Below are 915,323 nucleotides of genomic sequence, written 5' to 3'. Positions count from 1 at the left end.
TTGGGGAGAGGGCGGTGGGGGAGGGCCGCGGGAGCGGAGGTGGGGAAACCCTGTGCGTTCCCTACGAAGGGCAGAGCGGGGAAACCCTACATGCTGTAAGGGAAAGGAGAGTTGTGGTCGCGGTGAGGATTGCCGCCGAGGGTCTTAACGAACGGTGGTCGACGGCGTTGCGGGGAAAGACTGCCTGGTCCGGGCGGTGCCGTGCGGTAAGGGGCTGGTAAGAATCGCAGCGCGGAGAGAAGGTCCCGGGCGGGGGTGTGGTCACGCCGCCGGGCCGTCGCGGTGCGCCCCGTGAATGGCCGCGGACGCCGCGTTCATTTCCCTTCCGTCCTCGCATAGCCACAGGTCAGAGGTGTGAAGTCGGCCCTGTGCGGCTGTCGCGTCGGCTGATCGGCCGATCCGCCCTCGATGCGGCCGACGCGGTCCGGGGCCGCGGATCACGTCCACTGTGTCGCGATTTGTGTGCTCTCTTGACGCTTAGTTAGGCATGCCTACACTAAGCCCCGCCCTTGGCCGCCCGGCCTGGTATTCGCTGTATCGGAGAGAGGCCCGAGGTGTGGGACGACGCGTTTCCCAGCTTTCTGATCGGTCTGCGTGAGGGGTTGGAAGCGGGACTGATCGTCTCGGTTCTGGTCGCCACACTCGTACGGTCCGACCAGCGTGCCCGACTGCCCCATGTGTGGACGGGAGTTGCCGCCGCCATCGGGTTGTCGACGAGCTTCGGCGCGGTCCTGACGTTCACCGCGGCGAACCTGTCCGGGAAGTCGCAGGAGGCGTTCGGCGGCACGCTCAGTCTGGTCGCGGTCGTGTTCGTCACCGCCATGGTGTTCTGGATGCGGCGCTCGGCCCGTACGTTCTCCGGAGAGATCAGGCAGAAGGTCACCGCCGCGCTGGGCATGGGCACGGGGGTACTGATCGCCACGTCGTTCCTCGCCGTCGGCCGTGAGGGCCTGGAGACCGCGCTGTTCCTGTGGACCACCGCGCAGGCCGCCGGGAGTTCCTCGGGTCCGCTGGCCGGAGCGGCGGCCGGGCTGCTGATCGCCGCGGCGCTGTGTTGGGGCCTGTACCGGCGTGTACTGCACATCAACCTCACGCGCTTCTTCACCATCACCGGCGCCGTGCTCATCGTCATCGCCGCGGGCGTTCTCGGCTACGGCATGCGCGACCTCCAGGAAGCCACGGTGATCCCGGGCGGCACGTCGTACGCCTTCGATCTTTCGGCGCATCTCGACCCGGCCTCCTGGTACGTCACCGTCGTCCAGGGCACGCTCAACCTCACCCCGCAGATGACCTGGCTTCAGGTCGGCGTCTACGGCGCGTACCTGGCGATCGTGATGACGCTGTTCGTGCGCGGCGTCCCCGGGTCCGCCGTTGTGCGGGCCCGGTCGTCGGACGGCTCCGTGCCCGCGGGGGTCGCTGGCGCGGTGGCCGACGAGCCTGCCGAGGGCGCGAACGCCGCGGTGCTCGCCGCGACGGACGTCGCGAGAGCGACCAAGCTCATGTCCGCGCCGCCGCTCGACTCCGCAGAGGCGGAGAAGACCGCGGAACCCGCCGCCACGCAGGGCGCTGCGGTCGCCGCCCCCGGCGCCGGAAGTGGCTCCGCGTCGACTGTCGTCGAGGCCGAGCGGTCCACCGCGCCCGCTCCGGTCGGGGACGAGGCCGGATCTGTTTCCTCGGGCGCCGACAAGTCCGCCGCGCCGACCGCGTCGTCCGTGACCGAGGCTGAGCACTCCGCCACGCTCGCCACCGAGGGCGAGAAGCCCGCCGAGCCCGCTTCCTCCGGCCCCGATAAGGCGTCCGCTCCCACCGAGCCCCCCGCGGCCAAGCCGTCCACCCCTCGTCGCTTCCCCCGCTGGACGGTCCCCGCCGCTCTCGTCGCCGCGCCCGCGCTCATCGCGGGGATCACCATCGCCGCCAGCGGCGGAAAGCCCGCGTCCGGGACACCTGTCGTCGAGGTGTCCGCGACCGACTGTGGCAGGGGCTTCACCGCGCCCAAGCCGGGCCGGCAGACCTTCCAGGTGCGCAACACCGGCTCCCGTACCTCCGAGATCTATCTGATCGACCCGGTCAGCAACGCCGTCTACGGCGAGGTCGAGGGCATAGCCCCCGGCACCACCCGCGCCCTGATCGCCACCGTCGGGACGGGCTCGTACGCCTGGCGCTGTGTACCCAACGGCGGGAAGGCCGTCACCTCGGCGGCCGTGCGCGTCAGCGCGGGCGGCGGCTCCGTCCAGGCCGTGCTGCCGGTCTCCGAGAAGGACCTCGCCGCACCGCTGGCCGCCTACCGGGCCTATGTCGACCAGGGCCTGGCCGACCTGCAGACCAAGACGCGCACCCTGCGGAGCGACATCGACGCCGGCAAGCTCGACCGGGCCCGCGAGGACTGGCTGGCCGCGCACACGCGGTACGCCTCGCTCGGCGCCGCCTACGGCACCTTCGCCGACTTCGACGCGAAGATCAACGGCCGTACGGCCGGACTCGCGGGCGGGGTCGAGGACCCGGCCTTCACCGGCTTCCACCGCATCGAGTACGGCCTGTGGCACGGCCGGTCCGCCGCCACGCTCGCGCCGTACACCAAGCGGCTCGCCGCCGACGTGGACGCCCTGCGCAAGGACTTCCCGAAGCAGGACTTCGACCCGGCCGACCTCCCGCTGCGCACCCACGAGATCCTCGAGAACACCCTGCACCGCGAACTGAGCGGCACCGCCGACTACGGCAGCGGTACCGAGCTCGCCACCACCGAGGCCAACCTCGACGGCACCCGCGAACTGCTCACCCTGCTCCGCCCGCTGATCGACAAGCGCAACGCCGAGGTGCTCCCCGCCGTCGACACGTGGATGCGGCGCACCGAGCAACTGGTGCTCGCCCAGCGGGCCGAGGACGGCACCTGGACGCCGCTGGACAAGCTGTCCGACACCGACCGGCAGCGCCTCGACGGCACGGTCAGCCAGCTACTGGAAGACCTCGCCCCGATCCCGGACCTCCTGGAGATCCGCAAGGCCGCGTGAGCCGCCAAGGGCCGCTTGAGCAGCCCAGCGGCGCCGACCCCAACGCGTCGGCCCACCCGTGCCGTACCACCGCCCCCGCTGTACCGGGACCATGTGCCCACAGGAGAGGACCTCCCCGATGACGACTCCGAGCCAGGACGACCAGGCCGCGCCGGGCGGCTGCCCCTTCGGCCGCCGTACGTTCACCAAGACCGCTGTCGGTGTCGGCGTGGCCGGAGCCGCCCTGGCGGGCGCCGGGCTCGTCGGGGTCCAGGCGGCCGCGGGCAGCACCCCCGCCGCGGCGGTCGACTCGGGCGGCGGCGAAGTGTCTTTCCACGGCGCCCACCAGGCCGGCATCACCACTCCCGCGCCCAGAGCCGCCGTCTTCGTCTCCTTCGACGTCATCGCCAAGGACAGGGGCGAACTGGCCGCCCTGCTGCGCACGATCACCGAACGGGCCCGCTTCCTGACCATCGGCGGCACCCCGGTCGACCTCGGCGTGGGCGCACCGCCCTCCGACAGCGGCCTGCTGGGGCCGGACCTGCCCGCGGACGACCTCACCGTCACCGTGGGCGTCGGCGCCTCGCTCTTCGACGGCCGCTACGGACTCGCCGACCGCATACCGCGCCACCTGGGGCCGATGCGCACCTTCCCCAACGACAACCTCGACGCCGCCGAGTGCCACGGCGACCTGTCCTTGCAGTTGTGCGCCGCCAACTCCGACACGGTGCTGCACGCCCTGCGCGACATCACCCGGCACACGCGCGGCGCGATGCAGGTCAAGTGGCGCATCGACGGCTTCCAGAACCCGTCGCGTCCGACTGGCGCGCAGCGCAACTTCCTCGGGTTCAAGGACGGCATCGCCAACCCGGACACGACCTCGTCCCGCGAGATGGACGAATTGGTCTGGGTCACCGCGGCCGACGGCGAACCGTCCTGGGCGGTCGGTGGCAGCTACCAGGTCATCCGGATCATCCGCATGCTGGTCGAGTTCTGGGACCGGGTCTCGCTCACCGAGCAGGAGAAGATGATCGGCCGCCGCCGTGACACCGGCGCTCCGCTGGACGGCGCCCAGGAGACCGACCTCCCGCGCTACACCAAGGACCCCAAGGGCGAGGCGATCCCGCTGGACGCCCACATCCGGCTCGCCAACCCCCGTACGGCGAAGACCGACACGACCCGGATCCTGCGCCGCGGCTACAACTACGACCGGGGTGTCGACAAGGCGGGCAACCTCGACATGGGCCTGGCCTTCTGCTCCTACCAGCAGGACGTGGTACGTCAGTTCGAGGCGACGCAGACACGTCTGATCGACGAGCCGCTCGTCGACTACATCAGCCCCACCGGGGGTGGCTACTTCTTCGCGCTGCCCGGTGCGAAGGACAAGTCCGACTGGCTGGGCCGCTCCCTCGTCGAGGGCTGAAGCGAAGGTTGAAGAGCGGGCTGGAGCGGGGACTGGAGCGGGGGCTGGACCGAGACCGTCCCCTCCAGCCGGCCGAGCAGAAACGGCATCACTCCCCGCTCCAGCAGGGTCAGTTGCCACTCCTCATGGGCGTGTCTGAGCTCGGGATCGCGGTCCTCCGGGGTGGGGCGGCCGCGCGTCGCCAGCGACCAGAGAAGGTCGCCCAGCGCCGCGCCCGCCGTCACGGCGGCCAGGATCACCACCACCATGATCAGTCCGTCGTTCAGATGTGGGCGTACATCGAGGGCGTGCAGATCGAACCCGCTCAGGACGTACACGCCCGCGGCGACGACACCGAGACTCGACGCGAGCAGCGCCGAGACGGACACGGACCCATCTTCCGTATCGGCAGCATCCTTTGAGGGGCCGTCATCTCGCCCGGACGTGCGTAGCCGGAGGTACTGGTCGTACTCGACCGCAGCGGCCCGGGAGAGCGCGGGGCGCGCCTGAAGGGCTTCGGCGCGCAGGCGCTCGCGCGTGTCCGCCACGCCCACGTGCTCCATGGCTGCCATGATCTCGGGGGAATCGAGAGCGCGGTCCAGGATCCGCTCGAAGACGCCGTCCCTCGGCGCCGCCGGACCGTCGTCACGTTCCTTCATTGGGGTCCCCCGAGACGTAAGAGGCTCACGATGTGCCAAACCCTACAGTATGTAGGGTTTCCGTTCGTCGACCGGTTCACTGTCGGGTCTTCGTCGCGTCGCGGATCTGTGTCATCCCGGTCACGTCATGGCGCAAGAACTGCTCAGGCGTTTCGCCTCTCCGCGTCAGCAACTGCTTGGAGCACGCCGGTCGGGCCGTTCGACATCCAAAGGGGCATCAAGCGGGCCCGTGTCTTCCACGCCACCGTCACCGTCGCCGTGATCCGGCTCTGGCCTCGTCCCTGATCCGCCGGACAGAACCTGGCGGTGAGGAGCTCGAAAACCAGTGGAGCGGCGCCGCTGCGCGCCATTACCGTGCTGCCGAACCAAGTCGTCTGGTCAAGGACGTGCCGTTGTACACCCTGTGAGACCTCCCGAGCGCTGAATCGTCGCGCGTCGCGCATGTGCGCCGCGCTCCTTTTTGCTGCGGACTTCTCACTGAAACCGGTGTACTTCTGTGCTCGAAAACTGGGTGGTCATGCCCACCTGCCTGCCGCTCGTTCTCCGCCGTTGCCACACGTGCGCGTCCGAGCGCTTCCGGGCAAGCGGAAAATTTCGCGTCAACGCAAACCACAAGCTCATCGACGCCTGGCTCCTCGCGCTCTGTACCGCTTGCGGGGAAACCGCGAAGCTCACGGTCCTGGAGCGGATGAATGTGCGCTCCGTACGACCTGAGCTGCTGGACCGGCTGCATGACAACGACCTTGGCCTGACAGCTGAGCTGCTCCAGGATCCGGTCGTGCGGCGCCGTAATCGCATCGCCCTCGACTGGGACAACGCCTGGCGCCTCGACACCGGCGGATCGGATCACCTGGACCGCGAGGTGAGCGATGTGATCGACGTATCGGTCCGCTTTGCGGCGCGGATCCCTGTCCGGCCGGTGCGACTGATCGCTGAAGGTTGCGGTCTTTCGCGGGCCGAGGTCGAGAGACTGATCACGGAGGGGAAAGTCGTTTCGGCAGTCCGGCTGAGCGGCAAGCTCTCCGGCGACTTCACCTTCACGCTCAAACGCTGAGCCCTCCTCGGGCCCAGGGGGCTGTCCGGCAAGACCCGCCGGACAGGCCCCTGGCCTGTCGGCATTCGCTGACGCGCGGGGAACAGTCGAGATGAACGCCTTACGCAAACCCGACCTGGACAGCCTGTTCCCCGGGCTCCTCGACAGCGTCCTCGCCGCGATCGAACGGCCGACCGACTGAGCGCCCGGCGGGGCTCAGGCTGAGGCGGCCTCCGGTTCGGTGGCGACATCGGCCGAACCCGGCTTCCCCGGCAGGTGGTTGAAGAGCAGGTTCAAGACGACCGCCGTCAGGCATCCGGCGCTGATCCCGCTGTTCATCACCGTCTGGAACCAGTCCGGGAACTTCGCGTACACCGTCGGTACCCCGACCGGCAGCATGCCCACGGCGACCGAGACGGCCACCACCGTCAGGTTGTTGTTGCCCTTGAAGTCCACCTCGGCCAGCGTCCGCAGCCCGCTGGCGGCGACCGTCCCGAACATCACCAGACCCGCGCCGCCCAGCACCGGCGCCGGCACCGCCGCGACCACCGCGCCCAGCTTGGGCAGCAGACCGAGCAGGACGAGGATGCCGCCCGCGGTCGCGACCACCCAGCGGCTGCGCACCCGGGTCATGCCGACCAGACCCACGTTCTGCGCGAACGCGGTGTAGGGGAAGGTGTTGAACACACCGCCGAGCACCGTGGAGAGACCGTCGGCGCGCAGACCGTCGGCCAGCGTGCGCGGCTCGACCCTCCGGTCGGTCATCTCGCCGACCGCGATGAGGTCACCGGTCGTCTCCGTCATCGTCACCAGCGCCACGACCAGCATCGACACGATCGCGGAGGCGTGGAACGTCGGCGCGCCGAAGTGGAACGGCGTGCTGATCCCGACCCAGTCGGCGTCCCCGACCCCACCGAAGTCCGTGAATCCGAACGGCACCGCCACGGCGAGGCCCACCGCGATGCCGACCAACACCGCGATCCGGCTCAGGAAGGCCGGCGCGAACCGCTGTACACCCACCACCACGGCCAGGACGAAGCCCGCGAGCGCCAGGTTCTTCGGCTCCCCGAAATCCTTCGCGCCCACGCCGCCGGCCGCCCAGTTGCCCGCCACCGGCAGCAGCGAGACCCCGATGATCAGGATGACGGTGCCCGTGACCAGAGGCGGGAAGAAGTGCAGCAGCCTGCCGAAGACCGGCGCCAGCAACATGATCGCGAGCCCCGCGACGATCACCGATCCGTAGATCGCGGGCAGTCCGCCTCCGGTCGTCCCGATCAGGACCATCGGTGAGACTGCCGCGAAGGTGCAGCCCTGCATGATCGGCAGTCGTACACCGAACCGCCAGAAGCCCACGCACTGGATGAGGGTCGCGATACCGCAGACCAGCAGGTCCGCGGTGATCAGATACGCGAGATCGGCGGGCGAGAGCTTCATCGCACCGCCCACGATCAGTGGCACGGCCACCGCTCCCGCGTACATCGCGAGTACGTGCTGCAGCCCGAAGGCGGCCAGGTGGCGTACGGGTGGGACCTCGTCGACGGGATGCACGGGTGCGGTGGTCGCCATGGGCACTCCAGGAGCGGCGGGTGGGGACGGGAACAGCCGGACGGCGCGAGGTACGTCCGGACAGCACGAGACCGTAAGCGGCTTGAACAGTTTGTTGATTTCCGGCCTGTTGCCGCTATGTGTCATGCCCACGGAGTCGCACTCGACTCCGCTAGGACCCGCCCGCCGGACAGGACCTAGGTGTTCTGTCCACGGAGGTTGGTGACAGTGATCACGGTTGGGTGATCTTGAACGAGTGAGGGCCTTCCGGGTTCGGTGTGGATTGCGACGTCTACACACGAACGACAAGAAGGCCCTCATGCCCCACCGTAATGCACCCCTGACCGAGACCGGCCGCCTGCGTCTGGCCCGCTGCGTCGTCGAGGACCGATGGCCGCTCCGCCGGGCCGCGGAACGGTTTCAGGTATCGGTCACCACCGCTGCCCGCTGGGCGGGGCGTTACCGCCTGCTCGGCGAGGCGGGCATGGCCGACCGTTCCTCCCGCCCGCACCACAGCCCGCGCCGGACCCCGACACGCACCGAGCGCAGGGTCATCAAGGTCCGCGTCCTGCGCCGCTGGGGGCCGGCTCGTATCGCCTACCTCCTCGGGCTGAACCCGGCCACCGTCCACCGCATCCTGACCCGCTACCGCCTGTCCCGCCTCTCCCACCTCGACCGCGCCACAGGCCGGGTCATCCGCCGCTACGAACACCCGGCACCCGGCGACCTGGTCCACGTCGACATCAAGAAACTCGGCAACATCCCTGACGGCGGCGGCCACAAGGTCCTCGGCCGTCAGGCAGGCCGCAGGAACCGCGCCAACGCCGGCGTGAGCTACCTGCACAACGCTGTCGACGACCATTCCCGCCTGGCCTACAGCGAGATACTCACCGACGAGAAGAAGGAGACCGCCACCGCGTTCTGGCAGCGGGCCCACGCCTACTTCGCCTCCTGCGGGATCACCGTGCGGCGCGTCCTGACCGACAACGGCTCCTGCTACAAGTCGTTCCTCTGGCGCGACGCGCTCGCCGCAGCCGGGATCACCCACAAGCGAACCCGGCCCTACCGGCCCCAGACGAACGGCAAGGTGGAGCGCTTCAACCGCACCCTGCTCGACGAATGGGCCTACGCGACGCCCTACCGAACCGAGAGCGAACGACGCGACGCCTACCCGCACTGGCTGCACACCTACAATCACCACCGCGGACACACCGCGCTCAAGGGCCAGCCACCCGCCAGCCGCGTCCCCAACCTCACGGGTCAATACACCTAGGGCGTGTTTCGAAAGTAGCGTCGTCCGCCCGAAGGGCGGGGTCCGCGGCGTCTGGTGCGGTGCATCGCAAGGCGGAGGGTCGTCCGCGTACTGGGCGTACGCGGACGATCCCGACAACGCGGCGAGGCGCCGTGCCAGGCGTCGCGGACCAGACGGGACTTTCGAAACACGCCCTAGGACGAAGTCGCCGTCCGCGCCGCCGCCAGCAGTGACGTCCAGTCGGGCAGCTTGACCACACGCCGACCGAGCGAGGCCCCGAGTTCCGCCTCCGCCCGCTCGATCGCCTCCCACCCGGCCCATGGGACCGGCGCCGCCCCGGCCGCCCGCAGCGCCGCGAGAGGCTCCTGCGCCACGTCCCGTCGTACGAGCTCGGGGGCGTCCTCGAGCAGCGAGGTCACGGTCTCCTTGGCGCACGGCCGGTTGGTGCCGATGACGCCGGTCGGGCCCCGCTTGATCCAGCCCGCCACATACTCGCCCGGGGTGACCATGCCGTCCCGCAGCACCCGACCCGCGAGGTGCGGCACCGTGCCGTGGTCCGTGTCGAAGGGCAGCCCTTCGAGCGGGACGCCCCGATAGCCGACCGAGCGCAGCACCAACTGCGCCTCGATGTCCTCGTACCGTCCCGTCCCGACGACCCCGCCGCGTCCGTCGGGCGCCGTACGTTCGAAGCGCACCGCGCCTACCCGGGTGCGGTCGCCCTCGTCGGGAAGCAGCTCGACCGGGCGCAGGAAGAAGCGCAGCCGGATCCGGCGGGGCCGGTCCTGGGGCGGCGCGGCGGCCCACCCCCGCAGCACCTCCACATTGCGGCGCTGCGCGGCGGGCAGGGCCGACGGGTCGACGTACTGCGGATCGAGTGCCAACTCCTCGGAGTCCACCACGACTTCGGTGTCCGGCAGCGCGCCCAGCTCGCGCAGCTCCTTGGTGGTGAACCGGGCCTGCGAGGGTCCGCGCCGCCCGATCATGCTGATCTCCGTCACGTTGCTCTCGGCCAGCGCGCTCAGCGCCGCCTGCGGCATGTCGGTGGGGCTCAGCTCGGTGGCGCCGCGGGCCAGCATCCGGGTCACGTCGACGGCGACGTTCCCGACGCCGACGACCACGGCCGAGTGCGCGCCGAGCGCGAAGCCGCCGGTGACGGAATCGGGGTGCGCGCTGTACCAGGACACGAAGTCGGTCGCCGACCAGCTGCCCGACAGCTCCTCGCCCGGCACTCCGAGGTGGCGGTCGGTGGCGGCGCCCACGCAGTAGACCACCGCGTGGTACAGCTCCCGCAGCCGGGCCACCGGCACCCCGCCCGGGCCGACCTGGACACCGCCCAGGAACCGGACCCGCTCGTCCTCCAGGACCGCCCGCAGATTGTTCTGCAGCGACTTGATCTTCTCGTGGTCGGGTGCCACGCCGTAGCGCACCAGGCCGTACGGGCACGGCAGCCGGTCCAGAACGTCCACCCGGACCTCGGACAGCCCGCTCTGGACGAGGCACTGGGCGGTGTAGACCCCACTGGGCCCCGATCCGACAACGGCGACATGCAGCACGGCGGAACTCCCAATCCGAAACCCAACAGCTCGAGGAGATCGCTGATGGCTCCAGCATCGCACCACCGACGCCCCGCTGACAGGGTTCGGCGCGCGGCACACGTGTGCGTGTTCATCCGTACGGAAAATCACGACGCGAACGCGTGGGGTGATCGGCCGAGTGGCCCCCGGGCGCTTCGCCGGGCGTGGCTACATCTCGCGCATCCTGCTGATCTCGCTCGTCTGCTGGGCGATCACGTCGTCGGCCATCTCCTCGATCTGGATGTTGTTGCCCTGGGCCTTCACGTCCGTGGCCATCGAGATCGCCCCGTCGTGATGTGTGATCATCAGCTTCAGGAAGAGTGTGTCGAAGGCCTTGCCCCGCGCTGCGCGCAACTGCTTCAGCTGCGCCTCGGTCGCCATGCCGGGCATCGCCTCGTGCCGGTGCTCCGTGGCCCGCTTGTCGCCGCCGTGGGCCGTGAGCCAGGCCTTCATCGTGGTGATCTCCGGCCCCTGTGCGGCGGCGATCCGCGCGGCGAGCCGCTTCACCTGGCCCGACGCGGCCTGCTTCGCGGCGAGACCGGTCATCTCCAGGGCCTGGGTGTGGTGCTCGATCATCATCCGCGCGTACGCGAAGTCCGCCGTGTTGGGGGAGTCGTCCTCGCCGCGCCGCTTCGCGGCGTCCGCGGCGGAGAGCGTCTCGGCCGCCTCGCCCGGCTTGCCGGGGGCGATCACCGAAGGCCCGCTAGTCCCGGCGGACTTGGGTGTGGAAGCCGATCCGGAATCGCAGGCCCCGAGCGCGAGCACGGCAGCCGTCAGTGACGCCACGGCCAGGAGCGCACGGCGAGTGCGGGGCGTACGGGACGCGCGGGACGTACGACGGGGCAGCACATCGACCTCCTGGGGGCACATGAATCGCCGGACACCTCACGGGTGTTCATGACCGTCCTAGCACGTCGGCGAACGTTACTGATCAAAAACTTTCATTACGAGTGCGTTGCCATCTGTTGATCAGCGCATGGGGCAGACGATACTTCTGGGGTCCGTGAACCGTTCAACTGCGAACGGCTACAAGGGAGGACGCAGTGACCCTGTTGATCGACCCCCGAACGCGGCGCAGACGCCTGGGAGTTGCCGCGGCCGCGGCCGGACTCCTGGCCACGCTGCTCACGGCCGGCCCGGCGGCCGCCACCCCCGACCCCGGGGACGGCCCCGCCGTGCAGGAGAAGGTGTCCAGGAGTGACTCCGCCGAGGCGAAGGCGGCGATCGCGAGCGGTGAGATACCCGGAGTGGACGAGATCGTCCACTCCGACAACATCGAGCACCTCGCCAATGTCCCCAAGGAGGCCTTCACCGGTCTCAATTCGGACCTCGCCTTCCAGGGCAAGTACGCCTTCGCCGGCAACTACGACGGCTTCCGCATCTTCGACATCAGCAACCCGAAGGCGCCCAGGACGGTGTCGCAGGTGCTCTGCCCGGGCTCGCAGAACGACGTGTCCGTCTCCGGCAACCTGCTCTTCCTGTCCACCGACTCCTCGCGCAGCGACAACTCCTGCAACAGCACCACGCAGCCCGCGACCGAGAAGTCCTCGTGGGAGGGCATGAAGGTCTTCGACATCACCGACAAGGCGAACCCGAAGTACGTCGCCGCCGTCGAGACCGCCTGCGGCTCACACACCCACACGCTGGTGCCCGAGCGCAAGAACGTCTACATCTACGTCGCCTCGTACTCGCCGACCGCCACCTTCCCCGACTGCCAGCCCCCGCACGACGGCATCTCGGTCATCAAGGTGCCGCGGGGCGCCCCTGAGAAGGCGGCCGTGGTGAACTTCCCGGTGCTGTTCCCGGGTGAGGGACCGGACGGCGGCGGCAACCCGGGCGCGCCCACCAACCCGGGCGTCTCCAAGACCACCGGCTGCCACGACATCACGGTCCTGCCCTCCAAGGACCTGGCCGCCGGCGCCTGCATGGGCGACGGCATCCTGTTCTCCATCAAGGACCCGGAGCACCCGAAGGTCATCGACCAGGTCGAGGACAACGTCAACTTCGCGTTCTGGCACTCGGCGACCTTCAACCAGAAGGCCGACAAGGTCGTGTTCACCGACGAGTTGGGCGGCGGTGGCGCGGCCACCTGCAACGCGGCCATCGGTCCGAACCGGGGCGCCGACGGCATCTACGACATCGTCGGCAAGGGCGACAGGCGCAAGCTCGTCTTCAAGAGCTACTACAAGATCCCCCGCCACCAGGCCGACACCGAGAACTGCGTGGCCCACAACGGCTCGCTGATCCCCGTCAAGGGCAAGGACCTCATGGTCCAGGCCTGGTACCAGGGCGGCGTCTCCGTCTGGGACTTCACCGACTCCTCGAACCCGAAGGAGATCGCCTACTTCGAGCGCGGACCACTGACCACCGACAAGCTCACGGTCGGCGGCTCCTGGTCGGCGTACTACTACAACGGCTACATCTACTCGAACGACATCGCCAAGGGCTTCGACGTCCTCAAGCTCAGCGACCGGCGCACCGACCCGGCCAAGCGGGTCCATCTGCGCGAACTCAACGTCCAGACGCAGCCGGACTACTTCGACTGATCCTCCGGCCGCCGGTCGTCCGGCCCCTGTTCATCCGGTCGCCGACCGGTCGCGAAGAACCGTGACAGATCGCTCTCACACGTCCCGCCGGGCACCTCGGTGTCCGGCGGGACACCCATCTCCCAGTCGAGGTGGTAGCGCTCGAACAGCTCGGCCCGCAGCCTCGGGACCGGCATCGGCGCACCCGGCACCAGAGCCGCGTACACCGCGCCCATGAGTACCGCCCGCAGCATCGGGTAGTCGGTGTCGGCGTCCTGGGAGCCGTACCGGGCGACGGTCTCCCGCAGGAGCTGCGCGAGACGCTGCTGCTCCGGGCACTGCACGAATCCCTCGCCCTGCAGTATCCCGGCCATGTGCTGACGCATCAGCACGGGCCGGTCCCGGGCCAGGCCCAGAATCGCGTCGATGGCCCGCGCCATCCGCTCCCGGCCGTCCTCGGTGAGCGGCTCGCGCTCCAGTCCCTCCTCCAGGGTGCGGTGCATCATGCGATGCACGGCGGACTGCAGGAGCTGGCGTTTGCCGGGGAAGTAGTACGACACGAGTCCGCGTGCGGATCCCGCGCGATCCGCGATGTCCCCGAGCGTCGTCGCCTCGTAGCCGCGCTCGTTCACCAGCTCCACCGCGGCCTGCAGCAGCCGCTCCCGGGAACGCCGCCGCAACTCTTCATTGACCGACGGGCTGCGCGGGGACATGCTGAAACTCCTGTGTTGACTGGCTGCCAGCCAACTATACTCAGAGCGTCCGGGCCATGACCCTTCGCGGGGGAGGCCCCGGGCTGCCGTCCGCCTGGGGCGACGCGGGGGATCGTCTCAGGCGGACGGGCGAGATTCCTGGGCGATCAATTCGCCTCCAGGTGCACAGTCGGCTCAGTAGTGGCGTCACTTCGGTCGCGACCACGCTTCGGGCCCGCCGCCGTGCCACTCGATCAGCTCCGAGTTGGCCACGTCGACCTCGTCGTATCCCTCCAGCCCGGCGTAGCGGAGGAAGGCGGCCAGGTCGCGCAGTGAGTGTGCGGTGCCGAGGAGCTCCCCGTTGACGCGCACCTGCCGGCTGCCGTCGGTCAGGGATGGCGGGAGCACGATCACGTGCAGCTCTCCAGGCATGGTTTCAGACTCGCCCGGCTTGCCCGGATACGCATCCTGAGTGGTGCGGCACCGTGGGGGACGGGCACGAGTCGAGCGGGATTCCCCGAGCGAGTCGCACAGCCGCCGTGGCCTCCTTAGAGTGGGCTGGAGTGGCGAGGGAGGCGGGCGGACATGGATCAAGAGCAGATCCTGGCCAGGATCGCGGCGATGGTGGACGACGAACGACGGCTGCGCGACGCCGTCGCATCGGGGCGGATCGACAGTGCCACGGAGCACGAACGGCTCGGGGAGCTGGAGCGGGCGCTCGACCAGTGCTGGGACCTGCTGCGTCAGCGGCGCGCGAAGTCGGAGTTCGGGGAGAACCCGGACGAGGCGCGCGTACGACCGTCTTCGCAGGTCGAGGACTATCAAGGCTGACGTCGAGCGGTGTCCGGGCCGGCATCGACGGCTGTCGGGACCGCGGGCGTTGCGGGGGCCGGGCGGGTCAGCCGACCAGGTCCAGCACCGGCCGCAGCCCGTCCGGGCGCTGCGCCGTGGGCAGGTGGTCCACGAAGTGCACCGCGCAGCCCAGCGCCGCCGCACCCCCGTCCGCGCGGCGGTCGTCCCCGACCATCAGCGTGTCCTCGGGGGCGACGCCCAGCGCGTCACAGGCGGTCGCGAACAGTCGCGTGTCCGGCTTCTGGATGCCGTGCTCGTACGACAGCACGTACGCGCCCACGTACGGGTCGAGGCCGTGCTCACGGAAGACGGGCCGCAGATCCCAGCCGATGTTGCTGACCACCCCGACCGCGACCCCCCGCTCACGCAGCGTACCGAGCACCTCGGTCGCGTCGGGGTAGGGCCCCCAGGCGGCCGGGAGCATGTGCCGGTCGTACAGCGCGTCGTGCAGCCGGGGATCGGGCAGCCGCACCTGGCGGGAGATCGCGGTGAACATGGCCCGGTGCCGCTCGGCGCTCTCGTCCCGCCTGCGCCACAACTCCTCCGAGCCCTCCGGGAGTCGGGGCGCGACGCCACTGCCGGGCAGGGCGCCCACCGTCTCCAGGGAGCCCGCCGCCTCCGTCAACTCCCGCTCCGGCAGGGTGAGATCGGCATCCTTGAGCACCGCGCGCAGCCAGGACTCGGTCGGTTCGGCACGGAACAGGGTCCCGGAGAAGTCGAAGAGCACGGCTTTGATCGTCATGAGGGAGATCCTCCGGGGCGCGGAACGGCCGGTCAAGCACGCTCCGGGCCGAACCGGCGCTCGTAGGCCGCCACGGGGAGCGCATACGGAGGTCCTAGCCGAGCGCCCGCAGGCCCGGTACGAACGTCACCAGCAGGGGGATCACCGGCACCAGCGTGGCCGCCGCCGTCAGTCGCAGCCGATGCGACGGCGTCAGCCGGTCCGGGGGAGTGAGCAGGCGGTTCACACGGTGGGGGACGTGGGCCTGCGGCGTGGCGCCGGGGCCGAACACACCCCGGTCCTCGTTCAGTTCCACCAGGGCGAGGGCGATCGTCAGGCGGCCGAAGCGGCGGGAGGCCATGTCGTCGGCGGCCAGTTCGACCAGGCGGTGCATCTCGTCGCGGAACGCGGCGAACACGGGCACCTGCGGGAAACCCACGGCGAGCGCGGCCGAGCAGTGCAGCAGCCAGTCGTGCCGAGCCCGCGCGTGTCCCTGCTCATGGGCGAGTACGGCATCCAGCTGACGCCCCTTGAGACGGCGCAACGCGGCCGTGGTGACGACCAGTTGGGGAGCGGTTCCGGGCAGCCACCAGGCGTTTGGACGCTCGCCCTCCAGTACCACCAGCCGGCCGCTGTCGGGCTCCTCGCCGGGCAACAGCGGTGCCCGTACGAGGAGTTCGTCACGGCTGTGCCGACGGTGGGCCCGGGCCCGCAGCACCTCGCGGACCAGCATCGCCGCGGTCCAGGCACCGCCGCACGCGAGCGCCACGGCGGTCGTCGCGGCCCAGGGACTTCCGTCGCTCAGCGCGTAGGCGTCCACCACGGAGTGCGGGGCGGGACCGAAGACATGGCCGCGTACCGCCACCCACGCGGCGGCCGCGCTGAGCGTCATCGACAGCACGCAGCACAGCAGAACGGCCGCCACCACGCACTGCCACACCCACAGGGCGACCACGGGTTCACGGTCCGGCCAGTCCGCCCGGGCGAGCAGCCGTGGGGCAACCACGGCGGCCAGGGCGCCGAGCAGCAACAGTGCCGCGGGGACCATCATGGGGTGAAGCCTATGAGCGGAGCGTCGCCGGGGGATACGGCCCGCGACGGCAAAGTGACGTACGCCACGGTTTCGCGCGGGTGGTGCCGGAGTGGTTCTCAGAGCGTGACGAGCATGGCCACCATGGCGATCCCCATGGACAAACGGCATGCCTGCGACAACTCGGGGCGGTCGCCCCAGCCGAGGGCACGGGGAGTGCCGCCGAGCGTTCCCGAGCCCCCGGCCGTGGCCGCGGCCGGCAACAGCCGGGCCCCGGAGCGCAGCACGTACCCGGCGAAGTAGAGCAGGAGCGCCCCGGTCATCAGGGGAATCCCGGAACCGCCGGCGTGCCCGTGGTGCCCGGGGGAGGCGGCCATCGCGACGGCCATGTAGACCATGGCGCAGGCCCCGACCAGATGGTGCAGATGGTGCGGGCTCGTGCGGGCCGACCACAGCGCGCGCACGGCGGCCGCGCCGAACACCGCGGCGTACGCGAACCAGGTCCAGCGCGGCGGAGTGGCCGCCGCCGCGGGCACGGCCATCGCGGCCATGCCGAATCCCATGAGCGCCTCGGCGCCCGCGGTGCGGCGCTGCTCCTCGACGGGACTGCGCATCCGCAACAGGCAGTAGGCCCCTGTCGCCGCGCACAGCGCGACGAGCAGCCAGCCTGGTGACGCCGGTCCGTGCACCGCGTACCTCCCGCTCGACGGAGTCGGACAGTCGTTGATGTCGGACAGTCACTGAAGGAATGCCCGGGCCGGGCGGTGCGCAAGCGAGCGCAAAGGTGTACGCGGGGGAGCGTGCGGGAGTGCACCGCAGGTGGGCGCCGGTGGACGGTGACCGGGAAGGTATATTTCACGAGTAAAACACCTGCTAATCTTGTAGCTATGAGTAGTGCGACACCCCGGATTCCCCGTGCACACCGCCGCCCTCGTGGACGTCGCCTGCCGCTGGTCGGCGTGCTGCGGCTCGGCCGACCCGCCGACATCTGGTTCAAGCCCGCGCTGAGCGTGGTCGCCTCGGTCGCCCCGCCGAATCTGACGCTCCTCGCGCTCGGCCGCCTGGATCTGGCGATGTACACCATGGCCGGGTCGCTCTGCGCGCTCTACGCCCACAACCGTCCCTACGCCGCCCGCGCCCGCGCGCTCGCCTGGGTCGTCCTCGGCATGCTCGGCGGCCTCGCCGTCGCGCTGACCGCGGCCGCCCTCACGACGAACGCGGTCGTGCTGGTCACCGTCGGCGCACTGCTGGCCGCCACGCAGAAGGCGCTGTGCGACGCCACGCGCATCGGGCCGCCCGCCCACGTGGTCCTCGCCTTCATCAGCTCCGCGTCCCTGTTCGTGCCGCAGACACTCGGCCAGGTTCCCGGCCATCTCGCGCTGGGCGCCGCCGCGGGCGCCTGGGCGTGGATCGTCGGCATGGCCCCCGGGCTCGTCCGACCGCACGGGCCCGAGCGCCGCGCGACGGCGCACGCGCTGAACGCCGCCGCCGCGTACGCCGAGACGGAAGGCGGCGGCGACGGGGCCGCCCGGGCCCGCGCCGCCGCGGCCGCCGCCGTCCACGGGGCCTGGCAGTCGCTGCTCTCCACCGGCGCCCGCACCGTGCCCCGGCGCGCCCTGGAACGACTCGTCGTACGCGCCGAGGTCGCGATCGCCGCGCCCGCCGACACGGAGCCCGAGCGGCTGCGGGCGTGGGCGCGCGAGGTACGGGGCACGGGGCCCGTACCCCGTCCGGGCGACCTCGGGGAAGCCGCCGACGAACTCCTCGGCGTGGAAGTCGAACTCGCCTGCACGCCAAGCCCGTTGTTCCGACGCCTGCGTCCACTCGCCCCCGTCGCCCTGCGCACCGCGCTGGGCTGCGCCCTCGCCGGATACGCCTCGCTCGCGCTCGGTGTGGGCCGCCCCTACTGGGCGCTGGTCACCGCCGCCTCGATCTACCAGGCCAACGTCACCCTGACCTGGAGCCGGGGAGTACAGCGCGTCGTCGGCAACCTGATCGGCGTCCTCGTCTTCGCCGCGCTCGCCCCGCTGGCCCATGTCGACCAGGCGGTCCTCGTTATGCTCTGCCTCGCCCTCAACTTCGGCGCCGAGGCCCTGATGAGCAGCAACTACTGGCTCGGCAGCATCTGCGTGACCCCCATGGCGCTGCTGGTCACCGAGTTCGCCCGTGTCCAGCAGTCCGGCGAACTGATGACCGACCGGGTCGCCGACACCCTGGTGGGCGCACTGGTCGGTTTCGCCGCGGCGGTCGCGGTCACCAACCGGCGGGCCGGCGACCGTATCGAGGACGCCCTCGACGCCGTCGAGCGGGCCCGCGAACGCGCCGCGGGCCTGCTGGACGCCGAGTGCCCCGAGCCCGGCGCCCTGGAGTCCGCGCGCCGCGGGCTGTCCGCCGCCGTCGTCGAACTGCGCGCCACCGCCGACGCCGCCGCCGGCGAATGGTGGCAACGCGCCCTGCCGGAGGAGCGGGTGATGCGGGCCGAGCAGTCCGGACACCGTACGCTCGCGGCGACGGTACGACGGCAGGGACTGCACTCCTTGGAGGGCGCACAGGCATGACGGCAGCGGATGGGCGCGCGACGGACGCGGCACTCGGCGAAAGCGGTACTCCGACGCCGGCGACCCCTCGGCGCGGTGCGCCGCGAGGGCAGACGATCCCGGCGGGCACCTCCGCGGTGGGTCCGGCCGCGTCGACGGAGTCGGGTTCCGCGTCCGCACGCGCGGGGGACGCCGGTGTCCGGGTTGGGGCAGTGGCGGATGCGGACGGATCGCCGCGGGGGTCTGCCCCGGCGCAGGGTCACGCGGGCATGTCCGCCGAGTCCGGCACCGGTGTCCCGGCCGGCGGAGACGGAGGCGGGAATCCCCCGGCTCGACGGCCTGCTGCCGCACCCACGGGCACCCTGGCACCCACGGGCACCCCGGCCCTTGCGGGCACCCCAGCCCCCCACGGCGCCCCGGCCTTCCAAGGCACCCCCACCGCGGCGCCCGCCGGCACCCCGCCCCCGGTCGACACCATGGCCGCCGTGGTGCGGCAGTGGCAGGCCGTACACCCCGGGATCGACACCGGGCCGATGGAGATCATCGGCCGCATCAACCGCTCGGCCGCGCTGCTCCAGCAGGCCGAGGACGCCCCGTTGCGCCGGGCCGGGCTCACCCGTCCGGAGTTCGACGTCCTCGGGACCCTGCGCCGCACCGGTCACGAGCTGACCCCCAGCGAGATCGCCCGGGAGACGTTCGCCTCCGGCGCCGCCGTCACCAAGCGCCTCAAGCAACTGACGGAGCGCGGCCTGGTCGAGCGCCGCGGTGACACCCGCGACCGCCGGGTCGCGCACGTCCGGCTCACCGACGCGGGGCGCGACCTCGTCGACGCCGTCCTGCCCCAGCAGCTCGCCTACGAGACGACGGCCCTGTCCGGGATCGACCTCGCCCGCCAACGTGAACTCGCCCACCTGCTGGGTGAGTTGCTCGGCCAGCTCGAAGGCCGTCTGGGGATGCCACACGTCTGAGCCGAGCCCGGGGCCCCGCGTACTTCGCGGTCGTTCGCCGTTGACACGACCCGCGCGCCGCTCCTACGTTCAGCTCGCCTGGTTCGTGGTTCCGGCTGACGCACGGAATATCGAACAATGAGAGCGACCGCGGAGGCGCAGTGGCAGCAGACACCGAGACGCTCACCATCGACCTCGGCACCGACACCGGCGCCTTCCACGGCGGGGCGAGCGGCACGCTCTACGGCCTGTACGGCGACGGAGTCCCCAGCCGCAACGTGGTCGAGGGCATGTACGTCCGTACGGTGTCGACCAAGGCCCAGGACGGCACCCAGCACCCCGGCGCCGACGCCCTCGAAATCCTGCCCTCCTTCGTGGAAGGCGGTGGCAGGGACGTCTACCTCTACATGACCGACATCTACCGCGGCTTCCCCTACCAGTGGCCCGGCGCCACCGGCGAGGAACGCCTCGCCGACTACCGGGCCAGGGTGGAGAAGCAGGTCAGGCAGGTCCTGACGATGGGCGCCCTCAAGTCCCACATCGTCTACGTCCCCTTCAACGAACCCGAAGGGAACATGTTCGGCACGGGGGAGTGGAGCTACGACCAGACCTCCTGGCACACCGACCCGCGGCACTACTTCGCCGCCTGGAAGGACCTCCACCACCTCATCAAGGGCCTCGACCCACACGCGCGCATCGCGGGTCCCAACACCTGCGTCCTCTACGACGAGGTACGGGGCTTCCTGGAGTTCGCCAAGTCCCACGACGTCCTCCCGGACGTGGTGACCTGGCACGAACTGTCCACGCCCGCCGCGATCCGTACGAACGTCGCCAAGTACCGCGCCATGGAGCGGGACCTGGGAATCGGTCCCCTCCCCGTCAACATCAACGAGTACGCGCACAACTACCACCTCTCCGTGCCCGGGCAGATGATCCAGTGGATCTCCGCCATCGAGGAGTCGAAGATCGACGCCGACATGGCGTACTGGAACATCGACGGCAACCTCAACGACTCCGCGGTCGAGGCGAACAAGGGCAACGGCCAGTGGTGGCTGTTCCACACCTACGGCCGGATGTCCGGCCGCACGGTCCAGGTGCGGGCGCCGCACCCCAACGTCCAGTACACCCTGCAGGGCGTCGCCACCCTCGACCGCGACAAGCGTCAGGCCCGCGCCCTGTTCGGCGGCGGCGCCGGCGCCGCGGACATCGTCTTCGAGAACATCGCCGCCGAGATCTTCGGCAGCACGGTGCACGCCAGACTCCACGAGATCCCGTGGACCGGCCAGGTCGGCGCCTCGGCACAGCCGTTGCGCGTCAAGGACCTCGAACTGCCGGTCGACGTAGGCAGGGTGGTTCTCCCCCTCGCCGACCTCGACGAGATGTCCGCCTACGAGCTCATCCTCTCGCCCGGCGGCGACAGGGTCCTCGCGCCGCCCTCGATTGGCTGGCGCCGGTCGTACCACGCGCAGGACGCGAGCCACACGGGCGAGGGTCACTCGAGGAACGGGCCCGAGGGATCCCCCTCCGACGTCGACAGGTTCGCCACCTCGGGCACCCACCACGTCGGCGGCCTGCGCACAGGTTCCGAACTCGTCCTCGCCTTCTCCGTCGAGGTCCCGCAGGACGGGACGTACGACCTCGGCGTCTTCGCCAACTCCCACAACCTCCACGAACTGGTGAAGGAGCAGGGCCCCACCAACGTGTTCCTGCGTGTCGACGGCGCGGACCCCCAGGAGCTGCGCCTGCCCCTCGGCTACAAGCCGGTCGTCTGGGGGCACACCGACACCCGGGTGGAGCTGACGGCGGGCGCGCACACCCTCACCCTGTCCGCACGGGACCCGGCGCTCGGCGCCACCAAGGGCGACGCGATCATCGACCGGATCGACCTCGTCCTCCGGGACACCCACGTGACCGCGCCGGCGCTGTACGAGGCCGCGTACGCGAGCCTCGGCGCCGGCGCCCATGTGACGTACGAGCATCGCGGCGCCTGCGGACCGGGGGCCGCGCTGCTGCCGCGCGGAGGTACCGCCACGTTCTGGGCGCACGCCACCACCGACGGCGAGGCACTTGTGACGGTCGATCAGCTCGACGCGGGAGACGGGGTGTTGACGGTCAACGGGGAAGAGATGGGGGGCCTCGACCGGGGCGGGCTCCCACTGTTCCTCTCCGGCGGCATCAACAAGCTGACGGTGACAGGCGCTTCGGAGCGCCTCGTCCTCGACCGGCTGCGCGTGGGGCCGGGCACCGGGCACCTCAGGACCACCGTGTACCCCGCCGAAGAAGGGACGGTGACGGGCGAGGCCAGGGTCACGGGCGCCCACACCTTCGCCACCGGCGGCAAGGCGGTCGAGGGAATCGGCAGGGGGCCGGACAACGCCCTCACCCTGACCGTCGCGGCGGCGCACACCGGACGCCATGCCCTGACCGTCCGCTACTCCAACGGCGAGCAGCCCCCGGCCACCCACTACAACCCTGATCCGGTCTGCCGTCACGCGGACCTGTCCGTCAACGGAGCGCCGGCGCGGCGGATCCTCTTCCCCACCACCTTCCACTTCAACAACTTCTGGGACCTCACCGTCCCCGTCACCCTGAACGAGGGCACCAACACCCTCACCTTCACCGCCGACGAACGGCCCGACTTCGACGGCGACACCACCAACGCCCACCAACAGCGCTCCGCGTACGCGCCCGTCATCGACCAGGTGGCGGTGACACCCCTGGCATGAGTTCCGCTCGAGGGTCCGGCTAGCCCTCCTCGCCCGCCACGTGAACCCCGAAGAACGCCCCTTGCGGGTCCCGCAGTACGGCGATCCGGGGGCCGTCCGGCACGGACGTGGGCTCCATGAGAATGCTGCCGCCCGCCCCGACGGCGGCGTTCGCGGTGGCGTCCACGTCCTCGACGGCGAAGTAGGGCAGCCAGTGCGGCGGCACCGCGTGCGGGAAGTTGTCGTCCATCGTCACCATGCCGCCGAAGTCGGCCCCGTCGATGCCCCACTGCGTGTAGTGCTCGGAGGGGTTCACGGTCCAGCCGAACACCGTGGTGTAGAACTCGACGGCCCGGTCCGGGGCGCGCGTCAGCAACTCCACCCAGCCGAGCGCGCCGGGCGCGTTGAACAGTCCCGCGCCCGGGAATGCCCGCGCCTGCCACAGCTGGAAGGCCGCGCCGGTCGGGTCGAACGCCACCGCGAAACGACCCACGTCGAACACGTCCATCGGGCCCAGGACGACCGTGCCGCCCGCGGCCTGCACCGCGTCCACGGCAGCATCCGCGTCGGCCACCGCGAACGACACGTTCCAGGCCACCGGCTGCGACTCCTGGTACAGCGGGGAGATCGCCGCGACCGGCGCGTCGCCGAGGTGCGCGACCGTGTACCCGCCCGCCTCCTGGCGTGGATCGGTCTCCGGGCGCCAGCCGAACAGATCGGCGTAGAAGCGCTTGGCGGCCTCCAGATCACTGGTCCCGAGCTCGGTCCAGCACGGCCCGCCGGTCACCGGCTTGTCGAGCTTCATGACGTTCCTCCGCCCTTCCGCCAGGCCAGGCCCCCTCCAGCACGCTATGCCCGTGCCCCGGCCGTGGCTATTCGGCGGAGGGCTCCGCGCTCTCAGATTCCGGGGCGGTAGCGCAGCGGATGATCCGCCGGGATCTCCACGAGCACGATCTCGGTACCGTCCGGATCCGCGATCCACATCTCGATCAGCCCCCACGGCTCCTTCAGCGGCGGACGGAGGATGTCGACCCCGGCCGCCACCAGCTCCTCGTACGCCGCGTCGGCGTCGGCCACCTGGAGCCACAGCTTGAGCGCGGGCGAGGGCGGGGTCTCGGAGCGGCCCGAGACCTCCAGGAAACCGCCGCCCAGGAAGTAGACCGTGCCGCGCTCGGGGCCGGTCCCGAACTCCCGGTGGACGGCGAGGCCCAGCCGCTCGCCGTAGAAGGACCGGGAGCGCTCCGGGTCGGTGGGCCGCAGAAGGATCCGGCTGCTCAGTACATGCACCATGCCCCGGAGCCTAGGGGGTCGACAACAGGGGCGTTACGCTCAGCGGTGCCCGTGCCGCGCCTGAGATTTCGGAGAACCGTTCCATGGACACCGCCGCCTCCACCGGACTGACCTTCCGCGCCGCCACCGACGCCGATGTGGACGCCCTCGTCGTGCTGATCGAGTCGGCCTACCGCGGGGACTCCAGCCGGACCGGCTGGACCACGGAGGCGGACATCCTGGAAGGGCAGCGGACCGACCCGGAGGGCGTGCTCGCCGTCATCAAGTCGCCGGACAGCCGCCTGCTGACCGTGGAGCGCGACGGCGTCGTCGCCGCCTGCTGCCAGCTCGAACACCGCGGCGACCACGCCTACTTCGGCATGTTCGCGGTCAGCCCCGCTCTCCAGGGCGGCGGCCTCGGCAAGGTCATCATCGCCGAGGCGGAGCGGCACGCCCGCGAGACGTGGGGGGTCGCGGAGATGCACATGACCGTGATCTCCGTACGCGACGACCTCATCGCCTGGTACGAGCGCCGCGGCTACCGCCGTACGGGACAGATGACGCCCTTCCCGTACGGCGACGAGCGCTTCGGCATTCCGCAGCGCGCCGACCTGCAGTTCGAGCTGCTGGTCAAGCCCCTGGCGTAACCGCCGGAGTGATCCTCAGGCCGTGAAGCGGCCGGTGCGTTTGATCTGGGGGTAGTCGGTGGTCGCGCCGTCCAGTTCCAGGGCGCGTACCAGCCGCAGGTGGTCCTGGGTGTTCACCACCCAGCCGATGATCCTGAGATCGGCCTTACGGGCGTGCTCGACGACCTCCAGGGTCAGCCGGCGGATGTTGAGGCAGACGGTGGCGGCCCCGGCCTCCACGGCGCGGTCCACGACATCGGTGCCATAGCGGCTCGCGATGAGCGCCGTGCGGACGCCCGGTACGAGCCGGGTGATCTCGGTGATCGCCTCGTCGTGGAACGACGACACCTCGACACGCCCCACCAGATCGCGCCGGTGCATCACCTCGGCGAGCGCCCGCGCCGCCGCCGTGTCCTTGATCTCGGCCTGCAGCGGCGCGCTGACGGCGTCCAGGACCTCTTCGAAGACGGGCACGCGCTCACCGTGCCCGGTGTCCAGGGTGCGCAGCTCGGCGAGGGTCAACTCGGCGATCGGCCCCGAACCGTCGGTCGTACGGTCCACGTCCGCGTCGTGCATGACGACCAGCGCGCCGTCCTTGCTCAGATGCAGATCGAGTTCGATCAGGTCGAGGCCCGCGTGCTGGGCGGCGATGAAGGAACGGAGGGTGTTCTCGGGTTCGACACCCATCACTCCGCGATGACCGATGGTGAGGAAGTTCAAGATTCGACTCGCTTCCGTCGACGGCGGCTCGGCTCGCGCGTGGTTTCGGCGGCACCCACGCGGCAAGGCCGCAGCCTAATCGTCCCGCCACTGGATGTACCCGCTCGTACGCCGGGCAGGGCGTGTCTGCCGCAAGGGGAGAGCGGGCCGGTGCCGCCGCGGTGTGTCACCCGGGCGTGGGCGAGTCTCCCGGCGGTTGACCTCGAGCGTCCCCGAGTCGTTGCTCCTGCCACTTCCCGGTGCTTGCACGGATGCCCGTTTACCCGGCGGCGCACAGCGGAAGTAATCGACTCTACGGTGTCAGACAGGAAAAAGAGCGGTGAAGGTAGGGGTGGTGCAGGATAATCTATCGAGTCTCCCCTTGCGGGAAGGAACCTCGTATACATACGGTGTGCATACGCGAGGTTCTCCCGTGGAGGGTGAGAGATGACGGAAATTCTTGTGCCAGTGGGTGTGGAGGAGCAGGTTCCTCCCGTGGGCAGGGTGGTGGAGCACCCGGCTTGGCCCGTGCTCAAGGATGCCGTGGAGGAGATCCGGCCCTGGCAGTCCAAGGACGGGTCGATCGACTTCGAGGCCGAGGGTGCCCCGGACACGGCCGATGTCGATCTGGCCGTACGCCGTGCCATAGACGCCGTCGAGCGGCTCGCCCCGCTGCTGCCGCATGACGCCGAGTACCACGAGGCGCTCGTGAAGGACCTGCGCCGCTGGGCCGACGGCGGGTTCCAGGTGCCCGACTTCCTGGACTCCCTGCTGGCCTTCCAGCCCGCGGCGCACCGCGAGGACGGCCTCCAGCACCTGGTCGTCTTCCCGATGTACACGCAGAACGGCAACCTGGACCGCAACTTCGAGGCGGTCGTGCTGCGCATGGTCTGGCCGGAGTGGCTGGCGGAGCTGGAGCGCACCCGCTACGACAACCCGCTGTTCTGCGGTATCACCTTCGAGGACTTCACGGCGGGCTACGACACCAACTCGGCCGTCCTCTTCCCGGAGACGATCGCCGTGCGCGAGGCGCCGGAACGATTCTCCTGGGGTGGCATCTTCTGCGACCGGGAGGCCGCCCGCTTCCGCGCCGTCACCGACGCGGCCGTGGACGTCCTGGGCCTTCAGCTGCCCGAGGACATCGCCGCGATGGTCCATGACCAGGAGCGCTGCGAGCAGGCCTTCGTGCTGTGGGACATGGTCCACGACCGCACCCACAGCCACGGCGACCTGCCGTTCGACCCGTTCATGATCAAGCAGCGCCAGCCGTTCTGGATGTACGGCCTCGAGGAGCTGCGCTGCGACCTCACCGCCTTCAAGGAGGCCGTGAAGCTGGAGGCCGAGGGACACCAGCACGGCCGTGACGTGCAGTACGCGGTGCTCTTCGACCGGATGTTCCGCTTCCCCGTCACCGGCGACCGCGTCCGCAACTACGACGGTCTCGGCGGCCAGCTCCTCTTCGCTTATCTGCACCAGCACGACGTCGTCCGCTGGACCGACAACAAGCTGCACATCGACTGGCAGCGCGCCCCGCAGATCACCAACCAGCTGTGCGCCGAGATCGAGGACCTCTACCGGGCGGGCATCGACCGTCCCAAGCTCGTCCACTGGTTCAAGGCGTACGAGCTCGTCTCCACCTATCTCGCCCCGCACCCCGGCTCGCGCTGGGCCAAGGGCCCCGATGCCCTCGACCTGACCCAGCCGCCCCGTAAGCTCGTCGACGACGTGCTTCCGGACGAGTTTCCGCTGAGCATGTTCTATGAGGCGCTCTCCAAGAAGCTGAAGAACGTGATCGCCTCCACCAAGGGCATCACCGCGACGAGCGCCCAGCGGGCCGCCGCGTGAGCGCTCGTACCGGGGATGTTCAGGAGGCGAAGGCGATGTCACACGGAAACGGCAACGGACCTCTCAGCGGCGCGGTGATCGCGGTCGCCGGAGCGGGTGGACCCGCCGGGCGCGCGACGCTGGCCCGGCTCGCCGACGCGGGCGCGACCGTCATCGGCTCGGACAACGACCCCGAGCGGCTCGCGGAGGCCGTGGACGCGGCTCGCTACGGGCACGGCGGCGCCACCGTCGTCGGCGACACGGTCGACCTGCTCGACCTGCAGTCGACCCGCGACTGGGCCATCCGCGTCGAGAAGGACTTCGGCCACGTCGACGGCCTGGTCCACCTGGTCGGCGGCTGGCGGGGCAGCGAGACCTTCACCAGGACGAGCCTCGACGACTGGGACTTCCTCGAGCTGCTGCTCATCCGCACGGTGCAGAACACCTCCCTCGCCTTCCACGAGGCGCTGCAGCGCAGCGACCGCGGCCGGTACCTCCTGATCAGCGCCGCCGGCGCGAGCAAGCCCACCGCGGGCAACGCCGCCTACTCCGCCGCCAAGGCCGCGGCCGAGGCGTGGACGCTGGCCATGGCCGACTACTTCCGCAAGGCCGGGGGCGAGCAGGGCCCGACTTCCGCGGCTGCCATCCTGGTGGTCAAGGCACTGGTGCACGACGCGATGCGCGCCGAGCGCCCGAACGCGAAGTTCGCGGGCTTCACGGACGTCGAGGATCTGGCCGAGGCCATCGCCGGCGTCTGGTCGCGGCCCGCCAGTGAAGTGAACGGAAACCGTCTGTGGCTGACCGAGAAGCCGTGAACCCTGCGAAGACCGACGCCCGGCGTCACCATGACCCGACCGTCCGCGGCTTCGCCAGCGACAACTACGCGGGGGCCCACCCCGAGGTGCTCGCCGCCGTGGCCCTGGCCAACGGCGGGCACCAGGTCGCGTACGGCGAGGACGACTACACGGCGAACCTCCAACGGATCATCCGCAGCCACTTCGGCGCCACCGCCGAGGCCTTCCCGGTCTTCAACGGCACCGGCGCGAACGTGGTCGCGCTCCAGGCGGTGACCGACCGCTGGGGCGCGGTGATCTGTGCGGAGAGCGCGCACATCAACGTCGACGAGGGTGGCGCCCCCGAGCGCATGGGCGGCCTCAAGCTGCTCAGCGTGCCCACGCCCGACGGCAAGCTCACCCCCGAACTGATCGACCGTCAGGCCTACGGCTGGGACGACGAGCACCGTGCGATGCCACAGGTCGTCTCGATCACCCAGAGCACCGAACTGGGCACCCTCTACACGCCCGACGAGATCCGCGCGATCTGCGACCACGCCCACGCGCACGGCATGAAGGTGCACCTGGACGGGTCCCGGATAGCCAACGCGGCCGCCTCCCTGGACGTCCCCATGCGGACGTTCACCAACGCGGTGGGCGTCGACCTCCTGAGTCTCGGCGGGACGAAGAACGGCGCGCTGTACGGCGAGGCCGTCGTGGTCCTCAACCAGGACGCGGTCAGTCATATGAAGCACCTGCGCAAGCTGTCCATGCAGCTGGCCTCCAAGATGCGCTTCGTCTCCGTGCAGTTGGAGGCGCTGCTCGCCAAGGACCTGTGGCTGCGCAACGCCCGCCACTCCAACCAGATGGCCCAGCGGCTGGCCGAGGGCGTGCGCGCGGTGCACGGCGTGGAGATCCTCCACCCGGTCCAGGCCAACGCGGTCTTCGCACGCCTCCCGCACGACGTGAGCGAGCGGCTCCAGAAGCGCTATCGCTTCTACTTCTGGGACGAGGCGGCGGGCGACGTCCGCTGGATGTGCTCCTTCGACACCACCGAGGACGACGTCGACGGGTTCGTGGCGGCGCTCAAGGAGGAGATGGCTCACGCGTAGCCCGAACATCAGTGAGTGCATAGATATGCGATCACCTGAAAAGTCATTGACTCTCGGGTGATCGCATTCCTATGCTCTACGGGCATGGAGCTGATCCAGAACACCGCTGACCTGTCCGCCTATTTGGCCGCCGACGAGGTCGTCGACCATCACCATCCGCTGGTGCGGGAGACGGCCGCGCGGCTCGCCAAGGACGCCGCCGACTCGTATGCCTATGCGCGAGCGGCCTTCGAATTCGTGCGTGACGGCATCCCGCACTCGCACGACTTTGGCGATCTGCGGGTCACCTGGCGCGCCTCCGACGTGCTGGAGCGGCGCACCGGCATCTGCTATGCCAAGGCCCACGCCCTTGCCGCGCTGCTGCGGGCCGAGGGCATCCCGACGGCGTTCTGCTATCAGAAGTTCGACGAGGTGCACGGGCTCGTCGCCGTACGGTTCAACGGCGCCTGGCACCGGCAGGACCCCCGCGGCAACAAGCCGGGGGTGGACGCGCAGTTCTCCCTGGACGGTGAGCGGCTGGCCTTCACGCCCGATCCCGAGTTCAATGAGTTGGACTATCCAGTCCTGTACACTGAACCTCATCCGGCCGTGCTGAGCGTCCTCAAGGCCGCCCCCGACCGGCCGCACCTGTGGGAGACGCTCCCCACCACGCTCTGAGACAAGGCAGGCCAGGCACACCATGACGCTCACACTCACCGTGTCCGACGAGGTGCGCGCTCTCGCGCCTGGTTTCACCCACGTCGCCATCGAGGCGTACGGGCTGGTCAACGGGCCCAGCACCGAAGGCACTTCGGTGCTGCTCGACGACGCGGCCCGCCGGCTCGCCGTACGGCTGGACGGGCGCGCCCCGCACGAGGACCCGCATATGGCGGCCTGGCGGGAGGTCTACACGTCGTTCGGGTCGAAGCCCTCGCGCACCCGCAACTCGGCGGAGGCGCTGGCCAGGCGGGCGCTCTCGGACGCCGGACTGCCCCGGATCAACGTGCTGGTCGACGTCTACAACGCGATCAGCGTCGCCCATCTGATCCCGGTCGGCGGCGAGGACGTCGACCAGGTCCGGGGCGGGATGCGGCTCGTGCGCGCCACGGGCGAGGAGGACTTCGTGACCGTCGCGGGCGGTGAGGAGAGCGTCGAACACCCCGACGCGGGCGAGGTGGTGTGGCGCGACGAGGCGGGCGTGACCTGCCGTCGCTGGAACTGGCGCCAGGGTCCGCGCACCCGGCTCACGGAGGAGTCCACCTCCGCGATCTTCCTGCTGGAGGGGCTGGCGCCGATGCCGGTGGCCGACATCGAGCGCGCGGGAGCCGAACTCGCCGAACTCCTGGAGAAGTTCAGTCCCGGGGCGCGGATCACCGTCCACGCCCCGGTGTGACGGTTCAGCGGGCCTCGGCCGCCTTCACCTCTTCGGGGGTCGGCGCCGTGCCGCCGAGGTGTGCGGGCATCCACCAAGTGTCGTCCGGGTCCTTGGGGCGGACCGGATAGGCGCGCTGCGCGGCCTCCAGGAGCTCCTGGACGCGCTCACGCAGCCGCCGGGTGATGGCGCCCGCGTACTGGTCCTGCGGAGCCTCCACCGGCTCGCCGACCCGGATGGTGATCGGGGTGTGGCTGCGCTTGAAGTTGCGCGGGTGGCCCTTGGTCCACAGCCGCTGGGTGCCCCACAGTGCCATCGGGATCAGCGGGACGCCGGCCTCCTGGGCCATGCGCGCGGCACCGGACTTGAAGCTCTTCAGGGTGAAGGACTGGGAGATGGTCGCTTCGGGAAAGACGCCGACGATCTCGCCGGACCGCAACGAATCCAGCGCGTGCTGATACGCCGTCTCGCCCTGCGTGCGGTCCACCGGGATGTGCCTCATGCCCCGCATCAGCGGACCGGAGATCCTGTGCCGGAAGACCGACTCCTTCGCCATGAAACGCACCAGGCGCTTCTGTGGCAGGGCGGCCAGACCGTCGAAGATGAAGTCGAGATAGCTGATGTGGTTGCTGACCAGCACGGCCCCGCCCGAGCGCGGAATGTTCTCCGTTCCCTTGCAGTCGATCTTGAGGTCCCAGGCCTTGAACAACACTTGGGCGAGACCGACGACGGGACGGTAGACAAGCTCTGCCATGGACGGGGTGGACCCTTTCTCTCTGGTCGGGAAGGGGTCTCCCGGCGGGAAAGTTACGCAGCCGTAGGTTTACGGCATTGCGCAGATGGTGCCCCAAGAACGGACGAGGGGCCAGTCCTGGTGCCGCGATGCGGCGAGATCCTCGTCACGTGTCCCCTGATCGACCTCGGACTTCTCACTCACCGTCACCGGGCGCGTACCGTCACCCGACGTACGAGCACGTACATCTCGCAGCCCAGGCAGTACCCGAACGCCGCGTTGAGGAACGCGGCCGCCAGTGCGCAGCCGGTCGCCGCGAGCCCCAGCCAGTCGGGCCCCGCCGTGAAGCCGATGAGACCCACCACGGCGAACACGAGCCCGACGGCCTGCGCGAACTGCGGCGGCTGTGGCGACTCGAACTGTGCTGGCGGTCCGAGCCGGGGGCGTACGACCTTCCGGAACAGCCAGCCGTACGGAGAGCGCGCCACGCCGCCCGAGGCGCCCAGCGCGAACGCCAGCACCTGCCAGGCCAACAGCCAGGTGCCGCCGGTGATGAGAACGGCCGCCAGTACGACGGTCGTCACGGCCGCACCGAACCGCGGCCCTCTTGCGTCAATGTCCATGAATCAAGCATTCCGTATGAAGGGCGGTTCACGAACCCGGGAATCTTTGCGGTCTCGTGAATGCTTGTGCTGGAGATGACCGGACTTGCGGTGTGCGTGGTGGTGCTCGTGGCGGCGAGCGCGTTCGGAGTGCTGCAACGGCGGCGGAACGGGAGGGTGAGAGTGCGCGGGCGTGACGGTGGAAAGCGGCTCGGCGCGGCGGAGTTGGGGGAAGGTCTCGGTGAACGGGCCACGCTCGTCCAGTTCTCCAGCGCCTTCTGCGCCCCCTGCCGGGCCACCCGGCGGGTACTCACCGAGGTGGCCGGCATGGTCCCGGGGGTGCGCCACGTGGAGATCGACGCCGAGGACCGGCTCGAGCTCGTCCGTGAACTCGAGATCCTCAAGACCCCGACCGTGCTCGTCCTCGACGCCGACGGACGGATCGTGCGGCGCGCGACCGGGCAGCCGCGCAAGGCGGATGTGATCGCGGCGCTGGGAGAGGCCGTCTGACCCGTGGCGATCATGGTGAGGCATCTCGCAGATGACCGGACGTACTTGACTGCACGCACCACCTATCGTCAACCTGACCGTATGCCCCCGGAACTCCTTCTCTTCGAGCGTGTCCACGTGGACCTGGCCCGCACCGCGAGTGCGCGCTGTCCGGTCTGTTGAGCACTGACGGACCTGCTCGCTACCACTCGCAGAAGGACGACTCCATGACGGCCACGCCCGACCTGGACACTTTTCGACTCGCCTCTCCCGATGCGCAACTCGCCTCACCCGACCTGCTGCGCTCCGTCTTCCGGCAGCACGCGGCCGGTGTCGCCGTGATCACGGCCCAGGGCGACGGGGGCCCCGTCGGCTTCACCGCCACCTCGCTCACCTCGGTCTCCGCCGAGCCCCCGATCGTCTCCTTCGGGGTCGGCGTCGGCGCCTCCAGCTGGCCCGCGATCTCCGAGTCCGACCACGTCGGCATCCACATACTCGGCGAGCACCAGCAGGAACTCGCCGCCACCTTCGCCCGCAGCGGCGCCGACCGCTTCGGCGCGCCCACCCGTTGGCGTAAGGGCCCGGAAAGTGTTCCCGTCCTCGACGACGTGCTGGCCTGGCTCGTCTGCCGGGTCGTGGCGCGGGTGCCGGCCGGGGACCATCGCATCGTGCTGGCCGAGGTCGTCCTCGGTGCCCCGTCGGGGGCGGGCCGTCCACTGCTGTACCACCAGGGACGCTTCAACGGCCTGCGCGACTGAAGCTACTCGCCGGTCCTACCGGTGAGTCCTACTCGCCGGTTACGCAGCGTTGCCAAGGTCACAGTTCAAAGCGCTTGCTTAGTGGGCAGGAACTGGGTGTACTGGCGAGTAATATTTCGTTCGGAGCGCGGGCCGCCCCGACCGGGATCGGCCGCTTCAGGCGCCTATGCTGCCTGAAAGAAGGCAGCCCAGAAATGACGATGCAGTAGGAGAGCCGGCGTGAGCTTGAGGATCGTTGTCACTGTGAAGTACGTGCCCGACGCCACTGGCGACCGGCACTTCGCCGATGACCTGACCGTGGACCGTGACGACGTGGACGGTCTGCTCTCGGAGCTCGACGAATACGCGGTGGAGCAGGCGCTGCAGATCGCCGACGAAGCGGACGACGCCGAGATCACCGTGCTGACCGTCGGCCCCGAGGATGCCAAGGACGCGCTGCGCAAGGCGCTTTCCATGGGTGCGGACAAGGCCATCCACGTCGAGGACGACGACCTGCACGGCACCGACGCGATCGGTACGTCGCTGGTGCTCGCGAAGGCGATCGAGAAGGCCGGCTACGACCTGGTCATCTCCGGTATGGCCTCGACGGACGGCACCGCCGGTATCGTCCCCGCCCTGCTGGCCGAGCGCCTGGGCGTCCCGCAGGTCACCCTGCTCTCCGAGGTCTCCGTCGAGGACGGGGTCGTCAAGGGCCGCCGTGACGGCGACAGCGCCTCCGAGCAGTTGGAGGCCTCCCTCCCGGCGGTCGTGTCGGTGACCGACCAGTCGGGTGAGGCGCGCTACCCGTCCTTCAAGGGCATCATGGCCGCCAAGAAGAAGCCGGTTCAGTCCTGGGACCTGGAGGACCTCGAGATCGAGGCGGACGAGGTCGGTCTCGAGGGCGCCTGGACCAAGGTCGACTCCGCGACCGAGCGCCCGGCGCGCACCGCCGGCACGATCGTCAAGGACGAGGGCGAGGGCGGCAAGCAGCTCGCCGAGTTCCTCGCGGGCCAGAAGTTCATCTAAAGGCCCGTTCGAGGCTCGTCGAACCTCCACTCGCTGACCGCCCCTCATCTTTCGTAAGCAGGAGAGAAGAAGTCTCATGGCTGAAGTTCTCGTCTACGTCGACCACGTGGACGGCGCCGTCCGCAAGCCCACCCTGGAGCTGCTGACGCTGGCCCGCCGCATCGGTGAGCCCGTCGCCGTCGCCCTCGGCTCCGGTGCCGAGGCCACCGCCGCCGCGCTCGCCGAGCACGGTGCGGTCAAGGTCCTCACGCACGACGCCGCCGAGTACGCCGACTACCTGGTCGTCCCGAAGGTGGACGCCCTGCAGGCCGCGTGCGAGGCCGTCTCCCCGGCCGCCGTGCTCGTCCCGTCCTCCGCCGAGGGCAAGGAGATCGCGGCCCGCCTCGCGGTCCGCATCGGCTCCGGCATCATCACCGACGCCGTCGACATCGAGGCCGGCGACGAGGGCCCGGTGGCCACGCAGTCCGCGTTCGCCGCCTCCTTCACCACCAAGTCCCGTGTCGCCAAGGGCACCCCGGTCATCACGGTCAAGCCGAACTCGGCCGCCGTGGAGGCCGCCCCGGCCACGGGCGCCGTCGAGGCCCTCGCGGTCTCCTTCTCCGAGAAGGCCACCGGCACCAAGGTCACCGCGCGTACCCCGCGCGAGTCGACCGGCCGTCCCGAGCTGACCGAGGCCGCGATCGTGGTCTCCGGCGGCCGTGGCGTCAACGGCGCCGAGAACTTCTCGATCATCGAGGCGCTCGCCGACTCCCTCGGCGCGGCCGTGGGCGCCTCGCGTGCCGCGGTGGACGCCGGCTGGTACCCGCACACCAACCAGGTCGGCCAGACCGGCAAGTCCGTCTCGCCGCAGCTGTACATCGCCTCCGGCATCTCCGGCGCGATCCAGCACCGCGCCGGTATGCAGACGTCGAAGACGATCGTGGCGATCAACAAGGACGCCGAGGCGCCCATCTTCGACCTGGTCGACTACGGCGTGGTCGGTGACCTCTTCGAGGTCGTCCCGCAGCTCACCGAGGAGATCAAGACCCGCAAGGGCTGATCGAGTCCGGCTCCGGCCGTACGAGGCCCCCGTGACCGCCCGCGCGGTCACGGGGGCCTCGCTCATGTCAGGCTCAGTGAGGCCTGTACGGGCAGATGGTCGCTGGGGAACTGGCCGTCCACCGAGAAGGTGTTGACGGCCGCCCGGTGCACGGGCACTCCGGGTCCGACCAGGATCCAGTCGATGCGGTCGCCGTCCGGCGTCAACGGCTGGTAGCCGTGGAAGGTCCCGTAGAGCGTGCCGCGCTCGGCCGCCGTGTCCCAGGTGTCGACGAGCCCGGCGCCCAGCATCGCCCCGTACACCGGGTTCTGGTGGGCGACGGCATTGAAGTCGCCGGTCACGACGAGCGGCAGAGCGCGGTCGAAGCGTGCGATGCGTTCGGAAATCAGACTCGCGGCACGCATGCGCGCGTACTGACTCGCGTGGTCCAGATGGGTGTTGAGGGCGTAGAACTCCCGTGCGTCCCGCAGGTCGCGGAAGCGGACCCAGGTGACGATGCGGGGGAAGGCGGCGCCCCAGGTGTTCGAGCCGATCAGCTCGGGGGTGTCGGAGAGCCAGAAGCTGTCGTGCTCGACCGGGGCCAGCCGGCGGGTGTCGAAGAAGATCGCCACCGACTCGTCATGGCTGCCGCCCTTGCGGCCCGTGCCGATCCAGTCGTAGTGCGGTCCGAGGTCGGATCCGATGTCACGCAGTTGCTGGTAGACGCCCTCCTGGGTGCCGATGACGTGGGGCGACTCCTGGCGTAACAACTCGCGCATCACCGGGCGGCGCACGGCCCAGCTGTTGGGCTCGGCGGTGCTCGCGAAGCGCAGGTTGAACGTCATGACCTCCAGACGGTGGCCACCGCGTCGGCTGGCGGAGGCGGACGCCGTGGTGAGCAGGGGTATGGCGACCGCGGCGGCCACCACCGTCCGCAGGCCCATGCGCCGGGTCACTCTGTGGGTGTTCGACATGTGTGATCCCCTCCCCTCGGGGCCAGCATGAGGGGTGTGCCCCGTGACGCGAAAGAAGGCGTGGGGCAGGAGTACCCCCGACGGACCACGCCGCGGACAGGTGTTGACCACCGGGAAGCACCATGGATAACTTCACTCTGCGGATTGTTGATTCCGTGGAGCGGAAAGCTGGAGGGTGTGGGATGGGTCAGGGCCAGCAGGAGCACGTGGCGACGACCCTCGCGGGCGCCGTCAGCGAGGAGATCAGCGCCTCTCTCGCCCCGGTCGACGCCGAGCTGGCGCGGCGTTACCCAGGAGACCCCGGCACCCGCCAGCCCGTCCACACCGTGTACGTCCCCGGCGACGTGTTCGCCGCCGACACCATCCGCTCCTGGGGCGACCGGGCCCTCGCGGCCCTCGACGAACACGCCCCCGACGCCGCGTCCTTCGCCGCCGTCCTCGGCCTCACCGACGACCTCGCCGAGCCCGTGTACGACCGCGTACGGGCCAAGCTGGAGCGCGAACCCGTCGAGGACCTGCGGGTCGACTTCGAGGACGGCTACGGCCCGCGCCCGGACGCCGAGGAGGACGAGGCGGCGGCCCGCGCGGCCCGACTGATCACCGAGGCGTACGAGAACGGCACGGCTGCCCCGTACATGGGCATCCGCATGAAGTGCATGGAGGCGCCGGTACGAGACCGGGGGATCCGTACGCTCGACATCTTCCTGACGGGACTGATGGAGGCGGGAGGCCTGCCCGGGGGGCTCGTGCTGACCCTGCCGAAGGTGACGTACGCCGAGCAGGTCACGGCGATGGTGCGGCTCCTGGAGGAGTTCGAGAAGGCACGCGGCCTGGAGCCCGGCCGCATCGGCTTCGAGATCCAGATCGAGACCAGCCAGTCCATCCTCGCGACCGACGGCACCGCGACCGTCGCCCGGATGATCCAGGCCGCCGAGGGCCGCGCCACCGGTCTGCACTACGGCACCTTCGACTACAGTGCCTGCCTCGGCGTCAGCGCCGCCTACCAGGCCAGCGACCACCCGGCCGCCGACCACGCCAAGGCGATCATGCAGGTCGCCGCCGCGGGCACCGGCGTACGCGTCTCGGACGGCTCCACCAACGTCCTGCCGATCGGCCCCACCGAGAAGGTCCACGACGCCTGGCGCCTCCACTACGGACTCACCCGCCGAGCCCTGGCCCGCGCCTACTACCAGGGCTGGGACATGCACCCCGGCCACATCCTGACCCGCTACGCCGCCGTCTTCGCCTTCTACCGCGAGGGCTTCGAACAGGCCGCCGCCCGCCTCGCGCGCTACGCCAGCCACACCGACGGCGACGTCATGGACGAGCCCGCCACCGCCAAGGCCCTCAGCAGCTACCTCCTGCGCGGCCTGGACTGCGGTGCCCTGGACATCGCGGAGGTGGCGAGGGCGACGGGTCTGACGAGGGCGGACCTGGAGGGTTTCGCCGTGCCGAGGCGCGGCGATCTGACCATCTCGGCGAAGTAGAGCGCCCCGAAAGGGGCACGGGACTGTGACACTGTGCGGCTCCGCCGCGAGCCCGCGTGCAGAACTCCTCCCGCGTCTCCCCGAACAACTCGCGCAGCCGCGCCGACCCGGCGAGGAGCGAGGCGAGCAGCGGGCGCTCGCCGGGGTGCGGGCGAGGTGTACCGGAGCCGTTGTGGAGCACTCCGCGGCGGTTGACGTACAGGTAGGCGCCCGGCACGTGGAAGGGCGACGCGGACACATATCCCATGAGACTCACATGGAGTGCACGGGTCCGGCTCGGCCACGGCTCAGTCCGCGGGCGGCAGTTCGCCCGAGCCGCGGGTGATCAGACGGGTCGGGAGTTCGATGCGTTCCGGGGTGATGAGGGTGCCCTCCAGCTGGCGGAAGAGGCGCTCGGCGGCGGTGCGGCCGAGGGCGGCGGCGTCCTGGGCGACCACGGTGACGCCGGGCTCGAGGAGGTCGGCGAGCTCGATGTCGTCGAAGCCGACGAGGGCGACCGGCCGGCCGCGCTCGGCGATGACACGGACGACCGTGACGGTGACGCGGTTGTTGCCGGCGAAGACCGCGGTGACGGGAGAGGGGCCGGACAGCATGTCCTCGGCCGCCTTGCGCACCCGCTGCGGGTCGGTGACGCCCAGGGACATCCAGTCGTCCTCGACGGGTATGCCCGCCTCCTCCATGGCCGCCCGGTAGCCGCGCAGCCGCTCGGCGGCGGTGTGGATACGCGGCATGTCGCCGATGAAGCCGATCCGGCGGTGGCCGTGGGCGATCAGATGGGCGACGCCGTCGCGGGCCCCGCCGAAGCTGTCGGACAGCACCACGTCGGCGTCGATCTGTCCCGCCGGACGGTCCACGAACACCGTGGCGACGCCCGCCTTGATCTCGGGCTCCAGATAGCGGTGGTCATCACCGGCCGGGATGATCACCAGCCCGTCCACGCGGCGTGCGCACAGGGCGAGGGCCAGCTCCTGTTCGCGGTCCGGGTCCTCGGCGCTGGAGCCGTTGATGAGCAGCGCGCCGTGGGCGCGGGCCACCTCCTCGACCGCGCGGCTGAGGGGGCCGTAGAAGGGGTCGGCGAGGTCCTCCAGGACGAGGCCGATGCTCGCGGTGCGGCCCTTGCGCAGGACCCGGGCGCTGTCGTTGCGGCGGAAGCCCAGCGCGTCGATGGCCTCCTGGACGCGGCGTTCGGTGTCCGGAGTGACGCCGGGCTCACCGTTGACGACTCGCGAGACCGTCTTGAGGCCCACCCCGGCTCGTGCCGCCACATCCTTCATGGTCGGACGGTTGCCGTAGCGGTTCTCGGGTCGGCGGGCGGTCTCTGCCACGATGCGCTGTCCTGTCCTGTCGTCCACGGTTCCCGTCGTCCACGGGTCCTGTTGTTTACGGGGGCGCGGCGGTCCATGGAGGTGTATGAGGATGTGGCGTCGAGCATAGAGCCTGGACAACGTTGTCAGATGCGGGAGACACTGTCCACCGCATTCTCCGGCCTGCGCCCCCCACCGCGAGACCGGTCTGCCCCTTTCACCAGGTTCACCGGGAGAACTGACACTGATGCACACCGACCTCGTGGCCGCGCTCGACATCGGCGGCACCAAGATCGCCGGAGCGCTGGTGGACGACCACGGCCGCATCCTTCTGCGCGCGCAGCGCGCGACGCCCGCGCGGGAGGACGGCGACACCGTGATGGGGGCCGTCGAGGAGGTGCTCGGCGAGCTGACCGGGTCACCGCTGTGGGGCCGTGCGGGGACCGTCGGCATCGGCAGCGCGGGCCCGGTGGACGCCTCCGCGGGCACCGTGAGCCCGGTGAACGTGCCGGGCTGGCGCGACTACCCGCTCGTCGAGCGGGTCCGTGCGGCGACCGGGGGCCTGCCGGTCGAGCTGATCGGCGACGGGGTGGCCATCACCGCCGCCGAGCACTGGCAGGGTGCCGCGCGCGGCCACGACAACGCGCTGTGCATGGTGGTCTCGACGGGTGTCGGTGGCGGACTGGTCCTGAACGGTCAGCTGCACCCCGGCCCCACGGGCAACGCGGGCCACATCGGGCACATCAGCGTGGACCTCGACGGTGACTCCTGCCCGTGCGGTTCGCGCGGTTGCGTGGAGCGCATCGCGAGCGGTCCGAACATCGCGCGGCGGGCGCTGGAGGGCGGCTGGCAGCCGGGGCCCGACGGCGACACCTCGGCGGCCGCGGTGGCCGCCGCGGCGCGCGAGGGCGACCCGGTGGCGGTGGCCTCGTTCGAACGCGCGGCGAAGGCGCTGGCGGCGGGCATCGCGGCGACCGCGACCCTCGTCGAGATCGACATCGCCGTCATCGGCGGGGGAGTGGGCAAGGCAGGGGACGTGCTCTTCGCCCCGCTCCGCAAGGCGCTGGCCGACTACGCCACCCTGTCCTTCGTGCAACGGCTGACCGTGGCGCCCGCGCTGATGGGCACGGACGCGGGTCTGGTCGGCGCGGCGGCCGCCGCACTCAGCAGGCAGCCGAGCGCGACCGCGGAGCGGGTCGCGGGCTGAGAGCCACCCCGGGCCGCCGTTGATCGGTCGGGGCCGGGTCGCCGCCCGCTGCCGAGCCGGAGGAGACCCCGGCTCGGCGCACCGATCAGCAGGTCAGCTGGGCGTTCGCCCAGTCCGCGTGGTCCGAGTCGACACCGTCGCCGCCGTCGGTGACCACGAGGCGGACCACCTCGGCGCCGGTCACGTCGGCCGAGACCGGCTGGGCCGGCATCGCGTTGGTGAGGACCCCGGTCGAGGCGACCAACGTGCCGTCCGCCCAGATCTCGAACGCGACCGTACCGTTGGCGCCCTTCTCGTCGTCGACGCCGACGTCCGCGGTGACGGTCCGGCACCGTTTGCCGGTGTAGTACTCGACGGCGCTCGGGGCGTGCGCACCGAGCCCCTTGGCGTAGACGACACCGCCGAGAGTGATCGGATGACCGTCACCTGCGGCGCTCTCGCCGTTACTGGTGTTGCGCTCGACCGGCCCGAATCCATTGGTCGTCGACAACCAGGGCAGGTCGCCGAGGTAGGAGACGCCCGACGGGGGAGCCGCCGCCACCGACACCGTCAGCGGGAGCACGCTCGTGGCGTGCGTCCCGGTCGGTGAGCGGTACGTGGCCTTGAGCGTCAGGTCGTACGATCCCGGGGCCGTGCCCTCGGGTGCGGTGACCCGCCACTTCGTACGCAGGGAACGGCCCGTGCGTACCGTGCCCGCCGTGGTCGGTGAGGTGGCCGCGACCGTCCATCCCGTCGGCCCGCTCAGCGCCACCGAGATGCGCCTCGCGGACGTACGGCCGAGGTCGGTGACGTACGACGTCAGGGAGACCGGCTTGCCCGCCTCGACCAGCTGGCTGCCGTCCAGGCCGAGTTCGACGGCGGGCGGGTTCTTGGCCCAGTGGCGGTCGGCCGAGACACGGACGAGGACGGTGCCGTGTGCGGGGACGGTGGCGGAGATGGCGCCCGCGGTGTTGTAGCTCCGGCGCTGCCACAGGTCGCGCAGGGTGTAGGCGGGGGCGGCCGGCAGTCCCACGGCCCGCGCGGTCGTGGCGATGTGCTGGGCGCTGCCGGTCTCGTTGAACAGTGCCACCGCTTGGCTGCCGTCCTTCATCTCCTTGGCGACGACCCAGCGCCCGCCCTCGGAGGAGAGCACGGTCCCCTGCTTGCCCAGCGGGTCCTGGTCGACCGCGATGACTTCCTTGTTGTCGAGGATGTCGAAGGTGGCCGGGGACGCCTTGCGCAGGTCCGAGCCGATGAGGAGCGGAGCCGCCATGACCGACCACATCGAGAAGTGCGAGCGGTACTCGGTGTCGGTCATGCCGCCGTTGCCGACCTCCAGCATGTCCGGGTCGTTCCAGTGACCGGGACCGGCGTACGGGGCGAGGGGCAGGTTCTGCTTGAGGATCGACAGCATCGAGCCCCAGCTGTCGTTGATGTCACCGGTCGTGCGCCACAGATGTCCGACGTCCGAGGCCCACTCCCAGGGCTTGTTCTCGCCCCATTCGCAGAGGCTGTAGACGATGGGCCGCCCGGTCGCCTTCAGCGCGTCCCGCATGGTCGTGTAGCGCAGCTTGGCGTCCACGCCCTGGTTGTTGCAGTTGTCGTACTTGAGGTAGTCGACGCCCCAGTCCGCGAACTGCCGGGCGTCGCTGTACTCGTGGCCGAGGGCCCCTGGGAAGCCGACGCTGTCGCACGTCTTCGTGCCCGCGCTGGTGTAGATGCCGAGCTTGAGCCCCTTGGCGTGCACATAGTCGGCGACCGCCTTGATCCCGTTCGGGAAGCGCGCCGGGTCGGGCACCAGCTTGCCGTCGGCGTTCCGGTTCGGCAGGGCCCAGCAGTCGTCCAGATTGACGTACTGGTACCCGGCGTCCTTGAGACCCTTCTCCACGAAGAGGTCCGCGATTCCCTTGACCATGCTCTCGTTGAACTCGGCACGGCAGTGCGTGGAGTTCCAGTTGTTGAATCCCATTGGAGGGGTGAGCGCGAGGCCGCCGGTCAGGGCCGGGGTCGCGGGGGCGGCGGGGGTGGGGGCGGCCAGGGCCTCCGGGGCGGCCAGGGCGGTCGTACACAACAGGGCCGTCGTGAGTGCTCCGACCACTCTTCGGCGGGTTGTGCGGGTGTGAAGGTGACGCATCGTCACGTTCCTCCGAACTCGCGAAAGATAGGATGACATCATGTCCGCGACAAGGGTGCGCGCTTACGGTAGGACCTGTCCAACTCTGTTGGAAGAGAAGTGGTAACGGTTGTTCGATATCCCGTCAGAACCCTTGACGACACTCCGACATGGGAGTGAGATCCAAGCCTCGCGTTCGGTTGTGTTAGGTGACACCCCGAGGAGGGGGACATGGCACAGTCATCGTTGAAGGGGACCGTCATGCCCGAAGGCACATCAGGTCATCGGATGTCCCGGCGAAATCTCTTGCGCGGTGCGGCCGTCGGGGCCGGCGCGCTCACGCTCCCCGCCCTGCTGTCCGCGTGCGGCGACGGACCCGGCGGAAACAAGAACGAAGTCACCGTGGGGTCCAACGCCTCGGACCCGGTCCCCAAGAAGGCGTACGCGGCGGCCTTCTCGGCGTACGAGAAGAAGTCCGGCAAGAAGGTCAAGGTCAACACCAAGGACCACAACGACTTCCAGGAGAACATCAACCGCTATCTCCAGGGCACGCCCGACGACGTCTTCATGTGGTTCGCGGGGTATCGCATGCAGTACTTCGCGGAGAAGGGGCTCCTGCACGAGATCAGCGACGTGTGGAGCGGCTTCACCGGCTTCTCCGACGCCCTGAAGGAGCAGTCCACCCACTCCGGCAAGCAGTACTTCGTGCCGTACTACTACTATCCGTGGGCCGTTTTCCACCGCAAGAGCCTCTTCCAGTCCAAGGGCTACCAACAGCCCAGGACCTGGGACGACTTCATCGCGCTGGCCAAGCGGATGTCGAAGGACGGGACGCCCGTCGCCTTCTGCGACAAGGACGGCTGGCCCGCGATGGGCACCTTCGACTACATCAACATGCGCCTGAACGGATACGACTTCCACAAGTCCCTGATGGCCGGCACGGAGTCCTGGACCGACACCAAGGTCAAGAACGTCTTCGACACCTGGCGCGAGGTCATGCCGTACTACCAGAAGGGCGCCCTCGGCCGCACCTGGGAGGAGGCAGGGCAGAGCCTGCAACAGCGCAAGACGGGGATGGCGGTCTTCGGAATGCCGCACCCGGGCACCCAGTTCCCCGAGAACGAACGCGACGACATCGACTTCTTCGCCTTCCCCGAGATCGACCCCCAGTACGCGCAGGACGCCGTGGAAGCGCCCATCGACGGATTCCTGGTCGCCAAGAAGTCGAAGAACCTCACCGGCGCCAAGGCCCTGCTGACCTGGCTGGGCACCCCCACCGCCGAGAACACCTATCTCGCCCTCGACCCCAACAACGTGGCCGTCAACGACGGCGCCGACACCGCCAAGTACAGCGCCCTGCAGAAAAAGTCGGCTCAGCTCGTCTCCGGCGCCAAGCAGATCTCGCAGTTCATGGACCGCGACACCCGTCCGGACTTCGCCTCGACCGTGATGATCAAGGCGATCCAGGACTTCATCGGCAACCCGAAGGACGTCGACGGTCTCTGCAACAGCATCGAACGACAGAAGAAGACCATCTTCTCGTCGCCCGTCGGCTGAACATCTGGGGGAAGACGTTCCGTGGCGCTCAACATCCCACGGCGCGCCGGGCGACGACGGCTGCGGCGGTTCTCCCGCCGCGACGCCGTCGTCCTCGGCGTGCTCCTCGGTATACCCGTCCTGCTCGACATCGTCATCGTCTGGGGCCCGACCCTCGCCTCCATCGGGCTCTCCTTCACCTCCTGGGACGGCGTCGGCGACGTCCACTGGGCCGGCGGCGACAACTACAAGAACCTCTTCGAGAACTACCCGGCGTTCTGGCCCGCCGTCCGCCACAACGTCCTGTGGCTGCTCTTCCTCGGCCTGATCGCCACCCCGTTCGGACTGTTCCTCGCCGTGCTCATCGACCGCGGAGTGCGCTTCAGCCGCTTCTACCAGTCCGTGATCTACCTGCCGGTCGTGCTCTCGCTCGCCATCGTCGGCTTCATCGCCCAGCTGATCCTCGGCACCGACCAGGGCGTGGTCAACACGATCCTCAACAACCACGAGAACCCGGTCGACTGGCTCGGCGACGCGCACCTCAACATCTGGATGATGATGATCGCGGCGAGCTGGCGGCACACGGGATACGTCATGATCCTCTACCTCGCCGGACTCAAGTCCGTCGACCCGCAGCTGAAGGAAGCCGCCGCGATCGACGGCGCCAACGCCCGCCAGACCTTCTTCCGCGTCGTCTTCCCGACCCTGCGCCCGGTCAACGTCATCGTCGGTGTCATCACCGTCATCGAGGCGCTGCGCGCGTTCGACATCGTCTACGCGGTCAACAAGGGCCGCAACGGCCTGGAACTGCTCTCCGTCCTGATCACCGACAACATCATCGGGGAAGCCAGCCGGATCGGATTCGGCTCCGCCATCGCGGTCGTCCTGCTCACCGTCTCCCTGGGGTTCATCGTGACGTTCCTGGTCCAAGAGCTGCGAGGTGCGCGCGAACGATGACCGCCGACATCCGCACCGGTGCCCCCGTGCGCCCCGCTCCCGTTCCGGACGAGACGCCCGCTCCCCGCCGCCGGCCGCGTCCCGGACGCTTCGGCGTCCACATCTTCCTGATGGGCGTCTCGCTCGCCTTCCTCGCGCCGCTCCTGCTCGCTGTCTACGCCTCGCTGCGGCCCTACGAGGAGACGGCGCAGAACGGCTACTTCTCCTTCCCGAAGCACCTGTCCTTCGAGTACTACCGCCGCGCCTACAGCGAATCCGGTATGGGCAAGTACTTCACCAACACCCTGCTCATCGCTGTGCCCGCCGTCCTGGTGACCCTCTTCCTCGCCTCGTTCGTGGCCTTCGCCGTGTCCCGGCTGAAGCTGCGCGGGGGCCTGGTCCTGCTGATGTTCTTCACCGCGGGCAACCTGCTGCCCCAACAGGTCATCGTCACCCCGCTGTACGTCCTGTTCAACAAGGTCCCGCTGCCGTGGTGGATGTCCGACTCGCTGACGATGTACGACTCCTACTGGGCCGTCATCATCGTCAACATCGGCTTCCAGATGGGCTTCTGCGTCTTCGTGCTGGCCAATTTCATGAGGACGCTGCCGCAGGAGATCCTCGAGGCCGCGATCGTCGACGGCGCGGGCGTGTGGACCCAGTTCTGGCGCATCACGCTCCCGCTGTGCCGCCCGGCCCTCGCGGCCCTCGGCACCCTCGAGTTCACCTGGATCTACAACGACTTCCTCTGGGCCCTGATCTTCATCTCCAACCCCGACAAGCTCCCGGTCACGTCATCCCTCAACAACCTCCGCGGCCAGTTCTTCACGGACTACAACCTGCTGGCGGCGGGCTCTGTCCTGGTCGCCCTCCCCACGATCCTGGTCTTCCTGCTCCTGCAACGGCACTTCGTCGCGGGCCTGACACTGGGGTCCACCAAGGGCTGATCCGGACGGGGAGTGGGAGTTGCGTTACCCACCCGTGACTCCTCGCCGCATTCGGAGTTGAACCGGGCATGAAGAAGCGCAGCATGCTCGCCATCGCCTCCCTCGCCACCGGGTTCGTCGTCGCGGCGATCACCCCGTCCCACGCCGTCGACGGCGACTCCCTGGGCGACCTGCCCGTCAAGGACACGCTCAGCAGCCTCGACCACACGCTCAGCAGCGACAACCTGGGCGTGGACGACACCGCGCTCGGCCAGAACGGCTGAGGCGCGGGGCGGACACGCGGCGCCGGTGACCCCCTTTTTTTTGGGACGGGGCACCGGCGCCACGCCGTCGGCTCTTTCATCAGCGGCTGGTTTCCGTGGCAGGGTGAAGCGGGCAAGCCACAGGGGGCCAACAGAAGAGGGGGAACCGTGATCGTCTGGATCAAGAGCGTCTCTCGGGTTGAGGCTGGTCAGGGCGGTATGCACTGATATGGCTCGGTGAATGTTAGCCAGAGTTAGGCTCGGTTAGCCTGAGTTAGCTTTGGCGAGCAAGATCTATCTCCCATCTGTCTCCCACGGGAACAACGAAGAGCCCCCGGCGCACCCTTGGGTTCTAGTGGTCGTCGCAACACCCCAGCTGAAGGGGTGCGATGGACTTCGAGATCCGTAAGGACCGGAAGCCGCAGGGACGGAAGAAGCTGACTCTGGAGCGGGCGGCATACTTCCAGCTCATGCAGCAGGGCTACAGCAGCAGGGAGGCCTGTCGGATCGTCGGTATCGACGTCCGGACCGGCAAGAAGTGGCGCAACGGCCGCCACGCCCACAAAGGCCGCGAGAAGGCGGCGCCTCCGATCTATCAGGAGGCGCCGCCTTCGTCGGGTCTGTCCCGCTACCTGGGCGAGGCCGACCGCATCCACATAGCCGACCGGCTGCGGGAGAAGGCCACGGTGCGCGCTATCGCCGCCGAGCTGGGCCGCAGCCCGTCCACCATCAGCCGCGAGATCCGCCGCAACCGGCACCCGGTCAACGGCCAGTACCGGCCGCACGCCGCCCACGCCCGACTCAGGCCCGCCGGCCCCGCCCCAAGCCCGGGAAGATCGGCCAGAACCCCGAACTCCGGGGCTTCATCCACCCTGGGCACCTTCCTGCGCTCCTTCACCCACGGTCACGCCCTCCAACTGCACGCGGTACACCGCAGGTTCCTGCGCGAACTGGCCGCGCACACCCCGTTGCTGCCCGGCTGTGGCGAGAAGGCGTTCATCGACGTCGACTCCACCCACAAACGCGTCTACGGCCGCACCAAACAGGGCGCCGAATACGGCCGGTTCAAGGGCATCCGCACCCTGCACCCCCTGCTCGCCACCATCTGCACCCCCACCTCCCGGCCGGTGATCGCCGCCGTGCGGATGCGCCGCGGCAAAGCGGCCGACTCCCGCGGTGCCCCGAAACTCGTCCGGCTTCCCGGATGCACTGCACGATGTACTCGGTGTGGTCGGCGGGCCTCATGCGGCGTTCCCTTCGGGCTGCTCGGTGGTGTCGGCCGTGGAGCGGACCTGCAGGCAGTCGAGAGCGAGAGAATTCACTCTCGGCACGGTCACGCCACGGCGTGCGGGCGAGGACGTGCCCGTCCTCGTCGGCTACAGCTCCCAGCTCGCGGTGCTGGATCGCTGGTAGTCCTCCGTCGGAGCCTGCCCGGCCTGTGGAGGACGGTCAGAAGCCTGGCAAGGAGGGGCCGGAGCGGTCGGGTGGGTCGGGGTGGTGCGGCCGGTCGTAGCGCGGGTGGGCGTCTCGACTGGGGTGGGTGATGTCTCGTTCGGCGCGGTCGAAGAGTTGGTCGGGGACTATTACTGCAACCGCATCTGGAGAATGTGGCCTCGGCGTTTATAGTGGGAGCGGCGGGCTCGGGCTTGGCTGCGTCGTCGGAAGCGTGACCAGTGCAGATGGTGCTCGTTGCTGTGACAGTGGCGCGTGACGACGACGTGGCCCATCAACCGGCGGATCTCCGGGACGCTGAGGGGTATGAGGTCTTGCTCGTCGTCGAGAGTGCCCCTTTTGTGGCTTCTGCGGCGCGGACGGCGGTCAGGTAGGCAAGGGCGGCCATGGCCAGGGTGATGTGGCGGTACCAGGCCCGGTAGAGCCGCACCTGGTAGTGGTCCAGACCGCACTCTCCCTTCGCGGTCTGGAAGCACTCCTCGACCGCCCACCTCGCGGCAGCTACTTTGACCAGGTCTTTCAGTCGGGAGGCGACCGGGCCGTAGCAGACGTAGTAGGCGATCTCGCTCGGGTCGCTGACGCTGCGTCGGGCCAGCACCCAGTGCCCGAAGCCGTTTTCCCAGGACGGGCGGATCGCGACACGCGCCCAGTCGTAGATCCGCTCACCGTGCGCGCCGGCCCCGCCGGAGATTCGTTTCCACCGCTGGCGGGGCAGCGCGGCGACCAACTGGTCCACCCGCGTGTCCGCCCCGTGCGTGGTGATCACAGTGTCGTTGACCTTCGTAGCCAGCACGTGCGCGACCCGACGTTCCTCCAGCCACACTCGCAGGTGCTTGACCTGCCCGTATGCCTCGTCAGCGGTGACCCACGCGAACGGGACACCCGCGTCGATGGCGCGTTGCAGCATCCACTTGAAGTGCTCGTTCTTGGTCGCGAAGGGGACCTCGTCGTCGATCCCGGCCGCGCGGCAGCGGTCACGGTCATCCGTCCAGGAGACGGGGATGTAGAGCTCGCGGTCGATCAACGCCCGCCCCCTGGCGGAGGCGTAGGCCAGGAATGTTCCGATCTGGCTGTTCTCCGTGCGGCCGGCTGTGCCGGTGTACTGCCGCTGGACGCCGGCGGACTTGGTGCCCTTCTTCAGGAAGCCGGTGTCGTCGCCGATCAGCACCGCGTCCTTGGCGCCGATGGTCTCCACGACGAAGTCCCGGACATCGTCGCGGACCGCGTTCTCGTCCCAGTCGGAGTGGTTGAGCAGGCGCTGGACGCCGTCGGGGCGCAACTGCCCGACCTGCTCCGACAGCGTCCACCCGTTCTTCTTCTCAAGCGGCGCGAGCAACCCGTTCAGGTAGTCCGACGCCCGCTCGCGGGGCTCCGACCTGCCGAAACGGTGGGCGAACCGGGCATGGAACCCGGCTATCCCCTCGGACCACGACTCGACCTGCTCAACCGTCAACGATTCATCGCACAGTCGGAACAACGAGCCAACCCAGCACCTGTCACGGCAGATGCGGTTGCAGTACTATTCGTGTCGGACGTGAGGTTGTCCGGCGACGGCTTCGGGAGGCAGGGCTGTTGGGTGTGACGTCGGGATCGCGTGTGAGGCGGGGGTCGGGGACGGATGGCGTCGTGGTCGGTTCAGCGGAGGCAGGTTCGTCGCGTGTCTGACGCTTCGCGGTTTGCTCGGCTCGGTCGGCTTGCTGTATTGCCTGACGGTTGGCGGCGCGTTTGAGGCGATCCTTTTCGTGGTTCAGGAGGGCCTCTACGCGGTTACGGCGCATTGAAGAGGTGACTTCGCGGGTGTAAGTCGCCTGGTTGTCGCGGCCGTAGGAGACTCCGTCTGCTCCTTCGACGCACGTGCGTCGGAAATCGTGGACCACACGCCCGAAGCGTGCCGGATCGGGAATGCCGTTAAGAGCGTTGTCGATCTCCCCCCACACCGTGGGCGGGGTGGAGGCGGGGCTGTACTCGGTGATCATGTCGACGATGGCTTCGGCGAGTTCGGGCCGGGCGGCCACGAGCTCCCGCTCATTGATCCGGGATCCATGGCAGGGGTAGAGGAATTCATTGTGCTGCACGCATCGGTCGCCCGCCTGGACGCCTTCACAGTCGCGGACGAGTACGTAGTCGCCAGGGGGCTGAGCCGCGCTGCGCGGTCGGCCGGCGGGGGTGCGCTCGACTCGTCCGAGGTCGATGGGCGTCTTGCGCAGGAGGTAGGCGCGCTCTGCACAGAGCTCGTGCATCACATCGGCTCGAAGGATTTCGCTGTCGGGTTTCAGCATCAGTTTGATGAGGGCGTCCTTGACCGGGCGGCTGCGCAGCAGCGTCGCGAAGTCCACGACACGGGTGCTCAACCGGTATTCGTACCGGTTGTACTGCTTGTTGCGGTCGCCTAGTTGGACTCCCCGGCATCCGACGATGAGGACCTTCTCGCGGGCCTCGCCCAGGCCGGTTTCGCCTTCCCTCGCTGCCGGTTGCTGACGGGATGCAGGGGGCAGCGCGGGAGGAACCCACGACCAGACGGGTCCGCGGTCGCCGGGGGATACGGGACGTCCGCGGGGCACAGGATCCGGTACCCGTCGCGGAAGCTGACCGAACACAGCTTGGTCGCGCGCGGCGCCCGGCAGGCGGCACGCGGTGCCGAGCAGACCCGTGACCTCGCCCGGGTCTCGCTCGACCGCGCGCGGGAGGCCGTCGCCGCGGCCGAAACCGCCGAAACGGCTGCCGAGACGGCCCTCGGGCCCGCCCGCGAACAGGCCCGTACGGCGCTCGGTCAGTGGACGCGGGCACACGGCGCGCTCCTGGCCGAAGCGGAGCGAGAGGGGGTCCCCGGTCGAAGGCTGGGGGAGGGGGCGGGCCGACTCGCCGAAGCGCTCGAACTCACCGGCGAGGCCGATGCGGTCACGCTCGCCGACGCCTTCACGGAGACCACCGCTCCCACCATGCAGGAACTGCGCGACACCCTCGCCTCCCTGCGCGCGCAGCGCACCGACGTCGAGCGCCGCGGCGCCGAGGCGGAAGCCGAACGCGACCGGATCGCCGCCGAACACGACGACGTCCCGCCCCCGGCCCGCGGACGCGCCGCCGAGCGACACGAGATGGGGTCCCCCTGAGGACGGCCGGGGGAGGGCGCCCGGCGACGGCGTTCCGCTGTGGCAACTCGTCGACTTCGACGGCAGGCTGACGGATCGTCAGCGTGCGGGTCTGGAGGCGTCGGGCCTCCTCGACGCCTGCGTCACCGCCGAGGACACCCTCGTGACGGTCAGGCACAGCGAGGGCTATCTCCGTGCCGGTGCCCAGGTGAGCGGTCCGAGCCTTGCCGATCTCATGAGGCCCGAGAACCACGAGAACCCCGAGACCCCCGACAACCTCGGGGACCCCAAGGACAACGCCGCGATCCCGGCCGCGCGGGTTACCGCCGTACTGCGCTCCGTCGCTGTCGCTGTCGCCGGCGACCTCGACACCGGGACCCCGCGGCTCAGCCCGGACGGCCGGTACGCCGCCGGTGTCCTGGTCGGTGCCCACACCAAGGAGCACGCCCAGTATGTCGGTGCCACCGTCCGCGTATATCGGCCGCCACCGCCCGCGCGCGCCGGATCGCCGCCCGCGAGGCGCTGCTGGCCGAACTCGCCAGCCGAATCAACGAGTTGGCGCACACGCAGGCCCGTACGGAAGCCGCCCTGGAGGCGTACGCCGCCGTCCGCGCCGCCCTGCCCCGCATCACCGGCATCACGCAGGCCCCGCGCGAACTCGACAGGGCCGCGGCGAGGCTGCGTGCCACCCGCGACGCTGCCGACGGCTCGTACGACGAGTCCGTGGCCGCCTGCTCGGTCGCCGAGTGCGCCCTGCGTCGTATCGCGGCCGGGCACGCCATCGAGCCCCAGCGCGTCGACGTCGCCGAGACCGCCACCCGCGCGAAGGCCGGGCGGGCGCTTCGACCGGTTCATGCCGCGAGGGAGGCGGCAAGCCTTGGCGCGGGCGTCGGTTTCGTGGCGGAAGACGGCGGCGATGAGGTCCGAGCGCCGTCGGAAGTGCCGGTGGAGCGTACCGCCCCGGCTCCCGTCCTGGCGGTCTGCCGCGTACCTCAGCCCGGCCAGGGGCCTTCCGCCCCCTCGGCCTCCCGGCGACGCCGCTGGCCCGCGCCGAAGGCTCGACGCCAGGCGTCGTCGACGGCCTCGGCGACACCGCCGATGACGGTGGCGTCCTCTCCGACGGTGGACACCGCGAGTTCGGGCAGCGGCAGCGGAACCAGCTCGGCGAGTCGGCGCCCGAGGGGTTCCAGCAGGAACTCCGCGTGGCGGCCGACCCCGCCGCCTAGGACGACGAGCTGTGGGTCGATCAACGCCACCACGGCGACCAGGGCCCTGGCGAGCAGGTCGACCTCACGGTCCACGATCGCCGACGCGACGCTGTGGTGGGCCCGGGCCGCCGTGAAGACGTCCTCGACCGTGCAGTTCTCCCCCATCCCTGCGTACCGAGCGGCAGCGACGATCGCATCGGCGGCCGCGGCGCTCTCGAAGGCGCCGCGCGACCTGACCTCCTCCGGGGGTTCTCCCCCGCTGTCGCCGACCAGGAGGAAGGCGATCTCGCCGGCCGCGCCGCGGGCACCCCGGTGCAGTCGGCCGCCGGTGATCGTCCCCATCCCGACGCCGCTGCCCACGGAGAGGTAGACGAAGTCGGGGATGCCGCAGCCGAGTCCTGCCGCCTGTTCCCCCAGGGCCGCCAGGTCGATGTCGTTCTCGAACCTGATGCTGTCGCCGAACTCGTCGGTGAGCAGGCCGACGATGGTCGGGCGGTCCCAGCCGGGCAGGTTGGAGGCATGGCGCAGCCGTTGGGACGCGGGGTCGTAGATGCCGGGGCTGCCGACGACGGTGCTGAGCAGCCGCTCCCGGGTGACCTCGTTGCTCTCCAGCAGTTCGGCCACCAGCCGTGAGATCTGGTGGACCAGATCGGTCGCGCTCAGGGCGCGGGACGGCTCCCGGCGCCGGTCGAGCACCCTCCCGCCCAGGTCGGCGAGGGCCAGCCGGACCCACTGCGCGCCGACGTCGACACTGATCACCCGGCCGGTGTCGACATGGGGCTCCCACAGCCGGGCGGACCGACCGGCGTTCCCGGTACGCCGCCCAGTCTGCCGGACGAGTCTGTCCTCCTCCAACCGGGCGAGGGCCAGGTTCACGGTGGGCCGGGAGAGTCCGGTCACGGAGGACAGTTCGGGGGCCGAGGCCGGGGCGTGCGACCGCAGCCTCTCCAGGACGACCCACTCGTTGGCCCGGCGCATGCTGCCAGGCCCGCGCAGCGCCGCGCTATGTGAGGGACCGCCCAACATCGTCGTCATGGCCGCCATCCTCCCACCGCCGCGGAAGCCGTGGTCCGGCACCCCTTGTATTCATAAAGAAAGACTCGTTACATTTACCCAACTCCCGCCCCCTCCCCGAAGGCGCAACCGTGTCCACTTCCCCCGGCGGCGGCCTGGCCCGCCGTATAGGCCTGCTTCAGGCCACCGCTTTGAACATGAGCCAGATGGTCGGTGTCGGCCCGTTCATCACCATCCCTTTGATGGTCGCCGCGTTCGGCGGCCCCCAGGCCATCATCGGCTGGATCGCCGGCGCCCTGCTCGCCCTGGTCGACGGCCTGGTGTGGGCGGAGCTCGGCGCCGCCATGCCGGGCGCTGGCGGCACCTACGTCTACCTCCGCGAGGCGTTCCAGTACCGCACCGGCAAGCTGATGCCCTTCCTCTTCGTGTGGACGGCCATCCTCTTCGTCCCCCTGATCATGTCCACCGGCATCGTCGGCCTGGTGCAGTACCTGGGCTACCTGTGGCCGTCGATGGGCTCGAACTCGGGAGACCTCGTCGGACTCGCCCTGATCGTCCTCATCGTGGGACTGCTGTGGCGCAGGGTCGACTCCATCGCCCGGCTGACCACGGCCATGTGGGTCGTCATGCTGCTCGCGGTGGCGCTCGTCCTGGTCGCCGCGTACTCGCACTTCCACGCCGACAACGCGTTCAGCTACCCGGCCGGCGCCTTCGACCTGCTCGGCGGCAAGTTCTGGACCGGTTTCGGGGCCGGCCTCGCGGTGGGCGTGTACGACTACCTCGGCTACAACACTGCCGCCTACCTCGGCAGCGAGCTGAAGAACCCCGGCCGCACCCTGCCGCGCTCCACGGTCACCGCCATCTTCGGTGTCATGGTCATCTATCTGCTGCTGCAAGTCGGCGTGCTGGGCGCGGTCGACTGGCACCGGATGCTCGATCCCAACTCCGCCGTCTACCAGTCGATGGCCTCGGTGGTCCTGGAGCAGGCCTGGGGCCGCGGCCCGGCGGAGGCCGTCACCACCCTCATCCTGGTCACCGCCTTCGCCTCCGTCCTGGCGGGCCTGCTGGCCGGCTCCCGAGTGCCGTACGACGCGGCGCGCGACGGCGTCTTCTTCCGCTCCTTCGCACGGCTGCACCCCAGGCACGGCTTCCCGACCGTGGGCCTGGTCACCATGGGCGTCATCACCGCCGTCGGCTTCATGATCGGCCGTCACACCGACATGGGCACCCTCATCCAGCTGCTCACCACCGTGATGGTGCTGGTCCAAACGCTGTCCCAGATCGTCGCGCTCACCGTGCTGCGCAGACGGCAGCCGCAGTTGCACCGCCCGTACAGGATGTGGCTGTACCCGCTGCCCAGCGTCCTGGCCTTCGCCGGGTGGGTCTACATCTATGTGTGCGCCGATCACAACGCCCCCGGTCGCCGCCCCATCGAGTGGTCGCTGGCCTGGGTCGCCCTGGGCGGGCTGGTCTTCCTGGCGTGGGCCCGCAAGGAGCGCATCTGGCCGTTCGGCGACAAGCAGATCCGCGAGCAGTACGCCGACGCGGCCGACGACGCCGACAAGGAGCCCGCCACCGTATGACCACCACCGTCAGCGCCGCCCCCGCACCCGGGGGCGGCCCGGCTCCGTACCACGTCCTGGCCGTGGACCTGGGTGGCACCAAGACCGCCCTGGCCACCGCCGCCCCGGACGGCACCATCCTGCGCCGCGACGCCATACCCACCCTCGCCAGCCAAGGCGTCGACCAAGTCATGCGACGGGTCGTCGAGCGCGGCCGCGATATGACCGCGCGCACCGTCGCCGACGGCCACGGCGCGCTGCGGGCAGTCGCCGCCGCATCGCCCGGCATCGTCCTGGAAGACCGCATCCTGCTGGCGCCCAACAACCCCGGCTGGGAGCGGCTCGCCCTGGCCGCGACCCTGCGGGAGAGCTTCGGGACCGACACGGTCGCCGTCGAGACCGACGTCAAGGCCGCGGCCCTGGCCGAGGCCCGCTGGGGCGCACTGGCCGGGTCCGCCTGCGGGATCTTCCTCAACCTCGGCACCGGGCTGTCCGCCGCGACCGTGGTCGACGGACGGGTGCTGCGCGGTGCCCACCAGGCCGCCGGCGAGATCGGCTCCCAGCTGCTGGGGACCGCCGACACCCGCAGTGCGGCCGACGGCCGCGCCCCGCTCGAGGAGTACGTGTCCGGGCGGGCCATCGGCGACCGGGGCTCGGCACTCCTCGGCCGCCCGGTGACCACCACCGAGGTCTTCGCCCTCGCCGAGCGGGACGCCGAGGTGGCCCGCTTCCTCGACGACGCCCTGGACACCCTCGGCGTGCACCTCGCCAATCTGGCGATCGCCCTGGACCCGGACACCATCGCGGCCGGAGGCGGTCTGACCCGCGCCGCGGACCGGATCCTGCCCCGCCTCAGGCGGATCGTCGAGCGGTCCGTGCCCTTCCCGCCCAGGCTGGTCCCCGCGCACTTCACCGAGAGCGCACCGCTCACCGGAGCCGTCATCCTGGCACTGGACGCGGTCGCCGCACAGGCCACCGATGTCTGAGAACCACCGACAGGAGTCCCCCCTCATGCCCACCGAGAACCGGCCAGAGCAGCACCGACCGGGCCGGACGATGTCCGCCGAGATGGCGCAGCAACCCGCGGTGCTGCGGCGCATCCTGGCCGACGGCGCACCGCAGATCCACCGCACCGCCGATCTGATCGCAGCCCGCAAACCCCGCTTCGTCCTGCTCACCGCGCGCGGTACCTCCGACAATGCGGCGCTGTACGCGAAGTACCTGATCGAGGTACTGCTGGGGATGCCGGCCGGCCTCACCTCGATGTCCACCACCACGGCCTACGGCGCACAGCAGGACCTGACCGATGTCCTGGTCGTCACGGTCAGCCAGTCCGGCGGCTCGCCCGATCTGGTGGCGTCGACCAGGGCAGCCCGGGAGGCGGGGGCGATCACCCTGGCGGTGACCAACAACCCCGGCTCCCCCCTCGCCGAGGTCTCCGAGTTCCACATCGACGTCCTGGCCGGTCCGGAGAAGGCGCTCCCGGCCACCAAGACGTACACCGCCGAGCTGCTGTCGCTGTACCTGCTCGTCGACCGTCTTCGCGACGGGGCGAAGTCCCGGGGCACCGCCGTCGCCGCGCAGCTGCCGGACCTCGCCGAGCGGATCCTCGCCCGGCAGGCCGACGTGGCCCGGCTGGCCGCGCGGTACCGCTTCGCCGAGCGGCTGATCCTCACCTCCCGGGGCTACGGCTACCCAACGGCCAAGGAGGCGGCACTGAAGCTGATGGAGACCAGCTACATCCCCGCGCTCTCCTTCTCCGGCGCGGACCTGCTGCACGGCCCGCTCGCCATGGTCGACAACGTCTCGCCGATCATCGCCGTGGTACCCGAGGGCAGCGGCGGCCAGATCCTGCAGCCAGTACTCGACCGGCTGCGCGACCGCGGCGCCGACCTGGTCGTGGTCGGGAACAGGTCCGCGGTCGACGCCGCCTCCGCAGGCTTCGTACTGCCGACCTCGGGGGTACCCGAGGAGATCCAGCCGATCCTGCAGATCCTGCCGCTGCAGCTGTTGGCCTACGAGATCACCACGGCGCGCGGCCAGGACCCAGACGCCCCACGTGCCCTGGCGAAGGTCACCGAGACCCACTGAGCCCGAATCCACCAGCTGTTCTCTCGGGGGCCGACCAGCCGCCGAGGTCTGTCGGCGGTGCGGGGCAGGAGTGTGAGGGTGGGTGGCACCCGCCGCACGCGGGTGCCACTCTCGAACACGACGCTCACGCCACAGCCGCAGCCGAGCTGGTTCCGCTCAGCAGCTTCGAACTCCTTCAGTGGTGTTCCACGGTTTCATCTGGGGTGCCCCGCCATCACCCCAATGGCCAGACTCTGTTGGTGATCTTCTGGCGTCATGCGGTGGTGGTGCAGAGGGCGTGGAAACGTGTTGATCTGCGGCGGGTGGTCGGTGGCTCGGCAATTGTGCGACATCCCGGGAGTTCCCCTGAGGCTTGGTGGGTGTCCGCTGATTGGGTCAGGGGCCTTCGCGGCGGACGGGTCCGCGAAGGTGGTGCGGTCTTTGCGACGCAGCCGCAGACCGGCCAGGCCGGTCTGACGCATGATGCGGGCGATCTTCTTGTGGTTGACCCGCTCACCGTCGGCGCATAGTTCGGCGGTAATCCGGGGGACGCCGTAGGTGCCGTCCGAGTCCTGGTGAACCTTGCGTATCCGGGCGGCGGGCCTGGCGTCGGCGGCCCGGCGCTTAGCTGGCGCTTGCTCAGCCCCTGCTGCTCCGCGCCGCCACCCTATTTTAGTTGACGATTCAACCTGTGGCCCGTACCGTCGGGGTGACGCATCAACGCGATGGGTCGGACGGAAGGACCCCATCGTGGACGTGCTACACGGCGCTGTGGAACGGAGCGTCGCCCGAGTCCAGGACAAGATGCAGTCCGGGCCGGATGCGCAGGTCGACGACCGGTACGTGATCATCGCGCCAACGCGGCCGGAGCTCACCGACCCGTTCCTGCTGTTGAGCGAGGACTGGTTCTCCTCGCCCGGCTTCGAGTGGCACCCCCACCGGGGCGTCGAGACCGTGACGTTTGTTGTCGACGGCGTCCTGGAACACGGCGACAACGCCGGCCATGTCGGCGCACTGGGCGCAGGCGACGTGCAGTGGATGACCGCGGGGCGCGGAATCATCCACCGCGAGCTCGCATTTCGCAACGAACGGGCGCACACCCTGCAGCTGTGGGTGAACCTGCCGGGCCAGATGAAGATGGTCGACACTCGCTACCAGGACGTGCTTGCCGCTCGGCGGCCCGTCATTGAGGGGGAGGGCACCCGCATCGACCTCATCTCGGGCGAGGCCGGCGGTGTCCGAGGACATGCACTGAACAACTGGCCGATCTCCGGAGCGGTGATCACCCTGGAGCCGAACCGGCGTCTGACCCATCTGCTTCCCGGCCGTGACCGTGCGTTCCTCCATGTCCTGTCAGGTACGGTGACCGTCGCCGGACGATCCGTTCGCGCGGGGCAAACCGCCTGGTCCGATCCCCTTCCTCACGCGCCTGCCTCGACCATCGAGCTGGAAACGGGCGACGGAGGCGAGCACAGCGTGGTCATGGTCTACAGCGGTGAGCCGATCGGCCAGTCCGTCGTGATGGGTGGGCCCTTCGTCATGAACAGCAAGGCCGAGATCGAGCAGGCCTTCCGCGACTTTCACTGCGGCGACTTCGGCCGAATTCCCCACCAGGCCCGCCTGCAGTACCGCTGACCCCGGGACGCGGCCCTGTCCCGGGGCGATCGCTGCCAAGCCGCGAACGAGGTGGCTGCCGTGGTCCGACATGAGGTCGGGCGGCAGCCCCGGCAATTCGGGCGAGAGCGCTGGGCGGACGCTTCCCGCATTCCTTGCGAATGTCGGCCGCCCGGGCGCGCCCGCGTACGAAAGGACACACCCATGCCCGACTACGGACACGACCTGCGCTTCGGAGCCTTCCTCACCCCCACCGCCGAAGACCACAACGAGGTCATACGCCTGGCGCGCCTCACCGACGGCATCGGCCTGGACCTCATCGGCATCCAGGACCACCCCTACCAGCCGGCGTTCCTCGACACCTGGACCTTGCTGACACACCTTGCGGCCCACACCGACCGCGTCACCCTCTTCCCGCACGTCGCCAACCTGCCGCTGCGCCCGCCCGCCGTCCTCGCCCGGTCCGCCGCCACCCTGGACATCCTCAGCGGCGGCCGGACCGAACTCGGCATCGGAGCTGGTGCCTTCTGGGACGCGATCACCGCGCTCGGTGGACCGCGCCGCACACCGGCCGAGGCCGTCGACGCCCTGGAGGAGGCCATCGCGGTGATCCGCGCGATGTGGACCCCCGGTCCTGCCGCCGACATCCCGGGCCGTCACTACCGCCTCGACGGAGCCCACCCCGGTCCCTTCCCCGCCCACCCCCTCGGCATTTGGATCGGCTCGTACAAGAAGCGCATGCTGGAACTCACCGGCCGCCTCGGCGACGGCTGGCTCCCCTCCTCGGCCTACGCACCCCCGGGCGACCTCGCGGCGATGAGCCAGACCCTCGACGACGCCGCCCGCGCCGCAGGCCGCGATCCCGCCCAGATCCAGCGGATCTACACCGTCAGCGGACGCTTCTCCCACCTCACCTCGGACCGCTTCCTTGACGGGCCCCCCGAGCAGTGGGCTCGCGGGCTGACCGAACTCGCCCTCGCTCATGGCATCAGCGGCTTCGTCCTCGCTCCCTCGGGAGCCGACCCCGAGCGCGAACTGCGCACCTTCACCGAAGAGGTGGCACCACAGGTGCGGGAGGCGATCGCCGCCGCACGCGGCGTGCAGCCCGTCACGGACACGCGATCCGCCGTCCCGCCCTTCGCCCCTGCACGAACACCGGAGAGCGTCGGCCTCTGGTCGGCCGACCCCCTGGATGAAGCGACCCGCCCCCGGGCCCCCAAGCAGCAGCCGGGCCCGGCCCTGGGGAACACCGGTGCCCGGCTCACCCGCATCCACGACAACCTGCGCGACGAGATGCGGCAGATCACCGACGCCGTCGCCCAGGTCGCCGTCGGACAGCGGGACGCCGCCTCCGCCCGCTCGATGATCAACAGCCTCACGCTGCGCCAGAACTACTGGACCCTCGGCACCTTCTGCACCGCCTACAGTCGCACCCTCACCACGCACCACACCATCGAGGACCAGTACATGTTCCCCGAACTGCGCGAGAAACAGGTATCCCTGGGCCCGGTGGTGGAGCGGCTGGAACACGAACACGAGATCATCGCCGAGGCTCTGGCCCGGCTCGATGCCGCCCTGGTCACCCTCGTGCAGGACGACGGCCACATCGGCGAGGTTCAGGACCTGACCGATGTCCTGGAGCGAATTCTCCTCTCCCACCTCGGCTACGAGGAGGAAGAGCTGGTGGAGCCGCTGGACCGGCTCGGCATCAACGTCTGACCCGGCCGGCAGCGGAGAACCGCGACAGCGGCTCCCTGCCCGGGCATGCATGCGGAAGGGTCCCGGCGACGCCGGGGCCCGCAGGAAGTCGACAGCTCGGCCCTAACTCCTCTTTTTTGTTTGCATTCTCAACCAGGAGTTAGGGTGCGTGGTATGTCAACGGAACCGAGGTGGCTCGCCCCCCGTGAGGACCGTGCCTGGCGGACGTTCGTGCACGCTCACCACCAGCTCGGTGTCCGTCTGCAGCGGCATCTTCTCCAGGACTCCGGGCTGACTGAGGCCGACTACGAGATCCTCGCGGTGCTGTCGGAGTACCCCACGGGACGCATACCGGCGCAAGAACTATGCGGTCTGCTGGTCTGGGAGAAGAGCCGGCTCTCCCATCAGGTACGGCGTATGCAGGAGCGAGGGCTGATCACTCGTGAACCCAACCCCGCCGACGCCCGCAGCACCCTGATCTGCCTCCTGCCCGCCGGACGCCACGCCATCGTAGAGGCCGCACCCCAGCACGTGCACAACGTCCGCAACCACTTCATCGACCTCCTCACCCCCGATGAACTCGACACCCTCATCGCCGTCAACGAGCGCATCCTCCGCCGCCTCGATGAGGAACCCGCTCGCGACGACGGCACTCTGGCGGACTGAACGGCCCAGCCGGACAGCTGCGGCCGAGTCGACAAGAGCGAAGTGCCGACAGCCGGGTTTCCCTGTCCGGCCGCGCAGGACGTCCCAGCGCATCGGAGCACCGTTTTGGTTGCACTCCGAAGAGCTCGCTGTCCAGAATTACCTGCGGTCTACGGGTACCGGCACTGCACATGACCAGCCGAGTGGCCACCTGCACCGAGACCCTCGGGTGTCCGAGGGGGTGCGTTTCCGCTTGAGTGACGTGTCTTCAAGATCCGTTGCTTGATGCGGTGACGGCTCGTTGCGGTTGCTGGTGATCAACTGGCGTGGAGAGGCCGTTCGATGAGTTGCGATGTTGTACTGCAGCAGCTGGATGAGCGGTCGGCGGCGTACCGGGCCGAGACGGAACGGCTGCGTGCGGAAGCGGAGCGGATCGCGGGACTGCTGGCGGTGTGCGAGGCGGAGTTGGAGCGGCTGGTCACGGCCCGGCAGGTGGTCGGTGAACTTCCGGCGGTGCACGCGGCGGAGGCCGTTCCCGACCGGCCGCCGCCGCGCACCGGATCGGCCGGGGTGCGCGACACGGGCAGGATGCGGCCGCCTCGTTCGCCGAGCAGATGCTCAGGGTGCTGGCCGGTCATGCGGGCCCGGTGCGGTGCCGGCGGGTCGCCGAGGAGCTGGGCCTGGAGATCACGGCACGCAGCGTGGAGCGGGTACGCCAGCGCTTGAAGAAGGCCGCCGCCGCAGGGGTGGTGGTGAAGACGCCCGGGGGCCTGTTCACCCTGGCGCGTGTGCCGGCCGCGGCAGGCGGGTGAACTGCCGTGCGTGGACGGGTCCTTCTTGTGTTGCCCGGGTGAATGAAAGCCGCTCAGCACAAGAAGGAACCCGGTGGCAACCTACCCCCAGCCAGCCCCCGCTCATGACGACTACGCGGCCTCACGCGCCCAACTCGAGACGATGATCGCCCGTTTGAGTGACACGGACATGGCCGCATGCACCCAGGAGCGGCTCGAGGACTACCTCACCCGGTCCGGACGCGAGCTCCAGCGCATCGCGATGCAGGACTACCTGGACGCCGCCGCCCGCCGGGAGGAACGCCTCGCCGTGGTGACCGGCGCCGACCAGGTGGCCCGCAGGAGGGCCGAGCCCGGACACACCCGCCAACTCCTCACCACGGTGGGCCCGGTGGAAGTCTCCCGCATCGCCTACCGCGCCCCGAAGGCCGCGAACCTGCACCCCGCCGACGCCGTGCTGGCCCTGCCCGCCCGCCTGCACTCCGCCCCGCTGCAGCGGGCAGTGGTGCACGAAGTCGCCGACGGACCCCTGCGCTCCGCCCGCGAAGCACTCGCCCGTACCACCGGTCAACACCTGGGCACCCGCCAACTGCAGGAGATCGCCATCGAGGCCGCCCGCGATGTCCGCGACTTCTACGATCAGCGCACCGGGAGTGCCGCCGAACCCACGGCCGTGGTCGGGCCCCAGGGACGCCACCTGCTGGTGCTGAGCATCGACGCCACCGGCGTCAACATGATCCCCTCCGGTCTGCGCACCCCGGCCCCGCCACGTCCGACCGGCCCGCAGCCGCCCTCGGCCCAGCTCTCCAGCAAGGAACGCACCGGACGCACCCGCATGGCCTGCGTCACCGCCTGCTACGACGCCGCCCCCGCACCCCGCACCGCCGCCGACATCCTGCCCCGCGACGCACCCGAACGCGCCGAGCGGAAGAAGGGACCGGCCGCGAAGAACCGGCACATGGACGCCTCACTCGAGCACTCCACCGCCACCATGGTTACCACCCTGTTCGACGAGGCCGAACGCCGTGACCCCGAACACCTGCGCCGCTGGGTCGTGCTCGTGGACGGCGCCAACCACCAACTCGACTGCCTGACCCAGGAAGCGGCACGGCGCGGCGTGAGCATCGACATCATCGTCGATTTCGTTCACGTGCTCGAATATTTGTGGAAGGCCGCCGACGACCTCCACCCCACCCAGCCCACCCGCGCCGCCTTCGTCCAGCAAGCCGCCCGCGATCTGCTCGAAGGCCACGCCCCCCGCGTGATCGCCGACCTGCACGCCCACCAACGCGCCCACGCCGGCCAGAACCGGCCGGCCCCCGGCCTGGACCGCGCCGCCGCCTACCTGGAAGCCAAACAGCCCTACCTGAACTACCACATCGCCCTCACTCTGGGCTGGCCGATCGCCACCGGCGTCATCGAGGGCAGCTGCCGCTACCTCGTGAAAGAACGTCTCGATGTGACCGGGGCACGATGGAGCCTGCCCGGCGGCGAAGCCGTCCTGCTCTTGCGCGCCGTCATCGCCAACGGCGACTTCACCGAGTACTGGCAGCACCACATGCGCTGCGACTACCAGCGCACCCACGCGGCCCTCTACCAGGAACAACTCGACATCGCCGCATGACCGTTCGAAGCCTACTCACTCAAGCAGAAACGCACCCCCCTGCAAAGACGCCGACGTCCAGCTCAGCACCGGCGTCCACGGCAGACCCCTACGTCATCCAAGCTACTGCGGTCATCCAACCGGGCCAGTCCATCGAGTACGGCAAGGCCACTTTGACCATGACCTCCTCCGGCGACCTTGTCGTCACCGATGAGCGACACGTGACACGCTGGGCGACGCATACCTCCGGCTCCGACCTCCAAGCGGTGTTCCAGAACGACGGCCTCCTCGCGATCTATGACGCGCAGCACAAAGTCCATTGGTCGTCGTACACCAGCGGGAATCCGGGAGCGGTCCTAGCGATCACCTACGACGGCAACGTGCAGATCCGGCTCGGAAACACCGTGCTCTGGCAGACGGGCACCGGGCATTGAGCCAGCGCTCGGGGGCGGAGCGCATCGCGTTTGCGGCTCCACCGAAGCATGCCTACGGAACACGAGAAGCGACCGACGCATCGGTGACAGCACCGCCGCCAAGCGCCCGGAAATCGCCGAGGACGCCCCGCATGGTGGCCCGGCGCGCCGGTGAGGCCTGGCTCGTTCATCCTGTCGGTGCGCTCGATCACCGGTCTTGGATGTACGCCGCCGGCCTGGCTCGGGACGCCGAGTTCACCGTGGTGGTGATCGACATTCCTGAGGAAGGTTCCCAGGACGTCTTGGACGCCGTCGCACGCGCTCTGCCGCCCGGGCGGACCGGGCTGCGGCTGCTGTTCGGCCGGACGCCTGTCGGTGGCAGCGCGCGGGCCGCGCAGTGGCTGGCCGTCCGGACGGGACGGGACGTGGTGATCGCGGACGGTCGTCCGTGGCCTACCGCTGAGGGTGCCCTGTTCGTCAGTCCGGACAGAGGCTCGGGATGGACCCGCTACGCTCCGACCGGTGACACCGAATGGATGGGATGGCGTTTTCCTCACCCCGTCTGGGAAAGCGGTCTCGGCGACTTGCCTGCCCACATATCGGAGTGGACGCACGCCGAACCCCTCGCAGCCGGCCTTTGGCTGCGTCCGAGCGCGGCATCGGACTCCCTCCGCACGCACCGCTCGTTTCTGATGACGCGTCTGCGAAGCAGACCGGAGGCCCTCACCGTGGTCGTCGGCGCTCCCGGCTCGCTAGCCGTTCCCCTTGCGGACATCGCCCGGTTCTGGACAGGGCTGCCAGAACACCTGCGGCCCCATACCTGGTTCACCTGTTTCGGCCCGGTCGTTCTGCCGGCCGGAACCGCCTTTGGGGAGGCGTTGGCCGCCGCGGTGGGAGCGACAGTGCGGTCGTACACCGGGCTGCCCGTCAGTTCCACGGCACACATCCCCACCGAGGAACCCGTCGTCGTAGTGCGCCCCGACGGCACGTTGGGCCGGACACTGATGACCCGGGAGGTTGCCCATTTCCCGCCGTCGCAGGATGGCGGACCCACTTCCCCGGTAGTGACGAATCACCGGTGGCCGGTCGACGCCCTGACCCTGATCCGTCCCGGCGTCTACCAGCACGGGCCCGACGCTGTGGTGGAGGTGCTGCGCTGTGGTCTGTGGGTACGCAACGCCGTCGAGCCCGTGGACGCCGAGCCGCATTCCCTGCCGGTAGACGAGGCGAACGAGATGGTCCTGTACGACAGCGGGGACCCCCAGACCGCTCCGTCGTTGCGGGAACTTGCCCAGGACATCGCGCGCCAAGTGGCCGCCGACAACACGGTCCCTCTCCAGGTGACCGGTATCCACTCGGCGGCACGCCGAAACGAGCCCGAACCGTTCGGTGACATCCGACCCACCGTCCGGGGCGCGGCTGACCGAACGGGTATCGCCACGGCACGGGCGGGCTCCGAGCGGCACGAGCCGTCCCGGGCGGAAACCGCGCGAGCCGCTCCCCTCACCGTCTCCGAACACTTCAGGGCCGTATGGGGCGAACAATACGACTCCTGCGTCGCCTTCGCCGTGGAGCTATTGCGCCGGCACCCGGCCCTGCGTGGCGATCAGTCATCCGGGGACCCGGTCGTGGAACTGGCAGTGCTGCGTCTGTACCTTCTGCGGGACGGGGACCTTCCCATCCTTCTTTCCGAGGCCGGCGCCGGCCGCACCGCGGCTCAGGAACTCGGCCGACTGCTGGCGTCGGGGCTGCACAGACTTCCCGCCTACGCCGGGCCTGTGACCCTGCGTACCGAGCTCGACCAAAGCGACCTGGCCCGGTACAGGACAGGCGGCACGGTCACGGCGTCAAACTGGTTCGCCTGCACCATGACCGGATGGTCGGGACGGTCGGGCAACACGGATCTCGTCATCCTCTCGTCCGGCGGGCGCCGCACGGCGCTCCTGGAGGCCGGTGACCCAGATGTGGTGATGTTCACTCCCGGGGTTCGCTTCGCGCCGCTGGCCGTGGAAGCCGGGGCGCGCAACGCCGTCCTTCTCCGGGAACTCGGCCCGAGCGAGGTTGCCACGGCCGACCCGGACGCCTGTCGCCGAGCTGTGCGGCAACTGAGTCGCGCCCTCACCGACTGGCGACGGGACGAGGGCTTCGAGGTCGTACGCACGGGCATGCTGAGCGCGTTCTTTCAGCCTCCCTTTCCGGGCACAACAGTGCGACCTACGGCGGACGGAGCAGGGGCGTCGAGGGATCTGAACTCAGCGGCGCCGACGAATGGTTGAGCCCTCCCCGCGATCCTGATCTTCTCCGAGCACAGGCGCGTGCCCATCGGTGCGAGGACCGCTGCACTGCCCCGCAGAGCACTCCGCAGTACTCGCGGATTCCAGGCGCGTAGTGGTGGGAGTGGAGGGAGTCGAACCCTTATACCCGCAAGGACACCGGGAACCACTGGGCACTGGGTGGTTCCGTTCATCATGGCCTTCATGACCCGGCGCCCAGAGCGCGGGGGTTCCGGGGCGGCGTCGGGCTCCGCTGCGGGAGACAGTCGGGCGCGCAGGACAGGGGCGGCGCATTAGCCGTAGCCGGGAGCCGGCTGTTTCGATGCGGCGTCCGCGCTCGGCGGCTATGGACTTCGGCCCCAACTTCGCCCGCAACGGGCTGAGCAGCTCATCGAAACGGCTCATACCGCATCAACGAACGCAAGTCCTGGAAGTAGCCCGTAAATTCGTGATGCCCCTGCCTGACCGCGGGCCTGTTGGGGTACTTCCCCGGGGGCGGAAAGGCACGCTGCGCCCGGGATGGTGGGGTGGCGGTGGTTCGGGTGGTTAGGTGGCGGGAGCGTGCTCTGTCGAGGGGTGGTTGGTGATGAGTGAGACGGTCAGGAATGACGCTGAGGGGATGGCCCGGGTGGGGGCGGCTCTGGGTGAGCTGGGTGAGCAGTGGGGGGAGCTCGCGGGCCGGCTCCGGGCGCGGACGCGGGAGCTGGGCGATGGGGATGTGTTTGGTGATGGTGAGGAGGGGCGGCAGTTGAGGGAGAGTTTTCTGCCGGCTCAGCAGGGGCTGGTGGAGGCAATACAGGGTCTGGGTCCGCTGGGTGTGGGTTCGGCGGACGCGGCGCATGGCACGGCGGGTGTGTTCCAGCAGGTGGATGAGACGACTGGGGCGATCGCCGACAAGCTTCGGGGTGCCTGACCATCGATACCATCGAGTTGCCGGGGGCGTTGGCCTGGCTGGCGCCGTTTGTGATCGGTGACCGGTGGCCGAAGGTCAAGGAGGGGCTCCTGTGGGAGCTGGGGCAGCTGGATCAGGAGGCGGCCCGGCTGCTGGGTGAGATTCTTGAGGCGTTGCGGCGTGTGATTCCTGGTGCGGCTGCCAGTGCGACCGGTCCGGCTGGTGAGGCGATGACGGATCTGCTGGACCGGTTGTCGTCCGTGATACCGGATCTGGTGGAGACGGCGACCGCGTTGGGGGATTCGGCGAAGTCGACCGCGGCGGAGATCCAGTACGGCAAGTTGATGATCATCGCGGTGATGATCTGGCTGGCGGCGGAGCTGGCGGCGTTGCTGCCGTGGTCGTGGGTGCCGGGTGTTTCGGCGTTGATCGAGGCGGTGGAGGCCGCGGCGGCGGTGGTGGCCAGGACGCTGCTGGGCCGGATTTTGCGTTCGGTGGCCGCGCGTGCGTCGTTCTCGCGTGCGTTGCAGGCGGCGGGTGCGGCTTCGGCGAGCCGGATCGCGCAGTTGCTGGAGCGGCTGGGTGTGGAGAAGGGTGTGGCGCGTTCGGCGGGTGAGCTGGGCGGCAGGATGGTCAACGGCGCGCTGGCGGGCACGGCTTTCAACGTGGGTCTGGACGTGGGGATCCAGGCCGGTCAGATGGCGGCGGGGACGCGGCAGTCGTGGAACACGCAGAGCACGGCGTTCGGCGCGTTGACGGGTGTGGCCGGTGGCATGCTGGGCGCGGGTCTGATCCATGGGGTGCAGTCCGCGGTGGGCAGGCTGGGGGAGAAGTTCGGGGCGCGCAGGGCTGACGCGGAGGGCCTCAAGGGCGAGGAGCGGGTCATCCGTGTGGCCGAGGTCCAGGCGGAGATGACGAGCTGGGTGACGCCGCCGGCGGTGACGCGGCCGGCGTGGAAGGCGGAGAACTTCACGGAGTGGAAGAGTGCCGCGGGGCTGAGGTCGTTGCCGGCCAGGGCCGCGGTGGGCGGGGCGGCGGGGCTGGGTGCCACGGTCCTGGGCAATGTCGTGTCGGGGTATGACAGCAGTCTGCCGTTCGGGTTCATCTCCGGTGCCATCGGTGTCATGGCGGAACGGCCCCACATCCACGTTCCTCACATCGACCTCCCCCATGGTGAGGGCGGTGGCGGGTTTACGGACCAGGACTTCAAGACCGGCGACACGAAGGAGAAGCCGGAGGCGGCGGGGACCGGGCTGACGGTCCCGGATACGGGAACGACGGGGTCGGCGGGAGCGGGGTCGGCGGGAACGGGCCTGGCTGGAGCGGGGTCGGCGGGAGCGGGGTCGGCTGGAACGGGCCCGGCCGCTGGAACGGGAACGGCGGGGTCGGCCGGCGCGGGGTCGGCGGGAACGGGAGCGGCGGGGTCGGCTGGCACGTCGCGGTTCGCGTCGCCCGGTGTATCCGTGAATGCCGATGCCTCCTCCGGCCTGGCCGGGCCTCCGCAGGCGCAGTCGCAGGCGGGGCCGGTGGCGGCGGGCGGGACGAGTCCGGTCGCCGCTGCGGGAGCCGGGGCTGGGGCCGGGGATGTCACGGCGTCCGGGCAGGTTCGGGCTGAATCGGGACTGCCGCGAGCCGGGACGTCCGCGACCGGGCCGGTCGCGGCGGGTGGCGCGGCCGTGCCCGGTGGACTGCCCGGTTTCCACACGGTGCTGCGCAGCGATCATCCCGGGACGGAGGCGGCCGCTCCCGCTCTTGCCCCCACTGTCGATCCCGGTACCGCGCCTGGTGCCGGTACCCCTGCCGGTACCCCTGCCGGTACCCCTGCCGGTACCTCTGCCGGTGTCTCTGCCGGTGCCGGTACCCCTGCCGGTACCCCTGCCGGTACCTCTGCCGGTGTCTCGGGCGCCGGTGCTGCTGGTGTTGTTCCGGCTGCGGTGCGGACCGCGGCGGGTGTGGGGTCCTCTGGTGCGGTTGCTGGGACCGAGGGTGCGGGTGCGGGCGGGGCGGCGGCGTCCGGGAGCGCGGGCGGGGCGGTGGTGTCCGGCGGAGTCCGTGCCGCGGGGGCCGGCGTCGCGGGCGTTTCCGGCGCTGATCCGAAGAGTGCCGGCGGGGTGTCCACCGTGGCGGCCGGGGCCGGCGGGACCGCGGCGGGCCGGCCACAGCCGTCGGCTGCCGGTGCCCCTGTTTCCTCCGGTGCCTCCGGTGCTTCTGGTGTCCTCGCTGCCGGGCGTGGCTCGGACGGGCCGTCGGTGACGGGTGGTGTTCCCGGGCGGGAAGGTGCTGCCGCGGCTGTGCTGGCCGGCGGGTCGGACCGGGCCGGCGGGGTGGCCGCTGCGGGCGGGCCGGACCGGGCCTCCGAGGTGAGCGCGACCGGCGGGGTGTTCTCGTCCGGTGGCACGGTTCACAGCAGTCCGGGTGAGGGTGCCGGTGTGGGCGGGCAGGCCGTCGTGGGGCCGGAGCGGGCGGCGGACGCGGGTCCTGGCCCGGCCGCCGGCAGTCCCGGGGAGTCCGTCAGGCGGACCCCGGCCGGTGACGGCTCCGGTGGTGGTGCCGGACGGCCCGCTGACGGGCCCGTAGACGGTGCGGGGCGGTCTGGGGAAGGGTCCGGTGGTGGTGCCGTCCCGGAGGATCGTCGGTCGCGGGGTGCGACTGAGTCCGCTACCGTTCCCGACGGTGTCCGTGGTCCGTCCGTGGATGAGCTGGTGGATCGTCTGGTCCGGGCACGGGAGGGGGGAACGCCTGATGGTGTGCCGTTGGTGCGGCTGACGGCGGACCAGCGGCAGGAGTGGATCGGCCGGCGGGTGCTGGATGCCGCCACCGGCGAGCACGCTGCCGCAGCCGGCGAGCACGCTGCAGGCGCCGGTGAGCATGCTGCAGGCGGCGGTGAAGCGGCCGGGGACCGGGCGCGGGCTGAGGCCACGGAGTTCCTGCGGAAGCTGCACCAGGATCTTGACCCCCTTTTCGCGGTGCCGCGGGGGGCGGAGGCGTTCTTCTCACCGGTCCACGAGGGGGCGCCGGACGCTGCGGGGAACGCCGGGCCGTGGCAGTCCGCGCAGGCGCGCATGGCGGGCGAGCGCGGGGCCGAGATGGTCGAGGCGGAGCGGGGCGCGGGGCGTCTGCGGCGTTTCGAGGAGCGCTTCGGGCAGTGGGCCAATGAGCGTTTCGCCACCGAGCGGGAGCCGTTGTCGTGGCCGGCGGCCGGTAGTGGTGGGCTGGAGCACCGGATCGGCGGGGGCCCGGCGCCGTCCCTGTCGGCGGCGGGCATGTCCCACGAGACCCTCGGCCGGGTTTACGAGATGGCGACGCGTCAGGTGGGGCGGGACCTGGACGACGGCAGCGGCCTGGACCGGCTCGACACCGAGGGGGGTCTGCACCGTTACCTCGATGGGCTGTGGGTGAGTGCCCACACCGTCACCGAGGCCGGCCGGGTCCTGCGTGAGGAGTTCGCGCGGTGGCGGGACTCCGCCGGCCCCGACGAGCGGGCCTGGCTGGACGGCGGCCCCGGGCCGGGTCCCACTCCCGGTCCCGCTTTCTTCGGTGTCGGTGTCGGTGTCGGTTCCACTCCCGGTGCCGGTGCCACTCCCGGTGCCGGTGCCGGTGCCGGTGCCGGTGCCGGTGTGGGCCGGGAGAGGCTGGAGGGCGGTGGCGGGGGTGCGTGGTCCGGTGGGGAGAAACCGCCGGCCGACCGGGTTTTCGAGGCGGCTGAGCGTGCGTTCGAGCGGATGGTGCGCCGTGAGGTGGAGCCGTTGCTCACGTCCGCGGCGATGAGTGCCGGGCCGCGGCTGCTGGCCGGGGAGATCACCCGGGCGGTGGACCGCCTGCTCGGAGGCGGCGGGCGTGCGGTGGGGGAGAGTCCCGCGGCCGTGCCGGGGGTGCGCCGGGCGGTGGAGCGGGCGGTGCGCGGGCTGGGTTCCCGGCTGCCGCGGGTGCGGGAGGTCTTCGAGCGGGCCGCTGCGGATGAGCGGGCCCGGCAGGCGGCGGCGGATCACTTCGAGGTGGTCGCGGACCGCCTCACGTACGGGCCGCGGGGCTGGGCTCGGCTGCCGGACCCGGCGTCATCGTCGGGCGGGCCGGGCTGGGAGCTGTCCGCCGGAGGCCGGGAGCGGCTGCGGCGGGAGTGGCTGGACGAGGCCGACACCGACCGGCAGAAGATCTTCGGTGACCCCGGTGACCCCGGTGACCCCGGTGACCCCGGTGACCCCGGTGGCCCCGGTGGCCTTGGTGGCCCCGGTGGCCTTGGTGGCCTTGGTGGCCTTGGTGTTGTGGGCTCGGACGGCGGGCGGGGCCGAGCCGGCGCGGAGCGGCGCTGGCAGGAGGTGCGGGCGGTCCGGGAGCGGGAACTGCCGGGCCGGCTGGAGCTGCAGAGCCGTAAGGAGGACGCCGCTCACCAGGTGGTCGACGCGGTCAGGGAAGCGGCGGAGTCCGGAGGCTGGCGGAGGGCGCTGAACGGTCTGGGCCGGGAGTTCCGTGACCTGTTCCCGCTGGGGGACCACGCGGCCGGTGTGGAGGTGCGGCGGGATGCCGCCCGGAGCCTGGGGGAGACACTGCACCAGGCTCTGGACCGGTGGGCGGCGGACGGCCCGGCCGGGCGTGAGTCCGGCGCGGCGGACCGGATCATCGCCCGTCATCTGCGGCCCGAGGACGTCGGGCGGCGCGTCGCGCTGAACGCGGTCCGCCGTTCGCAGACGGACAAGGCCCGGGCGGAGGCCGTCGCCGCGGCGGCCGTCGCTGCGGCGGCCGGTGACCCGCGGGCGGTGGGTGACGCGGTGGACCGGTTCGTCGACACGCACGCCGACCGTGTCGGCGAACTGTTCGACCGGCACTTCGCCGCCGGCCAGGCGTCCGGCCGTATCGACGCGGTGGCCGTGGCCGGCTGGCGGGCCGGCCGGAAGCGTCTGACCGAAGGCCTCGGACACCACCTGGCCTTCGAGTTCGACGCCACCCACGGCATCGGCCGGTGGGCGCAGGGCACGCGGGAGGCGGCGGACGGCCGCCACATCGACGACGACAACTACGGCCGGATCGCGGCCGCCACCCGCAAGGACTGGTTCGAGACCTACAACCGGCTCTTCGCCGGCCACCTCGGACCAAACGGCCTGAACACCGGGAAATGGCTCCTTCACGAAGAGACCAACGCGAACCGTTTCCGCCGCGGCCCCGACGCACCCGAGCCTCCCCACAACGCTGCCCCGCTGGCCGCCGTCCCGCACCGGGACACCGGCCGAACCGCGTGGGAACAAGGCCCTGTCCGACCGCGCGATGCGGCAGCGGTCAGGGAACCGGATGAGGGCCCGGACACCCGTGCCCAGGTCAGGGAACCGGATCCGGGCACGGACACCGGGGCCCGGCGTCCGGTCGTAACCCCCCAGCATGCCGCGGCCGTGGAAAACTTCCGCCGCGGCCATCCGGTCCTCGACGCCGGCACCGCCCTGACCCCTCAGGCGCTGAACCGGGTGGCTGACGATGTCATCGGCTGGGTGGCCTCGGGGAATGCCGGTGGTGGCCGCGCGGTGGGCCGGGATGAGGATGCCGGGCTGTGTGTCACGCTGCTGGAGGGTTTCGTGCGGGCGGTGGCGCCCGGTGTGCGGCTGCGGCCGGAACGGGACGACCTGGCTCTGGACGGTGCGGATGCCGCACGGCACCTGAGCGACCGGCTGCGGCCGGTGGACAGCTGGCAGGCCCTGGCCGACTCGGTCCGCCAGGCCGCTGCCGCCCACCCGGCCGGCGAGGGCGTCCCGCGCACGGCGTACGCGATGGTGTACGGGCAGCGGCGCACCGGGATCGGGCACGCCTTCGCGGCAGCCAGCGACGGGACGACCGTATGGTTCGTGGACCTGCGCGCGGCACCCGGCAATCGCGTCTCCCGGACCCAGCCGTCATGGTCACCCCTGTACGCCCGGGCCGCGGTCTTCACCCCGGCCGGCGAACACGCCCCCACGGCACAAACGCAAACCCCGCAGCACCCCGCCGAGTCCCACTCCACCGCCCGCGCACTCCTGGACCCACCAGCAGACCACCGCTTCGGAGGGATCGGGGCCGAGGTAGAACTCCGGTACCCACTCGAGTTTCGCGAGCCTGACGGCACACCCATCGCTTCCCCCCTTGCTGCCACCGTTTTGGCCGAGCATTACCCCACGGGGTTCAAGATCGTGGTGGACTGGCACGCTTTCTGGGCGGCGCGGGACGGGACACTGTACTCGACTTTCCGGCCAGGGCTCAGCTCGCGCAAGTCGCCGATTCTCGAGGTAGTCACTCCTCCATTCGCGGTGCTGCCGGGAGACACCGGACGGCTGTCAGCTTCCACGGGTCTCGACTTTCTCAGCGAAATCCGGCGCTTGCTCGGGCAAGTGCATGAGCAGGGTCAGCCTCTGCCGCTTTCCCGGATTCTTCCGAAGTTGAAGATGGTAAAGACAGACGGGCAGCGTCAGCGGAAAGGATGGATCATTACCGAGGACGGCGACAAGGCCACGGTCTTGGTGTCGGCGGGCGATGCCAACCATCCGGCATACACCCAGATCACGGTCGGCATTCCTGCCGCCAGAATGCTCGATATCTTGGAGTACGCGGCATCGAGGCTACCCGATGTTTTTGGGAAAAATATGCCGCTTTTTGCTGCGGCTCGTTCATTCGGTATGGACATAGCGGCCAAGTATGCGAGCGTGCTTGCCCGTCGGCCGGTCAATGCCGCGGATGTCGATCTCCTGCTGGGGATCGAGGGCGTTACGGAGGTCTGGGGGTATGCCTGGCTGCTTTTCACTCATGTTGCCGCTGCACCATGGGCTCGCAGGCTAGACCTACCGGGATTGACAAAGAATATGCTGCCAGTGGCTTCGCGGGCGTCCTTCTCGAAGATCCATGCACAGCTCAGCTCCGACGTTCGCGGCTATCTCGACCGGGATCACGACTGGATTCGGGACCGCTTCGTCTCCGTTTCTCAGTCGGAGCTCAGCAGGCTCGGAGGAAAGGAAGACGGAAATGGCATCCTGGACGAGGAAATCGAAAAGGGGAACGACAAATCGGGTAATTCCGGTGGCTTCCTGACGACTGCGCTGCGTGGCCGCAACCCGCGAGGGATCGAGTTCGGACCGTCCGAGACCGTCGGCATGGGCGACAACGGTCTGCTTGCGAACGGCGGTGTGGATTCCAACGGTGGTGATCTGGTGCGGCCGTTGGTACTGCTGGAGCTGCGGCACCTGGTGACTTCCTCGGGGATGATGAGCCATGAGGAGCTGCGGCAGGTGTCCCGTGAGGTTATGGATGTGGCGCGTCAGGCGGATGAGCGTGCCGCGCGCCCGCAGGCCATGCCCGATGGCATCTCCAGCGCCGCGGCGATCAATGCGATCCTCGACCACCGGCGGAAGGCCGCCTTCTCCGCCGTCCAGCAGCTGGCCAATCCTTCGCACGTGAGGTGGCACGGGCTGAGCCGGCGGTTCCCGGTAAACCTCGAGGAGACCGGTCGAGCGCAGGACGCGTTTTTCTCGTTCTTGCGGGGAGACGGGCCAGGCCGGCGGTTCCCGCTCGGGAAGCGTGAGGAGATCAACCGGGCGCTCGCCCTCTTCGCCCTGGACGGCCGTCCCCTGGCGGAGGACGTCTACGACAGCATCGAGGGCCTCGTCTCCGCGGCGAGCATCGAGGGCCTCGTCTCCTCGATGAGGGGACTCCTCTCGGCTCCGGCGGCACCGTCTTCGGACACGTTCGCCGCCGTGGCGCCCGGCCAGGTGGCGGAAGCCGCACGCCTCCTGCCGTTCCTGCGCGGACAGTCCGATGACGCGCGGGAAACGCATGCGTCGGAGACCGCCGACGCCGCCGACTGGAGTCGTCTGAGTGAGCGGGCGCTCACGTTCACGAGGGATCAAGCGGCGGCGGAGTGGGCCAAGAAGCACTTCGGCGCCCTTGAAGAACTGAGCCCGACGGTCAGGAAATCCGTGTGGGCCTATGCAACCGAGGACGACGATTCTGAGACTGACCTCGTGTTGCCGTTCGATGCCGGTTTCGTGCCCGTCAACGGCCAGCTCAACGAGACTTTCCAAGAGACCATGGAGCGGGTGCACGACGTCCGCATCGGGCCGCACACCGAGCATGACGTCGAGCTGGGCGAGGGTTCCGAAGAGCCTGTGACCGTCCGCATGCGTGGCGACGTGTATCTGGAGAAGGCGAAGGGCTACGTCCTGCAGCGCATCGCCGATCTCGACTCTGCGGTCCGGCGCCGGCGGACACCTGAGCATGTGGTGGTGCAGAGCCTGGTTCCCAGGGACCAATTCCCCGATGTGCCGCCGGAGCAGCTGGCTGGGCGGGATATCAATGAGCGCGGATTCCTGCGCGTGTCCCTCGGCGCTGTGTACGAGCCTGACCCCGACAGCGAGTACTTCCTGCATCTGTTCGTGCCCGAGGGGACCAACGCCGCCTATGCGGGCAGTGGCAGGGGTCACGAGGACCTCGGCACGACACTGCTTCTTGCACGTGGGCAAAGATGGAAGGTACTTCACGTCGTACAGGCAGAGGACGACGCGTGGCACCTCTACGGCCGGCTGCTGTCGTCCCCGTCGGAGGTCACGCCGCGTCAGGCGGCGGATGCGCGGCCCTCCGTTGCCTCTGTCTCGGTGCCGAACCGAGGCGCGGCTGCGACGCGGCACGGTCCGGAATTTCCGCGGGACCCGAATCGGCACGCGCCGGCGGCTGCGGGGCCGCCCGTACCACACAGTTTGGATACCCGGAGGCACTCCGGTGAGCCGCAGGGAGTGTCACGGGCGGCTGCCGGCCCCGGTGGCCGGCACCTCGCCACACCGTCGCCTACGGGGAGTTTGGCCTTCCCCGGCGGGTACCAGTCTCTTGGCGCGGCGGGTCGAGCAATGGTCGATCCCGCCCTACGTTCCCGCGTGGAGGACAGCGGATACCGGGTCCCCGGAGGGCAGCGGTCCGCCAGTCCGGCAGTCCCGGACCGGGGTGTGGGGACATCCGCCGGACCGTCGGGCGGGCGGGGTGCGGGCGGGGCACTCCCGTACAGTGCCCGTCAGCCTTCGCCTGCCCCGGCTCTGAGGTGGCCGGTTGGGAGTGACACCAGCGGTGGAAGCGGGCCGGTACCCGCGGCTTCCCGGTTCCCGGTGGCGGCGCGGCCGACCGGGCGGGGTGGGGCGGCTGAACGGATTCCGTCGGCGGCGCGACGGCCCGGGACGGGAACGGTCGCGGGTATACGCCGCATGTCCGTCGACGGCAGGAGCCTGCCACCTGTGCCGGCGGCCCCGTCCACCCCCTCGGCCCCGCCACGGGAAAGGCGGCTCAGCACCGGACGGGGGGAACCTTGGCGGCCGGCCGGCGGCGGGTTCGGCGCCGCGGGCGCGTCCGTGGCCGGCGGCAGTGGTGCCTTCTTCTCCACCCGCCCCCGCTCAACCAGCCACAGCAGCGGCTTTTCCCCGCCGTCCGTACCGGCTCCCCCGGCTCCCGCTGCCCGTCCTGGCGCGACGCCTTCGGCCTTTTCCTCGGCCTTCCCGCAGGCCCCCACACCCCGCGATGGGGGCGCTTCCGCGACCGGCGCCGGCTCTTCCCTCTTCGCCCGCACTCGCCGCGACAGCTACAGCAGCGGTTCCCTGCCGCCGCGCGCTTCGGGCACCCCGGCTCCCACGACCCGTCCCGTCCAGGGCGGTGGCGGCAAGAGGCTCTCCACAGGGCTGCGGGCCTGGTTCGGCAAGAGCGCCGCCCCAGTACCAACGGGATCACCACGACCGCCTCAGCCGCTGCGCCGGCCGCTGCTGGGCCCTTTCTCCGGTGAGGCACCCCCCGAGTCGCAGTTCGTTCTCGGTGGTGGCCCTGGGCCGCTCGTGGAGGTACCCCGAGAATTGCAGGGGCCGAGCCAGGGCCATCTACCAGGCGCGTCGCGTAGCCGCGGCGGGGCCGTACGCGCGCCCTCAGCTGGCTTTGCGTCATCCTCCTCTGCGGGCGAGGACAAATCACCGCTGCGCCTGAAGGGTGGCAGCAGCGGCGGGAGCGGTGACGGTCCGTCGCTGCGTGGTGTCGTGGACCGGCTCCAGGCGCGTATCTCCGGTCCGGGCCGTCCGGCGGCAGGTTCTTCCGGTGGGCGGGATGCCGGCGCACCGGTGCCGGGGCGGAGTTCCGCCTTTCCTGAGGGCTATCGGGGTGTTGGTGATGCCGGTCGTGGTGTGGCCGGCGGGGGCGTGGGCTCTTTGGCGGGGGGAAGTGGCCACCCCGTCTCCGGGGGGCGGCGGTCGACCAGTCCGGCCCCGGGCCGGGGCGGTGCGGCGCCGGTGGCAGCGTCGGGAGAGCGGCCTGGCGCGGGCGGGACACCCACTCGGTACCTTCGCACGCCCCCTCCTACCCTGACGACGCGCGGACTGGTTTCTTCGGACGACAGCCGGAGGGGGGCGGTACCCCCGCCTTCGGGCCTGCCCGGTTCCGCTGTGCGCGGCACTTCACGCGACGGCAGGCGCGTGACGCCTTCGCCGTTCCCCTCGCCCCTCCCGCCGACTCCCACGGCCCGCAATGCGGGCGCTTCCACAACCGGCGCCAGCCCTTCCTCCCTCTCCCGTACTCGCGGGGACAGTTACAGCAGCGGTCTCCCGCAGCCGCCCGCTTCGGACACCCCGGCTCCCATGATCCGTCCCGTTTCGGGCGCCCCGACTCCCGCGGTCCGCCCCGCTTCAGCCCTGCGCCCATCCCGTCCCGGGCAACCGGCCCGCACCGCCGGCCTAGAGCCGCCGACCTCCGGCCACCCGCTGCGTCCCCGTGCAGATTCCCTGTCCCGTCCCGGCCGCGGCCGGACACCAGGACCGACGCCACCGGCAGTGATCGCTCCCAGCAATACAGGTAATCGGTCCAGCCTCCTGACGGCCTTGCACGACAGCGTCCGTATCGGGAACGTGAACGAGCAGCCGGATGCCGGCCCGCTGGGTCCGGACCTGTTCGGGCTGCTGAAGCCCTATCCCACGCCAGCGTTCCTGGTGGACCCCAGGACCCGGCGGCCCTACGACCACACCACACTGACCGCTGAGCAACAGGTCCATTACCTGCGGCTGTTGGACCTGACCAAACCCCGTCCTGACGCGGCGGCCATGAACCCTGCCCGGTGGCAAGTGCCCGAAGGCCACAGCGTCAGCAACACACTCGACTCCACCCGTTGGGCTCCCACGACCAGGGACCACGAGCGGTTGGCCTCACGCACGGTCAGCGTGCCCCTTCTGGTCCACGCGATCTGGGTGGGCAGCCCGCTGCGCGACCATGGGCCCTCGGCCGGGTTCTGGGAGAACTACAAAGAGGCCGCCGCACACTTCGGCGAAGAAGCGACGTTCGTGCTGTGGACCGATGTGCCGCGCGACGACTTCACCGACGTGCGACACCTGACCGATGAGCCGGCCGAGCCGCACCGCCGGGATGTGTGGCGTATGGCCCACTGGGCCGATGAGGCGGGCATCGTCCTGGTCAACCCCTTCGAGGTCTTCCACCGGGGCCGACCCATGCTGCTGCACCGCGAAATGCTCACCGAACTCGCCAAGCAGAACCCGCGTGGCTGGGTCGCCTTCAGGGACGGCCTACGCCTTGAAATCCTGCACGCCATAGGTGGTCTGTACAGCGACGGCGACAATACAATCGAAAATTTGAACAGTTTCGACCAAGTGATCGAGAATCCTAACTTCGTTGCTCACGTAAACCGCGAGATTCTGAACAACTCTGCGTTCGTCGCGCCCGCTGGCCACCCCTTTATCAAGCATCTCCTGAATCGGCTTGCGCAGAACTATCGGAAATCACAGACCGAACTGTATGGACCTCTAGAGATTTCATTGGGTCCGGAGGTTTACCTCACACCATTCGCCCATGCACGCCGCAATTCGGTAATCCTCAGAACTGGTCCGGAAAACTTGCGTCCCGTCGCCACGCACTTCGGCTACAGCAGCGTGCGGGCACTCCCCTCGATCGACGGCATCTACATGGGCGGTGACCTCAGCTGGCTCCAATCGCCAGTGCGTCGGCCTGAGCCGACATGGACATCCGCCGCGACACTCGCGTTCGCCCAGCGCGTCGTCCATACCATGGTCCGCAGCCTGTACAACCGCAACGGCGACCTGCACCTGACCGAGATCGACTCGGCAGTCCGCCGACACCCACGGTCGGCAGAAATCTGGGAGGCCGCGCTCGGCTTCATCGCCGACCGTGACGATCTGCGCTCTCGGGTACGCAGTATCACCACCGAGCGAATGACAGCGCGCGGACAATCCACAACCATCCAACTGCCCGACAGGGTTGCCGAATTCTTCCAGCCGCGCCGACCCCAACTCGGTGACGCCGACGGTTGGTGGCTGGGCGATCGAGCCAGGCCAGTGGACATGATCACCCCGGACGGCCGGACGCCCGCAGGCAGGGACGGCCGACCTCACGACGACTTCCCACGCCGCGGTACCGGTACGGCCCCGGGCACGGCTGGGCCGCTCCCCCGCCCAGGCACGCGCGCGGGCGTAGCGCCGGGTGTGGGGGTGCGGGCGGTAGGCGAGACCGGACTGCGGCGCTCTGCGACACCGGACACCTCAAGACGCCCGGTCTTCCCCGGTGGGTATGGCGCCGGCAGCGGGCGGGACGGCTTTGTTCCTGGTCCCTCGGTGTCGGATGGCACCAGCGGCCGTTCGTCGGTGGGGTGGCGAGCTCCGAGTCCCGTTTCGGCGGTGGGCCGAGCGACAGCGCCGGATACGCGCGCGCCCTCGGCCGGGCCATCCCGCCCACCGGCTCCCGCAACCCGAGAGGTCGCCCGGCCCATCGGCGATTGGCCAAGGGGCGGGACGACCGGTCGTCAGGCTCCTGATCCGAGGCGCGGCACCTTCGACCAGGACTACCGGGATGTGGCCGAGTCTGGCGATTTCTTCCTCCTTATCGGCGCATCACACTCAAGGTGGAATGTGTGGGGCATCGGGCTGGATGAGAAGCCCGAGGACAGCGTATTTGCCGCGGAGATCCCAAGCCTCGGTCTGCGGGGCTGGTACGCGACGGGAGGTACTCCCGACGGCGTAAGGTTCGCGGATTCGAGCGGAAGGCTGCACAACAGGGGGCCGCACTGGGTCTGGTACCGGCCGAGCGGAGGCCCGGTCTCCGTGTCAGAGTTCCGGGTCGAATCGCTGCGTGATGGGGTTCCGGGCAGATCCACCCGGCCCTTCCCGGAGTTCCCCGCAGCGGCGAGGAGCATCGCAAATGTCCCCGACGAACTTCTGAATTCGATTGTGTGGCGCACGGACGAGGATCGACTGTACCGGTTCACCTACCTGCCTGTTGAAGAGATTTTCCGTGACGGCCTGCTGCCACGTGGCGGCAATCCTGTTTCCCTGCTGAACTATGTTTACGACTCCCCGCTGGACTCGGCGTGGGTGAGTACCACGAGAAATCCGAACTACGTTCGTGACTCCGCGATGAATAACCCGACGCAGGCCCCCGCTCTATATGCGCGTTACGAGCGACGCGTGGATGTTCAGCTTCCAGGTGGCGCCTTGGTGAACGAGACCCTTGGCATCGCCTCCCCTTTCCCGGATCAACAGGAGGTCGCTTTTCTCGGTGGCATTCGACCGGAATACATCGTCGGGGTCCAGGAGTACGCATCCGGGATGCCCTTGCGCCGGTACACGACCAATCCCGGGTTCAATCCGAGCAGATAGGCAGCAACAGGACGGAAAGCCCCCTACGGGAATATTATAAGAATCCGCTTTCCGCTGGATCCGTGACGTAGTTTATCGATGAATTCCCGCGGCCGGCGGCCTCTGTGCACGTTGAGGTTGCCAGACGAGCACGATCGGCGCGCGGAGTTGTCGGTGGGCGTTCCCGCACACCCCCGTGTGATCGAGTCGGGGCAGCGGCGTACGAAGGAACCGCCGATGACGTTCCGGCCAGACCGCTCCGATCTGCTGCGGGCCTGGCTTGACGAGGAGCCCGGCAACGACGTCCGCCCGCTCGGGGTCGTGAAGAGCGGGTATCAACCTACGAACCGTCGCGTTCAAGGGGGCACCGACGAACTGTCGTCCGTCGGCGGCGCGTTGGCGGTCGGGGCGCCCAGGTGGGCGGCCCGCACCGCCCACCCCGGCGGGAGACGATCTCCGTGCTGTGCGCCGTCCTCGTCGTCCTGCTCGTCCCCGGGCGTTCGTCGCTCGACCGGCCTCGCCGGCCGGTGAGCGCACAAGAACTTCTGCGCTCACTGCGGCCGCCGTCGGACAAAGACTTCTGGCTGGCCTTCGCCGGACGCTTCTTGTTCATATTTTCCTAATTCGTGAGTAGCCAGTTCCAGGTCAGCCCCGGGGAGGGCTGCTGGACGGACTGATGTGGATGCGGTTCGCGGTGGCCGCGTGGGCGTCGGATGGACTCCTGATGTCTCCCGGCCCTTCGAGGTCTTATGAAAGAGCGGTTGCCTCCGGCGTCTTCGGGCCACCGCGAAACCCATCCCGGCCACTCGCACGTTGATCGTCGTGGTGCGAGCCCGCCGCAGGGTGACCTCCCGTTTCCTCCCGAGCCTTCGAGCTCTGCCCGAGACTGAGGCCCCTGCGGTGCGCTGGTGTCACGAACGGCTGGTGAGATGGCGGACCCGAGAGTCCTGGAATTAGGTCGCCGCGTGGCCCACACAGGCTTGTCACCTGCACGAACGGACAGGACTAGGAGTACGGATTGAACGTGTACTGCGGGATCGACTGGGCCGAACGCCACCATGACGTCGCTCTGGTCGACGACACCGGCACCCAACTCGCCAAGAAGAGGATCACCGACGACGCGGCCGGCTACCGGGAGTTGTTGGACCTGCTCGCCGAGCACGGCGACACCCCCGAAGACCTGATACCGATAGCCATCGAGACCAGCCATGGCCTGCTGGTCGCAGCCCTGCGCACGGGGAACAGGCAGATCTACGCGGTCAACCCGCTGTCCGCCGCCCGCTACCGCGACCGGCACGGCGTCAGCCGCAAGAAGTCCGACCCAGGCGATGCCCTGGTCCTGGCGAACATCCTGCGCACCGACATGCACGCCCACCGGCCGCTTCCCGCCGACAGCGACCTGGCCCGCGCCATCACCGTGCTCGCCCGCGCCCAGCAGGACGCCGTCTGGCACCGCCAGCAGCTGGTCAACCAGGTCCGCTCGCTGCTGAAGACGTTCTACCCGGCCGCCCTGGACGCCTTCCAGGGCAAGCAGCACGGCCTCGCCCGACCTGAAGCCCGCACCGTCTTGGCCACGGCACCGACCCCGGCCCGCGCCGCGAAGCTCTCGCTCCCGCAACTCCAGGCCGCGCTGCGGCGTGCCGGCCGCGTCCGCGGCATCGAAGCCGAGGCCCGGCGCCTCAAGGAGGTCTTCCGCGCCGACTGCGCTCGCCAACCGCAGGCCGTCGAGGATGCCATGGGGCAGCAACTGGGCGCCCTCATCGTCCAGTTGGACGCCGCCTGTCGGGCGGCCGACGAGCTCGCCAAGGCGGTGGAGGAGTCTTTTCGCAAGCACCCGGACGCTGACGTGCTGCTCAGCTTCCCCGGCCTCGGTGTCCAGCTCGGCGCCCGGGTGCTCGCCGAGATCGGAGACGACCACGGCCGCTTCGCCGACGCCCGCGCACTGAAGGCATACGCCGGCTCGGCCCCCATCACCAGAGCTTCGGGCAGGAAGAAGTTCGTCGGCCGCCGCTTCATCAAGAACGACCGGCTGATCACCGCCGGATTCCTCTGGGCCTTCGCAGCCCTGACCAGCTCGCCCGGAGCCGATGCGCACTACCGTCGTCGGCGAGATGCCGGGGACTGGCATGCCCAGGCCCAGCGGCACCTGTTCAACCGACTGCTCGGCCAGCTCTACCACTGCCTGCAGACCGGACAGCTCTTCGACGAACAACGCGCGTTCACCCCCTTCCCGACCGAACTGGCCGTCGCGGCTTGACTTCTTAAGCACGTGAGATGTCTTTCAGGTGGTCTTGGCGTACAACCTCTATCTCGTCACCGACTACCTGGGCCTGACCACCAAGGCGGCAGGCGGACTCATGTCAGCGGCGATCCTGGTGTTCGTGATCGCCGCCGCAGTCGCCGCGGCGACCACCGGACGGTGGTCGGACCGGTGGGCGCGGCGCAAGCCGTTCGTGGCCGGCGCATCGCTCCTGATGCTGCTCGCCGTGCTGGCCCCGGCGGCTGCCCCCGAGACCTGGGCCTACCTGCTGTTCTTCCTCGCCGCCGGCGTGGCGTTCGGCACCTACACCGCGGTGGACCAGGCGCTCATGGTGGAGGTGCTTCCCGGAGGCAGCGAGGGCGCGAAGGACCTCGCGTTCCTCAACGCCGCCAACGCCCTGCCTCAGATCCTCGCTCCCGGCGCCGCCGGACTGCTCGTCACCCTCCTCGGGTACCCCGGCATGTTCCTGTGCGGGGGGCTGGCCGCCGCCGTGGGAGCCGTCCTGATCCTGCTGATCAAGCGGGTCCGGTAGCGCACTTCGGGCTACCGGACACAGCAATCGCCATCACGAACGAAGGAGATCTCCCTTGACCCGCTTCCCCCAAGGCTTCCTGTGGGGAGCCTCGACCTCGGCCCACCAGACCGAGGCGGCAACGTCGCCAGCGACTGGTGGTATCTGGAGCACAAGCCCGACACCTTCTGCCAGGAGCCCAGCGGGGACGCCGTCGACAGCTACCACCGCTGGGACGAGGACATGGACCTCATGGCCCAGGCCGGACTGACCGACTACCGCTTCAGCATCGAGTGGGCTCGGATCGAGCCCACCGAGGGAACGTTCTCCCCGGCCGCACTGCACCACTACCGGCAGATGATCGAGGGAGCTCTGCAGCGCGGCCTGCGCCCCATGATCACACTGCACCATTTCAGCAACCCGCTCTGGTTCAGCGCTCGCGGGAGCTGGAACGCCGCCGGCGCCGTGGACCGCTTCACACGCTACGTCCGCAACGTCCTCGGCATTCTGCATGGCGTGGGACATGTGTGCACCATCAATGAGCCGAACATGGTGGCCGCGTTCCGTGCGATCGCCGAGCGGGGACCGGAAACGCTGAACGACGGGATACCGGAACCGGAACCGGACCCGGGCTGCGCCGAGGCCCTCATCGAGGCCCACCACCAAGCGCGGAGGATCCTCAAGGAGGCGTATCCCGATCTGCAGGTCGGCTGGTCCGTGGCCGTCCAGGACTTCCAGATCGCAGCCGGCGCGGAGCAGGAAGCAGCCGAATACGTCCGGCGCCGCCAGACGGTGTTCGTCGAAGCGGCCCGCGACGACGACTGGATCGGAGTGCAGACCTATACCCGTGCCCGCCTGGACACCGAAGCCGGTCAGGTCGTGCGGCGAAGCCCGGACCCGTCGGCGGAACGCACCCTGACCGGCTGGGAGTACTACCCCGCCGCCCTGGGCGGTGCCGTCCGCCAGACCGCGTCGGCCGTCGGCACGGTCCCCGTCATCGTCACCGAGAACGGGGTAGCCACCAGCGACGACACACTCCGCGTCCGCTACACGCACGCCGCCCTGAGCGCCCTGCTCGAGGCGATGGACGACGGCGTCGACGTGCGCGGCTATTTCCACTGGAGCCTGCTGGACAACTACGAGTGGGGCAGTTGGGAACCGACCTTCGGCCTTGTCGCGGTCGACCGCACCACCTTCGCGCGCAGCCCGAAGCCATCGCTGGCCTGGCTGGGGTCCCTGGCCCGGTCAGGGCACCTTCCCCAGGCGGTCGACGTCCGTGCCGGTGAGGGGAGCTGACCGCCGAGGTCAGCGGTCCGCCCCTATGAGCTACGGTGCCCGACCGGGCGGTCAAGCGCGAGGGCCGTAAATGGTTCGTCGTGCTGACCGCCGAGCAGGACACACATAAGGCACACGGATCGCACCTGGAGCAGGAACCGTGTGAGTTCGGCCACCACTTCCGGGGAGGAGCGGCACTACTTCGGCAGTCGCGACGAGCTGCTGGTCGCGGTCCTGGCGGCCAGAGACGCAGCCGGGGCGCTCGCCGGGAGTGCTCCGGAGGATTTCCTGGAGACGGCGAGCCAGGTCATCACCCACAACACCAGGACACCATGGGACGGTCGAGTTGCCTCTGCACGTCGCCTGGTCTGCGCGTCTCCCTTACGGCCTGAACCAACCGCACTCGCTCGTGAGCTTGTACCGCACGGTACTGGCGGAGGGCTGGCGTGGTGACCTGATTGCTTTCCTCAACCAGGATCTTCTCGTCGCGCGGTGGCCGATCCCGCGGACGCTGATCGGTCGGCAGCTGCCCGCTCCCGCGGCCTGACCGACAGCACCCTCATCGGATCTGTGCCCTTAGGGGATCGAGCTGATCCGACCGGGCCCGAGCGGCAGTTCAAGGGTGAATACGGCGCCGCGGCCCCGGCGGGCGGTTGTCGTGAGCGTGCCACCGTGCTGCCGGGCCAGGTCCCGGGCGATGGCCAGGCCGAGGCCGGTTCCCCCGTCGTCGCGGCTGCGGGCGCCATCGAGCCGTACGAACCGCTCGAAGATCCGCTCGCGCTGGTCCTCGGGCACTCCGTCGCCGTCGTCGGCGACCTCCAGCACCGCCCTGCCGTCACCGGTGGCCCGTACGGACACGACCACCTCGGTCGCGGCGTGCCGCTGGGCATTGTCGATCAGGTTCGCCAGTATGCGGGCCAGTTGCCGCCCAGAACCGGTGACTTCGGCATCGGCCAGCGGGCCGGTACGCACCGGCACCCGGCCACCGTCGCCCGTCGGACGGGCCAGGGCCACCTGCTCACCGGCCAGTTCCCCCAAATCCACCCGGGCCTGGGCGGGCGGACGCTCACCGGCGTCCAGGCGGGCCAGCAGCAGCAGGTCGGTGGCCAGCTGCTGAAGCCGTGCCACGTCCTTGACCGCGCCGGAAAGGTCCAGCAACACAGGGTGCGCGGCGCCGACTTCGAGCTGGGTGCGTCCCGAATCGGCCCAGGGGTCTACCAGCAGCACATTCCCACGCTAGGACACCAGAGCTCGCGTTGCGACCCAAGCGATGTTATACGAGCCGCCCAGCACAACGGCCAAGGGGTGTCCAAATTGCCGCAGCACATGTACAGTTTGGCATTTCAAGATCGAATTCGGTAGGCACCGGCCCTGTAATTGATCAAAGCGCGTCAGGCGTGGCCTGCGGCGATGCCGGGACCGGACTTCAGCGTCATGGCGCTCCCACGGTGGGTTGCGCAGCGAACCATCTCCCGAACGGATGATGAGGCGCTGGTGTGCAGCCCAATGGCGGCCAGGCTCATCAACGCATCTGCGCCCGCGATCCTCGGGATCGCGGGCGCAGATGGGCGGGTCTGATCAGGCGAGCAGGTTGGAGCGAAGGGCGTCCAGATCGGTCGCCGTGACCCCGTAAGGTGCCAGGTAGGCGGGGATGGAGCCGAACCCGGTCAGGATCGTGTCCATTGCCGAAGCCAGCAGCGCCTCGCTGACCGGGTGCGAGCACCGGGTAACCCCTGCCTCGTCCAGGAAGGACGTCGGCCCGGCCGCTCGGGTGTACGGCATCGGGTCCAGCACCGACTCGGCCCGCTACCGGCTCACCCTCGCCATTCACCACCGAGTCCCGGCCGCCGCCGTACGCGGCTGGGTGATCGGCGAGCACGGCGACGGCGCGGTCATCTGCGCCTCGACCACCACGGTCAACGGCCGTGCTGCCGACGTGCCGTTGGAGTACGTCCGGGCCCAACTGGCGGCACGGCCGCGCCAGATCAACGCCGGGATCGGCCGCACCCGCTGCGGCCCGGCCGGCGCGATCCTCGGCGCGCTGCGCAAGACGCTCGGCATCAGCGACGGCACCGAGGTGCTCTCCGTCAACCACGACGGCGTGTGGCTCGGAATCTCGTTGCAGTTCTCCGCGGGCCGCCCGACCGTGGCCCTGCCCGACCTCGATCCTGATGAACAGCGGCAGTTCACCGCCGCCCGTACCAAGCTCGACTCCGCCTACCAGCAGACCCTCCAAGGAGAGACCGCGTGCTGAGCGCCACCCGCATCCACGCCGACGAGGCGACCGTCACAGTCGTCAGCGACACCAAGGACATCACCGACTGGGCCCTGCGCTACTTCGGCGGCTGGTGGAACGCCACCGCCGAGGCTGCCCCCGTCGCGCCCGGCGGCAGCATCGCCGAAGGCGGCGCCCTGCTCCTGGCCGACGTCGACATGGACCGCCTGGCGGACATCGAGACCCTGGTCGGCGACTACGAGCACGACGAAGTCGACTACGCGAACGCCCGCACCCTGGTCGCCCGGCACGAGGGCGGCGCGATCTACGCCATCCAGCCCGCCGAACGCCTCGCCTACCACTACGACCCGGCCACCAGCCGGCTCGTCATCGTCGGCGCCCACACGGAGCCGGTCGCCGTTGCCGCCTCCCGCCTCGCCCGCGAACTCATCCGCGGCCAGCTGCTGCGCGCCGGGTTCCACATCCTGCACGCCTCCTGCGTCGTCCGCGACGGCCGCGCCCTCCTCACCTTCGGGCACAAGGGCGCCGGCAAGACCACCACGGCCCTCCTGCTCGCCCGCGAAGGGTACGAACTCCTCGCCAACGACCGGCTGTTCGTCCGTCCCGAGGACGAGGGCCTGCGGATCCTGCCCTGGCCGTCGGCCGCCGCGATCGGCTTCGGCCTACTGGAGTCCACCGGCCTGTACGAGCCGCTGCGTGCCCGCGTCCTGGACGGCGAGCAGATGCACCCCACCCAAGACCAGCGCGTCACCGACGCCCTGCATGCCGGCAGCACCAAGCCGATCTGGAACGCCAAGGGCAGGGAACTGAAGCCGCAGTTCTTCCCCGACCAGCTCTCCTCGATCCTCGGCATGACGCTCGCTCCACAGGCCCGCGCCACCGCGCTGCTCTTCCCCCGCGTCGCGAAGGACGCCGAGCCCCAACTCGTCCCGGCGCCGCGCGCGCTGGAGGAAGAGGACTTCTTCACCAGCAAGACCGAGGACCGCTACCCGGACATCTTCCGCCTCGCGCCGGACAAGGAGGCCCCGGCCACCGACCTCGCCGACCAGCTCGCCCTGCTGCCGCGCCGCGCCCTGGTCCTGACCCACGACAGCCGTGCCTCCACCGAGCTACTCGCCAAGACCGCCGAGGCCTGCTGTCCGAGTAAAAGCGCCCCCGAATTGGCCGGTCTCCTTCCTTCGAAGGGGCGGCCGGTCCACCGTGGAACACGACCGAAGGGAACGGCCCGTGACGATCGCACCCGAAGCACCGACGACAACGCCCCTTATCCCCACCTTCCTGGAGCTGGAGGTTACCGACCGCTGTCAGCTCACGTGCCCGACGCTCTGCTTCGTCAAGGCGGGTCCGACCCAGGGACACGGCACTATGGCGGTCGAGGACTGGAAGCGGGTCATCAGCGAGGCCGCCGCCCTCGGCGTCAAGAAGATCCAGCTGATCGGCGGGGAAGCCACGCTCCACCCGGGCTTCGTCGAGATCGTGGAACACGCCCTGGGCGAAGGGCACAAGGTAGAGGTGTTCTCCAACCTGTACCGCGTCCGCCGCGACCACTGGACGCGAGCGGCCCGGTGTCTCCCTAGCGACGTCCTACTACGCCGACACGGACGAGGGGCACGACGCAGTCACGGGGCGCGAGGGCTCCCACGCCGCGACCCGCGCGAACATCATCGAAGCGCACCGCCGCCGGATCCGCGTGCGGGTCGGCATCGTGGACGTGCTGGACGGACAGCGTGTCGCAGAAGCCCGCGCGGAGCTGGAAGGGCTCGGTATCACGGAAGTCCACGTCGACCGAGTCCGAGCCATCGGCAACGCGGTCAAGGGCGAGGGGCTGCCGTCCACGTCAGAGCTGTGCGGCCGGTGCGCGAGAGGGACCGCCGCGATCCTGTCGGACGGTACCGTGACCCCCTGCGTGATCGGCCGCTTCCTTTCGGCCGGGCACGTCCAAGGCACGCCGCTGGAGCGGGTGTTCGCCTCGCCGCAGTGGCAGCAGGTCGCCGCGAGCATCCCGGCCGGCCGCCTCGACCCGTGCGGCCCCGACTGCGGTCCCAACGACGACAGCCAGGGCGGTGGCGGAACCTGTGGCCCCGCCGACGACAGCGTCATCCCGAACTCTGCGGGCTGAAAGGCAGGACCCTTTGAAGGACTGGGAAGCAGCAGCACAGCGGTTGGCCGCCGGTACCGTGATCCGGCCCGAGTCACGCTGGTATCAGCCGCTGGCCACGACCCCGCGGCACCTGTTCGTGCCGCGGTGGTGGACCAAGGCCACGAGCAGCGACGGCGAGGCCGTGTGGAAGCTGCGCGATGGCGCGAGCGACCCCGAGGCGTGGCTGCGGGATACCTACGCCGACACCACGCTCGTCACCCGCGTCGGAAACCTCCACGCCGACCACGCCGAGGCGGGCCAGACGCCTGCCCGGGGACGAGCGGGCCGCTCCACCTCGTCCTCCACGCTGCCCGCGCTGGTCCTGACGATGTACCGGGCGGCGTGGATCACCGACACCTCCCGCGTGCTGGTGACCTGTGGCAGCGGCTACGGCACCGCCCTGGCCTGCGCTCGGCTCGGTGAGGAGCAAGTCACGAGCGTGGACGTCGATCCGTATCTCGTACAGGTAGCACGGAAACGGCTGGCCGAGGCCGGCCACCATCCGCGTGTCGAAGTCTGCGACCTGACTGGCGACCTGCCCAAGGGCACCTACGACCGGATCATCTCCACCGTCGCCGTGCCAGCCGTGCCCACGTCGTGGCTCGAGGCGCTCGCCCCCGACGGACGCCTCGTGACCACCATCACCGACACCGGGCTGGTCATCATCGCGGACAAGACCTCCGACGGCGGCGCCGTCGGCCGCGTCGCACCGGAGGCGGCCGGGTTCATGTCCGCGCGCCACGGCGAGGACTACGACAACACCTTCCCGGAGAACCCGCCACTGTGGCAGACCGCCCAGCACGCCGACGGCGAGAGCATCACCACCAGCCGCTACCCGCTGATGTACGTGCCGGACACCTGGGACGTGCGCTCCACCCTCGAACTCCTCGCGCCCGGCATCGACCACCGCCAGCACACGGCGGACGACGGCACCCGCACCGTCTACATGCTTCACACGGACGGCTCGTGGGCACGCGCCACGGCCGCCGGGCGCAAGGACTCCCCGACCGTGCACCAGGGCGGGCCCCGGCGGCTGTGGGACGAGCTGGACCGCATCCGCACCTGGCTCGTCGTGGACGGCGACCTTCCCATCCGCGGCGCCAAGGTGACCATCACCCCCGACGGAACGGCCACGTTCTCCCGGAAGGGCTGGTCGTCCACCATCATCGGCGCGGCCAGCATGTCCGCCCCGTAGAGCCCTTTCGGAAGATCCAGTGTCGCGTACGCCGAGGTCCGTCAAGGCACCCCAAGACCGTCACGGCCATGAACGCTGAGCTCGCGCTACAACACGGCCGCCGCGCGGCACCTCACCGGCGAACCAACTGGTCTGTGGAGCGACGGTGTCCACCTGACCGAGCTCGGCGACACCATCTTGCTCCAGCAGACGGAACGGCTCCTCGCCGATCACCGCATCGTCGAACAGCTCCTGGCTACCTGCTCCCGTAGCCTCTCCATCTTGCAGACCTGGGACGGGGACACGCACTGGGCATTTCGGCGCTGGCGGCTGGTGCTCGCATAGGACACCGGCTCCATTGCGGGATGGCGCCGGCCGGACTGGTCTCAAGCGAGGGCTGCGGCGCGACTTCTGAGTTCTTGTGCTTTGGGATTGTTCGGGAGGCGGCGTAGTCGAACGGACATGTCCTGAACGGCCGAGCGAACTTTGATGGAGCGGATGCCCTCAGCGCAGTCGAGGAACTCGGACCACGTCGTGAGAGCGCCGTCCGTGTTTCCTCGGCGCAGGCGGACCCCCGCGAGGTCGGCTGTGACGATGGCGCGGGTACGTCGGCGGTCGACCCCGTGGAAGTTGAGGGCGAGGAGAAGGTGTTCCTCGGCGGCGGTGAGGTCGCCGAGGCGGTTGAGGATCATGCCGGTTTCGTGGGCCCAGCGGCCTGGGGAGTAGTGGGCGGCCCAGGAGTCGGTGGGGCCGGTCTGGGGGCGGCCGATGGCGGTTTCGGCAAGGGCGAGGTGCTGGGAGGCAAGGCGACGGTCGTTGTCCTGAGCGGCGGCGTTGGCCAGTGTGGCGTTGTAGTAGGCCACGGCGCGCGGATTGTCGAGGTCGCGTCCGTAGGTGACGCAGGCTTCGCTGAGCTGGACGGCTTCGGCGTGGTAGCCCAGGTCGATGCAGTGGACCGCGAGCCCTCGCAAGGCGGTGGCTGCGAGTTCGCGGTCGCCGGCTTCGGCGGCGAGCCCGTAGGCGTGGGCGTAGTAGCCCTGGGCGAGGCCTTGAAGCTCGGGGGAGTCGCCTTCGTCCTGCGCCATCCAGCCGGCGAGGTGGGCGAGCTGGGAAGCGGCAGCGAACAGCTCTCTGCCAGTGGCCTCCGTGTACTTTCCGTTCAGCCACGGTGCGACGTCTTCAGTGAGGTAGCGCACGGCGAGGTGGCGCGCGTGTCCGCCGCCGAGCTCGGACGCGGAGTCGCCGAGGCTCTTCACCATGATCTTGACGGCGGCCACTTCGCCGCGCCCGACGCGGACGGCTCCAGCGGGTGCCCTGTGGACACGACGGGTGATGCTGTCGGGGTCGGGCAGGCCGAGGGCGGCGAGGGCGTAGCCGCTGGACGCGGTGAGGAACTTCCGGCGGTCCACCTCGAGGTCGCTCCTTCCCAGCTGGATGACTGAGGCCACGGTATCGGCGGGGGCCGGTGTGAGGGGCGGTTGCGGGACGCCTCTGGCGTCGGGGTCGAGTTCGAGGACGCGGGCGACGTAGGGCCACCAGTAGTCGGGCGTACGTTCGCCGGTCATCCACTTGCGCGCGTACTGACGTTGTAATCGGTCGGGTCCGCTGCCCTCGGCCCGGCCCACAGCGCGTGCCAGCTGGGTCGGTCCCCAGCCACGTTTCCGGCAGGCTGAGCTGATCAGGTACGCGAGGTGCTGTGCGTGCGGTGCAGGGGTCATCCCGTCACCCCGTCCCTGGACTACGCGGGACTACGGAGGACTACATCTTCCCCTCTTCCGGGGGCGCGCACGCGGAGCTTGACTGAACTTTCCCTCCGCCCGAACAGCGTTCCTGAACAAGGATGTTGACACGCTCATGACCCGGCTTCCGGCCGAGGACGTTCGCGTGAGCCAGGTGGAGCGGGCCGCCCGCGTCGGTGCGGACGGCCCGGCCCGATCAGCTGGTACTGGAGAGGAGTCTCGGTGACCGCCCCTGTGGTGATCTTGGACTGCTACACCGTCGAGCCCAGCGGCCTGGGCGTCCCCCCTTACTTGTCCGCATACGTGCGGCAGGCGTATGCGGCCCTGCGCCGGGCCAGGCCCGACGCCGAGGTGAAGTACGTGACGATCGACGATGTCCGCTGGTGCCTGGCCGGCGGCCGTCCCGCGGTGGAGCCGCCGCTGAGCGACCGGCTGACGTACTCGGCGACCGTCAACCGCGACAAGGCGGTGGAGCTGCTGCGCGACGCCGACATGGTGGTCGTGGTGGCGGGCGACAAGGTCCCGTCGGTGCACCTGCACGCCGTCAACGCCGGACAGGACGACATCGCCCGCGCGATGGCCTGCGTGCGGGGCCGCCGTTACCTGCTTGGTCCGATGGCCACGTGGGCCCTGTCGGAGCCGGCTTCCTGGGCCGGGCTGTTCGACGCGGTCCACACCCACACCGTCACCGCGTCCACCCTGGCCCTGGGGAGCCGCGAGCCCGCCCCGTACGGGCAGCTGGCGACGGACCGCGACTCGTTCGCCGAGTTGATCGGACAGATGCCCTGGGCGCCCGTTGCCGAGCTGGAGCTGTACCGCGGCTGCACCCGCAAGGCGTTCTGCCGGTTTTGCAACGAGCCGGCCAAGGCGCCGACGGTCGCGCACCGGGCGGTCGAAGACGTCCTGGCCGAGGCCGGGCAACTGTACGACGCGGGGGTGCGGCACTTCCGGCTCGGCCAGCAGACGTGCTTCTTCTCCTACCAGGGCCGCAGCGAGGAGGCGATCCGGGCCCTGCTGGGCGGAATCCGGGAGCTCGGCCCGGACCTTCAGATGCTGCACATCGACAACGCCGACCCGTTGGCCGTGGCAGCGCCGGTAGGCAAGCGGATCGCGGTCACGGTCGCCGAGTTCTGCACTGAGGGCAACTGCGCCCCGATGGGGATCGAGTCGTTCGACCCGGCCGTGATCGAACGCAACACCCTGACGTGCACCGAGGACATCCTGCTGCGCGCCGTCGAGCACGTGAACGAGGCCGGCGCCGAGCGCGGGCCGGACGGGCTGCCCAAGCTGTTGCCCGGTCTCAACCTGATCTACGGCCTGCCGGGCGAGACCCACGCCACGCACCTGGCCAACCTCACCGCCCTGCGGCGGATCTACGACGCGGGGCTGATGTGCCACCGCACCAACGTCCGCCTGGCCCGCGCGTTCCCAGGCACTCCGCTCGCGGAGGAAGAGGCGAGCCTGGAGGGACTGCCGTCCGCGGAGCACTTCGCCACCTGGAAGGCTGACATCGACCAGCTGTGGGACCGGCCGATGAAGGAACGCGTCTACCCGGCCGACCTGGAGATTCCCGGCGTGCACGCCTATTTCGTCGACGAGCGCGGCACCTGGTTCCGCCGCCTGGGCTCCTACGCGATCCAGATCGTCGATCCCGGCGCCGTCGTCCCGGTGGGCACGCCGGCCGACATCACCGTCACCGGGCACGCCCCGCGCGTCATCTACGGCACCCACCGTGCCCGCTGATCCCGCAGTCACCGGCAGGGCGGTGCGGCGTCATGTGGGCGTGTTGCTGCCGTGGGCCAACGTGGCGGTGGAGGAGGAGTTGCCGCAACTCGGCGAGCCGGGCGTGGTCTTCCACTACGCTCGGCTCGTGCCGGCCTCCCGCACGACCGCCGTCGACGACTCCTTCTGGCACGGGCTGCGGGCCGCCGCCACCGGTGCCGTCGACTCCATGCGCCACCTGCCGTTGGACGCCACCGTGCTGGCGTGCACCTCCGCCGGTTTCACCGGCGGGCCGGAGCTGCCGCCGGGCGTGATCACCGCCTTCGACGCCCTCACCACCACCCTGCACCAGCGCCACGTGGCCAGCGTCGCACTGGCCACCCCCTACCCCGAGCAAGTCGCCCAGACCGAAGCCGAAGCCCTCGCAGCCCACGGCATCGAGGTAACCGGCAACGCCAGCCTCGGCCTCGACGACGGCTACCCCCACATCACCACCGCGCAGATCCTCACGCTGTGCGACGGCCTTCCGCCGGCCGCGCTGGCCGAGGCCGACGCACTCGTGCTGTCGTGCACCGGTTGGCGGACTCTGACCGCTGCGGCCGCCCTACAGGCACGGCTGCGCATCCCCGTGATCTCCTCCAACCTCGCCCTCGCCCTCGCCCTTGCCACCCACACCCACTCGCCCGCTCCAGGAGCAGCGCCGTGACCGTCACCAGACCCACCAAACGCAGCGACGACCGCGTCCTGGCGTTCGTCACCCGCGCAGCCGCCCTCGACGACGTCCGCGCCGAGGTGGAGGCCAACCACGACCACAACCGCTGGTGGCCGCCCACCATCACCGACCCGCGCATGCGGATGCTCGCGGCCGGCTGGTCCACCCGGATCAACTACCGCATGGTCGACACCTACGCGGCCGTCCTCGCACACGCCGACACCATCGGCTTCGACGCCCTCACCGACCTCGATGACGACCAGGCCCGCGACCTGGTCGCCCCGCTCGGCCTGACCGAAGCCCGCCTGACCTACCTCTACTCCCTGGCCGACACCCTGGCTCGCTGGGACAAGGACGGCACCGACCCGGCCGCCTGGGACGCCAAGGTCTTCATCGCTGCCTTCGCCCGCGAGGTGCGCGGAGCCTCCTACAAGGTCGCCCAGTGCGCCGCCCTGTACGCCCGCGGCTACCACTGCGGCATCATCCCCGTCGACTCCGGCATGGTCACCACGCTCGCCCCCGCCCTCGGCTTCACCCTCCCCTCCGGCCCCGCCGCCCACGAACACCTGCGCACCCTGCTGGAGCACGCCGTCGCCCGCCACACCGACGCCCTGCGGACCCTGGCCGCGGGCCAGGATGTCACCATCCCGGTCGAGGCGGCGCCGGCCTGGTGGACCCACCTCGTGTTGATCTACTTCAAACGCCTCTACCTCAACCGGCCACCCGCCCGCCTGTGCACGCGCCGTCCTACTTGCGCCGCTCTGACCGACTGCACGCACACCCGGACCTGACCGAGGAGAGAGCCGCGATGCAGCGCACCATCGTGATCGGCAACATCTCCCTCGACCACATCCACCGTCCCGGCCACCGGCCGGTACACCAACTCGGCGGCGCCGCCCTCCACTTGGCCGCCGCGGCCGCCCGCGCCGGACTGACGGCCGCGCCCGCCGCCGCCGTCGGAGACGACCTTTCCACTCTGGCCGACGACACGCGTCTTCCCAGCCTGGACTGGAGCCTCCTCTACCACGCCTCCGAGCCGTCGGCCGCGTTCACCATCCACTACGACGAAACGGAAACCGTCACGGACGTCGACACCGACTACGGGGCCGCCGGGCACCTCACCGCCCACGCCATCCACGTGATCGACCGCCATCCCCGGGCCGTCTTCCACGTCAGCTGCCGCCACCCCCTTGACGTCCCCACGGTCCTCGAAGCACTGACCGCACAGGGCTGCGCCTTCAGCCTGGACTTCCACCTCCCCAGTGCCCCCCAGCTCATCCCCGCCGCCATCCCCTGGCTTCACCACGCGACCACGATCTTCGTCAACGCTCAGGAACACGCGCTCCTCAGCCACCACACCGGCCGCCCAAGCCCGTGCCTGGAGACCGTCATCACCGACGGCCCCCGCCCCGCCCGCGTGCTCGCGCACCGCCACGCTCCACGACCTGTCGCTCCCGCCACCGTTCCCACCGTCCGGCAGATCACCGGTGCCGGGGACACCCTGGCCGGCGCCTACCTCGCGCACCGCGCGCGACACCTTCCACCAGCAGCCGCCCTCGACCTCGCAGTCCAGGCCGCCACCCGCCACACGGCCCGGTTCCCTCTTACCGTCCCCGCACCACGCCGCGCCACGTCCTGACCCGTAGCAGGAGGCCGCCCGATGCACTACGTCGCACACCGTCTCTTCGCCGCCCACGACCGCGCCCTCGCCGCCGACCTGGCCGACCGCCTCGCCGTCAAGCTCGGCGAAGACCAGGTCTTCCTCCCCTTCTGCGACACCGACGAAGAGGACCTCATCGCCGACATCAAGGGCAAGCGCCTGTTCGAACTCGACCGCGACCGCCTCCGCCGCATCCGCGCCCTCATCGCCATCGTCCACGGCCCCAGCCCGGACGACGGCGTCTGCATGGAGATCGGCTACGCCGCAGCCCTCGGCGCACCCGTGATCGTGATGACCACCGACTTCCAGGACCACTCCGCCACCCTCCACGGCCCACGCTCCGTGTTCCCCGATCCTCTCTTGGACGCCCTCGCCACCCGCATTGTCCGCGTCCCCCGTCTCGGCACCCCCGGCGAGCCGACGGGCGGCAGCCGCTTCGCAGACTTCGCCGCCCGCAACCACACCCAGATCCAGGAGGCCACCGAGGCCTGCGTCGACGCCGTCGTCCAACTCCCCTCCCCGGCCGCGGCAACATCCCGCCCATCCCGAGACGCCCACACGGTGTTCGTCGAACCCAGCCCGTACACCCCAGCACGCGCCGGACTTCCCGCCACCACGGGGACCACGGTCCTCCATCCGACCCGCTTCGACGCCGGCGACCCCTTCACGGCCGCGCGCCACGACTGGGCCACCGCTCTCCGCTCCACCCGCATCGTCGTCGACACCTCCGGCCCCGAGACCCCGCCCGGAGCCGCCCTTCTCATAGGGGCCGCCTGCGCCACGGGCCAGCCGGTCGCCGCGTATCTGCCACACAGCACTTACACCCACGCGGCAGGCCGCGAGCCCAACTTCCGCAACCTGATGATCCAGTACGGCGTCGACGCCGTGCTCCGCACACCGGACGAGGTGACCGCGTGGCTCGGCGGATGACTCTGCAGGAGATCGCCGGCCACCGCACGGTCGTACTCGAAGGCGGCGACGGCGTCGGCAAGAGCACGCTGGCCGACCTCCTCGTCACCCAGCACGACTTCACCGCAGCTCACTCACCCCGCACGCCCGACCATCAGGACCTGACCAGCCGCTACCGTGATCTCCTCGCCCAGCCCGGCCGGCTCGTCCTGGACCGCAGCTTCGTCAGCGAGCTCGTCTACGGCCCTCTTTACCGCGACCGCTCCCGCCTCACCTGGGACCAGGCACTCGAACTCGCCGGCCTCGTCACCACCCGCGACGGAGTCTTCCTCCACCTCACCGCCCCCGCGGCCATCGTGCACAGCCGTCTCAAGGCCCGCGACGGTCAGGCACCCGATCTGGAGGCGATCGCCGAACTATCCCGCGCCTACCAGCGCGTCTTCCGGCTCCTGGACAGTCATGCGACGGTTTTCACCTACAAGACGGCGCCAGAAGCTGGCTGCCGCCCCACCGGCTGACTCCTGTCCCGTTCTTGCCTCTCCGGCGCCTGAGCCTCGCTACTGTTCCCCGAGAACGCCGCACTGCACCGTCAAGGGGATCTGCCGTGGACATCGCCGAGGCACAGAAGCTCGCCTGGGAGAACAAACTCGCCAAAGGCTTCAACACCACCGACATCGCTATGGAGTTCGGTTTGCTCACGGCCGAGGTCGGCGAGGCATTCACGGCGTGGCGCAAAGGCCTGCCCGACCACGGCGAAGAACTCGCCGACGTCTTCCTCTACCTGACGGCGATCGCGGAGATGCAGGGTGTCGACCTCGCCGACGCCGTCAGGCAAAAGATCGCGAAGAACACACGTCGCGAGTACGCCCCCGGCTCCAATGGCGCACTGATGCGTACCAGTCAAGATTGAACCTGAGCGCGGAGAACTCCAGCCGCTGCGCGGGGAGCGGCAGGTCGACGATGACCAGCGATCCGGCGCAGGAGACCAGTGAGCCGCCGTACATGCTGCGCATGCCCGGGGGGTCATGCCGCCAGATGCGGCCCTTGCTGGGGCGTCCCGCGACCATACCGGCGGCGACCTGCCGCTGACAGGACCCGCACTCAACTCGGGGCAACTTCCTACAAACCAGTGTGACCGGGCCAGGCCCGACATGCAGCAGGTTTCGGAGGTCTATCGCCGGAGGCGCTGGGGTCTCACCAGCGCAGGGCGACTCCCCTGCCATTGCTGCGGCGCCCGAGGGCGCGGAGTTTCTCCATCTTGTCGATCTGGTAGGAGACTGATCCCGTACTCGCCAGTCCTACGTCCTGGGCGATCTGCCGCAGCGTGGGCGCCTCACCGTGCTCGGCCACCCAGTGCCTGATGCTCGTGAGGATTCGCCGTTGCTGATCCGTGAGGCGTTCCTCAGCCTCCTGCAGTTCCCGGACCCGTCGGCGCAGGTCGACTCGCGCCGAGGGGCTCCGGCCGGCCTCCGTCTCCCAGAAGGGATGGGCGGCCAGCCTGACCGACAAGGTCTGAAGTCGTCGACGCAGCGCGGTCGTCTTGACCGGTCTGCGCTCCAGGGCGGAGTAGGTCCGGTTCCAGTCGTACTGAGCCTGGAGTAGGTCGATCGGAAACGTCGTGCGAGCCATACGTTGAATTAGAGCACGCGTTCGAATTCTATCGCTAGGGCAGGGACTCGGCAGGTCTCGGCGGGCGAGGTCGAGCCCCGCTGGATTTGACTCAGCAGACTTGGAGGACCTCGTTGCGTAGGGCACGCAGCAGGGTCAGGGCGTCCTTAGAACTCCTAACAAAGTGAGAGGTTCCTCAGTCGTCGCCAGCAGATGATGCTGCAGGCCAGGCGGAGGAAGGCTTCGTGGATGTCGTCGCGTATCTCCCAGCGGATACGTAACCGGCGGAACCAGTGCAGCAGCGCGAAGCTCTGCTCGACCACCCATCGGTGGATGCCCAGTCCTGAGCCGTGTTCGGTGCCGCGGCGGGCGATGACCGGGGTGATCCCGACCGCCCGGACCTGCCGACGGTACTTGTCATGGTCGTATCCCCGGTCGGCGTAGAGCCTGACGGGGCGCCGGCGGGGCCGTCCGCGTCGCCCGCGCACTGGCGGAATGGCCTCAATCAGCGGCATGAGCTGGGTGACGTCGTTGCGGTTACCGCCGGTCAGCGACGCGGCCAGCGGGATACCGTGCGCTTCGGTGATCAGATGATGCTTGGAGCCTGTTCGGGCACGGTCGACCGGGCTCGGTCCGGTTTTGGGCCCCCCTTCATGGCCCGCACGTGGGAGCCGTCGATCACCGCCGTCGACCAGTCCAGGGCGCCTGCGGCATTCAGCTCGGCCAGCAGCGATTCGTGTAGACGCTGCCAGACACCCGCGTCGTTCCAGTCACGCAGACGCCGCCAGCAGGTCATGCCGGAGCCGAATCCCAGTTCCTGGGGCAGGAACTCCCACGGAATGCCGGTGTAGAGCACGAACAGGATGCCCGACAGCACCTTGCGGTCGTCCAGACGCTTGCGCCCCGGGTGATCGGTGCGGCGCGGCACAACCGGCAGCAACGGCTCGATCCGCGCCCACAGTTCATCGGACACGATCCACGGCAGCTGCTCACCACTTCTCACATGAAGGCAAACACTCCGTCAGATACATACATTCCGAGGGCAGAAGCGTCTTTTTGTTAGGAGTTCTTAGTGTCGGCGTCGGTGAACGCATGGATCGCCAGAAGGACGGATTGGCCAACTGATTGTGCAGGGCATCGGTCAGGACGTAAGTGATGCGGGCCGCCGGGTCCCCATTCATCTCCGCGACCAGCCGGCACGTCTCGGCGTGGTCCATGGTGGCGTCGATACCGAAGACAGAGAGCAGGATGTGGTGGAGTGTGTGCTTCCCGTAGGCAGCCAGCAGCGCGGGCAGCGGCCGTTCACCGGCGCCGCCCGCCAGGGCCGTCAGGGCTCCGTCGTCGTTTCCGACAACGGCCTCCAGGGCGGCCAGTGTTCGCCCACGCCCCCAGCCACCGCCGAGGAACTGGAACAGTCCCTCGCCCACGTCTGGATCGTCGCCGTCGAGATCAAGGTCGAGGAGCGCGTCGCCAAGCGCACCGATTTCCGCGGCAGCTTCACCACCGTCGCGGGCACGCGCGTCGACGCCTCCGGGGTCTACTGCCGCGCGTGCCGACGCCCGTACGAAGACGTGGCCGCTGCCGACTGCGAGGCGCTGATCGACAACCGGCACCTCATCGGCGGCGACCAGAGCGTGCGCGCGAAGAGAGAGGTGCCCACCCCGCCGCCGAACGCGTACCACGGCAAGCACAGAGCCCTGAACCGCTACACCCGGGGTACCCGCAAGCCGCCAACCCGATCACCGGGAAGAGCGTCGGGAAGGCTAGACGCGCCCGCAGCTGGGCAGCATCATGACCAAGGACCCGACGATGGCGGTCGTCCTCTCCCTCGACGCCTTCGACATCGGCACGAGCCAGTCGAAGATGGCGTCCGTCTTCAGCAAGCGGCAGCCGTCCACCGCACCATCGCGGGTCGCGCGGACTCGCCCGAAGACGCCATGGCCCTCGTCATGGAGGAGCATGGCCGGCTCGACGACCGGCGCGGCGCATCAGCCCTGAAGAGGAAGCGGCGATCTTCGCTCGGGTCGACGAGCTCAACGCCCGCATCGCCGAGATCATCGAGCAGTACGGTCTAGGCTCGTCGGCATGGGTATCGACTGGGAGAACATGCTCGGCACAAGCGGCAACAGCCTCAACGGCGCATACGACAGCGCGGTCTGTGGAACGTCGCGTAATTCCCCAGCCGGAACTTCACGGAATGGGCCGGGTCCATCGCGGTGCCGATGCCTTCGTCCTCATGCGGACGCCGGAGCTGCTCCTCGTTCCCCACGGTCGCCAGGGTTTCCGGGCCGCCTGATAGCCGCCGATCATCAGGGCTGGTCAGGGCGGTCAAGGGTGGGCGAATGCCCAGCGCGAAGCGCCGCCGCAGGCGCCCTTGAGGGCACTGTCCAGCCCCACACTCAGCAGTCGGGCGGCCCGTCACCGGCCGCAACCAACTGGGGAATTACGTGGGGTCGACGGTGCCTCTGATGGGGAATTGCATGAACGCTCACACGGTCTCTGCGGTCATCTACAGCGAGGACCCCGGGGACGGCGGTCGGCCACTCCCAGTCGGCGAAGAGCACGACGACGCAGACGGCCTGCGCTGACCTGAACGCACACACGGAGACACCCCGGTGAGACAGAGCCCTGAGGATGTCGATCTCCTCGAAAACGAGGAGAAGTCCGCCCCTCCGGTCCCTGACGATCGCCTCGTCCGCTTGCTCTGCTCGGTGATCACGGACATGGTTTACAGCAGAGCCGCAACAATGCCGTCGAGTCGGCCCAGGCAGCTGCGGACCGCATCTACGACCCGGGGTACCGGGGGGACATGAGGACGCACGCTGCGTCGATCTGCCCCTGCGAGTCCGGGTCGGTCTGCTGCCAGTGACACAGCTCCTCTCTCAGGTCGCGGTGGTGGTGAGTGGGCTGGTCCTCCGTCGAAGGCTTCCGGAGAATGGTGCCGTGGAACGGCGGATCGACTTCTCGCGCGAGCGGCAGATGCTCTGTGGGCGCTGCGATCATCGGTGGCGCGTCGATCTGGACTGGATCGGTCGGTGGGAGCAGGCGGAGGAGACCTGCCCCGCCTGTGGCATGACCTGCGAGCACGAGGACTCGCCTCGGGTGACGCTCGACTCCGGCGACCCGGCGCTCGACGACGACAGGGTCGCGCAGTTCTCCTGGTACCACACGAGCACGCAGCCGGACTGGCCGACGCGGCACTTCGACCCGGCAGCCGTCCTGACCCCCGAGACCCGCAGGATGATGGGCGGCGAGCAGCAGGTTTCCGCGTGGGCCGTGCGCCGACGGGCGTTGGCCCTCCATGTCGGCACGTACGAGGCCGCTGTCCACAACATGCTGCGTCGGATCCGCGACCAGGCCGACCAGAGCAGCCAGTTCTATCTGTATCGGGTCCGTCTGAAGCCATCCGTCGTGGTGCGGCAGGGGTGGCTCGTCGACCCCGGCAACTTCGTCGGCGACGTCGTGCTCGACGAGGTCTGCCCGCCAGGCGTCGACGTCGCCCGCTACCTGAACTACCACGAGGATCCGGGAGGGCTCTCGCTCGCGCTGGGGAGGGATACGATCGCCAGCGTTCAGCGGATCGCTGTTCCGCTCCCCGACACCGGGGATGGCGGCTGGGTGCGCGATGCTGTTGCGGCTCTCGAGGGCGTGAGCGGCTCCGCCGTTCCGGCGACCGGCGAGCTGGCCCGTTTCATGCGGCCGTCTTCGTCGCGAGCCGTCCTGGGCCGAGAGCTCGGTGTGTCCCTGGCTGGCAGACTGCCGGTCAACCTCCAGGACCAGTTCGCGTCGGCCGCGGCGTTCGCGGAGGGAGAGGATCCTGAGCAGTGGGCGCGACGGACCAGCGGCCTGTTCGATCTGATCGACGATCCGACTCGCGTGCTGGCTGCGCTCGACCGGCAAGATTCCCGGGAGGTCTGAGAACGGCCTGTCCGTTCCTGAGGGGCAGGAAGCTCGGAGGTTGCTGTCGGACTTCCAGGTTGGCGGCGCCCTGAGTCGGGAGAGCGGGAGCAGGGGCTTTGGGGTTGGCTGCCGTGGCCGAGACACTGTCGCTGTCCGGCCTCGTACCCGTCAAGGGCGCTGCTCGGTTCGGTAAGGCGGGTGAGGCCGGGGGTGTAAGCGCCCGTCGAGTGGCTGCAGTTGGGATGCTGCAACCCTGCCTGTCGTGCCTCGTCGAGGGGTCCGGCGACGTCCACGCGGACCATGCGGCCGTCCTCGATGGCGCGCTCAACCTCGACCGTGCGGGCGCCGGCCGAATCGGACAGGGACAACACCTTGCCTTCCCGCCTGCGACACTGTGGGCGCTCGCGCGAGGCATCGGAGACGATGACCAGACCGATCCCAGCGTCGGTGAGGGTCCGGGCGTGCGCTTCGGTCGCTCTCCGTCCGACGGACGTCCGGGCGGCCATCTCTGCGTACGACGTGATTTTCCAACGGCGGCAGGCGCGGTCCGCGAACGACGTGATGCCGCGGTCGGCCCTTGCGCGCATGGCGTCCTGCGTGGCGTGTCGGCGGGTACCGGTACCGAGCAGGGGCGGTGCGGTGACCTCGGCTACCACGGAGCGGTAGCCGTCCTCGACGGTCCGCAGAATCGACGGGTGCCGGTCGGTCAACAGGGTGACGGTCTGCTCGACGAGGCGGTCGACGGCCTGCGCGTTCGGGGTGACGTCGTTGACCAGACGGCGCGCGTCGTCGCACAGGGCGCCCAACTCGGCTACGGCGGCCGGTGACCGTTGTTGTACGCCTCGGTCACGGCATCGAGCACGTCGGGGGTGACGGCCTTGCCCGCCTCGTCGACAACGGCCTGTGAGGCGGTGCGTAGGGCCTGCACGGCAGGCGGCTTGCGCTCGGCCCAACCGGGTGCGTCGAGGCCGGCGGCGAATTGCCGGGCGATGATGCCGAGTAGGCGTTCCTCGGTCTGGGCGTACAAGTCGCGGGTGCCTGCGACGAGGTCTTCGACCATGACCGGGTGAATCGGCACTGTTCACGCCCAAACGGAGACTCCAGGTTGCGTGAGCTGGCATGCTCGACGCGTCGAGAGGGGTTCCGGTGGGGGACGAAGTACAGAGCGACCAAGAGCAACACGAAGTTGTGCTCAACGATGTCAAGGTGGGTGGGCAGCTCTCCCACGCGCACAACGTCGCGACCATGATGATGGAGGCCGGTGGTGTAATCGCGGCAACGTCGTTCTTGCAGTCGCTCGCACAGCACTTCGGCACGCGGCTCGCTGGCACTCTTGACGGCGGCACGCGTGCCGCCCTGCGCCGCTTCCTGCGCGGCCAACAGGAAGAGGTCGGAAGTCCCGGACTTGCGGGGTTCGACCTGCGGACGGAACAGGGTTGGCGGGTCTCGATGACGCCCGATCTTCCTGCGGAAGCGCTCGTGCAGTTGCGTGACCTTTGCGAGGCTGCGCCCCCCACCCCGGAGACTTCTACGCTCCTGATCAACTATGGAAGACGCGGATGGGAAGCTTGGGGCGCCGCCGATGGTGAGTTCGCCCGCTACATCTGGGAGCCAGCAGAAAGGCGCTGGGCTACTAGGCAGCCGGGCTGATCGGGAAATTGCCGACCGGATCCGGAGCGCCCGTCCCGGTCTCGGTGAGGATGAGCGCCCCTCGGCCTTAACAGCTGTGCCGTCCCACTCCGGGTGCAGAACCTTGACTTTCGTCGCTGCGCGGGTCGTCCCGACCGACTGCATCGCCTCGGCAACGCCCGATCCGAACTCGACCGTGGGGCGCTGGGGCATGACTCTGCTGCCGAACAACAGCCGGTCGAGGCTGAATTGTACGTGCAGTTGCTCGGCGAGGGCGTGCCGCCAGTGTCCGGCCTTCTCCGTCCGCGTGCGCGTGCTGCGCTGCGTGCGGGCGTCCACCTCGGTGGCCGCCGCTGGCTGTCTGTCTCGTCGATGGGCTGCGGCCACCGGATTTGCGGGCGGACCTGACGCACGGCCAGGTGATCGAGGTACTGGTGGCGAACCGGCTGACCGTTCCCGCGCCGCTGTTCCGCGTCGGGGACTGGGCGTACTCGTGTGAGGCCGTCACGGGTCTTGGTGGAGGCCGATGCGTGTCCCGGCTGGTGCATTGACAGATCTCATCGGTGTCTTGCTGGGGGCTTCGGCGATCAGCGGCGTTGTCGCGTCCGGCCGGTGGCAGCAAAACGTCTCCTCAGGGACACCACCGGAACTCGAAGATGTCCATGGCGAGACGCCGACGTGTCAATCGGGTAGGAGGGCCGCTGCGTGCCGTCCACGGGCTCGGGCAGCACAGCGTCCTGGTCCAGCAACACCCGCAGACAGCCGTGACTGCTCGGCTCGAACAGCACCTCGCCGGCCACCCGTTCGGCGTCCTCGGGCAGGCGCGCGGCGGCCGCGAGGCCCTGGTCGGCCAGCGCGGCAGCGTTGGTGGTCGCAGAGTGGGCCCCGGACTCCAGCACTGCGCGCAGGCGCGGGGGAGTCCACGCCCTCCACGCAGAACTGGCCGACGGCGAGTTGCTGGACACGCTGCGGGTCCACGTCGTAGCCGACGAGACGGTGACCCACCTTGGCGGCGCATACGGCCAGGGGAAGCCCCACGTAGCCCTGGCCAGCGACGATTATCTGTATGTCAGCTCCTACCCGATAGCGGTGCTTGAATGGACGGACTGTCGTTCTTGAACCGGCTAGGAGAAGCGTCGTGGCCCTGGTGTCCGTCGTGATGCCCGTGTACAACTCGGCAGCGACGTTGAGCGCCGCGGTCCGGTCGATGCTCACACAGACCCACAGCGACCTGGAGCTGTTGGTCACCGACGACCAGTCCTGCGATGGCTCCATGGACCTGCATCAGGGTGCAGGGACGAAACTGCGGAACCTGCGGCGGCTGTCCCCGTCGGCCGTGCATCGTAGGAACCGCAATCACTGAGGAGGTCGGCGGAAGAAGCACCCGCCGACGCTCCCGCACCATCACTTCGATCATCTGGGGGATGACGAATGCCCTATGTGGAAACCCGCGGGAACTCGATCCGCGTCAAATGGTGGAGCGGCGAATACCGCCTCGACGACAATGGCAAGCCGACGAAGAAGAAGTGGTACGAGTCGGCCAGCGGGCCGGAGGCGGGCGTGCCGTTCGCCGACGAGAACGAGGCCTACAACTACGGGCTCGACCGCGAGTCCGACGTCCGCAACAAGCGGGCCGGGCGCAAGTCTGCCGACCGTACGAGCATGGCGGACTACATCGACCGCTGGTTCGAAGAGAACAAGCTGCGCGCCAATTCCAACCGGACCAACGGCTCACGCCTGAATGCGGTGATCAAGCCCTATTGGGTGCAGTGGGCTGTCGATGAGATCACGCCCATCGACTACGACGCCTTCCGTCGGTACGTCACCAAGAAGTACTCGCACAACTACAGCAAAAACATCCTCGGCCTGTTCAAGATGCTGATGGATGACGCGGTGGTGAAGTACAAACTCCGCGAGGAGAGCCCGATCGTGGAACAGCGGCGCCGCGGTGTGTACAAGAAGAAGCAGACCCGCCGCGTGAAGCGGAAACTTTCCATTCAGTCCGTTCACCAACTGGCCGTCAACGCCCATACCGTGTGGGGCTTCACCGGCTGGGCGTACATCTGGACCATCGCTTTCACCGGTGCCCGGCCTCCCGGCGAGACGTTCGGTCTCCAGCGCGGCTACTCGTCGCCGTACTGGCCGGCGTCCGAGCCTGACGCCGAACTCCGCGAAGAGGCCGGCCTGCGGTACGAGACCATGCATGCGATGCGGGTGCGATACCAGACGTATATTGCCGACAAGCAGCCGGTGCTGGCAGCCCCGAAGTACGACAGCTGGAGGACGCTGGTGATGCCGCCCTTCCTCCACGAGATACACAGTGCGTTGCTGGCGTCGCACGATCAGCCGTGGACGTTCCTGTCCGTCATGGGCAAGCCGCTGCTGAGTACGAACTTCGACGACAACTACTGGTACCCGATCCGGGACGGCGCCGAGGAGCGGGACTCGGGGCCGCGGTACAGGCGGTGGGCACGGCCTGCGATGCCGGCCGTGGAGGAGATGGCCGGCGAGGACATCTACCGCCTGCGGCACTGGCACAAGGCGAAGCTGGATGAGGCAGGGGATATCCCGCGTGTGGCGGTTGAGGACCGAATGGGGCACGAGCTTCCTGGGGTGGAGGGGGTCTACAGCGAGGTAACGGTCGCGATGGAGGAGCGGATCGTGGCTTATCTACAGGGAGTCTGGGAGAAGGAAGTAGTGGGTGCGGGTCTATGGACACCGTCTTTTCCCACGCCGCTCCCAGATGACCTTGTGAAAGCGGCTCCGCCGCTGTTCAGCGGCCTTCCTGTTCTGGAGTATGAATGATCGTCTGGATCAACGGTGCGTTCGGTGCGGGGAAGACCACCACCGCACGGGAACTGATCGACCTGATCCCGAACAGCACGCTCTTCGACCCCGAGGTGATCGGCGGCGAACTCACGCACCTGCTGCCCGCCAAACGCCTCGCCGAGGTCGGCGACTTCCAGGACCTGCCGATCTGGCGGCGCCTGGTGGTCGACACCGCGGCCGCCCTGCTCGCGGAGCTCGGCGGCGTTCTCGTGGTTCCCATGACCGTACTGCGCCAGGAGTACCGTGACGAGATCTTCGGCGGCCTCGCCTCGCGCCGGATCGAAGTACGCCATGTCCTCCTCGCCCCGGCGGAAACGATCCTGCGGGCGCGTATAGCCGACCGGGAGATACCCGAGGGCCTCCCCGACGGGGAGATACGGGTGCGCCAGTGGTCCTACGACCACATCGAGCCCTACCGTGCGGCGCTCGCCTCCTGGCTCACCGCCGACGCCCACCCCGTCGACACCAGCGACCTCACCCCGTACGACAGCGCACTGCGCATCGCCGAAGCCGTACGCACCGGTGACGCGTCCGCGTGCGACATCGTGCAGACCCCCGAACCGACGTCCGAGACCGTCGCCGCCGGAGTCCTCCTTTTCGACGAGGAGGACCGGGTGCTGCTCGTCGATCCCACCTACAAGGCGGGCTGGGAGTTTCCCGGCGGCGTCGTCGAGCCGGGGGAGGCTCCCGCGCGCGCGGGCATGCGCGAGGTCGCCGAGGAGACCGGCATACGGCTGGAAGACGTTCCCGGCCTGCTGGTGGTGGACTGGGAGCCGCCCGCACCCCCCGGCTACGGCGGTCTGCGCCTCCTCTTCGACGGAGGCCGCCTCGACTCCGCCGAGGCCCGCCGACTGCTGCTTCCCGGCCCCGAACTGCGCGCCTGGCGCTTCGCGACCGAACAGGAGGCGGCGGACCTGCTGCCGCCGGTGCGCTACGAACGGCTGCGCTGGGCCCTGCGGGCGCGGGAGCGTGGCGCCGCGCTCTATCTGGAGGCCGGGACACCTCTCGGGTGATGTCGATGGTGGACGGCCGGAGGCCCAAGTACGGGCGGCGGGAACCTGGTCGCCCGCCACTACGCGAAGACGGTCGAACTGCTCTGACCGAAGCGGCGCAGCTCGTCGCCCGGGAACGGAGTCCGCCGGCTCTCCCCCCGGAGCCTGCGGTTGAAATCCCCCATCGCGGCGGCGAGGGGCGCGTGGCGGGTGAGCAGGGCGGCGGCGGCCGGGGGAACGCCCTGGGGCCGCTCACCCTCGGCGCAGGCACGCACGAACGCCTGCCGCTCGTCCCTGCCGTATCCGTAGAGGGCGGCAGCCAGCCAGTTCACCAGATACGTCACCGTGTAGACCCGGTCGTAGGACGCGTGCCGGTCGAAGAACTCGCGCTCCTCGCCAGACAGACGGAAACGGGAGGAGAGCGCGAGGCCGTAGTCGGCGAAGTAGAGCCGGTGGCCGTCGGTGAGGATGTTCTCGAAGTGCGCGTCGAAGTGCAGGAGCCCGCGCGCGTTCATGAAGGAGACTGCCGCGTCCAGCTCCCGTGTCACCAGGGAGAGGGCCTGCTCGTCGTCCCGTACCCGGGCGCCCAGCCAGTCGTGGACGTTGTGCGGGAAGTACTCCAGGAACAGCGCGACGCTCGCCGTGGCGTCGCGCAGGGCCTCGATCCGGTCGCGTACCTGCGAAGAGCCGTCCCAGTAGGCCACGACTCCGTCCACCTCGGCCAGTTCCTCGGGCAGCGGCTGTACCTCGTCGGGCAGCACCCGCCAGTGGTACATCAGCGGAAAGCCTTCGAACCGGTCGGACAGCACCCAGTTCGTCGTCATCGTGTGCACGGCCAACTCGCGCCACGCACCGAATCCCGGCCCGCCGATGGGGTACTGGCAGAACATCGGCAGACCGAAGAGATTCGCCGTGGACCGGACGTTCTGCGGCAGCGACTCCCGCTCGGTGAGCGGCACCCGCTTCACGAAGACGGGCGTCCCGTCGACGTCCAGCAGCGCCGATCTCCCCCCGATGCCCCGGCCGAGCGGCGTCGCGCCGGCGACGAGCTCCGCCAGCTCGTGATCGCCGTACAGGGCGAGTGCGGTGGAGACGTCGCCGTACGTCCCGGCACGTAACGCGCTTGTCGCTTCAGGGCTGTCCACCGGGCCAAGCTACCGCCCCGGCACGCGGAGAGGGCCCACGCCGTGTGGCGAGGACCCTCTCGGCCCGTGCTCCCGGCCGGGTGGTCAGCTCGCCGCGTACTTCTGGAGGAACAGCGCCTCCGTGACCGAGAGGCGCTCCAGTTCGTCCGGGGAGACGCTCTCGTTCACGGCGTGGATCTGCGCCTGCGGCTCACTCAGCCCGATGAGGAGGATCTCCGCCTGCGGGTAGAGCGAGGCGAGGGTGTTGCACAGCGGGATGGAGCCGCCCTGGCCCGCCGACTGCATCTCCTCGCCCGGGTAGGCGACCGCCATCGCCTCGGCCATCGCCGTGTACGCCGGGCTGGAGGTGTCGGCGCGGAACGGCTGGCCCTGGCCGATCTGTTCGGTGCTCACCCGCGCGCCCCACGGCGTGTGCGCCTCCAGATGGGCCTGCAGCAGCTTGGTCGCCTCGACCGCGTCCACGCCCGGCGGCACCCGCAGGCTCACCAGCGCCCGCGCGCCCGCCTGCACCGACGGGGTGGCACCGACGACCGGCGGGCAGTCGATGCCGAGCACGGTGACGGCCGGACGCGCCCAGATGCGGTCGGCGACCGTGCCGGAGCCGATCAGCTCGACCCCGTCCAACACCTTGGCGTCCTTGCGGAACGCCTCCTCCTCGTACTGAAGCCCGTCCCAGCGCGCGTCCCCGGTCAGCCCGTCGACGGTCGTCGAACCGTCCTCCGCGCGCAGCGAGTCCAGTACGCGGATCAGCGCGCCCAGCGCGTCGGGCGCCGCCCCGCCGAACTGGCCCGAGTGCAGGTTGCCCTCCAGGGTGTCGATCCGCACCCGTACGAGCGTCATCCCGCGCAGGGTCGCGGTGACCGTCGGCAGACCCAGCCGGAAGTTGCCGACGTCGCCGATGACGATGGTGTCGGCGGTCAGCAGCTCCGGGTGCTCCTCGGCGTACCGCTCCAGACCGCCCGTACCCTGCTCCTCCGAACCCTCGACGATCACCTTGACGCCCACCGGAACGCCACCGTTCGCCTTCAGCGCCCGCAGCGCGAGCAGGTGCATGATGAACCCGCCCTTGCAGTCGGCGGTACCGCGCCCGTACCAGCGGCCGTCGCGCTCCGTCAGCTCGAACGGCGGGGTCGTCCAGGCCGCCTCGTCCAGCGGCGGCTGCACGTCGTAGTGCGCGTACAGCAGCACCGTCTTGGCGCCCTCGGGCCCGGGCAGGAAGCCGTACACCGACTGCGTGCCGTCCGGGGTGTCCAGCAGCGCCACGTCCAGGAAGCCCTCGGCGCGCAGCGCGTCGGCGACCCAGTTCGCGGCGCCCTCGCTCTCGCTCCTGGGGAACTGGTCGAAGTCCGCCACCGACTTGAAGGCCACCAGCTCGGTGAGCTCCGCCTGCGCCCTGGGCATGAGCGAGGCGACGGTCTCGGCGACCGGATTCGACGACATGGGCACGCTCCTTGTAGGTGCGACGTTGTGCTTCTGTGTACAAGTGATCGGGTGGTGCGTACGCGCGTCTTGGTGTGCAGGGCGCATACGCCCCCGATCCTCCCACAGTGGCCTGCGGCGATGCCCGCCGTAGGATGCTCGGGACAGGTGCGGCAGACGGCTGGACTGGGAGCAGTAGACCATCGTGAGCAGCGAGAACTCTTCGGCGGACGACGAACAGCGGGTGTGGGACGTCGTCGTGGTCGGCGCGGGGCCGGCGGGCGCCTCGGCCGCCTATGCGGCAGCGGTCGCGGGACGCAGCGTCCTGCTGCTGGAGAAGGCGGAGCTGCCCCGCTACAAGACGTGTGGCGGCGGCATCATCGGCCCCTCGCGCGACGCTCTGCCGCCGGGCTTCGAGCTACCGTTCCGGGACCGGGTGCACGCGGTCACGTTCTCGCTCGACGGCAAGTTCACCCGCACCCGGCGCTCCAAGCAGATGCTGTTCGGGCTCATCAACCGGCCCGAGTTCGACCAGCAACTCGTCGAACACGCCCAGAAGGCGGGCGCCGAGCTGCGCACGGGCGTCACGGTCTCGCGGGTCGAGCAGCACGGGTCCGCCGTGCCCGACCGGCGCACCGTCGCCGTCGTCCTGCAGGGCGGCGAGACCGTGCTGGCCCGGGCGGTCGTCGGCGCGGACGGCAGTGCCAGCCGGATAGGGGCGCACGTCGGGGTGAAGCTCGACCAGGTCGACCTCGGTCTGGAGGCGGAGATCCCGGTGCCCGAGACGGTCGCGGAGGACTGGCAGGGACGGGTCCTGATCGACTGGGGCCCCATGCCGGGCAGTTACGGCTGGGTGTTCCCCAAGGGGGACACACTCACCGTCGGCGTGATCTCCGCGCGCGGCGAAGGCGCCGCCACCAAGCGGTACTTGGAGGACTTCATCGCCCGGCTCGGGCTCGCCGGCTTCGAGCCGAGCATCTCGTCTGGACACCTGACGCGCTGCCGCGCCGACGACTCCCCGCTGTCACGGGGGCGCGTGCTGGTCTGCGGCGACGCGGCGGGGTTGCTCGAACCCTGGACCCGCGAGGGCATCTCCTTCGCGCTGCGCTCCGGGCGGCTCGCGGGGGAGTGGGCGGTTCGGATCGCCGAGGCGCACGACGCGGTGGACACCCGGCGCCAGGCACTCAACTACGCCTTCGCCATCAAGGCGGGGCTCGGCGTGGAGATGGCCGTCGGCAAGAGCATGCTCGCGGCCTTCGAGCGCCGCCCGGGCATGCTCCACGCGGCGATCACCAGCTTCCGGCCCGCCTGGAAGGCGTTCGCCAGGATCACCCGCGGTTCGACCACGCTGGGCGAGCTGGTGCGGTCCCACCCGATGGCCGGGCGCGCCCTGTCCGCGCTCGACAGCCGATCGGCTGCCGTCCCCGCGCCGACCGCCGACGAGAGCGCTCCGGCCACGGAGTGACGGTGACCCGTGGCCGTGGGGCCGTGGCCGAGGTGTGTCCGGTGGCCGCGGACGCGTGGTGGGGGAGTGCACCGGTGGCCGACGGGGGTGACCGTCGGCTCCTGGCCGGTCAGCTCTCGACCGTGATCCGGAAGACCGGGTGGTCGGGGGCGATGCGCCGCAGCTCCTCGGGGGACGAGTCGGGGCCGACGCCACCGAAGAAGACACCTACCTCCGCCTTCCAGCGCTTGAGGTAGGCGCGCAGCAGCGGAACCTTGTCGTCGTCGCCGACCTCGGTCGCGGTGAACGTGTCCACCTTCTTGCCGAGGCGCAGCTCGCCGCCGCCCGCGGCCCGCATGTTGTGCGTCCACTGGACGTGGCCGCGGGGGGCGAGCAGGTACTGCTGCCCGTCCACAGTGAGCAGGTTGACCGGGGTGGTGCGCCACTCGCCGCTCTTGCGGCCGCGGACGGCCAGGACCCGGGAGCCCCAGATGCTGAGGCCGCGGCGGGTCATGAAGGCCACGGAGCGGTTGAAGACGTTGACGGTGAACCAGCCCGGCTTCTGGACGTGCGTGGACATGATGACCCCCATCGGTTACGAGAGCGCCGCTCTCTGGGCGTGAGCGCTGCTCGCTTTTGTGAGCACTGCTCTCGCTTGAGAGCAGTCTGCATGAGGTCGGTGATCCAATGCAAGAGCGGTGCTCACGTTTGTGTGCACCGATCTTTTTAGCATGCACCGCTCTCGTTAATGTGCAGTGCTCTCGTTTGTGTGCACTGCTCTGAAAACGTGGCACACTTCCCCGCATGAGTACCGCACGAGGAGCACGCGCCCGAGCCAGGATCGAGGTCAGCGCGGCCATCAAGGACGAGGCACGCAGACAACTCGCCGCGGAGGGCGCCGCCAAGCTCTCGCTCAGAGCCGTCGCCCGCGAACTCGGCATGGTCTCCTCGGCGCTCTACCGCTACTTCCCCAGTCGCGACGACCTGCTGACCGCCCTCATCATTGACGCCTACGACTCCCTCGGCGAGAGCGCGGAGGGGGCGCACGAACAGGTCGCGGGCACCGGGCCGCGTGAGCGCTGGATCGCCGTGTGCGTGGCGGCGCGCCGCTGGGCCTTGGCGCATCCGCACGAGTACGCGCTCATCTACGGTTCACCCGTGCCCGGCTACACCGCGCCGGACACGACCGTCCCGGCCGCCTCCCGCGTGGGGCTGCTGCTGTTGGGCATCGTGCGTGACGCGTATCGGGGCAAAGGGATGGCCCGCACCCCGCTGCCAGCCGAGCTGAAAGCCGAGGCGCGGCGGATGGCCGCCGACCTCGCTCCCGACCTGCCGCCCGAGGCGGTCGCGGCGCTCGTGGCCGCCTGGGCCCAGCTCTACGGGCTGATCGGTTTCGAGCTCTTCGGCCAGTTCAACCGGGTCGTCGAGGACCGCGAACCGTTCTTCCGGCACGCGGTGGACCAACTCGCCCACGGCGTGGGACTGGTGTACCCCGAGCCGGCCGGGACCCGGGGCAAGGGGAACGGCACGGCGGGTTCCTGACGACGATCGGGCGGTACTCCGTGGGGAGTACGCGTGATCACCTCGCCCGGCTGACGCCCCGGGCGGCCCGTGCCGTCTAGCGTGACCGTCATGGAAGAGCAGCGAACCCCCAGGTCCCCGGTGTGGTCCGGGGTACCGCCGTGGTGGCGGCACGGGCCGGCGGGGTGGCACCGATGGAGCGGCGAGCACCGCGGCGAGCACCTCGGTGAGCACGTCGGGCGCGGTGACCGGTGGCCGTGGCGTTCCACCCTGCTGCTGACCGTCTTCGTGCTGGGCGGCTCCCAGTTCGCGGCGCACGCCCAGGGCGGCGGGCGCGCCCACCTGGACCTCTTCGCGAGGGCGCTGCTGATCCTCGGCACGGGCCTGCTGCTGTGGCGGCAGCGGCACCCGGTGTTCGTCGCCTTCGGTACGGCCGTGACGGCGCTGGTCTATCTGGGCGCCGGATATCCGTACGGGCCCGTCTTCGTCACCGTGGCCGTCGGCTGTTTCGGCGCGATCGTCGCCGGGCATCGCTGGGCCGCCTGGACGGCAGTCGGCGTGCTGTGGGCCGGCCATCTGTTGGTGGGGCACTGGCTCTACCGCCGGCTGCCGCCCACGGGCGACCAAGCCGTCTCCTGGAGCCAGGAAATCGGCATCATCACCTGGGGCGTGGTGATCATGGTGGTGTCGGAACTGGCCCGGGTACGCCGTGAACAGTGGGCCCGCGAGCGTGCCGAACGCGCGCGGGCCGCCGCCCGGCGCGCCGACGAGGAGCGGCTGCGGATCGCCCGTGAACTGCACGACGTCCTCGCCCACAGCATCTCCGTGATCAACGTTCAGGCGGGTGTCGGCCTCGCGCTCCTCGACTCCGACCCGGAGCAGGCGCGTACGGCGCTCACCACCATCAAGGAGGCCAGCAAGGAGGCGCTCGGCGAGGTCCGCCAGGTGCTCGACACGCTGCGTACGCCGGGGGAGGCGCCGCGCGCACCGGCGCCCGGTCTCGACCGGCTCCCCGAACTGGTCGAGCAGGCGGCGAGCGCGGGTCTGACGGTCGCGATCGAGAACGCCGGAGGCTTGCCGAGGCTTCCGCCGGGTACCGACCTGGCCGCGTTCCGGATCGTCCAGGAGGCGCTCACCAATGTCGTACGGCACTCGGGGTCGCGGCACGCGCGTGTGCGGCTCGAATCCGCGCGGGGCGCACTGCGGCTGCGGATCGACGACGACGGGCCCGCGACCGGCGCCGAGGCGGGCGGCAGCGGCAACGGTCTGGCCGGGATGCGGGAGCGGGCCGTCGCCCTCGGTGGCACGATCGAGGCGGGCGCGCGCGACGACGGAGGCTTCCGGGTGCTGGCCGTGCTCCCGTTGAAGGTCGAGGAGGACCGGTGAACGGTGCGGGAGAGCCGGTGGACGGCGAAGGGGGACCGGTGATCCGCGTCCTGCTCGCCGACGACCAGTCACTGGTCAGGGCGGGCTTCAAGGCGCTGCTCGACGCGCAGCCGGACCTGGAGGTGGCCGGTGAGGCGGCCGACGGCGAGGAGGCGGTGCGCAAGGTACGGGAACTGCGTCCCGACGTCGTTCTGATGGACATCCGCATGCCGATGCTCGACGGCCTCGCCGCGACCCGTCGGCTCACCGACGACCCGGACCTGAAGGACGTGAAGGTGGTCATGCTCACCACCTTCGAGCTCGACGAGTACGTCTTCGAGGCGATCCGCTCCGGTGCCTCCGGCTTCCTCGTCAAGGACACCGAGCCTGACGAACTCCTGCGCGCGGTACGGGCGGTGGTCGGCGGTGACGCGCTGCTGTCACCAGGGGTGACGCGCCGTCTGATCGCGGAGTTCGCGGCCCGCTCCAAAGAGCCCGCGGCCGCGGAGTCACTCGCTCGGCTCACCGAGCGGGAGCGGGAGGTGATGGCCCTGGTCGGTATCGGACTGTCCAACGACGAGATCGCGCGGCGCCTGGTCGTCAGCCCGCTCACGGCCAAGACCCACGTCAGCCGGACCATGGTGAAGCTCGGCGCCCGGGACCGGGCCCAACTGGTCGTGCTGGCCTATGAGTCGGGGTTGGTGCGGCCGGGGTGGCTCGGGTGAGTGCCGGCCGCGCGGCCGAAGCGGACGAGCACCGTGACCACACGTACCGCGAAGAGCGCGGTGGCCAGCAGGACCCCCGAGGTGATCAGGCCCTTTTCGACGGGGAGCGGGAGATCGAAGAGCAGCGCGGGGCCGGACACGGCACCCAGCGCCAAGCCCGCCGCGAAGGTGGCGCTGACGAGCGCGTACCCGATCTCGATCGTCATCGCGTCCCGCTGCTCCTGCGTGCGTCTCCCCATGGAGCGAGTCTGTCACGACGGCGTGCCCGGCAGGCAAGGGGCTGCCTGCCGGGCGCGTCGGGGCGAAGCGCCGGGACGACGCCGGGAGTTGAGGTCGCCGGCGAACCGGATCAGTCGCCGATCACCACCCGCTCCTCCGCGTCCTGCCGTACGGAGTCCTCCCGTGCGGACCGTGCGACCACGACGGTGTCCTGCGGGCGTCGGGTCCGCAGCCCGGGCAGCGTGATCAGCAGCCCCGCCACGGCGATGCCCGTCACCACGATCAGACCGGGCCGGTAGCTGTCGAGGACGGCCTGGGGCGAGGCGTCCGCCGAGGAGTTCGCGGTCACGACGGCCGTCACCACGGCGAGGAAGAGGGCGCCGCCCACCTGGACCGAGGTGTTGAGCAGACCCGAGACCATGCCCTGCTCGTGGTCGTCGACGCCGTTGGTGGCCTGGATGTTGAGCGAGGGGAAGATCAGCGCGCAGGCCGCGCCGATCAGCAGCATGGTCGGCAGGATCACGGCCGCGTACCCCGGGTCGAGGCTGATGCGCAGGAAGAACGCGTAGCCGACGACCATCAGTACGAAGCCCACCGCGATGAGCCGTGGGGTCCCGAAGCGGTCGACGACGGCACCGACCTTCGTGGAGGAGAGCGCGACCAGCGCTCCGGCGGGCAGGAAGGCGAGCGCGGTGTGCAGGGCGGACCAGCCGAGCAGCGACTGCATGTAGAGCGTCACCAGGAACTGGAATCCGACGTAAGAGCCGAAGAACGCCATCGCGCCGAGCTGGGCGCGGATCTGACTGCCGGAGCGGAGCACGCCGAGCCGGATCAGCGGCCCCGCCGAGCGCCGCTCGACGCGGACGAAGACGGTGAGCAGGACGGCCACGGCGAGGAAGGACAGGAGCGTACGGGTCGAGGCCCAGCCGGCCTCGGGGGCCTGGACGACGGTGAACACCAGCAGCAGCATCGACGCCGTGCCGAGGACGGCGCCGGGGATGTCGTAGCCGTTGTGGTCCTTCTCGCGTTCGCTGCGCGGCAGGAGCTTGAGGCCGACGAGCAGGGCGAGCAGCGCGATGGGCGCGGGCAGCAGCATGGTCAGGCGCCAACTGGCCTCGGTGAGCAGGCCGGACAGCACGAGGCCCATCGAGAAACCGGTGGCCGCGCAGGTGGTGTAGATCGACAGGGCGCGGTTGCGCAGGGGGCCCTCGGCGAAGGTCGTGGTGATGATCGACAGGCCCGCCGGGGCGGTGAACGCCGCGCTCAGGCCCTTGATGAAGCGGCTGGCGATCAGCAGCGGGCCCGAGTCGACGAGCCCGCCGAGCAGCGAGGCGAGCGCGAAGACACCCAGGGCCACCAGGAAGACCTGGCGGCGGCCCAGCAGGTCGGCGGTGCGGCCGCCGAGGAGGAGCAGTCCGCCGTATCCCAGGATGTAGCCGCTGACGATCCATTGCAGCGTCGAGGTGGAGAGGTCGAGTTCGGAGCCGATGGACGGCAGCGCGACGCCGACCATCGACACGTCCAGCGCGTCCAGGAACATCGCGGCGCAGAGCACCAGCAGGGTGCCCCACAGCCGTGGTGTCCAGCGTCCTTCGGTGGTGGGAGTGGTGAGCGGAGAGGTCATGCGGAAGACAGTACATGCACGTGCATCGAATGCAAATGCATTTAATTCCGATGCAACAAACTCGATTCTTTGCTACGGTGCGCCCATGGCGGCGAAGAAGGCCGAGCAGGTGCTCGTGGACCAATGGCGTGACATCCTCGCGGTGCATGCGCGCACCCTGTGCGAGCTCGACCGTGAGCTGCACCGACACGGGCTGGGCGCAAGCGACTTCGAGGTGCTGGACGTGCTGGCCGGGGGTGCCGCGTCCGGCGGTGACCGCTCCTACCGCGTTCAGGAGATCTCCGACCGCGTCCATCTGAGCCAGAGCGCCCTGTCCCGGCTGATCGCCCGCCTGGAGAAGAACGGTCTCGTGACCCGCGGCATGTGCCCGGAGGACCGGCGAGGGGTGTCCGTCTGCCTCACCCCGAAGGGGCGAGCGCTCCATGCCGAGGTGCTGCCGGTGCAGCGGGCGGTGCTGACGCGGATGCTGGCGGGCGGTACGGCGGCCCGCGACTGACACCGCGGGCCGCAGGCCGCGGAATGCCGAAAAGCCGAAAAGTCGAAAAGCGGTGTTCCGGCTCGGCGGGCAATGAGAAGCCCCGACTGGACGGGGGAGACCAGCCGGGGCCGTATGTCGTGGCCGACGGAGGGCGGTCGCCTCGCGGCGAAGTGCTCCATGGGGCATCAGCCGGACGATCGTCCCCATGGGCTTTGTGTGAGACCCGGGGACACTGTCCCCTCCGCAGCCACGTACGAGTCAACCGCCGAAAGATGTGGGTTGTTCCCGCCCCTCCACCTCGCCCGCTGTGAGGTGGAGCACGCTGTCAGTGCCCTCTGCCATGATCCCGCGCATGCTCTACGACACCCTCGTGGCCGAATCCCGTAAGAACGACTCGCTCGACGACGTGAGGTCGGCCGCGCTGGGCCGGGTCCGCTGGCTCGTCGACCTTCTGGAACGCCATCGGGCGGAGTCCCGGTGGGACGCCGTCCCGTTGGCGGGGGAGGACGCGTACGAGCGGTACCAGGCGGCACGCGCGGCGACCCAGGCCGAGCTCGACGGGCGGCTCGCGGCCTGCGGGGAGGAGGAGAGCCGGGCCGCGGTCCTGTGCTTCCTCCTGGCCGCCCGCTTCGACCGCACCGGCTTCTGGCAGTACGACACCGAGACGGAGGCACTGATCTCACGGGTGCGCGGCTGGACTTCGGACGAGGTCGCCGTGATGTTGTCTCGCGTCACCGAGTACGACATGCGCCACTGGTTCGGCGAATCGCTCAAGACAGCGCTGAACGCGGCCGAACGTCTCGACGCCGACGGCCGCCGCGCGGTCGCGCCCTGGCTGCGGCGCGCCCACGCGGAGCTCAGGAACACCGATGTCGGGGCGCGCCTGCGCGGGCCGCTCGCCAAGCGTCTGCGCGCGCTGCTCGAAAGCGTGGACGAGGCTCACATCCCCGAGGGGCTGATCCCCCCCCGTACGCCCCGTGGGCCGCCCCGCTGCGCGAGCGCGCGAAGACATCGCCGACGCCGGAGCTGGCCGCCCTCGTCCGGCATCTGGCGAGCCTGTCGGGGCCGCGTCCCGCGCAGCGGTGGCGGCGGACGTGCCGCGCGCTCGCGGACGCGGCGGCGGTGGGCGACCTCGCGGTAGAGGTCCTGCGAGGACTGGCCGAGGGGGATCCGCTGTGCAGCAGCGGACATGGTCCGCACATCCGCTGGGCGGGCGAGTTCCACTACCACTACGTCGTTCACCAGAGAGACGGTGACCTGGCCCGCGGCGTCGTCTGGGCGGCCGCGCTCACCGGCGGCCCGGCCGCGGTGCCCCACCTCGGCGCGCTCGCCCTGCGGGCCGGCGGCCCCGGATCCGAGGTGATCGAGGACCTCAAGCTCGCGGGCGCGGCGATCAACGCGCTGGCCGAGACCGACGATCCGGCGGCCCTGGAATCTCTGTGGCGGCTGCGGTCCCGGATCAAGCACCGGGCTCTGCGCAAGCAGCTCGACACCGCTCTGGTGACGGCCGCCGGTCGACAGGGCATCACGGCGGAGCAGCTCGTCGAGCGCAGCGTGCCGAACCACGGCCTGGCGCGGGACGGCTCGCTGGAACAGGAGTGGGGCGGATACCGGGTACGGGTGGCGATCGAGGACGCGGTGACGGTGCGGCTCACCTTCACCGGCCCCGGCGGGCGCCCGTCGCGTACCGCCCCGGCGGCGGTGAAGGACGGGTTTCCGGACGAGCTCAAGCAGCTGAAGGCCCTGGCCAAAGAGGTGCGGGGCACGCTGTCGGGCGAGCGGGCCCGCGTCGAGGCGCTGATGTCGGCCGGGCGTGAGTGGCCGTACGACGAGTGGCGCCGCCACTACCGCGATCATCCGGTCACCGGGGTCCTCGTCCGCGGCCTCATCTGGGAGTTCCAGGACGCGGACGGCCAGTGGCGTGCGGCGGCGCCGATGACCGAACCGCACGGCGAGCCCGGGCGTGTGCGCCTGTGGCATCCGATCAGGGCGTCGACGCAGGAGATCGGGGCGTGGCGGGAGCGGATCGTCGCCGAGCGGCTGCGGCAGCCGTTCAAACAGGCGTTCAGGGAGATCTACCTGCTCACCCCGGCAGAGGAGGAGACCGGCGTCTACTCCAACCGGTTCGCCGCTCACATCGTTCACTACCGCCGGCTCTACGCGCTGTTCAAGGAACGCGGATGGCAGGCCAACTTCCTCGGCCGGTACGACGGCGGCTACGAGGGGAAGGCGTGGGCAGATTTCGGCGACGGTGAGTGGCGGGCGTACTTCTTCCACGAACCTGCCACGGAGGACTATGGAGACTACGCGCCCGACCATGCCGCGACGGACCAGGTCCGGTTCGAGCGGCGTGAGGGCCGACGCCTGCGGGAGGTTCCGCTGGCCGAGGTGGAGCCACTGGTGTTCAGCGAAGCGATGCGGGACGTCGATCTGTTCGTGGGTGTGACCTCGATCGCGGCCGATCCCGAGTGGGCCGACCGGGGAGAGGACCGCTATGGCGCGTACTGGCGGGCGGCCACGTTCGCTGAGCTGACGGCGAGCTCGGAGGTCCGGCGCGAGGCGCTGGAACGGATTCTGCCGCGCTTGAAGATCGCCGACCGCTGTTCGCTGAACGGCCGATATCTGGTGGTCCGGGGTGACCGGCGCACCTACAAGATCCATCTGAGCTCGGCCAACATCCTCATGGAGCCGGACGACGCCTACCTGTGCATCGTCCCGTCGGGCCGCAGGGGTGACGGCAAGGTGTTCCTGCCGTTCGAGGACGACCGGCTCTCGCTGATCCTCAGCAAGGCGTTCCTGCTCGCCGCCGACACCGAGATCACCGACCGGACCATCCTCAGGCAGATCGAGCGAGGTGTCTGATGGCCACCGTGACGTTCCGGGACGAGACGGCGACGGGCAAGCCCGTCACGGAGTTCGAGGTCGCCGGGCTGCCGGAACACCTGACCGTACGGGAACTGATCAGGCTCCGGGTCCGCGAGGAGGTCGCCCGGCACAACGACCGCCCCGGCGACCGTTCAACGGTCTCGTCCGCCCCGACGACGCGGAGGCGGTCCTGAACGGCTACCGCCTCCGTGAGTCCCGCCGTATCGACTGGGAGCGCCAGGCCGAGATCGCCGAGCGCGCCTTCCTGTCCAACGGGTTCTTCGTGCTGGCCGGGGGGGGCGCCAGGTCGAGGACCTCGACGAAGTCGTGGATCTCACCGCCGATCCGGGCCTGGTCTTCATCAAGCTCGTCGCCCTCGTCGGCGGTTGAGAGACCGGGCGCCGAGACCGGGCGATCCAATCCCCACCCTTCCGTTACGACAGACACCCTTGACAGCTTGCGTACTGATTCGCGACGTTTGAGCCTCGCGGAACAGTTGGAGACGCGTCATGGGGGAATGGGGGCGGTCGGCCGTGCGATCGATGAACAACGATCATCACGCCTTAGGGGTCCGGGCTGCGAACGGTACGTCCCTCGCGGAGCCCGCGGAAGGGCGGTTGATCTGAGGTGGAGATCACGATCCACAGACCGGAGGAGCTGAACAGCTCGCTCCTCCTGGCCTGGCACCGGGTGATGGACGAGTCGCCCGACTACGCCAATCCGTTCCTGTCCCCGGAGTTCGCGACGGGGATCGACAGGTACCGAGGCGGGACGCATGTGGCGGTCCTCCACGAGAGAGGGGAGCCTGTCGGCTTCTTCCCGTACGAGCGGAACTCCTTGGGCGTCGGCCGGGCCATCGGTCTCGGCCTCTCCGACTGCCAGGCGCTGGTCCACAGACCCGGGATCACCTGGGACACGCAGGAACTGCTGCGGGCCTGCGGGCTGTCCGTCTTCGAGTTCGATCACCTGGTCGAGGAGCAGAAACCCTTCGGCAGACATGTCACCGGAACGTTCGCCTCACCGGTGATAGACCTGAAGGTCGGCGACGGGACCTACGCCGAGTGGCTGCGCGGCGCGTACCCGGGACTGGCCAAGACGACGCTGAAGAAGGAACGCCGGCTGGGGCGCGACCTGGGCGAGATGCGGTTCGTCTACGACGAGCGCGACCCGAGGGTGCTGCGCACCCTCATGCGCTGGAAGTCCGCCCAGTACCGCAGGACGGGACGGATGGACCGGTTCGCGCGGCCCTGGATAGTGGACCTGGTGGATCATCTCTTCCGGGTCCGCGAGGAGCACTTCACCGGCGTGATGTCCGTGCTGTACGCCGGCGACCGGCCGGTGGCCGCACACTTCGGACCGACCTCGCGCACGCTCTTCGCGGCCTGGTTCACCGCTTACGACCCCGAACTCCGTTACTACTCACCCGGGTTGATCATGCACCTCCGGATGGCCGAGGCCGCCGGACGCGAGGGCGTACGGCTCATGGATCTGGGCCGCGGCGACAAGGAGTGGAAGGACTGGCTCAAGACCCGGGAGCTGCGCGTGGGCGAGGGGTTCGCGACCCGTCCCCACCCGGTGGCGACGGCGCACCGGCTCTGGCGCAGGCCGGTGCGGGGCCTGCGCAACACGGTCCTGGCCCATCCCAGGTTGCGCGATCCGGCCGACCGGCTACTGAAGACGGTCGGCACGCTGCGCACATCGGGCCGACCGGACTCCGGCGCTCCGGGCCCCCGCGCCCGCTGAGCCGGCTCTCCCACGCGTCCACCCGGAGGGTTTCCGGGTGGTGTCGCGTGGCTTGGAGGGGCATGGCCGACGTGGTGACCACCGAACTGCCGCCGCAGGGGCGGGGGATCCCGGAGTTCAGTGGTGGAGCGCGTCGAGCGCCTCGTTCAGCGTCGTCGCGGCCATGATGAGGGAGAGATGGGTGAAGGCCTGCGGGAAGTTGCCGAGTTGCTCCCCGCTGGGGCCGATCTCCTCGGCGAACAGGCCGACATGGTTCGCGTACGTCTGCATCTTCTCGAAGGCATAGCGGGCCTGCGGGAGGCGCCCCGCGCGGGCGAGGGCGTCGACGTACAGGAAGGTGCACAGACTGAAGGTCCCTTCGGAGCCGCGCAGTCCGTCGGGCGAGGCCGCGGGGTCGTAGCGGTAGACCAGGCTGTCGGAGACGAGGACGCGGTCCATGGCGTCGAGGGTGTTGAGCCAGCCGGGGCTCCGGGGGGCCAGGAAACCGACCCTGGGGACGAGGAGCAGAGAGGCGTCCAGGACGTCGCCGCCGTAGTACTGGACGAGGGCCTGCTCCTTGTCGTTCCAGCCGCGCTCCATGACCTGTTCGAGGATCGCGTCCCGGGCCCGGGTCCAGCGCACGGTGTCGGCCGGTCTGCTGAACTCGCGTGCCAGCTTCAGGCCACGGTCGAACGCGGCCCAGCACATCACCCGGCTGTAGGTGAAGTCCTTGCGCCCGCCCCGGGTCTCCCAGATGCCCTCGTCGGGCCGGTCCCAGGAGTCGGCCAGCCAGTCGAGGGTGGCGGCGAGGCCCTTCCAGCCGTGGTAGCCCGTCTGTTCGCCGACCTCGCGGCCCTCGGCCAGGGCGTAGAGGGCCTCGCCGTAGATGTCGAGCTGCAGTTGATCGGAGGCGGCGTTGCCGGCCCGGACCGGGTGAGAGCCGCGGTAGCCCTCGAAGTGCTCCAGGATCTCCTCCGTCAGATGGGGGTCGCCGTCGACCCGGTACATGATCTGGAGGGGTTCGTCGTCGGGGCCCTCACGGTCGCCCAGCCGGTCGCCCAGCCAGCGGGTGAAGCGGGTGGCCTCCTCCACGAAGCCGAGGTCGAGCAGGGCCCGCACCGACAGGGAGCCGTCCCGTACCCAGGTGTACCGGTAGTCCCAGTTGCGCTCGCCGCCGACCTGCTCGGGAAGACCCATGGTGGCGGCGGCGACCGGCGCGCCCGTGGGGGCGTACGTGAGGAGCTTGAGGGTGATCGCGGAGCGGTGCACCATGTCCGTCCAGCGGCCGTGGTAGCGCGAGGTGCGCACCCACTTCTGCCAGAAGTCGATGTTCTCCCAGAGATCCTCGGTGATCCCTTCGGTGGTGGGGGGCGGTGGCGCCTCCCCGTCCGGTGCGCAGACGGTGAACACCACGACCGCCGCCTCCCCTGTGTTGAGGGTGATGGCGCCTCGGACGTCCTGCCCGTCCCGTTCGAGCGGGATGCCGCCCTGGAGGTAGGCGGTCATCCCGGGAGCCCGGAACGTCGCCGTCTCCTGCATCGGCCTGTCGTGCGTCAGGTCGAGTTCGTGGGTGGCCCGCGCGTAGTCGAACCGCGGCCGGCATTCGAGGGTGAAACGCACGGTGCCGCGCACCGAGCGGACGACGCGCACCAGGCTGTGCCGGTCGGTCGCCGTCGGGCCCGGCTGGACCGGCATGTGGTCGACGATCTCGCCGACTCCGTCGGGTGACATGAAGCGGGTCACCACGACGGCGGTGTCCGGGTAGTAGAGCTGCCTCCAGGTGCCCTCGGGGTGTTCGGGCGCGAGGAGGAAATGGCCGCCGGCGTCGTGGTCGAGCAGCGCGGCGAAGATGCTCGGTGAGTCGAAGCGCGGTGCCGCGAACCAGTCGATGACTCCCTGGGACGAGACCAGAGCCGCGGTCTGAAGGTCCCCGACGAGCCCATGGTCGGCGATGGGCGGATAGCGATCCATGCTGCTCTCCTTGTCAGGCCTGTCAGGCGGCTTCAGCCTTGACCCGCCCGGAACGGACGGCGTCGACGAGTGCCCGGTGGTGCTGCTCGTTCTGGTCGGCACAGCGCTCGGCGATGCCCTTCCAGTCCCGCGACTGCCGTACGTGGAAGCCGCGTCGACGCCGTCGGTCCGGTCCCGGGAGTGTCGCCGTCGGTCGGGTGGTTCGTGGTCATGGCAGTCGGTCCGCGATGCGATCACCGACACGCAGGGCGTTGGCCATGGCCGTCAGGGAGGGATTGACCGCTCCGATGCTCGGGAAGAAGCTCGTGTCGACGGCGTACAGGTTGTCGAGGTCGTGGGCCTTGCAGTCGACGTCGAGGGCGAAGTCGGCGGGGTCGTGGCCGAAGCGGACGGTGCCCGCCTGATGCGCCGTGGCGCCGATGGGCATGCCCTTGTGCAGGTAGATGCTGTGCGACAGGAGATGGTGTTCGTGCATGCCCAGGTGGCTGAGCATGCCCCGCAGTTTGTGCCGCAGGCGGTTCAGCCCGGCGATGTTGTTCTTCTCGTCGAGGGCCAGGTGGATGCCGCCGTCCTGGTCCAGGGTGACGCGGTTGTCGGGCGCGGGCAGGTCCTCGCCGCACAGCCAGAAGTCGACCGCGTGGTGGGCCAGTACCTCGAAGGGCATGTCGGGACAGACGGCTCCGGCCCAGCGGGGCGCCTCGCCGTGGATCTGTTCGGAGTCGGACTTGCCGAGCATCTGGATGCCGCCGAGGGGGTACTCCCAGTCGTCGGATCCCAGGTACCAGTCGTGCACGGCCAGGGTTTTCTGGAACCTGGTGTCGTTCGGTTCCTTGGACACGGCCATCAGGGCGAGGTTGTTGTGCCGCATGTAGTGCCGGCCCACGACGTCCGAGCTGTTGGCCAGGCCCCGCGGATGCCGTTCGTTCGCCGAACGCAGCAGCAGGACGGCGGAGTTGACGGCGCCGCAGGCGACGACCACGATGTCCGCGCTGAACTGCACGGTCGAGCCCTCGCCGCCCCCGTTCCCGACCGTCGCGACGACCGAGGTGACGCTGCGGCCGGTCGGGTCCGTCTTCAGGCGCCGCACGTCCGCGTGGGTGACCATCTCGACGTTGTCGTGTTCCAGGGCGGGGTCGACACAGATGACCTGCGTGTCGGACTTCGCGCCGACCAAGCAGGGGAAGCCGTCGACACGGTCGCAGCGGATGCAGGCGCTGGCGTGGGTGGCCCGGCCCCGGTCGTCCTGGGTGAGGTTCACCCCGATCGGCAGGTGGAAGGGGTGCAGTCCCTGCTTCTCCAGGTCGTGGCTCAGTTGCTGGATGCGCGGCTCGTGCTGGACCGGCGGATACGCGTACTGGGCGCTGGTGGGACCCTCGGTCGGATCCTCGCCGTGCCGGCCGTGGACGAGGTAGAGGTGCTCGGCCTGGGTGTAGTACGGCTCGAGTTCCTCGTAGCTCAGCGGCCAGGCGGGGGAGAGGCCGTCGTGGTGGCGGAGCTCGCCGAAGTCCTCGGGACGCATACGGAAGAGCGCGGCGCCGTAGAACTTGGTGTTGCCGCCCACGTAGTAATTGACCTCGGGCGGGAACTGGTTTCCGTGTTTGTCGTACCAGAATTCCGGTGCGCGGTATTTCCCTTTGACGAAGACGGCGGTGGAATCCCAGTTGTCGCGTTCACGAGGAAGATAGTCCCCGCGTTCGAGAAGGAGAATTCGTTTCCCCGTGGGCGCCAGTCGGTGGGCGATCGTGCCACCACCCGCACCGGTGCCGACAACGATGACGTCGTAATGCTGCGCCTCGGTCATGCAGGCCACCGTCCCCACTGCCCAGCGTGGGCATCTGCCCCGACGTCCAAGATATCTCTGGGGGATAACCCCGGCGAGTTGGTCTATTCGGGTGAGCCGAGGCGTCGGGACACGGCGCGTTCCCGCGCGATGACCGCGCCGGCGGTGATACCGGCGGCGATGACGACACAGAGCCCGATCAGCCATGACAGCACCGTGAAGACCGCACCCAGTGACCCGTAGCGGTCCAGGCTGCGGTTGAGCGCGGTGGGCACGTACAGCTTGGCGACCACCGAGAGCGCGGTCATGGCCACCCCGGTCAGGAGCGCGCCGGGCAGCAGGGGCAGCCAGGGGACGCGCGCGGCCAGCAGCAGGTGCTGGGTCCACCACCAGACGCCCACCTGAGCGACCAGCTGGAGCGGCACGCCCAGCCACGCCCCCGCGCCGAATCCGGTGCGCAGCGGTCCCTGCAGGGCGAGGATGACCAGCCAGGCCGCGATCCACACGAGCCATCTCCAGGCGGCGATCCGCGCGCTCGCACTCGGCAGCCGCCAGGCGCGTTGGCACAGGCGCTGCATCGCCCGGCTGCACGCGGTGGCGGAGAGCAGCACCATCAGCGAACTGACCACTCCGGCGCTCTGCTGCAGCTCCTCGGGATCGGCGGCGAAGACCTTCTTCAGCTCCTGTTCGGAGGAGCCGTTGATACCGAAGACGTCGTGCAGGGAGGAGAGGAACTCCTCGCGCACCGCCCGGGGGGCGAAGGAGGCGACCACGAAGATCAGTGGAACCGCGGTCAGGAAGACCTGGGCCGCGAGCCGGGTCGCCGAATCCAGCAGGTTCACCGCGATCAGGTGCGAGGTGAGGCGAGTGATCACCGGGAACCGCTCCTCGACGGTGGCGCGCAGCCGCCGCAGTCGCGCCCCCAGCTCCGCCGCCCGCCCGCGCAGGCGGTCCGCCCTGCCATCGGTGGGCGAGCCGGATCCTCTGCCTGCGCGCATTCCGCTCCCCGGGTCGGGACTGGTCTCCACGCCCCGAGGCGTGACCACGCCACCAGGGTGCCGTCCCGTGGGGCCGCCCGCCTGCGGCGCGAGCGCCGTTGCACCGTACGGGGGGAGAGGCCGCCCGAGGAGTTCCGGACGCCACCGCTGAATTGTGGGGGCGGGCGGGAGCGGTGACGATGGGGCCATGCGCGCATCCGGCGCCGCCCCGAGCCCGGCCCGGCCGTGCGGGGGCAGCGATGGTCCTTGACTTGGTCCTCATCGGTCTGGCGATCGCCGTGAACCCGTTCTCGGTCACCGCGTTCGTGCTGGTGCTGTCCGCGCGGGGAGGTATCTGGAACGGACTGGCCTTCGTCCTCACCTGGCTGGCCAGTTTCGTCGCGATCATCGCCGTCGTGCTGCTGATGACCGGCGGGAAACCGCCGCCGCCCAAGTCATCGCCCTCCACGGCCGCCCTGGCCGCCAAACTGGCCATCGGCGTCGGCCTCGTCTGGTACGGGGAGCGCACCCGCCGCAGGAGGGGCAGGCGGCACAAGTCCCCCGGGATGATGTCCCGGCTCGACCGGATCTCCCCATGGACGGCGGCCGGACTGGCGCTGTTCCTCCAGCCCTGGGGGCTGGTGGCCGCCGGTGCCGCCACCGCGGTGGAGGCGGACCTCTCCCACGTCGCCTCGTACGCGGCGTTGATGGGCTACTGCCTGCTGGCCAGCTCCAGCCTGCTGGCCATGGAGATCTACGCGACCTTCGCCCCCGACTCGGCCCGCGTACGGCTCGGGCGGCTGCGGACGTGGCTGGAGGGCCATCAGGACCAGGCGATCGTGACGGTGTGCCTGCTGCTGGGGTTGTGGCTGGTGGGCAAGAGCATCTACCAGCTGACCACCTGACCCTGACCGGACGTCACAGGATCGCCAGGGGATTGACGGGGGAGCCGGTGGCCGCGGGCAGCCGGAGCGGGGCGATCACGCACAGGAACGACCAGCGGCCTTCCCGCGCGCAGATCGGCGCGAGGTCCTCGAACCGCAGATAGTCGAGCAGATGCAGTCCCATGGCGTGGACGGCGAGCACATGCACCGGGAACGCGATGCCTCGCACCGCGCTCGGGGCCGTGTCGTTGTTGCCGTCACTGCCGAGCACCGCCACCTCCCGGTCGGCCACAAACTCCATCGCGGTCGGATGGAGTCCGGCACGGGCGGCGGCCACGTCCCAGGGGCCCAGCTCCTCGCGGCGCCGGCGGTGTCCGACCCGTACGAGCAGGATGTCGCCCCGGCGGACCCGCAGCCCCTGCCGGGTCTCGGCGGCGGCCAGGTCCTCGGCGGTCACATTCCGACCGGGTTCGAGCCAGGAGACGCCGTGCACCCGGGGTATGTCGAGGAGGACCCCGCGTCCGACGATGCCGTCATGGGCCAGCTCGACGGACAGGACGCTCGCGCCCTCCGGCGACAGCGCGTCCGCCGCCGGTATGCCGCCGTGCAGCGTGCCGTCGTAGATGACATGGCACAGCGCGTCGAGGTGACTGTCCACATCGCCGTGAACGTTCATGGCGAAGCGGTCCCGCGCGAAGTCCAGGCCCTTGGGGTCCGGTTCGCCGCCGGCCGGAGCGGTGAGCCCGTGCTCGGCCGGTTCGGCGTCGTCGGGCTCGGTACGGGTCTCCACGGGGGCGGCGAGCGACACCGTACGACCCGACCGCACCTCGCGGATGGCCGCCAGCACCTGTTCCGCCGTGATCATGTCCAGGGCGCCCCGGCGCGTGCCGCCCCCGGGGGCCGTGCCGCGCAGTTGGCGGTAGAGCGACCGGAACTCGGCCTCGCTCAGCTCGTCGGGCATCGGCATGTCCCCAGCCTCCGACAGAAGCCGCATTCCGGCACGCCGAGTTGCCTGGGGCAGGTGCCGCCGCGTTAATGAAGGAGCGACCCGTCCACGTCACGCGCCGGCGCACCGCACCGAAACGCGGAGGTCCGGATGGACATGATCCATGTCCGCGCGGTGTGCCCGCCGGACCTCACGGAACGCACCATGGCCCTGCTGGGCGGCGAGCCGTGCGCCTTGAACGTGGTCCTTCAGACGGGCAGTGTGCGCAACCCCGACGGTGACGCCGTCGAGTGCGACGTCCTGACCGGAGCCGCGAACGAGGTGTTGCGCGGCCTGCGGGACCTGGGGCTTGAACGCCGCGGCTCCATCGTCCTCGAGCCGGTGGACACGGTGTTCTCGGAACACGCCGCGAGGACCGGGGCCGAGCAGTTGGGGGCCCTGCCGCGCGCACCGGTGTGGGCGCAGGTGGAGGCGCGGATCCGGGCCGAGGGCAGATACCCCCCGAGCTTCTATCTCTTCCTGGTCATCGCCGGGCTCATCGGCGCGGTGGGCATCATCACCAACTCCCAGATCCTCATCGTCGCGGCCATGGTCGTCGGACCCGAGTACGGCGCCATCACCAGCGTCGCCCTCGCGATCGACCACGGCTCCCGGCCGCGCATCCGGCAGGGCCTCATGGCCCTGCTCGTGGGCTTCGCGCTGGCCGTCGCAGCGACCTTCCTCTTCTCGCTGCTCGTCCGGGGCTTCGAACTGCAGCCGAGGGCCTTCGAACTGGGTGTCAGGCCCGTCTCGAACCTGATCAACACCCCCAACTTCTTCTCGGCCGTGGTGGCGGTGCTGGCCGGCGTCGTCGGCATCGTCTCGCTGGCCGAGGCCCGGACCAGCGCGCTGCTCGGCGTCTTCATCTCGGTGACGACCATTCCGGCCGGGGCCGACATCGGGGTCTCGTGCGCGTTCACCAGCTGGGACGAGGCCTGGGGTTCGCTGCTCCAACTGCTGCTCAACATCGTCGTACTGATCGTGGTCGGGACCGGCACGCTCAAGATCCAGCGGACGATGTGGCGGCGGGTGAGCGAACGCCGGAACCGGCGCGAGGTCAGGCGGACGGTGTAGGGGCGGACGGCGCGGGAGGGGACGGAGGTGAAGCGGCCGCCGTCCCAGCGGGGCCGGTGTCCAGGAACTCGCGGATCGCGAAGGCGACCAGCACGATCACCACGGTCCACACCACGACCCACGTGGTCGGGTAGCTCCAGGTGAACAGCACGACCGCGGCGACCGCCAGGATCGCGGCGCCGATCCACCGCTTGAAGCGGTGCACGAACCGGCCGACCGCGCCCAGCGGGAGCCCCGCCGACACGGTGACGTCGCGCAGGGCGCCGATGCCCCGGCGGCAGCCCGTGCGGATGAGGACGGCGATCCGGGACGGCCCGACGAGGAAGGCACCGACGGCCGTCACGAGCGCGAGCGCGCTGACCGCGCGTACACCCGCGCGCAGAAACCTGACCAGCGAGTCGAACACCACGGCGGCGGCGTCCTCGGAGGCCCCGACGGGCAGGTGGTCGAGGTAGATCGCCCGGGCTAGGGCGAGGGCGATGCCGAGTACGAGCATCGCGGCGAACACCCCGAGCGCGGCCCCGATCAGGGCCCGGCGGCGGTTGACGGCCAGGTACACGCCCACGGCGGCGATCAGCACGGCGATGACGGGGAGCCAGCCGCCGATGATGTCCAGCACTCTCAGATACGTCTTGACCTTGCCGATGTCCTTGGACTCGAACACCACGAAGTCCGTGTGGACGGCCGGGATCCGAGCGGCCGGCTTGAATCCGGCGCTGACCAGTCGGTCCTTGACCTGGGCCACGATCGGTGCCACGTCGATGGTGACCTGACCGTTCTTGGCGGACACCGCACCGGTGGCGTTGCCCGTGAGGGCCTTGTCCAGCGCGCTGTGGGCCCGGCGGTTCGCGTCCACCCAGACGGTGTCGAAGGCCTTGCTGGAGACCACCCGCTGCACGGTGTCACCGACCAGGCTCTTCAGGCCGCTGGTGATCGGGCCGTCCAGGTCGCCGAGCAGCTTGGCGACCCTCGGCGGAGCACCCTTCTCCGAGGCCGCCCGCTCCAGGTCCTTGACCAGCGCGTCCACGTCGATCCGCGCCAGAACCGCGGTGGTGACCCGGTTGGTGACCGCCTTCTGCACCGCCGGATCGCTCGCCAACGGCCCCACGGTGGCGACATAGCGGTCCGTGTTCCGGACGATGCTGTTCGCCCAGACCGCGACGACGGCAGGCAAGGACAGCAGCGCGGCGAGGAGGATCAGCAGGACCGAACCCGTCGAGCGGAGCCAGTGGTGCCGCGCGGCCCCCGGCGGCCCGCCGCTCTCCAGGGCGCTCACCCGGTGCCGCAGCTCGTCCAGTTCGTTGCGCTCCCGTGCCGAGTGCCGCTGCCCGCCGGACGGTTCGGGGGGCTTCTCGTCCGGGTCCGGTGGAGGCGGGCTGCTCATCATGGTTACAGGAGAGGCGTACGCGTCCGATCCCGCGACCCGGACCGGCCCGGCGGGTGAATGCCGCCGCGGGGTGCGGCGCTTTCCGTCCGATGCTGCAATGGAATTCGGGTCAGTGGATGCGAGCGCATTCGGCGGCAGGTCATTTCGGGACAGGTCATTCGGGGGGCAGGGGGAATTCCATGAACACCCAGAGGTGAAGCCGTGAGCGATTCAGCCGTGCGCGATGAATTCGTCGAAATGGGCCCGATCGGGTGGCAGCGGTCCGGCGGAGTTATATGGTCTACGAGAACCTGTGGGCGGCCCCCTTCGCCACCGTCCTGCGCCGCGGCGGTGCGCAGCTGGTCGCCTCCCGGCGGATCCCGGTGCCGGCCGTGCTCGCCGCGCTGGACGCGACGGAGTAGGGACTTGGGGGTCCCACGCCACGGACCGGAGACGTCGCCGTGCTCCTGAGCGCCCGATCCCTCATTGGCCCGGGTGTTTGGCGCAGCGCTCGGCGGCTGCCCGTACCCGGGCGATATTCGCCGGAAGGGCGGCCGTGGCGTCCAGGGTCATGCCCGGCTCGTCCGGCTCCAACGGCTCCAGCGTTTCGAACTGGGAGTCGACCAGCCCGGCTGGCATGAAGTGGCCGATGCGCCGCGACACGCGCTCCCGGGCCGTCTCCCGGTCCAGAGCGAGGTACAGGTAGCGGAGCGCCGGGCCCCCGGCCTCCCGGAGCTCGTCGCGGTAGGCGCGCTTGAGGGCGGAACAGGCGAGGACGAGTCCCTCACCGGCCCCGACGGCGCGACGGACGCGGCCGGCGAGGGCACGCAGCCAGGGCGCGCGGTCGGCGTCGTCCAGGGCATGGCCCGCGGTCATCTTCGCGATGTTCGCGGCGGGATGGAAGTCGTCGCCTTCGACGAAGGACAGGCGCAGTTGCTCGGCGAGGGCCTTGCCGAAGGTGGTCTTCCCGGACCCCGACACGCCCAGGACCACCATGACCGGTGGCCTCTTCCCGTACCCGCCCCAGGCCTGGAGCCTGGCCTTGTCCCTGTCCGGGCTACCGATCCTGTCCCGGCCCCCGGTCCTGTCCCCGGTCCTGTCCCTGTCCCCGGTCATGGATTCTCGGGTTCTCGTCCGGGTGCCGACTGCCGCAGGTCCGCCTCGGTGAGGGGCTGGAGGGCCCCGCGGGTGTCCAGCCGGTAGAGCAGGACGAGCGGCGGTCCGACGAGCACCACCGCGATGACCGTGACCAGCATCAGCCAGCGCAGTGTCGTCGACGCGCCGGCCGCCTGGGACACGGTCAGTGAGGTGGGGATGAGATAGGGCCGCTGGGCCAGCCCCCAGGCCACGACGACGAGGGCCACGCTGCCGACCGCGGTGACCCTCGCCCATCCCGTAGTGCCGCGGTACAGCAGCCAGGCGGTGGTCAACGCGCTGACGACGGCGATGAGCACGAGGACCAGACCGATTCCACCGGTCAGTCCGTCGTGGACGTAGGGCGCGTCGTCGTGGGTCACGGCGAGGCCGACGATCGCCAGCACGGCGAGGACGACGAGACCGCACCAGGCCCGCAGCCGGAAGTAACGCACGAGGTCGGGGGCGTCGAAGCGGCGGGCGTCCGCGGCCAGGAACACCGCCCCGAGGAACGCGGTCGCGGCGACGGTGAGCAGCCCGGCGATGACGGAGGTCCCGTTGGACCATGCGTCGGCGGACGCCTGTGTGCCGGGAGCCACCCGGCCCGTGGCGATCCCCCCGACCGCCGCGCCGAGGAAGAAGGGGGTCAGCAACGAGGAGATGGCGAAGACGGCGCCGTAGACCCTGCGTCGGGCCAGGCGCCGCATGGGTTTGCGCAGGGCGAAGCCCGCGCCGCGCAGGACGAGTCCCACGGCCGCGAGTGCCAGCGGGAGCCACATGGCGGAGAAGACCGTCTGGAACAGGACCGGGAACCCGGTCCACATGATGACCAGGACGAAGATGAGCCAGACGTTGTTGGTCTCCCACACCGGTTCCATGGCGTGGTCGATGAGCCACCGGGGGCGTTTGCCGCGTTCGGCGCCGCCCGCGGCGAGGTCCCAGAATCCGGCGCCGTAGTCCGTGCCACCGGCGCACGCGTAGGCGGCCACCGCGGCCAGCAGCACCCAGGCGACGACATCCTCGATCATTCGTCTCCCCTGTCCCCGCCCGCGGAGGTCGACAACGGGCGGGGCCCGTAGGGGGCGCTGCCCTCCAGGTCCTCGGCGGTGGTGTCCGCGGGCGCGACGCCCTCGTCGGCCAGCCGCCACCGGCGGCTCATCTTCACAAGGACGGTCAGGAAGGAGCCGAGGACGAGGACGTAGACCACCACGACGATGCCGAACATCGTCCACAGGGACGCGGCTCGGGTGCCCGTCACCGCCTCGGAGACCCGCATGTTCTGGTAGACGATCCAGGGCTGCCGGCCCACCTCGGTCGTGATCCAGCCACACTCCACGGTCAGCAGACAGGCGGCGCCGGCGAGGGCGGCACACCGGAAGAACCAGGCCGACCGGGGCAGTTCACGGCGCCGCAGCCGGCACCAGCCGTACCAGAGTGCGAGCAGGACGAGCAGGCTTCCGATGGTGACCATGATGTCGAACGCCCAGTGGGCGATGGTGGCCTGAGTCGCCGTCGGCCGGTCGCTCGCGGGGACCGAGGTCAGTCCCGCCACCTTGGTGGCCGGACTGAATCCGGCGAGGATCGAGTCCAGCTGGGGGATCTTGATCCCGCCGGAGATCGAACCATCGGCGTGCAGCCGCCCGAACATGTACTCCGGTACGTGGGTGTCCGTCTTCCAGACGATCTCGGTGGCCGCGAACTTCACCGGCTGTTTGTGGAAGACCGAGCGCGCGATCGAGTCCCCGAGCACGAACTGCACGGGGGTGAGGATCGCGGCGACGGTGAACGGCACGGTGAAGCCGAGCCGGTGGTAGCGGTCCCGGCGGCCGCGCAGCAGGCCGACCGCGTACACCCCGGCGACGACGTATCCGGCGGTCAGGACCACACCGACGACGAAGTGCCAGTACTCCGGGCCGAACGTCGGTGTGAAGACCGCCTGGCGCACATGGACGTTCACCGGCTTGCCGGACGCGTCGAGGGTGAAGCCGCGCGGGGTGTTCATCCAGGCGTTCGCGGCCACGATGCCGAACGCCCCCATCAGGGCGGTCAGCGGCAGGGGCAGGCCGAGCCAGAAGTGCGTCCACGGCTTGAGCCGGCGCCAACCGTACAGGTAGATGGCGATGAGGATCGCCTCCAGGAAGAACGCCCAGGCCTCGATCCCGAAGCCGAGGCCGAAGACATCGCCCCACCGGCCCATCATTCCCGGCCACAGCAGACCGAACTCGAAGGACAGCACGGTGCCCGTCACGATGCCGATGGCGAACTGGACGGCCATGACCGCCGACCAGCGCCGTGCGAGCAGCAGGGCGACGGCGTCGCCCTTGCGCAGTCCGCGGTAGTGCATCAGGAGCGTGATGGCGGGCAGGGCCACGCCGAACGGTACGAGCAGGATGTGGGAGGCCAGGGTGAAGGCCATCAGCTCCCGGGCGGGGAGGAGTTGTGGTGGGCCGTCCGCGAGAAAGTGGCCGATTGCGCTGTTCACATGACCTCGGGGGCTCGTACGGGGATGGCTCAGGGGCCCTGAGGCTCAGCCGCCGGTGGCGAAACCGGGGAACAGCGTCATTCCGCCGTCCACGTAGATCGTGGTGCCCACGACGTAGTCGAAGAGGTCGGACGCGAGTGCGGCCACCGCGTTCGCGATGTCTTCCGGGTCGCCCACGCGGCGGTAGGGGATGAGCCGGAGGAGGTCGGCCTCGGCCTCGGGGGTGTCCCAGGCGGCACGGTTGATGGGCGTGCGGATCGCGCCCGGAGCGACGGCGTTCACCCGGATCCCCTGCGGCGCGAGCTCCTGCGCGAGGGTCGCCATGAGCATCTGCACCCCGCCCTTGGACGCCGCGTAGTTCACATGGCCCGCCCAGGGGATGATCTGGTGGACCGAACTCATGCAGATGATCTTCCCGGCCGAGCGGGAGACCTCGGGGACGACGCCCCGCCGCAGGAACTCCTTGGTCGCCTCACGGGCGCACAGGAACTGTCCGGTCAGATTGACGTCCAGCACCTTCTGCCACTGGGCCATGGTCATCTCGGTGACGGGGGCGTCGCGCTGGAGCCCGGCGTTCGCCACCATGACGTCGATGGTCCCGAACTCCTCGACCATGCGGGACACCATGTCGACGACCTGGTCCTCCTGCGACACGTCCGCCTCGTGCGCGTAGGCGCGAACTCCGAACCCCTCGATCTCCCGTACGACCTCTTCCGCGGCGTCCCGTCCGGCCACGTAGTTCACCACCACGTCGGCGCCCACCCGCCCCAGGCCGATGGCCGTGGCCTTGCCGATGCCGGAGTTCGCGCCCGTCACCAGCGCCTTCTGCCCCTTGAGGAGCGGGAAGGCAAGGGGTTGGCGACCGTCACTGCCGCTGGTTTCCACTCGTGTCTCCCGGGGGTGCCGACGCGGACTTCGGAAGGATCCGCTTTTCGGAGGAATCCGCCCCACAACGAAAACACCGGTGAGTGGGGACGGCTCGTCGGCACGTCCGCCGTCAGCCGGTCGGGGTGCCGGTCCGGGCTGAACGGCCCAACGCCGACCCGTCGGGTCGTCCGGGACGGCGCGCTCGGCTACTCGGTGCGGGGCTGTCGGCTGATTCCGACGCACAGCGCCCAGATGACGAAGGCGTCCACGGCGATCAGCACGATGGCCCAGACGGGGTAGTACGGCAGCCACATGAAGTTGGCGATCATCGACAGGCCTGCCAGGGTGATTCCGACCACGCGTGCCCACATCGCTCCAGTGAACAGGGCGGCGCCCGCGAGGACGACCAGGACGCCGAGGGAGAGGTGGATCCAGCCCCAACTCGTCAGATTGAAGTTGTAGGCGTAGTTGCGGGTGACGACGAATACGTCGTCCTCGGCGATGGCGGAGATTCCCTCGAATATCGCCATCACTCCGCCGAAGATCATCATGACCGCGGCGAAGGCGGTCCAGCTGGACGCCCACGCTCCGCCGCCCCTCCCGGTCTCGGGGTGGTGGTGCATTCCAGTCGTGGTCATATCGAGCTCCTCCCACGTAGACCTCACCACTGACCTGTGACAGGTCCGTGGTCCACATTTCAGCTTGCCACGAGAATCGCCGACCGGCAGAACGGCGGAATTCACGCAGGATGGCGCCGATGCCGATGTGCGAGGGAATCCGGGCGGTGCTCCAATAGAGGTATTTCCTGATCCACCAGCTTCCCGCGAGAAGGGGAACCGTCGTGCCAGGTCTCCTTCGCGGGGTCGCCCGCACGGCCGTGGTGGCCGGTACCGCGACCGCCGTGTCGAACCGTGTGTCACGCCGTCAGCAGGGGCGATGGGCCCAGCAGGAGTACCAGGAGGCCCCGCCGCCGCACGCCGCGACGCCTCCGCCTTCGCCCGCGACCGCGCCCGCCCCGTCGGCCGACGACATGAGCGGCAGGATCGATCAGCTGAGGCAGCTCGGGGAACTCAAGGCCCAGGGTGTCCTGACCGAGGCCGAATTCGAGGAGCGGAAGCGCCGGATTCTCGGGCCATGAGGATCCACGAACTCCGCGCCTTCTCCGGCGTAACCTCGTGAGGGACGCGAAGGGAGAGCCGGCCATGAGCGCATTCCCCACCGCACGGGCCGTCAGGACAACCCTGGAAGGCCTTCTGTGGGAGCCCAGTGAGCGCTGGGTGCGCGGGTGCAAGGGCGAAGTCACCGTCGTCGACAGTCGGCACCCCGTCCTCGTCTGGGAGCCCGAAGTACCCGTTCCGCTGTACGCGTTCCCGCGCGAGGAGGTCCGTGAGGACCTGCTCCGCCCGGCGAAGAACCCGCTGACCGGCACGCACAGCGGATCGCGGATCTTCTACGACCTCGAAGTCGACGGCGAGCTGCTGGAGAACGCGGCCTGGACGTTCCCCGCCGACGACCTGGCCGGCCACATCGCCTTCGAGTGGCTTTGCCGCAGCGGCCGGGGACTCGACCACTGGTACGAGGAGGACGAGGAGATCTTCATCCACCCCCGCGATCCGCACAAGCGGGTGGACGCCCTCCCGAGCAGCCGCCATGTCCGCGTCGAGATCGACGGCACGGTCGTCGCGGACACCCGCCGTCCGGTGCTGCTCTTCGAGACCGGCCTGCCGACGCGGTACTACATTCCGCGCGAGGACGTCCGCCTCGATCTGTTCGTCCCCAGCGACCTCAGCACGGGGTGCCCCTACAAGGGCACCGCCGAGTACTGGTCGTGGCGGGGCGGCGACGACCCAGCGAACCTCGTGTGGAGCTACCCGGAGCCACTGCCCGCGGTGGGCGCCGTCAAAGGCCTCCTGGCCTTCTACAACGAAGCGGTCGACATCACCGTGGACGGGGAACGCCTGGAGCGCCCCGTCACCCCGTTCACCTCGACACTCTCGGCGCGACCGGCGACGTGACGGCGGCGCGGGCCGCTACTCGGCCTTGTTGACGAAGTCGTTGGTGTACGTCTTGGACAGATCGACGCTGTGACCCTTGACCGTCGGGTCGAAGGTGGCGAGGACCTTGTAGACGGTCCTGGGACCGTCGGCGGGCATCAGACCGTCGGGGGAGTACATGCCCTTCTCGTTCTGGAGCGCCTTGGCGTAAACGGCCTTGCCGACGCCCGCGTAGTAGTCGGCCGGCATCCTGTCGGCGATCTCGGCGGCGGAGTGGGCCTGGATCCACTTGAGCGTCTCGACGTAGACGTTGACCAGCTTCTGTACCACCTCCGGGTTCTTCCGGACGTACCCGGTGGTGAGGTAGAGACAGGAGGCGGGGTAGGTGCCGCCGAGCGTGGCCTTCGCGCCCGCGGCCGTGCGCAGGTCGATCAGCGGCTCGGCCAGCTTCTTCCGCTCCAGCAGCGAGACGGTCGGCTCGGTGGTCATACCGGCATCGATCTGTTTGTTCTGCATCGCCGCCACGAAGGTGGAGCCGGCGCCGACGGCGACCGACGTGGCGCTGCTCGCTTTGACGCCGTTCTTCTCCTCCAGGTACTGGGTGAGGAAGTTGGTGGAGGAGCCGAGGCCGGTCACGCCCAGGTGCTTGCCGCCGAAGTCCGCCGGGCTCTTGACGCTGCCCGTCTCGTCGGTGCGGACCATCTCGACCTCGCCGGGGGCACGGAGCAGTTGCACGACGGACTCGGTGGACTTGCCCTTGGACCGCAGGTCGACGGTGTGGTCGTAGAACCCGACCACCGCGTCCACCTGGCCGGAGATCACGGCGGTCTCGGCCTCGACCCCGTCCGGCTCGTCGTAGAACCGGACATCCAGGCCCTGCGCCTTGTAGTAGCCGAGCTCCCGGGCGAGCATCACCGGCAGATAGATCTGCTTGTCGAGGCCGCCGGTCATGATCCGCACCGCGGGCGTACCGTCGGCGTTCCCGGACGCGACCGCGGCGCTGGAGCTGCCCCCTCCGCTGCAGGCGGGCACGGCCAGTGCGAGGGTGACGCAGACGGCCCTGGCGAGCAAGGACGTGGTGACCGGCTTCATCACTGGTCTCCTTCGCGAGCGGGTGGGCGGGGACATGCGGGCGTGGCGCAGAAGGTACCCGCCCGAGTGCTCGTGCTCACGGCCCGGGGCCGCCCAGGTGGCAGGCACCTGGGCGGCCCCGTGACAGGCGAGGCTCAGCCGTTCGGCCCTGCCGGGGTCGTGGTGGTCTTGAAGCCCTCGGTCTTGTTGGCCTGGAGGGCGAAGTCATTGGTGAACGTCTTGCTGAGGTCCACCGACCCCTTCACATTGCCGACCAACTGCTCTGTCGCCAGAGAGGTCTTCGGACCGCCGGCCGGCATGAGACCGTCCGGGAGGAACTGACCCTTGTCCTCGGTCAGGGCCGAGATGTAGTCGGCCTTGGTAACCAACTGGTTCGACACGAACGACGCGGGCAGCTTGTTCGCGATGTCGGCCGCGCTGTGCGTGTTGATCCAGTGCATGGTGGCGACGAGCGCGTCGACGACCTTCTGCGTCGCGTCCTTGTGCGAGTTCACCCAGTCGGTGCGGGCGATCACACTGGCCGCGGGATAGGCACCGCCCATCGCCTGCGTGGCGCCGGCCGTGGTGGCCAGGTCGATCGCGGAGGCACCGACACCCTTCTTCTGGATCGCGGCGACCGTCGGCTGCGTCGTCATGACACAGTCGACCTTGCCGTTCTGCAGCGCGGCGATGGCCGTGGACCCCGCGCCGACCCCGATCCGGTGGTACTGGCTGGTCTTGACGCCCTTCTTGGCGGCCAGGAACTGGGTGAGGGTGTCGGTGCCCGAACCCAGGTCGGTGACGCCGAGGGTCTTGCCCTTCAAGTCGGCGCCCGAGGTGACGCCCGACTTCTTGGTGCACATCTCACGCTCGCCCGGCGCGCCGGAGAGCTGGACGACGTCCTCGACCGCCTTCCCCTTCGCCTGGAACTCGATCGTGTGGTTGTACCAGGCACCCGCCATGTCCACCTGCCCCGAGGCCATGGCTTCCTCGGCGCCGACACCGCCGTCCTGCTCGGTGCTCAGCTGGACGTTGACGCCGTACTTCTTGTAGAAGCCGAGCTGCTGGGCGAGTTGGTACGGCAGGTAGATCTGCTTGTCGAGGCCGCCGGCCATGAGCCTGACCGTCGGCGTGGAGCCCGAACCGCCGCTCGCGGCGGACGAGTTGCCGGAACAGGCGCTGACCGCGCCGAGGGCGAGAACGGTGAGCAGAGACGCGGCGACGGCGACGGGTCGTCTGGACATGGCTGACCACATTCCTTTGCTGAGGGTTCTGAGATGAAGCTGAGGGTTCTGAGATGAAGCTGAGGGTTCTGAGATGAAGCTGAGGGTTCTGAGATGAAGGAGGGGGGAAGTGCCGGGGAGTCAGAGGGAGTTCGCCTCGGTCGGCGCCGGCGGGCGCCACGACAGCAGCCGGTGCTCCAGCTTGCTGATCAGCCACTCGGCGCCGAGCACGATGACCGAGATGACGAGCATCGTCGCGAACACGCCGTTGGGGTCGAACTGGTTCTGCGCGGTCTTGATGACCAGGCCGAGCCCGCTCTGCGCGCCGAGCACCTCGCCGACCAGCGCGCCGACGATGGCGAAGCCGAAGGCGCTGTGCAGGCTGGCGATGATCCAGGTGAGAGCGGAGGGCACGGTGACGTGCCGGATGATCTGCGCCTGCGAGGCGCCGAGCACCTTGGCGTTGGCGAGGATGTTGCGGTCGACCTCACGGACGCCCTGGAAGGCGTTGAAGAAGACGATGAAGAACACCAGCACCGCGGCGAGCAGGATCTTCGGCAGCACACCGATGCCGAACGCGACGATGAAGATCGAGCCGAGGACGATACGCGGGATCGCGTTGACCACCTTGATGTAGGGGCCGAGCACATCGGCGAGGAACCGGCTCTGGCCGAGTGCGACGCCGAAGATCACGCCGGCCACAGCCCCGAGGGCGAAGCCGGCGAGCGCCTCCTGGATCGTTGTCCAGATGTTCGAGTAGAAGGATCCGAACTCGGTGCCGTGCCGGAAGAGGTCGACCAGCCGCTTGGCGATGCCCGACGGCTGCCCGAAGAAGAACGGGTCGACGATCCCCCAGGTGGTGAACGCCTGCCAGCCGCCGATGACGAAGGCCGCGAGGCCGATACGGCCCGCCCACACCAGCGCGGTGCGCCGCCGGGCGGCCCGCTTCGCGGTGGCCGCGGCCGAGGACGGTGCGCCGTCCTTGACCAGCGGGGCGGAAACTGCGGACGTCGTGCTCATGCCGTACCTCCTGCGGTGCGTGCGTAGGCGCGCTCCACCTCCTCGCGCAGCGTTTCCCAGATCTGGTGCTGGAGTTCGATGAAGCGGGGCTGGAAGCGGATCTCCTGGACCGCGCCGCGGGGGCGGGGCAGGTCGATGTCGAAGACCGCCTTGACCGATCCGGGGCTGGACGTCATGACGACGACCCGGTCGGCGAGCGCCACGGCCTCGTCGAGGTCGTGGGTGATGAAGATGACCGACGGACGGATCTGCTCCCACAGGCCCAGCAGCTCGGTCGACATGATCGCCTTGGTCTGCACGTCCAGGGCGCCGAACGGCTCGTCCATGATCAGGATCTTCGGTTCGTTGATCAGCGCCGCGGCCATCGCCACGCGCTTGCGCATACCGCCGGAGAGCTGGTGCGGGTAGCGGTCCTCGAACCCGGACAGGCCCACCCGGCGCAGCCAGTCGCGCGCCGAGACCTGGGCCTTCTGCTTGGGGACGCCGCGGAAGACCGGGCCCATCAGCACATTCCCGAGGACCGTCTTCCAGGGCAGCAGCGCGTCGGTCTGGAACATGAAGCTGACGCCGTCGGTGACGCCGTCCACCTCACGGCCGCCGACCTTGACCGAGCCCTCGCTGGGCCGGTCGAGCCCGGAGACCATGCTCAGGGTCGTCGACTTGCCGCAGCCCGTCGGGCCCACCACCGCGCAGAACTGGCCAGGCTCCACGGTGAACGAAACGTCCTGCAGCGCCGTGAACACCTCACCCGCGGGAGTCAGAAATCGTTTGGTGAGCCCTGAAATCTCGACTCGCGCGCTGTCCTGGCCGCTTTTGTCGGCGACCGTGCTCAACGCGGCATCGTTTCGCGAAGCCATCTGAGGCCGTCTCCTTCCCTAACCTCGGGGTCGAGGAAGGCAGACGCTAGAGGCCGCCCCGTATTACGTCGCTGTTTCAGACGTATCTCGCGTTAGTTGTGTTAACCGGAGTTCTGCACGTTCTGCTCAGTGGGCCAGGGGTGGGCATGGTGTCCCTGGTGGGGCACAATCACGCCACCACGGGTTACGGCGAAGGGGCCGGGCCCGGCAGCAAGACAAGGGCGAAGGCACCTGTGATGCCCATCCGAATCCGGATCGGCCGCGCCGGGAAGGGGAGGCTCTCCGCGCGGATTCTGGCCAACCAGTTGGCCATCCTGGCCCTCTCCGGAGCCATCGGTTTCGTACTGTTCGCGTTCGCTCAGCGGGCCGAGATCGACCGCTCCTACGAGCAGCGGGCGCTGGCCATCGCGCAGACCACGGCCGCCGAGCCGCAGATCCAGCAGGCCATGGAGTACGGCGGTGGCGGCGACATCGTGCAGACCGTGGCCGAACGGATCCGGAACGCGTCGGGGGCGTCGTACGTGGTCGTGATCGACCTGCACGGCATCCGCCACTCGCACCCCACCCCGGCACTGATCGGCGAGCCGGTGGGCGATCCGATCGCGGTGCTCGACGGCCTTCCCCACGTCGGCTCCGACCACGGCGCGACCGGGTGGTCCGCCAATGGCAAGGCTCCGCTGAAGGGGCCCACGGGCACGCTGGTCGGCGAGGTGTCGGTCGGTATCCCGGAACGCGACGTACTCGGCGAGCTGTGGCGGGAGCTGCCCACCTTCGGTCTGTATGCCACGATCGCCACCGCGCTCGGCTCGGTGGCCGCGTTCCTGCTGGCCAGACGCCTGAAGCGGACGACGTTCGGGCTGGAGCTGGAGGAGATCGCCGGGCTGCTGCAGGACCGGGAGGCGATGCTGCACGGCATCCGGGAGGGCGTGGTCGCCTTCGACCCGGAGGGCAGGGTCACCGTCATCAACGACGAGGCCCGCCACCTGCTCGGTCTGGGCACGGCACTGGGCAGCCGGCTGGACGAACTCCTGCCCGAGGGGCGGCTGCGCCGGGCACTGGGCGGCAGCCTCACCGGGACCGACATCACGGTCCTCACCGACGACCACTGCCTGGCCGTCAACCGGATGCCGGTGACGCTGCACGGCCGCGCGCTGGGAGCGGTGGTCACCGTGCGGGATCGCACCGAGCTGGTCGGACTGCTCAGGGAGCTGGACTCGGTGCGCGGGCTGACGGACGCGCTGCGGGCCCAGCAGCACGAGTTCACCAACCGGATGCACACCCTGGCCGGGCTGCTGGACGTGGGCGAGTACGAGTCCGCTTACGAGTACGCCGTCGAGTTGGCCGGAGCCGATCAGGAGCTGACCGAGTCGGTGCGCGAGCACATCGGCAACGCCCTGATGGTGGGTCTGGTCGTGGCCAAGACGACGGTCGCCGCAGAGCGGGGCGTACGGATCGTGCTGGGCGAGGACTCCGCGCTCGGCGAGCAGCCGCCGCATCTGCACCGGCTGCTGACCATCGTCGGCAACCTGCTGGAGAACGCCCTCGACGCCGCGGTCGGCGGACCGGCCCCGGCGGGCGGCCGGGAGGTACGGCTCACGGTCGTCGAGGCCACCACGGAGGTACTGGTGCGGGTGGCCGACACCGGACCCGGCATCCCGCCGGGTGCGGCCGAGTCCATCTTCGAGGACGGCTGGTCGACCCGGCCGGACCGTGGCACCGCCCGGCGCGGCCTCGGACTGGCCCTGGTCCACCGGCTGGTCCAGCGGCACGGCGGCATCATCACGGTCAGCGAGGGGCCCGGGGCGGTCTTCACCGTAACGCTGCCCCTGCCGGACGTCGCGCCCGCGCCGCAGGGCGCACTGTTCACGACGGCCCCGCTGGTACCGGCGGGCGCCCTGGCCGCGGCCGATGGAGGGAAGCGCTGGTGATACGGACCCTGGTGGTGGACGACGACTTCCGGGTGAACGGACTCCACTGCACATACGTGGCCCGCGTCGAGGGCTTCGAGGTCGTCGGCCAGGTGGCGAACGTGGCCGAGGCGCTGGACGCCGTCCACACGCTCCACCCGGAACTGCTGCTCCTCGACATCTTCCTGCCCGACGGCAGCGGCCTCGACGTGCTGCGACAGCTGACCGGCGACGCGGGTGGCGCCCGCCCCGACGCCATCGTGATCACGGCCGACCGGGACATCACCTCCGTACGGACCGCGATGAAGCTCGGAGCCGTCGGATACCTCGTCAAGCCCTTCGGCGCCGACGCCCTGGCCGAGCGGCTCGCCGCCTACCGCGCGCTCCAGCACCGGGTGGACGTCCTGGGCCCGGAGGCGGAGACCGACCAGGCCGACGTGGACGCCCTGTTCAGCGTCGTCCGCCCCACCGCCCTGCCCGCCGTACCGGCCAAGGGCCACTCCGCGCCGACCCTCGCCCTGCTCCACGAGGCGGTCCGCACCGCCCGCCGGGACGTGTCGGCGGCCGAGGCGGCGGAACTCACCGGCGTCTCCCGCGCCACGGCCCAGCGCTACCTGTCCTACCTCGTCCGGGAGGGCATGGTCCGACTGGAGCTCCGCTACGGCGCGACCGGCCGCCCCGAACACCGCTACCGCACCGTGTCCTGACATCGCGACCGGTGCCTGCGGAGCACACTGAAGGCATGCTCACGGCGGGCCGCTCCCGCCCCGCCTCCACCCACAGGAGTCACGCATGCCCCTGCTGCGTACAGGCGACCTGGACCTCTACCACCAGGTCGTCGGAGAGGGCGACCCGCTCGTCCTCGTCCACGGTTCGTGGAGCGACCACACCTCGTGGCAGCCCGCGATCGAGGCCGACCTCCGTGCGTCGTTCCGGGTGGTCACCTATGACCGCCGTGGTCACGGGAAGAGCGAAGCGGGGCCGGGCCCGGGCACCCGCCGACAGGACGAGGACGGCCTCGAGGCCCTGATCGAGCGGCTCGGACCCGCGCCCGCGCACGTGGCGGGCAGTTCCTTCGGCGGGTCGATCGCAATGGGGCTTGCGGCGCGCCGGCCGGAGTTGTTCCGCAGCATCATGGTCCACGAGCCCCCGCTCGTCGCGATCGTGGTCGACGACCCGGACGAGCTGGGACAACTGCGCCCGACGCAAGCCTCGATGGACGCCGTGCTCGCCCATCTCCGCAAGGGCGAGCACCGGCAGGGCGCACGGCAGTTCGTGGAGGAGGTCGCCATGGGACCCGGCACCTGGGACCGGCTGCCCGCCGCCGTGCGCGAGACGTTCGTGCACAACGCGCCCACCTGGCTGGACGAACAGTCCGACCCCGACTGGGCGCAGATCGATACCGACGCCCTCGCCCGGTGCGCCGCACCGGTACTGCTCAGCGGAGGCACCCAGAGCCCGGTGTGGTTGGCGACGATCCTCGACCGGCTGGCCGCGGCCCTGCCACGGGCGCGACGGCAGACCGTCGAAGGGGCGGGACACATTCCCCACGTCACCCATCCGCGGCGGTACGTCGCCGCCCTCACCCGCTTCGTCCGGGCGTCCTGAGGCGCGGGCCCCGCCGCTCGTCGGTACTGTCGGAAGTGATCGCCGCTCGCTCTCCGCTCCTGGTTCCCCGACCGGGCGGCGGAGTGAAGGAGGCAGGGTGTCGTGACCGTGATCTCCCTGAAGTCCGCCGAGGTGCGGGAAGGACTCACGCTGCCCTACGCCGAGGCCGGCTACCCCAGTGGCACACCGGTCGTCTTCGTGCACGGGCTCGGTGACTCCTGGTGGGCCTTCGAGCCCCTCCTCAGGCGCCTTCCGGCCGCCCTGCGCGGTTACGCGCCCACCCAGCGCGGCCATGGCGACGCCGACCGCCCTCCCGAGGGCTACACGCCCGAGGACTACGCCGCCGACCTCGTCGCCTTCCTGGACGCCGTCGCCATCGACCGCGCCGTGCTCGTCGCGTCCTCGAGCGGCGGCGTGGCCGCCCGGATGGTCGCGGGCAGCCACCCCGACCGGATCTCGGGGCTGGTGCTGATCGGCGTACCCGGCACGCTCGAGGACAAGCCGGCGGTGACCGGGATGCGGGAGGCCGTCGAGGGGCTCTCCGACCCCGTACCCCGGGAGTTCGTAGAGGAGTTCGTCTCCGGCGCGGTGGACCGGCCCGTCGCCAGGGGCCTCGTCGAGACGATGATCGAAGAAAACCTCAAGGTCCCCGCGTACGTCTGGCAGGAGACCCTGCGCGGACTGCTCGACACCGATCTGCGCGCGACCCTCGCGGGCATCCTGGTGCCCACCCTCGTCATCTGGGGTGACCAGGACGACCTGCTGCCCGGCGACGACCAGCAGACCATCCTGGACGCCATCCACGGTTCACGCCTGATCGCCTACGAGGGCGCCGGGCACGACATCCACTGGGAGCAGCCCGACCGCGTGGTCGCCGACCTCGCCGCCTTCGTCGCGCACCTCGAACACCCCGCGACTCCCGGCCCGTCATGAAGGCGTGCAGGACGGCCGATTGGCCAGTTACTTATTGAATACCCGCGGTTACATCCATCTGGCCGACAAGACTTGCTATCGTGTTACTCGTTGGTAGCAAGCCGAACGAGGGTCACGAGGGGCCGGCGTATGCATCGCCGCTGCTCCTCGGGCGGGTTGGTCGAGACGGACTGTCCGGCAAGGGGGCCGGGCGGCCACGGCGCCTGCGCATACGCACCCCGCGGCCTTTGAACTCCAGTTTTCTCGCTCACTCATTCGAACAGGTGAGACTCCTCATATGGCTCGTTCCCTGGTCGACTTACTGACCACGCATGCCTCGCAACAGCCGGAGCGGACGGCATACCGCTACCTCGTCACGGGCGACTGCGACGGAGAGATCCAGGACATCTCGTACGGGCGTCTGGCCCGTCGGTCCCGAGCCGTCGCCGCCTGGCTGCAGGAACGCGGTCTGGCCGGATCCCGCGCACTGCTGCTGTACCCGCCCGGCCTGGAGTTCATCTCCGGCTACCTGGGCTGTCTTTCGGCCGGGGTCGTCGCCGTGCCGGGCGTTCCCCCGCAGGGGCGGTCGCAGAACCACCGTGCTCTGACCCGCATGAAGCGCCTGATCGCCGACGCGGACGCCAAGGTGATCCTGGGCGGCCGTGAGGTGCTCGCCACCCTGGCCGCCCAGGGGGAGCACCTGCCCGAACTGGACGCGATCGCCTGCGTCGCCACCGAGGACATACCCGACGAGGCGGCCGACTCCTGGCGTGAACCCGACCTCACCGACGACTCGGTCGCCTTCCTCCAGTACACCTCCGGCTCCACCTCCGCCCCGCGCGGCGTGATGGTGACGCACGGGAACCTGCTGGACAACCAGCGGGCGATCACCGAGCGGATGGGCCACACCCCGGACACGCTCGCGGAGTACGACCACGAACTGTTCGTCAGCTGGCTGCCCGTGTACCACGACATGGGCCTCATCGGCCCGGTCCTGAACACCGTCCACCTCGGCGCCACCGCCACGCTCTTCTCACCCCTGCACTTCCTCCAGCGGCCCGCGCGCTGGCTGACCGCCCTCAGCCGCTACCGCCCGCACACCAGCGGCGGCCCCAACTTCGCCTACGAGCTGTGCCTCAAGCACGCCACCCCCGAACTCCTCGACGGACTCGACCTCGCCCGGTGGAAGGTCGCCTTCAACGGCGCCGAACCGGTACGGGCCGCCACCCTGCGGCGCTTCACCGAGACCTTCGGCCCGGCCGGCTTCCGGCATGAAGCCCTGTATCCGTGCTACGGCCTCGCCGAAGCCACGCTCATCGTCACCGGCGGCTCGGCCGACACCCCGCCCACCCTCGCCGCGGCCCCCGGGTCAAGTCCGCACGCGGGCGCGGCCGCCGTCGGCTCCGGGCGGCCGATCCCCGGTACGACCGTGGTGATCGCCGACGCCGAGCGGCGGGAGGAGCTGCCCGAAGGAGAGGTCGGCGAGATCTGGGTGAGCGGCGCGAGCGTCGCCAAGGGCTACTGGCGCAACACCCTCGCCACCCGCGAGACCTTCCGGGCCACGCTGAAAGACCGTACGGACCGTTTCCTGCGAACCGGAGACCTCGGATTCCTGCGCGAGGGCGAACTGTTCGTCACCGGCCGCCTCAAGGACCTGATGGTCATCGACGGACGCAACCACTACCCGCAGGACCTGGAGCTGTCCGCCGAGATGTCCCACGGCGCGCTCCGGCCGGGCTGCACCGCCGCGTTCTCCGTGGACGGCGGTGCCGAGGGCGAACAGCCCGTCATCGTCGCCGAGACGGCCCCGGACGCGGCGGCCGACTCCGAGCGGATCACCGAGGTGATCCGCAGCGCGATCGGCGAGGCCCACGACCTCGCGGTGCGTGACGTCGTGCTAGTCCACCCCGGCACCATCCCGAAGACGTCCAGCGGGAAGATCCAGCGCCACGCCTCCCGGGCGGCGTACCTCGCCGACGCCCTCGCGGTGGTCGGCGCGCCCGCCGCGAGATGAGGTAGACGAGGTCACCCCGCCGTCGGCGCGGCACCCGCGCCGACGGGCACCCCGGTCGTACCGGCCGTACACCAGGGGTTCCTCAGTCGCGCGCCGGTGCCTCCGCCGCCCACCGGTCGCCGTACCCGTCGTACGGAATCCGTCTGAATCCGAGTTCACGAGGACACCTTTCCCCGATGCATGCGAGCGAGTCCCCGAAGCAGTTCCCCGAGATGTCCGTCACGACCTCCGAGGACGTGCGGGCCTGGCTGGCGTCGGCCGTCGCCGAGGCGGCCGGGCTCGCCCCGTCGGCTGTCGATCCCGAGCGGCCGATCGCCGAATTCGGCCTGGGATCACGCCAGTTGGTGACCCTGGCCGCGGAGCTCTCCGGCCGGATCGGCCGCCCCGTGGAGCCGTCCCTCGTCTTCGACCACCCCACCATCGCGGCGCTCGCCGCGGTGGTCCTCGGCGAAGGGCCCGTCGGCGCGGCGGCGCCGGTGCCGGCGGCCGCGCCGATACGCGGCGACGAGGACATCGCCGTCATCTCCATGGGCTGCCGCTACCCCGGCGGCGCCGACGACCCCGAGGCGCTGTGGCGGCTGCTCGCCGCGGGCGAGGACGCCATCACCGAGGTTCCCGCGGGCCGTTGGGACACTCAGGACCTCTACGACCCCGATCCGGAGGCCCCCGGCAAGGCGTACACCCTGCGCGGCGGCTTCCTGTCCGACATCGACCGCTTCGACGCGCCGTTCTTCGGGATCTCGCCGCGCGAGGCCGCGGCCATGGACCCCCAGCAGCGGCTGCTGCTGAGGACCGCCTGGGAGACGATCGAGCGCGCCGGGATCGTCCCGGACACGCTGAACGGCAGCTCCACGGGCGTCTACATCGGGCTGTACGACAGCGGCTATCTGGCCTCGGCCGCACTCGGCCGACTCGACGGGCACGTGGGCACCGGCTCGGCGTCCAGCGTGGCCTCCGGACGCATCGCCTACACCCTCGGCCTCCAGGGCCCGGCGGTCACCGTCGACACCGCCTGCTCCTCCTCGCTCGTCGCCCTGCACCTGGCCGCGCGGGCGCTGGCCGGCGGCGAGTGCGACCTCGCGCTGGCGGGCGGCGCGACGCTCCTTGTCACCCCGCGCGGACACGTCGAGTTCAGCCGGCTGCGCGGGCTCTCGCCGACCGGGCGGTGCAGCCCGTTCTCCGCCGACGCCGACGGCGTGGTGTGGGCCGAGGGCTGTGGTCTCGTCCTGCTCAAGCGGCTCGCGGACGCGCGCCGTGACGGCGACCGGGTCCTCGCCGTCGTCAAGGGGTCGGCCATCAACCAGGACGGCCGCAGCCAGGGCCTGAGCGCCCCGAGCGGCCCGGCGCAGGAACGGGTGGTGCGCGCCGCCCTCGACGCGGCCGGACTCCGCCCGTACGACCTGGACCACGTCGAGGCGCACGGCACGGGCACCCGGCTCGGCGACCCCATCGAGGGCCGGGCGCTCGCCGCCGTCTTCGGGCCGGGGCGCCCGGCCGACCGGCCGCTCGGCGTCGGCTCCCTCAAGTCCCACATCGGTCACACCCAGGCCGCGGCCGGCATCGGCGGCGTCATCAAGACGGTTCTGGCCCTCGGCCACGAACTGCTCCCGGCCTCGCTGCACGCCGGCACCCCGACCGAGCACGTCGACTGGGCGGGCGGCGGCCTGCGGGTGCACAGCGGAGCCCGGGCATGGCCGCGGGGCGGCGACCGGGTGCGGCGGGCCGGGGTGAGCGCGTTCGGGATCAGCGGTACGAACGCGCACGTGGTGCTGGAGGAGGCGCCGCGGGACCTGGTACGGCCGGCCACCGGGACGCCCCCGGCGGAGTTCCCCGGCGCGGCCCTCTTCCCGCTGTCCGCCCGTACCCTCCCCGCCCTCCGGGGCCAGGCCGCCCGCCTTCTCGAAGCGCTCGACGAACAGCCGCGGCCGCCGCTGCCCGGTGTGGCCGCGACGCTGGCCCACCACCGCACGCACTTCGAGCACCGGGCCGTCGTGCGGGCGGCCGACCGCGACGACCTGCTGACCGCCCTGCGCGCACTCGCGGAGGGCCGAACCGACAGCGGCACCGACGGCGGTACCGCTATCGGTACCGACAGCGGCAGCGATACGGTCGTCGGACCCCAACAGGTCATTCCCACAGGCAAGTTGGCCTTCGTCTTCCCCGGTCAGGGCTCCCAGTGGACCGGCATGGCCCGCGATCTGCTCGACCGCGACCCGGTGTTCGCGGACGAACTCGACCGCTGCGACGCCGTCCTGCGCCCTTTCACCACCTGGTCGGTGGCCGCCGTGCTGCGCGGTACCGCGGGCGCCCCGCCCCTGGACCGCGTGGACGTCGTGCAGCCGGTCCTGTTCGCCGTGATGGTGTCCCTGGCCGCGGTGTGGCGGGCCCGGGGCGTACGGCCGGACGCCGTGATCGGGCACAGCCAGGGCGAGGTCGCCGCGGCCTGCGTCGCGGGCGCGCTCAGCCTGAGCGACGCCGCCGCGGTGGTCGCCCTGCGCAGTCAGGCCCTGACCGGGCTGTCGGGCACCGGCACCATGGCCGTCGTCGCCCTCCCGCACACCGAGGTCGAGGACCGCCTCACCGACCTCGACGGACGGGTCTCGGTCGCCGCCGTGAACAGCGGCCGCTCGACGGTGATCACCGGGGACGTCGAGCCGCTGGAGGCCCTGCTCGCCGACCTCGACCGCGAACAGGTCTTCGCCCGCCGCCTCGACGTCGACTACGCCTCCCACAGCCCCCGGGTCGAGCCGGTCCGCGCGACGGTCCTCGACGAACTCGACGGCGTCACCACCTGCCCGACCTCCGTCGCCTGGTACTCCACCGTCACCGGCGAGCCGGTCACCGAGGAGCTGGAAGCCGACTACTGGTACACCAATCTGCGCGAACCCGTCCGCTTCGCAGCCACCGTGGAGCGCATGGCGGCCGACGGCTACCGCTGGTTCGTCGAACTCGGCCCCCACCCCTCCCTCGTCACCGCCCTGCGCACCGTCGCCGAGGACTCCGGCCACGAGAACCTGGTCGCCGTCGGCTCGCTGCGCCGGGACGAGGACGGGCCCGCCTGCCTGGCACGGGCCGCCGCCGAACTCCACGTCCACGGGCGGCGGATCGACTGGCGTCGGCTGGTCCCCGACACCGCCCCCGCCGACCTGCCGACCTACGCCTGGGATCCGCGGCGCCACTGGATCGAGCCCGAGTCCACCACCGACGCCCCCGGCCTCTTCGAACGCGCCGCGCACCCCCTGCTCGGCATCCAGCTCCAGTCGCCGGACGAGACCCGCTGGACCTTCCGGGGCGAGTGGTCCCGGGCCACCGCCGACTGGCTGCCCGACCACGCCGTGTTCGGCCGGACCGTCGTCTCCGGCACCACCCTGATGGAACTGTGCCGCGCCGCCCTCGCCGTGGCCCGCCCGGACGACCCGGCCGACCTCACCGACCTGCTCCTCCTCAGCCCTCTCACCCTCCCCGGCTCCGGAACGGTCGAGGTGTCCGTCGAGGTGGTCACCGCCGGTCCCGTACCGGAGATCACCGTGCACAGCCGCCCGCGCGCCCAAGAGGCCACGGGCTGGACCCTGCACGCCACCGCGTCAGCGTCCGCGCCTGTCGCGCCCACGGCGGATCGGCCCCCGGCGTGGCCGGAGGCGGCCGAACCGGCCTGGACCCCGGGGACGTACGAGCGGCTCGCCGAGCTGGGCCTCGGCTACGGGCCGGCCTTCCAGGGCGTACGGTCGGCGGTCGCGACCGGCGACGGTGAACTGCTGGCCCGGCTCTCGCTGCCGTCCACGGCCCGCGACGCGGCCGACCCGTACCCCCTCCACCCGGCCCTGCTGGACGCCGTACTGCACGTGGCCGCCGTGTTCGACACGTCCGACGGCCGGGTGCTGCTCCCGGTCGCGGTGGGCCGCTGCGTCCTGCCGCCCGGTGGCGCGAGGGACCTCACCGCGGCCGTACGACGCACGGGCGGCTCCGACACGGACCTCACCCTGGACATCACGCTGTGGGACGCCGACGGCCTCCCGGCCGGTCGTCTGGAGGGCGTACGACTGCGGGCCGCGGACCCGGCGGACCTGAACGGCGCCTCGGAGAACGCCCGGCACCTGTACGAGGTGGTCTGGACGGCCGTACCCGAACAGCCCGCCGAGGCGCCGGGCACCGAGTGGGCCGTCGTCGGGGACCCCTCGGACCCGGAGGTCGCCGGGGCCCTGCGCGGCCTCGCGGCGGCGGGGATCCACGTCCGGAGCGGGACGGGCGACGCGGACGTGAGCGGGACGGGCGGTGCCGACGTGCTCGTACGGTTCTGGCCGCGCACGGCGACGGACGCCGAACCGGCCGCCGCGGCACAAGAATTGGCGGCCACGGCCCTGGCCGAACTGCGCGCCCTGATCGCCCTTCCGCGGGACGAGGCACCCGCCCGGACCGTGTGGGTGACGCGCGGAGCGGTCGGGGCCGTCGACGAGGACACCGTGCCCGGCCTCGCCCAGTCGGTGCTGTGGGGGCTCGCCCGCAGCGCCCGCGCCGAACACCCGGACCTCGGCCTGACCCTGCTCGACCTCGACGACTCCGACCCGGCGGATGCGCTCCTGGCCGCCACCGCATACGCCGAGGAGCCCGAACTCGCCTTCCGCACGGGCGCTCTGCTCGCGCCACGGCTCGTACGGGCCCGTGACCGGGACGCGCTGCGGATACCGGCGGGGGACCGGTACGAGCTGACCGGCCTTCCGGCGAACCCGACCCTGCGCGTGGTGGAGCCCCAGGAGGTGCCGGCCTCCGGGCAGGTGCGGATCCGGGTGCACGCGGCCGCCCTGCCCGGCGCCCCCGGCGACGCGACGCCGCGCGCCGGAGTGCTCACCGAAGCAGGCGCCGACGTCGAGGGTCTTGTCCCCGGCCTGCGAGTCGCCGTCCTCTCCGACACCCCCATCGGCTCCGAGCTGATCGCCGACGCGGGCGGGGTCGAAGTGCTCGCGGACGACCAGCCGTTCACGACCGCGGCCGCCGGACCGGACCGCCCCCACCACCAGGTCCTGCCCGTCACCGCCGCGCACGAGGCGACACGGCGGCGGCACGCGTCCGGCGTCCCCGTCGTCCTCGACCTGGCCGGCGGCCGTCCCGCCCTCGTACCCATCGACGGCACGGTGCTGATCACCGGCGGTCTCGGTGCCGTCGGGCGGCACATCGCCCGGCTCCTCGCCGAACACGGCGTTCCCCGCCTCCTGCTGACGTCTCGTCGCGGATCCGACGACCCGCGCGCCGCCGAGGTCACCGCCGAACTGACCGCGCTCGGCGCCGAGGTCGAGGTCGCGTCCTGTGACATCGCGGACGCGACGGCCGTGGCCGACCTGCTCGGCCGTATCGGCGAGGAGTCGCCGCTGCGCGGTGTCGTGCACTGCGCCGGCGTCCTGGCCGACGGGGTGGTCGCCGAGCTGACACCCGAACGCCTCGCACAGGTACTGCGCCCCAAGGTCGACGGCGCCGCCCACCTGCACCGGCTCACCGCCGACGCCCGACTCGACCTCTTCCTGCTGGTCTCCTCCGCCGCCGGAGTCGTCGGCAACGCGGGGCAGGCCAACTACGCGGCGGCCAACGTCTACCTCGACCAACTCGCCCACCACCGGCGGGCCCTGGGCCTGCCTGGCACCTCCCTCTCCTTCGGCGCCTGGGCGGGCGAGGGTCTCGCCGCCGCACACGCCGACCTGGAGCGCATGGCCCGCCTCGGTCACCGCGCCCTCACCCCCGAACAGGGCCGCGAACTCGTCGAACTCGCCCTGCGCCGGGGCGCCCCGCACCTGGTCGCCTGGGCCCTGGACCTGCCGCGCCTGCGCGACAGCGCGGCCGCCACGGGCGACGCCACGGCGGCGGTGTGGCGCTCGCTGCTGCCCGCGCCCCGCACCGGCCGAGGCGACGGCGAGGCTCTCGCCGACCGCCTGGCCCGACTGCCCGAGGCCGAACGCGCCGAACGCGTCCTGGCCCTGGTCCGCGAGGAGGTCGCCCGCGCCCTCGGCCTGCGCTGCGCGGAGTCCGTCCGCCCCGACCAGCCGCTGCGCGAACTCGGCATGGACTCGGTGACGGCGGTCGAACTCCGCAACCGCATCGGCGCCCGGATCGGGGCCGGACTCCCGGCCACCCTGCTGTTCGACCACCCCACCGCGGCCCGGCTCACCGCGTACCTGCTGTCCACCGCCCTCGCGGCGGGCGGCCGCACCATGCCCGCCGCGCGGCCCACACGCGCCACGACGACGGCCTCCGACGAACCGGTGGCCCTCGTCGCCATGGCCTGCCGGCTGCCGGGCGGAGTGAGCGATCCGGAAGGCCTGTGGAACCTGGTCGCGGAGGGGCGCGACGTGGTGGGCCCCTTCCCGGCGGGACGCTGGGACGTGGCGGCGCTGTACGACCCCGACCCGGACGCCATCGGCAAGTCGTACGCCCGTGAGGGCGGCTTCCTGAACGACCACGACCTCGAGTCCTTCGACGCGGGCTTCTTCGGGATCACCCCGAAGGAGGCGGCCGCGATGGACCCGCAGCAACGGCTGCTGATGGAGACGGCGTGGGAGGCGCTGGAACGCGCCGGAATCGTGCCCGCCGAACTCGCGGGCAGCACCACCGGTGTGTACGTCGGCATGTTCGGCAGCGACTATCTGGCGGGCTCCCGCCTCGACCAGTTGGACGGGTATGTCGGTACGGGCTCGGCGCTGAGCGTGGCCTCGGGGCGGCTCGCCTACGCGCTCGGGCTCAATGGTCCCGCGCTGACAGTGGACACGGCGTGCTCCTCGTCGCTGGTCGCGCTGCACCTGGCGGCGCAGGCGCTGCGGTCCGGGGAGTGCGACCTCGCGCTCGCCGGCGGTGTGACGGTGATGGTGACCCCGGGGACGTTCGTGGAGTTCAGCCGGCTGCGGGGCCTGTCCCCGACCGGCCGCTGCCGCTCCTTCTCCGACGACGCCGACGGCGCCATCTGGGCCGAGGGCGCCGGCATGGTCGTACTGAAGCGACTGAGCGACGCCCGGCGCGACGGTGACGAGGTGCTGGCCGTGCTGCGTGGCACGGCCGTCAACCAGGACGGCCGCAGTCAGGGGCTGTCCGCGCCGAACGGTCCGGCGCAGGAGCAGGTGATCCGGCGGGCGCTGGAGCTGTCCGGGCTGGAACCCGCCGACCTCGACTACGTGGAGGCGCACGGCACGGGCACCACCCTGGGCGACCCGATCGAGGCGAACGCCCTGGCGGAGGTCTTCGGCGACTCACGCCCACAGGGCCGCCCCCTGTACCTGGGCTCGCTCAAGTCCAACATCGGTCACACGCAGGCCGCTTCGGGTGTGATCGGGCTCGTCAAGGTGGTGCAGTCACTGCGCCACCGGACTCTGCCGCGCACCCTGCACGCCGACACCCCCAGCAGGCACGTCGACTGGGAGCACAGCGGGCTGCGGCTGGTGCGGGACACGGCGGCCTGGCCGTCGTCACCCGGGCGGACACGGCGGGCAGGAGTGAGCGCCTTCGGGATCAGCGGAACCAACGCGCATGTGATCGTGGAGGAGGCCCCGCCGGTCGAGCGGGCGGATCCGACGGGGGAAGTCGCCCCGGAGGACAGGCTGTTCGTGCTGTCGGGGCGCAGCGAGGCCGCCGTGCGGGGGCAGGCCGCGCGACTGGCGCACTACGTGACCGGGGAGAGCGCCGCGGACATAGCTCTCCCCGATGTCGCCCACACCCTGGCCCGGCACCGTAGCCACTTCGAACGGCGTGCCGCGGTCGTCGCGGGTGACCGGGACGGACTGCTGGCCCGGCTCGGCGCGCTGGCGAGCGGGCGGGCGCCCCTCACCGCGCCCCGTGAGGACCGGACGGGCAAGGTTGCCTTCGTCTTCGCCGGGCACGGCGGTCAATGGCCCGGCATGGGCCTGGAGCTGATGGCCGGGTCGGAGGCGTTCCGCGAGGAACTGGTCCGCGTCGACGATGCCGTTCGCCGACGCGTCGGCTGGTCGGTGCTCAACGTGCTGCGGGCGCCGGAGGAGTTCGCCCCGTTCGGCCGCACCGAGTTCCTGCAGCCGGTGCTGTTCGCGGTCAACGCGTCGCTGGCCGCGGCCTGGCGCGCGCTCGGCATCGCCCCGGACGCCGTCGTCGGGCACAGCCTGGGCGAGATCGCCGCCGCGTACAGCGCGGGCGCCCTCACCCTCGACGAGGCCGTGACCGTGGTGACCGGACGCGGGCAGGCGGTCGTACCGCTGGTGGGTGAGGGCGGCATGCTGTCCTTGGAACTGCCGCCCGCACACGTCGAGGAGCTGCTGACGCCCTTCCCCGGTCGGTTGTTCGTCGCGGCCGTCAACAGCGCGCGCTCCACGGCCGTCTCCGGTGAGAGCGACGCCCTGGCCGAGCTGCGTCAGCGCCTCGACGAGCAGGGGATCGCCGCACGCCCGCTGTCGACACCGTTCGCCTCGCACACGCCCCTGATGGACCCGCTTCGCGCGCAACTGCTCGACCGCTTCTCCGGAGTCCGGGGCGTTCGGGCGCCGACCCCGCTGTATTCGGCGGTGCTCGCCGAACCCGTCTCCGGCGACCGGCTCGACGCGGACCACTGGTACGCCAACCTCAGGGAGCCCGTCCGGTTCGCGGACACGATCCGACGGATGCTGGACGACGGCTACCGCTACTTCGTCGAGCTGAGCCCGCACCCCTCCCTGACCTCGTCGATCGAGGCGGTGGCGGCGGAGGCCGGGATCGACGCGGTCGCCGTCGGCTCGCTGCGCCGGCAGCGCGACGGACGCGACGTACTGCTGCGCGGGCTGGGGGAGTTGTACACGGCCGGGCACACGCCCGACTGGCCGGCGCTGTTCCCGCGGGGCCGCCGGGTCGACCTGCCGACGTACGCCTTCGCCCGCGAACGCCACTGGCTCGCGCCCGCCCGGGCCGGCGCCTCGGCCGGCGGTTCGCCGCTCCTCGACACTCATCTCGAGGCCAGCGACGAGTCCGACCGGCACCTCTTCCAGGCCGACATCGACCTCGACGACAGCCGCTTCGCCTATCTGACCGACCACCGGGTGACCGGAGAGGTCTGGCTGCCCGGCGCCGCCTTCCTCGACATGGCCCTGGAGGCCGCTTCCGAACTGGGGGACGGGGGCGAAGTACGGCTGGCCGACGTCAGGTTCGTACAGCCGCTGTCCCTGGACGCGAACAGACCCGTACGCCTGCAACTGGTCCTGCGGCCCGCCGAGGGCGGTTTTCGGGACTTCACCATCGCCTCGACGCCCGCCGGCGGACCCGGCGCGTCGTGGGAGCGGCACGTCAGCGGACGCGTCGCGGTCACCACCGAACCCGCGGCCGATGACGACGAGCGGCTCGCCACCGTGCGCGAACGCTGCGACGAACAGGTCGATCTGCCGGCCGTCTACACCGGGCTCGCCGCCCTGGGTATCGAGTACGGCCCCGCCTTCCGGGGACTGGAGGAGGGCCACCGCGCGGACGCGGCGGCCCTCGGTCGCCTGACGCGGACGCCCGCCGCCGGTCATCTGCTGCATCCCGCCGTCCTCGACGCGGCCTTCCACGCGGCCGCTCTGCCGGGCGGCGCGCCCGAGGACCGGGCGTTCGTGCCCGCGGCCGTCGGGCGGCTGAGGTTCACCGGACGGCGCACGGCGCCCGTGTGGGTGACCTGCCGACTGCGTTCAGTGGACGGCGACACCGCGAGCGTGGACCTGCGGCTGTGGGACGAGGACGAACAACTGGTCCTGGAAGCATCGGAGTTCGAGCTGGCCGCACTCTCGCCACTGGACGGCGCGCTCTTCGAGACCCGCTGGCAGCCGCGCCCGGCCGCGCAGCAGCCGCCCGCCGACGGCAGCTGGCTGATCCTGGCGGACGACACCGGCGTCGCGGCCGAACTGAGGGAGCGGCTCGGCTCGGCCGAGCCGAGCGTGATCGCCCGCAGGGGTGAGTCGTTCGCCACGGAGGGACCCGGTCGTTACGTACTCGACCCCGCCGATCCGCGGCACCTGGCCCGCCTCCTGGACGAGGCCTTCCCCGACGGGCCGCCCGAGCGAGTGGTCCAGCTGTCCGCGCTCGACGCCCCGGCGATCACGGATGCCGACGCTGCCGAGGAGGCGGCGCGGCTGTGCTGCCTGAGCACGCTGCATCTGGTACGGGCGCTGGCGGACCGGCCGCGGGGCAGGGCTCCCCGCCTGTTCGTCGTCGCACGGGGCAGCCAGGCCGCCGGTGACAGCGCGCGGGTGACGCACCCTCAGCAGGCCCTCGCCTGGGGCTTCGGCCTCGCGGTGGCGCAGGAGTACCCGGAGCTGTCGACCACCCTGATCGACCTGCCGCCCGCCGACGGTGTCGACGCCCTGTGGACACAGTTGCGGCACGCGGACGACGAACGGCTCGTCGCGCTCGGGGAGTCGGGCCGACTGGTGCCGCGCCTGGCTCGCACCCGCCCCGACGACGGAGGCAACGGCGAGGTCACCCCCGACGGCATGTACCTGATCACCGGCGGTCTGGGCGGCCTCGGCCGGGTCGTCGCCGAACGACTGGTCCGCCGCGGCGCCCGCCGACTGGCCCTGATCAGCCGGGGCGAGCCCGACGCGCACACCACGAGCTGGATCAAGGGCCTCGAAGAACTCGGCGTCACCGTGTGCCTCGCCCGCGCCGACGTCGCCGACCGCGAGGCTCTGACGGCCGCCCTGGACGCCGTACGACGGGCAGCGGGGCCGATCGCCGGAGTCGTCCACGCGGCCGGTGTCCTCGACGACGCGACGGTGGCGAACCTGACCGACGAGCGCGTCCTGCGCGTGCTCGCCCCCAAGGTCCTGGGCACCACCCTGCTCACCGAACTGATCCCGGAGGCCGGGACCCTCGTCCTGTTCGCGTCGGCGGCCGGTCTCCTCGGCTCCGCGGGGCAGAGCCCGTACGCGGCGGCGAACGCCTTCCTCGACGCCTGGGCGCACCACCTCGCCCACGCCGACCGCCGGGCGCTGAGCCTGGACTGGGGCGCGTGGGCCGGCGTGGGCATGGTCGCCGAGTCCAGCACACGGGCCGCCGGGACCAGCAGGTCCGGGCTCATCGCGCTCTCCCCACAGGACGGCGGCGAACTGTTCGAACGCGTGCTGACCACCTCCCGCCGCCAACTCGCCCCCATTGCCCTGGACTGGGAGACCCTCGCGCTCGACCCGGACGCGGCACGCACCCGCCCGATCCTCGGCGACCTGATCACCGTCCCGACCGGCGGCGAGGACGCGGACGACCTCGTCGCGCGGGTGTTCGCGGCGACGACGGACCAGGACCGCGCGGAGCGCCTCGAAGCGTATGTACGGGCCAGGGTCGGCCAGGTCTCCGAAGGCACGACGGACCTCTCCGCGACCACGGCCCTGAAGGAACTCGGCCTGGACTCCCTCATGCTCGTCCGGCTGCGCAACACCTTCGCCCGCGAACTGGGCGCCGAACTCCCGGCCGCCACCGTGTTCGCCGCCTCCGACATCCGCGGCCTGGCACGGGCCCTCGGCGAGGTGCTGCCCGAACGAGACACGGTCGCGCAAGCTGTCGAGCGGCGGCCGGAGGCCACCGTCGAGGTGCCCGAGAGCGAACCGCGACCCGTGACCCGCGATGTCGTACGGCTGTTGCGCAGCGCCCAGCCGGGCATGCCGGACGGGGCCCACGCCGTCGGCCTGGCCGTCCGGCTCACCACACCGACCACCCGCGAGGCGCTCACCGACATCCTCACCCGCCTCGCCGGACGGCACGCCGCGCTGCGTACCGCGATCGTGTCCGGCGCCGGCGGCGGATCCGGGCGGCAGTTGCGGGTGGACCGGGAGCCGGCACGACCGTTGCTGCGGTGGACGGACGTGGCCGCCGAAGGCGAACCCGACGCGGCCGACCGGCTGCGCCGGCTGCTGGAACCGCGGTTCGACCTGGAGAACCCTCCGCTGTGGCGGTTCGAGCTGCTCGATGCCGGTGCCCGGGGCCAGGTCCTGGCGTTCGGCGCGCACCACGCGGTGAGCGATCTGCAGTCGCTGCTGCTCGTGGCGGGGGAGCTCGACGCCGAACTGTCCGGCACCCCGCTCGGCGACGCCGTCACCAACCGGGACATCGACCTCCTGATCGAGGCGCAACAGACGGACGACACCCCCGACGAGGACGCGGCCGCATGGCGCGAGGCCTTCCGGGGCAGTGCCCGGCTCGATCTGACGCTCGCCCGGCCCCGCCCGGCGACGCACTCGTACCGAGCCGGCACCGTGAGCGTGACGATCCCCGACGGGCTCATGCAACGGGTCTCGGCCGCGGCGAGCGGGCTCGCGATCACACCCGCCGCCTTCTGCCTCGGCACCCTGACCGTGCTGCTGGCCAGGATGCGGCAGAAGGAGCGTTTCGTCCTCGCCGTGCCCGTGGACACCCGCATCCACGTCGACGCGTACGACGCCGTGGGCTTCTTCGGAGTGCCGGTGCCGTTCCCGGCCGAAGTCGGGGCGGGCGAACGGATCGAGCAGATACTGCGCCGCACCGACGGCCGCCTCCACCGCGTCCTGGCGAAGGGCACCATGTTCTCGGACGTGCTGGCGACCCTCGCCAAAGAGGGCCTGCACAGGGCGAACGCGCCGCTCGTGGAGGTGTACTTCAACTACGTACGCTCCTCGGCGGGCCGCCTCGCCCACCTGGAGGTGCTGCCCGCCGGGACGGGCTACTCCGACCTCGACCTGATGGTCACCATGACGCCCGACGCGGGCCGGATCCGGCTCGACCACAACCTCGACATCCTCGACGCGACGACCTCTCTCGAACTGGGGGAGGAGTTCCTGCGACTGCTCGCGGAGGCGGCGGAGGATCCGACGGTGGCGGTCGAGGTGACCCCGGCGTCGACCGAGGACACCCGCCCCTCTTCGCGCGGTTCGCTCGCCCTCGCCGCCACCTTCGCCCTCGGCGATCTGGCCCTGCTGTGCGAGGCGGCGGTCGAGGAGGGCGCGCGGGACGGCGGTCTGACGGTCGCGGAAGCTCCGTACCACCAGGTGCTGGCCGGCCTGCGCGACCCCTCCGGCGTCTTCGCCGACCCCACCGCGGCGGTGGGCGTGGTGCTGCTGCGGGCGGCGGATCTGGAACGGTTCGGCCCGGTGGACGACGCGCTGCTCGCCGAGTTGCGCACCGCGTACCCGGCCGCGCTGCGGGCCCTGTCCGAACGGACCCGCAAACCGCTGATCGTCGGCTTCCCGCCGTCCGCGCACGCGCAGGACCGCTTCGCGCGGTGGGAGCGGGAGATCGCCGACGAAGTGGCCGAGGTGCCCGGCATCGCGGTGCTCCGCCCCGACGACTGGACCCGGTGCCACGCCGTCGAGGAACGCTTCGACGAGCGGACCGAGCGGATCGCGCACCTCCCCTTCACCCCGCGCTTCCAGGCGGCGGTGGCGCTGTGCCTCGCCGATGTCGTACGTGCGGTACGGCGTCCCGTGCCCAAGGTGATCGCGGTGGACGGCGACGAGACACTGTGGGGTGGAGTGGCCGGGGAGATCGGCCCGGAGGCAGTGGACCTGACCGGCCCGCGTGCCCTGCTCGCGCGCCGGCTCCTTCAGTGGCGTGCGGCGGGCGTGCTGCTGGCGCTGGTCAGCAACAACGACGAGGACACGGTACGGGCCGTCCTGGACCGCCCGGACAGCCTGCTCAAGGCGGAACACTTCAGCGTGCTCTCCGCGACCTGGGGCCCGAAGTCCGGCCGGCTCGCCGAGGCGGCCCGGGAACTCGGCCTCGGCCCGGACAGCTTCCTGTTCCTCGACGACAACCCCGTCGAGATCGCCGGAGTGCGGTCCGCGCTGCCGGAGGTGCTGTCGGTGACCTGCCCGCCGTCGTCCGTACTGCGGGACTTCCTGGGCCGGTTGTGGCCGCTCGTGCCGGCCGCGGCGACGGCCGAGGACGCGCTGCGGGCGCGGTTCTACGAACAGGAGCGGGACCGGGACGCCGTGCGCGCGCAGGCCGGATTCGAGGAGTTCCTCGCGCGATTGGAACTCGAGGTCGACATCCGGGCCCTGTCCGAGGCCGACGTCGAGCGGGCCGAGCAACTCGTCCGCCGCACCAACCAGTTCACCCTGCGCGCCCGGTCCGCCGACGGCGCCGATCTCGCACGGTGGCGGGAGCGCGGCGAGGTGTGGACGGCCGCGGCCCGGGACCGGTTCGGTGACTACGGCCAGATCGGACTGCTCGCACTGCGTGCGGACGGTGACCAACTCGACGTACCGGCCTGGCTGATGAGCTGCCGGGCGCTCGGCCGGGGAGTCGAGGAACGCCTGTTGCGGTGGCTGGCCAACCGCGCCGAGGAACTGGGCTGCGCCAAGGTCCGGTTGACCGCGGAGCGCACCCCGCGCAACGTACCGGCCCGCCGCCTGCTCGCCGCCCTCGGTGGCGGTGACCAGGACGACGAGCGCCTGGAGACCGTGGTCACGCCGGAGCACCTGCGGGCCTTCCGGTCCTGGCGGCGGGGGTGAACCGGCGGCGCCGACGGGTGAAGGCGGTGGCAGTGGTGGCAGTGAGCGAAGGGACAAGTCACGGGGTGAAGGGTTCTCATGCGTGAAGTGAACGAGGGCGCGCCGACATACGCCGGACAGCGGGCGACGGCTGAGACGATCGAGCGGGGTGACGGCGGCGGGCTGAGCGTGGACGCCCTGCTGGCGAAGGTGAGGACGGCCACGGCGTCGACGCCGCACGGTACCGACGTGGCCACTCCGGCGGCGGTGGTCCCGGACGTGGTCCTGGACGTGGTCCCGCACGTGGGCCTGAACGTGGGTCCGCACGTGGAGGGTCTGGCCGCCGCTATCGCCGCCGCGGCGGGCCGCCACCTTCCCGAGGGGCACCTGGCGCCCGACGCCGACTTCTTCGACGCCGGGGGCACCTCGGTGGGCGCCGTGGAGCTCGTCGCGACGCTGGAGGACGAGCTGGGCATCGAGATCGCCCTCGACGACGTCTTCGCCGACGCCCGGCCCACCAGCCTCGCCCACCGCTGGCTGTCGATCGCGGGCACCCGGCCGGCGCCCGCACCCGGCGTTCTTCCCGCCCCGGTCTCCCGCACCCCCGTCACCCCCGCCCCGTACTCCACGGCCCGGCCCGAGGACCTCGACCAGATCCTGGCCGACCTGGCGCTCGCCGACCGGCTGCCCTGGACCGACGACCCCGAGCCGGTGCCGCCCCGCCGGATCCTGCTGACCGGCGCCACCGGCTTCCTCGGCAGCCATATGCTCCTCGACCTGCTGCGGCACAGCGACGCCCACGTCTACTGCCTGGTCCGTGCCGCCGACGAGGAGGCGGCCGTCGCGCGGCTCGGCGAGGCGCTCAAGAGCTATGAGCTGCCCTGGTCGTCCGAGGTCCGCCGCCGGGTGACCGTGCTTCCCGGCGACATCCGGCGCCCGCACCTGGGCCTGTCCGACGAACTCTGGACCACGCTCACCCACGAGCTGGACAGCGTCGTCGGCGTGGCGGCCGCCGTGGACTTCCTGCGCGGCTACCAGTCGTTGCGGCAGAGCAACGTCATCGGCTCCCTCACCCTCGCCGAGCTCGCGGCGACCGGCCGGCCGAAGCCGCTGCACCACATCTCCTCCATCGCGGTCTTCAACGAGGTCGGCATCACCGCGATGGGTGAGGACGACCCGCTCGCCCACGTCGACCGCCTTGTCGCGGGCTACGACCAGACCAAGTGGGCGGCCGAGGTCGCCCTGCGACGGGCCCGCGACCACGGCCTGATCGTCACGGCCCTGCGCCCCGGCGGCATCGGCGGCCACACCAGGACCGGCGCCTACAACCCGCAGGACCTCAGCAGTGGCCTCATCTCGGCCTTCGGCCGCTTCCGCACGGTCCCCGCGTTCAACCACCTCAACGCGGCCCCGGTGGACTGGGTGAGCCGGGTCGCGGTCGCCGTCATCTGCGAACCCGACGCGTGGGGCTACGACTACAACCTGACCGGCGTTCCCCACACCCTCGACGACGTCGTGCGGGACATGGCCCTCGGCGGGATGCACGTACGCGTACAGGACTGGGACGAGTGGCGGACGCATGCCCTGGCCCGGCTGGATGCCGAACCGGTGCCCGAACTTGCCTTTCTCGCACGGGTGTTGCAGAGCCCGACCGCGCTCAAACTCTGCGAGGCGACCCTGAAGGGTCCGGCGGCCGCCGCCGAGCGCACCGCCGCGCTCGTCGAGGCGCTCGGGCTGCGGCCCGCCGCCCGCTACGACGCCCAGGCCCAGCTGAGGACGTTCGAGCGGCTCGCCGAGGACGGCCTGGCCCGGTTGCCGCACCGGGACGACCAGCCCTACCTGTGGTTCTCCGAGACGACCGAAGGCGGTGTCGGCCCCGTCGGAGCCCCCGCCGACACCCCCTGCTCGATGGCGCTCACCCTCTCCCTCGCGAGCATGTACCAGCTGGTGAAGGAGCGCCGGGTCGATGTCACCGGCGAGTTGGCGTGCGCGGCGGTGCATCCCGAACCGCTGGTCGTCGAGCGCGGCGACGTCTGGATCCGGCCCGAGGAGGGCATCCCGCAGCGGCACGGTATGCGCCACCGGCTCCTCAGCTACCGCCTGACGTTGCGTGACGCGGATGGTGGTCGCTGGTGGCTGGAGGGCCACAAGTACGCCCGGGCCCGCCGAGACGTGTGGCGCCAGACCCGGGCACTCACCGTCGAGATCGGCCACGAGGGCGCACCGGCGGCCCTGGCGGGCGAGCTCGTCGTGCCCGCCGACAGCTACCTGCGCGACCAGATCGACGGCATCAAGGTCGACCCGCGCCTGACCAGCCAGGAGAAGCGGGCCGCCAAGCTGACCTGGCTCGCCTGGTTCGGCCTGGAGATGGGCCGCGGTCTGCTCGGCCCGTTCGCCCGGGCCGCCGCCGACCTCCTCGACCTGCGCCGCACCCCGACCCCCTCGGAGCAGCACCGATGATCCTCCGGACCACCGACTCCCGTACCAGGCCGACGCTCCGCAGGGTCAGGAGCACCACGGCCCTGCGCCCCCTCCACCACCGCCTCGACCCGGCGCGGGTCGAGGAGATCCCCTTCCGTGCCGACGACGGCGTACGCCTCGGTCTGACCCGCGTCGACAGCGGCGACACGGACCGCCCCGCCGTGCTGCTCCTGCACGGGCACACCGCGTCCGCCGACATGTTCCTGCTGCCCGAGACCCGCAACCTGGTCGACGTCCTGCTCGACGACGGCTACGAGCCCTGGCTGCTCGACTGGCGGGGCAGCTGCCGGCTGCCGTACAACGAGACCGGCCAGAAGTACACGTACGACGACGTCGCCCTGTACGACATCCCCGCGGCCGTCGCCCACGTCCGCGGCCGCATCGGCGACCGGTCGCTGTTCGTGGTCGCCCACTGCGTCGGCTCCCTCACACTGTCGCTCAGCATGACGGCGGGGCTGGTCCCGGGCCTCGCGGGCGTGGTGTCCCAGGGCGTGTTCCTGACGCCGAAGCTCGCGGGCCGCACCTCGCTGCGGATGTCGCTGGCGGGGGAGCTGCTCAGGTCCCGTCTCGATCACATACCGGTCGACATCCGCAAGGCCGGCCTGTGGTCGAAGTACACCCCGCTGTTCGCCCTCGCCTCCCGCGGGGCGAGCTGCCCGGATCCGACCTGTCAGATCCTGCACAACTCGGCGTGGGGGACGGGCGCCTCGCTGTTCGTGCACGAGCACCTGTCCGAGGCCACCCACCACCGGCTCGCCGAACTGCTCGGCCCCGCCCCGCTGTGGATCCTGCCGCATCTGCGCCGCATCGAGCTGGCCCGCACCGTGGTGCGCTGGCACGACGGCGACCATCGCTACCGGGCGCTGCCGCAGAACGCGCTCGACGCGGCGGCCCGTATCGACACCCCCGTCCTGCTGCTCGCCGGCAGCGAGAACGGCCTGTGGCTCGACTCCCAGAAGCTCTGCCACGACGTACTCGCCCGCAGACAGCCGCAGTTGGACGTCACCTACACCGAGATTCCCGGCTACGGCCATCTGGACACGTTCCTCGGCCGGGGCGCCGCCCTCGACGTGTTCGGGCACATCCTCGAATTCCTCGGCGAACGACGGTGACGGCGGCCGGGGCGGCCGGTTACCGTACCCGTCAGTAACCGGACCGCACCGCAGGAGGCCACCCATGCCGCAGCTCGAAGTCGACGGCGCCACACTGACGTACGACGACGAGGGCCCCCACGACGGTGCGGGCGCGCCCCTGGTGTTCATCCACGGCTGGACCGCCAACCGGCACCGCTGGGACCACCAGCTGGCGCACTTCTCCGCCACACGGCGGGTCATACGTGTCGATCTGCGCGGACACGGCGAGAGCGGCGGGTCGGGACGGCGGAGCATCGGGGAGCTGGCCGGGGACGTCCTCGCCGTCCTCGACCACCTGAAGGTCGACCGGTTCGTCCCCGTCGGCCACTCGATGGGCGGGATGATCGCGCAGACCCTGGCGCTGGGCCACCCGGACCGGATCGAGCGCATGGTCCTGGTGAACTCGATCAGCCGGATGACGTACAGCCGGGGGAGGGGCCTGCTGATGGCGGTGTCCACGCGGGTGCCGTTCAAGCTGTTCGTCGCCACCAACATCCAGCGGGCGTTCGCCCCCGGCTACCCGCGCGAGGAGATCAAGGAGTACATCCGGACCTCCGCGTCCACACCGCGGGAGGTGGTCATGACCTGCTACGGCGCGATGCGGTCCTTCGACGTCCTCGACCGGGTCGGGGAGATCCGTGTCCCCACCCTCATGATCCACGGCTACTACGACATCCAGCTGCCCGTCTCCCAGATGCTGCGGATGGCGAAGGCGTACCCGGACGCGGAGGTGCGCATCCTGGACGCCGGCCACGAACTCCCGGTGGAGAAGCCCGAGGAACTCACCTCGACCATCGACCGGTTCCTGACCGAACGCCCCTGAGACGCTCGCGACCCTACGAGGGCGTCGCGATCGGCAGCGGGCGACGGGCGACCTCGTGGGCGTCCTCGGGGGACAGCCCCAGCATGCGCAGGATGAGTTCGGCCATCTCCTCGTCGGCGCCGGGGCCCGACTGCTCGGACCTGGCGGACGACTTCAGCTGGAGGAGTCCGAGGAGGGAGCCGCCGACGGCGCTGAGGGCGACGAGGGGGCTGTCCACCTGGAAGCGGCCGGAGGCGTTGCCCTCCTCGATGTCCCGCAGGGCGCGGGGGCCCAGGCCGAAGTCGGCGTGGATGTAGGGGAGGCCGCCGTAGCGCAGGACGCGGGTGAGTTCCGGGTGCGTGTCGGCGAGCCGGAAGGTCAGCCGGACGCTCACCGCGAACACCTCGGCCGGGTCGTCGAGGTCGCCGGTGATCGAGTCGATCAGATTGCCGTACTCCTCCAGCGCGTCGACGACCGCCGCCTCGAAGAGCTCCGCCTTCGTCTGGAAGTGGTTGTAGAAGGAGCCGAACCCGACGTCGGCGCACTCGGCGATCTGCTGGATGCTGACCTCGCTCGTGCCCTGCTCGGCCAGGATCCGCTGGGCGGCGGCGATCAGGGCGCGGCGGGTCTGGGCGCGCCTGCGTTCGAAGCGGTTGGCGGGCTGGGCGGCGGCTTGATCGGGCATGGGGTCATCCTATCCGCGGCCCCTTCAGAACTGATGAGGAGATCAGCCGGCGGGGGCCGCGGGTCAAGAGGCGAGGGTCAGGTGCTCATCGCCTTCCGCAGCGCCGCGAGACGCGCGGGGTCGAGTTCGTTCTCCTCGCGCGGGGCCGCGACGACCTGCCGCAGCAGGGCCGGGGAGGGGGCGGCGCCGAGGAAGTCGCGGGTGGCCGGCGGGCCCCACTGCGCGAGCCCGGAGGCGGACATCGCGGCCCCGCCCGGTTCGACGGTGCGGTGGAAGAGGTCTCCGTCGGTGAAGGCCGGGGTGGGGAGCGGGCGGCGTGCGGGACGCGGGCGAGCCTGGGCGGTCGCGGCGCGGTGGTGTTCTCGCGGCGACGGGCCGGGACGCGCGCAGGGCGCCGCCCGGCCTTCAGGGATGCGCAAAGGCCGGAGCGGACGCCCGCTCCGGCCTTTGCGCATCCGTCAGAGCTACAGTCCGGCGGTCGACAGCCAGGTCTTGGCCACGTCCAGCGGGTCCTTGTTGTCGTTCTGCACCTGGGCGTTGAGCTTGACCAGGGTGTCCGTGTCGAGCTTCGCCGATACGGCGTTGAGCGCGGAAACTCCGGCGGAGGAGAGACCGCTCTTGTAGGCCAACGGCGTCACATTCTCAAAGCCGAAGAGATTCTTCGGGTCTTGAAGGACCACGAACTTGTTCTTGGTGATTCCGGGGTCGGTCGTGAAAAGATCCGCGGCCTGAATGTTGTTGCCCTTCAGGGCCGCCACGGTGAGCGGACCGCCCGCGTCCAGCGCCTTGAACGACTTGAATTCAAGGCCGTATTCGGACTTGAGGCCCAGCAGCCCCTGCTTGCGCGTCTGGAACTCCGGCGATCCACCGATGGTCACGTCCTTGGCCAGGTCGGCGAGGTCGGCGATGGTCGACGAGGTCGTGAGCTTGTACTTCTTGGCGGTCGCCTCGTTGACCGCGATCGCGTCCTTGTCCTCCGCCTTGGAGGGCTCGAGCAGGGTCAGCTTGGAATCGAGCGCGGCCGTGATGGCCTTGCTGGTGTCCTCGACCGTGGTCGGGGCCGCCTTGGCGTTCAGGTAGGCCAGCAGTGCGCCGTTGTACTCGGGCAGGACCGTGATCGTGCCGTTCTTGATCAGCCCGTAGGTGGTCTCGCGGCTACCGATGTTCAACTTGTAACTGACCTTGACGCCCTTGGCCTTCAGGGCCTCGCCGTAGATGTCGGCGAGCAGGATGCTCTCGGGGAAGTTGTTGGAGCCGACCACGACCGTGCCGCCCTTGGCGGAGTCGCCCTTCAGCGGGTCCTTGCTGCCGGAGTCGTCGGAGGAGCCGCAGCCCGTGAGGGCGGCCGCGGCCACGACCAGCAGGGATGCAGCGTACGTTGCGGTCGTTTTGGTGCTTCTGGCGTGGGTCACGTTGGTCATCCAGACTTCTGCATGGGCGGTCGACGGCCGGAAGGCATGGCGTGATGACGATCCAATCGAGCCCAGTAACGCACCGTCAAGACACGAATAGATCACCGATGGAGACCGCACGGCTTCGACGCGTGGGCGCAACCTGACCGAAACGGCAGCGAATCCGACGTATCACCACGTCACTTTTTGGTTGATCATGGCCGTACTCTTGCGGCAGCCGCTAATGTTGGCCGAGTCGGGGGACCTGGTTCCACTTGCTCGGCCCGAGCGTGCTGACGTGACCCGAGTCAACGCAGCCCGGGCTGCGGGCTTCCAATTGGGAATGAAGTCAAGGAGGTTTGGTGCCCGCGCACAGGAAAGCCGCCCGGGGGCCGCAGACCACGGCTCCCCGAATAGGCCGGACGCCCTCCCTCCTCGACCGTTGGCCTTTCCGTCGGAAACTCAACGTCCTGGTGATTGTTCCGCTCGCCGTCGTTTCGGCGATGATGGCCTACATCACCTACTCCGAGATCGACTTGGCCCGTTCCGCCGCCGAGACCACCCGGCTCGTCCAGGACAGCGCGCAGGTCACCAAGCTCATCGACGGTGTCCAGACCGAACACCGGCAGGCGCTCCTCGTCTCCCTGCGCTACGAGGCGGCCCGCTCCGGCGAAAAGGCGCCCGACACCTCCGCCTTCCTTCAGGCGCAGCAGAAGGTCACCGCCCAGGCGGAGGCCGTACGGTCCACCTACGGAGACCGACTGCCCGACGCCGAGGCCCAGGCGCTCAAGGAGTTGGAGGGCCTCGACAGCCTCCGCAAGACCATCGAAGAGGGCCCGATCCCCGCCGACAACATCGACCCGGCCTACGGATCGGTCATCGAGGGCCTCATCAACGGCCTCGGCCTCGGTCAGTCGGGCGGCGAGTCGTCGGAGTCCGCGGGCAATCTGCTCGACGCGCTGCTGCGCGCCGACACCGCCCACGCGTCCTTCGAGACCAGCGTGTTCGCGGCCCGGACCCGTGACCCCAACGCGCTCATCGAGTACACCGGAGCCGTCGGCGACTACGAGCAGTACACCTACCAGGCCGAGCGGTTCACCCGGTTCGCCAGCCAGGAGCAGGGCGCCGAGCTCGCCTCGATCGAGCACAGCCCGTACCAGAGCGTCGTCGCCCAGCACTACGCCGCGCTGCAGGTCGACCCCAGCGGTCTGGTCGCCGAGAGCGACTCGCAGTTGCGTGCCGCGCTCGACGACGCCCTGGCCGCCGACCCGACGTACCAGCGGCAGGCACAGAACCGGCTGAAGATCACCGAGTCGCTCATCCACCAGATCGCCGCCGACACCCAGAAAGCGTCCAGCGACGCCTGGTGGCAGGTGCTGTGGCTGGTGGGCGCCAACCTCGCCGCCTTCGCGGCCTGGATCCTGTTCTCCGTGCTGATGCGGCGTTCCGTGGTGCGGACCGTGAAGACCCTCACCGAGGCGGCGCAGCACGTGGCCGCCGCGGCCGAGAGCGAACTCGCCCGGGTCGCCGACGACGACGCCGACGACGCGAGCCCGCCGCGCCTCGAAGCCGTACCCGTGCCGGTCCGCGACGAGATCGGTGAACTCGCCGAAGCCTTCAACCAGGTGCAGGTCACGGCCACCGCCCTGCTGGAGCGCCAGGTCATCAGCCGCCGCAACATCGCCGAGATGTTCGGCAACGTCGGCCACCGTGTCAGCAACCTGACCGCTCGTCAGCTCGTGCTGATCGACTCGGTGGAGCGCGGCGAGACCGACCCGGAGGTACTGGACCGGCTCTACCGCATCGACCACATCGCGGTACGCCTCCAGCGCAACGCCGACAGCCTGATGCTGCTCGCCGGCATCCGCGAGACGGGCCTCAGCACCGGGCCCATGCGGCTCAGCAACATCGTCCGTGCCGCGCTCGGCCAGATCGAGGGATACCAGCGGGTCACCCCGCACGCCGAGGGCGATGTCACCGTCGCCCCCGACATCGTCGGTGACCTCACACTGATGCTCGCCGAACTGCTGGAGAACGCGGTGACGTTCTCCCCGGCGTCCAGCAGTGTCGAAGTGGTCCTGCGGCCCCGGCACGGCTCCGGCGGCCACGCCCTGATCGAGATCATCGACCACGGGCTCGGGATGAGCGCGGAGCGGCTGGAGGAGGAGAACGCCCGCCTGATCCGCCGTGAGCGGCTCGACCTGGCCCCGACCGAGGTCCTCGGCCTCTTCGTGGTCGGCGGTCTGTCCCGGCGCTGGGGCATCGAGGTCGTCCTGACCCGCACCCCGGGCGGCGGCGTCACCGCCACCGTCGCGGTGCCCGGCTCGCATCTGCTGCTCGCCGACCCCACCGGAGCCGCGACGCGAGCCCCGCACATCCTGCCGCCGCCGCGCCGCTCCGGCGGGCTCGAACCACGCCCCGCGGAGGTCGACCCGGAGCCCGGCCCGTCGTCCCTGCCCCGCAGGATCCCGGCACGCAACCGGGGAGCCGACGGCCACACGGGCCGTCAGGACCCGACCGGCGACGGCGCCATGGGCGGCTACGGCGGCCTCGCCGCATCCCGGCCCAGGCCGGGTGGCACACCCGCCACCACGACCCCGGCGGCCGCGCGGCGCACGGGCGCCGCGGAGCGCGAGACAGCGGGACGCGGCGCGCCTCAGGGCGCGGCCGGCGGCCCGGACCACCAGCGTGGCACCGGCCCCGGCAGCGGGCTCGGACAGCCGCCCCGTGGCGCGGGCACCCCTCGCGGCTCCGGTACGGCCCCCTCGGCGCCCGGCAGCGCCCCGGCGCGACCGGGCGAGGGCGGCCCCAGTCCGCTCAGGCGGCGTGTGCGCGGCGCGACCCTGCAGGCCACCACCGCCTCGACCCGGCTTCCCAAACAGACCATCACCAACCCACGGCCGCCCGCCTGGCAGACCGCCGACGCGGAAGCGGCACGATCCGAGATCGACGAGTTGGAGGAAGCCGTCCTGCGGGCCGAGCGCGAGAGCGCGGCACAGGCCCGTCGTACCGGCTTCGGGTCGGCCCGTTCAGGGGGCCGTCCCGACACCTCCGGCGAGTCCAGCACAGAGAACAGACCCTCATTCCCGGAAGGCACGAGCAAGTGACCATGTGGACAGGTGAACCGGAGTCCGCGGCCGTGGAACCGGCGACGGACGTGAAGACAGCCGCTGCCGACTTCAATTGGCTGCTCAATCGTTTCGCCACCGAGACCGCCGGCGTCGTCGACGTGATCGGGGTGTCCTCCGACGGTCTGCTGATCGCGGTGTCCCAACTGCGCGGCAAGGCGGACTCGGAGCGGCTCGCGGCCATCGTCTCCGGGATCACCAGCCTCGCCATGGGCGCGTCCGGCAACTACGGCCTCGGCGGGCTCAACAAGGTCATCATCGACCTGGAGGAAGGGCACGTCCTGGTGTCCGCGCTCGGCGCGGGCGCGGTGCTCGGCGTGGTCGCCTCCAAGGAGGCGAAGCTCGGGAACATCGCGTACGAGATGACCCTGTTCGCCAACCGCGCCGGTGCCGCTCTGAGCCCGCAACTGGTCATGGAGCTCAAGAACACCGTGGGGATCGCGCCGACCGGTTGACGGTCGGCGGGGGCGTCACGAAGGCCGGGACGACCCGCGAGGTGAAGGGTGAGGACGAGATGACGGCCGGCGAGCCATCAGCCGCCGACGACGACGCATGGGGAGCGGAGCACCCCCCGTCGATCGTTCGGCCATTCCTGCTGACCGCGGGGCGGATCGCCGGCGGTGACAGCCTGGTACCGACGATTCCGATCGAGACGCAGGTCGTCGCGACCGATCTCGGTCTGGCGACGCTGGACGCCTTCGTCTTCGACCAGCACCGCGACATCATCACGGTCTGCCGTCAGCCGCTGTCGCTGGCGGAGATCGCGGCGAAGCTGCGGATGCATTTGAATGTGATCAGGGTGCTCGCCGACGATCTGCGCGCCGACGGTCAACTGGCCTTGTACGCACCGCAGGCCGAATCCGCCCGCGACGCCACCGTATTGCGAAGGGTTATCGATGGTCTCCGAGCTATCCCCGACTCCCGGGGCGCGATCCGTGAGCGCTGACACCGAGGGTCCCCGGCCGCCGATGCCGGTCAAGATGGTGATCGCGGGCGGCTTCGGCGTGGGCAAGACCACCACCGTGGGTGCCATCTCCGAAATCGAGCCGCTCACCACCGAGGCGTCCATCACCTCGGTCGCCGCGGGCATCGACGACCTCTCCCACACCCCGGAGAAGATGACGACCACCGTCGCCATGGACTTCGGCTGTGTCACGCTCGACCCGACCCTGAAGCTCTATCTGTTCGGCACCCCCGGCCAGGAGCGCTTCGGGTTCATGTGGGACGACCTGGTCGAGGGCGCCCTCGGCGGGCTCGTCATCGTCGACACCCGTCGGCTCGACGACTGCTACGCGGCCGTCGACTACTTCGAGCACCGCGAGATCCCCTTCGCGGTGGCCGTCAACGCCTTCGACGGCAAGGTCGAACACGATCTGAACGACGTGCGGTGGGCCCTCGACGTGGGCGACCACGTGCCGCTCACCGTGTTCGACGCCCGCGAGCGCGGGTCCGTACGGGACGCGCTCCTCGTCGTCCTCGAACACGCCCTGGCGACCGCGGAACAGTGAACAAGAGAAGAAGGGGGGACGGGCCCGCCGCCCGTCCCCCCTTCTTCTTGGCTCTCCTCGAGGCCGTGAGACCTCCTCAGGCCGTACGGCGCCTGCGCACCCCGGGGGACACCGCCACTCGGGTCACGGCCCAGAACAGGACGAGGACGAGCAGCGCCAGGATCGCGGTGAGAGCCGCGCCGCCCACGACCTTCTCGTAGTCGCGCTGGTAGAGGCCGTCCAGGATGTAACGGCCGACCCCGCCCAGGCTCACATAGGCCGCGATCGTCGCCGTGGACACGATCTGGATCGCCGCCGAACGCAGACCGCTGAGGATCAGCGGCAGCGCCGCCGGCACTTCGACCTGGAACAGGACCTTCCCCTCCGGCATGCCCATTCCACGGGCGGCGTCGACGGGGGAGGGATCCAGGGTGCGGATCGCCTCGTACGTGGTGATGAGGATGGGCGGGATCGCCAGCACCACGAGTGGGATCATCACCGGCACGATGCCGAGGCCGAGCCAGACGAACATCAGCACCAGCAGGCCGAAGGTGGGCAGCGCCCGGGCACCCGCCGACACGAAGGCCAGCGCGTTGCCGCCGCGGCCCGTGTGTCCGGTGACCAGGCCGATAGGCAGCCCGACAGCCGCGGCGATCGCGAGCGCCCCGGCGGTGTACTGGAGGTGTTCCCACACGCGCTGCGGGATCCCGTCGTACCCGTGCCAGTGAGACCCGTCGGTGAAGAAGGACTGAATGAAGTCGAGTACGTTCACGAGACGCTCTCCGGTGTGCGGGCGGCGCCCGCGATCGTGGACGTACGGCGTGCGGCCTTGCGGCCGGAGGCCGGCTGCCAGGGGGTGAGCACGCGGCGCAGCAGGACGAGCACGGCGTCGACCAGTACCGCGAGAACGGCGGTGGTGACCACCGAGTTCACGGCGAGGAGAGGGCGGTGGTAGAGCATTGCCGTGGTGAGCAGGTTGCCCAGCGCTCCCTGGTTGCCGATCAGCGAGCCGACGCTTACCAGACTGATGCTGGACGCGGTCGCCACGCGCAGCCCGGCCATGATCGCGGGTACGGCGATGGGCAGTTGGACCTGGAGGTAGCGCCGCAGCGAACCGATGCCCATGGCCGCGGCGGCGGCGTTCGTCTCCTCGGGGACCGAGCGGACGCCGTCGACGACCGCCGGGACGAGGACCACCAGACTGTAGAGGGTCAGCGGGATCATCACGGTGGTCTTGCTCAGCCCGGTGTAGTCGATGAGCACCACGAAGAAGGCGATCGACGGGATCGCGTAGAGCACCGTGGTGGTCCAGAGGACCGGCGGATAGACCCAGTTGACGCGGACGCACAGCAGGCCGATCGGCAGCGCCAGCAGAAGGCCGATGAGAACAGGGACCAGTGCCTCCTGCATGTGTGTGGAGATCAGGCCGAGATAGCTGCTCTGGAGGTCGCTCGGGATGTCGAAGAAGCCGTTCATCGCGTGGCCTTCACCGTGGAGACGCCCTCGGAGTCCGCGGCACGGCGCTGCCTGGCCGCGCGGATCGCCGTGGCGACCGACTCCTGCCCGGCGAGCCCCAGTACGCGTCCCGCCCCGTCCACGGCGACCGCGTGACCGGTGGGCGAGAGCACCGCCCGGTCCAGCGCGACCCGCAGCGAGTCCTTGCCGACCTCGAAGGCCTGCCCGTACGGCTCCAGTGCGCGCATTTCACCGGCCCACACCGTCAGGTCGGCCCAGCCCAGCGGCTTTCCGTCCGCGTCGGTGACCAGGACCGGTTCCGTGCCGCCCGGCTTCCCGGCGAGCTGCTTCCAGTCGGTGCCGACCGGGAAGACCCGGGAGCGGTCGAGCTCGAGGTCGCGGGTGGACAGGAAGGACAGCCCGCGGATGCCCCGGTCGCCGCCGAGGAACTCCTCCACGAACGCGTCGGCGGGCGCCGACAACAGCTCGTCGGGGGCGGCGAACTGGGCGAGCTTGCCACCGGTGCGCAGTACGGCGACGCGGTCACCGATCGTGATGGCCTCGTCCATGTCGTGGGTGACGAACACGATGGCCTTGCCCAGCTCGCCCTGGATGCGCAGCAACTCCTCCTGCAGACCGCGGCGGACGACCGGGTCGACGGCGGAGAAGGGCTCGTCCATCAACAGGATCGGCGGGTCGGCGGCGAGTGCGCGGGCGACACCGACGCGCTGCTGCTGGCCGCCGGAGAGCTGGTAGGGGTAGCGGCGGGCCATGGCCGGGTCCAGGCCCACCCGTTCCATCAGTTCCGCCGCGCGGGCGCGGGCACGCTGCTTGGACCAGCCGAGCAGCCGCGGCACCGTGGCGATGTTGTCGAGGATGGTGCGGTGCTGGAAGAGCCCCGCGTTCTGGATGACGTAACCCATCGACTGGCGCAGGGCGTTGACCGGCTTGCGGAGGATGTCCTCGCCGTCGACGCGGATCGTGCCGCTGCTGGGCTCGATCATGCGGTTGATCATCCGCAGTGTGGTGGTCTTGCCGCACCCCGAAGGCCCGACGAGCACGGTGATCGAGTGGTTCGGTATCTGCAGGGAGAGGCGATCGACGGCCACCGTGCCGTCGGCATATCGCTTGCTGACATCTTCGATGGCTATCAAGCGTCGAAACCCTTCGGGAACGGCTGTGATCGGACGTGACCGGATCACATGCACGAGGGTGCGTAGTCTAGCCAGTTGGCGCATGCGTTCGGGTATTGCGGGGTGGCCGGTTGTGGTGGGTGCGCAGGTGGAGCCCGTCGCGTCGTACGTGGCGGCCGGGTGAAACCGGGCGCCCCGCCGTGCGGGTGATTTCCGGGCGTGGCGGCCCGGAGGCGATGACGTCCGCGGTGAGACTGTCGCCCTCGTACCCTGTCGCCCCTCCCGCCACAGCCCGGAGAGACCCACTTGCGATTCCCCTTCCGCCGGGCCGCGCTGGCCGGCGCCGCCGCGCTCGTCGTGTCGTCCGCGCCGGCCGCACCCGCCGCCGCGGACTACACGGTGGCCGACCCGGCCCAGTACGTGAACCCCTTCGTCGGTACCGCGCCCGGAGGGGCCGATTTCGGCCATGGCGGTGGTGCCGGAAACACCTTCCCCGGCGCGACCGCGCCGCTCGGCGGGGTGCAGTGGAGCCCTGACACGGTGACCTACCAGCACGGCGGGTACGCGTACGGGGACAACCGGATCAGAGGGTTCAGCCTCACTCACCTCTCCGGGGCCGGCTGCAAGGGCTACGGCAATGTGCCCTTCATGCCCACGCTCGCCGGCGACACCACCGGGCAGGCGACCTTCTCGCACGCCAACGAGCGGGCGACACCCGGAAACTACCGGGTCACCTTCGACAACGGCATCGGCAGCGAACTCACCGCCACCCAGCGCTCCGGCATCGCCCGTTTCACCTACCCGGCCACCGACGACCGTCCCGCCGCGCTGAGCGTCGACGCGGGCAGGGCGTTCAACAAGGCCACCGGAACGGTCGACATCGGAACCGACACCCTGTCCGGCTTCACCGACAGCGGCGGCTTCTGCAAATCCGCCAACCGCTACCGGCTCTACTTCCACGCGGTGTTCGACCACCCCTTCGCCCACGCCGCCCATCCGGACGGCAGACCGGGCGCCGCGCAGGTCTCCTTCGGTCCCGACGTACGCACGGTGACCGTACGCGTCGGCGTCTCCTTCGTCAGCGTCGACGGCGCCCGCCGCAACATCGCCGCTGAGCAGCACACGAACTCCTACGACCAGATCCGGCGGGCCGCCCGCGCCCGGTGGAACGACTGGCTCGGCCGTATCAGTGTCGGCGGCGGCACCGACACCCAGCGCCGGGTCTTCTACACCGCCCTGTACCACTCGCTCCTGCACCCCAGCGCCTTCAGCGACGCCGACGGCCGCTACCCCGGCATGGACGGCCACATCCACACCACTGCCTCCGGACACGTCCAGTACGCGAACTTCTCCGGCTGGGACGTCTACCGCTCCCAGGTCCAACTGCTCGCACTGCTGGCCCCCCACGAAGCCTCCGACATCGCGCGGTCCGTCCTCAACCAGGGCATCCAGGCGGGCTACTTCGACCGCTGGACCCTCGCCAACGGCGGCACCGGCGTCATGGTCGGCGACCCGCTGCCCGTCATCGCCTCAGCCGTCCACGCCTTCGGCGCCACCGACTTCGACGCCCGCGGCCTGCTGCGCGCCGCCATGGCGGGCCGCAAGGACAAGCGCCAGCGGCCCGGACACGCGCAGTACGACTCCCTCGGCTACATCCCCGCCGGCACCAAGGGAGTGTGGGGCTCGGCGGCCACCACCCTCGAATACGCCGTCTGTGACTACGCGTTGGCCCAGCTCGCCCACCGTCTCGGCGACACGGCGGCCTACGCCACCCTGCTGAAGGCCTCCGGGAACTGGCGCAACCTCTTCAACCCCGCCACCGGCTACCTCCAGCCGCGCGCGGCCGACGGCACCTGGCCGGCCTTCACCCCCGCGCAGACCAAGGAGTACGTCGAGGGCAACGCCGCCCAGTACACCTGGATGGTCCCGCACGACCTGCCCGGCCTCTTCACCCTGATGGGCGGGCACGCCGCCGTCACCGCCCGCCTCGACACCTTCTTCACCCGGCTCAACGCGGGCGGCACCCAGCCCTACGCCTACCTCGGCAACGAGCCCTCCTTCGACACCCCTTGGGCGTACGACTTCGCGGGCCGCCCCGACCGCGCCCGCGACACCGTCCGCCGCGCCCTGGCCACCCTGTTCAGCGACCGCCCCGACGGCCTCGTCGGCAACGACGACCTCGGCGCGATGTCCTCCTGGGCCGTGTGGGCGAGCCTCGGCATGTACCCGCAAGCCGCCGGCACGGGGCAACTCGCCCTGGCCGAACCGGCCTTCCCCAGCACCGTCGTGCACCGCCCCGGCGGCCCCAGGGTGGTGCTCGCCGCGCCCGACGCCTCCGCCACCAGCCGCGACATCCGCACGCTCACCGTCACCGCGCCGCAGCGGACGGGTTCGTGAAACCGGCGTCGCGGCAGCGGGGTCGGGGTCGTCAGACGGCGACGACCCCGACCCCCGCCTCCGTGAACCGCCGCACCGTCTCCTCGTCCACCGCCGAGTCGGTGACCAGCGTGTCCACCGACTCGGTCGCGCAGATCCGGGCGAAGGCGCGCCGTCCCAGCTTGCTGGAGTCGGCGGCGACGATCACACGCTCGGCGCGCTCGCACAGCAGCCGGTTGATCGCCGCCTCGGCCTCGTCGTGGGCGGCCGCCCCGTGCGTCACATCGAAGGCGACCACGCCCAGGACGGCGACGTCCATGGTGATCTGGCTGAGCACACCGTCCGCGAGGGGCCCGACCAGCTCGTACGACTGCGGGCGGGCCACCCCGCCGGTCAGCACGATCTTGAACTGAGGCCGCACGGCGAGTTCATTGGCGATGTTGAGCGCGTTCGTCACGATGGTCAGCGCGGGCGACCCCGAGGTGAGATCGGAGCGTACCGCCAGTGCGCGGGCCACCTCGGTGGTGGTCGTGCCGCCGGTGAGGCCCACCGCCTCGCCGGGCGCGACGAGATCGGCCACCGCCTTCGCGATGCGCTGCTTCTCCGAGGCGTGCCGGGCGGTCTTGTAGCGCAGCGGCAGTTCGTACGACACCCCGTGCACGACCGCGCCGCCCCGGGTGCGTACGAGCATCTGCTGCTCGGCGAGCTGGTCGAAGTCGCGCCGGATGGTCGCGGCCGACACTTCCAGCTCGGCCGCGGCCTGCTCGACCTCCAGCCGGCCCCGCTCCACGAGCAGTTCCAGCAGCGCCTTCCAGCGGGCGTCGCGCGACATCCGCACCCTCCGTTCCTCGATCCTTCGCGACCCTAGCGCACCCCCGGCGTACGGCATTCCCCGGCATTTCCGACGTCGACATGCTTGATTATGCTCGAAAGTCAGCCCTAACTTGCACTATCTTGCATGAAGGACGTCAGTGGGAGGGGTACCGCATGACCTATGTCGAGCACGAGCTGAACAGCCAGCCCGAGTGCTGGATCCGCGCCGCCGAGCAGGCCGAGGCACACGACGACGCACTGCCGGAAGCGGGGGAGCGGGTCGCGATCGTGGGCTGCGGAACCTCCTTCTTCATGGCGCAGGCCGTCGCCGCGCTGCGCGAAGGGTCCGGGCAGGGCGAGACGGACGCCTTCGCCGCGTCGGAGTTCCCGGAGAGCCGCCCCTACGACCGCGTGATCGCTCTCACCCGCTCCGGCACCACCACCGAGGTGCTCGAAATCCTCGGGCGGCTGCGCGGACGTACCCGGACGACCGCGATCACCGCCGACCCCGAAACCCCCGTGATGGACCGCGCGGACGACCTCGTCGTCCTCGAATTCGCGGACGAACGCTCCGTGGTGCAGACCCGCTTCGCGACCACCGCGCTCACCCTGCTCCGCGCCCACCTCGGACTGCACACCGACGCCGTCGTCGCCGACGCGCGCACCGCGCTCGCGACCCCGCTGCCCGAAGGGCTCGTCGAATGCGAGCAGTTCACCTTCCTCGGCCGCGGGTGGACCGTCGGGCTCGCCAACGAGGCCGGGCTCAAGATGCGCGAAGCCTCCCTGGCCTGGACCGAGGCGTACCCGGCGATGGAGTACCGGCACGGGCCCATCAGCATCACCACCGCCGGCACCGCCACCTGGATGCTCGGCGAGGCTCCCGAAGGGCTGGCCGAGCAGGTACGGGCCACGGGGGGACGGTGGGTGGCGGGTGAGCTCGACCCGCTCGCCGAGCTCGTCCGCGCCCAGCGGCTCGCGGTCGCCGTCGCCGCGGCCCGCGGACTCGACCCCGACCGGCCGCGCCATCTGACCCGCTCGGTCGTCCTCGCCCCGTCGGCCCGCTGAGCCGGCGGGCCGCGCAGCCAGAAGGAGGAGTTGTGCCACTCGCAGCCACCGGTGACCTGGTCACCGCCGCGGCCGAGGCGCGGACCGCCGTCGCCGCGTTCAACATCATCACCCTGGAGCACGTCGAGGCCGTCATCGCGGGCGCCGAGTCCGTGGCCGCCCCCGTGGTCCTCCAAGTCAGCGAGAACGCCGTGAAGTTCCGCTACGGACGGCTGCTGCCACTGGCCCGCGCCGCCGCAGCGGCCGCCGAAAGCGCCTCGGTGCCCGTCGCGCTCCATCTCGACCACGTCCAGAGTGACGACCTGCTCCGCCAGGCGTCCGGCGCCGGATTCAGCTCGGTGATGTACGACGCGGCCCGGCTGCCGTACGAGGAGAACCTCGCCGCCACCCGGGCCGCCGCCGACTGGGCACACGCCCAAGGCCTGTGGATCGAGGCCGAGTTGGGGGCGGTGGGAGGCAAGAACGGTGAGCCGCCGCTCGACGCGCACGCGCCCGGAGCCCGCACCGACCCCGCCGAAGCATGCGCCTTCGTGGCCGACTCCGGCGTGGACGCCCTGGCCGTCGCGATCGGCAGCTCGCACGCGATGACCACCCGCACCGCCGCCCTCGACCACGACCGGCTCAAACGGCTGACCGCGGCGCTCGGCGTGCCGCTCGTCCTGCACGGCTCCTCCGGCGTGCCGGACGACGAACTGGTGGCGGCCGTCGCCGGCGGCATCGCCAAGGTCAACGTCGGCACCGCCCTGAACATCGCGATGACCGGCGCCGTCCGGGAGTTCCTCGCCGCCCACCCCGAAGCCGTCGACTCCCGCAAGTACCTCAGTGTCGGACGGGAGGCGATGGCGCGGACGGTGGCACGCCTGATCCGCGTACTGAGCGCCTGACGTCAAGGGGCCTCGGCAAAGGCTCCGACGTCGACCAGCTTCTCGAAGAAGAACTCGTGCTTGAGGAACGACACGTCGTACTCGCCCCCGGGATACGGCGGGATCAGCTGCGCCGCCTGGAACAGCCGCCAGCCGTCCTTCAAGGCGTCCACGCCCGACGCGTACGGCGGCTCGTCGCTGTCCCCGGTCGTGGGGGACGTACGGCCGGTCCCGTCGTAGACCGACCAGCCCACCACCTCCGCGTCCAGGGCGGAGGTGGCCAGGTAGAGGACCAGAACCTGCTGACGGACACTCATACGGCCTCCTCCTGAGGACGGTTGGAGACCCGGGTCACCCAGTGGTCCAGGTCGAAGGAGTCGTCCCCGGTGAGCGCGCGCCACAGCAGGACCCGCTGATAGATCTCCAGGCGGCCGGTGGCGGGCTCGTACCAGGGAAACGTCGTGGACAGTTCCTCGGCGACCCGCGGGTCACCGAGGTCCGAGGTGTCCCACAGCCGGCGCTGCCGCACGGTCGGGTTGAAGCGGATCTTGAACATGAAGCGGACCACGTCGCTGTCGTTGCGCCGCCCACCGTGCCACAGGCCATGGTGCAGAAACACCACGGTGCCCGCCGGGCAGACCAGCCGGCTCTGCCCGCGCAGATTCTGGTAGCGCCCGGTGTCCGTCTCGTTGGTGCGGCGCAGATGGCTGCCCGGCACACTGAGCGTGCCGCCCATGTCGAGAGTGACGTCCTGCGGGTAGTACATCAGCTGGACGTCGAAGGCGTCGGTGCGCACGTCGATGATCGCGTCACCGTGCAGCGGCTGCGCCCGGCCCTCGCGCGGCTCGCGGATGTGGACGAAGTGGTGGTCGACGGCGGGGCCGGGCCCGACGAGGCTGCGCAGGGCCCCGGCCACGGCGGGGAGTTCCAGCAGCCGACGGACGAAGGAACCCGCCGGGTAGGCGGCCTGCACCGGGCTGCCGTACGGCACCTCGGGTACGCCCGCCCGCAGTACCTCCATGCCCTCGGCGTTCATCTCCGGCGGCACCACGGCGTCCAGCCGCAGCGAGCCGTGGGCCACGAAGTGCGCCATCCGGACCGAACTCAGGAGTGGGGCGCCCGTGGTGCGCTCCGACGTGTTGGTCATGCGACTCAACGTAGGGTCCGCGCCGCCGTCGGCGCGTTGGCGCGGCTCACCACTGCTGGTAGCTTTTCACCATGCGGGAGACGGAACTGCACCTCGGCGAGCCGCCCGCCGTCGTCAACATCGGCGTCGGCGTGCACGGCGTGGCGAGCCGCACGGACGTCTTCCGGCTGCCGGAGCTGTGGCAACTGCACCTGTACCAGTACGACGCCGAGCTGACCGTCGACGGCACCGCGCACACCATCCGCCCCGGCCGCGTGAGCCTCGTACCGCCCGGCGCCACGGTCCGCTACCGCTACCAGGGCCGCTCCGAACACCTCTACGCCCATCTGCGCATCGCCCCCGTCGGCCCGCCCCGCACGGTCCCCGTGGCGCAGGACGCGGGTCCCGAATTCCCCATGCTCTCCAGCCTGCTGCTGAACGCGATCGCGGCGGCCCCCGGAGCACCCGAGCACACCCGGGCCGAGATCTGGACCGCCCTGTGGCGCGTGGCCCGGCTCACCCCGCCCACCGCCACGAGCCGCGGCCCGCACCCGGCAGTCGGCACGGCCATCGCCCACATCGAGGCGCGCCTGGCCGCGCCGCTCACCATTCCGGAGATCGCCCGCGCCGCCGGGATCTCCCACAACCACCTCACCCGGCTCTTCCGCGCCGAGACCGGTACCACGGTCGTGGCCTACATCCGCCGCCGCAGACTTCAGCGCGCCCACCATCTGCTGCGCGCCTCGACACTCTCCATCCCGGCGGTCGCCGCGTCCGTCGGCATCCCCGACCTGCAGGCCTTCAACAAGGCGTGCCGCCGGGAACTCGGCGCCTCGCCCCGCGTGCTGCGCGGGGCTACTTCTTGACGGCCCTCAGGACGACGAACTTCGCGTCACTCGCCACGAGTTCACTGTTGCCGAAGAGACGGCGCAGCTTCAGGTGGTAGCCGAGATGACGGTTCCCGATGACCCACAGCTCGCCACCCGGCCGCAGCGCGCGCCGCGCCCCCGAGAACATCCGCCAGGCGGTGGTGTCGGTCGTCGCCTGGTGCGAGTGGAACGGCGGATTGTTCAGGACGAGGTCCACGCTCCCGGCGGGGACGTCCGCGAGTCCGTCGCCCACGCGGAACTCCGCGGCGCCGCCCTCGGCATTCGCCCCGTACGTCTCCTCGGCCGAGGCGACCGCCTGGTACGACTCGTCCACGAACAGCACCTCCGCCTCGGGGTTGGCCAGCGCCATCGCCGTACCGACGACTCCGTTGCCGCAGCCCAGGTCCACGATCCGCTCGGGGCCGCGGCTGCGCGGCAGGTGCTGGAGGAGGAAGCGGGTGCCGATGTCGAGACGGTCGGCGCAGAACACGCCGGCGTGGTTGACGACGGTACGGCCGGAAACCGGTCCGATGTCGTCGGGGAGCCGGTAGCTGAGCGGCCAGGGGTTGGTGGCGCGGGCGATCCCAGGGTACGGAGTGCAGAAGATCAGCCGGGCCTTCTTCTCGGCCAGCGAGGTCCGGGTCGGGCCGAGGATCCGCTCGAAGAGGTGCAGCGTCGAGGTGTGGATCTCCTTGACCATGCCGGTGCCCACGATCACGGTCCCCTCGTGCACACCGGGCGCCAGCCGGTGCAGCTGGTCCTCCAGCAGGGCGAGGCTCTTCGGCACCCGGACGAGCAGCACGTCGATGCGGTCGGGCGGCGTGTCCCGCGTGGTCAGCAGCCGCACCGCGGCCGCCTCGACCCCGTTGCGGGCCAGGTTCGCGCGGGTCGCCTCCTGCGCGAGGTAGGAGTCGGTGATCTGCGTCGGCCGGTGCTCCGACAGCGCGGTGGCGAGCGCTCCCCAGCGGTCGCCGACCACCACGACCGACCCGGACAGCGGGGTTCCGCTCTCCGCGAGGTGCCGCAGCAGATAGGTGTCGGCGGCGTCCCAGGCACGGAGCTGGTCGCGGGGGTCCTCGGGGAAGCGGGCCAGCGCGTACTCGGCCCAGGGCGCGGTCATCCGGTCGTTCATCGTGGGTCAAGGCTAGCCGAGCCGCAGCTCAGCCGGGTGCGGGCCGGGTCTTGATCAGGTGCGCGGACGGGATGGGCGGGGTGCGCGAGGATGGTGGCATGTCCATGGATGAGGAGCTGTTCCCCCGGAGCCGGGCGGAGGTCGCGCCGGGCGCGGTGCATCTGCCGGACTGGCTGGACCCGGACGCCCAGCGGGAACTCCTCGAGGCCTGCCGCGCGTGGGCCCTCCCACCGGCCGGAATGCGTACCGTGCGCACGCCCGGCGGCGGCACGATGACCTCCCGGCAGGTGTGCCTGGGTTGGCACTGGTACCCGTACCGGTACGCGCGCACGGTCGTCGACGGCGACGGCACCCCGGTGAAGCCCTTCCCGGCCTGGCTGGACGAGCTCGGCCGCCGCGCGGTCGCGGACACCCTCGGCCCCGAGGCCGCCACGGCCCCGTACGACATCGCACTCATCAACTTCTACGACGCCGACGCGCGCATGGGCATGCACCGCGACAGCGACGAGAAGTCGGATGCGCCGGTGGTGTCGCTGAGCCTCGGCGACACCTGCGTCTTCCGCTTCGGGAACACCGGGTCGCGCTCGCGCCCGTACACGGATGTCGAGCTGCGCAGCGGGGACCTGTTCGTGTTCGGCGGGCCCTCCCGGCTCGCCTACCACGGCGTTCCGCGCGTGCGGGCCGGCACGGCGCCGCACGAACTGGGCCTGACCGGCCGTCTGAACGTGACACTACGGGTGAGTGGCTTCCAGGCGCCTTCGGACGGGGCACCGCACGAGCGGATCATGGGAGACTCGCCCTCATGAACGGCAAGGCGGGCCCCCGGACGGCGGGGGAAGGGAACACGCGGACGCGGCTGGACCGGGGGCGCGGGGCGCTCGGACCCGCGCTGGAACTCGTGCACACCGGGCGTGCGCCGACGCGTGCCGTACTCACCGCGGAGCTGGGCGTCACCCGGGCCACCGCGGGCGCGGTGGCCGCGGAGTTGGAGGCGCTGGGACTGATCCGGGTCGACGCCCGGCCCGGCGCGGCGGCCGGTTCGCAGGGACGGCCCTCGCACCGCCTGGAGGTCGCCGAGGACGGTCCTGTCGCGCTGGCCGCGCAGGTGCACGCCGACGGATTCCGCGCCGCGCTGGTCGGGCTCGGCGGCCGGATCGTCGCCACCGCGCCCAGCTGCGAGACCGTCGACGCCGACCCGTCGAAGGTGCTGGGCGCCGTCGTCGAGACCGGCGCGGAGCTGCTCCGCGAGACCGGGCGGCGCTGCGTGGGCGCCGGACTCGCCGTGCCGTCCGCCGTCGCCGAACCGGACGGGCTCGCCCTCAACCCCCTCCACCTGGCTTGGCCCGCAGGCGCCCCCGTACGCCGGATCTTCGCCGAACGGGTGCGCGCGGCGGGCATAGAGGGCCCGGCTTTCGCCGCGAACGACGTCAACCTGGCCGCCCTCGCCGAGCACCGCCACGGCGCCGGGCGCGGCTCCCGCGACCTGCTGTGCGTGGCCACCGGGCACCGGGGCGTCGGCGGCGCGCTCGTGCTCGACGGGAGACTGCACACGGGCAGCTCGGGCCTCGCCCTCGAAGTCGGCCACCTCACCGTCAACCCCGAGGGCCGCCCCTGCTACTGCGGCAGCCGCGGCTGCCTCGACGTCGAGGCGGACCCCCTGGCCTTCCTCATGGCGGCGGGCCGCGACCCCGGCCCCGAGGTGTCCCTCCTCCAGCAGGCCAACGACCTGATCCGCACCCGATACGACCAGGACCCCTCCGTCCGCACGGCCACCGAGGCGCTGATCGACCGCCTCGGCCTGGGACTCGCCGGACTCGTCAACATCCTCAACCCCGACCGGATCATTCTCGGCGGCCTGCACCGCAGCCTCCTCGACGCCGACCCCGGCCGCCTGCGCGCCGTCGTCGCCGACCGCAGCCTGTGGGGCCAGAGCGGTGGCGTACCGATCCTCGCCTGCACCCTGGACCACAACACTCTGGTGGGCGCGGCGGAGTTGGCCTGGCAGCCGGTCCTGGACGACCCACCGGCGGCCCTCGCCCAGGTCTGAGTCGAGGCCGTCGACGCGGTGGGGGAGCACGAAGGGGGGCTCGCCCGCCGGGGTGTTCATCGCCACCTCGACGGCCCAGATCGACGAGTTCGCCGAGCGCGGCCGGCCCTAGGGCCGGTCCGGCAGTCGCGGCGGACGGGGTGGCGCATCGTGCCACTGCACGGCGAGCGCCCGGGCGGGGTTCTCCGTGAAGACGCGCTCCACGAGTTCCGCACCCAGAGCCAGTGCGAGCCGTGGGCGCACCCGGCGCAGCAGATACGGCATCCCGGGGCCGCCGTTGACCGAGCGCGCCGCAGCGGTCGTCGTGTCGGCGCCGAGGAGCAGACGGTGGCCGAAACCCGCGTCGGCCAGGGCGCGTACGGCGTCGGGCATGCGCCAGTCGGTGGCGTGGTTCGCGCGGGAGGGGCCGTCGAAGGCGAGGTAGGCGCCCGCCTCGGCGGCCTGGCGCTGCACCACGAGGTCCGGGGAGCGGTTGAGGTGGCCCAGGATCACCCGGTGCGGCGGCACCTCCAACGCGCCGCACAGCAGGTCGAGTACGTCGAGCGCGGCCGTCCCCAGCTCCAGGTGCACGGCGATCGGCGCGCCCGTGGCGTGGTGGGCCTCGGCCGCCGCGGTCATCGTCCAGCGGGCGTGCGCGTCGAGCGCGTGGAAGCCGCCCGCGACCTTGACGAGTCCGGCCCGGACCCCGGACGTGCCGATGCCCGACGTGAGTTCGGAGACGAAGACGTCCGCCAGCCTGCCGCGCAGTTCGGTGAGCGACTCCGGTGTGTAGTGGACCGCTTGGTGCAGACCCGTCGCGGCGACCACATGGACGCCGGTGTCACGGGAGAGGAGCGGCAGGTCCGCGGCGCGCCGGCCCAGTCCGTACGGCGTCCACTGCACCACACTCCCGCCGCCCTGCTCGCGGAACGCGGCCAGTTCGGCCCGCGCGGCGGACGCGTCACGCAGTTCCTGGCCGGGGAGCGCGGGGCTGCCGAAGAAGAGGTGGTCATGGGCGTCGCACACCCCGAGGTGCTCGGGCGGGACGTCCCCGAGGACCGTACGGACTCTCGCGGGGACCGTGCTTCCGAGGCTCGTGGGGTCAGGGCTCACCACTGTCGGCCCCGGGGGAGCCGGTCGCGCCCGGGCGCCGACACATGCAGCACCTGGAAGACCTCGCCGGGAGCCTTGGGCGTGTCGTGGTCCCAGAGGGAGAAGTGCACCAGCTCCCAGTGGCGCGGGTCGACGGCGGCGGCCGCGCAGACCGCTCCGTCGAGTGAGGCCAGCCGCTCCGCCTCCGCCACGGCCCGCGCCGTCACCTCGGCCAGGTCGGCGCCCTCCGGCACGGACTGCCGTCGCCGCACCGCGACGTGGGCCGGAGCACCGGCGGCGGAGCCCTCCTCGTACGCGAGGCCCGTCCAGTTCTGCACCACCGGCCGCCCGAAGTCATTGACGAGTCCCTGGAAGGCACCGCCCCAGAGGGAGGAGTTCATGCCCTCGACGGTGTTCCAGAGGTAGAAGGGCGCGTACTGGTTGACCGGCGAGCCGTGCACCCCACGCTCACGCATCAGGAATGTCTTGAAGCGGAGCCCCTCCCAGTCGTCGAGGAGGTGCCCGATACGGGACACCCGGGCGCGAATGATCCCCATGTCGTAGTCGGCGGGGAACGTCAGTTCGTACTGCATCGCGTGCATCGCAGACCTCCTTGAGGGGCCTTCAGACCTTCAGACCTCCAGGCTTTCAGTCGAGGCCCCGACGGGTGGGGGAGAGCAGGGCGAGCAGCCCGCGGACGGCCGTGTCGAAGGCGGCCGGGGAGCCGGAGGCCCGCGCGAGCACATAGCCCCCCTGCACGGTCGCGAGGATCGTCGCTGCGATCTCCTCGGAGTCGAGCGACGGCGCGAACTGCCCCTGCTCCTTGCCCTCTTCGACGATCCCGGCCAGTCGCTCGCGCAGCCAGTCGATCGTCTCGTCGACGGGGGCACGGAGCTCCGCACTGGCGATCACGTCCGGGTCCATCGTCAGCCGACCGACCGGACAGCCACGCAGAACGTCACGCTCCCGTCGCAGATACGCCTCGACGCGTTCGTACGGTGAGCCGGGCGCGTCGAGTACGTCCTCGGCAGTGGCCCGCAACTCCTCGGCGGTGCGTCGGATCGCGGCCAGGGCGAGATCGGGCTTGCCCTTGAAGTGGTGGTACATGCTGCCCTGCCCGGCGCCCGCGTGCTGCTGGATCGCCCTGGGGCTGGTGCCCACGTAACCGCGCTCCCACAACAGCTCGCGCGTGGACTCGATCAGCCGCTCCGGAGTGCTCATGATCTCACTATACATACTAGTAGGTACAGAGTCGAGCGTCTTGATGGCGGGCTGGGGAAGCAGGCGGCGGAGCCCCGTGTACTCCCGCGGAGGTACGGGAACGGCCGCTGGCCGTACGACGACTCACACCCCTTCCGAAGCGAGTCTCGATGTATCGCAACAGCTCCCACCCACCTAGGAGATGACCCGAGATGCAGACGCTGGCGAACTGGGACGGCGGCCCCGGCCCGTGGATCCTGTTCTTCCCGCTGATCTGGGCGGCCGTCGTGATCGGCGTCGTGACGGTCCTGCGCCGCACCGTGGGGCGCGGGCGCCGCGGACCGTGGCGCGCCATGGGCGACTTCGGTCCGCCCCGCGACTCCCGTGCGGCGGGAGACTCGCCGATCGCGCTGCTCGGCCGCCGCTTCGCCACCGGTGAGATCGACGAGGACGAGTACTGGCGCCGGCTCTCCGTCCTGGACGAGCAGTTCGGCCGCCCGGGCAAGGGAGGAGCGGCATGACGACCGCGACCACGACGCGTCGTGCAGCGGGCGTCGCCGACGCCGTGAAGGTGTACGCGGCAGCGGCGACACCGCCGTCAGGGCCCTGGACGGGGTGAGCGTCGGCTTCCCGGCACCCTGATGCGCCGCCGTCCCGCCGAACTCTCCGGCAGACAGCGGCAACGCGTCGCCGTCGTCCGGGCAAGGCCTCCGACGGCGCGTCGGACAGCGCCTTCGCCTTCGCGGTCCCGCCCGGGCGGCTCGTGGTGGTGGTGGCGCTCGTGGGCCTCGCGGGACTGTGCCCGGCCCGGCGGGCGGCACGCCTGGACGTGCTGCGCGCCATCGCCAAGAGAAGGGGGGCACCGCCCGGTCAGCCGGCAACGGCGGACCGGGCGGGAGCGTGTTCGGGCCGGCGTTCGTCGAGCGGGGCGACGGTGTGTCGGCGCGTGGTCTCGCGAGGGGGTTCGTAAGGCGGAAGCACGGGCTGCGCCACCGCGGGCGAGGTCGCCGGCAGGGTGAACCACACGACCTTGCCCGACTCGCCGTCCGGACGCACGCCCCAGCTCTCGCTCACCGCGGCGATCATCGCGAGACCGCGTCCGCAGGTGGCCGTGGGGTCCACGTCCTGTACCTCGGGCAGACGGGGGTCGTGGTCGTGCACCGAGACCGTGAGCCGGTCGAGCAGCAGCTCGATCTCCACGGTGCACAGCTTGTCCGGCTGGGCGTGCTGGTGGACGTTGGTCAGCAGCTCGGTCACTCCGAGCGCGGCCTGGTCTATCAAGGGGTCCTGGTGCCAGTAGCGCAATTGCGCAGAAAGGATTCTGCGGACCTGGCCGATCCGCGACGGCAGGGCTTGGAGCTCCACCGTGCAATGCCTGCTTGGCTGGCTGATCACGGCTGCGACTCCCCGAATTGAGGTCCGGAAGAAGACGGAGATCGGATCCAGCAGAGTGGCTGAGTGGAACGGCCGCCTGCTGCGGTGACCGGCGGGATGGTTCGTAGCGTTATCGCCGGTAAACTCAGAGTGATGATGTGAGAACAGCGTGACTCAGGGGGTGTGGTCCCGCAACTCGCGGTGCGGTCCGCTCCGGCCCCAGCCATCGCGGAGTGCGGGGCGGAGGCCTTGCCTGAGCGGCGGCGTTCGCCGGGCGAGGGTTCATCGTGCACCGTCGCGGGGTGCGGGCGGATTGCTCGTGTGCCTTGCTCGTGTGCCCACCGGCGCCGATCGCGCGCGGGGGCTCCTGCGCCGACGGCGCCGGTCCAGGGTCGGGCTCCCCTCGGCCGTAGCCGCCCGAGGGCCTCGACACCGGACCCCGCCGGACGCGCCCCGGATGCCCCCGGCCGGAGCACGGCCGCCCACGAGCCCCGCCCTTCGTGGCCGGCCGTCGCCGGTCGAGAACTCGGGGCTTCGTCGCCGACGGTCGGCGGCCGAGGGCCCAGGGCTGTTCCGTCGATGGTCGGCGGTTGTGGGCGCGTGGTTGCCGTTTCGGGGTTCGCCGTACGTGAGTTGGAGGTTGCCGGTCAGGGTGCCGCCTGCTGTGAGCCCAACGCTCCGTTGTGGGTCGCCGCCGGCTGCGTGGCGGTGGCTGTCGCACCTGGTCCCCCACGCCGCTTCGCCGGCCGCGGGTTCGAGGCCCGGCTTCGGCCCTCGTCGACCAGGGGCCCCGGCATCGGGACGCGCCGGCCGCGAGCGCGGTGCTCCCGGTCCGGCCGTCGCCGACTGCGAGCCCGGGGCTTGTCTGTCGGCTGTTGCCGGCCGTGGTGAACGCGCCCGTGTCGACCGTCGCCGGTGCGCAGCCCGAGGCCTGTCCGTCCGCCGTCGCCGGTTGCCGGTCGAGGTCCCCCGTGCCGGCCACCTGGGGGTGCGGGCCTGGGCCCCCGTACCGATCGCCGCCACGTGCGAGCACCGCTGGTCGCGCGCCCGGGGCTGACCCGTCGGCGGTCGTCGGCCGGGGGCCGACGGCTCGCGCGCGGGGCGTCTGTGGTCGCGCGTGGACGACTCCCGCGCGGGGCGTCGTCGGTCGCGTGTCGTGGGTGCCTGTGTCGGCCCTTGCCGGTGGCGAACCGAAGGCTCCCGTGTCGGTTGCCGCGCGGCCGACTCAGCCGTTGCGCCCCGCCGCCCTGCGAACCGCCTCTATGAACCGGCGTGCCGAGGGTGGCCCCGGCTTGCCGGGCGCCGGATCGTGCTCGCCGAGCGTGAGCGAATAGCGGGTGCCGTTGACGTCCGCCAACGCCCGGTCCTCGGGCGCGAACCACGGCTTCGACGCCCGCACCGCCTGCACCGGCGCACTGTCGATCTCGCTGCCGTAACTCGTCAGCAACTCCAGCCTGCCGTCACTGATCCGGACCTGCCCGGCCCGGGTGAGCGACCGCAGCCTCTTTCCGATCCGCACGCCCGTGGCCGTGAACTCCGGCTCCGCCATGATGCTCCGCCCCCTTGTGCGCGTCGGCTGTGCTCCGTCCCGCCTCCCGGCCCCGGATCCCGCGCGGGTCGTGATCCGGTGTGCGTGACCACTCCGGGAGTGCCACCCCGTGCTGCGCGGCCGGACGCGGGCGGCGTCCCATGCGGTGCAGTCTGCCCGCAGGCAGCGGCGAGCACCAGTGCACATGGCGAGGTGACGGCGGGGACGGGAGCACTCGCCCGGGTGCGCCCCCGTCGCTTCGGACACCCATGGTCCAGGGGTGCCTTTGAGGTGCTCAAAGGTGTGTTTATGCAGGTGAGAAGCGTGCGCAAGGTGTTTATGATCGAGGCGTCCGACCATCTGAACCGGCGTCGGCGCGATGCGTAAGGAGCCCTGCCGTGAGCACCCCTCAGCAGATCCGGACCGGCGAAACCCTCGACGTCGACCACAGTGACGCGCGCTACCGGAGCTGGCTCAAAGAGGCCGTCCGCAAGGTCCAGGCCGACGCCCGCCGCTCGGCGGACACCCATCTGCTGTGCTTCCCGCTGCCCGAGGCATGGGGTATCGACCTCTACCTGAAGGACGAGTCGACCCACCCCACCGGCAGCCTCAAGCACCGCCTCGCCCGGTCGCTCTTCCTGTACGGGCTCTGCAATGGTTGGATCCGGCCGGGCCGCCCGGTGATCGAGGCGTCCAGCGGCTCGACGGCGGTCTCCGAGGCGTACTTCGCGAAGCTGATCGGCGTGCCCTTCATCGCGGTCATGCCGCGCACCACGAGCGCCGAGAAGTGCCGGCTGATCGAGTTCCACGGCGGGCAGTGCCACTTCGTGGACGACTCCCGCAGGATGTACGAGGAGTCCGCCGCTCTCGCGGTCGAGACGGGCGGCCACTACATGGACCAGTTCACCTACGCGGAACGGGCCACGGACTGGCGCGGCAACAACAACATCGCCGAATCCATCTTCCGCCAGCTGGAGTTGGAGCGTTTCCCGGAGCCCGCGTGGATCGTCGCCACGGCCGGCACCGGCGGCACCTCGGCGACCCTCGCGCGCTACGTCCACTACATGCAGGCCGACACCCGCATCTGCGTCGCCGACCCGGAGAACTCGTGCTTCTTCGAGGGCTGGACCACCGGCGATCCGGACGTCACCTGCGACTGCGGCTCGCGTATCGAGGGCATCGGCAGGCCCCGCATGGAGCCGAGCTTCGTGCCGGGCGCGATCGACCGGATGATGAAGGTGCCGGACGCCGCGAGCGTCGCGGCCGTACGGGCACTGGAACAGGCCATCGGCCGCAAGGCGGGCGGCTCTACCGGCACCGGTCTGTGGAGCGCGCTGAAGATCGTCGCCGAGATGGTGACGGAGGGGCACAAGGGGAGCGTGGTGACACTGCTCTGCGACCCCGGAGACCGCTATCTCGACAAGTACTACTCGGACGCGTGGCTGGCCGAACAGGGGCTGGACATCGCGCCCTACACGGCGGCGATCGCGTCCCTGCTGCAGACGGGCGTCTGGCCGGAGTGACGGCCGGACGGCAGGGCACGAGGCGCGTCAGCGCGCGGACTCGCCGTCACGCGTGTGTCGACGCCAGCCGTCGGTCCAGCGCCGTCACCGCCTGACGGAAGGCGCGGCCCAGACCCGACCGGCCCAGTTTCAGAGCCAGTCGGAACGGGGTCGCGCCGTCGGCGGCGAAGGTCCACTGGACCCGGGTGCCCTTCCCGGCCGGGGTCAGCCGCCACTCCTCGACCAGCGCACGGGGGCCGGGCGTGTTCGTGACGTCCACCCGGTACGCGTACACCTCGGGGGCCTCGGCCACGAGGACCGTCTCCTGGAAGCGTGTACCGCCCCGGAGCCGGACCTCCCGCCCGGCGCCGTCCCCGGTCGGCCGGGCGAGCGTCACCGCCGAGAACCACTCGCTCCAGCCGGGTACGTCCTCGGCCAGCGCCCGGAAGACAGCCTCCGGAGGGGCAGCCACCTCACGGGCGAACACCAGACGTAGGGGAGCGGTCTCGGCGAAGTCGGGTCCCACCGGGCGCAGACGGCGTGCCATGGACGAAACCCCCACCTGGGATCGGAGCCGCGGGCAGCGTCACCATAGCTGGCGGACCGTCAGATGTCTGTACCGTCCTCGGACTCTCCGGCCACCATCAGGCGCCGCAGGTGTTCGGAGACCTCCGCCCGCGCCTCGGCCGGCAGCCCGGCGTCGGTGACCAGCGTGTCGACCTGGGCCAGCGCGGCGAACGAACTCAGACCCACCGTGCCCCACTTGGTGTGGTCGGCGACCACGACGACCCGCCGCGCGGACTGCACCAGTCGCCGGTTGGTCTCGGCCTCCGCCAGGTTCGGCGTCGACAGGCCCGCCTCGACCGATATCCCGTGCACCCCGAGGAACAGCACGTCGAAGTGGAGCGCCGCGATGGCCTGGTCGGCCACCGGGCCGACCAGGGAGTCCGACGGGGTGCGCACCCCGCCCGTCAGCACGACCGTGGCCGCGCCCTGCCGCTGTCCGGAGAGGCGCTGCGCCGCGTGGAAGACGTCGGCCACCCGCACCGAGTTGGTGACCACGGTCAGGTCCGGCACGTCAAGGAGCTGATGGGCCAGCGCGTATGTCGTCGTACCGCCCGAGAGCGCGATCGCCGTGCCCGGCGCGACCAGTTCGGCGGCGGCCCGCGCGATGTCCTCCTTGGCGGTCAGTTCCAGACCCGACTTGGCCTCGAAGCCCGGCTCGTGCGTACTCGCCTCGACCACCGGCACCGCGCCGCCGTGCACCTTCTCCACCACGCCCTGGCGGGCGAGGGCGTCGAGGTCACGACGGACCGTCATGTCCGAGACGCCGAGCTTGCGGGTCAGCTCGTTCACCCGGACGCCGCCCCGACGCCGTACCTCGTCGAGAATCAGGGCGCGACGCTGCTCCGCGAGAAGGTTCTGATTCTCACTCACGTCCGCTCCGGTCCTTTCGCCACAAGCTGCCCGACACTCCGTCCGAACCCACTCCCACGTGGACATTCTCCTTGTCCTAGGCCTGGAGGACGACCCATCCTCGCACGGGCCACCGACACGTGTGCCACTCACCGCGAGGACACCGCTTTCCTTCCGCCGCGTCACTGTCACACGTATCGGGGAGATTTCGTGACCACCGGTGTGCGGGCACCCCTGAGAGGAGATCCTTGTACCTGCACATGACACATGCCAGACGCGCGGCACGGGGGAAGTGCAGAACAGTGGAACGTGCACGGGAACACGCCTCGGCGGGAGAGCTCAGCGGCCCCGCACAGCGGCCCGAAGCGGCCGACACCGCCCTCGAACTCCTGGTCCATGGAGTCGGCGGCACCACACCCGAGAAGATGCTGGACGATCCGCGGACGGTCCGGATCAGCGGCGACGACACGGCGGCCGTCCACCGGCGCGTCGACGACGCCGACGCGGAGCGGCGCCCCGACGACTACCGGGGCAAACCGGTCCCCGAGGCCTATGTGTGGTGCAACCTCACCTCCGGCAACGGCACCAGGGCCCTGTGGCTGTTGCTGCTGCCCTTCATGGTTGTCAACCTCGCGCACTGGATGCGTCCCGCCACCCGCGGCCGCACCCGGACGGTCCGCCTGTACGGCCTGCTGGTGCGGCTGGCCGGGCTCACCCTCACCGTGCTGCTGGTCGCCGCGGCCTGCGAGGTCGCCCTCGACCTGACCGCCTGGCAGTGCGCGGGCACACGCGCGTGCGCCGAGGCGCACTCCTGGCTGGGCTTCCTCTCCCCGGACCTGTCCGACAACGGCTGGTGGAGCCGGCCCGGCCGGCGTCTCGCCCTGGCCGCCCTGGTGCCCGCGGGGCTCACCTGCCTGCTCTGGTACCTCTCGCACCGCACCTGGAGCGCGTACGAGTCCCAGCAGCCCGTCTCGCGCGGGCCCGAGCCCGCCGAGGAGACCGGCCGCACCGGGCTCGGCAGACCCGGCTTCTGGTACGGGCGCCGCCTGGTGGCCCGGCTGCGCGCCGCGCACACCGCGGCGGGATTCCTCACCGTCACCGCCGCCGTCGGCGGCCCCGCGGCCCGCTTCGACCGGGGGAGCGAAGGCCCCGTCGCACTGGAGACCCTGGGCCTGCTGCTGTACGCGTCCCTCGCCGTGGGCGCGGTCGTGGTGCTGTGGGTGGTCTGTCGACGCGGGCGCAGCGAACACCGGCTGGACCGGGAACTGGACGCCACCCTGGTGCGCCTGCTGCCTCTGGGCTCGATCAGCCTGTTCGCCCTGACCCTGCTGTACGCCGGATGGCCACGGCCCGGCTGGCACTCGGCGGGGCGACTGCCGGGCGACGGGATCTTCGGCGGCCTCGCGCTCGCGCAGGGACTGCTCGTCATCGCGCTCGGCGTGGTGGCCCGTGTCCTGTACCGCACACGGCCCGATCCGCGCACCGCCCTGCGCGGTCTGGCCGGGCCCGCCGTCGCGATGCTGGCCTGCGCTCTGGGCGGCGTGATGTCCGGCGGAGTCGCCCAGCGCGTCGCCGACTGGCTGGACGGCACCCGGGGTTCGCTGCCCGGCCCGCCCGTTCTGCTGACCTGGCAGGCGTCCGTGATCCCGCCGACGCTTCTTGTGCTCCTCGGCCTGTGCGGCAGGCTGGCCCGGCGCACCTGGCGGCTGCGCCGCCTCGAGATGCGCGCGGTAGAACTCGACTACCGGGGCGAGGCCAAGGACACCACCCGCACCCGCCGTATCGCGAGCACCCGTGCGATGGCCGCCCTCACCGACCGGGCACCCCTCATGGTCGGCGTCATCTCGTTCGTCACCCTGCTGCTCGGCGCCGGAGCCCTGGTGGGCGCCCTGACGACCGGTGACACCCCGACCGAGGCCGCGCGAGGGTCGTACGCCTTCGTCCGGGGCGCCGCCGAAGCCGCGCAGGCGCTCGGGTCCTGGCTGATCGGCCTCGGCTTCATCCTTCTCGTCACCTCGGGTCGGCGCGCCTACAAGGACCCGGCGGCCCGCCGCACCATCGGCATCCTCTGGGACGTCGGCACCTTCTGGCCGCGGGCCGCCCACCCCTTCGCGCCGCCCTGCTACGCCGAGCGTGCCGTGCCCGACCTGACCTGGCGCATGGTCACCTGGACCCGCGCCACCGGCGGGCGCCTGGTGCTCTCCGGGCACTCCCAGGGCAGTGTGCTGGCCGCCGCCGCGGCCTGGCAGTTGAAGCCCTCCGTACGCAAGCGGGTCGCCCTGCTCACCTACGGCTCTCCCCTGGAACGGCTCTACGGGCGCTGGTTCCCGGCCCACTTCGGCCCGGCCGCCCTCACCTCCCTGCACCGAGAGGTGGACTGCTGGCGCAACCTGTACCGTCTCACCGACCCCATCGGCGGCCCCGTACGGCTGCCCGGTGACTGCGGCCCCCAGGTCGACCGAGCGGCCCTGCACGACCCGCTCGCCTACGGGCGCACCCAGGAGCATCCGCTGCCCGCGCCGATCCTCGGACACGGGGACTACCAGGCGGACCCGGCCTTCGCCGAGGAACGCGAACGACTGCTGGCGCGGCTACGGCGGGAGGCGGTACCGAGCCCCCGCCCCGAAGGCGACGCCACGACCTGAGGGCGCACGATCCGAGGGCGACCACCCGTCCCACAGGGCGATGGTCAGGGCAGCTCCGGCAGGTCCTCCGGGTAGAGCAGCGTGAGGTCGTCCGTGCTCGGCTCGTCGAGCTGGGCGACCCGCCCCGCGTGCCGCTCGACCATCGCCTCGAAGGTCTGCCGCGCGGTGCGGCCGTTGCCGAACGCCGGGCCCTTGGGGATCGCCGTGAAGTACTTCAGCAGCGCCTCGGGCGCGCCGGGCGCCAGGCTGTACTCGTGCTCCTCGGCCTGCTGCTCCACGATCCGCAGCAACTCCTCGGGGATGTAGTCGCTGAAGGTGATGGTCCGTGAGAAGCGGGACGCCACACCGGGGTTGACGGTGAGGAACCGCTCCATCTCGGCCGTGTAGCCCGCGACGATCACGACGACCGCGTCCCGGTGGTCCTCCATCAGCTTCACGAGTGTGTCGATGGCCTCGCGGCCGAAGTCACGGCCCGAGTCCTCCGGCGACAGCGCGTACGCCTCGTCGATGAACAGGACGCCGCCGCGGGCCCGGTCGAACGCCTCCTGGGTGCGGATCGCCGTGGATCCGATGTGCTCGCCGACCAGGTCGACGCGGGACACCTCCACGAGATGTCCCTTCTCCAGGACACCGAGCGAGGCCAGGATCTCGCCGTACAGCCGGGCGACCGTCGTCTTGCCGGTGCCGGGGGAGCCGGTGAAGACCAGATGGCGGCGGGCGGAGGCCGCCTTGAGGCCCGCCTGCTGTCTGCGGCGGCCCACCTCGATCATGTCGGTGAGGGCGCGCACCTCGCGCTTGACGCTGTCCAGGCCCACCAGCCCGTCGAGTTCGCCGAGGACGACCTTCGACGTGCGGGCCGGCTGCGCGGGCTCGGGCTCGGTGGTGGTGACGAGCGGTTCCTGCTCGGTGCTGCGCTGGCCCGGGATCGCGCCGAGCAGGCCCGAGGACGGGTTGGACGTCTGGACGGCCGTCTCGTGTGCCGGGGGGCGCACTCCGGCGCTCTCGTCGCTCGTGCAGTCCTCGACGACCGGGCCGCCGCCCGGTGCGTTGCCGCCGTCGGCGAACTCGTAACCCCCGCGCGCGCAGCGCTCCGTACGGCACTTCTTCAGCGTCGCCCGGCAGCCGTCGATGACGTGGAAGCCGTAGCCCCCGCTGCCCGTCACGCGGCAGTTGTGGAAACTCCCGCGGCCGCCCGCAGACACGTAGAAACCGGCCTCCGCGGGCGAGTCGACCGTGCAGCGCTCGAAGGTGGGGTCGGCGCCCTTGGTGACGATCACGCCGGTCTGGGTGCCGTCCACGGTGCAGCCGGACAGGGTGCCGCCGCTTCCGTGGTCACGGAACCAGGCGCCGGTCGCGGCGTCGCGGATCCGGCAGTCGTCGAGCTGCGCGGTGGCGCCGTCGCTCACCGAGACGGCGGTGTTGCGCACTTGGGAGAGGTCACTGTCGACGACGTCCACGCGTGAACCGCGGTCGAGGACGAACAGGGCGTCGGGCACGTCGTGCACCCGGCAGGACTCGAGCACCGCGGTCGCGCCGTCGCTGACCCACACCGCGGGGTAGTCGCCCGTGCTGTCGAAGATCTCGCACTGGTTGGCGTCCACGCGTGTGCCCGGGTCCCAGACCGACAGGCCGTTGCGCCCGAACTGCCGCACGGTGGTGCGGGTCAGGGTGAGGACCGAGCGGGAACGCAGGTCCACCGCGTTCTCCGGGATGTCGTGGATGCGGCAGTCGGCGAGCGTGAGTACGGCGTCCGTGTCCAGCGTGACACCGTCCGACGTCGTGCGGTGCACATCGCAGTCGGTGAGATGGGCCGCGGCGCGTGCGGTGATCTGCACGCCGGAGCCCTTGACCTCGTACACCTCGCAACCGACCGCCTCGAGCGAGGAGTTCTCGCCGGTCACCGACAGGCCCGCACCGGAGGCGTGGCGCACCCGGCAGCGCTCCAGACGGGGATGGGCGCCCCCGCGCACCGCGATGCCGGACTGCCCGGAGGCGACGACCTCGCACTCCTCGAACACCCCACCGCCGCCGTCCAGTACGGCGATGCCGACACCGGCCGGATTGTCGACCGTGCAGCGCCGCACGGTCGGACGGGCGCCGCCGCGCACCTCGATGCCGGCCGCGGAGCGCGTGACGATCCGCAGGTCGAGGAGCTCCGGGGTGCCCTCCTCGACGAGCAGCGCGGGGGCGGCCGAGTCCTGGCCCTCCACGTGCAGATCCTGGACCACGGCCGAGGCACGCACCGTCAGCGGCACCCCGTCCACCGGCGCGATGCGCACGGAGCCGGGGGAGCCTTCCGGTCCGCGCAGCGTCACCGCGCGCTGGACCACGAGATTCTCCCGGTAGGTGCCGGGGGCGACGGTGAGCACGTCCCCGTCGGCCGCGGCCTCCAGGGCGGCGGCCAGCGATGCGTACTCTCCTGTGCGGCGCCGCCACCGCGAGGTGCCGGTGTGCGTCACCTGGACCGTGCCCTGTGCCATGGCGCTGTTGTGCCCCCACCTCGTCGTACGCGGGTCCTGCGAGGCCGTGCTGAAACCCCGTCGCGATCAAGAACAGTTTCTCACGACGGTGCCGAACGGTTCGGTCGGTCCACCGTAGCGTGCGCGGGGACGGTGGGTTGACCGGAGCCGGAAGGCGGTCAGCTGCCGGTGCCCGTCCTGCCCCAGTCCGGGCCCGCCCTGTCCCATGCCTGATCCCAACGGGCGTACCGGCGCAGGACCATGCGCCACACGATCAGACGTCTGCCGCTGTCGAGGAGCCCGGCGGTCAGCAGGGCCGCGCCGAGGCCCGCCAGCACGGCATGCGTCGTCGCGGTGGCCGAATCCAGCGGGCGGCCGACTATGTCACCGTGCTCGTCGGTCCAGAGGGAGAAGTGGTCGCCCTTGTGCGGTGATTCGAGAGCGGCTATCACCTTGGCGTGATGGGCCGTGCCGTCCGGGGCGGTCCAGTCGGCGAGCACGCGGCTGTGCACATCGTGCGCCGACGAGGCCTCGGGGTCGGGGTCCAGCGGGGCCCGGTCCGCCTTGCCGACGACGGTGGCCGTCACTTCGTGGCGGGCCAGGCGCTGGTCCCGAACGGCCTGTTGGAGGGCGTTCTGCGCCGTCGCTCCGGTGAGGACGCCGATCAGGGGCGCGAGGGTGAGGATCAGCAGGACGGCCAGCAGGGCCAGCCACGCCTCGACCAGATCGGTCGTGCGGCGCAGCGGATTGTGTCGCCAGCGCCAGAGTCCGCCGATAGCTCGCACCGTCCCGCACCCCCTTTCGCCTCCGTGATAACCCCCGGCGGAGCCGTTCATATGCGAGCCTCGGAAAAGAGAGAGCGAAATCACCCTTTCCCATGGCCTCTCATGAACTTCTCACGCGGTCTCAACGACCGTGCCCGGGGCCCGGGTTCCCCGTGGGCACGTCATTCGAGGACTGTGACCGGATCGCCGATCCGCACCGTGCCGCTGGACTCCGGAACCAGGTTCTGTCCGAAGACGAGCTGGGAGCCGAAGCGGCGGTGGCGTCCGAGCGTGCGCAGCGGCTCCTTGCCGCGCTGGGCGGTGTCCTGGTCGGTGGTGGTCACGACGCAGCGGCCGCACATCTTGGGCACTCGGAAGGTGACCTCGCCGATGGCGATCCGCCGCCAGTCGTCCTCGGCCCATGCCGCCGTGCCCGCCACCACCACGTTCGGCCGGAAGCGGTTCATCGGGAGGGGGCCCTCATCGGCGCGGTCGCCCCGCGCGATCCAGGTGTTGAGCGCGTCCAGCGAGGCGAGTGTGGTGACCAGCAGGGGATAGCCGTCGGCGAAGCTGACGGTCTCGCCCGGACGTGCGTACTCCGGGTCCACGGGCCTGCGCGTGGCGGGATCGTCCATGTGGAGGAGACGCACCTCGGTCCCCAGGTAGTCACTGCACCAGGCGTGCGCGGCCGTGTCCGCGAGGACGGCCTCCACCTTGTCGCCGAAGAGGTCCAGCGGTGTCGTGCCGGCCGGCTGGGGCACGGGGACGGTCAGCGGCTCACGGCCGGGCGCGGACAGACGTATGCCGCCGCCGGGCAGCAGCTCGGCGGCGGCCAGTGCCAGCCGCGGTTGCTGGCGCTGGGTGACGACCTTTCCCCCGTCGTCGATCAGTACCCAGCGTCGGTCTCCGGCCAGTCCCCAGGGCTCCACGACGGCCTCCCGGGGCGAGAGAGCCCGGAAGGCTTTGACCGGATGGACATGGATCGAGTAAAGCTCCGCATTCCCCATGACTCCATCGTGCCAGCAGGCACCGACATTCCGTTCCGAATGGGGCGGTGCCTGCCTGCCTCAGCCCCTCAGTACCCGCGGTACTGCTGGTTGTTGTACGGCTCCTGGTACGGAGCCGGTGCGGGGCGGGGAGCCGCGGGGCGCATCGCCTCGTAGCCGGTGCCGGCCGCCATCGGGCGCTGCGGCTGTTGCTGGGGTCCCGGGTAGCCACGCGGAGCGCCGGCCTGCTGCGGGATGTACGGCGCCGGGGCCTGCTGCAGCGGCGCGGGCTGCTGGGCCTGCGGGTAGCCGCCGTACATGGGGGCCTGCTGTGAGGGTCCGGCCGGCAGGGCGGGAAGTGCCGACGGAAGCGCGGGAAGGTAGCTGTTGCCCGTGTCGTAGGCGGCGGGGACCCTGATCGGGGCGATCTGGGGAGTGCCCCGCTCGGCGACCAAGGAGTCGTAGATCGGGGTGTCCGGGAAGGACGGCGCGGAGTAGTAACCGCCGCCATAGGTGGAGCGGGGGGAGGTCATGGCACATAAGTTAAGCCCACGATGTGCTGGTTGGGGAGACCGATAAGAGGGTTGTTTTTCGTGTCGGCAGTGACGCGGGATCCCCAATGCGAGCGAACTCGGCAAAAAAGGGCGTCAAGCGGGGTTCAGATCGCGTAAAGGCCGAGTTCCGAGGGGGTTACCGGCGGTTGACCGGCAGTCTTCGGGGCTCTTCCTGGGGCCTTCCGAGGTACCTCACAGGAGTTCGGAGTCCTGGGGGAATAGGTTGGTCGGGGAAAGGGTCCGAGGGGCGGCCCGAGGCGTGGCCTGGCGCGGTGACACGTGATGGGGGCGGACATGACAATGCCTAAAGGTTCGAATGTTCCTGTGCCGACGCGTGCGTTGCGCGTCGAAATGGGGTGGCGTTCGGGGCCCGGGGTGCCCGACGCGGACGCATCCGCGCTGTTGCTGGTGTCCGGAAAGGTCCGCTCCGACGGCGACTTCGTGTTCTACAACCGGCCGGCACACGCCTCCGGCGCCGTGCGGCACGAGGGCAAGCGGGGCGACGGCGGCCAGGTGACCGACACGCTGTTCGTCGACCTCGCGCGCGTGGAGGGCGCAATCGAGACCGTGGTGCTGGCCGCCTCCGCGGACGGCGGCACCTTCGGGCAGGTGCCCGGTCTGTACATCCGTGTGCTCGACGCGGGGCAGGGCACGGAGATCGCGCGCTTCGACAGCAAGGACGCGACCGTCGAGACCGCCTTCGTGCTCGGCGAGTTCTACCGGCGCCAGGGTGCCTGGAAGTTCCGCGCGGTCGGACAGGGCTACGGCAGCGGACTGGAAGGGCTGGCGAAGGACTACGGCATCACGGTGGACGAGCCGCAGCACGCGGCACCGCCCGCGCCGACCGTCGCCACGCCGATCACCCCCGCACCGCCTGCTCCCGCACCGCCCGGCCGCACGCCCCACGCCGTCATGCCGCCCGCGCCCGGCACACGTGTGGCCGGTCCGCCGGTGAACCTGCCCCCGCCCCTCGCCGCGCCCGTCACCGTGCCGCCCCCCACCACGGCTCCGTCGCCCGCCCCGTCGGGGGCCCCGGTCCGCCTCTCCAAGGTCACGCTCACCAAGGAGGCGCCGTCGGTCTCGCTGACCAAGCAGGGCGGCACGTCCGGCGCCATGCGCGTCAACCTCAACTGGCAGGTGCGCAAGCAGTTCTCGGGATGGGGCAGCAAGCGGGGCCGGGCCGTCGCGACGCACAGGGACCTCGACCTCGACCTCTGCGCCCTCTACGAGCTGTCCGACGGCCGCAAGGGAGTCGTCCAGGCGCTCGGCAACGCCTTCGGGGCGCTGCATCAGCCTCCGTACATCCACCTCGACGGCGACGACCGCACCGGCGCCGTGGCGAGCGGCGAGAACCTCACCGTCAACCTCGACCACAAGCGGAGTTTCCGGCGCATCCTCATCTTCGTCACCATCTACGAAGGGGAGCGTTCGTTCGCGGACCTGCACGCCACGGTCACCCTGCAACCACTGAACGGCGCCCCGGTCGACTTCTCGCTCGACGAGTGCACGGTGCCCTCGACGGTCTGCGCCCTCGCCCTCATCACCAACGACGGCGGCGACCTGATCGTCCAGCGCGAAGCCCGCTACCTGGTCCCCGAGCGCGGCGTGAGCCCGCAGCGCACCGTGGACCGCGTCTACGGGTGGGGCATGAACTGGACTCCCGGCAGGAAATGACCTGGCGGAAGCGGCCCGAACGACCCGCGGGAAGTGACCGGTCAGCGCTCGTCGAGCGCGGTGTCCGGGCGCGCGTAGGTGCGGCCCTTCCAGGCCGCGCCGCGCCCCCTGTAGTGCTGCACCGCGGAATCGACCGTCATGAGGAGGTACAGGAACGCGGTCACCGGCAGCGACGCCGCGAGCCACAAGGGCTGCCGGTAGTAGCGCAGCATCGGCAGATACGTCGCCGTCATCAGCAGCCACGCGAGCCCTCCGGCCGCCGCGATCCCCGTATGCCCCGCGACGAGACCTGTGAAGAGGGCGACCGGCGGCACCAGGTACACCACGGCGAGGCCGAGGACCGTACCGAGGAGCAGCAGCGGGTTGTGCCGCAGCTGGGCGTACGCGCTGCGCGAGACCATGCGCCACAGGTCGTGCAGCCGGGGATAAGGACGCACGCTGTCGACCCGCTCGGCCAGCCCCAGCCAGATGTGCCCCCCGCTCCCCTTGACAGCCCTCGCGAGCGCCACGTCGTCGATCACGGCGTGCCGGATGGCGTCCGGAATCCGCGCCCGTTGTGCGGCGTCCGCGCGCAGCAGCACGCAGCCGCCCGCAGCGGCCGCCGTCCGTGAGCCCTTCACCGCGATCCATCGGAAGGGATAGAGCTGTGCGAAGAAGTAGACGAAGGCGGGGACGACGAGCCTCTCCCACACGCTCTCCACCCGCAGCCGGGCCATCTGCGAGACCAGGTCGAAGCCGCCGGTGCGCGCCGCGGCGACCAGCGTCCGCAGGCTGTCTGGAGCGTGCGCGATGTCCGCGTCCGTCAGGAGCAGGTATTCGGGGCCACGCGCGCGTGCGAGGCCGATGCCGTGGCGTACGGCCCAGAGCTTGCCGGTCCAGCCCGCGGGCGGCTCTCCGGGCGAGCCGACGGTGAGCGGCAGCCCGCCGTGCGTGCGGGCCAGCTCACGGGCCAGCTCCCCGGTGCCGTCCGAGCTGCCGTCGTCGACGAGGAAGACCTCGGCCCGCCCCGGATAGTCCTGGGCGAGCAGCGACGGCAGGCTCTCGGGCAACACGGCGGCCTCGTCCCGCGCCGGTACGACGACACAGACGGACGGCCAGTCGTCGGGTTCCCGACGCGGCGGCAGCCGCAGATCCGTACGCCAGAAGAAGCCCTGGCCGAGCAGCAGCCACAGCCAGGCGGCCAGTGATCCCACGGCGGTCCACGCGACGGCACCCACCCGCCGCAGTCTGCCCCACCCCGGGGGCCTGCCGGGGCGGATCGTCTATGGTGACCGGGTGAAGATCGCGCTCATGGACTCCGGAATCGGACTGCTCGCTGCTGCCGCCGTGGTACGTCGACTGCGGCCGGACGCCGATCTCGTGCTCTCCTCGGACCCCGGCAGCATGCCCTGGGGACCGCGTACGCCCGAGGACGTGACCGCCCGCGCCCTCGCCGTCGCCGAGGCCGCCGCGCAGTACCGTCCCGACGCCCTGATCGTCGCCTGCAACACCGCCTCCGTACGAGCCCTGACGGCCCTGCGCGCCCGTCTGGAGCCGGAGGTGCCCGTCATCGGCACGGTCCCGGCGATCAAGCCGGCCGCGGCCGGTGGGGGACCCGTCGCGATCTGGGCCACGCCCGCCACCACCGGCAGCCCCTATCAGCGTGGACTCATCGGTGAGTTCGCCGACGGGGTGTCCGTGACCGAAGTGGCCTGCCCCGGGCTCGCCGACGCCGTGGAACACGGGGACCAGGAGGGCATCGACGCCGCGATCGCGGCGGCGGCCGAGCGCACCCCCGACGACGTAAGGGCCGTCGTCCTGGGCTGCACCCATTACGAGCTGGTCGCCGAACGCATCCGTGCCGCGGTGCAGCAGCCCGGCCTCCCGCCGCTCGCGTTGCACGGCTCCGCCGGGGCGGTCGCCGCGCAGGCACTGCGCAGGATCGGCGAGCTCCCGGACCCCGAGGCCCCTGCCGAGGGCTCCCTCACCGTGCTCCTCAGCGGCAGCGAGGGCAGCCTGTCGGCGACCGCGCTGGCGTACGAGGAAGGCCGCCTTCTGCAGGCGGTCAGCCCCGCCCACTGATCCCGACGCCGGGCGGGGGCCTTCGTACGGCCGAACCGCGCCGCCGGGCGGGGGCCACCGTACGGCGACCGCCCGTCACCGGCCGAACGCCCTGCGTGGGCCGAGCGCCCACTCGGAGCAGTGACCGCCCGCGACCCGGTGCCCGCGGTGCGGAACCTGAGTAGTCTCGTAAACATGAGGGACCACCCCCGCGGCGAAAGCTCCTCGCACCCTGAAGTCTGGACCGGGCGTGCGACCAATCGCATCCAGTGGCTGCCCGCCATAGGCGGGGCCGCCTGCATCGCGCTGGGCGTCGAACTGGCCGTCGACTCGACGTGGACGTCGGGCGTCGCGGCGCTGGCCATGTCCGTCGTCGGGTGCATCGCGGCGGGACTGCTCATCATGTTCGGCACGCTCGCGTTCGTGCATGTCGCCGTGAGGGTCGACAAGGACTGCCTCGAAGTGCGCTGCGGACACATCGGTCTGCCCCGCCGCCGTATCCCGCTCTCGAGCGTCGTCGGCGCCGACTTCGCGCCCCGGGTCACCCCACGGCAGTGGGGCGGCTGGGGCTACCGCTGGCGTCCCGGCAAGGGCACCGCGGTCATCGTCCGGCGCGGCGAGGGCGTGGTGCTCCAGCTCGGCGACGGCCACACGTTCACCATCACGGTGGACAACGCGGAGTCCATGGTCCGGATCATCCGCGACCGGCTGCGGCCGGCCACGCCCGGCGCGGTCATCTGACCGCCACGGATTCACGGCTCCAGCTGGTTCCCCAGGGGTTCGTTTCCCGCGTTCAGGACGCTCTCCAGGTCCTCGTCGACCAAGGGGTGTGCCGTCGCGAGCCCCGCGAGCAGCCCCGCACCCGCCGTCACCGTGGTGAAACTCAGCGCGTTGCCCAGCGAGGCGATCACGGCCAGCGCGGTGAGGGCCGCGCCCGTCGTCAGCGCGATCGTCGTGGCCCGCGGTGAACGCCAGAGCGAGTAGAGGATCCAGCAGAACACCGCGGCGAGCAGGGCGACGCCGAGCAGACCCTGCTCGGCCGCCTGCTGCCACGGGGCCGAGTGGGGCTTGCCGTCGGGCAGCAGCGACTGCGTGACCGTAGGGCTGAGCTCCCCGTACCGCCCGGGCCCCACCCCCAGGGCGGGATGGTGGCCGGCCATGCGGAGCGCGTCGCGCCAGAGCAGGACCCGGTGCTCGGTGAGCTGCCCCTCCAGGGAGGCGGTCAGACCGTCCGGAAGCACGTTCTCCGCGATCGCCCAGGTGGCCCCCGCCACCAGCGCCGCGGCGAACGCGAGGCCTCCGAGTCCCAGAGCGCGTCGGCGCATACGGTCGGCGGCGAGCGAGCACAGCAGCACTCCGGCACCCGCGGCGCATCCCGTGGTCGAGCCGAGCGCCGCCGCGGTCACCACGATCCCTACGGCGAGCAGACGCAGCGCGAGCCGCTGCGCCGGCCGGCGCGCCGCCCAGGCCGCGCAGCACGCCGCTCCGCTGGACAGGGCGAGCAGCGCGGCCGTGGCACCGCCGTGCCCGAGCGGCGCCGTGAGCTGCGGGCCCGGGGTGGTGTGGGCGGCGGTGAGCGCGAGGCCCAGTCCGGCGAGGGCCCCGGCGGACGGTGCCGCGACCGGCAGGAGAGCGCCGAGGATCCGGCCCGAGGCATAACCGGCGGCCACGGCCAGCACCGCCAGGAGCACGCCCTCGGGCCGCCCGTCGTGTGCGGTCGCCGTGATCAGGGACCACACCGCGCAGGCCCCGAGCACGATCACACCCGCGGCATCCGAAACGTTTCGTCTCTCGCCTTCGGCCGCCGAACCGGCCGCGGTCCTCGTCCCCGTGGATCCCACCCGTCGCCCCCCGACCTGTGCCGGGCCTCGACCGTCACGGCCGCATACGGCCGCACGTCAGAGGCTCGGGCACACCGTAACGGCTGATGCGCCGGTTTGTGGATGAGTTGCGCAGGAACGGTGCGTCAGGCGGGCATACGGCGGTCTGCCGGGCGCACGAACCACCCCGGGGCGCCGGGAGGTTCATGGTGCGGACCGTGCTGTCGGCGCCCAGGTCACGCGCCGTACACTCCCCGGGTGACCGCCACCGCAACCTCCGTAGACGAGCCGGATCAGCTCGAACCCCAGGCCGCGCCCGCATCGCGCGGGGCCAGACTGGCGCGACGGTACGCCCCGGCCGCCGCCGCGGCGCTCTCCGGAGTGCTGCTCTACCTCAGTTTCCCGCCGCGCACCGTCTCGTGGCTGGCCCTCCCGGCCTTCGCGGTCCTCGGGTGGCTCCTGCGCGGTCGCTCCTGGAAGGCGGGCCTCGGCCTCGGCTATCTGTTCGGCCTCGGCTTCCTGCTGCCACTGCTCGTGTGGACCGGTGTCGAGGTCGGCCCCGGCCCGTGGCTGGCGCTCGCCGCAGTCGAAGCGGTGTACGTGGCGCTCGTCGGCGCGGGCATCACCCTCGTGTCCCGGCTGCCCGGCTGGCCGCTGTGGGCGGCGGCGATCTGGATCGCGGGCGAGGCGGCACGCGCGCGTGCGCCGTTCGGCGGCTTCCCCTGGGGCAAGATCGCCTTCGGCCAGGCGGATGGCGTCTTCCTTCCGCTGGCCGCGGTGGGCGGCACTCCGGTGCTCGGCTTCGCGGTCGTGCTCTGCGGCTTCGGGCTGTACGAGGTCGTACGCCAGGTCGTCGAGGGCCGGCGCACCGGTGTCGTACGTCGTGGGGCCGCCGCTGCGGCGCTGCTCAGCGCGGCCGTCCCCGTCGTGGGGGCGCTCGCCGCGCGGTCGCTGGTGAGCGACAAGGCCGAGAACGGCACGGCGACCGTCGCCGTCATCCAGGGCAATGTGCCGCGCGCGGGGCTCGACTTCAACTCCCAGCGGCGCGCCGTGCTCGACTACCACGCACGGGAGACCGAGCGGCTGGCCGCCGAGGTCAAGGCGGGCAAGGTCGCTCGGCCCGACTTCGTGCTGTGGCCGGAGAACTCCTCCGATGTCGACCCCTTCACCAACGCCGACGCCCGCCTCGTGATCGACAACGCCGCGAAGGCCATCGGCGCGCCCATCTCGGTCGGCGGTGTCGTCGAGCGCGACGGCAAGCTCTACAACGAGCAGATCCTGTGGGACCCGGTCAAGGGCCCCCTCGACACGTACGACAAGCGACAGGTACAGCCCTTCGGCGAGTACCTTCCGCTGCGCTCGCTGCTCGGCGCGATCAACAAGAACTGGACGTCGATGGTCCGCCAGGACTTCAGCCGGGGCCACGAGCCGGGCGTGTTCACCATGGACGGCTCCAAGGTCGGACTCGTCACCTGCTACGAGGCGGCCTTCGACTGGGCCGTGCGCAGCACCGTCACCGACGGCGCGCAGCTGATCTCGGTGCCGAGCAACAACGCGACCTTCGACCGCAGCGAGATGACCTACCAGCAGCTGGCCATGTCACGCGTCCGCGCCGTCGAGCACAGTCGTACCGTCACGGTGCCGGTGACCAGTGGCGTCAGCGCCGTGATCATGCCGGACGGGAGGATCACCCAGCGGACCGGGATGTTCGTGGCGGACTCGCTGGTCCAGAAGGTGCCGCTGCGCTCCTCCCGGACCCCCGCCACGCGGCTCGGCATCCTGCCGGAGGTGCTGCTGGTCCTGGTAGCGGCGGGCGGCCTCGGCTGGGCGGGCACGAGGGTGGTCCGCGGGCGCCGGGACGGCGTCGTTCGGGGCGATCTTGCCTGACCGCTGCCGGGTCGCGGAATCCGCCCGTTAGGGTCGGTCCATGGCTACCCCTGACTTCATCCGCACTATCCGGGCCTCCGCGGGTCACCAGCTGCTCTGGCTCCCCGGAGTCAGCGCCGTCGTCTTCGACGACGAGGGCAGAGTGCTGCTGGGCCGGCGCAGCGACACCCGGAAGTGGTCGATCATCGGCGGCATTCCGGACCCGGGTGAGCAGCCCGCGGAGTGCGCCGTGCGGGAGGTCTTCGAGGAGACGAACGTGCGCTGTGTCGTCGAGCGCGTGGTGCTGGTCCAGGCCCTGGAGCCGGTTACCTACGAGAACGGCGACACCTGCCAGTTCATGGACACCACGTTCCGGTGCCGGGCCGTCGGCGGCGAGGCGCGGGTCAACGACGACGAGTCGCTGGACGTCGGCTGGTTCGCGGTCGACGCCCTGCCCGCACTGCACGAGTTCGGGGTGCTCCGGATCAAGCAGGCCCTGTCGGACGCGCCCACGTGGTTCGCCCCCACGACCTGAGGACGGAGACCGTCGCCGCCGGTCTTCTTGCCCGGCGCAATGCTCGGAAGGATGATGGAAGAAGGGTCGCAGAGCCCCCAACAGGCCCGTACTCACCAAAGAACGAGGTGGGGACATGAACTGTTACGACTGCCTCGGGACTCCTGGTCCCGCGGTCGCCGTATGCATCCGCTGCGGCGCGGCGCTCTGCCGCACGCATGTGCACGAAAGCCACCCACCGACCCAGGACATCAGCGGAACCGGCCGGGCCATCCACGAGAAACCGGCCCGCCACATCACCTGCGGATCCTGCCGCGCGGCGGAGACCAGCTGAGTCGGCGGGCGTCCTTCGTCAGTCGCGCCCGGTGCCCCGGTAGAGGTCCAGTTCGCCCTCCAGCTCGACGGCGAGCACGGTGGCGTACTCGTCGAGGTCGGCCGCGGAGGGTGCGTCGATCCAGGTCACGCCCGGGACGGCGTCGAGGCCGCCGGTGACGTGGTGGCCCAGTTCGGTGCCGGTGCCCAGGACCGTGACGCGCTTGACCTCGTTGCGCAGCCCGCGCAGCGAGACGTTGTCACGGGGGGCGTCGAAGCAGATCAGGTACAGCGTGCGCCGGTCGGCGGACAGGGTGCTGGGACCGTAGTGGTGACCGGCGGGCAGTCCGGCGACCGTCCCGTACACCGCGTCCGTGTGCCGCCCGATCCACGCGCCGAGCCCTTCCAGGCGTTCGATCTGCTCCTCGGGGATGGTCCCGTCCTCGCGGGGCCCGGCGCCGAGCAGCAGATTGCCGCCCATGCCGATCGTCTCCGTGAAGTAGCGCACCAGCTGGCGCACCGACTTGAAGTCGCGGTCCTGCGGCCGGTAGCTCCACGAGTCGTTGATCGTCAGGCAGAGCTCCCACGGGCCGTCCGGGGCCTGGAGCGGGGTGCCCTGCTCAGGAGTGGCGTAGTCGCCGTGGCTGAGCATCCGCGCGTTGAGGACGGCGTCGGGGTTGCCCGCGAGGATCAGCTCGGCGAGCTCGCCCATCCGCCACTGCTCATCGGTGCGCTCCCACTCGCCGTCGAACCAGAGCAGGTCGGGGCGGAAGCGGTCCATCAGCTCGCCGACCTGGCCGTCGCGGTAGGCGAGGTAGCGCTCCCAGGCCGCCGGGTCCTCCTTGCCGGGCTCGGCGTGCGAGTAGGGGCTCGGCGTCTCGCCCGGTCTGACGTGCCGGATGCTCGGGTAGTCGGGGTGGTTCCAGTCGGAGTGCGAGTAGTAGAGCCCGACCTTCAGGCCCCGCTCGCGCAGCGCGTCGACGAAACCGGTGACCAGGTCGTGGCCGGCCGGGGTGTCCCGGACGACGTCGAGATTGCGGTGGTCGGCGTCCCAGAGGGCGACGCCGTCGTGGTGCTTGGTGGTGAGGACCGCGTACCGGGCGCCGATGCGGGCGAACAGCTCGGCCCAGGCGTCCGGATCGTACTTCGACGCGGTGAAGCCTTCGAGCTGTTTCATGTACTGCTCGTGGGTCATCTCGCCCGTGTAGAACGACCAGGACTCGGCCGCTCCGCCCACGGCGTAGACACCGTAGTGGATGAAGACGCCCAGCTTGGCGTCGGGAAACCAGGGTTGCATCGGCATGCGCCCACGGTAGGCGGCGGGGCCCGCGGGGCGCGTGGGCGCCGGTCACCATTACTGGTTCGTTTTCACCCTGGCCATCGTCTTGAGACACCGGCCGACGGGTGGGAAAGGCGCTCCCTTCGCGCCCCCGGGCGGGCAGGCAAAGGCTTCAACCGGTGGGCGGATCTGCGTACTTGGCGTTATCCGGTGGTACATCGTGGCGGATCTGAGTGTTCAATCACTGGTATTGCCACACGTACGGACAGTCCCACCCGTCAGGAGGCCCCGTGATCGCCGCTCCCGAACCGGAACTCACCGAACGCGAACTGATCGAGCGGGCCGTGGCGATGCGGCCCGCGCTGCTCGAACGGCAGCCGGAGACAGAGCGACTGACGATCTACCCCAAGGACACCCACGAGGAGTTCCTGCGGGCCGGTTTCTACCGGATGCTGCAACCGCGCAGGTACGGCGGTTACGCCTTCGGCCTGCCGACCTTCTACCGTGTCGTGACCGAGGTGGCGCGCGGCTGCCCCTCCACCGGCTGGGCCCTGTCGCTCACCGCCGCTCATGTCCTCCAGGTCGCCTCGGTCTTCGAGGAGAAGACGCAGGACGAACTCTTCGGCGACGAGGGCGACTTCCGGGCCGCCTCCACCGCGATCCCCGTCGGCGTGGCCCGGCCCGACGGCGACGCTCACGTGGTGCTCGACGGCACCTGGTCCTATTCCTCCGGCTCCCCGTACTCCACCCACTACGTCGGTCAGACCCTGCGCGCCCCCGAGAAGCCGGAGGACCCGCCGGGACCGCTCGTGCTGTTCGTGGCGCCGCGCTCCGCCTGGACCCTGCTCGACGACTGGCAGGGCGTCCTCGGCCTGCGCGGCAGCGGCTCCCACAGCATCCGCTTCGACCAGGCGCGCATCCCCGCGCACTTCACCCGGGAGGCGAGCCTGCTCGATCTGCCCGTGGAGGGCGGCTCCCTCGGCTCGAAGCTGCACGGCCACCCCATGTACGCGGGTCGCGCGGCGAGCTTCTTCCATGGTGAGCTGGCCGCCCTCATGATCGGCACCGCGTACGCGGCCGCCGACGAGTACGCCCGGATCATCGCCGAACGGCCGCTCGTCCTGGACCCCGGCCGCACCCGCGCCGACCTCCACGACTACCAGCGTCATCTGGGGGAGGCGCTGGCGGCGATCCGTACGGCGGACGCGGCGCTGCGGGCCACCGCCGACGACTGGATGGAGGCCTGCTGCGACAACGTCTCGGGCCGTGCTCCCTTCACCACCGCCGTCGACAACCGGCTCGCGCTCGTCTTCGTCACCGCCGGGCGCCTGGCCTGGGACGCGCTGCAGAGCGTTCTCTTCCGCACGGCTGGCTCCCGGCACGCCCGCGACGGCGCGCGGATGCAGCGCTACTTCCGGGACGCCGCCACGATCTGGTCGCACCTCGGCCCCACGATGGCCGAACCGCTGGCCCGCCGTGTCGGCCGCGACCGCCTCGGCCTGCCGTCGGACGACATCCCGCTGATCTCCTGAGCGCCGGCCGACGTGTGGAATGCCCCGGCCACGAGTGGGTACGCGCGACAGGAGCCGCGCCCGGGGCGAGTCCCGGCCCGGGCGGACTGTCCGCCACTACCTGGGATCTGCCATGAACACACCCTTGAACAACCACCACTACCTGCCGACGGCCACGACACCGGCCCAGGAGGCACTGAACGCGCTCGCCACGAACACCGAGGACGCGGCGGCGCTGGACACCCTGGCCGGCAGCGAGGTGCTGGTCCCCGTGCCGGACGACGCGAGCGACGAGGACGCGCGCGATCCCGGCGCCGTGGCGCTGCCCGTGCTGGAGCAGCCGGGCGGGGAGCAGGTGGTGCCGGTGTTCACCTCGGAGCCGGCGATGGCCGAACTGCTGCCGTTCGTCTCCCGCTACCGGTTGGTTCCGCTGGGCGCGCTCGCCTCCCAGTGGCCGACCGGTGACCTGTCGCTCACCATCGACCCGAGTTCGCCGAACGGCCTGACGCTCACCTCGGAGGGCGTTCGCAGCCTGTTGGTCCGCCCGCGGGCCTGACCGTCGTCGGGTCCTACAGGCACTTGCCCGGATTGAGGATGCCCCGCGGGTCGAACGCCTCCTTGAGCCGGCGCTGCAACGCGTGTGCCGCGGGACCCAGTTCGTCCGCCACCCACTGCCGCTTGAGCACGCCCACACCGTGCTCACCGGTCAGTGTGCCACCCAGCCGCAGGGCCAGCGCGAAGATCTCACCCGCCGCCTCCCAGGCCGCGTCGGGCAGGCCGGGCAGCGCCGGGTCCACGACGATGATCGGGTGGAGGTTCCCGTCCGCCGCGTGCGCGAGGGTGAAGACGGGTACGTCATGGCGTACGGAGACGGCGCGGATCTCCCGCACCGCCTCCGCCAGCCGGGAGCGGGGCACCGCGATGTCCTCGATCAGCGGACGGCCGAGGCGCTCCAGCGCGGGCAGCGCGAGACGGCGGGCGGCGAGCAGCGCTTCCGCCTCCGCCGGATCCGCCGTCGTCTCGACCGTCGTGGCCAGCGGTGCGAGCAGCCGGGAGACGGCCTCCGCCTCGATCGCCGCGTCCGTGCGCGATCCGCCGCCGGGCCATCGCCACCCTCGCCGCGCACGGCGTCGCGGCCACCGTCGTCGGCGACGCCGGCTATCTGGCGGGCGTCCTCGACATCGCCCGCACCGGCCAGGGCGTGGCCCTGCTCGCCGCCGTCGGACCCGCCCCCGACGGCCTCACCCCCTACGACCGGCTGCCCCCCGTCACCCCCATCCCCATGAGCGCGCTGGCCCGCCCCGGCGCCGACCCGGCGACCGTCACGGCCGCCTTCGAGGCCGTACGGGACCTGCTGCGCTGAAGACGTCGGCGCCGGGCGTGAGAATGACCGCATGAAATGGATCTCGGGCGTGGCCGGAGGCCTGCTCCTGCTGCTGGTGTTCGCCAGCATCCTGCGCACCCTCGTCGTGCCCCGTGGGCTGTACTCCGCGATGGTGATCCGCTGGTGGCGCTCCCTGCGCCTCCTGCTGCGTCTCGCCGCCCCCGACGGCAGCTACCGCGCCATCGACCGCGCACAGACCTGGCTCGCCCCGCTCATACTGATAGGCACGCTCGTGAGCTGGCTCGGCGGCGCCCTGGTCGGATTCGGACTGCTGCTGCACGCCATCTCCTCACTGACCTGGACCCAGTCGGTCCGGGAGGCGGGTTCCAGCCTGTTCACGCTCGGCTTCGCCAGCGGCGACCGCCTGCACCTGTCCGCGGTGGACTTCATCGCCGCCGTCACCGGACCGGTCGTGATCGCCCTGCAGATCGCCTACCTGCCCACCCTGTACGCCGCCTACAACCGCCGCGAGCTGGAGGTGACCCTGCTCCAGTCGCGCGCGGGCGAACCCGCCTGGGGACCGGAGATCCTCGCCCGGCAGTGGCTGGTCGACACCGAGACCGCGCTGCCCGAGCTGTACCGCTCCTGGGAACGGCTCGCCTCCGACATCGGCGAGAGCCACTCCACGTACCCCGTCCTGCTCGCGTTCCGCTCGCCGCGGCCCCACCGCAGCTGGATCGTCGGCCTCGTCGCCGTCATGGACGCGGCCGCCATGCAACTCGCCCTCACCCCGAGCAGCGCCCCGCCCGAGGCCCGCCTGATGCTGCGCGCCGGATTCAGCGCACTGCGCGACATCGCCCACTCCCTGCGTTTCCCGTACGACCCCGACCCCGCTCCCGAGACCCCGATCCAGCTCACCTACCTGGAGTTCGACGCCGCCGTCGCGATGGTGGAGGCGGCCGGCTTCCCCGCGGAGCGGACAGCCGAACAGGCATGGCCGCACTTCCACGGCTGGCGGGTCAACTACGAGACGATCGCCTACGAGTTGTGCCGCCGCGGCGACGCGGTCCCCGCGCTGTGGACCGGGCCGCGGGACTTCCTCTCGACACCGATCCCGCCCGCGCGCCCCGCGGACCGGCGCCCCGGCGAAGACCGTCCGGAACTGCCCCCGGCCGCCGGGTAGTTCGGGCCGCCGCATGGGGAAGATCCCCCGGGTACGGTTCGTGCGGAGGGATGGGGGTCCCCGTGAAAGTAGTCCTGCTGGGTACGGCCGCCGGTGGCGGTTTCCCGCAGTGGAACTGCGCCTGCGCGCTCTGCGGGGCCGCCCGCGACGGAAAGATCCCCGCGCGGACCCAGGAGTCCGTCGCCCTCAGCGGCAACTCCCGCGACTGGTGGCTGCTCAACGCCTCACCCGACATCCGTACGCAGCTGATCACCACCCCCGCGCTCGCACCCGGACCGGGGCCACGGGACACACCGGTGCGGGGCGTGCTCCTGACCGACGCCGAGGCCGACCACGTCGCCGGGCTGACCGTGCTGCGCGGCGGCACCGGGCTCAAGGTCTACGCCGCACCGCCCGTCCTCGCCACGCTGGCCCCGCTGCGCGGCCTGCTGGACCGCTACGCCCCCTGGGAGTGGGCGGACAGCCTGACCGAGGGCGGGTTCGTGCTCTCCGGCGGGCTGGTCGTCACCGCGCACCCCGTCGGTCCCAAGGCGCCGAAGTACGTCGCCGGACCCGACCCGGACGAGCGCTGGGTGACCGCGTACCGGATCGAGGACCTGGCGGGCGGTGGAGTGCTCCTGTACGCGCCCTGTCTGGGAGCCTGGACCCCGGTGCTGGACGACCTGCTCGCCTCGGCGGACTGCGCACTGCTCGACGGCACGTTCTACGCGGCCGACGAGATGGGCACGGTCGTGCGCTCGCGGGGCGGGCGGCAGGCCGCGATGGGGCATCTTCCGGTGGCGGGCGCGCGCGGCAGTCTCGCGGCGCTCACCCATCATCCCGGTCCCCGACGGATCTACACCCACCTCAACAACACGAACCCACTGCTCGACCCGGACTCGGACGCCCGTGCGCGGGTGAGCGCGGCGGGGGTCGAAGTGCTGCCGGACGGGGCGGAGTTCGTGGTGTAGTGGAGAGGCTAGGCGTTCAGCATGCGGGTCAGCACGGCGCGTTGCAGCGGGCGCACCTCGGTGTGCAGGTCGCGTCCCTTGCGGGTGAGCGCGACCCACACGCCGCGCCGGTCCTCCAGGCAGCCGGTGCGTTCCACCAGGCCGTCCTTCTCCAGCCGCCCGATCAGGCGGGACAGGGCGCTCTGGCTCAGATGGACACGATCGGCGATGTTCTGCACCCGGCAGTGCTCGCCCTCGTGCGCGAGCTCGCTCGAGACGAGGACGTCCAGCACCTCGAAGTCGCTGGCCCCGAGACCGTGCGGGTGCAGCGCGCGGTCGATCTCGCACATCGTGCGCGCGTGCACCGACAGGATCTCCCGCCACCGGTCCTCGAGCGCGGCCTCGCTCGCCGTGTTCACTGCCATATGTGCACGGTAACAGAGGTCCGGGATTTTATTGAGTGTGCAACTAGTGCGGTTGCAACAGACCGGCGGGGCTACTCGCCGGAGGTGTCCTGGAGGAGCCCGACGAGGTTTCCGTCCGCGTCCTTGACCGAGGCGATCAGCCTGCCGCCGCCCACGTCCTGGACGTCCTGGAGCGGCTCGGCGCCGGCCTCCAGCAGGCCCGCCAGGGTGGCCCGGATGTCGTCGACATGCCAGTACGGAACCGGTCCGGTCATCCCCTTGGCGTGACCGTTGGGGTCGAGGCCGACGTCCTGCCCGGCGTCCTTGAATCCGACGTAGTACGCGGCGTCCGCGTACGGCTCCGTTCCGAGCAACGCGCTGAACAGGGCCTTTGCCCGTGCGAGGTCCTTGACGGGGTAGATGATGGTCTGCAGCCCTGCGGTCATGGTGACTCCTCCGTGGTGTGTTGCGGTGCTTTCACGGTAGGGCGGGGGAGGGCCGGGAGGCTTCTCGAATCCTGACCGGTCCCACCCCCTCGGAGTCGAGGGCGTGGCTCAGGTCGAGTCGCGTCGTACCAGTTCCGTCGGCAGGATCACCGCCGCCGGCTCCTCGCCCCCTATCTGCGCCAGCAGGACGCGGACCATCTCGGTGCTGATGCGGTCGTACGGCTGCCGGATGGTGGTGAGGGCGGGGGTCGCCGAGATCGCGGCGGTGGAGTCGTCGAAGCCGCCGACCGAGACGTCCTCCGGGACCCGGCGGCCCGCCTTGTGCAGAGCGGTCAGTGCGCCTTGTGCCATCAGGTCGGAGGCGACGAAGACGGCGTCCATGTCCGGGGCACGTTCAAGGAGCTGTTCGGCGCCCGCCTCACCACTGGCCCGGCTGTAGTCGCCGGAGGCGATCAGCCGGTCGTCGGCCTCGATGCCCGCCTCGGCGAGCACCTCCCGATAGCCCGCGAGCCGCTCGACACCGCCCGGGGTGTCGAGCGGACCCGTGACCATGCCGATGCGGCGACGGCCCAGGGAGACCAGGTGCTTGACCATGTCCCGGGCGCCGTCGCGGTCGTCCGCGGCGACGTAGCTCACCTTGGAGCCCATGCCGATGGGCTTGCCGCAGGCGACCAGCGGGACGCCCGCCTCGCGCAGCTGCTCGGCGACCGGATCGCCGGAGTGGCTGGAGACCAGCAGTACTCCGTCGACATGGCCCGCGGTGATGTACCGCGTGATGCGCCGCCGCTCGTCCTCGGTGCCGGCGAGCATGAGCAGGAGGGGGATGTCGTGCGCGGCGAGCGCTTGTGTGCAGCCGCGCAGCAGGACGTTGAAGTTCGGGTCCTCGAAGAACCGCTCCTGCGGTTCGGTGAGCAGGAAGCCGATGGAGTCGGAGCGGCCGGTGATCAGCGACCGGGCGTGCCGGTTCACGACGTAGCCCGTTCTGCGGATGGCGGCGTTGACCGCCTCCTGTGCCGCGGGGCTCACGTAGTGCCCGCCGTTGAGTACCCGGGACACCGTGCCCCGGGACACGCCCGCCTCCCGCGCGACGTCATGGATCGTCGGCGGTCTGCGCCGGCCCCCCGCGTTGGTCATAGTCACGACTTTACGGCTCCCGAGAGCAGATCGAGGCTCCAGAAGCGCTGGATGACCAGGAAGAGGGCGATGAGCGGAACGATCGCGAGCAGCGCGCCGGTGATCACCAGCGTGTACAGCGCCGGGGTGTTGGAGCCCTGTTCGAGGAGGGTGAACAGACCCAGCGTGATCGGGAACTTCTCGTCGTCGCTGAGCATGATGTAGGGCAACAGGAAGTTGTTCCACACGGCGACGAACTGGAAGAGGAACACCGTCACCAGTCCGGGCACCATCATCGGCAGCGCGATCCGGGTGAAGATCCGCCACTCGCCGGCCCCGTCCATCCGCCCGGCCTCGACCACGTCCTCGGGCACGGCCGCGGAGGCGTAGATCCGGGCGAGGTAGACGCCGTACGGGGAGAGGACGAGGGGCAGGAGGACGGACGCGTAGGAGTCCGTGAGGTCGGCCTTCGCCAACAGGAGGTACTGCGGGATCGCCAGGATCACCGGCGGCATGAGCACGCCCGCCATCAGGACGCTGAAGACGGTCTCGCGGCCCCGGAAGCGGTAGATCGCGAGGGCGTAGCCGCTGAGCGCCGAGACGGCCGTCGACAGGAGGGCGCCGAGGCCCGCGTAGAGGGCGGAGTTGCCCATCCACTTCCAGTAGATGCCGTCGCGGTAGGCGTTGAGGTCCTTGACGTTCTGCGTGAAGCCGGAGCCCGGCAGGAACGTGAAGGTCGAGAACAGCTCACGGCCCGACTTGGTGGCCGCGATCACCACCCAGGCGACGGGCAGCAGACAGTAGAGCGCGCCGAGCAGCAGCGTGAGGGTGGGGACCAGGGCGATCCGGCGGCGCAGGGGCGGCCCCTGGGCGGTGCCTGGGGTGGTACCCGCGGCCGGCGCTGCCTTGCGTACGGCAAGAGAACTCATCGTGCTTCCTCCTGCTTGTTACGGGAGTTCGCGGCCCGCAGGAAGCCGAAGGACAGGACGAGGGTGACGACGGCGATGAGCGCCGCCTCCGCGGCGGCCGAGTAGATGTCGCCCTTGCCGAAGGCGTCCTGGTACACCTTCATCAGCGGACTCCAGGTCGTGGAGACGGAGTTGGTGAGGGGTTTGAGGGTGGTCGGCTCGCTGAACACCTGGAGTGTCGCGATGATCGAGAAGAAGAAGGTGAGCACCAGCGAGGGCGCCACCATCGGGATCTTGATCTTCAGCGCGATCTGCAGGGGCGTGGCGCCGTCCAGCTTCGCCGCCTCGTACACCTCGGCCGGGATGGCCCGCAGCGAGGTGTAGATGACGATCATGTTGAAGCCGGTGCCGCCCCAGACCGCGATGTTGGACAGGGCGAGGTACAGCGGGCCGCCGTCCAGCAGGTTCGGCTGCGGCATCCCCAGCTTGCCGAGGACGAAGTAGAACGGGCTGACGTCGGGGAGGTACAGGAAGCCCCACAGCAGCGCGGCGACGACGCCGGGAATGGCGTACGGCAGGAAGATCGCGAGCCGGGTGAAGGGGGTCAGGCGCACCTTGTCCGTGTCCAGCATCAGCGCGAACAGCAGCGCGAGGCCGAGCATCACCGGGATCACGATGGCGCCGTAGCCCACCACGCGCACCGCGCCGCTCAGCAGCTCGGAGTCGGAGAGGGCGTCCTTGTAGTTCTCCAGCCCCGCCCAGACTTCCTTGCGGGCGCCGGAGCCCAGGCCCAGGCCCTTGACCTGCGCCTTGTGCAGGCTCAGCCAGAGGGCGTAGCCGATGGGCAGCGCGAAGAAGAGGGCGAAGAGGATCGTCGCGGGGAGGAGGAAAGCGTACGGGGCCCCCTTGACCCCGTACGACTTTCGACGTGCGGTGGTCACTGAGCGACCCCGAAGCCCTGCTTCTTGAGGTCGGCGACCGTGTCGTCCTGCATCTTCTTCAGGGCGGCGGCGAAGTCCGACTTGTCCTTGGCGGCGGCCCCGAACGCGTCCTTGAAGGTCGTGTAGGCGACGTTCCCGTTCGGGCCCCAGGCGGAGGGCGCGGTGGTCTTGGCGATCTCCGCGGCCTTCGTGTAGAAGTCCGGCTGGTTGGAGAAGAACGCCGGCGGCTGGGAGAAGGCGTCACTGGTCTGCGCGGTGGTGGCGGCCGGGTAGATGCCACCCTCCTTCGCCAGCGCGGCCACCGCCTGCGGGTCCGTGTTCAGCCAGGTGGCGAACTTCGCGGCGGCCGCCTTGTGCTGCGAGTCCGTGGTGACGGCCGTCGAGGAGCCACCCCAGCTGCCGGTGACGTCCGTGCTGTTGTCCCACTGCGGCAGCGGGGCCATCGCCCACTTGCCCTTGGTGTCGGGGGCCGCGGTGGTGAGGGTGCCGGGCGCCCAGACCGCGCTGACCCAGGCGATCTGCTTGCCGGTGTCCAGCGCCTTGTTCCAGGACGGCGTGTACATCGGCTGGTTGTCGATCGCGCCCTCCTTGACGAGACCGCCCCAGAAGTCGGCGACCTTCTCCGAGGCCGCGTCGTCGATGCCGACCTTCCACTTCTCGCCCGAGGCGGTCCACCACTTGGCGCCCGCCTGCTGGGCGAGACCGGCGAAGAGGCCGGAGTCGTTGGCGGAGAAGGTGGTCAGGTCCTTGTCCGGGGCTTTCTTCTTCAGCGCGCGGGCGGTCTCGGCGAACTGCTCCCAGGTCGTGGGAACCGTCAGGCCGTACTTCTTGAAGAGGTCCTGGCGGTAGTAGAACATCATCGGGCCGATGTCCTGCGGGATCGCGTACACGGCGTCCGAGCCCAGGGTCGTCTGCTGCCAGACACCGTCGGCGAACTTGCTCTTCGCGTCCTGCGACTCGCTCGCTATGTCCGCGAGCGCGTCATTGCTGACCAGGGTCGGCAGCGCCTGGTACTCGGCCTGGACCAGGTCCGGGGCCTTCTTCGTTTTGTGCGCGGTGAGGATCTTGGTGACCAGCGTGTCGCCCGACGCCTGCTTCTTCACCGTGACCGTGATCTTCTGCTGCTTGCCCGGCCCCTTGTTCCAGAGGTCGACCACCTTGTCCATGCCCGGAGTCCAGGACCAGTACGTCAGGGACGCCGGACCCGACTCGGACGAGCTCTTGTCGTCCGACGAGCCGCAGGCGGCGAGTGCGGTGCCGCCGAGCGTGACGGCGATGGAGGTGGCCACGAGGCGACGCAGCTTCGTGTTTGGCATGGATCTTTCTCCCCTGACCTGGGCCCCCGCCTGCTGCGGCGACCGTGCCATGCTTCTGTGAGCGTTCACAGTAGAGAAACATCCTGGACACTTGTCAATGGTTGTTGCTGTGCGGTTATGTTGGGCTCGCGCCGCTGATCGAGTGTGTGCACGTTCCCAAATGATCGATTAAACGGGAGAAGATCCATGCCGGAGACCACACCCAAGGGCCTCACCGGGCTCGCCTTCGGTGGGGACTACAACCCCGAGCAGTGGCCGGAAAGCGTCTGGCACGAGGACGTCCGGCTGATGCGCGAGGCGGGGGTCACGATGGTGAGCGTCGGGATCTTCTCCTGGGCGCTGCTCGAACCCGCCCGGGGGACTCACGACTTCGGCTGGCTGGACCGACTGCTGGACCTGCTGCACGAGAACGGCATCCGCGTCGACCTCGGCACCCCGACCGTCGCGCCCCCCGCCTGGTTCTACCGCGAGCATCCCGAGGCGCTGCCCGTGGCCGCCGACGGCACCCGCTACGAGTTCGGCTCGCGCGGCGCCATCTGCCACAGCAACAGTGACTACCGCGCCGCCGCGGCGAGCGTCACCACCGCCCTCGCCACCCGGTACGCCGACCACCCCGCGCTCGCACTGTGGCACGTCCACAACGAGTACGGCGTCCCCGTCTCGGCCTGCTACTGCGCGTCCTGCGCCGCCCACTTCCGCCGCTGGCTGGCCCGCGCGTACGGGACCGTCGACGCGGTCAACGAGGCATGGGGCACCGCCTTCTGGGGCCAGCACTACGCGGACTTCGAGCAGATCAACCCGCCGCGCGTCACCCCCACAGTCGGCAACCCGGCCCAGGCCCTCGACTACAAGCGCTTCGCCGACGAGACCATGCGCGAGAACTTCGTCGCCGAGCGGGACATCCTGCACCGCCTCGCCCCCGGCGTCCCGGTCACCACGAACTTCATGACCGCCCTCAGCCAGTGCGACTCCGTCGACTACTGGGCCTGGGGCCGCGAGGTCGACCTCGTGACCAACGACCACTACCTGATCACCGACGGCCGCCGCACCCACGTCAACCTCGCGATGGCCGCCGACCTCACCCGCTCCGTCTCGGGCGGCGCCCCCTGGCTGCTGCTCGAACACTCCACCTCGGGCGTCAACTGGCAGCCCCGCAACCCCGCGAAGGCCCCGGGTCAGATGGCCCGCAACTCCCTGGCGCACGTGGCGCGCGGCTCCGAGGGCGCCATGTTCTTCCAGTGGCGGCAGTCCCGGCGCGGCGCCGAGAAGTTCCACTCGGCGATGCTGCCGCACGCCGGCACCGACTCCCGGGTCTGGCGCGAGGTCGTAGAACTCGGCGCGTCCATCGACTCGCTGACCTCGGTCAAGGACAGCCGCACCGTCGCCGACGCGGCCGTGCTGTGGGACTGGCACTCCTGGTGGGCGCAGACCCTCGACTGGCGCCCCAGCGAGGACCACGACCCGCGCGAGCGCGCCGACGCGTTCTACGAGGCGCTCTACGACCGCCACCTCACGGTCGACTTCGCCCACCCGGAAGCCGACTTGTCGGCCTATCCCCTTGTCGTCGTCCCCGCGCTCTATCTGATGACCGAGGCCGCAGGGAACAACCTCCGGGAGTACGTCGGACACGGCGGCACCCTCGTCGTCTCGTACTTCTCCGGCATCGTCGACGAGCACGACGCCGTGCACGAGGGCGCCTACCCCGGCGCGCTGCGGGACGTGCTCGGCCTCACCGTCGAGGAGTTCTCACCGCTCCTGAAGGACGACCAGGTCCGGATCACTGGCCCCGACGGCTCCGAGCTGACCGGCGACGTGTGGACCGAGTTCGTGGTGCCGCGCGGCGCCGAGACCGTGTGGACGTACGCCGACGGGCTCACCGCGGGCCACCCGGCCGTCACCCGCCACCGCCTCGGCGAGGGCTCCGCCTGGTACGTCTCCACCCGTCTCGGCGTCCAGGGTCTGGACGCCCTGATCGGCTGGGCGTCCGACGACGCGCGGGTCCCGCCGCGCGCCGACCTGCCCCGCGATGTCGAAGTGGTGCGCCGCAGCGGTGAGTCGGGCACCTTCCTGTTCGCGATCAACCACACCTCGTCGGACGCCAAGGTGCCGCTGGACGCGGCCGGCACCGAGCTGCTGACGGGCGAACGCGCCGCGGGCCGCCTCGCGGTACCCGCCGGAGCCGTCCGGGTCGTACGACTCGACGGCTGAGCCGACGGGCGTCCGGGGTCCAGGATCCGGCGGCCGAGCCGAACTCCCCTCCGCCCGTGAGTGCCACGAGAGCCGCGGGCGGAGGGGCCGCCCCCCCCAGAGCCACTGCGGGGGCGCCCCCATCCCCATCACGTCGAAGGGACGACGGACGAAGATGTTCCATCCCAGACGCACACTCAGGGCCCTGCTGCTGCCGCTTGCGGCCGGGCTCGCCCTCACCGCCCTGCCCGTGCAGACGGCACAGGCGGCGAGCACCCTGACCAACGCCGGATTCGAGGCCGACGGCGCCGGAACGGCCACGCCCAGCGGCTGGTCGGAGTACGGCGACACCGGCGCCTCCTATGTGGAGGCCGGGGGCCACGGCGGAAGCTACCGCCTCACGCAGTACTCCTCCGCCGCCTACAAGGTGGAGACGTACCAGTACCTCTCCGGGCTGACCAACGGCAACTACCGGCTCACCGCCTGGGTGCGTTCGGGAGGCGGCCAGAACTCCGCCTACCTTGCGCTGAAGAACTGCGGCGGCACCGAGCAGCGCACCGACCTGCCGGTCTCCAGCAGCGGATGGATACACCTCGTCGTCCCCGTCGCGGTGTCCAACAGCCAGTGCACGATCAGCGTCAACTCCGATGCCAACGCGGGCAACTGGATCAATGTCGACGACCTGACGTTCACCTCGGGCAGCGCCACCGGGCTGTCCGTCAAGGGCTCCGACATCTCCTCCCTCGCCAAGAGCGAGGCCCTCGGCGGCGTGTACAGGACCAGCACCGGCACCACCGGTGACGCGCTCGCCATCCTCAAGTCCTCCGGCATGAACTACGCGCGCCTGAAGGTCTGGGTGAACCCGGCCGACGGCTACAACAACAAGACGCGCGTCCTGGCGATGGCCAAGCGCATCAAGGCGCAGGGCATGAAGCTCCTGGTCGACTTCCACTACTCGGACACCTGGGCCGACCCCGGCGCCCAGACCAAGCCGGCCGCCTGGGCGGGCCACTCCTACAGCCAGCTGAAGACGGACGTCTACAACCACACCTACGACGTCCGCAACGCGCTGAAGGCGCAGGGCACCACCGCCGACATGGTCCAGGTCGGCAACGAGATCAACGGCGGCATGCTGTGGTCCGAGGGCTCCACCGACAACTGGTCGCAGCTCGCCGGGCTCCTCAACTCCGGCTACGACGCGGTCAAGGCCGTCAGTTCGTCGACGACCGTCGCGCTGCACCTCGCCAAGGGCGGCGACCTGTCCGGCACCCGCTGGTGGTTCGACAACGCGGTCTCGGGCGGCGTGAAGTTCGACGCCATCGGCCTGTCCTACTACGGCTACTGGCACGGCCCGCTCTCCGACTTCCAGACGACCCTGGACGACGCGGCCGCGCGCTACGGCAAGCCGGTGTTCCTGGCCGAGACGGCCTACCCCTTCCGTCTCGACAGCGACGACTCGCTCGTCAACCAGATCGACACGACCGGTGAGCTGGTCTCCGGCTACCCGGCCACCACCGCCGGACAGTCCGCGTGGCTACGGGACGTGATGAACGTCGTGGAGGCCGTCCCGAACGGCCGCGGCCTCGGTGTCTTCTACTGGGAGGCCACCTGGACCGCCGTCACGGGCAACGGCTGGGACCCGACCGACGCCACGTCCGGCAACGGCTGGGAGAACCAGGCGCTGTTCGGCTTCGACGACAAGGCGCTGCCCGCCATGTCGCAGTTCAGCCACCGCTGATCAGTCGGCATCGATGGCATGAGGGCCCGGCCGGCGAGGCGGCCGGGCCCTTGTGGTGCTCCGGGGACCTCGGGCCGCGCGAAGGCTCGGAAGTTCCGTGCGGGGCGCCCCGGGCCGCGGGACAGTGGTCACAGAGCGGCACCATCACGAAGGGCAGGGGGACGAGATGCTGAGGGTTCCCGTCGGCGGGCGACGCCTGGACATCCTGGAGTGGCTGCGGGACCCCGCCGCGCACTTTCCGACCGAGCGCGGCGGGTTTCTCGCCGAGTACGGCGTCGACGTGGCCGCCCTCGCCGCCAAGCTCGGTGTGAGCCACGCCGTCGCCCGCACCCACCTCGACGTCCTCGTCGGGGTCGGGCTGCTGCGCGCGAGGAAGGTCGGGCGGCGGACGTTCTACAGCCGCGACGAGTACCGCATCGCAGAGGTGCGGTCCCTGTTCGAGAAGGGCTGGTAGGGCGGGGAGGAAGGGGGACGGGCGACGGTCTGTGCGCCCGAGCCGGTGTGGGGTGACGGTGCGTGTGATCGAGGGCACAGGGGCGACTCTTTCGCCCCCGCCGCCCCTACCCGTCCCATCCCTCCGGGGCTCCGCCCCGGCCCCCCACCAGGGGCTCCGCCCCTGGACCCCGCCAAGGGGCTCTGTCTCCGGGGCGCGGCCATGGGCTCTGCCGTTGGGACCCGGCCAGGGGCTCCGCCGGCTGGACCCCCGCCAAGGGGCTTTGCCTCCGGGCCCGGGCCATGGGGTCCGCCTTTCCAGGCCCCAGCCATGGGCTCCGCCCTCTGAATCCTCGCCAGGTGAGGGTCCGCCCCCCGGGCCCCAGTCAGGGGCTTTGCTTCTTTGGGTTTCGTCTAGGGGTGCGCTCTGGGCCTCAGTGGCGCGAGGACGTGGATGTGAATCCGCCGGGCGTGTGGTGGGCGTGGCCGGGGGCCTTGCTGCGCGGTCAAGTGTGCGAGGGCGGTGGGATCGGCGTTACCCTGTTCAGCGGCCGCGATCATGTCGTGGCGCGGCGGTGGGGCCCGCCGTACCCGAACCGCGGCGCAGGCGCCGCCAACGGTCCCTACTTGCGATGAGGTGTGCCCGGGGGCCCGGGCCCGGCGAGTAGGAGAAGTACGTCATGACAGTCCCGCATCCCGAGCGCGTCGACAGGCCGGATGCCGCCGCACGGCCGACACCTCGCCCCACGTCCCCCTGGCACGGCCAGGCCCCGGTCGTGGCGATGGTCTCGCTCGGCGGAGCGATCGGCGCCACCGCCCGGTACGGGGCCGCGCGGCTGTGGCCCGTGGAGACGGGCGGGTTCCCCTGGACCACGTTCTGGGTCAACGTCATCGGGTGCGCGGTGATCGGCGTCTTCATGGTCGTCATCACGGACGTGTGGGCGGCCCACCGCCTCGTGCGGCCCTTCTTCGGCACCGGTGTGCTGGGAGGGTTCACCACCTTCTCGACGTACGCCGTCGACATCCAGAAACTGGTCGACTCGGGTCACCCCGGAACCGGCCTCGCCTATCTCGTCGCGACCCTGTGCGCTGCACTCGCGGCGGTATGGCTCGCGGTGACCGCGACCCGCCGTGTCCTGGTACGGAGGCAGCGATGACACGGCTGACGGGCAGTGCCCTACGGGTGACGATCTTCATCGGTGAGAACGACATCTGGCATCACAAGCCGGTGTACTCGGAGATCGTGCACCGCGCCCACGCGGCGGGCCTGGCCGGCGCGAGCGTCTTCCGCGGTGTCGAGGGCTTCGGCGGCTCCTCGCTGATCCACACCTCACGGTTGTTGTCGCTCAGCGAGGACCTGCCGGTGGCGATCGTCATCGTGGACACCGAGGACCGCGTCCGTGCCTTTCTGCCCCAGCTCGACGAACTCGTCGGCGAGGGGCTGGTGATCCTCGACGAATGCGAGGTGATCCGATATGTGGGACGCGACCCCGGATCCGGCAATACGGGCAAGAAAGGTAAGAGGTAGTTGTGAACTGGCTGCTGGTGATCGTCGGCGGAATGGTCGGCGCACCCCTGCGCTATCTGACCGACCGTGCGGTGCAGACCAGGCACGACACCGTCTTCCCCTGGGGCACCTTCGCGGTCAACGTCGTCGGCTGTCTGATCCTCGGCCTGCTGACCGGCGCGGTCGCCGCGGGGGCCGCGGGTTCTCACCTCCAGCTGTTCCTCGGGACCGGCCTGTGCGGGGCGCTGACCACGTACTCGACGTACTCGTACGAGACACTACGGCTGACCGAGACCGGCGCGGGGTTCTACGCTGCGGCCAACGTGCTCGTGAGCGTGACGGCCGGGCTCGGCGCGGCGTTCGCGGGGGTTTCGTTCGCCCAGGCCGTATGGGCCTAGACACCGGACGTCACTCGCGCATAGTAAGACTGTCTACAGCACTGTCGACCAACATGTCAGAATCAACTCCTCAGACCTAGAACTGGATCCCATGAGCGTCATCAACGTCGGTCAGGCCGTCGTCCTCGGAGTCGTCGAGGGAGTGACCGAGTTCCTCCCCGTCTCCTCCACCGGCCACCTCAAGATCACCGAGGGGCTGATGAACATCCCGGTCGACGACAAGGCCGTCGTCGGGTTCTCGGCGGTCATCCAGGTCGGCGCGATCGCCGCCGTACTGGTGTACTTCTTCAAGGACATCGTGCGGATCGTCTCGGCGTGGGGCCGGGGGTTGCGCAACCGCGAGGAGCGGCAGCACCACGACTACAAGTTCGCGTGGTGGGTCATCTACGCCACCATTCCGATCGTGATCGTGGGCCTCGCGGCCAAGCCCCTCATCGACGGACCACTCGCCTCCCTGTGGGTGGTCGCGGGCTCGCTGATCGTCGGCAGCGGCGTGATGTGGGCGGCGGACCAGATGGGACGTCACAAGCGCGGTGAGGACGACACGTCGTTCAAGGACGCGATGCTGGTGGGCTGCTCGCAGATCCTCGCGCTGCTCTTCCCGGGCTTCTCGCGCTCCGGCGCCACGATGTCGACCGCGCTGATCCTCGACCTGGACCGGGTGGCGGCCACCCGCCTCTCCTTCTTCCTCGGCATCCCCGCCCTCACCGGCGCCGGTCTGTACGAGCTGAAGGACGCCCTGGGTACGGGGGTGGGCGCCGCGCCGCTCGCCGTCGGCACGATCGTCTCCTTCGTCGTCGCCTACGGGTCGATCGCCTGGCTGCTGAAGTTCGTTGCCAAGCACTCCTTCAACGCCTTCGTGATCTACCGGATCGTGATCGGCCTGGCGCTGTTCGGGCTGCTCGCGAGCGGGTCGCTCGCCAGCTGATCACGGAAACAGCAGCTCACAGGGGGTGCGAAGCCGGTTTACAGGCTTCGCACCCCCTGAATGTTTCTTTTCACTCCCCTTGACAGCCCCCTCTTGTCACCCGCAGGATCACTCCCGTGAACCTGTCAGACAGCCAGACAGGTGGATCGGTACCGCGGCGCGTCAGCGCCATGGAAGCGGTGCTCACCCACCTTCGCAGCGCCATCGAGCGCGGCGAATACGCCATCGGCGACAAACTTCCCTCCGAGGCAGAGCTGTGCCGCCGCCTGGAGGTCAGCCGGCCGGTGCTCCGCGAGGCGCTACGGGCCCTGCAGGTGATGGGCCTGACCGTGTCCCGTACGGGCAAGGGCACCTTCGTGGTCGCCAACACGGTCGAGGACCCCACCTTCGGCGACTACGCGGCGAGCGACCTGCTCGAGGTGCGCCGTCATGTCGAGATCCCGGTCGCGGGTTACGCGGCGGCGCGCCGCACCCCGGAGAACCTCGACCACCTGGCCCATCTGCTGGACCGGATGGAGCGGGAGACCGACACCACGGCGTGGGTCGCGATGGACACGATCTTCCACATCGCGGTCGCCGAGGCCTCGCAGAACCCGGTCTTCCGCAGGGTCATCGAAGAGATCCGGGACGCGCTGGCCCGCCAGTCCGCCTTCCTCAACGAGCTCGGCGACCGGCGTGAGCAGTCCAACCGCGAGCACCGGGCGATCGTCGAAGCGCTGGTCGACGGCAGTGAACACGACGCGGTGGAGGCGATGTCCCATCACCTCGACCGCGTGGAGACCACCCTCACCGACATCGTGCGCCCCACGCGTACGGACACCCCCACGGAAGGCGGACCCGAGGCGTGAGCGAGCAGTCCCTCAAAGACGAGGCCATATCGGCCGGCAAACCGGCCGCGCACGTCGACGCCGGAGACCACGGCTACAGCAAGTCGCTGAAGCACCGGCACGTCAACATGATCGCCATCGGCGGCGCCATCGGCACCGGCCTCTTCCTCGGCGCCGGCGGCCGCCTCGCCGACGCCGGCCCCTCCCTCTTCGTCGCGTACGCGGTGTGCGGCGTCTTCGCCTTCCTCGTCGTGCGCGCGCTCGGCGAACTCGTCCTGTACCGGCCGTCCTCCGGCGCCTTCGTGTCGTACGCCCGGGAGTTCCTGGGGGAGAAGGGCGCGTACGTCGCGGGCTGGATGTACTTCCTGAACTGGGCCACCACCGGTATCGCCGACATCACCGCCGTGGCCGTCTACACCCACTACTGGGGCATGTTCTCCGACATCCCGCAGTGGGTGATCGCGCTCATCGCGCTCGCCGTCGTCCTCACGGTGAACCTGATTTCCGTACGCATGTTCGGCGAACTGGAGTTCTGGTTCGCGATCATCAAGGTGAGCGCGCTCGTCGTCTTCATGCTCATCGGCATCTTCCTGCTGGTCACCCAGCACCCCGTCGACGGCCGCACCCCCGGCCCGACGCTGATCACCGACAACGGCGGAATCTTCCCCAACGGCCTGCTGCCGATGCTGCTGATCATCCAGGGTGTCGTCTTCGCCTACGCCTCCGTCGAACTGGTCGGCGTCGCGGCGGGCGAGACGGAGAACCCCGAGAAGATCATGCCGAAGGCGATCAACTCGATCATGTGGCGTGTCGGCCTGTTCTACGTCGGCTCGGTCGTCCTGCTGTCGATGCTGCTGCCCTGGAACAAGTACAGCGCGGGCCAGAGCCCCTTCGTGACCGTCCTGTCGAACATAGGCATCCCGGCGGCGGGCGGCGTGATGAACCTGGTCGTGCTCACCGCGGCCATGTCGTCCCTCAACTCCGGCCTGTACTCCACCGGCCGCATCCTGCGCTCGATGGCGATGTCGGGCTCCGCGCCGAAGTTCACCGGGGTGATGAGCCGCAGCCAGGTCCCGTACGGCGGCATCCTGCTCACCAGCGGCATCTGCGTCCTCGGCGTCGGCCTCAACTTCGTGGTCCCCGCCGACGCCTTCGAGATCGTCCTGAACTTCGCCGCCATCGGCATTCTCGCCACCTGGGGCATGATCATGCTCTGTCACGTGCTGTTCTGGCGGAAGACCCGCAACGGCGAGCTGACCAGGCCGAGTTACCGGCTGCCCGGCTCCCCGTGGACCGAGATCGTGACGATCGGCTTCCTCGTCTCCGTCCTCGTCCTGATGTACGCCGACGGGGGCGCGGGGCGCACCACCGTGCTGTGTCTGCCGCTGATCGCCGTGGCGCTCGTCGCCGGGTGGTACGGGGTGCGCCGCCGGGTCTCCGGCATCCGTGACGGAGCGGACGCGTGAGCACGAGCATGACGTACGCCGCTCCGATCGCCACCGCCCCGGTGATCCGCGAACCCCTGCACGCCCCCGTCGCCCAGCTCGTCCGCGGCGGAGTCGTCGAAGGCATCCACTACGGCTCGGTGGTCGTGCTGGCCGCCGACGGCGGTGTCGACCTCCAGATCGGGGACGTCGAGGCCGCGTTCTACCCGCGCTCGGCGCTCAAGCCCGTCCAGGCGGTGGCGATGCTGCGGGCGGGACTGCCGCTGGAGGGCGAGCTGCTCTCGCTCGCCGCGGCCAGTCACTCCGGCGAGGAACGGCACCTCGCCGGAACCCGGCGGATCCTGGAACTGGCCGGCGTCACCGAGGACGACCTGCGCAATGTGCCCGACCTGCCGTACGACCCGGTCGTGCGGGACGCCTGGATCCGTGAGGGGCGACTGCCGTCCCGGCTCGCGCAGAACTGCTCCGGCAAACACGCCGCCATGCTGATGACCGCCCGCCTCAACGGCTGGTCCCTCGACGACTACCTCGACCCGGCCCACCCTCTCCAACAGGCCATCGCGGAGATCGTCGAGGACCTCACCGGGCAGGCGATCGCCCAGGTCACCGTCGACGGGTGCGGGGCGCCCCTCTTCTCCGTCTCGCTGCACGGGCTCGCCCGCGCCGCCGCCCGGATCACCACCGCACCGGCCGGCACCCCCGAGGCGCGCGTCGCCGACGCGATGCGTGAGCACGCCGAGATGGCGTCCGGCTCCGGCCGCGATGTCGCGGCGCTGATGAGGGCCGTGCCGGGGCTGCTCACGAAGGACGGCTTCGAAGGCGTCCAGATGGCGGCGCTGCCGGACGGCCGGGCCGTCGCCGTGAAGATCGCCGACGGTGCGGACCGGGCGCGCGGGCCGGTGGCCGTGGCGGCGCTCGTGCGCGCGGGGGTCGCCCCGGCGTTGCTCGCGGAGTTCGGCTCCGTGCCGTTGCTCGGAGGCGATGCCGTTGTGGGCGGGCTTCGCCCGGCCCGGGTGCTTGATCCGCTCTCAGGCTGAGCGCGCCACCACGGTCGTGGGGGTGCGGTGGCCGGTGCGGGTCCGTTGTGGCTGGTCGCGCCCACGCGGCGGAGCCGCATGTTGTGACAGCCTCGCGCCCCTTAGGTTCGTGCGCCTCAGGGCTGGATCAGCGACTCGCCCCTGACCGGCCCGCTCGTACCCCTGACTCAATCCACCCTCACCTCTCCGAAAGAGGACCGCTCAGTCATGACCGTCGCCGTAGCACACCGCAGTGAACACGATCTGCTCGGGGACCGTGACGTCCCGGCCGAGGCGTACTGGGGCATCCACTCCCTGCGCGCCACCGAGAACTTCCCCATCACGGGAACGTCGATCTCCGCCTACCCGCATCTGATAGAGGCCCTGGCCGCCGTCAAGGAGGCCGCCGCCCGTGCCAACGAGGAACTCGGCCTGCTCGAGCCGGAGAAGGCCATGGCCATCGTCGCGGCCTGCCGGGAGATCCGCGCCGGCAAGCTGCACGACCAGTTCGTGGTCGACGTCATCCAGGGCGGCGCCGGTACCTCGACGAACATGAACGCCAACGAGGTCGTGGCCAACCGGGCGTTGGAGCTTCTCGGCCGGGCCAAGGGCGAGTACCGGTACCTGCACCCCAACGAGGACGTCAACCTCGGCCAGTCGACCAACGACGTCTACCCCACCGCCGTCAAGGTCGCCACCGTCTTCGCGGTGCGCGAGCTGCTCAAGGCGATGGCCGTGCTCCAGGACGCGTTCGCGGCCAAGGCCTTCGAGTTCCGTGACGTACTGAAGATGGGGCGTACGCAGCTCCAGGACGCGGTGCCGATGACGCTCGGGCAGGAGTTCTCGGCGTACGCGGTGATGCTCGACGAGGACCGCACCCGGCTCGCCGAGGCCGTCGAGCTGATCCACGAGATCAACCTCGGCGCCACGGCCATCGGCACCGGTCTCAACGCCCCCGCCGGATACGCGGAATCCGCCCGCCGCCACCTCGCCGCGATCACCGGACTGCCCCTGGTCACCGCCGCCAACCTGGTCGAGGCCACCCAGGACTGCGGCGCCTTCGTCCAGATGTCCGGCGTGCTCAAGCGGATCGCCGTGAAGCTGTCGAAGAGCTGCAACGACCTGCGGCTGCTGTCCTCCGGGCCGCGCGCGGGCCTGGGCGAGATCAACCTGCCGCCCGTACAGGCCGGTTCGAGCATCATGCCCGGCAAGGTCAACCCGGTGATTCCCGAGGTCGTCAACCAGGTCGCCTTCGAGGTGATCGGCAACGACGTCACCATCACCATGGCCGCGGAAGCGGGGCAGCTCCAGCTCAACGCCTTCGAGCCGATCATCCTGCACTCCCTGTCCGAGAGCATCACCCACCTGCGCGCCGCCTGCCTGACCCTCGCCGAGCGCTGTGTCACCGGGATCACCGCCAACACGGAGGTGCTGCGCGCCGCGGTCGAGAACTCCATCGGCCTGGTGACCGCCCTGAACCCGTACATCGGATACACGGCCGCCACCGACATCGCCAAGGAGGCCCTCGCCACCGGGCGCGGTGTCGCCGAACTCGTCCTGGAGAAGGGCCTGTTGCCCCCCGAGCGGCTGGCGGCGCTGCTGCGGCCCGAGGTGGTCGCGGGCAGCGGCACCCCGCAGGCGGTGTGACCCGATGCGCACCTGGACCGGCCCGGCGGCACAATGGTGATCATGGCTGTGTCTTCGTCGTATCCGCCGTATCCGTCGTCCCCGACCTTCCAGCCGGTCCTGGAGCGCATCGCCACCGAGATCGGGCAGACACCCGGCCGCGGGCGGCCCGCCGACTACATCCCGGCGCTGGCCGCCTGCGACCCCCGGCGTTTCGGCATGGCCGTGGCCGAGCTCGACGGCACGGTGTACGGCGTGGGGGACTGGCGGCAGCCGTTCTCCACGCAGTCCATCACCAAGGTCTTCACGCTCGCGCTCGACCTGGCCCGGGAGGGCGACGAGTTGTGGGAACACGTCGGCCGTGAGCCCTCCGGCAACCCCTTCAACTCGCTGGTGCAGCTGGAGTACGAGAACGGCATCCCGCGGAATCCCTTCATCAACGCGGGCGCCCTGGTCGTCACCGACCGGCTCCAGACCCGTACCGGCGACGCGGCCGGCACCCTGCTGGCCTTCCTCCGAACGGAGAGCGGCAACGCCGGCCTCACCTTCGACAAGGAGGTGGCCGCCTCCGAGGCCACCCACGGCGACCGCAACGCGGCCCTCGCCCACTTCATGGCCTCGTACGGCAACATCGACAACCCGGTGCCGACCCTCCTCGAGCAGTACTTCCGCCAGTGCTCGATCGAGGCGTCCTGCGCCGACCTCGCCCTCGCCACCAGCTTTCTCGCCCGGCACGGCCTGCGCGCCGACGGCTCCCGACTGCTCACCCAGAGCCAGGCCAAGCAGGTCAACGCGGTCATGCTGACCTGTGGCACGTACGACGCGGCGGGCGAATTCGCCTACCGCGTCGGCCTCCCCGGCAAGAGCGGCGTGGGCGGCGGCATCATCGCGGTGGTCCCCGGCCGCTGCACCCTGTGCGTCTGGAGCCCCGGCCTGGACGAGCGGGGCAACTCGGTGGCGGGAGTGGCGGCCCTGGACCGCTTCACGACACTGACGGGCGTCTCGGTCTTCTGAGCCACCACCCGGAGGTAACGCCGCATCCCCCGCCCGGAGGGCACCCCGTCGCTTTCCGGCCACCCACCCTTGACACGCTTGCCAAGTGTTGGCCAAGGCTCCCCTCGATCTCCACCGCTGTCAGGCCCTGGGCCTGACCGGTACCGCCTTCCTCGCGCTCGGCGGTGAGACGGCCGGCGCCCTGCCCACGCGGGACTTCCTTGCCCCCGGCTCGGCGCGTGCCGTACTAGGCGTGGTCGGGGTCTACTTCGGCGTCGTCCTGCTGATCGCCGCGTGGGCGCTGCTCGGCAAGGTCGTACGCGGCCCGCAGCCGCCGACCCCGCGCGCACTGCTACTGGTGCTCGCCGCGTGGGCGGCGCCGCTGCTTCTCGCACCACCGCTGTTCAGCCGGGACGTGTACAGCTATCTCGCGCAGGGCGCCATGGTCGACGCGCACATCGACGTCTACGCCAACGGGCCCGCGCAGCTCGGCGGCCCGCTCGCCGACGAGGTGGCGCCGGTGTGGCAGCAGACCGCGACGCCGTACGGCCCCGTCTTCCTCGCCGTCGTCTCCGCACTGTCCGGCCTCACCCGCGGGGAGATACCGGCCGGGCTGCTCGGCATGCGCCTGGTCGCGCTGCTCGGCGTCGGGCTGATGGCGGCGGCGCTGCCCCGCCTCGCCCGGCACAGTGGTGCCGATCCGGCGGCCGCGCTGTGGCTCGGCGCGCTCAACCCGCTCGTCCTGCTGCACCTGGTGGCAGGTGCGCACAACGACGCCATCATGCTCGGACTGCTCGGCGTCGGCCTGGTCGCCGCGCGCGGCCGATGGCACCTCCTGGGCGTCGTCCTGGTCACCCTCGCCGCGCTGGTCAAGGCGCCGGCCGTGCTCGGCCTGCTGGCGGTGGTGGCGATGCGCGGGCGCCGTGGAGTACTGCGTACGGTCTTGACCACGACCGGGGTCGCGCTCGCCACCACGGCCGTGGTGACCGCCGTGACGGGCACGGGGTACGGCTGGATAGCGGCCCTGAAGACCCCCGTCTCCCCGCAGAACTGGTCGCCCACCAGCGTGCTCGGCCGCGCCACCGGCGCCCTGCTCAAGGATCTCGGCAGCGGCCTCGCCCCGCTGGCGATGCCCGTCTGGCACGCGACCGGGCTGGTGGTGACCGTCCTGGTCGTCCTGTTCATCTGGCTGCGCCTGCGGCCTGGCCCCATCTACGCGCTGGGCCTGAGCCTGGGCGCGGTCGCCGTGTTCGGTCCCGCGATCCGGCCCTGGTACGCCCTGTGGGGCCTGTTCCTCATCGCCGCCGCGGCGCCCAACGGTTCGGTGCGCCACCGGGTCGCGGCCGTCAGCGGTGTCCTCGCGCTCGCTGTACTGCCCAGCGGCGGCCCGCCGGACGTCGATCAGGTGGTGCTGGCCGTCTCCGGCGGCGCGCTCGCCCTGGTCGTGCTCTGGCAGGCACGTCAGGCCGCCCGGGCCGAGGCGTCGGCGCCGCCGCCGGTGCTGGGACGGACGGCATGAGACCTCTGGACACCGACGGCCGGCGCCTGCTCGGACTGCTCTCACTCGCCGTCGCGGTGGGCGTGTTCACCGCGACCGTGCCGCTGCTGCGCGACTGGTTCGACCTGCGTGTCTACTACGGCACCGTAGACGCCTGGGTCCACCACGGCGGCCGCGTCTACGACTACTGGGTGCCGGGAACCACGTACGGATTCACCTATCCGCCGTTCGCGGCCCTCACCATGCTGCCGATGGCGCTGGTCGGGCTGCGCACGGCGATCGCCGTCTCCGTGGTGCTCAATCTCGCGGCACTGGCCGTCGTGGTGTGGATCCTGGTCGGGCCCGCGCTGCGCCGCTACGGCTGGTACGGCTGTGCCCTCGCGGCCTGTCTGCTGGCCCTGCTCGAACCGGTCCGCGACACCTTCAGCTTCGGGCAGGTCAACCTCCTGCTGCTGGCCCTCGTCCTGAGCGACGCCTGGCTGCTGTCCACCGGTCGGGGCCGCCGGGCGGGCGTCGGCATCGGGCTGGCCGCCGCGATCAAGCTCACCCCCGCGCTCTTCATCGGCCTGCTGCTGCTCGGCCGCCGCTGGCGCGCCGCCGGGGTCGCGACCGCCGTCGCCGCGGCGGCCACCGGTCTCGCGGCCTGGGCGGCGCCCGACGCCTCGCGTTTCTACTGGTCCGAGGCGCTGTGGGACACCAACCGCATCGGACGTCTCGCCTATGTCTCCAACCAGTCGTTGCAGGGCGTCCTGGCCCGGCTCGCCGCACCGGACGAACCGAGTCGGCCCGTGTGGGCGGCGGCCGCCCTGCTGGTCCTGTGCGTGTGGGCACGGCGGACCTCGCGGGCGCTGGCCGACGAGGACTGGACGGCCGCGTTCGCCCTCACCGGTCTCGCCGCCTGCCTCCTCAGTCCGATCACATGGGTGCACCACCTCGTCTGGCTGCTCCCGTCCTTCGCCGTACTGCTGCACCGGCACCGTGCGTGGGTCGCGGCGGCCCTCTACGTGGTGTTGTGCAGCAGTGTGGTGTGGCTGTGGTTCGACGACTCCTCCGGCCTCGACGGATTCCTCGGCAGCAACACGTACACATGGATCACGCTGGGGCTGCTGCTGTGGCTGCCGGCCGGTCAGTCGCGTGTGATCCGCACGCCCTTGAGACGCAGGGCGAGGGCGACTCCGCCCGCGCCGAGCCCCGCCGCGCCCAGGACCCCGGCCGCCTCCGGCCATCCGGAGCCGTCGCCGTTCGCGGACCCGGCCCTGGCCTGTACGGGCGAGGCGCCCGCCGCGGGGTCGGGCCGGGTGTCGACGAGCGATCCGACGGGTTCGACGTGCCCGGCTGCCGCGAAGCCCCAGTCGAGCAGCGAGCGGGCCTCCTCGTACACCGTGGTGCCGCCGCCCGTCTGAGGATTCATCACCGTGACGAGGAGGGTGCGTCCGCCCCGGTGCGCGGCGGCGACGAGTGTGTTGCCCGCGTTGGTGGTGTAGCCGTTCTTGACGCCGATCAGGCCCGGATAGCGCTCCACCCCGTCGGCGCCGGTCAGCAGCCGGTTGGTGTTCTGGATCTCGTACGGGTAGCCGTCGCCGGGGAAGGAGGCCTGGGCGGTGGAACAGTAGCGCGCGAAATCCGCGTTGCGCAGGCCGGCCCGTCCGAAGACCGCGAGGTCGTACGCCGACGAGACCTGGCCGGGGGAGTCATAGCCGTCGGGTGACTTGACGTGGGTGTCGAGGGCGCCCAGCGAGCGGGCCTTGGCCTGCATCCGGTCGGCCGTCCGCTGCCATCCGCCGTTCATCGCGGCCAGTACGTGCACGGCGTCGTTGCCGGAGTTGAGGAAGACGCCGCGCCACAGGTCGGACACGCGGTAGGTGTGCCCCGGGGCCACGCCCACCAGGCTGCTGCCGTCGCCGATGCCCTCGAGTTCCTCCTCCTTGACGGTGTGCTGGATGCCGCCGGGCAGTGCCGGGAGCACGGTGAGCGCGAACAGGGTCTTGAGGGTGCTGGCGGGCGGCAGCTTGCGGTGCGCATCGTGCGCGGCGAGCACCTCGCCGGTGCGTGCGTCGGCCACCAGCCAGGACAGTGCGGAGATGTCCGGCAGCTCGGGGGCGTCGGACCGTGTTCGTACCTGTGTCCCGGCCCGCTGGAGGTAGGGCGGCTGGGAGGCCGCCGCCCTCGGCAGGCCGGTACCAGGGCCGGCGAGGGCCGGACTCGGCGCGAGGGCCAGTACTCCGGCCACACAGAGGGCGGAGCAGGAGAAGGCGGTCAAGGAGACGACCGTTCGGGATGGGCATCCGATTGTCATACCGAAAACGTAGGAACGGAGTCGCCGTGCGCCGGGGTGCCAGGCCCGAGCGAGGGGATGCAGTACCCGGATGCCGCACGCGCGGAGGTCCGGGGCGGTTGGTCCGAGGCCGAGGTCCCGTGCGGTGGAGGCGGCCGGGGCCCGGTGCGGTGGAGGTGGGCCGAGGGCCGGCGGCGCGGTGGATCCGGAGTGGGGGTCAGGCGGTGGGCAGGGTCGGCTGGACCTGACGCAGGAAGGCCGCGTTGTCCGGGGTGGCGCGCAGCCGCTCCAGGAGGGTCTCCAGGGCGGCCTGGCCGTCCCGGGTCTGCAGGGCGCGTCGCAGGCCGCGTACGGTCGTCAACTCGGCCCCGGGCAGGAGCAGTTCCTCTCGGCGGGTGCCGGACGGGATGATGTCCACGGCCGGGAACAGGCGCCGTGAGGCGAGGGTCCGGTCGAGGCGGAGCTCCATGTTGCCGGTGCTCTTGAGCTCCTCGAAGAAGTAGTCGTCGGCGCGGGAGCCGGTCTCCACCAGGGCGGTGGCGAGGATGGTGAGCGAGCCGCCCTCCTCGGCGAGGCGCGCGGCTCCGAAGAACCGCTTGGGGCCGTGCACCGCGGCGGCGTCGACACCGCCGCTGAGGGTGCGGCCACCGGAGGCGGCCGCGTTGTTGTGGGCCCGGCACAGCCGGGTGAGCGAGTCCATCAGGATGACGACGTCCTCGCCCTGTTCGACGAGCCGCTTGGCACGCTCGACGACGAGCTCGGCGAGGGCGATGTGCTGCTTCGGCGTCTTGTCGAAGGTCGAGGCATAGACCTCGCCGCGGACGGAGCGCCGCATGTCGGTGACCTCTTCGGGCCGCTCGTCGAGCAGCAGCACGATCAGACGGCACTCGGGGTGGTTGCCCGCGACGGCGGCGGCCAGCTGCTGGAGCAGCACCGTCTTGCCGGTCTTGGGCGGGGCGACGATCAGGCCGCGCTGGCCCTTGCCGACGGGCGAGACCAGGTCGACGACGCGTCCGGCCATGCCGCTCGCCGGGTGCTCCAGGCGGAGCCGGTCGCGGGGGTGCAGCGGGGTGAGATCGCGGAAGTGCGGGCGGCGGCGCAGCTCTTCGGGGGTGCGGCCGTTGATCCGCTCGACCTCGGCAAGAGCGCGGGGTCCGCCGCATACGCCTTCGACGGTGTCGCCCTTGCGCAGGCCGTGACGGCGGATCAGCGCGGCGGAGACCTGGACGTCGGTCGGCGTGGGCAGGCAGCTCTCGGCGGCGCGCAGGTACCCCTGCCCGTTGTGCGCGATGTCCAGGACACCGGTGGCGTGGGCCGGGAGCTGCTTCTGTACAGGAGGGTGTTCCAGTGTGGTGGTCATGAGAGGGGGTCCTTTCGAGGACGGATTCATGAGGTCATGAGGAAGGGAGGGGATGTGCCGGGGGAGGCGGCGTGCTCACGCGTCCGTGCGGCGGGGAAGATCACCTGAAGGAGCTACGGGTGACCGTGCTCAGGAGGTGATGCGAAGAAGCTGGTCGCCCGGTCAGAACATGACGGACGCGTCAGCGAAAGAAGGAGAATCAGCACCGGCGCCCGAGACGGGGCGTACGCAAGTGCCGACCAAAGCATACCACGGCTTGAGCCGAATCGGCTGTGATCTGTCTCTCAGCGGCTCGCCAGGAGGCCGTACAGCAGCGGAATGCGTGGCTCGCCCTCCGGTAGACGCCACCAGCCGGACGGCGCTCGGACCATTTGCGGCCAGCGCGGCCAGGGAAGTTCGGCGCTCTCCCGAAGCCGGCGGATACCGAGCCCTGCCTGCGTCAACGCGTTGACGACCTCGTCCATTCCGTGCATCCACTCGTAACTGTCGGTCGCGCCCTCGACGGCCGGGCCGTCGGTGTACGTGTAGGTCGCGTTCCGGTGCACGGCGTCCCGGCCGCCCAGGTAGTCGTGGCGCAGCAGCAGTTCGGTGCCCTCTCCCTCGCCGGGCTTGGGACCCAGCGCGTTGAGCAGCGGATGGAACTCGGCGATGTACAACCGCCCGCCCGGCCGCAGCAGTCGAGCGATGACGGCGGCCCAGCGGTCCAGGTCGGGCAGATAGCACAGGGAGCCCTTGCCGGTGTAGACCACGTCGAACCGCCGCCCGTCCAGGGCCTCGACGGCGTCGTACACATTGGCCCATACGTAGGTCACGTCGGCGCCCGCCCGTGCCGCGATGTCGGCCGCGGCCACCACGGACGCCCCGGAGATGTCCAGTCCGACGGCCCGCGCGCCGCGCTGGGCGAAGGCGATCGTCTCGGTGCCGAGGTGACACTGGAGGTGGAGCACATCACGGTCGGCCAGCTCGCCGAGGTCCTCCCACTCGAAGGCCGCGAACCAGCGGGCCGGGTCGAGCTTCTCGCTCAGCCCGTAGAACCGGCTGGCGAGATGGACGGGGGTCCGCGCGTCCCAGTTGGCCTGGTTGGCCCGCATCATCCGCTCGTGCTCGTCGGTCATGGAACCATCCAACCGTGCACGGAGACGGATCGGGGAGAAGAACCGCGGATCGGCGTGTACGTCATCGCTGTCGGACACCGCGGTCGAGCGGGCAGAATCCTTCGTCGTAACGGCTCGCAGCGCGTACGCCCGACTCCCCGCCCCCGAAGGAGACCTCCGGTGGACACCTCTCCCGTCGCACCGCACCGCATGGACCCGGCCGGCGGCTGTCCGCACGCCGACAACGCGCGGCTGCTGGAGCGGAACGCCGTCGCGGCGGTGGTACTGCCCGGTGAGGTGGAGGGGATGGCGGTGCTCGGGCACGAGGCGTTGAAGGAGTTCCTCGGGCATCCCGAAGTCGCCAAGGGCGCCGAGCACTTCACCGAGTTGCGGGAGGGGCGGATAGCGCCCGGGTGGCCGCTCGCGACCTTCGCGACCGTACGCGGGATGACGACCGCGGACGGCGAGGACCACCGGCGGCTGCGGTCGCTGGTGAGCAAGGCGTTCACCGCGCGGCGGGCCGAGGAACTGCGGCCCCGGATCGAGGAGTTGACGGCGGAACTGCTCGAAGACCTCCAGGCGCGATCGCCGCGCTCCCCATCACCACGACCTCCCTCGCCGCCTTCATCGGCCCGGTGCTGCTGCTGGGCATCGGCTTCATCTGCGTCGTCTCCTCACTGACCTCGGCCGCCGTGAACGCCGTACCGATCCACATGACCGGCATGGCCAGCGGCGCCACCAGCCTCGTCCGCGAGTTCGGCCAGGGCCTGGGCCCCGCCGTCATCAGCACCATCGCGATGAGCGCCGCCTCCTCCGCCCTGCTGGGCAAGCTCAACGGCGCGGACGCCGGCATGGAGGCCGCCGCGGGCCCTCTCGCCGTCGTGGACGCGGGCAGCGACAGCGCCAGGGCCGCGGCGCAGACCGCGCTCGGCCACGGCATGGCCCTCGGCGTGGTGATCTGCGGCTGCGCCTCCCTGCTCGGCGCACTGGCCCCCCGGCTGCTGGTGCGCAAGAACACCGCCCGAGCGGAGGTCGGCGCCACGGGTGAGCCGTCGGTGCGGACGGCGACCGCGTAGCGCGGATCCTCACGAAGAGGCCGGGCCCGGGCCCCGACCTCTTCGTGCGTCCAGGGTGTCGATTCGGCGCGGCCCCGTTCGTCGGTGGGGTGTAGGAAGTTCATGAGCACCGGGAGGAACCATGAAATACATGCTGCTGGTCTGCGGCGACGACACCGCCGACGCGTCGGACATGGCGCCCGTGGAACCGTGGGTCGAAGAGCTCGGCGCCGAACGGGGCGTGCGGCTGCACGGCCACCGCCTCAGCGATCCCGCCGACGCCGTCACCGTGCGGGTCCGCGGCGGCGAGGTGCTGCGCACCGACGGGCCGTTCGCGGAGACGAAGGAGTACGTCGCCGGATACGACATCCTCGAGTGCGACAGTATGGAAGAGGCCGTCGAGGCGGCCGCCAAGCACCCCGTGGCATCCGTGGGGGCCATGGAGGTGCGCGCGTTCTGGGAGGACGAGGACGCCGACGGGGAGATCCGCCGACTCGACGACGAGCTGACGGCGGCCTTCCGTGAGCGGGACATCGACCGGAGGCTGGCCTGCCACACGCCGGACACGGAGGTCTTCCACCCCATGAGCGGCCTGGAGGAAGGCGGAATCGACGCCCTCCGCAAGGCCCAGGAGTGGTTCTACTCCACCGTGACCGGGCCCGTACGCCGCGAGGTGCTCGCCTTCCGTCTCCGCGTCGACGAGAGCGTCGCCTTCAGCCACGGACTCGTCCGGATCCGGGGCACGTTCACCACGGGCGAGCCGCTGGACAGCACGGCGCGCGTGACGACCGGCTACCGTGCGGTGGGAGACCGTTGGCTGATCGCCCACGAGCACGCGTCGGTCGCGTTCGACGCGGGCATCGAGGAGGGCCGGTCATGAAGTACGTCCTGTTCATCTGCACCCCCGTCGGCGGCGAGGAGCTGAGCCCCGAGGAGATCGCCGACGACCCCCGCTTCACCTCGTACATCGACGAGGTCCGAAGCCGCGACATCGTCAAGGGCGGCGCGCGCCTGCGGCCGTCCACCGACGCCACCACCGTCCGCGTCCAGGGCGACGAAGTCCTGCTCAGCGACGGGCCGTTCGTGGAGTCCAAGGAGTACGTGGCCGGCATCGACATCATCGAGGTCGCCGACCTCGACGAGGCCATCTCGCTCGCGTCCCGGCATCCGGCGGCGCTGGCCGGCGGCTCGGTCGAGGTGCGGCCGGTCTGGGAGTGAACGGCATCGGCGACGTGGAGGCGGCGGTCGCCGCCGCCTTCCACGAGGAATGGGGCCAGGTCGTCGCCACCCTGATCCGGGTGACCGGCGACTGGGACCTCGCCGAGGAGTGCGCGCAGGACGCCTTCGCCCAGGCCCTGGACCGGTGGCGGCGCGACGGAGTGCCGAGCCGCCCCGGCGCCTGGCTGACCACGACCGCGCGCCACCGGGCCCTGGACGTACTGCGCCGGGAGGCGGTGGGCGCTCAGAAGCTGCGGGAGGTGGCGGTGTTGGCGCGGGACGAGGGGCCCTACGACCCCGAGTACGACGGCGACGACAGCGGCGTCCGGGACGACCGGCTGCGCCTGATCTTCACCTGCTGCCACCCGGCGCTCCCCATCGAGGCCCGGGTGGCGCTGACCCTGCGCACCCTCGCCGGGCTCACCACCCCCGAGATCGCCCGCGCCTTCCTGGTGCCCGAAGCGACGATGGCGCAGCGCCTGGTGCGCGCCAAGCGGAAGATCCGCAACGCGGGCATCCCCTACCGCGTACCGCCCGCGCATCTGCTGCCCGAACGCACCACCGGCGTCCTCGGCGTGGTCTACCTGCTCTTCAACGAGGGGTACGCCGCCACGTCAGGCGTCGACCTGATGCGCACGAACCTCTGCGCGGAGGCCATCCGGCTCGCGCGTGTCCTGGCCCGCCTGATGCCCGACGAACCCGAGGTGCTCGGTCTGCTGGCCCTCCTGCTGCTGCACGACGCCCGGCGCGCCACCCGGGTGGACCCGGCCGGCGAGCTGGTGACCCTGGAGGAGCAGGACCGGACGGCCTGGGACAGGGCCGCCGTCGACGAGGGCGCCGCCCTCCTGGAGACCGCCCTGCGCCGCGGCCGCCCGGGGCCCTACCAGATCCAGGCCGCCATCGCCGCCTGCCACACCACCGCCGCGAGGGCCCAGGACACGGACTGGGCCGACATCGCCGCGCTGTACGGGGAACTGGCGCGTTTCGTGCCCTCCGCCGTGGTGCGGCTCAACCGTGCGGTGGCGGTGGGCATGTCCGAGGGCCCGGAAGCGGGGCTGGCGCTCGTCGCGGAGCTGGAGCGGGAGGGCGAGCTGGACGGCTACCACCTGCTGCCCGCCACCCGCGCGGATCTGCTGCGCCGCATGGGACGCCCGGCGGAGGCGGCCGAGGCGTACGGTCGGGCGCTGGAGCTCGTGGAGAACGCGGCCGAGCGGCGCTTTCTGGAAAAGCGGCTCGCGGAGTGCCGATCGGAGCAGGACCCGTCCGTCGACCGGGCGGTCACACGGGGTCGAGGGCGTTCGTGATCGCCTTCACCCCGCCGTGCGCCGAGTAGCCGCCGTCCACGGTGATCTCCGCGCCGTTCACGTACGACGACTCGTCGGAGAGTAGATAGACCACCAGAGGCGCCACCTCCTCGCAGCTGCCCGGGCGGCCCTGTGGAGTCATCGAGAGGTGTGCCTGGGTGAAGACCGGGTTCGCCGTCGCCATCAGGGGAGTCTCGATGTAGCCGGGGTGGACGAGGTTCGTACGGATGCCGCGCGGCGCCAGTTCCGGCGCGGCCACCTTGGACAGGCCTCGCAGCGCCCACTTGCTCGCCGTGTACGCGATCGCGTGATGGGCGGTGAGAGCGGCCACCGATCCGACGTTCACGATCGAGGCCCCGGCGGGCATCAGCGGGGCGAGGGTCTGGATGCCGAGCATCGGGCCGGTGGTGTTCACCGCGAACGCCCGGTTCCAGTCGGCGAGTTCGACCGCGCCGAGGCGGGCGCGCATGGGGATCCCGGCGTTGTTGACCAGCCCGTGCACGGCCTCCAGGGAGCTCGCCAGGTCCGCCCAGTCCGCCGGGGACGACACGTCCAGGTGGTGGTAGCGCACGTCGAGGCCGTCGGCGCGCAGGGCGGCGGCGAGTTTCTCGCCGGGCTCGTCGAGGACGTCCGTCGCGACGACCGAGGCCCCCTCGTGGGCCGCCGCCGCCACCTCCTGTGCGGCTCCGGTGATGACGACGGTACGACCGGCCAGGCGCGTGCGGCTCACGGCTTCCTCCAAGGGGGTGGGGGTTCGCTCCCCACGCTGGGAAGCCGGGGCCAGCTCCGGAAACGCGCGTTCGCCATGGCTGGCATCCACGTCCGCGATCTGCGTGGGCGCGGGATCGTCCAGCGACGCGCCCACCTTGCGGACGGTCTCCCGCAGCCACCGGTGCGCGGGATCCGCGTGCCGGTTGTGGTGCCAGTACATGGCCTCCACGAGCGGCACGTCCGGGAACGGTGTCGGTACGACGGCACAGCGGGCGAAGCCCTCGTAGCGCCGGGCGAGCCGCTCGGGCACGTTGAAACCGGGCGTGCTGACCTGCACCCTGGGCGACGCCTCCTTCGACCCGACCTCGGTCCACACGGCCGACGGGGCCGCCACCTTCACCTCCATCGCGCTGGCGGGCGACTTCTACAACGGCATGCGCGCGGGCAAGAACATGGTCCTCACCTTCGAGGGCTCGACCGTGGAGGGCGTCATCTCGGCCACGAAGGCCGAGCACCGCGTCAGCACGATCGACTCCTCGAACTTCTACGAGCTGGGCCAGGTCACCAACACCGTCCGGCCCGCTGTCAACAATGGCGTGATCGTGCAGCTGAACCGCGGCTCGACCTGGACCGTGACCGGCACCTCGCACCTGACCAGGCTGACCGTCGCCACCGACGCGGCGCTGCGGGCGGCGAACGGCAAGGCTGTGACCATGACGGTCGACGGCACGCAGAGGGCCATCGAGGCAGGCGGCGACTATTCCGGCGCGATCGTCCTCACGGTCGGCTGAGCAGCCGGGGGCGTCCGAGGCCGAAGCCCGGCGGGCGATGACCGACGCATATCCTCTCCCGCATGGTTGATCGTCTTACGGTGGATGTGGGAGGGGTCCGGCTCGTCTGCCAGGTGTGGGGTCAGGAGTCCGCTCCGCCGCTCGTCCTGTTGCACGCGCTCGGCGAGGACAGCACCGACTGGGCCGAGGTGATGCCCGCCCTCGTCCGCGGACGACGGGTGTACGCCCTCGATCTGCGCGGCCACGGACGGAGCGACTGGCCGGGGGAGTACTCGCTCGAACTCATGCGTGCCGACGTGCTCCGGTTCCTCGACGTGCTGGGACTCGGCACGGTGGACCTGATCGGTCACTCCATGGGCGGGGTCGTGGCCTATCTGCTCGCGCAGGAGCGACCGGAGCGGGTGGGCCGGCTCGTCCTGGAGGACGTACCGGTTCCACGGCCCCGCGAGAAGACCACCCCGACCAGGCCGGACGGCGAGCTCACCTTCGACTGGGACATGGTGTCGGCCATCAGAAGGCAGATCGACACGCCCGACCCGGCGTGGCTCGAGGGGCTGAGCAGGATCACCGCCGACACACTCGTGCTGGCCGGCGGCCCCGGCAGCCATGTGCCCCAGGACGGCATCGCCGAACTCGCCCGCCGTGTCCCCGGCGGGCGAGTCGTCACGATCCCCGTCGGACACCTCATCCACAGCGCGGCGCCTCAGGCGTTCACGGAGGCGGTGTGCGCGTTCCTGGACGAGTCCAGGTCCTAGGGCCGGACAGGTGCTGGCGGTCGGTGCCGAGGTCGAGGATCCCGTACCCGAATCCCTCGGCGGTGATCGTGGAGCCGCTCACCATGACCCCGTCGGCCTCCAGGGGCGCCCCTGCGCGGGCACCGTCGTAGGTGCAACTCGCCTTCTGCTCCTTCGGGTTGATGACCACGAGGTACCTTCCGCCGCGCAGGTACACGAACGGATGGCCGGCGTGCAGCACCTCCACCGAGCCCCGGGAGCCGAGTTCCGGGATGTGGGTGCGGAGGGTGATGAGGCGGCGTACGAGGTGGAGGAGCGAGGCCTCGTCGGCGTGTTGGGCGGCGACGGTCGGGCGGGTGGGGGACGGGTCGACGGGGAGGTAGAGACGGTCCGGTGCGGCGGTGGAGAAACCGGCGTTTGGGCCCTCGTCCCACTGCATCGGCGTGCGGGAGCCCGCGCGGTTGTAGCGGGGGCCGAGGACGCTGCCCTCCTTGTCGGGCAGGCCCGGAAGGTAGCGCATGCCGATCTCGTCGCCGTAGTAGATCGCCGGGAGCGTCGGCCAGGTGAGCTGGAACGCGAAGGCGGCGGGCAGTTGCTCGGGCGTGCGCGGGCCGCAGTTGAGGCGGGAGAAGTCGTGGTTGGCCGTGGGGAGGGAGATGAAACCGCTCGCGCCGAGCGCGCTGGACGCCTTCTCCCAGGCTTTGAGGAAGGGGCGCGGCGAACCCCGGCCGCTTCGGTCGAAGAAGCAGTCGAGCGGGTCCCAGCTCTCGTTGACCGTCCCCTCGTCGTTGCTCCACAGCGAGCGCAGGGCGAGGCCGTCGGTGGGGCCGCCGAACTGCAGGAAGAAGTCCGCGTGGAAGCCCGCAGGGACGGACACCTCCGGTTCGCCCCACTCCGAGAGCAGCACCGCGTCCGGATGCGTGGCGTCCAGCCAGTGGCGCAACTCGCTCCAGACCTCGGCGGTTTCCGTCTTGTCCGCGTCGTCCTTGACGAGCGACGCGGCCATGTCGACACGGAAGCCGGACAGGCCGAGACCCAGCCAGTGGTCCATGATCGTGCGCAGCGCCGCCCGGTTGGCGCGCGGTCCGTCCGCGTCGACCGGCCGGCGCCAGGGCTCGGCCGGATCCGACCGCGCGTAGCCGAAGTTGAGGGCGGGCTGGAAGGCGAAGAAGTTCGGAAGGTACGCGCCGGGGCGGGTGCCGGGGGAGGGGACGAAGCCGTCGGGCCGGCCCTCGGACGCCCAGATGTACCGGTCGTCGGCCGGATCGTTCGCGGCGGCCTTGAACCATGGGTGCTCGTCGGAGGTGTGACCGGCCACGAGATCCAGCAGGACCCGGATGCCGCGCCGGCCCGCCTCGTCGACCAGCTTGGCCAGGTCGTCCAGGGAGCCGTAGCGGGGTGCGACGGCCAGGTAGTCGCAGACGTCGTACCCGGCGTCGCGGAACGGTGAGGCGAAGCACGGGTTCAGCCACACGGTGTTCACGCCCAGCCACGCGAGGTGGTCGAGACGCTCGGCGATCCCGTTGAAGTCGCCGATGCCGTCGCCGTTGGAGTCGGCGAAGGACTGCGGATAGATCTGGTAGAAGACGGCGTCGGCCAGCCAGGCGGGGGCGGGACGGAACGAAGTCATGAACGGGACCCTAGACCGACGCCCGGGGCGCGCGCTGCCCCTAAGCTGAGGGTGATGTTCACCCCGCAAGGTCCCACTCTCCGCGAACTGGTCGCGCAGGCACTGTCCTCCGTCGAGCACGGCTATGACCTGCTCGCACCCAAGTTCGACCACACGCCGTTCCGGACCCCGGACTCGGTCCTCGACGCCGTGGCCCGTGCACTGGGCCCCATCGGCCCGTTCGACCACGGTCTCGACCTGTGCTGCGGCACCGGCGCGGGCATGGAGGTGCTGAGCGGACTGTGCCGGGGGAGTGTCACCGGGATCGACATCAGCGCGGGGATGCTGGCCGTGGGGCGGGAGCGGGCGGGTACGGGGGGATCGAAGCGTACGGATGCGGACGCGCCGGGGGGTGCGCGCCCCGGCGGCCGAACGCGCCCGTGGCCCGGCGCGTGGGCGGAGGCGGGCCCGGGATCGTACGAGGGCGTGGACCAGGGGACGCCGCCACACCTCGCATGGGTACGGGGTGACGCGCGGGCCCTGCCCTTCGGTCCCGTCTTCGACCTCGTCGTCAGCTTCGGCGCGTTCGGGCACTTCCTGCCGCGCGAGCTGCCGGGCCTGTTCGCCCAGGTCCACTCCGTCCTGCGACCGGGCGGGCGCTTCGCGTTCCCCATCACGGCCCCGCCCCGCCCGAGCTCGCCCTGGTACTGGGCCCTGCTGGGCTTCGACGCGGGGATGCGGGTGCGCAACGCCGTCTGGCGGCCACCGTTCGTCATGTACTACCGGGCCTTCCGGCTCGGCGACGTACAGCGGGAGCTGACGCGGGCGGGGTTCGAGGTGGAGCTCCAGACGCTGCCCGAGTTCGGGTGGCGGCGTGACGGCAGCCCGCGCTGCCGGATGGTCGTGGCCGCCCGAAGCGGCGGCGCCCCCTCCGCCGCTTCCGGTTCCGACTGACCCGCGCTGTTGCCGTCCGCGCCGACAGCCGCCAGTCCCAGGACCGGAGTCACCCGGCCGCCGGCAGTGTGAACTCGTAGACCAGGGCGTCCTGTTGGGCCTCCACCACCAGTTCGGTGATCTCCAGGGGGCGGTCGTACTGGTCGTGCACGCGCCGGGTGACCCGCACGGACTGCGGGAGCCTGGTGATCGCGTCCCGGTGGTGCAGGGTCAGCCCGGCCTTGCGCATCCAGTCGTACGCCCGCCGCAGCTGCGCCGACGCGGAGCCGTCCGCGCGGTCGCGATAGCGGGCGAGCTCCTCGACCTCGGTCACGGCGACGGCGGAGAACGAGGTGAAGGCCGTACGCAGTCCGCTGCCGTCCGCCGCGGCCGACTCGTAGCGATGGACGAGGGTCGGCCGGGTCGGCGCGAGCCCCAGCGCCTCGGCGTGCTCCGGCGGGGGAGCCTCCCAGGTGACGCTGGCGCGGTGGACGGCGCAGGGCTCGGCGGTGTGCGCGCCTACGGGGAAGTCGAGTGAGGGGATGTGCTCGGCCGTGGTGCCGGGCAGGGTGGCGTGGCTGCCACGCCGGTCGGTGGAGACGAGGCCGTCGCGCCGCAGCCGCTGCAACGCCTGGCGTACCGTCTCGCGGCTGACGCCGAAGCGCGTGGCCAACTCCCTTTCTCCCGGAAGTCGTTCACCGGGCTGAACGGTCCCGTCGCGCAGATCGCCGAGCAATTGTGCGGCGATCCGCGCGTAACGGGGCTCCTGGTCGGACGGGTGGGTACTGGTTGGACCGGTGGTGCGGGCCATGTCCGCGCCTCCTGCGAGGTGACCGTGATGAGCGGGTGATCGTGGTGACAAAACGTAGCCATGCGGGCTCTGTGCGCCACTAGATCTAGCATTGGTCTAAACCACGAGGGAAGAGCGGTCGGACGGTTCGGCCGGTTTCAGCCCGCACCCACCGGGCGTCGAAAGCGCGCTCAGAGCGCGCTGTACAGGGCGTCCACAAGCGCCATCTTCCTTGGATCGTCGGCGATGTGAGGGCCCATCCGGTTCATGACGTAACCCAGGGAGAGGCCCGACTCCGGGTCGGCGAGACCACAGGACCCGCCGAAGCCGTCGTGTCCGAAAGCCCTCGGGTTGGGGCCGTACGAGCCATTGGGTCCACTCAGCCACAGCCCGAGACCGGTCTCCGTCTCGTGCGCGAACCCGGCGCCCAGCACCAGGTCCCGGCAGCTGCCCTGCCCCTCGCGCACCCGCTCGGCGGCCTCCGGGGAGAGCACCTGACGGGAACCGTACGACCCGCGCCCGGCGAAGATCCCGTACAGCGCCGCGACCGCCCGGGCCGTGCCGTGGCCGTTCGCCGCCGGTATCTCGGCGGCCCGCCACCGGGCCGTGTTGGCCTCGGCGGCGCCGACCGGCGGGTTGGCGAGGGCGGCCACCGCCGCCGGCGCCAACTGGGCGAAGATCGCGGCCTGTTCACTGCTCGACGTGACCGGCGGATGCACCAGCTCGGCCGCCCGGCCGGCCTCCTTCTCCGGCAGTCCGATGGTGAAGTCGATCCCGAGCGGCCCGGTCACCTCCCGCTCCAGGAACGCGCCCGGCCGGAGTCCAGAGACCCGCCGCACCACCTCTCCCACCAGATGGCCGAAGGTGAGCGCGTGGTACCCGGACCGGGTCCCCGGCTCCCACCAGGGCTCCTGCGCCGCCAGCCGCTCGACGGTCAGCTCCCAGTCGCACAGCTGGTCCAGGTCGTGCGGCTCGCGCAGCCCGGCCAGCCCCGCGCGGTGCGACAGCAGATGCCGTACGAGCACGGACTCCTTGCCCGCCGCCGCGAACTCCGGCCAGTACGCGGCCACCGGGGCGTCGAGGTCGAGCAGCCCGCGATCGGCCAGGATGTGCGCGCACAGCGAGGTCGGGCCCTTGGACGTCGACCAGACGTTGACCAGCGTCTCGCGCTCCCAGGGCCGGGTGCGCGCCGCGTCGGCCCAACCGCCCCACAGGTCGACCACCGTCTCACCGCCGAGCGTGACGGCCACGGCCGCGCCGAGCTCGTCGCGGCCCTGGAAGTTCTCCTCGAACGCGGTGCGCACCGCCGCGAAGCGGGCGTCGCAGTGGCCGTGAACAAGTGGCGCGGGCCGGGTCATGGGACCTCCGTCATCCGTAGGGATTCCGGCCCCGAACATACCGACTGGTCGGACTGGGTGGAAGTGATGTGACGGCATCCGTCTTCGCGTGTGTCGCGGCCGCTCGTCGTTCCTTTACCGCCCCATCTTCCGGATGTCACCCAACACCCCTACGCTGCACGTCGGTTGACCACCGAGACGCAGGAGGCAGGGGAGCATGCACAGACATGTGAGGGTGTTGACGCGTACCGGGATCGCGGTGGCGATGGCGGGAGCCCTCGCCCTGACCACGGCCCCCGGCGCCACCGCCGCGGACCTCTCGTACTCCGCCAGCACCTGGGTCGGCGTCCACAACTCCTACGACAAGGCGAAGTACACCTACTTCGCCGACGCGTTGGACTCCGGCGCCGGCATGCTCGAACTCGACGTGTGGACCAATGTGTTCGGCGCCTCCTGGCGTGTCTCGCACAGCAACCCGATCGGCAACGACAACAACTGCGAGAACGCGGCGAACGCCTCGGAGCTGCGCACCAAGTCCACCAACCGCGACCTGGCGGGCTGCCTCTCCGACATCAAGGCCTGGCACGACGCGCACCCGGGCCACCGGCCGATCCAGCTGAAGATCGAGATGAAGGACGGCTTCGCGGCCAACGCTGGCCGCGGCCCCGCCCAACTGGATGCCCTGCTCACCGCGAAGCTCGGCGACGCCCTGCTGCGCCCCTCCGACGTCGTCGGCTCCCACACCGACCTCGACTCGGCCGTACGCGCCGACGGCTGGCCCGCCCGCTCGGCCCTCGCCGGCAAGTTCATGGTCGAGCTGATCCCCGGCACCGTCGAGGAGGGCAACCCTTTCGACTCGCTCTGGACCGACCGCGAGTACGCCACCTACCTCCGCGACCTCGCCGCGGCCGGGCGCCTGCGCGAGGCGGCCGCCTTCCCCGCCGTGCACAACGCGGCGACGGGCGACCCGCGCACCCGCTACACGGACCCGACCATCCGCCCCTGGTTCGTGATCTTCGACGGCGACGCCGCCACCTACGCGAACGGCACCATCGACACCGCCTGGTACGACGACCGCCACTACCTCGTCGTCATGACCGACGGCCAGAACGTGCCCCCGGCCATCGACGGCACCAATCCCACCCAGGCCGAGGCCCTCGACCGCGTCACCCTCCTCGCCCGACAGCACGCCAGCGTGGTCTCGGCGGACTGGTACCCCCTGCCCGCCGTCCTGTCGACGGTCGTACCGCGCGGGACGGCGGGCTGAGCACCGGCCGTCACGCCAGGAACAGCGGACCGGTCGGCTCCTGGTGACCCGCGAAGACGTTCGAGTGGTCGCGGGTCACCACGGCCGGTCCGACGTTCCGGCCGCGTCAGAGATACGCGGGCAGCCAGTCCAGCTTGGCCGCCTCCTGGTAGGTGCCGCCGCCCTCGTGGTCGTTGAAGTCGTAGACCTCGATCTTCTTGTCCTCGTGGTCCCACGCGTTGAAGGCCGCGAAGATCGTGGAGGGCGGGCAGGTCTGGTCCTCCAGCGCGACCGAGAAGAGGGCCGGCGCGCGGCCGCGCGCCGCGAAGTGCACTCCGTCGAAGTAGGACAGCGTGCGCAGCACGTCCTCGGTGCGGCCGCGGTAGGTCTTGAGGTAGTTGCCGATCTCCCGGTACGGGTGCCGGTCGGTGAGCGTCGTCGCGCGCGGGAAGTCGCACAGGAACGGCACGTCGGGCGCGATCGCGGCCAGGTCGGGGACCAGACCGCCCACCGCGATGGTGATCCCGCCGCCCTGACTGCCGCCGACGGCCGCCACGCGCTCCGCGTCGACCAGCGGATGCGAGCGGGCCGCCTCCACCGCCCGCACGCCGTCCGTGAACACGCGGCGGTAGTAGTAGTTCTCGGGCGCGTCGATGCCCCGGGTCATGTAACCGGGGTACGAGGGCGCGCTGCCCACCGGGTCCGGGGTCTCGCCGCCGCCCCAGCCGCTGCCCTGTCCACGGGTGTCCATCACGAAGTGCGCGAAGCCGGCCGAGGCCCACAGCAGATGCGTGTGCGAGAGGCCGCGCCCGCCGCCGTATCCGACGAACTCGACGACCGTGGGCAGGGGAGAGTTCGCCCAGGCGGGCAGCGTGAGCCAGCCCTTGATCGGGTGCCCGCCGAACCCGGCGAACGTCACGTCGTACACCTTGACGGTCTTCAGGGGCGTCTGAACGGGTTCGAAGCGCGCGTCGAGATCATGCTCCCGCGCCTCTTGCAGGGTCTTGGCCCAGAAGGTGTCGAAGCCCTCGGGCTCGGCGGACGCGCTGCGGTATTCGCGAAGTTCGTCGAGGGGGAGGTCGAACTGGGCCATGAAGGACCACCTTTTGACGTCACGAGTGCGGATGATCACACCGTACGTGTGACGCCGGAGGGCCGCCAGACCTCCCCTCGGTCAGTCACCGGGGCCTTGGGCCCGGGCCACGGGCCATCCGGTGTCACGGGGCCGGACCCGGTCGTCCTCGCTCTTGCGCGACCAGCGGTTGATGTTCACGGCGACCTCCTTCGCGCCGGCCCGGACGTGGCGTCGGGCGGGCGAGCGCCACGCTAGGAAGCGCCGTCCGGGCGTGCCATGTCACGCGTGCACAGTCGGCCCGCCGGACGCACCGCCGGGGCGGACCGGAGCCGTTCCGGTGCACAAGAGGGCGGGCGCGACCCTTACCGGTGCACAGTCCGGCACCGGTGAGAGGGCGGGCTCAGGCGTGCGGCGGGGAAGGGGCGGGCTCAGGCGTGCGGCAGGGAGGGACGGCCGGTGCTGGCGTGCAGCGCGAACGCCACCGGGCGTACACCGCTGAGCGCCTGTTCGTGCTCGTTCCCGTCGAGCACCTCCGTCTCGTCCGGGCTCACCGGCAGGTCGCGTTGGATCAGCGGCGCGGCGGCCCGCAGATGACTGCGGACCGTCACCGGCGCAAGGTCCAGCGCCGCGGCCGTCCGCCCGGTGTGGGTGTCGTTCTCCAGCCAGACCCTGAGCGTGCGCAGCAGGTCGCGGCGGTCGGCCCGCAGCGGCTCGAGGAACGAGTCGGCCCAGGCGCGGACCTCCGGAGCGGACACCATCGCCGTGAAGTCGGCCGCCGGGTCGGCCGAGTGCGCGTCATGGCCGTACTTCACGACGACCTGGAGCGCCGTCGAGACCACCACCCGGTTCAGCACCTGGCCGCGGTCGAGGCCGAGCAGATCGAAGCCCTTGCTGATGCGGTGCGTCACCGTGTTGCGGTGGATGCCGAGCAGACGGCCGACGGCCGTGTGTGGATACTCGAGCCCCAACTCCAGCGTCCGTACGAGCTGTTCGCGCTGCCCGGCCGGAAGGGTGAGCACCGGGCGCAGCAGGGTGCCCGCCCACCGTCGGGCCGTGGCCGGCGGCAGGACGTCCATGAGGTCGGCACGCTGTTCGGCGCGTGCCACCCGGCCGGGTGTCCGGCGCGCCGTCACCAGGGTGCCGGCCGCCTGCGTGTAGGCGTCCGCCACACTGCTCAGCGCGTACACCTCGCTGCCGCCCATGCAGTGCCCGGGCAGGGTGGCGACCACCTCTCCGAGCGCGTGCCACACGCTGCGTGGAGCGTCCTCGTCCGTCCGCAGCGGATCGACCACGATCAGGTGGTTGAACACCGGGCACCGTGCCAGCAGCGCGCGTCCGGCGAGTGCGTCCTCCGCCCGCCGGAGCGCCACCTCTCGGTCCTCCCGCGCGCAGTCGATCACATGGACACGTACCGACTCGGTCGCCAGCAGTCCCGGCGCGAGGCCGGCCAGCACGCGCTGGGCGGCCACCTCCTCACCTACCATCAGCAGTTGCAGGACGCTCAGCTGCACCTCGCGCCGGGTCTCGGTCAGTTGGTCGCGCATCCGGGCCCGGTCGACGAGGCCCAGCGCCTTGGCCGCGTGCTCCAGCAGCTCGGTGCGTACGTCGTCGAGCGGACGGCGGGCGGTCACCGACAGCACCGCGCCGGATCCGGCGGCGCTCAGGGGGAACGACCGTGTCTGTGGGGAGGTGGTGCGAGGGGACCGCCGGGTGAGGGCATCGGGTGCCGCGGCCAGTGCGCCGCGCAGGGGATCACCGACCACCACATCCGCGTCCACGGCGGCCGCCAGCCAGTCCACGATCCGCTGCATCGCGTCCGCGTCCGTGTCCAGGCCGGCGAACCGGTCCGGAAGCCGGTTCAGCAGCGCGGTGAGCTGATCGGCGTGCCATTCGGCCTGCCGGTAGCGGTACTCGCGCAGCCGCGGTATCAGTTCCTGCCAGTCGCGCAGCGCCTTCGTCGTGGTGAGCAGCGGCACGCCGAGGCGGACGGCCGAGCTGCGGATCACCACCGGAACGGCCTGCGCGCCGTGCTCCTGCACCACCACGGCGAGACCGGCGGCCCGCCGACGGGACAGCTCACGCAGCAACGGCCCGACCTCCTCGTGCACGGACGTCCGCCCGGAATCCCAGAAGTCACCGATTACCACCAGCGTGTCCCGGACGTCACCCAGTGAGCCGCCCGCGGTCGCGGCCAAGGACAGGGCCCGTATGGAATCGACCGCGCGGTCGGTCGTCGGACCCCCGTCGACGAATCGGAGACAGAAGTCGGGCTCCTCGCACAGGTTGTACAGCGTGGGCATGGCGTCCTTTCCGTGTCGATGGCGCACCGGCCGCTGTCGACACCGTAGGCGCGTCCGCCGACGGACGGCAGTACGGGGTGCGCGAAAAGGAGCGAAGGACGGGCGGTCCTCACATCAAGCCGTGTGCCGTCGCCACTCCGGCCCCGTATGCGCCCAGTCCCGCTCCCACTCGGCCAGACGGCGACGCGCGGTGATCCGCCGTACGGTCAGGTACCAGGCGACTACGACGGCCACGACCCCCGCCGCGGTCGACGCGCACGTCGTCAGCGCGTGTTGCCAGATCGCGCCGGCGCTCACCGGCGGCCCGACGTTCCGGCCGTGCGCGTCCAGCCAGACGTCGACGCGGTCGCCGCGCTGCCCGCCCGCGGGGACCAGCGCCTCACCGGTCCGAGACCCCTTGCCCGGCTCGGTCCAGCGCACCTTCACCCGGAACGTGGGCGGCCTGGCACCCTGCGGCGAGGGCACCGCGGCGGGCGCGGTCTCGACAAGCAGCGCGCTCACCCGATGCCGCTCGGCCCGCTGTGCCGCCGCCCGTGCCTGGGCGTTGTCGTACCTCCACCACCCCACAGCGGCTCCGGCCAGCGGAGCACCGACGAACAACAGCACCGCGACGGCCAGTACCGTCCACGCCTCGACGACGTCCGAGCGGCGGCGCAGCGGATTGCGGCGTCAGCGCCAACCGCGCACCCGGGTACGCATCTTCACCTCCTCGCCTCTGCGGCCTTGCCCGCAGAGGGCCGAACGGACCCCCGTGCCGGGACGATTCGGCTCACCCGGCCTGACTGATCCGCGCCTCCTGTGGAACCCGCGAACCACTCCGCGCAGCGAACAGGAGCCACCATGACCTGTGCCCATCCAGCAGCACTCGACGCGCACTGGCGCGTAACCGACCCCGGCACAAGGGGCAGTTGCCCGCGGTCGCACCCTCAGGAAAGGCAGGAGCCATGAACACCGACATGCGCACGATCACCGTGGGCATCGACGGCTCGCGGCCCAGCCTGGACGCGGCCGACTGGGCCGCGCGCGAGGCGCAGCGCCGCCGGCTTCCCTTGCGGCTGCTGCACGCGGGAACCGAAGGGGCCGTTCGCGGCCGCGTCCCCGACGCCGACGTTCCCGCCGGGCGCACCCGTACCGAACTCGACCGGGCCGCCATCCGACTCTCCTACGCCCACCCGGCGTTGGACATCATCGCCCGCCGCACCGCGACACCGGCGGTCCCGGCGCTGCTCGCGGCGGCCATCGAGGCGCAGACGCTGGTCCTCGGCTCACGCGGCCGTACGGGGAGCGCGGGGTTCCCGGTCGGCTCGGTCGCCCTCGGTGTGTCGGCCCGCGCCGAGCGCCCGGTCGTGCTGGTGCGCGCGGGCGAACTGCCCGAGGACGAACGGATGCCCGTCGTCGACGGCTCACCGCCGAGTACGGCCCCGTATCTGCCGGTGGTCCTCGGACTCGATCCGGACGCCGCGGCGGACGACCTGATCGGCTACGCCTTCGACACGGCCGCCGTCCGCTCGGCGCCGCTGCACGTGGTGCACTCGGCGACCGTGCCGGTCGGCACATTGCAGTCGTGGCGGCACACGTTCCCCGCGACCAGGGTCCGTGAGCACCGCGTCGACGGTGAGATCGGTCCCCGTCTCCTGGAGGCGTCCGCGCGGGCCGGTCTGCTGGTCGTCGGGCGCCGGACGGGCCGGGGCCCGGGCCGCGCCGCACGGTCGCTGATCCGGCACGCCGGCTGTCCGGTGGCGGTCGTTCCGCTCGACTGACCGCAGGTCTGACGGTACGACTGACGGCACCGCACGAGAGCCCCCCGAAGAGGAGCGAAGCGCTCGCAGCGGTTCGACTCGAGAGGCCGTCTCAGCCGAAGCGTTCGATACGAATGCGGTCCACCGGCTGCCCGGCCTCCACCAGCAGCCGCGAGGCGTGCTCCGCGAACCCGTTGGAGCCGCACACATAGGCCTCCCACCCACCGGGCGGCCGCTCGGCCAGCAGCGGCGCCAGATGCGCGGCCGTCAGCCGTCCCACGGCCACCCCCTCGGGGGCGGTGCGGGTGAAGACGGGCGTGGTCTCGGCGCCGTACTCCCGCGCGTAGATGAGCTCTTCCGGGCTGCGCGCGGAGACGAGCAGCCGCAGCGGCACGTCCAGCGCGCGGGCGCGGTGGTGGCGCAGCATCGACATCAGCGGTACGACACCGGAGCCGGCGCCGACGAGCAGCGCGGGCCGGTCGCCGGGCCAGGCGAAGAACCCGCTGAGCGGGCCGCGCACCTCGACCGAGTCGCCCGGCTTCGCCACCGTGTGGAACCAGCCGGAGACCTCGCCGTCCTCGACGTGGTCGAGGGTCAACTCGATGTGTCCGGTGTCGTCGGGCGGCGACGCGAGGGAGTAGTGGCGCTGCGCCACATACCCGTCCTCGGCGGTCAGCCGCAGCATCAGGTGCTGCCCGGGCAGATGCCCCACCCACCGCGGCACCGCGAACCGGAACGTGGCGGCGCCCGGTGTCTCCCGGCGGATCTCGGTGAGCGTGGCGGTCTGCCAGGTGGCGGCGGCCCGGTTGCTCACCGCGATCCGCCCGGGCACGGCGAACCGGGTGGGCGGTACGAACGTGTCGGTCATCGTCTCAGTCACCGGAGTAGCGCTGCTCTTCCCAGGGGTTGCCACGTGCGTGGTAGCCGTTCTGCTCCCAGAAGCCGGGCTCGTCGTGGTCGAGGAGCCTGAGGCCCGCGATCCACTTGGCGCTCTTCCAGAAGTACAGGTGCGGCACGATCAGCCGAGCCGGACCACCGTGCTCGGCGGGCAGCGGCTTCCCCCCGTACTCCCAGGCGATCCAGGCACGGCCGCCGGTGACGTCGGCGAGCGGGAGGTTCGTGGTGTATCCGGTGTGCGAGTAGGCGACCACGTGGGTGGCGCTCGAGTCGGGGCGCACGAAGTCCAGGAACGCGTCCAGGGAGACACCCCCGAAGCGCACCCCGAACTTCGACCAGCTCGTCACACAGTGGATGTCGCCCTCGTACGCCGAGGCGGGCAGCGCGTGCGCCTGCTCCCAGGTCCAGGTACGCGGCTGGGCCACCAGCCCGTCGACCCGGAAGGTCCAGTCGGCCGGCGCCAGGTCGGGGGTGACCTCGGCGGACAGGACGGGCCAGTCGTCGCCCGCGTCGTACTGGCCTGGTGGCAGTCCGGCGTTGTCGACGCGGGGGCGGCCGGTGAAGGCTCGGGTGACGTTCATGGCGGTGGTGCCTCCAGGCCGTCGGGTGCGGCGGCCCGCGGGTCGAGCGTGATCGGTGCGTACGCGTTCAACCGTACGTGGAGGTTCAACCGTACGTGGCCGCGGGCCGTGCTCCGCGCCCGGGCGGGATTCCGATCATTGCGGCCGTATGAACTCTCCCGAGGCCCGGGAATAGCCGCGCCGTGATCTTCCTTGCCGATAGTGCCGCCCGTGGTGGTGACGGCGGAGGAGAGTGAGGAAGCAGATGCCCAAGGCGTACGTCTTCACCCGGTACGGCGGACCGGAGACCGAGGCCCTGGTGGAGCAGGACCGGCCGAGCCCCGGTCCCGGCCAGGTACTCGTGGCGGTCCGTGCGGCGGGTGTGAACCCCGTCGACTGGAAGCAGCGGACGGGATACGCCCGCCCCGGCGTCGGGGCACGCGAGCTGCCCGCCGTCCTCGGCAACGAGGTCGCGGGAGTCGTCGAGGAGCTCGGTCCCGACGTGACCGGGTTCACCGTGGGGGACGAGGTCTTCGGCAACCCGGTGGCCGGTGGGTACGCCGAGTACGCCCTGCTTCCGACCGCGATCACCGCCCACAAGCCCGCCGAGCTCTCCTTCACGGACGCGGCGGCCCTGCCCGTCGCCGCGGCGACCGCGTACGACGGGATCCACCAGCTCGCCCTGCCCTCCGGCGCGACCGTGCTGATCACCGGTGCGGGCGGTGGCGTCGGCGTCGCGGCCACACAGATCGCGCGCGCCCTCGGGCTCACCGTGATCGGTGTCGCGAGCGAGGGCAAGAAGGACTTCGTCGAGGAGCTCGGGGCCGTGCACGTCCCGTCGGGGCCGGATCTGGCCGAGCGGGTGCGGGCCGCCGCGCCGGACGGGGTGGACGCCGTGTTCGACCTGGTCGGGGGCGAGGTGCTGGAAGCCGCGGCGACGCTGTTGGACGACCCCGCGAAGCTGATCACCGGTGCCGACCGGGAGACGGTCGCCCGGCTCGGGGGAGGGCCCGTCGAACGCGCCCGCACCGCCGCCGTCCTCGACGAGGTGGCGCGCCTGGTGGTCGACGGCGAGCTCAGGCCCTTCGTGACGCGGACCTTCCCCCTCGACCGGGCCGCCGAGGCGCTGCGCACGGTCGAGGACGGCCACGTCCGCGGCAAGATCGTGATCGAGGTCGCCCGATGAGCGACCGTCGCCTCACGAGCCCCCGTCCGCCGGCCGGCGCCAGGCACCCGCTGGACAATCCGGCCCTCGCCTCGCTGACCGGCCCGCACGCCCACTTCGCCGAACGCCGGGGCAGCGTCCTGCGCTATCCAGTGGACGTGTCGCCGTGGCTGGCCCTGCCCGACCACCCGACCGACGACGACTGGGCGGACCTCGCCGTTCTCGTCGGCCCCGGCGGTGATGCTCCGCTGGCCGGCTTCAACGGGCCGACCCCGGAAGGCTGGGAGGTGACCTTCAGCCTGGACGGCGTCCAGCTCGTCGACGACGGACTCGCCGCGGCGCCGGACGCGGAAGCCGTGCGGCTCGGCCCCGCCGACGTCCCGGAGATGCTGGACCTGGTCGAACGCACCAGGCCCGGCCCCTTCCTGCCGCGCACCGTCGAGCTCGGCACCTATCTCGGCATCCGGCGCGGCGGCGCGCTGATCGCCATGGCGGGGGAGCGGCTGCACCCGCCGGGCTGGACCGAGATCAGCGCGGTCTGCACCGACCCGGACTTCCGCGGTGAGGGGCTCGCCTCCCGCCTGATCCTGGCCGTGGCGCACGGCATCCGCGAACGCGGCGAGACCCCCTTCCTGCACACCGCGGCGAGCAACACCAACGCCATCCGGCTCTACGAGTCCCTGGGCTTCAGGCTGCGCCGCAGCACCCGCTTCATGGCGGCACGGGTTCCGGAGCACCTGGCGGACGGGCAGGCCGTGGGGGTCCGTTGACGGCAAGCCCCCGCCGGTGAGGCCTCAGCCGCCGGGGGACTGTCCGGCGGGCGGTGCCCCGGCCGCCGCCGCGTTGTAACGCACCAGATAGGCGGCGAACCGCTCCAGGTCCGCCGCCGGCCAGTCCGAGAGCCGCTCACGGAACGCGATCCGGCGGCTCTCGGTGACCTGGGCGAGGATCCGGGTGCCCGCCTCCGTCAGCTCCAGCACCTGCACCCGGTGGTCCTCCGGGTCGACTCGGCGTTCGATGAGCCCGGCCCGCTCCAGCGCCGCCACCTGCCGGCTCACCGTGGACTTGTCCAACGCGTAGTGCGCCGCGAGATCGGTGGCACGACAGCCGCCGCTCTCCTCCAGATGACTCAGCAGGGTGTACGAGACCAGGGAAAGCTCCGGATGCATACGCCCCGCCGAGGCCCGGGCGCGGCGGGCGAAGGCCGTCATCTCGCGCTGGATGGTCTCGACGGACACGTCGGCTGCTTCCACGGGAGCTCCTTCCAGTTCTAGTTGCATAGTACAACTCCGTGCCACGCGGCCGGCGGAGGGGAGGCACGCGGCCGGCGGAGGGGAGGGAGGGCTCCATCGCCGTCCGGCCCTTCCTGTAAGGTGACCGTCCTGGCTGCGGACCATCCCGGCCCGGGAGTTGCGGAGGAGGTGAGACCCATTACCGCTGTGTCAGGTCGGGTGCTCTCACCTCAGGACCACGCGGATCGCCGCCTGTAGGTGACCGCGAGAGCGCCCTTCGGTCCACCGAAAGGCTTCTCGGCTCTCATGCCCCCTCTCACCGATTCCGTTGTCGCCGCGCTCCGCTCCGCAGGCTGTGTCTTCGCCGAGGACGAGGCGGAGTTGATCCTCTCCACCGCCGGCACCCCGGACGAGGTCGCCGCCATGGTGGACCGGCGCGTCTCGGGACTTCCCCTCGAACACGTCCTCGGCTGGGCCGGGTTCCACGGCCTGCGCATCGTCGTCGAGCCGGGCGTCTTCGTACCCCGCCGCCGCACCGAGTTCTTGGTCGACCAGGCCGTGGCCCTCGCCCGCGGCGCCTCCCTCGTCGTGGACCTGTGCTGCGGCTCCGGCGCGGTGGGCGCCGCGCTGGCCGCCGACCTCGGCGGGCCCGAACTGCACGCCGCGGACATCGATCCGGCCGCCGTGCGCTGCGCGCGCCGCAACGTCGCACCCTTCGGCGGCCACGTCCATCAGGGCGACCTGTTCGGGGCCCTGCCCGACACCCTGCGAGGCCGCGTCGACGTCCTCACCGCGAACGTGCCGTACGTGCCCACCCATGAGGTCGGCCTGCTGCCCCCGGAAGCCCGCGACCATGAACCGCTCGTCGCCCTCGACGGCGGCGCGGACGGGCTCGACATCCTGCGCCGCGTGACCGCCGAGGCGGCCCGCTGGCTGGCCCCGGGCGGCTGTCTCCTGGTCGAGACCAGCGAGCACCAGGCCTCCGCGGCCGTCGAGGCCTTCGCCCGCGGCGGTCTGACCGCCACGCTGGCCGTCTCCGACGAGCTGTACGCGAACGTGGTGATCGGCACCAGGCCCCGGGCGGCCTGACCCACGAGGCGGGTCCGGCCAGTACCCGGGCACGCCCGTCGGTGAGTGACCTCCGTCATTGTGCAACTAGTTGCATAAGGCGTTGTCCGTCGTCTACAACAGACACACGACACCGCGTACGGAGGGCCCGATGAGCCGTTACCCGCACCTGATGAACCCGCTCGACCTGGGCTTCACCACGCTGCCCAACCGCGTGCTCATGGGCTCCATGCACGTGGGCCTGGAGGAGGCCGAGCGCGGCTTCGAGCGCATGGCGGAGTTCTACGCGACCCGGGCCCGCGGCGGCGTCGGTCTCATCGTCACCGGCGGCATCGCGCCCAACGACGCTGGACGGCCGTACGAGGGCGGCGCGAAGCTGACCACCGAGGCGGAGGCCGAGCAGCACACGGAGATCACCGCCGCGGTGCACCGCGAGGGCGGGAAGATCGCGATGCAGATCCTGCACTTCGGGCGCTACGCCTACCACCAGGACCTGGTCGCCCCGAGCGCCCTGCAGGCCCCGATCAGCCCCTTCCCGCCGCACGCGCTCACCGACGCAGAGGTCGAGCGGACCATCGACGACTACGCCCGTGCCGCCGAGCTCGCGCAGCGGGCCGGATACGACGGTGTCGAGATCATGGGCTCCGAGGGCTATCTGATCAACGAGTTCATCGCCGCCCAGACCAACCGGCGCGAGGACCGCTGGGGCGGCTCGTACGAGAACCGCATGCGCTTCCCCGTCGAGATCGTGCGACGCGTGCGCGAGGCCGTCGGCGAGAACTTCATCATCATCTACCGGCTCTCCATGCTGGACCTGGTGCCGGGCGGCTCCTCCCTGGACGAGGTGATCACGCTCGCCCAGGCCGTCGAGGCGGCCGGAGCGACGATCATCAACACCGGCATCGGCTGGCACGAGGCCCGCATCCCCACCATCGCGACCTCCGTGCCGCGCGGCGCCTACACCTGGGTGACCAAGAAGGTCATGGGCGCGGTCTCGATCCCCCTGGTGACCACCAACCGCATCAACACCCCGGAACTCGCTGAGCAGTTGCTCGCCGACGGCCACGCGGACATGGTGTCGCTGGCCCGCCCGATGCTCGCGGACCCCGACTTCGTCGCCAAGGCGGCGGCCGGGCGGCCGGAGGCCATCAACACCTGCATCGGCTGCAACCAGGCCTGCCTCGACCACACCTTCAGCGGGAAGATCACCTCCTGCCTGGTCAACCCGCGCGCCTGCCACGAGACGGAGCTCGTCCTCGCACCGACCCGGCTGCGCAAGCGCGTCGCCGTGGTCGGCGCCGGCCCCGCCGGCCTGGCCTGCGCGGTCTCCGCGGCCGAGCGCGGCCACGACGTCACCCTCTTCGACGCCGCGAACGAGATCGGCGGCCAGCTCAACGTGGCCCGCAAGGTCCCCGGCAAGCAGGAGTTCGACGAGACGATCCGCTACTTCCGCACCCAGCTCGAACTGCACCGCGTGGACGTCCGGTTGAAGACACGCGTCGCCGCCGAGGACGTCAGCGCCTACGACGAGGTCGTGGTCGCCACCGGCGTCAGCCCGCGCACCCCCGAGATCCCCGGCGTGGACCACCCCAGCGTCGTCGGCTACCTCGACGTCCTGCGCGACGGCGCCCCCGTCGGCGACCGGGTCGCGATCCTCGGTGCCGGCGGCATCGGCTTCGACGTCGCCGAGTACCTGACCGACGGCGGCGACAAGGCGAGTGAGGACCCGGCGACGTACTTCCGCCACTGGGGCGTCGACATGGACTACCAGGCACCCGGCGGCCTCGCCGCACCCGAGCGCCCCGCCCCGCCCCGCACGGTCCACCTCCTCCAGCGCAAGGCCTCCAAGGTCGGCGCCGGGCTGGGCAAGACCACCGGCTGGATCCACCGCACCGAACTCAAGCACCGGGGCGTCACCATGGTCCCGGGCGTCCACTACGACCGGATCGACGACGCCGGACTGCACGTCACCGTCGAGGGCCACAGCCAGGTCCTCGAGGTCGACACCGTCGTGCTGTGCACCGGCCAGGAGCCGCGCCGCGACCTGTACGAGGAGCTGTCCGCGGCGGGTCGCAGCGTGCACCTCATCGGCGGTGCCGACGTGGCCGCCGAGCTGGACGCCAAGCGCGCCATCAAGCAGGGCACGGAGCTTGCGGCGGCGCTGTGACCGGGGGAGTCGCGGCCGGAGCGATTGTGCCCGGGGCCTCGGCCCGGCGTCCCTAGGATGACCCCATGTCACTCCCGCACGCGATCCTCACCGCCCTGCTCGAGAAGCCCTCGTCGGGCCTCGAACTGACCCGGAGGTTCGACAGGTCGATCGGCTACTTCTGGTCGGCCACGCATCAGCAGATCTATCGCGAGCTGGGAAGACTGGAGTCCGAGGGGTACATCCGCGCCCTGCCGTCCGAGCAGCCGGCCCGGGGACAGAAGAAGAGCTACGAGGTGCTGCCGGCGGGCCGCGACGAACTGGCCCGCTGGACCTCCGTGTCCCAGGAGCCGAAGCCCTTGCGCGATGTGATGCTGCTGCGGCTGCGCGCTTCCGCCGTCGTCGGTACCGCGGGCATCGAGACGGACCTGCGCCGCCATCTCGACCTGCACCAACGGCAGTTGAGCGAATACGAGGAGATCCAGAAGCGCGACTTCCCGCCCGGCAAGGACACTCCCCAGGACCGGCTGCGACACCTGGTGCTGCGGGCCGGGATCGACCTGGAGACCTTCTGGACCCAGTGGCTGTCGCATGCGCTGTACGAGTTCGAGCACCTCGACGAGCAGCCGCCCGCACCCGGAGCCGTGCCTGGAGCCGGGCCTGAAGACGTGCCTGGAGCCGGGCCTGAAGACGTCCGCGAATAGGGGCCGTCCCCTCGACTCGACCGGAGTCGGCCGTCCCCTCGACGGGAGCCGGACGGCCGCCGGTGTGACGGGCCCCGGGATCAGAGCCGGTGGGGTTTGGCTCGGCGGCGCAGGAACCAGGCCGTCGCCACGACGCCGGAAGTCACCAGCACACCGCCGCCCACCAGCGTGGCGGTCCGGTAGTTCTTGGTGGCCCCGCCGAAACCGCCCAGCACGCCGCGCGACGGCGAGGAGGCCGTGGCGGTCGAGGAGATCCTGGGGGTCGTGGAGACCTTCGGGACCGCGCTGCTCGAGACGATGATGGACTGCGTGCCGGCCGTCGTCCCGTCCTGGCAGACCACGATGACGGTATAGGTGCCGGGGCTGACGTTGGACCAGACCGACGACTGACTGGCGCTGGTCCCGGACAACGGCATCTGGCGTCCTTGGGAGAAGTTCACCTGCCCACTGGGGAGCAGCGAGGAGTTGCCGAAACTGCTGCCGTTGCTCGGGCAGGAATTGGTGGTGACCGAGACGCTGGACCCGCTCGTGCTCACCGAGATCCCCGAACCGAAGGCGGCGGCCGACGGAGCGGTCAGGGTGAGCGGAAGCGCAGCGACGGCGGCCACGGTCAGGCCGGAGCGGATGGATATCTGAGAAGTACGCATAGGACTGCCCTCCAGCGGCACGGTTGGCGGTACATCCCATGCGCCGCCGAGGATTGGAAAGGCCCGTGCTGCCTCAGGGAGAGCCAATGCGCCTTGGGCTCGGGGCGCACGCGGGCGGGGACCGGGCAGGTGAAGAATTCGTTCGTCCGGCGGAGGATCCCCTCGCTCAGCGGGCGATCTTCTCCGTGTGGTCGCACCGGTCCCTCACCATGTGCGGCCCGCCTGGAGCAGCCGCTCCCGGACCACCGCCACGTGCGGGTTGTCCGACGCGCCCGGCCGCTGGGTGAGGTACCCGGTGTTGATGGGGGGTTCCTCGGGGGACAGCAGAGGCACCAGGGCGCCGGAGGCCAGTGCGTCCAGGCACAGATAGCGGGGGAGCACGCTGATCCCCGCGCCCGCGACCACCGCGGCCAGCACGCCCCGCAGGTCGGGCACCGTGATCGAGGCCTGGCCGGTCAGCCGTACGCCGAACACATGCCGCCAGTAGCGCCGGGCGGCCGCCGCGCAGTCCGTCCAGCAGGTCGTCGGTGAGGCCGGGAGTGACCCGCAGACGTACGCCTTGTGCGGTCAGTGGTGCCAGCGCGGGCAGGACGCGTGTGCACAGCAGCTCGGCCGGGCCCGCCAGCTGCACCGGGTCCGGTGGCTGGTCGGCGCCCGCCCCGCGGCGGTCCGCGACCGCCGCGAGCGCGTCCAGGGGCGCCGCGACCTCGGCGGCGAGTCCGTCCGCCACCGACGTGGGCAGGACACCCCGGGGCTGTCGTTCGAACAGCTCCCGCCCCAGCTGTTCCTCCAGTGAGCGCATCTGTGTCGTCACCGTCGGCTGGGACAGGCCGAGCAGCCGCGCGGCCGCCGTGAACGACCCCGCGCGGTGCACGGCGAGGAAGGTGCGCAGCAGGGAGATGTCCAGGGAAGCCGTCGAGGCATCGGGTTCGCCATGGGTCACAGAGGTGAGCCTACGGTTCACCTATTTCCGGGTGCCCGCATCCCCACCCTCGGCGGATCCCGTCGTCACCGTCCGCTCCGCCGAGAACCCGCCCCAGGTGCCGTCCGGCAGCTTCGCCCTGATCCGCACCCGGTAGGCGACCCCGGTGTCCCGTCCCACGTAGAAGCTGTACGTGGCCCTGCCGCTGGGCGGTGTGCCGCCCCAGACGAGCGAGGTCGCCTGTCGGCCGTCCAGGTCGATCCGGTACTCGGTGATCACTCCGTCCGTCCGCGGCGGAAGCCAGGACAGATCGAGGTAGTACGCCCCGTCCGTGCGGTGGGAGCTCGCGCGGAACTCGGTCGGCGCGGTGCCGTGGCCGTCGTCCGCGCCCGGCGCGGTGGTGAGCCGGACGGCGGCGCTCGCGGGGGAGAGGTTGTCCGCCGCGTCGTGGGCCCGCACGGTGAAGGTGTACGCGGTGCCCGGCCGCAGCCCGGTGACGACGGTCGCCGTCTGTCCGCCGCCCACGCTGTGGATCTTCGAGCCGCCCTGGTAGATGTCGTACGAGACCACGCCCCGGGCATCCGTCGACGCCGACCAGTCCAGTTGGGCCGCCCGGCTTGCGACGGCCCTGCCGTGCGGCCGTCCGGGGCGGGTCGGAGGCGTACGGTCGGCGGCGACCTCGACCGGTGTGGTGGCGCGCACCGGCTCGCTGGGTGGTCCGGGGTTCCCGTCGGCGTCCAGGGCCCGGACCGTGAAGACGTAGGCCGTGGAAGGGGTCAGTCTGGTGACGTCCAGCATGTGCTCGTCGCCGGGCACCCGCTCGACCCTGGTGGCGCCGCGGTATACCTCGTACCCGGTGACCTTCACGTCCCCGGAGACGGCATTCCACATGACGTGCACGGTGGTCGCGCTGCCCGCCGCCGCGGTGACCCCCATCGGGGCCGGTGGCAGCCCCTCGTCCCCGGTGTTGTTTCCCGCGCCTCCACCGCACGCGGTGAGGACGAGCAGCGAGCCGCAGATCAACGCAAGGAAAACGCGTCGCACAGGCCTGCCTTCCCTCGACGGGATTGGTCTGTACCTATAAGACACGGCGGACGCGGCCACATCAAGGGGGCGGTGGCCGTTCGTCGGACCGTTCGCGGGCTACGTATGCTGATGCCTGACGCGGTGTGAACTTGCCCTCTTCCCAGGGGAGTTCGTGCCCGCGGCGCGGACCGCTGTCGTCGCTGATGCCGCGCCGGCGAGGGCGGTCGAGAGGCCCGGGTCGATGACGGCTCGGGCCCTCGGCCGCAGTGCACCCGTCGAGACCGCCGTGCACCGTCCGGCCCCTTCCCGGTGGACGCACCGTCAGAAACACGCCAAATTTTGCTAAATGACCGTCAATGTCCCCCAGGAGAGGGTCTCTTATCGTGCGTGCTCAGTCGCTGACCCTGGCCGTGGCCGGCGTGGCCCTGCTCGCTCCCGCCCCGTCTCCCGCCGCCCGTCCGAGCCTGCCCGCGGCGGCGCGGGAGGGGAAGGTGCGCGCCTCCGACCTGCTCGCCAAGGTCCGTGACTGCGTGGCCGTCTCGAAGGGGCGCTACCGCACCGACAACAGCGCCCGCGCCGAGATTCCCGTCTGCGGGACGCGAGGCGCGGTGTTCTGGAAGGCCGACATGGACATCGACTGCGACGGCCGCCCCGGCCTCCTGTGCAACGAGCGGACCGACCCGTTCTTCTCCGGGACCACCGCGTATCGGCAGTCCGACGGGCGGTACCTGAGCGCCGAGACCCTCCCGTATGTCGTCGTGCCCGCGCCCAGTGACATCTGGGACCACCGCGCCCACGGCATCCGAGGCGGCTCGGTGGTCGCGGTGATCTACCAGGACCGGGTCACGTACGCCGTGGTCGGCGACACCGGGCCGCACGCAATCATCGGCGAGGCCTCGTACGCCACCGCCAAGGCGCTCGGCATCCGCCCCGATTCCGCGCGGCGGCGGGACACCTTCCGGGGTCACCTACATCGCCTTCAAGGACTCCCGGGTGTCCCCCATCGAGGATCACGCGGCAGCCGTGACCGAGGGGGAGCGACTGGCCCGGCAGTTCGTGCGCGGCCGCTGAGCGGCCGCGGGGCCGGTTCCCCCAGGGGCTGGAGGTTCTCAGACCGCCGTCCCACCCGCCGGGGGAGAGGGCGCAGGGGCACCGGGACTCGCCTGCCGGGCCAGCCCCGGTGCCCCTGCTTGTTCCCTCACACCTTCCGGTAGGCGTACGCCTCCGTGGCCGCCGCCTCGACCGCCGCGAGGTCGGCTCCCGTCGAGGCCGTGACCACCGCGGCCACCGCGCCCTCCACGAAGGGCGCGTCCACCAGGCGGCTGTTGTCGGGGAGCTCGTCCCCCTCCGCCAGCAGGGCCTTCACGGTGAGAACCGCGCTGCCCAGGTCGGTGAGCACGGCGATCCCGGCACCGCGGTCCACCGAGGCGGCGGCCGCGGAGATCAGTTCGGCGCTGGTGCCGAGACCGCCGTCCATCGTGCCGCCGGCCGGGGCGACGGGAGCGGTCGTCCCGCCGCCCGCGAGCCCCGTCGCCAGCTCGGCGACCGAGGCGGCGACGGCGGCGCTGTGGGAGACCAGCACGACGCCGACGAGCTTGTCCGTGCTGCCCGTGGATTCACTCATCGGAGGCCTCCAAGAGGGCGCTGATCAGCAAGGACGAGGAGGTGGCGCCCGGATCCTGGTGCCCGATGCTGCGCTCGCCCAGATAGCTGGCCCTGCCCTTGCGGGCCTGCAGCGGTGTCGTCGCGACGGCGCCCTCCTCGGCGGCCGTCTTCGCCGCGGCGAAGGACTCGGGGAGCGCGTCCACCGCGGGCACCAGCGCGTCGATCATGGTCTTGTCGCCGGGCGCGGCTCCGCCCAGCGCCATCACGGCGTCCACGCCCGCGCGCAACGCGTCCGTGAACTGTTCCTCGGTGACCTCGGCTGCGTCCCCGAGGGCCTTGCCCGTACGGCGGAGCAAGGTGCCGTACAAGGGGCCCGACGCGCCGCCGACCGTGGAGATCAGCTGGCGTCCGGCGAGGGTGAGAACGGCGCCGGGGGTGTCCGGTGCCTCCTTCTCCAGCGTGGCCACCACGGCGGTGAACCCGCGCTGCAGATTGCTGCCGTGGTCGGCGTCGCCGATCGGCGAGTCCAGAGCGGTGAGCCGCTCCGCCTCGTGGTCGACGGACGCGGCGGTCGCCGTCATCCAACGGCGGAAGAAATCGGCGTCGAGCACAGAATCTCCTTGCGTGGTACGAACGTTGGCCGGGCGGGACCGCGACGTCATGCCGATGCCGCGGGGTTCACACGCCCCAGCGCAACGCGGGCGTCTTCACCGGCGCGTCCCACAGCCGCAGCAGCTCCTCGTCCACCTGGCACAGCGTCACCGAGGCGCCCGCCATGTCCAGTGAGGTGACGTAGTTCCCGACCAGCGTGCGTGCCACGGGCACCCCGCGCTCGGTGAGGACCCGGTTCACCTCCGCGTTGAACCCGTACAGCTCCAGGAGCGGCGTCGCTCCCATGCCGTTGACCAGCAGCAGGACGGGATTGCGCGGGTTGAGGTCCTCCAGGATCGCGTGCACCGAGAAGTCGGCGATCTCGTGCGAGGTCATCATCGCGCGCCGCTCCCGGCCCGGCTCGCCGTGGATGCCGACCCCGAGTTCCAGCTCACCGGGCGGAAGGTCGAAGGTGGGGCTGCCTTTGGCCGGCGTGGTGCAGGCGCTCAGTGCGACACCGAAACTGCGGGAGTTCTCGTTGACCTGCCGGGCCAGTGACTGAACCACCTCCAGCGGAGCGCCCTCCTCGGCCGCGGCGCCCGCGATCTTCTCCACGAACAGGGTCGCGCCGGTGCCACGCCGTCCCGCGGTGTACAGACTGTCGGTGACGGCGACGTCGTCATTGACGAGGACCTTCGCCACCCGGATGCCCTCGTCCTCGGCGAGCTCGGCCGCCATGTCGAAGTTGAGCACGTCACCCGTGTAGTTCTTCACGATGAACAGCACGCCCGCGCCGCTGTTCACGGCCGCCGCCGCCCGCAGCATCTGGTCCGGCACCGGAGACGTGAAGACCTCGCCCGGACAGGCCGCCGACAGCATCCCGGGCCCCACGAAACCGCCGTGCAGCGGTTCGTGCCCCGATCCGCCACCGGAGACGAGGCCCACCCGGCCGGCCACCGGGACGTCCCGCCGTACGATCACCCGGTTGTCCACATCCACCGTCAGCTCGGGATGCGCGATCGCCATACCCCGCAGCGCGTCCGCGACCACCGTCTCCGCCACGTTGATGAGCATCTTCATGGATACCTCCTGATGAGACTAGCGGATGAGCCTCTGGCCTCTGTCTTTGCAGGTCAGAGCAGGTTGGGGCAGTAAGTGATCTTGGCGGTTCGGGTCGGTCGGAAGCGGGTCCCGGCGGTGCTGACGCTGACCTGCCGCTGACTCCGATGGCAGGGCGCCAGATGTGTCTGGCATGTACACGGATCGGCCCGAGAAGCCCGCTACGGGGACTGCCGGCGCTGTGGATGAGGCGCTCATCTGCGCGGATGCGAACGGGAGGGTCTGTGGCTGTCCGGCTGCCGGGCGAAATCCGGCCTCGGGGTGGATCGCGGAGACGCTGTCCGACGGGGTGTTCATCGCAGACGCGGGGGGCTCCGGCGCGAGTGTAGTAAGCACTTCGTGTCTCGATCCCAGACTCGGGCGTGTTCCGCATTCCATGCGGGCCTGGTGGTGGAGAAGTCTGTTGTGGCCCGCTCAACCGAGCATCCCCGAAATTCTGGCTGGGTGCCAGATGTCGTGAAGGAGATCGGAGGGTAGAGCGGCTGCAGCCCTGGCGGGGTCGCATTCGATGGTGGGACTGCCGTGCGGTGGAACTTCAGCGGGCGTTCCCAACAGGACATCGAGGAGGGCCGGCAGGACGGGATGGAGGGGACCTGCTCGGCGAGGTGCACGGCTACGACGGCGCTCCTTGTCCGCTCCCGAACTCCCGTCGCCGAAACCATCCGGGCAGATCGCAGACCATCGGACCCTCGACGCTTGCGCGTAGATCGCTCACCGAGACACGGCTCAGATGTGTCAGCTGCCCCCGAGGTATCAAAGAGCACGTCGTTGATCATCATTCCGTCCTGTGCCGACGAAGATTTGGCACTTCCGATCAGAACCGGCGAGCGTGTGGGAGTGACGTTTGGCGCGGTGCCATCGACGTTGACCCGAATCCGCGACCCTTGTCGGCGGAACTACGGAGCGCATTCTGCGAGCTCTTCCGAGCGCACGCGGTGACCGTAAGCGGTACTTTTCGGAGCCGCCAGCAGATTCTTCGTCTGCTGGTGGTAAAGGCGTCACGCGTCGCTGACCTGCGTAAAACGTGGCCACGTATGGCTCGTTGGAGCCGTCGGCCCGGGAATGGTCCGGCTTGTCCTCAGCGACGGGTCCTGACCGCCGGGACGAAACCGCCGTTCGCCTCGACCACTCCGTGGATTGACCCGGGCACCTTGCCCAGCGCACGCCCGATCTCGCTCAGCGACTGCCCGTCACGCCATCGCCGCCACACTTCACGCTTCTGCTCGCGACCTCCATGCCGATGGCCGCGTTCAGCAGCGGGACGGTGCCGCCCGACGACAGGGTGTTGAAAGTGCCATAAGGAAGGAAGTTGGCGAGGACGGCGGTGCCGGCGACGGCGCCGGCGAGGCCCAGCACGAGGTAGGTGGAGGCCGCGAGGGCGTCGCCGGCCTCGTAGGAGCCGACCGGGCGGATGCGCTCCAGCGCGCGGTAGTCGGCGCCCAGGTAGAGCAGGTGAAGGGCGGTCGCCACCACGACACCACCCTGGAAGCCGCCGCCCGGGCTGAGCTGGCCGTGCGCGATCACGTACAGGCCGGTGAGGACGGCGACGGGCAAAACGACGAGCGCGTACCGGCGTACGGGGAGCGCGACCTCCTCGGGTCCGGGCTCGGCGCGGTGTTCGTCGCGGGTCTGGCGCAGCAGGACGACGGTGCCGAGGACGGACGCGAAGAGGATGCTCATTTCGCCGAGGGTGTCGAAGGCGCGCTGATCGAAGTTGACGGAAGCGATCGTGTTCGCGGTGTGCCGGGCGAGGGAGGCCCGCACCACCCGGTCCCCGTACGGGTGCCGGGTCCCCGCCGAAGCCCGGCAGACAGAAGCAGGCGGCGACCAGCAGGGCCGCGAGGCCCGCACCACCGACGGCCAGGACGATCAGCCGTACCCCCCGGGTCACCGTTCCTTCTCCTTCCGCCGCTGCGGCCGCCGGACCTTGCGCACGGACAGCATCAGCAGCAGGGGAGTCAGGGCGGAGCCCACAGCAAGCTGGGAGAGCGCCACGTCGGGGGCCTGGAGCACGGTGAACAGAACGGCCAGAACCGTCCCGAGCACCGCCAGCACGAGTGCCTGCCGCGAGGGATCACGGGTGGCCACGGCGGCGGTCGCGGACGCGGCGACCAGCAGCAGCGCCACGACGATCAGCGGGTCATCCACGCCGGCTCCCCGTGAAGCCGCCGGACAGGGCACGGGACGCGGTGAGGTTCCCGCCGATCAACAGGGCACCGACGACCAGGAGTTTCACCAGCGCACGGCCCGGACCCGTGGCTACACACACGGTGACCACGACGCCGGCACCGAACGCCGCGACCGCGTACGTGAGCCCCCACGCCCGCGGCGGATCTTTCGCCAGATCCTCCGCGAGCAGCCGAGCGAAGACGAGGGTGCCGACCGGCCCCAACAGGGCCAGGAGCAGGGCGAGATCGACGTACGACGGCCGGTCGTAGCCCTGGGCCAGGAGCAGCAGAGCAGGGCAGGCCAGCGAGGTGGACAGGTTCTGTGCCACGACCCGGCGCCGCAGCGGTCCCGTGGCGACGCCCCAGACTGTGGCCCCGACTCCCACGGTGAGCGCGGCCGTCGCGGTGAGGGTCCAGCCGTTCACCACCTGTTCACCGCCCGCCGCGCACCCCACGCCGCGACCGCCGCGACCAGCGCGGCGGGACGTGCCTACGACGAGTTCCAGGGGGGTCACCGCACTGATGAAGACCAGCCACAGTAGGGCGAGAAGGGCCCACCATGCCAGGATCTCGCCCGTGCCGAGAAGCGTCGTACGCCGGTTCACATGGCACCCCCACCGGCGAGACCAATTCGCCCCATTTGGTTGATTTCTTCTGTCGTGCCATCCAAGCATCGCTGTTCCTCCGCCAGGTGGCGACGCGCGATTACCTGGCATCCGAAGTGCCCGGGGAGGGAGAAGGGAAACCGGTCACAAGGAGGTGGGGGGTCTCAGGCCGCACCGCGCATGACTTGATCACGCAGTCGGTTGCAGCAGAGGCTGATCAGACGGGGGACGTGCATCTGCGAGATGCCGAGCTGCTCGGCGATGCCGGCCTGCGTCATGCCCCTCTAGGGCCTCCAGCCCAACCATCGAGCCGGAGTATGACCTTGGTGCGCATGTCATCGAACGGGTGGAACTTGATCACGCCAGCCCGGCGGACCTCGCCTGGCGCAGCGGTCCGGGCGACGCCTGGATGAGCGTAGAAGTGTCCGTTGTGTTGTGTGAGGGCCGTTTCGCCGGGCACTCGGAGCAGTGACTCATTGGTCGGGTGTGCCCTAGCAGGCTCGCCCGTGAGGCGCCCCTCGAATTGAGCCACCCGACGGGTGCGTGCGGTGACACGGTTGGGGCGTGGGCTGCGAGGTGTACGTGTGCTCGGCATGATGGCGTGGAACGACAGCGAGAGCGGCTCGGTGCTGGCCCCGTGGAGGGTGTACACCCCACAGCACGACACCCAGTTGTTGACCCAGGCCCTGGACCGGGAGCATGTGCCCGCGGGAGCCGCCGTTCTGGACCTGGGAACCGGTGCCGGGACACTCGCCCTGGCCGCGGCCCGGCGGGGCGCCCGCGTCACCGCCGTCGACAGGACCTACCGAGCCGTCTTCGCCACGCGGCTCAACGCCCGGCTCGCCCGCCTGCATGTCGAAGTGCTCCGGGGTGACCTCTTCGCGCCGGTCGTCGGCCGCCGGTTCGACCTCGTCGTGAGCAATCCGCCCTACGTTCCGACACCTGGGGGAGTCCCCCGCCGCCACCGCGCCGCAGTGGCGTGGGACGCGGGTGCCGATGGACGCCTCCTGCTGGACCGGATATGCCGTAGCGCCCATACGTTGCTGAGTCCCGGCGGTGTGCTGCTGCTCGTGCACTCTGCCCTGTGCGGCATCACACCGACCCTGGCCGGGCTGGAGCGGTCGGGGCTCGAAGCCCGAGTGACCGATCGGCGTCTTGTGCCGTTCGGTCCCGTGCTCCGCTCGCGCGGCGCGTGGCTGCGGGAGCGGGGACTCGTCGACGCCGACGAGGAGAAGGAAGAGCTGGTGATCATCCGTGCCGAACGGACCCGTTGAACAACCCCGCCGCGTCACGCTGACGAGCGACGGACCGATTCTCGTCGAAGGACCGGTCGAGGTCGTACTCGACGACGGGAGCACCGTGCGCTCGGACCGTTTCACCGTCGCGCTCTGCGTCTGCCGGCGCAGCCGGATCTACCCCTGGTGCGACACCAGCCACCGTGACCGAGCCAAGAGGCGGACCATATGAGCACCACCGCACCGGCCGCCCGTGACCACACCACCGGCCCCGCGCTGCCTCGAAGCAGGGGCGAACTCTCACGTACGGTCCGCCGGGCCCTGACCCGTCCCGCCGGGACGCCGCTGCCGCAGCGGGTGACGGCGGCGCACGCGGACCCGTACGGGGACGATCTGCAACTGGCACTGTACCTCTGCTACGAACTGCACTACCGAGGCTTCGTCGGCGTCGACCCCGGGTGGGAGTGGGAGCCCGGCCTGCTGCGGCTGCGCGCGGAGATGGAGCACAGTTTCCTGTCCGCGCTCCGGGCCGACACCGGACCGCCGAGAAAGGCCGCAGAAGCCCTCGCGGACATCCTCGTGGAACCCGTCGACGGCGACGGACCCTCCCACTTCCTCAAGGAACGAGGGGAGTTGTGGCAGTTCCGCGAGTACGCGGCCCAACGCTCCCTCTATCACCTCAAGGAAGCCGATCCGCACGCCTGGGTGATCCCGCGGCTGACGGGCCGCGCGAAGGCCGCGATGGTCGCCGTTGAGTACGACGAGTTCGGCGCCGGACGGCCCGAGCGCATCCACGCCCGGCTGTTCGCCGACCTGATGGCGGACCTCGGCCTCGACACCGCGTACGGACGTTACGTCGACATGGCCGGCGCGGAAATGCTGACGAGCGTCAACCTCATGTCCCTGTTCGGACTCCATCGTGCGCTGCGCGGAGCGTTGGTGGGCCACTTCGCAGCCGTGGAGACCACCTCATCGCCCGGCTCACGACGCCTCGCCCACGGACTGCGACGGGTCGGCGCGGGCCCTGCCGCCGTCCACTTCTACGCTGAGCACGTCGAGGCCGATGCGGTCCACGAGCAGATCGCCCGCCGGGACGTCGTCGGCAGCCTCCTCGAAACCGAACCGTTCCTCGACGAGGACGTAGCCTTCGGTGTCGACGCCACCGAATGGACCGAAACCCGGCTCGGTAACCACCTCCTCACCGCCTGGCGAGATGGCCGTACCTCACTGCGTACACCGCTGTGGCCGACAGACAGCACTCGGGAGGTGTGAAAGCGTCCTGCCTTGCGTGTGATCCCACGCGAACGATGTGAGCGAGCCCCGGCCCGCGGCTTCGCAAGTCCGAGTGCGGCGTGGACGCTGGATCCGTTCGGCGGTGGTGGTCCGGGGTGATGTTGATCTGGAGGTTGTGCCCCAGATGCGTATGGTTGCCTTCCGTGCCGTCGGTGGCAGGCGCGCTCGCGCGTCCCTTCGTGTACATCCATGGCCGTGGCCTCACCCGTCAACGTGGCGGTGGGACAGGCGAACCCTGGCCACGGCGGGCAGTTCGACTGGTCTGGCGTCGGTCGCTGCGCCGGCCGTCGCGTGGACGTCGTATTTCGCGGTGGCGAGTGCGGACGGGACGGTGTCCCGTAGCCAGGAGCGTCCACTACGAGGACAACGTGGTCGTACTGCGCAGCCGGGGCGACGTCGTGGCCCGTATCCACTCCGGCGCCATCGGGGCGGCGCCCGACCCGACGATCCGGCCGCACCCGCAGATCCATTTCACCGTCGACGACGTGGAGGCCGCCGCCCGCGCCGCGCGCGCCCATGGTGGCACGGCCCACCAGCAGGGCGTCGGCTCGACCGAGGCCATCCTGACCGACCCCGACGGAGCCGGCTTCTTTGTGACCGCGCGAGCGGCGGGCTGAGTGCCGCGCAGCCGTCGAGGCAGTGGTGCAGACGCCGACCGGCGTGCCGCGTGACTCGCCCCTGTGGCCAGTACACCGGCGTCCCCGGGAAGCTGAGCGCCCAGTCGCGCAAGGGCAGCGGGGCTGCCGAGACGTTCGCGCGGGCACCACCCTCGGCCCCTCCTCGAACGCGATCGGCTGAGATACCGCCGACCATCGAAGGCAGCGCCGATCCAGCGCAGGCCGCCCCCCCCGTGCGCCGGTGCCTCCATCCGGCCGATGCTGAGTGCGTCGCGCGGGACGATACCGTCAAACAGCCCGCTACGAAGTCTTGCCCCTTCCAGCGACCGCGCGACCAAGCTGTACCGGCCGAATCAAATGCAAGCCCATCGGGAGCTGGGCGGGGCAGAGTGGCCTCGCTGGTGAGCCGTATCCATAAGGTCGATCATCGCGAGTCATGACTTCACTCGGTGACGGCCGACCTGAACGGATCTCGTGGCCGTCATGCTGTGGTCGTCAGCAGGCTCCTCCGTTCCATCGCTGCCTTGATGCCTTGCCGCCTGCCGGGGCCGGGTTTCGTGGGAGTTCTCGTGCTGGTCGAGGGCGGCCAGCAGGCCCGCCACGGTGAGGCCGGCGTCGGCCGGATGCCGGAGGATGGTCCCCTCTTCGATGCGGTAGCGATTCGAGCGGCCCTGCCGGGTGTGGGTGAGATAGCCGTTCTGCTCAAGATCGGAAATGATCTTCTGGACAGCGCGCTCGGTGAGCCGGCATCGCGCGGCGATGTCACGGATACGGGTGCCCTGATCATCGGCGATCGAGGCCAGCACTCGGGCGTGGTTGGTCAGGAAGGTCCAACCACTGTGTCCCTCCGGTACTCCGCCCATGCCTCTCAGGGTAGTGCCCGGCGTTCACGTATTCAAAAGGGTGAAAATGGGTTCATGTATCTCTTGACGTGCGAGGTGGGGGAGGTCGAGCCTGGAGGAGGCAAAGACCAGTGGATGCCCCGGGAGCGACTCCCATGCAAGAACATCTGCTTTGTTCCCAGACGAGGGGCGCGGACGAAGCCGTCCACGAAACGCGAGCGGATGGCGCGGTTGGAGCCCCCACCTCGCCGTTCTTGAAGGTCGCGGCATACTCCGCCGGCGAGCGGACGGTTGTGGCGGTCGCGGGTGAACTCGACATCGACACGGAGCAGGCGCTGCGGCACGCTCTGCGTGAAGCACTGGCCCGGTCGGTCCATGGCCTCGACCTCGACTTCGCCGGGGTCGACTTCTGTGACTGCTCCGGCCTCAACGTCCTGCTGCACATCCGCCGCCTGGCCCTGGCAGAGGCCAAGACGGTCCGCATCCAGACGGCGGGGATCGCGGTCGAGCGCCTGCTGGCACTTACCCGCACTTGGCCGCTCTTCGCGCACCCGGATGACGCCGGTCCGGGCGTGGCCGCCAACGGCCGGGGCATGCGCACCGGTACCACCCCCAGTCCCGTGGAGGCGGACGGGTTGCCCGAGGATGCCGAGGAGGACCTGCGCATCGAAATCGGTCAGCTCAAACGGGCCATGCAAACCAGGCCGGTCATCGATCTGGCCCGTGGGGTCCTGATGGCCTCCTTCGGTCTGAACGCCGAGGACGCCTGGAGCGTCCTGGTCGAGGCCTCGCAGCGCACCAATACCAAACTCCACCACCTGGCCCATGAGTTGGTGGGCGCGGTCAACGGCGCTCCGCTGTGCGACCGGTTGCAGCAGGGGATCTCCGCGGCGGTCACCGAAACCCTCAACCCCCTCTCCCCGAACCACCGACGCCATGACTGGACCTCTCCCACCGGCAGACCCGCGCCACCGGACAGCGACAGCCCCGCGCCGTGACCCTTCCTCAAGGCGCACGAGACAGGCAACCTGCCGCACTCGCGACCGAGGGGCAGTCGACGAGGCGGCTATGGATGGCCCAGGGCCTTGTGCGCCCGAGGCATCCCGTCGGCCTCCGGGCCAAAACTCTCGGCGCTGGTCGGCCACACAGTAGTAGGGGAGCGAAGTGAGAGAGGCCGCCGCTGGACCGCGTCCAGGTGGCTTCGTCTCCCGTCCGACGATGTTCGACTTCGCGGCTGCCGCCACGGAGAGCGGGCGGTCAGGGGGCCATCGGTATCGACAGGTGCACCGAGTCGTCGGGACGCTTCGGTGGGGTACCCGACGGCTGCACAGGTAGGGCAGGCGGCCCGGACGCAGTACGTGCGTTTGCGGCTTCGCCCCTGCGGCGCACAGGGTGAGCAAGGCGCCCCGACAGCCATTCAGGGAGTGATCATGCCTCGTGGGTCGAGCCCCAAGCGGGAACGGCAGTACGAACACATCAAGGAAAGTGCCGAGCAGCGCGGCGAGAGCACGAAGCGGGCCAAGGAGATCGCCTCCCGCACGGTCAACAAGGAACGGGCCCGTACCGTCGAGTCGAAGACAGCGAGCAGGACGTCCACACAGGACAAGCCGTCGTCCCAGCGGGGCGGTCAGCGTTCGCACGGCGGCTCTCAAGGCCTTACTTACGACCAGCTGTACAAGGAGGCCAAGCGTCGCAACATCGAAGGGCGCTCGTCCATGAACAAGGCCCAGCTCAAGGAGAAACTCGGCAAGTAGAGCGGGGACCTGCCGTCTTCGTGTGTCGGTGTCGTCCGGGGCCTTGCTGAACTGCCGGGATTAGGGGTCCCCGACCGGGGAACGCGCACTTTGACCCGAAATATCCGGACTGTTCGAATGCGAGGAGGATGCCGTGAGTACCGTGAAGGAATCCATTGACGTCGACGTCCCGCTGCACCGTGTGTACAACCAGTGGACGCAGTTCGAGGAGTTCCCGCGCTTCATGGACGGTGTCGAGGAGGTCCGTCAGATCGATGCCGAGCACTGCCACTGGACGACGAAGGTCGCTGGTGCCCGGCGCGAGTTCGACACCGAGATCGTCGACCAGTTGCCCGATGAGCGGATCTCCTGGCGCACTGTGGGCGGCGAGGCCGAGCAGAGGGGCGTCGTCACGTTCCAGAGGCTCGACGACGCGCACACCCGCATCAGTCTGGCCATGGAGTTCGAACCCCATGGCATGGCGGAGAAGGTGGGTGACACTCTCGGTGTGCTCGACCGGCAGGTGAAAGGTGACCTGAGGCGGTTCAAAGGCTTCATCGAAGAGCACGGGCAGGAGACCGGCGGCTGGCGCGGCCGGGTCAGGCCTGCCGACGCCGACACCGGGCCGTCCGCCGGGGACACACCGATCAGGGAGACGCCGCAGTCCCGGATGACCGGTGAAGGGGCGCCGGTCGAGCCTGAGGACACGCACCAGGACGCCTCGCAGGGTTTCTCGGGATCGCTTCCGGCAGACCCGGACGACATACGGCACGGCTGACCAGCACCCGGCCTCAGGACCGTCACCGCCCCGAAAGGGATGTGGCGGCCGTGCCGACGACCAGGGAACGGAGCGCCGCGCGCGATCTCGGCGGTCCTCACCGAGACCGCGCCGGGCAGCACCTCGCCTCAGGTCGTGGACGACGGTCGCGTCTGGCCGGTGTGCGCCGGACGGCTCGGCGCACACCGGCCAGACGAAGGTGGAGACCGACACGAGGGCGGGCAGGTGGCTGGCGGTGTGGATCGACCGCCGGGGACGGCTGGTGTCGATGCCGCTCACCCCAGGAAAGGCAGCGTTCCAGGCTACCTGGGCAGGTGCTCTGGTCGGGGTGGGCACGGCCGGTGCGGTGATCGGCGCGCCCAGGTCGCGCGTGCCCGCCTTGAGCGGGCGACGGCTGCAGCAGTGGGTCGAAGAGTGGGCGCGCATCGACACCCGCTGAGGCCGGAAGACCGGTTGAAACTTTGCGAGGAACTCTTGCCCCATGGGTTAGGCCAGGGCTAGGCGAAGCCTCAGGCAATAACGAAGAGCGACGCCGGTGCCGCGGGGGCGTCGCCATACCGCTGGAACGGTGCGGAGATGCTTCTTTGGGATGCTGTGTGACGGTGCCGGTTTGCAGCCCGAACGTGTCGAGGAATGCCTGGTGGTGCCTCGTCCGCAGTCCGGCCGGGCGGCTCGGCAGCGAGGCGTTTTGCGGTTGACACATGCAGCCGGCGTTGCGGAGCGACGGAGTGCAACTGAGCCCGCCCTGTGTGGCAGCCGCCCTGGGGCGCAGGAGGCGGGACATGATGGAGGTACAGGTGCGTTCTGCGAGGAGGAGTACGGCATGGCCGGGTCGGGCTCTGGCGGTGCCGAGGACGTGGCGGGCGGCAAGTCGCGGTTCGACGACATCTACGACCGGCCCGACCCTCGCGCGTACTTCAGGCGGCTGGCCCCGCTGGAGTACGAGATCCCGCACCACGCCCAGCCGGTCTTCCGGCAGGCCGCCGTCGAACGGGCCGCACTCGATGCCGGCCGACCCCACGGGCCGGCGCTACTGGACGTGTGCTGCTCATACGGGATCAACGCCGCGCTGCTCAACCACGACGTCACGCTGGCGGAGATGTACGAGCGGTACACCTCCCCTGCCCACCAGACGATGTCCACGGCGGAACTCGCGGCACGCGACAAGGAGTTCTATGCCAAGCGGCGCCGACCGGACGCGGTGCCCGTGTTCGGCCTGGACGTCTCGGCCCCCGCCGTGCACTACGCGCTTGAGGTGGGGCTCCTCGACGCCGCCTTCACCGACGACCTGGAACATGGCTCACCCAGCCCCAGGCTGAGCCGCGCGCTCGCCGAGGTCGGCCTCATCACGCTGACAGGCGGCGGCAGCTATGTCACCGCCCGAACGTTCACGGCACTGCTGGACGACGCCCGGAGACCGGTATGGGCCAGCGCGTTCGTGCTGCGGACGGTGTCCTACTATCCGATCGTCCAGACATTCGCCGCGCACGGTCTGCGCACCACCCTCGATGTCTCCCGCACCTATCCGCAGCGCCTTTGCACCGACGAGCGGGAACGGCAGTACGCGATCGCGGCGGTCCGGGCGCTGGGCGGCGACCCTACGGGGCGCGAGGAGAGCGGCCGTTTCCACAGCCTGCACTACGAGTCCCGACCCGATACACCATGACAACCGGGGTGAGAGGGGTCATGGCTCAAGGCCGTGCCAGTGGTCCTCTTCGGCCAAGGCAGTCGTGAGAAGGAGCACGCCGGGCAGGCGTACGAGCTCAGGGGCCCGCGGCCGGCTGGTGGCCACCCACACCCTCTCGTCATCGCCACCCCGATTGCTGCTGGGGTGCCGGAGAATCGTGCGGGTGACGTGGTCGTGGACGTCTCATCCGTGATCGACGCCAAGCCCGGCTTTGGTGATAGCACCCGATCCCGGTCGATGCGCCTCCATCGAGCCGAGCCGCGGGCACGAGGTGGGGGTCTGCTCCTGCTCGCAGACTCCGGCCTCGGGTAGCCCCTGGCATGGCACCGGGTCGAGAGACATCAGAACTGTGGGTGACTCTGCCTCGAGCGACTTCGGTGAGCCGTAGCTTCAGAGGGAATCCTCGATGACTTGCTCGGACCAGATCGTCTTGCCGTTCTGGCCATGGCGGCAGCCCCATCGTCCGCCGAGTTGAGAGACGAGGAACAGGCCGCGTCCTCCCTCGTCGGTTATGCGGGCACGCCGCAGGCGGGGTTGGGTGCTGCTCGAGTCGGTGACCTCGCACACCAGGACGTGGTGGCGAATCAGACGGAGCTCCATCGGCGGACGGCCGTAGCGGATGGCGTTGGTCACCAGTTCGCTGACGATGAGTTGGGTGGTGAAGAGGAGGCCGTCCAGGCCCCACCTGGTGAGTTGGCGGGTTATCCACTCCCGAGCCTTGGAGACGGCGGCCGGATCGGCTGGGATCTCCCAGTGAGCGGTGTCCGCCGCTGGGACGGCGCGGGTGCGGGCCAGCAGCAGGGCCGCGTCGTCGCGCGGGGCCTGGTCCGCCAGGTCGGCGAGGAGAGCACGGCCGGTTTCGTCCAGGGCACGATCCGGACGGCAGTGCGCGGCGAGGGCTTCCGTCAGGCGCGGCAGGCCTTGGCCGATGTCGCGATCGCCTCGTTCGACCAGGCCGTCGGTGTAGAGAGCGAGGACGCTGCCCGGCTCGACGTCGATCACGGTGGTCTCGTACGGCATGCCGCTGAGGGCGAGTGGTGGCCCCGGGGAGATCCCTACTGCTTCGGCGGTCCCGTTGGGCCGGACGAGGACGGGTGGCGGGTGCCCGGCACTGGCCATGGCGCAGCGCCTTGTGACCGGATCGTAGACCGCGTACAAGCATGTGCCGCCGACGGTGTCGCGGTCGCCGGACGGGGCTTCGGCCGCGAGGCGCTGGACCAGGTCCGCGATCCGGGTGAGCAGCTCGTCCGGTTCGAGTTCCAGGTCCGCGAGCGTCTGGATGGCGGCGCGCAGGCGGCCCATGGTGGCGCTTGCGTGCATGCCGTGGCCGACCACGTCTCCGGCGACAAGGGCCACCCGGAGAGAGGGCAGAGCAATGGCGTCGTACCAGTCGCCGCTGATGTCCGCTCCCCCGCCTGCAGGCAGGTAGGCGCCGGCGGTCTCGGCTGCCGGAGTGTCGGTCGTGGCCGGGGGAAGGAGGCGCTGCTGCAGCGCTACGGCCGCCCGGTGCTCACGCGTGTAACGGCGGGCATTGTCGATGGCGAGCGCACCCCGTGAGGCGATCTGCTTCATGAGATCCGCCTCGTCCTCGGTGAAGGGGTCGGATCGGCCGCAGCGCCAGGCCGTTATGGCACCGAGCGTGTGCCCGCGGGCATGCAACGGTGCCACCAGCACAGAATGGGAGTCCCTCGGGACGAGATACTCGATCAGCTGCGGGTCTTCGACCATGGTGATGAAGTCGTCAAGGCCGAAGACGACTGGCTCGCCGTGTCGGAAGCTGCGCAGCAGGGGGTGGTCGGGAAGGGGCGGGATGGACTCGCCACGCTTGATTCCGGCCGGCCACACTGCGGTGGCCGGCGCAAGGGCCGCGTTGCGCATGTCTCCACCATCCAGCCGCTTCGAGGGTTCGTCCCCGTCGAAAACGGAGTGCGCAAGGTCGACTGCGGCGAAATCCCCGAAGGCAGGTGCGAGAACGTCCGCAAGGTCCTGCGCAGCGCGCACGACATCCAGGGATTTTCCTACTCGCTCTGCCACCTCGCGGGCGAGATCCAGATGACGGCGGGCGCGCATCTGGTCGGCGTTGTCGAAGTACAGGGCTGCGACCCCGGTGGGGCGTCCTCGCGAGTCCTCCAGACGGAAGGCGGACAGCGACAAAGCGTGCTGCCGCGCCGGATCGTGCCGACAGCTCACGTGCTGGTTTCTACGGACCACTGGGTCACCCGTCTCGAGTAGCCGGCGCAGTAGTGCCTCGATGCGCTCGGCGTCCTTGGCGCACAGCACGTCGCTCAGCCGAGCGCCGGGCTGTACTGGACGGCCGTCGAGAGTGCCCAGCGCGGCGTTCGTCTGCACAGTGGTGAGATCCGTGTCGTACACAGCGATGGTGATCCGGTTCTGTGCGGAGAGTGCACGCAGGAGCGCCGCGCCCTGTTCGTGGCCGGCGACGTGGTGTGTAGGGGCCGCCAGGACGAGGACCTCCGCCGAGCCGGAGCCCCCCACCTTGGTGGTCCGGAAGGTGACATCGATGGTGTCGCCGCACTGGTGCCATAGCCGAACCCGGCCGGACGCCGGTATTTTCGCGTCGCGCAGGTCATCCGGGAGGTCGGCCACTAGTTCCCGCGCGGGGCGGCCACAGACCTCCTCGGCGCGGAACCCCGTCAGCTCCTCTGCTGCCCCGGTCCACCGCACCACCGCGCCTCGATGGTCGAGCACGGCGGCTGCCGGACCGTCAAAGGCGTGCAACCCGCCGGTGGGACCGGAACCAGAGACACCCCTCGATCCTTGGGAGGCACCTGCCGAGTAGGCGTTCTTGACATTCTCTATGTCCATCTGTGGCTTCCTTCTGCGTCCTTTGCGAGAGCATGCGGCTCGAGAGATCGGCATGCTGTGGCGGCCGTCGTCCGCCCGGTCGGCAGCGCGTTACACCGCGACGGCTTTGGAGGGCAGGTCTTGTTCAGCCCAGACGACCTTGCCGTCCGTTGCGGAGCGAGAGCCCCACCTGCGGGACAACTGAGCGACGAGGAAAAGACCGCGGCCCTGCTCGTCGATGATGTGGGGCTGACGTGGGCGTGGGTGGCTGGTGTTGCTGTCGGAGACTTCGCAGGTCAAGACCTGGTGCTGGATGAGGCGTAGGCAGATCGGCCCGCCGCCGTGGCGGATGGCGTTGGTGACCAGTTCACTGACGATCAGCTGCACGGTGGCCACCAGATGCTCAAGTCCCCATTCGCTGAGCTGACGGACGGCTGCCTGCCGGGCGATGCGGACAGCGGCCGGCTCGTTCGGCAGTTCCCAGGAGGCGACCTGGGCCGCTTCGAGTCCGCGAGTCCGCGCAAGGAGCAAGGTGACATCGTCGGCCGGGGCCTGAGTCGGCAAGGTCTCGATCACGTGAGAGCACAGGTCTTCCAGGGACGAACCGGACTCTGCCAGAGCGGCGCCCAGGCGATCCAGGCCCACGTCGATGTCGTCGTCGCGGGACTCGACCAGACCGTCGGTGTAGAGCGCGAGCAGAGTTCCCTCGGGCAGTTCCAGTTCCACGGACTCGAAGGGGAGCAGACCGAGGCCGAGGCCGAGCGGGGCCCCGGCGGGCATGTCGGGGTAAGTGATATGGCCCTGCGGGTCGATGATCGCGGGCGGGGGATGCCCGGCCCGCGCCATCGTGCACCGCCGGGTGACCGGGTCGTACACGGCAAACAGACAGGTGGCGCCCACCGCCGCGGGGTTCTGGTCCGGAGCGTCGGCATCTTCCTCGCTCAGCCGCCGGACCGTGTCATCGAGGTGCGTCAGCAGTTCGTGGGGAGGTAGTTCCATGTCCGCGAGCGTTCGGACGGCGGTGCGCAGTCGGCCCATCGTCGCCGCGGCGTTGATGCCATGGCCGACCACATCTCCGACGACGAGGGCCACCCGGGCGCCAGACAGCTTGATCACGTCGAACCAGTCACCCCCCACGCCGTGGTCCAGGTCGGCCGGCACATAGCGCGAGGCCACATCGAGGGCGGCGCCGCCGCCCACATGGTGAGGGAGCAGGTCGCGTTGGAGCGTCAGGGCCGCGGTGCGTTGACGGGCGTACTGGAGAGCGTTGTCCAGGCTGAGCGCGGCCCGGGTGACAAGCTCCTCGGCAAGGAGGAGGTCGTCCTCCTGGAACGGCGTCGATTCCTCGGAGCGGCCGAACACCGCCAGACCCAGCACACAGCGCCGCGCACGGATGGGTACGACCATCAAAGAGTGGACGCCACTGTCACGGACCCTCTGCGCCAGCGTCAGGTCGGGAATGACCCAGGGGCCTGGATGGGTGTCCAGCACCGATTCCAGGTAAGACCTGCCCGTGCGCAGGGCGGTGGCAAACAGTGACGTCGGGAAGGGGCGGATCACCTCTTCGCGCACCCACGGCAGCTTGAGGACACCCAGATCGATGGAGGCCACACCGGCACGGCGCAGCACGGGTGGGCGGTCGTTCGCCTTGCCGGTCCCCGCCGAGGGATCCACGCCGAACGGAACTGACTCCATCAGGTCGACGAGTGCGTGGTCGGCCAGCAGGGGTACGGCAAGGTCTGCCAGTTCTTGCCCGGTGCGCATGACCTCGAGGGTGCTGCCGACGCGTGTGCCGGCTTCGCTGAGGATGGCAAGGCGCTCGCGCGCCCGCTGGTTGCCGGTGACGTCCACGCTCATGGCGCACACTGCCAGTGCCGTGCCGTCCGCGTCCTGGAGGCAGAAGAACGAGGCCGAGTAAGCGTGCTCCCGGCGCCGGACCGTCGACGACCACGCCCGGTACTCGTGGACCATGGTGGTGCCACTCTGCAGCACCTGCCGCATCACCACCTCGAGCGCTTGGGCCTCGACAGCGGGCAGTGAGTCCCGCAGACGGCGTCCGAACCGTCGCTCAGGAGGAGTGCCGTCGTGGCGCTCCATGACGTCGTTGACCCAGGTACAGCGCAGCTGCGGGTCATAGACGGCGATGCCGACCGGTGCGTGGGCCAGAAGCGACTCCCGCACAGCTCCGTTGGACGCCCCCGAGGACAGGGTGCTGATGTCGGTCACGGACACCAGCCAGCGGGTGCCGGCGTCCTGCCCCCACAGCCGTGAGATCCGCAGCGTCATTTTGATGGCGTGGCCGTCGCGGTGGCGGACCGTCACGGTGCCGGACCAGCCATCCTGGGCACGGCACTGCTCGGCGAACGCCGTAGCACTCGGGGCGCTCTTGGCGGGCGGCAGCACGTGTGCGGCGGACCGGCCCACCACTTCCCCGGCTGGGTACCCGACAAGCTGCTCGGCGGCGTGCGTCCACCCCACGACGGTCCCCTCCGCATCGAGCATCGCTATTGCCGCGTCGGGTATCTCTCGGGGGACCGGTTCGGTGAGTGACGTGTGGTCGGTGTTCGTCATCCGGTTCTTCCTATCGGTGCGGAGGTGTGAGTCAGCGTCGGCATGTGCGGCGTCGGGCCGATCTGCAGCCGTGGCGGAACGTTGGTGGCCGGGGTCTGAGGAGCGCCCCGGCGGGACCGGCCGCGCCGGGCGTGCGATGGGGCGCGCGACCGCGCCGAGGGTTGAGTGGTCCACCGGCACGACGCCTGTCAGTCTTGGGATGGTTTGTCCATTTCTGATGAAATAGTCAGATACGAGCGCTTCATCGTCAAGCCCCTCGGAATTGATCAAATCTTCAGATGTGACCGTGGAGTCGGGATCGGTGAGTCAGGGTGGACGCCCGAGGTGGGCAATGTCATGATGAATCCATCAGAACTGCTGCTCTTATTCATGGAGCATGCCGATGCCAGCCCTACGCAGGAACCGATTCGAACGCCGTCGTGCCGAGACCCGCCAGGCACTCGTCCGCGCCGCGCGGCAGACCCTGGCCGAGTCCGGTGGCGCCGGCGCCAGTGTCCATGCCATCGCGGAGCGGGCGGACGTGGGCCTCGGCTCCTTCTACAACCACTTCACGGGCAAGCCGGACCTGTTCGACGTTGCCGTGGCCGATGCACTGGAGGAGTACGGCCAAGCCGTCGACGAACGCCTGCACGGCGTCGATGATCCCGCCGAGCGCCTCGCCGGGGGCGTGCGGCTCAGCGTGCGCATGGCCGAGTCATACCCGGAGATCATGCAGATGCTGTGCCACAGCCAGCTCGGTCGGATATGCGGCGGCGGCGGACTGGCTGCGCGGGCGAAGCGCGACGTGGAGGAGGGTATGGCCGCAGGCCGGTTCACCGTGGTCGACCCGGTGATCGCCCTGACCGTGCTGAACGGCAGCCTGCTGGCGCTCCTGGAGCTGTGGTGCAACCAGCCAGGGGCCGACAGCGACCAGGCTGCGGGCATAATGGCCGAGATGATCCTGCACATGCTCGGCCTCTCCCCGGATGAGGCGCGTGACGTCGCCCGGCGGGCCCTTCCCGCCACAGTGTGAAGAGGATCCTGTCGCGCACCGGCCGACTGGCGTCGACTGTGCACCGGCTCCCGCGGCCTGCGTAATGGACCGGGGTGGCTGGTCTCTCTCGCCACCCCGCAGCCTCAGAGTTGGATGGGTGGGTGGCGGAATCCTCCGCGGACCTGAGCCCAGCCGGCGACGCGCCGACGATACGGCCGTTCTTGAGGTCACCAGGCACCGGCGCTCACCTCCTCACCGAGGAGGATCGCCTGCACCGGGCACGCCGCCGCAGCCTGGCGCACGCGCTCGACCTGGTCGTCGGGGACGGCCGTGGCGTACGGCAACCCCCTCCCCGTGCAGCTGGGAAGCCTCCGGCGCGAGGAACACGCACTGCCCATAATCCTGGCAGCGCGTGAGATCTACAACGGTCTGCGTCCCCACCACTCCCTCCGTTGTCTCACCCCCTCGTTTCCAGCATGGGCCGGACCCGGGCGCCCGCATGCCGCGACTCCGGTGACGGAAATCCCGGGCCGGGCAGCTCGTCCGCCCAGGGCGACGAATCAGCCCAGGGCGTATCGAGTCCGGAGGAGCGCCGATGAGGGAAAGGTGAGTGAACGCCGTGGATATGACGCACAGTTGGTCGCTGGAGTCCATGATCTCATCGGCGCACAGCCCGAGATGGTCGATGCAGCTGAGCATCTACGCGAAGGCCAGGCGGACTTCTTCCCGGCGGCCGACGCGGTCTGGGCGAGGGCGTCGAGCTGTTCGTGCCGCTGCCGACCGTGTGGGTCATTCTCGCCGCCTCGACAGTTCCATACATCGTATGGTAATCCTGGGAGAGTACTTCCATACGCCGTATGGAAGAGGTCGCTCGGACCACGCCAGGCGCCGCACATCGCCTGCACGCAACCGATTGGTGTAGGTCGCACCGATCGGGAAGGGAAGACCATGAAGAAGCTCACGAGGCGCGTTGCTGTCACCGCTTTCTCCGCGGCGGTCGTAGGTGTCGCCGTTCTCGGTGCCGGGGGCACCGCTTCCGCCTCGACTTCCGCATCCGCGCACGTCCAGCGCCCAGCCTTGAGCGTCAACGCAGGCGACTACCGCTGGGACCACGGTGTCGGCTACCTGCTCGAACTGGGTTACTCCTGGGACGAGATCCATGGCTGGCACCGCGACGGCCGGGATGAGATCAGCAGTCACTGACCGCCGCCCAGTCAGGAGTGAAAGTCGATGGAGTCTTTGAAGACCGTCGTGCAGGGGGTGGCCGTGCAGCTTGTCATCTCGCGCACCTACTCGCTGTCCATGTGCATGAGCCTGCGGTACGAGCCCACTGATCCCTATGTCGTCCGTGCCGCCTTCTTCACCGACGCGGACGAGCCGTCCGAATGGGTCCTGGGGCGTGATCTTCTGGCCGATGGCCTCACGGGTTCCGCAGGCTGTGGGGACGTCCGGGTCTGGTCGGCTGTCGGCCATGGTGACCAAGCGATGTACATCCTTCTCGGGTCTCCCGCAGGCACCGCCTTGCTCGAGGTTCCCGTGGAGGACGTCAAGGCCTTCCTGGAAAACACGGAGGCGCTTGTGCCACGGGGTGCCGAGTCCGGACACATCGCCTGGGACCTCGAACTGGCGAACCTGTTTGCAAAAGGCTGAGAGAAACCTCCCAACCGCCGTGCGGATGGGGATCTTTGTCCCGGCCACAGAAGAGAAGGAAAGAGAGTTCATGTCCCAGTACCAGCTTCGTGTCTACACACTGCGCAGCCCTGAGGCGCTCGTCGCCTACGAGGACATCTGGGCCAAGCACATTCCCGGTATGGCCAAGCACAGGATCACCACACACGGCGTCTGGACGGTGCCTGCGGCTCCCGGGAATGAGGCTCCCCAGCTGTACGCCCTCGTTTCCTACCGGGACGCCGACGACGTTCAGGAGCGGCTGGAGGCGTACCTCTCCAGCCCCGAATTCCGCGCGGACATGGAGGGCTTCGACATCAGTCAGATCGTCGGCGTCGCCGAGTCCGTGCTGACGCCCACCGCCGACTCACCCTTGCGGTGACAGGTACCGATCCGCTGGAAGTCTGCGGCGACCTTCTCGTTCGTGTCGGAACGCCGCGCAACTCCGCCAAGGGGCTTGCTGGACGGCGAGCGGCATGGACGAGATTGGCGAGGTCGAGGGGACGGTTGCAGTTGCCGTAGACCCGGTCGAGCGCCTATCGGTACGGGCGGCTGACGCCCGGTGACATGGAGGCCCGCCGGCCGGGGATGAACGCGTACCGGCGGCACCGTGCGCCAGGCTGCTGCCGCGTCCGGAGCTTGGCCGGCCCAGTCATGCGCAGGGTCGTCGTCCGGGGTGTGAGCGAGCCGCACGGCGGCATCCAGGGCCCTGGCCGCCGGCGGACGCTGCGGTTTCCTGGGACGGTGCGAGACCGCGGGCGACGCACACCATCCAGGCGGGCGCACAGCGGCAACACTGACCGCGAGGTTGCGTAGGGCAGGGTGTGCCCGTGGGGCGCGCACGACGGTGTAAGCATCAGGTCGGCCACAGATCGGCCGACCGGCCCAGCCGCAGCACGCCGCGCATCTGCCACGGCCGCATGGAGAGGGCCTTCCGGATGTGATGGGTGCCTCCTCATGCGGGCCGCGGCCTGAGCCCGCCCGACCAGGGGCCGGCGTCAGGCCGCAACACTTCAGGTCTGCAAAATCAATGGTCGGCGCCCGGGCCGTCACCATCGGCGGCGAGTCGGCTCTCCAGGCCCATGATGATCGTGTCCAGCGTCAGGCGGAAGACGCGGTTCTCGTCGAGGCCTGGAGGGGTGAGCCCGTCTTCGCCGGCAGTGGGGGGGGTGAGGCTCGACCACCGGTGGAGCGCGCCGTTGAGTTCGGCGGTTAGGACACCGGTGATGACGGCGCCCACGAGAGCGGTGATCAGCGGGAGCTCCGAGTGCGGCACCTCTGCGGCGTCCAGGATCGCGGTGAGCGCAACCCAGAACGGGTCTTCGGGCTGGATGAAGTCCGCCTGGTGGCTGAATGAGTAGGCCATGAGCTTGGGGTGACGGTGCGCCAGCGTCCGGAAATCCGTGGCGAGCAGGCGGATGCGCTCCTGCCAGGGAGCGTCCTCCAGCGTCACGGTGCGGAACTGGGTGCCGACCATTCTCGCCACGCCGCGCAACACGGCGTCCTTGTTCGGCACGTGGTGGTACAGCGACATCGGGTTCGCATCAAGCGCGGTCGCGAGTTTGCGCATGGTGAGCGCCTCGACCCCGTCCGCGTCGATGAGCCGCAGGGCGGCGGCATAGATCCCGGCCTCGGTCAGAGGCACCTCTCTCTTCCTGGTTCCCCGCGGGGGACGCTTCGCCTTTTCCATACGCGGACGGTACCAGTTTCATACAGCGTATGGAAATGACCTCGGCCACCCGGCGGCATGACGGTCGCCCGCATGGCCCCGGGTTGCGGTCGACTTTCCATACGTCGTATGGTACCAATTCCATACGGCGTATGTTTCCGTGGTGCGGCCGGGTTTCGGCCAGCACCATTGCCATCCCCTCCCTGCACAAAGGAGCAAGCCATGTCCACACAGTCCGAGGCCGGCCTGCGACCCATCCGGTCTCCGCGCGGCGTCCCGCTCTTCGGCCACACGCCGCAGATCCCCAGCACCAACCCGGTGGAGTACTTCGGCAAGCTGTCCAAGCAGTTCCCCGAGGGGCTCTACGGCATGGAGATCGCCGGTATCGAGCAGGTCTTCGTCTGGGACCCGGACCTGGTGGCCGAGGTCTGTGACGAGACGCGGTTCTACAAGCAGATCGAGAAGACGCCGCTGAACCACGTCCGGGACTTCACGGGTGCGGGCCTGTTCACGGCCCATCAGCACGAGGAGGAATGGGGCATGGCGCACCGGATCCTCCTGCCGGCGTTCAGCCAGCGGGCCATGAAGTCCTACTACGGGCAGATGCTGGAGATCGCTCAGAACCTGGTGGGCAAGTGGGAGAGCAAGGAGGGTCGGCCAGTCAAGATCACCGACGACTACACCCGGCTGACCCTGGACACGATCGCCCTGTCGGGGTTCGGCTACCGGTTCGACTCGTTCGCCAAGGAGGATCTGCACCCCTTCCTCAACGCGCTGCTGGAGGCGCTGGTGGAGTCGCTGCGGCGCTCGCAGGAGCTGCCGATGATGACCAAGCTCCGCAAGGCCGATGACAAGAAGTACCGCGAGAACATCCAGCTGATGCGGGACCTGGTCGAGAAGGTGATCAAGGAGCGCCGTGAGGGGATCGACACGGGTGAGGATGATCTGCTGGGTCTGATGCTGCAGGCCACGGACCCCGACACCGGCAAGGGGCTGGACGACGACAACGTCCGCGACCAGGTGGTGACCTTCCTGATCGCCGGCCACGAGACCACCAGCGGTCTGCTGTCGTTCGCCACGTACTCGCTGATGCGCAACCCGCACGTCCTGGCCCAGGCCTACGCCGAGGTGGACCGGCTGCTGCCGGGCGACACGGTCCCGGACTACGACACGGTCATGCAGATGGACGTGATCCCGCGGATCCTGGAGGAGACCCTGCGCCTGTGGGCTCCCATCCCGCTGATCGGCAAGTCCCCGCTGGAGGACACCGTCATCGGCGGCTGCTACGGGCTGAAGAAGGGAACAAGGGTCAACATCCTCGAAGGCCCGCTGCACACCCATCCCAAGGCGTGGGAGCGGCCGGAGGAGTTCGACATCAACCGGTGGCTGCCGGAGAACCGGGTCAACCACCACCCGCACGCCTACAAGCCGTTCGGGAACGGTGTGCGTGCCTGCATCGGCCGGCAGTTCGCGCTTACTGAGGCCCGCCTGGCCCTCGCGCTGGTGCTTCAGAAGTTCAAGTTCTCCGACACGACCGACTACAAGATGGACGTGCGGGAGGCGCTGACGCGCAAGCCCGGCGACTTCGAGCTGGTCGTTCGGTCCCGTCAGGAGCACGAGCGCACCGTCTTCGGCGTCGCGGACCTGCAGACCGACGACACGCAGCACCAGGCCGCGGTCAGCGGTGTCGGGGTGAACCTGACCGTCGCCTACGGCTCCAGCCTTGGCTCGTGCGAGGACCTGGCGCGCACCATCGCCGACCGCGGCGAGCGCTCGGGGTTCGGCACCACCTTGGTCGGCCTGGACGAGCTGGGTGACGACCTGCCCACCGAGGGCCTGCTCGTCGTCGTGGCTTCCAGCTACAACGGCAAGGCTCCGGACAACGCGCAGCGCTTCGACGAACTGCTCACCGCCGGGCTCCCGGAGGGCTCGCTGTCCAACGTGCGGTTCGCACTGCTGGGTGCCGGCAACACCCAGTGGGTGGCCACCTACCAGGGCTTCCCGAAGCGGATCGAGGCAGGCCTGCTGGCCGCCGGCGCCACCCGCGTCATCGAGCGCGGCATCGCGGATGCCGCCGGTGACTTCGACGGCATGGCCACCCGCTGGATGGACACCCTGTGGACCACCCTGGCCGAGGAGTACGCCGCCGACACCTCCGAAACCACAGGGCCGCGTTTCCAGGTCCAACTGCTCACCGAGGCCGAGGTACGCCCCGCGATCGTCTCCGAGCAGGCCTACCCCCTCACGGTCGTGGCCAACGAGGAACTCGTCAACGACCCGACCGGCCTGTGGGACTTCAACATCGAGCCGCCGCGCCCGGCCGCGAAGTCCATCACCATCGAGCTCCCCGACGGTGTCACCTACGACACTGGCAACCACCTGGCCGTCTTCGCCAAGAACGAGCCGCAGCTGGTGAACCGCGCCCTCGCGCGGCTCGGAGTCGACCGCGACCAGGTCCTGCGTCTGGACCAGCCCGCCGGCGGCCGCACGCACCTGCCGGTGGGCACTCCCGTCACCGCGGGTCTGCTGTTCACCGAGTTCCTGGAGCTGCAGGACGTGGCCACCCGCTCCCAGATACAGACGCTGGCCGGGCACACCGAGTGCCCTTGGACCCGGCCGCAACTGCAGGCCTATACGGCCGACACCGTCGAAGCCGAGGAGCGCTACCAGACCGAGGTCCTGGGCAAGCGCGTCTCCGTGCTCAACCTGCTGGAGCGCTTCCCCGCGGTCGAACTGCCGCTGGCGGTGTTCCTGGAGATGATGGGCCCCATCCGCCCGCGGTTCTACTCCATCTCCTCCGCTCCGCTGGCTGACCCGCGCCACGTGCGCCTGACCGTGGGCCTGCTGGAAGGACCGGCCCTGTCCGGTGACGGCCGGTACCGCGGCACCTGCTCCTCCTACATCGCGGGCCTCAATCCCGGCGACGTCGTCTACGGCTATGTGCGCGTGCCCTCCCCGACCTTCGCCCCGCCGGCCGACCCCGCCACGCCGCTGGTCCTCATCGGCCCGGGCACCGGTATCGCGCCGCTGCACGGCTTCCTGGAGGAGCGAGCCCACCAGCACGCGAACGGCACCCAGGTGGGCCTGTCCCAGGTCTTCGTCGGCTGCCGCCACCCGGAGCACGACTACTTCTACGGCCAGGAGATGCAGGCCTGGGAGCAGTCCGGGATCGCCCAGGTGCACACCGCCTTCTCCGCGGTGACCGGCCACCCGGCCCGGTTCGTCCAGGACGCCATCGCCATTGCGGCCGACACCGTGTGGCAGGCCATCCAGGACGGCGCGTACATCTACGTCTGCGGTGACGGCCGCCGCATGGCACCCGCCGTACGTGAGGCGCTCGCCGCCATCTACCGCAGGCACACCGGAAGCGACGACGAGGCCGCCCAGCAGTGGCTCGCCCAGCTCGAGGCCGACGAGCGCTACCAGCAGGACGTCTTCGCCTGACCCCCAGACGCCGGGAGGCGTGCGGCGGTCCTGACACCCCGCACCTTCCCGGCCACCACTCACCCACGAGGCACCACACGGCACCCGTCGGCCGAACCGCCGGAGTGCCGCTCACAGAAAGCAGAACACCATGGACACCATGCTCGCCGGGCGCTTCCACCTGGACAGCAAGAAGTTCGCCGTCGAGGAGGTCTCCGTCCCCGTGCCCGGCCCGGGCGAGGTCCTCATCGAGGTCAAGGCTGCCGGCGTCTGTCTCTCGGACGTCCACCTGCTCGACGGCTCCCTCGTGCCGCTGTTCGCCACCTCCGACACGGTCACCGTCGGCCACGAGATCTCCGGTGTTATTCACACTCTCGGCCCCGACCTCAAGCGCGGCCTGACCGTCGGCACCCGCGTCACCCTGGAGGCCGGCAAGACCTGCGGCCGGTGCGCCGGCTGCGTGCGCCGCCGCCCCTGCACCCAGATGCTCACCGCCGGCATCGACTACGACGGCGGCTGGGCCCAGTACACCCTCGCCCGCGAGGACACCCTCATCCCCATCCCCGACAACCTCCCCTTCGACCAGGCCGCGATCATCCCCGACGCGGTCTCCACCCCCTACGCCGCCGTCGTCGCCACCGCAGGGGTGCGCCCCGCACAGTCCGTCGGCATCTGGGGCGTGGGCGGTGTCGGTGCCCACAACGTCCGCGTCGCCCGTCTGGCCGGCGCCGCGCCGATCATCGCTGTCGACCCGCTGCCCGGCGCCCGGGAGCGTGCCCTGGCCTTCGGTGCGGATTTCGCCCTGGACCCGGCCGCCGACGACTTCGCCGACCAGGTCCGCGCGGCCACCGGCGGACGGGGTCTGGACTTCGCCTTCGACTGCGCCGGCGTGCCGGCGGTCCGTGAGCAGGCCGCTGCCGTGCTCGGCCTGAACGGAGTCCTCATCCTGGTCGGGATCAGCCCCAGGCCGATCACCATCAGCGAGGGCCTGACCTTCAACTACCTGGGCAAGCAGGTGCGCGGCCACTACGGCGGCACCCCCGAGTCCGTCACCGAGCTGGTCCGGCTGGCCGAGGTCGGCCGTCTCGACCTGGCCCCCTCCATCACCGACCACATCCCGCTCGCCGAGGCCGCCGACGCGGTCAACCGGCTGGAGAACAAAATCGGCGACCCGATCCGCCTCATCCTCGTCCCCTGACAACTGAACAGAAAGTTCACCAAGACCACCTCGGGCAGGGGTGAGTGGGCGCCGGTGCTTGAGGGAGCACCGGCGCCCACAGTCTTTCGCTCCTGCCCCCTGAACCACAGGTGGTTCAGAGCCACCCGCGGCGTACCGCCTGCGCACCCGCCTGGAATCGGCTCGTCGCCCCGAGGCGGGGAGTCAGGTCGGTGATCCGGCGGCGCAAGGTGCGTTCGCTCAGTCCGGGTTGGCGGGCTACGGACTTGTCCTTCAGCCCGGCGTGGAGCAGGTCGAGCAGAGCACGGTCGGTCTCGCTGAGGTCGGGCTGTTCTTCCGTCTCCTGGGCCTCGCTGCCGAACAGGGGGGTGGCCTGCCGCCAGCTGGCCTCGAACAGCTCGACGAGGGCCTCGCACAGCGGTGACCGGTGGACCAGGGCGGCGGTCTCGCCCATAGCGGGCGCCGATGAGGCCCTGAAGTAACCGCCCAGCGCGAGCGCGCAGGGCCGCCCGGCATCCCTTCTGGACGCCGGGCCCCTGAGCTGTCAATCGAGGCCGGGCAGCGGGCGCCGGGTGACCTCACGGGCGTCGTCCGGAGGGACGCCGAGCATGCGCAGGACCATCTCTGCCAGGTCGGAGGCGGCCTCGTCCCCGTCGAGGTCGGGGCGGGCCAGCCGCAGCGCCACGAGGGACATCAGGGTGCCGCCCAAGGCGGACAGAGCGGTGGTCGCGTTGCGGCAGGTGAAGCGGCCTGAGGCGATGCCGATCTCCAGGTCGTGCAGGGCTCGCGGGGCGAGGCCCCGGTCGGAGTGGATGTAGGCCAGACCGCGGTCACGGAGGATCCGCATGAGTTCAGGGTGGGAGTCGGCCATCCGGGCGGTGAGCCGGAAGCCCGCGGCGACGAGCTCGGCCGGGTCGTCGATTCCTTGTACGCGCTCGTCTATGACCTGCCCGAACTCGTCCAGGGCGTCTGTCACCGCAGCGTCGAACAGCTCCGTCTTGGACTCGAAGTGGTTGTAGAAGGAGCCGAAACCGACGTCCGCGCGCTCGGCGATGGCCTGGATGCTGGCGCTGGTGTCCCCGGTCTCCGCGAGGATCTGCCGGGCCGCACGGACGAGCGCCTGACGGGTCTCGGCGCGGCGTCGCTCGAAGCGGTTCTTGGGCGGGGCTGACGTCGGCATACGGCGAGTGTAACAACCGTCGCGATGAGTCTGCCATTAGTGATGAGATCATCAATTATTTGGGTCCACCCTATTGACGATGGGTAACGGCAAAGTTGATGATTTCCTCATTACAGCAGTGTTGCTTGGAGGACACCATGTCCCACACCCCCGTTAACAGGGCCGCTCCCCAGACGCCCCACCAAGACCTCCACAGTGAGGAGGGCGCCCTGCGCGGTGAGCATCCGGGACGGTCCCGGAATCCCCTGATCAAGGTGGCCGACCTGGCCTGGCTGGAGTTCGAGAAGCCTGACCTGGACCAGGCCGAGGTCTTCGCCCGTGACTTCGGCTTCGCGATCGCCGCCCGCACCGAGGGCGAGCTGTGGCTGCGCGGCACCTTCGCCGGCTCGCCCTGCATGGTGATCCGGCGTGGGCGTGCGTCCCGGTTCATCGGGCCGGCGTTCCGCGCGGCAGAGCGGGCCGACCTGGACCGGCTGGCCCGCGCCACCGGCAGTACCGTCCGGGACATCGGCGTACCGGGCGGTGGGCAGTCGATCGCCCTGCTCGATCCCTCGGGCCTGCCCGTCCGGGTCGTGCACTGCGCCGAGCAGCTGCCCGCGTTGCCCGAGCAGGAGCCGCTGATCCTCAACTTCGGTACCGATCACCGGCGTACGAACGCCACCCAGCGTCCGCCCCGTGAGCCGTCCCGTATCCAGCGGCTGGGCCATGTGGTGCTGGAGACCCGGGTGTTCGCCCGCACTCTGGACTGGTACCTGGACACCCTCGGGATGATCGTGTCCGACTTCCTGTTCCTGGACGGGCAGCGCGGGCGCGGGCCGACGATGGCGTTCGTCCGGTGCGACCAGGGGAGTGTGGCTGTCGATCACCACACGCTGGCCCTGCACCTGGGACCCGGAACCGGCTATGTCCACTCGGCCTACCAGGTCACCGACCTCGACGCGATCGCCGCCGGCGGGGAGTACCTGGCCGAGCGCGGCTACCAGCGCAGCTGGGGCATCGGCCGGCACATCCAGGGCAGCCAGCTGTTCGACTACTGGCGCGACCCCGACCACTTCATGCTGGAGCACTTCGCCGACGGCGACCTCTTCTCCTGCGACCTGGAGCCCGGCTGGGCACCGATGTCGGCGAGCGGCCTGGCCCAGTGGGGTCCGCCGGTCACCCGCGACTTCCTGGGCGCCAGTCCTTCCCCCGCCAAGCTGCGCGAGGTCATGACGGCCCTGCGTGGCGACAACGAACTCGACCCCGCACGCCTGCTGGGCCTGATGAAAGCGATGAGCTCATGAGCACCAACGTTCTGCGTACCACCGACGGCTGGTGGGTCGTCCGGGACGAACGCGCCGTCCGCGTCGAGACCAAGGCCGTCACCACCGCCGAACTGCTCGCCGACCGCGACGCGGTCCGCGAGGCCGCCGCCTCCGCCGAGAGCGGGACGCCCGTCGCCGACCTGGTGGCGCTGCCTCCGGTCACCACCCCGTGCCGGGTGGTCGCCCAGATGGTCAACTACCGCAGTCACGCCAAGGATTCGGGCTTCACCGGCGACATCCCGCCCACCTTCTTCCGTAAGGCGTCCGGCTCGGTCAGCGGCCCCCACGACACGATCATCCGTCCCGCGCACGTGAAGTTCCTCGACTACGAGGTGGAACTCGGCCTCGTCATGGGCGCGACCCTGCCCGTGGGCACCGTCGTCGAGGAGCAGGACCTGCCGCGCTACGTCGCCGGCCTTGTCCTGACCAACGACGTCAGCGCCCGCGACGTCCAGCTGACCAAGACCCAGTTCTACGAGAGCAAGTCCTATCCGACCTTCACACCGACGGGTCCGTACCTGGCTCTGCTGGAACCCGAGGACTTCACCCATCTGCTGAACCTGAGGCTGCGGCTGTCGGTCAACGGGGTGTCACGCCAGGACCGCACGCTGGCCGACATGATCGTGCGGCCCGCACAGGCGCTCACCCTGCTCGCACGCTTCCAGACCCTCGACCCGGGCGACCTGCTGCTGACCGGCACTCCCGGCGGCACGGCCCTGAAGGCCCCGCCCAAGGCCGCCGAGAAGATCGCTGCGCTGTTGCCGCCCGCACTGAAGTGGAAGGCGTTCTTCAAGGGACAGGCCAAGAATCCCAAGTACCTGCGCAACGGTGACCTCATCACCGCAACGATCGCCACCGCGGACGGACGGATCGACCTCGGCGAGCAGCGGACCCCCGTCAGGGACGCACCATGAAGGCTGCATCCCGGAAACCGGTGGTGATCATCGGTGCGGGACCCGTCGGGGTCACGGCCGCCCTGCTGCTCGCCCGGCACGGAGTGCCCAGCGTCGTACTGGAACGGCACCGGGACATCTACCCGTTGCCGCGCGCCGTCGTCGTGGACGACGAGATCCGCCGGATCCTGCAGAGCGCCGGTGTACACGAGGAGTTCGCCGCCCTCGCGCGACCGGCGCCCGGACTGCGGCTGCTGGACGCCGGGCGCCGGGTGATCGCCGAATTCCCGCGGTCCACCCACGGACATCACGGCTTCCCCCAGACCAGCATGTTCGACCAGCCCGAGCTGGAACGCCTGCTGCGTGACGCCTTGGCGCGTCGTCCTGAGTGCGAGCTGTGGAGTGGGGTGGAGGTCGTGTCCCTCACCCAGTCCGTCGCACGTGACACCGATGGACCGAACGATCCGACGGGTTCCGTCCGGGTCACTTTCCGTCGCGACGGCAGCGACGAGGAGGAGCACCTGTGGGCCGATGCCGTACTCGGCTGCGACGGTGCGGGCAGTCTCACCCGTGACACCATCGGCGCCGTGTGGGAGGACCTGCACTTCGAGGAGAGCTGGCGGGTCATCGACGTGCGCACCAGCCGCCCTGTGCGCACCTGGGAAGGCGCCGAGCAGATCTGCTCGCCCACCCGGCCGGCCACCTTCATGCGCGTCGGCGAGGACCGTTACCGCTGGGAGTTCCGGCTGGCCGACGACCAGAACCTGGACGGCCCGGACGGATGGGAGCGCCTGCGCGAGCTGGTCGCCCCCTGGGTGGACCTGCCGCCCGACGCCTCGCAGGGCGACGACTTCGAGGTGATACGGCAGGCGCAGTACACCTTCCGGGCCCGTCTCGCCGATCGGTGGCGCAAGGGGCGCGTCTTCCTGCTGGGCGACGCCGCCCATCTCACCCCGCCCTTCGTGGGGCAGGGTCTGTGCGCGGGCCTGCGCGACGCCCAGAACCTCACCTGGAAGCTCGCCCGGGTGCTCCAACGGGGTGCAAACGAGGGGCTGCTGGACACCTACGAACGTGAACGCAAGCCGCACGCCCGCCATGTGATCCGCGTGGCGGTCGCCGTCGGCTGGGCCATGACCGGCGGACAGGACCGCGGTGCGGCGTTCCGCCGGGCGGTCGTGGGTGCGGCCTGTCGCATCCCCGGTGTGACCGCGGCGGTGAGCCGTGACCTCAGTCCCGGCCTGACCGCGGGTCCACTCGTACGGCGCCGGCCCAGACTGACCGGCCGCGTGCTGGCCGGCACCTTCTGCCCGCAGCCCTGGGTGCGGCACGACGGCAGGCGAGTGCGTCTCGATGACGTCCTCGGAGACTCCTTCGCCGTCCTGACCGCTGTGCCACCCACAGCGCAGATGACGGTCGTGGCCACGGTGCTGGGCGCCCCGACGATCCGCGTCGACGACCTGGGCGACGACGGCACCCTGGCCGGCTGGCTGGCCCGCGGCCGTGCCGACGCCGTCCTGCTGCGCCCCGACCGCGTCGTGATGGACACCGTCCTGGCCGGCACCGGTGACTTCATGGACACCGTCGCCTGGGCCCCCCTGTTGCACACGGCCCGCCGTACCGCCGATGCCCGGCCAGCCTGACGAGGAGCACCACACCATGACCACCCCGCACTCTGAGCCGTATACGGAACCCTTCTTCACTCCCGACCCGAAGTCGGCCGCCCGCAGCCGCATCGCGGACTTCGCCCGATGGGCGGCCCGGCACCGGGGCGCCGAAGGAATCCAGGACCCCACGGACTACCGAGCCCTGCACCAGTGGTCCGTCACCGACCTCGAAGGGTTCTGGGCCGCGGTGTGGGAGTACTTCGACATCGACGCGACGACTGAGTACGAGCGGGTGCTGGCCGAGGAGACCATGCCCGGCGCCCGCTGGTTCCCCGGCGTCACCCTCAACTACGCCCATCACGCGCTGCGCAACCTGCAGCCGGACGCTCCCGCGATCACCGCCCTGGACGAGACCGGGGCCGGGTACGAGATCACGGGCCGGGAGCTGCGCGCCCGGGTCGCCTCTGTGGCTGCTGGCCTGCGCGACCTGGGCGTCGGACAGGGCGACCGGGTGGTGGGCTATCTGCCCAACACCCCCCACGCCGTCATTGCCTTCCTGGCCACCGCAAGCCTGGGCGCGGTGTGGTCGGTGTGCGGCCAGGACTACGCGCCCAGGGCCGCCGCCGACCGCTTCGCCCAGCTCGAACCCACGGTGCTCATCACCGCTGACGGCTACCTCTTCAACGGCACGACCCACGACCGCCGCGCCGCCTCGCTCGAACTCGCTGCCGCCCTGCCGACGTTGAAGGCCACGGTACTCGTGGACCACGTGGGCCTTGAGTGGCCCGAGGGCGGGAACTCGGGGCTGAGAGTTGCCTGGGAGGACGCGGCCACCCGTGTCGAGCACCTCAACATCGTCCCGGTGCCGTTCGACCACCCCCTGTGGGTCGTCTTCTCCTCCGGCACCACCGGACTGCCCAAGGGCATCGTCCACGGGCACGGCGGCGTCCTGCTCGAACACCTCAAGACCCTCGGCCTGCACACCGATCTGGGCACCGGGGACCGCCTGCTGTGGTACACCACCACCCACTGGATGATGTGGAACCTGGTCGTCTCCACCCTGCTGACCGGTGCCACCACCTGCACATACGACGGCAGCCCGGCACCGCAGGCACGTCCGGACGTCCTGTGGGAGCTGGCGGCCCGTCACAAAGTCACCGTCTTCGGCACCAGTCCTCAGTACCTGCTGACCATGGCCAAGCTGGGCATCGAACCCTCCGTGCACGACCTGTCGGCCATCCGCGTCGTCGGCTGCACCGGCTCCGCTCTGCCCGCCTCCGCCTACCCCTGGGTCCGCGACCACGTGGGCGCCGGCGTCCAGCTGGCCTCCACCAGCGGCGGCACGGACATCGTCTCCGGCTTCGCCGGCAGCGCCTCCACGACCCCCGTCTGGGCGGGGGAGCTGTCCGCCCCCAGCCTCGGCGTGGCCCTGGCCGCCTACGACGCGACGGGCACCCCTGTCCTCGACCAGGTCGGCGAACTGGTCGTCACCCGGCCCATGCCGTCCATGCCGCAGTATTTCTGGAACGACCCCGACGGCAGCCGCTACCGCGACGCCTACTTCGGCGCCTACCCCGGTGTGTGGCGGCACGGCGACTGGATCACACTCACCTCGCACGGATCGGTGATCGTCCACGGCCGCTCCGACGCCACCCTCAACCGCAACGGCGTGCGCCTGGGCAGTGCCGACATCCACGACGTCGTCGAACGCCTCCCCGAGATCACCGAGGCCCTCGTCATCGGCGCGGAGGAACCCGACGGCCGCTACTGGATGCCGCTCTTCGTGGTCCTCGCCGACGGGGTCGCCCTGGACGACTCCCTGCGCGTCCGGATCCGCGACGCGATCCGCACCGGCGCCTCACCCCGCCACGTCCCCGACGAGATCCTCGCCGTACGGGCCCTCCCGCACACGAAGACCGGCAAGAAACTCGAGGTTCCCGTCAAGCGCCTGCTCCAGGGTGCGCCTGCCGAGCAAGTCCTGAACCCCGAGGCGGTCGACAATCCCGACCTGATCGCCTACTTCGCCCGCCTGGGCGCGGAGCGGAACAAGCGGTCAGCGCACGACACATGACGTCGGCCAGGGGACCACAGGCCCACGTGACAGCACCGGGTCCTTGTGCCCTGCCCGGCTCCGTAAACCCCGTCCCCAGGGGGTGGTGCCGGGGCGGTCAATCCGCCCCGGCACCACACACAACCGAAGTAAGAGAGAAATGATGAGCATGACCGACCGCGAACCGCAGGCCCTCGATGTCCTCGACGACGCCGGACGAAAGGTGCTGTTCACCGAGGCCCGCACCGCGAACACCTTCGCCGAGGTGGCCGTTGCCGACGACGAACTGACCATGATCTGGGAACTCGCCCGCTGGTCGCCGAGCGCCGCCAACGGCCAGCCTCTGCGCGTGCTCTTCGTGCGGACCCGCGAGGGCAAGGAGCGACTCGTCCGGCATCTCGACGAGGGCAACAGGGCCAAGACGCTCAGTGCGCCGGCTGTGGCGGTCCTGGCGTACGACCTCGACTTCCATGAGCAGATGCCGACCGTCTTCCCGGCCCGCGGAGACTTGCTGCGAGCGGCGTTCGCCGACCAGATCGACGCGCGCGAGAGCATCGCGGCCTACAACTCGGCACTGCAGACCGGGGTCTTCCTGCTCGCGGTCCGTGCGGCGGGGTTCGCGGCCGGTCCCATGGCGGGCTTCGACAAGGCCGGCATGGACGAGGAGTTCTTCGCCGGTACCGGCTGGCGCTCGCATCTGGTGGTCAACATCGGTCACCCCGGTGCCGACCCGTGGTTCCCGCGGCTGCCCCGCGTGCCCGTCGAGCACGCCCTCGCCTGGGCCTGACGGCACGGCAGCCGCCTGGTCGGGCCGGATCCGAAGTCCGATCAGCCCGAGCGTGGTCGGCGTAGAAGTGAAAGGTGCCATGCCGTGGGTGCCGGTGCTCTCCTTAGTACCGGCGCCGATTTTTCTCCCCTGCCCGGGTGGCTGTGATGGACTTTCTGGAAGCGACCATCCTCATAGCGGCCATCAACGAGTGGCTGCAGCCCGGGTGATCATGCGGTGCCGCGTGTCATGCGGAGAGTGAGCGCCTTGAGCGGCAGTTCGATGAGTGGTCGTCACGGCGATCTCCACCAGTGGGGTCCCAAAGACGGCACGCACGCCTCGACTGCTGCAGAGATGCCTCGAGGTCGCGGGCCTTCGAGCGAGTCGAGGCCGCCTCTTACCTGGGGCCCCGATCAACACCCCTAGGGCGACGGAACTTCGCACTCGCATTTCCATACGTCGCATGGTTCATTCGAAAGGTACTTCCCTACGTCGTATGGAACCTTATTGCCTTGCTGCGAGAGCGACTTCTCTCGCGCTCGGTGACGCAGCGCAGAGCCGACCGAACCCGCACGGAGCGGCCAACAGCGCCCCACGAACTGCACCAGCGACAGGAGCACCCGTTGCGCTGACGGATTGCTCTGGCCTGAAGGAGAAAAACCGTGAGTAACCTGACGAAGGGCATGTGTATCGCTGTCACCTCCGTGGTGGTGGGCGGAGCCCTAGTTGTATTGACCCGCAGGGTTGTTGACGCGGCTGATCGGGGGCTGGCCTCCGAGTGCGGTGTGGCAGCGATGGTAGTTGTAGGTGTGAAGGAAGGTGTCGAGGGCTGCTGTTCGCTCGTCGTTTGAGGTGTAGGGCCGTAGGTAGGCCCACTCTTCGAGGAGGGTGCGGTTGAAGCGTTCGACTTTGCCATTGGTCTGGGGCCGGTAGGCGCGGGTGAGCTTGCCGGTCGCGCCGAGTTGAGAGTCGCGCTTGCGGCGGTAGTCGGACAGCGCAACCTTCGCTCATCACTCGCTCCTTCACGGGACATATGGGCCAAGGGCCGGTCCTGGTGGGACATGCGGGCCAATGGCCGGGCAGGGGACCCGAGCGCCCTGTGCCGGCGGCGGCGCTTCGTCGCTTTGTCAGTGCTGGGGGTGCGGTCCGGCCACCGTGTCCGGCCCGGCGACCAGGGTCCGCTGGGCGCGCGGGCTGTGATGCCGGTGTGCCGTCCCGCGCATCGCCATGGCCAGACCCAGGCAGAAGATCAGCGCCAGTGCGAGGCCGGAGCAGAAGATGGCCAGGGTGTTCATGGTGACGATGTCGTGGTCGAGCACTGACACGGTGTACTCGGGTCCGCCGGACAGGTTGTCGGCGATGGCCAGGCCGGTGAACGCGCCGGTGGCCGAGAGGAGGAGCAGTCCGATGAACAGCATCCGAGTCATCTCCTCAGGGAGCGTGTGAGGCCTCAGGGGGCATGTCGCCGCTACGTGTACCCGTGACCCGGCGGGGCACACGGCAGGATGCCGCGGCGTAGGGCTGCCCGCCTGCGCGCGCTGTTCACCAGGCAGGCCACCAGTTCCTGGGCAATCACGGTCACGCGGACACTCGGCAACCTCCATCCCCACCTGCTGGTGAAGGGGCGGTACGTTCAGGGGGCGGGAGTGGGTGGTGTCCAGGCTGTTTCGGCCGCTTGTGCGGTGGGGTGGGTGGGGAAGACCTGGTCCAGCCCGACGATGTGGAAGATTCGGCTGACGCGGTCGGGGACCGCTGCCAGTGCGATGTCTGCCTGGGCGGCGAGAGCGTGATTGCGGGCAGCGATGAGGACGGTGATGCCGCTGGAGTCGCAGAAGGTGATGCCGGTCAGGTCGATGACGAGTTGCTGGCCTGCCCGGAGTGCCAGGCGGGGCAGGAGCGCGCGTACGTCGGGCGCGCTGTCGTTGTCGAGTTCTCCGGTCAGTTCGATGACGGGTCCGGCGGGGGTGGCGCGGGTGTGGACGGTCAGCTGGGTCACGACTGCTCTTCACTGGTGGGTCGGGGCACGCTGATGGCGAGCACGGCGGTGTCGTCGTCCACTCCGGTGCCGAATGTGTCGAGCAGTTCACGGACCGCGGCGATGGCGTCGGAGGCGGTCGTCGGTGCCAGGACCTGGGCGAAGTCGAGAAGAGCGTCGTCACCGTAGCGGTCGCTGTCAGTGATCTGGGTGGTGTGTGCTTCGGTGAGGCCGTCTGTGTGGAGCAGCAGGGTGTCGCCGGGGTCCAGGCGGACGGTGGTCGTGGCGATGTAGGCGTCGGGCAGGACGCCGATGAGCTGCCCGCCGGGGGTGGGCAGGTAGTCGGCACTGCCGTCGGCGCGCATCAGCAGGGCCGGGGGATGGCCGCCGCTGGCCAGGGTGACACGGAAGCCACCTCGGTCGGCGTCGGGGGTGAGCAGTCCGAAGATGACCGTGCAGAACCGCGGGTCGTCGCCGTTGTATTCGTGGTTGAGAACCGTGTTGAGGTTGCTCAGGACGGCGGCCGGGTCGGGGTTGTAGACGGCGGCGGCGCGCAGGGTGTAGCGGGCCAGGGAGGTGACGGCCGCTGCGGCTGCGCCCTTGCCGCACACGTCACCCAGGAACAGTCCCCACGTCCCGGCGGCGAGAGGGAACAGGTCGTAGAAGTCGCCGCCGACCTTGTCGGTGGAGGCGATGTGGTAATGCGCGGCTACATCCAAGCCGGGCACATTCACCAGGGCCGGGGGCAGGAGGGTCTGTTGCAGGGTGGCGTTCAGGCGCTTGAGTTCTTCGCGTTCGCGTTCTGCTTCCTGCCGGGCACGCAGCAGCTCGGTTTCGTAGGCGCGGCGGTCGCGGGCGTCGAAGACGGTGGTACGGATCAGCAGTGGCTGCCCGTCGCTGCCGGTCCTGACCGTGGAGGTCACCAGTACCGGCAGACGGCTGCCGTCGGCCGCCTTGAGTTCCAGAGCGATTCCGCTGACCTCTCCCTGCATGCGCAGCAGCGGAGCGAAGTGCGTCTCGTGGTAGAGCCGGCCTCCCACGGTGAGCAGATCGGAGAACGTCTGGTGGCCCACCAGGTCGCCACGTCGGTAGCCCAGCCAGTCGAGCAGCGTAGTGTTGATCTTCGCGATCGTGCCGTCCAGCAGGGTGGAGAGATAGCCGCACGGCGCATGTTCGTACAGGTCTTCCGCGCTGTCTTCCAGCAGGGCGGAGAACGCCGCGAGGTCGTCACGGCTCTGGCTGCTCTCGCCGTCACTGGTCTTGCACATCATCGGCTCGCTCTCGCGAAGGCGGTGATCGCGGCAGCCGTCTCCTCCGGGGCGGCGAGCTGGGGGCAGTGCCCGGTCGCGTTCAGCGTGACCAGGTGGCTGCCGGGGATCTGCGCCTGCACGAAGGGTCCGACCTCCGGGGGCGCGATCGCGTCGCTGGAACACTGCACGACCAAAGTGGGCACGGTGACCTTGGCGAGGTCGTCGCGGTTGTCGGACAGGAATGTCACCCGGGCGAAGGCCCGGGCGATGTCGGGATCGGTCCGGCAGAAGCTGTTGGTGAGCTCCTCGCCCAGTTCCGGACGCTCGGGATTCCCCATGATCACCGGCGCCATGGCACCCGACCAGCCCAGATAGTTCGCATCCAGCGATTCCAGCAGCTCATCGATGTCCTCGGCACTGAACCCGCCCCGATATCCGGCGGCCGGATCGTCGATGAAACACGGCGACGGGGCGAGCAGCACCAGACCGGCGAAGGCCTCCGGCTCCCGCGCCGCAGCCAGAACACCCATCATCGCGCTCACCGAGTGACCCACAAAGGTCACCGGCCCGAGCGACAACTCATGGCAGATCTCCAGTACATCATCGGCATATCCCTCCAGCGAGGAATAACGCTCCATGCTCCACGCCGTGAGATCGGAACACCCCGCTCCCACGTGGTCGAAGAGCACCACGGTGAAGTCGCGCTCCAGAAGCGGTGCCACCAGCCGCCACATGTTCTGGTCGCACCCGAACCCGTGTGCCAGCATCAGCACGGGGCGACCGGACCGGCCGGTCACCGTCACATGATTCCTGCTCCGCACACTCATACGGCCATCCTCGCAGACGGTTCCACAGCCCCCAGGGGAACCGAGTGGCTTCAGTCGTGACGGGGCACCGAGGTAGTGCACCCAGCTGTCGTTCGCGTATTCCGTCCGGGTCTCCGCGGTGAACCGGTGGGCCTTGCTGCGCTGCGCCTCGCGGCGCTCATCCGGCCCCGGAGGGGGACCCGTGACCCGGTGGGGGTACGCCGGGTCACGGGCGGTGTCAGTGACCGTATCCGGGGGTGGCGGCCGGGCGGAGACCTGCGTCGCGCTGGGCATCTGGCGATTGCTCGTCAACCGGGCCGCCGCCGGGGCAGGACGCTGATGCTCCCGGTGGCAACAGGCCGACGCTCCCGGTCAGCCTTCGCGGCTCGGGAGAATTTCCTTGACCTTGGCGATCGCGAAGCCCCATCCCTGTGCCACGGTCGGCTTGCCCGGCACGGCCACCTCCTCGGGGTTGGTCAGCACGTCCAGCAGGACCGGCCCAGGGGTGTCGAGGGCCCGGCGCACGCTGTCGTGGAGATCGGCCGGGTCGGTGACGCGGATGCCGGTGAGGCCGAGCGCGCTGGCGACCGCCGCGAAGTCGGGGTTGTCGAATTCCGTACCGAATTCGGGCAGGCCGGCCTGCTCCTGTTCGAGCTTGACCATTCCCAGTCGGCGGTTGTCGAAGACCACGAGCTTCACCGGCAGTTGGTACGTCTTGATTGTCATGAGGTCGCCGAGCAGCATGCTCAGTCCGTCGTCGCCGCAGAAGGCCACGGTCTGGCGATCGGGCGTCCAGAGCTGGGCCCCGAGGGCCTGGGGCATGGCATTAGCCATCGAGCCGAGGTTGTACGAGCCGATCAGGCGTCGACTGCCACGCATGGTGACGAAGCGGGAGAGCCAGACGGTGGCCATGCCGGTGTCGGAGGTGAAGACGGCGTCCTCCGCGGCGTACGCGTCCACCGCGGCGGCCAGCGCCTCGGGGCGGATCTCGTGGTCACGGTTGTTCAGAGCGGCCCGCAGCTTCCCGGTCCAGCGGCGCTCGTGACCGGGGTCGGCCGGGCGCTGCTGTCCTTCCTGCCAGCGGGTGAACCGTTCCCGCGCGTCGTCCAGGTGGCCGCGGTCCGGGGCCGCCTTCAGCAGCGGGAGCAGAGCCCGTAGCGTCGCACCGACGTCACCCGCCAGACCCACGTCCACGGTGACCCGGCGGCCCAAATGCTCCTCACGGGTGTCGATCTGGACGACCTTGCACCCCTTCGGGTACCAGTCCCGGTAGGGGAAGTCGGTACCCAGCATCAGGAGCGCGTCGCCGCTGTCGAGCGCGCGGGAAGCGGCGGGGTTGCCTATCAGACCGGTCTGTCCCACCTGGAAGTCGTTGTCGCCCTCGAACCCCTCCTTCGCCTTGAGGGTGAGTACCATCGGCGCGGCGAGCACGTCGGCGGTCCGGAGGACCTCGGCGCGGGCGGCGCGCGCTCCGCGGCCGACGAGCAGGGTGACGCGGTCCGCGGTGTTCAGGAGTTCGGCGGCCGCCGCGAGCGCCGGGTCGTCCGGGCGGGTGACGGGGCGGTCGAGGGCGAAGCGGGCGGGCCGGTCGTCGCTCAGCTCCCGGTCACCCAGGTCCCCGGGCACGGTGAGCACCGCCACTCCGCCTTGGCTGACGGCTGTACGCACGGCGGACTCGAGCATCCGTGGCATCTGGTCGGGGGAGGAGACGGTGGCGCGGTACACGGCGACGTCACGGAAGAGCAGGTCGTTGTCGACTTCCTGGAAGTAGTCGGTGCCGACCTCGGCGAGGGGAACCTGACCGCAGATCGCGAGAATGGGCGTACGGCTCTTGGCCGCGTCGTAGAGCCCGTTGAGAAGGTGTACGGAGCCGGGTCCCACCGTTCCCATGCACACCCCCAGGGTTCCCGAGAGCTGGGACTGCGCTCCGGCGGGCGGTCAGCGACCGCCTCCTGACCCTGGCGGAGGCCGCGACCGCGGCGCTGGCTGGTGGCCGCAGCCGGCTGGCCGCCCTGGTTGGTGGCCTCGCGCTGCTCGCGGGTTCGGTCTGTACCCGCTTCGGGGTCTTCGCGGCGGCCATCGCCTCCGCAGAGGACCCGAAGTACACCGTCGTACCTCAGCAAGCGCGTACACACCGAGCCGACCCCTCTGGAGGGTTCCTCACCGCCACGTCGCAGGGCGGCTACGTCGCCGTGGATCAGCTGTGTGAAGCCCTGAGAGTCACGTGCGCCGTACACAAGCGGGGCACGGCGTCGGGAGACCAGGAGAAGGAGGTCGACGTGCAGCTCCGGAGGAAGCGATAGCAACACGGAGACCGCGTCTCGCGGCTCCATGCGCGCTTGAGTGGCCCCCGACCACGAAGAGAAGAGCGACATGGTGCAGATCGGGTACACGATGGTCACCAAGCAGGCGGGCCCGCCGGAGCTCGTCGGCCATGTGGTCGGAGCCGAGCGTGCCGGCTTCGACTTCTTTGTCGCATCCGGTCACTACTTCCCCTGGCTGGAGTCCCAGGGACACGCCCCTTGGCTGGAGCGTGCTCGGTGCCGCCCGCAGGCGCCGAGCGCATTTCCCTGATTACGTGCGCGACGTGCGCGACGACCTCTTACCACCCGGCGGTGGTCGCCCAGAAGGCCGACAGCCTTCACTGGCCCAGGCTGGAGGGGGGCAGAGTCCCCCTCCAGAACATGGTGTTCGTGCGGCCGGTCGGTAGCGGACCATGGCTGTCGAAGGTCAACGGATTCCCCGCCGGATCAGTCTTCCTGCAGACGGCAGAGCAAGCCCGGCACTGCCGTCGACCCCCCAGAGGTACGAGGTCAGCCGGCAGTGAGTAAGGAGTCGTCCTGAGGGCGGGCGCCGGGCAGTTGGTGCCGGGCGGCGACGAGGGCGACATGGACGTCCCGGGTGCCGGTCGACACGCACAGCGTGTAGGAGATGTCTGCCATCCGCTGCCGTACGGCGGGGCTGCCGTTCTCGGCATGCAGCGCGTGCAGCGTCTCGTACTGCTCGACGAGGTCCTTCAACACCGCGGGGTGGGCCATCAGCACCAGGAGTCTCCATTCACGCGAAGCTGGCATTCGCGATGCGGATACCCCCGGTCAACTCGCGTATGCGGCTGTAGTCACAGCAGGTCGCGTGGTTTGTGTTCGTTACAAGTACGGGATTCATCCATGTCCTCGACTCCAGAAGCGAGTTCCGAGGAGTGGGCGAGCGTGGGCTTCAGCTGCATGGGGAACCGCACGTCCTCGGCGGACTCGGGTCTTCGGCCTCCAGGTCGACCGCCCGAACCGCGGATGTCTGTCGCGTCGGCCGGATCTTCGACCACCGGGCACACACGCCGTGGTGACCGCCGGCTCCGTTCTGGGCGTCCCGAGCATCATCATCGCGGACACCACACCGAACGTGGGCGTCTTCGCCGTCGGCTGGCAGCTCGTCAGCTCGTCGATGGCGGCCGCCTCCCACCAGCCCGTCTTCGCCGCACTCACCGGGTGGTGGAAACCCGACCACATTCGCGCCGCCGCCGTCGTCACCTCAGCCAGTGGGTCTCGCCTCCGCCGTCTTCGCGACCCGTCATCGCGGTGCTCGCGGACCACCTGTTCTGGGGCGTGACGCACGTCGTCGCACTGGTGCTCGCCGGCGTGACATCCCCATGCACCTCTTCGTGCTGAGCGCGCCGTGGCTCTAGGCGTTTCTTACGCCGCTCGCGTTACTGGTGGTTCGGGCACGGTGGCCCGTCGAGGCCGACCGTTCCGGCTGCCGGCCGCCGCCACGCCCCTCCGTGTTCCGTATCCACGCAGTTGTCGTAAGGCGGGTGTTGGTAGTGGCTCACCGGGTCGGGGAGCGCTTTCTGCCGAGGCCTGGATCTCCGAGCTCTGTGCCGTCGGGGCCCGCTCAAACCGACGGATAGGGACGGTGGCCTCGGGTGTCTTGTCGAGATCCTGGTAGTCGGTGCCCTGCATGGCTTCGCCGACCCAGTAGGTGACGGCGTTCGGGGCGTGGGCGGCCATGGTCTGCTCGGCCAGCAGGTGGGAGCTGGACGCGGCGGGGGAGGGCGAGAGAGTGCGGACGAGGGCGACGGCGCGGAGCGGAGTGGTTCCTGTGGTGTCCATGGACTGCGGCTACCAGGACGAAGCAGTCGCCGACAAGCAAGGGCACCATGTCCCGCAACGGCTGCCGCAGTGGATCCATCTGCGGGAGGCCACCGGGCTCGCCGGAACCAGTGGGCCCGTGATCATGCCCCTGTGGCGTGGCCGGCTCACGGACGTATCCGGCTGGTTCCTGGGCAGACCCGAGTAGCAGCCGAAGACGGGCGCCAATCTGGCAACGTGCTGTATCGACTCTCTCGTCGGCGTGGGTTCATAGACTGGTGGGGCTCTGGGGTGTCGTGGAGGTCTGTGATGCCCCGACGACTGTCGAGCGGCGCCATTTTTTGGCCTGGTGAGCATTCCGGTGACGCTCATGAGTGGCACCGAGGACCGCGCGTGGTGTGCCGAACCGCACCTCCCGCCACTCACTGGGCCTGATCCATCCCAGGGCCCGCATGTGGTCGAACTCAACGTTGAGGAGCGAGCCGTCCGGGTTGCCGCTGAGCCCCCCTTGACACGACGCACCGAGTACAGCGAGAGCCAGGCGGCAGTACGCCGAACTGGACGGCCTGTTGCCCGACATCACAGGCGGGATGTCGGACGAGATCGATACGGGTGTCGCCTTCCAGGCGGAGCTCGGGCAGTTCGGCGCCGTCGGGCGGGTGGTGTACGACCCGCGCCCCGGCGATCAGAGCTGCTGGGACTGGTCCGGCGACAGCCCCTGATCACCCGCACTCGGTCGGGTGAAGACACCGCAGTTGCCGAACCCCCGGGAACCCAGGCGTCATGCCGTACATGGACCCGATCAACGCTCCGGACATGGGGTGGTGCACTACACCCTTAGAGAGCACGCGAGTTCTGCTCATCCGGGTCCTTCCTCCGCCCCTCTCCTGCCGAACTCCCCTTCGCAACAACCTGGTTCAGAAATCTCTCGGTCTCGGCCGTCAGTCGCGTACGGACCTGTGCCAATGTTCCCGGCCGGAGGAGCCCGGTTCGGGACGGGCACTGGTGAGCTCGGGCTCCAGTCCCTCGCTCAACCCGGCATGTCCGCGGCCTGCGTCGGTGCGCCAGGCCTCGAAGGCCCAGGCGGTGAGGGCGACGACGGCGAGGCCCAGGAGCCAGCCGCCCACGACATCGCTGAACCAGTGCACGCCGAGCGCGATTCGGGTGAAGCCGACGCCGAGCACGGACATGACCGCGGTGCACCGAACACGCCGTCCAGGCTCAGCGGGGTCGGAGGGGAGTCACCGGTTGGCGAGGTACGGGCGGTCGCGGCGGGCGTCCTGCAGGACCGCGGCCCACCAGAGCAGCTGGTCGAGCATGGCCTTGGCGGCGGCTTCCGCGCCCTGCGGGTCGTGGAGTGTGCCGTCGGGGGCGAAGAGCTCGTAGTAGCGGGGGAAGGACACGTAGTCGCGGACAGTGTGGGCGTGCAGCTCGTTGAAGACCTGTCGCAGGTGCTCGATTGCCAGCAGCCCGCCGCTGGCGCCGCTGTAGCCGACGAAGCCGATCGGCTTGGCCTGCCACTCGGTGTAGTGCCAGTCGATGGCTGCCTTGAGTGAGGCGGGGAAGCTCCGGTTGTAATCGGGTGTCACCACGACGACCGCGTCGGCCGCCCTGAGGCGTCGGGTCAGGTCGGCCATCCCGGCCGGGCGGGGCAGGTCGGGCTGCAGTGCCGGCGGCACGGCTGGCAGTTCGAGCGGAATGCCGGTGTCGGCCAGATCGATCAGCTCGACCGCGAACTCTCCGTGCTGGTCGGCCTGACGGCGGAACCAGTTCGCCACCACCGGACCGAAGCGCCCCTCCCGGACACTGCCGACGATCACTGCGAGGCTCAGCGGTTCACTGGACATGGATGTGCTCCTCTTGCGGGGTGCTGGGGTGCTGGGGTGCTGGGGTGCTGGGGGTGCGGGCCCTCGGCCGGGCCGCGCATCGGATGCTTCCGGGTGGGGCGAGGCGGAGGAAGGCCGGGCGGAGAGTAGTAGTGGCAGGGCCATGCTCCGCACCGGCAGCGGATGTTACGTTCGGGGCGTGAACGACAATGAGCTGGGCCTGTTTCTGCGCCTGAGCCGTGAGGCCGTCACACCGGCCGACGTGGGGCTGCCCGCAGGGTCGCGCCGCCGCACGCCAGGACTGCGCCGCGCGGAGCTGGCGACCATGGCCGGGGTCAGCGTCGAGTACGTCACCAGGCTGGAACAGGGGCGGGATCGCAGGCCGTCGGCCCAGGTGCTGGCGGCGCTGGCCGACGCACTGCGGCTCACCCCCGGCGAGCGCGTCCACCTGCACCGGCTGGCCAAGGGTGCCGACGCGGGCTTCAGCTGCTTGGGCGGAGCCGGGCCGAACAGGGCGGTGCGCCCCACCGTGCGGGCGCTGCTCGACCAGTTGGAGCCGGCACCCGCTGTACTGATGAACCGGCTGTGCGAAATTCTTTCCTGCACGGACGCGTACCAGCGGCTGGCCGGGCCGATCGGACTGCTGGAGGGCAGCCGGCCCAACCTCGCTCGCTTCGTCTTCACCGATCCGCGAGCGCGCACCGCCTACCTGGACTGGAACCGCGTGGCCGACGAACAGGTCGCCTGTCTCAAACGGGGGCCGGGGCGGTCCGACGCTCATGTCGGCGTGCTGATAGACGAGTTGACCGTCTCCTGCGGAGCGGAGTTCGCCGGGCGGCTGGAAGCGTTGCCCGGCCTGCCGAAGGCGAGTGACGTGACGCGGATGGCCCATCCGGAGGTGGGGGAACTGCGGCTGGCGTACGAAACACTCGAACTGCCCGCCGACGACGATCAGCGTATCGTCGTGTACCTCCCGGCCGACAGCGCGACCACGGCCGCCCTCGACCGCCTCACCGGCCGCCGGCCCGGCTCCCTGCGGGCCGTCTGACTGCGGGGTACAGCCTCAAGTTCATGCGGCATGTTGGTATTCGTGGAGGATGCCGCCGAATCATTGGCGTCGTCGTATGCCGAGGTGGGTGACCTGCTCCAGATCCCTGCTCCAGATTGGTGATCGGCATCGGCAAAGGGTGTAGCGGGCGGGCGTTGGCGATGCCTTGACGGAGCCGGTGGGAGTTGGAGAAGATTTCGAACTCGCTTAGCGCGTGGAGCGGGTGCCGCCGGGTCCAGATCAGGGTGCGGTCCAGTGGCTCGCGTCGGCAGGTCCGCACCCACCGTTCCATGAGCGAGTCCAGCGCGGCATCCGTACTGCGCTGAGCACTACCTGGCTGCCCGCATCGTTGAGGACGGTGTCGAGCAGGGCGGGAAGCAGAGCGCCGGCCTGGCAGCGCAGGAAGGCCGCCCACGTGCTCGTAGCGCGCTCGGGTGCCGGGTCGATCCCGGCTTCCTGAAGGATCTCCCAGACGGTGGAGGCGTCCACCCTGACGCCCAGGACGAGGAGTTCGCCGTGGATGCGGCGATATTCCCAGCTGGAGTTCTCGCGGGCGAGCCGCGGCGCCAGCAGCCGGAGGGAGCGCACGGTTCGCGGCCTTCCCGGGCGCTTGGACCGGGAGCGAGCAGCGTGGCGGCGCGCGACCAGATCGCGGTGCCGGCACAGCACCGTGTCCGGACGTACCATCAGCCGCATTCTGCACAGCACTTGCGAGGGCTCCTCGATCGACGAGATTGTCCGCGAGGGCGCCCGCCGGATGCTCGCCGCCGCGCTGGAGGCCGAAGTCGACCAGTACACAGCCGAGCTGGAGGCCGAGCAGGGCGAGTGGGGCCGTCGCATGGTGGTCCGCAACGGCCACCACCGCGAACGCACTGTCAAGTCGCTGGAAGGCACCGGGGGGTGCGTTCCAGGGACTGTTCCTGTGCCGCCGTCATGGCTGGCCGAACCGCTGCGGGAACGGCTGTGGTGTTGGCGGCATGCCGGCGGTGGCCGCGGGCGTCGACCCGTCGTCGCTGGGAGCGGCTGCCCCAAGGGCAGCGGCCAGGTAACGCTGAACGATGTCCAGTTCGCCTGGGGTGAAGCCCTCGGCCGCTTCGACCAGGTTGGCGATGAGCGGGCCGAAAAAGGACCAGCCCAGCTCCACAGCTTTCTGCTCCACCGTCAGCACGACGCGTCGTCGGTCGCTCTCATCTCGTCTGCGACGGACGAGTCCCCGGCGCTCCAGTCGGTCGAGCAGGGCAGTGGTGCCCGCCGAATTGATCCGTAGCGCCGTACCGAGCCGTCCCGGGGTGACGTCGGTACCGGCCCGTCCGGCATCAAGCAGGCAGACGAGAGCCCGCAGATCGGTCGGGTGCAGACCGTTTTGCGCGGCGAATTCGGCACCGCGGAGGTCGAGTTCCACGGTCACTGCACGCAGGAGATGGACCAGCCGCATCGCGGGGTCGATGGCATCACTCACTGGGCTACTATCTCGCCGAGCGAGATAGTTGGTCAACGAGACGACGCCTCGAAGGGTTCACCGTGTCCTCATCCCAAGCGTTCTTCGCCGCCTACGACGCGCTGCTCGCGCGCTGGCCCACCGGTGTCACCGAGATCGACGTTCCCACCCCGTACGGCACCACCCGTGTCCACGCCTACGGCCCCGACGAAGCCACCCCGGTCCTGCTCCTGCACGGCGGCGGCTCCACCGGCGCGGTCTGGTTCGCCAATGCCCCCGCACTCGGCACGCATCACCGGGTGCTGGCCGTCGACATCCTCGGCGATGCCGGACACAGCATCCCCGGCGGGCGCCCGCTGCGCACCGCCACCGACCTGATGGCCTGGCTGGATGCGCTGCTCGACGGCCTTGCCGTGCCCCGCGCGCACCTCGTGGGCCACTCCTACGGCGCCTGGATCGGCCTGACCTACGCCCTGCACGCCGCACCGCGGGTCGACCGGCTGGTACTGCTTGACCCGACCCAGTGCTTCGCCGGCTTCCGCCCGGGTTTCTTGCTGCGCTCGCTGCCGATACTGCTGCGCCCGACGGAAGCCCGCGCCCGCGCCTACGTGGACCGCGAGACGGCCGGGACGTACACCGACCCGGGCTGGAAGCGGCTCTACGCCCTGGCGGTCTCGGGCTTCGCGCATCGGAAACTGGTCGTCGGCCGCCGCCCGGATCCCACGGGGCTCAGTGTCCCGCTGCTGGTCCTTCTCGCCGGCCGTAGCGGCGCCCACGACACCGCGAGAGTCGCAGCCCGCGCCCGCAAGGCCGTACCGGACGCCCGAATCGAGATCCTGGCCGAGCTCACCCACTTCGCCATGCCCACTGCCACACCCGCACAGACGAACCGTCGGATCACCGACTTCCTGACAGGCAACCAGGAGAAGCAAGCCGCCCTGGGCACGGTGTGAGGGAGATCGAGCGGAGCGGCTTGCGCCGAGGCTGTTCAGCCAGGCTACGAACTGTGATGATCGTGTCCGCGAGGTCGAAGAAGGCGTCGACGACAGCGGCGCGACGGGCGAGCCGGTGAAGGGGCGTCCTGCCAGACGCGGTGGCGTTCGACGTGCGTACCGCGGGCTCGCCTGGATCCGTGCCTTCACGCCCTGGTGCGCGACGTGGCCATGTTGTTGAAGCGCCATGAACATTTCCAGCCCCGCTCTCGTCGTCACTTGGCTGCGTGCTCAATCACGGGTCGGGTTCGCTTGACAGCCGGCCGACTTCGGGAGCGGCGCGGACGGTCAGAGTGGCCGCAGGCCAACGCGAGACGACGCTCGATGAGGGCCCTTTGACCGGCCGCGGATCGGGGCAGGTGCCGTCAGCCCAGGTCCGGCGGTGTCCAGTCGGCATGTCGCAGGATGGCGTGGACGGTCGCGCGGGAGGGGGGCCGGCCGGAGAGCGGTGTTGCGCAGGGTGACGGCCGGGGGGTGGGTGAGTTGTTGGCCCATCCGGGCGGCCTGGCGGGCGGCGCGCGCGACGGACTGGCTGCGTGGGCGGCGCTCGGTGTCGTAACGGGTCAGCGCCGCTTCGACGGTGGGCTCGGGGAGCGCCGAGAAAAACGGCCTGCCCGTCGCCCAGGTGCAGAAGCTGGTCGACGAGCACACCGACGGCCGCACCCTCGGCTTCATCGGCGAGCCCCGCGTCAACGTCCTCCAACTCAACATCGCGCTCAAGGAACTCGTGGCGAAGAGCTGATGGGCTTACACGCATCGAGCGGGAGTTGGCGGACAGGGAGAGACCCGGGTCCGCCAACTACCGCCTTAAAAGGTCCGGTTCCACGGGTTCCGGCCCGCCGCACAACAGGAAAGGCGCACGGATGCCCCGGGTACTGGTGGTGGAGGACGACCCTCAGCTCGTCCGGGCCCTCGTGATCAACCTGCAGGCCCGCAAGTACGGAGTCGACCCGGCCCCCGACGGCACCACCGCCCTGCGCATCGCCGCCGCCCGGCAGCCCGACGTGGTCCTGCTCGACCTGGGCCTGCCCGACATGGACGGCACGGACGTCATCAAGGCCCTGCGCGGCTGGACCCGTGTACCGATCCTCGTGCTGTCCGCCCGCCGGGCATCCGACGAGAAGGTCGGGGCCCTCGACGCGGGCGCCGACGACTACATCACCAAGCCGTTCAGCATGGACGAACTCCTCGCCCGGCTGCGCGCCGCCGTCCGCCGCACCGACGACGTTCCGCCGGCCTCCGAGACGACGCTCGTCACGACGGACGGCTTCACCATCGACCTGCTCGCCAAGAAGGCCACCCGCGCCGGGCACGACGTTCGCCTCACACCGACCGAGTGGCATCTGCTGGAGATCCTGGTCACCAACCCCGGTCGGCTCATCACACAGAAGCACCTGCTCCAGGAGGTGTGGGGCAGCTCCCAGACCAACAAGACCAACTACCTGCGGGTCTACATGGCCCAACTCCGCCGCAAACTGGAAGCGGACCCCGCCCACCCCCGCTACCTCATCACCGAGCCCGGCATGGGATACCGCTTCGAGAGCTGAAGCGGTCGTACGGTCCGTCCGTGCGGCCCGGGCACTGACCGGTGCCGAGGCGCAGCGCTTCGACACCGGCGGCCCGCCTCCGTGCTCGCCTGACCGGCCTCCCGCATGCCGTCGTGGACCCTGGGCAGAACTGGGGGCATGGAAACCCGAGGACCATGGCGAAGACACCGCGAGGAGCGGATGTACGCGACACCCCGCCTGGTGGCGTACCGGGACGAGATCACCCTGCCCGACGGGCGGCCCGGCCACTACGACTGGGTGCGTGTACCGGATCTCGTACGGGTCGTGGCGCTGGTCGACGGGCGGCTCCTGATGATCGAGCAGTACCACTACCTCACCGGACCCATGTGGCAGCTGCCCGGCGGCAACGTCGACCCGGACGATCAGGACAGTGGTGCGGCCGCCCGGCGTGAACTGGCCGAGGAGACCGGCTACCGGGGCGGCCGCTGGACCCCGAGGGGCGCCGTCCACCCCATGCAGGGACTGACCCCGGCACGCGTCCACTTGTGGAGTGCGGAGGGACTCACCCCGGGCGAGTCGGCGCTGGAGTCCGGGGAAGCGGATCTCCAGGTGCGTCACGTGTCCCTGGACGAGGCCGTACGGGCCGTGCACGACGGCCGCATCGGCTGCGCGTCCAGCGCGGCGCTCGTCCTGACCGTCGCCACCACCGCAACCGGTTAGTGCCGACGGCTGGGCCGGATCGGTGCCGTCGTCGGTGGACTGTGGTGCCGTCAGGTCGGCGATGGCAGCCCCGCTGCACTGCTGAGAACGCAGTACGCCGCGGAGCGCGAGTAGCGCCGATGCGGACGCACGACAGCGCACATCCCGGCGCTCAGTCGCTGCCACGCCACTGGAGCAGATCGAGGGCGACCGCGACCTTGACGGTGTTGTCCTCGAGGGGCCTCGGGAGCAGTCGGCCGGCGCGGTCGAGCTGCCGGAGCAGGGTGTTGCGGTGGGTGTAGAGACGGTCGGCGGCGCGGGTCGTGTTGCACTGGGCCTGGATGTACGTGAGGACCGCGTGCCTCAGTTCCGGGCTCGCCGTGGCGAGGTCGCCGAGGGTCGTCTTGATGAAGTCGTCGGCCTGTTCCACGTCCTGGCTGATCAGGCTGCTGAGTTGGACGTCATCGAAGCCGGCGACGCGACGCGGCGAACGGAGCCTGGCGAGCATGCGCTGAGTGGTCAGCGCGTCGAGATGGCTGCGCCGGAAGCCTTCCACGCTCCGGGCGGACGGCCCTACGGCGATCCGGACGCCCGGCAGCGGGTCGAGGAGCTGACTCAGCAGGCCGGTGTCCGGCGCGGCGGGTCCGGGCAGCCACACCCACAGGGTGGCCGCACCGACGATCACGGTGAGCGGTTGCTGCACCCCGGCCGTCTGCGCCAGAGCCTCGGTGGCACGCTCGAGGTGGCCCGGTTCGGGGTCCGGTTCCTCGCTCCACACGACGGCGGCGGTGTGCGTCCGGTCGAGCGCGTAACCGAGGCGCGCTTCCGCCCGTTGCCGGCTGATGGGCGCGCCTTCGACGAGCAGGGTGACGATCTCGCGACGTTCTGCGTGCGTGCCATGGGTCAGCTCCTCGCGCTCGGTGGCCATGCGTGCGGCGATGTGGGCGATCGTGGCGTCGAGGAAGGCCGACACGGACCGCGCCGACACATCGAGCAGCTCGCGCAGTTCGTCGGGATCGGAGGTCAGTGTGAAGGCGGTCTGCATCCAGCGCCGCCAGGCGGCGTTCTGGCCGACGCGGTAGGAGTCCAGGGCCGATTCGTCGAGCCCGCGGCGCACCAGGTCGCGGGCGTGGCTGAGACTGTCCGGGCCGACGTACGCAGGTACGGGCGCGCCGGGGTCGCGCACGGTTTCCGACGCCCAATACGCCAGATGGGCGCGGTTGATCCGCCGCGTGGCGGCACGCAGGGCGGGGTCCTGCGCGATGGCTCGCATGCTCACCGCCGCCAAGGTGGCCTCGTCGATCTCGTCGAGCCACTCCTGCAGACTGTTGAGCGCGATCGCCGCCCCCTGCCGAAGTAAATCGCATATTCGTTCGGACGAGCGTTGCCGGCTCATGTCCGTACGCTAGCCGCAGTGGTGCACAACGCACTGGACTTTTCCGGTGAAGGTGCGAACTGCCACACCGTACTGGCTGGTATGTGAGGTCATCATCGAGGCATCACCCAGCGACGCCTCATCAACGGAGTCCCCGCACATGATCCGTCAGAGCGAGCACATCGACGTGCTGATCATCGGCGCCGGCATCTCCGGCATCGGCGCTGCCCACTACCTGCAGACCGAGCGGCCCGGCAGCAGCTATGCGGTCCTGGAGGCCCGCGGTGTCTCCGGCGGCACCTGGGCGCTCTTCCGCTACCCGGGCATCCGGTCGGACTCCGACCTGCACACCTTCGGCTACGCGTTCCGGCCCTGGCGCAACGACAAGTCGATCGCCACCGCCGATCTGATCCTCGACTACCTGCGGGAGACCGCGGGGGAGAGCGGCATCGAACAGCACATCCGCTACCACCACAAGGTGCGCGGCGCGTCCTGGTCCACCGCCGAGGCCCGCTGGACGGTGGAGATCGAGCGCGCCGACACCGGCGAGAGACTGTCGATGACCGCGAACTGGCTGTTCTGCGCTGGTGGCTACTACCGCTACGACGAAGGGTTCACCCCCCGCTTCGAGGGTCGGGAGCGGTTCGCCGGACAGATCGTGCACCCTCAGCACTGGCCTGAGGACCTGGACCACGCGGGCAAGAAGGTCGTGGTGATCGGCAGCGGTGCGACCGCCGTCACGCTGATCCCGGCGCTGGCCGACACGGCCGGCCACGTCACCATGCTCCAGCGTTCGCCCACGTACATCCTTCCGGTGGCGTCGCGGGACGTGATCGCGAACACGCTGCGCAAGGTGTTGCCGGCCGACCTCGCCCACCGGCTCACCCGGCGTAAGAACATCGCCCTGCAGCGCCTCGTCTGGCGGACCTCGCAACGCCACCCACGGGTCGTACGGCGTCTCATCCGGGCCGTGAACGTCAGGCAACTGCCGACCGGTTATCCAGTGGACGAGCACTTCAACCCGCCCTACGACCCCTGGGACCAGCGGCTGTGCACGGTCCCCGACGCGGACCTGTTCAAGGCACTCAGGAAGGGAACGGCCTCGGTCGTCACCGACCGGATCACGACGTTCACCGAGACCGGCATCCGGCTCGAGTCCGGTCGTGAGCTCGACGCCGACATCATCGTCACCGCCACCGGCCTGAACCTGCAGCTGTTCGGCGGGATGACGCTCTCGGTGGACGGCGAGCCCGTCGACGCCGCCGACAAGGTGGCGTTCAAGGGCATGATGCTGAGCGGCGTGCCGAACTTCGCCTTCGCGATCGGCTACACCAACTCCTCGTGGACGCTCAAGATCGGCCTGCTGTGCGAGCACTTCACCCGTCTGCTCGGACACATGGACGCCACCGGCACGGACATCTGCTGCCCCCAGCTCCCCGACCCGGCCATGCCCACCCGTCCGTTGCTCGACTTCGGCGCCGGATACGTCAAACGGTCACTCCATGAGCTGCCGCGTCAAGGACTGGCCCATCCCTGGCTCATGTCGATGAACTACCACTCCGACGTGAAGCTGCTGCGCGGCGGCCCCGTCGAGGACGAAAACCTGCGCTTCACCTCGAGCGCGCGCCCCGCGAGGGCCGAGGCGTCGGCATGAACGACGACCGCTTCGCCCCCCGTCGAACGCGGCATCGTCCCGTCGCCCGGTCTGGCACGCACTCCTCCCAGCCCTTCGAGCGGCGTTACCGGCCGTCGGCCATCGACTGCTGAAGCCCGGCGCAGGCCTGTCCGTCGTCGGCGCCGGGGCCGCGCGCGGGTACAGGGAGCGGGATCCCGTTCCACCGTCTTGTCGAGGCCGTTCTCGTGGGTGTCGGACACGGCCGGTCGTGCGCTGCGGCGCGCGCCGGACGGTCGGCCCGCGCCGAGGCCCGAGCCCGCACCGGTCACGACGGTGGCTTCGGCGCGGCCGGGGTCTCGATCCCGCACGCGCGCCCCCACCCCACCGGTCTATCGAGCGGTCGGATCCGGGGCCTTCGCCGACGGGCCCGGGCGGGTGCGTGCCTGCGGCGGGACGAGCGCGCCGTGTCCCGCGGAGCAGACGACCACGGTCTCGACCGGCGCGCCGCAGTCGGCGTGCATGACCTCCAGGGGCGGGCCCTCGGGATCCGCCGCATGGCGGTCCCCCCACTGCTTGAGGGCGATCATCGCCGGCCACAGCTCCCAGCCCTTACGGGTGAGCCGGTACTCGTGGCGGGTGCGGCTGCCGGGCTCGCTGTAGGGGACGGTGTCCAGGATCCCGGCCGTGACGAGCTTGCGCAGCCGGTCCGCGAGCACGCTCTCGGACAGTCCGACATGCCGGCGGAAGTCGTCGAAGCGTCGTACGCCGTTCATGGCGTCCCGCAGGACCAGCAGCGACCACTTCTCGCCCACCAGGTCGAGAGTCCGCTGGATCGTGCAGTTCTCAGTGCTTGTCTCGAGCCACGTCATGTACGCCATCGTAAGCTGGCTTCGACATTGACATCCAGATCTCGTACTAGCTAGCTTCGAATTCGACATCCAGATCATCGAGGGAGCGACATGGGCAGGTCACGCACATACGACTGGGAGGACCCCACCGTCTCCGCCGCCGCCGTCGGGCAGTACAGCGGTCTCGACTTCCTCCGCGAGGTGCAGGCCGGACGGCTCCCCGCCGCGCCGATCGCGGCGACCCTCGGGATGACGCTCGAAGAGGTCGAGCACGGCCGGGTCGTCTTCGCCCTCGTCCCGGGCGAGGAGCACTACAACCCGATCGGAAGCGTCCACGGCGGTGTGTACGCCACCCTGCTCGATTCGGCGGCGGGCTGCGCGGTGCAGTCGGTCCTGCCGCAGGGCATGGGGTACACCTCTCTCGATCTGAACGTGAAGTTCCTGCGTCCGGTCACCGTGGACACCGGCGAGGTCCGTGCCGTGGGCACCGTCCTCAACAGCGGACGCCGTACCGCCCTCGCGCAGGCCGAGCTCTTCGACTCGAGGGACCGGCTGCTGGCGCACACCACCAGCAGCTGTCTGCTGTTCCCCGTCTGACCGGCCGCCCGCGCAGGAGCACGACCCGCTGAAAGCAGGCGGTGATGACGGTGTACGACTACGACGATGGAACTCGGATTCCATGTGTCGCTGGTGACCGGCGCCACCGCGGCGTTCTCACGCGAATTCATGCGGGCCGCCCATGAGTTGAACGATCCGACCTACGCACATGTCATCACGGACACGAAAAGCGTCGTGGCGGCACTGCGCGCCTGATCCGCGTGGGCCGCAGGTCAGGGGTTGTCGGCTGTCGGTCGCAGGAACTCACGACATAAGGTCACAGGGTCAGATGGTGCAGAGGATGTCGGACCGGCGCTGAGCCGGGCTTCACCGGAAGGATCCACCCATGGACGAGCGCTTCGACGTAGTCGTACTCGGAGCAGGACCGGGCGGCTACGTCGCCGCCATCCGCGCCGCCCAACTCGGCAAGCGGGTCGCGGTCGTGGAGGAGAGGTACTGGGGTGGTGTCTGTCTGAACGTCGGCTGCATCCCCACGAAGGCGCTGCTGCGGAATGCCGAGCTGGCACACATCTTCACGCGGGAGGCGAAGACCTTCGGCATCAAGGTCGACGGCGAGGTCTCCTTCGACTACGGCGAGGCGTTCCGGCGCAGCCGGCGGGTCGCGGACGGCCGCGTCAAGGGCGTCCACTTCCTGATGAAGAAGAACGCGATCACCGAGATCGACGGTCGAGGTACCTTCCTCGACGCGCACACACTCCAGGTCGCCCTCGCCGACGGCACCACGAAGACGGTCGGCTTCGACGACTGCGTCATCGCCACCGGTGCCACCCCCAAGTTGCTGCCCGGCACCCGGCGCAGCGACCGCGTCGTCACCTACGAGGAGCAGATCCTCGCCGAGGACCTGCCGCGGTCGATCGTGATCGCGGGCGCCGGAGCCATCGGCATCGAGTTCGCGTACGTCCTGCACAACTACGGTGTGAAGGTCACGGTCGTCGAGTTCCTGGACCGGGTCGCCCCGCTGGAGGACGCGGACGTCTCCGCCGAACTCGCCAAGCAGTACCGGAAGTTGGGCATCGACGTGCTCACCTCGACCCGTGTCGAGTCGATCGACGAGTCGGGCCCGCAGGTGCGCGTGACAGTCACGGGCAAGGACGGTGCGCAGAAGGTCCTGGAGGCCGACAAGGTCCTCCAGGCGATCGGCTTCGCGCCGAACGTCACCGGGTACGGTCTGGAGGCCACGGGCGTACGGGTCACCGAGCGCGGCGCGATCGATGTCGACGGCCGCTGCCGTACGTCCGTACCCCACATCTACGCGATCGGGGATGTGACCGCGAAGCTGATGCTCGCGCACAACGCCGAGGCCATGGGGATCATCGCGGCCGAGACGATCGCGGACGCGGAGACCATGGAGCTGGACTATGTGATGATCCCGCGCGCCACGTACTGCCAGCCGCAGATCGCCAGCTTCGGCTACACCGAGGCACAGGCGAAGGAGCGGGGCTACGACGTCAAGGTCGCCAAGTTCCCCTTCACGGCCAACGGCAAGTCGCACGGCCTGGGTGACACGGTCGGCTTCGTGAAGCTGATCAGCGACGCCAAGTACGGCGAGCTCCTCGGCGGCCATCTGATCGGTCCGGACGTGACGGAGCTGCTGCCGGAGCTGACGCTGGCACAGCAGTGGGACCTGACCGTGCACGAGGTCGCCCGCAACGTCCACGCCCACCCGACCCTGGGTGAAGCGGTGAAGGAAGCCGTGCACGGCCTCGCCGGACACATGATCAACTTCTGATCGTTTTCGCGGTCCGGCGGTGCCGTCGTGGCGCCGCCCGCGATGAGGGCGACGACGTGCTTGTCGGTGTCGTCGCCCTCGTCCCGGGGCGGGTGTCTCAGGGACGCAGCACCAGGCGGATCGGATCGCCCTTCTTGTGCTCCAGCCGTTCGACGGCTTCGGCCGCCCGCTCCAGCGGCAGTACGTCCGAGATGGAGCGGGAGAAGTCCAGCCGTCCGTTCTCGGTGAGGCGGATGAGTTGCGACACCGCGTTCTCGCCGGAGCCGTAGTGGCCCAGGAGCCGCAGCTCGCGGGCGCTGAAGGTGGTGCTGTCCGCGATGGTGATCGGTTTTCCGCTCAGCCCTACGAGGACCAGCTTGCCGCCGTTGCCCAGCACCGACAGGGCCTGCTCGCGCACCGGGGTGACGCCGGCGAAGTCGAAGGCTGCCTCGATGCCCGCCCCGTGGGTGGCGGCGGCGACCTTCTCGGCCAGAGCGGGGTCGGCCGGGTCGAGGGCGAGGTCGGCGCCGAAGGCCAGGGCGCGGTCGCGGGCGGCGGGGGAGGGGTCGACGGCGATGATCGGGCAGGCGCCCACCATGCGCAGCAGCTGAACCCCGTGCGCGCCCAGACCGCCGATACCCCACACCCCGACCGCCTGGCCGGGGCGGACGCGGGCGGTGTCGGTGATGGCGCCCCACGGGGTGGAGACCGCGTCCGGGATGACCGCTCCCTGCTCGAAGGGGATCGAGTCCGGGAGCGCGACCAGCGTGTCGGCCCGGGCGAGCGCGAACTCGGCCCAGCCTCCGTCGTAGTCGACGCCGCGGGTCCAGCCCCTGCCGTCGCGGTACTCGCCGGCCTGGAGGACGACCCGGTTGCCGACCGCCCAGCCGCCCGCGTCCGGACCCGGCTCGGCGACGGTGCCGGCCACCTCGTGGCCCAGGGTCACCGTGTCGCCCCGCAACAGCGCGGGTGTGCCGCCGAGTTTTCCGGAGATCAGGTGGACGTCGGACAGGCACACCCCGGCCGCTTCCACCTTGACCAGGACCTCTCCCGCACCGGGGGTGGGCCTGTCGACCTCCTCGATCCGCAGCTCGTGGGTCGGGAAGTGCAGACGCACCGCGCTCATGACAGCCATGACGGCATCCTCTCTGTACATGATCCGTACAGTGATCTCTACCGTGAAGTGTCACCGTTGGTGCCGCGGTCGAGGTCCGCTCTACGATCCGGGGGCATGACGACTCCCCCCTGCTACGCATGCGGGCAGGAAGCACGGTTCGGCGAACTTCCGCCCCGCGAACGCGTCGTGTCCGATGAGTACTGGCGGGTGGCCCACAGCTTCAACACCGCGGTGCCCGGCTGGCTGGTGCTGCTGCCGCGACGGCATGTCACGGCCGTCCATGACCTCACCGACGCCGAGGCCGGGGCCCTGGGGGTGTGGCAGGTCAGGCTCTCCAGGGCCCTGCGCGGGGTGACCGGCTGCGTCAAGACCTACGTCGTCCAGTTCGCCGAGTCCGAGGGCTTCGCGCATGTGCACTTCCACATCGTGCCGCGCATGGCGGACCTGGCCGCCGCACACCGCGGGCCGGGCGTCTTCGGGCTCCTGGACCGCCCGGAGCCGGAGCGGGTGACAGCGGAAGGCGCGGACCACATGGCCCGCGCCCTACGCGCCCGGCTTCACGGGCTCCCGCACCTCTAGTGCCGCGGCACTAGTTCTGCACCCTGAGAGTGCCACGGTCGCTCTCCCGCAGCGCGCGGCCGATGATCAGGCGCTGGATCTGGTTGGTGCCCTCGAAGATCTGCATGACCTTGGCCTCCCGCATATAGCGCTCGACCGGGAAGTCGCGGGTGTAGCCGGCGCCGCCCAGGACCTGGACGGCGTCCGTGGTGACCTTCATGGCGTTGTCCGTGGCGATCAGCTTGGCGATCGACGCTTCGCAGGCGAACGGGAGCCCCTGGTCCTTGAGCCGGGCGGCGGCGAGCGTGGTGGCGCGGGAGGCCTGGACCGCCGCGGCCATGTCCGCGAGGACGAAAGCCAGCCCCTGGTGTTCGATGATGGGGCGGCCGAAGGTCTCCCGCTCGCGCGAGTAGCGCAGCGCGTGGTCCAGCGCTCCCTGGGCCAGGCCCGTGGCCACGGCCGCGATGCCCAGGCGTCCGCAGTCCAGCCCGGCGAAGGCGATCTTGAGTCCGTGGCCCTCCTCGCCGATGCGGCGGTGCGCCGGGACGCGCACGTCCTCCAGACGGATGGTCGCCGTGGCCGACCCGGTCAGACCCATCTTGTGCTCGGGCGGATCGGCTATCAGGCCGGGGGTGTCGGCCGGGACGAGGAAGCAGGAGATCGCGCCCGAGCCGGCGTCGGACGTGCGCGCCATGATCGTATAGAAGTCCGCGTACCCGCCGTGCGTGGTCCACGCCTTGGCGCCGTTCAGGACGTAGTCGTCGCCGTCCCTGACGGCCCGGGTGCGCATCGCGGCGGGGTCGGAACCGGCGTGGGCCTCGGACAGGCAGTAGGCGCCGAGCAACTCGCCGCTGAGCATGTCGGGCAGCCATTCCTTCCGCTGCTCCTCGGTGCCGAAGGCGGCGAGGGCGAAGCAGGACAGCGCGTGCACCGAGACGCCTACGCCGACGCTGGCCCACACGGCGGCGATCTCTTCGAGCACCTGCAGGTAGACCTCGTAGGGCTGGTCCCCGCCGCCGTACTCCTCGGGGTAGGGCAGGCTCAGCAGGCCCGCCCGGCCGAGCGTGCGGAAGACCTCGCGAGGGAACTTCTCCTCGGCTTCCGCCTCGGCGACGCGAGGCGCGAGCTCCTTCTCGGCGAGCTCACGGGTCAGGCCGATCAGGTCGACGGCTTCCGGGGTGGGAAGCGTGCGGGTAGCTGGCATGGGATTCCTCGGTCGCTCTGGAAATTATTGATACGGCGAGCGATACAACAGTATCGTTTTTGGTACCGTGATGCCATGCAGTCCAGCGATGGATCCGCCGGCCCCCTCGTCGGTCTACGCGTCCTCGAGCTCGCGGGACTCGGGCCGACTCCGCACGCGGGCATGGTGCTGGCCGATCTCGGCGCCGACGTGGTGCGCGTCGAGCGGCCCTCCGGCCGGGCGCTGCGGCTCGGCCCGGACGACGCGACCGACATCGTGCGGCGCGGCCGCCGGTCGGTCTTCGCCGACCTCAAGCGGTCCGAGGGGCGTGCGCTGGTACGGGCGCTGGCCGCCCGGGCCGATGTGCTGATCGAGGGCCTCAGGCCAGGCGTCGCCGAGCGCCTCGGCGTCGGCCCCGAAGACTGCGGCAGGGAGAATCCGGGGCTCGTCTACGCACGCGTCACCGGTTGGGGTCAGGAGGGCCCGCTCGCCCAGGATCCCGGGCACGACCTGAACTACATAGGTCTCACCGGGCTGCTCCACGCGATGGGCCGCGCCGGTGATCCGCCGCCCCCGCCGCTCAACCTGGTGGGAGATTTCGGGGGCGGTTCCATGCTCCTGGTCATCGGTGTCCTGGCCGCGCTCTGGGAACGCGCACGCTCCGGGGCCGGGCAGGTCGTGGACTCCGCCATGGTCGACGGGACCGCCCTGCTGGGCCAGATGACGTACGCGCTGCGCGGCATGGGTGAGTGGTCGGACGAGCGGAGCACGAACCTCCTCGACGGGGCCGCCCCCTTCTACGACACCTACGAGTGCGGCGACGGCAAATACGTGGCCGTCGCCGCACTGGAACCGCAGTTCTTCGCGGCGCTGCTTGAGGGGCTGGGCATCACCGGGGCCCAGCTGCCCGCCCAGGGCGACCGCGGCGGCTGGCCCGCGCTGCGGGCCCGGTTCGCCCAGCGGTTCGCCTCCCGTACGCGCGACGAGTGGGCCGCGCACTTCGCCGGCACAGACGCGTGCGTCACGCCCGTACTGACGTTCGTGGAGGCGGGAGCGCACCCGCACGTGGTGGCCCGGAGCACCCTCGTCGAGGTCGACGGCATCCTTCAGGCCGCACCGGCCCCGCGCTTCTCGCGCACGCCCAACCGGCGGCCCTCGGCCCCGGGCGCGCCGGGCGCGGACACTGAGTCGGTGTTGCGGGACTGGGGCGTCGGTCCCCCGGCCGGCACCCCCGCGGCCGGCACCCCCGCGGTCAGGTCGACACCGCGTGCACGATGAGCGAGGCCAACTCGGCGTACGCCTCCGCGTCGGTCAGCCCCGTGCGCGCGGACACCTCGCCGCGCTGGATCTCCTGCATGGTGGCGGCGACGACCTCGCCCACGAACGCGGCGTGGACGTCACGGAACGCGCCGGCGGCGACGCCGTCCGCGATCAGCTGTCTGATCCGGCCCGCGGCCAGGCGGGTGTTGGCCTCGTACACCTCGCGGGCCGGTTCGAATCCGGCCATGTCATCGAGGAATCGCCGGGACAGCGGCCTCAACTGCTCGGCGACGGCATTCAGGTAGACCACCACACGCTCCGCGGGCGCGGAGGTGTCCGTCACCTGCTTCTCGATGGCCTCGGCCGCACTCCGGAAGTAGTGCTTCACCGCTTCGCGGACCAACTCCTGCTTGCTGCCGGCCAGTTGGTACAACGTCGTCTTCGAGCAGCGCAGCCGCTCGGTCAGCTCGTCGAGCGTGAACGAGGCGAAACCCTCCGCCACCAGCAGGGCGACCAGCCTTTCCAGCAGGTCGGTCTGGCGCGCTGTGCGACGTGTGGACGGCATGACCTCAGCGTAGCCGTTGCCCTTGACGCGGCAGGAGGTGCTGTCAGCGGGCGGTCCAGCCGCCGTCGACGACCACCGTCTGCCCGGTGACATAGCTTCCGGCGTCGCCGACGAGCCACAGGACCGCTCCGACGATGTCGTCGGCGGTCCCCTCCTTGGGCAGCGGGGTGTTGCGGCGCAGCTACTCGGCGGCGCGCTCACCCTCGTAGAGCGGGCTGGTGATCTCGCTGCGGAAGAAGCCGGGGGCCACCGTGTTCACCCGGATCGAACGCCGCGCCCACTGCACGGCGAGCTCGGCGGTCAGGCCGGACAGGCCTGCCTTGCTCGCCGCGTACGAGGCCTGCGGAATGCCGGGAATGCCCACCCGGCCGCTGATGGACGAGACAGACGGACGGTCCGCGGTGCAGCCCGGTGAAGACCGTACCGGCCGACACCTTCAGGTCGCGCTTGTCGATCTCGGCGGTGAGCCGGGCCGGGTCGGTCGACAGATAGCCGTAGGGGCCGAGTTCGATCCAGGAGTAGCCCGCCTCGGACACCTCGTCCAGGAAGCGTTCCCAGGGCACCTGCTGGGGGTCGTCGGGGAACCAGACGCCCCAGGAGTCCGGCGCGGAACCGACCCGGATGCGGTCCAGGGGAGCGGTCATGTCAGGAGGTCCCTTCGGGGGAGGCCGTCACGGGTGCTTTGAGGTCCTCCGCTTCGGGGAGTTCGTCGACGTCGACGCCGCGGACCTGGGCTAGTTCGTGCTTGAGCGCGGCGAGTTCGGCGCCGCCGGCCATGTGGTTGGTGAGTTCTTCCAGGCTGACCTCGCTGCGGGCGGCGCTGAGTTCGAGGGTGCCCAGGCGCAGCACGCTGAAGTGGTCGCCGACCATGTAGGCGTGGTGGGGGTTGTGGGTGATGAAGATGACGCCGAGGCCGCGGTCGCGGGCGGCGGCGATGTACTTGAGGACGACGCCGGACTGCTTGACGCCGAGGGCGGCGGTGGGTTCGTCGAGGATGAGGACGCGAGCGCCGAAGTAGACGGCGCGGGCGATGGCCACGGACTGGCGCTGGCCGCCGGAGAGGGTGCCGATGGGCTGGTCGAGGTCGTCGAGGACGATGCCCATGTTGCGCAGTTCTTCGTCGGCGGTCTTCTTCATGCGGTCGATGTCGAGACGCTGGATGGGCCAGGGGCCCTTGGTCATCTCGGAGCCGAGGAAGAAGTTGCGCCACACCGGCATGAGCGGGACGGTGGCGAGGTCCTGGTAGACGGTGGCGATGCCCTTGTCGAGGGCTTCGCGGGGGGTGGAGAAGCGTACCGGGGTGCCGTCGACGAGGAACTCGCCCTCGGTGTGCTGGTGCAGGCCGGAGATGATTTTGATGAGGGTGGACTTGCCGGCGCCGTTGTCGCCGAGGACGCAGGTCACCTGGCCGGGGCGGACGGCGAGGGAGACTCCGTGCAGGGCGCGGATGTTGCCGTAGGCCTTGCCCGCGGCGCGCAGTTCGACGATCGGGGCGGTGCCGTCCTGGGGCGGGGTGTCCGGGAGGATGGCGCCGGCGGGTCCGGATCCGTTGGTTGTCATGGGTCGCTTCACCTCCGGGTCGCCGCGCGGCGGACCCACAGATTGATGAGCGTGGCGCCGAGCAGCATCACGCCGAGGAAGGCCTTGAACCAGTCGGGGTTCCAGCCCGCGTAGACGATGCCCTGGTTGACCATGCCGAACATGAAGGCGCCGAAGACCGGGCCGATCGCGGAGCCGTAGCCGCCGGTGAGCAGACAGCCGCCGATCACGGCCGCGGCGATGTAGATCAGCTCCTGGCCGACGCCCTCGCCGGACTGCACGGTGTTGAAGGAGAACAGCTGGTGCATGCCGATGAACCAGGCGCCGAAGCCGACGAGCATGAACAGCGTGATCTTGGTGAAGGTGACCGGTACGCCGACCGCGCGGGCGCTGTCCGGGTTGCCGCCGACGGCGAAGATCCAGTTGCCGTACTTGGTGCGCAGCAGGACCCAGGTGGCGATGGCGGCGAATACCAGCCACCACACGATGGTGATCTTCACCTCGACGCCGCCGACGTCGAACGAGGACGCGAAGATCTTCTTCGCCTGGTCGAAGCCGTCCATGGTGCTGATGTCGTCGGTCGCGACGTTGCCGGTGACCAGCTTGGTCACGGCGAGGTTGACGCCTTGCAGGATCAGGAAGGTGCCGAGCGTGACCAGGAAGCTCGGTAGCCCGGTCTTGACCATCATCCAGCCGTTGAACGCGCCCACCGCCAGCGAGACGATGAGCGCGACGATCACGCCCACCCAGACGTTCATGGTCAGTTGGTAACTGATCATGCTCGCGGTGAGCGCCGAGGTGATCACCGCGACGCCGGCCGAGAGGTCGAACTCGCCGCCGATCATCAGCAGGGCCACGGGCAGCGCCATGATCCCGATGGTCGACGACTGGTAGAGCACGGTCGCCATCGAGCTGCCGGAGCGCACCGAGGGCGCCGCGATCAGGAAGAAGACGAACACGGCCACGGCGCCGAGGAAGACGCCCACCTCGGGCCGGGCGAGCAGCCGCAGCGTCACAGAGCGCTGCGCGGTCCGGCCGTCGGTCTCCTTGGGGCCGGGGGCCGGCGGTGTGGTCACCGCCGGCTCAGCCTGCTGGGCCATGCTCATCACCGGGTGCCCTTCGCGGCGAACTGCGCGACCGCGTCGACGTTGGACTTGTCGACGAAGGCCGGACCCGTCAGGATCGGCTGCTCGCCACCGCCGCTGTAGTTGCCGTTCGTCTTGTAGAGCCACAGCGAGTCGATGGCCAAGTAGCCCTGCAGGTAGGGCTGCTGGTCGACCGCGAACTGGATCGTGCCCTTGCTGATGGCGCTGGTGAGTTCCTTGTTGAGGTCGAACGTGGCGACCTTCGCCTTGCTGCCGGCTTCGTCCACCGACTGCACCGCGGTGAGGGCGTACGGGGCGCCGAGGGCGACGACGTAGTCGATCGCGCTGTCCTGCTTGAGCTTGGCGATGATCGTCGACTTCACGGACGGCATGTCGGTGCCGTTGACGTACAGGGTCTCCGTCTTGCCGCTGAAGGTCTTCTTCACGCCGTCGCAGCGCTGGGTGAGTCCGATGTTGCCCTGCTCCTGGATCACACAGACGGCCTTCTTCGCGCCTTCCGAGTTCAGCCTCTTGCCGAGCGCCTCACCCGCCACCGTCTCGTCCTGCCCGAAGAACTCCATCAGGCCCAGCTTCTTCCAGTCGCTGACACCCGAGTTGAGGCCGACCACGGGGATCTTGGCCGCGGTCGCCTTGCTCACGACGTCCTTCATGGCGTCCGGCTTGGCGAGGGTGATCGCGATGCCGTCGACCTTCTGGTCGACGGCGTTCTGGACCAGGTTGGCCTGGTTGCCCGCGACCGGGTCGGCGGAGTAGACCAGCTTGACGTTGTCCTTGGCGGCCGCGGCCTCGGCGCCCTTGCGGACGATGTCCCAGAACGTGTCGCCGGGTGCCTGGTGGGTGACCAGCGCGACGGTCATGCGGGGAGTGCTGGCCTTGCCGGCCGACACCGCCGCCCCGCTCTCCTCCGCCTTCTTTCCGCCAGAGCCGCTGGAACAGCCGGCTATCAGCAGCATGGATACTGCCGCGGTCGCGACGAGGGGGGCGATTCTGCGGGTACGGGGGTGAAACGTGCGGTCCATCTTTCCAGCACCTTACTGTGCGACAGGGGAAAGGGAACGGGACGGCGCCGGGGCGCTGGGCCCGTACGGGACCCGGACGTGTCGTCCGGGTCATGTGCGGTGACGCGGCTGCTTCGTTGGGACGGGATACAAGTCCCTGGCGCACCCCCCTGTCAAGACTTTGTTAAGACATCATTTCCTGAGCAGGTCCGAATGTCAGTACAAAGTCTTGACAGGGGGTGGTCGTGCGTCCTACACCTAAGAGGCACCGGGCGCCCCGTCGCCCGCATCCCACGCATCAGGAGCGACACGCATGCCTGAGTCCGCTGAACCCTTCGACGCCGCGTCCCTCGACGTCATCACCATGGGACGCATCGGCGTCGATCTGTATCCCCTGCAGACGGGTGTGCCGCTCGCGCAGGTCGAGTCCTTCGGAAAGTTCCTCGGCGGCTCGGCGGCCAACGTCGCGGTGGCCGCCGCACGCCTGGGCCGGTCCACCGCGGTGATCACCCGCACCGGACAGGACCCCTTCGGCGCCTATCTCCACCAGGCGCTCAAGGAGTTCGGCGTCGACGACCGCTGGGTCACCCCCGTCGACGCCTACCCCACGCCGATCACGTTCTGCGAGATCTTCCCGCCGGACGACTTCCCGCTCTACTTCTACCGGCGGCCCAAGGCGCCCGACCTGGAGATCCGGACCGACGAGCTGGACTTCTTCGCGATCCGCGCGGCCCGCATCTTCTGGATCACCGGCACCGGCCTGAGCGAGGAGCCCAGCCGCTCGGCCACGCTCGCCGCGCTGAAGACGCGCGCCAAGTCCGGCACCACCGTCTTCGACCTCGACTGGCGGCCCATGTTCTGGTCCGACCCGGACGAGGCACGCCCGTACTACGCCGAGGCGCTGCGGCACGCCACCGTCGCCGTCGGCAACCTCGACGAGTGCGAGATCGCCACCGGCGTACGCGAACCCCGAGCCTGCGCCGAAGCCCTGCTGGCGGCCGGTGTGGAACTCGCCGTCGTCAAACAGGGCCCCAAGGGAGTCCTGGCCGTCCACCGCGACGGCACCGTCGCTGAGGTCCCGCCGGTCCCGGTGGAGGTCGTCAACGGCCTCGGCGCCGGAGACGCCTTCGGCGGCTCGCTCTGCCACGGGCTGCTGTCCGGCTGGGAGCTGGAGAAGACCATCCGGTACGCCAACGCGGCCGGCGCGCTCGTCGCCTCCCGTCTCGCCTGCTCCTCCGCGATGCCCACCGAGTCCGAGGTCGAGGACCTCCTCGCGCGCGGCTGACCGACGCCACCCCCTGAACAGGAGCCTGTCTTGAGCATCAGCATCCCCGACCTCGCCACGGTGCGCGCCCGGCACCCGGAGGCCATCGCCGAAGCGGCCGCCCGCCGGGTCCGCCGCCCGCTGATCGGCGACAGCGGCCGTCTGATGGTCGTAGCCGCGGACCACCCGGCGCGCGGCGCCCTCGGCGTCGGCGAGCACCGCCTGGCCATGGCCAACCGCGCCGACCTCCTCGAACGCCTCTGCGTCGCGCTGTCCCGGCCCGGGGTGGACGGGGTGCTCGCCACCGCCGACATCCTGGAGGACCTGCTGCTCCTGGGCGTTCTGGAGAACAAGGTCGTGATGGGCTCCATGAACCGCGGCGGGCTGTCCGGCGCCTCCTTCGAGATGGACGACCGCTTCACCGGCCATCGCGCCGAGGACATCGAGCGGCTCCGCTTCGACGCCGGAAAGCTGCTGGTCCGCATCGACTACGAAGACCCGGGCTCCCTCGAGACCCTGGAAACCACCGCGCGCGCCATCGACGACATGGCCGCCCGCCGACTGCCGTTGTTCGTCGAGCCGTTCATATCCCACCGGGTGGACGGCAAGGTCCGCAACGACCTGAGCGCCGAGGCCGTCACCCGGTCCATCGCCATCGCCTCCGGCCTCGGCGGCACCTCGGCCTACACCTGGCTCAAGCTTCCGGTCACCGACGACCCCGACGACATGGCCGAGGTGCTGGAGGCCTCCACCCTGCCCGCCGTACTGCTCGGCGGCGAGGTCGGTAGCGACCAGGAGGGCGCGTACGAGAAATGGCGCAAAGCCCTGCGGCTGCCCACCGTCCAGGGCATGGTCGTCGGCCGCTCGCTGCTCTACCCCGCCGAGGGCAGCGTGGAGACCGCGGTGGACACCGCGGTCGGCCTGCTCTGACTCGCACCCGCCCGCGCCGACTCGCCGCCTCCCGAAGGCCCGCTCTGATTCCCGTAGAGGAGCCACTTCCGATGACCACCACGCACCATCTGCCCGCGGGCAAGGCCGCCGCCGACGCCTACGCCGTGGACGTCACCCCCGAGTCGGCCGGCTGGGGCCACTCCAGCCTGCGGGTGCTCGAACTGCCCGCCGGTGGCTGGCACGCCTTCGACACCGGCGACAGCGAGTGGATCGTGGTCCCGCTCTCGGGCGGTTGCACCGTCGCCGTCGGCGGTGACACGTTCCGGCTCGCCGGGCGCGAGAGCGTCTTCAGCGGGGTGAGCGACTTCGCGTACGTGCCCCGCGACGCCCAGGTCTCGATCGCCTCGCGCGACGGCGGCCGGTTCGCGCTCACCGGCGCCCGCTGCACCCGCCGACTGCCCGCCCGATACGGGCCGGCCTCCTCCGTGCCGGTCGAACTGCGCGGCACCGGCAACTGCTCCCGCCAGGTCAACAACTTCGGCGCGGCAGGGGTCTTCGAGTGCGACAAGCTGATCGCCGTCGAGGTGATCACCCCCGGTGGCAACTGGTCCTCCTTCCCGCCGCACAAGCACGACGAACACCGGCCCGGCGAGGAGTCCGAACTCGAGGAGATCTACTACTTCGAGTTCGCCCCGCACGAGGGCACGCCCGGCCTCGGCTACCAGCGCGTCTCGCCCTCGGGCCACGGCGCCAACACCGATGTGCTGGCCGAGGTGCGCGACGGCGACGTCGTCCTCATCCCCGACGGCTGGCACGGGCCGTCCATGGCCGTGCCCGGCCACGACATGTACTACCTCAACGTCATGGCGGGCCCCGGCACCGACCGCGCCTGGCTGATCTGCGACCACCCCGACCACGCCTGGATCCGCGACACCTGGCCGGAGCGGCCGGTCGACCCCCGCCTGCCCCTCTACACCGCCCCAGAGAGGTCCTGATGAGCACCACCACCCGTCGCCTGACGACAGCCCAGGCGCTGGTGCGCTTCCTGTCCGCGCAGTACAGCGAGCGCGACGGCGTACGCCACCGGCTGATCGCCGGCACCTGGGGCATCTTCGGCCACGGCAATGTGGCGGGCATCGGCCAGGCCCTCCTGGAGGCCGGCGAGGACACCATGCCCTTCCACCAGGGCCGCAACGAACAGTCCATGGTGCACGCGGCGGTCGGCTACGCCCGGCAGCTCAACCGCCTCTCCGCCCAGGCCGTGACCACGTCCATCGGCCCCGGCGCCACCAACCTCGTCACCGGCGCCGCCCTCGCGACGATCAACCGTCTGCCCGTACTGCTGCTGCCCGGCGACTACTTCGCGACGCGCTCCGCCGACCCCCTGCTCCAGCAGCTGGAACATCCCGTCGAGGCGGATGTCTCCGTCAACGACACACTGCGCCCGGTCTCCCGCTACTTCGACCGGATCACCCGCCCGGAGATGCTGATCCCGGCCGCGCTGAACGCGATGAGGGTGCTGGCCGACCCGGCCGACACCGGCGCCGTCACCCTCGCCCTGCCGCAGGACGTGCAGGCGGAGGCCTACGACTGGCCGGAGGAGTTCTTCGCCGAGCGCGTCTGGCACGTACGCCGTCCCGCCGCCGATCCGTTCGAACTCGCCGAAGCCGTACGGGCGATCCGCGCCGCCGAGCGCCCCCTGATCGTCGCTGGCGGGGGAGTGCACCACAGCGAGGCCGAGACGGCGCTCAAGGCCCTCGTCGACGCCACCGGCATCCCGGTCGCCTCCACCCAGGCGGGCAAGGGATCGCTGCGCCACGATCACCCCGCCGACCTCGGCGGCATCGGCCACACCGGCACCGCCGTCAGCGACGAGATCGCCCGCACCGCCGACCTGATCATCGGGGTCGGTACCCGCTACACGGACTTCACCACCGCCTCGAACACGCTGTTCCAGCAGCCGGGCGTGCGCTTCGTCAACCTCAACATCACCGCCTTCGACGCCCACAAGCTCGCCGCCCGGCCGCTGGTCGCGGACGCGCGGACCGGGCTCGAGGCGCTGGCGGAGGGACTGTCGGGCCACCGGGTCGACGCGGGGTACGAGGCGGAGTACCGCGCGGGCAGGGCGCGTTGGGAGGAGGTCGTCGAGGCCGCCTACCGGGCGGAGGACTCCGCGGTGCCCACCCAGACGCAGGTCCTCGGCGCCCTGGACGTCGTCGTCGGCGACGACGACGTGGTCATCAACGCGGCCGGCTCGCTCCCCGGTGACCTGCACAAGCTGTGGCGGGCGCGCGGTCCGCGCCAGTACCACCTGGAGTACGGCTACTCCTGCATGGGCTACGAGATCCCCGCCGGTATCGGAGTCCAGCAGGCCGCCCCTGGCACGCCCGTCTGGTCGCTGGTCGGCGACGGCACCTATCTGATGATGCCCACCGAGATCGTCACCGCCGTCCAGGAGGGCCTGCCCGTCAACCTGGTCCTGATCCAGAACCACGGTTACGCCTCCATCGGCGGCCTCTCCGAGGAGGTCGGAGCCGAGCGCTTCGGCACCGCCTACCGCTACCGCGCAGCCGACGGCACGTTCTCCGGAGCCCCGCTCCCGGTGGACCTCGCCGCCAACGCCGCCAGCCTCGGCATGGACGTCATCCGCGCCAAGACCGTACGGGAACTGCGCGACGGCCTGGCCGCCGCGCGCGCCTCGGACCGGCCGACCTGCGTCTACGTCGAGACCGACCCGACGCCCACCGCACCGCCCGCCGAGGCCTGGTGGGACGTGCCCGTCGCGGAAGTCGCCTCTCGCGACGCCGCGTCGGCCGCCCGTGAGCGGTACGACGGCCACGCCGTCGAGCGCCGTCGCCACCTCTGACCCCGACTTCTTCCCCCCGCCACCGAAAGGCCCCCGCACCATGAAGACCATCACGCACTGGATCGGCGGCAAGCCCGTCGAGTCCGCGTCCGGACGCTTCGGTTCCGTCTACAACCCGGCCACCGGCGCCCAGGAGAAGCAGGTCGGCTTCGCCTCGGTCGACGAGGTGGACGCCGCCGTCGCCGATGCCAAGTCGGCGTACGAGAGCTGGGGCAGCGTCTCGCTCGCCAAGCGCACGGCGATCCTCTTCAAGTACCGCGAACTGCTCGACGCGCACCGTGACGAGATCGCCGAACTGATCACCGCCGAGCACGGCAAGGTGCACTCGGACGCGCTCGGCGAGGTCGCGCGCGGCATGGAGATCGTCGAACTGGCCTGCGGCATCGCCGACAAGCTCAAGGGCGAGCTGTCCACGCAGGTCTCGACCCGGGTCGACGTGGCCTCGATCCGGCAGCCGCTGGGCGTCGTCGCCGGCATCACGCCGTTCAACTTCCCGGCCATGGTGCCGATGTGGATGTTCCCGCTGGCCATCGCCTGCGGCAACACCTTCGTGCTCAAGCCGAGCGAGAAGGACCCGTCGGCCTCCTTCCGGCTGGCCGAGCTGGCCTCCGAAGCCGGGCTGCCGGACGGTGTGCTGAACATCGTGCAGGGCGACAAGGTCGCGGTCGACCGCCTCCTGGAGCACCCGGACGTCGTCGCGGTCTCCTTCGTCGGCTCCACGCCCATCGCCAAGTACATCCAGCTCAAGGGCGTCGAGCACGACAAGCGCGTACAGGCCCTCGGCGGTGCCAAGAACCACATGCTCGTCCTGCCCGACGCCGACCTGGACTTCGCCGCCGACCAGGCGATCAACGCCGCCTACGGCTCGGCCGGCGAGCGCTGCATGGCAGTCTCGGTCGTGGTCGCGGTCGGCGACACCGGCGACGAGCTGGTCGGCAAGATCGCCGAGCGGGCGAAGGCCCTGCGCATCGGCCCCGGCAACGACCCCGCCTCCGAGATGGGCCCGCTGATCACGCGCGAGCACCGCGACAAGGTGGCGTCGTACGTCGCCGGTGCGGCGGCCCAGGGCGCCGAGGTCGTCGTCGACGGCACCGGCTACTCCGTCGAAGGCCACGAGGACGGCTTCTTCATCGGTGTCTCGCTGCTCGACAAGGTCCCGGTGACGGCGGACGCGTACAAGGACGAGATCTTCGGCCCGGTGCTGTGCGTCGTGCGCGCCGACACCTACGAGGAGGCCATCAAGCTGATCAACAGCTCCCGCTGGGGCAACGGCACCGCGATCTTCACCCGGGACGGCGGCGCGGCCCGCCGCTTCCAGCTGGAGGTCCAGGCGGGCATGGTCGGCATCAACGTGCCGATCCCGGTGCCCGTCGGCTACCACTCCTTCGGCGGCTGGAAGGACTCCCTCTTCGGCGACCTGCACATCTACGGCAACGACGGCATCGCCTTCTACACCCAGGGCAAGGTGATCACCACGCGTTGGCCCGACCCGTCCGACGCGGGCATCAACCTCGGCTTCCCCAGCCACTCCTGACTCGCAGTGGCGGCCGGTGCGGCGACAGATCTCTTCCGTCCCCGCACCGGCCGTCCTCAGGACCGACCGTCAGGACGATGCGATGGCAAGGGTTCCCGTCCGCCGGACCGCCCGATTCCCACGAGCAGCGGCCGCCGCTGTACCCGTGGGCCTCGACTTCACGCTGGACCGCAACAGCCCCGTCCCGCTCTACTACCAGCTCGCGCAACAGCTGGAGAGCGCCATCCAGCGCGGTGTACTGAGCCCGGGCAGCCTGCTGGGCAACGAGGTCGAGCTCGCGGGACGCCTCGGTCTGTCCCGCCCCACCGTCCGTCAGGGCATCCAGACCCTGGTCGACAAGGGGTTCCTGGTCCGCCGCCGGGGCGTGGGCACCCAGGTGGTGCACAGCCAGGTCAAACGCCCACTGGAGCTCAGCAGCCTCTACGACGACCTGGAGAACGCCGGACAGCGCCCCACGACCCAGGTGCTGCACAACGCCCTCGAACCGGCGTCCGCCGACGTCGCGGCCGCCCTGGGCATCGCCGAGGGCGGCGCGGTACACCGTGTGGAGCGGCTGCGCCTCACCCACGGCCGACCCGTGGCGGCCCTGTGCAACTACATCCCGGAAGGGCTGCTGGACGTCGACACCGCCCGCCTGGAGTCGACCGGCCTGTACCGCATGATGCGTGCCGGCGGCATCAGCCTGCACAGCGCCCGCCAGACCGTGGGCGCCCGCGCCGCCTCGCCGGAGGAGGCCGCGCGGCTGGACGAACCGGCGGGCGCCGCCCTGCTCACCATGCAGCGCACGGCCTACGCCGACACCGGCCGCGCGGTCGAGTACGGCACCCACATCTACCGCTCCTCGCGATACGCCTTCGAGTTCCAGCTGCTGCTTCGCACATGAACGCCGCGACCGACGTGCGGGCGCTCACCCGCCCGTCACTCCCCGGCGTCGCGGCGTGCCCGGTCGCGGCGGCGCAGCAGGAGGAAACCGCCCGCGAGGGCGGCGACGCCAGTGGCGGCGGTCCAGGCCGGCAGGCCGGAGGAACCGGTGGCGGCCAGGTCACCGGCGCTCCCACCCAAAGGGCTCGCCGCGGAGGAGGGCGTGGCGGAAGGACCGACGGACCTGCTGCCTGAGGGCGACACACCGGACGCCACGGCGGTCGGCTTCGCCGACGCCAGGGCGGCGGTGGCCCGAGGCCGGGTGAACGCCAGTGTGCCGAAGCCAAGTTGGTCGTAACCGCCGCTGTTGGGGCCGTAGTCCCCGCCGCCGCCCTCGGGCGCGAACCGGGCCGCGATCTTCGTGAGGTAGGGCGCGTCCAGCCCCCGGCGCTCGGTGTAGTGATTGCTGATCATGGCCCAGATCGGCCGGGCCATGGCCGGATCGACGGCCGCCGCCGCGGACGCGGTCTCCGAGCCCGACCAGATGCCGGGTGCGCCCTTCTTACGGGTGTACGAGGTGTAGGGCACGTCCGCGCCCAGGCTCCACTTGGCGACGTACTGGGCGCCCTTGAGGAATCGGCTGTCGTCATAGCCGTACAGGTCGATGCCCTGGTTCCAGGCCATCTCGCAGATGGTGCCCATCAAGCCGACGCCCAGCAGGGCATGACCCTGGTCACGGCCGGCCTCGACCCATTCGGCGAGGCCGTCGGCGTACACGACCGGGATGGCGTTCTTGACGGAGCCCATTCCCGCGCCGTGCTTGAAGTACTCGACGGCGCGGTCGACCTTCGCGCGGTCGTCGCACAGGATGCCGATGGCGAGGACCGAGGCGATGTTCGTCAGGTCCCAGTTGGCCCAGTAGTTGGTGATGTAGGAGCCGTTGTGGTTCGCGAGGAAGTCCTCGCTCAGCGGGTGGAAGACGTCGAGCATCATCTTCTGGAATCGGGCCAGTTCGAAGCCGTCGTGGCCGCGGACGAGCTCGGCGGCATTGGCGAACTGGTAGCCGTAGAGGCCCGAGGCGAGGAACCGGTCGGCGCTGCCGTCGAGCCTGGTCAGCTTGGCCGACCAGGCGTTGAGGATGTCGCGGGCGGTGTCGGCGTGCGCGGTGATGCCGGTGATGTGCCAGCGCAGGGCGTTCTGGTAGGCCGCGTGGATGTCGTGGTAGAGCGTGGCGTAGTTCTCGGGCGTGCCCGAGCCGCGGTAGACGGTCGCCTGGGGGTTGGCCGTCCAGGTGTTCTGGGCATGCCGGTTGGCCGTCAGCCTGGCGAAGCCGGCCGCGTAGGGCTCCGCGCCGGCCTTCACCTCGGCCGCCATACGGTGCAGATCGGCCCGGGTGTGCAGCATCCCGGGGTGCGCGAAGACACCGCCCGCCGCCGCTGCCGGGGCCGCCGCGACGGCGGTGCCGGCAGCGGCGGCGCCCGCGGCCGCACCGGCGATCTTCAGCATGTTCCGGCGACTGATCTGTACTGTCACTGACTTGGTTCCTTAGCGCTCGGTGCCTGGGGATGCCTACGCACAGGAGACGCCGTGGAACGCGGCCGATAACAGAAAGTCGCGGCAGCCGTCCTTCATGGACGCGACGACGGATCCGGCCACCGCGGCCGTCACGTCATGCCAGGGACACCCACGAGCCCCGCTCGGCGGAACGGGACATCGCGTCCAGCGCGGCCGCGCTGTGCACCGCGTCGACCAGCGTCGCGCCGTACGAGGTGTTCTCGGCGATCGAGCGCAGGAAGTTGTGCGCCTCGATGACCTTGAGGTCGTCGTAGCCCATGCTGTTCGCGGAGCCCGGCTGGAAGGCCGCGTACTCGCCGTGCCCGGGGCCGACGTACACCGTGCTGACGGGCTGGTCCTGGTACGACGTACCCCTGCTGACGCCCAGTTCGCCCATGCGCCGGAAGTCCCAGAAGACCGCGCCCTTGGTGCCGTGCACCTCGAAGCCGTAGTTGTTCTGCTCGCCCACCGAGACCCGGCAGGCCTCCAGCACGCCCCGCGCACCGGAGGCGAAGCGCAGCAGGCAGTTGACATAGTCCTCGTTCTCCACCGGGCCCAGATCGCCGCCCGCCGCGCGGGTGTGACCGGCGGTGGCGCCGGTCGGGCGGGCCCGCCGGGGCAGGAAGATCGCGGTGTCGGCGGTCAGCGCCTCGATCTCGCCGAGCAGGAAGCGCGCCAGGTCGACGCCGTGCGAGGCCAGGTCGCCGAGGACTCCGCTGCCGCCGCGCTCCCGCTCGTAGCGCCAGGTCAGGGCGCCCTCCGGATGGGCCGCGTAGTCGCTGAACAGCCGGATGCGGACATGCGTGACGGTGCCGATCTCGCCGGAGGCGATCAGTTCGCGGGCGGCGGCGACGGCGGGCGCATTGCGGTAGTTGAAGCCGACCGTGCCCTGGACCCCGGCCTTGGTGACCGCGTCCGACACGGCGCGGGCGTCCTCGGCGGTCAGGCCCACCGGCTTCTCGATCCAGATGTGCTTGCCCGCCTCGGCCATGGCGAGGCCGATCTCGCGGTGCAGGAAGTTCGGCGCGGCGATGCTCACCGCCTGGACCCGGGGATCGGCGGCCACCTCGCGCCAGTCGCGGTGGGCGGCCGTGAACCCGTACCGGGCCGCGGCCTCCTCCGCCCTGCCGGGCACCTCGTCCGCGACGGCGACCAGTTCGGGTCGCAGGGACAGCTCCGGGAAATGGTGGGACACGCGGGCGTACGCCTGGGTGTGCACCCGTCCCATCCAGCCGAACCCCACGACGGCAACCCCGAGCGAACGCACCATGACTGCCCCTCTTTGGACCGGTCCAACAAGTTCCCGGCTCACAGTGAAGGCTGCTGCGGTGCGTGTCAACCCCTTTGACAAGCTCACCCGCTGTATGGAACGGTCCAGAAATGGAGCCACGCAGACCATGAGAGCACCGACGATTCGTGACGTCGCCGAACGGGCCGGAGTGTCGAAGTCTCTGGTCTCCCTCGTGCTGCGCGGCTCCGACCAGGTCCGTGACGAGAAGCGGCAGGCCGTGCTGGCCGCCGTCGAGGAGCTCGGCTACCGGCCCAACGCGGCGGCGCGCAGCCTCAGCGAGCGGCGCACCCGCACGGTCGGGGTGCTCCTCAACGACATGCGCAACCCCTGGTTCGTGGAGCTCCTGGACGGTCTGAACTCCCGGCTGCACGACTCCGGTCTGCACATGCTGCTCGCCGACGGCCATCTCAACCGGCGTCTCGGCGAGGACCTCACCCGTACCTTCGTGGACCTGCGGGTCGACGGTCTGATCGCCGTCGGCACCCTGCCGGCCGCCGAAGCGCTGCGGGCGGCGGCCGGGCAGATCCCCACCGTGGTCGCGGGCGCCCGGGAGCCCGAGCTGCCCGGTGTCGACGTCGTCGCCAACGACGACGAGCGCGGCGCCCGCCTGGCCACCGAGCATCTCATCGGCCTCGGCCACCGCCGTATCGCGCACATCGCGGGGCAGGGGATGGTCGGCGAACTGCGCCGCCGCAGCTTCCAGGCGGTCATGCGTGAACACGGACTGGCCGCGGAGGCGGTCGTGGAGCAGGGCGACCTGACCGAGGAGGGCGGCTACCGTGCCACGGTCCGGCTGCTCAGCGCCCCCGAACGACCCACCGCCGTCTTCGCGTTCAACGACATCGCCTGTGTCGGCGCCCTGTCGGCCGCCGAGGAACTCGGCCTCCAGGTGCCGCGCGACCTCTCCCTCGTCGGCTACGACAACACCTACCTCGCACGGCTGCGGCACCTGTGGCTCACCACCGTGGACAGCGCCGGGCACGACGTCGGCCGCCGTGCCGCGCAGTGTCTGCTCGACCGGATCGCCGACCCCGCCCGCCCGGGCGAGCTCGTTCTCACCACCCCGGCGCTCGAGGTCCGCGGCACGACGGCACCCGTGCGGGGTTAGGGCCTGTTCGACTTCCTGCTCCGCGAGGAGGTCATCTCCGCTCCCGACCCGGACACGGCCACCGTCGTCATGGAGCTCCCGCGACGTCCGCGCGCCGGGCGCACCCGCCGGACTCGGGCCGCGCCGTCCCGCACGGTCCCATGGGGGAGCCTGTTCGGACCCGGCCGCCGAGCAGGCCGGTCAGGAGGGCGTCGGTGGCCGGGGCCAGCAGCTGCCGGCCGTCGGGGGACGACTCCAGGCCGACGACCAGGGCCAGACAGATGTCGGCGGCCTCGGCGGGATCGACACCGGTCGGGGTGGCCACCTCGGCGAAAAGGCTGATCAGCAGGCACCGCAACTCCCCGACGAACGTGTGGCAGATGTCCCCGAACAACCGGGCCTTCTCGTCGAGGAGTTCGGCCGTGTGCGGGGAGTCGCCTGCCAGCTGGAGCACCAGGCCGAGCTTGGCGGCCAGAACGCCCCGGACGCGCTCGGCGTGCGGGGCGCCGCACTCGGCCGCCGCCTCCCGGGCCCGGCCGAGCGCCCGCTCGTGCAGACGCCCGGCGAGCAGACGGAAGGCATCGTCCTTGCCGCGGACGTACTGGTAGACCGCCGACCGGGACACGCCCATGGCGGAGGCGATGTCGTCCATCGTCGTGCGCCGTACGCCGTACCTGGTCAGGCAGTCGTAGGCGGCGTCGAGGACCTCATCGAGCCGGTCGGTGGCCATGAGGGTCAGGCCAGCTTCTTCAGCAGCTCGACGGCGAGCGGAGCGGAGGACGCCGGGTTCTGGCCGGTGACCAGGTTGCGGTCGACGACCACCTTGGGGGCCCACGGCTCGCCCTCCTGGAAGTCGACGCCCGCCTCGACGAGGCGGTCCTGGAGCAGCCACTTGGCCCGGCCGGCGAGACCGGCCTGCGTCTCCTCGGCGTTGGTGAACCCGGAGACCCGGTAACCCGCGAAGACGTTGCCGCCGTCCTCCTTCGTCGCGGCGAGCAGCGCGGCCGGGCCGTGGCACACCACACCGAGCGGCTTGCCCGACTCCAGCGCGAGGGTGAGCAGCCGCCCGGAGTCCGCGTCGACCGCCAGATCCTCCATCGGTCCGTGGCCGCCGGGGTAGAAGACGGCCGCGTAGTCGTCCAGTTCGACCTCGTCCAGCTTGATCGGCCGCTGAAGCTCGGTCATCGACGTGAGGACGTGCGCGATCCGGTCGGCGCCCTCCTGGCCACCGTTGAGCTCGGGGGTCAGGCTCCCCTTGTCCACGGTCGGTACGACGCCGCCGGGAGTGGCGACGACGACCTCGTGGCCCGCGGCCTTGAAGGCCTCGTACGGGGCGACGGCCTCCTCGGCCCAGAAGCCGCTCGGGTGGCGGGTGCCGTCGGCGAGCGTCCAGTGGTCGACGCCGGTGATCACAAAGAGAATCTTCGACATGGTGCGTTTCTCCGGGGGTGCGGGGGGTTGTTGCCCGTTGTTCCTGTCGTACGCCCTGACGTTCTGGACCCAGAGCGTCAGGGCGGTGATGTCCTCGACGGTATGCGGCTCTGACATAGGTGACCAATAGGGACTGCGGTCGGAGCCATAGGAATGTCAATGTCTGGACGTCGAGTACCACCCCAACTACTCTGTTCGTAACCTAATCAATTAGTTGAGTGAAAGGCGGGGCTCGGATGCACCCCTTCCGGAAGGCCGTAGAGGCGGGCGACCTCACCGCGGTCGAGGAGATGCTGGCCGACGACGTGGTGTTCACCAGCCCCGTCGCCTTCAAGCCGTACCCGGGGAAGGCCATCACCGCGGCCATCCTGCGCGGCGTCTCCCGTGTCTTCACCGACTTCCGCTACGTACGCGAGATCGCCGGTGCCGACGGCCGTGACCACGCGCTCGTCTTCACGGCGAAGGTGGGCGACAAGGAGCTCAACGGCTGCGACTTCCTGCACTTCGACGAGGACGGCAGGATCGACGACCTGATGGTGATGGTCCGCCCGCTCTCGGCGGCCCACGCGCTCTCCGAGGCGATGGGCGCCCAGTTCGAGCGGATCTCACGCGAGGCGGCCGAGGCGATGGACGGCTAGGTGTATTGACCCGTGAGGTTGGGGACGCGGCTAGGACCTGTCAGGCGGATCCATGGCGCTCATGCGTCCCCGGGTACCCGGAGCCGTCCGCGCAAACCGGGTGGGCGCTCGTCCGAGGAGTGGCCGCGGGGCCCTGAGGTGCGGGGTTTGACGGGCCTTCCCGCGGCTACCCGCCCGCGGTGACGACAATGACATCCCAGCAAGAACGCATCCGATTCCTCGAGGACCGCTTCGACTGTGCGCAGGCCTGCGCCGAGGCCGCCCGCGCCTGCGCGCTGCGGGCGAGCGCGGTGGATCCGGACGGGCCGATGGAGCAGGAACTCGTACGGCGCAAAGGCCTTCTCTGCGTGGAGGTGTGCGACGCGACCTGTCGTGTGCTGGCGGAGGAGGCCCGCCGGGACACGGCCGGCATCCGGGTCCAGGTCGAGTGGTGCCGTACCGTCTGCCGCGAGAGCGCGGACGTGTTCGACGAGCACCCCGGTGGGCAGGACAGCGCGAAGGCCTGCCGGGAGTGCGCCCAGGCCTGCACGGACTTCCTCGCCACCCTGAGCCGCGCCTGAAACACCGCCCCGCAGGCGAGTGCGGCCGTCGTTGACGGACCGGCGCCGAGGTACTGGAACCCCGGGTGAGTGTCCCCCGGGAAGGTCTTGGTCGGGGCGCCGGTGTCATCGGCATTCACAATTTCTGAAACACGTTCTACGGTGTGCGCCGTCAGGTCCGGCCTTGGGGAGCCAGGAGGCGCCGTGCATCTCGAATACACGCCAGAGCAGCAGCGGCTGCGGACCGAACTGCGTGGCTACTTCGCCGAGTTGGTGCCCGATCACGCCTACGCCCGGTACGGCGACCCGGCCGCCCAGAAGCGGTTCTACCGCGAGACGATCCGGCGGCTCGGTACGGACGGCTGGCTCGGGGTGGGCTGGCCCGAGGAGTACGGCGGGCGCGGGCTGACCCCCATGGAGCAGTTCATCTTCTTCGACGAGGCCGCCCAGGCGGGCGTACCGCTGCCCCTGATGGCGCTGAACACCGTCGGCCCGACGATCATGCGGTTCGGTACCGCGGAGCAGAAGGAGTACTTCCTTCCAAGGATCCTCTCCGGCGAGATCGACTTCGCGATCGGCTACAGCGAGCCCGACGCGGGCACGGACCTGGCCGCGCTCAAGACCAAGGCCGTGCGGGACGGCGACACCTACGTCGTCAACGGGCAGAAGATCTGGACCACGAACGGCGACACGGCCGACTGGGTCTGGCTCGCCGTCCGCACCGACCCGGACGCCCCACCGCACAAGGGCATCACCATGCTCCTCGTGCCGACCTCCGACCCCGGCTACTCCTGCACCCTCATCAACACCCTCGCCTCGCACGACACCACCGCCAGCTACTACGAGAACATCCGTGTCCCCCTCTCGCGCCGGGTCGGCGAGGAGAACAAGGGCTGGCGGCTGATCACCAACCAGCTCAACCACGAACGCGTCACCCTCGCCGCACACGGCACCATGGCGATCCGCGCCCTGCACGACGTCCAGCGCTGGGCCATGGACACCAAGCTCGCCGACGGCCGCCGCGTCGTCGACCTCCCCTGGGTACGCCGCCGGCTCGCCCAGACCCACACCAGACTCGACGCGATGAAGCTCCTGAACTGGCAGATGGTGAACGCCGTCCAGGAGGGCACCCTCACCCCGCAGGACGCCTCCGCGGTCAAGGTGTACGGCTCCGAGGCCCGCCGGGACGCGTACGCCTGGCTCATGGAGATCGTCGCGGCACCCGGAGTCCTCAAGGAGGGCTCGACGGGCGCCGTCCTGCACGGCGAGCTGGAACGCGGCTACCGCTCGGCGGTGATCTTCACCTTCGGCGGCGGGAACAACGAGATCCAGCGCGAAATCATCTCCTGGATCGGACTGGGGATGCCGCGGGTCCGGCGTTAGCCTGACGGGGTGGACGCGCTTCGCACGGGTGAGCAGGGGCTGTTCGGTCCCTCGTCGGTGACCTGGCAGATGCACGGCGACCCGATGATGTGGGTCGCCGGGGTCCGCGCGCTCTACCTCCAGGCCCTGCACCCCCGCGCGGTCCGGGGCGTCATGCAGAACTCCGACTTCCGGCGCGACGCCTGGGGCCGCCTGATGCGCACCGCGAACTTCGTCGGCACGACGACGTACGGCACGACGGAGGCCGCCGAGAAGGCCGGCGCCCGGGTCCGGAAGATCCACACCCTGCTCCAGGCCACCGACCCGGACACGGGGGAGCGGTACCGGATCGACGAGCCCGAGCTGCTGCTGTGGGTGCACTGCGCCGAGATCGACTCCTATCTGCACGTCCTGCGCCGTTCGGGCTTCCCGCTGACCGACGCGCACGCCGACCGGTACATCGACGAACACCGGGTCAGCGCACGCCTGGTGGGCCTCGACCCCGCCGACGTACCGGCGAATCTGGCGGAGTTGGCCGCCTACTTCGGGAAGATGCTGCCGGAACTCGCCGCCGGACCCGAGGCGCGGGACGTGGACGACTTCCTGTCGCGCCCGCCGATCCACCCGCTGATCGTTCCGGCGCGCGCCCTGCTGTGGCGGCGCGTGGCGCGTCTGGCGTACGCCGCTCTGCCGCCGTACGCCCACGAGCTGTACGGCAGAACCGCGCCAGCCCCCTCCACGGTGACCCGGCGCCTGCGCGTCACGGGCACCTTGCTGCGCTGTGTTCCCGCACGTCTTCGCTGGCAACTCCCGCCCAAACACATTCTGCGGGCCATGGCGCGGCTCGGTCCCGGCTCCCGCCCGGCGCCGTACAAAGTCGGCAGATAACTCGCCATACTGGACGAGCCAGGGGAGGGCGCGGCGAGCAGCGACGGGGGCGATCGCACGAGATGGCGGAGACCAGGCTGATCCAGAGCCGGTACCGGCTGCTCGATCTGATCGGGCGGGGAGGCATGGGTGAGGTGTGGCGCGCCCGTGACGAGTCGCTGGGGCGGCAGGTGGCCGTGAAGTGCCTCAAGCCGCTCGGCCCGCACCACGATCAGTCGTTCACCGGTGTGCTGCGGGAGAGATTCCGGCGCGAGGCCCGGGTGGCCGCCGCGCTGCAGCACCGCGGGGTGACCGTGGTGCACGACTTCGGTGAGTCGGAGGGCGTGCTGTACCTGGTCATGGAGCTGCTGGAGGGCCGCAACCTCAGCCAGCTCCTGGAGGACAACAAGCAGCATCCGCTTCCCGTCGCCGATGTCGTCGACATCGCCGACCAGGTGTCAGGGGCCCTCGCCTACACCCATCAACAGGGCATCGTGCACCGCGACCTGAAGCCTGCCAACATCATGCGGCTCGCCGACGGCACGGTGAAGATCTGCGACTTCGGCATCGCGCGCCTCGGCCACGACATCGGCTTCACGGCCCGGCTGACCGGCACCGGCATCGCGATGGGCACCCCGCACTACATGTCGCCGGAGCAGATCAGCGGCGCCCAGGTCGACCAGCGCAGTGACCTGTACTCCTTCGGATGTGTGCTCTACGAAATCGCCACCGGGGCGCCGCCGTTCGACCTCGACGACGCGTGGGCGATCCTCATCGGACACCGTGACACGCCTCCCGAGCCGCCGCGTCACCATCGCGCCGAGCTCCCCGAGTACTTAGAGCGGATCATCCTGGATCTGCTGGCCAAGGAGCCGGAGCGGCGCCCGCAGGACGCGCGCGAGCTCGGCCGGCGGATCGGCACGGGGCGTACGACTCCGGTGTACGTGCCGACGGTCGTGCCCCCCGCGGTGGGCCGACCCGCCCATGAGCGGCGGATGCTGGAACCGTCGACGCCGGCTCCCTCGTCCCCTTCCTCCCGAGAACCCCGGCTGCCCTCCTGGACCCGGGGTATGACCACCGGCCACAAGGCGACCGGTGCCGGCCTGGGCGGCGTGCCGCCGGACGCGGCGGCGGGCCTGACCGGCGACTGGATCGCACGCCCGGCCGCGTCCGTCCCCCAGGCGCGAGAGCGCGTCGAACGCCCCACTCCCTCACCGGAGTTGCTCACCACTTTGGTGGGCCGGCACAACGCCGGGCTGAGCCTCGGGCGGCTCGGCCGGTGGACCGAGGCGGGCGAGGTGCACCGCGCGGTCGCCGCCGAGCGCGAGCACGTCCTCGGCCCCGACCACCCCGACACCCTCGCCAGCCGCTACGAGGTCGGCTTCACCCTCAGCCGCACCGGACGCGCCGCCGAAGCCCTGCGCGAGTATGTGCGGGTCGCGCAGGGCAGGGAGCGGGCGCTCGGCCCCGACCATCCCGACACCCTGGCCGCTCGCCAGGAAATGGCGTACGTACTGGGCCAGTTGGGCCGCCACTTCGAGGCGCACCAGGCGTACACCGCGGTGCTCGCCGCCCGGGAGCGGGCCATGGGCCCCGACCATCCCGACACCCTGCGCTGCCGCCACAACCTCGCCTTCAATCTGAGCAGGCTGGGCCGCCTGGAGGACTCGTACCGGATGGCGAGCGAGGTCGCTGCCGCGCGGACCCGGGTGCTCGGTGCGAACCACCCCGACACGCTGGTGACGCGCTACGAAGTCGCCTACGCACTCGGTCAGTTGGGCCACTGGCCCGAGGCGTTGGAGACCTACCGGGAAGTGGCCGAGGCGCGGGCGCAGGCTCTCGGCCCCGACCACCCGGACACCCTCTCCGCGCGCTACGAGGTGGGCATCAGTCTCGGCCGGCTCGGCCGCAGCGCGCAGGCCCTAGAGCTGTACCGGGACCTGATCGACGATCGCACCCGGGTGCACGGCCCCGCCCACCCCGAGACCCTGCGCGCCCGGCACGGCCTCGGCGTCAATCTCGGCCGGATGGGGCGCTGGGAGGAGGCGCTCGCCGAGTCCCGTGACGTGTGGGCGATCCGTGAGCGCGTCCTCGGCCCCGACCACCCGGACACCCTCGTCAGCCGCCGCGAGGTCGCGGTCGGCCTCGGCTGGCTGGGCCGCTGGTCCGACGCCCTCACCGAGTACCGCGGTGTCGCCACCGCCCGCGAACGTGTCCTCGGCCCCGACCACCTCGACGCCCTGGCCAGCCGCAACGACGAGGCGCACTGCCTGGAGCAGCTGGGCCGGGGCCAGGAGGCGGTGGAGCTGTACCGGAGGGTGGCGGCGTTACGCCGGCAGCGGGCAGCACGGGGAGGCTGAGGGGCTCGCGTACAGGGGTTGTGCCCGCCGTGTCCGACGGACGGCACCGCCCATACGGCGGACGGCTCCCGGGCGGCCCCGCCCGCGCCGCAGCGGAGGCCCGCGCCGCAGCGGACGCCCGGCCCGCGCCCCGTCCGGATGCCCGCCGGGTGCCGCGTACCTCTGGCCGTTCTAGATCATCGCGTGCTACCAAGAACCATGCCTGCACACGAGGGATACGACGTCGTGATCGTCGGCGGGGGCCACAACGGTCTCGTCGCAGCCGCCTACCTGGCCAGGGCCGGCCGGTCCGTCCTGGTGCTCGAGCGTCTGGGGAGCACCGGCGGCGCCGCCGTGTCCACCCGGCCGTTCGCCGGGGTCGACGCGCGGCTGTCGCGCTACTCCTACCTGGTCAGCCTGCTGCCCCGGAAGATCGTGCGGGATCTGAGCCTCGACTTCCGCGTGCGCGGCCGCACCGTGTCCTCGTACACGCCCGTCGAACGCGACGGACGGCCCACCGGCCTCCTCGTCGGCGGTGGCGAGCGCCGCACCCGCGAGGCCTTCGCCCGCCTGACCGGCTCGGACCGTGAGTACGAGGCCTGGCAGCGCTTCTACGGAATGACCGGCCGCGTCGCCCAGCAGGTCTTCCCGACGCTCACCGAACCGCTCCCCACCCGCGAGGAACTCCGCGCCCGCATCGACGACGAGGAGGCCTGGCGGGTCCTCTTCGAGGAGCCGGTCGGCGTCGCCGTGGAGGAGAACTTCGCCGACGACCTCGTACGCGGTGTCGTCCTCACCGACGCGCTCATCGGGACCTTCGCGGACGCCCACGATCCCTCCCTGCGGCAGAACCGCTGCTTCCTGTACCACGTGATCGGCGGCGGCACCGGCGCCTGGGACGTGCCGGTCGGCGGCATGGGCGCCCTCACCGACGCGATCTCCGCGGCGGCGCGCGGCGCGGGCGCCGTGATCGCCACCGGCCACGAGGTGCTGCGCATCGAGACCGACGGGCGGGCCGCCGAGGTCACCTACCGGACCGCGGACGGCGAGGGCGTGGTGGGGGCCCGGCACGTCCTGGTGAACGCCTCGCCGCAGGAGCTCGCGCACCTCACCGGCGACGAACCGCCCACCCCCGCCGAGGGTGCCCAGCTGAAGGTCAACATGCTGCTCAAGCGGCTGCCGAGGCTGCGCGACACCTCGGTCGACCCGCGCGAGGCGTTCTCCGGCACCTTCCACATCGCCGAGGGCTACGAGCAGTTGGCGACCGCCCACGCGCAGGCCGCGTCCGGAGAGTTGCCCACCGCGCCGCCCTCCGAGATCTACTGCCACTCCCTCACCGACCCGAGCATCCTCGGCCAGGACCTGGTCGAACAGGGCTACCAGACCCTCACCCTCTTCGGCCTGCACACGCCCGCCCGGCTCTTCGAGCGGGACAACGACGCCGTACGGGCGGAGCTGCTGAAGTCGACGCTCGCGCAGCTGGAGGCGCACCTCGCCGAACCGCTCGCCGACTGCCTGGCCACGGACGCGGACGGCCGTCCCTGTATCGAGGCGAAGACCCCGCTCGACCTGGAGCGCGACCTGCGGCTGCCCGGCGGCAACATCTTCCACCGCGACCTCGCCTTCCCGTACGCCCAGGAGGGCACGGGCCGCTGGGGCGTCGAGACCCGGCACGCGAACGTCCTGCTGTGCGGGGCGGGCGCGGTGCGCGGAGGGGGCGTGAGCGGAGTACCCGGGCACAACGCGGCCATGGCCGTGCTGGAGGGCGCGGTCGACTAGTCCTGTCGGCGGATCGTGCCGCGGACACGGGGTGTGGCCCCGGAACTCCGTCGAAGGACCGGCCAGAAATCTGACGGAGCATCAGAAAAGGCCTTCCCTCGTCCGGAGGACTGCGGCATTCTGCGGCCATGCAGACGGAGCTGAGCAAGAGACTGGGAGTCGAGCACGCCATTTTCGGCTTCACGCCGTTTCCCGCCGTCGCCGCGGCCATCAGTCGCGCGGGCGGTTTCGGTGTGCTCGGCGCGGTCCGCTACACCGCCCCCGACGACCTCAAACGCGACCTCGACTGGATCGAGGCGAACGTCGACGGCAAACCGTACGGCCTGGACGTCGTGATGCCCGCGAAGAAGGTCGAGGGGGTGACGGAGGCCGACGTCGAGGCGATGATCCCCGAGGGGCACCGGCAGTACGTCAAGGACACCCTCGCCAAGTACGGCGTGCCCCAACTCGCCGACGGCGAGGCGTCCGGCTGGCGCATCACCGGCTGGATGGAACAGGTCGCCCGCACCCAGCTCGACGTCGCCTTCGACTATCCGATCAAACTGCTTGCCAACGCGCTGGGCTCACCGCCCGCCGATGTCGTCGAGCGCGCCCACGAGCGCGGGGTGCTCGTCGCGGCCCTCGCGGGCAGCGCCCGGCACGCGCGCAAGCACGCCGAGGCGGGCATCGACGTCGTCGTCGCACAGGGCTACGAGGCGGGCGGCCACACCGGCGAGATCGCCTCGATGGTGCTCACCCCCGAAGTCGTCGACGCCGTCGACCCGTTGCCCGTACTCGCGGCGGGCGGCATCGGCAGCGGACAGCAGGTGGCCGCCGCCCTCAGCCTGGGCGCCCAGGGCGTGTGGCTCGGCTCCCTGTGGCTGACCGTCACGGAAGCGGACATGCACTCGCCCGCCGTCACCCGCAAGCTGCTCGCCGCCGGGTCCGGCGACACCGTCCGTTCGCGCGCGCTGACCGGCAAACCCGCGCGCCAGCTGCGCACCGAGTGGACCGACGCCTGGGACGACCCGAACGGTCCCGGCACCCTCCCCATGCCGCTCCAGGGGCTGCTGGTGGCCGAGGCGGTCTCCCGGATCCAGAAGTACGAGGTGGAACCGCTGCTCGGAACCCCGGTAGGGCAGATCGTCGGCCGGATGAACAGCGAGCGCAGTGTCCAGGCCGTCTTCGACGACCTGACGAGCGGCTTCGAGCGAGCCGTCGACCGTGTCAACCGGATCGCGGGAAGGGGCGAACAATCATGAGGACCTCACCCAACGGCTTCTGGGCCCAGGCCACCGCAGACCCCGGGCGGACGGTCCTCGTCACCCCGGACGGGGACGAGTGGACCGCGGGCCGGCTGCACGCCGCGGCCAATCAACTCGTCCACGGTCTGCGCGCCGCGGGACTCGAACGCGGCGACGCCTTCGCCGTCGTGCTGCCCAACGGCGTCGAGTTCTTCGTCGCCTACCTCGCCGCCTCTCAGGCGGGCCTCTATCTCGTGCCGGTCAACCACCACCTCGTCGGCCCCGAGATCGCCTGGATCGTCTCCGACTCGGGTACCAAGGTGCTCATCGCACACGAACGGTTCGCGGACGCCGCCCGCCACGCCGCCGACGAGGCGAAGCTTCCGGCGGCGCGGCGGTACGCGGTGGGGACAGTGACCGGCTTCCGGCCGTACGCCGAACTCCTCGACGGACAGCCCGAGTCGGCGCCCGAGGAGCGCACCCTCGGCTGGGTCATGAACTACACCTCGGGCACCACGGGCCGCCCCCGCGGCATCAGGCGCCCGCTGCCCGGCAAACTCCCCGAGGAGACGTACCTCGGCGGCTTCCTCGGCATCTTCGGCATCAGGCCGTACGACGACAATGTGCACCTGGTCTGCTCGCCGCTGTACCACACCGCCGTGCTCCAGTTCGCGGGCGCCTCCCTGCACATCGGCCACCGCCTGGTGCTGATGGACAAGTGGACGCCGCAGGAGATGCTCCGCGTCATCGACGCCCACGCCTGCACCCACACCCATATGGTCCCGACCCAGTTCCACCGGCTGCTGGCACTCCCCGACGAGGTGAGGGCGCGCTACGACGTCTCCTCCATGCGGCACGCCATCCACGGCGCCGCCCCGTGCCCCGACCATGTGAAACGGGCGATGATCGAGTGGTGGGGCCACAGCGTCGAGGAGTACTACGCGGCCAGCGAGGGCGGCGGCGCCTTCGCGACCGCCGAGGACTGGCTGAAGAAGCCCGGCACGGTCGGCAAGGCCTGGCCCATCAGCGAACTCGCGATCTTCGACGACGACGGCAACCGGCTGCCGCCCGGTGAACTCGGCACCGTCTACATGAAGATGAGCACCGGCGGATTCTCGTACCACAAGGACGAGAGCAAGACGAAGAAGAACCGCATCGGCGACTTCTTCACCGTCGGCGACCTGGGCTGTCTCGACGAGGACGGCTATCTCTTCCTCCGCGACCGCAAGATCGACATGATCATCTCGGGCGGGGTCAACATCTACCCGGCCGAGATCGAGGCGGCGCTGCTCGCCCACCCCGCCGTCGCCGACGCGGCCGCCTTCGGCATTCCGCACGACGACTGGGGCGAGGAGGTCAAGGCCGTCGTCGAGCCCGCCCCCGGCCACGAGCCGGGCCCGGCCCTCGCCGCCGACATCCTCGGCCACTGCGAGCACCTGCTCGCCGGGTACAAGCGCCCCAAGAGCGTCGACTTCATCGAGTCGATGCCGCGCGACCCGAACGGGAAGCTGTACAAGCGGCGGCTGCGGGACCCCTACTGGGAGGGCCGTACGCGAGCGGTGTGACATCGGAGCGGGGTGGAGAACAGCCGTGTCTGGTCGCTGAAGTGCGGCGAGTTCGGGTTCGACGACCGGGAGTGGGCCGGCACGACACCATTGAGGGAAGGGGCGGTTGAGCGTAACAACAGCGACAGACGTTTGACCTGATGTCAGTACGTTCCACAGCGGGGCTGATCGTCTTCGCGCCAAGGGCGCGGGACGCTTGACCCCGCTCGCGGGCCGGAACGAGGATCACGGCACAGCAGCCGGACGAAGGAGCAGGTCATGACGGCGGGTCGGAACCCCACGGTGGCGGCGGGACGGAGCGTCACGGTCGACGGGGTGCTGCGGCGCAGCGCCCGGCGGACCCCTGAACGCGTCGCGGTCCACTACCGCGACCGGTCCTGGACCTACGCCGAACTCGACGAGGCCGTCTCCCGCGCGGCCCAGGTGCTGCGCTCCTCGGGACTGGCGCCGGGCGACCGCGTCGGTGCCTACGGACACAACTCGGACGCGTACCTGATCGGCTTCCTCGCGTGTGCGCGCGGCGGGCTGGTGCATGTGCCGGTCAACCAGAACCTGACCGGCGGCGACCTCGCGTACATCATCGAGCAGGCCGGCTGCGGACTGGTCCTGGCCGACCCGGACCTGGCGGGGAACCTCCCCGCAGGAGCCCGCGTTCTCGCCCTGCGCGACACCGACGACTCGCTGCTCGCGCGACTTGACGCGACCACGCCGTACGACGGTCCGGAGCCCCGCGGCGAGGACCTGACGCAACTCCTCTACACCTCGGGCACCACCGCGCTGCCCAAGGGCGCGATGCTGACCCACCGTGCGCTGGTGCACGAGTACCTGAGCGCGATCACCGCCCTCGATCTGCAGGCTGGCGATCTGCCCGTGCACTCGCTGCCGCTCTACCACTCGGCGCAGATGCATGTGTTCCTGCTGCCCTATCTCGCGGTCGGCGCCGTGAACATCATCCTCGACACACCCGACGCCGAGCAGATCTTCGACCTGGTCGAGGCGGGCCACGCGGACAGCCTGTTCGCGCCGCCCACCGTCTGGATCGGACTGTCCAACCGCCCCGACTTCGCCACCCGTGACCTGAGCGGACTACGCAAGGCCTACTACGGGGCGTCGATCATGCCGGTGCCGGTTCTGGAACGGCTGCGGGAGCGGCTGCCGAAGCTGGCGTTCTACAACTGCTTCGGGCAGAGCGAGATCGGGCCGCTGGCCATGGTCCTCGGCCCGCACGAGCACAAGGGGCGGATGGATTCCTGCGGGCGGCCGGTGCTGTTCGTCGAGGCGCGGGTCGTCGACGAGACCGGCAAGGACGTGCCCGACGGTGAGCGGGGTGAGATCGTCTACCGCTCACCGCAGTTGTGCGAGGGCTACTGGGGCAAGCCGGAGGAGACCGCCGAGGCCTTCCGCGACGGCTGGTTCCACTCCGGGGACCTCGCCGTGTGCGACGAGGACGGCTACTTCACCGTCGTCGACCGGGTGAAGGACGTCATCAACTCCGGTGGCGTACTGGTCGCCTCACGCCAGGTCGAGGACGCGCTCTACACACACGATGCCGTCGCCGAGGTCGCCGTGATCGGGCTGCCCGACGAGCGGTGGATCGAGGCGGTCACGGCGGTCGTCGTCGCCCGCGCCGAGGTCACCGAAGCCGAACTCCTCACCCACGCACGGGAGAACCTCGCCCACTTCAAGGCGCCCAAGCAGGTGCTCTTCGTGGCCGAACTGCCGCGCAACGCCAGCGGAAAGATCCTCAAACGCGAACTGAGGAACCGCTTCGCGGATGTCCGGGCCGACACCGTCTAGTTCGGCTCAGTGAGCCGCCTCCGTCGCCACCGACCGTGCCCATCGGTAGTCCGCCTTGCCGCTGGGTGAGCGCTGGATGGTGTCGGTGATGACGAGCTGGCGGGGGATCTTGTAGCCGGCGAGATGGCTTCGGCAGTGGGTCTGGATGTCCTCCAGTGAGGGCCGGCCCGCGCCCTCGCGGAGCTGGACGACCGCCGCCACGTGGTTGCCCCACTTCTCGTCCGGCACCCCGGCGACCAGCGCGTCGTACACGTCCGGATGGGACTTGAGCGCCTGCTCGACCTCCTCCGGATAGACCTTCTCGCCACCGGTGTTGATGCACTGGGAGCCGCGCCCGAGGACGGTGACGATGCCCTCGTCGTCGACCGTCGCCATGTCACCGAGCAGCACCCACCGCTCGCCGTCCTTCTGAAAGAAGGTCTCGTCGGTCTTCCTCGGGTCGTTGTAGTAGCCGAGGGGCACATGGCCGCGCTGCGCGACCCGGCCGGGCTCGCCGACGACGACCGGCTCGTATGTGGCCGGATCCACCACCTGCGTACGGGAGTTGACCCGCAGCCGGAAGCCCTTGCCGGCCCCCGAGTCGGCGGTCGCGGTGCCGTTGAAGCCGGACTCCGTGGAGCCGAAGTTGTTGAGCAGCATCACGTTCGGGACAAGCGACAGGAACTGCTCACGCACCGTCTCCGACATGATCGCGCCGGACGAGGACACGCTGAACATCGAGGAGCAGTCCGTGCCCCGCATCGACCCCTTCAACGCGTCGATCAACGGGCGCAGCATCGCGTCGCCGACCAGCGACATGCTGGTGACCTTCTCCTTCTCGACCGTCCGCAGGACCTCCTCGGGCACGAACTTGCGGTGGATCACCACCCGTTGGCCAAAGTTGAACCCGATGAACGCCGTCAGCGTCGAGGTGCCGTGCATCAGCGGGGGAGTGGGGAAGAAGGTGATGCCCTCGCCGCCGGCCGCCACCCGCTCGGCGAGCTCCTCCGGCTTCTTGACCGGCTCGCCCGTCGGAGCCCCGCCGCCCAGCCCGGCGAAGAACAGATCCTCCTGACGCCACATCACCCCCTTGGGCATGCCGGTGGTGCCGCCGGTGTAGATGATGAACTGGTCGTCCGCCGAGCGCGGTGGGAAGCCCCGCTCGGGAGACCCGGCGGCCTCGGCCTCGACGAAGTCCGCGGCGGGCAGGGAGGTCCCGTCGGTCGCCGCGCTCCCCACCCGCAGGAGATGCCGCAGCGCCGGGGTCCGCGGCAGCGCCGCCGCCACCCGGTCGGTGAACTCGGCGTCGAAGACCAGCGCCACCAGGTCCGCGTCCCGGTAGAGGTAGACCAACTCCTCTTCCATGTACCGGTAGTTGACGTTGACCGGCACGATCCGCGCTTTGAGGCAGCCCAGTACGGTCTGCAGGTACTCGACGCCGTTGTACAGGTGTAGTCCGAGGTGCTCGCCGGGGCGGATGCCGCTGTCGATCAGATGATGGGCCACGCGGTTCGCCGCCGCGTCGAGTTGCGCGTACGTCAGACGGCGTTCCGCACCCGTGCCTGGATGGTCGATGTACACGAGCGCCTCGCGGCCCGGAACCACGTCGACGACCGACTCGAACAGGTCGGCAAGGTTGTACTCCACCGCTCCTCCTGACGTCGCACGTCCGGGTCCACCCCTCGGCTCGACGGCCATCAGAGCAAAGCCCGCCACAACTGGGAAGGGTCAGCGCAGAAGAAATCTGACTGTCTGTCAGAAAACTCTTGTACTGGTTCCGCGCCTACTGCAACCTGTTCTCGTTCCAGAGAGCCTGTCTGACGGGAGGACGGCAATGGGTGGTACGGAACACCTCACCGTGCAGCGCGAAGGCGCCACACTGGTGCTCACGCTCAACAGGCCCGAGGCCAAGAACGCGCTCTCGCTGCCGATGCTCGTCGGTCTCCACGACGGCTGGATCGAGGCCGACGAGGACGACGCGATCCGCTCGATCGTGCTCACCGGTGCGGGGGACGCCTTCTGTGCCGGCATGGACCTCAAGGCGCTGGCGGGGCGGGGCATGGAGGGCCAGCAGTACCGGGACCGGCTGAAGGCCGACCCCGATCTGCACTGGAAGGCGATGCTGCGCCACCACCGCCCCCGCAAACCGGTGATCGCCGCCGTCGAGGGCCACTGTGTCGCGGGCGGTACCGAGATCCTCCAGGGCACCGACATCCGGGTCGCGGGTGAGTCGGCGACCTTCGGGCTCTTCGAGGTCAGGCGCGGGCTGTTCCCGATCGGCGGCTCGACGGTCCGTCTGCAACGCCAGATCCCGCGCACGCACGCCCTCGAGATGCTTCTCACGGGGCGCCCGTACTCGGCGCGGGAGGCCGCCGGGATCGGCCTGGTCGGACACGTCGTGCCCGACGGCACGGCGCGGCAGAAGGCCCTCGAGATCGCCGAACGGATCAACGCCTGTGGGCCGCTGGCGGTCGAGGCGGTCAAGGCGTCCGTGTACGAGACCGCCGAGATGACGGAGACGGAGGGCCTTGCCGCCGAGCTCACCCGCGGCTGGCCGATCTTCGACACCGCCGACGCCAAGGAGGGCTCCCGGGCCTTCGCCGAGAAACGCCCACCTGTCTATCGGCGCGCGTGACGTCCGATCCCCCTCCCCTAAGGAGACATCCGGGATGCCCGAAGTCCTCAAAGCCCCCCTCGTCGTCGAGTTCCCCTTCACCCGCTCGCTCGGCCCCGTCCAGAGCGCGTTTCTCACCGGGCTGCGTGAGCGCGTCGTCCTCGGTGTGAAGACCGCCGACGGCCGGACGCTCGTCCCGCCCGTCGAGTACGACCCCGTTACCGCGGAGGACCTGAGCGAGCTCGTCGAGGTCGCCCCCACCGGCACCGTCACCACCTGGGCCTGGAACCACGAACCCCGTCGGGGCCAACCCCTCGACACCCCCTTCGCCTGGGTCCTGGTCCAGCTCGACGGCGCCGACACCGCCCTCCTGCACGCCCTCGACACGCCGGGCCCCGACGCCGTACGCACTGGTATGCGCGTGCGCGTCCGCTGGGCGGCGGAACGCACCGGCGCCATCACCGACATCGCCTGCTTCGAGCCGTACGACGGAGACCGGCCGGAGACGGCCGGCCACGACGGCCGGTTCGAGGACATGGTGACCGGCATCGTCGCCCCCGCCCGCCTCGACTACGTCTACTCGCCCGGCCGCGCCCAGTCCGCCTACATCAACAGCCTCTCCTCGCGGCGCACCGTCGGCGAGCGCTGCCCGTCCTGCCGCAAGGTGTACGTCCCGCCCAGGGGCGCGTGCCCCACCTGCGGTGTCGCCACCTCGGAGCAGGTGGAGGTGGGCCCGAGCGGCACGGTCACCACGTACTGCATCGTCAACATCAAGGCCAGGAACCTCGACATCGAAGTGCCCTACGTCTACGGACACATCGCCCTCGACGGTGCCGACCTCGCGCTGCACGGCCGGATCGGCGGCATCCCCTACGACCAGGTGCGCATGGGGCTGCGGGTGGAGCCGGTGTGGACGGAGGGCGGCCGCTATCCCGACCACTACCGGCCCACCGGCGAACCGGACGCCGAGTACGACTCGTACAAGGAGCTGTTGTAGATGCCGTCCAGCAGGGACATCGCCGTCGTCGCCTTCGCGCAGAGCGACCATCTGCGCACCACGGACGAGCTCTCCGAGGTGGAGATGCTCATCCCGGTCCTGCACGCCGTCCTCGACCAGAGCGGGCTGAAGACCAGCGACATCGGTTTCACCTGCTCCGGCTCGTCCGACTACCTCGCGGGCCGCGCCTTCTCCTTCACCATGGCCCTCGACGGGGTGGGTGCCTGGCCGCCGATCTCCGAGTCGCACGTGGAGATGGACGGGGCCTGGGCGCTGTACGAGGCCTGGACGAAACTGCTCACCGGGGACGCCGACACCGCGCTGGTGTACGGGTACGGGAAGTCGTCACCCGGATCCGTACGGGACGTCCTGACCCGGCAGCTCGACCCGTACTACCTCGCGCCCCTGTGGCCCGACTCCGTCGCCCTCGCGGCCCTCCAGGCACAGGCGCTCATCGACGCGGGCGAGACCGACGAGCCCGCGCTGGCGGGTGTGGCGTCCCGCAGCCGTGCCTCGGCCGCCGCCAACTCCCATGCGCAACTGCGGGGTTCGGTGGACCAGGGGGAATACCTCGTACAGCCTTTGCGCGTCGGTGACTGCCCGCCCGTCGGCGACGGTGCCGCCGCCGTGATCCTCGCGGCCGGAGAGCGGGCCCGCGAGCTGTGCGAACGGCCCGCCTGGATCCGGGGCATCGACCACCGCATCGAGGCGCACAGCCTCGGCGTGCGCGACCTGACGGACTCGCCGTCGACCCGCCTGGCCGCCGAGCGGGCCGGAGCCTTCGAACACCCCGTCGACACCGCCGAGTTGCACGCGCCGTTCACCTCCCAGGAGGTGGTCCTGCGCAAGGCGCTGCGGCTCGGCGAGGAGGTGCGCGTCAACCCGTCCGGCGGCGCCCTCGCCGCCAACCCGATCATGGCCGCCGGGCTCATCCGCATCGGTGAGGCCGCCGCCCGCATCCACCGGGGGGAGTCCGACCGGGCGCTCGCCCACGCCACCTCCGGGCCCTGCCTCCAACAGAACCTGGTGGCCGTACTCGAAGGGGATCCCCGATGAACAAGGAGCCCGTGGCCGTCGTAGGCATCGGCCAGACCAAACACGTGGCGGCCCGACGGGACGTGTCCATCGCGGGACTCGTCCGCGAGGCCGCCCGGCGCGCCCTCGACGACGCCGAGCTGACCTGGGCCGACATCGACGCCGTCGTCATCGGCAAGGCGCCCGACTTCTTCGAGGGCGTCATGATGCCGGAGCTGTACCTCGCCGACGCGCTCGGCGCGGTCGGCAAGCCGATGCTGCGCGTGCACACGGCGGGCTCCGTCGGCGGATCCACGGCCCTCGTCGCCACCAACCTCGTCGCGGGCCGCGTCCACGGCACGGTCCTGACCCTGGCCTATGAGAAGCAGTCCGAGTCGAACGCCATGTGGGGCCTGTCCCTGCCGATCCCCTTCCAGCAGCCGCTGCTGGCCGGGGCGGGCGGCTTCTTCGCGCCGCACGTACGGGCGTACATGCGGCGTACCGGCGCGCCCGACACCGTCGGCTCGCTGGTCGCGTACAAGGACCGGCGCAACGCGCTGAAGAACCCGTACGCGCATCTCCACGAGCACGACATCACGCTGGAGAAGGTCCAGGCCTCGCCCATGCTGTGGGACCCGATCCGCTACTCGGAGACCTGCCCGTCCTCGGACGGCGCCTGCGCGATGATCCTCACCGACCGGGCGGGGGCGGCCCGCTCGCCGCGGCCGCCCGCGTGGCTGCACGGCGGCGCCATGCGCAGCGAGCCGACCCTGTTCGCGGGCAAGGACTGTGTGTCGCCGCAGGCGGGCAAGGACTGCGCGGCCGATGTGTACCGGCAGGCGGGCATCGCGGACCCGCGCCGTGACATCGACGCCGTGGAGATGTACGTGCCCTTCTCCTGGTACGAGCCCATGTGGCTGGAGAACCTCGGTTTCGCCGAGGAGGGCGAAGGCTGGAAGCTCACCGAATCCGGTGTGACCGAGCTTGACGGGGACCTGCCCGTCAACATGTCGGGCGGTGTCCTCTCCACCAATCCGATCGGCGCGTCCGGCATGATCCGCTTCGCCGAAGCGGCACTTCAGGTGCGCGGTCAGGCCGGAGAACACCAGGTGGAAGGGGCTCGCAGGGTGCTGGGACACGCCTATGGAGGAGGATCCCAGTTCTTCTCGATGTGGCTGGTCGGGGCCGCGCCGCCCACCTCCTGAAACCGTCCCCCTCACGTGGCCTGTCCGCCGCCGGAACCGATCGCTAGGCTGGCGGCGGACGACGAACCGGGAGGAGCACGGACGTGGCCGAGAGCACCATCGAGCAGCACCCGCTGGCGGGGTGGGACAAGCCTGAGCTGGACCTCAGCAACGCTGAATGGCAGTCCAGCAGCCGAGGGCGGGGAGACGTCGAGATCGCTTTTGTCGAGGGCTTCATCGCGATGCGCAACAGTGGCCGCCCCGAGAGCCCTTCCTTGATCTTCACACCGGCCGAGTGGGGCGCGTTCGTGTCGGGCGCCCGCGAGGGAGAGTTCGACCTGACCTGAGCCGACCTGACGCTGTTGGCGAATCCGTTGAGTGACGTCGGTCCGACCCCATGTCTGCCGGGAACCGTGAACACTTACACGTTTAAGTGTTCACGGTTTCGAGGAGGGGGTGTACCCGGCGGCGGATTCACCAACAGCGTCCCGAACAGCCTCTGGTGGTGTGAGCCGGTAGCGGCGGAAGGGCTCCCCGCAAGGCGCTACGAGCGTACGCTGAGGTCCCTGGAGGTCACGGTACGCATCCGCTCCCCGCGCGGACCACACCGCCGTGACCAGGGGGTGGACCATGGGACAGCGCGGTGTACGCAACAGAAGGACACTTTTCGAACGGGAGGGTGAACTCGCCGCCGCCGACGAGGCGTTGAACGAACTCACGGGTCTGCGCGAGGACGGCACCGAAGGACCCGAACGGCCTCGCGGCGCACTCCTCGCCTTCGCCGGGCGGGCCGGAATCGGCAAGACCACCCTCCTCGCCGAGGTGCGCCGTCGCGCCGCCGCCCGGGGCTGCACGGTCCTGTCCGCGCGTGGCGGCGACCAGGAACAGGGTGTCGCCTTCCACGTCGCCCGCCAGCTCCTGCAACCGCAGTTCGCCGGGTCCCCGGAGGCGGAAATCCGCGCCCAGCTGGGGAGTTGGTACGCGATCGTCGGCCCCGCGCTCGGCCTGTGCGCCCCGTCCGAGGGCGCCGCGCCCGACCCGCAGGGCCTGCGCGACGGCCTCGACTGGGTGCTCACCCACCTCGCGGTGCAGCGCGCCCCGATGGTGCTCGTCCTCGACGACGCGCACTGGGCCGACCCCGAGTCACTGAGCTGGCTCGCCGCCTTCGCGCCGCGCGCGGAGGAACTGCCGCTGCTGCTGACCGTCGCCTACCGGCCCGACGAACTCCCCGACCACGCCGAGGCGTTCAGGGGCCTGCCCGGACGGGCGGGCCAGCGCCCCCTCGACCTCGAACCGCTCAGCGCCGCCGCCGTCGCCGGACTCGTCCGCGAGGACCTCGGCACCGGAGCGGACGACGTGTTCTGCCGCGAGTGCTGGGCGGTCACCGCGGGCAACCCCTTCGAGGCCGTGGAGCTGACCGCGAAGGTCCGCGACCGCGGACTGGTCCCGACCGAGGAAGGGGCGCACCTGCTGCGCGACCTCGCGGCCGCCGTCAAGGGCAGCGGCCTGATCGCCCGCCTCGAACGCCTGGGCGCTTCCACCGTCCGCTTCGCCTGGGCCTGCGCCGTCCTCGGCACCGAGATCCCGCCGACCCTGGCGGCCGCCGTCGCCGGACTCGGCTCCGAGGAGGCCGCCGACGCCGCGGACGCCCTGCGCGGCGCCCGTATCCTCGCCGGCGCCGACACCCTGGAGTTCGTCCACCCGCTCATCGCCACCGCCGTCTACCGCGCCATCCCCGGCGCTGTCCGCGTGGCCCTGCACGGGCAGGCCGCCTGGTGCGTCATCGACGAAGGGCTCGGCCCCTCCGCCGCCGCCCGCCACCTCATGGAGACCCACCCCGAGGGCGACAACTGGGTCGTCCAGCAACTGCGCGCCGCCGCCCGCGAGACCCAGCGCGCCGGAGCCCCCGACGCCGCCCGCCGCTACCTCGCCCGGGCCCTGCGCGAACCGCCGCCCCTCAAGGAGCGGGCCGCGGTCCTCCACGAACTGGGCTGCGCGTCCCTGCTCACCGAACCGGCGACCACCGTCAACCACCTCCGGGCCGCCCTCGAAGAACCCATCAGCGACCCGGAGCTGCGCCACAACATCGTCTACCGGCTCTCCCAGGTCCTCGCCCACAGCGACCGGCTCGTCGAGGCCTCCGAGACACTCGCCCGTGAGATCCGGGTGACCGGCAACGCCCGGGTGCGGCTGCGCATGCAGTCCGAACAGTTCATGTGGGACGCCTTCCGCGCCGACGAACCCGACTCCCCGGCCCGCTCCCGCCGCCTGTCCCGCCTCGCCGACCGGCTCACCGGACGCGACCTCACCGAGCGCTATGTCATCGGCCTGCGGGCCTGGGACGCCACCCTGCGCGGCGAGCCCGCCCACATCGCGCTCCACCACGCCGAACGAGCCCTCGCCGGAGAGTTCCGCTGGGCCGAGGCCGACCGCGGCTTCGAGGTGCCCGCCCTGGTCGCCCTCACCTTCATGTACGCCGACCGCCCGGGCCGCACCGAGGAACTGTTCGCCGCCGGGATCGCCGACTTCGAGTCCCAGGGCTGGCACGGCGCCCACCTCTCCTTCGGCTACACCCTCCTCGCATACGTCCGCTACCGCCGCGGCCGACTCGCCGAGGCCGAGGACTTCGCCCGCGCGGGCCTCAGGCTCGCCGAACGTGTCGGCGCCGGCACCCCCGTCCACTGGTACGCCGTCGGTGTCATCATCGAGATCCTGCTCGCCCGCGGCCGTGTCACCGAGGCCACCCAGATCGGCGAGGACCACGCGTTCGGCGCGCCGTTCCCGGCCGCCGTCACCTTCCCCGACGTCCAGACCGTGCACGGCGAACTGCTGCTCGCCCGCGGCCTCACCAAGGACGCCGCCGCCGAGCTCGAGGCGGCCGGGCGCCGCCTGGACCCGCGCGGCATCCGCAACCCCTCCTGGTGTCCCTGGCAGTTCCACCTCGCCCGCGCCGAAAGCCACGACGCGCCGGAACGCGCCGTCGCCACGGCACTCGAAGCGGTACACCGCGCCCGCCAGTTCGGCGCCCCCTCGGCCGTCGGGCAGGCCCTGCGGGCCGCGGCCGACGTCTCCTCCGGCCCGGCCCGCGTCAAGCTCCTCGAAGAGTCCGTCAGCCACCTGGAGCGCTCCCCGGCCGCCTACGAACTGGCCTGCGCGCTGGTCGCCCTGGGCACTGAACTGCGCCGCTCGGGCTCTCCAAGGGAAGCCGCCGAACACCTCTACCGAGGACTGGACGCGGCCATGCAGTGCGGCGCCGACGGGCTCGGCGACGAGGCCCGCGCCGAGCTGGCCGCCGCCGGACTGCGCCCGCGCCGCCTGCACAGCACCGAGACGGACACGCTCACCGCCCGCGAACGCGCGGCCGCCGCGCTCACCGCCCGGGGCCGCACCACGACCGAGGTCGCCGAGGAGCTGGGGACCGACGAGCCGACCGTCGTCCGTCTGCTCTCGGCGGTCTACCGGAAGGTGGGCACGGACCGTACGGGACTGGCGGCGGCACTCGGCCAACAACCGGCCCGGTAGCCCCGTACGACCGAACGGCAGCCCCCCGTACAACCTGCCCGGTGGCCCCGTATGACGGGCCCGGTGGCCACGTACGGGGGACGCCCCCAGGGCCCGGTTCACGTCCGGGCACGTACCATTGCGGCATGTCCTTCCTCCGCCGCCGCAGCGCCACGCCCGCCGGGCCCGACTTCGACGTTCTGGCCATGGACCCGGGTGACTGGCCGGGCAATCTCGGCGCGGGTCTGCTGCCCGCCCCCGACGGCAGCTGCCAGGGTGTCTTCCTGCGCTATGACCTGTTCGGCGGCCGCGGCCCCGCGATGATCATCGGCAATCTGCCCGAGGGGTCCCCGGCCCGCGAGGTCGCCGAGGACGAGATCCCCTTCGAGGTGGCCCAGCTGCTGCTGGCGCTGGAGAACGACGAGGAGGTCACCGTCACCGGGACCGAGGACATCCCGGTGATGCAGGGTGACGGTCTCCTCATCGTGCGCCGTCTCAAGCTCTCCGAGACCCGCATCTCCTGCGTGCAGTTCGACCGCGACGACAACGTCCTGGTGACCATCGCCGCCTGGGACCGCCCCATCACCGACGACCTGTACGCCCTGCTCAAGCCCCTGCCCCCAGAGCTGTTCCAGCAGGGCTGAGGCCCCGGCGCCGCGTTCAGACGGCCGGCTGCCACCCGAGCGCCGGGCCGAGCCCGGTGGCGATGTCGGTGAGGATCTGCACGTAGTCCTCGTGCCCGAAGGTGAACGGCAGCGCGAACGCGACCTCGTCGACCTCCTGGAACGCGGCGTGCGCGTACAGCCGTTCGGCGATCTCGTCGGAGGTGCCGACGAGGTCGGGCGCGAACATCATCCGGGCCGGGCCCTGCGGAGTCGCGGTACGAGGAGTGCGCTTGAGGGCGTACTCCTCGTACTTCTTGCGCTGTTCGGGTGAGGCGCTGTCGGTGGGGATGACGACGAGTCCCTGCGACACACGGGCGCGGTCGCCGTCGGGGTGGTGGGCGCGGAAGGTCCGGATGTGCGACCGTTGGATCTCGGCGAAGTCCTCGGACTCCTCCGCCTTGACGACACTGCTGGTCAGCAGGTTCATCCCGTGTTCGCCCGCCCATTGCGCGGAGCGCAGGCTGCCGCCGCCGTACCACATGCGTCGCCCCAGACCCGCGGCGTGCGGCTGGACACGGTCGGAGAACACCTCGAAGCCCTCGACGCCGCTGAAGTCGGTCGCCGGCTTGCCGCGCACGAAATCCAGCAGCCGTTCGACCCGCGCGTGGCTGAAGTCCTCGACGCCGCCGGTGTCGGGGTACAGAGCCTCCTTGACCTGGTCGTAGTGCATCGGCGGGCCGACGCTGACGCCCGGGTTGAGGCGGCCCCCGGACAGGATGTCGACCGTCGCCAGGTCCTCGGCCAGCCGCAGCGGGTTCTCCCAGCCCACCGGGATGACCGCCGTCCCCAGCTCGATCCGGCTGGTGCGCTGCGAGGCGGCGGCCAGGACCGCGACGGGGGAGGAGATCCCGTACTGCAGATGGCGGTGTCGCACCCACGCGCTGTCGAATCCCAGCCGCTCACCGAGCTCGATGATCTCCAGCGTCGACTCGTGGCCACGCCGCGGGTCGGCCTCGTCGAACAACCCGATGGTCAGGAAGCCCAGCTTCCGCAAGGGGTGTGAGGGCAGTGGCACGGGGCTCCTCCAACGTTCGCGATGATCTCTGTTGAACAGTCGAACGTCAGCGCCACGCCGACTATGCCCATGGTGGCAGGCGGTTTCCGCGCTCCCGCCCCGTGTTCGCGGAGTCCGCGGGGTGGCGCGGTTGCGACATGTCCCATCCGCGCCATCGGGAAGCGGTGACATCACGTCCGGCGGCGGCGGATTCTGTGCAGCACCCGCATGAAGATCTCCTCGCGCGCACAACCATGCATGGAAAGGTGCTGACCTGATGAGACGGATCCGCCTCGCGGCGGTGATATCGGCCGGCCTGGCGCTGACCGCCGGCGGCATGCCGACGGCGGCCGGTGCCGCTGGTGTGCCCAGTACGGCCGGGACGACCACGACGGCAACAGCGGCCACGGCTGCCTCGGCGGGAACCTCGCCCGGCGCCGGCGCCACCGTACGGCTGATCACGGGCGACCGTGTCACCGTCACGACGGACAGCGACGGCAAGCGGATCGCCGCCGTCGAGCCCGGCAGCGGCAGAAGCGGCATCCTGTTCCGGACCGTGGAACAGGACGGCGACCTCACGGTCATGCCCTCCGACGCCCAGGACCTGGTCTCCGCCGGGCGCCTGGACCGGCAGCTGTTCAACGTCAGCGCGCTCATCAAGCAGAAGTACGACGCGGCGCACACCGACACCCTCCCCCTGATCATCGGCCGACCGGACGGCGTCTCGGCCTCCGCGGTACGCAGGCTCACCACACTGACCGAGGACGACGCGCCCGCCCGGGGCCTGGACAGCATCGACGCACAGGCGGTCCGGATCTCCGACGACGACCTGGGCCGGTTCTGGAACCAACTCGCCCCCACCCCGAACACGGTGAGCGCCACGCGTGTGGCCGCCACGCCCAGGATCTGGCTGGACGGCCGGGTGGACGCCGCCCTCGACCGCAGCACCGCACAGATCAACGCCCCGGCGGTCTGGAAGGCCGGGTACGACGGCAGGTCCGTCAAGGTGGCGGTCCTCGACACCGGTGTCGACCAGACCCACCCGGACCTGGCCGGACGCATCAGCGAGGCGAAGGACTTCTCCGGCAGCTCCGGCACCGGTGACGTCTTCGGCCACGGCACCCACGTCGCCTCCACGGTGGGCGGGACCGGCGCCGCGTCCGGTGGCCTCCGCAAGGGGGTGGCCCCGGGCGCCGACCTGCTGATCGGCAAGGTCCTGGGTGACGACGGCTACGGAACCGAGTCGCAGGTCATCGACGGCATGGAGTGGGCCGCCTCCGAGGGCGCCAAGGTCGTCAACATGAGCCTGGGCTCGGACGAGGTGAGCGACGGCACCGACCCCATGAGCCTCGCCGTCGACGAACTCAGCAGCTCCAGCGGCGCCCTGTTCGTGGTGGCGGCCGGCAACAGCGGAGAGCAGGGCCAGGAAACCATCGGATCGCCCGGCGCCGCGGACGCCGCACTGACCGTGGGCGCGGTGGACCGGGACGACTCACTCGCCGCGTTCTCCAGCCGCGGTCCGCGCCACGGCGACCGCGCGGTCAAGCCCGACGTCACCGCGCCGGGCGTGGGCATCGTGGCGGCACGCGCCGCGGGCACCACCATGGGTGACCCGGTGGACCAGTACTACGTGGCGGCCTCCGGTACGTCGATGGCCACCCCGCATGTGACGGGCGCCGCCGCGCTGCTCGCCCAGGCGCATCCCACCTGGAGCGGACAGCAGCTCAAGGACGCGCTCATCAGCACGGCGCACACCGTCGAGGGACAGCAGGTGACCGAGGAGGGCGGCGGCCGCGTCGACGTGGCCGCAGCGGCTCTCGGACCGGTCACCGCCACCGGGAGTGTGGCCCTCGGGCCCTACGGGACCGGCGGCGACGACAGCGACCCGCGCACGGCCACCGTCCGCTACAGCAACACCTCGGACAAGGAAGTCACCCTCGCCCTCGCCGCGCACCTGGCGACCAGCGGCGGCCGGGACCTCGCGGCCGGTGCGCTGCGACTCGGCTCCGACACGGTGCGGATCACCGCCGGCGCCACGGTGGACGTGCCGCTGACGGTGGACCCCTCCCTGGCCGGCCGGGGCGACTACTACGGCTATGTCACCGCCGCGACGAGCGATGGCGCGGTCAAGGTCCACACCACGGTCAGCATCGTGGTGCACGGCCCCGTCCACAAGCTCACCGTCACCACCTACGACCACACCGGCAAGCGCGTCCAGGCGCTGCCCACCATCTGGGGCCCGGACGGATTCGTCGGCTACGTCAGCACCGAGCCGGCCGTCGCCGAAGTCGAGGAAGGGACCTACCAACTCGACTACTCCAGCCTGGACACGGCCGACGACGGACAGGAACTGCGCCAGGTCGTCCTGCCGGAGGTGAAGGTCACCAAGGACATGGCGGTCACCCTGGACGCCCGCAAGACCACCCGGGTCGACATCCGCACACCCCGGCCCGCCGAACAGCGCGGCATCCTCAACTACCAGACCTACCGACAGATCGACGGACACAGCCTCCTCCAGGGCACGATGTACTTCGACCTCGCCAAGCGGCTTTACGTCAGCCCCACCGCGGCCGTCACCGACGGCACCTTCGAGTTCGCCTCGCGCTGGCAGCTGGTCGCCCCGCTGATCGAGGCGAAAGTCTCGGGCGGTGGCCTCGCCCTCAACCCGTACTACATGCCGAGTTCACCACTGTTCGACGCCGGCGGCGCCACCTTGACCGCCGTGGACGCGGGCACGTTCGACAAGCCCGACTTCAGCAGGGCCCGCGGCAAACTCGCGATCGTCCGCAACGAACAGGGCACGAACGAAAGGGAGTTGGCCCGACAGGCGGCCGCCGCGGGCGCACGCGGACTGGTGATGACCCACTTCGCCGACATCGCCTGGACGCGCTGGAGCCCGGACGGCGAACGCAACGCCGTGCCGACCGTCCGCATCGGCAAGGCGGCGGGCGCCGCCCTGCTCGACCGGCTGAAGAAGCACCCGGCCACCACCGTCCGATTCACCGGAACGGCGAAGAGCCCGTACCTCTACGACGTCATGCAGACGTCCTCCCAGCAGATACCTCGGCACGTGGTGTACACGGTGTCCGAGCGCAACAGCGCGGTGCTGCGGACCACCTACGCCGACAACGGAGGAGCCCCCTGGGCCAGTGAGCAGCGGTTCGCCTGGCGCCCCTACCAGGACACCGCCTGGCTGCAGTACACCCGCTACGTGCCGACGGGCTTCGCCCGCACCGAGTACGTCAGCGCGAACGACACGACCTGGCAGCACCTGGTGCATCACACCACCACGTTCGACGTCGACATGCCGCTGGCCGTGGGCATGAAAGACAGGCCCCGCACCTACCGGGCAGGCCAGCAGCCGGCAGAGCGCTGGCAGGGGGCCGTGGTGCGCCCCTCGATCCCCAAGGGCACCGCGACGCCCTCCGTACGGACCGGAGACGTACTGGCCCTGCGCATCCCGGAGTTCACCGACTCCACGGCGGGCCACTGGTCACGGCTGCTCGCCGGTGGCGGCGGCGGGGTGGGCGGATTCGCCACGGCCGCCGACGCGCCGGGCGGTGACACGGCCGCCGCGGCGCTCTACCGCGACGGGGTGAAGGTCGCCGACGCCGACAGCGCCTGGACCGATTTCGAGGTGACCCCGGGCGCGGCCGACTACCGGCTGGACCTGACGACCTCGCGCGTGGACGACGAGTGGGCGTTCGGGACGCGTACCGACACCTCCTGGGGCTTCCGGTCCGCGACCACGGCCACGGCGACACCGCTGTCCCTGCTGCAACTCGACTACGACGTACCGGTCGACGCGCACAACGCGGTGGGAGCCGGGCGCACACACACCATCGGCCTGGCCGTCCGCGCCCAGGACGGGCAGTCCGCCCCGCGCGGAGTGTCGCTGCGGGTGGAGGTGTCCTACGACGGCGGCAGGCATTGGAGCGGTGCGGCCGTGAAGGACCGCGGGCACAACGCGTTCCGTGCCACCGTCACCCGGCCCTCCGGCCACGGCGACGCGTATGTGACCCTGCGTGTCACGGCGCGCGACCGGCTCGGCGACAGCGTCCGACAGACAGTGGAACGCGCCTACCTGCAACGGGGGTAGTCGCGACGGCGAACAGCGCACACGGCGGGTGCACGGCAGAGCGACGAGGCCGTGCACCCGCCGCCCGTCCACATACATGCAGTACGGTGTTCAACCAATGGACGGGGTGGAACCGAGGAGAACACCGTGACACTGGAAGCCGCCGGGGTCACCGATGCCGAGGAGTCCGCCTACCGGATTCTGGTGACGATGAGCAACGCCTCGGCGGGCGACTTCGCGATTCGATCGGACGTCACCACCGTGGAGGCTGAACAGACCCTCGAGGCGCTCACGGCCAAGGGACTGGCCAGCCACACCGACGGATCACCACGGCTCTACCGGGCCACACCACCCGACGTGGCCCTCATGCCCCGGCTCAAACGCAACGCCGACGCCCTCGACCAGGCTCGCGCCACGGCCACCTCCCTGCTGGACACCTACCGGGACACGATGCGCCGGCGCGACGCCGGTGAGCTCATCGAGGTGATCACCGGGGCGGACGCGCTGCGCCAGCACCTCCGCCGCATCCAGGCGGACACCCGCGACGAGATGCTGTGGTTCTGCAAGGCCCAGTACGTGGCCATGCCGTCGGGCAGCAACCAAGCGGAGTTCGAAGCCCTGGCCCGTGGCGTGCGTTATCGAGCCATCTACGAGAAGGCGTTCTTCGACGACGAGGGAGCCGTGGACAACGTTATCGAGGGCGTACGGGCCGGCGAAGTCGCCCGCGCGGTACCCCATCTGCCCCTGCGGCTCGCCGTGTCCGACCGCGCCATCGCCATCTGCCCCCTCGTGCCCGGTGGTCCTTACGGCAGCCCCGAGGAACCCACCACGGCCCTCGTGCGCGACAGCAGTCTCCTCGCCGCGCTCATCGCACTCTTCGAACGCTACTGGGACGACGCCGTCCCCTTGCGTGTCGACGACTTTGGAACGGTCAGCGGCACCGACGGGACGTCCGGCGCCGACTCTCTCTCCGGCACGGACCGACGGCTGCTCTCCCTGCTCGTCGCGGGCGTCACGGACAAGGCGATCGCCTCGCAAATGGGCCTGAGCAGGCGTACGGTCCAACGTCACATCCAGCAACTGATGACGTTCGCCGGGGCGGCCACCCGTATGCAACTGGCCTGGCAGGCCGCTCGCCGGGACTGGGTGTAGCGCGGACGGGCCCGGCGCCCGTCTCCCGGCCGTACGTGCCCGCCACCGATAGGAGTCCCCATGACCGACGGTTCACTCATCGTGGAAAGTCTGAAGGTCGGTACCCACCTGAAGGATCTGAGGATAGAGACCCGGGAGATCTATCGGTTCCGTCCGCAGAACGTCGGGGCCGGGCAGCCGGACGTCTGGACGGTCATCGAGTTCAGTGTGGCGGCGGCGCGCGCGGCGGAGGTCGCCGAGGCGATCTCGGAGGCATTGGACCAGCCCGGCTGGTACGCCGATCTGCGGTCCGCCGACGAGACGTTCGTGGTGTTCCCGGGGCAGGTCATGCGGTACGCGCGGGGTGACCGCGCGGCACGGGCCGAGGCCCGGGCGGTGGGCTGGACCTTCGGGGTCCCGGAACACCAGCTCGACTGGTCGGAGTAGCGACGGTACGGGAGCTGGGGGGCCGGGGCGGTGTCCGCGGCCCGGCCCCCCAGCCCCCGGCACCTATGCGCGCGAGCGCGTCACGTTCACGTCCGCCGCCCGGACGAACGCCACCCGGTGGCCGAACTGGATCTCGTAGTACATGTCCTTGCCGATCACCACCTTGTGCGGTGCCGTGTCGAAGGTCGGCGCGTAGAAGTACTCGCCCGGCACCTTGTCGCCGGCGGCGTACTTCTGGCCTGCCGGGATCTTGTACGGGAGCGGCGAGACGGCCTGGACGGGGACGCCCGCCGGGTATGCCGCAGACTCCGGATAGGCGCGCCCGTACACGGGGATCTCCGTGAGGCCCGCCTTGGGGGTCATGACCTGGCCCGAGGCGTTCACCGCCGTCGGCCGGCTCTGCGGGTTCTTGAACCAGGCCTTCTGGCCCAGGTACCAGATCGCCGTCCAGTCGCCGTCACGGTCCGCGACCGCGTACTGCTGTCCGGTGGAGACCCGGGAACCCACGTCGTTCACGTCGATCGTCGAGTCGTTGCCCTTGGGACGCAGCCCGATGTCCTTGATCAGGGGCGAGGTCTCGTCCGGCCGGGAGTAGAGCCGTACCTCGCTGGAGCCGTGCGCCGCGCACGCCTCGCCGCCGGTGACACAGCCCGTGTAGCGGGGCTGGTTCGTCGCGAAGTTCGGCAGCACGGTGACCAGGCCGCCACTCTTCTTCGTCGCAGGCTTGAAGGGGTGGCCGAGCAGGGTGAAGTAGTGCTGCCAGTCCCAGTACGGGCCCGGGTCCGTGTGCATGCCGGGGATGGCCGACGTGGTCGGACCGGGCACGTTGTCGTGGCCCAGGATGTGCTGGCGGTCCAGCGGAACGCGGTATTTGTCGGCGAGGTAGTTCACCAGCCGCGCCGAGGCGCGGTACATCTCCTCCGTGTACCAGGCGTCCGGCGAGGCGAGGAATCCCTCGTGTTCCAGGCCGATCGACTTGGCGTTGATGTACCAGTTGCCCGCGTGCCAGGCCACGTCCTTCGCCTTCACATGCTGGGCGATGTGGCCGTCGGTCGAGCGCAGGGTGTAGTTCCACGACACGTAGGCCGGGTCCTGGACCATCTTCAGGACGCCGTCCCAGGTGCCCTCCGTGTCATGGATGACGATGTACTTGATGCTCTGCGACGCGGGCCGGTCCCCGAGGTCGTGGTTCCCGTAGTCACTGCCGCCGAACTCGGTGTACGGGGCCGGGATCCACTCGCAGGACACGGACGTGGGGCACTCGGTGTTCGCGGCGGAGACGGTACGCAGCCCGGCCCGCCGCAGCGGCGCTGTGTCGGGGCTCAGTCCGGGCCGGGCGGTGAGCGCGACCTGCTGACCGGCGTCCGTGGTGCGCTCCTCGCCCCGGCGGATCACCTCGTAGACGTCATTGGCGTACGTCGCCGCGGTCGCGGTGTCGTCCGCGCCGGAGAAGCGCGCCACCGCGCCGTACCAGTCGGCCGCGTCGTCACTCAGCGGTTCGCCGAGGTCCTTCTGCGCGGCGGCGAGGAGCGCGGCCCCGCCCGCCACGTTCGCGGCGGCGTCGGTACGCAGCCGCTCTTCGGGCAGGCCTGTGAGCCGGGCCGCCTTCGGCAACGTCTTCAGTCGGTCGGGGAGTTGGGAGTTCCGCGGTACCTGGGTGGTGGGCAGCAGGGGCGGGCGAGAGCTGTCGCCACGGGCGTCCTCCGTACCGTTGCTGTGGTGCGGGGTCTTCGCGATGGCCGTCCGCGCGTCGGTGAGGTGCATGGGGCCGTAGCCGCCGCTGACGCTCGGCGCGCCCGCGTGCGCGTCCCAGCGGGACTGGAGGTAGGAGACGCCGAGCAGGACGCTCAGCGGCACGTGGTACTCGGCGGCAGCGCCGGCGAAGGCCTGCTGGAGCTCCGCGGAGGACGCCTGCGCGGTGCTGCTCGAGGGGGCCGCGCCGAGCAGCGGCAACAACAGCGCCGCCGAGGCGACGGCGCCCGCGGTGCGGCGCGCGCGTCTGTGCCCGGCAGTGGCCTCGGGGTCGATGAGAGATCCTCGCAATGCAGCCTCCTGGGACGGTCGAGCGCGTTGGGGCGTGCGGGGCCGATCGTGGGTCAGTGGTATCGGCTCTCCGACGATCCGTCAATCTTGCCCAGGAGCAGGCGATTTCCCTTGTGAAGACGGGACGAACGCGATTTCGTGGCGGCAGCGGGACGGCCTGCAAGGCGTCAGTGGAGTGGACCCCTGGCGCGAACGGGTGAAGATGCCCGGGGGAGTGATGCCCGCAGGGGACGAGCCGCTCGCCGTACATCGGTGCCGCACGGCAGGCCTCGCACGACGAAGGCCCGCGGCGCGCCGCCGTTCAGGCGCACCGCGGGCCTTCCTCCCCGTCAACGAGTGCCGACCGCCGCTCGAACGGCCCGACGGGCCATCTGGCAGTCGTCGTGCAGCCGCCGCAGCAGCAGCCGCTGTTCCTCGCCGGACGGCGCAGCACCCGGGTGGGCCGGTCCCGGTGCCGCCGGGGTCGAGTCGTGCATCGAACGCTGCACGGCGGTCTCGTACGTACGGATCTCCCGGGTCAGTACGAGCATCAGGTTCACCAGGAAGGCGTCACGCGCCGCGGGACCGGCGGACTGCGCGAGCTGACTGATCTGACGGCGCGCCACGGGAGCGTCACCGAGGACCGCCCACAGCGTCGCCAGGTCGTAGCCCGGCAGGTACCAGCCCGCGTGCTCCCAGTCCACCAGTACGGGACCGGCCGGTGAGAGCAGGATGTTCGACAGCAACGCGTCCCCGTGACAGAACTGGCCCATGCCCTGTCGGCCCGCCGAGTGCGCGATGCCGTGCACCAGCTTCTGCAGGTCGCCCATGTCCCGGTCCGTGAGCAGACCCAGCTCATGGAAACGGGAGATCCGCTCCGCGTAGTCCAGCGGGGCGTCGAACGTCCCCGCCGGCGGCCGCCACGCGTTCAGCCGACAGATCGCACCCAGTGCCGCACGGATGTCCGCGCGGGGCGGCGCCTCCGCCGGGTGTCGCTGCAGCGCGGCCACCCGCCCCGGCATCCGCTCGATCACGAGGGTGCAGTTGTCCGGGTCCGCCGCGATCAGCCGGGGCACCCGGACCGGCGGCCGATGTCGCACGAACGACCGGTATGCCGCTATTTCGTGCCTGATCCGCTCCGACCAGATCGGGGAGTGGTCCAGTAAACACTTGGCGACTGCCGTGCTGCGCCCCGTCGTGCCGACGAGGAGCACGGAGCGCCCGCTGCGGCGCAGTACCTGGACCGGAGTGAACTCCGGACAGATCCGGTGCACCGACGCGATGGCCGTGCGCAGCTGCGCGCCCTGGGGGCCGGACAAGTCGAGTCTCCCGCTGAGCGGTTGGGTGCCGAGCCCCGGAACGCGCCGCGTCCTGCCGGCGCCGAGCACGGGGGCCGCCGGTCGAGCGGGGTCGAGGTAGGGGCCACTGCCCGCCGCCGCCGGGCGGGGGTGAAGCGACCGGGGTGGAGCGGACACGGAGGACGATGCTGTGTACATGGGCGAAACAGATCCCTTCGTGTGCCTGCAAGTTGCTGCGCTACCCGCCCCGGCGGCCCTGGTGCACCCTGGGGAATGTTCCTCGGCTACCGGGTCGGGGTGGCGCATTCCTACCTGACACCGGATGCCCAGTGGCAGACCATCTGGCGCACCCTGGCGAACCCTGGCGAATAGTCGCTCAGCAACTGACAGAGGGTTACTGTCAACTCAGCCGAGAACCTGGGGGCTTGACGTGAACGGACAACCCAACACTCGTCTGTCGGATCTGTTCGGCCTGGCCGGCTGGTCCAAGGGCGAACTCGCGAGGCTGGTCAACAAGCAGGCGGCGGCCATGGGTCACCCTCAGCTGGCGACCGACACCTCACGGGTGCGGCGTTGGATCGACATGGGAGAGATCCCGCGCGATCCGGTTCCGCGAGTGCTGGCGGTTCTTTTCACCGAGCGTCTCGGCCGTGTCGTGACCATGGAGGACCTCGGTCTGGTGCGGCACGGGCGTGTGGGGAAACGGCCGGGCGGCGGGAATGTGGAACATCCCGACGGAGTGCCGTGGGCGCCCGAGCGAACCGCTGCGGTCCTCACCGAATTCACGGGAATGGACCTCATGCTCAACCGACGCGGCTTGGTGGGCGCGGGCGCCGCGCTCGCCGCGGGATCCGCACTCAACAGTGCCATGCACGACTGGCTCCACACCGATCCGGCCCTCGCGGCCGACGCCCCTGTAGTCGACAATCCCCTGCACGCCGACCCCGCTGGGTTCGACCGTTACGAGGCCGCCCCCATCGGGTCGCAGGAGATCGAGGAACTGGAGCGCTCGGTCGAGGTGTTCCGGGCCTGGGACGCGGCCCGCGGCGGCGGGTTGCAACGCAAGGCCGTGGTGGGCCAGCTCAACGAAGTGGGAGGCATGCTCTCCTACCGACACCCCGACCATCTGCAGCGGCGCCTGTGGGGCGTCGCCGCCAATCTCGCCGTCCTCGCGGGCTGGATGTCGCACGACGTCGGCCTGGAGCCCACGGCCCAGAAGTACTTCGTCATCGCCGCGCACGCGGCCAGAGAAGGCGGCGACCGGCCGCGCGCCGGGGAGGCGCTCTCCCGCGCCGCCCGTCAGATGGTGCACCTGGGCCGGCCCGACGACGCCCTGGACCTGATGAAGCTCGCCAAGTCGGGCTCGGGCTCCGAGACGCTGCCGCGCACCCGGGCCATGCTCTACACCATCGAGGCCTGGGCTCAGGCGTCGATGGGCAAGGGCCAGGCCATGCGGCGCACCCTGGGGGAGGCGGAGGACCTCTTCGTCTCCGACAAGGGTGATGTGCCACCGCCGAGCTGGATGCAGATGTTCGACGAGGCGGACATGCACGGCATGCAGGCCCTGGCCTACCGGACGCTCGCGGAGCACGACCCGGCCGCCGCGACCATGGCACAGCGCCACGCCAAGGAGGCGCTGCACCTGCGGGAGAACGGACGGCAGCGGTCACAGATCTTCGACTGGCTGTCGCTGGCCTCGGCGTGCTTCATCGCGGACGATCCCGAGCAGGCGGACCGCTATGCCCGGCTGGCCCTGGTGTCGATGGGGGCGAACTCCTCCCACCGCACCTGGGACCGACTGCGCGAGATGTACCGGCTCACCGCCGAGTACTCCGGCTACCCGAAGATCCACGAACTGCGTGAGGAGATCCAACTCGCCCTCCCCAAGAGCTCGCTCAGGCCGAAGCGCGGGGGCACGACCACACAGGCATGAGTACTCCTGCCTGTGTGCGCAGAACTTCTGCCCGTGTGCACAGAAGGGGTTCCAGGTCGGGTTCTACGAGCCGATCCTGGCGATGAGCACGCAGGCGTCGTCCTCGCGCTCACTCTCGCCGAATTCCTCCACAACCGTCCGTACGCAGTCCTGGGCCGTGCGGGCTCCGCGCAAGCGCGGGGCCAGGTCGATCAGCCGCTGGACGGCTTGTGCTCCGTACTGCCCGGTGACCAGTCCATCGGTGTACAGGAGCAGCAGGTCGCCGTCTTCGAGGGTCTCTTCGGCCTGCCCGTAGACGGCCCCTGAGGTCGCCCCGAGCAGCACGCCGTTGGGGGCTGCCAGCACGCGCCCCGTCCCGCCGCGGAACAGCAGCGGGGCGGGGTGTCCTGCCTGCGCCCAGGTGAGGGTGCGGGTCTCGGGCCGGTAGCGGCAGCAGACGGCGCTGCCGAGGGCCGGCTGCACCGAGGCGTCGAGCAACTGGTTGAGCCAGGACATGAGCTGCCCGGGCTGGGCGCCCGTGACGGCCATGCCGCGCAGGGCGCCGAGCAGCATCGCCATGCCCGAGGCGACGGTGACACCCTGCCCGGTGAGGTCACCGACGCTCAACAGCGTTGCTCCGTCGGACAGTTCCAGCGCGTCGTACCAGTCGCCGCCGATCAGCGCGCTGGTCGAGCAGGGCAGATAGCGGGCGGCGAGGTCCAGGGCCTCGGGACCCCGTTGCGGGAAGCGCAGGGAGCCGTGCCAGGGCGGCAGCACGGCCTCCTGCAACTGGACCGCGAGCCGGTGCTCGCTCTGGGCGTGGTGCCGGTGCAACTGCAGCGACTCACGGGTCTCACTCACCGTCCGCTGGCTGCGGCGCAGTTCGCTGACGTCGCGCAGGACGGCCCACATCGCGGCGGTGCTGCCGTCGGCGTGGAGTATCGGCTCGCCCATCATGTGCACGGTCCGCACCCCGCCGTCGGGGCGCACGATGCGGAACTCGCCGTCGATGGGCTTCGCGTCGACGAGGCAGTCCGTGACCATGGCCGTCAGCATCAGCCGGTCCTCGTCGAGCACCAGCGACGGCAGTTCGTCAAGGGTGAGCGGGGGAGCGGCGGGGTCGCGGCCCAGGATGTCGTACAGCTCTCCGGACCAACTGGCCTCGTCCGTAAGCAGGTTCCACTCGGCGCTGCCCACCCGGCTGAGCAGCGAGCCGCGCGGGGTCACCGCCGGTGCGGCCGGTGCGGCGGGCGTGGTGACCGGCTCCGGGGGCGCGGGCGGGGGTCCGTCCCGCAACTGTGCCAAGTGCTCGTCGAGGTCGTTGAGTTGGTGCATCGCCAGATCGCACAGTGCACGCTGCCAGCGTCCCTGGGGGTCCGCGCCGTCGAGGGGAGCGTCCCGCCGTACGGCGTCCATCTCGCCGCGCAGCCGTCGCGTCTGCGAAATGAGCGCGTCGACCGTGCCGCGCTGGGGCGGCTGGGCGGCTGGGCGGTCCGCAGAGAGATGGGACGGCATGACGCACTCCGATGGGGGGACGGTACGACCAAGGCTGGGCGGAAGGACCGTTACGACTGTTGCACAGCCCGCGACGCCCTGTAAGGGATTTGGCAACACACGATCCGGTGGTGCTTGTGGCATATGCCGCAGTCCAGACGGACGGGCTGACCGGCATGGATTCGGTACGCGGGTCGCGCGCCCAAGTCGTAGAAAACGTAAGTGACTTGAGGGAGGTCGGGGGTAGCCAGGACCCCTCTTCATTCTTGTGTTCGACGATCAAATGTGCGGGGCGTGCTCGCGCTCGGGAACAGGCTCCCCCCGGTTCACAGCGAGCGGGCGAAGTCTCGCACTTCCTCCTCGTAGAGGGGCGTGGGATCGACGCCCATCGAGGCGAAGTTCTGCTCGATCTCCAGGCTCACCAGACCGTGCAGATGGGCCCAGAGCATCGTGGTCCGCGCGGCGACCGCCGTCGGGACGCCTTCGACTTCGCGGAGCTTCAGCCACTCCCCGAACTGGCCCTCCGAGCCCTCCGGAGCCGCCGTGCCCGGGGCCGCCAGAGCGCTCGTCACGTTCAGTACGACGTTCATGGCCGGCTGGGAGGCCTCGACCAGCCGCGTGGACTGGGCGTCGTATCCCGGCAGGGGTGCCCGGAACAGCAGTCGGTAACGGTGTGGTTCGCTCCGCGCCCAGTCGCGGTAGGCCCGTACGAGCGCGGCCAGGCGTGCGGTCGCGTCGCTCGCGGCGGCGCCGGCCGCGCGGGCCAGCGTGACCGCCAGGTCGGCGTAGGCGTCGATGACCAGCTCGGTCAGCAGACTGTCCCGGTTGGCGAAGTAGCGGTAGAGGGCGGGCCCGGTCATGCCCAACTGCTTGGCGATGGCGTTGAGGGACAGTGCCTCCGGACCGCCGTCGGCCAGCTGCCGCAGTGCCGCGGCCTTGACCTCCTCCCGCACCTGCGCGCGGAACCGGTCGCGCGGTCCGGGTCCCGTCCGGCTCTCCGTGGCCATGTGATCGCCCTCTTCGTCTGTCCGTGGGGACTGCTCCTTGACGTATGCAGCATAGAGAAGCATGCTTTTGTTACAGTCTATAACGTAATCATGAACCGCTAACGAAATCCGCACGAGATCCGCACGCGCCCCGCGCCGGAACCCGCCGCCGGGGTGCTCCGGTGACGAGGGGGCGGGCGAATGACACCGATCAGGCGAAGAGGTCTCGTCGGGCTCGGCACATCCGTGGCGGCGAGCGCCACGCCGGGCGTCGGCTCGCGTCCGGCAGCGGCCGCCGGCGTGAGGACCGGCACCATCTCGGACGTACGGCACGTCGTCGTCCTCATGCAGGAGAACCGCAGCTTCGACCACTACTTCGGCCGTCTCAAGGGCGTCCGCGGCTTCGACGACCGCAGCGGCATCACCCTGTCCGGCGGGTACTCCGTCTTCGACCAGGCGAACGGCGGCGGACGGCAGTACCCGTGGAAGCTCAGCTCCACGCCCGCCGCGGGCGGCAAGGACGGCGAGACCCTCGCGCAGTGCAACGGCGAACTCCCGCACTCCTGGACCTCGCAGCACTCCGCCTGGAACAAGGGCCGCCTCGACAACTGGGTCGCGGGCGTCGGCAACGTCCGCTCGCTCGGCTACCTCGACCGCTCCGACATCCCCTTCCACTACGCGCTCGCCGACCACTACACGATCTGCGACGCCTACTTCTGCTCCACCCTCAGCGCGACCGGCCCCAACCGCTCCTACCTGTGGAGCGGCAAGGTCGACGGCTCCAGCTACGACGGCGGCGACGAGTCCGGACTGACCTGGCAGAACTACGCCGAGGCGCTCCAGACGGCAGGAGTGACCTGGAAGGTCTACCAGAACGCGCGGGACAACTACGGCGACAACGGCTGCGCCTATTTCAAGAAGTTCGCCTCCGCCAAGGCGGGCGACCCGCTGCACGACCGCGGCATGGCCTCCGTGCCGAAGGTCACCGGCTCCACCCCCGACGACATCGCCGCCGCCATCAGGGCCGACGTCCTCGCCGGCACCCTGCCCCAGGTCTCCTGGGTGGTCGCCAACCAGGCGTTCTCCGAGCACCCCTACGCCCCGCCCGGCGACGGCGCCCACTTCGTCGACCTGGTGTACAGGGCGCTCGCCGCCGACCCGGACGTCTTCGACTCCACCGTCCTGTTCCTCGACTACGACGAGAACGACGGTTTCTTCGACCACGTGCCGCCCCCGGCCCCGCCCGCGAACACGGCGGGCGAGTTCCTCGACGGCGCCCCGTACGGTCTCGGCTTCCGTGTCCCGATGCTCGTCATCTCGCCCTGGACGCGCGGTGGTTGGGTCTCCTCGGAGGTCTTCGACCACACCTCGGTCCTGCGCTTCCTCGAGACGTGGACGACGGCGCTCGGCAGGCCCGCCGCCTGCCCCAACATCAGCGCCTGGCGCCGCAAGGTCACCGGCGACCTCACCGGAGTCTTCGACTTCACCGCCCCGGTCCACGGGACGGTCCCGCTGCCCGCCACGAGCGTCATCGGCATGGCCACCTGCGGTCCCCTGCCCAACCCGGTGCCCACCACCAACGCCCTGCCCGCCCAGGAGCCCGGCACCCGGCCCGCCCGCGCCCTGCCCTACCAGCCGAACGGCTACCTGGACCACCTGGAGTTCAGGACCGGCGGCAAGATCCTCGCCTGGTTCACGATGGCCAACCAGGGCGCCCCGCCCGGCAGCGCCGCGCACTTCTCGATCCACCCGAACGCTTACCGCGACACCACCCCCTGGCAGTACACCGTCGACGCGGGTGGCACGGCCTGCGACCACTTCGACATCGGCTCGGGGTACGGCGACGGCAAGTACGACTTCACCATGGCCGGCCCCAACCGCTTCCTGCGCCGCTTCGAGGGCGACGCGACCCAGGCGGGCAAGTCGGCCGAGGTGAGCGCCCGTTACGCCACCGACTCCGGCACCGGCGAGACCGCCCTCTACCTCAGGATGACCAACTCCGCGGCCGGCCCGGTGAATTTCACGATCACCTCGAACCAGTACCGCGGCGACGGGCCGTGGACGTACACCGTCGCCGCGGACGGTGCGACCGAGGACTGCTTCAACGCCGTCGCGTACCAGAACGGCTGGTACGACTTCACGATCACCGTGGACTCCGACGCGAACTGGTCGCGCCGGTTCACCGGGCACATCGAGACGGGCAGGGCGAGCGTCAGCGGCTGATCACGCGTAGAGGTCCGGGCGCGGGGCGAGTTCGACGTTCACCCGCTCGCCGCTCTCCAGGGCCCGGACCCCGGCCTCGGCGACGGCCGAGGCCGCGTACCCGTCCCAGGCGCTCGGTCCGGTCACCCGTCCCGCGCGGGTGGCGTCCACCCAGGCCTGCACCTCGCGGTCGTAGGCGTCGGCGAACCGTAGGAGGTAGTCCTGGGCCACCTCCTCGCGGGCCCCGCCCGCCGTCGTCACCACCATGGTGTGCTCGTCCCCGATCCGTACGCTCCCGGACTCGCAGACCGCCTCGCACCGCACCTGATAGCCGAAGCCGGAGTTCACGAAGACCTCGACGTCGACCAGAGCGCCGTCGGACGTCTCGAACAGCACGAACTGGGGATCGAGAAGACCTTCGGGGGCGCCCGAGGACGGCCGAGGGCGCACCACGGTCACGGCGGACAGTTCCTGGCCGAGCAGCCAGCGCGCCACGTCGATCTCGTGCGAGACCGAGCTGTTGACGAGCATCGCCGAGGTGAAGCCGGGCGGCGAGGACACGTTGCGGTGCGTGCAGTGCAGCATCAGCGGACGGCCCAGCCGCCGGCTGTCCAGCAGGGACTTCAGACGCTGGTACTCGGCGTCGTACCGGCGCATGAACCCGACCTGCACCAGTCTCCGGCCGAGCCGCGCCTCCGCCTCCACCACCCGCAGCGCCCCGGCAGAATCAGGCACCATCGGCTTCTCGCACAGCACCGGCAGACCGCGCTCGAAGGCCGCGAGCAGCGCCTCCTCGTGCGCGGGCCCGGGGGAGGCGATCAACACCGCCTGTACGCCGGGCGCGTCGAGGGCCGCCGCGACCTCGGTGTGCACCGAGACGCCGTCGATCCCGGCCACGGCGTCCTTGGCGCGTCCGGTGTCGGGATCGGCCACCGCCGTGATGCGGGCGCCGTTCACCACCCGGTCGATCCGCCGCACATGGTCGGCCCCCATGTGGCCCGTACCCAGGACCGCGACACCCAACAGCTCACTCACGCGCTCACCTCTCCGGCAGACAGCTCTCGAGGCGATTGTCTGCCGGAAAGATCAGTAGCGCAGCACCCCGGCGATGCCTTTCGCGTCACCGAGACTGCCGTCGGGGACGAAACGGACCTCCGCTCCGGTCTCCAGGCACTGTTCGACGATCTCGTCGACGATGTCCTCGCGGGCGTCCAGGTCACCGCTCTCGGCCGGGATCAGATGGTCGCCGCCGTCGTCGCGTACCGTCACGCGGTAGTTCTCCTCGACGGCCAGCAGCCGGATCCGGGCCTGGGAGGCGTTCTGCCACACCTCGTCGACTCCCGCCGCGAACTCCTTGCGGCCACGGGCCGATTCGAGCTCTCGGGCCACCGCGTCGGTGTCCCTGCGCTCCTCCGCGCTGATCAGGGGCCGGATTGCCTGCCACACGGCTTCGGGGGTCCCGTGCGCGAGTCCGCCGTGCGGGATGTGCGTGGCGTCCTTGGTGACCGTGCCTGCCTCGTCGAGGAGGGAGAGCGCGGCGGTCTCGCCCGTGATGTAGAGCGGACGCGGATCCTCGCGCAGGACGGCGCTCATCGCGGTGTCGGCATCCCGCAGGAAGTGCTTGGTCCGCTCGTCACGGAAGGTGCTGGGCAGGTCTCCGATGCGCTCCTTGCGTTCGGCGTTCGGGTCCTCGAGGCTGCGGGTGCGCGGGAAGCCGCCGATGCGCTCCTCGATGACCCGGTCGGCGCCGCCGTCCCACAGTGTCACGCGGTCGGCCGACACCGCGAGCACCCAGAACGGCCGCTCCGAGACCTGCGCGGCCACGAGGTTGCGGGTCAGGAAGGTGTCCGAGAGCACCACACGCTCGGGCACCGTGCGGGCCAGCGACCACACCTGGTGTTCGCCGGGTGCCGCGAAGATCGCGAGACCCTCCTCGGCGTGCGCCAGGTCGACCTCCGCGAGGGCCTGGTCGAGCTGCTGGACGAGGTCGGTGCGCCGTTCGCGGGTGACCGCCGGATCGGACTCGATCTGTTTCTTGGCCTCGGCCACGACATTGCGCAGCCGGACCGGATCCTGGGCGTTGTCGGGTTCGCGGCGGTGCGTGGGCGTCAGCACCGACACCGCGGGATAGGGCCGCGGCCTGCGCAGCTTGGTGAGGGTCGCTGGGCTGAGTGCGTGCTCCATAACAGCACGATAGAGCCGATTCGCTTATCAGGCATTTGGAGCAATTGGTTGTCGGCGCCGCTCGGGCCGCCGGCTGACCTGCCCCGTCATCAAGGACCCGGTGGACTTCCGCTCCCTCAGAACGCGTCCGGATCCGCCGCCTTCCAGTCCGCCTCCCAGGACGCGGGCGGCTCCGTGAGCAGTACCCCGGGCTCCAGCCACTCATGGAGCCGCGCGTACGACCGTACGGTCGTCGGGTCCGTACGGCGCAGCAGTTGATGGGGTCCGAGGTCGGCCGGCTCGCGCACCCCCATGGCGGCCATGATCCGGGTCGCGCTACGGACCGTGGCCCGCTGATAGCGGTACACGCGCGCGGACTTGTCGGCCACGTCCAGGGCGCGTACCCGGCGCGGGTCCTGGGTCGTGACCCCGACCGGGCAGGTGTTGGTGTGGCAGCGCAGGGACTGGAGGCAGCCGAGCGCGAACATCATCGCGCGGGCCGCGTTCGTGTAGTCCGCGCCCTGCGCCAGCCGTTTGACGATGTCCGCGCCGGTGGCGACCTTGCCGCTCGCGCCGATCCGCACACGGTCGCGCAAGCCGGTGCCGACCAGCGCGTTGTGCACCGTGATCAGCCCTTCGGTCAGGGGCGTACCCAGGGTGGCGGCGAACTCCGCGGGCGCGGCCCCCGTACCGCCCTCCGCGCCGTCGACCACGATGAAGTCGGGCGTGACACCCTCGGCGAGCATCGCCTTGCAGACGGCGAGGAACTGGCGACGCGAGCCGACGCAGAGCTTGAAGCCGGTCGGCTTGCCGCCCGCCAGCTCCCGCATCCGGGCGAGGAAGCACACCATCTCGCGCGGGGTCGAGAACACCCGGTGGTACGGCGGTGAGACCACCGTCTCGCCCTCCGGGACGCCGCGGGCCCGAGCGATCTCGGCGTTCACCTTGGCGCCGGGCAGCACCCCGCCGCTACCCGGCTGCGCCCCCTGAGAGAGCTTCAGCGACACGCACTTGACCTCGGGCAGCGCGGCCTTGTCCGCGAACACCCGTTCCTCGAAGCCCCCTTCGGAGGTGCGGCAGCCGAAGTATCCGGTACCGATCTCCCAGATCAGATCGCCGCCGCCCCGCAGGTGGTACTCCGACAGACCGCCTTCGCCGGTGTCGTGCGCGAAACCGCCGAGTGCCGCGCCCCTGTTGAGCGCCAGGATCGCGTGCGGGGACAGTGCCCCGAAGCTCATCGCGGAGACGTTCAGCAGGGCCATGTCGTACGGCTGGGTGCAGTCCGGGCCGCCGACGCGCACCACGGGCGGCTCGTCCGGCACGTCGACCGGGCGCATCGAAGGCTCCAGGTACTCGTACCCGTCGCCGTACACGTCCAGCCCGGTGCCGAAGGGCTCCTCGGCCTCGACGCCCTCGGCGCGCTCGTACACGATGCCGCGCACATCACGGCCGTCCGGCCGCGGGAGGAAACGGAGGCGGCCGAGCAGGGGATGGTTCCGCAGGACCGCGCGGCGGCGCTGGGTCAGGTCCCGGACGCCGAGCGAGGTCAGGGCGAGCAGCGCGGCGGCCGCGCACCACCACCATGGCGAGACGGCCCACGCCAGGACGAGGGCCCCGGCCGCACCCAGGGCGACGAACAGCGGCAAGAGCATCCGGCGCACACCACGAGTCAAACCCATGGACGGGAAAGGGGCGAAAGCGGGCAGGCCGCTCGGGTCACCGAGGATGCCCTACCAGGCGGCCCGGCGGATGTTGAGGAAGACTTTGCCCGTGGCCGATTCCCGTTCGCAACCTCCCGGCGGCGGGCCGACCCGTCGGTCCGCGGGGCGTAAAGCGCGGCCGAAACCGTGGGGGTGACCGGGCCGGTCAGGTTACGTACGTGTTGACGGCACCCACGCGCTTGACACAGCCTCGTCATATAGCTGCTGAATACAACGGGTTTTGCGGAAGCACTCGCACGCCGATGAAACAGCAGGTCGGCACGGTGTTCCTGGCGAACCGGACGCGGGAGGTAACACATGTGCGGCATCACCGGCTGGGTCTCCTTCGACCGCGATCTGCGCGCCGAGGCGGAGACGTTGGATGCGATGACGGAGACGATGTCCTGCCGGGGCCCCGACGACCGCGGCACCTGGACCGAGGGGCCCGCGGCCCTCGGGCACCGCCGGCTCGCGATCATCGACCTGCCCGGCGGGCGCCAGCCCATGACCGCCGAGACCCCCGACGGCACGGTCGCGCTCGTCTATTCGGGGGAGGCTTACAACTTCACCGAGCTGCGCCGTGAGCTGACCGACCGCGGTCACCGCTTCTCGACCGACTCCGACACCGAGGTGGTCCTGCGCGGCTACCTCGAATGGGGTGAGGACCTCGCCGAGCGGCTCAACGGCATGTACGCCTTCGCCGTCTGGGACGGTCGCCACGACAGGCTCGTGATGATCCGCGACCGCATGGGTATCAAGCCCTTCTACTACTACCCGACCCCCGACGGCGTCCTCTTCGGCTCCGAGCCCAAGGCGATCCTCGTCAACCCGCTGGCCCCGGCCCGGGTCCGCCTCGACGGACTGCGCGAGCTGTTCACCTTCGTCAAGACGCCCGGACACGCGATCTGGGACGGCATGCGTGAGGTGGAGCCTGGCACCGTCGTCACCGTCGACCGCTCCGGTCTGCGTCGCCACGTCTACTGGCAGCTGGAGACCCGGCCGCACGCCGACGACCGCGACACCACCATCTCCACCGTCCGCTCGCTCCTCGATGACATCGTGCGCCGCCAGCTCGTCGCCGACGTGCCGCGCTGCACTCTGCTCTCCGGCGGCCTCGACTCCTCCGCCATGACCGCGCTGGCCGCCCGGCAGCTCGGCGAGCACGGCGAGAAGGTCCGCAGCTTCGCCGTCGACTTCGTCGGCCAGACCGACCACTTCGTCGCCGACGAACTGCGAGGCACCCCCGACACCCCCTTCGTGCACGACGTGGCCCGCGCCTCGGCCACCGACCACCAGGACATCGTCCTCGACGCGCTCGCCCTTGCCGACCTCGATGTCCGCGCGAAGGTGATCAGGGCCCGTGACTTCCCCATGGGCTTCGGGGACATGGACTCCTCCCTCTACCTGCTCTTCCAGGCCATCCGCGAGCACTCCACGGTCGCGCTCTCCGGGGAGTCGGCGGACGAGGTCTTCGGCGGCTACCAGCAGTTCTTCGACGAGGAGGCCCGCAGCGCCGAGACCTTCCCCTGGCTCGTCAGGTTCCGCCGGGACTTCGGCGACGACGCCGACGTGCTGCGCCCGGACCTCACCGAGGCACTGGACCTGGAGTCGTACGTCGCCGACGGCTACCGTACGGCCGTCGCCTGCATCCGGCGGCTCGACGGCGAGAGCGACTTCGAGTACCGGATGCGGCGCATCTGCCACCTCCACCTGACCCGCTTCGTCCGCGTCCTGCTCGACCGCAAGGACCGTACGAGCATGGCCGTCGGTCTGGAGGTGCGGGTGCCGTTCTGCGACCACCGGCTCGTCGAGTATGTCTACAACGCGCCCTGGTCCCTCAAGTCCTTCGACGGTCGGGAGAAGAGCCTGCTGCGGGAGGCGACCGTCGACCTGATCCCGAAGTCCGTGTACGACAGGGTCAAGAGCCCCTATCCGTCCACCCAGGACCCCAAGTACGCGATCGCCCTCCAGGAACACGCCAAGGACCTGCTGGCCCGGCCCGCGCACCCGGTCTTCGACCTCGTCGACCGGGAGCGGGTCCACCGGGCCGCCCACCGCGACACCCCGCAGATCACGCAGGCGTCGCGGCGGGGTCTGGAACGCACCCTGGACCTGGCGCTGTGGCTGGACCTGTACGCCCCGGAGGTGCTCCTTACCTGAGCGCCCGGTCGGCGGCCGCCTGCGAGGACTTCCACCACGAGGTCACCGGCTCCCACACCAGGACGACGCGGCCGACGCCCAGCTCGCGCGCGGTGAACGTACGGCCGAAGCGCGAGGGGTCCGCCGATACGCCGATCGACTCCACCCGGCGGGCCTCCGGGTCCGCCGGGTCGGCGATCGTCCGCAGGGCCGCGTACGCGGTCCGGCCCGCCTCGAGCCGGTACAGCCCGCTCTGCCCGGCGGGAACCGGCAGGGCGGCGCCGTCGAGGTCCCCGAAGACGACGGTCGGGATGCGATCGACGGTGCACGCCCGGCTGGAGTGGTTGGTGACGCCGAGGTGCAGCAGGGTGGGGTCGGCGGAGCGGTGGGCGTGGATGGTGACGGCCTTCTCGGTGCACCCGGCGGGCCGCGCGGCGGCCGAGCCGCTCTGCGGCACGGCGAGCAGGAGTGCCACGGCGACGGCCGGGAGGGCGAGGGCGGGTCGGATGTGCATCGGCGGGTTCCCCCAGTTTCGGTCACGAACGGTGCTCACGCGTGGTGGTCACCCACGGTGGTCACGAGCGGTGCGGCGCCCTCGGAGCGACGCCTGCTCAGTGTGACGGCCCAGGTGCGCTTCGGGTTGTATCCGACTTGTCGGAGGAGCCCGCCCGCGTCCGTTCTGTGACACGCGGTCGCGAGGGTTGGCTCACGGGGCCGTCGAGTCCTCCGGGCCGCAGGAGCTGCCGTTGTCCGGCAGTGAGCCGTACAGCAGGAAGTCGGTGACCTTCTCGCGTACGCACTTGGAGGAGGCGTACCCGGTGTGGCCCTCGCCCCTGTTGTCGAGCACGACGGCCGAGGGGCCGAGCCGCTCGGCGGTCTCCTTGGTCCAGCGGTACGGGGTCGCGGGGTCCCCGCGGGTGCCGACGAGGAGCATCTTCGGCGTGTGGACATCGCGTACCTTCTCGCGGATGTAGTCGGTGCCCTTGGGGCGGCCGTAGCACATGAGCAGCTGGTTGAGACGGAGCGGGCCGAAGATCGGCGACGCCTCCTGGTAGGCCGCCTTCAGTTCGTCGATCTCCTTGGTGAGCTGTTCGGCGCTGGGCCGGTCGGGGTCGTCCGCGCAGTTGATCGCCACCAGTGCGGTCTCTAGGTTGTCCGGGGGTACGTTCGCGGGGTCGACCAGCCCGCTGTACGTGGAGTGGGGCAGGGCGACGCCCCCGGCCGCCTGCAACAGCCCGCTCGGGTCGCCGTCCTGGACGAGTGAGGTGAGGGACCGTTCGAGCGTCGGCCACCGCTGGAGGTCGAAGAGCTCCAGCCCCATGGTCGCCACCAGGTCCTGGCCGGAGAACGTCTGTCCGAAGTTCGTCGGCACCGGGTTCTTGTCCAGCGAAGCGACGAGCCGGGCGACCTGCTGCCGGGCATCGCGCGGATCACGCCCGAACGGGCACCCCTCGTCCTTGGTGCACCAGGTGAGGAAGTCCTCCAGAGCGGTCTGCTGCCCCTCGGCGCTCACTATGCCCGCCTCGGACAGCGGCTCGGTAAGGGTGTCCACGCCGTCGAGCACGATGCGGCCCGTCTTGTCGGGGAACTGGCTCGCGTACACCGCGCCCAGGCGCGTTCCGTACGAGAATCCCAGGTAGTTGAGCTTCTTGTCGCCGAGCGCCTGACGCATCACGTCCAGGTCCCGAGAGGCGTTGACCGTGCCGATGTGAGCCAGTACGGGGCTGGAGTGCTTGGCGCACTCGTCGGCGTCCTTGCGCACCTGCTTGAGGAGTGCCTCCGGACTGCTGTCGCCGGTGGCGGGGCCCGTCGTGCCGGAAGCCTGGGCCGCACCGCTGCCGCAGCTGACCGGCGAGGACCGGCCGACACCGCGCGGGTCGAAGGTCACCACGTCGTAGCCGTTGGTGAGCGGCATGAAGTCCTTGCCGCTCGTGGAGGCGAGTTGCGGGACCCCCGGGACGCCGGGGCCGCCGAAGTTCAGCAGCACGGATCCCCTCGACGCGCCGGTGGCGCGATAGCGGGCCAGCGCGAGGTCGAGCGTCCCGGCCTCCGGGTGCGCGTAGTCCAGCGGGACGGTCACCTGCCCGCACTGCAGATCCGCGGGCATTCCCTCGCCCTTGCAGGCACCCCACTTGACCTGCTGGTGGTAGAACCGGGACAGGTCGGGGCCCTCGGCGGCCGTTGCCACCGCCGAGGGCAGGCTCGCCGCCAGCATGGCCAGTGTCACGACGCCGGCTCCGGCGTACGCCCAGCGTTGGTGCGCGGACAGCATGGGTGCCTCCAGGGACGCCCGGCGTCGTACCGGGCGCCAGGGGATAGCTCCTCGATCACGATAAGCGGGTGCCCGGGAGCGCGCCTGTGGACGAGCGATCCAGGGCGACACCCCTTACGCTGCGCGCCGCGCGAGGAGCTCTCGGTAGTTCGACGGCCGGTCCGTCCGGTATGCGGTGGGACCATCCGGCAGTTCGATAAACGTGACCCTCGATGGGGTGAAAGCCCGATCAGCCATAACGTCTGATGGTTCTCCCGCGTTCTACGCGGTGCGGGTGAGTGCCCGCGTCCATGTCTGGAAGGCAGGGAACCTATGAAACGGGTTACCCGAAATGGTTTGATCGCCGCGGCCGCCGCCTCGGGCGCGCTGGCCGTGACGATGCCGGCGCACGCCGACGCCACGGCGGACGGCGGCACGGCGGGTTCGCCCGGGCTGATCTCGGGCAACACCCTCCAGCTCCCGGTGCATGTCCCTGTGAACGTGTGCGGGAACACCGTGAACGTGGCCGGGCTCCTGAACCCCGCCGCGGGCAACGGCTGCGCCAACGTGAGCGAGGACGGGCGCCCCGGCGCCGGCGGGAGCGTCCGCGGCAGGGGCGGCGAAGGTGCCGGTGGGGCGGCTCACGGGGGTGCCGTCACGCACGGCGGAGCTGTCGCGGTCGGGAGCGGAAAGGATTCTCCGGGCATGCTCTCGGGCAACGGCCTGCAGCTCCCGGTGCACCTCCCGGTGAACGTCAGCGGCAACTCCGTGACCGGGGTCGGCCTCGGCAACGCGTCCGTGGGGAACACGTCCACGAACACCTCCGGCGAGTACCCCGGGCCGGTGCGGCCCGCCCCGAGGCCCCTCACCCCGCCGAAGGCGCACACGCCGCAGGGGACGCCGTACCACGCCCCGCCGCGGGCCGTGGCCTCCCTCGCCCACACGGGCGCCGACCAGACGATGCCGGCGATCGCCGCGAGCGCCGCCCTGCTTCTGGGCGGGGCCGTGCTGTACCGGCGGTTCCGGCCCACGGCGGTCCGCTGACGCGGAAGGCCCCACCGGGCTCACGGCCGGTGGGGCACCGTTCGAGTGGCTTCTCCGAGCGGCTTCCGGGCGGGCGCGTCAGCGCATGTCGGGGAGATCGTCGCGCAGAATGCTGTAGCGCACGCCGTCGCGCCAGCGGCCGTCCCGGAACCCCACACTGCGCAGCACGCCCTCGCGGGTGAACCCGGCCTTCTCCAGGGCGCGTTGCTCGGCGACGTTCTCCGCCTCGGTGTCCGCCTCGATCCGCACCACGGTCGTGTGCGCGAACAGGTACCGGACCAGCTCCCGGTGCGCCTGCGTGCCCCAGCCCTTCCCGCGCGCCTGCGGCAGCAGGCCGATGCCCATGTTCCAGTAGTACGTGCTCGGGGTGGGCCGGATCTTCCGCCACCCGACGAAGCCGAGCCGCTCCTCACCGCGCACGACCATCAGATAGCCCGCGTCGTCGCCGAGCATGCGGTTCTCGGCCCACGCGCGTTGCCAGCGGTCCGGGTCCCGCCAGCCGAACCACTGGAAGGGTGTGGCCGTCTCGGGTTCCGTCAGGAACCGCTCCAAGACGGGCAGGTCGTCCTCGGCCACCGGGCGCAGGGTCACGTGATCGACACTCATGGACGACGAGCCTATGCCGGGTGCAGCCAACTGCGGTGTGAGGAAGGCCGGTTGACGTCCGCCTGAAGCGGCTCGCTTTGGCCGCCCCGGCGCCCCGGACGAGTGACGGACGCTGAAATCCCCGTGGAGATCGGGAAGGATGCTGCGGGCGCGGGCGACCGCCGCGCACCCCGCCGCAAGCGAATGGAGCGCACACATGACTTCTCCAGGTCCCGCGGACCTCGTCGTCGCCCGGGCCTCGCTCGACGACTGGTCGGTGGTCAGCGGCTGGGCGGGGGACGAGGGATGGAATCCGGGGCTGTCCGACGCCCCGAGCTTCTTCGCCCAGGATCCCGAGGGCTTCTTCATCGGCAGGATCGACGGGCAGCCGGTCTCGGCCGTCTCGGTCGTGACGTACGGCGCCGACTACGCCTTCCTCGGTTTCTATCTCGTACGACCGGATCTGCGCGGCCACGGCCACGGCCTCGCCACCTGGAGGACGGCCCTCGCCCACGCCGGCGGCCGGACCGTCGGACTGGACGGCGTGGTCGCGCAGCAGGACAACTACCGCAGGTCCGGCTTCGAACTCGCCCACCGCACCATCCGGTTCACCGGAACCGTGCCGACGGAGCGGACGCCACCGGGAGTGCGGCCCGCCGAAGCGGCCGACTTCGCGTCCATCGCGGCGTACGACAGTGCCTGCTGCGCGGCCGACCGCCCCCGCTTCCTGGAGAGGTGGCTGACCGGTCCAGGACACGGCACCTTCGTCCGCGTCGTCGACGGCCACCTCACCGGCTACGCGGTGATCCGACCTGCCCTCGACCGCCCTCGCGTCGGCCCGCTGTTCGCCGACACCGTCGAGGACGCCCGCGCCCTCCTGCTCGCACTGGCCGCCGACACTCCGAGGGGCGAGGTCGCCATCGACATCCCCGAGACGAACGCGCCGGGCATCGCCCTCGCCGAGGAGTTCGGCCTCACCCCCTCCTTCGAAACGGCCCGGATGTACACCGGCCCGGTGAGGCCGTTCAGCGGCGAGCGCGTCTACGGGGTCACCACGCTCGAACTCGGCTAGGTCCTGTCGTCGAATTTCCGTCGTCCGCCCGAAGGGCGGGCCCTGCGGCGTCAGGTGCGTGCTCTCCGCGTGCCGGGCACAGGCCCTCGTACTGGATGTACTCGGGTCTGCGCCCGGGTGCGGCGAGTGGGGGCACCTCATTGCCGCAGATGGGCGTGCCAAGCCCCGAAGTTCTCGCTGTCGGGCCCGGCAGCGCGCTCGGCTCCGAACGTCGCGGACACCGAAGCGGGCGAGGCCGCCTTCGGACGACCGGGCAGCGGCCCTGCCCGGGATGGGCCGGTGGCTTCGGCCCGGGGCGGCGTAGGGCCGGTCAGCGGATGAACGTGAGTACGTAGTCGCGCAGTTCGGCCATCGCGGCCTCGTCCGCAGCCTCCACGTTGAGTCGTAGCAGTGGCTCCGTGTTGGACGGGCGGAGGTTGAACCAGCGGCCGTCGCCCAGCTCCACGGTCAGGCCGTCGAGACGGTCGATGGTGACCCCGTCGACGCTACGGCACGCGGTCTCGATTTCGTTCAGAACGGCTGCCGCGTTCGTGACCTGGGAGTTGATCTCACCGGAAGCCGTGTATCGCGAGTATTCGGCGAGCAGTTCCGACAGCGGTCGGTGCTGCTCGCCGAGGGCGCCAGGACGTGCAGAGCGGTGAGCATTCCGGTGTCCGCCCGCCAGAAGTCCCGGAAGTAGTAGTGGCCGGAGTGCTCACCGCCGAAGACCGCGTCGTACTCGGCCATCCGCGCCTTCATGAAAGAGTGGCCGACCCGTGAGCGGCGATGCGTCCGCCGCACTCCTGCGGGGCGAGATCGACCGCATCCAGAGCCGCCTCGACTGTCTGGCCCGCAACCGGGACGCGCTGCGGACCTGTCTGGACACCGTTCAGCCGGGGCCCCTCCGGCCGGCCGACAGCTGACTGCCGTGCGCCGGCCGGCTCCCACCGTCGTCAGCCGGCGAGCGCCTGGGCGCGCTGGGCCGCCTCGCTCACGGATCCGCGGTGCACCGGGCCGTGCCCCGGCAGGAGGACGTCCGCCGAGAGCGTCTCGATGAGCTTCAGCGACGCGATGGCGTTCGCGCGCTCGGCGTGGAACATGTCGGGCAGCAGCTGCGGTCCCCGTATCCGCGAGGTGGGGTGACCGCTGACCAGGGCGTCGCCGGAGATCACGATGCCGGCGTCCGGCAAGTGGTAGACGCAGTGCCCGTCGGTGTGCCCGGGGGTGTGCACCGGCACCGGACCACCGGGAAGATCGAGCGCTCCCTTGCCGGGGAACGGCTCGGGCCGGATCATCCGGACGTCCGCCGTGCCGCCGGACCGGATCGCGTGCACCGCCCAGGGCAGGACGCCGGGACGCCACACCTGACGCATCACCTCGCCCACGCTCACCTGCTGGAGGAACTCGCGGCGCGCGTGCGGCACCTCCTCCTCGTGCAGATGGACCGGGACGCCGTAGGTGCTGCTGAGGTACTCGGCCGACCCGAGATGGTCGTTGTGCGCGTGGGTGATGAGTACGGCACTGATGGCCTCGGGGGAGTGGCCGAGCGCGTCGAGGGAGGCGAGGACGTCCGGGCGGTCGCCCGGATATCCGGTGTCGATCAGGGTGACGGCGTCCCCCTCGGCCAGGATCACCCAGTTGGTGTTGCTGCCGTGCACCAGATGAATTCCGGCCGCTACCTCGACGATCGCGTCCTCGCGCATGTCCATCCCGATGCTTGAGATCTTTCCCGGCGGGGTCGAGCCGGGTCACACCGAAGGTATCGCGTGCGTGCGGCGATGCGACCGGCGGCCTCTCGGGTACGGGACGCGTTCACCGACGGCGTGGCAGAACGTGAACGGATCCTGCTGCCGGGGTACTTGACGTGTCCGCGAAAGGGCGGCTCCCATATGGCGAGTCTCGTTGACTTTTGTTCGAGTCTGCGAACAAACCGCTCAAGGGAGAGCCGTATGTCCCCCCATTCGCACACCGCGCGCCTCAGGGGCCTCCTGAAGCGCGCAGCCGTTCATGGCGCCGTCCTGGGCCTGGCCGTCGCCGGATTAGCCGGAGTCGGACGCTCCGCCGCTCCGTTCGCCGCCGAGCCGGCCGCCGTCAGCACCAACCAGATCGGGGTCGCCCCGGCCCCGATGGGCTGGGCGTCCTGGAACACCTTCGCCAGCGTCATCGACTACGACACCATCAAGGCCCAGGCCGACGCCCTTGTCTCGTCCGGCATGGCCGCCGCGGGCTACAAGTACGTCAACATCGACGAGGGTTGGTGGCTGGGCACCCGCGACAGCAGCGGCAACATCACCGTCGACACCGCCAAGTGGCCCGGCGGGATGAAGGCCATCGTCGACTACATCCACAGCAAGGGCCTCAAGGCCGGTATCTACACGGACGCGGGCAAGAACGGCTGCGGCTACTACTACCCGACCCCCTCGGGTACACCCGCCGCCCCCAACACCGGCATGGAAGGGCACAACCAGCAGGACCTGGAGACCTTCCAGAACTGGGGCTTCGACTTCCTGAAGATCGACTGGTGCGGTGGTGACGCCGAGGGACTAGACCAGGAGACGACGTACAAGGCGATCCGCGACGCCAACACCGTCGCGACCGCTGTCACCGGCCGCCCGCTCGTCCTGTCGCTGTGCGAGTGGGGCACGGGCAACCCCTGGAACTGGGCCGCCGGCACGGGCGCGATGTGGCGCACCAGCACCGACATCGTCTACTACCCGGACAACCCGACGATGTCCAACATCCTGGCCAACTTCGACAAGTCGCTGCACCCCGCCGCCCAGCACACCGGCTACTACAACGACCCGGACATGATGACGGTCGGCATGAACGGTCTGAGCGCCGCCCAGAACCGCACCCACATGGGCCTGTGGGCGATCTCCGGCGCCCCCCTGCTCGCGGGCAACAACCTGGCCACCATGAGCTCGACGACCGCCCCGATCCTCACCAACTCCGAGGTCATCGCGATCGACCAGGATCCCCGCGGCCTTCAGGGCGTCAAGGTCGCCGAGGACAGCACCGGCCTGCAGGTCTACAGCAAGGTCCTCGCCGGTACCGGGAAGCGCGCGGTCCTGCTGCTGAACCGTACGTCCGCCGCGGCGAACATCACCGCCCGCTGGCAGGATATGGGTCTGACCACTGCCTCCGCCGCCGTGCGCAACGTCTGGTCGGCGTCCAACGCCGGTTCGTTCGCGACGAGTTACACCACCAGCGTCCCCGCGGGCGAGGGCGTGCTGCTCACCGTCTCCGGCACCGAGGCGTCCGGGACGACGTACGAGGACACCACCTCCGCGACGACCCCGACCTTCACCGCGGTCACGGCGTCCGCCGCGGGCACCAAGCTGATCGACATCACGTATGCCAACGGCGGTACCGCGGACCGCAAGGCGACCCTCCAGGTGGGTGGCCAGTACGCGCAGACGCTGGCCTTCCCGCCCACCGGCTCGGCGACCACCTACCGGACCGTGTCCGTCCTCGCGTCCCTGGCGAAGGGCTCCAACACGCTGACCTTCGGAGCCTCGGGCACCGCGCCCGACATCGACGCCGTGGCCGTACGCGCCGTCCCGGGCACCGACGGGACGGCGGTCGTCGGCACCGGATCCGGGCGGTGCCTGGACTTCTTCAAGAACACCATCACCAACAACACCCAGGCCGAACTGTGGGACTGCGGCGGTGGCCAGAACCAGACGTTCACCTACACCTCGCGCAGCGAACTCGTCGTCTACGGCAACAAGTGCCTCGACGCCTACAACAGCGGTACCGCCAACGGCACCAAGGTCGTTCTGTGGGACTGCAACGGCGGCACCAACCAGAAGTGGACCTTCAACTCCAACGGAACCGTCACCAACAACGTCTCGGGCCTGTGCCTGGACGCGCTGGGCGCCGCGACGGCGGGCGGAACCCTGATCGACCTCTGGTCGTGCAACGGCGGATCCAACCAGCAGTGGACCCGCAACTGAACCGCATCTGACCTGGGACGACGCACCAGGGCGGGGTGGCCTGACCGACTCTGCCCCGGTGCGATGTTGTTGCCCTATGCGCGTCGGGGTGCTGGAGTGACCCCATGGATCACGTTGCGGTACTGGCCCTGTTCGACCGGGACATGCGGGAGGACGCGCGCCCGGACAGCCCAGGAGCCCGGGTCGAGCGCGTCGGCAAGGTGGTACGCCAGGTCGGCACCGAACACGGCTGGAACGGGGTGATCTGGTCGGACCTGGACGAATCGACAGCCGACGCCGCGATCGCCGAGCAGATGCGCTACTTCGGCGAACTCGGCCGCGAGTTCGAGTGGAAGCTGTACGGGCACGACAAGCCCGAGGGACTGGGAAAGCGGCTGCGCGCCGCCGGGTTCGTCGCCCAGCCCGAGGAGACCCTGATGATCGCCGAACTGGGCGACCTCGCGCTCGACGCCCAGCCGCCCGAGGGCGTACGGCTGCTGCCCGTCACCGACCGCGCGGGCGTCGACCTTGTCGCGGACGTCCACGAACAGGCCTTCGGCACGGACAGCACCCGGATGCGCCACCAACTCCTCGCCCAGCTCACCGGCGACGAGGACAACGTGGTCGCGGTGGTGGCCCTCGCCGGTGACGTCCCGGTCAGCGCCGCCCGCATGGAGATGGTGCCCGGCACCCGCTTCGCCGGCCTCTGGGGCGGCGGCACCATCGACTCCTGGCGCCGCCGGGGCATCTATCGCGCGCTGGTCGCCCACCGCGCCCGTGTCGCCGCCGAGCGCGGCTACCGCTACGTCCAGGTCGACGCGACCAGCCAGAGCCGCCCGGTCCTCGCCCGCCTCGGCTTCGAACCCCTGACCACGACAACGCCGTACGTGTACGGGTGACACCGCACGCCGTCGGGGCGGAGGTGGTGTCAGGGACCGGCGGTCGGCCCCGTCAGCGGCGCACCTTCGCCCGGTCGAGCGCCGCGACGCCCACCGCCGCGAGTCCGATCTGAATGATCCACTCGATCCAGTCGACGCCCTTCGTGTCGGCCACGCCGAACGCGGCGGCGATCCCCGAGCCGATGAACGCGGCCGCGATGCCGACGAGGATCGTCCACAGGATGCCGATGCGCTGGCGTCCCGGGATCACGAGCCGACCCAGTACGCCGATGATGATGCCGATGAGAATGGCACTGATGATGCCTGAGATCTCCATCTCCGCCCCTTTTTGTCTGAACCCCCGCAGTTAGGTGTGTTCCCCCTGTGGGCCAAGACAGTCCGCTTTGCTTTCCGGCCGTCCTCCGTCCGATCCGGCGGGCTCCTGTTCAGTCGGGTTCCTGCCATGTACGGTTCAAGGATCTGTCACGCGGTGGACGGCCAACCACCGTTCTACGCGCGCAGACTTGGCGCCCGCACCGCCTCTCCCCACCCCTCATGGAGGTTCGTCGGATGCTCGGATTCGGAAGATCCCGCCACAGATTCACCACGGCCACGGCCGTGTTCGGGCTGCTCGTCGCGGGGGTGGCGGTCCAGGCGTCCGCGGCCGCGCCGGCCGCCGCGGCGACCCCGCACCGCATCCTGTTCGACAACGCCCACGCGGAGACCGCGGGCAACGCCGACTGGATCATCTCCACCAGTCAGCCCGACCCGCTGGGCCAGGACTCCTCCCCGTCGGCGGAGACCGACTGGACGGGCGCCCTGTCCTCCTGGGGTGTGGCCCTGCAGAAGACGGGCGACTACAGCCTCAAGACGCTGCCTTCGGGTTCCAGCCTGGCCTACGGCGGCACCTCGGCCACCGACCTGTCGAACTTCGACACGCTGGTGCTGCCCGAGCCCAACACGCTCTTCACGACCGCGGAGAAGACCGCGATCATGACGTTCGTGAAGAACGGCGGCGGGCTGTTCATGGTCTCGGACCACACCGGCGCCGACCGCAACAGCGACGGTGAGGACGCCGTCGAGATCCTCAACGACCTGATGACCAACAACAGCGTCGACTCCACCGACCCGTTCGGCTTCTCCATCGACACGCTCGACGTCAGCTCCGGCTACCCGGCGGCCATCAGCGACAGCACCAACGCGGTCCTGCACGGCTCGTTCGGCACCGTCACCAAGAGCCTGATCGCCGACGGCACGACGGCCACCCTCAAGCCGGCCGACAATTCCGCCGTCAAGGGCCTGGTCTACCGCTCCGGTTACTCGGGCAACACCGGCGCCTTCTTCGCCACCAGCACCTTCGGCAGCGGCCGGGTGGCGTTCTGGGGTGACAGCTCCCCGATCGACGACGGCACCGGCCAGTCCGGCAACACGCTGTACGACGGCTGGAACGACACCGGCGCGACGAACGCCGCCCTCGCCCTGAACGCCACCGAGTGGCTCGCGGGCGGCAGCAGCAGCGGCGGTGGCGGTGGAGGCGGCGGCACCTGCACGGCCGCCCAGCTGCTCCCCAACCCGGGCTTCGAGTCCAGCAATACGTCCTGGACCGCGACCAGCGGTGTCATCACCAACAGCTCCAGCGAGGCGGCCCGTACCGGCTCCTACAAGGCCTGGCTGAACGGCTACGGTTCGGCCAATACGGACACGCTCTCCCAGGCGGTCACCATCCCGTCCGGCTGCGCGGCCACCCTGAACTTCTACCTTCACGTGGACACGGCCGAGACGACCACCAGCACGGCGTACGACACCCTCAAGGCCCAGGTGCTGAACAGCAGCGGCACGGTGTTGTCGACGCTCGCCACGTACTCGAACCTGAACGCCGCGTCGGGCTACACGCTGCGCAGCTTCGACCTGTCCGGCTACGCCGGACAGACGGTCACCGTCAAGTTCACCGGTACCGAGGGCTCCACCCTGCAGACGTCGTTCGTCCTGGACGACACGGCGCTCAACGTGAGCTGAGCCCGAACACGCGAGAGGGCGGGCCCGGAAGCGGGCCCGCCCGTCGTGCGGCGGAGTAGATGGTCGGCACCGCGCCGCCGTCGTTGAGCGAGGCCTTCACCTGCGCGAGGGAGCGGTGGGCGACAGGGCCGTTGCAGGAGCCGGGGTGCGCGCTCAGGTTCGGATTGATCTCGAACCTGACGTTCGGCATGTTCTTCGTGCCGCCGCAGTTGATGTTCGCGCTGGTCTGGAAGACGTGGGCAGGTAGTCGAAGGGTCGGACGTGCGCCGGTGTTCGGCCGACGCGACGCCCGTCACGCTATTCGACTCTCCGTGACGGAAACGCCAGCAATATACCCTTTTTGTGTGACTATTCGGGCCATAGGGCATTAAGTACGTGGGTCGCTGTCACCCTCCGTGTCGGGTGGATCGGGTGCCGGCCGCGGGGACGGTCGTCTCCGGTGTGTTCCATCCGGAGACGCGCACCCTGGGCGCGGAACCGTGCAGGTCGGCCGTCCGGTAGGTGGCGGTGAGCGTCGTGGACTCGCCGGGCCACAGGCTGACCTGGTTGTCGGACCACTGAACGGGCAGGACAGGCTTGCCGGCCGAGTCCACGAGGTGCACGTCGGTGAGCAGTGACGGAGTCTTCCCGGTCCCGGTGTTCCGTACCGTGACCGTCGTCGTGGACGCGCCGTGCACGCCGACCGAGGTCGAAGCCGTCGCCGAAACCGGCACCTGTGCCATGGAGTTGAGCCCCTTGAGGTCCGCGTAACTCGTCGTCGGCGTGTAGTACCAGTCGGTCTTGGCCCAGTCGAGGGTGTCGGGCTCGGTGGACAGCCAGTAGACGTTGCGGCTGACCTCCTTTCCCTCGGCGTCGGTGAGGACGAGGCGTGCCAGGTATGTCGTCGACAGGCCGGTCACGGAGGACGGCACGGTGAGGGGAGTGCTGTGGGCGCCGTCCCCGTCCACGCCCACCCCGGTCGCCGACCTGTCGTACTTCTGCGTGCCGTCGGTGTTGAAGAGCGTGACCCGGGCCGTGAGTCCGGACGCGGAGGCGTGCCGGTTGTTCACGACGACGACCGAGCGGGTGTCGTAGGAGTACTGGATGTGCAGCGGCTCGTGCGCCTTCCTGGCGCCGAAGTAGGCACCACCCTGATCGAGGTAACGGTCCATCAACTGCCAGTGCAGCGACGTCCATCCGCTGTTGAACATCCAGTAGACGACCCCGGTCGCGGGCTTGGCGGAGTCGGTGGCGTTGCGCCCGTACGCCTCGTACTGCGCGCGCACGTTCTCGTACTGGGCGAGCTGTGCCTTGCGCACGTAGTCGGTGAGGCCGCTCGGCGCTCCGTAGCGTCCCGCGAGCGCTTTGTCGTACAGCTTGAGCGTGCCGAAGGTCGACGACGGTGAGCGGTGGTACTGCTTGGTGGTCGGGCTCTTCCACAGGGTGTCCAGCTCGGTGGGGGACATCATGCGGCGCAGGGTGTCGAGGGTGGGGATGTCGGGGCCCGCGCTGGTCTCGGAGTTGAAGCCGGTGGCGCCGCCCTCGCGCTTGGCGTACCAGTAGTTCGGCGGGATCCAGTCGTAGGGACCGGTCATTTTCATGCCCGAACGGCCGCTGACCGGCGAGGACTTGTCGGAGGCGGCGGCGACCACGGGGTTGGGCCAGTCGGCGGCCCGCAGCGCGTCGAGGTAGTTCTTCTCGATCGTCGCGTCCGGCGCGAAGTCGCTGCCGATGAGGAAGGAGATGACGCTGGGGTGGTCGCGCAGCCGGGCCGCCTCGGCGGCCATCGACGCCTTGGCGACGGGATAGTCGGCCGCGGTCCACTTCTCCCCGGCCTCGCTGCCGTTGACGTTCCCCTCCCACTTGTCGCAGCACTCCCAGCCGGGCAGCGTGAGGATGCCGTACCGGTCGGCGAGGTCGAAGAACTCGTCCGGCTCGATGTGCCCTTCGAGGCGGATGGTGTTGAGGCCGAGGTCCAGTGCGTACTTCAGCCGGTCCTCGACATACGTCCGGTCCCAGCGTAGGAACTCGTCGGGGGACCAGCCGCCGCCCTTGATGAGCAGCTTGCGGCCGTTGACGCTGTACTGCCGGGCGCCGTCGGAGTTGAGGGGCGCCTTCACCTCGCGGATGCCGAAGTGCTCGTGCGCGGTGTCCGAGGCGGCGCCGGCGACGGAGGCGGTCAGGTCGAGGCCGTAGAGCGGCTGCCCGCCCATGCCCGCGGGCCACCACACCTTCGGCGCGCTCAGATGGAGGCCAGGGGTGTCGGTGGGGGAGAAGGTGACGGTCTTCGTCTCGTGCGCGGCGAGGGAAACGGTCTTGCTGAAGGAGGCGTCCGGGCCGATGCTGCCCGACACCGTCGCCGTGACGGGAGCGTTCGTCTCGTTGCGGGCCCGTGCCTTGACCGTCAGGTCCGCGGAGGCGAGCGAGGGAACGGCGAGCTCGGTGACGACGTGCGCGTCGCGCAGTGCGACCGGACCGCCCCGGCGGACGAGAACGTCACGCACGATGCCCATGTTCTGGTCGGGCGGAGGCTGGAGCCAGTCCAACCAGCCCATGGTCAGGTTCTTGGTGGGCACGTTGGGCCGGATGCGGAAGGCCACCGTGTTCGTGCCCGACCGCACCAGCGAGGTGATGTCGAGTTCGTGCCGTGTGTAGGCGCCCGTGACATCGGCGACGGTGGCGACCCGCTTGCCGTTGACGTAGACGTCGGCGGCCGAGATCACCCCGCTGAAGTCCAGGTAGCTGCGCTCGGCGGTGTCCGTGACCGTGAAGTCCGAGCGGTACCACCAGGGGACCTGGAAGTCGGCCTTCGGGATCTTCTGCTGGTTGGTCGAGTAGAACGGGTCGGCGTACTTGCCGTCCGCGAGCAGCGCCGCGAGGACGGTGGAGCGGGAGCCCGCCGAGTACCAGCCGCTCGCCGGATAGCCCGGACTCGACACGTCGGCCGCCGCGTCCGTGACCTTGTCCGTCGACTGGATCGCGTACCCGGACAGCGCGGTGGCGCTGCCCGCGGTGGAGGGCACCGGAGTGACCGGCGTGTGTGCGGCCGTGTCTGATCCGGCGCCCCGAGACCCGGCCCACGCGCTGGTGGAGAGGGTGCACAGGAGGCACAGGGCGACGGCGGCCGTGGCGGAACGCCGTCTTGGGGCAGGACGGTGGAACACGGTGGTCTCCTTGGGGGTGGGGAACATCCGCGCTACGGGATCGCGTGCCGGCACTGCCAGGCGGGAGCAAGGCGAGTAGGAGCACGAAGCTACAAGTTAGGAAACTTTACTAACTGGCGCACAAGCTAGGTGCCCGAGCAATCCGTGTCAATCACCGAAGGCGAGCGCCCCGCTCAGGACGCCGAACGTCGCTCGAACACCACGTCCCTGGCGGTCCCGAGGGCCGTCGCCACGGCGCCCAGCAGTACCGCGTCCTCACCCAGCCGGCTGGGCACGATCCTCGGACGCAGCGGAGTGAGCGTACGCAGGGTCTCGCGTACGGGCCGCAGCAGCAGGTCGATGCTGTGGCCCACGCCGCCACCGAGCACCACCAGATCGGGATCGAGCACCGCGGCGGCCGCGGCCACCGTGTAGGCGATCCGCTCACCCTCCAGCCGTACCGCCCGCACCGCGGCGGAGTCCCCCTCGCGCGCCGCGTCGAACACGGCCTTGGCCGTGAGCTGGCCGGTCATGCCGAACTGCCGCGCGGCCTCGACGACGGCCACGCCCGACACCGCGTCCTCCAGCGTCTCCGGCTTCTGCCGCCCCGGCCACGGCAGGAACCCGATCTCCCCGGCCCCGCCGCGCGCCCCCGTGAACAGCCGTCCCTCGCTGACCACGCCCATGCCGAGACCGGTGCCGATCAGGATGTACGTGAACAGCCGGCTGCCCGCGCCGACGCCGTACGTGTACTCCCCGAGCGCCGCGAGGTTGGCGTCGTTGTGGACCTCCAGCGGGATGCCCAGCTCCTCACGCATCCGGTCGAACAGCCCCGCGCGGCCCCACCCGGGCAGATGCATCGCGTACCGCACCCGGCGCCGCTCCTCGTCGTACACACCCGGTGTGCCCACCACCGCATGCGCCACCTCGTGTGCTCCCAGGCCGGAGTTGGCGACGACCTGACGGGCCGTCGAAACGACGAGGTCGGCCATGGCGCCGGAGCTGCGCGCCCGATTGCGCACATCGGCGCGCGCGACCACGCCACCGTCCAGATCGGCGACCGCCACCCGCAGCCAGCCGCGTCCGATGTCGATCCCGAGCGCGTACCCCGCCGCGGGGTCCGGGGCGTAGAGCACGGCCACCCGGCCGCGCTCGGGCGCGTGGGTGCCCGCCTCACGCACCAGTCCCGCCTGCTCCAGCGCCGCGAGCGCGCTGGAGACCGTCGGCTTCGACAGCCCCGTCTCCCGCGCGAGCTGAGCCCGTGAGGCAGCACCGCCCGTGCGCAGCCGGTCGAGCAGCAGCCGCTCGTTGGTGCTGCGCAGCCGCTGCCGGTTCCAGGGCTGTTCAGGCTGCGCTATGGCGTCGCTGGCGGGCATCGCACCATTCTCACGCATGCGTGACACCCTCTTGACGCACCTAGTAAGTCTCCTTAACTTTATCGCCCAGTCAGCCTCGCCGGGCGAGTCGAGGGGAGCCCACCTCCCCGCGTCCCGAGATCAGGAGACCCCATGTCCGGAAGTCCGCCACCCACCGGCGGTTTCGTCCGTCGCGTCGGCCTGTTCCAGGCCACCGCCATCAACATGAGCCAGATGTGCGGCATCGGCCCGTTCGTGACGATCCCGCTGATGGTCGCCGCCTTCGGCGGCCCGCAGGCGATCACCGGCTTCGTCGCGGGCGCGCTCCTGGCCCTCGCGGACGGCCTGATCTGGGCCGAACTGGGTGCGTCGATGCCCGGCTCCGGCGGCAGTTACGTGTACCTCCGCCAGGCCTTCCAGTACCGCAGCGGACGCCTCATGCCGTTCCTGTTCGTCTGGACGGCCATGCTCTTCATCCCCCTGATCATGTCCACCGGCGTGGTCGGCTTCGTCCAGTACCTCGGCTACCTGGCTCCCGACATGGGCAAGACGACGGGCGACCTCATCGGCCTGGCCGTCGTCGCCCTCGTAGTGCTGCTCCTGTGGCGCGGAATCGAACACATCGCCCGCATCACGGCGGTCATGTGGGCGGTCATGATCACCTCGGTCCTTCTGGTGATCATCGCCGCGGCCACCGACTTCAGCTCCCACCTGGCCTTCACCTACCCGGCACACGCCTTCGAGCTGAGCAGCAGCCACTTCTGGGTCGGTTTCGCCGCGGGCCTGACCATCGGCATCTACGACTACCTGGGCTACAACACCACCGCGTACATGGGCGCCGAGATCAAGGATCCGGGCCGCACCCTGCCCCGCTCCATCATCTTCTCCATCCTCGGCATCATGGCGATCTACCTCCTCCTCCAGATCGGCACCCTCGGCGTCATCGACTGGCACCGCATGACCGACCCGACCGACATCGCCTCGACCTCCGTGGCCTCGGCCGTCCTCGAAAAAACCTGGGGCAAGGGCGCGGCCGACACCGTCACGGTCCTCATCCTCATCACCGCGTTCGCCTCGGTCTTCACCGGACTCCTCGGAGGCTCACGCGTTCCCTACGACGCCGCCCGCGACCGCGTCTTCTTCCGCCCGTACGCCAAGCTGCACCCCAAGCACCGCTTCCCGATGCTGGGCCTGGCGACCATGGGCGTCATCACGGCGATCGGCTTCCTCATCGGCCGCCACACCGACCTGGCCACCCTGATCCAACTCCTCACCACCGTCATGGTGATCGTCCAGGCGCTCGCGCAGATCGTCGCCCTCTCCGTCCTGCGCAAGCGCCAGCCGACCCTCAACCGCCCCTACAAGATGTGGCTCTACCCGATTCCCAGCCTCCTCGCCCTCATCGGCTGGCTCACCATCTACGGCTACGCCGACAAGAACTCCCCGGGCCGCCACCCCATCGAATGGTCCCTGGCCTGGGTGGCCCTGGGCTGCGTCGCCTTCGTCGTCTGGGCGAAACTGGAAAGGGTATGGCCCTTCGGCCCGAAGGAGATCAAGGAGGAATACCTGACCCCCGCGACCTCGGACCCGGAGCCCGCCGGAAGGTGAACGCCCCACTTGTCGCACCGCCACGGCCCCGCCCCACCCACGACCGCGTCGGCGCCCGTCACCCCCCGATCCCCGCGCAACGCAACGCCGCCCGCACCTCGTCCGCCGGATCCCCCCGGTGGTAGACCCGCTCCGACGGCTCGATCCCGTCCAGGAACTCCTGATACCGGACGGCATAAGTGAGATGGGCCAGTGGCCCGGCGACATCGAGCGCCCGAGCCGGGTCACTGCCGGGCACCCGCGACTTCCAGGCCTCCACCCAGTCCAGGGCGGCCGCCGCACGGCTCGACTCGGGAAGGAAGCCCTGGACACGCAGCCCGTCGAGCACCGGATTGCCCCAATGGGCGTCGGCGAAGTCCACCACGACAGGCGCCCCACCGTCGCTGCGCCAGTTCCCGGGGTGGAAGTCACCGTGCACCAGCGTGTCGGGCAGCCCGCACTCCGAGAGAAGCTCCCACCGCCCGGCCAACTCCCGAACTCCCCGCACCTCCCGCTCGGTCAACTCCCCGGCCAGGGGCCCGTCAAGCAGATCACGAACCGCCGCCTCAAGAACCGACGCGCGCCAATCCCGTACCCCCGCCACCGCACCGTCCCCGAACCCGCCCGAACCCCCGGAAGCCACCACGGCCTGCGCGCCGACGAACCGCTCCACCGCCGCACCGACCGTCTCCGGCGAAGCCCCCCAGCAGTCTTCACCGGGTATGTGCTCCATCAGGACGCGCCGCTCACCCACGCCGAGGAGCGTGGGAACGAGCCCCGGGTCGATCTCCGCGAACGCGGTGATGACGGCGGCCTCGTCCGCCGCGAAGCGCGGTGTCGCCTTGAGCCAGACCGGGCCGCGCGCGGTGGGCAGACGAAAGAGCCCGGCCAGATTCCAGGTACGCCGCTGCTCGACCGGACCGCTCACCGGCCGCCCCGCCGACACCAGCTCCCCGTTCGCCCAGTCGAGCAGCTCGCGCAAACCGTCCGCCCAGGCCCAAGGCGACCTGAGCGGCTCGACACCGTCCAACACCCGTGATTCGACGGGACGTTGATCCAACAAACCGCTCGCCGGCCGCTCCAACGCCTCGACGTGATACGTCACATGGCCGTCCCGCCCGCCCGCACCTCCTTCCACGTCCAGCAGGCGCAGCACCAGCACGGGCACCCCGAGCAGCTCCTCCAACCACCCCACGACCGGCCCCATTTCGGACCACCAGGGAACGTCCACGGCGTACGGCCCCGTGCTCCCGAGGAACTCATCACCCGAGGTCACCCACGCACTCACAGTTCTCGTCACGGCGAGAGTCTGAACGACCCAGAACGCCCCGGCCAGCGATTTTCGGCGGCCGGAACGCACGCATCGGAGGGGGAGCGGAGCCGATGGCGTCGGCTCCGCTCCCCTTCCCCCGGGTCCCCCAACCCGGTCCCCCCTCGGGCCCTGTGGCCTTCCGGGCCGGAGCGCCCCCCGCGCGCCCCGGACCGAAATCCTACTGTCCGACCCCGACCCGAGGGCCGGACAGCACATCGAACCAAAGCCCGGTGTCAGCCCTCGGCCTCGGTGTAGACGAAGGTCTCCAGCAGCCGGCGGTCCGCCGCGCGGTATCCCGGACACACCACGAAGGCGACGGGTCGCCCGGCCGCGCACGAAGGCCAGAGAGCGTGCTCCTTCGGATCCGCCGGGGTGCCGGGCTCCACCGCGAAGTCGAAGTGGCTGACATAGCCGCTGCCGGTCATGGCCCGGAACAGATGGGCGGCCTCCGTGCCGACCCGCTCCAGCAGCCGCTGGTGGCGCGCGTCGAGGCCCACCACTCCGGCGTCGGTTGCGATGCGGGCCAGTTCGGCGAGGTCGGGTTCCCCGAGCCCGCCCTCTTCGTCGGGGCCGAACAGCACCAGACACAGCCCGCTGATCAGCTGCGCCTGGCGCCGTAGGATGTCACGGGGCCGCTCCGCCGTCAGCCGCGGCTGGATCAGGTCGGGTATCCGCTGGGTGTACAACGCCCGTAACCGCTGGGCGAGTTCGTAGTGGACGAGAAAGTCCTCACGGGTGAGATCGGCCCGTTCCGCCACCTGAGCGACCCGCACCAGGTCCAGTACCTCGCTCTGCTCGTCGAGCACACGGCGGGTGTCCGCGACGGCCGTCTCCAGCATCTGAGCCCGTTCCTCCGCACGTTCTTGGCGCATCCTCAACTCGACCAGCCGGTCACTGAGCGGGCCGAGCGAGGCGAGCGCGGTCCGCTGGTCGTCCGCGACGGCCTCCAGCTTCCGGATCCGCGACTCCAGGGTGTCCAAGCCGTCCAGCCTGATGCTCACTTCGTGCGGCCGCTTGCCCTTGTCGCGGTTGAACAACACGTCTCCTCCTTCGGGGCGGGCCATGGCTATACGCGGTCGAAGTCGACGGAGACCCGGCTGGTCTCCTCGGTCGCGGGATCGAACACCTCGACCCGCAGTTCGGCGGCGCCGAAGTAGAACAGCAGCATGATCGGACGCTCCCGCAGTGGCCTGCCGACGGTGCCGGACAGGTCAACGGTCAGCCGGCCGATCTCCTCGCACCCGTCCTCGTCGACATACCGGGGATCGGCCTTCGCGGAGCGGTACAGGCGGACGTCGAGCTCGTCCTGGTCCTCGCGGACCGGCACGATCCGGAAAGGGTGGGCGTCGTTCACCCGCACGCTGTCCATGCGCCGGACCGCGACACCGAAACGGCCGACGCACAGAAGGTCACCCTCGTCGTCGCGGTACATGCGCATCGTGGAGTCCACCCCCTCCTCGAACGGCTTGGCCGTCTCGTAGCCGTACGTGTACTTGGCCTGCCGGGAGACGAACACGTCCGGGCGGTAGGCGAAGTGGACGGCGCCTTCCAGGACCGCGAGGGCCGGGTCCGGCGGGGCGAGGATGCGGTGCCGCTCGCCGAAGCGGGCCCGCATCCGCTCGCGCAGCCACGGGGAGCGGGCGAATCCCCCGACCAGCACCAGGGTCTCCGGATCCGCGTCCGTGCCGCAGGTCCGGCCGATGGTCGCGAGCTGCTCCGCGACCTTGTCCAGGATGCCGTCCACCCTCTCGTCGAACAGCCCCTTCACCTCGTCGGGAGACAGGACGATCTGCCGCGGCAGGCTGGCGTCCCGTGTCAGCCGCGCCCGCACCGGCTCGTCGAGGAGATCCCACAGGGAGTCCGGAACCTCGATCCGCACCGGGTCCAGCACATGGGTGACCGAATCCGCGTCCCGGTCCAGTTCCACCGTCGCCTTGGCCTGCTCCCACTGCCCGGACAGCTTGAGCAGCTCGGCGGGGTGATCCCGCGCGATGCGCTTCAGGACCCCCGGGCCGAAGCGGTCGGCGAGCGTCTTGTCGAGGAACGCCCGGTTGACGTATTCCGATCCCAGCCACCCACCGGTGGCGAGGCCGATCTCACGCAGCGCGATCGACGGACCGGCGTCGCCGTGCGACTCGTACGCCGTGATGTCGACCGTGCCGCCGCCGCAGTCGACCACCACGGAACGGAAGCCGTCGAGGTGCAGGGGCAGCCGGGCCCGCTCAAGCGGACCAGAGGCGGCGTCGGGCATCCGCAGATGGCAGTACAGGGCCGCCGCCTCCGGCTCGATGGCCAGCAGCAGCCGCTCCGGATCGGCGGGGAACCCCGCGTCCACGGCCAGCCGCCGCAGCACCGCCTTGTCCTCGTCGTCCCAGATCGCGGGAACGGTGATGCACCAACGGACCTCTCGTTCCGTGTACGTCATCCTCTTGATCTCCGCCGTCGCCAGGTCGCGGATCTCCTTGAGGTAGGCGGTGACCAGTCGCCGGATCAGACCTCGGTCGGCGCGGTCGACGAAGCCGCCCGTGACGGGCAGGTCCGCCATCGAACCGCCGCTCTTCAGCGCCGCCTTGAAGGCATAGGCGTAGCCGAGCCCCTCGGACTCCCCCTTCGCCAGGGCCTCGGCCCACCGAGCGCGCGCCTCGTGGCCCCAGGCGACCGTGTCCCCGCCGTCCGTCACCAGGATCGCCGTGAGGTTCTTCGGACGCTCCAGCTGCCGGCCGGGGAACCGCGTGAAGAACTGGACCCGTCTGGTCCGCGGATCGTCGTTGAGCGGGGTCCTCACCGTCCAGGCGAAGCCGGTGCCGTGCGTGCCGAAGTCGACGGCCGCCACCACCTTGGCCTCGTCCGAACCCATGACCAGTGCTCCTGTCTGCCGGTGCCCGCGCCCTTGCTCGCTGTAAGCTCGCTCACAGACAGAGTGGTGGGTTTCCGCGGGAACGTGGAGCGGTCGGCTGTTGCCAACGCTTTCTGGCAACAAGGGGCGGGAGCGGACCGTTGGGAGGATGGCGATCGAAGACAACGCGTTCGGCGCAGAGTTGCGCCGACGTCGGACGGCGGCCGGGAAGTCACTGAGCGAGCTGGCCGAAGAGGTGCACTGCAGCCGCAGCTTTCTGAGCAGGATCGAGACCGGCCAGCGCCGTGTCACGCACGAGCTCGCGCAGCTGTGTGACGAACGGCTTGAAGCGAAGGGCGCGCTGCTCGCCCTGGTTCCCGATCCGTCCACCGAGCGGATCTCGAAGACGATCGGCCCGGGCCCGGGGGAGCGGGCGGCCAAACTGGTGAAGTCCGGTGCGGGCAGGGGAGGTTCGGCCACCGCCCGGCAGCGGGACGAGTTCGACCGGCTGCTGCGGCGCGGCGACCTCAACCACACCACCGGGGACATGCGCGAGGCGGACCGGCTCTACCGGGCGGCGCACGCGAGCGCCGAGGGGGATCCCACGGCCCAGGCGGAGGCCGTCGTCAGGATGGCCCGCCGCTGGTCGGACCCCGGGCAGGTCGACCACGAACTGCTCCAGCTGATCAGGGAGAGCCTGGCCGCGCTGGGCGACGACGAGAGCGCCGATGCCGCCGGACTGCGCCTCAGGCTCAACGCGCACCTGGCGAAGAAGCTGTCCATGGCGGTCAGCCAGGACACCGCCGCCGGCCAGGCGGGCCCGGAGCAGGGTGCACGGCTGGCCCGCAGCACACTGCGCAGGCTGGCCGCGGACGGCAAGGACGACGAGGTGGCCTGCGAGGTGCTCACCGAATGCCGGTGGGGACTGTACGACTTCATGTCCACGGCCGAGTCCCTGACGCTCTCCGAACGCCTGCGGGACGCCGCGGTCCGGCACGGCTCGGCCTACTTCCGCGGCGAGGCGCTCATGGCCGTCGCCATCGACCAGCTGCGGACCGGCAAGGTGTACAGCGCGCTGGCCACGGCGAACCAGTACCGCAAGCACGCCGCGGACACCCGCGGCGTGCTGACCACCTGGCAGCAGCACACCCTGGACGCCCTGCTCGATCTGTGGCACGGCCGGTTCGACAAGGCCGCGGGCTGGATCTTCGGCGACGCGCTGACGTTCGTCGAGCGATTACCCGCCGATCTGGCCGTCCCCGCCGACAACCTGCACCAGACCCGCCTCGGCCAGGCCTACTGGCTGCTGCGCGAACAGGGCCGGATGGCGGACCTGTTCGCCTCCGGGCTGGCCGACACCGTCGAACAGCACGGCTACTTCCCCGTCTGGCGGGCCGGGCTCGCGCTCGCGCTGTGCGAGACGGGCCAGTACGCCGAAGGGGCGGACCGGCTCGTCGGGTTCGCGCACGACACCGCCGACTTCAGCCGGTTCCCGCCGTCCGGATGGGCGGTGCCCACACTGGTTCTGCTCGCCGAGGTGAGTGCCGCGCTCGACGCCCGAGGCGGATTCGAGTCCGAGCTGCGCCAAGTACTGCCGGTACTGCGTGAGCGGCTGGAAGCCCATGACGGGGAGCAGATCGCCCTCGCGGGCTGGCCCACCGTGCTGATCGGACCGACCGCCCGGGCCCGCGGACTGCTGGCCCTGGCCGCGGGAGAGCCGGACACCGCCCTTGCCCACTTCCGGACCGCGACCGAACCGGTCCGCTCCTCCCAACCGCAGCTGGCCCGCCTCCGGCTCGCCCAGGCCCGCGCGCTGCGCAGGTCCGGCCGCCCCGGCGCCGCCGCCCACGCCTCCGGGCTGCTGCGGGAGGCGCTGCGTGTGGCCCGGACGTACGGCATGGTGGGCCTCGCGGTCGAGTGCGCGGCCCTGCTGGACTCCACGGCGGACGACAGGGCCTAGCGTTCGGTCGGCGAGAACGTCCGTCCGCTAGGCCCCGTCCCGCCGAGACACCCGTGCCGCCGGGCCCCTTTCGAGCGGGGCCGGCGGCACGGATGGTGTGGAGCGGACGGGCTACGGCTTGCGGGCCACCGCCCCGTACATCGCGATGTCCGCGTCGCGGATCCCCGTCTCCGTGCCGTCCGGGTGCCACTTGTGGACCTGGACGATGCCGGGCTCGACGAGTTCGAGGCCCTCGAAGAACTCCTCGGCCTCCGTGTGGGTGCGCAGCCGCATGGGCATGTTGCGGGCCGCGTACTCACGGGCGACGCGGGCCACCTCCTGAGGAGCGAACTCGGCGGTGCCGATGGACATCGCCAGGTAGCTGCCCGAGGGAAGGGGTTCCAGCAGGCGCCGGACGATGCCGACCGCGTCGGCCTCGTCCAGGACGAAGTGGACGATCGCGATCACCGTGAGGGCGACCGGCTGGGTGAGGTCGAGGGTGTCGCGCAGTTCCGGCGCGCCCAGGATCGTCGCCGGGTCGAGCATGTCCGCCTCGACGTACGCGGTCTTGCCCTCAGGGGTGCTTGACAGTAAGCCCTGCGAGAGGGTGAGCACGATGGGATCGTTGTCCACGTAGACGACCCGGGAGTCGGGGGCCACCGACTGGGCGATCTCGTGGAGGTTGGGGGAGGTGGGGATGCCGGTGCCGATGTCCAGGAACTGGCGTACCCCCGCCTCCTTGGCCAGATAGGCCACCGCGCGGTTCATCCAGTCGCGGTTGGCCTTCATGTGGATCGGGAGGGCGGGCCACTCCCGCGCCATCGCGTCGCCCGCCTCCTTGTCGGCGGGGTAGTAGTCCTTACCGCCCAGGATGTAGTCGTAGATACGCGCGGAGTGCGCGCTCTCGGTGTCGATACGGTCGGCAGGCCATCCGTTGTCGGGCAACGCCGCCCCTCCCATCAAGTCGTCGGTACACAGCTGGTGTTCGTCAGGGCACAAGAACAGGCATAGGACTCGGACAAGGTTGTCAGAGGAGGAAGTCGGCCTCCCCCGCCTTGACGCCCGCAAGAAAGCTCGTCATTTCACGGGGCGTGAAAACCAGGGCGGGCCCTTCGGGATCGGTGGACTGACGCAGCGCGATCCGTCCGTCGCTCAGTTTCTTCGCCTCGACACAGGCGCCGCCCGCGTCGTCGCTCCACGGCTTGGACCAGCCCTGCGTGCCCAGCTCCCGGGACGGCATGCCGTTACGTATGTGGTGGTGCACTCACAGCTCCTTGCGAATCGCGCCGAGAAGATCCTCGGTCTTCCTGGCGGGCGCTGACTGTGCGCCCAGCCGGTCCAGGGCCTCGCGGTACACCACGACGTCGTCGTCCTTGTCGAGGTAGACGGCTCCCACCAGACCGTTCAGATAGACGATGTCCGGCAACTCGGGTGCCCTGAACCGGAAGAGATGGAACGCACCGGCCCGCATGGCCGGATGCGGGCCGTTCCTGAACGGCATGATCTGCAGGGTCACATGGGGGAGCGAGTTGACCTCGATCAGATGGTCGATCTGCGCGCGCATCACCTCGGGCCCGCCGACCGGCCACCTCAGCACGGTCTCGTCCATCACCACCCAGACGCGCGGCGGAGCGGGCCGGGACAGCAGCTCCTGACGGCGCATGCGCAGCGCGACCCGGCGCTCGGTCGCCTCGGCCGAGGCGTGCGGATTGCCCGCGCCGAGCAGGGCGCGCGCGTACGCCTCCGTCTGCAGCAGCCCGTGCACGAACTCCGCCTCGTACGCGCGGATCTGCAGCGCCGCCTGCTCCAGGCTCAGATACGCGGCGAACCAGTCCGGGAGGACATCGCGGTATGTGTGCCACCAGCCGCGCTTGTTGGCCTCACGGACCGACTTCAGGAAGGTGTCGATCTCCTGCCGGTCCGCCACGCCGTAGGTCTGCAGGAGCTTCTCGGCGTCGGCGAGCCGCAGCCGGGCCACCTTGGCGGCCTCCATCCGGCGGATGGTGGAGTGGCTGACGCCGATCGCCTCACCCGCCTGCTCGTACGTCAGCCCGGCCTGGGTGCGCAGCTCCTCGAGCTGCTTGCCGAGAATCATCCGCAGGACGGAAGGCGCGCCGCCCCAGTCGGTCTCCGTGGACACGCCTTACCCCCTCACAGCGGGCTACGAGGTCGCAGTCTGTCACGATCATCCGTTGACGGGGGAAGCATGCACCTGGCACATTGCAATTTTCAACTTGTCGGTTGCGAGGTGTTGTTGGCAGCTGCCAGAGTGGTCCTATCGTCCCTGGCCCGGTGAAGGGAGGGATCGTGCGGCCCAGTTGGGGGAGACGGGGCCGCGACGTGACGCCATGTGCGGCGAGTTGTACACATCTCGCGACGGTGCAGGGTCGCGGGGGACGGCATTGGCACCGCGTGTGGTGCGAAGGCAGACGAAAGGCGAACGGCGATGACCCCGCCCTCCCTCCCCCACCCTTTGGGCCGACCAGCAGGAGATGTGCATCCCCGTCGGGCACGTGTGTTCGCCCTGCCCGCGGCGCCCGCCTCGGTGGGTGTGGCACGAAGACGCGTCCGTGAGTCGCTCACCGAGTGGGGCGTCGCCCCCGAGGCCTGCGACAACGCGATCCTGGTGACCTCCGAGCTCGTCACCAACGCGCTGACGCACCCCTGAGCAGCGACTGGGGCGTCAGTCAAAGACACCGCCGACGGCTCCGGACACATCGTCCGAGCCGTACTGCCGTCGAAGGGAGGAGACATCGTGTCGACCGGCTCGCCGGCGACCATGACTATCGCCCGGCCCATCCCCCACTCGGCCGAAGGACCTTCATCTGATGGAACGACAGTACATTCCTGACCTGCGCGACCACCACGCCGCGGACGACCCGAACGACCACCTTGCCGCCTTCGACGGCCGAGAACACCTCTCCGCCCTCGGCGGCGACGACGACCTCTCCACCCTCGGCGGCCGCGACCACACCGCCGCCGTCGATCCGCGCCCGTACCCCGCCGCCTTCGGCCTGCGCATGTACATTCCCACCGCGCCGCCGCACGAGTCCCCGGCACGACTGGCGATACCCCCCGAGTTCTCCGCAGGCCTGGGGTACGACGCCGTGGGCACATCCCCGGAACACGGGGAACGGATCATGGACTGTCTGCCCCGCGTCGGCTGTGTCTTCGCCGACGAGGAGCGGTGGTGGTGGATCGTCCCCTCCGGATCCCACATAGGCGTCACCTGGCCGACCTCCACCAGCTACGCGGTGGGCGCCCGGCTGGCCGACCCGTCCTGGACGCGGGCCCTGCTGCGCTCACGGTCGGCCCGCCCCCGTCTGATCCACCGGCCCGAGGATGACTCGCCGTACACGCCGCCGATCCCGCTGTACTTCCTCACGTGCCGCCTCGCCGGCAGCACCCCGCGCTGGTCGCTCGGCGCGGGTATCTGAACCACCTCGGTGGGCGTCGTGAGGCCGGTCCGCGTGGGCGGGCCGGCCTGTGGGGGTGTTCGCTTCCTTTCGTGTGGCCTGGGCTCAGCGCGGGCATCGACGTGCGGTGCTGAGCCCGGGTGTGGGCCTCCGGTGCTGTTCCGGGAGTGTCCGCCGGGAACAGCACCGAAGGATGTCCGCCGGGCCTACGCCCGAGGAGTGCCTCTCGTCGTCGTGACCGCGCACAGCGCCCCCAGCACCACGGCCAGCGCGCCGATGATGATGTTGTTGAGCACGACGCCGGTGTCGGGGCTGGTTCCGACCACCCAGGGTGAGATGATCAGCCACGCGCCCATCGCGCAGATGGCCCAGCTCAGGCCGTACATTCTCTCGGGGGCCCTGGTGAATCCGAGGGCCAGCAGGCCTATGGCGATGCCCATGATGAGGTTGTGCGTCGCCAGGGCGGGCTGGCTCGTCATGTAGTGGAGTATCCACGGGGACACGGCGCAGTACAGACCGAGCAGGAACACCGGTCCGTCGACGAGCGCCACATCGCGGCCACCGAGCATGCGGTCGTACCGCTCCCGCATTTCGGATGCGTCGGGGTGGGTCGTGATGTCACCTCTGGGGTGCGAGACGTTGGCCATGAGTCGTCTCCTTCGTTCTCTGCAGGCCTGACCGCTTCTGGTGTGTGGTGTGCGGTGTGCGGTTGGCGCCGCTTGTTTTCATTGTGCTCTTATTTCTTCTTTATGTGTAGAGGTGGCCTTTCTCCGTATCGGGACCGGACGTTCACCCGACGGCCTCCGCGCGCAGGCCGCGGCGCAACTGGTGCAGGCCCCGCCGGGAGTGGCTCTTGACGGTGCCCAGCGGCCAGCCGGTGCGCTGGGCGATCTGGGTCTGGGTCAGGTCCTCGTAGAAGGCGAGGTGCAGCACCCGGCGCTGGGACGCGGGGAGTCTGGCGAGCTCGCCGCGCAGGAGGACACGGTCGAGCACGGTCTCGGGGCGGCCGTAGGTGTCGTCGAGCGGGCCGAGGAGGGCTCCGGCGGCGGCGAGCAGATCGGTGCGGCGGGTCCGGGCGGAGAGCGCGTCGGCGATCTTGCGGCGGGTGATGCCGACGAGCCAGCCGACGAACGCGCCGCGCTCGGGTCGATAACCCTGTCGGCCCTGCCAGGCGGCCAGGAACACCTGCTGGGTGACGTCCTCGGCCTCCCGGGGGTCGCCCAGCGAACGTCCGGCGAGTGTGTGCACCAGCGTTCCCCAGCGGCGGTAGGCGGCGGTCAGACACTCCTCGTCGCCGTCCACGAGGCCCTGGGCGAGATCCGCGTCGGAAAGCGTCTTCAGCCGCCCGTCGACGCACTGCTCGGTGAGGGAATCCAGGATCATGGCCACGGCTCCTCGGTTCGGGCGGGCTCCCGGTCGCCGGGCGCCTCCCGTGACGCGCCCGGTGATCCCCATCGTGTGAACCGAGGCGCAGGGCGACAACTCGCATCGTTTGTGCGTCGTATGGTCGCCGTATGGGCGAGAACCAACCGGCACAGCGGCGGGAGACGGCCGCGCGGTCCGACGAGGCGGGCGTCACGACGGGTTCGCTGGCCCGCCGCCTCGGGGTGTCGCCCACGACCCTGCGTTCCTGGGACCGGAGGTACGGCTTGGGCCCCGCGGTCCGTTCCGCCGGTCGGCACCGCCGCTGGACGCCGCGGGACGTGGTGATGCTCGAGGAGATGTGCCGCCTGACCTCGGCCGGGGTGCCGCCCGCCGAGGCGGCCCGGACCGTCCGGGAGGGTGAAGGGCGGATTCAGCCCGGGCCCGAGCGGGCCGGGGGAGGCGATCAGCCCGGTGGGCACCGTTCGCAGGCGGCCGGTGCGCTGCCGCTCGGTGACGTCCGTCAGGAGTGCAGGGGCCTCGCGCGCGCCGCGGTGCGCCTCGACGCCCCCGCCGTGGGCGACCAGCTGGCCTCGCTCGTGGCGCGCCACGGCGTGGTCCTCGCCTGGGATGAGGTGATGGTGCCGACTCTGCACGCGGTCGGACGCAAGTGGGAATCCTCGGGCGACCGTTACGTGGAGGTGGAACACCTGCTGTCCTGGCACATCTCACGCGCCCTGCACCGTGCCACCGAGCCGGTCGGCCCCGCGGGAGCCCCGGCCGCCGGAGCGGGACCGGTGGTGCTGGCATGCGTCCCGGGGGAACAGCACAGCCTGGCGCTGGAGGCGCTGCACGCGGGTCTCGTCGAACTCGGCGTGCCCACCCGGATGTTCGGCGCCGCGGTCCCCACCGAGGCGCTGACCGCGGCCGTACGACGGCTCGGCCCGTCGGCCGTCCTGCTGTGGGCCCAGACGCGTTCGACGGCGGACCTGCCCCTGGCCCGGCATGTCGCGGGCACCCAGTGGGGCGTCAAGGGGGCCCGCGGTCATCCCGCCGTGCTGCTCGGCGGACCGGGCTGGGCGGGCCGCCCGGTGCGAGGGATGCTCCGCCCGCCCGGGCTGCGGGACGCCCTCGGAACCCTCTCGAGCCTGTACGGCCCACCCGTCCCGGTCGCCCGGAGCTGACCGCCCGGGCGCCGGTGAGCCGGGGTGCGGCTCAGCCGACCGTCCCGGTGGGCGAGGGGGAGCTGCCGGCGGGCGGGGTGAGCACAGCGGTCGGCTCACCCGGCGCGGGCGCGGGCGGCGTGAGATCGGAGGCGGGCAGCTTCGGTGGTGTGGTCTGCTGGAACAGCGTCTGGTCGAAGTTGACCAGTCCGGTCTTCTCCATCACCGTGATGTGGTCAAGCACCGTGACGTTGGCCTGGTCGGCCAGCTGGCGGACCAGCGAGTTCTTGGTGGTTGACCGGATCTTGGCGACGGTGTTGAAGATCGAACCGTGGGTCATCCGCAGGATGTTGGCGAAGTCGGTGTCGAACTGCTTGCCGGTTTCTCCGCTCAGCGTCGACACGAAGCCCTGCTGCTGAGGAGACGGCTTGTTGGGGATGGTGATGCCGAGTGCGGCGGCGACCTTGCGGTCGGTGTCGTCCAGCGCGGCATGGCCCTTGACCAGGTGGTCACCGGCGGTCCTGACCGCCGGGGTGGTGCCCTTCTGCAGACCCAGCATCCCCACGGGGTACTCCCACAGGCCGGCCGCCCGCACCTTGACGACGAAGTCGCGGTCGGCCTCGGTCACCGGGCCCGTCGAGGTATTTTCGATGACGCGGCTCTGATCAGCGGCCGTGGTCTGCAGTCCGAGCATGCTGGGGTACGCGAGCGCGGCGAGAGTCATGACCAACGCACCTGCCACGAAGACGGTTCCTGCGGTTCGTGCGATACGCATTGAGCCTCCTGGCGGGGCGGCGTCCCGGAGTCTGGGGTTCCGGCGGGCCGCTCGGTGGATCCGGTGCGTGGATCCGGTACGGGTGTTTCGGACGACCACGTATACGGCTGCGCGGGCCGGAGGAATCTCTAGGGACAGTAAAGCCTGTGCCGCGCCCCGCGCAGTCGTGAACGGCTGAGCCGCCGTCTCGTCAGCTGTGATGCCGCTGAGCCGTGAAACCTATCAGCCGTGAGACCTCTCAGCGGTGAAGCTGCTCAGCGGTGATGCCGCGAGGTCGTCATGTCGTTCAGCCGCGATCGCGAGCGGCCCTGAACCGGGCGAGCCCATCGGAGAGTTCGACGATGGGGTCCGGGTAGTCGTATGCGGCGCGCTCCAGGCCCTGGAGTTTCCAGGGTTCGTGCACGGCGCCGCCCGCGAGCCCCGCCAGCTCCGGCACCCAGCGACGGACGTACTCCCCGTCCGGGTCGTACCGTTTGGCCTGCTTCACCGGGTTGAGGACGCGGCCCGGCCGCGAGTCCGTGCCCGTTCCGGCCATCCACTGCCAGTTGAGCTGGTTGTTCGCGACATCGCCGTCCACCAGCAGGTCCAGGAAGTGCCGGGCCCCCACCCGCCAGTCCACGTACAGCGTCTTGGTGAGAAAGCTCGCGGCCAGCAGCCGAGCCCGGTTGTGCATCCAGCCCTCGTACCGCAGCTGGCGCATCGCCGCGTCGACGACCGGATAGCCGGTGCGCCCCTTCTTCCACGCCTTGACGTCCTCGTGCGCCGCCCTTCCCGAGCGCCAACGGTCGCGCTTGGTGCGGTAGTCGGCGACGGCCACGTCCGGCCGCGCGGCGAGCACCTGGTGGTGGAAGTCACGCCAGGCCAGTTGCCGTACGAACGCCTCGGCGCCCGGGCCGCCCGCCGCGCGCGCCCGGTGGACGAGTTCGACCGGGGAGAGGGTGCCGAAGTGCAAATGGGGTGAGAGCCGGGAGGTGGCGTCGCCCGACAGGTCGTCGTGACCGTCCTCGTACGAGGCGATGTCCGAGCGCAGCCAGGCCGTGAGCCGCTTCCTGCCTTCCGACTCGCCGCCGCGCGCCAGCCCTTCCGACAGCCCGGACAGGCCCGTGCGGGAGGGGGTTCCCTCCGAGCCGACGCCGTCCGGCACCCGGATCGCCCGGGGGGCGGCGACCGGGTCCCGCAGCGGCTCCCGCGACCAGTGCCGGAAGTATGGTGTGAACACGGCGAAGTGGTCCGAGGTGGACGGAGTGACGGCGCCGGGCGCGAGCGCGGTGATCACGGTGTCGTGAACGTGCAGCCGGCACCCCTCGCTCTCCAGGGCCGCGCGCAGCCGCTCCTCGCGGCGGCGGGCGTAGCCACTGACCCCCGCGGCCATGTGCACCTCGTCGGCTTCCGCCTCGGCGACCACCTTGCACACCCGTGCGACGACATCGCCGGAGCGCACCACGAGACGGCCACCGCGCGCCCGTAGTCCGGCGTCCAGGTCCGCCAGACAGTCCGCGAGGAACGCCATCCGGTTGGGTGCCGTGAAGCCCGCGACGGCGACGGCGTCGTCGCGTACGAACAGGGGGACGAGCGCGGCCGAGCCGTCCAGCGCCGCGCGCAGCGCTGGATGGTCGTGCAGGCGCAGGTCCGAGGTGAACAGGACGACCGAGACGTTCATGGTGTGACTCCGGGACAGGGGGACGCGGTGCTGTGACAGGGCGGCGACGAGTGCGGCCATGACTGCTTCGGGCCGGGGGTCCCCGGCGGATGCGGGCATCGGCGAGGGGTCGCGGGACTCAGCGGGACGGCACGGCGGGCTGCCGTGCTCTCGCCGGTACGTCGGCCTTGGCCGCCGCCTTGGCGATGTTGCGGGCCATGCCGCCGAACACGAGGGCGTGGAAGGGCGAGATGCTCCACCAGTAGGCCTGTCCCAGCAGGCCGTGCGGATGGAACAGGGCCCGTTGCCGGTAGCGGGACCGGCCCCCGGCGCCGGCCTCGGCGTACATCTCCAGCCAGGCGAGGCCCGGCAGCCGCATTTCGGCGCGCAGCCGCAGCAGATGACCTGGCTCGATGTCCTCGACGCGCCAGAAGTCGAGCGAGTCGCCCACGCGCAGCCGGGCGGCGTCGCGCCGTCCGCGCCGCAGTCCGACACCGCCCACCAGCCGGTCCAGCCGGCCGCGGAGGGCCCAGGCCGACGGGAAGGAGTACCAGCCGTTCTCACCGCCGATGCCCTCGATCACCCGCCACAGCGCCCCGGGCGGCGCGTCCACGGCCACTTCGCGTCGATCGGTGTAGAGGCTGCCGCCCGCCCAGTCGGGGTCGGTGGGGAGGGGATCACTGGGCGCGCCGGGCACGGAGGCCGACGACCACCGGGTGGTGACCTGGGCGTCCCGTACCCGTTGCAGAGCCAGCGACACCGCCTCGTCGAATCCGAACGGACGTCCCGGGGGATCGGGGACGTACCGGACGATGTCGTGTTCGTGGCAGACGACCTCGTGGCGCAGCGATTCGGTGAGCGGGCGGGCGATGGACGCGGGCACCGGGGTGACCAGTCCGACCCAGTGGCTGGAGAGCCCGGGGGTCAGCACAGGCACGGGCAGGATCAGCCTGCGCGGCAGCTCGGCCACGGCGGCGTACCGCTGCATCATCTCCAGGTACGTCAGGACCTCGGGACCGCCGATGTCGAAGGTGCGGTTGACCTCGGCGGGCATCCGCGCGCTGCCGACCAGAGTGCGCAGCACGTCCCGTACGCCGATCGGCTGGATCCGGGTGCGCACCCAGCGGGGCGTGATCATGACCGGGAGGCGTTCGGTGAGGTAGCGGAGCATCTCGAAGGAGGCCGAGCCGGAGCCGATGATCACGGCTGCGCGCAGGACCGTGGTCGGCACGCCCGACTTCAGCAGGATGTCGCCGACCTCGGCGCGCGACCTGAGGTGCGGCGAGAGGCGTTCCCGGGGGACACCCGCCGGGGTCAGGCCGCCCAGGTAGACGATCCTGCGGACCCCGGCCGCGCGGGCCTGTTCGCCGAAGATCCCGGCCGCCTTCCGGTCGGTCTCCTCGAAGGCATGGCCCGTGCCCAGGGCGTGCACGAGGTAGTACGCGACATCGACACCGCGCAGGGCCTCGGCTACCGAACCGGCGTCCGTGACGTCGCCGCGCACCACCTCCGCGTCGTCCACCCATGGGTAATCGCGCAGCTTGGCGGGGGAGCGGGCGAGACACCGCACCCGGTGCCCCGCGTCCAGCAACTCGGGGACCAGTCGGCCGCCGATGTAGCCGGTGGCACCGGTGACCAGACAGTGCAGGCCGGGGCGGGGGTCGTCGTCGCTCATGGGTTCCTCCGTCGTTCGCCGGGCCACCCCCTTACCGAGTTCCCTCCCTCATCTCTTCCACGCGAATACGGCGGTCGGATGCGCCTGGCGGAGTCCTTGCGGACATGTCCGGGTGAATCGCGGGCAGGCGGGACAACAGGAGAGTCCGAGGTCAGCTGGAGGTGTCTGCCGTGATGGGCACGAAGGTGTTGGAGCGGTTTCCCGCGGGAGGCCCGCGCGGATCCTGGACGGCGGAGGAGTACGCGGCACGGCGCCGCACCGAGGGTCAGCCCGCGACGGTGGTGATGGACCTGAAGTCGGACGCCTTCCTCGTGGTGGTGCCGGTCGGCGACGAGGACTGAACGATCCCGGTCAGGGCCGATCCGACAGGCGGCCGCCGAGCTCCGCCGCCCTGCGCACGAACGCCTCGTGCAGGTCGTGAGCGGCACGAGGCACCGAGTCCGCCCGGCGGCGCCGCAGCATCAGCAGGACCCGTGTCGTGTCGTCCGTGAGCGGCCGGTGGGTGATCGCGCCGCACCGCTCGAGGGGATCCCCGATGACACTGAAATCGGGCAGGACCGTCGCCCCCAGCCCCTCGGCGACCATGAGCTTGCCCATCTCGGCGCCGTCGGTCGTGTACGAGAGGGCCGGGCGGCGGCCCTCCAGGAGCCGGTGGAGATAGCGGTGCATGACGTACCCGGACCGCATGGCGATCAGCGGCTCGCGTCCGTCCAGTAGGTCGGTCGCCGACACCGCGTCCAGTGAGGCCAGCGGGCTGTCCGGACGCAGGCACAACACGGGGCGGCCACGCAGCAGTTCGGTGGTCTCGAAGTCGGCGGGTAGGTCGTCACCGTCGAGGTGGTTCACCAGGCCCAGGTCGAGGCTGCCTTCCGACAGGGCCCGGTGGATCTCCGTCTGCTGGGCGCCGACCACCTCCACCTGCGTCAGCGGATGCGCCGCGCGGAACTCCCGGACCGTCGGGATGAGCAGCGGCACCGTCGCCGCGTTCACCGTGCCGACGCGGACCATTCGGCTGATGCGGTGCTGCTCCCCGGCCGCGCCGCGCAGCCGGTCCACCGCGTCCAGCACATTGATGATGTGGGGCAGCAGCTCCCGCCCCTCGGCGCTCATCCGTGCGCCGGACCGCTTGCGCTCCAGCAGATCGACGCCGAGTTCGCGCTCCAGGTTCCGTACGGTCTCGCTCAACGCCGGTTGGGAGAGGTGGAGTTCCTCGGCGGCCCGGCGCAGCGAGCCGAGCCGGGTGACCGCCGCGATGTATTCCAGTTGCTCTGTCCGCACGGCAGCAGAATGGGGCCTATTCCACGGCCCGTTCAAGGGTTTCCCTGTCACACGTTCGTGAAATTCGGTGGTCCGCGATACGAGACCGGTCGGGTTTTCCTTGACTGCCCGCACGGCCGGCTGCCACGATCGACGGCATGATGATGCGACTGGACCTCACGCGGCGACGCCACGTCGATCTCGCGCGCGTCTCCAGTGCCTCCTGTTGCACCGCGGCCTGAGTCCCCGGATCCGCCGCACCCCCTTGGCCCCAGCGCTGTCGTCGCACAGCCGTGTGCGGCGTTCTCACAGCACCGCCTGAATTCCGCGATCCCGCGCGCCGCCCTGAACGCACCACGTGAATTCGGCGTACCCGAAATTCGCAACAGGAGTTCCGCATGTCCGCAGCGCCCGTTAAACCCGCGGATCCCGTGAAACCCGTGAAACCCGTGAAACCCGTGGATCCCATGGATCCCATGGATCCCATGGATCCCGTGGAACACGTGAAATTCGCCCACTGGGTTCCCTATGTCAGTGGTGGCCAGGTCACCAGCAAGATCGAGCGGCGTACCGACGGGGGGCCGCGTGAACGGGAAGCACGAGCGCCGGACACCGGGGCCGAGCCCGAGCCCGAGTCCGTGCACGGCTGAATCCCCCCGACCTCCGCTCTCGCTCCCGCTCCCGAAAGAGGACCCCATGGCCACCGTCCTTTCCGTCTCCGGCAGTCCGTCCGTCTCCTCCCGCACCGCGAAGCTCCTGCGTCATCTGGACACCCGGCTGGCCGCGCAGGGACACGAGGTGATCCCGCTCGACGTCCGCACGATCCCCGCCGAGGCCCTGCTCGGCGCCGACTTCGAGCACCCCGCCATCGTCGAGGCGACCGAACTCTTCGCCCGCGCCGAGGGCGTGGTCATCGGCACCCCCGTCTACAAGGCCGCCTACTCCGGCGTCCTCAAGGCCCTGCTCGACCTGCTCCCGCAGTACGCCCTCACCGGGAAGACCGTGCTGCCACTCGTCACCGGCGGCAGCACCGCGCATGTCCTCGCCCTCGACTACGCCCTGCGCCCGGTTCTCAACTCCATGGGCGCCGCGCACATCGTCCAGGGCTGGTTCACCCTCGACAAGGACATCACCACGGGCGAGGATGGCGGCATCACCGTCGCCCCGGCCACGGCCGAGGCTCTTACACAGGTGGTCGACCAGTTCTCGGCGGCCCTCGGCCGTACGCCCCTGCTGGCCGCGGCGGGCTGACACCGTGACCGCCAAAGTGATCGCCGACGACGTCGAGGCCCTGGCCGTCGCCGCCGCGCTCGCCGAGGAGTTCCGCGTCGGTGCCTCGGCACGGGACTCCGAACGGCGCCTTCCTCGTGCGGAGTTGGATCGGCTCTCCGCCTCCGGGCTGCTCGCCGTCACCGTGCCGGCCGAGCACGGCGGGGCGGACGTACGGCAGGAAACCCTCGCGGAGATCTTCCGGCTGCTGGCCTCGGCCGACGCCAGCATCGCCCAGATCCCGCAGAACCACTTCGTGTACGTGAACGTGCTGCGCCGCCAGGGCACCCCGGAGCAGCAGGCCTTCTTCTTCGGCGAGGTACTGGCCGGGCGCCGCTTCGGCAACGCCCAGTCGGAGGCGGGCACCCGACACATCCAGGACATCCGTACCCGCCTCGACCCCGGGCCCGACGGCTCGTGCGTCCTCACCGGCGTCAAGCACTACTCCACCGGCGCCCTCTTCGCCGACTGGATCCCCGTCCTCGCCCGCGCCGTCGACGACAACCCGCACGTCGCCTACGTCCCCCGCGACGCCCCCGGGGTCACGGTCGTCGACGACTGGGACGGCATGGGCCAGCGTACGACGGCCAGCGGCACCGTCCGACTCGACGCCGTACGCGTGCCCGCCGACCGTGTCGTCCCGCACCACCTCACCTTCCAGGGCCCTCAACTCCATGGGGCGATGGCCAAGTTGCTGCACGCCGCCATCGACGCCGGGATCGCCGCGGGCGCACTGGCCGAGGCCGCCGAGTTCGTTCGCACCAAGAGCAGGCCCTGGTTCGAGAGCGGCTTCGACACGGCGGCCGAGGACCCGCTCCTCATCCAGCGCTTCGGCGAACTCGCCGTCCAGGTCCGGGCGTCCGAGGCGCCGCTCGGCGTCGCGGCACGCACGGTCGACGCGGCCCGCGACGAGCTGACCGAGGACTCGGCGGCCGAGGCGTCCATCGCGGTGGCCGCAGCGAAGGTGCACACCTCCGCCACCGCCGTGGAGGTGGCGGGCGCCCTCTTCGAGCTGTCCGGCACCCGTTCGGCCCTGAACTCCCTCAATCTGCACCGGCATTGGTGCGACGCCCGCACCCACACCCTGCACGACCCGGCCCGCTGGAAGATCCAGCACATCGGCCGATACGTACTGGGCGGTATCAAGCCACCTCGCCACGGCCTGCTGTAACTCCCACTCGCTCATCCGCCCCCACGATCGGAGAACGCCGCCGTGTCCCTCACCTTCCACTGGTTCCTGCCCACCAACGGCGACAGCCGCCACGTCGTCGGCGGCGGTCACGGCACCCCCGCCACCGCCTCCGGCCGGGACCGGCCGCCGACGGTCGCCTATCTGAGCCAGATCGCCCGCGCCGCCGAGGACCTGGGCTTCGTCGGCGCGCTCACGCCCACCGGCGCCTGGTGCGAGGACGCCTGGCTGACCACCGCGATGGTCAGTCAGCACACCGAACGGCTGAAGTTCCTGGTCGCCTTCCGTCCCGGCTTCGTCTCACCCACGCTCGCCGCGCAGATGGCGTCCACCTTCCAGCGGCAGACCGGCGGCCGGCTGCTCCTCAACGTGGTCACGGGGGGCGAGAGCCACGAGCAGCGTGCCTACGGCGACTTCCTCGACAAGGACGCGCGCTACCGTCGTACGGGTGAATTCCTCCAGATCGTGCGGGACTTGTGGGAGGGCAAGACCGTCGACCTGTCCGGTGAGCACCTCCAGGTCGAGGACGCCAGGCTGGCCCGGGTCCCTGACCCGGTCCCCGAGGTCTATTTCGGCGGCTCCTCGCCCATCGCGGGCGAGATCGCCGCCCGCCACGTCGACGTCTATCTCACCTGGGGCGAACCGCCCGCCCAGGTCGCCGAGAAGATCGCCTGGGTACGCGGGCTGGCGGCGAAGGAAGGACGCTCCGTCCGCTTCGGCATCCGGCTGCACGTCATCACGCGCGACACCGCCGAGCAGGCCTGGGCCGAGGCCCACAAGCTCCTGGACGGCTTCGACCCGGACACCGTGAAGTCCGTCCAGGCGGGCCTCGCCCGCAGCGAGTCGGAGGGCCAGCAGCGCATGCTCGCCCTCCACGGCGGCAACCGCGAGGACCTGGAGATCCACCCCAACCTGTGGGCCGGCATCGGCCTCGTCCGCGGCGGCGCGGGCACCGCCCTGGTCGGCAGCCATGACGAGGTCGCCGAGCGGATCAAGGAGTACCACGCCCTCGGCATCGACGAGTTCGTCCTCTCCGGCTACCCGCACCTGGAGGAGGCGTACTGGTTCGGCGAGGGTGTCCTGCCGCGCCTGGCCGCGCAGGGACTGTGGCGGCACCCCTTCGCACCGACGCCCGCCCCCGCCGCGCAGGTGCCGTTCACGAGCTGAGCGATCCGAGCGCACCGAGGTGCGCGGCGCGCACCTGGGCGGTCTGCCCCTGCACCAGCAGGAACATCCCCTCGCGTGCCAGCCGCTGCGCCGGGCTGCCCAGGTCCATCGCGCGCCCGCCACCGGCCACGACCGCCGCGGTCGTCGCGGCGCGCATGAGGTCGTACGCCCGCGTCTTGACCGTCAGCCGCTCCTCGATCCGCTCGGTGGGCACCGGGTGGTCGGCGAGCTCGTACGCCTGTCGCCTGACCTCGTCGAGGCGGGCGCGGAGCACCTGCCCGGTCACCTTCCCCGCGGGATCGCCCTCCAGCAGGTCGAGCGCCGACGCGGTGACCCCGAAGACAGCCGGTGAGGCGTTGGTGTTCTTGGGGCGGTCGGTGACCGCCCAGGACTCGTACGGCGTGCGCAGGGCCACGGCCTCGTCCGGGAGCCACAGCCCGTCCAGCTCCAGGGACACCGTGCGCGAGGCGGTGAGCGCCGCCAGCCGCATCGGCGGCGAAGGGCGCAGTCCGGGCTGCTCACGCGCCTCGGTGAACGCGAACAGCGCCTCGTCCGCGTCCGTCACCCCGGCCAGCAGCATCACGTCGTTCAGCCCCCAGCCCGTGTACCAAGGGACCGTCCCGTCGAAGCGCCAGCCGCCACGCGCGCGGGTGACCCGGACGGGGATCCGCGGGTAGGCCCGCAGCTGCGCGTACGCGACCCCGGACAGCAGCTCCCCCCGCGCGAGTGGGCCCAACAACCGCTCCCGCACCGCGGGTTCGCCCTTCGCCAGAGTCATCACCGGAGTGTGGTGCTGGGTCTGCACGAACCAGGTCGAACAGCACGCCCCGGCCAGGATCTCGGCGGTCTCCCGGACCACCGCGGCGGGCGCGGCCGACCCGCCGTAGGACACCGGCGCGCTCACCCCGAGCAGCCCCGACCGCTTGACCGCCTCGATGCTGGCGGCCGGCACGCCCTCCTGGTCCACGCGCTCCGCCCGCGGGGCCAGCACCTCGGCCGCCAGCCGTCTGGCCGCAGTGACGAGCGGATGCGGTGCGGTGGTCATCGAAGAAATCTCCCGCCGTCGTCGTGTCGTGTGTCGATCCGGCCGTCTCCCGTTCGTGTAGTCAGTGCAGGACCACCCGAGAACGAGCCGAGAACGACACGGCCGAGGAGCACACATCATGAAGTACTACCTGCTGAGCGTCATGCAGCCGTCCGGCGAGCCGCCCGCGCCCGAGATCCTGAAGGAGATCATGCACAATCTCGACGTCTTCCACGCGGAGCTGCGCGAGGCCGGGGCGTGGGTGTTCGCCGGGGGACTGCACGGACCGGAGACGGCCACCGTGGTACGCGCCAAGGACGGCGACGTGCTCGTCACCGACGGCCCGTACACCGAGAGCAAGGAGTACCTGGGCGGGATCTGCCTGATCAAGGCTCCCGACCTCGACGCGGCGCTGGAATGGGGCCGCAAGGCGACGGTGGCGACCACGCTCCCCATCGAGGTGCGGCCCTTCATGGGCGAAGCCGAGGACGGATGACCGCGAAGGCCGACATCGAGGCCGTGTTCCGCGCCGAATACGGCCGCGCGGTCGCCGTCCTCGTCCGCTTCCTCGGCGACATCGACCTCGCCGAGGAAGTGGTCCAGGACGCCTTCACCACCGCTCTGCTGAAGTGGCCGGAGTCGGGCATACCGCCCAGCCCGGCCGGGTGGATCATCACCACCGCACGCAACCGCGCCGTCGACCGGTTGCGCCGCGAGTCCACGCGCGAGGCCCGGCACGCCGAGGCCGACCGGCTCTACGCGCGGGACGAACCGGCCGAGGAGGGCCCCGTGCGCGACGACCGGCTCCGCCTGATCTTCACCTGCTGTCATCCCGCGCTCGCCACGCAGGCCCAGGTCGCGCTCACCCTGCGCCTGCTCGGCGGCCTCACCACCCCGCAGATTGCCCGCGCCTTCCTCGTCCCCGAGCCCACGATGGCGCAGCGCCTGGTCAGGGCCAAGGCCAAGATCCGCGACGCCCGCATCCCATACCGCATCCCGCGCGACGCCGACCTCCCGGACCGCGTCAAGGGAGTGCTCGCGGTCGTCTACCTCATCTTCAACGAGGGGTACGGCGGCCGGGCGGACCTGTGCGCGGAGGCCGTCCGGCTCGGGCGACTCCTCGTCGAGCTGATGCCGGACGAGCCGGAGGCGCTCGGCCTGCTCGCGCTGATGCTCCTTGTCGAGTCGCGCCGGCCGGCCCGCACCACACCGGACGGCGACCTGGTCCTCCTCCCCGACCAGGACCGCTCCCGGTGGGACCGCGATCTCATCACCGAGGGACAGACCCTCGTGCGCCGCTGTCTGTGCCGCGAGCGGCCGGGCCCCTACCAGATCCAGGCCGCGATCAACGCCGTGCACAGCGACGCCCCGACCGCGGCCGCCACGGACTGGGGCCAGATCCTCCAGCTCTACGACCAGCTGGCCGCGCTCGCCCCGAGCCCGGTGGTCGCCCTCAACCGGGCCGTCGCCGTCGCCGAGGTCGACGGCCCGGAGCAGGCGCTCGCCCTCGTCGACGCGCTCGACCTGGACGGCTACCACGCCTTCCACGCCGTACGAGCGGATCTGCTGCGCCGCCTCGGCCGGACCGTCGAGGCCGTACGGGCGTACGAGGCGGCCATCGCGCTGACCGACAGCGCACCGGAGCGCGCCTACCTCGACCGGGCCCGCGCGGCACTCCTGTGAAGCCGAGCACCGCGCGGGCCCGGCTGAGCCGCACGCCCGTACGAGCCGGGAGACGCCGCGCTCACACGCTGAGCGCCTCCCGTACCGACCGCTCGGCCTCCTGCCCGCCCTCGCCGGAGGAGGTGACCCGGCCCGCCTCCAGGACGTAGTACCGCTGCGCCGCCCGCATCGCGAAGCCGACGTGCTGCTCGACCAGCAGGACCGACAGCCCGCCACGGGCGGCCAGGGCGAGGATCGTCTCCTCGATCTCGGCGACGACGGACGGCTGGATGCCCTCCGTGGGTTCGTCGAGGAGAAGGATCCGGGGCTCTGTCACCAGGGCGCGGGCGATGGAGAGTTGCTGCCGCTGGCCGCCCGAGAGCAGCCCGGCCCGACGGTTCGACAGGGTCCGCAGCGCCGGGAACAGGTCCAGTGCCTCGGCGATCGCCGCCTTGCCGCGCCTGCGCCCGTCCGCGACCAGCTGGAGGTTCTCGGCGGTCGTGAGGTGCGGGAAGGCCTGCTGGCCCTGGGGGACGTACGCCATGCCGCGCGCCACCCGCTCGTGCGGCTTGCGGCGGGTGATGTCCTCGCCGTCGAGACGGACGTGGCCGCTCTGCGGGGTGAGCAGTCCGACGGCGGCGCGCAGCAGGGTGCTCTTGCCCGCGCCGTTGTGTCCGAGCACGGCCGCCACGCCGTCGCGCGGGACCTCGACGCGGACGCCGTGCAGGACGGTACCGCGGTGGTAGCCGACACGTACGTCGTCGATCTCCAGCATCACGTCAGGCCTCCTGTACGGCGGTCGGTTCGGGCATCCTCGTCGTGGCGTCCCCGGTGGCCGCGTGCCCGAGGTAGACCTCCTGCACCTTGGGATCCGCCTGTACCTCGGCCACCGTCCCCTCGCTGAGCACCCTGCCCGCGTGCAGCACGCTGACGCTGCGCGCGAAGGAGCGCATGAAGTCCATGTCGTGCTCGATGACGACCACCGTCCGCTCCTGGCTGATGCGCCGCAACAGCTCGCCAGTGGCCTGCCGTTCGTCGTGACTCATGCCGGCCACGGGCTCGTCGAGCAACAGCAGCCGGACGTCCTGGACGAGCAGCATGCCGATCTCCAGCCACTGTTTCCGGCCGTGCGCGAGGGTCCCGGCGAGGCTGTCGGTGACGTCCGTCAGGCCCACCGTCTCCAGGGCGCGCGCCACGGCCTGCGGCACACCCTTGCGGCGCCGCAGCATGGTGAGCATGCCGCGGCCCGCGCCCGCCGCGATGTCCAGGTTCTGCAGGACCGTCAACTCCTCGAAGACGGTGGCCGTCTGGAAGGTGCGGCCGATTCCCGAGCGGGCGATCCGGTGCACACTGCGGCCGAGGAGGTCCTCGCCCGCGAAGCGCACCGACCCCTCCGCCTTCACGAGGCCGGTGACGGCGTCGACGAGGGTCGTCTTGCCCGCGCCGTTCGGTCCGATGAGGAAGCGCAGATCGCCGGGGCGGACGTCGAGGTCCACTCCGTCGACGGCCGTGAAACCGTCGAAGGACACGCGCAGTCCCCGTATCTCCAGGCCGGAGAGCCTGGTCCCCGGCCCGGGCTCGGTGGTCGACGGATCCGTCATGCCGCTTCTCCCTCCGACGCCCTGCTCGCCCTGCGCCGCCGGACGATCCCCACCAGTGAGGCGAGGCCGCCCGGCAGGAAGGCCAGGGCTACGATGAACAGCAGTCCCTGGAAGTAGGTCCAGGCCGCGGGGAACTCCTCGGACAGCGCGGTCTTGGCCCAGGCGACCGCGATCGCGCCGAGCACCGCGCCCACCAGGCTCGCCCGGCCGCCGACCGCGGCGCCGATGACGAGTTCGATGGACGGCACGATCCCGATCAGCGCGGGGGAGATGATGCCCACCGCGGGCACGAACAGCGCGCCCGCGAGTCCGGCCGTGCCCGCCGCGACGACGTACGCCACGAGCTTCACGTTCGCCGGGTCGTACCCGAGGAAGCGCACCCGCTCCTCCGAGTCCCTTACGGCGACCAGGAGTTCGCCGTACCGGCTGTGGATGAGCTGGCGGGCCAGGGCGATCAGGAGCAGCAGGACGGCCGCGATGACGAAGTACACCATCCGCTGGTTGACCGGGTCGTCGAGGTCGTAGCCGAAGAAGCCCTGGATGTCGGTGAGTCCGTTGGTGCCACCGGTGGTGGCCTGCTGGCCGACCAGCCAGATCGCGAAGGCCGCGGCGAGGGCCTGGCTGAGGATCGCGAAGTACGCGCCCTTGACCCGGCGGCGGAAGATGAACGAGCCGAGGATCGCCGCGACGGCCATCGGCAGCAGAACGGTAGCGGCGAGCGCGAAGACCGGGTTGGCGAACGGCCGCCACCACCACGGGAGTTCGGTCGCGGTACCGTACAGCTGCATGAAGTCGGGGACCTGACCGGGGCCGGCGTCCGCGATCTTCAGATGCATCGCCATGGCGTAGCCGCCGAGCCCGAAGAACACGCCCTGCCCGAGCGTCAGCAGTCCGCCGCGCCCCCAGGCCAGGCAGATGCCGACCGCGACGATCGCGGTGCACAGGTACTTGGCGAGCAACCCGAGGCGGAAGTCGGAGAGCGCGAGCGGAGCCACGGCGAACAGCACGACGACGGCCGCGGCGAAACCGGCCGCGGGGCGTAGGGCGGTCAACCGGCCGTTCTTGGCCGGTAGTTGCTGCACCGGCGGAGCCGCAGGAGTGGTGGTCGTCATACGAGACTCCTCGTCCGCACGGTGTACAGGCCCTGGGGCCGCCACTGCAGGAACGCGACGATGGCCACGAGGACCAGCACCTTCGCGACGCTGACCGTGGTCGAGTACTCCAGCACGGACTGCAGCACTCCCAGCACGAAGGCGACGATGACGCTGCCCTTGAGCTGTCCGATGCCGCCGACCACGATCACGAGGAAGGCGTCGATGATGACGTTGGTGCCCATCGTGGGCCCGATCGGACCGACGAGTGTCAGCGCGACCCCGGCGATCCCGGCCAGGCCGGAACCGATGAAGAACGCGGTGCGGTCGACGCGGCCGGTGGAGATGCCGGACACCTCGGCGAGGTCCCGGTTCTGCACGACGGCGCGGATGCGCCGCCCCAGCGGGGTCAGCCGCAGCGTGAGCGACAGTGCGACCACCGCCGCGATCGCCAGTCCCAGGATGAACAGACGGCTGCTCGCGAAGGTGAGCGGATCATCACCGCCGATGACGGTGATGTTCCCCGTGAGGACGTCCGGCGCGCGGGTCTGCACATTGGGCGCGCCGAAGATGTCCCGGGCGAGCTGCTGGAGCATCAGCGAGACACCCCAGGTGACCAGCAGGGTGTCCAGGGGACGCAGATAGAGCCGGCGGATGAGCAGCCATTCGAGCAGTGCGCCCAGGGCGCCCGAGACGAGGAAGGCGACGGGCAGCGCGACGATCAGTGAGAGGCCCGCGCCGGTGATGGACTTCTGGAGGACGTACGTGGTGTAGGCGCCGGCCATGATGAACTCGCCGTGGGCCATGTTGATGACGTTCATCTGGCCGAAGGTGAGCGACAGGCCGAGCGCGATGAGCAGCAGGACGGCACCGATGCTGACACCGGTGAACATCTGCCCGAGGATCACGGTCATGGGGCGGCTCCGGGGAGACGGGACACGGGGGCCTCTCGTCATGGACGAGGTCCGTGGTGGCCGAGGCCCCCGTATGACGGGCGGTCAGGAGAGGCCGGAGGCCCAGGAGTAGCCCTTGAGGAACGGGTCCGGCTTGATCGGCTTGCCCGAGTTCCACACTTCCTGGATCAGCCCGTCGGTGCCGACCTTGCCGATGCGGGCGGTCTTGTAGATGTGCTGGCTGGCGCCGTCGACCGTGACCTTGCCCTCGGGCGCTTCGAAGGTGATGCCGTCGGAGGCCGCCTTGACCTTCTCCGGGTCGAAGGACTTCGCCTTCTCGACCATCGCCTTCCACAGGTAGACCGAGGTGTACGCGGCCTCCATCGGGTCACTGGTCGGCTTGTCCTGGCCGTACTCGGCCTTGTACGCCTTCACGAACTTGCCGTTCGCCGCGCCGGGGGTCGTCTGGTAGTAGTTCCAGGCCGTCAACTGACCCGCCAGGTACTGTGATCCGATCGACTTGACCTCCTCCTCGGCGATCGACACCGAGACCACCGGCATGCTGGTGGCGGTCAGGCCCGCGGACTTGTACTCCTTGAAGAAGGCCACGTTCGAGTCGCCGTTGAGGGTGTTGAAGACCGCGTCCGCCTTCGACGCCTTCACCTTGTTGACGATCGTGCTGAACTCCGTTGAGCCCAGCGGCGCGTAGTCCTCGCCGAGCACGGTCATGCCGTTGGCCTTCGCGTACGCCTTGATCTCCTTGTTGGCGGTGCGCGGGAAGACGTAGTCGCTGCCGACGAGGTAGATCTTCTTCTTGCCCTGTGACTTGAGGTAGTCGAGCGCGGGGACGATCTGCTGGTTGGTGGTCGCGCCGGTGTAGAAGATGTAGGGGGACTCCTCCAGGCCCTCGTACTGCACGGGGTAGAACAGCAGCGACTTGTTCTTCTCGAAGACCGGCTTGACGGCCTTGCGGCTCGCCGATGTCCAGCAGCCGAACGTGGCCGCGACCCGGTCCTCCTTGATGAGCTTGCTCGCCTTCTCGGCGAAGGTCGGCCAGTCGGAGGCGCCGTCCTCGCTGATCGGCTTGATCTTCTTGCCGAGCACTCCGCCGGAGGCGTTGATCTCGTCGATCGCCAGCTTCAGCGAATCGCGTACGGTCACCTCGCTGATCGCCATGGTGCCGGAGAGCGAGTTGAGGAGTCCGACCTTGACCGTGTCACCGCTGGTGTCGGCCTGCGCCGCCTTGTCGGACGCACCGCCGGAGTCGGTCTTCGCGCCGCACGCGGAGAGCGCGACGACCGCGGCGAGCGCCGCGGTGCCGGCCACGAACCGACGCCTGGAGGTGCTGGAAACCCGGGAAGCGCTGGAAACCGGGGAAACCCTGGGAAGCCTGGAAACGCTGGACAAAAGAACCCCCTAAGTCCCATGAGGGGACAGCCGAAAAGAAAGAGACAGCCCTTCAGGGGCGGTGATGGCGTGCGAGTCTCCAGCTTTCCGCTGATGGTGTGCCGACTGGTTCCTGAAGTGCGGTCACAGCCTCAAGTCGCCCTGTTTCCAGGGCGTTTCCCCAGACTTTCCCGGCTGTATCTTCCCGCTCTCTCCGGGCAACAAAAAATGCCCGGGGCTGAATTCGATGTATGAATTCACAGATCGCCCGAGCATTCTCATTACTTCCTGTAGGAAGTATCTTGGTGCGGGTGCGGACATGTCAAGGGCGGGATCCGTGAAGATCGAGTTCGGCCACCACGTCGAAGTCGACGCCCTCGGCCCGCGCCAGATAGATCCGCTGTCGTACATGGCTGCCGCGTAGGTGGAGCAGTCCGCGCGGCCCCTCGTACGACACGGTGTCGGCCGCCGCTCCGATCGCCGACACGTCGAGCGAACCGGCCCGGGCGATGAGTGCGGCGAGCAACAGGACACCCTCGTAACAGGATTCGCCGAGGCTTCCGAGCGCCGGTGCCTCGACGCCGTACCTCCCGGCGTACCGGCCATGGAAGTCGAGGGTGTCCTGATTCGCGAGCGAGGCGAAGAAGCCCGCCGTGCTGAAGAGGTCCGAGGTGGTGCTCGGACCGCTGGCCATCAGCATGTTCTCGTCCATCAGCGTGCTCAGCCGCAGACACCGCTCATCCAGTCCGGCCGCGGCGAACGCCCGGTTGAAGCGCACCGCGTCACTGCCCACCAACAGCATCAGGACGGCGTCCGCCTCCGACCGCTCGATGCGCCGCAGCACGCCGTCGAAGTCGTGGGTGCCGAGCGGCAGATAGGACTGCCCGCAGACCGCGGCCCCGGACTCGCGGGCGTACCCGAGCGCCGCACGGGCCGTACGGCGCGGCCATATGTAGTCGTTGCCGACGACGAACCAGCGCCGCACCCCGCGCTCGTGCGCCAGCAGTCCCATCGCGGGCCGGAGTTGATCGCGCGGTGTCTCGCTGGTGAGGAACACCCCCGCGGTGTGCTCGCCGCCCTCGTACAGGGCGGTGTAGACGTACGGCACCCGGTGCGCGATCCTCGGCGCCAGCGCCTGCCGCACCGAGGAGATGTGCCAGCCCGTGACGCCCTGCACGACTCCCAGGTCCACCAGGGCCTCGACGTGGTCGGCGACGACACCCGGCGGGGCGCCGCCGTCCACGGGCAGCAGCCGCAGTTCCTTGCCCAGGACGCCGCCCGCGCGATTGACCTCCTCCGTGGCCAGCCGCGCGCACAGCTCGCAGGTGGGCCCGAAGATGCCAGCCGACCCCTGGAGCGGGAAGACGAGCGCCACACCGAGCACGGTGTCGTCGGCCGTGAACCAGTCGAGCGGAGGGGGAGCGCTCCCGAACATGGCGTCATGATTTCGGGTCCCCGCGGTGAACTCCAGTCCGTCTCATACGATGTACGCACGCCGTGACCAAGGAGCAGGATGGCCAGCCGATCCGCGCGTCAGCCCCAGGACCTGATGCGGCTCTTGACGCGGGCCGAACGGCTGGCCGCGCGCCGCCTCGAGGCCGTCCTGGACGAGGACGGCTGCTCGCTCGACGCCTGGCGGGTGCTCGTCCTGCTCTCCGACGGTGAGGGCCATCACATGACCGCGGTCGCCGAAGCCGCCTTCCTGCCGCCCGCGACGCTCACCAAGCTCGTGGACCAGCTCGTCGACCAGAACCTCGTCCACCGCCGCGTCGACCCCCTGGACCGGCGGCGCATCCTCGCCCATCTCACCCCCCGCGGCCAGACGTACTGGCGCCGTCTCGACCGCGAGGTCCGCGCGCGGTGCCCGGTCCTGAGCGACGGCGAGGACGAGCTACTGCGGGGCCTGCTGGAGCGCCTGGTGGACACGCTCGACGCAGCTCCCGCGGAGCCCGCCCTCTGACGCCTTCGCGTGACGCGACGATCACGGTACGTTTTCTCCGTGTATCGGGAATTTATTTGGCTGCATGAAAGGTTGGTGTTTACACCGAGCCTGCCGGCTCAAGACGACCACCCGCGGGCCGCCAGGTCCGCACCGATCAGCGAGGCACCGTGAACGACCGCACCCCTGAGCAGCCCGCCGACCTCGTGGCCCGGCTGCGCGCCACCTTCCGCTCCGGCCGCACCAAGCCCCTCGCGTGGCGCACCAGCCAACTGCGCCGACTGCGCGAGCTGCTCACCACGCACGGCGCCGAGCTCGCGGAAGCCCTCCACGCGGACCTCGGCAAGAGCTCCACCGAGGCCTTCCGCACCGAGATCGACTTCACCGTGCGCGAGATCGACCACACCCTCGACCACCTCGAGGAGTGGCTGCGTCCCGAGTCCGCCCCGGTCCCCGCGCACCTCGGCGCCGACGCCACGGCCTGGACGCGATTCGACCCGCTGGGCGTCGTCCTGGTCATCGCCCCCTGGAACTATCCGGTGCAGCTCCTGCTGACGCCGATGCTTGGCGCGCTGGCCGCGGGCAACACGGTGGTCGTCAAGCCCAGCGAGCTCGCCCCCGCCACCTCCGCGGCCGTCGCCCGGCTGCTGCCGCGCTACCTCGACACCGACGCGGTCGCCGTCGTCGAGGGCGCCGTTCCGGAGACCACCTCGCTGCTCGCGGAGCGTTTCGACCACATCTTCTACACCGGCAACGGCGCGGTCGGCCGGATCGTGATGCGGGCCGCCGCCGAGCACCTCACCCCCGTCGCTCTCGAACTGGGCGGCAAGTCCCCGGCGTTCGTCGACCGTGACGCCGACCTGTCCGTCGTCGCGGACCGGCTCGCCCGCGGCAAGTTCCTCAACGCCGGGCAGACCTGCGTCGCACCGGACTACGTCCTCACCGACCCGGAGACCGCCCGCGCGCTGGAGCCCGAGCTCGCCCGCGCCGTCGAGGCCCTGTTCGGTGCCGATCCGCAGCGGTCGGGCGAGTACGGGCGGATCGTCAACGAGCGGCACTTCGACCGGCTCAGCTCGCTGCTCGACTCCGGCCGCACCGTTGTCGGCGGCACCGGCGACCGGGCCACCAAGTACCTCGCGCCCACCGTCCTCGCCGACGTCGACCCCAAGGCGCCCGTGATGCAGGAGGAGATCTTCGGGCCGATCCTGCCGATCGTCACGGTGGCGGGGCTGGACGAGGCCGTCGACTTCATCAACGACCGCGACAAGCCCCTGGCGCTGTACGTCTTCACCGAGTCGGACACCACCCGGGAGCGGTTTGCCGGGGAGACGTCCTCCGGAGGCCTCGGCTTCGGCCTGCCGCTCGCCCATCTGACCGTCTCCGACCTGCCGTTCGGCGGGGTCGGCGAGAGCGGCATGGGCAGCTACCACGGCCGCTACTCCATCGAGACGTTCAGCCACCGCAAGGCGGTGCTGGAGAAGCCGCTGGGCTGACGCGGCCCCGACGGTGTCCCGTCAGATCGTCGAGGATCTGCCGGGACACCGTCGTGCGACCCTCTCTGCCAACCTTGTCAGATCTGACTGGTCTACACCCTTGACTGGTACATACCAAAGCGGTTGAGTGTGGCTCCACACCCCCCACCACGGCCGCCCCCGACGCCGTGGCCGGCTCCGCCGGCACGTGCGCACAAGGCTCCGCCCCGCGCTGCCCTTGTCCGGGAGCGGCCGTGTCCCGCAAAGGAGTTGACCTGTGTCGAGGCGCCGTATCTCCGCAGTCCTCACCGCCCTCGCCCTCGCGTCCGCCACCCCGGTGCTGCTACCGGCCTCGGGGGCCTCCGCCGCCGCCTGTTCGAGCTATCCGAACTGGGCGGCCGGGAGGTCGTACGTCACCGGTGACGTCGTCCGCTACACCGACGGGAAGACCTACATCGCCGAGCACGACAACCCGGGCTACGACCCCACCATCAGCACCTGGTACTGGGACCCCTACGCCTGCGACGGAGGTTCCACGCCTCCCTCCGACGGCTTCGTGGTGAGCGAGGCGCAGTTCAACCAGATGTTCCCGAACCGGAGTTCCTTCTACACCTACAGCGGTCTGCGGGCGGCGATGAGCGCCTATCCGGCCTTCGCCAACACGGGCAGCGACACCGTGAAGAAGCAGGAGGCCGCGGCCTTCCTGGCCAACGTCAGCCACGAGACCGGCGGCCTGGTCTACGTGGTGGAGCAGAACACCGCCAACTACCCCCACTACTGCGACTGGAGCCAGCCCTACGGCTGCCCGGCCGGACAGTCGGCCTACTACGGCCGAGGCCCGATCCAGCTCAGCTGGAACTTCAACTACAAGGCCGCGGGTGACGCGCTCGGCATCGACCTCCTCAACAACCCCTACCTGGTGCAGAACGACGCCGCCGTGGCCTGGAAGACCGGCCTCTGGTACTGGAACACCCAGACGGGGCCCGGCAGCATGACGGGCCACAACGCCATGGTCAACAGCGCGGGATTCGGCCAGACCATCCGCAGCATCAACGGCTCCCTGGAATGCGACGGCAAGAACCCGGCGCAGGTGCAGAGCAGGGTGGACGCCTACCAGCGGTTCGTGCAGATCCTCGGGACCTCGGCCGGCGGCAACCTCTACTGCTGATCGGCTGCCGACAGCAGGCGCCCGGGCCCGGAAAAGGTGTGCGAAACTGCCGCGATGACCTCGGAAACGATCACCGCGGCAGCGGCGGGCACCTGGACACTCGGAGATCTCCCCGTCCGCCGCATCGGCTTCGGCGCGATGCGGCTGACGGGCAGCGCGGCCTTCCACCTCGGCACTCCGAGCGGCCGGGACCGGTCGATCGCCGTGCTGCGCCGCGCGATCGAACTGGGTGTCAACCACATCGACACCGCCGCGTTCTACTTCTCGTCGCTGCGCTCCGCGAACGAGCTGATCAGCAGCGCGCTGGCCCCGTACGCGGACGACCTGGTCATCGCATCCAAGGTCGGGCCGTTCCGGGACTACGAGGGGGAGTGGGGCACCCCGGCCCGGCCGGACCAGCTCCGCGCCCATGTCGAGGAGAACCTGCGGCAGTTGGGCCGCGACCACCTCGACCTCGTGTACCTGCGGCGGACGGGGCAGGACTCGATCGCCGAGCACTTCGGCGCACTGGCCGAGCTGCGCGAGGCGGGGCTGGTGCGGCACCTCGGCGTCTCCAGCGTCACACCCCGGCACCTCGCGGAGGCGCAGGCCATCGCACCGGTGGTGAGCGTGCAGAACCAGTACGGGCTCGACTCCCCGAGCGCGGAGACCGACGAACTGCTGCGTAGGTGCGGGGAAACGGGCGTCGCGTTCGTGCCGTTCTTCGCGATCGCGGGCAAGGGCGGCGCGCAGGGGCCGAGCGGCACCGACGGCGACGAGGTGCTCGCCGTGGCGCGTGCGCACGGCGTGACGCCCGCGCAGGTACGGCTCGCGTGGACCCTGCGGCAGGGCCCGCACGTGCTGGCCATCCCCGGCACCGGCAGTCCGGACCATCTCGTCGAGAACGTCGCCGCGGGCGCGCTGCGGCTCACCGACGACGAGATGGCCCGCCTCGACGCGCTCCATCAGCCGGGCGAGTGACCGTGGGGTCCGTCACCCGGGGCGGTCCTCGTCGGGCCGCCCCGGGTGACGTGCTCAGCCGAGACGCTCGTGCAGGAAGCCCACGGTGCTCTCCCATGCCCGCGCGGCCGACTTGGGGTGGTGCGTCTCCGGTCGGCCGTCGTTGAAGAAGGCGTGGCCGGCAGGGTAGAGACGGAAGTCCGCGACGATGCCGGCCTGCTGCTGGATCGCCTTGCTCAGCTGCTCCAGGTTCTCCTTCGGGATGCTCGTGTCGAGTTCGCCGTAGTGACCCTGGATCTGCGCCTTCAGGTGGGAGAAGTCAGGCATTTTGCCCTGGATCACGCCGTAGAACGGCACCGCCGCGCTGACCCGGGGGTCGGCCGCGGCCAGGTAGAGGACGAAGCCGCCGCCCATGCAGAAGCCGACCGCGCCCACCGTGTCCGAGGTGACCTCGGGCAGCCCGAGCAGATGGTCGACCGCACCGGAGAGCAGCTCGACGCCGCGCGACACAGGCAGCTCCTTCATCATCCGGAAGGCCTCGCCGCTGTCATGGGCGACATTGCCGCCGTACAGGTCGGGCGCGAGGGCCACGAAGCCCTCGGCGGCCAGTCGGTCCGCCACCTGCGCGATGTGGTCGGTCAGACCCCACCACTCCTGGATGACGATCACCCCGGGCCCCTGGCCGGACGGAGGCAGCGTCAGATAGCCGTGGGCCGTGGTCCCGGCGCTGGGGAAGGTCACGTTCTGATGGGCGGGGGCTCCGGTCGGCTTCGACAGCTCGGACATCGCACTCAACTCCTGTGGGGCAGCGCTCGCCAGGGGGCAGCGCTTGGTAGGGGGGCGGCGGGGGCCGACCCGAGTCGATCTTCACGATGTCATGGGTGGGCGCCCCGCTTCAGCACGGTCCGCACGACGCGCCCTGCGGCCACCTTCTGCGGCAGGCTGTAGGGAGGAGAACGTCCGCGGGGCGATGCGGGCGAGGGTGTAGACGCCGAGGCTCAGCCAGCACAGGGCGAACAGCCAGCCGCCGAGCACGTCGGAGAACCAGTGAACGCCCAGGTAGACCCTGGTGAGTCCGACCAGGACGGCCCAGCACGCGAGGAGCGCCGCGAGAGCCCGGCCGCCGCGTGGCGCCCGCGCGAGCACCGCGAGGACGAGCAGTCCGCCGGCGATGGCGGACGTGGTGGTGTGGCCCGACGGGAAGGACCAGCCGGAAGCCCGCGTGGCCCACTCCAGCGTCGCGGGGCGGGGGCGGGCGACCAGGGACATCACGCCGTACCGTACGGCCTGGGCGGCGGCGAGACAGCCGACGCAGCCCAGGGCGAAGAGCGTCCGCTGCCGCGCGGTGCGACCGAGGACGACGCCCGCCAGCGCGACCATCGCATACGGCAGGACGCCCGTGCCCGTGTAGGTCAGCCCGCGGGCCAGGGCGAGCGCGACGGGCGGGCGGTGGTGCGCCGACCAGGCGTGGAGGTCCTGGTCACCGAAGAGCGGGGCGCCGTCCTGACCGGTCACGATCAGCGTCAGCAGCACGAAGGCCACCAGGCTGCCGACCGCGGTCGATCCCGCGAGGTCGCTCACGTCCGCGCGCTTCACGACAGGGCCCGGGGAACATCGGCCACGTACGTCAGCGCGGTGCGCAGGGCTGCGGACATCGACGAAGGCCCCTTTCCTCATGGCGTGCGGGCGCGACGGAAGACGGCATCCGCAGTGACTACATTTCTGTAGACGGTCTACAGAAATGTAGACGATTGCCGGGCGGAGATCGTTCCCGCTGCGGACGTGAAAGATGAACGTCGACCGGGTGCGATCCGGTCCCGGCGCGGACCCGGCCCGTGCGGTCCTGGCCGGCGTGCCCAGCGTCCCGCACCTCGCCGCGCCCTGCGACCCGGCGCCCGGGTGGCAGGACGGAAGCATCCGATGGGATGCCGTACCCTAACGTGTTACGTATAACTACCTAAGGGGTCCCGATGCGACGCATCGCGCTGGTCACCCTCGTCGTCGACGACTACGACGAGGCGATCCGCTTCTACACCGAAGCCCTCGGGTTCCGGCTCGTCGAGGACCAGCCGCGGCCCGACGGATCGCGCTGGGTCGTCGTCGAGCCGGGCACGGAGGGCGGCGGCAGCGGACTGCTGTTGGCCCGGGCCAAGGACGAGGCACAGCGCGGGCGGGTGGGCGACCAGACCGGCGGGCGCGTGGCCTTCTTCCTGCACACCGACGACTTCGCCCGCGACCACGCCCGCATGCGCGAGGCGGGCGTGACCTTCCTGGAGGAGCCGCGCCACGAACCGTACGGCTCGGTCGTCGTCTTCCAGGACCTGTACGGAAACCGCTGGGACCTGCTCCAGCCCGCCACCGCCTGACTCATCCACCAAGCCGCTCAGAACCTGCCGAGGAACGACACGCATGACCGCGCCCCGCATCGACACCATCCGCCGCCTCCCCAAGGCCGTGCTGCACGACCACCTCGACGGCGGCCTGCGCCCCGCCACCCTGGTGGAGCTCGCCGAGACGGTCGGCCACACGCTGCCCACCACCGACCCGGACGCGCTGGCCGCCTGGTACTACGAGGCCGCCAACTCCGGTGACCTGGTGCGCTACATAGCCACCTTCGAGCACACCCTCGCCGTGATGCAGAGCCGCGAGGGCCTGCTGCGCACGGCCGAGGAGTACGTGCTCGACCTGGCCGAGGACGGCGTCGTCTACGGCGAGGTCCGGTACGCGCCCGAGCTGATGGTGAACGGCGGGCTGACCCTGCCCGAGGTCGTCGAGACCGTGCAGGAGGGTCTGGCGGCCGGTATGGCCAAGGCGGCGGCCGCGGGCACCCCGGTCCGTGTCGGCACCCTGCTGTGCGGGATGCGCATGTTCGACCGCACCCGGGAGATCGCCGACCTCGCGGTGGCGTTCCGGGACGCCGGTGTCGTCGGCTTCGACATCGCGGGGGCCGAGGACGGCTTCCCGCCCGCCGACCACCTCGCCGCCTTCGAGCACCTGCGCGGCGAGAGCGTCCCGTTCACCATCCACGCCGGTGAGGCCCACGGCCTGCCCAGCATCCACCAGGCCCTCCAGGTCTGCGGCGCCCAGCGCATCGGCCACGGCGTCCGTATCACCGAGGACATCGTCGACGGCAAGCTCGGCCGCCTCGCGAGCTGGGTGCGCGACCGCCGTATCGCTCTGGAGATGTGCCCGACCTCCAACCTCCAGACGGGCGCCGCGACCTCCATCGCCGAGCACCCCATCACCGCCCTGCGCGACCTCGGCTTCCGCGTCACCCTCAACACCGACAACCGTCTGGTGTCGGGCACGACGATGACGCGCGAGATGGCGCTGCTGGTCGAGGAGGCGGGCTGGACGGTGGAGGACCTGCGCACGGTCACGGTGAACGCCTTGAAGAGCGCGTTCATCCCGTTCGACGAGCGCAAGGCCCTCATCGAGGACGTCGTCCTGCCCGGCTACGCCCTCTGAACCAGCCCCCGTACATAGGCGGCCTGTCCGACGTGCTGCAGATCGTCGGACAGGACGCTGACCAGCCGTACGCCGAGGGTGACCGGGGGATCCCAGCGCTCGTCCACGATCCGCTCGAGGTCCTTGGCGGTCAGCCCGCGCACGAACTCCAGCGTCTGTTCGTGCACGGCGTCGTAGTACCCGGTCAGCAGGTCGGCGGAGTCGACCCGTACCTTGGCGACCTTCGCCGAGCTGTGCCCGTACCCCGTGTCCTGGCGCGGCAGATCGAGCCCGAAGCGCTTCTCCCAGTCCTGCGAGAGCCAGACCTGCTCGAGCCCGGCGGCGTCCGCGACATGGTCGTCCTGGACGCGGGTGAGGTGCCAGACCAGCCATGAGACGGAGTTGGCGTCGTCCGAGGGGCGGGCGTTGAGAACGTCCGGCGGCAGGCCCTCGACGGCGGCATGGACCTCTTCCTGGATGCGGCTGTACGCGTCGATGAGGATGTCCTTTGCATGCATGCGTCCACCATCGCGTATCGCGGTCCCTCACGCGTCCGGAATCCAACTCCCGTGGAAGCCGAGCGGCACCCGCCCCGGGAGATGGACCCGGGCGACCGGCTCGCGCGTGAAGGCCTGGGCCGCCAGGATCACCAAATCGGCGGCCCCGCGGTCGGGGTTGTGCACATAGGCGACCGCATAGCCGTCGTCCTCGGCCCGTGCGCCCTCGGAGGGGACGAAGACGGCCTCCCCCGCGGCGGCGTCCCGCGGCAGCCGATGGACCTGTGTGATGCCGCGGAGCAGGTCGTGCTTGATCAGCGCGTTGGCGAAGGCCCGGTCGGGCGGGTTCCCGTCGGGCGTCAGGCCTTGTACCCGATCACATGGGTGTTGCACGGGAAGTCGTCCGGCGGGACGGGCCCGGGGTACGGCTCGCCGAGTTTCCCGGCCACGGAGGCCGAGCGGACCCAGCGGTTGCGGTACCACTCGGCGCGCCCGTCCCGCAGCCGCACTCCGTGCACCATGCCTTCGCCGAGCATCCAGTGGTGGGCGCGCGGGTCCTCCAGGCCCAGGACGTTGGGGCCGTTGCGCAGGAAGCGGCCGTTCAGCTCGCGCGGGATGCGTCCGGTGACCGGGAGGTCGAACGCCGTCAGCTCCTCGGTGACGGGCTTGAACGCCCCCTCCAGGAACGGGAACCGATGCCCGCCCTGTGCCGCTGTGCCCGACACCGGTTCCGCTGCCGCCGCCGCGCGGCCCCCCATCGAGCCGACGAGCCCTCCCGCCGCCGCGATCGCCGCCCCGCGCAGGACCGTCCGCCGTGTGTGATCCGCCATCTCCGTACTCCAGCCTCGCAGTCGCCGTCGTGGACGTCCACGAGTCTGCGGCCGGGGAGCGGGCCGGGTCAGGAGTGCTGGAACCCGTCCGGGGGTGGTGTCAGGCCCCCTCTTGCGGGGTGTCGAGAAGCACCATCAGCGCCCGCGCCGCCGGACTGGTGGCGTCCGGTGGCGGCAGCATGGCGACGGTCTCGTACGAGGCTTCACAGGCGCCCTTGAAGGGGAGGGCGGTGAGACCGCCGGCCTCGCGCTTGTGGCCGAAATGGCGGGGGACGACGGCGATGCCGAGGCCCTCGTGGACCAGCTCCAGCAGGCTGTGCACGTCGCTGACCTCCAGGGCCACGGTGCGCCGTACGTCGGCCGCCGCGAAGGCCGCGTCCGTGGTGCGGCGCGGCCCCCAGTCGGGATGGAAGTCGACGAACGCCTCGCCGCCCAGCTCCTCGGGCGTGACCACGGCGGCGGTCGCGAGGTGGTGCGTCGGATGGCAGAGCACGGTCATCGGCTCGCTGGTCAGCGGGACCGACCGCAGCTGGTCGCCGTCCGCCCGCGTCCTGACGGCGAAGGCCAGGTCGAGACGGCCCGCGGCGACCTCCTCGGCCAGCGCCTCGGAACCCGCCTGCCGCAGCCGGATCTCGACGTCGGGATGGCGCCGCCGGAACGCGGCGAGGAGCTTGGCCACGTCCACGCCCGCGATGCACTGCTCGGTACCCAGGGAGAGCGTGCCGCGCAGCACGCCCTGTACGGCGGCCACGGCGTCCTGCGCCGAGCGCACCTGGGCGAGGATCCGCTCCGCCTCGCCGAGCAGGGCGCGACCGGCCTCCGTGAGCGTGACCCGACGGGTGGTGCGCACGAACAGTGGGGCCTGAAGCTCCCGCTCCAGGGCGCGAATGGAGGACGACAGTCCCGACTGCGACACCATGAGCCGTTCCGCCGCCCGGGTGAAATGCTGGTCCTCGGCGACCGCGACGAAGTGCTGAAGGTGGCGCAGTTCCATGGAGCACAACAGTAGCCGCCGATTGAGAAGCGCCGTCGCTCAGTCCCATCCGATTCTCCCGTTGGACCTCTGCACGTGCCCGCGCGAGAGTGGAGACCTGTTTTCCCGGCCTTTCAGGAGCAAGCGTTGTACACCGCACACCCCGACCGTTACGCGGACATGCCCTACCGGCGCACCGGACGCAGCGGACTGAAGCTGCCCGCGCTGTCGCTCGGCCTGTGGCACAACTTCGGCCCCGACCGGCCGGTGGAGACCCAGCGCGCGATCCTGCGCCGCGCCTTCGACCTCGGTGTCACCCACTTCGACCTGGCCAACAACTACGGTCCGCCGCCCGGTGCCGCCGAGTCGGCCCTCGGTGACGCCCTGAAAGCGGACTTCGCGTCCTACCGCGACGAGCTGGTCATCTCCACCAAGGCCGGCTATCTGATGTGGCCGGGCCCGTACGGCGAATGGGGCTCCCGGAAGTATCTGCTGTCCTCGCTCGACCAGAGCCTGGCCCGGATGGGCCTGGACTACGTGGACATCTTCTACTCGCACCGCCCCGACCCGGAGACTCCCCTGGAGGAGACGATGGGCGCCCTGCACTCGGCGGTCCAGCAGGGCAAGGCGCTCTACGTCGGTGTCTCCAACTACTCCGCGGAGCAGACCCGCGAAGCCGCCCGCATCCTGGCCGAGCTGGGCACCCCGCTGCTGATCCACCAGCCGCGCTACTCGATGCTCGACCGCCGCCCCGAGGACGAGGGGCTCCTGGACACGCTGGACGAGCTGCAGGTCGGCTCCATCGCCTACTCCCCGCTGGAGCAGGGCCTGCTCACCAGCCGCTACCTCGACGGCATCCCGGAGGGCTCGCGCGCCGCGAGCGACAGCCCCTTCCTGAGCGCCGACACGGTCACCGAGGACCTGGTACGGCAGCTGCGCGCCCTCGACGAGATCGCCAAGTCCCGCGGCCAGTCCCTGGCGCAGCTGGCGCTCGCCTGGGTGCTGCGCGGCGGCCGGGTGACCTCCGCGCTCATCGGCGCGAGCAGCCCCCAGCAGCTGGAGGACAGCGTCGCGGCCACCCGCACCCTGGACTTCACCACGGAGGAGCTGGCGCGGATCGACGCGATCATCAAGGCCTGAGCCCCGCCGATCAGGCCGTAGGAGAAGCCGACCGGGCCGTGCGGCCCGGTCGGTCAGGCGTTGAGCCGCTCGCTGAGCTCCCAGAGGCGGTCGACCGCCTGAGTCCGGCCCGGCGCGTCCAAGGGGCCGGACCAGGAGTCGGCGAAGGCCCGCACCGAGGCCGACTCGCCCCGCGCCCCCGCCCTTGACGGCTACGGCTGGAGCATCATTGGCCCGGCACGCGGTCCAGGAATCCGTGGACGCTGCGGATCCGGTCCTCGCCGTCCAGGGTGATCACGTCGAATCCGGCGACGGGCGCCGTGCCGTCGGCCTCGTTGACCAGTTCCCAGCCGAAGCGGGCGATGTCGTGATGCCCGTCGACCGGCCCGGCGAGCCGGAAGGAGAACCCCGGGAACTGCTCGTGCGCCGCCGCGATCACCGCGGTGATCCCGTCGTGCCCGCGGACCTCGGCCAGCGGGTCGGTGTAGCTGCCGTCCTCGCTCCAGGCGGCGGCGACCGCCTTGTCGAGCGCATTCCGGGCAGTGGCGTTCCAGGCCTCGAAGTAGCGGGCGACGGCGTTCTCGTAACGGCTGCCGACTGCGGACATGGTGGATCAACCTCCGTGGAAAGTAGGGTAGTCGCTGGTCAGAGAGCGGATTCCCGGCCGTGGTGCCCCGCTGGGATCCGATACCGCAACCATGCCCGCCGACGCCCGAGGGCGTCGATTACCTCCGGGGTAAGGGCAGTGAGTCGCGTTTCGGCCAAACCCGGCCGTGAATATGCCAGGAGACTGGCTGGAATGGCATGGTGACAGAGTGTCAGGAGTGGCGATACTCGAGTGACAGGGCGATTCAGCCAAGCCCGCGCGCAGCACGACCACGCATGACGCGCGCAGCACCACCATGCACCACGAACGAGCCGCACGCAGTGAACGAGCCGCAGGGAAAGTGAGGCCGGGCCGGCGGAGAGCGTTGCAATGGGGGAGCGATCGTGCACGACGAATTCCTGTGCCATGTGACCGCATACGGAATATGCGGAGGCAGACGCGTCGGTGTCCCACTGGGGACCTATCGCGCGCCCACCCTGGCGCTGGCTCTGTGGTGGATGCGGGACCGTGCCTCCTGGATGGCCTCGCGGCTCGATCCGCAGCCCGACGATCCGACCTTCCCGCCGAACTCGATCGCGCCGGTGGCGGACACCGTCCCCGACGTGCCGAGCGTCCTGCGCGCCTGGTGCGGTGACGCCCTCCAGCAGGAATTGGTCGCCGAGGAGCTGGCCGCGGGAAAGCTCGTCCGGATCGCCACCAGTGACGACACCACCGAGTACGAACTCCTCGCCGAATCCGTGGACGCGCTGCGGATGCAGCGGACCGCCGCCGCGCTCGGCAGTTCCGCGGCCTGAGCCCCGCCCGACAGGTCCAGGGGCCCCCGGTCAGCGGGGCCAGGTCGGTCAGCCGGCGGGAGCGGCCCACTCGTTGTCGCGGCGGCCGACGTGAGCCGCTGACCAGGCGCATATGTCGGCGAATAGCTAGAATTCTGGGCATGGGAGAGCGGTCGGTCGCGCCGACGGCGCCCGAACTCGTCCTCGAAACCGAGACGGGCTCCACGGTGCTGAGTCCGAGCCGCGACTATCACGTCGGGCGTGACCCGTCGAGCGAGATCGTCATCGACGACGTGCGGGTCTCGTGGCACCACGCGGTGCTGCGGCCCGAGGCGGACCACTGGACCATCCAGGACGAGAACAGCACGAACGGCACGTACGCCGATGGCAGGCGGGTCCGCGAATGGGGCGTCGGACCGGGCAGCGTCATCCACTTCGGCAGCCCCTCCGACGGTCCCCGGGCGGTCTTCGCCGACAAGACCCCGCAGCGGTCGCCGGGCGCCTTTCGGCCATCGGTCAGCGGCACCTTCCAACGGCCGACCACAGTACGGCCACTGCCTGCCCGCACCGTCCGCATCGGCCGCGGCGGGGACAACGACCTGGTCATCGACGACCTGGTCGTCTCCCGGCGGCACGCCGAACTGCTGGCACAGCCGGACGGGACGTACGAGATCCTCGACCTCGGCAGCCACAACGGCACGTTCCTCAACGGGCAGCCCGTCACCCGCGCCCCGCTCACCCCGGGTGACGTCGTCGGTATCGGCCACTCCGCGTTCCGCCTCGTCGGCGACGAGTTGCAGGAGTACGTCGACACCGGCGAGGTCTCCCTCGACGTCCAGGAACTGACCGTCGCCGTCGACCGCGGCCGCAAGATCCTCCTCGACCAGGTGTCATTTCCCGTCGGCGAAAAGTGCCTGCTGGCCGTCGTGGGCCCCAGCGGCGCCGGAAAGTCCACGCTCCTCAACGCCCTCACCGGGCAGCGGCCCGCCGACCGCGGAGCCGTCCTGTACGACGGCCGCGACCTCTACCGCGACTACGCCGAGCTGCGCCAGCGCATCGGCCTCGTGCCGCAGGACGACATCCTGCACGCCCAGTTGACGGTGCGGCGGGCCCTCGCGTACGCCGCCGAGCTGCGCTTCCCGCAGGACACCGCCAAGGCGGAGCGCCAGGCGCGGGTCGACGAGGTCATCCAGGAGCTGGGCCTGGAGCAGCGCGCCGGCCAGTCCATCCACAGTCTGTCCGGCGGTCAGCGCAAGCGGGTCAGCGTCGCCCTGGAACTGCTGACCAAGCCGTCGCTGCTGTTCCTGGACGAACCCACCTCCGGTCTCGACCCCGGCATGGACCGCTCGGTGATGCACATGCTGCGCGGCCTCGCGGACGACGGGCGTACGGTCATCGTGGTCACCCACAGCGTGCTCAGCCTCGACATCTGCGACCGGCTCCTGGTGCTCGCGCCCGGCGGCAAGGTCGCCTACTTCGGACCTCCCGACGGCGCCCTCGCCTTCTTCGGCTACCAGCAGTGGCCCGAGGCCTTCGAAGCCTTCGAGCGGGACCAGGACCGGGACTGGGCGGGGGAGTACCGCGGCTCGCCGCTCCAGGGCCGGTACATCGACAGCGCGGGCTCCGTCGCGCGGCCGCAGCTGCCACGGGCCGGTCCGGCCGCCGCCGTCGGCTCGCCGCCCAAGGCCCAGAGCTGGGCCGCGCAACTCGGCACCCTGGTGCGCCGGTACGCGGCCGTGCTCAGCGCCGACCGGACCTTCCTCGTCGTCATGGTCGGGCTGCCGTGTGTGATGGGCGTGATGGCCCGTGCGGTGGCCGGCGGCGAACTGACGGCGGAGACGGCGATGAACGTACTGCTCATCCTGTGCATCGGCGGAGTTCTGACGGGCGCGGCCAACGCCGTGCGCGAACTGGTGAAGGAACGAGTCATCCACCAGCGGGAGCGCGCGGTGGGCCTGTCCCGATCGGCGTACCTGATGTCGAAGATCGTGGTCCTCGGCGCCATCACCGTGCTCCAGGCCGTCGTGCTCTGCCTCGTCGCCCTGTTGGGCGTCGACCTCAACGCGCCCCGCGGCGAAGGGGTCCTCATGCCGCCACTGCTGGAGATCACGCTCGTGGTGGCCCTGCTCGCCTTCTCCGCGATGATGCTCGGCCTCGTCGTCTCCGCGGCGGTGGCCAAGGAGGAGGTCACCATGCCGCTTCTGGTGCTGCTCGCCATCGTCCAGGTCGTGTTCAGCGGTGCGCTGTTGAAGCTGCACAGGGTGCCCGGCATGGAGCAACTGGCCTGGCTCGTCCCCGCCCGCTGGGCCCTGGGCGCGATGTCGGGGACCATCGCCTTGGGCCGGATCGAACCGGGGAGGCTCACCTCCGACCCGCTGTTCCGGCACGAGGCCGGCGTGTGGCTGGTCAACGTGGGCATGCTGGTCGTGCTGTCGATCGTGTTCGGGTGCGTGGTGGCCCGGCTGCTGCGGCGGCACGAACCCGAGGTCATGCGGAAGTAGGTGCGATGACGACTCCCGACCCGGCGACGATCGACGACTTCCGTCCGACGCACGTCGTTCCGCCGGACGGCCTGCCCGCCTGGGAGACACCGGACCCCTCCCGGCCCACCGTGCCGCTCGACGCGCTGCTCCCGGTGCAACTCGTCGAGCGGCTCGGTGACTGGGGCCGGGTCGTCTGCGCCAACGGCTGGGCGGCCTGGGTGGACGGCCGGCTGCTGGTCGCCGTACCGCAGCCGCCGCCCGCGGAGGGCGGCTCCGTCACCCGAACCGCCGACCCGCGCCCGCTCCTCGCCCTCGTGGAGCAGGCGCTCACCCGCTATCGGAGCGCGGTCGAGGACCTCGCGGCCGGGCGGCTGGACGGAGCGTCCTTCCGCGGCATCACGCGCGGGCAGCGGATGGGGGTGATCGTCGACGGCGAGTCCCTGTGGCTGTACGACGCCGAACACGAGCGCTGGGTGTACACCGACGGGAGGCGGCTGAGCACGTACGCGGTCGCGGACGAACCGGTGGTGGCCCCGGAACGGAACGGGAGTGTTCCGGGCCGGGCCCGCACTGGTGTCGTACGGGCACCCGACGACCATGAACCGACGCGTCTCGTCCCGGGGGTGATGGACGAGCCGGGTGACCGCTGACGCGCGGGACAGGTCCTAGCCGACGGAGTCCTGCACGACCTCGCCCTTTCGGTGGACTCTCTTCGCCAGCAGGGCGCCGAGGAACCCGGTCACCAGGCCCCACAGGACGGCGAGCCCGAGCGCGCTCCAGAGCTTCGGCTTGAGGAAGAGCTCGCCCGCGAGGCCGCCGCCGGCGTCACCGATGCCGATGAGCGACAGGCCGTAGTGCGCCGAGATCCTGCCGACGAGACAGATCATGAGCACCGTCAGCGCCAGCGCGAGCGCCATCCGCACGGCGTGCCGCCAGGCCCGCATCCGGGCCGGTGAGCGGGCGGCCATCAGGAACGCGGCGCCCAGGAGCAGCAGCGCGTCGACGACCGGCAGCCACCACACCCTGCCGTCGTAGTGGCCGAGGGAGCGTAGATTGAGCGTGGAGACGTCCGGGGCGCGCAGCACCTGGTCGAGGACGTGCGGCATGGGCAGCCCGAAGGGTCCGTCCACCCGCCCCGTCCAGGTGGCGCCCAGCCCGATCGTGAAGGCGAGCCAGGCGAGGTTGGGCAGCCCGAGGAAGATCACCGCGAAGGTCTCGGGGACATGCCCACGTGTCGCGGCCGTCACCGGCGCGATGACCACCCCGGCGGCGACACACGCGAGCAGCAGCGCCACCATGGCGTACGCGGCCGGACGCACCGACTCCTGAAAGCGCAGCAACCGGGCCGGTAGCGGGGCCGCGCGCGACACGAGCAGGGCGAGGACGAGGACACCCACGAGCCACAGCACCCCGTAGAGCAGCGTCACGGGAACATCGGTCTTGAAGCCCACCTTGGGCGAGACCCCGATGAGGTCGCCGATGTCGCTGATCGTCCCGGTACCCAGGGAGATCTTGAACTTCTGGCGGGAGCAGAGCGCGAGTCCGAGGAGGGCCAGTAGCCACAGCACCGCGATCCTGACGGCCCAGCCGGCCAGCTCGGGTGCGCCGACGACGGCCCGGTGCCGCAGCGGCCGCAGGAAGCCGGCGGCGATCACCAGGGCCCCGGCGAGCGTGACCGACAGGGGGATCACCGTCAGCCCCGCCCGAGTGTCGGCGATCACGCCCACGTCACCCGCGAGCTCGATGGTGCCGCCGACCGCGGTCACGACGGAGGCCGTGACGACCCGTGGGTAGGCGTGGTCGGGCAGGCCCGTGGCACCGGCCCCCCACAGCCCGAGGGCGGCGGCCGCCAGCATGGTGAGCACCCCGGCCACCACCGCCAGCAGGGCCTGGCCCCATCCGTGGCGGGCGGCCGTCCGCTCGCCCGGAGTGGCGACGACCTGGCCGGACGGTGTCTGCGGGATCACGCTGCCACGCTAAGCAGCGCCGGGGTCCACCGCGCGTCGGGAGGGCCGACCGCGTCATCGACCGCGTCAGCTTGCGGGGGGCACCCGACCGGAGCACACAATGGGCGCGTTGTGGAATTAAACGGCATGGAGCGCGTGAAATGCCGCGAGATCCCTACGCCCGGAAGAAGAGCTCGTGAGCGTCGACCCGCCGTCCTCCGACCGGCCCACCGGCCCCCCCTCGGGCCCGCTGTCGGGCTCCCCCCGGCCGGGTGCCTCCGACCACGCTCCGACCCAGGGGATCGGCCGCCCGCTCGCGCCACCGCCTGGCGTTCCGCCGAGCGGCGACGGCCCGGGAGGCGGCGGTTCCGGCGGCCCGCCCGGTCACGGCAGCGGTCCGGACCACCCCTGGTGGAAGTCGGCGCCGAGGATCGCGCTGATCACGGGGGTCGTGGTGGCGGGGGTGGTGATCGGTGTCGTCCTCAGCCGCTCGGGCGGCACGTCCGGCACGGGATCGGGCGGCGAGGTGTTCCTGCAGGCCGCGAACAAGTCGGGTCCCGACCCGTTCACGGAGTCGACGGCGAAGTCCGATTCCACCGCGCCGGTGACACCCGCGGCGGACATGCCGGAGTCCGCCAATGTCACGCGCGGTGTGTCGGGTTCCGCGCCCGGCCTCTACGGCGGCACCCGCAACACCGCGAGCTGCGATGTGGAGAAGCAGATCAAGGCGCTCCGGGCGGAGCCGGCGAAGAACAAGGCGTTCGCCTCCGTGGCGGACGTCGAGCCCACCGAGGTCCCGGCCTACCTGCGCTCGCTCACCCCCGTACAGCTGCGGATGGACACCCGCGTCACCAACCACGGCTACCGCGGCGGCGCGGCCACCGGCTACCAGGCGGTGCTCCAGACGGGCACGGCGGTCCTCGTCGACGGCCACGGGGTACCGCGCGTGCGCTGTGCCTGCGGGAACCCGTTGACACCGGCGGTCGCGCAGCGGACCGTGCCCAGGCGGACGGGTGACACCTGGCCCTCGTACCGGTCGCAGAACGTGGTGGTCGTCGTGCCCGCCAAGACCACCGTCGACGTCTTCGTCATCTACGACCCCCACCGCGACGAATGGGTCGGCCGCCACCGGGGCGACACCGACGGCCGCCGGGACGAGAAGACGTACCTTCCGGCGAAGCCGTCCCCCGCCGTGAGCATGTCGTCGTCACCGAAGTCGTCGTCGCGGAGGCCCCAGTCCTCGTCGTCGCCGCCGTCGTCGTCCTCTTCTTCTGACTCGTCGTCGTCCTCGTCGTCATCCGATGTGCCGTATCCGTCCGCCTCCTTGTCCTCGGATCCGGATTCCCCCTCCTCCGAACCGCCCACGAGGGCGTCGGAGCCGGGGCCGTACGACGGCCTCGCGTCGTCCGACACGACGACCGATGCCACGACGAGTGCGGATGCCACGACGTCGGACACCACCTCGTCCGGCGGCACCTCGGAGGCGGCCTCGACGGCTCCTGGGTACTGAGCCGACCTCAGCCGATCCGCACGACCAGGGCGTAGTCCCCGAGCTCACCAGCCCCGACGCGACATCGATCGTGAGTGACTTCACGACACCGAGCTCGGTCGCCTCGCCGAGCGTGACGACCGGCACTCCGCGGACCTGGGAGAACAGTGTCACGGTGTGGGTTCCGTCCGGTCCGCGGTGTCCCGGAGGCGGAACGCCTCGACCTGTGCCGCGAAACCGGCGAGGTCGTCGGCGACGAAGCGGGTCGCGTTCGCGGGGATGACGAGAGCCTGTCCCGACACGGCGAGCGTCTCGCCCCGGGGCACGTACACCTTGCGGCGGCGGCGCTTCGAACCGGACTCCAGCGTCTGACGGGCGGCGATCCGGAACCCCACCACGCGCCCGCTGATACCGGCCTCGACGACGAGGTCCAAGACGGTGCCGACCTCCGTGCCCATGTCCGTCAGGACCCTGGCGCCCAGTACCCGGCCGTGCGCCGCCTCGTCCCGAGCGACCACCGCGACCGGTTCGGCGAGGACCTCCCGGCCGAGGATCATGACGGCGTCGCGGCCGAGCGAGTGCACCGCGCTCCACGGCAGGCTCTGCTTCAGCGGGCCCGCGAGCAGCCCCCGGCCGTTGAGGGTGAAGCCGGTGACCCGTCCCGCGGGCCCGTCGAAGACGGTGTCCTTGACCCGCGCCACCGCCTCACCGCCCAGGGTGACCACCGGTCGTCCACCGAGATCGCGTGCGGACATCAACTCGCTCATCACACCTCCCGTTTCCCGAACCGGTCCTCGCGCCGCACGGCGATGACGGTCCCCGACCGTCTGCTCGTCTGCACCCAGACCGCCGCCACGCTCAGCAGCACCAGGGCCGCGACCACGACGACCAGCCACATCCACCAGTCCACCGTCCACCTCCGGGCCTTCGGGCCCCGGCCGCCGTCGACCGGATTCCGCCCGGTCCGGGTGCCCCGAGCGGGCCGGAGGATGCACCGTGTCCGCCATCGCGGCGGCTGGGCTCGGGCGCGGGATCAGTCGGACGACGTGCCGGCCGGTCTGCCGGACCAGTCCAGACAGACGATCAGCGCGTCGTCCAGCGGCTCGGTGACGCGGTGGCGGGCCAGTTCGTCGAGGACGGCGCGCGGTACGTCGGCCGCGGGCAGCAGGGCGGTGGCCGACACGGCACGGGCCAGTGCCCGCTCCCCGAAGACCTCTCCGAGCGGGGAGAGCGCGTCGTACACACCGTCGCTCACCACCAGCAGCCGGTCGCCGGGCAGGACGCCGAACTCCTGCGGCACGTAGTCGGACTCCTCGAACATGCCGAGCGGCAGCTGCGCCTCCAGCTCGATCCGCTCCACGGCCGTACCCCGTCGGCGCCACATCCGGGGCGAGCCCGCGTCCACCGCGAGCGCGCGGCCGGTGGCGAGGTCGAAGGAGAGCAGCAGCGCCGACACGTGCTGGTCGCCGTGGTGCTGGGCGTAGAGGGCCTGGTCGGCGAGTCTGGCCTGGTCGGCGACCGGGAGCCCGGCGCGGCGGGCGTTGCGCAGGGCGCCGACGGCGAGGTGGGTCAGCAAGGACGCGTGGATGCCGTCCCCCATCCCGTTGATGATCGACAGGGTGAGCCGGTGCGCGTCCGAGGACCAGTCGAAGTTGTCCCCGCGCACCGCGTAAGCGGGCTCCAGCTGGGCGCCGACGGCGAACTCCGCGCGGGCGCAGGCCCGGCTCGGGAGCAGTTCCCACTGCATTTCGGCGGCCAGCGTCAGCCGGCCGATCCGCCGGGCCTGCCGGTAGACGTCGGTGTCCCGTTCGGCCACGACGATCGCGTGGCCCAGCAGGTCGGCGACCTGCACCAGTTCGTCGGTCACCACGGGGTCCACGGGCTCCGGGGGCAGCAGGACCGTGAGGATGCCCAGGCGCTCGCCCCGGGCGGTGACCGGCAGATGGAGACGGGTCCGCCCGGCGTTTCGGGGGTGTTCCTCGTGCGGCTCCTGACTGCCGAAGGCCCGGCCCTCGGGGCTGTTGTGCAGGGAGACGGCACGCGCGGGGTCGCCGGGCTCCTCGACCGACTGGAGCACGGTCAGCCCGTAGTCCGCCAGCAGCAGGTCGGCGTCGATCGCCCCCCAGACATCCGTCAGGAGGGGGCGCAGGGTGTCGAGCAGCGCATGCGGCGGGGCCGCGCGCAGGGCTCTGTCGACGTCGTTCACAGAGGTCACGGTCGTGATGGCTTTCTCGTGCGGTTCTCGTGCGAGTGGGTCCGCGTGGTCGCGGTGGTCTGTTCTCGGGGCTCCGGTGGACCGGCGCGGCTGGCCATGGCCTTCAGGAGATGACAAGGTGGATCGGTGCCTCGCTCGATCCGTCCACCCGTCTCCCGAGATGAAGCCGCGCAAACGCTCGACGCCGTCTCGGAGCTCCTCGAACTCCTGTGGGGTCGAGGGCAGGAGTCCGCGCCGTCCGGACCGGTGCCGCCCTCTCAGCTACGGGCCCTGATCGTGATCGAGCAGGGCGGGTCCATGAATCTTCGCTCGCTCGGCGACGCCCTGGCCTCGCGTCCCTCCTCGGTCAGCCGTCTGTGTGACCGGATGGAGGCAGTCGGCCTGATCCGCAGAGTGCCGAGCTCGACGAGCCGGCGCGAGGTCGAGGTCGGCCTCAGCCCGCTCGGGGAGCAGGTGCTGGGCGAACTCCGGGACCACCGCGCGCGCGAGGTGCGGGCCGTGCTGGAGCAGATGTCCTCGGCGGACGTCGCCCGGCTCACCGAAGGCCTCGAAGCGTTCCGGGCGACCGCGCTGGACCAGCTCGAGGAGCGCTCCGGCCGGTCCGGCCGGGCGCCCGGGCGTGCGACCGGTACCGATTAGCTCCATCTGCGTCCCTTCGATGCGACCCATCACTGCGACAACCGGCCCACGGGTCGCCGAACTTGGGATCGCAGGGGTACCAGATTGTTGCCTGACGGCAATTGTTGTCAAATGACAACGGTCGGCTACGGTAGGGCCTGACACCGCTCCATCGCGGCGTTGTGGCGCACCGTCCCCATGCGGTTACCCCACTCTCCGCGGATTCGACGACATTTCGAGGGATCGCTGTGCATTCAGGCCGGAGTTCAGGTCAGGCGGCCATGTCACTGTCCACGAGCGAGACAGGTCGGTCGACCGTGATCGCGGTCCGCGGCGAGGTGGATCTCGACAGCGCGGCCGAGCTCGACGAGGCCCTCGCCGCGGCGGGCCGGGCCTGCCAGGGCTCGGTCGTCCTCGATCTGGCCGGGGTGACCTTCCTCGACTCGACCACGATCAACGTCGTCCTGCGGGCTCATGGGGTGCTCGGCCCGCGGCTCCGGCTGGCCGCTCTCTCCCCGTTCGTGGAGCGGGTGCTGGGCATCACCGGCGTCTCTGGCGTGCTGCCGGTCTTCCGTGGTGTGGAGGAGGCGCTGGAGGCGGATGCGGTCTGAGGGCGCGTCAGGTGAACCGTGCGGGCGGCCAAGGCGTCTCCGGCGAGTGCTCAGGATGCCCGTGGGCCAGCGACGGGCCGAGCGACCGCAGCGCGGCCAGCAGTCCGCTCAGATCGGACTCCGGCATGCGCAGCAAGGCGTCCCTGATCCACGCGGTGCGCTGTGCCCGCACCCGGTCGAGGGCACAGCGGCCGCGGCCGGTCAGACTCAGGCCGACGCCCCTGCGGTCCTCGGTGCGCGGCGAGCGGGCCAGCAGCCCGGCTTCTTCGAGCGTGTCGCACACCCGGCTCGCCCGGGAGCGGCTGACCTGCGCCCGCTCGGCGAGTGCCGCGAGCGTCAGACCGGGATCCGTGCCCACCAGGGTCAGGGCGCGCAGCAGCGGCGGCGAGAGTCTGCTGTCGACCGCGACCGCCGTACGGGCCGACACGGCGACCAGGATCTCGGCCGCGGCCGTGAGCTGATCGGCCGCCTGAAGCAGGGCGTTGTCCCGTCCCCGGGGCGGTATGTCGTCCCGTACTTCGGGGTCCTGTCCATCCATCCGTCCGCGCCCCTTGCTCGCACCGGGAATTCGGTGACCGGTCATGCCTCGCGTGGTGGCCCTGCCCGGCCGCGTCGGAACGACACCGGTCGTGTGTGGGAATCATGTGCGGAAGCCACCGGGACGAGGGAACATCGGGGTGACTGTGGAGCACTTCACGGGGTACGAGCACTTGTGCAGCAGCGTCCGGACGCGGAAGGTCCCGACGTACCGGCATCCGAGAGAGAACCACATGATCGAGCGCTTGGACGGAGCGGTGATACCGACTGGCTTCGACGTGCCCGTGGAACCGCTTCGGCGGGCGGCGCACTACACCGGCGAGCCGGGGTGCATCGCCGAAGCACGCCACTTCGCCGAGCTGTTCCTCGAACAGCTCCGTTCGGAGTGGTGTGCCGAGATCGGCGAACGGGCCACCGGCGACCTCCTGCTGGTCGTGAGCGAGCTGGTCACCAACGCGGACCGGCACAGCCACGGACCGTACATCCTGGAACTGGAGGGAACCGACACCTCCGTCACCGTCATCGTGTACGACAGCAGCGCCACCCTGCCCCGGCGCTACCCGCGGGATCCCGAACGCGTGGGGCGGCACGGCCTGGAGATCGTGCACGCGCTCGCCACGCAGGTGACCGTCGGGCGGGTACCGGTCGGAAAGTGCGTCAAGGCCCAGCTCGCCCTGCGCCGTTGACCCGGAGTCACGTACCAGTAGGTTCACAGCGGACCACGGTCGGCGTGGGTCACCCAAGGGGGGCGAGCGTGGCGGATCGCCTGCCGCGGACAGGTGAACTCGGCGCGGTGCCCCGGCAGGGGACCTCGGATCCCCGCTGGGGCCTGGACGCCACCGCGGCACTGCTGCTGGTCGAGGACGACGCCGGAGACGCACTGCTGGTGCGGGAGGTGCTGGCCGACACCGGACTGCCGATGGAGGTCACCTGGTGCAAGTCCCTCGCCGAGGCACGGGTGTTCCTCGATGCCGCGCGCTACGCCGTGTGCGTTCTGCTGGACCTGCATCTGCCCGACACCCGCGGACTGAGCGCGGTCCGGCTGGTGCGTGACGCCGCGCCCGACGCGGCTGTCGTGGTGCTCACCGGAGTCGCCGAGAACGAGGCCGGGCTCGCCGCGGTGGCTGAAGGAGCACAGGACTTCCTCGCCAAGGACGGCCTGGACGCCGAGGCGCTGAGCCGCGCGGTCCGGTACGCCCTGCAGCGCAAGCAGGTGGAGCGGTCGAGCGCCGAACTCCAGGCGAGCCGGCTGCTGGCCCGGGAGAACGCGCGCCTGGAGCGTGGACTGCTGCCCACGCCCCTGCTGCGGGACGCCGGTTGCCAGGTGGCCTCGCGCTACAGCCCGGGCCGGGACCACGCCCTGCTCGGCGGCGACTTCTTCGACGTCGTCGAGAGCGAGGACGGCACCGTGCACGCGGTGATCGGGGACGTCTCCGGCCATGGCGCGGCGGAGGCCGCGCTCGGCGTCTGCCTGCGGGTGGCGTGGCGCGCCGCCGTGCTCTCCGGTTGCGTGGGCACGCGGCAACTCGAGCTTCTGGAGGAGATCATCGGGGCCGAGCGCGCCGCGGACTACATCTTCGCCACCCTCACCGTCCTGCGGATCGCCAAGGACCGCAGCCGCATGAGCGTGATCCGCGCCGGACACCCGGGACTGCTCATCGGTACCCCGCGCGGTATCGAGCTGTTCGAGCCGGCCCCGGGCCCCGCGCTCGGACTGCTCCCGGGCCGGGCCCACTGGCCGGAGACCGAGCTGCCCGCGCACGACATCAGCGCCGTGACGCTGTTCACCGACGGGCTCTTCGAGGGCGTCGTGGCCCCGGACCGGCGGCTGGGAGAGGAAGGACTGCTCGCGGTGGCGAGGAAACACCAGGCCCTGCGCGGGCGGCCGTTCGTCGACGCGGTCGTCGAGGACGTCGCGGCGCTCACCGCCTCCCACGGCGGACTCGCCGACGACGTGGCCGTCCTGCACCTGGCGACGGACGGCATGTCATGACTCGCACGCCGAACGCCCCGGGGCCGGACGCCACGGCGAACACCCCCGAGGACGGCAAGCCCAAGCGCGTCGCCCGGCTCACCGCGCAGGGCTGGATCCACGTGGTGCTGGCCGCCAACGCGCTGCTGGTGATCGTCTTCGCCGTGTCCGGCGGGGTCCTCCAGGCCCGCGCCGACGACCGCACCGATCTGCTCACCGACCGCATCCAGCCGGCCCGTTCCACCGCCTACCAGCTGGAGACCTCGCTGGTGGACCAGGAGACGGGCGTACGCGGCTACGTGCTGAGCAAGGACTCCGGTTTCCTCGATCCGTACGCGTCGGGAGCACGGGACGAGAAGACCTTCGAGGCCCGCCTGGCTGCGGAACTGGCCGACCACCCCAGGATCGCCGCGGACCTGAAGACGGTCGGGCGCCTCAGTGACGTCTGGCGCCACGAGTACGCCGAGCCGCTGATCGAGGCGGCCCGCGCGCCCGGCGGCGACAAAGCCCCCTCTCTGGAGGCGAGCAAGGCCAGGTTCGACGACATCCGCGGTCAACTCGCCACCCTGGAGAAGGACATCGAGCAGCTGCGCGACCGGACCCGCGCCTCCGCCGAGGACAGCCGCCGGTCCCGCAACCTCCTCTTTGTCGGTATGCTCGCCGCCTTTCTGGCGAGCGGCCTCGCGCTGACCCTGCTGCTGCACCGGATCGTGGGGCGTCCCCTGCGGGCCCTGGAAGCGGCCTCGGTGGACGTCAGCGGCGGCGCGTTCGAGCGCAGGATCCGGCTCGACGGGCCGCGCGACCTGGAGAGGGTCGCCCGGGCCGTGGAGGAGATGCGCCGCCGCATCGTGGAGGAACTCTCCGCCTCCAAGGCCCGTGAAGTCCTCCTGGAACGGCAGGCCGAGGAACTCGACGCCCAGACCCTGGAACTGAAGCGCTCGAACGCGGAGCTGGAGCAGTTCGCCTACGTCGCCTCGCACGATCTGCAGGAACCCCTGCGCAAGGTCGCGTCCTTCTGCCAGCTCCTGGAGAAACGGTACGGCGACCAACTGGACGCCCGGGCGAAGCAGTACATCGACTTCGCCGTCGACGGCGCCAAGCGCATGCAGATCCTCATCAACGACCTGCTGACCTTCTCCCGCGTCGGCCGCGTCGGCGAGGAACCGGTCCCCGTCGCGCTCGACGACGTACTGGACCGGGCACTCGGCAACCTCAGCGTGGTCCTGGAGGAGACGGGCGCGCGTGTCGTACGGGAGGGGCCGCTGCCCACCGTGACCGGGGACGCCACCACTCTGACCATGCTCTGGCAGAACTTGATCGGCAACGCCGTGAAGTTCCGCCACCCCGACCGGGCGCCCGAGATCGCCGTCCGCTGCGAGGCGGAGCCGGAGGACGGACAGTGGCGGCTGGTCGTGCAGGACAACGGCATAGGCATCGAACCCGAGTTCAGGGAGAAGGTCTTCGTCATCTTCCAGCGGCTGCACGGTCGCGACGAGTACGAGGGCACGGGGATCGGCCTTGCCGTGTGCCGCAAGATCGTCGAACATCACGGGGGCGCCATCACCCTGGACGGCACCACCGGTGCGGGCACGCGCGTGTCCTTCACCCTGCCCACGGCGCGAACGGAACCCGACCTCGGAGCCGAGGAGGCAACGCGCCCACCCGAAGGAGCACACACGTGAGCACCCCCGTCGAACCCATCCAGGTCCTGCTCGTCGAGGACGACCCCGGCGACGAGCTGATGACCCGCGAGGCGTTCGAGGACAATAAAATCCGTAACACCCTGCACGTCGTACGGGACGGCGAGGAGGCCCTCGACTTCCTCTACCGCACCAACCAGCACACCGGGGCTCCGCGCCCCGACCTGATCCTGCTCGACCTCAACCTGCCCAAGTACGACGGGCGCCAGGTACTGGAGCGGATCAAGTCCGACGAGGAACTGGCGCACATCCCCGTCGTCGTCCTCACCACCTCCTCCGCCGAGGAGGACATCCTGCGCAGCTACAAACTGCACGCGAACGCCTATGTCACCAAGCCCGTCGATCTCGACCAGTTCATCGCGGCGGTCCGCCAGATCGACGACTTCTTCGTGACCGTGGTGAAGCTGCCCAAGACCACCTGACCCCTGTCCCGGCCGGACGTCCATGAATGCGCGAAGTCGGGGAACAGGGACAGGGGCGGCACAACCTTGCCGACCAGGAGCTCTGTTGTCGAGACGCGAGGGTGGGCCTCTGATGAGAAGGCGCGGGACGGGGCGACGAACAAGCGGCGGCACGCCGTGGCGGCCGGGCGGGGCGGCCACGGGACCGGCCGGGCCCTCCGGATGGCGACGGACCGTGGCGGGCGGACTCCTGTGGGCCGGCGCGGCCGCGGCCCTCGGCGCGTCCGGGAACCGGACCGCGCGCCGGGCGGCGCTGCGCGGCATCGGCACCGTCGGTATCGCCTCGGCCGTGACCCGCGTGCTGGCACGCCCGGCGGCACGCAAGGCGCAGCCGCTCGACGCGGCCGGCCGTGTCGCGTCGGCCGCCGCGTTCGCCGCGGGAGTCCTGCTCGAAGCGCCCCGGTACGGCCTGTTCGCGGTTCCCGGCGCCGCGGCCCTGACCGTGGCCCGCACGCGCTCGGGGGCCCGCCGGCCGGGTGACGTGGCCGTGGGCGTCGCGATCGGCGTCGGCGCCGCCGCGCTGACCGCCCGCTGGTGGCCGGTCAAACCGGAGGCGGCGGCCGCGGCGGCACCCCCGCGGCGGCCCGCTCCCGCCCTGCCCGGGGGCGCCGGACTGCACATCGTGGTCAACCCGTCCTCGGGTCTCTCGTGGAGCGCCGACACCCCCGACGCGAGCGCCTATCTGCGTGCCGCGCTGCCCAAGGCCGAGATCACGGTGCCACAGGAGGGCCAGGACCTGGTGGAACTCCTGGAACAGGCCGCCCGGCGGGCCAAGGTCGAGGGCGGCGCCCTCGGCGCCTGCGGCGGCGACGGCACGATCAACGCCGCGACGGAGTTCGCCGCCCGACTCGGTCTGCCGCTCGCGGTCTTCCCGGGCGGCACCTTCAACCACTTCGCCGCGGACCTCGGCAACCAGACCCTCGAGGACGTCGCACGAGCCGTGCAGGCGGGCGACGCGGTCGTCGCAGACCTCGGGCGGGCCCGGGCCCCCGGCGGAGCGGAGCAGGTGTTCCTCAACACCTTCAGCCTCGGCGTCTACTCGGACCTGGTCGGGGCCCGGGAAAAACTGGAACAACGGATCGGGAAATGGCCCGCGCTGGTGGTCGGACTGGTCAGGGTCCTCGCCAAGGGCAGCCCCGTGCACATCTCGGTCAACGGCCGCCCCAAGCACCTGTGGCTCCTCTTCGCGGGCAACGGCATCTACCACCCCGCCGGGTTCGCGCCCACCTACCGCACCCAACTCGACGACGGACTGCTCGACGTCCGTGCCGTCGACGCCGGCACTCCACTGGCCAGGACCCGGCTGCTGCTCGCCGTCCTGACCGGCACCCTGCACAACAGCCGGGTCCTCACCACGGCGCAGGTGCGTGGCCTGCGGCTCGAAGTGCTGTGCGGGGACCCGCGGTTCTCGTACGACGGTGAAGTGACCCGGGTCGCGGCACCGAGGCTCGTGCTCGACAAGCTGACGCGGGCCGTGACGCTGTACCGGCCCGCGGAGAAGGACCAGTGGCTGCGCTGAAGGGTTCGTCGGGCGCTCGCTGAAAGGCTGGTGGGGCCGCCCCGTACACCGGGGTGCTGTTGGCGAATCCGCCGCCGGGGACACCCTGCTTGCGGCGGAAAACCGGTGGCGGATCCCGAGCGGGGCGTCGATGCTCGGAGGCATGACCGACACCACGCTTCCCCAGTCCGGTGACAGCCCGTCCGAGCGGACTTTCGGGTGGTGGGACATGTTCGTGCACCCGGACGACGATCCGCGCTCCGACGGGGGGTTCGTGGGGGAGAGGGACACGCTTGTCGGGTATCTGCGCGACCAGCGGCTGACGTTGGAGATGAAGTGCGCGGGTCTGGATGCCGAGGCGATGGCCCGGCGTTCCGTCGAGCCGTCGAACATGTCGCTGCTCGGGCTGGTGCGCCACCTGGCGGGGGTCGAACAGGCCTGGTTCCGCCAGGTGCTTGACGGACAGGAGGTGTCCCGGCACTACCGCTGCGACGGCGACCCGAACGGCGACTTCAACGGTGCGGTGCCCGACCCGGAGGTGGTGGCGGACGCCTGGGACACCTGGCGCTCCGAGGTGGCCTTCGCCGAGCGGTTCGTGGACGAGGCCCGCGACCTCGACATCACCGGCACCCACGACGACGAGCCCATCGCGCTGCGAGAGGTGCTGGTCCACATGATCGAGGAGTACGCCCGGCACAACGGCCACGCGGACTTCCTGCGGGAGCGGATCGACGGGCGGGTCGGGCAGTAACGGGCGGCCGGGGCAGTGGGGCACCGGCCGACGTGGTGCGGACCCGCCTTCGTCGGCACGGCTCGATTCCCCCCAGAGCGGAATGCCGAGCCGATCCCTTCCCTCGCAGCTCAGCGCTTCTAGGCTGAAGGGGTGAGCAACCAAGCGCCGAACGCAGCCCGCGTCATTCCCCTCCGCCCGGCGACCGCACCGGCGACCCGTCCCGCCGCCCCCGCGGCCGACGCGCCCCCGCGGCCCCGCCCGGCCCTCGCGCCCCGGCAGGTGCCACCGGAGCCCGGGAGCAGGGAGCCGCTGTGGCGCGACCTGATGGGTGACGTCCTGCGGCGCGAGCGGCTCGCGCAGGAACGGACACTCAAGGACGTGGCCGACGCGGCACGGATCTCGATGCCGTATCTCTCGGAGCTTGAGCGCGGCCGCAAGGAGGCCTCGTCCGAAGTCCTCGCGGCCGCCGCGCGCGCCCTGGGCCTCGGGCTCATCGATCTGCTCTCACTGGCCCAGGACGAACTGACCCGCCTCGCCCAGATGCGGCCCGCCCACCGCCGCACCCCGTCGGCCTCGCACCACGACGGCATGTGCCTCGCCGCCTGACCGCGACGACCTGCTCGCGGTGGTCCGGTCTCAGACCGTCGCGAGCCGCCGGCTCAGGACCTCGTCCGCGAGCCCGTACGCCACGGCCTCCTGCGCCGTGAACACCTTGTCGCGGTCCATGTCCGCGCGCAGGGTCGCCGCGTCGTGGTGCGTGTGCCGGGAGAGGACGTCCTCGACCTGGGCGCGGATACGGAGCATCTCCTTGGCCTGGAGGGCCAGGTCGGAGACCGTCCCTTGTCGGCCGCCGCTCGCGGGCTGGCCGAGCAGTACACGCGCGTGCTCCAGCACGAACCGGCGCCCGGGATCACCGCCGGCCAGCAGCACCGCCGCCGTGGAGGCCGCCTGGCCGACGCAGAACGTCGAGATCGGTGCCTGCACGAAGGTCATCGTGTCGTAGATCGCCATGAGTGAAGTGAACGACCCACCGGGCGAGTTGATGTAGATCGCGATCTCGCTCTCCGGGTTCGACGACTCCAGATGGAGGAGTTGCGCGATGACGACGTTGGCGACCCCGTCGTCGATCTCGGTGCCGAGAAAGATGATCCGCTCGGACAGCAGCCGGCTGAAGACGTCGTACGACCGCTCGCCCTGCGGGGTCCGCTCGACGACGTTCGGAATCGTGTACGTACCCATGTCAGAGCCCCATCCGTCGCCGTGACGCGGCCGGGCGGACGTCGTCGAGCGACTCCACGACCCGGTCCACCATGCCGTACTCCTTGGCCTGTTCGGCCGTGAACCAGCGGTCGCGGTCACCGTCCCGGGAGATCGTCTCCTCGCTCTGGCCGGTGTGCTCCGCGGTGATCCGCTCGATGGCCTTCTTCGTGAACTCCAGGTTCTGCGCCTGGATCTCGATATCGGCGGTGGTGCCGCCGATGCCCGCGGACGGCTGGTGCATCATGATCCGCGCGTTGGGCAGCGCGTAACGCTTGCCGTGCGCGCCGACGCTGAGCAGGAACTGCCCCATGCTCGCGGCGAATCCCATGGCGAGCGTCGAGACGTCGTTCGGGATCAGCCGCATCGTGTCGTAGATCGCGAGGCCAGCCGTCACCGATCCGCCGGGACTGTTGATGTACAGGCTGATGTCGGTGCGCGGGTCCTCCGCCGACAGTACGAGCAATTGGGCGCAGACCCGGTTCGCGGACACCTCGTCGACCTGGGTGCCGAGGAGGACGATCCGCTGTGCGAGCAGTTGTGCGGCCAGATGGTCGTCGAAGCGGGTCGCGGGCGTGTCACCCTCCTCGGCGCGCGGTGCGTGGGCCGGGTACCGGCCGGTGATGAGTGAAGTCATCGGTCCTCCTCGTCGTGGCGCGGCTGTCGTCGCCGCGATACCCACTCTCGGACCGAAGGCCCTCCCGGATCAGCTTTCTCGGCCCGCGGCAGATTCGCTACGGGCAGAGGGGATACAGGGTTGTGCTCACGCGTCGGCGCGCAGGTCCCGGAAGAAGGACCGCACATCCTCGACCAGCAGTTCAGGTTCCTCCGCCGCGGCGAAGTGTCCGCCCCGGTCGAATTCCGTCCACCGCACGATGTTGTTCGTACGGTCCGCGATGTGCCGCAGTGGGACGAGGGGTTCGTGCGGGAAGACGGCCAGCGCGGTCGGCGCGGTCGACGGCTCGGGTGGAGCGCCCCGGTAGTCCGCGTGCGCCCGTTCGTAGTAGATGCGGGCCGAGGACCCCGCCGTACCGGTCAGCCAGTACAGCATGACGTTGGTCAGCATCAGGTCCCGGTCGACGGCTTCCTCGGGGCGGTCCTTCGCATCCGTCCACGCCTGGAACTTCTCGGCGATCCAGGCGAGTTGTCCGACGGGCGAGTCCGTCAGCGCGTAGGCGAGGGTCTGCGGCCGGGTGCCCTGGAGCTCGGCGTACCCGCCCTCCTCACGGCGCCATTCCAGACCCCGCCGCCACGACAGCAGCGTGCGCTCGCGCTCTTCGGGGCTCAGCGCGGCCAGTTCCTCCGGAGTCGGCTCGGTGACCACGGACGACCCGGGGAGCAGGTTCAGATGGACACCGATGAGCCGTTCGGGGTACGCCCGTCCGAGCTCCCGGGAGATGGCCCCGCCCCAGTCCCCGCCCTGTGCGCCGAACCGCTCGTACCCGAGTCGCGTCATGAGCTCGGCGAAGGCGGCGGCCACCCGCTGGAACTCCCAGCCGGTGTCCCGGGTGGGCCCGGAGAGCCCGAACCCGGGAATGCTCGGCACGACGAGGTGGAACGCGTCGGCCGGGTCGCCACCATGTGCGCGCGGATCGGTCAACGGGCCTACGACGTCGGTGAATTCGACGATCGAGCCGGGCCAGCCGTGCGTGATGACCAGCGGGGTCGCGTCCGGCTCCGGGGAACGGATGTGCGCGAAGTGGATCCGTGCGCCGTCGATCTCCGTCTTGAACTGCGGCCATGCGTTCAGCCGCGCCTGCGCCGCCTGCCAGTCATAGTCGTGCCGCCAGTACCGCAGCAGTTCTCGCAGGTACTCCCGCGGGACGCCGTAGGCCCAGCCGACCCCCGGCAGTTCGTCGGGCCAGCGGGTGCGATCGAGCCGTTGGCGCAGGTCGTCGAGGTCGCTCTGTGGGAAGTCGATACGGAACGGCTCGACGCGGGCGGCGTCTGAGGCGGAGGAAGTCATGTACGCGCATGCTATAGCGCCGTCCGGAGGATGCGGGGAACGACGCGATCAGCCCGTACCACCACGCGGCGGAGGGATTCGGCGCGCGAGCGATGAGTTTCCGGACGACGATCGGTCGACAGAGGTGACGGAACTTTCCCACTGCAGGAGGTACGTATGCCCGCCGACGGATTCACCACGTGTCTGTGGTTCGACGGTCAGGCCGAGGAGGCCGCGCACTACTACGTCTCGTTCTTCAAGAACTCCCGGCTGGGCAGGATCGGCCGCTACATCGAATCCGGCCCCGGCACCGCCGGTTCCGTGCTGGCCGCCGAGTTCGTGGCCAACGGACAGAAGTTCGTCGCGCTGAACGGCGGCCCGCAGTTCACGTTCGACGAGGCCATCTCGTTCCAGATCCACTGCGACGACCAGGAGGAGGTGGACCACTACTGGAACAAGTTCATCGCGGACGGCGGCGAGGCGGGCGCCTGCGGCTGGGTCAAGGACAAGTACGGTCTGTCCTGGCAGGTCGTCCCGGGCAGGCTCATCGACCTGATCAGCGACCCGGACCCCGAGAAGGCGGCCCGGACGACCCGGGCGATGCTCCAGATGACCAAGTTGGACATCGGCGCCCTGGAGAAGGCCTACTCGGGCGAGTAGCGGACCAGCGGCACGACGGCCGGCCCGCACTCCTCGCCCCGGGCGGGGGACCAGGCGAGCCGGTCCGTTGTCCTCCGGAGAGCCGGTCCCCGGCGCTCGCCCACCACGTCCCCGGCGTTCCTCACCCTCCCCGTAACGAGTGGGTTTCCAAGGTCAATTTTCGCGACCCAATCGTTCCTCCGAACGAATAGCGAGCAGGACGGTCGGTCCATGTCCGACATCCACCACCCAGGACGGCGGCCGGTCCTCGCCACGGGAGCCACGAGCGCCGCGGCACTCTCCGTGTCGCCCGGTCACCCGGCCGCCCGCCTCCGAGGCCGAGACGCTCGATCCGGCCGGCGCCCTCTCCGCGTACGAATACCTCGGCGCCCTCTACGTGGAGCTTGGAGCCGGGTTCGCCCCGGTCGACCGGATCAGGTCCGACGAGCTCACCCTCCTTTCGCCCGTACCGAGGGGGAGTCGACCAGGGCGGCGGACCAGGCGATCGCGCCGGCGGCTCCCAGCCGGTCGAGGACCTCGGCGTGCGGCATCAGCGGCGCGACTGTCTCCCACAACCCGTCAGGGACCGGCTCCTGCTCCAGATCCACAGCCACAACGAACGATCAATGAATCTTGAAGGCTCGTCGCAACGTCCGTTCCGCCGTGGTGGGCGGAAACGGCGCTGAGCCGCTCCTCACACGCCCTGCCCGCCGCTCGTTCCGGCAAGTCGACATGCCGGGCCCTTTGCGGCCTGGAAGGTTTCCTCGACCGTCCGTCTGCGCCCGGCGATACGCACCAGCCTGGCCAGGGGCACCGGCCTGGCTGAGTGGCAGTGGTAGAAGGCGAGTTCACCGCTGCTGCGGTTGCGACGGTCGAGCGGTGGCGGTGGCCGGGCCGGTCGTCGGCGATGTCGGCCAGGGCCCAGTCGTAGACGCGGTGCCCCTTGGCGCCGGCTCCTGCGGAGAGCTTCTGCCAGGCTCGTTTCGGGAGCTTCTTGACCAGGGCATCGGCCCGCACCTGCTCCGTCAAGACGGTTTCTGCCGCCAATGGCATCGAGTACGCGTATCGCGAGGTCGGCGAGGGCGGGGTGCCGCTGGTTCTGTTCATGCACTTCCGGGGCAACCTCGACTAGTGGGATCCGGCGCTGATCGACGCCCTGGCCGAGGGCCGGCGCGTCATCGCCTTCGACAACACCGGCGTCGGCGGATTCAGCGGCAGCACGCCCGGCACGGTCGCGCAGATGGCTCTCGACGCCATCGCCTTCCTCGACGCCCTGGACCTGGCGCAGGCCGACATCCTCGGCTTCTCCCTCGGCTCCTTCGTGGCCCAGGAGATCGCGCTGATCCGGCCCGCGCTGGTACGGCGTCTCGTGCTCGCCTCGGCAGCACCCCAGGGCGCGCCCGGCATGCATGGATGGGCGAAGTGGGTCATCGACTCGGCGGGTGAACCGGAAGTCGTTCCGGCGAAGGTGCTCGACGTCTTCTACACCCAGTCGCCCGAGAGCCGGTCGGCCGGCGAGAAGGCCTTCGGACGGATGTTCTCCCGCGCCGAGTTCGACGCACCCACCACCTGGCAGACGCGCCAGGCCCAGTACGACGCGGTCTCCACCTTGGGGCATCCCCAACTTCTCGCTCCTGGAGCGGGTGACCGCGATCCAGGCCCCGGGTGTTCATCGCCAACGGTGACAGCGACCCGATGATCCTCCCCCGCTACTCCCACCTGCTGGCCGGCCTCATCCCCGACGCGGAGATCAAGATCTACCCGGACGCGGCGCACGGCTTCCTCTTCCAGCACCACGTAGAGTTCGCCGGCGACGTCAAGAGGTTCCTCGACCGCGCGTGAACAGCCCGCCGACAACCCCACCTCCAGCGGCGTGGGCGGCTCGGCGGCTGCCTCCGCCCGGAGTCCCCGGGGCCCTGGCCGATGCCTGTCGGCCCCGGGGAACCTCCTTGTCCGGGACCGGCGGCGCGCGGTGTCCGGGCGTCGGCTCGGTGTGCGCTCCTGCGGCCTGCCCGACATCTCCGCTTCATGCGCACCACGCCCGGCGACTACGTGCTGATCACCGGTCAGCGGGACGTTCCTGGCATGGCCATCACTTCTCCGGCTCGTCGCTCGCTCACCGCACCCGCGGTCGGCCTCGTCGCGTCACTCACCGTCTCCCTCGCCGTCCTCGCCCCCGTGACGCCGGCGTTCGCCGACGCCAACGCCGTACCGACGTACGAGGTGAAGATCAATCTCACGAGTGCGGCGCTCGACGCATCGCACACACCAACCTCGGCCGTGAAAGCGGCCTTCGGGATCACGGGCTCCGCCAAGGCACGCTCCTACGAGTACTACGACACCAACGCGCTGGACCTCAACGCCCAGGGCTGGGACGTCCGGCTCCGTCACAAGTCAGGCTCGGACTTCGAGGAGACCTACAAAAAGCGCTTCCCCGCGTTCGACGGCGACATCGACGCCGCCCTGGACGAGGCGAACGCGGAGGGTTTCGACAGCAGCGACACCAACTACGACGCTGAGGTGGACTGGGGTTATGCCAAGCAGACCTTGAGCTTCAGCAATGAAAAGAGCCACAGCGCCAGTGGCTACTCCGGCACCTCGATGCCGTCCAGCAGCACCGGCCGTACCTGGCTGGTCAACGAGATCCCCGGCAAGCTCGACGACTGGCTCTCCAGTAACTGGGGTTCGGACACCCTGAAGGTCTCCCGTGCCCACGGCCCGGTGACCTCGCAGGTCTGGTCGGGGGCGTGGGAGTCGTCCGACGACGCCAGCGTGGAGGTGCTGCCCGTGAAGGACTCCACCGGGACCGGCACCGAGTACGTCGTCGAGTTGTCGTTCAAGACCGACAACTATGCCGACGCCGCGCAACTCCACGCCGACGCTGTCGCCGTCGCCGACGGGCACGGCTGGCTGTACCACGGCGACATCCTCAAGACCCAGCTGATTCTCGACCGCTACTGAGCGATCCCGCCCGTGGCTCGCTTGCGAGTGGCCGGGCCGGGGTTCGACCACCTCCACCACTCGAACCCCGGCCCTTCGGCTCCCGCGCCGTGCCTGACACATACCGGTGCAACGCCAGGTCGTGCGGAGATTTGGGCTGCGCGATGTTGAGTCCGCCCAGCCCCCGGAGCCGGTGCGTCACGGGCTGGCTGCCGGGGCACCGGGGCCGGAGGGCTTCGAGGAACCCGAGCAGGCACCCGCGCTGAGCGCCGAGGAATCCCGCCGCCACTTCAACCGGCTGGTCGAAACGGAACTCCGAGGGCAGGCCGGGCCCCGCACAATGGTGCCCGGCATCGAACAGGAGGACCCTCGCATGTCCCGCAACCCCGAACGGAAATACCGCGTCGTCACCTCGTTCCAGCGGCGGATCGGCAATCCGCTCCTGAAGCGGCTGCCGATCCAGACCGTGCTGGAGACCACGGGACGCACATCGGGGCTGCCGCGTCGCACCCCCGTCGGCGGACGTCTCGTAGGGCGGGTGTTCTGGTTCGTCAGCGAGTACGGCGAGCGCTCGCAGTACGTGCGCAACATCCAGGCGGACCCGCGGGTCCGGGTCCGCGTCCGGGGCCGCTGGTACACCGGGACCGCCCATGTGATGCCCGAGGACGACGCCCGCGCGCGGCTGAAGAACCTGCCGCGGTTCAACAGCGCCGCGGTGCGGGCGATGGGCGCCGGTCTGACGACGGTGCGGGTCGACCTCACGGACTGACACGGCAGCTGTAGTTCGTGAGGCGTGAGGCATCGCCGCTGGCCAGCGTGGTGGGTGGGGTGCCTGCGGCAGGGGTACGGCCACCGGCATCGTGATCTTGTGTGACGAAGAATCAAGAAGCGGTGGCCGCGCAGGCCACGGTAGTACACGCCGGGTGGGACGGGTTGTTCGAGGGGTTGATGGGCCGGTTCGCGAGCTGCTTCCCGCGCCGGGAGACCCGGCTGACCTGCCGGAACATGGTCTCTGGGCTGCTGATGGTCAAGGAATCGGCGAACTGCTGGTCGTTGGCCGAGGCGATCGGCCACAGCGGTCCGCATGTCCTGCAGCACTTCTTGTCGAGGGCCCGCTTCGACACCGAGGCAGTCCGCCGGTCGGTCGCGGCCTGGACGGTGGAGCAACTCGGCGAGAGGGAGGTGATGTTGGTGGTGGACGAGACGGGCGATGAGAAGTCGTCCCTCGACGCGGTCGGCGCGGCCCGGCAGTACTCCGGGGCGCTGGGCGGGATCGGGCTGTGCCAGGTCGCGGTACACCTCTCCTACGTGAGTGCCGAGGGGCACGCGCTGGTCGACCGTCGGCTGTACCTGGGCGAGGCATGGGCGGCGGACGACGAGCGCCGTGAGCTGGTCGGGGTGCCCGACGAGAGGGTGTTCGCCACCAAGCCGCAACTGGCCGGCGACATGCTGGAGGACGCCCACGCCTCGGGGGTGCACACCGCGTGGGTGGCCGCCGACGAGGTCTACGGTGGACGGGAGTTGCGTGCGCGGATCCGTGCGCTGGGCTACGGCTACGCGATCGCGGTACCCACCAGCCACCGGGTCACCACCCCGGGCGCCGGGAAGAAGAAGGTCACCGCGCTGCTGGAGCGGGTGCCGAAGCGGGCCTGGATGCGGCTGAGGACCGGCCATGGCACCAAGGCCGAGCGGCTCTACGACTGGGCGATGATCGACGTGAACCCCGACGATGCGCCGCCCGGACAGGCCGCCGGGCACAGCCAGGTCCTGGTCCGACGCCACCGCCGCACCGGCACCCTTTCCTTCTACCGGACCTGGCACCCCGACCCGCAGCCGATATCGGTGCTGGTCAGCGCGGTCTGCCGCAGGTGGCGGGTCGAGGAGGACTTCCAGGGAGCCAAGGGCCTGGCCCACCTCGACACCGGCCAGGTCACCTGCTGGACGTCCTGGCACCGCTGGAGCCTCATGTCAATGATCGCCTACGCACTTCTGGCCGTCGGCGCCCTCCACGAGCGGCAACGCGCCCACCCCGCCAACTCCGACGACGAGTTGGCCATGGTGCCCGTCAGCCCGCGCGAACTCCTCGCGCTATTGCGGGTCTTCGCCCTGCCAAGGCCCCGCCAGGACACCGATCCGGCACACGCCCTGCGCTGGTCGAACTGGCGTCGCCGACACCAGCATCGCGCGACGGCCTGCCACCGCCGCTGGAACAACGTCACAGCAGTGGCCATCGCATGACAGGAACCTCACGAGTCACGAACTACAGCTGCCGTGACTCACCCCCGGCGCACGGTGAATCGTGCGCCCGACATCGAATTCCCATTTGCGTATTCCAGAAAAGTGTGGGCACGGACTTTGTGCGCCTTTCCGTGCCCACACTTCGGGGCTGTTCGTCAAGTGCGAGATCGACAACATTCAAAGGGATTGAATGCGCCCGGAATGGTGCCGAAAGAATGCTAGGTTGAGCCTCGTCCCGAGTCCGGATCGCGTGCCGTTTCGGCACCCTGGCCTCGGATTGCACAGCGAGTGTTCCGTTTCATCAGACTCCGTTCACTCTTTCTTTTCCCCGATTGCGACACCGGTATTTCATGCCTGTTCCGTGGTCGGGGGCAATGTTTCCTGCCCACTCCCTGGAGTACTTGATTCATGTCTGCTGAGAGCGTGACCGCTGTTGCCCCCGCGGGGCCGGATACGTCCGGCTCCTCGCCCGGAGGCCGGCATCTGGGCCTGGCTCTTTTCGTGATCGCCGCGGCCCAGCTGATGGTCGTCCTGGACGCCACGATCACCAATATCGCCCTGCCCGCCATCCAGACCGACCTGGGCATGTCCGACGCGAACCTCGCGTGGGTCGTCAACTCCTACGCGCTGGCCTTCGGCGGCCTGCTCCTGCTCGGCGGGAAGGCGGGTGACCTGTTCGGGCGGCGGAAGATGTTCCAGGTGGGCATCGCCGTCTTCACGCTCGCGTCCCTGCTGGGCGGACTGGCCCCGAACGAGGGGCTGTTGATCGGCGCGCGCATCCTGCAGGGCGTCGGCGCCGCGCTCGCCGCGCCCAGCGCCCTGGCGCTGATCACCACGACGTTCCCGGCCGGCAGGTCGCGCAACACCGCGATGGGCGTGTACGCGGCGATGGGCGGCGTCGGCGCCACGGTCGGCCTGCTGCTCGGCGGCGCGCTCACCGACGTCCTGGACTGGCGCTGGGTGTTCTTCGTGAACATCCCTATCGGCCTGGCCGTCCTGGCGGGCACCCGCACCCTGGTCGAGGCGGAGCGCCACCCCGGCCGCCTGGACGTCCCCGGCGCGATCACCGGCACCGGCGGTCTGATCGCCCTGGTCTACGGCATCACCCGGGGCGGTGAACACGGCTGGACGGACGGCCTCACCCTCGCCTCCTTCGCCGCCGCGGCCGTACTGCTGGTCGCCTTCCTGTTCCTGCAGGGCCGCACCGCAGACCCGATGATGCCGCTGCGCCTCTTCAAGGACCGCACCCGGTCGGGCAGTTACGCCACCATGCTGTTCATCGGCGCGGGCATGTTCGCCACGTTCTACTTCCTGACCCTCTACATGCAGCTGATCCTCGGCTACAGCCCCATCAGGACCGGCTTCGCCTACCTGCCGTTCAGCTTCGGCATGGCGACGGCCGCGGGCATCAGCTCCAAGCTGGTCGCGCGTCTCGCGCCGCGCCTGATCGCCGGACCGGGCCTGCTGGTCGCGGCTGTGGGCATGTTCTGGTTCGCCACCCTGGAGCCGGACTCCTCCTATGCCGCGCATCTGATGCCGGCGATGTTCGTGACCGCCCTGGGCCTGGGCATGAGCTTCGTCCCGATGACGCTCGGGGCGGTCAGCGGTGTCTCCCACCAGGACACCGGTGTCGCCTCCGCACTGCTCAACACCGCCCAGCAGATCGGTGGCGCGCTGGGCCTCGCCGTCCTGTCGACGATCTCGACCTCCGCGGCCGACGACAAGCTGCCCGAGGCGGCCGGTTCCCTTTACCGGGGCCTGGCCACCAAGGACTTCGCCCTGGTGGCGAAGGCGGGGGACGCGCTGACCCACGGCTACACGATGGCCTTCGTCGCCGCGGCGGCCATGTTCCTGGCCGGTCTGCTCGTCACCGCGTTCGCCATCGACGCGGGCAAGCAGCAGCACTCCGAGGGCGCCAGCCCGGTTCACATGGGCTGAGCGTCCGCTCGAACGGGCTCCCAGGGCCCGGAACTCTCCCCGGCCATTCCCGCCCCGAGGCCCGTCAGCCGACGCGGTCCGCTATCACCCGTGTGATCTCTCGGGTGATGCGCACGATGCCGGGGGAGCGGACCGGGCAGGGCTTCGGTGTGGACGTGGTCGGCGCCAGGCAGAAGTGCAGATAGTCGTCGTTGCGGTGGAGGGCGGTGCGGTCGCGGTCCGGCTCGGTGCAGTACGACGGATGCTCGCGCTCGTACGCGGTGCACGGCAGATACTGCGCCCACGTGTAGCGGGCCGTCGCCGGACTCACCGTCCTCCCGGCATCGGCGAGCAGGTCGTGGGAGGCCGCGGCCCGTGCCTCGTAGAGCGCGTTCACGGTCCGGACCCGGTCGGGGGTGATCGGGTCCGGACCCTGCGTCACCCAGACGATCCGGGGCCGTTGCGCGCCGCCCGCGTCCGCGATCTGCTCGGTCAGCCGCTTCATGTCCGCCTCGTACCGCTTGAAGTACGTGGCCGGTTGCTTGTCGTACGTGACGCCGTCCATGCAGGGCGTGTAGCCCCAGGAGTTGCCCCAGAACTGGAGCACCACGAAGTCCGGCCGCAGCGAGCGCACCAGCGCCGCCGCCTTGTCCGCGGGCGGTACGAGGGATCGCTTCCCGGTCCCCTCCAGGTAGTCGCAGAGGGTGGTGCCGGAGTAGGGGGCGCTCGTGTAGCGGGCGTTCACCTTCTCGCGCAGCGACTGCCCGAGCACCTTCTGGCTCTCCATGGCGAGCGAGTCCCCGAGGTAGACGACGGTGGGCGCCGCCTTCGCCAGTGCGTTCGCCGGCGTGGAAGCCGTGGGTGAGGTGGCGGGGCGCTGGCGGGTGGTCGTGGTCGGTGACCGAGCGGCCGTGGGCAACGCGGGATCCGGCGGCGACTGCTCCGGGCCCGACGCGGGATCCCCGCACGCGCCGAGCAGCAGCCCGGCCAACAGCACCCCCACGATCCACGGCCTCCGCATGAAGCACCTCCCGCCCCGCCCGCCGAAAGGGCTCCCCAGGCAAGCACAGCGGGGCAGAAGGGGGAAGACGTACGTCGGCCACGGCGGCGTCGGGCTTCAGCCCGGGTGGCGGCGGCGGATGCGGGCGGCCAGCAGCGCCACGTCGTCCTCCGCGTGCCGGGCGTCGAGCCATACGAGGACCGCGTCCAGCGCCTCGTCGACACCCGTCCCGGGCGGCAGTCGCAGCCCGGCCAGCCGGGCGAGCGAGACATCGATGTCCTCGCCGCGCCGCTCCACCAGACCGTCGGTGAACATCACCAGGGTGTCCTCCGGAGCGAGTGCGCGGGTCGCCGCCTCGTAGCCGCCCACGCCGGTGCCCAGCGGCGGACCGACCGGCACCTGCAGCAGCTCCCCGCTGCCGTCCCCGGCGAACACCACCGGCGGCAGATGCCCGGCGCTGGCCAGCGTGGCCGTGCCGCGGGTCGGGTCGACCTGGACGAGCAGACAGGTCGCCGGACGCCGGACGCCGTCCTCGGCGACGGCCGAGTCCAGGCGGCGCAGCACCCGGTGCGGCGGCAGATCCGTCGAGGCGACATAGCGCAGCATCGAGCGGTAGGCGTTCATGTCCACGGCCGCGTCCAGCCCGTGCCCCATGACGTCGCCCACCGCCAGCAGGGTGCGCCCGAAGTGCAGCCGCACGGTCTCGAACCAGTCCCCGCCCACCAGGACGCTGCCGCCGGAGGGCAGATAGCGGGTGGCGAGGTCGAGGTTGGGATGCGGGCGGCCCGGTTCGGCCAGCAGTGCCCGCTGCAGGGAGAGCACCGTACCGCGTACGGCGTCGTGCTGCCGCGAGTGACCGAGGTGGACGGCCGCGAGCCGGGCCGCGTAGTGCGTGACGGCGGTGCTCCGGTCGCTGAGGGCCGGTCCGTGGCGGATGGCCAGCAGCACCCCGTAGAGGCGGCCGTGCGCCAGCAGTGGCACGGTCATGAGCTGCCGGGGGACCGTGCCGGACAGGTCGAGCGACGCCGTGACGGGCTGCCCCTCGTCGAGGGCCTGGACGGACAGCGGGCGGGCGCCGTGCGCGGCCCAGGGTGTGAGCAGCTCGTCGCGGCCACCGGTGGCGACGCGGGTCAGGTCGGGCTCCTGGGTGTACCGGGCGTCGGGCTCGTGCGTGTACTGAGCGGCCGGCACGTCGGTGGGCAGCAGGTCCACCGCGGCGGCGTCGCAGACCTCCCTGCACACGAACTCCGCGAGCTCCTCGCAGGTGGTCCGCTCGTCCAGGGTGGTGCCGATCGCCTCGACGGCGTCCTCCATCGCGGCGAACGACGCCCCCACCCCCGTAGCGTCCTCACCGCCTCGGCCCGTCATGGCACCTCCTCCACCGCACACACCTCTGGGGTCCATCCACGCACGCGCGCCATGGGCCCGCATGCTCAGGTGCGCGGCGGAAGGTCGTTCACCAGCACGGCCGCCCCGTCGAAGCGGCCGGCCTTGAGATCCCGCAGCGCCCGCTGTGCCTCGGACAGCGGGTAGGTGTGCGTCGTGGCGCGTACGCCGTGGCGGGCCGCCAGCGCCAGGAAGTCCCGCCCGTTCCGGCGGGTGTTGGAGGTGACGCTGCGCAGCTCCTTCTCGTAGAACAGTTCGCTCTCGTAGTGCAGCGGCGGGGTGTCGCTCAGATGAATCCCGGCGACCGACAGGATCCCGCCCCGGTCGAGGGCCCGCAGCGCCACCGGGACCAGGTCGCCGACCGGCGCGAACAGGATCGCGCTGTCCAGCGGCTCGGGAGGCTCGTCGTACGCGTCGCGGGCGGAGGCGGCCCCGAGTTCCAGCGCGAGCCGGCGCGCGGCCGGCTCACGCGTCAGTACGTGCACGGTGGCGCCCTGTGCGACGGCCAGCTGCGCGCAGAGATGGGCGCTGCCGCCGAACCCGTACAGTCCCAGCCGTCCGCCCGCCGGCAGCGCGGCCCGCAGCAGCGCGCGGTAGCCGATGATGCCCGCGCACAGCAGCGGCGCCAGCGCGACGTCGTCCACCTCGTGGGGCAGCCGGTAGGCGAAGGCGGCCGGAACGGTCGTGTACTCCGCGTAGCCGCCGTCGGCGTCCCAGCCGGTGTACTCCGAGGCCGGACAGAGGTTCTCGGACCCGCGCGCGCAGTACCCGCACGTGCCGTCCGTGCGCCGCAGCCAGGCGACGCCCACCCGGTCGCCGACCGCGTGGTCGAGCACGTCCCCGCCCGTCGCCGTGACCACGCCGACCACCTCGTGGCCGGGTGTCACCCGCGGCCGCCGCACCGGCAGGTCGCCCTCGCTGACGTGCAGGTCGGTGCGGCACACCCCGCAGGCCCGCACATGGACCAGGAGCTCGTCGGCCCCCGGTACCGGCACGGGCCGCTCGACGAAACGCAGCGGCTCCCCCTCGATCGGCCCGGGCCGGGCCACTTCCCACGCGTGCATCATCCCGTGTCCCCGTCCCGTCGACGACCACCCGAGCCCACCCTCCAGTGTCGTCCAGGGCGCCCCGCTCGGCGCGCGGCCCGGACGGAGGCTGGCTAGCGTGACACGGGTATGAGACGACAGCCGCCGAGCCAGGAAGAGTGGAACGCCATGGCCGTACAGCCCGAGGGGACGCCCTGCTGGGCGGACGCGATGTTCAGCGATGTCGAGGGAGCGAAGAGTTTCTACGGTGACGTGCTCGGCTGGACGTTCGGCGAGGCGTCCTCGGAGTACGGCAACTACACCCAGGCTTACGCGAACGGCAAGGCGGTCGCCGCCGTCGTCCCGCCGATGCCCGGCCAGGAGGGCCAGTCCGCCTGGTGCCTGTACCTCGCGTCGCCCGACGCCGACGCGACAGCCCAGAAGATCCGGGCCGATGACGGCGAGGTACTGATGGAGCCGATGCAGGTCGGCGACTTCGGCACGATGGCGATCGCCCGAGACCCGAGCGGGGTCGTCTTCGGCGTATGGCAGGCCGGCAGGCACGAGGGCTTCGAGGCCCGGGGCGTGCCCGGTGCGTACTGCTGGGCCGAGGTCTTCACCCGCGACCCCGACAAGTCGGACGCCTTCTTCTCGGCCGTCTTCGGGTACCGCATGAAGCAGCTGGACGACGCCGCGATCGACTTCAGGCTGTACGACCTCGGCGGGGAACCGGTCCTCGGCCGGATGCGGATGACGGACGACTTCCCGCCCGAGGTCCCGGCGTACCTCAACGTGTACTTCACCGTCGAGGACTGCGACGCCGCGGTCGCGAAGGCCACCGAGCGGGGCGCGATTCTTCGCTTCGGGCCGATGAGCAGCCCCTTCGGCCGGTTCGCCGCGCTCAGCGACCCGCAGGGCGCGGCGTTCTCCGTGATCGACGTCAAGACGACCGAGGGCGCGATGCCCCGGACGACCGACGTGTCCTGAAGGGACGGCGGAACCCCGGAGAATGGCGGAATTCCTCCGAGGCGGACCGGGGCCCTTTCCTCCGGGGCAACCATGCGCATGCGGTGCTCGTCCTTTCTTGTGGTTGCGGCACGTTCGAACGGCCGAACCCCCCACAAGGATTGCGAGCGAAAGAGATCCCATGCTCCGCATTCACTTCACTTCGGACGACCTGCAGAACATTCGAGTGGCCCGGCAGCCTGATCCCCTGTGGGAACTGATGTGCAGTGTCTGCCGTCTGGAAACCGGCCAGGGACCGCTGGAATTCGGACATTGGCGTCGCTCGGCACGGCAACGATTCTCCGGTGACTCGAACCTGGGCCGCGCACTGCGCCCGCTGCGCGCACTGATTCCGGCCACCGGCTACATTCCGGACTTCCTCACCCCGCCGGTCACCGGCGGCGGTCTGTCCGCCGGACTCGACCAGCTGCTGCGCACACCACGCGTGCAGCTGGTCCGCGAACTGACGCGGCTGGCCGAGTCGCGCCCCGTCCCGAACTGGGCCGCCTCGCTGGGCAGACCGGGCAGCGACGCGCTCAAGGTGCTGGCGAACTCCCTGGGGATCTACTTCCGCGGTCTGCTGGAGCCGCACTGGCCGCACATCCGCACGGCGGTGGGCAACGATGTCGGGGTGCGCGCCAGGGTGCTCCTCGACGGCGGCACCCAGGCGCTGCTGGCGAGCCTGCGCCCGGTCGCACGCTGGAACGCCCCGGTGCTCGAAGTGGACTATCCCGTTCAGCGCGACCTGTATCTGGAGGGCCGCGGGCTCCTCCTGGTGCCGTCCTATTTCTGTTGGCGCAGGCCGACCGCGCTGGCGGACCCGGGCCTCGACCCTGTGCTCGTCTACCCGGTGGCGAAGGCTCCGCTCACCGTCGCGGACGGTACGGACGACGGGGTCGAGCGTCTGCTCGGCCGTACCCGGGCCGCCGTACTGACCGAGGTCGCCGGACAGAGTGCCCGCACCACCTCAGAGGTGGCCGGGGCCGTCGGGATCGCCCTGCCCAGCGCCAGCTACCAGATCGGTGTGCTGCGCGACGGGGGACTGGTCGCCAGCCATCGCGACGGCAAGTACGTCCTGCACACGGCGACGCCGCTGGGCCTGCGGTTGCTGGGCAACGGTCCCCGGATCCGGGAGAGCGGGCCCCGGCCCGTGCGGGGAGCCGCCGCAGGACCGTGGCATGATCGGGGGCATGCTTGAACGTGTGGTGGCCGCCTGTGACGGGGCTTCGAAGGGAAACCCGGGACCGGCCGGATGGGCGTGGGTCGTGGCCGACGGCGCGGAGACGCCGACCCGCTGGGAAGCGGGACCGCTGGGCACGGCGACGAACAACGTCGCCGAACTCACCGCGCTGGAGCGCCTGTTGACGGCGATCGCGCCGGATGTCCCGTTGGAGATCCGGATGGACTCCCAGTACGCGATGAAGGCCGTCACGACCTGGCTGCCCGGCTGGAAGCGCAAGGGCTGGAAGACCGCCGCCGGGAAGCCCGTCGCCAACCAGGAACTGGTCGCCCGCATCGACGAACTCCTCGACGGCCGCACCGTTGAGTTCCGTTACGTCCCCGCCCACCAGGTCGACGGCGACCGTCTGAACGACTTCGCCGACCGCGCGGCGAGCCAGGCCGCCATCGTCCAGCAGCCCGCGGGCAGCGAACTCGGCTCCCCGGAGCCCCCGCCGTCCCCCGACACCCCGGCCCCCTCGGGCGCCGGCCGCCGCCGCTCCACGGCCACCGCCTCCGCCAAGGCACCCCGACAGGGTGCGTCGGCCCGTACGATCAAGGCCAAGTTCCCGGGCCGCTGCGTCTGCGGCCGCTCCTACGCGGCGGGTGAGTCCATCGCCAAGAACGGCCAGGGCTGGGGACACCCCGAGTGCCGTACGGCAGAGCCGAGCAACGCCTAGTACTTTCCCTGTACCCGCCCTCCTTCGGGGGCTGTCCGCCCGCGGGCGACTTCCGGCGGCGGGCGACGTACGGCCGGGCCCGGTCGCCCCGCCCCGAGGAGGGGTAGCCGGGACCGGACCTGAGAACGCGCGGTCAGACGGTGTCGAAGGTGTAGAACGCCGTGTGGTCCAGCAGGTCCGCCGGTCTCACGTCGTTCCACGGCTTCATGGTCTCGTCGAGGTCCACGACGTCGGGGGTGCCGGCGAGCGGCACGTAGCCGGAAGCGGGGTGGCGGCGCTGCCAGTCGGCCCAGAGCTTGTCTATGTAGGCGTGGTGCAGCCAGAACACGGGGTCGTTGGGGGAGACACCGGTGGCCATCTGGCCGCCGACCCACACGTGCACCCGGTTGTGGAGGTTGACGCCGCGCCAGCCCTCGAGGTGATTGCGGAAGCCGTCCGAGGAACTGTTCCAGGGCGCCATGTCGTACGTCGCCATGGCGAGCACGGAGTCCACCTCCGCGCGGGTCGGCAGCTCACGGGCGCCGCCGCCGAGTGAACGCCGTAGGTACGTACGGCCGTCGACGCGTACGATGATCGGCCAGTCGCCCGCGGAGGCCGCGAAGGGGCCGTCCATCACCCGGCCGTCCAGGCTGCGCCCGGTGCCGCCGAGGAAGTCGGGCGCCCAGAGGGTGGAACGGGGCGAGCGGTCGGTGCTCCAGTCCCAGTAGGGGAGGGTGACGGAGGCGTCCACGGACTGCAGCGCCCGCTCGAACTCCAGCAGGAATCTGCGGTGCCAGGGCAGGAAGGAGGGCGAACGGTGGCCCGTCCGTTCGCCGTTGTCCGTGTCGCCGAGGATGAAGGCGTTGTGCGTCGTGACGAGGGCGTCGTACCGGCCACTGCGCTTGAGCTGGAGGAGCGCGTCGACGAAGCGCCGCTTCTCGTCGGCGGTCAGGTTCGCCTGGTTCTTGCGTACGGTCATGTGCGGGACTCCACGGTGTGCTGAGGGGGCTGGGTCACTGCTGGGGCATGCCGAGGGGGACGAGGGGCGCCCCCTGCAGTTCCACCACCGCGGCGCGGGCGGCGGCGCGCGGGGTGGGTACCGGGTCGTAGTGGCCGACGACGCTGATCCAGCTGCCGTCGGCGTTTCGCATCACGTGCAGCTCCATTCCGTCGATGAACACGGCGTACCCGGCGCCGTGTTCGTGGTGGTGACCGCCGTCGGTGGCGGCACGGCCCGTGATGCGACGGCCCCGGTAGACCTCGTCGAAGGCCTCCGGTCCGCCGTGGTGTCCGGTGTCCGCGGCCCTGGCCACGGCGACGGTCTGGGTGCCGGCCGCGGCGGCGAGGGCGGCCGCGGCCCCGAGGGCACGGCGACGGGTGAGTTCCGGCATGTGAAGACCTCCTGCGATCAAGCCCGTGTCGATGACCCGGTATGCCTATCGGGTCGCCGGAGAGCGGGAGAAATCGCCGGATGTCGGTTGGCCGCGATCAGGACAATTAAGTAAATGTCGTGCAAGGTTGAACGAAGATGATCTTGTTGCGTGGACTGTCCGCGCTCGACCGGAAGGCGGAATTCCTCCGGCGGGCGGATGTTCTGCCGATGATCTTCCCGGGGTGGCCGGTGGAGGGTGGCGCGGCTCACGCCCGCAAGGTGACGCGAACCGCGGGGGTCGCGCCCGAGACCTGGACCGGTCTCGGGCGCGACCGTGCGGCCGGGCAATTGGAGGTGCTGCGCCGGTAGCGGCCCCCGGAGGCAGGGTGCCGATTGAGTGAATAGCAATTCACCAGCTATGGTGAATTGCTATTCACCCCCTTCTCCGCGCCGGCTTCTGGAGAGTTCATGGTGGCACTGCGTGACCGACTGACGGTCCCGGTTCTCGCGCTCGGCGGGAGCCTCATGGCCGTCATGCAGGTGGTGGTGGTGCCGCTGCTGCCCGAACTGCCGCGGCTGACGGGCGCGTCGGCGGGCGCCGTGTCCTGGATGGTGACGGCGACGCTGCTGACCGGAGCGGTGCTCAACCCCGTGCTGGGCCGCGCCGGCGACATGTACGGCAAGAAGAAGGTGCTGCTGATCGCCCTCGGGATGATGACGGTCGGCTCGCTCATGTGCGCCCTCACGTCCGACATCCGCATCCTCATCGCGGCCCGCGCCCTACAGGGGGCCGCGGCCGCCGTCGTACCGTTGTCGATCAGCCTCCTGCGGGACGAACTGCCGCCCGAGCGCACGGGTTCCGCGGTGGCGCTGATGAGTTCCACCGTCGGCATCGGCGCCGCCCTCGGCCTCCCCATCGCCGCGATAGTGGTCGAGTACGCCAGCTGGCACGTCATGTTCTGGGGAACGACCGTGATCGGCGCCCTCGGCACGATGCTGGCCTGGTGGGCGGTGCGTGAGTCGCCCGTCCGTGAGCCGGGCCGTTTCGACATGACCGGCGCGCTGGGCCTGGCCCTGGGGCTCTCCTGTCTGCTGCTGGGGGTGTCACAGGGGGGTCAGTGGGGCTGGACCAGCCCCCGGATCCTCGGCCTTTTCGTCGGGAGTGTCTGCGTCCTCGGCCTGTGGTGGGCGCAGCAACTGCGCGCCGAACGGCCCCTGGTCGACCTGAAGCTGGCCACCAGCCCACGGGTCGCTCTGCCCCATGTGGCCGCGCTCCTGACGGGCTTCGCCTTCTACGCCAACTCCCTGGTGACGGCGCAGCTGGTGCAGGCGCCCAAGGCGACCGGGTACGGCCTGGGGCTGTCCATCGTGGCGACGGGCCTGGTCCTGTTGCCCGGCGGGGTGACCATGCTGTTGCTCTCGTCGGTATCGGCGCGTCTCTCGGCGGCCCGCGGCGCCCGCGTGACACTGGCCATCGGCACCCTGGTCATCGCCGTCGGCTACGGCATACGCATCATCGACAGCCACAGTCTGGTGGTGATCATGCTGGGCTCCACGGTCTGCGCGACAGGCACGACGTTCGCCTACTCGGCACTGCCCACCCTCATCCTGCGCGCCGTGCCCGCCGGGCAGACCGCGTCCGCGAACGGTGTCAACGTGCTGATGCGTACCGTCGGACAGGCCGTGAGCAGTGCCGCCGTCGCCGCCATCCTGATCCACCACACCAGCCTGCTCGGCGGTCTCCCGATACCCACGCTGCACGGCTATCTGCTGGCCTTCGCCCTGGCGGGTACGGTCGCAGTGGTGGCCTGTGCCGCCGCCCTCGTCATACCCGCCGACCCCACTGTACGAGACACCCGACGGGCCTCCAGCAGTTCGGAGGAACCCCGGGACGAGGCGTTCGAAGGAGCCTGAGCACCGTGTCCACTCCGCCCCCCGGCCTCAGCGCGACCCCGATCGCCCCACCGCGTCGCGACGCCGAGGCCACGAAGGCGGCCATCCTCCGCGCGGCCCGGCATCTCATGGCCCGGCACGCCCACGCGGACATCACGCTCAAGGCGATCGCCGACCGGGCGGGGGTGAGCGCACCGCTGATCCTCAAGTACTTCGGGAACAAGGACGCGCTCTTCGGCCGTGTGATGTCCTTCGAGACGGATGCAGCCGCCCTCCTCGACGCACCCCTGGACGACCTCGGCCCCCACATGGTCCGCCAGGTGCTGGTGGGCCAGACCGAGCGCGGAGCCGACCCCATCCTGCGGATCATCTTCGCCCCGCGCCAGGGCGATCAGGGCGACGTCATGCGCGCCAACTTCCGCACCCAGGTCAGCGACCGCCTCGCCCTCCGTCTGACCGGCCCCGACGCGGACCTGCGCGCCGAACTCGCCGTCGCCACCCTGCTCGGTCTCGGCGCCATGTACGGCATCGCGCGCGGCACCCGGCTGCGTGCGACCGCGATCGAGGACATCGTCGGCCGGTACGGCCCCACCGTCCAGGCACTGCTGACGCCGTGAGGCGAGGGGCGCAGCCGGACAGGAACGCCCGCCCCCGTCTCGGTGGCGCCCGTCTCAGTTCACGCCGTCCGGGCGGAACTGGACGCTGATCCGCGGTCCCGCCGCCCGTGCCGTCTTGGGAATGGCGTGCTCCCAGGTGCGCTGGCAGGAGCCGCCCATCACGATCAGGTCGCCGTGTCCGAGTGGGCGCCGTACGGTCTGGCCACCGCGTCGCGGGCGCAGCAGCAGGTCGCGCGGGGCGCCCACGGAGAGGATCGCGACCATGGTGTCCTCCCGTGCGCCCCGGCCGATCCGATCCCCGTGCCAGGCCACGCTGTCACGGCCGTCCCGGTAGTAGCACAGGCCCGCGGTGGTGAACGGCTCGCCCAGCTCACGGGCGTAGTACGTGGACAGCGCCCCCCGTGCCTCGTCGAGGATCGGGTGCGGCAGTGTGTCGCCCGCCCGGTAGTAGGCGAGCAGCCTCGGTACGTCCACCATGTGCTCGTACATCTGCCGCCGCTCCGCCCGCCACGGCACCTCGTCGACGAGCCGTGCGAACAGTGCGTCGGCGCCGCTGAGCCACCCAGGCAACAGGTCGATCCAGGCCCCGTCGCCCAGGACGGTCCTGCGCATCGCGTTCAACTGACTGAGGTGGAGCTCGTCGGTCTGGTCGAACAGCGAGCCCTGGAGGTGCGTGGACATGCGTCCAGCGTACTCCGTATTCGAATATACGTTCCATTGCGGCCTCAGATTCCGGCGGCGGCCGTGTCGGCTTCCGTGAGGACCGCGTGGATGACGTGCTCGGCGTTGGCGGCGATCACCGGATTGGTGACGCGGTAGAACGGGAGCTGGATGAGCGCCATGGACAGAGCCCAGCCGCGCCCCCGCGCCCAGCCGGCGTCGTCGGCGCCCGCCGCCTGCCGGAAGGTGTCCCGGGCCTCGGCGGGGAGGAGGTTCCAGGCCGGGATGAGGTCGCAGGCCGGGTCGCCGATGCCGACGGTGCCGAAGTCCAGCACGGCGTCGAGTCGGCCCCCGCGGGTGAGCAGATTGCCGGGCATCAGGTCGGAGTGGACCCACATAGGCGGTCCGGTCCACGCGGGCGCGGCGAGCGCCGTCTCCCAGGCGGCCGTGGCGGCCGCCGTGTCGATCGTGCCGCGCAACTCGTCGAGCGCGGCTCGTGTCATGGCGTCGACGGTCGACAGGGGCACGCCCCGGTAGGCGGTCGGCCCGTCGGGCAGCCGGACCCGGCGCAGTGCGGCGACGAAGGCGCCGAGGTCGGCGGCCAGGGAGAGCGGGTCGGTGAGACGGCCGGCGCACGGGGGTTCACCGTCGAGCCAGCGCTGCACCATCCAGGGCCATGGGTAGCCCTCGCCGGGTGTGCCGGTGGCGAGGATCTCGGGAACGGCGGCCGGGAGCAGCGGAGCGAGCCGCGGCACCCAGTGCGCCTCCTTGCCCACGTCCTCGGCGCCCCCTTCGATCCGGGGGAGGCGTACGGCCAGGTCGTCGCCGAGCCGGTAGAGGGCATTGACGGTACCCGCCGACGGGAAGCGCTTCAGGGGCAGTTCGGCCCATCGGGGGAACTGCGCGGCCAGCAGTCGTCGCACGAGCGAGTCGTCGATAGGGAACTCGCCGGGACGCATCGGGCCTTCGGGGATCGTTCGCGCTTCTGGTTCTCTGTCTGACACGGGGCCCAACTATGCCTGTGACGAAGGCGGTTCGCGCTTCTTTTTCGCGGCAGGCAACCTGGTGCGTGCCGTCGCCGTCTTGATCAGCAACGGGTGGGCGGCGTGACGACCGCAGTGGGCATGGATTCCCGAGTGGAAATCCAGCGCACTATACGCTCCGTGTATAGATGTTGTGTATACGTGAGGCGTACAGCCGAGTCGCCGGACATCGCCGATCCGTGACAGCCAGCCGATCGAAAGGGATCCATGTACGGCAAGGCCTTCGCCCCGGAGTACCAGGGCGCTTTGACCACCCTGTCCGTGAACTCCTCGCTGACCGATGTCCTGGCGGCGGGTACCGAGCAGCTGCGCGCGGCCGAACGCGTGGGCGCCCGCGCCGAGGCGGCCCGCTCGGGACTGGCGGTCGCCGAGGCGCACCGCAGGCTCGGGCAGGTGGCCGACGCCGACCGGGCGTGGAAGGCGAGCTACCGCACCGCCCGCGAGGCCGGGGACACCGGCGCCATGGCGTGGGCGCTGTGGAGCGGCGGCACCCTGGCCCGCCAGCGCGGGGCGTTCCCGCTGGCCTGGCGGCTGCTGCGACTGGCCGCCGAACTCGGCAAGCAGGCCGGGGACGTCGTCGTACGCGGCTACTCCCTGGCGGGCCTGGCGGAGACCGGCCGCATCCAGGGCGACTACGCCGCCGTGACCGCCCTGCACGAACAACTGCTGGCCGAGGCCCGCAAGCGGGGCGAGGCCCGCCACACCGTGTGGGCCCTGGAGGGCATCGCACAGATACACCGCAACACCGGCGCCTACGACACCGCGTACGCCATGTTCGAGGAAGCGGCCGAGATCGCCGCGCGCGCCGAGGACCGGCGCGGCCACGCCTGGGCCCTGCGCGGCCTTGCGGACATCGTCTCCGTACGCGACGGGGACCCGGACCGCGCGCTGGCACTGCTGAGCGAGGCGGAGGTGTCCTGTCGTGCGATGAACCTGTCCGGGGCGCTCGCCTACAACCACAAGATGCGCGGCAACGTCCTCTACCGAGCCGGGCGTTACGCGGGGGCCCGGGACGTCTACGCGCAGGCACTGGCCGAGTTCGAGGCGATGAGCGAGCCGCGCGGCCGGGCACTGTCCCGGCTCGGGCTGGTCAAGTCCCTGGCTCGGCTCGGCCGCGACGGCGCCGAGACCGCCGCCGAACTCGCCGAACTGGCACGGGCTTTGGAGGGAATCGGACTGCGGCACGCCCGGGAGATGGTCGAACGGGCCCGGACCGAACTCGGCCTCACCCCGGCGAACGACACGGACGCGGAGGCCTCCCGATGACCTTTCCCCGTACGGTCCTGCAGGCACCGCCCGCCGCCCCGGAGATCCTGGCGCGCTGCCGCGAACTGGTCGCCCCGGCCCTCGCGGGGGCGATCGACGGGCTGCACCCCTGGGTGGCGGAGATGGCCGGTTACGCGCTGGGCCGCTGCGAGGTCGGCGGCGCCCCCGCGACCCACCGCCAGGGCAAGGGCGTACGACAGGCACTCGCCCTACTGGGGGCCGAGGCGGCCGGAGGCTCCGCCGAGGCGGGCGTGCCGGGCGCGGTGGCGGTGGAGCTGCTCCACACCTTCTCCCTCCTGCACGACGACATCATGGACGGCGACGCACTGCGCCGCGGCCGCCCCGCCGTGTGGAAGGCGTACGGCACCGGCCCGGCCGTTCTCGCCGGTGACGCGCTCTTCGCCCTGGCGGTCGAGACCCTCACGGTGGAGCCCGCGAGTCCCCACGCCGCGGCGGCTGTCGGGCGGTTGACGAGAGCCTCGCGCGACCTGGTCCGTGGTCAGGCCGACGACCTGCTGTTCGCCCACCGCCCGTGGACCGGCCCGGACGCGGTGAGTGCGGGGGAGTACGAGGCGATGGCGGAGCACAAGACCGGTGCCCTGCTCGGCTGCGCGCTGGCCCTCGGGGCCGAACTGGCGGACGCGCCGAGGGAGACGACCGCCGCCCTGGACCGCGCCGGACGGCATCTCGGGGTGGCCTTCCAGATCGCCGACGACCTGCTGGGCATCTGGGGCGATCCGGCTGCCACCGGGAAACCGGTGCAGGGTGATCTGCGGCAGGGGAAGAAGACCCTCCCGGTGCTCGCCGCCCTCGCCGCGCCGGGCCGCTCCGCACTCGCCGAACTCCTCACCTCCACCGCGGTCCTGGAAGGCAGCGCCGTAGGCCGGGCGGCGACCCTCGTCGAGCGGGCCGGTGGCCGCTCGACGGCCCTGCGTGCGGCGGGTCGGCATCTCACCGCGGCGGACACCCTGCTGGCGGGCGCTTCCCTGGCTCCACGTCCCGCCGCGGACCTGCGCACTCTCCTCTCCTCCCTCGCGCACCGCACGATCTGACAGCCGCTCGCCTCCGGCTCCGCCCGCTCCGGGCCGGAGGCGCTGCGACCTCGGTCACATGTGCGGGTCGGTGGACCTCGTCAGGCAACCACCGCGCCTCTCGTCGCATCTGTCGGGAGGGCCCGAGGGCCCCCACGGCGTCCAACAGCGCTGTGCCTCAGGGCGGTCGGCGACCACGGCCGCCCCCGTTCCAAGGAACTCAGTGCGCAGACCCCACATACGCCGCGTGGCGATCGCCGTCGCGGTGACGACGGCGGCCACGCTTCCGATGGGCCCCGCCTTCGCCTCGCCCGACTCGCCCGCCCGCGCCGCGACTTCGGCCTCCTCGCCGGTGGAGGCCGCCCGGGCCGCCGCGTTCGCCCACGCCTCGGCCACCGGTGTCGGCCCGGGTGACACCCTGCGGGCCACGGACGTCATGACGGACCCGGACGGCAAGCAGCACGTCCGCTTCGTCCGCAGCCACCAGGGGCTCCCGGTGCTCGGCGGCGACCTGGTCGTCCACCTCGGCAAGCGGTCCGCCTACCTGGGGGTGACCCGGGCCGCCGACCACGTCGTCAAACCGGCCACGACCGAGGCGAAGCTGACGCCCGAACAGGCTGAGCAGAAGGCCGCCACGGTCGCCCAGGGCGATGCGGGCAGCGCCGAACTCGTCGTCGACGCCCGTGACGGAGCCGCCGCTCTCGCCTACCAGGTGCAGGTGACGGACAGCGACACCACCGAGGCCGGCGGCTCCCGCACGGTCGTCGTGGACGCGCGGAGCGGCCGGATCCGCAGCAACACCCCCGACAGCGACGAGTTCATCTCGCCGCACCTGGAGAAGACGCTGCGCGAGAAGGGCGAGACGGCGAGCCCGGTGACGGGCGTGGCCACCCAGTCGTCCAGCCTGTTCGGTGCGACGACGGCCGCCCGCTACCCGGTCAAGGCCACCGGCAGCGGCACCTCTCTCTTCGCCGGCAAGGTGACGCTCACCACCACCCGGACCGCGCGCACCAGCTTCCTCCTCAAGGACCCCACCCGGTGGAACACCGAGACCCGGGACGCCAAGGGCAGGGAACTGGAAGCCTTCTCGGGCGGCACGAAGTTCACCAGCACCACCAACAAGTGGGGCACCGGCACCACCGCCAACCGGACCACCGCCGCGGTCGACGCCCAGTACGGCATCACCCAGACGCTGGACTTCTACAAGAAGACCTTGGGCCGCAAGGGCATCAAGAACAACAGCACCGGCGCCCGCGCGATGGTGCACTTCGGCCGCAAGGTCGGCAACGCCTTCTGGGACTCGACGTGCGGCTGCATGCTCTACGGTGACGGTGACGGCGACATGTTCAAGAAGCCGCTGGTCGTCCTCGACGTCACCGGCCACGAGCTGACCCACGGCGTCGTCGACGCGACTGCCGCGCTCGAACCCACCCGGGTGGACGCGGACGGCAACCAGTACGGCGAGCCGGGCGCCCTCAACGAGTCCCTCGCCGACATCTTCGGGTCCAACGTCGAGTTCTCCGCCAACAACCCGAAGAACCCGCCCAACTACCTCATGGGCGAGAAGCTGGGCCTCGCCCAGAAGTTCCTGCGCCGCCTCGACCACCCCTCCCTGGACAAGCTGGAGGGCACCATCGACTACTGGTCGCCCGCGGCCTACGACACCGAGGTGCACGCCGGCTCCGGGGTCTCCTCGCACGCGTACTACCTGCTTGCCGAGGGCAGTGGCCGCAAGACGATCGGCGGCGTGAAGTACGACTCGCCGACGTACGACGGATCGCAGGTGACCGGCGTCGGACGCGCCAAGGCGACCGCGATCTTCTACCGCGCGCTGACCCGCTACATGGTCTCGACGACCGACTTCCACGACGCGCGGACCGCGACCCTCAAGGCCGCCGCCGACATGTACGGGGCGACCAGCATCGAGTACCGGACGGTGGACACGGCGTGGGCCGCCGTCAATGTCACCGCCGCCAACACCCCGGCCGCCGGGCGCTGACGGACAGCACGAGAAGAAGGGGCCCCGCCGCCGGGGCGCTGTTGGCGAGTCCATTCGGTGATGTCGGTCCGACCTTGTGGGTGCCAGATACCGTGAACACTTAACCGCTTAAGTGTTCACGGTTCCCGAGGCGGGTGTCCCCGGCGGACTCGCCAACAGCATCCGCCGGGCGGGGCCCTTTCGCCGTTCCCCCGGCGTCAGTGCTGCTGTGCCTTCTGCGGAGTCGCCTCACTCGGCCGTACGACGACCACGCCGTCGCCCTCCAGCTTCAGCTGCACGGCCTCGCCCGAGCCGCCGCGGATCATCGAGCCGATCGACTGGGAGCGGTGCAGTGAGGTGTGGAGCTGCGCGGTCCAGCCGACGACCGCGTCCGTGTCGACGTACACCGGCTGCTGCGGCGAGACGGGGATGACCAGCGGGTTGCCCTCACAGATCAGCCCGAGTCTGCCGTGGCCCGTGAAGACGCTGTTGAACAGGCCGCCGCCGGTGATGCCCGCGCCCTTCACGGTCTTTATCTCGTACGCCAGCGTGGAGTCGAAGCACAGGACGTTGCGCCCGTTGACGGTGAACACGTCACCCGGCTCGATGTCGATGAGGAAACAGTTCTGCGCCTCGTGCGCGAACCAGGCCTCGCCCTGCCCGCGCACCGTCATCAAGGGCAGTCCCTCGCCGGTGACCGCCCGCTTGAGCATGCCACCCACGCCCTGGCCCTTGCGCTCGAACTGCAGATTGCCCCGGTAGGCGATCATCGCCCCCTGGCGCGCGAGCATGTCGCCGTTGACGGCGTACTTGATCGACTTGGCGTTCTGGATGGTCATGCCCGGCGCTACGGCGGGCTGCACCATGTGGTCACTGGAAAAGAGATCACCCTTCATGCGGGCATCTTGGCCCGGAGGGCTTGGTTCCGCCAAGATCGCTGACATGACGGGGACAGTTGTGGGGCGGTGGCGGGCACCGGGAACGCGCGAGGGCCGGTCCGGGTGAACCGGACCGGCCCTGGGAGGAAGGTGTCAGGAGGCGCTGGGCGTGGCGACCTGGCTGTGCAGGCGGGCGACGACCTCGGTGAGCTGGGCGGCGACCTCGGCGTCGTCGACCGGGTGGGTCTCGGCGAAGCGGGTCACGGAGCCGGGAACGGAGAGCTTGACGTCCTCGAGGACGGTGGCACCCGCGATGCCCAGGGCCTTGCGGGCCTCGTCCTGCGCCCAGACGCCACCGAACTGACCGAACGCGGTGCCGACCACGGCGGCGGACTTGCCGGTGAAGGCGCTGGCGCCGTAGGGGCGCGACAGCCAGTCGATGGCGTTCTTCAGGACAGCCGTGATCGTGCCGTTGTACTCCGGCGAGAAGAGCAGGAAGGCGTCGGCACGGCCCGCGGCCTCGCGGAGGGCGGTGGCGGCGGCCGGTACCTTGCCCTCGACGTCCAGGTCCTCGTTGTAGAAGGGGACCTCGGCGAGTCCCTCGAACAGCTCGATCTCCGCGCCCTCGGGGGCGAGCTTGACGGCCGCCTCCGCGAGCTGACGGTTGTGGGAGCCGGCGCGAAGGCTGCCGACGAGCGCGAGGATACGTACGGACATGGGGAACTCCCGGGGATGAAACATAGCGGCAATGAAGCGGACCGAGGTCCGCTTCATGGTCTGTTTAATGTTGTAGCAGCTAAGCGGACCAGGGTCCAGTTGCCCCCGCGTGCCGTTACGCTGTGTTCATGTCCACCGCACTTCCGCCCTTCCCGAGAGGGCAGGACCCCTCGGGAGTACCCGTCCCGCTGGAGCTGACCGCCGGGCCCGGCGGGCCGCAGCTCCGCGCCGACGCCGCACGCAACCGCGCCCGGCTGCTGGAGGCCGCCACCCGCCTGGTGGAGGAGCACGGCGTCGCCAATGTGACGATGGAGGCCGTCGCCGCCGCGGCCTCGGTGGGCAAGGGGACCGTCTTCCGACGCTTCGGCGACCGCACCGGCCTGCTGATGGCCCTGCTCGACCACACCGAGCGGCAGTTCCAGGCCGCCTTCTTGAGCGGTCCGCCGCCCCTCGGTCCGGGCGCGTCACCGGTGGACCGTCTGCACGCCTTCGGCTGCCGGGTCCTGCACGAGACCCGCGACCGGCTCGACCTGTACATGGCCGCCGAGCCGGACGCCTCCCGCCGCTTCAGCTACGCCCCGTACCGCGTCCGCTTCACCCACGTCGCCATGCTCCTGCGCGAGGTCGTGCCCGGCGCGGACAGCGTTCTGCTCGCCCAGACCCTCATGGGCTACCTGGAACCCGCCCTGATCCACCACCTGACGCGGCAGTGCGGGATGCCACTCGAACGCCTGGAGTGCGGCTGGCACGACCTCGTGAAGCGGACCACCAGCCCGGTGCCCGACGAGGGCCCGTCGACATTCGTCAGCTGAACGGGTCCAGCGTGACGTACGCCTGCTGGGGGTTGCCGTCGTGGACGAGGGACTCGTAGTTGCCGACGTCGTCGAAGGCGAACGCGTAGGCCTTGCCGTCGGCCATCTGCGCGTGGATCTTGCGGGCGTAGTGGTTGGTCACCGTGTCCTGGTAGAAGTTCGCCGAGCTGGTGTCCGGCTGGTTGGGGTTGGTGAGCAGCGTCGAGCGGTTGAAGCCCGCGCACAGGGTCCGTGAAATGGGTCCGCGTACCAGGTCGTTGGGGGCGTCCAGCCGCTTGTAGCAGCCGAAGATGCTGTCCGAGTCGGGCTTCTGGAAGCTGGTGACGACCGCTCCGGCGCTGTTGGTGAAGTTCATGACGTCACCGGAGACGCGCCCGTAGTACTTCGTGTTCGGCTGGTCGGTGAACGGCGTCACCGTCAGCGTCGACGAACCGTACTTCTGCCACACGCGGTTGACGTAGTCGTCCATGACGGTGCTCGGCAGCGCACCCGCCTCGATACCGTGGCCGGGAGCCAGCGCCCGCAGGACGGTGCCGTCGGACCGGGTCTGGATCAGATTGGCCCAGCCGCCCGGCTGACCGCGCAGGGCGTTGAAGAACCCGGTGTAGCCGCCCGACTTGAGATGCCCGGTGTTCTTCGTGGTCCCGTCGGCGAGTTGGACCCCGACGGCGTACGGCGCCGAGAACATGTCGACCTGGGTGCTGTTGATCCACAGTCCGGAGTCGTTGAGCGTGTACTCGGACCAGTTGAAGAGGATGTTGCGGTTGGGGTCGCTCGGATTCTGCACGGCCGGCTGCACCAGGCCGCCGGTGGTCAGTCGGAAGTCGAGCTTCTGGCCGTAGGAGAAGTAGAGCCGGCCGGAGAACTTGGGCATCCGGATCGTCAGCGACTGGCCGTTGGCCGGTCCCGTGATCGACGCGTCGGGCGCGGGCGTCGGCGGATTGCCGCCGGCGGGCCAGGCGTGGAACGTGCCGTTCGCGTCGGCCCAGCCCTGCTGGCCCGTCGAGAGGAGCGTTCCGAGGTCGTAGATGTAAACGGGTTCGCTGCGGCCGGAGTTGTTCGTGAACTTCAGTGGGATCGTCGTCGGGACGGCCGCGTTCGCGTCGGAGGGGGCCCCGAACGTGAGAAGCGCCGTGGTGACGGTGGCCGCAGCCACCGCCAGGGCACGCCATTTGAGCCTTCTGGGCACTCGCTCTCTCCTTGGGTGGGGGGATTCCAACGAGGCGGATTCCGGCGGAGTGAAGCCGTCCGGTTCTCGTTGAGAGCGCTCTCAGAATTGCGGCGGGTGCCGTACGTGTCAACGATCCGGACAGGATTGGTCTGGTCCAACTGGGGCCTGGGTCGTCACATGGTGACGTTCGCGGCGGATCCGACGGGCAGCCGGCGAAAGCGGTCATGGGTGCCGGTGGGAGCGCGCTGACCTGCTGTTCGATGGCTGAGCAGCCCTCGTCGTGAACTGCGGCGGGGGCTCCCGGCAGGACATCGGAGACGGCTGGAACGGCTGGATGGAGGGGACTTGCTTCGGGGAAGTGCACGGGGGCTGTGACGGCGCTCCGCTGCCCGCTCCGAACTCCCGCCGATGAGGGTGAAGTCGCGGGGTCGGGTGAGTTGCCCCGCGGTTGCGTTCCTGGAGCGGCTACCCGCGAGACGTGGTGGGCGTCCCTGGGCAGGAACGGCCCAGGGGAGGGGTGCTCCTCGTGGTGATCGGCTCGGACCGGAGCATGACGTGCACGTGCCGGCGTCGGTGACCAGCTCTGATCAGACACTTGCTGACCTTTTGCTGACTCTACTGACGAGTAGTCAGAAGCTCCGCCAGTGTCCGCGTGCACGCTGAACCTGACCTGGTCCAGCTGTCCTGCGCCGATCCTCAGGCGGGCCCGGTCTCGTGAGGTACACGGAACTGTGTCAGTTATTTGGGGATAGCTGATTCTCGGTGCCATCCCGGAGGGGCGACAGCTTCGGCGGCCCGCAGTTCGGGTCGAGAAATGGCAATCGTCGTTGGGTGAGTGACGGCAGGGTAGCCGCCTGTCCCGCGCCTGGAGTGCGCGCCTGCGTATCCGGGAGCGGACTGTTACTGCAAAATCTGGGGGATATCGCTGTTGTCGTGCTGCGGTTTTGATTCGCTGCCCTGGCGCTCGCCCTGAAGAGGTGTCGGTGCGCGGCACTGGCCGGGCTGCTATTCGGCACGTGATGGTGCCCAGTGGGCTCACCGAAGGCTTTCGGGGTTCGGTGGACGCATGCTGACGGGCAGGCTCGGGCGACGAAGAGATCTTCTTGAAGTTGTCTACCGGGTGGCGTTGACCTGCGATGATGTCGCTGAAACCGTCGCTGACCTGGTCTGATCCATCTCCTCTGGATCTTTCAGATTGCTGTGCGGCTACGCAGTCGATTATCCCCACGCTCTCCCCAGCGCCGCCCGCACTCCCCAGATTCTCCCCAGGAGACCTCCCCACCAGTGGTCGATGAGGCATGGCGGGGAGGCTCCTTCGATGACTTTCCACGGTCACGAAGAGTGGTCAGGGCAACAGGTGCATGGCTAGGACCGAGCCATCCTGGTGTATCGACACGGGGCCGTTCCACTCCTCGTCCCAGGTGTCCGCAGGCCACTTGGTGCGCAGAGCGTGGACATCGCTGCGGTATTGCTGCAGGTGGCCGCGGCTCAGGTGGGTGAAGAGGTCGGCGTGGACTCCGGAGAATGCCTCCACGCGTGTTCCGTTGAGTCGGAAGACATGGTCGGTGCCAACGAACGGGATGCCGAGCGGTGTGTACGCGGCGTCCTGGACGCTGTCGGTGGCTGCATGGGTGATGCTGGCGGAGAAGCGTCGGCTTCCCTGGCGCGTGGTGAGGTACGGGGCGGTGGAGTTTCCGTCGCCGGCGAAGGCGGTGAGCCCTGCGGCGGAGGTGCGCGCGAGGACTTGCTGGAACCATCCGGAGAGTTCAGGGGTGACGTGAACACCGGGTTCCACGGGCGTCGCCTTGCCGTCGTCGGCTGGTGGGTGGATGCCTGGGGGCCATGCCTCGTCGCGGAGCCGTTCGTCCAGGTTCCCGAGAGGGAAGGTGTCCGTGCCGGACAGCCATCCGTCTGTGCCGTCGGCATTCAGTGCGTGCACAGTGAGCGACTCATCGAGGGGCAGTAGTGTGCTGAAGATCAGGCCGGGTGTCTCGTCGGGGATGCCGATGTGGACACCGTCTATGTAGATCGAAGCGTCCGCGAGCTGGCTGTGGGAGTCGCTCGCCTTGCCGTGGTTGCCGCGGGAGACGACAGGGAAGATGCGCGACGGTTCTCCGGGTTTTCAGACCTCGGCGAAGTACTGCGGACGGTACCGGTAGCCCACCGTGGTGCCCTTGTCTCTGCTGTTCAGGGCCCAACCAGCGCGGAGGACCGTGTCCGCCGGGACGATCCGCCGGTTCTGCTCGACAGCCAACGCGGCGAGCGTGATCAGATTCGCGCCACCCTCGGCAGGAACCCGAGCTCGCGACGTAGACGCGATGCGCGGCCCGTCGGCCGGGTCCTCAGCCTTCTGGTGTGGTCAGCCACGCGCCGATGCGGGCCATCGCGGGAGGGCCGGAGGCGGAGACGACGTCCTGAACGAGATCGGTGATCGAGACGGCGCGCAGCGCTTCTCGCCAGGCCGCGTCCGCCCCGGCCATCGCGCGGGCGATCGGGCAAGGTGCGGTGCACGACTCGGCCGGAGTGGCCAGCGGGCCCCGCTGGCGGATCTCCGTGCAGGTGAACGCCTGGCCGGGGCCGTCGACCGCTTCGACCACATCGAGCACCGTGATCGAGGCAGGTTCCCTGGTGAGTACGTAGCCGCCCGCCTTGCCCTGGACCGAGCGTACGAGCCCGGCCCGGGAGAGCGCCTGCAGCTGTTTGGCCAGATAGCTCGCCGAGACATCGTGCAGTTCCGCCAGCTTGGTCGCGGGGACGGGCTCCTCGATCGACGTCAGCACGACACAGCAATGTAGAGCCCACTCGACTCCGCCGGACATCTTCACTCGACCACTTTAGTCAGCCCGCTTAACTCGGACAACTTGTATCCATGTATATTCTCGGACAGAATGTGTCCGAGTTTGGCGCACACCCCGCCCATGTGGGGCCCATGTGTCGCATTTCGGACATAGTCCCGACGAAAGGCATGTCATGAAGTTCGCAGTCATCGGCGGTACCGGACTGATCGGGTCGCAGGTCGTCAAGGATCTGAACGCCGCCGGGCACGAGGCGGTACCGCACTCGCAGTCCACCGGAGTCGACATCATCAGCGGCCAGGGACTGGACAAGGCGGTGGCGGGAGCCGACGTCGTCGTCAACCTGACGAACTCCCCGACCTTCGACGAAGCCTCCCCGGCCTTCTTCCAGACCTCGATGGACAACCTTCTGGCCGCGGCCCACAAGGGCGGCGCCGGCCACTTCGTCATCCTCTCGATCGTCGGCACGGACCAGGTGCCGGAGCTGGACTACTACCGGGCCAAGGCGCTCCAGGAGAACATCCTCGCGGCCGGGCCGATCCCCTACTCGATCGTCCGGGCGACGCAGTTCATGGAGTTCATCGACGCCGTCCTGTCCTGGACCGCCGACGGCGACACCGTCCGGCTGCCCGCCACGCCGATCCAGCCGATCGCCTCCAAGGACGTGGCCAGCGCGGTGGCGGAGGTCGCCGTGGGCGCCCCGCTGAACGGCATCCGCAACATCGCCGGCCCCGAGATCTTCCCCCTGGACGAGCTGGGCCGGATCACCCTGTCCCACAAGGGCGACAGCCGCACCGTCGTCACCGACCCCACCGCCGGCATGTTCGCCGTCGTCAAGGGCGACGTCCTCACCGACAAGAACGCCCACCTCGCCCCCACCCACTACGCCGACTGGCTCTCCTGACTCGTTCGCGCCCTCTCAGGCGCGCAGACCGCAGAGAGCCAAGCCCTGGCCGTCGTGGGTGATGGCAGGAACTCGCTACGGCGGCCAGGGGTGGTCTACGCCGCCTAGGGCGTGCAGATCATCAACATGATTTCTTGATCTTGCTTCAGGGGGGCTTGGAAGCGAGGAACGTCGAGATATCTGGTGGTGTGCGGAAGCGGGTGGTGGAGGTGTTGATGTGGTGGCCGTGTGCTTCGAGGAGCGAGCGGACTTCCTGGTTCGCGCGGCTGATGGTCATGGCGGTGACGCCGAAGATTTGGCCGAGGGGGTCCATGGCGGCGAGCTTGCGCAGATGGAGCACGGTGACCAGGATCCGGTCGGCTGGGGCGAGTTTGGACTTGACTCCTGTACTGGGGGTTAACAGGCGCTCGTGACCGCGACGCATGCGGAGCACGTGCTCACGTTGCACCTCCAGCGCGGGAGTCAGCGTGTCGATGAGGGCGCAGAGCTGTTGGCGAGTCATGCCCGTCAGTTCCGGGTCCTGCAGCGAACGTGACGCGAGCTGATGTGCCGCGTTGGCGTGCTGGTGATCGGTGTCGCCTCCAGCGGAAAGCTGGGGTGGAGAGTGCAGTTCCAGTCGCCGTGGATGCGGTGACGTGCAGTTGGAACGGCCGTGGCTTCCAGCGTTTTTCATGACGTCAGCGACTATCACCCATGCGGTTTTTGCAGATCCGAACATGCCAAGGGCGCTTCACACCCGGCAGCACATCGGCTTTCAGGACCCCGTTCCCGGGGCCGCTGGTCGCGCTGTCCACAACCGCGCGGTAGCCGCGTCGGCACGCCACTGGTGCCGCGCCCGGAGGAACGGAGACGACAGGATTATGGATCCCGAGCCGTGCCCCACGATAGGCAGCCTTGAAGAGGCTGTTGCTGTATTTGTGCAGCAACGGACACGTCTCTTCGGAATCGCCTACCGCGTGCTGGGCAGTGTGGCCGAGGCTGAAGACGTGGTCCAGGAAGTGTGGTTGCGCTGGCAGAAGACCGACCGCTCCGTGGTGGTCAGCCCGGTGGCCTTCCTCTCGAGTACGGCGACCCGTTTGGCCATCAACGTTGCGCGGTCCGCGCGTGTGCGTCGGGAAACCTACGTCGGACCGTGGCTGCCCGAGCCCATCGACACGAGCTCGGACCCGGAGGTGGGCGCGCAACGTGCGGAGGCTCTGGAGCTGGCTCTGCTGCTGGTCCTGGAGAAGTTGAGTCCCACTGAGCGTGCCGCATACGTACTGCGCGAAGCGTTCGACTACGGCTATCCCGAGATCGCTGAAATCCTTCAACTCAGCCTCGTCAACGTGCGGAAGATCGTAAGCCGTGCTCGCAAGCACCTGTCGGCCGAGCAGCGGGAGAGCGTGGACACGGCAGAGCACCGACGCCTTCTGACTGCCTTCGTCTCCGCAGCCCGAACAGGGGATGTGGCCTCACTTACTGGAAGCCCTCCTCACCCCCGATGCCGTCAGTCTGTCCGACGGCAACGGTATTCGGGGCGTCGCTCGTATACCCGTCCTGGGCCGTGCACGCGTGGCCAACCTGGCGACCGCCACTCCGGGGTTCTGGTGGGGAGCGGATGCGAGGTTGGTCGACGCCAACGGCTGTACGGGCATGGTGATCTACCGCGACAGCGAGCCCACCACGTTCATGACGATAGCCGCCTCCAAGGAAGGTATCCACCAGCTGATGTGGGTGTTCAACCCGAGCAAGATCGCCGCGTTCCTTGATTCGCGCTCCCGCTTCCCAGTAACTCTCTCCGGCAGATGTTCTGTGACTGCGGTAGTGTGATGAGGCGGTCATTGCGGAACAACTACTGGGAAACCTCGGCCTCTTGCCTCTTTCCCCAGGGGGACACAGGGCCCTTAGTAGGGTCGGGGACTGGCGCGGTGGCTTCCGGTCCGTTTCCAGCCTCCGCCGCTTCAAACCGTGCATGCAGTTCTCCTGCACACGGCTATCCGACATCGTTCACCGACTGGCATGCGCCGTCGCCCTGCGTACGGTTCCGGTCAGGTTGTAGACTCCCAGCCGGGTGATCCACCCGTAGGTGAAACGGGTGGCCCAATTCCGGCCTCGTAGTCCGTGTTTCCGGCTGGCGAGGATCGCCAACCGCTCGTGGACATAGCCGTCGACCGCGTTGAACTTCCGCCCGGAGTTCCCGTTGCGGAAGTACGCACTCCAGCCTCGCAGCACGGGGTTGAGGTCAGGGACCACGGCGGATACTGGCCTCTCGGCTTTCGAGATGGCAGTGGCTGCACGGACTTTGTCCCGCAACACCCGCATCGCACTGGCCGAGGGCCAGCGTTGCAAGTAGAACTTGCCCCGCCATTTCTACGACTCCACTTTCCGGTGGTGGAAGCCGAGGTAGTCGAAGCCTCGCCCGCCCCGACCGAGGCAGGTGATCCCGGACTTCTCGGGACGCAGTCGCATGCCGAGCCCGTCCAGCACCCTCGCCGCCAGCTCCCGGGCCTGTTCGGCTCGTTGGCTGGTCGGTGACAAGACCACGAAGTCATAGCAGTACCTCACCAGCACTCCCCGCCGGCGGCCTTCTCCCTGCCACGTCTCGTCAAGGACATGCAGGGCGAGGTTCGCCAGCAGAGGTGAAATCGGTGATCCCTGTATGGTTCCCGCTCCGGTCGGAGAGGTCACCCCGCCCTGCAGCACCCCCATCCTCAGCCGGGCCCGGACCAGCTTCAGCATCGGCCGGTCCACCACACGCCGGGCCACCTCGGCCATCAGCGCGGCGTGGTCGATGGTGCCGAAGCAGTCCCGGATATCGACCTCTACTGCTGGATTCCTCAAAGGAAGTACACATAGCGGCGGCGTAAACGCCTGGTGGGTGGTGCGGGTCTGCCCCAGATCCAGGGTCGGGCGCGGGCGTTGAGCTGGGCCGTGGTCACTTCGGTGGCGTGGGTGATGTGGTCGCGGTCGCCGAAGGAGCGTCCGGCCAGGGCGGTCTTGCGGAAGATGCGCCACCAGCCTTCTTGGAGGTTGAACCAGCAGGCGCCGACTGGGATGAATACATGCTGGATGCGGGGATGATCCTCGAGCCAGGTTCGGGTGGACACACTGTTGTGGGAGGACAGATTGTCGGTGATCACGTAGATGTCCCCGACGGGGTTGGCGTCCTCGACCAGCTGGAGAAACTGCTGGTAGAAGGCACTGTTACGGGAGGTGGCCGTCATCGTGACCTCGTGGCCGTCCCGGACGCGTAAGGCGCCGTAAACCCAGGATTTCTCCGATCCGCGGGAGTAGTCGAGCTCGATTTTGATGCGGTGTCCGTCCGGCGACCAGCCCGGTGCCGGCGGGAAGGTGCGTGGGATCACCGGGCCGAGTTCGTCGGCGCAGACCACCGTCGCGCCGTCGGGCGGGCTGGTGTAGAGCCCGACGATCCGCGTCCTCTTCCCTCGAAGTCCGGATCCTTCGAGCGCGTCCACGAGCGCGTGCGCCGCCAGCGCACCCCCTCGGCCAGCAGGATCCGACGTACCTGGGAGCGGCTGACCTCGATGCCCAGGTCCCGGGCCGTGGCGGCCAGTGCGTCCAAAGTCCACTCCGAGGGCCCTGACTCGTCCGCGGCCCACATCTCGTTCGACGGCTGCACCTCCAGCCGACCCGGCGGCGTCAGCTTGACCAGGCCGACGATCCTCGAGCGCTCGGCCTCGGTGATCCTTCGCTTGCGTCCCTGCCCGCCCAGATCCTGCAGTCCCTCCAGCCCGCAGCGGTTGAAGCGGTGCAGCCAGCGGCGCACCGTCTTGGGACCGCACCGCAGCTCGTCGGCTATCTGCGGGACCAGCCAGCCGTTCCAGCTCAGCTCCACCATCCGGCAGCGCTCCACCACAACCTTCGGCGCCTTTCTGGCCGGCGCCAGGCGGTGGACCACCGCCTGCTCGCCCTCGTCACGGCCCGGCCGTGCCCTCAGCACCACTACCCAGCACCCGCCCCCGAGCACCCGCCGTGCGACAGCCAGTCGACCGGAGCCTCGTCGTCCTCGAGTACGACGCTCGCCATCGCCATCTACGGCACGCCCAACTCCTTCGATCCCACCCAACTGCTGGAGGGGCAGCAGACCTACATCTGGGACTCCGTCTACGACACGCTGCTGATCCAGGACAACAAGGGCGAGCTGCGGCCCGGCGCGGCGCAGAGCTGGCACTACTCCAGTGATGCGCGGACCCTGACGCTGAAGCTCCGCACGGGCATGAAGTTCAGCTCGGGCACCCCCGTCGACGCGACCGCCGTGAAGGCGACGCTGGAGCGGATCGGAGCGACGCCCGGGCCGAACCAGGGGGTACTCGCTTCCGTCGCCTCGGTCGAGGCACCCGACGCCACCACGGTCGTGATCAAGCTGAAGCGGCCGGACGGTTCGCTGCTGACCTCGCTCTCGACGGCCGCCGGCGTCATCGGCGACCCGAAGACGATGACCTCCAAGAGCGCCGCGCTGAATCCGGTCGGCTCGGGCCCCTACACCCTCGACAAGGGCGCCACCGTGAACGGGTCGGTGTACGTGCTCAAGCGGCGGGACGACTACTGGAACAAGAAGGCCTACCCCTTCCCGACCGTCAAGATCCGGGTGATCTCCGACCAGACCGCGATGACCAACGCGCTGAAGGCCGGCGAGACCAACACCGGCACCGTCGACGTCTCTCAGGTCGACAGCTTCAAGTCGGCGGGTTTCGAGACTCAGCACGTCCAGGCGACCGCGGTGGCGACCCTGGTCCTGGCCGACCGTGCGGGGGACGTACTCAAGCCGCTCGGTGACGTGCGGGTCCGCAAGGCGATCAACATGGCCTTCGACCGCGCCAAGATGGTCAAGCAGCTGCTCCGGGGCTCGGGTGGGCCGACCGAGCAGATCTTCAACCCCAAGGGGCCGGGGCACGACCCCGCCCTGGACCAGACGTACTCCTACGACGCCTCAGCTGCCAAGAAGTCGCTGGCCGACGCCGGTTACCCGAACGGCTTCTCGGTGACCATGCCGAGCCTCGTCTTCACCAAGCCGTTCGAGCCGACGTTCACGCAGGCGCTCGCCGACATCGGGATCAAGGTGAAGTGGCAGCCGGTGCCGCCGCAGCAGAGCGTCTCGGCCCTCGCTTCCAAGAAGTACCCGATGTTTCTGATCGTCGACGGGCTGAACACCACCCCGATCGAGGCGCGCAACTTCTACAGCCCCACCGGCTACCGCAACGTCTTCAACTCCTCGGCCCCCGAGCTCACCAAGCTGCTGGACCAGGCGAACCGGGAGCTCGACCCCGCCAAGGCGGCGGACGTCTACAAGGAGATCAACAAGTTCGGAGTCGAGAACGCGTGGTACGGCCCCGTGTTCTACATCGGGAGCGACTGGGCGACCAAGAAGGGCATCACGTACCTCGGTGACGGCTCCTCGACGCTCGCCACCATCCGGCAGTTCGGCACCGCCGACTAGTTCCCGGGAAAGAGCCGCATCATGATCGTCTATGTGCTGCGTCGCCTCGGCGCGGGCCTGGTGCTCGCCGTCCTGGTGACCATGATCACGTTCCTGCTGCTGAGCACCTCCTTCAACGACGTCGCCAGCAGCATCGTCGGAAGCGGCGCGACACCCGCCCGCGTCCAGGCCCAGAAGGCCCAGATGGGGCTCGACCGCCCGCTGTTCACCCAGTACCTGGACTGGCTGTCCCAGGCGGTACGCGGCGACCTCGGCTTCTCCTACTTCACCAGCGAACCCGTCCGCTCGGCCATAGCGGGCCGCCTCGGCGTCACGCTGTCCATCGTGCTCGCCGCCCTGCTCGCCACCACGGTGATCAGCGTGACGCTCGGCCTCCTGGCCGCCTCACGCGGCGGCGCCGTCGACCGGATCGCACAGGGCGTGTCGATGGTCGGATACCTGGTGCCGAACCTGCTGATCGCGATTGCTCTCGTCTACGTCCTGGCCATCAAGCTGCATTGGTTCCCCGCCACCGGCTACACGCCGCTGTCGGAGAACCCGGCCGGTTGGGCCTCCGCCATCGCCATTCCCGTCGTCGCCCTGATGATGAGCGGCGTCGCAGGCCTCACCTCCCAGGTCCGCGGCGCCATGATCGGCGAGCTGCGTAAGGACTACGTTCGCACCCTGCGGACCCGGGGGATACCGACCCGGTCGATCGTGCTGCGCCACGCCCTGCGGGGCGCAGCCGGCCCGGCTCTCACCGTCCTGTCGCTGGAGTTCATCCAGATGCTCGGCGGCGCTCTCATCATCGAGCAGGTTTTCGCACTGCCGGGCTTCGGCCAGTACGCCTTCAACGCGTCCCTCCAGGGCGACATCCCGATCATCATGGGCATCAGCCTGTTCGGTGTGCTGCTCGTGGTGTGCGTCAACCTCGTCGTCGATCTAGTCAACGGCTGGCTCAACCCGAAGGCGAGGATCCTGAGTTGACCACCGAACGCCGCACCGCTGTGCTCGGCCGCAGGTCGCCCTTGCGCAAGCTTATGACGGACCCGCAGGCCGCTATCAGCGCGGGCCTCCTCCTGGTCGTCGTCCTGCTCGGCCTGGTTTCACCGCTCCTCAGCGATCACGGGCCGAACGACGCCTCGCTCGACGCGGTCAACGCCGGCATCGGAACCCACGACTATCTGCTGGGGGGCGACAAGAGCGGGCGCGACATCCTGGCGCGTCTGCTGGCCTCCATCAACACCAGCGTGGTCTCGGCCCTCATCGGCACGAGCATCGCCCTGGCCATCGGCGTCACCTTCGGGCTCATCGGCGGCTACTTCGGCCGCCGTGTCCGGGGTGTCACCGAGTGGGTCTTCAGCTTCGTCATGACCTTCCCGGGCCTGATCCTGCTCATCGTGCTGTTCCCGGTGACGGACGGCGACTACCGCGCGACGATGCTGATCTTCGGCGTACTGCTCTCGCCCGGGATCTACCGCCTCGTACGCAACCTCGTCCTCGGAGTGAAGAACGAACTGTACGTGGACGCCGCACGCGTCTCGGGCCTGCCCGACCGGCGCATCCTGCGACGGCACGTGCTCACCGTAGTCCGGGGACCGGTCGTCATCGCCACCGCGTTCCTCGCCGGATCCTCCATCTCCGTCCAGTCGGGCCTAGCCTTCCTCGGCGTCGGGTCCAGCTCGGTCCCCAGCTTCGGAGCGATGATCTCCGAGGGCTTCACCAACCTCTACGAGGAACCACTGCAGTTCCTCTGGCCGAGCCTGATGCTCGGCATCATCACCGCGTCGTTGGTGCTGCTCGGCAACTCGCTGAGGGACGCCCTGGAGGGCGATCGGCCCAAGCCGTCCCGTATCGCCGCACCCGAGCGCCGACCGGCGACCGCGCCGACCGGCACCGGCGCGGACGCCCCATCGTCCGATGCGCGGGAAGCCGACGCCTCGGCGACGGCCCCGGGGCTGCTCACCGTCGAGGACCTTGTCATTGCCTACCCGACCCCGTCGGGCGAGCTGAAGGAGGTTGTCAGCGGCCTTACCTTGAGCCTGGAGGCGGGGCAGACCCTCGGTCTCGTCGGTGAGTCGGGATCCGGCAAGACCCAGACCGCATTCGCCGTCCTCGGTGTGCTGCCCGCCGAGGCGGTCGTCACCCGAGGATCGATCCGGCTCGACGGACGCGAACTCATTGGCCTCAGCGAGGGCGAACTGCGTGGTGTGCGCGGGAGGTCCATCGCGTACGTGCAGGAGCCGATGTCCAACCTCGACCCCAACTTCACCGTGGGAACACAGCTCGTCGAGGGCCTGCGCGCCTCCTCGACGATGCCGCGACGTGCGGCGCGCGAACACGTTCTCGCTCTGCTGGACCGGGTCGGCATCCCGGACCCGAAGCGCACCTTCTTCTCCTATCCGCACCAGATCTCCGGCGGCATGGCCCAGCGCGTGCTCATCGCGGGCGCGGTCGCGAGCCGTCCGCTGCTGCTCATCGCCGACGAACCCACGACCGCGCTCGACGTGACCGTGCAGGCGGAGATCCTCGACCTGCTGCGCGAGCTGCAGAAGGAGCTGAACATGGCGGTGCTCCTTGTGACCCACAACTTTGGTGTGGTCGCGGACATCTGCAACCGCGTCGCGGTCATGCAGAAGGGCCGGATCGTCGAGACCGGCGACGCGCTCGACCTGTTCACCGCCCCGCGGCACGCCTACACCCGGATGCTGCTGGATTCCATCCTCGACAAGCGGACCTTGCGCACCGACCGGCCGACGACGGACGCCCGAGAGACGGACGCCCGAGAGGCGGACACGCTCGAGACGGAGGCGCGATGAAGACGGCCCTGCTCGACGTGAACGACCTGCGCGTGGCCTACCCGGGACGCGGCTTCCGCACCCGCCCGCAGCAGGTACTGCACGGGGTGTCCCTGGCGGTGGACGAGGGCGAGACGCTCGGCATCGTCGGCGAGTCCGGCTCCGGCAAGACGACCATCGGCCGGGCGGTGCTCGGGCTGGTGAAGCCCAGCAGCGGACGCATCGGCTTTCTCGGCCAGGACATCACCCACTGCACGGCGAAGGAGCGCCGGGCCCTCGCACGCTACATCCAGGTCGTCTTCCAGGACCCCTACACCTCGCTCAACCCGTCGCTCACCGTCGGCGACATCCTCAGCGAGCCTCTCGTGGTGCAGGGGGCGAGCCCACGCAACGCCCGAGTGCGTGTGCGTGAACTTCTCGACGAGGTAGGACTGCCGGCAGACGCCTTCGTACGGCTGCCGCGGGAGTTCAGCGGCGGCCAGCGCCAGCGCGTCGCGATCGCCCGAGCCCTGGCTCCGGGACCGAAACTGATCGTCTGCGACGAGCCGGTCTCCGCCCTCGACCTGTCGACGCAGGCCCGCGTGCTCGACCTCTTCGTCGACATCCAGCGGCGTACCGGGGTCGCCTATCTCTTCGTCTCGCACGACCTCGCGGTCATCCGGCACGTGAGTCACAGGGTGAGCGTGGTCCACCGCGGCGGCATCGTCGAGACCGGCCCGGCAGGCCTCGTCACCTCCGCTCCCGAACACCCCTACACCCAGCGTCTGTTGCTCGCCGCCCCGGTCGCGGACCCGGTCGGGCAGAGGAAACGGCGCGAGGAGCGACAGCGTCTGGCCGCGGCACGGAACGCGCTGTGAACCCGCCACCCGGCCCACCGTGCTCAGCCGTCCAGCCCCGGGATGACGGACAGCAGGAACATGCGGATCGCGCGCTCCACGTGCACCGATTCGCGGTCGAAAAGCCACTGCTGCTGCAGGCCGTTGATGAGGGAGATGGTGATCGTCGCCAACGACTCCGGGGCGATGTCCGAGCGCAGCTCGTCGCGCTCGGCGAGAGCGGTGAACACGTCCGCGTAGAACTGGCGGAGCGTGCGGTAGCGCTGGGCGTAGAACTCGTGCGCAGGGTGGCCGGGGGAGGTCGCCTCGGCCGACAGAATGCAGTGCAACTCTATGAGCCCCGGCCTCAGTTCGTTCTCGACGAGCACGCCGAGCATGCCCCGCAAAGCCTCGACGGGCCGCTCCTTCGGATGCAGCGCCTCGGCCGACTCCAGAAACTGGGCACTACGCCGGTCGCGCAGTTCGAGCATGGCGAGGAGCAGGTCCTCCTTGCGCGGGAAGTGGTGCAGCAGGCCGGTCAGGCTGATGCCGGCCCGCTGGGCGATGTCCTTCATGGTGGCGCCGCGGAATCCCGCCTCACCGAACGCCCCCATGCAGGCCTCGATGATCCGCCGCCGCACCTCCGCGGTCTTCGCGTACGGCCCCCGGCTCGTGCTTGCGGTCATGCGCTCTCCTGCCGTCCTTGTCATCGACGCAAAAATAGTATCGAGATTCGAAATTCGATGTTAGCGTCGAAGCGTCCACCCTCGGACCGGCGTCGACCGGGCCGGTGGACCTCGCATCGTCCTCTGTGACTCAACCTCGTTCCCTTCTCTCTGCAGTGTTCTGCTCCCTCGGACAAGGAAGTTGACGATGACTGAACTCGTTCCCGGATTCCTCTGGGGCGCATCTACAGCGCCGCACCAGGTGGAGGGCAACAACCTCAACAGCGACTTCTGGGCCCGCGAGCACCTCGCGCCCGGCCTTGAGCTCAGCGGCGACGCCTGCGACAGCTTCGGCTTGGCCATCGTCGCCGCCATTGCCGAGGTTCACCACGCGCTGATCGGACTCGACAGCACGCCGGGCGAGGGCACGCGCGTCGACGTGGTCTTCCCGGCCCTTCGGGAGTAGGCGCCCCGCTGCCGCCGGACGGTGAGTCGATGGGGTGGGCGGCGGCGGTCGGGTCGTCTTGCGGTCAGTCGTTGAGCGGGCCGGGGTGTACCGGCCGGTTGGGCGGTCTGTGGCGCGCTGACGAGTTCGCGGTTGCGGTGGTCAGCGGGCGGGCTGGCCAGCTGCCGCGCGGGCCCGTACGGCCGCGGTGTAGGGGACGGTGAAGGCCACGGGGAGGAGGAACCCGGCGACCTGTACCAGCACGAGGGCCAGCGGTCCAGCGTTGTTCATGTCCAAAACGGCCAGTACGAGGGCTGACAGGGTGAAGGCGGCGGCCCAGGCAGCCGTGATGACCACGTTCACGCAATAGAAGGCCGGGGTGCGCCAGACAGCTTCGAGGGCCTGACCGCGCGCGATGGCCAGGGTGAACGGCTGCTTGAGGGCCAGGCCGCTCCAGGCCGTCAGTGCCAGGACGGCCGCCGAGGAGGCGTTGACGTAGTGGTGGAACGGCGAGTTGGGGCTGGCGAAGGCGACAGTGACGACAACCGCGAAAAAGGGCCGCCGAGACCAAGCCTAGAAGCATGGTGTCCAGCGGCTGCCCGGCCCGGTGGCCTTCGGCGACCAGGGCGATGGAGATGAGCAGGGCGTCCAGGGCTCCCCACTGCCAGGCCGGGATGACGGCGAAGGCGATCCATGGAGCGAAATTGCTAGCCCGCGGAGCGCCCGCACGGTCCGCTCCGGTCCAGCCCCGGCGGGCAGGCCCTCATCTGCCCGCGAGTAGCAGTCGTTCAAGTACGTCACGCCGTGGAGCCGACGCCTACTACAGGGTCACTTCGCAGTGCGCGGCGACCGCCGGACACCCTCCACTCCGGGCTCTGGCTCTGACCTACGCCAGCTATGGCGCTTCGTCGCCGAAGGCGAAGTTGGAGTTCCTTTCCCAAGCGGCCAACGACGTGCGAGGCTACGGCAACGCTACGGCTGCCGCCTGGGTCCTCGGCAGGCACGCGGAGGAAGCCGCGGCGGTCGGGGGACGGCCCCGCTGGAGCGGCGAGCCGGCGCGCGGCGGCGGCGTGTGGCGCTCGACGTCACCTGGGCCTCTCCCCCTGGCCGGTCCACTTCGCACCCGGCGAACGTACCGGTGTCTACCCCGCTGACCTCGACCGACCCCTCGTGGCGCGGACGGCCAGGCCCGCATCACCGCCGACGGCTACGCCGTCGCTCTCGTAGACGGGGTCCAGCGAGTGCTGCAGTAGCTCCGCCCGCTCGTCGTGCGGCGGATCTGATGGCCCAGGGCCCCGCGCCGCCGCACCGGGCAGGTGCGGCGGCGCGGGCGGGGCCGCCTTATCGGGCGGTGTTGATCCGGGCGGCCAGGAGGTTGGGGTCGTCGTTGGTGAAGTAGGCGCCGCTGGCGATGTAGGCCGTGTTGCCCCGTACGGCGAGCGAGGTCGGGTTCTCCAGCCCGTCGGCGCCGGTCAGCACGACGGTGTGGCTGCCGCCCGGCCTGACCAGGGCCACCTCGTTGTCCGCGTTGATCGCGGCCAGGAGGGTGTTGCCGCGGCCGGTGAAGGCGAAGTCGTCGATGTCGACCAGGCCGGTGGCCCGGGTCTCGACGTGGCCGGCGGTGCCGTACCGGGTGACCGGGATGCGTAGCACGGTGCCCTTGTCCAGGTTTGACACCCAGACCGCCCCGTCGTGGATCTTGATGCCGTTGGCTCCGAGGAATCCGGCGGCGGCCAGTTCGGGCGCGGTGGCCCACCGGGTGGGCGCGCCCCCGGTGACGGGCACCCGCCAGACCGTGCCGAGGACCGAGTCGGCCACGTACAACCGGCCTTCGTGCCGGTCAAGGGCCAGGCCGTTGGGCAAGCCGTCGGCGGGGAGCGCGGCGATGCGCTGCGGTGTGCCGCCGGGGCGCAGACGCCACAGGCCGGTGAGATCGCTGCTGCCGGTGGCATAGAGGAAGTACAGGGTCCCGTCGTGGGCGCGGACGATCCCGCCGAGGAACGGTGAGGAGAGGGCAGGGGTGCTGGCGCCGACCGGAGGTTGGGGCAGGGTGGCTAGGACGTGCACCCGGCCGTCGGGGTGGATGCGGGCGACCTGGCGGCTGTAGGCGAAGGTGACGACGGCACTCCCGCCGGGCTCCAGGGTGATGTTCTCCGGTCGCTGTCCTTCGGCGATGTCCAGGTGTGCCATGAAGCGCACGTCCGGCTTCGGGGCGGCGGTCGCCGGGCCGGCCGCGGTCATGGCGAGGGCCGCTGCGACGGCCGAGGCCAGGAGGCCGGTGCGCGTCCCCGTCAGGAATCTGGGCATGTGGGCTCTCTTCATCTTTCTCTTTGATCGCAAGTGGTGCGGCTCGGTCGGGTCTCGCCGCTGGGGCCACCGGTGTGCGTCGGGCTCTTGAGACCTCGGCTGCCGGGCGTCGCGGGACGCCTGGGCTATCAGCCCACGAACCGTTGTCGCAGTTCGCCGATGCCCTGGACGGAGCTGACGAGTTCGTCGCCGCCAGCCAGGCGTGCGGCGCTTCGCCAGGTCAGGCCCGCCATGAGGAGCGAGGATGGGGCCACGGCCGCAAGGCCACGGTCGCGGCCCCATGTCCTCGTGCGGGATGTCGCCAGTGTGGGCGAGAAGGTGGCCGGTCAGTGGCCTGTGGGGACGGAACGGGCCGCCCGCAGGATCAGGTCGGTGACCGGACCCGGGTCGCTCACGGCCGCCGCGTGCGGGGCTCGGACGGTGACGGTGTGGGCGCGGGCTCGCTCGGCCATCCAGCGCTCGGCGGCCGGCGGGATGTTGCGGTCCTCGGTGGCCACGAGGGCCCAGCTGGGGATCTCCTTCCACGCGGCCGCGGTGGCGGGCTCCTGGAGCGCCGCCAGGGTGATCGGACGCTGTCCCGCAGCCATGACCTGGGCGGTCTTCGTGGGGACACCGGCCGCGAACTGCTTGCGGAACAGGTCCTTCTTGATGACCAGCTCCTCCCCCTGACTGCCGTCGGGCAGCGGGTAGTACTGGGTGGCGGTGGCCTGTCCCAGAGTGCTGCCGGGGAACTTGTCGGTGAGCTTGAGTGCGCTCTCCCCGATGTCGGGGATGAAGGCGGCTATGTAGACCAGCGCTTTGACCTGCGGGGCCCCGGCGGCGGCCTGGCTGATGACCGCTCCGCCGTAGGAGTGCCCCACCAGCACGATCGGACCGGTGACGCTGTTGAGGACGCTGCGGATGTAGGCGGAGTCGCTTGCCAGTCCGCGCAGCGGCAGGGCCGGCGCCAGTACTCGGTGGCCCTGCCGCTGCAGGCGCTCCACGACCGAGCTCCAACTGGAGGCGTCGGCGAATGCGCCGTGGATCAGGACGACGGTGGGTGTGTCCGGGCGCTCGTGCGGATTGCCCGGTCTGTCGGCCGCCGCTGCCGGCGCGGAGTATGCGGCGCCTGCGGTGCCCAGGGCGGCTGCGCCGGCCAGGAGGGACACGGTCACGGTACGGCGTGAGATCGGTGGGTTCATCGTTCGCTCTCTGTAAAAGGGGCGGAGGCGGCCGTGGTGCGACGGCCGCTCGGACGGGCGCGAGCGGGAGCGCGTGGGGTCAGTCGGAGGTGGCCCGTACGGCTTCCTCGATCAGGTCGACGACGCGCTCGGGGTGGGCGAGCATCACCAGGTGGGAGGAGTCGACCTCGACGGTGGTCATGCCGGCCCGCTGGTAGCCGTAGCGCTCCACGTCGGGGTTGATGGTGTGGTCGGACGAGGCGACCAGGCCCCAGGAGGGCTTCGTCTTCCAGGCCGCGGCCGGGGCCGGGTCGGCAAAGGCTTGCGCGGCCAGCGGTCGCTGGGAAACGGCGAGGACGGCGGCGAGCCGCGAGTCGACGTCGGCGGCGAAGATGGCCGGGAATTTCTCGGCCTCCACAGACACGTCGGTGCCGGGGGTGGTAGAACCCTCGACCGGGAAGGGGGTGTAGACCAGTGCGGCGGCGAGGTCGCTGTCCGGGAAGCGGCCCTGCAGTTCGCCGAGGCTCTCGTCCTTCTCCAAGGCGTAACCGGCCAGGTACACCAGAGCCTTGACGTTGTCCTCAGTGCCGGCGACCGTGATGACGGCGCCACCGTAGGAGTGGCCCACCAGGACGACCGGACCGGGTATCTGCCGGACGACAGAGGCGACGTAGGCGGCGTCCCCGATCAGACTGCGGTTGGGAACGGCCGGGGCGAGCACGTCCAGACCGCGGGCGATGAGCCGGGGGATGACCTGGGCGTAACTGGAGGCGTCGGCGAAGGCGCCGTGGACGAGGACGACGGTCGGCTTGTCGGAACTGGACATGGGGAAACTCCTTCATCGATTGGCAATGGGTGGTCGGCTGTCGCGCGGCCTGTCGGCCGGGTCGGGGCTGCCTTGGTGTGCCCGTTTGCCGTGGGATGTCGCGGGCCGGCCTCGCATCGGTTGGTGTGCGGTGTGCACTGACCGGGTGGCCGTCGAACGTAGTTGACTCTAGGGACTGCCGGGCGGCGTGTTTGCCTGTCCGCGCCCTGGCTGTGGCCTGTACGTGCCCACGTTTGTCCGGCGAGTTCCGGCTGGGCGGCGTTGCCCTGGCACGGAATTGGGCCGGAGCCGCAATCGGCCCCGGCCCACGATTCACCGGGAGGTGTCTGCCGCGGCGACGCTGATGACCGCTCCGCCGTAGGAGTGGCCTACGAGCACGATCAGGCCCGGAATCCAGTCCAGGAAGCCGCGGATGTACGCGGGTCGCTGGTCAGCCCGCGCAGTGGCAGGGCCGGTGCCAGGGCTTGGTGGCCCTGCCGCTGGAGCCGACGACGGCGTCCCAACTGGAGGAGTCGGCGAACGCCGTGGATCAGGACGATGGCGGGGAGTTCATGCCGGTGATGGTGCGCCGGCTGTTTCGCTGCCGGTGACGGAGCAGCGAACGCAGCGCCTGTAGTTCCGAGGGCGGCGGCGCCGGCCAGGAGTGAAACGGCGACGGTGCGGCGTGAGATCGGTGAGTTCGCCGTCCGCTTCCTACGGTGGTGTCCAGCAGGGCCGTCCCGGTGGGGACGGGTGAGCAGGTGAGCGGCGCGCCGGTCAGGGGCCATGGCAGCCGGCATCGGTTCGGTCCCGGACGGTGCGGCGCCCGGCAGCCGAGGCGGGTCACCGGGCGGTGGCCCGGACCGCCTCGTGGATCAGGTCGGCGACACGCTGGACTTCTACAACCTCGACGAGAACCTCGGGACCAGGATCAGCGAGGAGGCGGTCCGCAACAGCTGGAACGTCGCCGCGGGCGGTGGGTTCTTCGCGGCCGCGGCCGCGCCGTCGACCTGGTACACCGACTTCTGGGCCTACATCCCGGCCATCGATGTGCCGGCCCTGATCCTGCACGGCACGGGCGACCGGATCCTGCCCGTCGAGGGGACCGCGCGGCCGTTCCACAAGGCCCTCCCGTCCGCCGACTACGTGGAGATTGAGGGCACCCCGCACGGCCCGCTGTGGACCCATGCGGAGGAGGTCAACGCGGCGCTCCTCACCTTCCTGAGGAAGTGACCCGCCGCGGGATCGCCGTCCCGCACCACGCAGGGCCCACCAACGCCGACTGCCCGTCCGGAAATCCGGTCGGGCAGTTCGCGTATCGGCTGGGCTGTGACTCCGACCGTGGTCTACCCCCGTACGTGCTCGGCCGTCCGCTTGCCGTTGTGCTGCCGTTCGGCGCTCCGGCCGAGCCGTACGACGGTGGTCGGTGTGTCATCCAGCAGGTCGAGGTCCTGCTCCTGCAGGGCGATCACCAATGCGGTCTCGGGCAGCGCCTCGGGCAGTGCGGCCAGGAGCGCCTCGGCGGTGTGGCGGTCCAGTCCGGCCACCGGCTCGTCGAGCAGCAGGATCGGTGGATGTCTCAGTACGGCGCGGGCCGTGGCGAGGCGCCTCCGCTGCCCTTGGGACAGCAGGCGCCCGCCGGGGCCCACCGCTGTGGCGAGCGGCAAGGCCGACAAGCCGACGAGTTCCAGTGCGTCCCGTAGCGCGGTGGTGTCGGCCGACGGTGCCGCCTGACGCAGATTGGCCGCGACCGTGTCGTCGGCCAGCCAGTCGTCGGCCTCGACGAGGGTGACTGTCTCGGCGACGGCCGAGGCAGGCAGTTCGTGCACGGGCGTGCCGTCGAGGAGCACCGTGCCGGCAGGCGCTGGTACGCGCCCGGCCAGTTGGCCGAGCAGCGTCGACTTGCCGCTGCCGTTCGGGCCGGTGACAAGGACCAGTCCCGGGCCTTCCACGGTCATCGTGAGTTCCGCGGGCGAACCGATGAGCGGGAGGCCATCCGTCTTGACGGAGCGGACGGCCTCCCGCCGTTGGCCCGCCGGGTGCGCCGCGGCGGCAAGGGGGGCCAGGCGCCCGGCCGCGTCCCTGGCCTGGGCCAGGTGCTGCATCAGCCCGGGGAGCCTCTCCAGTAGCTCCCACCCGGCGGCAACGAGCAGCACCTCGCCCACCACGACGGCGATCGGCTGGGCCGGGGCGGCGCGCAGGGCGATGACCAGTACCGCCGCTTGCCCCAGTGCGGCAAGGAGACGCAGGGCCAGCCGGCCGTGCCGCTCGGCCCGGGCAGCGGCCCATTCGGCGGACTCGACGGCGGCCATGGCGCTCGTCGCCGTCCGCTGAGCCTGCGGCAGGGCGTCCAGGCACCGCAGTTCGTTGAAGGCGGCCCGGCTGCCGAGCAGCACGGTACGGAGCGCGGCCCTGGCGTCGGCGGCGTCGGCGAGGTGGGTCCGCGCGCGGTGGTGGGCGTGCCGGGCGCAGGCGAGGCCGACTGCCCAGACGATGAGTTCGGCGATTCCCAGGACCGGCATGGCCCACAGCAGCAGGGCATCGACCAGGCACGCCGTCATGACGGCTGCCACCAGTGGTGCGACGGCGTTCGCGGGCAGGCTCGCGACGGTCTCCACATCGGCGGTGAGCAGGGTGAGCAGCGTCCCGTCGCGTTGTCCGCGCAGTTGACGGGGCGTGAGGCCGGCAGCGCCGCGGGCCAGCCGAGCTCGCAAGGCCACCTGGGTGGCGAGCAGGGTCCGGTGGTTGGCCAGGCGTTCGAGGTAGCGCAGGCCGGTGCGGGTCAGGGCCAGTGCCCGGACGGCGCCCGAGGGGTACATCCAGGACCAGGTGGTGTTGGCCTGGAGGGTGACCACGGCGCAGGTCGTCAGGAACCAGCCAGACACTCCGAGCAGTGCGGCGCCGCTGAGTTCTGCCGCCGGGGCGAACAGCATGCCGGTCAGTAGGGCGCGGCGCGGAGCCGCTGTACGCAGCAGCCGCCAGGCGCTGATCCGGTTCACAGGGCTCTCCCGTGGTCCAGCGTGATGACGTGGTCCGCCAGCGGCAGCAGTGCGGGACTGTGGGTGGCGAGCAGGACCGTACGGTCGCGGGTCAGCGTGCGCAGCGCGGACAGGACGTGTTGCTCCGCTTCGGGGTCGAGGTGTGCGGTGGGTTCGTCCAGGCACAGCAGGGGTGCGTCCCGCAGCAACGCCCGGATGAGGGCGAGCTGTTGGGACTGGCCGGAGGACAGGCCGGTGCCGCGTTCGCCGAGTGGTGTGTCCAGTCCCTGCGGCAGTGCGGCGAGGAGGTCTTCGAAGCCGAGGGAGGCGACGGCGTCCAGCAGGTCGTGGTCGTTCGCGGCGGGCCGGGCCAGCAGGAGGTTCTCGCGCAGGGTGCCGGGCAGCAGATGCGCGGGCTGGCCCACCCAGGCGACCCGGCTGGGGTCCGCGGGGACGGGCCGGCCGTCCAGCAAGTGGAGTGGGCGTCCACCGTGCGGGGTGTACAGCCCGGCCGCGACGGCGAGCAGCGTGGACTTGCCGGCCCCGCTGGCGCCGGTGACGGCGAGGCACCGCCCCGGTGCGAGGTGCACGCTGACACGTTCCAGCGCTGGTGCCTCCCGTCCAGGGTGATGGACTGTGACGGCTTCCAGGCGCACCCCGGGTGGCGCCGCGGCCGGTCGGGCATGTGGTACCACGGCCTCGCGATACGCGTCCAGGACCTGGGCCAGCAGACCGGCGGCGGCGGTCGCCCGGGCGCGGGCGTGGTAGCCGGCGGCCAGGTCCCGGGCCGGCGCGAAGTAGGCGGGCACCAGGACGAGGACGAACAGCGCGGCGGACAGGCTCATGTGGTCCGGTACGACGGGCAGGTCCAGGTAGTCGAGCAGGACCAGTCCGCAGTAGGTCGCCACTACGGCGAGGGTGCCGGTGATGAGCAGTTCGACCCACGCGGTCGACAGGAAGGCGATCCGCAGCACCTTCTCGGTGCGACCGGCGACCTCCCGGTCGTGCCGGGACAGCGAACCGGCCGCCTGGTCGTGCGCCCCGAGCCCGACCAGGGTGGGCAGGCCGCGCAGATGGTCCAGCAGTCGGGCCTGGTGGGTGCGGATCGCCGTCAGTTGGGCCCGTACAGCGGTCTGCGTGCCCAGGCCGATGACCTTCAGGTTGGCCGGCAGCAGCGGGGTGGCGGCCAGCACGAGCAGGGCGACGAACCAGCTGCGGGAGGCGATCGCGGCCAGGGTGAGGCCGCTGCCGAGCAGCATGGTGGTCCGCGCGGGCAGGTAGTCGGTGAGCCAGTCGGTCAGCTGACCGACCTCGCCGTCGACGGCCTGGACCAGTGCCACGTCGTCCAGGTCGGTGCGGGCCGGGCCACGTGCGGGCAGCGCCGTCTCGATGAGCCGGCCGCGCAGGCTCTCGCGTACGGTGCGGGCGCCGCGCGCGGCTGCCGCGTCGCCCGCGGCCAGCAGCACAGCGCGCAGGGCCACGCCGGCCGCTATGAGCAGGGCGGGCGGCAGTACGGCGGACACGGGGGTGCCGTGGAGTGCGGACAGGCCGCGCTCGGCGCCCCAGGAGAGCCCTCCCGCCCAGATGACCGTGCCCAGCTGGGCGGCGCCGCGCAGCAGGCCCGCGCGGCGCAGCTCCCGCCGTCCGACGGCCGCCCATTCCTTCAACCGGGCGGCGGGCACCCCTTCTTCGGCCCTGTCCGCGGCCAGTTCGTCCAGGAGCACGACGGTGCTCACGAGGTGGTCTCCGCCTCGATGCCCGCGACGTCGGCGATACCCGTGGTATCCGTGAGTTCCGCGTGGAAGTACCCGGCGCGCCGGTCCCGGCGGTCGCCCACGATCCAGGCGGCCAGCGCCGCACAGCCCAGGACGGTGACGCCGACCGGGCCGATCCAGTCGGCCACACCGCCGAACACGTCCTGGGACAGGGCAGTCGCCAGAATGCCGAGCACCACCAGCAGGCTCCGTCGCGTGATCGTCCGCAAGGTGCCGGAGGGCGCTGGGGAGACCGCCAAGGGGTAGGTGCGGGCATGCAGCGGCGGGATCGGACTCTCCACCGGATCGGTGTACTTGCCGCGGAAGCTCCGCCAGGCGTAGGTGTTGTAGGCCAGTACGAACGGCATGCACAACCCGACGCCCAGGACCAGGAAGAGCTGGGAGGAGTGCGGGCTCGCAGCCTGATGGACGGTCAGTCCGGGCGGCACGACGACCGGTACGGAGACCACCGCCAGGGCCAACAGCCCACAGACCGTCATCGTGGCCACGGCGGCGAACGGCCGCCAGTCGGGGCGACGGCCGAATCCGTGCCAGGCGACCGCACCGGCCACGACAGCGGCGACGACCGCGAGCCAGAACAGCACAGCGCGCATGGGCTGGCCCAGCTGCGACTGCTGCGGGTCGGCGCTCGGCAGCAGCAGGCCGAGTACGACCGCCATGACTGCGGTGACCACCAGCAGCGACCGTCCCGTGCGGCGGACGCCCGACCGCGACCAGCCCTCGGTCTTGTCCTGCAGCCAGGCGGCCCCGGCCAGCAGGTAGACGGCGACCAGGCCGAGCGAGCACAGCACGCTGTACAGGCTGAGCCAGTCGAAGGCCCCGCCCTGGAAGGTACCGTCGCGCTGGTTCGGGCCGGTGAGCACTGCGCCGAGGACGAGACCTTGGCACACGGTCGCCGCGAGCGACGCCCCGCCGAACAGCAGCGCCCAACCTCGCCGGTAGCCGGCGGCCGCACTCTGCATCTCCAGGCCGAGCCCGCGCAGGATGATGGCGATCAGCATGCCGATCAAAGGCAGATAGACACTGGGCAGAATCACGGCGTAGGCGCCCGGCAGGCCGGCCCAGAGGACGACGCCGGCCAGGATGATCCAGCTCTCATTGGCGTCCCAGGCGGTGGCGACGATCTCGCCGTACTCCCGTCGGCGCTCCGGCCGGGCCGCCAGGCTGAGTATGCCCACCCCGAGGTCGTAACCGTCGAGGACGACGTACATGGCGAGTGAGATGAGGACCAGGGTGTAACTGGCGTACTCAAGCAACGAGGGCCTCCGATGCGTCAGGCGAGGCGGGCCCGGTGGGCAGTGCTTCGGGGCCGGCCTTGACGGTGCGGACGATGTAGCGGGCCCAGATGGCCAGCAGGGTGACGTAGAGCAGGACGAAACCCGCCAGGCTGGCGGCGACTTCGAATGTGGTGAGGTGGGAGACCGCGTCGGCGGTGCGCAGCTGGCCGTAGACGACCCAGGGCTGGCGGCCCGTCTCGGCGACGATCCAGCCGCCGGTGATGGCGATGATCCCGGCGGGGGTCATCCACACCATCCACCGCAGGAAGCGCGGGGAGTCGAACAGCCGGCGCCGCGTGCGCAGGACGACGCCCGTGAAGGCCGTGCCGAACATGAGCAGCGCGGTGAAGTACATCGCGCGGAAACCGTAGAAGGTGGTCCACATGTTGGGGCGCTCGGCGGGCGGGGTCTGCAGGAGTCCGGGCGTCGTCGTCCTGCCGCTGAGGTCCTGGGCGATGACCGAGCCGAGATAGGGAATCTTCACGTGCAGCCTGTTCTCGCCCTTGTCCGTGTCGGGGACGACGAGCAGGTTGTAGCCGTTGTTGTCGCTCTTCCAGTTGCCCTCGAAGGCCTCCAGCTTGGGGAGCTGGTGCCGGCCCATGAAGACCGCCGTGCCGTCTCCCACGTACAGCTGCACCGGCATCAGCACGCCCAGCACACCGAGCGCGATGGACAGGCAGCGGCGGGCCATGGGCTGGGCGTGGACCCGGTTCTTCACCAGGTACCAGGCGGAGATTCCGCCGACGAACCAGGCGGCGCTGATCAGCACGGCCAGCAGCATGTGCGGGAAGCGGTGGGCGAAGGCGGGGTTGAGCAGGATGCTGATCCAATCCCTGGCGTGGAACTGGCCGTCGACCTTCTGGTAGCCGACGGGGTCCTGCATCCAGCTGTTGGCCGACAGGATCCAGGTGGTGGACAGCAGCGTTCCGAAGGCGACCATCCAGCTGGCCAGGGCCATGGTGCGCGGCCGGATCCGGCCGTCCCCGTAGAGCATCAGGCCGATGAAGCCCGCCTCCAGGAAGAAGGCGGTGATCACTTCCATGGCGATGGTGACCCCGATGACCGACCCCACCGCGTGGGCGTACACGCCCCAGTTGAGGCCGAACTCGAACGTCATCACCGTGCCCGCGACGACGCCCAGGCCGAAGCCGACGGCGAAGATCTTCTTCCAGAACCGGAAGATCTGCAGGTACAGGGGGTTCCCCGTGCGTACGTAGACCGTGTACACGACGGCGAGGAGAACGGAGAGGCCGACGGTGAGCGCGGGGAAGGTCATATGGAAGATCGCGGTGATCGCGAACTGCCATCGGGACAGTTCGACGACGGTTGACGAAGCCATGGGCACTCCCGGGTAGGCATCGGTTCTTGGCGGGGCTCGCGCGTGTTCACGGCCCGCGCGGGGCGAGGCATCAGGCACGGGCTGCCCGAGTGGGTCGTTCGGTGGGGGCCGCTGTCGCGTGCCGGGTCCACCGTCACTGCGGCCGAGCCGGCCAGGGGGAGGGGATGCGATCGCCGCCCTGCGGCACCGACACGCTAGACGGCTGACCGGGTACGACGCTTGCCTACGAGCGCCCCGGCACTTGCCCGATGCTGCACACTTGCGGTCGCACAGGCAGCGGCCCACCACGCGGGCCGGGAGAGGGCGCTGACGGGCAAGTTCCCCTGCGCGCACAGGCATGACGACCGTCCGGCCGGTGCCTACATTTCCGGCACTCACACAGTCACCGGAACGAAGAGGCACCCATGCAGTTCGGAATTTTCTCGGTGGGGGATGTGACCCCCGACCCGACCAATGGCCGTACCCCGTCGGAGCAAGAACGCATCAAGGCGATGGTCGCCATCGCGCTGAAGGCGGAGGAGGTCGGCCTGGACGTCTTCGCGACCGGTGAGCACCACAATCCGCCGTTCGTGCCGTCGTCGCCGACCACGATGCTGGGCTATATCGCCGCCCGTACCGAGAAGTTGATCCTTTCCACCGCCACGACGCTGATCACCACCAACGACCCGCTGAAGATCGCCGAGGACTACGCGATGCTCCAGCACCTGGCCGACGGCAGGGTCGACCTGATGATGGGGCGCGGCAACACCGGCCCGGTCTATCCGTGGTTCGGCCAGGACATCCGCCAGGGCCTCAACCTCGCCAAGGAGAACTACGCGCTGCTGCGTCGGCTGTGGCGCGAGGACGTCGTGAACTGGGAGGGCAAGTTCCGTACGCCGCTGCAGGGGTTCACGGCCACGCCCCGGCCGCTGGACGGCGTACCGCCGTTCGTGTGGCACGGCTCGATCCGCTCGCCCGAGATCGCCGAGCAGGCGGCCTTCTACGGCGACGGCTTCTTCCACAACAACATCTTCTGGCCCGCCGACCACACCAGGCAGATGGTCCAGCTCTACCGGCGCCGGTACGCCCACCACGGTCACGGGCGGCCTGAGGAAGCCATCGTCGGCCTCGGCGGGCAGGTGTTCATGCGGAAGAACTCCCAGGACGCCGTCCGGGAGTTCCGCCCCTACTTCGACAACGCGCCCGTCTACGGGCACGGGCCCTCGCTGGAGGAGTTCACCGAGCAGACTCCGCTGACGGTGGGCTCTCCCCAGCAGGTCATCGAGCGGACGCTGTCCTTCCGTGCCACCGTCGGCGACTACCAGCGGCAGCTGTTCCTGATGGACCACGCGGGTCTGCCCCTGAAGACCGTTCTGGAACAGATCGACATCCTCGGCGAAGAGGTGGTGCCCGTCCTGCGGAAGGAGTTCGCGATCGGCCGCTCCGCCAAAGTGCCGGACGCGCCCACCCACCAGTCCCTGCGGGCCGTTCAGGAGGTGTCCGCCGCATGAAGCTCGTCGCCGTGTCCGCGGGGCTGAGCACCCCGTCCTCCACACGCCTGCTCGCCGACCGTCTCGCCGAGTCGGCCCGCGGCGAACTCGCCGCTCAGGGCCACGACGTGGACACCGAGGTCATCGAGCTGCGCGAACTGGCCGGCGCCGTCGCCAACAACCTCGTGACCGGCTTCCCGTCCCCCCCACTGGCCGCCGTGATCGACACGGTGACGGGCGCCCACGGGCTGATCACCGTGACCCCCGTGTTCAGCGGCTCCTACAGCGGGCTGTTCAAGTCCTTCTTCGACCTGATCGACCCGGACGCCCTCACCGGCAAGCCGGTCCTCGTCGCGGCGACGGGCGGCACGGCCCGCCACTCCCTGGTCCTGGAACACGCCCTGCGCCCGCTCTTCGCCTACCTGCGCGCCGTCGTCGTCCCCACCGCGGTGTACGCGGCGTCCGAGGACTGGGGATCCGGCGGTGACGAGTACACCGAGGGCCTGCCCGCGCGCATACGGCGGGCGGGCGGCGAGCTGGCCACCCTCATGGCCGCCCGTCCGGCCGAGGAGACGCCCGAGGACGACATCACCGCGCTCGAACGGCAGCTGTCCGACCTGCGCTTCGACTGAGGCGACCCCCGGCGGGTCCCGAAGCGAGCACGTCGTCAAGCAGCATCTGTCCAGTGATCCGGTTGCGTTCCGGTCCGGGCTCGCCGCGGCAGGTTCTGCCCCGGCCGGCCTCTCGGGCCGGGCTGCCGGTTCTCACCAAGAAGGTACCCATGTCCGAGTCACCCGATCTCCAGGTCCCACGCCTGCCCGCCACAGGAAAGACCTCGCACGGCGTGCCGGGATGGCTGATAGCGCTTCTTGCCATTGCCTCCGGCATGACCGTCGCCAACCTGTACTACGCCCAGCCGCTGCTCTCCTCACTGCGTGACGCCTTCCACGTCAGCACGACGGGTGCAGGTTGGCTGATCACTCTCACCCAGGTCGGCTACGTGGTCGGCATGCTCTTCCTGGTCCCGCTCGGCGACCGGTTGGAGAAGCGCCGCCTGATCACCGTGCTGCTGGCGGTCACCACGCTCGCCCTCGTCACGGCCGGACTAGCCACGAACTTCCCTCTGCTGCTTACCGCGTCCTTGATCAGCGGCGCCACATCGGTCGTCGCGCAGATCCTCGTGCCCTTTGCCGCGAGCCTCGCCCCCGACCACGCCCGCGGCCGCATCGTCGGCCGGGTGATGAGTGGCCTGCTCACCGGCATCCTGCTGTCCCGGACCCTCAGTAGCCTGGTCTCCGACCTCGCGGGCTGGCGCGTCGTCTACCTCGGCTCCGCCGCCCTCATGGCCGTCCTGGCCGTGGCCCTGCACGCCGCTCTGCCGCAGCACGCGCCCACCACGAACATCCCCTATGCCCACGTGCTGCGTTCCACCGTCCAGCTGGTGCGCACCCACCCAGAGCTGCTGCGGCGCGGGCTGTACCAGGCGGCGATGTTCGGTTCGTTCAGCGCTTTCTGGACGACCATCTCGTACGTCCTCACCGGGCCCCGGTTCCACTACTCCGAGGTGGGGGTCGGCATCTTCGCCCTCGTCGGTGCGGCCGGTGCGGCAGTGGCCCCGTTTGCCGGGCACTGGGCCGACCGCAAGTTGACACGGCCCATGACCGGTGCCGCCTTCGCCGTCGCTGCTGTGGCGTTCGCGCTCGCCGGCTTCGGACAGCGCAGCATCGTCCTGATCGGTCTGGCCGCGATCTTGATCGACATGGCCGTGCAGACGACTCTCATTCTCGGCCAGCACACCATCTACCAGCTCGACCCCGATGCGCGTGCCCGCCTCAACAGCGCCTTCATCGCCACCTTCTTCCTGGGCGGTGCTGTCGGCTCCCAGCTGGGCTCGCTCACCTACTACGCCGGCGGCTGGACGGCGGTGACGCTTCTCGGTGGGGCTCTGCCGCTCCTGGCACTCCTGTACTGGGCCTCAGAACGCCGAGTGGGCGGCCCCACCGCACGGTGACGGCAAGACGGACATGGCTGATCATGCGCAGCCGCTCCCGCTCGGTGCGGCCCGGCAGAGCCGTTCCGCCTGGTGGGCGCCGGCAGACGGCGCCGAGGGTCCGCGAAGCAGCCGCCCCTCCTCACCGGCTCGGCCAAGGACATGCCCTGCGCCCGCTCTTCGTCTAGCTGCGCGCCGTCGTCGTCCCCACTGCGGTGTACGTGGCGTCCGAGGACTGGGGATCCGGCGGTGACGAGTACACCGAGGGCCTGCCCGCGCGCATGCGGCGGGCGGCCGACGAGCTGGCCGCCCTGGTGGGAGCCCGGGCGAGGAGACGCCCGCGGACGACGTCACCGCGCTCGAACGGCAGCTCTTCGATCTGCGCTTGCTGCGCTTGGACTGAGGTGACCCCGTGGGTCACAGAACGGGCACGCGGATTCACCGACCGAGCCGGGGCCTGCCGTGCTCGGGCTGGAGGAGGCCAAAGGTGGAAGAGGTGAAAGCAGGGCGCGGTCCGCGGCCGTCGGAATCCGGTCACCATCCGCCCAGCTGGAGCTTCTCCCGCAACTGGCCACGGGAGGAGATCCCCAGCTTCGGATAGATCTTGTACAGGTGTGCTCCGATGGTGCGGTGGGAGAGGTAGAGCTGCTGGCCAATCTCCCGGTTGGAGAGCCCTGTCGAGGCCAGCTGCGCGATCTGCAGTTCCCTGCTCACGACGGCTACCGTGCCTGCCCACCAACGACGGGCCTACTGGCGCGAGGCCCTGTCCCGGACCTTCGGCGCGGTGGACATGTCCGTCCCCGAAGAGGTGAACTCCGGTACGAACCGCACGGCACCGCTGGGCGGGCTCCAGGTCACCACGGTGGACGGCGATCCCCTCGAGGCCCGGCGCACGCGGCGGCTCATCGCACAGGGCGACGAGGACCAGTACGTGGTCGTGAAGCTTCTGAGCAAAGGCGTTGCCAGACTTGAGCAGGATGCCCGCGACGTGGGCGTACGGCCCGGGGAAGTCTTCATCTACGACATGGCACGGCCGGTTCGGCTGGTCCTTCCCGAGTGCTTCCAGACGAAAGCTCTTGTTCTGCCACGGCAGGTCCTGGGCCTGAGCGAGTCGGACCTGCGGCAGATCACCGCATCTCCCCTTCCCTCCGACACGGGACTCGGCGGACTGCTGTCGATCCTGCTGTCCCGGCTCGCGGACACCGCGGGAGCGTATCGACCGCACACAGGTGAGTTGCTCGCCCGCAATGTCGTGGATCTGCTTACTGTTCTGGCTGATGAACAACTTGGCAGGATCTCCGAGGGGACACCGAGCGGCGATGCGGCGATGCTGCTGCGGATCCGGAACTTCATCGGCCGCCACCTTGACGATCCCGACCTGACCCCGGAGGTCATCGCCCGCGCCCACCACATCTCCGTGCGCTACCTGCACAAGATCTTCCAGGGGCGACGACACCACGGTCAGTCGCTGGATCCAGAGCCGCCGCCTGGAAGCATGTCGGCGGGATCTGGCTCACCGCGAGGCCGCGAGTCTCTCCATCGTCGCGGTGGCACAGGGGTGGGGTTTCACCAGTGCCGCCCACTTCAGCCGGGTGTTCCGGGCCGCCTATGGAATGTCCCCCAGCGAGTGGCGTGACACCCACAGGCCGTAGTCGCGCCGCCTCTGGGGCTCATTAATCCGTGGAAGTCCGCGCTCGGGGCTCTGACGGGCAACGCTTCGTACGTTCTTAGACAAGTTACTTCTATCGACGACATTAGGGTCATTTGCGTAGACGCTGCCCCCCAAGATGAGCTGCCGATCGAGGTACGAAATGACTCAGCCGTTTTCCGGTGCCGCCGATGGCACCTCGGTCACCCACGAGGTCGTGGCGCATGTCGTCGTCGCGTACGAACCGCCGGTATCGCTGCCCGCCGAGCTGCGCTACGACAGGACAGACCCCTACGCCGTGTGCCTCTCCCTGGGAGGGACGCCGACCGGCACGGTCGACTGGGTGTTCGCCCGCAGCCTCCTGTCGGAGGGATTGAGCCGACCGGTGGGTGTCGGAGATGTCCTGGTGATACCCCGGCATCGCTGCCATCGGCACTCGGTGCGCATAGTCGTCAGGTCCACTGCGGGGGCCGCCGTGCTGGACATCGCAGCTTCGGCGGTCACCGCGTTCCTGGAGCAGACCGACATGGTCGTACCACCGGGCGCGGAGGGCTTCCACATCGACCTGGATCGCGTCGTGGCCGAACTCATGGCGGGAAGCGAGTGACGGGTCGGCTCGGAAAGCATGCCGTCTGGGCCCGTGTCGGCGGTGAGGCGCTCCACACAGTTGTCGACCTAGTTCTGGTGCCGTGGCAGGCAACGTTTGCCCGTGAAGGCTGCGCCGTGACGAAGGCACTCAGGGCGTCGCAGCCGAGCGCGGAGGCGCCGAACAGTTCCAGGAACAGTTCGTCACGGAACCCGCCCGCGTGTATCCACGCACTGGGTCGCCCAGTTCCGCAGCTCGGGACCAGCGCGTTTGCGCGCTGGAGTTGCTGGAGGCGGCCGGCCTGGTGGTACACGCCGACGCGCCGCCGTCGGATCTCTCCGGCAGCGGACAGCAACCGGTGGCGATCTCCCGGGAGTTGACCAACAGGCCGGGGCTGCTGCTGGCAGACGAGCGGACCGGAAACCTGGAAAGCGCGACCGGACGAGATCCTCGATCTTGCGGTGACCATCGGGAGGCGAGAAGCTGAGAACGCGCACCGGCCGGGATCAAGCGGCATCCCTGGTCAAAACGCTCTTTTGGTGGAACGGGACCTGTGCTTTTGTGATCGGAGATTCCAGGGCCGACCACGTGCATGCCTGCCATTCACTGGGGGACATGCCGTAGGCGTCGCGGAACACCCGGCTGAAATGCGACGGGCTGATGAAACCCAACCGACGTGCCACAGCCGCCACGGTCAGTCTTCGGTTCGACGTCCGACCCAGCTCTTGCCGACTGGCGCTGAGCCGTCGCTGCCGCACCCATTGGCTCACCGTGGTGCCGTCGTTCTGGAAGAGCTTGTGCAGGTAACGGACGGAAATATGGTGCGCGAGCGCAATCGATTTGGGTGACAGGTCGGGATCCATCAGGTGTACTTCGATGAATTCCCTGATCCGTGTCAGCATCTCGTTGCCGGCGCTCGAGGCGTCCGGTCTGCTCGCCTCCGCGAGGAGTTCCATGACCAGTACGGTGACGAGGTCCACGGCGCTGCGGATGAGCCGGTCGCCGATCCTCGACGTGCGGAACTCCGCCCCGGCGGCGAGTGCGGACAGGAAGATCGACGCCATCGCGCCCACGCCTTCACCGCGTCGTACGCTCACACCGGCGATACGGCGCAGGTCCGACTCAGAAACTCCCAGATGGTGCCGGGATATGCGGAAGACCGTCACCTGGCAGTCATTGCCGAGGTGCGTGAAATGAGGTCGGTCCCGGTCGCAGAAGACCAGGTCGCCCGGCTCCAGGACAACCTCCGTTCCATGATGGGAGACAGCAGAGGATCCGCGTACTTGCATTCCCAGATGAAGGAATTCTGAATCTCTCTTTTCCGACAACCGGGGGAGGGCGCGGATGTGTTCGGAATCATGGAGTGGAGAGAGAGTCAGTATGTGTTCCACGCTGGTCTGTGCAATGTGGGACGTCGCGGACTTGGCCATGAGAGCTCCAACCGTGCCGTGGCTCGATGTGTGAGGTGAACCGTTGCGTGCGCTTTGGGGCACGGACTCGTCAGGCGTGCAGCGCTGCGTAGAGGAATTCGCCGCCCTGCCGGGTCGCCGCCCGGGCGGCGCACGTGTTCCGCAGCGCGTTGAGCATGACGAAGTCGTGGATGATGCCCTGGTAGAGCACAGCCGTGGTCGGCACGCCGGCGGCGCGCAGTTTGCCGGCGTATGCCTCGCCCTCGTCGCGCAGGACGTCCGCCTCGGCGACGATGACCAACGCCTGCGGCAGCCCGGCCAGTTCCTCCAGGGTCGCCCGCAGCGGCGACGCGGTGATCTTCGCGCGCTCGGCCGGATCGCTGGTGTACTGGTCCCAGAACCACTTCATCCCATCGCGGCTGAGGAAGTAGCCGCTTGCGAACTGCTCGTAGGAAGGGGTGTCGAAGTTCGCGTCGGTCACGGGGTAGAACAGCAACTGCGCCGCGAGCTCAGGTCCCTTGCGCTGCTTGGCCAGGAGAGTGGTGGCCGCGGCCATGTTGCCGCCGACCGAGTCGCCGGCCACCGCGACGCGGGCCGGGTCGAGCCCGTGCGCGGCACCCTCCCGCGAGATCCACAGCAGCGTGGCGTAGATCTCCTCGACCGCCGTGGGGTACTTCGCTTCGGGGGAGAGGCTGTAGTTGACGAAGACCGTCGCGGCCTGGGCGCGCACGGTGAGCTCACGGACGAGCCGATCATGGGTATGGGCGTTGCCGAACACCCAGCCGGCGCCGTGGATGTACAGGACCACGGGCAGGAGCCCCTGGGCACCGGCCGGCCGTACGACGCGGATCGACACCTGGCCCGACGGGCCTCCCGAGACGACAAGGTCCTCCACATCGGCATCCGGCGCGGCGACGTCGCCCTCCTGAACCCGGTCCACGGCCCTTCGCCCCTCGACCGGGCCGAGGTCGTAGAGGAACGGAGGGTTCGACGTCGCGGTGGCGAAAGCCTGCGCGGCCGCTTCGAGAACCGGCTTGGCGGTGGACATGCTGCCTCTTCCGTGTGCATGACGTGCTGCCGTGCGGCCTCACGCTTCTCACCCTGCAAGCAGCCTGTTCTCCAGGCATCAGTATGTTGACGGTCAATCTCTGACAGCAGCGCGGACAAGCGCGTGTCCCACCGCCCGCGTCGCTCCGTCGAGGCGACCGTCAGCGCCGGTCGGCCAAGGAGTCCCTGAGGAAGCCGCCCCCCTGCCTGATCGCAGCCACCGTGGGCGGGCTGTCCCGCAAGGGGCTCAGGGAGGCGAAGTCGTGCACCGTCCCCAGGTAGCGGACGGCGGTCACAGGCACGCCCTCCTGTCGCAGCAGGCGGGCATACTGCTCCCCTTCATCCCGTACGACGTCTGCCTCCGCCGTCACGACCAGGGCGGGAGGAAGTCCCGCGAGGTCCGGCGTGGTCGCCCGCAGTGGTGAGGCCGTCGGCTCGGCGAGTTCACGCTCGTCGTCGGTGTACTGCCGCCAGTACCACTCCAGAGCCGCGCGCGTCAGGAGGTGGCCGGACGCGAACTGTTCTCGCGAGGGGGTGTCGCAGTGCGGGTCGGTCATCGGGTAGTAGAGCAACTGGGCGCGGATGCGGGGACCGGCGCGCTGCTTGGCCATCATGGTGAGCGCCGTGGCCATGGTCGCGCCGGCGCAGTCGCCGGCCACCGCGAGCCTCCTGTCGTCCAGGGCCAGTTCGGTGGCGTGCTCGACCACCCATGTCAGTAGCGCGTACGACTCCTCCAGCGCGACCGGATAGCGGGCCTCCGGAGTGCGGGTGTACTCGGGCACCACGAAGGCGGCGGCACTGGCGGCCGCCAGCTCGCTGATCATCCCCGCATGAGTCCGGGCGTCGCCCAGCATCCACCGACCACCGTGCATGTACACGACCACAGGAAGGGGGCCGGTCGGCCGTGTAGGCCGGAACATCCAGAAGCCGACGAGCCCGGAAGGGCCCACCGGTGCCACCCTGAACTCGGCGTCCACGCCGAAGTCGTCGAGCGTGTGGCCCTGGATCTCCAACAGTGCCTGCCGTCCGTCGACCGGACCCAGCTGGTGCAGGTAAGGCGGTGCGGCGGAGGCGTCGACGAGCCGTTGCACGAGGGGATCGAGGACGACGGCGGGGCGGTCCGGCCCGTCTGGGACCATGCCGGGCTCGAAACTCAAACTGCTCACGTTCCTTCCATCGAAACGATCAACCGCATGTCCGACACCACCACCTGCTGGCCCTCGGCCCGGACGGCGAGTGAACCCGGCACGCGGGGGTCACAGATCGTCGAAGAGATCGCGGAGCTGGTTACGGCTACTGACACCCAGCTTCGGATACACGTTGTAGAGGTGGGAGCTGACCGTGCGAGGGGACAGCATCAACTGCTGGGCGATCTCCCGGTTGCGCAGGCCCCGTGCCGCCAGCCGTACGATTTCGCGCTGCTGGGCGGTCAACTCCGCCAGCGGGTCGGCCTGGGCGGGTGTGGTGGCCACGCCGCTGGCCCGCAGCTCCCCCCGCGCCTCCTCGGCCAGGCCCGACGCACCGAGCCGGGTGAACGACTCCAGAGCCGTGGCCAGGAGGGGGCGGGCGTCCACGGGCCGCCGCCGCCTGCGCAGCCACTGTGCGTAGTGGAGCCTTGCCTGCGCTCGGGCCAACGGCCACTGATCACCGGCCGGGTTCACCGTGGCGAGCCGGAAGTGGTGCTCGGCGTCCTTGGGGTCACCGGTCAGCGCGGCGGCATGGTGCAACAGCAGGGTCATCCGGGTCGTCGGCCGTGGCCCGATCGCGGAGTGCACCGCAGCGACGATGCGCACCGCCTCCTTCTGCCGGTCCGTCCGATGGGCGGTCGCGGCGAGATCGGCGACCGAGCGGGCTGACAGGTAATAGTGCAGAGGCGTGCCGTCCTCACCGAACAGCAGCCGAAAGTGCCGGAACGCGTTGTCGAAGTCGCCAGCCGCCGCGGCGGCGGTACCGGCCGCCCGCAGGAGACGTGCGTGGGTGGCACGGTTCTCCTCCAGATTGACTGCCGTCCAGGCCGGGTCCGCCGGCATAACGGCGGACTCGCCGCGCAGGGCCCGCAGGGTCACTCGCAGCGCCTCGACGTCGATCGGGTGATGCCTCCACTTGTGAACCGCGGCCAGTGCCGCGGTCTCCTCCAGATGCTCGTCGGCCTCCGTCCAGCGACCGGTGTCGATCAGCGCCGAGCCCATTGCCGCGAGCGTGCTCGCGCTCGTGCCCATGGCGCCGTACGACCTGAGCATGGCGTATGCCTGCCGAAGGGATTCCACGCACAGGTCGGACTCATCGGATTGCCAGGCCAGCCCGCCGATCGCGTGCACCCGGGTCATCTTCGCGATGAGGGTCTGCGGCTCAGGCATACTCGACTGGGAGCGGATCCGCCGCAGCAAGTCGGGGGCCCTGGTCGGGTCGGCCCCGCCCAGGGCCACGGCCCGTACTGCGGCGAAGGCTCCGGTCGTCGTCACCTCGCCGAAGGGCGTGTCGTAGTTCCCGGCCTCAACTCCGTTGAGAAGGGCGGCCATCGGGCGCCTGATCTCGGGCAGGCCCGACTGGGAGGCGACCACGTTGAGCACGGCGCCCAGGACGAGCACGGTCATGTCGTCCTTGGGCGGATCCGGCTGCAGCGCGCTCATGACCACCTGAAAAGCCTGCCGCTGGTGGCCGGACAGTGACAAGGCAAGACCGACGCCGCAGGCTGCGACTCCCAGCAGCTCCCGGTCCTCGGTCAGCGCGGTGACCTTGTCATACAGCTCACGCACCCACGAGGGGTCGCCGGCGTTCTGGGCGGCCCTCACCGCCTTGGCGTACCGGCGCGCCCGGTCCTCGGCCGTGGGGCTGCACTCGGCGGACCGTTCCAATGCTTGGGCCGCCGCGAAGAAGCCGCCGCGCCGTTCGACGAGTTCGGCGGTGTCCTCCAGGGCCGCCGCCACGGACTCGTCGTAGCCGACGCACGCCGCGGCCAGGTGCCAGGCCCGGCGGGCCGGATCGGCCGTGAGGGCAGCCGCCAGGTCCCGGTGGGCCTGCTGCCGGAGATAGGCCGGGGCTCCCTGATAGGAACCCGCGCGCGCCAGCGGATGCCGGAAGACCAATCGCCCGTCCGCGACGGTCACCAGACCGGCCTCCTCTGCCGGGCCCCATGCCTCGAGATCCCGCCCGGCGCCGGCGGCGGCCGTGATCGTGGCGAGGTCTTCGTATTCCGACGCCGCGGCGTACAGGATCAGCCGCCGGGTCATCTCCGGCAGGCCGCGCAGTCGGGCCGCGTACAGCGCCTGGATACGCTCCGTCTGCGGTAGCCCGTGGCGGGGCAGTGCTCCCGCGCCGCCCGTTGTGACCGCGCGGCACAGTTCGATGATGGCCAGCGGATTTCCGCCGGCCTGCCGCAGCAGATCGATCCGGGTGCGTCCGGCGGGCGCGTGCGGCTGGGCGTCCACGAGTTCGGCCGCAGCCTGTTCGGTCAGCGGCGCCAGGAGCAGGGTGGGCAGGTCCGCGGCGACACCGTTGGGGGGCGTCTGCCCGCGGGCCGCCAGCAGGACCGGCACTGCTTCCGCGGTGATACGACGCATCACGAAGCCCAGCACATCGAGGGAGTCGCGATCGAAGTGCTGGACGTCGTCGGCGGCCAGCAGGATGCCCTGTCGGCGGGAGACCTCGGTCAGCAGGGTCAGCACCGCCACACGTAGCAGCATCGGGTCGGGCGGTCCCTCGGCGGGAGCGATGCCGAACGCGGTCTCGAGTGCCCCCCGCAGATGGTCGGGCAATGTGCCGACGTCGGGCAGGAGGGGGAGCAGCAGCTGATGCAGGGACGCGAAGGACTGCCGCGACTCCGCCTCGCTGCCCTGAGACGCCAACACGAGCGTTCCGTTGTCCCGCGCGTGGTTGACGGCGACCGCCAGCAAACCAGTCTTGCCCGTGCCGGCCTCGCCGAGCAGGAGCAGCATCCGCGGTTCGCCGTGCTCCTCCTCCACGATGTCCAGGATCTGAGCGATCTCGGCCTGCCGGCCCACCAACTCCATGACGGGTTGGGAGCGGTGCGTGGTACTGCGCTTAGTCCCCATGGCGAGTCTCGGTCACGGCGGAGGGCATCCGGGAGGCGTCATCGAGCAGTCCGGCCACGTTGTTCCCCCTTGCCGCATATGCATCATTGCGCCCGCCTGAGGGCTTGCAGGAGGTGATATGTATCTCCCATATGCTGCATCCGGCCTGGCCTGGAGGGCGATCACACGGGTCCGGCCATGGTGTCCGGGGTCTTGGTGGAACGCAAGCAAAGCGTTTTACGGAAGCGGTCGCGTTCTTAGGGGCAAACACCGCTGAACTGTACGGTATCGAGCTCGCCCGCACGCGAAACGATTCTTTTGGCCCCGGGAAGCGATGTGCGGGAAGCCGCCCTCTGTGGTCGACACCGCACGCATGCCTCGGGAGTGGGGTCCGCCGCGCTGTGATGCCGTGCAGCGCCGCCGCCGCAGCACGGCCTGCCGACCGCACACCATGAGCACGCGCATCTGCGGCATGTCTCAGTCCCGCATCCCTGATCTAGCGGATTCACGCGATGTGCCGACCTACGCCCGTTGGCACGGTGTGCGGAGAGCACACCGACTGAAGGGCGGAGATCATGTCGCCGGATTCATCGATAGCGGAAGCGGGGAGGCAGCTCTCGGGCGCCCTGTACACCACGGATTCGGTGCCCGCCCACCAAAGGCAGACGTACTGGCGCGAGGCCCTGTCCCAGACGTTCGCCGCGGTCGACATTGCCGTCTCGGACGAGGTCTGCTCGGGAACCATCCGAACGTCCCGGCTGGGCCATCTCCGGGTCGCCGCGGTAGAGGGTGAGCCCCTGCGGGTGCGGCGGACTCCGCGGCTGATCGCACGGGGTGAAGACGAGTATCTGGTCGTCAAGCTTCTGGTCAAGGGCGTCGCCGTGGTCGAGCAGGACGCCTGTGAGGTCCGCCTGCATCCCGGGGAGATCGCCTTCTGCGACTTGACCCGCCCGATGCGGGTGGAATTTCCCCATCCATTCCAGACGAAATCGCTTGTCCTGCCGCGGCGGCTCCTGGACCTGGGAGAGCCCGACCTACAACGATTCGCGGCGACACCCATCCGCACCGACACAGCGTTGGGCTCACTACTGTCACCCTTTCTGACCCAGGTCGTGGACACGGCGGAAACGTACTCGTCGGCTACCGGTGAGGTACTGGCCCGCCATATCGTTGACCTCCTCGCCGTCCTGGCCGGGGAGCGAATTCACCAGGAGGCGGGTGACACGCCGAGCGCGGCCCGGGTGCTGCTGCCGCGGATCCAGGTGTTCATCGACCGGCACCTCGCTGATCCGGACGTGACGCCGGAGGCCATAGCCCGCGCCCACCAGATCTCCGTACGCTACCTGCACAGGCTTTTCGAGACCGAGGGCGTCACTGTCAGTCGGTGGATCCAGCGTCGCCGGCTGCAGGAGTGCCGACGTGACCTGGGCCGCCGGGAGGCGGCAGGCCGGACCATCGCCGCTGTGGCTCGCCAGTGGGGTTTCACCAGCGCCGCCCACTTCAGCCGGGTGTTCCGGGCCGCCTATGGGATGTCCCCCGCCGAGTGGCGGGACTCCGCGGTGCGAGCGCCTCGTACGCCTCCGTCGCCGAGTGGAGTGTCGAGGGTGTCGGAGGCCGCGACGGCGTTGCGGCCTCGGCGTTCCCATCTGCCCCCAGCCCGGAGTGACGTTCACCTCACCGGTCAGGCCGCGGAGACAGCGGCCTGAGGCAATGAAGTTTCCCGGCCCAGATCATGATCTTGCCGGGCGCACAGCCAGTACGGACACGCCCTTCGACGAGCTCAGCCTCGATCCCTACAAAACGTCCAGTCCGGCTTCGGTCAGCAGGCTAGCGACGTCATTCTGCCCGGCCGTGCTAGGGCTTCCGCCAGCGGCATGGCCGTCTCATCCTGTGTACCGAGTTGTGCACTGAGCTGCTGCTCTTGCCATAGTGGACACCCGGCGCGCCCTCTGCGCCTGCCGGGGCCGCCTTCCGGCACCGGCAGCCGACGCCCAGGGGCGGAGTCGCCGGTCGGTATGGGCTGAGCCCGGCTTCGGCCGGCGAGTGCGGACAGGAGGGGCGTGAGTGGCGGGGTCGGGCGGGTCGCTGTCCCGAAGCGGTCTGCGCGGCCGGGAGGCCGAACTCGAAGAGCTGCAGACACTGGTCGCCTCGGTGGCCCGCACCGGAAGCGGTGCGCTGACCCTGATCCGGGGGGAACCGGGAATCGGCAAAAGCACGCTGCTTGCCGAGGCCGTCGCCAGGGCCGGAGCAGCGGGATTCTCAGTCGGCCTCGGCAAGGCCGATGAACTGCATCACATCGTGCCGCTCTCATCGTTGGCAGCCTGCATCCTGCACGGCGATCAGCCGCTGCTGTCCGGCGATGCCTTCGCCGATCTCGCGCGCCATCACGATCAGCGGATCTGGCTGGTGGAACGCCTGGCGGAGGCGATCGAAGCCAGAGCCGGCAGCGTGCCGGTGCTGATCGCCCTGGACGACGTGCAGTGGGCCGACCCGCTGAGCCGGTTCGCCCTGAAGCAGCTTCCGACACGCTTGCGGACCTCGCCGGTTCTCTGGATGCTGACCGGGCGACAGGAGCCGGCTGGGCCGGCGGAGGAGGTCGTCGCAGCTGCGACGGGCGAACTCCCGGCGGTTACCGTGCCATTGGGGCCACTGTCCGGCGCGGCCATCGGCCAGCTGGCCGACGACACACTGGGTGCAGCCGTTGACGAGCGGGTACGGGACCTGCTCGACGGAGCCGGCGGGAACCCGTTTCTGGCGGTCGAGATGCTCGCGGGACTGCGGACCGCCGGTGCCTCGGGTGAGCCTGTGCACCCAGGGCTCGTCGTGGGTGTGCGCGGCAGACTCGGATCCCTGCAACCCAGCACACTGCGCTTCCTTCAGATGGGAGCGGTGTTGGGACGCAGGTTCGGCTTTCCCGAGGCCGCCGCGCTCTGCGGCCAACCGCCCACCACGTTGATCGCGGCGCTCGAGGAGGCGGTGCGCGCCGGACTCCTGGACGACGACGGGGATCATCTGGTCTTCCGGCATGATCTGCTGCGCCAGGCGGTCTACGTCGACATCCCGCCGTCGGCCCGGAAGGCTCTGCACCGAGAGGCTGCCAAACACCTTGTCTCCGCGGGCCACCAGCCGATCGACACGGTGCCCCACATCCTCAAGGGCGCCCTGCCTGGAGACGAGGAGGCCGTGACGCTGCTGCGGCGAGCCGCTGATGACGTACTGCCCGTCACGCCGGGCCTCGCGGCCGACCTGATGACGCGCGCCCTGGAATTGGTGCCGCCCGCGAGGCCGTTGAGCTTCGTAGTGGGTGAGCAGGCGATCGTCTGCCTGACACGGGCCGGCCGGAATCGAGAGGCGCTGTCGACCGGCGACCGGCTGCTGGCCTTCCGGCCGCCCCTGGAGGCGTTCAGTCGGTTGCAGGCCGCCCTCGGCGGGACGCTGTGGAACATGGATCTCGCCGACGAATTGCGCCGCCGGGCCGAAACGGCCCTCGCGGTCGGGGGCGCCGCCCCGGAGGTCGGGGCGAGGCTGGCCGCCCTGCGTGCGCTGGCCCTGTCCCGAGGACATGATCTTGTCGCGGCACGCGAGGCCGGCGAGAACACGCTGCGCGACGCCATCGCGATCGGTGACCGGGAGGCGCACGTCCTGGCTCTGTTCGGGCTCGGCGAGATCGCGCTCAACGCGGGAGAGAACGCCATCGCACTGGAGCGCTTCACCGCGCTCAGCGCCGTCGATTCCGCCTTCCTTCCCGAAGAGATCGTCGCGTACCAGCACCTGGATGACTTCGAGTCCAGCGAACGGCTGCTGCAGGCGGCGGACAATGCCGGGTCGCCCCGTCAGGCAATGCTGCTGTGGGCACAGGCCCAGCAACATCTGGGTCTTGGCAGGCTCGACGACGCCGAGGCCGACTTCGTGACGATGGAGCGCCTGGAAGAAGACGTACAGGTACCCGTCCAGCAGCTGAACTCTCGCGTGATCCGCTCCCGGATCGCCCTCCTGCGCGGCGACCGCGCAGCGGCGCGGCAGCACCTGGCCGCAGCGCGGGGAAAACTGGCGATCAAACCGAACCCGGGCAACACGGCCGCCGTGCGCTTCCTGGAAGCGGTCCTCGCCGAGGACGACGGGGACGTACGGCTTGCCATCGACAAGATACGGCAGGTTCAGGAGGAAGGTCCCTTCATGCGCTGGCGGTTGTTGCGCACCTGGGTCGACTCCGCGATACGCGTGGCCCTGCGAGGCGCGGACCACGGGCTCGCCGAGGACCTGGCCGCACAGGCCCAGGCCCACGCCGAACGCAACCCGGCCGTGCCCACCGCCACCGGCATCGCGGCGCAGGCCCTCGGGCTTGTGAACAAGGATCTCGCCATGCTGGAACGTTCCGTGGCACTGCTCGAGGCGAGCCCTCGCCCGCTGGTCCGGGCCGCCGCCTCCGCCGACCTCGGACAGGCACTACTGGCGGCGGGCCGGAAAGGTGAAGCAGCGGCCACCCTGGCTCACGCCCATGCCACGTTCGCCGAGTCGGGCGCCCATGCGGCAGCGGCACGCGTGCAGCGTGACATGGGTGGTGCGGAGGCCATCAGCCGCAGGTCAGCGACCAGGCAGCGCCCCGTCCAGGGATGGGATGCCCTCACGGCCTCGGAGAAGAAGATCGCCCGCCTCATTGCCGAGGGCCACACCAACCGGTCGGCCGCCGACCTGCTCGTCGTCTCCCCGCACACGGTCAACACCCACCTGACCTCCGCCTTCCGCAAGCTGTCGGTCAACTCCCGGGTCCAACTCGCCAACCTCGTCATGGCCTTGCGCGACGACTGACCGGACACGTTGGTACGTTCACGTGATGCCTGCCCCACCTGAACGCGCTTGGCTGGGACCGAACTCGTTCGGAGGCCACCGGAGTGCACGGACCCACCCCTTTACTGCCGACCATCGTGCTTGTGCATGGAGCGTTCACCGACGCCTCATCGTGGGCGAGGGTCATCAGACTTCTTCACGCCGCCGGACTGACGGTGCGCGCCCCGGCGAACCCGCTGCGCGGCCTGGCGCAGGACGCCGCCTACGTCAGGAGTGTGGTGTGCCACCTCGACGTCCCGGTCGTGCTGGTCGGCCACGGCTACGGTGGCGCGGTCATCACGCATGCCGCTACCGACGCCGACAACATCGTGGCGCTGTGCTACGTAGCGGCGTTCGGCCTCGACGCCGGAGAGTGCGTTGTGGACATCACGAACCGTTTCGCCCCGATGCCGGTGACCGACGCGACCGTCACCGTCGCCCTCCCCGGCCGGTTTCCCACCGAGCCGGACAGCGAGCTGTACATCCGTAAGGAACGGTTCCCGCAGGTGTACGCCGCCGACCTGCCGCCCAGCGTCACGGACGTCCTGGCCGTGGCGCAACGCCCGATCGCCTGGAGCGCGCTGACCGGAAGATCGGGCCCGCCGGCCTGGGCCTCCAAGCCGTCCTGGTACGCCATCGCGACCGCCGACCGGATACTCAACCCCACCGCTCAGCGCTTCATGGCGCAGCGCATGGCGGCCACCGAACACCTGCTGGAGGGTTCGCACGCCGTCGTGCTGTCGCAGCCCGGCGCCGTGGCAGCGATGATCCGCGAAGCCGCCGAACAGGGCACTGGTCGCGGAGGCGGCGACGGGCTGCGACGAACCTAGTGAGCGGATGAAGGAGGCGACGGCAGAGTCTCGCCGGTGTAGCCCTGTCCTCGCACCTGACCTGGGCGAACGCTGGGCTCGATGATCACCGGAAAGACGCTGCTATGGACCGTTTTGTTACCGACCCGGGCATCTTGGCCTCGTCACGTGCGCTTACGCTGACCGAGTCGTCACGGGACCCTCGCGCCTCCTTCACCTCCCGAGACCGACATTCCGGCCACAGATGTCACTCGGGAACAGGCACCATCATGTTTTCACCGGTCGTGTGTCACGAACGCTGAAGGAGGCGTCGATGTAGGAGCTTCTGGAAGCGGTGCTGTGCAGGAGATGGAGGTAGGTCCTCCGGGGTCGCCCTGCAGGGGGAGGCTTCAAACCACCGCAGGCTGCGTCGGTTAAGTGCCGTTCGTGGTGAGCGCTGCGGGAAAAGGCGCGACCTGATCGCGTCAGGTGTGGGTCAGGAAGGCGAGCGGGAGCGAACCGCTGATGACGTGTCGTAACAAATTCCAGTGGCGTCGAAACCAGGGCGAGACCAGGGCTCTGGGACAAGTCCGGGGGGAGCCTGCTGACTGCCCGGATGGCGTCCGGCATGTAGGCGGCGCGAGCCTGACCTGGGCTCTTGCATGGAACGTGAGAACCTGTCGCCCCGATACTGCTGCTGGTCCGTGGGGCCGGCGCCGAGAGGAGATCCCCAAGCGGCCAACACCGCAAGGGGCGGAGTACTGACGCGGGGCACGGGGGCAGACCGTCTCGTAGTAGTGAGGAAGCCCGGTAATGCGGGTGGAGCGAAGGGGACGGATCATCCAGGTCTGCTTGGCGGTCAACCGGAGTTCCCGGGAGGAGCCGGATGAGTGGGCTGAAGTCGTTCGAGATTTCGAAGCATGTGGTCTGGGAGGCGTATCTCAGGGTCAAGGCGAACGGGGGAGCGGCCGGGGTTGATGGCGAGTCGATCGAGCGGTTTGAGGCTGACCTGCGGGGCAACCTCTACAAACTGTGGAATCGCCTGTCGTCGGGCAGCTACTTCCCGCCGCCGGTGCGGATGGTGGAGATCCCCAAGTCTGGGGGATCGGGCAAGGTCAGGGTTCTCGGGGTGCCGACGGTCGCGGACAGAATCGCGCAGACTGCGGCGGCCATGGTCCTGGAGCCGGAGGTGGAACCGATGTTCCACCCCGATTCTTATGGATACCGGCCGCGCAGAAGCGCGCTGGACGCGGTCGCGGCCTGTCGGGAGCGGTGCTGGAGGACGAACTGGACGGTCGATATCGACATCCAGGGGTTCTTCGACAACCTCGACCACGACCTGGTCCTCAAGGCGGTGGCCCACCACACCGACCAGCGGTGGATTCTGCTGTATGTGGAGCGCTGGCTGAAGGCTCCGCTGCGGCACAAGAGTGGCGAACTGGTCGCGCGGGATCGTGGGAGTCCCCAGGGCTCGGCGATCTCGCCCCTGTTGGCGAACCTGTTCATGCACTACGCGTTCGACACCTGGATGGATCGGGTCTTCCCGGGTGTCCGGTTCGAGCGCTACTGCGACGACATGGTGGTTCACTGCCGCACCGAGGCCGAGGCGCACCAGGTGCGTCAGGCGATCGGCCAGCGGCTGGCCGAGTGCGGGGGCTTGCGGCTGCATCCCGACAAGACCCGCATCGTGTACTGCAAGGATGGCAAGAGGCGTGGTTCGTACGAGCACGTCTCGTTCACCTTCCTCGGGTACACGTTCCGCTCGCGGAAAGTCCGGTCGAGGACGGGGAGTTACTTCTTCGGCTTCAACCCGGCGATCAGCGACGAGGCGGCCAAGCGCATCCGGGCGCAGATCCGCCGATGGCGGCTGCACTTGCGCAGTGGGTCGTCCCTGGCAGACCTTGCACGGGAGATCAATCCCGTCGTGCGGGGATGGATCAGCTACTACGGGCGGTTCTATCCGTCCGCGTTGGTCCCGAGCCTGAAGGGCATCGATCAGTATCTGATGCGATGGGCCGTGCAGAAGTACAAGCGGCTCCGGCGTCGCCGGAGCCGGGCATGGCAGGGCTTGGAGAAGACCGCCAAGCTCTACCCGGGGCTCTTCGCCCACTGGAAACTCCTCCGGCCTCGAACGACCGGGTGATGGGAGCCGTGTGAATCGAGAGGTTCACGCACGGTTCTGAGAGAGCCGGGAGGTGAGATCCCTCCCGGCTACTCGCTAGACCGCCGGCGCGGCGGATTGCCGCCCTCTTCGCATCCGTCGCCCTGGTACTGGCTGCCACCGGCTGCGGTGGCGGAACCGGCGGCGGATCCGCCACGGGCAAGGTCACCTCCATCACCGCGCTCGACTATTACACCGACGCAACCGAACACAGCCAGTGGGGCAAGCTGCTCACCGCCTGCGGCAAGAGCGTCGGCGTAAAGGTCGAGCACACCAGCGTTCCAGGCGCGTCGCTCGTCCCGAAGGTCCTGCAGCGGGCGTCGTCACGGACCCTTCCCGACCTGTTGATGCTGGACAACCCCGACCTGCAGCAGATCGCAGGGACCGGCGCGCTGACCCCGCTGGACGAGTACGGCATCGACTCCAGCGGCTTCGCCGAGGGCATCCTGTCGACCGGCACCTATCAGCGAAAGGTGTACGGGCTGGCACCCACCGTCAGCACGGTCGCGCTCGTCTACAACAAGGACATGCTGGCCGAGGCCGGCGTCGCCGTGCCGAGGACCTGGGACGAGCTGAAGGCGGCGGCGGCCAAGCTGACCCGCCCGGGACGCTACGGCATGGCGGTCGACGCGAACGCCACTTTCGAGGGCACCTGGCAGTTCCTGCCCTTCCTGTGGTCCAACGGCGGAGACGAGAAGAAGCTGGACACACCGCAGGCCGCGCAGGCACTCCAGCTGTGGGTCGACCTGGTGAAGAGCGGATCCATGTCGAAGTCGGTGCTGAACTGGACCCAGGCCGACGTCCACGACCAGTTCGTCGCCGGCAAGGCAGCCATGATGGTCAACGGCCCCTGGCGGATCCCCGCCCTGAACCAGGCCAAGGACCTGCACTGGGCGGTGGCACCCGTCCCCGTCCCCCGGGCGGGGCAGGCACCCGTCACACCGCTCGGCGGTGAGGTGTGGACGGTCCCGCAGACCGGTTCCAAGGCCCGGCAGGAGAAGGCCGCCCGGGTACTGGCCTGCCTGAACGACTCCAAGAACATGCTCACCCTGGCCGAGCAGTACTTCACCGTGCCCTCCCGCACCGCGGTGGCCTCCCAGTACGCCGAACAGGTCCCGTCGATGGCTGCCTTCGTAAAAAGCGCTGAAGGGGCCCGGGGTCGTACCCGCGAGCTCGGCGTCAAGTGGCCGAAGGCGGCGACCGGGATATACACCGCGATCCAATCCGCGCTGACCGGCGAGCAGACACCGGAGGAAGCGCTCAAGGATGCGCAGCGGATCGCGACGGGTTCCTGACCTGTCCAGGGACCCCCGGACCGGCACCGGGCAGGAAGCCGACACCGTCGGCGCCGGGACACCCGGCACTGGTGTGACGGAGGACGAGGACGCGCGCGGCAGGGAGCGAGCCATGGTCCGGGCACGCAGGTGGGAGTCCCTCGCCCAGGGGATGTTCATCGTGCCCGCCGCGGCGTACCTGCTGCTCTTCTTCGGCTACCCGATCGTCAAGAACATCGTGATGAGCTTCCAGCAGTACACGCCCGCGACGTTCTACACCGGTGCCGCGCCGTTCGTGGGGCTGGAGAACTACTCAAGGAACCTGTCGTCGGACCTGTTCCCCAAGGTCTTGCTGACCACGGTCCTGTTCACCGCCGGGTCGCTGTTCGTGCAGTTTGTGCTCGGCCTGGCGTTCGCCCTGTTCTTCCAGCGGCGCTTCCCGCTCGGCGGTGTTCTGCGGTCCCTCCTGTTGCTGCCGTGGCTGCTGCCACTGGTCGTCTCCGGAACGACGTGGAGGTGGATGCTCGACACCGACTCGGGAGTCGTCAACAGCACACTCCGTCACCTCCACCTGCTGTCGTCCGGCATCCCCTGGCTCACCGGCACCTCGCAGGCGCTCGTGTCGGTGATCCTGATCAACATCTGGGTCGGAATCCCCTTCAACGCCACGATCCTCTACGGCGGCCTACAGGACATCCCTGCACATCTGTACGAGGCAGCGAAGCTGGACGGCGCTGGTCCGGTGAAGTCGTTTCGCCATGTCACCTGGCCACTGCTGGGGCCCGTGGTCAGCGTCGTACTGGTGCTGGGCGTCGTCTACACGGTCAAGGTGCTGGACATCATCCTCGTGGTGACGGGCGGAGGACCGGCGAACGCCACGGAGACCCTCGCCGCCCAGTCCTACGAACTGTCCTTTCAGCAGTTCGAGTTCGGACGCGGCGCCGCGATGAGCAACTTGCTCATCGTCATCTCGCTCGTCTTTGCCCTCGTCTACCTGCGCGCCAACCGGCGCGCCCAGAACGCCTGAGAGGAGATCCCGTGAAGCGCGCGCCGAAGCGGGGCTGGCCGTCCACGATCGTCGGGATCTTCCTGCTCGCGCTGATGCTGTTTCCCGTCTACTGGACGGTGAATGCCTCCCTGCAGCCGGCGGGCAACGCACTGCACGGAGCCTGGTTTCCCTTCCACCCGGACTTCAGCGGTTACGCCACGGCACTGCGCGATCAGGGACGCAACCTCGTCACCAGCCTCGTCGTGGCCTTCGGCAGTGTTGCGCTCAGCCTGGCGCTCGCCGCCCCGGCGGCCTACGCGCTGGCCCAGTTCCGCCTCCGAGGAACCAACCTCGTGCTCTTCGGCGTTCTGATCACACAGATGGTTCCGAACATCGTCGTGGCCAACGTGCTCTACAGCGCCTACACCGACCTGGGCCTCCTGAACTCCTACCTCGGACTGATCCTCGCCGACTCGACCGCCGGGGTCCCCTTTGCGATCATCATCCTGCGCTCGTTCATGCAGGGCATTCCCAGGGAGATCATCGACGCCGCGCGAGTGGACGGCGCGGGGAGGCTGCGCGTCCTACGCTCCGTGGTGCTTCCGGTGAGTGTGAACGCGTTGATCACTACCGCCCTGTTCACCTTCCTCTTCACGTGGAGCGACTTCCTCTTCGCCCTCACGCTGACCACCACGGAGACCGTACGGCCGATCACTCTAGGCATCTACCAGTACATCGGCACTCACACGGACCAGTGGAACGCCATCATGGCCACCGCCGTTCTGGCTTCCGTCCCGGCGGCCGTGCTGCTCGTCGTCGCTCAGCGCTACGTCGCCGCCGGCGTCACCAGCGGAGCCATCAAATGAGAGGCGGTCCCCTCTCCATGCCATACGTCGGTGACCTGCCGATGGTCACCGCAGGTCCCAGCTGCGAGGCGGGAGGACGCCGCCGCGTGGCCTCTCCCGACCGACTCGGCCGTCAGCCCAACTCCGTGTCCAGCCACTGCAGGACCTCCGGGGTCACCGGGTCGGTGATGTCGTTGAACTCCTCATGCCGGTTCAGGTACTTGGCCACATAGGGACAGACCGGCACGATGCGCTTGCCCGACCCGCGCACATCGGTGAGTGCCTCATGGACCAGCTGCGCGGCCAGCCCCTGTCCGGCGAAGGCGTCGTCGACTTCCGTGTGGAAGAAGACCCGCTGCTCACCTCGGTCGCGGTACGCGGTCAGGCCGACGCGCTGTCCGGCGACGAGGATTTCGTATCGGTGTTGGTTGTCCACCCGCTCGACGGTCGGAGTGGCGGAAGGCTGGTTCATCGGGATCCTTTCGGTTGGTGCTGGTCAGCGGCGCGGTGGATTTCCACGCGGTGCGATCACGGCGTTCGGCAGGACCGGCGCGGGAAGGCGGTCGCCGTCGTATCCCTCGACCGCGCCGAAGCGTTGGGAGGCGTTCTGCCAGTCCTCCCGAGCTCGGACGATCTCTTCATGGTTGCGGCCGATGAAGTTCCACCACATGACGATCTGTTCGTCGAACGGCGTTCCACCGAGCAGGACGGTCCGGGCCCTGTCGTCCGACTCGTTCGTCAATGTCAACGTGTCGTTTCCGGTGTCGGTGTATCCCAACTCCGCAGGACGCAGAAGCGTGTCGGCCATGCGGACTGGTCCGTGGTCGACGAGAAGGCCGTGCTCGAAGCCGGGGTCGACGGCGAACGTGACGGCCGCGCGGGGCTCCAGGACGATCTCGGCACCGAGCTGGGGCGTGAAGGTCGCTACGGGGGAGACGTCCCCGGCGAAGGAGCCCAGGAACACCCTGACCTCGGCTCCGGCGATCCGTACGGGGCCGGGTACGTAGTGCTGGAAGTCGCGTTCCGCATACGTGTGCTGTTCGGGCAGCGCCACCCACAGCTGGACGCCGTGCAGGACCGTGGTGTGCGCGGTCGAGACCTCCGAGTGGTTGATGCCGTACCCGCTCGTCATGAGGTTCAGCTCGCCCGGTCGTACCAGCGCGTGGCTTCCGAGACTGTCCCGGTGCTCGATCTCCCCGCTGAACAGCCAGCTCACCGTCTGCAGCCCGGTGTGCGGATGCGGGGCGACGTCCATGCCACCCGTGACGGCGACGTCGTCGGGGCCGTAGTGATCGGCGAAGCACCAGGCGCCGATCAGGGTCCGGCCGCGCTGCGGCAGTGTGCGCCGTACCTTCATCGCCCGTGGGCCGCCGAGGGGAACGTCCCGTGGGGCGAGTACGTCGACGTGCTGAACTCTCATGCTCCGTTCGCCGTCGGCCGGTGTTCCGCAGTACGACTCGGTTTGCTCTGTTTCCCACGGCCGGTCCGAGGGCGCGGGCCAGATTCATGTTCACGCCGCCGAGCACGGCAGCTTGCCCTAGCTGGCGGCGTTCCACGAGCTCCGGCTGGATCGCCTGCCAGGCCGGGCCCATCAACGCGGTGCCGCATCCCAGCAGGAAGGTGAGCACTAGCAGCAGCACCGGGGTGAGCGCGTCCGCGAACGCCAGCGCGGTGAGCGCGCCGGAGACCGCGAGCATGGCCAACTGCGCGGCCAGGAGCACCCTGCGACGGTCGTAGCGGTCGGCAACCACGCCCGAGGGCAGAGCCAGGAGCACGACGGGCAGGCTGGAGGCCGTCTGGACGAGCGTCACCAGTGCCGCGTCGTGCCCGATCAGCAACCACTGGGCGCCCACCATCTGCATCCAGCTGCCGATGTTGGAGACCAACTGGGCGATCCACAGCGCCCGGAAGACGCGCGCCGCGAGCGGCGCCCATGGCGAATCCGGTTTTGGGGACTGTGTCGGTGTGGAGGGTGGTGGGGGGCTCATTGTGGTCCATGCGGGGTGGGTGCGGACGCGTTGACTCGGGCAGATGTCGCTTATGCCAGGCGGCTGTTGTCGTGTGGATAGGACCGGCCCACCGGTCGTTGTTGACCGTCAGCGCACAGGGTGTGTTCCCTCGGCGCAGTGCCACCGGTGGGCCGGTGTGTTGTTCAGGGCCGTGGCCGGATCCAGGTGGCGTCGGCGGTCGAGAGAAGGTGGGTGCTCACGGAGGTGACCGCGAGCAGCACCAGCGTCAGGCCCAGGGTGAGGACGAGATGGCCGTGCAGGACGAGCTGCGCTCCGACGAGGGCGCCGAGGAACATGGCGAGCACGGAGAGGATCCGGCGGCCGGGGCGTGGCGCCTCGCCGCCGGCCGGGGTGGAGTCCGCTGCCAGGCCCGTCAGGGTCAGGGTCAGGACGGTCGTGGTGAGGTCCGGAACGCCCAGGCGCCGGGCGACCGCGTTCTGCAGGCCCATGGCGAGCCCCAGGCACACGATGAGGGGGTACCGGACATCGGTGGTGACCTTGCCGTCCGATACGGCGGCGACCACCACGGCGACCGCGACCAGCACCGTCTGCACGGCCGTCGCCGTGCGCAGCAGGTGCCCGCGGTGCATGGCGAACCGCGTGCCGAGCCTGCCTCCTGCGAGCGCGCCGAGGAGGAATGCGGTCAGCGAGACGATCGATGCGACCGCGGACAGGCTCTTGGCGCCGGCCAGGGCGAACCCGAGGAAGACCACGTTGCCGGTCATGTTGGCGACGAAGACGTGCCCGAGCGCCAGGTAGCTCACGGCGTCGACCAGGCCGGTGGCCACCGTCAGGATCAGCATCAGGGGAGGCAGCGGCCCGTGCCGTTCCTCTCCGCGCGGTACCAGGGTGCGGACCGCGTCACTCAGCAGCCTGCGCATAACGCGTTCCTTCCGTTGCGGTGGCCGGCCGGTGCAGCACCACGCGGGTGAGCAGTGCGCTCGCCGGCCCGATCACGATCACGACGACGGCGACCCACACCGGCCAGGAGGTGACCCCCAGCGCGTGGTCCACGGACCACCGCCCGGCGCCGGTGAGGGCCAGTGCGGCGGAGACGACGACAAGGACGAGGGGGTATTCGTAACCGTCGTTCTGGACCCACAGTCCCTTGGGCCGCTTCACGGTGCCCGCGACCGTCATCACGCCCATGGCGACCATCGCCGCCAGGGGCGTGAGCAGGCCGGCCGCCAGGAACAGGCCGGAACCGATCTGACTGGCTCCCGCGACGAGGGCGGTCAGCCGGCCGCCGCGGAAGCCGTCACGGCGGAACTCCTCGGTCCCGCCCGCCAATCCGTTGCCTCCGAGCCGGAAGCTCACCTTCTGCACCCCGTGCCCGGCGATGAGCAACCCCACCACCAGCCGGAGGACCAACAGTCCAGCGTCCATCGTGTTCCTGCCTGTTCCTGGCGTTCTTGTTCCAGCGTGGGGATCAGCCGGCGGCGTGGGCGCCGATGACGGCCTGCGCGTAGACCATCCCGAGGCCGTAGGCGCCGCCGTGCTCCTTGACCACGTCGCCCACGGCGGCATACGTCTCGGTACGGGCCCAGTCACGCTGGAGCTCCAGGAGCACCTGCACCCAGGTCACCGGGACCGCGCCGCCCTGCACCATGCGTTGAATCGCGTGCTCGTGGGCCTGCGGGCTGACACCGCCGGACGCGTCGGTGACCACGTAGACCTCGTAGCCCTGGGCGATGGCGGAGAGCGCGGGCAGGACGACGCAGACCTCGGTCCACAGGCCGGCGATGACGAGCTTCTTGCGGCCGGCGGCCTTGACCGCCTCGACGAAGGCGAGGTCCTCCCAGGCGTTCATCGTGCTGCGGTCGATGATCTTCTGCTCGGGGAAGACCGCCGCCAGCTGCGGCATGATCGGGCCGGAGAACGACTCGGCGGCCACGGTGCTCAGCACGACCGGCACGTCGAACGCCTTGGCGGACTTCGCCAGGCCCACGGTGGAGTTGATGATGGCGGTGCGGTCGCCGCTGCCGGTGCCGAAGAACATCTGCGGTTGGTGGTCGACGAACAGCACCGCACAGTTGTCCGGGGTGAGCAGGTCGGGGCTGGGGGCGGCGGTGACCTCGGAGATGTTGACCATGAGTGTGCCTTTCTCGGTAAGTGGTGGCGCGGACCGCTGTCCGTGCCGTGGGAAGAACCGTCCGGTTGGACGGAGCTGGTGGGTGTCCTGGAAGGGGCGGTTCAAGAGCCAGGCGTCTTATGGGAGTTCAGAGAACGAAGCAGGGATCGAAGGGGGTGCTCGCGGCCTCGGGAGTGAGACCCCGCGCGATGCGCCACTGGCGGTGCTGCTCCGACTCGGCGATGGCCTGGCCGAGCAGCTCCGCCTGGCGCGCGCCGGGAGGGGCCGCCCGGCGGGACGCCTGGTAGCCGCCGAAGTGGGCTACTGGGCTCCAGGCAGGGCTGACGGGGGGAAGTTCCTCGTCGAGGCCCTCGTACTCGGCGGCGGCGTAGACGATCCGGCCGCCGGTCACGGTCAGCAGCGACTCGATGTGTGCGATGTCCGGTTCGGGCACGGCGAAGTAGTCCTCGGGCAGCACCGCCAGGTCCGCGTAACACCCCGGCCGCAGCACGCCCTTGACCTCGTCCTCACCGGTCAGTGCGGCTCCGGCGCGCGTGAACATCGCCAGCGCCGTCTGCCGGTCGACGCGGTTCGTCGGCGGGCGCAGCGCCAGATCGCCGACCGAGCGGCCGCTGACGAGCCAGTGCAGGGCGACCCAGGGGTTGTAGGTGGAGACCCGGGTGGCATCGGTGCCGGCGCCCACGGTCAGCCCGCGGTCCAGCATGGCTCGGATCGGCGGGGCGTCCGCGGCGGCTCCGGGGCCGTAGCGCCGTACGAACGCCTCGCCCTGGAAGGACAGGCGGTTCTGCACGGACATCGCGCCGCCGAGCGCAGCGATGCGGTCGAGGCTGTCCGGGGAGACGGTTTCCGCGTGGTCGAACAGCCACCGGTTCCCGCCCGGGAAGAGCCCTTCCGAAGCGAGCTTATCGAACACCGCCAGGTCACGGCGGATGGTTTCGTCATAGGTGGCGTGCAGCCGGAATCCCCAGCCGTTCTCCATGAGAAGGCGCACGGCCTTCTCGAATTCCACCTCGTAGTCGGGGGAGTGCTCGGGGCGCGGCTGGGCGAAGTTCTCGAAGTCTGCCGCCGCCCAAGTGAGATTCTCGCCGGCTCCGTTGAGACGCAGCCATTCGTCCCCGTCCTCTGGACGGACCATGCCGATCCAGCGGGTGAGGTCGTCAATCTCCTGGCCTGCGGTCTGCGGGAAGAGGTGATAGGCGATGCGCAGGGAGAGCTGTCCTTCCCTGGCCAGTTCCGTAACCGTCTCGTAGTTGTCGGGGAAGTTCTGGAATCCGCCCGCCGCGTCGATCGCCGAGGTGAGGCCGAACCTGTTCAGCTCCCGCAGGAAATGGCGGGTGGACGTCTTCCTGTGCTCCTCGTCCAGCACCGGCGCCTTGGCGAGGGTCGAGTAGAGGATCAGGGCGCTGGGCGATGCCAGCAGCATGCCGGTCGGTTCCCCGTCCCGGCTTCGTACGATCTGGCCGCCCTTGGGGTCGGGTGTGTCCCTGGTGAAGCCGGCGGCCTTGAGCGCCGCCCGGTTCAGCACGGCCGACTGGTACAGGTGCAGGACGAACACCGGAGTGTCCGGTGCGGCGGCGTTCAGCTCGGCGACGGTGGGCAGCCGCCGCTCGGCGAACTGCTCGGCCGACCAGCCGCCGACCACCCGCACCCACTGTCCCTTGGGTGTGCGGGCCGCCTGCTCGCGCAGCATGGCCAGCCCTTGGCGCAGGGTGCGGACGCCATCCCAGCGCAGCTCCAGCACGTAGTTGAGGCCCCCGCGGATCACGTGCAGATGAGCGTCGTTGAGGCCGGGGATCACCCGTCGCCCGAGCGCGTCGACCACCTTCGTGCCCGCGCCGACATGGGGAGCGACGTCCTTGTCGTCACCGACGACCGTGATGACGCCGTCGTGGATGGCGAGCGCCTCCGCATGCGGGCGGCCCGGGTCCCCGGTGTGGATCTTCGCGTTGCGGACGATGAGGTCCGCGGCGTTCTCGATGGCATGTGGAACCAGCCCGCCGACAGGCATTGTTGACATCTCTTGAAACTCCCTCTGGGAAATCGACTTCGATTCGAGCCATGGTCGGAAGCGGCGGGCTTTGGCTATTCCGTCCCGCTCGCGCGCCCGTTTGCTCGAATCGCACCGAGCGAATTCCACCGACACTCGTCGTGCCCTGAGAACGAGGACAGGCCCTGTGTGTGAGAGGCCGCGGCTGCTTCGCCATCACGATAGGCAAGGCAGATGCGCCCCTATGTTCTGCCGGTGCACAGGACTTGTCCCCTCAGTGCACTGACTCATCCATGCTCTGAATGTGATGGGAGAGGCTCGAAGGCAGCCGTGCACTGTGAGGACAGCAGCGGTGCGCCCGTGGGCAATTGCCGCGTGCTCGGTGGTTTTAGCGTGGCGGCCGTATTGCCGGAAGGGCCGGCGTCCCCATGACGGGTCTTCGAATTTAGTGGGGGTGCGGCGGTGACGGCCTGACGTTCAGTCACCGAGCGTGATGGGCCTGGGGTGTGGGTGGCCTGGACGCAAGGAGCCCGCGGGTCTTCGTGATCATGGTTGTTGTCTAGGCAACCGATCATGAAGAACCCACGGGCTTGAGCATCGACGATACCGGGACCAACGAGGCTGCGACGCGACTGCTTGGGCTGGAGGGGGTGAGTGTGACGCAGGTCAAGGACGACAAGGCAGGCGGATCGACGGTATACGTCGTGACGAACGAGGAGTCCGCGAGGGCCTGCCCCTCGTGCGGGGTTTTCTCCACCCGGCTGAAGGACTACCGCACCACCGCCCCCAGACACCTGTCCTGCGGCGGGCGCCCGGTGAGTATCCGGTGGCGCAAGGCACGCTGGCACTGCACCGAACTCGACTGCGACCGCCGCTCGTTCACCGAGTCCATAGGCCAGGTACCCGCGCGGATGCGTACGACCGGGGCGCTTCGGCGGGCGGCCGGGGCCGCGGTGTGTGACGGCGGGCGATCGGTGGTGCAGGCCGGCCGGGATCTGGGCCTGTCCTGGCCGATCGTGCAGCACTGCTTCGAGGACTACGCCGCGAAGGTCCTGCCCGAGGAGCCGCCGGTGACCGAGGCGATCGGGATCGACGAGACCCGGCGGGGTAAGCCGGTGTGGGAGCAGAACCCGGACACGGAGAAGTGGGAGCTGGTCGCGGACGCCTGGCACATCGGCTTCGTCGACGCGATCGGCGGGCGCGGCCTGTTCGGCCAGGTCGAGGGCCGCAACTCCGCCTCCGTCGCCGACTGGCTGACGGCCCGGCCCGCCGCCTGGCGCGAGCAGGTCCGCTACGTCGCCATCGACCTGTGCTCCACCTTCCGCGCCGCCGTCCACCGTGCCCTGCCGCACGCGGCGGTGGTCGTGGACTGCTTCCACATCGTGCAACTCGCCCAGCGCCACCTCGCCGACCTGCGCCGACGCCTCACCTGGAAACAGCACGGCCGCCGGGCCCGCAAGGGCGACAGCATCTACAGCGTCCGCAAGCTCCTGCGCCGCAACAAGGAAGACCTCACCGACGAACAACGCGAGCTCCTCAAGACCGAGTTGGAGTACATGGGGACCTACGGCCGACAGATCTATGCGGCCTGGCAGGGCAAGGAACTCCTGCGCGACCTCCTGGGCCTGACCGTCACCCGCAGGCACGTCACCCCCGACCACTCCGCGATCTCCACCGCCCGCCACCGCTTCTTCGCCCACGTCGCCGACCACGCTCACCTGCCCGAACTCGTCACCCTCGCCGAGACCATCGAGCAGTGGTGGGACGGCATCGAGACCTACCTGACCACCGGGATCACCAACGCCGCCTCGGAGGGCAACAACCGCCTCATCAAGCTCGAAGCGCGTAACGCCTTCGGCTTCCGCAACCGAGCGAACCAACGCCTCCGCTCACGCTGCGCAACCACCCGGCGAAGCCGACGGGAGGCACACCCCCACTAAATTCGAAGACCCCCCATGACCATTCCAGGAGACTCACATGTCCGATGCCGTCGAGCCGGTTCAGCCAGTGCTGGAACCCGCGGCAGCCGCCTTCGCTAAGGCGACCGCCAATCCGCCCTACCTGTTCGACCTGCCTCCGGCGGAAGGACGCAAGGCCGTCGACGAGGTGCAGTCCGGCGAGATCGAGATGCCGGCCGTCGACGAGGAGTGGATCACCGTCTCGGGCGGGCCGACGGGCAGCGTCCGCGCGCGCATCGTCAAGCCCGCCGGCGCCGAGGCCACCCTCCCGGTGATCATCTACATCCACGGCGCGGGCTGGGTGTTCGGCAACGCCCACACCCACGACCGCCTGGTGCGGGAACTCGCCGTCGGCGCGAACGCCGCCGTGGTCTTCCCTGAGTACGACCTGTCGCCCGAGGCCCGCTACCCGGTCGCCATCGAGCAGAACTACACGGTCGCCCAGTGGGTCGTGCAGCAGGGTGCGACGAAGGGGCTGGACGCCGCCCGCATCGCGGTCGCCGGTGACTCGGTGGGCGGCAACATGGCCGCCGCGCTGACGCTGATGGCCAAGGAGCGCGCCGGCATTCCGCTGGTGCAGCAGGTGCTGTTCTACCCGGTCACCGACGCGAGCTTCGACACCGGCTCCTACCACCAGTTCGCTACCGGTTACTTCCTGCGCCGCGACGGCATGCAGTGGTTCTGGGATCAGTACACCACCGACGAGGCCGAACGGGCGCAGATCACCGCCTCGCCGCTGCGCGCCACCCCCGAGCAGCTCGCGGGTCTGCCCCCGGCCCTGGTCATCACCGGGGAGGCGGACGTGCTGCGGGACGAGGGCGAGGCGTACGCCAACAAGCTGCGCGAGGCGGGCGTTGCGGTCACCGCGGTCCGCTTCCAGGGCATCATCCACGACTTCGTGATGCTCAACGCCCTGCGCGAGACCCACGCCGCCGAGGCCGCCATCACGCTGGCCACCGGCACCCTGCGCGCCGCCCTGCACACCGCCTGAACCCGAGGAGACACCCCGACATGACCACGACCACGCCCACCGTCCTGCTCGTCCATGGCGCCTTCGCCGACGCGGCCAGCTGGTCCGGCGTCATCGCCGAACTCCAGGGCTACGGCATCCCCGTGATCGCCCCGCCCAACCCTCTGCGCGGCCTCGCCGCCGACGCCGCCTACGTCGCCTCCGTGGCCGCCCAGATCGACGGCCCCGTCGTGCTGGTCGGCCACTCCTACGGAGGCGCCCTCATCACCGTGGCTGGCGTCACGGAGAACGTCGTCGGGCTCGTCTACGTCGCCGCCTACGCCCTGGAGGAAGGCGAGAGTCTCGGCGAACTGCAGGGCCGCTTCCCGCTCTCCCCGCTGGCCAGCAACCTGAAGCAGTGGACGTACCCCGTTGAGGATGGTGACCCCGCGGTCGAGGTCACCATCGCCGCCGACGCCTTCCCGTCGGTCTTCGCCGCTGACGTGCCCGCCGACGTCACCAAGGTCCTGGCCGTGGTCCAGCGGCCACTGGCCGCCGCGGCGTTCGAGGAGACGGCCGCCGCGGCCGCGTGGAAGACAAAGCCGTCCTGGGCCCTGGTGGCCGGAGCGGACGAGGCGATCAACCCCGAGGTCGAACGGTTCGGCGCCAAGCGCGCCGGGGCGACCGTCGTCGAGATCGAGGGCGCGTCGCACGCGGTCGCCGTCTCCCAGCCCAAGGAGGTAGCCGACCTGATCCGCGACGCCGTACGGGCGACGAGCTGAGACGAGGGGCACACCAGCTGCGCGGACGAACTCGTTTCGTCCGCGCAGCCGTGTTTTCACCTCAGTGCGGCACTCGCTCGGTCCGGTCGGCCACCGTGACCACGACGACCAGGGCCGCCGCCAGCAGACCGGCGATTACGGCCGGCGCCGGGGAGCGACCGGCCACCAGCACAGCGACCGCGACAGCGGGAAACGCAAGCTGTTCGGCCCCGCTCCGCTGGTGCGGCCGGACGTGTATGGCCCACACGGTGATCAGGAAGATCGCCGCCGGCATGGTGATCGCGACACCTGCTGCTGGCGATGGGACATCGGTGCGCCGCGTGATCAGCTTGGCGTACGCCGCCAGGCCGGCCCCCTCGGCGGCCGCCGAAGCGAAGATCAGGTAGTGGCCGTACGCCCAGGTGAACCTCTTGCGGTGGGCCTGGTGCGTCGTGGCGAGCAGCGCGTGCGCCGGTCTGGCGAAGTACAGCCACCACATGGCGAAGACCATGAGCAGGCCACCTGCTGCCAGCAGGTACAGCGCACCGGCGTTGTGGTGCCGGTCGAAGGCGCCGCGGACCGCCGTCGTGGCGGCTGCGACGGACTCACCGAGCACGATGAGAGTGAACAGTTCGTACCGCTCGGCGATGTGGTGCGGGTGCCACGGGGTCATCCCGGCGGACTGCGCCCACACCGGGACGGAAAGCTCGGCGACGATCAACCCGATGATGGCGGGCAGTTGTGCCGAGGCCGGGAGGAAGAGCACTCCGACCCAGCCGATCTGGCAGCCCGTCACTCCGACGGCGAAGCGAAGCGCCGTCCGCCGCCGGCCGGGGTCCGATCGCGCGGCACGCAACCATAGGACGGCCAGGGCCGTAGGCAGTAGGGCGTATCCCAGCGTGATGACACGCAGGTCGCCTTCCTCGAACGCCCGTGGGACGCCGGCGGCGAGAATGAGGGACCCCGTGATCTGGACCAGCACCGTCAACCGGTACGGGACGTCATCCGGGTCGTAGGCGGAAGCGAACCACGTGAAGTTCATCCACGCCCACCAGATGGTGAAGAACACCAGCGCGAAGCGCAGGGAGCCCGTGATGTAGTGCCCGCCGGTCACCGCTGTGCTCAGGCTCGCTGACGCCTGCGCCACCGCTATGACGAAGCACAGGTCGAAGAGGAGTTCCAGTGATGTGGCGGTCCTGTGCGGTTCACCGGGGTCCCGGCCCATGGTGCCGCCGGATCGCCCGTGCCATCGTCCGGCTCGCCGCGTACGTCGAGGGGAGAGGCGGCTCAGCGAAGGGCTCCCATAGCGGCTTCCACAGTTCGGTGGAAGGTGGGATAGGTGTAGATCATGTGCCTGAGGCGCTCGACAGGCACCTCCGCGTGGACGGCGACGTTCAGCCCGTACAACACCTCACCTCCCGCCGGTCCCGCCGACGTCGCCCCGATCAGCACGCCTCGGTCGGCATCCTCGACCAGTTTGATGAACCCCTCGTTGCCCCGCCCGTGGATCCAGCCGCGTGTGGAGGAGGCGATCGGCACCACGCTGGTGCGCACTCGCAGCCGCTGGTCGCGCGCCTGCCGCTCGGTGAGTCCCACGGCCGCGATCTCGGGGTCGGTGAAGGTGACGCGGGGCAGCGCCCGGTAGTCGGCGTCGGGGCCGGGACGCCCGAGGATGTCCCGTACGGCGATCTCCGCCTGGTACATCGACACATGCGTGAAATTGCCGTGGCCGGTGACGTCCCCGATCGCCCAGAGCCCTTCCTCGGCCCGCATCTGCCCGTCCGTGCGCACGGTTCGTGCCGAAGGGTCGAGACCCGCTGCGTCGACACCCAACTCGGCGAAGTCGGCGCGGCGCCCGGTGGCGACGAGAAGCCGTTCGGCACGCAAGGGCTCCTCCTCGCCCTCGAAGTGGACGATGAAGCCGGTGCCGTCATGGCCGACCTGTCGGGCCCGGACCGAGGTGAGAACGGCGACGCCGTCCGCCCGCAGGACCTCCTCGGCCAGCTCCCCGGCTTCCGGTTCCTCCTGCGACAGCAGCCGCTCCTGCCCCTCCACCACCGTGACCGCGCACCGGAAGCGGGCGAAGACCTGGGCGAGTTCCACGCCGATGGCGCCTCCGCCGAGCACGATCATCGAGGCCGGCAGCTCCTTGGCCGCTATGGCGTCCCGGTTGGTCCAGTACGGCGTCGAGGTCAGGCCCGGGACCGGAGGAATCCGGGGCCGGGTGCCGGTGGCAAGAACCACACCCCGCCGGGCCTCGAACGTGCGATCGCCGACCGTCACCTGCCGTGGTCCGGTGAGCCGTCCCGTTCCGCGCACGAGCCGACCGCCCTTCGCCACGAGGCGGTCGGCGGCTACCCGGTCGTTCCAGTCGTCGGTGGCCTCGCCTCGAATACGTCCGGCAACCGGGTCCCAATCGGGAGTCACCTCCGCCGCACCGGCGAGGAAGGGCACGCGGCCTGCCTCCGCGAGCAGGTTCCCGGCTCGGATCATCATCTTGCTGGGCACGCATCCCCAGTACGGGCACTCGCCCCCGACGAGCTCGGCCTCGATCCCCACCACATCCAGTCCGGCCTCTGCCAGCGTGCCCGCGACGTACTCGCCCCCGGGCCCCAGACCCAGGACGACCACATCGGCCTGTTCGCTCACCCTCATGTCTCTCCTCGCTGCTCGTCGGCTCACGCCGTCCGCGAGAGGTTAGAAGGGTCGAGGCACCGGGCCCTGTCCGTCGGCGCACGGGGACTTGCCCGAGAACGCACACCGGGCACGGACCCCTCGCCCAGTGCGCTGTCGAGCACCACCGCATGCGCTCCTGGGCAATGAGTCCGCCGTGCGTGCACCTAGCGTCACCCCTGCACACAGAGCCCAGACCGCAGGAGGCGGATCATGACCACCAGTGCCCAGCACGTGAGCAGCCAGCCGTGGCTGCATCAGAAGGGCGAGATCATCCAGGAGTTCGGGACGGTCAAGCAGTTCCCTCTCGGCCTGTCCTACGAAACCCGCATGTACTCCTGTCAGCGGCTCAACGGAGTCCTGGCGGACACTCAGATCCTTTACGGCCTCTACAAGAAGCACCACTGGCTGATGCGCGGGGCGACCTTTTACCAGCTGCACCTGGTGCTGGACAAGCATGCTGGGGAGCAGCTCGAACTCGTCGACGCCCTCGCCGAACGGGTCCAGACCCTGGGCGGTGTTGCGGTGGGGGACCCCCGGCACGTCGCCGAGATCACCTCGATCCCACGCCCCCCGGACGGCGTGGAGGAGGTGCCGGCCATGCTGTCCCGGTTGCTGGCGGCGCACGAGACCATCCTGACCGAGGCCCACGACGCGGCTGCCCGTAGCGCGGAGTTGGGCGACGACGGCACCAACGACCTGCTGGTCTCACAGGTGATCCGGACAGGCGAACTCCAGGCGTGGTTCCTGGCCGAGCATTTGGTCGACACACCCCTGGTCCGTGCCTGAACGGGCCTAAAGCGCTGATGTTCGCGGCGTGGCTCGGCGCGAGCAACGCCGCGGCGTGCCGTTACACGGCGTGGGTCCGCGGTCAGCGGGGCGCGGGCTCTATGGCGGGAACCGGTCACCGGCCGCTCTGTGCCGCGCCCGCGCCGGGTCCTCATCGCCTCGCGGCGTAGACTGACGGACCTTAACGCCCGGCTCGTCGACATCCGGACTCTGACCCCGCAGTCCGCTGCCGAGCTCATTACGAGTGCCCCACACACCGGCGATGAAGCTGATGACCACCCTGCCCGCGAACCCGACGCGCTGCTCGAACTCGCCGCCTTGTGCGGGTACCTGCCGCACGCACTGGAGATCGTGGTCAGTCTTCTGCGTAGACGCCGGTACTGCGCCAACTGCTCGGCGCCGTACGCCTCTAATCGCTCCAGCTCGGAGAACCCGAGCTTCGCCGCGAGGCGCATCGAGCGGACCTGGCTTGGTGTGTGGTCTTCAGTCACGCCGCCTGCTTGAGCTCGTGCTCGACAGGGCGGATCCAAGGCGCCATCGAGCGGTCGTCGGCCTCGGCGCGGCCACATCCGTGTACGCAAGAGCCGTGCGAGGCGACAGGCGCAACGACCGCTGTGGCGGAAGGTGAGTGGCGGCCCGACAATGGCATGGTGGACCGGTCGGAAGGGTTAGGTGAGCGGCTGCTGGGGGTGCTGCTGGACCGAGCTCACGAGATGCCGCCGCAGCTGATCGCCCCGTTGATCGCGGAAGAGGTGGCCAGGGTCGGTGGCCGCGACGTCTCGATCCTGCTGCAGGACTACGGCCAGCTGGTGCTGGTGCCGCTACCGGGTCGGCGGCTGATGGTCGGTGAGCCTGAGCCGATCGATGACTCTGCCGCCGGCACGGCCTTCCTGTACGCGACCATTGCCGAGGTGCCGCAGGCCGACGGCGTCCGGATGTATCTGCCGTTGCTGGACGGCAGCGACCAGGTGGGCGTGATGGCCCTCACCATGGATGTTGTCGATGACGACGACCGGCGGCTGCTGCGCAGGCTCGCCGGCCTGGTCGCTGACATGTTGGTCACCAAGCACTGCTACACCGACCAGTTCTTCCTCGCCCGGCGCCGCGAACCGATGAGCGTGGCCGCGGAGATCCAGTGGTCGCTGCTGCCGCCGCTGGCGATGTCCATCCCGCAGGTCGCGGTGGCCGGAATCCTGGAGCCCGCCTACAACGTCGCAGGCGACAGCTTCGACTACGCCCTCAACGAAGACATCCTGCATGTGGCCATGGTCGATGCGATGGGCCACGGCCTGGACGCCGCCACGATGGCGACCGTCGCCGTCGGGGCTTACCGGCACGCCCGACGTGCCGACATCGGCCTGTCCGAGATCTACGCGTTCATGGACCGGGCGATCGCCGAGCAGTTCGGACCCGACCACTTCGTCACCGCGCAGATGATGCGTCTGAACATCGCAACGGGCCACCTGCAGTGGGTCAACGCCGGCCACCCCGCTCCGCTGCTGATCCGCGACCACCGGGTCGTCCGGCAGCTGGCAGGTCCGACCACCTTGCCGGTCGGCTTCGGCGGTGAAGATCCCCAGATCAGTGAGCAGATGCTCCAACGCGGCGACCGAGTGCTGTGCTTCACCGACGGCCTGATCGAGGAGCACGAAGCCGGTGAAGAACCGTTCGGCGAGGAACAGCTCATCCACTGGGTCAACCGCATCGAACATGGGGAGAAGGGAGTACGAGCGGTGGTGCGCTCGCTCTCCCACGCCCTGAAGCGGCAAAGAGGCGGCCGCACCAGCGACGACGCGACCCTCTTCCTGATCGAATGGCGCGGGGGCGCGGCCGACCACCTCGCCGTCCTGGACTGAGCCGACAGCCGCGCCACCATGAACAGAGGCGACGGCATGAGCACCCTGCCGGTAGAGCCAGCTCCGCGATCCCCCCGGGGAATGACGCGACCGTCCACTGCCGTGCCTCGGCAGGCGAGCGCGAACAACGGCGTGGCAACGCCCAGGGCGGTGCGACCCGTTAGGTGGATCTCGATGTGGGAGGTCTCGCCGCAGGTGGTTCCGCTCCGCCATGGTCATCATGACCGGCCCGACAGATCGGGCCGGCATCTCACGCCATGAGGAGACGAGATGGCGTTGGTACGTGACCGGCTGGCGGCCACGGTCCTGGTAGCCCTACCCCTGTTGCTGGGGGCAGTCGCCTCGCCGACCACGGCGAGCGCGAACCCGAGCAACGGCCGCCGGCCACACGGCAGTGGGGACGGACACCACTGACGCCCACGGTAACTTCCACTTCAGCCGTTACGAGCCGTACGAACCCCGCGAGACGGGACACCTGCACCTGTGCATGGTGGACGCGGCAACCGGACACCGAAACGGCGTCGCCATCCGGCGGCCCTGAATCCAAAGGGCCTTCCGTACCTGTCTCTTGGCGTAGGAGACCTCGACGTAGCCCGGCCCGGGGACCCCTCTGCCGAGGGGGACGAAGACCAGCCGTCGGCGGCTGAGCGGCCTGGTTCGGACGGCGGCCATGGCGAACTCGTCGGCGGCGGTGTCGACGTGGATCGCTGCGAGCACACCGGGCCGCCCCCTCCGGGGCGCTGCTGAGAGTGCACCGGCCCCCGGGGCGCGTCAGCCGCGTTCCTCTTCCTCGGCCTCCATGAGCCGGATCCCCCGATGCGTCAGCATCACCATCGCGGGTGTGTTGCCCTGCGCCCAGTCGACGGTGATGAGCTCTTCGCCCTCCAGATATGCGCAGGCCGCGGCGAGATCCTGCTCGGGGACCTGGAGGTCGTCACGCAGCCTCGCTCCGGTGATGCCAAGGAGGCGATTGCCTTCCGTGGCCTCGTACAGCGTTTTCATGATCGCTTCGCGGTAGCTCTTCCGCTCGTGCAGTGTTGCCATGATTGCCGCCACTCGTGCCGGGCATCGACGAGGAGTCCGTGGGGCCGACGATCACGGGCATGGCGCGATCCCGTCTTATGGCGGGTCGTCACCGTCCGTTGCCATGGTTCGGCAGAACGGCACCAACGTGAAGCCGGTGTGCGAAGGATTCCCTGTCTCCTCACCCTACTCCGTGCCTTGTCCGGAGATCCTGGGTGTTACCTACGCGGGCAATCCGCGATAAGCCGGTGGGGTGGGGCAACGTGGCCGTCCGTGTGCGGGAGCCTCTGGGAGTGGGGAAGTGGCTCCGGCGGCCTCCGGCCTCGGGGCGGCCGACGATTCGGGTTCAGCGACAGGACCCGGCGGCGAATGTTCCGGCGCCGGGGGATCAGTCGGCCTCGGCCGACTTCCCGGGTGTCGTGACGGGGGCGGACCGTGGAGGGCTGGGTGGCGAGTCGGGAAGGTGGTTGTCCAACGGCTTGTCCAGGATGTTTCTCCCGGTCGGTGGGGTGCCGTAGGAGTGGAGACTGATGCTTTCCGCGTGCTGTGCGCTGAGCCGGGTGATCAGACGGGTGGCCGCAACGGTCAGGATCAGTAGGGCGCTGAAGGCCACGGTGGTGACCATGACGCTCACTTCGCCGTGATCAGGCGGCACGGCCGGGCGGCAGCTGCCCGGTAGGAGGAGGTGTGATCGCCGTCCGCCCAGGTTTCCTCGGAATCCTGGTCCAGGTCGGTCATGGAACTGCCGTGGAGGGCGTGTTCCGCTGCCATGAGCGCGCTCGCGGTCGTCGGCGGGTCGGAGCTGTCGCTCGCGGCGGCCAGCAGGCGAGCGGCTGCCGGGGCGCTGGTCTCCGGTGGTATCACCAGCAGGTTCCAGCTGCCTGTGGTGTGGGACAGCAGCAGGATCTTGTGGGGGTCCAGCTCTGTCGTGAACCAACCGACCTTCACCATGTGACCGTTGACGGGCACTCTGCTCGGGACGGCAGGCCAGTACGTCGGGTTGACGGCGATCCGGGTGATCCGTCCGGACAGGGGGTCCAGTACGTCGGCCAGAGCGGAGAGTTCGTGTGTCAGGTCCCGGGAGCGGGGCCACCATGCGCCGTCGAGAGGCCCTCGGGACGTGCTCACGGGTTTTAGCGCGAGGCGAGCGGTCGGGGCCCTGAAGGGCGCGATCCGCAGCGGGGGTCGGTCGGTGGTCGCGGACATCGCGCGCACCCGTCTCCCGGCCGCTGCTTGGGGCGGCCCGGTGTCGTCACTCGCCGAGAACGACACCGGCATGGCGGCCGGTGTGCGAAATACTCTCGATGTCTCCACGCTACTCCCGCGGCACGTCGAACGGGCCCCGGCGAGGCACCGGTTCCGAACGCTGCCCATCACGCACCGCGCCATCACGCACCGCGCACAGCGACATCACACACCGCGCCGGTCCGCCCGTCATGCCTGTCACTTGCCTGCCGCCGGAATCGGCGCGCGGCCGATGGCGGTCCCCACGGGGCCGTGTGAGGAGGTGTGGCGAGCGTCGTGTCCGCCTTCGGAGTCCCAGACCGTTTCCCGGGCCGCGTCCCATGCGGCGGCCTCGGCCTCGGCGGCGATGCGGAAGCGCTCGGCCTCCTGGATCAGGCCGCTTGCGGTGAGGCTGCGCGCGGGATCCGTGGCGGTGGTCATCAGCCGGGCGGCCGTGACGGCGTCGGTCTCGGGTGGGATCACCAGCAGGTCCCAGCGGCCGGAGGTGTAGGAGAGCAGCAGCAGTTTGTGCGGGTCCTGCTCGGCCTTGAACCAGCCGACCTTCACCACATGGCCCTGGACGGGAACCTTGCGGGGGATGACCGGCCAGAACGTGGGGTTCACGGTGACGTGGGTGATCCGCCCCCACCGCGGGTCCAAAGCCGCGGTAAGCAGGGGCAGTTCGGCCGTCAGGTCGCGGGAGCATGGCCACCATGCGCCGTCGATCAGGGCGGGGGCAGTGCCGGGCGGCGCCAGCTGCAGCCGGAGAGGTGGCGGTGAAGAAGAGGAGGTCCGGTCTTCGACCGCGGGCTTGTCGAACGTGGTTGCGGTCATCACGCGAACCCTGCCCCGGGCCGGCCAGGACCGGCCCGGTGTCATGAATCGCCGGGGACGGCACGGGCATCGAAGCCGGTGTACGAAGAACCCTCGGTATCTCAAGGATACTCCTGACCGGGGTCCGATGGACGGTTACCGGTGGTGCGAGTTCCACGGCGTGCCGGACTCGCGGTCGCCCGTTGCCCGCCGTCAGCGGATGGGGCGATGGCCGGCGCGCCGGGACCATCGGACGTAGGCGATGGCCACATCGGCCGCGAGAAGAACGATGCCGATGATCAGCAGATATTCCAGGCTCTCGGCTGCCACGCCGATGATTCCCAGGACAACGGCCACGAGGACGAGGAGAAGGAAGAGCACCATCGCATGAACGCCTTCCTTGGGCAGGACCGGACTGGGCTGGACCGAACTGGGTGGGACGGGGCGCGGTCGCTCAGCGGCGCGCGAGTTGTCGTTCGCCCTTCAAGCCTGGCTGGTAGGTCATGCCGTAGTGCTGGAAGATCCCCTTCTCCTGCTCGGCGGGCAGGATGTCGTCCGTGCCGATCGAAGGAGCCTTTTTCACCAGGCTCTTGGCATAGGAGACCTTGAGGTAGCCCGGCCCGAGGATTGCCTCGTCGAGGGGGACGAAAACCAGGCGCTGGCGGGTGGGCAGCCCGGTCCGCACGGTGGCCACGGCCGGTTCGTCGGTGGTGGTGTCCACATAGATCGCTTCGAGCGCGCCGATCTTGCGCCCCTTCGCGTCCACGACATCGTGGTCGCGCCACTCACGGATATCGGCTGCCTGGATCATGCCCTCTCCCTTCCGGGCGCGGCGCCCTAACGAGGCAAGAGCCAACGGCTCCGGCGCAAACACGCCGGAGCCGCCCTTCCGGGCGGTTGCACGTGAGAGTGAACCAACCCACAACCAACGATACTGCGGTCCGTGCAGTTCGGACGTGCTCCCGGGCGGCCCCTTGACCGGTTTGGATCGCGACGATGGGGGCCACGGCGATCGCCGCTGCCGTTCTCGCGATGACACCGAACGGCGGGCCCCTCGCGGCGATGGGGAAGAACTGCTCTGACCTGGGGCGGAGCGGCGAGCACCCCCAGCGGAGGACACCCCGCCGTTCCGCTGGGTGCGTGTCTGGTCGTACATCATCGTGTGCCACTTCCCTGTGCGTGGTGTCGACCGGACGCGCATCGGTGATCGTCGCGGAGGGAGCCGTACGGCTTCAGTGATCGCCGGGTCCCGGACCGGCCACGTCGGTGTCGTCGTCATGGGTGAGGGCAGGGTCGTACGGGGGTCCGAAGCGGTGGTTCGGCCCGCCGCTGCCCCGACCACCGCCCCGCCCGTCGTTGCGGACCGGTCCGCGTCCCACGAGTACGGCTGTCGTCGCGAGGACGATCAGGGCGCTGATCACGACGATGAACACCGCTGACATTCTCCAAATTCTCCTAGGCTAGAGGATTCCGCGTTGATGCCTGCCGGGTGCTGCCCGTACGACGGGAGCTCCACCCGGGGCTTTCGAGGGCACCGCCTGAAGGCGTGCCTCGCCTTCTCGCCCGCCTGCCTCAGATTGCCGGAGATCCGTTCGACCTTGCCCTGCCGTTCCAGTTTCCTGTTGCGGGTGGCCCGGCCGAACACTTCAGTGATCCAGCCCTTGATTTCCTGCTTCTTTTTCTTGACGGTTCGTCCAACGCTCATGGTCGGCCTCGTCGTTGAAGGTGGATTACCTGTGGCCGCCGTCGGAACGGATCAGCGGAAGGAGAGGAATCCGTGACATCGCCGGACCTCCGGATCGCGGGAATCTCCTGGTTCCGCGGGGGCCGGGCGGAGTGGCAAGGGGGGAATGCCTCGCCCGAACGATCCGGGGTGGCATGGCCCTACGCCGTGCTGTCAGTCAACGCTCGGCGCCCTCACATGTCAACGTGATGCCGGCATGGGGGAGTTCTTGGGGCTGAGCTGGGGCTGCTGGGGTGCAGGGGGCCTCGGTGAGGGCATCCGTCGGCTCGGTCGAGCGGATCGTTGCCCGCATGGAGCGCATCGGGCCGCGCCGGCATCACTTCCTGGCGGGGAAGCGCGTATTGCCTGGACAGGCGTCAAGTAGACATTGACGTCCGGCAGTAGACGCATGTGTCGCGCACTATCGGCAGTCTTCGGGCAGGACTACGCTGTGGGGTGAGGCCCCAGTCCCCGGTACCGATGCTGTGTTCCGCTCCCGGGGAGGCCCGCTGTGTTCGTTCTGCTTCTCGTCCTGATCGTGGTCTTGTTCGGCTTCGGCTTCCTCAACCCCATCTGGTGGGTCGCCGCGGCTGTGTTGGTCTTCGGAGCCACGCGTTACGGCCGCGGTGGCGGGGGCCGGGGCCGCGGCGGCGGGTCCGACTTCGGTGAGTACCAGGACTATCGGGACCACCGGGAGCGTCAGGACCGCTGGGATCGCCGCTACAACCGACAGCACCGAGCCCGCTGGAACCGCGAGGACCGGCGGGACCGCGAGCGCCGCGGGTGACCGATGAAGTGTCCGCCGGCGCCGCCTGCGAACGGTGGCCGGCCGCTGCTGCCAGGTCCGTTCCGAAGCGGCATCGAGGCCAGAACGCGTACGTCATGCCTGTTCCGCTCGTCGTGCATGTGCTCTACGGTCAGAGCAAGGCAGGCGGGACTTCGTCCGTGTCAGGAATCGATGGAACCGGCAAGTCCCCCACCCAGGCTCCCAGCCCCCGAGTCGCAATCGAGGCCGGCCGGAGCCGCATCGCCGGAGAACGCGGCTCCAGCTTCCGTCCTCCTGGCGTTCCACTTGGGGTGCTCCCGCCACCCCGCCGCCGCGGAGGGCAGTGCGCGAGGACACGATGGCCGGGGGGCCTCGCGTCCTCGCGACCCCGGCCGCCGCCGAACACCATCGGCGGCGGCCGTCCGGACCGGGAAGCAGAGTCTGTGAATCGCAGCCCTTGGACCACAGTCCGTGAACCACAGTCCGTGAACCGCAGCCGGGGAGCTGCTGCTGACCGGCCGTGACATCGGTCAGGACCTCAGGCCGGGGAGGGCTTCGGAGTCGTCGATGAACGCGCGGGCCAGGTCGGACAGGCGCCGGTTGTGAGTACGGGCGTAACCGCGCAGTGTGGTGAAGGCTTGTTCCATGTCGATGCCCCGGCGTTCGGCGAGTTTTCCCTTGGCCTGTTCGATCAGGACGCGGCTGTTCAGCGCGCTCTGCAATTGCTCGTTGAGGACGGTGCTGCGGTGCGCGGTGCGCTGTTGCAGCAGGCTGATGGTGGCGACGTCGGCCAGGGCCTGGGCGAGCGGCGTGGCGTCCGGCTCGAAGGGGCCCGGGGCGGCGTGGAAGAGGTTCAGGGCCCCGACGACCTCGTCCCGTAGACGCATCGGCAGGGCCTGGACCGACCCGAACCCGCTGCGGTGGGCCGCCGCGACAAAGCGTGGCCAGCGGTCGGCCTCCCCGCTCAGGTTGGCGACGATCACCGGTGCGCCGGTGCGGAAGCAGTCCAGGCAGGGCCCTTCGTCGTTCTGCAGCTGGAAGAGCTCCAGCAGGCGCACCTGTTCGTCGGAGGCGGCCATGACGCGGAGTTCGCCGTCGCGGTCCGCGAGCAGCACGCCTGCGGCACTCGCGCCGAGCATGCCCACACAGCGGTCGGTCAGCAGGCGCAGGAAATCGATCAGGTCGAAGTCGGCGACCAGGTTGTCCGCCAGCTCGACGAAGGTTTTGGCCAGGAGTCGCTGATTCATCGTGCACACCCTCCATCGAGACTGATCCCGGCCCGGATGAAGGGACCGGAAGAGCAACTCACTTCTTGTCCGGTTTCTTGGTGTGGTTCTTGGGCGCGATTCTCGGGTTCGGTTTGCGGGTCTGGACGGTTGGTTCGGCTTCTCGGCGCGGCAAAGGTGTCAGGCTTCATCGTCGGTAGGATCCGTGTCCGCGCCCGGGGGGAACGTGAGCCGGTGGGCGACCACGTCGGCGGCCACCGCGGCGAGGCGGCGCCCTCTGGCGTAGGCGTGGGCGCGCAGGCGGACGAAGGCTTCTTCGGCACTGACTCCGAGCTGGGCCGTGAGCATGCCCGTGGCTTGGTCGATCTCCGCCCGGTACGCGCCCAGGTCCTCGTAGCGGCCGTCCGTCGACCATCCGCCGGGCAGGTTTTCCTCCCCGTCGATCCGGGAGTCGAGCAGGACCAGAGTGGCGGTGTCGGCGAAAGCCAACGCGTCGGCCAGCTCCTCCGCGTTCAACCTGCCCGGGACTTGGGAGTACAGGTCCAGGACTCCGGGACTGATCGCCCCCATTTGCAGAGGGAGGGCGAAGACGGCGCGTGCCCCGGCTTCCAGGGCCGCGTCGGCGAACACGGCCCAGTGGTCCTGCACCTCAGCGGCGAGCAGATCGGGCGTCAGTATGGCCGAGCCCTGTGTGAAGGCATCCACGCAAGGACCCTCGCCCAAGGTGAGCTGGAGCTCCTCCAACTGCTCGCTGACATCGTCGGTGCTGCACAAGGGATGGCTTCCCGCGAATCTCGACATCGCGGAAAGTCCGGCCCCGCCGACCGGCAGTGCGGCCACGGCGGCGGTGCACACGTCCACCACGCCGATCCTGGCACCCCGCCGGGCCGCCTGCTCGGCGATCAGTACCTGGATCCGAGCCGACCGGTTGTCGGACCTCATCCGGGCCACCGTATCCAGGCTTCGTGCGCAAGGCCCTCCAGCCTTGCCGTGGTCCGTTCCCCGACGGGGAGCACCAGCGCACGGAACGTGGTGGGCCTCGTCGGCTTCCGTATCTCTCCGACGTCCAGCCATCCCGAGGAGCGGAGCGAGTCGAGAGTCGGGTGGTCGGCCTGATCCACCAACGTGGCGCCGAGGGTCGCCTGGTGGTCGGTCAGCAGCCTCTCCTGCAGACGGTGGGCCAGCTTCTGATCTTGTGGGTACGGGCGGACAAGGGTGTCACTGATCGCGAAGACACTGCTGGACTTGGTGATCCGCTCAATGGTGCGTGGTAGCGCACCGTCGAAACCGAGCCACCAGCGACCGTCGCTGAGTACGGGGAACCCGAAGGCGCACCCCATCAGACTGTCCGTCTCCGCGATCACCATGGCGAACCCCGGTCGGCGGATGTCGCCCGCCAGATGGTTCAGGAAGTCCTGACGGCCGGGACTGCGGTACGCCTTACCGGATCCCGTTGCGCAGGACTCCTCGTACAGGTCCCCGAGATCCTCGCGGATGTCCTCCACGAGCCATCGGTTCACCTGGCGCAACCGCACCGCGTCCGCGCCGGAGTTCACGCCAGGTTTCTCGTCTCTACGGGGCTGCCGTGGCCGTCCCTGATGCGGCCGGGCCATCACACCGCACCGCCCGCGAGGGCAGGCACAGGTGGAACAGGCCGATGCGGCGAGACGGGAGAGGTCGTGGCCAGGGCGTTTCCGGGAGGAGGCGGAAGACGTCCGAACGGGATGCCCAGGAGCAGGAATTCGCAGCCGGCGATGTCGAGCATGAGGACCAGTGTCCGCGGCGGATGGTGCAGTCGCAGCGTCCCCCCGGCCGCGGTGATGCGCTGTGAGGCGTGGAGGAAGGCGTTGAGGCCGCTGCAGTCGCAGAAGGTGACGGGGGTGAGGTCGACGTCGATGGTGCGGATGCCGTCGCCCAGACACCGTTCCAGTGATGCGCGCACCAGGGGCACCGTCTCCAGGTCGATCTCACCGGACAGCGTGATCAGTGCCCGTTTTCTTCGGTCGTGACGGTAGATGGTGAGCGGCGGAATGGGCATGACGCCTCGGTTCGGAAGACCGTACGGCAGCGGACGCGGTGGCGCCGGAATCCCGGCGCCCTCGGCCCACTTCCGGCAGCGGAGTACATTCGGCGGAGGTCGGGCAACGGCCGACTGGCCGGCCTGCGTGGCAGGACTGCGGGCTCACCCGGTTCCCTCCAGGGATGCGCCGGGCGACGGGCGAGGGCCCGCTCCTCGCGGCGATCTGTGCTCGGCAACGACATGCCGCCGGGGTCTGGGACGTCTGTAGAGCAGCCTAGTCCTCGCCCGGCGCGACGGACGGCCGGAGTGGCCCATTCCCAGCATGTGGACGGTATCGAGGCGTGGTGGCGTGCGCATGTCCTCTGCACTGCACGGTACTTGGGAGTTCAACCTCGCAGAGCTCCGAGCCCGGTGAGTGCCGCACCGTGCGTGCACGTGCGGTGGTCACGGTCCTCATGGCGGCCTCGCGACCGGGCGGTCGCTTTCGATGAGGCCCTGATTGCGCTGGGCGATCGGCGCTGAAAACCGCGGCGGCCCTGATGCGGGGACAGCGCGCCCGGCGACGGAGCCGAACACGGCACGGCAGGGAACCTCTCAGGCCAGCTGCTGAGGCAGCCGCGTCTCTACGCCGAGCCGACTGCATCTTTTGGGGCGGGTGCACAGAGGCGGCGAGCGGCTTCGACGATGACGGCCCGGTGCTCGGCCAGCCGTTCCGGCCGGTAGGGGTCGGTGCCATCGACAGCCGTGAGGAGATCCCGCGGCGCGAGAACCCAACTCTGCGTGTGCCCGGTGATGAGGACGAGCAGGTCTGTCGACAGCAGCTGCCCGGCGGCCGAGTCCGCGGTCATACGGGCCATCTTCTCGCTGTAGACGTCCGCCGCGCCGGGGCCCAGCTCAGGCCGTTCCATCTGGCGCCACAGATGCATGCGCAGCGCGGCAGGGCGTTGAGTCAAGTAGTCGAACATGCGGCTCGCATATCCCGGCAAGTCGTCCTCGGTGAGCGGCACCGCATCGTTCAGTTCGCTGATGACCTTGTGCAGGGCGGCGGCGAACAAGAGCTCTTTGTTGGTGTAGTACGCGTAAATGGACCGCTTGTTGGCGCCCGCGGCCTCGGCAATGCGCTCGATGCGAGCACCGGCGAAGCCGTAGGTGCTGAACTCCTCGATTGCCGCCACGAGGATCTTTGCGCGGGTTGCTGCGGAGTCGTAGGGCACCCGAATCCCGGCCGACCAGCAACAACAACCCACCCCTACGATCAAAACCCGCACGCCGGAGCCGTGGAACCCGGCGCCCACCCGACGCGACAGCCGGCCCACCAGCCTGCCCGCACCCCACCCAACAAGCCGAAACGGCCCACCAGATGAACCAGCAAGCCGTCACGAAATATCGAGGTTAACAACGGTTCAGAGCCAGGCGACCACGGCGAATCAATGTCATGACATTGTCAGTGCTTGAAGGAGTCCTTGGTCCTTTCTTTCGCGCTCCGCATCATGCCCCGCGCTTCGAGAGCGGCGCCCTTTGCTGCGAGGACATCCTTGTGCGCCGCGTGGGCCGCCTTTCGCACGGTCTTTCCGACAACCTGTTCGGCCTTTGCCCTGACTTTCTCTCCAGCACTCATCTCAGTACCTCCGCGTTCACTGACCGAGTGCCCTTGAGACAGGGGTAAAACCCTGAGCAGGCGATCCGTAGCTCCTGGCCAGTCGCGAGAACTTCGTCCGTGCGCGCCGTGGGGCTCAACCTCGATTCTTCCGAGGGCTGGCGGCGGCAGTGTGAGCGGCTGACTGCCTGATATGTCCCGTGCCGTGTCGGGACTGGCCGTCGCGTGACGCTGCGGGGCGTCGGGTTCCACGGGCCCGAGGGTGGTGCGGTCCTCTCGTTGTTGTCGGGTGGTGGCCGGCCGTCAGGTGAGGGCCGGAAGCTGGTGAGCGCGCTGCCAGGCGGTGGCGAACGCTGCCCCCCAGGGCCAGGTGCGGTCGAGGTGCAGGGTGCGCCGGCGGGCGTGGGAGGTGAGCCGGGCGGGCAGGTGGTACAGCTTCCTGCGGATCGTCTCCGGTTCGGCGGCGGCGAGTGCGGGCTCGTCGTGCAGGAGGAGGAGCCGGGTCCAGGCGTCGAGGTCGGCGGCGAGCGTGGCGGCCAGCACCCAGGCCATGTTGAGCTGCCAGGACTTCGAGGGCAGCAGCCCGAGGCCGACCCGCTTGATCGCTTTGACACGGTCCTCGACCTCGGCGTGATCACGGTAGAGGGCGTCGACGAACCACACCTGCCCGGAGCCCGGGGCCCCGGAGAGCCCTTGGCGGGCGGGGATGTTCGTGGCGACGATCTGGTAGCGCCAGCCGGTGCGCTTCTCGAACGCGGTCAGCTTCTTCGTATCCCGCCGCGAGGGCTTGACCCGGCGCACGATCAGCCGCATCCCGGCCGGCCAGCCGGTCAGGTCACGGACCCCGGTCAGCTCGGCGACCTGGTAGGACACCCATTCCCCATCGGGTCCCTTGATCTCGTGGAGTTGGCCGTCCTGCCGCAGTGCGGCCGTCCACACGTTCTCGGGCAGCAGCGCGATGGCCCGCTCGTCCGTGGCGTTGATGGCCCAGCCGGTCACCCAGCGCACCCGGCGCCGGCTGGTGGTCAGACTCTGGAGATGGTCCAGGACCTCGTGGCTGAAGGCCGCGCCGTCGATCCGCACCAGCAGCTTCGACCACAGCGGGAGCGGGAGCTGCCGAAACGCCGAGGCCAGGACGCTCTTGTGGTCGGCGACATCGTTCGGTGGCGCGTTGCCGGGCCGCAGCAGCATGGCGACGCACTCACGGGTGTTGGCCACCCACGCCCCCAGCGGCATGTGACCGAAGGTCCCCTTGAAGGTGCCCGCCGCGCCTTCCTTGCGGCTGGTGCAGGTCACGATGGTCGCATCCAGGTCCAGGACGTACCAGCCGGTCAGCTCCCGGCCGCACACCGAGATCCAGGGGAAACCGCCGGGCCGCAGGGCGAGCAGCGTCCACACCACGCGGCGTATCGCGGCACGGGCGCGTTCCACCCTGGCCGCGACCGGGGCGTCGATCGCGGCCAGGGCGCGGCGCAGGGTGCTGTCCGAAACCGGGCGCGGGAACACCGCACGCCAGTGGTACTGGAGTTGCTCGGCCTCCAGGACGTTCGTCGCGCCGAGCACGATCGCACAGGCCAGCTGGACCAGCGCCATGCCCCGGTCCCGCCAGCCCGGCCCGGTGCCCTTCGGCAACGCCGCACTCAGCGCGGCGGCCAGGCCGACGCGGTCGGCGACCTTCCGCAGCAGCACCACGCCCGCGTGGCCGATCAGGTTCTTGCCGTCGGCCCGCACGGCAAGCCGGTGATCCCATTCGGTAACCTGCACCTGTTGGGTGCCTCTTCTCCGCGACGTTCTTGATCTCAGCAGTCAGATCATCGCAGGTGGGAGGCACCCTTCTTCTGCCGGGACGTCAGATCACTTTCATAGCTGAATACATGAGGTCAAGCCGTACAGCAACCAAGCGCAGCAGCCACAGCAACTGCGCCCGCCCATCAACGTCCCTCAGAGTCCTCGACGTGAACGCTATGACCGCTACGCGCGCCATCCTTATACTCCGTTACTCCGTGCACTGCCATCGAGGCGGCCCGCGGACGAGAGGTGTGACACGTCTGGAATCGCCCTGTCGTCAGGAGGCGGCCCTGTACATCTCAAGTACTCAGCAATCGCCGTCGAAATTGGGCCCCGGCTCGGCGGCAATGGCGGTTCTTTCGACCGGAAATCCATGCGTACGGAGTACGCGTGATCCAGAACGTCTCGCATGGCCGCTCTTCTTCGCGGCTGAGCCGAGGGCACTCGATCTCGGTGCTGCCGCGTTGCCGGGGATTCAGTCAGAGGGTGGCAGCAGTGTGCCCAGCGGCCCGAGGTCGAGGTTGAGGTCATCCATGGTCAGTCCGTACTGGGCGCACAGGTCGCTCATGCGGTCGTGGAGGAGCATGAGGGTCGCTCCCAGGCGTTCTTCCTGTTCGTCGGTGAGGTCTCCGTGGTCGACGCGGTGCAGGGCCTGTCGTTCCATGAGCTGGCGCAGCAGTTCCACGAGAGTGAGGACGAGCCTCATGAGGTCCCGTTCGACGGTGTCGCGGTCGGAGCTGATCCGCCGGGCCGGGGAACGCGAGCCCTTGCCGACCGGCGGGTCCAGGTCGCGCGGGGCGGCGGGCAGCAGCCGGAACGCGCGTGCGGCGGCCTCCGCGACCTCGTCGGCGCGGCGCGGCAGCCGGCTCTCTCCCTCAGTTGCCATGGTCGCCGCCTCGCAGCGGATTCGTCCTCGTCCATGGCGAGGGATTCTGCTCGCTGATGGAAACGATCAGGGCGCGCAGTGAGATACGTACTAGATCGATGTCCGCGATGGACAGCACAATGTCACCGGTGAGGACGACCCCGCCGCTCAGAAGTCGGTCCAACAGATCGATGAGAGCGACCTGCCGCTGAGGCAGGCGCTCGGCCTCCGGCGGAGGGCCAGGCGTGATCACGGAGGTGCTCCCTCTGCGGCTGCGGCACCGCCGGATTCATCGAGTGGCATGGCGAAGGAGTACGGAGCCCAGGGGCCGGTGGCCTCGACCCGCACCCCGTCCAGCCCGTCAGCGGCATGCGCCACGTCGGCCAGGAAATCGTCGCAACGCTTCAGGGGCACAAGGTATGCGTCATTCACGACGTTCTCGCCGACGGCGCCGGCTGCGTCGGCGAGAAGACCCTGCTGTACGCGATGCCGGACACGGTCAGAGGCATGCCTGCGGCCTGCGGCCTCCACCCGTTCGGCGGCCTTCTGCGCCGCCTGGTACACGGTGTCGCGAACACTTTGTTGTTGCCGGCGGTTACGCAGGTAGGCGCGCCCGGGGGTGAGATCTGCCGCGGGAACAGTCGGCGCCGCGACAGCCGCAGACGATTCGACATAGATCTTGACCCCCCATTCGACATGTTCGGAGAGCTGGGCCAGGCGCTCCGCGAACATGGTTCGCCCGGCTTCCAGCACCTCCCGAGCTCGGTTGTCGTCGAGATAGACGGTCGCCAGGCGCAGCGGAAGCACGGTGGTGCGCACGCCCAAAACTTCGATGACGCTGTGGTGCGCGCGGGCCACCGCCTCCAGCCACTCCAGGTCCTCGAGATGCTGCTTGAGAGCGTCCTCCTGGAAGTCCTGTCCGGGCACATGGCTCACCACGAGCGCCGGCTGGGCGTCGCCGGCGTCGGTGACGAGGCTGACCGGGGTGTCGGCGACGCCCCGGAGCGGCGCGGTTGCCTCCCGCAGTCCCTCGGCATTGCGTACCACTGCATACGCGTATGTCAGCAGGTCACTCATCGCGAGCACTTCCCCGGCGACGGCTGTGCGAGTCTCGGGGCGCTTCCTCCGTTGGGGGGAGGGCGTTGTCCTGGCGGATGGCATCGATCTCGGCCCGCAACCGGCGGTTCTCTTCGGCCAGTGACTGTTCACCCCTGCTCCGGGAGGACAGCGAGGGGTCGTGCTCCCACCAGTCGATGCCCATTTCCTTCGCTTTGTCGACGGAGGCGACCAGGAGGCGCAGTTTTATGGTCAACAGCTCGATGTCGAGAAGGTTGATCTGTATGTCGCCTGCGATGACGATGCCCTTGTCGAGTACCCGTTCAAGGATGTCGGCGAGATTCGCGGACGAGCCCTGCCCGTAGGGGGGTGCTGCTCGGGACGGATAAGAACCGAGCCTGTTGGCCAGGGGTTCGGTCACGGTTGCGGCCTCGTATTCCCTCGTGCCGGATCAGGAGTGTCAGCCCTGCCGAAAGGCACGGATCTCCTCCAGCCGGTCGAGCAGTTCGTCCTCGCGCTGGTCGAACGTCTCCTCGTCGATGTCGCCTGCGACGAGGAGACGTTCGAGCTCGGCGAGTTCGCGGTGCACCGGCGCGGGGTCGTAGTACTGGTTCTCGGCTTCCTCCCGGACGCGCTCCACTACCCATACGACGCCGCGCACGGGTGCCAGGGGAAGGGTGACGAGCTGTGTGAGCAGGCCCATGAGAACTCCTTCAGACGAAGCTGTAGGGGGGCAGGGGGCCGTTGAGCCGGAAGTCGAAGTCGTCGCCCATCTGGTGGGCGACGCTCAACTCCGAGGTGACGAATGCCTCTTCCTGCTCCTCGGTCACCAGGAACGACACGTTGATAAAGTCCGAACCCGTCGGCTGGGATGTTTCAAGAGTCCGGGCGAAGGGGCGCAGCGCTTCGACCACACCCGCTGCCAGCGCCTCTTGCCGTGCCATCACTTCTTGGGCGACCAGCTCACCGAGTCGTAGCGATGCGTCGGGGTCGGCGGTGCCGCTGCGGATCTCGTCATTGAGTTCTCGTGCCACGTCCGACTCCCGCAGGATCTGCCGCAGCAGCGCGTCTTCGTCCTGCGACGCCTTGAGGTGGTACTCGGTGCACCCCTCCAGTACTTGAAGTCTGTCCGTATAGTCCGCGGCATTCTGCTCCAGAGCCAGCAGGACGGCCTCGTCGTTCTCGGCGATGAGGCCAAACCGCATGGGGAGCACAGTGCCGTCAGCCATGAGGCGCTTCTGCACTTCCTGGTGGGCGATGACGTCGCGGCGCTTGGGGCGTAGATCCTCTGGTGCGTCGCTTACCACAGCGCACAGCGGTCCCGCTGTCACTGCCCGCAGGCCCGCCGGTGACTCACCGACTCCGCTGAGACCGTCGAGGCGGAGCGGGTGCTGCTTGCCGGTGATGGAGTAGATGTATACGGCCATGGCTCATTCCTTCTCGCCGGGCGAGCCTTATTCGCGCTCACGTCGGGAGGTGCGCCGAGCCGGCCGCCGTCGCCTCTCCACGGGTTCCTTTTCCTTGCCTTCGTCTTCTTCCTCGGCCTCCTCCTCTTCACCGGCGTCACGGCCGGTGATCCCCTTGAGGGAATCGGTGACCGCTTCCGCCGCGCCGGAGAGGGCCCCCTTAGATTTGCCCTTGGCTCCGCTCTCCACCGTGTCTCCGACGATGTCGGTCAACTGGGCGGGTGCCTTTCTCCCGGTCTCGAGGTCGAGACGGTTGCATGCCTCGGCGAAACGCAAATAGGTGTCGACGCTGGCCACGACGATACGAGCGTCGATCTTGAGGATTTCGATCCCCACCAGTGACACACGGACGAAGACGTCTATGACAAGCCCGCGATCCAGAATGAGTTCCAAGACGTCGTAGAGGCTGGTGCCACCGCCACCACCGCGCGCGACAGCGCCTCCACTCTGCGGCACCACCGTCATGGTGCCTCCCTTCATGACCCTTGCGGCCTCAGCCCAGCCGGTCGATCTGGCCGCGGCTGTAGCGACGCGTCCTTCGGTACTCCACCAGGTCGCCTTCCTCGTCGAGCGTCACTCGATAGGTAGCCATCACGCTCGTGGTTTCGGGGACGCGTTCCAGTTCGAGTACCTCGACGTCGGCCTCCCAACCGGCCTCGGTGGATTTCAGTGCCGAGACGGACTCGGGGGCCCGCCCGAGCAACTGCTGAAGTTGTTCGACTGCGGAACGAATGGCCCAGGCTGCGTTGCCCTTGCCGGAGCGTCGCCGGGGGCCACCTGTGGTCCCCCGGTCCGTGCTGCGGCCACTGCTGCTGGATCGCCGCCGGGGTTCTGCTGCGGCCATGGTCTCTCCGGTGGTCGGAGCGCGCGCCATACTCCACGCGCGAACACTATAATTCCATCATATAGGGGTACATATCGTCGGGCATGGATGGCTTTGAGTGAACCTGCCCGGTGGGGTCACGACCTGCCCCGGTGGGGTCGCATGGTGTGTCCGGGGTGCTCTCGGCGGGCCGAGAGACGCGTCGCGTGCGATCCGCTTCTGTCTCAATCACTGGTTGAGCAGGGGATGTTGGCCCGTATTCGAGTGTGTTCACCTCCCCTTTCCGAAGGGAACCGGCTCATGAACGACACGACCAAGATCGGCCTCGCCGCCGCGGTCGCAGCTGGCTATGTGCTCGGACGTACGAAGAAAGCCCGTTTCGCCTTCGGGCTGGCAACTTATCTCGCAGGTCGCCGATTTGGGCTCGATCCGCAGCAGCTGTTGACGACCGGCCTGCAGAAACTCGGTGACGTTCCTGGAGTCGCCGAGCTGAATGAGCAGGTGCGCGGCGAGCTGCTGGACGCCGGACGCAAAGCCCTGGCCGCCACCGCCGACCGGCGCCTCGCCGGCCTCGCCGAGTCTCTCCACGAGCGCACGCTGCGCATCGGTGAGGAGAAGGGCGAGGAGGAAGAGGGTGAGGAAGAGCCTGAGGAGGGCGAGGAGCGCTACGACGACGAGGGGGAGGCGGAGGGCGAGGAGGAACCGGAGGAGGAAGAGGACGAGGAAGAGCCTGAGGGGGAATTCGAAGAAGAAGAGGAGGAGGAAGAGGAGGCAGAAGAACCGGAGGCAGAAGCGGAGGAGGAAGAAGAACCGGAGGCAGAAGCGGAGGAGGAAGAAGAGGAAGAAGAACCGGAGGAGGAAGAGCCAGAGGAAGAGGCTGAGGAGGAGCCGCCACGGCGTCGTCGCCGCCCCGTAGCGGGAAGGAAGCGCGCGGCCAAACCCTCTCCCCGTCGGGTGGCCGCCAAGGAAGCCGCTCCCGCCAGGAAGAGGACTCCTGCGAGGAGAACTCCCGAGAAGAAGGCCCCCGCGAAGAAGACCGCGGCGCAGAGGCCCCCGGCCAAGAAGTCGGCGGCGCAGAGGCCCGCGGCTAAGAAGGCTGCCGCCAAGAAGTCGGCGCCGGCGAAGAAGACCGCGAAGAAGTCTCCGCCCCCTGCCAAGAAGGCGGCGGCGAAGAGGGCACCGACGAAGAGGGCACCGACGAAGAGCGCGTCCGCGAAGAAGGCCCCGTCCAAGAAGGCGGCCTCCGCGAAGAAGGCGACTGCCAAGAAGACTCCCGCGCGGCGGAGGTAGGTCATGGCCGACAAAGAGCGAGACTCCGGCCGGGGAGAGGGCTCCGGCCTCGACATGTTGCGTGACGAACTGACCGACTTCCTCGGTGCTCAGGTCGAGCATCTCGTCGACAAGGCCGGGGAAAAGTTGGGGGATGTCACCGACCAACTCCTTGACACGGCCGAGAACGGCGGATCTCTTCTCGGCATCGGCGGACGCATTCTCAAAGGTGATTCCCCCTTGAAGGCGTTCGTCGGCGAGAAGGCCAAGGGGCTCAAAGACAAGGTGATGGACAAGGTCAAGAACGTTTTCGGCGGGGGACGCGGAGGAAAGTCCGGCAGCACCAAGGTGATGAACATCATTGAAGTGCTGGACGTCGGTGTGCCGATCCGAGTGGCGTACAACTACTGGACCCAGTACGAGGAGTTCAGCGACTTCACCAAGGGCGTACGGAGTGTGTCCCGGAACGACGAGACCGCCAGTGACTGGAAGGTGAAGGTCGGTCCCTCGACTCGGGGTTGGAAGGCGACGGTTCAGGAACAGGTGCCGGACGATCGAATCGTGTGGAACTCTGAGGGTGCGAAAGGCACTACTCACGGCTGTGTCAGTTTCCACGAACTCACGCCCGACTTGACGCGGATCGTGCTGGTCGTCGAGTACTACCCATCGGGTTTCTTCGAGAAGACGGGCAACCTGTGGCGGGCCCAAGGACGCCGTTTGCGGCTGGACTTCAAGAACTTCCAGCGCTATGTCACGTTCGCCGACGAGGACGTCGAGGGCTGGCGCGGAGAGATCCGCGACGGCGAGGTAGTTCGCAGCCATGAGGAAGCACTGGAAGAGGAGGAAGCGGCAGGGGAGAACGAGGAGCAGGAGGAGTACGACGAAGAGGCGCCCGACGAAGAGGCGCCCGAGGAAGAAGACGAGTACGACGAAGAGGGGCCAGAGGACGAGTACGCCGAGGAGGACGACGAGGACGAGGGCTGACGCGGCCCGAGCCGTGCGATTCCCCTCGGCGTGACCTGCCCCGAGAGTTGGTCGGCTGGTGTTCCCGGACTCTCAGACCTCGTCTTTTGGCCGGAGTGAGCGACCGGTTGGAGAAGTCGTCGGACGGGCGCGGGCGCGGCGCTTGAACCACTGCGCGATCACCCGCGTCCGGCGCGATATCGACGTTGACGACACGACCCCCGAAGATGCGGACCAGCCGTACGTCCTCGATCAGTGCCCGTTCCGCTTACGGAGGTGGCCCGCCGCCCTTTCCGTCATCTCATGTGCCTTGGCACGCAGCTGTTCCCCACGTCCAGCCTGCTGCATCGATGAGTCCCCCAGGGCCTTGCCGAGAGTCTCCTTCATCTTGCCCCTGATCTGATGCACCTTCGCATTGCCCTTGCCCTTGGCCTTGGCCATCGGAATCGCCGTCCTCTCGAAGACGCTGGGAAACGCGGCCCGTTCAGGACCGACACATCTTTCTTCACCGTGCGCCTGCCCGCGGGGCTCGGCAACTGGGAGCCCCTCGTGCGTGCAAGCGGGATCTGTTGCCGAGGCAGGCCGTCGGTCTCCTGCCTTACTCTGCGCGGTGCGGTTTGTCGTGGGCGACCTGTAGGCGGACATCGGTGTGCATGTGGGGGGTGTCGGGGAAGCCGGTGGACCGACGAGCGGTACGGAGCGGGCCTTCGTACAAGGCGTCGAGGGCGGCGCCGGGTGCACCCTGAGGGGTGAGAGAAAGTGTGATGTGGGTGCGGGGGTGGTCAGGCCGGCCGGTGATGTGCACGGTTGCATGCTCAACTCCCGGCAGGGCACCGGCTTCGGCGGCGATCGCGTCGCTGAGCGCGTGGTCGCGCAGTTCGACGCCTTCCTGCGGGGGTGTGCCGCCAACGGGCAGCGCTCCGGGGTGGCGTCGGTGCAGTTGGGCGAGCAGCCACCACAGGGCGAGCAGGGCGACGACGGTGAGGGTGGCGATGACCGCGGGCCACCACCACCAGCCCTGACCGCTCCAGCGGGCCCGGTCGGCAGAGCCGAGCAGGACGTCGTGCGGGGTGGTCAGGGGCCAGCCGACGGGCGGGACCAGATCGTGTCGCCGGTAGACGTCGAGTCCGGCGAAGAGAATCAGCAGACCGCCGCCGAGCAGTACCAGTCCGGCGAGGGTCAGCAGACTGCGGTTGAGTACGGTTCGCGGCGTCATGGTGTGGGCTCCGGTATGGAAGGTTTCGCTCAGTCGGTGTGTCGCCGCACTCGTACGACGATGCGGGGAGGGCGGGCGAGGGCGAGCTGATCGCGCTCCTCGTCGAGGACGGCGGTGAGGTCGTCCTTCACCTGCTGGGGGTCGCGGAAGCGGACGTCCGCGCGGGCCTTGACGCGATGGCGGCGCACTCGGACGCGAGCCGTGCTGACTCCCGGGACCCGCATGGCGGCGTCGCGCAGCAGGTCGGCGGCGCCGTCGCGGTCCAGGGAGGCCCGCAGCCCGGGCGCGGGGGAGCGCAGGGGCAGCCAGTGGCGTAGGCCGGGGGTGAGGGCCACGACGATCAACCAGATGCCGAGCGCGGCGGCCACGGCGGCCCCCGTGAGCACCCACACGTCGTCCAAGGGGCGGGTGGCCAATTCGTCGGCCAGGTGCCGTCGCCAGGCTGCCGCAGGGCGTCCCGCCCGTACGGCGACGACGTCGAACAGCGCCGCGACCGCCGCCACGAGAATCACCGAGGCGACCAGCGCGGCAGGAATGCGGCGCGCGGACCACGGGCGGTGGGTGCGGTGCCCTCTGTCGTGCTCGCCCGCCGCCAAGTCCGGCGGAAGGGGCGCGTCGTGTTCGGGTGGACCGGGCTCTGTCGGCTCCCCCGGCTGCTCAAGCTCCTTCGTCATCGGCACGCTGGCATGGCGCGCGGATGGCGTGGAGCTGCGTGCGGGAGGGTCCGGGTCGGGTGTCATTCCGGTCCTCCTTTCTGCGCGGCGTGCCCGGCGGCCCGGGCCGCGTGGCGCCTCATCGGACCCGTCCCCGGCTCGCGTTGGCGGCGGTCAGCAGCTGCCGGACGGTGAGGGTGACCTCTCCCACCTCCAAGCCGGTCAGCTGAGTCACCCGTTCGGCGACGTCGTGCTGGATCCGCTCGCAGACGTGGGGGATATCGGTGGGGTAGGGCAGGTCCATGGCCAGGTGCAGGCGCACCGATCCGGTACGGACGGCTGCCGAGGCGCTGGGTGCCGCCGGCCCGCTCCGGTCGGGCGGTATGGCGGCGCGCCGGGACTGGGCTGTGCGTGCGGCCCTGGCGGCGATACGGGCGACCACCCTTTCCGGGATGACGGTGGCGCCCCGTTCGGCCGGAGGCGGCAGGTCGGCGGATCGCCCCGGCGGGCCGGCCCCTTCGCCAGGGGGTTGGGAACCGGGCCGGGTACTCACCGCTGCCTCCGCGCACGGAGGTCGAGGTCGCCCTGCACGACGAGGCCGACGATCAGCCCCACCGCACCCAGAACCAGAACCAGCAGGAATGCCCAGAAGCCGCCGAAGTATCCGGCGAAGCCCAGAGCCATGCCGGCCGCGAGGCCCGTCGTCGCTGCGTTCATCATCCACTCACCCGTCTCGCGAACGTGAGCGTCCGTGTGATCACCCGCTCATGCCCAGGGCATGGCCGTGGTCACGGCGGTCGGTCACCGCACGCGGCCCTCGTTCCGTTCGGCCTCTTCCTCCTCGTCGGGGAGGTGGACGTCGTCGACGGCGATGTTCACCTCGACGACCTCCAGTCCCGTCATTCGTTCCAGGGCGCTGATCACGTTGGTGCGTACGGCGCCGGCGACGTCGACGATGGAGACGCCGTACTCGACGACGACGTCCAAGTCCACCGCGGCCTGGCGCTCGCCGACCTCGACCTTCACCCCGCGTGTGGCGCCTCCGCCTGCGCCGGGGACGCGTTCCCGCATGGCGCCGAAGGCGCGGGCCATGCCCGCTCCCATGCTGTGGATGCCCGGTACCTCGCGTGTGGCCATGCCCGCGATCTTGGCGACCACGCCGTCCGCGATGGTGGTCTTCCCCCGTGTCTCGGCCGGTGCTCCGGCCCCGGTACGGCCCTTCAGCGCGCTCACGCCTGTGTCGGGCCGGCTGCCCCCGCCGACGCTGGTGATGTTGTCTGTCATGGCGGTCGCCTCGAGTGGCTCGGTGTGACACCCGCGTGGTGTCTCTCAAGAGGTTGGACACCCGGGGCGGCGCACCTCTCACAGACGTGGCGTGTGATGTGCATCACACATGTGTGGCGGGGGTACCCGTTTTTCCGAGCCTCCTGCGAGAGCGTCATGATTCAACGTACTGCTTCCCCACAGCTGGGATGCGACCTGTCGGACGGAGTGCTTGCCGTGCGAGCGGCCGAGGGAGACGAAGACTCCTTCGCCGTTCTCGTCCAGCGGCACAACCGGTCCCTCCTGGCCCTGGCCCGTGGCATGCTCGGCAACCCCCAGGACGCCGAAGAGGCCGTTCAGGACGCCTTCGTCAGCGCCTGGCGGCGTCTGCCGGAGTACCGTCACAGTGCGGAATTCAGTACCTGGATGTACCGCATCACCATTAACCGCTGCTTGACCATGCGACGGCGGCGCCGACCGCCGCCCCTCCCCCTGGACACCGTCGCCGAACCCGCGACGGGCGACGCGAGGAGCCAGCCCGCAAGGTCCGCCGAGCAGGACGCGGCCACCGAGGCCCTGTCCCGCGCGCTGGCCGAGTTGGACGCCGGCCAGCGGATCTGCTGGATCCTGCGTGAACTGCAGGGCCTGCCCTACAACGAGATCGCCCACGTGACACGGACCAGTGAGCAGACGGTGCGCGGCAGACTGTTCAGAGCACGCCGATCCCTGCAGGAGGCGATGGGCCCATGGCGCTAGACGACCCGCAGGCCCGGCCTTCCGAACCGCCCCATGTCGACGGGCCCCGCACCAGCCCCATTGACGCCGGCATGTCCATTGACGCCGACGTGCCCCCGTTCGCGGGTGATGAGGTACTGCCCTGCGGCCGCCTGCTCAGCCGGGTCTGGGAACAGACGCGGGACCGTGCGCCGGTCGCGGACCCGCACACGGCGTCCTGTCCTCACTGCCGCGAGGCGGTCGAGGGACTGGCCACGGTGAACACGGCCGCCCAGGCGCTGCGTGCGGAAGACCCTCCCGGCCTGCAGGCGCTCGCCGACCGAGTCATGAACGTCGTCAGGGCAGAGATCCGGCTCGGACGGCTGCTGCCCCTGGCCGACCCCGACCGGGAGCTACGGATCGCCGAGAGCGCTGCCGCGAAGGTACTTCGGCAGACCGCGGACATGGTCCCCGGTGTGAGGGCCGCGACCTGCCGGCTCGTACCCCCGGGCGAGGGCGCCGACGTGCGGGTGACCATGGCCCTGGCCGCTGCCCTCGACCGCCCGCTGCCCGACCGGGTTGATCAGGTACGCCAATCGGTCCTCGACTCGGCCGGATGGGACCTGGGTCTGGCCGTGACGGCGGTCGACATCACCGTGGTCGACGTTCTGGAGTCGTGGCCACCCCTGAGCCCCGGCGACCCTACGGGCAGGGGCACGTGATGACCGCCATCGGCACGACCACGCTCCTCGGCGTCGCGGCCGAGGCAGCCCTCGCCGTTCCCGGCGTGGCCGGTCTGCAACCCCGCCTGGTCCACTGCCTCGCGGCAGCCGCCACGCCTACCCGGACGGACACAGCACCGCACCGCATGCCGCCCGAGGCGGGCATCCGCGCCGACCGGGCGCCGGACGGTTCGGGGTGGCGCATCCAGGTGCGCTGCGTCCTGGCCGAGGGCCACCGAGCCCTGGACACCGCCAGGAACGTCCACGACCGGGTACGGACCGCCGCCACCTCCCACCTCGCCACCCATGGGGTCGTGGAGCCGGTCACCGTCTCGGTCACGGTGACCCGTATCGCCGCCCGACCCGCCTTGGTATGAGCGCTGCGAGCACCAACTCCGCGAACCGTCACCGCCTTGAAGGCCTTCGCGATGACGGGCGTGCCGCGGAGTGACTGACGGACGACCGCCGCAGGGCCATATCGAAGCGAGAGACAGAGCGAAAGTACGAAGCCCCGTCGCCTCATGACACCTCGTGGCTGCCGGACCTCACCAGCGTGGACGACATCGCATCGGTCGTGGGAAAGGGCCTCGACTTCAATGATGTGACCCCGCAGGTGTAGGCGTTCTTCACCAAGAACCCGGAGGGCGTGCAGATCGGTGCCTACGCCTTCGACGGGAAGCACTCGAAGAATCTGCTGCGCACCCCGCAGAGCAATCCGTCCAGCTTCTTCGGTCTGTCGCGGACCCAGCGCGCCCAGGGGCCCGAAATGGCCATCATCGACGCGTCGGTAACCGGCTGGAAGTCATGCAGCGGGACGCTGACGACCTGCCTGAGCCAGGCGGCAGCTCTCCCCGCCGCGAAGATCACCAATCGAAATCCGGTCCAGACCATCTGCTCACGGTCGGCTGACCACACCGGACGAGGGTGGCCGTGCCCGCCCACGCGCGGCCACCCCCCCGGGTGGCTTGCTGTGCCCGCCGCACGATCACCTTGGCGACCGAGGGGCGGCAACCGGTGACGAAGGGACCTCCTCGCGGACGTATACGCGGGGCTTTTGCACCCTGTGCTTCCCCTGGGACGCAGCCGGCTTCGTCTCATGACTGTGACGAGTTCGTCGTCGACGACGTAGCGGTCGCGGCGGCGTTCGTCGTGTTCTCGGCGGGCGAGGCTCTGGCTCGCCAGGATGGCGATCGCTTTGGAGATGGACGCCGCTGACCTGGAGGCGCTGGGCGAGTTGGGACGCGGTGGGGCTGCCCGCGTCGGTGGTGAACAGACAAGTCGGCACCCGGGCCGACATCTTGGTCAGGCCCGAAGCCATGGGGACGGTGGTGAACGTCTCCTCGTACTCGGCCACGGCCTCGGCGTCACGTCCGTGAGGTCGGACGGTCGAGGCGTCGGGCGATCTCGGCGTAGGGGAGGCCCTCACCATAGCGTTCACTTCTCGCTCATTGCAATGACCAGGGCCAACTGTCGTGCATGTCGTTGCATTAACCTCAAGGTCGTTGCAACAGTTTGCTAGCAATCACCTGCCGCGATGCTAATTTCGCGCAACAAGTATGTTGTATGAATCTGGAAAGCAACGTAGCGTTTCCGGGATCAGAAACAATGAGCGAGTACGGGAGAGCATGATGCAGAGCGGCCCGGCCATGGCGGAGGCGCCGGCGAACCACAGGATGGCGATGGTCGACACGTGGTAGACCGTGCCGAAGGCGCCGCCGAGGTACTCGTGGGACCACTGGCATCGTCGCTCGGCACGGCCGACCCGGCCAGGCCGTCACCGTGCTCTGCTCCGAGGAGGTACGGCAGGCTGTCGCCGATGCCTTGTCCGCCACACCTCCACGCTTGCACAGCGGCCGGCAGCCCGAGAGCGGCATCGGTAAGCAGCCAGAATTGCCGACGGAAGTGATTCTTCCGTGCCTGCTCTTCACACTCGGCCCGAAGATCAGCGACACGCTTTCCCACGACATCGTCTGCCATGCCGCGAGCCTGTCACCACAGCACCGTCCGGACAGGCCAACCAAGAGGTCGTGACCACGCTTCCGTAGCGCGCCAGCCCGGATGTCGTAGTGGGTGAGGGGCATCTGGCGTAGCCGTCACGCAACCGTCACGCAACCACGGGCAGAACCAGTCTGGCGCAATCTGGCGTGGCGCCTCCGCTGACCAGACAGCGTGAAAGTTTCATACGCGGCTATGCGGCTGGCACACATAAGAAGCGTGTGCAATGTGCTCCCTGGAAGGCTCCCTGGCGTACGGCAGGCCACTGTGACCGTCCGCGGAGGCTGGCCGGAGGGCGTGCCGGAGTGGAGAATGGTGCTGTTGCCCTGCTCGTCGGTTGGGCGGTGGTCGGATGGACAGGCTCGGCCGGGTGGCTCCGCGCGCTGGAACCGACCGACGCACTGTGCGTGGATTCGTCGCGGCGGGGCGACGTCGTAGCCTTCGCCCGCCAGTGCGCCCGCTGGGCCGAACCGCGCGAGTTCTGCGTGTGCGTGCGGCTGGCCGATGGCTGAGAGACGGGCATCAACTCTCGGAGTGCCCCGGACAGGACGTCTCGTGAAGGTCCGTCTCTCGGCTCAGGCTTTCGGCCGTGAGGACTCGTGTGCGAGTGTCAGCAGGTCCGGGGCCCGGCCTCCGGCGGTCTGCCGTTGCGGGAAGGCGGTGGCGCTCCATGTCGTACGTCGCAGTGAGTGCGCTGAGCCACCCCGGGCTGCTCCGCGAGCGGAACGAGGACAGCCTCGTCGTCGGACCGTGGACACTGTGCGCCAGCGTGACCGAGAATCCGCAGACCCTGGTCTTCCCGCTGGGGACGCCCCTCGTCGTCGCCGTCGCCGACGGGCTCGGCGGACATCCCGGCGGCGACGTGGCCAGCGCCCTGGCCGCCCACCGGATCGCGTCGATCGGTCCCACTCTGGACAGCGAGGACGCCGTCCGTGACGCCTTGAACGCCTGCAACCGCGCCCTGTACCAGGCCGCCGGCGGCACCGGAAGTGAGCTGGCCACCATGGGGACGACCGTCGCCGGAGTCGTCGTACAGCCCGGCTCACTGCTGACGTTCAACGTGGGTGACAGCCGCGTGTTCGCGGTCTCCCGCGCCGGGCTGCGCCAGGTGAGCGTCGACGACAGCCCGCCGCTCGAACCCGGGCAGCGCACCACGTCCCTCGTCACCCAGTGCCTGGGCGGTACGCCCAGCTGCCGCTCCATCAGTCCTCACGTGACGGCCGCGTCGATGTCGCCCGGCGACCGCTACCTCATCTGCACAGACGGCCTGACCGACCCGGTGACACCGGACGAGATCGACGCGGTGACGCGGGAGCACGACGACGGCCGGGCGGCCTTCGAACTGTGGAAAGCCGCCATCGCCGCGGGCGGACCCGACAACATCACGCTGGCGGTCGTACGCATCGGAGACGAGTAGGGGAGGCCCCTGTCGCTCTTTCGGTAAGCGGTCGGACAGGGAAGACCCCTAACGCGCCAGGACGGCGATACGCGGTGGGGTGGAAATCCGGGGTTACGGTGGCTACGCCGTGTTGCCCCAGTCGTACGGTCCGCCGCCACGCCACTCGATCAGCTCCGGGTCGTCGATGACCCGGTCCTCGGCGGGCAGGCCGGCACGGTGCAGGAAGTCCAGCACGTCGAACAGGCTGTACGCGGTGCCCGTGAACTTGCCCTGGATCATCACGCGCCGACCCCCGTCCGACTCCGGCGAAAGCACGACCGCTGCAGGGCGTACGTCCATGTCACCAGCATGCGCCGGGACCGGTCGGCGCGCAGCTTCCAGCCGTCGTCGCTGAGGCTCACCGAGACGTTGTTGCCAAGGTTGTGCTCCATGCCCTGTCGGGGTGTCGGCGCTCATCGAGGTGAAGCCGCCGTGCATGATCCTGTCGGCTTCGGGGCGTCCTGCCGGCCGAACATCCCATAGGTACCTGCCCATGGGGACAGCATCGGACAGCGTGGTCGTAGCGATGCGTGTTGCGGACCGCGTTCACCGGAACCATAGGCGCCACCACCTGGCACCCCCGCCGGGCGCACACTGGACACAGAAAGCCCATGCGTCATGAGTCGAACATGGAGGTGGGCCATGAGCACCCTGGAAGAACACGTCGACGTTGGAGTGCCGATCGACAAGGCTTGGGAAGACCTCCACCGCGTGGAGAACTATCCGCGGTTCGTGGAAGGAGTGCGCGAGGTCCGTACGGAGGCGGGTGGTCGAGCGCGTCTGGACGTCGAGGCCGGCGGCCGGGCCCGAGTGTTCGAGGCCGAGATCTCCGATCGCAGGGGGGAACGCGTCATGGAGTGGCACACCACCAGCGACCCCGAACTGGTGGGTTCCTTCTCGCTTCAGCCGATCAACCAGAACCGCACCCGGGTCCGGGCACGGCTCGAGTACGACCCCGACACGGTCAGGGAGACCTTCGGCGGGCTGAGGGGATTCGCCCAGGCGAACGCGATCGAACGGCTCGTCCGCAGCGATCTGGAGCATTTCAAGGAGTGCGTGGAACAAGGAGGTTGAGCGGTAGAGAAAGCAGGCGCTGGGGAATGTCGAGGACGGCAGCCTCCGCTCGAAGCGGCCGCCGGCGGACCGGCGCCACCGTTCTAACCTTGCGAAGTGAGGCCACCACCCTGCGCCGCTTCCCGAGCGCACCGAGCTGGGTACAGACCTCACGGGCCCTTCACCACACCGCCGATCGACCAGCGCGGACCACCCCTGTGAGTGAACGCCTCTGCTGAGCTGGGGCGATAGGGTCATGATGGAAGGTCTGGGCAGTCTCGAGGGCCGGGTCTGGCGCAGTTGTCCTTGTCATCCCAGGGGCGCGTCTGCGCCCGGCACACGTCAGGGGGGCCTCTTTGCCGCCAGAGACACAACGATGCGCTCTGACGCTCCCGGGCTCCGATCGCCGAGCGACCCCCGGTGCGGCCACCAGCACCGACACGGCCAGGCTGACCTTCCTGTGCGACGCCGTGCGCGGTATCGGCACAACCCTGGATCTCAAGCGCCAGGCCGGCCAACTGGCCGGCCTGGCGGTGCCGGGGTTCGCCGACTTCGCTTCGGTTCATCTGTGCGATCAGGTCGTCGCGTCGGAAGATGACGTCGCGCCCCAGGGCCTGGAGGGTGCGGTGGTGATGCACCGCGTGGCGGCAGTCCACCACGAGGGCCTGGACTGCCGGGAGGAACTCCGCCCGGGGAAGACCTTCGTCTACACGACCGGCACGGCCATGGCCCGATTCCTTGCGGAGATCGAACCAGTCCTCATTCCCCATGTAGGAGATGAGATCCTCCAGCAACTTCCGGCGGAGCTCGACAGCCCGGCCGCCCGGTTGGTGCTGAAGGGCTCCTCCGTCCTGCTGGTGCATCTGGTGGCGCACGGCGGGGCTCTCGGCTTCCTGGTGTTCGGGCGCAAACCCGACCGCCCCGCTTTCGTCGCCGCGGACCTGGCGGCCTGTGAGGAGGTGGCCGAGCGGGCGGCCGTGGCCCTGCACAACGCCCGGATCCACAGCGACGAAGCGACGGCATCCGCGGTGCTGCAGCGCAGCCTGCTTCCCACGCCGCCCCCTCGCCTGCCAGGGGTGGAGATCGCCTACCGGTATCACCCCAGCAGTCGCACCACGCAGGTCGGAGGCGACTGGTTTGACGTGATCCCCCTGCCGGGCCACCGAGTCGGACTCGCCATCGGCGACGTGGCAGGTCACGGCCTGCACGCGGCGGTCGTCATGGGGCAGCTGCGCACGGCGGTCAGAACCCTCGCCACTTTGGACCTGCCCCCGGGGCGGATACTGGCCCGTCTCGACGCCTTCGCAGAGCACCTGGGCCACACCCAGCTGGCCACCTGCCTGTACTGCGTCTACGACCCGACGACCGGCCGCTCCACCCTCGCGAGCGCCGGCCACCTGCCGCCAGTCCTCGTGGGGCCCGACGGCAGCAATGAACTGCTGAAGGTCCCGGTCGGCGCACCGATCGGAGTGGGTGGCGTCACCTTCGACACCTCGGAACTGCTCACGGACCCCGGCAGCCTCCTCCTGCTGTGCACCGACGGCCTGGTGGAGACCCGCGGGCAGGACATCGAGGAGGCACTCCGCGCGCTCGGCCGCAGACTCACCACCCAGCACTCGTCGCTGGAGGACACCTGCGAGGCACTGATGCGGCACCAGCATCCCGAGGGCCACCACGACGACATCACCGTCCTCATGGCCCGCCTGAACGGGATTCCATGAGGATTCTCTGCGGAAGCAGCCGGACCAACCGTATTGCCCGGCTGACGAACTGGGGCGCGGAAGGGAACCCCGGGTGCACCTGGGTGCAGCGTGAGGCAACGCCGGGATCACGCGCCTGATCAGCACCAAAGACGCACGGGATGCACTACTCGGAGCGAAAGGCCGACCGGCCGCCACCATGGCCGGCCTGCCTCATCTGCCGGGCGAGCGAGGAACGGGCCGCCGGGGAGGCACCCGCTTCGGGTACGCGTGCGCCCCGGTCTCCGAGTCCTCGCCGCGAGAAGCCCGCACTTCACCCACTGGATGCTAAAAAATTTACCTAAAGGCTATTGACTCGTAGCATATATCGTGCAAAGTGATTAATAGGCCACAACACCGAAAGAGCCACAAAGTCGGCGAGGACGTCTAGTCGGCGGAGCGACTTGGACAGGATGTGGTTTAGGCCCCCGGCAAGCCGGCGCGATACCGAGGCGACAGTGACGACCGAAGCTTCAGGACACGCGCAGCACTACCGGGGACTGTTTTGCCCTCGGAGCCTTCGCGCAGGCCTGACCGTAGCGCGAAGGCTCCGCCACGCCTGCGCTCCGCGGAACCGAAGAGCACCGAGCCTGTTCCCTGCGGCCGGATCGGTCAGTCTGCATCGGTGTCGGGCCGGATCTCCACGGTGAAGGCCGCGTCCTCGGGGCCGTCGCCTTCCTCGTCCTCCCAGACGATCACGCGTACGTGCCTCTGCCCGGTGCCGCGCACCTTTCACTCGGTCACCAGGTCGGTGACGACGAGGGCGGCGACGTATTCGGCGGCCTCTTTGGGATCGTCGGTGATGACGGTTCCCCGCCACCGCTCGGGATGGCCGCCGTAGAGGCGCCAGCCCTGCGAGCCGTGCGGCTCGTCGACCCGGTACACCCAGCTCTTCTCGGTGCCCATGGCGCCGATCCTTCCACTCAAAGAGCACCACGCGCCGCATCGGATCGACGCCTGTCGAGCGCCGGTCGACCGGCTACAACGACCGCCCCGGCGGCATCGAGCAGGAGGACGCGGGGGTGACACGGGGGACTTTCTCGTGACCCGGGCAGCTCGCTGATGGCGGCCGCGCCCTCTCCTTGCCGAGTTGGGCGCCGTCGTTCCCGGTCGCGGCTTCTATCTGCAGATGAATCAGATGGACGAACTCGACACCGCGGCAGCGGTCGAGTACTCCTCGAATGTCAACGGGTCGTTTATAGCGATCGCCATAGGAGGCGGCCGTGACAGTCGTCACCGTGAACAGCTCGAAGGGGTGTCTGGATCAGGAGCAGCGCCGCAAGCTGGCCGAGACGCTGACGGACGCGGTGCTCGTGCCCGACGTCGGTCAATTCGCGCCGTTGTGAACGGGCGTGTTGTGGCAGCGCGTGAGCTTCTTCGAAGCCAAACGTTCTCCTGTCAGCCAAGACCGTCGCGGCTCCGACGGCATGGGCGACAGGATCGTCACATGCAGCCCATCTTCGTTCTCGTGCACAGTCCGTCCGTCGGTCCCTCGACCTGGCACCCTGTGGCCGAACACCTGACGGCGGCAGGGGTGTCGGTCCGCTCACGCTGTTCCGCGGGGCCGTCACCAGCTGCCGACACGTCTCACGGGAGCCCGCTGCCGATTCGTACGCCTTCTACATCGTCTATCTCCCGCTAGTCGTGACGGTGCAGAACTACCTTGCCGGGCGCGGCCTGTCCGCGGCAGCCGCGTGGGCAACGGTGTCCATCGCCGTCGTACCGCTCGCCTTCCTGCTCGCTGCCGGGCTGCGGCGGTCGCCGGGTTTCCGGCGAGTGATGTGACGAGGGATCAGCCTTTGTCGTCCTTGCTGTGTCCGTTCTTCCCCTTCTGGGTTTGCTGTTGCCTGTCCGGGCTGTCGTCTCCGCTGTTGCCGGGCCCCTCACCACCAGTCGGGGGAGTGCTCAGGGTCGCGGACGTGGCCGGGGTGGGGCTCCTAGTGTGAGGCGGATCCGTCGGTGGTGTCTCCGCCGAGCTGTGGTCGGGAGAGAACCACGTCAGGCCGACCAGCAGCGCCGCGAGGAAGACCACCAGCGCGGCGACGGTGCTCACCGCCTTCGACCGGTGTACGACGAAGGCGCGCAGTCCCGATCGCTGCCGACGCGGCGTCCGGTGGGCCCCGGCGGTGCTGCCAACGGCGGACGGGAAGGCGTACATGGTCGCGGAGCCGGGGGCCGCGCCGGCAGTGTTCGTTGCGGGCCTTGTGACCGCCCCCAAGGCGGTCGCGCGCGGTACCTTCGGCTTGGTGAGCGGCGCGGCTGCCGGGAGGGGCTCGGGGCGCCCCCTCCAGGCACCTGCGGCGAACCATTCGGCCGTCTGATGTGCCGTGGGGCGGTCCTCGGGCCGCTTGGCGAGGAGACCGAGCAGGTAGTTCTCGAAGGCGGGCGGCAGACCGACGCCGAGCTCCCGCGGTGGTACGGGGGCCGTGTCGAGGTGGTGGTGGAGGATCGCGACGGCGCTGTCGGCGTGGAACGGCGGTCGTCCGGTGAGGAGTTGGTAGAGCAGGCAGCCGAGCGAGTAGACGTCGGACGCCGGTCCGGCGGGCTTGCCGAGGGCGCGCTCGGGGGCGAGGTACAGGCTGGTCCCGACGATCTGACCAGTCGCGGTGAGCGCGGCACCCGGGTCGTCCACGAAGCGCGCTATGCCAAAGTCGCCGATCTTCACGGACCCGTCGGCGTCGAGGAGAAGGTTGCCGGGCTTGATGTCCCGATGCACGATGCCCTGATCGTGCGCGACGGCGAGCCCTGCGGCCGCCTGAGCGGCGATGCGGGCCACTTCCTCGGCCGGCAGCGATCCTGCCTGGGAGAGCACGCGGGCGAGACTGTCGCCCGTGACCAACTCCATCACCAGGAACAGACGGCCCTCCTGCTCGCCGAAGTCGAGGACGCCGACCACATGAGGGTGGCTGAGCCGGCCCGCGGTCTGGGCCTCCAGACGGAAGCGGGAGGCGCCGGTGGGGTCGGTGTTCTGGGCGAGCAGGAGCTTGACAGCCACTGGTCTGCCGAGCACCTCGTCGTACGCCTGCCAGACCTCTCCCATCGCACCTCGTCCGATGGTGGCGTGCAGCCGGTACCGGCCCGCTATCAGCACCTGTTACTTCATCCTCACGCAGTGAGACGACTCGACCGCTGCCGGCCATGTCCCTGCGAGGGGACGGGTGATGCTGGGGGTGCCGCAGCGACCCCAGCCTACCGGCAGGCTGAGGGCGACATGATCTTCTTCTGAGTGTTCGTCTTTGCCACGTACTTCCGATCCGTCGTGCACTGTGCAGTACCGCCCAATCGAGACACCTTTGACCGGGGAGAACGTCAACCGAACCTGCTGGGTCCCGACCACGGGTTCCGTTCCAGCCAGGCAGGTCGCTGTCCTTTTCCGGTCCCGCGGCAGCAGCAGCCGGCCAGGTACTCGCGAAACCCACGCCGCTGGGCCGGCGTCCCGAAGAGATCATCGAATCGGACGGCGTACGCTTCCAACGGACCAGGCGCGGGCGGACACGGCAGCCGCTTCGTCATCTCAGACTCCCCAGGCCGTAGTTGACGACTTCACCTCATGGCCCGCTCCCGCACGGGCCCGCCGCCAACAAACCACCGTTTGGGCGGAGCTCAGCTGGAGGGATCGAGCGGGGGCAGGGACTCAATTTTCCGGGAGCGACGGCCCGACGTCGGGCCGCCCGAACTCGTCGTGCGGAGTGCGGCGGCGCTGGTACACCGTGACCCGGCGGCCGTGCTTGTCGGTTTCGGAACAGCGGACGAAGTACGCCTGCAGGACACGCTGTTTGGCCCGGTCGCGAATTGTGGGGGCGGATGGCGCGCTCTCGTCGCTGACAACGACGATGCGGTGTACGGCCAGCATGGCGTCCGCTATCTGCTTTGGAGTGCCCTCCACGCCGTTCAAGGTGCCGGATTCCAGCGGGCCGCGGACCAGCGCCAGGTCTTGGATCCCGGTGAATTCGGCGGGCGAGACCAGGGCGGTGTCCCGACGGGCCGCGGGGATGTACAGCACCCCGTCGCCCGCCTCATGGACCGCAGCGACCATCTTGGCCGTGGACAGTACGTCATCGACTCGGCTGGCCGCACTGTGCAGTGACAGTTCGACGGGAAGCAGCCCGAGCAAGGCAAGAGCCATGACCGCGACGATCAGTCGGCGGGGCGGCATGCGCAGGCGATCCGCGAGTGCGCGGAGCGCCGCGCCGATGAGCAGGGCGAGCCCGAGATAGCTGAAGAGGACGTAGCGGGAGAGGTAGACGGGATGGGCCAGGGAGACGGCGAGCAGCAGGAGTGGAGGAAGGACAAGCAGCGGCAGGGCAAGCGCGGTGAGCGGGAGTCGGGTGCCGCTGGGCGTGCGGTGGTCTCGCCTCGGACGTGCGAGCCATGCGCAGAGTGCGCCCGCAAGCAGTGTCAGTAAGAGGCCGAGCAGGGTGCTCTGGTTGATCGGGGGGATCCAGGCGACCTGCCCCGACTGCGCCTTGCTGGCCATGACGAGGGGCAGCGTGCCGATCACGGCGGCGGATGAGCCGACTGCCCAGCGCAGGACGGTCCTTCTGGATGGGCGGGCGAGGGCAATCGTCACTGCGTGTGCGAACAGCACAAGGAGCGAGAACCAGTTGAGTAGTGCGCCTGCCAGAACAGCCATGCTGTACGCAACCCAGTGGCCGGCGCCCGGGCTGTCGACCGACTCGACCAGCAGCCGGCAGGCCAGTGCGACGCAGGCCGCGACCAGAGCATAGGGGCGTCCTTCCTGCGCGTATTGCTGGACGGCGGGGATCAGGGCGAAAGCCAGGCCCGCGGCCAGCCCCGTGTACTCGTCGGCCAGTCGGGAGCCCAGGAGAGTGATCAGGGTGGCAGCGCCGGCCATGGCCAGAACGGAGGGCAGCCGCAGAGCAAGGAGGCTCTCTCCGAAGACGGCGAAAACGCCGTGCATGAACAGGTAGTAGAGGCCGTGGACGACATCGATCCGATCCAGCATGTGCCAGATTTCGGGAACGGTCCTGTGGGCTACCTGCCATGTTGCCGCCTCGTCGCGCCACATGCTGTTCTCGCGCCTGATCCCCCACAGGCCAAGGAGAAGGGTGAGGGCTGCCGGACCGGCAGGCGCGATTGAGGTTTTGGGCATGACAAATTCCTGGATCGGCGTGAAGGAGGAGTCGAGCAGAACGTCAGGCGGTCGCCGGACGATCCTGATCACCTGCAGGACGTTAGGCGGCGGAGCTGATCGGGGTCGTCACCTGCGATGACGACCAAGAGGGTCCGCCGTAGGAACTACGACAGACCCATATACGGCTGTTGGACGTAGTCCTCAAGTGCCGGGCCAACCGGGAACTGCAGGGGCATATCAACAGCGAGCGTCATCGAGGCAGCGCCGCTGTTGCTGGGGCTCCGAAATTGGCTCCGCCCGGAGTTCCGTTGGCGGTGACTTGGTGGAGCGGTTCGATCGACCAGGCCGTCAACAGTGGCGGAACCGGCGCGGGCCCTCTCTACCCGCGCATAGATCCGCTGGACTTCGGCGGGCGCGGCGTCGTTCCGATGGGCTATGCCTCCTTCGCTCTTCCTCGGCGTCATCCTTGGTGTGCTCATCCGTCGCACCGTGCCGGCGATGGCCGCCACTCTCGCGGCGTACGCCGTCGTGCAGACCGCCGTGCCGCCGTGGGTTCGTCCTCAGATCGCCGCGTCCGTCGATGCCACCTTGTCGTTCGCCAGGGCCAAGCTGGTGAACATCGGCATCGACGCCGCGCGCGATCCGAACAGACCGTCAACGCCTCCGGCCAATCTGCTGCCCTGCCCGCGGCGTTCGCCGACTGCCCATCCATGTCGGACTGTGCTGCCGCCCTCACCAAGGTCGGCTACCGGCAACAGGTCTCTTGCCGGCCCGAAGGCAACTTCTGGACGCTTCAATGGGTGGGTCTGATTCGATCATTCGTACGATCGGAGGGCCCGGGGGCTTCGGGTATGGCAGTAGAGGTTGAGCCGTCGGCGCGCGCCGGCATGCGGGGTGGGCGTGCTACGGCGGCTGATGCGGGAGACTTCCTGGGCCGTATGACGCAGTAACGTCAGGGACACCCAAGCCGCCTCTTGCTCGCGGCTCAGGTCGGGTGTCCAGGGCATGGACCTCACCAGGCCGCTCAGCCTCGTGTTAGCGGGTAGGCGAGGACGCCTGCCCGGCCCTGGCGGAACGGGGCGACGCGGGGCTTCAGCCGGAAGTCGACGTCGGAGCGCGCGAGGGCCGCGGCGAGTTCTTCCCGGAGCGGAGCGCTTGTAGGTTCCATTCGACCGCTCCGACCTGACGTACACGCGGCGCTACTCATCTGAACCCCGCACACATCAGCACGGCGAACCCGATCGACTCGTGACGGTCGCGGATTAGGTTGGAGACCTGGGTCTGGCTGGGCAGATACACCACGAGGGCGAGCTGCCTGCCGATCATCAAGGTGTTGCTTTCAGGGCGGGGGCTCGTTGACGCCGTATGCACATTCCGGACGAAACGCGTGAACAACTTGCCGTGAAGTTCGGGGTGTTGTTCCCGCATCTGAACGAGCGGCAGCGGCGATTGCTGATGGCCGCGGAGGCCCGGGCCTGGGGGCTGGGGCATGGCGGTGTCCGGGCCGTGGCCCGGGTGGCGGGCGTAAACGCGACGCGGACCTGCGCTTTCGAGAATCCGGGCCGCTCCTGGCGGCCGGCGGGGGAACCAGTGTCGGTGCACGTCCACGACTTCGCCGACCCGCGGCTGGGCAAGGCCATCCCTTACGGCACTTATGACCTGGCGGCGTATACCGGCATGGGTGAGCGCGCTTCATCGCCGGAACCGGCCTGGTCCTCGACGACTCGACGTCACCATGAGGAGCCAAAGTCAGGTGAACGGGGACCTCACCAATGGAGCAGCGGCTGCCCGGCCGGACCAGTTGGAGTGGACAGGACCCGGGCACCCGGGGCCAACTGGGACAAGAGGTCCGCTGGGGTCGTTTCCCGCGGCTGCCTGGATGCGCCGTCCGACACCATGGAGCGCTCATGAAAGGAAGGGCCGCGGCGACAGTGCCGGCGGTTTCCGCCATGCCGCTTGCTGCTGCAAGCAGTTGTCCGGGACGGACGATCTCGTCCGCCTGCGCCACGACCACATCCGGAGCGCTGTCTGCGGGCATCCCCGTACACATCGGCTCGGCCGCACCGGGCAGCGCGGCCGCCGCCACTGTCACGGCCACGGTGCACTTCAGCAAGCTCGGCCCCATCCTGGGTGACGCCAAGGGGCGGACGCTCTACTTCCCCGAGGCCACCAAGTCGACTACGCCGACCGGCGGTGGAGCATGCGCGTTTTGGCACCCGCTGCACTGCTTCGCGGGTGACACGACGGCTGGTGACACCAACGGCGAGGAATCCAGCGCGTCAGGCGCCACCGTGGTACGTCGTAAACGCATCCGGCAACAAGGTCGAACCCGATTGATTGGGGACTGATGACCGGGCAAACGGGCGCGCGGATGCGGCGTCCCGCACGAACGGTGACGGGCTTCTTGGCTGCTTTGCTGCCGGTCGCGGTCGCGGTGGGTGTGTATGCGTTCGGCCGCACGCACACACCCGACTACACCAGCGGCCTGTTCGGGCAGCACGGCGTCGGCGTCTACGATCTCAAGGCGCGCCTGGGTAGCGCCCTGATGGCACTCGCGGTCGTCCAACTGCTGCTCGGGCTGTGGATGTACCGGCGCCTACCGGGAGCGGGGGCCGCGCCGCATCGGGTGCACCCCACACACCGGCTCATCGGCCTCCTTGCCTTTCTGCTCTCGCTGCCCATCTCCTACCACTGCATCACCGCCTACGGAGTTGATCTCGCGAGCAGCCGAGCAGCGGTGCACTCCATCACGGGATGTGTCCTGTACGGCGCGTTCGTCGCCAAGGTGCTGGTGGTACGCAGCCGCCGACTGCCCGGTTGGGCCCTTCCGGCCGCCGGCGGCGCCCTGGTCACCGCCATCGCACTGATGTGGTACACAGCCGCCTTGTGGTTCTTCACCGGCTCCGTCCCCGGCTTCTGATGGACCGGCAGCTCACGGTGTGCAGCGAGCACGAGGTCCTGTACGAATGAAGCGGGACTGCCCTCAGGTGCGCAAGGTGGCACGCAGCCGCAAGCCGACCGCTGTGAGACCTTCCAAGGTGGTGACCTGGTAGCTGGGTTCCGGTCCGGGCGGCTCGCTCAAGTGGTAGCGACGGGCGGTCTGCGCAGTCAGGAGTGTCAGCATCGCCATGGCCAGAGCGGCTCCCTCGCATCCATGCGGCCCGGTACCGAAGGAGAGGAAGACCCCGGGTTTCGCCGGCGAGCCCGAATCATCGAGCCAGCGCTCGGGCTGGAACTGGTCCGGCTCGGCGTGTTCCCGTGCGTCGCGGTGGGCGGTGTAGGGGCAGACGAGAACGGTGGACCCGGCGTCGATGGTGTAACCGGCGAGCTGAGTCTGTCGCGTGGCGCGCCGGGTCAGTAGCCAGCTCGGGGGATGCAGTCGGAGTACCTCGCGTACCAGTGCCTGGGTGTATTGCAGGCGGTCGAGGTGGGTGCTGGTCGTCGCGGCCGGGTCCGCGGGCAGCAAGGCGGCCTCGGCCGCGACGCGGCCCGCTGCCTCGGGATACCGGGCCAGGTGGAGCAGGATCCATCCGGCTGCCCGGGAAGGTGTCTCGAAGGTGGCGACGGTGATTCCGGGGAGAGTGTCGAGGATGGCCTCTTCCGGCAGTAGGCCGTAGCGGGAGGAGGGCCGGAGCATCTGTCCCAGCACGTCGTCACCGAGCCGGCCCGATGAACGACGCCGGCGGACGATGGGCCGCAAAGCGTTGATGAAGGCGACTTGCTGCCGTGTGCGGAACCGCCGTGCCGGTGTGGGCATCCAGCGCGGCCATACCCAGCGCGAGGGGCGTACGAGCACCTCCCTGGCCAGGAAGAGCCGTGAGGCGAAGGGCAGCAGGGTGGGAGTGTCTTCGGAGAAGAGGTAGCGCACGCCGATCTCCGCCAGGGCGTGCCGTACCAGGGGCAGAACCTCGACGTCCTGGCCCGTGGGCCACTGGTCGGCGAATCGAGCGGCACTGGGCGCAATCTCACCGATCCGGGCTGCAACCGCCTGCGGGCGCAGTCCGCGCATGCGGGCGGCGTGAGCGCGCACACGATCCTCAGGCGTCGGTGCTCCGCTCGACCGCTTCAACGGCGGGAAGAGAGGCGAGGGTGCCTTGGGAAAGTCCTGCGCGCGGTGCAGGACTGCTTCACACGGCCCGGCCGTAGCGGCTACGTAGACACCCGACTCCAGTTGCCAGACGTCCCCGCACTCGTCAGCGCCACGGCGCGCCACTCCCAGCCGGTCGCGGCTCCAGGCAGCGAAACTGACTTCGGGCAACCGCGGCGGCTCATTCATTCGGCCCATGAGATCGTCCCTGACTCTGGTACCTGTCCAGGCCGATGTCCTCGGCAGCGTGGCGAGGAGCCGGCGGGCGCCCGGGGGCGCCCGCCGGTAGTGCGGTCAGGCCCGGTCGTCGCCGGCGTACCCGTCCCATTCGTGTTCCCCGTACGCACCGTAGTGGCGGGTGAAGGACAGTTTGCCGAGAAGCTTGGCGATCATGAAGCACTCCTCTCGCCTGTCTGAGACCTCCCAGCCGAGGGTTCAGCAAAGAGGTTCTCGGCAGCACCAAATGGCGCTCATACCATACTGGCACACATGCCATATATGTCATATTCAGTCATCGATCGGATGCGGTTCCTGCTCATGATGGCTTCCGGTCGGAGTGTCTTCGTCGACGGGTGCCATGCCCGGCGGCGACGTACACGACCTGCGGGTGACCGGTGACGTCCCCGGCTGCCCGGATCTGCGGGTTCGTGCTGCGCGGGTACGGCATCTGGCCTGCGGCAACGGCCACGGAGGCTCCGCCCCGAGTCTCGGGTCGCTGCCCCTGCGCTGGAAGGGAAATCCGCTGCGGGCGAGTCCGAGACCCTCTCCCGAGCCGACGGGATCGGCCTTGACGATGCTCCAGCGAAAACGTCCTGGATGAGCATTGATCGGCAAGGACCGCCAAGATCCTCAAAGGACTCGTGATCCGTCGGCCGCGGGTTCGAGTACTACTCGCCCCGCCCCGCCCCGCCTCGCCGCGTCAGGCCTCTGAGCTGCGGAAACATCTCTCCTGAGGCGGCTACCGGGGCCGTCTCGCAGGACCTGAACGGCGCCATGATCGTGCTCGGCGTGATCATGGCACCGATGGTCTTCCGCCTGATCCGTGCCTCGGCGCTCGCGGTCAGCGAGGAGCTCTACGTCGACGCCGCCCGCGTCTCCGGACTCGGCGACGCGCGCATCACGCGCCGGCACATCCTCCCCGTCGTCATCGCGCCGTCCGTCATCCAGGCGACCCAGGCGTTCGCCGTGGCGATCGGCATCCCGGCGGGCCTCGCCTTCCTGGGCCTGGGCAAGGCGGCCCGGGCCAGTTGGGGCGCGATGCTCAACGATGCCTTCACCAACGTCCACACCGCCCGCGCTGCTGGTGTGGCCGGGCCTCGCGATGGGCCTGACCATCCTGGCGGCCAGCATGCTGGGCACCGTTGTACGGGACGCGCTTGGCGTCGTCGAACCCCCAACCGCCAAGCGGCACAGGCGTCCTGCCCGGAAGGCTCATGCCCCGACCACCGAGGTGCCCGCCGACCGCCTGCTGACCGTCTCGGGGCTGCGTGTCGTGTACGGGGAGAAGACGGTCGTCGACGGGGTGGACCTGACCGTGGCACGCGGCGAAGTCCTGGGCCTGGTGGGGGAGTCCGGCTCCGGAACGGGCCAGACGGCGTTCTCCGTGCTCGGACTGCTGCCCGGCGAGGCCGAGGTGACGCGTACGAAGGGTCTGTGGCAGGCCGATGTTCTCGGTGACTCTGCTTCTTGTCACCAGTGGTGGCCTTTCCGGTGGCCAGCCAGTGGCCGGACCCCTTTGGACGCAAAACGTGACTGGACAGCCAGCCGAGTCATGCAGTTCGGCGCCAACTCCAGGTCATGCTTTCCGCAGCGCGGGGACAGAGAGTTCGCCCGAGCCTCGGACGATCAGGTGGGTGGGGATGGTGATGGTTCGGGCTCGGGAGCGGTCCCCGTCCAGGCGGGCCAGCGCGGTGGTCGCTGCCGTTCTGCCGAGTTCTTCCGCGTCCTGGGCGACGACGGTCAGGGCCGGCTCGAGCGCCTCGGCGAGTGCCACGTCGTCGAAGGCGACCACGGCGACGTCCTTGCGCTTGCTGCGGGCCAGTTCGGCGATGATGCCCAGCGCCATGATGTTGTTGCCGGCGAACAGGGCCGTGGGGGGATCGGCCAGGCCCAGGAGTTGGGCGGTCGCGGTCTCGGCTCCTTGCTGGTCGTGGGCGTTGGTGACGAGCGAGCGGTCGTAGGGGATGTCGGCTTCCTGCAGCGCCGAGCGGTAGCCGGCCAGACGTTCACGGCGGGTGTACAGCTTCGGGGGCAGGTCGCCGACGAAGCCGATGCGCCGGTGTCCGTGGGCGATGAGGTGGGTGACGCCGTCGTGGGCTCCGGCACGGTTGGAGCTGACGATGCTGTCCGTGGCGAGGCCGACTCCGGGTCGGTCGAGGAAGATCACGGGTAGTCCCGCCGTGCGGTGGGACTTGAGGTGGGAGTGGTCGGCACCGACGGACGGAACGACGATCAGGATGCTGACGCGGCGGGCGAGGAACTTGTCCGTCAGGGCACGTTCGCGCTCGGGGTCGTCCGCGGAGGAGCCCATGAGCAGGGTCAGTCCGCGTTCGCGGACGGTGTCCTCGATGGCGCGGGCCACGGCTCCGAAGAAGGGGTTGGCGAGGTCGGGAATGACCAGGCCGATCGTGGTGTCCGGGCCGCCGACGCGGATGTTGCGGGCCATGAGGTTCGGCTGGAAGCCGAGCTTGGCCACTGCGGCGAGTACCTGTTCCCTGGTCTGCGCGGAGGCGGGTCCGTCCTCGTTGAGGACTCGAGAGACCGTCTTGGCGCTGACGCCGACTTCTCGGGCGACATCGGCCAGGGTCGGGCGTCGGTTCGCTGCCATGGAGGAAACCGTCTCCTGAGGGCTCTCGGTTCCGGCCGCGGCCTCGGCCGGAAGCTGCGAGAGCTGAGTTGTGCTGTCAGGTGGCCTGGACTCCGGCGGCCTTGGCGGCCTCCGAATCCGCTACGACAGTATCTCCGTCCTCGTCGATGCTGAGCGCGCCGGTCATGATGGCGACGACCTCGGCCATGGAGTAGTCGGAGGGCTTGATCAGGGCGGCACGCCGGCCCAGCCGGTGGACGTGGATGCGGTCGGCGATCTCGAAGACGTGGGGCATGTTGTGGCTGATCAGAACGACCGGCATGCCCTTGTCGCGGACTCGGCGGATGAGGTCCAGGACCTGGCCGGACTCCTTGACGCCGAGGGCGGCGGTCGGCTCGTCCATGACGACGACGCTGCGGGCCCAGGCGACGGAACGGGCGACCGCGACGGCCTGCCGCTGTCCGCCGGAGAGCGTCTCGACCGACTGCGTCAGCGAGCGCAGGCCGATCTTCAGATCAGCCATGTGCTCGGCGGCCTCCTGGCGCATGCGCTTCTTGTCCAGCATGCGGAAGACACTGCCGAGAACGCCGGGGCGGCGCAGCTCGCGCCCGAGGAACATGTTCGAAGCGATGTCCATGGAGGCGGCCACGGCGAGGTCCTGATACACCGTCTCGATGCCGTGGGCGCGGGCGCTTTGCGGACCGGGGAAGGTGATGGGCTTGCCGTCCAGACGTATCTCGCCCGCGTCGGGAACCACCGCGCCGGTGAGCGCCTTGATCAGGCTGGTCTTGCCGGCGCCGTTGTCGCCGATGACGGCGAGGACCTCGCCGGGCAGCAGGTCGAAGTCGGCGCCGTCGATGGCGGTGACCTGGCCGTACCGCTTGACCAGGCCGCGGGCCTGCAGCACGGGCGTGGGGGAGGAGGTGGCGGTCATCGGGCCTTCTTCCGGGAGAGCTGGTCGACGGTCACCGCGAGGATCACCAGGACTCCGGTGATCAGGGTCTGGTAGATGGAGGCGACGCCCATCAGCTGGAGGCCGTTGCGGAACACGCCGACGATGAGGACGCCGATGAAGGTGCCCAGGACCGATCCGCGTCCGCCGAAGAGGCTGGTGCCGCCGAGGACCACGGCGGTGATGCTGTCGAGGTTGTCGGTCTGTCCGGCCTGCGGGTCGCCGACTCCGGTGCGGGAGATGAGCAGCAGGGCCGCGACGCCGTACAGCAGGCCCGCCACGGTGTAGATGCCGATGGTCAGGCGGGAGGTGCGGATGCCGTTGAGCCGGGCGGCCTCGGCGCTGTTGCCCAGGGCGTAGACGTGCCGGCCCCAGCCGGTGCTGCTCAGCGCGTAGGCGAGGAGGAGGAACAGGGCGATGGTGACCAGGGAGCCGTAGGTGATGTCGGTGTGACCGAGCGGGAAGGTCTGCCCGAGGGCCGTCAGCGCACTGGGCAGGGTGGTGACCGTCTGCTCCTCGGAGTAGATGTGGGTCAGTGCGAACGCCACGTTGAGCATGCCGAGGGTGACGATGAACGGCGGCAGCGGGATCTTCTGCACCAGCAGTCCGTTGAGCAGGCCGAAGCCGCCGCAGACGACCAGGCCCAGAGCGATCGCGACAAGCGGTGGGACGGAGCCCTCGGCGGCCATCTTGGCGATCACGATGCTGCCGAAGGCCATCACCGCCCCGCACGACAGGTCGATGCCCGCGGTGAGGATGATCAGGGTCTGTCCGATGGCGAGGGTGCCGACGACCATGACCTGCTGCACGATCAGCGAGAAGTTTCCGCCGGTGAGGAACTGGTCGGTCGAGAGGGAGAAGAAGGCGCAGGCCAGGAGGAGGGCGACCAGGGGGCCGGTGGTCGGCGCCGTGAGCAGTCTGCGGGCCGTCGTCGGTGCTTTGAGCTCGGCGTACGGCGTGGTCGTGGCTGTCATGCGAAGTCCTTGTCGGAAGACAGATGTCCTTGTCGGAGGACGAGGGCACAGGCCCCGTCGCCGGGACAATGGGGGCGGTCGTCCCTGGTCGGAGAGGTGGGCCGACCGCCCCGCTGAGGGGAGTGACGGTGTCGTACGGGACTAGGGGGCGGCTCAGCCCCAGCAGTTCTCCAGGCCGTAGCCGGTGTCCTTCGACGTGACGCCGGCCTGCGCCTTGTCGGTGATCAGGGTGACGCCGGTGTCGGTGTAACCGGAGGCCTTCTTGCCGTCCTTGGCGTACGTCACGACGGCCTTGACGCCCTCGGCGGCCATCTTCAGCGGGTACTGCTGCGAAGTCGCGGCGATCTTGCCGTCCTTGACGGCCTGGGTGCCGGTGCAGCCGCCGTCGACGGAGACGATCAGCACGTCCTTCTCCCGGCCCTTGGCCTTCAGCGCGGTGTACGCGCCCAGGGCGGCCGGTTCGTTGATGGTGTAGACGACGTTGATGCCGGGCGCCTTCTGCAGGCAGTTCTCCATCGCGGTCTGGCCCTTGGCCTGGTCGCCGCCGGTGTCCTGGGCGCACACGACGTCCTTTTCGGTGGCGCCGAAGCCCTTCAGGAAACCGTTGTGGCGCTGGACGCCGACAGAGACGCCCGGCGCCAGGTCGAGGGCGGCTATCTTCGCCGTCTTGCCCTTCATGGCGGCCTTGGCGTACTCGCCGATCAGCTGGCCGGCCTTGAGGTTGTCGGTGGCGAAGAGGGCGTCGACCGCGCTTTCCGGCTCGGTCGGGGTGTCCAGGGCGATGACCAGGACACCCTTGGCACGGGCCTTCTGAATGGCGGGCACGATCGCCTTGGAGTCGCTCGGGGTGATCAGGATGCCCTTCACCCCGGCGGCGACCATGTTCTCCATGGCGGTGACCTGCCCGGCGTTGTCCCCGTCGAACTTGCCTGCCGCGGTGGACAGTTGGGCACCGTTCTCCTTGGCGGCCTTCTCCGCGCCCTCCTTCATCTTCACGAAGAACGGGTTGGTGTCGGTCTTCGTGATCAGACCGACCTTGACGCTGCCCGAGCCGGAGCCCGTGGAGCTCGAACCGGAGCCGGAACCGCAGGCCGTCAGAGTGAGGGCCGCGACGCCCGTGACCGCGGCGGCTCTGAGGAGGGAGGAGGACAGACGAGTGGTGCGAGACATGATCGACTCCTGTGGGATAGCGGGCGGCACGGGGTTGGGATCAGAGCGTGCTGCTCGGGGTGTCATCGTTGACTTATGTCATCGTTGACACCGCCTGGCGAGGATGATGGACTCCCCATCCCGGCAACGTCAATGCCTTCCACTCGTCACAAATCGGCAACGTCCGTAGCCGTCGTCTCCGGGCAGCAGGTCAGTGGCTGCGTCGCCGCGAGCCTCATGCCCGACCTTTCCGAGCCTTTCCGAGCCTTTCCGAGCCGTTCCGAGCCGTTCCGAGCCGTTCCGAGCCGTTCCGAGACGTTCCTAGCCGTTTCGAGCCTTCCCGAGAGAGAGCAGCCCATGAGCCCGCGTCAGATCACTGTTCTGGGAGAGTGCGTCGCGGACGCCTTCACCGAACCGGCCAACGCCTCGAACGAACTTGCTCTGCGGGTGCTGCCTGGTGGCGGACCGGCGAACACGGCGGTGGCGCTGGCCAGGCTGGGCGCGCCGGCCCGTTTCCTGGCGCGGCTGTCCGGCGATGTGTTCGGCCGCCTGTTCCGGGCCCACCTGGAGGCGTCCGGCGTCGATCTGTCGCAGGCCGTCGCCGCCGCCGAGTCCAGCACACTGGCCGTGGCGGAGCTGGATGCCACCGGGCAGGCCGCGTTCTCGTTCCACGCGCAGAACACGGCCGACTGGCAGTGGACTCCAGAGGAACTGGCAGGAGTGGATCTGTCAGAAACGGCCTGTGTGCACACCGGGTCGCTGGCGTTGGTCCGTGAGCCCGGCGGAGCGGTGGTGGAGGAGTTCCTGGCAGCGGCGGCTCCGCGGGCCACGATCAGCATCGATCCCAACGTCCGGCCGCTGTTGGTGCGCCCCGAGGCCTACCGCGCCCGGCTGGCACACTGGTGCGGCCTCGCCGACATCCTGCGCCTGAGCGAGGACGACCTGGAACTCCTCCTGCCGGGCACCCCGCCCGAGCGGGCGTGCGACATCTGGCACGCCGCAGGGGTGCGGCTCGTCGTGATCACGCGCGGCGCCGACGGCGCCCTGGCCTCGCTCGACGGCGAACGGCTGCGGGTGCCCGCGGTGGCCACGCGTGTGGTCGACACGGTCGGCGCGGGGGACTCTTTCACCGCCGGCCTGCTGCATCGCCTCGGCGCCCGCGGACTCCTCGGTGGCCGGCTGGCCGATCTCGGTCTCGACGATGTCGCGGAAGCCTGCCGGTTCGGTGCCCGGGTCGCGGCCCTGACCTGCTCGGTCGCCGGTCCCAATCCGCCGTGGCGGAACCAGTTGGCGCAGCTCACGACCGCCGGTGACGCGTGACGGGCGGCCGGGACGCGCCGGGCACTCCCCCTGAACCGTTGACGCGTTGTCGGATCTCACTCATCATCGGGCGACTCGGTGTCATCGATGACACAGATCGACGATGGCATCTCTCTCAAGCTGCGTGGACGACGACGCCGACCAGGTCGTCACGAGCTCGAGACGCACCCGGCGTCCGGCGCCTCGACTCCGCCCACAAGTGACGCCCACAACTGACGCCCACAACTGACAAGGACACAAGACCGTGAAGAAGACCCTGCTCGCCGAATTCACCGCCCGCGAGGGAGCGCAGGACGAGGTCGGTCGCCTGGTCGGCGACTACGCTCTGAAAGTGCGCGAGGAAGAAGGCAACATCGCCTTCGACGTCTACACCAAGGCTGCCGACCCGCGCGCGTACTGGATCTTCGAGGTGTACCAGGACGAGGACGCCTTCCAGGCGCACCTGAACGCCCCGTACGGCGGCCCTTTCAACGCCGCCCTCATCCCGCTGATCGAAGAGGACGCTTCGGTGCTGACCTTCCTCGATCCGCTGGCGTGACGATGCCGGGGCCCGCATGTCCGGTCCCCGGCACAACACATCAACGCCGGGGTGCTCGGGCAGCGTTGCCGACGACGTATCGCGAAGTCGGCAACGCGCGCGACCTGTGGGCCGGGGACCGCCGGGCACCCGCCGACCGACTCCGGTCCCCTCCGAATGACGTCAGCCGATGCTCACGTCGTCGATGTAGCCCCGGTAGCCACCGGTGGCGCCGGCCCGGTCGTAGCCGAGCAGGATCTTGCTGATCGCATGCCCCGCTGTGGCCGTGCCGAGGTTCACTGTGACGTGGTTCCACGTGTCCAACTCGAGGTGGCCGCACTGGTCGGCCGGATGGATGCCGGTCCCGGACTGGTCGGTGGCGCCGGAGTCCCGTAGGTTGCTGCCGTCCGTGAAGATCATGTCGATGGTGGCGCAGGTACTGTCGTCGGAGCCGGCGGCCACCCACGGAGTGGCTGCGTCGGACTGCGGGAAGATCCAGTAGCTCAGCCTCGTGTCACCGCGGACGGTGAGTGGTGAGCCGTTGAAGCCGTAGACCCGCATGTACGCGTTGTCGTTGGGCCCGCCGTTGGCGTAGCCCGAGTACATCAGCGAGGCGTTGCCGGTGTGGGCCTGTTCCGCCGGTGCGTACGGCTGCCTGGGGGCCTGAGAGACCGCAGCGCAGCCCGGCGACGCCGTAGCTGCCTCCGCCGTTGGCGTCGACGGTGTCGGTCCAGGTCGGCTGGGTCTGTCCGGCTTCGAAGCCCGTGGAGAACGATCGGGTGGTAGGACGTGGCCGGCCGGGCCAGTTCGGAGCGGATGGTGGCCAGACTGGTTCCGGCCGGGGCGAGGTCGATGGTCTCGCCGACCGTGGTGTGCAGCTTGATCGTGGTGCCCGAGAGGGTTCCCTTGTGGATGCCGTCCGCGTAGTACTCCATGGTCTTGCCGGGCCAGGGGTTGGTGAAGGTGAGGTTATCGAAACCACGCAGCGCGTCGAACTTGCCGACCCCTTCGTACTGTCCGATGCCGCGTTCGGAGTCGAAGGGGCCGGGCAGTGCGACAGCCCACCGGTTCGGGCTCCGCACGGGCAGGTGAGCAGCGCAGCGCACGAGGGCCGACAGTATGTCCGCGGCGCTGCCGTTGCCGTCCAACGCCTCACGGAACGCCCCGCCGAACCGGAGGCCACGGGACTCGATGTCCACGCTCGCCGCGCTCACGTGCGTGCCGCCGACCTCCATCACCGATACGACGGGCCTGTCGCCGGAATTCATCGCACCAGCGCTTTGACGTAGCGGACCGGGCCCCGGCCGAGGGCCCGCACGCGATACGCACCGACTGACGCGGGTACGGTCAGTGTTTCGGCGTAGGCCAGTTCACAGCGGTGTCCGCCGCTGGTCTCCAGCAGGATCCCGTCGCCCTCCACGACGTTGACGACGTGAAACCGGTCGTCCGTTTCGTCGTTCACTTCGGCGCCCACCGCCAGTTCGAGTCGACGGACCTCGAAGAACATCTCCGGGAGGCGGCCGATGACGTCCTCGCGCCAGCCGTCACCCGAGCGCAGCGTCCGCGGCTTTTGGACCAGGTCCCTCGCCACGGAGTCCCCTGACCGGGCGGGGTCGAGGTTCTCGAACGCGTGGCCGACGTGGACGGGCCGCTGTCTTCCACAGCGAGCGGTAGGACGGGCCCTTGTCCAGGTCCGCACTTCACGAACATGCGGTGTTTGATCATACTGTTCAGGGGCTGTGTTCTCGCGGTCAGCGGCGTGGTGCGTCGCGGGTCCTTCCGCGCCGTACACCGGGGCTGGAGGTGAAGGACGCCGCCCCGGCAGGCCATGGATCGGACGGGGGCGTCGCCACTCCTCGGCCGTGTGCAAAGGACTAAGGAGTACGGCCCTCATGCCACAACAGAACACGGCGTCGTCGGACGCGGGTGCCGAACGGCTGGTCGCCGGTCGCTACCGCTTGCTGTCCGTTCTCGGCGAGGGCGGTATGGGCACCGTGTGGCGCGCCCACGACGAGGTACTGCACCGCGAGGTCGCCGTCAAGGAGGTACGCGCTCCCGTCGGACTGGCCGCAGCGCAGGTCCAGCGGATGTACACCCGCTTGGAGCGGGAGGCCTGGGCAGCGGCGCGTATCAGTGCTCGCGGTGTGGTGACCGTCCACGATGTCGCCACCGACGACGGCCGACCCTGGATCGTCATGGAGTTCGTCCGGGGCCGGTCGCTGGCCGACGCGATCGGCTCCCAGGGTGCCCTCACGCCGCGGGAGGCCGCGCGCATCGGAGCCGAGGTGCTGGCCGCGCTGCGTGCGGCGCATGGCGCCGGAGTGCTGCACCGCGACGTGAAACCCGCCAACGTCCTGCTGGCGGACGACGGCAGGGTGGTGCTCACCGACTTCGGCATCGCCACCGTGGAGGGGGATTCCGCGCTGACGATGACCGGCGAGGTCGTCGGCTCCCCCGAGTATCTGGCGCCCGAGCGGGCACTGGGCCAGAACCCCGGCCCCGCGTCGGATCTGTGGTCCCTCGGAGCGTTGCTCTACACGGCCGTCCAGGGCCGTTCGCCCTTCCGCCGGACCACCCCGCTGAGCACTCTGCGCGCCGTCGTCGACGACGAGTTGCCCCCGCCGCACCGGGCCGGACCCCTCGTGTCCGTCATCGAAGGCCTGATGCGCAAGGACCCTGACGATCGGATGTCGGCCGAACAGGCCGAGCAGGAGCTGCGCCTGGCTGGTGCTGACGGCACCTCCGGCGCCGACACGGCCACGCCGCCCGCCCCGCTGCCCGTGGTGGCCACCGAAGAGCTGCCCACCGCCGAGTCCCCGCTCGGGGAGACCGCACCTACCGCCACGACCGCCAGGTACACGGCGGCGACAGTCGACGCCCCCACGGTGAAGGAACCCGCGGCTTCCGGGGCGCCGCCGAACACCGCCTCCGCTCCCGCCGCACCGGAAGCGGGTACGACGGCCCCGGCCGACGTACCCACGGCCGACGTACCCACGGCCGACACACCCACCGCCACGGCCGGCATACCCACGGCCGCGGCACACCCCGACGCCCCCACCGCCCAGGCACAGCCCCCGCTTCCCGATGCCGTACCCGCGGTCACTGTCGAGACGGCCGCCCCGGCGCCCCGCTCGTCCGTCGACGCCGCCTCCCTGCCCACCGTGGACAGCCCCATCGCCCCCGGCGTCCCCGCTTCTCCCGCCCGGCCACGTCCCGCGCCGGAGGCCGCCTCGGCTTCGGGCATCGCGGAGTCGCCCACCGCATTGGCAGGCCCGGTATCAGGGCCCGTACCCACGGCCGTTCCTGCGGTGCTCGCCTCGCCGGCGACGCTCGAGCTCGATGGCGCCGAGGCGTCCGGTCACGGCCCCATGGGGCGGCGACGGCGCATCGGGTACCTGACAGCGGCGGGAGTGGCCGTGCTCGCGCTGCTCGTCGGCGGCCTGGGCTATGTGCTCGGCGGCGGTGACGGTGAGAGCCACAAGGGCACCAGCTCGCCCACGGGGCAGGCGCAGGCCGCCGCCTCCGGTACAGCGAGCAGCGGGTCGGACCACAGCGCCGGGCAGCCAGTCTCGGTCACCGTGACCGGGGGCGCGACCACGTACGTCGGAGACTGCCCCCCGGCGGACTCGCAGGCTCCCTGGTTCACCGCGACCTTCACGGTGTCCCAGTTGCCCTTCCAGTTCTCGTACCGGTGGGTCTCGACGAACGGGTCCGTGATCGACCCGCAGTGGCGGACGCTGGCGTTCCCGGAAGGCGGCCCCCGCACCCACCAGGAGACGGTGCGGCTGTCGACGTATGCGCAGACCGGAACACTCCGCAGCCGGATGGCCGTGGAGATCCGCTCACCGTTCGAGGCGGTGTCCAACGCGGTGCCGTTCTCGGTGACATGCGCCTCGACGACCGGCAGCTAGTCAACCGGGCGTCAAGGCCGGCTCCGCGCAGCAGAGTCATCCCCGCGCATCGGCCATACTTCAACCAGTACGAGTTGGCCCGATCCCGGGCCGACTCGGACATCACCGGTCAAGTGAGCCCTACTGGACCGGAGTTCTGTGTGAGTGACGTACGGCTCTCACCCTCGTAGCGGATCAACCGCAGGGTGCGGCTCCTTTGCCCGCACCCGAGACTTTCGCAAGGAGTTTCTTGTGTCGTCGGTCATCGTGGGACGTACGGGTCCCTTCGCCGGTCAGAGCGTGGTTCTGGGCAGCGCTCCGCTGCGATTCGGACGTAAGAGCGACAATGACGTGATCATCGTCAGCGTCAGCGCCTCCCGCCTGCACACCGAGATCGTGGTGGAGGACGGCGCGTTCGTCCTCTACGACCGGAGCAAGAACGGCACTTTCGTCAACGACCAGCGCGTCGCCCGGCACGTGCTCGCGCCCGGTGACTCCATACGCATCGGCGACGAGACCTTCCTGTTCGAGACGCAGGAGGCCCTGGAGACGATCATGGACCTCTCCCAGCTCGACCTGCCCCGCGCCAATGCCTCGGCGAACCCGGGCGAGCTGCGAGTCACGGTGAGCGGGGGAGGCCCGGTCGGCCTCGCCTTCGCCCTGCTGCTGGAGAACGCCCTGCCGGGGAAGGCGTCCATCACCGTCTACGACGGCCGGTGGATCAAAGACGGCCCCACCGTGGTCTGGAAGGACGAGACCCAGGGCAACGTCCGCCGCCAGCAGGTCGTCACCGTCCAGAGCCGTCAGTACCTCGCGCTCACCGAGGAGATGCAGTCGGCGCTCTTCGACGCCGGCGGATTCTCCGAGATGTGGCCCCTGGGACCGGACTCCGTGGACGGTCGCCCGCCCCGCAACATCCGGATCGCCTACATCGAGGACAAGCTGCTGGAACTGGCCAACGCCAAGTCCGCGATCCGCCTGGTGCCGAAGCGATTCGATCCGTCGGAGCAGCAGCATCGGCTCTCCCAGGAACACGTCCTGGTGATCAGCGAGGGCGGCCGGTCGCGCACCCGGGAGCACTTCGGGGACCGTTTCGGCTCGGCCGACTCGACGATCTACTCCCTCGACGGGGAGCACCTTCAGGACCTGGTGCTGGGACTGCGGGTCAAGTCCCAGCTCTCGGACCCCATGAGCGTCCTGCTGACCGTGGCGCAGAACCGGTTCCTGCTCAACTCGCTGCGTGGCGAGGGGTTCCTCAACATGAGGTTGACCCGCGAGGAGGCCGGCAACGTGATCGGCATCGACCCGGTCCGGCAGGTCTTCGAGGAGTGCGTGGCGGCTCGGCCCTGCCTGATGAGCCGCCACGAGGACAACGAGTTCGTCTGCCCGACCCATGGGACCCTGTTCCTGCCCGCCCTGCTGCGCAGCTCGCCGCTGTGGAAGCAGATCCAGGAGGGCCTGAGGCTGTTCGGCGTCCCCGAGGACGATCTCAGCGCCATCACCTCGTTCCGGCTGGACATGGTGCAGCGCCCCCGGTTCACGGCCCAGCTCAGCCGCCCGACCGCCACGAGCCCGGGAACCTACGGCTTCCTGCTGGGCGACGCGGCCAACGCCATCCACTTCTGGCCCGGTCGCGGCCTCAACAGCGGCCTCGCCTCGGCTGTTTCCCTCTCCCGCTCCCTCAGCCGGGTCTGGCAGGGCCGTCCGCTGCGCGACGCCGACTTCATCCGGCACGAGGCGGCGATGTCCATGCTCCAGTACCGGCACAAGAGCCGGGCCTGGAACGCCATGGTCACCACCGACGAACGAGGCGTGACCCGCGCCATCAAGGACATCATCGCCGACAGCATGGAAGGGGACCGGGTCGTCGCCGAACCCGACGCCGAGCGGTCCGACCTGGACCTCCTGCTGGACCGGATGCGCGCGATCCGCGAGCGCCTCGCCCCCCGCCTCCCCGGAATGCCCAGCGACGAAGAACTGCGCAGCCACCTGTCCGCCCTCGCTCCGTCGACCCTGCGCGCCCTGCAGGAGAGCGGCGCCTGGGACACGCTGATCGTCGGCGGCGAGGAGGCCGACATCGACATCTTCCACCAGTCGGACGCCCCGGTCTTCGTCGGCCGCCCCGTCGATCCACGCATCATCGGCCAGGCGGCAGGACCGAGGCAGCCGGGGGCGCTCGACCCGGCGTGATGCGGGCACTCCGCCCCTGAGGCCGTAGGTTCACATTCTGTCCCGCTTTCAGAAGAAGGGGGCCCGGCACAGCCGGGCCCCCTTTCGCGGTCCGGCCGGTGGCCGAGACGGTGGCTGTCCGTCTGTTGGGGCCAGGGAGGGGGGAGCGGCCTGATTGGCCGTTCGGGCACGCATACGATCAAGGCATGAACGCGTGGAAAGAGAGCCTGGACGCAGCGGGGATCCGGGAACCGGCGTTGCGAAGGGACTACGACGCTCAGCGCCGGCTGGTGTCGCGCTTCCGCCGTACCTCATACCTGGCAGTTCAGCTGCTGCTCCCGCGGCCGATGCTGCCCCATGTGGTCGCGGCGACAGCCGTGATGCACCACGGGGACAACCTTCTGGACACCGGTCCGAAGACGCAGCGAGCCGCAAGGTGGGCGTCTTGGGAACAGCAGGTGCGTCAGGTGCTGGACACAGGAGTGAGCGCTGATCCGCTGCTCCGCACGCTGGCTCACACCATCGCGGCCCACCCGCGGCTTCGAAGGCCCGTGGAGGAGTATCTGTCCACCGCGACAGCTGAGCTGGAGTTCACCGGATTCCTCGACGAGGCGGACTACCAGGCCTATGTGGATGCCTATTCACTGCCCGCGTTCATGCTGGTCGGCGCCCTGCTGGGGCCGGAGGCCGACGACGGGCCGTATCGGACGGCGTGCCGGACGTTCATCGACGGCAGCCAGCGGACGGATTTCGTCAACGACATCGCCGAGGACCTGCGGGAGGGACAGCTGGGCATCCCGGCGAAGACTCTGGAACGCTTCTCCGTCACGCTGGAAGATCTGGCGGCAGGGCGCGAAGTCCCGGGTGTGCGGGAGCTGGTGGGCCATGAAGTCAGGCAGGCGCGTACGGCGTTGGAGGCGGCCAGGGAGCTGCCCGCCCTGGCTCCGGTTGCCTACCGCCCGCTGATGAGCGCGCTGGTCGAGGTCGAGTTGCTGACCGCTGATGCTGTGCTGGCGCGTGGTGCCAAGTTGCTGCGCGGCTCGGCGAGGCCGCCGCTGGTGGCGGCGCTACGGGTGCTGCTGAGCGCTCGCCGAAGGGTTCGCAAAGGGGACTGACGGCCCGTCCCCTGCCGAAAGGAACGGCTGAGCCGCCACGAGGCGTAAGGCCGGGGCGGCCGGGACGCGGCCGGCTCCGCGCTCGTAGCGCCGGTGCAGACGCCCGCTCGGAAGCAACCCGCGCGGGCAACGGGCAGGTCTTCGGACTCGCGGGCACGTCCCCCGTACGGAGGACACCTAGGGCCTGTCCGGCGGATCATGCCGCAGACGCGGGGCTTGGCACGCCCATCTGCGCTCATGAGAGACCGTCGCTTCCCTCCGACTTGATCCGCCGGACAGGCCCTAGTAGCCGTCGTTTCCCAGGTCCTGTTCACCGGACTCAGTGCGTATGACGGCGGTCGTTCCCGCTCACCGCTGCGGTCCGGGCCCCTCAGCCCGGTCGCGACAGGACGTAGCCGAGTTTCATCTCCGTGTCGACGTCGGTGGCGAGAGGACCCTGCTGGATCTGTTTCGACCTGGCATTTCCTGGTGCTGCCGCATTCCGCGGTCACGGCGGCGCGACCGCCTTGTGGACCGGTTGCGGAGCCGTCATACCCAGCGCATGGTTTTAAGCACCAATTCGAGCCTCATTTGGAGGGCAACGGGTCATGAGCAAGGCGAAGGCAAAGGCCAAGCAGGTCAAAGGAAAGATGAAAGAGACCACTGGCAACGCCATGGAAGACGAGGCCATGCAGGCCGAGGGCCGTGGAGAGCGGATCGCCGGTAAGGCACAGGAGACCGCGGAAAAGGCGACGGACCGTGTGAAGAAGACCGGCCGGTAGGACTGCTCGCTCCGGCGGCACATCCGACGGGACGCACCGAGCCGAGCGAACGCCGAGTCCGACCATCTCGTCGGTCGGCACCCGCTGAGGCTCGCCCGCGTGAGCCGATTCGAGGCGGTCGGGACAGCTGCCCGACCGCCTCGGTCTGTCGAACGCCAGGGGACAGCGGTTGCGGCGCGTTCGAAGGGGCACCCGGCTCTCGGGCGACCACCGCGTCCGGGGTCCATCCACGACCCATGACGACCGCGGTGTCAGGCAGGTCAGGCGGTACGACGATGAAGAGCGACGCAGCACTGCACGGTGAGGTCACCACCAGTCACTCGGTGTTCGGAGCCCCCTGCTGGGCGAGTCTGACCACGCGCGATCTGCGGGCGGCGGAGGATTTCTACCACGCCGTACTGGGCTGGGAGTGGCGCACCGGCAGCAGTGCGGTGGGCTACCAGTACCGGGTCGCGACCGTGCACGGTGTTCCGGTCGCAGGGATCTCGGAGATGAACTTCGGGGCGCGCACGAGCGTCGCGTGGACCCCGTATTTCGCGGTGGCGAGTGCGGACGAGACGGTGTCCCGCAGTCAGGAGCGCGGGGGTACGACGGCGGTGGGGCCGATCTCGTTCCCGCCGGGGCGGGCGGCGCTGCTGGCCGACCGGGACGGAGCGGTGTTCGGCATCTGGGAGGGCGAGCTGGTGGCCGGCTGGGAGGAGTGGCGCCGCGCGGCACCGGTCTTCGTACGGCTGCACACCCGCGACGCCTTCGACGCCGCCATCTTCTACGCGGAGGTCCTGGAGTGGGCCTCCTCCGCCCCCGGGTCCTGCGAGGTCCACTACGAGGACAACGAGGTCGTACTGCGCAGCCGGGGCGACGTCGTGGCCCGTATCCACTCCGGCGCCATCGGAGCGGCGCCGGGCCCGACGATCCGGCCGCACTGGCAGATCCACTTCACCGTCGACGACGTGGAGGCCGCCGCCCGCGCCGCGCGCGCCCACGGCGGCACGGCCCACCAGCAGGGCGTCGGCTCGACCGAGGCCATCCTGACCGACCCCGACGGGGCCCGCTTCTTTGTGACCGCGCGAACGGCGGGCTGAGTGCCGCGCAGCCGTCGAGGCGTGACCGGTCGGCAGCTGGTGGTCGGCGGTCCCGGCGGGGTGCACGGTCAGTCGAGGGCCGGTGCTGCGACGCGCGTCGCGGTCCCAGGCGACGACGAGGTCGGACATGATCTGGGCCAGCTCGTCGGCGTGCGGCCCGTGTGCGCGGACGCCGAACTCCCGGAGATTCTCGCCGGAGGCGTTGGCGGGGAGTTCCCGGGTCAGGAGGCGGGCGAGGGAGTCGTCGCGGACGAGGGCGGCGGCGTCCCAGCCGCCGGGGCGCTCCAGGATGCCGGTCTCGAGGCTGGAGTCGAAGGCGATGCGGGCGAACCCGTCGAGGTGGGTCGCCAGCCAGAGCAGGAGCAGGTCGAAGGGCACGTTGTCGGCGATGGTGACCCCGGTCCACCGTTCGGCGCGGGGCATGTCGAGGGCGGCGTCGAGCCGGCTGGTGTCGCTGGGCGTGCCGTCGGCGAAGCGTACGGTGATCTCGCCGCCGCGCACCAGGTCCGTGTCCACCTGGGCGACGGCAATACCGCCCCGGCCCACCTCACCGCCCCCGGACATGTGGACGCCATCATCGTCAGGGTCGAGGCACGCGACATCCCGCCCGCCTGGGCCAACTCGCCGAAGGCGATAGCCGGTGTCGGTGAGGAAGCGGTGGGCGCGGTCGGTGACGAAGGGGTCGATGTCGACGCTGAACACGGTGCCGTGCGGGCCGACGACCTCCTGGACGAGGGCGGCGTTGTAGCCGCCGGAGCCGATCTCGATCACGATGTCGCCGGGGTGCGGAACGGCGGCGCGGAGCATGTCGGCCTGCAACCAGGGGGCGGAGACGCTGCTGGTGGCCGTCCCGCCCGGGGTGCGCTTGGCGACCGGAGACCGGTCCGCGTCGTACGCCTCTGCCAGCGCGACGCCGGGCAGGAAGCGGTGGCCCGGGACGCGCCGGAAGGCCGCCTCGAGCGCGCCGCTGGTGTCCATCCGGCCGTCGGCCAGCAGCCGGTCGGCCATCGCGTGGCGCAAGGGGGCCGCTTGTTCGGCCTGTTCTCGGGGCTCGGGCACGGCGGTGGAGGCGAGGGGGTATCGCTCGATCGGTGGCAGGCCGGGCCAGACGGTGTCGATGACGTGCGCGCTCGGCGTGAACAGCGGCTGGGCGAGAACGGGCAGGTCGGTGACCTCGTGCCATTCCCAGCGGCGGATCAAGTGAGGTTCGGTGACCGTCACTTCGCCGGTGTGGGCGGTGACGCGGACGGCGGCCGTCAGCCGGGGGATGCCGTCGACGGAGTCCATCAGGAGGGCCGGCAGCCGCGCATCCGCCGGGGTGGCCTCCGGGCCGGTCTCCTCTTTCAGCTCCCGTACGGCGGCCTCGAGGAACTCCTCGTCGGCGGTGTTCTTGCCGCCGGGCAGCTCGCAGAGGCCACTCGTCGACCATCCCAGCAGGATCCGCCCCGCCTCGTCGGTGACGACCACCTCGGCTCCGGTGAGGGCGTGGGGGGAGGGCCTGCCCATGCCCGCGCATGCGAGAGGGGCGGGGACGGGGTCGCGCAGGACGATGAAGGCGAGCCCGTCCGCGTCGTGCCGGTCGGCGACGGCCCAGCCCGCGCACAGCAGATCGATCTCGTCCTCGTCGAGGGCGACGGAGCGTTTGTCCTTCCCTACGTCCTCCGAGTGCCGCCGGGGCGCAGGCGTTCACGCAGGCGGTGCACCACCCGGCTGCGGTCGTGGATGAACGCGAAGCTGAGACGGAAGGTGATCAAGTCGTAGGCGGGCTGGGGCAGGTCGTCGAAGCCGTCCCGCTCGATGTCGTGCAGTTGGTAGGTGACCGTCCGCGGCGCCGGTGTCGGCGCGGGCGGGGGCGGTGGGGCATAGTCGATGGCGTTGACCTCGTAGCCGCTGTCGGCGAGATGGCGGGCGAGTTCGCCCAGTCCGCAGCCGATGTCCAGGGCGAGACCGCCGGCGGGGGACGGGGCGTGTTCGGCGAGCAGTCGGCGCTCTGCGTCGCCGAGGTGCTGGAACGTCTGACCGGACGCGTAGTGTGCGTCCCACGCGTCGGGCTTGATGTATCCCACCGTGCGTGCTCCTTTTGTCGAGAAGGTCGAGCACCCCCCGACACTGCACACCGCCCGCCCCTGCCCGGCCTCGACCGACGGGCCCGCCTCCGCCGGGGCGCGCGGCGGGGCGGGCCTCGCCCGTAGCGCTCGTCACCGATACCAAGGGTGGCATCTTCCTGCTGGCGGTCGTGGTCGCGGTCTGGCGCCTGCGCTACACCGGCGTCCCGCCCCGCTTCCGCGCCAACCCCTGGCTGACCGCCGCCCTCGTCCTGAGCAGCGCGGCGATCCTGTTCCTCGGGGTGTACGCGGTGCTCGACCGCCGATGCCGCCGATCTGCACCATCAGGACCGGGGACTGGAACCGCCGCACCGTAGAGGACTCCGTAGATGCCGCCGACCACCTCCCAGGCACGACGCGACCGCATCGTCCACCTCGCCACCACCACCGGCCTCGCCAGCGTCGAGGAACTCTCGCAGCTCTTCGACGTCACCCCCTCGACCATCCGCCGCGACCTCGCCCGTCTCACCACGGAGGGCCGCCTCGCGCGCACCTACGGCGGCGCGATGGCGCTGTCCGCGCACCCCGAGGCGTCGCTGCGGCAGCGCACGGGCGAGGCGTACGAGGAGAAGCGGGCCATCGCGCAGTGGGCGGCGCGGCAGGTCGAGCCGGGCGAGACGCTGCTCCTCGACGCCGGTACGACGGTCGGTGCGCTGGCCCATGAGCTGCGCGGCGCGAAGGAGTTGACGATCGTGACGACGGGCCTGACCGCGCTGCACGCCCTGGCGGACGCGGAGGGCGTGCACGTCGAGTGCCTCGGTGGCACGCTTCGCCCGCTCAGCCAGGGCTTCGTCGGCCCCCTCACGGAGGCCGCGCTCGAGCGTATGTCCTTCGACCGGGTCTTCCTCGGCGCCGACGGCGTCACGGTCGACCGGGGCATCTGCGAGGCGGACCTGCGCCAGACCCGCCTCAAGGAGCTGATGTCACGCCGCGCCGACCGGGTCTACGTGCTGGCCCACGGCGCCAAGCTGGGGCGCGCGCCGTTCCACGCGTGGGCGACGCTCAGGGAGGAGTGGACCCTGGTCACGGACACGTCGGCGCCCGGTGCGCAGATCCGTGCCCTCGAGGCCCGCGGAGTGCGTGTCGAGATCGCCCCGCCCGCGGGGACCTGACGCAACCGGCACGAGCCCGCCCGGGCCGACACGATCCCCCCGGGCCGTGAGCGGGAGTGAGGAGCCTACGACCCGGCGGGGCCGGAGACGGCCAGGGCCTGTCCGGCGGATCAAGCCGGAGAGAAGCGGCGGTCACTCATAAAGACCGGTGAGCGGGGCTTGGTGCGTGCCGCGAAGACCACGCCGACCACCTTCGGCGTGCAGTCGCTGGGCCACGGCGTGTCGTCGACACAAGCGAGCACCCGCCGCCGCGAGCTCCGGGACCGGGATTTCCCATGGCCCGCGCAACCCCAACGGGTCAGCACCGATCGCGGACGCGGAGCCCGGCACGGAGCATGAGAGGGGCCCGCAGACCGGGTCTTCGGACCGGCAGGAAGAGGACGAGCTCCATGAGCAGACGCACCCACGGCGGCCCGGCACGGGCCGGCCGCAGCCGCGCGACGGCTGCCCTCCTGGCCACCCTGGCCTGCGCCGGCGCGCTCGTCTCCTGCAGCACGAACAGCGGCGCCGCCTCCGTCACCCCACGCGCCACCCCGCCGGACACCTCGTCGTTCAGTGGCACACCGCCGTCCGCCCTGGCCTCGGCCGCCTCCTCGATCATCGGCTCCGCCCGGGCCTCGGCCTCGGCGGCGGCCTCCTCGCTGTCCGCCGCGGCCTCGGAGTTCGAGGCGTCCGTCTCGGCCGACACGGCTCGCGCGAGCGCGCAGGCACAGGCGGAGCTGAAGAAGGTACAGGGCTCCGGGAACGCGCGGTCCGACGTCGCCATGACCGGCATGCCCAGGGCGAAGACGGGTGGCCTGCTCGCCGTGCTCGTCAACATCACGAACAACACGGACCGCACGGCCTCGTACGCCGTCCAGATCGACTTCAAGAACGCCGACGGCAAGGTCGTGGAGACCAGGTACGTGGGGGCGGAGAACCTCAAGCCGGGGCAGCGCGCCCAGCCCGTCGCCATCAGCAGACAGCCCACCCAACCCCAGCTGACCCCGGTTCTGGCGAAGGCCCAGCGGTACTGACCGGGGCGCCCGACGAGCGAGAACGACGTCGGGCGCCCACTGTCCATTTGACGGAGTGTCAGTCCTCCCGGACGAGGTGCACCGCCGTGCTGGACCAGTCACCCGCCGGCAGATCGAGGTCGAGGCCGTACTCGCCGAGCACCGTGGAGTGGTGCACGGCGCCGGTGCGGGCGTCGCGGTAGCGGCCCCCGGGGGTCAGACCGCGCGGCCGGACCGGCAGCCTCGGTGCGCCGTGCCGGGAGACGCGCCGGTAGGCGAGCAGCAGGGCCTCCGAGGCGTCCGGGGCCGTGTACTGCACCACGCAGACCGAGTCCTCGGCAGGCGGCGACAGCCGGTCCAGTCTGCCGTGCTGGACGAGATGGCGGACCTTCTTGTACGCGGTGACCAGGTCGGCGCCCTCCCGCAGTTCCTCCTCGGACCAGCGGGCGAGATCACCCCCGATGCCGAGTGCCCCGGCCATCGCGACGTGGAAGCGGAAGCGCAGCGGGACCGTACGGCCGGTGAGCTGGTTGGGTACGTCGGTCACCCAGGCGCCCATCGTGCGGGCGGGGTAGATCTGGCCGTAGCCCTGCTGGATCCCCATCCGGTCGGCGGCGTCGGTGTTGTCCGACGCCCACGCCTGGTCCGTACGGGAGAGAATGCCCAGGTCGACCCGGCCGCCGCCACCGCTGCACGTCTCGATCCGCAGCTCCGGATGGTCCGCGCGCAGACGGTCGAGGACGTCGTAGAGATTGCGTACGTACTCGGGGCCGAGGCGGTCGGCGCCGTCCTCCCGGTCGGGCCAGCCGGCCTCGCTGAACGCGCGGTTCATGTCCCATTTGAGGAAGTCGATGCGGTGCTCGCCGACCAGCCGGGTCAGCCAGCCGTAGGCCCAGTCCGCGACCTCACGGCGGGCGAAGTTGAGGACCAGCTGGTTGCGCAGCTCGGAGCGGGGGCGGCCGGGGAAGTGCAGCACCCAGTCGGGGTGCTCGCGGTACAGGTCGCTGTCGGGGTTCACCATCTCGGGCTCCACCCAGAGTCCGAAGCGCATCCCGAGCCCGTGCACCGCGCGGACCAGCGGGGCGAGCCCTTCGGGGAAGCGGTCGGGCGCCGGGGTCCAGTCGCCGAGGCCCGCCCGGTCGCTGCGGCGCGCCCCGAACCAGCCGTCGTCGACGACGTAGAGCTCCACCCCGAGCGCCGCCGCGCGCTCGGCGAGCGCCTTCTGCCCGACCTCGTCGACATCGAACCCGGTCGCCTCCCAGGAGTTGTAGAGCACCGGGGCGAACTCGTCGGGATGGGGCAGGACATGGGCCAGGACGTACGCGTGCCAGGCGCGACTGGCCGCGCCGAAGCCGCCGTCGGTGCACAGGCCCACGAACGGGGGAGTGGCGAACTCCTCGCCCGGCGCGAGCGGCACGGTCGTACCGTCCTGTCCGGGGCCGCCGGTGAATCCGGCCCGTCCGTCGGGGGTGCGCTGCACGGTGACACGCCAGCTCCCGCTCCACGCGAGGGCCGCGCTCCACACCCGGCCGTGGTCCTCCGTCGCCTCACCCGCGTCGAGCATCAGCCACGGGTTCGCGTGGTGGCTGGTGATCCCGCGCCGGCTTGTCAGCACGGTTTCGCCGTACGGCAACGGGTCGCGACGCAGCTGGCTCTCGGCGGACCACTGGCCCGTGACATGGCTGAGCCGGTAGTCCCGCAGCGCCGGCAGGGTCCAGGCGGCCGAGTCGGCGCGCAGCAAGGTGACCGGTTCCTCGCCCGCGTTGCGGACGACGGTCCAGCGCTCGATGACGTCCGTGTCCTCGTGCACCCGGTAGTGGAGCGCCACCTCCAAGGGGTAGCGGCGGTCGCGGAAGGACAGCGTCAGCTCGCCCGCCTCGACGTGGTGGCCGGTCGGCTGCCACTCGAAGGCGCGGGAGCCGTCGGCGAACCGGACCTGCAGGGACGCCGGCCCGTAGCGCGTACCGCCGTCGACGGGGAGCTCCTCCCCGACGGGCGGCCTGCCCTCGAAGCTGCTGGCCTCGGGCGCGGGCGGGACGGCGAGTTCCCCGGCCTCCGCGGACGTCAGTCGTGGGCCCCACGCGACATGGCAGGGCACTCCGGTCTCGTCGATCCGCAGCGCGTACGAGGTGCGCGGTGTGGACAGCAGCCAGACCCCGGTGTCCGGGGCGAAGGAGATCGGAGACATGAATCCTCGCGTTCGGGTGGTGCTCACGTACGAGACAAGGAAAAGCCAACCCTGACCTTGGATCACGTGTCAATGCCTGCCCGCATACTGGATTTCCTAGGTCACAGGTACCTCCTGGGACATCCTCAAGAGAATCCTGTTTCTTTCATTGACAGCAGAAAATAAGGGCCTTAGGTTCCGGCCATGCGTTCGACCTCCCTCACCGAGGCGTTCCCGGCCCACACGCCGGCCGCTTCCCAGATCTTCACCACCGTGCTGTCCCACGGCCCGCTCACGCGGTCGGAGATAGCGGGGCGGACCCAGCTGTCGGCGGCGGCGGTCACCAAGGCGGTCCGGCCGCTGATCGAGGCCGGCTACCTCGTGGAGGACATCGCCGACGACGCACGGCAGCCCGTCCTCGGGCGGCCCGCCAACCCGGTGCGGGTCGACGGCGGGCGGGCCCTGTTCCTGGGGATCAAGGTGACGGGCGACGAGCTCATCGCCGTACTCACCGACCTGTGCTGCCGCATCCGGGTCGCCCGGCGCGTTCCGCTCACCTCCCACGAGCCCAAGGCGGTACTGACCTCCACCGCGGAGGTCGTACAGGAACTGCTGACCGAGGCGGACGGCTTCGGGGTGCAGGTCCGGGGGCTCGGCATCGCCGTCTCCGGTGATGTGGACCGGGCGGCCGGGGTGGTGCGCTACTCGCCGTTCCTGGAGTGGCGCGACGTTCCCTTCGCGGAACTGGCCGCCACCACCACCGGTCTGCCGGTCACCCTCGACAACGACGTACGGGCGCTGACGGTGGCCGAGCAGTGGTTCGGGGCCGGCGTGGGGCTGTCCGACTTCGCGGTGGTGACCGTCGGCGCGGGCATCGGCTGCGGCCTGGTGGTGCACGGACAGGTGGTCGCGGGAGCGCACGGCGTGGCCGGTGAGATCGGGCACGTGGCGATCGACCCGGCCGGTCCCCGCTGCCACTGCGGCAACCGCGGCTGCGTCGAGGCGATCGCCTCGGACCCCGCGATCGTCGCCCGGGTCCGGGAGGTCACCGGCGCGAGCGTCGCCGACGCCACCGCGGCCCTGGCCCTCGCGCATGACGGCGACCCCGGCGCCCGGGAGGTGTACGCGCGGGCGGGAGCGGCGATCGGTCGGGGCATCGCGACCGTGGCCAACCTCCTCGGCCCCGAGCGCGTGATCATCTCCGGCGAGGGCCTGGCCGCCTACGACCTGTTCGCCGAGCAGATCCGTGACGCGTTCGCCGCGGCCGCCTTCGGCTCGGCCGCGCACTGCGACCTACAGACCCGCCCGCTGCCCTTCGAGGAGTGGGCGCGCGGGGCGGCGGCCACCGCGATCCAGTCTTTCACCACCTCGGACGCGCGCTGAAGATCGGACCCGCACCACCCGTCGGACCCGCACCGCCCATCAGAGCCACACCGCCCATCAGAGCCACACGGCTCATTAGAACCGCACCCCATCAGAGGCACCACACCGCTCATCAGAACCGCACCGCCCATCAGGACCGCACTGCCGATCAGACCTGCACCACCCATCAGACCCGCACTGCCGATCAGACACGTACTGACATGCATGAGGAGCAACGATGACGCAGCAGAGCCGCAATCCCCTGGCTGCGCGTGACCCGGGCCGCCGCAAAGTCGTCGGCGGACTGTTCGGACTCGGCGCCGCCGCACTGGCCGCGCCCGTCCTGACCGCTTGCGGCGGGGGAGCGGGGGCCGACCCGAAGACGGTCACCCTCGGATCCAACGGCGGCGACGCCACGCCCAAGAAGGCCTACGCCGCCGTCACGGCGGCGTTCGTCAAGGACAGCGGGCTGAAGGTGAAGACGAACACCGTCGACCACGACACCTTCCAGAAGAGCATCTCCACCTACCTGCAGGGCACCCCCGACGACGTCTTCACCTGGTTCGCCGGCTACCGCATGGACTACTTCGCCAAGAAGAAGCTCTGCAGCCCCCTCGACGACGTGTGGGACAAGATAGGCGCCGACTTCAGCGACGCCACCAAGCAGCTCGCCCGCGGCGAGGACGGCAAGTACTACTTCGTGCCGCTGTACAACTACCCGTGGGCCGTCTTCTACCGCAAGAGCCTCTTCAAGGAGCGCGGCTACCAAGTCCCGCAGAAGTGGAGCGAGTTCATCGCGCTCACGAAGCAGATGAAGAAGGACGGGCTCTCGCCGATCGCCTCCGGCTACGGCGGCGGCGACGCCTGGAGCATCCTCGGCGCCTTCGACTACCTCAACCTGCGGACCAACGGCTACGACTTCCACATGTCGCTGATGCGCGGCAAGGTCTCCTGGACCGACAAGCGTGCCCTCGCCATCCTCGACCACTGGCGCGAACTCGCCCCCTACTACCAGCAGGGCGCCGCCGGCCGTTCCTGGCAGGACGCCGCCCAGTCGCTGCTCGACAAGAAGTCCGGGATGGCCGTCATCGGCCTCTTCCTCGGACAGCAGATCACCGACGAGAAGATACGCGCCGACATCGACTTCTTCCCCTTCCCCGAGATCGACGCCACTCAGGGTCAGGACGCCGTCGAGGCACCCACCGACGGCTTCATGCTCAGCCGCCGGCCCAAGAACGAGTCGGGTGCCAAGAAGTTCCTGGAGTTCCTCGGTGGCGCCCACGCCGAGGAGCTGTACATGGGGGTCGACCCGAGCAACCTCGCCGTCAACGAGAAGGCGAGTACCGGCTCGTACAACGCGCTCCAGAAGAAGTCCGCCGACCTCATCGCCTCCGCCAAGCACATCAGCCAGTTCGCGGACCGCGACAGCGACCCCGGCTTCATCTCCACCGTCGTACTTCCCGGCCTGACCGAGTGGCTCAGCCACCCCGACGACGGCTCGGGAACGCTGAAGAAGATCGAGTCCCAGCGTTCGCGCTTCTTCACGGCCTGACCAGGACCGGAAAGGTCTCACGCACCGTGTCCTCCGCGCCCACCACGCCCCCCGCCTCGCGACGCGCCCGCCCCCGCCGGCTCGGCACCGGCGACCGGATCTTCCTCACCGTCATCATCGGCATCCCGCTGGCGGCCCTGCTCTTCTTCGTCTGGCTGCCCGCACTGGCTTCCCTGGGGCTGTCCTTCACCACCTGGGACGGCGTCGACCTGGCCGACATCCACTGGATCGGCCTGGACAACTACAAGGAGATCTTCACCAACTACCCGCCGTTCTGGCCCGCGGTGCGGCACAACGTGATCTGGCTGCTGTTCACGGCCCTGCTGCCGACCCCGTTCGGCATCTTCCTCGCCTACCAGCTCGACCGGAAGATCCGCTTCACGAGGATCTACCAGACCGCCATCTTCCTGCCGATGGTGCTCTCCCTCGCCGTCGTCGGCTTCATCTGGGAGATCATCTACAACCCCGACACGGGGCTCCTCAACGGCATCCTGAGCGCCGCCGGATCCAGCCACCACATCGACTGGCTCGGCAACTCCGACCTCAACCTGTGGGCCGTCCTGGTCGCCTCGAGCTGGCGGCACACGGGATACATCATGATCCTCTACCTGGCCGGCCTGAAGGGCTTCGACCCTGCGCTCAAGGAGGCCGCCGCGCTCGACGGGGCCAACGGACGCCAGACCTTCATGCGGGTGGTCTTCCCGGCCCTGAAACCGGTCAACGTCATCATCCTGGTCATCACGGTCATGGAGTCCCTGCGCTCCTTCGACGTCGTCTACGTCCTCGGCGGCGGCGTCGGAAGCAAACCGGGCATGGAACTCCTGTCCCTCCTCATCACCGACAACATCATCGGCGAGTCCAGTCACATCGGTTACGGGTCCGCCCTCGCGGTCGTCCTGCTCGTGGTCTCCCTTGCCGCCATCGGGACCTTCCTCGTCCAGAACTTCCGCAAGGAGGACCAGTGACCACGACCGTGCCGCGCCCGGCCTCCCGACCGCGGACCCGGCGCGCGCAGCAGACGCCGAAGACCCCCTCCGGGCCGCGGCGCCAGACCGGCCGTCATCTGATGCTGGGCGGCATCGCCCTGCTGTGGCTCGTCCCGCTGCTGTGGGCCATGTACACCTCGCTGCGGCCGTATTCGGACACCGCGAAGCACGGATATCTCTCCTGGCCCCACAGCCTCAGCCTCGGCAACTTCAGCGACGCCTGGAGCCAGTCCGGGATGCCGCACTTCTTCTGGAACTCCGTCCTCATCACCGTCCCGTCCGTCCTGTGCACCCTGCTGTTCTCGGCGGCGGTCGCCTTCTTCGTCTCCCGCTTCGACTTCCGCTGGAACATCGTCCTGCTGATGCTGTTCACCGCGGGCAACCTGCTCCCGGCGCAGGTCCTCATCACCCCCCTGTACCGCCTCTACCTCCTCATCCCGCTGCCGGAGTGGATGAGCGACTCGCTCCTCCTCTACAACTCGGCCTGGGGCATCATCGCGATCCACATCGCCTACCAGTCCGGCTTCTGCACCTTCGTCCTCAGCAACTACATGAAGACGATCCCGAAGGAGATCTCCGAGGCGGCGCTCGTGGACGGAGCCCCCGTCTGGCGTCAGTTCTTCCAGATCATCCTGCCGCTGTGCCGCCCCGCCTTCGCGGCCCTCGCCACCCTCGAATCGATCTGGATCTACAACGACTTCTTCTGGCCGCTCGCGCTCATCGAGTCCGGCGACAAGCGCCCGGTCACCTCCGCCCTGGCCAACCTCCAAGGCGCGTACTTCACCAATCCCAACCTCATCGCGGCCGGTGCATTGATGACCGCGATCCCCACCCTCCTGGTGTACTTCGCGCTTCAGCGCCAGTTCATCAGCGGACTCACCATCGGCTCGGGCAAGGGCTGAGCCGCCCCAACCCTGAACCCACTGGAGGCACGACCCATGCGGTCATCCTCGTACCCCGTCCTGCCCCTACGCACCCTGAGAGCCGTGGTGGTGTTCGCCCTCACGGCAGGCCTCGCGACCGCCGTCCCGGCGGCACAGGCCAAGACCCCCGCGCCGCGCGAGACGACTGCGACGCCCGTCGCCGCCAAGCCGTACATGGGCTGGTCGAGTTGGAGCATGCAGTCGTCGAAGTACCCGGGCCTCAACCCGGACGGCGACTACAGCTACCTCACCGAGGCGAACGTCCTGAAGCAGACGGACGCCCTCGCCGCCAAGCTGAAGAACTACGGCTACGACCATGTCAACATCGACGCCGGCTGGTGGATGGACAAGACCTGGAAGACGGGCTTCGACCAGTACGGTCGCCAGACGCCCGACCCCGTCCGATTCCCCCACGGCATGAAGTCGGTCGCCGACCACATCCACTCCAAGGGCCTCAAGGCCGGCATCTACCTGCCCGTCGGCCTGGAGAAGGGGGCGTACGGCGACGGCAAGACGCCGATCTGGAACGCCCCCGGGTGCACCACCGCCGACGCCGTCTACTCGGACCTGCGCACCACCAACGGCTGGGACAACGCCTACAAGCTGAACTTCGACAACCCCTGCGCGCAGAAGTACATCGACTCGCAGGCGCAGCAGTTCGCCGACTGGGGCTACGACTTCTTCAAGCTGGACGGCGTGGGCCCGGGCTCCTTCAAGTCCGGTGACAACTACAACAACGTCCCCGACGTCGCCGCCTGGCAGAAGGCCATCTCCGACACCGGGCGCCCGATCCACCTCGAGATCTCCTGGTCGCTCGACATCGGCCACGCCGCCGACTGGAAGAAGTACTCCAACGGCTGGCGCATCGACACCGACGTCGAGTGCTACTGCAACACCCTCGTCACCTGGGAGAACTCGGTCAACGACCGGTGGGACGACGCCCCCGCGTGGAGCCGCAAGGCGGGCCCGGGCGGCTGGAACGACCTGGACAGCCTCGACGTCGGCAACGGCGAGATGGACGGCCTCACCAAGGCCGAGCGGCAGAGCTACATGACCCTGTGGGCCATCAACAAGTCGCCGCTGTTCACCGGTGACGACCTCACCAAGCTGGACAGCTACGGCGTCTCCCTGCTGACCAACAAGGAAGTCATCGCCGTCGACCAGAACGACTCGCCCGTGGCGCGTCCGGTCACTCCGGTCGGCAACCAGCAGGTCTGGGGCACCAAGAACGCCGACGGCAGCTACACCGTCGCCCTGTTCAACCTCGGTGACTCTCCGGCCTCCGTCACCGCCCAGTGGGCCTCCCTCGGATTCACCGGCAACGCCTCCGTGCGCGACCTGTGGAACAAGGCGAACCTCGGGACCTACAAGAACAAGATCACCGAGGCGCTGCCCGCACATGGCTCGCGGCTGTTCACCGTCAAGCCCGGCGGCAGCTCGCTGACCACCACGAGCTACGAGGCCGAGGACGCCGCCAACACCCTGTCGGGCAACGCCTCCGTCGCCGGGTGCGACGCCTGCTCCGGCGGCAAGAAGGTCGGCAATCTGTACACCGGTGGCAAGCTGCGGTTCAACGACGTCACGGTGAAGAAGGACGGCATCTACACCGTCAAGGTCGCCTACGTCAGCGGCGACTCCCGCTCGGTGACGGTCTTCTCCAACAGCGGCAACGGCACCAGCGAGAAGTTCCCCTCCACGGGCGACTGGAGCACGGCCGAGACGGTCAGCGTCCAGCTGGCGCTGAAGGCCGGTTCCAACACGATCACCTTCGACAGCGGCAGCGGATACGCGCCCGACATCGACAAGATCGTCGTTCCGCAGTCGGTCTGACGTCCGTAGTCAGTCCGAGTTCAGCAGCTGGACTGAGTTCCGCAGTCCGCCACCCCGCTTCCCACGGGGCCCGGTGACACGACCCGGGCCCCGTGGGGACCTGGCCACGCCGACGGTCCGCAACCGTCGTTCCCGCACGAGCCGCTCCCGGATATGGAGTGCACAACCGTGGACATCCAGCACACCGCATCACACGACAACACCCCCAGCCGCAGGGGCTTCCTCGCCCTCGCCGCCGCAGCCGGCGCGGCCACCGCACTGGGCGGCCTGCCCGCCTTCACCGCTTCGGCGGCCCCCATGCGCCCCACCGCATCGCCCATGCTGTCCGCGGCCGACGCCGCGAAGAACCAGCTGTGGTGGCAGGCTCCCGCCTCCACCAACTCGATGATCGAGCAGGGGCTGCCGGTGGGAAACGGGCGCCTCGGGGCGCTCGCGAGCAACGACCCCTCCAGCGAACTCCTGATGATCACCGACGCCACCCTGTGGACCGGTGGCCCCAACGACAAGCTGGACAGCGACGGCCAGTTCCCCTACGGCCGCGACGACTTCGGCTCCCTGACCCTGCTGGCCAAGCTCACCGTCGCGATCCCCGACCACGACCTGGGCAACGTCAACAACTACCGGCGCTCCCTCGACCTGGCCCAGGGCCTGATCAGCACCTCGTACGACATCTCCGGCGTCACCTACCGGCGGCAGATCTTCGCCAGCGCCCCCGACGACGCCATCGTCCTGTACTTCTCCCAGCAGGGCGGCGGTTCCTACACCGGCACCGTCTCCCTCGCCGGCACCCACGGAGAGTCCACCACCGCCAACAGCGCAGGACGGTACGCGTCGTTCGGCGCGTCCTTCGCCAACGGCCTCAAGTACGGTGCCGCCGTCACCGCCTACAGCGGCACCGGCAGGGTCCGCGTCGACGGTACGTCGATCGCGTTCAGCGGCTGCAAGGACCTCACCGTCGTCGTCAGCGGTGGCACCAACTACGCGCCCGACGCGGCAGCCAAGTTCCGCGATCCGTCCCTGGCCCCGGAGCGCCTCGCCAGGAACAAGGTCCTGAACGCGGCCGGTCACTCGGCGAGCACCCTGCTGCACACACATGTCGCCGACTTCCGGGCCGTGTTCGGACAGCTGGACATCAACCTCGGTACGTCCTCCGCCGCGCAGCGCGAACTGGACACCTGGGAGCGGCTGCAGGCCCGTCACCGGGACGACATACCCGACCCGGAACTCGAGGCCGCCTACCTGCAGTTCGGCCGCTACCTCATGATCTCCGGGTCGCGCGGCAGCCTGCCGATGGGCCTGCAGGGCCCCTGGCTGGACGGCAACGACCCGGACTGGATGGGCGACTACCACACCGACATCAACGTCCAGATGAACTACTGGATGGCCGACCGGGCGGGCCTGTCCGACAGCTTCGACGCCTTCGCGGACTACTGCCTCGCGCAGCTGTCCTCCTGGACGGACGTCACCCGGCGACTGTTCAACACCCCCACCAACAGGTACCGCAACTCCAGTGGGAAGGTCGCCGGCTGGGCCGTGGCCTTCTCCACCAACCCCTACGGCGGCAGCGGTTGGTGGTGGCACCCGGCGGCCAACGCCTGGCTCTGCCAGAGCCTGTTCGAGCACTACGAGTTCACCCAGGACCGCGCCTACCTCAAGAAGATCTATCCCCTCATCAAGGGCGCCGTGGAGTTCTGGGAAGCCCGCCTCATCACCACGACCGTCACCGACGCCTCCGGGACCTCACGCGAGGTCCTCGTCGACGACAACGACTGGTCCCCCGAGCAGGGTCCGCAGGACGCCAAGGGCATCACCTACGCCCAGGAAGTGGTGTGGAACCTCTTCGGCAACTACCACACCGCAACCCGGGTACTCGGCAAGGACACCTCCTACAGCGCGACCATCGACAGCCTGCGCAAACGCCTGTACCTGCCCGTGGTCAGCCCCAAGACCGGCTGGCTGGAGGAGTGGATGTCGCCCGACAACCTCGGCGAGACCACGCACCGCCATCTCTCCCCGCTCTTCGGCCTCTTCCCCGGCGACCGGATCCGCCCGGACGACTCCACTCCGAAGGACATCCTCGCGGGCGCGACGGCCCTCCTGACCGCCCGTGGCATGAACAGCTACGGCTGGTCCAACGCCTGGCGCAGCCTGTGCTGGGCCCGGCTGAAGAACGCGGAGAACGCCTACCAGCTCGTCGTCAACAACCTGAAGCCGTCGGCGAACGGGAGCAACGGCACGGCGCCGAACCTCTTCGACATCATGGACATGGGGGAAGGCCGCGGCATCTTCCAGATCGACGCGAACTTCGGCACCCCCTCCGCGATCATCGAGATGCTGGTCTACTCGCGACCCGGACACGTCGAGCTGCTGCCCGCGCTGCCCGCCGCCTGGGCCGGATCCGGTTCGGTGTCCGGCGTGGGCGTCCGCGGCGGCTTCGTCGCCGACCTCAGCTGGAAGAACGGGAAGGTGACGCAGGCCAGGCTGAAGAGCGTCGGCGGCCGCGAGACGACCGTCGTCGCGGGCGGCGCCTCGCGCAGGATCAGCCTCAAGCCCGGTGAGTCCGTCACGCTGCGGGGCCTTGGATGAGCGTCCCCCGGTTCCGCCGCCGCGGCGTGGGCGTCGTATCCGCACTGCTCCTCGCGGTCTGCGGACCCCTGACCGCCTCGGCGGCGGCGCAGCCGCAGGTTGCGTCGGGTACCTCAGGTGAATCAGGTGGATCGGGTACGTCGGTGAGGCCGGCCGCCACGTCGCCGGGCAAGCACTCCGTGATCACATGGGGCGCCAGTGCCGACCGGCAGGGCGAAGGCCCCGCCGACCGCAGCTACCGGCTGATCGTGCGCACCAGCGTCGGCGGCACGAACATGCGTATCCGGTTGTCCAACGCCTTCGGCGAGCACCCGGTGACCTTCGCGAGCGCGTACGCCGGACTGCAGAAGCAGGGTGCGGAGCTGGTCCACGGCTCCAACCGCCAGCTGTCCTTCGGCGGGGCCGCGTCCGTCACCGTCCCGGCCGGCGAGACCGTACTCAGCGATCCGCTGCCCGGGAAACTGGCCGACCAGAGCAACCTGGTCATCAGCCTGTACGTGACCGGCGCCCAGGGACCGACGACCGGCCACGGCATGGCCATGCAGACCAACTACGCGACCGCGGGCGATCACGCCGCCGAGGAGGGCGCGGCCAATTGGACCGATCCGATGGGCTCCTGGTACTGGCTGGACGCCGTCGACGTGGAGACGTCCGCGGCGGTCGGCTCGGTGGTGACCCTCGGCGACTCCATCACCGACGGATGGGCCTCGACCACGGACCAGAACCGCCGTTGGCCGGACTATCTGTCCCGGCGGCTCCAGGCCGCGTCCGGACTCACCGTCAAGGGAGTGGCGAACGAGGGGATCTCGGGAAACAAGGTGCTCGCCGACGGCGCCGGGCAGGCCGCCCTGAACAGGCTCCAGCGTGACGTCCTTTCCCAGCCCGGGGTCCGCACGGTCTTCCTCTTCGAAGGCATCAACGACATCAAGGCCCATACGGGTGTCACGGTGGAGGACATGATCGCCGGCTACCGGCAGATCATCGACCGGGCCCACGCGGCGGGCAAGTGTGTCGTCGGCGCGACCGTCATGCCGTTCAAGGGCTGGTCCGAGTACGACGCCGCCTCCGAGGCCGTGCGCCAGGGTGTCAACGACTGGATCAGGAACAGCGGCGCGCTCGACGCCGTGACGGACTTCGACAGGATCACGCGTAATCCGTACGACCCGCAGCTGATCCTTCCGTTCTTCGACGGCGGCGATCACCTGCACCCCAACGACAAGGGGATGCAGGCGATGGCCGACGCGGTGGACCTCGGGAGCCTGACGTCCTGCTGACGTGCGGCTCCGCGCGGGGCGGTCAGGGGTACGAGACCACGGTCGACGGCACCGTCGAGGTGCCCGACGTGGGTGCGCCGGTCTCATTGACGACGTGCTCGTACTGACCCTGGCCGCCCAGCGAGACGACCAGCAGGTCGTGGAACTTCACGCCCGGCGTGTTCGGCGCGGCGAATCCGTTGTGCTGGACGATCGTCGGGTCGACGATGTAATAGCAGTAGCTGCCCAGGCCCCACCCCTCGTGCGTGGTCACGGAGTCGGCGACCTTGTAGGCCGCGTACCCCTTGACGCCGCCGTTCTGGATGGCGGCCTGGTTCGGCGCGTCGTACGCCTTCTCGTTCTGGAAGAAGATGGTGCGCCCGCGCTGGCCGTACCACTGGACGTCGTACTTGTTGAAGTGCTCGACGAACAGACCGGTGGCCAGGACGTCGTCGCCGTTGACGCGGATGCCGTAGTCGGCCCGGTTGGTCTCCCAGCCGACGCCGGTGCCGTGGTCGGCGCGCCAGATCCAGGTGTGGTCGATGATCGTGTTGCGGCTGTTGATCACCATGCTGGTGGTGGCCTTGCCGGCGCCGGCGCCGCCGATCCGGACGAAGACGTCCTGGACGGTGGTCGGGTTGGCCGAGTGGTTCGCGGAGGCCCCCGTGGGGCCCACCTCCAGCAGCGTCGCCGAGTTCACCGGTCCGGCGTCGATGAGGAATCCCGCGAGCCGCACCCCGTCGACGTCAGCCGTCCTGAGCGCGGTGACGCCGTTGTCCGGGATCAGGGTGGCGTAACCGAGCCCGAGGACCACGGTGCCCGCGCGGTTGACCTGGATCGGTTGGTCGAGGTGGTAGATCCCCGGAGTCAGCAGCAGATGCAGCCCCTGCGTGAGCGCGGCGTTCAGGGTGGCGGCGGTGACGCCGGGCTTGGCCACGTAGAACTGGGTGAGCGGCAGCGATGTGCCGCGCGGGGTTCCGTTGCCCCAGGTGGTGCCGCGCGCGTTGGTGCGCTGCTCCGGCAGGAAGACGCGGTACTCGCTGCCGTTGAGGTACAGGAACGGCTTCTCCCTCGACACCGGCGTGGTGTCGAGCGTGGTGTAGGGCGGGTTCGGGAAGGACTGCGCGGGTGCCCCCTGGACACCGGAGAAGACCATGTTCCAGACAGCGTTGCCCCAGCCGCCCACCGAACTGTCGCGGGTGTACCACTGCTGCTGCGAGTACGGTCCGACCGAGCCGTCGATGCGGCTGTCGGCGATGTAGCCACCGCTGGCCCAGCCGTAGCCGGTGGGGGCGAGGTTGAGACCGCCCTTGACGTGCATCCGCCGGAAGGGCGCGGCCTGGGCGACCGCCCACCGGTTGGTGCCGCTGACCGGGGTGAGGGCGAGATTCTCCGCCGAACGCCAGAAGTTCTGGGTGGCGTTGCCGTTGAACCAGCCCGCGTCGACGGTGACATCACCGTTGATCGTCGTGTCGTCGGGGGACAGGCCGAGGCTCGCGATCGAGGTGTAGAAGCCGAGTTGGGCGTTGAGCCGGTTGTACGTGCCCGGCTTGAACAGCAGCGCGTAGCGGCCTGTGCCGAACTGGGCCGACTCCTGCTGCCGGAACACCTCGTCCAGTTTGGCCTGGATGCCGGAGGTCGAGGGTCCGAACACGATGACGTTCGGACCGAGATCGCCGCCGCCCGGCAGGGCCTGCGACTGCTCGGCGGGCGCGGCGGCAGCCGGCGAGGACAGACCGAGCAGCGCGGGCGCGGCCGCGGTGGCGGCCAGCGCTCCGAGGACGGACCGTCTGCCTGGCAGGGACCGGCCGGAGTCCGAGGAATCCATGGGGATGTGAGGCATGGGGGGCGACTCTCTTTGTTCAGAAAATGAACGATGGGAGGTGCTGGGAGCGCTCTCTTGCCGATGCATGCTTCATCCGCGTGAACACAGCGTCAAGAGTTGTCACGCGAGTCCTGCGGATTGTTGCTCGAGGAGACGCCGATGGGTAAAGGGTTTGCGGTAGTTCGGTGAGGTCTGGGGTCTGCTGACGGCATCGGGCCGTAGGTGATTGTCTTCAAGAGGTGCGCACTCAAGCACGGTCCCGTCCCCGCTCCCGTTCCTCGGCGTACCCGGGGGCGGTGTCATGGCCTTCGACGTGACCGTGACCGTGTGCTGACGGGGTGCCATGCTGCGAGAGAGCGGTCTGTTCCTCGTGATGCCGGGCCGACAGGGCGCGGACATGAGCAGACGGGCCCCGACGCTGGAAGACGTCGCGCGGGAGACCGGCGTGTCGCGGGCCAGCGTGTCCGGGGCGGGGTGCCGACGGATCGTCACCGTCATGGGGCACTGGGCGGGTATGCCGACTCGTGGTGCGCGAGTCGGCGTAGGCGGCGCCGCGGACCTTGCGCGACTCGGCGGTGACCGTGACGGACACTGGACCGGTCAGCAGGGTTGAGGGGTCGGCAGAGCGGGCGAGCCGGCGACGAGAGGCGGCCGCATGACCGACCGGATCACCGTGGGTGTGGACGGATCCCCCGAGAGCCGGGCCGCGCTGGCCTGGGCGGGCAGGGAAGCCGTCCGCCGCGGGCTGCCCCTGCGTGTCGTGTACGCCTGGCAGTGGTCCCACCACGAACTGCTCGGCGGCGGAGACCGGGACGAGCAGGCGCGCGGGGCACGGGAGATGGTCGAGGACGCGACCCGCACCGTCACCGACCGGCACACGGACCTGCCGGTGACGGCGGAGGCCCTGGACGGCGGGGCCGTCGACTCCCTGCTGGCCGAGGCCGCGGCGACCGGGATGCTGGTCCTCGGATCCCGCGGGCACGGCACGATCGTCGGCTTCCTGCTCGGTTCCGTCGGCCAACAGGTGATCGCCGAGGCGCCGTGTCCGGTCGTCCTGGTGCGGGCCGACGACCGCGCGGCGTCCGAAGTGGGCGGCCGGGAGATCGTCGTGGGCCAGCAGGGCGGTCCGGACGACAGCGCGGCCGTCCTTCGGTTCGCGTTCGAGACCGCGGCGGCACGGGGCGCCACGGTGCGCGCCGTACGGGCGTGGAGCCTGCCGCCGGTGTTCGCCTACAGCCCCGGCTCGCTGAAGCTGCTGGACGAGGCCGGGGGGTTGGAGCCGTACGAGAAGAAGGCGCTCACCGAGGCACTCCAGCCGTGGCGGGAGCGGTTCCCCGACGTGCACGTCACACAGCACGTCGAGATGGGCAGCGCCGGGCAGGTGCTGCTGTCGCTGGCCGAGCGGGCCCAGCTGATGGTCGTCGGTCGCCGCGTCCGGCACTCGGCGGTGGGGGGACGGATCGGTTCGGTGGCCCATGCGGTGATGCACCACGCGCCCTGTCCGGTGGCGGTGGTTCCGCACTCCTGAGGTGGAGGTACGGGCTGATCCTGAGCCGGCACGGGCTGGGCCTTCGGATATGTTCAAGCTCCGAAGGCCCGGACCGGCCTCTAGGTGTTGTCGGCCCTCGACATGCGCAGGGCGAGGTCCTGGAGCAGGTCGGCCGTCTTGACGTCGGTGCGTCCGGAGTCGTGGAGGTCGGCGAGTTCGGAGAAGAGGAACGCGAAGGCGCCCACGAGAGAGATGGTGGCGGGGAGGTAGGCGTCCGCGACAGCCTGCCCGGCCTCCGCGGGACCGGCGTCCCCAGGCACCTCGACCCTGGGGAACACCTCCGTGACGAGCGCACCCAGCTGGGTCTCGGGCGACTCGGCCTCGGCGTTCTCGTCCTGGGCGATCCTGCGCACCATCGCGTTGGTCTCGGTGAGCACGCCGATGGCGCGCAGGATGATCTCCGTCTGTTCCATGCCGTGAGCCTAGACGGGCGAAGCCCCGCTGTGGCCTGGATGTTCGGGCGGGATGGTAGACAGTGGTCATGAACCACTTCTCCCGCCCCCACCCGGCCCGCACCCGATGACCGCAGGCATCGACACCCCGGACCGCCGGGGCCGTACCGGACTCGACCGCGTCGGCCGCGATCTGACCGGCAACCCCCGGGTCAAGGTCCGCGAGGTGACACTCCTGTCCAGCCACTGGTACGTGGAGCGCACCACCACCTTCGACTTCCAGCACGCCGACGGCACCTGGAGCACCCAGGAACGTGAGACGCACGACCGCGGCAACGGAGCGACTCTCCTGCTGTACGACGCCGAGCGCGAAACCGTGCTGCTGACCAGGCAGTTCCGCTACCCCGTGTACACCAACGGCCACCCCGACGGCATGCTGGTCGAAACCCCGGGCGGCCTGCTGGGCGAGGACGACGAACACCCCGAAGTCGCCGTACGGCGCGAGGTCATCGAGGAGACCGGGCACACCGTCGGCGAGGTCCAGCACGTCTTCGACGTCTACATGAGCCCGGGCTCGGTCACCGAGCGGGTCAGTTTCTACGCCGCCTCCTACGGCCCGTCCACCCGCACCCACGAAGGGGGCGGCCTCGACGAGGAGGGCGAGGACATCGAGATCGTCGAACTTCCCTTTCACAGCGCACTGGCCATGATCCGCTCCGGAGAGATCGCCGACGCCAAGACGATCATGCTGTTGCAGTGGGCGGCTCTGGAAGGACCGTTCAAGCCCTTGCGTTGAAGTGCTCTTCAAGTTCCAGACTCCTGTGCGGGCCCCCGGACGGTCGGGCCCGAACAGGAGGGACCACCATGAAGTACCGGACCATCGGTACCGATCCGAAGACCCGCCGTGAGGTGAGTGTGCTCGCGCTCGGCGCGATGCTGTTCGGCTCGGTGACGGACGAGAAGACCTCCTTCGCCGTACTGGACCGCTATGTCGAGGCGGGCGGGAACTTCGTCGACACGTCCGACAACTACGCCTTCTGGACCGACGGCAGTCAGGGCGGGCAGAGCGAGGAACTGCTCGGACGGTGGCGGCGCAGCCGGGGAACCGGCGACGAGATCGTCTTCGCGACCAAGCTCGGCGCCCGCCCGCTGGCCCCCGGCACCGGGTACACCGACAACCCGGAAGGACTGTCGGCGAAGGTCATACGCGAGGCGGCCGAGCGCAGCCGCGAACGCCTCGGCCTGGACCGGATCGACCTGCTGTACGCCCACATCGAGGACCGCACCGTCGACCCACGGGAAACCGTGGAGGGCTTCGGGGAACTCGTGGCGGAGGGGACCGTCGGGCTGCTCGGGGCGAGCAACCACGCCATCTGGCGGGTGGAGCGGGCCCGCGCCCTCGCCGCGGCGGCCGGACTGCCCGGCTACGAGGTCCTGCAGTACCAGCACAGTCTGCTGCGGCCCCGCACCGACATACCCGACGCGCTCTTCCCCGACGGCAGCCTCGGCGGCACGACCGCCGAACTGCGCGGCTATCTGCGCGCCGAGCCCGCCCTGACCCTGGTCGCCTACTCCCCGCTGCTGCGCGGCGCCTACGTACGGCAGGACAAGCCGCTGCCCGCGGACTACGACCACCCGGGCACCCCGCCCCGGCTCGACGCGCTGCGGGCGGTGGCGCGGGAGACGGGAGCGAGCCCGAACCAGGTGGTGCTCGCCTGGCAACTGGGCGGCGGGCTGCCCGTGATCCCCCTGGTCGGCATGTCGTCCCTGGCGCAGTTGGAGGAGAACCTGGCGGCCGTGGACCTGGAGCTGACGCCGGAGCAGCGGGAACGTCTGGACGCGGCCCACTGAGAGCTCCGAGGGAGTTCGCGGCGAGGGCCGTCGCCTCAGTGGCGGCCCTCGCGCGTGGAGCTGCGGGTGGTGAGCAGGAGCGCGATGTCGTCGGGGCGCTCGGTGGCCCGCCGTGCATCCTCGGTCAGCAGGTCTGCCGCACCGGACAGGGAGGAGGCGCCGGGCCGGGCGTGCGGGGTGCCCGTGCGGGACAGGGTCGCGCGCAGTCTCTCGATCCCGTCGTCGATGTCGGCCCCGGGGCACTCGACCAGACCGTCCGTGTAGAGGGCCAGGACGGCACCGGGCTCCAGCGTCAGCTCGGTCACCGGGTAGCGGGCCCGCGGGGCCACGCCGAGCACCACGCCACCGGGCAGGTCGAGGAGCTCGGTGCGGCCGTCCGGGTGGCGCAGCAGGGGCTGCGGGTGACCGGCGCGGACCGCCCGGGCGACACCCGTGACGGGGTCCAGCCTGACATAGCAGCAACTGGCGAACTGGCCCGGATCGAGGTCGATGAGCAGCCGGTTGGTATGGCTCATCACCTCGTTCGGAGGGTGGTCGCTGAGCGCGAACGCCCGTACCGCGCTGCGCAGTTGCCCCATGGTGGCCGCAGCCTGGACGCCATGGCCCTGGACGTCGCCGATGACCAGGGCCAGCCCGTCACCGGCCTCCACGACGTCGTACCAGTCGCCGCCCACGTCCATGCCCTTGGTGCCGGGCAGATAGCGCCCGGCCGTCTCCACCTGCGGGTGCGCCGACAGTCGGTGCGGCAGCAGTGCCTCCTGGAGACCGCGGGCGAGGGCGGCCTCGGAGTCGTAGCGCCGCGCCCTCTCCAGGGACTGCGCGATGAGTCCGGTGAGCGCGGTCAGCACGGAACGCTCCTCCGTGCTGAAGCCCCGCGAACGGTCGAAGCCGAGGATGCAGGAACCGACCGGCCGCCCCGAGGCGATCAGCGGCAGGAAGGCCCGGGCGCCCTCCTTCGAGTCCAGCGGGATGCCGGGGTAGGCGGCGGCCAGTTGGGGCATCGACTCGAAGAACAGCGGGCGGCCGGTGGTGAGCGTCTCCACCCCCGGCAGCTTGGCGTCCAGTCCCACCCCGTCGAAGGGCGCGAGGAACCCCTGCGGGAAGCCGGTCTCCCAGGCCAGGTACAGGCGCCGGTCCTGCAAGAGATAGATGGCGAGCCGGCGTCCGCCGAACGCGGGCAGCAGCTCCCGCATCACGGTCTCGGACACCTGGCGGGCCGTCACGGCCTCCGCCAGCGCCATGGCGAGGACGACGGGGTGGTACAGCGCCGTCGTGGTGATGCCGGTCGCGAGCTCGGCGGTGCCGGACGCGGACGGCCCGTTCGCCGCGGGCCGACCGTGGAGCGGCGCCGCCTCGGGGGCCTCCGTGGTGTCCGCGACCCGCCCCATCGGGATCAGCTTGCAGGTCAGGCTGCCGGGGCCGGGATACACGGACATCGTCAGCCATGTGTCGGCGTGGTCCGCCGCCGGTGTCCGGTGGCCCCCACGAGGGCGGGCGACCTGGAAGTGCACCGGCTCCGGCGTCAGCAGCGCGCCGCGCAGATGATCCTCGTAGGACGGCTGGGCCAGCCACGGCACGGCCTGCCACAGCGGTCGCCCCAGCAGCTCCGCCCGGGGCCGGCCGAGGAGCTCCGCGGCGCGCGGATTGACGTAGGTGATCAGCCCGAGCCGGTCCAGCGCGAACACGCCCTCCGGGAGCAGGTCCGCGGCACCGTCCGCCGCCCGGCCCGGGCCCGGATCGACGACCGCGCCGCTGACCGAGTACGGCGGCACGAGCGCGTTGCCCGTGGTCCACAACTCCAGCAGCCGCAGCCCGCCGTTCACCGTGTGCACCGGGAGCGGGTGGGCCGGGGGACGTCCCGCCGCGGTCTCGTGCAGCGCGGCCAGCAGCACATGCGGATCGTCGAGGGCCAGCGCGTGGGTGAGCGCCTGCGGTGTCCCGGGGAAAGCCTTGGCGCCGGTGCCGAGCAGGGCCCACAACGCGTCGTCCCCGGTGACCTCGCCCGCGGCCGGGTCCCAGGTGAACCGCCCGACATAGCGGGGCGGCAGACCCTCCGCGGGCGGCCGTACACACAACGGTTCCCCGTCCCAGACGACCTCGGCACCGTCCTTCTCCAGGACCGACAGAGCCGTCCCCAGGTTCTCCGCCACCGCCGTCATCCGGTCACGGTCCGGCAGTACGTCGGTGGCGTCCGAGGCCGCGGGACGCAGCACCGTCAGGACCCCGAAGGACGACGAGGCGCTCACGACAGGAACGTAGAGCGAACCGAACTGGAACGGCAGCCCCGCCGCGAGTTGCGGATAGCGGCGCATCGTCTCCGTGGCGTCGGCGAGCAGCACCTCCATGCCCGTCCGGTGGGACTCGGCGGCCGGGAACGGCCGGGCCAGGGGCATGCGCCACCAGGGACGGAACAACTGTCCCGGCAATCCGGCCAGCACGGCCAGCCGCAGCAGTTCGGGGTTGCTGGAGCGCAGATACACGCCCCCCGCGAAGCCACGGGCCGCCCGGATCGCGTCCGCCACGGACCCGCTGAGCAGGGCGGCCAGGCTATTCAGCGCCTGGACCTCACGCTCGGCGCTCCCAGTCATCGGTCTGCCCTCGTCCGCCCGCCGTCAGGGGGATTCCACAGCAAGAATGCGCCTCACGGGTACCCACCCGCACCTCGACGCCTCAGCCGCGATGGTCGCTCGGAGTTGCACTCGGCGTCACCCGGCCGTGTGCGGGCGTACTCAGTTTTGCCCAGCGCGAAGATACCGCGCCCGCGCCCCTTTCAGGAGCCCCGCGCAGATGTTGCTCCACGGCGCCTTCGGGCCGCGGTGTCCCCGGGCCGTCGCGGTGCTCAGCGTCGCAAGGTCTCCGCGGCGACGGCCGCCACGGCCTCGGCCACCGCCGCGAGGGCGGGGAAGTCGAGTTTCCACTGCTGCCAGTACAGCGGCACGTCGAGGATCCGGTCCTGAGCGAGGTGGACCAGCCTCCCGGCCCGCAGCAGCGGTTCGGCCTGCACCTCCGGCACCATGCCCCAGCCGAGTCCGGCGAGGACGGCGTCCACGAACCCCTCCGAGGTAGGCATGAAGTGCCGCAGCGCGCTCGCGCCGGGACCGCCTCGCAGGCCCCGGACGAACTCGTCCTGAAGGTCGTCGTTCCGGTCGAAGGCCATCGCGGGAGCGTCGGCGATCAGCTCGCTCAGCGACGCGTCCGTCCCCGCGCCGAGCCACCGCCCGGCGAAGTCCGGGGCGGCCGCCGCCAGATACCGCATCCGGCCCAGGGCGCGCACGGAGCAGCCCGCCACCGGGTCCGGCCACGAGGTCACCGCCGCCATCACCACCCCCTCGCGCAACAGGGCGGCCGTGTGGGCCTCGTCCTCGCGGCGCAGTTCGAAACAGAGCCGCAGCTCGCGCGGTACGCGGGTGAGCGCCGGCAGGAACCAGGTCGCCAGCGAGTCGGCGTTCACCGCGATCGACAACCGAGTCGGCTCCCCGGCCTCGCTCATGCCGAGCTCGGTGCGGGCGTCGCGCTCCAGCCGGGCCAGTCGGCGTGCGAACCGCACGACGACCTCGCCGGACTCGGTCGCACGCACCGGCTTCGTCCGCATCAGCAGGACGCGGCCGGTGCGCTGTTCGAGCGACTTGACACGCTGGCTGACCGCCGAGGGCGTCACATGCAGGGCGGCGGCCGCCGCGTCGAAGGTGCCCTCGTCGACCACCGCGAGCAAGGTGCGCACCTGGTCGAGAGGGAGATCCGTCATCACGACCGCTAATGATACGTAAGAATCCTTAGCTGTACTCTTGGCGGCTGTGTTCCCAGCGTCGCTGCCATGAACAACGCCCTGACCGCCGCGGCCGCCGGGTTCGGCACCGGCCTCACCCTCATCGTCGCCATCGGCGCCCAGAACGCCTTCGTGCTGCGCCAGGGGATCCGCCGCGAGGCGGTCCTGGTGGTCGTGAGCATCTGCGCGGTGTCCGACGCGCTGCTCATCGCGCTGGGGGTCGGCGGGGTCGGCGCGGTGGTCGTGGCCCGGCCCGAGGCGCTCAGGGCGGTCGGGCTGATCGGCGGCGGATTCCTCCTCTGCTACGGAATCCTGGCCGCCCGGCGGGTGCTGCGGCCCTCCGCGCTGGAGGCGGCGACCGGATCGGCGGGCTCCCGACGGCAGATCGTCCTGGCCTGTCTGGCGATGACCTGGCTCAACCCGCACGTCTATCTCGACACCGTGTTCCTGCTCGGCTCCCTCGCGGCCGACCGCGGCCCGCTGCGCTGGACGTTCGGATTCGGGGCAGCCCTGGCCAGCCTGTGCTGGTTCGCCGCGCTGGGCTTCGGCGCCCGGCTGCTCGGCCGCTTCCTCGCGCGGCCGTCGTCGTGGCGGGTCCTGGACGGCGTGGTCGCCGCGACGATGATCACCATGGGCACTCTGCTGCTCGCCGACGCCTGAGACGGCGTACGCGATAGTGAACCCTGACAGCTGAAAGATGTATCGAGCAGCCAGGACGGCCGTGGACACGAGCAAGAGCAGTACGGACGGGGCGGACAGCGGGACGGACAGCACGTCGGCCGGCGGGGCCGGCAGTGGTTCGGCGGCCGGGCCGGCCGAACCCGACGAGACAGCGGGCGCGGCGCGGGCGGAGCGTACCGGCTGGCGCCGCTGGGCGATGGACACCCGCCCGCTGCGACGCCCCGCGTACCGCAGGCTCTGGTCCTCCACCATCGTCACGGCGGTGGGCAGCCAGCTCACCGCCGTCGCCGTGCCCAAGCAGATCTACGACATCACCGGCTCCTCGGCCTGGGTCGGCTACGCGAGCCTCGCCGGACTGGTGCCGCTCGTGGTCTTCGCGCTGTGGGGCGGGGCGGTCGCCGACAGCATGGACCGGCGCAAACTGCTGCTGATCACCAACAGCGGGATAGCCGTCACCTCACTGCTCTTCTGGATACAGGCCGTCACCGGACTCGAATCCGTACTCGTCCTGATGATCCTGCTCGCCCTCCAGCAGGCCTTCTTCGGCCTGAACTCCCCGGCCCGCAACGCCTCCATCGCCCGGCTCGTCCCCGAGCACGAACTGCCCGCGGCGAACGCGCTCGGTTCGACCGTCATGCAGACGGGCCTGGTGGCGGGACCGCTGCTCGCGGGTGCCCTGATCCCCGTCATCGGCCTGGGCGAGCTCTATCTGATCGACTCCCTGGCGCTGTGCGTCACCGTGTGGGCGGTGATGCGGCTGCCCGCACTGCCGCCCCTGACCGGCTCGGCGGCCAGACGGGCGGGCTGGCGCGAGGTCGCCGCGGGCTTCCGCTACATCGCGCTGCACAAGGTGCTGCTGCTGTCCTTCCTCGCCGACATCATCGCCATGGTTCTCGGCATGCCCCGGGCGCTGTTCCCGCAGCTCGCCGCCGAGACCTACGCGCCCTACGGGGAGGGCCTCGCACTCGGTCTGCTGTTCGCGGCGATCCCGATCGGGGCGGTGATCGGCGGACTGATGTCGGGCACGTTCTCCCGGGCGCGCCGGCACGGGCTCATGGTGATCGTCGCGGTGATGGCCTGGGGGGCGGCCATCACCGGGTTCGGCCTGAGCGGCAGCCTCTGGGTGGCCGTGGCGTTCCTCGCCGCCGCGGGGGTCGCCGACATGGTCTCCATGGTCTTCCGCGGCGCGATCCTGCTGTCGGCCGCCACGGACGAGATGCGCGGCCGGATGCAGGGCGTGTTCACCGTGGTGGTCGCGGGCGGCCCGCGCCTGGCCGACGTCCTGCACGGAACGGCCGGCTCCGTCCTGGGCGCCCGCGCCGCCGTCGCGGGGGGCGGACTGCTGGTGGTCGTCGCCATGGCGATCCTGGCCGTCGCGGCGCCCGCGCTGCGGCGCTATGAGTGACGGGATTCGGGGCCTGCCGTTTGGATCAGGCGCCCTTGTCGACCTCCGCGGACTCCGGGCGTCAGCCCTCCGAGGCCTGCGCCATCAGCGTCTGGAGGTGAAGTCCCCGATGGACGTCGAGCTCGCCGGACACCCCGGTGCGTACGGCCGTGGCGAAGTCCCGGCGCAGCACCGGCCAGGTCTCCTCGTGGTCGAGTTCGGAGGCGTCGTACACCAGTGGGGCCTGCGGACCGAAGAGTTCGATGCGCGTGTTGCCGCGCTCGACGTGGACCGATCCGGACAGTGACGCCTGACTGACGACACCGTTGGCGTGCTCGCAGGTCAGCTCGATCCAGCGGCGGGGGTCGCCGGTGCCGCGGACCCGGACGATCGGTCCGACCGCGGCGTCCAGGAGATCCAGAAGATGGGGACCCAGGTCGAGCAGGGCGCCGTGCTCGAGCCGCCAGGTGGTGGCGAACTCACCGCCCAGGAACGCCCCGTGCAGGAGACACGAACGGGCCCCGGTGATCTCCAGCTCCCGCGCTCTGCCCAGGAACTCCCGGGTGGCCGGGTGGTAGCGGTTGGTCAGGACGAGCTGGGAGACGACCCCGGCCTCGTCGACGGCGTCGGCGAGGCGCCGCGCCGACGCCAGATCCACGCCGAGCGGTTTCTCCAGGAGCAGTGCCTTGCCCGCCTTCGCGGCCAGCGGCGCGAGTTGCGCCTGCACCGCGGGCGGGACGGCGAACGCGACCGCCTCGCAGCCGTCGAGCAACTCCTCGAAACGCGTGACCGCGGCGGCCCCGTGGGGCTCGGCCGTCTCCCGGGCCGCCTCGGCGCGCCGCGCCCACACCGCGGTCAGCTGTGTCTCGGGCCCAGCGGCGAGCACACGCGCGTGTACGGCCCGCGCCCAGGGCCCGGCACCGACCAGCCCGACCTTCACCGGGGGATGGGGCCACGGCAGCGAGGCATTGGTCTCGATCGAGGTCACGGGGTCTCCTTCTACTGGCGCCCGGGGTGGGGTGGGGAAACTCCATCACGGGGGCCGGTCTCTCTGCCAGGGGGTGCGGTGATCGGCTGCGGCCGGCTCTTGACCGTCCCTTTCCCTCATTACCTCTGATGCAGAGCTATTGTCGGAACGTGGAGTCGGAGAGCTTTCCCGAGGCGCTGGCGGACACCTTGGCCGGAGTGCAGCGACTGATCCGCCGGCGGCTGCGCAGCGGCATGACCGCCCCGCGGCTGCGCGGCGCGGAGGTCGAGCTGCTGCGGCTGGTCGTGGCCCGCCCGGGCATCCGTGTGTCGGAGGCGGCCAAGGAGCTCTACCTGGCGGGCAATTCGGTCTCGACGCTGGTCAACCAACTGGCGCGGGACGGCTATCTGAACCGCGAGACGGACCCGGCCGACCGGCGGGCGGCGCGCCTGCTGCCCACACCGGCGGCGGACGCACGGCTGCGCGACTGGCGCGAGCGGCGCGCGGCCCTCGTACGCCGTCAGGTGGCCCGTCTCGACGAGGCCGACCGCGCGGCCCTGGAGGCGGCCCTTCCGGCCCTCCGCAAACTGGCGGTGACCCTGCACGAGGAGGCCGAGGAGACATGACCCGGAACGTGACCGGCGGGGGAGGCACCACCGAGGAGCCGGTGGCGGAGGCGGATGCCGGGACGGACGCCGTCAGCTGTGCCGGGCTCGTCTACGCCTTCGGCGAGACCACCGCGGTCGACGGGCTCGAACTCTCCGTCCATGACGGCGAGGTGTTCGGACTGCTCGGGCCCAACGGCGCGGGCAAGACCACCGCGATCCGCTGCATCACCACACTCCTGCCGGTCCCCACCGGCATGGTCCGCGTCTTCGGCCACGACGCCACCCGCGAACGCATGGCGGTACGGCGCCTGCTCGGCTACGTACCGCAGCAGCTGTCCGCCGACGCCGGGCTCACCGGCCGGGAGAACGTGGCCCTGTTCGCCCGCGTCTTCGACGTCCCCCGCAAGGAGCGCGCGGCACGCGTCGAGCAGGCACTCGTGGCGGTCGACCTCACCGACGCTGCCGACCGGCTCACCAAGACCTACTCCGGCGGCATGGTCCGCCGCCTCGAACTCGCCCAGGCGCTCGTGAGCGCACCCCGGCTGCTGATCCTCGACGAGCCGACCATCGGCCTCGACCCGATCGCCCGCACGAGCGTGTGGGAGCACATCAACGCCGTACGCGACGCCACCGGAATGACCGTCCTCGTGACGACCCACTACATGGACGAGGCGGACCAGTACTGCGACCGGGTCGCACTGATGCACCGCGGCCGCGTCCGTGCCCTCGGCACCCCCGACGAGCTGCGCACGGGCCTCGGTGAGCGGCGCGGCCTTGGGAAGAACGGTGAACTGCCCACGCTGGAGGACGTCTTCCGCGGCATCGCCGGCAGCGGCCTCGACGAACAGTCTGGAGACTTCAGCGATGTCCGAAGCACCCGTCGCACCGCGTCCCGTGTCGGCTGAGCGCATCCATCCGGGCGGCCTCGACCTGCTCGTCGTCCCACCGCGGGCCCGTACCGGCTGGCGGGTGCTGCCCGCCCGGGTCGGCGCGATGTGCGCGGTCGAGCTGCAGAAGCTGCGCCACGACCGCACCGAGCTGTACACCAGGGCTGTCCAGCCGGCGCTCTGGCTGCTGATCTTCGGCGAGACCTTCACCCGGATCAAGGCGATACCCACCGGCGGCATCCCCTATCTCGACTATCTGGCGCCCGGCATCATCGCCCAGTCCGCGATGTTCATCGCCATCTTCTACGGCATCATGATCATCTGGGAGCGGGATGCCGGGATCCTCACCAAACTGCTCGTCACCCCGACCCCGCGCTCGGCGCTCATCACCGGCAAGGCCTTCGCCGCCGGGGTCAAGGCGCTGATCCAGGCGGTGGTGGTCGTCGTCATCGCGGCGCTGCTCGGGGTGGCGATGACCTGGAACCCGCTCCGTCTGCTGGGCGTGGCTGTGGCCGTCGTCCTGGGCTCCGCCTTTTTCTCCTGTCTCTCGATGACCATCGCGGGCATCGTGCTCACCCGGGACCGGCTGATGGGCATCGGACAGGCCATCACGATGCCGCTGTTCTTCGGCTCCAACGCCCTCTACCCGGTCGCCGTCATGCCCGGCTGGCTCCAGGCCGTCAGCAAGGTCAACCCACTGAGCTATCAGGTGGACGCGCTGCGCGGCCTGCTGCTCGGCACACACGCCCACCTGGCCCTCGACTACGGGGTCCTCGTCCTGGCCGCGGCCCTCGGCATCCTGTCCGCCTCGTCCCTGCTGGGCCGCCTGGCCCGCTGATCCGGGCGTGGCCTCGAACTTCCTGCCGGGTCCCTCCTGTACGACGGTGCGTATGCGCCACCCCCCGCCGTGACTTGACCAGATGATGAGGGTCAGCGGCCCGCGGGGCTCATAGGCTGTGCGTCATTGATCACTTGATTGCCGTCGCACCGGAGGAGTCAACGTGACGCCACGTCCGCATCAGGCCACCAGACGCACAACCATCCTTCGACGAGAGGCAGTTGTCGCCGCGGTTCCCGTCGCGGTCGCCGCCCTGCTCGTCGCGGCGGGCCCGGCGGCGGCCGGTACGGTGGGCGCGTCCGGAGCCGGGGACACCTATTTCCCGCTCTCGGGCAACGGCGGCTACGACGTCCGGCACTACGACCTGACCCTCGGCTACGACCCCCAGAGCCGCCACCTCGACGGCAAGGCGGTCATCACCGCCCGGGCCACCGAGCGACTGACCCGCTTCGACCTCGACTTCAAAGGGCTGAAGGTCACCGGCGTCACCGTCGACCGCGCCAAGGCGTCCTACCACCGCGACGGCCAGGAACTCGTGGTCACCCCCCGCCACTCCCTCCAGCGGAATCAGGAATTCCGAGTCACTGTCACCTACTCGGGCACGCCCAAACCGGCCACCGACCCGGACGGCTCCCTGGACGGGTGGATCCCCACCGACGACGGCGCGTTCGTGGCCGGCGAACCGCAGGGCGCCATGACCTGGTTCCCCGCCAACAGCCATCCCAAGGACAAGGCCTCCTACGACTTCACGATTACCGTCCCCAAGGGACACACTGCCGTGGCCAACGGAGTCCTCCGCGGACAGTCGACCAGCCACGGCCGTACGACGTTCCGCTGGCGGCAGTCCGAGCCGATGGCGGCTTACCTCGCCACGGCGACAGTCGGCAAGTTCAAGGTCGAGCAGTACACCACCCCCGACGGGCTCAAGGTGTACAACGCGGTCGATCCCCGTGAGGCGACCGCCGCAGCGCCCGTACTGAAGAAGCTGCCGTCCGTGCTGGCGTGGGAGAGCGGCGTCTTCGGCCCCTACCCCTTCCGGGCCGCCGGGTCCATCGTCGACCGGGCCCCGCAGGTCGGATACGCGCTGGAGACCCAGACCCGCCCGGTGTACGACTCCGCGCCCGACCTGAGCACGCTCGTCCACGAAAGCGCGCACCAGTGGTTCGGAGACTCCGTCAGCCTCACCGCCTGGAAGGACATCTGGCTCAACGAGGGCTTCGCGACGTACGCCGAGTGGTTGTACGCCGAGCAGCACGGTGGGAAGACCGCGCAGCAGACGTTCGACTCCCTCTACGCCAGGCCGGCCGACAGTGGTCTGTGGGCCTTTCCGCCCGCGGATCCCGGGAGCGGGGCGCACATCTTCGACACGCCCGTGTACGCGCGTGGTGCGATGGCTCTGCAGAAGCTGCGTACGGCTGTAGGGGACGGGGTGTTCTTCCGCATCCTGCGGACCTGGGCGACGGAGCACCGTGGCGGACACGGCACCACCGCCCAGTTCATTCACCTCTCCGAGCGGTCGTCCGGGAAGGATCTCGACGCGTTGTTCCACACGTGGATCGGCACGGCGGGCAAGCCGACCGCTCCCTGACCGCCCTCAAGACGCGGGGCGAAGCCCCGCCCCAGGGGCGCGGGGAACTATGCGCCCAGCCCCCACCCACCCGCAGCACCCACCCGGGGGGCCTGGGGGCGGAGCCCCCTGGGAGGGGACGGGTAGGGGCGGCGGGGGCGAGAACACATCAGGCGGGGCGGAGCCAGATCGTGGCCAGTGGGGGAAGCGTCAGACGCAGGCTTCCGTCATGGGTCTGGAGATGGGGGTTGTGGACGTCGCTGCCGCCGTAGCGGGCGGCGTCGGTGTTGAGGACTTCGTGCCAGGCGGGTACGGACTCGGGGATGCCGAGGCGGTAGTCGTGGCGGACGACGGGGGAGAAGTGGGAGACGGCGAGCAGGGGGGTGCCGTCGGCGTCGTGGCGGAGGAAGGCGAGGACGTTGTCGTCGGCGGCGTCGCCGGCGATCCAGGTGAAGCCGGCGGGGTCGGTGTCGCGTTGCCAGAGGGCGGGTTCGTGGCGGTAGACGGTGTTGAGGTCGCGGACGAGGTCGCGGACGCCGCGGTGGTCGGGTTCGGCGGGGTAGGCGGGGTCCAGGAGCCACCAGTCGGGGCCGTGGGCTTCGGACCATTCGGCGCCCTGGGCGAATTCCTGGCCCATGAAGAGGAGTTGTTTGCCGGGGTGGGCCCACATGAAGCCGAGGTAGGCGCGGGTGGTGGCGCGTTGTTGCCACCAGTCGCCGGGCATCTTCGACACCAGTGACCGTTTGCCGTGGACGACCTCGTCGTGGGAGATGGGCAGGACGTAGTTCTCGCTGTAGGCGTACACCATCGAGAACGTCATCTCGTTGTGGTGGTACTTGCGATGCACGGGGTCATGGGCGATGTACTCGAGCGAGTCGTGCATCCACCCCATGTTCCACTTCAGCCCGAATCCCAATCCACCGTGCGAGGTCGACCAGGTGACGCCGTCCCAGGCCGTGGACTCCTCGGCGATCGTCATGACACCGGGTGCGCGGCGGTAGACGGTGGCGTTCATCTCCTGGAGGAAGGCGACGGCGTCGGGGTTGTCCCGGCCGCCGTGTTCGTTCGGGGTCCATTGCCCCGGCTCCCGCGAGTAGTCGAGGTAGAGCATCGAGGCGACCGCGTCGACGCGCAGTCCGTCGATGTGGAACTCCTCGCACCAGTACACGGCGTTGGCGACGAGGAAGTTGCGTACTTCGCGGCGCCCGTAGTCGAATTCGAGGGTGCCCCAGTCGGGGTGGGCGGCCCGCTGGGGGTCCGCGTGTTCGTACAGGGGGCGTCCGTCGAACTCGGCCAGCGCCCATTCGTCGCGCGGGAAGTGGGCCGGTACCCAGTCCATGAGGACGCCGATCCCGGCCCGGTGCAGGGCGTCGACGAGGTGTTTGAAGTCGTCGGGGGTGCCCAGCCGTGCGGTCGGGGCGTAGAAGCCGGTGACCTGGTAGCCCCAGGAGCCGCCGAAGGGGTGTTCGGCGACGGGCATCAGCTCGACATGGGTGAAGCCCAGGTCGCAGACGTAGGCGGGCAGTTGCTCGGCCAGTTGGCGGTAGGTCAGGCCGGGGCGCCACGAGGGCAGGTGGACCTCGTACACCGACAGCGGTGCCTCGTGCACCGGACGGGCCCCGCGCCCCGCCATCCATTCCTCGTCCCGCCACACATGGGACGACTCCGTCACGATCGAGGCGGTCGCCGGCGGGACCTCGGTGCGGCGGGCCATCGGGTCGGCCCGCATCGTGTGCGTACCGTCGGGCCGGGTGATGTCGAACTTGTAGGGCGTTCCCTCGCCGATGCCGGGCAGGAACAGCTCCCAGACGCCCGTGGAGCCGAGCGACCGCATGGGGTAGGCGGTGCCGTCCCAGTGGCAGAAGTCCCCGCAGACCCTGACCCCCTGGGCATTGGGTGCCCAGACCGTGAAGCGGGTGCCGGCCACGCCCTGGTGGGTCAGGGGATGAGCTCCGAGCGCCCGCCACAGCTCCTCGTGGCGGCCCTCGCCGATCAGATGCAGATCGACGTCGCCCAGCGCGGGCAGGAAGCGGTACGGGTCCTGCACCTCGAACTCGTGGCCCGCGTACGTCACCGACAGCACGTACTCGGGGATCGTGTCGAGCGGAAGGACGCCCGAGAAGAAGCCGTCACCGGCCCCCCGTAGCTCCGTGCGCCGGCCGTCCACCACCACCGCGACGGCCTGGGCGTACGGTCGCAGCACGCGGAACACGATGCCGCCCGGCACGGGGTGCGCGCCGAGCAGCGCGTGCGGATCGTGATGGGCGCCTGACAGCAGGCGTGCGCGGTCCGTCGTGTCCAGGGCGGCTACCGGCCTCGTGCCAACGGCGGTGGTGGGAACTGCCACGGCTTCAGCCTCCTCGGGAAAGGGATGGGGCGGTCGGATTTCGGGCTCAGGGGCGGCGTCAAAGACGTTCAGGAGGACGTTCGACGCGATGTCCGGCCGGTCGGTCCTCATGACCGTCGGCGGGGCGTTCGGTACGACGTTCCCCCGCGCCTGCGGCGAGCCGCCCGACCGCCGCCATCGGGACCGGCAGCCAGTCGGGTCGGTGTCTTGCCTCGTACAGCACCTCGTATACGGCCCTGTCGGTCTCGTACGCGCGCAGCAGTTCGGGCTCCTCGCGCGGGTTCCACGAGGCCGCGGCGGCGTAGCCCGCGCAGAAGGCGCCTCGGCAGCGCTGCGCCCACTCGGGGCGCCACGGGTGGCGGGAGCGCGCGGCGTAGTCGAAGGAGCGCAGCATGCCCGCGACATCGCGTACGGGGGACTGGAGACGTCGGCGCTCGGTGAGCGGACGGGCCGGCTCGCCCTCGAAGTCGATGACGGACCACTCCCGCCCGGCCCGCAGCACCTGACCCAGGTGAAGGTCACCGTGAATCCGCTGCGCCGGCCGAATCGCCGCGTCGAGCGCCGCGAGCGCGTCGAAGACCGACCGCAGCCCGGCCACGTACGGCCGGAGTTCTGGCACGGACCGGGCCGTGGTGTCGAGCCGTTCACTCATCGCGGCCGCGAGTCGCCGGTGCTGTAAGGGACTTGGTGCCCGTACGGGGAACGCTGCCGCCAGCGCCAAATGTATCTCGGCGGTGGCCCGGCCCAGTTCGTACGCCTCCTCGGTGAACTCCCCGCCCGAGGTGAGCGATTGGAGTGCCAGGGTCCAGCCGTCGGTGGCGTCGCGCAGGAACGGCTGGAGCACCCCGAGTGTCGCCTCGCGCGGCTGCGCGGTGCCGAACCACGCCGCGGGGGCGGGGACGCGGGTGCAGCCCTGCCGGGCCAGCGCCCAGGGGACCTCCAGGTCGGGGTTGATGCCCGGCTGGACGCGGCGGAAGACCTTCAGGATGAAGGAGTTCCCGTACACGAGGGAGGAGTTCGACTGCTCGGTGTCGAGGAGGCGGGGGGTGAGACCGCAGGGGACCGTCACCCGGGGGTCCCGCTCGAAGAGCAGCGGGCCCGCCGCTCCGGGGGTGCGCAGCCGCTCCAGGAGCAGACCCGCCGCGTTGGGGTCGTGGAATGCGTCGTACACGCTGAGGTCGGCCAGGGGGCCCGCGCTCGGGCGGCCTATGAAGGCGGCGGCGAGCCGGGGAGGCAGGACCTCGCGTGCGCCGAGCAAGAGTTGGTAGCAATCGTCGGGCGGGGGAGTGCCCGGGCCCTCGTGGCCGGAGCCGCCGAGGTGTTCGGTACGTATCAGGAGATGCAGGCAGCCGGGGTACAGCTCGGTCGACGACACCACGCTGAGACCGGTGACGGGGTGGCCCTTGCCCGCGAACCAGCGCTGCCGCGGCAGCCATTGCCGCAGCAGTTCGGCGAGAGAGGTGAGCAGCTCGGCGGGGGCATGACTGCCCGGACGGTGCAACGCGGTCTTCGGCATGGCGACACGTCCTTTCAGAGGCAAGCGATCTTCGGGCACACGATCAAGCGCGATCAGGTGCGGTCAGAGTCGCTTGGCGGTGCCGGGGGCGATCGCGCGTCGCAGCCGGAACCAGTAGAAGCCGTGGCCTGCGAGGGTGAGCAGGTAGGGGAGTTGGCCGATGGCCGGGAAGCGGACTCCGCCGATGAGTTCGACCGGGTGGCGGCCGCTGAAGGCCCGCAGGTCCAGTTCGGTGGGCTGGGCGAAGCGGGAGAAGTTGTGCACGCAGAGGACGAGGTCGTCCCCTTCGTCCTCGGTCGAGGGGGCCTCGCGCAGGAACGCGATGACCGCCGGGTTCGAGGACTGCAGCTCGGTGTAGGAGCCGAGGCCGAAGGCCTTGTTCTGTTTGCGGATCTCGATCATGCGGCGGGTCCAGTGCAGCAGTGACGAGGGCGAGGACATCGAGGCCTCGACGTTGGTCACCTGGTAGCCGTAGACCGGGTCCATGATGGTGGGCAGGAAGAGCCGGCCGGGGTCGGAGGAGGAGAAGCCCGCGTTGCGGTCGGGTGTCCACTGCATCGGGGTGCGCACCGCGTCGCGGTCGCCGAGCCAGATGTTGTCGCCCATCCCGATCTCGTCGCCGTAGTAGAGGATCGGCGAGCCGGGCAGTGACAGCAGCAGGGCGGTGAACAACTCGATCTGGTTGCGGTCGTTGTCGAGGAGCGGCGCGAGCCGCCGCCTGATCCCGATGTTGGCGCGCATGCGCGGGTCCTTGGCGTACTCCGCGTACATGTAGTCGCGTTCCTCGTCGGTGACCATTTCGAGGGTGAGCTCGTCGTGGTTGCGCAGGAAGATGCCCCACTGGCAGTTGGAGGGGATCGCCGGGGTCTTCGCCAGGATTTCCGACACTGGGTACCGGGATTCCCTGCGCACCGCCATGAAGATCCTCGGCATGACGGGGAAGTGGAACGCCATGTGGCACTCGTCGCCGCCCGAGGGGAAGTCGCCGAAGTAGTCGACGACGTCCTCGGGCCACTGGTTCGCCTCCGCCAGCAGCACCGTGTCCGGATACAGGGAGTCGATCTCCTTGCGCACTTTCCTCAGGAACGCGTGTGTGGCGGGGAGGTTTTCGCAGTCGGTGCCCTCGACCTGGTAGAGGTACGGCACCGCGTCGAGCCGGAACCCGTCGATTCCGAGGTCCAGCCAGAAGCGGAGGGCCGCGAGGATCTCCTCCTGGACGGCCGGGTTCTCGTAGTTGAGGTCGGGCTGGTGGGAGAAGAAGCGGTGCCAGAAGTACTGCTTGCGGACCGGGTCGAAGGTCCAGTTGGAGGCCTCGGTGTCGACGAAGATGATCCGGGCGTCCTCGTACTGTTTGTCGTCGTCGGCCCAGACGTAGTAGTCGCCGTAGGGCCCGTCGGGGTTGGTCCTCGACTCCTGGAACCACGGGTGCTGGTCGCTGGTGTGGTTCATGACGAAGTCGATGATGACGCGCATGCCGCGCTGGTGGGCGGCGTCGACGAATTCGACGAAGTCGGCGAGGTCACCGAACTCGGGCAGGACGGCGGTGTAGTCGGAGACGTCGTAGCCGCCGTCCCGCAGGGGGGATTTGAAGAACGGGGGCAGCCACAGACAGTCGATGCCCAGCCATTGCAGGTAGTCGAGTTTCGCGGTGAGGCCCTTGAGGTCGCCGACTCCGTCGCCGTTGCTGTCCTGGAAGGAGCGGACCAGGACTTCGTAGAAGACGGCGCGTTTGAACCATTCGGGGTCGCGGTCCTTGGCCGGAGTGTCCTCGAAGGTGTCCGGGACGGGCTCGTTGACGATCATGTGGTGGGTGACCCTCCGGTCCGCTGTGAGGTGTCGACGGCGAGCACATGCGCACCGCCCGGCCCCAGTCGCACGAAGTCGGCCCTGCCCCAGCGGTAGGTCTCGCCGGTGAGTTCGTCGTGCACGGGCACGGACTCGTGCCAGTCCAGGCCGAGTTGAGGCATGTCCAACGAGACCGTCGTCTCCTGGGTGTGGTGGGGATCGAGGTTGACCACCACCACGACCGTGTCGTCGCCCGAGCGCTTGCTGTAGGCGATCAGGGCCTCGTTGTCGGTCTGGTGGAAGTGCAGGTTACGCAGTGCGTGCAGGGCCTTGTGGGACCGTCTGATCCGGTTCAGCTCCGTGATCAGCGGCGCGATCGTGCTGCCCTCGCGCGCGGCCGACTCCCAGTCACGTGGGCGCAGTTGGTACTTCTCGGAGTTCCGGTACTCCTCGCTGGCGGGTCCGATCGGATCGTTCTCGCACAGCTCGTAGCCGGCGTAGAGCCCCCACGACGGCGAGAGGGTGGCGGCGAGCACGGCTCGCACTTCGAAGGCGGGCCGACCGCCCCGCTGGAGATAGCCCGGCAGGATGTCCGGGGTGTTCACGAAGAAGTTGGGCCGCATGAAGGCGGCCGTCCCGCACGACAGTTCGGTCAGGTAGTCGGTCAGTTCCTGCTTGGTGTTGCGCCAGGTGAAGTACGTGTACGACTGCTGGAAGCCGACGGCCGCGAGCCTGTGCATGATCGCGGGCCGGGTGAACGCCTCGGCCAGGAAGATCACGTCCGGGTCGGTGCGGTTGATGTCCGCGATGACCCGCTCCCAGAAGACGACCGGTTTGGTGTGCGGGTTGTCGACGCGGAAGATCCGTACGCCGTGGTCCATCCAGTACCGCAACACCCGCAGCGTCTCCTGGACCAGCCCCGGCATGTCCTGGTCGAAGGCGATCGGATAGATGTCCTGGTACTTCTTCGGCGGATTCTCCGCGTACGCGATCGACCCGTCCGCCCGGTGGTGGAACCACTCGGGGTGCTTCTCCACCCACGGGTGGTCCGGGGAACACTGGAGCGCGAAGTCGAGAGCGACTTCGAGCCGCAGTTGCGCCGCCCGGCGTACGAACGCGTCGAAGTCGTCGATCGTGCCGAGATCCGGATGGATCGCGTCGTGCCCGCCCTCGGCGGAACCGATCGCCCAGGGCACGCCGACATCCCGACGGCTCGCCGACAGGCTGTTGTTGGGGCCCTTGCGGAAGGTGGTGCCGATGGGGTGGATCGGCGGGAGGTACACGACGTCGAAGCCCATCTCGGCGACGGCGGGCAGCCGTTCGGCGGCGCTGCGGAACGTGCCGTGCACCGACGGGTCCAGCTGTCCGCTCTCCGAGCGTGGGAAGAACTCGTACCAGGCGCCGTACAACGCCCGTTCCCGTTCCACGAGCAGGGGCATCGGCAGCGAGCGGGAGACCCGTTCGCGCAGCGGGTGTTCGGCGAGAGTGGCGGTCACTTCCGGGGCCAGCGCGGCGGTGAGACGGGCCGTGGGCCGCCGGGAGCCGTCACGCAGGGCGTTCGCCGCGGCGCGTACGACCGCCCGGCCGGCCGGGTCGGGCACCGCGGCCGCGGCCCGCTCGTACAGCGCGGCGCCCTCCTCCAGGACCAGTTCGGCGTCGATCCCGGCCGGGACCTTGATGCCGGCGGCGTGACGCCAGGCGGCCAGGGGATCGCTCCAGGCCTCCACCAGATACGTCCACCGGCCCACGGCATCCGGTGTGACCTCGGCGCCCCAGCGGTCGGTGCCCGGGTCGAGTTCACGCATCGGGGCCCGCGGACCGGGCCGGCCGCTCGGATCGCACAGGACGACCTCGGCGCCGAGCACATCGCGGCCCTCGCCGAAGACGGTGGCGGTGACCTCGAAGGTCTCCCCGACGACCGCCTTCGCGGGGCGCCGGCCGCACTCGACGACCGGCAGGACGTCCACGATCGGGATACGGCCGATCGGGTCACGGCCGCCCGTCGTATGTGCCTCCATGTTTCGCCTCCGCCGTCCTCGCGCCCTGCCACCTCGGTTCAGAGCTGTGCCGAAAATTTCCGACCCACGGTCCGTCTCAGGGACACCTGCCGACGGCTCGCCCCACTCCCTGCGCCTGAGTGCCCTGGGAGAGTTGAGAGCCCCGCGCGCCGTGCGCGACCGCCACCGGTGACAGCGCGGAAACCGGTGCCTCGCCCCGCAGATAGTGCTCGGCGGCTTCCACCGCCTCCCGCGCGCAGCGCTTACCCATCAGCACGCACAGGGTGTACCCCGTGTTCTCGAAGTTGCCCCGCACCGCGTGGTCGGTGGGGGCCACGAGCAGCAGGCGTTCCCAGGCCCGGTATCGCTCCAGATGCCTGGCGACCTCGGCTTTGGCAGGCAGCAGCATGCGCCGGTCACCTTCCCACTCTGTCGACTGCGCACGGGGCCCCCGGCTGCTGCCGGACGGCCGTGCGCGGAAGGGCACCGACCCACTACGGAGGGCGGCGCCCTCACTCATGGTGCCTGCGCGGGCACCCAGCGTCTTGTTGGCTCTTCAACCATATTGGGACCCTTCTCGTGTTGCACGAACGGAGTAGCACTCGCACTCTGGGACTGACTCAGAAGCGACCAGCGCTCACGCTTCGTGTTCGGGGCTCGGTCCGCGAAGGGCGAGGAGAGGCGAGAGCTTCGCCGTGAGGAGCCAACGAAGATGAAACCTGCAGTGCCCTGTTACTACCACCTCGACGTGGAGGTCAGCCCGGAGCGGGTCGGCCAGGTCAAGCGCATTTTGGGGGCCCATCTCCGGTACTGGAACCTGGAGACGCTCGTCGATTCCGTCTGTCACTGCGCGGAAGCGCTGCTGCATACGATCGACCGGCACGCGACGGACAAGAACACCACCATCGAGATGTGGTGGAACGGTTCGCACCTCATCACCGCCGTCTCCGACAACGACCAGGATCTGCGCCCGCACAACGCTCCCCAGGGTTGCCTGGCGCAGATCGCCGCCCTCAGCGACGGCTGGGGCTGCTGTGCCACCGGCGCCGGCGGCAAGATCATCTGGTTCTCCTGGCGGGCCCGCGCCGCCGAGCGCGCTCCGCTGGTCCCGACCGGGCCCGTGCCCAGCCTGCGGGAGGCGCGCCGGACGCCGCGTCAGGTGGTGCTGCCGGAACCGGCGTTCGCGGGGTCCCCGCACGACACGGAGGCCGTGATCGCCGTGACGTGATCGCGCGCGTACCCGGACCGGGCGCCCCTGCCCCCCCCCGGGTGCGGCATGCGACGGCGAAGGCGCCGACTTCGCCCTACGGCTACCGGGTCCACGATCCTTGGGACCCGGCGGCCGGCACCGGTGCGATCCGGCGAAGCGAGCGCACGCTCGGCGAGTTCGACCGGTACGGCGCCGTCGGGACCGGAGCAGAACAGGCGCATCGGATCCATCGGAGGGAGACTGGATCCAAAGGCCCCGGGCACGGGTGCCCTGAAACCGGCCCCCAGACAGGGGGAGGGGCATGTCCATCACACCGGCACAGGCAGCGCGACAGGAACTGACGGGATTCAAGGGACAGTTGATCGGACCCGGTGACTCCGGGTACGACGAGGCCCGTACCGTCTACAACGCGATGATCGACCGGCGGCCCGCCCTGGTGGCGAGGTGCACCAGCGCCGAGGACGTGTCCTACGTCGTCGGCTTCGCCCGCGACCACGGGCTCGCGCTCGCCGTGCGGGGCGGGGGCCATCACGGCGCGGGTCTGGGGGTCTGCGACGACGGTGTGGTCCTCGACCTCTCACCCCTCAAGGACATCGAGGTCGACCCGGAGGCCCGCACGGTACGGGTCGGGGGCGGCTGCGTGTGGAGCGAGGTCGACCGTGCCACCCACGAGCACGGCCTGGCCACTCCCGCCGGCATCATCTCCACGACGGGAGTCGGCGGCCTCACCCTGGGCGGCGGCATCGGGCATCTCACCCGTAAGTACGGGCTGACCGTCGACAATCTCCTGGCGGCCGACCTCGTCCTGGCGAGCGGGGAGCACGTGCGCGCGAGCGACGCGGAGAACCCCGACCTGTACTGGGCGATCCGCGGGGGCGGCGGCAACTTCGGAGTCGTCACTTCGTTCCTGTTCCGGCTGCACCAGGTCAGCACCGTCGTCGCGGGCCCGACCTTCTGGCCCGTCGAACTCGGTGCCGAAGTCCTCACCGTCTACCGCGACTTCCTCCCGAACGCCCCCCGAGAGCTGAACGGCTTCTTCATGTTCGGCTCCGTCCCGCCCGGCCCGCCGTTCCCCGAGGAGATCCATCTGCGCAAGGTCTGCGGGGTCGTCTGGTGCCGCGTCGGGGACGACACCGAGGCGGCGGCCGCGGAGATGGCACCCCTCCTCGACGCCGTGCCCGAGCCGCTGCTGCACGGGGCGGCGCCAATGCCGTTCCCCGCGCTCCAGTCCGCGTTCGACGGGCTCTACCCGCCCGGCGACCAGTGGTACTGGCGCGCGGACTTCGTCGACGAGATCCCCGACGAGGCGGTCGAGGCGCACGTCAGGTACGGCGGCGGACCGCCGACCTGGAAATCGACGATGCACCTGTACCCGATCGACGGCGCCGTCCACGACATCGCACCGACGGACACCGCCTGGAGCTACCGGAACGCACGCTGGGCAACCGTGTACGCGGGCGTGGACTCCGACCCGACGGGCGCCGCGCTCGTCAAGCGCTGGAGCGTGGACTACTCCGACGCGCTGCACCCGTACTCCGCGGGCGGGGCGTACGTGAACATGATGATGGACGAGGGCCAGGAGCGCGTACGGGCCAGCTACCGCGACAACTACGCCCGCCTGGCCCGTGTCAAGGCCGACCGTGACCCGGACAACCTGTTCCGCCTCAACCAGAACATCGAACCGGCGCCGCGCACCTGATCAAGGCTTGAACGCCACCCCGCCGTGCACGTCGGTGGGCTCCGGTGTCGTGCCGGGCGTGGGGCGCCACAGGGGGCAGGAGACGATGCCGGGTTCGATCAGCTCCAGGCCCTCGTAGTACGCGGTGATCTGTTCCGGGCTGCGCAGAACGTACGGGACGGCGCCGGTGTCGTCGTAGCCCTGCTGCGCCTGCTTGAGCGCGGCGTCGGTGTCGGTGCTGTCGTAGTGCACGAAGTAGCTGCCGGAGGGCAGGGCGCCCTGGAGGGTGCGGACGATCGACTTGGCCTCCTCATAGTCCTGGATATGACCGAGGATGCCCATGAGCATCAGGGCGACGGGCTGGTCGAAGTCCAGGATCCGGCTCGCGGCCTCGACGATCTTCTCGGGCTCGTGCAGATCCGCGTCGATGTAGTTGGTGACACCCTCGGCGGTGCTGGTCAGCAGCGCCTGCGCGTGGCGCAGCACCAGGGGGTCGTTGTCCACGTAGACGATGCGCGACTCGGGCGCCACCCGCTGGGCGACCTGGTGGGTGTTGTCGTACGAGGGCAGGCCGGTGCCGATGTCCAGGAACTGGCGGATACCGAACTCACCGGCCACGAAGGTCACGGTCCGGATCAGGTACTCGCGGGAGGCCCGGGCCATCGTCTCGATGTTCGGCGCGACCTCACGGTAGGCGTCGCCCGCGATCCGGTCGACCTCGTAGTTGTCCTTCCCGCCCATCCAGTAGTTCCAGATGCGGGCCGAGTGCGGCACCGTGGTGTCGATCTTGGACAACGTCTCTTGGTCGGGGTTGGGCCGGCCGTCTGCCATGAGATGTCTCCTGCCTCCGTCACGCGGTCTGTCAGTAACCTACCGTCAACTGTTTTTGATATTCGCTGAGTTGAGGATCGGTGCGGGCCGGGGGGTCACGAATGGAGTGCCCGAGGGTCTCGGCGTCCACGGTCACCACGGGGACGTGTTGGGCAAGGGTGCGCAGCGCTCGCTCGTACGCGTCGACCGCCTCGGTGTCGTCCGCCTCGCCGGTTACGTGGACGAGGGCCCCGTCGCGTTCCGCCACCGCTTCGGCGAAGTCCAGGGCCTGGATCCAGGTCACCCGGGAGCGTCCGCGGCGCAGCGGTCCGTAGACCAATTCGTGCACGAGACTGCCGTCGACGGCCAACCGGCCCGGCGCGGCGAGGAGTTCGCGGTACGGCCGGGTGGGGTCCACATGGTGGAGGGGCCCGCGGCAGAGCCGGACCAGGAATCCGTGCCGGGCCAGCTCGGCGATCAGAACGCCTCTGCCGATTCCGTCGGGACCGTCGACGACCAGGGTCCGGCACTGGCTGAGGGCCCGGTCGAGGATCACCCTCGCACCTCGCGGCAGGGTCCGGTGCGCATACCGCTCCCTCCGGGACGACCGACGCCCTCAGTGTGAACGGACAACCCGCGCGGCGGGAGTGGGCGTGCGGGTTGTCCGGTTGTGCGGGCGTAGTGGTGCGGCTAGGCCCTGTCGTCAAATTCCCGTCGTCCGCCCGAAGGGCGGGCCCGGCGGCGTCAGGTGCGTGCTCTCGGCGTGCCGGGCGGAAGGCCTCGTACTGGATGTACTTGGGCTTTCGCCCGGTGCGGCGAGAGTGCGTGTATGGCGTCGCCGGGCAGACGGGAATTTGACGACAGGGCCTAGTAGGGCTTTGTTAGGTCCTGTGGTGGGGTTCGGGTGTGGGGGCGGGGTGGCCGCATATCGAGCAGGCGCCGGTCCAGGTGGCCAGGATCTTCTGTAACGCGCGCAGAACCGCGTAGAGGGTCAGGCCGGCGCAGGGACTTTTGGGTCGAGGCGGAGCATGGTGCAGAAGGCCTGGGCGAGGGCGGCCAGGGTCACGTGCCGGTGCCAGCCGAGGTAGCTGCGGCCTTCGAAGTGGTCCAGGCCGAGGCCGTCCTTGAGCTCACGGTAGTCGTGCTCGACCCGCCAGCGGATCTTGGCGATACGGACGAGTTCGCGTAGCGGGGTGCCGGCGGGCAGGGTGGAGAGCCAGTAGTCGGTGGGCTCGGCGGCGCCGGGTGGCCATTCGGCCAGCAGCCAGCACTCGGGCAGACTGCCGTCCAGGTCACGGGGGATGTCGCGGTTGGCCGGGCGCACGCGCATGGCCACGAAGCGCGAGCGCATGTCGGCCCGTGGGTTGCGCGGACCGCTCTTGGTGCCCTGGCGCCAGGTGACGGTGCGGGCGGCGCCCCGCCCGGCGGCCAGGACGAGGTCACGCAGGGTGCTGTGCGGCATCGGGTAGGCGGGCCGGGGCGGGCGGCCGCGGCCGCTGTAGGGCGGACGCTCGGGCAACGCCTCACCGGGGTAGGCGGTGGTGGTTCCTTTGACGGCGACCGCGTAGGCGAGACCGCGTTCGGTCAGGCCCAGGCGGAAGCCGGTGGCATCGCCGTAACCGGCATCGGCGACCACCGGCAGACCGGGCAGTTCCCACTGGCCGCGGACCTCGTCGAGCATCTCCAGCGCCTGGCGCCACTTCTCCTTGTGGCGGACCTGGTCGGGGATGCCCGCCCGCTGGCGGCGTCGGCGGATCGCCTCGGCCAGCAGCGGGTCGTCCCCGGATGCGGCGTCGTCCCAGCTGTCGGGGATGAACAGCCGCCAGTTGACGGCCGCTGAGGCGTGGTCGCTGACCAAGTTGACACTGACCGCTATCTGGCAGTTTCCGCGCTTGCCCAAGGCGCCGCAGTACATCCGGGCCACCCCAGGGGAGTCGTACCCGTCCTTTGGGAAGCCCGTGTCGTCGATCGCATACGCCTCCGGGGTGATGTGCGCCGCTGCCCACCGCGAGACCCGGCGCCGCACCTCGACGTAGTCCCAGGTGGAGGAGGAGATGAACTGCTGCAGCTGCTGGTGGTCCACGCCCAGACGCTCGGCCATCGGCTGCATCGACTTGCGCTTGCCGTCCAGCATCAGCCCACGCACGTACAGCTCGCCCTTGGCCCGCTGGTCCCGGCGTTTCACCGTGCCGAGCATCTCGGCTGCGAACGCCTCCAAGCGGGGGCGGATCTCGTCCATCTCCTCAGGTGTCACACCTGACAGGACATCACGAGACTACCTCGGAACGATCAACCAGGGTACGTAACAAAGCCCTACTAGGGCGGTGCTGCCGCGCCTCAGGCGACGAGGAAGTCGGCCTGGCCCGACTTGGCGCCTTCGAGGAACGAGATCATCTCGTCCCGGGTGTAGACCAGCGCGGGCCCGTCCGGGTCCTTGGACTGGCGGAAGGCCACACTGCCGTCGGGCAGCCGCTTGGCCTCGACGCAACTCCCGCCGTTCGTACCGCTCCAGGGCTTCTCCCAGCCCTCGGTGCCCAGGTCGACGGCCGGCATGCCGCTGTAGATGGGGCCCTTGGATCCCATGGATTACAACTCCTTACGCAGTTCACCCAGGATGGCCCTGGTCCGAGCGACCGGTTCCGCCTGCACGGACATCCGGTCCAGCACTTCGAGATAGGTGACGACGTCGGCGGGCCGGTCGACATAGACCGCGCCGGCGAGGCTTTCGGTGTAGATGACATCGGGCAGTTCGGAGAAGCCGAAGCGGAAGTGGTGGAACGGGCCGAAGGCGCCGGGATGTGCCCCCACCCCGAAGCGCATGACCTGGATCCTGACCTTCGGCATGTCCAGGACCTCGTGCAGCCGGTCGATCTGGGCCCGCATCACCTCGGCCCCGCCCACCGGGCGGCGCAGCACCGTCTCCTCGAGGATGGCCCAGATGGCGGGCGCGTCCGGCTTGGCGAGCAGGTCCTGCCGCCTGGTCCGCAGGGCGACGCGGCGGGCGACGTCCTCCTGCGACGCGTTGGGGAAGCCCACGCGCATGAGCGCGTTGGCGTAGTCGTTCGTCTGCAACAGGCCCGGAACGTAGTGGGGTTCGTAGAGACGGATGACGCTGGCTTCGCTCTCCAGGCTCACGTAGGCGCTGAACCACTCGGGCAGCACATCGCGGTACTTGTACCACCAGCCCGGCTGATTGGCCTCCCGGGCCAGCGCGAGGAAGTCGTCGATCTCCGTCGCCGGTACCCCGTAGGTGTGCAGCAACTCCTTCACGTAGGGGATCCGGAGGCCGACCTCGGCCTTCTCGATCCGGCGGACCGTCAACGGAGTGACCTCGATCGCCCGTGCCGCCTCCTCGAACGATACTCCCGCCCGTTCCCTCAGCTGCTTCAGCCGCTTGCCGAGGACCATCCGCAGGACCGTGGGTGCGCTGCCGCTCGAGCGGTTGTCACTCACGTCCTACCTCCCGGTACGGCTGTATCACAGCGTGCAGTGTGCCACGCGGTCGTTGACAGAGACAGGGCGATGCGGATCGTTCTGAAATTATCAGAACGCTGGTTGCGTGTTGAGCCTGTCGGCGACCATAGTGATCGGGCGACCTGTCACACAGTCAGTGGCGACAAACGTCCAACCGTGCCGTGCCGTCGCAGAATTGATGTACCGGCAGGTACGGCGAAGCCCGTACGGACCGTGATGCGAGACCTGGGTGGCCACCGTGACCGACGGACAATCAAGGAGCGCCGGCAAGGGCCCCGGCGGGGCCAACTCGACGCTGGCGGCCGCCCTCAAGGCAGCCGGCTGCTCCTATGCCTCCCTCGCCCACAGGGTCAACGAACTTGGCCGCCGTCAGGGCGTGGACTCCAACTACGACAAGGCGTCGGTCACCCGCTGGCTCCAGGGCCAGCAACCACGGGGCACCACACCGGAGTTGATCGCCGCCGTACTGTCCGAGCGGCTCGGCCGCGCCGTGTCGCCCGCGGACCTCGGCTTCCACTCCGACCAACAGCGCCCGGTCGCGGGCCGGGCCCTCGTCTATGGCGAAGACGTGGCGGAAACCCTTCACACCCTGGCCGAGCTGGGCTCCACCGACATCTCCCGCCGCAGCCTCCTCGGCGCGGTGCCCTTCGTCGCCACCGCGCTGACCAACCCCCAACGAGAGTGGCTGCTGTGGCTGTTGGAGCAGCAGGACGGCTTCCATCCGACGGTGGTGGCGAGCGGCGGGCCCGTCGAACAGGTGCACGCGATGATCGCCATGTTCGACCAGATGGACAACCACTACGGCGGCGGCGGTGTGCGCACCAGCATCGTGCACTACCTCTCCACCGAGGTCGTCCCCATGCTGCAGCGCCGCGGCACCCCGCTGCAGCTGCAACGGCAGTTGTACGCGGCTGCCGCGCGCCTCGCCGCGATGGCCGGCTGGAGCTCGTACGACGCGGGGGAGTACGGGCTCGCGCAGCGGTACATGACCCAGGGGCTGCGCCTGTGCGCCGAGGGGCGCGATCGGGTGCTGGGAGGTCAGATCCTGGCCGGACTCTCCCATCTGGCCACCAACCTCGGCCGTCCCGACGAGGGGGTGGCCCTGGCCCGGGCCGGCGTCGCCACCGCGAAAGGGGCGGGCAGCCCGCTCGGACTGATGCGCCTGCACGCCATGGCGGCACGCGGGCATGCCGCCCAGGGGCACTCCTGCGAGGCCGCGGAGGCGCTGCGCCTGGCGGAAGGGCAACTGGACGTGAGCCGGGGCGCCGACCAGGAATCCGTCTGGGTGCGCTACCTCGACCACCACTATCTGCAGGCGGAGGCCGCCCTGTGCTTCCGTGACCTGGGGCTCGCCGCCCAGGCGGAACGTACGGCGAGCGAGTCGCTGAGTGCGAACGCCGACCGGCGCAGGCGCCAGGCCATCAGCCGCTCGGTCCTCGCGACCGCGCATCTCCAGCAGGACCGGCTCGACGAGGCCGTCGGCGCGGCCACCGAAGCGCTGGAGACCCTCAGTACCGTGCACAGCGAACGGTCGATCCAGGCCCTGCGGGACTTCCGCACCCGGCTGCAGCCCCGCCGTCACGAACCGATGGTGCAGGAGTTCGAGCGCAGGTCCCGTGTGGTGCTGGGGGTGGCGGCATGACGGGGAGCGCGCCGGCCGGTCCGGTGGATGACTCAGCGGGAGCGGTCCCTGAGGCAGGAGGCGTCCCTGAGGCAGGGACGGGCCGTGAGACAGGGACAGGTCCTGAGACAGGAATGGTCCGCTCAATAACCGTCCGGCGAGGGCGCGTTCTGGGCGCGGTCGACGGGGAGGTGGGCTCCCGAGATACCGCTCGACCAGTCGGACAGCAGAAACGCCACCACCCGGGCGACCTCCTGCGGAGCGACCGGCGCTCCGCTCGGAAGCTCCGTCGCCACGAATCCCGCGTACGCCTCGGGGTCGTCCCGGCGCATCCGGTCCCAGCGCCTGCCCGGGATGAGCATCGACCCGGGGGAGACGGCGTTCACCCGGATTCCGTCCGGCCCCAGTTCACGGGCGAGCGAGGCGGCCAACTGGATCTGGGCGGACTTGGCCACCCCGTACTGGACGGGCGGCCCGGGCTTCCAGCCGGAGATCGACGAGATCACCACGACCGATCCGCCACCGGCCGCCCGAAGATGCGGCACCGCGGCCCGGACCAGGCGCGCGGCATGGCCGACGTTCACCTCCCACGTCGCCGCCCAGTCCTCGGCGTCCGCCTCCTCGAAGCGGCCACCGCGAGAACCGCCCGCACAGGCCACCACCCCGTCAAGGCCGCCGAAACGATTCGCCATGGCTGCGACAAACTCCTCCAGGCGCTCCGGCTCCGTGACGTCGAGCGCCTGCGTGAACAGCGGGGAGTCCAGCGACGCCGCCAGCGCCGTCAGGTCACGCGCGCCGCGCGCACAGGTCGCCACCCGGGCCCCTTCGGCGACGAGCAGCCGCACGATCTGCTCGCCGAGCCCCCGCGTTCCACCGGTGACCAGGACGCGCTTGTCGCGCACTCCCGACCACCCGGTGGGATCGCCGGGGCGCACCGGCGTCGGGCTCCCGCTCACGTTCCTCACCCGATCGAACATACATCCCACACCACTACGTGCCTGCAACCGGACAACCCCGATACCCCCTGGTCGACGCGGGGCCGTGACCTGTTGGCTGCACGGGCAGCCATCGAGCACATCCCCCACCCGCGCTGCAATGATGGAGGATCGATGACGGCGTCCAGGGCTCATCGCCGCGGGCCGTCGCCCTCACCGCAGCACGTCGCCAGCGCGCTGCCCATGACGTACCCCGGCCTGGCGCGGACCACGGTCCCCGCCCATCCCTCACGCGCGGCCGACGTGCGGGGCATGGTCGCCGAACACCTCACCCGTCTACGCCTGCCCTCCGAGCGCCTCGACGATGCCGTTCTCGCGACCGACGAACTGTTCGCCAACGCGGTCAGACACGGAAGTCCCGACCCGCGCGACACCATCACCGTCACCCTCGAGCACATCGGGCACGAGCTGCGCGTGACGGTCGCCGACCGTTCGTCCGCCCTGCCACGACCGCGCGACACGGGCGGCGCCGAGGAGTCGGGACGCGGACTGGCCATCGTGGCCGCAGTGTCCGAGGACTGGGGCATCGCGCCGCCCGACCCCGGCACCATGGGCAAGAGGGTCTGGTTCACTCTGGCGCTGCGGGGCATGCCATGAAGCGATTCCCGGGGCACCTTGCGGCCGGCACCCCGACGGAACCGGACGGCGCGCGGTCGGAGCCGGACGGATCACCCGTGGGAGCGGACGGATCAATGGTGGGACCGGACGGATCACCGGTGGGGCCGGATCCCGCGTCCGCACGGACTCTCCCGGCACTCGCCGTCGCGCTCGCCCGGGAACTCTCGCGCCGGGCCGACGAGGAGCGGCACCTGATGCGGCAGGCGCGGACGAACCCCACTCCACAGGTCCGGCGCGGTCTCGTCGAATGCCGCAGGACCAATGCCGACGCCCTCGCGACGATCGTCCGCCGACACGGCTGGCCGACCGCGGACCTGGTCGGCGCGCCCGCCTCGACGGCGGCCCTGATGATCCTGCTGCACGCCTCGGACCTCGACTTCCAGCTCCGCTGCCGCGATCTGATCGCCCAGGCGACCGCGGACGGACGCTGCCCCGGACCGCATCACGCCTACATCGCCGACCACTGCGCGGTCGAACTCGGCCAGCCCCAGTTCTACGGCACCCGGGTCGATCCCGCGACCTTCCGCCCGTATCCGATCCGGCGGCCCGAGACCCTCGAGGAGCGGCGCCGCGACGTCGGCCTCGGCCCCCTCGACGAGCAGATGCGGGCGCTGCGCCGCGGCGCCTGAGAACGTGATGTGCAGCACGCACGGAAATGTCCCCCGGGTGGCGGGGACGCGGGTTCTGCCTGGGCACGGCTTGATCGCCGATCAAGGAGGGCAAAAACGCTGGCCACGGTGCGTTCCGCCCATTTGACACCCAGTTGAGGGCACAGATAGGAAACAGCTCTCTGAGGTGGAGAGGTGGACCGTGCACGAACCGAACGTGGTCGGGGACTGGCAGGAGTACGACGAGCACGCCGGCCTGCGCGTCCGCGTCCACGGGGTGGAGCGGGCCGAGCCCCCGCGCGGACGCGACGACGCCGCCGAAGGGCTCACCTACTTCCGGTGCCGGGTGACCGTCGAGAACCGCGGTGGCGAGCACTTCGGCATCCACCTCGAGGACGGCCAGATCGACATCCGTGTCGGCCCCGACGGTGAGAGCGCCTTCCTGGACTGGCGCAACTCCCAGTTCATCGAGGGCTATGACGTCTACCCCCTGCGCCGGGCCACCGCGGTCCTCTTCGCCGCCGGCCCGGACGCCTCCCTGTCCCGGGCGGACATCCAGATCCAGCTGAAGGTCGACGACGAGTGGACCGACCGGTACCTGTGGGTCGGCGGCATCGACCTGTACGAGGGTTCGGTCGACGTCGGTGCCCGCTCCGGCTCGGCGAGGGACAGCCTCGCCTGGCAGGTGAGCGACTTCCTGCGGGGGGAAGCGGGTTCATGACCCGCTCCCCTGGCCGCTGATCAGGCCGTACGGCGTTCCGTCGTCCAGTGGAGCAGCGCCAGCACCGGCAGGGCGGCGCCCAGGACGGTGACCGCGGTCCACCCCGGCGTGGTAGGCGATCGAGCCGAGCTGGGAGCCGAGCGCGCCGCCGACGAAGAAGATCGCGATGAACGCGCTGTTCAGGCGGGCGCGGGCGTTCGGGTCGAGCTGGTAGATGCTGTGCTGACCGAGGATCATGGTGGTCTGCATGGCGGTGTCGATGAGGATCGCGGCCAGGGCGATCAGGGTGATGTGGGACTGACCGAAGCCCGCGAGCGCGAAGGCCAGGACCGCGACGGCGAAGGCTATTCCGGTCAGGGGACGGACGAGCCCACGGTCGGCCCAGCGACCGGCGAAGGGCGCGACGGCCGCACCGGCCGCCCCGACGAGGGCGAAGAGGCCGACACCGATGGGGGAGTAGTGGAAGTGAGGGCCCGTCAGGACGTACGACACGGTGGTCCAGAACGCGCTGAACGCACCGAACATCGCCGCCTGGTAGAGGCCCCGGCGCAGCAACGTGGGGTGACGGCGCACCAGTTGGAGCGTGGAGCGCAGGACATGGGCGTACGGCAGGGTCGTCGTCGGCGCGTGCTGCGGCAGGGCCGCGCGCAGGGCCAGGGCGAGCAGGGCCATCAGGACGGCGGAGCCGAGGTACACCACCCGCCAGCCGGCCACGTCGGAGACCAGGCTGCTGAGAGTACGGGAGAGCAGGATTCCGGTGAGCAGGCCGCTCATCACCCGTCCGACGATCCGGCCACGGGCGTGGTCGGGGGCGAGGCTCGCCGCGAAGGGGACCAGGATCTGGGCGACGACCGAGGTGCCTCCGCTGATCAGGGAGGCGATCAGCAGCATGGGGAAGCTGGTGGCGAGACCCGCGGCGACCAGGGCGAGCGTGGTGACCGTCAGGAGCACGCTGATCAGTCCGCGCTTCTCCAGCCGGTCGCCGAGCGGGACCAGGAAGAGCATGCCCAGGACATAGCCGACCTGGGTGAGGGTGATGAGCCCGCCGGCGGTCGCCGTGCCGACGTGGAACACGTCGCGCAGCGAGGACAGCAGGGGCTGGGCGTAGTACAGGTTGGCGACCGTCAAGCCGGAGGCGACGGCGAAGAGGCCGACCAGCCAGCCCGGCACGCCGTGCGCCGCCTGCGCGGTGGCGGCCTGGCCCGGTGACTTGAGGACGGGGGACTTGGACACGGGCACCTTCTCGGGAAGGGAACCGGTGGAGCGGTTCGCGAAGCACTGAGTGGTGGTCGAGCGGCCTCGTAGTCGCTCGCACGGTTTCCTCAGCACAGGAAGAGCCTCCGTGCTTCCCCTGCCATGGCGATGATCTGAAATGTCAGTCATCTCTGAACGAGATGAACCACTTCGGCCCTCCACCGCCTCCCGCGCCGCGGTCCGTCAGGTCATGTGCCGCAGCAGAGCCGCGACCGCCGGGGGCGCCTCGCCGCGCGGCTGGACCACCATGACCTTCCAGTGCGGCGCGTGCCGGTCGAACCGGTGCGTGTCCAGGTCGGGGAAGCGGTCGGCGATCGAGGTGGGCATGACGCAGACACCCAGGTCGGCGCGGACGAGTTCGGACGCCGCCACGATGTCGTTCACCTCGAAGGTGGACTCGCGCTCGACGGCGGCCGCACGGAACGCCCGGTCGACGGCGAGGCGGATTGCCCAGCCGGGCGTGAAGTCCACCATCGGCAGCCGGGCCGCTTCGGCGAGCGTGACCCTCCCGTCGGGCCCGGCCCCGGAGGGTGTCCGCCCCGGCGCGGACACCAGCACCATCTCCTCCCGGGCGAGCAGCCGGGTCGCCAGCCCGCGCTGTTGCTGACGGTCGAGCGCGACCACGGCCAGGTCCACCGTGCCCTCGCGCAGCGCCTGGCGGATGTCGGTCACGGCCGCCTGCCGCAGCCGCACCACCACACCCGGATGCTCCGCCCGCAGCGCGGCCAGCGGGCGGTGCAGGTCGGCCCACACCCCCTGCATCGTGCCGACCGTCACCCGCCCCCGCAGCTGCCCCCGCGCCGCGTCGACCACCGACCGCGCCTGTTCGGCGGACCGCAACGTAGCCCGAGCGGCCGGTACGAAGGCCTCGCCCGCCGGGGTCAGCGACACCCGGTGCGTGGTGCGGTCGAACAGCGGGGTCCCGAGCTCCCGCTCCAGTGCGCGCACGGTGCTCGAGACGGCGGACTGCACCACGTGCAGCCGCTGCGCCGCGGCGGTGAACCCGCCCTCCTCGGCCACCGCGACGACGACCTCCATCTGTCGCAGATCCATGTCCTCTCCCGATGCCCGGTCCACCTCACTCAGTGATGGTGATCCTCCTGGGTTATCACAGAACAGGGCGGGGCGGTCTCCCGGAGTGTGGGGACTGGGGGTCAGGGGGCGGGTGGTGTCAAGGTCGGGGTCGGCGCAGATGGTGGCGGTGAGGCCGTCGGTGTGGGGCATGCGGATGTCCATGAGGACGATGTCGGGTTGGTGGATGCGGGTGAGGTCGACGGCTTCTTCGCCGTTGGCCGACGAGGTGTTGGTGGCGATCGGTTCGCTGCCGAACGCCGAGTGACTGGAGGGCAACGGGCTGAAGGTCCGCCCGCAATCTCCTCCACCCGGACGCGCGCCCGGTAGTGAGGCCTGGTGTCCGTCCGTACGGTCATGGGAACCGTTCCTAGGGACTGAGCGGGAGTGAGTCCTGGGGCCAGGACCCATGCTCAGCCGTGTGCTCCGAACGGTGTTGGGCACACTGGTCGCCCGCTTTCGCTCCGCATCCGGGCAGCACGGATCGTGTCCGTGGTCCGGGAATGCGGGGGCGGGGTCCCTCACGCCACCGGGTATCCGGACCGGCCTGGGCGGTCCGATGCCCCACACGATCGCTCCGGTCGTGTGGGGGCGGTGCCGTCCGTCGCCGGATCGGATACCCGAGGGCGCGCCGTCCGATCGCCACGGCGGCGGCGTCGTGGCGAGTGGTCTTGCGGGTGGGCGTGGTGAGGGGTTTTTGCCAGTACTGGGCGCCCCAGCGGCTGGTATAGGCCGGGTCGACCGCGACGATGGCGAGGTCGTGTTCGGCGGCCATCGCCACCAGCCGGGCCTTGAGCCTCGCGGTAGGGAAGCGGGAGATCAGGCGGCGGAAGCGTTTGTTACGCCCGTACTTCTCCCGGGACTTGCCGTCGGCGAAGTCGAGGTCCTCGAGGGCGATCGCCGCGGCCTCGCAGCGGCGGGTGTAGTGCAGCAGTCCTGTGAGGGCGTGCCGGATCTGGGCGTCCCGGTGTGGTGCGCTGCCGGACAGGTCGTAGCAGAAGCGCCGGGGCTCGCCGACCGGGTTACCGTGGATATCCAGGCGTCAGGCGGCCAGGTGGTCATCGTTCATGTCCACTGCCACCACGCCCCGGGCCAGCGCCGCCTGTGGCGGCAGTACCGGGACGGCCGCGCGCTGCCAGGCAGCGGTCACATACCAACGGCCCCGCACCACGTCGTGGTGGATGCGGTAGGCAACCGCCTGGTTGTTCGTGATCCGGTCCAGCCACTCCTCACCCCGGTGCTTGAACACCACGGCGGCGTCCAGCTCGTACCGCCCGTGGGGGGCGTTGGCCAGATGCGACAGGGCTGCCGGGAGCCTGAGTGAGACCTGCCCGGTCTCGGTGACGCGGATGGTCTCGTTGCCCAGGCGTTTGCCGGACTCCCCGTCAGCGGCCAGGAACATCCGCGCCGCCCGCCACCGCTCCCGCCATCCCCGCTCCTCCAGTCCGGCCTCCTCCAGGTGGTGACGCAGGCGGGCCAGCCGTTTGCCGCCGCGCACCACGTGCACCCGGCCCGCCGCCCAGTCCGCCTCCACGCGCGTCAGCCGGTCCTTGAGCGTGTGCAGGCGGCGGGACTTGGCATGCCACTCCGCCCGGGAGCCGTAGCCGCGTACCAGCCCCTCGCGCTTGTTGGCCTTGACGCCGAGGGGGCGGGCCAGCCGAGCCTCGGTCCGGGTGATCTCCCCGCGCAGCCACGCCATCTCGGCCGTCTGACCGCGCCGGGCCAGCGCCCACTGGTCATGCGTGGCCTTGGTGAGACTGCCCGCCAAGCGCGCAGATGAGGCCCCGGTCAGCTCCCGCTTCCGCGCCGCCCACGTCGCCGCGTCGTGGGCCAGGCCCTGCCGGGACCGCACCGCAAGATCACCAGCGGCCAGGGAGCCCAGGAACGCTCCGACCTCGGCCAGTACCGCCGCATCCGCGTCCGTCGCCCGGAGCCGGGCCCGGATCGCCACCCCAGAGGGGCCGGGCACCGCGAACGGCGCCGCCACCTCCCGCAGCGCGCTCACCCGTTACCCCCGTCGGCGTCGAAGTTCCCGTCACCGCACCCAACGACCACCACCCGAAAAGGTCACGCATTCGACACGCGAACAGTTGCCCCTTTCGGAAGCTCGCACAAGGGCGGGACACCGATGCTCACTCGTGCGCGTCAGAACTCACTCGAACTCAGCCAAACCGCAGAAGATCCCAACCCCCTGATTCTCCGGCACAGTGATGAGAACCATGCTCTCCGATGTGGAGAATGGGACTGCCTGTGCGGGTGGATCAGGGGGTCGAGACCGTGTTACGCGGAGGCGGACCTGCCGGCCGTGGCCGGAACGCCGGAGATGCCACCCAGGCAGAACTGCCAGACCTCTTCGGAGGTCACCGGGTGGGCGTGGCTGTCGGCGGGGACGCCGTGGGCCTGCGAGGCGAACATGACGGTCTGCATGACGAGGGCGGCCTGGCGGCGGGGCTTCCCGTCGGCGATGAGACCGGCCTCGGCGGCCTGCTCGATGATCTCGGTGAAGACGGTGAGCAGCGGGATGTGGGCGGTCGCCACCTGCTCGGGGTGTTTGACCAGCAGTTGCAGCGCGAAGTCGTTGAACAGCGGGCGCTGGACGCCGGGGCTGGGGTGTGACTGCTCATAGAGCGTCTCGACGGCGATCCGCAGGCGCTGCAGCGGATCGCTCTCGGTCGCGGCTGCCTCGCGGACCTTGGCGGCGCCCATCGAGAGCGCGTCCTCGAACAGCGCGAGGAGCAACTCGTGCTTGCCGTCGAAGTGCTGATAGAAGCTGCGCAGGGACTGCTTCGAGCGGTCGACGACCTCCTGGACGGTGAAGCCGGTCGTGCCCTTCTCGGCGATCAACTCCTGTGCCGAGTCCAGGAAGCGCTGGACGCGTTGCTCGGCGCGAAGCTTCGCGGCGCGGGTCGATCGCTCTACGGCGCGCTGGCGCCACGCTGGTTCCTCGGGGACTGCGGTCACATTGCAGAACGATACTCCACTTCAACGGGAATAAGTTGCGGCGCCCTACCGAATCACGCAGCGCAGGTTACGAGACTCTTACTTGCATTCACCGAGAATGGTATTCTCGCCGCATGCATCTGGGATGGCAGGCGAAGCGGCGCCCCGACGCGATCGCGGTCATCGAGAGCGGCGGTAGGACCGTCACGTACGCCGAGCTCGACGCACGGTCCCGGCACCTGGTGGCGGCGCTGGACCTCAAGCCGGAGGACGCCATCGCGATCCGTATGCCCAGCGGCGCGGCCTTCCTCGAAGTCGCCTGGGCCGCCCAGAGCTTTGGTCTCCGCCGTATGCCGGTCAACACCCACATCACCCACCTACTCCCCTCCGAGATCGACGAGATGACCGAGGGCGACCAGCTCACCGCGGGCCCGATGGGCGACCCTGCGGCCGAGGACTTCCTCAGTCTGCCCAGGGATCCCAGCGGAAAGTTGCGCAAGGGCCTGCTCCGGGAGACGTACTGGCGGAACCACGAATCGAGGATCGTCTGACATGGCATGGGACTTTTCCACCGAGCCGGAGTTCGAGGAGAAACTGGAGTGGATCAGGTGGTTTCGCGCCGAGCGTGTGGACCCGCTGGACCTGGTCTACCCGGACCGGGCCTTCCATCCCCTCGACGAGGAGACCGGCCCGGTCGTCCGGGCCCTCAAGCAGCAGGTGCGCGACCAGGGCCTGTGGGCGCCCCACCTCGGTCCGGAGCTCGGCGGACGCGGCTTCGGCCAGCTCAAGCTGGCCCTCATCAACGAGATCCTGGGCGAGTCCAGTTGGGCCCCCGTCATCTTCGGCACGGCCGCGCCGGACACCGGCAACGCCGAGATCATCGCCCGCTACGGCACCGAGGAGCAGAAGGAGCGCTATCTCAAGCCGCTGCTCGAAGGCGAGTGCTTCTCCTGTTTCTCCATGACCGAGCCGCAGGCCGGCGCCGACCCGAAGATGTTCACCACGCGTGCCGTGCGAGATGGCGACGACTGGGTCATCACGGGCCGCAAGTTCTTCTCCTCCAACGCACGCACCTCCAGGTTCGTCATCGTGATGGCCGTGACCGACCCGGACGTCGGCGCGTACCGGGGCATGTCGATGTTCCTGGTGCCCAGTGACACCCCGGGCATCCGCATGGAGCGCCACCTCGGTCTGATGAGCGAGGCCCCGGACGACGGCATGCACGCGCTCATCGAGTACGACGGCGTGCGCGTCCCCGGTGACGCGCTGCTCGGCGGCGAGGGCCAGGCCTTCGCCATCGCGCAGACCCGGCTCGGCGGCGGGCGGGTCCACCACGCGATGCGGGTCGTCGGACAGTGCCAGAAGGCACTGGACATGATGGCCGAGCGCGCCCTCTCCCGGGAGACCCAGGGCAGCAGGCTGGCCGACAAGCAGCTCGTCCAGGCCGACCTCGCCGACTCGTACGCGCAGCTTCAGCAGTTCCGCCTGTTCGTGCTGCACACGGCCTGGCAGATCGACCGGTACCAGGACTACAAGCGGGTCCGGAAGGACATCTCCGCCATCAAGTTCCTGACGTCGAAGGTGCTGCACGACATCGTGTACCGCTCCATGCACCTGCACGGTGCCCTGGGTGTGTCCAACGAGATGCCCTTCGCCGACATGTGGACCGGCGCGGCCGTCATGGCGGTCGTCGACGGGCCCTCGGAGATCCACAAGGTCACGGTGGCCAAGGACCTGCTGCGCGGCTACGAGGCCGCGTCCGGGCCCTGGCCCTCACAGCATCTGCCCGCTCGCCGCGAGTGGGCCCGCAAGCAGCTGGAGAACATGTGAACATCGAGTCGCTCGCCCGTTGGCTGGACGGTCGGGACATCGCTCCGGGTGAACCGGTCGAGGTGTCCCTCATCTCCGGGGGCACCTCCAACGACATCTTCGACATCCGACGCGGCGAGCGGCGGATGGTGCTGCGCAAGCCCCCGGAGAAGGTCCCGCCGGGCCGCAACGAGACCATGCTGCGGGAGTTCCGGGTGCTGAACGCACTGAACGGGACGGAGGTGCCGCACCCGGAGGCCATCGCGGTCTGCGACGACACCGACGTGATCGGCTCGTGCTTCTACCTCATGGGCCATGTGAACGGCTGGTCGCCGATGAACACCGACGGCTGGCCCGAGCCCTTCAAGAGCGACCTGTCCCTGCGCCCCGGTCTCGCCTACGAGCTGGTGGAGGGCATCGCCAAGCTGGGCAACGTCGACTGGCGGGCCCAGGGACTCGAAGGGTTCGGCCGCCCGGACGGCTTCCACGACCGCCAGGTGGACCGCTGGCAGGCGCATCTGGCGAAGTTCAGGTTCCGCGAGATACCGGGACTGGACGCGGCGGCCGCCTGGCTGCGCACCCACCGGCCCCGGCACTGGGAGCCGGGCATCATCCATGGCGACTACCAGTTCGCCAACGTGATGTTCGAGCACGGGGCGCCCGCCGAGCTCGCCGCCCTGGTCGACTTCGAGATGGCCACCGTCGGCGACCCGCTGCTCGACCTCGGCTGGGTCGTCATGGGCTGGCCGAACGCCGACGAGGACCGGGACGCCGCGGGCAGGTACGCCGACTACACGGGCATGCCGGACCGGGCCGACATCATCGAGCACTACGCCAAGGTCAGCGGCCGGGACGTCAGCGACATCGACTACTACGTGATCCTCGCCCGGTTCAAGATGGCGATCGTGCTGGAGGGCGGCTACGCCCGCCATGTGAAGGGCGACGGCGGCAACCCGAAGATGGCCTACTACGGGGACGCGGTCCTGCAGATGGCGGCCCAGGCGGCCGAACTGGCCGCGACGACGCGGCTATGAGGGCGGCCCGGTGCCACGCCGTCGGCGGCCCGGTGGTCGTCGAGGAGGTTCCCGACCCGGACGGTGAGGTGCCCGTCGACGTGCACTATGCGGCGGTGAACTTCGCCGACGGCCTGGTGATCCGAGGCACCTATCAGGTGAAGGCGGACCTGCCGTTCACTCCGGGCAGCGAGTTCGCCGGGGTGGTCGCCGAGTCGGGGCACGGGTTCGAGAAAGGGCGAGCGGGTCTTCGGGTCCGTCTTCGTCGGCGCCTTCGCCGAGCGGGTCGCCGTCCGGGCGGCCAGCCTGTACCGGATCCCCGACACGATCCCGACCCGGCGCGCGGCGGCCTTCGGGGTCTCGCACGCCACCGAGTACAACGCGCTGACGCTGATCGGCCGCCTCCAGGAAGGGGAGCGGGTGGCGGTGCTCGGCGCGGCCGGCGGGGTCGGACTCGCGGCCGTCGAACTCGCCGCGCTGCTCGGCGCGGAGGTGGTCGCCGTGGCCTCCACCGAGGAGAAACGGGCGGCCTGCCTCGAACAGGGCGCGCGCGTTGCGCTCCCGTACCGGCCTTGGGGACCAACGGAACAGCCAGTATCGGTGAGAACGATCATGGTCGCGCTGCCGTGATCCAATAGCACAAGCGATCTGTCGCGTACGGATGTTCGCTGGAAGATCCACGGTCACTCGTGGGCAGGTGGTTACGTCCGGCGCATGCCAGTGGAGTTCTTAACTGATGAGCAGGCCGAGGCGTACGGGAAGTTCGCCGAGGAGCCGACACAGCCCGAGCTGGAGCGGTTCTTCTTCCTGGACGACGTGGACCGAGATCTGATCGCGCTGCGGCGTACGCAGCATCACCAGCTCGGGTTTGCGCTCCAGATGTGCACGGTGCGGTACGTGGGCCTGTTCCTGGGCGAGGACCCGCTGGATGTGCCGTGGCCAGTGGTGGAGCACCTGGCCGGGCAGCTGGGCATCGAGGACGCCTCGTGCGTGAAGCGGTACACAGACCGGCGGCAGACGGTGTACGACCACGCGTGGGAGATACGCGAGGCATACGGCTACCACCTGTACGAAGATCACGCCCAGGGCCGGAAGTTCCGGGCGTTCCTGCACGGGCGGGCATGGACGCATGCTGAGGGCCCGAAGGCGTTGTTCGATCACTCGGTGGGTTGGCTGCGCCGTAACCGGGTGCTGCTGCCGGGGGTGAGTGTGCTGGCCCGGCAGGTCGCCGAGGTCCGCGGGATCGCGGAGCAGCGGCTGCACACCACGGTCGCCAAGGCGGCCCGGCGGGCGGATGCGGCGCTGCCCGAGAACCTGGTGGCCACTCTGAAGACGCCGGAGGGCAAGCGGTATTCGGAGCTGGAGCGGATGCGCCGGCCGCCGACGCGGACCACGGGTACCGCGATGAAGGCAGCGTTGCAGCGGGTCGACGACATCGCCGGGTTCCAGCTGGGGCGCCTGAAACTGTCGCAGGTCCCGCCGAACAGGCTCTCCGCGCTGGCCCGCTACGGGCTGGGCACCAAGGCGCCGAAGCTGGAGCGGACCAGTGAGCCCAAGCGCACCGCGATGCTCAGCGCGGTGATGCGGCACCTGGAGGCGAAGGCGATCGACGACGCGCTCGACCTGTTCGAGATCCTGATGGCGACGAGACTGATCAGCACCGCGAAGCGGTCCACGGAGAAGCAGCGCCTGTCGACCTTGCCACAGCTGGAGAAGGCGTCGCGGCTCGTGGCCAGGGCGGCGACGGTTTTCATCGAGGAGCTGGAGCTCATCGAGCAGACCGGCTGCGATGTGGACGCGGCCACGCTGTGGCGGGCGTTGGAGGAGGTCGCGCCCCGGGCGGCACTGTCCAGTGCGGCGGTCACGGTGGTGAGCCTGGTGCCGGAGGACGACGGCACGGCGGAGACTGCGCTGCGGGGTGCGCTGGCGCTGCGCTACAACACCGTCAAGCCGTTCCTGTCCCTGTTGGGCGAGTCGAAGGCGCTGGATGCGGCGACCGGCGGGATGCGCATCCTGACCGGGGTGAAGCGGCTCCCGGCCCTGTCGCGACGGAAGGTGTCGGAGAAGCCGCTGCTGCCGCGGGAGATCGACGACAAGCTGGTGCCGGCGCACTGGCGCAAGGCGGTGTACGCGAATGCGGACCTGCCGCAGGGGGCGATAGACCGCGACGCGTACGTGGTGTGTGTCCTGGAGCAGCTCTTCCGTGCGCTCAAGCGCCGCGACATCTACGCCTCCCCCTCGCACCGTTGGTCCGACCCGCGCGCCCGCCTGCTCCAGGGCAAGGGCTGGGAGGCGGTACGCGAGGACGTCCTGGTGGGATTGAGCCTGGACGAGAACGCCGAGGAGCACCTCAAGGAATTGATCGAGGTCCTGGATGCGACGTGGAAGCAGATGGCCGAGCGCCTCGAAGAGGCCGGCCCGGACGCGAAGATCAGCATCGAGATGCAGCCGAACGGGCGGGCGAAGCTGAACGTGGAGAAGCTCCACGCGCTGGGCGAGCCGAAGTCGCTTGCCTGGCTGCGCAAGCGGGTCGAGAAGATGCTTCCGAAGATCGACCTGCCGGACCTTTTGTTCGAGGTGCACGGCTGGACCGGGTTCCTGGACGCCTTCGTGCACCTGGGCGACGGCAAGACCCGCATGAAGGACCTGACGACCTCGGTCGTCGCGCTGCTGGTCTCCGAGGCGTGCAACATCGGGATGACCCCGGTCATCAACCCGAACGTCGAGGCGCTCACCCGCTCCCGCCTGGTCCACGTCGACCAGTACTACCTGCGCGCCGACACCCTCGCCGCAGCGAACGCCGCCCTGATCGCAGCCCAGGCCCAGGTGCCGATCGTGCAGTACTGGGCAAGGGTCTGCTCGCCTCTGTCGACGGTCTGCGCTTCGTTGTGCCGGTCCGCTCCATCAACGCCGCTCCGAGCCCCAAGTACTTCGCGAAGAAGAAGGGCATTACCTGGCTGAACGCGATCAATGACCAGGTGATCGGGATCGGGCAGATGGTGGTGCCCGGCACGCCGCGCGACTCCCTGTTCATCCTGGATGCGCTGCTGAACCTGGACGGCGGGGTGAAGCCGGAGATGGTCGCCACTGACAACGCCTCCTACTCCGACATGGTCTTCGGCATCTTCAAGATGCTCGGCTACCGGTTCTCCCCGCGCTTCAAGGACCTGGAGGACCAAAGGTTCTGGAAGGCCCAGATGCCCGGCGCCGAGGCGGCGGGCGGGTATGGGCCGCTGGAGGCCATCGCCCGCAACAAGGTCAACGTGAAGAAGGTGATCACCGCGTGGCCGGACATGCTGCGGGTGGCCGGCTCCCTGGTCACCAACCAGGTCCGCGCCTATGACCTGCTGCGGATGTTCGGCCGCGAGGGGCACCCCAACCCGCTAGGACAGGCGTTCGCCGAGTACGGGCGGATCGCCAAAACCTTGCACCTGCTCGCCGTCGTCGACCCGGTCGACGACACCTACCGCCGCCAGATGCACAAGCAGCTCACCGTCCAGGAGTCCCGCCACAAGCTGGCCCGCGACATCTGCCACGGCAAGAAGGGCACCATCCACCAGGCATACCGGGACGGGATGGAAGATCAGTTGGGCTCGCTGGGTCTCGTCTTGAACGCGGTCGTTCTCTGGACGACTCGCTACATCGACGCCGCGGTCGCCCAGCTCCGGGCGGAGGGCCACGAGATCCGCGACGAGGACGTCGCCCGGCTCTCACCGCTCAAGCACAAGAATCTGAACGTCCTGGGCCGGTACAACTTCACCGCCTCCCAGCCGGTCAGCGGGCTGCGGCCCCTGCGTGACCCGGACGCCGTCGACCTCGACGATGACGACGACGGCCAGGAGGAGTGAGCCGGGCCTGGACGGCGCTCGGCCCCGGTGCCCGGCGTATTCCAGGGATCGTCGCAACACGCTGTGTGTTGCGAGGATCGTAGGCCGTGAGTCGTGAGCCTGGTCCCAAACTGGCTATGCCGACGAGTCTCCTGAAGAATTTGCCACCAGCAAGAGACTTAAGCCCTGCGTCCTAGTTCCGCTGACGGATGTGGCGTAAGGGATCAAGCCATAGCCTCGTTCCATGACGTCAGTTGATTCTCGCCTCAGCGGTCCCCGCAGCCCAGAGCAACGCAAGCGCGAGGCGCTGGAACGGCTCGCCCGGGACAACGATGTGTGGGTCGCCACCGCCGACGACACCGGCGAGCCGTGCCTTGTTCCACTTGCCTTCTGGTGGGATGGCGAGGCCGTATGGCTCTCTACCCGCGATACCAACCCGACTGGGCACAACCTGGCTGCCTCGGGGAGGGTCCGCCTCTCCTTCGGCCACACTAGGGACGTGGTCCTGGTCCACGGCATTGCACGCATGCTGACCCGAGAGGAACTTCCGGCTGAGGTGGGCGACGCCTTTGCGGCGAAAGACGGATGGGATCCGCGGGAGGACCACCCCTCATATGTCTGGTTTCGGGTCATTCCGGAGTTCCTGCAGGCATGGGGGACGGTCCCCGAAATGACCGGGCGAACACTTATGCGCGCAGGGAAGTGGCTGGTCTAAGCCCCGCGGAGCGGGGGTCAGGTCGCGAGAAGTCTGGACAGGCGCTCGGCTGGGGTCTCCCAGTCGAGCGTTTTGCGTGGGCGGCTGTTGAGTTCAGCGGCCACCGTCGCCAGCTGTTCGGGCGCGTGGACGGACAGGTCGGTTCCCTTGGGGAAGTACTGCCGCAGCAGGCCGTTGGCGTTCTCGTTAGAGCCGCGTTGCCAGGGGCTGGCCCTGTCGCAGAAGTAGACCGGGATGTCGGTGGCGACGTTGAACGCCCGGTGAGCGGCCATCTCCGAGCCCTGGTCCCAGGTCAGGGAACGGCCCGGTCCGCGGCTTCGGCCGGCCGCTCGCTGATCACGACCATGTTCTTGGGGCACCGGGGCCGACGCCGGTGGTCAGCCGGTGAAGGGCATGGGACCGAAACGGCCCCATGCGACGAAAGCAGCCAGGGCGAGGTAGATCAGGTCGCTGGCGATCGTGGCCTTCTCGCCACGGCGCAGACGCATGGTGAGCGCGCAGGTAAACAGCAGAACAAGTCCGGTGGCGGCCAGCGGCACCTGCACCGGCGCGATGTCGAGCACCGCGGGCAGAATCAGGCCGACCGCAGCCAGCAGTTCGACGGCGCCGATGGCCTTGAGAGCGCCGGGGCTGAACTCCAGGACCCACTGCGCAGAGGAGCCCATCGCGGCCAGCTTCTCCTGCGGCACGAACATCTTGGAGCTGCCCACCAGGCAGACAGCGGCGAGCACTCCGGCGATGATCCACAGCGCGACGTTCATCATCAACTCCCTGATCGAGGACTTCCGCACCCGAGACGAGGCAGCGGCTCGGCCTGTGACATGCCCGAACCCAGACAGCGGGGAGACGTGGGTCACACCGCGCCGTGTCACAGGAGTGAGGGCTGCCTCGTCTCGAGGAGTGAAGGCATCGACGAACATGGAGGAGCACACGATGGACGCGCGATTGAACTACTTCGCCAACCCGACCGCCGGCAAGGCCCTCAAGTACTTCATGTCGGCTGGTCGGGAGCTGAAGGAGTTGCCACTGTCGGCCACGACGCAGGAGTTGGTGGCGCTGCGCGTGAGCCAGATCAACGGCTGCGCGGTCTGCATCGACATGCACACCAAGGAAGCCGTCGCGGCCGGCGAGAGCCCGGTGCGGCTGAACTTGATCGCGGCCTGGCGGGAAGCAACGGTCTTCACCGAGGCTGAACGCGCCGCGCTCGCGTTGGCGGAGCAGGGGACGCGGGTCGCGGACGCGGCCACCGGGGTCAGCGACGAGGTGTGGGCGCGTGCCGCCCAGCACTATGACGAGGAGCAGCTCACGGCCCTCGTGCTGCTGGTCTCGTTCATGAACACGGTGAACCGGCTGAACATCATCACCCAGCAGCCGGCCGGCGATTACCAGGTCGGCCAGTTCCACTGAACCGCCACCGCACCCTGGCCCGGGTCAGGGTGCGGTGGCCGGGACGCCATGATCAAGGCCGTCAGGTCGGTCGCGGTGCGAGCGTTGTCCGCTCCGCTCACCCATCGGATGATCTTCGAAAGATGCCTCGTCGGCGCGGGTCCGGCCGGGCACTCAGACCGCAAGGGGGAGTCGGCGTGGGCAAGGTCGAGGAGTTCGAGGAGCTGCGGCCGCTGCTGTTCTCGATCGCGTACCGGATCCTGGGCAGCGTGGGCGAGGCGGAGGACGCGGTGCAGGAGACCTGGCTCCGCTACGACGCCTCGACCACCCGGCCGGTGTCGGCCAAGGCGTTCCTGTCGGCCACGGTGACCCGGATTGCCATCGACGTCCTGCGATCCGCTCGGGTGCGGCGGGAGGAGTACGTCGGACCGTGGCTGCCCGAGCCGCTGCTGGACGATCCGTACGAGGACCCGGCCCGCGCGGCGGAGCTGGCCGACTCGGTGTCGATGGCAGCGCTGCTGCTCCTGGAGCGGCTCAGCCCGCTGGAGCGGTCGGTGTTCGTGCTGCGGGAGGTCTTCGCCTTCGGCTTCGACGAGATCGCCGCGGCGGTGGGACGCTCGGAGGCGGCGTGCCGACAGCTGCTCGTACGGGCACGCCGCCACATGAACGAGGGACGGCCTCGGTTCGAAGCGGACCGCCAGGAGCGGCAGGAACTGGCGAGGCGGTTCTTCGAGGCACTGGCACAGGGAGACGTGGATGGACTGCAGAGTCTGCTGTCCGCCGATGTCCAGCTCGTCGGGGACGGCGGTGGCAAGGCCCCGCAGCTGGCCAGAGCCGTCGCGGGCGCCGAGAACGTGGCCAGGCTGCTCGCCACCGTCTACCCGCTGATGGCACGGGTCGACATCACGTTCGAACCGCACGAGGTTAACGGCCAGCCGGGCGCGCTCTTCCGCGACCGCGACGGCAAGGTCCTCCATATCCTCGCCCTCGACGTGCTCGACGGGCAGATCCAGACCATCCGTTCGGTCATCAACCCCGACAAGCTCGGCCACCTCGGCCCGGTCGCCGACGCCTGGGCCGTTGATCAGGAAGTGAAGCAGACCCGCAAGCAGACGCAGTGACCTCCCGACCAGCCTTATAGGGCAGGACCGGATGTTCAGAGCAGTTGCAGGCCAATACGGGGTTGGAATAGGAACGGACCAGGAAGCCGGTGTTGCTGTCAGAAGTTTTGACAGGCGGTGATCCTGAACGTGTGGCGTTGGGGCACCATCAGCCGGTTCTCGCAAACGTTCCTTTTCCCGAGCAAGATCAAGTAGGAGCGCCCAGAGACCGCGAAGAAGCCGATCGGGTCGCAGAAGTCGTTCTCACTCAAAAGTGGCAGGAGTGGGGTTCTGCGACTTGCGTTGTGCGAAAATCCGGGGTCATGACGGACCCTCAAAAGCCTTCCCCGCCCGCCGGGTCGGAAGCCGATCTCGTCGAACGCCATCCGTGCCCGAAGTGCAAGGCGGCTCCCGGCTCGCCGTGCCGCTCGCGTAGCGGGGCGGTCGCGAGCGCGTACCACACCGGCCGCTTCACCAAGGTACCGAAGCTTGCCAAGGAGCTGCGGGTGCAGACGCCGACCGACCGCGGGCCGGGGCAGCCGTGGCGGCCCGGGACCCCGGTGCCCGCAGCCGTCGACCCGGACCTGCCGAGCGCGGACATCCGTATCGGCTACGCGCGCTGCTCCACTCTCGGGCAGGAACTCGATTCGCAGCTGGACGCGCTCACCAAGCACGGCATCGAGCGAGAAAAGATCTTCAGCGAGAAGATCAGCACTCGCATCAAGGTCCGCCCCGCCTTCGAGGAGGCGCTGAAGACCGCGCGGGAGATCAAGGCGCACGCCCCGCACTGCCGGGTCCTGTTCACGGTGTACGAGATGAAAAGGCTCGGGCGCGATGCCGCAGAGCTCACAGCCCTCGCCGACCACCTGACCGAGCACGGCCTGGTCCTGGAAATGCTCGCCGGACCGCTGCCCGGCATCTACGACCCCACCGGGCCGGGCAAGCTCCTGTTCGGCTTCTTCGCCGCGATGGCCGAGACCGAGCGGGAGACCATCCGCGAATCCACTCTGGAAGGGCTCGACACCGCGGCCCGCAAGGGCAAGCGCGGCGGCCGGCCCCCGGTCATCACCGACGACATGCTGCACACCGTCCTGCGCCGCAAGGCACTCGGCGAGTCCGTCGAACAGATCCAGCCCGACCTGATCATCCCCACCGGCAAGCGCAAGGGACATAGCCCCAGCGTTGCCAGCATCTACCGGGCGCTCGCCGAGCACGAGAAGGCCCGCGCGTACCCCGAAGCCATAGAGGCGGCCCACGCCGACTTCGCCACTCTCACGGCCACCGGCGACATCCCCCGGCCGCGTGCACTGAGCACCGGAGAGACCGTGTAAACCCAGAGGGCCCTGGCGATTACCTCTTCGCTGGGGCCCTCTCATCGTTCAAGATCAATCTCACCGATACTGACTGTTCCGTTGGTCCCCAAGGCCTGCGTAGCGTTCGTGTTCGCTGCCGAGGACCCAGTCGCTGTAGGGCTCGAGTTCGGCGAAGTCACTCGGCAGCATCGGCGTGCTCCTTCACGTAGTCCCTCACGACCTTGTGGAGGTGGCGCAGGAGGATCTCCTGGTCGTTGAGGGGGAAGTCGGTGACGTAGCGGCCCTTGAGTGATCCGCTCGGCGACGGCGTGGATCGTGCCGGGTATCCGGCCCTCCTCCTCGGAGCGCGCGGCGACCGCGACCGTGGCCCCGGCCTGTGCGAGCCCCCGCGCGATGTTGCGGCCGATGCCCCGGCTCGCCCCGGCGACGAACGCCACCTTCCCCTTCAGCTCGCCGCTCATGTTCACTCGGCCGTTCACTCGGCCGTTCACTTCGGCGGGAAGCGGAGGGCGCCGTCGAGGCGGATGACCTCGCCGTTGAGATAGTCGTTCGCGCAGATGTGCTCCACGAGCGCCGCGTACTCGGGGGAGCGGCCCATACGCTTGGGGTGCGGGACCTTGGGCCCCCAGTAGGCCTCCAGTTGGTCGCCCGCCGCGCCGTAGGCGGGGGTGAGGAAGGTGCCCGGGGCGATCGTGACGACCCGGATGCCGAGCGGCGAGAGGTCGCGCGCGGCGACGAGGGTCATGCCGACCACCCCGCCCTTGGCGGCGGCGTACGGGATCTGGCCGATCTGCCCCTCGTACGCGGCGATCGACGCGGTGTTGACGATGATGCCCCGGTCGCCGTCGACCGCTTCCTGGTGTGCGATGGCGGCGGCCGCCAGGCGCATGACGTTGAAGACGGCCGTGAGGTAGAAGTCGATGGTCTTCCGGAAGCCCGCGAGGTCCAGGGGTTCGCCGTCCTTGCCGACGAGCCGCCCGCCACTGGCCGGGCCGCCGTGCGCGTCCACCGAGATCCTGAGCGGTCCGGCCGCCTCGGCCTCGGCCATCGCCGCCTTGACGTCGTTCTCGTCGGTGGCGTCCGTCCGTACGTAACGCACCCCCAACTCCGCCTCGAGAGCCTTGCCCTTCTCGTCGGCGAGGTCGGCCACGACCACCTTCGCTCCTGCCGCGTGGAGGCGACGGACGGTGGCCTCGCCCAGGCCCCCCGCCCCACCTACCACGACCGCGGAACTCCCACTGATCTGCATCAAGGTTATCCTCTCTTGCAAGCAGAGCTCTGTTTATATGAGAATAGCATTCTCATGAATATCGCCATGATCCTTGAGATGGCGGCCTCGGCCGGCGATCGGGCGGTGATAACGGCGGACGGCCGTTCGCTGACCGCCGCCGAACTGCTGCACCGCGCCCATGCCGCCGCCCACCGCTTCCGGGACCGTCAGGCCGTCGTCTATCTCGGCGCCAACCAACTCGCCTATCCCGTCGCCCTGTTCGGGGCCGCTCTGGCGGGCGTCCCCTTCGTCCCGGTCAACTACCGGCTGGGCGAGCAGCAGTTGAACGCACTGCTGGACCGTCATCCCGGCGCCGTGGTCCTGCGCCCCGCCGACCTCGACGCCCTCCTCGACGCGCGGCCGGACGTGGAGTTCCTGGACCCGCCGCAGGACCAGGACTCCGTCGCCGTGCTGCTCTACACCAGCGGCACGACCGCCGAGCCCAAGGCGGCCGTGCTCCGGCACCGCCATCTGCTCGCCTATGTGCTGAACACCCAGGAGTTCGCGTCGGCCGAGGAGGGCGACGCGTCACTGGTGGCGGTACCGCCGTACCACGTCGCGGGACTGATGAACCTGCTGACGAACCTCTACTCCGGCCGCCGGATCGTGTATCTACAGGCGTTCGAACCGCGGCAGTGGCTGGAGACCGTACGCGGGGAGCGGATCACCCACGCCCTCGTGGTCCCCACCATGCTCGCTCGGGTCGTCGCCGAAGTGCCCGGTGACGACGCCGGGACCCCCCTGCTGCGCAGCCTCGCCTACGGCGGCGCGCGCACCCCGGGGCCCATCGTGGAGCGGGCGTTGCGCGTCTTCCCGCAGACCGGCTTCGTCAACGCCTACGGCTTGACCGAGACCGCCTCCTCCATCGCCGTCCTCGGCCCCGACGACCACTGGCAGGCGTCCGTGTCGGACGACCCCGCGGTACGCGACCGCCTCGGCTCGGTGGGCCGGGCCCTGCCCGGGATCGAGATCCAGATCCGCACGGACGACGACAAGCCGGCCCTGCCGGGGGAGACCGGACTGGTCTTCGTACGCGGCGAGCAGATCTCCGGCGAGTACGGCGGCCGCAGCGCCCTGGACGCGGAGGGCTGGTTCGCCACCGGGGACCGGGGACGGCTCGACGCCGACGGTTACCTCTTCATCGAGGGGCGTGCCGACGACACCATCATCCGCGGCGGCGAGAACATCGCCCCGGCCGAGATCGAGGACGTACTCCTCGCCCATCCCGGCATCGTCGAGGCGGCCGTCGTGGGGCTGCCCGACCCCGAGTGGGGACAGCGGATCGTGGCCATCGTCGTCGGCGTGGGCGACCCGGCCGAGATCCGGCAGTGGGTCAAGGACCGGCTCCGCTCGTCCAAGACGCCGGACGCCGTCGTGTTCCGAGCCGAACTCCCCAAGACCGAGACCGGAAAACTGCTGCGCCGCACCCTCCTGGCCGAGTTGGAGACCACCCATGCCTGAAGCAGTCATCGTGTCCGCGCTGCGCACCCCCATCGGTACCGCCGTCAAGGGCACCCTGCGCGACACGACCGCGTTCGACCTGGCCCACCACATCGTCACCGCCGCGGCCGAAGGCCTCGAGCCGACCCTCATCGACGACGTGATCCTCGGCGAGGGACTCTACGGAGGCGGCGTCCTGGCCCGGCACGCCGCGGTCACCGCGGGGCTCACCTCGGTCGCGGGGCTGGCCAACAACCGGCACTGCGCCGCGGGCATGGCCGCCGTCCAGAGCGCCGCCGCGTGCGTGATGGCGGGCATGGACGAACTGGTCATCGCCGGCGGCGTGAACTCGGCCTCCACCTCCCCGAAGGCGCTCTTCCGGGTCGACGGGGAGTGGGAACCCTGGATGTCGCCCACCCACCCCGACCGTCCCGACGCCCCCAACAAGGACATGTCGATCACGGTGGGCTGGAACACCGCCGTCGCGGCGGGCCTCACCCGCGCCGAACTGGACGCCTGGGCACTGCGCTCCCACCGCAACGCCGTGGCGGCCATCGACGAGGGACGCTTCAAGGAGGAGATCGTCCCGATCGACACCCCTCACGGTCTGTTCTCCGTCGACGAGCACCCGCGCCGGGACACCAGCGCCGAGAAGCTGGCCAAGCTGAAGCCGCTGCACCCGGAGATCGACGGGTTCAGCATCACGGCCGGCAACGCGGGGGGCGCCAACGACGCCGCGGTCGCCCTGGTCGTCGCCGGCGACACGACGGCGGCCCGCGAGGGGCTGACGGTCCTGGGCACCTTACGGTCCTGGGCGTCCGTCGGCGTCGACCCCGCCGAGATCGGCCTGGCCCCGGTGAAGGCGATCCCCAAGGCCCTGGCCCGCGCCGGCCTGTCGATCGCCGACGTCGACCTGTTCGAGATCAACGAGGCGTTCGCTTCGGTGCCCGTCGCCGCCGTCCGGCTGCTCGAACTCGACCCGGACACGGTCAACTTCAGCGGCAGCGGCTGCTCCCTGGGCCACCCGGTCGCCGCCACCGGGGCGCGCATGCTGGTCACGCTCGTCCACGAACTGCGCAGGCGTGGCGGCGGCATCGGTGTGGCCGCGCTGTGCGCGGGCGGCGGCATGGGTTCGGCGACGGTCATCGAGGTCCCGGCATCCTGATCCGGAAGCTGCCGGTGGGTCAGTGCGTCAGTGCCGGAAGCGGAGCAGCGCCTCCTGGACGTACGAGGCGACGAGAGAGCCGTCCTCGGTCAGGACGTCCCCCCGGCCGAAGCAGCGGCCGTGGGCGAGGATCGGGCTGTGCTGGTGCAGCAGCAGCCAGTCCTCGGTGCGCGGCGGCCGGTGGAACCAGAGGCTGTGCGAGGTGACGGCGGAGGTGAACGCGGTGCGCGAGTCCCGCTGGGAGATCCCTTCGAGGCGGCGCACGGCGGTGCCGATGAGCGTCAGGTCGGTGGCGTACGCGATGAGCGCCGGGGCGAGTTCGGGGGCGACCTCCGGTGTGCGCATCCACAGGTCGTACTCGGGCGGCTCCGCCTTCGGGGTCTCCAGGTCGGTGATCGACCGCGTCGTCCAGGGGATGAGGCCGAGGTCCACGTCGTGCTCCGTGCCGGGCACGGACGGGACCTCGAAGTCGCTCTGCTGGTCGAGTCCGTCCTCCTCGGCGTGCAGGGACACCGAGGCGGTGGCGATGACACCTGGCGTCTGCCGGGCGACGATCGTCAGCGTCGCGAAGGTGCCGCCCTCACGATGCCGCGTCACTTCGTAGCGCACGCGTTCGTCGGTCAGGCCCTCGCGCGGGAACTGGGCGTGCAGGGACTTGACGGCCTTGTCCGGGCAGGTGAGAGCGGCGGCCCGGACGAACTGGGCGAGCAGCTGCCCGCCGAACAGCCGGTGATAGCCAAGGTGTTGGTTGGATCCCTCGAAGCCCCTGACGGGCTCGGGTGCCGACGGATCGGGGCGCAGCTCCAGGCAGGCGCGCAGGTCGTTCCAGAGGTCGGTCACAGGCACTCCCGGTGCGGTTCGGTGGGATGCGGCGGGGTGAACGAGGGACGGGTCGGCCGACATGGGCCTTCACCCGGGAGCCGGGACCGTCCGGCAATCCACGGACCGTACCGTCGATTTGTATGTGCCGATAGTAAGGTATGCACATTATGAGAACGAGATTCTTGTCTCGTGAATTTGCCGCACGAGGAGTTGCTCCCCTTCACCCGTAAGCTGGCCGCCGACATCGTGACGTCACGGCAGGAGGGCACGGACGGCATGACGGCGTACGTCGTGGACACGACCGGCGGCAAGGTGCGGGGCGCCGAGATCGACGAGGGCGTCCTCGCCTGGCGCGGCATCCCCTACGCGGCCCCGCCCGTGGGCCCGCTGCGCCTGCGGCTGCCGCAGCCGGCCGAGCCGTGGAGCGGCGTACGCGACGCCCTCGCGTACGGGGCGCCCGCCCTGCAGCCGCCGGCACTGATCCCCGCCGGTACGACGAGCTTCGCCGACGCCCCCGTTCTGCCGGAGCCGTCGGAGGACTGCCTGTACGTCAATGTGACGGCCCCAGCCGACGCCGAGGGCCTTCCCGTGGTGCTGTGGATCCACGGCGGCGGCTACCAGGTCGGCGCCGGCAGCGACATCGCCGGGGGCGGCCGTACCTTCGCACGCCGCCACGGCGTGGTCGTCGTGACGTTCAACTACCGGCTGGGCGCCCTTGGGTTCCTTGCCGTGGACGGGGAGGAACACACCGGCGCCTTCGGCCTGCACGACCAGATCGCCGCACTGCGCTGGGTCCACGAGAACATCGCCGGATTCGGCGGCGATCCGGACCGCATCACGGTGTACGGCCTGTCCGCCGGCGCCAAGTCCGTCGCCAACCTGCTGGCTTCACCCCTCACCGGAGGGATGATCCACCGTGCCGCCTCGTCGAGCGGCGGGGCGGACCACGTCGCCGACCGGGCCCAGGACGCCGCGGTCGCCCGGCGGTTCCTGCGCGCGCTGGGAGCCGGAGCGGAACACCTCTGGAAGGTGAGTGCCGAGGAGATCCTCGATGCGCAGACGGCGCTCGGTGAGGGCGTACGGACCGCCTGGCTGTGGCGCCCCTCCATCGACGGACTCGCCCTGACGGGCAAGCCCCTGGACGCCATCGCGGCGGGCGCCGCCGCGGGTGTCTCGCTGCTGGCCCAGACATGTGTCAACGAATGCGCCCTCTACCAATTGCTGGACCCCGACGCGGCCGATCAGGCCGACCGGGTCCTCGAGGAGTACTTCGGCGCCGCCGCACGTGACCGGATCCTCGCCGCCTACGTGGCGGCCCGGCCCGAACTCGCCCAGGATCCGGTTCAGTTGCGCGTCGACGTCATGACCGGCGAGCGGTACGGCATCCCCACGGCCCGCCTCGCGGACGCCCAGTCCGCGCACGCTCCCGTGTGGCGCTCCCGCTACGACGTGCCCCTGACCGGCCTCCCGCGGTCGGTCGCTCCTTCCGGCACGCTGCCGGCGTTCCACGGCACGGACGACGACGCCGTCTGGCTCGGCGGCCCGGGGGTCAACCAGCGGCTCCATGACGCCTGGGGAGCCTTCGTCACGACCGGCGTCCCCACTGCCGAGGGTCTACCGGACTGGCCCGCGTACTCCACCGCCAGGCGCGCCACCATGGTCTTCGACGCGGCCGGGGCCCGCACCGTCGACGACCCCCGCGGCGCCCGACGCGCCGTCTGGGACGGCCGTGTGTGGCAGTCGGGCACCTGGTGGCCCCTCGACGGCTCCGGTGCCCAGCGTCACAGCTGAACAAGTCGCGGAGCCGAGCGGCCCTCCCGTACGAGTGCCCCGGCCTCCCGCGTCAACTCCCGTGCGCTGCCCAGCAGTCCGTCCAGCACGAGGGCCCGCCGGACGTGCCGGTGCAGGTCGTGCTCGGCGGTGAAGCCGATCCCGCCGAGGATCTGCTGACAGTGCCGGGCGGCCGTCAGCGCCGCCTGTCCGGCCGCCGCCTTGGCGAGCAGGCAGCCGAGGTCGTCCTCGGCGGCCAGGAGGGTCGCCTCGGCGCCGTCGAGCGCTACGAGGGTCTCGGCGAGCCGGTGCCGTACGGCCTGGAAAGAGGCGAGGGGACGGCCGAACTGGGTCCGGTCGAGCACGTGCGAGCGGGCGAGCCCGAGCATCGCGCGGCCGGTGCCCAGGAGCCACCAGCCGAGCGCCCGGCGTCCCGCGGCGAGCGGGACGGGATCCCCGGCCGCGACGGTCCGCAGTGGCAGTTCGCCGTCCAGCGCGCCGCCCGCCTCGTCCGTGCGCTCCCACACGGCCCACGCGCCGCCCGTGTACGGCAGGGGCAGCGTGCCCCCGACGGCACGTCCCGCCGCGTGCAGCAGGACGTCGTTGAGCAGCGGCGCGTGCGCGCCGGTCTCGCCGAGCAGTCCGAACGTGAGAGGGACCGCCACGTCCGGTGCTTGCGTCAGCAGGTCGGACCAGCCGAGGTCGGCCAGGGCCGTGTCGAGGGCGCTGCCCGACCCCGCCGTCATCGTCTTGCGGAGCGTCTGCGCGAACAGGTCCCGCTCGGCGGCATCCATCGTGTGTCAGTCCCTTCCCAGGTCCAGCAGCCGACGGGCGATGATGTTGCGCTGGATCTCGGCGGTGCCGCCGTAGATGGTCGCCGCCCGCGAGTACAGGTACTCCTCCCGCCACGGCGCGTCCGTCAGTTCCAGTACGCCGGGGAGCATGTCCCGGGCGGTGTCGAAGAGTTGCTGCTCGGCGGTGGCCAGCAGCACCTTGTCGACCGAGGTCTCCGGGCCGAGCCGGGCGCCCGCCGCGAGTCGCCGCTGGGTGCCGTGGGAGCGGCAGCGCATGGTGTGCAGAGCCAGATAGGCGGCGCCCAGGGCCAGGTCCTCCCCGGGGTCATCCGGTTCGGCCAGCTCCGTGAGCAGCCGGTCGAGCCGGGTGTAGAGATGGGCGACGCGGTGCCAGAAGCAGGTGGAGCGCTCGTGCGGGAGCAGGTCCATCGCGAGTCGCCAGCCGTCGCCGGGACGGCCGAGCATCCGGTGGGCGGGGACGACCACGTCGTCGAAGAACACCTCGGCGAACTCGTCCACGCCGTGCATCGTGCGCAGTGGCCGCACGGTGATGCCAGGGGCGTCCATGTCGACGAAGAACGCGGTGATCCCGTCGTGGCCCGGCGCGGTGCGGGTGAGCAGGACACACCGGGCCGCGTACTGCGCGAGGCTCGTCCACACCTTCTGGCCCGTCACCACCCAGTCCCCGTCCCGGGGGACGGCCCGGGTGGTGAGGGAGGCGAGGTCGCTGCCCGAGCCGGGTTCCGAGAAGCCCTGGCACCACTGCTCCCGGCCGCCGAGCAGCAGCGGGACCATTTCCGCCGCCAGCTCCGGACGGGCGTACGAGATCATCGTCGGGGCGAGCACCTCGACCATCGAGTAGATGCCGGGCTCGGCCAGGCCCCGGGAGGCGACCTCCTCGCCGAGCACGGCCCGCAGTACGGCCGGCCCGCCGAGGCCTCCCACCTCGGCGGGCCAGCCGTACCGCATCCAGTCCGCCTCGTAGAGCGCGCGCCGGACCCGGGCCAACTGCGCGACCTGGCCGTCGAGGGAGTGATCGGGCCCGGGGGAGAGGTCGTTCCCGTCGAGCCAGCCGCGCAGACCCGACCGGAACTCCGTGACGATCATGCGCCCGGGCGTTCGAACGCGTGCGGGCGGCCCGAGTCGTGCGCTCCGCCGCGGCGGATGAACGTCATCGCCCGCGTACGCAGCCGCCAGCCGTCGGCGGTCCGCAGATAGGTGTCGTTGTAGTAGCCGATCCGCATGGCGTGGGTGGCGTGGTCGATGAAGCACAGCGGCTGGGTGCCGGTCGCGGTGTTCCCGTCCCCGTCCCCGTCCCCCTCTCCGTCCGCGGGCGGCTCGATCACGGCCGTACCCACCAGGAACAGACCCTTGGGCGCGGCGGCGACCAGGGCGGGGAACTCGTCGAGTCCGTAGGTGTCGCCGAAGGCGCTGTAGGTGCCGTCGGGGGTGAAGACCGCGAGCACCCCGTCGATGTCGCCCCGGGTCATGTGCACCGCGTAGCGGCCCAGCAGCTGCTGAATCTCCATCAGGTCGTCAATGGACAAGGACCCTTCCACCCTTCGGTGAGAATAGCATTCTCATTCATGAGTGGCAGGTTTCCATGCGTGGGTCATGACGTCAACGGTCGCGGCGGAGCTTCGCGAAGTCCCAGCTCACGACCTTCTCCACGGTGAGCCGGAGCCAGCCGTGCCTCCCGTCGTACCGGAAGGTGCCGCCGCCCATGTACTTGTCCGCGAAGAGCTGTTCGGGGCCGACGAGCTCGTCCAGGGGGTCCCCCTTGCGGGGCGCCTCGCCGACGACCTCGGCGCTGCCCCGTAGTTCGACGCCGCGCAGTGTCAAGAAGTCCGTGCCCCCGTCGTCGACGATCACGCTGAGCCGCCGATCCCGGTCCAGATCGGTCCAGCGCTGGCTGCGCATCAGCGAGTTGAGCCACAGCGTGGACCCGTCCCACACGAACCACAGGGCGCTGACATGGGGATCTCCGTTCCGTCCGACGGTCGCGACCCGGCACAGCGGCTGGGTTCGCAGGAAGGTGTCCCGCTCGGTGTCGGTCATGGCGATCGCGGTTCCCCTGCGCTGGACGCTCATCGTCTCTCCCGCCTTTGCTTGAATGGTTGATTCTCCCTCAGTGAGAAGCTAGTTTCCACCAGTAGAGAGGAGGCGGCCCCTTGAATCAGCCCACACCCTTCGCCGCCCTGGGGGCGGTCGCCGAGTACGCCTCGCGGCAGATGGCACCACCGCCTCTCGGCCGACCGGCCGTGGAGACCGTCCGCCCTCGCCGGTCCCGGCGAGAGTGTGAGTGAAGGCCCGTCATGGAGCAGTTCCTCACCTTCGGGGTCGTCGGCCTGAGCACCGCCGCGATCTACGCGGTCATCGGCAGCGGTCTGGTGCTCACCTACACGACGACCGGCGTCTTCAACTTCGCGCACGGCGCGGCGGGCATGCTGTCGGCCTTCACCTACTGGCAGCTCACCGGCGGCTGGGGCTGGCCGGTCCCGGTGGCGCTGGCCGTGGTCCTGCTCGTCCTCGCCCCGGCCTTCGGCCTGTTCGTCGAGAAAGCCGTCCTCAGACCCGTCCAGGCACTGGGCGAGGCGGAACGACTGGTCATGACGGTGGCCCTGCTCAGCGCACTCATCGCCGTCGCCCGGTGGATCTGGGACCCCAACGTGCCGCGGACCCTGCCGACGTTCTTCGCCGACCGGAAGCCCTTCCACATCGGCTCGGCCGTGGTCACCTGGCATCAGGCCCTCACCATGGCCGTCGCGGTGCTGGTCGCGATCGGCCTGCGGATCCTGCTCTACCGCACCCGCCCCGGCGCCGAGATGCGGGCGACCGTCGACGACCGCGCCCTGGTCGGGCTGACGGGAGCCCATCCCGTACGGGCCAACAAGACCGCCTGGATCCTCGGCACCCAACTCGCCGCGATCGGCGGCATCCTCATCGCCCCGACCGTCACCCTCGACGCCGCCCAGCTCTCGCTGCTGATCGTCAGCGCCTACACCGCGGCCATCTTCGGCCGGCTGCGCAGCGTGCCCCTCACCTTCGTCGGCGCGATCGTGATCGGCTGCGTGGAGAGCTATCTGACCGGCTATCTCCCGCAGAACGCCTACCTCCCCGGCCTCAGGCTGGCGGCCCCCGCGCTGCTGCTGTTCGTGGCCCTGCTGGCATTCCCGCACCGGCGGCTGCGCGGCCGCGACCGCAAGCTGCGCCCGGTGCCGGTTCCGACGGCCCGCGGCACGGCCGTGTTCGCCGTCTGTGTCGTCGCGTTCGGCGCGGTGCTGGCCTCGGTCCTCGGCGAGACCGACCTCATCACCTACGACGCCATCTTCTCGCTCGGCGTGGTGGCCCTGTCGTACGTACCCCTGGCCGGGTACGCCGGGCAGATCTCCCTCTGCCAGCTGAGCATGGCCGGGATCGGGGCCGTCGTATGGGCCCACCTGGGCGCGCACGGGGAGTTCTGGGCCCTTGCCGCCGCGATCCTGGTCTCCGCGGTGGCCGGCGCCGTCGTCGCGCTCCCCGCGCTGCGGCTGTCCGGGGTGTACCTGGCGCTCGGGACCGCCGCCTTCGCGGTCGTCCTCGACCGGTGGATCTTCACCCTGCCGGCCTTCCACCTGTTCGGGATGCGGATCGCCCTGTTCGACCAGGGCTCGGTGGACGTCGCCGGACCCCGGCTCCTCGGCCTCGAAGTGGACACCCCGGCGAAGCAACTGGTGTTCGCGGCCGTCTGCCTCGCACTCGCCTCGCTGGTCGTGGCGGCGGTGCGCCGGGGCCGGTTCGGGCGGCGGCTGATCGCGCTGCGCGACAGCGAGGCCGCCTACGCGACCCTCGGCGGCAGCCTGCTGCGGGCCAAGGTCCTGGTATTCGCGCTCTCCTCGGGCATCGCCGGGCTCGGCGGGGCGCTGTACGGAATGCAGCAGCGGTCCATCACCGCCGACCAGTTCAACCTGGTGGCGGGACTGCCGATCTTCCTCGTCGCGGTGGTCGGCGGCCTCGGCACGGTGGGCAACGGACTGTTCGCCGGGACCGCCTACATCGGCCCGACGAACGCGCTGGTCGCCGTCGCGCCCTGGGCACAGAACCTCGTCGCCCTGCTGCCCGGCCTCGCCGGCATCGGGCTGGGCCACAACCCCGACGGCATCGTGGTCCGCTTCCGTCGCGAGTGGGAGCCGCTCGGCCGGGACCGGATCGCCCTGCCCGGCCTGCTGTGCGTGCTCGCCCTGCTGTGGGTCCTGCGCCTCGGCGACCTGATCAACGGCTGGACGTTCCTGGGCTGTTCGGTGGCCACGGGGGTGGCGCTGCGGATCTGGGCGACGGCCCGGCAGACCGCCGCCCCGACCGAACCTGAGGTTCCCGTCGAGTGGTGGGGACTGCGGCGCGCCCGGGGCCCCGAGGACAGGGAGGTGCTCGCCCGTGGCCTCGCTGCGGATTAGCGGAGTGACCGTCGCCTTCGGCGGCAACCGGGCTCTGGACGGAGTCGCCCTGACCGCCGAACCGGGCCGCGTGACCGGACTCATCGGCCCCAACGGAGCCGGCAAGAGCACCCTGTTCGACGTCGCCTCCGGACTGCGCAGGCCCTCCTCCGGACAGGTCTTCCTCGACGGACACGACGTCACCCGCACCAGCCCCGCGGGCCGCGCCCGGCGCGGACTGGCCCGCACCTTCCAGCGGCTGGAGCTCTTCGGCCGCCTCACCGTCCGCGACAACCTCCTCGTCGCGGCCGAACTCGGCCCCGACAGGCGCCGAGCCCACCACGCCGTCACCGAGACCCTCACCAGGCTCGGCCTGACGCATCTCGCCGACAGCCCGCCCGACGCACTGCCCACCGGAGTCGGCCGCCTGGTCGAGGTCGGCCGCGCGATGGTCATCCGGCCCATAGTGCTCCTCCTGGACGAACCCGCCGCCGGACAGGACAGCGAGGAGACCGAACGGTTCGCCACGCTGCTGCGCTCGCTGACCGACGACGGCACGGCCGTGGTCCTCGTCGAACACGACATGAGCCTCGTCATGGGTGTGTGCGACGAGGTGTACGTACTCGATCTGGGCAAGGTCATCGCGTCCGGGCCGCCCGAGGTGATCCGGAACGACGAGACCGTCCTGGCGGCCTACCTGGGGGACGCGTGAGCGCCATTCTCGAACTGAGCGGCGTCCGTGCCGCCTACGACCGGATCACGGTCCTGCACGGCGTCGACCTCCAGGTCGCCCCCGGGCAGGTGGTGGCCCTCCTGGGCCCGAACGGCGCGGGCAAGACCACCACCCTGCGCGTCGCCTCCGGAGTCCACCCCCTCGAATCCGGCCGTCTCCTGCTGGGCGGCCGGGACATGACCGGCGCCGACCCCCGCGACCTGGCCCGCGCCGGGGTCTGTCTGATCCCCGAGGGACGCGGCGTGTTCCCCAACCTGTCCGTCCGCGACAACCTCCTGATGATGACCTTCACCGGCCGCGGCCGAGCCGAGATCGAGGACATCGCCTTCCAACGCTTCCCGATCCTCCACCGCCGCGCCTCGCAGGCAGCGGGCACCCTCTCCGGCGGCGAGCAGCAGATGCTCGCCCTCGCCCGGGGCCTCGCCACCGACCCCGCCGTCCTCCTGCTCGACGAACTCTCCATGGGACTCGCCCCGCTGATCGTCGGCCGTCTCTACGAGCAGGTCGCCGAGATCGCCCGGCAGGGCGTGGCCGTCCTGGTGGTCGAGCAGTTCGCGGCCGCCGTCCTCGACATCGCCGACCACGCGGCCGTCCTCGTACGAGGACGGGTCCAACGGCAGGGCCACCCCGATGGCGGGCTGCGCGCCGAACTGTCCGCCCTCTACCTGGGGAGTTCCGCATGACCACCACCGAGCCGCGCGCGGACCGCTTCGTCCGAGAACTGGCGGTACTGAAGATCCCCGACCCGGCCGCCGCCCGGGCCACCCTCTGGCTGCGCCTCGGCGTCCTGTTGATGGTCGGCGGCCTGGTGCTCGGCGTGTCGGGCTACCTGGTGTCCCACAACACCGTCGACCCGCTCGTCCAGGGCGACGGACTCGCGCTCGGACTGGGAGGCATCTCCGCGGCCGTGGTGGGCTCCGCGCTCTTCCTGCGGTACTCGCTGACCGGCTTCCTGCGGTTCTGGATGGCCCGCCAGTCCTACGACATCAACCTGCTCGCCGATCGCCTGCTCGAAAGGGACATCCACCATGACCCCACCGGTAACGACGCTGCGCCCCGGTGACCAGCTCGCCAGCGCCGTCTGCGGCACGCGGGTGGTCGTCGTCCGCGCCCCCGCCGGCGGCTCGGCCCAGCTCGCCTGCGGGGGCAGCCCGATGGTCCCCGCGACCGGCGCGAAGCCGGCGCCGGGCGGCGTGGCCGAGGCCGTCACCCTCATCGGCAAGCGGTACGTGGATGCCGACGGGGCCCTCGAAGTGCTCTGCACCTCCTCCGGCACCGGCGAACTGAGCTGCGACGGCGTCCCGATGACCATCAAGACGGCCAAGCCGCTGCCCGCCTCCGACTAGCCGTACGCCCCCAAGCCCCCACCCGAGCCGCCTGCCTCCCCCTTTCTGAAGGGAACCCGTCATGGATCGAGACGATCTCATCCTCATCAGCGTCGACGACCACATCATCGAACCCCCCGACATGTTCGTGAACCACCTTTCCGAGCGGTACAAGGACGACGCGCCCCAGCTGGTCCACCAGGACGACGGCACCGACACCTGGACGTTCCGGGAGACGGTGATCCGCACCGCCGCGCTCAACGCGGTGGCCGGCCGGCCCAAGGAGGAGTACGGCCTCGAACCGCAGGCCCTCGACGAGATCCGTCCCGGTTGCTACGACGTGAACGAGCGCGTCGCCGACATGAACGCGGGCGGCATCCTCGCCCAGATGAACTTCCCGTCCTTCCCGGGGTTCGCGGCCAGGCTCTTCGCCACGGAGGACGCCGACTTTTCGCTCGCCCTCGTGCGGGCCTACAACGACTGGCACATCGACGAATGGTGCGGGGCGCATCCCGGCCGGTTCATCCCGATGGCGATCCCCGTCATCTGGGACGCCGAACTGTGCGCGGCGGAGGTGCGCCGGGTGGCGGCCAAGGGCTGTCACTCGCTGACGTTCACTGAGAACCCCGCGGTGCTCGGGTACCCGAGCTTCCACGACCCGTACTGGAACCCGCTCTGGCGTGCGCTGTCCGACACCGCCACCGTGCTGTCGGTGCACATCGGCTCCTCGGGCAAGCTGGCGATACCGGCGGTCGACTCGCCGCCCGACGTCATGATCACCCTGCAGCCGATGAACATCGTCTCGGCCGCCGCCGACCTGCTGTGGTCCCAGCCGGTCAAGGACTTCCCCGATCTGAAGATCGCCCTGTCGGAGGGCGGCACCGGCTGGATCCCCTACTTCCTGGAGCGCGTGGACCGCACCTTCGAGATGCACGCGGCCTGGACCCTCCAGGACTTCGGCGGGAAGCTGCCGTCGGAGGTCTTCAGGGAGCACTTCCTCACCTGCTTCATCAGTGACCCGATGGGGGTGAAACTCCGTCACGAGATCGGCATCGACAACATCGCCTGGGAGTGCGACTACCCGCACAGCGACTCGATGTGGCCGGAGGCGCCCGAGGAACTCATGGGCGTGATGGAGCGCTTCGACGTGTCCGACTCCGACATCGACAAGATGACCCACGAGAACGCCATGCGCTGGTACTCCTTCGATCCCTTCGCCCATGTCCCGCGCGAGCAGGCCACGGTGGGAGCGCTGCGCAAGCGGGCCGAAGGCCACGACGTGTCCATCCAGTCGCGCAGCCACCGCCTGATCGAGCCCGCCGAGAAGCTGGAAGCGTACCGTTCCCGGGCGCGCGCGGCGACGGGTGACGCCCGATGAGCGACCTGGTCCTGACCGAAGGGATCGGCAACGTCCTCGTCGCGACCCTGAACCGGCCCGAGGCCCGTAACGCGTTGAATCCGGAGCTGATCGACGACCTGTCGGACATCCTGAGGGAGGCGGACGCCGACCCGGCGGTCCGGGTGATCGTCCTGACCGGCGCCGACACGGTGTTCTGCGCGGGCATGGACCTCAAGGCGTTCGCGAAGGGCGGCGGCAAGTTCGACGGCCTGGTGTGGTTCTTCCGTGACGGCATCGGCACCCCCGTGATCGCGGCGCTGAACGGCTCCGCGCTCGGCGGCGGCTTCGAAATGGTGCTGGCCTGCGACCTCGTCGTCGCGGCCGAGGACGCCACGCTCGGGATCGCCGAGGTCAAGCGGGGCCTGTTCGCGGCCGCGGGCGGCACGACGCTCGCCGACCGGGTGCCGCTGGCGGTCGCCCTGGAAATGGGCCTGACCGGCGATCCGGTCACGGCCACGCAGGCCGAGCGGGCCGGCCTGGTGAACCGCGCCGTCCCCGCCGACCGGGTGCGGGAGGAGGCGCTCGCCCTGGCCGGGCGGATCGCCGCCAACGGTCCGCTGGGCGTCGCCATGACCAAGAAGCTGATACGGGAACGTCGCTGGGCCGAATCGGACGAGGTCATGTCGGTGTTCCGCAGCAAGGACGCGGCGGAGGGCGCCCGCGCCTTCGCGGAACGCAGGAAGCCGGAGTGGACCGACAGCTGACGCGCGGCCAGGGGGCGTTCGCCGCGGTGATCTCGCCGACCATCCTCCGCGGAAGTCGTGAGCACTTAACCAGTTAAGTGTTCACGACTTCCGGCACACATGCCGGGGGAGCAGCCGACATTCCGTCGACCAGGCCCCAGCCGAGCGCCTCCTCCGCGCTCAACGTGCCGTCCGACAGGGCGAGATACGCGGTGCGCTCCCTGCCGATGCGGACCGGGAGGCTCGCCGTGCCGCCCGCGCCCGGGATGAGCCCCATCCCGATCTCCGGCAACCGGATCGCCGTGTCCGGCGCGGCCAGCACCCGCCCCGCGAACGCCGCCAGCTCGATGCCGGCGCCGACACAGGCGCCGTGCAGATGCGCGGTCACCCGGGGCCCGCACTGCTGGAGAAGCGCGGCCGGACTGCGCCGCACCCGCAGCAGGTGGGCCAGCGCCGGATCGCGGGACGTCCCGAACTCCGCCAGGTCTCCTCCGCTGCAGAACGCGACACCGTTCCCGTACAGGTCGACACGCGCGATCGACGGATCCGCCACGGCGACGTGCAGCGCCTCGCACAGGGCGTCCCGGGTCCCGGCGTCGAACGCGTTCCGCACCCACGGCCGGTCGAAGGTGATGGCCAGCCGGTCGCCGTCACGGGACAGGCATACGGGCTCGGCGGCCGGACGTGGAGTGCGCGGGTGCGCCGAGGCCAGCCAGGCGCGGAAGCCCGCACCGCTCTGCAGCATCGAGTAGGCGAGGGACTCGAGTACCAGCCGCTCGGAGGGAGGGAGCCGACTGCCCATGCGGAGCACCTGCGTCAGCGCGACGGAGGCCGCCGGCTGCGCCGCGACGATCGCCGCGAGGCGCTGGGCGACGGCGTACGGGTCCGCGCATCCCACCCACGGGCGAGGGGGATCGGCGACACCCGTGAGCAGGATGTCGAACTCCGCGGCCGCGTCGACCGGTTGTGCCGCCACACCGACGAGAACCCGATCCTTCGCGTCGGCCCACACGGGCGCTTCCCGGTCGAGGTCGACCAGGTGGAAGGGGGAGTCCAAGGTCATGTCGTTCCCCTCCCCAACCGGCGGCGACTGGAGTGTAATGGGAGATCGCCACGGTCGAGAAGGGGGTTCATGGAATGGAGAATGAGACTCTGCGAGGCTGGATGGAACCCGTCGAGCCGTTCCTCGGCCCCCTCCACGACGTGGCGAAGGCCTTCACCGGCCTCACCGGCGTGCCCGTGGACATACCGACCGCACTTTTCCTCCGTGCCGACCTCACAGGCCTCCCCCTCCCCGGCAGGGTCTCGGCCGGCGGCTCCTGCCACCTCCTCGAAACCGCCGACGGCTGGGCCGCCGTGAACCTGGCCCGCCCCGACGACCTGTCCGCCGTGCCTGCTCTCGTCGCGCTGCTCGGGGGAGCGGGGACGGAGGAACCGCGCGAGGCGGCACGGCGAGTCGGGGCGGCCGAGGTGGCGGCACACGCGCAACTGCTCGGTATCGCGGCCGCCGCCCTCGGTTCGGCCCGCGGCACCCGTGCTCCCGTACGCGCCGAGCGAGGCGAGGCGGCGAGCCCACGTGAGCCGGCCGGGCTGCGGATCGTCGACTTCTCGGCCCTGTGGGCGGGCCCCCTGTGCGCCCGGCTGTTGGGGGAGGCCGGGGCCGGGGTGGTGAAGGTGGAGAGCACGACCAGAGCGGACGGCGCCCGCCACGGATCGCCCGCCTTCTACCGCTGGCCGCACGACGGACACGAGAGCCTGGTGCTCGACTTCGCCTCCGGGGCACCTGCCGAGGTCGTCGCCGGGGCGGACGTCGTCATCGAGGCGTCACGACCGAGGGCACTGCGCCGACTCGGCATCCGCGCGGAGGAGTTCCTCGCGGCCCGCCCCGGCCGTGTCTGGCTGAGCATCACCGGCTACGGCCGCGACGAGGACCGCATCGCCTTCGGCGACGACGCGGCGGTCGCGGGCGGCCTCACCGGCCTCGACCGCGCCGGCGACCCGGTCTTCCTGGGCGACGCGCTCGCCGACCCCGTCACCGGCGTCTTCGCCGCCCACGCCGTCGCCCGCTCGCTGGCCGACGGCGGAGGAGAACTTCTCTGCCTCTCCATGGCCGCCTGTGCCGCCGCCCTCGCCGGCAGTCGTTGACGTGCTCATCAGCGACGTGGACGTCGAGGGCTTCGGCCGGGTGGACGTGCGGCTCGGGGGAGGACGGGTCGTCGGGATCGGCCGACGGCTTGCGGGGCGCGGCGATGTCGACGGCCGGGGCGGCGCGTTGCTGGTCGGCCTGCACGACCACCACGTCCACCCGGCGGCGCTGGCGGCCGAGGCCGCGTCCATCCGGGTCGGCCCGGCGGACGCGGGTGACAGGGAGGGACTGGTGGCCGCCCTGCGGCGGGGGGCGCCGGGGGAGTGGGTACGGGCCGTCGGCTACCACGAGAGCGTCGCGGGGGAGCTCGACCGACGGGTGCTCGACGGGTTCGCGCCGGATCGGCCGGTACGGGTCCAGCATCGCAGCGGGGCCCTGTGGGTGTGGAACAGCGCCGCGTTGCGGGCCGCCGGTCTGGACGGCGAGGGCGACGGGCGGTTCTGGAGGCAGGACGAGCGGTTGCGCGGGTTCGCTCCGCCCGTACGGCTGGATCTGCGCGGCGTGGGGGCCCGGGCGGCGGCGTACGGGATCACCGGGTTCACCAACGCGGATCCGCTTCCGGGGGAGGGTCTGCTGGAGCTGCTGTCGGTGCTGCCGCAGCGGCTCGTCGTGATGGGGGTCGGCGACGCGCCTGTGAAGTTCCTGCTAGACGACGCGACCCTGCCGACGCCGGACGAACTCGCGGCGTCCATGGCGGCGGTACGGCCCCGCCCGGTGGCTGTGCACTGTGTGACCCGGGTGCAGTTGCTCGTGACGCTGCTCGCCCTGGACGAGGCCGGGCCGGTCGCGGGTGACCGGATCGAGCACGGGTCGGTGATCCCGGCCGAGACGATGCCCTGGCTCGCGCGGCTCGGCGTGACGGTCGTGACGCAGCCGCACTTTCCCGTGGAGCGGGGACGGGAGTACGCGACCGATGTGGAGCCTGACGACCAGGCTCACCTGTACCGCTGCCGGTCCCTGGCCGAGGCGGGGATTCCGCTCGCCGCCGGGACCGACGCACCGTTCGGGACCGCCGACCCCTGGGCGGCCATGCGGGCGGCCGTCGAGCGGGCCGGCGGGGAGGCGATGGACCGGCGGGCGGCCTTGGACCTCTTCGCGGGCGAGCCCCGACACCCGTCACGGGCACGGCGGTTGCCGGTCGGCGCGGTCGCCGACCTGTGCCTCCTGCACGTACCGCTGAAGGAAGCCCTCGACCTCATGTCCGCCGACGTCGTACGCGCGACGTTCATCGGCGGACGGCGGATCACGCCGCCGGAGTGAACACGTGGGGCGCTATACGCTGTATCCGCCGTCCACCCCCAGCGCCTGCCCGGTGATGAAGCCGGCGCGGTCCGAGGCCAGGAACGCCACCGCCTCCGCGATGTCCTTCGCCTCGCCGAAGCGGCGCAGCGGGATGTTGCGCCGGGTGATCTCCAGGGCCGCCGTGTCGAGTTCCCCGGAGCTGATCAGACGGGCGGCGATGCCGTCGGTCAGCATGCCGGGGCCGACACAGTTCACACGGACGCCGTAGCGGCCCTCCTCGGCGGCCAGCGCTCGCGCCACCGCCTCGACCGCTCCCTTCGTGCCCGACGACAGCCCGTCGCGCACGGGGAACCGGCGGGTGGCCACGGTAGTGACGGCGACGATCGCGCCCCGCGTCTCCCGCAGCCGGGGCAGCGCGGGATGGACGAGGTTGAAGAACGCCATCGCGTCCGCGTCGAGTTGGGCCCGGTACTGACTCGGCGTCACCTTGCTGAGGTGCATCATCGGCACGTGCGGGCCCGCCGCGTACACGAGCGTGTGCAGGCCCCCGAAGGCGTCGGACGCCTCGGCGACCGCGTCCGCCGTGTCCTGCTCGTCGCCCAGGTCGAGGCGGAGCGCGAGGACTTGGCGCCCGTACGCCTTCACCTCGGCGGCGAGGGCGTCGGCCCCGGCCCGGCTGGTGCGGTACGTGAACGCCACGTCGCTGCCGCGCTCGGCCAGCACGCGCACGACGGCCGCGCCGATGCCGCCGGTGCCGCCCGCGACGAACGCGACGCCGGTCCTGCTGGAGAAGTCCGCCATGATGCTCACAGTCCCAGGGATTTGGCGATGATGACCTTCATGACCTCGCTCGTGCCGGCGTAGATGCGGGTGATGCGCGCATCCGCGTACAGCCGGGCGATGGGGTACTCCAGGATGTACCCGTACCCCCCGAAGAGTTGCAGACAACGGTCGACCGCCCGCGCCTGCATCTCCGTGCAGAACAGTTTCACCTTGGCCGCGTCCGCTCCGGAGAGTTCGCCGTCGACGAGCTCGCGCACCGCCCGGTCGAGCATCATCTGAGCGGCCTCGATCTCGGCGGCCACCGCGGCGAGTTCGAACTTCGTGTTCTGGAAGGAGGCGACCGGGGTCCCGAACACCTGCCGCTCCTTGACGTACTCGAGCGTGGTGTCGAGCGCCGCCTTCGCCTGCGCGACCGAGCCGACCGCCACCGTCATCCGCTCCTGGGGGAGGTTGTGGCCGAGATAGCCGAAGGCCGCGCCCTCCTCGCCGAGCCGGTTGGCGACCGGGACCCGCACATCGTCGAAGGACAGCTCCACGGTGTCCTGCACCTTGATGCCCATCTTGTCGAGCACCCGGCCGCGGGCGAACCCGGGCATCCCGTCCTCCACGACCAGCAGGGTCAGGCCCGCCCGCCGGTTGTCGGGATCGGTCGACGTACGCGCCACAACGATCACCAGGTCGGCGAGGAGACCGCCGGTGATGAACGTCTTGGCCCCGTTGAGGACGTAAGCGTCCCCCTCGCGTACGGCGGTGGTGCGGATGCCCGCGAGATCGGAGCCCGTGCCCGGTTCGGTCATGGCGACGGCGGTCAGCAGCCGGCCCGCCGCGAGCCCGGGGAACCAGCGCTCGCGCTGGCCCTCGTCCGCGTAGGCGAGGAAGTACGGCAGGACGACGTCGAGTTGGGTGCGTACGGTGCCGAGCGTGACCAGGGCGCGGGCCGCTTCCTCCTGGAGCACGACGTTGTAGCGGTAGTCGTGCAGACCCGCTCCGCCGTACGCCTCCGGTAGGGAGATGCCCAGCACCCCGAGCGAGCCGAGCTGCTCGAAGAGCTCGCGCGGCAGCCGGCCCGTGTGCTCCCACTCCGTGTAGTGGGGGACCACCTCCTTCGCCACGAAGTCCCGGACGAGCTGGCGGAACGCCTCGTGGTCGGGGGTGAAGAGTTCTCGGCGCACGACGTCCTCCGTGAGGGTGCTCAGGGTGCGGGGGATACGAGCTCTACGAGGGTCGCGTTGGCGGTGCCGCCGCCCTCGCACATGGTCTGCAGGCCGAAGCGGATTCCGTGGTCGCGCATGTGGTGCACCATGCGGGTCATCAGCACCGCCCCCGACGCGCCGAGCGGATGGCCGAGCGCGATCGCGCCGCCCAGCGGATTGAGCAGCGCGGGGTCGGCGCCGGTCTCGGCGAGCCAGGCCAGGGGTACGGGTGCGAAGGCCTCGTTCACCTCGAAGACGCCGATCTCCCGCAGGCCCACGCCCGCCTTGCGCAGCACCTTCTCGGTCGCGCGGATCGGGCCCGTGAGCATGAGCACCGGGTCGGAGCCGGTGACCACGCCCGCGCGGTAGCGCACGAGCGGCGTCAGCCCCAGTTCACGTGCCTTCTCCGGTGTCGTCACCAGCAGCGCCGCCGCCCCGTCGGAGATCTGGGAGGCGTTGCCCGCGTGGATCACACCGTCCTCGATGAACGCCGGCCTGAGCTTGGCGAGGGTCTCGACGCTCGTACCACGCCGGATCCCCTCGTCGAGGGCCACCGTCGTCGCCCCCTCGGTCGACACGGCGGTGATCTGGGCCTCGAAGGCACCGGCGTCCCGCGCCGCCGCGGCCCGCTCGTGCGACAGCGCCGAGAACGCGTCGAGCCGCTCCCGCGAGAAGCCCCACTTCCGCGCGATCTTCTCGGCCGATATGCCCTGGTTGAAGGAGAAGTCCTGGTAGCGGGTGAGGACCTGGGGTCCGTACGGCATGCCGGTGGAGCGCGCGGCCCCGAGCGGGACCCGGCTCATCACCTCGACTCCGCCCGCCACGACGACGTCCTGCTGGCCGGACATGACCGCCTGCGCGGCGAAGTCCAGCGCCTGCTGGCTCGACCCGCAGGCCCGGTTGACCGTGGTGCCCGGGATGCTCTCGGGCCAGCCCGCGGCCAGCACCGCATAGCGCCCGATATTGCTCGACTGGTCCCCGACCTGGGAGACACAGCCCCAGATCACGTCGTCCACGACCTGCGGATCGATCCCCGTCCGCTCGACGAGCGCGCCCAGCACGACCGCGGAGAGGTCGGCGGCGTGCATGTCGGACAGCCTGCCGTTCCGCTTGCCCACGGCGGTGCGGACCGCCTCCACGACCACTGCTTCCCGCATGTCGACCCTTCCGGTCGTTGCCCCTGAGATGTCCGCGCCGGAACAGAACGCGTCACCGGCTCCTCGCTCACCGCAGCTCTCCCTCGGTGTTGATCCCCAGCTCGGCGAGGACGCCCGCGGTGTGTTCACCGAGGGCCGGGATCGGCCCCATCGGCTGCTCGTAGCCGGAGATGACCGGGGGCGGCAGCAGCGCCGGTACGGGACCGACCGGCGTGTCGATCTGGCGCCAGCGGTCGCGGGCCATCAGGTGCGGGTGCGTGACGACGTCGCCGGGGGTGTTGTAGCGGGAGTTCCCGATCCCCGCGGCATCCGCACGGTCCTGGACGTACGCCAGATCGTGGCGCGCGCACCACGCGCCGATCTCCGCGTCGAGGACCTCACTGTGCGCGACCCGGCCGGAGTTGCTCCGGAAACGCTCGTCGTCCGCCAGATCGGGGCGGCCGAGCAGCTCGCGCGCGAGCCGCTGCCACTCACCGTCGTTGGTGGTGCCGAGGACGACGGTGTGACCGTCGGCCGTCGGATAGGCGCCGTACGGCGCCACCGCGGGCGAGCCCACGCCCTTCGGCTCCTGGTCCACGCCCGTGTGCCGGGTGTAGGTCAGCGAGTAGCCCATCAACTCCGTCATGGTGTCGAACAGGCTGACCGCGGCGGAGGTGGGCCCCCGAACCTGGCCGCGCTCCTTCCCACAGAGCAGTGCGATGATCGACAGGGCGGCGTACAGACCGGTGCTCACATCGGCCATCGGCGGCCCCGCCTTGGCCGGCGCGCCCGGTCGGCCGGTGGTCGCGCACGCCCCCGACTCGGCCTGGACCAGCAAGTCGTAGGCGCGCTTGTGGGAGAGCGGCCCGCCGGGCCCGTACCCGTCGATCTCCACCGCGATGAGCTCGGGATGGCTCACGGCCAGGTCGGCGGGGGCGATGCCGAGTTTCGCGGTCGCCCCGGGCGCGAGGTTGGAGACCAGGACGTCGGCGCGGTCGAGCAGCCGGCGCAGCACCGCCATCCCGGCCGGGGACTTGAGGTCCAGGGCGACCGACTCCTTGCCCCGGTTGAGCCAGACGAAGTGGGCCGCGAGGCCGCCCACCACGTCGTCGTAGTGCCGGGCGAAGTCGCCGCCCCGAGGGTTCTCCACCTTGATCACCCGCGCCCCGAAGTCTCCGAGCGTGCGGGTGCACATGGGAGCCGACACCGCCTGCTCCAGAGCCACCACGGTGATGCCCGCGAGCGGACCGGCCGAGCCGTGTCCTGACGCGTCCACACGATCAGTGGTCACTCGGCTCGCTCCCATCGCGCCGCAGCCCGTCCTTGAGCACCTTCTGGCTGGCGTTACGGGGCAGCGCGTCGACGAACCGGACATGCCGCGGAACCTTGAAGTTGGCCATGTTCTCGCGCCCACGCGACGACGTCGGCCTCGGTGAGCCGATGGCCCGGCCGCACGACGAGGAAGGCGCAGCCGACCTCACCGAGACGCTCGTCCGGCACTCCGATGACGGCGGCCTGCTCGATGGCCTCGTTCCCGAGCAGCAACTTCTCGATCTCGGCCGGATAGGCGTTGAAACCGCCGACGATGTACAGGTCCTTCTTGCGGTCGACGATGGAGAGGTTCCCCCTCTCGTCGAGGCGCCCGACATCACCGGTGTGCAGCCAGCCCTCGGCGTCGATGGCCGAGGCGGTGGCCTCCGGGTCGTCCCAGTACCCGCGCGTGACGTTGTAGCCGCGCACCAGGACCTCCCCGTCCTGTCCGGTGGGAACAGCCAGGCCCCGGTCGTCGACGATGCTCACCTCGACGTCCGGGACGGCCCGTCCCGTGGTCCGCGCGACCGTCGCCTCCGAGTCCCCGATCCGGGTGGTCGTCACCAACGCCGTCGACTCCGTCAGCCCGTACGCGCTCATCACGATGTCGAAGGACAGTTCCGACTTCATGGCGCGGATCAGCGATTCCGGAATGACGGTGCCGCCCGTCATGGACACCCGCAGCGAGGAAAGGTCGAACGCGGCACGGTCCGGATGATTGACCAGGTCCTGGAATATGGTCGGAGGCCCCAGGAGAATGCTGACCCGTTCCCGGCCGATGATCTCGAGCGCGTGCCGTGCGTCGAAGGTACGCATGGGGATGACCGTCACGCCATGGATCAGGGAAGCGAGCCAGCCCGCTTTGTAACCGAAGCAGTGGAAGAACGGCGGGATGATGAGAAAGCTGTCCGAATGCGAGAACGTGTATTCCTCGGACATCCAGCCATAGGCGCGCAGGGACTGTCCATGGGTCAGGACGACACCCTTGGGATGACCGGTGGTGCCGGAGGTGAACATCACGTCGGACACGTCGTCCGGAGTCAGCCGGTCGATCAAGTCGTGGGCCGTGGACGGGGATTCGGCCTCTCCCGAGCGAAGGAAGTCCTCCCACGCGAGGTCCGCCGCCCCCTGGGGACCGAGAATCGACACCGTCCTGCGCAACGCGGGCAGATCCGGATCGGCGTTCCTCAGCCCGGCTATGTAGTCATTGCCGAGGAAGGACGAGGCGAAGACGGCCTTCGCCCCGGACTTGCGCAGAATGTAGGAGATCTCCGGTGCCTTGAACCTCGTGTTGAGCGGCACCACGATGCCCCCGGCACCCTGGATGCCGAGCGCGGCCACGATCCACTCGGCGGAGTTCGGAGCGCACAGACCGACACGGTCCCCCGGCTCGACCCCCAGCGCGACAGCGGCCTTCACGGCCCGGACCATCTGCCGCTCCAGCTCACGGAAACTCCACCGGCGGCTCTCGTCGACGAGAGCCGGCGCATCGGCGAATTGCTTGGCGGCAACTCTGATCACATGGGGAATACTCCGGTATTCGACGTCGTATCGCACGGGTGAGCTCCCATCGGACATGAAATCCCGCTGATCCAGGCCCTAGGGCCTGTCCGGCGGATCATGCCGCAGACGCGGGGCTTGGCACGCCCATCTGCGGCGTTGTCGTCACTCGCCGACGCTCCGCGTCGACTCCCTCCTCCGCCTTGCAGCTGCACGCACCAAGCCCCGCTCACCAGCGTCGATGAGGCGCCGCCTGTTTCCTGCGACTTGATCCGCCGGACAGGCCCTAGTTACCGGACGGCAGACCCAGGATCCGTTTCGCGATGATGTTGCGCTGGATCTGAGATGTTCCGCCGTACACGGACGCCGCTCTGGAATAGAGGTAGTCCCCGAAGAGCTCGTCCGCCCCTCCTCGCTCATCGTCTTTTACTTCTCCGCCGCGGAGTTGTACCTCGGGGAAGACCTTGAGCGCCGTCTCGTGGAGTCGTTGCTCGGTCCTGGTCATCAGCAGCTTGTCGATGGACGACTCCGGTCCGGCGACCTGCCCGCCCAGCCGCTCTGCGGTGCGGCGCCGAGCGTGCGCCACCAGGACCTCGTAGTCCACGAAGCACCGGCCGATCTCGGACAGCAGCCCGTCCGGGAGGTCTCCCCGGCGTTGCCGGGCGGTACGCCGCAGCCGCTCGACGAGCAGCCCGTACTTCGAGAGGTGACCGGTGTCCAGGGCGTTGCGCTCGTACGACACCGTCGTCATGGCCAGCGGCCATCCGTCGCCCTCGGCGCCGATGCGCTCGGACCGGGCGATGCGTACGTCGTCGAGGAACAGCTCGCAGAACTCGTCGTCGCCGTTCGCCGCCCTGAGCGGCCGTACCGTCACTCCCGGCCGGTCCAGCGGCAGGGCGAACGCCGAGATCGACCGGTGCGCGGGTGCCGCTCGGTCGGTCCTGGCGAGCAGCAGGCACAGACCGGAGTACTGCGCATAGCTGGTCCAGAGCTTCTGCCCCCGTACGGTGTAGTGGTCCTCGTGCGGGGTCGCGACCGTGCTCATCCCCGCGAGGTCCGATCCGGCTCCCGGCTCGCTGAAGCCCTGACACCACACGTCGTCGCCGGCGAGCATGCGCGGCAGCCAGTGCCGGCGCTGCTCCTCGGAGCCGAACTCCAGGAGCGCGTGGGCGAGATAGCCGATCCGGGGGACTCCGGGGGCGTGACAGGCCCCGAGTTCATCGCTGATCGCGACCTGGTGCAGCGCGCTCAGGCCCCGGCCGCCGTACTGGACGGGGACGTCGAGGCCCACCCAGCCGCCCGAGTACAGCAGGCGGTGCCACCGGTGGAGGAAGACCGGGACCGGCTCGTCCGGGAGACGTTCGGGCAGCGGGTGGTCGGCCAGCCAGGCACGGAACCGGCGGCGCAGCCGGTCGAGGTCGGCGGGGTCGCCGAAGTCCAGGGGGGTGTCGGTCATCGGGTCAGCTCCGGCTGGGCCAGCGTCGTCAGGAGATCGGCCGTCGTCGCCAGCGTCATGGCCCATGCGGACCTTGCGCAGGTACAGGTGCGCGATGTGCTCCCAGGTCTGGGCGATCCCGCCGAAGACCTGCATGCCGGTGTATACCGCGTCGAGGGCGGAGGCGTTCACCTCGGCCTTGGCGACGCGCGCGGCTGTCAGGGCCCTCGCGGGCGACTCGTTGTCCAGGCACCACGCGGCATACCGGGTGGCACTCGTACCGGCCTCGACGAGGACCGTCGCGTCGGCGAGCAGATGCTGGACCGCCTGGAACGAGCCGATCGGCCTCCCGTACTGACGGCGCTCCCGGGCGTACTCGACGCTCAGCCGGACGAACGCCCCGGCCGCGCCGACGAGTTCACTGCTCACCATGACGAGCGCGTAGGCCTGCCAGTGCCGGTACCGCTCTGCTTCGAGCCGGCCGACGAACCGTGCCGTCGGCTCGGACGGCACCGAACGGATGCCGCGCAGGAGGTCGATGCCCGGTGTGGTCGCGCGGAGTCCGAGGGCGGTCACGGTCCCGTCGGGTGTGACGCACAGGGCGCTGTCCGCTCCTTCGCAGTCCCAGGCGAGGAGTCCGGACGGCGAGGAGCCCGGAGCGGAGTCCGGGAAGCGCAGATCGTGGGCGAGGGCGATCGTCGGTGCCGTGCCGTGGGGCGGGGGTTCGGCACGGTCGAGGAGCCGCAGCAACTCGGGGGCGAGGAGCACGGTGCCGAGCAGGGAGGTGGTGAGGGGCTGCCGGCCGTGTTCCTCGGCGAGCAGGGCGCACTCCTGGACGGTGGCGGCCGGAGGTGAGGAGCGGCGCAGTTCGGCGAGGCCCAGTTCGCCCAGCGCCTCCTGCGCGGCGGTGCGCGCGGTCGGCTTCACCTCGTCGGCCGAACCGATCCGGAAACGCGCGGCCAGCGTGCGGAACATGTCCCGTACGAGCAGGAACTCCTCGGCCTCCACCGTCAGTCCTCCTCGGCCTCGGCCTCGGCGCCGGTCGATCGTCGCCGGGCGCGGGACGCCAGCTCCTCGACGATCCGGATGTGGTCGGGGCTGGTCATCGTCGCCCGCTCGGCCATCAGCGCCGCCTCCATGCCGCCGCGCGACACCTGCTCGACCACCACGGCGAGGGCCATCTTGGTGGCGCGCAGTGCCTCGGCCGGCTGGGCCGCCAGCCGACGGGCCAGCGCGAGGGCCTCCTTCTGCAGGTCCTCGGGGGGAACGGTGCGGTTGGCCAGGCCCAGTTCGACCGCCGTGGCGGCGGGAATGCGGTCGCCGGTGAAGAGGTACTCCTTCGCGCGGAGCAGGCTGGTGAGCAGGGGCCAGAGGGTCACTCCGCCGTCGCCCGCCACCAGGCCGACCGAGACATGGGGGTCCGCGAGGTAGGCGTCCTCCGCCATCAGGACCAGGTCGCAGCCCAGCGCCAGGCTGCAACCCAGCCCGACCGCGGGGCCGTTGACCGCCGCGACGACGGGCAGCGAGAAGCGGATCATCGCCGTCTGGATGGTGCGGTCGAGCCGGATCGACCGCTCGCGCAGCTCCGGATCGGTGTGGTGGCGCCGCAGGTGGTCGAAGTCGCCGCCCGCGCTGAACGCGCGGCCCGCGCCGGTGAGGACGACGGCCCGCGCGTCGGGATCGTCCGCCAACTCCCGCCAGACGTCGGCCAGCCGGCGGTGGAGCTCCTCGGTCACACCGTTCAGCCGCTCGGGCCTGTTGAGCGTGACGATCCGGATGTCGCCGTCCGCTTCGACGGTGATGACGGAGCTGACCTCGTCCATGGGGATCCCATCTCCAGTGCCTCAGTCGCCCCAACCTCAGATGATATTAAAGGTCAGACCGAATGGCCGTCAATGATCCGAAAGGGCCTGCCTTGAGCAATGATCCGGAAGGGCCCGCCTTGAGCTCGCGGGAGTCAGTCCTCCGTCGGCCCGGACGGTTCCACCTGGCCCCGTCGGTCCACCCGCGCGGCCGCGTCGGCGAACCCGCACACATGGCGCGACATGCGCCGCATCGCCGCCGGGCCGTCCTGGTCGCGGATGGCCTCGGTGATCTTGGCGTGGGCGCGGGCGGTGATCGCGCGGATCTCGGCGTCCATGAACTGTTCGAGGTTCGTGGCGGCGTAGATCGACTGCGAGAGAGCGCTCATGAACCCGATCAGGAGTTCGTTGTCGCTGGCCCTCGCCACCGCGCTGTGCCAGTCGATGTTCGCCCGCAGGAAGCGCGGGATGTCGTCCCCCGCCTCGACGAGATCCCGCTGGGCGGCGTCGAGTTCGGCGAGATCGCGGTCGGTGCGGCGCACCGCCGCCAGCGCGGCGCACGTGGGCTCGATGGCCTCCCGCGTCTCGTGCAGCGCCTCCAGCCGGATCCGCTGCCCCCGGATGACCAACTGCACCGTACTGGCCAGCGATTCACGGCCCGGCCGGTGCACGAAGGCACCGCCGCCGCGGCCCGGCCTGATCTGGAGCAGCTTCTCGACCTCGAGAATCCGCAGCGCCTCCCGTACGGTGGCGCGGCTCAGCCCCGTCTGCTCGACCAGTTGACGCTCCGGCGGCAGCGCCATGCCCTCGGTGAACTCGCCGGAGAGAATGCGCTCACGTACCTCCGACGCCAGAACGTCCGATGCCTTCGGAACCGTCAGGGCGTCGAAGCGCGGGTGAGACCTACCGGGCATGTACGTACTCCTGGGACCGATGCCACTGCTTTGGTTGAACCATTCAGCATAGTACGGATGCCCATGGCCACCCCGAGCCGCGGCCGCGGGTCACATGACCATGCCGCCGTCGACGGGCAGCACCTGGCCGGTGACGAAGGAGGCGGCGTCCGAGGCGAGGAAGACGAAGCTTCCGGCGATCTCCTCGGGCGCGGCCCAGCGCCCCAGGGGGATCCGGGCGAGCATCGCCTCCGCGAACTTCCTGTTGGTGCGGATCGTCTCCGTCATCGCCGTCGCGGCCAGCGGCGCCAGCGCGTTGACCTTGATCTGCTTGCGTGCCAGCTCACGCGCCAGGGACTTCGTCAGGCCGATGATGCCCGCCTTGGCCGCGGAGTAGTTCACCTGGCCGAGAGTGCCGACGATGCCGGCCGACGAGGTGACGTTGATGATCCGCCCCGTACCGTCGGTGGGCAGGAACGGCAGCGCGGCCTGCGCGCAGTGGAAGGCGCCCATCAGGTGGATGTCGACGATCCGGCGAAACGCCTCCTCCTGGAGGTTCTCGAACATGTCCGGTGCGATGACTCCGGCGTTGTTGACGAGGATGTGCAGCTTCCCGCCGGTCAGCGCGGCCGCCCGGGCCGCCGCCGCGTCGGCGGACGCCCGGTCCCGTACGTCCAGCACGGCACTGTCCGCCCGCTCGCCGGCCGCGGAGATCTTCTCGGCGACCGCCGCGGCCGCCGCCCCGTCGACGTCGGTGACGAGCACAGCGGCCCCGGCGCGTGCCAGCGCCTCGGCGACCGCGGAACCGATGCCGCCCGCGGCTCCGGTGACCAGGGCTGATCGTCCACTGAGATCGAACAGACCGGTGTTGTCGGCCATCAATAGCTCCTCGGCATTCCCAGAGTGTGCGATCCCAGATAGTTCAGGATCATTTCCTGACTGATCGGCGCGATCTTCATCAGACGGGCCTCGCGGAAATAGCGGGCCACGTTGTACTCCTCGGAGTAACCCATACCGCCGTGGGTCTGCAGGGCCCGGTCGGCGGCGGTGAACCCGGCGTCCGCGCAGAGGTACTTGGCGGTGTTCGCCTCGCGCCCACACGGCCGGCCCTTGTCGTAGAGCCAGGTCGCCTTGCGCAGGATCAGCTCGGCCGCGTCCAGCCGGGCGAGGGAGTCCGCGAGCGGGAACTGGATGGCCTGGTTCATGCCGATCGGCCTGCCGAACACCACGCGCTCGTTGCCGTAGCTCACGGCCTTCTCCAGCGCCACCCTGCCGATCCCGAGTGCCTCGGCGGCGATCAGCATGCGCTCCGGATTGAGTCCGTCGAGGAGATAGCGGAACTCCTGGCCCTCCTCGCCCACCCGGTCCTCGACCGGGACGCGCAACTCGTCGATGAACAACTCGTTCGAGGTCACGGCGTTGCGGCCCATCTTCGGGATGGGGCGGACGTCGATCCTGTCGCGGTCCAGGTCGGTGAGGAACAGCGTCATCCCGTCGGTCCGCCTGGCGACCTCGTCGACCTTCGTGGTGCGGGTCAGCAGCAGGATCTTCTCGGACTCCACGGCTTTGGAGATCCACACCTTGCGGCCGTTGACGACATAGTGGTCGCCGTCCCGCCGGGCGAAGGTCGTGATGCTCGTCGTGTCCAGGCCGGCCTCCGGCTCCGTCACTCCGAAACAGACGTGGAGATCGCCCGTGGCGACACGGGGAAGCGTGCGCCGCTTGAGTTCCTCGGAGCCGTGCACCACCACGGGCTGCATTCCGAAGATCGACATGTGGATCGAGCTCGAGGCGTTCATCCCGCCGCCGGATCGCGCCACTTCCTCGAGCAGCAGCGTGGCCTCGGTGATGCCGAGACCGTGACGGCCGTACTCCTCCGGAATGGTGAGTCCCAGCCATCCGCCGTTCGCGACGGCGGCGTAGAACTCCTCGGGAAACCGGTGGTCCCGGTCCTTCTCCATCCAGTACCGGTCGTCGAAGTCACGCAGGAGCCCGACGACTGCCTTGCGGATGGTTTCCTGATCTTCGGTCGGCTCAAAGTCCACGATGTGGGACCCCTCCGCAGCTTTGATCTGCGAAACATAACAAAGGTCAGACCGTAAGTATAGTGAGCGTGACGACCCCTGGGGGAGTTCGGTGACCAGGTCCTAGCGGTCGGCGGCCGGGTTGCCCTCGACCCACTGGATGAGGAGCTGGCGTACGTACGGGTTGCCCTCCTGGGCGGAGTGCGCCAGCCGCTCCGCGCTCGCGCGGGCCGCTCGCCAGGCCACCGGGGTGTCCTCGGTGTGCGCGGTGTCGGCGGCGGCCAGCGCGTCGGCCGCGAGGCCCCGGAGATCCTCGGCGAGGTCGTCGTCCGCCGCGGCCCGGTACGCCTCCAGACGCAGCGCCGCCAGTTCCTCGGCGGTGGGGACGGGCCGCGCCGGGGGCTGGGCGTAGCCGCTGACTGCTATGACCACGCAGAACGTCGCCACGTCCCGGCGGCTTTCCCGCTGTCCCCGCGCGATGGCGGGCCCGAGCCAGGCGGCCGCCTTCCAGTGGGCCACGGCGGTGGCCGTCAGGAGGGAGACGGTGAGTGCCGCGAGAGGAATCCAGCCACCGAGGAAGTAGCCGATCGGGCCGAGCACGAGGAGGCAGGCCCCGCTGAGCATCCAGATGCGACGGCGGCCGATTCTGAGGTGTCGGGGCTCCATGCCCTTCAGTGTCGCAGGGGCGCGCGGGGAGAGGTGAGGCGGCGCGGGATTAGCCGAGCGCGCCACCGAGTGTCGGGGCGCGACGGCCCACGGCCGGGTTGCCGACGCGGGCCGAACCTCCGGCGCTAACGTGACGGACATGCGCCGTGGGAACTGGCTCGGAAGTGTCGTGACGGCAGCCGTGGTGGCGCTTGCCGCGGGCTGCGGGGGAGCCGCAGGGGCGCCGGCCGTGTCCGCGGCGCCGACACCGGGGGTCTCGAGGGCGATCACGGTGACGAGCCCGGCCTTCGCGGCCGGCGGCACCGTCCCACGCCGTTTCACCTGCGACGGCGCGAACGTGTCCCCGCCGCTGCGTCTGTCCGGTGTGCCCGGTGACGCGGCCGAGTTGGTCGTGCTGGCAGAGGATCCGGACGCGGCGTCCGGCACCTTCGTGCACTGGCTCATGTGGGGCGTCGACCCGCACCGGACGACACTGGCGGAGGGCGCCGTCCCGAAAGGGGCTGTGCAGGGCCGCAACGGCTTCGGACAGCGCCGCTACGGCGGTCCGTGCCCGCCCGCCGGCCAATCCCACCACTACGTCTTCTCGGTTCTCGCCGCCGACACCAGGCTGCACCTTCCCGCAGGCGCCACGGTCGACGCCGTACGCCGCGCGCTGGCCGGTCACACCGTGGGCTCCGGCACCCTCGACGGGCGCTACGGACGTACGGGCTGAATGGCCGGAGATCGCCCTGCCCAACGGTGACGGGCGTACATACGATGCGGTCGACCCCGGCCTTCACAGCTCCTTCACAGGCAGGGGTCGCACGGATATGAGCTTGTCATGTACATGCTTCAACGATCCACGCTTGATCCAACGCACTGGTCTGCGACGGCGCCGCACGTCCGCGTGAGGCGCCGCACCCCCCAATTCACGGCGGCACACGATCCGTACCGCCGTAGACACCAACGCAACGGATTGGAGCACCATGGCTGGTGGGATGCTTCTGGGTGGCGCGATAGCCGCCCTGTTCGCCACCGCACTACCAGGGTCGGACCCGTCCTCCGGGATCGTCGACCCGCCCCCGGACAGGATCGTCATCAAGGTCGCCACCGTGAACGGCTCCGGCTGCCCGCAGGGCACCGCCGCCGTCGCGGTCTCCCCCGACAACACGGCCTTCACAGTCACCTACAGCGACTACCTCGCCCAGGTCGGGGGCTCCTCCGACCCCACCGCCTTCCGCAAGAACTGCCAGCTCAACCTGATCGTCCACGTGCCGCAGGGCTTCACGTACGCCATCGCCAGCGCGGACTACCGCGGGTTCGCCGCACTCCAGTCCGGTGCCAACAGCACCGAGAAGGCCTCGTACTACTTCCAGGGCTCGTCGAGCACGGCGGCCATCACCCACCCCTTCCGCGGCCCCTACAACGACAACTGGCAGGCCACTGACGTCACCGACTGGGCCCAGCTGGTGTGGGCGCCCTGCGGCGTCCAGCGGAACTTCAACATCAACACCGAGCTGCGCGTCAACGCGGGCACGTCCACTCCCGGCAGCACCAGCTTCATGACCATGGACTCCACGGACGGTGACATCAGCACCGTCTACCACCTGGCCTGGAAGGAGTGTCCCGCCTCCTGACCGACCCCGCTGTCCGCACGTCCTTGACCGGCTCCGCCGCATCGGAGCCGGTCAAGCGGAACCGGCGGGCTGGGTGCCTGTCCGGCGGATCAAGTCGGAGCTCTAGGGAAGCAGTCTCTCGATGGCTGTGGGTCCGTCCTCCCTCAGCCTGCGCTCGGCCCAGGCGAGGTTCTTCGGACTGAGGTCGCGACCCGCGGCGAGCACCATGTCCTCGGCGGTCACGGGGCCTTCGGAGCCGGTGTGCAGCAGCGTGTCGGGGGTCGCCTTGTCGTCGGACGGCACGGGCGAATCGGGCTGGCTTATTGGCATGATCTCTCCCTCTTCCACCTGACCTGTTCTCACGCTACGGGCATTCCGCGCACCCCGCGCGACACACCCCGTCCGGACGCGGCTCGGGGAGGGTCCGGGGCGCCCGCGCCCCATTCGGACGTACAACAATGTCGGTCGTCGGCGGCGGAGGTGATGGTGGAAGCACTCGCACCCCTGCGAATGATCGGAGCATGTAATGCGTATTCGTCTGATGGCTGCCGCCGGGCTGGCGGGCGTGGCCCTGCTGGCCACCGCCGGGACCGCTGCCGCCGCCGACCCCAACCCGGTCGGTGTCGCGTCGAACAGTCCTGGTGTCCTGTCCGGCAACGTCATCCAGATCCCCGTCGACCTCGGCCTCAACCTCTGCGGCAACTCCATCGACCTGCTGAGCCTGCTGAACCCGGCCGTGGGGAACACCTGCACGAACACCTGAGGGGCTGACCGTCGAGCCGCGCCGGGCAGGTCTTCCCCTGCCCGGCGGGCCGCCGACGGGCTACTCGTCCGCCCCGTCGAGCGGGGTGTTCGACGGGGGGATGATCCGGGCCGTGAGGTCCGGGTCGGGCATCTCCGGGTCGAACGGGAACACGGGGCGGCGGATACGGCGGTGGCCCAGCCGGAGCAGGTCCTGGTCGACGCCGCCCGGGGTGAGCGCCATCTTCCAGCCGACGGACATGTCGAACAGTTCCGGTTCCAGATATCCGATCTTGACCACGACGATGAGGATCACGTACACGCTCCCGACCCGCAGGACAACCCCGGTCCCGGCGTCCCGGTCCCCGTGTCGGACCGCGTGGACCATCTCGGTCATGGTGAGCGGTCCCGTCGCGCGGGAGGTATCGGTCGTACATACGTTCCCGCTGGTAGCGGGCAGCGCTCGTTCGTACGACCACCGCATGCAGCTTCGGTACGCCTTCAGGCTGTACCCGGAGCTGGGCCAACGCCTCGCGCCGGCCAGGGCGGCGGGTGCGCGCGTCGTGTTCAACGACGCGGTGCGCGCCCGTGAGGAAGCCCGGAAGGTGGGCGCAGCCTTCCCGGCGGCCGGCGAGCTGTCCAGGAAGCTGGTCACCGAGGCGAAGCGGACGGTGGAGCGGTCCCGGCTGGCCGAGGTCTGCGCTGTGGTGCTCCAGCAGTCGCTGCGCGCCGCGGAATCCGCGTACCGGAACTTCTTCGCCTCCCTCAAGGGCGAGCGGAAGGGCGCGAAGAGCGGTGCACCCTGCTTCAAGTCCCGCAAGGACAGCCGTCAGTCGATCCGCTTTACGGCCAATGCCCGCTGGTCGATCACCGCGCGCTCCCTGACCGCCCGGGGCGTCGCCGAGGCGGCGGGCGAGGGCGACCGCGACGCGCTGGCGGTGCACGAGGCCGCGGGGGCGGGGGTCGCCCGCGCGATCCTGATCACCGCGGGCCTGATGGACCTGACGACCTGCGTGATCGGCGGCGGGGTCAGCAGGGCCTGGAACCTCCTCGAACCGTCGATCAGCGCCACGCTCGCCGCGGAGCCGCCGGTCGGCGGGCAGCCGATCCGGGTCGTACGGGCCCGGTCGGGCAGCCGCGCGGTGGCGATCGGCGCGGGGTCCCGAGTCCGTACGGAACTCGGCGCGGTGACAAGGGTGTAGAGGACGAGGCGGGTAACTGCCGTCGTCCGGTGGGTGAGTTGACGGTCAACGCTCCTATATTGGTCTGTACATGACCGCAGTTGACGGGCCAGGCTGTGCGCCGAAACCGCACCCCCCACCGAGGAGCACCTCATGCGCATGCCCGCCCGGCAACGTTGTCACACGGTCCTGGCCGGTCTCGTCACCCTCGCTACGGCAGCCGTGCTGTCCGTCTCCGCCACCACGCCCGCCGCGGCCGCCGACACCTGGACCGAGGTGGGCTCCGACCGTGCCGACCCGCTGACCGAGAGCCAGGGCCTGACCTCGGTCGAGGTTCCGGCCGGCAGCCCCAACCACTACACCGGGATCGGCACCATCCCGATCGGCGTCAGTAGCCGTGGCTGGAACCACGTCGGCGACCCGGACGCCTCCTACAACGGCTACTACGTCGAGCCGTACCAGAGCGACTCCGGCAGCTCCAAGATGTTCCGGGTGCAGGCGCCCGGCGGTGCCTGGTCGGAGTACGTCCATGCGCTGAGCCCCGGCGAGGCGTTGAACAACTCCTTCGACGCCATCTCCCCGGACGGCCAGTGGATGGTGTCGGGGGAGTGGGGCACGATGAACCGGCTGCTGGTGTTCCCGACCCCCGGCGTGAACGCGAGCACCTCCCCCTCGGCCAACCTCCCGCAGGCCTCCACCATCAACCTCGACCACGCCGTCCGTGACGTGCAGGGCTGCGACTTCGTCACCGCGACCCAGCTGCTGTGCTCTTCCGACGACCCGGAGGGCAGCCTCTTCGGCATCACCAAGCCGCTGCTGCAGATCGACCTGTCCGCCGCACCGAGTGGCAGCGGCGATGTGACGGGCCATGTCACCGCCCTGCGTCAGCTCCCGCTGCGCAGCTCCTGCTCGGGCACCTTCGAGGCCGAGGGCATCGACTACGACCGGCGCACCGGCACACTGCGCGTGATCGTCGTGTCGCCCGGCTTCTGCGTCCTGACCGACAGCAAGACCTACCGGTTCACCAAGAGCTGAGCGTCCGCACGCGGGGCGTGACACCGGCGGCGACGGGAGCGTAGGCGTCCGAGGTGGGGGAGGTCTAAGGTCGGAAGCAGAACCAGAGCAATGGGGAGGCGGCCGACAGTGGTGCAGGACGAGGCCGTGATCGGCTGTACCGGGGAGCTGCTCATCGGCACACGGGGAACCGCCGGTCCCGGCGAGATACTCGTGCGGGTCAGAGGTGGATCCGAGACCTTCCTCGCCTGGTCGCAGGAGCCCCTGCCGATAGGGGCGACCGTGCTCGTGGTCGAATCCAGAGGATGCCGTGAGGTCGACGTCATCCGCTGGGTCGATCCGCTGGACGCGTTGGACGGCGATTCCGTCGACGCCGGTTAAGGAGAAACAGGATGTTCGGTTACCGCGTTCCCGCTCCCGACGAGGCGATGCTGATCTCGGGAGGCAGGCGGGGACTGGGGGGCGCGCCGTTCCGGGTGGTGACGGGGCATGGGAAGTTCGTGCTCCCCGTCTTTCGCAAGACCCGCTTCCTCACGTTGTCGATGTGCGAGGCCGAGGTCACCGAGACCTGTGTGACCCGGCAGGGCATCGCGTTGCACGTCCGCGCCGTGATCGCGTTCAAGGTCGGCAATGACCACGAGAGCATCATCAACGCCGGCCAGCGGTTCCTCTCCGACCAGGACCAGATGTCGGTGCTGACCGGCCGGATCTTCGCCGGTCATCTGCGCGCCATCATCGGCTCGATGACCGTCGAGGAGATCGTCACGGAGCGGCAGAAGCTCGCCGCGGAGGTCCTGGACACCTCGAAGGTCGAGATGGCGAAGATCGGCCTGATCGTGGACTCGCTGCAGATCCAGTCGATCGACGACGGCGACGTCGGTTACATCGAGGCCATGTCCGCACCGCACAAGGCGGCCATCCAGCGGCAGGCCCAGATCGCGCAGGCCCAGGCCACCCAGGCGTCCGTCGAAGCGGAGCAGGTGGCCGCGCGCAACCAGGCCGAGTACGCCAGGCAGACCGCGGTCGTGAAGGCGGAGTACTCGGCCGAGGTGGACCGCGCGCAGGCGCAGGCCGCCCAGGCCGGACCGCTGGCGCAGGCCCACGCCCAGCAGGAGGTGCTCGCCGCGCAGACCGAACTGGCCCAGCGGGCGGCTCAGTTGCGCCAGCAGCAGCTCGTCGCCGAGATCGTCAAGCCCGCCGAGGCCGAGGCGGAGCGGATCAAGGTGCTCGCCATCGCCGACGCGGAACGCATGAAGATCCAGGCCGAGGCCGCCGCCTCACACGACCGCGTGGCGCTCGACCGGATGCTGATCGACCAGCTCCCGCTGATCGTGAAGGAGGCCGCGGGCGGTCTCGCCGGCGCCAACGTCAACGTCCTGAACGGCGCGGACGGCCTGGGCGAGATCGCCGCGGGGCTGGTCGCGCAGGGCCTGACCATCCTGGACTCGGTCCGCCAGAACCTGAACGGCCAGAACGCGGGCGACCAGAAGTCCGGGGGGCGTTCGGAGAAGACGGAAGGGCTGCTGGAGCTCCAGAGCTACCGGCGGACCCCGGAACAGGGCAGCGACGGGAACGAGCCCGAGGGCGGCCCGTCCTCGACGACCTGATCGGAATTCCCCGCACCGCGACGGCGCGGGCGCCCGGTTCGGTGCGGCGACGGACGAGTGACGGAGTGAAGCGGCCGCCGTTCCCTGGGGACGGCGGCACGCTCCCACCCGAGCCATACACCGGAATTGATGTGCCGTCAGGAAAGCCATCCGGTGGAGCTGTTCCCGGGAGGAAGGGACGGGGGCAGAGCGCGAGGGCTGGGGCCCGAAGTGCCGGGTGGCCTCGGGAGGAGACCGCCCGACGAGGGATCCCTGTTGAGGATCCATTCGAGTTCGCGCTGGATCCTGCGGGCCTCGTTGCGGACCTGCAGGGGTATGTCCCCTCGTTCGGAGATCAGTTGGGCGTAGATCGGTGCGTCGTGCACAGGTGGTGCTTCTCCTCGGGTCAGGTGCCTTCCCTCTACGGTAAGGCCGCGGCGGGACCGCGGGACTCATCCTCCCAGTTCGGCCAGAACCGGAAGCACCTGACCATGGAATGGCACCTTCCCCACTGGCCCTCGGTGTCCCTACGAGTCGTTGGCGCTCGACGGACCGAACAACTCGATCTCGGCTATGGAGACCTGCTTGTCCCCGGCGGCGCCGTAGGCCGAGCGGATGATGAAACGGACCGCTGTGACATCACCCACGCGGAACTTACGCTGCTGACCGCCCGCAACCTGGTCGAGGGTGAGGAAGCGGGTGGTCGTCTTGCCGTTCGCCGTGGTGATCCGGGCCTCGATACGGTGCGGCAGCGCCGACTTCGTGAGCTGGTCCGCGTGGTTGGAGGTGCCCGAGGTGATGATCACGTCCAGCAGCCGGGTGGGCTGTTCGAACCGGGCCTCGAGCCACTCGCCGTCCCCGGACTGCGCGACGCCCGGTCCCCACCAGGTGTTGTTGAGCTTGTCGAAGGCGAGCCCCGCGCCGTGGCCGGGGAAGGAACGGGACGCCTTCACGTGGTCGGGGCCGACCGGGACCCGCTTGGCGAAGTGGTCCTTCACCGCCTGCACGGCCGTGCCGGTGTTCATCGCGGCGAACACCAGCAGGCCGAGCACCACCGCGCCGACCACCCAGTTCATGACGCGTCCGAAGCCCCGCCGCAGTCGGGGCCGGTCCCCGGCCCACGGCACCTCCCCGTTGCGGGAGTTGAGCACCCGACGCCACCAGGGCAGCCGTCCCGGCGTCTGCCGTTCCCCGGCCATGGACAGCGCGCAACGCCCGCAGAAGTGCCGGTCCGGCCGGTTGGGCGTGGCACACCAGGGGCAGAGCACACCCCCGTCCGCACCGGGCTCCGCGACCGGGGTGCGCACCTGCGGGCGGTTGGCCACGGGGCGGCCCGGCAGCACGGGCGCCACCGACGGCGCGATCCGCGGCTCCGGGTCCGCCACCGGCACCAGCAGGGACCTGGCCCGTTCGGCCGCCGCGTCCCGGTCGGGGGCGGCGGACGGCAGCGGCTCGGTGGCCGCGGTCTCGTCCGCCCGCGCGGGAGCGGCGGGAACGGAGCCGTGGGAGGCGACGGGGGCCGGGTGGGGACGCGCGGTGTCGTCGCTCATCGGGCTCGGATCCGCCGCTTCACTGGATACGGGCGTACTGGATACGGGCGTACCGGATACCGGAGTACCGGGGGCCGACGCGTCCGGTCCACTGCCGACGGCATCGTCCTCGTGCGGGTCGCGTGCGGGTCGCACGCTGGCCGCCCTGTCGGCGCCCACGGTGTCGGCCTCCGCGATGGAGCCCGCCGTGTCGTGCGCCGTACGAGCCGTCCCCGTACCGGCGCCCGGTCGTGCGAACGCGTCCCAGCCCGGCTCGCCGTCGGCCGGCCCGGCGGATCCCGCCGCCCGGGAGCCCTGGTCGCCCGCCGTCGGCGCCGCCTCGTCGGCGGCCGCGGGACGACGAGTCCGGGCGGCGACCCCCGCCGGAGCCGGGTCCCCGGCCCAGTCGAGCACCGCGCCGCAGGCGTCGCAGAAGGACTGTCCGGGCTCCGCCCGGGTGCCGCATTCGGCGCAGGCCGGGGCACGCCCGGGGCCGGTGCCTGGGGTCTGGGTGGTCATTTCTCGGGGATCCTTTCGGCGGCGGTCACCTGGACCGTGTAGGGCATGTGGGCGGGACGGGCGGCCGCCACGAGGTTCTCCAGCCGGTACTCGTCCGCCGGGGTCGGGTCGGGCAGCCGCAGCGTGACGTGCAACCGGGGGCGGCGGTCGCCGGGGACCGGGCCGAGCGGACGCGGGTCCCAGGCGGCGGCGCCGCTCTCGCTGATCTCCGGCTCGACACCGAAGGCGAGACGTATCGCTTCGGACAGGCCGCGGCGGGTGCCTCGTACGCGATGCAGATACGCGGCGGCGGCGACGGCCGCGCGCAGCCGCGCGTCCGGTTCCGTGCCGTCGACCTCGGCGCCGACCCAGGTGCCCAGCCAGCGGGCGAAGTCGGCGGGAGCGAGCGCCGGGTCGAAGTAGCTGTGCAGACAGTCGAGGGCCAGCAGGATCGGCGCGACCACCTCGTCAAGCCCCGCGACGAAGCGCAGCGCCAGGTCGTCGTCGGCGAAGACCGCGGGGAGCATCGCGCCGATCGGCGCCGAGGACTCCAGGCCGTCGATGGAGCCCCTCATGAGCCGTCTCCGATGACGCGGACCCGATGGTCGAAGGAGAACACCAGGGAAGGGGCTTCCAGGTCGATCCGGTCGGTCGGGTCGCCCCGCTTGCCGGTCAGCGGGTCAGCGGGGTGGAGCTGCACGGCGTCGACGAGTTCGACGCCGGGCACGCGTTGCAGCACCGCGAAGACCTCGCCGGCCTGTACGGGGCGGCCGAACGGCCAGCCGGTGCCGTCCGCTCCGCCGGTGAGCGGGTCCAGATGACGGTAGAGCGCGTCGTGGGCCTGGCGGCGCACCCGGTCGGTGTCGACCCCGCGGAAGGCGTGCACGGTCGCGACGACGGTGACGCCCTGGTAGAAGGGCGGGCCGACCGCGAGCCGGGTACCGATCAGCCGGCGCTCGTCCAGGTGCCGGGTGATGCGCTGCAACAGGGCGTCGCCGGGGACGAGTTGCTCGAAGCGCAGCCGTCCGCCGGGGTCGGGCACGGCCTGCGGGACGACCAGGACACGGACCGCGTAGGCGCCGTGCTCGCCCTCCTCGCCCTCCAGGCAGGTGATTCGGGCGGTCTCGGGGGCGGCGCGCCGGGCGAGTTCCTCGTAGTCGCGCAGGGTCACTGCCCGCTCCTGGGCCCGCAGTGTGATCGGTGCCCGGGTCTTCGCCTCCTCGACCGTCTCGCCCTCGACGCCGCCCCGGGCGGCCTCCCGGTTGACGACGTCGGCCACGTACGGCACCGAACTGCGCAGCACCTGGACGGCACCCCGGGCGACGTTCCCGGCCCGGCCGCCGCCGGTGCGGTAGCGGCGGGCGCGGATCACGGCCCCCTTGGGTGCCACCGTCCCGTACTGGCGCATCGTGCCGTCGGGTTCGCGGACGGCGGGCCCGAAGGCGATCTCGCCGGTCGCCGCGTCCAGGGTGATGTGCCGGTCGGTGGGACCGGACGCGGCGAAGTGTGGGACGACGTCCCAGTCCACCCAGCCGTCGCGCTCGGCGGTCTGCAGCAGCACCGGCGGGGTGTCGCCGACGACGGGGAAGTGGGCGAGCCGCAGCCGCTGCCCGGGCAGACCCGTGGACTCGCCGAGCGCCTCGTCGTGGACGGTCTCGGCGTGGATGGCCGAGGTGGTCCCACCGAGGGTGAACGCGTCGGCGGACCGGATGGTCGGAGACGTGGTGTAGAAGGGCTGGTCGGACAGCGGTTCGGTGACCCGGCAGCGCACCCAGCCCGCCTCCTGGCCGCCGGTGCGCGAGAGCGTGTGGCCGCCCGGGACGTGCAGGACCACCTCACCGGGCCGGTTCAGACCACCGGTGCCGTCCCGGTCGACCTCGCAGGCCGCCCAGCCGTCCTCGGTCCACGCCTCCCAGACCAGCGGCGGCTGGCGCGGATCGACACCGACACCGTCGACCCGGCTGTCCAGCTCCAGGCCCAGCGCGCAGTGCGGAACGGCGGAGGTGAGGCCGAGGAGCATGCAGTCACCGGGGCTCGGCGACTCCGCGAAACACAGCACGTCCTTGCCCTCGGCGAGATCGGCGGTCCGGTCGGTGACCGCGCCACCGCTCTGCTGCACGACGAGACGACGCAACGAGCAGGGAACCACGGTCAGTTCACGCTCGGTCGCGAAGACAACGGCCTCCTCGTTCTCGGTGCGCACGGTAGCGGCCTCGGTTCCGACCGGCAGCACGATGGGCTCCTCGTGCGGCGCGGAGAGCCAGAACGTGAGGTCCGTACGGGCCGCCGAGGGCGGGAACAGGGTGATGCCGACGAGGTCGAGGAAGGCCAGGTGGTTCTTCTCGGGGACGCGGTTGAGCCGGTAGACGATCTGGTCGGCCATGTGGGCGACCGTTTCCACGAGGGTGACACCGGGGTCCGACACGTTGTGGTCGGTCCATTCGGGGGCGCGCTGCTGGATGTAGCGCTTGGCGTCGTCGACGAACTGCTGGAAACGGCGGTCGTCGAGGTTCGGGGAGGGCAGTGCCATCAGCGGTCGCTTTCAAGGGAGTTGCCCGCGCCGGGGGCGTCGGGCTCCTCGTGGGAGGGGATGACGTAGAACGGAAAGACCAGGCTGCGCGGGTTGTTGGTGCCACGGATCGAATAGCGCACGTCGATGAAGAGCACGCCCTGGTCCGGACCCGCCGTCACCTCGACGTCGTTGACCTCGATCCGTGGCTCCCAGCGGTCCAGGGTGGTGTACACCTCGTGCTGGATCCGGCCGGCCGTCGCCTCGTTGACCGGCGCGAACACCAGGTCGTGGATGGCGCAGCCGAACTCGGGCCGCATCGGCCGCTCGCCCGGCGCGGTGGCCAGCACCAGCCGGATGGCCTCCTCGATCTCGCGCTCCCCGCTGACCAGGGCGATGCCACCGGTGGGACTGATGCGCATGGGGAACGCCCAGCCGGATCCAACGAACTGCTCGGCCATCAGAGGGCCACCCGCCTACTCCTGAAGAACGTCCTGGCCATCACGGCAGCGGATACGGCTTGTTGTTGACCAGCACCACACCCTGCAAGGCGAGAGTGATGGCCCGAATGCCCACATTCGCGATGGAGTTGACCTGCACGCTGCCGCCGGCGGTGAGCGTCGCGGCGCCCACCGCCTTGAGGCTGAGCGCCCCCATCGCGTCGACGGTGACCGCACCGCCGAGGGACTTGAGGTTGACCAGCCCGCGGCCCTCGATGTCGAGCGGGCCGCCGCTCTTGATGGTCAGCCGCCGGCGCGCGCTCAGGGTGAGATCGGTGCCGGCCTCGACCGACACCGACCGGCTGCCCTTGATGGTGACGGACCCCTTGCTGTCCACGGTGATCTCGGTCTTCGTGCGATCGAGATTGATGATCAGCTTGTCGTTGCCGGAGGCGATCCGCACCCCCTGCTTGCGGCCACCGGTCTGCTGGCTGAGCAGGTCCACCCGGTTGCCCTTCCGGTCGGACAGGGTGTGCCGGATCGCCTGCTTCTTCAGCCCGTCGTGCAGCGGTACGTCACTGACCACGGTCGGTTTGTCCTTGCCGTTGTAGAGGCCGCCGATGACGAACGGGTGGTCCAGGGCGCCGCGGTCGAAGGCCACCAGCACCTCGTCGTCGACGTCGAACGGGAACACCCCGCCGCCGCCCTTCCCACCGAGCTGCACGGTCCGCGTCCAGTCGCTCTCGTAGGCGTCGTCCAGCCAGGGGAACTGGAGCTTGACCCGGCCCTGCTTCAGTGGGTCCTGCACATTCGTCACCAGGGCGTTGGCCACGCTCGGCAGCTTCGGCGCGGTGGCTGTGCCCCCGCCGGACGTGAGGCCGTACAGGGAGCGCCACTGGCGGCCGCTGACGGTGATCCAGGTCTGGTAGTGCTCGTCATAGCCGAAGACATGCCGCACGGACGTCACCGTGTACTTGCCCTCGAACGGCTTGCCCACGTCGGTCAGCGTGACCGGAACACCGGGCCGCAGCTTGGGGTTGCCGAACACCATGACCTCCAGTTCGGCGAAGGAGGAGGTCACGTCATCGGCGAGGGCCTTGGCGGCGACCTTCACCTCGGCCAGGCGGTCGAAGGGTGTGTCGGTCTCGACCAGTTTGGCGGTCTTGAACTTCTTCGCCGTCTTCTGCGGGGTGGTGCCGATGGCGAAGCCGTCGTTGGACGTGGCGGGCGACGTGGCGGTGAGCTTCTTCTTCGTCGTGACGTTCCAGCCGCGTGCCTCGGTCTTGGCGACCTGGTCGGCGGAGGTGACCGCGGCCCGGCAGCGCAGTACGTCGACGCCGCCCTGCAGGACGAAGGGGCTCTTGTCGCCGGGCATGCTGGTCGGCGGCGCGGTGGAGGCCGGGTCGGCCTTGGCGAACTGGAACCTCCCCTCGGAGTCCAGCGACATGACCACGTCGTTCTCGTCGGCGAGGCGGGCGAGGAAGTCCCAGTCGGTCACATTGGCCTGACTGATGAACTCGTAGACCGTCGTGGTGGGCTTGATGCCGCCCTTCCCCCTGCCGATCGGAATGCCGTTCATCGTGGCCAGCTTCTTCGCGATGTCCGCGGCCGTCTGATTGCGGTACGCGGCCACCCTGCGCTGGCGCATCAGACGGTGGCCCATGTCGTAGCCGCGGATGACGGTGAAGGTGCCGGTGCCGTCGTAGTCGGTCTCCATGCCGGTCACCTCGCCGGTCAGCAGCGGGGAGCCCGCGCCCTGGCCGTCGGCGACCGGCGCGAGTGTCACCGGGGTGCCGCACTGGATGCCGAGTTCACCGAGTACCAGCCGGTCCGGGTCGCGGAAGGTCAGCCGGAACGCGGCCGGCACCCCCGCCCCGAGGTCGACCCAGCAGCCGACGAGGTCGGAGGCGATCTTCTCCGGAACCGGACTGCCGTCCACTGTCACGTGGACGACGTTGGAGTACGAGGGCTGCACCATCAGAAACCCACCTCTTCGGCGGCGGGCAGCACGAGCTCGACGCCGTTCGACAGCCGGTTGGGGTCGTCGATGCCGTTCGCCTCGGCGATCGCCCGCCAGGCCGCCGCGTTCCCGTACTCCCGCCACGCCAGCGACTGCAGCGAGTCGCCCGCGACGACCCGGTGCACACGCTGTGCGGTCAGCGCGCCCGACGTCGGGTTCTGCCCCTTGGTCTTGCTGGGGATCTCGTGCAGATGCACCTGACAGGTGGCGCGGATCGGCACGCCCGTCGTGCCGAACAGGGAGTAACTGGCGTCCACCGAGCTGACGTACGCGGTGAACCGCGCGGTCGAGAACGACCCCCACTGGAACACCACCCACGGAGTGGACGGCTGCTTCGCCGCGATGCTCTTCGTCGTCACCTCGCAGCAGGAGAACAGCGCCTCGACCTTCTTCAGCACCGAATTGCTGGTCGGGTCGTCGGACGAATCGAGGAAGATCTCGACGGTCATCTCGCGGGGCTCGGGCCCCATGAACTCCGGGAGGGAACCGTCCCGTACGGCCGCGGTCGGGGTGGTCTTCCAGCGGGCGCGACGGCTCAGCGAGAGCGTCGAGGGGTTGAAGTCGAAGTTGAACGTCTTGATCAACCCGCCCGGAGTGGTGCTGCGACCGATGGGCGGCTCGTGAATGGCCAGCGTGGCCCTCACCAGACTCTTGCCCGCGCCGCCCTTTCCTGACTTGCCTGCCATGTTCTTCGCCGTTCCCTAGTCCGTGAACCCGTGGTGGGTGATTTCCAGCACCTCCGTGGCCACGGCCGGGCTGGCCGGGTCCAGGGAGGGCCCCTGCCAACTGACCGGGAGCACGTCGAGCAGACCCCAGCGGGCCACCTCCGAGCCGTCCGCGCGCAACGCCGCGATCTGCGCGGTCGGCCGCTTGACCCCCGTGGTCACCGAGGACACCCAGGCCGCGACCTTCGCCGTGTCCGGCGTCAGCGGGCGGGTCAGCCGGATGTTGGAGAAGGTCACACGGGACGGAAGCTGCCACACGAACCCGTTGTTGCCGCCCTCCTGGCGCTGCTCGATCTCCACCTGCGACGAGAGTCCTTCGCACCCGTTGAAGTAACCGAGGCTCTCGCCGTCGATGGTCAGGGTGAAGAAGATGGTGGAGCCCGGGTCTCGATCGGTGGCCATCGGGGATCGGCCTTTCTCGGGGTGTCGTACGGGGAGAGGTGTCGGACGGGGTGGTGGAGGTCAGCGACGGGGATCGCGCAACTTGCCGATCCGCTCCCGTTCGAGACGGAGTTCGGTCCGCAGCAAGCGGGTGATCGGCCCTGCCAACTTGTGTGTCAACTCGTCGATCTGACCCTGGGTCAGGGAGCGGGGATCGAAGTTGACGGCGGTGTACGTGGGAGGGGCCTCCTCCTCGCGCGAGGCATGCGAGGGCAGGGGCCGGCGCGGCGGCTCGGTCGCGGAGTACGGGGGCGGGGGGCCGCTCGGAGGAGGGGGTGGCGGTGGCGGATACGAGGCGGGGGAGTGCGCGGGAGGGGATGTCGGGTTGACGTCCCGTTGGACTGAGGGGAGGGCAGGGGGCACGACGGGGGTGACAGGTGCGGTGGCAGTGGGTGTAGGAGAGGTGGTGGAGGAGCGCTGCACCGGCAGGGCTGAGGGTGGGGTGGCGGGGGTTGCGTTGAGGGGGACGGCCGTTCGGGGGGTGGGGCTCGCGGATGTCGTCGGGGGCGTTGGGGCCGTCGGGGCTGTCGGGTTCGTGGGCTGAATCGGGGGCGTCGGGGGCGTCGGTTGTGCCGGAAGCGTGAGTCCACCCGACGGTCGAGACGTGGGTGTGCCCGGGGCGGATGAACGCTGAACGGCGGGCGTGTCGGATGCCTGCCGCAGTGGGGCGGGCTCGGAGGTGACTCGCTGGACGACTGGGGCACCGAGGCCGAGACGGCGTGGGGTCGTGGCGTCGGGGCGAGGCGCGCGGTGCTGCTTCGCGGTCACCTGTGGTTGTGGCGCGGGTGTCGGGGTCTCGGACTGCCGAACTGCCGAGCGCTGTACGACGGAGAGGGTGGGCACAGTGGGGACAGTGGGGGCGGACACGGCGACGTTCGTACGGGCGATGCCGGGATGCTCGGGTGCGGGTGCGGGTGCGGGTGCGGGTGCGGGTGCGGGTGCGGGTGCGGGAACAGGAGCGGAGGCGTGGGGGGCGAGGGGGCCCGTGGCATCGGCGGGTGTTGCCGACGACGTACTCGCACCGGGCTGCGGTGTCGGGGGAGTCGGGGAGGCAACGCGCTGGATTGCAGAGGCGGTTGCCGTCGGCGAGCTCGGGGTCGACGGCTTCGCGGGACCCGTGGAGGTCGGGCTCCGTCGCGCCGATGGGCCGCTCGCCCCGGTGCCGGGCCGCGCGAGGGGGACGGCGGCAAGGCGCCGGAGGACCGGAGCACCGGAGCCGGGTGCCTCGGGGCCGCGCGCCGCCGTACGGCCGTGGGCAACGGCGACGGGTCCGCCGACGGACGGTTGCGACACCGCCCGCTGCACCACGGCACCGGCGCCACCGGGCAACCCGTGAGCCCTGGGCGACGAGGGTGCCGTCCCCGGTGCCTCAGGTGATCGGGGTATCGGACGGGGTACCAGGCCGCCGCCGGACACGGGAGGGGCCCCGGCTGCCGAGGAACGCTGTATGGCCGGGGCCGGGGCCGGGGCCGGAGCCGAAGCCGAAGCCGAAGCCGAAGCCGAAGCCGAAGCCGGAGCCGGTCCGGCTACGGCCACACCGGGGGCGACGGACGTGCCCCTTGCCGGGACGGCTGCTCCTGCCGGCCCGGGTCCGCCGGCACGCTGCGCCGACGGGCCGTTCGAAGACCCGCCGCCGGAGCCGTTGGAACGTGACCCGCTCCGGCCGCTCTCGGCTGAGGCGACGCGCCGCAGCGGTACGGCGGCGGGAGCGGTCCGGCGCTGGACCGTGTCGGCAGGGGGCGTGGCGGGCGGCAGCGAGGTCAGCGCGCGTGCGGGAGCGAGCGCGCGCACCTGTGGACGCGGCGACGGGGAGGCGGGAGCGACTGGTTCCCCGCCGGCGTCCTGCCGGGGGACGACGGCCCCCCTGCCCGCCGAGCTTTCCGCCGTGGCCCGTGCGACGGGCAGGGGCGGGGGACTTGTTGTTGTCTCCGCTGCACTCGTACGTTCCTGAGCGCGAGACGCCGCTACGACGGCCCGCTGTACGACAGGGCTGCCCACCGTGGCCGTACCTGGCGCGGTGGAACCCGCCGGGACGGGAGCCGAGGCCGGGGCGGGAGCCGGGGTCGGGGAAGACACAGCACGCTGAACAGGCAGGTCCCTGGACGGGGCTCCATGCCTGGGAGACGTCGTCCCGGAGGGAGTCGTCGTACCGCCGGGCACTCCCGGTCGTCCCGTTGGGGTTCCGGTCGCACGCTGCACCGCGTGCTGCACCGGGCGTTGTACCGGCGCCGCGTTCGAAGGCGGAGCGGACAACGGCGCGCCCAGCCCCGAGCGTCGACGCGGTGCCCCCGCAGCCGGGCTGACACCCGGAGCCATCGGAGCCATCGGAGCCATCGGAGTCACCGGAGCCATCGGAGTCACCGGAGTCACCGGAGCGGTCGGCGCCGCCGGAAGGGGGGACACCGGTACGGATGTCCCGGCCGACGGCCCGTCCCCAGCGGACGGCGCCCCCAGCCCCGTACGCACGGAACCGCCCGACGTACTCCGCTGGACCGGAAGATCGGACCTGGCGGCAGAACCGTCGCGCGATCGCGACCCGGAGACGGGAGCCGGGACCGGGCCGGTGGAGGCAGTCGGCGCCCCGGAACCCGGGAGTGCGGCGGATTCGGCCCCGGCGGGGGCGGCCGAAGCCCGGGGAGCAGTCTCCGATGTCCGGGAAGCGCTCGCGGAAGCGGCAGAACCGGACGTCGTTCCGCTACTGCTACTGCTACTGCCACCGTCACGGCCACTGCCCCTGCCACCGTCACGGCCACCGGTGGTCGGGACGGTGACCGCGGGCGCCGACGGCGGCTGCGGTGCGGACGCATGCGATACGGGCGGCGGCGATACGGACGGCTGTGGCGCGGAGGGTCGCGGCGCGGGCGGCTTGACCGTCGGCAGAGCCCGCCGCTGTACGGCGGGCCTGGCCGGCGCCTTGGTCAGCGAGGTCGGCCGCGTCGCCCGGGGCGCGGCGGGCGTCACTCGTGGGCCCGTCGGACCGAGGGCCGAGACCGGGGAACTCATGCGCTGCACGGACACCGCATCGGTCCCCTCGCCCGATGCGTCGGCCGAGGCCACCGGCAGGGAGAGCCAGGGGAGTTCGAGCCCGGAGGCAGGTCCCACCGGGGCCGCGAGCACGCCCTTGACCAGTCCGCCGGGCGCGCCGTCGAGGACGGCGTGCGACAGCGTGCCGGTGAAGGAGGGGTTCTGCCAGGTCGTCAGTCGGCCGCCGAACCCGGCGTCGGCGACGGAGCCCGGCCGGTCCGTGGCCCGCTGGATCGGTGGCAGCGCGGGCCAGGCGGCGGGCCGGACCACATGTGCACCGGCTGCCCGCCCCGAACCGCCCGCCGTGGACGTATCGCCCGTCTCCGTCTCCGTACCACCTGCCGGAGCCGCGGCACCGGCAGGTCCGGAAGCGGACGCGGCGGCGGAACCGCTGCCGGACCCCCGCTCGGATCCGCCGCCCCGCAGCCGATCAAAAAGCCCCACGCCGTGTCACCCTTCTCCGGCGCCGCGGTTGACGAGTGCCGCGATCTGTTCCGTGTAGCCGCGCCGGTCGCGGTGTTCGAGATCCAGGATGGTCTCCAGGCTCCAGTGGAAGTGATAGGCGATGTACGCGATCTCCTCCTGGATGCGGTCGGTCGCGTACGTCACGATTCCCCCAGGCGGCTCCCGCCGAGTTCGACCTCGAACGGCTCCTCGCAGTGCGGGCAGGTCACGGCGGCACGGGTGTGGCCCTCCGCGTTGACCTGGCGGTAGAAGTCCTGCAGGAAGGCGAGGTCCGAGGCGAACATGTTCTCCACCACCCCGTCGTGCACCAGCGGAAGTGTGCCGAGCCGGGTGATGACCCGGCCGAGCAGCACGACCGACAGGTACGCCGGGTTCTCCTGCACCCGCATGTCCCGCAAGGGGACCAGCTCATCGCGGGCGGTGGCGAGCCGCATGACGCCGTGCCGGTGCACGGTGCCGGAGTCGTCCACGTACCCGCGCGGCAGCTCGAACTCGAACTCGGTGCGCAGTGGTTGCACGGGTGCAGCCGCGGCCGGGGCGGGAGCCGGAGCAGCGGTCTGCTCCGGCTCCGGTTCGGCGACGGCCGCGGCCGTCGCCCTGGGAGCCGTACGGCGCATTACTCGATGACCAGTTCTTCGAAGGTGATCGTCACGGTCTCGGTGAGCGCGGAGGCCTCGCCCGCCTTCACGGTGCTGGTGTCGATCTTGCTGCACCAGGCGTTGCGCATGTTGTACCGCTTGACCGGGTTGTTCATGTAGTCCATCACCATGATGGTGGCGTTCTTGCGGGCGGTGCTCATCTGACCGGCGACCGACTCGGTGATCCACTGGTTGAAGGCCGCCGACTGCGTCATACCGCGGACCACCGTGCACGTGCCGGCCTTCTTCACGCCCGGCAGCTTCTTCGTGACGGGGATGCCCTGAGAGGAGACCTGCTGGTACTCGATGACGTCCTGCTCGATGCTGAGGCCGCTGACCTCCGCGAGGTACTCGACCATCACGCCGTCGATCTGGAGGCCGAAATTGTGCGAAGTAAGGGCGTCACCCGGCTGGAGACTCATCTGTTCTCTGTCCTTCTAGGTTTCTTGGGCGTACGGGGCGGAGCTGGCGGCCGATGGCCGAGAGGGCGGTCCTACTCCTCCAACTCGCCGCTGCCGCTGGAGAACTGGGCCAGCCGGAAGATCACGAACTCGGCGGGCTTGACCGGCGCGATGCCGATCTCACAGATGACGCGGCCGAGGTCGACCGACTCCGGCGGGTTGGTCTCCTCGTCACACTTGACGTAGTACGCCTCCTCCGGCCGCGAGCCGAAGAGGGCGCCGTTGCGCCACTCGTTGACCAGGAAGGCGGAGACATTGCGCCGGATCCGGGCCCACAGGGCGTGGTCGTTCGGCTCGAACACCACCCACTGGGTGCCGATCAGGATCGACTCCTCCAGGTAGTTGAAGTACCGGCGGATGTTGAGGTAGCGCCAGGCCGGGTCGGAGGACATGGTGCGGGCACCCCAGACGCGGATGCCGCGGCCCGGGAAGGCGCGGATGCAGTTGACGCCGATGGGGTTGAGCAGGTCCTGCTCGCCGCGGGTGATCTGGAGCTCCAGGTCCACCGCTCCTCGTACGACCTCGTTGGCGGGTGCCTTGTGCACTCCGCGCTCGGAGTCGTTACGGGCCCAGATGCCGGCGACGTGGCCGCTCGGCGGGATCAGCCGGGACTGGCCGCTGGCCGGGTCGAAGGCCTTGATCCAGGGGTAGTAGAGGGCGGCGTACTTGGAGTCGTAGCCGGCCGTCTCCTGACGCCACACCCGGATCTGACGGGCGTTGAGGCCCGGCGGCGGGTCGATGACCGCGACCCGGTCGCCCATCAGCTCGCAGTGCGCGATCAGGCCGAGCTGGACGGCCTTGACGGCCTCCAGGTCGATGGCGCCGCGCTGGTAGGCGGCCATCAGGTCGGGGACGGCCACCATCGAGACCTCGTCCACGGCCTCCAGGCCGCCGAAGCCGGTGCGGTCGGCGGAGTCGCCGAGGTACTGGGCGGGGCCGGGGTGGCCGTCGTCCTTAGTGGCCGGGACGGCGGGGGAGGAGGCGGACGGGGCGGCGAGCGCCACCGTCTGGTTGTCGGGGCGGGCCAGCTGGGCGGCGGGCGCGGCCTCCTGTACGGCGATGAGCTTGGAGCGCTCCTTCACCTGGGTGACCACGTAGTTGCGGCCGCCCTTCTTGGCGGTCACGTCGAAGGTCTCGGCGACCTTGTCGCCGTCCTTGACGATCAGCTTGAAGCGCTCGGCCGGGCCCTCGCCCTCGGGGTCGGCGACCTCGACGCTCAACGAGCCGCCGGCGACGGCGCTCACCGAGAACGTGCCGAGCTGCTTGGGCTCGCCCGGGGGCAGCGCGGCCTGCGCGCCGGAGCCGGTCACCGCGGCGGGGGCCGCGGAGTCGCCCGAGGCGCCGCCGGGCGTTCCGCCGACCCGGACGACGTAGGCGGCGCTGCCGCCGTTGTTGAAGAAGCCGTAGACGGAGTGCGCGAGGTAGTACCCGTCGGTGAACTCACCGAAGGCCGCCACGTACTGTGTCCAGTTGGTCACCAGTGTCGGCTCGTTCAGGGGGCCGATCGGGGCGAGCCCGACGAAGGCCGCCACCGAGGTGCCCACGCCCTCGATCGGACGCGAGCCGCTGGCCACCTCCTCGACGTAGACGCCCGGCGACAGGTAGGACGGCATGCTCTGCTCTCCTCGGGGTACGAGATGGGACGTCACTCACCCTCACGCGCGAAGCGCGTCCCCCGAAACGTCCTGCGGTGCCTGGTCGGGGGCAGCTGCGTTGCCCCCAGGGGCAATCCAGGAGAGGGATTGTTGGGGCGGAGGGGCGCTGGCACCGCGAGGACCGGCACGCACACCTCTGTCGTGCTGGTTGCGCTCCGCCGTACTAGTTGCTGATGCTCCACGCCCACGCGGCGCCCTTCGCGATTCTCGCGGCGAGCGTCAGGAAGTCCTGCTTGACCGCCTCAGGGGTTTTCTCCGGAGGGAAGAGCGGCTTGATCGGCGAGTCTTCGGGGAAGTCGGCCGACAGCAGGGCACGGTAGCGGTTGTAGACCTGCGCGATGTCGTTGCGGACCGCCTCCGATCCGCTCTTCGCGGGCGCTCCGAGGAGCCGGTTGTCGTTCGTCGCCGCGATGGAGGCGACATCCATCAGGAAGCAGTCCAGAAGGTCGGTCACGTCCTGTTGCTTCGCGCCCTCCACCTTGCCCTTCACGTCCTGCAGGAGACGTTCCGCCATTTCCTTGGTGACCGCCTTGTAGACCCCGTAGCGGGGGCCCTGCGGGATCGCGCCGAGCACGTGGTCGGCCTGCTTCGCCTCATCCGAGTTCATGAACTTGGGCTGCTCCTCGAGACCCGGCACGGGGAAGGGCATCCCCTTCAGATGCTTTTCCTCGTCGAGGAGTTGAGGTTTTGCCTCCGCGAGAGGATGTATGCCGAACTCGTGGGAGAGCATTCCGACGATGTAGCCGATGTCGTAGTTCTCGAAGTAGTACGCGGCGAGAATGACCTTCACGCCCTCGTCCCCGTTGTCCTTGACCTCGGCCGGAGTGTCCGCGATCCGCTTCTCCAGGACGATGTCGCACGGGCGGCCGCGGAGGTAGTCCTGGATGAGCTTGTGCTCCGACAGCAACTGAAGAACGCGCTGGGCCTTGCCGAAGTACTCCGGGTATTTGTTGGCCACGTTGGTGAACGCGATCTTCCCGCTGAACATGCGGGCCCGCTGGATCGGCAGTGCGGCGCGCTGCACCGGAGCCGCCTCGACCGCACCGGCGGACACCGGCGGGTTCTCCAGGGGGACCGGCCCGGACATGACGCGTTTCGCATTGGCCTCGGCCGCCTGCTCGAAGCTGTCCCCGGGGTCGGACATGTGCAGCCCGTTGCCGTTGTCGGTGCCCGCCACGGGGCCCTGCCGCTGCTGGACCACATGCGTCAGTTCATGAGCGAGCGTGTGCTTGTCGGCGCCGCCGGGGCCGAGGACCACATGGCTGCCGGAGGTGTACGCATGGGCGCCGATCTCCGCCGCGGAACGCTGCGCCACGGCGTCCGTGTGGAGGCGTACGTCGGAGAAGTCGGCGCCGAGCCGGGCCTCCATCTCTGTCCGGACCCCGGTCTCGAGCGGGCTTCCCGTGCTGCGCAGGACGTCATGGACTGCCGATCGCTGCACCGGTGCGGAGTGCCCGCACGTCGGGCCGTGTTCGTGAGCCTCCCGGGCCAGCAGTCCGGCGACCGCCGCGTTGCCCGCGGTGCGCTGGAGCGCGGTCAGGGCTGACGGGGAGAATCCGCCGCCGGGCAGCAGGGCTGCTCCAGGTACCGGGCCCACGCCCGCGGCCCCGTCCGTCCGCCGTGCAGCCGCCCGGTCGGCAGGCCCACCTTTTCGGGCCTGCTGCTGGTCTGTCTGGCGTTCCTGCACCGTCTGCCTCCTCGGCCGTCCGCGTGTGGTCCGCCGAGCGCACGGTCACACAACTCACCAGAAGAATGATGCGAGCGCGCTCCGCCCGGCCCACAAGGTCACAGGGGACCTGTTCGGGAGCAGACCCTTTGCCCGAATGGGCCATGGAGTGGGTCCACATGACGTCTGGCGCTTCGCCCGGGTGCCGTGTCAGGAGACCTTCGGGCAGCGTTTCTGCCCTCTGGTCTCCTGACCGGAGCCCGTCGTCCCCATAGCGTCGACGGGGTGAGCCTTTGGACTTCGTTGGAGCCTGCCTCCAGCACTGTGGATCCCGGTGGCAGTACCAAGGTGCGGCTGCGGTTGCGTAATACCGGTGATGTGGTGGATGAGTACCGGTTCGAGCCGGTGGGTGATGTGGCGCCCTGGACGGTGGTGGAGCCGCAGACGTTGCGGTTGTATCCGGGGACGACGGGGACGGTGGAGTTGACGTTTTCGCCGCCTCGTTCTCCGGATGCGGTGGCGGGGCCGAATCCGTTCGCGGTGCGGATCACGCCGACGGAGCATCCGGAGGCGACGACGGTTCCTGAGGGGAATCTGACGATCACGCCGTTCACTGAGGTGCGGGCGGAGTTGGTGCCTCCGACGGTGAAGGGGCGTTTTCGTGGGCGGCCGAAGCTGGCGGTGGACAATCTCGGTAATACGAGGCTGACGGCGTCGGTCAGTGGCAGTGACAACGGTGATCATCTGTCGTACGACATCCACCCCAGTAATGTGCAGGTGGAGCCGGGTCGTGCGGTGTTCGTGAGGGCGACGTTGAAGCCGCGGCAGATCATCTGGTTCGGGTCGAAGGAGCAGCGGCCGTACTCGTTGGCGATTCAGCGGTCGGGTACGGGGCCGCAGCCGGTGGAGGGTACGTATGTGCAGCGCGGGTTTCTGCCGCGTTGGCTTGCCACGTTCCTGGGTGTGTTCATGGCGCTCGCGATCACCTTTGTGATGCTGTGGATCGCGTACAAGCCCCAGGTACGCACGGCCGCCACGGAGAAACTCCAGGAAGCCGGCATCAGCACGCTGCCGCCCAGCCCCTCGGCCTCCGTCGCACCGCCCACGCCTCCCTCGCCCAGTGCCGAGGTCCCGGTCGCGCCCGCGGCGACCGAGACACAGTCCGCGAGCGGCGGCGGAGGGGGCGGCGGCGGAGCCTCGGCGGAGGCCGAGCCGAAGGAGTCGGCCAAGCCGCAGGAGGACACGGCGGCGACGGCCGTCACGCAGTTGGCCGCGCAGGACCCCGGACGGCACATCTGCTATAGGGCCTATCTGACGGACAAGGGCTGGACCAAACCGGTGTGCGACGGCGCCGTGGCCGGCACGGTGGGACAGAACCGCCCGATCAAGTCCCTCAACCTCGCCACGTCCGACACCGATGGCACCGCTGCCAGCGCCTTCGTCCACTACCCCCAGTCGACCGACGGCAAGGGGCACTACGACGGGCCGTGGAAGGGCGTGGTCGACGGCGCCGACCTCTACATCGGCAGCACCAAGAAGGACGATCCGTACATGCTGGGCTTCGCCATGAACGTCGGCCAGAGCAAGAGCGTCGTCTGCCAGACCGCGCACGTCCACAACGAGGGCTGGAAGGGCCTGGGCTGCGACGAGCCCGGCGGCGACAACTACATCTTCGGCGGGACCCTGAGCAACCTGCTCTGGCTCGAGGCCGTCAAGTTCACCGTGTGAAGCGACCCTGCCCGGCCGACGACTGTCGGCCGGGCAGGGTCGCCCGCGCGACCACTCAGGTGAGGAGCTACCAGGTGCCTTCGCCCGGCACCAGCCGGCCTGCCTTGCGGTACTCGCGGCGCGCGCCCTCCAGAAGGTCGGCCGTGTCGACCGGCGCGCCGCGGCCGGCGGCGCCGTAGGCGGCCGTGACGACGGCGCTGCGGATCGAACCACCGGCCAGCTCGAAGTCACGGGCGACGGCGCGCGGATCGGTGTCCTCGGCGCACGGCACATGGGTCAGGGCGTGCTGCCACAGGGCCAGCCGCTGCCCGGCGTCCGGGAACGGGAAGTCGATCACGAGGTCGAGACGGCGGGTGAACGCCTCGTCGATATTGGCGCGCAGATTGGTCGTGAGCAGCGCGATGCCGTCGAAGGACTCCAGCCGTTGCAGCAGATACGAGCTCTCCATGTTGGCGTACCGGTCGTGCGAGTCCTTGACTTCGGACCGTTTGCCGAACACGGAGTCCGCCTCGTCGAAGAGGAGCACGGCGTCGGTGCGGTCCGCCTCCGTGAAGATGCGCTCCAGGTTCTTCTCCGTCTCGCCCACGTACTTGTCGACGATCGAGGAGAGCTGCACGACGTAGAGGTCGAGGCCGAGTTCGGCGGCGACGACCTCCGCGGACAGGGTCTTGCCGGTGCCGGAATCGCCCGCGAAGAGACCGAGGACGCCCCGCCCGCGGCCGCCGCCCGCGCTCAGCCGCCAGTCGCCCAGCACCTGGTCACGGTGGCGGGCGCGCAACGCCAACTCGTGCAGTTGCACCAGAGGTTTGTCGGGCAGGACGAGATCCTCCCAGCCGACGTCCGGACGGATCCGGCGCGCGTGTCGCTCCAGTCCGGAGGCGGACTGCTGCCGGGCGGCCAGCCGCAGATGAGTGGCGGTCAGCGCGGTACCGTCGAACGCGGCGAGGCGCCGCGCGGCACGGGCGGCGCGCAGGATCCGATCGCCACCGAGCCGGTACGGTGCCACGACCGGGGCGAGGTCGAAGCCGAGGGCGGCTTCCGGTTCGGGTGCGGCATCGGCGGAGGATTCGCCATCGCCATCGGTGCCGAGCGCCACCGTCCACGCGTCCACCGCTCCTGAGCGCAGCCGGGGTGCGTCGAGGACGAGCGGATCCCGGTGGTCGCACCAGTGCGGATCGTACGGGCGGGCGTCGGTGAACAGCACGGACACGTCCGCCACCGTCAGCGCCCGCATCAGCGGGGCGGGGTCCTCCGGCAGCGGCGACACGACGATCGCGCAGTCACGCAGCCGGGCCTCGCGCAGCAGTTCGGCGATCGGCTCCTGCGTGGTGGTGTCGCCCGGAGCGAAGTGGAGCGCCTCCTGACCCGATGCGGCGCGCAGCGCGCCCGAGGCGCAGGCGAGGCCGTCTCCCGCCCGGTGTTCGCGCAGATAGACGGTGAGCGGGGCGGCCGCCAGCCGGTCGGCGAGCCTGCGCACGAAGACCTCGTCGTACGGCTCGCCCCGGACCGGCGCCCGGAGGCGGTGGACATGGCCGGTCAGCGCGGCGTCCAGGGTCTCGTCGCCCAGAAGGTGGGCGATCAGCCGGTCGGGTATGCGCAACGACCGGCTCAGAAAGGGACGTTCGGGTTCCTCGACCACGATCAGGCCCAGTGCGGGCAGCGGCGCCGAGGGATGGAACCGGGCCCGTGCCTCGGCGCGGTGCGCCGGAAGTCCGCACAGGTCGAGGGCGAGCCCGGTGGTGGCCCGGCGGCGGCTGACGTCGTCGTTGAGGTAGCCGTACAGCGGCTCGAAGGTGCGGTCGAGGTCCGGGGCCAGCGCGATGAGCAGGATCCGGACGTCCAGCTCGGTCAGTCCGAGGCGCCCCGCCAGCAGGTCCAGCCGGTCGCCCCGCTCCGGGGCCCAGTTCTCGGGGGCGGGGTCCTGTCCGGCCGGCTCCAGGAGATGCCGAACCGCGTCCTCGGACAGGTAGAGGCCGCGCAGCGGATCGGCCGCGGTGGGATCGGTCGCACTGCGGTACTCGACCAGGAGCGCGACACGCTCGCGCAGCCGGGAGAGCCGGATCAGGAGCGCGTCGGCCGATTCCTCGGAGACGGTGGCGAGTGAGGCGTTGTCCATGGTCGACGAAGTGTCGCGGGCGGGTGAGGTGTGGCCGGTGGCCGACGAGGTGCCGTTCGCGGCCGACGTCGGGACGTGCGGGGTCACTTCGCTCGCTTCTCTCCGTCTCGATCCTCCGCGACCGGGTGGTCCCCGGCCGGGAGATCCGTGCCCGCGGCTGTGTCGGCCGCGGTCGTGGACGCCAAGTGCCGTGGCCGATGCCGTCGTTCGGACGAACCCTCCAGGGTTCCGTCCATCCCGCGTACGCGTACGCCGGCGCCCTCCGTGACCGGCGGCCCGGCGTCGTACTCCGGGAACGACGGGAACGGCGCGGTCACCACCAGGTCCAGCGACGGCTTCAGCTCGCCGCCGAGCGCGGACCAGATCTCCGCGAGGGACCGGGACTCGGTGTGCAGATTCGCCACCGAGAGCGGCACGGACAGCCCCAGCGCGGCCAGCGCGCCGGGCAGTGCGTGCGGGGGCAGGATCTCGTGGGGGAGCAGCGTCGCCAACACCGCGGACAGCAACCGGTGTTCGTCCTGTGGCTGCTTGGTCCAGGCCGTCACGAGATACGACAGCCGGAACCAGCGGGGCGGTTGGCGGCGGCGCAGCACGACGCCGCGTTCGTCCCGCACGGCCATGGCGCCGCGCTCACGGCGCCGCACATCCTCCCGGATGTCGTACAAGTAGGCGTTGATGGCGGGCGCGTTGCGGCGGGCGGCCCACTCCCGGCTCGGCGCGTCGAAGGCGACCTCGATACCGGAACCGTCCAGCGCCCCGCTCCTGAGCAGCCCTTTGAGGACCTCGTCCACCTCGTGAATCACCGTCGTGCTCCCGCCGTGCCGTCACGTACCGCCGCGCACCAGCCGTGGGCCGGCCGCGTACCCGCTGTGTACCCGTCTGCTGTGAACCGTCCGGTACCTCGCCCGACAGGCCCCGTGCGATCGACCGTCCGCCTCAGATGTAGCCTTCCCTGAGCGCATAGGCCACAGCGTGCGCGCGATTGCGCAGATGAAGCCGGGTGGTGAGCCCGTGCATCACGTTCTTGACGGTACGTTCGGAGTAGGAGAGCTTGCTCGCTATCTCCCCGGTGTCCAACCCCTCGGCGACGAGCCTCAGCACATCGATCTCGCGTGGCACGAGGCCCGAGAGCGGCACCCCGGGCTGGCCGGACGCGGTGCGCTGGAGCGATCCCACCTGAGTGATGAGGCGTCCCAGCAGATCCGCGGGCAGGTCCCCGTCGCCCCGTGCGGCCGCGAGCACGGCCTGCACCAACCGGTGCGCGCTGGCCTCGTGGCGCCAGACGATGGCCCCGACACCGCACTCGATGACATCGAGGAGCTCGGCCTCACGGATCGCGTTCACCACGAGCACGGCACGCGCCCCGTCGCTGCGCACGAGTCGGCGCAGCCGGGACAGGGTGGTCTCGTCCGGCCCCTCGTTGACCAGGACGGCCACCATGCCGGGCCCGGCCTCCGCGCTGTCGAGGAGTTCGATCACCGCGTGCTGCCCCAACTGGCTGCGCACCCCCGCCCGGGAGATCGGGTCGGGCGCCTGGACCACCACCGGTATGCGATTTCCGGAATCCACCGCGCCGGTGTCGGCGGGCCGCTGTGACACGCCTGCGTCAGTGGTCCGTAATGAACTGCGCAACCGCTTCTCCCAAATCCACGTGCTGGTCGCCCCTGTGTCGCCAGTGGCCGAAGGGCTTGTCCCAGACTTCTGTGCCTGGCGTGCCTCGCGCAATCGTGGAGGACCACGAGACGTACCACGAGATCGATCATGAAACGTCCACGACAGGAGACATCGATGGGCGAGGCCGAATCGCTGCGGGAACGCCGCGAGGCCCTGGAGCTGGTGGCCGCCGAGGCGGACCGCGCCTGTGCCGGGGCCGGCCGTCTGGTGCTGCTCAGAGGGGCCACCGGCACGGGGCGCACCACTCTCCTGGAGGCCACGGCGGCGCAGGCGGCGGCCCGTGGCATGCGGGTGCTGCGGGCCCGCTGCTCGCCCGACGGCGAGGCCGGGGAGTTCGCGGCGGTCCTCCAACTTCTCTCATCGGCCGATCAGTTAGACGCCGGGAGTGAGCTGTTTCCGGACGTTTTCGACGACAACCCGCACCACTGGTCCTACGCCGAACACCTGTGGAGGCGGCTGCGCTCCCATGCCGCCCGGGCCCCGCTGCTGCTGGCGGTGGACGACGTCCACTGCGCCGACGAACCCTCGCGCCGCTGGTTCGTCGACGCCGCCCGGCGGATCGACGCACTGCCCGTCCTCCTGGTGGCGACCGAGCGCAGCCAGTACGACATCGACCCGCCGTCCGCCGGTCTGGCCCACGCGCTCTCGCCCACCCTGGTGCGCACCCACACCCTCGCCCCGCTGAGTGCGAACGCGGCCGCACAGCTGGTCCGTTCGGATGTCGGCGCCGCCACACCGGCCTGGGTGGACGACTGCGTCCAGGCCGGCGCGGGCAGCCCGCTGCTGCTGCGCGCCCTGCTCGACGACCTCCGCGCACAAGAGCCGGGCGGCGCGCCCCCGAGGAGCGTGCCGGACACCTGTGCCGCCCTCTACCCGGGCGCGTATCCGGCCGCCGTCTCCTGGTGGCTGGACAGCGCCGGAGAAACGACGGCGGGGGTGGCCCGCGCCCTCGCGGCTCTGGACGCGGACGTGTGGGAGGAGGGCCACGCGGAAGAGTTCGCCGAACTGCTCGCCCGGATGGCGGGCGCGGACGCCGCCCGGGTGCCCGGCTGGTTGACCGCCATGACCCGCCTCGGCCTGCTGCGCGCCGATCCCGACGGGCGCCCGCGCTTCGCCCACCCGCTGCTGCGGGACGCGGTGCTCAGCGGCTGGCCCACCGCCCGGCGGCAGGCTGCGCACCGTACGGCGGCCGAAGTGATGCTGGGCCGGGGCGACCGCGCCGAAGCGGTCGCCGGACAGCTGTTGCGGACCACGGCGGTCGGCGCGGCCTGGGCCACCGTGGCGCTGCTGGACGCCGGGTCCGTCGCGGTGCGGGACGACCGGCCCGACGAGGCCGTGTCGTATCTGCGTCGTGCCCTGGACGAGCCGTTGACGCCCGTCCGCCGGACCATGGTGCTCACCGAGCTGGGTTCCCTGGAGTTCGCCGCCGCCCGCTCCTCGGCCGGGATACCGCGGCTGACCGAGGCGACCCGGCTGCCGGGCATGCCGCAGGACCGGGTACGGGCGGCCGTGGCCCTGGGCACCGTACTGGCCCGGCGCGGCAAGGCGCGCGCCGCGATGGACGTCCTGCGGGGCCTGGACGAGCAACTGACCGACCATCCGGACCTGATACGGCTGCTGCAGACCGCCTCGGCGCTGCTGTCGGACCACGACCAGGGCACCCGCCAGGAGGCGTACCGCTGGCTGCACGGCACCGCCGAGCGCTCCCCGGACCTGGTCGGAACGGCAGGTCAGGCCCTCCTGGTCCGCTATGACGCGACGGCCGGGCTGATCCCCGCCGCCACGGCCATGAAACGGATCCACGCCCTGCTGGACGAACCGACCGACGCGCTCGCCGAACCCTTCCTGCTGGGTACGGCCGCCGCCGTCGCGCAGTGGGCCGACGAACTGGTGGAGGCCGAAGGACTGGTACGCCGAGGACTGGACCGGCAGAGCCCGTCCCTGTTGCACCCCATGCACCTGGCACTGCTCAACGTACGGGCGGACATCGCCGCGACGCGCGGACAGTACGCCGATCTGCTCGCCGAACCGGCGGACTGGCAGGCAACCGCGGCCACCCGCCGCCGGACCGATCCCGCCAACGCGCACGGCCACGCCGTGATCGCCCTGGTCGAGACGGGCCGCACGGAGGAGGCGGCTCGGCTCGCCGACAGCTTCGCCCTGGGGGACGCGCACGACTCCTGGGAACTCAATCGATTCCTCTACGCGCGGGGCGTGTTGCGGTCCGCGCAAGGGGATCACGCGGGCGCGCTCGACGACTTCCTGGAATGTGGTCGCCGGCAGACGGCACGCGACGTGGTGAGCCCCGTGGTCACCCCCTGGCGGACCGCGGCGGCCGAGTGCCGCAGCGCCCTGGGCCGTCCGCAGGAAGCCCTGGCCCTGGCCCGCGAAGAACTACGGCTCGCCCAGGTGTGGGACACCCCCCGGCTGGTGGGCCGGGCGCTGCGCGGGCTCGCCACCGCGACCGGGGGCCGCCGAGGTCTGGAACTCGCCGACCGTGCCGTACGCATCCTGCGGGACGCCTCCGCACGGACCGAGCTGATCCCCGCGCTGATCGCACAGGGGCGTCAGCTCGTCGCGGCGGGGGACCGGAGCCGGGCCCGCGACGCGCTGCGTGAGGCGGCCGAGCACGCCGAACGGTTGGGCGCGGTACGGATGCGGGCGCTGGCCGAGGAGGCCCTGCCCGAAGGCCGTTCCCGCGGCTCGGCGACCGCCCTCACCGGATGGGAGGCGCTGACCGGCAGTGAGCGACGGATCGCCGCCCTCGCGGCCGACGGGCGCACGAACGTCGAGATAGCGGAACTCCTGCACCTGGCCCGGCGCACCGTCGAGACCCATCTGACCAGCGCCTACCGCAAGCTGGGCATCCGCCGCAGGGCGGAGCTCACCGCGGTGATCGGCGAGCGATCGACGGATCCGGCGGAGCCGGTGGAGGAGCCGGGCGGCTGACACGCTCCCGCATCAGGACCCGAGGCGGCCGTCCGGGTCGTGGAGCTTGGCGTGGTTGGACGGGTCCTGGAGCATACGGCGGGCCACGGGCGCCGGGATCCGTAGGACGACCGGAGTGGGAACGGTGAAGTCCCGCACGGCGACGGACGGGGCGCCGGAGCGGCCCCGGTCGGTCACCCGGGCCACCACCCGCACGTCCAGGGTGAACTGCACCAGCGTCGCCTCGAACTTGGGCTTGTGCAGGGGCATCGAGCCGGACCCGTGGGCCGAGGTGTCGGTGGCGCCGCCGACCTGGTCGGCGTTGCCGAGGAGCTGGTTCATCCGGAACTCGTCCGCGTTGAGCACACCGGCGCCGCCCAGCCCCCGTACCGACTTGTTGTGCTCCACCGCCTGCTGGTGGTCCGTGCCCGTGGGCCGGGGCGCGTCCAGGGCGCTCTGCGCCACCGTCTCGAAGGTCATCTTGTCGCCGACACCCAGCACGCGGCCGGCGCGTAGCCGTGCATGCAGTGAGGTCCGCAGATCCTGCCCCTGCGCCCCGGAGGCGTGCACGACGGGAAGGTCGACCCCCGCCGCGGTGAGCAGTGGCAGGGCGGAGATCAGCCACTCGGTGGACACCGCCTCGCGCTGCGCGTACGCCGCCGCGTCGCCCGTCCTGCGGTAGCGCTCGCCGCCGTGCGCCGCCCGTACCGCGTCGTCGATCACCCGGCGGATCTCGGGGGCGCCGCGGAACCCGTTGACCTGCGCCTCCATCGGCAGGGTGACCCCGCGGCCGTGCCAGGGACCCAGCCGGCTCGCTTCGGCGTCGTCCGGCCGCAGGAACGTCTGTCCCCCCTCCGCGCGCGGCACCGGCCGCAGCCGCGACAGCGCCTCGAGGTCCTTGACCAGAACGCGGTGGACCAGGGACTGTCCGCCGAGGGTGGCGAGGCTCACCCGCCCACGGGACGAGTGCAGTTCGAGGGTCGCCTCGATCGGCACCCGCATCCTGACCGAACGGGCGGAGGCCTCGGCGACGGTCTTCATGCCGAGCTGCCCCCTCCCCACGGTGGCCGATTTCGTGACATCGCTGACGCCGACGCCGAGTCCGCCGGAGCCGCCGACGCTCTTGAGCGGACCACCGCCGCCCTCCGGCTTGCCCGCACCGGCCACGACGCCCTCGACGGCACGCGTGTCGCTCGTCTCGCGGGTGTCCGCCCGCTGTGCGGCGGCCGAGGTGATGTATTCCATGTCGCGGCCGTCCTTCGCCTCGCCCTCGGCCGTGCCCTGCCGGGTGCGGCGTACCCGGAACACCGCCCAGTACGGCGTGTCGCGGCCGCGGAACAGCTCGACGGGCACCCCGCCGTCCATGGCCCCGGAGAGCAGTCCGGCCGACCCGTCACGGTCCAGGACGCGCAGCAGCCGCTGCGTGTTGTCGTGCGGATCGGCCAGTTGCCGCTTCGGCAGCAGTTCCTCGGCGAGGGACCGGTCACGCCGCCCGACGGCGGCACGCAGCCGCTCCAGCAGCGGGACGAAGTCGGGCAGTTCCTCGATCATGCCGAAGCCGAGCGGCAGTTCCCGGGCGAGGGTGGGCGCAGCCGGGGCGGTCGTGCGCGACGACGACTCCCCGCTCCGGGACGCCTCGGTCCGCTCCTGGCCGGCCTTCTCCCTGCCCTTGGACTCCGCGCCCTTGGACTCCGCGCCCTTGGACTCTGCGCCCCGGCGTGCGGATTCCCCGTGCGAGGACGTCTGCCCGGCGGCCCCGGGAACGCGCAGGCCCACGGCCGCCAACTGCTCCTGGGTCAGCCAGACGGCGGCCGCGGCGGGCAGTGTCCGCTCGCCCTTCGCGACGTACGGGCCGCCCCCCGTGACCTTGACCTCGCTGACCATCCGGACCACCAGGTCGCAGTGGACCAGATAGAGGGGCCGGGTGCGCGGGGTGTGGGCGTTGCGTTCGACGGTGCCGCTCAGCGTCGTCGCCGTCGCGGCGCTCCGGCCCACGCTCCGGCCGACCGAAAGGCCCTCGCCCAGCCGCCAGTCGGCGCCGTTCTCCGAGCCGAGGGCGCCACCCTGCACGGTCGTGGAGGTCGCACTGCCTTCCTGCCCAGTCATCTGGTGACCGCCGAGCAGGAACGTCTCGGTACCCGCCCCGGTGCCCTCGGCGACCACCTCCGGGTTGGTGAGGGCGAACCGTGTACCGACCGCGCCGTCGAGAGCGCGGAGCCGGCGCGGGTACCGCAGGTTCTTCACCACCCACCCGGAGGACACCGCCTGCCGCAGCGCCGAGGTGATGGCCTGCGGACTGAAGCGTTCCTCGATCGCCAGCCGCGGCGCGAGGCCCTCCGTCTGCAGCGCGAGGTCCTCCCGAAGCTCCCGGTTTCGGCCCGCGGCCTTCGACAGGAGCTCGAAGGCGAGGTCCCGGATCGGTCCGCCGCCTCCGACGGTCTCCACCAGCGTCCAGTCCCGGACCGCCCGGCCCGCGAGCGAGCGTGGCGCCATGGTCGACAGATCGCCGATGCCCGACGCGGTGAACTGCCGCTGCGGCGGCGCGAGTCCGGCGGTACGCCTGCGGGTCCTGGCCGTCAGCCGGTCCTTGCCGGCGGTGTCCAGGGTGAACGCGGTCGGGGTGAGCAGCCGTACGTCCTGTTCGGCCAGGTCGAGTGCCTCGGTGTCCGCGGTCGAGGCGATGTGCACGGCCTCGGGTGTGTCCCGCCCCGGCGTGCCCGGGGTGAGGGCACGTCTGGCGGTCCGCTCCCGTGTGGTCATGGTGACATCCACGTCGAGGCGCAGGGCGCCGCCGAACACGCTGGTGTTCTCACCGCCGTTGGTGAGCACGTCGGACCGTGTCGCCGGACCCCCCTGGTTGCGCCGGGAGCTCTGCCGGGTCCGTTCGCCGCGCACCGTGGCGGACAGCGCACCGGGGATCAGCCGGAACTGGCCGAGCGCCAGTCCGCCGATCGACCGTGAACTGGACCTGCCGCTCTGCGAGTTGCTGGTGACGCCGCTGTGGCTGCGCACCAGCCAGTCCTTCGTCTCCCCCCGGTAGCCCGTCTCGCGCAGGGCGCCGACGACCTTGATCTGCACGTCGTGCGCGTGCCATCGGCCCTTGCGCCGCATCCGGACCCGGATCCCGGAGGAGAGCAACTGGTCCTTGTTGACCCGCAGGTTGGTCTCCGAGAGCACGGTGAGCAGCTCGCGGTAGTTGCGCCGCTGCACCTCGCCCTCCTCGCGGCTCACCCCGGTCCCCGATCCCGCGCCGAACGAGGGCAGACAGCCCGCGAGACGCTCGTCGGTGGCGAAGAGCCGCTCGATGCCGGAGAGCAGGGGAGCGGTGTCCAGCTGGCTGATCGCCACGCTCGATCCCATGGCGCCGAACGGTAGATGGCGCTCGGTGTCCGGACCGGCCGACGACCCGGCTTCGGCCTCGTCCCGCGATTCTCCCTCCTTCCTCGGGTCGAGCTTCTTCCCGTCGGTGTCCGCGGTTCCCGGCTCCTTGACCATGGGGCCCGCCGTGACGCCCTCGGGCAGTTCGAGGCCCAGCGACCGGGCCTCGTCGGCGCGCAGGCTGACCCACACATCCATCGAGTGCTCGGCCGTGCGGGTCCCGGAGCGCACCTTCATGGCGGGGGAGAGCGGCCCGGTCCCCTCGACGCTGAACCGCACCTTGCCGAGGTAGAGCACCTTGTCGCCCCTGACCTCGGCGCCCTGACGGCTCGACACCGTCTGCTCGGCCACCGAGAACCGTGCCTTGCGCGCCCCGGCCGTGGGCATGACTGTCGCGCGCACCGCGGCGGCGCTGCCCAGCACGCCGAACCCCGCCGCCGGGCCCGCGCCGAAGGTCCCCCCACGGCCCTTGGCCGCCGTGTGGGACACCGAGTGCTGCGCCTGCTGGTGCGTACGCAGTTGGGTCTTGCCGGTCGTCCAGGCGGGCGCCAGGGCGGTGAGATCGGCACGCATCCGGTAGGTGCCCGTGGCGCTGCCGTCCTTGGAGGCGAGATCCTCCCCGATCACCCAGCCGCTCAGCAGCCGGGGCAGGTCCTCCAGGACGGTCGTGGTCGAGGTGGCGTCGTGGAGCCGGGCCCGCCCCGGCGCACCACGGGAGGTCAGGGAGGGGTGCAGTACGGAGCGGACCGTGTCGAACAGCCCGCCGCCGCCCGGATGAGAGGCCGCCGCGTCGTCCAGCGCGACCGGGGCCAGCGAGTCCGCGAGCCGTACGCGCCGCGCGGTCCGTGTGTCGAGGGGGCGCTGCCGGGCGGGTGCCTCGGCGGTGACGGGCACCAGGTGTTCGGTGGGTACCCGCATCATCAGGGATCCGGCGCCGCTGAACGTCCGCGCCCGCTCGCGCTGCCCCTCGTCCTGGGGCTGTACCCGTACGCCGTAGCGCACCTGGCGCCGCATGTCGCCGGACCCCTTGTCGCTGCGCAGCACCCGCGGTTCGGACATGGTCTTCTGCACACGGGAGTCGGTGGAGGACTGGAACGGCTGCGCGTTGGCCATGACCGCCCCGCCGAGCCAGACGCCCGGGACGACCGGCGCCAGCCCGAACGCCATGAAGTTGACGCCCTTGCTGGACGAACCGCCCGAGGAATGGCTCACCACACCCGAGGTGTTGTGCTGGGTGTCCACCTTGATGGTGGCGCCCTCGGCCGTCCGCGCGCCCTGGGCGGCCTGCCGGGGGTCGACCTCGGTGCCGGTGCCGGTGCCGGTGCCGGTGCCGTTGCCGTCCCCACCGTCGTGATCGTCGGGTTTTTTCTTGCCCTTGCCCTTGCCCATGGCACCCTCCGGGGAGACGAAGGTCTCGGGGAGGTCGGTGCCGTCCCGGGAGATGGTGACGGTGACGTCGTACCACCCCTTCCCCTCCGGGCCCTCGACGGCGAAGGAGCGGCCCTGGCCGTAGAACGTCTCCGGCCGCCCGGCCAGCTCCTCGCGGATCTCGGCCACCGTGCCGTCGGACCGTCCGACGACCGTCGCGAGGGCGGTGGACACGAACTCGTGACCGGTCAGCCCGTACGCCGTGGAGAGCCCCGCCGCCCGTAACTCCCGTAGATACGGCGGCAGTCCGAGCGGCGGATGGGAGGAGCCGGTCCGGGTACCGGTCGGCCGGGGGACCGACCGGCGCGTGACCGCCCGACGGGGGCGCTTGGTGGCGGCGCGCGGCCGGCCGTTCTCGGTGCCCTCCTCGGACTCCTGCGCTGTCTCTTCGACCGCGGGAAGCACCGCGGGCAGCCGGGTGGCGGCACCGTTCTCGGGCAGTTCTTCGAGGGTGGGCAGGACGGCGGGCGCGGGTCTGGGTGCCGGGGTGGCGCCCGGCACGCCGTCGGCACGCAGTGCGCGCACCGTCGCCGCGTTGCCCGCGGCCTGTTGCAGGGCCAGCAGTGCCTGTGGAGTCATCCCCGGGCCGGTCGTCGGGGACGCCAGGTGCGGCGCCACGACCTCGGCGCCGTTCCTGGCGGCCGAGGGCGTGTCCCGGCCGCCGGGTCCCCGGCCGTGGTCCCCGGCCCTGCCGTTTCCGGCCGATCCATGCCGCTGCCTACGCACAGTGAGCCATTCCCGTCATGAGGGCCGCCGTCCCGCCCCCATCGGATTCGTCCGCTCGGGAGCGTAACCACCGCATCGGCCCCACAGGGAGCAAGATCATGGACTCGGACAGATGGCCGCCCACCGAAAACCACAGGGTCGACCGCAGTACACCCGCGCTCCATCTTCGGCCGCGGTGCGCTCACTTCGAACACGGTGGAATGGCATTGCCGCCGCACTCCCTCGGCGCCCAGTGTTGCGGGGAAAGCGAAACACCGCACACAGGGGGAATCTCTCATGCGCCGTATTCCGGCCGTCATCACCACGTGCGCCGCGACGCTCACCTTCCTCGCCCCGGCCGACCTGGCCGCCGCCACACCCGCCGCGCCCGCCGAGCAGTCGTACACCGTCGTGCCCTACGAGAACGTCAACGTCCGCCAGTTGCCGACGAAGGACAGCGCCTACCTGGCCACCCTGACCGCCGGTCAGTCCTACACGGCGTACTGCTGGACCCACGGGCAGACCATCACGGACCACGGCTACACGAACGACATCTGGATCGGATTCGCCGACGGATTCAGCAGCGCCGTCTATTTCAAGGGCGACCAGTACGCGAATCTGCCGGCCTCCGCCCAGTGCTGAAGGCGGCGGAATTCACCGGAATTCACTGTGATCATCCCTCCGTGCCAGGGAGTTCAGCCATGAGTATCCGACGCAAGGCCGCCGCCGTCCTCGCCGGAGCCGTGCTCGCCTGCGGCCTGCTGACCGCGGGAACCGCCTCGGCCGCGGCGCCGACCGGGCGCACGGCGCAGTCCGGCTACGCGACGTACCCCGTCGTCCCCATCGTCGACGCGCCCACCCGTTCCGGTCCCGGCAACGGCTACCCCGCGATCGGCACACTCCGCCCCGGGTACAGCTACCCCGCCCTCTGCTGGCTCTCCGGCGAGACGGAGGTCGACCACGGTTCCACGAGCCACATCTGGATCTACGTCTCGGGCGGTGCCGGCATCGGCAACGGCTGGGTCAGTGCCCTGTACCTCCGCGGTGACGAGCGGGCCGACCTTCCGGCTTCGGCACAGTGCTGACCCGAGGAGCCGTCAGCCGATACGGGGGAACCGAAGTTCAGTCCTGATGGGCCCGCAGCGCGGCGAGGGCCCGGTCCGCGTGGGCGCTCATCCGCAGCTCGCTGCGCACCACTTCCAGGATCGTGCGGTCCTGCGCGATGACGAACGTGACCCGCTTCGTGGGCGCCAGGGAGAAGCCCCGCTTCACTCCGAACCGCTCGCGGACCGTGCCGTCCACGTCGGACAGCAGCGGGAACCCGAGTGTGTGACGCCCGGCGAACTCCTGCTGCTTGTCGACCGCGTCACCGCTGATGCCGACCGGCCGCGCACCAGCCGCGGTGAACTCGGCGGCCAGATCACGGAAGTGGCAGGCCTCGGCGGTGCAGCCGGGGGAGAGGGCGGCGGGGTAGAAGAACAGCACGACCGGTCCCTCGCCGAGCAGCTCGGTCAGCTTTCGCTGCGTGCCCGTCTCGTCCGGCAGGGCGAAGTCCTCGACCTTGTCGCCCACATCCACACCACGCGTCATGACTGACCCTTCTCGCCTTTGGCAACGCTGCGTGCCCACAGCACAAGGGGCACCTGCAAGGGGAGTCGCGCGATGGCCGCGGCCTTCTGCGGTGCGGGACGCCGGCGCCAGTCCACGGCCATCTGGACGTTGGCGGGGAACACCCCGACGAAGAAGGCCGCGGTGGCCAGCGCGGCCTTCCGCCGTGTACGGGGCGCCGCCACCCCGGCGGCGAGCGCCAGTTCGGCGACACCGCTCGCGTACGTCCAGGCCCGGGGTGGCCCCGGCAGCGCCTGCGGAATGGTCGCGTCGAACTGTCGTGGCGACACGAAGTGACCGACACCCGCGGTGGCCAGCAGGCCGGCGAGCAACAGGGCTGAGCGTTCCGACCGTGGCACGGTTCCTCCTCCAGGGGCCTGCCGCGAGATGTTACTGGAGGGTAGGAGCGGAGTTGACGACGGGCGGTGGACGACGGGGCGCGCGAAGGGTCCCTCGTGCCTCGGAGTGATGTCAGCGCGCGGCGCGGACGCCGTCGAGCGCGACCGTGAGAACGCGGTCGCGCTGGGTGTCGTCGAGGAAGTTCGTCGAGGTGATTCCGGCGACCATGCGCAGCAGATCGTCGAAGGTCATGTCCACGCGCGCCTCGCCGGCCTTCTGTGCCCGCTCGAACAGCGGGCCGCCCGCCTGGTACATCGAGTCGCGGCAGGTCAGGAAGATCTCCGACTCGTTGTCGAGCGCCTCGCGGATGGCCCGCTTGGTCACGGTGTAGTCCACGAAGCGCCGCAGCCACGAGGCCAGCGCCTCCCAGGGCTCCCGCTCGGCGACTTCCAGGGCCATCCGGCACAGGGTGTCCACCTCGTCCGCGTATACGCTCTCGAAGAGGTGGCGGCGGGTGGGGAAGTTCCGGTAGAGGGTTCCGATGCCGACGCCCGCGCGTCGGGCGATGTCCTCCAGGGACGCCTCCGCGCCGTGTTCCGCGAAGGCATCTCGCGCGGCGACCAGCAGGGCGTCGTAGTTGCGTGCGGCGTCTTTGCGGTGCGGGCGCCGGGACGCCGCGATCCCGCTGACGGGGAACGGCTGAGCCGTCACTTGGTGCCTCCCGGCCGAGAAGAAGGTTGAAGCGGAGGCGTGCCTCCGCTACAGTGGAGGCACACCTCCACTTTAGCAGTCGGGGGGTCCGTTCCCCATGGTTGCGTGCGGCCGCACGCGCCGTCGGCGCGCTCGCACCCCCTGTGACCTCGAACGGGTCGTGCGCAGCCCGCCCCCGCTCCCTGAGTGGCCGTTCCGCTTGCTCTGTTCGTTCCGTTCTTTTCCGCTCTGTTCGGAGAGGCTTTTTCATGCCCCGGAAGTCCACCCGCCTCACCTTCGCGGTCCTCGCGACCGGTGCGGGCGTGTTCTCCATGCTCCAGTCGCTGATCGCGCCGGCCCTGCCGACCGTCCAGCACGCCCTGAACACCTCGCAGTCCACCGTGACCTGGGTGATGACGGCATACCTGCTGTCCGCCTCGGTCTTCACCCCGATCCTCGGCCGCGTCGGTGACCTGGTCGGCAAGAAGCGCACCCTCGTCGCCGTCCTCGTGACCGTGACGCTCGGCTGTCTGCTCGCCGCGTTCGCGCCGAACATCGGCGTGCTGATCGTCGCCCGGGTCGTCCAGGGCATAGGCGGAGCGCTGTTCCCGCTCTCCTTCGGCATCATCCGGGACGAGTTCACCGCGGCCGAGGTCGGCCCCAGCATCAGCAATCTGTCCGCCGTGATCGCCGCCGGCGGCGGCGTCGGCCTGGTGGCGGCCGGTCCCATCGTGTCCGCACTCGACTACCGCTGGCTGTTCTGGCTGCCCGTCGGTGTCGTCGCGGTCACCACGCTGATCGCCCTGCGCTACGTCCCCGAGTCCCCGAGCCGGGCCGAGGGACGCGTCAGCTGGCTCGGTGCCGTGCTGCTGTCGGGCTGGCTGGTCGCGTTGCTCCTCCCGCTCAGCCAGGCGGGCCAGTGGGGCTGGGGATCGGCCCGGGTGATCGGGCTGTTCGCCGCCGCCGTCCTGCTCTTCGCGCTGTGGCTGCTGGCCGAGGCGCGCTCCCGCACCCCGCTGATCGACCTGCGCGTCATGCGGCTGCCCGCGGTGTGGACCACCAACACTGCCGCGCTCCTGTTCGGCGCGGGCATGTACGCGATCTGGTCCTTCCTCCCCGGCTTCGTACAGACCCCGAGCTCCGCGGGGTACGGCTTCGGCGCCAGCGTCACCGCGGCCGGACTGCTCATGCTGCCGATGCTGCTCGCCATGTTCTGCTCGGGCGTGCTCAGCGGTCGGCTGGAGCCCGTCCTCGGCGCCAAGAAGCTGCTCACGACCGGTGCCGCGCTCGGTGCGGTCGCCTGCGGCTTCCTCGCCGTGTGGCACGACCAGCAGTGGCAAGTGGCCTTCGCCGCGGGCATCTTCGGCCTGGGCATCGGACTCGCCTTCGCCTCGATGGCCAACCTGATCGTCGGCAGCGTGCCGCCCGAGCAGACCGGCGCCGCGACCGGGATGAACGCCAACATCCGTACCATCGGCGGGTCCATCGGCGCGGCCGTGACCAGTGTCCTGGTGACGGGCCGGCTCCAGCCCTCGGGCCTTCCCTACGGCTCCGGCTATACCCACGGGTTCACCCTGCTCGCCCTGCTCTGCCTGGCCGCGGCGCTGGCCGCCCTGCTCGTGCCGGTCCAGCGCGCGGGCCGGCTCTCCGCCTCGGCCCGAGCGGACGCCGACTCCTCGCGTACGGCACCGGAGGCGGCCGTCGCTCCCGGCGTGCGGAGCTGACCCCGACCGGGCTCGGTGTGACGACGCTCGGTGTGACCGCGTTGATGCGTGAAGATGCTTGTCGGACAGGGGTACGGCTCCGAATGGGCGGCGCGTTCACCCGACTCGGTGAGCGGTATCACGGGCGCGTACCACCGGCGCACGCACCGCCGTTGCTCCGACATGGACAGCACTCACACGGCCCGGCGCTACGCCGAGCTGACGGACGGGCGTCTGGGCCGGCCGCCGGACTACGCCCAACTGGTCGCGGAGTGGCGGGCCAAGGGCCGGGTGGTTCCGGAGCACCGCGAGGGGGTGGCGGTGCTGTGGGCCTCCTTCGCCGCCTCCAGTCCCTTCGAGGGCGCGGTGTCGCCGGTCGACTCCTGGGCGGAGAGGCGGGACGAGGAGGCCGCCGGACCCGTAGCGGCCGAATCCGAAACCGTATCCACCGGCTTCGTACCCGCCATCCCCGTATCTACCGGCTCCGTACCCGCCATCCCTGTGTCCACCGGCTCGGTACCCGCCGTTCCCGTACCTCGCGGCCTGCTGGGCTGCTGGTGAACCCCTCCGCGCGCTGCCGCGGAGCGAGGGTCACCCTCCGGGCGGTGGTGCCAGGACGGCGAGCGTCCCGTTGGCCCGCTGCAACGCGAGTTCCAGGGGGACGGCGGCATGCAGGGCCCCGGTCCCGTCGGGCGGAATGAGCCACTCCAGGGACCGCGCGGAGCGGTACGGCGGTGGTACGGCGACCCACGAGCCCTTTCCCGAGTGGCGGAGTCCGGATCCGACCCAGCGGCTGGCCGGGTCCGGCGGCAGGAAGAAGCCCACTCTCCGGGCCGTGGTGTCCACCAAGGTGGGTCCAGGGGCGCACAGCGGGTCGTCCCACAGGATGTCCAGGGCAAGCAGACCGAGTTGCTCGGGAACGCTGAGCAGGTCCCAGAACCGACCGGCCTCCATGAGCACGGTCCCCGCCCCCTGATCCCACTCCCGCTTGCAGGCCCGGGGGTCCGAGGCGGCTGCCGCGAGCCACTCGACACCTTGCATCCACATCACATCCGGCATGGACAACTCCAGAGCATTCGCAGGCCGTCTGACCAGGCGTGGAGCGGCGCACTCGGATATGGATCCCGCACCCGGGCGCCCCCCCGGCGTGTTCATGCTGGTAGCTATTTCTATGCGGCGGAAGGGGTGGCGTGGTCTGGCGTTTTCGCCGAAACGTTCTTCTGGAGAGGGTCGTGGCTCAGAGGTCCGTCAGGTCCGTGACGTGTCCGTCAACTTTGTCCACCTCGTGAAGCGAGGATGCTGAGCGCGTTGGCCGCGACGACGGCGCTGATGGCCGCCCACTCCGTCCAGTCCAGGCCCTGGCCGAGGGTGACCCACCCGACCAGACCGGCGAGGACGGGATTGACGCTCATGAAGAGGCCGAAAGCCGGGGCCGGGACACGGCGCAGGGTGAACAGGTCCGCGAGGTAGGGCACCGCTGAGGACAGCACACCGGCGGCCACGGCACAGCCGACCGCCGTCGGCGTCGGAGGATGCCGGACGGCGACGGCGACGCCGGCCGGCAGGAACAGCACGGCGGAGAGCCCGGCGGCGGCAGCGGACCCCGCCGCGCAGGGGATGCGGCGGCCGACGGTGCGGTTGAGCAGGATGTACGACGCCCAGCAGGCGGCGGCCAGCAGTCCCAGGCCCATTCCGAGGAGGTCCGCGGAGGGGCGCGGACGCATCAGCGTGACGACCCCCGCCGTGGCGATCACCGCACAGCACGCGTCCACCCGGCGGCGGGACGCGGCCAGCCCGATGCAGAGCGGGCCGAGGAACTCAAGGGTCACCGCCAGCCCCAGTCCGATGCGGTCGATCGCGGTGTAAAGGGACAGGTTCATGGCCCCGAACACCAGCGCGAGCAGCACGACCGGCCACCACTGTCTCCGGGTGAACGTCCGCAGCCGGGGGCGGCCCACGGCCAACAGGACGACCGCGGCGACGTACTGGCGTACGGCGACCACGCCGACGGGGCCGAGGACGGGGAAGGCCAGGGAGCCGATCGCGGCACCGGTCTGGTTGGACAGGCCGCTGGCGACCATGGTGACCACGCCGGCCGGGCGCGTGCCGCCGGGCTTCGCGGTCGTGGGCGGCGAGGGAGCGCGACGCGCGGTTTCTACCGGGCGGGCGGAGGCTGCGTACATGTCTCGATGCTGGGCGGCCGGGGCACTTGCGCAAAATGCATCAACCGATCGATCTATACGCTTGAGTGATGGATGTGGAGCTGCGGCAGTTGCGCTGTCTGGTCGCGATCGTCGACGAGGGCACGTTCACCGACGCCGCCATGGCGCTCGGTGTCTCCCAGGCCGCCGTGTCCCGCACGCTGGCCTCGCTCGAACGCGCCCTCGGGGTGCGGCTGCTGCGGCGCACCTCCCGCGAGGTCACTCCGACGGCGACGGGGCTGCGTGTGCTTGCGCATGCCCGGCGGGTACTCGGCGAGGTGGCCGACCTGGTCCAGGAAGCCACGTCGGGGCGCGTCTCGCTGCGGATCGGGTACGCCTGGTCCGCGCTCGGCCGTCACACCCTGGCGTTTCAGCGCGACTGGGCGCGAGCGCACCCCGAGACGGAGCTGCGGCTTGTCCGGGTCAACTCCGCCACCGCCGGCCTGGCCGAGGGGGCCTGCGACGCGGCCGTGGTGCGCAGACCGCTGGACGACCGGCGGTTCGACTCCGCGATCGTGGGGCTGGAACGGCGGTTGTGCGCCATGGCCGCCGACGATCCGCTGGCCGGGCGCCGCTCGGTGCGACTCACCGACTTCGGCGGACGTGTCCTGTTGATCGACCGCAGGACCGGCACCACCACGACGGAGCTGTTTCCGCCCGACTCGCGACCGGCGACCAGGGACACGCACGATGTCGACGAATGGCTCACCGAGATCTCCACGGGCCGCTGTGTGGGCATGACGGCCGAGTCCACCGCACACCAGTACCCGCGTCCCGGCGTCGTCTACCGGCCGGTGCGCGACGCCGAGCCCGTCGCGGTGCGACTCGCCTGGTGGCGGGACGATCCGCACCCCGCCGCCTCGGCCGCCATCGAACTGCTGACGGAGCTTTATCGCCGAGCCGTGTAGTCGGCCCCGGTGCGCGTCGGGTGCGCCGTGCACCGGACATCATCACGCCCCCGATCGGTTCTGTCGCGACGGTACCGGGACCGTGGACGACCGCCGGCGCAGGTCGTGCAGACGCACGCCAGCGGTCCCGTGTCGCTGGTGCGACACGGGACCGCTGCAGAAGACCAGCCGGTTGTGGCGAGATGACGGGTCGTCAATCTTCAGGTGTCAGGCGTGACCACTGGGGTCAGTGCCCACCGCCACCGCCGCCGCCGTGACCGCCGCCACCGCCGCCGCCGTGGCCGCCGCCACCGCCGCCGTGACCGCCGCCGCCGTGGCCGCCGCCACCGCCGCCGTGACCGCCGCCACCGTAGCCGCCACCGCCGTGGCCGCCGCCGCCGTAGCCGCCACCGCCGTGGCCGCCGCCGCCGTAGCCGCCACCGCCGTGGCCGCCGCCGCCGTAGCCGCCACCGCCGTGGTCGCCGCCGCCGCCGTAGCCGCCACCGCCGTGGTCGCCGCCGCCGCCGTGGTCGTTGTCCCAGTTGCTGTAGGAGTAATCGGACGAGTGATCCGAGTGGGAGCTGGTTGCGCTGGCGATGCCGGCTGTGCCGAATGCCAGGGCCAGAGCGGCGAACAGGCTGCCGAACAGCCGGAACGTCCTTGAGGTGATGATCCGCATGGTGCTTTCCCTTCCCGGGAGCGTAGACAGGTGCTAGCGCTGCACGGCCGCGGTGACGTCGGCACCAGTAGTAAGGCGCTAAAACGTTCGCGAAAGGGTCCGGTACATCGGCCTTGAAGGTGACGGGATTCGCCATCGCCGAATCACGCGCTGAACGCGCGGCATCGGACCCACCTGGGCTGCTGAGTGCAGCGAACCCCGTGGTGGGGTGCCCGTCCGTCTGTTAACCGACGACCGGTTTGTCGTCGGTCGGGATGTAGTCGGTCGGGATGTTGAGATTGTTCGTCTTCTCACCAGCCAAAACGTCTGTTTTCTGTTCAACCCGTACCCAACCTACGCATGTGGGTACATTGAAGTCAAGCGGAGCGGGTGGGCCCCAGGGGCACGCGAAGTGGGCGGTGGCGCCATGGGTAACTGCCTTTACTTCCTTTTGGCGTTGAGCGACTGACGCCCGCCCAGGTCGAGGCTGGTCACAGCGGTCCCGGCCGTCGTCTTCGGCCCGCACGGCGCACGACGCGCGGCCGGCTCGACCCACCCAAGGAAGCGGATCCGACGTCGAGTTGGCATGCCCCGGGGTGGATCCTCGACGATCCTCTCCTCAGGCCACCGACGCCTTCGGTATCCGCTGAGTGAACCTCGCGCCCTTACCCGGCCCAGGAGATGATGCGCTGACGTCTCCGCCCTGAGCGCGGGCGATGCGGATCCCGTCGTCCGTGATGGGGGGGGCGACGGCATGTGGCCAGGGGCCGGTGTCGCCGTATGCGGAGATCGGCTGATACGGCGTGGCGGTGCCCCACACGCACCGCGTGACACTCCCCGGTCACCGAGAGTGGCCCCGATGAGCTCCCAGCGTCTTCTGCTCGCACCGACACCGCTTTCCGAGGGCCCGGTTGCCTGGCCATTTCAAACGGGTCATCCTCGACGCGCACGCACAGCACTGTCGTTTTCCGTATGCCAAGGCCGGGTCGTGCACCCCGAGGAGAAAGCCGTGAACGCTTTGCCACCCATTCAGGGGCAACAGGACTCCGCAGCGGCGACCGGTGAGCGCGCCAGGCCGATGGTGATCCTGTGCCCCGCACCGCAGAAGACCGAGCGCATCTTCACCCCGGAGACGCTGCGTCGGCTCCGCGCCGACTTCCACGTCGTCGACCTCGACGGCGAGCCGGACAGCGCCCTCGACGCCTGCCTTCCCGACGCGTTCGCCGTCGTCGGCCAGCCCGACCTGCCCCGGGAACGACTTCGGCGAGCCGGCAAGCTGCGCGCGCTGCTCAACGTGGAGGGCAACTTCTTCCCCAACGTCGACTACGAGACGTGCCACGAACAGGGCGTACACGTCCTGGGAGCCGGTCCTGCCTACGCCCAGGCGGTCGCCGAACACGCCCTCGGACTCGCGCTCGACCTCGCCCGCGGCATCAGCCGCGAAGACCGCGCCTTCCGCGCCGGCCGCGAGACCTATGTCTCCACCGGCACGGAAGACTCCATCCTGCTGCGCCACGCCAGCGTGGGACTGATCGGCTTCGGCAACCTGGGACGGGCACTGCACCGGCTGCTCGTCCCGTTCGCCCCCACCCTCCGGGTCTACGACCCCTGGCTGCCCGACTCCGTGCTGCGCGAGCACGACGTCCTGCCGGCCTCCCTCGCCGAGACCCTGGCCGCCAGTCAGTTCCTGTTCGTCCTCGCCACCGTCACCGGCGAGAGCGAACGCCTGCTCGGCCCGGCCGAACTGGACACCGTCCCGCCCGGCGCACGCCTCATCCTGGTCAGCCGGGCGGCGGTCGTGGACTACGACGCCCTGCTCGACCGCGTACGCGGTGGCCGCTTCCTCGCCGGTGTCGACGTCTGGCCCGAGGAACCCGTCCCCGCCGACCATCCCGCCCGGAGCCTTGAAGGCCTAGTCCTCTCCGCGCACCGGGCCGGTGGCATCCCTCAGGCGTTCACCGAGATCGGCCGCATGGTCCTCGACGATCTCGCCCTCATCGCCCGGGGCCTGCCACCGGTGCGGATGCAGGTCGCCGCCCGCGAGCTCGTCGGCCGCTACCGCAACCGGCCCGTCTCATGACCGTCATCGTCACCCGCGGGCTGCTCTTCGACTCCGACGGCGTGCTGGTCGACTCCGACGCCAGTGTGGTGTCAGCCTGGAGCCGCTGGGCGGAGAGGTACGGCCTCGACCCCGCGGAGGTCACCGCCATGGTCCACGGCCGCCGCTCCGCCGACACGGTCGCCGCCCTCCTGCCCAGCCACCAGGTCCCCGCCGCGCTCGCCCTCATCGACCGCTACGAGGTCGAGGAGGCCGCCGACGTCACCGCGCTGCCCGGAGCAGCGGGGATGCTCTCCTCGTTGCCACCCGGCACCTGGGCCGTGGTCACCTCGGGTGTCACCGCCCTCGCCACGGCCCGCCTGGCCGCCGCCGGCCTCGCGATCCCGCCGGTCCTCGTCACCGCCGACATCGTCACCCACGGCAAGCCCGCACCCGAGGGGTATCTCACCGGCGCCGCCCGGCTCGGCCTGGCCCCCTGCGAGTGCACCGTCTTCGAGGACGCGCCCAGCGGAATCAGGGCCGCCAGAGCAGCCGCCGTCGGCGCGGTGATCGGCGTCGGCCCGCGCAGCCACGGCCTCGACGTCGACACCACCATCGACGACCTCAGCCACGCCCGCTTCAACGACGGAAGCCTCTACCTGGAGTGAGGGTCAGGACGACGTCGTCAGGCGCGGCTCCGGTTCTCCGCCTCGGCGTCGGCGACCGCGATCGTGATGCCGAGTGCTTTGGCGATGTTCCCGGCTGCCGTCATGACACGGGCGGTGCCCACGATGGGGGCGATGGCGACCAGGACGTCCTGCAGTTGGTCGGCGGTGAGGCCGGCCTGGAGGGCGGGGTCGATGTGGGCGACGTAGGAGATCGGCGGAGCGTCCGAGGCGGCGAGGGCCGCGATGCGGGTGAGCATGAACGTGTCCTGGGTCAGCCCGCACCGCTCGATCGAGTCGACCGTCATCGCGGCGAGGGTGTCCAGTACCGGAGTTTCAGATGCTGTGGCCATGGCGGTTCGTCTCCTGTTGGTGTCCTGAGGGGGATCGGCGGACGGAGGAAGGGGATCCGTGTCTCGGTTGAACGTCCCCTGCTCGACCGTAGATGCGTTTCTCGCGGATCGCCTGTCGACCGGAGCGCCGGCGAAGTATGTCGGCAACATGGGAAACAAAATTGTTGACAATCTTGCTGGGCTGGATTTAGGTTCGACAGGCACTCACTCAGGGAGGGCGCGATGCCGAAGGAAGCCGGCCCAGGCACCGGCGAGCAGGCCAAGCAGCACGCACTGGTGCAACTGCGGCAGGCGATCCTGCACGGCGAGATGGCACCGGCTCAACGGCTGGTGGAGAACGAACTCGCCGAGCGGTTCGGCGTCACGCGGGCCAGCGTCCGGGCGGCGCTGATCGAGCTGGAGTCGGAGGGACTGGTCGAGCGGATCCGCAACCGCGGCTCGCGGGTGCGGGTGGTGACGGTCGAGGAAGCGGTGGCCATCACCGAATGCCGCATGGTGCTGGAGGGCCTCTGCGCCGCCAAGGCGGCCGTCGGGGCGAGCGAGGGCCAGCTGGACCAGCTGACCGACCTGGGCACGGCGATGTCGAAGGCGGTCGCCAATGGCGAGCCGGTGGTCTACTCCCAGCTCAACCACGAACTGCACGACCGGATCAGGGAGTTCTCCGGCCAGCAGGTCGCCGTGGAGCTGCTGGAGCGGCTCAACGGGCAGCTGGTGCGCCACCGTTTCCAGCTCGCTCTGAGACCGGGGCGTCCCCAGCGGTCCCTGAGTGAGCACCTGGCCATGATCGAGACGATCAGGGCCCGGGACCCGCAGGCGGCCGAAGCGGCCGTCCGTACCCACCTCGCGGGAGTCATCGACGCACTGCGCCAATGACGTCGCCGGGGTGGGTCAACCGGCCTGTCCACCAAGGAGATTTGAGCAATGACGCACGGCAAGGCGCCCACCACCCCACGATCGACACGCGTCATCACCGCGCACGCCGGGGACTTCGTCTGGCGGGCCGGGGGCGCCATCGCCCTGGCCGCCTCCCGTGGAGAGAAGGTGACCATCGCGTGTCTCACCTTCGGGGAGCGCGGTGAGTCCGCCAAAGCCTGGCGCGAGGGCAAGTCGCTGGAGGAGATCAAGGAGATACGCCGCGCCGAGGCCGAGGCGGCGGCCTCGACCCTGGGCGCAGAGGTGCGATTCCTCGACGCCGGCGACTACCCCCTGCTCGCGACCCAGGAGCTGACCGACCAGCTCGTACGGATCTATCGCGACACCCAGCCCGACGTGGTCCTGACCCACCCCCTCGACGACCCCTACAACGGTGACCACCCGGCCGCCGCCCGCCTGGCCCTGGACGCCCGCGTCCTCGCGCAGGCCATCGGCTACCCCGCCGAGGGCGAAGTCATCGGAGCCCCGCCGGTGTTCTTCTTCGAGCCGCACCAGCCGGAGATGTGCGGCTTCAAGCCGGAGGTCCTCCTCGACATCACCCCGGTCTGGGAGACCAAGCGCAAGGCCATGGAATGCCTGGCCGCCCAGCGGCACCTCTGGGAGTACTACACCGACCTCGGCAAGCGGCGCGGCGTACAGCTCAAGCGCAACGCGGGCCCCAATCTCGGCCTGCCCCACGCCACCTACGGCGAGGCCTACATGCGTCCCTACCCGCAGGTCACGGAGGAGCTGGCATGAGCGGCCTGATCGTCACCAACCCGCCACGCGCCCGCGCCGAGGACGTCGAGGCGCTGGGCGACTACGGCGTGGCCACGATCCACGAGGGCATGGGCCGCACCGGCAGCCTCGGCCCCGAGTTCCGGCCCGTCCAGCAGGATGTGCGCATCGCGGGCACCGCGGTCACCGCCCTGTGCTGGCCCGGCGACAACCTCATGATCCACGCGGCCGTCGAGCAGTGCCGCGAGGGCGACGTCCTCGTCGTCACCACCACCTCGCCCTCCACCGACGGCATGTTCGGCGACCTCTTCGCCACCGCGCTCCAGTACCGCGGGGTGCGCGGTCTGATCATCGACGCCGGGGTGCGCGACACCGCGGACCTGCGCGCCATGGGTTTCCCCGTCTGGGCGACGGCCGTCTGCGCCCAGGGCACGGTCAAGGCCACGGCCGGCTCGGTGAACGTACCCGTCGTGCTCGGCGGCCAGGTCGTCCGTCCCGGTGACGTCATCGTCGCCGACGACGACGGCGTGGTGTGCGTACCCCGTGAGCAGGCCGGTACGGCCCTCAAGGCGGCCGAGGCGCGCACCGCCAAGGAGAACGCCTCCCGGGCCGCCTTCGCCGAAGGGCAGCTGGGCCTGGACCGCTACGGCCTGCGCGAGACCCTCGCTCGGCTGGGGGTGAGCTACCAGGACTACGAGGAGCACGCGCGCAACGGATCCCTGTCATGAGCACCGGCGAGGAGCTGCGCTGCATGCTGATGCGCGGCGGGACCTCGAAGGGCGCCTACTTCCTGGCCGAGGATCTGCCGGCCGACGCCGGGGAGCGCGACGACCTGCTGCTGCGGGTCATGGGCAGCCCCGACCCCCGGCAGATCGACGGCCTCGGCGGAGCGCACCCGCTCACCAGCAAGGTCGCGGTGGTCTCCCGCTCCCAGAGCCCCGGCGCGGACGTCGACTACCTCTTCCTCCAGGTGGGGGTGGACCGGGCCGAGGTCTCCGACCGGCAGAACTGCGGCAACCTCCTGGCGGGAGTCGGCCCGTTCGCCGTCGAACGCGGGCTGGTCGCCGCCCGGGACGGGCACACCGCGGTACGGATCCGGATGGTCAACAGCGGTGACCACGCCACGGCCACCTTCCCCACACAGGACCGGCGGGTCTCCTACGCGGGGTCGGCCGAGATCTCGGGTGTGCCGGGCGCCGCCGCACCCGTGGTGATCGAGTTCGAGCAGGGCAGCGGCCCGCTGCTGCCCACCGGGCGAGCCCGGGACATCGTCGCGGACACGCCGGTGACCTGCGTGGACAACGGCATGCCGACCGTGCTGATCGCCGCCTCGTCCGTGGGGGTCACCGGCTACGAAAGGCCGCGTGACCTGGAGGAGGACCTGACCCTGCACGACCGGCTCCAGCGGATCCGTCTGGAGGCGGGCCTGCTGATGGGCCTGGGCGACGTCAGCGGGACGACCGTGCCCAAGCTCAGCCTGCTGGCGCCGCCCACGAACGGCGGCGCGGTCATGACCCGCACCTTCATTCCGGTCCGCTGCCACACCGCCATCGGCGTCCTGGGAGCCGCCAGTGTCGCCGCCGGGCTGCGCATCCACGGCGGCGTCGGCCAGGACGTCGCCCGTCTGCCCGAGAACGGCGGACGGCTGCGCATCGAGCATCCCACCGGATTCCTCGACATCGAGAGCGAGATCGACGACGGCTTCTCGGGGGCCGCCCCCGTGGCCCGCCGTACCGCCGTCGTCCGCACCGCACGCAAGATCTTCGACGGTACGGTCTTCCCCCGGCCGGCCGGAGCCGCACATCACTCTTAAGGAGGCCTGTATGGCCCCGCCCCTTGGCGACATCGCCCACCTCGGGCACGTCGAACTGCTCACCCCGGACCTCGACGGAAGTCTGCGGTTCTTCACCGACTACCTCGGCCTGACGGTCAACGGCCGCAGCGGTGACTCGGTCTATCTGCGGACCTGGGACGACTACGAGCACCACAGCCTCGTCCTGACCGCGCACGAGACCTCCGGTCTGCGCCGCACGGCCCTGCGCGCCTCCAGTGAGGAGGCCCTGCAGCGGAGGGTCAAGGAACTGGAGGCCGCCGGTCACCAGGGCCACTGGACCGAGGACGAGCCGGGCCTCGGCCCGCTGTACGTCACCGCCGACCCCGACGGCCACGAACTGGCCCTGTACTGGGAGTCCGAGTGGTATCAGGCCCCGGACGAGCTGAAGCCGGGGCTGAAGAACCAGCCCCAGGCCAAGCCCGGTCACGGTGTGGGCGTACGTCGCCTGGACCACGTGAACTACCTGGCCGCCGACGTCGCCGCCAACGCCGACTTCCACCAGCACCTCCTCGGTGCCCGGCCGACCGAGCAGATCCAGCTCGACGGCGGCAGGATCGCCGCGAAGTGGCTGACGTTCACGAACAAGTCGTACGACGTCGTCTACACCGAGGACTGGACGGGCTCGCGCGGGCGGCTGCACCACATCGCGTTCGCGACCGACACCCGCGAGGACATCCTGCGCGCCGCCGACCTCGCCCTCGACACCGGCGTGTTCATCGAGACAGGCCCGCACAAGCACGCCATCCAGCAGACGTTCTTCCTCTATGTCTACGAGCCGGGGGGCAACCGCATCGAACTGTGCAACCCGCTCACCCGGCTCGTGCTGGCCCCCGACTGGCCGCTGATCACCTGGACCCAGGCCGAGCGGGCCAAGGGACAGGCGTGGGGGCTGAAGACCATCGAGTCCTTCCACACCCACGGCACACCGCCGATCGAGCAGACCGACCGCGGCACGGACAACTGAGAGCAGGCCGGCGAAACGGACGGGGCGGCACACGACTGTGTGCCGCCCCGTCCGTTTCACCTGCTGTTTTTCTCCCGGTGCGGCGGCCAGGAACGGTCGGCTGGATTGTTCCTGAGATTGTTGGCAAAAGTGTTGACACTCAGGGAACGGGAACCTTAGCGTCGTGCGCACCATCGGGTCAGCCGCTCGAACCGCACCGGCCCGCCGCACTCATCCCCTCCAGGGACACCGCTCCCGGACGAGAGGAAACAATGATGTCTCCCTCCCCAGACCTGCGCGCCCGTGGGACCGGACTGGCCACGCTGGTCGTCGGCCTGTGCTGGCTGGTCGTGCTCAGCGTGAGCTCGGCCAGATCGCCGCCAAGCACCCCGGGCTGAAGATCATCATCGACCACATGGGCATCATGGCCCGCTGCGTGGACGACGCGATCGGCTACTGGGTCCAGGAGACCGCGGACCTCGCCGAGCACCCCAACATCTACGTCAAGGTCTCGGCCCTGCCGGGCTACTCGACGCAGCCCTTCCCGAACAAGAACATCGAGAAGTACGTGCGCGAGATGGTCGACAAGATGGGCCCGCAGCGCTGCTTCTACGGCACCGACATCACCCGGTTGCTCGGCCACGGAATCACCTACACCGACACCATCGAACAGTTCACCAAGCACTGGGACTTCACCCCCGAAGAGCTCGAGTGGATCACGGGCCGAGGTATCTCCGAAGTCCTGAACTGGCCGATCGAGGGCTGAGGAAGCACACGAGATGACGGACACCCGGAACCCCCCAGGCACCGACGGGGGCGATGCCTTCGTGGCCGCCTTCAACGCCGTCGGCGCCGACTACCCCTTCTGCTCCTCGGTGTCCGAATGGGCCCCGGTGTGGGAGTCCCTCGCCCGCCGCCACCGTGACGGGCTTCCGTGCCCGCGCTACCTCGACCTGACCCACGAGACCGTCGCCGTCGGCATGGCCACCGGCTACGGACTTCTCACGCGCCGGCCGCAGGGCGTACTGCTGCACGCGGCTCCCGGCCTGCTGCAGGGCTCCATGGCCGTCCACGGCGCGCTCCTCGCCGGCGTCCCGATGGTGGTCGCCTCCTCGGAGTCGACGACGTACGGCGATGGACCCGGTCAGGATCCGGGCGGCCAGTGGTACCGCAACCTGTCCGTCGTGGGCGGCCCGCACGGCGCTGCCCAGCCCTTCACCAAGTGGTCCAACGAGGCGGCGAGCGTCCACGTCCTGCCCACGATGATCACGCGGGCGGCGGAGCTGTCATCTGGAGCTGCTCGCCAAGGGGGTGGCCAACGCCAAGCCCGAGATGACGGTCGAGTCCAGTACGCCGGCGGTCGCCGTCCTCGACGCCGACCGCGCGCCCGGCCCGGTGGCCCTCACCGCGGCCGCCGAGGAGGCGGTGACCCGGGCCAGGGCGGCGGGCATCGCCGCCGTGGGGGTACGCCGCACCGTCCACACCGGCGCCATCGGTTACTACGTGTCGAAGATCGCCGAACAGGGCCTGGTCGGCATCGCCTTCGTCGCCGGGATGCCCAACATGGGCTACACCGGGGTCAAGGGCGCGGCCGTGGCTACCAGCCCGCTCGTCATCGCCGTACCCGCCGAGAGCCACGCGCCGCTCCTCCTGGACATGGCCACCGCCACGATCGCCCTGGGGAAGATCCGCCAGGCCAGGGCGAGCGGCACCCCGCTGCCCGAAGGGGCCGCCGCCGCCGGGGACGGCACCCCCACCACCGATCCGGAGAAGGCGGTCATGCCGCTGCCGTTGGGCGGCGCCAAGGGATCCGGCATGTCGCTGGCCTTCGAACTGCTCACCAGCGTGCTCGTCGGAGCACCGATCTTCGCCGCCTTCCACTCGGACGATCCCCAGGGCCGCAGGCACCGCCAGAACGCCCTGCTCATCGCCGTCGACCCGGCGGCCTTCGGGGACGCGGACGGCTTCACAGCGGCCGTCGACGCCACTCTCCGCACGCTCAAGGGCCTGGCCGCGGCGGACGGCGCCGAGGAGGTTTTCTACCCCGGGGAGCGCAGTGCCGCCGTGGGTGTGCGGCGTGCCGAGAAGGGGGTACCCGTGGCGCCGAAGGTGTGGCGTGAACTGACGGAGAGTGCGGGCAAGTTGGGCATCACGCCACCCGAGGCCCGCTCGCTGGGCTGACAGTCGCCTCCATGGAGAGGGGGATGGAGGAGCGGGTGGCCGGGGCGTCCGATGCGCGGTGGGCGCCCCGTCCGCCTCGGGGCGGACGCCCGCTCAGTCCGCCTTGCCGGTCCCGGTGTCGACGGCCCGCCGTACATGACGGGCGATCAGGGCGTAGATCTCCCGGGCCTTCTCGTCGTCCTTGCCGTCGTACCCGTGATCGACCTGGGGCACGTCGTGGTGCTCGACGAGGGCGCCCGCCCGCTGAAGGCGCTCGGCGTAGCGCACGCCTTCCGCCTTCAGGAGGTCGTACTCCGCGGTGACGACCAGCGCCGGGGCGATGCCCTTGAGGTCGGTGGTGTCCGAGGGGTGGGCGGGCGACACCAATCGGTCGGCGCGCTCGCGCGGGTCGGGCACGTAGCAGGTGTCGAAGACGTCCGCCATCCATGGCCGCAGCACCGGTTTGGCGATGGCGGCGTGCTTGTCCTTGGCGCTCGTCGCGAGATCGAGCGGTGCGTAGTGCAGGACCTGGAGCGCGATCGAGGGCCCGCCCTCCTCGAGTGCCTGACGAGCTACGGCCGCGGCGAGACCGCCTCCGGCGCTCTGGCCGCCCACGGAGAGCCGGCTGCCGTCCCAGCCGTGCTCGGCGCCGTGCTCGGCGATCCACCGGACGACCTCGAAGGCCTGCCGGGGCGGAGCCGGGAAGGGGTGCTGCGGAGCGACGACGTAGTCCACGTTGAGCACGGTCACCTCCGCTTCGGCGGCGAGGAAACGGCAGAGCGGATCGTCGATCTCCGTCACGGGCATGACGTAGCCGCCGCCGTGGAAGTTGACGTGAACCGGCGGTGGTGGGCCCTCGCTCGCGGGCGGGTACACCGTGACCCGGGCCGGGGCGACCGAGGTCGGGATGGTCAACTCGCGTACGGTGCGCGGGAGCTCGGGGAGGCGGGCGTGACAGGCGGCGGCGGAACCGCGGCCGCTCGGGCGCCGGTCGGCCGCCAGGGCGAGGCGCTGCATCGACTTGGCGGCGAAGGAGGCCATGGCGTGCCTGGCGAGGAGGGACATACGGTTCCGATCGTCGAGCCGTGTCGTCGAGCCGGGTGGCCAATCGACAGGATTCCTGGCAATTGGTGGGCCGATGCTAGCACGGGCGATCGAATCTCCCCAGGCGCTCTCAGGTGCTTGCCAGACTTGCCAGACCAGATAGCGGCCCCGCGCTGGGTGCGCAGGAATATCACCGCCTTCGGCGGCGACCCGAACCTGGTGACGGTCACCGGGCGGTGCTTCCGTGGTCAGTTGACCCCGCGCGGTACGACCAGTCCGCAGTCGTACGCCAGGATCACGGCCTGGACACGGTCGCGCAGCTGGTACTTCTCCAGGATGTGGGCGACGTGTGTCTTGACCGTGGTCTCGCCCACGCCGAGTTCGAGCGCGATCTCCGCGTTGGACAGGCCGCGGGTCAGGGCGCGCAGCACGTCGAGTTCGCGGCCGGTCAGGGCGTCGAGCTTCGAGGGCACGATCGGCGTCGTGGGCGCGGCGAGGTGGGCGAAGCGGCCCAGCAGCCGGTGGGTGACGCGTGGGGAGAGCACGGCCTCACCGTCGGCCACCGTACGGATCGCGCCCACCAGGGAGTCGGCGGGACCGTCCTTGACCAGGAAACCGCTGGCCCCGGCGCGCAGGGCGTCCACGACGTGCGCGTCCAGGTCGAACGTGGTGAGGATGACGATCCGGCTGGGCGAACCCGACTGCACGATCCGGCGGGTGGCCTCGACGCCGTCCATGTGCGGCATCCGGATGTCCATCAGGACGACGTCGGGGCTGAGTGCCTCGGCGCTCTCGACGGCGGCGGTGCCGTCCGACGCCTCGCCGACGACGACGATGTCCGGTTCGGCCTCGAGGATGAGCCGGAATCCCGTCCGGATCATGGGCTGGTCATCGACCAGCAGGACGCGGATGGATCGCATGCGGGGCGTGCCCTTCGTGCTGGGGGTCGGGTTCGGGGGAGGGGAGCGGGACGACCGCGTGGACGCAGTATCCGCCGCCCGGGCGGTTGCCGGTGTGCAGGGAGCCTCCCACGGCGCCGATCCGTTCCCGCATGCCGACCAGACCGTGACCGGAGCCCCTCGCCAGGGTGGGCGGTCGGGAGGTCTCGTCGTCCTGCGGCGGCCCGTCGTCGCAGAGCCGCACGGTGAGCCGGTGCCGCTCCTGCTCCCAGGCGACGGTGAGCGCGGTATGGGTGTGACCGGCGTGCTTGAGGGTGTTGGTGAGGGCTTCTTGTACGACGCGGTAGACGGCGAGTTGTGAACCGGCCGGCAGCTCGGCGGGAGTTCCCCTGGTGTCGAACTCGACCTGGAGTCCGGCGGCGCGCACCGAGTCGACGAGGGCGGGAAGGGCGTCGATGGTGGGCTGCGGCGGTTCCTTGTTCGGATCGCTCTCGGCCTCCTCGTCCGTCCGCAGCACGTCCAGGAGCCCGCGCAGCTCGGTGACGGTGGCCCGTCCCGTCTTCTCGATGGTGCCGTGCAGTGCGTGGGCCTTGGCGCTGTCACGGTCCTGAACCCGGTCGGCGGCGATGGTCTGCACGACCATGAGGCTGACGTTGTGGGCGACGATGTCGTGCAACTCGCGGGCGATCCGGGCCCGTTCCTCCATCACGGCGGCCCGCGCGTTGGCGACCTGTTCGCGTTCGATCGCCGCGGCCCGTTCCAGCGCCTGGTTCTGGATGGCGGTGCGTGCCCTGGACAGCCGGCCCAGCGCCCATGCGGCGACCAGCAGCACCGTCTCGGTCAGCAGGGTGGTGACACGGTGCCCGGCCGGGGCGAGCAGCGACTCGGTGACGGCCGCGGCCGGGATGAGCACCGCCACCACGAGGGTCGCCGTACGGGGAGCGGACCGTACGGCGGTGAGGAGCACGCCCGTGGCCACGCCCACGTAGGTAGGCCCGATGGAGGTGCCGTCGGGCCCGGAGAGCTGCGGGATGTAGTGGAGGCCCTGGAGCGCGGCGGCCGCCGCCGACATCACCAGCAGCGCGGGCAGCGGAAACCGGCGGTGGACGGCGAGCGGCAGCGCGGACACCAGCACGAGCACCAGGAACCACACGTCCGGCGAACGCAGTTCGGGTCCGCCGGGAGGCATCGCCAGCGGCACGGCCGCGCATCCGGCGATGAGCAGCAGGGCCAGACCCGCGTCCGTGACGGCCGGGGGCACACGGCGCCCGGCGAACGAGTCCATCAGGTCCATGCGCCCCACGTTAGACGGCCCAACGCGTGCGCTGATCTGCCCTGGGGGTGAAAGCGCGCGGCCGGTCTCCTCCGTGGCGGCATCGTCCGCAAGGAGGAGGCGCCCCGCGTGACCGGCGGCGCGAGGAGACCGTGTCCTCCTGCGTACGGCGGAGGACACCGGCGATCTCGCCCGACCGGGGGAGACCACGGCTCGACGGTGCGGCCGAGGCCACGCCCCGCCGTCCCCGATGGACTTGGAGCACCACTCACGGAACGCCGTGCGAGAAGTGGGAACTTGAGAAGTCGAGGAGTCACAGTGCGGTCTTGGGGCCAACAACCGGACGGGCCGGCCACCGGTCGGTACGCGGTACAGCTGACGGACGTGACCAAGCGGTACGGGGACGGCCCCTCGGCCGTCCTGGCGCTCGACAAGGTCGACGCGGCCATCGCACCCGGCACGTTCACGGCGGTGATGGGCCCCTCGGGATCCGGCAAGAGCACCTTCCTGCACTGCGCGGCGGGCCTCGACCGGCCCACCTCGGGCGTGGTCCGCCTGGGCGCACAGGACCTGTCGACGCTCAAGGAGCGACGGCTCACGGAGCTGCGCCGCACGCGCATCGGCTTCGTGTTCCAGGCGTTCAACCTGCTGCCCTCGCTGACCGTCGAGCAGAACATCACGCTGCCCCTGCGGCTGGCCGGACGACAGGCCGACGCGGGCTGGTTCGACCACATCGTGAAAGCCGTCGACCTCGGCGACCGGCTCGCACGCTTCCCCGCCCAGCTCTCCGGCGGCCAGCAGCAGCGAGTGGCGATCGCGCGCGCCCTGGTCACCCGTCCCGAGGTGATCTTCGCCGACGAGCCGACCGGGGCGCTCGACCCGGAGACCGCCCGGGACATCCTGGGGCTGCTGCGGCAGGCGGTCACCGATCTGCACCAGACGGTGGTCATGGTCACCCACGACCCGGTGGCCGCCGCACACACCGACCACGCCCTCTTCCTGAGCTCCGGACACATCGTCGACGCGTTGGCCGAGCCCAGCGCCGACCGCGTCGCGGAGGTCATGGCCGGCCTGCGGAGGACCGCCTGATGCTGAGCCTCGCCCTGCTGACGCTCAAGGCCCGCAAGGGCGGATTCGTCGGCACCTTCGTCGCCCTGCTGCTCGGCGCCGCCGTCCTGAGCGCCTGCGGGATCCTGCTGGAGTCGGGAATACGCGCCGGATCCTCCCCCGAGCGGTACGCGGCGGCCGACGTCGTCGTAGCGGGCCGCCAGGAAGTCGAACAGAGCTTCAAGGACGTCGACGGATCGACCGTCAGGCAATCCGAGCCGCTGCCCGAACGCGTACCACTGCGCGCCTCGTTGGCCGACCGGATCACCGGCGTCGACGGAGTCAAGTCCGTGATCGCGGACACGGGCGCCCCGGTGCGGCTGGTGACCGATGCCGGACAGCCGGTGCCGGGACGCCATGGCGCGGGGGTGGCGGCCCACAACTGGTCGGGCCTCGGCCTCGGCGACTTCCGGCTGACCGCCGGTCACGCGCCACACGCCGCCGGGGACATCGTCCTGGACACCGGACTCGCCGCACAGGCCGGCGTCCGTCCCGGCGACGACATCCGCCTGATGACCTCCTCCGTGCCGCACATCTTCCAGGTCGCCGGACTGGTCGCCCTGAAGGACGGTGACGCACCCCGCCGGTCGGTGGCGTTCCTGGCCGACGCGACCCTGCGCCGGTCGGTCCCCGAAGCCTCCGTCCAGGCCTTCGGCGTCCTCGCCGCGCCCGGCACATCACCGCACCGACTTGCCGACGCCATCAAGTCCACGCTCCACGACCACACCCTCGCCGTGCACACCGGGGAGGGGCGCGGCCGGGCCGAGTTCCTCGACGTCACCGTCAGCGGCTCCAACCTCGTCGTCCTGGCCGCCGCGATCGGCGGCAACGTCCTGCTCGTCGCCGTCTTCGTCCTGTACGCCACCACGTCCCTGTCGATCCGCCACCGCCGCCGGGAGATCGCCCTGCTGCGCGCGATCGGCACCACCCCCGGCCAGATCCGGCGCATGGTCGCCGCCGAAGCCGCCGCCACCGGCCTGCTCGCCGGTGTGCTGGGCTGCCCGGCGGGTCTGCTGCTCGTGTACTGGCTGCGCGACCGGTTCGCCGGACACGGCATCGTCCCGGCCGACTTCTGGCTCGCCCTGAGCCCCCTGCCCTTCCTCGCGGCGGTGCTCGTCACCGTCCTGACCGCGCTGGTCGCGGTGGTGTCCGCCGCGCACCGCGCGACCCGGATCCGGCCCACCGAAGCCCTCGGCGAAGCCGCCGTGGAGACCCCCGGGCTCGGCCGCGGACGGCGGATCACCGGCGGTGTGCTGCTCGTGCTGTCCGCGGGGATCTTCGTCACCGGACTCGTCCAGAACGCCGACTTCTTCACCCTCGTCGGGCTCGCCAACTCCCTCGTACTCGTTCTCGCCACCGCCGTCGCGGTCCTCGGCCCGCTGGTCTGCCGTACCGCCGTACGCCTGCTCGCCCCACTGCTGAACCGGACCGGTGTCACGGGCTACCTCGCGGCGGCCAACACCCGGGCCAACGTGGCCAGGCTGGCCGGCGCGATCACCCCGCTCGTGCTCGCCGTCTCCTTCTCCTCGACCGTCGTCTTCGCGCAGACCACCGGGCTCAGGGAGTCGGCCGACCAGCTGCGGGCCGGGCTCGTCGCCGACCACGTCCTCACCGCGCCGTCCGGAGTGTCACCCGAACTCGCCGAGAAGGTGAAAGACATGAAGCAGGTGGCGTCGGCCACCGGACTGGTCAGGTCCAAGGTCGTCGCCATCGCCAAGATGTTCGGCATCCAGGATTCCGTCTCGCTCAGCGCGCAGGGCGTGGATCCCCGGGCACTCGGCAGCGCCCTCGATCTGCGGCCGAGGGAAGGGAACTTGAAGGCCCTGTCACGGAACACCGTGGCGATCAGCACCACCACGGCCTCCTGGCTCGGGCTCGGAGTCGGGGACACCGCCAGGCTCCACCTGGGCGACGGCACCCCGCTGCGGGCCAAGGTCGTCGCCGTCTACGAACGCGGCTTCGGATTCACCGACGTGACCATGGACCACGACCTGCTGCTCGCCCACACCACCGGCAAGGTCGACGAGTCCGTCCTCGTACGTTCCGCCCCCTCGGCACCCGACCTGACCCAGGCCCTGTCGCACGTGGCCGCGGCCTACCCCGGCACGGTGCTCCGGGACGGCCTCGCCGTGGACGACCAACTGGCGCAGCAGCGGGCGAACGCCTGGGTCAACTACCTGGTGGTCGGCGTGATCATCGCGTACACCGCGATCACCGTCGTCAACACGCTGGCGATGAACACGGCCGCGCGCCGCCGGGAGTTCGCTCTGCTGCGGCTGTCGGGCACGGCCCGCGGGCAGGTCGTGGGCATGATGCGGCGGGAGAGCGTCATCGTCATCGCGGCCGGGGTGGGCATCGGGACCCTGCTCTCCGTGTTCCCTCTCGTCCTCGTGTCGATGGCGGTGAGCGGTACCCCGATCCCGGCCGTGCCAGGCCTCGGCTACCTGGCGATCGCCGGCGTGACGGCGGCCCTCGCGGCCGCGGGCACGATGCTGCCGACGCGGATGCTGTTGAGCATCCGACCGGTCGAGGCGATCGGTGCGAAGGAGTGACATCGGCGTGAGGGCGAGGCCCGGGCGCCCTACCAGGCAACCCGGGCCTCACCCGTGCCAGTTCTGCCCGTGCCGGGTCCCACCTGTGCCGGGGCCTGGCGGTGGTCAGTCCCTGAGGCGGTCTATCTGACGGATCTTGTTGGTGGCGTCCAGGGCGGCGACCTTGTAGGACTCGGCCAGTGTCGGGTAGTTGAACACCGCGTCGACGAGGTAGTCGACCGTGCCGCCGCAGCCCATCACCGACTGCCCGATGTGGATCAGCTCGGTGGCCCCGGTACCGAAGCAGTGCACGCCGAGCAGCTTGCGGTCGTCCGGGGAGACCAGGAGCTTGAGCATGCCGTGCGAGTCGCCGATGATCTGGCCCCGGGCCAGTTCGCGGTAACGGGAGATACCGACCTCGAAGGGCACACACTCCTCGGTGAGCTGGTCCTCGGTGCGGCCGATGAAGCTGATCTCGGGGATCGTGTAGATGCCGATCGGCTGCAGGTCGTGCATCGGGTGCACCGGCTCACCGAAGGCGTGGTACGCCGCCGTACGGCCCTGCTCCATCGAGGTCGCCGCCAGGGCCGGGAAGCCGATCACGTCGCCCACCGCGTAGATGTGCGGCACCTCGGTGCGGTAGTTCTCGTCGACCTTGATGCGACCGCGCGGGTCGGCCGACAACCCGGCCTTGTCCAGGTCGAGTTCGTCGGTGAGGCCCTGTCGGCCTGCAGAGTACATCACGGTGTCCGCGGGGATCTTCTTGCCGCTCTCCAGGATCGTGAGAGTGCCCCGTGGATGACGTTCGACCGCCGCGACCGTCTCCCCGAAGCGGAAGGTGACCGCGAGGTCCCGCAGGTGGTACTTCAGCGACTCGATCACCTCGACATCGCAGAAGTCGAGCATCCCGGCCCGCTTCTCGACCACCGTGATCTTGCTGCCGAGGGCCGCGAACATGGAGGCGTACTCCATGCCGATCACCCCGGCCCCGACGATGACCATGGAGCGCGGCACCCGCTCCAGGTTGAGAACGTTGTCCGAGTCCATGATCGTCTGCCCGTCGAACGCCACGCTCGCGGGCCGCGCCGGCCGGGTGCCGGTAGCGATCACGATGTGCTCGGCCGTCAACAGCTTCTCGTTGCCGTTCGCCTCGACCAGGGCGACCGTGTGGTCGTCCACGAAGCGGCCGGTGCCGGCGAACAGGGAGATGTGGTTGCGGGACAGCTGGCTGCGGATGACGTCGACCTCGCGGCTGACCACGTGCTGGGTGCGCGCGGTCAGGTCGGCGACGGTGATGTCCTCCTTGAGGCGGTAGCTCTGGCCGTACATATCGCGCTGGGTGAGGCCGGTGAGATAGAGGACCGCCTCACGCAGGGTCTTGGAGGGGATGGTCCCGGTGTGGATGGAGACCCCACCGACCATGTCGGGTCGGTCGAGGACGGCGACCCGGCGGCCGAGCTTGGCCGCGGCGATGGCGGCCTTCTGACCACCCGGGCCGGATCCGATGACAAGCATGTCGAAGTCGCGCACCCTCCGGAGTCTGTCAGGCGCGGGTCCTCACCCGGAAGGGTGAATGGGCAACAGTCCGTCTCACATGAGGGATTGAGGGAGGCTCAGCGCACAAGACACGGACGCTTGCTGTCGAACTCCCAGCCGGGGACCAGGTAACGCATCCCGACGGCGTCGTCCCGCGCCCCCAACGCCTTCTCCCGGTAGAGCTCGTGGGCCGCGAGGAGCCGCTCCATGTCGAGCCGGACACCGAGACCGGGCGCGTCCGGCACGGCGATCTCCCCGTCGACGATGCGCGGCGGCGCGACGGTGAGGCGCTCCAGGCCCTCCTGCCAGATCCAGTGCGTGTCCAGGGCGTTGTACGCGCCGGGAGCCGCGGCCCCGCAATGCGTCACCATCGCCAGCGAGATGTCGAAGTGGTTGTTCGAGTGGCAACCCCAGGTCAGCCCCATCGCGTTGCACAGCTGCGCCACACGCACCGAGCCCTGCATGGTCCAGAAGTGCGGGTCGGCCAGCGGGATGGACACCGACTGCAGGGCCAGGGCGTGGGTCAGCTGCCGCCAGTCGGTGGCGATCATGTTGGTCGCGGTCGGCAGGCCCGTGGCGCGGCGGAACTCGGCGAGGATCTCCCGCCCGGAATAGCCGCCCTCGGCTCCGCAGGGGTCCTCGGCGTAGGCGAGCGTCCCCACCAGGGGCGCACACAGCTCGATCGCCTCGCGCAGCGACCACGCGCCGTTCGGGTCGAGGGTGATCCGCGCCTCGGGGAAGCGGTCCTTGAGCGCCCGTATGGCCTTGACCTCCTCCGTGCCCGCCAGGACACCGCCCTTGAGCTTGAAGTCCCGGAAGCCGTAGAGGTCGTGGGTTGCCTCGGCCTGCCGGACGATCGCCTCCGGTGACAGTGCCTCCTCGTGCCGGATCCGATACCAGTCCTCGGCCGCGTCGGGTGCGCGGACGTACTCCAGATCCGTGCGGTCGGGGTCACCGACGTAGAACAGATAGCCGAGAACCCGTACGGAATCGCGCTGCTGCCCGTCCCCCAGGAGCGCCGCGACGGGTACGTCGAGGTGCTGCCCCAGCAGGTCGAGCAGCGCCGACTCGACGGCGGTGACGGCGTGGACGGTGGTGCGCAGGTCGAAGGTCTGGGCGCCGCGTCCACCGGCGTCGCGGTCGGCGAAGCGGTCCCCGATCTCGCGCAGGACGCGCTTGTAGTCACCGACCTTCGCCCCGACGACGAGGGACTCGGCGTCGCGCAGTGTCCGCGTGATCTTCTCCCCGCCGGGGACCTCACCGAGACCGGTACGCCCCTCGGAGTCCGTCAGGACGACGACGTTACGGGTGAAGTAGGGGCCGTGCGCGCCGGAGAGGTTCAGCTCCATGGAGTCCCGGCCGGCGACCGGGTAGACGGCGAAGGCGGTGACGGTTGGCTGGCTCTTGCTCATGCGTCTCAAAGTCCTTGGGTACGGGGGTGATCGGGGGGTGGGGTCAGAGACTGAGGACGTCGAGGGCTTGCTCGACCGCCAGGACACCGCCCAGACCGAGGACGGCCAGCACGGTCGTGTACGTGGTGCGGACCTTGATCGCCTCGACGACCGAGAGGTTGAAGTACTCCTTGAACAGCCAGAAGCCGGGGTCGTTGACGTGGGAGAAGGCGATCGAACCGCAGCAGACGGCGAGCACCATCATCTCGGGATGCGCCCCGCTGCCCGCCAGGAGCGGCAGGACCACGCCGGAGGCCGTGACGACGGCGACCGTCGCCGAGCCCAGTGCCACCCGGAGGATGACCGCGATGAGCCACGCGAGGACGATCGGCGAGATGGACCAGCCTTGCGTCTGGTCCTTGATGTAGTCGGATATCCCGCCCTCGACGAGGACGTTCTTGAAGGCGCCGCCGGCACCGATCACCAGCAGGATCATGGCCATCGCCTGGGCGGCGGAGTTGCAGGAGGCGCTGACCTCCGCGAGGCTTCGGCCCATGCGCGGACCGAACGCCCAGATCGCCGACAGCAGGGTCAGCAACAGCGCGATCGGCGCGGATCCGATGAAGGCGACGAAGTGCAGGAACGGGCCCGAACCGGAAGTGGCCATGTCGGTCACGGCGGCACCGGCGATCAGCACCACGGGGAACAGGGCCACGCCCAGCGACCAGCCCAGCCCGGGCATCTCCTCGTCCTCGAACACCTGCTCACTGACCAGGCCCTGGGGGATCGTGGGATCCATCGCCCTGATGAACGGCAGCCGCGGCCACACCAGGGCGATCAGCGCGCCGACCGGGACGGCGATGAACAGGCCGTAGAACAGCGTCAGACCGACGGACGCGTGGAAGGTCGCGGCCACCGCGGTGGGGCCGGGGTGGGGCGGCAGGAAGCTGTGCATGGTCGACAGGGCGATCGACATCGGCAGCCCGACCCACAGCAGCTTTGCGCCGGTCACCCGCACCAGGGTGAACGCGATGGGCACGATGATGATGAAGGCGACCTCATAGAACATCGTCACGCCGATGAGCATCGACGTCACCACCATGGCCACCTGGACGCCACGCGGGCCGAAGGCGTCGAGGAGCTTGCCGGCGATGCGCTGGGCGGCGCCCGAATCCCCCATGACACGGCCGACCATGGCGCCCAGCCCGATGGTGAGCATCGTGTCACCGACCTGGCCGCCGATGCCTTCGGAGAGGACGTCCGGGATCTTCTCCAGCGGAATCCCACGGACCAGACCGACGCCGACCGCCACCAGCAGCAGGGCGGCGAAGCCGTTCAGTTTGAGCTTGGTCATGAGCAGCAGCAGGACCAGAACGCTGATCCCGACTACGAGGAGCGGCACGTTTCAGTTCCCCTTTGAACTGTTGGACCGGGTGACGGGTGACGGGTGACGGGTGACAAATGGCGGATGACAGATGACAGATGTCAGATGACGTCGTCTGTCAGGCGGACAGCCCTACGGCTCCCACCACGTTCAGACCGTCGTCGAGCACCTTCGCCAGCACGGCGAGGTCCTCCGGGCCCGGGTCCGTGAGCGGAGCGCGGACCCGGCCGACCGGCAGACCGCGCAGCCGGGCGGCGGCCTTGACCAGCGACACCGCATAGCCGGGCACCCGGTCGCGCAGCTCGACGAGCGGGACGTAGAAGTCGCGCAGGAGCTTGGTCACCCCCGCGTCGTCGTCGTCCCGCAGGGCGGCGAAGAAGGCGTTCGCGATCTCGGGTGCGAATGCGTGCACCGCCGAGGAGTAGGCGGGGACGCCCACGGTGGCGTAGGCGCGGGCCTGGATCTCGGCGGTGGAGGCGCCGTTGAAGAAGAGGAAGCCGTCGGGCGCCGCGAGCGTGAGGCGCTGGAGCCGGTCGAGGTCGCTGTGCCCGTCCTTGAGGCCGATGACCGTGGGGATGCCGGCGATCCGGCGCAGACTGTCGGCGGTGAAGGCGACCTGGCCGCGCTGGTAGGCGATCAGCGGCAGAGAGGTGCCGGAGGCGATCCGCCGCAGCTGTTCCACGAGGCCGTCCTGCGGGGCCGCGACCAGGTAGTGGGGGAGCACCAGCGCGGCGTCGGCGCCCGCCTCTTCCGCGATCCGTGCGAAACGCAGCGCCTGCGCCCAGCCGTAGCCGATGCCCGCGACCACCGGCAGCCGTCCATCGGCGACCTCGACGGTGGCCCCGACGACCGCGCGGTACTCGTCCTCGTCCAGCGAGAAGAACTCCCCGGTCCCACAGGCGGGGAACACCGCGCCCGGCGCGTTGTCCAACTGGGCGGTCAGGTAAGCGCGGTACGCCTCGAGATCCAGGCCGCCGTCCTCCCGGAAGCTGGTGAGCGGGAAGGACAGCACTCCGCCCGCCATGCCGTCCCGCAGTCGCTTGACTACGCCCTCGGTGGCCGCACTGAACTGTGTCATGAACTCTGTCCCCATATGCAGATGGCATCTATGTATGCAGATGGAGGCTAGGTTCGTGAACGCGCGGGGTCAATAGGTGCGGCACGGCGGATTTACGATGGGCCCATGCCGGAGAGCAGTGGTGTGCGAGAAGTGAAGTCGGCGGCCCGCACGGTCGCGCTGCTGGAACTGCTCGCCGGGCGGGGCGACCGGCCGGCCCGGCTGGACGAACTCGCCGCTCGGCTGGAGGTGCCGCGCAGCAGCATGTACCAGCTGCTGCAGACCCTCGTCGACCGCGGCTGGGTGCGTACCGACACCACCGGCTCGCTGTACGGCATCGGGATCCGGGCCCTGCTCACGGGCACCAGCTATCTCGACAGCGACCGGCACGTCCGGGTGGTCCGCCCCTACCTCGACGAAGCCTCGGACGCGCTGGGGGAGACCATCCACCTGGCGCGCCTCGACGGTGCGGACGTCGTCTATCTCGCGACCCGTGAGTCCCACGAGTACGCGCGCACCCTGAGCCGGGTCGGCCGACGGGTCCCGGCGCACGCCGGAGCCCTCGGCAAGGCTCTGCTCGCCGAGCGTCCGGACGATGAACTCCCGCTTCCCGCTGGGCCGTTGACCGCCCTCACGGAGAACACGCACACCGAGCCGGCCACCCTGCTCGCGGACCTCGCGGAGGTACGGGAGCGCGGCTACTCCATCGACCGCGAGGAGACGGTGCCCGGCGTCGCGGGCTTCGGCTTCGCCCTGCGTTACGACATGCCGGCCGTCGACGCCATCAGCTGCTCGGTCCCGGTGGCCCGGCTCACCGAGGAGCACGAGGCCCGAATCGTCGCCGTCATGCGGGAGATGCGGATGAAGCTCGAGTCCCTGCTGTCGCCCGCCTCGGGTGCTCCCGACTGGCGTTGACCGGTTCGGTGGCGACGGTTTCGGCGGCGACGTTTTCGGTAGAACGTCCGGTCCGGCACCGGGCGCGGTTGCTACCGTCAATCATGGACACGACGTTGTACGGCCCCGGCGCCTGGGAGGGGCCGGGGCGCCGCCATGGTCCCGTTCGACGGGTCGCGGTCGTTTCCGACGTTCACGCGAACGTTCCGGCGCTGACCGCGGTCCTTGCGGAGATCGAGGAGGCCGCCGTCGATCTGGTGGTCTCGTGCGGAGACCTGACCTGGGGCGCCGAACCCGACCGTACGGTGGAGCTGATGACCGCGCTGCCACGGGCCCTGTTCGTCCGGGGCAACGGGGAGCGGGCCGTCGTGGACATTCACCGCGGGGTCCGTCGGCCGAGCACCGAGCGCGAGGCGTGGGTGCCGCGGCAGCACTCGGGCGCGAGTGTCGCGTTCCTCGCCAAGATCCCCTTCAGTGTCGTCGTGGACGTCGTCGGGCTGGGACCCGTGCGGTTCTGCCACGGATCGCCGCGCGGCGACACCGAGCTGATCACACCCGCCACGCCTGCCGGGCGTTTCGCGGAACTGGCCGCTGACGTCGAGGAGGCGGTGATCGTGACCGGGCACACGCACCTCCAGTTCGACCGCACCGTCGCCGGACGGCGCAGCGTCAACCCGGGCAGCGTCGGGCTCCCCTTTCACGAGGGCCCGCCGGGCACCGCCTTCTGGGCCCTGCTCGGCCCGGACGTCGAGCTGCGGCAGACCTCGTACGACATCGACGCGGCCCGTGCCACCGGGCCCCGCACGGGCGACCCCGCCGCCGAACGCATCACCGCCCTGCTGAACACCCCGCCCACTCCGGCCGAGATCACCGCGGACGCGGAGGCGCGGGTCTTCTCCGACTAGGACCTGTCCGGTAGGACCTCTCCGGCCGATCCCCCCGGCGTGCTGCCCGGCGAGCAGTCGCAGCCGACGCGCCCTCAGGCCAGGCGGAGCCTGAGGTGCGTCCAGCTACGGGCGGCGGGGATCAGTGGCGGGCGGCCAGGGTCTCCTCCACCCACTGCCTCAGCGCCGGCGCGGGCGCCGCTCCCGTCTTGCGTGCGATCACCTCTCCCTTGTCGAGCAGCAGCAGCGTCGGCACGGCCTGCACCTGGAACCGCTGGGCGAGCCGCGGACTCCGGTCGATGTCGACCTTGACCAGCTTGACCCGCCCGGCGAGTTCGTGGGCGACCTGCTCGAGCGCGGGGCTGACCATCCGGCAGGGCCCGCACCAGGTGGCCCACAGGTCGACGACGACGCACGGCTTCGCCTGCTCGGCGACCTCCCCGAAGTCCGCGTCGCCGGCGTCGGTGATCCACGCGAGCGGGGACTTGCAGTTCCCGCAGCGCGGCGTGCCCTGGGCCGCCGTGGGCACCCGGTTCTTGCGGCCGCAGTGGTCGCAGACGACCGTCGTGCTCGTGCTCGTACTCGTGGTCACCGCACTCACGCGGCTCTCCGCACGTCCGGTGCGGCCCGTTCGCCGTAGGTGACGACCAGTTCGCCGTTCTGGGCGTCGACGCGGATCGTCGAGCCGTCCTGCACATCACCGCGGATCAGCGCCCGGCCGACCATCGTCTCGACCTCGTGCGAGACGTACCGGCGCAGTGGCCGGGCTCCGTACACGGGATCGAAGCCCTGCTTGGCGATGAGTTCGCGGGCGGAGTCGGTGAGCTCGACGGCGATCTGCCGTTCGGCCAGCCGCCGGCGCAGGTCGTTGAACTGCAGCTCCACGATCCGCTCGATCTGGGTCATGCCCAGCGGCTTGAACAGCACGATGTCATCGACGCGGTTGAGGAACTCGGGCCGGAAGTGGCGCTGCAGGTCGCCCATCACCAGCGCCCGCGCGTCGGACTTGATCTCGCCGTCGGCGCTCACCCCGTCCAGCAGGTGGGCGGAGCCGATGTTGGACGTCATGATGATCACGGTGTTGCGGAAGTCGACGGTGCGGCCCTGGGAGTCGGTGACGCGGCCGTCGTCGAGGACCTGCAGCAGGATGTTGAAGACGTCGGGGTGGGCCTTCTCGATCTCGTCGAACAGGACCACGGAGTACGGCTTGCGGCGCACCGCCTCGGTGAGCTGGCCGCCCTCCTCGTAGCCGACGTATCCGGGAGGCGCTCCCACCAGCCTGCTGACGGTGTGCCGTTCCTGGTACTCGCTCATGTCCAGGCGGACGATGCTCTCCTCGGAGTCGAACAGCGCCGCGGCGAGCGCCTTGGCCAGCTCGGTCTTTCCGACCCCGGTGGGGCCGAGGAAGATGAACGAGCCGATCGGCCGGCGCGGGTCCCGGATCCCGGAGCGGGCCCGGATGATCGCGTCGGTGACCAGCTTGACCGCCTCGTCCTGGCCGATCACCCGCTCGGTGAGGATCTCGTCGAGGCGCAGCAGCTTCTCGCGCTCGCCCTCCTGGAGGCGGGTGACCGGGATGCCGGTCCAGGCCGCGACGATCTCCGCGATCTCGTCCTCGGTGACGACCTCGCGCAGCAGCCGGTTCTCGCCCTGCTTGGCGGCCAGCGCCTCCTCCTCGGCCGTGAGACGGCGTTCGAGTTCGGTGAGCCTGCCGTAGCGCAGTTCGGCGGCCCGGTTGAGGTCGTAGTTGCGCTCGGCCTCCTCGGCGTCCTGCCGGACCTGCTCCAGCTCCTGGCGCAGCTCCTGCACACGGCGGATGGCCTGGCGTTCGGCCTCCCACTGGGCGTGCATCGCGTCGGACTCGGCGCGCAGGTCGGCCAGTTCGCGGCGCAGCTCATCGAGTCGCTTCTTGCTGGCGGCGTCGGTCTCCTTGGCGAGCGCCGCGTCCTCGATCTCCAGACGGGTCACCCGGCGGGTGATCTCGTCCAGTTCGGCGGGCATGGAGTCGATCTCGGTACGCAGCCGCGCGCACGCCTCGTCGACCAGGTCGATGGCCTTGTCCGGCAGGAACCGGTCGGAGATGTAGCGGTGGCTGAGGGTCGCCGCCGCGACCAGCGCGGTGTCCTGGATCTTCACACCGTGGAAGACCTCCAGGCGCTCGCGCAGTCCGCGCAGGATGGAGATGGTGTCCTCCACGCTCGGCTCGTCCACCAGGACCTGCTGGAAGCGGCGTTCGAGGGCCGCGTCGGACTCGACGTACTTGCGGTACTCGTCGAGGGTGGTGGCGCCGATCATGTGCAGCTCGCCGCGCGCGAGCATCGGCTTGAGCATGTTCCCGGCGTCCATTGCGCCCTCGGCACCGCCGCCCGCGCCGACGACCGTGTGCAGTTCGTCGATGAAGAGCAGGATGCGCCCCTCGCCCGCCTTGACCTCGCTCAGTACGGCCTGCAGCCGTTCCTCGAACTCGCCGCGGTACTTGGCGCCCGCCACCAGCGAACTCATGTCGAGCGAGAAGATCGTTCGGTCGCGCAGCCCGTCGGGGACGTCACCCCGCACGATGCGCTGGGCGAGTCCCTCCACGATGGCGGTCTTGCCGACGCCCGGGTCACCGATGAGGACGGGGTTGTTCTTCGTCTTGCGGCTCAGGATCTGGATGACCCGACGGATCTCCGCGTCCCGGCCGATCACCGGGTCCATCCGGCCGCCGCGTGCCTCGGCGACCAGATCACGGCCGTACTTCTCCAGCGCCTCGTACGCCGCTTCGGGCGTCGCCGAGGTGACGCGCTGGTTGCCGCGGATGCGGGTCAGCGCGGACAGGAACCCGTCCTTGGTGATGCCGTACTCCTTGAGCAGCCGGCCGGAGGCCGTGCGGGACCCCTCGTCGGCGAGTGCCAGCACCAGGTGCTCGACGGACACGTACTCGTCCTTGAGCCGCTTGGCCTCCTGTTCGGCCAAGTCCAGTACCTTCGCGAGCCGTTGAGTGACGTACACCTGCCCGGGGGTGGCACCGGGGCCCGTCACCTTCGGCCTGCGGGCCAACTCCTCGTTCAGTGCGGTGCGCAGGCCTCGGGTGTCGGCGCCCGCCTGGTCGATCAGCCGCGGTATCAGGCCGTCCGGCTGGTCGAGCAGGGCGAGGAGCAGATGCTCGCCGTCGACCTCGGTCTGGTGCAGCCGGCCGGCGATGGTCTGCGCTTCCTGCAGCGCCTCCTGGGACTTCTGGGTGAGCCGGTTCATATCCACGATTCATCACTCCTGGAGCCGGCGTTGCTGCGCCTCAGAGCGTCCTCCAGCTCACTGATCCGGTCGAGCAGATCCAGCACCAGACCCAGGGAGGCGTAGTTGAGGGGGAGCGCGGCGCGTAGTCGTTGGATGCGGGCGAGGATGGCGGGAGCGGACGGCTCGAACCACAGCCGCCCGGTGGCGTCCCGGGTGGCGTCGACGAGACCGAGGGCGACGAACCGGCGTACGAGATCCGGATGGAGACCGGAACGGGTGGCGACGGCGTCGAGACCAAGCCGATGGGGCGGCCCGAGCGGCGCGGCGCGGACCACGATGTTCAGGGTCGGCCGGGGTACTGGGGTGGCGGTACGGCGGTGCGCACCACCGGGACGGGGGGCGGTGGTCATCGGGGCCTCCTCGGGTCGAAGGCGGACACGGCGGCCAGCTCCTCGAAGAGCTCACGCTCGCGGGCGGCCGGCTCGGGCGGCACCATGACGCGGACCTCCGCGTACAGGTCGCCGTCCTTGCCGCGCGGGTTGGGCATGCCCTCGCCGCGCAGCCGCAGCCGCCGGCCGCTGGAGGAGCCAGCGGGGACGGTGACCTTTGCCGTGCCGCCGGGGGTGGGCACCGGCACGGTCGCGCCGAGTGCCGCCTCCCACGGCGTCACCGGGAGGATGACGTGGATGTCGCGGCCCTCCAGCCGGAACCGCCCGTCGGGCTTGATCCGCACCCGCAGATACAGGTCGCCCGCCGGGGCGTCGGCGCTGCCCCTGCCGCCTTCTCCGGCCAGCCGGATGCGCTGCCCGTCCACCACACCGCGCGGGATGTTGACGTCGTAGGTGCGCTGCCCGTCGGGGCCGCCCAGGGTGATGCCGCGCTTGCCGCCCCGGTACGCCTCCTCGACGGAGAGCTGGATCTCGGCCTCCTGGTCGGCGCCCGGCACCGGCCCCCAACCGCCTCCACCACGGCCCGCGCCGCGTCCGAAGACCCCGCCGAACAGGTCCTCGAAGTCGATGCCGGAGCCGTCGAAGTCGGCGCCGTCGGCCGTACGGTGGCGCACCCGGGTTCGGGCGCCTCCAGCCCCACCGACGCCTGCACTCCAGCCGCCCCGGGCACCCGCCGCCGCGGCCACCCGCTGGTCGTAGTCCTGCGGGATCTGCCGGAAGTTCTCACCGAAGCGGTCGTAGCGCGGCCGGGTCTCGGGGTCGGACAGCACGCTGTACGCGTCGTTGATCTCCTTGAAGCGCTCCTCGGCCCCCGGGTCCTTGTTGATGTCGGGGTGGTGTTTGCGTGCCAGCTTGCGGAAGGCCTGCTGGATCTCCTCCGCGCTCGCGGTGCGCGGCACCCCGAGCACGTCGTAGTAGTCGCGTGCCATGGGGCGTCACTCCTGCCGCTTGCTGACCATGACGAAGGCGGGGCGCAACTGCTTCCCGTCCGCCCCGTAGCCCGGGCTCACCACCTGGGCCACGGTGTTCGGCTCGGCGTCGGGGGTGTCGACGACCCCGACGACCTCGTGCAGGGTCGGGTCGAAGGGCACCCCGACCTCCTCGTAGCGGGGATAGCCGAGACCGCGCAGCACCTCGACCGCCTGGTCGCGTACGGCTTCGATGCCCTTCAGCACGGCGGAGGGGTCGGAGTCGGAGTGGGCCAGCGCCCGTTCCAGGTTGTCGAGGACGGGCAGCCAGGCCCCGGCGGTGCGGGCGCGCTCCTCGGCCCGCACGCGTTCCAGTTCCTTCGCGTGACGCTTGCGGAGGTTGTCCAGGTCGGCGAGCGCGCGGCGCCAGCGGTCGCGCATCTCGTCGAGGGCGGCCGCCTGCTCGTCCGCCTCCGGCATGTGCGCGGACGAGGGGTCCGTGCCCGCCCGCTGCTGCGAGGAGGGCGGGTTCGCGCCCGGCCGCTCCGTCGGCGAACGGGTCTCGCCCGGCTGCTCCGGGGGCGTCATCGGCTGCTGCTCGGTGGCCATGACCGCTCCTCAGCTCTTGTCGAATTCCGCGTCGATCACGTCGTCGTCGGATGCCGCCGAGGCGCCCGCTGTTTCCTCCGTCCCGGTTCCGGCGCCGGCCCGGGCCTGTGCGGCCGCGCCCGCCTGGTACTGGGCGAGCGACGCCAGCACCTGCTGCAGCTCGGAGGTCAGCGGCCTGGCCTTGTCCGGCGAGGCCTCCTGCTGGACCGCCTCACGGGCATCGGCGACGAGCATGTCCGCCCGGGCCCGCTCGTGCGAGGGCACCGCTTCACCCAGCTCGTTCAGCCGGCGGTCCACCTGGTAGGCCACGGCGTCCAGTTCGTTGCGGGCGTCCACGGCGTCGCGCAGCGCCTGGTCCTCGCCGCGGTGCTGCTCGGCCTCCTGGACCATCCGCTCCACCTCGCGCTGGTCGAGGTTGGAGCCCTCGCTGATGGTGATGGTCTGTTCCTTGCCGGTGTCCTTGTCCCGTGCGGTGACGTTCAGGATCCCGTTGGCGTCGATGTCGAAGACGACCTCGACCTGCGGCTCGCCGCGCGGTGCCGGGCGGATGTCCTTGAGCTGGAAGCGGCCGAGGACCCGGTTGTCGGCGGCCATCTCGCGCTCCCCCTGCAGCACGACGACGTCCACGGCCTCCTGGTTGTCCTCCGCGGTGGAGAAGGTCTCCGAGCGGCGGACCGGGATCGTGGTGTTCCGGTCGATGACCTTCGTCATCACACCGCCGCGGGTCTCCACGCCCAGCGACAGCGGGGTCACGTCGAGCAGCAGGACGTCCTTGACCTCGCCCTTGAGCACGCCCGCCTGGATCGCGGCGCCCAGCGCCACGACCTCGTCGGGGTTGACGCTCATGTTCGGGTCCTTGCCACCGGTGAGCCGGCGGACCACGCTCTGCACGGCCGGGATGCGCGTCGAGCCACCCACGAGGATGACCTCGTCGATGTCGTTCGCGCTGACCTTGGCGTCGGCCATCGCCTGCTTGACCGGTTCCATGGTCCGCTCGACCAGGTCGGCGGTGATCTTCTCGAACGTGGACCGCATGATCGTCTCGGTCAGGTGCTTGGGGCCGGCGGCGTCCGCGGTGATGAACGGCAGGCTGACCTGCGTCTGCGTGACCGAGCTCAGCTCCGTCTTGGCCTTCTCCGCGGCTTCGAACAGCCGTTGCAGCGCCTGCGGGTCCTTGCGCAGGTCGATCCCGTTCTCCTTCTGGAAGCCGTCCGCGAGCAGGTCGACGAGGCGACGGTCGAAGTCGTCGCCGCCGAGGTGGCTGTCGCCCGCGGTCGAGCGCACTTCCACGACCCCGTCACCGACGTCAAGGATGCTCACGTCGAAGGTGCCGCCGCCGAGGTCGAAGACGAGCACCGTCTCGTGCTGCTTCTTGTCCATGCCGTACGCCAGCGCCGCCGCCGTCGGCTCGTTGATGATCCGCAGTACTTCGAGCCCCGCGATGCGCCCGGCGTCCTTGGTCGCCTGGCGCTGGGCGTCGTTGAAGTACGCGGGCACGGTGATGACGGCCTCGGTGACCTTCTCGCCCAGCTGCTTGCCGGCGTCGTCGGCGAGCTTGCGCAGCACCAGCGCGCTGATCTCCTCCGGCGCGTACAGCTTGTCGCGCACCTTGAAGCGCGCGACTCCGCCCTCGCCCTCGACGACGTCGTACGCCACCGCCTTGGCCTCGTCGGATATCTCGTCGAAGTGGCGGCCGATGAACCGCTTGGCCGAGTAGATGGTGCCCTTGGGATTGAGGATCGCCTGACGCCTGGCGAGCTGGCCCACCAGCCGTTCGCCGCTGTCGGTGAAGGCGACGATGGAGGGCGTGGTACGTGAGCCCTCGGCATTGGGTATGACGGTCGCTTCACCACCCTCCCATACGGCGATCACCGAGTTGGTGGTGCCCAGGTCGATTCCGACTGCCTTGCCCATGAGGAACTCCTTCGCCTGCCACCCCCGGCGTCCGCCCGTCTCCGGTGGCGGCGGTTGTCTTCAGGTGAGGTCGCGTGTCCGCGGGCGTCGGCGGGCGGACATGGGTCGTGGGTTCCGTCCTAGCCAGGGTGTGACGGGACGAAGGACGACGCCTGCTCCCGGCAGGGCGAAATCCGGCCCCTCTTCTCCACCTGGGAGTGCAGGAGACCGCCGCGGGACGGGCGCGCCCCTACAGGCCCGGCGGGGGTCGTGCCTTCCGCTCGCCCGGCGCGGGCCTCGCCTTCCGTTCGCCCGGCACGGGGAGCCGACCCGGCTCCCGGGCGGCGTTCCGCCGCACGCGTGACCCGTGCGATAAGCGATGAAAAGCCGCGAAAGCTAATATTGCGGCATGCCTGGCATGGCCGACGACGCGACCGGTGCGGCGCACCAGAGCGGCGCACCACGCGGCCTCGGCAGCCGGGCGCCGACCACTGCCCTGGCCGGCTGGGGACGCAAGCAGTCGGCGAGCCTGTACGACGTGTTCGTGCTGGCCGTGGCCATGCTCGACGGCCGTCCGGTGGACGAGATCCTCCAGCTGGCCATGGACGAGGTGCCCCGCCTCCTCGACTGCCGGCCCGAGGGCTGCTACATGCTCAGGAACGGCCGCTTCGAGCTCGAGGCCACGCCGAGCACACGGACCCTGGGCGGCCGGGCACCGCGCGATCTGCCCGACCCGGTCGAACAGCTGACCTCGCTGGGCGGGGAGGACGGCGCCGTCCGCTTCCGGGAGGGCGGCTGGGGCTGGGCGGTGGGCCTGCGCAGCTCAGGCGGCCTGCTCGGCTACCTGCTGGTCAGCGCGGGGAAACCGCCTCCCGACGAGGACCGCTTCCTCGTCTACGCCCTTGCCCAGCCGACCGGCGCCGCGCTCTACAACGCCGAGGCCCGCAGCCGTGACCGCGAGTACGCCCGGCAGCTGTTCCGGGCGATCGAGGAGCGGGACGCGGTCAACGAACGGCTCACCGCGCTGGTGGCCGAACTGGAGGGGCAGCGCACCGTGCACGACGTCCTCGCCCGGACCTCCGTCACCGACGAGGGGGAGCACGGCATCGCAGCCGCCGTGTACGAGCTGACCGGCCTCGCCACCCGTGTCGAGGACCGCTTCGGAAACCTCCTGGCCCAGGCGGGGCCGGTGCCGCCCGAGTCCGACACCAAGCCCGATCCGCTCCGGCGCGAGCAGCTCATGCATGACGCGATGCGCGAGCTGGGCCCGATCCGCCACGAGGGACGCCTCATCGGACTGGCCCGCCATCACGGTGAGGTACTCGGCATCATCGCGCTCATCGACCCCGACGGCACGGCGGGCGGGGCCGACATGTTCGCCCTCGAACACGCGTGCACGGCACTGTCTTTGGAACTGGCCCACCGCCGCAGTCTGGCGGAGGCCGAACTGCGGCTGCGCCGGGAACTCGTGGACGACCTGCTCACCGGTGCCGACGACGGCGGCGCGTACGCCAGGGCCGAGGCCGTCGGCCATGACCTGCACGGACCGCACCACGTCACGGTCGCACAGTGGTGGGCAACGGCCGCCGACGACCGCTTCCTTGGAGCGGTGGGACGTGCCGCGCAGGCGCTGGGCCTGCGGTCGCTGCTGGCCCGGCGAGGGGACATGGCGGTGCTCGTGGTCCGGGGCGAGCCGCGCGACTCGGGTCTGTACGAGGCGCTCTCCGACGAAGTGGGCTCCACGCGTGGCGCGGTGGGCATCGGCAGCCTGTGCGAGGCGGTGGCCGACATCCCGCGCTCCTTCGACCAGGCCGTCCGCGCACTCGCCGTACGCCGCCAGTCCCACCCCCCGGATGGCACCACGACCTGCGAGGAACTCGGCCTCTACCGCATCCTGGCCCGGGACAAGGACGCGGGGGACGTCACCGACTTCGTCCGCGAATGGCTGGGCGCGCTCCTCGACTACGACGACGCCCACGGCACCGACCTGGTGCACACCCTCACCCGGTACTTCGACCACGGCGGCAACTACGACGAGACGGCACAGGCCCTCGCCGTGCACCGCAGCACACTCCGCTACCGGTTGCAGCGCATCAGAGAGGTCAGTGGCCGTCGGCTCGACGAGGTGGACAGCCGCTTCAACCTCCAGGTCGCCACCCGGATCTGGAAAGTCAGCGGTCCCGCATGGTGACCGGCTGGCTCGCCCGCCACGATCTTCGAGGCCATCGGCGCCCGCGCCACCGCGGGTTCATCCCGCTCACTCGAACCGGGAGGGATCGCCCGCCCCTCGCCGTACGATCTCGGGCTCGCCCTGCGAGAAGTCGATGACGGTCGTCGGCTCGACACCGCAGTCGCCGGAGTCGAGGACCGCGTCCACCACGTGGTCGAGTTCCTCCTTGATCTCCCAGCCCTGGGTCAGCGGCTTCTCCTGATCGGGCAGGAGCAGGGTGCTCGACAGCAGCGGCTCACCGAGTTCGGCGAGGAGCGCCCGGGCGACGACATGGTCGGGAATCCGGACGCCGACCGTCTTCTTCTTCGGGTGCAGCAGCCTGCGTGGTGCCTCCTTCGTCGCCGGGAGGATGAAGGTGTAACTACCCGGAGTCGACGCCTTGATCGCGCGGAACACCGCGTTGTCCAGGCGTACGAAGTGGGCCAGCTGCGCGAAGTCCTGGCACATCAGGGTGAAGTGGTGCCGGTCGTCGAGTCGGCGGATCGAGCGGATCCGGTCGAGTCCGTCCCGGTTGCCCAGCTGAGCCCCGAGGGCGAAGCAGGAGTCGGTCGGATAGGCGACGAGCCCCCCGCCACGGATGATCTCCGCCACCTGGCTGAGAGTGCGCTGCTGGGGGTTCTCGGGGTGCACGTCGAAATACTTGGCCATGCGCCGAGCTTAGAGCGGCGGCGCCCGGGACCTGTCCATCCGACCCGTGGTCATTCGTTCGGCCGGCTCGCGGGCCGGCCCCGACACGCGGCGTCGGGATCAGTGGGACTCGCTCTCGGCGACCTCGTTCAGATGCGCGTTGCACGGTGTCAGATCGGAGGCGGTGTTGGCGATCGCGATGTGCGGGCGGCCGTCGAAGGCGTGCGCGGGCAGTCCTCTGCGCATCCAGGCGCGGTGAATGTAGGCGTTCCGGTCGGTGCCCGCGTACCACTGCGCGCTGCGCGGCTCGCGCATCGTCCACCTCTTCCAGCCATCGGAATTCTGATCCGGACCGTGGAATTTCGTCACCGTAACCGAGATCCTGTGGGCCGAGAACTCGAACACGGCAGCTGTAGTTCGTGAGGCGTGAGGCATCGCCGCTGGCCAGCGTGGTGGGTGGGGTGCCTGCGGCAGGGGTACGGCCACCGGCATCGTGATCTTGTGTGACGAAGAATCAAGAAGCGGTGGCCGCGCAGGCCACGGTAGTACACGCCGGGTGGGACGGGTTGTTCGAGGGGTTGATGGGCCGGTTCGCGAGCTGCTTCCCGCGCCGGGAGACCCGGCTGACCTGCCGGAACATGGTCTCTGGGCTGCTGATGGTCAAGGAATCGGCGAACTGCTGGTCGTTGGCCGAGGCGATCGGCCACAGCGGTCCGCATGTCCTGCAGCACTTCTTGTCGAGGGCCCGCTTCGACACCGAGGCAGTCCGCCGGTCGGTCGCGGCCTGGACGGTGGAGCAACTCGGCGAGAGGGAGGTGATGTTGGTGGTGGACGAGACGGGCGATGAGAAGTCGTCCCTCGACGCGGTCGGCGCGGCCCGGCAGTACTCCGGGGCGCTGGGCGGGATCGGGCTGTGCCAGGTCGCGGTACACCTCTCCTACGTGAGTGCCGAGGGGCACGCGCTGGTCGACCGTCGGCTGTACCTGGGCGAGGCATGGGCGGCGGACGACGAGCGCCGTGAGCTGGTCGGGGTGCCCGACGAGAGGGTGTTCGCCACCAAGCCGCAACTGGCCGGCGACATGCTGGAGGACGCCCACGCCTCGGGGGTGCACACCGCGTGGGTGGCCGCCGACGAGGTCTACGGTGGACGGGAGTTGCGTGCGCGGATCCGTGCGCTGGGCTACGGCTACGCGATCGCGGTACCCACCAGCCACCGGGTCACCACCCCGGGCGCCGGGAAGAAGAAGGTCACCGCGCTGCTGGAGCGGGTGCCGAAGCGGGCCTGGATGCGGCTGAGGACCGGCCATGGCACCAAGGCCGAGCGGCTCTACGACTGGGCGATGATCGACGTGAACCCCGACGATGCGCCGCCCGGACAGGCCGCCGGGCACAGCCAGGTCCTGGTCCGACGCCACCGCCGCACCGGCACCCTTTCCTTCTACCGGACCTGGCACCCCGACCCGCAGCCGATATCGGTGCTGGTCAGCGCGGTCTGCCGCAGGTGGCGGGTCGAGGAGGACTTCCAGGGAGCCAAGGGCCTGGCCCACCTCGACACCGGCCAGGTCACCTGCTGGACGTCCTGGCACCGCTGGAGCCTCATGTCAATGATCGCCTACGCACTTCTGGCCGTCGGCGCCCTCCACGAGCGGCAACGCGCCCACCCCGCCAACTCCGACGACGAGTTGGCCATGGTGCCCGTCAGCCCGCGCGAACTCCTCGCGCTATTGCGGGTCTTCGCCCTGCCAAGGCCCCGCCAGGACACCGATCCGGCACACGCCCTGCGCTGGTCGAACTGGCGTCGCCGACACCAGCATCGCGCGACGGCCTGCCACCGCCGCTGGAACAACGTCACAGCAGTGGCCATCGCATGACAGGAACCTCACGAGTCACGAACTACAGCTGCCGTGTCGAAGGGACACCCGAACCGCATGCGAGCCTTCGTTGTCACCGGCCCGGGCCGGACCTCCGTCGAGGACGTCGAAGCCCCGGCTCCCGCGGCGGGCCAGGTGATCGTCGACGTCGAACGCGCGGGAGTGTGCGGCACCGACATGGAGTTCTTCAGCGGTGACATGGCCTATCTGCGCCAGGGGCACGCGCGCTACCCGATCCGCATCGGTCACGAGTGGTGCGGCACGGTGTCCGCGCTCGGCCCGGGCGTCGACTCCCGCTGGCTCGGGCGGCGCGTGACCGGCGACACGATGCTCGGCTGTGGACGCTGTCGGCGCTGCTCGGCGGGCCGCCACCACGTGTGCGAGGACCGCTTCGAGGTGGGGATCAGGGGCGGCTGGCACGGCGCGCTGGCGGAGCGACTCGCCGTCCCCGCGAGCGCCCTGCACGCCCTCCCGGACGGTGTGGACGCGATGGCCGGGGCGATGGCCGAACCCGGTGGCAACGCCCTGCGGGCCGTCGAGAGCGCCGAACTGGCCCCGGGGGCAAGGTTGTTGATCCTCGGGCCCGGCACGATCGGCCTGCTCGCGGCCCGGTTCGCCCTGGCTCGCGGCGCCGAGGTCCACGTGATGGGCGTGACCAGGTCCTCCTTGGCCTTCGCCCGCACACTCGGTGTCCACGGAGCGTGGACGGCCGAGGAGTTGCCGCACCTGCCCTGGGACGGAGTGATCGACGCGACGAACGCGCCGGACCTGCCGGCGCGGGCGGTCGAACTGGTCGAACCGGGCGGCCGCGTGGTCTACATCGGTCTGGCCGCCGTTCCCAGCACCGTCGACACCCGCGCCCTCGTCCTCAAGGACGTCACGGCCGTCGGCATCCTCAGTGCCTCCGCGGGACTCGCCCGGGCCATCGAGGAGTACGCGACGGGCACGGTGGACCCCAGGCCGCTGGTGGCGGCCACCGTCACCCTGGGCGCACTCGGCGCCGTCCTGGCCGGGGCCCGCCCCGACGGCGCGGGCCTCGGACCCAAGATTCACGTCGACCCGCGGTACTGACGCGTGCGATGCGGTTGCGGGCGCCTCCCGCAGTGTCCCCGCGGCCGTTCCTGAAGCCTCGCGCCCCTGGTACCAACCAGGTACCATCGGTGTATGCCATCACTGAACGTGACCTTCACCGAAGAGGAGCTGGAGGGCGTGCGCGCGGCCGCCGCGGCCGACGGCAAGAGCCTCAAGCAGTATCTGCACGACCTCGGTGTCCGGGAGATGCAGCGCAGGCAGTTCGTCGCCGGCGCCACCGCCTGGGCCGACCGCCTGCGCGGCGAGTTCGACGACGCGTTCCCCGACGAGGTGCCGCCCGCCGAGCGCCGGGACGCGTCCGCGGCCGCCTGATGCACCTGACCATCGATGTCGCCTGGCTGCTCGACGTCCAGGAGGCCGCCCTCGCCCGCGAGGACATGTCCGTGTCGGACTACTCCGCGCTCGTGGCGGCCGTCGCCCGGCACAAGACCAAGCTCCCCACGCTCGCCGCGGCCGACCCGGACCCGGCCTGGCGCGCGGCCGCGCTGATGCACACCATCGTGCGCCTGGAGCCGCTGCCGCACCGCAACAGCCTGTTCGCCGCGTTCGTCGCCGCCCAGTACATGGACCAGTCGAGCGAGGGCATCGACCCGCCCTACGGAGCCCTGTCCGACCTCGTCCGCAAGATCCGCGACACCCGAGTCGGCGTCCCCGCCGTCGCCGACCAGCTGCGCTCCTGGAAGGTCTGACCCGCGAGGGGCCGTATTCGCGTACGGCTTCCCCATCCGCGTACGGCGTTCTCGCGGCGGGACCGGTGAAGCCTGTCATCGCAGGCAGGCGCGAGAGTGCGGGCCCCGATAGGGAGACCCATACTTTTCGGACGGCCGGAATATCCCTTCGACGGAAAGGGGTAGTCGCCTGGATTCCCGGTTGTTCCGCACCGGACGCGGCGCTGTCGCCGCTTTCGACGCTTTGTGAGCAAGTACAGGACGACTCGATCGGAAAGACTCATGCGAGCAACTCTGATTTACGGTGCCGGTGACGTGCGCGTGGAGGAAGTTCCCGACCCGAGGATCCAGCGGCCCACGGACGCGGTCGTACGCGTACTGCGGGCGTGCATCTGCGGCAGCGACCTGTGGCCCTACGCGTCGCGTCCGCCCTCCGAGCAGGGCGACCGCATCGGCCACGAGTTCCTGGGTGTCGTCGAGGACATCGGCGCGGAGGTGTCCGGACTGAAGACCGGAGACCTGGTGGTGGCCCCCTTCGTCTGGTCGGACAACACCTGCGACTTCTGCCGTGAGGGCCTGCACACCTCGTGCCGGCACGGTGGTTTCTGGGCCGCGGAAGGAGTGGACGGCGGCCAGGGCGAGGCGGTGCGGGTGCCGCAGGCCCAGGGCACACTGGTGAAGCTGTCCGTCGGGGAGGACTCCGCCCTGCTGCCGTCGCTGCTGACCCTGTCGGACGTGTTCTGCACCGGCCACCACTCCGCGGTGACGGCGGGCGTCACCCCCCGTACGACCGTGACGGTGGTCGGTGACGGTGCGGTCGGGCTGTCGGCGGTGCTGTCCGCCAAGCGGCTCGGTGCCGAGCGGATCATCCTGATGGGGCGGCACAAGGACCGCACCGATCTCGGCCGCCACTTCGGTGCCACCGACATCGTCGCCGAACGCGGTGAGGAGGGCATCGAGCACGTCCGCGAGCTGACCGGCGGCGACGGTACGCACACGGTGCTGGAGTGCGTCGGTACGCTGCCCGCGCTGGAGATGTCGCTGGGCGTGGTCCGCGCGGGCGGCACGATCAGCCGGGTGGGCGCCCCGCAGTACGACCAGGTGCCGCTGGGCTTCCAGGAGTTCATGAACAACATCACCCTCACCGGCGGTGTGGCTCCGGCCCGCGCCTACATCGAGGAACTCCTCCCCGACATCATGGAGGGGAAGATCGAACCCGGGCGCGTCTTCGACCGCACGGTGAGCGTCGAGGAGGTACCCGACGGCTATCGGGCGATGGCCGCCCGTGAGGCGCTGAAGGTGCTCGTCCAGCCCTGACCGCGGCGCTGACCGCCCCCGCCCGTGCGAGGGGAGGCCCCGGGACCTGCGCGACAGCACCGCGGGGAGCTGTGCCGCACCCCTGAACACGCTCCCCTGCACACCACGTTCTGCCGGGATGCGGGCCGGGCGAGCAGGCAGGATGCTCGTTGAAGAGCCCATTTCCCGGGAGCATCCCAGGTCCGTCCCTGTCACTCCGGCCCGGCGACCTGTCGGCGATCCCCCCGGGGTCAGGCCCTCTCAAGTCCCATGCCGCGGCGCTGACTGCGGCGCTGCTGGACAACGTCCCGGCCGAGCGGGCGGGCTCCACGACGAGGCGACTGGTGCCACGCAGGGGAGCGGTCGGCCAGGGCCTGACTTCGGCAGCCACCCGGCTGCCGATGACCCCCTCAAGTGCACCCCCCACTGGAGAACCGTGCTTACCGTCCCCGCACACGCCGCCACCTCGGCGACCGAACCGCTCGCGCCGACCACCGTCGAGCGCCGTGACGTCGGCCCGCACGACGTCCTCATCGACATCAAGTACTGCGGCATCTGCCACTCCGACATCCACAACGTCCGCAGCGAGTGGGGGCCGGCGACCTACCCCCTGGTCCCCGGCCACGAGATCGCCGGCATCGTCACCCAGCTCGGCTCCGAAGTCACCCGGCACGCCGTGGGCGACCGGGTCGGCGTCGGCTGCGTGGTCAACTCCTGCCGTGAGTGCGTGCCCTGCCTGCGGGGCGAGGAGCAGTGCTGCCTCAAGGGCAATACCCTCACCTACGGCTCGATCGACGCCGACGACACCCTGACCCAGGGCGGCTACTCCACCCATGTCGTGGTCAACGACGACTTCGTCGTCACCGTCCCCGAGGGCCTCGGCCTCGACGAGGCCGCCCCGCTGCTGTGCGCGGGCATCACCACGTACTCCCCGCTGCGCCGCTGGGGCGCGGGCCCCGGCAAGAAGGTCGCCGTCATCGGCCTCGGCGGACTCGGCCATATGGCCGTCAAGATCGCGCACGCGATGGGCGCCGAGGTCACCGTCCTGTCGCAGTCGCTGAAGAAGATGGACGACGGCCTGCGTCTGGGCGCCCAGCACTACTACGCCACCAGCGACCCGGCCACCTTCGAGCAGCTCGCCGGCACCTTCGACGTCGTTCTCAACACGGTCAGCGCCAAGCTCGACCTCGACGCCTACCTCGGCCTGCTCGCCGTGGGCGGTGCGATGGTCAACGTCGGCGCTCCCGCGGAGCCGCTGTCGCTGAACGTGTTCTCGCTGATCATGCAGGGCCGGGTGTACGCGGGTTCGCTGATCGGCGGCATCCGCGAGACCCAGGAGATGCTCGACTTCTGCGCCGAGCACAGCATCGGCGCCGAGGTCGAGATCATCCCCGCCGAGAAGATCAACGAGGCGTACGAGCGCGTCCTGGCCTCGGACGTGCGCTACCGCTTCGTGATCGACACCGCGACCCTGGCCTGACCCACCGCGGCACCGTCCGCCCGAGACCACCCCGTACGAGACGCGCCCCGAGCTCTCGTACGGGGTGCTGCCGCACCCGTGCCGAGGTCACCCGAGGGGCACTTCAGGAAAGCCGCCCGCCCGCCGCGGGCCGACCGGCCCCGCCTGGTCGCCTACGACGTCCCACCCGGCACCCGGCGATCATCCGCATGGTGCGGCTGACCACGTGCGCGGGGTTGGGCCGCAGGCTCTCCAGCAACAGCTCGACACCGGGATCCACCGAGGCACGGGGATCCACCGAGGCACGGGGATCCACGGAGCCGCCGGGCGCCGTGGACAGCTCCGGGACGGTGCGCGAGGTCGCGCAGATGCTCGCGCCCGGGCCCCTCAAGCGGAGTGCGGCCGTGAGGGCGTCGACGACGGCCTCGGCGCGCCCCGGGTAGTGGCGGCGGCGCTCGCGGTGCTCGGCCTGGTGATGTTCCTGAGCGCCCCGCCCACCGCGCCGGAACCGCGAGGGCCTCCTCAACACCTGCCGCCGGCTCGGCGGTGCCCTGGCCGTCGCGGTCTTCGGCGCGCTGGTCGCGGGGAGGGCGGGCTTCTTGCACGGCCCGCGCGTCAGCCCCCTGATGGCCGCGGCACTGCTGCTGACCACGGCCCTGGTCAGCCTGCTGCTGAGGCCCACCACACGGAAGTGACGCGCGCGCCGCGTCCCGCGCCGCCCGAGTCCTTGTCAGGCGGTGGTTTCGGGGCGGTCCGGCTGGGACCAGTGGGTGTGGAAGGAGCCCTCCCGGTCGGTGCGCCGGTAGGTGTGGGCGCCGAAGTAGTCGCGCTGCCCCTGGAGGAGGGCGGCGGGCAGGCGGTCGGCGCGCAGGGTGTCGTAGTGCGCGAGCGCGGCGGAGAACGCGGGGACGGGGATGCCGCGCCGGGCGGCGGAGGCGACGATCTCCCGCCAGGGCACCTGGGCGTCGCTGATCTCCTGGGCGAAACCGTCCTCGGCGAGCAGGCTGACGAGGTCCGGGTCGGTGGCGTACGCGGCGCGGATACGGTCGAGGAAGGAGGCGCGGATGATGCAGCCACCGCGCCAGATCCGGGCGACCGCGCCGAGGTCGATCTTCCAGCCGTACTCGGCGGCGGCGTCCAGGATCATCTTCCAGCCCTGGTCGTAGGCGATGACCTTCGAGGCGTACAGGGCGTGTTCGACCTGGGCGGTGAAGCGTGTGGCCTCGGTGGGGCTGAGCGGGGGAGTGGTGCCGCCGGGCAGCCCTCGGTAGGCGGCGCGCAGGTCGCTCTGGCCGGAGGCGGCGCGGGCGAAGGTGGCCTGGGCGATGGCGGTGACCGGGGAGGCCAGGTCGAGGGCGGTCTGTACGGTCCAGCGGCCGGTGCCCTTCTGCCCGGCGGCGTCGTCGACGATGTCGACGAACGCGCCGCCGGTCTGCGGGTCGGTGTGGGCGAGGACCTCGGCGGTGATCTCGACCAGATAGGAGCCGAGGCGGCCCTCGTTCCAGCTGCGGAAGACGTCGGCGATCTCGGCGGGGCTGTAGCCGGCGACCTGACGCAGCAGGTCGTAGGCCTCGGCGATGAGCTGCATGTCGGCGTATTCGATGCCGTTGTGGACCATCTTGACGAAGTGTCCGGCGCCGTCGGTACCGATGTGGGTGGCGCAGGGTTCGCCGTCGACCTTGGCGCTGATGCTCTCGAACATCGGGCCGAGCACGGCGTACGACTCCGTCGAGCCGCCGGGCATGATGCTCGGCCCGTTGAGCGCGCCCTCCTCGCCGCCGGAGATGCCCGCGCCGACGAAGTGCAGGCCGCGTTCGCGCAGCGCGGCCTCACGGCGGCGGGTGTCGGCGAAGTGGGCGTTGCCGCCGTCGATGATCATGTCGCCGTTTTCCAGGAGCGGGGCGAACTCGTCGATGACGGCGTCGGTGGCCGCACCGGCCTGCACCATGATCATGAGGCGGCGGGGCCGGGCGAGCGCGGCCACGAACTCCTCGGCCGTCTCGGCCGGGACGAAGGAGCCCTCGTGGCCGAACTCCTCTACCAGCGCGCGGGTGCGGCCGGCCGAGCGGTTGTGGACGGCGACGGTGTAACCGTTCCGGGCGAAGTTACGGGCCAGGTTGCGGCCCATCACTCCGAGGCCGGTGACGCCGATGGAAGCGGATGCGTTCATGAGGCTGCCTGTTCTTCGAATGTCGGCCATGTCAGGGGCGGGCGACCCCGTGACCATGGGTACGGGCCGACGGCCCGGTCTTCTCGATGCCGAGGCGGCCAATCTTGATCAGGTTCCCGCAGGTCGCCGTCGAGACGCGGTCCACGCGGCCGCGACGCGCACGGCGTCCAGCGGTGGGATGTTTCGGATCATGGGTATGGGTAATGCGAAGAATATGGCGCATATCGGCTACGCGGTGATGACCGAGCAGACCGGCCCCCGTGACCTTGTCGCGGTGGCCCGCGCGCACGAACAGTTCCGCTGTGCTCTCGGCGGCCGGCCCGTCAGCGCCGAACCGTCAACGCAGAACTGCCGGTCCCCTCGGGTTTCGACGGCGCTACCCAGTACGTCACGCCGGAGGACACCGCCGAGGCCATCCCGCGCGGCGACGACGTCGACACATTCGTGGAGGCGGGCGTCGCCGAGATCGTCCTGGTGCGGGTGGGCGGCGACCAGCAACTTCCGTTCATCGCCTGGGCCGAGAAGGCACCGCTGCCCGCCCTGTGCGAACTCTGACGACAACGCGATCCGCACGCGGTTCGGCCCCGCACCGCCGGTGCCGGGCACGACCAGGAGACGTGAGAGGACATCATGAACAGCACCGCGCACGACACTTCGTCATCCGTCGACCCGACCGATCGGCGGGCCTCTTCCCCGGAGCTGGTGCAGGTCGTCCTGGACACCTGCTCCGTCGCGGACGCGGACACCGTGTTGCGCGTCCTGGGTACGCGCTTCGCTCCGGAGAGCGGCGACGAGACGCCACGGCACGACAGCACCGTCCCGTCCGACACCTGGACCGGAGCCTTCCTCGTCGGGCGAGACGCGCGCGACGCGGCGCTCCCGCCGGAAAGCTCCCTGAACGGCTCCGTCACCGTGGAGCTCCAAGGCGGCCCCGTGGCGGTGGACCGGCTGCGGGAGACCCTCACGTCGGCCTTCGACGTCCAGGTGTCCGGATCCGCCTCCGGCGACCAGGAGGTCGATCTACGGCTTCGGCTGACGAACGCGTAGGGCTCCCTGAGCCATGCGACTCGAGGGGCGTGTGGCAGGGCGGAGCAGGCCCGCCACGCGCCGATCCGGCGGACGCGAACGGGAGGTGACGTCCCCGGCACGGTCGCCCGGCGGCCCCGGCCGGGAGGGCGGCCCCGGCCGGGAGGCCGGAACGCCGCTCATCGCCGTGCGCGGACCGAGCGGCACGGTCCGTACACCCACGGCGCTAAGGACCGTGCCCCAGGGCGCTGACGACCGTACCCGGGACGCCCGGACCGTCATCCTCAGTGCTTGGTCCGATGGCGGATCTGGCCCGCGGCCCTTTCGGTCATCGCCTGGGCCTTGCCGCGCAGCTGCTCGCCGCGGCCCGCCCTCTGCATGGATTTGTCGCCCAGGGCTTTGCCGAGGGTCTCCCTCATCTTGCCCCTGAGCTTCCTCTCGAGGCCGCCGACGAGTGCGGTGCGGCGACATGCCTTTCTTCACCGTGTGGCCCGGAGGTGGACACCGCAAACCGGAGGGTGCGATTTCACCGTTCGGGTCCGCTTCTGCCGGTTCGCCACAGAAGAGCTCATCGCGCTGCCCTCACATACCGGCGCACCACGTCCGGCAGGTAATCCGCATACCGGCCGAGCCCGGTCACCTGCGCCGCGGAGCGCACGCTCGTGAGCCGGTCCAGCTCCGGGCCGGGCTCCTGCGCGGCGGACGAGGCCACCAGGGCCGCGTGGCTCTCGTGTACGAGGGCCACCGGCAGGCGAGGCGCGAGGAAGTGGACACCGACGTTCCCGGTGTTTCCCCGGGTGACGCCCCACAGGGTCAGGTCCTCGGGCTCCACGTCGATTCCGGTCTCCTCGGCCAGCTCTCGGGCGGCGTGCCGCCCCAGCGCGGACAGATCGAGGGTGGCACCCGCCTCCGGCGGCTCGGCCACCCCGCCCGGCAACTGCCAGCGGCCGGGAGCCGACGTGGTTGCCGACTCCCGGCCCACGACCAGTTCCCCGTCGTCCGTCGGCTGCAGGACGGTCACGAACACGGACCCTGGCGTCCACGCGTTGACGCCCCGGATCCCGCGAAGCGCCCGATAGCGGTACGTCGCCCTCGCCCACGAGAGGACCAGCTCCCGCTCCTGCCGTTCCCACCCCACGCAGGCAACCATCGGCCCGTCGAAGAGATACGGATTCCCGGACACCGCCTCTTCCCAGGCGCGGTCCATGGCAAGCCGTTCCTCGGGCGACACCCATGGGGCCCGCGTTTCGACCAGACGAAGGCGGCCAACGTCCATGAGCCGCACACCGGATGAGGACAACGGTTCGGTCACCGGCCCATGCTGACACGTCGATACGTCCCCCGCGGCCGCCGCGATCGACCGGGCGTGACGCCGGTTCGGCGGGGCGCCACCGCATCCGGTCGACCGGGATCCGGCGCTCCTCTTGCACGGCCCCCGAGTTGCTGATGTCATATTCAGCCGCAGGCCGGTGACTTTGGCCGATTACCCTTTCGGGTGATCCCGAAGTATCGGCTACCTTGTGGCTGCACAGATGTTGATGCCTAAACAAGGCTTGCGTCGATGCCCCTTCCCCGGTCTCGGTCGTGTCGATTCATCCCGCATGCCCGTTTCCCGACTCGCCTTCATTCCGAGCGGAGTTCGCGTGACCCGACATCGCGCCATGGCGTGGACGAACAGTCCTCTCTGCACCGGTCCTGGTGGCGAGGCGGCCCGTACAACCCCGTAGGTGCTCCAGCGGTGTCGAGCCGACCGCCGCCGGGACGCCGCACCGTGGACGGCGGGGCGGCTCCCAGGCTCGATGACTGTCGTGCACCTGCCTGCCTGAGGGCTGTCTGAGCCCGCCGGGCGTTCCCTATCACAGCTGAGTGAAAGCCCCCCCCCATACTCCGTGACCATTCAACTGTACGAGGGCCGACCGGCCGGTCGGCATGCCGCCGTACCTCCCGGCAGCCTGCTCCGCCGGGTCTACGCACCGCGAGCCTTCGACGCGCTCGCCTTCTCCATGTCGACGTACGCCATGCCGCTCCTGGTGCTGGCCACGACCGAATCCGCCTCGCTGACCGGCCTGGCCTTCGCGCTGGAGTGGCTGCCGCGGGTGGCGGCCTTCGGCCTGGCCGGTGATCTCGTCGACCGGCGGGGGGCCGCCATCGTGTTCTTCCTCGCCTCCTCGGCGCGCGCGGTGCTCGTGGCGGGCGGGAGCGTCGCGCTGACGATGCTGGAGCGGGGCACGGCGGAGACACTCGTCGTGATGGCACTGGCCGCCGCGACCGGCACCCTGACGCAGTTCAGCTTCATCGCCAACGAAGCAGTGGGCGCGATCGTCAGCCGCCGCGCGGACACCCAGGCACACAAGGTTCAGGCTGTCCTGATCGGCATCGACCAGACGGCGACGCTCACCGGACCCGCGCTCGGCGGCGTCCTGCTGCTGGCCGGGCCGGCCCACATGCTCGCCGTTCTGAGCGTGCTGTCGTGTCTGGCGGCGGCCCTCGGCCTGCAGACCCCGCCGACCCCCCTTCGCGGCTCCCAGCCCGGCACCACACAGCGGGGAGTGGGCCTCAGGACGGGCTGGCGGACGCTGCGTTCACTGCCCGCGCTCGGCTGGCTGGTGGGCGGCCTGACCGTCTCCAACCTCGCACTCGGGTTGCTCCAGTCCGCCAGCCCGATCATCGTCGTCGAGCGCTTCGGTCTCTCCCCCGCGGCCGTCGGCACCCTCTGGTCGGTGGCCGCGGCCTCCACGCTCCTGACGGTCACGGTCTGCCGCTTCGCGCTCAACCGGCTGGGCCTGTGGGGAGTCGGCGTGGTGTGCTCCACCGTCGCGTCCGCGGCCTGTCTCGCCCTGGCCCACGCGCCCACGTACACCGCGTACGTCGTCCTCATGGCGCTGTTCATGGCGGGCGACGGCGGCCTGACCGTCGTCCTGCGCACCCTGCGCTCACTCCTCATCCCGGCCGCGGTCTTCGGCAGCACCCTCTCCCTGACCATCCTGCTTCTGCTGCTGCCCTTCCCGCTCGCGGGCATCGTGGTCGCCCTCACCTCACCGTGGGCCCTCGACTACGTCATCGCGGTGTGCGCCGCGCTGCAGGCCGTCGCCCTCGGACTCGCCTTCCTGCGACTGCGCACCGATCCGGTCCTGCGCACCCCGGGCAAACCAGCGCAGGTCACGGCCTGAACCAAGTGGCGCCCCGCAGCGGCCCGTTCACGCGGCCTGGGGTAAGGTCTGCCACCGGTTCGTAGCCACTGAGGGGCTACGAACCGGCGCCGGGGCGGGGAATGTCGGAGGGCTGCGAACGGTGGAATCCCACGTGGGGGACGGCGGAGCCATGGACGTGGACGACACGCGGCTGGAGGCGATGAGCGCGCAGCCGCTGATGACCCGGGACTACGAGACGCGCCCCGCGCTCGTGTACGAGCGGCTGAGGCAGCGTCACGGCCCGGTCGCGCCGGTCGACCTGCTGGGCGTCCCCGCGTGGTTGGTCCTGGGGTACCGCGAGTCGCTCCAGGTCCTCCAGGACGACGACGCGTGGCCGAAGGGCCTGGAGAACTGGCGGGCCCGGTCGGAGGGCAGGGTTCCCGCCGACTGGCCGCTCGGCCCCTCCCTGGAGGTGAACCATGTGCTGATCCAGGGCGGTCCCGGCTACCAGCCGCTGCGTACGGCCTGGGACGCGGCGCTCAAACCCTTCCAGGACCCGCGCCATCCTCAGACGAAGCGGCTGAAGACGGCCGTCACGGCCCACGCCGACGAACTGATCACCCTGTTGGGACAGGGCGGCGGCACGGGCGTGGCCGACCTGTCGGCGCAGTTCGCGCGACCGCTGCCGCTGATGGTGGCAAGCCATCTGCTCGGCTTCCCCGGCTCACAGGGCGACGACGCGCTGATGGACATGCGGCGGGTGCTCGACGCGGGGCCGGACGCGGAACCCGCCCTGGAACGCCTGCTGGAGACCCTGGTGGAGCTGGCGGCGGCCAAGCGGACACGGCCGGGCGACGACTTCCCCTCCTACCTGCTGGCCACCCACCCCGACCTCTCCCTCGACGCGCTTGCCCGTGAGTTGTTCATGCTGCTCGGCATGACGTCCGACCACGTCGGCATCCTGATCTCCAACACCGTGGTCGAGGTCATCGCGGGGGAGGGCGGCGCGCGGGCCAGCCTGTCCGCCGGGATGGTCAGGGAGACCATGAACCGGGTCGTCATGCGCAAGCCGCCGCTGGTGAACTTCGTACCGAGGTTCGCGGCGAAGGACACTCCCCTCGGCAACTACACCATCCGCGAAGGCGATCCGGTGTGGGTGTCCTCCGCCGCCGCGCACGCCGATCCCGTCTTCGCCGACCACGTGGTGGCCAACACGACGATCAGCACCCGGGCGCATCTCGCGTGGGGCGCGGGCCGGCGCCAGTGCCCGGCGCGCGAGCTGGCGTCGACGGTCGCGGCGACGGGTGTGAGCCGGCTGTTCGAGCGCTTCTCCCACCTGGAACTCGCCCTCCCGGTGGACCAACTGCCCTGGCGCTCCTCCCCGTTCATGCGCGGACTGCGATCGCTGCCCGTACGGTACGAACTCGCCTCGCCGGTCGCCCTGTTGGCGCCGGAAGAGCAGGAACGGGCCGCGGAGCCGGAATCAGACACACCTGACACACCCGACACACCCGGGACGGTGGTGACGGACCAGGCCGTCCAGCGCCGCTCGTCGCTCTGGCGCTACCTGACGGGCCTGATACGGACGGGCCGTTGAGGCCCGTGATCCCAGCCACGCAGGCCGAGCGTGAGGCGGACCGCCTGGGCGTCGGCGGCCAGCGCGCGGCCGCGCTCCGAGCCCGGGCAGCGCTGGCCGAGCACCTCGGCGACACGGAAGAAGCCGTCCGCCTCCTGGACGCGACCACGCAGGAGTAGAACGGACGAGGTTCAAAGGGACAGTTCCAGCACGAGCGGGCGATGGTCCGAGATCCCCGTCACCGGTGCGCGCGCTCCGCTCGCCGCGCTCACGCCGACGCCGGTCGCGAGCACATGGTCGAACTGCACGACCGGACGGTGCGCGGGATAGGTCGGGATGCGGGCCAGATCCCGCCAACCGCGGGGCGACGGTGCGGTGTGGGCCTTGCGGGGCGCGTTGAGTACGGCCCTGGGCAGGACGCCGACCAGGTTGAAGTCGCCCAGCAGGACATGAGGTGAGGGCAGGTCGGCGATCCAGCCGCGGACCGCGAGGAGCTGCCGGATGTTCCATCCCGGTACGAACGACAGATGCACCGCCACCGCAGTGAACGGACCACCCGGGCCCTCCAGTACGGCGGCCAGCGCGGCGCGCGGCTGGTCCCGAACCATGGTGAGCCCGGGTCGCCCGGCCATTCTCAGGGGCATAGCGAGGGGTGCCGGGGCCAACCGCCGGGCCCGCCACTCCCGTACCGGAAACCGGGAGAGTAAAGCGATTCCGTGCGAGGGGACATCCGTGGCCGAACTCGCGTCCCGTGGGCCGTACACCCGCAACCCCGGCTCGGCCGGATCGAGGACCCATCCCCGCTGCGGTGTGGAACGGGCGTGGAACGCGCTCGCGTAGCGCCAGTGCTTCAGTCCTGCCGCGTCGACGGCGACCGACGCCTGGTCGATCCCGCCCGAGCGCTCCTGGAGGCGGTCCAGTTCCTGCAACGCCAGCACATCGGCGCCCAGGGACAGGACAGCTCGGGCGAGCGGATCGTCGGCCGGGTTCGGGGCGGGGGAGAAGGGCGTGCCGTTCGGCAGCGGTCGGCCGTGCAGCACATTGAACGTAGCGAACCGCACCGGTCGACGGCGCGCACCCTGGTCCCGCCGATTCCGCTGATTCATGGTCAGGCCTGGCTTCCCGTACCGGGCCGGTCCGTGTCCTGGCGCGCCCGGGGCCCCCGCCCACTGTACCCATGGAAGCGATGAACCAGCCGGCAAAGGGGTGGCAACCCGTGCTCGGGTCATGTCCGATGACGGGACGCAGGGTGTCGAGAGAGCAGGTCGGTCATGAGCATCACCGCCGACCCGGCGAACCGCCCGGTCACAGTGCTACTCCGACAGCGACCAGGGGGCGGAACGCAGGTCGGCGACGCTGCGTCGGTCGCGGCTCGCCGCCGGCCCTTCGGCGGCCTTTCCGAGCGCGATCATGGAGACGATCACCCATCCCGGGTCCGGGCACAGTTCTTCGGTGAGGCCTTCCAGGTCGAAGGCCCTGAACTGGTGGGCGTCCAGTCCCATCGCCTGGCCCTGGACGGTCAGGTGGGCGACGGCCTGCCCGAGGTCGTAGTCCGCGAACTCGGAGTAGAGCAGCCGCGTGTCGCCGACGTAGCGGCGCGCCAGCGTGACGACGAGGAGGCCTGCGTCCGTCGCCCACCGGGCCGAGCTGGGCGCGAGATGGCGCACCACCCTTTCGTGCTCCCGCTCACCGGGCCGGCTCGTGAAGAACCCCCATGGCTGGGAGTTCCCCGCGGACGGTGCCCACCGTGCGGCTTCCAGCAGCAAGTCGAGGGAGTGGTCGTCGACGGCGGCCGACGGGTCGAACTTGTAAGGGCTGAACCGTCCCGCCAAGAGAGGATGGAGGCCGGCGGGTGGTTCCGGATCACGTTGCACGCCCGGGTACAACTGACCACCGTACGGGCGTATTCCAGGCCTGGACGCCGGCCGATCGGGCACGTTCGGAGGAGGGCACAGCGTTCTTGCGAGAGGGCACTCTGACGCGTGGCCCCGCCGAACGTGCTCTGTCCGCCTGCGACGTGGTCACGGACGATGTGGCTCTTCCGCTGGGATGCCGACCGGCCCGCGCCGCCTGATCGACCCACCCGCCGGACCTTCGCGCCGTTCGTCACCCGTGTCACCCGTGCTCCCCTGACCGTCCGGCCCCGGCCGAAAAGCGCCCTGAGTCGGGGTGAACATCCAGCAATCAATAGCCAATTTCAGCCGTTACTTTGTCATCTCCATGACAAGACTGTGCATGCGATGTCAGTCTGCTCTTGAACGTTCACCGTTCCTTCACGCCCCCCACCTGTCGCGCGCCGCCGAGTTCCGTCACACCCCTCGTGGGTCACCTCGTGCAGCGCCCTTCCCTGCTCAGCGCGTCGCCAGCCGGCCACACCCTGTCGGCCCGCTCTCTCGGCCTCGACCACGGGCCGATCGTCGCCAGAAGGAGAAGCCCTTGCTCCCGCCCCACCGCCCCTCGCACCGACGCAGATACACCGCGGCGTTGGCGCTCACCGCCGCCGGCACGCTGCTCGCCGCCGGTTTCCACACCGGCGTCGCGTCCGCCGCTCCCCTCGACCGCGGCCACGCGAAGATCGTCGCCACTCCCCGGGCCGGCGCCGCCCCGGCGAAGCTGTCTCCCGCCGCGCACGCCGCGCTGCTCAAGAGCGCGACCGCCGCGGTCGGCGACACCGCGAAGATCCTCGACCTCGGCTCCAAGGAGAAGCTGATCGTCAAGGACGTCGCGAAAGACGCCGACGGCACCACGCACACCCGCTACGAGCGCACCTACGCCGGTCTGCCGGTCCTCGGCGGCGACCTCGTCGTACACGCCAAGAACGGTCTCTCCACCGTGTCCGAGGCGAGCAAGGCCGACCTCAAGGTGGCGACCACCACCGCCCGCGTCACCTCCTCGACCGCCGCCCACAAGGCACTCGCGGTCGCGAAGAAGGCCGACGCCACGCGTCCCGCGGTCGACGGCGCTCCCCGGCTCGTCGTCTGGGCCGCCGGAGCCGAACCGGTACTGGCCTGGGAGTCGGTGGTCGGCGGCACCCAGGACGACGGCACGCCGAGCGAGCTCCACGTCATCACCGACGCCACCTCGGGCAAGGCCCTCTTCGACTTCCAGGCGGTGCGCACCGGCACGGGCACGGGCCAGTACGCCGGATCGGTTCCGCTCAGCACCACGCCGTCCGGCTCCACGTACCAGCTCGTGGACGGCGACCGCGCGGGTCACCGCACCTACGACCTGAACCAGGGCACCTCGGGCACGGGCACCCTCTTCACGGATGACAACGATGTCTGGGGCGACGGTACCCAGAGCAACCGGCAGACGGCCGGCGTGGACGTCGCCTTCGGCGCCGCGGCCACCTGGGACTACTACAAGGACGTCTTCGGCCGCAACGGCATCCGCAACGACGGCGTGGCCGCCTACAGCCGCGCCCACTACGGCAACAGCTACGTCAACGCCTTCTGGTCCGACAGCTGCTTCTGCATGACGTACGGGGACGGTGCGAGCAACGCGCACCCGCTGACCGCCCTGGACGTCGCCGCACACGAGATGAGCCACGGCGTGACCGCCGCCACCGCGGGTCTCACCTACTCGGGCGAGTCCGGTGGCCTCAACGAGGCGACCTCGGACATCTTCGCCGCCGCGGTGGAGTTCCACGCCAACCTGTCCGCCGACGTCCCCGACTACCTGGTCGGCGAGAAGATCGACATCAACGGCAACGGCACCCCGCTGCGCTACATGGACAAGCCCTCCAAGGACGGGGCGTCCCGCGACAACTGGGACTCCTCACTGGGCGGCCTCGACGTCCACTACTCCTCCGGACCGGCCAACCACTTCTTCTACCTGCTCTCCGAGGGCAGCGGCGCCAAGACCGTCAACGGGGTCTCCTACGACAGCCCGACCTACGACGGTGTACCGGTGACCGGCATCGGCATCGAGAACGCCCAGCGGGTCTGGTACCGGGCTCTGACCACCTACATGACTTCCAGCACCAACTACGCCGGGGCTCGCACCGCGACCCTCCAGGCCGCGGCCGACCTCTTCGGCGCGTACAGCGACACCTACCTCGCCGTCGCCGCCGCCTGGGCCGGGATCCACGTCGGCGACCGGATCGCGCTGGGCGTCAACGTGGCCCCGATCGACGACCAGACCAGTGGCGTCGGCCAGCAGGTCTCCCTGCAGACCAGCGCCTACACCACCAACTCCGGCGCCGGCCTGACCTACGCAGCCACCGGCCTGCCGGACGGTCTGACGATCAGCGACACCGGCCTGATCTCCGGGGTTCCGACCACCACCGGAAGCAGCGACGTGACCCTGACGGTCACCGACAGTACGGGAGCGTCGGTCTCGGTGAGCTTCACCTGGCGGGTGGCGAACATCTTCGCCAACAGCACGAGGGTGGACATCCCCGATGCCGGAGCCGCGGTCGAGTCGCCGATCACCATCACCGGCCAGTCCGGCAACGCCTCGGCCACCACCCAGGTCTACGTCAAGATCATCCACACCTACCGCGGTGACCTGACGGTCTCTCTGGTCGGCCCCGACGGCACCGTCTACCCGCTGCTGAACCACAGTGGCGGCAGCGCCGACAACGTCGACCAGACCTTCACCGTCGACGCCTCCGCGCAACCCGTGACCGGCACCTGGAAACTGAGGGTCCAGGACACCGCCGCGATCGACGTCGGCTACATCCAGCAGTGGCAGCTCACCCCCTGACCGCTCCGCCTTCCGGCCTCGCCGGCCCGGCCCGCCCCGCGCGGTCCGGGCGGGCGAGCGCCTGTCTTTCGGACCAGGCCTGGGTCGCGGGGCCCGGCGCGGTTTTCCTTGAGCGCCCTGGTCCAAAAAACAGGCCCTCGCCGTGCCCTAGCTGTCCTCACCCCGCTCACCCTGGACATCAGGTGTGAGCACCAGCATCGTGACGTCGTCACGCACCGCGGTGCAGAACCGTAGGAGGTCCTCCCAGACGCGGTCGGTGAGGTCGGCCGGTCCCTCCTGGGCCAACGTGGTCAGGCGCTCGGCCAGGGGATAGAAGGCGCCCGTCCCGTCCCGGCTCTCGGTTATTCCGTCGGACCCCAGGAACAGCCGGTCGCCGCGCTCCAGTTGGACGGTGCAGATCTGCGGCGGGGAGATCTCGAAGAACCCGAGGCCGAGGGGGGCTCCCGGTTCGAGAACGAGCTCGACGGCCTTCGCGTCGCGCAGCAGAAACGGATGCGGGTGTCCGCAGGAGGTCAGGCGCACCGCGTCCGCGTCGGCCGAGAACTCGAGCAGCAGGGCGGTCGCGAACAGCTCCGCGTGTGCGGTCTGGGCCGAGTCCACGACGAGTCGGCGATCGAGGCGGGCCGCGGCCGACTTCAGGTCGCGCTCGTCGAGCACGGTCTCGCGGAAGGCCCCGAGGAGCGAGGCGACGGTCGAGACGGCCGACAGTCCGTGCCCCTGCACATCCCCCATCACCGTTCGTACGCCGTACGGGCCGGCGCGTACGTCGAAGAAGTCGCCGCCCACCAGCGTCTCGCGCTGCGCCGCCCGGTAGAGCGCCGCGCAGTGCACCGGGCCGACGCGTTCGGGAAGCGGCGGCAGCACGGCGAGCTGGGCGGCCTCCGCGACGGTACGCACCGTGACCAGGTGGGCGTCGCGCCGGCTGCGCACCAGGGACACGACGACGCTCAGGATCGCGACGAACGTGATGGTCAGCAGGTCGGTGTTACCGGGATGGTTGAGCTGGAGCGGCGGTACATACAGGAGCACGATGATGACGGCGCCGAAGACGGCCGTCGCCACCGGCCCGTAGGAGAGCACGGCCAGCGACGGGATGGCGCCCAGCAGGAAGCCGATGTCCAAGGGGTGCGGACTCACGAGTTCGGCGACGCAGACCGCCACCAGGAGAGCCGGGGGCAGCACCCGCACCCAGGGCGGTGGCGGTGCTCCGCGCAGCCAGCCTCGGTCCTCCCGGCCTCGGTCCCGCTGGTCGGCCGTGCCCATAGCACTCCTCCCTACCCCACCACGCTCCTCCTTCCGGGTGCCGGGCGCATCACGGAGTCCCCCACGGAAAAGAGGGAGATCGGTCGAGGAGGGAACAGGTCCTAGGTGCGTGACGCGTCGGAGGTGGAGGCGGGGCGCGGGGAGAACCAGGAGCCGATCAGGGTGGGGAGCGAGGGTCCGCCGCGCAGGCACCAGAGGGCGATCACCGGGTCGCAGATCGCGCAGCCGAGCGACGAGTGCGTGGCGAAGGGGATGATCGGGGCTCCCCGCAGGTAGTGCAGAGCGTCCCAGACGGTGTGCAGCAGCCAGGCGATGCCGATCCAGACGTACGAGTCGAGGCCGCGGTAGGCGCAGTAGGTGACCGCGGCGGTGAAGACGAATTCCCAGGCACCGAAGCTGCCACTGCTCAGATAGGCGGCTCCGGCCCCGGCGACCATGATGGCGTTGAACCGCCGCCGCGTGGGCTCCCGGAGCAGGGACATGAGGAACGCGTAGAGAACACCGATGAGTACGGGTGCGACGAAGAGCATGAGCGAGACGCTAAGGGGATGATCGTGGCCCCGGCAGTGGCCGAAATGACAGAGTGCGACGAGTTCCCGCCATCCGGCGCCCCCGATTCCGGTGACCGCCGCGCCGTCGCGAGGTGAGCCGCGACGGTTCGACACGGACCGCGATGGTGCCGGCGATCACCGCGTCCAGCTGGACCAGGCGCTGCGGCCCGTTCGGGCCGTCCACCAGCCGGGACTGGATCTCGCCGTTGCGGTACCAGGACCGCAGGGCCGAGCGGGAAACGCCGGTCTCGGCTTCCGCCGTGGTCGGCGTGACCCAAGGTGTCTAGAACGGCTGCTCGAACAGCTCCAGCTCATTCTGCCAGCACGCGAGCCCGACAAGGGGACGGCGCAGGTCGATATCGCCGCGTTGGTCAAGCCCGGCACGGCCAGGGCGCTGCGCGAACTGGGGGTCGACCCGGATGCGGTCGCTGTCAAGATCGACGAACTGGATCCGGAGACGACCACCGACGGGAACCCGGAGGAGGCCGCCGCGCGCAAGATGGAAATCCGGCTGGTCGACGACGAGGTGCACCTGATCCTGCGGGACCCGACAACGGTCACGGTCGCCAAGAAGGTCACCGAGCTGTCCGGTGGCCCGGTCCAGGGCGTCGGGCCGGTCGCCGGAGTGTTCGTCCTGCTCTGGCGGTCGGCCAACCAGACGCTGCTGCAGATCCAGCGCATGCCGGAACCGGAACCCGAAGACGAGGACGGATCCGTCGCGAGCAACGCGGCCAAGGTCGTGCGCACGGTGCTCGCGCCCCGGCTCCGCCGGTGAACCGGCTGATCAGCGGGCCGGAAACGGTCGTTGGGACGGGCGAGGACGGGGGCGTGGTGAGCGACGACGCGCTGGCGCCCGTTCTCGTCAGCGACCAGGGCGTGGTTCGCATGCGCGTTCGCCGCGCCCACCGAGGCGCAGCGCGGCGCCTGGCAGACCGTCGCCGCCGGACGTCACGCTGCTCGGCGACGACCTCCTGTCGTGTGGTGGGAGGCGGGTGACATTCGCGTGCCGGGCAGCGACTGTGCGCACTCGGAGGATCCCGTCGTGATCCGCGCCTCTTCCTCGACGGACACCCGGGAGTACGCCCTACTTCGGTGTCTGGAAGCCGCCGATCTTCTGCTCGAGCAGTTCGGCCAGCCGCAGCGGGGTGCGGTCCTCGAACATCGGACCGATGAGCTGCACTCCCACCGGCAGACCCTCGGGGGACCGGCCCGCGGGTATGGCGGTGGCGGGCAGGCCGGGCATGGTGGGCAGACCGGCCCAGACGAGCTGGTCGAAGTACGGGTACTCGACGCCGTCGATGTCGATCCGGCGTTCCAGCGGATTGGGGTTGTGGTCGTGCGGGAACGCGGGAGTCGGCGTGATCGGACACACCACGGCATCGAACTCGGCAAAGAGCTGCCGCCAGCCGTGACGGTGGAGCTTGCGGTGGTTGTTGGCCTCGATCCAGTCGCGGTGGCTGAACACCATCCCGCGCAGCCGCGCCGCGTCGAGGCTCTGGTCGTCTGCGCTCAGTCCGGCGGCGCGGGTCCGCAGCTGCTCGTAGGCGTCGACGGGAAAACGTGCGACAGAGCCCGAAAACAGCAACTGCGTGTAAAGCATGGCGGCTTCGGTCAGGTCGGGCAGCAGCGGACTGTGCCGCTCGACGCGGGCGCCGCCGTCGACGAGCGCGTCGGCCACCCGGTTCACGCCCGCCCGCACAGCGGACCCGGTCGGAATGAGCGGATGCTCCTCGAGGACCAGGACCCGGAAGTCGCCGAGCCGCTCGTGGCGCGCGGGCGGCAGCGTCAAGTCGTGCGCCTTGCCGAGCGTCAGCGGGTCCGGTCCGGCCATGACGTCGAGCAGGAGCGTGAGGTCGCGGGCAGTGCGCGCCATCGGACCGACGACGGCGAGGTCGAGGTCGACCGGCAATGGCGGTGCCGGCGGCGCGACCATGCCGCGGGTTGCCGCCAGTCCGAGTGTCGGCTTGTGCGCATAGATGCCACAGAAATGCGCGGGGGTGCGCAGCGAACCGGCGAGGTCGGAGCCGATGGACAGCGCGCAGAATCCGGACGCCAGGGCCGCCGCTGATCCGCCGGAGGATCCGCCCGGCGTGCGATCGTGATCCCACGGATTGTTGGTGGTGCCGTAGATCTCGTTGAAGCTCTGGATATCTTGCAGCCCCAAGGGCACATTGGTCTTACCCAGTACCACCGCGCCCGCGGCCTTGAGCCGCGACACCTGTACCGCGTCCTCGGCCGGCACATAGTCCCGGTGTTGCGGCATGCCCCAAGTCGTGGGCAGCCCAGCCATGTTGTAGGACTCTTTGACCGTCACCGGAATACCGAGCAGCGGCCGGTCCTCGCCGCGGGCGCGCGCCTGGTCGGCGCCGCGCGCGGCGGCCCGTGCACGGTCGAAGTCCGGTACACAGATCGCGTTGATCGCCTTGTCGTCCCGTTTGATACGGGCGATCGCCGCGTCGGTCAGTTCCGCCGAGGTCACTTCACCGGCACGTAAGGCAGCCGCGAGTGTCTCGGCCGTCTGAAAATTCCACTCCATGAATCCGACCGTATCGGCCACTGGAAGAGGTCATAAAATGCCGCTTCGCACAACGGGTCGGATGCCGCCAGTCGCCGCAGACGCTTGTGACCCGGGTGGACTGGATTGGCTGAGACAGCCGACGAAGCGGCGTGGTTGTCCCCTGTGCGGGAAAGAGGTGCGCCGTCCGTCGGCGGTGGCGGACGTCACGTTCGACGACGCGCGGAAACCGGGCGTCACACGTTGGAGCGCGCGATGCGGAACCCTACGTCGTCGACCTGGAATGTCGGGTGGCTGCGGCGCCGAGCGGAGGCCCGGCAACTCCAGTGCTCATCGAACCAGCCACCGCCGCGGAGCACCCGGTAGGTGCCGTAGACCTCGGCGTCGTAGACGTCCCAGCACCAGTCCCAGATGTTGCCGAGCATGTCGTAAAGACCCCACGGGTTGGGGTGTTTGCCGCCCACGGCGTGGACGCGCTCGTGCGAGTTGCCGCGGTACCAGGCGATCTCGTCGAGCGGCGCGTACCGCGGCCCGGTCGTACCGGCACGGCAGGCGTGCTCCCACTCGGCTTCGGTCGGCAGCCGGTACCCGTCGGCGGATGCGTCCCACTCGATGCCTTCGCTGTCGGCAGGGAGGTGGTAGGCGGGCGTGAACCCGTCGTGCAGGGACAGGGAGTTGCAGAACTGTGCCGCGTCCCACCAGGAAACGCTCTCGACGGGCAACTGGTCCCCGTGGGCGGTACTCGGCCGCCGGCCGGTGATCTGTGCGTACAACGCCTGGGTGACCGGAAATGCCGCGAGCTGGTAGGGCGCAAGCTCGACCGACCAACTGCGCTGCGTCCGCCGGTCCGACAGCGTTACCTGCCCAGGCGGGATGGCGACCATCTCGTTTCCCGCGATCACGTCCATGACCAAGAGATCCTACCGAGACGTGTCAGTTCGCCACGCCGGGGTCGGACCAGGACGCCCCGGCGCCGACGAGCCGTCCGCTGGTCGCGGCCGTGTACTTCAGGTTTGGTTTCCGAGCCGGAGCCTCAGCTGTTGGTCAGTGTGCGGTCGAGGAGGGGGAGCAGGCGGTCCCAGTGGCGCTGCAGTCCGGCGGGGTCGAAGGCGTCGGTGTCGGACATGGTGAACCCGTGGACGGTGCCGGGGTAGATCTCGGAGGTGTAGTCGACCTTCGCGGCGTCCAGGGCCCGGTTGAGCTCGCTCAGGGCCTCGGGCGTCAGGTCGCTCTCGGCGTGGCCGAAGTGGACCTGGGCGGTGATCTCGGCGAGGGTGTCGGGCCCGTCCGCGCCCACGGGACCGTGGAATGCGGCGACGGCGGCCACCTGACCGGGGTGGGCCGCGGCGGTGCGCATCGCCAGGAGTCCGCCTATGCAGTAGCCGGTCACCGCGACCGGTCCGGCGGCGACCTCGGGCTGGGTGGTGAGGAACCCGAGGTAGGCGTCGGCGTCACGCCGTACGCGTTCGGCGGTGTGCGCCGCGATCAACGGCATCAGCTGGGCCATGAGCGCGGGCCGGGCCTCTGCTCCGATGTGCTCGGGAAGTTCGATCAGCGGTGCCGGGCCGTGCCGGTAGAAGAGGTTGGGGACGAGTACGTAGTACCCGTGCTCGGCTAGTTCGCGGGCCATCTCCCGCAGCACAGGCCGGATGCCGAAGCCGTCCGCGTACATCAGCACCCCGGGGTGCGGCTCGCCGTGGTCGGGGAAGGCCGCGAAGGCGTCGGCCTGGCCGTCCGTGGTGGGAATCCGCAGCGTCTTGGTGGGCATGAACTCTCCTGTCGTGGTTGATGTGTCGAGCCTGTGATCAACACGACGGAGGAGGAGCCCGCGCAGCAACGCAAGATCCTCGATCGAACAGCGGGCCCGCACCGGCCCGTACGGCGCTCAGAAGAGCACCGGGTCACCAATCTGTGTGTGGCGCAATGCCGTCCCGGTATTCATGGCCGCGCAGTGTAGCCCGCCGGGCGGAAGCCGACGCCGGCACCCCGGTTCGACAAGCTCGCCGTCCGCTTCAAAGCCACCGTCGGGGCCATTGCGACCAGCGCGTCTTCAGCGGTAGAGAACGACGAGGGAGGCGAGCAGCAGCGTACCTGCGGCAGTGATTCCCAGGATCCGGTAGCGGCTCCACGCGGCGAGCGCGAAGGCGCATGACCATGCTCTGCCTGTGATGGTGACAGCCCACCAGCCCGCGGTCGTCTGTGCGGCCACGAAAGGAAACGGCGCCAGCAGGATCGTTGGGGGGATGACGGCGAGCCGTGGCCTGATGCCCAGCTGCTTGTAGACGACGACCAGGACGACCAAGGCGATCGTGATGATGAGGGGGATGGCTGTCAGGTCCCACCAGGTGAAGCAGAGGCCGTCGGTCGTCTCGCATGCCTGGTTGCTGCGATGTTCGACCCACGAGAGGTAGTGTCCGGCGCCGGTGGCCAGAACCGTACCCGTGGCAGCAGCGCCTATCACACGGGGTATGACGGGGCGTGGCTCTGCGAGTGGGGTGTCCATGCCCGCAGCTTTTCCCAATCGATGGCCGGGGGCCTGAGTACGGATACTCAGTTCCCGCATCAGTTACCTGTCGCATTCCCCGGAGAGGAGGGTGGTGTTCTGGTCGAGTAGCGCGACCGGGATTCCATGCCGTGAGACAGCATGGAATCCCGGGCTTGCGGCTCCTGCAGTGCTGCCTAGTTGCAGTTCGTCGAGTCTCGAACAGCGTTGACGAGGTAGGTGCTTGAGCTTGAGGTGTTCTTCATCAGAGCGGTGACCGTGCCGCAACCGCCGTGGGTGCGGTAGACAGGTCCTGCGTACTCGCTGAAGTTGCCCTCGTCACTCGCACAGCCCTCTGCCGTGTAGTTCGAACAGAGCTTGAGCTTCATCCATTTCGCGCCACTCGTGTTGTTGTCGAAGATGGCACACGTAGGAGCGTCATTGCTCGCGGGGTTGGATCCCTTGACGTAGACGAAGAGGGTCCCCAGGCGTGAGGCGTCGGGCAACTGCTCGGCTCTGTAGAGGTTGTACCCCGTACCGCAGACAGTCGCAGCCGCTACGACTGCGGTGGGATTCTCCGCTGCAAACGACCTGGCGTTGTCGTCGGCCTTGGTCGAAACGCTGGGAACCGGCCGGTCGGCTGCCGCGACCTGCGGAGCGGTCAGGCCGAGTATGCCCAGGGTGGCTGCCGCCGCTGAAAACGCGATTTTCGCTGCATGTTGGCTTCGTACGGTCATGAGATCCCCCTCTGGAAATCATTGAACTAGCCGCCCAAGAAACTCTAGAAACGCAGATGGGCGAAGCGAATAACAGCGGTGAGAGCCAATCAGATCGTCTCTCTTGCTGTCTACGTGGATTTTCGCGAGAAAACGGATGCTGTTGTTCCGCTGTGACTCTGAGCGCGTGGATCTTCCTCTCGCGAGGGGAAGAACCGGGCGATCGTCCGGTTGCCCAGTTACCCGTAGTCCCGACCCCGAGGTGAGTTGAGTGGCGCACGTCACGCTATGGGCGAAGCTGTCGAACTGTCTGTTTTTGGCCATTGGCCGAAGGGTGACGGGAGTCCGCCACCAGAGATGTCAGGGCATGGGTTGGGACGTGGAGGGGCGGCGACACCTGCGGATTCGTGATCACGGTCCGAGTATCGGCGGACGTTGGTTTGCCGACACTCCGGAAGTGGCCATTGGTGCCACGTGCGGCGCTTTGTGGGGCGGGATTTCACCGCTCCACCGGTGAGTTCCCGAGCGCGACGTCGCCCGCTATTTCGCGGATTTCTTCCGTTATAATGAACGACCTCGATCCTGATCGTGGCATCAAGAGCCGTAGTTCGAAATTCAGGCGCACAGTTCGAAACGCGGGGCGCCGGTAGGCATGCCACCAACCACACTTTGGCTCTCGCCCCGGAACCGCGCGCCAGGCAGACTGCAGATCTGATGCCGTACGTGAAGGAGTTGTGATGCAGGTAGCCGTGGTCACCTTTGACGGGTTCAACGAGCTCGACAGCTTCATCGCGTCCGCGCTGATCAACCGGTGCCGTAAGGACGGCTTGGAAGCCTTCATCACGACGCCGACGCCGGTCGTCACGTCGATGAACGGCGTTGAGGTGACCGGGCAGCGCCCGATGGAGTTCGTGACCGAGGCCGACGTCGTGCTGATCGGCAGTGGGGTGAAGGCGCGCGACGTGGTTGCCGACGACCGGCTGATCTCCAGGCTGCGCCTCGACCCATCACGACAGCTGATCGGTTCACAGTGCTCCGGCGCACTGGTGCTCGCCCGGCTCGGGCTGCTGCATGGCATGCCGGCTTGCACGGACATGAAGAGCCGGCCCTTTGTCGAAGCCTGCGACGTCACCGTGTTGGACGCGCCGTTCCACGCCGAGGGGAACATCGCTACCGCGGGCGGCTGCCTGGCATCCCAGTATCTCGCCACGTGGGTGATCACCCGGATGCTCGGGGAGGACGCCGCGCGCGACATCATCGGCTACGTGGCTCCGGTCGGCGAAAACCAGGAGACCGTCGAGCGCGCCATGCGTGCCATCCACGCGGGCGAGGCCGCACTGCGCTGACGCGCCGCAGGAACGGAGCTTGTCCGTGACAAGCACCCGTGGCACCGTGCTCGTCCAGATGCCACTTGCGACCGGGTCCAGGCTGCCTGCGGCACGGCGCATTGAGGCAGAGCCAACGTGACAGCACCGGTGCAGGTGCCGGGCAACGAGGGCTTCCTGGGGACCCGTCGGAGCTCTCAACTCCGCGACCGGGCGCGGCGCGAGGAGCGAAATTCCGGTGCGCCGACCGGTTGGCGCTCCCTACACTCACCTCACATCGCGCGCTCACCGCACCTGCGGAACATCACGGCGCGCGTTCTGACGAGTGAGGGGAGCCGGGCCGTGCGTCACCGCACCGCTGTAGTTGTTCCCCCGTCGCGGTACGAGGTGATCCTCGTGTCTTCGGGGCCCCGGTGCCGGCTGCGCGGCCGCCACCGGTTGTCCGTGACGAACATCTGACCTCCCGCCGCCCGTCACCGGGCCGATCGGCTCATACGCCCCGATGGGGATGTGGCGTGGCCAGAGGTCCCCGCACGGCCTGTGGCACCCCCGCAGGCCGCTTCGTCCGGTAGATCGCGTCGCCCCATCCGGATCATTCCGAAAGGCCATGGGCCGTGCGTACCGACCTGCACCGTCACCTCGACACTCCGCTCGCCGCCGTCCGCAACCTGGGCATCCTCGCCCACGTCGACGCCGGGAAGACCACCCTCACCGAGCGGATCCTGTACCTCACCGGGACCACTCACAAGCGCGGTGAGGTCCATGACGGCACCACCGTCACCGACTTCGACCCCCAGGAACGCGATCGTGGCATCACCATCTTCGCCGCGGCTGTGAGCTGTGCCTGGGACGCGCACCGGATCAACCTGATCGACACCCCGGGCCACGTCGACTTCTCCGACGAGGTGGCGCGCTCCTTGCGGGTGCTCGACGGCGCCGTGGCGGTGTTCGACGCCGTCGCGGGAGTCGAGCCGCAGAGCGAGTCGGTGTGGCGCCAGGCGGACCGGTACGGCGTGCCGCGGATCGCCTTCGTCAACAAGCTGGACCGCGCCGGTGCCGACCTCGACACCGCGGTCGAGTCGATCCGGGAGCGGCTGCATCCGGCCCCGCTGGTCGTCCAGTTGCCGATCGGATCGGAGGCCGGGTTCACCGGGGTGGTGGATCTCCTGCGCATGCGGTCGCTGGTCTGGCCCGAGGGCCGCGACGCGGTCGAGGAAGGTCCGGTGCCCGAGGCGCTGAGGGAGACGGCGGAAGGGCGCCGCCGACAACTGGAGGAAGCGGTGGCGGAACTCCACCCCGGCGCGCTCGAGGAGTTCTGCGCGCAAGGGACGCTCTGCGCGCGGACCCTGGCCGCCGCGCTGCGCGACCTGACCCGTTCCGGCGACGGTGTGGTGGTGCTGTGCGGTTCGGCCTACCGCAATCGCGGGATCGAGCCACTGCTCGATGCCGTCGTGGCCTACCTGCCGTCGCCGTGCGACGTGCCCGCGGTACGGGGCACCCGGGACGGCACGGAACAGGAGCGGCCGGCCGACCCTGCGGCATCGTTCTCGGCCCTGGTGTTCAAGGTGAACGCGACCGCCACGGGGCGGCTGACGTACCTGCGTGTCTATTCGGGAACGGTCGGGAAGGGAGAGACGGTGTGGGACTCGGGCACGGGGCGCGTCGAGCGGATCGGCCGGATCCTGCGGGTCCAGGCCGACCGCCACGCCCCACTGGAGCAGGCGGTGGCAGGGGACATCGTCGCGGTGGTCGGCCTGAAGTCGGCCCGCGCCGGGTCGACCCTGTGTGCCCCCGGGGCTCCGTTGGTTCTCGAACCGCCCGCCGTCGCCGATCCGGTCGTCTCGGTGGCCGTCGAGGCCGTCGGCACCGCTGACACGGACCTGTTGGTGTCGGCACTGACACGGCTGGTCGAGGAGGATCCCTCGCTGGTCGTCCGCACCGACCCCGAGACCGGCCAGATGGTTCTGTCGGGCATGGGCGAACTGCACCTGGAGGTGGCGGTGGAGAAGATCCGGCGCGCCCACGGGCTGGACGTCCGGGTCGGCCGGCCGAGGGTGGCCTACCGGGAGACGGTCGCCCGGGGAGTGTCGGGGCTGGTCCACCGGCACGTCAAACAGGACGGCGGCGCCGGTGAGTTCGCCCACGTCGTACTCGACGTGGAGCCGCTGCAGGATGTACCGGGCGACGGCGCCGCGGACGCGACGCGCTTCGAGTTCCGGTCGACCGTTGTCGGCGGACGGGTGCCACAGGAATACGTCCGGGCGCTGGAGGCCGGGTGTCGTGACGCGCTGGCCGACGGGCCGCTCGGTGGACACCCGGTCACCGGGGTGCGTGTCGTCCTCACCGATGGAGCGACCCATCCGAAGGACTCATCGGAGCGGGCGTTCCGGACAGCCGGCCGGTTCGCACTGCGGGAGGCGCTGCGCGCGTGCGCGATGGTTCTCCTGGAACCGGTGGCGGACGTCACGGTCACGGTGCCGGACGATGCCGTGGGCGGGGTCCTCGGTGACCTCGCGGCGCGACGCGGGCAGGTCTCGGGCTCCGTCGCGCGGGCGGGCGCTGTGGTGATCAACGCGACCGTGCCGCTGGTCGAGCTGTTCGGTTACGCGACCCGGCTGCGCGGCCGCACCCGGGGCCGGGGAGTCTTCACCGCCCGGCCCGCCGGGTACGCCCCGGCGCCGAGCACGGCGTCGACCGGGGCTTCGGCCCGTTGACGCACAGGACGGTCCCGCCCGACTTCGGGCGGGACCGTCCCGCACCCGCCCCGGACGACCGCGGCCCGGGGCGGGTGCGTCAGACGCCGCGGTGCGTCAGGCGACCGCGGGGTCGAGCAGCCCGGTGCGAAGACGCCTGATGATGCGGGTGATCAGACGTGAGACGTGCATCTGCGAGATGCCGAGTTCCTCACCGATCTGGGCCTGGGTGCGCTCCTCGACGAAACGCATGTGGATGATCCGCCGCTGGCGTTCGTCCAGTTCGGCGATCAGCGGCGCCAGGGACTGGAAGTCCTCGACGAGTTCGAGCGAGGCGTCGTCCTCGCCGATGAAGTCCGCGAGAACGCTGTCCCCGTCAGCACCGTCGTCGGCGGTGAGCGCGGCGTCGAGGGACGAGGAGTTGTAGCCGTTGGAGGCCTTGCGCGCCTCGATGACCTCCTCCTCGGAGAGACACATCAGCGCGGCCAGCTCACGAGTGGTCGGGGTTCGGCCGAGGCGGGTACGCAGTTCGTCCGTCGCCTTGGCGAGCTCGATCCGCGCCTCCTGAAGACGGCGGGGTACGTGCACGGCCCAGCTGGTGTCGCGGAAGAAGCGCTTGATCTCACCGACGATGTACGGAACGGCGAAGGAGGTGAACTCGACCTCGCGGGTCAGCTCGAAACGGTCGATCGCCTTGATGAGCCCGATCGTGCCGACCTGGACGATGTCCTCCATCTCGTCCTGGCTGCGGCTGCGGAAGCGAGCCGCCGCGTACCGCACGAGGGAGAGGTTCATCTCTATGAGCGTGTTGCGCGCGTACTGGTAGTCGTGCGTGCCTTCCTCCAACACGGCCAGCCGGTCGAAGAACTGACGCGACAGCTCGCGCGCGTCCCTCGGGCTGATCTTCAGCGGCTCGTCGATCAGGGGGAGTGCCTCCTCCTGTGCCGTCCCTGCCTGCTGTGCCGTGTTGGTTGCCTTCGCTGCCGTCACGGCTGCCATGTGGTCCACCCCAAATCGTTCGAAGGAATTGAAGACAGAGCCCGTCTGCCCCGTCTCAAGCCGGTCATGCCACCCAACCTCCGAAACTCGCGGAATGTGTCTCTTCCGCGGCCCGCCGGACGTGGGTCCAGGACCTCTTCTCGCCGAAGCCCCCTGCCGGATGCACACGGACGCCAACCGCCGCCGCCTAAAATGGGATCCGAGGTGAGCCAGTGGGCATGGAGCAGGGAGAAGACGGAACGAGGTCGCCCCTCGCCCGGGACCGGGCGGAGCCCTTCGCGCACCCCGCGCTCCTGTACCGCTCCGACCAGGAATATGCGGAAGGGACGCTGCCGTTCGTGTCCGAGGGCCTCGCCACCGGCCGGCCCGTGGCGGTGGCGGTACCCCCGTCTCGACTCGAACTGCTCAAAGCGGAACTCGGACCGGCCGCCGAGGAGGTCCACTGGATCGACATGACACAGGCCGGCCGGAATCCCGGCCGGATCATTCCCGCGGTGCTGCGATCGTTCGCCGACGCCCACCCCGGGCGCCAGGTGCGCATCATCGGGGAGCCGATCTGGTACGGCCGTACGCCGCTGGAGTACCCGGCCTGCGTCCAGCACGAAGCCCTCATCAACGAGGCGTTCCACGGACGCGGCGTGACCATCCTCTGCCCGTACGACGCGCGAACCCTCTCCGGCGACGTGATCGCCGACGCACACGCCACGCACCCCGTGGTGATCAGCGACGGGCGGTCGGGCGTGAGCCATGCCTACGATCCCGAACGTGTTCTCGCGCGCTGCAACGAGACGTTGCCGCATCTGCCGGGAGCGGCAACGGTCCGCTTCGACGCCGGACAGCTGCCGACCGCACGCGACTTCGCACTGCGCGAAGCACGGGAGCGGGGGATGGCGCCGCCCCGGCTGCAGGATCTGAACCTTGTCGTCGCGGAGTTGACGACCAACAGCGTGGTGCACGGAGGCGGTTCGGGGACACTGCGGATCTGGGCCGAGAGCGAGCAGATCGTCTGCGAGGTGGGCGACGAGGGGCACCTGACCGACCCGCTGGCCGGCCGGCGCCCGGCGCGCCCCGACCAACTCGGCGGTCGGGGCCTGCTCCTCGTCCACTTCCTGTCCGACCTCGTACGCGTCCACACCGGCGAGTGCGGAACGACCGTACGCAGTTACCTCGCCCGGAGATGACCGACTTCGCCCGTCTCCTGGCGCGTACCGTTCCGCTCGGCGGACCGTGCCGCCTGGCGTTCCGTCCACGCCCCCGCGCTACTCGCCGCGATGCCGCCAGTACCAGACCAGGACCGCGACGAGCGCGCAGAGATAGACCAGGGGCAGGATCAGGCCCGGGACACGGGTCGCGGTCACGAAGCGGCTCCGACGGGAGAACAGGCCGATGCGGCCGGGGTGTGTGCCATTGCTGTCTGCTTTCGATGAGCTGCGGGCCGGTGGGGGCGTGTGCGGCGACAGGAGCAGACTGATCAGCACTCGCGGCCCGGGTGGTGGGCTCAATGATGACGGCAGGACCCGCGGTTCGGCCCCGTGCGGGTCGGCTGGACTTGTGTACGGCGATTGCCACTGTGCGGGGCGGGAGAGGAAGGCCATCGGGCAGGACCGCGCCGCGGCGCCCCAGCGATGGACGGCGACCAGCTCCCGTTCCGCGGTCGCACCGTTTTGCGAAGCGGTGTCGACAGGAGTCCTGGGGGCACTCGGGTTCCACCACCACTTCGGAAGAGGAGAGTCCATGCTCGGAATCGTTGCGGCGATCGTGTTGTTCCTCGCGTTTTTGATCAATGCCGCGGACATCTCGACGAACGACGTCTTCACGTCGACCAACGTCATGCTCATAGGGCTGGTGCTGCTTGCCCTGCACGTCTCCGGCGTCGGTGGCGGCTGGGCGAGCCGAAGCCGTAGGCGCTGACACATCAGGTCAGCGACGCGCAGCTCACCCGCACCGCGCCGGTCGGTCGAATGCGGCCCGGAGAGCAGGGTAATCGCTGTTCCGAAGCCCGATGGAGACGGTTGTGGGTATCCTCGCCGGCTACCGAAGCCTGCCGCCCGGACAACTCGCCAGACGTCGTCCCCGGCCTGACGACATCGCACCCAAGGAGCCCGAGTGACCTACGACGTCGGCGCGTTGCGCGCCCAGATCCCCGCCCTGCGGACCGGCATCGCGTACTTCGACGGTCCGGGCGGCACCCAGACACCGGCGCCGGTCGGCGCGGCGATCGCCGACGCGCTCACCCGACCACTGTCGAACAGGGGCAGCGTCACCCCGGGAGAGGCGAACGCGGAGGCCCTCGTCCAGGAGTTCCGGCAGGCCATGGCCGACCTGCTGGGCGGGGAACCCTCCGGAGTCGTCTTCGGCCGCAGCGCCACCCAACTCACCTACGACTTCTCCCGGGCGCTGGCGAAGGACTGGGCCCCCGGCGACGAGATCGTGGTCAGCCGCCTCGACCACGACGCCAACATCCGCCCCTGGATCCAGGCCGGGGAACGGGCCGGCGCCCGGGTGCGATGGGCCGACTTCGATCCGGTCACCGGCGAACTCCCGCCCTCGGCCGTGGGTGAACTGCTCACCGAGCGTACCCGGCTGGTCGCCGTCACCGCCGCCTCCAACCTGATCGGCACGCTCCCCGACGTCGCGGAGATCGCCCGCCTGGTCCACCGCACGGACGCACTGCTCTACGTCGACGGCGTGCACTACACGGCGCACGCGTTCGTGGACCTCGCACGGCTCGGCGCCGACTTCTTCGTGTGCTCGCCGTACAAGTTCCTCGGCCCGCACCACGGCGTGCTCGCCGCCGCTCCGGCCCTGCTGGAGAGGCTGCTTCCCGACAAGCTGCTGCCTTCCACCGACATGGTCCCGGAGCGTTTCGAGCTGGGGACGCTGCCCTATGAGCTCCTTGCCGGCACCCGGGCCGCCGTCGACCTGCTCGCCGGTCTCGGGACCGGTCCGGCGGACGACCGGCGTGCCCGGCTGCGGTTCGCCTTCGCAGCGATCGAGCGGCACGAACGAGCGCTGCGGGACCGGATGGAAGACGGCCTGGCCGCACTGGCGGGCGTCACGATCCGCTCCCGGGCGGCCGACCGCACCCCCACCCTGCTCCTGACCTTCGACGACCGCGACACGGCGGACGCCTACCGCTTCCTGGCCGCCCGGAGCGTGCACGCGCCCGCGGGAACCTTCTACGCACTGGAGGCATCACGCCACCTCGGCCTGGGCGACACCGGAGGCCTGCGCCTCGGCCTGTCGCCGTACAACGACGAGGACGACGTGGAACGGCTGCTGGAGGGCCTGGCGGCCTTTCTGAAGTCGTGACCGCCGAACCGTTGTAGTGCCGCGGAACTAGGCGGCGGAGCCCCGCGACGCCGTGCCCGCGGGGGTCGACACCGGTACTCCGAGAGGGCGCGCGAGGCCGATCACGCCTTCGTCCAGGCGCTGCAGATGCCGCAGTACCCGGTCCGTCACGCGGTCGTGCCGGGGGAGTCCCGGCCGGTCCGACTCCAGCATGGACGCGAGGCTGGGGCCGGTCTCGGCCACGCCTTCGGGGTCGTCGTGCTCGACGCGTGCGACAAGGACGTCGATGTTGTGCGCTATGCGGCGGCCGGCCCCCTTGAGCCGGGGATCGGCCGCGACGGTCTTGCTGTAGGGCAGCAGCTCAGCCGTCGCCGCCAGGGAACGCGCGTGGTACGCGCACGTCTCCAGGAGCGCCACGAGATAACGCACGGTCTCCCGGCGGGCCCGCAGCGGGGTGATCGGATGGGTCAAGGGCTGCGTGGAGGACCGTAGGTCGTCCAGAGCCGTGTCGAGATCCCGCGCCTTGTCCAGCAGCTCGGTCGCCGGGCCGCCGCTCAGCTGATCGACCGCCGCACCGGTGACCTCCCCGAGCCGGTTCAGGACCGTGGCCAGCAGCTCGTCGGTGCGGCGGTCCGTGTTCACCGGCAGGACCAGGGCGGCCGCGATGACACCGCAGGCGGCGCCGAGCGCCGTTTCCTCGATGCGAAGGACGAGCACCCCGGTGCTGTAGGTGTTGAGCAGCGTGTACAGCAGGCCCAGCATCGCCGTGACGAAGAAGGACATCAGGGCGTACGACAGCGGCGCGGTGAAGAACATCGCGAAGATGAACAGCAGCACCAGGCCGAACGCGGTCCAGGTGTGGGAGCCGACCAGACTTGCCAGCAGGGCACCGGCGACGACACCGAGGACGGTGCCGAGCAGCCGGCGGTAGCCCTTGACCAGGATCTCTCCGGTGGACGCCGTGTTCAGGAAGACCACCCAGCAGGTCAGCACGGCCCAGTACCAGCGCTGGCTGGAGAGGAACTCACCGCCGACGATGGCCAGGGCCGAACCCACCGACACCTGGACCGCGGTGCGGGTCGTCGGACGCTTCCACCCCGTGCGGTCCTGCGTGTCCCCCTCGTCCTCCTTGCCCCTGGCGATGGCGACGTCCTCGGCGTCCAGCTCCTCACGGGAACGGGTCGTCGACGGCGTGTCGTCGGACTCGTCCTGGGGCCCGTCGATCGCGAGCCGCAGACCCAGGACGGAACGTGCCGTCTCCCCGATCCCGCGGAAGACGTCCTGGACGGCCGCCGAGGCGCGCGGCAGGTTGTCCCCGTCGCGGTAGCCGAGCAGCCGGTTGCGCACATGGGCCACCGCGGTACGGCGGTCCTCGGCGACCGGGCGCAGGACGAGCAGGCGCAGCGCCTCGAGATCACGGCGCAGGGTGGCGGTGGTGTCGTCCTGTGCCCGGAGCCGGTCGCTCGCCGCGGGTACGGGCGCGTGCGGTAGATGCAGGGTGAGCGTGTCGGCGCGTTCCGCGCTGCGGGCGGTGAGGATGAGCACCCCGAGCCGCTCGGCGGCGATCTCGGCGTCGGCGATGCGCCGCTGCACGTGCGCGGCGGTGGCGCTGTCGCGGGTCCCCTCCTCCAGCCGCCCCTGGATCATCATCGCGCTCTCGTGGAGCCGGGCGGTGTGCCGCCTGACCTCCTCCAGAGCCTTCTCCACGCGGTCCGGGCCAGCGTCCAGCAACTCGATCTGGGCGGCCACCAGTTGCGCCAGCCGGGCCCGGAAGGCCGAGCGCAGCCGCCGCAGCACACGTTCGGGTGTTTCCGGCACGAGGACGAAACGCACCAGCGTGCTGCACACGAACGCGACGACCAGGGTCCCGCAGAGCCCCGGCAGCCCGGAGACGCCGGCCCTGACGAACAGGGACACGAAGTAGACCTGGAACCCGATGAGTCCCAGGGCCGTCCCGCGATCACCGAAGCGGCGGCTGTACACGGCGGCGAAGATCAGTGCCAGGAAGAAGAGGTCACCCGCGACCACGTGGGTACTGAGCAGCGCCCCCAGCGACATCGCGGCGAGTGCCACGACCAGCCCGAGCGCGAGCGTGACCGCCTGTTGGCGCCACTGCTTCTCCTTGATGGCGAAGGTCGCGGCCATGGCCGTGATGGAACCGGCCACCAGGTGACTCTTACTGGCCCCGAGCGGCGCCAGTACGGCGAGCGTGAGCGCGATGGCCCCCACCGTCCGCAGCCCGGCCATGAGCCGCAGCAGCCCGGGGTCCGATGCCGCGAAGCGGTCCCAGATCCTCGTCCGGCCCGGCCGTGTCGCTGTCCTCACGCTGCTGTTCTGCCTCGCTCTCCGCCATGATCAGCGGTTCCAGCATGGCACGTGTCGACGCCCGTGCGGCCTTCCGGGTGTCCACGGCGGTCCCGGGCTCAGTCGGCCTCGCCCAGCGCGGGCGTCAACCGGGCCCAGGGATTGGGCGGTTCTCCCGTCACGGGACCGTAGACCGCCGCGCCGCGTTCGCGCGCGGTGCGTACGGCGAGCGGTACGAGCGCCTCGGGCACGCCGTAGACGAGATGGCAGAACCGCTCGGGCGGGTGCCGGGCGGTCCACGCGGGTCTGCTGAACGCCGACACGTAGGTCGTCCAGTGCCCTTCGAAGGTCACCGTCAGGTCGGCGACGCGCGCGTACCCCGGCGCCGGGTGCACCTGGGGTTGAGCACGACGGTCGTGGCGCCCAGCCGCCGTACGGCCCGCACCAGCCTTCTGCAGGCGGGCAGTTCGGCCGCGTCCGAGGTCACCCGGTCCAGGAAGCAGCCGTCGGCCGCGTACCACTCCCGGTGCCGTACGACGTCCTGGGTTACCTCGGCCGTGGAGCGCACACCGTAGTCGGTGTCGACGTAGCCGAGCAGGCGGGCGCCGGCCGCCCGCAGCGCTCCGGCCGCCGCGGTGAACGCGGGGTCGGGGCTCGGGCCCGGCCCGTTCGCGGGATTGAGGACGACCGCGTACGTACGGCCGCGGCCGTGATCAGACGGTGCCAGGCGCCCGGGTCCTCGGCCGGGTGGACGTACAACGGAACGAGCAGGCTCACGGCGTGCGGCCGCCTTCCGACCGGAGTGAGGTCGCCGCCCAGAGCGCGGCCAGCGACTCGTCCAGGACGTACGACGGCCGCCGGCCCAGGCTGTCACCGGCGGCGGCGATGTCGGAACACTGCCACGACACCGCCCCCGAGCGTGCCGAACCGCCGCCGTCCTCCTCGATCCGCCCCCGGAACCCGGCGGTGCGGGCCAGCGCCCGTACGTCGGCGAGCCGGAGGGCCAGGGTGTCCTGCTCCGGCGCGCCGGGTTCGAGCTCCATCGGCCCGCTCATCCGGCCAGGCTCCCCGGCCGTGCGCCCGCCGCCGTGTCAAGGGGCGGACTCCATGGTGCCGCGGGAGCATGGATGTGGGGCGTGCGTCCTGGTTGGCCGAGTGTGCCCGTGTGCGCCCATGGGAGAAGCGGGAGAGGAGGCGGGGCGAGCCGGTGGGGTTGGTGTTCTCCGTCGTCTTCGCGGTGCTGGCCGCGGTCAGCAACGCGACCGCCACTGTCCTCCAGCGCCGCGCCGCACAGGACGTGCCGTTGTCCGAGGGCTTCCACGCCAGGCTGCTCATCGAACTGCTGCACCGGCCGGTGTGGCTGGGCGGGATGGCCGCGGTCATGGCGGCGGCGTGCTTCCAGGCACTGGCGCTGGTCGACGGAGCGCTCTCCGTCGTACAGCCGATCTTCGTTCTGGAACTGCCGTTCGCGCTGCTCATCGGCGGTCTGGTGCTACGGAAGCGGGTGACCCGGCACGGATGGATCGCCGTGGGGTGTATCGCCGCCGGCCTGGGCATCGCACTCGTCGCGGCCGCACCCTCGCTCGGGACGGACCTGCCCACCACGGGCGGGTGGATCCTGGCCATCGTGTGCTGTACCGGCGTCATGGCGGCTGCCGTCGCAGTCGCGCTGCGGCGCCCCGCCGGACGCGCACGCGCGGCCTGTTTCGGCGCGGCGGCGGCCATCGGCTACGCACTCACCGCGGCCCTGATCAAGGACGCCACGCACGCCTGGCAGACGGGCGGCGCCACCGGGTTCTTCCTCGCCTGGCAGACCTACGCCTTCGCCGCCACCGGAGTCTGCGCACTGTTCCTCCTGCAGAACGCCGTGCAGTCCGGCCCCCTCGTCGCTTCCCAACCCGCCCTCACCCTCGGTGACGCCCTGGTCAGCCTTGCCCTGGGCGTCACCTTGTACGGGGAGCAGGTACGCACCGGCTGGTGGCTGATCCCCGAGACCGTCGGGGTCCTCCTGATCCTGTACGGGGCGATCCTGCTGGCCCGGATCCCGCTCACCAAGGTGCTCGTCGCGCCACCGGCCGCGCCGGACCATACCAGGGCGTGAGCCGCGAGGTTCTACGGCTCGGCCGGGTTCACGCTTCGAACTCGGTGAGATCGATGGCGTGAACGCGCAGCGAATAGCCGTACACCGGATGCGTCGTCTCGCGCTCCAGCGTCATACCGAGCTTGCGGATGACGTTCTCGGAGGCGTCGTCCCCCGCTCGGCTGATGCTGATGACGCGGTCGAGGCCACGATCCTGGAGTGCGAACTCCAACGTGGCCTGGGCGGCTTCGGAGGCGTACCCCTGGCCCCAGAATGGTGAGCCGAGCCGCCAGCTGATGGCCACGGCGGGCAGGACCTCCGGCAGGAACTCGGGCACGGACAGGCCCACGAAGCCGGCCGGCTCCCCGGAGGCCAGCAGCTCGACGGCGAAGAGGCCGAATCCCTCCTCGTCCCATTCCTCCTCCCACTGCTCGATGGCGTCCGCGGTGTGCTCCACGTCGCGAACGGAGCCGTCGTCGATCCAGTGCATGACTCGGGGGTCGGCGTTGATGTCCGCCATCGGCACGACGTCGTCGTCGTTCCAGCGGCGGAGGAGGAGGCGGGGCGTGTGGATCTCGGTCATGGCGCCCATCCTGCCTGATGGTGGCACGTCGGACCGACCGGCCGCGGCAGCCTGGAGATCGTGCTGTCGCAGTTCGGGAGTCCTCAGCGGTCGGCGGAGCGGGACATGAGGTCGGTGACCTGTTCGCGGACCGCTTCCCAGGCCGTGGCATGCAGTGCGCCGACGGCCGTACGATGTAGGTGATCGAGGACTCGTTCGGTATCGGAGCCGGTGTCGTACTCGGTGCTCTCGGCGAGCACCTCGTACCCGTCGCGGACGGCGACACGGAGGCGGGTTCCCCCGTCGTCGGCGGCGTGCAGAGCGGCAGCGACGACGAACGGCGGCGGACCTCCCGCTTCGCCGGCCAGCTTGCGGTACGAACTGGCTATCGGCTCGCGCCAGCGGAGGCTGAGCAGCAGGTGGCCCTTGGCCAGCACCTCGGCCAGGTCGGTCTCATAGACGCTGTCCGGCTCCAGGACCACCGCGCGGCCTTCCAGTACGAGTGCGGCGGGCAGCAGGCAGCGCAGCGTGCTGCCGACTATGTTGCCGCCGACGGTCGCCGTGCGGCGCACGGCTCCGGTCCCCACGGTGGAGGCCGCCCGTCGCAGCGCCTCCGGCACGCGGTCGTCGATCCGGTTGAGCACCACGGCCCCACCCAGAGCCTCGCGTCCGATCGTGTTGGCCTCAGGCAGGTCGCGCAGCGACATCGCCCGCTCGGGGAAGCCGTCCCGCTGCCAGGTGGCCCACACCAGCGTCGCCCCACCTATGGGCACCGCCCCCTCGGCCATGCACTCCTGTGCTTCGGAAACGGACGTGGGCAGACGCAACAGCACGGCAGCCGACCTGCTTTCTGGAAAATGAGCGGCTGGGTAAGCGCTACCTCAGCCACATGACCGTCGACGTGGCGCATGTTCCCCCGGCACACGGGGGCGCGTACAGGGCTCACTGCATCACCCGGCGCGCCGCTCGCCCGCGGTTCAGCCGCGCTCGCTGCCGAACACCCCCAGGATGCGCTCGGCGGCCAGCGTGGCCGTCAACTCCCCGTCCCGTACCTGCTGTTCGAGGCCGGGAGCGAGGGCGCGCACGGCCGGGTCGGCGTGCAGGCGGCCGAGGAGTTCGTCGCGGACCATCGTCCACGTCCAGTCCACCTGCTGGTCGCGGCGCTTGGCGGCGAGGCGGCCGGTGGAGTCGAGGAGCGCACGGTGCTGTTCGAGGCGCTCCCAGACCTCGTCCAGGCCGGTCGACTCACGGGCGCTGCAACTCAGTACCGGCGGGGTCCAGGCGGCGTCGGCGGGGTGCATCAGCCGCAGCGCGCCCGCCAACTCCCGTGCCGCCGCGCGGGCGTCGCGCTCGTGCGGTCCGTCCGCCTTGTTGACGGCGATGACGTCCGCCAGCTCCAGGACGCCCTTCTTGATGCCCTGCAACTGGTCCCCGGTGCGGGCGAGGGTCAGGAGCAGGAAGGAGTCGACCATGTTCGCGACCGCGGTCTCCGACTGGCCGACGCCGACCGTCTCGACCAGGACGACGTCGTAGCCCGCCGCCTCCATCACCACGATCGACTCCCGGGTCGCCTTCGCCACCCCGCCGAGGGTGCCCGCGGTGGGGGAGGGCCGCACGAAGGCCGCCGGGTCGACGGCCAGGCGCTCCATCCGGGTCTTGTCACCCAGGATCGAACCGCCCGTCCGGGTCGACGACGGATCGACGGCGAGCACCGCGACCCGGTATCCGAGCGAGGTGAGCAGTGTGCCGAACGCGTCGATGAACGTCGACTTGCCCACGCCGGGCACGCCGCTGATCCCGATCCGCCGCGCTCTGCCGCTGTGCGGCAGCAGCTCGGTCAGCAACTCCTGTGCCATGGAGCGGTGTTGGGGACGGGTCGACTCCACGAGCGTGATGGCGCGCGCCACCAGCGCCCGCTTCCCGTCGAGTACGCCCTTCACATAGGTGCCGAGGTCGATCGCCATGGGGGTCAGAGGCCGTGGCCGAGGTCGGCGGACAGCCGCTGCACCAGGTCGTACGCCGCGTCCGGGATCACCGTCCCGGGTGGGAAGACGGCCGCCGCGCCCATCTCCAGGAGCGTGGGCACGTCCTGCGGCGGAATCACCCCGCCGACCACGATCATGATGTCCTCGCGGCCCTCCTCGGCGAGCGACTCCCGCAACGCCGGTACGAGGGTGAGGTGTCCGGCGGCCAGCGAGGACACCCCGACGATGTGCACGTCCGCCTCTACGGCCTGGCGCGCCACCTCGCCCGGGGTCTGGAACAGCGGGCCGACGTCGACGTCGAAGCCGAGGTCGGCGAAGGCGGTGGCGATCACCTTCTGGCCGCGGTCGTGGCCGTCCTGGCCCATCTTGGCGACCAGGATGCGGGGCCGGCGGCCCTCGGACTCCTCGAAGGAGGACACCAGGGTGCGGGTGCGTTCGACGGACGGCGACTCGCCGGCTTCGGTGCGGTACACACCCGAGATCGTACGGATCTGACTCGCGTGCCGCCCGTACACCTTCTCCAGGGCGTCGGAGATCTCGCCGACCGTGGCCTTCGCACGGGCCGCGTTCACGGCCAGCTCCAGCAGGTTGCCGGTGCTCTCGGCCGCGCGGGTCAGGGCATGCAGCGCGTCCTGGCACACCTGCTCGTCGCGCTCCGCGCGCAGCCGCCGTAGCTTCTCGATCTGCTGGGTGCGTACGGAGGAGTTGTCGACCTTGAGGACGTCGATCTGTTCGTCGGTCTCGACGCGGTACTTGTTGACGCCGATGACCGGCTGGCGTCCGGAGTCGATGCGGGCCTGGGTACGGGCCGCCGCCTCCTCGATGCGCAGCTTGGGGATGCCCGCGTCGATGGCCTTGGCCATACCGCCCGCCGCCTCGACCTCCTCGATGTGCTGCCACGCCCGGCGCGCGAGGTCGTACGTCAGCTTCTCGACGTACGCGCTGCCGCCCCACGGATCGATCACCCGCGTGGTGCCGGACTCCTGCTGGATCAGCAGCTGGGTGTTGCGGGCGATGCGTGCGGAGAAGTCGGTGGGCAGCGCGAGGGCCTCGTCGAGGGCGTTGGTGTGCAGCGACTGGGTGTGGCCCTGCGTCGCCGCCATCGCCTCCACACACGTACGCGTGACGTTGTTGAACACGTCCTGCGCGGTCAGCGACCACCCGGACGTCTGCGAATGGGTGCGCAGGGAAAGGGACTTGGCGTTCTGCGGGTCGAACTGCTTGACCAGCTTCGCCCACAGCAGCCGCGCCGCACGCATCTTCGCGATCTCCATGAAGAAGTTCATGCCGATCGCCCAGAAGAAGGACAGCCGCGGCGCGAACGCGTCCACGTCCATCCCCGCGCCCCGTCCCGCCCGGATGTACTCCACCCCGTCGGCCAGCGTGTACGCCAGCTCCAGGTCGGCCGTCGCGCCCGCCTCCTGGATGTGGTAGCCGGAGATGGAGATGGAGTTGTAGCGCGGCATCCGCTGCGAGGTGTAGGCGAAGATGTCGGAGATGATCCGCATCGACGGCTTCGGCGGATAGATGTAGGTGTTGCGGACCATGAACTCCTTGAGGATGTCGTTCTGGATGGTCCCGGCCAGCTTCTCGGGCGGCACGCCCTGTTCCTCCGCCGCCACGATGTACAGCGCCAGCACCGGCAGCACGGCGCCGTTCATCGTCATCGACACGGTCATCTTGTCCAGCGGAATGCCGTCGAAGAGCTGCCGCATGTCGTAGATCGAGTCGATCGCCACGCCCGCCATGCCGACGTCACCGGTCACCCGCGGGTGGTCGCTGTCATAGCCGCGGTGGGTGGGCAGGTCGAAGGCGACGGACAGGCCCTTCTGGCCGGCCGCGAGATTCCGTCGGTAGAAGGCGTTGGACTCCTCGGCGGTGGAGAAGCCCGCGTACTGACGGATCGTCCAGGGCTGGTTGACGTACATCGTCGGGTACGGGCCGCGCAGATACGGGGCGACGCCCGGGTAGGTGCCCAGGAAGTCCAGGCCCTCCAGGTCCTGCCCGGTGTACAGCGGCTCGACCGCGATGCCCTCCGGGGTCTCCCACAGGAGATCGGCCCCGCCGGTGGCCTTCTTGACGGCGCCGTGCCAGTCGTCGGTGCCGCCGTCGGCCTTCGGGACCCCCAGCTCGATCCCGGAGAAGTCGGGAATCCCCATGGCTGCCATCAGGACACTCCCATACGGTCGAGGGTGGCGGAGAGCACGGCTACGGCGTCGCACCCCGCGAAGACATAGGCATCGACATCCGGGTACTGCCCGGGACGGCCCGCGAGGAACACGTGCCCGGCGCCCGTCGTCTTCAGCGCCCCGGCGACCTCCGCGGCCCGCTCCTCGTACAGCGTGTCGCTGGAGCACAGGCAGGCCTCGCTGGCACCGCTGTCCTCGAACGCGCCCTCGGTGACGGGCTCGATGCCACCCGCCTGGAACAGGTTCGAGGCGAAGGCGAGGCGGGCGGTGTGCGCGGCGGCCGGGCCGAGGGCGGCCAGGAAGATCCGCGGCCGGGAACCGGTCACCGCCAGGTGGGCGTCGGAACGGGCCCGCAGCGCCTCGAACGCCTCGTCGCGCCGCACCCGCGGCAGCCCGCCGGTCGGCGGCACGGGGGCGGGTTCGCGCTCCACGAGGCGTTCGGCGAGGTTCGGGAACTCGCTGACCCCGGTGACGGGCTCGCGCCGCTTGGCGAGCTTCGCGCTGCGTGCCTCCCAGGTGTCGGCGAGGTCCTGGCCGAGCCGCCCGGAGCGCAGGGCCGCCGCCTGGCCGCCCTCCCGCTCGATCCGCTGGAAGAACTCCCAGCCCGCGTGGGCGAGTTCGTCGGTGAGCCGCTCCACATACCAGGACCCACCGGCCGGGTCGATCACCCGGGACAGATGCGACTCCTCGACCAGGATCGTCGAGGTGTTGCGGGCGATCCGGCGGGCGAAGGCGTCCGGCAGACCCAGGGCGTGGTCGAAGGGCAGCACGGTGACGGCGTCGGCGCCGCCCACCCCGGCGGCCAGGGTCGCCACCGTCGCGCGCAGCATGTTCACCCACGGATCACGGCGGGACATCATCACCGGCGAGGTCACCGCGTGCTGCACCTGGCCGACCGGGGTCCCGCAGACCTCGGTCACCCGCGCCCACAGCCGGCGCGCCGCCCGCAGCTTGGCGATGGTCAGGAACTGGTCGGCCGTCGCCGCGTACCGGAACTCCAGCTGGGCGGCGGCCTGTTGGACGGTCAGCCCTGCCTCGGTCAGCTCCCGCAGATAGGAGACGCCGGTCGCCAGCGAACTGCCCAGCTCCTGGGCCGCTGAGCCGCCGGCCTCGTGGTACGGCAGCGCGTTCACAGTCAGTGCCCGCAGCCCCGGGTACTCCTCGGCGCACAGCTCCGCGAGAGCGGCGACGGGCGCGAAGTCGAACCCGCCGTCTCCCGTACGGGCCTCGTAGCCCAGCGGGTCGGCTCCCAGGTTGCCGCGCGCGGCCTCCTTGGCGACCCCGCGCTCCTGGTAGAGCCGTAGCAATTCGCGCGCGGCGGGCTCGACTTCGCGTCCCGCGTCGAGGACGACGGGAGCGAGGTCGAGATAGACGCCGTCGAGGACCCGGTCGAGCGAGGACACCGGAATGGCGTCGGCACCGGCGACCAGCCAGAGCGAGGTGACGCCGTTCTCCAGGTCCGCGAGGACCGCCGCGCCGTCGGCGGCGGTGTGCTGCTGCCGTACGTCCCAGCCGCCGAGGGTGTTGGCCTCGGGGCGGCCGCCTCGGACGAAGGGAGCGAAACCGGGCAGGCCGGGATCGGGCGCGGAGTCGTCCGCGGTGTACAGGGGCCGGGCGCGCAGCCCGTCCTCCAGCGTGGTGGACAGGGCGTCTTCCGCTGCGTCGCCCGAGACTTCCTTGCCCGACTTGCGCAGGACGCCCTCAACCAGGCGTTGCCACTGCTCATGCGTCGCGTCAGGGAACTCGGCGGCCAGCGAGAGCCCGTCGTCAGGCAGGACCGTCATGCTCGGATGCTAGGCCAGATCCGCAGGTGAGCAGCAGAGGACGCGGCTGTGACCTTGACCTCCCAGAGGTGGGCTTGATCGACAGGTCGGGTTCGTACTACGGCAGCACAGGGATCTCGGACAGCGCCGGGTGCCGCGGAGTGAGGAGGACGATCCACGCGGAGTGCGCCCTGGGCTGCGGGTACACGGTCTGGCGCCGGCCCCGGCAGCGGAAGAAGTTCAGCGCCGCGGTGTCCTGATGGTCGGTCACCGCCCAGGCCTGGTCGTCCAGGCCGAGCGGACCGGTGGTGGATCCAGGGCCGTGACGCACTGGAGCATCAGCCGGGTACGGGTCACGGAGACGCTGAGGACGAAGGGGGCGGCGGGCGGGTTGCGCAGCAGGGACTGCACGACCGCCCCGCACACCGCGAGCCCGGCGGCGTAGACCGCGGCGAGCAGGGTGCGGGGCAGCCGCAGGTTCCACACGACGCCGTCGCGGATCGGGGTCAGCTCCGATGTGCGGCCACCGAGGTGGGAGGCCACGGCCGACCAGACCTCCCCGACGCCTATGTCCGTGGTGTCGGACGCGTCGATCCCGTCAGTGGCCTTCGCCACCCGTGCGAGGACCTTCTTGATCACGCCCCCGTCAGCCGCGCTTTCAGCACGATTGTTAGCCTTGGCTGTGATCCCATTCCCCCTGTCCAGCCAAGGCTTGCGATGAGCGCCGTCGGCTCCTTCCCGCTCGGTGCCGCGACCACGCTCGCCGAACTCGCCGCGGATCCCCATCCGCGACTGGCCCGGCTCCGTGCGCACGAGCCCGTTTCCTGGCTGCCGGAGCTGGACGGCTGGCTGGTGACCCGCCGCGATCTCGCGCTGAGCGTAATGCGGGACCCCGCGACCTTCACCGTCGACGACCCCCGGTTCTCCACCGCGCAGGTCGTCGGCCCGAGCATGCTGTCCCTCGACGGTGACGAGCACGCCCGCCACCGGGAGCCCTTCACCGCTGCCTTCCGCCCCCGGGAAGTACGGGACGGCTTCGCCTCGTTCATCGAGCGGGAGACCAATCGGCTCATCACCGCGCTGGAACCGGCGGGCGCCGTCGAACTGCGACGCGCCTTCGCCGGCCCGCTCGCCGTCGCCGTGGTGACCGAGGCACTCGGGCTGGTCGGCACCACCCCGGACACGGTGCTCTCCTGGTACGACTCCATCGTGCGGTCGGTCTCGGACATCACCGCCGGACACGAGGCGGCACCGGCGGGCGCCGCGGCGTATGCACGGCTGCGTGCCGCGGTGGAAGCCACCGTCGCCGACCGGGGCGCGGCTTCGCTCCTCGGCTCCGCCGCCGAACGGCTGGCGCTGCCCGAAGTGGCGTCCAACGCCGCGGTGCTGATGTTCGGAGGGATAGAGACCACCGAGGCGATGATCACCAACGCGCTGCTGCACCTGCTGCGAGACCCCGGCCAACTCGCCCTTGTCCGGGCCGACGCCGACCTGCTGGACGGCGCGATCGAGGAATCGCTGCGCCTGGAACCCGGAGCGGCGGTCGTGGACCGTTACGCCACCCGTGACACCGTCCTCGGCCCGGCCACGATCCGTCGGGGTGAACTGGTCACCGTCTCCCTGACGGGCGCCAACCGCGACCCGGCCGTCTTCCCCGACCCCGATCGGTTCGACGTCCGCCGCGACAACGCGCGTCTCCAGCTGGCCTTCGCACACGGCCCGCACTACTGTCTCGCCGCGCACCTCGCCCGGCTGGAGACCCGTATCGCCCTCCAAGGCCTGCTCGAACGTCTCCCCGCCCTGCGCCTCGACCCGGCCCACCCGACCACTCCGCACGGGCTGGTCTTCCGCAAGCCGCCCACCCTGCATGTCCTGTGGGACAGCCCCGCCTGATCAGCGTGACACGGGGGTGCGTCGCAGGGATCTCATGAAGGGCCGCAGAAGCCATCGCCTGGCGGGTACCTCCACGTACTCGTAGAGGAGCCAGGCGAGTGCCAGGGACACCGCGAAGGCGGTGATCGCGCCGATCGGCGACGGTTTCGACAGGTGCTGCCCCACCCGCAGCACGAGCAGGTGGACCATGTAGAAAGCGAAGGAGAGTTCACCCAGTCGGACGAGGGCCGGATGCCGCCACAAGCTGGGCAGGCCGCGTACGTCGGCGAGGGCGGCCGCGGGGATCAGACAGGTGAAACCGACCAAGGTGCAGGCGACACAGGCGTATGCTCCGCCGACCTGGGAGACCAGGAAGTAGCCGATGATCGTCAGGGCCACCGACGCCTCCAGGCCGGGGCCGCGCCAGCGGCCGAGGAGTACGAGGCGGGCGACGGCGACTCCGAGGACGAACTCCGGCAGCCGGGCCGGGGGGAAGGAGTACAGGGTCCGGCCGACCCCCATATGCAGGTCCGCCCGGGTCAGGATGAGCACGGTCAGGACGCTCGCGCCGGCGAGCGCGGCCGCGGTGAGGGCCCCGGCGTGCCGCAGCAGCAGGGCGAACGCGGGGAAGGTCGCGTAGAAGAACGCCTCGCACGCGAGGGACCAGCTGACGGGGTCGAGCGTCTGCCACCACGGGTGCCACCAGGAGTGGACGAGGAGGAGATTCGCCGCGCTGCCGGCCGGCTTGCCCATGCCCATGACGAACACCGCCATGCAGGCTGTGACCAGGTGGATGGGGTAGAGGCGGGCGAAGCGGCGGCGCCAGAAGGCCGTGGGACGGTCGTCGGACCGGGCGGACCAGGAGAGGACGAAGCCGGAGAGCAGAAAGAAGAAGGAGACCCCGGTGGAGCCCGCCCCGAAGCCCCAGTCGGCGAAGTGACGGGCCTGCCCGTTGAAGTAGCCCAGATTGCGGGTGTGCAGGCAGAAGACGAGCAGGGCCGCCACCCAGCGCAGACCGGTGAGGGAGGGCAAGGGGCCGGGACGGGTGACCTCGCGGAGGTGGGTCTTCGATCGGACCGGCGATTCGGATTGCTCCGGGTCGGCGAAGGAAGACTTGCTCACGATGGGACCGCCTGTGTTGGTCAAGGGGAAGTGCTCGCTGGGGATCGCCGGCTCGGGTGGGAGTGGACGCGCTCGGGCGGTGCTCGGTGGTGGAGTGGAGTGGGTGGTGAACTGGGCATCGTCGGGGTGGGTGTCGTCGACGCGTGTTCCCCGAGGAGCCGGTAAGTATGCGTGTCGAATTACAGTTCGATGTGGTGAGGGGGGCCGGCCGAGCGGCGCCGATGGAGGGTGACACGCGGGGTGATCCCACGTCGCGTAGCGGGCGTCGGCGGCTGTCTGGCCCAAGGAGTGGGCCGGGCGGAGGCTCTCGTCGGCCGGGAGGAGCCTGCCGTTCCGTAGCCGTACGACGCACACGGCTTCGTCGGCCGCTCGCCCGGACCACCGGCCACCGGCGCTGCCGAGCCGGTCGCCCGCTGACGGGGGACGAAGGCGGCGAGGGCGACGCTCCCGCGCCCCGCGGTCGGCGGCAGGCGCGGGAGCGTTCGGCCGGGCCCTCAGCGCGAGGTGAGTTTCCACAGGTGGTCGGCGGTGCCGTTGTCGTCCCACTGGAGGACTTGGGCGCCGGAGGAGGTGCTCATGTCGGTGACGCCGAGCAGGAGGCCACTGTGGTAGTTGGCGATCTTGTAGAAGCCGTTGTCGGTGGGGATCAGCTGCCAGAGGTGGTCGGCGGTGCCGTTGTCGCCCCAGATCAGGGCCGTTCCGCCGGCACCGGTGCTCATCCCGTTGATGCCGAGCAGCAGACCACTGGCCTGGTTCACGACCTTGTAGAGGCCCGAACCCGCCGACACCATCGTCCAGTTCTGGTCGGTGCCGGTGGTCAAGGTTGCCTGGACGACGGCGGTGCCCTGCGCGGTGCCCGCGCTCTGTGTGTCCAGCGCGAGCCCGCTGTTCCTGTTGGTGATCTGATAGCGCCCGGCCAGCGAGGTGGACGTCCCGCTGGGCGTGACGACCAGGTGGTAGCCGTCGGACGCGTTCATCGCGACGGGGACGGTGAGGGAGCCGTTGCTGACCGGGTAGTCGCTCTCGGAGATGGTGTGCGGGGCGGAGACGGCCGTGGTGCGGCCCTTGGACGGGGTGTACTCCAGCTTCACGTGCGCCGTGCCGCCGAAGGCGGAAAGAGAGCCGAGTCCGTTGACGGTGACAGCCGTCGAACCGGTGCCCCCGCCGAAGATCACGCTGATCTGCCGGCCGTCACCGGTGAGCGAGGCGGCGCCGTCGATGCCGGTCTGCGCTGGGGGAGTGGTGGTGAGCATGTTCCCGGACATGTCGCCGTACCACTTGTAGAGCCAGTAGGAGCCGTTGGGCGATCCACCGGTGTCGGTCAGGGTGTCGCCAAGGGTTCCGTAGTGGTTCCAGAAGGCGAGTTCCGCGTCGTGGACGCCCGCCCGTTCGAACTTGGCGACGTAGCCGACGAGGGCGCCGGGTATCCCCATCTCACTCGGTGTCGCGTACTCCTCGATGGAGATCGGCCGCGGGTTGATGCCGAGGCCGCTCTCCAGGGCCCGGTAGGCGGATACGTGTGCCGCGATGTCCTTGCTGCCCTGGAGCTCGTGCCAGGCGATGACGTCCGGGACGGTGCCACTGGCCTTGGCGTCGGTGAGGAACTGGCTCATCCAGATCTGATTCCACGCCGAGAAGCTGGGTCCCTGGATGGGAGTGGCGGCGTCCTTGGCGCGCACTTCCTTGTATGTACGTGCCCAACCCGTGTCGAAGGCACCGGCGTTGGCGGTGTCCCAGGTCCAGTCGGGCTCGTTCCACAGCTCGTACGCGCTGATGTTGCCGGCGCCGGCGGACTTGACCGAGGCGACCTGGGTGTCGACGGCGGACAGCCAGTCGCTCCAACTCACCCACTTGTAGGGGAAGTCGGGGTACCAGTCGGGCATCCGGACGACGACCTTCGCACCGGCTCTGGCGGCCTTGGGGGCGACGACCAGGGAGTCTCCGGCGGGGCTGGGCTCACCGTTGGGCAACTGGTGGCCGCCGGGTGCCATCTGGACGAAGGTGTTCGGCTTGAGCGGCTGGACGAGGCTGTCGGCCGGGGTGCTCGCGTCGGCGAGGCCGTAGAGGCTGCCCGTGGCGACATGGGTGACGGACCGCAGGGTCTGGGCGGCGTTGACGACCAGGGTCGTGGACGCGGTGGGGGCCGCCTGGGCGGGCGTGCCCGTGAGGGCGGTCGCGGCGGTGGCCAGGACCGTCGCCACAACGGCGGCGGCCGTACGGTCGAACGGTCTTCTGGGCGTGCGTGACTGAGATCTCGGAACAGGCATGGGTGGCGGCTCTCCTGACGGATGAGGAGGTGGATGGGGGGGGCTGACGTCCCGGTCAGTCCTTGACCGCGCCCGCGGTGACCCCGGCGGCCACGTACCGCTGCGCGAGGACGAGCAGGACGGCGGCGGGTACGGACGCGACGACGGCGGTGGCCATGATCGCGTTCCATTCCTGGTTGTTGTTGCCGATGTAGCGGTAGATGCCGAGGGTGATCGGGCGAAGATCGCCGCCGCCGTCGAGGGTGTTGGCGAAGACGAAGTCGGACCAGGCCCACAGGAAGCTGAACAGCGAGACGGTGACCACGGCGTTGCGGCTCACCGGCAGGACGACGGACCAGAAGGTGCGCCAGGTGCCCGCGCCGTCGATGCGCGCGGCGGCGGTGAGCTCGTCGGGGATGCCCGACATGAACGCCGTGAAGATCATGACGCCGAACGGCACGGCGATGGTGGAGTCCGCGATGATCAGACCCCACCAGGAGTTCAGCAGGCCGAGGTTGAGGAAGATCCCGTAGAAGCCCATCGCCATGACGATGCCGGGGATCATCTGGGCGACGAGGAGGGCGAGGCCCATGACGCCGCCACCGCGGGGGCGGAGTTTGGCCAGTGAGTAGCCGGCCGGTGCGGCGAGGACGAGGGTGGCGGCGACGGTGCCGAGGCCGATGAGCAGACTGGTGCCGAGGTAGGGCATCTGGTCGTGCAGCACGGCCCGGTAGCCCTCGAACGTGGGGTGCAGCGGGAGCAGGTCGGGCGGAGACTTGCGCATGTCCTGCTGCGGGGTGAGGGACACGTTCAGCATCCAGTACACCGGGAACAGCATGATCCCGGTCAGCAGAAGTCCGACGGCGGTGTAACGGCGGGAGCTCGTACGGGACTTCACGCTTCCTGCCTCCTCTGGACGCGGATGTACAGCAGGCCGAAGACGAGGGCGATGAGGATGAGGATGTTGCCGACGGCGGCACCGGGGCCGAAGTGCGGGAGCAGGGTGCCGAACGCGAGCTGGTACGACCAGGTCGCCAACGTCGAGGAGGAGTCTCCGGGACCTCCCTTGGTCATGATCCAGATCAGGTCGAACACCTTGAGCGTGTAGACCAGGCCGAGCAGCAGAGTGATCGCGGAGACCGGCCGCAGGAGAGGGAAGGTGATGCGGCGGAACTGCTGCCGGCCGCTCGCCCCGTCCAGCGAGGCGGCCTCGTACAGCTCCCCGGGGATGTTCTGCAGACCGCTGTAGAGGATGACCAGGTTGAAGGGGATACCGATCCAGACGTTGGCGATGACGACCGAGGCGAGCGCCCAGTGCGGCGAGGTCAGCCAGTCGACGGGCGAGACGCCGACCAGGTGGAGGACGTAATTGACCACGCCCGACTCGCTGTTCAGCATCCAGGACCAGGTCGACGCCGACACGATCAGCGGCAGCAGCCACGGGATGAGGAACAGCGCCCGCAGGGTGGTGGCGAGACGGAAGTGCCGGTTGAAGAAGACCGCGAGCGCCAGCCCGGCCGCGTACTGGAGCACGATTGACACGAACGTGAACACCATCGTGTTGCGCAGCGCGGGCCCGAAGGTCGGGTCGTTCAGCACCTGGGAGAAGTTGTCCCAGCCCGAGAACGGCGCGTCGCCCGCCACGAACGAGCGGACCGTGTAGTCACGCAGGCTCAGATCGAGGTTGCGGTAGAGCGGATAGAGATAGAAGGCGGCGAGGTAGGCCACGAGCGGGGCGAGGAAGCCCAGCGCGGTCAGCCGGTCCCTGCCGCGTCGACGGCGTGGCGGCACGTCACGCCGCCCGGCGCCGCCCGGCGCTCCGGACAGGGCCGGGAACCGCTTGGGACGGCGGTCGACTCGGGCGATGGTCATGCGAACTCCTGGATGCGGGTGGCGGTGTCCGGGACGCGGCCTGCGGCGCCGCGCGCAGTCGGCCCTCGTGCTGGCCGGCCGCGTCAGCCCTTGCTCTTGCCGGCCACCGTCTGCGCGGCGTCGAGAGCCGCCTCGGGGCTCTTGCCACCGGACAGGGCCGCCTGCACGGCGGTCCACATCGGCTGAGAGATGGTGGGGTACTTGGTGCCCAGGCCGCCACTGGTACGGCCACGCGCGGCGGCCACGGCCTCCACCCACGGCTTGAGCTTCGGGTTCGCCTTGACCTGCTGGGCCTGGACCGCCGCGGTGGGCGCGACGTACGTCAGGGCGGTGTCGCTGGTCAGCAGGCTCTCGGAGCTGGTCAGACAGGTGACGATCTTCTTGCTGATGGCGTAGCGCGCGGCGTCCTGCTGCACGGGCACGGTGACGAACTCGCCACCGGTCGGCACCGGCGCCGAACCGCCGTTCTGCCCGGGAATGCTGACGACCCCGTACGGGAACCCGGCCTTCTCCGCGTTGGCGAGCTGCCAGGTGCCGTTCTCACCGAAGGCGTAGTCGCCGGTGGCGAACTCCTGCCAACTGGTGGTCTGGGTGTTGTTCAGGACGTCCTTGGGCGCGAGACCTTCGTCGACCCACTGCTTCCACAGCGACAGCGCGGCCACGCTCTTCGGCGAGTCGAGGTGGGTGAGGTCGCCGCCCGCGCCCCAGAACCACGGCAGGAACTGGAAGCTGCCCTCCTCCGTGCCGATCGCCGAGAAGGTGATGCCCTTCTTCCCGGCCGACTTGACCTTCTTCAGGGCGGCCGTGAGTGACGCCCAGTCCTTGATGGAGGCGGGGTCGACATGGGCGGCTGTCAGGATCTTCTGGTTGTAGTAGAGGGCCAGCGTGTTGGCGCCGATCGGTACACCGTAGGAGGCGCCGTCGATGGTGCCCGCGCCGATGATGTTCTTCTGGATCGCGGACGTGTCCAGACCGAGGTCGCTCGTCTTGTTGAGGATCCCCGCCTCCACCAGTGTGGAGACGACCGGATTGTCCACGAGCATCACGTCGGGCGCGTTGCCCTGCTGGGCGGCCAGCAGCGCCTTGTTGCCCAGGTCGGTGGTGTCGTAGCCAGTGCGCTTGATCTTGACGCCCGCCGCGGTACCGCACTGGGCGACACGCTTGCCCCAGTCCGAGGAGGTGTCGAACTGCGGGTACGGGTCCCAGAAGGTGTACGTCGCCGACTTGCCGGAGGAGGCGGAGGAACCCGAACCACCGCCCCCGCAGGCCGTGACGGAGGCGAGGGTGCCGACGGCGACACAGGCGGCGAGGAGGGTTCTGCGGGTGTTTCGCATTGCGGTGACCTCGTTGTCATGAGTGTCATGCGGGGTGACGGGGGTGACGGGGTGCGCAGGGGGCCGGAGTCAGGAGGTGGGCAGCCAGACGCGCATGCTGCCGTCCCGCCGGTTGGCCCAGGCGTAGTAGGGGATCGCGGTGAGCTCGACGAGCGCGCCCGAGGGCAAGCTGTCAGGGGCGGCGTCGGCGGAGCGGTAGGGCCACCAGCCGACGTCCGGGACCGAGCGCCGATGCCCCGTGGCGACCACGGTGGTCACACCGCCGAGCAGATCCGGCCGCTGCTTCACGACGAGCGGGTGCGCCGTGTCGATGACGACGTCGTCCAGACCGCCCCCTGGGTGGTCGACCTGCTCCAGGCAGTACACGAGCGGGCCCCGCTCGATCGCCACACAGCCGCGGACCGCGTCCACCCGGGGGTCGGCCGCGGTGAGGCGGGGCTCCAGGCCGAGTTCGAGGACGACCCGGTCGCCCGGCGCCCAGGTGCGTTCCAGGCGCAGCCAGCCGTCGGTGACGGGGGCGTCGGTCTGGTCGTACGTCCGGTTGCCGCACCGGACGCGGTACTCGTGGCACCACTGCGGGATGCGCAGGGACAGCGTCCAGGGCCGCTCCCGCGGGGTCTCCTCGACGGTCAGGGACACCGCGCCGTGCCAGGGGTAGTCGGTCTCGGCGGCCACGGTGACGGGCGTGCCGGCGAGGTCACCCCGGTAGTGGCCGCTGACGTACTGGTGGATCTGCAGGCCCTGGCCCCCGGCGTCGGTCGAGGACAGGTAGTGTTCGAGTCCGGCCAGCAGTCGCATCACGTTCGGGGGGCAGCAGGCGCAGCGGAACCAGCGGGTGCGGCGGGCCGACTGGTCGCCACCCAGGTCCGTGTGGCCGTCGCGGACCTGGAGCGGATTGACGTACAACCAGCTCTCGCCGTCCAGCGAGACACCGGCGAGGAACCCGTTGTAGAGGGTGCGCTCGATCAGGTCGCTGTAGCGGGCCTCGCCGGTGAGCAGGGCCATGCGCCAGCACCACTGGATCGAGGCGATGGCGGCGCAGGTCTCGCAGTAGGCACGTTCGTTGGGCAGCTCGAAGGGGTCGCCGAAGTCCTCCTTGTCGTGGTGCGCCCCGAGACCACCGGTCAGATGGGTCTTGGTCGTGGTCATCGCCCGCCACAACCGCTCGGCGGCGGAGCGCAGTTCGGCGTCGCCCGTCTCGGTGGCCAGGTCCGTCGCGCCCCCCAGCAGATACAACTGGCGCACGGCGTGCCCTTCGACGGTGACCGCCTCGCGCAGCGGCACGCGGTCCTGGCAGTACGCCTCGCCGCCGAGCAGGTCGTGGCCGTAACGGTCGACGAAGTAGCCGGCGAGATCCAGATAGCGGCGCTCACCGGTCTCCCGGTACAGCTCGACCAGGGCGGTCTCCACCTCGGGGTGGCCGTCGACGCCGTCGATCGGCCGGCCGGTGCCGGGAAGGCCGAAGACGGAGTCGATGTGGTCGGCGAAACGGCGTGCCACAGCGAGGAGTTCATCGCGCCCGGTCGCCCGGTGATGGGCCACCGCCGCCTGGATCAGATGGCCCGCGCAGTACAACTCGTGGCCCCAGCGCAGGTCCTGGTAGCGCTCGCCGTTCCGGCGGACCTGGAACCAGGTGTTGAGGTAGCCGTCGGACTGTTGCGCGTCGGCGACCAGGGCGATGATCCGCTCCACGTCGGCGGCTAGTTGACGCAGGTCGGGGCTGCTGTCCGCACCGTCGGCCGACGGCCCGCTCTGGGCGAGCTGCCAGGCGGCGGCCTCCAGCCACTTGTAGACGTCGGTGTCGACGAAGGGGTACACGCCCTGGAACTCGCCCTGTGCCGTGCCCGCCGCCAGACGCAGGTTGTGCAGGTTTCCCGCGGACTCCAGCAGAGCGGGGCCCTGCGGGATCGAGGTGCGCGCGTTGACCTCACGGCGATCGTGCCAGAAGCCGGTACGCACCTCTGCGGCGGCGGGACGCAGCGCGGCCTGGGCGTCCGGGCCGAGGCGAACCGGGCCCGCGGGGGCGGCGCCCTGCGCGGGGGAAGCCGAGAGGCCGGTGGGGGAGGGCAGGGCGGAGTCTGTGCGGGGCATGGTTCTCCGGGGAGGTGGTGGCGGGGAGGGGATCGGCATGCGGGACGGGGCGCGACGGCCCCCGTGCACGAAAGGCGGGAGGTTCTCGGAACTCGTTTGAGCAATCGTTTTTCCTGCCGAGAAGTAGAGGGCAGAGGGGTAGTCGGGTCAAGGGTCACGGCAAGAGATTTTTCTGTTGCCCGGTGGCTGGTACTCACCCAGGGGAGGCTGCGACGATGGACGGGTCGTTGCCATCCAGGAAAAGGTTTGCTCGTGACCGCTGCTCCAGATTCCCGCTCCGCCGGCCCGGCGAAGCTCGCCGACGTCGCCGCCCTGGCGGGCGTCAGCGTGGGTACGGCGTCGAAGGCGCTGAACGGCGGCGGGCGGATGCGCCCCGAAACCCGCCAGCGGGTCCTCGACGCCGTGGACACACTCGGGTTCCGGCCCAACCAGCACGCGCAGAGCCTGCACACCGGGCGGAGCTGGACGGTCGGGCTGATGACGACCGACGGCATCGGCCGCTTCAGCACCCCCGTACTGCTCGGCGCCGAGGACGCGCTCGGGGCCGGCAAGATCTCCGTGCTGCTGTGCGACACCCGCGGCGACGCGATCCGGGAACAGCATCACTTGCGCAACCTCATGGACCGCCGCGTGGACGGCATCATCGTCACCGGCCGCCGTACGGACCCCCGCCCACCCCTGAACGGCATCGAGGCCGTCCCCATCGTCTACGCGCTCTCGCCGTCCTCCGACCCGGCCGACACCTCGGTGGTCTCCGACGACCGGGGCGGGGCTGTACTGGCAGTCGAGCACCTGCTGGCCACGGGACGCACGCGCATCGCGCACATCACCGGCCCGGTACACCACGCGGCCGCCCGCGACCGGGCCCGGCACGCGGTGGAGCATCTGGAGCGGGCCTCCCTCGAACTCGCGACCGGGCGGGTCCACCACGGGGAGTGGAGCGAGGCTTGGGGGCGCCGCGCCGCCGACGCGGTGCTGCGCACGGCACCGGACACGGACGCCTTCTTCTGCGGCAACGACCAGATCGCCCGGGGCGTGGCGGACGCGCTGCGCGAGCGGGGGGTCGACGTGCCCGGTGACATCGCGGTCGTCGGTTACGACAACTGGGACACGATGGCCCTGGCCAGCAGGCCGCCCCTCACCACGATCGACATGGACCTCGCCGAGATCGGCCGGATCGCCGCCCTGCGACTCCTCGAAGCCATCGACGCCGACCCGGCGCCGGGGGTGCACACCGTCCCCTGCCGACTGATCGTCCGCGAGTCCAGCTGAGCGTTCCGGGAGGGGGTTCGGCGCATCCACGGCGGGGCGGATGGCGTGGGCGTCGAGGCGGCGCGCGGCTCGGCCGAGGAGCGAAGCCCCCGCCCTCGCACGGCGGCCCTCGCACGGCGGCCCGCGACGACGCGGCCGCGGCGCCCAGCCCCCTTGCCGCGCTCGGCGTTGTTTACATCGGCGAGCAGGACGACCGCTTGGAACAGGCAGGCCGGCAGGGTGGCGCTCGGCCCCGCACGAGACGGCCGCCGCCGGTCTCGCTCCGGGCCTCGGCGGCGACGAAGCAGGGAGCAGCCGACCAGGCGTTCGCAGGGCACACTGACCGGTATGCCTGTCTCGCTGCATCACATCGTCATCGACGCGCACGACCTGCCTGCCCTGGCCCGGTTCTGGGCCGAGGTACTGGGCTGGCGGATTCTGTCCGAGCGGGAGCGGGAGGTGGTGATCGGGCCGAACGAGACCGCGCCGGTGGGCATCTGCTTCATGCCGGTGACGGACCGAAAGGTCGTGAAGAACCGCCTGCACCTCGATCTGACGTCCGCCGCCGAGGACCGGGAGACCGAGATAGAACGCATCCTCGCACTGGGCGCCCGCCGGGCGGACGTAGGGCAGAGCGGCAGTGAGTCGTGGACCGTGTTCGCCGATCCGGAGGGGAACGAGTTCTGCGTGGTCCGCCCGAAGGAGACCCTCATCGGCTAGGCCCTGTCGTCAAATTCCCGTCGTCGGAATGCCCGCGGTCGGCGCCTGCTCAGTGAGTGGTGCCTTTGTCGTGGCCGAGCGGTCTTCCGAACGTCACGTTCCAGCGTCCGGCACGCCCGCTGAACTCGATGGCGTTCAGTGGCGGTACGTCGATCCGCCAGAATGCGGACTCCGGTGCTCCGAGGGCCCGCACGGTCGCGGCTCGTACGACTTCCGGCTCGACCACGGCGACGGTCCGGCCCGAGAGCTGCGCGACCTCATCCAGCCAGACCGTGACCCGCTCGCAGAGGCGGAGCACCGACTCGCCCCCGTGTGGGGCGGCCGTGGGGTCGGCCAGCCAGAGCGCGACGGCGTCCGGGGCTTCGGCGCTGACGTCGGCCAGCGTACGGCCCTGCCAACCGCCCACATCGAGTCCCGTCGGCGCGGTCTCGACAGTGTCGTCGAACCCCAACGCCGAGGCGGTCTCCCGGCATCGCGGGGTGGGGGAGACGAATATCCGTTCGGCTGCCCTGAGGGAGCCGGCGGCTGATCGCGCCCGCGCGGCGCCGGTCGCGTCGAGCGGGCTTCCGTCGTCGAAGCGTGCCTCCCGCAGCGCCGCACTGATCGCGGGTGAGATCATCATCACTCGGCTGGTCATTCGCCCACTCTCGTGTCCGACTTCTCTGTCCGTCCGGGGAGTTCGCAGCCCGCGCAGAGCAGGGCGCATTCCCCGCCACCTTGTGCGCTCTTGGCCGCGCCTCCGCTTCGCGGTACGTTCTCGTCGACATCGACGACGGTCGGCGGAAGCCGGTGAGATTCCGGCACGGTCGCGCCACTGTAAACCGAGTGCCCATGCCTCCTCTTGGCGGCCTGAGAACCGGGTAAGTCAGACCCGCGCCAGTCGTCCTGTGCACCACCGAGACGGGACGCGAGTTCCCCAGGAGGTTCTGCCTTGGCACAGTCCGCTGTTCAGTCGGCCACCACCCCCACCGCCGTACCGGCCAAGCTGCCGATCGCCGCGATCGTCCCCTGGGCGGTCTTCTTCGGCATCCTGATGCTGGTCCTGCTCTACTTCGTCGGCGCCGAGCAGGGCGCCACCTCCCTCGTGTCCGGCGAGAACGTCCACGAGTGGGTCCACGACGCCCGCCACCTGCTCGGCTTTCCCTGCCACTGACGGCGACGAGGAAGCGTCCTGAAGCCCCCGCCAGCCCGTTAGCCCCCCAACCTGCCGTCCGTCGGCGGCCCCGACACGACTACGGCCCCGATCGCCATGGTGATCGGGGCCGTTGCGTCTGTCCCCCTCTTGTGAGGGAAACCCGCACGGTCGGCCGCGCTGCTCATGCCGAGCGCGGGTGATCGGGCGTGTCGTGGAGGGTGGCGAGGTGCTCGAGCAGCAGGCCTTCACGAGTGGACCAAGGGCACACCTCGACCGCCTTGGCCTCGCAGGCTTCCATGAGGGCCTCGGCCACCAGGGCTCCGGCCAGGGACTGTTCGGCACGGTGCCGGGAGATGCCCGGGAGCTTGGCGCGGCGGGCCGGATTCGCGGCCGCCAGTACAGGGACGCACGCACGCAACTGGGGCAGGCCCAGCTTCCGTTGCGAGCGGTGTGCCTTGCCTCTGGCGGCGGCGAGCCGGGCGAGCTGCTCGAACGTCTTGGAGCAGGCCAGCACGCGTGTCCCCGGTTCCGCCCGAGGCAGGTCGGGGACGGCTTCCAGCTTTCGACGCAGATACCGACGGATCTCGTTGAGCCCCTGTTTGGACGGGGCGATGCCGCCGGGCAGCCAGTCACGGGTGATTCTGCGGGCGCCCAGGGGCAGGGAGTGGACGCTGTGCGGCTGGTCTCCGGTACCCGAGGCGATCTCCACGGTGCCGCCTCCGACGTCGAGGACCAGCAGCCGCCCGGCCGTCGGGCCCGCCCACTGACGGGCCGCCACATAGGCGAGCCGCGCTTCTTCTTCGCCGTCCAGCACGCTCAGTCGGGTACCCGTTCGCCTGGCCACACGCCGGATGACCTCGTCGCGGTTGGGTGCGTCCCGGATGACGGAGGTGGCGAAAGCGAACATGTCGGTTTCGCGCAGTCGAGGGTCGGAGGCGACCGCCTGGGCCACGGCGCGCTCGACGCTCTCCACCCCGGCCTCGTCGAGTCGACCCTTCCGGTCGAGCGTCTCGTGCAGTCGCAGACGCACCTTGTGGGAGAACACCGGCTCCATCACCGTGCCCGGCCGCGATCGCACCACCGTGAGCAGAGCGCTGTGGCACCCGACGTCAAGTACACCGGCCTGCCGCATCCAACCGCCTCCCCTGGTCTCTGTTTCCTCCATGCCGGACCCGATCGAAGTCGTCTCCCCATGCTCCGACGGCCCCGTCACCGATGCGACGGGACTTCCGGTCCACTGCGTGCGCGTCCCCTCACCAACCGTGAACACTACGTCCCGCCCGGACAAGGCGTGGCCACAGCCGATTCGAACCCGGGCGCAGGAAGAGCGACCTCACGCCCCCGGCCCCTGCGTGGCATCGATCTCGCTGACAAGAACCTCGATGCGGGCCCTGATCTCGTCCCGGATGGGGCGCACGGACTCCACACCCTTGCCTGCCGGGTCCTCCAGGGCCCAGTCGAGGTACTTCTTGCCAGGGAAGACGGGGCAGGCGTCGCCGCAGCCCATGGTGATCACATAGTCGGACGCCTGGACGGCCTCGGTGGTGAGGATCTTCGGCTTCTGGGCGGCGATGTCGACGCCGACCTCCAGCATGGCCTCGACCGCGGCCGGGTTGACCCGCTCGCCCGGGATCGAGCCGGCCGAGCGGACCTCGATCCGGTCGCCCGCGAGCTGCGAAAGGAAGCCCGCGGCCATCTGTGAACGTCCGGCGTTGTGCACACAGACGAACAGCACGGAGGCGAGTGGAGTGGCAGACATCGGTACTTCTTTCGCGGTCAACAGCCGTACGGGGGTGAGTGCCGGCCGGAAGGGAGTGAACCCTGGTCGGCGCCGCCCGGAACTCGTATCAGCCTCGACCTCATGTATTCAGCTATGAAAGTGATCTGACGTCCCGGCAGAAGAAGGGTGCCTCCCACCTGCGATGATCTGACTGCTGAGATCAAGAACGTCGCGGAGAAGAGGCACCCAACAGGTGCAGGTTACCGAATGGGATCACCGGCTTGCCGTGCGGGCCGACGGCAAGAACCTGATCGGCCACGCGGGCGTGGTGCTGCTGCGGAAGGTCGCCGACCGCGTCGGCCTGGCCGCCGCGCTGAGTGCGGCGTTGCCGAAGGGCACCGGGCCGGGCTGGCGGGACCGGGGCATGGCGCTGGTCCAGCTGGCCTGTGCGATCGTGCTCGGCGCGACGAACGTCCTGGAGGCCGAGCAACTCCAGTACCACTGGCGTGCGGTGTTCCCGCGCCCGGTTTCGGACAGCACCCTGCGCCGCGCCCTGGCCGCGATCGACGCCCCGGTCGCGGCCAGGGTGGAACGCGCCCGTGCCGCGATACGCCGCGTGGTGTGGACGCTGCTCGCCCTGCGGCCCGGCGGTTTCCCCTGGATCTCGGTGTGCGGCCGGGAGCTGACCGGCTGGTACGTCCTGGACCTGGATGCGACCATCGTGACCTGCACCAGCCGCAAGGAAGGCGCGGCGGGCACCTTCAAGGGGACCTTCGGTCACATGCCGCTGGGGGCGTGGGTGGCCAACACCCGTGAGTGCGTCGCCATGCTGCTGCGGCCCGGCAACGCGCCACCGAACGATGTCGCCGACCACAAGAGCGTCCTGGCCTCGGCGTTTCGGCAGCTCCCGCTCCCGCTGTGGTCGAAGCTGCTGGTGCGGATCGACGGCGCGGCCTTCAGCCACGAGGTCCTGGACCATCTCCAGAGTCTGACCACCAGCCGGCGCCGGGTGCGCTGGGTGACCGGCTGGGCCATCAACGCCACGGACGAGCGGGCCATCGCGCTGCTGCCCGAGAACGTGTGGACGGCCGCACTGCGGCAGGACGGCCAACTCCACGAGATCAAGGGACCCGATGGGGAATGGGTGTCCTACCAGGTCGCCGAGCTGACCGGGGTCCGTGACCTGACCGGCTGGCCGGCCGGGATGCGGCTGATCGTGCGCCGGGTCAAGCCCTCGCGGCGGGATACGAAGAAGCTGACCGCGTTCGAGAAGCGCACCGGCTGGCGCTACCAGATCGTCGCCACGAACATCCCCGCCCGCCAAGGGCTCTCCGGGGCCCCGGGCTCCGGGCAGGTGTGGTTCGTCGACGCCCTCTACCGTGATCACGCCGAGGTCGAGGACCGTGTCAAAGCGATCAAGCGGGTCGGCCTCGGGCTGCTGCCCTCGAAGTCCTGGCAGCTCAACATGGCCTGGGTGCTGGCCGCCACGCTCGCCGCCGACCTCGACGCCTGGACCCGGCTCCTCCTCCTGCACGACGAGCCCGCACTCGCCGCCGCCGAACCGGAGACGATCCGCAGGAAGCTGTACCACCTGCCCGCCCGGCTCACCTCCCACGCCCGCCGGCGCACCCTGCACCTCGACCGCACCTGGCCCTGGGGGGCAGCGTTCGCCACCGCCTGGCAGCGCGCTCACCAGCTTCCGGCCCTCACCTGACGGCCGGCCACCACCCGACAACAACGAGAGGACCGCACCACCCTCGGGCCCGTGGAACCCGACGCCCCGCAGCGTCACGCGACGGCCAGTCCCGACACGGCACGGGACATATCAGGCAGTCAGCCGCTCACACTGCCGCCGCCAGCCCTCGGAAGAATCGAGGTCGAGTGATGTGACAGTATCAGTCCATGCTGACGTCAGCCGATGCTGATCTGATACGGGTCCTGGCCGACCCGCTCAGGCTCCGGATCGTGACCCTTCTCGCCCGGGAGACGCTCTGCACCACGCACCTGATCGAGGAGACGGGTGCCAAGCAGACCAATCTCTCCAACCACCTGAAGGTGCTGCGGGAGTCCGGGATCGTGGAGACGGAGCCCTGCGGCCGGTTCGTCTACTACCGGCTCAAGCCCGAGGCCCTTGCCTCCCTCGCCGGTCAGTTCACCGACCTCGCCGAAGCCGCGCGTACCACCGTCGAGAACAACACCAAGCGGTCCTGCCCCTGACCGCCGTCGCTCGCGGCGGCCGCGCCGACGAGTAGGGCCGCTCCGGCGGATCACGTCGGAGGGAAGCGACGGTCTCTCATGAGCACAGACGGGCGTGCCAAGCTCCGCGTCTGCGGCATGATCCGCCGGACGGCTAAGGGCTGTCCCGTAATCCCCGGTGGATCAGCGCGCGGCGTCAGATGCGGTGCATCGCAAGGCGGAGGGTCGTCCTCATACCGGGCGTATTCGGGCGATCCGACAACGCGGCGAGGTGCTGTAGCTGTCGTCGTGCGCCCGCCGGGGATTACGGGACAGCCCTTAGGGTGCGGTGGTCAGCGTCTTGGAGTCGAGGACGTCCTCGCTGTACAGGTCCTGCACCCAGTTGGTCTGGTAGATGGTCTCCAGATACCGCTCACCCAGATCCGGGGCGATGGCCACCGCGGTCAACCCCCGTCCCTTTTCCCGGCCCAGCCAGTCCATCGCGCCGCTGACCACGGTGCCGGTGGACCCCCCGAACAGGAACCCGCGCCTGGCCAGTCGGTGACAGGTCCGGATGGTGTCGGTCTCCGCCACGCGCACCACGTCGTCCACATAGGACTCGTCCAGGAGCGGCGGCCGCCTGCTCGCGCCCAGGCCGGGAATCATCCGTCGGCCGGCGGCGCCCCCGAACGTCACCGATCCCACGCTGTCGACGGCCACGATGCGCACCGGGCGGTGCCACTGGCGGAAGTAGCGCGCGCAGCCCATCAGGGTTCCGGTGGTGCCGGCGCCGACGAACAGCACATCCAGTTCCGGGAACTGCCGGGCGATGGCCGGCGCGGTCCTGCGGTAGTGGGCCATGCTGTTGCCGGGGTTGGTGTACTGGTTGAGCCACACATAGCGGTCGTCGGAGGCACACAGCGCGCGGACGTGGTCGATGCGTGCGCCGAGGAAGCCGCTGACGGGGTCGGGCTCGGTGATGAGGTGGACCTGGCTTCCCAGGGATTCCATCATCAGCCTGGTCGCCAGGTTGCAGCGGGAGTCGGTCACACACAGGAACCGGTAGCCCTTGGCGGCCGCGATCATGCTCAGGGCCACGCCCAGGTTGCCCGAGGACGACTCGACCAGAACCGAGTCGGGCGTCAGCAGGCCGTCGCGTTCGGCGGCTTCGACCATTTCGGTGGCGGCCTTGAGTTTGATCGATCCGGCGAAATTGAAGCCCTCGCACTTGAGGAACAGTGATTGCCCGAAGATTCCCTCAAGGTCGACGAAGAGGTCGTCCTCGTTGAAGTCCTGGGGGACGGATATGACGGGCATGGTCGGCTCCTTGACAGTGGTGAGGGGACTGCCTTCCGGCCGTTGATCCGTCTGGGTGCGGCCCGGGAGGAATTCGGTGTGGCGAGTTGCGACTCGTCGGAACTCCTCCAGTACGCCCGAATCCGGGCAGCCTTGTCATGCCACCGAAATTCGGGGCTTGACATGCGCTCTCTTCGCGCATAAGTGGCCGTTCCAGGGGTGAAACAGCACGCATGGGCGGGCCGTACCCCGGGATGGAGGAAGGGGGCTGCCAGCCCTCATGGCCTGCCCCACTCAGGTATCCGCTTCCCACCCGGACACCGCTGGACGAGGCGGCGACGTTCAGTGCAATTCCCGGGTGTTTTCCCCTCGGATCGAACGGGCGCCTGTGAGATGCGGTCGTAAGTCGGGCGACGCGCACGGAAAGCAAGGGATCGCAGGGCGATGACCGGCAAAATGGGCGGGCTATCAAGGCCGGTGTACTGCGTCAAGCCCCGAAATTCAGGGGCAGGACAGGAACTCCCCGGCCGGGCCTACTGGAGAGGCGGACACCACGAATCCGTCCGCACCTACCGCCGCTGAACGAAACGTCATCGAGGAGCTCACGTGCTAGAGAAATCCGTGGAGGTCTTGACGGCCGATCCGGCTGACATCTCGACCCTCCAGGACGGCGGGGACGCCGACCCGGGGACCGACACCGAGAGGCGTCTGGCCGAGGTGCTGGCCGGCGTCGTGCGCGTCGAGCAGGTGCCGGCCGACAGCCACTTCTTCAACGACCTGGGCGCCGATTCCTTGGTGATGGCCCAGTTCTGTGCGCGGGTCAGGAAGCAGGGGGACCTGCCGACGGTGTCGATGAAGGACATCTACCGGTACCCCACCATCCGGAGCCTGTCCGCCGCGCTCGCCGATGCCTTGCCCGCCCCAGCCCCCGCCCCCGTCCCGTCCCCGTCCGCGGAGGCTCCGGCGTCGGCACCGGCGCAGACACCGATCGACGTACAGGCATCGGCCGAGGAGACGGTGTGGGCGGAGGCGACGGCGGCTGCTCGTACACGGCGCTACCTCGTCTGCGGCACGCTGCAGTTCCTGATCTTCCTGGGCTATTCCTTCCTCGTCGCGCTGGCCGTCGAGGAAGCCCACGAGTGGATCTCCGCGGGATCGGGTCTGTTCGACCTCTACCTGCGGTCCGTCCTGCTCGCCGGCGCGGGCTTCCTCGGCCTGTGTGCCTTCCCCGTCGTGGCGAAGTGGACGCTCGTCGGCCGCTGGCGGTCCGGGGAGTTCCCCCTGTGGGGCATGGCCTATCTGCGTTTCTGGGTCGTCAAGACCCTGATCCGCACCAGCCCCGTGCGGCTGTTCGCCGGTTCACCGCTCTACGTCCTCTACCTCAGGGCGCTCGGCGCACGGATCGGCAAGGGCGTCACGATCCTCTCCCACACGATCCCGGTCTGCACCGACCTGCTCACCATCGGTGACGGTACGATCGTCCGTAAGGACGTAATGCTGTCCTGCTACCGCGCCCACGCCGGCGTGATCCAGACCGGCCCGGTCACCCTCGGCAGCGATGTGCTGGTCAGCGAGCACACGGTCCTCGACATCGAGACCGCGATGGGCGACGGCGCCCAGCTGGGCCACGCCTCCTCCCTGCACACCGGCCAAGCGGTACCCGCCGGCGAACGCCGGCACGGCTCGCCGGCGCAGCCGACCGAGGTGGACTACCGGACGGTCGGCCCCGCCGACTGCCCCACCGCCAAGAGGACCGCGTACGGCGTCGTGCAGCTGGTGAGCCTGATGGCGGTGTACCTGCCGCTGGCGCTGGGCGGCGTGAATGCCCTGATCGCCGGACTTCCGCAGCTTCAGACGGTCCTGAACCCCCAGCCGATGACCAGCCCGGCCTTCTATGTCGATGCCTTGATCGCCGCCGTGCTCGTCCTCTTCGGCTCACTGCTCGCCGGTCTCCTCGTGGTGGGCACCGTGCCGCGCGTCCTGAGCCGGGCGATCGAACCGGGCAAGGTCTATCCGCTGTACGGCTTCCACTACGGCATCCAGCGGGCGATCGCGGTGATGACCAACAGGAAGTCCTTGAACACGCTCTTCGGCGACAGTTCCGGCATCGTCCACTACCTGCGCTACCTCGGATACGACCTGTCCGGCGTCGAGCAGACCGGGTCGAACTTCGGCACCGAGGTGCAGCAGGAGAACCCGTACCTGAGCTCGGTCGGCACCGGCACCATGATCGCCGACGGACTGTCCATCATGAACGCCGACTTCTCCAGCACGTCCTTCCGCGTGTCGCGCACGTCGATCGGGCCCCGCAACTTCCTCGGAAACCGCATCGCATACCCCGCGCAGGGAAGGACCGGAGACAACTGCCTGCTCGCGACGAAGGTCATGGTCCCCATCGACGGACCCGTACGCGAAGGTGTGGGCCTGCTGGGCTCCCCCAGCTTCGAGATCCCGCGCACGGTGATGCGCGACAACCGGTTCAACCACCTCGAGACCGGCGACGAGCTGCGCCGCCGCCTGGCCGCCAAGAACAGGCACAACGCGGCGACCGCCGGCCTGTACCTGCTGGCGCGGTTGATCCACTTCTTCGTGATCACCCTCATCACCATGGGCGCGGTCGACCTCTACCCCTCGTTCGGCGCACTGGCGATCGCGCTGGCGAGCGTCCTCACCCTCACGTACACCGTCGTCCACTTCGCGCTCGTCGAACGGGCCTCCACCGGCTTCAAGCCCCAGCAGCCGCTGTACTGCTCGATCTACGAATCCTCCTTCTGGCGCCACGAGCGCTTCTGGAAGATGGCCTCGGTCCACTACATCCAGGCCTTCGACGGCACCCCGTTCAAGAACGTGATCTGGCGGCTGCTGGGGGCCCGGATCGGCAAGCGGGTCTTCGACGACGGCTGCTTCTTCCCGGAGCGCACCCTCGTCACCATCGGCGACGACAGCACGCTGAACGCCGGGACCGTGGTCCAGTGCCACTCGCAGGAGGACGGCGCCTTCAAGTCCGACCGCAGCGCCCTCGGCAGCGGCTGCACCCTCGGGGTCGGCGCCTTCGTCCACTACGGAGTGACGATCGCCGACGGCGCCTCACTGGCCCCCGACTCCTTCCTCATGAAGGGCGAGGAAATCCCCTCGCGAGCCCAGTGGGGAGGCAACCCGGCCCGGGAAATGCCGGACCACAAGACCCAGTTCGAGGCCGGTCGAGAACTCCACGTCGCCCAGGCCGCCCCGGCACCCGGCAACTGACACCACGACACCGGCACCAAGCAGAGGAAAGACCCGATGGCAACGCATGTGAGTCCCACCCGCAGCGGCCGCGAGTACTGGCGCGGCGTGCTGACAGCCGGCGGCTTCACCCCCGCCCCACGCTGGACGCTTCAGCCGGTGCCCGGCGTGGCGGAGTACGAGACGCCGGTCCCCGACGACACCGTGACCGGGCTGCGCCGACTGGCGGCGGAGCTGACGGTACCGCTCGACTCGTTCCTGCTGGCCGCGCACGCCAAGGTGCTTGCGGCACTGTCCGGAGAACAGGAGATCACCACCGGCTACGCCGCCCGCGGCGGCAGCCCGCTCCCGTGCCGGCTCACCACCGCACCGGCCTCCTGGCGCGAGTTGCTGCACAACACCCATCAGGTCGCCGCCGAACTGCTGGCACACCAGGATGTCCCGGCCGAGGACGTCGACGTTCTCAGGCGCGAACTGGGCCTGGCCGGGCCGTTGTTCGAGACCGTTCTCGATCACGCCGCAGTCGACGGAGACCTCGCCGAGGACACCGCACTGCGGGTGGGCATCCGTCACCACGACGGTCGGCTCGTACTGCGGCTGCGCTACCGCACCGACGCCCTCGACGCCGACAGTGCCGCCCGCATCGCCGGCTACCATCTGACCGCGCTCGCACTGATCACCACCGACCTCGATGCCCAGCACGCACACCAGAGCCTGCTGTCCGCCGACGAGTTGCGGTTCCAGCTCGATCAATTGGCTGGGCCGGTACGGATGTTGCCCGATGCGCGGATGCACGAGCTGTTCGAGGACCGGGTGCGGACCCATCCGGACGCTGTCGCCGCCGTGCACGCCGACCGGCAGTGGACCTACGGAGAACTCAACGCCCGGGCCAACCGGCTGGCCCGCGCCCTGGTAGCCCGCGGACTCGATCGAGAAGGCGTCGTCGCGGTGGTGACCGAGCGCAACCTGGACTGGCTGGCCGCCGTCATCGCGGTCTTCAAAGCCGGAGGCGCCTACCTCCCCATCGAGCCGCACTTCCCGGCCGAACGTATCGCCACCACCCTCTCCCGCGCCGCATGCGCACTGGTCCTGACCGAACCCGGCAGCACCACCACCCTCGACCAGGCCCTCGACTTCCTTCCTGGAACCGAGCGACTCCTCGTCGACACGGCCTACGGGGAAGACCACGCCGAAGATGATCTCGGCATCCCCGTCACGCCCGGCCAACTCGCCTACATCTACTTCACCTCCGGCTCCACCGGTGAACCGAAGGGCGCGATGTGCGAGCACGCGGGCATGCTCAACCACCTCTACGCCAAGATCGACGACCTCCAGATCGGCGAGGGACACGTGGTCGCCCAGACCGCGCCACAGTGCTTCGACATCTCCCTGTGGCAGCTGGTCTGCGCGCTGCTGGTCGGTGGGCGGACCCTGCTGGTCGAACAGGACGTCATCCTCGACGTACCCCGCTTCCTCGACACCCTCATCGACGGCAAGGTCACCGTCCTACAAGTGGTGCCCTTCTACCTCGAGGCCGTCCTGACCGAGCTCGAACAGCGCCCCCGCACGCTGCCCGACCTGCGCTACGTGTCGGTCACGGGCGAGGCGCTGAAGAAGGAGCTCGCCGAACGCTGGTTCACCGCCAAGCCCAGGATCGGTCTCGTCAACGCCTACGGGCTCACCGAGACCTCCGACGACACCAACCACGAGGTCATGGACCGGGCGCCGGACCGCGTCCTGCTCGGCCGCGCGGTCAACAACGTACGCGTCTACGTCGTCGACGAACACCTCACTCCGGTGCCTCTGGGCGCCCCGGGCGTGATCGCGTTCTCCGGGGTATGCGTCGGCCGCGGATACATCAACGACCCCGAACTCACCCGGGCGGCCTACCTGGTCGATCCGCACCGCGAAGGCACGCGGCTCTACCTCGGCGGCGACTACGGCCGCTGGCACCCTTCGGGAAAGCTGGAATTCCTCGGCCGCCGCGATGCCCAGGTCAAGATCCGGGGGTTCCGGATCGAGATCGGGGAGATCGAGAACACCCTGCTCCGTCTCCCCGGCGTCCGCGACGGCGCGGTGGTGACGGTCGAACGCGCCGACCAGAGCAAGCACCTGGTCGCGTTCTACTCCGGGCCCAAGCCCCTCGACACCGGGACCCTCACCGATCGACTGGGTGCCTCACTCCCCGAGTACATGGTCCCCGCGGCCTTCCACTGGCGCGAAAGCCTGCCGCTGACCGCCAACAGCAAGATCGACAAGAAGGCACTGGCGGCGCTCGCCGAGGAACTCGCCGGCACCGAGGACGACCACCAGCCGCCGGCCACACCGACCGAGCAGCGCCTGGCGGCCGCATGGGCGAAGGTTTTGGGCGTACCGCAGGACCGGATCGGACGCCGCGACCACTTCTTCGACCGCGGCGGTACCTCCCTCTCGGCGGTGAAGCTCGCCATCGCCCTGGACCGCGCCGTGTCCCTCAAGGACGTGACCGCACACCCGGTCCTCACCGATCTCGCCGCTCTGGTCGACAACGGACCCGAGCATCACGCGACCCCACCCCTGACCTCCGCCTGACCAACACCGAAAGGAAAAGCACCATGCCGTACGCGACCCCGGCGCCCCTGCCGGAGGTGGACCTGCACCCCGACGGACCCCCGATTCTGCACACCGACACCCCCGACGACGCCCCTGCCTGGGCGACCGAACACCGGCAGGCACTGCGCACCCTCGTCACCGAACACGGCGCGGTCCTCATCCGCGGCCTGCGGCTGCGCGACGCGGAGCACGCCGGCGCAGTCCTCCACCGCCTGGCCCCGGCCCTGATGACCGACAAGGAAGCCTTCGCCCCGCGCCGGACCCACACCCCGGGCGTGTACTCCTCCTCGACATGGCCGTCGAACCAGCCGATGTGCATGCACCACGAACTCAGCTACACCCTCCGGCCGCCGGGCCTGATGCTGTTCGCCTGCCTGACCGCACCCACCACCGGTGGAGCCACCGCCGTCGCCGACGCGTCCGCCGTCCTCGAGGCACTGCCCACCGAGCTGGTGCACCGCTTCGAACAGGAGGGCTGGCTGCTCACCCGCACCTACAACGACGAGATCGGCGCCCCGTACGCCGAGGCCTTCGGCACCGACGACCGGACCGCCATCGAGGACTACTGCCGCACCCACGCCATCGAGTTCGCCTGGCAACCCGACGGGGGCCTGCGTACCCGACAGCGCCGCCCCGCCGTGACGGTCCACCCGGTCACCGGCCGCCGCTGCTGGTTCAACCAGATCGCCTTCCTCAACGAATGGACGATCGAACCCGAGATCCGCGAATACCTCATCGACGTCTACGGCGCCGAAGGACTGCCGTTCAACACCCGCTTCGGAGGCGGCGACCCGATAGGCCCGGACATCGTCCAGCTCCTCAACGACACCTACACCGCCCGCACCACCCGCGAGCCGTGGCAGGCCGGCGACCTCATGCTCGTCGACAATGTGCGCACCGCGCACAGCAGAGAGGCCTTCCAGGGACCACGCGAGGTGCTCGTCGCCATGGCCGAGCCGCTGCGCCTGGCCGAGTGCCCGCCGACCGGCGAGGTGAGCGCCGGATGACCACCGACCGTTCCCACGCCATGGAGTCCGTCATGTCCCAGCCGCACATCGTGCCACCGTTCGCGGTGATCTCCGGCGCCCAGGTCCAGCAGGCCCTGCAGGACCGGGAGAAGCAGGTCGTGGACCTCGTCGAGGCCACCTATCACCTGCACGCCGCCGGCGAGTCGGTCAACCCGCCGTCCTACTTCCTGCGCTTCCCCGACCGGCCCTCCGCCCGGATCATCGCGCTGCCCGCCTCGATCGGCGGGCCCGCGCGGGTGGACGGCCTCAAATGGATCTCCAGCTTTCCCGACAACGTCCAGGCCGGTATCCCCAGGGCCTCCGCGGTCCTCATCCTCAACGACCACGACACGGGCTACCCCTTCGCCTGTCTGGAAAGCTCCATCATCAGCGCCACCAGAACGGCCGCATCCGCGGCGCTGGCCGCCGACCACCTCACCCGCAACCGGCGCCGCCCCACCCGCATCGGATTCATCGGGACGGGCCTGATCGCCCGCTACATCCACACCTTCCTGACCGCCGTGGGCTGGTCGTTCGACGAGATCGGCGTCCATGATCTGTCCGACGACAGCGCCGCCGGATTCCGTGGCCACGTCCGACAGACCGGCGCCGCCGGACAGATCACCGTGCACGAGAGTTCCGAGGCAGTCATCCGCTCCAGCGACCTCGTCGTCTTCGCGACCATCGCCGACGAGCCACACATCAGCGACCCGGCCTGGTTCGGCCACAACCCGCTGGTCCTGCACGTGTCCCTGCGTGACCTCGCACCCGAGATCATCCTCGCCTCGGCCAACATCGTCGACGACGTCGACCACTGCCTCAAGGCCGACACCTCCCCGCACCTGGCCGAGCAGCTCACTGGCAACCGCGACTTCCTGCACGGCACACTCGCCGACGTCATGACCGGACGCGTGACACCCCCCACCGACCGGCCCCTGGTGTTCTCGCCCTTCGGCCTAGGAGTACTCGACCTCGCCGTCGGCAAATACGTCTACGACGAGACGGCCCGCTCCGGGGAGCTCCACGTCGTCGAGGACTTCTTCCACGACCTGCGCCGGCACGGATGACCGGCCGGCTGCGTGCGGGCGCCGCGGGTGGATCCATGGGTGGGTTCGAGGACGCGGGGCATGCGACGGCGCCGGGCAAGTGTGTGCTCAGGGGGCTGGACGACGAGTCGCGCAGGGACTACCTGTCGCGGCATCCGCCGGCGGATCTCACGCCGCGACGAGTTCGGCCCACCGGGTGATTCCGCCGGAATGGACACGTATGCCGTGCCGAGTCGCCAGTGCGTGGACGATCTCCTGGCCCCGGCCGTGCTCGTCCGGATCGATTCCTGGGGGCGACTGTCCGGCCGGAAGCGCGGATCCGGCGTCGGTGACTTCGACGCGCAGCGTGCTGAGCCCGTCGTTCCGTACCCATGACAGCCGCAGCTCCGCCGGGGGCAGGGCGTGGACGATCGCGTTGGTGAGCAGCTCCGAGACCACCAGGAGGGAGTCCTCGGCGATCTCGGGGGACAGCTTCCAGTCGGCGAGGACCACCTTCACACGTCGGCGTACGGCCGATACGGCCTCGGCGACGTGCGGCAACGGACCGACGTGTTCGACCGCCTCCCGAAGCATCGTATTGAGCTGTGCCGCCATCTGTTCTCCTCCGGTGAGCGCTGCCGGCCGGTTGCCGGGCCTCAGCGCGCGGTGCCGGGCCTCAGTGCACGTTAGGAAGCGAAGTGGTGGCCGGTCAATGAATGGCGGTCGCCATTACCGAACGCTCACCCCCGCCGGGTCGTGAACCGGCGGCGGCCTGCATGTGAAGCGAACCCCCCGTGGCGGTACTAGGCTCGCCTCATGGCCGGCCCAGTCCAGTCGATCGAACGGGCGGCGGCGATCTTGCGCCTGCTCGCCGGTGGGCCCCGTCGACTCGGGCTCGGCGAGGTGGCGGCCTCGCTCGGGCTGGCGAAGGGCACGGCCCACGGCATTCTGCGCACCCTGCAGCACGTGGATTTCGTGGAGCAGGACGCGGGGACCGGAAAGTACCAGCTCGGTGCCGCGCTGCTGCACCTGGGCACCAGCTATCTCGACGTGAACGAGCTGCGGTCGCGCTCCATCAACTGGGCCGATGCCCTGGCCGCCCGCAGCGGTGAGGCGGTCCGCCTCGGCACCCCCTTCGAGGGTCAGGTCCTGGTGATCCACCATGTGTTTCGGCCGGACGACACGCTCCAGACGCTGGACGTGGGCTCACTGCTGCCTCTGCACGCCTCCTCGCTGGGCAAGGTTCTGCTGGCGTTCGGCACCGCGTCCCTCGAGTCGGCTTCGGAAGCCGGGCTGGAGGCGTACACCCGGCACACTGTGGTCGTCCCCGAGAAACTCACCCGGTCACTCGCCGGGATCCGGGAACTGGGCTGGGCCGCGGAGGTCCAGGAAATGAGCATGGGCGAAGCCGCCATCGCCTCGCCGATCCGGGGGCACGGCGGCCTCGTGGTGGGTGCCATCGGCCTCTCCGGCCCGATCGAGAGAATCTGCGACAGTCACGGCCGTCCTCGGCCGAACCTGATCACCCTGCTCCGCGAGGCCGCACGGGCGATCTCCAGAGATCTGGGAGCAGCACGCTCGTAGAACTCCGCCTCCTCGACCTCGGAAGGCAGACCCGATCATGGTTGAACGGTATGTGATGTCCATCGATCAGGGCACCAATTCCACCCGATGCATTCTGTTCGACCACCATGGGCGACTGGTGTCGGTCGCCCAGCGGGAGCATCGGCAGCACTTTCCCAGGCCCGGCTGGGTCGAGCACGACGCCGTCGAGATCTGGCGCAATCTGCGGCGCATCGTGCCCGAGGCGCTCTCCGACGTCGGCGTCGGCGCGGCGGAGGTCGCCGCCATCGGTATCGCCAATCAGCGGGAGACGACGGTGCTCTGGGACCGGCGTACGGGCGCTCCGCTGGGCAGGGCGATCGTCTGGCAGGACATCCGTACCGCACCGCTCGTCGAGGACCTGAGAAAGCAGCCCGGAGACGAGTTCTTTCTCGAGCGTTGCGGCCTGCCCCCCTCGACCTACTTCTCGGCGCCGCGGATCCGCTGGCTGTTCGACCATGTGAACGGACTGGACCAGCGCGCCAAGGACGGCGAGGTGCTGTTCGGCACGATGGAGAGCTGGCTGATCTGGAACCTCACCGGCGGCACGGAGGGTGGTCTGCACATCACCGACGCCACCAATGCCAGCCGCACCATGCTGATGAACATCCGCGGGCTCACCTGGGACCAGGAACTTCTGGACTTCTTCGGGGTTCCCCGCCCCATGCTGCCCGAGATCCGGTCCTCGGCCGAGGGCTACGGCGATGCGCGCTCGCTCCTCCCGGGTGTTCGCATCACGGCCGCCCTCGGTGATCAGCAGGCCGCTCTGTTCGGCCAGACCTGCTTCTCACCGGGTGAGGCGAAGTGCACGTACGGAACGGGCAGCTTCCTGCTGCTCAACACCGGTACCGATGTCGTACGCTCCCGGCACGGACTCCTCACCACCGTCGCCTACAAGATCGGGGACCAGCCCCCGGCGTACGCCCTGGAAGGGTCGATAGCCGTCACCGGCTCGCTGGTCCAGTGGTTCCGCGACCGGCTGGGACTGATCAACAGCGCGCCGGAGATCGAGACGCTCGCGCGGACGGTCGAGGACAACGGCGGTTGCTACATCGTTCCCGCGTTCTCGGGTCTGTTCGCGCCCCACTGGCGCAGCGACGCACGCGGTGTCATCGTCGGCCTCACCTCGTACATCACCAAGGGACACCTGGCCCGAGCCGTCCTGGAGGCCACCGGCTGGCAGACGCGCGAGGTCGTCGACGCCATGAACGCCGACTTCTCGGTCGCGCTGAAGGAGCTCAAGGTGGACGGTGGCATGACCGCGGACAACCTGCTCATGCAGTTCGTGGCCGACGTGCTCGATGTGCCCGTGGTGCGGCCCATGGTCGCCGAGACGGTTTCCCTCGGCGCCGCCTACGCCGCGGGCCTCGCCGCCGGCTACTGGCCGGACCTGGAAGTCCTGCGCCGTAACTGGCACCGGGCCGCCCAATGGCTTCCGGACATGGCCCCCGAGCGGCGAGAGCTGGAATACGACAACTGGCAGCGAGCCGTCGAGCGGTCGCTGGGGTGGATCAAACCGCCGAGGTCCACGTGATCCCGCCGAGGTCCACGTGATTCCGGGCGTCCACGATGCCCGTGCCCAGTGCGGTCATGCGGGGCTGCCGCCGGGTGAAGACCGTGTCGTCGAGTCGGGAACGCCGACGACGGCGCCGCCCGTACCCGCGACGTGCGGGTACGGGCGGCGCGGTTCTTTCGGCCGGGGGTGCGTCACACGGAGGTGCGCCGGATGCGGACCAGGAGCACCAGGCCCGCGATTACGAGAACGCCTCCGCCCGCGGCGGGCCAGAGGGTCGTGCCGGTGTTGGCCAGATCGCCCGTGACCGCTTGCGGTTCGGTCTGAGACTGAGACTGCGACGTGTCCTGCGCTGTCGCCTGCGTGGACGGAGCGTCCTCGCCCGTGGCCGGCGTCTGCTCGGGGTGGGTCGCATCGGTGCCGTGGTCGTCGTTCGAGCCGCCCCGCGGTGCGGCGGCCGCGTCGCTCCCCGCGGCCGAGGGCTTCGTGTCCGCCTTGGGTACGACGCCACTGTTGCCGGTGGCCTGGCCGCCGTTCGCCGGTTCGGTGGTGCGCGGCGTACTGGCCGGGGGCTGCGTGGTCTGCGTGTCCGTGGGGGTGGCGGAGGCTGTCGCGTCGTCGCCGCCGGACGAGGCGTCAGGGCTCGGTGTCGGTTCCTCCTGAGACGGCTCACCCGTACCGGCGCCGCCGCCGTTACCGTCCCCAGCATTGCCATTGCCATTGCCGGCTCCTCCACCGGCACCGTCGCCGCACTGGCGGCCGGCGTTGATGCAGTCCACCATCTCCCGCATGAGGGAGGCGTCGAAGACGTTGATGAAGTCGTCGTGGTCGGTGATCGCCTTGTGCACCTGCTCCGGGAACCCGTCCACTGCGTACGGGTTCTTCACCTGGCCGTTCTCGAGGGTCGGCGCCGGAACGTCGTAGATCAGCCGCATCGTCAGCTGCGGGATCGCCTTGAAGCCGCCCGAGCAGTTGCCGTCGGCGCCGGCGAAGGCCACGTGCGTACGGTGGTTGGCGCTGTCGATGTTCTGGCCGTCCCAGCAGCTCTGGAAGGCGAACGACCGCACCACGCTGCTGCCCTGGGGGCAGATCGGGTACTTGTCCGTCAACTGCACCTTGTCCTCGAAGCCGGTGCAGCTCCAGTGGGCGTTGGCGTTCGCCGGACCGTTGGTGAACGCCTTGGCGTCGCCGGTGATGATGCGCAGGAACGTCGGCATCTCGACGACCTTGCTCTGCGGGTTGCCGATGAACTCGATCTGCGCCTGCTTGGCCTGCAGGACCTTCCCGACGTTGCCCTCCAGGCCGCCACCGTTCTTGTCGGCGTCGAACTCCTGCGTACCGTCCTGGACTCGGAGCACCGGCCAGTAGTACGTGGACTTGTCGCCCTGGTTCTGGCAGGTGGTCGCGGCCTTGGCGAGATCGTCGTTCGTGGCGAACGCGTCGTTCGACTGGTTGCCGACGTAGTCGTGCAGGTGGTGGGCGCCGTTGGTGACACCGGGGGCGACGATCACGTTGTCGGTGTTGAACTTTTTGTTGGCGTTCACACCGCACGAGCTGGTGAACGTGCCGGTCGAGGCGTTGCCGCCGTTGCCCGGCTTCTGCGGCACGTTCGGCTGGACCGTCGTGATGTCCACGAAGTCCGCGGCGACGGGGCCGCTGACGCCGCTCGCGCCGCCGCCCTGCTGACCGCCGTTCTGATTGCCGTTGTTGTTCTGCTGCTGGCCATTGTCGTTCTGGCCACCGGCGTTGTTCTGGGTCTGGTCCGCGGGGACCGCCTTGCAAGTGGCGAGCGCGTCGAGCGAGTTCGGGGCTTCGGCGCCCGCGTCCTTGAAGTCGGTCTTGATGCGGTCGATGGCCGCACCCCGCTTCTCCTTCAGTGGCGCGAGGATCGCGTTCTGGATGAAGTTCGCGTCCTGTGCCTGCGCCTGCTGCTCCGAGGTCAGTCGTGCATACGCTTCGGAGACCTGCTGGTCGAGGAGGGCGAGTTCCTTGTCGACGGCCTCCCTCGCTTGCTGCGGCACCTCCGCGAGTTGGCTGCCCACGTCCGGACAGTCGATCGTGGCGGCTCCCGACGACCAGGTCTGGTTCGCCTGCTGACCGGGCGCACCGTCCGAGCCGCTTTCGGTGGCTGAAGCGTAGACATTGACCGCTACGAGCCCTCCTCCGCCCAATATCAGCGCGGCTGCGGCAAAAGTCGCACGCTGTGCCCCCATGGGGCGTCTGCGCGTGTTGCGTCTCACGTGTGTACTCCTACGTCCCGTTGCAGGCCCGGCATGGAAATCCCCCATGCCATACGCAGACGAGCCCGGCAGCGTTCAAACGCCTCACGAATTCACAGCAGCCTCGTAGCTCGGCGCCAAACATGCCACGCTTCAGGGCAGGTCGGCCGCCACGGGAGCACAGTTGGATCAGTGGACCTGCAACGGCGGAACGAACCAGCAGTGGAGTCTTTCCTGACCGAGGGCGGGACGGGTGAGCCGTGTTGTCCGGTCACCCGTCAAGCCCGTCTCACCCGTCAAGCCCGTCCGTGTGCCTTCTGCGAGCGGCGCGACAGTGAGTCGATGAGCACCGCGGCGAAGAGCACCCCGCCCGTGATGACGAACTGGACGGCGGCGGGGGTGTCCGTGAGCGCCATACCTGAGGCGATCGACTGGATGATCAGCATGCCGAGCGCCGCGGACCAGGTGGTGCCGCGCCCTCCGAACAGGCTGGCACCTCCGATGACGGCTGCCGCGATGGCATTGAGCAACAGGACGCCCGAGCCCGAACTCTGGCTCACCGAGGTGATGCGCGACGCGAGGAACAGACCGCCGATCGCTGCCATGGTGCCCGAGATCGCGAGCACCGAGGTCTGTACCCGCGTCACGCTGAGGCTGGCGCGACGGGCTGCCTCGACACTGCCGCCGACTGCGTAGACCTGCCGCCCGTAGTGCGTGGTGGCGGAGCACGATGTCGAGGCCGGCCACCACGGCGAGGAAGATCAGGAGGGCGAGCGGCAGGCCCTGGAAGCGGTTGAGCAGATACGCGCCGGTGAACGCGATCACCGCGAGAGCTCCGGTGCGCGCGGCGATCCCCCCGAGTGAGCGGTGCGGCATGCCGACGGTCTTGCGGCGCCGCCTGTCCTGGTAGTGGACGAGGAAGACGATGGTCGCGGCGATCGCCGCCAGGCCGTAGGCGGCACCGTCGTTGGTGAATTAGTAGCTGGTCAGTTTGGCGACGAGCCCGTTCTCGTCGAGGTTGACGGTGCCGCTGGTCCCGAGGATGGACAGCATGAAGCCGTTCCAGGTGAGCAGTCCTGCGAGCGTGACGACGAACGCCGGCACCCGGGTCCTGGCGAAGGAGAAGCCCTGGATGGTTCCCGCCGCCGTACCCGCGAGCACCCCGATGATGGCGGCAAGCCATTCGGGCACGCCGTTGTCCACGTTCAGAACGGCGAAGACGGCCGCCGCGAGACCGCTGATCGAGCCGACCGACAGGTCGAGTTCACCGATCAGCAGAACGAAGACGATGCCGACCGCGATGAGACCCGTGCCCGCGACTTCCACGCTGAGATTGGACAGGTTCCGGGGCGAGAGGAAGCTCTGGTTCAGGGACTGGAAGGTGATCCAGACCGCGGCGAGGACGAGGAGGACGGGCAGTGAGCCCACTTCGCCGGCGCTCAGCTTGTGCCGCGAGACGGTGACCCATCGCTCGGCGGCGCGCGCGAGGGCATGGGCGACGGCCCGCCCACGGCGGGGCCGAGGATCCTCGGCGTGGGCTGTGGTGGGTTCGGCCCGAGCGTTGTCCGCCGTCCTGCGCATCCCTTCACCACCCCGACTCGTGGGAGGCCATCCGGTGGGGCACGTTCTCCGTGGCGCCGGTGACGGAGGAGATGATCTGTTCCTGAGATGCGGTGTTCACGTCGAAGAAGCCGTTGTTGCGACCGAGCCGCAGCACGGCGGCCCGGTCCGCGAGAGCTTTGACGTCGCCCATGTTGTGACTGATGAGCAGTACTCCCAGGCCGCGGTCGCGCAGTTGGTCGACGAGATCCAGGACCTCGCGCGTCTGCTCGAACCCCAGAGCCGCGGTCGGTTCGTCCAGGAGGAGAACCCGTGGGTTGCCGAGGAGCGAGCGGGCGATGGCGACCGTCTGCCGCTGGCCACTGGACAGCGAGACGGTGGGGACGCGCAGATCGGGAACACCTTTGGTCAGGCGTTCCAACAGGTGTTTGGTACGGCGCTCCATCTCCACCTCGTCGAGGAAGCCGAACCTGCGGATCTCCCGCCCGATCGCAGGATTCATGACGACGTCCCTCGCCGCCTGCGAAGAGGAGGAGAAGGGCACGGACGGCTTCACTGTCGGCCTGCTGCTCCCGAGCCGAACCGTCCCCCGCTGGGAGCGGTCCGACAGGCCGCTGATCGAGAAGCGGCTGAAGCAGCTGTGTCCCCACTGCACCATGGAGTACGCCAACGCCCAGAACGACGCGATGAGGCAGCGGCAACAGATGAGCTCCATGGTCACCAAAGGGGTCAGGGTTCTGATCCTCGACGCGACCGACGCCAGGGCGCTGCGCTCATCGATCCAGGAGGCGCGCGAGGCGGGGGTCCCCGTCATCGCCTACGATCGGCTCGCCGAAGGTCCGATCTCGGGGTACGTCAGTTTCGACGGTGCGCAGGTCGGCAGGCTCCAGGGCGAGGCGCTCCTGAAGGCCATGGGCGACAAGGCGAACGGCGGAAACGTCGTCATGATGAACGGCGATCCGACCAGCCCCAACGCGGCGCTGTACCGGGGCGGCGCACTGTCCGTCGTCTCAAGGTGAAGGTCGGCAGGTCGTACGGCACCCCGGGCTGGAGTACGGACAGCGCTCACGCCAACATGTCCGCCGCGATGGCGGCCCTCGGCCCGGACCGTATCGACGGCGTCCTGGCGGCCAACGACGCCATAGCCGCAGGCGTCATCTCGGCTCTCAAGAGTGCCGGTGTCAAGGAGCTTCCTCCCGTCACCGGCCAGGACGCCGACCTCGACGCCGTGCAGCGCATCGTCAGGGGCGAGCAGTACATGACGGTGTACAAGTCCTTCAAGGCGGAGGCCGACGCGGCTGCCGCCATGGCCGTCGCCCTGGGGCGCGGAGGAGATCTCCGCGAGGTCGCCACGACCACGGCCGACAGCCCCACCACCAGGCGCATCCCCTCCGTCCTGCTCACTCCGAGTGCGGTGACGGTGGACGACATCAACCCCACACTGCTGAAGGACGGGATGTACACCGTCGACGAGATCTGCACCCCCGAGCTCCGGCCTGCCTGCGACGAGGCCGGACTCACCAGGTGAGCCGGACTCACCAGGTAACGGGACGAGTGACGGGTACTCAGCGTACGGGAAAACCGAAGGCGTATCCCTGCTGCTTCAGCCAGGGCAGGACTTCGCGCAGGGCGGCCACGGTCTGGGAGCGGTCTCCGCCGGCGTCGTGGAAGAGGACGGTCGGGCCGTTGGAGATCTCACTCTTGACGGTGGTGATGACGGCGTTGGTGCCGGGGCGTTCGAAGTCCTTGGAGTCGACGTTCCAGCCCAGTGGCCGCATGCCCTGGGCGGCGGCGAGGTGGCGGCTGTAGGGGGTGAAGGCGCCGCCCGGGGCGCGGTAGTACAGCGGGCGGACGCCTCCGGAGGCCTGGGTGATCATGCGTGCGGCGTCCAGGATCTGCTGGGACTGGTAGGCCTGGGATTTGGTGTCCATGGTGGTGTCGTGCGAGACGGTGTGGTCACACAGCCGGTGCCCGGCGGCCACCACCGCCTTGACCAGGTCGGGGTGGGCCTGGGCCTGGGTGCCGACCATGCAGAAGGTGGCCTTGACGCCGTTGTCCCGCAGCACCCGCAGGACTTGGGGTGTCCAGGTGGGGTCCGGTCCGTCGTCGATGGTGATGTTGACACCGAGGGCCCCTCGGTCCGAGGCGTGGGCGATGTCCATCGACACCGGCTTCCCGCCGGGAGCCTTGGCCCCGGCGTTCGACGCGCCGGCGTGGGCCGAACTGTGCTGCCCCGCGACGGGATTGGCCTGGGCGGTCCATATGGAGGTGGCGGCAGCCGCCGCCGTCACGCCGACCGCCGCCGCGAGCACCCGCCTGTGCCAACCCCGTCCGCCATGCCGTGCCATGTCCGCCCCACTCCTCGCCGTCCTTGTACATCTCGTGCACCCATGAGGACGGAGGAGGGACGCCGTTGGATGCGTCCGTTACCGATCAAGGACAATTCCGCGGGATTCGGGGACAGCGCGGTGACACAACGTAGGGGGAAGCCCTCAACCCCCGGCCGTGGCTGCTGCTATGATTGATCTTGAGCTTCCCGCCCGAACGAACGGCGGCGAGCCCGGCGTTGGTGGTCCAAGGAAAGACGCCCCGCTTCCTGCGGGGAAATGCAGGTGCAAGGCCTGCCCGGCGCTCCGCAGAGCCCCTTCCGGTACTCCGAAAGGGGCTCGTTTTTTGTCGCCGTGACGACCTGATCAGCCGGGGGGACCGGCTTGCCCTTCACCGGGGGTGTTGACGTTCAGCCGGTGCGATGGGAGCGAGGCCTGGTCGACGACTGACCTCCGGCCACGTGGGTCCGCTCCTGACCGACCGCCAGTGTGATTGCCGCCGGTCGCAGTCCGGGTGCGCTTGCGGTGAGTGTGACGCGGCCCGGACTCTTCGCCGGCCGGAGGATCGCGAGTGCCTGCCCGTGCCAGGTGTGGCGGCGTGGTTGTCCGAAGCTGTCGACGTTGTGCGGGTTGCCGTTGCCCACGACGGCGAGCTCACCCGCGCCGTCGACCTGGAACGTCACTTCGAGCGCCGCGTCAGGGACGAGACGGCCATGCCTGTCGGTCACTTCGACGAGCACGTGCGCGAGATCGTCGCGGTTCGTGGTGAGGCCCGTGACGTCCGAAACGAGCCGCAACGCGGCCGCGGCGCCCACCGTCCCGAGCGTCGTTCGGCCGATCTCCTCGCCGTCGCGGCTGGCGACCGCCGTCAACTCGCCCGTGGCGTACGGCACGGAGAAGGTGGCCATGGCACGCTGGGGAGTCGTCGAAGGACCGCTCTCGGGCCCACGCGGCCCGGTCCGGCACTTCGTGATCGGCGGCCGTCGCGGTCGGCTGGTCGAGTTCGATCGCCGCCGTGCCCACGGCCACCGCGCCGAGTTGCAGAGCTCGGCGCCGTGTCACACCGCCCGGGGTCCCACGCGAGTCCTCCATCACGCCATCACTTGCCCGGTTCTCCACATCGTCGTGGAGCCGCTGTTCCTTCATCGCGATGTCGTCCACCCCGCCAAGTGATTCGGTATTCCGAACGGAAGTCAGAGAGTTGAACTGTCGTAGACATGACAGGATTAGAGCGGTGGAGCAGACGGGTCAAGACAGCGGACGTCGCCGGCCGACGGCCTGCGTACAGATGAAAGCCCGGCTGGACGGGGGAGGCCAGCCGGGCCGTAGGTGGTGGCGTGCGGAGGGCGGTCGCCTCTCGGCGGAAGGCTCCATGGGGCTTCAGCCGGACGATCGTCCCCAAGGGCTGTAGGTGAGGCCCGGGGACACTGTCCCCTCCGCAGCCACGCACTGGTCAACGGGCAACTGTCCCGGGTTGTTCCGCAGTTGAGGCCGGGCGGCGTGTGAGCTGGGGCACGCTGGCAGTATGGGGGCCATGTCGAGGGAACCGCTGCTGATCAGAGCCCGTGGGCTGTGGGAGGGGCTGGCCGGAGTGCCGGTGTCGTTCGCGCCGACGGGTGGTGTGCACGTGGTCGTCTCCCTGGAGTCCGCGCTGTGCCCGGTCGGCTGGGTCGGGGTGGTGGCTCTGAGCGGATCGGCGATCGTGACCGTGCCGAGCGAGAGTGCCGCCGTGATCGTTCGCGACGCGCTGGCGAGTCTGCCGGTGGAAGACGTCGTGGACGGCGCTGTGGTCCGGGAGGTGCTGCCTGTGGCTCGGATGCTTGGGCCGGCGACACTGGCATACGCGTCTCCGGAGGGTTTCCGCCCGGCGGAGGCCGGTGCGTTGACAGTGGAGCAACTGCCCTCTGGCGACCTGGAGCTGTGGCTCCTGGAACAGGAGGCGGGTCATGAGGACGCTGGTGAGGCCGCCCTGGACGAGATCACGTCCCCCGTGTTCGTGGTACGGGAACACGGTCAGGTGGTTGCCGCTGCTGGGTATCGGGCCTGGCCTGGCCGGGCCGCCCACATCGGCGTACTGACGGCGCCACAAGCGCGAGGGCGAGGACTGGCACGGGTGACGGGCTCGGCGGCGGTCGCGCATGCCCTCACTGCCGGCCTCCTGCCGCAGTGGCGTGCGCGGCCTCCCGCCTCCCGGCGTGTCGCCGCCGTATTGGGGTTCGAGGAACTGGGCTCCCAACTCAGCCTGGAGATCGCGTAGCAGGAGTCGGGGACCGTTGTCGGCCCGCCTCCTCGAACACGGGGGAGGGACCGGCACCGCACTGTCCCTGGCTCACACCAGCGGCCTCGCCCGGTTACGAGGGTGCGTTGTCCCGGCGCTGTGCTGCCTGCGGCGGATCGGCCGGGGCGGGCGGTCGGCTCTGTGGAGGGTTGTCCTGAGCGGGACGACGCCCGCCGCGCAGGGCCGAGGCGACCGCGGAGACCAGCGCCATGCCCGCGGCGACGCCGAAGACGATGGCCAGTCCGTGGTGGAACGGGCCGGAGACCAGATTCGGGAAGAACGTGTGACCGGTCAGGGTGGCGCGTTGGGCCGCGGAGAGGTGGTTGAGGGCTCCGTCGGACGCGAGCAGGTGCTCGATGGGGTTGTTGCCCAGGAACGTGGCGAACAGCGTGCTCACCGGAGGCAGCGATGCCGCGTGCTCGGCCGCGCCGGCCGGTACGCCGTGGGCCTGGAGTCCGCCGCTGAGCGCCCTGGGCAGCGACGAAGCCAGCCCGGAGACCATCAGGGAGAAGAACACGCCGATCGACAGGGCGGTGCCCGAGTTCTGGAACGTGGAGCGCATGCCCGAGGCGACGCCCCGGAACTCCGGCGGCACACTGCCCATGATCGAGGACGTGTTCGGTGCGGAGAACATGCCCTGGCCCAGCCCGTTGAGGAGGAGCAGCGCGGCGAAGAGCCCGTAGTCGAAGTTGATCGGCAGTGCGAGCAGTCCGAGGAAGGAGCCCGCGACGACGACCAGACCGACCGTGGAGAACATCCGGGCGCCGAACCGGTCCGACAGGTAGCCGGAGACGGGCCCCGCGATCAGGAAGCCCAGCGTCAACGGCAGCATGAAGATGCCCGCCCACAACGGGGTGTCCTCGTACGCGTAGCCGTGCAGGGGCAGCCAGATGCCCTGCAGCCAGATGATGAGCATGAACTGCAGCCCGCCGCGTGCGATCGCGGTCAGCAGTGCCGCCAGGTTGCCGGCGGCGAACGCCCGCACCTTGAACAGGGACAGGGTGAACATGGGGTCGGCGACGCGCGACTCGACGTAGCAGAAGAGCAGCAGCAGTACGACGCCGCCGATCAGGCCGGTGAGCACCCACGGATTTCCCCAGCCGGTGGCGTGGGAGCCGTAGGGCTGGATGCCGTAGGTGATGCCGGCCAGCAGGATTCCGGCGCCCGCGGCGAAGGTGATGTTGCCCAGCCAGTCGATGCGGCCGGGGCGGCCCGCCGAGGTCTCGCGCAGGCTCAGGTACGACCAGATCGTGCCGGTGATGCTGATCGGCACGCTCACCCAGAAGACCGCGCGCCAGTCGACGACGGCGAGCAGGCCGCCGGCGAGGAGGCCGAGGAACTGGCCGGCGAGCGCGGTGATCTGGTTGATGCCGAGGGCCATTCCGCGCTGCCGGGCCGGGAAGGCGTCGGTGAGTATCGCGGCCGAGTTGGCGGTGAGCATGGAACCGCCGAAGGCCTGCACGATGCGCCAGAGAATCAGCCACATCGCGCCGGCGCCGGCCCGGAACGGGTCGAGGGACAGCGCGACGGAGGCACAGGCGAAGATGAGGAAGCCGAGGTTGTAGATCTTGACCCGGCCGTACATGTCGCCGAGCCGGCCCAGCACGACGACGAGTACGGCCGACACCAGGAGATAGCCCAGGATCATCCAGAGCAGATAGCCGATGTTGCCGGGCGCGAGCGGGTCGAGCCCGATCCCGCGGAAGATCGCGGGCAGCGAGATGATCACGATGGAGGCGTCCATCGTGGCGATCAGTACACCGAGCGTGGTGTTGGACAGAGCGACCCACTTGTAGCCGGGGCCCGGGGGTGAGTCCTTCCGGCGCGTGGAGCGCGGAGCACGCGGGGCCGACGCCCCGCCCCCTCGCGGCTGGCCCGGGTGTCGGTCGCCCGCACCGGGGATGCGCGCGTTCACAGTCGTTCCGCCAGTCGGTCGAGGAGGGGCAGGGCCGACGCGAGTGTCTCTCGCTCCTCCGTGGTGAACCCGTCGAGGACGACCGAGAGCCGGTGTACGGACTCGGAGCGCCGCTCCGCCAGCATGGTCCGTCCCTCCTCGGTGATCGCCACGATGATCCGTCGCCGGTCCGCCGCGTCGGAGCCACGGCCGACGAGCCCGCGCTGTTCGAGCACGGCGAGCGTGCTGGCCATCGCCTGTGGCCGTACGCGTTCCAGGTCGGCGAGGGATCCCGGCGAGCTGGGGCCGTCGGCGGCGAGCCGCGCGAGCACGGAAACACCGGAGAGCGACACGTCCCCCACGGCGTGGGCCTGGCGCAGTCGCCGGGTCATGCGACCGACGGCGAGGCGAAGGCCGGCGGCGAGCCGGGCGGTGTCACCGGGACCGCGGATGTGATCGGGACCTGCTTCTGTATCCACCTGCACAATTACTTACGATAGGTTTATCAGTCTAGGCTGATAAACCAAATGTTAGTAATTATTGAGGTGGCGGCCGGATATCGGGTCTGCCGCCAGGAGTGCTGCGCACCCTCTGTCGCGATCGAACGATTGAACGTACCCTGACAAGTCATAGAACTTCGGGCGTGATTGACTGGGGGAGCCGTCATGTCCTGGGACAACAACGGCTTGCGCGCCGGATTCGTCGTACCGCCGATGCCGAGCGCGCCGCCGCGCGCTCCCGCTGATGGGTTGCGAGCGGCCGCGGTGGCACTGCTGAACCTCTGTGGACTGGGCCTGGGTTACGCGCTGGTGCGCCGGTGGGGACTGATGGCGCTGTGCTGGGTCGCGACCGCGATTCTGCTCTTCGTCGCCCTGCCCGCGGACCCGGACGGTGTCCCCGGTGGAGCCGTCGTCACCTACCTGATCTTCCTCGGTCTCGCGGCCGTCCACGGTGCGGTCGTGGGTCTGCGGACCCGTCTGGTGTGGCCGCCGCGCGCCTGGCTCGCGAGCGCGCTCGGTGTCGTACTGCTGGCCGTGCCGGCCGGAGGCGTCGTTCTGTACGACGGCGCGCGTGACGAGGCCACCGAGGCGATGCTCATCGATCGGCTGGAGCGGGCGGACAAGCTTGTCCAGACCGCCGGGAAGCAGCCGTTCGCGACGGCGGAGGCCGATTACCGCCGGTCACTGGCCGTCTACCGGGGCCTGCGCAACGACCACCCCGACTCGCGCGCGGCGGCCCGCGTCCCCGACCGGCTCAAGACGTACTACGCCACCGTCGGTTCGCCCTACGCTCAGAAGAACTACTGCGACGCCATAGCGCCCTTGAAGTACCTCCGCACCGTACCGAGGACCATGGGCAAGCAGGCGCTCGGAGCACTGTCCACCTGGCCCGACGACCGGCTGGCGACCTCACTCTATGAGTGTGCGTCGCAGTCGCTGAGCGGCGGCGAGGCGGACTGGACCACGCACTTCAGCGACCTCCTGTCGACCTTCCCTCGGTCCGCGTCGGCCGCGAAGGTGGAACCGGCGGTCAAAGCGGAGGTCGACAAGGCCGTGCATCAGGTGGGTGGCGGCGACCCCTGCGCGGCCGTCCAGCGCCTCGACAGCCTCGGCACCCAGGTCGCCGCGCTGCCGGGAGAACAGGCGGGCGTGGCCGCGGCCCTCGACAAAGACGCCGACCGGGCCAACACGACTGCGGACTCGGGTACGTACGCCTGCGGTGTGGACCAGTACAAGGACGGGAACTTCGACGAGGCCATCACCACCATGGACGGCTTCGTCAAGAACAACCCGCACCACAAGAACCGGGCCCGCGCCCAGAAGATCGCCATCGCGGCGGAAATCGCCCAGACAGTGCCCGCCGCGGGCAAGAGACTGCCTACAACGGCATCCGGCGGCAGCATCTCCGTCACCGTCAAGAACGACAGCCCCGACGACATCACCGTGATGTACACGGGACCTGTGACGGGAAGCTTTCCTCTCAAGGCCTGCGGAAGCTGCACTTCCTACTCCCTCTCCAGCACGCTGGTGCCGGGCTTCACACCGTGCCACGACAGCGGGAAGAGCTACCCGCAGCGGACCATCCAACTACCCGCCGGTACCACGTACTTCGTCCACAAGGCCCGGAGCGGAACCGGAAAGTCCCCTGCCTCGGACACGGCCAAGCTGAGGTCCGGCTACATCTACACCGAGTGCGCCTACACGACGAGCTTCGGCTACTGACAGCCGGGCCGTCCCGCGGAGTCGCCCGGCTCGTGATTCGGGGCACCCAGGGGCGCGTCAGGGATACGGCGGTCCAGCATGCCCTGTGTGATGGTGATCGCATGGCCGGTGAGACGATGAGGTTCGAACCCGATCTGTACCGTGGCACCGCCGGATACTACGACCGGTTCCGGCTTCCCTACCCCGACGCGTTGATCGCCGACCTCCTACGCCGGGCAGCCCCGTCGGGACGCGGGCGTCTGCTCGACCTGGCATGCGGCACCGGCTAACTCGCCTTCCCGCTGCGCGGCCGGTTCGCGGACGTATGGTGCGTGGACGCCGAACCCGACATGACCGAGGCGGTCCGCGCGAAGGCGAGCGCCGTCGCCGCGGCCCACATCCATACGATCACCGTCCGCGCCGAGGATCTCCCCGCAGAGCCGGACAGCTTCGAGCTCATCGTCATCGGCAACGCCTTCCACCGGCTCCACCGCGCCCTGATCGCCGAGCGCGCCTACTCCTGGCTCAAGCCCGGCGGCTGCCTCGCACTGTGCTGGTCGACCTCCCCGTGGGCAGGCCCCCAGGACTGGCAGCGGGCACTCGACAGCACGCTGCGCACATGGCGGAACGTCCTCGGCGCGGCCGGACGCGTTCCGCCAGGTTGGGACCAGTCAAGGCAGCGCGACCCTGACCGCGACGTGTTGTCCCGTGCGGGGTTCGAGTCTGCGGGACGCCATGAGTTCTCGGTCGAGCACCACTGGACGATCCGCGAACTCGCCGGGCACATCCGGTCGACATCGTTCCTGCCGCCGCAGGTGCTCGCGGACCGCACCGACGCCTTCGATGCCGACCTCACCGCCGAACTCAGCCGCCACACGGCCAAGGACCGCCTCACCGAGACAGTCAGCTTCGCCTACGAACTGGTCCGCAAGCCCGCACTCGCGTGAACGCCGGGACCAGGTGGTTCCAGACAGGGGCGCTGTCGGTGACGGCGGTGTCGGTGGCGGTGCGCTGCGTGAGGAGGGCATCGGCTCGTCGAGAAGGCTGCACAGCTCGTCGTCGTCCTTCCATGCGACGCGACGCGGGGAGGCGGCACAGAGCTCCAGCAGGGGGCCGCAGTTCAGGCGGAGTGGTCGTCTTGAGACTGTCCTGGAGCCGCCCGGGCGGCGCCTCGCTCTCGTCGCGGCGCCGCTGGCACTGGCCGCCGTCGTGGGCCTGGGCGTGGTGGTGGTCGACAGCGCGCAGTACGGCAAGGGCGACACCCCTGCCGCAGGTGTCACCGGGGGCGACCACCAGAAGGTCCCGCTACCGTGCCGTGGCGAAGCTCCCGGGCGTGCGCGTCGTGAAAAGCGTCAAGGACGGGGCGGGCGGACCGGTATCGGCCTCACGTATACGAGCTCCAAGAGCTCGTCAACGAGTGCGAGCGACTATTGGGTCTTCGACTCGAAGAGCCTGACCACGTGGGTTGGGTGTCCGCCACCACGCTCCCCGTGAACGAAACGGTTTCGTTCACCTCAATGCCCCCAGCGTAGCTACGGGGCTATCGAAACGACATCGTTTTTTGTGTGTCCTGGGTCACAAAAATGCGCGCGTATGCCGCGAAGTCGACGGCGCTGCGGCGGTTGGCTTGCATGATCATGCTGAATGTTGCATAGTTTTGCCATGTCCAAGGTCCTCACTTCCCTCCCCACCGGCGAGCGCGTCGGCATCGCCTTCTCCGGCGGGCTCGACACGTCGGTCGCCGTCGCCTGGATGCGTGACAAGGGCGCTGTCCCGTGCACGTACACCGCCGACATCGGCCAGTACGACGAGCCCGACATCGCGTCCGTGCCCGGCCGTGCCACCGCGTACGGCGCCGAGATCACCAGGCTCGTCGACTGCCGTGCCGCGCTGGTCGAGGAAGGGCTGGCGGCGCTCGCATGCGGCGCGTTCCACATCAGGTCGGGCGGGCGCCCGTACTTCAACACCACACCGCTGGGGCGTGCCGTGACCGGCACCCTGCTGGTGCGGGCCATGCTCGAGGACGGGGTGCAGATCTGGGGCGACGGCTCCACGTTCAAGGGCAACGACATCGAGCGGTTCTACCGGTACGGGCTGCTCGCCAACCCGCACCTGCGGATCTACAAGCCGTGGCTGGACGCGGAATTCGTCACGGAGCTCGGCGGCCGCAAGGAGATGTCGGAGTGGCTGCTCGCGCACGGGCTGCCGTACCGGGACTCGACGGAGAAGGCGTACTCCACGGACGCCAACATCTGGGGCGCCACGCACGAGGCCAAGACCCTGGAGCACCTCGACACGGGCATCGAGACGGTCGAGCCGATCATGGGCGTGCGGTTCTGGGACCCGTCGGTGGAGATCGCCGCGGAGGACGTGACGGTCAGCTTCGACCAGGGCCGTCCGGTCACCATCAACGGCAAGGAGTTCGGCTCCCCGGTCGACCTCGTCATGGAGGCCAACGCGATCGGCGGCCGCCACGGCCTGGGCATGTCCGACCAGATCGAGAACCGGATCATCGAGGCCAAGAGCCGCGGCATCTACGAGGCGCCGGGCATGGCGCTGCTGCACATCGTCTACGAGCGTCTGGTCAACGCGATCCACAACGAGGACACCGTGGCCGCGTACCACAACGAGGGCCGACGGCTGGGCCGGCTGCTCTACGAGGGCCGCTGGCTGGACCCGCAGGCGCTGATGGTGCGTGAGTCGCTGCAGCGCTGGGTCGGCGCGGCGATCACCGGCGAGGTGACGCTGCGGCTGCGGCGCGGCGAGGACTACTCGGTCCTCGACACCCGGGGCCCGGCGCTCAGTTACCACCCGGACAAGCTCTCCATGGAGCGGACCGAGGACTCGGCGTTCGGCCCGGTGGACCGCATCGGCCAGCTCACCATGCGGAACCTGGACATCGCCGACTCCCGTGCCCGTCTCGAGCAGTACGCGGGCCTGGGCCTGGTCGGCAGCGACCACCCGACGCCGATCGGCGCCGCGCAGGCGGCCGCGACCGGTCTGATCGGCGCCATGGACGAGGGTGGCGCCGAGGTGATCGCCTCGCGTGGTGAGGCCACGGACGAGGAGACGATGCTGGACCGTGCCGCGATGGAGTCCGGCACGGACTGACACCGGTCACCGGTCGTACGTACCTGGGCGGCGGGCCCCGGCGGATGCTGTTCCGCCGGGGCCCGCCGTCGTCCGCTGCGCGAGGGGTTCACCGCCTTGGCTCCCGTCGTCGACAGGGACCTCGCGCAGGGGGAGTGGCGGGGCCAGGGCCCGCGGACACACCGTCCGCCGACGTCCCCCGTTCGCGGGGGAGTTCCCGCACATCTGACGGGCCATCACATCGCGACAGTCGGCGAGTGGGAGTGTCCGGAGGGCGCGATCCGCAGGGCTACGGGTGCAGTATCACCTTCGTGTAGCCCTCGATCCGCTTGTCGAACTTGTCGTAGCCCGACGGCGCCTGATCCAGGGGCAGTTCGTGGGAGACGACGAAACTGGGCTTCGCCCTGCCCTCGATGATCATGTCGCGCAGGTACCGGTTGTAGCGCTTCACGTTGCACTGTCCCGTCCCCATCCGCAGGCCCTTCTCGAAGAGCTTGCCGATCGAGACGAGGAGCATGCCCTGCTTGGCCTGCTCGTCCGGGCCGCCGGGGTCGGAGGGCACATAGAGGCCGGGCACGCCGAGCGCTCCGGTGGCTCGAACCGTGCCGACGAGCGAGTTGAGGACGGTCGCCGGTTCCTCGCGGTCCGTGCCATGTCCTGTCGCCTGATAGCCGACGGCGTCAATGCCCTTGTCCGTGCCGATGCCGTCCGTCTGGTCCTTGATCTGTTCGATCGGGTTGCCCTCGGAGAAGTTGATCGGAACCGCGCCTATCTCCTCGGCCTTCTGCAGCCGTTCGGGCACTCGGTCCACGACGAAGACCTGCTTCGCGCCGCGCATCAGAGCCGAGTAGGCGGCCATGAGTCCGACAGGCCCTCCGCCGTACACCGCGACGCTCTCGCCCGGGCGGACCTGGGCGAGTTCACAGCCGTGGTATCCGGTGGGGAAGATGTCGGCGAGCAATATGAAATCACTCTCGTGCTCGTTTCCCGGCGGCAGCTTCAGGCAGTTGAAGTCGGCGTAGGGAACGCGCAGATATTCGGCCTGGCCGCCCTTCCAGGGGCCCATGGCGACGTATCCGTACGCGCCGCCCGCGAAACCGGGATTGACGGTCAGACAGTATCCGGTGAATCCCTCGACGCAGTTCATGCAGAACCCACAGGCGACATTGAAGGGCATGACCACGCGGTCGCCCTCCTTGAGTGAGGTGACGCCCTGGCCGAGTTCCTCGATGATCCCCATGTTCTCGTGGCCGAAGACGATGCCCGGCTCGGCGGCGGTACGGCCCTCGTACATGTGCAGATCGGATCCGCATATCGCGGTCGAGGTGACCCGTACGATCACATCGTTCGGATGCTGAATGCTGGGCTTTTCAACATCTTCGACCGCAACGCTGAACGGCCCCTTGTAAACGACGGCCTTCACGGTTGCCTCCTCCGCTCGGTGACGTATGTATCTGCTGTCCACGCCCCCGCCCGCATTCTCCGCGTGACCCATCTCTCATGATTCTCCGTCCTGCACGATCGGACAAGCCGGTAATGTCGATGTGAATAACTGCCCGGTGCCGTGCAGAGAAATGCAATGGAGAGGTAGGACGAAAGATGTCAGCACAGCGACTGGGAACCCTGCTTGTCCCCGTACCAGGTTTGTCCGGCACCACGTACCCGCCGGGAACGACCGTGACGGTCCGCGGCCGAGGCGCTACCGTCGACGCCTTCGTCAACGGCGACTGGCTTCCCTTGTCTTGGTGGGAATTCTCCGACGGCCTCCGCGAGGACATCGCCGACCGCTGACCTGGCCTGCGCCCCGCCTCTTCTACTTCGAGGCCGACGCCCCGCCGATGACCGGCCCCTCGTACGTCAGTGACGAGGGTGTTCTGCGCACCGACAGTGCTGTCGCCTTGCCGTCGACCGTCTTGGTCCGGCAGCGCCTGCACGACCGACCGGCATGCGATCTTCAGTCCTGAGCCCGCGTCCGGCGAGTGGGCGCGGGGCCTGGTCGCGACGTCGCTCGCGGCGATCCGGTCCATTGCTCCGGGCGCCGATGGGCCGTTGCTTCGGGCGCCCAAGGGAAGGTCATGGCTCCCGGTGCTCGTGGGACGCCGATTCCAGCGCCACGATCTCCTCCTCGGCCAGCCGGGCCTCGGCATCGACATCGATCGACCGGGTGAGCAGCCAGTAGAGCACCGCGGAGACGGGCAGTCCGATGAACAAGGCGATGTCCGCACCGCCGAGCGCACGGGCGGCGGGCCCGACGTAGAGCGTGCCGACGGAGAAGAACGGCACCATGACGGCGAAGCCCACCAGGTAGGAGATGATGCCGTGCCAGCCCCAGCGGCCGTAGATGCCGTGCGGGTTGAAGATCTCGGCGACCGCGTAGTGGCCGCGGCGTACCACGTAGTAGTCCATGAGGTTGACAGAGGTCCACGGAATGAACAGGTAGAGGACCACCAACAGGAAGTTGTTGAAGTTCTCGAGGAAGTGGGCGGTGGAGGCCAGAGCCCCCGCGATGGAGAGCGCCGCGGTGAGGCCGATCGTCACGACTCGTACGGCGACGGTCGGCCGCACTCTCTTGAACGAGTCGATCGCGCTGATGAGGGTGAGGGACCCGCCGTACATGTTCAGGGCGGTCACCGAGATCAGACCCAGGGCGGAGAACAGCAGGACGATCGCGCCGAAGCCGCTGAACACCTTGTCGCCCGCCGCGTTGATCGAGCGGATGGTCTCGAAGTCCTTGCCCGCCCACGCGGCGAGCAGAGCGCCGAGACACATCAGCCAGATGCCGCCGAGCGCCGACCCGAAGTACGTCCAGTAGAAGGTCTTGCGGACGGTCACGTCCGGCGGGAGGTAGCGGGAGTAGTCCGAGACGTAGATGGCCCAGCTGATCTGGTAGCCGGCGACCACGCCGAACTGCGCGAGGAACGGGGTCCACTGGAAGCCGTCGAGGTCGAAGGAGCCCGGGGGATAGTGCAGGGTGAGCAGGATGCCCACGGTGAAGATCCCGAAGATGACCAGGAAGGTGTAGGTGAGCACTCGTTCGGCGCGGTGGATGACGTCGTAGCCCACCAGCGCGATGACGAACCCGATGAGTGTGACCACGACGACCCACAGCTTGACGCCGCCGTGCAAGGTGGTGTGCAGGGCCTCGCCGGCCAGGATCGTGTTGAAGACGTTGAACCCCGCGTACTGCACATAGGCGAACAGCCATACGAGCAGGGCCCCGACGTAGCCGAACTGCGGCCGTGACTGGATCATCTGCGGCAGTCCCAGCTGCGGGCCCTGTGCCGAGTGGAAGGCCATGAAGAACGTGCCGAGGATGGTGCCCGCCGCGATCGCGATCAGCGACCAGACGAGGTTGCCGCCCTCGGTGATGCTGATCAGCCCTACGGCCAGGGTGGCGATCTGCGCGTTGGACATGAACCAAAGAGGCCCCAGGTGCCAGAGCTTTCCGTGCCGCTCGTCCAGGGGGACGTAGTCGATGGAGCGGATTTCCAGACCCGATACCCGTGGCTGCGACGATGTGGTCACGAGTGCCTCCTTTGAGGGAGTTCATCATGCGATGAAAAGATTAGCCACCTGTGATCACGTTCATCCCTCTTGCTGCACTGGTCAAGCGGGGCCGTACCGGTCAGTATGTCCGCCCGGCACGTGGTGCAACCCATGAAGCGGGGCCCGTTGAGGTCATGCTCCGGGCGTCGACCGCCCTCGTCGCCGGTCGGGCCCACGGTGCCGCGTCCAGCCTCGTGGCGCTCGGCGCGGGACTTCGACGCGGGCGGAGGTGAGGGCCCGATCGAAGCCCCGTACGTCCTTGATGGCACCGGGAAAATAGTCGGCGGCCGGCACCGAGGCCGGGGGCGGTGGGCCCCGGTCGGCGACCGCCTCCTGGAGGGACGGCCCGGCCGGCGGGGGACCGTCCGAGGAAGACCCGGCCCATACTGCTGACGCCCGCACGTCCGGGTGACCGGTAGTTCCCGACGGAGCTCGGATCCTCCGGCTCCAGCCCTGCCACGATCCCGTCCCGACGTGCCGGCCCACGCGATCTTCGCGGTCATGTCTTCGGTGTGCGGGCTCGTCGTGGTCGATCCACGATCGGCGCGCGTCGCGCACTCGGCGGTAGGGCAGGACGGTCGGCTCGGCCGGACAGGTCAGCCCTCTGCGCGCCGAGCGGAATGATCGAACACGAGCGGGTGCCGCTCGCGCTCGGCCCTGCCGTCGTGTCGTGCGTCGTGCTGGTCGAGGAGGGCCAGCAAACCCTCGACGGTCAACCCGGCGTCGGCCGGGTGCCGGAGGATGGTCCCCGGTTCGATATGGTAGACGTTGGAGCGCCCTTGGCGGGAGTGGGTGAGATAGCCGTCCTGCTCCAGATCGGAAATGATCTTCTGGACGGCGCGCTCGGTGAGCCTGCACCGTGCGGCGATATCGCGGATGCGGGTGCCCTGATCCCTGGAGATCGCGGCCAGAACCCGGGCGTGGTTGGTGAGAAAGGTCCAGCCGGTGTGTCCCTGCGGTACTTCACCCATGCCTATGAGGATAGGGCTCGGCATTCACGCATTCAAAAGGGCGAAAGGAAGTTCCTGTATCTCTTGACGTGTGAGGATCCGAAGGCTGACGCTGTAAGCAGTGAGATAGGCGGATGCCCCAGGAGCGACTGCCATGTACGAACGTCCACTCTCCCTCCAGGCCGGGAGCGAAGGCCAGGCCACAGGCGACGCTGCGTGCCAAGCGTCGGCCGTGGCGGTCTCCGGTGCCACCGACACCGACACCGAATCCGAGCGGCAACTGCAGCGCTCCGCGCGTGAAGCGCTCACGCGGTCGATCAGCGGCCTGGACCTCGACCTGACCGGAATCGACTTCCGCATCCTGCCAAGAACGACAGAGCGAACCAGGAGGATGGGTTGAGCGACGACGCCGAGCAGGACCTGCGCACCGAAGTCGTCCAGCTCAAACGGGCCATGCAGACCCGGCCGGTCATCGATCTGGCCCGGGGAGTCCTGATGGCCTCGTTCGGCCTGAGCGCCGACGACGCCTGGAATGTTCTGGTCGAGGTGTCCCAGCACACCAACACAAAAGTCCACTGCCTCGCCGAAGATCTGGTCAGCGCCGTCAACGGAGATCCGCTTCCCGACCCGCTCCGGCAACAAGTGTCCGCGGCGGTCACCGAAGTTCTCGGTCCCCACGCCCCCCACCATCCGAACGTCGACTGGATTTCTCCCACGGACCGGAGGTCACAGGCGGACGGTGACAGGAGTGCGTCGGGGGTGTGTCGGCGTGACGGCCGCCATGACGCACCCGTCCCACCGTGACGCCGACCGTCTCGACGGGCAGTGCGCTCGGGACGGCCGAAACGGAGGCCGTAGCCGGGCGAGTTGGCTCATCTCCGCCTCCATCGCTGTCGGGAGGCAGCAACCCGGACCGATCGAAACAGCCCGTACGGCAAGGGCGCCGGCGGGACCGGCCTCGCCCACCCTCGGTGTGGCCGGCCGCCAGGCCGCCGTACGCCGCTACCCGCGCGTACGCCCTCGGGGGCGACTTGGCAGCCCTGTGGTTCGCGGTGCGCCTCGTCACGCACGCTTACGGCCGACACCCGCGTACACCCAGTACTCCGACGGGTTGGCCGGGATGTGGTCGTCCGGGTCCGGGCGCCACAGGGGTACGTAGACCAGGCCGGGCTCCACCAGGTCGAAGCCGTCGAAGAGATCTCGGATCTCGCTGCGGGAGCGAGCGGTGACCGGGGATGTCGCCTTGGACCGGTACAGCTGTCCGACAGCGGCGGCCGTGTCCGGGCGATCCTGGTTCGTCGCGTGCGTCAGCGCCAGCCAGCTTCCCTCGGGCAGGGCGTTTCGGAACGCCGCCACGATGCCCGCGGGGTTCTCCTCGGGTGTGATGAAGTGCAGGATCGTGATCATCAGCACCGCGACCGGCTGCTCGAAGTCGATCAGTTTCCCTACCTGCGGGGACGACAGGATGTCGGCCGGCCGGCGGATGTCGGCGTCGACGATGTCAGCACCGGGATTGTGGGCGAGCAGGGCAGTGCTGTGGGCCACGGCCACCCGGTCACTGTCCACGTAGACCACCCGGGCTTCCGGGCAGACCGCCTGTGCCACCTCGTGAACGTTTCCCTGTGTCGGGATGCCCGATCCGAGGTCGATGAACTGCCGCACCCCGGCTTCTATCAGAAAGCGCACGGCCCGCCCGAGAAAAGCGCGATTGGCCCGCGCCAGCGTACGCACCTGGGGGTCGATCGCCGTGAAGGCCGCCAACGCCTCCCGGTCTATGGGGAAATTGTGCTGCCCGCCGAGCATCGCGTCGTACATCCGGGCAACGCTCGCCTTGTCGGGGTCGATCCCCTGTGGGAGACCTTCGTTGTCCGCCAACTCAACTCCCTTTCACATACGTGATCTTGACGCTCCATCATATAGTTGCCGACCATGTGTGGCGGGACGGCGCCCAGGCCACGCGCTGCCTGAGTCGGGCCCCATCGGAAAGGCACAACCCTGCGGAACGAAGCGCATTGTCACACGGACGACGAACCCGCCACCGCACGTTCGCGCCCTCAGCCGGCCTTTTCCCCCGCGGCCGACGCCATCGGATCCGAACTCGACCTGCGCCTGACCGGAAGCCATGTCGTCCACGCACTGACGCCCGGATTCTGCGACGCGGCCTCGGTCTACCTGCTGGAGCGCTGGCTGCTGGAGGAGAACGCGTACGGTTCCGCGGAACCGCCCCAGATCGAGGCCCGCCGACTGGCGCTGCGTATCGGAACGGACGCGCCCGAGGACTGGGAAGGGCTGCTGCCGGTCGGCGAGGTCATCGTCTTTCCGCGCGGGACGCCCTACACACGTGCCATCGCCACCTTCAAGGCGCAACTGCTCGACACGGTCGACGCCCATACCTCCGCGCGGCTCAGCACCTCCGGTGGCGGCGACGCACGCATGGACGTCCTCCTGCGGACCGCTTCCTTCCTCGTCGTCCCGCTGCATCTGCGCGGTACCGCCGTCGGATTCATCGCCTGCACGCGCGGCCCGGACGAAGCGCCCTTCCTGCCCGGCGACGCCGAGGCCGTGGAGTCGCTGGCCGCGCGAGCCTGCGTGGCCCTGGACAACGCACGCCGGTACGAACGCGAACGCCGTACGGCCCTGGCCATCCGTCGAAGCCTGCTGCCCGCCACCGACCAGACGTTCGAGGGGTGCCGCATCGCCCACGGCTACCTCCCCGCCGGGCAGGACAACCTCATCGGCGGTGACTGGTTCGACGTGCTGCCGCGGTCGGAAGGCCGCGTCAGCTTGATCGTCGGGGACGCCATGGGCCATGGTCCGGAATCGGCCGTCGCCGTGATCCAACTGCGTACCGCCGTCCGTACCCTGGCGGGACTGGACATCACCCCGGCGGAGTTGATGCGCCGTCTCGACGCGCTCGCCTGTGACACACCGGGCGCTTCCTTCGCCACGTGCATGTACGCCGAGTGGGACGCGAAACGCCACATCTGTACCTTTGTCGGGGTGGCCCTGGACGTGGACTGGCGGGTGCCGGCTACCAACCGGCCGACGGTGGCGGTGCCGTGGTCCCAATCGGATGCGGCCACCCCGGTCACGGACGAGCTGGCGTGGATCCAGTACCTGAAGAGCATCGGCGCCCCGCGTCCGGAGCGGGTCATCAGCTCGGAGAAGGCTCTGTCCCTGCTCGGGTCCACGGCGGAGTACCGGGCCGCGTTCCACAACTCGCCGTCCACGAACCAGATCCCGACCGGGATGCTCGCTCCGGAGGAGGTCAACCGGGTCCGCGCCAAGTACAACTTGCCGCCCGTCACCGCCTACGACGTGCAGGTGTACGACAGCAGCGACAACCTGGTGCGCACGACCCCGGAATCGCTGTGGGCGATGATCCCGCCGCGCCGCGAACAGTGGGGCGAGACGCAATACGGTCTGACCGCCGAGGCGATCGAGCTGCGCGGCAAGGGAGTCATCACTGCCGATGAGGCCCCCGGCATCGTGATCACCACGCATGTGCAGACGCGCACCCCAGTCCAACTGTCCACGATCTCTGCCGCTGCTGCGATGCCCGTGCTGTACGTGCCGGACATCCACATTGCCGCGACGGTCTTCTAAAGGGAGCTGGCCATGGCGAAGTTGGCGCGCACGGTGTTCGTACGAGACCCCGAGCAGGGCCCGATCCGACTAGAAGCGGGGGAAGAGGTTCCCGAGCGGCTCGCACTGCTCATCCCGAACCCGGCCGCGTGGTCAGGGGAGGCTCCCTCTCCAGAGGAGGACACCCCGACCCCGATCGGCGCGGACGGTGTGGCGGGAGAGACGCCAAGCGTGGCGGATCCTTCCTCGGAGCCGGAGCCGGAGCCGGAGCCGGAGCCGGAGCCGGAGCCGGAGCCGGAGCCGGAGCCGGAGCCGGAGCCGGCTAAGACCCCGAGACGACGCGCCGCGAAGACGGCTGGCGCAGGCGGGTAGGTAGCGGTACATCACCAGTGAGGCTCGGCACCGCCACAGTACCGAGCCTCGCCCCGTACGACAGGAGGATCTCGTGGAAGTCGCTGTACGCGCCTGGCTGCTGGCTCAGCTCGGCCCCACCACTGACACCTCCGACCTCGACACACGCTATGCGCGGCTGACCTCCGCTCGCGCTGTCGCAAACGAGGTCTTGGCCGAGCGACGCGCGAAGCTGCTCGCCGACCCGCTCCGCATGACAGTGGACGGCGTGGTCACCATCGACCAGAGCAACAACCTCGCAGGGCTCGAACGCCAGATTGCGGCGCTCGTGGACCTGGTCGCGCCGGACGAACTGTCCGCAGGAGAGGAAAGCACTGACCTCGTGACCGCGCCACTGCTGCGCGCTCGCCGGGGCCGGTAGACCGCCATGCCGTACGAGTGGCCACCGCTGGTGGCCGGAGACCCGGTCAAGATCGCGCGTCGCGTCGCGGCCGTACTCGAAGACGCCTGGCAGCGGCTCGCCGCCCAACAGCGTGCCGTCCTGTCCCAGTTCGCCGACAACCCGAGGACGCCGCACACCGTGGCGACGCTGGAGGAGTTCAAGCAAGCGATCCGTGCCTTCCGCCAACGTGTAGACCAAGAGGCGCAGCAGTTCGTCCAGCGGCAGTTACCTCACCTGTACGCTGCTGGCGCTCAATCCGCCGCCGAAGCCCTCGACGTGACCTTCACCTGGACCACCTCTCACCGCGACGCCCTACAGTCGCTCGCGGCCGACTCCTACGCCGACTTCCTGCGCCGCTCCCAGGAAGCCGAGCGAATGGCCAACCAGTTCTATCGGGCGGCCCGCGAGGCAGCCCGCCGAGAGGTTGCGCTGCTGGCTGCGGGCAACATGACGGCGATGCAGGCCGCACAGAATTTGGCGGCCAGACTTACCGCCGAGCACAAGCTGACCCACGTCGTCTACCGCAACGGCGCTCGCGTCCCGGTCCGCGCCTGGGCTGAGGCCGCTACCCTCGCCAAGTCGGCCGTCGCCTACAACGCCGGCACCCTTAACCGGACCCGCCAGGCAGGCGTCACGATGGTCGAGGTCTTCGACGGCCTCGACTGCGGCTGGACCGCCCATCAGGACACCGACAAGGCCAACCGCACAGTGCGAACCGTCGAGGATGCTGCGGGGTGGCCGATCTCCCATCCGCGCTGTCGGCGGGCGTTTGGTCCACGGCCGGATCTGACTTCGGTCTGACGTGTCCGGAAGTCACGGCTTCCGGTGTGGCGCCTGGTCCAGCTTCCCGTCCACGGCAGCGTCGATCAGTAGACGCGCATGGCGCTGTACCGCAGCAGGCCCGGCTGGAGCTGGTGCCAGAGGGGGCGTGGGAGCCGCCGGGCTTCAGCGAGGAGGGCTGGCTTGAGCGGTCGGCGGTGGCCGCGTGAGCAAGGAGGCGCCGCGCGCGGGCTGTGGCCGTGCGGCGGCCGTTCCCGACGGCTTCTACGAGCCGCCTCCGACGGTCCGCCTTCACACCGTGTGGTGCGGGGGCCCGGGGGCCGGGATGTCCGTGGACGTCCAGTGTGTCGACCTGCCGGTGTTGCGGGACTACTCCCCTTCGCTGCTGGCCAGTGTAACCGCACAGGGCGGCCGGGCCTGCACCGGAAAGAGGGCGGGGCGCCTGATCATGCGGGCTGGGAGGGCGTCAGCCAGGTCCGGGCAGTGCGCCAGAGGTGTTCAGCCACTACCACAGTGGATGCGGTGGCGAGGCAGATCGCCCACTGGGCCGCGCTGAGGGCGACGGTGTCGAAGACTCCCTGGGCCACGGGCACCTGTACGGCGATGACCTGCAGGACGAGCACCGCGGCGAGGCAGATCCACAGGGTGCGGTTGTGCAGCTGGTGCCGACCGAGGACAGGTTCGTCCTCGCTGCGGGCGGCCAGGGCGTTGCACAGCTGGAAGAGGACGAAGGTGGTGAAGGCCATGGTGGCGGCGGTCGTCGTATCGGTGAGGTGACGGGCGGCGGCGAAGACGGCCACGGTGCCGGTGGCCATGACCGCGCCGGCGCGGGTGATGACGGTCAGGCGGCGGGTGTTCAGGATGCGTTCGTCGGGCGGGCGGGGCGGGCGGTGCATCACGTTCTCTCGGGGCGGGTCGATGCCCAGGGCCATGGCGGGCGGGCCGTCCATGATGATGTTGACCCACAGCAGCTGGATCGCGGACATGGGCGCGGGCAGCCCGGCCAGCACGGTGGCGAGCAGGGTGAGGATGGCGCCGATGTTGGTGGACAGCTGGAAGCGAACGAAGGTGACGATGTTGTCGTAGATGGAGCGTCCCTCACGGACGGCGCGGACGATGGTGGAGAAGTCGTCGTCGGTCAGGACCATGTCGGCGGCTTCCTTGGCGACGTCGGTGCCGGTGATGCCCATGGCGACGCCGATGTGGGCGGCGCGCAGGGCGGCGGCGTCGTTGACTCCGTCGCCGGTCATGGCCACGATGTGGCCGCGCTCGGACAGGGCGCGCACGATGGTCACTTTATGTTCGGGGGCGACGCGGGCGAATACACCGATGTCCTCGATGCGTTCGGCGAGGTTACTCTCGCTCATCCGGGCCAGATCGGTGCCGGTGACGACGTCACCGGTGATGCCGAGTTCGCGGGCGATGGCCGCGGCGGTGTCGGCATGGTCCCCGGTGATCATCTTGACGGTGACGCCGGCGGCCTGGGCCAGGGTGACCGCGTCGCGGGCCTGGGGGCGGGGCGGGTCGGCAATCCCGGCGATCGCCGTCAGGGTCAGCCCCCGCACCTCGTCCGGGTGCGGCCGGTCCGTGACCGTGGTGGCGGCGCCGAGGACGCGCAGGCCCTGACCGCCCAGGTACCGGACGGCACCGGTGACCTCCCGGCGGCGCTCCGCGGTGAGCGGGGCGGGGCCGTGGTCGGTCAGGATGTGGCTGCAGCGGTCCAGCAGGACGTCGACGGCTCCCTTGACGTGGACGCGGACACCGCCGCCAGCTTCCGGGTGGAAGGTGGCCATGTACTTGGCGGCCGGGTCGAAGGGGATCTCGCCGGTGCGCGGTGTGCGGGTGCGCAGGGTTTCGGTGTCGAGGCCGGTCTTGGCGGCGAGTACGAGGAGGGCGGCTTCGGTGGGGTCGCCGATGATGCCCTGGCCGTCGGGGGCGAGGCGGGCGTCGTTGCACAGCGCGAACGGCAGCACCGCCTCGCGCAGGTCCGCAGGCGCGGCCCCCTCGCCGACGGGGCGTACGGTACCGGCAGCGTCGTAACCCTCGCCGGTCACCTCATACCGGTGTCCGGTGGTCCACAGGGCGCGGGTGGTCATCTCGTTCAGGGTCAGGGTGCCGGTCTTGTCGCTGCACACCACGGTCGCGGAGCCGAGGGCCTCGACGGAGGCCAGGCGTTTGATGATGGCGCCGCGGCGGGCCATCCGGTGCACGCCCAGGGCCAGCGTGAGGGCGAGGACAGCGGGCAGTCCCTCGGGGATCGCCGCGACGGCCAGGGCAACCGCGCGCAGCGCCAGGTCGGCCAGGTCCTCGCCGCGGATGAGGGCGACGAGCGCGTAGGCGGCGACGGCGATACCGCTGACCAGGGCCAGGCGCCGGCCCAGGCTGTCCATCTGGACCTGCAGCGGGCTCGGAGGCTCCTGGCCGGTGCGCAGCGCCTCGGCGATGCCGCCGACCTCGGTGCGCATCCCGGTGGCGGTGACGATCATCTCGGCGCGGCCGCGGGTGAGCGCGGTGTTCATGAACAGCATGCCAGTGCGTTCGGCGACGGGCACGGGCTCGTCGCCCTCGGCCGTCGTGGGTGCGGTCGTCTTGGCCACGGTGTGGGACTCACCGGTCAGCGTGGCCTCGGCGGCCTCGGCCGACTCGGCGACTACCAGACGCCCGTCGGCCGGGATGCGGTCGCCGGCTTCCAGCAGGACGACGTCGCCGGGCACCAGGGTGCGGGCGGGCACCACCTGGACCTGGCCGTCGCGGCGTATGAGGGCGGTTGGCACCAGCATCTGGCGCAGGGCTTCCAGGCTGCGCTCGGCGCGGCGTTCCTGCAGGAAGCCGAGGGTGGCGTTGATGAACAGGACGAGGGTGATGACGATGGCGTCCTTGACGTCGCCGATGATTCCGGCGACGACGGCGGCGGCAAGCAAGATGCCGATCAGCCAGTTGCGGAACTGGTCCAGCAGACGCAGCCACTGCGGCCGGCGGGCAGGTTCGGCCAGTTCATTGGCCCCCCAGGAAGCGACCCGCTGCTCAGCGTCCGCCGTGGTCAGGCCAGTGGCCAACTCCACGGCGAGCAGACCCGCCAGCTCTGCGACCTCCCGCCGGTAGGCATCCGTCACCGGTTCCGTCCGACTGGGTGGCGCCTCGGGCCCGGCGGTGGTGGAGGGCTGCGGGGACATGGTCACTCCTTGCCTCGGACGACGGTGACGGGGCAGTGGGCGTGGTGCAGCAGGGCCTGGCTGACCGAGCCGAGCAGCAGGCCCGTGAAGCCGCCACGGCCCCTCGCCCCGGTCACGACCAGCTGCGCGGACCGGCTCGCGTCGATGAGAGCGGGACGGATCCGGGAACGCACTAGGCGCCGTTCCACCGCCACCTGCGGAAAGACCTCTTCGAGAGGGGCCACTGCATCGGCCAGAAGGTCCTGCTCTGCCTGACGAAGATGCTCGGCGTCCACCACTACGGCGGTCAGGGGGTCGCCGGGGCCTTCGTAGGCGCGTTCGCTCCAGGTGTTCCACACATGCAGCGCCACCAGGGGCGCCCTGCGCAGTGCGGCCTCGGCGAACGCGAACTCCACCGCCGCCTGCCCGGCCTCGGAGCCGTCCACGGCCAGCACCACCGCACCGGCGGGATCGGGGCGGCCGCGCACCACCATCAGCGGGCAGTGGCCGTGGGCGGCCAGCTGCACCGCTGTCGAGCCCAGCAGCAGCCCGGCGAAGCCGGAAAGGCCCCGACTGCCGACCACCGCCAGCGCCGCCGCGCGCGACTCGATCTCCAGCACTTCCAGCGGCTCACCGGCCACCACCGACCGCGTGATCTCAATGTCCGGCGCTGCCGCGTGCGCCCGTTCCTCGGCGCGCGCCAGCACCCCGTGCACCATCGGCTCCAGGCCGTGGTCGGCAGGGCTCCACGGCGGTGCACCGACCGGCAGGTGTCCGGGCGCATGGCCGAAGGCGTGCACTACCCGTAGGGGCACCCCACGCAGTTGCGCCTCACGGGTCGCCACATCGACCGCGTCAAGGCTGGAGACGGAACCGTCCACCCCGACGATCACCGGATCACTCATTGCGCACTCCCGTCCCGCAGCGCCGTCGGCGAGCAGCCGCTTCGTTTCCCAGCCTCGGCTCGTTCCGCCTTCGGGGCCAGGGGCCATCAGGTCGCCTGAGGGGCCGCTCGGCCCTGCCGAGGCGCCCGAGCGGTCAGGACACTGGCATCAACCGAGACGGATCAAGGCGATGCCGGTCCTCGAGTACCCGTCGGCATCTGCCGAATATCTGGTATAGCGGGCCGCGCCACGGGGTGCGCACAGGTTCCGACCGCAGTGGCTGCCGGGGTGATGCATGTGGACGTCAACGAGGTGCTGCTGCCGGGCGTGGGGCTGCGGTACGAGTTCGTCAACCACGAAGGCGACCGGATCGGGGTCGTCGCCCAGCGTTCGGGGGACTTCGAGGTGGTTGTGTATCGCGGCGACGACCCCGACGAGGCCCGTCCGGTCTTCCGGCTCACCAGTCAAGAGGCCGACACCCTCGCCGAGATCCTCGGCGCCCCGCGCATCGCGGAACGCTTCGCCGACCTGACCCGCGAAGTGCCCGGCCTGAGCGCCGGACAGGTCGAAGTGCGTCACGGCAGCCCGTTCGCCGACCGCGCCCTGGGCGACACCCGGGCCCGCACCCGCACCGGCGCCTCGATCGTGGCCGTCGTCCGCGGCGAGGACGTCGTCGCCTCGCCCGGTCCCGGCCAATTGCTGCAGGCCGGAGACGCCCTCGTGGTCATCGGCACCCGCGACGGCATCGCCGACGTCCAGCGCATCATCCAGGGCTGAGCGGTGCACACCCCCATCGCCCTGCTGCTGGAACTGGGGGCCATCCTGACCGGGCTGAGCGTGCTCGGCACCCTCGCACGGCGCTACGCCCTCTCGCCCGTGCCGCTGTACCTGCTGGCCGGGCTGGCACTGGCCGGCGCCACCTACGTCTCCTCCTCCGGCATCATCGCCCGCCTGCTCGGCGACCTGCGCCGCCTGGGCAACCGGGAGACCCCGGCGGTGCTGTCCGTCCTGGTGATGGAGGACTTCGCCATGGCCGCATACCTGCCCCTGCTCGCCGTCATCACCTCCGGCGGCACCTGGTGGCAGGCGCTGCTCGCCGTCCTGGCAGCCACTGCGGCCGTCGCCGCCACGATCGCCGCCTCCGCCCGCTGGAGCCACCACGTCGGCCGGATCCTCACCCACCCCGAGCCCGAACAGGTACTCCTGCGGGTCCTCGGCATCACCCTCGTCGTCGCCGCACTCGCCGAAACCATCCACGTGTCTGCCGCCGTCGGCGCCTTCCTCATCGGGCTCGCACTGACCGGAACCGCCGCCGATCGGGCCCGGGCCGCGCTCAGCCCGCTGCGCGACCTGTTCGCCGCCGTGTTCTTCCTGGCCCTGGGCCTGGCCGTCGCCCCCCCGGCGACCTGATGTCCATGCTGCCCGCCGCCACAGCACTGGCCGTGGTCACCGCGTCGACGAAGCTGGCCTCCGGCTGGTGCGCGGCCCGCCGCGAGGGAGCGGGCCACCGCGGCCGGCTGCGGGCCGGGACCGCGCTGATCGCCCGCGGCGAGTTCTCCGTCGTCATCGTCGGCCTCGCCGGTACCGCAGACCAGCATTTCGGGGCCCTGGTCACCACCTACGTGCTGCTCCTCGCCGTGTGCGGCCCCGTCCTGACCCGCTTCACTCCCACCCGCCCCGCAGCTCCCGCACGGCGCCCGCAGCCGTCAGTGGTCCTCGCCCGCTCCCCGCACCACAACGACCGGGCAGTGCGCGTGATGCAGCAGAGCCTGGCTGACCGACCCCAACAGAAGGCCGACGAACCCACCACGCCCCCGCGCACCGACCACCACCAGCTGCGCGGACCGGCTCGCCTCGATCAGCGCCTCCCGCGTCCCGCCGTGCACCACCCTGTCCTCCACCGCGACATCCGGATACCGCTCCCGATGGCCGGCCAGCGCCTCGGACAGCAGCCGCTCCTCCTCCCCGGACAGCGCGCCCGGCGGGTTCGCGTACGGCTCGGGCGCATCCTGCGGCGCCGGCATCGGCGCGTTCCACGTGGTCCAGGCATGCACCGCCACCAGGGGTCCCTTGCGCAGCGCCGCCTCGGCGAAGGCGAACTCCACCGCCCGCTCGCCCAGATCCGAACCGTCCACACCCACCACGATCGGACCGTCCGCACTCGTCTGCTCGTGCACCACCAGTACCGGGCACCGGCCGTGCGCCGCCAGATGCACCGCCGTCGATCCGACCAGCAGCCCGACGAACCCACCCATGCCCCGGGAACCGACCACGACCAACTCGGCCGCACGCGACTGCGCCTCCAGGACCGTCAGCGGCTCACCGGTGACCACGGCATTACCGACGTCCACGTCCGGTGCCGTCTCCCGCGCACGCTCAACGGCCTCCGCCACCAGACGCTCCACCATGTTCCGGACCCCGCCCTCCGGCGGACCCAGCGGCGACGGACCCAACGGCACATGCATCGCCGGCCACAAGAACGCATGCACCACCCGAAGCCCTGCCCCACGCAGCCGTGCCTCCCGAGCCGCCGTCTCGACAGCGGCAAGACTCGACGCCGACCCGTCCACACCGACGACCACCAGACCGCTCATCGTGCCTCCCAAGCCCAGACGTACCACCGCTGCCACTTCCCAGCTTCAGCCCGGCCACATCCCGCCGCTACAGGACCAAGGGGCCCCTCACAGGCGCCATCTGGTCCGCTTCCCCGACGGCATCCACGTCACCGAAGCCAAGGCGGCGTCCGGCTGCGGCTACCAGAGCTGACGCACGCCCTGCACGGCCGCGCGCCTGCGGGCGGCCGTACAGGGTCGCGACTCACGGTACGGGTCAGGTGGGCGTGCCCTGGTGAGCTGAGCACAGTGGAAGTCGAAGTGCTGGGTCGGGTAGCGGTAGACGTCTTCGAGAATCATCGCGTCCTTAAAAGAACGGATCCCACCGCACCGGAAAGTGCATCGTCCGCCCCACTGTGCCTCCGGCTCGGCCTCCAGCCGGCGGGACAGGGCGTGATGGTGCGATCGAACTTCGCGCCCATACGGCGGTGGCCGAACACCCGGGCACCGCCCGCGGCCCCCCAGTAGTTGATCACATCGAACGGGCCTGTCGAGGCATTGAGCAAACGCACCCAAGTACGGCTCACGCCCGGCGGAAGACGGCCGAACAGGCGCACCAGGGGCAGCAGCGCCAGCACGACGATGTAGCCGAAAAGCATGTGGTACAGCAACTGCTCGTTGGTCCAACGGGTTCCATCGCTCCGGCGGCCCATGTCGTCAACGGCCGCCGAGTCCAGAAGCTGGTGGAACGTTGCGCTGGCCTAACGCAGCTCCACATGAACGACTTCCCGGTCCATCGTTCCCTCCCCGGCGCAGCCACTGAGCCACTGCTCCATGATGACGCCCGCTGGGGCACTCAGCACCAGACTTAATCAGGGAACGTCATGGACAGCGGACAGATTCAAACCCTGTCCATAACTTGATCTCGTACCACCAGCCCGGCGTGGCCGGCAGCACGGGAACCAGCTCAGCCAGCGCGACCTGCACGGGGAACTCCACGTGATCAGCCTCCGCCCATGAATGGCCGCGCGCCCGTCGGTCTACTCGGCCCTCCCGGGTGGAGGGCCTACTCCGGAATGACCTGGAGCGCCGTGTCCGGATTGCAGAACGGGCAGGCTTCGACATGCTCGTACAGCGCCCTCCGCGCCTGGTCCTCAATGATCGGCTTGACCCGGGCACCGTTCGCCACGGCACACCCGCCCTGGTGAACCCGCGCGGGCGGGCTCCCGGCGCCGATCCCTCGCTCCAACAGCCACTCGGGCGGAGGCAGACGCCGCTCGTCACCGCGCTGGCGTTCGGCCTCTCGCCGCTCCTCGACCGCGATCCACCGATCCAGCTGCGCAAGACTCGCCTGCGCTTGCTGCACGATCACGCGACGCGCGAAGTGCAGCAACTCAAGACGAGACAATCCATCGCTCACATGTTCGAGTCTAGGGGTGTTTGGGCTGGTCGGCATCGACGGGTCTGATCGCCACGGGATCCCAGCGGTACATCCGCTTGTACTCGATCATGGCCCCCCACTTCGGCTCCCAGAAGGGTACGCAGACTGTGACCACGGCCCGGTCCTTAGTTCGCCCGTTGAACCGGCACTTCAGTAGGCTTCGATGCCAGCGGCCTCCGACGCGCACTTCCACATCGCGGGGCGGACGGATGAGTGTGTGGTCGCCGGTGAAGCAGTCGATCATGTCGCGGCCGTGCCCCTGTGTGTCCCCCTCATGTGGCTCGGCTCCGGCCGGGGCTGACGCTTGCGGCCAGTCGTTCGCGAGGCGCATGCGGTCCGGATCCCATGCGACCCATGCTCTCCGGATGCCGGGGCGGCGCGTATTCACGATCGTGAGCAGAGCCCGGCGCCCGTCCGGAAGATCCCGGATTTCGAGCAGTTCCGTCCGCTCACGCTGACCGTCCTATTGCAGCCACAGCCACAGGCCCGTGCGATTGGTCAAGACCTCACGCAGGCTCGGAGTCCTCACCGACATTGGGAGTGGTAGCTCCTCTGTGTCGCGTCATTCGGTCATGTGTTCGAAAATAGTCTCATGGACGCCGCTTGACTACTGTCACCCTCAGTGTGACTGAGCGTGACAGTAGGCCAATGAGTGCTTCAGTTGGCCGATTCGGCGCTCAGCTTCTCGGCGCCGCTTGGGGATCATGTTCGTCTCGACCCAGATCAGGAGGGGCCTTGTGGTGAGCCTCGAAGGCCTGCTGCAGCAGGCGATGCGCATACATGATCTGTACGACGAGCTGAATTTGCAGGAGCGGGGCCGGGTGTGGACACAAGAGGAGTTCATGCTCGGCTTCGTAGGAGATGTCGGAGATCTGGCCAAGCTGGTGATGGCCGAAGCAGGCGCCCGGGAGATGCCGGGTGGGCGGACGGCGCTGGAGCACGAGCTCGCGGACTGCCTGTGGTCGGTGCTCATCCTGGCCCACCGCTACGACATCGATCTGGAAGCGGCCTTCCGCCGCACCATGGCAGAACTCGACACGGCGATCAGCGCCAGGCTCCCGAGGGACGACAAGCCGTTGTGACGACAGGTCCAACCGCGGCCAGTGCCGTACTCAAGAGGTGGTGATTCGGTGGAGCGGGAAGCAATGGATCTTGGTGCTTATGCCGCCAGGGCCCGTACCGGTCCCTGTCTCGTCTGTGCGTATCTGGACTATCAGCATGAGCTGGTCTGCGAGGATGAGGCCCATGTGGCCTTCTTGGACCGGTGGCCTACCGTGCCAGGCAAGGTGCTGGTGGCGCCGAAAGCGCACATCGAGCACGTGGTCCGAGACCTGGACCAGGCCGCGTTCCGCGCTCTCATGCTCGTTGTACGTAGGGTGGCTTTGGCCGTGGAGGAGGTCTTCGCGCCGGAGCGGACGTATCTACTGTCCCTGGGAAGCCAGCAAGGCAACGCCCACGTGCACTGGCACATCGCAGGACTGCTCGCTCGGGGTCCCGTACGAGCAGCAGCAGTTCCATGCACTCATGACCGAGAACGGAGTGCTGGCCCCAACCCCTGAGCAGAGCGTAGCTATGGGAACGCCCTGCAGGAGATCTACAACGCCGAGGACCGCGACCATGCGCTCAAGGCCGTCGCCGGGTTCGCCCAGACCTACGGTGCGAAGTTCCCCAAGGCGGTCAAGAAGATCACCGACGACGTCGACGAGCTGCTGGCGTTCTACGACTTCCCCGCCGAGCACTGGATCCACCTGCGGACGACCAACCCGATCGAGTCGACCTTTGCCACTGTCCGCCTGCGGACCAAGGTCACCCGGGGCGCCGGCAGCCCGGCCGCTGCCTTGGCCATGGTCTTCAAGCTCGTCGAGTCCGCACAGCAGCGGTGGCGAGCCGTGAATGCGCCCCAGTTCGTCGCCCTCGTCCGCGCCGGAGCCCGCTTCGAACGCGGCCTCCTGGTCGAGCGGCCGAAGGTGGCGGCGTGATGCACGAAAGGCGCCGGCTACGAGCTGGTCTGCGACATCCCCGGCCACTACGTGGCCGGTATGTACACCGGACTCGACGTCACCGGCCGGTAGCTAGCCGCGCACGTTCACGGTGGCCATCATGCCCAGATCCTCATGGTCGAGGATGTGGCAGTGAAATACGCTGCGCCCGGCGAAGTCGCTGAACGGGATCCGCAGGCGCACCCATCCCCGCGCGGGGACGAGCACGACGTCCTGCAGCACGCCGGCCGGTGGCATACCGGTGCTGCCCGCCAGCACGTGGAAGGGCCAGGCGTGCAGGTGGAACGGGTGATCCATGGGGCTGGTGTTGACCACGGTCCACTCCTCGACCGTGCCAAGGGCGACGTTCTGGTCGTCACGGTCCGGGTCGAAGGTACGCTCGTCGATGGTGAAACCCATCCCACCCATGCCCATCCGACCCATACCCATGGCGAAGGTGAGCCGACGCTGCCTGGTCACCGGGCCCTGCGGGACAGCCGGGGCCGACAGCGTCGCGGGCACCGATGGCGACGTTGTGGCCGGGCCGGCGGTGGCCAGGGTGACCAGGGTGACCGGACCACTGGCGGACGGGCCACCGTCCATCATGCCGCCCATCATGCCGAGACTGCCCCGGTCGTAGGGGTCGCTGACCAATGCGTACTGGCCGCTGCCGGTGGGGCGCACGAGCAGGTCGGCGCGGTTGCCGGGGGCCAGCACCACCTGGTCCCGGTCGACCGGTGCGGGCAGGAGCGCCCCGTCCAGGGCGAGCTGGGTGAGCCGGTGGCTGTCCAGCCGTAGCGCCAGCACCCGGGAGACGCAGCCGTTGATGACCCGCCACCGCTGCACCGACCCGGGTGCGGCGGTGATGACGGGCTGGTGCTGGCCGTTGACCAGCACCAGCTCGCCCTCGCGGCCCATCATCCTGGCCATCCTGGTGGGCGAGGCGACCCGGCCGGCTCCGTCCAGGGTGGTGTCGGTGACCAGCAGCAGCCGGTCGCCGTCGACTGGCAGGTCCGCCTTACCCCCGACTCCGTCGACCAGCAGCGCCCCGACCAGGCCGGCGAAGATCTGATCGGCGACGGTGCCGTGGTGGTGCGGGTGGTACCAGAAGGTGCCCGCCGGATGCCTGGCCGGAATCCTTATGGCGTAGTCGAAGCTGTCGCCGGGCTCGATGGTGATGAACGGGTTGTCGCTGTTGCCCGACGGGGACACGTGCATGCCGTGGGTGTGCAGGTTGGTCGGCTGGTCGATGTGGTTGACCAGACGCACCCGCAGCAGGTCCCCGGGCCGCACCCGCAACGTCGGTCCCGGTGAGGTGCCGTTGAACCCCCACCCCGTGGTGTCCCGCCCCGCCAGCCGTACGCCTGGGGCGGCGACGAGCCGCACGTCCAGCAGCCCGTCACGGCTGGCCAGCACCCGCGGCTCGGCCAGCCCCTGGCCCTGGGCGGCCGGCTTCAGCCGGCTGCTGGGCGGGGCGCCCAGGCCGGTGGCCCAGCCCGCCGCGCCGGCCGCCACGCCGGCCGTACCCAACCCGAGCAGACCCAGCGCCCGGCGGCGGCTGATCGGCTCTCCGCTCACGGCAACATACTCCTGCGCTGCAGGTACTCCTGCTCGTTGATCTCCCCGAGTGCGTACCGCTCATCGAGGATCCGTCGGGCCGCCAACCCGGCCCCTGCCCCGGTCGGGGAAGGCTTCCGGCCGCCACGCGCCAGGTTCACCGTGGCGTAGCCGATGATCAGCAAACCGACCCCCACCAGTGCCAGCCACACCCACATCCAGCCGATCGCCTGACCGCCCAACACCGCGATCACGTCCCTCGGGCAGTTTCCTTCGCCTCAGCGCCGGCCGAGCTCGGGCTCATCACGACGGTCGGCCGGCGAGTTCTGGCATCCGCCCGCGAGCGCGGCCGGCACGGCAGGCGGCCCGGGGCCGTCGACGACGGCCCCGGACTCCGGCGTGCGACGACCGGGTCGAGCCACAAGGCCGAACAGGGTGTCGGCGAGCAGGTCGACCAGGACGGCAGCGGCCAGGTAGACGCGCAGCAGGTTCTGGTTGCCCCTGTGGTGGCGCCGGAGTCCAGCTTGGCCCGGCCCGGCAGCGGCATGACGATCAGCGAGGCAGCGAACGGGCCGGTGGTGGCACGCAGAGACGGGGCAAGGAGTCTGGCCCTGTGCGTGAAAGCGGCACCACCTTTCGACGAGTTTCGACACCTCATGGCCGCTTCGCCACGGCGCCTGACCCACGGCCAGGGGACAGCTGCGGCCTCGCACGCGAGGTTTTGCCCGCACCAGCCGAGGTCTCGGTATCAGTCGTGGCAGCAGCAGTGGTAGTAGTGGTTGTGGTACCAGCCGCAGTGCTGTGCGGGCGCGGTCGGTGCAGCCGACGCGGTCGCAGGTGCTGCGCTCGCGGCAGTCGCTCCGGCCAGCGCGAGGATGGGCACGGCGAACAGCGCGGCGGCCACACGGCGGATCTTGACGGAGTTCGCGCGCATGATGCTCCCCTTGCGGGGCGGTCCTGTGATGAGTTTCCGCGGCCCGACCGCGGTGCGCCGGACGTCACACGACGTCCTCATGCGCCCAGGGCCGGGGCCTTGGTGTCGCACCTGACAGGCGGGGTGCGGCTCGCGCGGGCGGACTCGTAGGCCGCCCATGAGGTGCTTGACCGTGCGGGTGAGTCTCGTCGTCGGAGACCCTCACCCGACGTATCGACGTCGTTGCGAGCAAAACCGGACGTCACCCGACCAGCCTATAGCCGGCCTCTCCTGCCTGCCTGTTGGGTTCGATCACGCGGTCTCGGTGGCGGCTCATTCGACTGCTTCGATCGCTACCGGCTGCTGGAGCACTCTCGCCCGTGGGGCCGGAAGGCAGGCAGCCGCTGTCGAGCCGGCTGCCGCATGCGTGGGGCCCGCGATGGCCTGCTCGCCCACGTCGTCGCCCAGGCGATTCCGATGAGCAGGCCATCGCGGATGCGGTGGCTCAGTGCCTGGAGGCGGTCGCCCCTCCCTCGGGCCATGCGTTCACGAGGGGGCAGGAGTTACCGGTAAGGCCGCCGGGTAGCCCCGGCGCGCGTCGGCCGGGGTCAGCAGCCGCATTCCTCACCGCGCCACGCCTCGATGCCCTCGCGGATGGCGAGGCCGGCGACGAGCAAACCGACGACCGGGTCGAGCCACCACAGGCCGAACAGGGTGTTGGCGAGCAGGCCGACCAGGACGGCGGCGGCCAGGTAAGCGCACAGCAGGTTCTGGGTGCCTTCCCCGGTGGTGGCGCCGGAGTCCAGGACGGCGCCGAGACGGCGCTTGGCCCGGCCCAGCAGCGGCATCACGATCAGCGAGGCGACCGACAGGGCGATGCCGAGCCAGCTGGTGGACGGCTTCTCGCCCGCGGCGAGAGTGGAGATCGCGTCGTAGGCGATGTAGGGGGCGAGGAGGAAGAAGGTGACGGCGACGGCCTTCTGTGCGCGGGCCTCGGCGGTCTCGGACAGGGTCCGGGTGCCGGAAAACCTCCACACGACGATCACCGACGCCAGGCCCTCGATCACCGAGTCCAAGCCGAAGCCCAGCAGCGCGACCGAGGAGGCCAGCACCGCGGCGACGATCGCCACCGCGCCCTCGGCCGCCATGTACCCCAGCGACAGCCACGACAGCAGCTTCGCCTTGCGGGCGGCCGCATGCCAGGCCGCATCCCGCACCCCCGGCGGCCGGCAGCAGGCATCCGTAACGCCACCAGGCGAGGGCCGGCCGACGGTGCTGCCTCGGCTGCGGAGTCCGCCAGTTCCAGCGCCATTCGACCGTGCCCCAGGTTCGCAGCCTGAAGCGACATGCCGCGGAGGGTCCGGCAGTAGGTGACGTGATCTCCTGCCTCATCGGCCAACTTGAGCGCCTTGACGTAGTACGTCTGTCCCAGACCGTGAGCCTTCTCGTACATGGCCATCCAGCCAGTGAGATACGTCAGGTCGGAGGCCGCAGCAAGCATGTCCGTCTTCACCGGTTCGGACGCCTCCGCTCGCAGTCACGGACCGACCGTGTTGACGAGGAACGCTGCCGCCATGGGGCGGGCGTGGCCTGCGCCGAACTCATCGAGGATGTCCGCGATCCGTTCGGTCATTGAGCGCACCGAAGCGACTTGGGAGGCACCGATGCGCGTGGTCGCCTTGCCCGGGGTGACCGGGTCGCTAGCGGCACGCGCCCTGGACTGGAACGCAGGTACGGCGAGTGCAGCAGAGAACAGGGTCGCACCCAACAGGCCGCGACGGGATGGGTCCATAGCCGCCCTTCCTAAGTCGATCAACTCCTCCACAGTGTCGAGCGGTTGGGAGGTGCCGTCGGCCAGAGCGGGCGAAAGTCCGGCCTCCGCGTGCGTGACCGGTCGGCCTAAGCGCGCGGACAAGGCCTCAAGGATCAGGGGCCTGACCTCCGGTTTTGGCGGCGTACCGGCGATCCAATGCGCTACGGCCGTCCGGTCGTACGTCAGTTTCAATCCTGCCTGCGGGCCGAGCCGGTTGACTTGCTGCGCCATCTGCGTGCGAGTCCATCGTGCCTGTTCAAGCAGCCTATTCAGGGCAGGGTTGGGCGTGCGGTTTCTCGTGGCCATGTACTCAACTCCCGACAGCTCCATGGCGTTCACGGTGTTCACGGTCCTACCTATCTCCCACGGTACCGGCAGACAGTGATCGTGCGATTACCTCTACCAAGTTAGAGCGAACGATCTCGGCCTTGGGAGCAGTGGTGACCAGCGCACCAACAGTGACAACAGGTCCCGTCACGCCAGCAAGCTTTTTCTGTGACGAGCGTCCGCAGCCCGGGCGCGCACGCGTGGCCCGGGACCTGATGGCGCTGTCCTTCCGAGTCTCCCCGCACGTCCCCAGGCAGTGCATCGCCGATGCCGACGCTCTCCGCGTGAGGATGGTCCGCCGGGTGACTGCGGCCCGGCTGCGCTACTGCGGCCTGCCTGGTCTGGTTGATGACGCCAAGCTCATCGCGTCCGAGCTCGTCACCAACGCCATCGTTCACAGCGGTGGAACAAAGATCACTTTCACCATGACGGTGGGTGATGGCTTCCTGCACATCTACGTGCGCGACGAGATGCCCGGCGTTCCGATGGCCCACGGCAGCGATGGCGAATCAGAGCGCGGCCGCGCGCTGATCCGCGATCCGGGCGGACGGACCAGGCCGATCATGCTGACCAGCCCAGGCCTGCCCCTCGGAATGGGGTTGGGGACGTACGAACCCACCGTCCTGCACGTGCCCGACCCCGTGCTGCTCCTGCTCTACAGCGACGGCATGGTCGAGTCTCGTCACACCGACATCGACCAGGGCATCGCCCGTCTCGCCGCCCTTCTCGACACCGACGGCGTCGACCCCGAGCGCACCACCGGCCCGGACACCCTGCAATCCCTGTGTCGGCGGCTGCTTCACGGCACGTCGGCCACCAACGACGGAGGGGACGACCGCACGCTCCTGCTCACCGAACTCGTACCCGCGAACCATGAGACGCGGCAGGTACGGTCACGCCGCGTGACCTGGCGCCTTTCCCCGGAACGACCGTCTTGAACGTGTCGAATCCGCGTTAGGAGTTGCCCTGCGGTGGTACACGGAGGGACGAGGGGGGCTCATTGCAGGAGGTTGCCATGCTTGTCCTCGGCATCATTCTGCTCGTCGTCGGTTTCGTGACGGGCATCAGCATTCTTTGGACGATCGGCTTGATCCTCGTCATCATCGGACTCGTCCTATGGATCCTCGGCACCGCCGGACACGCTGTCGGTGGTCGCCGCCACTACTGGTGACTGGGGCCGTAGGCGGAGGAGATGTCGCCGCCCGGGCGGGGACGGGCGACGATCTCACGGTCGCCGGCGGTCCTTGGCTTAGATCAGGGCGACGAGACGGTCGGCGGCGACGTCGCGCGGCGTGCTCGTCGGCAGGGCCGCGCATGCCGATCCGGTCGGACGGCAGCGCGGTCCGGTGCGCTCAGGACGAACCGACGAGGCGGTCCAAGGCGGGGGCGAGGACGGGAGCGAGGGCCGCGGCGTAGGCCTCGGAGAGGTGGCTTTCGTCGCGGTAGACGGGGGTGTTGCCGACGACGACCGGGCAGATGCCCGTGCGCACGGCGCAGACCCAGGGTCGGGGGTCGATGACCGCGGCGCCGGCCGTGGCGGCGGCGCCGCGCATCGCTCTCTGGCGGGTCGCATCGTGGATCGCGTCCGGCAGGTGGTTCGCGCAGGCGTGCAACTGCAGGGAGTTGTCGGCGGCGCAGTCGACTGGGTCGTCCTTGGGCCACGGGGTGTCGAGCAGGGCGGCGACGCGGGCGCCGGAGGTGCGGAGGTCCCGGAAGGTGTCCTTGAAGCCGGTGGTCCACTGCCGCAGGGTGTCGTCGGCGGGCTGGGCGGGATCGCCCGCGTCCGAGGAGGAGACGACGACCAGGGCGGGGTGAAGGGCGTTGATCCTCGCCACGGCGTTGGAACGCCAGGTGTCGCAGGCCGTGTACGGCTTGTGGCGGTTGACGATGGTCACGGCGGCGATCTTGCAGGATGCCTTCGTCAGCGAGACCAGCTTCCACCCGCGCTCCGTCGCGAGGCCCTGCAGGGCCGGGAACCACTGGGCCGCGTGGGAGTCGCCGAAGAGCACGACGGTCCGGGAGGACGCGGGGTTCCCGTAGACGCAGGGCGGATTACGGGTGCTGCCGTAGTCGACGTGGCAGCCGTCCCGGTAGACCGCGGACCGGGAGGACTTCACCTTCGGCAGAGCCGGGGTGAGGTTGTTCGGCAGGCTTCCGGAGGACGCCGCCAGGAGTTCGGCCAGCCGCCCCTGCGGGTCCGGCGCGTCGGCCAGCTCCCGCGACAGTACGGGTGCGGGCCCGCCGACTTCGATCGTCGGCGGGACCGCCGCCGCCGTCAGCGCCAGCACCGTGGCCCCCGCCGACAGCCCGACCCCGAGCGCCAGGGCCCGGTTCGGCCGTCCCCGGAACGCGTGGTGGAAGCGGACCGGGTTCTCGACGAGGCGCAGCGTCAGCCAGGCCAGACCCAGCGCGACCGCGCACACCCCGAGCGCGAGCGGCACTTCGGCGGTGCCGTCCGTACGGCCCAGTGCCATCGGGGCTACGACCAGCAGCGGCCAGTGCCACAGGTACCAGCCGTACGAGAGTCCGCCCAGCCACACCAGTGGACGCCGCCCGAGCAGCCACCCCGCGCCGTGCGGGGCGGGCGCGCAGCCGCCGGCCAGGACGAGCGCGGCGCCGAGGACCGGCAGGAGGGCGTGGTAGCCCGGGAAGGACGTCGCGTCGTCGTACCAGACCGCCGCCAGTGCGACGCAGGCCAGGCCGAGCCAGGTCAGCGGGGCCGCGAGGGCGGCGGGCAGCCGTTCCAGCCGGGCGGTGGCCAGCGCCAGCAGCGCACCGGCGCCGAGCTCCCAGCCGCGGGTGGGGGAGCCGAAGTACGCCCAGGGCGCCGAGGAGTTGGTCACCAGGACACTGATCACGAACGACACCAGGCACAGCGCCCCGAGCGCCAGGGCGATCGGTCGGCGCCGGCCGCGGGCGGCCCGCCAGCTGAGCAGCAGGAGCAGCGGCCACACCACGTAGAACTGCTCCTCCACGGCGAGCGACCAGAAATGCTGGAACGGTGAAGGCGGACCGTTCTGGGCGAGATAGTCCGTACCGGCCGCCGCCAGCCGGAAGTTGACCGCGTACAGCGCGCTGCCGAGGGCGTCGCCCGCGTACTCGGCGAGCCGCGCCTTCGACAGGAACAGCCACGACCCGGCCAGCGTGACGGCGATGACCAGGGACGACGCGGGCAGCAGCCGCAGCGCCCGGCGGGCGTAGAAGGTGCGGACCGACAAGCGGCCGGTGGTGGCGAGTTCGCGCAGCAGCAGGGACGTGATGAGAAAGCCGGAGATTACGAAGAAGACGTCGACCCCGACGTATCCGCCACTGACCTGAGGCACTCCGGCGTGGGAGAGCACCACGAGCGTGACAGCCACCGCGCGCAGTCCCTGGATGTCCCACCGCAAGGAGTGGCGTTCGGGTGGTGCGGATCCGCCGCCCGCTGGGATGGTACGGATCTCGGCGGGCGTGGTGCTCGGCATCAGGGGGTAACTCCTTGCGGGGACTGACATGGATTGATGCCGTACTGTCCGGCCGCTGACCGGAGTTGGGGTGAACAGCGTCACAACTTCACGGGAATCCCCGGCGTGCGCCCGTGGATCCCGCTGGTCGGAGGGGTGACCCACGCCATGCGGATGTCAGGCGGTGGACGGCCTCCGGACTCATGCCCCGAGCCAGGACGTGGTGAGAGCCTGTACGGCCGAGCCGTCGGCGTCGGCCAGCTTGACCGCCGTGAAGCCGGCCGCCCACTCGGAGCTCTGGTAGCGGAACCGGGGCTCGGCGGCGGTCAGCGCGCCCACGACGACCTCCGCGCACTCGCGGGCCGACTGTGCCGCGGAGAACGCCTGCTGGGTGCGGGCCAGGTAGGCGTTGATCACTGGCTGGTAGTCGCCGGCTCCGG

At 70.3% G+C, this 915,323-nt stretch carries 807 protein-coding genes, 65 pseudogenes and 1 riboswitch (1 of these 873 only partly in view); of the genes and pseudogenes, 445 read left to right on the top strand and 427 right to left on the bottom strand.

Translation table 11 applies throughout. The annotated features are described in order from the left end of the window. The first annotated feature begins 554 nt into the window (after positions 1-554). Together efeU and efeB are read left to right on the top strand one after the other, a co-directional pair. Positions 555-3,008: an iron uptake transporter permease EfeU gene (efeU, locus tag OG819_RS40755; protein ID WP_266632397.1), complete on the top strand. Its 2,454-nt coding sequence runs from the start codon at positions 555-557 to the stop codon at positions 3,006-3,008. A 118-nt stretch (positions 3,009-3,126) separates the two neighbouring features. Next, entirely contained in the window at positions 3,127-4,410 is a 1,284-nt protein-coding gene (gene efeB / locus OG819_RS40750; RefSeq protein ID WP_266632399.1) for an iron uptake transporter deferrochelatase/peroxidase subunit, read from the top strand. Here the strand turns inward: efeB and OG819_RS40745 are convergent. Further along, positions 4,341-5,048 carry a hypothetical protein gene (locus tag OG819_RS40745; protein ID WP_266654194.1) on the bottom strand — a complete coding sequence of 236 codons (708 nt, stop codon included), beginning with the start codon at positions 5,046-5,048 and terminating at the stop codon, positions 4,341-4,343. The two genes, efeB and OG819_RS40745, sit on opposite strands and share 70 nt — an antisense overlap. 496 nt (positions 5,049-5,544) lie before the next feature. Here OG819_RS40745 and OG819_RS40740 point away from each other — a divergent pair, with 496 nt between their 5' ends. Both OG819_RS40740 and OG819_RS40735 read left to right on the top strand, forming a co-directional pair. Next, the gene (locus OG819_RS40740) at positions 5,545-6,102 is read left to right on the top strand and encodes a DUF1062 domain-containing protein (protein ID WP_266654192.1); all 558 of its coding nucleotides are present in this window, start codon (positions 5,545-5,547) and stop codon (positions 6,100-6,102) included. 76 nt (positions 6,103-6,178) lie between these two features. After that, positions 6,179-6,283: pseudogene (locus OG819_RS40735) on the top strand (transcriptional regulator); the annotation flags it as partial. A 14-nt stretch (positions 6,284-6,297) separates the two neighbouring features. On the opposite strand, the gene OG819_RS40730 reads toward OG819_RS40735, so the two are convergent. Next, positions 6,298-7,647 carry a nucleobase:cation symporter-2 family protein gene (locus OG819_RS40730; RefSeq protein ID WP_266654190.1) on the bottom strand — a complete coding sequence of 450 codons (1,350 nt, stop codon included), beginning with the start codon at positions 7,645-7,647 and terminating at the stop codon, positions 6,298-6,300. 298 nt (positions 7,648-7,945) lie between these two features. Between OG819_RS40730 and OG819_RS40725 the strand changes: the two genes are divergently transcribed. Beyond that, a complete protein-coding gene (locus OG819_RS40725; protein ID WP_266651254.1) occupies positions 7,946-8,899 on the top strand; it encodes an IS481 family transposase in 954 nt (317 codons plus the stop codon). A gap of 173 nt (positions 8,900-9,072) precedes the next feature. Here OG819_RS40725 and OG819_RS40720 read toward each other — a convergent pair whose 3' ends face one another. Then, positions 9,073-10,431 carry an FAD-dependent oxidoreductase gene (locus OG819_RS40720; RefSeq protein ID WP_266654188.1) on the bottom strand — a complete coding sequence of 453 codons (1,359 nt, stop codon included), beginning with the start codon at positions 10,429-10,431 and terminating at the stop codon, positions 9,073-9,075. Positions 10,432-10,620: 189 nt separating this feature from the next. Next, positions 10,621-11,322, bottom strand: coding sequence for a DUF305 domain-containing protein (locus tag OG819_RS40715; RefSeq protein WP_266654186.1), 702 nt, complete (start codon positions 11,320-11,322; stop codon positions 10,621-10,623). 173 nt (positions 11,323-11,495) lie between these two features. On the opposite strand from OG819_RS40715, the gene OG819_RS40710 reads away from it, so the two are divergent. Beyond that, positions 11,496-12,998 (top strand): hypothetical protein, encoded by a 1,503-nt coding sequence (locus OG819_RS40710; protein WP_266654184.1) that lies wholly within the window; start codon positions 11,496-11,498, stop codon positions 12,996-12,998. Here OG819_RS40710 and OG819_RS40705 read toward each other — a convergent pair. Next, complete coding sequence (locus tag OG819_RS40705; protein WP_266427009.1) at positions 12,986-13,690, bottom strand: TetR/AcrR family transcriptional regulator; 705 nt, start codon at positions 13,688-13,690, stop codon at positions 12,986-12,988. The two genes, OG819_RS40710 and OG819_RS40705, sit on opposite strands and share 13 nt — an antisense overlap. Before the next feature lie 186 nt (positions 13,691-13,876). After that, positions 13,877-14,101 (bottom strand): hypothetical protein, encoded by a 225-nt coding sequence (locus tag OG819_RS40700; protein WP_266654182.1) that lies wholly within the window; start codon positions 14,099-14,101, stop codon positions 13,877-13,879. 153 nt (positions 14,102-14,254) lie between these two features. Here OG819_RS40700 and OG819_RS40695 point away from each other — a divergent pair, with 153 nt between their 5' ends. Continuing rightward, on the top strand, positions 14,255-14,500 hold the full coding sequence (locus OG819_RS40695) for a DUF2630 family protein (protein ID WP_266654180.1): 246 nt from the start codon (positions 14,255-14,257) through the stop codon (positions 14,498-14,500). Between the two features lie 67 nt (positions 14,501-14,567). Here OG819_RS40695 and OG819_RS40690 read toward each other — a convergent pair whose 3' ends face one another. From OG819_RS40690 to OG819_RS40680, 3 genes are all read right to left on the bottom strand, one after another. Next, positions 14,568-15,263 (bottom strand): HAD-IA family hydrolase, encoded by a 696-nt coding sequence (locus OG819_RS40690; RefSeq protein WP_266654178.1) that lies wholly within the window; start codon positions 15,261-15,263, stop codon positions 14,568-14,570. Positions 15,264-15,357: 94 nt separating this feature from the next. Continuing rightward, positions 15,358-16,293, bottom strand: a complete 936-nt coding sequence (locus OG819_RS40685) for a M56 family metallopeptidase (protein ID WP_266654176.1) — start codon at positions 16,291-16,293, stop codon at positions 15,358-15,360. A gap of 98 nt (positions 16,294-16,391) precedes the next feature. After that, positions 16,392-16,961 (bottom strand): DUF5134 domain-containing protein, encoded by a 570-nt coding sequence (locus OG819_RS40680; protein WP_266654174.1) that lies wholly within the window; start codon positions 16,959-16,961, stop codon positions 16,392-16,394. Positions 16,962-17,159: 198 nt separating this feature from the next. On the opposite strand from OG819_RS40680, the gene OG819_RS40675 reads away from it, so the two are divergent. From OG819_RS40675 to OG819_RS40665, 3 genes are all read left to right on the top strand, one after another. After that, positions 17,160-18,830, top strand: a complete 1,671-nt coding sequence (locus tag OG819_RS40675; RefSeq protein ID WP_266654172.1) for an FUSC family protein — start codon at positions 17,160-17,162, stop codon at positions 18,828-18,830. A gap of 455 nt (positions 18,831-19,285) precedes the next feature. After that, positions 19,286-19,777: a MarR family transcriptional regulator gene (locus OG819_RS40670; protein ID WP_266655522.1), complete on the top strand. Its 492-nt coding sequence runs from the start codon at positions 19,286-19,288 to the stop codon at positions 19,775-19,777. A gap of 140 nt (positions 19,778-19,917) precedes the next feature. Continuing rightward, positions 19,918-22,482 carry a cellulosome protein gene (locus OG819_RS40665; RefSeq protein WP_323139415.1) on the top strand — a complete coding sequence of 855 codons (2,565 nt, stop codon included), beginning with the start codon at positions 19,918-19,920 and terminating at the stop codon, positions 22,480-22,482. Between the two features lie 19 nt (positions 22,483-22,501). On the opposite strand, the gene OG819_RS40660 is transcribed toward OG819_RS40665, so the two are convergent. After that, a complete protein-coding gene (locus tag OG819_RS40660) occupies positions 22,502-23,266 on the bottom strand; it encodes a VOC family protein (RefSeq protein ID WP_266426985.1) in 765 nt (254 codons plus the stop codon). Positions 23,267-23,358: 92 nt separating this feature from the next. Next, positions 23,359-23,751 (bottom strand): VOC family protein, encoded by a 393-nt coding sequence (locus OG819_RS40655; protein WP_266426982.1) that lies wholly within the window; start codon positions 23,749-23,751, stop codon positions 23,359-23,361. 83 nt (positions 23,752-23,834) lie between these two features. On the opposite strand from OG819_RS40655, the gene OG819_RS40650 reads away from it, so the two are divergent. Then, positions 23,835-24,377 carry a GNAT family N-acetyltransferase gene (locus OG819_RS40650; protein ID WP_266654170.1) on the top strand — a complete coding sequence of 181 codons (543 nt, stop codon included), beginning with the start codon at positions 23,835-23,837 and terminating at the stop codon, positions 24,375-24,377. A gap of 15 nt (positions 24,378-24,392) precedes the next feature. Here OG819_RS40650 and OG819_RS40645 read toward each other — a convergent pair whose 3' ends face one another. Further along, positions 24,393-25,076 carry a glycerophosphodiester phosphodiesterase family protein gene (locus OG819_RS40645; protein WP_266654168.1) on the bottom strand — a complete coding sequence of 228 codons (684 nt, stop codon included), beginning with the start codon at positions 25,074-25,076 and terminating at the stop codon, positions 24,393-24,395. 426 nt (positions 25,077-25,502) lie between these two features. Here OG819_RS40645 and OG819_RS40640 point away from each other — a divergent pair, with 426 nt between their 5' ends. From OG819_RS40640 to OG819_RS40620, 5 genes are all read left to right on the top strand, one after another. Continuing rightward, complete coding sequence (locus OG819_RS40640; protein WP_266632434.1) at positions 25,503-26,900, top strand: DUF6421 family protein; 1,398 nt, start codon at positions 25,503-25,505, stop codon at positions 26,898-26,900. A 35-nt stretch (positions 26,901-26,935) separates the two neighbouring features. Beyond that, a complete protein-coding gene (locus OG819_RS40635) occupies positions 26,936-27,694 on the top strand; it encodes an SDR family oxidoreductase (RefSeq protein ID WP_266632436.1) in 759 nt (252 codons plus the stop codon). Next, positions 27,691-28,764, top strand: a complete 1,074-nt coding sequence (locus OG819_RS40630; protein WP_266632438.1) for a low specificity L-threonine aldolase — start codon at positions 27,691-27,693, stop codon at positions 28,762-28,764. The genes OG819_RS40635 and OG819_RS40630 overlap by 4 nt, the downstream gene beginning before the upstream one ends. 84 nt (positions 28,765-28,848) lie before the next feature. Next, positions 28,849-29,421, top strand: coding sequence for a transglutaminase family protein (locus tag OG819_RS40625; RefSeq protein WP_266654166.1), 573 nt, complete (start codon positions 28,849-28,851; stop codon positions 29,419-29,421). A gap of 22 nt (positions 29,422-29,443) precedes the next feature. Further along, on the top strand, positions 29,444-30,136 hold the full coding sequence (locus tag OG819_RS40620) for a B3/4 domain-containing protein (RefSeq protein ID WP_266426960.1): 693 nt from the start codon (positions 29,444-29,446) through the stop codon (positions 30,134-30,136). Between the two features lie 4 nt (positions 30,137-30,140). Here OG819_RS40620 and OG819_RS40615 read toward each other — a convergent pair whose 3' ends face one another. Both OG819_RS40615 and OG819_RS40610 read right to left on the bottom strand, forming a co-directional pair. Then, on the bottom strand, positions 30,141-30,869 hold the full coding sequence (locus OG819_RS40615; RefSeq protein ID WP_266426957.1) for a 1-acyl-sn-glycerol-3-phosphate acyltransferase: 729 nt from the start codon (positions 30,867-30,869) through the stop codon (positions 30,141-30,143). A gap of 185 nt (positions 30,870-31,054) precedes the next feature. Beyond that, the gene (locus OG819_RS40610; RefSeq protein ID WP_266654165.1) at positions 31,055-31,471 is read right to left on the bottom strand and encodes a DUF4395 domain-containing protein; all 417 of its coding nucleotides are present in this window, start codon (positions 31,469-31,471) and stop codon (positions 31,055-31,057) included. A gap of 75 nt (positions 31,472-31,546) precedes the next feature. Here OG819_RS40610 and OG819_RS40605 point away from each other — a divergent pair, with 75 nt between their 5' ends. The 4 genes from OG819_RS40605 to OG819_RS40590 all read left to right on the top strand — a co-directional run bounded on the left by OG819_RS40605 (position 31,547) and on the right by OG819_RS40590 (position 34,741). Then, on the top strand, positions 31,547-31,960 hold the full coding sequence (locus OG819_RS40605; protein ID WP_266634982.1) for a thioredoxin family protein: 414 nt from the start codon (positions 31,547-31,549) through the stop codon (positions 31,958-31,960). Positions 31,961-32,166: 206 nt separating this feature from the next. Next, positions 32,167-32,697 carry a flavin reductase family protein gene (locus OG819_RS40600; protein WP_266632443.1) on the top strand — a complete coding sequence of 177 codons (531 nt, stop codon included), beginning with the start codon at positions 32,167-32,169 and terminating at the stop codon, positions 32,695-32,697. Between the two features lie 219 nt (positions 32,698-32,916). Further along, complete coding sequence (locus OG819_RS40595; RefSeq protein ID WP_266426949.1) at positions 32,917-33,702, top strand: electron transfer flavoprotein subunit beta/FixA family protein; 786 nt, start codon at positions 32,917-32,919, stop codon at positions 33,700-33,702. Between the two features lie 76 nt (positions 33,703-33,778). Continuing rightward, positions 33,779-34,741, top strand: coding sequence for an electron transfer flavoprotein subunit alpha/FixB family protein (locus tag OG819_RS40590; RefSeq protein ID WP_266654163.1), 963 nt, complete (start codon positions 33,779-33,781; stop codon positions 34,739-34,741). Positions 34,742-34,803: 62 nt separating this feature from the next. Here the strand turns inward: OG819_RS40590 and OG819_RS40585 are convergent, their stop codons facing one another. Further along, positions 34,804-35,694, bottom strand: a complete 891-nt coding sequence (locus tag OG819_RS40585; protein WP_266654161.1) for an endonuclease/exonuclease/phosphatase family protein — start codon at positions 35,692-35,694, stop codon at positions 34,804-34,806. Between the two features lie 182 nt (positions 35,695-35,876). Between OG819_RS40585 and OG819_RS40580 the strand changes: the two genes are divergently transcribed. Next, a complete protein-coding gene (locus tag OG819_RS40580) occupies positions 35,877-37,181 on the top strand; it encodes an aldolase/citrate lyase family protein (RefSeq protein ID WP_266654159.1) in 1,305 nt (434 codons plus the stop codon). Positions 37,182-37,227: 46 nt separating this feature from the next. On the opposite strand, the pseudogene OG819_RS40575 reads toward OG819_RS40580, so the two are convergent. After that, positions 37,228-37,446, bottom strand: a pseudogene (locus OG819_RS40575) (hypothetical protein); the annotation flags it as partial. Between the two features lie 22 nt (positions 37,447-37,468). Beyond that, positions 37,469-38,533: a LacI family DNA-binding transcriptional regulator gene (locus tag OG819_RS40570; protein WP_266632448.1), complete on the bottom strand. Its 1,065-nt coding sequence runs from the start codon at positions 38,531-38,533 to the stop codon at positions 37,469-37,471. A gap of 199 nt (positions 38,534-38,732) precedes the next feature. Here OG819_RS40570 and OG819_RS40565 point away from each other — a divergent pair, with 199 nt between their 5' ends. Further along, positions 38,733-39,692 carry an ROK family protein gene (locus OG819_RS40565; protein WP_266588725.1) on the top strand — a complete coding sequence of 320 codons (960 nt, stop codon included), beginning with the start codon at positions 38,733-38,735 and terminating at the stop codon, positions 39,690-39,692. 85 nt (positions 39,693-39,777) lie between these two features. Here the strand turns inward: OG819_RS40565 and OG819_RS40560 are convergent, their stop codons facing one another. Next, positions 39,778-41,805, bottom strand: coding sequence for an NPCBM/NEW2 domain-containing protein (locus tag OG819_RS40560; RefSeq protein WP_266654157.1), 2,028 nt, complete (start codon positions 41,803-41,805; stop codon positions 39,778-39,780). A gap of 267 nt (positions 41,806-42,072) precedes the next feature. Here OG819_RS40560 and OG819_RS40555 point away from each other — a divergent pair, with 267 nt between their 5' ends. The 5 genes and pseudogenes from OG819_RS40555 to OG819_RS40535 all read left to right on the top strand — a co-directional run. Beyond that, positions 42,073-43,341 carry an ABC transporter substrate-binding protein gene (locus OG819_RS40555; RefSeq protein WP_266654155.1) on the top strand — a complete coding sequence of 423 codons (1,269 nt, stop codon included), beginning with the start codon at positions 42,073-42,075 and terminating at the stop codon, positions 43,339-43,341. Positions 43,342-43,362: 21 nt separating this feature from the next. Then, positions 43,363-44,277, top strand: coding sequence for a carbohydrate ABC transporter permease (locus OG819_RS40550; protein WP_266654153.1), 915 nt, complete (start codon positions 43,363-43,365; stop codon positions 44,275-44,277). After that, positions 44,274-45,203: a carbohydrate ABC transporter permease gene (locus OG819_RS40545; RefSeq protein ID WP_266632452.1), complete on the top strand. Its 930-nt coding sequence runs from the start codon at positions 44,274-44,276 to the stop codon at positions 45,201-45,203. Before OG819_RS40550 ends, OG819_RS40545 begins: the two co-directional genes overlap by 4 nt. Before the next feature lie 68 nt (positions 45,204-45,271). Continuing rightward, positions 45,272-45,466: a hypothetical protein gene (locus OG819_RS40540; protein ID WP_266588729.1), complete on the top strand. Its 195-nt coding sequence runs from the start codon at positions 45,272-45,274 to the stop codon at positions 45,464-45,466. A gap of 368 nt (positions 45,467-45,834) precedes the next feature. After that, positions 45,835-46,313 (top strand): annotated as a pseudogene (locus OG819_RS40535) (helix-turn-helix domain-containing protein); the annotation flags it as partial. A gap of 858 nt (positions 46,314-47,171) precedes the next feature. Here the strand turns inward: OG819_RS40535 and OG819_RS40530 are convergent. Both OG819_RS40530 and OG819_RS40525 read right to left on the bottom strand, forming a co-directional pair. Beyond that, positions 47,172-48,314 (bottom strand): IS701 family transposase, encoded by a 1,143-nt coding sequence (locus tag OG819_RS40530; RefSeq protein WP_266655518.1) that lies wholly within the window; start codon positions 48,312-48,314, stop codon positions 47,172-47,174. Between the two features lie 79 nt (positions 48,315-48,393). After that, positions 48,394-49,248, bottom strand: coding sequence for a hypothetical protein (locus OG819_RS40525; protein WP_266654151.1), 855 nt, complete (start codon positions 49,246-49,248; stop codon positions 48,394-48,396). A gap of 249 nt (positions 49,249-49,497) precedes the next feature. Here OG819_RS40525 and OG819_RS40520 point away from each other — a divergent pair, with 249 nt between their 5' ends. Next, on the top strand, positions 49,498-50,007 hold the full coding sequence (locus OG819_RS40520; protein WP_266654149.1) for a hypothetical protein: 510 nt from the start codon (positions 49,498-49,500) through the stop codon (positions 50,005-50,007). Positions 50,008-50,978: 971 nt separating this feature from the next. On the opposite strand, the gene OG819_RS40515 is transcribed toward OG819_RS40520, so the two are convergent. Continuing rightward, complete coding sequence (locus tag OG819_RS40515; protein ID WP_266654147.1) at positions 50,979-52,229, bottom strand: ROK family transcriptional regulator; 1,251 nt, start codon at positions 52,227-52,229, stop codon at positions 50,979-50,981. Positions 52,230-52,339: 110 nt separating this feature from the next. Between OG819_RS40515 and OG819_RS40510 the strand changes: the two genes are divergently transcribed. The 3 genes from OG819_RS40510 to OG819_RS40500 are packed head-to-tail and all read left to right on the top strand — an operon-like array spanning position 52,340 to position 55,861. Next, a complete protein-coding gene (locus tag OG819_RS40510; protein ID WP_266654145.1) occupies positions 52,340-53,791 on the top strand; it encodes an APC family permease in 1,452 nt (483 codons plus the stop codon). Continuing rightward, on the top strand, positions 53,788-54,756 hold the full coding sequence (locus OG819_RS40505; protein ID WP_266654143.1) for an ROK family protein: 969 nt from the start codon (positions 53,788-53,790) through the stop codon (positions 54,754-54,756). Before OG819_RS40510 ends, OG819_RS40505 begins: the two co-directional genes overlap by 4 nt. Positions 54,757-54,781: 25 nt before the next feature. Further along, the gene (locus OG819_RS40500; protein ID WP_266654141.1) at positions 54,782-55,861 is read left to right on the top strand and encodes an SIS domain-containing protein; all 1,080 of its coding nucleotides are present in this window, start codon (positions 54,782-54,784) and stop codon (positions 55,859-55,861) included. A gap of 422 nt (positions 55,862-56,283) precedes the next feature. Here the strand turns inward: OG819_RS40500 and OG819_RS40495 are convergent. Beyond that, positions 56,284-56,433: pseudogene (locus OG819_RS40495) on the bottom strand (IS3 family transposase); the annotation flags it as partial. 157 nt (positions 56,434-56,590) lie between these two features. On the opposite strand from OG819_RS40495, the gene OG819_RS40490 reads away from it, so the two are divergent. The 8 genes from OG819_RS40490 to OG819_RS40450 all read left to right on the top strand — a co-directional run bounded on the left by OG819_RS40490 (position 56,591) and on the right by OG819_RS40450 (position 65,790). Then, entirely contained in the window at positions 56,591-57,475 is an 885-nt protein-coding gene (locus OG819_RS40490; RefSeq protein WP_266654139.1) for a pirin family protein, read from the top strand. Between the two features lie 183 nt (positions 57,476-57,658). Then, on the top strand, positions 57,659-59,173 hold the full coding sequence (locus tag OG819_RS58780) for an LLM class flavin-dependent oxidoreductase (protein ID WP_323139414.1): 1,515 nt from the start codon (positions 57,659-57,661) through the stop codon (positions 59,171-59,173). Positions 59,174-59,326: 153 nt separating this feature from the next. Then, the gene (locus OG819_RS40475) at positions 59,327-59,818 is read left to right on the top strand and encodes a MarR family winged helix-turn-helix transcriptional regulator (protein WP_266654137.1); all 492 of its coding nucleotides are present in this window, start codon (positions 59,327-59,329) and stop codon (positions 59,816-59,818) included. Between the two features lie 593 nt (positions 59,819-60,411). After that, positions 60,412-60,609 (top strand): hypothetical protein, encoded by a 198-nt coding sequence (locus tag OG819_RS40470; protein WP_266654135.1) that lies wholly within the window; start codon positions 60,412-60,414, stop codon positions 60,607-60,609. Between the two features lie 73 nt (positions 60,610-60,682). Then, the gene (locus tag OG819_RS40465; protein ID WP_266654133.1) at positions 60,683-62,212 is read left to right on the top strand and encodes an ISKra4 family transposase; all 1,530 of its coding nucleotides are present in this window, start codon (positions 60,683-60,685) and stop codon (positions 62,210-62,212) included. A gap of 158 nt (positions 62,213-62,370) precedes the next feature. Next, the gene (locus OG819_RS40460; protein ID WP_266654131.1) at positions 62,371-62,625 is read left to right on the top strand and encodes a hypothetical protein; all 255 of its coding nucleotides are present in this window, start codon (positions 62,371-62,373) and stop codon (positions 62,623-62,625) included. A gap of 200 nt (positions 62,626-62,825) precedes the next feature. Then, positions 62,826-64,880 (top strand): hypothetical protein, encoded by a 2,055-nt coding sequence (locus OG819_RS40455; protein WP_266654129.1) that lies wholly within the window; start codon positions 62,826-62,828, stop codon positions 64,878-64,880. Positions 64,881-65,463: 583 nt separating this feature from the next. Further along, the gene (locus OG819_RS40450) at positions 65,464-65,790 is read left to right on the top strand and encodes a hypothetical protein (RefSeq protein WP_266654127.1); all 327 of its coding nucleotides are present in this window, start codon (positions 65,464-65,466) and stop codon (positions 65,788-65,790) included. Positions 65,791-65,902: 112 nt separating this feature from the next. On the opposite strand, the gene OG819_RS40445 is transcribed toward OG819_RS40450, so the two are convergent. Together OG819_RS40445 and OG819_RS40440 are read right to left on the bottom strand one after the other, a co-directional pair. Further along, positions 65,903-66,424 carry a hypothetical protein gene (locus tag OG819_RS40445; RefSeq protein ID WP_266654125.1) on the bottom strand — a complete coding sequence of 174 codons (522 nt, stop codon included), beginning with the start codon at positions 66,422-66,424 and terminating at the stop codon, positions 65,903-65,905. 39 nt (positions 66,425-66,463) lie between these two features. Continuing rightward, positions 66,464-66,886: a hypothetical protein gene (locus OG819_RS40440; protein WP_266654123.1), complete on the bottom strand. Its 423-nt coding sequence runs from the start codon at positions 66,884-66,886 to the stop codon at positions 66,464-66,466. A 1,573-nt stretch (positions 66,887-68,459) separates the two neighbouring features. Between OG819_RS40440 and OG819_RS40435 the strand changes: the two genes are divergently transcribed. The 4 genes from OG819_RS40435 (at position 68,460) to OG819_RS40420 (ending at position 83,458) form a co-directional block, all read left to right on the top strand. Continuing rightward, entirely contained in the window at positions 68,460-79,412 is a 10,953-nt protein-coding gene (locus OG819_RS40435; RefSeq protein WP_266654121.1) for a hypothetical protein, read from the top strand. Between the two features lie 997 nt (positions 79,413-80,409). After that, positions 80,410-81,648 carry an IS110 family transposase gene (locus OG819_RS40430; protein ID WP_266654119.1) on the top strand — a complete coding sequence of 413 codons (1,239 nt, stop codon included), beginning with the start codon at positions 80,410-80,412 and terminating at the stop codon, positions 81,646-81,648. A 34-nt stretch (positions 81,649-81,682) separates the two neighbouring features. Further along, positions 81,683-82,183, top strand: a complete 501-nt coding sequence (locus tag OG819_RS40425) for an MFS transporter (RefSeq protein ID WP_266654117.1) — start codon at positions 81,683-81,685, stop codon at positions 82,181-82,183. An 81-nt stretch (positions 82,184-82,264) separates the two neighbouring features. Next, a complete protein-coding gene (locus OG819_RS40420; RefSeq protein ID WP_323139413.1) occupies positions 82,265-83,458 on the top strand; it encodes a family 1 glycosylhydrolase in 1,194 nt (397 codons plus the stop codon). Positions 83,459-84,013: 555 nt separating this feature from the next. Here the strand turns inward: OG819_RS40420 and OG819_RS40415 are convergent. Continuing rightward, positions 84,014-84,649: pseudogene (locus tag OG819_RS40415) on the bottom strand (sensor histidine kinase); the annotation flags it as partial. A 366-nt stretch (positions 84,650-85,015) separates the two neighbouring features. Next, the gene (locus OG819_RS58775; protein WP_323139412.1) at positions 85,016-85,120 is read right to left on the bottom strand and encodes a hypothetical protein; all 105 of its coding nucleotides are present in this window, start codon (positions 85,118-85,120) and stop codon (positions 85,016-85,018) included. Between OG819_RS58775 and OG819_RS40410 the strand changes: the two genes are divergently transcribed. From OG819_RS40410 to OG819_RS40390, 5 genes and pseudogenes are all read left to right on the top strand, one after another. Continuing rightward, positions 85,113-85,691, top strand: a complete 579-nt coding sequence (locus OG819_RS40410) for a hypothetical protein (protein WP_266654115.1) — start codon at positions 85,113-85,115, stop codon at positions 85,689-85,691. The genes OG819_RS58775 and OG819_RS40410 overlap by 8 nt on opposite strands. A gap of 1,077 nt (positions 85,692-86,768) precedes the next feature. After that, a pseudogene (locus tag OG819_RS58770) lies at positions 86,769-87,161 on the top strand (radical SAM protein); the annotation flags it as partial. A 202-nt stretch (positions 87,162-87,363) separates the two neighbouring features. Continuing rightward, positions 87,364-87,792 (top strand): SPASM domain-containing protein, encoded by a 429-nt coding sequence (locus OG819_RS58765; protein WP_323139411.1) that lies wholly within the window; start codon positions 87,364-87,366, stop codon positions 87,790-87,792. A gap of 13 nt (positions 87,793-87,805) precedes the next feature. Next, complete coding sequence (locus OG819_RS40395) at positions 87,806-89,008, top strand: methyltransferase domain-containing protein (RefSeq protein WP_266654113.1); 1,203 nt, start codon at positions 87,806-87,808, stop codon at positions 89,006-89,008. A 177-nt stretch (positions 89,009-89,185) separates the two neighbouring features. Beyond that, entirely contained in the window at positions 89,186-89,332 is a 147-nt protein-coding gene (locus OG819_RS40390) for a hypothetical protein (protein ID WP_266654111.1), read from the top strand. 41 nt (positions 89,333-89,373) lie between these two features. Here OG819_RS40390 and OG819_RS40385 read toward each other — a convergent pair whose 3' ends face one another. Continuing rightward, positions 89,374-90,552 carry a tetratricopeptide repeat protein gene (locus OG819_RS40385; RefSeq protein ID WP_266654109.1) on the bottom strand — a complete coding sequence of 393 codons (1,179 nt, stop codon included), beginning with the start codon at positions 90,550-90,552 and terminating at the stop codon, positions 89,374-89,376. A 396-nt stretch (positions 90,553-90,948) separates the two neighbouring features. On the opposite strand from OG819_RS40385, the gene OG819_RS40380 reads away from it, so the two are divergent. From OG819_RS40380 to OG819_RS40350, 7 genes are all read left to right on the top strand, one after another. Then, entirely contained in the window at positions 90,949-92,469 is a 1,521-nt protein-coding gene (locus OG819_RS40380; protein WP_266654107.1) for a radical SAM protein, read from the top strand. Beyond that, a complete protein-coding gene (locus OG819_RS40375) occupies positions 92,459-93,154 on the top strand; it encodes a hypothetical protein (RefSeq protein ID WP_266654105.1) in 696 nt (231 codons plus the stop codon). Before OG819_RS40380 ends, OG819_RS40375 begins: the two co-directional genes overlap by 11 nt. Then, positions 93,151-93,951, top strand: coding sequence for a hypothetical protein (locus tag OG819_RS40370; RefSeq protein WP_266654103.1), 801 nt, complete (start codon positions 93,151-93,153; stop codon positions 93,949-93,951). Before OG819_RS40375 ends, OG819_RS40370 begins: the two co-directional genes overlap by 4 nt. Positions 93,952-93,968: 17 nt before the next feature. After that, positions 93,969-94,799, top strand: a complete 831-nt coding sequence (locus OG819_RS40365) for a PfkB family carbohydrate kinase (RefSeq protein ID WP_266654101.1) — start codon at positions 93,969-93,971, stop codon at positions 94,797-94,799. Between the two features lie 21 nt (positions 94,800-94,820). Further along, a complete protein-coding gene (locus OG819_RS40360) occupies positions 94,821-95,750 on the top strand; it encodes a nucleoside 2-deoxyribosyltransferase (RefSeq protein ID WP_266654099.1) in 930 nt (309 codons plus the stop codon). Beyond that, entirely contained in the window at positions 95,747-96,247 is a 501-nt protein-coding gene (locus OG819_RS40355; protein ID WP_266654097.1) for a hypothetical protein, read from the top strand. The genes OG819_RS40360 and OG819_RS40355 overlap by 4 nt, the downstream gene beginning before the upstream one ends. 86 nt (positions 96,248-96,333) lie before the next feature. Beyond that, positions 96,334-96,639: a MazG nucleotide pyrophosphohydrolase domain-containing protein gene (locus OG819_RS40350; protein ID WP_266654095.1), complete on the top strand. Its 306-nt coding sequence runs from the start codon at positions 96,334-96,336 to the stop codon at positions 96,637-96,639. 284 nt (positions 96,640-96,923) lie between these two features. On the opposite strand, the gene OG819_RS58760 is transcribed toward OG819_RS40350, so the two are convergent. From OG819_RS58760 to OG819_RS40330, 3 genes are all read right to left on the bottom strand, one after another. Continuing rightward, positions 96,924-97,358, bottom strand: a complete 435-nt coding sequence (locus OG819_RS58760) for a hypothetical protein (protein ID WP_323139410.1) — start codon at positions 97,356-97,358, stop codon at positions 96,924-96,926. Between the two features lie 155 nt (positions 97,359-97,513). After that, positions 97,514-98,322, bottom strand: a protein-coding gene (locus tag OG819_RS40335; RefSeq protein ID WP_266655512.1) for an IS5 family transposase whose coding sequence is annotated in 2 segments (ribosomal slippage) — positions 97,514-97,989 and positions 97,989-98,322 — 810 coding nt in all. Because the reading frame shifts where the segments join, the coding sequence is not laid out codon by codon here. A 4-nt stretch (positions 98,323-98,326) separates the two neighbouring features. Further along, positions 98,327-98,950, bottom strand: coding sequence for a hypothetical protein (locus tag OG819_RS40330; protein ID WP_266654093.1), 624 nt, complete (start codon positions 98,948-98,950; stop codon positions 98,327-98,329). A 178-nt stretch (positions 98,951-99,128) separates the two neighbouring features. On the opposite strand from OG819_RS40330, the gene OG819_RS40325 reads away from it, so the two are divergent. Next, positions 99,129-99,335: a hypothetical protein gene (locus OG819_RS40325; protein ID WP_266654091.1), complete on the top strand. Its 207-nt coding sequence runs from the start codon at positions 99,129-99,131 to the stop codon at positions 99,333-99,335. Between the two features lie 945 nt (positions 99,336-100,280). Further along, positions 100,281-101,255, top strand: coding sequence for a hypothetical protein (locus tag OG819_RS40320; RefSeq protein WP_266654089.1), 975 nt, complete (start codon positions 100,281-100,283; stop codon positions 101,253-101,255). A 194-nt stretch (positions 101,256-101,449) separates the two neighbouring features. On the opposite strand, the pseudogene OG819_RS40315 reads toward OG819_RS40320, so the two are convergent. Next, positions 101,450-101,947: pseudogene (locus OG819_RS40315) on the bottom strand (phage minor capsid protein); the annotation flags it as partial. On the opposite strand from OG819_RS40315, the gene OG819_RS40310 reads away from it, so the two are divergent. Next, positions 101,840-102,064 (top strand): hypothetical protein, encoded by a 225-nt coding sequence (locus tag OG819_RS40310; protein ID WP_266654087.1) that lies wholly within the window; start codon positions 101,840-101,842, stop codon positions 102,062-102,064. The pseudogene OG819_RS40315 and the gene OG819_RS40310 sit on opposite strands and share 108 nt — an antisense overlap. Here the strand turns inward: OG819_RS40310 and OG819_RS40305 are convergent. Further along, positions 102,049-102,297 carry a hypothetical protein gene (locus OG819_RS40305; RefSeq protein ID WP_266654085.1) on the bottom strand — a complete coding sequence of 83 codons (249 nt, stop codon included), beginning with the start codon at positions 102,295-102,297 and terminating at the stop codon, positions 102,049-102,051. The two genes, OG819_RS40310 and OG819_RS40305, sit on opposite strands and share 16 nt — an antisense overlap. A 59-nt stretch (positions 102,298-102,356) precedes the next feature. On the opposite strand from OG819_RS40305, the gene OG819_RS40300 reads away from it, so the two are divergent. After that, a complete protein-coding gene (locus tag OG819_RS40300; protein ID WP_266654083.1) occupies positions 102,357-102,887 on the top strand; it encodes a hypothetical protein in 531 nt (176 codons plus the stop codon). A 566-nt stretch (positions 102,888-103,453) separates the two neighbouring features. On the opposite strand, the gene OG819_RS40295 is transcribed toward OG819_RS40300, so the two are convergent. After that, positions 103,454-103,831 (bottom strand): hypothetical protein, encoded by a 378-nt coding sequence (locus OG819_RS40295; RefSeq protein WP_266655627.1) that lies wholly within the window; start codon positions 103,829-103,831, stop codon positions 103,454-103,456. 173 nt (positions 103,832-104,004) lie between these two features. On the opposite strand from OG819_RS40295, the pseudogene OG819_RS40290 reads away from it, so the two are divergent. From OG819_RS40290 to OG819_RS40280, 3 genes and pseudogenes are all read left to right on the top strand, one after another. Then, positions 104,005-104,148: pseudogene (locus OG819_RS40290) on the top strand (glycosyltransferase family 2 protein); the annotation flags it as partial. Positions 104,149-104,297: 149 nt separating this feature from the next. After that, positions 104,298-105,671 (top strand): integrase, encoded by a 1,374-nt coding sequence (locus OG819_RS40285; RefSeq protein ID WP_266654081.1) that lies wholly within the window; start codon positions 104,298-104,300, stop codon positions 105,669-105,671. Then, positions 105,668-106,708: an NUDIX domain-containing protein gene (locus OG819_RS40280; protein WP_266654079.1), complete on the top strand. Its 1,041-nt coding sequence runs from the start codon at positions 105,668-105,670 to the stop codon at positions 106,706-106,708. The genes OG819_RS40285 and OG819_RS40280 overlap by 4 nt, the downstream gene beginning before the upstream one ends. Positions 106,709-106,767: 59 nt before the next feature. Here the strand turns inward: OG819_RS40280 and OG819_RS40275 are convergent, their stop codons facing one another. Together OG819_RS40275 and OG819_RS40270 are read right to left on the bottom strand one after the other, a co-directional pair. After that, complete coding sequence (locus tag OG819_RS40275) at positions 106,768-107,832, bottom strand: protein kinase family protein (protein WP_266654077.1); 1,065 nt, start codon at positions 107,830-107,832, stop codon at positions 106,768-106,770. Between the two features lie 84 nt (positions 107,833-107,916). Further along, positions 107,917-109,272 carry a dipeptidase gene (locus OG819_RS40270; protein ID WP_266654075.1) on the bottom strand — a complete coding sequence of 452 codons (1,356 nt, stop codon included), beginning with the start codon at positions 109,270-109,272 and terminating at the stop codon, positions 107,917-107,919. Positions 109,273-109,456: 184 nt separating this feature from the next. Between OG819_RS40270 and OG819_RS40265 the strand changes: the two genes are divergently transcribed. Next, positions 109,457-110,716, top strand: coding sequence for a geranylgeranyl reductase family protein (locus OG819_RS40265; protein WP_266632459.1), 1,260 nt, complete (start codon positions 109,457-109,459; stop codon positions 110,714-110,716). Positions 110,717-110,825: 109 nt separating this feature from the next. On the opposite strand, the gene OG819_RS40260 is transcribed toward OG819_RS40265, so the two are convergent. Further along, on the bottom strand, positions 110,826-111,275 hold the full coding sequence (locus OG819_RS40260) for a nitroreductase family deazaflavin-dependent oxidoreductase (protein WP_266426198.1): 450 nt from the start codon (positions 111,273-111,275) through the stop codon (positions 110,826-110,828). 224 nt (positions 111,276-111,499) lie between these two features. Between OG819_RS40260 and OG819_RS40255 the strand changes: the two genes are divergently transcribed. From OG819_RS40255 to OG819_RS40245, 3 genes are all read left to right on the top strand, one after another. Then, the gene (locus OG819_RS40255; RefSeq protein ID WP_266654073.1) at positions 111,500-112,237 is read left to right on the top strand and encodes a TetR/AcrR family transcriptional regulator; all 738 of its coding nucleotides are present in this window, start codon (positions 111,500-111,502) and stop codon (positions 112,235-112,237) included. A gap of 90 nt (positions 112,238-112,327) precedes the next feature. Next, a complete protein-coding gene (locus tag OG819_RS40250) occupies positions 112,328-113,602 on the top strand; it encodes a sensor histidine kinase (protein WP_266654071.1) in 1,275 nt (424 codons plus the stop codon). A 38-nt stretch (positions 113,603-113,640) separates the two neighbouring features. Further along, on the top strand, positions 113,641-114,306 hold the full coding sequence (locus tag OG819_RS40245; protein ID WP_266634986.1) for a response regulator transcription factor: 666 nt from the start codon (positions 113,641-113,643) through the stop codon (positions 114,304-114,306). Here OG819_RS40245 and OG819_RS40240 read toward each other — a convergent pair. Both OG819_RS40240 and OG819_RS40235 read right to left on the bottom strand, forming a co-directional pair. After that, positions 114,267-114,545 (bottom strand): DUF6332 family protein, encoded by a 279-nt coding sequence (locus tag OG819_RS40240; protein ID WP_266654069.1) that lies wholly within the window; start codon positions 114,543-114,545, stop codon positions 114,267-114,269. The genes OG819_RS40245 and OG819_RS40240 overlap by 40 nt on opposite strands. 110 nt (positions 114,546-114,655) lie before the next feature. Continuing rightward, positions 114,656-116,149, bottom strand: a complete 1,494-nt coding sequence (locus OG819_RS40235) for an MFS transporter (protein WP_266654067.1) — start codon at positions 116,147-116,149, stop codon at positions 114,656-114,658. An 85-nt stretch (positions 116,150-116,234) separates the two neighbouring features. Between OG819_RS40235 and OG819_RS40230 the strand changes: the two genes are divergently transcribed. From OG819_RS40230 to OG819_RS40215, 4 genes are all read left to right on the top strand, one after another. Further along, on the top strand, positions 116,235-116,645 hold the full coding sequence (locus OG819_RS40230) for a MarR family transcriptional regulator (protein ID WP_266654065.1): 411 nt from the start codon (positions 116,235-116,237) through the stop codon (positions 116,643-116,645). A 334-nt stretch (positions 116,646-116,979) separates the two neighbouring features. Next, the gene (locus OG819_RS40225) at positions 116,980-117,768 is read left to right on the top strand and encodes a hypothetical protein (protein WP_266654063.1); all 789 of its coding nucleotides are present in this window, start codon (positions 116,980-116,982) and stop codon (positions 117,766-117,768) included. Next, positions 117,750-119,489, top strand: coding sequence for a DUF4132 domain-containing protein (locus OG819_RS40220; protein WP_266654061.1), 1,740 nt, complete (start codon positions 117,750-117,752; stop codon positions 119,487-119,489). Before OG819_RS40225 ends, OG819_RS40220 begins: the two co-directional genes overlap by 19 nt. Continuing rightward, positions 119,489-119,686: a hypothetical protein gene (locus tag OG819_RS40215; RefSeq protein WP_266654059.1), complete on the top strand. Its 198-nt coding sequence runs from the start codon at positions 119,489-119,491 to the stop codon at positions 119,684-119,686. The genes OG819_RS40220 and OG819_RS40215 overlap by 1 nt, the downstream gene beginning before the upstream one ends. 4 nt (positions 119,687-119,690) lie before the next feature. Here OG819_RS40215 and OG819_RS40210 read toward each other — a convergent pair whose 3' ends face one another. Further along, the gene (locus OG819_RS40210) at positions 119,691-119,912 is read right to left on the bottom strand and encodes a hypothetical protein (protein WP_266654058.1); all 222 of its coding nucleotides are present in this window, start codon (positions 119,910-119,912) and stop codon (positions 119,691-119,693) included. 207 nt (positions 119,913-120,119) lie between these two features. Here OG819_RS40210 and OG819_RS40205 point away from each other — a divergent pair, with 207 nt between their 5' ends. Next, the gene (locus OG819_RS40205; protein WP_266632472.1) at positions 120,120-121,235 is read left to right on the top strand and encodes a GNAT family N-acetyltransferase; all 1,116 of its coding nucleotides are present in this window, start codon (positions 120,120-120,122) and stop codon (positions 121,233-121,235) included. Between the two features lie 117 nt (positions 121,236-121,352). Here the strand turns inward: OG819_RS40205 and OG819_RS40200 are convergent, their stop codons facing one another. The 3 genes from OG819_RS40200 to OG819_RS40190 all read right to left on the bottom strand — a co-directional run bounded on the left by OG819_RS40200 (position 121,353) and on the right by OG819_RS40190 (position 125,963). Continuing rightward, a complete protein-coding gene (locus OG819_RS40200; protein WP_266654056.1) occupies positions 121,353-123,185 on the bottom strand; it encodes a glycoside hydrolase family 15 protein in 1,833 nt (610 codons plus the stop codon). A 208-nt stretch (positions 123,186-123,393) separates the two neighbouring features. Continuing rightward, complete coding sequence (locus tag OG819_RS40195; RefSeq protein WP_266654054.1) at positions 123,394-124,986, bottom strand: GMC family oxidoreductase; 1,593 nt, start codon at positions 124,984-124,986, stop codon at positions 123,394-123,396. Between the two features lie 83 nt (positions 124,987-125,069). Next, positions 125,070-125,963: a YhjD/YihY/BrkB family envelope integrity protein gene (locus tag OG819_RS40190; protein WP_266632478.1), complete on the bottom strand. Its 894-nt coding sequence runs from the start codon at positions 125,961-125,963 to the stop codon at positions 125,070-125,072. 239 nt (positions 125,964-126,202) lie between these two features. On the opposite strand from OG819_RS40190, the gene OG819_RS40185 reads away from it, so the two are divergent. After that, a complete protein-coding gene (locus OG819_RS40185; RefSeq protein WP_266632480.1) occupies positions 126,203-126,847 on the top strand; it encodes a GAP family protein in 645 nt (214 codons plus the stop codon). Between the two features lie 13 nt (positions 126,848-126,860). On the opposite strand, the gene OG819_RS40180 is transcribed toward OG819_RS40185, so the two are convergent. Further along, positions 126,861-127,793 carry a cyclase family protein gene (locus OG819_RS40180; protein WP_266654052.1) on the bottom strand — a complete coding sequence of 311 codons (933 nt, stop codon included), beginning with the start codon at positions 127,791-127,793 and terminating at the stop codon, positions 126,861-126,863. Between the two features lie 129 nt (positions 127,794-127,922). On the opposite strand from OG819_RS40180, the gene OG819_RS40175 reads away from it, so the two are divergent. Then, complete coding sequence (locus tag OG819_RS40175; RefSeq protein WP_266426159.1) at positions 127,923-128,885, top strand: DUF389 domain-containing protein; 963 nt, start codon at positions 127,923-127,925, stop codon at positions 128,883-128,885. On the opposite strand, the gene OG819_RS40170 is transcribed toward OG819_RS40175, so the two are convergent. After that, the gene (locus OG819_RS40170; RefSeq protein ID WP_266654050.1) at positions 128,869-130,269 is read right to left on the bottom strand and encodes a hypothetical protein; all 1,401 of its coding nucleotides are present in this window, start codon (positions 130,267-130,269) and stop codon (positions 128,869-128,871) included. The genes OG819_RS40175 and OG819_RS40170 overlap by 17 nt on opposite strands. Positions 130,270-130,547: 278 nt before the next feature. Between OG819_RS40170 and OG819_RS40165 the strand changes: the two are divergent. After that, positions 130,548-130,673 (top strand): annotated as a pseudogene (locus OG819_RS40165) (DUF1269 domain-containing protein); the annotation flags it as partial. 61 nt (positions 130,674-130,734) lie between these two features. Here the strand turns inward: OG819_RS40165 and OG819_RS40160 are convergent. From OG819_RS40160 to OG819_RS40140, 5 genes are all read right to left on the bottom strand, one after another. Next, complete coding sequence (locus OG819_RS40160) at positions 130,735-131,247, bottom strand: gluconokinase (RefSeq protein ID WP_266654049.1); 513 nt, start codon at positions 131,245-131,247, stop codon at positions 130,735-130,737. 116 nt (positions 131,248-131,363) lie between these two features. Then, positions 131,364-132,413, bottom strand: coding sequence for a cytochrome d ubiquinol oxidase subunit II (locus OG819_RS40155; protein ID WP_266632486.1), 1,050 nt, complete (start codon positions 132,411-132,413; stop codon positions 131,364-131,366). Further along, complete coding sequence (locus tag OG819_RS40150) at positions 132,410-133,801, bottom strand: cytochrome ubiquinol oxidase subunit I (RefSeq protein WP_266655510.1); 1,392 nt, start codon at positions 133,799-133,801, stop codon at positions 132,410-132,412. The genes OG819_RS40155 and OG819_RS40150 overlap by 4 nt, the downstream gene beginning before the upstream one ends. A 111-nt stretch (positions 133,802-133,912) precedes the next feature. Next, positions 133,913-134,752, bottom strand: coding sequence for an SDR family oxidoreductase (locus OG819_RS40145; RefSeq protein ID WP_266654047.1), 840 nt, complete (start codon positions 134,750-134,752; stop codon positions 133,913-133,915). Between the two features lie 188 nt (positions 134,753-134,940). Continuing rightward, positions 134,941-135,357: a hypothetical protein gene (locus OG819_RS40140; protein WP_266634992.1), complete on the bottom strand. Its 417-nt coding sequence runs from the start codon at positions 135,355-135,357 to the stop codon at positions 134,941-134,943. Between the two features lie 218 nt (positions 135,358-135,575). On the opposite strand from OG819_RS40140, the gene OG819_RS40135 reads away from it, so the two are divergent. Further along, positions 135,576-135,872 (top strand): SHOCT domain-containing protein, encoded by a 297-nt coding sequence (locus OG819_RS40135; RefSeq protein ID WP_266654045.1) that lies wholly within the window; start codon positions 135,576-135,578, stop codon positions 135,870-135,872. Between the two features lie 64 nt (positions 135,873-135,936). Continuing rightward, positions 135,937-136,749 (top strand): DUF427 domain-containing protein, encoded by an 813-nt coding sequence (locus tag OG819_RS40130; protein ID WP_266654043.1) that lies wholly within the window; start codon positions 135,937-135,939, stop codon positions 136,747-136,749. Between the two features lie 15 nt (positions 136,750-136,764). On the opposite strand, the gene OG819_RS40125 is transcribed toward OG819_RS40130, so the two are convergent. The 4 genes from OG819_RS40125 to OG819_RS40110 form a co-directional block, all read right to left on the bottom strand. Continuing rightward, positions 136,765-137,820, bottom strand: coding sequence for an ABC transporter substrate-binding protein (locus OG819_RS40125; protein WP_266654041.1), 1,056 nt, complete (start codon positions 137,818-137,820; stop codon positions 136,765-136,767). A 134-nt stretch (positions 137,821-137,954) separates the two neighbouring features. Continuing rightward, complete coding sequence (locus OG819_RS40120; protein ID WP_266654039.1) at positions 137,955-139,043, bottom strand: ABC transporter substrate-binding protein; 1,089 nt, start codon at positions 139,041-139,043, stop codon at positions 137,955-137,957. A gap of 120 nt (positions 139,044-139,163) precedes the next feature. Then, positions 139,164-140,042 (bottom strand): ABC transporter permease, encoded by an 879-nt coding sequence (locus OG819_RS40115; RefSeq protein WP_266654037.1) that lies wholly within the window; start codon positions 140,040-140,042, stop codon positions 139,164-139,166. Then, complete coding sequence (locus OG819_RS40110; RefSeq protein WP_075025582.1) at positions 140,039-140,899, bottom strand: ABC transporter ATP-binding protein; 861 nt, start codon at positions 140,897-140,899, stop codon at positions 140,039-140,041. The genes OG819_RS40115 and OG819_RS40110 overlap by 4 nt, the downstream gene beginning before the upstream one ends. Before the next feature lie 236 nt (positions 140,900-141,135). Between OG819_RS40110 and OG819_RS40105 the strand changes: the two genes are divergently transcribed. From OG819_RS40105 to OG819_RS40065, 9 genes are all read left to right on the top strand, one after another. Further along, positions 141,136-142,827: a sensor histidine kinase gene (locus OG819_RS40105; RefSeq protein ID WP_266654035.1), complete on the top strand. Its 1,692-nt coding sequence runs from the start codon at positions 141,136-141,138 to the stop codon at positions 142,825-142,827. Continuing rightward, positions 142,824-143,513 (top strand): response regulator, encoded by a 690-nt coding sequence (locus tag OG819_RS40100; protein WP_266632505.1) that lies wholly within the window; start codon positions 142,824-142,826, stop codon positions 143,511-143,513. The genes OG819_RS40105 and OG819_RS40100 overlap by 4 nt, the downstream gene beginning before the upstream one ends. A gap of 85 nt (positions 143,514-143,598) precedes the next feature. Further along, complete coding sequence (locus OG819_RS40095; protein ID WP_266654033.1) at positions 143,599-144,414, top strand: alpha/beta fold hydrolase; 816 nt, start codon at positions 143,599-143,601, stop codon at positions 144,412-144,414. A 102-nt stretch (positions 144,415-144,516) separates the two neighbouring features. Next, positions 144,517-145,347 (top strand): alpha/beta fold hydrolase, encoded by an 831-nt coding sequence (locus OG819_RS40090; RefSeq protein WP_266654031.1) that lies wholly within the window; start codon positions 144,517-144,519, stop codon positions 145,345-145,347. A gap of 277 nt (positions 145,348-145,624) precedes the next feature. Further along, complete coding sequence (locus tag OG819_RS40085; RefSeq protein ID WP_266654029.1) at positions 145,625-147,340, top strand: fatty acyl-AMP ligase; 1,716 nt, start codon at positions 145,625-145,627, stop codon at positions 147,338-147,340. A 176-nt stretch (positions 147,341-147,516) separates the two neighbouring features. Further along, complete coding sequence (locus tag OG819_RS40080; protein ID WP_266654027.1) at positions 147,517-161,763, top strand: type I polyketide synthase; 14,247 nt, start codon at positions 147,517-147,519, stop codon at positions 161,761-161,763. Between the two features lie 78 nt (positions 161,764-161,841). Next, a complete protein-coding gene (locus tag OG819_RS40075) occupies positions 161,842-164,202 on the top strand; it encodes a thioester reductase domain-containing protein (RefSeq protein WP_266654025.1) in 2,361 nt (786 codons plus the stop codon). Then, on the top strand, positions 164,199-165,335 hold the full coding sequence (locus OG819_RS40070; protein WP_266654020.1) for an alpha/beta fold hydrolase: 1,137 nt from the start codon (positions 164,199-164,201) through the stop codon (positions 165,333-165,335). The genes OG819_RS40075 and OG819_RS40070 overlap by 4 nt, the downstream gene beginning before the upstream one ends. Positions 165,336-165,399: 64 nt before the next feature. After that, a complete protein-coding gene (locus OG819_RS40065; RefSeq protein ID WP_266632519.1) occupies positions 165,400-166,179 on the top strand; it encodes an alpha/beta fold hydrolase in 780 nt (259 codons plus the stop codon). Between the two features lie 13 nt (positions 166,180-166,192). Here the strand turns inward: OG819_RS40065 and OG819_RS40060 are convergent, their stop codons facing one another. The 3 genes and pseudogenes from OG819_RS40060 to OG819_RS40050 all read right to left on the bottom strand — a co-directional run bounded on the left by OG819_RS40060 (position 166,193) and on the right by OG819_RS40050 (position 168,264). Further along, the gene (locus OG819_RS40060; RefSeq protein WP_266654016.1) at positions 166,193-166,843 is read right to left on the bottom strand and encodes a TetR/AcrR family transcriptional regulator; all 651 of its coding nucleotides are present in this window, start codon (positions 166,841-166,843) and stop codon (positions 166,193-166,195) included. Between the two features lie 77 nt (positions 166,844-166,920). Next, positions 166,921-167,136: pseudogene (locus OG819_RS40055) on the bottom strand (2,3-dihydroxybiphenyl 1,2-dioxygenase); the annotation flags it as partial. Positions 167,137-167,307: 171 nt separating this feature from the next. Then, positions 167,308-168,264, bottom strand: a complete 957-nt coding sequence (locus tag OG819_RS40050) for an ABC transporter substrate-binding protein (RefSeq protein ID WP_266632523.1) — start codon at positions 168,262-168,264, stop codon at positions 167,308-167,310. A 332-nt stretch (positions 168,265-168,596) separates the two neighbouring features. Between OG819_RS40050 and OG819_RS40045 the strand changes: the two genes are divergently transcribed. Genes OG819_RS40045 through OG819_RS40030 form a run of 4 tightly spaced genes read left to right on the top strand, consistent with a single transcriptional unit; the run spans position 168,597 to position 172,870 of the window. Next, complete coding sequence (locus OG819_RS40045; protein ID WP_266654014.1) at positions 168,597-171,341, top strand: ATP-binding protein; 2,745 nt, start codon at positions 168,597-168,599, stop codon at positions 171,339-171,341. Positions 171,342-171,343: 2 nt separating this feature from the next. Further along, entirely contained in the window at positions 171,344-171,817 is a 474-nt protein-coding gene (locus tag OG819_RS40040; RefSeq protein WP_266431767.1) for a roadblock/LC7 domain-containing protein, read from the top strand. A 59-nt stretch (positions 171,818-171,876) separates the two neighbouring features. Beyond that, the gene (locus OG819_RS40035; protein ID WP_266634994.1) at positions 171,877-172,308 is read left to right on the top strand and encodes a DUF742 domain-containing protein; all 432 of its coding nucleotides are present in this window, start codon (positions 171,877-171,879) and stop codon (positions 172,306-172,308) included. Then, positions 172,259-172,870: an ATP/GTP-binding protein gene (locus OG819_RS40030; RefSeq protein ID WP_266426118.1), complete on the top strand. Its 612-nt coding sequence runs from the start codon at positions 172,259-172,261 to the stop codon at positions 172,868-172,870. The genes OG819_RS40035 and OG819_RS40030 overlap by 50 nt, the downstream gene beginning before the upstream one ends. A gap of 76 nt (positions 172,871-172,946) precedes the next feature. Here the strand turns inward: OG819_RS40030 and OG819_RS40025 are convergent, their stop codons facing one another. From OG819_RS40025 to OG819_RS40015, 3 genes are read right to left on the bottom strand one after another with little or no spacing between them, the layout of a single operon-like run. Further along, on the bottom strand, positions 172,947-173,621 hold the full coding sequence (locus OG819_RS40025) for an ABC transporter permease (protein WP_266426115.1): 675 nt from the start codon (positions 173,619-173,621) through the stop codon (positions 172,947-172,949). After that, the gene (locus tag OG819_RS40020; protein WP_266632529.1) at positions 173,618-174,325 is read right to left on the bottom strand and encodes an ABC transporter permease; all 708 of its coding nucleotides are present in this window, start codon (positions 174,323-174,325) and stop codon (positions 173,618-173,620) included. The genes OG819_RS40025 and OG819_RS40020 overlap by 4 nt, the downstream gene beginning before the upstream one ends. Continuing rightward, entirely contained in the window at positions 174,322-175,458 is a 1,137-nt protein-coding gene (locus OG819_RS40015) for an ABC transporter ATP-binding protein (RefSeq protein WP_266654012.1), read from the bottom strand. Before OG819_RS40015 ends, OG819_RS40020 begins: the two co-directional genes overlap by 4 nt. Positions 175,459-175,743: 285 nt before the next feature. Between OG819_RS40015 and OG819_RS40010 the strand changes: the two genes are divergently transcribed. Next, complete coding sequence (locus tag OG819_RS40010) at positions 175,744-177,834, top strand: GH92 family glycosyl hydrolase (RefSeq protein ID WP_266654010.1); 2,091 nt, start codon at positions 175,744-175,746, stop codon at positions 177,832-177,834. A gap of 31 nt (positions 177,835-177,865) precedes the next feature. Here the strand turns inward: OG819_RS40010 and OG819_RS40005 are convergent, their stop codons facing one another. Continuing rightward, the gene (locus tag OG819_RS40005) at positions 177,866-178,645 is read right to left on the bottom strand and encodes a DeoR/GlpR family DNA-binding transcription regulator (RefSeq protein ID WP_266654008.1); all 780 of its coding nucleotides are present in this window, start codon (positions 178,643-178,645) and stop codon (positions 177,866-177,868) included. Between the two features lie 155 nt (positions 178,646-178,800). Between OG819_RS40005 and OG819_RS40000 the strand changes: the two genes are divergently transcribed. Continuing rightward, on the top strand, positions 178,801-179,691 hold the full coding sequence (locus tag OG819_RS40000) for a sugar isomerase (protein WP_266654006.1): 891 nt from the start codon (positions 178,801-178,803) through the stop codon (positions 179,689-179,691). A 32-nt stretch (positions 179,692-179,723) separates the two neighbouring features. Then, positions 179,724-180,575 (top strand): class II fructose-bisphosphate aldolase, encoded by an 852-nt coding sequence (locus OG819_RS39995; RefSeq protein ID WP_266654004.1) that lies wholly within the window; start codon positions 179,724-179,726, stop codon positions 180,573-180,575. Positions 180,576-180,577: 2 nt separating this feature from the next. On the opposite strand, the gene OG819_RS39990 is transcribed toward OG819_RS39995, so the two are convergent. Both OG819_RS39990 and OG819_RS39985 read right to left on the bottom strand, forming a co-directional pair. Beyond that, entirely contained in the window at positions 180,578-180,871 is a 294-nt protein-coding gene (locus tag OG819_RS39990) for a hypothetical protein (RefSeq protein ID WP_266632542.1), read from the bottom strand. Then, entirely contained in the window at positions 180,868-181,701 is an 834-nt protein-coding gene (locus OG819_RS39985; protein WP_266654002.1) for a phytanoyl-CoA dioxygenase family protein, read from the bottom strand. Before OG819_RS39985 ends, OG819_RS39990 begins: the two co-directional genes overlap by 4 nt. 71 nt (positions 181,702-181,772) lie before the next feature. Between OG819_RS39985 and OG819_RS39980 the strand changes: the two genes are divergently transcribed. Next, positions 181,773-182,546 carry an AraC family transcriptional regulator gene (locus OG819_RS39980; protein ID WP_266654000.1) on the top strand — a complete coding sequence of 258 codons (774 nt, stop codon included), beginning with the start codon at positions 181,773-181,775 and terminating at the stop codon, positions 182,544-182,546. Here the strand turns inward: OG819_RS39980 and OG819_RS39975 are convergent. Beyond that, positions 182,536-183,681 carry a methyltransferase gene (locus tag OG819_RS39975; RefSeq protein WP_266653999.1) on the bottom strand — a complete coding sequence of 382 codons (1,146 nt, stop codon included), beginning with the start codon at positions 183,679-183,681 and terminating at the stop codon, positions 182,536-182,538. The two genes, OG819_RS39980 and OG819_RS39975, sit on opposite strands and share 11 nt — an antisense overlap. Positions 183,682-183,785: 104 nt before the next feature. On the opposite strand from OG819_RS39975, the gene OG819_RS39970 reads away from it, so the two are divergent. Both OG819_RS39970 and OG819_RS39965 read left to right on the top strand, forming a co-directional pair. Next, a complete protein-coding gene (locus tag OG819_RS39970) occupies positions 183,786-184,487 on the top strand; it encodes an alpha-ketoglutarate-dependent dioxygenase AlkB (RefSeq protein ID WP_266634996.1) in 702 nt (233 codons plus the stop codon). Beyond that, a complete protein-coding gene (locus OG819_RS39965) occupies positions 184,484-185,728 on the top strand; it encodes an ROK family protein (protein ID WP_266653997.1) in 1,245 nt (414 codons plus the stop codon). The genes OG819_RS39970 and OG819_RS39965 overlap by 4 nt, the downstream gene beginning before the upstream one ends. Before the next feature lie 108 nt (positions 185,729-185,836). On the opposite strand, the gene OG819_RS39960 is transcribed toward OG819_RS39965, so the two are convergent. The 3 genes from OG819_RS39960 to OG819_RS39950 are packed head-to-tail and all read right to left on the bottom strand — an operon-like array spanning position 185,837 to position 188,020. Further along, positions 185,837-186,820 (bottom strand): phosphotriesterase, encoded by a 984-nt coding sequence (locus OG819_RS39960; protein ID WP_266653995.1) that lies wholly within the window; start codon positions 186,818-186,820, stop codon positions 185,837-185,839. Continuing rightward, entirely contained in the window at positions 186,817-187,401 is a 585-nt protein-coding gene (locus OG819_RS39955; RefSeq protein ID WP_266653993.1) for a DUF4865 family protein, read from the bottom strand. Before OG819_RS39955 ends, OG819_RS39960 begins: the two co-directional genes overlap by 4 nt. Before the next feature lie 46 nt (positions 187,402-187,447). Beyond that, positions 187,448-188,020: a TetR/AcrR family transcriptional regulator gene (locus OG819_RS39950; protein WP_266632556.1), complete on the bottom strand. Its 573-nt coding sequence runs from the start codon at positions 188,018-188,020 to the stop codon at positions 187,448-187,450. 191 nt (positions 188,021-188,211) lie between these two features. Between OG819_RS39950 and OG819_RS39945 the strand changes: the two genes are divergently transcribed. After that, on the top strand, positions 188,212-188,520 hold the full coding sequence (locus OG819_RS39945; protein WP_266632558.1) for an SHOCT domain-containing protein: 309 nt from the start codon (positions 188,212-188,214) through the stop codon (positions 188,518-188,520). Positions 188,521-188,869: 349 nt separating this feature from the next. Here OG819_RS39945 and OG819_RS39940 read toward each other — a convergent pair whose 3' ends face one another. After that, positions 188,870-189,394 (bottom strand): ATP-binding protein, encoded by a 525-nt coding sequence (locus OG819_RS39940; RefSeq protein WP_266653991.1) that lies wholly within the window; start codon positions 189,392-189,394, stop codon positions 188,870-188,872. 1,204 nt (positions 189,395-190,598) lie between these two features. Further along, entirely contained in the window at positions 190,599-190,922 is a 324-nt protein-coding gene (locus OG819_RS39935; RefSeq protein ID WP_054228734.1) for a hypothetical protein, read from the bottom strand. 377 nt (positions 190,923-191,299) lie between these two features. Between OG819_RS39935 and OG819_RS39930 the strand changes: the two genes are divergently transcribed. Continuing rightward, entirely contained in the window at positions 191,300-192,424 is a 1,125-nt protein-coding gene (locus OG819_RS39930; RefSeq protein WP_323138200.1) for a PLP-dependent cysteine synthase family protein, read from the top strand. Between the two features lie 46 nt (positions 192,425-192,470). Here OG819_RS39930 and OG819_RS39925 read toward each other — a convergent pair whose 3' ends face one another. Both OG819_RS39925 and OG819_RS39920 read right to left on the bottom strand, forming a co-directional pair. Continuing rightward, the gene (locus OG819_RS39925; RefSeq protein WP_266632569.1) at positions 192,471-192,950 is read right to left on the bottom strand and encodes an SRPBCC family protein; all 480 of its coding nucleotides are present in this window, start codon (positions 192,948-192,950) and stop codon (positions 192,471-192,473) included. 59 nt (positions 192,951-193,009) lie between these two features. Then, a complete protein-coding gene (locus OG819_RS39920) occupies positions 193,010-193,840 on the bottom strand; it encodes a DeoR/GlpR family DNA-binding transcription regulator (RefSeq protein ID WP_266653989.1) in 831 nt (276 codons plus the stop codon). A gap of 281 nt (positions 193,841-194,121) precedes the next feature. Here OG819_RS39920 and OG819_RS39915 point away from each other — a divergent pair, with 281 nt between their 5' ends. Then, the gene (locus tag OG819_RS39915) at positions 194,122-196,464 is read left to right on the top strand and encodes a hypothetical protein (RefSeq protein WP_266653987.1); all 2,343 of its coding nucleotides are present in this window, start codon (positions 194,122-194,124) and stop codon (positions 196,462-196,464) included. Positions 196,465-196,508: 44 nt separating this feature from the next. On the opposite strand, the gene OG819_RS39910 is transcribed toward OG819_RS39915, so the two are convergent. The 4 genes from OG819_RS39910 to OG819_RS39895 all read right to left on the bottom strand — a co-directional run bounded on the left by OG819_RS39910 (position 196,509) and on the right by OG819_RS39895 (position 201,206). Then, positions 196,509-198,944, bottom strand: coding sequence for a right-handed parallel beta-helix repeat-containing protein (locus OG819_RS39910; RefSeq protein WP_266653985.1), 2,436 nt, complete (start codon positions 198,942-198,944; stop codon positions 196,509-196,511). Between the two features lie 158 nt (positions 198,945-199,102). Continuing rightward, on the bottom strand, positions 199,103-199,708 hold the full coding sequence (locus OG819_RS39905) for a hypothetical protein (RefSeq protein ID WP_266653983.1): 606 nt from the start codon (positions 199,706-199,708) through the stop codon (positions 199,103-199,105). 161 nt (positions 199,709-199,869) lie between these two features. Beyond that, positions 199,870-200,694: an MOSC N-terminal beta barrel domain-containing protein gene (locus OG819_RS39900; RefSeq protein ID WP_266653981.1), complete on the bottom strand. Its 825-nt coding sequence runs from the start codon at positions 200,692-200,694 to the stop codon at positions 199,870-199,872. 68 nt (positions 200,695-200,762) lie between these two features. Beyond that, positions 200,763-201,206, bottom strand: a complete 444-nt coding sequence (locus OG819_RS39895) for a DUF6643 family protein (RefSeq protein WP_266653980.1) — start codon at positions 201,204-201,206, stop codon at positions 200,763-200,765. A 303-nt stretch (positions 201,207-201,509) separates the two neighbouring features. Here OG819_RS39895 and OG819_RS39890 point away from each other — a divergent pair, with 303 nt between their 5' ends. Further along, positions 201,510-202,901, top strand: coding sequence for a TerD family protein (locus OG819_RS39890; protein WP_266653978.1), 1,392 nt, complete (start codon positions 201,510-201,512; stop codon positions 202,899-202,901). Positions 202,902-202,942: 41 nt separating this feature from the next. Here the strand turns inward: OG819_RS39890 and OG819_RS39885 are convergent, their stop codons facing one another. After that, entirely contained in the window at positions 202,943-204,118 is a 1,176-nt protein-coding gene (locus OG819_RS39885; protein WP_266653976.1) for a glycosyltransferase, read from the bottom strand. 58 nt (positions 204,119-204,176) lie between these two features. Here OG819_RS39885 and OG819_RS39880 point away from each other — a divergent pair, with 58 nt between their 5' ends. Continuing rightward, on the top strand, positions 204,177-204,962 hold the full coding sequence (locus OG819_RS39880) for a glutamate racemase (protein WP_266632586.1): 786 nt from the start codon (positions 204,177-204,179) through the stop codon (positions 204,960-204,962). A 174-nt stretch (positions 204,963-205,136) separates the two neighbouring features. Beyond that, positions 205,137-205,682: a hypothetical protein gene (locus OG819_RS39875; protein ID WP_266632588.1), complete on the top strand. Its 546-nt coding sequence runs from the start codon at positions 205,137-205,139 to the stop codon at positions 205,680-205,682. Positions 205,683-205,693: 11 nt separating this feature from the next. Here the strand turns inward: OG819_RS39875 and OG819_RS39870 are convergent, their stop codons facing one another. After that, positions 205,694-206,704, bottom strand: coding sequence for an O-antigen ligase family protein (locus tag OG819_RS39870; protein WP_266653974.1), 1,011 nt, complete (start codon positions 206,702-206,704; stop codon positions 205,694-205,696). Between the two features lie 315 nt (positions 206,705-207,019). On the opposite strand from OG819_RS39870, the gene lnt reads away from it, so the two are divergent. The 3 genes from lnt (at position 207,020) to OG819_RS39855 (ending at position 209,475) form a co-directional block, all read left to right on the top strand. Further along, positions 207,020-208,648, top strand: coding sequence for an apolipoprotein N-acyltransferase (lnt, locus tag OG819_RS39865; protein ID WP_266653972.1), 1,629 nt, complete (start codon positions 207,020-207,022; stop codon positions 208,646-208,648). A gap of 40 nt (positions 208,649-208,688) precedes the next feature. Next, entirely contained in the window at positions 208,689-209,162 is a 474-nt protein-coding gene (locus OG819_RS39860; protein ID WP_266426038.1) for an NUDIX domain-containing protein, read from the top strand. Between the two features lie 115 nt (positions 209,163-209,277). Beyond that, positions 209,278-209,475, top strand: a complete 198-nt coding sequence (locus OG819_RS39855; protein ID WP_266632592.1) for a DUF2180 family protein — start codon at positions 209,278-209,280, stop codon at positions 209,473-209,475. Between the two features lie 18 nt (positions 209,476-209,493). Here OG819_RS39855 and OG819_RS39850 read toward each other — a convergent pair whose 3' ends face one another. After that, on the bottom strand, positions 209,494-210,756 hold the full coding sequence (locus OG819_RS39850) for an alpha-L-fucosidase (RefSeq protein ID WP_266632594.1): 1,263 nt from the start codon (positions 210,754-210,756) through the stop codon (positions 209,494-209,496). A 266-nt stretch (positions 210,757-211,022) separates the two neighbouring features. Between OG819_RS39850 and OG819_RS39845 the strand changes: the two genes are divergently transcribed. After that, positions 211,023-212,264: an acyl-CoA dehydrogenase family protein gene (locus tag OG819_RS39845; RefSeq protein ID WP_266632596.1), complete on the top strand. Its 1,242-nt coding sequence runs from the start codon at positions 211,023-211,025 to the stop codon at positions 212,262-212,264. A 112-nt stretch (positions 212,265-212,376) separates the two neighbouring features. Then, on the top strand, positions 212,377-212,799 hold the full coding sequence (locus tag OG819_RS39840; RefSeq protein WP_266632598.1) for an SseB family protein: 423 nt from the start codon (positions 212,377-212,379) through the stop codon (positions 212,797-212,799). A 13-nt stretch (positions 212,800-212,812) separates the two neighbouring features. Here the strand turns inward: OG819_RS39840 and OG819_RS39835 are convergent, their stop codons facing one another. Next, positions 212,813-213,280, bottom strand: coding sequence for an FAD-linked oxidase C-terminal domain-containing protein (locus OG819_RS39835; RefSeq protein WP_266655508.1), 468 nt, complete (start codon positions 213,278-213,280; stop codon positions 212,813-212,815). Positions 213,281-213,282: 2 nt separating this feature from the next. Between OG819_RS39835 and OG819_RS39830 the strand changes: the two genes are divergently transcribed. The 3 genes from OG819_RS39830 (at position 213,283) to pqqB (ending at position 215,700) form a co-directional block, all read left to right on the top strand. Next, complete coding sequence (locus tag OG819_RS39830; RefSeq protein ID WP_266632600.1) at positions 213,283-213,606, top strand: hypothetical protein; 324 nt, start codon at positions 213,283-213,285, stop codon at positions 213,604-213,606. Between the two features lie 31 nt (positions 213,607-213,637). Beyond that, on the top strand, positions 213,638-214,750 hold the full coding sequence (locus OG819_RS39825) for a hypothetical protein (protein ID WP_266632602.1): 1,113 nt from the start codon (positions 213,638-213,640) through the stop codon (positions 214,748-214,750). Between the two features lie 62 nt (positions 214,751-214,812). Further along, positions 214,813-215,700: a pyrroloquinoline quinone biosynthesis protein PqqB gene (gene pqqB, locus OG819_RS39820; RefSeq protein ID WP_266653970.1), complete on the top strand. Its 888-nt coding sequence runs from the start codon at positions 214,813-214,815 to the stop codon at positions 215,698-215,700. Positions 215,701-215,708: 8 nt separating this feature from the next. Here the strand turns inward: pqqB and OG819_RS39815 are convergent, their stop codons facing one another. The 6 genes from OG819_RS39815 to OG819_RS39790 form a co-directional block, all read right to left on the bottom strand. Beyond that, a complete protein-coding gene (locus tag OG819_RS39815; protein ID WP_266632606.1) occupies positions 215,709-216,104 on the bottom strand; it encodes a MarR family winged helix-turn-helix transcriptional regulator in 396 nt (131 codons plus the stop codon). Between the two features lie 71 nt (positions 216,105-216,175). Beyond that, positions 216,176-216,529, bottom strand: coding sequence for a VOC family protein (locus OG819_RS39810; protein WP_266588819.1), 354 nt, complete (start codon positions 216,527-216,529; stop codon positions 216,176-216,178). A 108-nt stretch (positions 216,530-216,637) separates the two neighbouring features. Then, positions 216,638-217,669, bottom strand: coding sequence for a LacI family DNA-binding transcriptional regulator (locus OG819_RS39805; RefSeq protein ID WP_266425988.1), 1,032 nt, complete (start codon positions 217,667-217,669; stop codon positions 216,638-216,640). Next, the gene (locus OG819_RS39800) at positions 217,666-218,571 is read right to left on the bottom strand and encodes a carbohydrate ABC transporter permease (RefSeq protein WP_266632609.1); all 906 of its coding nucleotides are present in this window, start codon (positions 218,569-218,571) and stop codon (positions 217,666-217,668) included. The genes OG819_RS39805 and OG819_RS39800 overlap by 4 nt, the downstream gene beginning before the upstream one ends. Beyond that, positions 218,568-219,491: a carbohydrate ABC transporter permease gene (locus tag OG819_RS39795; RefSeq protein ID WP_266653969.1), complete on the bottom strand. Its 924-nt coding sequence runs from the start codon at positions 219,489-219,491 to the stop codon at positions 218,568-218,570. Before OG819_RS39795 ends, OG819_RS39800 begins: the two co-directional genes overlap by 4 nt. Then, entirely contained in the window at positions 219,488-220,807 is a 1,320-nt protein-coding gene (locus OG819_RS39790; RefSeq protein ID WP_266653968.1) for an extracellular solute-binding protein, read from the bottom strand. Before OG819_RS39790 ends, OG819_RS39795 begins: the two co-directional genes overlap by 4 nt. Positions 220,808-220,993: 186 nt before the next feature. Between OG819_RS39790 and OG819_RS39785 the strand changes: the two genes are divergently transcribed. The 14 genes from OG819_RS39785 (at position 220,994) to OG819_RS58755 (ending at position 236,805) form a co-directional block, all read left to right on the top strand. Continuing rightward, positions 220,994-223,015, top strand: coding sequence for a beta-galactosidase (locus OG819_RS39785; RefSeq protein WP_266653967.1), 2,022 nt, complete (start codon positions 220,994-220,996; stop codon positions 223,013-223,015). 154 nt (positions 223,016-223,169) lie between these two features. Further along, complete coding sequence (locus OG819_RS39780; protein WP_266653965.1) at positions 223,170-224,732, top strand: glycosyl hydrolase 53 family protein; 1,563 nt, start codon at positions 223,170-223,172, stop codon at positions 224,730-224,732. Between the two features lie 166 nt (positions 224,733-224,898). Then, a complete protein-coding gene (locus tag OG819_RS39775) occupies positions 224,899-225,186 on the top strand; it encodes a helix-turn-helix transcriptional regulator (protein WP_266632618.1) in 288 nt (95 codons plus the stop codon). A 658-nt stretch (positions 225,187-225,844) separates the two neighbouring features. After that, positions 225,845-226,321 (top strand): fluoride efflux transporter CrcB, encoded by a 477-nt coding sequence (gene crcB / locus OG819_RS39770; protein WP_266632620.1) that lies wholly within the window; start codon positions 225,845-225,847, stop codon positions 226,319-226,321. Further along, positions 226,318-226,692 (top strand): DUF190 domain-containing protein, encoded by a 375-nt coding sequence (locus tag OG819_RS39765; protein WP_266653963.1) that lies wholly within the window; start codon positions 226,318-226,320, stop codon positions 226,690-226,692. Before crcB (OG819_RS39770) ends, OG819_RS39765 begins: the two co-directional genes overlap by 4 nt. 2 nt (positions 226,693-226,694) lie before the next feature. Beyond that, complete coding sequence (gene crcB / locus OG819_RS39760) at positions 226,695-227,069, top strand: fluoride efflux transporter CrcB (RefSeq protein WP_266653961.1); 375 nt, start codon at positions 226,695-226,697, stop codon at positions 227,067-227,069. A 91-nt stretch (positions 227,070-227,160) separates the two neighbouring features. Beyond that, positions 227,161-227,997, top strand: coding sequence for an undecaprenyl-diphosphate phosphatase (locus OG819_RS39755; protein ID WP_266653959.1), 837 nt, complete (start codon positions 227,161-227,163; stop codon positions 227,995-227,997). Between the two features lie 170 nt (positions 227,998-228,167). Further along, entirely contained in the window at positions 228,168-228,845 is a 678-nt protein-coding gene (locus OG819_RS39750; protein WP_266431762.1) for a FadR/GntR family transcriptional regulator, read from the top strand. Beyond that, positions 228,842-230,290, top strand: a complete 1,449-nt coding sequence (locus tag OG819_RS39745) for an amino acid permease (protein ID WP_266653957.1) — start codon at positions 228,842-228,844, stop codon at positions 230,288-230,290. The genes OG819_RS39750 and OG819_RS39745 overlap by 4 nt, the downstream gene beginning before the upstream one ends. Before the next feature lie 8 nt (positions 230,291-230,298). Continuing rightward, complete coding sequence (locus tag OG819_RS39740; protein WP_266655506.1) at positions 230,299-231,306, top strand: asparaginase; 1,008 nt, start codon at positions 230,299-230,301, stop codon at positions 231,304-231,306. 207 nt (positions 231,307-231,513) lie between these two features. Next, the gene (gene aspA / locus OG819_RS39735; protein ID WP_266632630.1) at positions 231,514-232,932 is read left to right on the top strand and encodes an aspartate ammonia-lyase; all 1,419 of its coding nucleotides are present in this window, start codon (positions 231,514-231,516) and stop codon (positions 232,930-232,932) included. 33 nt (positions 232,933-232,965) lie between these two features. Next, complete coding sequence (locus OG819_RS39730; protein WP_266653955.1) at positions 232,966-233,925, top strand: glutaminase; 960 nt, start codon at positions 232,966-232,968, stop codon at positions 233,923-233,925. Between the two features lie 85 nt (positions 233,926-234,010). Further along, positions 234,011-235,423 carry a polyprenol phosphomannose-dependent alpha 1,6 mannosyltransferase MptB gene (gene mptB / locus OG819_RS39725; protein ID WP_266632634.1) on the top strand — a complete coding sequence of 471 codons (1,413 nt, stop codon included), beginning with the start codon at positions 234,011-234,013 and terminating at the stop codon, positions 235,421-235,423. Continuing rightward, positions 235,420-236,805 (top strand): glycosyltransferase 87 family protein, encoded by a 1,386-nt coding sequence (locus tag OG819_RS58755; RefSeq protein ID WP_323138201.1) that lies wholly within the window; start codon positions 235,420-235,422, stop codon positions 236,803-236,805. The genes mptB and OG819_RS58755 overlap by 4 nt, the downstream gene beginning before the upstream one ends. A 56-nt stretch (positions 236,806-236,861) precedes the next feature. Here OG819_RS58755 and OG819_RS39715 read toward each other — a convergent pair. The 3 genes and pseudogenes from OG819_RS39715 to OG819_RS39705 form a co-directional block, all read right to left on the bottom strand. Then, positions 236,862-237,698, bottom strand: a pseudogene (locus OG819_RS39715) (D-alanyl-D-alanine carboxypeptidase family protein); the annotation flags it as partial. A gap of 196 nt (positions 237,699-237,894) precedes the next feature. Then, a complete protein-coding gene (gene rho, locus OG819_RS39710) occupies positions 237,895-239,037 on the bottom strand; it encodes a transcription termination factor Rho (RefSeq protein ID WP_266632639.1) in 1,143 nt (380 codons plus the stop codon). Positions 239,038-239,321: 284 nt separating this feature from the next. After that, the gene (locus tag OG819_RS39705) at positions 239,322-240,152 is read right to left on the bottom strand and encodes a bifunctional 2-polyprenyl-6-hydroxyphenol methylase/3-demethylubiquinol 3-O-methyltransferase UbiG (protein ID WP_266632641.1); all 831 of its coding nucleotides are present in this window, start codon (positions 240,150-240,152) and stop codon (positions 239,322-239,324) included. A 189-nt stretch (positions 240,153-240,341) separates the two neighbouring features. Here OG819_RS39705 and OG819_RS39700 point away from each other — a divergent pair. The 5 genes and pseudogenes from OG819_RS39700 to OG819_RS39680 form a co-directional block, all read left to right on the top strand. Continuing rightward, positions 240,342-240,707: pseudogene (locus OG819_RS39700) on the top strand (cytochrome P450); the annotation flags it as partial. A 59-nt stretch (positions 240,708-240,766) separates the two neighbouring features. Continuing rightward, complete coding sequence (locus tag OG819_RS39695) at positions 240,767-241,207, top strand: hypothetical protein (protein ID WP_266653953.1); 441 nt, start codon at positions 240,767-240,769, stop codon at positions 241,205-241,207. A gap of 121 nt (positions 241,208-241,328) precedes the next feature. Then, positions 241,329-242,066 (top strand): YciI family protein, encoded by a 738-nt coding sequence (locus OG819_RS39690; protein WP_266653951.1) that lies wholly within the window; start codon positions 241,329-241,331, stop codon positions 242,064-242,066. Beyond that, entirely contained in the window at positions 242,063-242,404 is a 342-nt protein-coding gene (locus OG819_RS39685; protein ID WP_266425924.1) for a YciI family protein, read from the top strand. The genes OG819_RS39690 and OG819_RS39685 overlap by 4 nt, the downstream gene beginning before the upstream one ends. Further along, positions 242,401-243,708 carry an RNA polymerase sigma factor gene (locus OG819_RS39680; protein ID WP_266653949.1) on the top strand — a complete coding sequence of 436 codons (1,308 nt, stop codon included), beginning with the start codon at positions 242,401-242,403 and terminating at the stop codon, positions 243,706-243,708. The genes OG819_RS39685 and OG819_RS39680 overlap by 4 nt, the downstream gene beginning before the upstream one ends. Here the strand turns inward: OG819_RS39680 and OG819_RS39675 are convergent. Continuing rightward, positions 243,683-244,438, bottom strand: coding sequence for an SDR family oxidoreductase (locus OG819_RS39675; protein WP_266655504.1), 756 nt, complete (start codon positions 244,436-244,438; stop codon positions 243,683-243,685). The two genes, OG819_RS39680 and OG819_RS39675, sit on opposite strands and share 26 nt — an antisense overlap. 304 nt (positions 244,439-244,742) lie before the next feature. On the opposite strand from OG819_RS39675, the gene OG819_RS39670 reads away from it, so the two are divergent. Next, positions 244,743-245,210, top strand: a complete 468-nt coding sequence (locus OG819_RS39670) for a hypothetical protein (protein ID WP_266653947.1) — start codon at positions 244,743-244,745, stop codon at positions 245,208-245,210. Positions 245,211-245,272: 62 nt separating this feature from the next. Then, positions 245,273-245,965: an alpha/beta fold hydrolase gene (locus OG819_RS39665; protein WP_266653945.1), complete on the top strand. Its 693-nt coding sequence runs from the start codon at positions 245,273-245,275 to the stop codon at positions 245,963-245,965. On the opposite strand, the gene OG819_RS39660 is transcribed toward OG819_RS39665, so the two are convergent. Next, complete coding sequence (locus OG819_RS39660; RefSeq protein WP_266653944.1) at positions 245,922-247,574, bottom strand: alpha-amylase family glycosyl hydrolase; 1,653 nt, start codon at positions 247,572-247,574, stop codon at positions 245,922-245,924. The genes OG819_RS39665 and OG819_RS39660 overlap by 44 nt on opposite strands. A gap of 54 nt (positions 247,575-247,628) precedes the next feature. Here OG819_RS39660 and OG819_RS39655 point away from each other — a divergent pair, with 54 nt between their 5' ends. Then, positions 247,629-248,507, top strand: a complete 879-nt coding sequence (locus OG819_RS39655; protein WP_266653931.1) for a class I SAM-dependent methyltransferase — start codon at positions 247,629-247,631, stop codon at positions 248,505-248,507. Between the two features lie 49 nt (positions 248,508-248,556). Here OG819_RS39655 and OG819_RS39650 read toward each other — a convergent pair whose 3' ends face one another. Both OG819_RS39650 and OG819_RS39645 read right to left on the bottom strand, forming a co-directional pair. Continuing rightward, entirely contained in the window at positions 248,557-249,297 is a 741-nt protein-coding gene (locus tag OG819_RS39650; RefSeq protein WP_266653929.1) for a GntR family transcriptional regulator, read from the bottom strand. Positions 249,298-249,467: 170 nt separating this feature from the next. Beyond that, a complete protein-coding gene (locus OG819_RS39645; protein ID WP_266632660.1) occupies positions 249,468-250,634 on the bottom strand; it encodes a serine hydrolase in 1,167 nt (388 codons plus the stop codon). A 244-nt stretch (positions 250,635-250,878) separates the two neighbouring features. Between OG819_RS39645 and OG819_RS39640 the strand changes: the two genes are divergently transcribed. Continuing rightward, a complete protein-coding gene (locus OG819_RS39640; protein WP_266655503.1) occupies positions 250,879-251,880 on the top strand; it encodes a phosphatidylinositol-specific phospholipase C domain-containing protein in 1,002 nt (333 codons plus the stop codon). Between the two features lie 106 nt (positions 251,881-251,986). Here OG819_RS39640 and OG819_RS39635 read toward each other — a convergent pair whose 3' ends face one another. The 3 genes from OG819_RS39635 to OG819_RS39625 all read right to left on the bottom strand — a co-directional run bounded on the left by OG819_RS39635 (position 251,987) and on the right by OG819_RS39625 (position 255,840). Further along, on the bottom strand, positions 251,987-252,952 hold the full coding sequence (locus OG819_RS39635; RefSeq protein ID WP_266632662.1) for an acetylxylan esterase: 966 nt from the start codon (positions 252,950-252,952) through the stop codon (positions 251,987-251,989). A 410-nt stretch (positions 252,953-253,362) separates the two neighbouring features. Beyond that, positions 253,363-255,234 (bottom strand): helix-turn-helix domain-containing protein, encoded by a 1,872-nt coding sequence (locus OG819_RS39630; protein ID WP_266632664.1) that lies wholly within the window; start codon positions 255,232-255,234, stop codon positions 253,363-253,365. A gap of 114 nt (positions 255,235-255,348) precedes the next feature. Then, the gene (locus OG819_RS39625) at positions 255,349-255,840 is read right to left on the bottom strand and encodes a hypothetical protein (protein ID WP_323139409.1); all 492 of its coding nucleotides are present in this window, start codon (positions 255,838-255,840) and stop codon (positions 255,349-255,351) included. Positions 255,841-256,178: 338 nt separating this feature from the next. On the opposite strand from OG819_RS39625, the gene OG819_RS39620 reads away from it, so the two are divergent. Beyond that, positions 256,179-256,994 carry a universal stress protein gene (locus OG819_RS39620; protein WP_266632668.1) on the top strand — a complete coding sequence of 272 codons (816 nt, stop codon included), beginning with the start codon at positions 256,179-256,181 and terminating at the stop codon, positions 256,992-256,994. A gap of 91 nt (positions 256,995-257,085) precedes the next feature. On the opposite strand, the gene OG819_RS39615 is transcribed toward OG819_RS39620, so the two are convergent. Both OG819_RS39615 and OG819_RS39610 read right to left on the bottom strand, forming a co-directional pair. After that, on the bottom strand, positions 257,086-257,841 hold the full coding sequence (locus tag OG819_RS39615; RefSeq protein ID WP_266635009.1) for a ferredoxin reductase: 756 nt from the start codon (positions 257,839-257,841) through the stop codon (positions 257,086-257,088). A 4-nt stretch (positions 257,842-257,845) separates the two neighbouring features. Further along, entirely contained in the window at positions 257,846-258,451 is a 606-nt protein-coding gene (locus OG819_RS39610; RefSeq protein ID WP_266632670.1) for a sulfite oxidase-like oxidoreductase, read from the bottom strand. Between the two features lie 244 nt (positions 258,452-258,695). Between OG819_RS39610 and OG819_RS39605 the strand changes: the two genes are divergently transcribed. Both OG819_RS39605 and OG819_RS39600 read left to right on the top strand, forming a co-directional pair. After that, on the top strand, positions 258,696-259,616 hold the full coding sequence (locus tag OG819_RS39605) for an NADP-dependent oxidoreductase (RefSeq protein ID WP_266632672.1): 921 nt from the start codon (positions 258,696-258,698) through the stop codon (positions 259,614-259,616). Beyond that, positions 259,613-260,365 (top strand): GNAT family N-acetyltransferase, encoded by a 753-nt coding sequence (locus OG819_RS39600; protein ID WP_266632674.1) that lies wholly within the window; start codon positions 259,613-259,615, stop codon positions 260,363-260,365. Before OG819_RS39605 ends, OG819_RS39600 begins: the two co-directional genes overlap by 4 nt. 24 nt (positions 260,366-260,389) lie before the next feature. On the opposite strand, the gene OG819_RS39595 is transcribed toward OG819_RS39600, so the two are convergent. Then, positions 260,390-260,848 (bottom strand): MarR family winged helix-turn-helix transcriptional regulator, encoded by a 459-nt coding sequence (locus tag OG819_RS39595; protein ID WP_266632676.1) that lies wholly within the window; start codon positions 260,846-260,848, stop codon positions 260,390-260,392. A gap of 285 nt (positions 260,849-261,133) precedes the next feature. On the opposite strand from OG819_RS39595, the gene OG819_RS39590 reads away from it, so the two are divergent. The 3 genes from OG819_RS39590 to OG819_RS39580 all read left to right on the top strand — a co-directional run bounded on the left by OG819_RS39590 (position 261,134) and on the right by OG819_RS39580 (position 264,745). Then, a complete protein-coding gene (locus OG819_RS39590; RefSeq protein ID WP_266632678.1) occupies positions 261,134-261,916 on the top strand; it encodes a putative protein N(5)-glutamine methyltransferase in 783 nt (260 codons plus the stop codon). Positions 261,917-262,046: 130 nt separating this feature from the next. Further along, entirely contained in the window at positions 262,047-264,062 is a 2,016-nt protein-coding gene (locus OG819_RS39585; protein WP_266632680.1) for an FAD-dependent oxidoreductase, read from the top strand. 65 nt (positions 264,063-264,127) lie between these two features. Continuing rightward, the gene (locus OG819_RS39580; RefSeq protein WP_266653927.1) at positions 264,128-264,745 is read left to right on the top strand and encodes a PadR family transcriptional regulator; all 618 of its coding nucleotides are present in this window, start codon (positions 264,128-264,130) and stop codon (positions 264,743-264,745) included. An 80-nt stretch (positions 264,746-264,825) separates the two neighbouring features. Here OG819_RS39580 and OG819_RS39575 read toward each other — a convergent pair whose 3' ends face one another. From OG819_RS39575 to OG819_RS39565, 3 genes and pseudogenes are all read right to left on the bottom strand, one after another. Continuing rightward, the gene (locus OG819_RS39575) at positions 264,826-265,392 is read right to left on the bottom strand and encodes a hypothetical protein (protein WP_266632684.1); all 567 of its coding nucleotides are present in this window, start codon (positions 265,390-265,392) and stop codon (positions 264,826-264,828) included. Between the two features lie 204 nt (positions 265,393-265,596). Further along, a pseudogene (locus OG819_RS39570) lies at positions 265,597-266,299 on the bottom strand (LysR family transcriptional regulator). A 57-nt stretch (positions 266,300-266,356) separates the two neighbouring features. Continuing rightward, positions 266,357-267,358, bottom strand: coding sequence for a fibronectin type III domain-containing protein (locus OG819_RS39565; RefSeq protein ID WP_266632688.1), 1,002 nt, complete (start codon positions 267,356-267,358; stop codon positions 266,357-266,359). 365 nt (positions 267,359-267,723) lie between these two features. Here OG819_RS39565 and OG819_RS39560 point away from each other — a divergent pair. Next, positions 267,724-268,411, top strand: a pseudogene (locus OG819_RS39560) (glycoside hydrolase family 75 protein). Positions 268,412-268,538: 127 nt separating this feature from the next. On the opposite strand, the gene OG819_RS39555 reads toward OG819_RS39560, so the two are convergent. The 8 genes and pseudogenes from OG819_RS39555 to OG819_RS39520 all read right to left on the bottom strand — a co-directional run. Beyond that, the gene (locus tag OG819_RS39555) at positions 268,539-268,964 is read right to left on the bottom strand and encodes a PTS-dependent dihydroxyacetone kinase phosphotransferase subunit DhaM (protein WP_266632692.1); all 426 of its coding nucleotides are present in this window, start codon (positions 268,962-268,964) and stop codon (positions 268,539-268,541) included. Continuing rightward, positions 268,957-269,556 carry a dihydroxyacetone kinase subunit DhaL gene (gene dhaL / locus OG819_RS39550; RefSeq protein ID WP_266653925.1) on the bottom strand — a complete coding sequence of 200 codons (600 nt, stop codon included), beginning with the start codon at positions 269,554-269,556 and terminating at the stop codon, positions 268,957-268,959. The genes OG819_RS39555 and dhaL overlap by 8 nt, the downstream gene beginning before the upstream one ends. A gap of 67 nt (positions 269,557-269,623) precedes the next feature. After that, a complete protein-coding gene (gene dhaK / locus OG819_RS39545; RefSeq protein WP_266653923.1) occupies positions 269,624-270,616 on the bottom strand; it encodes a dihydroxyacetone kinase subunit DhaK in 993 nt (330 codons plus the stop codon). 1,263 nt (positions 270,617-271,879) lie between these two features. Then, positions 271,880-272,546: pseudogene (locus OG819_RS39540) on the bottom strand (MnhB domain-containing protein); the annotation flags it as partial. Continuing rightward, the gene (locus tag OG819_RS39535; protein ID WP_054230501.1) at positions 272,543-272,803 is read right to left on the bottom strand and encodes a DUF4040 domain-containing protein; all 261 of its coding nucleotides are present in this window, start codon (positions 272,801-272,803) and stop codon (positions 272,543-272,545) included. The pseudogene OG819_RS39540 and the gene OG819_RS39535, both read right to left, overlap by 4 nt. Then, complete coding sequence (locus tag OG819_RS39530) at positions 272,796-273,248, bottom strand: monovalent cation/H+ antiporter complex subunit F (RefSeq protein WP_323139408.1); 453 nt, start codon at positions 273,246-273,248, stop codon at positions 272,796-272,798. Before OG819_RS39530 ends, OG819_RS39535 begins: the two co-directional genes overlap by 8 nt. Then, a pseudogene (locus OG819_RS39525) lies at positions 273,245-273,428 on the bottom strand (hypothetical protein). The gene OG819_RS39530 and the pseudogene OG819_RS39525 overlap by 4 nt, the downstream one beginning before the upstream one ends. Positions 273,429-273,592: 164 nt before the next feature. After that, positions 273,593-273,706, bottom strand: a pseudogene (locus tag OG819_RS39520) (sigma factor-like helix-turn-helix DNA-binding protein); the annotation flags it as partial. A gap of 315 nt (positions 273,707-274,021) precedes the next feature. Here OG819_RS39520 and OG819_RS39515 point away from each other — a divergent pair. From OG819_RS39515 to OG819_RS39500, 4 genes and pseudogenes are all read left to right on the top strand, one after another. After that, the gene (locus OG819_RS39515) at positions 274,022-274,702 is read left to right on the top strand and encodes a HemK2/MTQ2 family protein methyltransferase (RefSeq protein WP_266635011.1); all 681 of its coding nucleotides are present in this window, start codon (positions 274,022-274,024) and stop codon (positions 274,700-274,702) included. Continuing rightward, positions 274,683-274,895 (top strand): CDGSH iron-sulfur domain-containing protein, encoded by a 213-nt coding sequence (locus OG819_RS39510; protein ID WP_266632705.1) that lies wholly within the window; start codon positions 274,683-274,685, stop codon positions 274,893-274,895. The genes OG819_RS39515 and OG819_RS39510 overlap by 20 nt, the downstream gene beginning before the upstream one ends. Continuing rightward, positions 274,892-275,935, top strand: coding sequence for an iron-containing redox enzyme family protein (locus tag OG819_RS39505; RefSeq protein ID WP_266653921.1), 1,044 nt, complete (start codon positions 274,892-274,894; stop codon positions 275,933-275,935). The genes OG819_RS39510 and OG819_RS39505 overlap by 4 nt, the downstream gene beginning before the upstream one ends. Before the next feature lie 371 nt (positions 275,936-276,306). Further along, positions 276,307-276,573 (top strand): annotated as a pseudogene (locus OG819_RS39500) (VOC family protein); the annotation flags it as partial. A gap of 434 nt (positions 276,574-277,007) precedes the next feature. Here OG819_RS39500 and OG819_RS39495 read toward each other — a convergent pair. Next, positions 277,008-277,436 carry a helix-turn-helix domain-containing protein gene (locus OG819_RS39495; RefSeq protein WP_266632709.1) on the bottom strand — a complete coding sequence of 143 codons (429 nt, stop codon included), beginning with the start codon at positions 277,434-277,436 and terminating at the stop codon, positions 277,008-277,010. Positions 277,437-277,669: 233 nt separating this feature from the next. Between OG819_RS39495 and OG819_RS39490 the strand changes: the two genes are divergently transcribed. The 5 genes and pseudogenes from OG819_RS39490 (at position 277,670) to OG819_RS39470 (ending at position 281,592) form a co-directional block, all read left to right on the top strand. Beyond that, positions 277,670-278,413 carry an ANTAR domain-containing protein gene (locus OG819_RS39490; protein ID WP_266653919.1) on the top strand — a complete coding sequence of 248 codons (744 nt, stop codon included), beginning with the start codon at positions 277,670-277,672 and terminating at the stop codon, positions 278,411-278,413. A gap of 432 nt (positions 278,414-278,845) precedes the next feature. After that, on the top strand, positions 278,846-279,169 hold the full coding sequence (locus tag OG819_RS39485; protein ID WP_266653917.1) for a plasmid stabilization protein: 324 nt from the start codon (positions 278,846-278,848) through the stop codon (positions 279,167-279,169). 133 nt (positions 279,170-279,302) lie between these two features. After that, positions 279,303-279,761 (top strand): annotated as a pseudogene (locus OG819_RS39480) (SRPBCC family protein); the annotation flags it as partial. Between the two features lie 364 nt (positions 279,762-280,125). Beyond that, on the top strand, positions 280,126-280,365 hold the full coding sequence (locus OG819_RS39475) for a hypothetical protein (protein WP_266653915.1): 240 nt from the start codon (positions 280,126-280,128) through the stop codon (positions 280,363-280,365). Positions 280,366-280,749: 384 nt separating this feature from the next. Beyond that, a complete protein-coding gene (locus OG819_RS39470) occupies positions 280,750-281,592 on the top strand; it encodes a hypothetical protein (protein ID WP_266653913.1) in 843 nt (280 codons plus the stop codon). A gap of 411 nt (positions 281,593-282,003) precedes the next feature. Here OG819_RS39470 and OG819_RS39465 read toward each other — a convergent pair whose 3' ends face one another. Both OG819_RS39465 and OG819_RS39460 read right to left on the bottom strand, forming a co-directional pair. Beyond that, entirely contained in the window at positions 282,004-284,439 is a 2,436-nt protein-coding gene (locus OG819_RS39465; protein WP_266653911.1) for a SpoIIE family protein phosphatase, read from the bottom strand. Between the two features lie 90 nt (positions 284,440-284,529). After that, positions 284,530-286,989 carry a SpoIIE family protein phosphatase gene (locus tag OG819_RS39460; protein WP_266632721.1) on the bottom strand — a complete coding sequence of 820 codons (2,460 nt, stop codon included), beginning with the start codon at positions 286,987-286,989 and terminating at the stop codon, positions 284,530-284,532. Between the two features lie 376 nt (positions 286,990-287,365). Between OG819_RS39460 and OG819_RS39455 the strand changes: the two genes are divergently transcribed. After that, positions 287,366-288,001, top strand: coding sequence for a TetR/AcrR family transcriptional regulator (locus OG819_RS39455; RefSeq protein WP_266632723.1), 636 nt, complete (start codon positions 287,366-287,368; stop codon positions 287,999-288,001). Between the two features lie 188 nt (positions 288,002-288,189). Here the strand turns inward: OG819_RS39455 and OG819_RS39450 are convergent. Then, a pseudogene (locus tag OG819_RS39450) lies at positions 288,190-288,403 on the bottom strand (ferredoxin). Between the two features lie 636 nt (positions 288,404-289,039). On the opposite strand from OG819_RS39450, the gene OG819_RS39445 reads away from it, so the two are divergent. The 3 genes from OG819_RS39445 to OG819_RS39435 all read left to right on the top strand — a co-directional run bounded on the left by OG819_RS39445 (position 289,040) and on the right by OG819_RS39435 (position 290,012). Beyond that, positions 289,040-289,165: a hypothetical protein gene (locus OG819_RS39445; RefSeq protein WP_266632725.1), complete on the top strand. Its 126-nt coding sequence runs from the start codon at positions 289,040-289,042 to the stop codon at positions 289,163-289,165. 27 nt (positions 289,166-289,192) lie between these two features. Further along, a complete protein-coding gene (locus OG819_RS39440; protein ID WP_266653909.1) occupies positions 289,193-289,612 on the top strand; it encodes an SsgA family sporulation/cell division regulator in 420 nt (139 codons plus the stop codon). 70 nt (positions 289,613-289,682) lie between these two features. Beyond that, positions 289,683-290,012, top strand: a complete 330-nt coding sequence (locus tag OG819_RS39435; protein ID WP_266632729.1) for an NIPSNAP family protein — start codon at positions 289,683-289,685, stop codon at positions 290,010-290,012. A 645-nt stretch (positions 290,013-290,657) separates the two neighbouring features. On the opposite strand, the gene OG819_RS39430 is transcribed toward OG819_RS39435, so the two are convergent. After that, positions 290,658-291,275 carry a TetR/AcrR family transcriptional regulator gene (locus tag OG819_RS39430; RefSeq protein WP_266632731.1) on the bottom strand — a complete coding sequence of 206 codons (618 nt, stop codon included), beginning with the start codon at positions 291,273-291,275 and terminating at the stop codon, positions 290,658-290,660. A 246-nt stretch (positions 291,276-291,521) separates the two neighbouring features. On the opposite strand from OG819_RS39430, the gene OG819_RS39425 reads away from it, so the two are divergent. After that, the gene (locus OG819_RS39425; protein ID WP_266653907.1) at positions 291,522-294,743 is read left to right on the top strand and encodes a cytochrome P450; all 3,222 of its coding nucleotides are present in this window, start codon (positions 291,522-291,524) and stop codon (positions 294,741-294,743) included. Between the two features lie 130 nt (positions 294,744-294,873). Next, a complete protein-coding gene (locus OG819_RS39420; protein ID WP_266653905.1) occupies positions 294,874-295,920 on the top strand; it encodes a zinc-binding dehydrogenase in 1,047 nt (348 codons plus the stop codon). A 115-nt stretch (positions 295,921-296,035) separates the two neighbouring features. Here the strand turns inward: OG819_RS39420 and OG819_RS39415 are convergent, their stop codons facing one another. After that, the gene (locus tag OG819_RS39415; RefSeq protein WP_266653903.1) at positions 296,036-296,353 is read right to left on the bottom strand and encodes a LuxR C-terminal-related transcriptional regulator; all 318 of its coding nucleotides are present in this window, start codon (positions 296,351-296,353) and stop codon (positions 296,036-296,038) included. A 90-nt stretch (positions 296,354-296,443) separates the two neighbouring features. After that, positions 296,444-297,079 carry a TetR/AcrR family transcriptional regulator gene (locus OG819_RS39410; protein ID WP_266632739.1) on the bottom strand — a complete coding sequence of 212 codons (636 nt, stop codon included), beginning with the start codon at positions 297,077-297,079 and terminating at the stop codon, positions 296,444-296,446. Between the two features lie 137 nt (positions 297,080-297,216). Between OG819_RS39410 and OG819_RS39405 the strand changes: the two genes are divergently transcribed. The 5 genes from OG819_RS39405 to OG819_RS39385 all read left to right on the top strand — a co-directional run bounded on the left by OG819_RS39405 (position 297,217) and on the right by OG819_RS39385 (position 303,717). Then, complete coding sequence (locus tag OG819_RS39405) at positions 297,217-298,362, top strand: VOC family protein (RefSeq protein WP_266653901.1); 1,146 nt, start codon at positions 297,217-297,219, stop codon at positions 298,360-298,362. Further along, entirely contained in the window at positions 298,359-299,297 is a 939-nt protein-coding gene (locus OG819_RS39400; protein WP_266632743.1) for a fumarylacetoacetate hydrolase family protein, read from the top strand. The genes OG819_RS39405 and OG819_RS39400 overlap by 4 nt, the downstream gene beginning before the upstream one ends. Beyond that, positions 299,294-300,916 (top strand): bifunctional 3-(3-hydroxy-phenyl)propionate/3-hydroxycinnamic acid hydroxylase, encoded by a 1,623-nt coding sequence (locus OG819_RS39395; protein WP_266632745.1) that lies wholly within the window; start codon positions 299,294-299,296, stop codon positions 300,914-300,916. The genes OG819_RS39400 and OG819_RS39395 overlap by 4 nt, the downstream gene beginning before the upstream one ends. A 16-nt stretch (positions 300,917-300,932) precedes the next feature. Then, positions 300,933-302,951 carry an acetoacetate--CoA ligase gene (locus tag OG819_RS39390; RefSeq protein ID WP_266653899.1) on the top strand — a complete coding sequence of 673 codons (2,019 nt, stop codon included), beginning with the start codon at positions 300,933-300,935 and terminating at the stop codon, positions 302,949-302,951. A 142-nt stretch (positions 302,952-303,093) separates the two neighbouring features. Then, positions 303,094-303,717 carry a malonic semialdehyde reductase gene (locus tag OG819_RS39385; RefSeq protein WP_266635013.1) on the top strand — a complete coding sequence of 208 codons (624 nt, stop codon included), beginning with the start codon at positions 303,094-303,096 and terminating at the stop codon, positions 303,715-303,717. 701 nt (positions 303,718-304,418) lie between these two features. On the opposite strand, the pseudogene OG819_RS39380 reads toward OG819_RS39385, so the two are convergent. The 6 genes and pseudogenes from OG819_RS39380 to OG819_RS39355 all read right to left on the bottom strand — a co-directional run. After that, positions 304,419-304,643 (bottom strand): annotated as a pseudogene (locus tag OG819_RS39380) (integrase core domain-containing protein); the annotation flags it as partial. 180 nt (positions 304,644-304,823) lie between these two features. Continuing rightward, positions 304,824-305,114, bottom strand: coding sequence for a hypothetical protein (locus OG819_RS39375; protein WP_266653897.1), 291 nt, complete (start codon positions 305,112-305,114; stop codon positions 304,824-304,826). A 215-nt stretch (positions 305,115-305,329) separates the two neighbouring features. Beyond that, positions 305,330-305,692 carry an STAS domain-containing protein gene (locus tag OG819_RS39370; RefSeq protein ID WP_266632777.1) on the bottom strand — a complete coding sequence of 121 codons (363 nt, stop codon included), beginning with the start codon at positions 305,690-305,692 and terminating at the stop codon, positions 305,330-305,332. Further along, on the bottom strand, positions 305,689-306,939 hold the full coding sequence (locus OG819_RS39365; protein WP_266653895.1) for a SpoIIE family protein phosphatase: 1,251 nt from the start codon (positions 306,937-306,939) through the stop codon (positions 305,689-305,691). Before OG819_RS39365 ends, OG819_RS39370 begins: the two co-directional genes overlap by 4 nt. After that, positions 306,939-307,748: an alpha/beta fold hydrolase gene (locus OG819_RS39360; RefSeq protein WP_266653893.1), complete on the bottom strand. Its 810-nt coding sequence runs from the start codon at positions 307,746-307,748 to the stop codon at positions 306,939-306,941. The genes OG819_RS39365 and OG819_RS39360 overlap by 1 nt, the downstream gene beginning before the upstream one ends. Before the next feature lie 351 nt (positions 307,749-308,099). Beyond that, positions 308,100-309,617 carry a thiamine pyrophosphate-dependent enzyme gene (locus tag OG819_RS39355; RefSeq protein WP_266653891.1) on the bottom strand — a complete coding sequence of 506 codons (1,518 nt, stop codon included), beginning with the start codon at positions 309,615-309,617 and terminating at the stop codon, positions 308,100-308,102. Positions 309,618-309,637: 20 nt separating this feature from the next. Between OG819_RS39355 and OG819_RS39350 the strand changes: the two are divergent. Together OG819_RS39350 and OG819_RS39345 are read left to right on the top strand one after the other, a co-directional pair. Continuing rightward, positions 309,638-310,030, top strand: a pseudogene (locus OG819_RS39350) (hypothetical protein); the annotation flags it as partial. A 70-nt stretch (positions 310,031-310,100) separates the two neighbouring features. Next, positions 310,101-310,369: pseudogene (locus tag OG819_RS39345) on the top strand (LLM class flavin-dependent oxidoreductase); the annotation flags it as partial. A gap of 171 nt (positions 310,370-310,540) precedes the next feature. Here OG819_RS39345 and OG819_RS39340 read toward each other — a convergent pair. Together OG819_RS39340 and OG819_RS39335 are read right to left on the bottom strand one after the other, a co-directional pair. Then, positions 310,541-310,771 carry a DUF5133 domain-containing protein gene (locus OG819_RS39340; protein ID WP_266653889.1) on the bottom strand — a complete coding sequence of 77 codons (231 nt, stop codon included), beginning with the start codon at positions 310,769-310,771 and terminating at the stop codon, positions 310,541-310,543. Positions 310,772-310,878: 107 nt separating this feature from the next. After that, a pseudogene (locus OG819_RS39335) lies at positions 310,879-311,032 on the bottom strand (biotin carboxylase); the annotation flags it as partial. Between the two features lie 34 nt (positions 311,033-311,066). Between OG819_RS39335 and OG819_RS39330 the strand changes: the two are divergent. Further along, positions 311,067-311,333: a hypothetical protein gene (locus OG819_RS39330; protein WP_266635204.1), complete on the top strand. Its 267-nt coding sequence runs from the start codon at positions 311,067-311,069 to the stop codon at positions 311,331-311,333. Between the two features lie 305 nt (positions 311,334-311,638). Here OG819_RS39330 and OG819_RS58750 read toward each other — a convergent pair. Then, positions 311,639-311,725 (bottom strand): annotated as a pseudogene (locus OG819_RS58750) (NADPH-dependent oxidoreductase); the annotation flags it as partial. A gap of 100 nt (positions 311,726-311,825) precedes the next feature. Between OG819_RS58750 and OG819_RS39320 the strand changes: the two are divergent. Together OG819_RS39320 and OG819_RS39315 are read left to right on the top strand one after the other, a co-directional pair. Continuing rightward, a complete protein-coding gene (locus OG819_RS39320) occupies positions 311,826-312,020 on the top strand; it encodes a hypothetical protein (RefSeq protein ID WP_266655625.1) in 195 nt (64 codons plus the stop codon). Positions 312,021-312,381: 361 nt separating this feature from the next. Beyond that, positions 312,382-312,534: a hypothetical protein gene (locus OG819_RS39315; RefSeq protein WP_266653885.1), complete on the top strand. Its 153-nt coding sequence runs from the start codon at positions 312,382-312,384 to the stop codon at positions 312,532-312,534. 219 nt (positions 312,535-312,753) lie between these two features. Here the strand turns inward: OG819_RS39315 and OG819_RS39310 are convergent. After that, positions 312,754-313,008 (bottom strand): annotated as a pseudogene (locus tag OG819_RS39310) (phosphatase PAP2 family protein); the annotation flags it as partial. A 45-nt stretch (positions 313,009-313,053) separates the two neighbouring features. Then, entirely contained in the window at positions 313,054-313,659 is a 606-nt protein-coding gene (locus tag OG819_RS39305; protein WP_266653883.1) for an NAD(P)H-dependent oxidoreductase, read from the bottom strand. 178 nt (positions 313,660-313,837) lie between these two features. Between OG819_RS39305 and OG819_RS39300 the strand changes: the two genes are divergently transcribed. Continuing rightward, positions 313,838-314,686, top strand: coding sequence for a helix-turn-helix domain-containing protein (locus tag OG819_RS39300; protein ID WP_266632790.1), 849 nt, complete (start codon positions 313,838-313,840; stop codon positions 314,684-314,686). Between the two features lie 60 nt (positions 314,687-314,746). Here the strand turns inward: OG819_RS39300 and OG819_RS39295 are convergent. After that, positions 314,747-315,382 (bottom strand): annotated as a pseudogene (locus OG819_RS39295) (hypothetical protein). On the opposite strand from OG819_RS39295, the pseudogene OG819_RS39290 reads away from it, so the two are divergent. Beyond that, positions 315,357-315,563, top strand: a pseudogene (locus OG819_RS39290) (hypothetical protein); the annotation flags it as partial. The pseudogenes OG819_RS39295 and OG819_RS39290 sit on opposite strands and share 26 nt — an antisense overlap. Before the next feature lie 54 nt (positions 315,564-315,617). Here the strand turns inward: OG819_RS39290 and OG819_RS39285 are convergent. Continuing rightward, positions 315,618-316,121 carry a MarR family transcriptional regulator gene (locus tag OG819_RS39285; protein WP_266655493.1) on the bottom strand — a complete coding sequence of 168 codons (504 nt, stop codon included), beginning with the start codon at positions 316,119-316,121 and terminating at the stop codon, positions 315,618-315,620. 86 nt (positions 316,122-316,207) lie between these two features. Between OG819_RS39285 and OG819_RS39280 the strand changes: the two genes are divergently transcribed. Further along, positions 316,208-317,077 carry an alpha/beta fold hydrolase gene (locus tag OG819_RS39280; protein ID WP_266632791.1) on the top strand — a complete coding sequence of 290 codons (870 nt, stop codon included), beginning with the start codon at positions 316,208-316,210 and terminating at the stop codon, positions 317,075-317,077. Positions 317,078-317,481: 404 nt separating this feature from the next. Here the strand turns inward: OG819_RS39280 and OG819_RS39275 are convergent. Continuing rightward, positions 317,482-317,704 (bottom strand): annotated as a pseudogene (locus OG819_RS39275) (FAD-dependent oxidoreductase); the annotation flags it as partial. Positions 317,705-317,711: 7 nt separating this feature from the next. On the opposite strand from OG819_RS39275, the pseudogene OG819_RS39270 reads away from it, so the two are divergent. The 3 genes and pseudogenes from OG819_RS39270 to OG819_RS39260 all read left to right on the top strand — a co-directional run. Beyond that, a pseudogene (locus tag OG819_RS39270) lies at positions 317,712-317,858 on the top strand (potassium-transporting ATPase subunit C); the annotation flags it as partial. A 121-nt stretch (positions 317,859-317,979) separates the two neighbouring features. Then, the gene (locus OG819_RS39265) at positions 317,980-318,663 is read left to right on the top strand and encodes a response regulator transcription factor (protein WP_266653881.1); all 684 of its coding nucleotides are present in this window, start codon (positions 317,980-317,982) and stop codon (positions 318,661-318,663) included. Between the two features lie 180 nt (positions 318,664-318,843). After that, positions 318,844-319,344 carry an NUDIX hydrolase gene (locus OG819_RS39260; protein ID WP_266653879.1) on the top strand — a complete coding sequence of 167 codons (501 nt, stop codon included), beginning with the start codon at positions 318,844-318,846 and terminating at the stop codon, positions 319,342-319,344. Positions 319,345-319,495: 151 nt separating this feature from the next. On the opposite strand, the gene OG819_RS39255 is transcribed toward OG819_RS39260, so the two are convergent. After that, positions 319,496-320,719 (bottom strand): PucR family transcriptional regulator, encoded by a 1,224-nt coding sequence (locus OG819_RS39255; protein ID WP_266653877.1) that lies wholly within the window; start codon positions 320,717-320,719, stop codon positions 319,496-319,498. A 139-nt stretch (positions 320,720-320,858) separates the two neighbouring features. On the opposite strand from OG819_RS39255, the gene OG819_RS39250 reads away from it, so the two are divergent. Further along, positions 320,859-322,352, top strand: coding sequence for an NAD(P)/FAD-dependent oxidoreductase (locus OG819_RS39250; protein WP_266653875.1), 1,494 nt, complete (start codon positions 320,859-320,861; stop codon positions 322,350-322,352). 350 nt (positions 322,353-322,702) lie between these two features. Here the strand turns inward: OG819_RS39250 and OG819_RS39245 are convergent, their stop codons facing one another. Then, a complete protein-coding gene (locus OG819_RS39245) occupies positions 322,703-323,182 on the bottom strand; it encodes a helix-turn-helix domain-containing protein (protein ID WP_266632793.1) in 480 nt (159 codons plus the stop codon). A 90-nt stretch (positions 323,183-323,272) separates the two neighbouring features. Here OG819_RS39245 and OG819_RS39240 point away from each other — a divergent pair, with 90 nt between their 5' ends. The 3 genes from OG819_RS39240 (at position 323,273) to lpdA (ending at position 325,508) form a co-directional block, all read left to right on the top strand. Next, a complete protein-coding gene (locus tag OG819_RS39240) occupies positions 323,273-323,758 on the top strand; it encodes a PaaI family thioesterase (RefSeq protein ID WP_266653873.1) in 486 nt (161 codons plus the stop codon). A 66-nt stretch (positions 323,759-323,824) separates the two neighbouring features. After that, positions 323,825-323,974 (top strand): hypothetical protein, encoded by a 150-nt coding sequence (locus tag OG819_RS39235; protein ID WP_266632795.1) that lies wholly within the window; start codon positions 323,825-323,827, stop codon positions 323,972-323,974. A gap of 130 nt (positions 323,975-324,104) precedes the next feature. Continuing rightward, positions 324,105-325,508, top strand: a complete 1,404-nt coding sequence (gene lpdA, locus OG819_RS39230) for a dihydrolipoyl dehydrogenase (RefSeq protein WP_266425439.1) — start codon at positions 324,105-324,107, stop codon at positions 325,506-325,508. A gap of 97 nt (positions 325,509-325,605) precedes the next feature. Here the strand turns inward: lpdA and OG819_RS39225 are convergent, their stop codons facing one another. Beyond that, positions 325,606-326,622 (bottom strand): zinc-binding dehydrogenase, encoded by a 1,017-nt coding sequence (locus OG819_RS39225; RefSeq protein ID WP_266653871.1) that lies wholly within the window; start codon positions 326,620-326,622, stop codon positions 325,606-325,608. A 96-nt stretch (positions 326,623-326,718) separates the two neighbouring features. Here OG819_RS39225 and OG819_RS39220 point away from each other — a divergent pair, with 96 nt between their 5' ends. Continuing rightward, on the top strand, positions 326,719-327,183 hold the full coding sequence (locus tag OG819_RS39220; protein WP_266632797.1) for an HIT family protein: 465 nt from the start codon (positions 326,719-326,721) through the stop codon (positions 327,181-327,183). 10 nt (positions 327,184-327,193) lie between these two features. Here the strand turns inward: OG819_RS39220 and OG819_RS39215 are convergent, their stop codons facing one another. Beyond that, positions 327,194-328,366, bottom strand: a complete 1,173-nt coding sequence (locus OG819_RS39215; protein WP_266425431.1) for an acyl-CoA dehydrogenase family protein — start codon at positions 328,364-328,366, stop codon at positions 327,194-327,196. Positions 328,367-328,441: 75 nt separating this feature from the next. Here OG819_RS39215 and OG819_RS39210 point away from each other — a divergent pair, with 75 nt between their 5' ends. Then, positions 328,442-329,623, top strand: coding sequence for a CaiB/BaiF CoA-transferase family protein (locus OG819_RS39210; RefSeq protein WP_266653869.1), 1,182 nt, complete (start codon positions 328,442-328,444; stop codon positions 329,621-329,623). Here OG819_RS39210 and OG819_RS39205 read toward each other — a convergent pair. The 6 genes and pseudogenes from OG819_RS39205 to OG819_RS39185 form a co-directional block, all read right to left on the bottom strand. Further along, positions 329,598-330,170: a TetR/AcrR family transcriptional regulator gene (locus tag OG819_RS39205; RefSeq protein WP_266653867.1), complete on the bottom strand. Its 573-nt coding sequence runs from the start codon at positions 330,168-330,170 to the stop codon at positions 329,598-329,600. The two genes, OG819_RS39210 and OG819_RS39205, sit on opposite strands and share 26 nt — an antisense overlap. Positions 330,171-330,213: 43 nt before the next feature. Further along, positions 330,214-330,534 (bottom strand): annotated as a pseudogene (locus OG819_RS59205) (SDR family NAD(P)-dependent oxidoreductase). 25 nt (positions 330,535-330,559) lie between these two features. After that, a pseudogene (locus OG819_RS39200) lies at positions 330,560-330,814 on the bottom strand (2-keto-myo-inositol dehydratase); the annotation flags it as partial. A gap of 1 nt (position 330,815) precedes the next feature. Beyond that, positions 330,816-331,730: an ATP-binding cassette domain-containing protein gene (locus OG819_RS39195; RefSeq protein ID WP_266632800.1), complete on the bottom strand. Its 915-nt coding sequence runs from the start codon at positions 331,728-331,730 to the stop codon at positions 330,816-330,818. Positions 331,731-331,738: 8 nt separating this feature from the next. Beyond that, a complete protein-coding gene (locus OG819_RS39190) occupies positions 331,739-332,815 on the bottom strand; it encodes an ABC transporter permease (RefSeq protein ID WP_266632802.1) in 1,077 nt (358 codons plus the stop codon). Beyond that, entirely contained in the window at positions 332,815-333,834 is a 1,020-nt protein-coding gene (locus OG819_RS39185) for a sugar ABC transporter substrate-binding protein (protein ID WP_266632804.1), read from the bottom strand. Before OG819_RS39185 ends, OG819_RS39190 begins: the two co-directional genes overlap by 1 nt. A gap of 292 nt (positions 333,835-334,126) precedes the next feature. On the opposite strand from OG819_RS39185, the gene iolC reads away from it, so the two are divergent. The 6 genes from iolC (at position 334,127) to OG819_RS39155 (ending at position 341,251) form a co-directional block, all read left to right on the top strand. Continuing rightward, a complete protein-coding gene (iolC, locus tag OG819_RS39180) occupies positions 334,127-335,098 on the top strand; it encodes a 5-dehydro-2-deoxygluconokinase (protein WP_266632806.1) in 972 nt (323 codons plus the stop codon). A 30-nt stretch (positions 335,099-335,128) separates the two neighbouring features. After that, positions 335,129-336,007 (top strand): deoxyribose-phosphate aldolase, encoded by an 879-nt coding sequence (locus OG819_RS39175; RefSeq protein WP_266653865.1) that lies wholly within the window; start codon positions 335,129-335,131, stop codon positions 336,005-336,007. A 71-nt stretch (positions 336,008-336,078) separates the two neighbouring features. Then, positions 336,079-336,963, top strand: a complete 885-nt coding sequence (gene iolB / locus OG819_RS39170) for a 5-deoxy-glucuronate isomerase (protein WP_266632810.1) — start codon at positions 336,079-336,081, stop codon at positions 336,961-336,963. Next, positions 336,963-338,834, top strand: a complete 1,872-nt coding sequence (iolD, locus tag OG819_RS39165; protein WP_266653863.1) for a 3D-(3,5/4)-trihydroxycyclohexane-1,2-dione acylhydrolase (decyclizing) — start codon at positions 336,963-336,965, stop codon at positions 338,832-338,834. The genes iolB and iolD overlap by 1 nt, the downstream gene beginning before the upstream one ends. Before the next feature lie 40 nt (positions 338,835-338,874). Continuing rightward, entirely contained in the window at positions 338,875-340,368 is a 1,494-nt protein-coding gene (locus tag OG819_RS39160) for a CoA-acylating methylmalonate-semialdehyde dehydrogenase (RefSeq protein WP_266632814.1), read from the top strand. 82 nt (positions 340,369-340,450) lie between these two features. Beyond that, a complete protein-coding gene (locus OG819_RS39155) occupies positions 340,451-341,251 on the top strand; it encodes a GntR family transcriptional regulator (protein WP_323139407.1) in 801 nt (266 codons plus the stop codon). Between the two features lie 35 nt (positions 341,252-341,286). Here the strand turns inward: OG819_RS39155 and OG819_RS39150 are convergent, their stop codons facing one another. Together OG819_RS39150 and OG819_RS39145 are read right to left on the bottom strand one after the other, a co-directional pair. Beyond that, entirely contained in the window at positions 341,287-342,735 is a 1,449-nt protein-coding gene (locus OG819_RS39150) for an alginate lyase family protein (protein WP_266655489.1), read from the bottom strand. Between the two features lie 163 nt (positions 342,736-342,898). Further along, positions 342,899-344,053 (bottom strand): Gfo/Idh/MocA family protein, encoded by a 1,155-nt coding sequence (locus tag OG819_RS39145; RefSeq protein WP_266632816.1) that lies wholly within the window; start codon positions 344,051-344,053, stop codon positions 342,899-342,901. Positions 344,054-344,180: 127 nt separating this feature from the next. Here OG819_RS39145 and OG819_RS39140 point away from each other — a divergent pair, with 127 nt between their 5' ends. Then, positions 344,181-345,182, top strand: a complete 1,002-nt coding sequence (locus OG819_RS39140; RefSeq protein ID WP_266632818.1) for a LacI family DNA-binding transcriptional regulator — start codon at positions 344,181-344,183, stop codon at positions 345,180-345,182. A gap of 67 nt (positions 345,183-345,249) precedes the next feature. Here OG819_RS39140 and OG819_RS39135 read toward each other — a convergent pair whose 3' ends face one another. Both OG819_RS39135 and OG819_RS39130 read right to left on the bottom strand, forming a co-directional pair. After that, entirely contained in the window at positions 345,250-345,891 is a 642-nt protein-coding gene (locus OG819_RS39135; RefSeq protein ID WP_266653861.1) for a TetR/AcrR family transcriptional regulator, read from the bottom strand. 5 nt (positions 345,892-345,896) lie between these two features. Then, positions 345,897-346,592 carry a type 1 glutamine amidotransferase domain-containing protein gene (locus tag OG819_RS39130; protein ID WP_266635026.1) on the bottom strand — a complete coding sequence of 232 codons (696 nt, stop codon included), beginning with the start codon at positions 346,590-346,592 and terminating at the stop codon, positions 345,897-345,899. 236 nt (positions 346,593-346,828) lie between these two features. Here OG819_RS39130 and OG819_RS39125 point away from each other — a divergent pair, with 236 nt between their 5' ends. From OG819_RS39125 to OG819_RS39085, 9 genes are all read left to right on the top strand, one after another. Further along, a complete protein-coding gene (locus OG819_RS39125; protein WP_266632822.1) occupies positions 346,829-347,230 on the top strand; it encodes a nuclear transport factor 2 family protein in 402 nt (133 codons plus the stop codon). Positions 347,231-347,418: 188 nt separating this feature from the next. Further along, positions 347,419-347,790: a four-helix bundle copper-binding protein gene (locus tag OG819_RS39120; protein ID WP_266425384.1), complete on the top strand. Its 372-nt coding sequence runs from the start codon at positions 347,419-347,421 to the stop codon at positions 347,788-347,790. A 183-nt stretch (positions 347,791-347,973) separates the two neighbouring features. After that, the gene (locus OG819_RS39115; RefSeq protein ID WP_266632824.1) at positions 347,974-349,152 is read left to right on the top strand and encodes an acyl-CoA dehydrogenase family protein; all 1,179 of its coding nucleotides are present in this window, start codon (positions 347,974-347,976) and stop codon (positions 349,150-349,152) included. Between the two features lie 9 nt (positions 349,153-349,161). After that, positions 349,162-350,019 (top strand): oxygenase MpaB family protein, encoded by an 858-nt coding sequence (locus tag OG819_RS39110; RefSeq protein WP_266653858.1) that lies wholly within the window; start codon positions 349,162-349,164, stop codon positions 350,017-350,019. Between the two features lie 62 nt (positions 350,020-350,081). Then, the gene (locus OG819_RS39105) at positions 350,082-352,358 is read left to right on the top strand and encodes a serine/threonine-protein kinase (protein ID WP_266653856.1); all 2,277 of its coding nucleotides are present in this window, start codon (positions 350,082-350,084) and stop codon (positions 352,356-352,358) included. 198 nt (positions 352,359-352,556) lie between these two features. After that, entirely contained in the window at positions 352,557-354,116 is a 1,560-nt protein-coding gene (locus OG819_RS39100) for an NAD(P)/FAD-dependent oxidoreductase (protein ID WP_266632830.1), read from the top strand. Positions 354,117-354,244: 128 nt separating this feature from the next. Then, positions 354,245-355,357 (top strand): nitronate monooxygenase family protein, encoded by a 1,113-nt coding sequence (locus OG819_RS39095; protein WP_266632832.1) that lies wholly within the window; start codon positions 354,245-354,247, stop codon positions 355,355-355,357. Further along, positions 355,354-356,904, top strand: coding sequence for an acyl-CoA synthetase (locus OG819_RS39090; RefSeq protein WP_266653854.1), 1,551 nt, complete (start codon positions 355,354-355,356; stop codon positions 356,902-356,904). The genes OG819_RS39095 and OG819_RS39090 overlap by 4 nt, the downstream gene beginning before the upstream one ends. Before the next feature lie 258 nt (positions 356,905-357,162). Then, complete coding sequence (locus tag OG819_RS39085; protein WP_266653852.1) at positions 357,163-358,701, top strand: acyl-CoA synthetase; 1,539 nt, start codon at positions 357,163-357,165, stop codon at positions 358,699-358,701. Between the two features lie 6 nt (positions 358,702-358,707). Here the strand turns inward: OG819_RS39085 and OG819_RS39080 are convergent, their stop codons facing one another. Continuing rightward, positions 358,708-360,327: an acyl-CoA synthetase gene (locus OG819_RS39080; RefSeq protein ID WP_266632838.1), complete on the bottom strand. Its 1,620-nt coding sequence runs from the start codon at positions 360,325-360,327 to the stop codon at positions 358,708-358,710. 187 nt (positions 360,328-360,514) lie between these two features. Between OG819_RS39080 and OG819_RS39075 the strand changes: the two genes are divergently transcribed. From OG819_RS39075 to OG819_RS39045, 7 genes are all read left to right on the top strand, one after another. Continuing rightward, positions 360,515-361,315, top strand: coding sequence for a crotonase/enoyl-CoA hydratase family protein (locus OG819_RS39075; protein WP_266425359.1), 801 nt, complete (start codon positions 360,515-360,517; stop codon positions 361,313-361,315). A gap of 34 nt (positions 361,316-361,349) precedes the next feature. Continuing rightward, a complete protein-coding gene (locus OG819_RS39070; RefSeq protein WP_266653850.1) occupies positions 361,350-362,291 on the top strand; it encodes an OB-fold nucleic acid binding domain-containing protein in 942 nt (313 codons plus the stop codon). After that, entirely contained in the window at positions 362,292-363,347 is a 1,056-nt protein-coding gene (locus tag OG819_RS39065) for a thiolase domain-containing protein (protein WP_266653848.1), read from the top strand. Beyond that, a complete protein-coding gene (locus tag OG819_RS39060; RefSeq protein ID WP_266425351.1) occupies positions 363,344-364,510 on the top strand; it encodes a thiolase domain-containing protein in 1,167 nt (388 codons plus the stop codon). Before OG819_RS39065 ends, OG819_RS39060 begins: the two co-directional genes overlap by 4 nt. An 83-nt stretch (positions 364,511-364,593) precedes the next feature. After that, positions 364,594-364,836 (top strand): DUF397 domain-containing protein, encoded by a 243-nt coding sequence (locus tag OG819_RS39055; RefSeq protein WP_266425348.1) that lies wholly within the window; start codon positions 364,594-364,596, stop codon positions 364,834-364,836. A gap of 283 nt (positions 364,837-365,119) precedes the next feature. After that, the gene (locus tag OG819_RS39050; protein ID WP_266653842.1) at positions 365,120-368,011 is read left to right on the top strand and encodes an AAA family ATPase; all 2,892 of its coding nucleotides are present in this window, start codon (positions 365,120-365,122) and stop codon (positions 368,009-368,011) included. A gap of 125 nt (positions 368,012-368,136) precedes the next feature. Continuing rightward, complete coding sequence (locus tag OG819_RS39045; protein WP_060898022.1) at positions 368,137-368,634, top strand: hypothetical protein; 498 nt, start codon at positions 368,137-368,139, stop codon at positions 368,632-368,634. Positions 368,635-368,650: 16 nt separating this feature from the next. On the opposite strand, the gene OG819_RS39040 is transcribed toward OG819_RS39045, so the two are convergent. Next, a complete protein-coding gene (locus OG819_RS39040; RefSeq protein WP_266632850.1) occupies positions 368,651-369,670 on the bottom strand; it encodes an LLM class flavin-dependent oxidoreductase in 1,020 nt (339 codons plus the stop codon). A gap of 256 nt (positions 369,671-369,926) precedes the next feature. On the opposite strand from OG819_RS39040, the gene OG819_RS39035 reads away from it, so the two are divergent. The 3 genes from OG819_RS39035 (at position 369,927) to OG819_RS39025 (ending at position 375,305) form a co-directional block, all read left to right on the top strand. Next, complete coding sequence (locus tag OG819_RS39035) at positions 369,927-373,748, top strand: S8 family peptidase (RefSeq protein WP_266653840.1); 3,822 nt, start codon at positions 369,927-369,929, stop codon at positions 373,746-373,748. A gap of 126 nt (positions 373,749-373,874) precedes the next feature. Continuing rightward, positions 373,875-374,879, top strand: coding sequence for a LuxR family transcriptional regulator (locus tag OG819_RS39030; protein ID WP_266632854.1), 1,005 nt, complete (start codon positions 373,875-373,877; stop codon positions 374,877-374,879). A 60-nt stretch (positions 374,880-374,939) separates the two neighbouring features. Continuing rightward, entirely contained in the window at positions 374,940-375,305 is a 366-nt protein-coding gene (locus OG819_RS39025) for a hypothetical protein (RefSeq protein ID WP_266632856.1), read from the top strand. A 63-nt stretch (positions 375,306-375,368) separates the two neighbouring features. Here OG819_RS39025 and OG819_RS39020 read toward each other — a convergent pair whose 3' ends face one another. Both OG819_RS39020 and OG819_RS39015 read right to left on the bottom strand, forming a co-directional pair. Continuing rightward, positions 375,369-377,348: an N-acetylmuramoyl-L-alanine amidase gene (locus OG819_RS39020; RefSeq protein ID WP_266653838.1), complete on the bottom strand. Its 1,980-nt coding sequence runs from the start codon at positions 377,346-377,348 to the stop codon at positions 375,369-375,371. Positions 377,349-377,677: 329 nt separating this feature from the next. Next, entirely contained in the window at positions 377,678-378,823 is a 1,146-nt protein-coding gene (locus OG819_RS39015) for an aminoglycoside phosphotransferase family protein (RefSeq protein WP_266589084.1), read from the bottom strand. A gap of 232 nt (positions 378,824-379,055) precedes the next feature. Between OG819_RS39015 and OG819_RS39010 the strand changes: the two genes are divergently transcribed. After that, a complete protein-coding gene (locus OG819_RS39010; protein WP_266653836.1) occupies positions 379,056-380,558 on the top strand; it encodes a hypothetical protein in 1,503 nt (500 codons plus the stop codon). Between the two features lie 63 nt (positions 380,559-380,621). Here the strand turns inward: OG819_RS39010 and OG819_RS39005 are convergent, their stop codons facing one another. Then, a complete protein-coding gene (locus tag OG819_RS39005; protein ID WP_266653834.1) occupies positions 380,622-382,052 on the bottom strand; it encodes a SpoIIE family protein phosphatase in 1,431 nt (476 codons plus the stop codon). Between the two features lie 305 nt (positions 382,053-382,357). Then, positions 382,358-383,101, bottom strand: a complete 744-nt coding sequence (locus OG819_RS39000; protein ID WP_266653832.1) for a TetR/AcrR family transcriptional regulator — start codon at positions 383,099-383,101, stop codon at positions 382,358-382,360. 117 nt (positions 383,102-383,218) lie between these two features. On the opposite strand from OG819_RS39000, the gene OG819_RS38995 reads away from it, so the two are divergent. Then, positions 383,219-385,240 (top strand): phosphocholine-specific phospholipase C, encoded by a 2,022-nt coding sequence (locus tag OG819_RS38995; protein ID WP_266632866.1) that lies wholly within the window; start codon positions 383,219-383,221, stop codon positions 385,238-385,240. Here OG819_RS38995 and OG819_RS38990 read toward each other — a convergent pair whose 3' ends face one another. The 3 genes from OG819_RS38990 to OG819_RS38980 all read right to left on the bottom strand — a co-directional run bounded on the left by OG819_RS38990 (position 385,241) and on the right by OG819_RS38980 (position 389,034). Then, positions 385,241-386,254 (bottom strand): Gfo/Idh/MocA family protein, encoded by a 1,014-nt coding sequence (locus tag OG819_RS38990; RefSeq protein WP_266632868.1) that lies wholly within the window; start codon positions 386,252-386,254, stop codon positions 385,241-385,243. 51 nt (positions 386,255-386,305) lie between these two features. Continuing rightward, positions 386,306-387,403: a chemotaxis protein gene (locus OG819_RS38985; protein WP_266632870.1), complete on the bottom strand. Its 1,098-nt coding sequence runs from the start codon at positions 387,401-387,403 to the stop codon at positions 386,306-386,308. A gap of 116 nt (positions 387,404-387,519) precedes the next feature. Next, positions 387,520-389,034: an FMN-binding glutamate synthase family protein gene (locus OG819_RS38980; RefSeq protein WP_266653830.1), complete on the bottom strand. Its 1,515-nt coding sequence runs from the start codon at positions 389,032-389,034 to the stop codon at positions 387,520-387,522. Positions 389,035-389,400: 366 nt separating this feature from the next. Here OG819_RS38980 and asnB point away from each other — a divergent pair, with 366 nt between their 5' ends. Then, positions 389,401-391,242, top strand: coding sequence for an asparagine synthase (glutamine-hydrolyzing) (gene asnB, locus OG819_RS38975; RefSeq protein ID WP_266653828.1), 1,842 nt, complete (start codon positions 389,401-389,403; stop codon positions 391,240-391,242). On the opposite strand, the gene OG819_RS38970 is transcribed toward asnB, so the two are convergent. Further along, positions 391,235-391,735, bottom strand: coding sequence for a DUF4232 domain-containing protein (locus OG819_RS38970; RefSeq protein ID WP_266653826.1), 501 nt, complete (start codon positions 391,733-391,735; stop codon positions 391,235-391,237). The genes asnB and OG819_RS38970 overlap by 8 nt on opposite strands. Positions 391,736-391,927: 192 nt before the next feature. After that, positions 391,928-393,493, bottom strand: a complete 1,566-nt coding sequence (locus tag OG819_RS38965; protein ID WP_266653824.1) for an alpha/beta hydrolase — start codon at positions 393,491-393,493, stop codon at positions 391,928-391,930. A gap of 312 nt (positions 393,494-393,805) precedes the next feature. On the opposite strand from OG819_RS38965, the gene OG819_RS38955 reads away from it, so the two are divergent. Continuing rightward, the gene (locus OG819_RS38955) at positions 393,806-394,516 is read left to right on the top strand and encodes a chaplin (protein WP_323139406.1); all 711 of its coding nucleotides are present in this window, start codon (positions 393,806-393,808) and stop codon (positions 394,514-394,516) included. A 78-nt stretch (positions 394,517-394,594) separates the two neighbouring features. Here the strand turns inward: OG819_RS38955 and OG819_RS38950 are convergent, their stop codons facing one another. Next, positions 394,595-395,122 (bottom strand): GNAT family N-acetyltransferase, encoded by a 528-nt coding sequence (locus OG819_RS38950; protein WP_266653822.1) that lies wholly within the window; start codon positions 395,120-395,122, stop codon positions 394,595-394,597. Positions 395,123-395,318: 196 nt separating this feature from the next. Between OG819_RS38950 and OG819_RS38945 the strand changes: the two genes are divergently transcribed. Then, entirely contained in the window at positions 395,319-396,173 is an 855-nt protein-coding gene (locus OG819_RS38945) for a GNAT family N-acetyltransferase (RefSeq protein ID WP_266653820.1), read from the top strand. Positions 396,174-396,483: 310 nt separating this feature from the next. Here the strand turns inward: OG819_RS38945 and manB are convergent. Beyond that, positions 396,484-396,935: pseudogene (gene manB, locus OG819_RS38940) on the bottom strand (phosphomannomutase/phosphoglucomutase); the annotation flags it as partial. On the opposite strand from manB, the gene OG819_RS38935 reads away from it, so the two are divergent. Next, positions 396,929-397,075: a hypothetical protein gene (locus OG819_RS38935; RefSeq protein WP_266653818.1), complete on the top strand. Its 147-nt coding sequence runs from the start codon at positions 396,929-396,931 to the stop codon at positions 397,073-397,075. The pseudogene manB and the gene OG819_RS38935 overlap by 7 nt on opposite strands. Before the next feature lie 30 nt (positions 397,076-397,105). On the opposite strand, the gene OG819_RS38930 is transcribed toward OG819_RS38935, so the two are convergent. Then, positions 397,106-397,855, bottom strand: a complete 750-nt coding sequence (locus tag OG819_RS38930) for an MBL fold metallo-hydrolase (protein WP_266632892.1) — start codon at positions 397,853-397,855, stop codon at positions 397,106-397,108. Between the two features lie 246 nt (positions 397,856-398,101). On the opposite strand from OG819_RS38930, the gene OG819_RS38925 reads away from it, so the two are divergent. Then, entirely contained in the window at positions 398,102-400,108 is a 2,007-nt protein-coding gene (locus tag OG819_RS38925; protein WP_266653816.1) for a ricin-type beta-trefoil lectin domain protein, read from the top strand. Positions 400,109-400,212: 104 nt separating this feature from the next. Further along, the gene (locus OG819_RS38920) at positions 400,213-400,986 is read left to right on the top strand and encodes a GNAT family N-acetyltransferase (protein WP_217566904.1); all 774 of its coding nucleotides are present in this window, start codon (positions 400,213-400,215) and stop codon (positions 400,984-400,986) included. Positions 400,987-401,038: 52 nt separating this feature from the next. Here OG819_RS38920 and OG819_RS38915 read toward each other — a convergent pair whose 3' ends face one another. Then, on the bottom strand, positions 401,039-401,302 hold the full coding sequence (locus OG819_RS38915; RefSeq protein WP_266653814.1) for a GlsB/YeaQ/YmgE family stress response membrane protein: 264 nt from the start codon (positions 401,300-401,302) through the stop codon (positions 401,039-401,041). A gap of 233 nt (positions 401,303-401,535) precedes the next feature. Between OG819_RS38915 and OG819_RS38910 the strand changes: the two genes are divergently transcribed. Next, a complete protein-coding gene (locus tag OG819_RS38910) occupies positions 401,536-402,981 on the top strand; it encodes a hydrolase (protein ID WP_266653812.1) in 1,446 nt (481 codons plus the stop codon). Here the strand turns inward: OG819_RS38910 and OG819_RS38905 are convergent. The 3 genes from OG819_RS38905 to OG819_RS38895 all read right to left on the bottom strand — a co-directional run bounded on the left by OG819_RS38905 (position 402,968) and on the right by OG819_RS38895 (position 407,479). After that, positions 402,968-403,171: a hypothetical protein gene (locus OG819_RS38905; RefSeq protein WP_266632904.1), complete on the bottom strand. Its 204-nt coding sequence runs from the start codon at positions 403,169-403,171 to the stop codon at positions 402,968-402,970. The genes OG819_RS38910 and OG819_RS38905 overlap by 14 nt on opposite strands. Before the next feature lie 196 nt (positions 403,172-403,367). Further along, complete coding sequence (locus OG819_RS38900; protein WP_266655485.1) at positions 403,368-406,124, bottom strand: exo-beta-D-glucosaminidase; 2,757 nt, start codon at positions 406,122-406,124, stop codon at positions 403,368-403,370. A 173-nt stretch (positions 406,125-406,297) separates the two neighbouring features. Then, on the bottom strand, positions 406,298-407,479 hold the full coding sequence (locus OG819_RS38895; RefSeq protein WP_266655483.1) for an ROK family transcriptional regulator: 1,182 nt from the start codon (positions 407,477-407,479) through the stop codon (positions 406,298-406,300). Between the two features lie 132 nt (positions 407,480-407,611). Between OG819_RS38895 and OG819_RS38890 the strand changes: the two genes are divergently transcribed. Then, positions 407,612-409,066, top strand: a complete 1,455-nt coding sequence (locus OG819_RS38890) for an APC family permease (protein WP_266653810.1) — start codon at positions 407,612-407,614, stop codon at positions 409,064-409,066. A gap of 58 nt (positions 409,067-409,124) precedes the next feature. Here OG819_RS38890 and OG819_RS38885 read toward each other — a convergent pair whose 3' ends face one another. The 3 genes from OG819_RS38885 to OG819_RS38875 form a co-directional block, all read right to left on the bottom strand. Beyond that, positions 409,125-410,240: an aminoglycoside phosphotransferase family protein gene (locus OG819_RS38885; RefSeq protein WP_266653808.1), complete on the bottom strand. Its 1,116-nt coding sequence runs from the start codon at positions 410,238-410,240 to the stop codon at positions 409,125-409,127. A 350-nt stretch (positions 410,241-410,590) separates the two neighbouring features. Beyond that, positions 410,591-411,397 carry a hypothetical protein gene (locus OG819_RS38880; RefSeq protein WP_266632910.1) on the bottom strand — a complete coding sequence of 269 codons (807 nt, stop codon included), beginning with the start codon at positions 411,395-411,397 and terminating at the stop codon, positions 410,591-410,593. A 26-nt stretch (positions 411,398-411,423) separates the two neighbouring features. Further along, positions 411,424-413,214, bottom strand: a complete 1,791-nt coding sequence (locus OG819_RS38875) for a hypothetical protein (protein ID WP_266653806.1) — start codon at positions 413,212-413,214, stop codon at positions 411,424-411,426. A 148-nt stretch (positions 413,215-413,362) separates the two neighbouring features. Between OG819_RS38875 and OG819_RS38870 the strand changes: the two genes are divergently transcribed. Then, positions 413,363-415,153, top strand: coding sequence for a helix-turn-helix transcriptional regulator (locus OG819_RS38870; protein WP_266653804.1), 1,791 nt, complete (start codon positions 413,363-413,365; stop codon positions 415,151-415,153). Between the two features lie 111 nt (positions 415,154-415,264). Here the strand turns inward: OG819_RS38870 and OG819_RS38865 are convergent, their stop codons facing one another. The 3 genes from OG819_RS38865 to OG819_RS38855 form a co-directional block, all read right to left on the bottom strand. After that, on the bottom strand, positions 415,265-416,077 hold the full coding sequence (locus OG819_RS38865) for an SAM-dependent methyltransferase (RefSeq protein WP_266632913.1): 813 nt from the start codon (positions 416,075-416,077) through the stop codon (positions 415,265-415,267). Positions 416,078-416,159: 82 nt separating this feature from the next. Further along, positions 416,160-416,372 (bottom strand): DUF397 domain-containing protein, encoded by a 213-nt coding sequence (locus OG819_RS38860; protein WP_266591662.1) that lies wholly within the window; start codon positions 416,370-416,372, stop codon positions 416,160-416,162. Between the two features lie 24 nt (positions 416,373-416,396). Beyond that, positions 416,397-417,272: a helix-turn-helix transcriptional regulator gene (locus tag OG819_RS38855; protein WP_266632914.1), complete on the bottom strand. Its 876-nt coding sequence runs from the start codon at positions 417,270-417,272 to the stop codon at positions 416,397-416,399. A gap of 354 nt (positions 417,273-417,626) precedes the next feature. Between OG819_RS38855 and OG819_RS38850 the strand changes: the two genes are divergently transcribed. Continuing rightward, positions 417,627-417,800 carry a hypothetical protein gene (locus tag OG819_RS38850; RefSeq protein ID WP_266632915.1) on the top strand — a complete coding sequence of 58 codons (174 nt, stop codon included), beginning with the start codon at positions 417,627-417,629 and terminating at the stop codon, positions 417,798-417,800. A 160-nt stretch (positions 417,801-417,960) separates the two neighbouring features. Further along, complete coding sequence (locus OG819_RS38845) at positions 417,961-418,569, top strand: hypothetical protein (RefSeq protein WP_323139405.1); 609 nt, start codon at positions 417,961-417,963, stop codon at positions 418,567-418,569. Between the two features lie 185 nt (positions 418,570-418,754). On the opposite strand, the gene OG819_RS38840 is transcribed toward OG819_RS38845, so the two are convergent. Together OG819_RS38840 and OG819_RS38835 are read right to left on the bottom strand one after the other, a co-directional pair. Next, the gene (locus tag OG819_RS38840) at positions 418,755-419,195 is read right to left on the bottom strand and encodes an SPW repeat protein (RefSeq protein WP_266632916.1); all 441 of its coding nucleotides are present in this window, start codon (positions 419,193-419,195) and stop codon (positions 418,755-418,757) included. Positions 419,196-419,337: 142 nt separating this feature from the next. Continuing rightward, a complete protein-coding gene (locus OG819_RS38835) occupies positions 419,338-419,931 on the bottom strand; it encodes a sigma-70 family RNA polymerase sigma factor (protein WP_266653802.1) in 594 nt (197 codons plus the stop codon). A 131-nt stretch (positions 419,932-420,062) separates the two neighbouring features. Here OG819_RS38835 and OG819_RS38830 point away from each other — a divergent pair, with 131 nt between their 5' ends. Next, entirely contained in the window at positions 420,063-421,094 is a 1,032-nt protein-coding gene (locus OG819_RS38830; protein WP_266632918.1) for a MerR family transcriptional regulator, read from the top strand. A gap of 31 nt (positions 421,095-421,125) precedes the next feature. On the opposite strand, the gene OG819_RS38825 is transcribed toward OG819_RS38830, so the two are convergent. The 3 genes from OG819_RS38825 to OG819_RS38815 form a co-directional block, all read right to left on the bottom strand. Beyond that, complete coding sequence (locus OG819_RS38825; RefSeq protein ID WP_266653800.1) at positions 421,126-421,848, bottom strand: DUF4142 domain-containing protein; 723 nt, start codon at positions 421,846-421,848, stop codon at positions 421,126-421,128. A 286-nt stretch (positions 421,849-422,134) separates the two neighbouring features. Then, a complete protein-coding gene (locus OG819_RS38820; RefSeq protein ID WP_266635040.1) occupies positions 422,135-423,508 on the bottom strand; it encodes a deoxyribodipyrimidine photo-lyase in 1,374 nt (457 codons plus the stop codon). A 118-nt stretch (positions 423,509-423,626) separates the two neighbouring features. Beyond that, positions 423,627-425,162, bottom strand: a complete 1,536-nt coding sequence (locus tag OG819_RS38815; RefSeq protein WP_266653798.1) for an SDR family oxidoreductase — start codon at positions 425,160-425,162, stop codon at positions 423,627-423,629. Positions 425,163-425,335: 173 nt separating this feature from the next. On the opposite strand from OG819_RS38815, the gene OG819_RS38810 reads away from it, so the two are divergent. Continuing rightward, positions 425,336-425,503 carry a hypothetical protein gene (locus OG819_RS38810; protein WP_165854173.1) on the top strand — a complete coding sequence of 56 codons (168 nt, stop codon included), beginning with the start codon at positions 425,336-425,338 and terminating at the stop codon, positions 425,501-425,503. A 10-nt stretch (positions 425,504-425,513) separates the two neighbouring features. Here the strand turns inward: OG819_RS38810 and OG819_RS38805 are convergent, their stop codons facing one another. After that, a complete protein-coding gene (locus OG819_RS38805; RefSeq protein ID WP_266653796.1) occupies positions 425,514-426,440 on the bottom strand; it encodes a LysR family transcriptional regulator in 927 nt (308 codons plus the stop codon). Positions 426,441-426,577: 137 nt separating this feature from the next. On the opposite strand from OG819_RS38805, the gene OG819_RS59200 reads away from it, so the two are divergent. The 5 genes from OG819_RS59200 to OG819_RS38785 all read left to right on the top strand — a co-directional run bounded on the left by OG819_RS59200 (position 426,578) and on the right by OG819_RS38785 (position 430,044). Further along, on the top strand, positions 426,578-426,661 hold the full coding sequence (locus tag OG819_RS59200) for a putative leader peptide (RefSeq protein WP_351305882.1): 84 nt from the start codon (positions 426,578-426,580) through the stop codon (positions 426,659-426,661). Positions 426,662-426,904: 243 nt separating this feature from the next. Further along, positions 426,905-427,069, top strand: a complete 165-nt coding sequence (locus OG819_RS38800; RefSeq protein WP_266655623.1) for a hypothetical protein — start codon at positions 426,905-426,907, stop codon at positions 427,067-427,069. A 46-nt stretch (positions 427,070-427,115) separates the two neighbouring features. Next, positions 427,116-427,670, top strand: a complete 555-nt coding sequence (gene ssuE, locus OG819_RS38795) for an NADPH-dependent FMN reductase (protein ID WP_266632922.1) — start codon at positions 427,116-427,118, stop codon at positions 427,668-427,670. Positions 427,671-427,674: 4 nt separating this feature from the next. After that, complete coding sequence (locus tag OG819_RS38790) at positions 427,675-428,859, top strand: SfnB family sulfur acquisition oxidoreductase (protein WP_266653794.1); 1,185 nt, start codon at positions 427,675-427,677, stop codon at positions 428,857-428,859. A gap of 42 nt (positions 428,860-428,901) precedes the next feature. Then, on the top strand, positions 428,902-430,044 hold the full coding sequence (locus OG819_RS38785) for an LLM class flavin-dependent oxidoreductase (protein WP_266653792.1): 1,143 nt from the start codon (positions 428,902-428,904) through the stop codon (positions 430,042-430,044). Here OG819_RS38785 and OG819_RS38780 read toward each other — a convergent pair. Beyond that, positions 430,034-431,089 (bottom strand): acyl-CoA dehydrogenase family protein, encoded by a 1,056-nt coding sequence (locus OG819_RS38780; RefSeq protein ID WP_266632924.1) that lies wholly within the window; start codon positions 431,087-431,089, stop codon positions 430,034-430,036. The genes OG819_RS38785 and OG819_RS38780 overlap by 11 nt on opposite strands. Positions 431,090-431,207: 118 nt before the next feature. On the opposite strand from OG819_RS38780, the gene OG819_RS38775 reads away from it, so the two are divergent. Together OG819_RS38775 and OG819_RS38770 are read left to right on the top strand one after the other, a co-directional pair. After that, the gene (locus OG819_RS38775) at positions 431,208-431,564 is read left to right on the top strand and encodes a YciI family protein (RefSeq protein ID WP_266589165.1); all 357 of its coding nucleotides are present in this window, start codon (positions 431,208-431,210) and stop codon (positions 431,562-431,564) included. Then, positions 431,561-432,751: an RNA polymerase sigma factor gene (locus OG819_RS38770; protein ID WP_266653790.1), complete on the top strand. Its 1,191-nt coding sequence runs from the start codon at positions 431,561-431,563 to the stop codon at positions 432,749-432,751. The genes OG819_RS38775 and OG819_RS38770 overlap by 4 nt, the downstream gene beginning before the upstream one ends. Before the next feature lie 61 nt (positions 432,752-432,812). Here the strand turns inward: OG819_RS38770 and urtE are convergent, their stop codons facing one another. The 6 genes from urtE to OG819_RS38740 all read right to left on the bottom strand — a co-directional run bounded on the left by urtE (position 432,813) and on the right by OG819_RS38740 (position 439,136). Next, positions 432,813-433,505, bottom strand: a complete 693-nt coding sequence (gene urtE, locus OG819_RS38765; protein ID WP_266653788.1) for an urea ABC transporter ATP-binding subunit UrtE — start codon at positions 433,503-433,505, stop codon at positions 432,813-432,815. 4 nt (positions 433,506-433,509) lie between these two features. Then, the gene (urtD, locus tag OG819_RS38760) at positions 433,510-434,331 is read right to left on the bottom strand and encodes an urea ABC transporter ATP-binding protein UrtD (protein WP_266632926.1); all 822 of its coding nucleotides are present in this window, start codon (positions 434,329-434,331) and stop codon (positions 433,510-433,512) included. Further along, entirely contained in the window at positions 434,328-435,443 is a 1,116-nt protein-coding gene (gene urtC, locus OG819_RS38755; RefSeq protein WP_266653786.1) for an urea ABC transporter permease subunit UrtC, read from the bottom strand. The genes urtD and urtC overlap by 4 nt, the downstream gene beginning before the upstream one ends. Then, the gene (gene urtB / locus OG819_RS38750; protein ID WP_266425181.1) at positions 435,440-436,336 is read right to left on the bottom strand and encodes an urea ABC transporter permease subunit UrtB; all 897 of its coding nucleotides are present in this window, start codon (positions 436,334-436,336) and stop codon (positions 435,440-435,442) included. Before urtB ends, urtC begins: the two co-directional genes overlap by 4 nt. Before the next feature lie 84 nt (positions 436,337-436,420). After that, positions 436,421-437,641 (bottom strand): urea ABC transporter substrate-binding protein, encoded by a 1,221-nt coding sequence (gene urtA, locus OG819_RS38745; protein ID WP_266632928.1) that lies wholly within the window; start codon positions 437,639-437,641, stop codon positions 436,421-436,423. Between the two features lie 382 nt (positions 437,642-438,023). Next, the gene (locus OG819_RS38740; protein ID WP_266632929.1) at positions 438,024-439,136 is read right to left on the bottom strand and encodes a substrate-binding domain-containing protein; all 1,113 of its coding nucleotides are present in this window, start codon (positions 439,134-439,136) and stop codon (positions 438,024-438,026) included. Between the two features lie 78 nt (positions 439,137-439,214). Between OG819_RS38740 and OG819_RS38735 the strand changes: the two genes are divergently transcribed. The 4 genes from OG819_RS38735 (at position 439,215) to OG819_RS38720 (ending at position 443,240) form a co-directional block, all read left to right on the top strand. Then, positions 439,215-439,661: a MarR family winged helix-turn-helix transcriptional regulator gene (locus tag OG819_RS38735; RefSeq protein WP_266632930.1), complete on the top strand. Its 447-nt coding sequence runs from the start codon at positions 439,215-439,217 to the stop codon at positions 439,659-439,661. A gap of 149 nt (positions 439,662-439,810) precedes the next feature. Continuing rightward, positions 439,811-441,133 (top strand): aldehyde dehydrogenase family protein, encoded by a 1,323-nt coding sequence (locus OG819_RS38730; RefSeq protein WP_266653784.1) that lies wholly within the window; start codon positions 439,811-439,813, stop codon positions 441,131-441,133. A gap of 256 nt (positions 441,134-441,389) precedes the next feature. Continuing rightward, entirely contained in the window at positions 441,390-442,280 is an 891-nt protein-coding gene (locus tag OG819_RS38725) for a glycoside hydrolase family 19 protein (RefSeq protein WP_266653782.1), read from the top strand. Between the two features lie 54 nt (positions 442,281-442,334). Beyond that, on the top strand, positions 442,335-443,240 hold the full coding sequence (locus OG819_RS38720) for an aldo/keto reductase (protein WP_266653780.1): 906 nt from the start codon (positions 442,335-442,337) through the stop codon (positions 443,238-443,240). A gap of 54 nt (positions 443,241-443,294) precedes the next feature. Here OG819_RS38720 and OG819_RS38715 read toward each other — a convergent pair whose 3' ends face one another. Together OG819_RS38715 and OG819_RS38710 are read right to left on the bottom strand one after the other, a co-directional pair. Beyond that, positions 443,295-444,005 carry a dienelactone hydrolase family protein gene (locus tag OG819_RS38715; RefSeq protein WP_266653778.1) on the bottom strand — a complete coding sequence of 237 codons (711 nt, stop codon included), beginning with the start codon at positions 444,003-444,005 and terminating at the stop codon, positions 443,295-443,297. Between the two features lie 81 nt (positions 444,006-444,086). After that, complete coding sequence (locus OG819_RS38710; RefSeq protein WP_323138206.1) at positions 444,087-444,800, bottom strand: phosphatase PAP2 family protein; 714 nt, start codon at positions 444,798-444,800, stop codon at positions 444,087-444,089. A gap of 389 nt (positions 444,801-445,189) precedes the next feature. Here OG819_RS38710 and OG819_RS38705 point away from each other — a divergent pair, with 389 nt between their 5' ends. Further along, positions 445,190-445,585: a VOC family protein gene (locus OG819_RS38705; RefSeq protein WP_266632936.1), complete on the top strand. Its 396-nt coding sequence runs from the start codon at positions 445,190-445,192 to the stop codon at positions 445,583-445,585. A 43-nt stretch (positions 445,586-445,628) separates the two neighbouring features. Further along, positions 445,629-446,687 (top strand): adenosine deaminase, encoded by a 1,059-nt coding sequence (locus OG819_RS38700; RefSeq protein ID WP_266632937.1) that lies wholly within the window; start codon positions 445,629-445,631, stop codon positions 446,685-446,687. Here OG819_RS38700 and OG819_RS38695 read toward each other — a convergent pair. The 4 genes from OG819_RS38695 to OG819_RS38680 form a co-directional block, all read right to left on the bottom strand. Beyond that, positions 446,675-447,184 carry a DinB family protein gene (locus OG819_RS38695; protein ID WP_266632938.1) on the bottom strand — a complete coding sequence of 170 codons (510 nt, stop codon included), beginning with the start codon at positions 447,182-447,184 and terminating at the stop codon, positions 446,675-446,677. The genes OG819_RS38700 and OG819_RS38695 overlap by 13 nt on opposite strands. 27 nt (positions 447,185-447,211) lie before the next feature. Further along, a complete protein-coding gene (locus tag OG819_RS38690; protein WP_266655481.1) occupies positions 447,212-447,556 on the bottom strand; it encodes a carotenoid oxygenase family protein in 345 nt (114 codons plus the stop codon). Beyond that, complete coding sequence (locus OG819_RS38685) at positions 447,523-447,993, bottom strand: carotenoid oxygenase family protein (protein ID WP_323139404.1); 471 nt, start codon at positions 447,991-447,993, stop codon at positions 447,523-447,525. Before OG819_RS38685 ends, OG819_RS38690 begins: the two co-directional genes overlap by 34 nt. 100 nt (positions 447,994-448,093) lie before the next feature. Then, positions 448,094-448,987, bottom strand: a complete 894-nt coding sequence (locus tag OG819_RS38680; RefSeq protein ID WP_266653776.1) for a LysR substrate-binding domain-containing protein — start codon at positions 448,985-448,987, stop codon at positions 448,094-448,096. A 126-nt stretch (positions 448,988-449,113) separates the two neighbouring features. Here OG819_RS38680 and mgrA point away from each other — a divergent pair, with 126 nt between their 5' ends. Next, positions 449,114-450,106 (top strand): L-glyceraldehyde 3-phosphate reductase, encoded by a 993-nt coding sequence (mgrA, locus tag OG819_RS38675; protein ID WP_266653774.1) that lies wholly within the window; start codon positions 449,114-449,116, stop codon positions 450,104-450,106. A 205-nt stretch (positions 450,107-450,311) separates the two neighbouring features. Here mgrA and OG819_RS38670 read toward each other — a convergent pair whose 3' ends face one another. Continuing rightward, a complete protein-coding gene (locus OG819_RS38670; protein ID WP_266653772.1) occupies positions 450,312-450,692 on the bottom strand; it encodes a nuclear transport factor 2 family protein in 381 nt (126 codons plus the stop codon). Between the two features lie 383 nt (positions 450,693-451,075). Here OG819_RS38670 and OG819_RS38665 point away from each other — a divergent pair, with 383 nt between their 5' ends. The 3 genes from OG819_RS38665 to OG819_RS38655 all read left to right on the top strand — a co-directional run bounded on the left by OG819_RS38665 (position 451,076) and on the right by OG819_RS38655 (position 454,598). Further along, the gene (locus tag OG819_RS38665) at positions 451,076-451,486 is read left to right on the top strand and encodes a hypothetical protein (protein ID WP_266632945.1); all 411 of its coding nucleotides are present in this window, start codon (positions 451,076-451,078) and stop codon (positions 451,484-451,486) included. A gap of 140 nt (positions 451,487-451,626) precedes the next feature. After that, positions 451,627-453,966: an FHA domain-containing protein gene (locus OG819_RS38660; protein WP_266653770.1), complete on the top strand. Its 2,340-nt coding sequence runs from the start codon at positions 451,627-451,629 to the stop codon at positions 453,964-453,966. A gap of 5 nt (positions 453,967-453,971) precedes the next feature. Beyond that, on the top strand, positions 453,972-454,598 hold the full coding sequence (locus OG819_RS38655) for a hypothetical protein (protein WP_266653767.1): 627 nt from the start codon (positions 453,972-453,974) through the stop codon (positions 454,596-454,598). 15 nt (positions 454,599-454,613) lie between these two features. On the opposite strand, the gene OG819_RS38650 is transcribed toward OG819_RS38655, so the two are convergent. After that, entirely contained in the window at positions 454,614-455,915 is a 1,302-nt protein-coding gene (locus tag OG819_RS38650; RefSeq protein ID WP_266653762.1) for a streptophobe family protein, read from the bottom strand. Positions 455,916-456,090: 175 nt separating this feature from the next. On the opposite strand from OG819_RS38650, the gene OG819_RS38645 reads away from it, so the two are divergent. After that, on the top strand, positions 456,091-457,404 hold the full coding sequence (locus OG819_RS38645) for a DUF6777 domain-containing protein (protein WP_266653760.1): 1,314 nt from the start codon (positions 456,091-456,093) through the stop codon (positions 457,402-457,404). A gap of 149 nt (positions 457,405-457,553) precedes the next feature. Here the strand turns inward: OG819_RS38645 and OG819_RS38640 are convergent, their stop codons facing one another. From OG819_RS38640 to OG819_RS38630, 3 genes are all read right to left on the bottom strand, one after another. After that, complete coding sequence (locus OG819_RS38640; RefSeq protein WP_266653758.1) at positions 457,554-458,150, bottom strand: PRC-barrel domain-containing protein; 597 nt, start codon at positions 458,148-458,150, stop codon at positions 457,554-457,556. After that, the gene (locus tag OG819_RS38635; RefSeq protein ID WP_266632957.1) at positions 458,150-458,293 is read right to left on the bottom strand and encodes a hypothetical protein; all 144 of its coding nucleotides are present in this window, start codon (positions 458,291-458,293) and stop codon (positions 458,150-458,152) included. The genes OG819_RS38640 and OG819_RS38635 overlap by 1 nt, the downstream gene beginning before the upstream one ends. A gap of 123 nt (positions 458,294-458,416) precedes the next feature. Further along, positions 458,417-459,589, bottom strand: a complete 1,173-nt coding sequence (locus OG819_RS38630) for a PP2C family protein-serine/threonine phosphatase (RefSeq protein WP_266653756.1) — start codon at positions 459,587-459,589, stop codon at positions 458,417-458,419. Between the two features lie 135 nt (positions 459,590-459,724). On the opposite strand from OG819_RS38630, the gene OG819_RS38625 reads away from it, so the two are divergent. Both OG819_RS38625 and OG819_RS38620 read left to right on the top strand, forming a co-directional pair. Next, on the top strand, positions 459,725-460,237 hold the full coding sequence (locus tag OG819_RS38625) for a MarR family winged helix-turn-helix transcriptional regulator (RefSeq protein ID WP_266425108.1): 513 nt from the start codon (positions 459,725-459,727) through the stop codon (positions 460,235-460,237). 260 nt (positions 460,238-460,497) lie between these two features. Continuing rightward, positions 460,498-460,827 (top strand): STAS domain-containing protein, encoded by a 330-nt coding sequence (locus OG819_RS38620; protein ID WP_266653754.1) that lies wholly within the window; start codon positions 460,498-460,500, stop codon positions 460,825-460,827. A gap of 7 nt (positions 460,828-460,834) precedes the next feature. Here OG819_RS38620 and OG819_RS38615 read toward each other — a convergent pair whose 3' ends face one another. Then, positions 460,835-461,365, bottom strand: a complete 531-nt coding sequence (locus OG819_RS38615) for a MarR family winged helix-turn-helix transcriptional regulator (protein ID WP_266425102.1) — start codon at positions 461,363-461,365, stop codon at positions 460,835-460,837. A 232-nt stretch (positions 461,366-461,597) separates the two neighbouring features. On the opposite strand from OG819_RS38615, the gene OG819_RS38610 reads away from it, so the two are divergent. The 7 genes from OG819_RS38610 (at position 461,598) to OG819_RS38580 (ending at position 468,334) form a co-directional block, all read left to right on the top strand. Beyond that, on the top strand, positions 461,598-462,050 hold the full coding sequence (locus tag OG819_RS38610) for an ATP-binding protein (RefSeq protein ID WP_266653752.1): 453 nt from the start codon (positions 461,598-461,600) through the stop codon (positions 462,048-462,050). A 107-nt stretch (positions 462,051-462,157) separates the two neighbouring features. Continuing rightward, on the top strand, positions 462,158-463,357 hold the full coding sequence (locus OG819_RS38605) for a PP2C family protein-serine/threonine phosphatase (protein ID WP_266635044.1): 1,200 nt from the start codon (positions 462,158-462,160) through the stop codon (positions 463,355-463,357). After that, positions 463,354-465,018 carry a sensor histidine kinase gene (locus tag OG819_RS38600; protein ID WP_266653750.1) on the top strand — a complete coding sequence of 555 codons (1,665 nt, stop codon included), beginning with the start codon at positions 463,354-463,356 and terminating at the stop codon, positions 465,016-465,018. Before OG819_RS38605 ends, OG819_RS38600 begins: the two co-directional genes overlap by 4 nt. Further along, on the top strand, positions 465,015-465,458 hold the full coding sequence (locus OG819_RS38595) for a response regulator (protein WP_266632969.1): 444 nt from the start codon (positions 465,015-465,017) through the stop codon (positions 465,456-465,458). The genes OG819_RS38600 and OG819_RS38595 overlap by 4 nt, the downstream gene beginning before the upstream one ends. A 214-nt stretch (positions 465,459-465,672) precedes the next feature. Further along, complete coding sequence (locus OG819_RS38590; protein WP_266653748.1) at positions 465,673-467,016, top strand: diacylglycerol kinase family protein; 1,344 nt, start codon at positions 465,673-465,675, stop codon at positions 467,014-467,016. A 208-nt stretch (positions 467,017-467,224) separates the two neighbouring features. Next, complete coding sequence (locus OG819_RS38585) at positions 467,225-467,746, top strand: DinB family protein (protein WP_266635046.1); 522 nt, start codon at positions 467,225-467,227, stop codon at positions 467,744-467,746. Between the two features lie 132 nt (positions 467,747-467,878). Further along, positions 467,879-468,334 carry a helix-turn-helix transcriptional regulator gene (locus tag OG819_RS38580; protein ID WP_266653746.1) on the top strand — a complete coding sequence of 152 codons (456 nt, stop codon included), beginning with the start codon at positions 467,879-467,881 and terminating at the stop codon, positions 468,332-468,334. Positions 468,335-468,364: 30 nt separating this feature from the next. Here the strand turns inward: OG819_RS38580 and OG819_RS38575 are convergent, their stop codons facing one another. The 3 genes from OG819_RS38575 to OG819_RS38565 all read right to left on the bottom strand — a co-directional run bounded on the left by OG819_RS38575 (position 468,365) and on the right by OG819_RS38565 (position 470,951). After that, entirely contained in the window at positions 468,365-468,967 is a 603-nt protein-coding gene (locus OG819_RS38575; RefSeq protein WP_266425082.1) for a ClpP family protease, read from the bottom strand. A 1-nt stretch (position 468,968) separates the two neighbouring features. Next, positions 468,969-469,622 carry an ATP-dependent Clp protease proteolytic subunit gene (locus OG819_RS38570; RefSeq protein WP_266425078.1) on the bottom strand — a complete coding sequence of 218 codons (654 nt, stop codon included), beginning with the start codon at positions 469,620-469,622 and terminating at the stop codon, positions 468,969-468,971. Between the two features lie 126 nt (positions 469,623-469,748). Continuing rightward, a complete protein-coding gene (locus OG819_RS38565) occupies positions 469,749-470,951 on the bottom strand; it encodes an epoxide hydrolase family protein (protein ID WP_266653744.1) in 1,203 nt (400 codons plus the stop codon). Between the two features lie 156 nt (positions 470,952-471,107). Here OG819_RS38565 and OG819_RS38560 point away from each other — a divergent pair, with 156 nt between their 5' ends. After that, a complete protein-coding gene (locus tag OG819_RS38560; RefSeq protein WP_266653742.1) occupies positions 471,108-471,590 on the top strand; it encodes a VOC family protein in 483 nt (160 codons plus the stop codon). Positions 471,591-472,018: 428 nt separating this feature from the next. Here the strand turns inward: OG819_RS38560 and OG819_RS38555 are convergent, their stop codons facing one another. Together OG819_RS38555 and OG819_RS38550 are read right to left on the bottom strand one after the other, a co-directional pair. After that, the gene (locus OG819_RS38555) at positions 472,019-472,177 is read right to left on the bottom strand and encodes a hypothetical protein (protein WP_266632978.1); all 159 of its coding nucleotides are present in this window, start codon (positions 472,175-472,177) and stop codon (positions 472,019-472,021) included. 125 nt (positions 472,178-472,302) lie between these two features. Beyond that, positions 472,303-472,589: pseudogene (locus tag OG819_RS38550) on the bottom strand (IS701 family transposase); the annotation flags it as partial. Here OG819_RS38550 and OG819_RS38545 point away from each other — a divergent pair. The 7 genes from OG819_RS38545 (at position 472,564) to OG819_RS38515 (ending at position 478,685) form a co-directional block, all read left to right on the top strand. Next, complete coding sequence (locus OG819_RS38545; RefSeq protein ID WP_266635209.1) at positions 472,564-472,701, top strand: hypothetical protein; 138 nt, start codon at positions 472,564-472,566, stop codon at positions 472,699-472,701. The pseudogene OG819_RS38550 and the gene OG819_RS38545 sit on opposite strands and share 26 nt — an antisense overlap. A 12-nt stretch (positions 472,702-472,713) precedes the next feature. Continuing rightward, positions 472,714-473,268, top strand: a complete 555-nt coding sequence (locus OG819_RS38540; protein WP_323139439.1) for an alpha/beta hydrolase — start codon at positions 472,714-472,716, stop codon at positions 473,266-473,268. Continuing rightward, positions 473,265-473,411 carry a hypothetical protein gene (locus OG819_RS38535; RefSeq protein ID WP_266653740.1) on the top strand — a complete coding sequence of 49 codons (147 nt, stop codon included), beginning with the start codon at positions 473,265-473,267 and terminating at the stop codon, positions 473,409-473,411. The genes OG819_RS38540 and OG819_RS38535 overlap by 4 nt, the downstream gene beginning before the upstream one ends. 186 nt (positions 473,412-473,597) lie before the next feature. Beyond that, entirely contained in the window at positions 473,598-474,530 is a 933-nt protein-coding gene (locus OG819_RS38530) for a hypothetical protein (RefSeq protein ID WP_266653738.1), read from the top strand. A gap of 352 nt (positions 474,531-474,882) precedes the next feature. Next, on the top strand, positions 474,883-475,278 hold the full coding sequence (locus OG819_RS38525; protein WP_266655477.1) for a nitroreductase/quinone reductase family protein: 396 nt from the start codon (positions 474,883-474,885) through the stop codon (positions 475,276-475,278). 101 nt (positions 475,279-475,379) lie between these two features. Next, positions 475,380-476,747 (top strand): IS701 family transposase, encoded by a 1,368-nt coding sequence (locus tag OG819_RS38520; RefSeq protein WP_266647750.1) that lies wholly within the window; start codon positions 475,380-475,382, stop codon positions 476,745-476,747. A gap of 408 nt (positions 476,748-477,155) precedes the next feature. After that, complete coding sequence (locus OG819_RS38515) at positions 477,156-478,685, top strand: MFS transporter (RefSeq protein WP_266632985.1); 1,530 nt, start codon at positions 477,156-477,158, stop codon at positions 478,683-478,685. A gap of 64 nt (positions 478,686-478,749) precedes the next feature. Here OG819_RS38515 and OG819_RS38510 read toward each other — a convergent pair whose 3' ends face one another. The 3 genes from OG819_RS38510 to OG819_RS38500 form a co-directional block, all read right to left on the bottom strand. Next, entirely contained in the window at positions 478,750-479,685 is a 936-nt protein-coding gene (locus tag OG819_RS38510) for an SGNH/GDSL hydrolase family protein (RefSeq protein ID WP_266653736.1), read from the bottom strand. A 96-nt stretch (positions 479,686-479,781) separates the two neighbouring features. Next, positions 479,782-481,032, bottom strand: a complete 1,251-nt coding sequence (locus tag OG819_RS38505) for a GAF domain-containing SpoIIE family protein phosphatase (RefSeq protein ID WP_266653734.1) — start codon at positions 481,030-481,032, stop codon at positions 479,782-479,784. A gap of 65 nt (positions 481,033-481,097) precedes the next feature. After that, complete coding sequence (locus tag OG819_RS38500; protein ID WP_266635051.1) at positions 481,098-482,114, bottom strand: zinc-binding alcohol dehydrogenase family protein; 1,017 nt, start codon at positions 482,112-482,114, stop codon at positions 481,098-481,100. A gap of 150 nt (positions 482,115-482,264) precedes the next feature. On the opposite strand from OG819_RS38500, the gene OG819_RS38495 reads away from it, so the two are divergent. From OG819_RS38495 to OG819_RS38485, 3 genes are all read left to right on the top strand, one after another. Then, positions 482,265-483,062, top strand: a complete 798-nt coding sequence (locus tag OG819_RS38495) for a VOC family protein (RefSeq protein WP_266635053.1) — start codon at positions 482,265-482,267, stop codon at positions 483,060-483,062. A gap of 160 nt (positions 483,063-483,222) precedes the next feature. Beyond that, positions 483,223-484,278 carry a helix-turn-helix domain-containing protein gene (locus OG819_RS38490; RefSeq protein WP_266632991.1) on the top strand — a complete coding sequence of 352 codons (1,056 nt, stop codon included), beginning with the start codon at positions 483,223-483,225 and terminating at the stop codon, positions 484,276-484,278. Beyond that, complete coding sequence (locus OG819_RS38485) at positions 484,259-484,978, top strand: ribonuclease H (RefSeq protein ID WP_266632993.1); 720 nt, start codon at positions 484,259-484,261, stop codon at positions 484,976-484,978. Before OG819_RS38490 ends, OG819_RS38485 begins: the two co-directional genes overlap by 20 nt. Before the next feature lie 133 nt (positions 484,979-485,111). Here OG819_RS38485 and OG819_RS38480 read toward each other — a convergent pair whose 3' ends face one another. Next, positions 485,112-485,936, bottom strand: a complete 825-nt coding sequence (locus tag OG819_RS38480) for a tyrosinase family protein (protein WP_266653732.1) — start codon at positions 485,934-485,936, stop codon at positions 485,112-485,114. 34 nt (positions 485,937-485,970) lie between these two features. Beyond that, positions 485,971-486,348 (bottom strand): tyrosinase cofactor, encoded by a 378-nt coding sequence (locus OG819_RS38475; RefSeq protein ID WP_266632997.1) that lies wholly within the window; start codon positions 486,346-486,348, stop codon positions 485,971-485,973. Between the two features lie 137 nt (positions 486,349-486,485). On the opposite strand from OG819_RS38475, the gene OG819_RS38470 reads away from it, so the two are divergent. From OG819_RS38470 to OG819_RS38460, 3 genes are all read left to right on the top strand, one after another. Continuing rightward, entirely contained in the window at positions 486,486-486,698 is a 213-nt protein-coding gene (locus OG819_RS38470) for a hypothetical protein (protein ID WP_266632999.1), read from the top strand. A 99-nt stretch (positions 486,699-486,797) separates the two neighbouring features. Beyond that, a complete protein-coding gene (locus OG819_RS38465) occupies positions 486,798-488,243 on the top strand; it encodes an MFS transporter (RefSeq protein WP_266633001.1) in 1,446 nt (481 codons plus the stop codon). Then, on the top strand, positions 488,240-488,839 hold the full coding sequence (locus tag OG819_RS38460) for a TetR family transcriptional regulator (protein WP_266655475.1): 600 nt from the start codon (positions 488,240-488,242) through the stop codon (positions 488,837-488,839). The genes OG819_RS38465 and OG819_RS38460 overlap by 4 nt, the downstream gene beginning before the upstream one ends. Positions 488,840-488,893: 54 nt before the next feature. Here OG819_RS38460 and OG819_RS38455 read toward each other — a convergent pair whose 3' ends face one another. Next, positions 488,894-489,520: an alpha-ketoglutarate-dependent dioxygenase AlkB gene (locus tag OG819_RS38455; protein WP_266633003.1), complete on the bottom strand. Its 627-nt coding sequence runs from the start codon at positions 489,518-489,520 to the stop codon at positions 488,894-488,896. A 44-nt stretch (positions 489,521-489,564) separates the two neighbouring features. Beyond that, positions 489,565-490,458 carry an aminoglycoside phosphotransferase family protein gene (locus OG819_RS38450; protein ID WP_266635057.1) on the bottom strand — a complete coding sequence of 298 codons (894 nt, stop codon included), beginning with the start codon at positions 490,456-490,458 and terminating at the stop codon, positions 489,565-489,567. Positions 490,459-490,749: 291 nt separating this feature from the next. Here OG819_RS38450 and OG819_RS38445 point away from each other — a divergent pair, with 291 nt between their 5' ends. The 3 genes from OG819_RS38445 (at position 490,750) to OG819_RS38435 (ending at position 494,838) form a co-directional block, all read left to right on the top strand. Next, positions 490,750-491,808, top strand: coding sequence for a tetratricopeptide repeat protein (locus OG819_RS38445; RefSeq protein WP_266653730.1), 1,059 nt, complete (start codon positions 490,750-490,752; stop codon positions 491,806-491,808). Further along, positions 491,805-492,860 (top strand): polyprenyl synthetase family protein, encoded by a 1,056-nt coding sequence (locus OG819_RS38440; RefSeq protein ID WP_266653728.1) that lies wholly within the window; start codon positions 491,805-491,807, stop codon positions 492,858-492,860. The genes OG819_RS38445 and OG819_RS38440 overlap by 4 nt, the downstream gene beginning before the upstream one ends. A 202-nt stretch (positions 492,861-493,062) precedes the next feature. Beyond that, positions 493,063-494,838 (top strand): M4 family metallopeptidase, encoded by a 1,776-nt coding sequence (locus OG819_RS38435; RefSeq protein WP_266653725.1) that lies wholly within the window; start codon positions 493,063-493,065, stop codon positions 494,836-494,838. Between the two features lie 197 nt (positions 494,839-495,035). Here the strand turns inward: OG819_RS38435 and OG819_RS38430 are convergent, their stop codons facing one another. Then, the gene (locus OG819_RS38430) at positions 495,036-495,713 is read right to left on the bottom strand and encodes an AIM24 family protein (RefSeq protein WP_266425022.1); all 678 of its coding nucleotides are present in this window, start codon (positions 495,711-495,713) and stop codon (positions 495,036-495,038) included. Between the two features lie 135 nt (positions 495,714-495,848). Beyond that, positions 495,849-496,412 carry an NAD(P)H-dependent oxidoreductase gene (locus OG819_RS38425; protein WP_266633009.1) on the bottom strand — a complete coding sequence of 188 codons (564 nt, stop codon included), beginning with the start codon at positions 496,410-496,412 and terminating at the stop codon, positions 495,849-495,851. A gap of 128 nt (positions 496,413-496,540) precedes the next feature. Here OG819_RS38425 and OG819_RS38420 point away from each other — a divergent pair, with 128 nt between their 5' ends. Next, positions 496,541-497,224, top strand: coding sequence for a TetR/AcrR family transcriptional regulator (locus tag OG819_RS38420; protein WP_266653723.1), 684 nt, complete (start codon positions 496,541-496,543; stop codon positions 497,222-497,224). On the opposite strand, the gene OG819_RS38415 is transcribed toward OG819_RS38420, so the two are convergent. From OG819_RS38415 to OG819_RS38400, 4 genes are all read right to left on the bottom strand, one after another. Then, positions 497,217-498,380: a glycoside hydrolase family 64 protein gene (locus tag OG819_RS38415; RefSeq protein WP_266635059.1), complete on the bottom strand. Its 1,164-nt coding sequence runs from the start codon at positions 498,378-498,380 to the stop codon at positions 497,217-497,219. The two genes, OG819_RS38420 and OG819_RS38415, sit on opposite strands and share 8 nt — an antisense overlap. Positions 498,381-499,740: 1,360 nt before the next feature. After that, the gene (locus OG819_RS38410; protein ID WP_266653721.1) at positions 499,741-500,334 is read right to left on the bottom strand and encodes a hypothetical protein; all 594 of its coding nucleotides are present in this window, start codon (positions 500,332-500,334) and stop codon (positions 499,741-499,743) included. 183 nt (positions 500,335-500,517) lie between these two features. Next, positions 500,518-500,649: a hypothetical protein gene (locus OG819_RS38405; protein ID WP_266633015.1), complete on the bottom strand. Its 132-nt coding sequence runs from the start codon at positions 500,647-500,649 to the stop codon at positions 500,518-500,520. Between the two features lie 88 nt (positions 500,650-500,737). Continuing rightward, the gene (locus OG819_RS38400) at positions 500,738-501,214 is read right to left on the bottom strand and encodes an Rrf2 family transcriptional regulator (RefSeq protein WP_266635061.1); all 477 of its coding nucleotides are present in this window, start codon (positions 501,212-501,214) and stop codon (positions 500,738-500,740) included. Positions 501,215-501,365: 151 nt separating this feature from the next. Between OG819_RS38400 and OG819_RS38395 the strand changes: the two genes are divergently transcribed. After that, a complete protein-coding gene (locus tag OG819_RS38395; protein WP_266633017.1) occupies positions 501,366-502,094 on the top strand; it encodes an SDR family oxidoreductase in 729 nt (242 codons plus the stop codon). Between the two features lie 145 nt (positions 502,095-502,239). Here the strand turns inward: OG819_RS38395 and OG819_RS38390 are convergent, their stop codons facing one another. Further along, positions 502,240-502,812, bottom strand: coding sequence for a transposase family protein (locus OG819_RS38390; RefSeq protein WP_266653719.1), 573 nt, complete (start codon positions 502,810-502,812; stop codon positions 502,240-502,242). A gap of 142 nt (positions 502,813-502,954) precedes the next feature. Here OG819_RS38390 and OG819_RS38385 point away from each other — a divergent pair. Continuing rightward, a pseudogene (locus OG819_RS38385) lies at positions 502,955-503,903 on the top strand (sigma-70 family RNA polymerase sigma factor). A 177-nt stretch (positions 503,904-504,080) separates the two neighbouring features. Here the strand turns inward: OG819_RS38385 and OG819_RS38380 are convergent. The 4 genes from OG819_RS38380 to OG819_RS38365 are packed head-to-tail and all read right to left on the bottom strand — an operon-like array spanning position 504,081 to position 505,992. After that, positions 504,081-504,395, bottom strand: a complete 315-nt coding sequence (locus OG819_RS38380; RefSeq protein ID WP_266633023.1) for a group II intron maturase-specific domain-containing protein — start codon at positions 504,393-504,395, stop codon at positions 504,081-504,083. A 48-nt stretch (positions 504,396-504,443) separates the two neighbouring features. Then, complete coding sequence (locus OG819_RS38375; protein ID WP_266653717.1) at positions 504,444-504,914, bottom strand: reverse transcriptase domain-containing protein; 471 nt, start codon at positions 504,912-504,914, stop codon at positions 504,444-504,446. Further along, positions 504,911-505,438, bottom strand: a complete 528-nt coding sequence (locus OG819_RS38370) for a transposase (RefSeq protein ID WP_266653715.1) — start codon at positions 505,436-505,438, stop codon at positions 504,911-504,913. The genes OG819_RS38375 and OG819_RS38370 overlap by 4 nt, the downstream gene beginning before the upstream one ends. Next, positions 505,435-505,992 carry a helix-turn-helix domain-containing protein gene (locus OG819_RS38365; RefSeq protein WP_266653713.1) on the bottom strand — a complete coding sequence of 186 codons (558 nt, stop codon included), beginning with the start codon at positions 505,990-505,992 and terminating at the stop codon, positions 505,435-505,437. The genes OG819_RS38370 and OG819_RS38365 overlap by 4 nt, the downstream gene beginning before the upstream one ends. Between OG819_RS38365 and OG819_RS38360 the strand changes: the two genes are divergently transcribed. Genes OG819_RS38360 through OG819_RS38345 form a run of 4 tightly spaced genes read left to right on the top strand, consistent with a single transcriptional unit; the run spans position 505,984 to position 511,165 of the window. Next, a complete protein-coding gene (locus OG819_RS38360) occupies positions 505,984-507,531 on the top strand; it encodes an ABC transporter substrate-binding protein (protein ID WP_266653711.1) in 1,548 nt (515 codons plus the stop codon). The genes OG819_RS38365 and OG819_RS38360 overlap by 9 nt on opposite strands. Positions 507,532-507,552: 21 nt before the next feature. Next, positions 507,553-508,497: an ABC transporter permease gene (locus tag OG819_RS38355; RefSeq protein ID WP_266653709.1), complete on the top strand. Its 945-nt coding sequence runs from the start codon at positions 507,553-507,555 to the stop codon at positions 508,495-508,497. Further along, positions 508,494-510,329, top strand: a complete 1,836-nt coding sequence (locus OG819_RS38350; protein ID WP_266653707.1) for a dipeptide/oligopeptide/nickel ABC transporter permease/ATP-binding protein — start codon at positions 508,494-508,496, stop codon at positions 510,327-510,329. The genes OG819_RS38355 and OG819_RS38350 overlap by 4 nt, the downstream gene beginning before the upstream one ends. Then, positions 510,326-511,165 carry an ATP-binding cassette domain-containing protein gene (locus OG819_RS38345; protein WP_266633037.1) on the top strand — a complete coding sequence of 280 codons (840 nt, stop codon included), beginning with the start codon at positions 510,326-510,328 and terminating at the stop codon, positions 511,163-511,165. The genes OG819_RS38350 and OG819_RS38345 overlap by 4 nt, the downstream gene beginning before the upstream one ends. A 23-nt stretch (positions 511,166-511,188) precedes the next feature. On the opposite strand, the gene OG819_RS38340 is transcribed toward OG819_RS38345, so the two are convergent. Further along, positions 511,189-511,809 (bottom strand): TetR/AcrR family transcriptional regulator, encoded by a 621-nt coding sequence (locus OG819_RS38340; RefSeq protein ID WP_266633039.1) that lies wholly within the window; start codon positions 511,807-511,809, stop codon positions 511,189-511,191. A gap of 187 nt (positions 511,810-511,996) precedes the next feature. Between OG819_RS38340 and OG819_RS38335 the strand changes: the two are divergent. Beyond that, a pseudogene (locus OG819_RS38335) lies at positions 511,997-512,140 on the top strand (glycoside hydrolase family 1 protein); the annotation flags it as partial. Between the two features lie 255 nt (positions 512,141-512,395). Here OG819_RS38335 and OG819_RS38330 read toward each other — a convergent pair. The 5 genes from OG819_RS38330 to OG819_RS38310 all read right to left on the bottom strand — a co-directional run bounded on the left by OG819_RS38330 (position 512,396) and on the right by OG819_RS38310 (position 516,526). Further along, on the bottom strand, positions 512,396-512,596 hold the full coding sequence (locus OG819_RS38330; protein ID WP_266633041.1) for a hypothetical protein: 201 nt from the start codon (positions 512,594-512,596) through the stop codon (positions 512,396-512,398). A gap of 978 nt (positions 512,597-513,574) precedes the next feature. Then, positions 513,575-514,540 carry a hypothetical protein gene (locus OG819_RS38325; protein ID WP_266633043.1) on the bottom strand — a complete coding sequence of 322 codons (966 nt, stop codon included), beginning with the start codon at positions 514,538-514,540 and terminating at the stop codon, positions 513,575-513,577. 128 nt (positions 514,541-514,668) lie between these two features. Beyond that, positions 514,669-514,794, bottom strand: a complete 126-nt coding sequence (locus OG819_RS38320) for a hypothetical protein (RefSeq protein ID WP_266653705.1) — start codon at positions 514,792-514,794, stop codon at positions 514,669-514,671. A 72-nt stretch (positions 514,795-514,866) separates the two neighbouring features. Further along, positions 514,867-515,721, bottom strand: coding sequence for an alpha/beta fold hydrolase (locus tag OG819_RS38315; protein ID WP_266653703.1), 855 nt, complete (start codon positions 515,719-515,721; stop codon positions 514,867-514,869). A gap of 79 nt (positions 515,722-515,800) precedes the next feature. Continuing rightward, positions 515,801-516,526, bottom strand: coding sequence for an alpha/beta fold hydrolase (locus OG819_RS38310; RefSeq protein ID WP_266633051.1), 726 nt, complete (start codon positions 516,524-516,526; stop codon positions 515,801-515,803). Positions 516,527-516,993: 467 nt separating this feature from the next. Here OG819_RS38310 and OG819_RS38305 point away from each other — a divergent pair, with 467 nt between their 5' ends. Together OG819_RS38305 and OG819_RS38300 are read left to right on the top strand one after the other, a co-directional pair. After that, the gene (locus OG819_RS38305) at positions 516,994-517,116 is read left to right on the top strand and encodes a hypothetical protein (protein ID WP_266633053.1); all 123 of its coding nucleotides are present in this window, start codon (positions 516,994-516,996) and stop codon (positions 517,114-517,116) included. Positions 517,117-517,315: 199 nt separating this feature from the next. After that, positions 517,316-517,738 (top strand): annotated as a pseudogene (locus OG819_RS38300) (alpha/beta fold hydrolase); the annotation flags it as partial. A gap of 113 nt (positions 517,739-517,851) precedes the next feature. Here OG819_RS38300 and OG819_RS38295 read toward each other — a convergent pair. The 4 genes from OG819_RS38295 to OG819_RS38280 are packed head-to-tail and all read right to left on the bottom strand — an operon-like array spanning position 517,852 to position 523,874. Beyond that, a complete protein-coding gene (locus tag OG819_RS38295; protein WP_266653701.1) occupies positions 517,852-519,504 on the bottom strand; it encodes an ATP-binding cassette domain-containing protein in 1,653 nt (550 codons plus the stop codon). Next, a complete protein-coding gene (locus OG819_RS38290) occupies positions 519,501-521,219 on the bottom strand; it encodes an ABC transporter ATP-binding protein/permease (protein ID WP_266633057.1) in 1,719 nt (572 codons plus the stop codon). Before OG819_RS38290 ends, OG819_RS38295 begins: the two co-directional genes overlap by 4 nt. Further along, positions 521,216-522,514 (bottom strand): cytochrome d ubiquinol oxidase subunit II, encoded by a 1,299-nt coding sequence (locus OG819_RS38285; protein WP_266633059.1) that lies wholly within the window; start codon positions 522,512-522,514, stop codon positions 521,216-521,218. The genes OG819_RS38290 and OG819_RS38285 overlap by 4 nt, the downstream gene beginning before the upstream one ends. Continuing rightward, positions 522,507-523,874: a cytochrome ubiquinol oxidase subunit I gene (locus tag OG819_RS38280; RefSeq protein ID WP_266653699.1), complete on the bottom strand. Its 1,368-nt coding sequence runs from the start codon at positions 523,872-523,874 to the stop codon at positions 522,507-522,509. The genes OG819_RS38285 and OG819_RS38280 overlap by 8 nt, the downstream gene beginning before the upstream one ends. A 404-nt stretch (positions 523,875-524,278) precedes the next feature. On the opposite strand from OG819_RS38280, the gene OG819_RS38275 reads away from it, so the two are divergent. The 4 genes and pseudogenes from OG819_RS38275 to OG819_RS58745 form a co-directional block, all read left to right on the top strand. Next, complete coding sequence (locus tag OG819_RS38275) at positions 524,279-525,364, top strand: LLM class flavin-dependent oxidoreductase (protein WP_266653697.1); 1,086 nt, start codon at positions 524,279-524,281, stop codon at positions 525,362-525,364. Next, positions 525,361-525,975, top strand: coding sequence for an FMN reductase (locus OG819_RS38270; protein ID WP_266653695.1), 615 nt, complete (start codon positions 525,361-525,363; stop codon positions 525,973-525,975). The genes OG819_RS38275 and OG819_RS38270 overlap by 4 nt, the downstream gene beginning before the upstream one ends. Positions 525,976-526,124: 149 nt before the next feature. Then, positions 526,125-527,354 carry an MFS transporter gene (locus OG819_RS38265; protein WP_266653693.1) on the top strand — a complete coding sequence of 410 codons (1,230 nt, stop codon included), beginning with the start codon at positions 526,125-526,127 and terminating at the stop codon, positions 527,352-527,354. A 140-nt stretch (positions 527,355-527,494) separates the two neighbouring features. Beyond that, positions 527,495-527,736, top strand: a pseudogene (locus OG819_RS58745) (oxidoreductase); the annotation flags it as partial. 131 nt (positions 527,737-527,867) lie between these two features. Here OG819_RS58745 and OG819_RS38255 read toward each other — a convergent pair. Continuing rightward, positions 527,868-528,047: pseudogene (locus OG819_RS38255) on the bottom strand (response regulator transcription factor); the annotation flags it as partial. A gap of 76 nt (positions 528,048-528,123) precedes the next feature. Here OG819_RS38255 and OG819_RS38250 point away from each other — a divergent pair. The 3 genes and pseudogenes from OG819_RS38250 to OG819_RS38240 all read left to right on the top strand — a co-directional run. Further along, positions 528,124-528,540, top strand: a pseudogene (locus OG819_RS38250) (AraC family transcriptional regulator); the annotation flags it as partial. A 265-nt stretch (positions 528,541-528,805) separates the two neighbouring features. Next, on the top strand, positions 528,806-528,985 hold the full coding sequence (locus tag OG819_RS38245; RefSeq protein ID WP_323139438.1) for a helix-turn-helix domain-containing protein: 180 nt from the start codon (positions 528,806-528,808) through the stop codon (positions 528,983-528,985). A gap of 159 nt (positions 528,986-529,144) precedes the next feature. Next, positions 529,145-529,588 (top strand): SsgA family sporulation/cell division regulator, encoded by a 444-nt coding sequence (locus tag OG819_RS38240; RefSeq protein ID WP_168499870.1) that lies wholly within the window; start codon positions 529,145-529,147, stop codon positions 529,586-529,588. A gap of 485 nt (positions 529,589-530,073) precedes the next feature. On the opposite strand, the gene OG819_RS38235 is transcribed toward OG819_RS38240, so the two are convergent. The 4 genes from OG819_RS38235 to OG819_RS38220 form a co-directional block, all read right to left on the bottom strand. Further along, positions 530,074-530,997 carry an AraC family transcriptional regulator gene (locus OG819_RS38235; protein WP_266633072.1) on the bottom strand — a complete coding sequence of 308 codons (924 nt, stop codon included), beginning with the start codon at positions 530,995-530,997 and terminating at the stop codon, positions 530,074-530,076. Positions 530,998-531,067: 70 nt separating this feature from the next. After that, complete coding sequence (locus tag OG819_RS38230; protein ID WP_266633074.1) at positions 531,068-532,024, bottom strand: alpha/beta hydrolase; 957 nt, start codon at positions 532,022-532,024, stop codon at positions 531,068-531,070. Between the two features lie 160 nt (positions 532,025-532,184). After that, positions 532,185-533,189: an alpha/beta hydrolase gene (locus OG819_RS38225; protein WP_323138209.1), complete on the bottom strand. Its 1,005-nt coding sequence runs from the start codon at positions 533,187-533,189 to the stop codon at positions 532,185-532,187. 90 nt (positions 533,190-533,279) lie between these two features. Further along, complete coding sequence (locus OG819_RS38220; RefSeq protein WP_266633076.1) at positions 533,280-536,033, bottom strand: AAA family ATPase; 2,754 nt, start codon at positions 536,031-536,033, stop codon at positions 533,280-533,282. A gap of 665 nt (positions 536,034-536,698) precedes the next feature. Here OG819_RS38220 and OG819_RS38215 point away from each other — a divergent pair. From OG819_RS38215 to OG819_RS38185, 7 genes are all read left to right on the top strand, one after another. Further along, positions 536,699-537,760, top strand: coding sequence for a helix-turn-helix domain-containing protein (locus tag OG819_RS38215; protein WP_266653691.1), 1,062 nt, complete (start codon positions 536,699-536,701; stop codon positions 537,758-537,760). A 358-nt stretch (positions 537,761-538,118) separates the two neighbouring features. Next, the gene (locus OG819_RS38210) at positions 538,119-540,863 is read left to right on the top strand and encodes an AAA family ATPase (RefSeq protein ID WP_266633080.1); all 2,745 of its coding nucleotides are present in this window, start codon (positions 538,119-538,121) and stop codon (positions 540,861-540,863) included. A 122-nt stretch (positions 540,864-540,985) separates the two neighbouring features. Beyond that, the gene (locus OG819_RS38205; protein WP_323139403.1) at positions 540,986-541,711 is read left to right on the top strand and encodes an alpha/beta hydrolase; all 726 of its coding nucleotides are present in this window, start codon (positions 540,986-540,988) and stop codon (positions 541,709-541,711) included. An 844-nt stretch (positions 541,712-542,555) separates the two neighbouring features. Next, positions 542,556-543,812 carry a group II intron reverse transcriptase/maturase gene (gene ltrA / locus OG819_RS38200; RefSeq protein WP_266649880.1) on the top strand — a complete coding sequence of 419 codons (1,257 nt, stop codon included), beginning with the start codon at positions 542,556-542,558 and terminating at the stop codon, positions 543,810-543,812. A gap of 95 nt (positions 543,813-543,907) precedes the next feature. After that, the gene (locus OG819_RS38195) at positions 543,908-545,125 is read left to right on the top strand and encodes an ABC transporter substrate-binding protein (protein ID WP_323139437.1); all 1,218 of its coding nucleotides are present in this window, start codon (positions 543,908-543,910) and stop codon (positions 545,123-545,125) included. Between the two features lie 112 nt (positions 545,126-545,237). Continuing rightward, positions 545,238-546,131: a carbohydrate ABC transporter permease gene (locus OG819_RS38190; protein ID WP_266655468.1), complete on the top strand. Its 894-nt coding sequence runs from the start codon at positions 545,238-545,240 to the stop codon at positions 546,129-546,131. Between the two features lie 11 nt (positions 546,132-546,142). Further along, on the top strand, positions 546,143-546,958 hold the full coding sequence (locus OG819_RS38185) for a carbohydrate ABC transporter permease (protein ID WP_266653689.1): 816 nt from the start codon (positions 546,143-546,145) through the stop codon (positions 546,956-546,958). Between the two features lie 112 nt (positions 546,959-547,070). On the opposite strand, the gene OG819_RS38180 is transcribed toward OG819_RS38185, so the two are convergent. From OG819_RS38180 to OG819_RS38150, 7 genes and pseudogenes are all read right to left on the bottom strand, one after another. After that, the gene (locus OG819_RS38180; protein WP_266633088.1) at positions 547,071-547,409 is read right to left on the bottom strand and encodes a GNAT family N-acetyltransferase; all 339 of its coding nucleotides are present in this window, start codon (positions 547,407-547,409) and stop codon (positions 547,071-547,073) included. Between the two features lie 24 nt (positions 547,410-547,433). Continuing rightward, positions 547,434-548,357, bottom strand: a complete 924-nt coding sequence (locus OG819_RS38175; protein ID WP_266653687.1) for a pirin family protein — start codon at positions 548,355-548,357, stop codon at positions 547,434-547,436. Between the two features lie 112 nt (positions 548,358-548,469). After that, positions 548,470-548,925, bottom strand: a pseudogene (locus OG819_RS38170) (MFS transporter); the annotation flags it as partial. A gap of 164 nt (positions 548,926-549,089) precedes the next feature. Next, positions 549,090-549,827, bottom strand: coding sequence for a YoaK family protein (locus tag OG819_RS38165; RefSeq protein ID WP_266653685.1), 738 nt, complete (start codon positions 549,825-549,827; stop codon positions 549,090-549,092). Beyond that, positions 549,808-550,332: a DoxX family protein gene (locus OG819_RS38160; RefSeq protein WP_143609743.1), complete on the bottom strand. Its 525-nt coding sequence runs from the start codon at positions 550,330-550,332 to the stop codon at positions 549,808-549,810. The genes OG819_RS38165 and OG819_RS38160 overlap by 20 nt, the downstream gene beginning before the upstream one ends. A gap of 43 nt (positions 550,333-550,375) precedes the next feature. Then, positions 550,376-551,038, bottom strand: coding sequence for a hydrolase (locus OG819_RS38155; RefSeq protein ID WP_266633096.1), 663 nt, complete (start codon positions 551,036-551,038; stop codon positions 550,376-550,378). A gap of 127 nt (positions 551,039-551,165) precedes the next feature. Then, the gene (locus tag OG819_RS38150; protein WP_266653683.1) at positions 551,166-553,055 is read right to left on the bottom strand and encodes an amidohydrolase; all 1,890 of its coding nucleotides are present in this window, start codon (positions 553,053-553,055) and stop codon (positions 551,166-551,168) included. A 560-nt stretch (positions 553,056-553,615) separates the two neighbouring features. On the opposite strand from OG819_RS38150, the gene OG819_RS38145 reads away from it, so the two are divergent. From OG819_RS38145 to OG819_RS38135, 3 genes are read left to right on the top strand one after another with little or no spacing between them, the layout of a single operon-like run. Continuing rightward, positions 553,616-554,965 carry an ISL3 family transposase gene (locus tag OG819_RS38145; RefSeq protein ID WP_266647383.1) on the top strand — a complete coding sequence of 450 codons (1,350 nt, stop codon included), beginning with the start codon at positions 553,616-553,618 and terminating at the stop codon, positions 554,963-554,965. A 37-nt stretch (positions 554,966-555,002) separates the two neighbouring features. Next, positions 555,003-555,974, top strand: coding sequence for an alpha/beta hydrolase (locus OG819_RS38140; RefSeq protein WP_266653681.1), 972 nt, complete (start codon positions 555,003-555,005; stop codon positions 555,972-555,974). Positions 555,975-555,994: 20 nt separating this feature from the next. Continuing rightward, a complete protein-coding gene (locus OG819_RS38135; RefSeq protein WP_266633102.1) occupies positions 555,995-556,714 on the top strand; it encodes an alpha/beta fold hydrolase in 720 nt (239 codons plus the stop codon). 61 nt (positions 556,715-556,775) lie between these two features. Here OG819_RS38135 and OG819_RS38130 read toward each other — a convergent pair whose 3' ends face one another. Then, positions 556,776-557,918, bottom strand: a complete 1,143-nt coding sequence (locus tag OG819_RS38130; protein WP_266653679.1) for a low temperature requirement protein A — start codon at positions 557,916-557,918, stop codon at positions 556,776-556,778. A 62-nt stretch (positions 557,919-557,980) separates the two neighbouring features. Next, on the bottom strand, positions 557,981-559,348 hold the full coding sequence (locus OG819_RS38125) for an NAD(P)/FAD-dependent oxidoreductase (RefSeq protein WP_323139402.1): 1,368 nt from the start codon (positions 559,346-559,348) through the stop codon (positions 557,981-557,983). A gap of 231 nt (positions 559,349-559,579) precedes the next feature. On the opposite strand from OG819_RS38125, the gene OG819_RS38120 reads away from it, so the two are divergent. The 3 genes from OG819_RS38120 to OG819_RS38110 all read left to right on the top strand — a co-directional run bounded on the left by OG819_RS38120 (position 559,580) and on the right by OG819_RS38110 (position 562,425). Beyond that, positions 559,580-560,155: a Dps family protein gene (locus tag OG819_RS38120; protein WP_266633108.1), complete on the top strand. Its 576-nt coding sequence runs from the start codon at positions 559,580-559,582 to the stop codon at positions 560,153-560,155. A gap of 647 nt (positions 560,156-560,802) precedes the next feature. After that, positions 560,803-562,011: a PP2C family protein-serine/threonine phosphatase gene (locus OG819_RS38115; protein WP_266633110.1), complete on the top strand. Its 1,209-nt coding sequence runs from the start codon at positions 560,803-560,805 to the stop codon at positions 562,009-562,011. A gap of 270 nt (positions 562,012-562,281) precedes the next feature. After that, entirely contained in the window at positions 562,282-562,425 is a 144-nt protein-coding gene (locus OG819_RS38110) for a hypothetical protein (protein WP_266653677.1), read from the top strand. Positions 562,426-562,782: 357 nt separating this feature from the next. Here the strand turns inward: OG819_RS38110 and OG819_RS38105 are convergent, their stop codons facing one another. The 7 genes from OG819_RS38105 to OG819_RS38075 form a co-directional block, all read right to left on the bottom strand. Further along, a complete protein-coding gene (locus OG819_RS38105; protein WP_266653675.1) occupies positions 562,783-563,055 on the bottom strand; it encodes a hypothetical protein in 273 nt (90 codons plus the stop codon). 367 nt (positions 563,056-563,422) lie between these two features. Beyond that, positions 563,423-563,659 (bottom strand): hypothetical protein, encoded by a 237-nt coding sequence (locus OG819_RS38100; protein WP_266653673.1) that lies wholly within the window; start codon positions 563,657-563,659, stop codon positions 563,423-563,425. Positions 563,660-563,664: 5 nt separating this feature from the next. After that, on the bottom strand, positions 563,665-564,162 hold the full coding sequence (locus tag OG819_RS38095; RefSeq protein ID WP_266633114.1) for a DUF5994 family protein: 498 nt from the start codon (positions 564,160-564,162) through the stop codon (positions 563,665-563,667). 315 nt (positions 564,163-564,477) lie between these two features. Beyond that, positions 564,478-565,092 carry a DUF5994 family protein gene (locus OG819_RS38090; protein ID WP_266653671.1) on the bottom strand — a complete coding sequence of 205 codons (615 nt, stop codon included), beginning with the start codon at positions 565,090-565,092 and terminating at the stop codon, positions 564,478-564,480. A gap of 192 nt (positions 565,093-565,284) precedes the next feature. After that, positions 565,285-565,455 (bottom strand): hypothetical protein, encoded by a 171-nt coding sequence (locus OG819_RS38085; protein WP_266653669.1) that lies wholly within the window; start codon positions 565,453-565,455, stop codon positions 565,285-565,287. 70 nt (positions 565,456-565,525) lie between these two features. Next, on the bottom strand, positions 565,526-565,882 hold the full coding sequence (locus OG819_RS38080) for a PRC-barrel domain-containing protein (protein ID WP_266633120.1): 357 nt from the start codon (positions 565,880-565,882) through the stop codon (positions 565,526-565,528). 421 nt (positions 565,883-566,303) lie between these two features. After that, positions 566,304-566,513 carry a hypothetical protein gene (locus OG819_RS38075; RefSeq protein ID WP_266633122.1) on the bottom strand — a complete coding sequence of 70 codons (210 nt, stop codon included), beginning with the start codon at positions 566,511-566,513 and terminating at the stop codon, positions 566,304-566,306. 792 nt (positions 566,514-567,305) lie between these two features. Between OG819_RS38075 and OG819_RS38070 the strand changes: the two genes are divergently transcribed. After that, positions 567,306-567,581, top strand: coding sequence for a hypothetical protein (locus OG819_RS38070; protein ID WP_266633128.1), 276 nt, complete (start codon positions 567,306-567,308; stop codon positions 567,579-567,581). 509 nt (positions 567,582-568,090) lie between these two features. Here the strand turns inward: OG819_RS38070 and OG819_RS38065 are convergent. The 14 genes from OG819_RS38065 to OG819_RS38000 form a co-directional block, all read right to left on the bottom strand. Continuing rightward, positions 568,091-568,807: a GAF and ANTAR domain-containing protein gene (locus OG819_RS38065; RefSeq protein WP_266653667.1), complete on the bottom strand. Its 717-nt coding sequence runs from the start codon at positions 568,805-568,807 to the stop codon at positions 568,091-568,093. A gap of 159 nt (positions 568,808-568,966) precedes the next feature. After that, on the bottom strand, positions 568,967-569,728 hold the full coding sequence (locus tag OG819_RS38060; RefSeq protein WP_266633132.1) for a GAF and ANTAR domain-containing protein: 762 nt from the start codon (positions 569,726-569,728) through the stop codon (positions 568,967-568,969). After that, entirely contained in the window at positions 569,725-570,342 is a 618-nt protein-coding gene (locus OG819_RS38055; protein ID WP_266653665.1) for a hypothetical protein, read from the bottom strand. Before OG819_RS38055 ends, OG819_RS38060 begins: the two co-directional genes overlap by 4 nt. A gap of 56 nt (positions 570,343-570,398) precedes the next feature. Next, a complete protein-coding gene (locus OG819_RS38050; protein WP_266653663.1) occupies positions 570,399-570,824 on the bottom strand; it encodes an STAS domain-containing protein in 426 nt (141 codons plus the stop codon). 605 nt (positions 570,825-571,429) lie between these two features. Beyond that, entirely contained in the window at positions 571,430-572,020 is a 591-nt protein-coding gene (locus OG819_RS38045) for a TetR family transcriptional regulator (RefSeq protein WP_266653661.1), read from the bottom strand. 686 nt (positions 572,021-572,706) lie between these two features. After that, a complete protein-coding gene (locus OG819_RS38040; protein WP_266648810.1) occupies positions 572,707-574,167 on the bottom strand; it encodes an IS1380 family transposase in 1,461 nt (486 codons plus the stop codon). 499 nt (positions 574,168-574,666) lie between these two features. Then, positions 574,667-575,077 (bottom strand): gas vesicle protein K, encoded by a 411-nt coding sequence (locus tag OG819_RS38035; protein ID WP_266653658.1) that lies wholly within the window; start codon positions 575,075-575,077, stop codon positions 574,667-574,669. Continuing rightward, positions 575,067-575,309 carry a gas vesicle protein gene (locus OG819_RS38030; RefSeq protein WP_266633140.1) on the bottom strand — a complete coding sequence of 81 codons (243 nt, stop codon included), beginning with the start codon at positions 575,307-575,309 and terminating at the stop codon, positions 575,067-575,069. Before OG819_RS38030 ends, OG819_RS38035 begins: the two co-directional genes overlap by 11 nt. Then, on the bottom strand, positions 575,306-576,133 hold the full coding sequence (locus tag OG819_RS38025; RefSeq protein WP_266633142.1) for a GvpL/GvpF family gas vesicle protein: 828 nt from the start codon (positions 576,131-576,133) through the stop codon (positions 575,306-575,308). Before OG819_RS38025 ends, OG819_RS38030 begins: the two co-directional genes overlap by 4 nt. Then, a complete protein-coding gene (locus tag OG819_RS38020) occupies positions 576,126-576,533 on the bottom strand; it encodes a gas vesicle protein (protein ID WP_266653656.1) in 408 nt (135 codons plus the stop codon). Before OG819_RS38020 ends, OG819_RS38025 begins: the two co-directional genes overlap by 8 nt. Positions 576,534-576,572: 39 nt before the next feature. Beyond that, a complete protein-coding gene (locus OG819_RS38015) occupies positions 576,573-576,815 on the bottom strand; it encodes a gas vesicle protein GvpG (RefSeq protein ID WP_266633146.1) in 243 nt (80 codons plus the stop codon). 10 nt (positions 576,816-576,825) lie between these two features. Continuing rightward, the gene (locus tag OG819_RS38010; RefSeq protein ID WP_266653654.1) at positions 576,826-577,539 is read right to left on the bottom strand and encodes a GvpL/GvpF family gas vesicle protein; all 714 of its coding nucleotides are present in this window, start codon (positions 577,537-577,539) and stop codon (positions 576,826-576,828) included. A 27-nt stretch (positions 577,540-577,566) separates the two neighbouring features. Next, a complete protein-coding gene (locus OG819_RS38005; protein ID WP_266653652.1) occupies positions 577,567-578,043 on the bottom strand; it encodes a gas vesicle structural protein GvpA in 477 nt (158 codons plus the stop codon). 28 nt (positions 578,044-578,071) lie between these two features. Further along, positions 578,072-578,422: a gas vesicle protein gene (locus OG819_RS38000; protein WP_266419918.1), complete on the bottom strand. Its 351-nt coding sequence runs from the start codon at positions 578,420-578,422 to the stop codon at positions 578,072-578,074. A gap of 279 nt (positions 578,423-578,701) precedes the next feature. Between OG819_RS38000 and OG819_RS37995 the strand changes: the two genes are divergently transcribed. After that, positions 578,702-579,691: a histone protein gene (locus tag OG819_RS37995; protein WP_266653650.1), complete on the top strand. Its 990-nt coding sequence runs from the start codon at positions 578,702-578,704 to the stop codon at positions 579,689-579,691. A 3-nt stretch (positions 579,692-579,694) separates the two neighbouring features. After that, entirely contained in the window at positions 579,695-580,654 is a 960-nt protein-coding gene (locus OG819_RS37990; protein ID WP_266653648.1) for an SRPBCC family protein, read from the top strand. Positions 580,655-580,885: 231 nt separating this feature from the next. Here OG819_RS37990 and OG819_RS37985 read toward each other — a convergent pair whose 3' ends face one another. From OG819_RS37985 to OG819_RS37960, 6 genes are all read right to left on the bottom strand, one after another. Then, on the bottom strand, positions 580,886-581,074 hold the full coding sequence (locus OG819_RS37985; protein ID WP_266633156.1) for a CsbD family protein: 189 nt from the start codon (positions 581,072-581,074) through the stop codon (positions 580,886-580,888). A 157-nt stretch (positions 581,075-581,231) separates the two neighbouring features. After that, positions 581,232-581,849 carry an alkaline shock response membrane anchor protein AmaP gene (locus tag OG819_RS37980; RefSeq protein WP_266653646.1) on the bottom strand — a complete coding sequence of 206 codons (618 nt, stop codon included), beginning with the start codon at positions 581,847-581,849 and terminating at the stop codon, positions 581,232-581,234. Between the two features lie 29 nt (positions 581,850-581,878). Continuing rightward, positions 581,879-582,523: a DUF6286 domain-containing protein gene (locus tag OG819_RS37975; protein ID WP_266633160.1), complete on the bottom strand. Its 645-nt coding sequence runs from the start codon at positions 582,521-582,523 to the stop codon at positions 581,879-581,881. A 118-nt stretch (positions 582,524-582,641) separates the two neighbouring features. Beyond that, a complete protein-coding gene (locus tag OG819_RS37970) occupies positions 582,642-583,055 on the bottom strand; it encodes an Asp23/Gls24 family envelope stress response protein (RefSeq protein WP_266653644.1) in 414 nt (137 codons plus the stop codon). Further along, a complete protein-coding gene (locus OG819_RS37965; protein WP_266653642.1) occupies positions 583,052-583,219 on the bottom strand; it encodes a hypothetical protein in 168 nt (55 codons plus the stop codon). The genes OG819_RS37970 and OG819_RS37965 overlap by 4 nt, the downstream gene beginning before the upstream one ends. Before the next feature lie 84 nt (positions 583,220-583,303). Then, a complete protein-coding gene (locus OG819_RS37960; RefSeq protein WP_266633164.1) occupies positions 583,304-583,786 on the bottom strand; it encodes an Asp23/Gls24 family envelope stress response protein in 483 nt (160 codons plus the stop codon). A gap of 156 nt (positions 583,787-583,942) precedes the next feature. Here OG819_RS37960 and OG819_RS37955 point away from each other — a divergent pair, with 156 nt between their 5' ends. From OG819_RS37955 to OG819_RS59195, 4 genes are all read left to right on the top strand, one after another. After that, a complete protein-coding gene (locus tag OG819_RS37955; RefSeq protein ID WP_266633166.1) occupies positions 583,943-584,521 on the top strand; it encodes an RNA polymerase sigma factor in 579 nt (192 codons plus the stop codon). Continuing rightward, on the top strand, positions 584,512-585,201 hold the full coding sequence (locus OG819_RS37950) for a hypothetical protein (RefSeq protein ID WP_266653640.1): 690 nt from the start codon (positions 584,512-584,514) through the stop codon (positions 585,199-585,201). Before OG819_RS37955 ends, OG819_RS37950 begins: the two co-directional genes overlap by 10 nt. Further along, positions 585,201-585,578 carry a hypothetical protein gene (locus tag OG819_RS37945; protein WP_266653638.1) on the top strand — a complete coding sequence of 126 codons (378 nt, stop codon included), beginning with the start codon at positions 585,201-585,203 and terminating at the stop codon, positions 585,576-585,578. The genes OG819_RS37950 and OG819_RS37945 overlap by 1 nt, the downstream gene beginning before the upstream one ends. Before the next feature lie 269 nt (positions 585,579-585,847). Continuing rightward, positions 585,848-586,219 (top strand): hypothetical protein, encoded by a 372-nt coding sequence (locus OG819_RS59195; RefSeq protein ID WP_353963266.1) that lies wholly within the window; start codon positions 585,848-585,850, stop codon positions 586,217-586,219. Between the two features lie 89 nt (positions 586,220-586,308). On the opposite strand, the pseudogene OG819_RS37935 reads toward OG819_RS59195, so the two are convergent. After that, positions 586,309-586,582 (bottom strand): annotated as a pseudogene (locus OG819_RS37935) (MarR family transcriptional regulator); the annotation flags it as partial. A 1,284-nt stretch (positions 586,583-587,866) separates the two neighbouring features. On the opposite strand from OG819_RS37935, the gene OG819_RS37930 reads away from it, so the two are divergent. Continuing rightward, positions 587,867-588,613: a PP2C family serine/threonine-protein phosphatase gene (locus OG819_RS37930; RefSeq protein ID WP_266633172.1), complete on the top strand. Its 747-nt coding sequence runs from the start codon at positions 587,867-587,869 to the stop codon at positions 588,611-588,613. A gap of 102 nt (positions 588,614-588,715) precedes the next feature. Here OG819_RS37930 and OG819_RS37925 read toward each other — a convergent pair whose 3' ends face one another. Both OG819_RS37925 and OG819_RS37920 read right to left on the bottom strand, forming a co-directional pair. Continuing rightward, a complete protein-coding gene (locus tag OG819_RS37925; protein WP_323138211.1) occupies positions 588,716-588,874 on the bottom strand; it encodes a hypothetical protein in 159 nt (52 codons plus the stop codon). Next, positions 588,874-589,026 (bottom strand): hypothetical protein, encoded by a 153-nt coding sequence (locus OG819_RS37920; protein ID WP_266635220.1) that lies wholly within the window; start codon positions 589,024-589,026, stop codon positions 588,874-588,876. The genes OG819_RS37925 and OG819_RS37920 overlap by 1 nt, the downstream gene beginning before the upstream one ends. A gap of 250 nt (positions 589,027-589,276) precedes the next feature. On the opposite strand from OG819_RS37920, the gene OG819_RS37915 reads away from it, so the two are divergent. Continuing rightward, on the top strand, positions 589,277-589,708 hold the full coding sequence (locus OG819_RS37915; protein WP_266633176.1) for an SRPBCC family protein: 432 nt from the start codon (positions 589,277-589,279) through the stop codon (positions 589,706-589,708). A 449-nt stretch (positions 589,709-590,157) separates the two neighbouring features. Further along, positions 590,158-591,408, top strand: coding sequence for a SpoIIE family protein phosphatase (locus OG819_RS37910; RefSeq protein ID WP_266653636.1), 1,251 nt, complete (start codon positions 590,158-590,160; stop codon positions 591,406-591,408). Positions 591,409-592,158: 750 nt separating this feature from the next. On the opposite strand, the gene OG819_RS37905 is transcribed toward OG819_RS37910, so the two are convergent. Continuing rightward, a complete protein-coding gene (locus tag OG819_RS37905) occupies positions 592,159-592,332 on the bottom strand; it encodes a hypothetical protein (protein ID WP_266653634.1) in 174 nt (57 codons plus the stop codon). 317 nt (positions 592,333-592,649) lie between these two features. Between OG819_RS37905 and OG819_RS37900 the strand changes: the two genes are divergently transcribed. Together OG819_RS37900 and OG819_RS37895 are read left to right on the top strand one after the other, a co-directional pair. Further along, on the top strand, positions 592,650-592,772 hold the full coding sequence (locus OG819_RS37900; protein ID WP_266633184.1) for a hypothetical protein: 123 nt from the start codon (positions 592,650-592,652) through the stop codon (positions 592,770-592,772). 298 nt (positions 592,773-593,070) lie between these two features. Then, positions 593,071-593,211: a hypothetical protein gene (locus OG819_RS37895; protein ID WP_266633186.1), complete on the top strand. Its 141-nt coding sequence runs from the start codon at positions 593,071-593,073 to the stop codon at positions 593,209-593,211. 7 nt (positions 593,212-593,218) lie between these two features. Here the strand turns inward: OG819_RS37895 and OG819_RS37890 are convergent, their stop codons facing one another. The 4 genes from OG819_RS37890 to OG819_RS37875 all read right to left on the bottom strand — a co-directional run bounded on the left by OG819_RS37890 (position 593,219) and on the right by OG819_RS37875 (position 597,847). Beyond that, positions 593,219-594,517, bottom strand: coding sequence for a serine/threonine-protein kinase (locus OG819_RS37890; RefSeq protein ID WP_266653632.1), 1,299 nt, complete (start codon positions 594,515-594,517; stop codon positions 593,219-593,221). A gap of 543 nt (positions 594,518-595,060) precedes the next feature. Continuing rightward, positions 595,061-596,539: a glycosyltransferase family 39 protein gene (locus OG819_RS37885; RefSeq protein WP_266653630.1), complete on the bottom strand. Its 1,479-nt coding sequence runs from the start codon at positions 596,537-596,539 to the stop codon at positions 595,061-595,063. Positions 596,540-597,545: 1,006 nt separating this feature from the next. After that, entirely contained in the window at positions 597,546-597,689 is a 144-nt protein-coding gene (locus OG819_RS37880) for a hypothetical protein (protein WP_266633194.1), read from the bottom strand. A gap of 35 nt (positions 597,690-597,724) precedes the next feature. Next, positions 597,725-597,847, bottom strand: coding sequence for a hypothetical protein (locus OG819_RS37875; RefSeq protein WP_266633196.1), 123 nt, complete (start codon positions 597,845-597,847; stop codon positions 597,725-597,727). Between the two features lie 39 nt (positions 597,848-597,886). On the opposite strand from OG819_RS37875, the pseudogene OG819_RS37870 reads away from it, so the two are divergent. The 3 genes and pseudogenes from OG819_RS37870 to OG819_RS37860 form a co-directional block, all read left to right on the top strand. Continuing rightward, positions 597,887-598,198 (top strand): annotated as a pseudogene (locus tag OG819_RS37870) (hypothetical protein); the annotation flags it as partial. Between the two features lie 254 nt (positions 598,199-598,452). Next, the gene (locus OG819_RS37865; RefSeq protein WP_266653628.1) at positions 598,453-598,869 is read left to right on the top strand and encodes a hypothetical protein; all 417 of its coding nucleotides are present in this window, start codon (positions 598,453-598,455) and stop codon (positions 598,867-598,869) included. 23 nt (positions 598,870-598,892) lie between these two features. Beyond that, positions 598,893-599,441, top strand: coding sequence for a DUF6529 family protein (locus OG819_RS37860; protein WP_266635069.1), 549 nt, complete (start codon positions 598,893-598,895; stop codon positions 599,439-599,441). Between the two features lie 63 nt (positions 599,442-599,504). Here OG819_RS37860 and OG819_RS37855 read toward each other — a convergent pair whose 3' ends face one another. Then, entirely contained in the window at positions 599,505-600,551 is a 1,047-nt protein-coding gene (locus OG819_RS37855; RefSeq protein WP_266633200.1) for a cytochrome P450, read from the bottom strand. Positions 600,552-601,601: 1,050 nt separating this feature from the next. Here OG819_RS37855 and OG819_RS58740 point away from each other — a divergent pair. Then, a pseudogene (locus tag OG819_RS58740) lies at positions 601,602-601,820 on the top strand (ABC transporter permease subunit); the annotation flags it as partial. A gap of 61 nt (positions 601,821-601,881) precedes the next feature. Here OG819_RS58740 and OG819_RS58735 read toward each other — a convergent pair. The 5 genes from OG819_RS58735 to OG819_RS37830 form a co-directional block, all read right to left on the bottom strand. Next, entirely contained in the window at positions 601,882-602,301 is a 420-nt protein-coding gene (locus OG819_RS58735) for a hypothetical protein (protein ID WP_323138268.1), read from the bottom strand. Positions 602,302-602,403: 102 nt separating this feature from the next. Further along, on the bottom strand, positions 602,404-603,435 hold the full coding sequence (locus tag OG819_RS37845) for a LacI family DNA-binding transcriptional regulator (protein WP_266633202.1): 1,032 nt from the start codon (positions 603,433-603,435) through the stop codon (positions 602,404-602,406). 76 nt (positions 603,436-603,511) lie between these two features. Then, positions 603,512-604,348 carry an ATP-binding cassette domain-containing protein gene (locus OG819_RS37840; protein ID WP_266653626.1) on the bottom strand — a complete coding sequence of 279 codons (837 nt, stop codon included), beginning with the start codon at positions 604,346-604,348 and terminating at the stop codon, positions 603,512-603,514. Next, entirely contained in the window at positions 604,345-605,340 is a 996-nt protein-coding gene (locus OG819_RS37835) for an ABC transporter permease (RefSeq protein ID WP_266653624.1), read from the bottom strand. Before OG819_RS37835 ends, OG819_RS37840 begins: the two co-directional genes overlap by 4 nt. A 153-nt stretch (positions 605,341-605,493) precedes the next feature. Continuing rightward, positions 605,494-606,510: a sugar ABC transporter substrate-binding protein gene (locus OG819_RS37830; protein WP_266424821.1), complete on the bottom strand. Its 1,017-nt coding sequence runs from the start codon at positions 606,508-606,510 to the stop codon at positions 605,494-605,496. Between the two features lie 336 nt (positions 606,511-606,846). On the opposite strand from OG819_RS37830, the gene OG819_RS37825 reads away from it, so the two are divergent. Together OG819_RS37825 and OG819_RS37820 are read left to right on the top strand one after the other, a co-directional pair. After that, positions 606,847-607,809 carry a carbohydrate kinase gene (locus tag OG819_RS37825; RefSeq protein WP_266653622.1) on the top strand — a complete coding sequence of 321 codons (963 nt, stop codon included), beginning with the start codon at positions 606,847-606,849 and terminating at the stop codon, positions 607,807-607,809. 244 nt (positions 607,810-608,053) lie between these two features. Next, positions 608,054-608,347, top strand: coding sequence for an antibiotic biosynthesis monooxygenase family protein (locus OG819_RS37820; protein WP_266653620.1), 294 nt, complete (start codon positions 608,054-608,056; stop codon positions 608,345-608,347). A gap of 162 nt (positions 608,348-608,509) precedes the next feature. Here the strand turns inward: OG819_RS37820 and OG819_RS37815 are convergent, their stop codons facing one another. The 3 genes from OG819_RS37815 to OG819_RS37805 are packed head-to-tail and all read right to left on the bottom strand — an operon-like array spanning position 608,510 to position 609,917. Further along, a complete protein-coding gene (locus OG819_RS37815) occupies positions 608,510-608,932 on the bottom strand; it encodes a hypothetical protein (RefSeq protein WP_266633210.1) in 423 nt (140 codons plus the stop codon). Continuing rightward, entirely contained in the window at positions 608,932-609,594 is a 663-nt protein-coding gene (locus tag OG819_RS37810) for a hypothetical protein (RefSeq protein WP_266653618.1), read from the bottom strand. Before OG819_RS37810 ends, OG819_RS37815 begins: the two co-directional genes overlap by 1 nt. Beyond that, the gene (locus OG819_RS37805) at positions 609,591-609,917 is read right to left on the bottom strand and encodes a hypothetical protein (protein ID WP_266633214.1); all 327 of its coding nucleotides are present in this window, start codon (positions 609,915-609,917) and stop codon (positions 609,591-609,593) included. Before OG819_RS37805 ends, OG819_RS37810 begins: the two co-directional genes overlap by 4 nt. 301 nt (positions 609,918-610,218) lie before the next feature. Here OG819_RS37805 and OG819_RS37800 point away from each other — a divergent pair, with 301 nt between their 5' ends. From OG819_RS37800 to OG819_RS37780, 5 genes are all read left to right on the top strand, one after another. Beyond that, positions 610,219-612,237 carry a protein kinase gene (locus OG819_RS37800; protein WP_266653616.1) on the top strand — a complete coding sequence of 673 codons (2,019 nt, stop codon included), beginning with the start codon at positions 610,219-610,221 and terminating at the stop codon, positions 612,235-612,237. A gap of 231 nt (positions 612,238-612,468) precedes the next feature. Continuing rightward, positions 612,469-614,406 carry an FHA domain-containing protein gene (locus tag OG819_RS37795; RefSeq protein WP_266653614.1) on the top strand — a complete coding sequence of 646 codons (1,938 nt, stop codon included), beginning with the start codon at positions 612,469-612,471 and terminating at the stop codon, positions 614,404-614,406. 185 nt (positions 614,407-614,591) lie between these two features. Further along, positions 614,592-615,500 (top strand): squalene/phytoene synthase family protein, encoded by a 909-nt coding sequence (locus OG819_RS37790; protein WP_266633219.1) that lies wholly within the window; start codon positions 614,592-614,594, stop codon positions 615,498-615,500. Positions 615,501-616,087: 587 nt separating this feature from the next. Further along, the gene (locus OG819_RS37785; protein ID WP_266633221.1) at positions 616,088-616,261 is read left to right on the top strand and encodes a CsbD family protein; all 174 of its coding nucleotides are present in this window, start codon (positions 616,088-616,090) and stop codon (positions 616,259-616,261) included. 275 nt (positions 616,262-616,536) lie between these two features. Continuing rightward, positions 616,537-617,343: a VOC family protein gene (locus OG819_RS37780; RefSeq protein ID WP_266655464.1), complete on the top strand. Its 807-nt coding sequence runs from the start codon at positions 616,537-616,539 to the stop codon at positions 617,341-617,343. A gap of 648 nt (positions 617,344-617,991) precedes the next feature. Here OG819_RS37780 and OG819_RS37775 read toward each other — a convergent pair. Together OG819_RS37775 and OG819_RS37770 are read right to left on the bottom strand one after the other, a co-directional pair. Continuing rightward, a pseudogene (locus tag OG819_RS37775) lies at positions 617,992-618,849 on the bottom strand (NUDIX domain-containing protein); the annotation flags it as partial. A 146-nt stretch (positions 618,850-618,995) separates the two neighbouring features. Then, positions 618,996-619,409, bottom strand: a complete 414-nt coding sequence (locus OG819_RS37770; protein WP_266633223.1) for a bifunctional 2-polyprenyl-6-hydroxyphenol methylase/3-demethylubiquinol 3-O-methyltransferase UbiG — start codon at positions 619,407-619,409, stop codon at positions 618,996-618,998. A 170-nt stretch (positions 619,410-619,579) separates the two neighbouring features. On the opposite strand from OG819_RS37770, the gene OG819_RS37765 reads away from it, so the two are divergent. The 3 genes from OG819_RS37765 (at position 619,580) to OG819_RS37755 (ending at position 621,576) form a co-directional block, all read left to right on the top strand. Continuing rightward, on the top strand, positions 619,580-619,765 hold the full coding sequence (locus OG819_RS37765) for a hypothetical protein (protein ID WP_266633225.1): 186 nt from the start codon (positions 619,580-619,582) through the stop codon (positions 619,763-619,765). A 12-nt stretch (positions 619,766-619,777) separates the two neighbouring features. Then, positions 619,778-620,560: a DeoR/GlpR family DNA-binding transcription regulator gene (locus tag OG819_RS37760; RefSeq protein WP_266653612.1), complete on the top strand. Its 783-nt coding sequence runs from the start codon at positions 619,778-619,780 to the stop codon at positions 620,558-620,560. A gap of 389 nt (positions 620,561-620,949) precedes the next feature. Continuing rightward, complete coding sequence (locus OG819_RS37755; protein ID WP_266633228.1) at positions 620,950-621,576, top strand: FxLYD domain-containing protein; 627 nt, start codon at positions 620,950-620,952, stop codon at positions 621,574-621,576. A 58-nt stretch (positions 621,577-621,634) separates the two neighbouring features. Here the strand turns inward: OG819_RS37755 and OG819_RS37750 are convergent, their stop codons facing one another. Further along, positions 621,635-623,743 (bottom strand): alpha-galactosidase, encoded by a 2,109-nt coding sequence (locus OG819_RS37750; RefSeq protein WP_266653610.1) that lies wholly within the window; start codon positions 623,741-623,743, stop codon positions 621,635-621,637. Positions 623,744-623,926: 183 nt separating this feature from the next. Between OG819_RS37750 and OG819_RS37745 the strand changes: the two genes are divergently transcribed. The 7 genes from OG819_RS37745 to OG819_RS37715 all read left to right on the top strand — a co-directional run bounded on the left by OG819_RS37745 (position 623,927) and on the right by OG819_RS37715 (position 634,235). Continuing rightward, entirely contained in the window at positions 623,927-625,105 is a 1,179-nt protein-coding gene (locus tag OG819_RS37745) for an ROK family transcriptional regulator (RefSeq protein WP_266633231.1), read from the top strand. A gap of 217 nt (positions 625,106-625,322) precedes the next feature. Next, positions 625,323-626,636 (top strand): ABC transporter substrate-binding protein, encoded by a 1,314-nt coding sequence (locus OG819_RS37740; protein ID WP_266633232.1) that lies wholly within the window; start codon positions 625,323-625,325, stop codon positions 626,634-626,636. A 26-nt stretch (positions 626,637-626,662) separates the two neighbouring features. Then, a complete protein-coding gene (locus tag OG819_RS37735; protein WP_266424753.1) occupies positions 626,663-627,601 on the top strand; it encodes a carbohydrate ABC transporter permease in 939 nt (312 codons plus the stop codon). A gap of 98 nt (positions 627,602-627,699) precedes the next feature. After that, positions 627,700-628,524: a carbohydrate ABC transporter permease gene (locus OG819_RS37730; RefSeq protein ID WP_266635073.1), complete on the top strand. Its 825-nt coding sequence runs from the start codon at positions 627,700-627,702 to the stop codon at positions 628,522-628,524. Between the two features lie 36 nt (positions 628,525-628,560). Next, a complete protein-coding gene (locus tag OG819_RS37725) occupies positions 628,561-630,375 on the top strand; it encodes a carbohydrate-binding protein (protein ID WP_266653608.1) in 1,815 nt (604 codons plus the stop codon). A 168-nt stretch (positions 630,376-630,543) separates the two neighbouring features. Further along, positions 630,544-632,961 carry a glycoside hydrolase N-terminal domain-containing protein gene (locus tag OG819_RS37720; protein WP_266653606.1) on the top strand — a complete coding sequence of 806 codons (2,418 nt, stop codon included), beginning with the start codon at positions 630,544-630,546 and terminating at the stop codon, positions 632,959-632,961. Continuing rightward, complete coding sequence (locus OG819_RS37715; protein WP_266653604.1) at positions 632,958-634,235, top strand: SGNH/GDSL hydrolase family protein; 1,278 nt, start codon at positions 632,958-632,960, stop codon at positions 634,233-634,235. The genes OG819_RS37720 and OG819_RS37715 overlap by 4 nt, the downstream gene beginning before the upstream one ends. A gap of 22 nt (positions 634,236-634,257) precedes the next feature. Here the strand turns inward: OG819_RS37715 and OG819_RS37710 are convergent, their stop codons facing one another. Continuing rightward, positions 634,258-636,057: a coagulation factor 5/8 type domain-containing protein gene (locus OG819_RS37710; RefSeq protein WP_266653602.1), complete on the bottom strand. Its 1,800-nt coding sequence runs from the start codon at positions 636,055-636,057 to the stop codon at positions 634,258-634,260. Between the two features lie 637 nt (positions 636,058-636,694). Here OG819_RS37710 and OG819_RS37705 point away from each other — a divergent pair. Next, the gene (locus OG819_RS37705; RefSeq protein ID WP_266653600.1) at positions 636,695-637,567 is read left to right on the top strand and encodes a universal stress protein; all 873 of its coding nucleotides are present in this window, start codon (positions 636,695-636,697) and stop codon (positions 637,565-637,567) included. Between the two features lie 80 nt (positions 637,568-637,647). Here OG819_RS37705 and OG819_RS37700 read toward each other — a convergent pair whose 3' ends face one another. Next, positions 637,648-638,001 carry a hypothetical protein gene (locus OG819_RS37700; RefSeq protein WP_266424737.1) on the bottom strand — a complete coding sequence of 118 codons (354 nt, stop codon included), beginning with the start codon at positions 637,999-638,001 and terminating at the stop codon, positions 637,648-637,650. Positions 638,002-638,107: 106 nt separating this feature from the next. Between OG819_RS37700 and OG819_RS37695 the strand changes: the two genes are divergently transcribed. Beyond that, on the top strand, positions 638,108-638,776 hold the full coding sequence (locus tag OG819_RS37695; protein ID WP_266653598.1) for an NUDIX domain-containing protein: 669 nt from the start codon (positions 638,108-638,110) through the stop codon (positions 638,774-638,776). Between the two features lie 68 nt (positions 638,777-638,844). Further along, positions 638,845-639,831 (top strand): aldo/keto reductase, encoded by a 987-nt coding sequence (locus OG819_RS37690; protein ID WP_266653596.1) that lies wholly within the window; start codon positions 638,845-638,847, stop codon positions 639,829-639,831. Positions 639,832-639,866: 35 nt separating this feature from the next. On the opposite strand, the gene OG819_RS37685 is transcribed toward OG819_RS37690, so the two are convergent. Both OG819_RS37685 and OG819_RS37680 read right to left on the bottom strand, forming a co-directional pair. After that, on the bottom strand, positions 639,867-642,419 hold the full coding sequence (locus tag OG819_RS37685) for a SpoIIE family protein phosphatase (protein WP_266653594.1): 2,553 nt from the start codon (positions 642,417-642,419) through the stop codon (positions 639,867-639,869). A gap of 251 nt (positions 642,420-642,670) precedes the next feature. After that, positions 642,671-643,576: a LysR family transcriptional regulator ArgP gene (locus OG819_RS37680; protein WP_266655462.1), complete on the bottom strand. Its 906-nt coding sequence runs from the start codon at positions 643,574-643,576 to the stop codon at positions 642,671-642,673. A 69-nt stretch (positions 643,577-643,645) separates the two neighbouring features. Here OG819_RS37680 and OG819_RS37675 point away from each other — a divergent pair, with 69 nt between their 5' ends. Further along, positions 643,646-644,257 carry a LysE/ArgO family amino acid transporter gene (locus OG819_RS37675; protein WP_266633246.1) on the top strand — a complete coding sequence of 204 codons (612 nt, stop codon included), beginning with the start codon at positions 643,646-643,648 and terminating at the stop codon, positions 644,255-644,257. Positions 644,258-644,294: 37 nt separating this feature from the next. Next, complete coding sequence (locus tag OG819_RS37670; protein ID WP_266653592.1) at positions 644,295-645,683, top strand: MFS transporter; 1,389 nt, start codon at positions 644,295-644,297, stop codon at positions 645,681-645,683. A 61-nt stretch (positions 645,684-645,744) separates the two neighbouring features. Here OG819_RS37670 and OG819_RS37665 read toward each other — a convergent pair whose 3' ends face one another. Continuing rightward, positions 645,745-646,641 carry a Gfo/Idh/MocA family protein gene (locus tag OG819_RS37665; RefSeq protein ID WP_266635077.1) on the bottom strand — a complete coding sequence of 299 codons (897 nt, stop codon included), beginning with the start codon at positions 646,639-646,641 and terminating at the stop codon, positions 645,745-645,747. A 158-nt stretch (positions 646,642-646,799) separates the two neighbouring features. On the opposite strand from OG819_RS37665, the gene OG819_RS37660 reads away from it, so the two are divergent. From OG819_RS37660 to OG819_RS37645, 4 genes are all read left to right on the top strand, one after another. Further along, entirely contained in the window at positions 646,800-647,255 is a 456-nt protein-coding gene (locus OG819_RS37660; protein ID WP_266424723.1) for a MarR family winged helix-turn-helix transcriptional regulator, read from the top strand. Then, positions 647,252-648,142 (top strand): ATP-binding cassette domain-containing protein, encoded by an 891-nt coding sequence (locus OG819_RS37655; protein ID WP_266653590.1) that lies wholly within the window; start codon positions 647,252-647,254, stop codon positions 648,140-648,142. Before OG819_RS37660 ends, OG819_RS37655 begins: the two co-directional genes overlap by 4 nt. After that, on the top strand, positions 648,102-648,962 hold the full coding sequence (locus tag OG819_RS37650; protein ID WP_266633253.1) for an ABC transporter permease: 861 nt from the start codon (positions 648,102-648,104) through the stop codon (positions 648,960-648,962). Before OG819_RS37655 ends, OG819_RS37650 begins: the two co-directional genes overlap by 41 nt. Before the next feature lie 163 nt (positions 648,963-649,125). Continuing rightward, positions 649,126-650,550 (top strand): M1 family metallopeptidase, encoded by a 1,425-nt coding sequence (locus tag OG819_RS37645; RefSeq protein WP_266633255.1) that lies wholly within the window; start codon positions 649,126-649,128, stop codon positions 650,548-650,550. Between the two features lie 148 nt (positions 650,551-650,698). Here the strand turns inward: OG819_RS37645 and glgB are convergent, their stop codons facing one another. From glgB to OG819_RS37620, 5 genes are all read right to left on the bottom strand, one after another. Continuing rightward, positions 650,699-652,876 (bottom strand): 1,4-alpha-glucan branching enzyme, encoded by a 2,178-nt coding sequence (gene glgB / locus OG819_RS37640; protein ID WP_266653588.1) that lies wholly within the window; start codon positions 652,874-652,876, stop codon positions 650,699-650,701. Between the two features lie 58 nt (positions 652,877-652,934). Beyond that, complete coding sequence (locus tag OG819_RS37635) at positions 652,935-654,392, bottom strand: phosphotransferase (protein WP_266633258.1); 1,458 nt, start codon at positions 654,390-654,392, stop codon at positions 652,935-652,937. Between the two features lie 63 nt (positions 654,393-654,455). Next, entirely contained in the window at positions 654,456-656,195 is a 1,740-nt protein-coding gene (gene treS / locus OG819_RS37630; RefSeq protein WP_266633259.1) for a maltose alpha-D-glucosyltransferase, read from the bottom strand. After that, positions 656,192-658,195 carry an alpha-1,4-glucan--maltose-1-phosphate maltosyltransferase gene (locus OG819_RS37625; RefSeq protein ID WP_266633261.1) on the bottom strand — a complete coding sequence of 668 codons (2,004 nt, stop codon included), beginning with the start codon at positions 658,193-658,195 and terminating at the stop codon, positions 656,192-656,194. Before OG819_RS37625 ends, treS begins: the two co-directional genes overlap by 4 nt. A 76-nt stretch (positions 658,196-658,271) precedes the next feature. Continuing rightward, positions 658,272-658,583, bottom strand: coding sequence for a DUF5133 domain-containing protein (locus tag OG819_RS37620; protein ID WP_266633263.1), 312 nt, complete (start codon positions 658,581-658,583; stop codon positions 658,272-658,274). Positions 658,584-658,886: 303 nt separating this feature from the next. Between OG819_RS37620 and OG819_RS37615 the strand changes: the two genes are divergently transcribed. Further along, a complete protein-coding gene (locus tag OG819_RS37615) occupies positions 658,887-659,402 on the top strand; it encodes a pep a2 (RefSeq protein WP_266633264.1) in 516 nt (171 codons plus the stop codon). Positions 659,403-659,685: 283 nt separating this feature from the next. Then, a complete protein-coding gene (locus tag OG819_RS37610) occupies positions 659,686-661,083 on the top strand; it encodes an FAD-binding oxidoreductase (RefSeq protein WP_266633266.1) in 1,398 nt (465 codons plus the stop codon). On the opposite strand, the gene OG819_RS37605 is transcribed toward OG819_RS37610, so the two are convergent. The 5 genes from OG819_RS37605 to OG819_RS37585 all read right to left on the bottom strand — a co-directional run bounded on the left by OG819_RS37605 (position 661,084) and on the right by OG819_RS37585 (position 665,325). Next, on the bottom strand, positions 661,084-661,893 hold the full coding sequence (locus tag OG819_RS37605; protein ID WP_266653586.1) for an SAM-dependent methyltransferase: 810 nt from the start codon (positions 661,891-661,893) through the stop codon (positions 661,084-661,086). Positions 661,894-661,924: 31 nt separating this feature from the next. After that, the gene (locus OG819_RS37600; protein WP_266653584.1) at positions 661,925-662,428 is read right to left on the bottom strand and encodes a hypothetical protein; all 504 of its coding nucleotides are present in this window, start codon (positions 662,426-662,428) and stop codon (positions 661,925-661,927) included. A gap of 435 nt (positions 662,429-662,863) precedes the next feature. Next, positions 662,864-664,111, bottom strand: coding sequence for an IS701 family transposase (locus tag OG819_RS37595; protein WP_266652542.1), 1,248 nt, complete (start codon positions 664,109-664,111; stop codon positions 662,864-662,866). Between the two features lie 98 nt (positions 664,112-664,209). Next, entirely contained in the window at positions 664,210-664,455 is a 246-nt protein-coding gene (locus OG819_RS37590) for a DUF397 domain-containing protein (RefSeq protein WP_266633272.1), read from the bottom strand. Positions 664,456-664,458: 3 nt separating this feature from the next. Next, the gene (locus OG819_RS37585) at positions 664,459-665,325 is read right to left on the bottom strand and encodes a helix-turn-helix transcriptional regulator (RefSeq protein WP_266633274.1); all 867 of its coding nucleotides are present in this window, start codon (positions 665,323-665,325) and stop codon (positions 664,459-664,461) included. A 250-nt stretch (positions 665,326-665,575) separates the two neighbouring features. Here OG819_RS37585 and OG819_RS37580 point away from each other — a divergent pair, with 250 nt between their 5' ends. Continuing rightward, entirely contained in the window at positions 665,576-666,988 is a 1,413-nt protein-coding gene (locus tag OG819_RS37580; RefSeq protein ID WP_266653582.1) for a hypothetical protein, read from the top strand. Positions 666,989-667,110: 122 nt separating this feature from the next. On the opposite strand, the gene OG819_RS37575 is transcribed toward OG819_RS37580, so the two are convergent. Further along, positions 667,111-667,923, bottom strand: a complete 813-nt coding sequence (locus OG819_RS37575) for an SDR family NAD(P)-dependent oxidoreductase (protein WP_266633277.1) — start codon at positions 667,921-667,923, stop codon at positions 667,111-667,113. 153 nt (positions 667,924-668,076) lie between these two features. Between OG819_RS37575 and OG819_RS37570 the strand changes: the two genes are divergently transcribed. The 3 genes from OG819_RS37570 (at position 668,077) to OG819_RS37560 (ending at position 669,909) form a co-directional block, all read left to right on the top strand. Next, entirely contained in the window at positions 668,077-668,559 is a 483-nt protein-coding gene (locus OG819_RS37570; RefSeq protein WP_266653580.1) for an ATP-binding protein, read from the top strand. Positions 668,560-668,654: 95 nt separating this feature from the next. Then, positions 668,655-669,209: a DUF6624 domain-containing protein gene (locus tag OG819_RS37565; protein WP_266653578.1), complete on the top strand. Its 555-nt coding sequence runs from the start codon at positions 668,655-668,657 to the stop codon at positions 669,207-669,209. Positions 669,210-669,390: 181 nt separating this feature from the next. Then, positions 669,391-669,909, top strand: coding sequence for a hypothetical protein (locus tag OG819_RS37560; RefSeq protein WP_266633281.1), 519 nt, complete (start codon positions 669,391-669,393; stop codon positions 669,907-669,909). Here OG819_RS37560 and OG819_RS37555 read toward each other — a convergent pair. The 4 genes from OG819_RS37555 to OG819_RS37535 form a co-directional block, all read right to left on the bottom strand. Then, positions 669,904-671,142, bottom strand: a complete 1,239-nt coding sequence (locus OG819_RS37555; protein WP_266653576.1) for an MFS transporter — start codon at positions 671,140-671,142, stop codon at positions 669,904-669,906. The two genes, OG819_RS37560 and OG819_RS37555, sit on opposite strands and share 6 nt — an antisense overlap. Positions 671,143-671,346: 204 nt before the next feature. Beyond that, positions 671,347-672,513 carry a LysR substrate-binding domain-containing protein gene (locus OG819_RS37550; RefSeq protein WP_323139401.1) on the bottom strand — a complete coding sequence of 389 codons (1,167 nt, stop codon included), beginning with the start codon at positions 672,511-672,513 and terminating at the stop codon, positions 671,347-671,349. A gap of 763 nt (positions 672,514-673,276) precedes the next feature. Next, positions 673,277-674,239, bottom strand: a complete 963-nt coding sequence (locus tag OG819_RS58730; RefSeq protein ID WP_323139400.1) for a hypothetical protein — start codon at positions 674,237-674,239, stop codon at positions 673,277-673,279. Between the two features lie 275 nt (positions 674,240-674,514). Further along, entirely contained in the window at positions 674,515-675,195 is a 681-nt protein-coding gene (locus OG819_RS37535; protein ID WP_266653574.1) for a TetR/AcrR family transcriptional regulator, read from the bottom strand. Positions 675,196-675,308: 113 nt separating this feature from the next. On the opposite strand from OG819_RS37535, the gene OG819_RS37530 reads away from it, so the two are divergent. The 7 genes and pseudogenes from OG819_RS37530 to OG819_RS37500 all read left to right on the top strand — a co-directional run bounded on the left by OG819_RS37530 (position 675,309) and on the right by OG819_RS37500 (position 682,538). Then, a complete protein-coding gene (locus OG819_RS37530) occupies positions 675,309-675,725 on the top strand; it encodes an AMP-binding protein (RefSeq protein WP_266653572.1) in 417 nt (138 codons plus the stop codon). 1 nt (position 675,726) lies between these two features. Continuing rightward, complete coding sequence (locus OG819_RS37525; RefSeq protein WP_266653570.1) at positions 675,727-677,004, top strand: acyl-CoA dehydrogenase family protein; 1,278 nt, start codon at positions 675,727-675,729, stop codon at positions 677,002-677,004. Then, entirely contained in the window at positions 677,001-678,017 is a 1,017-nt protein-coding gene (locus OG819_RS37520) for a phosphotransferase family protein (protein ID WP_266653568.1), read from the top strand. Before OG819_RS37525 ends, OG819_RS37520 begins: the two co-directional genes overlap by 4 nt. Then, a pseudogene (locus OG819_RS37515) lies at positions 678,014-678,196 on the top strand (NADPH:quinone oxidoreductase family protein); the annotation flags it as partial. The gene OG819_RS37520 and the pseudogene OG819_RS37515, both read left to right, overlap by 4 nt. Positions 678,197-678,416: 220 nt before the next feature. Beyond that, entirely contained in the window at positions 678,417-678,626 is a 210-nt protein-coding gene (locus OG819_RS37510) for a zinc-binding dehydrogenase (RefSeq protein WP_266655619.1), read from the top strand. Between the two features lie 84 nt (positions 678,627-678,710). Beyond that, positions 678,711-681,844 (top strand): annotated as a pseudogene (locus OG819_RS37505) (Tn3 family transposase). Positions 681,845-682,067: 223 nt separating this feature from the next. Continuing rightward, positions 682,068-682,538, top strand: coding sequence for a pyridoxamine 5'-phosphate oxidase family protein (locus OG819_RS37500; RefSeq protein WP_266653566.1), 471 nt, complete (start codon positions 682,068-682,070; stop codon positions 682,536-682,538). Positions 682,539-682,555: 17 nt separating this feature from the next. On the opposite strand, the pseudogene OG819_RS37495 reads toward OG819_RS37500, so the two are convergent. After that, a pseudogene (locus OG819_RS37495) lies at positions 682,556-682,840 on the bottom strand (IS30 family transposase); the annotation flags it as partial. Positions 682,841-682,915: 75 nt separating this feature from the next. Continuing rightward, positions 682,916-683,299, bottom strand: a complete 384-nt coding sequence (locus OG819_RS37490) for a DoxX family protein (RefSeq protein WP_266653564.1) — start codon at positions 683,297-683,299, stop codon at positions 682,916-682,918. A gap of 172 nt (positions 683,300-683,471) precedes the next feature. On the opposite strand from OG819_RS37490, the gene OG819_RS37485 reads away from it, so the two are divergent. The 3 genes from OG819_RS37485 to OG819_RS37475 all read left to right on the top strand — a co-directional run bounded on the left by OG819_RS37485 (position 683,472) and on the right by OG819_RS37475 (position 686,355). Further along, positions 683,472-683,945, top strand: a complete 474-nt coding sequence (locus tag OG819_RS37485; RefSeq protein ID WP_266653562.1) for a carboxymuconolactone decarboxylase family protein — start codon at positions 683,472-683,474, stop codon at positions 683,943-683,945. A gap of 176 nt (positions 683,946-684,121) precedes the next feature. After that, complete coding sequence (locus tag OG819_RS37480; protein WP_266653560.1) at positions 684,122-685,045, top strand: RNA polymerase sigma-70 factor; 924 nt, start codon at positions 684,122-684,124, stop codon at positions 685,043-685,045. A gap of 302 nt (positions 685,046-685,347) precedes the next feature. Then, positions 685,348-686,355 carry a recombinase family protein gene (locus OG819_RS37475; protein ID WP_266653558.1) on the top strand — a complete coding sequence of 336 codons (1,008 nt, stop codon included), beginning with the start codon at positions 685,348-685,350 and terminating at the stop codon, positions 686,353-686,355. 41 nt (positions 686,356-686,396) lie between these two features. On the opposite strand, the gene OG819_RS37470 is transcribed toward OG819_RS37475, so the two are convergent. Continuing rightward, positions 686,397-686,798: an SDR family NAD(P)-dependent oxidoreductase gene (locus OG819_RS37470; RefSeq protein WP_266653556.1), complete on the bottom strand. Its 402-nt coding sequence runs from the start codon at positions 686,796-686,798 to the stop codon at positions 686,397-686,399. 26 nt (positions 686,799-686,824) lie between these two features. Continuing rightward, positions 686,825-687,586, bottom strand: coding sequence for an SDR family NAD(P)-dependent oxidoreductase (locus tag OG819_RS37465; RefSeq protein WP_266653554.1), 762 nt, complete (start codon positions 687,584-687,586; stop codon positions 686,825-686,827). Positions 687,587-687,640: 54 nt separating this feature from the next. Between OG819_RS37465 and OG819_RS37460 the strand changes: the two genes are divergently transcribed. Both OG819_RS37460 and OG819_RS37455 read left to right on the top strand, forming a co-directional pair. Beyond that, positions 687,641-689,068, top strand: coding sequence for an AMP-binding protein (locus tag OG819_RS37460; protein ID WP_266653552.1), 1,428 nt, complete (start codon positions 687,641-687,643; stop codon positions 689,066-689,068). Next, complete coding sequence (locus tag OG819_RS37455) at positions 689,061-690,212, top strand: thiolase family protein (RefSeq protein ID WP_266653550.1); 1,152 nt, start codon at positions 689,061-689,063, stop codon at positions 690,210-690,212. Before OG819_RS37460 ends, OG819_RS37455 begins: the two co-directional genes overlap by 8 nt. A 27-nt stretch (positions 690,213-690,239) precedes the next feature. Here OG819_RS37455 and OG819_RS37450 read toward each other — a convergent pair whose 3' ends face one another. Then, positions 690,240-691,052 (bottom strand): acyl-CoA thioesterase domain-containing protein, encoded by an 813-nt coding sequence (locus OG819_RS37450; RefSeq protein WP_266653548.1) that lies wholly within the window; start codon positions 691,050-691,052, stop codon positions 690,240-690,242. A gap of 171 nt (positions 691,053-691,223) precedes the next feature. Between OG819_RS37450 and OG819_RS37445 the strand changes: the two genes are divergently transcribed. Beyond that, positions 691,224-692,825: a carboxylesterase family protein gene (locus OG819_RS37445; protein ID WP_266653546.1), complete on the top strand. Its 1,602-nt coding sequence runs from the start codon at positions 691,224-691,226 to the stop codon at positions 692,823-692,825. Here OG819_RS37445 and OG819_RS37440 read toward each other — a convergent pair. The 4 genes from OG819_RS37440 to OG819_RS37425 all read right to left on the bottom strand — a co-directional run bounded on the left by OG819_RS37440 (position 692,816) and on the right by OG819_RS37425 (position 695,689). Next, a complete protein-coding gene (locus OG819_RS37440; RefSeq protein ID WP_266653544.1) occupies positions 692,816-693,598 on the bottom strand; it encodes an acyl-CoA dehydrogenase family protein in 783 nt (260 codons plus the stop codon). The two genes, OG819_RS37445 and OG819_RS37440, sit on opposite strands and share 10 nt — an antisense overlap. Before the next feature lie 6 nt (positions 693,599-693,604). Continuing rightward, entirely contained in the window at positions 693,605-694,705 is a 1,101-nt protein-coding gene (locus OG819_RS37435; protein WP_266653542.1) for an acyl-CoA dehydrogenase family protein, read from the bottom strand. Beyond that, a complete protein-coding gene (locus tag OG819_RS37430; protein ID WP_266653540.1) occupies positions 694,702-695,145 on the bottom strand; it encodes a nuclear transport factor 2 family protein in 444 nt (147 codons plus the stop codon). The genes OG819_RS37435 and OG819_RS37430 overlap by 4 nt, the downstream gene beginning before the upstream one ends. 73 nt (positions 695,146-695,218) lie before the next feature. Further along, positions 695,219-695,689: a pyridoxamine 5'-phosphate oxidase family protein gene (locus OG819_RS37425; protein ID WP_266653538.1), complete on the bottom strand. Its 471-nt coding sequence runs from the start codon at positions 695,687-695,689 to the stop codon at positions 695,219-695,221. Positions 695,690-695,913: 224 nt separating this feature from the next. Here OG819_RS37425 and OG819_RS37420 point away from each other — a divergent pair, with 224 nt between their 5' ends. The 7 genes from OG819_RS37420 to OG819_RS37390 all read left to right on the top strand — a co-directional run bounded on the left by OG819_RS37420 (position 695,914) and on the right by OG819_RS37390 (position 702,171). Then, positions 695,914-698,031 carry an ABC transporter permease gene (locus OG819_RS37420; RefSeq protein ID WP_266653536.1) on the top strand — a complete coding sequence of 706 codons (2,118 nt, stop codon included), beginning with the start codon at positions 695,914-695,916 and terminating at the stop codon, positions 698,029-698,031. Beyond that, complete coding sequence (locus OG819_RS37415) at positions 698,012-698,722, top strand: ABC transporter ATP-binding protein (protein WP_266653534.1); 711 nt, start codon at positions 698,012-698,014, stop codon at positions 698,720-698,722. The genes OG819_RS37420 and OG819_RS37415 overlap by 20 nt, the downstream gene beginning before the upstream one ends. Then, the gene (locus OG819_RS37410; RefSeq protein WP_266653532.1) at positions 698,719-699,426 is read left to right on the top strand and encodes an ABC transporter ATP-binding protein; all 708 of its coding nucleotides are present in this window, start codon (positions 698,719-698,721) and stop codon (positions 699,424-699,426) included. Before OG819_RS37415 ends, OG819_RS37410 begins: the two co-directional genes overlap by 4 nt. After that, entirely contained in the window at positions 699,423-699,806 is a 384-nt protein-coding gene (locus OG819_RS37405) for a hypothetical protein (protein WP_266633311.1), read from the top strand. Before OG819_RS37410 ends, OG819_RS37405 begins: the two co-directional genes overlap by 4 nt. Next, positions 699,772-700,089 (top strand): hypothetical protein, encoded by a 318-nt coding sequence (locus tag OG819_RS37400; RefSeq protein WP_266633313.1) that lies wholly within the window; start codon positions 699,772-699,774, stop codon positions 700,087-700,089. The genes OG819_RS37405 and OG819_RS37400 overlap by 35 nt, the downstream gene beginning before the upstream one ends. Positions 700,090-700,150: 61 nt before the next feature. Further along, positions 700,151-701,446, top strand: coding sequence for an amidohydrolase family protein (locus tag OG819_RS37395; RefSeq protein ID WP_266653530.1), 1,296 nt, complete (start codon positions 700,151-700,153; stop codon positions 701,444-701,446). Further along, positions 701,443-702,171, top strand: coding sequence for an enoyl-CoA hydratase-related protein (locus OG819_RS37390; protein ID WP_266653528.1), 729 nt, complete (start codon positions 701,443-701,445; stop codon positions 702,169-702,171). The genes OG819_RS37395 and OG819_RS37390 overlap by 4 nt, the downstream gene beginning before the upstream one ends. A gap of 73 nt (positions 702,172-702,244) precedes the next feature. Here the strand turns inward: OG819_RS37390 and OG819_RS37385 are convergent, their stop codons facing one another. Beyond that, positions 702,245-703,213, bottom strand: coding sequence for an enoyl-CoA hydratase/isomerase family protein (locus tag OG819_RS37385; protein WP_266653526.1), 969 nt, complete (start codon positions 703,211-703,213; stop codon positions 702,245-702,247). Positions 703,214-703,287: 74 nt separating this feature from the next. On the opposite strand from OG819_RS37385, the gene OG819_RS37380 reads away from it, so the two are divergent. Together OG819_RS37380 and OG819_RS37375 are read left to right on the top strand one after the other, a co-directional pair. Continuing rightward, entirely contained in the window at positions 703,288-704,295 is a 1,008-nt protein-coding gene (locus OG819_RS37380) for a CoA transferase (protein WP_266653524.1), read from the top strand. A 1-nt stretch (position 704,296) separates the two neighbouring features. After that, positions 704,297-705,556, top strand: coding sequence for an amidohydrolase family protein (locus tag OG819_RS37375; RefSeq protein ID WP_266653522.1), 1,260 nt, complete (start codon positions 704,297-704,299; stop codon positions 705,554-705,556). 12 nt (positions 705,557-705,568) lie between these two features. On the opposite strand, the gene OG819_RS37370 is transcribed toward OG819_RS37375, so the two are convergent. From OG819_RS37370 to OG819_RS37320, 11 genes are all read right to left on the bottom strand, one after another. Then, positions 705,569-706,339 (bottom strand): SDR family oxidoreductase, encoded by a 771-nt coding sequence (locus OG819_RS37370; RefSeq protein ID WP_266653520.1) that lies wholly within the window; start codon positions 706,337-706,339, stop codon positions 705,569-705,571. A 5-nt stretch (positions 706,340-706,344) separates the two neighbouring features. Continuing rightward, positions 706,345-707,493, bottom strand: a complete 1,149-nt coding sequence (locus OG819_RS37365; RefSeq protein WP_266633328.1) for an acyl-CoA dehydrogenase family protein — start codon at positions 707,491-707,493, stop codon at positions 706,345-706,347. Positions 707,494-707,513: 20 nt separating this feature from the next. Further along, entirely contained in the window at positions 707,514-708,671 is a 1,158-nt protein-coding gene (locus OG819_RS37360) for a thiolase family protein (protein ID WP_266633329.1), read from the bottom strand. A gap of 67 nt (positions 708,672-708,738) precedes the next feature. Beyond that, positions 708,739-709,941, bottom strand: a complete 1,203-nt coding sequence (locus tag OG819_RS37355) for a CaiB/BaiF CoA-transferase family protein (protein ID WP_266633331.1) — start codon at positions 709,939-709,941, stop codon at positions 708,739-708,741. Between the two features lie 53 nt (positions 709,942-709,994). Continuing rightward, complete coding sequence (locus OG819_RS37350; RefSeq protein WP_323139399.1) at positions 709,995-711,482, bottom strand: AMP-binding protein; 1,488 nt, start codon at positions 711,480-711,482, stop codon at positions 709,995-709,997. Positions 711,483-711,747: 265 nt separating this feature from the next. Beyond that, complete coding sequence (locus OG819_RS37345; protein WP_266653518.1) at positions 711,748-713,904, bottom strand: acyl-CoA dehydrogenase family protein; 2,157 nt, start codon at positions 713,902-713,904, stop codon at positions 711,748-711,750. A 2-nt stretch (positions 713,905-713,906) separates the two neighbouring features. Then, positions 713,907-714,719: an enoyl-CoA hydratase/isomerase family protein gene (locus OG819_RS37340; protein WP_266653516.1), complete on the bottom strand. Its 813-nt coding sequence runs from the start codon at positions 714,717-714,719 to the stop codon at positions 713,907-713,909. A gap of 134 nt (positions 714,720-714,853) precedes the next feature. Beyond that, the gene (locus OG819_RS37335) at positions 714,854-715,612 is read right to left on the bottom strand and encodes a FadR/GntR family transcriptional regulator (protein WP_266633339.1); all 759 of its coding nucleotides are present in this window, start codon (positions 715,610-715,612) and stop codon (positions 714,854-714,856) included. A gap of 90 nt (positions 715,613-715,702) precedes the next feature. Further along, positions 715,703-716,470 carry an SDR family NAD(P)-dependent oxidoreductase gene (locus OG819_RS37330; protein WP_266633341.1) on the bottom strand — a complete coding sequence of 256 codons (768 nt, stop codon included), beginning with the start codon at positions 716,468-716,470 and terminating at the stop codon, positions 715,703-715,705. Next, positions 716,470-717,636 carry an acyl-CoA dehydrogenase family protein gene (locus OG819_RS37325; RefSeq protein ID WP_266653514.1) on the bottom strand — a complete coding sequence of 389 codons (1,167 nt, stop codon included), beginning with the start codon at positions 717,634-717,636 and terminating at the stop codon, positions 716,470-716,472. Before OG819_RS37325 ends, OG819_RS37330 begins: the two co-directional genes overlap by 1 nt. A 102-nt stretch (positions 717,637-717,738) precedes the next feature. Continuing rightward, entirely contained in the window at positions 717,739-718,281 is a 543-nt protein-coding gene (locus tag OG819_RS37320) for a hypothetical protein (RefSeq protein WP_266633345.1), read from the bottom strand. A 139-nt stretch (positions 718,282-718,420) separates the two neighbouring features. On the opposite strand from OG819_RS37320, the gene OG819_RS37315 reads away from it, so the two are divergent. Both OG819_RS37315 and OG819_RS37310 read left to right on the top strand, forming a co-directional pair. Next, entirely contained in the window at positions 718,421-718,993 is a 573-nt protein-coding gene (locus OG819_RS37315) for a YbhB/YbcL family Raf kinase inhibitor-like protein (protein WP_266633346.1), read from the top strand. 253 nt (positions 718,994-719,246) lie between these two features. After that, the gene (locus OG819_RS37310; RefSeq protein ID WP_266424437.1) at positions 719,247-719,897 is read left to right on the top strand and encodes a DUF4360 domain-containing protein; all 651 of its coding nucleotides are present in this window, start codon (positions 719,247-719,249) and stop codon (positions 719,895-719,897) included. A gap of 102 nt (positions 719,898-719,999) precedes the next feature. On the opposite strand, the gene OG819_RS37305 is transcribed toward OG819_RS37310, so the two are convergent. Continuing rightward, on the bottom strand, positions 720,000-720,206 hold the full coding sequence (locus tag OG819_RS37305; RefSeq protein WP_266424434.1) for a hypothetical protein: 207 nt from the start codon (positions 720,204-720,206) through the stop codon (positions 720,000-720,002). A 196-nt stretch (positions 720,207-720,402) separates the two neighbouring features. Between OG819_RS37305 and OG819_RS37300 the strand changes: the two genes are divergently transcribed. After that, positions 720,403-720,639, top strand: coding sequence for a chaplin (locus OG819_RS37300; RefSeq protein ID WP_266589639.1), 237 nt, complete (start codon positions 720,403-720,405; stop codon positions 720,637-720,639). 60 nt (positions 720,640-720,699) lie between these two features. On the opposite strand, the pseudogene OG819_RS37295 reads toward OG819_RS37300, so the two are convergent. Next, a pseudogene (locus OG819_RS37295) lies at positions 720,700-721,026 on the bottom strand (MlrC C-terminal domain-containing protein); the annotation flags it as partial. A gap of 73 nt (positions 721,027-721,099) precedes the next feature. Here OG819_RS37295 and OG819_RS37290 point away from each other — a divergent pair. The 4 genes from OG819_RS37290 (at position 721,100) to OG819_RS37275 (ending at position 724,419) form a co-directional block, all read left to right on the top strand. Beyond that, positions 721,100-721,819 (top strand): ROK family protein, encoded by a 720-nt coding sequence (locus OG819_RS37290; protein ID WP_266653512.1) that lies wholly within the window; start codon positions 721,100-721,102, stop codon positions 721,817-721,819. Positions 721,820-721,951: 132 nt separating this feature from the next. Next, positions 721,952-722,833, top strand: a complete 882-nt coding sequence (locus tag OG819_RS37285; RefSeq protein WP_266633351.1) for a hypothetical protein — start codon at positions 721,952-721,954, stop codon at positions 722,831-722,833. Between the two features lie 108 nt (positions 722,834-722,941). Continuing rightward, positions 722,942-723,193, top strand: a complete 252-nt coding sequence (locus tag OG819_RS37280) for a hypothetical protein (protein ID WP_266633353.1) — start codon at positions 722,942-722,944, stop codon at positions 723,191-723,193. Positions 723,194-723,204: 11 nt separating this feature from the next. Further along, positions 723,205-724,419: a flotillin family protein gene (locus tag OG819_RS37275; RefSeq protein WP_266633355.1), complete on the top strand. Its 1,215-nt coding sequence runs from the start codon at positions 723,205-723,207 to the stop codon at positions 724,417-724,419. Between the two features lie 506 nt (positions 724,420-724,925). On the opposite strand, the gene OG819_RS37270 is transcribed toward OG819_RS37275, so the two are convergent. The 12 genes from OG819_RS37270 to OG819_RS37215 all read right to left on the bottom strand — a co-directional run bounded on the left by OG819_RS37270 (position 724,926) and on the right by OG819_RS37215 (position 740,376). Then, a complete protein-coding gene (locus tag OG819_RS37270) occupies positions 724,926-726,446 on the bottom strand; it encodes a zinc ribbon domain-containing protein (RefSeq protein ID WP_266653510.1) in 1,521 nt (506 codons plus the stop codon). Continuing rightward, positions 726,443-727,000 (bottom strand): phage tail protein, encoded by a 558-nt coding sequence (locus OG819_RS37265; RefSeq protein ID WP_266633359.1) that lies wholly within the window; start codon positions 726,998-727,000, stop codon positions 726,443-726,445. Before OG819_RS37265 ends, OG819_RS37270 begins: the two co-directional genes overlap by 4 nt. Beyond that, the gene (locus tag OG819_RS37260) at positions 726,997-728,955 is read right to left on the bottom strand and encodes a putative baseplate assembly protein (protein WP_266633361.1); all 1,959 of its coding nucleotides are present in this window, start codon (positions 728,953-728,955) and stop codon (positions 726,997-726,999) included. Before OG819_RS37260 ends, OG819_RS37265 begins: the two co-directional genes overlap by 4 nt. Then, positions 728,955-729,395 (bottom strand): GPW/gp25 family protein, encoded by a 441-nt coding sequence (locus tag OG819_RS37255; RefSeq protein ID WP_266653508.1) that lies wholly within the window; start codon positions 729,393-729,395, stop codon positions 728,955-728,957. Before OG819_RS37255 ends, OG819_RS37260 begins: the two co-directional genes overlap by 1 nt. A 40-nt stretch (positions 729,396-729,435) precedes the next feature. Further along, positions 729,436-731,352 (bottom strand): VgrG-related protein, encoded by a 1,917-nt coding sequence (locus tag OG819_RS37250; protein ID WP_266633363.1) that lies wholly within the window; start codon positions 731,350-731,352, stop codon positions 729,436-729,438. Beyond that, positions 731,352-732,080: a LysM peptidoglycan-binding domain-containing protein gene (locus OG819_RS37245; RefSeq protein ID WP_266633365.1), complete on the bottom strand. Its 729-nt coding sequence runs from the start codon at positions 732,078-732,080 to the stop codon at positions 731,352-731,354. Before OG819_RS37245 ends, OG819_RS37250 begins: the two co-directional genes overlap by 1 nt. A gap of 15 nt (positions 732,081-732,095) precedes the next feature. Beyond that, complete coding sequence (locus OG819_RS37240; RefSeq protein WP_054235291.1) at positions 732,096-732,521, bottom strand: phage tail protein; 426 nt, start codon at positions 732,519-732,521, stop codon at positions 732,096-732,098. A 3,513-nt stretch (positions 732,522-736,034) separates the two neighbouring features. Then, the gene (locus OG819_RS37235) at positions 736,035-736,193 is read right to left on the bottom strand and encodes a DUF6760 family protein (protein ID WP_095856654.1); all 159 of its coding nucleotides are present in this window, start codon (positions 736,191-736,193) and stop codon (positions 736,035-736,037) included. Next, complete coding sequence (locus tag OG819_RS37230) at positions 736,190-736,666, bottom strand: hypothetical protein (RefSeq protein WP_266633368.1); 477 nt, start codon at positions 736,664-736,666, stop codon at positions 736,190-736,192. The genes OG819_RS37235 and OG819_RS37230 overlap by 4 nt, the downstream gene beginning before the upstream one ends. Further along, the gene (locus OG819_RS37225; protein WP_054230236.1) at positions 736,666-737,109 is read right to left on the bottom strand and encodes a phage tail protein; all 444 of its coding nucleotides are present in this window, start codon (positions 737,107-737,109) and stop codon (positions 736,666-736,668) included. The genes OG819_RS37230 and OG819_RS37225 overlap by 1 nt, the downstream gene beginning before the upstream one ends. A gap of 71 nt (positions 737,110-737,180) precedes the next feature. Next, a complete protein-coding gene (locus OG819_RS37220) occupies positions 737,181-738,761 on the bottom strand; it encodes a phage tail sheath subtilisin-like domain-containing protein (protein ID WP_266633370.1) in 1,581 nt (526 codons plus the stop codon). Positions 738,762-738,966: 205 nt separating this feature from the next. Next, positions 738,967-740,376: a DUF4157 domain-containing protein gene (locus OG819_RS37215; protein ID WP_266655460.1), complete on the bottom strand. Its 1,410-nt coding sequence runs from the start codon at positions 740,374-740,376 to the stop codon at positions 738,967-738,969. 378 nt (positions 740,377-740,754) lie between these two features. Here OG819_RS37215 and OG819_RS37210 point away from each other — a divergent pair, with 378 nt between their 5' ends. Next, positions 740,755-742,197, top strand: a complete 1,443-nt coding sequence (locus OG819_RS37210; RefSeq protein ID WP_266633374.1) for a hydrolase — start codon at positions 740,755-740,757, stop codon at positions 742,195-742,197. 67 nt (positions 742,198-742,264) lie between these two features. Here OG819_RS37210 and OG819_RS37205 read toward each other — a convergent pair whose 3' ends face one another. The 3 genes from OG819_RS37205 to OG819_RS37195 all read right to left on the bottom strand — a co-directional run bounded on the left by OG819_RS37205 (position 742,265) and on the right by OG819_RS37195 (position 745,912). Next, positions 742,265-744,313 (bottom strand): ATP-binding protein, encoded by a 2,049-nt coding sequence (locus OG819_RS37205; protein WP_266655458.1) that lies wholly within the window; start codon positions 744,311-744,313, stop codon positions 742,265-742,267. An 83-nt stretch (positions 744,314-744,396) separates the two neighbouring features. Then, entirely contained in the window at positions 744,397-745,116 is a 720-nt protein-coding gene (locus tag OG819_RS37200; RefSeq protein ID WP_266653506.1) for a DUF4255 domain-containing protein, read from the bottom strand. 133 nt (positions 745,117-745,249) lie between these two features. Next, the gene (locus OG819_RS37195) at positions 745,250-745,912 is read right to left on the bottom strand and encodes a response regulator transcription factor (protein ID WP_266653504.1); all 663 of its coding nucleotides are present in this window, start codon (positions 745,910-745,912) and stop codon (positions 745,250-745,252) included. Positions 745,913-746,101: 189 nt separating this feature from the next. Between OG819_RS37195 and OG819_RS37190 the strand changes: the two genes are divergently transcribed. After that, complete coding sequence (locus OG819_RS37190) at positions 746,102-748,936, top strand: AAA family ATPase (protein WP_266653502.1); 2,835 nt, start codon at positions 746,102-746,104, stop codon at positions 748,934-748,936. A 15-nt stretch (positions 748,937-748,951) separates the two neighbouring features. On the opposite strand, the pseudogene OG819_RS37185 reads toward OG819_RS37190, so the two are convergent. Continuing rightward, positions 748,952-754,300, bottom strand: a pseudogene (locus OG819_RS37185) (hypothetical protein); the annotation flags it as partial. 423 nt (positions 754,301-754,723) lie between these two features. Here OG819_RS37185 and OG819_RS37180 point away from each other — a divergent pair. Together OG819_RS37180 and OG819_RS37175 are read left to right on the top strand one after the other, a co-directional pair. Then, a complete protein-coding gene (locus tag OG819_RS37180) occupies positions 754,724-755,068 on the top strand; it encodes an SH3 domain-containing protein (protein ID WP_266653498.1) in 345 nt (114 codons plus the stop codon). Positions 755,069-755,127: 59 nt separating this feature from the next. Continuing rightward, a complete protein-coding gene (locus OG819_RS37175) occupies positions 755,128-755,511 on the top strand; it encodes an SH3 domain-containing protein (protein WP_266653496.1) in 384 nt (127 codons plus the stop codon). A 37-nt stretch (positions 755,512-755,548) separates the two neighbouring features. Here the strand turns inward: OG819_RS37175 and OG819_RS37170 are convergent, their stop codons facing one another. The 3 genes from OG819_RS37170 to OG819_RS37160 form a co-directional block, all read right to left on the bottom strand. Beyond that, positions 755,549-756,016 carry a peroxiredoxin gene (locus tag OG819_RS37170; protein ID WP_323139398.1) on the bottom strand — a complete coding sequence of 156 codons (468 nt, stop codon included), beginning with the start codon at positions 756,014-756,016 and terminating at the stop codon, positions 755,549-755,551. Next, a complete protein-coding gene (locus tag OG819_RS37165) occupies positions 756,013-756,393 on the bottom strand; it encodes a MauE/DoxX family redox-associated membrane protein (RefSeq protein ID WP_266653494.1) in 381 nt (126 codons plus the stop codon). Before OG819_RS37165 ends, OG819_RS37170 begins: the two co-directional genes overlap by 4 nt. A 112-nt stretch (positions 756,394-756,505) precedes the next feature. Next, entirely contained in the window at positions 756,506-757,084 is a 579-nt protein-coding gene (locus OG819_RS37160) for a TetR/AcrR family transcriptional regulator (RefSeq protein ID WP_266653492.1), read from the bottom strand. 248 nt (positions 757,085-757,332) lie between these two features. On the opposite strand from OG819_RS37160, the gene OG819_RS37155 reads away from it, so the two are divergent. Beyond that, positions 757,333-758,787, top strand: a complete 1,455-nt coding sequence (locus OG819_RS37155; RefSeq protein WP_266653490.1) for an MFS transporter — start codon at positions 757,333-757,335, stop codon at positions 758,785-758,787. A gap of 48 nt (positions 758,788-758,835) precedes the next feature. Further along, a complete protein-coding gene (locus tag OG819_RS37150) occupies positions 758,836-759,327 on the top strand; it encodes a hypothetical protein (protein WP_266633394.1) in 492 nt (163 codons plus the stop codon). Between the two features lie 30 nt (positions 759,328-759,357). On the opposite strand, the gene OG819_RS37145 is transcribed toward OG819_RS37150, so the two are convergent. Further along, positions 759,358-759,825, bottom strand: a complete 468-nt coding sequence (locus OG819_RS37145) for a hypothetical protein (protein WP_266633396.1) — start codon at positions 759,823-759,825, stop codon at positions 759,358-759,360. Positions 759,826-760,034: 209 nt separating this feature from the next. After that, entirely contained in the window at positions 760,035-760,949 is a 915-nt protein-coding gene (locus OG819_RS37140) for an EamA family transporter (RefSeq protein ID WP_266653488.1), read from the bottom strand. Positions 760,950-761,017: 68 nt separating this feature from the next. Between OG819_RS37140 and OG819_RS37135 the strand changes: the two genes are divergently transcribed. Next, on the top strand, positions 761,018-761,875 hold the full coding sequence (locus tag OG819_RS37135; protein WP_266653486.1) for a LysR family transcriptional regulator: 858 nt from the start codon (positions 761,018-761,020) through the stop codon (positions 761,873-761,875). Between the two features lie 226 nt (positions 761,876-762,101). Here the strand turns inward: OG819_RS37135 and OG819_RS37130 are convergent, their stop codons facing one another. Beyond that, positions 762,102-762,533 (bottom strand): hypothetical protein, encoded by a 432-nt coding sequence (locus OG819_RS37130; protein WP_266653484.1) that lies wholly within the window; start codon positions 762,531-762,533, stop codon positions 762,102-762,104. Between the two features lie 988 nt (positions 762,534-763,521). On the opposite strand from OG819_RS37130, the gene OG819_RS37125 reads away from it, so the two are divergent. Both OG819_RS37125 and OG819_RS37120 read left to right on the top strand, forming a co-directional pair. After that, positions 763,522-764,592 carry an NAD(P)-dependent oxidoreductase gene (locus OG819_RS37125; protein WP_266653482.1) on the top strand — a complete coding sequence of 357 codons (1,071 nt, stop codon included), beginning with the start codon at positions 763,522-763,524 and terminating at the stop codon, positions 764,590-764,592. After that, positions 764,589-765,218 (top strand): HAD-IA family hydrolase, encoded by a 630-nt coding sequence (locus tag OG819_RS37120; protein ID WP_266633404.1) that lies wholly within the window; start codon positions 764,589-764,591, stop codon positions 765,216-765,218. Before OG819_RS37125 ends, OG819_RS37120 begins: the two co-directional genes overlap by 4 nt. A gap of 17 nt (positions 765,219-765,235) precedes the next feature. Here the strand turns inward: OG819_RS37120 and OG819_RS37115 are convergent, their stop codons facing one another. Further along, positions 765,236-765,568, bottom strand: coding sequence for a carboxymuconolactone decarboxylase family protein (locus OG819_RS37115; protein ID WP_266633405.1), 333 nt, complete (start codon positions 765,566-765,568; stop codon positions 765,236-765,238). 222 nt (positions 765,569-765,790) lie between these two features. On the opposite strand from OG819_RS37115, the gene OG819_RS37110 reads away from it, so the two are divergent. The 8 genes and pseudogenes from OG819_RS37110 (at position 765,791) to OG819_RS37075 (ending at position 772,176) form a co-directional block, all read left to right on the top strand. Then, entirely contained in the window at positions 765,791-766,441 is a 651-nt protein-coding gene (locus tag OG819_RS37110; protein WP_266633407.1) for a GntR family transcriptional regulator, read from the top strand. A 48-nt stretch (positions 766,442-766,489) separates the two neighbouring features. After that, positions 766,490-767,239, top strand: a complete 750-nt coding sequence (locus OG819_RS37105) for a PIG-L deacetylase family protein (protein WP_266653480.1) — start codon at positions 766,490-766,492, stop codon at positions 767,237-767,239. Continuing rightward, on the top strand, positions 767,236-767,946 hold the full coding sequence (locus OG819_RS37100; protein WP_266653478.1) for a 4-carboxy-4-hydroxy-2-oxoadipate aldolase/oxaloacetate decarboxylase: 711 nt from the start codon (positions 767,236-767,238) through the stop codon (positions 767,944-767,946). The genes OG819_RS37105 and OG819_RS37100 overlap by 4 nt, the downstream gene beginning before the upstream one ends. After that, the gene (locus tag OG819_RS37095; RefSeq protein WP_266653476.1) at positions 767,943-769,031 is read left to right on the top strand and encodes a 4-oxalomesaconate tautomerase; all 1,089 of its coding nucleotides are present in this window, start codon (positions 767,943-767,945) and stop codon (positions 769,029-769,031) included. Before OG819_RS37100 ends, OG819_RS37095 begins: the two co-directional genes overlap by 4 nt. A 10-nt stretch (positions 769,032-769,041) precedes the next feature. Continuing rightward, positions 769,042-770,016 carry a catechol 2,3-dioxygenase gene (locus OG819_RS37090; protein ID WP_266633415.1) on the top strand — a complete coding sequence of 325 codons (975 nt, stop codon included), beginning with the start codon at positions 769,042-769,044 and terminating at the stop codon, positions 770,014-770,016. A 316-nt stretch (positions 770,017-770,332) separates the two neighbouring features. Continuing rightward, positions 770,333-770,761, top strand: coding sequence for an amidohydrolase (locus tag OG819_RS37085; protein ID WP_266633417.1), 429 nt, complete (start codon positions 770,333-770,335; stop codon positions 770,759-770,761). A 13-nt stretch (positions 770,762-770,774) separates the two neighbouring features. Next, a pseudogene (locus tag OG819_RS37080) lies at positions 770,775-771,122 on the top strand (thiamine pyrophosphate-binding protein); the annotation flags it as partial. Positions 771,123-771,285: 163 nt separating this feature from the next. Further along, positions 771,286-772,176: an Ldh family oxidoreductase gene (locus OG819_RS37075; RefSeq protein ID WP_323139436.1), complete on the top strand. Its 891-nt coding sequence runs from the start codon at positions 771,286-771,288 to the stop codon at positions 772,174-772,176. 93 nt (positions 772,177-772,269) lie between these two features. On the opposite strand, the gene OG819_RS37070 is transcribed toward OG819_RS37075, so the two are convergent. Further along, the gene (locus OG819_RS37070) at positions 772,270-773,220 is read right to left on the bottom strand and encodes an alpha/beta hydrolase (RefSeq protein ID WP_266633419.1); all 951 of its coding nucleotides are present in this window, start codon (positions 773,218-773,220) and stop codon (positions 772,270-772,272) included. A 132-nt stretch (positions 773,221-773,352) separates the two neighbouring features. Between OG819_RS37070 and OG819_RS37065 the strand changes: the two are divergent. Beyond that, positions 773,353-773,436 (top strand): annotated as a pseudogene (locus OG819_RS37065) (carboxylesterase family protein); the annotation flags it as partial. A gap of 11 nt (positions 773,437-773,447) precedes the next feature. Here the strand turns inward: OG819_RS37065 and OG819_RS37060 are convergent. Together OG819_RS37060 and OG819_RS37055 are read right to left on the bottom strand one after the other, a co-directional pair. Continuing rightward, positions 773,448-774,119 (bottom strand): response regulator transcription factor, encoded by a 672-nt coding sequence (locus OG819_RS37060; RefSeq protein WP_266653474.1) that lies wholly within the window; start codon positions 774,117-774,119, stop codon positions 773,448-773,450. Then, entirely contained in the window at positions 774,088-775,392 is a 1,305-nt protein-coding gene (locus tag OG819_RS37055; protein ID WP_266633423.1) for a sensor histidine kinase, read from the bottom strand. The genes OG819_RS37060 and OG819_RS37055 overlap by 32 nt, the downstream gene beginning before the upstream one ends. A gap of 297 nt (positions 775,393-775,689) precedes the next feature. Here OG819_RS37055 and OG819_RS37050 point away from each other — a divergent pair, with 297 nt between their 5' ends. Together OG819_RS37050 and OG819_RS37045 are read left to right on the top strand one after the other, a co-directional pair. Then, positions 775,690-776,460 carry an ABC transporter ATP-binding protein gene (locus OG819_RS37050; RefSeq protein ID WP_266633429.1) on the top strand — a complete coding sequence of 257 codons (771 nt, stop codon included), beginning with the start codon at positions 775,690-775,692 and terminating at the stop codon, positions 776,458-776,460. Next, positions 776,460-779,030, top strand: a complete 2,571-nt coding sequence (locus tag OG819_RS37045) for an FtsX-like permease family protein (protein ID WP_266653472.1) — start codon at positions 776,460-776,462, stop codon at positions 779,028-779,030. Before OG819_RS37050 ends, OG819_RS37045 begins: the two co-directional genes overlap by 1 nt. A 105-nt stretch (positions 779,031-779,135) precedes the next feature. Here OG819_RS37045 and sthA read toward each other — a convergent pair whose 3' ends face one another. The 4 genes from sthA to OG819_RS37025 all read right to left on the bottom strand — a co-directional run bounded on the left by sthA (position 779,136) and on the right by OG819_RS37025 (position 784,398). Next, positions 779,136-780,539, bottom strand: coding sequence for a Si-specific NAD(P)(+) transhydrogenase (gene sthA / locus OG819_RS37040; RefSeq protein ID WP_266424233.1), 1,404 nt, complete (start codon positions 780,537-780,539; stop codon positions 779,136-779,138). 83 nt (positions 780,540-780,622) lie between these two features. Continuing rightward, on the bottom strand, positions 780,623-781,957 hold the full coding sequence (locus OG819_RS37035) for an enolase C-terminal domain-like protein (protein WP_266653470.1): 1,335 nt from the start codon (positions 781,955-781,957) through the stop codon (positions 780,623-780,625). A gap of 43 nt (positions 781,958-782,000) precedes the next feature. Next, complete coding sequence (locus tag OG819_RS37030) at positions 782,001-783,338, bottom strand: gluconate:H+ symporter (protein WP_266633435.1); 1,338 nt, start codon at positions 783,336-783,338, stop codon at positions 782,001-782,003. A gap of 100 nt (positions 783,339-783,438) precedes the next feature. Continuing rightward, positions 783,439-784,398 (bottom strand): 5-dehydro-4-deoxyglucarate dehydratase, encoded by a 960-nt coding sequence (locus tag OG819_RS37025; RefSeq protein WP_266633437.1) that lies wholly within the window; start codon positions 784,396-784,398, stop codon positions 783,439-783,441. Between the two features lie 105 nt (positions 784,399-784,503). On the opposite strand from OG819_RS37025, the gene OG819_RS37020 reads away from it, so the two are divergent. Then, positions 784,504-785,292: an IclR family transcriptional regulator gene (locus tag OG819_RS37020; protein ID WP_266633439.1), complete on the top strand. Its 789-nt coding sequence runs from the start codon at positions 784,504-784,506 to the stop codon at positions 785,290-785,292. Between the two features lie 83 nt (positions 785,293-785,375). Beyond that, on the top strand, positions 785,376-786,176 hold the full coding sequence (locus tag OG819_RS37015; RefSeq protein WP_266633441.1) for a metallophosphoesterase: 801 nt from the start codon (positions 785,376-785,378) through the stop codon (positions 786,174-786,176). A gap of 121 nt (positions 786,177-786,297) precedes the next feature. Here the strand turns inward: OG819_RS37015 and trxA are convergent, their stop codons facing one another. From trxA to dnaK, 6 genes are read right to left on the bottom strand one after another with little or no spacing between them, the layout of a single operon-like run. Continuing rightward, positions 786,298-786,756 (bottom strand): thioredoxin, encoded by a 459-nt coding sequence (trxA, locus tag OG819_RS37010; RefSeq protein WP_266653468.1) that lies wholly within the window; start codon positions 786,754-786,756, stop codon positions 786,298-786,300. After that, entirely contained in the window at positions 786,753-789,395 is a 2,643-nt protein-coding gene (gene clpB / locus OG819_RS37005; RefSeq protein WP_266653466.1) for an ATP-dependent chaperone ClpB, read from the bottom strand. Before clpB ends, trxA begins: the two co-directional genes overlap by 4 nt. Continuing rightward, entirely contained in the window at positions 789,386-789,781 is a 396-nt protein-coding gene (locus OG819_RS37000; RefSeq protein WP_266633447.1) for a chaperone modulator CbpM, read from the bottom strand. The genes clpB and OG819_RS37000 overlap by 10 nt, the downstream gene beginning before the upstream one ends. Further along, positions 789,778-790,749: a J domain-containing protein gene (locus tag OG819_RS36995; RefSeq protein WP_266653464.1), complete on the bottom strand. Its 972-nt coding sequence runs from the start codon at positions 790,747-790,749 to the stop codon at positions 789,778-789,780. Before OG819_RS36995 ends, OG819_RS37000 begins: the two co-directional genes overlap by 4 nt. A gap of 6 nt (positions 790,750-790,755) precedes the next feature. Then, on the bottom strand, positions 790,756-791,337 hold the full coding sequence (locus OG819_RS36990; protein WP_266633451.1) for a nucleotide exchange factor GrpE: 582 nt from the start codon (positions 791,335-791,337) through the stop codon (positions 790,756-790,758). Between the two features lie 9 nt (positions 791,338-791,346). Next, positions 791,347-793,251: a molecular chaperone DnaK gene (gene dnaK, locus OG819_RS36985; RefSeq protein WP_266653462.1), complete on the bottom strand. Its 1,905-nt coding sequence runs from the start codon at positions 793,249-793,251 to the stop codon at positions 791,347-791,349. 388 nt (positions 793,252-793,639) lie between these two features. Here dnaK and OG819_RS36980 point away from each other — a divergent pair, with 388 nt between their 5' ends. Continuing rightward, positions 793,640-795,421, top strand: coding sequence for a helix-turn-helix domain-containing protein (locus OG819_RS36980; protein WP_266653460.1), 1,782 nt, complete (start codon positions 793,640-793,642; stop codon positions 795,419-795,421). Positions 795,422-795,487: 66 nt separating this feature from the next. Here OG819_RS36980 and OG819_RS36975 read toward each other — a convergent pair whose 3' ends face one another. Beyond that, complete coding sequence (locus OG819_RS36975) at positions 795,488-796,108, bottom strand: L-threonylcarbamoyladenylate synthase (RefSeq protein WP_101406829.1); 621 nt, start codon at positions 796,106-796,108, stop codon at positions 795,488-795,490. A gap of 111 nt (positions 796,109-796,219) precedes the next feature. After that, positions 796,220-796,402: pseudogene (locus tag OG819_RS36970) on the bottom strand (dihydroxy-acid dehydratase); the annotation flags it as partial. Between the two features lie 188 nt (positions 796,403-796,590). Here OG819_RS36970 and OG819_RS36965 point away from each other — a divergent pair. From OG819_RS36965 to OG819_RS36940, 6 genes are all read left to right on the top strand, one after another. Beyond that, a complete protein-coding gene (locus OG819_RS36965; protein WP_266647750.1) occupies positions 796,591-797,958 on the top strand; it encodes an IS701 family transposase in 1,368 nt (455 codons plus the stop codon). A gap of 57 nt (positions 797,959-798,015) precedes the next feature. Continuing rightward, positions 798,016-799,029: a zinc-binding dehydrogenase gene (locus tag OG819_RS36960; RefSeq protein ID WP_266633459.1), complete on the top strand. Its 1,014-nt coding sequence runs from the start codon at positions 798,016-798,018 to the stop codon at positions 799,027-799,029. Between the two features lie 93 nt (positions 799,030-799,122). Continuing rightward, complete coding sequence (locus OG819_RS36955) at positions 799,123-799,362, top strand: hypothetical protein (protein WP_266633461.1); 240 nt, start codon at positions 799,123-799,125, stop codon at positions 799,360-799,362. Next, positions 799,362-799,739, top strand: coding sequence for a toxin Doc (locus tag OG819_RS36950; RefSeq protein ID WP_266653458.1), 378 nt, complete (start codon positions 799,362-799,364; stop codon positions 799,737-799,739). The genes OG819_RS36955 and OG819_RS36950 overlap by 1 nt, the downstream gene beginning before the upstream one ends. A gap of 261 nt (positions 799,740-800,000) precedes the next feature. Further along, positions 800,001-801,035, top strand: coding sequence for an alcohol dehydrogenase catalytic domain-containing protein (locus OG819_RS36945; RefSeq protein WP_266633464.1), 1,035 nt, complete (start codon positions 800,001-800,003; stop codon positions 801,033-801,035). Positions 801,036-801,450: 415 nt separating this feature from the next. Beyond that, positions 801,451-802,494 carry an NAD(P)-dependent alcohol dehydrogenase gene (locus tag OG819_RS36940; protein WP_266653456.1) on the top strand — a complete coding sequence of 348 codons (1,044 nt, stop codon included), beginning with the start codon at positions 801,451-801,453 and terminating at the stop codon, positions 802,492-802,494. A gap of 103 nt (positions 802,495-802,597) precedes the next feature. Here OG819_RS36940 and OG819_RS36935 read toward each other — a convergent pair whose 3' ends face one another. Both OG819_RS36935 and gndA read right to left on the bottom strand, forming a co-directional pair. Then, positions 802,598-803,155 carry a hypothetical protein gene (locus OG819_RS36935; RefSeq protein ID WP_266653454.1) on the bottom strand — a complete coding sequence of 186 codons (558 nt, stop codon included), beginning with the start codon at positions 803,153-803,155 and terminating at the stop codon, positions 802,598-802,600. A 48-nt stretch (positions 803,156-803,203) separates the two neighbouring features. Beyond that, positions 803,204-804,643 (bottom strand): NADP-dependent phosphogluconate dehydrogenase, encoded by a 1,440-nt coding sequence (gndA, locus tag OG819_RS36930; protein ID WP_266633470.1) that lies wholly within the window; start codon positions 804,641-804,643, stop codon positions 803,204-803,206. Positions 804,644-804,914: 271 nt separating this feature from the next. Here gndA and OG819_RS36925 point away from each other — a divergent pair. Together OG819_RS36925 and OG819_RS36920 are read left to right on the top strand one after the other, a co-directional pair. Beyond that, positions 804,915-805,198: pseudogene (locus OG819_RS36925) on the top strand (LLM class F420-dependent oxidoreductase); the annotation flags it as partial. Positions 805,199-805,273: 75 nt separating this feature from the next. After that, entirely contained in the window at positions 805,274-805,690 is a 417-nt protein-coding gene (locus OG819_RS36920) for a hypothetical protein (protein ID WP_266653452.1), read from the top strand. A gap of 263 nt (positions 805,691-805,953) precedes the next feature. Here the strand turns inward: OG819_RS36920 and OG819_RS36915 are convergent. Together OG819_RS36915 and OG819_RS36910 are read right to left on the bottom strand one after the other, a co-directional pair. Further along, positions 805,954-806,094: pseudogene (locus OG819_RS36915) on the bottom strand (CsbD family protein); the annotation flags it as partial. A 143-nt stretch (positions 806,095-806,237) separates the two neighbouring features. Further along, positions 806,238-806,876: an NUDIX hydrolase gene (locus OG819_RS36910; protein WP_266633474.1), complete on the bottom strand. Its 639-nt coding sequence runs from the start codon at positions 806,874-806,876 to the stop codon at positions 806,238-806,240. A gap of 682 nt (positions 806,877-807,558) precedes the next feature. On the opposite strand from OG819_RS36910, the gene OG819_RS36905 reads away from it, so the two are divergent. The 3 genes from OG819_RS36905 (at position 807,559) to OG819_RS36895 (ending at position 810,555) form a co-directional block, all read left to right on the top strand. Further along, entirely contained in the window at positions 807,559-808,839 is a 1,281-nt protein-coding gene (locus tag OG819_RS36905; protein WP_266653450.1) for an MFS transporter, read from the top strand. 151 nt (positions 808,840-808,990) lie between these two features. Next, complete coding sequence (locus OG819_RS36900; protein ID WP_266655452.1) at positions 808,991-810,397, top strand: cytochrome P450; 1,407 nt, start codon at positions 808,991-808,993, stop codon at positions 810,395-810,397. 5 nt (positions 810,398-810,402) lie between these two features. Continuing rightward, a complete protein-coding gene (locus OG819_RS36895) occupies positions 810,403-810,555 on the top strand; it encodes a hypothetical protein (protein ID WP_266633478.1) in 153 nt (50 codons plus the stop codon). A 12-nt stretch (positions 810,556-810,567) separates the two neighbouring features. Here the strand turns inward: OG819_RS36895 and OG819_RS36890 are convergent, their stop codons facing one another. Next, positions 810,568-811,437, bottom strand: coding sequence for an endonuclease/exonuclease/phosphatase family protein (locus OG819_RS36890; RefSeq protein WP_266653448.1), 870 nt, complete (start codon positions 811,435-811,437; stop codon positions 810,568-810,570). A 252-nt stretch (positions 811,438-811,689) separates the two neighbouring features. After that, the gene (locus OG819_RS36885; protein WP_266633482.1) at positions 811,690-812,208 is read right to left on the bottom strand and encodes a nitroreductase family protein; all 519 of its coding nucleotides are present in this window, start codon (positions 812,206-812,208) and stop codon (positions 811,690-811,692) included. 604 nt (positions 812,209-812,812) lie between these two features. On the opposite strand from OG819_RS36885, the gene OG819_RS36880 reads away from it, so the two are divergent. Next, entirely contained in the window at positions 812,813-815,083 is a 2,271-nt protein-coding gene (locus OG819_RS36880) for a M4 family metallopeptidase (RefSeq protein ID WP_266653446.1), read from the top strand. Positions 815,084-815,230: 147 nt separating this feature from the next. On the opposite strand, the gene OG819_RS36875 is transcribed toward OG819_RS36880, so the two are convergent. Continuing rightward, positions 815,231-816,346, bottom strand: a complete 1,116-nt coding sequence (locus OG819_RS36875) for a PP2C family protein-serine/threonine phosphatase (protein WP_266653444.1) — start codon at positions 816,344-816,346, stop codon at positions 815,231-815,233. Positions 816,347-816,447: 101 nt separating this feature from the next. Next, entirely contained in the window at positions 816,448-816,876 is a 429-nt protein-coding gene (locus tag OG819_RS36870) for a DUF6010 family protein (RefSeq protein WP_266633488.1), read from the bottom strand. A 91-nt stretch (positions 816,877-816,967) separates the two neighbouring features. Here OG819_RS36870 and OG819_RS36865 point away from each other — a divergent pair, with 91 nt between their 5' ends. Then, positions 816,968-817,672: a hypothetical protein gene (locus OG819_RS36865; protein ID WP_266653442.1), complete on the top strand. Its 705-nt coding sequence runs from the start codon at positions 816,968-816,970 to the stop codon at positions 817,670-817,672. Between the two features lie 309 nt (positions 817,673-817,981). Here the strand turns inward: OG819_RS36865 and OG819_RS36860 are convergent, their stop codons facing one another. The 5 genes from OG819_RS36860 to OG819_RS36840 all read right to left on the bottom strand — a co-directional run bounded on the left by OG819_RS36860 (position 817,982) and on the right by OG819_RS36840 (position 822,631). Then, positions 817,982-819,433: an amidase gene (locus OG819_RS36860; RefSeq protein WP_266655450.1), complete on the bottom strand. Its 1,452-nt coding sequence runs from the start codon at positions 819,431-819,433 to the stop codon at positions 817,982-817,984. Positions 819,434-819,648: 215 nt separating this feature from the next. Then, entirely contained in the window at positions 819,649-820,320 is a 672-nt protein-coding gene (locus OG819_RS36855; protein ID WP_266653440.1) for a formylglycine-generating enzyme family protein, read from the bottom strand. A 125-nt stretch (positions 820,321-820,445) separates the two neighbouring features. Further along, entirely contained in the window at positions 820,446-821,180 is a 735-nt protein-coding gene (locus tag OG819_RS36850) for a dienelactone hydrolase family protein (protein WP_266653439.1), read from the bottom strand. Positions 821,181-821,462: 282 nt separating this feature from the next. Then, the gene (locus OG819_RS36845; protein ID WP_266653438.1) at positions 821,463-821,915 is read right to left on the bottom strand and encodes a hypothetical protein; all 453 of its coding nucleotides are present in this window, start codon (positions 821,913-821,915) and stop codon (positions 821,463-821,465) included. 176 nt (positions 821,916-822,091) lie between these two features. Continuing rightward, positions 822,092-822,631, bottom strand: coding sequence for a hypothetical protein (locus OG819_RS36840; RefSeq protein ID WP_266633500.1), 540 nt, complete (start codon positions 822,629-822,631; stop codon positions 822,092-822,094). A gap of 716 nt (positions 822,632-823,347) precedes the next feature. Between OG819_RS36840 and OG819_RS36835 the strand changes: the two genes are divergently transcribed. After that, positions 823,348-823,956, top strand: coding sequence for a DJ-1/PfpI family protein (locus OG819_RS36835; protein ID WP_266653437.1), 609 nt, complete (start codon positions 823,348-823,350; stop codon positions 823,954-823,956). Between the two features lie 593 nt (positions 823,957-824,549). Beyond that, a complete protein-coding gene (gene fusA, locus OG819_RS36830) occupies positions 824,550-826,649 on the top strand; it encodes an elongation factor G (RefSeq protein ID WP_266653436.1) in 2,100 nt (699 codons plus the stop codon). A 96-nt stretch (positions 826,650-826,745) separates the two neighbouring features. Here the strand turns inward: fusA and OG819_RS36825 are convergent, their stop codons facing one another. Next, on the bottom strand, positions 826,746-827,627 hold the full coding sequence (locus OG819_RS36825) for an RNA polymerase sigma factor SigF (protein WP_266424138.1): 882 nt from the start codon (positions 827,625-827,627) through the stop codon (positions 826,746-826,748). A 218-nt stretch (positions 827,628-827,845) separates the two neighbouring features. On the opposite strand from OG819_RS36825, the gene OG819_RS36820 reads away from it, so the two are divergent. The 3 genes from OG819_RS36820 (at position 827,846) to OG819_RS36810 (ending at position 830,939) form a co-directional block, all read left to right on the top strand. Further along, on the top strand, positions 827,846-828,808 hold the full coding sequence (locus tag OG819_RS36820) for a sensor histidine kinase (RefSeq protein WP_266653435.1): 963 nt from the start codon (positions 827,846-827,848) through the stop codon (positions 828,806-828,808). 553 nt (positions 828,809-829,361) lie between these two features. Beyond that, a complete protein-coding gene (locus OG819_RS36815; protein WP_266424135.1) occupies positions 829,362-829,538 on the top strand; it encodes a hypothetical protein in 177 nt (58 codons plus the stop codon). A 195-nt stretch (positions 829,539-829,733) separates the two neighbouring features. Beyond that, positions 829,734-830,939 (top strand): cysteine desulfurase-like protein, encoded by a 1,206-nt coding sequence (locus OG819_RS36810; protein WP_266653434.1) that lies wholly within the window; start codon positions 829,734-829,736, stop codon positions 830,937-830,939. A 27-nt stretch (positions 830,940-830,966) separates the two neighbouring features. Here OG819_RS36810 and OG819_RS36805 read toward each other — a convergent pair whose 3' ends face one another. From OG819_RS36805 to OG819_RS36795, 3 genes and pseudogenes are all read right to left on the bottom strand, one after another. Continuing rightward, on the bottom strand, positions 830,967-833,165 hold the full coding sequence (locus tag OG819_RS36805) for an FUSC family protein (RefSeq protein ID WP_266655448.1): 2,199 nt from the start codon (positions 833,163-833,165) through the stop codon (positions 830,967-830,969). Positions 833,166-833,341: 176 nt separating this feature from the next. Beyond that, a pseudogene (locus OG819_RS36800) lies at positions 833,342-833,999 on the bottom strand (spherulation-specific family 4 protein). Continuing rightward, a pseudogene (locus OG819_RS36795) lies at positions 833,996-834,208 on the bottom strand (NAD(P)-dependent oxidoreductase); the annotation flags it as partial. The pseudogenes OG819_RS36800 and OG819_RS36795, both read right to left, overlap by 4 nt. Before the next feature lie 221 nt (positions 834,209-834,429). On the opposite strand from OG819_RS36795, the gene OG819_RS36790 reads away from it, so the two are divergent. Further along, on the top strand, positions 834,430-835,323 hold the full coding sequence (locus OG819_RS36790; RefSeq protein ID WP_266633511.1) for a DMT family transporter: 894 nt from the start codon (positions 834,430-834,432) through the stop codon (positions 835,321-835,323). Positions 835,324-835,351: 28 nt separating this feature from the next. Here OG819_RS36790 and OG819_RS36785 read toward each other — a convergent pair whose 3' ends face one another. The 7 genes and pseudogenes from OG819_RS36785 to OG819_RS36755 form a co-directional block, all read right to left on the bottom strand. Beyond that, on the bottom strand, positions 835,352-835,885 hold the full coding sequence (locus OG819_RS36785) for a GNAT family N-acetyltransferase (protein WP_266633513.1): 534 nt from the start codon (positions 835,883-835,885) through the stop codon (positions 835,352-835,354). 83 nt (positions 835,886-835,968) lie between these two features. Beyond that, the gene (locus OG819_RS36780) at positions 835,969-836,697 is read right to left on the bottom strand and encodes an FAD binding domain-containing protein (RefSeq protein WP_266653433.1); all 729 of its coding nucleotides are present in this window, start codon (positions 836,695-836,697) and stop codon (positions 835,969-835,971) included. Positions 836,698-836,841: 144 nt separating this feature from the next. Further along, on the bottom strand, positions 836,842-837,828 hold the full coding sequence (meaB, locus tag OG819_RS36775; RefSeq protein ID WP_266653432.1) for a methylmalonyl Co-A mutase-associated GTPase MeaB: 987 nt from the start codon (positions 837,826-837,828) through the stop codon (positions 836,842-836,844). Between the two features lie 5 nt (positions 837,829-837,833). Continuing rightward, the gene (scpA, locus tag OG819_RS36770; RefSeq protein WP_266655446.1) at positions 837,834-840,008 is read right to left on the bottom strand and encodes a methylmalonyl-CoA mutase; all 2,175 of its coding nucleotides are present in this window, start codon (positions 840,006-840,008) and stop codon (positions 837,834-837,836) included. Positions 840,009-840,016: 8 nt separating this feature from the next. Further along, on the bottom strand, positions 840,017-841,822 hold the full coding sequence (locus tag OG819_RS36765) for a methylmalonyl-CoA mutase subunit beta (RefSeq protein ID WP_266653431.1): 1,806 nt from the start codon (positions 841,820-841,822) through the stop codon (positions 840,017-840,019). A 97-nt stretch (positions 841,823-841,919) separates the two neighbouring features. Next, positions 841,920-842,072, bottom strand: a complete 153-nt coding sequence (locus OG819_RS36760; protein ID WP_266633519.1) for a hypothetical protein — start codon at positions 842,070-842,072, stop codon at positions 841,920-841,922. An 86-nt stretch (positions 842,073-842,158) separates the two neighbouring features. Continuing rightward, positions 842,159-842,416, bottom strand: a pseudogene (locus OG819_RS36755) (iron chelate uptake ABC transporter family permease subunit); the annotation flags it as partial. Positions 842,417-842,518: 102 nt separating this feature from the next. On the opposite strand from OG819_RS36755, the gene OG819_RS36750 reads away from it, so the two are divergent. Next, positions 842,519-843,694, top strand: coding sequence for a cytochrome P450 (locus OG819_RS36750; protein ID WP_266653430.1), 1,176 nt, complete (start codon positions 842,519-842,521; stop codon positions 843,692-843,694). On the opposite strand, the gene OG819_RS36745 is transcribed toward OG819_RS36750, so the two are convergent. The 6 genes from OG819_RS36745 to OG819_RS36720 all read right to left on the bottom strand — a co-directional run bounded on the left by OG819_RS36745 (position 843,695) and on the right by OG819_RS36720 (position 852,338). Then, positions 843,695-844,795, bottom strand: coding sequence for an acyltransferase (locus tag OG819_RS36745; RefSeq protein ID WP_266633522.1), 1,101 nt, complete (start codon positions 844,793-844,795; stop codon positions 843,695-843,697). A gap of 494 nt (positions 844,796-845,289) precedes the next feature. After that, on the bottom strand, positions 845,290-847,062 hold the full coding sequence (locus OG819_RS36740; protein ID WP_266633524.1) for an RICIN domain-containing protein: 1,773 nt from the start codon (positions 847,060-847,062) through the stop codon (positions 845,290-845,292). A gap of 55 nt (positions 847,063-847,117) precedes the next feature. Beyond that, entirely contained in the window at positions 847,118-847,939 is an 822-nt protein-coding gene (locus OG819_RS36735) for a carbohydrate ABC transporter permease (protein ID WP_266653429.1), read from the bottom strand. Next, positions 847,936-848,913, bottom strand: a complete 978-nt coding sequence (locus tag OG819_RS36730; RefSeq protein ID WP_266633526.1) for a carbohydrate ABC transporter permease — start codon at positions 848,911-848,913, stop codon at positions 847,936-847,938. The genes OG819_RS36735 and OG819_RS36730 overlap by 4 nt, the downstream gene beginning before the upstream one ends. Positions 848,914-848,996: 83 nt before the next feature. Continuing rightward, positions 848,997-850,247: an extracellular solute-binding protein gene (locus OG819_RS36725; protein WP_266633528.1), complete on the bottom strand. Its 1,251-nt coding sequence runs from the start codon at positions 850,245-850,247 to the stop codon at positions 848,997-848,999. Between the two features lie 69 nt (positions 850,248-850,316). Then, complete coding sequence (locus tag OG819_RS36720) at positions 850,317-852,338, bottom strand: beta-L-arabinofuranosidase domain-containing protein (protein ID WP_266653428.1); 2,022 nt, start codon at positions 852,336-852,338, stop codon at positions 850,317-850,319. Between the two features lie 252 nt (positions 852,339-852,590). Between OG819_RS36720 and OG819_RS36715 the strand changes: the two genes are divergently transcribed. After that, positions 852,591-853,610 carry a LacI family DNA-binding transcriptional regulator gene (locus tag OG819_RS36715; RefSeq protein ID WP_266633531.1) on the top strand — a complete coding sequence of 340 codons (1,020 nt, stop codon included), beginning with the start codon at positions 852,591-852,593 and terminating at the stop codon, positions 853,608-853,610. Positions 853,611-853,937: 327 nt separating this feature from the next. After that, positions 853,938-854,309: a VOC family protein gene (locus OG819_RS36710; protein ID WP_266633533.1), complete on the top strand. Its 372-nt coding sequence runs from the start codon at positions 853,938-853,940 to the stop codon at positions 854,307-854,309. A gap of 49 nt (positions 854,310-854,358) precedes the next feature. Here the strand turns inward: OG819_RS36710 and OG819_RS36705 are convergent, their stop codons facing one another. Next, positions 854,359-854,946 carry a histidine phosphatase family protein gene (locus tag OG819_RS36705; RefSeq protein WP_266633535.1) on the bottom strand — a complete coding sequence of 196 codons (588 nt, stop codon included), beginning with the start codon at positions 854,944-854,946 and terminating at the stop codon, positions 854,359-854,361. Between the two features lie 103 nt (positions 854,947-855,049). Beyond that, positions 855,050-855,203: riboswitch (cobalamin riboswitch) on the top strand. A 37-nt stretch (positions 855,204-855,240) separates the two neighbouring features. Between OG819_RS36705 and OG819_RS36700 the strand changes: the two genes are divergently transcribed. After that, positions 855,241-855,462 carry a CbtB-domain containing protein gene (locus tag OG819_RS36700; RefSeq protein WP_266633537.1) on the top strand — a complete coding sequence of 74 codons (222 nt, stop codon included), beginning with the start codon at positions 855,241-855,243 and terminating at the stop codon, positions 855,460-855,462. A 163-nt stretch (positions 855,463-855,625) separates the two neighbouring features. Here OG819_RS36700 and OG819_RS36695 read toward each other — a convergent pair whose 3' ends face one another. Both OG819_RS36695 and OG819_RS36690 read right to left on the bottom strand, forming a co-directional pair. Further along, complete coding sequence (locus OG819_RS36695) at positions 855,626-856,522, bottom strand: hypothetical protein (RefSeq protein WP_266633539.1); 897 nt, start codon at positions 856,520-856,522, stop codon at positions 855,626-855,628. A gap of 255 nt (positions 856,523-856,777) precedes the next feature. Beyond that, complete coding sequence (locus OG819_RS36690; protein ID WP_266633541.1) at positions 856,778-857,203, bottom strand: arsenate reductase ArsC; 426 nt, start codon at positions 857,201-857,203, stop codon at positions 856,778-856,780. Positions 857,204-857,417: 214 nt separating this feature from the next. On the opposite strand from OG819_RS36690, the gene OG819_RS36685 reads away from it, so the two are divergent. Further along, complete coding sequence (locus OG819_RS36685; RefSeq protein WP_266648810.1) at positions 857,418-858,878, top strand: IS1380 family transposase; 1,461 nt, start codon at positions 857,418-857,420, stop codon at positions 858,876-858,878. A gap of 188 nt (positions 858,879-859,066) precedes the next feature. Then, on the top strand, positions 859,067-859,381 hold the full coding sequence (locus OG819_RS36680; protein ID WP_266424081.1) for a helix-turn-helix transcriptional regulator: 315 nt from the start codon (positions 859,067-859,069) through the stop codon (positions 859,379-859,381). Between the two features lie 297 nt (positions 859,382-859,678). Here the strand turns inward: OG819_RS36680 and sbnA are convergent, their stop codons facing one another. Next, positions 859,679-860,656, bottom strand: coding sequence for a 2,3-diaminopropionate biosynthesis protein SbnA (sbnA, locus tag OG819_RS36675; RefSeq protein ID WP_266633543.1), 978 nt, complete (start codon positions 860,654-860,656; stop codon positions 859,679-859,681). A gap of 585 nt (positions 860,657-861,241) precedes the next feature. On the opposite strand from sbnA, the gene OG819_RS36670 reads away from it, so the two are divergent. The 5 genes and pseudogenes from OG819_RS36670 to OG819_RS36650 all read left to right on the top strand — a co-directional run. Next, on the top strand, positions 861,242-863,881 hold the full coding sequence (locus tag OG819_RS36670; RefSeq protein ID WP_323139397.1) for a Pls/PosA family non-ribosomal peptide synthetase: 2,640 nt from the start codon (positions 861,242-861,244) through the stop codon (positions 863,879-863,881). 36 nt (positions 863,882-863,917) lie between these two features. Next, entirely contained in the window at positions 863,918-866,431 is a 2,514-nt protein-coding gene (locus OG819_RS36665; RefSeq protein WP_266653427.1) for an amino acid adenylation domain-containing protein, read from the top strand. 23 nt (positions 866,432-866,454) lie between these two features. Next, positions 866,455-867,459 carry a TauD/TfdA family dioxygenase gene (locus OG819_RS36660; RefSeq protein WP_266653426.1) on the top strand — a complete coding sequence of 335 codons (1,005 nt, stop codon included), beginning with the start codon at positions 866,455-866,457 and terminating at the stop codon, positions 867,457-867,459. Then, positions 867,456-868,526 carry a 2,3-diaminopropionate biosynthesis protein SbnB gene (sbnB, locus tag OG819_RS36655; protein WP_266653425.1) on the top strand — a complete coding sequence of 357 codons (1,071 nt, stop codon included), beginning with the start codon at positions 867,456-867,458 and terminating at the stop codon, positions 868,524-868,526. Before OG819_RS36660 ends, sbnB begins: the two co-directional genes overlap by 4 nt. Before the next feature lie 15 nt (positions 868,527-868,541). Further along, positions 868,542-868,690: pseudogene (locus OG819_RS36650) on the top strand (IclR family transcriptional regulator); the annotation flags it as partial. Here OG819_RS36650 and OG819_RS36645 read toward each other — a convergent pair. Continuing rightward, positions 868,674-869,099, bottom strand: a complete 426-nt coding sequence (locus OG819_RS36645; protein WP_266633551.1) for an ATP-binding protein — start codon at positions 869,097-869,099, stop codon at positions 868,674-868,676. The pseudogene OG819_RS36650 and the gene OG819_RS36645 overlap by 17 nt on opposite strands. A 201-nt stretch (positions 869,100-869,300) precedes the next feature. Here OG819_RS36645 and OG819_RS36640 point away from each other — a divergent pair, with 201 nt between their 5' ends. Both OG819_RS36640 and glpK read left to right on the top strand, forming a co-directional pair. Then, on the top strand, positions 869,301-870,068 hold the full coding sequence (locus OG819_RS36640; protein WP_266633553.1) for an IclR family transcriptional regulator: 768 nt from the start codon (positions 869,301-869,303) through the stop codon (positions 870,066-870,068). A gap of 37 nt (positions 870,069-870,105) precedes the next feature. Then, a complete protein-coding gene (gene glpK, locus OG819_RS36635; protein WP_266633555.1) occupies positions 870,106-871,620 on the top strand; it encodes a glycerol kinase GlpK in 1,515 nt (504 codons plus the stop codon). Positions 871,621-871,793: 173 nt separating this feature from the next. Here the strand turns inward: glpK and OG819_RS36630 are convergent, their stop codons facing one another. After that, entirely contained in the window at positions 871,794-873,812 is a 2,019-nt protein-coding gene (locus tag OG819_RS36630; protein ID WP_323139435.1) for a DUF1996 domain-containing protein, read from the bottom strand. Positions 873,813-873,972: 160 nt separating this feature from the next. On the opposite strand from OG819_RS36630, the pseudogene OG819_RS59190 reads away from it, so the two are divergent. Beyond that, positions 873,973-874,056, top strand: a pseudogene (locus OG819_RS59190) (hypothetical protein); the annotation flags it as partial. Positions 874,057-874,114: 58 nt separating this feature from the next. Here the strand turns inward: OG819_RS59190 and OG819_RS36625 are convergent. Together OG819_RS36625 and OG819_RS36620 are read right to left on the bottom strand one after the other, a co-directional pair. Next, positions 874,115-875,399: pseudogene (locus OG819_RS36625) on the bottom strand (sugar ABC transporter permease). 4 nt (positions 875,400-875,403) lie between these two features. Further along, a pseudogene (locus OG819_RS36620) lies at positions 875,404-875,889 on the bottom strand (ATP-binding cassette domain-containing protein); the annotation flags it as partial. Between OG819_RS36620 and OG819_RS36615 the strand changes: the two are divergent. Then, a pseudogene (locus OG819_RS36615) lies at positions 875,879-876,906 on the top strand (sugar ABC transporter substrate-binding protein). The pseudogenes OG819_RS36620 and OG819_RS36615 sit on opposite strands and share 11 nt — an antisense overlap. Positions 876,907-876,943: 37 nt before the next feature. Here OG819_RS36615 and OG819_RS36610 read toward each other — a convergent pair. Together OG819_RS36610 and OG819_RS36605 are read right to left on the bottom strand one after the other, a co-directional pair. Beyond that, positions 876,944-877,726 (bottom strand): polysaccharide deacetylase family protein, encoded by a 783-nt coding sequence (locus tag OG819_RS36610; protein WP_266653423.1) that lies wholly within the window; start codon positions 877,724-877,726, stop codon positions 876,944-876,946. A gap of 389 nt (positions 877,727-878,115) precedes the next feature. Beyond that, a complete protein-coding gene (locus OG819_RS36605) occupies positions 878,116-878,613 on the bottom strand; it encodes a hypothetical protein (RefSeq protein WP_266653422.1) in 498 nt (165 codons plus the stop codon). On the opposite strand from OG819_RS36605, the gene OG819_RS36600 reads away from it, so the two are divergent. Both OG819_RS36600 and OG819_RS36595 read left to right on the top strand, forming a co-directional pair. Next, the gene (locus tag OG819_RS36600) at positions 878,612-878,878 is read left to right on the top strand and encodes a hypothetical protein (protein ID WP_266653421.1); all 267 of its coding nucleotides are present in this window, start codon (positions 878,612-878,614) and stop codon (positions 878,876-878,878) included. The two genes, OG819_RS36605 and OG819_RS36600, sit on opposite strands and share 2 nt — an antisense overlap. Before the next feature lie 361 nt (positions 878,879-879,239). Next, positions 879,240-879,962, top strand: a complete 723-nt coding sequence (locus tag OG819_RS36595; RefSeq protein ID WP_266653419.1) for a GNAT family N-acetyltransferase — start codon at positions 879,240-879,242, stop codon at positions 879,960-879,962. Between the two features lie 94 nt (positions 879,963-880,056). Here the strand turns inward: OG819_RS36595 and OG819_RS36590 are convergent, their stop codons facing one another. Next, on the bottom strand, positions 880,057-881,763 hold the full coding sequence (locus OG819_RS36590; protein ID WP_266655442.1) for an MFS transporter: 1,707 nt from the start codon (positions 881,761-881,763) through the stop codon (positions 880,057-880,059). Between the two features lie 131 nt (positions 881,764-881,894). Then, a complete protein-coding gene (locus OG819_RS36585) occupies positions 881,895-882,356 on the bottom strand; it encodes a MarR family transcriptional regulator (protein ID WP_266653417.1) in 462 nt (153 codons plus the stop codon). Between the two features lie 186 nt (positions 882,357-882,542). Between OG819_RS36585 and OG819_RS36580 the strand changes: the two genes are divergently transcribed. From OG819_RS36580 to argG, 4 genes are all read left to right on the top strand, one after another. Further along, a complete protein-coding gene (locus OG819_RS36580; RefSeq protein ID WP_266653415.1) occupies positions 882,543-884,099 on the top strand; it encodes a hypothetical protein in 1,557 nt (518 codons plus the stop codon). A gap of 101 nt (positions 884,100-884,200) precedes the next feature. Continuing rightward, positions 884,201-884,368 carry a hypothetical protein gene (locus OG819_RS36575; protein ID WP_266653413.1) on the top strand — a complete coding sequence of 56 codons (168 nt, stop codon included), beginning with the start codon at positions 884,201-884,203 and terminating at the stop codon, positions 884,366-884,368. 12 nt (positions 884,369-884,380) lie between these two features. Then, entirely contained in the window at positions 884,381-885,025 is a 645-nt protein-coding gene (locus OG819_RS36570) for a class I SAM-dependent methyltransferase (RefSeq protein WP_266655440.1), read from the top strand. Positions 885,026-885,740: 715 nt separating this feature from the next. Then, positions 885,741-887,189, top strand: coding sequence for an argininosuccinate synthase (argG, locus tag OG819_RS36565; protein WP_266633571.1), 1,449 nt, complete (start codon positions 885,741-885,743; stop codon positions 887,187-887,189). Between the two features lie 268 nt (positions 887,190-887,457). On the opposite strand, the gene OG819_RS36560 is transcribed toward argG, so the two are convergent. After that, positions 887,458-888,591, bottom strand: coding sequence for a glutathione-independent formaldehyde dehydrogenase (locus OG819_RS36560; protein WP_266423984.1), 1,134 nt, complete (start codon positions 888,589-888,591; stop codon positions 887,458-887,460). A 176-nt stretch (positions 888,592-888,767) separates the two neighbouring features. Here OG819_RS36560 and OG819_RS36555 point away from each other — a divergent pair, with 176 nt between their 5' ends. Next, complete coding sequence (locus OG819_RS36555; protein ID WP_030190387.1) at positions 888,768-888,959, top strand: hypothetical protein; 192 nt, start codon at positions 888,768-888,770, stop codon at positions 888,957-888,959. Between the two features lie 282 nt (positions 888,960-889,241). Here OG819_RS36555 and OG819_RS36550 read toward each other — a convergent pair whose 3' ends face one another. Continuing rightward, positions 889,242-890,693, bottom strand: coding sequence for a cytosine permease (locus tag OG819_RS36550; protein ID WP_266633574.1), 1,452 nt, complete (start codon positions 890,691-890,693; stop codon positions 889,242-889,244). Positions 890,694-891,310: 617 nt separating this feature from the next. After that, the gene (locus OG819_RS36545; RefSeq protein ID WP_266633576.1) at positions 891,311-891,685 is read right to left on the bottom strand and encodes a winged helix-turn-helix domain-containing protein; all 375 of its coding nucleotides are present in this window, start codon (positions 891,683-891,685) and stop codon (positions 891,311-891,313) included. A 133-nt stretch (positions 891,686-891,818) separates the two neighbouring features. On the opposite strand from OG819_RS36545, the gene OG819_RS36540 reads away from it, so the two are divergent. After that, positions 891,819-892,064: a hypothetical protein gene (locus OG819_RS36540; protein ID WP_266653411.1), complete on the top strand. Its 246-nt coding sequence runs from the start codon at positions 891,819-891,821 to the stop codon at positions 892,062-892,064. Further along, positions 892,061-892,468 carry an ANTAR domain-containing protein gene (locus OG819_RS36535; protein ID WP_266633580.1) on the top strand — a complete coding sequence of 136 codons (408 nt, stop codon included), beginning with the start codon at positions 892,061-892,063 and terminating at the stop codon, positions 892,466-892,468. Before OG819_RS36540 ends, OG819_RS36535 begins: the two co-directional genes overlap by 4 nt. A 258-nt stretch (positions 892,469-892,726) precedes the next feature. Here the strand turns inward: OG819_RS36535 and OG819_RS36530 are convergent, their stop codons facing one another. Then, positions 892,727-893,539 (bottom strand): SAM-dependent methyltransferase, encoded by an 813-nt coding sequence (locus tag OG819_RS36530; RefSeq protein WP_266653409.1) that lies wholly within the window; start codon positions 893,537-893,539, stop codon positions 892,727-892,729. Positions 893,540-894,097: 558 nt separating this feature from the next. Here OG819_RS36530 and OG819_RS36525 point away from each other — a divergent pair. The 4 genes from OG819_RS36525 to OG819_RS36510 all read left to right on the top strand — a co-directional run bounded on the left by OG819_RS36525 (position 894,098) and on the right by OG819_RS36510 (position 896,843). Continuing rightward, on the top strand, positions 894,098-895,270 hold the full coding sequence (locus tag OG819_RS36525) for a SpoIIE family protein phosphatase (protein ID WP_323139396.1): 1,173 nt from the start codon (positions 894,098-894,100) through the stop codon (positions 895,268-895,270). Positions 895,271-895,282: 12 nt separating this feature from the next. Continuing rightward, the gene (locus tag OG819_RS36520) at positions 895,283-895,621 is read left to right on the top strand and encodes a hypothetical protein (protein WP_266653407.1); all 339 of its coding nucleotides are present in this window, start codon (positions 895,283-895,285) and stop codon (positions 895,619-895,621) included. 73 nt (positions 895,622-895,694) lie between these two features. Further along, the gene (locus OG819_RS36515) at positions 895,695-896,021 is read left to right on the top strand and encodes a hypothetical protein (protein ID WP_266633591.1); all 327 of its coding nucleotides are present in this window, start codon (positions 895,695-895,697) and stop codon (positions 896,019-896,021) included. Positions 896,022-896,027: 6 nt separating this feature from the next. Continuing rightward, positions 896,028-896,843, top strand: a complete 816-nt coding sequence (locus OG819_RS36510; protein WP_266653405.1) for a hypothetical protein — start codon at positions 896,028-896,030, stop codon at positions 896,841-896,843. 425 nt (positions 896,844-897,268) lie between these two features. Here OG819_RS36510 and OG819_RS36505 read toward each other — a convergent pair whose 3' ends face one another. Then, positions 897,269-899,995, bottom strand: coding sequence for a cation-translocating P-type ATPase (locus OG819_RS36505; RefSeq protein WP_266653403.1), 2,727 nt, complete (start codon positions 899,993-899,995; stop codon positions 897,269-897,271). A gap of 2 nt (positions 899,996-899,997) precedes the next feature. Beyond that, entirely contained in the window at positions 899,998-900,879 is an 882-nt protein-coding gene (locus OG819_RS36500; protein ID WP_266633599.1) for a universal stress protein, read from the bottom strand. Positions 900,880-901,155: 276 nt separating this feature from the next. On the opposite strand from OG819_RS36500, the gene OG819_RS36495 reads away from it, so the two are divergent. Both OG819_RS36495 and OG819_RS36490 read left to right on the top strand, forming a co-directional pair. Continuing rightward, a complete protein-coding gene (locus OG819_RS36495; RefSeq protein ID WP_266653401.1) occupies positions 901,156-901,635 on the top strand; it encodes a cation:proton antiporter regulatory subunit in 480 nt (159 codons plus the stop codon). A gap of 3 nt (positions 901,636-901,638) precedes the next feature. Beyond that, the gene (locus OG819_RS36490) at positions 901,639-902,268 is read left to right on the top strand and encodes a cation:proton antiporter (protein ID WP_266653399.1); all 630 of its coding nucleotides are present in this window, start codon (positions 901,639-901,641) and stop codon (positions 902,266-902,268) included. A gap of 296 nt (positions 902,269-902,564) precedes the next feature. Here the strand turns inward: OG819_RS36490 and OG819_RS36485 are convergent, their stop codons facing one another. The 5 genes from OG819_RS36485 to OG819_RS36465 all read right to left on the bottom strand — a co-directional run bounded on the left by OG819_RS36485 (position 902,565) and on the right by OG819_RS36465 (position 904,966). Next, complete coding sequence (locus OG819_RS36485) at positions 902,565-903,452, bottom strand: universal stress protein (protein ID WP_266653393.1); 888 nt, start codon at positions 903,450-903,452, stop codon at positions 902,565-902,567. A gap of 159 nt (positions 903,453-903,611) precedes the next feature. Next, complete coding sequence (locus OG819_RS36480) at positions 903,612-903,770, bottom strand: hypothetical protein (protein WP_266633603.1); 159 nt, start codon at positions 903,768-903,770, stop codon at positions 903,612-903,614. Further along, positions 903,767-904,123 carry a hypothetical protein gene (locus OG819_RS36475; RefSeq protein ID WP_266653391.1) on the bottom strand — a complete coding sequence of 119 codons (357 nt, stop codon included), beginning with the start codon at positions 904,121-904,123 and terminating at the stop codon, positions 903,767-903,769. Before OG819_RS36475 ends, OG819_RS36480 begins: the two co-directional genes overlap by 4 nt. A gap of 353 nt (positions 904,124-904,476) precedes the next feature. Further along, a complete protein-coding gene (locus OG819_RS36470; RefSeq protein WP_266653389.1) occupies positions 904,477-904,830 on the bottom strand; it encodes a DUF6233 domain-containing protein in 354 nt (117 codons plus the stop codon). A gap of 10 nt (positions 904,831-904,840) precedes the next feature. Beyond that, positions 904,841-904,966, bottom strand: a complete 126-nt coding sequence (locus OG819_RS36465; RefSeq protein ID WP_266633605.1) for a hypothetical protein — start codon at positions 904,964-904,966, stop codon at positions 904,841-904,843. A 625-nt stretch (positions 904,967-905,591) separates the two neighbouring features. On the opposite strand from OG819_RS36465, the gene OG819_RS36460 reads away from it, so the two are divergent. From OG819_RS36460 to OG819_RS36450, 3 genes and pseudogenes are all read left to right on the top strand, one after another. Beyond that, a complete protein-coding gene (locus OG819_RS36460) occupies positions 905,592-905,933 on the top strand; it encodes a MazG nucleotide pyrophosphohydrolase domain-containing protein (protein ID WP_266633607.1) in 342 nt (113 codons plus the stop codon). A 63-nt stretch (positions 905,934-905,996) separates the two neighbouring features. Then, entirely contained in the window at positions 905,997-906,410 is a 414-nt protein-coding gene (locus tag OG819_RS36455) for an HIT family protein (RefSeq protein WP_266635106.1), read from the top strand. 21 nt (positions 906,411-906,431) lie between these two features. Then, positions 906,432-906,830 (top strand): annotated as a pseudogene (locus OG819_RS36450) (transposase); the annotation flags it as partial. Between the two features lie 93 nt (positions 906,831-906,923). On the opposite strand, the gene OG819_RS36445 reads toward OG819_RS36450, so the two are convergent. From OG819_RS36445 to OG819_RS36425, 5 genes and pseudogenes are all read right to left on the bottom strand, one after another. Beyond that, on the bottom strand, positions 906,924-908,408 hold the full coding sequence (locus OG819_RS36445) for a multicopper oxidase family protein (protein WP_266653387.1): 1,485 nt from the start codon (positions 908,406-908,408) through the stop codon (positions 906,924-906,926). Then, positions 908,405-908,641 (bottom strand): SHOCT domain-containing protein, encoded by a 237-nt coding sequence (locus OG819_RS36440; protein ID WP_266653385.1) that lies wholly within the window; start codon positions 908,639-908,641, stop codon positions 908,405-908,407. The genes OG819_RS36445 and OG819_RS36440 overlap by 4 nt, the downstream gene beginning before the upstream one ends. A 494-nt stretch (positions 908,642-909,135) precedes the next feature. After that, a complete protein-coding gene (locus OG819_RS36435; protein ID WP_266653383.1) occupies positions 909,136-909,321 on the bottom strand; it encodes a hypothetical protein in 186 nt (61 codons plus the stop codon). 587 nt (positions 909,322-909,908) lie between these two features. Continuing rightward, on the bottom strand, positions 909,909-910,517 hold the full coding sequence (locus tag OG819_RS36430) for a cation transporter (RefSeq protein WP_266655617.1): 609 nt from the start codon (positions 910,515-910,517) through the stop codon (positions 909,909-909,911). A gap of 29 nt (positions 910,518-910,546) precedes the next feature. Beyond that, a pseudogene (locus OG819_RS36425) lies at positions 910,547-911,419 on the bottom strand (hypothetical protein); the annotation flags it as partial. A gap of 236 nt (positions 911,420-911,655) precedes the next feature. Between OG819_RS36425 and OG819_RS58725 the strand changes: the two are divergent. Both OG819_RS58725 and OG819_RS36415 read left to right on the top strand, forming a co-directional pair. Continuing rightward, entirely contained in the window at positions 911,656-912,378 is a 723-nt protein-coding gene (locus OG819_RS58725) for a SpoIIE family protein phosphatase (RefSeq protein WP_323138261.1), read from the top strand. A 77-nt stretch (positions 912,379-912,455) separates the two neighbouring features. Further along, positions 912,456-912,611: a DUF6131 family protein gene (locus OG819_RS36415; RefSeq protein ID WP_266423967.1), complete on the top strand. Its 156-nt coding sequence runs from the start codon at positions 912,456-912,458 to the stop codon at positions 912,609-912,611. A gap of 181 nt (positions 912,612-912,792) precedes the next feature. On the opposite strand, the gene OG819_RS36410 is transcribed toward OG819_RS36415, so the two are convergent. Both OG819_RS36410 and OG819_RS36405 read right to left on the bottom strand, forming a co-directional pair. After that, positions 912,793-914,904: an acyltransferase family protein gene (locus OG819_RS36410; protein ID WP_266653381.1), complete on the bottom strand. Its 2,112-nt coding sequence runs from the start codon at positions 914,902-914,904 to the stop codon at positions 912,793-912,795. A 180-nt stretch (positions 914,905-915,084) separates the two neighbouring features. After that, on the bottom strand, positions 915,085-915,323 hold the final stretch of the coding sequence (locus OG819_RS36405; protein ID WP_266633621.1) for an SDR family oxidoreductase. 589 nt of this gene lie beyond the right edge of the window; only the last 239 of its 828 coding nucleotides appear in the window; its start codon lies beyond the right edge, outside the window; its stop codon occupies positions 915,085-915,087.

Source organism: Streptomyces sp. NBC_01549 (genome assembly GCF_026339955.1).
Taxonomy (GTDB): Bacteria; Actinomycetota; Actinomycetes; order Streptomycetales; family Streptomycetaceae; genus Streptomyces.
Note: the sequence above shows the minus strand (reverse complement) of the source record. Positions and strands in the feature narration are given on the sequence as shown.

Coding starts and splice junctions, on each gene's coding strand:
- efeB (WP_266632399.1), top strand. CDS start 3,127: ATGACGACTCCGAGCCAGGACGACCAGGCCGCGCCGGGCGGCTGCCCC.
- OG819_RS40745 (WP_266654194.1), bottom strand. CDS start 5,048: ATGAAGGAACGTGACGACGGTCCGGCGGCGCCGAGGGACGGCGTCTTC.
- OG819_RS40730 (WP_266654190.1), bottom strand. CDS start 7,647: ATGGCGACCACCGCACCCGTGCATCCCGTCGACGAGGTCCCACCCGTA.
- OG819_RS40725 (WP_266651254.1), top strand. CDS start 7,946: ATGCCCCACCGTAATGCACCCCTGACCGAGACCGGCCGCCTGCGTCTG.
- OG819_RS40715 (WP_266654186.1), bottom strand. CDS start 11,322: ATGTGCCCCCAGGAGGTCGATGTGCTGCCCCGTCGTACGTCCCGCGCG.
- OG819_RS40705 (WP_266427009.1), bottom strand. CDS start 13,690: ATGTCCCCGCGCAGCCCGTCGGTCAATGAAGAGTTGCGGCGGCGTTCC.
- OG819_RS40700 (WP_266654182.1), bottom strand. CDS start 14,101: ATGCCTGGAGAGCTGCACGTGATCGTGCTCCCGCCATCCCTGACCGAC.
- OG819_RS40695 (WP_266654180.1), top strand. CDS start 14,255: ATGGATCAAGAGCAGATCCTGGCCAGGATCGCGGCGATGGTGGACGAC.
- OG819_RS40690 (WP_266654178.1), bottom strand. CDS start 15,263: ATGACGATCAAAGCCGTGCTCTTCGACTTCTCCGGGACCCTGTTCCGT.
- OG819_RS40685 (WP_266654176.1), bottom strand. CDS start 16,293: ATGATGGTCCCCGCGGCACTGTTGCTGCTCGGCGCCCTGGCCGCCGTG.
- OG819_RS40675 (WP_266654172.1), top strand. CDS start 17,160: ATGAGTAGTGCGACACCCCGGATTCCCCGTGCACACCGCCGCCCTCGT.
- OG819_RS40670 (WP_266655522.1), top strand. CDS start 19,286: ATGGCCGCCGTGGTGCGGCAGTGGCAGGCCGTACACCCCGGGATCGAC.
- OG819_RS40660 (WP_266426985.1), bottom strand. CDS start 23,266: ATGAAGCTCGACAAGCCGGTGACCGGCGGGCCGTGCTGGACCGAGCTC.
- OG819_RS40655 (WP_266426982.1), bottom strand. CDS start 23,751: ATGGTGCATGTACTGAGCAGCCGGATCCTTCTGCGGCCCACCGACCCG.
- OG819_RS40650 (WP_266654170.1), top strand. CDS start 23,835: ATGGACACCGCCGCCTCCACCGGACTGACCTTCCGCGCCGCCACCGAC.
- OG819_RS40640 (WP_266632434.1), top strand. CDS start 25,503: ATGACGGAAATTCTTGTGCCAGTGGGTGTGGAGGAGCAGGTTCCTCCC.
- OG819_RS40635 (WP_266632436.1), top strand. CDS start 26,936: ATGTCACACGGAAACGGCAACGGACCTCTCAGCGGCGCGGTGATCGCG.
- OG819_RS40625 (WP_266654166.1), top strand. CDS start 28,849: ATGGAGCTGATCCAGAACACCGCTGACCTGTCCGCCTATTTGGCCGCC.
- OG819_RS40620 (WP_266426960.1), top strand. CDS start 29,444: ATGACGCTCACACTCACCGTGTCCGACGAGGTGCGCGCTCTCGCGCCT.
- OG819_RS40615 (WP_266426957.1), bottom strand. CDS start 30,869: ATGGCAGAGCTTGTCTACCGTCCCGTCGTCGGTCTCGCCCAAGTGTTG.
- OG819_RS40610 (WP_266654165.1), bottom strand. CDS start 31,471: ATGGACATTGACGCAAGAGGGCCGCGGTTCGGTGCGGCCGTGACGACC.
- OG819_RS40605 (WP_266634982.1), top strand. CDS start 31,547: ATGACCGGACTTGCGGTGTGCGTGGTGGTGCTCGTGGCGGCGAGCGCG.
- OG819_RS40600 (WP_266632443.1), top strand. CDS start 32,167: ATGACGGCCACGCCCGACCTGGACACTTTTCGACTCGCCTCTCCCGAT.
- OG819_RS40590 (WP_266654163.1), top strand. CDS start 33,779: ATGGCTGAAGTTCTCGTCTACGTCGACCACGTGGACGGCGCCGTCCGC.
- OG819_RS40585 (WP_266654161.1), bottom strand. CDS start 35,694: ATGTCGAACACCCACAGAGTGACCCGGCGCATGGGCCTGCGGACGGTG.
- OG819_RS40580 (WP_266654159.1), top strand. CDS start 35,877: ATGGGTCAGGGCCAGCAGGAGCACGTGGCGACGACCCTCGCGGGCGCC.
- OG819_RS40565 (WP_266588725.1), top strand. CDS start 38,733: ATGCACACCGACCTCGTGGCCGCGCTCGACATCGGCGGCACCAAGATC.
- OG819_RS40560 (WP_266654157.1), bottom strand. CDS start 41,805: ATGCGTCACCTTCACACCCGCACAACCCGCCGAAGAGTGGTCGGAGCA.
- OG819_RS40555 (WP_266654155.1), top strand. CDS start 42,073: ATGTCCCGGCGAAATCTCTTGCGCGGTGCGGCCGTCGGGGCCGGCGCG.
- OG819_RS40545 (WP_266632452.1), top strand. CDS start 44,274: ATGACCGCCGACATCCGCACCGGTGCCCCCGTGCGCCCCGCTCCCGTT.
- OG819_RS40540 (WP_266588729.1), top strand. CDS start 45,272: ATGAAGAAGCGCAGCATGCTCGCCATCGCCTCCCTCGCCACCGGGTTC.
- OG819_RS40515 (WP_266654147.1), bottom strand. CDS start 52,229: ATGACGACGATGTTGGGCGGTCCCTCACATAGCGCGGCGCTGCGCGGG.
- OG819_RS40505 (WP_266654143.1), top strand. CDS start 53,788: ATGACCACCACCGTCAGCGCCGCCCCCGCACCCGGGGGCGGCCCGGCT.
- OG819_RS40500 (WP_266654141.1), top strand. CDS start 54,782: ATGCCCACCGAGAACCGGCCAGAGCAGCACCGACCGGGCCGGACGATG.
- OG819_RS58780 (WP_323139414.1), top strand. CDS start 57,659: ATGCCCGACTACGGACACGACCTGCGCTTCGGAGCCTTCCTCACCCCC.
- OG819_RS40475 (WP_266654137.1), top strand. CDS start 59,327: ATGTCAACGGAACCGAGGTGGCTCGCCCCCCGTGAGGACCGTGCCTGG.
- OG819_RS40470 (WP_266654135.1), top strand. CDS start 60,412: ATGCTCAGGGTGCTGGCCGGTCATGCGGGCCCGGTGCGGTGCCGGCGG.
- OG819_RS40460 (WP_266654131.1), top strand. CDS start 62,371: ATGACCTCCTCCGGCGACCTTGTCGTCACCGATGAGCGACACGTGACA.
- OG819_RS40455 (WP_266654129.1), top strand. CDS start 62,826: ATGTACGCCGCCGGCCTGGCTCGGGACGCCGAGTTCACCGTGGTGGTG.
- OG819_RS40450 (WP_266654127.1), top strand. CDS start 65,464: ATGAGTGAGACGGTCAGGAATGACGCTGAGGGGATGGCCCGGGTGGGG.
- OG819_RS40440 (WP_266654123.1), bottom strand. CDS start 66,886: ATGGCACCGGAGATGAACCCGAACGGCAGACTGCTGTCATACCCCGAC.
- OG819_RS58775 (WP_323139412.1), bottom strand. CDS start 85,120: ATGGACACGATCCTGACCGGGTTCGGCTCCATCCCCGCCTACCTGGCA.
- OG819_RS40385 (WP_266654109.1), bottom strand. CDS start 90,552: ATGACCGGCGAACGTACGCCCGACTACTGGTGGCCCTACGTCGCCCGC.
- OG819_RS40365 (WP_266654101.1), top strand. CDS start 93,969: ATGCAGCGCACCATCGTGATCGGCAACATCTCCCTCGACCACATCCAC.
- OG819_RS40360 (WP_266654099.1), top strand. CDS start 94,821: ATGCACTACGTCGCACACCGTCTCTTCGCCGCCCACGACCGCGCCCTC.
- OG819_RS40355 (WP_266654097.1), top strand. CDS start 95,747: ATGACTCTGCAGGAGATCGCCGGCCACCGCACGGTCGTACTCGAAGGC.
- OG819_RS58760 (WP_323139410.1), bottom strand. CDS start 97,358: ATGGCTCGCACGACGTTTCCGATCGACCTACTCCAGGCTCAGTACGAC.
- OG819_RS40325 (WP_266654091.1), top strand. CDS start 99,129: ATGACCAAGGACCCGACGATGGCGGTCGTCCTCTCCCTCGACGCCTTC.
- OG819_RS40305 (WP_266654085.1), bottom strand. CDS start 102,297: ATGGTCGAAGACCTCGTCGCAGGCACCCGCGACTTGTACGCCCAGACC.
- OG819_RS40300 (WP_266654083.1), top strand. CDS start 102,357: ATGCTCGACGCGTCGAGAGGGGTTCCGGTGGGGGACGAAGTACAGAGC.
- OG819_RS40285 (WP_266654081.1), top strand. CDS start 104,298: ATGCCCTATGTGGAAACCCGCGGGAACTCGATCCGCGTCAAATGGTGG.
- OG819_RS40280 (WP_266654079.1), top strand. CDS start 105,668: ATGATCGTCTGGATCAACGGTGCGTTCGGTGCGGGGAAGACCACCACC.
- OG819_RS40270 (WP_266654075.1), bottom strand. CDS start 109,272: ATGTCGTCGAATCCGGTCGCCGAGACCGTCGCCTCGCTCATGCCCAGG.
- OG819_RS40260 (WP_266426198.1), bottom strand. CDS start 111,275: ATGTCCACGCACGTCCAGAAGCCGGGCTGGTTCACCGTCAACGTCTTC.
- OG819_RS40255 (WP_266654073.1), top strand. CDS start 111,500: ATGAGTACCGCACGAGGAGCACGCGCCCGAGCCAGGATCGAGGTCAGC.
- OG819_RS40250 (WP_266654071.1), top strand. CDS start 112,328: ATGGAAGAGCAGCGAACCCCCAGGTCCCCGGTGTGGTCCGGGGTACCG.
- OG819_RS40240 (WP_266654069.1), bottom strand. CDS start 114,545: ATGGGGAGACGCACGCAGGAGCAGCGGGACGCGATGACGATCGAGATC.
- OG819_RS40235 (WP_266654067.1), bottom strand. CDS start 116,149: ATGACCTCTCCGCTCACCACTCCCACCACCGAAGGACGCTGGACACCA.
- OG819_RS40230 (WP_266654065.1), top strand. CDS start 116,235: ATGGCGGCGAAGAAGGCCGAGCAGGTGCTCGTGGACCAATGGCGTGAC.
- OG819_RS40225 (WP_266654063.1), top strand. CDS start 116,980: ATGCTCTACGACACCCTCGTGGCCGAATCCCGTAAGAACGACTCGCTC.
- OG819_RS40215 (WP_266654059.1), top strand. CDS start 119,489: ATGGCCACCGTGACGTTCCGGGACGAGACGGCGACGGGCAAGCCCGTC.
- OG819_RS40200 (WP_266654056.1), bottom strand. CDS start 123,185: ATGGATCGCTATCCGCCCATCGCCGACCATGGGCTCGTCGGGGACCTT.
- OG819_RS40195 (WP_266654054.1), bottom strand. CDS start 124,986: ATGACCGAGGCGCAGCATTACGACGTCATCGTTGTCGGCACCGGTGCG.
- OG819_RS40190 (WP_266632478.1), bottom strand. CDS start 125,963: ATGCGCGCAGGCAGAGGATCCGGCTCGCCCACCGATGGCAGGGCGGAC.
- OG819_RS40185 (WP_266632480.1), top strand. CDS start 126,203: ATGGTCCTTGACTTGGTCCTCATCGGTCTGGCGATCGCCGTGAACCCG.
- OG819_RS40180 (WP_266654052.1), bottom strand. CDS start 127,793: ATGCCGATGCCCGACGAGCTGAGCGAGGCCGAGTTCCGGTCGCTCTAC.
- OG819_RS40175 (WP_266426159.1), top strand. CDS start 127,923: ATGGACATGATCCATGTCCGCGCGGTGTGCCCGCCGGACCTCACGGAA.
- OG819_RS40170 (WP_266654050.1), bottom strand. CDS start 130,269: ATGAGCAGCCCGCCTCCACCGGACCCGGACGAGAAGCCCCCCGAACCG.
- OG819_RS40160 (WP_266654049.1), bottom strand. CDS start 131,247: ATGGTGGTCCTGGGCGTGTCGGGGTCCGGGAAGACCACCTTCGGCAAG.
- OG819_RS40155 (WP_266632486.1), bottom strand. CDS start 132,413: ATGATCGAGGATGTCGTCGCCTGGGTGCTGCTGGCCGCGGTGGCCGCC.
- OG819_RS40150 (WP_266655510.1), bottom strand. CDS start 133,801: ATGGCCTTCACCCTGGCCTCCCACATCCTGCTCGTACCGTTCGGCGTG.
- OG819_RS40140 (WP_266634992.1), bottom strand. CDS start 135,357: ATGCACCACCACCCCGAGACCGGGAGGGGCGGCGGAGCGTGGGCGTCC.
- OG819_RS40130 (WP_266654043.1), top strand. CDS start 135,937: ATGAGCGCATTCCCCACCGCACGGGCCGTCAGGACAACCCTGGAAGGC.
- OG819_RS40125 (WP_266654041.1), bottom strand. CDS start 137,820: ATGAAGCCGGTCACCACGTCCTTGCTCGCCAGGGCCGTCTGCGTCACC.
- OG819_RS40120 (WP_266654039.1), bottom strand. CDS start 139,043: ATGTCCAGACGACCCGTCGCCGTCGCCGCGTCTCTGCTCACCGTTCTC.
- OG819_RS40115 (WP_266654037.1), bottom strand. CDS start 140,042: ATGAGCACGACGTCCGCAGTTTCCGCCCCGCTGGTCAAGGACGGCGCA.
- OG819_RS40110 (WP_075025582.1), bottom strand. CDS start 140,899: ATGGCTTCGCGAAACGATGCCGCGTTGAGCACGGTCGCCGACAAAAGC.
- OG819_RS40105 (WP_266654035.1), top strand. CDS start 141,136: ATGCCCATCCGAATCCGGATCGGCCGCGCCGGGAAGGGGAGGCTCTCC.
- OG819_RS40095 (WP_266654033.1), top strand. CDS start 143,599: ATGCCCCTGCTGCGTACAGGCGACCTGGACCTCTACCACCAGGTCGTC.
- OG819_RS40085 (WP_266654029.1), top strand. CDS start 145,625: ATGGCTCGTTCCCTGGTCGACTTACTGACCACGCATGCCTCGCAACAG.
- OG819_RS40080 (WP_266654027.1), top strand. CDS start 147,517: ATGCATGCGAGCGAGTCCCCGAAGCAGTTCCCCGAGATGTCCGTCACG.
- OG819_RS40075 (WP_266654025.1), top strand. CDS start 161,842: ATGCGTGAAGTGAACGAGGGCGCGCCGACATACGCCGGACAGCGGGCG.
- OG819_RS40070 (WP_266654020.1), top strand. CDS start 164,199: ATGATCCTCCGGACCACCGACTCCCGTACCAGGCCGACGCTCCGCAGG.
- OG819_RS40065 (WP_266632519.1), top strand. CDS start 165,400: ATGCCGCAGCTCGAAGTCGACGGCGCCACACTGACGTACGACGACGAG.
- OG819_RS40060 (WP_266654016.1), bottom strand. CDS start 166,843: ATGCCCGATCAAGCCGCCGCCCAGCCCGCCAACCGCTTCGAACGCAGG.
- OG819_RS40050 (WP_266632523.1), bottom strand. CDS start 168,264: ATGACCAACGTGACCCACGCCAGAAGCACCAAAACGACCGCAACGTAC.
- OG819_RS40040 (WP_266431767.1), top strand. CDS start 171,344: ATGTGGACAGGTGAACCGGAGTCCGCGGCCGTGGAACCGGCGACGGAC.
- OG819_RS40035 (WP_266634994.1), top strand. CDS start 171,877: ATGACGGCCGGCGAGCCATCAGCCGCCGACGACGACGCATGGGGAGCG.
- OG819_RS40030 (WP_266426118.1), top strand. CDS start 172,259: ATGGTCTCCGAGCTATCCCCGACTCCCGGGGCGCGATCCGTGAGCGCT.
- OG819_RS40020 (WP_266632529.1), bottom strand. CDS start 174,325: ATGAACGGCTTCTTCGACATCCCGAGCGACCTCCAGAGCAGCTATCTC.
- OG819_RS40005 (WP_266654008.1), bottom strand. CDS start 178,645: ATGTCGCGCGACGCCCGCTGGAAGGCGCTGCTGGAACTGCTCGTGGAG.
- OG819_RS40000 (WP_266654006.1), top strand. CDS start 178,801: ATGACCTATGTCGAGCACGAGCTGAACAGCCAGCCCGAGTGCTGGATC.
- OG819_RS39990 (WP_266632542.1), bottom strand. CDS start 180,871: ATGAGTGTCCGTCAGCAGGTTCTGGTCCTCTACCTGGCCACCTCCGCC.
- OG819_RS39985 (WP_266654002.1), bottom strand. CDS start 181,701: ATGACCAACACGTCGGAGCGCACCACGGGCGCCCCACTCCTGAGTTCG.
- OG819_RS39980 (WP_266654000.1), top strand. CDS start 181,773: ATGCGGGAGACGGAACTGCACCTCGGCGAGCCGCCCGCCGTCGTCAAC.
- OG819_RS39975 (WP_266653999.1), bottom strand. CDS start 183,681: ATGAACGACCGGATGACCGCGCCCTGGGCCGAGTACGCGCTGGCCCGC.
- OG819_RS39970 (WP_266634996.1), top strand. CDS start 183,786: ATGGATGAGGAGCTGTTCCCCCGGAGCCGGGCGGAGGTCGCGCCGGGC.
- OG819_RS39965 (WP_266653997.1), top strand. CDS start 184,484: ATGAACGGCAAGGCGGGCCCCCGGACGGCGGGGGAAGGGAACACGCGG.
- OG819_RS39955 (WP_266653993.1), bottom strand. CDS start 187,401: ATGCACGCGATGCAGTACGAACTGACGTTCCCCGCCGACTACGACATG.
- OG819_RS39950 (WP_266632556.1), bottom strand. CDS start 188,020: ATGAGCACTCCGGAGCGGCTGATCGAGTCCACGCGCGAGCTGTTGTGG.
- OG819_RS39945 (WP_266632558.1), top strand. CDS start 188,212: ATGCAGACGCTGGCGAACTGGGACGGCGGCCCCGGCCCGTGGATCCTG.
- OG819_RS39935 (WP_054228734.1), bottom strand. CDS start 190,922: ATGGCGGAGCCGGAGTTCACGGCCACGGGCGTGCGGATCGGAAAGAGG.
- OG819_RS39925 (WP_266632569.1), bottom strand. CDS start 192,950: ATGGCACGCCGTCTGCGCCCGGTGGGACCCGACTTCGCCGAGACCGCT.
- OG819_RS39910 (WP_266653985.1), bottom strand. CDS start 198,944: ATGGCACAGGGCACGGTCCAGGTGACGCACACCGGCACCTCGCGGTGG.
- OG819_RS39900 (WP_266653981.1), bottom strand. CDS start 200,694: ATGGGGAATGCGGAGCTTTACTCGATCCATGTCCATCCGGTCAAAGCC.
- OG819_RS39895 (WP_266653980.1), bottom strand. CDS start 201,206: ATGACCTCCCCCCGCTCCACCTATGGCGGCGGTTACTACTCCGCGCCG.
- OG819_RS39890 (WP_266653978.1), top strand. CDS start 201,510: ATGGGGGCGGACATGACAATGCCTAAAGGTTCGAATGTTCCTGTGCCG.
- OG819_RS39875 (WP_266632588.1), top strand. CDS start 205,137: ATGAGGGACCACCCCCGCGGCGAAAGCTCCTCGCACCCTGAAGTCTGG.
- OG819_RS39860 (WP_266426038.1), top strand. CDS start 208,689: ATGGCTACCCCTGACTTCATCCGCACTATCCGGGCCTCCGCGGGTCAC.
- OG819_RS39855 (WP_266632592.1), top strand. CDS start 209,278: ATGAACTGTTACGACTGCCTCGGGACTCCTGGTCCCGCGGTCGCCGTA.
- OG819_RS39850 (WP_266632594.1), bottom strand. CDS start 210,756: ATGCCGATGCAACCCTGGTTTCCCGACGCCAAGCTGGGCGTCTTCATC.
- OG819_RS39840 (WP_266632598.1), top strand. CDS start 212,377: ATGAACACACCCTTGAACAACCACCACTACCTGCCGACGGCCACGACA.
- OG819_RS39825 (WP_266632602.1), top strand. CDS start 213,638: ATGAAATGGATCTCGGGCGTGGCCGGAGGCCTGCTCCTGCTGCTGGTG.
- OG819_RS39815 (WP_266632606.1), bottom strand. CDS start 216,104: ATGGCAGTGAACACGGCGAGCGAGGCCGCGCTCGAGGACCGGTGGCGG.
- OG819_RS39810 (WP_266588819.1), bottom strand. CDS start 216,529: ATGACCGCAGGGCTGCAGACCATCATCTACCCCGTCAAGGACCTCGCA.
- OG819_RS39800 (WP_266632609.1), bottom strand. CDS start 218,571: ATGAGTTCTCTTGCCGTACGCAAGGCAGCGCCGGCCGCGGGTACCACC.
- OG819_RS39790 (WP_266653968.1), bottom strand. CDS start 220,807: ATGCCAAACACGAAGCTGCGTCGCCTCGTGGCCACCTCCATCGCCGTC.
- OG819_RS39785 (WP_266653967.1), top strand. CDS start 220,994: ATGCCGGAGACCACACCCAAGGGCCTCACCGGGCTCGCCTTCGGTGGG.
- OG819_RS39780 (WP_266653965.1), top strand. CDS start 223,170: ATGTTCCATCCCAGACGCACACTCAGGGCCCTGCTGCTGCCGCTTGCG.
- OG819_RS39775 (WP_266632618.1), top strand. CDS start 224,899: ATGCTGAGGGTTCCCGTCGGCGGGCGACGCCTGGACATCCTGGAGTGG.
- crcB (WP_266632620.1), top strand. CDS start 225,845: ATGACAGTCCCGCATCCCGAGCGCGTCGACAGGCCGGATGCCGCCGCA.
- OG819_RS39765 (WP_266653963.1), top strand. CDS start 226,318: ATGACACGGCTGACGGGCAGTGCCCTACGGGTGACGATCTTCATCGGT.
- OG819_RS39755 (WP_266653959.1), top strand. CDS start 227,161: ATGAGCGTCATCAACGTCGGTCAGGCCGTCGTCCTCGGAGTCGTCGAG.
- OG819_RS39750 (WP_266431762.1), top strand. CDS start 228,168: ATGGAAGCGGTGCTCACCCACCTTCGCAGCGCCATCGAGCGCGGCGAA.
- OG819_RS39740 (WP_266655506.1), top strand. CDS start 230,299: ATGACGTACGCCGCTCCGATCGCCACCGCCCCGGTGATCCGCGAACCC.
- aspA (WP_266632630.1), top strand. CDS start 231,514: ATGACCGTCGCCGTAGCACACCGCAGTGAACACGATCTGCTCGGGGAC.
- OG819_RS39730 (WP_266653955.1), top strand. CDS start 232,966: ATGGTGATCATGGCTGTGTCTTCGTCGTATCCGCCGTATCCGTCGTCC.
- OG819_RS58755 (WP_323138201.1), top strand. CDS start 235,420: ATGAGACCTCTGGACACCGACGGCCGGCGCCTGCTCGGACTGCTCTCA.
- rho (WP_266632639.1), bottom strand. CDS start 239,037: ATGACCACCACACTGGAACACCCTCCTGTACAGAAGCAGCTCCCGGCC.
- OG819_RS39705 (WP_266632641.1), bottom strand. CDS start 240,152: ATGACCGACGAGCACGAGCGGATGATGCGGGCCAACCAGGCCAACTGG.
- OG819_RS39690 (WP_266653951.1), top strand. CDS start 241,329: ATGAAATACATGCTGCTGGTCTGCGGCGACGACACCGCCGACGCGTCG.
- OG819_RS39685 (WP_266425924.1), top strand. CDS start 242,063: ATGAAGTACGTCCTGTTCATCTGCACCCCCGTCGGCGGCGAGGAGCTG.
- OG819_RS39665 (WP_266653945.1), top strand. CDS start 245,273: ATGGTTGATCGTCTTACGGTGGATGTGGGAGGGGTCCGGCTCGTCTGC.
- OG819_RS39660 (WP_266653944.1), bottom strand. CDS start 247,574: ATGACTTCGTTCCGTCCCGCCCCCGCCTGGCTGGCCGACGCCGTCTTC.
- OG819_RS39655 (WP_266653931.1), top strand. CDS start 247,629: ATGTTCACCCCGCAAGGTCCCACTCTCCGCGAACTGGTCGCGCAGGCA.
- OG819_RS39650 (WP_266653929.1), bottom strand. CDS start 249,297: ATGGCCCGCACCACCGGTCCAACCAGTACCCACCCGTCCGACCAGGAG.
- OG819_RS39645 (WP_266632660.1), bottom strand. CDS start 250,634: ATGACCCGGCCCGCGCCACTTGTTCACGGCCACTGCGACGCCCGCTTC.
- OG819_RS39640 (WP_266655503.1), top strand. CDS start 250,879: ATGGCGGGAGCCCTCGCCCTGACCACGGCCCCCGGCGCCACCGCCGCG.
- OG819_RS39635 (WP_266632662.1), bottom strand. CDS start 252,952: ATGGCCCAGTTCGACCTCCCCCTCGACGAACTTCGCGAATACCGCAGC.
- OG819_RS39630 (WP_266632664.1), bottom strand. CDS start 255,234: ATGCCCACGCTGTACAACCTGTGCGAGGAGCCCGACTTCTGTCTCCGA.
- OG819_RS39620 (WP_266632668.1), top strand. CDS start 256,179: ATGAACACCGACATGCGCACGATCACCGTGGGCATCGACGGCTCGCGG.
- OG819_RS39615 (WP_266635009.1), bottom strand. CDS start 257,841: ATGACCGACACGTTCGTACCGCCCACCCGGTTCGCCGTGCCCGGGCGG.
- OG819_RS39610 (WP_266632670.1), bottom strand. CDS start 258,451: ATGAACGTCACCCGAGCCTTCACCGGCCGCCCCCGCGTCGACAACGCC.
- OG819_RS39605 (WP_266632672.1), top strand. CDS start 258,696: ATGCCCAAGGCGTACGTCTTCACCCGGTACGGCGGACCGGAGACCGAG.
- OG819_RS39600 (WP_266632674.1), top strand. CDS start 259,613: ATGAGCGACCGTCGCCTCACGAGCCCCCGTCCGCCGGCCGGCGCCAGG.
- OG819_RS39590 (WP_266632678.1), top strand. CDS start 261,134: ATGCCCCCTCTCACCGATTCCGTTGTCGCCGCGCTCCGCTCCGCAGGC.
- OG819_RS39585 (WP_266632680.1), top strand. CDS start 262,047: ATGAGCCGTTACCCGCACCTGATGAACCCGCTCGACCTGGGCTTCACC.
- OG819_RS39580 (WP_266653927.1), top strand. CDS start 264,128: ATGTCACTCCCGCACGCGATCCTCACCGCCCTGCTCGAGAAGCCCTCG.
- OG819_RS39575 (WP_266632684.1), bottom strand. CDS start 265,392: ATGCGTACTTCTCAGATATCCATCCGCTCCGGCCTGACCGTGGCCGCC.
- OG819_RS39555 (WP_266632692.1), bottom strand. CDS start 268,964: ATGAGTGAATCCACGGGCAGCACGGACAAGCTCGTCGGCGTCGTGCTG.
- dhaK (WP_266653923.1), bottom strand. CDS start 270,616: ATGAAGATGCTCATCAACGTGGCGGAGACGGTGGTCGCGGACGCGCTG.
- OG819_RS39515 (WP_266635011.1), top strand. CDS start 274,022: ATGATGGCGTGGAACGACAGCGAGAGCGGCTCGGTGCTGGCCCCGTGG.
- OG819_RS39505 (WP_266653921.1), top strand. CDS start 274,892: ATGAGCACCACCGCACCGGCCGCCCGTGACCACACCACCGGCCCCGCG.
- OG819_RS39495 (WP_266632709.1), bottom strand. CDS start 277,436: ATGGGCGGAGTACCGGAGGGACACAGTGGTTGGACCTTCCTGACCAAC.
- OG819_RS39485 (WP_266653917.1), top strand. CDS start 278,846: ATGCCTCGTGGGTCGAGCCCCAAGCGGGAACGGCAGTACGAACACATC.
- OG819_RS39470 (WP_266653913.1), top strand. CDS start 280,750: ATGGCCGGGTCGGGCTCTGGCGGTGCCGAGGACGTGGCGGGCGGCAAG.
- OG819_RS39465 (WP_266653911.1), bottom strand. CDS start 284,439: ATGGACATAGAGAATGTCAAGAACGCCTACTCGGCAGGTGCCTCCCAA.
- OG819_RS39460 (WP_266632721.1), bottom strand. CDS start 286,989: ATGACGAACACCGACCACACGTCACTCACCGAACCGGTCCCCCGAGAG.
- OG819_RS39455 (WP_266632723.1), top strand. CDS start 287,366: ATGCCGATGCCAGCCCTACGCAGGAACCGATTCGAACGCCGTCGTGCC.
- OG819_RS39440 (WP_266653909.1), top strand. CDS start 289,193: ATGGAGTCTTTGAAGACCGTCGTGCAGGGGGTGGCCGTGCAGCTTGTC.
- OG819_RS39435 (WP_266632729.1), top strand. CDS start 289,683: ATGTCCCAGTACCAGCTTCGTGTCTACACACTGCGCAGCCCTGAGGCG.
- OG819_RS39425 (WP_266653907.1), top strand. CDS start 291,522: ATGTCCACACAGTCCGAGGCCGGCCTGCGACCCATCCGGTCTCCGCGC.
- OG819_RS39420 (WP_266653905.1), top strand. CDS start 294,874: ATGGACACCATGCTCGCCGGGCGCTTCCACCTGGACAGCAAGAAGTTC.
- OG819_RS39415 (WP_266653903.1), bottom strand. CDS start 296,353: ATGGGCGAGACCGCCGCCCTGGTCCACCGGTCACCGCTGTGCGAGGCC.
- OG819_RS39410 (WP_266632739.1), bottom strand. CDS start 297,079: ATGCCGACGTCAGCCCCGCCCAAGAACCGCTTCGAGCGACGCCGCGCC.
- OG819_RS39405 (WP_266653901.1), top strand. CDS start 297,217: ATGTCCCACACCCCCGTTAACAGGGCCGCTCCCCAGACGCCCCACCAA.
- OG819_RS39400 (WP_266632743.1), top strand. CDS start 298,359: ATGAGCACCAACGTTCTGCGTACCACCGACGGCTGGTGGGTCGTCCGG.
- OG819_RS39395 (WP_266632745.1), top strand. CDS start 299,294: ATGAAGGCTGCATCCCGGAAACCGGTGGTGATCATCGGTGCGGGACCC.
- OG819_RS39390 (WP_266653899.1), top strand. CDS start 300,933: ATGACCACCCCGCACTCTGAGCCGTATACGGAACCCTTCTTCACTCCC.
- OG819_RS39385 (WP_266635013.1), top strand. CDS start 303,094: ATGAGCATGACCGACCGCGAACCGCAGGCCCTCGATGTCCTCGACGAC.
- OG819_RS39375 (WP_266653897.1), bottom strand. CDS start 305,114: ATGCTGTTCATCGGACTGCTCCTCCTCTCGGCCACCGGCGCGTTCACC.
- OG819_RS39365 (WP_266653895.1), bottom strand. CDS start 306,939: ATGTGCAAGACCAGTGACGGCGAGAGCAGCCAGAGCCGTGACGACCTC.
- OG819_RS39360 (WP_266653893.1), bottom strand. CDS start 307,748: ATGAGTGTGCGGAGCAGGAATCATGTGACGGTGACCGGCCGGTCCGGT.
- OG819_RS39355 (WP_266653891.1), bottom strand. CDS start 309,617: ATGGGAACGGTGGGACCCGGCTCCGTACACCTTCTCAACGGGCTCTAC.
- OG819_RS39305 (WP_266653883.1), bottom strand. CDS start 313,659: ATGTCCAGTGAACCGCTGAGCCTCGCAGTGATCGTCGGCAGTGTCCGG.
- OG819_RS39285 (WP_266655493.1), bottom strand. CDS start 316,121: ATGCGGCTGGTCCATCTCCTGCGTGCAGTGACCGTGGAACTCGACCTC.
- OG819_RS39265 (WP_266653881.1), top strand. CDS start 317,980: ATGCCCCGGGTACTGGTGGTGGAGGACGACCCTCAGCTCGTCCGGGCC.
- OG819_RS39260 (WP_266653879.1), top strand. CDS start 318,844: ATGTACGCGACACCCCGCCTGGTGGCGTACCGGGACGAGATCACCCTG.
- OG819_RS39255 (WP_266653877.1), bottom strand. CDS start 320,719: ATGAGCCGGCAACGCTCGTCCGAACGAATATGCGATTTACTTCGGCAG.
- OG819_RS39250 (WP_266653875.1), top strand. CDS start 320,859: ATGATCCGTCAGAGCGAGCACATCGACGTGCTGATCATCGGCGCCGGC.
- OG819_RS39245 (WP_266632793.1), bottom strand. CDS start 323,182: ATGACGTGGCTCGAGACAAGCACTGAGAACTGCACGATCCAGCGGACT.
- OG819_RS39240 (WP_266653873.1), top strand. CDS start 323,273: ATGGGCAGGTCACGCACATACGACTGGGAGGACCCCACCGTCTCCGCC.
- OG819_RS39235 (WP_266632795.1), top strand. CDS start 323,825: ATGGAACTCGGATTCCATGTGTCGCTGGTGACCGGCGCCACCGCGGCG.
- lpdA (WP_266425439.1), top strand. CDS start 324,105: ATGGACGAGCGCTTCGACGTAGTCGTACTCGGAGCAGGACCGGGCGGC.
- OG819_RS39225 (WP_266653871.1), bottom strand. CDS start 326,622: ATGGCTGTCATGAGCGCGGTGCGTCTGCACTTCCCGACCCACGAGCTG.
- OG819_RS39220 (WP_266632797.1), top strand. CDS start 326,719: ATGACGACTCCCCCCTGCTACGCATGCGGGCAGGAAGCACGGTTCGGC.
- OG819_RS39215 (WP_266425431.1), bottom strand. CDS start 328,366: ATGCCAGCTACCCGCACGCTTCCCACCCCGGAAGCCGTCGACCTGATC.
- OG819_RS39210 (WP_266653869.1), top strand. CDS start 328,442: ATGCAGTCCAGCGATGGATCCGCCGGCCCCCTCGTCGGTCTACGCGTC.
- OG819_RS39205 (WP_266653867.1), bottom strand. CDS start 330,170: ATGCCGTCCACACGTCGCACAGCGCGCCAGACCGACCTGCTGGAAAGG.
- OG819_RS39195 (WP_266632800.1), bottom strand. CDS start 331,730: ATGACAACCAACGGATCCGGACCCGCCGGCGCCATCCTCCCGGACACC.
- OG819_RS39190 (WP_266632802.1), bottom strand. CDS start 332,815: ATGAGCATGGCCCAGCAGGCTGAGCCGGCGGTGACCACACCGCCGGCC.
- OG819_RS39185 (WP_266632804.1), bottom strand. CDS start 333,834: ATGGACCGCACGTTTCACCCCCGTACCCGCAGAATCGCCCCCCTCGTC.
- iolC (WP_266632806.1), top strand. CDS start 334,127: ATGCCTGAGTCCGCTGAACCCTTCGACGCCGCGTCCCTCGACGTCATC.
- iolB (WP_266632810.1), top strand. CDS start 336,079: ATGACCACCACGCACCATCTGCCCGCGGGCAAGGCCGCCGCCGACGCC.
- iolD (WP_266653863.1), top strand. CDS start 336,963: ATGAGCACCACCACCCGTCGCCTGACGACAGCCCAGGCGCTGGTGCGC.
- OG819_RS39160 (WP_266632814.1), top strand. CDS start 338,875: ATGAAGACCATCACGCACTGGATCGGCGGCAAGCCCGTCGAGTCCGCG.
- OG819_RS39155 (WP_323139407.1), top strand. CDS start 340,451: ATGGCAAGGGTTCCCGTCCGCCGGACCGCCCGATTCCCACGAGCAGCG.
- OG819_RS39150 (WP_266655489.1), bottom strand. CDS start 342,735: ATGCTGAAGATCGCCGGTGCGGCCGCGGGCGCCGCCGCTGCCGGCACC.
- OG819_RS39145 (WP_266632816.1), bottom strand. CDS start 344,053: ATGGTGCGTTCGCTCGGGGTTGCCGTCGTGGGGTTCGGCTGGATGGGA.
- OG819_RS39140 (WP_266632818.1), top strand. CDS start 344,181: ATGAGAGCACCGACGATTCGTGACGTCGCCGAACGGGCCGGAGTGTCG.
- OG819_RS39135 (WP_266653861.1), bottom strand. CDS start 345,891: ATGGCCACCGACCGGCTCGATGAGGTCCTCGACGCCGCCTACGACTGC.
- OG819_RS39130 (WP_266635026.1), bottom strand. CDS start 346,592: ATGTCGAAGATTCTCTTTGTGATCACCGGCGTCGACCACTGGACGCTC.
- OG819_RS39125 (WP_266632822.1), top strand. CDS start 346,829: ATGCACCCCTTCCGGAAGGCCGTAGAGGCGGGCGACCTCACCGCGGTC.
- OG819_RS39120 (WP_266425384.1), top strand. CDS start 347,419: ATGACATCCCAGCAAGAACGCATCCGATTCCTCGAGGACCGCTTCGAC.
- OG819_RS39105 (WP_266653856.1), top strand. CDS start 350,082: ATGGCGGAGACCAGGCTGATCCAGAGCCGGTACCGGCTGCTCGATCTG.
- OG819_RS39100 (WP_266632830.1), top strand. CDS start 352,557: ATGCCTGCACACGAGGGATACGACGTCGTGATCGTCGGCGGGGGCCAC.
- OG819_RS39095 (WP_266632832.1), top strand. CDS start 354,245: ATGCAGACGGAGCTGAGCAAGAGACTGGGAGTCGAGCACGCCATTTTC.
- OG819_RS39090 (WP_266653854.1), top strand. CDS start 355,354: ATGAGGACCTCACCCAACGGCTTCTGGGCCCAGGCCACCGCAGACCCC.
- OG819_RS39085 (WP_266653852.1), top strand. CDS start 357,163: ATGACGGCGGGTCGGAACCCCACGGTGGCGGCGGGACGGAGCGTCACG.
- OG819_RS39075 (WP_266425359.1), top strand. CDS start 360,515: ATGGGTGGTACGGAACACCTCACCGTGCAGCGCGAAGGCGCCACACTG.
- OG819_RS39070 (WP_266653850.1), top strand. CDS start 361,350: ATGCCCGAAGTCCTCAAAGCCCCCCTCGTCGTCGAGTTCCCCTTCACC.
- OG819_RS39065 (WP_266653848.1), top strand. CDS start 362,292: ATGCCGTCCAGCAGGGACATCGCCGTCGTCGCCTTCGCGCAGAGCGAC.
- OG819_RS39060 (WP_266425351.1), top strand. CDS start 363,344: ATGAACAAGGAGCCCGTGGCCGTCGTAGGCATCGGCCAGACCAAACAC.
- OG819_RS39050 (WP_266653842.1), top strand. CDS start 365,120: ATGGGACAGCGCGGTGTACGCAACAGAAGGACACTTTTCGAACGGGAG.
- OG819_RS39045 (WP_060898022.1), top strand. CDS start 368,137: ATGTCCTTCCTCCGCCGCCGCAGCGCCACGCCCGCCGGGCCCGACTTC.
- OG819_RS39035 (WP_266653840.1), top strand. CDS start 369,927: ATGAGACGGATCCGCCTCGCGGCGGTGATATCGGCCGGCCTGGCGCTG.
- OG819_RS39025 (WP_266632856.1), top strand. CDS start 374,940: ATGACCGACGGTTCACTCATCGTGGAAAGTCTGAAGGTCGGTACCCAC.
- OG819_RS39015 (WP_266589084.1), bottom strand. CDS start 378,823: ATGTACACAGCATCGTCCTCCGTGTCCGCTCCACCCCGGTCGCTTCAC.
- OG819_RS39005 (WP_266653834.1), bottom strand. CDS start 382,052: ATGCCGTCCCATCTCTCTGCGGACCGCCCAGCCGCCCAGCCGCCCCAG.
- OG819_RS39000 (WP_266653832.1), bottom strand. CDS start 383,101: ATGCTTCTCTATGCTGCATACGTCAAGGAGCAGTCCCCACGGACAGAC.
- OG819_RS38995 (WP_266632866.1), top strand. CDS start 383,219: ATGACACCGATCAGGCGAAGAGGTCTCGTCGGGCTCGGCACATCCGTG.
- OG819_RS38985 (WP_266632870.1), bottom strand. CDS start 387,403: ATGGAGCACGCACTCAGCCCAGCGACCCTCACCAAGCTGCGCAGGCCG.
- OG819_RS38980 (WP_266653830.1), bottom strand. CDS start 389,034: ATGCTCTTGCCGCTGTTCGTCGCCCTGGGTGCGGCCGGGGCCCTCGTC.
- asnB (WP_266653828.1), top strand. CDS start 389,401: ATGTGCGGCATCACCGGCTGGGTCTCCTTCGACCGCGATCTGCGCGCC.
- OG819_RS38970 (WP_266653826.1), bottom strand. CDS start 391,735: ATGCACATCCGACCCGCCCTCGCCCTCCCGGCCGTCGCCGTGGCACTC.
- OG819_RS38965 (WP_266653824.1), bottom strand. CDS start 393,493: ATGCTGTCCGCGCACCAACGCTGGGCGTACGCCGGAGCCGGCGTCGTG.
- OG819_RS38955 (WP_323139406.1), top strand. CDS start 393,806: ATGAAACGGGTTACCCGAAATGGTTTGATCGCCGCGGCCGCCGCCTCG.
- OG819_RS38950 (WP_266653822.1), bottom strand. CDS start 395,122: ATGAGTGTCGATCACGTGACCCTGCGCCCGGTGGCCGAGGACGACCTG.
- OG819_RS38945 (WP_266653820.1), top strand. CDS start 395,319: ATGACTTCTCCAGGTCCCGCGGACCTCGTCGTCGCCCGGGCCTCGCTC.
- OG819_RS38930 (WP_266632892.1), bottom strand. CDS start 397,855: ATGCGCGAGGACGCGATCGTCGAGGTAGCGGCCGGAATTCATCTGGTG.
- OG819_RS38925 (WP_266653816.1), top strand. CDS start 398,102: ATGTCCCCCCATTCGCACACCGCGCGCCTCAGGGGCCTCCTGAAGCGC.
- OG819_RS38920 (WP_217566904.1), top strand. CDS start 400,213: ATGGATCACGTTGCGGTACTGGCCCTGTTCGACCGGGACATGCGGGAG.
- OG819_RS38915 (WP_266653814.1), bottom strand. CDS start 401,302: ATGGAGATCTCAGGCATCATCAGTGCCATTCTCATCGGCATCATCATC.
- OG819_RS38910 (WP_266653812.1), top strand. CDS start 401,536: ATGCTCGGATTCGGAAGATCCCGCCACAGATTCACCACGGCCACGGCC.
- OG819_RS38905 (WP_266632904.1), bottom strand. CDS start 403,171: ATGCCGAACGTCAGGTTCGAGATCAATCCGAACCTGAGCGCGCACCCC.
- OG819_RS38895 (WP_266655483.1), bottom strand. CDS start 407,479: ATGCCCGCCAGCGACGCCATAGCGCAGCCTGAACAGCCCTGGAACCGG.
- OG819_RS38890 (WP_266653810.1), top strand. CDS start 407,612: ATGTCCGGAAGTCCGCCACCCACCGGCGGTTTCGTCCGTCGCGTCGGC.
- OG819_RS38875 (WP_266653806.1), bottom strand. CDS start 413,214: ATGGGTTCGGACGAGGCCAAGGTGGTGGCGGCCGTCGACTTCGGCACG.
- OG819_RS38870 (WP_266653804.1), top strand. CDS start 413,363: ATGGCGATCGAAGACAACGCGTTCGGCGCAGAGTTGCGCCGACGTCGG.
- OG819_RS38860 (WP_266591662.1), bottom strand. CDS start 416,372: ATGCCGTCCCGGGAGCTGGGCACGCAGGGCTGGTCCAAGCCGTGGAGC.
- OG819_RS38845 (WP_323139405.1), top strand. CDS start 417,961: ATGGAACGACAGTACATTCCTGACCTGCGCGACCACCACGCCGCGGAC.
- OG819_RS38840 (WP_266632916.1), bottom strand. CDS start 419,195: ATGGCCAACGTCTCGCACCCCAGAGGTGACATCACGACCCACCCCGAC.
- OG819_RS38835 (WP_266653802.1), bottom strand. CDS start 419,931: ATGATCCTGGATTCCCTCACCGAGCAGTGCGTCGACGGGCGGCTGAAG.
- OG819_RS38830 (WP_266632918.1), top strand. CDS start 420,063: ATGGGCGAGAACCAACCGGCACAGCGGCGGGAGACGGCCGCGCGGTCC.
- OG819_RS38825 (WP_266653800.1), bottom strand. CDS start 421,848: ATGCGTATCGCACGAACCGCAGGAACCGTCTTCGTGGCAGGTGCGTTG.
- OG819_RS38820 (WP_266635040.1), bottom strand. CDS start 423,508: ATGAACGTCTCGGTCGTCCTGTTCACCTCGGACCTGCGCCTGCACGAC.
- OG819_RS38815 (WP_266653798.1), bottom strand. CDS start 425,162: ATGAGCGACGACGACCCCCGCCCCGGCCTGCACTGTCTGGTCACCGGT.
- OG819_RS38810 (WP_165854173.1), top strand. CDS start 425,336: ATGGGCACGAAGGTGTTGGAGCGGTTTCCCGCGGGAGGCCCGCGCGGA.
- OG819_RS59200 (WP_351305882.1), top strand. CDS start 426,578: ATGATGATGCGACTGGACCTCACGCGGCGACGCCACGTCGATCTCGCG.
- OG819_RS38800 (WP_266655623.1), top strand. CDS start 426,905: ATGGATCCCGTGGAACACGTGAAATTCGCCCACTGGGTTCCCTATGTC.
- ssuE (WP_266632922.1), top strand. CDS start 427,116: ATGGCCACCGTCCTTTCCGTCTCCGGCAGTCCGTCCGTCTCCTCCCGC.
- OG819_RS38780 (WP_266632924.1), bottom strand. CDS start 431,089: ATGACCACCGCACCGCATCCGCTCGTCACTGCGGCCAGACGGCTGGCG.
- OG819_RS38775 (WP_266589165.1), top strand. CDS start 431,208: ATGAAGTACTACCTGCTGAGCGTCATGCAGCCGTCCGGCGAGCCGCCC.
- OG819_RS38770 (WP_266653790.1), top strand. CDS start 431,561: ATGACCGCGAAGGCCGACATCGAGGCCGTGTTCCGCGCCGAATACGGC.
- urtE (WP_266653788.1), bottom strand. CDS start 433,505: ATGCTGGAGATCGACGACGTACGTGTCGGCTACCACCGCGGTACCGTC.
- urtD (WP_266632926.1), bottom strand. CDS start 434,331: ATGACGGATCCGTCGACCACCGAGCCCGGGCCGGGGACCAGGCTCTCC.
- urtC (WP_266653786.1), bottom strand. CDS start 435,443: ATGACGACCACCACTCCTGCGGCTCCGCCGGTGCAGCAACTACCGGCC.
- urtB (WP_266425181.1), bottom strand. CDS start 436,336: ATGACCGTGATCCTCGGGCAGATGTTCACCGGTGTCAGCATCGGTGCC.
- OG819_RS38740 (WP_266632929.1), bottom strand. CDS start 439,136: ATGTTCGGGAGCGCTCCCCCTCCGCTCGACTGGTTCACGGCCGACGAC.
- OG819_RS38735 (WP_266632930.1), top strand. CDS start 439,215: ATGGCCAGCCGATCCGCGCGTCAGCCCCAGGACCTGATGCGGCTCTTG.
- OG819_RS38720 (WP_266653780.1), top strand. CDS start 442,335: ATGACCTCGGAAACGATCACCGCGGCAGCGGCGGGCACCTGGACACTC.
- OG819_RS38715 (WP_266653778.1), bottom strand. CDS start 444,005: ATGTCCGAGCTGTCGAAGCCGACCGGAGCCCCCGCCCATCAGAACGTG.
- OG819_RS38705 (WP_266632936.1), top strand. CDS start 445,190: ATGCGACGCATCGCGCTGGTCACCCTCGTCGTCGACGACTACGACGAG.
- OG819_RS38700 (WP_266632937.1), top strand. CDS start 445,629: ATGACCGCGCCCCGCATCGACACCATCCGCCGCCTCCCCAAGGCCGTG.
- OG819_RS38695 (WP_266632938.1), bottom strand. CDS start 447,184: ATGCATGCAAAGGACATCCTCATCGACGCGTACAGCCGCATCCAGGAA.
- OG819_RS38685 (WP_323139404.1), bottom strand. CDS start 447,993: ATGGCGGATCACACACGGCGGACGGTCCTGCGCGGGGCGGCGATCGCG.
- OG819_RS38680 (WP_266653776.1), bottom strand. CDS start 448,987: ATGGAACTGCGCCACCTTCAGCACTTCGTCGCGGTCGCCGAGGACCAG.
- OG819_RS38670 (WP_266653772.1), bottom strand. CDS start 450,692: ATGTCCGCAGTCGGCAGCCGTTACGAGAACGCCGTCGCCCGCTACTTC.
- OG819_RS38660 (WP_266653770.1), top strand. CDS start 451,627: ATGGGAGAGCGGTCGGTCGCGCCGACGGCGCCCGAACTCGTCCTCGAA.
- OG819_RS38655 (WP_266653767.1), top strand. CDS start 453,972: ATGACGACTCCCGACCCGGCGACGATCGACGACTTCCGTCCGACGCAC.
- OG819_RS38640 (WP_266653758.1), bottom strand. CDS start 458,150: ATGAGCGAGTTGATGTCCGCACGCGATCTCGGTGGACGACCGGTGGTC.
- OG819_RS38620 (WP_266653754.1), top strand. CDS start 460,498: ATGTCACTGTCCACGAGCGAGACAGGTCGGTCGACCGTGATCGCGGTC.
- OG819_RS38615 (WP_266425102.1), bottom strand. CDS start 461,365: ATGGATGGACAGGACCCCGAAGTACGGGACGACATACCGCCCCGGGGA.
- OG819_RS38610 (WP_266653752.1), top strand. CDS start 461,598: ATGATCGAGCGCTTGGACGGAGCGGTGATACCGACTGGCTTCGACGTG.
- OG819_RS38600 (WP_266653750.1), top strand. CDS start 463,354: ATGACTCGCACGCCGAACGCCCCGGGGCCGGACGCCACGGCGAACACC.
- OG819_RS38585 (WP_266635046.1), top strand. CDS start 467,225: ATGTTCGTGCACCCGGACGACGATCCGCGCTCCGACGGGGGGTTCGTG.
- OG819_RS38575 (WP_266425082.1), bottom strand. CDS start 468,967: ATGGGTACGTACACGATTCCGAACGTCGTCGAGCGGACCCCGCAGGGC.
- OG819_RS38570 (WP_266425078.1), bottom strand. CDS start 469,622: ATGACTTCACTCATCACCGGCCGGTACCCGGCCCACGCACCGCGCGCC.
- OG819_RS38565 (WP_266653744.1), bottom strand. CDS start 470,951: ATGACTTCCTCCGCCTCAGACGCCGCCCGCGTCGAGCCGTTCCGTATC.
- OG819_RS38560 (WP_266653742.1), top strand. CDS start 471,108: ATGCCCGCCGACGGATTCACCACGTGTCTGTGGTTCGACGGTCAGGCC.
- OG819_RS38535 (WP_266653740.1), top strand. CDS start 473,265: ATGATCCTCCCCCGCTACTCCCACCTGCTGGCCGGCCTCATCCCCGAC.
- OG819_RS38530 (WP_266653738.1), top strand. CDS start 473,598: ATGCGCACCACGCCCGGCGACTACGTGCTGATCACCGGTCAGCGGGAC.
- OG819_RS38525 (WP_266655477.1), top strand. CDS start 474,883: ATGTCCCGCAACCCCGAACGGAAATACCGCGTCGTCACCTCGTTCCAG.
- OG819_RS38515 (WP_266632985.1), top strand. CDS start 477,156: ATGTCTGCTGAGAGCGTGACCGCTGTTGCCCCCGCGGGGCCGGATACG.
- OG819_RS38510 (WP_266653736.1), bottom strand. CDS start 479,685: ATGCGGAGGCCGTGGATCGTGGGGGTGCTGTTGGCCGGGCTGCTGCTC.
- OG819_RS38505 (WP_266653734.1), bottom strand. CDS start 481,032: ATGACGGGCCGAGGCGGTGAGGACGCTACGGGGGTGGGGGCGTCGTTC.
- OG819_RS38500 (WP_266635051.1), bottom strand. CDS start 482,114: ATGCACGCGTGGGAAGTGGCCCGGCCCGGGCCGATCGAGGGGGAGCCG.
- OG819_RS38495 (WP_266635053.1), top strand. CDS start 482,265: ATGGCCGTACAGCCCGAGGGGACGCCCTGCTGGGCGGACGCGATGTTC.
- OG819_RS38490 (WP_266632991.1), top strand. CDS start 483,223: ATGCTCCGCATTCACTTCACTTCGGACGACCTGCAGAACATTCGAGTG.
- OG819_RS38485 (WP_266632993.1), top strand. CDS start 484,259: ATGATCGGGGGCATGCTTGAACGTGTGGTGGCCGCCTGTGACGGGGCT.
- OG819_RS38480 (WP_266653732.1), bottom strand. CDS start 485,936: ATGACCGTACGCAAGAACCAGGCGAACCTGACCGCCGACGAGAAGCGG.
- OG819_RS38475 (WP_266632997.1), bottom strand. CDS start 486,348: ATGCCGGAACTCACCCGTCGCCGTGCCCTCGGGGCCGCGGCCGCCCTC.
- OG819_RS38470 (WP_266632999.1), top strand. CDS start 486,486: ATGATCTTGTTGCGTGGACTGTCCGCGCTCGACCGGAAGGCGGAATTC.
- OG819_RS38465 (WP_266633001.1), top strand. CDS start 486,798: ATGGTGGCACTGCGTGACCGACTGACGGTCCCGGTTCTCGCGCTCGGC.
- OG819_RS38455 (WP_266633003.1), bottom strand. CDS start 489,520: ATGTCCACGCACCTCCAGGGCTCGCTGTTCGACCAGACCGACGAGCTC.
- OG819_RS38450 (WP_266635057.1), bottom strand. CDS start 490,458: ATGCGTCCCGGCGAGTTCCCTATCGACGACTCGCTCGTGCGACGACTG.
- OG819_RS38445 (WP_266653730.1), top strand. CDS start 490,750: ATGTACGGCAAGGCCTTCGCCCCGGAGTACCAGGGCGCTTTGACCACC.
- OG819_RS38440 (WP_266653728.1), top strand. CDS start 491,805: ATGACCTTTCCCCGTACGGTCCTGCAGGCACCGCCCGCCGCCCCGGAG.
- OG819_RS38430 (WP_266425022.1), bottom strand. CDS start 495,713: ATGAAGGGTGATCTCTTTTCCAGTGACCACATGGTGCAGCCCGCCGTA.
- OG819_RS38425 (WP_266633009.1), bottom strand. CDS start 496,412: ATGTCCGTACGTATCCTCGCGCTCGTCGGCAGCCTTCGCGCCGGCTCC.
- OG819_RS38420 (WP_266653723.1), top strand. CDS start 496,541: ATGTCCACCGCACTTCCGCCCTTCCCGAGAGGGCAGGACCCCTCGGGA.
- OG819_RS38400 (WP_266635061.1), bottom strand. CDS start 501,214: ATGTCCGGCGGAGTCGAGTGGGCTCTACATTGCTGTGTCGTGCTGACG.
- OG819_RS38395 (WP_266633017.1), top strand. CDS start 501,366: ATGAAGTTCGCAGTCATCGGCGGTACCGGACTGATCGGGTCGCAGGTC.
- OG819_RS38390 (WP_266653719.1), bottom strand. CDS start 502,812: ATGTTCGGATCTGCAAAAACCGCATGGGTGATAGTCGCTGACGTCATG.
- OG819_RS38380 (WP_266633023.1), bottom strand. CDS start 504,395: ATGCGGGTGTTGCGGGACAAAGTCCGTGCAGCCACTGCCATCTCGAAA.
- OG819_RS38355 (WP_266653709.1), top strand. CDS start 507,553: ATGATCGTCTATGTGCTGCGTCGCCTCGGCGCGGGCCTGGTGCTCGCC.
- OG819_RS38345 (WP_266633037.1), top strand. CDS start 510,326: ATGAAGACGGCCCTGCTCGACGTGAACGACCTGCGCGTGGCCTACCCG.
- OG819_RS38340 (WP_266633039.1), bottom strand. CDS start 511,809: ATGACCGCAAGCACGAGCCGGGGGCCGTACGCGAAGACCGCGGAGGTG.
- OG819_RS38325 (WP_266633043.1), bottom strand. CDS start 514,540: ATGCCCAGATTCCTGACGGGGACGCGCACCGGCCTCCTGGCCTCGGCC.
- OG819_RS38315 (WP_266653703.1), bottom strand. CDS start 515,721: ATGAACCCACCGATCTCACGCCGTACCGTGACCGTGTCCCTCCTGGCC.
- OG819_RS38310 (WP_266633051.1), bottom strand. CDS start 516,526: ATGTCCAGTTCCGACAAGCCGACCGTCGTCCTCGTCCACGGCGCCTTC.
- OG819_RS38280 (WP_266653699.1), bottom strand. CDS start 523,874: ATGGCTTCGTCAACCGTCGTCGAACTGTCCCGATGGCAGTTCGCGATC.
- OG819_RS38275 (WP_266653697.1), top strand. CDS start 524,279: ATGCAGTTCGGAATTTTCTCGGTGGGGGATGTGACCCCCGACCCGACC.
- OG819_RS38270 (WP_266653695.1), top strand. CDS start 525,361: ATGAAGCTCGTCGCCGTGTCCGCGGGGCTGAGCACCCCGTCCTCCACA.
- OG819_RS38265 (WP_266653693.1), top strand. CDS start 526,125: ATGTCCGAGTCACCCGATCTCCAGGTCCCACGCCTGCCCGCCACAGGA.
- OG819_RS38240 (WP_168499870.1), top strand. CDS start 529,145: ATGACTCAGCCGTTTTCCGGTGCCGCCGATGGCACCTCGGTCACCCAC.
- OG819_RS38235 (WP_266633072.1), bottom strand. CDS start 530,997: ATGGCCAAGTCCGCGACGTCCCACATTGCACAGACCAGCGTGGAACAC.
- OG819_RS38230 (WP_266633074.1), bottom strand. CDS start 532,024: ATGTCCACCGCCAAGCCGGTTCTCGAAGCGGCCGCGCAGGCTTTCGCC.
- OG819_RS38220 (WP_266633076.1), bottom strand. CDS start 536,033: ATGGAGTTGGTGGGCCGGCAGGCCGAGATCGCTCAGATCCTGGACATC.
- ltrA (WP_266649880.1), top strand. CDS start 542,556: ATGAGTGGGCTGAAGTCGTTCGAGATTTCGAAGCATGTGGTCTGGGAG.
- OG819_RS38190 (WP_266655468.1), top strand. CDS start 545,238: ATGGTCCGGGCACGCAGGTGGGAGTCCCTCGCCCAGGGGATGTTCATC.
- OG819_RS38180 (WP_266633088.1), bottom strand. CDS start 547,409: ATGAACCAGCCTTCCGCCACTCCGACCGTCGAGCGGGTGGACAACCAA.
- OG819_RS38175 (WP_266653687.1), bottom strand. CDS start 548,357: ATGAGAGTTCAGCACGTCGACGTACTCGCCCCACGGGACGTTCCCCTC.
- OG819_RS38165 (WP_266653685.1), bottom strand. CDS start 549,827: ATGCGCAGGCTGCTGAGTGACGCGGTCCGCACCCTGGTACCGCGCGGA.
- OG819_RS38160 (WP_143609743.1), bottom strand. CDS start 550,332: ATGGACGCTGGACTGTTGGTCCTCCGGCTGGTGGTGGGGTTGCTCATC.
- OG819_RS38155 (WP_266633096.1), bottom strand. CDS start 551,038: ATGGTCAACATCTCCGAGGTCACCGCCGCCCCCAGCCCCGACCTGCTC.
- OG819_RS38150 (WP_266653683.1), bottom strand. CDS start 553,055: ATGTCAACAATGCCTGTCGGCGGGCTGGTTCCACATGCCATCGAGAAC.
- OG819_RS38140 (WP_266653681.1), top strand. CDS start 555,003: ATGTCCGATGCCGTCGAGCCGGTTCAGCCAGTGCTGGAACCCGCGGCA.
- OG819_RS38135 (WP_266633102.1), top strand. CDS start 555,995: ATGACCACGACCACGCCCACCGTCCTGCTCGTCCATGGCGCCTTCGCC.
- OG819_RS38130 (WP_266653679.1), bottom strand. CDS start 557,918: ATGGGCCGGGACCCCGGTGAACCGCACAGGACCGCCACATCACTGGAA.
- OG819_RS38125 (WP_323139402.1), bottom strand. CDS start 559,348: ATGAGGGTGAGCGAACAGGCCGATGTGGTCGTCCTGGGTCTGGGGCCC.
- OG819_RS38120 (WP_266633108.1), top strand. CDS start 559,580: ATGACCACCAGTGCCCAGCACGTGAGCAGCCAGCCGTGGCTGCATCAG.
- OG819_RS38115 (WP_266633110.1), top strand. CDS start 560,803: ATGGTGGACCGGTCGGAAGGGTTAGGTGAGCGGCTGCTGGGGGTGCTG.
- OG819_RS38110 (WP_266653677.1), top strand. CDS start 562,282: ATGGCGTTGGTACGTGACCGGCTGGCGGCCACGGTCCTGGTAGCCCTA.
- OG819_RS38105 (WP_266653675.1), bottom strand. CDS start 563,055: ATGGCAACACTGCACGAGCGGAAGAGCTACCGCGAAGCGATCATGAAA.
- OG819_RS38100 (WP_266653673.1), bottom strand. CDS start 563,659: ATGGTCACCACCGTGGCCTTCAGCGCCCTACTGATCCTGACCGTTGCG.
- OG819_RS38090 (WP_266653671.1), bottom strand. CDS start 565,092: ATGACCGCAACCACGTTCGACAAGCCCGCGGTCGAAGACCGGACCTCC.
- OG819_RS38085 (WP_266653669.1), bottom strand. CDS start 565,455: ATGGTGCTCTTCCTTCTCCTCGTCCTCGTGGCCGTTGTCCTGGGAATC.
- OG819_RS38080 (WP_266633120.1), bottom strand. CDS start 565,882: ATGATCCAGGCAGCCGATATCCGTGAGTGGCGCGACCACGATGTCGTG.
- OG819_RS38075 (WP_266633122.1), bottom strand. CDS start 566,513: ATGTCAGCGGTGTTCATCGTCGTGATCAGCGCCCTGATCGTCCTCGCG.
- OG819_RS38065 (WP_266653667.1), bottom strand. CDS start 568,807: ATGAATCAGCGACTCCTGGCCAAAACCTTCGTCGAGCTGGCGGACAAC.
- OG819_RS38060 (WP_266633132.1), bottom strand. CDS start 569,728: ATGAGGTCCGACAACCGGTCGGCTCGGATCCAGGTACTGATCGCCGAG.
- OG819_RS38050 (WP_266653663.1), bottom strand. CDS start 570,824: ATGCCCATTCCGCCGCTCACCATCTACCGTCACGACCGAAGAAAACGG.
- OG819_RS38035 (WP_266653658.1), bottom strand. CDS start 575,077: ATGGCAACTGAGGGAGAGAGCCGGCTGCCGCGCCGCGCCGACGAGGTC.
- OG819_RS38025 (WP_266633142.1), bottom strand. CDS start 576,133: ATGAGTGACCTGCTGACATACGCGTATGCAGTGGTACGCAATGCCGAG.
- OG819_RS38015 (WP_266633146.1), bottom strand. CDS start 576,815: ATGGGCCTGCTCACACAGCTCGTCACCCTTCCCCTGGCACCCGTGCGC.
- OG819_RS38010 (WP_266653654.1), bottom strand. CDS start 577,539: ATGGCCGTATACATCTACTCCATCACCGGCAAGCAGCACCCGCTCCGC.
- OG819_RS38005 (WP_266653652.1), bottom strand. CDS start 578,043: ATGACGGTGGTGCCGCAGAGTGGAGGCGCTGTCGCGCGCGGTGGTGGC.
- OG819_RS38000 (WP_266419918.1), bottom strand. CDS start 578,422: ATGGCCGCAGCAGAACCCCGGCGGCGATCCAGCAGCAGTGGCCGCAGC.
- OG819_RS37995 (WP_266653650.1), top strand. CDS start 578,702: ATGAACGACACGACCAAGATCGGCCTCGCCGCCGCGGTCGCAGCTGGC.
- OG819_RS37990 (WP_266653648.1), top strand. CDS start 579,695: ATGGCCGACAAAGAGCGAGACTCCGGCCGGGGAGAGGGCTCCGGCCTC.
- OG819_RS37985 (WP_266633156.1), bottom strand. CDS start 581,074: ATGGCCAAGGCCAAGGGCAAGGGCAATGCGAAGGTGCATCAGATCAGG.
- OG819_RS37980 (WP_266653646.1), bottom strand. CDS start 581,849: ATGACGCCGCGAACCGTACTCAACCGCAGTCTGCTGACCCTCGCCGGA.
- OG819_RS37975 (WP_266633160.1), bottom strand. CDS start 582,523: ATGACGAAGGAGCTTGAGCAGCCGGGGGAGCCGACAGAGCCCGGTCCA.
- OG819_RS37965 (WP_266653642.1), bottom strand. CDS start 583,219: ATGAACGCAGCGACGACGGGCCTCGCGGCCGGCATGGCTCTGGGCTTC.
- OG819_RS37960 (WP_266633164.1), bottom strand. CDS start 583,786: ATGACAGACAACATCACCAGCGTCGGCGGGGGCAGCCGGCCCGACACA.
- OG819_RS37955 (WP_266633166.1), top strand. CDS start 583,943: ATGATTCAACGTACTGCTTCCCCACAGCTGGGATGCGACCTGTCGGAC.
- OG819_RS37950 (WP_266653640.1), top strand. CDS start 584,512: ATGGCGCTAGACGACCCGCAGGCCCGGCCTTCCGAACCGCCCCATGTC.
- OG819_RS37945 (WP_266653638.1), top strand. CDS start 585,201: ATGACCGCCATCGGCACGACCACGCTCCTCGGCGTCGCGGCCGAGGCA.
- OG819_RS37930 (WP_266633172.1), top strand. CDS start 587,867: ATGTCGTACGTCGCAGTGAGTGCGCTGAGCCACCCCGGGCTGCTCCGC.
- OG819_RS37925 (WP_323138211.1), bottom strand. CDS start 588,874: ATGATCCAGGGCAAGTTCACGGGCACCGCGTACAGCCTGTTCGACGTG.
- OG819_RS37920 (WP_266635220.1), bottom strand. CDS start 589,026: ATGGAGCACAACCTTGGCAACAACGTCTCGGTGAGCCTCAGCGACGAC.
- OG819_RS37915 (WP_266633176.1), top strand. CDS start 589,277: ATGAGCACCCTGGAAGAACACGTCGACGTTGGAGTGCCGATCGACAAG.
- OG819_RS37905 (WP_266653634.1), bottom strand. CDS start 592,332: ATGGGCACCGAGAAGAGCTGGGTGTACCGGGTCGACGAGCCGCACGGC.
- OG819_RS37885 (WP_266653630.1), bottom strand. CDS start 596,539: ATGCCCAAAACCTCAATCGCGCCTGCCGGTCCGGCAGCCCTCACCCTT.
- OG819_RS37880 (WP_266633194.1), bottom strand. CDS start 597,689: ATGGAACCTACAAGCGCTCCGCTCCGGGAAGAACTCGCCGCGGCCCTC.
- OG819_RS37875 (WP_266633196.1), bottom strand. CDS start 597,847: ATGATCGGCAGGCAGCTCGCCCTCGTGGTGTATCTGCCCAGCCAGACC.
- OG819_RS37860 (WP_266635069.1), top strand. CDS start 598,893: ATGCGGCGTCCCGCACGAACGGTGACGGGCTTCTTGGCTGCTTTGCTG.
- OG819_RS37845 (WP_266633202.1), bottom strand. CDS start 603,435: ATGGCAGCGAACCGACGCCCGACCCTGGCCGATGTCGCCCGAGAAGTC.
- OG819_RS37840 (WP_266653626.1), bottom strand. CDS start 604,348: ATGACCGCCACCTCCTCCCCCACGCCCGTGCTGCAGGCCCGCGGCCTG.
- OG819_RS37835 (WP_266653624.1), bottom strand. CDS start 605,340: ATGACAGCCACGACCACGCCGTACGCCGAGCTCAAAGCACCGACGACG.
- OG819_RS37830 (WP_266424821.1), bottom strand. CDS start 606,510: ATGTCTCGCACCACTCGTCTGTCCTCCTCCCTCCTCAGAGCCGCCGCG.
- OG819_RS37825 (WP_266653622.1), top strand. CDS start 606,847: ATGAGCCCGCGTCAGATCACTGTTCTGGGAGAGTGCGTCGCGGACGCC.
- OG819_RS37815 (WP_266633210.1), bottom strand. CDS start 608,932: ATGTACTCGGGCTACGCCAACGGCGGGCCCAACGACAACGCGTACATG.
- OG819_RS37810 (WP_266653618.1), bottom strand. CDS start 609,594: ATGAATTCCGGCGACAGGCCCGTCGTATCGGTGATGGAGGTCGGCGGC.
- OG819_RS37800 (WP_266653616.1), top strand. CDS start 610,219: ATGCCACAACAGAACACGGCGTCGTCGGACGCGGGTGCCGAACGGCTG.
- OG819_RS37790 (WP_266633219.1), top strand. CDS start 614,592: ATGAACGCGTGGAAAGAGAGCCTGGACGCAGCGGGGATCCGGGAACCG.
- OG819_RS37785 (WP_266633221.1), top strand. CDS start 616,088: ATGAGCAAGGCGAAGGCAAAGGCCAAGCAGGTCAAAGGAAAGATGAAA.
- OG819_RS37780 (WP_266655464.1), top strand. CDS start 616,537: ATGAAGAGCGACGCAGCACTGCACGGTGAGGTCACCACCAGTCACTCG.
- OG819_RS37760 (WP_266653612.1), top strand. CDS start 619,778: ATGCCGCCGACCACCTCCCAGGCACGACGCGACCGCATCGTCCACCTC.
- OG819_RS37755 (WP_266633228.1), top strand. CDS start 620,950: ATGAGCAGACGCACCCACGGCGGCCCGGCACGGGCCGGCCGCAGCCGC.
- OG819_RS37750 (WP_266653610.1), bottom strand. CDS start 623,743: ATGTCTCCGATCTCCTTCGCCCCGGACACCGGGGTCTGGCTGCTGTCC.
- OG819_RS37745 (WP_266633231.1), top strand. CDS start 623,927: ATGCGTTCGACCTCCCTCACCGAGGCGTTCCCGGCCCACACGCCGGCC.
- OG819_RS37740 (WP_266633232.1), top strand. CDS start 625,323: ATGACGCAGCAGAGCCGCAATCCCCTGGCTGCGCGTGACCCGGGCCGC.
- OG819_RS37725 (WP_266653608.1), top strand. CDS start 628,561: ATGCGGTCATCCTCGTACCCCGTCCTGCCCCTACGCACCCTGAGAGCC.
- OG819_RS37715 (WP_266653604.1), top strand. CDS start 632,958: ATGAGCGTCCCCCGGTTCCGCCGCCGCGGCGTGGGCGTCGTATCCGCA.
- OG819_RS37710 (WP_266653602.1), bottom strand. CDS start 636,057: ATGCCTCACATCCCCATGGATTCCTCGGACTCCGGCCGGTCCCTGCCA.
- OG819_RS37705 (WP_266653600.1), top strand. CDS start 636,695: ATGACCGACCGGATCACCGTGGGTGTGGACGGATCCCCCGAGAGCCGG.
- OG819_RS37700 (WP_266424737.1), bottom strand. CDS start 638,001: ATGGAACAGACGGAGATCATCCTGCGCGCCATCGGCGTGCTCACCGAG.
- OG819_RS37695 (WP_266653598.1), top strand. CDS start 638,108: ATGACCGCAGGCATCGACACCCCGGACCGCCGGGGCCGTACCGGACTC.
- OG819_RS37690 (WP_266653596.1), top strand. CDS start 638,845: ATGAAGTACCGGACCATCGGTACCGATCCGAAGACCCGCCGTGAGGTG.
- OG819_RS37685 (WP_266653594.1), bottom strand. CDS start 642,419: ATGACTGGGAGCGCCGAGCGTGAGGTCCAGGCGCTGAATAGCCTGGCC.
- OG819_RS37680 (WP_266655462.1), bottom strand. CDS start 643,576: ATGACGGATCTCCCTCTCGACCAGGTGCGCACCTTGCTCGCGGTGGTC.
- OG819_RS37675 (WP_266633246.1), top strand. CDS start 643,646: ATGAACAACGCCCTGACCGCCGCGGCCGCCGGGTTCGGCACCGGCCTC.
- OG819_RS37670 (WP_266653592.1), top strand. CDS start 644,295: ATGTATCGAGCAGCCAGGACGGCCGTGGACACGAGCAAGAGCAGTACG.
- OG819_RS37655 (WP_266653590.1), top strand. CDS start 647,252: ATGACCCGGAACGTGACCGGCGGGGGAGGCACCACCGAGGAGCCGGTG.
- OG819_RS37650 (WP_266633253.1), top strand. CDS start 648,102: ATGTCCGAAGCACCCGTCGCACCGCGTCCCGTGTCGGCTGAGCGCATC.
- OG819_RS37635 (WP_266633258.1), bottom strand. CDS start 654,392: ATGCCGAAGACCGCGTTGCACCGTCCGGGCAGTCATGCCCCCGCCGAG.
- treS (WP_266633259.1), bottom strand. CDS start 656,195: ATGATCGTCAACGAGCCCGTCCCGGACACCTTCGAGGACACTCCGGCC.
- OG819_RS37625 (WP_266633261.1), bottom strand. CDS start 658,195: ATGGAGGCACATACGACGGGCGGCCGTGACCCGATCGGCCGTATCCCG.
- OG819_RS37620 (WP_266633263.1), bottom strand. CDS start 658,583: ATGCTGCTGCCTGCCAAAGCCGAGGTCGCCAGGCATCTGGAGCGATAC.
- OG819_RS37615 (WP_266633264.1), top strand. CDS start 658,887: ATGAAACCTGCAGTGCCCTGTTACTACCACCTCGACGTGGAGGTCAGC.
- OG819_RS37610 (WP_266633266.1), top strand. CDS start 659,686: ATGTCCATCACACCGGCACAGGCAGCGCGACAGGAACTGACGGGATTC.
- OG819_RS37605 (WP_266653586.1), bottom strand. CDS start 661,893: ATGGCAGACGGCCGGCCCAACCCCGACCAAGAGACGTTGTCCAAGATC.
- OG819_RS37595 (WP_266652542.1), bottom strand. CDS start 664,111: ATGGACGAGATCCGCCCCCGCTTGGAGGCGTTCGCAGCCGAGATGCTC.
- OG819_RS37590 (WP_266633272.1), bottom strand. CDS start 664,455: ATGGGATCCAAGGGCCCCATCTACAGCGGCATGCCGGCCGTCGACCTG.
- OG819_RS37570 (WP_266653580.1), top strand. CDS start 668,077: ATGACGGCGTCCAGGGCTCATCGCCGCGGGCCGTCGCCCTCACCGCAG.
- OG819_RS37565 (WP_266653578.1), top strand. CDS start 668,655: ATGGTGGGACCGGACGGATCACCGGTGGGGCCGGATCCCGCGTCCGCA.
- OG819_RS37530 (WP_266653572.1), top strand. CDS start 675,309: ATGCATCTGGGATGGCAGGCGAAGCGGCGCCCCGACGCGATCGCGGTC.
- OG819_RS37525 (WP_266653570.1), top strand. CDS start 675,727: ATGGCATGGGACTTTTCCACCGAGCCGGAGTTCGAGGAGAAACTGGAG.
- OG819_RS37500 (WP_266653566.1), top strand. CDS start 682,068: ATGACGTCAGTTGATTCTCGCCTCAGCGGTCCCCGCAGCCCAGAGCAA.
- OG819_RS37490 (WP_266653564.1), bottom strand. CDS start 683,299: ATGAACGTCGCGCTGTGGATCATCGCCGGAGTGCTCGCCGCTGTCTGC.
- OG819_RS37485 (WP_266653562.1), top strand. CDS start 683,472: ATGGACGCGCGATTGAACTACTTCGCCAACCCGACCGCCGGCAAGGCC.
- OG819_RS37475 (WP_266653558.1), top strand. CDS start 685,348: ATGACGGACCCTCAAAAGCCTTCCCCGCCCGCCGGGTCGGAAGCCGAT.
- OG819_RS37470 (WP_266653556.1), bottom strand. CDS start 686,798: ATGAGCGGCGAGCTGAAGGGGAAGGTGGCGTTCGTCGCCGGGGCGAGC.
- OG819_RS37465 (WP_266653554.1), bottom strand. CDS start 687,586: ATGCAGATCAGTGGGAGTTCCGCGGTCGTGGTAGGTGGGGCGGGGGGC.
- OG819_RS37460 (WP_266653552.1), top strand. CDS start 687,641: ATGAATATCGCCATGATCCTTGAGATGGCGGCCTCGGCCGGCGATCGG.
- OG819_RS37455 (WP_266653550.1), top strand. CDS start 689,061: ATGCCTGAAGCAGTCATCGTGTCCGCGCTGCGCACCCCCATCGGTACC.
- OG819_RS37440 (WP_266653544.1), bottom strand. CDS start 693,598: ATGGATGCCGCCGAGCGGGACCTGTTCGCGCAGACGCTCCGCAAGACG.
- OG819_RS37435 (WP_266653542.1), bottom strand. CDS start 694,705: ATGATCGTCACGGAGTTCCGGTCGGGTCTGCGCGGCTGGCTCGACGGG.
- OG819_RS37425 (WP_266653538.1), bottom strand. CDS start 695,689: ATGAGCGTCCAGCGCAGGGGAACCGCGATCGCCATGACCGACACCGAG.
- OG819_RS37420 (WP_266653536.1), top strand. CDS start 695,914: ATGGAGCAGTTCCTCACCTTCGGGGTCGTCGGCCTGAGCACCGCCGCG.
- OG819_RS37405 (WP_266633311.1), top strand. CDS start 699,423: ATGACCACCACCGAGCCGCGCGCGGACCGCTTCGTCCGAGAACTGGCG.
- OG819_RS37400 (WP_266633313.1), top strand. CDS start 699,772: ATGACCCCACCGGTAACGACGCTGCGCCCCGGTGACCAGCTCGCCAGC.
- OG819_RS37395 (WP_266653530.1), top strand. CDS start 700,151: ATGGATCGAGACGATCTCATCCTCATCAGCGTCGACGACCACATCATC.
- OG819_RS37390 (WP_266653528.1), top strand. CDS start 701,443: ATGAGCGACCTGGTCCTGACCGAAGGGATCGGCAACGTCCTCGTCGCG.
- OG819_RS37385 (WP_266653526.1), bottom strand. CDS start 703,213: ATGACCTTGGACTCCCCCTTCCACCTGGTCGACCTCGACCGGGAAGCG.
- OG819_RS37380 (WP_266653524.1), top strand. CDS start 703,288: ATGGAGAATGAGACTCTGCGAGGCTGGATGGAACCCGTCGAGCCGTTC.
- OG819_RS37370 (WP_266653520.1), bottom strand. CDS start 706,339: ATGGCGGACTTCTCCAGCAGGACCGGCGTCGCGTTCGTCGCGGGCGGC.
- OG819_RS37360 (WP_266633329.1), bottom strand. CDS start 708,671: ATGCGGGAAGCAGTGGTCGTGGAGGCGGTCCGCACCGCCGTGGGCAAG.
- OG819_RS37340 (WP_266653516.1), bottom strand. CDS start 714,719: ATGGACGAGGTCAGCTCCGTCATCACCGTCGAAGCGGACGGCGACATC.
- OG819_RS37335 (WP_266633339.1), bottom strand. CDS start 715,612: ATGCCCGGTAGGTCTCACCCGCGCTTCGACGCCCTGACGGTTCCGAAG.
- OG819_RS37330 (WP_266633341.1), bottom strand. CDS start 716,470: ATGGCCGACAACACCGGTCTGTTCGATCTCAGTGGACGATCAGCCCTG.
- OG819_RS37320 (WP_266633345.1), bottom strand. CDS start 718,281: ATGGAGCCCCGACACCTCAGAATCGGCCGCCGTCGCATCTGGATGCTC.
- OG819_RS37315 (WP_266633346.1), top strand. CDS start 718,421: ATGCGCCGTGGGAACTGGCTCGGAAGTGTCGTGACGGCAGCCGTGGTG.
- OG819_RS37310 (WP_266424437.1), top strand. CDS start 719,247: ATGGCTGGTGGGATGCTTCTGGGTGGCGCGATAGCCGCCCTGTTCGCC.
- OG819_RS37305 (WP_266424434.1), bottom strand. CDS start 720,206: ATGCCAATAAGCCAGCCCGATTCGCCCGTGCCGTCCGACGACAAGGCG.
- OG819_RS37300 (WP_266589639.1), top strand. CDS start 720,403: ATGCGTATTCGTCTGATGGCTGCCGCCGGGCTGGCGGGCGTGGCCCTG.
- OG819_RS37290 (WP_266653512.1), top strand. CDS start 721,100: ATGCAGCTTCGGTACGCCTTCAGGCTGTACCCGGAGCTGGGCCAACGC.
- OG819_RS37285 (WP_266633351.1), top strand. CDS start 721,952: ATGCGCATGCCCGCCCGGCAACGTTGTCACACGGTCCTGGCCGGTCTC.
- OG819_RS37275 (WP_266633355.1), top strand. CDS start 723,205: ATGTTCGGTTACCGCGTTCCCGCTCCCGACGAGGCGATGCTGATCTCG.
- OG819_RS37270 (WP_266653510.1), bottom strand. CDS start 726,446: ATGACCACCCAGACCCCAGGCACCGGCCCCGGGCGTGCCCCGGCCTGC.
- OG819_RS37265 (WP_266633359.1), bottom strand. CDS start 727,000: ATGAGGGGCTCCATCGACGGCCTGGAGTCCTCGGCGCCGATCGGCGCG.
- OG819_RS37260 (WP_266633361.1), bottom strand. CDS start 728,955: ATGGCACTGCCCTCCCCGAACCTCGACGACCGCCGTTTCCAGCAGTTC.
- OG819_RS37255 (WP_266653508.1), bottom strand. CDS start 729,395: ATGGCCGAGCAGTTCGTTGGATCCGGCTGGGCGTTCCCCATGCGCATC.
- OG819_RS37250 (WP_266633363.1), bottom strand. CDS start 731,352: ATGGTGCAGCCCTCGTACTCCAACGTCGTCCACGTGACAGTGGACGGC.
- OG819_RS37245 (WP_266633365.1), bottom strand. CDS start 732,080: ATGGCAGGCAAGTCAGGAAAGGGCGGCGCGGGCAAGAGTCTGGTGAGG.
- OG819_RS37240 (WP_054235291.1), bottom strand. CDS start 732,521: ATGGCCACCGATCGAGACCCGGGCTCCACCATCTTCTTCACCCTGACC.
- OG819_RS37230 (WP_266633368.1), bottom strand. CDS start 736,666: ATGCGCCGTACGGCTCCCAGGGCGACGGCCGCGGCCGTCGCCGAACCG.
- OG819_RS37225 (WP_054230236.1), bottom strand. CDS start 737,109: ATGAGTCTCCAGCCGGGTGACGCCCTTACTTCGCACAATTTCGGCCTC.
- OG819_RS37220 (WP_266633370.1), bottom strand. CDS start 738,761: ATGCCGTCCTACCTGTCGCCGGGCGTCTACGTCGAGGAGGTGGCCAGC.
- OG819_RS37205 (WP_266655458.1), bottom strand. CDS start 744,313: ATGGACAACGCCTCACTCGCCACCGTCTCCGAGGAATCGGCCGACGCG.
- OG819_RS37190 (WP_266653502.1), top strand. CDS start 746,102: ATGGGCGAGGCCGAATCGCTGCGGGAACGCCGCGAGGCCCTGGAGCTG.
- OG819_RS37180 (WP_266653498.1), top strand. CDS start 754,724: ATGCGCCGTATTCCGGCCGTCATCACCACGTGCGCCGCGACGCTCACC.
- OG819_RS37175 (WP_266653496.1), top strand. CDS start 755,128: ATGAGTATCCGACGCAAGGCCGCCGCCGTCCTCGCCGGAGCCGTGCTC.
- OG819_RS37170 (WP_323139398.1), bottom strand. CDS start 756,016: ATGACGCGTGGTGTGGATGTGGGCGACAAGGTCGAGGACTTCGCCCTG.
- OG819_RS37155 (WP_266653490.1), top strand. CDS start 757,333: ATGCCCCGGAAGTCCACCCGCCTCACCTTCGCGGTCCTCGCGACCGGT.
- OG819_RS37145 (WP_266633396.1), bottom strand. CDS start 759,825: ATGCCGGATGTGATGTGGATGCAAGGTGTCGAGTGGCTCGCGGCAGCC.
- OG819_RS37140 (WP_266653488.1), bottom strand. CDS start 760,949: ATGTACGCAGCCTCCGCCCGCCCGGTAGAAACCGCGCGTCGCGCTCCC.
- OG819_RS37135 (WP_266653486.1), top strand. CDS start 761,018: ATGGATGTGGAGCTGCGGCAGTTGCGCTGTCTGGTCGCGATCGTCGAC.
- OG819_RS37130 (WP_266653484.1), bottom strand. CDS start 762,533: ATGCGGATCATCACCTCAAGGACGTTCCGGCTGTTCGGCAGCCTGTTC.
- OG819_RS37120 (WP_266633404.1), top strand. CDS start 764,589: ATGACCGTCATCGTCACCCGCGGGCTGCTCTTCGACTCCGACGGCGTG.
- OG819_RS37115 (WP_266633405.1), bottom strand. CDS start 765,568: ATGGCCACAGCATCTGAAACTCCGGTACTGGACACCCTCGCCGCGATG.
- OG819_RS37110 (WP_266633407.1), top strand. CDS start 765,791: ATGCCGAAGGAAGCCGGCCCAGGCACCGGCGAGCAGGCCAAGCAGCAC.
- OG819_RS37105 (WP_266653480.1), top strand. CDS start 766,490: ATGACGCACGGCAAGGCGCCCACCACCCCACGATCGACACGCGTCATC.
- OG819_RS37100 (WP_266653478.1), top strand. CDS start 767,236: ATGAGCGGCCTGATCGTCACCAACCCGCCACGCGCCCGCGCCGAGGAC.
- OG819_RS37095 (WP_266653476.1), top strand. CDS start 767,943: ATGAGCACCGGCGAGGAGCTGCGCTGCATGCTGATGCGCGGCGGGACC.
- OG819_RS37090 (WP_266633415.1), top strand. CDS start 769,042: ATGGCCCCGCCCCTTGGCGACATCGCCCACCTCGGGCACGTCGAACTG.
- OG819_RS37070 (WP_266633419.1), bottom strand. CDS start 773,220: ATGTCCCTCCTCGCCAGGCACGCCATGGCCTCCTTCGCCGCCAAGTCG.
- OG819_RS37060 (WP_266653474.1), bottom strand. CDS start 774,119: ATGCGATCCATCCGCGTCCTGCTGGTCGATGACCAGCCCATGATCCGG.
- OG819_RS37055 (WP_266633423.1), bottom strand. CDS start 775,392: ATGGACCTGATGGACTCGTTCGCCGGGCGCCGTGTGCCCCCGGCCGTC.
- OG819_RS37045 (WP_266653472.1), top strand. CDS start 776,460: ATGCTGAGCCTCGCCCTGCTGACGCTCAAGGCCCGCAAGGGCGGATTC.
- OG819_RS37035 (WP_266653470.1), bottom strand. CDS start 781,957: ATGAGCAAGAGCCAGCCAACCGTCACCGCCTTCGCCGTCTACCCGGTC.
- OG819_RS37025 (WP_266633437.1), bottom strand. CDS start 784,398: ATGACACAGTTCAGTGCGGCCACCGAGGGCGTAGTCAAGCGACTGCGG.
- OG819_RS37020 (WP_266633439.1), top strand. CDS start 784,504: ATGCCGGAGAGCAGTGGTGTGCGAGAAGTGAAGTCGGCGGCCCGCACG.
- OG819_RS37015 (WP_266633441.1), top strand. CDS start 785,376: ATGGACACGACGTTGTACGGCCCCGGCGCCTGGGAGGGGCCGGGGCGC.
- OG819_RS37000 (WP_266633447.1), bottom strand. CDS start 789,781: ATGACCACCGCCCCCCGTCCCGGTGGTGCGCACCGCCGTACCGCCACC.
- OG819_RS36995 (WP_266653464.1), bottom strand. CDS start 790,749: ATGGCACGCGACTACTACGACGTGCTCGGGGTGCCGCGCACCGCGAGC.
- OG819_RS36990 (WP_266633451.1), bottom strand. CDS start 791,337: ATGGCCACCGAGCAGCAGCCGATGACGCCCCCGGAGCAGCCGGGCGAG.
- dnaK (WP_266653462.1), bottom strand. CDS start 793,251: ATGGGCAAGGCAGTCGGAATCGACCTGGGCACCACCAACTCGGTGATC.
- OG819_RS36980 (WP_266653460.1), top strand. CDS start 793,640: ATGCCTGGCATGGCCGACGACGCGACCGGTGCGGCGCACCAGAGCGGC.
- OG819_RS36975 (WP_101406829.1), bottom strand. CDS start 796,108: ATGGCCAAGTATTTCGACGTGCACCCCGAGAACCCCCAGCAGCGCACT.
- OG819_RS36960 (WP_266633459.1), top strand. CDS start 798,016: ATGCGAGCCTTCGTTGTCACCGGCCCGGGCCGGACCTCCGTCGAGGAC.
- OG819_RS36955 (WP_266633461.1), top strand. CDS start 799,123: ATGCCATCACTGAACGTGACCTTCACCGAAGAGGAGCTGGAGGGCGTG.
- OG819_RS36950 (WP_266653458.1), top strand. CDS start 799,362: ATGCACCTGACCATCGATGTCGCCTGGCTGCTCGACGTCCAGGAGGCC.
- OG819_RS36945 (WP_266633464.1), top strand. CDS start 800,001: ATGCGAGCAACTCTGATTTACGGTGCCGGTGACGTGCGCGTGGAGGAA.
- gndA (WP_266633470.1), bottom strand. CDS start 804,643: ATGAACGCATCCGCTTCCATCGGCGTCACCGGCCTCGGAGTGATGGGC.
- OG819_RS36920 (WP_266653452.1), top strand. CDS start 805,274: ATGAACAGCACCGCGCACGACACTTCGTCATCCGTCGACCCGACCGAT.
- OG819_RS36910 (WP_266633474.1), bottom strand. CDS start 806,876: ATGGACCGCGCCTGGGAAGAGGCGGTGTCCGGGAATCCGTATCTCTTC.
- OG819_RS36900 (WP_266655452.1), top strand. CDS start 808,991: ATGGACGTGGACGACACGCGGCTGGAGGCGATGAGCGCGCAGCCGCTG.
- OG819_RS36875 (WP_266653444.1), bottom strand. CDS start 816,346: ATGGGCACGGCCGACCAGCGGGACCGAGGCCGGGAGGACCGAGGCTGG.
- OG819_RS36870 (WP_266633488.1), bottom strand. CDS start 816,876: ATGCTCTTCGTCGCACCCGTACTCATCGGTGTTCTCTACGCGTTCCTC.
- OG819_RS36860 (WP_266655450.1), bottom strand. CDS start 819,433: ATGGAGTGGAATTTTCAGACGGCCGAGACACTCGCGGCTGCCTTACGT.
- OG819_RS36855 (WP_266653440.1), bottom strand. CDS start 820,320: ATGGACGTGATCGCGGGAAACGAGATGGTCGCCATCCCGCCTGGGCAG.
- OG819_RS36850 (WP_266653439.1), bottom strand. CDS start 821,180: ATGCCCACCAAGACGCTGCGGATTCCCACCACGGACGGCCAGGCCGAC.
- OG819_RS36845 (WP_266653438.1), bottom strand. CDS start 821,915: ATGGACACCCCACTCGCAGAGCCACGCCCCGTCATACCCCGTGTGATA.
- OG819_RS36840 (WP_266633500.1), bottom strand. CDS start 822,631: ATGACCGTACGAAGCCAACATGCAGCGAAAATCGCGTTTTCAGCGGCG.
- OG819_RS36835 (WP_266653437.1), top strand. CDS start 823,348: ATGCAGGTAGCCGTGGTCACCTTTGACGGGTTCAACGAGCTCGACAGC.
- OG819_RS36825 (WP_266424138.1), bottom strand. CDS start 827,627: ATGGCAGCCGTGACGGCAGCGAAGGCAACCAACACGGCACAGCAGGCA.
- OG819_RS36820 (WP_266653435.1), top strand. CDS start 827,846: ATGGAGCAGGGAGAAGACGGAACGAGGTCGCCCCTCGCCCGGGACCGG.
- OG819_RS36815 (WP_266424135.1), top strand. CDS start 829,362: ATGCTCGGAATCGTTGCGGCGATCGTGTTGTTCCTCGCGTTTTTGATC.
- OG819_RS36805 (WP_266655448.1), bottom strand. CDS start 833,165: ATGGCCGGGCTGCGGACGGTGGGGGCCATCGCGCTCACGCTCGCCGTA.
- OG819_RS36785 (WP_266633513.1), bottom strand. CDS start 835,885: ATGACCGAGATCCACACGCCCCGCCTCCTCCTCCGCCGCTGGAACGAC.
- meaB (WP_266653432.1), bottom strand. CDS start 837,828: ATGGCGATCGACCTCGGCACCTATGTGAAGGGCGTACTCGACGGGAAG.
- scpA (WP_266655446.1), bottom strand. CDS start 840,008: ATGGGGATTCCCGACTTCTCCGGGATCGAGCTGGGGGTCCCGAAGGCC.
- OG819_RS36765 (WP_266653431.1), bottom strand. CDS start 841,822: ATGACGGTCCTGCCTGACGACGGGCTCTCGCTGGCCGCCGAGTTCCCT.
- OG819_RS36750 (WP_266653430.1), top strand. CDS start 842,519: ATGAGCGCCGTCGGCTCCTTCCCGCTCGGTGCCGCGACCACGCTCGCC.
- OG819_RS36740 (WP_266633524.1), bottom strand. CDS start 847,062: ATGCCTGTTCCGAGATCTCAGTCACGCACGCCCAGAAGACCGTTCGAC.
- OG819_RS36730 (WP_266633526.1), bottom strand. CDS start 848,913: ATGACCATCGCCCGAGTCGACCGCCGTCCCAAGCGGTTCCCGGCCCTG.
- OG819_RS36725 (WP_266633528.1), bottom strand. CDS start 850,247: ATGCGAAACACCCGCAGAACCCTCCTCGCCGCCTGTGTCGCCGTCGGC.
- OG819_RS36720 (WP_266653428.1), bottom strand. CDS start 852,338: ATGCCCCGCACAGACTCCGCCCTGCCCTCCCCCACCGGCCTCTCGGCT.
- OG819_RS36710 (WP_266633533.1), top strand. CDS start 853,938: ATGCCTGTCTCGCTGCATCACATCGTCATCGACGCGCACGACCTGCCT.
- OG819_RS36705 (WP_266633535.1), bottom strand. CDS start 854,946: ATGACCAGCCGAGTGATGATGATCTCACCCGCGATCAGTGCGGCGCTG.
- OG819_RS36690 (WP_266633541.1), bottom strand. CDS start 857,203: ATGTCTGCCACTCCACTCGCCTCCGTGCTGTTCGTCTGTGTGCACAAC.
- OG819_RS36680 (WP_266424081.1), top strand. CDS start 859,067: ATGCTGACGTCAGCCGATGCTGATCTGATACGGGTCCTGGCCGACCCG.
- sbnA (WP_266633543.1), bottom strand. CDS start 860,656: ATGCCCGTCATATCCGTCCCCCAGGACTTCAACGAGGACGACCTCTTC.
- OG819_RS36665 (WP_266653427.1), top strand. CDS start 863,918: ATGGCAACGCATGTGAGTCCCACCCGCAGCGGCCGCGAGTACTGGCGC.
- OG819_RS36660 (WP_266653426.1), top strand. CDS start 866,455: ATGCCGTACGCGACCCCGGCGCCCCTGCCGGAGGTGGACCTGCACCCC.
- sbnB (WP_266653425.1), top strand. CDS start 867,456: ATGACCACCGACCGTTCCCACGCCATGGAGTCCGTCATGTCCCAGCCG.
- OG819_RS36645 (WP_266633551.1), bottom strand. CDS start 869,099: ATGGCGGCACAGCTCAATACGATGCTTCGGGAGGCGGTCGAACACGTC.
- OG819_RS36640 (WP_266633553.1), top strand. CDS start 869,301: ATGGCCGGCCCAGTCCAGTCGATCGAACGGGCGGCGGCGATCTTGCGC.
- glpK (WP_266633555.1), top strand. CDS start 870,106: ATGGTTGAACGGTATGTGATGTCCATCGATCAGGGCACCAATTCCACC.
- OG819_RS36630 (WP_323139435.1), bottom strand. CDS start 873,812: ATGGGGGCACAGCGTGCGACTTTTGCCGCAGCCGCGCTGATATTGGGC.
- OG819_RS36610 (WP_266653423.1), bottom strand. CDS start 877,726: ATGGCACGGCATGGCGGACGGGGTTGGCACAGGCGGGTGCTCGCGGCG.
- OG819_RS36600 (WP_266653421.1), top strand. CDS start 878,612: ATGGCACGCTGGGGAGTCGTCGAAGGACCGCTCTCGGGCCCACGCGGC.
- OG819_RS36605 (WP_266653422.1), bottom strand. CDS start 878,613: ATGGCCACCTTCTCCGTGCCGTACGCCACGGGCGAGTTGACGGCGGTC.
- OG819_RS36595 (WP_266653419.1), top strand. CDS start 879,240: ATGTCGAGGGAACCGCTGCTGATCAGAGCCCGTGGGCTGTGGGAGGGG.
- OG819_RS36580 (WP_266653415.1), top strand. CDS start 882,543: ATGTCCTGGGACAACAACGGCTTGCGCGCCGGATTCGTCGTACCGCCG.
- OG819_RS36575 (WP_266653413.1), top strand. CDS start 884,201: ATGGCCGGTGAGACGATGAGGTTCGAACCCGATCTGTACCGTGGCACC.
- argG (WP_266633571.1), top strand. CDS start 885,741: ATGTCCAAGGTCCTCACTTCCCTCCCCACCGGCGAGCGCGTCGGCATC.
- OG819_RS36555 (WP_030190387.1), top strand. CDS start 888,768: ATGTCAGCACAGCGACTGGGAACCCTGCTTGTCCCCGTACCAGGTTTG.
- OG819_RS36545 (WP_266633576.1), bottom strand. CDS start 891,685: ATGGGTGAAGTACCGCAGGGACACACCGGCTGGACCTTTCTCACCAAC.
- OG819_RS36540 (WP_266653411.1), top strand. CDS start 891,819: ATGTACGAACGTCCACTCTCCCTCCAGGCCGGGAGCGAAGGCCAGGCC.
- OG819_RS36525 (WP_323139396.1), top strand. CDS start 894,098: ATGGACGTCCTCCTGCGGACCGCTTCCTTCCTCGTCGTCCCGCTGCAT.
- OG819_RS36520 (WP_266653407.1), top strand. CDS start 895,283: ATGGCGAAGTTGGCGCGCACGGTGTTCGTACGAGACCCCGAGCAGGGC.
- OG819_RS36510 (WP_266653405.1), top strand. CDS start 896,028: ATGCCGTACGAGTGGCCACCGCTGGTGGCCGGAGACCCGGTCAAGATC.
- OG819_RS36505 (WP_266653403.1), bottom strand. CDS start 899,995: ATGTCCCCGCAGCCCTCCACCACCGCCGGGCCCGAGGCGCCACCCAGT.
- OG819_RS36500 (WP_266633599.1), bottom strand. CDS start 900,879: ATGAGTGATCCGGTGATCGTCGGGGTGGACGGTTCCGTCTCCAGCCTT.
- OG819_RS36485 (WP_266653393.1), bottom strand. CDS start 903,452: ATGAGCGGTCTGGTGGTCGTCGGTGTGGACGGGTCGGCGTCGAGTCTT.
- OG819_RS36480 (WP_266633603.1), bottom strand. CDS start 903,770: ATGATTCTCGAAGACGTCTACCGCTACCCGACCCAGCACTTCGACTTC.
- OG819_RS36475 (WP_266653391.1), bottom strand. CDS start 904,123: ATGGGCCGCCGGAGCGATGGAACCCGTTGGACCAACGAGCAGTTGCTG.
- OG819_RS36455 (WP_266635106.1), top strand. CDS start 905,997: ATGGATCTTGGTGCTTATGCCGCCAGGGCCCGTACCGGTCCCTGTCTC.
- OG819_RS36435 (WP_266653383.1), bottom strand. CDS start 909,321: ATGCGCGCGAACTCCGTCAAGATCCGCCGTGTGGCCGCCGCGCTGTTC.
- OG819_RS58725 (WP_323138261.1), top strand. CDS start 911,656: ATGGCGCTGTCCTTCCGAGTCTCCCCGCACGTCCCCAGGCAGTGCATC.
- OG819_RS36415 (WP_266423967.1), top strand. CDS start 912,456: ATGCTTGTCCTCGGCATCATTCTGCTCGTCGTCGGTTTCGTGACGGGC.
- OG819_RS36410 (WP_266653381.1), bottom strand. CDS start 914,904: ATGCCGAGCACCACGCCCGCCGAGATCCGTACCATCCCAGCGGGCGGC.